The organism is Streptomyces coerulescens, from assembly GCF_042657965.1.
GTDB classification, from domain to species: Bacteria; Actinomycetota; Actinomycetes; order Streptomycetales; family Streptomycetaceae; genus Streptomyces; species Streptomyces coerulescens.
Genome location: NZ_JBHSKM010000002.1, coordinates 567,512 through 1,327,371, shown reverse-complemented (window position 1 = coordinate 1,327,371; position 759,860 = coordinate 567,512). Strand labels below are relative to the sequence as shown.

Sequence of the window (759,860 nt, the reverse complement as noted above, 5' to 3'; positions counted from 1 at the left end):
GGAGAAGGCGACGTAGACGTCGGCGGTGCTGCCCTGGGTGAAGGTGATCAGGTCGTCCTCGCCGTCGCCGTTGACGTCGCCCAGGGCTGGGAACTCGCCTGCCGGGGCGAAGAAGTCGTTCCAGACGCGTGCTTCGCCGAAGCCGTCGCTGCCGTTGGACAGGGCGACGTACACCTTGGCGTCCGCGTCATGCGTGAACGTGACGATGTCGTCCTTGCCGTCACCGTTCACATCACCGACCGCCGGGACCTCGTGGCGCTGGGCGAAGAAGTCGTGCCAGACGGTGGCGGGGCCGAAGCCGTCACCGTTCGAGAGCGACACGTACACGTCGGCCTCGGGGCCGTGCGCGAACGTGACGACGTCGTCCTTGCCGTCGCCGTTGAAGTCACCCGAGAGCGGGGTCTCGCCGCCGGGTGCGAAGAAGTCGTGCCACACCTTGGCGCCGCCGAACTCGGTTCCGGTCGACGGGGCGACATAGGCGTCGGCCTCGGCGTTCTGGGTGAAGGTGACGACGTCGTCCTTGCCGTCACCCGTGAAGTCGGTGGGGCCGCCGCCGAAGATCCCCGCCATGCGCTCGGCTTCGCCGAGCAGGGCGCGTGCCTTGGCCTCGGCTTCGTCGTAGCGGGTCGGGAACGCGGAGCGCTGCACGCTCTGGGCGAGCTGACCTGCGCTGTAGCCGGGGTTCGCACGGTCGTTGGCGATGGCACGGGTGACGAACTGGGTCGCCGCGTACCAGGGGTCCATGATCTGCTCGACGGTGCCCCAGCCGTAGCTCGGGCGCTGCTGGAAGACGCCGATGGAGTCCTTGTCGCCGCAGGGCAGGTTGTTCATGTGGGACTCGACCCAGCCGGCCTCGAACGCGGCGAGGGTCACCTTGGCATTGGCGTGGTGGGTGCGGGCGACGCGCAGGACATCCACTATGACGGCCGGGTCGTGCGTGGCCGGCACGGCGCACGCGGCGTCCAGGACCTCGGCGTTGGCCATGTTCTTCGGGGGGTTCGCCGGCACCGGGTCGGCCGCCCGGGCGGGGGCGGCCAAGGCTATGCAGAGGCCGGCAGCCGAGAGGAACGCGACGCACGAGGACAACAGGGTGCGGTGATGTCTGGGACGGGACATGGGTGTGCCCTTTCGGAGGTGTGTTCCGGTGGGGTTCAGAGACTGGTTTCGCCGGGGGTGCCGAAGAACTCGTGCCATTTACGGCCGTCCACGAAGGCGTTGGTGCCGTTGGACAGGGCGACGTAGACGTCCGCCTCGGCGTTGTGGGTGAAGGTGACGATGTCGTCCTTGCCGTCGCCGTTGTAGTCGCCCAGATACGGGAACTCGCCGTTCGGGGCGAAGAACTCGTTCCAGAGCCGGCCGCCGTCGAAGCCGCTGCCGTGCGAAAGAGCCACGTAGACGTCGGAGTTGGCGCCTTGGGTGAAGGCCACGATGTCGTCCTTGCCGTCGCCGTTGACGTCGCCGACGCGGGGCTGTTCGGTGCCGGGGGCGAAGTGTTCGTTCACCAGTTGGCCGGGGGCGAAGGTGTTTCCGTCGGAGAAGGCGACGTAGACGTCGGCGGTGCTGCCCTGGGTGAAGGTGATCAGGTCGTCCTTGCCGTCGCCGTTGACGTCGCCCAACGCCGGGAACTCGCCTGCCGGGGCGAAGAAGTCGTTCCAGACGCGTGCTTCGCCGAAGCCGTTGCTGCCGTTGGAGAGGGCGACGTAGACCTTGGCGTCCGTCCCCTGGGTGAAGGTGATGATGTCGTCGTTGCCGTCGCCGTTGACGTCTCCGACGGCGGGGACCTCCGCGCCCGGCGCGAAGTGCGAGTGCCAGACGGTGGCGCTGCTGAAGCCGTCGTCGCGGTGGGACAGGGCGACGTAGACGTCGTTCTCGGCACCGCGGGTGAAAGTGACGATGTCGTCTTTGTCGTCGCCGTTGAAGTCGCCGGTGAGCGGGCTCTCGCCGCCGGGGGCGAAGAAGTCGTGCCAGACCTGGGCGCCCTCGAACTCGCTCCCCGTCGACTTCGCGACATACACGTCGGCCTTGTCGTCCTGGGTGAACGTGACGATGTCGTCCTTGCCGTCACCGTTGAAGTCGGTCGGGGAACCGGCGAGCATCGGCGGGGGAGTTCCGCAGTTGCCGCTGGTGTGGCGGGCGGCGGTGCTGCTGTAGGGGAGGGCTACCCGGTCGATGACGATCGGCATGTTCTGGCCGTCCGCCTCCTGCTCGTAGTGCAGATGCGGTCCGGAGGACTGGCCCGTGCTGCCGACCTTGCCCAGTTCGTCGCCGGTGCGGACGTACTGGCCCTTCGTCACGGAGATGCGGTCGAGGTGCGCGACCAGGCTCGTCCAGCCGCCGCCGTGGTCGACGCGGACGTGGTTGCCGTATCCCGAGCTGTTGGGCATGGGCACCACGTCGACGACCGTGCCGGATGCCGAGGCGAGGGCCGGGGTGCCGAGGTCGGCCGAGCCCGCGATGTTGAAGTCCAGCGCGTTGTGGACCTCGGTGGAGTGGTGGTAGTAGTCCCGCGTCTGTCCGCAGGGCCAGGGCGCCCGGAAGTCGGGGCGGGGGCCGGCCGCCGAGGCCGTCGTCGTGGGGAGCAGGGTGGCGCCGGTCGTCAGTAACGCGGTGATCAGGACCAGGCGCACGGGCCGTCTTCGCATGGCGTTCCCTTCGTTGGAGGTGGGCGTGTGGGATCCCGGGGGCGCGCGGTGGTGCTGAGGGGAGCGCGCCCCCGGGAAGTCATCGGGGGTCAGAGAGAGATCTCGCCGGGGAGGCCGAAGAAGTCGTTCCACTTCTTCCGCTCTCCGAAGGCGGTGCCGGACGACGGCGCCACGTACACGTCCGCTTCGGGGGTGTGGTCGAAGGAGACGACGTCGTCCTTGCCGTCGCCGTCGTAGTCGCCGACGTACGGGTAGGCGCCGGGGCCCGAAACGGCGTCGTGCCACACGCCCTTGGCGGCGAAGCCGTCGCCGTCGGACAGGGCGACGCGCACGTCGCCCGCCGCGTCGGCCGTGAAGCTGGCGACGTCGTCCTTGCCGTCGCCGTCGAAGTCCCCGACACGTGGCAGTTCGGCCCCGGGGGAGAAGCCGGTCAGGACCTTGCGGGCGGCGGCGAAGGAGTCACCGGTGGACAGGGCCACGTAGACAGCGGCCTCCGCGTTCTTCGTGAAGGTGATGATGTCGTCCTTGCCGTCACCGTTCACGTCCCCTACGGCGGGAAACTCACCGGCCGGAGCGAAGTGGTCGTGCCATTTCCCGCCCGTGCCGAAGGACTGGCCGGAGGACAGGGCGACATAGACGTCGGACGCGTTGTCCTGGGTGAAGGTGACGATGTCGTCCTTGCCGTCACCGTCGAAGTCGCCCACCGCGGGCGCCTCTCCGCCCGGTGCGAAGTGGTCGTGCCACTTCTGGCCGGTGCCGAATCCGGTCCCGCTGGACGGCGCGACATGGACGTCGGCCGCCGTGCCGTGGGTGAAGGCGACGGCATCGTCCTTCCCGTCGCCCGTGAAGTCGCCCGTCAGCGGGGTCTCGCCGGCGAGGGCGAAATGGTCGTTCCACTTGCCGCCGCCCGTGAAGGCGGTGCCGTCGGACGCCGACGCGTACACCTCGGCGGCCGCGTTCCGGGTGAAGGTGACGATGTCGTCCTTGCCGTCCCCGGTCACATCGGTCGGCGAGCCGCCGAGCATGACGCCGCCCGCGTTGCCGTAGTACACCTCCAGCTCCGCGAGGGACGTGAACGTCTTCTCGCCGCCCGGCCGGCCGACGATGCGGACACCGTCGCCCGCCGTCGGGTCGAAGGAGAAGGTGTACGTGCGATGGGCGCCGGCCGTGTTGTCGTACGGGTAGTCGGGTCCGACGCGCCGGCCCGAGACGTCGACCCACTGGTTGTCGCGGCGCACCTGCACCCGCAGGTCACCGGCGAACCAGCCGCCGTCCGGGAACATGTCACCGGTCGTGTAGACGACCTTGTTCATCAGGTACTGGCGCGGCCAGGTGTACCCCCACCAACTGGCGCCCTTGCGCTCGTCGTTCCAGTCGTCCTCGCTCTGGTCGCGGTTGCCGTCGGCGTAGCCGGCGTCCTTGCCGAAGTGCGCGGCCCGCTGGACGGGTACGGTGCCGGGCTCCCGGGCGAGGTTGCGGCCCGGGTCGGCCGCGTTGCCGGGAGTGGAGTCGCGGTGCGGCTCCAGGCTCATCCTGCGCAGGGAGAAGGTGTACGCCCAGTGGTCGCCGTTGGGGTAACCCCCGCCGCACGGACAGACGTTGGACTGGAGCCACATCGACTTGCCGTCGGCGCTGATGTACTTCGACGGGATCGTGGTCGCGTAGCCGCCGTGCTTGGTGTGGGTCCACGGGTAGCCGCCGAAGTCCTTCGTGGCGAAGTGCTTCCAAGGGCCCCAGGGGGTCGGGGACTCGTAGAACTCGAAGGTGTACTCGGTCCACGAGGTGTAGATGTACCGGTTCAGCGGCTTGTTGTAGACCACGCCGCCCTGGCTGAGGGTGGTCATGTTGCGCGCCCGGCCGGGCGTGAAGACGTCCTGGTAGATGTGCCGGTCGTCGTGGAGGACGGGCTTGCGCCGGGAGATGTCCGTGGACCAGGTGGGGTTGCCGGCGGCGTCGGTGCCGGCCATGTACTGCCAGGCGTCCTCGTCCATGACCGAGGTCCTGGGCACGCGCGCCAGGTACAGGTCGACGGGGTCGGGCACGCTGTCGTCGAAGGAGTCACGCCAGTTGTGGTCCAGGCCGTAGGCGTAGACGTAGTCGTCGGGGGCGTTGACGTAGTTCTTGCCGTAGTCCAGGAACATCACCGTGGTGAAGACCCCACCGCCGAACATGGCCCCGTCGCGGTCCCAGCTCCAGGTGCGGCCCTTGTCGGTGGACTTGGCGATCGTGGCGGACGGCGCGTCGTTGAAGTCCATCGCCAGGTCCTGCACGGCGAGGTAGAGGTCGCCGCCCACGCAGGCCATACCGGTGGGCTTGCGGTTGTGGTCGGCGTTCCAGATCTGGCTGACGTCCGTGGAGAGCTGGGAGCCGCTCAGGCCGCCGGGCATACCGGAGATCTTGGCGACGCCGATGTCGCTGTACCGGCCGCCGAAGCCGACCCCGTCGCCGTACGCCGTGTAGACGTTGTCGTCGTCGGCCCAGCAGTTGGGCCAGAGGTCACCGTGGTTCTGGTTGTCGCCGACCGCGGGTGCGCCCACGGTGGCCGCGGGATCCACCGCGACCGTCGAGAAGAAGTCGCTCGCCGGCGGGGAGGCGACGGCGGCCGCGAGGGGCGGCGCGGCCGAACTCCCCGGCGCGGCCGAGCTCTGCGGCACGGCGGTCAGCGCCGTGCTCAGTACGAGGAAAGCCGTGGCCAGGGCACGGCCCAGGGTCCTTGCCGGTCTGGGAGGTGGGGCAGCTCTGCGCATGACTGTGCTCCCGTGAGGGGTGAGATCGTCCAGCGATCTCGAAATCGATTTCAGCGGGACGGTACAAGCGGGCCATGTGCGCGTCAACTAACCTTGCAGGGATGGCAGTTCGGTAGGAATCGGGCACTGCTGTCATTTTGTCGTGGGCCCGCATGGGGAGGTGGGTGCGCGCGGTGGCGGGTGCTCCGCCGGTCCACTTATTCCAGGCCCTGGTCAGGGGTCTGTCGCGCAAGTGGTGTGCCGCCCGCCCGGATCGTTGGCGGATACATGTGAAATCGATTGCAGAAATTTCTCGTGTCGCGTACAAATATCAAGGCCGTGCCCCTGCGATCTCCGACCGGAGTGCGCCCGAGGACCAGGGGGAAATCCATTTCACCCCCAGGTAGAGTCAGAGAACCGGCGCGGCGGCCCCCGCGGTGGACGAAAGGTGTGGACACGAGTGGTGACGATTCAGGACGTGGCACGTGTCGCGGGGGTCTCGCCGGCGACGGTGTCGCGGGTCTTCAACGGCGGCAAGGTCACGCCCGCCCGTGCCGAGTCCGTACGGCAGGCCGCCGCCGAGCTGGGCTTCGCCCCGAACCGCCTCGCCCGGTCCCTGCGCAAGCAGCAGTCGAGCGTGATCGGGCTGATCATCCCGGACATCGAGAACCCGTTCTTCACCTCGCTCGCCCGGGGCGTCGAGGACGCGGCCCAGCGCACCAGCATGTCGGTGGTCCTGTGCAACTCCGACGAGGACGTGGAGAAGGAGCGCCGCTACCTCGACATCGCCGTGGGCGAGCACATGGCGGGCGTCATCGTCGCCGCGGCGTCCCGTGACCGCACCGACCTCGCTCCGCTGATCGCGCGGGGCATGCCCGTCGTCGCCGTCGACCGCCGCCCCCACGACGCCGACGTCGACGCCGTCATGGTGGACAACCAGCACGGCGGCGAGGTCGCCACCCGGCACCTTCTGCGCGCCGGATACCGGCGCGTCGCCTGCATCACCGGACCGGCCGGCGCGTCCACGGCCGAGGAGCGCCTGGCCGGCTACCGCTCGGCACTGCGCAGCGAGCTCGGGGGCGACCTCGGCGGGCCGGAGGCGCGGGAGGCGTACGTACGGTACGGCGACTTCCGGGTGGAGGGCGGCCGGTCCGCGATGCGGGAGCTGCTCGAACTGCCCGAGCCGCCGGATGCCGTGTTCGTGGCCAACAACCTGATGAGCGTGGGCGCGCTGGAGGCGCTGCGCGAGGCCGGGCTGACGCCCCCGGAGGTCGGGGTGCTGTCGTTCGGCGATGTGCCGTGGGCGCCGCTGATGCAGCCGTCGCTGACGACCGTCGAGCTGCCGTCCTACGATCTGGGGCGCACCGCCTGCGAGTTGCTGCTGGCGCGGATGGCGGGCACGGCGGGGTTGCTCCAGACGGTGGTGCTGCGGACGACGCTGCGGGCCCGGGGCAGCACGGTGGGTCCTGCGGACGGCTGAGCCGGGGTCTGGGGTGCCGTTTCCGTGACAGTCGGCGTGCGTGGTGGTTGCCGCGATAGGTCGTCGGTCGTCTGCGGCGCCGTTGTGGCTGGTCGCGCAGTTCCCCGCGCCCCTGAGGGGGTTGGCGGACCGGGAACTCGAAAGGCCGCCGGGGTTCTCCCCGGCGGCCTTTGTCTTCGGGCTGGTTACTTCAGGCCCGATGTCTTGATCGACTCCACGATCTGTCGCTGGAAGGCGAAGAAGAGCGCAAGCATCGGCAGGGCGGCCACGGTCGCCGCCGCCAGGATGTAGTTCCAGTTCGAGCCGTACTGCGTCTGGAACGACGCGATGCCGAGCTGCACGACGGTCAGGCTCTGGTCGTTGGTGGCGACCAGGGGCCAGACGAAGGCGTTCCAGTTGGCCAGGAAGAAGAACACGGCCAGGGCCGAGAGGATCGGCCGGGACATCGGCAGGACGACGCTCCAGTAGACCCGCCAGTGGCCGCAGCCGTCGAGGACGGCCGCCTCCTCCACTTCCTTGGGCAGCCCCAGATAGAACTGGCGCAGCAGGAAGATGCCGAAGGCGTTGAAGATCGCGGGGATGATCAGTCCCGCGTAGCTGTCCAGCAGGCCCAGTTCACGGACCACCACGAACAGCGGGATGAGCACCACCGGCGCGGTCACGAGGAGCGTTGAGAAGATCGCCAGGAAGATCTTCTCGCGGCCCGGGAACCTCAGCCGTGCCAGCGCGTACGCGGCCATCGAGTGGAACAGCAGCGCGACGATCGTGATGACGGCCGAGATGAAGAAGCTGTTCCAGAGATAGCGGGCGAACGGCACCTCGGTGAAGACGTAGACGAAGTTGTCGAACGTGAACTCGCGGGGGATCAGGCTGCCGTCGGTCACCGTCGAGCGGGACTTGAAGGCCGCGGAGACCATCCACAGGACGGGCAGCACGCTGATCACCGACACGACGATCGCCAGGACCGTCAGGCCGGCGCGCCCGGACAGCGGCCGGCGTCCGCTCGCCGTGGTCACTTCACTCGCCATCGTCGAACCTCCCGCCTCTCGTGAACTTGAAGATCACCACGGAGCAGATGACCATGATCAGCACCAGGAACGAGCCCATGGCCGAGGCGTAGCCGTACTCGCCGAATCCGAATGCCTGTTGGTAGATGTAGAAGATCGCCAGCGAAGTGCCGTTGGCGGGGCCGCCGTTGGTGAGGGCGAAGACCAGGTCGAGGCCGCCGGTGATGGCGGCGACCGCCGACATCAGCAGCACGAAGAAGCTGGTGGGGCGCAGCAGCGGCCAGGTGATGGTGCGGAACGTGGTCCACGGTCCGGCGCCGTCGATCTTCGCGGCCTCGTAGTACTCGGTGGGGATCTCCTGGAGCCCGGCCAGGAAAATGATCATGTAGTAGCCCATCATCACCCAGACCATCACGGCGATGACGCAGCCCAGGGCCAGGGTGGGGTCGCCCAGCCAGGACTCCCCCTCCAGCCCGAGCGCCCTGAGGCTCCGGTTGACCGCGCCGACCTGCTCGTCCAGCAGGAACTTCCACAGCACGCCGACGACGACGAGACTGATGACGTACGGCAGGAAGAGCAGGGTCCGGTAGACGCCCATGCCGGGCAGCTTCTGCTTGACCAGCAGGCCGAGGGCGAGGCTGACGCAGAAGAGCACCGGGACGAGTACGACCACGTACAGGCCGGTGACCTGCATCGAGTCCCAGAAAAGCGGGTCGTTCAGCATGCGCTGGTAGTTGCCGAGCCCGACCCATTCGTACGAGCCGAACCCGCTGACCTGGAAGAAGCTCAGCACGATCGACAGCACCATCGGGACGGCGACGAAGATCAGCAGTCCCAGCACGTCCGGCGCCAGGAAGAGGCCGGCGGCGAGCTGTTCGCGGCGCTTGCGGCTCATGCCGGGCCGGGTTTTCGCGGGTGTTCTGGCCGCGGGCGTGGCCGTGGCCGCGCGGTCCTGTGCGGCGACACTGCTCATACCAGGCTCGCCCCCTTGTAGCTCTTGGTGTAGGCCGCGATGGACTCGGCGGCCCTCTCGGTCTCGCTCGCCACGCCGCGGCCGGCGAGCATGGTGCCCTGGATGGCGTCGGAGATCGCCTTGTAGACGACCGGTGGATAGCGCGGCTCGGCGCGTCCGGCCGGGGAGATCTCGTCCTTGAACTTCTTCATCGCCGCGGAGTCGTAGCCGCCCTTGGCGGCGCCTCGCTCCAGGGCGCTGGTCCTGGGAGCGATGTCGGTCTTGGCGACGGTGCACCAGTCGACCATGCGGTCGATCGACTCGTCGCTCGTCGAGCCGAGCGCCCAGGCACAGAACTCGGCGGCCGCCTCGGGGTCGCGTCCCTGGGCGTTGGCGCAGAAGGACCAGCCGCCGAGCGCGGTGGTGTATTCGCCGCCGGGCGGCGTGGGGAGGTTGAACAGGCCGTAGCGGAAGTCGGGGGCGTACGCCTTGAAGCTCGCCACCTGCCAGATGCCCTGCTGCCACATGGCGACGTTGCCGGACTTGAAGGCGCTGATGACGTCACCGGCGGCGGGCAGGGTGCGCGGTGTGATGCCGTGGCGCACCGCGTCCTGCCAGAACTGCAGCGCCTGGCGCGCGGCCGGCGAGTCGAAGGCGACGTTCCCCTTCTTGTCGAGGACGTCACCGCCGCCCTGCCACATGAACGGGTACCAGGTGAAGTTCTGGTAGTAGCCGGGGTTGGTCTCGAAGCAGAGCCCGGCCCGGGTCCTGGTGCGCAGCTTGTCGCCGATGTCGAGCATCTGGTCCCAGGTGGTGGGGATGTCGGCCTCGGACAGGCCTGCCTTCTCCCAGACGTCGACTGCGTAGAACATCGCCAGCGGTTCGATCTCCATGGGCAGGGCGTGGACCCTGCCGTCGACCGTACGGCTGTCCAGGGCGCTCCCGAAGTCGGCGATGGTCTCCTTCTCCAGGTGCGGGGTGAGGTCGGCGAGGATGCCGCCGTTGTAGTAGCGGAGGAAGTCGCCGGGGCTGAGCAGGAAGATGTCCGGGCCCTGTCCGGCGGCGAACGCGGAGGGCACCTTGAAGCCGTTGAGATAGGTCGGCTGCGGGAGGTGGACGAGTTCGATCTGCCGTTTGTGCGTGGCGTTCCAGCGGTCGACGGTGTCGACGAACCACTTGGACTGGGCGTTGACCGCCGGGTCGGGCGACCGCTGGGGTCCGTAGAAGTTCCAGAACTGAAGGGGGCCGTCCTTCGCCTGTGCCGTGCCGCACCCGGTGAGCAGGGCGGGGGCCGCGGTGGCGGCGCCCGCGCCGGCCAGCGCGGTGAGGAATCGGCGGCGTGACGGAGCCGGGTGCCCGGCGTCTTTGCCGTGCTGGAGCATGCGCGCGCTCCTGTCGGAGATGAGAGATGAGGAAGGTGCCCGGCGAGCGGGCGGGGAGATGTCTGACCTGGCTCGGGGACGGGCCGTCAGTCGACTTCGAGGGTCAGCAGGTCCGGCGTCCCGGGCCGGGAGTCGCTCGACGGAGCGTCCAGATAGAACAGCGAGGTGCTCGCGATGTCGTCGCTGGTGTGGCGGTAGCGGTGCGGCAGGCCGTTGCCCTGACCGGGGCCGATGCCCAGGCTCTGCACCGTCACGCGCAGATCCGTGGCGAAGTGGATCGGGTCCAGGACGTGCCAGCGGTACATCCCGAACCGCTGCTGGCTGGCGTACAGGCCGTCGGGACGCAGGATCTGGTTCAGGCCGAGGTACGGCGTGGTGTACGCGGTGTAGCCCTGGCCGGGCACGTCGAAGTTCCAGGCGCCGCCGAAGTAGTCCTCCGTGCCGGTGCCGCAGATGGTCGGGTACTCCTCGTCCCCGTCGAGGAAGAACTTCAGCTCGCCCTCGCCCCACCAGCCCGGGCTGTTGACACCCCACGCCAGGTAGGTGCCGACGTAGCTGCCGGAGCCGGTGACACCGTCGAGCAGGGTGTGCACCTGGCCGAACGGCACCGGGTGGCTGCGGCGCCACTGGGCGTGGAAGTAGGTGGCGTCCTCGGGGACTTCGCCGAGCTCGTAGTCGACCTGGTAGTAGAGGGTGACCTGTTCGGCCGAGAGGTTCTCCAGGGTGATCCGGGCGGCGCGGTGGAACGGCATCGGCCAGTAGGCGTTGAACCCGCCGTTCGGGTTGGCCGCGACGGGCACGGAGGAGACCTGGCTGAACTTGTTCCACCCGTTGCAGAAGAAGTCGCCGAGCGGCACCTCGACCGCGGGGTCGTCCTCGCCCTCCCAGTACACCCGCAGCAGCGTGGAACGCCAGGCGGCGTGCGGGGCGGTGGTGCACCACAGGTGGCGGATGGTGCCAGGACCCTCGATGTCCGCGAGGGTCGCGGTCGCGCCGGCCGCGATGTCGATGCTCGGCGAGATCTTCCAGCCGGGGCCGAGCCGGGAGGCCGCCACGGCACCTGTTCCCTCGGCCGCCCTGCCGCCGCCCGACTTGGCCCCGGTGAAGTTCTCGGCGCTGATGGAGCGGCTGACGGCGTGTGCCTTGCGGGCCAGGCCGTCGAGTCCAAAGGTCGTCATGTGTTCTGCTCTCACGGGGTGAGGTAACGGGTGTGGCCTTTGCGCGCCCCGGCGGTGCCCGGGGGACGCGGAGGATGGCTCAGAGTCGTCGTTCTCAGCGTCTGAAATCCATTTCACGGAAACGTAGGTAGAGGTCAGGGTCCTGTCAAGGCATCCGGGTCAATAATCCGTTGCCGCGGCGGGGTTGCGGCATCGGGTCTTGACGTTGAAATCGATTTCTGTCAGCGTTCGCGCATGCTTCGCAACGCAGTCATCGGTGTCGACATCGGCACGTCCAGCAGCAAGGGGGTCCTGGTCGGGCTCGACGGCACCCTGCTGCGCTCCGCCGTCAGGGAGCACACGCCCGCTCGGCCGGGGCCCGGCCGATTCGAGATGGACGCCTCGGTGTGGTGGCGTGAATTCACCGAGCTGACCCAGGAATTGACCGCGGCGGCGGATGCGACCGTGGTGGCCGTCGGGGTGAGCGGCATGGGCCCCTGCGTCCTGCTCGCCGACGAGCACGACACACCGGTCCGTCCCGCCGTCCTCTACGGCGTCGACACCCGCGCGGTCAGCCAGATCGAGCGTCTCCAGGACGAGTTGGGCGCAGAGGAGATCATCGGCCGCTGCGGCTCCGCGCTGACCACCCAGGCCGCCGGGCCGAAGATCGCCTGGATCGCCGAGCACGAGCCCGAGGCCTACGCCCGCGCCCGCCGCCTGTACATGCCCAGCTCCTGGCTGGTCAGACGGCTGACCGGCGCCTACGTCCTCGACCACCACTCCGCCAGCCAGTGCACCCCGCTGTACGACACCACCGCGCAGGCCTGGTACACCCCCTGGGCCGACCGGGTCGCCCCCGGCATCGAACTCCCGCCGCTGGCCTGGTCGAACGACAGCGCCGGCACCGTCACCGAGGAGGCCGCCCGCCGGACCAACCTCCCCGCGGGCATCCCCGTCACCACCGGCACCATCGACGCCTGGGCCGAGGCCCTGAGCGTGGACGCACAGCGCACCGGCGATTTGATGCTGATGTACGGCACGACCATGTTCCTGATCCACACCGTGCCGAAGCCGCTCACCAGCCCGTCCCTGTGGGGCACCGTCGGCGCGCTGCCCGGCACCCGCAACCTGGCCGGCGGCATGGCCACCTCCGGCGCGGTGACCAACTGGCTGCGCGACCTGTTCGGCGCCACCGACCACCCCGAACTGCTGCGCCTCGCGGAGGCCGCCGGGCCAGGCGCCAACGGCCTGCTGATGCTGCCGTACTTCTCCGGCGAGCGCACACCCGTGATGGACCCGCAGGCACGCGGCGTGATCGCCGGCCTCACTCTCTCCCACACCCGCGGCGACCTATACCGGGCCGCCCTGGAGGCAACCGGTTTCGGCGTCCGCCACAACATGGAGGTCCTGCGGTCCGCGGGCGGCGACATCCGCCGCGTGGTCGCCGTCGGCGGCGGCACCCAGGGCCCGCTGTGGACCCAGATCGTCTCCGACATCACCGGCAGACCGCAGGAACTGCGCGCCACCTCCATCGGCGCGAGCTACGGCGGCGCGCTGCTCGCCGGCCGGCTCGTCGCCGACGTGTCGATCGACGACTGGAACCCGGTACGGCGCACCGTGACACCGCGCCCCGAACACACCGAGCGCTACGAGGAGTTGTACGCCCTCTACCGGCGGCTCTACCCGGCCACCGCGGACGTGGTCCACGCACTCGCGGACCGTCAGGACCGCTGACCCCGGCCGCTGCCGGCGCATCCGCGCATCACCCTTCCGAACGACACTCATGGAGAACGCACCGTATGAGCACCCCCTACACCCTTCCGGCCGCCCACCCGACGCCCACCGCCGAGCCCGGCACCGTCTACACCGTGGCCAGCGGTGACCTGCGGCCCAGCGCCAACGTCACCTGCTGGCCCACCCAGGAGAAGCTGGAGAACGACCTCACCGCCGCCCTCACCGACCTCGGCCGCACGGTCCACCGCGGGCACCCCTACGACCCCGGCAAGGGACATGGCTTCATCGACAGCCAGCGCGCCGGGATCGAGGTCTTCAAGAACATCCCCAGGGACGCGCCGCTCATCGTCGTCGAGGGCGTCTGGCAGTACAGCCACCACGTCCTCGCGGGCCTGCGCGACCATCGTGGCCCGATCCTCGTCGTCGCCAACTGGAGCGGCGAGTTCCCGGGCCTGGTCGGTCTGCTGGGCCTCGCCGGCAGCCTCACCAAGGCGGGCGTCGCGTACTCGGTGCTGTGGAGCGTCGACTTCACCGACCGGTGGGCGCGCGACGGACTGCGCACCTGGCTGGAGACCGGCACGCTCGCCCATGACACGAGTCACGTCCGCGACCTGCCGCCCCTCCCCGAGGACCCGGAGACCGAACTCGGCATCGCGCTCGCCCGCCGTCTCCGCGACGAGAAGGCCGTCATCGGCGTCTTCGACGAGGGCTGCATGGGCATGTACAACGCCATCATCGACGACGAGTTCCTCAACCCGCTCGGTATCTACAAGGAGCGCCTCTCGCAGAGCGCCCTGGTCGCCGAGATGAAGCAGGTCTCCGACGAGGAGGCGCTCGCCGTGCGCGCCTGGCTCGACGGCGCCGGCATGACCTTCCACACCGGCACGGACGAGGCCACCGAACTCACCGACGCGCAGCTGCTGAGCCAGTTCAAGATGTACATCGCCGCCCTGCGCATCTCCGACGACTTCGGTCTGGACGCCGTGGGCATCCAGTACCAGCAGGGCCTGAAGGACACCGTTCCGGCGAGCGACCTGGCCGAGGGCCTGCTGAACAACGTGCAGCGCCCACCCGTGCTCAGCCGTGACGGCTCCCGCGAGCTGTACGCCGGGGCGCCGCTGCCGCACTTCAACGAGGTCGACGAGGGCGTCGCCGTCGACTCCGTCGTCACCAACCGCATATGGACGGCGATGGGCCTCGACCCGGCCACCACCCTCCACGACGTGCGCTGGGGCGAGGAGTACGAGGGCCGCTTCGTCTGGGTCTGGGAGATCTCCGGCTCGGTGCCCGCCTCCCACAACGGCGGCTACGACAAGTCCTGGAGCATGCGCCAGCCGCCCATGTACTTCCCGCTCGGCGGCGGCACGCTCAGCGGTGTCTCCAAGCCGGGGGAGGTCGTCTGGTCCCGGGTGTTCCTGATGGACGGCCGCCTCCATGTCGACCTCGGCCGCGCGAGCGCGATCGAACTTCCCGAGGAGGAGACGAGGCGCAGGCTGGCGGCCACCACCGAGCAGTGGCCGATCATGCACGCCGTACTGCACGGCGTCACCCGCGACCAGTTCATGGCCCGCCACAAGGCGAACCACCTCAACGTGGCCTACGCCCCCGACGCGGAGACCGCGGACAAGGCCCTGTGCGCCAAGGCCGCCTTGTTCGCCGAACTCGGCGTCGAGGTCCATCTGTGCGGGGACGTGCGGCTGTAAGGGTCGGATCCGGCCGCCCTGCGCACCTGCCCGCAGGCGGCCCCGGACATCCGTCGGCCGGCTGTCAGGGCAGGGGGGTGCCTCCGGTGGCGTTGAGGATCTCCGCCGTGATGAAACTGGCCCGCGACGAGGCGAGGAAGACGTAGGCGGGCGCCATCTCGGCGGGTTGTGCGGGCCGGCCGAGCGGGGCCTGCTTTCCGAACTCGACCGTGTCCGGCATCGTCGCCGGGATCAACGGCGTCCACACCGGCCCGGGCGCCACGGCGTTGACCCGTATGCCGTCACCGGCCACCATCTGCGCGAGCCCCTGTGTGAAGGTCACGATGGCGCCCTTGGTCATCGCGTAGTCCAGCAGGTGTGGGCTGGGCTTGTAGGCCTGAACGGATGTGGAGTTGATGATGGAGCCGCCCGCCCGCATGCGCGGCAGAGCCATCTTGCACAGCCAGAACATGCCGTAGAGGTTCGTCCGCACGACCCGGTCGAACTGCTCCGTGGAGATCGCTCCGATGCCGTCCGGCTGCGACATCTGGTAGGCGGCGTTGTTGACGAGGACGTCGATGCGTCCGAACTCGTCGACAGCGCGGTCCACCAACTGCCGGCACGCGTCCTCCGTACGGATGTCGCAGGGCACGGCGACGGCCTCGCGGCCCGCTTCCTCCACGAGGGCGGTGGTCTCCTCGGCGTCCTGTTTCTCGTCCGGCAGGTAGGTGAAGAGAACATCGGCGCCCTCGCGGGCGTAGGCGAGCGCGATGGCCCGGCCGATGCCGGAGTCGCCGCCGGTCACCACCGTCTTGCGGTCGGCGAGGAGACCACTGCCTTCGTAGGAGTCCTCGCCGTGGTCGGGCGGAGGGTCCATGGGTCCGGTCCAGCCCGGGTGTTGCTGGTCCTGGGCGGGAAAGTCGGGGCGGGGGTGCTTGCGGGTGGGGTCCTCGGTCATGAGTGCCGACCTCCCTACGGGGAGGGGAAGGGTGTGGATATACGTCAGACGTCTTCTTCGCGCTGGGTGCCCAGCCCTCAGTGATCCACACACATTTCGAGCAGGGGCTTTCCGGCGTCGCACGGTGACCTCGTGAAAGTCGCCGTGGGCGCGTGTGTTCCACCTCTGGAGTGGCACCTGCTGTCCCATGGAGTGGGTGCGTAGGGCGACACAGCAGGTCCGGCACCGCACCGCGGCAGCCGTGCTCGCGGTGCGGCGGGCGTGGGCCGGGCCGGGCCCCGAGCGGGACATGGCCGTGCAGGCCGGGAAGGCCGCGCTGGCCGCCTGGGTGGCGTGGGCGGTCGTGGGCTGGTGGCTCCAGGCTCCGATGGCGTTCGTGGCGCCATGGGTCGCGGTCTTGCTGGTGGAGTCGACCGTGTACCGGTCGGTGGCGCACGGGCTGCAGCAGCTCGCGGCGATCGCGGTGGGTACGGTGATCGCGACGGTGGTGGCACTGCTGCTGGGCAGCACGATGGTCACGATGGCTCTCGTCCTTCCGGCGGTGCTGCTCCTGGGGCAGTGGCAGCGCCTGGGAAGTCAGGGCATCTACGCCGCCACCGGTGCGCTCTTCGTGCTGACCGGCGGCCAGGTGACCGTCACCTCGGCGGCCGCACGCATCGCCGAGGCGGTGTTCGGCGCCCTGGTCGGCGTGGTGGTCAACGCGCTGATCCGCCCGCCGGTGTACTGGCGTGACGCCCGCTCCGCGCTGGACTACACGGCCGGTGAGGCGCAGGAGATTCTGACCGCGGTGGCCGACGGCCTGGCCACGGGGGAGTGGGACGGCCACGTGGCCCGGGACTGGCACGAGCGCGCGCTGCGCCTGAGCCGCCTGGTCGACCGGACCCGGTCGGCGATCGGCTGGGGCCACGAAAGCATGCGCGTCAATCCGGGCGCGCGCCGTGAACGGACCTCTCACCCCTCCGCCGAGGCGTACGCGGACGCGGTGCTCGTGCTCGACCACGTCGCCGTCCACACGGCGGGCGTGACCCGGACGGTGTGCGAGGCCGCGGACAGCGTCAAAGCGGTTCCGCCCACCGCTGGGCTCACCCGCGCCTACGCGCGTTTCCTCCGGCACACGGCGCACACCATCGGGCTGTACGGCCGGAGCCGGCTCGACCCGGAAGGCCGCGACGGCTCGGCGGTGGAACGGCTGCGAGAGGCGGTCGGAGAGCTGCACGGCACGCTCGAGGCATTTCGCCGGCAGCTCCCGCGAGGCGTGCCGGACGACCCGAACGCGCTGGTGATCTACGGAACGCTGCTGGCGCAGGCACATCGCCTGACCGATCAACTCGTCAAGGTCTGACACGAAGGCAGCACGCTTCTCCCGGGCTGCCCGGGGAGCTCGCCTGGTGAGGTCGATGAAGGCACCTCACCATGGTCGTATGAGGAAGGAGAGGTCCCATGCCGGCCGGATCGAGCTCCCCCCGAAGTCGGCGTCCCAACGGGGCGGGCAGCGCTCGCACAGCGGCGCGCAGGGCCCGACCGGCAGGGTTTTGACGGGACGGGCCAGGGATACCCGCCACCACGCGTGAGCGAGGAAGGGACAGGACCCGGAACCATGAACGCCTTCGAACCGTTGCGCCGCTGGCCTGTCTACCGTCAGCTCACCGGCGCCGACCCGCTGGGGCGAGGCCGGGCCGCCACGTCCCGGCACAGCGAGTCCCTGCGCCCGCGCACGGCCACCGCGGACCGGGTGGTGAAGTCCGTCTGCCCCTACTGTGCGGTCGGCTGCGGCCAGCAGATCTACGTCAAGGACGACCGCGTCGTACAGATCGAGGGCGACCCGGACTCCCCGATCAGCCGGGGCCGGCTGTGCCCCAAGGGGTCGGCGACACTCCAGCTCACCACCGGCTCAGGCCGCCGCCACCAGGTCCTGTACCGGCGCCCCTACGGCAGGGAGTGGGAGCCGCTCGACCTGGAGACGGCGATGGACATGGTCGCCGACCGGGTGATCGAGACGCGCCGGCGCACCTGGGAGTGGGAGCACGAAGGGCTGCGCACCGCGCGCACCCTCGGGATCGCCAGCCTGGGCGGCGCGACCCTCGACAACGAGGAGAACTACCTGATCAAGAAGCTGCTCACCGGCCTCGGCGTGGTGCAGGTGGAGAACCAGGCCCGGGTCTGCCACAGCTCGACCGTCGCCGGGCTCGGCACCAGCTTCGGCCGCGGCGGCGCGACCACCTTCATGCAGGATCTCCAGCACGCCGACTGCATCGTCATCCAGGGCTCGAACTTCGCCGAGGCCCACCCCGTCGGCTTCCAGTGGGTGATGGAGGCCAAGGCGCGCGGCGCCACCGTCATCCACGTCGACCCGCGCTACACCCGCACCAGCGCCCTCGCCGACCTGCACGTCCCCCTCCGCGCGGGCAGCGACATCGCCTTCCTCGGCGGGATCATCCATCACGTCCTGAGCGAGGAGAAGGACTTCCGCGAGTACGTCGTCGCCTACACCAACGCGGCCACGATCGTCGGCGAGGACTTCCGTGACACCGAGGACCTGGACGGCGTCTTCTCAGGGCTGGACGAGGAGAACCGGCACTACGACCCGTCGACCTGGCGCTACGAGGACGAGCTGGTCCAGCAGCCGACGGGCGAGGTGGACGAGCAGTACGAGGAACGCGTCGGCGGCGGTGCCCCCACCCCCGGCGGCTCGGAGGCCCACGGCTCCGGCGGCGCCCAGGCCCATCCGGCCCCCGCCCGTGACGAGACGCTCCAACACCCCCGCTGCGTCTACCAGATCCTCAAGAGGCACTACGCCCGCTACACCCCCGACCTCGTGGAACAGGTCTGCGGCGTCCCCAAGAACACCTTCCGCCGGGTCTGCGACGCCCTCACGGCCAACTCCGGCCGCGACCGCACCAGCGCCTTCGTCTACGCCGTCGGCTGGACCCAGCACTCCACGGGCTCCCAGTACATCCGCGCCGCGAGCGTCCTCCAACTGCTCCTGGGCAACATCGGCCGGCCCGGCGGCGGCATCCAGGCCCTGCGCGGCCACGCCTCCATCCAGGGCTCGAGCGACATCCCCACCCTGTTCAACCTGCTCCCCGGCTATCTGCCGATGCCGCACGCCCACGCCCACGAGACGTTCGACGACTTCATCACCGCCAGCCGCACCCGCAAGGGGTTCTGGGGCGACATGCGGGCCTACTTCGTGTCCCTGCTCAAGGCCTACTACGGCGACGCCGCCACCGCCGCCAACGACTACTGCTTCGACCACCTGCCCCGTCTCACCGGCTCCCACAGCACCTACGACACCGTCATGGCCCAGCTCGACGACGTGTGCAAGGGCTACTTCCTGATGGGTGAGAACCCCGCCGTCGGCTCCGCCAACACCCGCCTCCAGCGCCTGGCCATGGCCCACCTGGACTGGCTGGTCGTCCGCGACTTCTCCCTGATCGAGTCCGCGACCTGGTGGCAGGACGGCCCCGAGATCGAGACCGGCGAACTGCGCACCGAGGACATCGGCACCGAGGTGTTCTTCTTCCCCGCCGCCGCGCACACCGAGAAGTCCGGCTCCTTCACCAACACCAACCGCTGGCTGCAGTGGCACCACGCCGCCGTCGAACCCGAGGGCGACGCCCGCAGCGACCTGTGGTTCATGTACCACCTCGGGCGCCGCGTGAAGGAGCGCCTCGCCTCCTCCACCGACCCCATGGACCGCCCCGTTCAGGATCTGACCTGGGACTATCCGGTTCACGGCCCGCTGGCCGAGCCGATCGCCGCCGCCGTGCTGGCCGAGGTCAACGGCCACGGCCCGGACGGCGCCCCGCTCACCGCCTACACCGAGCTCAAGGACGACGGCTCCACCCGCTGCGGCTGCTGGATCTACTGCGGTGTCTACGCCGACGGCGTCAACCAGGCGGCCCGCCGCACACCGCACACGGAGCAGGACTGGGTCGCCGCCGACTGGGCCTGGGCCTGGCCCGCCAACCGGCGCATCCTCTACAACCGGGCCTCCGCCGCCCCCGACGGCACGCCCTGGAGCGACCGCAAGGCGTACGTGTGGTGGGATCCGGACGCCGGGCACTGGACCGGGCACGACATCCCCGACTTCGTCCCCGACCGGGCGCCGGATCATGTGCCCGCCGACGACGCCACCGGGCCGGACGCCCTGCGTGGCGACGACCCCTTCATCATGCAGGCCGACGGCAAGGGCTGGCTGTACGCCCCCGCCGGCCTGGAGGACGGCCCGCTGCCGACCCACTACGAGCCGCAGGACTCGCCCTTCACCAACGCCCTGCACCCCCGCCGCTCCCGCTCCCCGGTACGGCAGTTGCTGCCGCGCGAGGGCAACCGCTACCACCCCAGCGGCGACGAACCCGGCGCCGACGTCTACCCGTACCTCGTCACCACCCACCGGCTCACCGAGCACTTCACCGCGGGCGGGATGAGCCGCTGGTCGCCGTACCTGTCCGAACTCCAGCCGGAGTTCTTCTGCGAGATCTCCCCGGACCTCGCCGCCGAACGCGGACTGGAACACGGCGGCTGGGCGACCATCGTCACCGCCCGCAACGCCGTCGAGGCACGGGTCCTGGTCACCGAGCGGATCATCCCGCTGACCGTGCAGGGCCGCACGGTCCACCAGATCGGGCTGCCCTTCCACTGGGGACCCAACGGAGTCGCCCCGGGCGACGCCGCCAACGAACTCGTCGCGATCGCCCTCGACCCGGACTCCCACATCCAGGAGGACAAGGCGCTCACCGCCGACATACGCCCCGGCCGCCGCCCGAGGGGACCCGCGCTGCCCGCACTGGTCGCCGACTACCGGCGCCGCGCCGGCATCACCGCCGCCACCGGAACGGAGCGGGGACGATGAACCTCTTCGACCGCGACCTGTACACCGGCCACCAGCTCAGCGGCCCGGAACCCGATCCGGCGGGCGACGCCGGCCACCCCGACCCGCCGCCCCGCACCGGCTTCTTCACCGACACCTCCGTCTGCATCGGCTGCAAGGCGTGCGAGGTCGCCTGCAAGGAGTGGAACGCCATCCCCGACGACGGACTGGCCCTGACCGGGATGTCGTACGACAACACCCAGGCACTCGGCGCCTCCACCTGGCGGCATGTGGCCTTCATCGAGGAGAAGGTGGAGCGGGTGGCGGAACCGGCGCCGCCCGCGCCGGAGGGCCGCACCGAGCTGCCCCTCGCCGACACGTCCGGCGCCGGCCCGTCCGCCCCGGACACCGGCGAACTGCGCTGGCTGATGTCGTCGGACGTGTGCAAACACTGCACCCACGCCGCCTGTCTCGACGTCTGCCCCACCGGTTCCCTCTTCCGCACCGAGTTCGGCACGGTCGTCGTCCAGGAGGACATCTGCAACGGTTGCGGCTACTGCGTCCCCGCCTGCCCCTACGGCGTCATCGAACAACGCCCCGCCGACGGCAGGGCGTTCAAGTGCACCCTGTGCTACGACAGGCTGGGCGCCGGACAGGAACCCGCCTGCGCCAAGGCCTGCCCCACCGAGTCCATCCAGTACGGCCCCCTGGACGAACTGCGGGAGCGGGCCGCCGCCCGTGTCGACCGGCTCAAGGACGAGGGCGTGCCCGGCGCCCGGCTCTACGGCGCCGACCCCGACGACGGTGTGGGCGGTGCGGGAGCGTTCTTCCTCCTTCTCGCCGAACCCGAGGTCTACGGCCTGCCGCCCGACCCGCAGGTCACCACTCGCGACCTGCCCGCCATGTGGAAGCACGCCGCCCTGGCGGCCCTGTCCCTCTCCGCGAGCTGCGCGGCCTCGTTCGCGCTGCCCGCTCTGCTCCGGAAAGGACGCGGCCGATGAGCCCCCGCAGGCGGCGCGGCGAACAACTGATGGTGGACCGGGCCGAGTTCACCTCCTACTACGGCCGCCCCGTCATCAAGCCCCCGTCCTGGTCGGCACGGGACATCGCCGGCTACTTCTTCCTCGGCGGACTCGCCGGCGCCGGTTCGGTGCTGGCCGCGGGCGCCCAGCTCACCGGCCGCCGCAGGACCGCCACCGCGATGAAACTGTCCTCGCTGACCGCGGTGTCGCTCTCCGCGGCGGCCCTGGTGCACGACCTGGGCCGTCCCGCCCGCTTCTCCCACATGCTGCGGGTGGTCAAGCCGACCTCCCCGATGAGCGTGGGTTCCTGGCTGCTCGCGGCGTACGGACCCGCCGCAGGGACCGCCGCCCTCAGCGCGGTGACCGGTCGCGCGCCCAGGGCGGGCGCCGCCGCCACGGGTGTGGCGGCGGCACTCGGCCCGGTCCTCGCCGCATACACCGCCGTGCTGGCCGCCGACACCGCCGTTCCCGCCTGGCACGGCGCCCACCGTGAACTGCCCTACCTGTTCGCCGCGTCCGCGACCGCGGCCGCCTCCGGCATGGCGCTGGTCGCGGCACCGCGCGGCGAGAACGCCCCGGCGCGGTGGGCAGCCGGCATCGCGGCCGCCGGCGACATGATCGCGGCCACGGCTGCAGAACGAGACCTGGGGCCGCTGGTCGCGGAGACATGGCGTCAGGGACATGGGGGACGCCTGCTGCGGGCCGCGCGCGTGCTGACCCTGGCCGGCGGAGCGGGCGCCGCGCTCCTCGCCGGACGCGGCCGTCCCGCCGCCGCGGCGAGCGGCCTCGCGCTCCTCGCGGGCTCCGCCTGCACCCGCTTCGGCGTCTTCGCCGCCGGGATCACCTCGGCACAGGACCCCAAGTACGTCGTCGTACCGCAGCGCGCCCGCCTGGACGCCCACGATGCGCCGAACAGGCAGCCGTAGCGGGTCAGTCCTCGCCCCGGACGATATTCCACTCCGCGCTCGCGCGAGCCTGACGTGGTGAGCCCGTGTCCTCGACGGCGGCGATGCAGGTGCGGATCACCTTGCCGCGGCGATGACGGGACTTCGTCCAGCCGGTCTCGGGCACGTGCAGGACTTCCTTCTTGAGGGTGCGCGCGGTCACGGCGCTTCAACTTCTCTCTGGATCTCTGGATCTCTGGATCTCACTGCGAAAGGAGCCTGAACGGGCTCCTGATGACGTGCCGACCGAGTTCCCACGGGGCCCAGCCGGAAAACGTCGCCCGCCTCACAGGTCGCGCTTCTTCAGCGGCCGCACCGCGGGTCCCTGGAGGACCTGGCCGTCCGGGCCGAAGCGGGAGCCGTGGCAGGGGCATTCCCATGCCCCTTCCGCGCGGTTGAACGCCACCACACAGCCGAGGTGGGTGCAGCAGGCCGAGACCGCGTGCAGTCGGCCGTGCTCGTCGCGGTGCACGGCGTACTGCCCCGCGCCCATCCGCACCACGGCACCGTCGCCCCGGGCGATGTCGTCCGGTGCCGGCCCGGTCAGCGGGGGTATCCGGTCGCCGACGAAGTGCCGGGCCACCTTGGCCTGATGCTTCAGGAACGCCGCTCCCTCGCGTACGACGGGGACCAGCCGCCGGGGATCGTAGAGGCCGCTCCACTCGACCGTGCGCCCGGTCATGAGGTCGCTCAGCAGCAGGCCCGCCATGATGCCGCCGCTGAGACCCCAGCCGCCGAAACCGGTCGCCACGTAGGTGTGGCGGCTGCCGGGGCGGAGCGGTCCGACGAGCGGGACGGAGTCGGTGGAGTCGTTGTCCTGGGTGGCCCATCGATGGGTGAGCGTGACTCCCGGGAAGCGGGCCTCGGCCCAGGCCGACAGCCGCGCGAACCGTTCCTCGACGTCGGCGGTGCCGGGCGTGAAGTGCTCCCCGGTGACGATCAGCAGACGCCGGCCGTCGCCGAGCGGCGCCGTGCGCACGGAGCGCGTGGACTGTTCCGGGGTGATGTACATGTGGCGAGGCGCTCGCTCCTCGTCGATGGCACCGGCCACGACCAGCTCCCGGCGCGGGGACAGCCGTGTGAAGAGCAGGGCCCGGTCGAAGACGGGGTAGTGCGTGGCGACCACGACCTCGCGGGCCCGCACCGACACACCCGCTTCGGTCACCAGCACGCAGGGTCCGCCTTCGGTGAGGCCGACGATCCGAGTGTCCTCGTACACCGAGGCACCCTGCCGTCGCAGATCGTCCGCGAGCGCCAGCAGATACTTCCGGGGATGGAACTGGGCCTGCCCGCCCACCCGGACCGCTCCGGCGATGGGGAAGGGCAGCTCCGTCTCCGCGACGAACTCGGCCGGCAGGCCCGCTTCATGTGCCGCTTCCGCCTCCGCGCGCAACTCACCGACGCGCCGCGGGTCCTCGGCATAGGTGAAGGCCGCGGCCTCCTCCCAGTCGCAGTCGATGTCCAGCTCGTCCACGATGCCTTCCGCGTGCCGGATCGCGGCGCTCTGCGAGCGGGCGTACAGCCGGGCGCCCTCGGGGCCCCGGGTACGGCGCAGGTGGTCGTAGGTCAGGGTGTGCAGGGCGGTGAGTTTGGCGGTCGTGTGCCCGGTGACCCCGGCCGCGAGACGGCCGGCCTCCAGTACGGCGACCTCGCGTCCCCGGCGTGCGAGCTCCCAGGCCGTGCTGAGTCCCGCGATGCCGCCGCCGACCACGGCGATGTCGACGCGCAGGTCGGCGGTCGGCGGGGGAGCGGGGGCGCCCGCCGGTGCGGTTTCGAGCCAGTAGGAGCTCTGCGACACGCGCTCGGTGTTCATGGCGGCCGAGTTCCCCCTCCACGGTCAGAGGCATCGCCGGAACCGTCAGATGTTGGGACCGGCGGCACTGATGTCACCCAGTGCCGAGTGGGGATCACGCTCGATCGCCAGGTCGCCGGGGGAGACGACACCCACCGCGTGCTGTTTCTGATCGACGACCGGGACACGTCGTACGGAGTGCTCACGCATCACGTCGACCGCGTGATCCAGGGCGTCGTCGGGCCCCACCGTGATCATCTCGTCGCTGCACGCGTCCACGACGGTCGTGCTGCCCGGGTCGTGCCCCGCAGCCACCGAGCGAACCACCAGGTCGCGGTTGTCACCAGGTCGGTCGTCATGACGTCGCGGACATGCTGAGCCATGGAAAGGGTCCTTCCGTGCCAGGGGCAGTGCGTCTCACCGCCGCTGCGGCACGAGTACCCGCCCACGGTGCGGCCCCACGTCGCTGTGGCGGACGGGAGAAAAACCGCAGGTGGTTCCGGTGTCCGCTCGGTAGGTTGTACGGGCGGCGCACAGGCGCGGCGCAGAACCGATCCGAAGGCCCACCACCGTGTTCCTGACCCTCACCACCACCGGGACCCCCGAACGCCCCGCGACCGATCTCGGCTACCTGCTGCACAAGCATCCCGAGAAGGCGCAGCGGTTCTCCACCTCCTACGGCACGGCCCACGTGCTGTACCCCGAGGCGGACGACCAACGCTGCACTGCCGCGCTGCTGCTGGAGGTCGACGCGGTGGCGCTGGTCAGGCGGGGCAAGGGCAAGGGCCGCGGCGGCGCCCCCGACGCGGCCCTCGCGCAGTACGTCAACGACCGCCCCTACGCGGCCTCCTCGCTGCTGGCCGTGGCGCTGAGCGCCGTGTTCTCCAGCGCGATGCGAGGGGTGTGCAACGCCCGTCCGGAGCGCGCCGCCGAGCCGCTGCCGCTGCGCATCGAGGTGCCCTCGCTGCCCGCCCGAGGCGGCCCGGAGCTCGTACGCCGCCTCTTCGAGCCGCTCGGCTGGGCCGTGACAGTCGAGCCGGTGCCGCTGGACGTGCAGTTCCCCGAGTGGGGCGACTCGCGCTATGTCCGGCTCGTGCTGGAGTCACAGGCGCTGACCCTCGCCGAAGCCCTGCGGCACCTGTATGTGCTGCTGCCCGTCCTCGACGACGCCAAGCACTACTGGGTCGCCTCCGACGAGGTCGACAAGCTGCTGCGCGCCGGTGAGGGCTGGCTGCCGGAGCACCCGGAGCAGAAGCTGATCACCAGCCGGTACCTCTCGCGCCGTTGGTCGCTGACCCGCGAGGCGATGGAGCGGCTGGAGCTCGTGCGGCTCGCGGAGGCCGACGACAGCGAGGTCGAGGACATCGACAACGCGGTCGAGGCCGAGACGGAGGCGGAGGAGAAGCCGACGCCGCTCGCCGTGCAGCGCCGGGACGCGATCCTCGCCGCGCTCAAGGCGTCCGGCGCCGCGCGCGTGCTCGATCTCGGGTGCGGACAGGGCCAGTTGGTGCAGGCCCTGCTCAAGGACCCGGCGTTCACCGAGATCGTGGGCGTGGACGTGTCGATGCGGGCGCTCACCATCGCCGGACGGCGGCTGAAGCTGGACCGGATGGGCGAGCGGCAGGCCTCGCGCGTGAAGCTCTTCCAGTCCTCCCTCGCCTACACCGACAGCCGTCTCAAGGGTTACGACGCGGCCGTGCTCAGCGAGGTCATCGAGCACCTCGACCTGCCGCGGCTGCCCGCGCTGGAGTACGCGGTGTTCGGTGCCGCCCGCCCGAGGACCGTCCTGGTGACGACCCCGAACGTCGAGTACAACGTCCGCTGGGAGTCCCTCCCGGCCGGGCACGTCCGGCACGGCGACCACCGGTTCGAGTGGACGCGCGAGGAGTTCCGCGCGTGGGCGCGGGCCGTCGCCGAACGGCACGGGTACGGCGTGGAGTTCGTGCCCGTGGGGCTCGACGACCCCGAGGTGGGGCCGCCCACGCAGATGGCTGTGTTTGCGAGGAACGTGAACGACGAGAAGGAGGCGAAGGCAGCATGAACCAGTCGACGAACGGGCGTGTCCTGCCCGTCACCGACCTCTCCCTCGTCGTCCTCGTCGGCGCCTCCGGCTCCGGCAAGTCCACCTTCGCCCGACGGCACTTCAAGCCCACCGAGGTGATCTCCTCCGACTTCTGCCGCGGTCTGGTCTCCGACGACGAGAACGACCAGGGCGCGACCCGGGACGCCTTCGACGTCCTGCACTACATCGCGGGCAAGCGCCTGGCGGCAGGCCGCCGTACGGTCGTCGACGCCACCAGCGTGCAGCAGGACTCCCGTCGGCAGCTGATCGAGCTGGCGCGGCGGTACGACGTGCTGCCGATAGCCATCGTGCTCGACGTCCCGGAAGAGGTGTGCGCCGAGCGCAACGCGGCCCGCACCGACCGGGCCGACATGCCGCGCCGGGTCATCCAGCGGCACATCCGTGAACTGCGCCGGTCGATCAGGCAACTGGAGCGCGAGGGCTTCCGCAAGGTCCATGTGCTGCGCGGGGTGGAGGACGTCGAGAACGCCACCGTCGTCACCGAGAAGCGCTTCAACGACCTCACCCACCTCACCGGCCCCTTCGACATCGTCGGCGACATCCACGGCTGTGCGTCCGAACTGGAGGCGCTGCTCGGCAAGCTGGGCTACCTCGACGGTGTGCACCCGGACGGCCGTACCGCCGTCTTCGTCGGCGACCTCGTCGACCGCGGCCCGGACAGCCCCGGTGTGCTGCGGCGCGTGATGTCGATGGTGAAGTCGGGCAACGCGCTGTGCGTGCCCGGCAACCACGAGAACAAGTACGGCCGTTACCTCAAGGGCCGCAAGGTCCAGCACACCCATGGACTCGCCGAGACCATCGAGCAGATGGAGACCGAGAGCGAGGAGTTCCGCGCCGAGGTGCGGGAGTTCATCGACGGGCTCGTCAGCCACTACGTCCTCGACGGCGGCCGGCTGGTGGTCTGCCACGCCGGTCTGCCGGAGAAGTACCACGGCCGTACGTCGGGGCGGGTGCGCTCGCACGCGCTGTACGGCGACACCACCGGCGAGACCGACGAGTTCGGGCTGCCGGTGCGCTACCCGTGGGCGGAGGACTACCGGGGCCGCGCGGCCGTGGTGTACGGCCACACCCCGGTCCCGGACGCCACCTGGCTCAACAACACCATCTGCCTGGACACCGGCGCCGTCTTCGGCGGCAGGCTGACCGCGCTGCGCTGGCCGGAGCGCGAACTCGTCGACGTGCCGGCGGAGCAGGTCTGGTACGAGCCGGCGAAACCGCTGCGCACCGAGGCGCCCGGCGGGCACGACGGCCGGCCGCTCGACCTGGCGGACGTGCACGGGCGCAGGGTCGTGGAGACCAGGCACCAGGGCCGGGTCGCGATCCGTGAGGAGAACGCGGCGGCGGCCCTGGAGGTCATGAGCCGCTTCGCCGTCGACCCGCGGCTGCTGCCGTACCTCCCGCCGACCATGGCACCGACGGCGACCTCGCACATCGAGGGCTATCTGGAGCACCCGGCGGAGGCCTTCGCGCAGTACCGGGAGGACGGCGTCGAGCGGGTCGTGTGCGAGGAGAAGCACATGGGTTCGCGGGCCGTGGCCCTGGTGTGCAGGGACGCGGAGGCGGCGCGCAAGAGGTTCGGCGTCGGGGGCACCTCCCGCTCGAGCGAAGTCGAGAGTGGGGGAGGTCCGACCGGTTCGCTCTACACCCGCACCGGCCGCCCGTTCTTCGACGACGAGTCGGTCACGGAGACGATCCTCGACCGGATCCGCACGGCGGCCACGGAGGCCGGGCTCTGGGACGAACTCGAGACGGACTGGCTGCTGCTCGACGCCGAGCTGATGCCGTGGTCGCTGAAGGCGTCGGGCCTGCTGCGCTCGCAGTACGCGGCGGTCGGCGCCGCCTCCGGAGCGGTGTTCCCCGGCGCGGTGGCCGCGCTGGAGGGGGCGGCCGCGCGCGGCGTCGACGTCTCGGACCTGCTGGCGCGCCAGCGCGAACGGGCGTCGGACGCCGCCGCGTTCACGGAGGCGTACCGCCGCTACTGCTGGACCACGGACGGCCTCGACGGTGTCCGCCTCGCCCCCTTCCAGGTCCTGGCGGTCCAGGGCCGCAGCCTCACCGGGCTCCCGCACGACGAGCAGCTCGCGCTCCTGGACCGGCTGGTGGAGCACGACGGCAGCGGACTGCTCCAGACCACCCGGCGGCTGTACGTCGACACCGGTGACCCGGAGTCGGTCCGAGCGGGCGTCGACTGGTGGCTGGAGATGACGGGCCGCGGCGGCGAGGGCATGGTCGTCAAGCCGCTCGGCGCGGTCGTACGCAGCAGGGAGGGCCGCCTGGTGCAGCCCGGCATCAAGTGCCGTGGCCGTGAGTACCTGCGGATCATCTACGGTCCGGAGTACACGCGCCCCGACAACCTGGCCCGGCTGCGCAAGCGGTTCCTCAACCACAAGCGGTCCCTCGCCGTCCGCGAGTACGCGCTGGGTCTCGAGGCGCTGGACCGGCTGGCGGAGGGTGAGCCGCTGTGGCGGGTCCATGAGGCGGTGTTCGGGGTGCTGGCGCTGGAGTCGGAGCCGGTGGACCCGCGGCTGTGACGGCCGGTATCCGTAGCGCCGTCAGTTGACGAGTCGCAGACGGTCCCGGCACACGCCCACCTGGACCGTCTGACCCCAGGTCAGCTCCACCGCGTCCGTCTCCATGCCGTCCCCGAAGGCCACCAGCCGTTCGGACTCGACGGTCAGGCGCAGACGGGCCGCGGCGGCGAGTTCCCCGGCCACCAGGGATGTACCGGTGGCCGGGGAGGGCCAGGCCTCCCGGACGAACCACAGCAGGCGTTCGTCGGTGGGGGAGGGCAGCGGCTGCCGCCCTCCCCGCTCCTGCCACACCGACCGGATCCACCCCGTCGCCCCCGTCCCGGTGCCGATCAGCACCCCGGACGAGGCCTGGGCCTCGACGACACCCCCGTCGTCCTCCAGGCCCAGGCGGTATCTGGCCGTCTGGTGACCGACGGCGCCCAGGTAGATCTCGTTGAGCGCCACCAGACGCTGGGTGTCGTCGGCGACGGCCTCGACCATGGTGAGTTCGTCGGCATCGCCCCTGCCGGATTGGGTGGACGCGAGCAAACCGGCCGCGTCCGCCGGACGGTGCCGCACCAGCACGCCCGGGTTGCGGCCCGGGTCGGCGTCGATGCCCAGCACCGGCTGCCCGGCCAGGTACTTGGCCACGTTCGCGACCAGGCCGTCCTGCCCGACCACGACCACAACGTCCTCCGGACCGAACAGGAACCGGTCCAGGTCGGCCCGCTCCACCCGGGTCTGACGCCAGGTCAGCGGGATCGCGGAGGTCACCTCCGTCAGCGCCTGCCGTGCCCGGCGATGACGTTCGGCGACCTCCTCGATGTCCCGGCCCCGGGAGGCGAGGAAGAAGGCGGCCTGGCCGTGCGTGCCGTGCCGGGCCACCAACTCCTCGTACTCCGTGGTGCGATGGACGAGGACGACCCGCGGGGCGAGGCTCATTCCCGAGTTCCCAGCCTGGTGAGCAGCCCGGTCAGGACGTCCGGCGAGATCGTCACGCTGTCGATCCGCGGCAGGTTCTCCGCCAGCCGGGTCCCGGTCAGGGCGTTCAGCGTCGCCACGTCCACGTCACCGTGCACCCGCAGCCAGGCCGCCTGGGCCTGCGCCCGCGCCTCGCCGACCTCACGCGCACCCTCGGCCTCGGCCTTGGCCAGCCGTACGGAGCGAGTGGCCTCCGCTTCGGCCAGTCGTACGGTGCGTGCCGCCTCCGCGTCCGCGAGCCGTACCGTTCGGGCCGCTTCGGCCTCGGCCCTGACCGCGTCCGCCGCCGCGTGCTCCTCGGCCTCACGCCGCGCGTTCGTGCCGCGCTGGTCCACCAACTGCTCCTCGCGGCGCGCGAGTTCGATCTGGCTGGCCAGTTCGTTCTCGGCGATGGCCCGCTCCCGTTCGACGGCCACCGCCCGCCGCTCGTACGTCGCCCGGTCCGCCTCCTGCTGGATCTGCTCACGGGCCGGCGTGCGCAGCGCCCGCTCCACCTCGGGTTCCGGGCGCAGCGCCACGACGCGCACGGCGACCACCTCGATGCCGGTGGCGGGAAGCCGGGGCTCCGAGCCGAGGCCCTGCGCGATCCGCTCCCGTACGGCCGTCACGCCGTCGACCAGCGCCGCCGACAGGGGCGTACGGGACAGGACGTCCAGGGCGTGCTGCTGCGCCGTCTCGGTGAGCAGGGTGCCGAGCTGCTCCAGGGGCGCGGAGCGCCAGGCCCCGGAGTCCGGGTCGATCGAGAAGTCGAGGCGGGCGGCGGCGACGGCCGGGTCGCTGATCCGGTAGGTGACCGTCGCCTGGACGGCCACGTCCTGGAAGTCGGAGGTACGGGCGTGGAAGGTCATCGCCAGTTCCCGGTCGTCGACCGGGACCTCGGAGATCGCGGCGGTCAGCGCACGGAACCAGAAGCTGAGCCCGGGGCCGTCGTGCAGCAGCCGGGTGCCGCGGTGGTGGCGGATGTGCGCCGTGGGCGCGCCGCGCAGATGGCGCCAGCCCAGGCGCCGGGTGATGTCGGCCATGGAGACCCCCCTCTTTTTCGTCATGTGGACGATAATCGTCCGGACCGCTTGTCGTCAAGAGGACGAAAAGAAGATGGTGGCAAGCAGGGGGTGAACCGGCCCGGCGATGGTCAGGATGGAGGCATGGGATTCCATGTCGACTCCGAGGCCGGGCGGCTGCGCCGCGTCATACTGCACCGGCCCGATCTCGAGCTCAAAAGGCTCACCCCCAGCAACAAGGACGCCCTGCTCTTCGACGACGTGCTGTGGGTGCGCCGGGCGCGGGCCGAGCACGACGGTTTCGCCGACGTGCTGCGCGACCGTGGGGTCGCCGTCCATCTGTTCGGCGACCTGCTCACCGAGGCCCTGGAGATCCCGGTGGCCCGCGAGCTCGTCCTGGACCGGGTCTTCGACGAGAAGGAGTACGGGGTGCTCGCCACCGACCATCTCCGTGCTTCCTTCGAGGGCCTGCCGGCGCCGGAACTGGCCGAGGCCCTGGTCGGCGGCATGACCAAACGGGAGTTCCTGGAGGCGCACCTGGAGCCGACCTCCGTGCGCTTCCATGTCATGGAGCTGGACGACTTCCTCCTCGCGCCCCTGCCCAACCACCTCTTCACCCGGGACACCTCGGCCTGGATCTACGACGGCGTCTCCGTCAACGCCATGCGCTGGCCCGCCCGGCAGCGCGAGACCGTGCACTTCGAGGCGATCTACCGGCACCATCCGCTCTTCCGTGACGAAGCGTTCCACGTCTGGTCCGAGGGGCAGGCCGACTTCCCCTCCACCATCGAGGGCGGGGACGTCCTGGTGATCGGCAACGGCGCGGTGCTCATCGGCATGAGCGAGCGCACCACTCCGCAGGCCGTGGAGATGCTCGCCCACAAGCTGTTCGCCGCCGGCTCGGCGCATACGATCGTCGCCCTCGACATGCCCAAGAAGCGTGCGCTGATGCACCTCGACACCGTGATGACGATGGTCGACGGCGATGTCTTCACCCAGTACGCCGGGCTCGGCATGCTCCGCTCGTACACCATCGAACCGGGCACCGGCGAGAAGGAGCTGAAGGTCACCGACCATCCGCCGGAGCACATGCACCGCGCGATCGCCGCCGCCCTCGGGCTGAGCGAGATCCGCGTCCTCACCGCGACCCAGGACGTCCACTCCGCCGAGCGCGAGCAGTGGGACGACGGCTGCAACGTACTGGCGGTCGAGCCGGGTGTCGTGGTCGCATATGAACGGAACTCCACGACCAATACGCATCTGCGCAAGCAGGGCATCGAGGTGATCGAGATCCCGGGCAGCGAGCTGGGCCGGGGGAGAGGGGGGCCGCGGTGCATGAGCTGTCCGGTAGAGCGCGCTTCCGTGTAGCGCCGTACGGAGACCTGTGGAAATGCGGCCGTATAGAAATGCCTATGGTCGTATAGACTTCCAGAGCCCCTGTCCACGTACCTCTGGAGCGCCCTCATGGCGACTGTCCCGAACGCCCTCGCCGGCCGCCACTTCCTCAAGGAGCTCGACCTCACCGAGCAGGAGTTCCTGGGGCTGATCGAGCTGGCCGCCGAGCTGAAGGCCGCCAAGAAGGCCGGGGTCGAGATCCAGTACCTGCAGGGCAGGAACATCGCGCTGATCTTCGAGAAGACCTCGACGCGTACGCGCTGCGCGTTCGAGGTCGCCGCCGCCGACCAGGGCGCCCGCACGACGTACCTGGACCCGTCGGGCTCGCAGATCGGGCACAAGGAGTCCGTGAAGGACACCGCGCGCGTGCTCGGCCGGATGTTCGACGGTATCGAATACCGCGGGGACAGCCAGGCCAAGGTGGAGGACCTGGCGGTGTACTCGGGCGTGCCCGTCTACAACGGCCTGACCGACGACTGGCACCCCACCCAGATGCTCGCCGACGTGCTCACCATGACCGAGCACTCGGACAAGCCGCTCAAGGAGATCGCCTTCGCGTACCTGGGGGACGCCCGCTTCAACATGGGCAACTCCTATCTGATCACCGGCGCGCTGCTCGGCATGGACGTACGGATCGTCGCGCCCGAGGAGTACTGGCCGAACGACGGTGTCGTCGCGCGGGCCCGGAAGCTGGCGGAGGACAGCGGCGCCGTCATCACGCTGACCGCGGACGTCGCCGACGGTGTCCGCGGCGCCGACTTCGTCGCGACCGACGTATGGGTCTCCATGGGGGAGCCCAAGGAGGTCTGGGCCGAGCGGATCGCCGCGCTCGGCCCCTACTCGGTGACCATGGACGTCCTGCGCGCCACCGGCAATGCGGACGTCAGGTTCCTGCACTGCCTGCCGGCCTTCCACGACCTCGGTACGAAGGTCGGCCAGGAGATCTTCGAGCAGTACGGTCTTCAGTCGCTGGAGGTCACGGACGAGGTCTTCGAGTCGGAGCACTCGGTGGTCTTCGACGAGGCGGAGAACCGGATGCACACGATCAAGGCCGTCCTGGTGGCCACGCTGGGACGCTAGCCGTGAAGCGGCGCCGCCCCGGCGTCACAGCGGCCGGCGCTGTGCCGGTACGACCGGCAGTCTGAACCACACCGCCTTGCCGGAGCCCGTGGGGCGGTGGCCGCAGGACGAGCTCAGGGTGCGGATCAGGAGCAGACCGCGGCCGTGCTCCTGCCAGGGGTCGGGCTCGCCCTCGAGGGGGCGGGTCAGATTACCCGGCGGGGCCGGGTCCGGGTCGTGCACCTCGACCTGGCAGCCGGACGGCAGCAACTCCACCACGAGCTCTATCGGGCCGCTGCCCGCGGTGTGCTCCACGGCGTTCGCGACCAGCTCCGCCGTGAGCAGCTCCGCCGTGTCGCTGTCCGCGGCGTGCTCCAGCTCGGCCAGTGCCGTACGGACCAGCGCCCGCGCGACGGGCACGGCCGCAGTGGTGTGCGGCAGCGCGATACGCCATGAGGCGGAGGCGGGGGAGCGATCGTGCAAGGCGGGTCCGTTCATGAGCAGGCTGTCCTGCCTTCAACCTTATGAATGGTACGGCGCCCCCCGGCGGGGCCGCTCGTCGGGCGCCGTTCGGGACCTGCGGCCCCGACTGACATGCGGCTTACCCGGATGAACGGCCGGCCGCGCACGCCTGATCCCGCCGTTACGCGGGTGTCGCCGAGCCGTGACGGATGTGACGGCGCCGGGTCACACCACTCCGGCTATCGCGTGGTCGTGACGACAGTCAAAGTTGGGTGATAACTTCGAGGGGAAGAGCTCGAAGGGTAGAGCTCACTGAGCCAGTGCCCGCCGTCCGCCCGAGGAGGCCGCACGTCATGAGTCCCTTCACCGGCTCCGCCGCCCGCACCCCCGACTGGAAACACCTGCGGGTCGAGCACGCCGACGGGGTCGTCACCGTGACCCTCGCCCGCCCCGAGAAACTCAACGCGCTCACCTTCGGCGCCTACGCCGACCTGCGCGACCTGCTCGCGGAGCTGTCCCGGGAGAAGGCGGTACGGGCCCTGGTGCTGGCCGGCGAGGGCCGCGGTTTCTGCTCCGGCGGCGACGTCGACGAGATCATCGGCGCGACCCTGGCCATGGACACCTCCCAGCTCCTCGACTTCAACCGGATGACCGGGCAGACCGTGCGGGCGATCCGCGAGTGCCCGTTCCCGGTGATCGCGGCCGTGCACGGGGTGGCGGCGGGAGCCGGTGCCGTACTCGCGCTCGCGGCCGACTTCCGGGTCGCCGACCCCACCGCACGCTTCGCGTTCCTCTTCACCCGGGTCGGCCTGTCCGGCGGCGACATGGGCGCCGCGTACCTGCTGCCCAGGGTCGTCGGCCTCGGCCACGCGACCCGGCTGCTGATGCTGGGCGAACCGGTCCGGGCTCCCGAGGCCGAGCGGATCGGCCTCATCAGCGAGCTGACGGAGGAGGGCCGTGCCGACGAGGCCGCGGCGGCCCTGGCCCGCCGCCTGGCCGACGGCCCGGCCCTGGCGTACGCCCAGACCAAGGCGCTGCTGACGGCCGAGCTGGACATGCCACTGGCGGCGGCCGTGGAGATGGACGCGTCGACGCAGGCCCTGCTGATGAACGGCGAGGACTACGCGGAGTTCCACGCGGCGTTCACGGAGAAGCGCCCGCCGAAGTGGAGGGGGCGGTGACTGTGCCGACCAAAGGGGCGCGGGGAACTGCGCGGCCAGCCCCCACCAGCCCGCAGCCGCCGACGACGCCTAGCCACCCCCTACGAGTCGCGATCATTGGCGGCGGCCCCGGAGGGCTCTACGCGGCGGCGTTGCTCAAACGCCTCGACCCCGCCCGTGAGATCACCGTGTGGGAACGCAACGCCCCCGACGACACCTTCGGCTTCGGCGTCGTCCTCTCCGACGAGACCCTCGGCGGCATCGAACACGCCGACCCCGTGGTCTACGAGTCGATGCAGCACGACTTCGTGCGGTGGGACGACATCGACATCGTGCACCGAGGAACCCGGCACACCTCCGGAGGTCACGGCTTCGCCGCCCTCGGCAGAAAGCGCCTCCTGGAGATCCTGCACGACCGCTGCCGTGACCTCGGCGTGGACCTGCGCTTCCGCACCGAGGCCCTCGACCCGGCCGGGCTCGCCGACACGCACGACCTGGTCATCGCCGCAGACGGTGTGAACAGCACCACCCGCGAGACCTACGCCCATGTGTTCCGCCCACATGTGGCCACCCACCACTGCCGCTACATCTGGCTCGCCGCCGACTTCGCCTTCGACGCCTTCCGCTTCGAGATCGCCGAGACCGAACACGGTGCGATGCAACTGCACGGCTACCCGTACGCGGCCGACGCCTCCACCGTGATCGTCGAGATGCGGGAAGAGGTCTGGCAGGCCGCCGGGTTCGCGGAACTCGACGAGCAGGGGTCCGTCGACCGCTGCGCCAAGATCTTCGCGGAGGCGCTGCACGGGCGGCCGCTGAAATCCAACAAGTCGGCCTGGACGACGTTCCGCACGGTTGTCAACGAGCGCTGGTCGCACGGCAACATCGTGCTGCTCGGCGACGCCGCCCACACCGCCCACTTCTCCATCGGCTCCGGCACCAAGCTCGCGGTCGAGGACGCCCTCGCCCTCGCCGCCTGTCTGGAGGAACAGCCCGACATCGCCGGCGCGCTCGGCGCGTACGAGGAGGAGCGTAAACCGGTCGTCGCCTCCACCCAGCGGGCCGCCCGCGCCAGCCTGGAGTGGTTCGAGAACCTCGGGCTCTACCTCGACCAGCCCTCCCTCCAGTTCGCGTTCAACCTGCTCACCCGCAGCCGCCGCGTCACCCACGACAACCTGCGCCTGCGCGACGCCGGCTTCACCGAGGCCGTGGAGCGCGACTTCGGCTGCCCCACCGGCACACCGCCGATGTTCACCCCGTTCCGGCTGCGCGGCCTGACCCTGCGCAACCGGGTCGTCGTGTCCCCCATGGACATGTACACCGCCAGCGACGGCGTCCCCGGCGACTTCCACCTCGTCCACCTCGGCTCCCGCGCCCTCGGCGGCGCCGGCCTGGTGATGACCGAGATGGTGTGCGTCAGCCCCGAAGGGCGCATCACTCCCGGCTGCACCGGCCTCTACACCGGCAGGCAGGCCGACTCCTGGAAGCGCATCGTCCAGTTCGTGCACGACCGGGCACCCGGCACCGCGATCGGTGTGCAGCTCGGCCACAGCGGACGCAAGGGCTCGACCAAGCTGATGTGGGAGGGCATGGACGAGCCGCTGGACGACGGCAACTGGCCGCTCGTGGCCGCGTCCCCGATCCCCTACAAGCCGAACAGCCAGACCCCGCGCGAACTCAGCCGCTCCCAGCTCACCGACATCCGCGAACAGTTCACCTCCGCCGCCTGGCGCGCCGCCCGCGCCGGCTTCGACCTGCTCGAACTGCACTGCGCGCACGGCTATCTGCTCTCCGGCTTCCTCTCCCCGCTCACCAACCGGCGCACCGACGCCTACGGCGGCACCCTGGAGAAACGACTCCGCTTCCCGCTGGAGGTCTTCGACGCCGTACGCAGCGTATGGCCCGAGGAACGGCCCATGACCGTCCGTGTCTCCGCCACCGACTGGGCCGAGGGCGGCAATGACGCCGAGGACGCCGTGGAGATCGCCCGCGCCTTCGCCGCGCACGGCGCCGACGCGATCGACGTGTCGACCGGGCAGGTCGTGGCCGACGAGCGGCCGGAGTTCGGGCGGTCGTACCAGACGCCGTACGCCGACCGGATCCGCCACACCACCGGTCTGCCGGTGATCGCGGTCGGCGCGATCTCCTCCTGGGACGACGTCAACTCCCTCATCCTGGCCGGCCGTACGGACCTGTGCGCGCTCGCCCGCCCGCACCTCTACGACCCGCACTGGACCCTGCACGCGGCGGCGGAGCAGGGCTACGCCGGTCCGGGCGTCGTCTGGCCGGCGCCGTACCGGGCGGGCAGCCGCCGACCGCAGACGGGCCGCACGGACGCCCCCAAGCCGCGGCTGACGCTGGGGACCTGAGGGCTGCTGCCTGGGGGCCGGAATTCACAGACCGGAATTCACAGACCGGCGTAGGTCGCCCCCGCGTCCCGCAGGCGCTCGTGCAGTCCCCGGAAGACGGCGGCCGAGCGCGCGCCCGGCCAGTCCGCGGGCAGCAGCCGGGCGGGCAGTCCGGGGTCGGTGTAGGGGAGGTGGCGCCAGGAGTCCAGGGCGAGGAGATAGTCGCGGTACGCCTCCTCCAGCGGGGTGTCCGCCCGCCGCTCCCACGCGTGCAGCACGGGCTCGTGCCGGTCGAGGAACGCGTCGTGCTCCTTGGCGATCGCGGCCAGGTCCCACCAGCGGGCCACGGCCTCGGTGGTCGGTGTGAAGCCGAGGTGCTCGCCGCGGAAGAAGTCCACGTACTCCTCCAGGCGGAGCCGCTGAAGGGTGTGCCGGGCCTCCTCGTACAGCTGCGCCGGCGCGATCCACACGCCCGGCGCCGCCGTCCCGAAGCCGAGGCCGGCCAGCCTGGAGCGCAGCACATGCCGCTTCTGCCGCTCCGACTCCGGCACCGAGAACACCGCGAGCACCCAGCCCTCGTCGTCGGGCGGCGCGGCGGTGTAGATGCGGCGGTCGCCGTCGTGGAGCAACTGGCGGGCGTCCGGCGACAGTTCGTACCCGGCCGCGCCCTGCGCCGTCCGGGCCGGCAGCAGCAGCCCGCGCCGCTTCAGCCGGGACACCGACGAGCGTACGGACGGGGCGTCCACGCCGACCGCGGCCAGCAGTCTGATCAGCTCCGCGACCGGCACGGGGCCGGGCATGTGGCGGCCGTAGGCGCCATAGAGCGTGACAATCAGAGACCGTGGTGCATGCTGGTCGGACACGTTGATCATCTTAGGTCGTACGGATCAGTGCCGGTCACCCCGTGGGTCGCCGCCGTCGCGCAGCCGGAACCGCTGGAGCTTTCCGGTAGCGGTGCGCGGCAGCGCGTCCAGGAAGACGATCTCACGCGGGGACTTGTACGGCGCCAACTCCGCCTTGACGAAAGCGCGCAGGGCCTCGGCGTCGCGTCGCGCACCCTCCCTGAGCACGGCGTATGCCACGACGACCTGGCCGCGCGCCTCGTCGGGCCGGCCCACCACCGCCGTCTCCAGGACATCCGGGTGGCGCAGCAGGGCCTCCTCGACCTCCGGTCCTGCGATGTTGTAACCGGCTGAGATGATCATGTCGTCCGCGCGGGCTACGTAGCGGAAGTAGCCGTCACTCTCCCGGATGTAGGTGTCGCCGGTGACGTTCCAGCCGTGGCGCACGTACTCGCGTTGCCGTGGGTCGGCGAGATAGCGGCAGCCGACGGGGCCGCGCACGGCGAGCAGGCCGGGCTCCCCGTCGGGCAGGTCCCGGCCCTCGTCGTCGATCACGCGCGCGTGCCAGCCGGGGACCGGGACGCCCGTCGTCCCGGGCCTGATGTTCTCGTCGGCGGCGGAGATGAAGATGTGCAGCAGTTCGGTGGCTCCGATGCCGTTGATGATGCGAAGCCCGGTCCGCTCGTGCCAGGCCTGCCAGGTGGCGGCGGGCAGGTTCTCGCCCGCCGAGACACAGCGGCGCAGGGAGGAGATGTCGTTCGAGTCGAGTTCGTCGAGCATCGCGCGGTACGCCGTCGGCGCGGTGAACAGCACCGACACCCGGTGCTCGGCGATCGCCGGCAACAACTGCTTGGGGCCGGCCTGTTCCAATAGCAGGGCGCTGGCGCCGGCCCGCATCGGGAAGACGACGAGCCCGCCGAGCCCGAAGGTGAAGCCGAGCGGGGGACTGCCGGCGAAGACATCGCCCACATGTGGTCGCAGCACATGTTCCGAGAAGGTGTCGGCTATCGCGAGCAGATCCCGGTGGAAGTGCATACAGCCCTTGGGCCGTCCGGTGGTACCGGAGGTGAAGGCGATGAGCGCGACGTCGTCGGACGCGGTGTCGGCTGCCGGGTAGGGCGTGTCGGGCGCGGGGCGGCGCAGCAGGTCGTCGGGGGCGTCGCCGCCGTACGTCGTGATCCGCAGGTCGGGTATCTCGGCCTTGGCGAGGTCGTCCACGGCGCGGATGTCGCACAGCGCGTGCCGCACCTGGGCGATCTCGCACATGGTCCGCAGCTCGTGCGGGCGCTGCTGGGCCAGCACGGTGACGGCGACCGCACCCGCCTTCAGCACCGCGAGCCAGCAGGCGGCCAGCCACGGTGTGGTCGGGCCACGCAGCAGCACCCGATTGCCCGGGACAACACCGAGGTGGCTGGTGAGCACATGGGCGAGCCGGTCCACCTGGGCCCGCAGTGTGCCGTACGTCCATGTGTCGCCGGACGGGGTGTGGAACACGGGCCGCTCGTCGTCGGGGCCGTCGAGCAGTTCGGCCGCGGCGTTGAGCCGTTCGGGGTAGTGCAGCCCCGGCAGGTCGAACGGGAGCTCGGGCCACTGGTCGGGCGGTGGCAGATGCTCGCGGGCGAAGGTGTCGACGTGGGCGGAGCGGTGCAGACCGGCCATGGCGGTTCGCCCCCTTGCCTTGTGGGCTGCCTGATGGGCGTCGTGCTTGTGGGCGTCGTGGTGGGCTCGCACATGGAGCGTATCGTGTTGGTGACGACAGTCAATGGCGCGCGATATCGTCGAAGAGGCCCGTCGAGAAGGTCAACCGAGAAGGTCCGCCGAGTGGGTCCGTCGCGGACGGCTCCCAGGGAGGTCGGCAATGCCCGCATTCTCGCTCGATCCGTCACAGACCGCCTGGTGTGCCGAACTCCGCGACCTGGCCGCGGAACAACTGCGCCCGCTCGCGGACAAGGGCGAACCGGGGCACGTCAACCGTCCCCTGGTCGCCGAACTCGGTCGGCTGGGACTGCTGGAGCGGCTCTTCACCTCCGGAGCGTTCGACCTGTGCCTCATGCGTGAGTCCCTCGCCTACGCCTGTACGGAGGCCGAGACCGCGCTCGCCCTCCAGGGCCTGGGCGCGCATCCCGTCCACGCCCACGGCACCAAGGCCCAACGGGACCGATGGCTGCCCAGGGTGGCTGACGGAACCGCGGTGGCGGCCTTCGCGCTGAGCGAGCCGGGCGCGGGCTCGGACGCGGCGGCCCTGAGCCTGCGGGCAGACCCGGAGCCACATGCTGACGCGGGACAGGGCGACGCGCCCCCGAAGGGGCGCGGGGCGGTGTCGACAAGCGGCTCCGCCGCGGGGCGCGACAAGCCCCCACCGGCCGGCAGCCCGCAAACCTCCAGCCCCGGGCAGACGCTGCACGCCACCCCCGACGGCGGCAGCCGCTGGCGGCTCACCGGCGAGAAGTGCTGGATCTCCAACGCCCCCGAAGCCGACTTCTACACCGTCTTCGCCCGCACCACCCCGGGCGCGGGTGCGCGCGGCGTCACCGCCTTCCTGGTCCCCGCCGACCGCCCCGGCCTGACCGGCACCGGCCTCGACATGCTCTCCCCGCACCCCATCGGCAGCCTCGCCTTCGACGCCGTCCCCGTCACCGCGGACGACCTGCTCGGCGAGCCCGACCGGGGCTTCCGGGTCGCGATGGGCACTCTCAACCTCTTCCGGCCCAGCGTCGGCGCCTTCGCCGTCGGCATGGCTCAGGCCGCCCTGGAAGCGACCCTCGCCCACACGGCCGAACGGGACGCGTTCGGCGGCAAGTTGAGCGACCTCCAGACCGTCGCCCACCAGGTCGCCGAGATGGCCCTGCGCACGGAGGCGGCCCGCCTCATGGTGTACGCGGCGGCCACGGCGTACGACGAGAAGGCCCCCGACGTGCCGGGGCGCTCGGCGATGGCGAAGCTGCTCGCCACGGAGACCGCGCAGTACGTCGTCGACGCGGCGGTCCAGTTGCACGGGGCCCGTGCCCTGCGCCACGGCCATCTGCTCGAACACCTCTACCGCGAGGTGCGCGCCCCGCGCATCTACGAGGGCGCCAGCGAGGTGCAACGCGGCATCATCGCCAAGGAGTTGTACGCGACCACGGAGGCCGGCCAGTGAGCACCGAGCGCATCAACCCGCCCGATCTCTCCCCGCCCACCGGCTTCTCCCACGCGGTGCTCGCCACCGGCTCCCGCGTGGTCTTCCTCGCCGGGCAGACCGCGCTCGACTCCGACGGCAAGGTGGTCGGGGAGACACTGCCGGAGCAGTTCGAGCGGGCGCTCACCAATCTGCTGACCGCGCTGGCGGCGGCCGGCGGAACACCGGCCGACCTCGCCCGGGTCACCGTCTACGCCACCGACGTGGCGGCATATCGCGCGCATGTCGCCGAACTCGGCCGTGTGTGGGGCCGGTTGGCGGGCCGGACCTATCCGGCGATGGCGGTCGTCGAGGTCGTGCGCCTGTGGGACGAACAGGCGATGGTGGAACTCGACGGCTTCGCCGTACTGCCGTAGGGGCCGGCCGTGGTGCGGTTGGGCCTGGCCGTGGTGCCGTAGGGCCTGCCCGTGGTGCCGTCAGGCCCGGCCGTGTTGCCGTCCGGCCCGGCCCTATCGCCGCGTGTCGGGCTCACGCCGCCATAGCGAGGCGGTCGGCCGGCACCCGGTGCGGGGCGACCACGCTGCCGTCGGGCAGCAGTTCACCACTGTCGTCGAACACGATGGCGCCATTGCACAGCAGGCTCCAGCCCTGCTCTGGGTGTGCGGCCACCACATGGGTGCTGTGGTCGTCGGAGGAGGAAGGGCACGAAGGCTGGTGTGAACACATGGCGCACCTCCACATAGGGCGGACGAGCGGTGTGGGTCGTCCATATGGGTAGACCATGCCCGCCCTGCGAACTCATCGGAACGGCCCACTGTGAACCGTGACAACACGCGGACAACTCTCTGACCGATCCACGAAGGTCGGGGCGGACTCGCCACCGAAGGGGTGACGATCACGTCCCGGGGCGCACCCGCCGGGTACCAGTGGAAGCCCCCACTCCGCTCATCGGGAGGTCATCCCATGCCCCTGCGCCCCGCACTAGCCACCGCAGTCGGCGCCGCGCTGTTCCTGCTGGTCGCCGCGCCCTCGGCTCCCGCCGACACCGACAAGTCCACCGAGGCCGAGGAGACCGTCACCGAGTCCGTGACCATCGATGGCCCGGCCCGGATGGCCGCGGACGGCAACGTCACCGTCTCCGGCACCTACCGCTGTGTCGACAGCAAGGGACCGACGTTCGTGAGTTCCTCCATCGGTCAGCAGGCCACCGCCAACCGGTACGCCATCGGCGGCACCGTCGCCGAGTGCGACGGCAAGACGCACCGCTGGAAGAACAAGAGCAAGCCCGTCCCGTCCACCCTCGAACACGGCAAGGCGGAAGTCGAGGCCACCATCGTGGAACTGCGCCCCACGGAGGGCCTGGGCGGCCTGCCGCTGCCCCACTTCCACGCGCTGGCGAAGAAGAACCTCACCCTGTCGAAGGCCTGACGGCGTTCGACGCCGCCCGCCCCCGCGCCGCGCCCTTCCGACCGGAAGAGCGCGGCGCGTGCTCTGTGCGGGGTCAGAACGCGGCCGGCGCACGGACGACCAGGTCGGCGCGATGTCCGTGACCACGTCTTCCCGCACGCCGCCCATCCGGCAGCGCCCGGCCTCGACGAGGACGCAGCGGGTGTCGAGTCGGTGGCGGACGGCGAGGACGGCCGGGGCGGGAAGGATGGGCAAGGGCGGGAAGGATAGGCAGGGCGGTGGGGACGGCCAAGGCGGTGGGGACGGCCGAGGCGGCAGGGCAGGCCAAGGCGGTGGGGACGGCCGAGGCGGCAGGGCAGGCCGAGGCGGGGAGGGCGGCCAGGGCGACCGGCGACCAAGAAGGCCAGGGCGACCGGCGACCAAGAAGGCCAGGTGGGCCACGTCGGCCGCCACAGCCGTACGGTCTGAGGCATCCGCGAGAGCGGCGTAACGTCGTCTGTGTGGAGCCCACGGCCGCCGGTCTTTTCTCGCGCGCGGCGCACGAGCTCGCCTCGCGAACCGACGAGCTCACCGCCGACGTGGAACAACGCCTGCGGCGCGAGCTGCCCGCGCTGTGGGAGGACCCGGACGTGGCCCGGACGGCCGCCGAGAGCGTCGTCGAGCACGTAGCCGCCGCCCTGTTCGGGCTGGAGCACGCCATAGAGCCGGATCTGATCGAACTGCCGTCGACCGAGGTGGAGCGCGCGCGGGTCTTCGCCCGGCACGGTACGCCCCTCAGCGCGATGCTGCGCGCCCTCCGGCTGGCGGAGGAGATCGTCATCGACCGGCTGTTCGCGGAACTGCCCCGGCTCAGCCAGGACGCCGAGCAGGTCAGCGCGGCGGCGCGGCAGATCAACTTCGTATCGACGGCGTATGTGGACCGGGTGTCGGAGCGGAGCGTCCTGACCTTCCAGACGGAGCGGGACAAGCGGCTGCGGTGGCGGTCGGCGATGGTGAACGAGGCCAGCATGTGCATCGGCACCACCCTGGACATCGCCCGCACCACCCAGGAGCTGGCGGACTTCGCCACCAGGCAGTTCGCCGACCTGGTCACCGTGGATCTGCTCGACGCGGTGCTGCGCGGACAGGACGTGACGGGGGAGGGCCCGCTGATGCTGCGCCGGATGGCCCAGGGACCGGATGCGGACGGGGCCGGACTCGAGCCCTCGATCGAGCCGCGGCAGCTGCACGCCTGCGCGGAGGGATCACCGGGCGCGGACGCCCTGAGCAGTGGACGGCCCAGCCGGCAGCGGCACGGCGGGGCGCCCAGTGCCCCGCGAGCCCACTCGACCCTGGTCGTGCCGCTGCGCGCCCGGGGCACCACGCTGGGCGTCGCCGAGTTCCACCGTCACGGCACCGCCGCGCCGTACGACGACGAGGATCTGCTGCTCGCCCAGGAGATCGCCGTGCGGGCGGCGGTCGCCGTCGACAACGCCCGCCGCTACACCCACGCCCGCGCCACCGCGATCACCCTCCAGCGCAGCCTGCTGCCCCGGGAGGCGCCGCGGCAGTCGGCCGTGGACGTCGCCTACCGCTATCGGCCGGCCGGCTCCGAGTCCGGGGTGGGCGGCGACTGGTACGACGTCATCCCGCTGTCCGGTGCGCGGGTGGCCCTCGTGGTGGGCGACGTGGTCGGCCACGGCATCCGCGCCGCCGCCACCATGGGCCGGCTGCGGACAGCCGTACGCACCCTGGCCGACATCGATCTGCCGCCCGACGAACTGCTCACCCACCTCGACGACGTCGTCCTGCGCCTGGCCACCGAGGCGAGCACGGACCCGGACGCCGACCCCGAGGCGGATGTCGGCCGGGACGACGGCGCCACCTGCCTCTACGCCGTCTACGACCCCGTAGCGCGCCGCTGCACCCTGGCCCGCGCGGGGCACGTGCCGCCGGCCGTGGTGGTCCGCGACGGCACCGCGGACATCCTGGAACTGCCTCCGGGCCCGCCGCTCGGCCGGGGCGGCCTGCCGTTCGAGACGCTGGAGATCGACCTGCCCGAGGGCACCCTGATCGCCCTGTGCACCGACGGCCTGATCGAGGCCCGCGCCCCCGCGACGGCCTCCGGGGACGGCTCCCCTGTCTCCGCGACGGCCTCCGGGGACCGTTCCTCCGCCCCCGCCCCCGCCACGGCGACCGGGAACGGCTCATCCACCCCCGACACGCGCACCCCCGACACGCGCACCCCCGACATCGCCGCCGGCCTCGCGACGCTGCGGCGGATCCTCGCCCGGCCGGCCCCCTCCCTGGAGGCGACCTGCGACGCCGTGCTGGAGGCCCTGCTGCCCACCCGGCCGGACGACGACATCGCACTGCTACTCGCCCGCACCCGTGCCCTCGGCGACGACCAGGTCGCCACCTGGGAGTTGGAGGCGGATCCGGCGGTCGTCGCCCGGGCCCGGTCGGACGTGTCCCGGAAACTGACCGACTGGGACCTGGGGGAACTCGCCTTTGTCGCCGAGCTGGTGGTCAGCGAGCTGGTCACCAACGCCATCCGCTACGGCAGTTCACCGATCCGCCTGCGCCTCATCCACGACCGTTCCCTCCTCTGCGAGGTCTCGGACGCCGGCAGTACCACCCCGCATCTGCGCCGCGCCCGCGTCTTCGACGAGGGCGGACGCGGTCTGCTGCTGGTCGCCCAGCTCGCCGGGCAGTGGGGCACCCGCCACGCCCGGCGCGGCAAGACGGTCTGGGCCGAGCTGAAGGAGAACGCGGAGTTCCCGGCGTTGGCCTTCGAGTAGGGCGGGGCCGCGGCACAGCGCCGCGGTGTCACTTGGCGCCGGGCTGGACGAGCTTGAAGAACAGCCGGGCGCCGGCGCGCCGTGCGGACTGACGCAGCCGTACCGGGAGCGGGCAGGACGGGGCAGGCGCCGCGGCGCCCCGGGCCAGCCGGGGGAAGAGGGCCTCGGCGTTGGTGCGGTTGACGGCAGCGAGGGTGTCGGCGGCGACGCCGTCGTCCAGCCCGTTGGCGAAGTACTGGCCCGCCGCGGCCGGCGCGAAGGGCCAGTCGCTGCCGAACAGGACGTGCCCCGGCCGGGCGAAGGAGAGCAGCGTGGGCAGCGCGGCCGGACTGGAGGACAGCGCGGTGTCGAAGTAGAAGCCCTGGAAGTCCTCCAGGACGTCGCGGGGGCCGCGCCCGATGTCGGCGGCGATGGCGACGGCCATGCGGTGGGAGGCGTACGGCAGGAAGCCGCCGCCGTGGCTGAGGACGAACCGGATGTTCGGGTGGCGGCGCGGGACGCCGTTGCGGACCAGCAAGTACGCGGCGCGGGTGGTGTCGAGGAGGAAGTCCGCGGCGAACGGCGGGATGCCCTCGACGGCGGGCGCGGGCAGATCGGCCGGGTGGACGAGGACGACGGCACCGTGCTCGTCGAGGACCCGCCACAGGGCGTCCTGTCCCTCGGCGCCCAGATAGGGGCCCTGGTTGTTGGCGAGCAGGGTGACGCCGTCGGCGCCCAGTTCGGTGAGCGCCCGCTCGGCCTCCCGCGCCGACGCGGTGACGTCGGGCATGGGCAGCGTGGCGAACCAGCCGAAGCGGGAGGGGTGTTCGGTGCTCAGGGCGGCGCAGAAGTCGTTGAGCCGCTGGGCCAGATCGGCCGCCTCGCCCGGCTCGGTGAGAAATCCGGTGCCGGGGGTGGAGACCGACAGGATCGCCGTCTCGGTGCCCAGCAGGTCCATCTGCTCCAGTGCCGCCCCGGGACTCCACTCGGGCAGGGCGCGTCCGCCCGCCTCGACGATGCCGTACCTGGCGAGCGCCTCCCGGTAGAGGGGCGGGACGAGGTGCTGATGGACGTCGATCCGGCGGAGTGCGGTGGTCATGGTGCTGCCTCTCGGCGTGCTCGGGGGAGTGGGCCTGCGTATCGGCACTTGACCGGCCCTTACGCCGACCTTACCGTAGCGTCCATTCCAATTGGAGTGAACGCTACAGCAACGACGGGGCAGCCGCGAGCTGTGACGAGCTGTGGACAACCGCGACAGGGACGACAGTGAGGTGGCCTGATGAGTGGGATCAGCGCCGGGAACAGGGCCGGAGCCGGGGCCGACGACGGGAGCGGTGACGCCGTGTACGACGTGGCGGTGATCGGGTACGGCCCCACGGGCGTGACCGCCGCGAATCTGCTGGGCGCGGCGGGCCTGCGGGTCGTCGTCCTGGAGCGCGACGCCGAGATCTACTCCCGGGCCCGGGCGGTCTCCACCGACGAGGAGGTCCTGCGGATCTGGCAGCGCATCGGCCTGGCCGACCGTCTCGAGCAGGACATGCTCGCCGACCGGCCGCTCGACTTCGTCGACGCGCGCGGCCGCGCCTTCCTCAGCGCACACCCCGCTCCGCGCGGGCACGGCCACCCGCCGCAGATGTTCCTCCACCAGCCCGCGCTGGAAGAGGTTCTGCGCGACGGAGTCGACCGCTACCCCAACGTCGAGGTGCGGCTGCGACACGAGTGCCTGCGGCTGCGCCAGGACGCCGACGCGGTGGAACTGACCGTGGTGGGCACCGCGGACGACTCCGTACGACGACTGCGCGCCCGGTACGTCATCGCGGCCGACGGCGGCTCCAGCCTCACCCGCGCACAGCTCAACGTGGGCTACGAAGGACGGACGTACGAGGACCGATGGGTCGTCATCGACACCAGGATGATCGAGCCCTGGCCGGACCACGACCGGCTGCGCTTCCGCTGCGACCCGGCCCGCCCGGCGGTCGACTGCCCGACCCCGCTCGGGCACCACCGCTGGGAGTTCCCGATCCTGCCGGGCGACGACGAGACGTATCTGACGACCGACGACGCGATCTACTCGATGGTGTCGCGATACGGGATCGGCCGGGACCGGATCGAGATCCTGCGCGCCACCGTCTACAGCCATCACGTCCGCTTCGCCGCCCGTTTCCGGGTGGGCCGGGTCTTCCTCGCCGGTGACGCCGCCCATGCCATGCCGCCGTGGATCGGGCAGGGCATGGCCGCCGGCGTGCGCGACGTGGCGAACCTGTGCTGGAAGCTCGACGCCGTGCTGCGCGGAGAACTGCCCGAGTCGCTGCTCGACAGCTACGAGGCCGAACGCAAGCCGCACGTCAAGGAGGTCACCCGGCGGGCGGTGTTCGTCGGCCGGATCATCACCGAGCGGCGCCTCGCGGTCACCCGGGTCCGGGACACGGTGCTGCCGCTGCTGAACCGCGTACCGGGCCTCGGCGGCCGGCTCCAGGACTCCCACTGGATCCCCGTCGCCCATTACGCCGACGGCTTCCGCGCCCGCCGCTCCCGCATCGGGTCCCGTACGGCGGCCTCCCGCACCACGGCCCCCGGCCACCAGATCCCCCAGCCCTGGGTCATCGCCCCCGACGGCGCCCGGGTCCGCCTGGACGACGTGCTCGGCGGCCGCTGGCTGCTCCTGCACGGCGCACCGTCGACCCCGCAGCCCGCGTGGGAGCGCTACGGGGTCCCCGCCCTGACCGTCCTGCCGGCCGGCTCAACTCCCGCCGAGGGCGCGGTCGTCGACTGCGACGGCGTGCTGCGGGCCTGGCTGACCCGGCACCGCGCCGCCACCCTTGCCCTGCGCCCGGACGCCTACGTCTATGCGGCCGCCCCAGCCGACGCCCCGCTCCCACCGCCCCCGGCCGGATTCACCCCGACGCCCCCACGGGCGCCCACCGCGCCCACCGCGACTGACATGACCGGCTCGATCACCGCGACTGCCGCGACCGGCTCGACTGCCGCGACCGGGGCGACGGGATCGACCACCGCGACGGGATCGGCCGGACCGACCACCGTGACCGGATCGACCGGATCGACCGGATCGATCGGACCGACCATCGCGACCGCGACGACCCCCTGGACCACGCCCCAAGGAACGCCATGAGCACCCACACCCCACCCCCATTCCCGCCGATGCACGAGTCGCTGGTCGGCGTCCTCGGCAGGAGGATCTTCGTCGCGGAGACCGGCGACGGCCCACCCGTCCTGCTGCTGCACGGCGGCGGTCCAGGCGCTTCCGGCGTCTCCAACTACGCCCGCAACATCGCCGACCTGGCCAAGGAGTACCGGGTCATCGTCCCCGACCTGCCCGGCTACGGCCGCAGCACCAAGGGCGTGGACGGCGCCGACCCCTTCGGACACCTCGCCACCGGCATCCGCGGCCTGCTCGACGAACTCGGCCTGGACAAGGCACACCTGGTCGGCAACTCCTACGGCGGTGCCTGTGCCCTGCGCCTCGCCCTGGACACCCCCGACCGGGTCGACCATATGGTCCTGATGGGCCCCGGCGGCGTCGGCACCACCCGCGCGCTGCCGACGCCGGGCCTGACCAGCCTGCTCAACTACTACTCCGGGGACGGCCCTTCGCGGCTGAAGCTGGAGAAGTTCATCCGCACCTACCTCGTCTTCAACGCCGCCGACGTCCCCGACAGCGTGATCGACGCGCGCTACCGCGACAGCGTCGACCCGGAGGTGGTGGCGGCCCCGCCGCTGCGCCGCCCGTCCGGTCCGAACGCGCTGCGCACGCTGTGGCGGATGGACTTCACCCGCGACGCCCGCCTCGCCCGGCTGCCCGTGCCGACCCTGGTGCTGTGGGGCGCGGCCGACAAGGTCAACCGTCCGTCCGGCGGCCGGATGCTGGCCGACCGTATGCCCAACTGCGACCTGTACGAGGTCGCCAACACCGGGCACTGGGTGCAGTTCGAACGTGCCGAGCTGTTCAACCGGCTCTGCGCCGACTTCCTGGCGGGCCGCCGATGAACCAGAACGTCTTCGGCGCGGTCCACCTCGGCTACATCGTCATCGAGACCAACCGCTTCGCCGACTGGCGCCGCTTCGGAACCGACGCCATCGGCATGCACCACGACGACCTCGACACCGACCTGATGCGTTTCCGCCTCGACGACCAGGAGTGCCGCTTCCTGCTACGGCGCGGGCCGGCCGAGGACGTCGTGGCCACCGGCTGGCACCTCGACGACCACACCACCTTCGAGCAGATCGAGGCCCGGGTCCGTGCCCACGGCGTTCCCGTCGTGCACGGCTCTGCCGAGGAGGCGAGGATGCGCGGCGTCGAACGCCTGCTGCGCTTCCCCGGCCCCAAGGGCATCACCCAGGAGATCTACACCACCCCGGTCATCTCACCGCGGCCCCTGAAGATGCCGGCGTCCGGCTGGGTCACGGGCGACTCGGGCATGGGCCATGTCGCCCTCACCTCCACCCGGCCGGCCCTGATACGCGGCTACTTCAACACCGTCTTCGACGCCCGTCTCACCGACTGCATCGACGAGACGATCAGCGGCGTCAAACTCAAGATCCGCTTCCTGCGGGTCAACGAACGCCACCACTCCATCGCCGTCGCCGCCGTCCGCGGCCTGCCGATCGACCCGATCCGCACCCGCGTCCAGCACCTCAACATCCAGGCCGCGACCCTCGACGACGTCGCCCGCAGCTACCAGCGCGTCCATGAACTCGGCTTCGACATGGCCCTGTCCGTGGGTCAGCACACCAACGACAAGGAGCTGTCCTACTACGCCCGCACCCCGTCCGGCTTCGAGTGGGAGGTCGGCTGGAACCCGGTCGTCATCGACGAGTGCACCTGGGAACCCTCCACCCACCAGGGCATCAGTATCTGGGGTCACACCCCCGTGGGCCAGACCATCATCGACAAACTCGCCCAGTTCCGCCAGGCCACCCGCTCCCTGACCCGCCCCGAACAAACGGTCCCCGCCCTCAGCACCCCGGGCATCCCCGACGACTGACCCGCCCCGGGCCGCACAACACAACGGGCCCCGTCTGTGGACGGGGCCCGTGATCGAGCGCCGGGCAGGCCTTGCACCTGCATCTCCCCACAGGAAGTGGGGCGTCTTTCCTTGGACCACCAACGCAACACCAGCCAACCGAACTTCCGGCGACCGGCTCTGAAACAAGCTTAACCCACACGGCCCTGTGCCTCGCACGCCGTCAGGCTCGGCTGAGCACGTCGGATTGTCAGTGGCCGGTGATACGTGTACGGCATGGACGACGCGATCTCGGATGCGATGGCCCTGATGTGCGACGCCTTCCCGGCGGAGGTCCGCCACCGTCCCTTGGGCTGGGAGGCGCTTCGGGAGTGGGAGCACAGGCACAGCGTGGTGCTGCCCGAGCCGTATCGCACTTTCGTGGCCGAGATCGCGAACGGTACCCACGACGGCCCGCCGGACGAGGGTGGCCTGTTGCCCTTGGGGGAGAAGCCGGACAGCTGGGCCGTCTGGGAAGCGGACTGCTGGATGAGTCCGCTGCCGTTCGACGGCACACCGGCTCGCGCGCCTGGCCGGCCCTTCCCTCTCGAGGAGGAGTGGCAGTGGGAGTACGACTACGACGACCACACGCGCCGCTCGTCTCTGTTGCACCACACTTACCAACACGGCTCGGTGCTGCTGGGCAGCGACAAGCCCGGAGACTATTGGACGCTGGTGGTGACCGGGCCGCAGCGCGGTCGTGTGTGGTGGCTCCGAGACGGATGCGCCACACCGTATTCAGGCTCCCCGGCCCAACAGCCCAGGCCCGATTTCCGGCACTGGGTGAGGGACTGGCACGTCGGTCAGGGGTGGTGGCGGGCCGAGTAGCCCCACCGCACGCCGGCTCGGAGCAGTCGCGGGCTTCCGCCACCTGCTTTCCGCCCGCCAAACCTTGAGTCGGGGGGCTTGCGGAGCACGCCTAAGAGGTTGTCCAGACGGTGCTGTGACCTGCCGAGACCGGCCGGAGCAGGTCGTTGACCTGCGTGAATGCCCTTTCGGCTGTTTCAGGCTCGTACCGGCTGATGCAGCCGGAAGTCCCAGGAAAGTCCCAGTGAACTCCCACTGGCAGGAGCCACTGGATCGAATCGTCGCCATTCCCACACCGTTCTCGTTCATCGAGGCGACCCTGCGTTGAATCTCGGGCCACCCTTTTACGGTCAATTCCCCGGGCTGTGCCTGCCCGACGTTCCCACGAAAACGTCGGGCAGGCACAGCCCCTTTGACGTTCGCGGTCCTCGCAACAACTGTCCGTCCCGCAGCAATTTTTGATGACTGTCGCGCGTCAACGCTGGCTAGGTTTGACCGCGTTCACGCCAGAAGCGCTCGAGAAAAGAAACGGACATGTCCGTGGTAAAGAAAGGGATTTCCCGCATGGTGCCGCTTGATTCACCGGTGTTCTCCCGCCGCAGGGCCCTCACCTCGCTGGCCGGTGCCGCCGTGGCCGGCGCCGCGCTCGCCGCGGGTGCGCGTCCCGCCCTCGCCGCGGACGAGGACGGCCCGGCCCTGCCGGGGGAGCGCGCCGGCGGTCTGCCTCTGGTCATCCACAACAACAGCGGTGAGTTCGCCAACCGCAACGTCCACCTCTACATAGTCGGCAGCCGGGGCGACCGTCAGGTCCGGGTCACACCTCGCGGCACGGTCGAGCCGGTCAAGGTCTCCGACAACAAGGACAACGGCTTCACCGACTACGCCATCCCGCTCGACGCCCGCGGCACCACGCGGATCCGGCTGCCGCACATGTCCGGCCGGATCTACGTGTCCCTGGGCGGCAAGCTCAAGCTCAAGGCCGTCCAGGACGGGGCCGGGCGGCCCGCGCTCCAGCACCCGGCGGGCTGGGTGAAGAACGACCCCAACTTCCCCGTGCTGCACGACTTCGTGGAGTTCACGCACAACGAGTCCGGCATGTTCTGCAACACCACCATGGTCGACATGTTCAGTGTGCCGCTGATGATCCGGCTCTCCGGGAACCGGGACCAGACCACCGGCACGATGCGGCAGGGCGGCCGGGCCCGCATCTTCCGGGCCATGGAGAACACCCCCGGCTTCGGAAGGCTGGTCGTCGGCGAACGGCGGGTCATCGCGCCGAGTCACGGACTCGACGCGGGCCGGTTCGGCAAGCACTACTTCGACCCGTACATCGACAGGGTCTGGCAGACCTACCGGCAGCAGCCGCTCCATGTCCGTACCGTCGCAGGTGCGTTCACCGGCCGGGTCGACAACGGCAAGCTCACCTTCCACGGCCCGGCGACGGTCTCCTTCGCCAAGCCCTCCACCCGCGACGTGCTCTTCTGCGACGGCGCGCTCGCCGCCCCCAACGACGGGGTCACCGGTCCAGTCGCCGCGATCCTGGGCGCCGGCTTCAACCGCTCCACGCTGCTCAGCCATCCGAAGCAGCCCACCACCCGCGCGGCGACCTTCTACAAGCCGGAGATCACCAACCACTATGCGCGTGCCATCCACGCCCAGATGGGCAACGGCAAGGCGTACGGCTTCGCCTTCGACGACGTCGCCGAGTGGGCGTCGTACATCCAGGACACCCAGCCGCAGGCCATGCACCTGACGCTGACCCCGTTCTGACGGGCCGGTACGGCCGCTCTCCCCTTCCGATCCACTGACGAAAGGCGATCTGTCATGCCCGTTGTCCGTCGTACGCAGTCGGTCCTCGCCATCACCCTGGCGGCGGCCGTTCTCGGCGTAGCCCAGGCGTCGCCGGCGTCCGCCGTCCCGTTCGGCAAGGTCCGCCAGGGCAAGGCGACCTTCTACAACGATGCCGGTACCGGGGCCTGCGGCAAGCCTCTCGACGCCGCGACCCAGATGCTCGTGGCGGTCTCACCGAAGTGGTGGAAGGCCGACAACCCCAACCGCGACCCGCTCTGCCACGCCAAGGTCCGGTTGACCTTCCGCGGGAAGACCATCACCGTCCCGATCCGGGACAAGTGCATGGAATGCGGTCCCCATCACATCGACCTCAGCCAGCCGGCTTTCGCGAAGCTGGCCGACCCCTCCAAGGGCGTCATTCACAAGGTCAAGTGGAAGTTCGTCCGTTGACCAGCCCGTTCCTTCCGCTGACCCGTCGCTTCATTCCGTCGATCAAGAACCCATTAAATCGGGGAGTTTCCACCATGCCGAAGATGCGTACCGCTCATGCCCTTCTGACCGCCGTGCTGCTGGCGACGACCGGGGCCGGTCTCACCGCGGCGACCGCGTCCGCCGCGCCTGCCGAACTTGCCGCGCCCGCCGCGCAGGGTGACTTCGTCGTCAGCAAGGCGGAGTACAACAAGATGTTCCCGAACCACAAGCCCTTCTACAACTACGAAGCCCTGGTCAAGGCGATGAAGAAGTACCCGGCCTTCGCGGACAAGGGCAACGCCAAGACCAAGAAGCGTGAGGCGGCCGCCTTCCTCGCCAACGTCCACCACGAGACCGGCGGCGGGCGCTACATCGTCGAGCAGAACCAGGCCAACTGGCCGTCGTACTGCGACACCACGCAGCCGTACGGCTGCCCGGCGGGGCAGTCCGCGTACCACGGTCGCGGGCCGATCCAGCTCAGCTGGAACTTCAACTACAAGGCCGCCGGAGACGCGCTCGGCATCGACCTGCTCCACAAGCCGGGGCTGGTGCAGAAGAACCCCGTCGTGGCATGGAAGACGGGACTGTGGTTCTGGATGACCCAGTCCGGCGCGGGCACCATGACCCCGCACAGCGCCATGGTCAAGAGCAAGGGCTTCGGACAGACGATCCGCAGCATCAACGGCGCCATCGAGTGCAACGGCGGCAACCCGGCCCAGGTGCAGAGCCGGGTGAACACGTACAAGAAGTTCACCAAGATCCTCGACGTCAAGCCGGGCAAGAACCTCAGTTGCTGACCCGCTGAGCCGGTGCCGGACGCCCCGTGAAATCCCCGGGCGTCCGGCACCCCGATGTCATGCCCATGCCGTACCACCCCCACCTTCTTCGGAGCCGAATCCATGAGACGTACCGCGATGCTGGTCAGCGTCCTCAGCCTCGCCGCCCTGGGCGCCACCGTCGGGCCGGCGCAGGCGGGGCCCGCACCCGCCGACAGCGAGACCCGTGCCACCGCCTTCTCCGACCAGGTGCAGGACAGAGCCCTGGAGTTCTGGACCGACGCCCGGCTGAACGCCGCCAAGGAGATGGCCGCGCCCGCCACCGCCCCGCAGACGCCGGCCGTCACATCGCTCCCCACCGACGACGGCGGGCCTCGACTGTCCGTCCCGCCGGCGGTCTTCCCGGACGCGGAGACCACTGCGCCCGCCACCGACGAGACGCCCGTGTCCACGCTCGCTTCCGAGCCGAAGCCCTGGAAGCGCGGCGGGCTGATCAGCAGGACCGCGGGCAAGGTGTTCTTCGAGAACGCCGCCGGCGACCTGTTCACCTGCTCGGCGACCGTCGCCAACAGCAAGAACAAGTCGGTCGTCCTCACCGCCGGGCACTGTGTGGTGGACGCCCGCACCGGCGAGGTCTTCCGCAAGTGGATCTTCATTCCGGGCTACCACAAGGGCCGGCGCCCGCACGGCACCTTCACCGCGAAGAAGCTCTTCCACCTGAAGTCGTACGTGTCCAGCCAGGGCAATGCCAACTGGGACGTCGCCTTCGCCACCCTGCGCAAGCGTGACGGCCGCCCGCTCGCCAAGATCGTGGGTGGTGCGCAGGGCATCAAGTTCAATGCGCCGACCGGGCGTTACGTCCATTCCTTCGGCTACGGCGGTTCGCGCGCCGAGGGCAACGGCGAGCGGCTGAACCACTGCCAGGGCAAGGAACACCGCGACCTCGGGCGCCCCGGCTCCACCATGTGGGGCATCGACTGCGTACAGACCGGCGGATCCAGCGGTGGTGCCTTCCTCGCCGAGTTCAAAGCCGACAAGGGTGTCGGTGTTCTGGTCGGCAACATCGCCGTCGGCACGGACGTAAGCGAGTACCACCCGCGTCTCGGCGACCGCGCCCGCAAGCTCTACAGGGCCGCCGGCAGGGCCTGATTCCCGCCCGGGGGCGGCGTTCCTCTCCCTTCCCCCGCCTCTGGGCTCCCCCGAACACCGGGCGACGTCACGGGTTTTCGTGTCGGCGCCCGGTGTTCATCTTTTGTATGCCGGTTTTGCGTGCCGGATCGACTTGCCGCAGAGCCGGAATAAATCCAGGAATAAATCCCCCAGCACTTATGGGTGTTGACCGGCGCGGAATCCGGCTGCCACGCTTTCGATATGATTCGTACTCGTCAATTGCTGACCCTGATAGTCGGCGCAGCGGCACTGGCTCTGGCAGCCCCGAGTGGAATGGCCGTGACAAAGAACAGTCCCGCCGTCACCACACAGCCGGTAGCGGTCGCGGCGGAAAAGCCGAACATTGTGTTCGTCCTCACCGACGACATGTCCTCGAATCTCCTGCCGTACATGCCGGAGGTTCAGAAACTCCGGTCGCAGGGCATGACGTTCAGCGACTTCGTGGTCAGCAACTCGCTGTGCTGCCCGTCCCGGGCGTCCATCTTCACCGGCCGATACCCCCACAACACCGGAGTCCTCAGCAACGACGGGCCGAACGGCGGATTCGGCGCCTTCCACAGTGGCGGAGAGGAGCGGGACACCTTCGCCACGGCCCTTCAGGCCAAGGGCTATCGCACCGCGATGATGGGCAAGTACCTGAACGGCTACAGCCCCAACGACACCGTCGCGGGCCAGAAGCCGTACGTACCGCCGGGCTGGGACCAGTGGGACGTCGTCGGCGGTGGCTATGAGGGCTACGACTACAAGCTCGCCCACAACCACCAGATCGAGTCGCACGGCGACCGGCCGAAGGACTATCTGACCGACGTGCTGAGCAAGAAGGGCACGAGCTTCGTCAAGAAGTCCGCGGCGGCGAACAAGCCGTTCCTGCTGGAGATCGCACTCTTCACGCCGCACGGTCCCTCCACGCCGGCGCCCCGTCACGAGAACGCCTTCCCCGGCCTTGAGGCCCCGCGCAGTCCCGCGTTCGACAAGTTGCCGACCAACACCCCGCCGTGGCTGGCCCGGCAGGACCGGCTGACCCAGCACGAGAAGAACACGATCGACCGGAAGTTCCGCAAGCGCGCCCAGGCGCTCCAGTCGATCGACGAGATGATCAAGAAGCTGCGCAACACCCTGGCCAGGGCCGGCGTCGCCGACGACACCTACATCGTCTTCGGCTCCGACAACGGCTTCCACCTGGGCGAGTACCGCCTCAAGGCGGGCAAGCAGACCGCCTTCGACACCGACGTCCGGGTACCGCTGGTGATCGCCGGACCCGGTGTCGCGGCAGGCAGGACGAGCAACGCCCAGGTGTCGAACATCGACCTCGCGCCCACCTTCCAGCGGATCGGCGGCGCCCCGGTGTCGTCCCGGGTGGACGGGCACAGCCTGCTTCCGCTCCTCGACGGCGGCTCCGACGCCAACTGGCGCACGAGCAACCTGATCGAGCACCGGCATGCCGACAAGTCGCCGGGCGACCCCGACAACGACGGCGGGGAGAGCATCAGCCCGCCGAACTACCATGCCCTGCGCACCAACTCCTACACCTACGTCGAGTACGGCAGCGGAGCGAAGGAGTACTACGACCTCCGCACCGACCCCTACCAACTGCACAACACCGTGGGGCAGCTCGGCGGGGCCCGGCTGGACAAGCTGCACGACGCGCTGACGCGACTCAAGGACTGCCGTGGCGACGGCTGTTGGAGCGCCGGGAACCCGTAGATCCTTTTTCCGCGGATGGCCCCCGCCCCGTAGTGTTGGCGGGGGCCGTCCGCACGCACTGGACGGGCCGAGGCCGGCGGAGTGCGGGTGACGGGTGACGGGTGACGGGTGCTGATGGTCGACGGAGGATTCGTCCTGCGTACGGATGCCGGTGAGCGGACGACCGGTGGCCGCCGGTGAAGCTCTCCACTCGGCTCGCCCTCACCGTCGGCGGCGGCGTACCCGTGCTGATCGTGGCCTGCGGCTGGCTGCTGCTGAGCCTCATCACCGATGACCTTCGCCGGCAGCAGGACGCTCAACTACAGGCACGTGCCACCGTCGTGGCCAAGAACACCAAGAACTACCTGGACGCGGCCGGGACCGGCCAGCCGGTGGTCGAGGAGGTCCGCCGGCGGCGGCTCATCAAGTCCACCAGCGGCATGGGCGTATGGGTCACCGGACCCACGGGCACGCTGCGAGCCGGTCCCCAACTCCCGTCCGCACAGCTGCCGTACAGCGCCCCGAAGCCGCTGAGGGTGACCGTCGACGGCCGGGACTGGCTGGTCCTTTCGCTGCCTGTCGCAATCGACCGGAAGCAAGACCGGCCCAACCTCTGGCTGTTCTCACCGGACACCGTCGAGGAGGAGCTGGCGCTGGTGCGCCGACGTGTCTACGTCGGGGCCGCGCTGGCCCTGCCACTGGCGGGAGCGGCAGCCTGGGCCATCGCCAACCGGGCTGTGCTGCCGCTGCGCCGACTGCAACGGCGTACCAGCGGACTCGACCCGCGAACCAGCTCTGCCCGGCTGGAGCACCGCCCCACCCGCATCGCCGAGGTCGATGACCTCGCGCTCACCCTGCAGACAGTGCTCAACCGCTACGACGAGCAGGTGGCACGTACCGGGGAGGCATTGGCCACGGCCCGGTCGTTCGCGGCGGCGGCCTCTCATGAGCTGCGTTCGCCGTTGGCGAGCATCCGCGCCAATCTGGATGTCCTGGCCGGGCCGTTCGAGCTCGAACCGGCGGAACGGACGGAGGTACTGGCCGAGTTGGTGGCCGAGCAGGAGAGACTGGTCGGCCTGCTCTCGATGCTGCGGACCCTGGCGCAGGGCGATCTGGTCGAGGCCGAGGCGTTCGAGTCGCTGGACCTCGGGGAGTTGGTGCACTCCTGCGTCGACGGACTGCGCCGCGCCCACCCCGGGACCGAGGTGTCCGTGCAGGCGGCGTCGGGACTGATCGCGCACGGCTGGGCGGAGGGACTGCGCTCGGCGGTGGACAACCTGCTGACCAACGCCCGGGTGCACGGCAGGGTCGGAGAACGCGCCGCCACCATCGTGGTGAGCCTGCGGCTGTCCGACCGGCCGGGCGAGCGGATCGCGGTACTCACCGTGGACGACGACGGCCCCGGCATCCCGCCCGAACGCCGGGAGAAGATTTTCGAGCGTTTCTGGCACGGTCCGGAGAGCCCCGGCTCCGGGCTGGGCCTCACCCTCGTCGCCCAGCAGGTCACCCTGCACCAGGGGCAGATCTCGATGTCGGACCGCCCGGACGGGCAGCGCGGCACACGCTGCGAGGTACGGCTGCCGCTGACCGGCGTGCGGGAGTTCGAGCACACACTTCCGTTGCTGCGCCGCGACTGGTTGAGCGGCGCGGCGCAGGCATCCGGAATTAATCCCGGCCGAGGCTGATTAATTCTGGCTCGAATCCACCCCGCCCGGGGTCGGCAAATCATGGGTTGGAAATCAATGCGCTGAATTAATCCCGCCTGGCGTCGATTTTTCCCGCCCGGATTCCTTGAGAACGGCACCTCCTCCTTGTCATGGTTCCGGAAAGCACTGTCGTATCCCAGGAAGAGAGGAACGCCGACGTTGGACGGAACCACCGCGGTCGCCCACACGATGTGGCGTGCGCTGCATGTGTGGAAGCGGACGCTGGGCAAGGGCGTGCACACGCTTCCGGTGCCGCCGTCGACGGGTATCGGGCTGAGTGTGCACGTGAGCGGCATCCTCGCCGTCCACGGGGGCCGCGGGGACACGCAGGAGACGGTCCTGCTGCCGGAGGACGTCTGCGTCACCCCCGCGGAACCGAACCGGCCGCTGGTCGTGTCCCCGAGAGGGAACAGGCCCGCCGTGATCGCGTCCCTCGCCATTCCCGAGGCCATGGTGCGCCGGTTCGCCGGCGAGGAATTCCGGATGGGGGAGCAGCAGTCCCCGCACCCGTGTCCCGCTGTCACCTCCGATCCGGTGCTCGCCGAAATGGTGAAGGCGGTCGTGGCTGCCGGTGAACTCGGCGCCGACGACACGTACGCGGACTCGGCGGCGAGTTTCATCCTCGCCCACCTCCGCATTGCGCGGTCGCGCACCGCCGCCCCGAAGGAGCCGGCGGGCGGTCTCACCCAGCAGCAACTGGATGCCGTCACCTCGTACATGAGAGCCAACTTCGCGCGGCCCATCACCCTGGACGATCTCGCCGCGCTGGTCTCCTTCAGCCGCTTCCACTTCCTGCGCTGCTTCAAGAACGCCACGGGCGCCACGCCCTACCGGTATCTCACCGAGCTGAGGATCGCGTCGGCGCGAACGCACCTGGATCACGGCACCGAGACCATCGCAGCCATAGGCCAGCGCTGCGGCTTCTCAGGCTCCGAGCACTTCTCCCGGAGCTTCCGCCGGGTCATGGGCTGCACACCGTCGCAGTACCGCGCGATACGGCCCGAGTCGCCCGCAGCCGGCCGCTCTCCGGCGTAGAGTCCCCGTCTCTTCGGAGAGTTTCCTCCCCTGGATACGCTTACCGCGGCAGCGGGACGTGCACGCGGCGAGGGGCGAAGGCATGGCGGGTGAGGGCATGACGAAGGAGTCTCGCACCGAGTGGGACCCGTACGCCGGCGGCTGTCCGTCCCGCGACGTTCTGCACCGCATCGGCGACAAGTGGACCGTGCTCGTCCTCGGAGAGCTGGTGGAAGCCGGTGCCGAGCGCTACACCGTGCTGCGCAGGAAGCTGGAGGGCGTGAGCGAGAAGATGCTCACGCAGACACTCCGCGCGCTGGAGCGGGACGGGCTGGTCCGCCGGACCATCCACCCCGAGATCCCACCCCGCGTCGAGTACGAGATCACCGAACTGGGCGCCACTCTGCGCGAGCCGCTGGTGGCGTTGAAGACGTCCCGCCGGTCCGCGGGATGAGTGGCGAGCGGCCTCGGACCAACGGGCAGGAAACCGGGGTCAGTCGGCCCACGCAGGGCATCGCGCCCGCAGGCATGGGCAACACCTTGAGAGGAGTGACGCATGGCCGGCAGGGCCGGACGAGTTCTCGTGGCCGATGACGACGTCAGCACGCGACGTTCGCTGGAACGCGGACTCCGGCTGGGGGGCTTCGAGGTGACGCTGGCCGGTGACGGCCGTTCCGCGATGGAGTCGATGAACAGAATCCGTCCGGACATCGTTGTCCTCGATGTCTGCATGCCCGACCTGAGCGGCATCGAAGTGTGCCGGACACTGCGCGAGAACGGGGACGACGTGCCCGTGCTCATGCTCTCCGGACTGGACGAAACTGCCGACAGGATCGCCGGGCTGCAGGCCGGCGGCGACGACTACCTGGTCAAGCCCTTCGCCCTCCAGGAACTGACGCTGCGTCTGCACGCCCTCCTGCGCCGGCGTCCTCCCGCCGCGACGGACCGGGTCCGGGTCGGCGGCCTGGTCGTGGAACCGTCCGCCCGCCAGGCGTGGCTGGACGGGCAGCTCCTGCACCTGACGCCCCGTGAGTTCCACCTCCTGGAGATGCTGGCCCGGAACGCGGGCCTGGTCCTCACCCGCGGCCAACTGCTCGAACACGTCTGGGGCTACGACGCCCGCGTCCGTACCGACGCCGTGGACACGTTCGTCAGCTATCTGAGGCGCAAGACGGAGGCAGAGGGGCGTCCCCGCATCCTGCACACGGTGCGGGGTGTCGGTTTCGTGCTGCGCGTTGACAACGGCCCGACCTGACCGCCTGTCCACCGTGCCGGGAGGGGCGGTTCAGGAGGGGCCGGGCGCGATCACAAAGATTCCACAAGAACGGTCCCTACTTTCCTCTTTGCGGCGGAGGGGGTTGCCGCGAGGAGGGGGGAGAAGTGCCGAACGCGACACGCAACACCACATGGGCACGGGAACAGTACGGGGACCGGATGCTGCGCTTGCTCCGCGAGTTCGGCCCGCTGACACGGAGCGAGTTGGGGGAGCTGTCAGGACTGTCACGCACCACGCTGTACGACGTCGTCAGCAGGCTCGTGGACAGTGGCCAGGTGATCGCCGCGGTGCCGGACAGCACTCCGCGCAGGCGGGGCCGCCCGGCGGAGAAGCTGATTCTGAACCCGGAGGCCGGCCGGGTGCTCGGGATCGACTTCGGGCGGCGGGCTGTTCGCGTGGTCGCGGTGGCGGGGGACCGCGACGACCTGGGGCGCGGAGGCTCGAGGCCCGGAGGCTTGGGGCGCCACGACTTGGAGCGCCCCGACGCCATCAGTGCGGCGAGTGAAGCGCATTCCCCAACGGCCCAGTGGCCGGACCGTATTGTCATCGCACGCCGGCTCGTCCGCACCCTGACCGGCGGACGACTGGGACTCGATGCCCTGAACGGTGTGGGAGTCGCGGTGACGGGCCCGGCGACCGACTCGCGCGCCGCGCTCGATAAGCGGGCCATGGCGGTGATGATGGGCCGCAGCTTCGGCACCCGGGTGCGGCTCGACAATGCCGCACGGCTCGCGGCCCTGGCCGAGACGGTCTGGGGCGCGGCCCACGGACAGCGAGACGTGCTGTACCTGGAACTCTCGGACGCTGTCGGTGGGGCCTTGGTGAGCGGTGGCGTGCTGCACCGTGGCGCACACGGCCGGTCGGGGGAGTTCGGGCATATCACCGCGGAGCCCGGAGGCGTGAAGTGCCCCTGCGGTGGCCAGGGTTGTCTGCAGACCGTCGCCTCGACCACGGCCATGCTCGACGCGTACCGACCCGGGGCGGACTTACCGGACCTGCTGGCCGCCTTGGGTTCCGGAGATCCGGCCGCCCATGCGGTGCTACGCCGGGCAGGGACCTACGTGGGGAGGGTCCTGGCGGGTCTGGTCAACGCGCTCGAACCCGGCATCGTCGTCGTGGGCGGCGAACTCGTCACCGTCGGCCCCACCCTGATGGAGTCGGTACAGCGTGAACTGCTGGCGAACGTCGTACGGTGCGGATCGCGGCCGTCGCCGCTCGTCCGGCCTGCGGAGTTGGGCGACCATGCCGCCGCCCTCGGGGCTGCGTCACTCCTGCGGCAGCTCGGCGGGGCTCCTTCGCATTCCGTCGGAAAAGGACTTGGCGCGACGGTCAGGATGTCGGGCGGACTGCGCGCGAATTAAAGACCGGCAGAACCGGATTAAATTGACCGCATTCAATCTGGAATGGAAAGCTCGAATGAGTCGAATCAGTGCTCGACTCGCGCCGTTCGGGCTGCTCATCACCCGAACTCCGACCAGATGGGAACGGAAAGAATGCGCATATCCAGGTACCTCGCCACGGTCCTTACGGTCACCGCGGCCACCACCGCGTTGTCGGCCACCTCCGCCGCCTCGGCATCGGCGGCACCGTCCGCTGAATCGCTGCGAGCCGGCGTGTTCAAGCTGACGAACGCCGAACGGGTCAAGGCCGGTTGCCCCAAGCTGAAGTACAACTCCGCGCTCGCCGAGGCCGCCCAACGGCACTCCGCCGACATGGCCAGGCACAACTTCGTCGACCATGTCGGCTCCAACGGCAGCACCATGGTGACCAGGGCCAGGGCGGCGGGCTACACCGGCTTCAGCGCGCTCGCGGAGAACGTCGCCGCCGGTCAGAAGAGCGCGGCCGCGGTCGTCAAGGGGTGGATGAAGTCCCCGGGGCATCGGGCCAACATTCTCAACTGCTCGCTCAAGCACCTGGGCGTCGGCCACGTGAAGAGGCCCGGTACCGCGCACGGGACGTACTGGACGCAGGACTTCGGCGCCAAGTTCTGACGCGGGAGCGTGGAAGCCATGCGCAAACTGCGCTTACTCGTGGTGCTGCTGGCCGTCCTGACCGTGCTCACCTCCACCGGGAGCAACCAGGCCGACGCGAGCGCATCCACCGCCGCTGTGAAGAAGAAGGGCGTCAGCGCCTGGAAATTCAAGGGGGTCACCGGGGCGATGGCCGACGCGAACGTCGGCTGGTTCTACACCTGGGCCTCGGACAGGCAGAAGATCAAGCCCCCGCCCGGCGTCGAGTTCGTACCCATGATCTGGGGCCGGGACTTCGTGACCGAACAACATCTCGGACGAGCCAAGGCGCAGGGCGGAACCCTGCTCGGATTCAACGAACCCGACCGGGCGGACCAGGCGGGGATGTCCGTGAGGGAGGCTCTGGATCTGTGGCCCCGGCTGCAGTCGACCGGAATGCGCCTCGGAGCACCCGCGGTGGCCACCGGCGGTGACCTGGCCGGCGGCTGGCTCGACCGCTTCATGAAAGGCGCCGCCGCCCGCGGCCACCGGGTCGACTTCGTTCCCCTGCATTGGTACGGCTCGGACTTCAACGCTCAAGCCGCGACCGGTCACTTGAAGAACTACCTGCGTGCCGTGTACCAGCGCTACAAGAAACCCATCTGGCTGACCGAGTACGCGCTGATCGACTTCTCCAGTGGGGCGCCGAAGTATCCGAGCAAGGAACGGCAGGCCGCCTTCGTGAAGAAGTCGACCGCAATGCTGGAGAAACTGCCGTACGTCAAGCGGTACGCGTGGTTCACGCTTTCCACGCAAAGAGGCCATGGCACCGGCCTCTACAACGGCACGCAGGCCAACCGCGTGGGTGCCGCCTACCGCGCTGCGCGGTAGCGAGAAGCCTCTTCTATTTCATTCCCTCTCTTCTCTTCTCAGGAAGGACGCGAAATGCGCGATCGTCAGCCCACTGGGCGTGTCCTGGCGGTACTGGCCGCCACTGCCTCTCTCGCCGTGATGGCGGGCGCCGGCTCGTCGGCCCACGCCGACACCGGGTCCCCGGACGGGGCTCAGGCCGTACAGGTCAATGCGACGGCCGCGGCGGAGATCCCCTGCGCCAAGTACCTCCAGAAGAAGCACACTTATCGGACGGACCCCGCGGGCCCCTCCTGGCAGACCTACAAGACGGACAAGCTTGGCAGGCCGGCTAACGCCGAGATCCGGATCGGGGCTGTGGATCGGGACCCCAAGCTCGGCCTGTGCGAGGCCGTCGTGGGTGAGTGGGGCGGTCCCGGGCACGTTGGCGCGCGGATGATCCCCGCCGGCGTCAGAGGTGCGGGCCACCGCGCCAATGTCGTCCCGGTCACCAAGTCGGCCGACAGGATCCTGAAGGCCGTGGAGCGCAAGACCCTGCGGTGCAACGCGAGCTACAAGATCGTCACCCTCGGGGTCACCGCCCAGTACAAGAAGAACGACAACGGAGTTGTTCCGTCCGGGTTCAGTGTTTACCTCGAGGCGAAGAACCGCGCCATCGAATTCGGCAGCAACTCGTTCCTGGCGTTCGACAACAAGGAGTACACCAAGGCCGGCGAGCGCAGGCTGATCGACTCCCTGGCGGACCAGGTGGAAGCGATGCGCTGCTGAAGTCCCATAGATACCGCCGCACCCCATCCCGGCCTGCTCAGTAGCAGGTCGGACAGGGTGCGACGGCTTCCGTCGATCAGATGTCCCGGAAGATCTCGATCTGCGCCCCGATGGAGTTCAGGCGCTCGGCGAGGTCCTCGTAACCCCGGTTGATGACGTACACGTTGCGGAGCACGGACGTGCCCTCCGCCGCCATCATCGCCAGCAGGACGACCACGGCGGGGCGCAGGGCCGGCGGGCACATCATTTCCGCGGCGCGCCAGCGGGTGGGGCCCTCGACCAGGACGCGGTGGGGGTCCAGCAACTGGAGGCGGCCGCCGAGGCGGTTGAGGTCGGTGAGGTAGATCGCGCGGTTGTCGTAGACCCAGTCGTGGATGAGGGTCTTGCCCGACGCGACGGCGGCGATGGCCGCGAAGAACGGGACGTTGTCGATGTTCAGGCCCGGGAAGGGCATGGGGTGGATCTTGTCGATCGGCGCCTCCAGTTTGGAGGGACGGACGGTGAGGTCCACCAGGCGCGTACGGCCGTTGTCGGCGAAGTACTCGGGGGTGCGGTCGTGGTCGAGGCCCATCTCCTCCAGGACCGCGAGCTCGATCTCCAGGAACTCGATCGGCACGCGACGCACCGTCAGCTCCGACTCCGTCACCACGGCGGCGGCCAGCAGGCTCATCGCCTCGACCGGGTCCTCCGAGGGGGAGTAGTCGACGTCCACGTCGATGTTCGGCACGCCGTGGACCGTGAGCGTCGTCGTGCCGATGCCCTCGACGCGGACGCCGAGCGTCTCCAGGAAGAAACAGAGGTCCTGGACCATGTAGTTGGAGGAGGCGTTGCGGATGACCGTGACGCCGTCGTGCCGGGCGGCGGCCAGCAGCGCGTTCTCGGTCACGGTGTCGCCGCGCTCGGTCAGCACGATCGGCCGGTCGGGACGTACCCCGCGGTCCACCACGGCGTGGTACTGACCCTCGGTCGCCGCGACGTCCAGGCCGAAGCGGCGCAGGGCGATCATGTGCGGCTCGATGGTGCGCGTACCGAGGTCGCAGCCACCGGCGTACGGCAGCTTGAAGTGGTTCATGCGGTGCAGCAGCGGGCCGAGGAACATGATGATCGAGCGGGTGCGGACGGCGGCCTCCGCGTCGATCGCGCCCATGTCCAGCTCGGCCGGCGGCACGATCTCCAGGTCGACGCCGTCGTTGATCCAACGGGTGCGCACACCGATGGAGTTGAGCACCTCCAGCAGGCGGTACACCTCCTCGATGCGGGCGACCCGGCGCAGCAGCGTGCGGCCCTTGTTGAGCAGGGAGGCGCACAGCAGGGCCACGCAGGCGTTCTTACTGGTCTTGACGTCGATCGAACCGGACAGCCGACGTCCGCCGACGACCCTCAGATGCATCGGACCGGCGTAACCCAGCGACACGATCTCGCTGTCCAGGGCTTCGCCGATCCGGGCGATCATCTCAAGGCTGATGTTCTGGTTGCCGCGCTCGATGCGATTGACGGCGCTCTGGGAGGTGCCGAGCGCCTCGGCCAGCTGCGTCTGTGTCCAGCCACGGTGTTGCCGGGCGTCACGGATGAGCTTGCCGATGCGTACGAGGTAGTCGTCTGCCATGAGGTTGAGGCTATCTCAGATATGAGATGGCACATTCCCAGGGGGGCCATTCGGGTGACGTGGCGTCAACGCCGCCCGGCGGTACGGGTACGACGTCATCCGGAATGTCCCAGCATATTCATTCATGTCATATTGCATCCGGTGATGGCGTGTCGGAAAGGCGGAGGGGCCGGTCCGACGCTCTCAGCGTCGGACCGGCCCCTCCGGTGGTCCGTCCCCGGTCCGTCCCTGGTCCGCGGTCCGCGGTGTCCCGTCCGGTGTCCCGGTCGGTCAGTCCGTGCCGGACTCCATCGCGGCGCGGTCCAGGAGCGCGTCCTCCTCGGACACCTCGCCGCGGGAGGCGATGGCCTCGGCGCCGCCCTCCGGCAGCTCCGGCATGGTGCCGATCAGACCGGTCGCGGCGGCCTGGGAGGCGCCGACGGTGGGGCTGCCGGTGCCGATCAGGCCGAGGCCGACGTACTGCTCCAGCTTGGCGCGGGAGTCGGCGATGTCGAGGTTGCGCATGGTCAGCTGACCGATCCGGTCCACCGGGCCGAACGCCGAGTCCTCGGTGCGCTCCATGGACAGCTTGTCCGGGTGGTAGCTGAACGCCGGGCCGGTCGTGTCGAGGATCGAGTAGTCCTCGCCGCGCCGCAGCCGCAGGGTCACCTCGCCGGTGACGGCCGCGCCGACCCACCGCTGGAGCGACTCCCGGATCATCAGCGCCTGCGGGTCCAGCCAGCGGCCCTCGTACATCAGCCGGCCGAGCCGCCGGCCCTCGTTGTGGTACTGGGCGAGGGTGTCCTCGTTGTGGATCGCGTTGACCAGGCGCTCGTACGCGGTGTGCAGCAGGGCCATGCCCGGCGCCTCGTAGATGCCGCGGCTCTTGGCCTCGATGATCCGGTTCTCGATCTGGTCCGACATGCCCAGGCCGTGGCGGCCGCCGATGGCGTTGGCCTCCATCACCAGGTCGACGGGGGAGGCGAACTCCTTGCCGTTGATGGTGACCGGCCGGCCCTGCTCGAAGCCGATCGTCACGTCCTCGGGGGCGATCTCGATGGACGGGTCCCAGAACTTCACGCCCATGATCGGCTCGACGGTCTCGACGCCGGTGTCCAGGTGTTCCAGGGTCTTGGCCTCGTGGGTGGCGCCCCAGATGTTGGCGTCCGTGGAGTACGCCTTCTCCGTGGAGTCCCGGTAGGGCAGCCCGTGGGCGAGCAGCCACTCCGACATCTCCTTGCGGCCGCCGAGCTCGGTCACGAAGTCCGCGTCCAGCCAGGGCTTGTAGATCCGCAGGTTCGGGTTGGCGAGCAGGCCGTAGCGGTAGAACCGCTCGATGTCGTTGCCCTTGAAGGTCGAGCCGTCGCCCCAGATCTGGACGTTGTCCTCGAGCATCGCGCGCACCAGCAGCGTGCCGGTGACGGCACGGCCCAGCGGCGTGGTGTTGAAGTACGCCCGTCCGCCGGAGCGGATGTGGAACGCACCGCAGGTCAGCGCGGCCAGGCCCTCCTCGACGAGGGCGGCACGGCAGTCGACCAGACGCGCCACCTCGGCGCCGTAGGCCTTGGCGCGGCCGGGCACCGAGGCGATGTCGGGCTCGTCGTACTGGCCGATGTCGGCGGTGTAGGTGCACGGGACGGCGCCCTTGTCGCGCATCCAGGCGACCGCGACCGAGGTGTCGAGACCGCCCGAGAAGGCGATGCCGACGCGCTCGCCGGTGGGAAGGGAGGTGAGGACCTTGCTCATAGGAAGAGTATGCATGACGCCGCATGGTCATGCAAAGGGGGTATGCGGAATCCAGGAAAGAAGGCATGCCGAAGCCCCGGGCATGACCATCGCGGCCCCATGTACTAGAGTTATCTCGACATCGAGATATCTGCCGAGGTGCACCGCAGCCGCGCGGCACCACCGATCCGACGGTAAGGGTTACCTAACTTAGCCTTACCTTAGCGGATCGGCCAAGATGCCGTGGCGGCAGGATCGTGGTGGTACGCGCACATCAATGAAGGAGACTGTCGTGTCGGCGAACAGCTTCGACGCCCGCAGCACGCTGCGCGTGGGCGACGAGTCGTACGAGATCTTCAGGCTGGACAAGGTCGAGGGCGCCGCGCGCCTCCCTTACAGCCTGAAGGTGCTGCTGGAGAACCTCCTCCGCACCGAGGACGGCGCGAACATCACCGCCGACCACATCCGCGCCCTCGGCAGCTGGGACTCCCAGGCCCAGCCGTCGCAGGAGATCCAGTTCACGCCGGCCCGCGTGATCATGCAGGACTTCACCGGCGTGCCGTGTGTCGTGGACCTCGCGACCATGCGTGAGGCCGTCAAGGAGCTCGGCGGCGACCCGGCGAAGGTCAACCCGCTCTCCCCGGCCGAGCTGGTCATCGACCACTCCGTCATCGCCGACAAGTTCGGCACCCACGAGGCCTTCGCCCAGAACGTCGAGCTGGAGTACGGCCGCAACAAGGAGCGCTACCAGTTCCTGCGCTGGGGCCAGACCGCCTTCGACGACTTCAAGGTCGTCCCGCCGGGCACCGGCATCGTCCACCAGGTGAACATCGAGCACCTCGCGCGCACGGTCATGGTCCGTAACGGCCAGGCGTACCCCGACACCCTCGTCGGCACCGACTCGCACACCACCATGGTCAACGGCCTCGGCGTCCTCGGCTGGGGCGTCGGCGGCATCGAGGCCGAGGCCGCCATGCTCGGCCAGCCGGTCTCCATGCTCATCCCGCGCGTCGTCGGCTTCAAGCTGACCGGTGAGCTCCAGCCCGGCACCACCGCCACCGACCTCGTGCTGACCATCACCGAGATGCTCCGCAAGCACGGCGTCGTCGGCAAGTTCGTCGAGTTCTACGGCGAGGGCGTGGCCGCCACCTCCCTCGCCAACCGCGCCACCATCGGCAACATGTCGCCGGAGTTCGGCTCCACCGCCGCGATCTTCCCGATCGACGACGAGACCCTGAACTACCTGCGGCTGACCGGCCGCTCCGACCAGCAGGTCGCGCTCGTCGAGGCGTACGCCAAGGAGCAGGGCCTCTGGCTGGACCCGAAGGCCGAGCCGGACTTCTCCGAGAAGCTGGAGCTCGACCTCTCCACGGTCGTCCCCTCCATCGCCGGCCCGAAGCGCCCGCAGGACCGCATCGTCCTCGCGAACGCCGCCGAGCAGTTCAAGCTGGACGTCCGCAACTACGTCGACGTCGTCGACGAGGCGGGCCAGGAGTCCTTCCCGGCCTCCGACGCCCCGGCCGTCGCCCCGAACGGCGCCCCGTCCAACCCGGTCACCGTGACCGCCCCCGACGGCTCGACGTACGAGATCGACCACGGCGCGGTCACCGTCGCGGCCATCACCTCCTGCACCAACACCTCGAACCCGTACGTCATGGTCGCCGCCGCGCTGGTGGCCAAGAAGGCCGTCGAGAAGGGCCTGACCCGCAAGCCGTGGGTCAAGACCACCCTCGCCCCGGGTTCGAAGGTCGTCACCGACTACTTCGACAAGGCGGGCCTGACCCCGTACCTCGACAAGGTCGGCTTCAACCTCGTCGGCTACGGCTGCACCACCTGCATCGGCAACTCCGGCCCGCTGCCGGAGGAGGTCTCCAAGGCCGTCAACGACCACGACCTCGCGGTCACCTCGGTCCTCTCCGGCAACCGGAACTTCGAGGGCCGGATCAACCCCGACGTCAAGATGAACTACCTGGCCTCCCCGCCGCTGGTCGTCGCGTACGCCCTCGCGGGCTCCATGAAGGTGGACATCACCCGCGACGCGCTCGGCGCCGACCAGGACGGCAACCCGGTCTTCCTGAAGGACATCTGGCCCTCCGAGGCCGAGGTCAACGACGTCGTGGCGAACGCCATCGGCGAGGACATGTTCTCCAAGTCCTACTCCGACGTCTTCGCGGGCGACGCCCAGTGGCAGGCGCTGCCGATCCCGACCGGCAACACCTTCGAGTGGGACGCCGAGTCGACGTACGTCCGCAAGCCCCCGTACTTCGAGGGCATGACCATGGAGACCACCCCGGTCTCCGACATCGCGGGCGCCCGCGTCCTGGCCAAGCTGGGCGACTCGGTCACCACCGACCACATCTCCCCGGCCGGTGCCATCAAGGCCGACACCCCGGCCGGCAAGTACCTCACCGAGCACGGTGTGGAGCGTCGTGACTTCAACTCCTACGGCTCGCGCCGAGGCAACCACGAGGTCATGATCCGCGGCACGTTCGCCAACATCCGTCTGCGCAACCAGATCGCGCCGGGCACCGAGGGCGGCTTCACCCGCGACTTCACCCAGGCCGACGCGCCGGTGTCGTTCATCTACGACGCCTCGCAGAACTACCAGGCCGCCGGCATCCCGCTGGTCATCCTGGGCGGCAAGGAGTACGGCTCCGGCTCGTCCCGCGACTGGGCGGCCAAGGGCACGGCCCTGCTTGGCGTCAAGGCCGTCATCACCGAGTCGTACGAGCGCATCCACCGCTCGAACCTCATCGGCATGGGCGTCCTGCCGCTGCAGTTCCCGGCCGGCCAGAACGCCGACTCGCTGGGCCTGACCGGCGAGGAGACCTTCTCCATCACCGGCGTGACCGAGCTGAACGAGGGCACCACCCCGAGCACGGTGAAGGTCACCACCGACACGGGCGTCGAGTTCGACGCGGTCGTCCGCATCGACACCCCCGGTGAGGCCGACTACTACCGCAACGGCGGCATCATGCAGTACGTGCTGCGCAGCCTGATCCGCAAGTAGGCGTCAGCAAACGGCAGTTGAGGGCCGCATCCCCGATCGGCGGGGATGCGGCCCTCGTCTTTTTCGTCCCGTCACATCGCCGGGGCTCAGCCGGAACACAGGGTTCCCTCAGCCTGCGGGGACAGGATCGGGACATGACTGGCACCGCTGGGTTCCGAACCGGACGAGTCCGTGTCCCTCGCCCCCTGCGCACGCGCCTGCCCGTGTTCATCGGCCTGACCCTGGTCGCCGTGTGCGCCGCGATGGCACTGGCCACCGCCTACGTCCAACGCGCCTACCTCCTGGGAAACCTGGACGACCGGGTCGACGACGCCGCCGAACGCAGCCTGGGCGGCGCACGGCTCCACCCCGAGCCGGCGGACGACCTGAGCTTCCTCAGGGACGGCGGCCACCCGACCGGCATGCTCGCCGCCCGGCTCGACGCGGACGGCGACATCCTCACCGCAGAGGTCGTCCGCCGGGACGCGCCGCCGCGCGCCCTGGACGACACCCAGCGGACGGCCCTCGCGGGCGTGGGGACCGACGGCTCGATGCACACAGCGACCGTCCCCGGCCTCGGCACCTACCGGATCACCGTCGCCCGGAGCGAGAGCATCCGTGTCCTCACGGGCCTCCCGATGGACGACGTACAGGACATGATCAGCGACTTGGTCGTGGCCGAGGCGGTCGTCGCGGTGGCCGGCCTCACCGTCGCGGGCGGCCTGTGCGCCGTGGTCGTACGACGCCAGCTGCGGCCCCTGGGCAGAGTCGCCGCCACCGCGGCCGAGGTCTCCCGCGCGCCGCTCGACCGGGGCGAGGTCACCGGCCTCACCCGCGTCCCGGCCCGGGACACCGACCCCGCCAGCGAGGCCGGCCAGGTCGGCGCCGCCCTGAACCGCATGATCGACCACGTGGAGTCCTCCCTCACCGCAGGCCGGCGCACCGAGGAACGCATGCGCCGCTTCCTCGCCGACGCCGGCCACGAACTGCGCACCCCGCTCGCCTCGATCGCGGGCTACGCCGAACTCATGAACCGCGGCACCGGGCGCATCGAGCCGCTGACGGCCTGGCGCAGCGTCTCCGCCGAGTCCGCCCGCATGACGGGCCTGGTCGAGGATCTGTTGCTGCTGGCCCGGCTGGACGAGGGCAGGCCCCTGCACCGCACCGAGGTGGATGTGGCGGCGCTGGTCGCGGAGGCGGTGCGGGAGGCACGGGCCGCCGGCAGCGGACACGACTGGCGGCTCGAACTCCGCCCGGACGCGACGCCGTCGGTCCTCGGCGACGAGGCCCGGCTGCACCAGGTCGTGGCCAATCTGCTGGCCAACGCGCGGATGCACACACCCGTCGGCACGAGAGTCGTCGTGGTCGTGGAGACCGGGGGCGACCGGTGCGTCGTACGGGTCCGCGACGACGGCCCCGGCATCCCGCCCGCCCTGGTACCGACGGTCTTCGACCGCTTCACGCGCGCCGACCCCTCCCGCGCCCGAAGCACCCCGCACGAAGGGGGATCCGGACTGGGCCTCGCCGTGGTGGCGGCGATCGTCGCGGGGCACGGCGGGCACATCGATGTCGAGAGCGACCCGGGCCGCACGGAGTTCACCGTACGACTGCCCCTCGCGACGACACTCCCGGTGGCACGGTCCCCGGATGCGGCGACGGCCGGGCAGCGGGTCTGAGGACCTTGTGCCTCGCGGGCACACAGGACGCGGACCGCGAGGTCCGGGGCATGGATCCCGATCGTCTCAACGTACGGCCGCTGCGCCGGCCTCCTCCTGCGGCACCGTGCGCATCGCCCGAATCGGCGACAAGAAGGTGGGGACGGCGCTCAGCGTCATCCCGGCCGCACCGATCGTCAGGGTGGTCGCCGCGCCGAACACCGAACCGAGCGTTCCACCCAGCAGTCCGCCCAGCGGAATGCCGCCCCAGGAGACGAAGCGGGCCGTCGCACTCACCCGGCCCAGCAGCCGGTCGGGGGCGAGGGCCTGCTGAAAGCTCGACTGGGCGACGACGCGGACGACTCCGCCCAGCGAGAGAGCCGCGAGCCCGACGGCCGCCCCGCACACGCTCCACCCCGGCCGGGCCACCGCCATCACGGCGGTGGGCGGACAGGTCACGAGCGGCGCGAGCCAGATGACCGGCCCCGGCCCGATCCACCTGGACACCCTGGTCGCCACCAGCGCGCCCACCAGGGCACCACACCCCATCCCCGACAGAATGATGCCGATACCGAAGGACTCGAGCCCGATTTCCCGCTCCAGGAAAACCAGCAGCATGGCTTGATACATGACCAGGAAGAGATTGAAGGTCGCGTCCCCGAGAATGATCGCGCGCAGACCGGCATGCCGGAGCACGAATGCCAGGCCTTCCTTGATTTCCCTGCCCAGTCGAGGGCGCCGACTCGGTTCCGCCGGTTTCCGCTCGCGCTTGGTGATACCGGCCGCCAGCACTCCCGACAGAGCCATCCCGACCGAACTCGCCAGCAGCGTCACGGGGGCTCCGAGCCAGCCGACCATCGGCCCCGCGATTCCCGGCCCGCTGATACTGGTCACCGAGCGAATCGCCGAGAGTTTCGCGTTTCCCTCCATGAGATTGCCGCGCCCCACCAGATGCGGCAGATAACTGACGTGGGCGACATCGAAGAAGACGGTCAGCACTCCATGAACCAAGGCGACCGTGTACAGCCACCGGATGGTCAGCAGCTGTGCCCACCACGCCACGGGCAGGGTGAGCAGGACCAGCGCTCTCGCCAGATCGGTGCCGATCATCACCGTTCGCTTGCGCATACGGTCCACCCACGCCCCGGCCGGCAGCCCGACCAGGAGCGAGCCCGCGGTGGTCATCGTGGTCAACAGCCCGACCTGGAACTCGTCGGCCTTCAATGCCGTGATGGCGACCAGGGGGAGAGCGAGAAACACGATGCGGTCGCCGAGTTGACCGAGTGCGGTGGCCGCGCACAGCCGACGGAAATCCGCCTCCCGCAGCAAACCGAGCCGGCGCCGGGAGGAAATCGCGGTGCGCGTCACCTAGGGCCGCCGCCGTTCCACCGCGAACTCGTACGCCACTTCCCGCCGTACGTCCGGAATGACCATGTCGGCGGTTTCCACCGGGCGCCCGTCGATGTCGAAGATGGTGCGCTCGATCCGGAGCACCAGATCCCCGGCACCGATCCCCAGAAGGTTCGCCTGTTCCCGGGTGGCGCGGGCCGGGCGCGGCAGTTCGACGACGGTCTCGATGTCCACACCGATGGAACGCATCCGCTCGACGACCCCCTTTCCCGCCAGCGGCCCCTTTTCGGGAAGCATGACCGGCGTTCCGTCCGTGATGGCCATCGGTTCCCAGGAACGGGAGAGCTGAACCGGCTGTCCGTCGGCGAGGAACTCGTAACGGGTATGGACGCAGAGGTCGCCGGGCGCGATGGCGAGCCGCTCGGCGATCGCCGCGGGCGCGGGAACCCGCACCTCGCTGTGCGCATCCCAGGCCCCGGCCCTGCCCCGTTCCTCCCCGGCGGCGAGCGACGGAGCGCCGTGTCGTGAGCGGACCATCCGCAGCCGCTCGCGCGGCACGCGGACGTAGGTCCCCGAGCCCGCGCGTCCTTCGAGCAGGCCCTCGGCGATCAGCCGGTCCACGGCCCGCTGGGTGACGTTCCGCCCGACCCCGTACTCCTCGGCGAGCCGGGCCCGCGAAGGCACCCGTTCGCCGATCTCCCACTCACCCGCGAGGATCCGCGCGTGCAGCGCGTCGGCCACTTCCAGGTAAGGCGCCTCTCGGGGCATGCACGACTCTCCGGTTGCTCGACGGCACGGACGCTGGTGATTCCAGCCGGAGTTGGGAAGCTACTGCACGGCGCGGAAGCTACTGGAGCAGCAATACGCTCAGGTCAACCGGCCCGGCCGAGGCGGTCGAGGTCCTTGCCGTAGCAGATCTCCACGTACGGACCCGTGCAGTACGCCGGGATCTCGCGGTAGCCGTGGCGTACATAGAGGGAGCGGGCCTCGATCAGGTCGAGGCGGGTGTTCAGGACCATCCGCGAGGCCCCGAGCCGTCGTGCCTCGGCCTCCAGCAGCTCCAGCAGGAGGCCGGCGCCCTTCTTGCCGCGGAAGGCGGGGCGCAGGTACACGCGGGTGAGCTCGGCGCGCCCGGGATCCAGCATCACCAGTCCGCCGCAGGCCGCGGCCCTGCCGTCGAGGCGGCCCACCACGAACTGACCCGTGGGCGGGGTGAGCAGTTCCGCGCCGTCACCGGTCAGGCCCTCGTCGATCTCCGCGGAGGTCGCGGGCCGCTTCCAGTACCGGCTGGCGACCTCGTCGTAGTAGTCGCGGCGCAGGCCGGTCGCGTCCGCTGTGTCGAAGGGTTCGGGAGCCAGGTGCCAGGAGGTCATGAGAGTGCTATAGCCCGGGTGTGACGCCGTCACCAACCGGTTTTGAGCGGCGCGCGGGGTACCCGTGTGGCGGGGCGGAAGTTTCCGGGAGCCCGGTTCGGGGAGTTGGGTGGGAAACGGTCAAGAGCGAGGAGTGTCGGAAGTGATCCGAAAGCTGCAGGCGGTCGCGCTGGACTGTGCCGATCCGGTACGGCTCGCCGAGTTCTACGCGGAGCTGCTCGGCGGCCGGGTGGTCGTGGACTCCGATGACGCCGACTGGGTCGAGGTGCACGGGTTCGAGGGGACACCGCTGGCCTGCCAGCGGGTGGACGGCTACCGGCCGCCCCAATGGCCCGGGCAGGAGCGCCCCCAGCAGCTCCATCTGGACTTCGACGTCGACGACCTCGACGGGGAGGAGAAGCGGGCGCTCGCCCTCGGCGCGACCGTGCTGGAACGGACCGACCAGCTCCGCCCGGAGGCCAACTGGAGGGTCTACGCGGACCCGGCCGGCCATCCGTTCTGCCTCTGCTTCCACTGAGCTCGCCGCCCACTGCCACGCGCCGCCTGCTGAGCAGGCCTCCTATTCGATTGCCGCAGGCCGGCCCGGTCGGATAGGAAGCCTGCATGCTGAAGGGCGACAAGGTCGGGCTCAGGGCCCGGCACGAGGACGACATACCGGTCCTGCGGGCCGAGCTCTACGACGACGTGGTCAACTCCTCGCGCGCCGAGAGCGGGCCGTGGCGGCCGATCAGCCCCGGCTCGAAGGATCCGCGGCTCGTGGTGGACGACAAGGAGCAGGGACACGTCCCGTTCTCCGTGGTGGAGCTGGACGGCGGCACGCTGGTCGGCACGGCGACGCTGTGGGGCATCGACAACCACAACCGGTCCGCGCACATCGGGTTGGGGCTGCTGCCGTCCTCGCGCGGCAAGGGCTACGGCACCGACGTCGTCGCGGTGCTCTGCCACTACGGTTTCGTCGTGCGTGGCCTGCAACGGCTGCAGATCGAGACACTGTCGGACAACACCGCGATGCTGCGCTCCGCCGAGCGCAACGGCTTCGTCCGCGAGGGCGTGCTGCGCTCCTCGGCCTGGGTGATGGGCGAGTTCCTGGACGAGGTGGTGCTCGGGCTTCTCGTCCAGGACTGGAAGCGGGACGCGAAGGGCCAGGGCCTGTAGTCCGCTCGTAGGCGTCCCGTTCAACCGCCGAAGGCCCGCCTCCTCGGCGTCCGTCGACTACGCCTCCTGCTGCAGCCTGCGCCGCACGCCGGTGACGTTCACCGAAGCCTCGGTCGTCCCGGGGCCACTCGCCGTGCTGCCGTCGGTGGTCGAGGTGGGCGCGGACTCCGAGTTCAGGGCGTCGCGGACGGCGGTCAGGATGTCCTCGGTGTCGGCGCCGAGCGCTCGGGCCGCGGCGGTGAAGTCCCGGGCCAGCGTGCCGAGTTGGTGGGCATCGTGGGCGTGCGGACCGGGCAGGGGCGGTGCCACCCGGGTGCCCGCGCCACGACGGGTGCGGATCAGTTCGGCGGCCTCCAGCTCGCGGTAGGCACGGGCCACGGTGCCCGGCGCCAGACCGAGGTCGGCGGCGAGTTGCCGTACGGTCGGCAGGCGCTCGCCCTCGGTCAGCCGGCCGGTGCGGATCAGCGCGGCGAGCTGGGCACGGATCTGTTCGTACGGCGGGACCTGGCTGGTGGTGTCGACGCGGACGGCGCGGTCACTCATCGTCGAGAGTCCCATCCTCCGCCACATCGTCGTCGACCGCCCTCGGCGCCACCACGGTGACCAGGGACCACCCGAAGGTGAACAGGCTCAGCAGTCCCAGGGGGCAGATCACCACAATGGTGACCGCGCCCAGCGGGCCGGCGCAGGCTCTCTCCGTGAGCGCGACGAGAAGCATCAGAACGACGAGCAGCACCTGACTCGACACCAACAGCCCCCACGCCCCCATGATCGCCCATGCGCGGTCGCGGCGCTGCTGGTGGTCGCCCGGCCCGAAGGCGATACGGCGCAGGGCCCAGACGCAGGCGGGGGTACCGACCGCGAGGGCGGCGAACATCGGGCCGCTGTAGTACAGGCCGGGCCAGGGGCCGAGGGAGGTGCGCACTCCTTCGCAGGTGACGTCGATGACGCGCCCCGCTCCGCCTGTCCGGTCGGCGCCGGAAGAGGCCGTGACGGCGCCCATGACCAGCAGAGCGACGAGGGAGCTCGCCTGCAGAAGGAGCAGCGGTGCCATACGGGGCGGCACATGGTCCCGGACCAGTCGCGGGGCGAGACTCGCGGTGCGTACCGCTTCCTGGGGGCGCAGGGTCAGGGCGTCGCCGACCAGGACACCGCCCACCGCGCACAAGCCGAAAGCGGTGATGGCCAGCACGAGGGGTATCGCGATGTCGCCGCTCTCGATCGTGACCAACTGCTGTGCGGCCACGACACCGATGGCCAGGCCGGACCAGCGCGCGTAGTGGTCGGCGTGGTCGAGAAGCCGGGACTGCAACGGGACGGTGTCGAGCACGTGGAGATCCCCCAGATCATCTTGTACCAAACGGTGGGTACAAGATGCCCCGGGTCGGAATCTTGTGTCAAACCTTCGATACAAACGCTCGATGCAAACAGGGTGTCGACGACTCGGCCGCGCTCCTTGCGGCACCCCGATGAACCCGCGCGACCGACGCACTCCCGCGCGAGGCGTTTACAACCACGCCGCACGGCGCTACCTTCCGCAACAGACGGGGTGGGAGCGCTCCCATCGGTGGCGGACCGGAACCCGCCTCCCCGAACCGCTCCCGCCCCGCGCCCATCCGCAACGCCTGGTTGCACACCGGCACTTGCCCGCGCTCGCCCCGACGCGCAGCCGCACGGCCCGTACCCGAAGGAACGGACTCGACTGTCATGATCCTGACAAACATGCGCTCCCACCCGGGCGCCCCCACACCCCCGCCTCGCCGATTAACCCTGCCCACCCGCACCAGAGCCCTCTTCCTCATCCTGATCTCCCTCCTGGCCACCCTTCCCGCCGTCACCCTCGTCATGACCACGGGCGGCAAGGCGGAGGCCCACGGCACCCCCATGAAACCGGGCAGCCGCACCTTCCTCTGCTGGCAGGACGGCCTCACCGACACCGGTGAGATCAAGCCGGTCAACCCGGCCTGCAAGGCGGCCCAGCAGGTCAGCGGCACAACGCCGTTCTACAACTGGTTCTCGGTGCTGCGCTCCGACGGCGCCGGCCGCACCCGCGGCTTCGTCCCCGACGGTGAGCTCTGCAGCGGCGGCAACACCAACTTCACCGGCTTCAACACACCCAGCGACGACTGGCCGCTCACCCACCTGACCTCGGGCGCGACGGTTGACTTCTCCTACAACGCCTGGGCGGCGCACCCGGGTTGGTTCTACGTCTACATCACCAAGGACGGCTTCGACCCGACCCGCACCCTCACCTGGGACGACATGGAGGACGAGCCCTTCCTCAGCGTCGACCACCCGCCGCTGAACGGCTCCCCGGGCACGGTCGAGGCGAACTACTCCTGGACCGGACAACTGCCCGCGAACAAGTCCGGCCGCCACCTCGTCTACATGGTCTGGCAGCGCTCGGACAGCGCGGAGACCTTCTACTCCTGCTCCGACGTCGTCTTCGACGGCGGCAACGGCGAGGTGACCGGCGTCAAGGAGCCCGGCAATCCGACCGACCCGGTGCCCGGTGAGTGCTCCGCGGTCCGCCGTACGACGGGCAGTTGGTCCGGCGGCCACCAGTCCGAGGTGACCGTCACCAACACCGGCGATGTCCCGATGCTCGGCTGGATGGTCGACTTCACGCTCCCGGCCGGCCAGCAGGTCGACAGCCTCTGGAGCGGCAACGCCACCTACACCGGCCAGGACGTGATGGTCCACAACGCCGACTGGAACGGCTCGCTCGATCCGGGGGAGAGCACGACCTTCGGCTATGTCGTCACCGGACCCGGCGGGGACAGTGTGACGAACCTGCCCTGCCGGGTGGGCTGAACCCTGGCTCGGGGCGGACCCGGTGGGCGTGAGCCACCGTCCACCGGGTCCGCGAGCCGGACGAGCCCAAGGGGGGAAGTGGGACCGTCCGGGTGGGTGAGTGGCTTGTGCGAGACCATGGTGCGACAACGTTGTCGAATGGTCTGCCGCCTGACTCTACCGCTTCAACGGACAACGATGTCAAGCCAGTTGGCGTCACGTGGCCTTCGGTATCCGGCGAGTCCCGCAGCGTCCGGCCGATCCGCTGCCCCATCCAGGTGACGGGCCCCTCGTGGCCCGCCTCGGAACGCGCCCTTCCGTGGTACCGGTGACACACGCTAATGTCCCTGCGGCTTGTGCGACCTGTGGTGCGCGACCCGTCCGAAGGAGGAGGGGCCGCGTCATGCGTTTCCGTCCCATGTCCCTGCTGCTGACCGCCGTACTCGCGGTCGGCGGCGCCACCCCCGCCCTCGCGGCGCCGGCAGCACCCCCGGATCCGGTCAAGGACCCGACGTCGTACGTCGATCCGCTGATCGGCACCAAGAACGGCGGCAATGTCTTTCCGGGGGCCGTCACCCCGTTCGGCATGCTGTCCTTCAGCCCCGAGAACACCAGAGGCGACGCCACGCGCACGGCCGCGCCCGGCGGTTACCACTACGACGCCACCCGCATCCGCGGCTTCAGCCTGACCCACATGTCGGGCACCGGCTGCGCGGGCGGCAGCGGTGACATCCCGTTCTTCCCGTACGCCGGCGAGGTCACCTCGTCGCCCGCGAGCGACACCAAGGACGCCGTCTACGCCTCCGACTTCCGCCATGCCGACGAGAGCGCCGAGCCCGGCCGCTACCGGGTCCGTCTCGCGTCCGGCGTCACCGCCGACCTCACCGCGACCGCCCGTACCGGCTCGGCACGCTTCACCTTCCCGGCCGACAAGCCCGCCTCGCTGCTCGTGCGCAGCGCCAACTCCGAGGTGGGGTCGACCGATTCGACCGTCCGGATCGACCCGGCGAAGCGGACGATCTCCGGGTCCGTGACCTCCGGCAACTTCTGCGGCCATCTCGACCCGGAGGGCCGGCGCTCCTATTACACCGTCCACTTCACCGCCCGCTTCGACCGCGCCTTCAAGGCCACCGGCACCTGGAAGGACGAGCAGCTGAACCCCGGGGCCCTGGAGGCGAGCGGGGGCACGGGCGGGTTCGGCAGCGGCGGACGGCCCGTGGCCGGGAAGGGCGCCGGCGGCTACGTCCGGTTCGCGCCCGGCACCGGACCGGTGAACGTCAAGGTCGGCATCTCGTACGTCAGCCAGGCCGGCGCCGAGGCCAACCTCGCGGCGGAGAACTCGCCGCACCGCTCCTTCGACGCCGTGGTCGACGCGGCGCGCCGGGCCTGGCGCGAGCGTCTGTCCGCGATCCGGGTCGGCGGCGGCACCGACGCCGAACGCACCACCTTCTACACCGCGCTGTACCACGCCCTCCTGCACCCGAACGTCATCAGTGACGTCGACGGCAGGTACCGGGGATCCGACGGCCGGGTCCACGGCGTGGGCAAGGGCCACCGGGCCCAGTACGGCACCTTCTCCGGCTGGGACGTCTACCGCGACCAGGTGCAACTGCTCACGCTCCTCGATCCGCGCGTCGGCTCGGACATCGCCCAGTCGCTGTACGAGCTGGCGGAACAGAACGGCGGTGTCTGGGACCGCTGGCTGCACGGCGCGAGCGGCACGCACGTCATGAACGGCGACCCCTCACCCATCGCCCTGGCCGGCATCCGCGCCTTCGGCGGCACGGACTTCGATCTGCGCGGGGCCCTGCGGTCGCTGGTGAAGGCGGCGACCGTCCCCACCGACAAGGATCTGTCGCCGGCCGGTAAGCCGGTGCTGTCGGTCGGGCAACGTCCGTCCCTGGACAAGTACTTGAAGCACCACTACATGCCGTCCGTGTCGAACGCGTGGGGCGGTGCCGCCGAGACGCTGGAGATGTCCGGCGCCGACTTCGCCCTCTCGCAGCTCGCCGCCGAGGCGGGGCAGAAGGACACCGCGAAGACCTTCGCCGACCGCTCCCAGTGGTGGCAGAACAACTTCAACGTCGCCGCCACCGAGGACGGCGGCTACATCGCCAACCGCAAGGCCGACGGCAGCTGGGTCACCGGCTTCACTCCGGCCACCGGCAACGGCTTCGTGGAGGGGACGGCGGCCCAGTACACCTGGATGGTCCAGCACAATCCGGCCGGACTCTTCGCGGCCATGGGCGGCCGTGCCGCGGCCGAGAAGCGACTCGACGCCTTCTTCCACGACGCCGACGGCGGCTGGGCGTTCACCGGCAGCGGCGGCGAGAAGTCCGAGCTGGACAACGAGCCGTCCATCAATGTGCCGTACCTGTACGCCTACGCGGGCGCCCCGCACAAGACGCAGGAGACGGTCCGCGCGGCGATGCGCGCGCTGTGGTCCACCGAGCCCGGTGGCATCCCCGGCAACGACGACCTGGGCGCCATGTCGTCCTGGTACGTGTTCTCCGCGCTCGGCATGTACCCCCAGGTGCCGTCCCGGGCCGAACTGGTCCTCGCCTCACCGCTGTTCCCGCGCATCGAGATCGACCGCCCGGGCGGCGGCGACATCTCCGTGCACGCGCAGGGCGCCGCGGCGGACGCCCCGTATGTCCACTCCCTCGCGGTCAACGGCCGTACCAGGGAACGGCCCTGGCTCCCGGCGTCCTTCGTGCGGGACGGCGGCCGGCTGGACTACACGCTGTCCGGTACGCCCGACCCCGCTTGGGGCGCGTCCGAGGCGCCGCCGTCCTTCCGGTCGGGTGAGCAGCCGTACCAGATCGGCGTCGGCCCGACCACGGCGACCGTCGCGCCGGGCGGGAGCGCCGAGGTCGGCATCCGTGCCCTGTCGATGAGCGGGGGAGCGGGCCCCGAGGTGCGCTTCCGGGTCGACACACCCGACGGGATCACCGCGACGCCCGCCGAGGGCACGGTGACCGACGGCTCGCAGAAGATCACCCTGACCTCCGCGGAGGGCACGAAACAGGGCTTCTACTCCGCGGAGGTCACTGTCACCTCGGGCGACACCTCCTACGACCAGCCCGTGTCCCTGACCGTCGCGGCGCCGGGCACGCTCCTCGCCGCCTACAACAACACCGGCATCTCCGACGACGCCGGTGACCACGACGAGGCCGACTTCGACGGGGGCGGCTGGAGCTACTCCCGCCAGTCACTCGCCGAGGCCGGTCTGACGCCGGGCCGGCAGGGCACGGTGGGCGGACTCGCCTTCACCTGGCCCGACTCGCCCGGCGGCCGCCCGGACAACGTCTCGGCGGCGGGCCAGACGATCGAACTCGCCTCTCCGGCGAGCCGGTTGTCCTTCCTAGGCAGCGGCGTCAACGGCAACCAGCAGTCCAGGGCCACCGTCACCTACGCCGACGGCGGCACCGACACGATCGACCTCGCCTTCACCGACTGGACCGTCGGCGGCGGCGCCGGCACCGTCCAGTACGGCAACGAGGTCGTCGCCAGGGCCGCCTACCGCAACGTCGCGGGTGCGGACCGGGACCCGGTCGACACCTACGTCTTCGCCACCAAGCCGTTCACGGCACCCGAGGGCCGGACCGTGGCGCGGGTGAAACTGCCGGACGACACCGACCTGCACGTGTTCACACTGGCTGTGGGCTGACGGCCTCGGGCCAGGGCGAGCCCGCCGCCCAGGTCGTACGAAACGCCGTCGCCCGGCCCGGGGTCGCGTACGACGCGACCACCGGACCGGGCGACGGCTTCCGCCAGGGGACTCCCAGCTCCGTTGTTCAGCTGAGCAGTTCGATCTCCGCCAAAGTCGCCTCACCGTCGAGGACCAGGCGGTACTTCTCGTACGTACCCGGCGACCCCACGGAGAACGCCCGTGTCTGCCGGTCCCAGGCGAAGGACTGACCGGAGCGCTCGTCCAGCGTCCGCCACGTGGTGCCGTCCTTCGACGCCTGGAGCTTCCAGCCGGTCGGCGCCGTCGTGCGGTCCGACGGCGAGGTGAGCGTGTACTGGACGGCCTTGGTGTCCTCGGACACCGGCAGTTCCACCGAGGTGACGCCCGCCTGGGTCGCCGAGGTGTTGTCGAACAGCGCCCCGTCGCCCTTCAGCGCGTCCGTCCGGGGCGTCGGCACCTCGTCGTCCTGAGTGATGGACACGGGCGCGGCGTTCTTGCCGGTGCCCCAGGACGACGGCTTCGACCCCATGTCGAACGCCAGGACCCCGCCCTTCGCGATCAGCGAGTGGGGGAGCGCGGTCGACTTCCACGGCACGCCGTTGACCTTCAGGCCCTGGACGTACACATTGCGGGCGCTGTTCTTCGGCGCCTTGACGACCAGCTCGCGGCCGTTCTCCAGATGGACCGTCGCCTTGGTGAACAGGGGCGAGCCGATGGCGTACTCGCCGCTGCCCATCACCAGCGGGTAGAAGCCCAGCGAGGAGAACAGGTACCAGGCCGACTGCTCGCCGTTGTCCTCGTCGCCGTGGTAGCCCTGCCCGATCTCGCTGCCGACGTACAGCCGCGACAGCACCTCACGGACGTTCTTCTGCGTCTTCCAGGGCTGACCCGCCGCGTTGTACATGTAGTTCGCGTGGTGGGCGACCTGGTTGGAGTGCCCGTACATGCCCATCCGGACGTCCCGCGCCTCCGTCATCTCATGGATGACACCGCCGTAGGAGCCGACGAAGTCGGGCGAGGCCGTCTCCGGGGTGGCGAAGTACTCGTCCAGCTTGTCCCCGAGCCCGCTGCGGCCGCCGTAGAGGTTGGCCAGACCCCGGCTGTCCTGCGGGGCGGTGAAGGCGTAGCCCCAGCCGTTGGTCTCGGTGTAGTCGTAGCCCCACACCCGCGGGTCGTACTTCGAGGACTCGACGCGCCAGTCGCCCTTCTCGTCGCGGCCCTGGAAGAAGCCGGCCTTGGAGTCGAAGAGGTTGACGTAGTCCTGGGCGCGGTTGAGGAAGTATGCCGACTCCTCCTTGTACCGCTTGTCGCCGGTCTTCTTGTAGAGCGCCTGGCCCATCTTCGCGATGCCGTAGTCGTTGAGGTAGCCCTCCAGCGCCCACGACAGGCCCTCGTGCGTCTCGGTGTTCGTGTAGCCGAGGAAGGGCGAGGTGGTCATGCCCTTGCGGCCCACACCGGACGACGGGGGCACGACGGTCGCGTTCTTCACGGCCGCGTCGTACGCCGACTTCGCGTCGAAGCCGACGCCCTTGACATAGGCGTCCGCGAAGGCGACGTCCGAGGATGTGCCGGTCATCAGGTCGGCGTAGCCGGGCGAGGACCAGCGGGAGGTCCAGCCGCCGTCCTTGTACTGCTGCACGAAGCCGTCGACCATCTCGCCGGCCTGGCTCGGCGTGAGCAGCGAGTACGCCGGCCAGGTGGTGCGGTAGGTGTCCCAGAAGCCGTTGTTGACGTACACCTTGCCGTCGACGATCTTCGCGCCGGTGTGCGTCGGGGTGTCCGGGTTCGGCATCGGCGAGAACGGCGACGCGTACTGGTACTTCGAACCGACCTTCTCGAAGCCGGAGTTGGGGTACAGGTACAGCCGGTACAGGCTGGAGTACAGCGTGGTCAGCTGGTCCTGCGTCGCGCCCTCGACCTCGACCTTGCCGAGGAGCTTGTCCCACTGGCGCTGGGCGCGCGACTTCACCGTCTCGAAGGAGGCGCCGTCGACCTCCTGGCGCAGGTTGTCCTTCGCCTGGTCGATGCTGATCAGCGACGTGGCGAGGCGGAGCGTCACCGTCCGGTCGTCACCGGCGTCGAAGCGGAGGTGCCCCTTCACCCCACTGGAGGAACCCTCGGTGACCGGCTTGTCGAACGTGCCGTAGATGAAGAGGCGGGTCGCTCCCGTCGACAGGCCGGACTTCACGTCCGAGTAGCCGGTGAAGGTCCCGCTCTCCTTGTCGAGCGTGAGCCCCGCCTGGTCCGTCACATTGTCGAAGAGGACGCTCGCGTCGTCACCCGGATAGGTGAAGCGCAGCACCGCAGCGTGGTCGGTGGGCGCCATCTCGGCCTTCAGACCGTTCTCGAACCGCACCCCGTAGTAGTACGGCCGCGCGGTCTCGTTCTCGTGCCGGAAGCCCAGCTCGCGCGCCTCACGCCCGGTGTCCGGGGTGCCGGAGGCGGCCGACGGCATCACCTGGAAGGTCTGCCGGTCACCCATCCAGGGGCTGGGCTCATGGCTGGCGCTGAACGCCTGGATCGTCGGCAGGTTGTCGTCGTTGTTCGAGCGGGCGTAGTCGTACAGCCAGCTCAGCGAGCCCGCGTTGGTCACCGGCGTCCAGAAGTTGAAGCCGTGCGGCACGGCCGTCGCCGGGAAGTTGTTGCCGCGCGAGAACCCGCCGCTGGAGAGGGTGCCGCGGGTGGTGAGCGCGTAGTCGGACAGATGCGCCTTGGGCTTCTCGGGCGCGACGGTCTTCAGCGCGATGTCGTCCAGCCAGCCCCGGAACTTCGCCGGGCCCTTGGGGGAGTCGTAGGCCACGAGTATCCGGTCGACGGTCTTTCCGCGCGCGACCGACCCGATGCGCGAGGCCACGTTGTTCCACTGGTTGACGTAGAGCACCTTGGCGGCACCCTGTCCGCGCGGTGTCAGCGGGAAGCCGTGCTGGTCGGCGGCGCCGAGGTCGCTCAGATAGGTGCCGTCGGTGAAGGCGAGGTCGACGGAGACGTTCGTGGCGTCGTAGTCGAGGTCGCCGTCCGCCATGGACGGGAAGACGCGGTAGGAGAGGCGGGTGTCGCGGCCGACGGCCACGTTCACGTCGTAGACCTTGTTGTACGAGTACGCCCGGCCGTCCGCGGTGTGCCGGCCGGCGTACCTCAGGGCCCGCTTGCCGGTGAATCCGGCGCCCGCCTTGGCGGTCGGCGAGCCGCTCGGACCCCGGTCGACCAGGGAGAGCATGTCCTGCGGGACCGGTCCGTCGCTGCCGCCCGTGGAGAACTGGACGTCGGCGAGCTGGAGGATGCCGGAGGCGCCGTTGTTCTTGCTGACCTCCAGCCGGAAGTGCTGGTACTCGGCCGGTTCCGCGAGGTCGTACGTCTTGGTCTGGAACCGTTCGGAGAAAGTTTCACCCGAGCGGGTGTCGACGGTCTTCCAGTCCTTGCCGTCGGAGGAGCCCTTCAGGGTCCAGTCCCGCGGGTCACGCTCTGCGAAGTCATTGGCCGAAGTGAGTGCGTACTTAGCGATTTTCACAGGTTTGTCCAGGTCGAACTCGACCCAACCGGTGGTCTCGAAAACGAGCCACTTGCTGCTGGGCTCCCCGTCGACGAGGTTCTCCTTCACCTCGCCGCCGCCGGAGTTCTCCCCGTTCGCCCGAACGTCCGTGACATGGTCGGTCACATTGCCCGGGATGCCTGTGCTGTAGCCGCCGTCCACGCCCGAGGCGCGCTTGCCGCCGTCCGGGGCGGTGTCGACGGTATTGAGCCAGTCGGGTGCCGGGTCGCCCGCCTCGAACGAGGACGAGAACTCCCGGTCGGCCGCCGCGGATGCCTCCGGCAGGGCGACGGCCACCCCCTGCGAGCCCACTGCCAGTGCAAAGGTGGCGGCCGACACGACCGCCCTTCCACCCCATCTGTGCCGAGCTCTCTGCTGCATAAGCCGGTACCCTCCCTGCGCACGGGACAACGTTGTCAATTCGCTGCGCAAGGATCAGTTGTGGCTCAAGTGCCAAGTATTGTCAAGGGTGTTGGCTGTGGCATTCGGGGCTTATGTCGCGGATTTTTCGGGCATGCCGCGCACAGGCCCCTCATATTTCCGTGAGGTCTCAACTCGGAAAAGACCACCGGCCAACCTTGCATTCGATCTTGCTCCGCTGGCGGGAAGTGGACTATACCTGTCGGCACTTCGCATGATTCCGCACTTCCTGCACGACCCCAGCTTGACCCGATCGCGGTGCCGGGGGTGATCCGGTTCACCGCCTGAGTCCTGGAGAAGGCGAGGACTTGAGCATGGGATCCACTTCCGCCCAGAACCCTGAGTACAACGGCTCCGCACCTGTCGGACGTCGCGATCTGATCAAGCGGTCCGCCGCGCTCGGCCTGATCTCCGTACCCACCATGAGCTTCCTTTCCGCGTGTGCCAGCGGCGGGGGCGGCGGCAACGGGGACAAGGCGAAAGAGGGCGAGAAGACCGCGAAGAACCCGCTCGGCGTCAATGACACCGCGCAGATGGAGTTCGTGCTGTTCGACGGCGGCTTCGGCAAGGAGTACGCCGAGGACGCCGTGAAGATCTACGAGAAGAACTTCCCCGAGGTGACGGTGAAGTTCTCCGCCACCCAGAAGATCCAGTCCACCCTCCAGCCCCGTTTCAACCAGGGCACCCCGCCGGACCTCATCGACAACTCCGGTGCCGAGCAGATGGACATGGGCGTCCTGGTCGGCAAGGACCAGCTCGCCGACCTCACCCCGCTGCTCGACGCCCCGTCCCTCGACGACCCGAACAAGAAGGTCCGCGACACGCTGCGACCCGGCATCGTCGAGATGGGCCAGTTCGACGGCGAGAAGGTCTGGATCATGTACTACGCCTACACGGTGTACGGCGTCTGGTACTCGCAGAAGGCCCTGGACTCGCTCGACGAGCAGTACCCCGAGACCTGGGACCAGATGCTCGCGGTCTGCGAGAAGGCCAAGAAGAAGGGCATGGCCGGCTGGACGTACGCGGGCAAGTACCCGTACTACCTCCCCTTCTCGCTCTACCCGATGATCGGCAAGGTCGGCGGTGTCGAGGTCCTGGACGCCATCGACAACCTGGAGCCGAACGCCTGGAAGCACCCGGCGGTCAAGGCCTGCTTCGAGGCCTACTACGAGCTCTACAAGAAGGGCTACGTCCTCAAGGGCACCCCGGGTCTGGACCACATCCAGTCGCAGACCGCGTGGGCCCAGGGCAAGGCGCTGTTCATCCCGAACGGCTCCTGGGTGGAGAACGAGTCGGCGAACGTCATCCCGAAGGACTTCGACCTCGCCGTGTCCGCGCCGACCGGCATCGACTCCTCCGACAAGCTGCCCTTCGGCACGATCTGGGCCTCCGGCGGTGAGCCCTTCATCGTCCCGGCCAAGGCGAAGAACACCGCCGGCGGCATGGAGCAGCTGCGCATCATGCTGAGCGAGGCGAGCTCGAAGAACTTCACCAGCAAGGTCAAGTCGCTCACCGCCTACAACGGCGGCACCGACGGCATCACCCTCACCCCCGGTCTGAAGTCCGGCGTCGCGGCGCTGGACAAGGCCGGCCAGAACGTGGTGAACCCGCGTCTCCAGGACTGGTACGTACAGCTCCAGAAGGAGAAGATCGGGGTCTCCGGTCTCGGCGAGATGATGGCCGGACGCCTCACCCCGGCCGAGGCCATCAAGAAGATCCAGGGCTTCGCCGACGAGGCGGCCAAGGACACGTCGATCAAGCACTACAAGCACCAGTAAGGTCCCGTGAGGACCCGTCACCAGCGGCTGCACCCGCGCGCAGATCGGGGTCGATAGGAATGCAGCACGGCAAGTACAAGTTCATCGTGGGGTTCCTCGCGGTACCTCTGGGGCTGTACGCGCTCTTCGTCGTCTGGCCGTTCATCCAGTCCATCTACTACTCGTTCACGGACTGGACGGGGCTGAGCCCCGAATTCAAGATGGTCGGCTTCGACAACTACGAGAGGATGCTCGACGACGACATCTTCTGGAAGTCGTTGCAGCACAGCTTGTGGTTCGCGTTGTTGCTGCCGCTGGTGACACTGAGTTTCGCGCTGTTCCTCGCCTTCATGATCAATGTGGGCGGGCGGCGCAGAAAGGGCGGCCCGGCGATCACCGGTGTCCGCGGATCCTCGTTCTACAAGATCGTCTATTTCTTCCCGCAGGTGCTGTCCATCGCGATCGTCGCGCTGCTGTTCGCCTTCGCGTACAACCCGGACAGCGGCGCGATCAACTCGATCCTGCGCGGGATCGGCCTCGACAGCGTCCAGCCGCTCTGGCTGGGCGACCCGAATCTCGCGCTGTGGGCCGTGATGGGCGTGATCGTCTGGTCCACGGTCGGCTTCTTCGTGGTCCTGTTCTCCGCCGGTATGGCCTCCATCCCGGCGGATCTGTACGAGGCCGCGCTGCTCGACGGAGCCGGCCGCGCCAGCACCTTCTTCCGGATCACCCTGCCGCTGCTGTGGGACACCGTGCAGTCCGGCTGGGTCTACATGGGCATCCTCGCGCTCGGCGCCGAGTCGTTCGCGGTCGTACACATCATGACGACCGGACCCGGTGGCCCCGACTACTCGACCACGGTCATGGTCCTGTACGTGTACCAGAAAGCGTTCCGTGACGGGCAGGCCGCCTACGCCACCACGATCGGTGTGGCCCTGCTCGTCGTCACGCTGGCCTTCGCCGCCATCGTCATGCGGCTCGGGCGGCGCGAGCGGCTGGAGTTCTGACAGATGAAGACGACCGAGACCACCGCTCCCGTACCGGCCGAGTCCGGTATGCCCGTCACCAAGATCGACCTGACGGCCAAGAAGCCGGGCGGGAAGAAGAAAGAGGGCACCGTCCTCAACGTCTTCTCCCACGGTGTGCTGATCATCTGGGCGTTCATGGTCGCCATGCCGCTGCTGTGGGCGGTGATGACGTCCTTCAAGGACGACGCCTCCATCTTCGGCTCGCCCTGGTCACTGCCGGACAAACTGCACTTCTCGAACTGGTCGCGGGCCTGGACCCAGGCCAACATGAGCGACTACTTCCTCAACACCATCCTGGTGGTGGGGGGTTCGCTGATCGGCACGCTGGTGCTCGGTTCGATGGCGGCCTATGTCCTGGCCCGCTTCGACTTCCCGGGCAACCGCTTCATCTACTTCCTGTTCATCGGCGGCATGAGCTTTCCGATCATGCTCGCGCTGGTCCCGCTCTTCTACGTCGTGAACAACATGGGGCTGCTGAACACGATCCACGGGCTGATCCTGGTCTACATCGCGTACTCGCTGCCGTTCACGGTGTTCTTCCTCACTGCGTTCTTCCGCACCCTGCCGACATCGGTGGCCGAGGCGGCCTTCGTCGACGGCGCCTCGCACAGCCGTACGTTCTTCCAGATCATGCTTCCGATGGCCAAGCCGGGCCTGATCAGCGTCGGCATCTTCAACTTCCTGGGCCAGTGGAACCAGTACATGCTGCCCACGGTCCTGAACACCGATCCCGACAAGCGCGTCCTCACCCAGGGCCTGGTGCAGCTGGCCGTCAGCCAGGGCTACAAGGGGGACTGGTCCGGGCTGTTCGCCGGTCTGGTGATGGCGATGCTGCCGGTGCTCGCGGCCTACATCATCTTCCAGCGTCAGGTGGTGGCGGGGCTGACGGCAGGAGCTCTGAAGTAGTCCGGGGCCCGCACTGTGACGTAAGTCGAACGTAGCGCTCCGAAACCGCCCGCGTGCACGCCGTTCCCGTCCCTGGGAGCGGCGTGCACGGGTGTATGCACATACCCGGATCCGGTTCAACCTCTTGACGGGAGGCAACCCGAACGGCTCAGCTTAGAGTTCACTAGTTGGACACGAACGGGGCCTCATCGAAGCGGTCCCGCGCGCAGGAGGTCGTCGTGGAGACTCCGGGGTCGCAGTCGTCGCTGCACCGAGCCAATCTGGAGCGGGTCGTGCGGGCCGTACGGCTGGCCGGATCTCTCACCCAGGCGGAGATCGCGAGGACCACAGGTCTGTCCGCGGCAACGGTCTCCAATATCGTCCGTGAGCTCAAGGACGGTGGAACTGTCGAGGTCACGCCCACTTCGGCGGGTGGCCGCCGGGCCCGCAGCGTCTCGCTGAGCGGGGATGCCGGCATCGTCATAGGGGTCGACTTCGGCCATACGCATTTGCGCGTCGCGGTCGGGAACCTCGCCCATCAGGTGCTGGCCGAGGAGTCCGAGCCGCTGGACGTGGACGCGTCCTCGAAGCAAGGGTTCGACCGCGCCGAACAGCTGGTCAACCGGCTGATCGCGGCGACCGGCGTCGACCGGTCCAAGATCGCCGGGGTCGGTCTCGGCGTGCCCGGCCCGATCGACGTGGAGTCCGGCACCCTGGGCTCCACCGCGATCCTGCCGGGCTGGACCGGCATCAAGCCCGCCGAGGAGCTGCGCGACCGCCTCGGGGTGCCCGTGCACGTGGACAACGACGCCAACCTGGGCGCCCTCGGCGAGCTGGTCTGGGGCAGTGGGCGGGGCGTGCGGGATCTCGCGTACATCAAGGTCGCCAGCGGTGTCGGCGCCGGTCTGGTGATCAACGGCAAGATCTACCGGGGACCGGGTGGCACAGCGGGAGAAATCGGTCATATTACTCTGGATGAATCCGGCCCGGTCTGCCGCTGCGGAAACCGGGGCTGCCTGGAGACCTTCGCGGCCGCGCGCTATGTGCTCCCGCTGCTCCAGTCCAGCCACGGCACCGATCTGACCATGGAGGGCGTCGTACGGCTGGCCAGGGACGGAGACCCGGGCTGCCGTCGGGTGATCGCCGACGTCGGCCGTCACATCGGCAGTGGAGTCGCCAATCTCTGCAACCTCCTGAACCCGAGCCGCGTGGTCCTCGGCGGTGATCTCGCCGAGGCCGGTGAGCTGGTCCTCGGGCCCATCCGGGAGTCCGTCGGCCGCTACGCGATCCCCAGCGCGGCGCGCCAACTGTCCGTTCTTCCCGGGGCACTTGGCGGCCGTGCCGAGGTGCTCGGAGCCCTCGCGCTCGCGCTCAGCGAGATGGGTGATTCAACCCTTTTGGACAGCACGCTGCACGCCGCTGCCCCTGCCTTCACTTAGAGAACGGATGGCACCGTTGCCAACCCGTTAAGGATTTACTTCTTGACGTCGCACGTGTGGCCGAGTTGACTTCCAGCCACCTCGGCCGCAACGACGCGGCCTCGTCAGGGAGGTTTCTGAAGTGAACACGCGTATGCGTCGTGCCGCCGTAGCCATTGCCGCAGGTGCGATGGCCATCTCGCTGGCTGCCTGTGGCAGCGCCGAGGAAGCCGGCGGCGACAACGACTCCACCGCCGGCGCCGCCAAGGGCGACGACATCAAGGTCGGTCTGCTGCTGCCGGAGAACAAGACGGCCCGGTACGAGAAGTTCGACCGCCCCTTGATCGAGAAGAAGGTCAAGGAGCTCACGAACAACAAGGCGGAGTTCCTCTACAACAACGCCAAGCAGGACGCCAACCTCCAGGCCCAGCAGGTCGACACCATGATCACCAACAAGGTGGACGTGCTGATCCTGGACGCCGTGGACGCCAAGGCCATCCAGAACTCCGTGCAGAAGGCCGTCGACGCGGGCATCAAGGTCGTCGCCTACGACCGCCTCGCCGAGGGCCCGATCAGCGCCTACACCTCGTTCGACAACGAGGAGGTCGGCCGGACCCAGGGTGAGGCCCTGCTGACCGCGCTGGGCGACAAGGCCACGAAGTCGACCAAGATCGTCATGATCAACGGCTCGGTCACCGACCCGAACGCCGCCCAGTTCAAGAAGGGCGCGCACTCCGTCCTCGACGGCAAGGTCACCATCGCCAAGGAGTACGACACCAAGGAGTGGTCGCCGGACAACGCCAACTCCGAGATGGAGGCCGCGATCTCCTCCGTCGGCGCGAAGAACATCGCCGGCGTCTACTCCGCGAACGACGGCATGGCCGGCGGTATCATCACCGCCCTCAAGGCCGCCGACCTCACCATCCCGGTCACCGGCCAGGACGCGGAGCTCGCCGCCGTGCAGCGCATCGTCTCCGGTGAGCAGTACATGAGCGTCTACAAGCCGTACGCCCCCGAGGCCGACGCCGCCGCCGAGATGGCCGTGGCGCTCGCCAAGGGCGAGTCCCTGGACTCCGTCGCCAAGGACAAGGTCTCCAGCAACAGCGCGAAGGACGTCCCGTCGGTGCTGGTCCCGGTCACCTCGCTGACCAAGGACAACATCAACGACACCGTGATCAAGGACGGCGTCTACACCGCCGCCGAGATCTGCACCGGCAAGTACAAGGCCGCGTGCACCACGCTGAAGATCGGCTGAGTCGGGTCCCTTTCCAGGTGCGGGAATTCGTCCTTGAATTCCCGCACGGGACATGACTGCAACAGACTCCCTCCGGCGCCCCGCGCATACGTCAGCCCCGCAAGCTCGGCGCGGGGCGCCGGACGGAACCCCCCAACTTTTCTCTGCACAACCCTTCCGCCGGGTCAGGCGGCGAAGGAGATGGTTCACGTGTCCGCTACGCCCGTGCTGGCGTTGCGCGGGGTCTCCAAGCGGTTCGGTGCCGTTCAGGCGCTCACCGACGTAGAGCTTGAGGTCCACGCCGGTGAAGTGGTCGCCCTGGTCGGCGACAACGGTGCCGGAAAGTCCACGCTGGTCAAGACGATCGCCGGCGTGCACCCCATCGATGAGGGCGTCATCGAATGGGACGGCAAGGCCGTCTCGATCAACCGGCCGCACGACGCGCAGGCCCTGGGCATCGCGACGGTCTACCAGGACCTCGCGCTGTGCGACAACATCGACGTCGTCGGCAACCTCTTCCTGGGCCGCGAGCTGAAGAAGCGCGGCGTCCTCGACGAGGTCGAGATGGAGCGCCGCTCGCGCGAGCTGCTCCAGACCCTGTCGATCCGCATCCCCAGCGTGCGTATCCCGATCGCCTCGCTCTCCGGCGGTCAGCGCCAGACCGTGGCCATCGCCCGCTCCATGCTCGGCGAGCCCAAGCTGGTCATCCTCGACGAGCCCACCGCCGCCCTCGGCGTCGAGCAGACCGCCCAGGTCCTCGACCTGGTCGAGCGGCTGCGCGAGCGCGGGCACGCCGTGATCCTCATCAGCCACAACATGGCCGACGTGAAGGCCGTCGCGGACAAGGTCGCCGTGCTGCGCCTCGGCCGCAACAACGGCGTCTTCGAGGTCAAGACGACCTCGCAGGAGGAGATCATCTCCGCCATCACCGGCGCCACCGAGAACGCCGTGACCCGCCGTGCGGCGCGCACGAACGGGGAGGTTTCCAAGTGAGCATCGACAAGACCTCCGCGACGGCGCAGGACCACGAGGTACTCAACACCGAGGCCGCCGCGGCCGCGGTGACCGCGGTCGACCCGCGCCTGCTGGTGCAGGAGCAGGGCCTGGCCGGCTACCTCACCGAGTTCCGGCGCAAGCTGAAGGCCGGCGAGCTGGGCTCGCTGCCCGTCATCCTCGGCCTGATCGCCATCTGCGTCATCTTCCAGAGCCTGAACTCCGCCTTCCTGTCCGCGCAGAACATCAGCGACATCACCGTCACGATGGTCGGCACGGGCATGATCTCCGTCGGCATCGTCTTCGTGCTGCTGCTCGGCGAGATCGACCTGTCCGTCGGCTCGGTCAGCGGCGCGTCCAGCGCCCTCGCGGCCGTCCTCGCGGTGAACCAGGGCTGGCCCGAGTGGGCGGCCGTGCTCTTCGCCGTCGCGGCGGGTGCCCTCATCGGTGCGGCGCACGGCTTCTTCTTCGCGGTGCTCGGCGCCCCGGCGTTCGCCGTCACACTGGCCGGTCTGCTGTTCTGGCTGGGCTTCATGCTCCAGACGCTGGGCGAGAACGGCACGATCAACCTCGACAGCGACGGTCTGATCGGCAAGCTGACGACGTACTTCTTCACGGACGTGGCGGCCGCGTACGGCCTCGCGGCCGTGGTGACCGCGGTGTTCTTCATCACCTCGTTCCTGGGCAACCGCCGCCGCCAGGCCGCGGGCATCCCGTTCCGGCCGCTGAGCGACACCATCCTGCGGACGGTGCTGCTGGGTGTCGTGTCCTTCGCCGCGGCGATCATGTACAACCAGTACAAGGGCCTGCCGCTGGCCACGGTGATCTTCCTGGTCTTCCTGGTCGCCACGGACTTCGTGCTGCGGCGTACCTCGTACGGCCGCAAGATCTTCGCCCTCGGTGGCAGCGTCGAGGCCTCGCGTCGTGCCGGTATCAACGTGACCGCGGTGCGCATCTCCGTGTTCGCGATCTCGGGTGGCTTCGCCGCCATCGGTGGACTCTTCCTGGCCTCGAAGATCGCCTCCGCCAACCAGAGCGCCGGTACCGGTGACCTGCTGATGAACGCCATCGCGGCGGCCGTCATCGGTGGTACGTCCCTCTTCGGCGGACGTGGCCGCACCTGGAACGCGCTGCTCGGTGTGCTGGTGATCGTCTCGATCCAGTACGGCCTCCAGCTGGAGTCCATCGCCGAGCCGGTCAAGTACATGATCACCGCGGGTGTGCTGTTGACCACGGTCGTGATCGACTCGATCACCCGTAAGACGCAGAAGACCGCGGGTCGCGCGTAGCGCGGGACGCCGTAGCGCCGCAGGGGCGTGGGTGAGCTGGCGTGTGCCGGTCCGTCGTGGCCGGTCGCGCAGTTCCCCGCGCCCCTTTGCGGTGTTGTGTGTCGCGCCCGCGCGGCGGTAGCCGCATATGGACACAGCCCCGCGACCTTTCTCGGCGTTGTAGTACGGGGTGTTGTTGGGTAGAGCCGTTTGCGTGACGTATGACGGGTGGGCCGGGAACCTTCCGCTGAGGCGGAACATTAGACTCGACAAGCCCGGCAACAGCTCTACTGCAAGGAGGCACGGGTGCCGCTGCTGACCCGCATCACGGGACCGCGCGATCTGGACCGGCTCAGCCCTGAGCAGCTGGACCAGCTGGCAGAGGAGATCCGGACCTTCCTCGTCGACGCCGTTTCCAAGACCGGCGGCCACCTCGGCCCCAACCTCGGTGTGGTGGAGCTGACCATCGCCCTGCACCGGGTCTTCGATTCGCCGAAGGACAAGGTGCTCTGGGACACGGGCCATCAGTCCTACGTCCACAAGCTGCTCACCGGCCGCCAGGACTTCAGCAAGCTGAAGAAGAAGGGCGGCCTGTCCGGCTACCCCTCGCAGGCCGAGTCCGAGCACGACGTCATCGAGAACAGCCACGCGTCGACCGTCCTCGGCTGGGCCGACGGGCTCGCGAAAGCCAACCAGCTGCGCAAACGCGACGACCATGTCGTCGCCGTCATCGGTGACGGCGCGCTGACCGGCGGCATGGCCTGGGAGGCGCTGAACAACATCGCCGAGGCCAAGGACCGCCCCCTCGTCATCGTCGTCAACGACAACGAGCGGTCCTACGCGCCGACCATCGGCGGCCTCGCGAACCACCTGGCGACCCTGCGGACGACGGACGGCTACGAGCGCTTCCTGACCCGCACCAAGGAGATCCTCGACCGCACCCCGGTCGTCGGCAAGCCCCTCTACGAGACCCTGCACGGGGCCAAGAAGGGCCTGAAGGACTTCATCGCCCCGCAGGGCATGTTCGAGGACCTCGGCCTGAAGTACGTCGGCCCGATCGACGGTCATGACATCGAGGCCCTGGAGTCGGCCCTCGCGCGGGCCAAGCGGTTCGGCGGCCCGGTCATCGTGCACTGCCTCACCGAGAAGGGCCGCGGCTACCAGCCCGCCCTCCAGGACGAGGCCGACCGCTTCCACGGCATCGGCCCCATCCACCCCGACACCGGCCTGCCGATCAAGGCCTCGGGCGCCGACTGGACGTCCGTCTTCGGCGACGAGATGGTCGAGCTCGGCAAGGAGCGCGAGGACATCGTCGCGATCACCGCGGCGATGCTCCAGCCGGTCGGCCTGAAGAAGTTCGCGGACACCTTCCCGGACCGGATCTACGACGTCGGCATCGCCGAGCAGCACGGCGCCGTCTCCGCCGCGGGCCTCGCCACGGGCGGCGTGCACCCGGTCTTCGCCGTGTACGCCACCTTCCTCAACCGCGCCTTCGACCAGGTCCTGATGGACGTGGCGCTGCACAAGTGCGGCGTCACCTTCGTGCTGGACCGCGCCGGCGTCACCGGCACCGACGGCGCCTCTCACAACGGCATGTGGGACATGTCGATCCTCCAGGTCGTCCCCGGCCTCCGGCTCGCCGCCCCGCGCGACGCCGACCAGGTGCGGGCGCAGCTGCGCGAGGCCGTCCAGGTGAAGGACGCGCCGACCGTCGTGCGCTTCTCCAAGGGCGCCGTCGGCCCCGCCGTACCCGCCGTGGGGCGCGTCGGCGGCATGGACGTGCTGCGCGAGCCGGGCACCGACACCCCCGACGTGCTGCTCGTCTCCGTGGGCGCCCTGGCCCCCATGTGCCTGGAGATCGCCTCGCTCCTCGACAAGCAGGGCATCACCACCACCGTCGTCGACCCGCGCTGGGTCAAGCCCGTCGACGAGGCCATGGCCCCGCTCGCCGAGCGCCACCGCGTCGTCGTCACCGTCGAGGACAACTCCCGTGTCGGCGGCGTCGGCTCGGCGGTCGCCCAGGCCCTGCGCGACGCGGGCGTGGACGTCCCGCTGCGCGACTTCGGCATCCCGCCGCGCTTCCTCGACCACGCCTCCCGCGCCGAGGTCCTGGCCGAGATCGGGCTCACCGCCCCCGACATCGCCCGCCAGGTCACCGGCCTCGTCTCCAAGTTGGACGGCCGGTTCGACCGTACGGCCGCCGGGGTCGACTCGGTGGAGCCCGCGCGCGACTGACGGCCGCTCACGTCCGGACGGGCCGGTTTCGCCACCCATGACGGTGGTGAAACCGGCCCATCTGTGTGAATCCGCCCGTGCCGGGGCATGCGTACGACGCCCCCTCTCGATCATGTCGAGGACGACAAGCGTGGGAGGTACGACCGTGAGCAGCACACTCTTCCGGACGAAGAGAGTCGAGCAGTCCATCCTCGATACCGAGGAGCCGGAGCACGCGCTCAAGAAGTCTTTGTCCGCGTTGGATCTGACCGTCTTCGGCGTCGGTGTCATCATCGGCACCGGCATCTTCGTGCTCACCGGCACCGTCGCGAAGGACAACGCCGGGCCCGCCGTGGCCCTGGCGTTCGTCGCCGCCGGCGTCGCCTGCGCGCTCGCCGCGCTCTGTTATGCCGAGTTCGCCTCGACGGTCCCGGTGGCCGGGTCCGCGTACACGTTCTCGTACGCCTCACTCGGTGAGCTCCCCGCCTGGATCATCGGCTGGGACCTGGTCCTGGAGTTCGCGCTCGGGACGGCGGTGGTGGCCGTCGGCTGGTCGGGCTACATCCAGTCCCTGATGGACAACGCGGGCTGGAACATGCCCACGAGCCTGGGCAGCAGAGAGGGCGCGGACGCCTTCGGCTTCGACATCCTCGCCGCCGCGCTCGTCCTGGTCCTCACCGTCATCCTCGTCCTCGGCATGAAGCTGTCCGCGCGGATCACATCCCTGGTCGTCGCCATCAAGCTGGCTGTCGTCCTGACCGTGATCGTCGCCGGCGCGTTCCTGATCGACGGTGACAACTACGACCCGTTCATCCCCGACACCCAGACGGTGGACGCGGGCGGCAGTCTCCAGGCCCCGCTGATCCAGCTCATGTTCGGCTGGGCCCCCTCCAACTACGGCGTGATGGGCATCTTCACCGCCGCCTCGGTCGTGTTCTTCGCCTTCATCGGCTTCGACGTCGTGGCCACGGCCGCCGAGGAGACCAAGAACCCGCAGCGCGACATGCCCCGCGGCATCATCGGCTCGCTCGTCATCTGCACCACGCTGTACGTGGCCGTGTCGATCGTCGTCACGGGCATGCAGCACTACACCAGGCTGTCCGTGGACGCCCCGCTGGCCGACGCGTTCAAGGACACCGGGCACCCCTGGTTCGCGGGCTTCATCAGCTTCGGCGCCGCGGTCGGCCTGACGACGGTGTGCATGATCCTGCTGCTCGGCCAGACCCGGGTGTTCTTCGCGATGAGCCGCGACGGACTGCTGCCGCGCTTCTTCTCGCACGTCCACCCGCGGTTCAAGACCCCGCACCGGCCGACCATCCTGCTCGGCGTGATCATCGCGGTCCTCGCCGGCTTCACCCCGCTGACCGAACTCGCGGCCCTGGTGAACATCGGCACCCTGTTCGCCTTCGTGGTCGTGGCGATCGGCGTGATCATCCTCCGCAAGACCCGCCCCGACCTGCACCGCGCCTTCCGCACCCCATGGGTGCCGGTCATCCCGATCCTGTCGGTGTGCGCCTCGCTGTGGCTGATGATCAACCTGCCCGCCGAGACCTGGGTCCGCTTCGCCATCTGGATGGTGGCCGGCTTCGGTGTGTACTTCCTCTACGGCCGCTCCCACAGCCGCCTCGGACGGCACGAGGAGACGACCGTGGCCGAGGTCGAGAAGGGGGAGGACCCAGGCACCGCCTAGCCCGTCCCGACGGCACGGGGCCGCGTACGGCAGCCGGCTACGGCCGGACCGTGCGCGGCCCTGCCACGTCCGCCCCCAACTCCGTCACGCGCCGGCGCAGTTCCCGGTCCGCGGTCACCACCAGGCAGGGCCGCCCGGCCGCCCGCGCGACCAGCTCGACCATGTGGTCGTCCCCGCTTCCGGCGGCGGACTCCACCAGCACCCCCGGCACGCTCCGCACGCCCCGGGCGGCCCCCTCCACGACGAGCACGATCTCCACGGGCCCCACGTGCCCGGGCACCCCGTCGGCCGCCAGCCGGTCCCGCAGCCGCTCGGCCGCCCCCCGTCGGTCCCGCCACCACCCGTCGGGCACCGACCCGACGACGTTCGCGGCGTCGACGATCACGAGCAGGGGGACCTCAGCGTTCATGCGGCAAGGGTCGCACGGGTCCCGGGGCCGGCCCGTTCACTCCGCGGCCCCCTCCTCGAAGCTGGCGAAGTACGCGGCCGCCATGTCCTCGTCGCCGTGTCCCTGTGCCGTGGCCCGCTCGAAGCGCTCCGCGCTCGCCGCCGCCACGTCCAGCTGTACGCCGTGCCGTTCGCCGGCCTCCACGATGAGCCGGGCGTCCTTCGCCGCCGTGCTCACCGCGAACGCGGCGGGGGACAGCCGGTCGTTCAGCACCAGCCCCGTCTTGGCCCGCAGATACCCCATGTCGAGCGGCCCGCCGTCGATCAGCTCGAAGAAGCGCTCCGGGTCCACGTCGAGGGCCTTGGCCAGCGCCAGCACCTCACCGGCGGCGTTCGTCACGGCGAGCACCCAGCTGTTGGCGACCAGCTTCAGCCGGGTCGCGCTGCCCGCCCCGCCGTCCTCGCCGGTCCACACCGTGCGGGCGCCGACGGCGTCGAACACCGGCGTCACCGTCTCGCGGCCCTCGGCCGGCCCCGCCGCCAGGACGGTGAGCTGACCGGCCTCGGCGGGCTGGCGGGTGCCGAGGACGGGGGCGTCGTAGAAGACGAGGCCGTGTTCGTCGGCGAAGGCGGCCAGGCCGGGAACGGCGTCGATCCCGGCGGTCGTCGACTGCATCCAGACGGCGCCGGACCGCAGTCCGGGCGCCGCCTCCCGCATCACTTCGAGCGTCGCGGGACCGTCGTACAGCATGGTCAGGACGACGTCGGCGCCCTGGACCGCCTCGGCGGGGGAGCCGGCGACGAAGGCACCGTCGGCGGCCAGGGGATCGGCCTTGGCCCGGGTGCGGTTCCAGGCGCGGACGGTGTGCCCGGCCTTCGCGAGATTGCGGGCCATCGCGGCGCCCATGATGCCGGTGCCCAGGACGCTCACGGTGAGCTTGTCGGTCATGACGTCGAATTCCTGTTCTCGTGCGGACGTTGCTGCTCTGATCCAGCTTGCCCCGCGCACGCGCGGATGCCGGGGACCCCACGGGCCGGACGGGGAGTTGGGAGCTTCATCACGCCGCGACCCGAGCAGTCCGGAGCAGGCCCTGCCGGTCCCGGGAAAGCGGGGGCGGGACACGAGCACGGGCCCGCCCCGCATATGGTGATCCGGTGAACGGCGACTGGCTCATCCGCGGCCGTGACGGCCGCCTCAGCGTCTATCTGCCGACCGAGGACGCCGTCCTGTGCCGGGCGGAACTCGGCCCCGGCGGCCCCTGGGAACCCCCGCGCAAGGTCGGCGGCGACCAGAAGCTGCGCCCCGGCCCCGCGGTCGGCCAGGGCGCCGACGCCTACGCCCATCTGGCCGCCTGGCGGCCCACCAAGGAGGGTGAGGCGGGCCTGGTGCACTCCACACACTTCCGGCCCCGTCTGGCGCCGCTTGACTGGACGTCCATCGGCCACCCGGACAGGACCGGCGACCGCACCGGCACACCCGCCGTCACGGTGGACGCGCAGGGGCGGGCGCATGTCTTCGTGCGCAACCGGGAGGGCGGCGTGAGCATGCGCGGCCAGAAGGAGGTCGGCGGCTGGGGCCCGTGGCGCGACCTGAAGGGAGCCGATGTCGACGACCGGCTGGCCGCGGTGACGGGGGAGTCGGGGCGAGTCGAGCTGTACGCGGCCGTCCCCGGGGCCCTGCTGCACTGGCGGCAGGAGAAGCCGGGCAGCGTCCCGGTCCTGGAGGAGGCGATGGAGACGCCGGTGCGGGCCGGCACCCTGCACGCCCTGGCCACCTCCGCGGAACACACCACCCTCTTCTACGCCGACGACTCCGGCGACCTGTGCGCCTGGCGCCCCGGCACCAAGCCGGTGACCCTCCTGGCGTCGGCCGGTCCCGGCCCGGTGACCGCGATCCGCTGCGAACTCGACGGCCACGACTGCACGTTGCTCGCCCAGCGCTCGGCGAGCGGTCGTGTCGCCTTCGCCGCGTATCCGACGGAGCAGGAGTCGGCGGGCGCGTGGTGGACCGAGTCGGGGCCGCAGCTGCCGGTGGACGCGGTGGTGGCGATGGCGGTGGACGAGGACGGCCGGGTCGTGGCGGCAACGCTGTCACCGTCGACCGGCCAACTCCAGATCACCCGCCGCAAGGACGAGCCGGGGCTGGCCCTGGAGGCGTGGCGGGAGGTCTGACCGCCCACCCCGACCCCAAGAGCCCGGTACACGAAAGGCCCCTGCCGGAGCAGGGGCCCTCACTCGTGTACGAGTCGTGCTACGCCGGAACCGACGCCACGCCCGGAGCGAGGAACTTCTTGCCGTTCACGCGCTCGGAGACACCCTCGCGGTCCAGGTACGGCGTGATGCCGCCCAGGTGGAAGGGCCAGCCGGCGCCCGTGATCAGGCAGAGGTCGATGTCCTGGGCCTCGGCGACGACGCCCTCGTCGAGCATGAGCCCGATCTCCTGGGCGACGGCGTCCAGGACACGGTCACGGACCTGCTCCTCGGTGAGGACCGAGTCGCCCTGCTTCAGCAGTGCGGCGACCTCGGGGTCCAGCTCCGGCTTGCCGGAGTCGTAGACGTAGAAGCCGCGCTTGCCCGCCTTGACGACGGCCGCGAGGTTCGGGGAGACCGTGAAGCGGTCCGGGAAGGCCCGGTTGAGGGTCTCCGAGACATGCAGGCCGATCGCGGGACCGACCAGCTCAAGCAGCACCAGCGGGGACATCGGCAGACCGAGCGGCTCCACGGCCTTCTCGGCGACCTCGACCGGGGTGCCCTCGTCGATGACGTTCTGGATCTCGCCCATGAAGCGGGTGAGGATGCGGTTCACGACGAACGCCGGGGCGTCCTTGGTGAGGACCGCGGTCTTCTTCAGCTTCTTGGCGACGGCGAAGGCCGTGGCCAGCGAGGCGTCGTCGGTCTTCTCGCCGCGGACGATCTCAAGGAGCGGCAGGACCGCGACCGGGTTGAAGAAGTGGAAGCCGACGACCCGCTCGGGGTGCTGAAGCTTCGACGCCATCTCGGAGACCGACAGGGAGGAGGTGTTGGTGGCGAAGACGGCGTGCGCCGGGGCGACCGCCTCGACCTCCGCGAACACCTGCTGCTTGACGCCGATCTCCTCGAACACGGCCTCGATGATGAAGTCCGCGTCGGCGAAGCCCTCGGCCTTGTCCAGCACACCGGTGACCAGGGCCTTCAGGCGGTTGGCCTTGTCCTGGTTGATACGGCCCTTGCCCAGCAGCTTCTCGATCTCGGAGTGGACGTAGCCCACACCCTTGTCGACACGCTCCTGGTCGATGTCCGTGAGGACGACCGGGACCTCCAGGCGGCGCAGGAAGAGCAGCGCCAGCTGCGAGGCCATCAGGCCCGCGCCGACCACGCCGACCTTGGTGACCGGGCGCGCCAGGTTCTTGTCCGGGGCGCCGGCCGGGCGCTTGCCGCGCTTCTGCACCAGGTTGAAGGCGTAGATGCCGGACCGCAGTTCGCCACCCATGATCAGGTCGGCGAGCGCCTTGTCCTCGGCGTCGTAGCCCTGCTGGAGGTCGCCGTTCTTGGCGGCGGCGATGATGTCGAGGGCGCGGTAGGCGGCCGGAGCGGCGCCGTGCACCTTCGAGTCCGCGATGGAGCGGCCCTTGGCGACGGCCTGGTCCCAGCCCTCACCGCGGTCGATCACCGGACGCTCGACCTCGACGTCGCCCTTGAGGACGTTCGCGGTCCAGATCAGCGACTGCTCGAGGAAGTCGGCGCCCTCGAAGATGGCGTCCGCGATACCGAGGTCGAAGACCTGCTGGCCCTTGAGCTGCTTGTTCTGGTTGAGGCTGTTCTCGATGATCACCGAGACGGCCTTGTCGGCACCGATCAGGTTGGGCAGGATCGTGCAGCCGCCCCAGCCGGGAACCAGGCCGAGGAAGACCTCGGGGAGCGAGAAGGCGGGCAGCGCCTTGCTGACGGTCCGGTACTTGCAGTGCAGACCGACCTCGACGCCACCGCCCATCGCGGCACCGTTGTAGTACGCGAAGGTCGGCACGGCGAGCGCCGAGAGGCGCTTGAAGACCTCGTGACCGCCCTTGCCGATGGCCAGCGCGTCCTTGTGCTCCTTCAGCAGCTCGACGCCCTTGAGGTCGGCGCCGACGGCGAAGATGAACGGCTTGCCGGTGATGCCGACGCCGACGATGTCGCCGTCCGCGGCCTCCTTCTCGACCTGGTCGATGGCGGTGTTGAGGTTCGCCAGCGAGGCCGGGCCGAAGGTGGTCGGCTTGGTGTGGTCGAAGCCGTTGTCCAGCGTGATGAGCGCGAAGCGCCCGGCGCCGAACGGCAGGTCGAGGTGGCGCACGTGGGCGCTCGTGACTACCTCGTCGGGGAACAGCTCGGCCGCACCCTTCAAAAGCTCAGCGGTGGTGCTCACTTGCTGCCTCCGTCGAAGTTCGGGTTCTCCCAGATGACCGTCGCGCCCATGCCGAAGCCGACGCACATGGTGGTCAGGCCGTAGCGGACGTGCGGCTGCTCCTCGAACTGGCGGGCCAGCTGCGTCATCAGGCGGACGCCGGAGGAGGCGAGCGGGTGGCCGAAGGCGATGGCGCCGCCGTACTGGTTGACGCGCTCGTCGTCGTCCGCGATGCCGTAGTGGTCGAGGAAGGCCAGGACCTGGACGGCGAAGGCCTCGTTGACCTCGAACAGACCGATCTCGGAGATGTCGAGGCCCGCCTTGGCGAGGGCCTTCTCCGTGGCCGGGATCGGGCCGTAGCCCATGACCTCCGGCTCGACGCCCGCGAAGGCGTAGGAGACCAGGCGCATCTTCACCGGGAGGTTGTTCTCGCGGGCGAAGTCCTCCGACGCGATGAGCGAGGCGGTGGCACCGTCGTTCAGACCGGCCGCGTTACCGGCGGTGACCCGGCCGTGGACGCGGAACGGGGTCTTGAGGCCGGAGAGGTTCTCCAGCGTGGTGCCCGGGCGCATCGGCTCGTCGGCGGTGACCAGGCCCCAGCCCGTCTCGCCGGCCTCGGGGTTGGTGCGGCGCACGGAGATCGGAACCAGGTCGGCCTGGATCTTGCCGTTGGCGTACGCCTTGGCGGCCTTCTCCTGCGAGCGCACCGCGTACTCGTCGGCGCGCAGCTTGGTGATGTGCGGGTAGCGGTCGTGCAGGTTCTCCGCCGTCATGCCCATGAACAGGGCGGACTCGTCGACCAGCTTCTCGCTGACGAAGCGCGGGTTGGGGTCCACGCCCTCGCCCATCGGGTGGCGGCCCATGTGCTCGACACCACCGGCGATGGCGATGTCGTAGGCACCGAAGGCGACCGAACCGGCGACCGAGGTGACGGCGGTCAGGGCGCCGGCACACATACGGTCGATGGAGTAGCCGGGCACCGACTGGGGCAGCCCGGCGAGGATGCCGGCCGTGCGGCCGATGGTCAGGCCCTGGTCGCCGATCTGCGTGGTCGCGGCGATGGCGACCTCGTCGATCTGCTTGGCGTCGAGACCCGGGTTGCGGCGCAGCAGCTCCCGGATCGCCTTCACGACGAGGTCGTCGGCGCGGGTCTCGTGGTAGATGCCCTTCGGGCCCGCCTTGCCGAACGGGGTGCGGACGCCGTCGACGAAGACGACGTCCCTGACGGTACGAGGCACGATGGCTCTCCTCCAGGGTGCGGGACGCTGAGCGCTTGCTCATGGCCATGCTACTTATGAGTAACGTAGCTGCACAGTCCCGCAGCCCGGAGCGGCGAACGTCACACCCCGTGCTGAATCCGCCGGGAGGATCTTGGCGCGATCTCGACGCAGCTGTTCCCAGAAAAGGAGCGCCCAGGGGGCGCCCCTCAGGGGCGCGGGGAACTGCGCGGGCAACCACACGGAACCCGCAGCGGCCGCGCAACCAGCACCCGTACCGGCGACTATGCGGACAACGCAGCCACCAACACCGGCGTCACCTGCTCGACCTGCCAAGGCCGAGCCCCATGTCCCGCCAGCGCCGCCGCCACCGACTCCGCGCTCACCGCCGCCGGCGGCTCCCAGCACACCCGCCGCACGGTATCGGGAGTGATCACATTCTCCTGAGGCATGTTGAGCGTCTCGGCCAGCGCCGACACCGCGGCCCGAGCTGCGGCCAGCCGTGCCGCGGCGGCCGGGTCCTTGTCCGCCCACGCCCGCGGCGGAGGCGGCCCCGCCACGGGCTGGCCGGGCGCCGGCAGCTGCGCTTCGGTCAGGGCCTTGGCACGGTCGACGGCGGCCTGCCACTGCTCCAGCTGCCGCCGCCCCATCCGGTGCCCGAACCCGTTGAGCGCGGTCAGGGCATGCACATTGCCCGGCATCGCGAGCGCGGCCTCGACGATGGCCGCGTCGCTGAGCACCTTGCCCGGCGAGACGTCCCGCTTCTGGGCGATCCGGTCCCGCGTCTGCCACAGCTCCCGCACCACGCCGAGCTGCCGGCGTCTGCGCACCTTGTGCATCCCGGAGGTCCGCCGCCAGGGGTCCTTGCGCGGCTCGGCGGGCGGCGCGGACGCGATGGCGTCGAACTCCTGCCACGCCCACTCCAGCTTCCCCTGCCGGTCGAGCTCCTTCTCCAGGGCGTCGCGCAGGTCCACGAGCAGCTCGACGTCCAGCGTCGCGTACCGCAGCCAGGGCTCCGGCAGCGGCCGGGTCGACCAGTCCACGGCCGAGTGGCCCTTCTCCAGGACGAACCCGAGCACGTTCTCGACCATCGCGCCGAGACCGACCCTCGGGAAACCGGCGAGCCGTCCTGCCAGCTCGGTGTCGAACAGCCGCGTCGGCACCATGCCTATCTCACGCAGACAGGGCAGGTCCTGGGTGGCGGCGTGCAGCACCCACTCCACTCCGGACAGCGCCTCGCCGAGGCCGGACAGGTCGGGACAGGCCACGGGGTCGATCAGCGCGGACCCCGCGCCCGCGCGACGCAGCTGCACCAGATAGGCGCGCTGGCCGTAGCGGTAGCCGGACGCGCGTTCGGCGTCGACGGCGACGGGGCCCGAGCCCGCGGTGAAGGCGGCGATCACCTCGGCGAGCGCGGCCTCGTCGGCGATCACGGGCGGAATGCCCTCGCGGGGCTCCAGCAAAGGGATCGGCGCCTCCGTAACAGAAGATCCGTCGTCTTCCGGAGGGGCGCCTCCGGTGGTTCGCAGTGAACTGTCTGCTGCGGTTTCTTGGGCGTCGGTCACATGTCAAGGGTATCTGTGTATGGACAGCGCCCGCCGACGGAACGTTCCGTCGGCGGGCGCCCGAGGGTCGTAAACCAGTCAGTCAAGTGAAGGGATCCGGCTCACGGCGGATGAGGGACGAGGCGGGGATCAGCGGCCGATCCCGTTCACGTCAGTGAATGATCACGTGCTGAATCGGAGCCGGCGGGGCTCGGCGGGGGCGGGTTCAGTGGATGATGCCGGTGCGCAGCGCCACGGCGACCATACCGGCGCGGTCACCGGTGCCGAGCTTGCGCGCGATGCGGGCGAGGTGGCTCTTGACGGTCAGGGCGGACAGGCCCATCGAGACGCCGATCGCCTTGTTCGACTGGCCCTCCGCCACCAGCCGCAGGACCTCGACCTCACGGCCGGACAGTTCGCGGTAGCCGCCCGGGTGGCTCGGGGCACCCGGGTGGCGACGGTGCATACGGGCGGCGGCGGCGCCGATGGGAGCGGCACCGGGTCGGGTGGGGAGCCCGACGTTGGTGCGGGTACCGGTGACGACATAGCCCTTCACACCGCCCGCGAGGGCGTTGCGTACGGCGCCGATGTCGTCGGCGGCGGACAGGGCGAGGCCGTTCGGCCAGCCCGCGGCGCGGGTCTCGGACAGCAGGGTGAGGCCGGAGCCGTCGGGCAGATGGACGTCGGCGACACAGATGTCGCGGGGGTTGCCGACGCGGGGGCGGGCCTCCGCGATGGACGAGGCCTCGATGACATCGCGCACGCCGAGAGCCCAGAGGTGACGGGTGACGGTGGAGCGGACGCGGGGGTCGGCCACGACCACCATGGCGGTCGGCTTGTTCGGGCGGTAGGCGACCAGGCTTGCGGGCTGCTCGAGGAGAACGGACACCAGGCCTCCTGGGGTGCGGGGACGGCTTTCAAGGTCACAGTCGTCTTCGGCACCAAACCTCTGGCCCTTTAGGGAAAGATCACGATTTAGTGAGTAACAATTGGGGCAATTCAGACACGTGGTCGATCGTTCGGGGAGTAAATCGCGTCGATCATGGACTGTTTCCTGACCGAAAGTGGCCGTATCGACAAAGTGACGGTCAAGCCTCGGGCCGTCGAGCGCCGTGCGGGTTTACCGGGACTGCGGGTCGCGGCGCTGCGGCAGCGTCACCACGGACGCGTCCCCCGGAGCGGCCGGCGGCAGGCCCGCGATCTGGGCCAGCAGATCGCACCAGGACGCCAGATGGGACGCGGTGTCCGGGACCCCGCCCAGCCCCTCGCGCGGCGTCCAGGAGGCACGGATCTCGATCTGCGAGGCCGCCTGGCGCTCGGACAGGCCGCCGAAGTAGTGGGAACTCGCCCGCGTGACGGTGCCACTCGGCTCGCCGTACGACAGCCCGCGCGCCTGGAGCGCCCCGGTCAGCCAGGACCAGCACACCTCGGGCAGCAGCGGGTCGGCGGCCATCTCCGGCTCCAGCTCCGCGCGCACCAGGGTCACCAGCCGGAAGGAGCCCTGCCAGGCGTCGTGCCCCGCAGGGTCGTGCAGCAGCACCAGACGGCCGTCGGCCAGGTCCTGGTCGCCGTCGACGACCGCCGCCTCCAGGGCGTACGCGTACGGGGCAAGCCGCTGGGGCGCCTTGGTCTGCTCCACCTCGATCTGCGGTCGCGGACGACTCGCCCGCAGTGCCTCGACAGCGGCCCGGAAAGCCGCTGGAGCCGTACTGTGCGAATGCCGGTCCCCCTCCCCGGTCTCCTTCGCGTCATCCATCCCGCCAGTACCGTCCGACAGTCTTCCCTGAGCCGCAGCCATGCCGGGAAGATTAAGGGGAACCGGGGCTTCGTGCAGGGAGGGACACCCGGACAACACGGCAACCCCCGCGCTCAGGCCTTCGCGGGCGTGCGAGACTTGCCCCCGTGAGTGCCAATCAGACGCCGCCGCCGGCCACGCCCGACGCAGTCAAGAATTCAGCCTTCCTGAAGGCGTGCAGGCGCGAGCCCGTGCCGCACACGCCGGTGTGGTTCATGCGGCAGGCAGGGCGCTCGCTTCCCGAGTACCGCAAGGTGCGCGAGGGCATCGGCATGCTCGACTCCTGCATGCGGCCCGATCTGGTCACCGAGATCACCCTCCAGCCCGTGCGCAGGCACGACGTGGACGCGGCGATCTACTTCAGCGACATCGTCGTACCGCTGAAGGCCATCGGCATCGACCTCGACATCAAGCCCGGCGTCGGCCCGGTCGTCGAACGCCCCGTCCGCACCCGGGCCGACCTGGCCCGACTGCGTGACCTCACGCCCGAGGACGTCTCCTACGTCACCGAGGCCATCGGCCTGCTCACCGCCGAACTCGGCGCCACCCCGCTCATCGGCTTCGCCGGCGCGCCTTTCACCCTCGCGAGTTACCTCGTCGAGGGCGGTCCGTCGCGCACGTACGAGAACGCCAAGGCCATGATGTACGGCGACCCGGAGCTGTGGGCCGACCTCCTCGACCGTCTCGCCGACATCACCGCCGCCTTCCTGAAGGTGCAGATCGAGGCCGGCGCCTCCGCCGTCCAGCTCTTCGACTCCTGGGCAGGCGCCCTCGCCCCCACCGACTACCGCCGCTCGGTGATGCCCGCCTCCGCGAAGGTCTTCGACGCCGTCGCCGGGTACGGCGTCCCGCGCATCCACTTCGGCGTCGGCACCGGTGAGCTGCTGGGGCTCATGGGCGAGGCCGGCGCGGACGTCGTCGGCGTCGACTGGCGCGTCCCGCTCGACGAGGCCGCCCGCCGCGTCGGCCCCGGCAAGGCGCTCCAGGGCAACCTCGACCCGACCGTCCTGTTCGCCACCCCCGAGGCGGTCGAGACCAAGACCCGCGAGGTGCTGGACGCCGCGGCCGGTCTGGAGGGCCACGTCTTCAACCTCGGCCACGGCGTCATGCCGTCCACCGACCCGGACGCCCTGACCCGGCTCGTCGAGTACGTCCACACGCAGACGGCCCGGTAAGAAGCGCTCACCACGTCTGCCGGGGCCGCGCCCGTCTGCCGAACAGCAGGCCCCGCGGCTCCGGCGGCGGTGGTGTCCCCGGCTTGAGCGGCCAGGCGAGCAGCATGCCCGTGAGGAAGCCGACGATGTGCGCCGCGTACGCCACGGTGCCCGCGTCGGAGACAACCTCGCCGGAGGAGTACACGGCCTGGAGCACGAACCAGAAGCCGAGCACCAGCCAGGCCGGCAGCCGCAGCGGCAGGAAGATCAGGAACGGCACCAGGACCCACACCCTGGCTCTCGGATACAGCACGAGATAGGCGCCCAGAACGCCCGCGATGGCCCCTGAGGCGCCGATCAGCGGTTCGGCCGAGTCGTCGTTGAGGAGCGCGAAGCCGTACGACGCCGCGTAGCCGCAGACGACGTAGAAGAGGAAGTACCGCACATGGCCCATGCGGTCCTCGATGTTGTTGCCGAAGATCAGCAGGAACAGCATGTTCCCCAGCAGATGCAGCCAGCTGCCGTGCAGGAACAACGCGGTGAGGACCGACAGGGCGGGGGACTTGTCGTAGTCCGGGCGGCCGATCACACAGCCGGGGCCGTTCGGGCCCACCGCCACCTCGCCCGTGGGGACCGCGCCCGGCAGCTGATCGTGGATCAACTCCCGCGGTACGGCGGCGTAGTGGTCCAGGAACGCGTGCAGATGGCACAGCTGGGCCAGGCTGCTCTCACCGGACACGGAGCCGGCTATCCCGGGCGTGGACAGGAAGACGAGGACGTTCGCGGCGATCAGCGCGTAGGTCACCCAAGGGGTGCGGCGGACCGGGTTCACGTCATGGACGGGGATGACCACGAGGGTCTTCTGCCCGGGATACGTCCGGCGAATCGGTGAACGCGCGTGTGTCGGCGTGCGTATGTCTCGGCAACCTACGTGAGGAACAGCGATGAACGACCGGGTTACTCCTCCCGCGATCCACGCGTTGCCGGATGGTGAGGCCGAGATTTCCGTGGTGGTGCGGCTGCCGTGGGAAGACGTCGCGCGGCTCGGCCAGGAGGCCGGGCGGCTCGCTGCGCAGATGCAGCGGCCGGTGACGCTGGATGAGGCGGTGAGCCATCGGCTGCGGTCGGCTCGGCCGGGTGCCGCGCATGCGAAGCCCTCCGGGGAGCAGCCGGTTGCCATGCCTGCGAACGCGTCGGTGTCGTCGTTGCCGTCGCGGCCGCCGGCCGAGCAGGCTCGGCAGGCCATTGAGAGGATCAACGGCAGCGCCTGAGCGTCGTAGGGGTGCGGGGGTTCGGCGGGTGCGGGGCGTATGTGGCTGGTCGCGCAGTTCCCCGCGCCCCTTCAGGTGGGCTGTCCTACCGCCTTTGCCGCCTTTCGGGCGGCTACCAGTACCGGATCCCATACCGGTGAGAATGGCGGGGCGTATCCCAGGTCCAGGCTCGTCATCTGTTCCACCGTCATGCCCGCCGTCAGGGCGACCGCCGCGATGTCGACGCGTTTGCCCGCGCCCTCGCGGCCCACGATCTGTACGCCCAGCAGGCGGCCCGTGCGGCGTTCGGCGAGCATCTTGACGGTCATGGGGGAGGCGCTCGGGTAGTAGCCGGCGCGGCTCGTCGACTCGATGGTGGCCGTGACGTACTGGAGCCCTGCCCTGCGCGCGTCCTTCTCGCGCAGGCCCGTGCGGGCGATCTCCAGGTCGCAGACCTTGCTGACGGCCGTGCCGACCACGCCGGGGAACGTGGCGTAGCCGCCGGCGGCGTTCGTGCCGATGATCTGGCCGTGCTTGTTGGCGTGGGTGCCGAGAGGGATGTGGCGTTCCTGGCCGGAGACCAGGTCGAGGACCTCGACGCAGTCGCCGCCCGCCCAGATGTTCTTGTGGCCCCGGACCCGCATCGCAAGGTCGGTCAGCAGACCGCCGTGGTCGCCCAGGGGGAGGCCTGCGGCCCGGGCGAGGGCGGTCTCCGGGCGGACCCCGATGCCGAGGACCACGACGTCCGCCGGGTACTCGGCGTCCTCGGTGGCGACCGCGCGGACGGCGCCGTCGTCGCCGGTGAGGATCTTGGTGACCGCGGCGTCGTCGACCATGGTGATACCGAGGCCCTCCATGGCCTCGTGCACCAGACGGCCCATGTCCGGGTCGAGCGTGGACATGGGTTCGCTGCCGCGGTTGACGACCGTCACCTCGTAGCCGCGGTTGATGAGCGCCTCGGCCATCTCCACGCCGATGTAGCCGGCGCCGACCACCACCGCGCGACGTCCACGCGTGCGTGCCAGACGGTCGATCAGGGCCTGGCCGTCGTCGAGGGTCTGCACGCCGTGCACGCCCGGGGCGTCGGCGCCCGGCATGTCGGGGCGGATCGGACGGGCGCCCGTCGCGATCACGAGCTTGTCGTACGACGTCCAGGACTCGGCGCCGGAATCGACGTCACGCGCGCGTACCCGGCCGCCGGCCACGTCGATCTCCATGACCTCCGTCCGCATGCGCAGGTCGATGTCCCGCGCGCGGTGCTCCTCGGCCGTACGGGCGATCAACCGGTCCCGCTCGGGCACCTCGCCACCCACCCAGTACGGGATGCCGCATGCCGAGAAGGAGGTGAAGTGGCCGCGCTCGAAGGCCACGATCTCCAGCTCCCCGGCACTCTTCAGGCGGCGAGCCTGCGACGCCGCGGACATCCCCGCGGCGTCGCCGCCGATCACCACCAGCCGCTCCCGCTCGCCCGGCACATCCCTCGTAGCGCTCATGTTCATGCGAACACGCTACGGGGGCAGGGAATTTCAGTCCTGTCCGCCGCTCTGCTCGTCGCCCGCGTGCGTGGCACGCGGAGCGGGGCGGGCCGCCGGCAGCGGGCCCGGCGCGGAGCCCGCGGGCACGGTCGCCGGGCGGCGCGGCAGCCGGGGGCGCAGGACCTTCAGCCACAGCAGCACGATCAGCGCCGCCACCGCCGCGAACGGCAGCAGCGCGCCGAACGCCACCGCGATCCAGCGGAGCATCGTCACAAACGCGTTCCAGCCACCCGCGAGCGCGTCGAGGAAGCCCGGGTCGTCGTCCTTCGCGGCCTTCTTGACCGGTGTCTCGGAGAGGGTCAGCGAGATCGTCGCGAGGCTCGTGCGGTCCTTCAGGGACGCCTGCTGGGCCAGCAGCGACTCCAGGTCGGCCTGCCGACGGCTCAGCTCGCCCTCCAGCGTCACCACGTCGCTGAGCCTGGTCGCCTGATCCATCAGCTCGCGGATCCGGGCCACGCTCGCCTGCTGCGACTTGATGCGGCTCTCCACGTCCACGACCTGGTCGGTGACGTCCTGCGCCTTGGCGCTGCGCTCGATCAGCTTGCCCGCGCCCTCCAGGTCCGTGAGGACCTCGCCGTACCGGTCGACCGGCACGCGCAGTACGACACGGGTGTGCTCGTGGCCCTCCTCGTCGCGGGTGGTGGTCTCGTTGCCGACGTAGCCGCCCGCGTCCTCGGCGGTCGCAAGGGCCGCTTCGAGGGCCTTCGGTACGTCCTTGACCTGCACGGTCAGTGAGGCGGTGCGGATGATGTGGCTCGCGGTGACCTTGGCCGGTGCGGTGGCCTTGCCGGCACCTGAGCCGGAGCCGCTGCCGGTGCCGCTGTCGGAGCCGAAGCCGGGGGCGGCCTCCTTCGCGCCGCCCTTGGAGTCCGCCTGGGCGGCCTCTCCCGCGGCCGACCCGCTGTCGCCGCCCGAGTCGTTCGCGGCACTGCAACCGGTGAGCGCGAGGGCGGTGGCCAGCAGGAGGCCGGCCAGTGCCTGAACCGGTCGTGCGGCACGAACCGGTCGTACGGAACGTCGTGTGCGCATGTGGGCGTACCCCCGAGGGTCGTCGTGACGACTGATGCTTCTTCGACGCGGCGACCCCATGGAACGTTGGCCGGAAACGGTCCCGATGCGGTCACGGTCGGGACTCGGGGCGGGCACGCGGGGGCCGTACGGCCGCTCGATGGGGCCGTACGGCCCCGGCAGCCGTGTCAGTGGCGTTTGAGAGAGTGGGATCATGCGCGAGCACAGCGAGGACACACGCACGGGCGACGGCCCGGTACGGCCCGGTCATGTCGTCGTCATCGGTGGCGGGATCGCCGGACTGGCGGCCGCCCACCGGCTGCTGCGCCGGGGCAGAGGCGTGACCGTCCTGGAGGCCTCGGACCGGGTCGGCGGCAAGCTGCTGCCCGGCGAGATCGCGGGCGTGCGGGTGGACCTCGGTGCCGAGTCGATGCTGGCCCGCCGCCCCGAGGCGGTCGCCCTCGCGCGCGAAGTGGGCCTCGGCGAGCGCCTCCAGCCGCCCGCCACCGCTTCCGCCTCGATCTGGACCCGGGGCGCCCTGCGCCCCATGCCCAAGGGACATGTGATGGGCGTCCCCGGCACCGCGGCCGCGCTCTCCGGAGTCCTCTCCGACGAAGGGCTGGCCCGCATCGAGCGCGACGCGGACCTGTCGCGCACGGAGGTCGGGGACGATGTGGCGGTCGGCGAGTACGTGGCGACGCGCCTCGGCCGAGAGGTCGTCGACCGCCTCGTCGAGCCCCTGCTGGGCGGCGTCTACGCGGGCGACGCGTACCGCATCTCGATGCGCTCGGCCGTCCCGCAGCTCTACCAGGCCGCGCGGACCCACGACTCGCTCACCGAGGCCGTCCGCGAGATCCAGGCCAAGGCCGCGGCGAGCGCGCCGACCGGGCCGGTGTTCATGGGCATCGTGGGCGGCGTGGGCCGACTCCCGCTCGCCGTCGCGGAGTCGGTGCGCGCGCGAGGCGGCGAGATCGTGACCGGGGCGCCGGTGAGCGAACTGCGCCGCGAGGCGTCCGGCGGCTGGCGCGTGGTCGCCGGTGACCGGGTCCTGCACGCCGACGCGGTCGTCGTCGCCGTACCCGCCCCGGCCGCCGCCGCACTCCTGCGAGCCGAGGCCCCGGGTGCCGCCGCCGAGCTGGACGGCGTCGAGTACGCCTCGATGGCCCTGATCACCCTCGCCTACCGCCGCGCCGACGCCCACCTCCCGGCGGGCAGCGGCTTCCTCGTGCCGCCGGTCGACGGGCGGACCATCAAGGCGTCGACGTTCGCCTCCCAGAAGTGGGGCTGGATCGCCGACGAGGACCCGGACACGATCGTCCTGCGCACCTCCGTCGGGAGGTACGGCGAGACGGAGATCCTGGGCCGCGACGACGCCGACCTCGTCGACGTGTCGCGCCAGGACCTCAAGGAGGCCACCGGCCTCGACGCCACCCCCCTGCAGACCCGCGTCACCCGCTGGACCGACGGCCTGCCCCAGTACCCGGTCGGCCACCACGCACGCGTGGCCCGCGTCCGCGAGCACATCGCCGCGGTGCCGGGCCTCGCGGTGTGCGGCGCCCCGTACGACGGCGTGGGCATCCCGGCGTGCATCGCGAGCGCGTACGCGGCCGTGGACCAGCTGGACGGAGACCTGAGCGGTGTGGAGGAGCTCACCGCCGACCCGGTGCAGAGTCTGCACGGAGGAGCAGGAGAATAAGGACATGAGTGACGACGCCCCCACCACCGAGCCCGGTCGGATCCCGAACAAGGGCAAGCTGGCCAAGGACCTCAACGAGGTCATCCGCTACACCCTCTGGTCCGTCTTCAAGCTGAAGGACGTGCTCCCCGAGGACCGCACGGGCTACGCCGACGAGGTCCAGGAGCTCTTCGACCAGCTCGCCGCCAAGGACGTGACGATCCGCGGCACGTACGACGTGTCCGGGCTGCGCGCCGACGCCGACCTCATGATCTGGTGGCACGCGGAGACCAGCGACCAGCTCCAGGACGCGTACAACCTCTTCCGCCGCACCAGGCTCGGCCGTGCCCTCGAGCCGGTCTGGTCGAACATGGCGTTGCACCGCCCCGCCGAGTTCAACCGCTCGCACATCCCGGCGTTCCTCGCCGACGAGACGCCGCGCAACTACGTCAGCGTCTACCCCTTCGTGCGCTCCTACGACTGGTATCTGCTGCCCGACGAGGACCGCCGCCGCATGCTCGCCGACCACGGCAAGATGGCCCGCGGCTACCCGGACGTCCGCGCCAACACGGTCGCCTCGTTCTCGCTGGGCGACTACGAGTGGATCCTCGCCTTCGAGGCCGACGAGCTCTACCGCATCGTCGACCTCATGCGTCATCTGCGCGCCTCCGAGGCCCGGATGCACGTCCGCGAGGAGGTGCCGTTCTACACCGGCCGCCGCAAGTCCGTGGCCGAGCTGGTCGCCGGACTCGCCTAGAGCGGACACGGCGAAGCCCCGCGCCCCTTTTCAGGGGTGCGGGGCTTCGCCGTGTCAGCCCGGACGGCTACGGACGTGCCGCGGCCTCGTGCCGGTCCGTGTGCCGGGCGGCGGGCTTCTTCGCCTTGCGCTCGCCCGCCCGCTCCGGCTTGGGCTCCGGGTGCCCCTCGCAGGACGCGTGCCGGGCCGGCAGACGGCCCTCCAGGAGATACGCGTCGATGTGGCCGTTGATGCAGGCGTTCGGGCCGTAGGCGATGCCGTGCGTCCCGGCGTCCCGCTCGGTCACCAGGACCGAGCCCGCGAGCCGCCGGTGCATCTCCAGCGCCCCCTCGTACGGCGTGGCGGCATCCCGCTCGGCGGCCAGGATCAGCGTCGGCGGCAGCTCGCCCGGACCGGTCCGCACGTCCACCGGCCGCTGCCGGGGCGCCTGCCAGAAGGCGCACGGCAGATTCATCCACGCGTTGTCCCAGGTCTCGAACGGCGCCACACGCGCGAGCCGGGTGTTGTCCCGGTCCCAGACCGCCCAGTCCGTCGGCCAGGGCGCGTCGTTGCACTCCACGGCCGTGTAGACCGCGTTCGTGTTCTCCTCCTCGGCCGCCGCCTGTGTCGTCGGCGAGGCCAGCTCGACCAGCGGCTTCGCGTCGCCCTTCAGATAGGCCGACAGCGCCTGCGCCCGCGAGGGCCAGTAGTCGTCGTAGTAGCCGGCCTGGAGGAACGCCTCCTGCAACTGCCCCGGCCCGACCTTCCCGCCGGCCGGCCGTGTCGCGAGCCGTGTGCGCACCTTCTCGTAGTTGGCCAGCACCTCGTCGGCGCTGGTGCCGAGCTTGTACACGTCGTCGTGCTCGGCGACCCACTCCCGGAAGTCCGCCCAGCGCCCCTCGAACGCGGCCGACTGCGCGAGGTTGTTGTAGTACCAGACCTGCTTCGGGTCCGGGTTCACCGCGGAGTCGAACACCATCCGCCGGACGTGCTGCGGGAAGAGGTGGGCGTACAGGGCGCCGAAGTAGGTGCCGTACGACGCGCCCATGAACGTCAGCTTCTCCTCGCCCAGCGCGGCCCGCAGGACGTCCAGGTCACGGGCGTTGTTGAGGGAGTTGTAGTGCCGCAGGGCGCTGCCGGCGCGCTTGGCGCAGCCCCGCGCGTACGCCTTCGCCCGGGCGATGCGCTCCTTCTTGTACGCCGCCGAGGGGAACGTCGGCGCCTGCGAGGGCCCCTTCGCGTACTGCTTGGGGTCCAGGCAGGTCAGCGGCGCGGAGGGCGCCACACCGCGCGGGGCGTAGCCGACCAGGTCGTAGGCCGCCGCGACGCGCTTCCACGCCGGGACGACCCCGATCAGCGGGAACTGGACACTGGAGGCGCCCGGTCCGCCCGGGTTGTAGACCAGGGCGCCCTTGCCCGGCACCCGGCGCTTGCTGTTGTGCGGATCCTTGTGCGTGGCCTGCGCCCGGCTGACGAGCAGTCGGATCTGCTTGCCGTCGGGGTGCGCGTAGTCCAGCGGGACGGACACCGTGCCGCACCGCACGGTGCCCGGCAGGCCCTGGTCCTTGGGGCAGCGGCCGAAGGCGATACCGGCCGCCGCGGCGCGCTCGACGGCCACCGACGTGCCGTGCTGCTCGTCCGCTCCCGGGGCCGCCCCGGCACTTCCTGCCGGGGCCAGAGAGAGAGCGGACAGGAGCATGGCCCCCGCGGCCGAGTAGAGGGCGGCAGCTCGCATGGCATTTCCCTTCGGTGCACGGCAGCAACAAAAGGGATATTTGGTTCGTCTGTTGATGAAGGCAAGCACCGCCTCGCTGAAGTCGCCGCAATGCCCCCTATGCGTTATCGACTTCCGGCGCGTCAGTCCCGCCAGGGCATCACCTCGTGGTGCTGCTCGCGGTGCGCGAAGGCCGCGCGCAGGTCCGGCTCGCCGATCGCGCGCACGCCCCGGACGGCCACGGAGGTGAGATACGTACGGTCGCCGCCGCCCCCGGAGTGCCGCACCAGGGCACTGAGCAGCCGCTGCCCGGCAGGGGAGGCCCAACGCGCGTACGGCTGGATCTCGATACGGGCGATGGCCAGACAGCTCAGGGTGAGCACGAACGGCAGGGCGAACCACAGCGCGACCAGATGTGCCGGCATGTCCGACCGGTCGGGCGCCAGCAGGGCGATCGCGCCGAGCGCCGCCACGACCGCCGCGGCGAACCGCACCTGACGGATCGCCGCGCCTATGCCGTCGCGCGCCCCGGCGGGCACGGCGAGGCCCGCGCTGACCAGCCGGTCGCCGAGGCTCCCCACCGCGTCGGCGGCGGCCGCGGCGTCCCGCACCGGTTCGATCCGGGACTGGCCCTCCGGCCCGATGGCCCCTATCACCGAGCGTTCCATCTCGTCCCGCCCGCGCGGATCGACGACGGTGGCCCAGCCGGTGTGCGCGAGCAGCAGCCGCTGCTGCCGCGCCATGGAGACGAGGGTCAGGTCGGCGACCCGACGGGGCCCGCCGGACAGGAACGCGGCCTCGTACAGCGTCAGATCGTGGTCCCGGGCCGCGGTCGCCTCGTTCGTGTCCATGGCCGCGGCGTGCACGGCGGCCAGGCACAGCCGCGTACACGCCGTGCCGGCGACGGCCCAGGCCAGCAGCAGAAGAAGCACCCAGAACATGCCGCGTTTCTATGCCAAGGCTCTGTGTGACGCCATGCCTTGTTCACAATCCGGACAGAGAGTTGCCGGGATGTGACGTTCCGGATCGGGCGGGCCAGGCGTCAGAAGTCCCCGGAACCGCCTGCCGGGCGCGGGCTGGTGGCGGCCGACGGCAGCGTGTACGTCGGCGACGGGGGCGGCGTCATCGGGACGGCCGGAGAGGGGTCGGCGGTCGGGCCCGGCGGGGCGGGGGAAGGGGTGAGCGGCGGTGTGCTGTCGGCGACCATGTCCTGCGCCAGGGCGTCGAAGTCGACGTAACCGGTGGCCTCCAGGACCGTGATGTGGTCCAGCACGGTGGTGTTGGCGTCGTCGGCGAGCTTGCGCACCAGGGAGTTGCGCGTACTGGCCCGGACCTGGGCGACGACGGAGAACACCTTGCCGTGCGCCAGCCGCAGGATGTTCGCGAACCGGCTGTCGTACTCCACGCCTTGGGCGGAGTTCAGGGTGTCCAGCCACTCCCGCTGCTGCTCGGTGGGCTCGTTGGGCAGCTGGAGGCTGAGCTCGGCCGCGACGTCACGCACCCGCTCGTCCAGGAACGCGTGCCCCTCGATGAGGTGCTCCCCGGCGGTCCGTACGGCCGGCGTGGTGCCCTTCTCGCGGGCCTGCCGGCCGGCGGGCAGCTCCCACAGCCCGGCCAGCCGGACCTTCGTGATGAAGTCGCGGTCGAGGGCGGACAGTGGACCGTAGCCGGTCGAGACGGTGTCGGCGTTCAGTACGTCGAATCCGGTCCCGGACCGGTCGGCATACGACCAGATCGGAAAGATCATCGCCAGCAACGTCGCCATCAGGCCCGTGATGATGATCCCGGTGCCGCTGAAAATACCTCGGCCGTTGATCGGGGGTCGCTGTCGCGGTCGCATGGTGCCTCCTGTTGCGGCACCGCACGTTAGTGCGCTTCGGGGGTGAGATTGGCATATTACTTCGGCGTCTACGCCAACTTCCGTACAGGAGTGAACGGTTGCAATCGGGGCGGTTACGGGCGAAAAGGGAGCACCGGCCGGGGGCTTACGGGGCGATACAGGGACCAAGTGGGCGCGTGGAGCGTGGTACGGGCCGCGGTGTTAACCCCGGCACACTCGCCGGCCACGGCCGCGTCCACCGGCGAGCGTGAAGCGGCGTGGCCCGCACCCGCTCAACGGCGCAGCAACACCCGGCGCGTGGCCCGGGCCAGCCGTACCCCCGGACGCCGGGACCGCGGCGCGGGCCCCGACCGCTCCAGCCACCACTCCCGCAGCTCCGCCCGCACCCGCGCGTCCTCGCAGCGGCCGTCGGCCAGCAGATACCCGGCGAAGTCCAGCGCGTCGCGCCGGTAGCCGCCGGTCATCGGGTGCCCGTGCGTGTACCCGAGGAAGGCCCGCCGGTACCGGTCGCCGAGGATCACCGGCAGTTCGGGCGCGACCTTCGCCACGACGTCCGCCCGCTTCCCGGCGAGCGCCCGCGCCTGCACACCGAGCCGCACCCGGTCGAAGCCCTCCGGCACGGGCGTCCCGGCGACCAGTGCGGAGAGCAGGGCGGCCTGTGCGAGACCGAGCCGCTGCCGTGCGGGCTCGGCGGCCTCCCGGGCGGACTCCGCCTGCCGTGAGTCCTCCCGGACCGGCTCCGTCCGCCGCGAGACCTCCTTGCCCGCTGTCCCGCTCTCCTCGGTCCGCTGGGCGGCGCCCTTCTCCAAGGCCCCCCGGATCGCCCCCAACTCCCGCTCCAGCTCGTCCGGTTCGGGGAAGTTCTCGTCGCGCTCCAGCAGCACCCCCGGCGGGGACACCCGGGAGGCGAGGTCGGTCAGGACGTCGAGGACCGGCCGGGGGACCGGATGGGCGTGGCTGTCGTGCCAGACGCCGTCGCGTTCGAAGCCGCCCGCGACATGGACGTACGCGATGGCCTCCAGCGGCAGCTCGGCGAGCGCCTTGGCCGGGTCCTCGCCCCGGTTGACGTGGTTGGTGTGCAGGTTGGCCACGTCGATCAGCAGCCGTACGCCGGTGCGGTCGGCGAGCTCGTAGAGGAACTGTCCCTCGGTCATCTCCTCGCCCGGCCAGGAGATCAGCGCGGCGATGTTCTCCACGGCGAGCGGCACCGGCAGCGCGTCCTGTGCGATCCGGACGTTCTCGCACAGCACGTCGAGGGCGTCCCGGGTGCGCGGCACGGGCAGCAGATGCCCGGCCTCCAGGAGCGGGGACGCGGTCAGCGCGCCGCCCGCCCGTACGAACGCGATGTGCTCGGTGACCAGCGGCGACCCCAGAGCCTCCACCCGCTCGGCGAGCGCGGCCAGCCGTCCGGCGTCGGGCCGCTCGGCGCCGCCGAGGCCCAGCGAGACGCCGTGCGGGATCACGGTGACGCCGCGCTCGCGCAGCCGAATCAGGGACTCCGGCAGGTGTCCGGGGCAGACGTTCTCGGCGACGGTCTCGACCCAGTCGATGCCCGGCATGCGTTCCACGGCGTCCGCGATCTCCGGACGCCATCCGATTCCCGTGCCCAGTCGCTCCATCGTCCCCTCCTCGGCCTGCTCCGTGTCGGATGTGACGGGGGTATGGCCCCCGCGCCGGGAGCCGAACCCCTGGGGGGCCACCTTCAGAGCAACATTTGAGGTTGGGACCCGCCCCCCGCCACAGGCTCGTACGGGCGGGACGCCCGGGATGTTCAAACGCGGGGCGTCCGCCGCAGTGCCGGATGGTCGGCGACGACCGTGCACGAGCCGGGCGCGATCTCCGTGAACCCCGCGTCCCGCACCAGCGGCAGTCCGCCGCTGGTCAGCTCACCCCAGCGCACCGGGTCCGCGGTCCGCACGGCCAGCGGGAACCCCGCGTCCCGCCAGGCGGCCCGCTCCGTGTCCGACAGCTCCCACCAGGCGAGCTGTGCCGCGTGCCCGGTCTGGGCCATCGTCTTGCCGGCCGACATGTCGAGCTCGGGGTTCAGCCAGAGCACGGGCGCCGAGGGGCCGGCGTCGGCCGGCGGTTCCGGATCGTCGAGGTCGGTCCCGGACACCTGGAGTTTCGCCAGCTCCTTGGGCCAGCCGTCCAACGGCACCGGCGGGAAGACGCGCACCTCGGCCGACTTCCCGGTGACGGTGATCCCGGGCAGCCCTTCGGCCCGCCGCCACTCGGCTCCGCGCGCCCGCCGCACGACCTTGCGGATCCGCGCGTCCTGCCAGTCACGCATGGCCTCGGCCCACTCGCCCTCGCCGAGCGACCGCGCGTCACTGAGGATCGTCAGCACGGCACGGGCGGAGGTCTCCAGGGCGTCGGTGCGGGCCGGGGGAGCGGCCCGCTCGATACGGACGACCAGTGGGAGCACGAACTGGGGCGCGGCGTCGCGTGCACCGGGTTCGGACCGAAAGGGACTGTCACCGCTGGACGTCGCATCATGGCTCACGTCCGCCAACCTTAAAGGGCGCGGGGCCGTGTCGATTTCGCGGCTCTGCCGCCTGGGCGCGATCAGCCCCCACTCTGCGGCAGCCGCGCGTACGAGAAGATGCCCCCCATGCAACGCGATCTTCGTCTGGACGACGTGGGCCGCCGCTACGGCCTACGCGGCCCATGGGTCTTACGCGGCGTCCACCTCACCGTGCCGCCCGGCACCCTCACCCGCATAGAAGGCTCCAACGGCACCGGCAAGTCCACCCTCCTCCGGCTCCTCGCGGGCATAGACGCCCCGACCGAGGGCCGTATCACCGGCCGTCCCCGAACCGCGTACGTCCCCGAACGCTTCCCGACCGCCCTCCCCTTCACCGCCCTGGGCTACCTCACCCACCTCGGCAAGATCCACGGCCTGTCCCACTCCGCGGCCAAGCGCGCCGCAGGCGAGTGGCTGGACCGCTTCGGCGCCGCCCTCTACGCCCGTACCCCCATGGCCCAGTTGTCGAAGGGCAGCAGCCAGAAGGTCGCCATCGTGCAGGCCCTGCTCGCCGAACCGGAACTGCTCGTGCTGGACGAGGCATGGACCGGCCTCGACACCGACGCCCGCGCGGAGCTGGAGCGGGCCGTCGCCGAACGGACCGCGGACGGCACCGCCGTGGTCTTCGTGGACCACGACCCGCGCCGGCTGGCGGGCGCGCCCGGCGCGACGTACACCGTGCGCGACGCGGGACTGGAGCTCCGCGGCGAACGACCGTCCGCCGAGTCCGACGGCCCGCGCGTCAGCGTCGTCGTCCAGGGTCCGAAGGGCGGGCAGCTGCCCGCCGAAGCGACCCGAGCGGCCCTCTCAGCCGAGGAACCCACGCCCGGCACCCACCGCCTCACCGTGCCCGCCTCCCACTCGGACATCCTCCTGCGCGCCCTGCTCACCGCCCGGCCGCCCTGGCATGTCGTGAGCGTGCGCCCGCTGCCGAACCCCGACCCCGAGAGCCACTGATGACCGCCCTGCTCAGATACCAGGCCGCCCTGCTCGTCCGCTCGCAGCGCTGGCTGCCGCCGTTCATCCTGTACGTCGCGTTCCTCGGCATCGGTGTGCAGGGCGGCCAGCCGATCCTCGACTCGCTGGGCTACGCGGCCGCGGCCCTGCTGCCGGTCGCCGCCTGGCTGGTGCGGATCTGCGTCACCAACGAGCCGCCCGCCGCCCGCAGTTGCGTCTCCGCGGCGGCCGGACCCGGGCGGGCGCACCTCGCCGCGCTGCTGGTGGCACTGGCCACCGCCGTGGCGCTGGGAGCGGTCGCGACCCTCGCCGTGACCCTGATCAGCAACCCGGTGACCGCGGATCTCCAGACCCGTCTGCCTCGGCTTCCGGCGAGCGCGGCCGGGCTGCTCGCCACACTGGCCTGTGCCCTGCTGGGCACGGCCGTCGGCGCTCTCACCACCTGGCCGGTGCTGCGCTCGACCGGCCGCGCGGTGCCGGCGATGCTGTTCGCGGCCCTGCTGTCGGTGGTGGTGACGGGTTCCCCGGCGCAGGCGGCGGTCAGCGGCCTGGTCACCGGCTCCCGCTCGGGCACGGTCCCGCTGCCGGTCCTGCCCCTGGCGGCCGCGGTCCTGCTCACGGCCGGGGCGGCCGCGGCGGCCTGCGCGCTCACGTCCCGCAGATCACCCTGAGCAGGCGGTGCGCTGTGCCTCCTGCCACTCGCAAACCGGGCAGAGCGTGATCCCCTTGTACGACTCCGGGTACTCGGTCGGCTCCCGGCACAGCACGCACTCCGCATAGGGCGGCCCGTCCGCCTTCGGCGGCTTGGCCACGTCGACGATCGTGCAGTAGTCCTCGCTCATGCCTCCAGCGTAGGACGCTCACCGCCGCCCGCCCGCGGCGCCGATCAGCTGGGAGACCTTCACCAGCCGGTAGCCCTTCGCGCGCAGCTCCGGCACGATGCTGCGGACCACGCGCTCGGTCGTCGGGGCGGCGCTGCGCGTGCAGTGCAGGACGACCACGGATCCGGGCCGCACCCCGTTCAGCACCTCCCGGGCGACCGCGGCGGCGTCCGTCGCGAACGCGTCCCCGCTCACCACGTCCCACTGCACGGCCGTGACCCCGACCGGGGTCAGCGCCTTCAGGGCCCGCCGGTCGTAGCACCCGCCCGGAAACCGGAAGTACGGCATCGCCTCGCGGATCCCCGCCGTCCGGAACGCCGAGTACGCCCGCTCCACATCCGCCCGCATCCGCTCCTCACCGATCGTCCGCAGCCCGTAGCAGTGGTCGGTGAAGGCGAAGTGGCTGTAGGAGTGGTTGGCGACCTCGAAGAGGGGGTCCCGGCCGATGGACCGTGCCTGCCGCGGATACTGCTCGGCCCACCGCCCCGTCATGAACACGGTCGCCGGCACCTTCAACTCCCGCAGCGCGGCGATCAGCCCCGGATTGTCGAAACGCTCGCCCTGTGCCGCGCGCGGACCCTGGTCGGCGGTCATGTCGGCGTCGAAGGTGAGCGCGACGCTCCGGCCCGCGCCGCGGGAGCCGTGCTCGAAGACGGGGGTCATACCCGCCGGGCCGGGCGCGAGGGTCGGTGGCCTGGGCCCGGGTGAGGCGGCGGCGGTGGCGCTGGGCGCCGGAAGAGGGGCCCGGGTCGTGTCGCCCGCCCCGCACGCGGCGAGCGCACTGAGGGCCGCGACCAGGGCACAGGCGGTGGTGACGCGGCGTACAGGAGTGATCACCGAATGAAGATATGATGATCAAAAGGGTATTTCGGAACGCCGCTGGGTGTGCCGGGGCCGCGTCACCCGCCCGGCGGGACCGTACCTCTCAGTCGTTTCCGTCCTTGCGGGTGCACGTGCCCGTCGGTGCGGAGGCCGGGGGGCGGCACTGGAGGTCGAAGTCGTTCGGGTTCTTGCTCAGATAGCGGCCCATGCAGGTGTTCACGGTGGTGCGGTCGTGCTTGGCGCAGAAGTTCAGGGCCGCACGGCCGTTGGCGAAGGGGCCGGGGGCGTAGAACACCCAGTAGCCGGCGCGCAGGGACGCGTAGTCGTCGCTGCGGAGGACCTTTGTCTGCGGGATGGACCTGCGGATCGTGGCGAGCCGCTTGTCCCGGTTGGCGATGCCCGCGGAGACGGGTTCGGAGTGGAGCTGCGCGATCCAGCGGCCGGCCGGGTTGGCGGCGGGGGTGCGCGTGGGGGTCTTGCGGGTGGGGGACGGTGAGGGGGGTGTCCGCCGGTCCGAGGGGCTGGGCGTGGATGCCTTGGGCGACGGCCGGGTGGTGGCAGCGGCCTTGTCGCCGCCGGTGGTGCCGCCGGTATCGCCGGTGTCGCCCGTGCGCAGGGCGAGGGTCAGGGTCGTGGCCGTGGCGATCGCCAGCACCACGGTCGCAGCCACCATGAGGGGTGTGCGGCGCCGGGTCCCGCCCACCTGCTGAGGGACCGTGGGGCGCGGGGTGTCCAGCTGGGTGGGGGTGGGCGCCGGCTGCGGCGCGCTGGCGGTCATCGTCGGCCGGGCCGCCCAGTACGGCGTCGTTCCCGACTCCACCTGCGCCAGCAGCGCGTCCAGTTGAGCGGCGTCCGGGCGGGCCGCCGGGTCCCGGACCAGCAGCGCTTCGAGCACCGGTGTCAGCGGGCCCGAGCGGGACGGCGCGGGCAGCGGGTCGTCGAGTACGGCGGCCAGGGTGGCGAGGGTCGTCGGGCGGCGCAGCGGGCTGATGCCCTCGGCGCAGACGTACAGGACCACGCCCAGCGACCAGAGGTCGGCGGCGGGGTCGTCACCATGGCCCCGGATCCGCTCCGGGGCCATGTACTCGGGAGAGCCGACGAGTTCACCGGTGGCCGTGAGACCGGTCGTGCCCTGGAGGGCGGCGATGCCGAAGTCGGTGAGGACGGCGCTGCCGTCGGGCCGCAGCAGGATGTTGGCGGGCTTGACGTCCCGGTGCTGGATGCCCGCCGCGTGCGCGGCCCGCAGCGCGGCGAGCACCTGGCGGCCGAGGCGGGCCGCCCCGGCCGGCGTCAACGGGCCCTCGTCCAGGCGCTGTTGCAGCGAGACGCCCGGCACCAGCTCCATCACGATCCACGGATGCGGCTCGCCGTCCACGATTTGATGGACCGTCACCACGTTCGGGTGGCTGAGCCGGGCCAGCGCCCGTGCCTCCCGCATCACGCGCTCGCGCATCACGCCGACGGTGTCCGCGTCGGACCGCACCGCCTTGAGCGCGACCTCGCGGTCGAGCACCGTGTCGCGGGCCCGCCACACGGTGCCCATACCTCCACTGCCGAGCCGTTCCACCAGCTCGAAGCGGCCGTCGACGAGATCCCCCGGTGCGTTCATGCCGCACAGGTTAGAGGACGCCGCGGAGGGGCGGCTTCCGCAGGGAGTCCCGTGACCGGGCCGTCACGTGCACCAGGGTCCGGTCACCGCGAACGTCGTGCCCGGTGTGTAGCAGTTGACGTACATCGTCCGGCCGTCCGGCGAGAACGTGACCCCGGCGAACTCGCCCCACTCCGGCGCCTCGGGCGTCCCCAGGTTCTGGGCGTTGCGCGCCATCGCGTACACCTCGCCGTGCCGGGTCACCCCGAAGACGTGCTGGGCGCCGTTGCCGTCCTCACAGACCATGAGGCCGCCGCTGGGGGCGAGGCAGATGTTGTCCGGGGACTCCCCCGGCAACTGCACATCCGTGTCCGGGCCGAAGACGATCACCAGGGTGAGCCGGCGGGCGGCGGGGTCGTAGCGCCAGATCTGCCCGTAGTGGTCCGCCGCCGAGCCCTCGGCACTGTGGGCGAAGGAGGAGACGAAGTAGACGCTGCGGCCGCCCCAGTAACAGCCCTCCAGCTTCTGGGCGTGCGTGATCCCCTTCGGGCCGAAGTCCTGGTGCCGGATCGGGGTGCGGGCGGCCAGCGGATCCGGTACGTCGACCCACTCGATGTTCCCGAAACTCGCGCCCGGCTCCTGGATCGACGACAGGTCGGGCACGCCCGGCACCCGCATCGCCTGGAGCCGGCCGCCCGCCCGCAGGGTGCCGAGGCCGCCGTGCGGCTGGTGGGGCAGGAAGCGGTAGAAGAGGCCGAAGGGCTTCTCGAACGCGTCCTCGGTCTCGTAGACGACCCCGCGCCTCGGGTCCACCGCGATCGCCTCGTGCTGGAAGCGGCCCATCGCGGTCAGCGGGACGGCGCCGGAGGCGTACGGGTTCGCCGGGTCGACCTCGAAGATGAAGCCGTGGTCCTTGGTGTAGCCGTTGGTGCCGGCCCGGTCCTCGGTCTCCTCGCAGGTCAGCCAGGTGCCCCAAGGGGTGGGCCCGCCCGCGCAGTTGACGGCGGTACCGGCGATGGCGACCCGCTCCGACAGGACGTGACCGTGCCGGTCGAGCGTCAGGGCCGTACAGCCGCCCTTGCCGGCCGGGTCGTACGTCAGGCCCGGGACCGTGGGGACGGGGACCCTGCCGTCGGCGCGGTTCTCGTGGTTGCGGACCAGATGGACGCGACCGCCCCTGCCGGGCAGGGCCGTCATGCCGTCGTGGTTGGAGGGGACCGGGCCCTCGCCCGAGCGGAGCCGGTCGCCCTCACGGGAGAGCACCCGGTAGCTGAAACCTTCCGGCAGATCGAGCAGACCGTCCGGGTCGGGGACCAGCGGGCCGTATCCCGTGTGGCCCAGGTTCTGCGCGGCGGCGGTGCCCGCGAAGAGTTCGGTGAGATTTCCGGCGAAGGCGATCGAGACGCCCAACGCTCCGGTACGGGCGAGGAGTTGACGGCGTGTCGTACGGCCGACTGTCGTGTTCTCGGACATGGGGCAGCCTTCCTGCTGGCGGACAGGAACTGTGACCCCGCCGTGTCTATCACCTGGCGCGGGCCTCTGGAACCACGCGCGTAGCACGTGTCACTTTCCCGAGGCGTCCTCGATGATGTCCTCGATGGTCCGCTCGACCTCCCGCTCGGGAGGGGGCTCGATCTCCCGCTCGGCCGGGGGCTCGACGGCCTGCGGTTCGCCGTTGTCGGCGGAGCTCTCCACGGCGTCAGCGGCGTAGCGCCGTGGGGGCTGCCCCTCGTGCTCCTCGCCGCCCCGCTCCAGGAAGCGCAGCAACTCGACCGGGATGGGCAGGACCAGGGTGGAGTTCTTCTCCGCGGCCACCGCCATCACCGTCTGCAGGAGCCGCAGCTGCAGCGCGGAGGGCGTGTCCTCCATCTGATGGGCGGCCTCGGCAAGCTTCCGGGAGGCCTGGAGCTCGGCGTCCGCGTTGATGATGCGGGCCCGCCGCTCGCGGTCCGCCTCGGCCTGCCGGGCCATGGAGCGCTTCATCGACTCCGGCAGCGACACGTCCTTGATCTCGACGCGGTCCACCTGCACACCCCAGCCGATGGCCGGGCTGTCGATCATCAGCTCCAGGCCCTGGTTGAGCTTCTCCCGGTTGGAGAGCAGATCGTCCAGGTCGCTCTTGCCGATGATCGAGCGCAGGGACGTCTGCGCCATCTGCGAGACCGCGTACTTGTAGTCCTCGACCTTGATGAGGGCGCTCGCGGGGTCGATCACCTTGAAGTAGACGACCGCGTCCACGCGCACGGTCACGTTGTCGCGGGTGATGCCCTCCTGGGCCGGCACCGGCAGCGTGACGATCTGCATGTTCACCTTGTGCAGCCGGTCCACGATCGGAACGATCAACGTGAACCCCGGAGGCCGTACCTCACCCGCCAGCCGTCCGAGCCGCAGGACCACCCCGCGCTCGTACTGTTTGACGACCCGCGCCGCGGCAGCCACGTACACCGCTCCCGCGGCAGCCACTCCCGCGAGTGCGCCCAGCAGCTCTTCGACCATGAGGACCTCCTCGCCGAGAGGTCTGTTCCGTGCGCTCCTGTAACGGTATGCACTGCAACGATATGCCCGGGGTGTGGTCCGGGGCCATGGACGGCCCCGGACCAGGGGTCATGCCTCGGCGGTCATCCGACGCTCAGGGCGCCGTGGCCCGTACCGGTTCGACGCCGGCCGCGGTGGGGGTACCTCCCGCTTCGAGCGAAGTCGAGAAGTGGGGGAGCCGCTCCGCCCAGTTCTCCAGGGCCGTACGGCAGGCGTGGTCGAGGTGGTGCAGGCCGGACAGGTTCAGCTCCACCGGGCGGTCCTGGGGCAGGGCCTCCAGGCTGTCGAGGATCTTCGGCAGCCTGAGGAAGGTCGCGTTGCCCGACAGATACGCCTGGATGGGTCCCGCGCCCTTGTCTATGACCTCCAGCTTCACGTGCGAGGCCTCCCAGGCGGTCTTCGCCACCGACAGGGCCAGACCGATCAGCACGCCCTCGAACATGTTCACCGCGACGATCGACAGGGCGGTGACGACGAGGATCAGCGCCTCGCCCCGGTGTCCCCGCCACAGCGAGACGATCCCGCGGAAGGGGATCAGCTTCCAGCCGGCGTGGACCAGGATGCCGGCCAGCGCGGGGATCGGGATCAGCGCCAGCGCGGCGGGCAGCAGCGCCGCGAACAGCAGCAGCCATACGCCGTGCATGACCCGGGACGCCTTGGTCCGCGCGCCCGCCTGGACGTTGGCGGAGCTGCGCACGATGACCGCGGTCATCGGCAGCGCGCCGAGCGCACCGCAGACGGTGTTGCCGGCGCCCTGCGCCATCAGCTCCTTGTCGTACTCGGTGCGCGGCCCGTCGTGCAGCCGGTCCACGGCCGCCGCGCTGAACAGCGACTCGGCGGAGGCGATGAGGGTGAAGGCGACGATCGTGGCGAGCACGCCGACGTTCGCCAGCTCGCCGAACGCGCTCGGGGACGGCGGCTGGATCGAGCCCAGCAGACCCTTGACCTCGACGGTGGCGACCGGCAGCGCGAACACCGCGGTGACCAGCGTGGCGAGCCCCACGGCCGCCAGCGGACCGGGCACGGTGCGCACCAGGCGCGGCAGCCGCTTCCACAGCACCAGGACGGCGATGGTGCCGACGCCGAGGCCGAGCGAGGCCAGCGCCTCGGTGTTCCCGGCTGCCTGTGCGAGCGCGCCGGGCAGCCCGGCCATCTTCGCCGGACCCGAGGCGGGCGCCTCGGCGTCCGCGACCGCGTAGAGCTGGCCGGCGATGAGCACCAGGCCGATGCCGGCCAGCATGCCCTCGACGACGGACACCGAGATGGCCCGGAACCAGCGCCCCAGTTTCAGGGCGCCCATCAGGAGCTGGAGCAGTCCCGTGGCGAGCACCAGCACACCGAGTATGGGCAGCCCGAACTCCTGGACGGCCTCGTGGACCAGCACTGTCAGACCGGCGGCGGGCCCGGAGACCTGGAGGCTGCTGCCGCGCATCAGCCCGGTGACGATGCCGCCGACTATGCCAGTGACGAGCCCGAGCTCGGCCGGGACTCCGGAGGCGACGGCCACGCCGACGCAGAGCGGCAGAGCGACCAGGAAGACGACCAGCGAGGCGGCGAAGTCCTGCCGTATGTGGGGGAATTTGGTCAGCATGCCGATCACAGCGCCTCGAACGCGTCGGTCTCGGCGCTGTGGGCGCGCACGGCACCCCTGTGCACCTCGTAGTACCAGGCGTGCAGGGCGAGTTGACGCTCCTTCAGTTTCTTCTCGATGAACGGGTACGAGCGCAGCCGCAGTAGCTGCGTCAGCACATGGGCCTGGACGCCCTCGGCGACCTCCGGGTCCTCGGCGGCACCGGCAGGGCGCGGAGTGGCGTTCGCGAGCCAGTCGCGCACGGCCGGCACCGCGTCCAGGTCGTCGCCGCGCACCAGTGCGCCGACGGCCCCGCAGTGGGAGTGGCCGCAGACCACGATGTCGCGCACGCCGAGGACCTCCACGGCGTACTCGATGGTGGCCGCCTCGCCGGTGGGGTGTTCGGAGGCGTACGGCGGGACGATGTTGCCCGCGGTGCGCAGCTCGAAGAGCTCGCCGGGGCGGGCCCCCGTGATCAGGGCCGGAACGACCCGGGAATCGGAGCAGGTGATGAACAGGACCTGCGGAGACTGCCCTTCGGCGAGTCCGGCGAACTCCTCAGGGCGCTGTCCGAACATGCGGGCGTTGTCGATGAGGGGCTGCATGTGTGGTGACTCCTCCTGGCGCGCCGCTGTCGGCGCGTCGGGGTTTGCATGACAGAGGTGGGGGGCTGCTCTGCTTCTCAGCAGCGGGAGACCTGAAGCGGGGCCGGGGTCTGCGACGCCGAAGGTCTCGACGTGCGGTGCTGCGCGGAGCCGGGTATGGCGGGCGCGTGCGCGGAGCCCTTGGCCTCGGCCTGACGGGCCGTATGCGCGTGTGCGAAGGAAGCGGTGGGTGCGAAGAACTGGAGGGCGAGCAGGGCGGCGGCGAGGGTCGACACCCCGGTCCGGGCCGTCTTACCTCGGAACATACGCCTCCCTCCAGACAGTCCACACCTCATGCGCATACCAACGCTTGGTCAACCGTTGGTCAAGAAACACATTAGCCCGGCAAAGTTGTTTGCAGGGTTAACTTAACGTTTCAACCTGAAGAGAGCCTGAAATGCGCGGGTGGCATGGCTGGAACTCCCCTCTGACCAGGGGGGAGTTGAGAGATGAGGGAGCGTCAGGCGGTGACGAGGCCCTTGGCGTCGCGCGCCAGGGCGGTGAGTCGCGAGATGGCGCGGAAGTACTTCTTGCGGTATCCGCCCTTCAGCATCTCCTCGCTGAAGAGCTGATCGAAGGGCAACCCCGAGGCCAGCACCGGGACTTCACGGTCGTAGAGCCGGTCGGCGAGCACCACGAGCCGCAGGGCCGTGGACTGGTCCGGAATCGGCTGTACGTCGGTGAGGCACACGGCCTTCAGGCCATCGGTCAACGCACCGTAACGACTGGGGTGGACGCGGGCGAGGTGTTCCAGCAGGTGCGGGAAGTCGTCGAGCGAGGCGCCCTCGGTGGCGTATGCCGCCTTCGTCACCTGTTCGTCGGAGTACGGCGCCGGCGCCTCGGGCAGACCGCGGTGGCGGTAGTCCTCGCCGTCGATGCGCAGGGCGCGGAAGTGGGCCGACAGGCCCTGGATCTCCCGCAGGAAGTCGGCCGCCGCGAAGCGGCCCTCGCCGAGCTTGCCGGGCAGCGTGTTGGAGGTCGCGGCGAGCGCCACGCCCGCGTCGACGAGCTTGCCGAGCAGTGTGGAGACCAGGACGGTGTCACCCGGGTCGTCGAGCTCGAACTCGTCGATGCACAGCAGACGGTGACCGGAGAGGGTCTGCACGGTCTGCTGGAAGCCGAGGGCGCCGACTAGGTTGGTCAGCTCGACGAACGTGCCGAAGGCCTTCAGGGACGGCTCCGCCGGGGTGGCGTGCCACAGGGAGGCAAGCAGATGGGTCTTGCCGACGCCGTAGCCGCCGTCGAGGTAGACGCCGCGCGGGCCGGCCGGGGTCTTGGGGGCCTTGGCCCGGCCGAACCCGAGGAAGCCCCGCTTGGCCTTGCCCGCACCGCTCGCGTGGGCTCCGCCGAGCCCGCCCGCGAAGTCCTCCAGGACGCGGACCGCCTCGGTCTGGCTGGGCTGGTTCGGGTCCGGGATGTAGGTGCTGAAGCGGACCGAGTCGAAGCGCGGCGGCGGCACCATCTCGGCGACCAGCCGGTCCGCCGGCACACGCGGCTCACGGGAGCACAGGGACAGCGGACTCGCTTCGGCTATCGCGCCCGGCTTGGACGAGGCTGTGGAGGACGACACGGGTCACCATGTTAAGCGCCGTGCCACACTCCTTGACATGCGACGCCTGTTCCCTGTGACCGATGAAACAGCAGCGAGGGCCTCCGGCGGTTCGGCCGGGGGAGACGGCGGTGAGACGGCCGGGGGCGGGTCTGCGGCCCGTGGGATCGGCGGGTCCGGCGGGGCGCCCGGGGGCGGGCTGGGCGGGATGGCCGGGGGCGGTGCTCTTGCGGGTGCGGGTGCGGGTGCGGGTGCGGATGCCGGGCCGGGTGTCGGCGCCCGTGCGGGTGCCGGGGCCGGTGGTGATCTGGCCGACCGGGAGTGGAGCCTCGCCGAGCTCGCCGTCGCCTACGCCTATCCGGAGCCCGGTCCCGGTGATCCGCAGCCCTGGCTGCGGGCCAACATGGTGTCGACGCTGGACGGGGCGGCTCAGCACGACGGCCGTTCGCAGCCCATCTCCACCGCGGCCGACATGCGGATCTTCGGCACCCTGCGGGCGCTGGCGGACGTCGTGATCGTCGGTGCCGAAACGGTACGGCAGGAGGGGTACCGCCCGGCACGCGCGCGTGCGGAGTTCGCCGAGGCGCGGGAGGCGGCCGGGCAGGGGCCCGCGCCCGCCATCGCGGTGATCACCGCGAGCCTCGACCTGGACTTCGCCCTTCCGCTGTTCACCTCGCCCACGGTGCCCACCCTGATCCTGACGGGCGCCGCCGCGGCCCCCGACCGGATGGCGGCGGCGGAGAAGGCGGGTGCCCGGGTGGTGATCGCGGGTGACGGCGTCGGCGTGGACCCCGTCCGTGTCGTCCAGGCCCTCGGTGAACTCGGGTACACCCGGCTGCTGACCGAGGGCGGGCCGCGGCTGCTGGGCCAGCTGGTGGCCTCCGGGGTGCTCGACGAGCTCTGTCTGACGATCTCCCCGATGCTCACCGCGGGCGACGCCCAGCGCATCGCCGGCGGGCCCTCGGTGGCGGTCCCGAAACGGTTCGAGCTGGTGTCCCTGCTGGAGGAGGGGGGCTTTCTGTTCGGCCGGTACCGGCGGGCGTGAGCCGGGCTCGGACATGAGTGCCCATGGTGCCGTGCTCCTGAAAACGGCGGAATCCACCGTTCCGTTTAGCTTCCGCCGGGCACACTAAAACTCGCAGTCCCCGTGCGAGCGCGGGGCAGGATGGTTTCCGCAGAAGGGGCGCCCCGGTGTTCACAAGCGTTTTGATGATCGAGAAGGCCCTGACGTCCGCCGACGTGGAGTTCGTCACCACCTTGCACGGTGACGAGGAGGTCGCCTTTCATGTGCTGCTCCAGCCGCGCGGCGAGCAGGCCGACAGGTTGTTGCGCGCCATCGACGACATCGCGCTCGGCGAGCTGGACGAGGCGGTACGGGAGGGCAAGACCCCGGAGGGGGAGGAGGCGCTGAGCACGGGGGAGCGGGCGCTGGAGGTGTCGCTCACGGCGCTGCGTACCGCCGGGGCGGAGGCGGACGGGCGGCTGCTGGAGGCCCATCCGCTGGACGCGCTGCGGAACGTGGTGGACGAGGTCCGCGCGGACGAGGTGATCGTGCTGACCGATCCCCACTACGTGGAGGAGTTCTTCCACCGGGACTGGGCGTCTCGGGCGCGGCACAAGGTGGGGGTGCCGGTGCTGAAGCTGTTCTCGCACAGCGAGGCGTAGAGCTGCCGCTGGGCTGGGCAGTGGGCGCCGTGGGGGTCGGGCGGGTGTGTCGGGTGCGGCTTCGTGGGGGCGGGTCGCGCAGTTCCCCGCGCCCCTGGGGGGTGCAGCGGCCGCCAGCTAATAGGCTGAGGGCTCATCGTCTTACTGCATCCTGGGGAGAACACGCATGGCACCCGGCATTCCCACCGCCATGGACCGACCGCACTTCATCGGCATCGGCGGGGCCGGGATGTCGGGGATCGCGAAGATTCTCGCGCAGCGCGGGGCCGAGGTGGCCGGCAGTGACGCCAGGGAGTCGGCCACCGCGGAGGCGCTGCGGGCGCTCGGCGTGACCGTGCACATCGGGCATGCCGCGGAGCACCTCGCCGACGACGCCAGCTGTGTCGTGGTGTCGTCGGCGATCCGGCAGGACAACCCGGAGCTGGCCCGCGCCGCCGAACTGGGCATCCCGGTGGTGCACCGCTCCGACGCGCTCGCCGCGCTGATGGACGGGCTGCGCCCGATCGCCGTCGCCGGCACGCACGGCAAGACGACCACGACCTCGATGCTGGCGGTCTCCCTGACCGAGCTGGGCCTGAGGCCGTCGTACGCCATCGGCGGCGACCTGGACGCCCCCGGCTCGAACGCCCTGCACGGCGACGGCGACATCTTCGTGGCCGAGGCGGACGAATCGGACCGTAGCTTCCACAAGTACGCGCCCGAGGTCGCGATCGTCCTGAACGTGGAACTCGACCACCACGCGAACTACGCGTCGATGGACGAGATCTACGAGTCCTTCGTGACGTTCGCCGACCGCATCACCGAGGGCGGCACTCTGGTGATCTCGGCGGACCAGGACGGGGCGCGCGAGCTGTCCCGCCGTGTCTCCGGGACCGTGCGGACGGTGACGTACGGCGAGGCCGAGGACGCCGACGTACGTGTGCTGTCGATCGTGGCCCAGGGCCTGAAGAGCCAGGTCACCGTCCTCCTGGACGGCCAGGACCTCACCTTCGAGGTCTCGGTCCCCGGCCGCCACTACGCCCTCAACGCGGTCGCCGCCCTCGCGGCCGGCGCGGCGCTCGGCATTCCGGCCGCCGAGCTGGCTCCGGCGATCGCGGCCTACACCGGTGTGAAGCGGCGCCTCCAGCTGAAGGGCGAGGCCGCCGGCGTCCAGGTCATCGACTCCTATGCCCACCACCCGACCGAGATGACCGCCGACCTGGAGGCGATGCGGGCCGCCGCCGGCGACGCCCGGATCCTGGTCGTCTACCAGCCCCACCTGTTCTCCCGCACCCAGGAGCTGGGCAAGGAGATGGGCGACGCCCTCGCCCTGGCCGACGCCTCGCTGGTCCTGGACATCTACCCGGCCCGCGAGGACCCGATCCCCGGCATCACCAGCGAGCTGATCATCGAGGCGGCCCGGGCGGCGGGCGCCGAGGTGACGGCCGTACCGGACAAGGGCGAGGTGCCCTCGCTGGTCGCGGGAATGGCGAAGCCCGGTGATCTCGTTCTCACCATGGGCGCGGGCGATGTCACCGACCTCGGCCCGCTCATCCTGGACCGCCTGTCGAAGTGAGGGGCACACACTCATGTCGTACGACGTCGAAAAGCCGGACGAGCAGTGGCGCGCGGAGCTGACCCCGGCCGAGTACGCCGTCCTGCGCGAGGCCGGCACGGAGCCCGCCTTCACCGGTGAGTACACCAATACCAAGGCGAAGGGCGTCTACTCCTGTCGCGCCTGCGGCGCCGAGCTCTTCACCTCCACCACCAAGTTCGAGTCGCACTGCGGCTGGCCGTCCTTCTACGACCCGAAGGACACCGACGCGGTCGAGCTCATCGAGGACCGCTCGCACGGGATGGTCCGCACGGAGGTGCGGTGCGCCCGCTGCGGGTCCCACCTCGGCCATGTCTTCGAGGGCGAGGGGTACGGGACCCCGACCGACCAGCGCTACTGCATCAACAGCATCTCGCTGCGGATGACACCGGACGAGGCCTGACCGAGGGCACGCGGCACCGCCGGTCCGCTGGCACCGGAGATGCGGGTGTTCCTAGACTCGTAATCCGGAGGCGGGCCGGAGGGCCGGCCCGGCGTCGTGACCCGTGCGGGAAGGCGGTGGCGGCCTGTGCCGTACGTCGCTGTGAGTGCGATCAGCCATCCCGGACTGCTGCGTGAGCGGAACGAGGACAGTCTCGTCGTCGGGCCGTGGACGCTGTGCGGCACGGTGACCGAGAATCCGCAGACCCTGGTCTTCCCCCTCGGTACCCCTCTCGTCGTGGCCGTCGCCGACGGCCTCGGCGGGCATCCCGGCGGGGAGGTGGCCAGTTCCCTGGTCGCCCGGCAGCTCGCGGTCCTGGGGCCGGCCCTGACCAGCGAGGTCGCCGTCCGTGACGCGGTGAACGCCTGCAACCGTGCCGTGTACCAGGCGGCCGGCGGTGACCAGGAGACCGAGCTCACCGCCATGGGGACGACGGTCGCCGGAGTCGTCGTGCAGCCGGACTCGGTGCTGGTGTTCAACGTGGGCGACAGCCAGGTCTTCGCGGCCGGCGGCGACGGGCTGCGCCAGGTGAGCGTCGACGACAACCCGCCGCACCCGCCCGGCCGTACCGTCTCCCTGGTCACCCAGTGCCTGGGCGGCTCGCCCACCTATCGCGCCGTCCAGCCCCACGTCACGTCCGAGAAACCGGCACCCGACGAGCGGTACCTGATCTGCTCGGACGGCCTCACGGACCCGGTGCCCACGGACGTCCTCGACGAGATCCTCGGCGAGCACGACGACGGCCGGGCGGCCTTCGAGCTGTGGAAGGCCGCCATCGAGGCCGGCGGGCCCGACAACATCACGGTGGCCGTGGTGCGGATCGGACAGGAGTGATCGGGATGTGCTCGGGCGGCCCGCCGCCGCTTGAGGAGCAGCGGCGCGCTCCTCGCCGCCCGGCGGTCAGAGGATCTTGCGCTGGACCATGATCGAGAGCACCAGCGCGCCGGGCAGCAGCGGCACCCACACCGTCAGGACGCGGTACCCGATGACCGTCGCCGCGGCCAGGCCCATCGGGGCGCCGAAGGTGACCATCGTGAACACCAGGGCGGCGTCCACGGGGCCGATGCCGCCGGGTGCCGGTACGGCGCCGACGGCCGTGCTGGCCAGGAGGAGGGCCAGGGTCACCTGCGTCCAGGACAGCGGCAGGCCCAGCGCGAAGCCGACCGAGGCGATCACGCTCGCCTGGAGCAGCGGGGTGGCCGCCGCGCCGCCCCAGAGCGCCAGGACGCGGCCGGGGCGGGTGTGCAGGACGCGCGCGTCGGTCAGGGCGGTGCGAACGAAGCCGAGGAGGGGGCGGCGCAGCGCCCGTACGGTCGCCATGAGTACGGCCGCGGTGCCGAAGGCCGTCACCACGCCCGCGGCCACCAGGAGCAACGTCCGCCGGTCGGGGATGAGTTCGCGCAGGTGCAGCAGCTCGGGGAAGGCTATGAGGAAGCCCAGTAGCACGGCCGTCTTCGCCACCGGCTTGGCCAGCGAGTACAGGGCGAGTGACGCGGTGCCCCGGGCCAGCGGTACGCCCTGGCTCTGGAGGAAGCGCAGGGTGACGGCGTGGGCGCCGATGGACGCCGGCAGGACGTGGTTGGCGGCGCCGGCCGCGAACTGCGACGCCAGCAGCAGGCCCGGCGGCAGCCGGTCCGGTATCGCCCCTTGGCGGACCACCGCGGCGACCACCCAGCCCATGCAGGTGAAGAACAGCCCGGCCAGCAGCCACCAGGGGTCGGCGGAGGCGAGCCGGGCGGCGCCGTCCCGGACGGTGTGCCAGTCGGCCGCCGCCCACGCCCCGATCAGCAGCAGCGGGAGCAGCGTCAGGGCGTGACGGACGAGGCGTGCGGGGGCGAAGGGGGAGCGTGCGGGGTCGAGGGAGGAGCGGGCGGGAGCGGTGGGGACGGCCGAGACGGGGGACGCGGCGGCGACCGCGGGGACGGGGCGGGCGGGGCAGGCGGGCAGCGGTCCGGGGAGATCGCTGAGCGGGAGCGAGGAGGACACGGCGCGGTCGTCCTTCCGCGTCGCACCCGCGCGGAGGCGAGCGGACGGCTAGAGGGCGAGGGCAGGAGGGGACGACGGCAACGTGCCCGCTCGGCGTGACGCGCCGGTGTCCGGCAGCCGACGGGGCGTCGGCGGGTGAGCGACACGACCGGGGACGACCACGCGCCGTGTGCACCGAGGGGCGGGTGATGCCGGCGGGGTGAGGAGGCGGCCCGCACCCCCGCGTACCTGGTCCGGCCTGCGCAGGAGACGGGGGTCGGTGCGCGCGTCCGGGAAGCGGACTCGTACCGATTGTCCGCATGCCGAGCGGCTGAATCAGCCATCCACCGGAAGGTTGACTTTCGGCTGGCCGATCCAGAGCATTGCCGGGGTGAGCCCCTTCGAGCACACATCCCTCGGGTCGTCCGGACTGCCGGTCGACCTGGACGAAGCCGCCCATCGCTGCATCGTCGCCGGATTCGACGGTGCCACGACCGTCCCGGACGCGCTCAAGGAGCTCGTCGACCGCGGCCTCGGCGGCGTCATCCTCTTCACCCGCAACATACGCGACGCCGAGCAGGTGCGCCGCCTCACGGACGAGCTGCGCGCGATACGCCCCGACCTCCTCGTCGCCATCGACAACGAGGGCGGCGGCATCGGCCACCTCGGCGCGACCGGCGCCCCGGAGGTCCCCGGCTCCTACGCCCTCGGCGTCGTCGACGACCCCAACCTCACCGCCCACTGTGCCGACGCGCTCGCCGCACACCTGGCCGGGCTCGGCATCACCGCCTCCTACGCCCCCGTCGCCGACCTCCAGCACCGGCCGGACAACCCGATCGTGCGCACCCGCTCCTTCGGCGCCGACCCCGAGACGGCCGCCCGCCACCTGCGCGCCTGGATCACCGCGACCGAGGCCCGCGGCGTGGCGTCCTGCGCCAAGCACTTCCCCGGCCACGGCGGTACCGTCACCGACAGTCACCATGGCCTCGCGGTCGACCCGCGGCCGTACGACGCGCTCCAGGCCGATCTCGAACCGTTCCGTGCGGCCGTCGCCGCGGGCGTGCCGATGCTCATGAGCGCCCATGTCGTCTTCCCGGCCCTGGACCCCAACCGCCCCGCCACGCTCAGCCGGCGCATCCTGGGCGATCTGCTCCGCCGCGATCTGGGCTTCGAGGGCGTCCTGGTCAGCGACTCGCTGGAGATGAAGGCCATCGCCGACGAGTACGGCAGCGCGGCCGGCGCCCGTATCGCGCTGGCCGCCGGCGCGGACCAAGTGGTCATCGCCGTCGGGGACTTGGACGTCACCCTGGACTGCCGGGACGCCGTGCTCGGCGCGCTGCGGACCGGAGTGCTGGCGCCCGAACGGGTCGGGGAGGCGGCCGGGCGGGTGCGCCGGCTCGCCGAGCGGTACGCGACGCCGCCCGCCACGACACCAGGACCCGCCTCGATGGCCGGACCCGCCCCGGTGGCCGGGGTCGCCTCGGTGGCCGGTCCCGCCTCGGTGGCCGGGGTCGGCCTCGAAGCCGCGCGCCGGGCCGTACGCAGCCGGGGTGTGCCGCCCGCCGTGCGCGGGGCCCATGTCGTCGACCTGTTCCCGCCGCCGCACTCCGCGCTCAACTGGGGCGGCGAGGACCTGCTCAACGAGATGCGCGCCGTCGACCCCACGGCCACGGGGACGGCGGTGACGGGTGAGTGCGCGGACCCGGACGCCCTGGTCGAGGGGATCGTGCGCCGCTGCGGTGCCGCCCCGCTGGTCGTGGCCACGTGCGACGCCGGGCTGCATCCCTGGCAAGTGCGCCTGCGCGAGGCCCTGTTGGACCGGCGGCCGGACGCGGTCCGGGTGGACACGGGACTGCCGGAGGGCGGCGCGCTGCAGTCGTACGGGCGGGGGCGGGTGAATCTGCGGGCGGTGGCCGAGGTGCTGGCGGGCGTCTGACGGGTGGTGCCGGTCGGCCGTACGGCCGTGCCGCCGACACGCGTGCGTGCGGGGTGGATGGGATCCTTCTCGGGCCGGGCCCGCCGCGGTCGGGGCTCGGCTCGCGTTCGTCGTGAGTGACTCAACCGGCATGGTCGTCAATGAACAGTGATCCGAACCAAAGCTCGCCCGTTCGGGCGCCGGCCTACGTCGTCGGACTGGACGCCGGCGGCACCCGTACGCGTGCCGTCCTGGCGCCCGCGGGCGGCGGCGATCCGGAGGGAGAGGGCGTCTCCGGGCCCGGCAACGCCCTGACCGTCCCCGGGCCGCAGCTCACCGAGCACCTCGCCGAGGCCCTCGCGCGAGCCGTGCCGCAGGAGCTGCGCGGCCATGTGGTGGCCGTGGCGGGCGGGTTCGCGGGCGCCTCGCGCACCGCGCCGGACGAGCCCGGGCGGATCAGGGCGCACGCCGCGCTCAGTCTGGCGCTGAGCCGGCTGGGCATCGCTGCCGGCTCGGTCGAGATCCACAGCGACATCGAGGCGGCGTTCGCCTCGGCGCCCGGCCACCCCGCCGACGGGCTCGCGCTGGTGGCCGGCACCGGCGCGGTCGCCGCGCGCATCGACGGGCGCGCCTGCACCGAGACCGCCGGCGGTGACGGCTGGCTGCTCGGCGACGACGGCGGCGGCTTCTGGATCGGGCGCGAGACGGTACGGGCGGCACTGCGCATGGCGGACGGCCGGGGCGGGCCCACGGCGCTGGGCGCGTCGGTCGGGCGGGCGTTGGCCGTGCCGCAGGACGTCCTGCCGCCGGCTGCTCCGGGCCCGTACGACGCCGCGTCCTGGACCCGTGCCCGGCGCGAGGCCTACCGCATGCATCTGCTCCCCGCGGTCATGGACCGCCCGCCGGTGGCCCTGGCCGAGCTCGCACCGCTCGCCGCCGAGGCCGCCCGGCAGGAGGATGCCGTCGCCGAGGGGATCCTCGCCACGGCCGCCGACCACCTCACCGACACCGTCCGCGCCCTCGCCCCGCGTCCCGGCGAACGGGTCGTCGCGACCGGCGGCCTCCTCGGCGCCGACGGCCCACTCACCGCGCCCCTCACCGGCCGGCTCCGCCCCCTGGGGCTCACGCTCGACTGGGTGTCGGACGGCTGCCGGGGCGCGGTGGCACTCGCCCGGCTCTGTGCCGAAGGGTTCGAGGCCACGTCGCCCGGAGGCGGGTAGGTGCCGCCCGCACCCCCCGAACACGCCACGGCGTGCACGGCACTTGAGCCCGAGGGGCGACGGCGCCACCTCGTCGCGGAGCCCGGTCACCGACTCCCGCGGATGCCGCTCAGCGCGAGCGCCGGGACTTCACCGTGTGCTGCTGAACGATGTGGTCCGTCAGCGCCAGCGAGGCGCTCGCGCGCTGGTAGGAGAGCTGGGCGACCCGGACGTAGAGACAGTCGATCAGCACCAGGACCGAGTGCCGGCCGCCGATGCCGGTGAGGAAGCCGGTCTCCGAGGCGGTCGAGATGAGCCGGATGTCCGCGGCCCTGGCGAGCGCCGAGCGTGGGTCGGAGGTGATCGCCACGGTCGTGGCGCCGCGCTCCTTGGCCAGCTCCAGCGGCTCGACCGTCTCCCGGGTGGCTCCGGAGTGCGAGATGCCGAGGGCCACGTCCGCCGGGGTGAGCAGGGCGGCGGAGGTGGCGGCCGCGTGCACCTCGGTCCAGCCGCGCACCGCAACGCCGATCCGGAACAACCGGGTCTCGGTCTCCTGTGCCACGGCCCCGCTGCCGCCGACGCCGTACACATCGATCCTGCGGGCCCGCGCCGCGGCCTGCGCGGCCCGTTCGAGCGCGTCGAGATCGATGCGGTCGACGGTCTGCTGCACCGCACGCAGGTCCGAACCGCCCACCACCTGCACGACCCGCTCCAGGGAGTCGTCGGGGGAGATCTCCGGCCCGATCTCGGAGCTGCCCCAGTCGGAGACCTGGCCGCGGCCGCGCTCCTGGGCCAGCTCGATCAGCAGATGCTGATAGGAGTCGAGGCCGACCGCACGGCAGAAACGGGTCACCGTCGCCTGGGAGGTGCCGGTGCGGCGGCCCAGCTCGGCGGCCGAACAGTGGCTGACGGCGGCGGGATCCGCCAGGATCAGCTCGCCGACCTTCCGCTGGGAGCCGGCCAGCCTGGGCAACTCGGTGCGGATCAGTGCGGTGACGTCCGTGGGGGGCATGAAGGGAAGGTATCAGCCACCGTATGTCCCACCACTTGAATACCAGGACCGATCGACGGATGCGGCGGTGGCCGGGCAGGCGGCTCATTGCCTGCACCATGCGGCGTGTGATTCAGTGATTCACCGGTGAAGTCGCATCGGGTGGTTTCATCCAGCGGTGTCATCCGACAGTGGGGAGTGAGTGACCCGTGGCCGACGAGTCCGTGAGCGCCCGGCGCTTCGCACGCGAAAGCATGGCCGTCCTCGACTGCCTGACGAAGTCCGCCCACGACGACGTGGTCCGCGCCGCGGAACTCATCGCCGACTGCGTCCGCGCGGACGGCGTGATCCAGGCCTTCGGCACCGGCCACTCCCAGGCCACCGTCCTCGAGATCGCCGGCCGGGCCGGCGGACTGGTGCCGACGAACCGGCTGAGCATCGCCGACCTCGTCCTGTACGGCGGTGAGCCGCCGAGCGCCCTGGACGACCCGCTGCTGGAACGCCGGGCCGGGGTCGCCGCCCGGATCTACGAACTGGCCGCGCCCCGCCCGCAGGACCTCTTCGTCGTGATCTCCAACTCCGGCGTCAACAACGTCGTCGTGGAGATGGCCCTGCACGCCAAGGAGCACGGCCACCACCTCCTCGCCATCACCTCCCTCGCCCACACCCGCGCGGTCCCCGCGGGGCACCCGAGCGGCAGGAAGCTCGCCGATCTCGCGGACGTCGTCCTCGACAACGCCGCCCCGCGCGGTGACGCGCTCCTGGAGCTGCCCGGCGGCGGCGCGGTGTGCGCGCTGTCCACCCTGACCGGTGTCCTGCTCGTCCAGATGGCCGTGGCCGAGGCGTCCGCGCTGCTCCTCGCCGCCGGGGAGCGCCCGCCCGTGTACGTCTCCGCCAATGTGCCCGGTGGTTTCGAGGGCAATCTGGAGCTGGAGAAGCGGTACGCCGGACGGATCCGGCGCACCGCGAGCTGATCGCTCCAGGGGCGTCGGCGCGGGCGTGACGCCCCGCGGTGAATGGATACACCGAGGTGGGCCGGAGGCGCTGAATATTTCATTCACCGGCGCCTCGACCTACGCGCCAGGGCCAACAGGCGCACACTGGAAAGGTGCTGTCGGTGCTCAAGGGGGTGTCGGCATGGCTGTGTCCGGGTGCACGAAGGTGCGGCTGTGGCGGTGGCGGCGCAATCCGCTGCGGCGGCGAAGCGACGTCATCGAGGCCTGGGTCGTCCTGTGCGGATGGCTGCTCGCGCTGGTCGGCGCCGTCATCGGGGGCCTGGCGGCGGCGGACGCGGTCGTGCGCTCGGCGGAGCAGCAGCGGGCCCAGAGTCACAAAGTGACGGCCGTCCTCGTCAGGGACGCGGAGGATCCGGGGCCGGCGCGGGTGACCACCGACCATCTGGTGTGGGGCACCGTCCGCTGGACCGACCCGGACGGCGCCACGCGCACGGACGAGGCGCGGGTGCCGCCCCATATGAAGGCGGGCGGCAAGGTCGAGGTGTGGACTGACCGCACCGGCATCCTCCCCAAGGAGCCCCTGACGGAGACCGAGATGCTGCTGCACGCGGTCGCCGGAGGCATTCTGGCCGGAGCCGGCGCCGCGGGCCTGGTACTGGGGTCCGCCTGGGTCGTCCGGCTGGCGATCGAGCGGCGGCGCCTGGACCAGTGGGCCGCCGAGTGGGAGCAACTGGACACGCCGTGGGGATGGAAGACCGGCTGAGCAGACGCGACCAGATGCGAACGGACGCAACCAGGCGCGACCAGATCGCGATGAGATGCGGACAGGGCCCCGGAGCGACTCCGGGGCCCTGTCCAGCGCGTGGCCCTGCTCAACCGACTGTCACCCGACCGTCACTTGACGTCCGCGCTCGGCAACGCCGACGGGGACGCGGTGTTCAGATCCTCCAGGCCCTTGGGGATGGCGAGCGTGAGGACCGGCGCGCCCGGCTGGGGCGCGGGCGGTGTCATCTGGTCCTTGGGGAGCTTCGGCGGAGTCGTCTGCTGGAAGTTGTTCGCGTCGAAGTTCACCATGCCCGTCTTCTCCAGGACCGTCATGTGGTCGAGCACGGTGTCGTTCGCCAGGTCTGCCAGCTGACGGACCAGGGAGTTCTGCGTGGTGCCACGGATCTTCGCGATCGCCGGGAAGATCTGTCCGTGTGTCACCCGCATGATCGCGACACCCGTGGCGTCGAACTCCTTGCCCGTCTTGGAGTCCACCGTGGCGACGAACTGCTGCTGCTGCGGACTGGCCTGGTTGGGCAGCGTGATGTTCAGCTGGGACGCGAGTTTGCGGCAGGCCAGGTCGAGCCGGGCATGTCCGACGACCAGGTGCTCGCCTGCCTCCTTCATCTCCGGAGTGGTCCCGCGCTGCATCGCCATCAGACCGAGCGGGTGCTCCCACAACCCGGCGGCGCGGACCTTGACCACGAAGTCCCGGTCCGCCTCGGTCAGCGGCCCGAACTGTGTGTTGGCGATGATGCGGTCCTGGTTGGCGGAGGTGGTCTCCACGCCCAGCATGGCCGGGTAGGCGAGCGCGGACAGGGTGAGAACGAGCGCACCTCCCACGAAGACGGTTCCTACCATGCGGCGCGAGATGGGCATCGTGCCTCCTGACGTGAGCGGCTTGGTCTACAAGAGGTACGGATGGAACGCGCGAAACAATCACCGCCGCGGGAAAAAACTTGCGGCCCGCTGTGCGCCGTCCGTCACACTCGGCGCCCCGCGAACCGTGCGGAGGGCCACTGCCGTTCGGCCGTCACGGCCCCCGGCGGCCCAGGGCGACCAGAGCGCTCACCTGGCGCGCGTACGCGGTGGGATGGGTGACGTGCGGGACGTGTCCGGCGCCTTCGAAGGTGTACGTCGTCGCCCGCGGGAGCGCGCCGGAGAGCCGGCCGACGATGGCGGCGAACCACGGTGGGCTCTCGCTGCCCTTCGTCAGCAGCGCGGGTCCCGGGTATCCGGCGAGGCCGCCGAGGTCGAGATCGGCCCATCCCGGGTCGCCCTGCTCGTCCGCGAACGTGGGAGCGTTGACGCGGAACGTCTCCCGGACCCGGTCCGGCATCCGCTCCCACTCCCCGGGACCGAACGCGACCTCCTCCACGAACTGCCGCGCTCCGGCGAGTGGTTCACCCGCGCGCACCCGGTCGACCACGGATGTCATGCGCCGCCCGATCTCGGCGAGCAACGGCCCCGACGCGGGGTCGTCGGCCACGATGTCCATGAGCGGCGGCTCGTGCGCGAGGACACCCCGGAAGAGTTCGGGACGCCGGCCGGCCAGCCCCAACGCGGTCGACGCACCGAAGGAGTTGCCCGCGACGAACGCGGGTGCGAGGCCGAGGGTCTCCATCAGTGCCGCCAGGTCGTCCTCGTCCTCACGGCGTGAACCCTGCCCCGGCGGGCACTCGCTCCGGCTGTGTCCGCGACGGTCGTAGACCAGCACCCGGTGGTTCCGGGTGAGGTCCTTCAGCACCGGCACCCAGTTGTAGTGGTCGCCCCAGGACCCATGGACCAGTACCAGCGGATCGCCGTCGCCGGCCACCTCGTAGTAGAGCTCGACGCCGTTCACCGCGACATGTGGCATGTCCGTGCGCTCCCCGTTCCGTCCGGTCGATCACCGCAGGTGGCGGTCGAAGAAGTTCATGGTGACGTCCATCGAGTCCGCCCACCGCGGCCCGAAGGTGTGCCCCTCGCCCCGGTACGTCCGCAGCTCGACGTCCTTGCCGGCCCCTTCGAACGCGGCGACCGTCGCCCTCGTCCAGGCCAGAGGGCAGGTGTCGTCGGCGGTGCCGTGATGGATCTGCAGGGGCTCGGTGACCCGGTCGACGTACGTCACCGGCGAGACCTGCCGCCAGAACTCGGGGTTCTCCTCGGGGGTGCCGTGCGCGGCCTCGATCTCCGCCACCAGCGGGTCGCCCTCGGGCCGCTGGAACCGGTCGATGTTCTCCTCCGGGTGCGAGCTCACCGGCGCGTACACCACGGCGGCGTCGACCAGCCCCGGCGCCACGACCAGCGCGTTGTACACGACCCCGCCGCCCATCGACCGCCCGAGCAGCCCGATCCGCCGGTCGTCGACGTTCGGCCGCGAGGCGGAGCGCAGGGCATGCACGGCGTTGATGACGTCCTCGGTGTAGCCGAGCCGCAGGTTGACGTCGTTGTCGGGGTCGTCGTCGGAGCCGGCGTGATTGCGGTAGTCGGTGTGCAGGACGACGTAGCCGTTGCGGGCGAGGACGTCCTGCTCCCGGGGCATGCCGCGGCCGGTGGTGTAGACGTCCGGGTCGATGTATCCGTGCGCCAGCACCAGCGCCGGGAACGGCCCTTCGCCCCGGGGGACGTTCATGATCCCCGAGATCGTCAGGCCGTTCGACCGGTAGGTGACGGCGTACTGCGTGTAGGCGTCGGTACGCACCCGCACCGCACTCAGCCGCAGATCCGAGCCGCGGTGCTCGCGCTGCATCAGCGCGGGGAGGGAGACGGGGTCGGCGGGGCTGGGGGAGACCGAGGCGGTCGCGGCGGGTGCCTCGCTTCCGCCGCGCGCCGACGCCGACGCGGTACGTGCGGCCGCGGCGCCCTCGCCGTCACTCCCCGTGCAGCCGACAGCGACCACCAGCGCCAGCCCGGCGGTGAGACCGGCAAGGCCCCGTAGCGACCGCATGGAGTCGAGTATGGCGCGGATCGATGGCGCCGGCTCAGCGGAAGCCGAAGCAGGACCGGGAGCAGGACGGGGAGCAGGACCGAGAGCAGGACCGGGAGGACCGGGACCGGGATGGGAAGCGGGACCGGAAGCCGCGCCGGGCTCCCGGTCGACCCGCACTCAGGCCGCCGTCTCCTTGGCGACCGCGGGTCCGTACGGTCCCTCGGCGGCCTTCAATCGCTGCATCGTGGACAGTCGGACGGCGAAGTACATGGCGGCAGCGGCGGCGACGACATGGAGGACGTCGGCAGCCATGTACTGCCCGACTCCGTCCCTGATCTCCGCCAAGGTCTCGGCGTTCCGGTACTTCGTGCCGGCGAAACGGTTGACCAGGATGCTGAGGACGAACAGGCCCCACCACAGGTTCACCGGCCAGAGCCGTGCCCGGAACCGCTCGCCCTCGGCCGGCAACGGAGTGGCGGCTCCCCACATGTCGACGGCGATGCGGTACGGCATCCAGAGGTTCGCCAGCGGAATGAGCCAGGCGCCGATGGCCCAGCCGGGACCGTTGCGGAACCGGTCCGGTGCCATGAGACCCGTGGCGCGGCGCATCCGGAAGAACCAGACGATGAACGCGATCGCGGCGGGCAGATACACGATGACCTGGTATCTCGCGGCCGTGTCGTACAGCGAGGCGGCGGCGTCCAGATCCTGTTGCCCAGCCGTGAGGAAGCCGCCGTCTCCGTCGATCACGGCCCGGAGCCGGAAACCGGCGACCAGGCTGAACACATCGCAGAGGGCGACCAGAGCGAGCCCCGCCACGGCTGCGACCAGCGGGCCTACGGACGATTCGGGTCTGCCCGACGGCAGCTGCGGACGTGGACGCAGGTCATTGGATGCGGACATGGCGATGAGCCCCCCACGGGCGAGAAGAGAGAGATACGGCCGCGGAACAGCACACGGCCGAGGCACGATATGCCGATCTCACCCATCCCGTCCATGACAATTTCGCAGGTGGGGCGCCCGCACGCCCCGCCCGCCCGCGATCAGTCGAGAAAGTCGGCGACGAGGAGCGCGAACTCGTCCGGGGTGGCGAGACGGATGCCGAGGTCCTCGGCCTTGGCGCGCTTGGATCCGGCGGCTTCACCGGCGACCACGAGACTGGTCTTCTTGGACACGCTGGAGGAGGAGCGGCCGCCGGCCCGTTCGATCAGCTCGTTCACCTGGTTGCGGCTGAGCTTCTCCAGGGGGCCGGTCATGGCGCCGGTGACCACCACGGTCATCCCGGCGAGGGGGCCGCCGGCCGGGGCGTCCGTCGCGGCGGGATCCACGTCGGCGCCGGAGGCGTCCACGGGCGCGAACGTGGCGCCCGGTTCGGTCATGTTGACTCCGGCGGCGGCGAGTTTGTCGATCAGCCCCGCGAGTTCGGCGAGTTCGGCGACGATGGACGGCGCCTTCTCGGCCCCGATGCCCTCGACCTGCTGCAACTGCTCGGCGTCGGCGGCACGGATGTGGTCCATGGTGGCGAAGTACCGCGCGATACGGCGGGACATGGAGCGGCCCGTGCCCCGTACCCCGAGGGCGCACAGCACCCGCGACAGCGGGCGGGTCCTGGCCGTGGCGAGGGCGGCCAGCAGGTTGTCGGTGCTGGTTTCCCCCATCCGTTCCAGTCCGAGGAGCTGATCGCGGGTCAGCGTGAACAGGTCCGCGAGATCGGCGACCAGACCGGCCTCGACGAGCTGTACGACGCGGGTGGCGCCCAGGCCCTCGATGTCGAGCTGGTCGCGGCCCGCGGCATAGGAGAGGGAGGCGACCAGATGGCAGTTGCGTCCCTGCTCGCACCGCCAGCGTTCCTGGCTGGTGTCGATGGCGGAACCGCAGCGCGGGCACGCCTCGGGGAACACGATCGGCTTCTCGTCGCCGGTACGCAGGTGCGCCACCGGCGCCTCGATGCGCGGGATGACGTCACCGGCGCGGTGCACCATCACCTGGTCGCCGAGCCGCAGATCGCGCCGGGTGATGTCGGACGGGTTGTGCAGCGTGGCGTAGGTGATGGTGGAGCCGTCGATCTCGACCGGCTCCAGGACACCGCGCGGGGCGATGATGCCGGTGCGGCCCACATTCCACTCGACCTCCAGCAGCCGGGTGATCTTCTCCACGGCCGGCAGCTTGTAGGCGATCGCCCAGCGCGGGGCCCGCGAGCCGGATCCGGCGGCCCGCTGGTCGTCGGCGAGATCGGCCTTGATGACGATCCCGTCGATCCCGAACGGCAGCTCGGCGCGCAGCGCGGCGATCTCCTGCACCCGGGTCAGGACCTCGTCCGTGGTGGCGGCGGTGACGCCCGGCACCTTGGTGGTGGCGGTGGTGTGCACGCCCAGCCGCCCGGCCAGGTCCATGAGCTCGCTGTGCGCGAGGCCGTCCAGCCGCGCGGCAAGAGTCTCGTCGGTGTCGGGCAGTGGAAGCAGGCCGTATCCGAAGAACGTCATCGGGACCGTGTAGGCGCGCTCCTTGGCCCGCAGGGTGCCCGCGGCGGCGTTGCGGGGGTTGGCGAACGGCTGCCCGCCGTGCGCCGTGCGCACCTCGTTGGCGTGCTCGAACTGCGCGCTCGTCATCAGGACTTCACCGCGCACCTCCACGGTGACCGGCTCGGCGAGGGTCTCCGGCAGGCCCTCTATGGTGCTCATCGCGTGCGAGACGTCCTCCCCGGCCGTCCCGTCGCCGCGGGTGATCAGCCGCGTCAGCCGCCCCCGTGTGTAGCGGGCCGCGATCGCGAGACCGTCCAGCTTCGCCTCCACGCTGTATCTCTGCGCCTCGTGCCCGATCCGACGCGCCAGCGAGGCCGTCCACGCCGTGAACTGCTCGGCCGAGAACACGTTGTCCAGGCTCAGCATGGCGACGGTGTGCGGCACATCCCCCTCGACGGCGCCACCGGCGACCTTCCCGGTCGGCGAGTCGGGCTGCACCTGATCGGGATGATCGGCCTCCCACGCCGCGATCCCCCGTATCAGCCGGTCGTAGGTGTCGTCGTCCAGCGGGGACGTGCCGTCCGTGTAGTAGGCGGCCGCGGCCTGTACGACGTCCTCGACGGCCCGCGCGTATCCGGCGGCGTCCACGATCTGCGCAACTGGTGTAGTCATGCCCGTCATCCTGCCTGCCACCACTGACAACGCCCTCCGCCCCGGCCCCGGCGGCCACCGCCGCTCGCGGAGCCCGCGCGAGCAATTGTGATGCGCGTCACGGAAGGACTAGGGTGAGAGCGCTTGGCGAAGCCCCCGGGCCGAGCAGTGGTGTGCGGCCGGGCGGCTTCGGGTGAGGAAGTGGTCCCGTTGTCCGTCGCCTGGGACGACATCGGCGGTCTGGTCGATGCCCACGAACGATTCCTCGCCGGCTCCCTGGTCGAGTCGGACGTGCGGGACTCGGTGCTCGACTCCTGGAAGCGCTGCCGCTCCGTCGGCCTGGAGCCGCACCGGCTGCTGGTCCGCTACACCGAGGACGTCGCGCTGGACGACCGTTTCCGGCAGGCCGCCGACCCGGTGCTGACTGACCTGACCAGCTCTTTCGCCGATGTGAGCATGACGATCGCGCTGTGTGACGGACAGGGTCGCATGGTCGAGCGGCTCGGCGGCGACCGGCAGCTGCGCGACCGTCTCGACGCGGTGCGGTTCGCCCCCGGGTTCGAATTCACCGAGGCGGTCGTCGGCACCAACGGCGTCGGCACCGCCCTCGCCGAGCGCGGCCCCGTCTACGTCGCCGGCCGGGAGCACTTCGCCGACTGCCTCCAGCCCTTCGCCTGTGCGGGCGCCCCCGTCCGGGACCCGCTCAGCGGACGTATCGAGGCGATCCTGGACATCACGTGTCTGCGTGATCAGGGCGACCCGGCCATGATGCGGATGGTCCGCGAGGCCGCCCGGAGCATCGAGGCCCGGCTGCTGGAGCAGGCCGGCCTGCGCGAACGCGCGCTCCTCGCCGCCTACCGGCGGGCCGACGGCGATGCGCCGGCCTGGCCCGAGCAGCCCGACGGGCTGCGGCCGGACCTGGACGGCGGGGCGCTCGGCCGGGTCGACATGGCGGTGCTGCGTGCCAAGGCCGAGGAGCTCATCGCCTCCCCGCACCGCACCCTCGACGAGGTCACCCTCCCCAGCGGCCGCACCGCGACGCTGCTGCGCCGCCAGGTCACGGGCGCGGCGGGGGAGGCCGGCGTCGCCGTAGAGGCCCGCGTCCTCGGCGGCCCGCGCCTGACCCACGTCGACATGGCCGCGCGGGAGGCGGGGACCGCGGCGGCGCCGGGGCCGATCGGAGCAGAGGTACGGAAGCCGGCCGGACCAGCGGTACGGAGGCCGCCCGGACCGCCTACGCAGGCTCCCGTCGGACCAGCGGTACGGAGGCCGCCCGGACCGCCCACGCAGGCTCCCGTCGGACCGGCCACGCAGGCTCCCGTCGGACCGCCCACGCAGGGCCCCGTCGGACCGGCGGCACCGGGCCCGGCGGCCGGGGCTGACCCGCAGCGCACGGCCCCGCCGCCCGCGCCCGCGGGCACCCCTTCCGCACCGGCCCCACATACCCTCACAGCCCCACACGCCCCATCCACCCCCACGCCGGACGGCGAACCCGCAAGCGCCGACGGCTGGTTGCTCCTCGTCGGGGAGCCCGGAGTCGGCCGGCTGGCCGTCCTCGCCCGGCGGCGGCTGGAGCTGCTGCACGACGCGAGCGTGCGGATCGGCACCACCCTGGATGTCACCCGCACCGCCGAGGAACTCGCCGAGGTGAGCGTCCCCCGGTTCGCCGACTTCGTCGCCGTCGACCTGCCCGACTCGGTGCTGCGCGGCGAGGAACCGGAAGCGCTCGGCGGCTGTTCCACGCTGCGCCGGGTGGCCATCCGCGCCGTACGCAAGCAGCCGCACAATCTGTACGACGTGGGGGACACCGTCGAATACGTCCCGTCCACGCCGCAGGCCCGTTCCCTGGAGACCAGACAGTCCGTCATGGAACCGGTCCTGACGGAGGCGGACGGGTGGATCGCGCAGGACCCGGAGCGGCTGACACCGGTGCTGGAAGCCGGCATCCACTCCCTGATCACCGTGCCGCTGCGGGCCCGCGGCACGACCCTCGGCGTGGTCAGCTTCTACCGTTCCCTGCAACCCGACTCCTACGAGGACGACGACCTGTCCCTCGCCCAGGAGCTGGTCGGCCGCGCGGCGATCTGCATCGACAACGCCCGCCGCTACACCCGCGAGCACAACACCGCCCTCGCCCTGCAACGCAGCCTGCTGCCGAGGGGCCGTCCCGAGCAGAGCGCCGTCGAGGTCGCCTACCGCTATCTGCCGGCGCAGGCCGGCGTCGGCGGCGACTGGTTCGACGTCATCCCGCTGTCCGGCGCCCGCGTCGCGCTCGTCGTCGGCGACGTGGTCGGGCACGGCCTGCACGCCGCCGCCACGATGGGCCGGCTGCGCACGGCCGTGCACAACTTCTGCTCGCTCGACCTGTCGCCCGACGACCTCCTCACGCACCTCGACGACCTGGTCGGCCGGCTCGACCGGGGAGAGGGCTGGGCGGCGGAGAACAGTCCCGACTCCGGCATCGTCGGAGCCACCTGTCTGTACGCCGTCTACGATCCGGTGTCCCGGCGCTGCACCCTCACCCGCGCCGGGCACCCCTTGCCCGCGGTCGTCGCGCCCGACGGCGGCGTCGAGTTCGTAGACCTGCCCGCCTGCCCGCCCCTCGGCCTGGGCGGCATGCCCTTCGAGACGGTCGAGACGGAACTGGCCGAGGGCAGCAAGCTGGTGCTGTACACCGACGGTCTGGTCGAGGACCGGCACCGTGACATCGACGCCGGTCTCGACAAGCTCCGCGCCGTGCTGGCCGGTGCGGACCGCTCGCCCGAGGAGACCTGCGAGGCCGTCCTCGACGCCCTGCTGCCGGCCCGCCCCGGCGACGACGTGGCGCTGCTCGTCGCCCGTACGCACACGCTGGGCGCCGACCGGGTGGCCCAGTGGGACCTGCCCAGCGACCCGGCGGTCGTCTCCCGCTCCCGCGCGGCGGTCACCGCCCAGCTCGCCGAATGGGGCCTGGAAGACCTGACCTTCACCACCGAACTCATCGCCAGCGAACTGGTCACCAACGCCATCCGCCACGCCACCGGCCCGGTCCAGCTGCGTCTGCTCCGCGACCGCGCCCTGATCTGCGAGGTCTCCGACGGCAGCGGCACCTCGCCCCGGCTGCGGCGCGCCCAGAGCACCGACGAGGGCGGCCGTGGCCTGTTCCTGGTCGCCCAGCTCACCGAGCGCTGGGGCACGCGCTACACGCCCGACGGCAAGGTCATCTGGACGGAGCAGCCGTTGCCCCTGACTCCGGTGGCTGCCGCCCCCGGACCCCCGCTTCGGCCCTGAAAGGGCCTCGTCCTCAAACGCCGGACGGGCTGGATGACGCCGACCTGCATCGATCACTTCGCCGCCGGTAGCCCCGGCCCCGCGCAGCGCACGTCGGCCGCCGGAACCACCCCGTCGACGAGATGGGCCGCCACCGCACTGTCCACGCACGCATTCCCCCGGCTGGCGAACACGCCGTGCGAGTAGTCGTTCTCCAGGGTGATCAGTCGCGAGCCCGGCAGCAGTTCCCGCAGCTCACGTGCGCCCTGGATCGGCGTGACCGGATCGTGCGCGGAGGCCACCAGCAGGACCGGCGGGGCGGCCGGACCGCCGAGGGCCGTACGGCGGTCGGGGCGGTGATGCCAGTACGCGCAGGTCGTCGCCTCCAGGCCGGTCAGCACCGGCTGCGGGTCGAGACGCCGTATGCGCCCAGGGTCCGTCACGATCTCGTGCGGGGTGGGCCCCGGACCGTCCGCGCACTTCACGATGCGGTTGGCGGCCTCGTAGTTGCGGGACTGCGGGCCGTCGAAGGCGGCGGCCGGGCGCAGGCCGTCCACGGCGGTGTCCGTCAGGTAAGCGCGCAGTCCGTCGGCCAGTGAGGTCCAGCGCTCGGTGCGGCCGAGGGCACGGTAGACGGCCCGGTCGAACTCCGCCGGGCCGAAGCCGTTCACCGGGCGGGCGGTGAGCCCTTGGCGTACGCGCAGATACGAACGCCGTACCGCGGCCCTGTCGCCGCCCAGGCCGAAGCGGTCCGCATGTGCGGCGGTCCAGTCGAAGAACGTGTCGCGGGCGGCCAGCAGCGCCCGGCTCTGGATCACATCGAAGTCGTACCAGTCCCAGGGCCCGACCACGCTGTCCAGCACCATCCGGCCCACCCGGTGCGGGAAGCGCGCCGCGTAGGCCGCGCCCAGGTAACTGCCGTACGAGACACCGAGGAAGCCCGTGCGCGGCTCGCCCAGGGCGGCGCGGATCGCGTCCATGTCGTAGGCGGTCTGCTCGGTCGACAGGTACGGCAGCGCGTCCGTGCCCGCGCCAGCCGCGCAGTCGGCGGCCATGCGGTGCTGTGAGGCGAGGTAGGCCCGCTCGGCCCGCGGGCCGGCCGGCACCGGGTCGGCGCCGGGAGCGGTGAACAGGCCGCCCATCGCGCCGCAGTCGACGGGCGCGCTGCCGCCGACGCCGCGCGGGTCGAATCCGATGACGTCGTACGAACGCCGCACGCTCGCGGGGAGTTTGGCGCGCTTGGTGACCGCGTAGGGCAGGCCCAAGCCGCCCGGGCCGCCCGGGTTCACCAGCAGGATGCCGCGCCGCTCGGCGGGGGTGCCGGAGGCGGGGACGCGGGATACGGCGATCTCGATGCGGCGGCCCGAGGGGTGCCGGTGGTCGAGCGGGACGGTGAGGTGCCCGCACTCCACCCGGTCCGGAGCGGGCGGCTTCGGCACGGAGTCGGGGCAGGCGCCGAAGACGAGCGGGGTCGCCGCGCGGGCGGGGGCGGCCGTGGGCAGCAGGGCGGCCGCGGCCACGAGGGCGCACAGCACGGCGGTGGGGCGGGGGAGGGCGGACACGTTCGCTCCGAGTCTCGGGGGCGGGTAAGAACGGACTAGCAAATGAAAATGATTATCGATAACGTTTGCGCGTCAAGTCCGGCCCCCTCCCGCCGAGGGGTGCTCAGGGCTGCCCTGACGACTGAACCCATGGCACGAAAAGGGGAGATGTGGCTCATCTGCTGGTGGTCGAGAGCTGGGTCGGATCGATGAGCAGGCTGCTGCCACGCGCCATCCGCGAGGGCGGGCACGAGTTCACCTTCCTCACCCGTGACCTGCATCACTATCTGCGCTCGGCGCCCGAGGGGACCGCGCACCCGCTGCTCGGCGCGCGCAATGTCATCACCGCCGACACCAACGACACCGACGCCCTGCTGCCCGAGGTGGCGCGGCTGCACTCGGTGCTGGGCTTCGACGGGGTGATCACCTCGTGCGACTACTACCTGCCGGCGGTGGCCCGCATCGCCGGGCACCTCGGGCTGCCCGGCCCCGGACCCGAGGCCGTGGAGAACGCCTGCCGCAAGGACGCCACCCGCCGCGTCCTCGCCGAGGCCGGCCTGCCCGGACCGCGCTTCGCCGTGCACGAGGAGTGGGCCGACCTCGTGCGGGCCGCCGGCGAGATCGGCTACCCGCTGGTCGCCAAGCCGGTCGACCTGTGCGCCGGGATGTACGTCCGGCGGATCGAGCACGAGGCCGAACTGGCCGATCTGCACCGCGCGTTGGCCGACTTCCCGGTCAATGCCCGGGGGCAGCGGCGCACCCCGGCCGTTCTCCTCGAAGAGCTCCTCGACGGCCCCGAGGTGAGCGTCGAGACCGTGTCGTACGCGGGCGCGGTGCACCCGGTCGGCGTCACCGACAAGAGCGTCGGCGGGGCGCCCGCCTTCATCGAGACCGGCCACATGTTCCCCGCCGCCCTGCCCCTCGCCGACATCGAGGCCGCCGAACAGACCGCGCTCGGCGCGCTCAAGGCGCTCGGCCTGACCGACGCCGTCGTCGCGCACACCGAGATCAAGCTGACCTCCGCGGGACCGCGCGTGGTCGAGGTCAACCCCCGGCCCGCCGGCAACCGCATCACCGAGCTCGTCCGCCATGTCACCGGCATCGACCTCGCCGCCGCCTTCGTGGACGTCGCCCTCGGCCGCAGGCCCGACCTCAGGCGCACCGACACCGGGTTGCGCAGCGCCGCCATCGGCTTCCTCGTACCGGACCGCGCCGGCACCCTCGAAGCCCTCGACCCTCGCCGACTCGACGCCGAACCGGATGTGTTGGAGCTGCTTCTCGCCGAGCCCGGCACGGCCGTGAAGCCGGCCGGCAGCAACAACGAGTACCTGGGGCACGTCATGGCGGGCGACCCCGACGGCCCCGGCGCCCGCGACCGCGTCGAGCGGATGCTGGCGGCTCTGCGCGCGCGGCTGGTGATCCGATGACCCCCGTCACCGCCCGGCCGACGGCCGCCGGACGGACGTACGACGAACTCGTCGCCGATGTCCGCGAAGGCGCCCTCGGGCCCGACCCGCGCACGCTGCGCATCGCCGTCGCCTTCACCACCCGGCAGGCCGTACGGCACGACGGGCGCGGCACCGGCTACCGCAACGAGGTGCTCAGCCTGCGGCTCGCCGAGGCCGTCGGCTCGTGCGCGGTCGAGCCCGGCGAACTGCCCGACGGCGCGCTCGACGAATGCGTCGGCGCCGACGTGGCACGCCTGCTCTGCCATCCGCTGCCCGCGGTGCGGGTGGCCGCCCTCGACGCCTACCTGATGCACATCGCCCCGCACACCCCGGAGCACGGCGCGCACCCCGTCGCCCTGGCCGCCGGTTCGTCGCTGGAGAAGTCCCGGGCGCGGGCCGGTGCCGTGGTGGAGCTGCTGGACCTGCCGGACGGCGGCAGAGTGCTGGTCGTCGGAGTCGTCAACTCCCTGCTGGAGGCGCTGCGTTCACGCGGGCTCGGCTATGTGCCGTGCGACCTCAAGGGCGGGGTCACCGAGTGGGGCGAGCCGGTCGTCGCCGACGCGCTTGCCGCCGCCGGGCGCTGCGACGCGCTGCTGGTGTCCGGGATGACCCTCGGCAACGCCACCTTCGAACCGCTGCGCGCGCACGCCCACCGGCACGGCAAGCAGCTCGTGCTGTTCGCCCAGACCGGCAGTGCCGTGCTGCCCCGTTTCCTGGGGCACGGCGTCACCGCCGTGTGCGCGGAGCCGTACCCCTTCTTCTGGCTCGACGGCGGGCCCGGCGTCGTCCACCGCTACCGCTGTCCCGGGGGTGAGCGATGACCGCGACGGTCCTACGTCCCACCGCCCAGCGGGAGCTGCTCGCCCTGCTCGGCCGTACCCCGGTCGTACGCGTCACGGCCGGACTGCCCCACGCCCACCCCGGGTTCTGGGCCAAGCTCGAAGGGCTCGCCGCGGGCGGCATGAAGGCGCGGGCCGCCGTGTCGATGCTGCTCGGCGCGCGCGAACGCGGCGAACTGTGCCCCGGCGCGCCCGTGGTGGAGTCCACGTCCGGCACCCTCGGCATCGGACTCGCCTTCGCCGGACAGGCGCTCGGCCACCCCGTCGTCCTGGTCGGCGACAGCGAACTGGAGCCGTCCATGCGGCAGTTGCTGCGTGCGCACGGCGTCCGTCTGGAGCTCGTCGACCGTCCCGCACCGCAGGGCGGCTGGCAGGCGGCCCGGCTCGGCAGGCTGCGCGAACTGCTCGCCGAACTCCCCGGCGCCTACTGGCCCGACCAGTACAACAACCCCGACAACACCGCCGGTTACGCCTCCCTCGCCGCCGAGCTCACCGCCCAGCTCGACCATCTGGACATCCTGGTGTGCAGCGTCGGCACCGGCGGGCACAGCGCCGGAGTCATCGGCCCACTGCGCCGGCACTGGCCCGCGCTGCGCCTCATCGGCGTCGACGCGACCGGCTCGACGATCTTCGGCCGGCCCGCCCGCCCCCGTCTGATGCGCGGCCTCGGCAGCAGCATCCACCCGCGCAACGTCGCCTACGACGCCTTCGACGAGGTCCACTGGATCGGCCCCGCCGAAGCCGTGGACAGCTGCCGGCGGCTCGCCCGGGGCTCGTTCGTCAGCGGCGGCTGGAGCACCGGCGCGGTCGGCAGAGTCGCCGCATGGGCGGCCCGCGTGCACCCCGGGGCGGTCGTCGCGACCGTGTTCCCCGACGGGCCGCACCGCTACCTCGGCACCGTCTACGACGACGACTTCATCGCCGCCCATGGCCTCGACCTGGCCGGCGCCGCCACCCGCCCCGTGGAGATACCGCACCCCTGTGCCGCCGAGGCCGCCGGGTGGGCGCGGTGCGCACGGGTCACCGATCCACTCTCCGGAAGGACACGATGAAGGCCCGCCTGCGCACCGCACGTCTCGAACTCGCCGAGCCGCTGCGCATCTCCCGCTCCGTCATGACCGCCCGCGACGCCGTATGGCTGAGCGTCGAGCACGACGGCGTCACCGGACACGGCGAGGCCGTCAGCAGCGTGTACTACGGCCTGGACGCCGCCACGCTCGTGCGGCTGATCTCGGCCGTCGACCTGGCACGGTTCCCCGACCCCGAGAGCGCCCTGGAAGACCTGCCCTCCGGTGCCGTACCGCCTGCCGTGACCGCCGCCGTCGAGGCCGCGCTGCTGGACCTCGTCGGCAAGCGGGCCGGGGTGCCCGTCCACCGACTCCTGGGCACCGAGGCGTCGTTCGGCGTCGCCACCGCACGCACCATCGGCATCACCTCGCTCACCCACGCGGCGGCCGAGGCCCGGCGTCTGGCCGCGGGCGGATTCGGCGTCCTCAAGGTGAAGGCGGGCTCGCCCGACCCCGAGGACGACGTGGAGCGCGTACGGGTCGTCCGGGACGCGGCCCCGCGAGCGCGGCTGCTGCTGGACCCGAACGGCGCCTGGAGCGTGGCGCAGGCCGAGCGGCTGCTGCCCCGGTTCGCCGCGCTCGGCGTCGAGGCCGTCGAACAGCCGCTGCCGCCCGGCGACCCTGACACGCTGGGCGCCCTCGCCGAGAGGTCGCCGCTGCCCGTCATCGCCGACGAGGACGCGGTGAGCGCGGCGGACGTACGGCGGCTCGCGGGCCGCGTCCACGGCGTCAACGTCAAGCTCGCCAAGTGCGGGGGAGTCCGGGCGGCCCTGCGCATCGCGGAGTTGATCGAGGGCAGCGGGACCGAACTGATGCTCGGCTGTCTCACCGCCAGCAGCCTCGGCATCGCCCCCGCCGTCCACCTCGCCGACCGTGCCCCCTGGACCGACCTCGACGGCCATCTGCTGCTCGCCCACGACCCATGGCGCGGCATCGGCGGCACCGACGGCGTCGTACGCCCGAGTGCCCTGCCCGGTCTGGGAGTCGAGGAGGTGACGGCGCATGCGGACGTGGCGTGAGATGCGCGGCTTCCCGCTCGCCGTCCAGCTGCTGCTGGTCAACCAGCTCGGCGTCAACACCGGTTTCTACCTCCTCATCCCCTACCTCGCCACCCACCTCGGCGAGAACCTGGGCATGTCGGCGGCGGTCGTCGGGGTCGTCCTCGGTGTGCGCAACCTCAGCCAGCAGGGCCTGTTCATCATCGGAGGCTCGGCCGCCGACCGGCTCGGGGCACGGGGCGTCATCATCGCCGGGTGCGCGCTGCGGACCGTCGGGTTCGCGCTGTTCGCGCTGGGTGACGGGCTGCCGGTGCTGCTCGCCGCGTCCGTGCTCAGCGGGCTCGCCGGGGCGCTGTTCAACCCGGCCGTGCGGGCCTATCTCGCGCAGGAGGCGGGGGAGCGCAAGGCGGAGGCGTTCGCTCTGTTCAACGTGTTCGCCACCACCGGGGCGCTCATCGGGCCGCTGCTGGGCAGCGCCCTGCTCCTCGTCGACTTCCGCACTTCCGCGCTGACCGCCGCCGCCATTTTCGCGGTCCTCACCGTGGCACAGGCCCTCGTGCTGCCCGCGCGCAAGGTGGCGCCGAGCGGCAGCGGGGTCCTCGGGGACTGGCGCGAGGTGCTCGGCAACCGGGCCTTCCTGGCCTTCTCGCTCGCCATGGTCGGCATGTTCACCCTGGAGAACCAGCTGTATCTGCTGCTGCCGGACGGGGCCAGGGAGGCCACCGGCTGGGACGGGGCCGCGGGCATCGTCTTCCTCGTCGGTACGGTCGCCAACCTGGCGTTCCAGCTGAGGATCACGAAGGCTCTCAAGTCCCGTGGCAGCAGGGCGGGTTGGATCGCGGCCGGGCTGGTGGTGATGGGGCTGGCGTTCCTGCCGGCAGCCCTCATGACAGGTGTCGTGCCCGTACTGCTGGGCGCGCTGCTGCTCTACCTCGGCATCATGATCGCCTCACCGTTCGTGATGGAGCTGATCCCGCGCTTCGGCCGGCCCGAGCTGACCGGCACGTACTTCGGGATCTTCTACGTCGTCTCCGGCGTCGCGGCGGCGGTCGGCAACACCGTCGTCGGCTGGGCCATGGACACCGGGGACAGGCTGCCCTGGGTCTGCTGTGCCGTCGTCGGGACCGCGTCGGCGTGCGGTGTGGCGTGGCTGCACCGGCGCGGAGTTCTGCCCCGGGCCGTCGAGCGGAGCTACGCATGACCGGCGCCAACCTCCTCACCGACCACCCCGCCCTCTATGAGGCCCGCTTCCCTGACCCCGACCGGCTCGCCGGGCGCTGGACGGAGGAGTGCCTGCGCAGGTACGACGCGGGAGAGCGGGTCCTGGACATGGGCTGCGGCACCGGCCGTGACGCCGCGCACCTGCATTCCGTAGGCCGCGAGGTGACCGGTGCCGACCTCTCCGAGGCGATGCTGGCGTACGCCCGTGACCGGCACCCCGGCCCCTCGTTCGTCCGCGCCGACCTGCACGGCTTCGATCTGGGCGTGTTCGACGCCGTCGTCTGCCTGGACAGCTCCCTGCTGTACTGCCGCACCAACGACCAGCTCGACGGCTTCCTCGCCTCCTGCCGTCGCGCCCTCACCCCGGGCGGGCTGCTGATCGCGGAGATGCGCAACGGGGCGTACTTCCTCGGCCGAACCGACCTCCTCGACAGCCCGACCGGCAACACCTTCACCTGGCAGGGCATCACCTACCGGTCGACGACCACACTGACCGTCGACCGCACCGCGCAGCTTCTGCGCCGTACCCGCGTCTGGGCCGGCGACGACGGCGCGCCGCCCGTCGCGCAGCACTCCGCCTGGCGGCTGCTGTTCCCGCACGAGCTGCGGCACTTCCTCGCCGCGCACGGCTTCGAGGTCCTCGAACTGCACGACGGACCCGGCCCGCGCACCGAACCGCCCTGGCAGGAGGGCCGGTTGCCCGGCACCGCCACGGACGCGGACCGGCTGCATCTCGTCGCACGTCTGCACATCCACTGACCCGAAGGACCAGTCATGAACGACGTACGTTTCCCCGGCCTGCGTTTCCCCGGCCTGCACCGACGCGGCTTCCTCGCCGCCACGACCGGGGCGACCGCCGCACTCGCCCTTGCCGGATGCGGCGGTTCCGGCGAGAGGGCGGCCTCCGACGGCACCCCGAAGCGCGGCGGACGGCTGCGCGCCGCCTTCGCCGGCGGGGGCGCCGGTGAGACCCTGGACCCGCACCAGGCGAGCCTCTTCGCCGACGTGGCCCGGGCCAAGGCCCTCTTCGACAAGCTCGCCGACTACGGCGCCGACCTCTCCGCCCGGCCCAGGCTCGCGGAGCGGTGGGAGTCCAACAAGAGCTTGGACCGCTGGCAGGTGACGCTGCGTCAGGCCGTGTTCCATGACGGCAGGCCCGTCACCGCCGAGGACGTCCTGTACAGCTACCGCCGGATCGCCGACCCGAAGCAGGCGTTCCGCGCGAAGGCGTCCCTGGAGCCCATCGACCTCGATGCCAGCCGGGCCACGGGGCAGCGGTCGATCGAGTTCGTGCTGAAGCGTCCCACCGCCGAATTCCCCAATGTCCTGGCCGCGTTCGGGGCGTACATCGTCCCTGCGAACGCCACCGAGTTCGACGACCGGCCGATCGGCTCCGGCCCCTTCCGGTTCGTGTCCTTCGCGCCCGGCCGCTCCGCCCTCTTCCGCCGCTTCGACGACCACTGGGACGGCGCCCCGCTCCTCGACGAGGTCGAGTTCGTCGTCGCCAACGAGGAGTCCGCCCGCGTCAACGCCCTCCTCGGCGGCCAGGTCGAGTACGCCCACGAACTCAACCCGACCACCGCCCGCGCCCACGAGGACGGGGGACAGATCGAGATCGTGCGGCTGCGCAACAGCGCCATGCAGGCGTTCTGCATGAAGACCGACCGGGCACCCTTCGACGACCAGCGCGTGCGCCAGGCGTTCTTCCTCATCGCCGACCGGCAGGAACTCGTCGACGGCGCGCTGTCCGGCGCGGGCGAGGTCGGCAACGACCTGTTCGGCAAGGGCTACGAGTACTACGCCGCCGACCTGCCGCAGCGCACCCAGGACCTGGACCGGGCCCGCGCCCTGCTCAAGCAGGCCGGCGCCGAGAATCTCAAGGTCACCCTGGACACCTCGGCCGTCGCCGCCGGGTTCACCGAGGCCGCCGGCATCTTCCGCGACCAGGCCGCGAAGGCGGGCGTCACGATCGACGTCAAGATGGGCAGCAAGGACTCCTACTGGAGCGACATCCTCGACAGCGGCACCCTGTGCTGCTACCGCTCCGGCGCCATGCCCGTCGAGGCCCACATCTCCCAGCGCCTGCTCACCGACTCCACCACCAACGCCACCAAGTGGCACCACAAGGACTTCGACGCCCTCTACCAGCAGGCCCAGTCCACTCGCGGCAAGACCGAGCGGGCCGCCGTCTACGAGCGCATGCAGCGCCGCCTGTACACGGAGGGCGGCTTCCTCGTATGGGGCTTCGCCGACTGGATCATCGGCACATCCAGGTCGGTGAAGGGAGTAGAGGCGAAGGCCCCCGCCAACACCCTGGACTGGGCCCGCTTCGACAGGGTGTGGCTGGCGTGAGAACGCGGTTGGACAGCGCCCCAAAGGGGCGCGGGGAACTGCGCGACCAGCCCCGACGGCTCCGCAGCCGACAGACGGCCTACCGCGGCACATCCTTCGTCGCCCGGCGCCTTGCCCTCGGCGCAGCCCAGACCGTGGCAGTCGTGCTCCTGATCTTCACCCTCACCGAGGCCCTCCCGGGCGACGCGGCGGTCGCGCTCGCCGGCGACCAGCCCGACCCCGCCCGCATCGCCGCGATCCGCGAGGCCATGGACCTGGACCGACCCGCGCACGAGCGCCTCGCCACCTGGGCCACAGGCACCCTGCACGGCGACTTCGGCACCTCCCTGACCTCCGGCCGCCCGGTCACCCAGTACATAGCGGACGGCTTCGGACCGACCCTCACCCTCGCCGCCCTCACCCTGGTGCTGCTGATCCCGCTCGGCTTCGGCCTCGGCGTGCTCGCCGCCCGCCACGAGGGGGGCCTCGTGGACCGCCTGGTCAGCTCGGTGACGCTGGCCGTGTACGCGGTCCCCGAGTTCGCCCTCGGAGTGCTGCTGGTGACGGTCCTCGCCCTGAAGCTGGCCGTCCTGCCGCCGACGGCCGTCGGCCACGGCACCGACCTGCTCGCCCATCCGGCGGTGCTCGTGCTGCCCGTACTGGTCCTGCTGTCCCGCCCGGTCTGCTCCCTGTCCCGCCTGGTACGGGCCGGCATGGTCGATGCCCTCGCCTCCCCGTACGTCGCCCACGCCCGCCGCTGCGGTGTCCCCGGCGCCCGGATCCGCTACGCCCACGCGCTGCCGAACGCCCTCGCCCCGGCCGTCCAGCAACTCGCCCGTACCGTCGACTGGTTGCTGTGCGGGGTCATCGTCGTGGAGGCGCTGTTCGTGATTCCGGGGCTGGGGACGGTCCTGCTCAACGCCGTCGCCGAACGTGACGTACCGGTGGTGCAGGGGCTGGCCGTGGTGTTCGGCGTGCTGACGGTCCTGCTCAACCTCGGCGCCGATCTGGTGGCCCACCGGCTCACGCCCCGCGCGGGGGTGGCCGCATGACGCACCGCCGTTTCGCACTCGGCCTCGCCGTCGTCGCCGTCCCGCTGGCACTCGCCGTCCTCGGACCGTTCTTCGCGGGCGACCCGGGACCTCGCGCCACGTCCTTCACGCTCGGCGACGGCCCTTGGCTGGGCACCGACTTCGTGGGCCGTGACGTCCTGCGGCAGATCCTGCTGGGCGGCCGTACCGTCGTGGTCACCGCCCTCGCCGCGACCGCGCTCGCCTATCTGGTCGCCGTCCCGGTCGGGCTGGCCGGCGCGCTCACCCGGCTGCGGTGGCTGGAGGACCTGCTGATGCGGCCGCTGGACGTGCTGCTCGCCGTACCGTCGCTGCTGCTGATCCTGCTCGTGGCCTCCGTGCTCACCCCGGGGGCTCCGGGACTCGCGCTGCTCGTGGCGCTGGTCAACGTGCCCGACGCGGCCCGGATCGTCCGGGCCGCGGCCGGGGAGGTGGCCGCACGCCCGGCCGTCGAGGCGTTGCGCATGCAGGGCGAGAGCCGGTGGCGGATCGCCGTCGGCTACGTCGGCCGTTCGACGCTGCGCACCCTCGCCGCCGACGCCGGCGTCCGCCTGACCGGCGTGCTGTACCTGGTGTCGACGGCCGCGTTCCTCGGCGTCGGCGTCGCGCCGGACGCCGCCGACTGGGCGGTGATGGTCGACCGCAACCGCACCGGCCTGCTGGTGCAGCCCTGGGCCGTGGTGGTGCCCGCACTGCTGATCGTGGCGCTGACGATGGGCACGAATCTGCTCTTCGACGCCGGATTCGCTCCGCGGGGTGTGCCGCGAGGGATTGTCGGGCGGCTGCGGGTTCGTCGTGGCTGGTCGCGCCCCGCGGCGGAGCCGCATATCGAAACAGCCCCGCGCCCCCAAACGGGCGCTGCCGCACCCGTGGGCCCGGAAGCGGACGTGCCTCTGGCCGAACTTCGCGGTCTGCGTGTGGAGATCGGTGACCGTGCCCTCGTCGACGGCGTCGACCTGAGGGTGTTGCCGGGAAAGGTGACCGCGCTGGTCGGTGCCTCCGGGAGCGGTAAGACGACCACGGGACTGGCACTGCTGGGCGAGTACCCGTCCGGTGCCCGTGTCACGGGCGAGGTACGGCGGACCGGCGACGACCCCGTGGGCTACGTTCCGCAGCACCCTGCCGCCGTCCTCAACCCGTCCCGTCGAGTCGGCGCGCTGCTGTACGACATCGCCCGCCTCCAGGTACGCCACCTGCCCCGGCCCGAGCGCCGGGCGGCGGCCCGCGAACGAGTACTCCAGGCACTGGCGGACGCCGAACTCCCCGACGCCGAACCTCTGGTGCGGGGTTACCCGCACCAGCTCTCCGGTGGTCAGCAGCAGCGTGTCGTCCTCGCCCAGGCCCTGCTGCTCGGCGCCCGGGTGATCGTCGCGGACGAGCCCACCACCGGCCAGGACGCGCTGACCAAGAACCGGATCGTCGACCAGCTGGCGGCGGTCGCGGCACGCGGCATCGCGGTCGTCCTGCTCAGCCACGACCTCGACGTGGTCCGCGCCCTCGCCGACGAGGTCCTCGTGCTGCGCGCGGGCCGAGTCGTCGAGTCGGGACCGGCGGAACGGCTGTGGGCGGCGCCCCGGCACGAGTGGACTCGCCGGCTCCTCGACGCCCGGCTTGCGAGCCCACCCGACGTGACGAGTCAGGAGCGAAGTCAACCGACCCTGGAGGTACGGGACTTGATCGCGGTGCACGGTCGCGGGACCGTCGTGCTGCGCGCCCCACGCCTCGCCCTCCACCCTGGTGAGTGCCTCGCCGTGGTGGGCCGCTCCGGCAGCGGCAAGACCACGCTCGCCCGCTGCCTCGCGGGCCTGCACCGCCAGTACTCCGGAGAGATCCCGCTCGACGGCACACCGCTCCCGCGCAGCCTGCGCCATCGCAGCCGCGCCCAACTGGCCGCCGTGCAGTACGTCTTCCAGGACGCCCGCGCCGCCTTCGACGAGCACAGGCCGGTGCTGGACCAGGTGGCCCGCACAGCGGTACGGCTGCGCGGCGTCGGCGAACGGGCGGCCACGGACGAGGCATCGGCCACCCTGAACCGCCTCGGCCTGTCACCGGACCTGGCCCGGCGCCGCCCCGGCGAGCTCTCCGGCGGCGAACTCCAGCGGGCCGCCCTGGCCCGCGCCCTGCTGGCCCGCCCCCGCGTGCTGATCTGCGACGAGGTCACCTCCGGCCTGGACACGGTCACCCGGCGCGGCATCCTCGACGTCCTCGCTGGCCTGGTCCGGGGCGGGGACGGCATGTCCCTCGTCCTCGTCACCCATGACCTGGACACCGCACGCCTGGCCCACCGCATCGCCGTACTGGACGCGGGGGAGATCGTCGAACAGGGCCTGGCGCAACGCGTCCTGGCGCGGCCCCGGCATCCGTTCACGGTCTCTCTCATGGAGACGGCGGAGCGGCTGGAGACGGGGACCCGGGGGTGAGAGCCGACCTCCGGGCTCGTTCGCGGAGGAGACGGGAGCCTCTGCGAGTGGCCCGGAGGTCGGCGGCTGTGGGCGCGCCCGACGCCTACGACCTGGTCGGCAGGCGCCTGCGGCGCGGGCGGGCCGTGGCGCGGGCGAGCAGGATGTGGATCTGACGGACCGCCTCACCCGGATGCGTGGCCGCGGTGGCGAAGGGCAGCCGGGTGTCGTGGTGGGAGTCCGGTGTCTGGGAGCGGAGCACCAGGCCGTGCCGGTCGAGCCGGAGCGGCCGTACCTCGCACGCGCCGAGTTGCTCCTTCGCCGGGAGCAGCCGGGCGAGCGGGGCCACGGTGTCGGCGTGGGCCGCGTCCAGCCGGGCCAGCATCTCGGCCTCGTGGTGGGCCAGCGGGTCGGGCGAGGCGAGGGCCAGTTCGTCGAGGGCGATGATCGCCGTACGGCCGTCCTCGGTGAGCACGGCCCGGGCCGGGTGGAACACCAGCGCCTTCGGGCCCAGGACGGTCAGCCGGCCGCCCAGTGTCAGCCGGGCACGCACCCGTTCGCGTACGGCGACGGGGGCGACGTCGGTGAATTCCACCAGGGCGGCCGGATCGCCGTGCGGGGCCATCGCGGGCCCGGCCGCGAGGTGACCGTCCGGCGGGTCGTTGAGGAGCAGGCGGGCGGCGGCGTCGACGGTGTGCAGGCCGATCAGTTCGACGCGATGGCCGTGCGTGGTGACGGTCAGCGAGCCGGCCGCCGAGAGCACCGAGCGGGCACGCTCGGCGGGCGTAGGCTCGGAGCAGGTGGCAGCGGGCATGAGCACCTTCCTCCACTAGGTTCCGGTGACTTAGGTAAGCCTAACCTTACCTCTCGGTGATCGGTTTCACCAACCCGTCAGCAGCAGGTGATTGACGAGCAGCGCCAGCACGGCCTGCGCCACGAGCCAGGCGCGCGGTCTCGGCAGCAACGCGCAGGCGGCCGGCAACCACAGCGCGAACGGCAGCCAGATCCGCTCCGTCTCCGCCTTGCTCATCCCGGACAGATCGGCGACCAGCATCGCGACCAGGGCCCCCAGCACCAGAACACCGAGCCGGAACGCGGCCGTTCGGTCCCGGCGCAGCAGCACGACTCCGGTCCGCCGCAGCCCGGCCACCGTCGCGAGCCCCACCACCAGCACCTGGCAGGCGAGGTTGGCCCACACCCAGTAGGCCTGCGGACGGGTGCCGCCGGCGCCCTGGTCGTAGCGGGTGACGAGCAGGTCGTACGCCTCCCACCAGTAAAAGCCCAGCGCCGTGAACACGACCGGCACGACCGCGAAACCCGCCAGCGCGAAGGGGAGGGGCCGGACGCGCCCGGAGCCCAGCACGAGCACGGCGGCGGCGATCACGACGTACAGCGTCAGGCCGTACGACAGATACACGGTGAGGCCGAACAGCAGCCCCGAGGCGAGGCCGGTCCGGCGCGGCCGGTGCCCCGTCACCGCGAGCGCGAGCAGAGCCACCGCCCAGGCCGCGACCGCCGCGAAGTAGCCGTCGGCGGACGTCCCCATCCACACGGCGCCCGGGGCCAGGGCCAGGAACGGCGCGGCGCGGCGGGCGAGTTTCTCGTCGGCGAGGGTGCGGACGGTGACGAGGACGCCCAGCGCGGCGGTCGCCCCGACCGTGATGCACCAGACCCCGGCCCACGCGCCGCCGCCCAGACCGATCCGGTCCAACTGGACGAAGGTGAGCGTGGCCGCCGGGGGATGCCCGGCGATGTGCGCGGGCCAGTGCTCCGGCGAGGCGCCGACCACGATGTGCGAGGTGAAGTCCCGCAGCGCCGCGGGGATGTCCTGGAAGCGGTCGATGACCTGGAGGTACTCGTACCGTGTCGTCAGCCGGCGGGCGATGCCGCGCTGCCAGCCGTCGACGAGCGCGAGCGAGAAGGTCCAGGCCATGCCCGCCACCCACACGGCCGCCAGCAGTCGGCGCCAGGGCAGGCGTGCGGCCAGGGGCGGGCCGTACGCCACCACCGCGACCGCGACGGTGATCGCGGCCGGGGTGCCCGGACCGAGGTGCGGTTCCCAGTAGGCGAGGAGCGGCGGCCAGTTGACGAAAAGGGTGCCGTCCCGGTGCTCGACAGCCGTGCCGACGACAGCCGCCACGGCGAAGAGCAGGACGGCGGCCGCGGCGGCACTCAGATCGCGGCGGAGGTCCCGGCGAGCGGCGGTGCGGGTGTCGGCGGGGGCCTCGGGCAGAAGATCGCTGGTCACGTCTGCGACGCTAGGGCGCTCGGGGTCGGCCGGACGCGTGACAGGCGCGGACGTCAGAGATTCGTCATGGTTCGCGGCGCCTTCACCGGCCCTGTCTCGGCCTACGGTCGGCGCATGGCACGGTCTCCCTTCTCCCCCTCCTTCTGGCGCAGCCCGTTGCGCGGCCCCTGGCTGACCTCGGTGCTCGGCATCGTCCTGCTCGGCGGGATCACGGTGCTGTTCGTGACCGGGCTGGTGTCCTACGCCGCCTACAACCCGAACCTCGCGCCGGTGAACGACAAGACCCCGGACAAGGGCATCCTCGGCTTCTACCTCTTCTCCTGGCCGACCGACCCGCACTGGCTGTACCGCCTCAACCAGGGCATCCACGTCACCCTCGGCATCACCCTGATCCCGGTGCTGCTGGCCAAGCTGTGGTCGGTCGTACCGAGGCTCTTCACGCTGCCGCCGGCACGCTCGCTCGCCCACGCCCTGGAGCGGATCTCGCTGCTGCTCCTGGTCGGGGGCGCGCTGTTCGAGTTCGTGACGGGGGTGCTCAACATCCAGCTGGACTACATCTTCCCCGGCTCCTTCTACACCCTGCACTTCTACGGGGCGTGGGTGTTCTTCGCCGCGTTCGTCGCGCATGTGGTGCTGAAGATGCCCACGGCCTGGCGCAATCTGCGACAACTCCGGGAGGAGAAGAACGACTTGGTCCCGCCCGACCCCGCCGAGCCGACCGTCTCCCGGCGCGGCGCCCTCTGGTTCGTGGGCGGAGGCTCACTGCTGCTGTTCGCCACGACCGTAGGACAGAACTTCAGTGGCGCCCTGCGCCGCACCGCCCTCCTCGCCCCGCACGGCGGCGCCGAACCGGGCAGCGGTCCCGGCGGCTTCCAGATCAACAAAACGGCCGCGTATGCGGGGATCCGCGAGGCCGACACGAACGAGGAGGCATGGCGGCTGGTGGTCGAGGGCCGCGACGGCCGCACGGTCCGCCTCTCCCGCGCCGACCTGCTCGCCATGCCGCTGCACAGCGCGGCGCTGCCCATCGCCTGCGTGGAGGGCTGGTCGACGTCCGACCAGTGGTGGCGAGGGGTACGGCTGCGGGACCTGGCCGCGCTGGTCGGCCACGACGGGGACCCGCCCGACGTCCTCGTGGAGTCCCTCCAGCAGCGCGGCGCCTTCCGCCGGGCCGCCCTGCGCGCCAACCAGGTCGCCGACTCCCGCTCCCTGCTCGCCCTGTTCGTCAACGGCGAGGACCTCACCCCCGACCACGGCCACCCGGCACGGATCATCGTGCCCGCCGCACCCGGCGTGCTGAACACCAAGTGGGTGGCGCGACTGACCTTCGGAGACCTGTGATGCGACGACGCCCCTGGTCGATCCCCGTCGGCAGCCCGCTCCAGATCCTGCTCCTCCTCTGCTCGTTCGCACTCGCCGGGTATGCGGGGGTGCGGCTGCTGGAGGGTGACTGGTTCTCGGTCGCGCTGTGGTTCGTGGGGGCGGCCGTCGTCCACGACCTGGTCCTCGTGCCGGTGTACGGGGCGGCGGATCGGGCGCTGGTACGAGGCTGCCGTCCGCATGTCGCGTACGTCCGCGTCCCCGCCGCCTTGTCCCTGCTGCTCCTGCTGATCTGGTTCCCCCTGATCACCGGCCGGGTCGCGGACCGCTACGCCGGTGTCACCGCACTGTCCACGGACGGCTTCCTGGCCCGCTGGCTGCTGATCACGGCCGTGCTCTTCGGGGGCTCGGCCGTCGTGTTCCTGGTCAGCCGATGGCGATCCGGGGATGGGCGCCGGGCGTGATCCAGCCCATGATGCGGTCCATGGTGGCTCGGGGCACGGAGACACAGCCGGCCGTGGCGCCGTTGCCGTTGACGTGGAGGAAGATGCCGGCGCCGCGGCCGGGGGTGGCGGGCCAGCGGTTGAAGTCGATGACGAGGGCCTTGGCGTACTGGGTCGGATAGTTGACGAGGTGTTCGCTGCCGCGGTCGCCGGACTCGGTGAGTGGGAAGTCGGCGCCCGCCTCGCCGTGCATGGAGTTGTAGAACCTCGACTCTGGGTCCTCCACCCACCAGTCGTCTTTCGTGACCCGGTGGTACGGCATCGCGGTGCCGCCCGCCTCGACACCGAAGCCCTCGGTGAGGGTGTAGGTGCCGGTGGGGGTGGTGTAGGTGCTCTGTCGGCGGGTGGCCCCGTCGGTCACGCCGTTGGAGCCGACGCGTCCGGCGCTGGTGCTGAACTGCGCCTTCCAGCCGGCCGATCCCCTGGCCCAGGCGGTGACGGTGGCGTAGGAGCCGGATGCCTCGACGGTGATGAGTTGGGTGGCGTTGCCCGGGTCGGCGGGGACGGGGAAGGCGGGGGTGGCGGGGGCCTGGGCGGCGGGTGCCGTGTCGCCGGAAGCCGACCCGGGATCCGCCCCCGTGCCGCTCGTGAACGGCCCGGTGGCCTTCGCATCGCTCGCCGAGGGGGAGGCCGATGCCGAGGTGGAGGGCCTTGTGGAGGGGCTCGCCGAGGGGGAGGCGGAGGCGCCGGGCGAGGCGGTGCCGACGGCGGTCGGGTCCTGCGCCTGTGGCGACCGCGACACCTCGACCGCGTCGGACGCCGCCGCCCGCTGGTCGCCCTGCCCGCCGCAGGCGGAGGTCGCCGCGAGGGTGCTGAGCAGTGCGGCGGCGATCAGAACCGGCCGGGGGAAGGCTTGCACGCTGGGCTCCTTGCGGGGAGGGAAGGGCGAGGTCAGCTCGCGGTCCGAGGGGCGGTGGCCGGCAGGGCGCCGGTGCAGGTCGCACGGCCGAACGTGCCGCTGGCGGTGGCGCTCTGGACATGCCGGCCGCGGATCGCGAGAGTGCAGCGGGCCTGTCCGCCCTTCTCGCCGAGGGTGATGCTGATGGTCGGGTCCTGGCCGAGCGGCACGTCGACGGTCCTGCGCCAGGGCAGGGCGGCGGCCTTGACGACAATCGCCTTCCCGGCCTCGCTGCGGGCCTGGAAAGTGAGGTCCGCGGCGCCCCGACCGGTCACTTCGTAGGTGACCGAGGCGGTGGGGGTGCGGCGATGCGGCGCGCTGTCGCTCTCGCCGCTCTCGACGACGCCGTACACGACGAGCCCCGCGCACACGGCCAGGGCCGCACCGGCCGCAATCAGGCCGGACCGGTCCGCGCGCCGGAAGAGTGCCGGAGTCGTGGATTCCCGTCTGTTGTCGCCCATGAATTATCCCCTTCGAAATGGAACTGCTCGAAGTCAACCGGGCGGGTTATACACGATGCCGTCCGACGTCGGCCAGCGAGCGGAAATATCGGACATCGCGCGGACCGCTCCGGTCAATGGTCCGTATTGTCCTGGCGCTTGACATCCCGTCACCGGAATGAATAGAAACCCGGCGCCCCTACCCATGGGCTCGCATTCTCATGGGTGGGGTTGATTTCTGGCGGCATGTTTATGCCATGACGCGTGAGGAAAGGTTTGGCGTGAAACCCAGACTGGGCAGGCTGGTGGCGTGCCTGGTGGTAGCCGCGGTGACAAGTACCGCGTTGCCCCAGGTCGCCTATGCGGCGCCGGCTGATGACGGTGACGACAAGGGGATTTTCGACACCGTCAAAGGCTGGTTCTCGGACGGCGACGACGGCAGTGGGGAACTGGCCGATCCGCCGTCCCATGACGAGTTGGAGATTGCGGACCGAGAGAAGGTTTCCTGGCCGAAGAGCGATCCCAAGGCGAAACGAGTCAGGGAACTTTCAGGTAAACGAACGGCAAACGCAAGATTCTGGCAGCTGTCGGACGGCCGTGTCGAAGCGGAACTGTCGGCGGTACCGACGTCATACCGTTCCGGTTCGGGCAAGAAGGCGTCCTGGAAGTCGGTCGACACAACGGTCCGGGCGTCGGAGGCCAAGGGTTTCGAGTTCGCCAACACGACGAACGAAGGCCGTAGCTGGTTCGGCACGGAATCCGACCGGCTGGTGCGTTTCCAGTCGCCCGACGGGCGCTCGGTCACCCTCGGCCTCGACGGAACGGACAAGGGCCTCAAGCCGACGGCCAAGGGCTCCACGGTCACCTACGACAACGCCGTCGAGGGCGCGGATCTGCAGTACGTGGTGGGCCCGGGCCGGGTGAAGGAGAACATCACCCTCGCCGAACGCCCCGACGGACCCCTGAAGTTCACCTTCACCCTCGACACCGACGGGCTCATACCGAAGGCCCGCAAGGACGGCTCGATCGCCCTGTACGGCGAGCTGCCGCACACCCCGGTGATGGTGATCCCCGCGCCGTACATGACGGACGCGAAGAAGGCGGACTCCTCCGTCTACGGCCGGACCTACAGCACCAAGGTCACCCAGAAGCTCACCCGGGACGGCAAGTCCTGGAAGCTGACCGTCACTCCGGACGCGAAGTGGCTGGCGGCCGAGGACCGGCAGTACCCGGTCGTCATCGACCCGACGATCACGATCGCCCCGTCACCTTCGCAGTCCCAGGACACCATGGTCCTGTCGGACCAGCCGTCGACGAACTTCAACACCACCTGGAAGCTGTCCGCGGGCCGCACCTCCACCACGGCCAACTCCCGCTCACTGATCAAGTTCCCGCTGAGCGAGATCCCTTCGGGCACGAAGATCGACTCGGCCCGCCTGGAGATGTACTTCGACCAGGCGCACACCACGGCCACCACCAACACCCAGATCGGTGTGTACCGGGCCACCGGAGCCTGGGACGAGACGACGGCGACCTGGTCCAACACCAGCAGTCTGGTCGGTGAGCAGTCCGCGACGACGGTCCAGGTCGACGACGAGGACGCGGGCACCGCGGCGGTCGGGACGTGGTCGACCTCCGGCGCCACCACGAACGCGGTCGGGGACACCTTCCGCTTCAACCTCGACTCGATCACCGGTGATTCCTTCACCTGGCCGGTCCGCGTGCCCGAGACGGGCACCTACCGGGTGGACGCGCACTATGTACAGGGCGCCAACCGGGCCGTGGCCGCCCCCTACACGGTGACCGCGGCCGGCGGCGCGACCAGCACGTACAACGTCAACCAGACCACCGGCACGGGCGGCGTGTGGACCTCGCTCGGCGGTGACGCCAACGAGCTGAGCTTCAACAAGGGCGGCGCCTACAAGGTCGACCTCAAGGACACGGCCGTACCGGCGAGCCAGGCGGTCATCGCGGACGCGGTGCGCCTGGTCGACCCGGCGAAGATCACCAAGTCGGCGGGTCAGTACAACCGCTGGCACAGCTTCCCGGTCGGCGACACGGTGCAGAAGTGGGTCGACGGCACCGCCACCAACCACGGCTTCGTGCTGAAGGCGACCGACGAGGCGAACAACCCCCTCGGCGGCCCCCGCTACGAGTCCGGCGACGGCGACTACGGCGGCGAGACCGCCACGATCCCCCGCCTGACGGTGACGTACGGCAAGGTCGGCACCACGCTGGACTCGCCCACGGTGATCCACTCCACGGGCCCGGAACTGTCCTGGAAGGCGTACGCGAACACCACCGGCGACGCGGACCTGAACATCGCCGAGTACCAGCTGCACCGCTCCACGCAGCAGGCGTTCACCCCGTCGGCGGCCACCCTGATCGCGCCGATCGACAAGAACGCGACCACGTACACGGACACCACCGCGACCCCGACGCCGGACTCGTCCTCGTCGGAGATCGGGCGGTCGTACTACTACCAGATCGCCGTGAAGACGGCAGACGGCCAACTCCTCGGCTCTCCCACCCGCATCGTCGGCGTCCCGAAGGCGGGCCGCACGATGCAGCTGATCCAGGGCACCGCGGCCGCCACCACGGACACCACGCTCTCCTCCGCCACCCCGACCACCAACCTGGACACCATCGACTCCGCGGGCGCGGGCCAGAAATGGCTGACGGTGGGCAACAACTCACCCACCTACGGCAAGACCCGCACGGCGCTGAAGTTCCCCACCGCCGACCTGCCCACCACCGCCACGGTGCTGGAGTCCCGGCTGTTCATGTGGGGCGCGGAGACCACCACCGACACCAACGGTGCGATCTACGAACTCCACGGCCTGACAAGGGACTTCAACGAAACCCAGACGACCTGGAACAGCGCTGCCACCGGCACGGCATGGACGGCGCCCGGCGGCGACTTCTCAGCGACCGTGTCGGACACCGTCGCCCAGGTCTCCGAGGTGGGCCGCCACTGGTGGGACGCCACCTCGCTGACCCAGGGCTGGGTGAAGACCCCGACGTCCAACAAGGGCGCCCTGATCAAGCTCAAGGACGAGTCCGCCACCGGCCCGCAGGAGCGCACGGTGTTCCTGGCCTCGGAGACGTCCGACCAGCAACTCGGCCCGCTGCTGCGCGTGATCTACGTCGACTCCACGACGGAGGACACGTACTACGCCCCGCAGACCCCGTCCCGGATGACCCCGAACTCGACGTACACGGTGGACTTCACGGTCACCAATACGACGAGTTCCGCCTGGGCGAGCGGTGAGCGGCAGCTGTCGTACACCTGGAAACTCCCGGACGGTACGGACGTCACCACCGGCGGCAATCAGCTCTCCACGGCGATCCCGGCACTGGCTCCCGGCTCGTCGGCGACGATCCAGGCACAGGTCAAGACGCCGATCAACTCCGACTCCGGCAATAAGCGCACGGACTACGTGCTGGGCTGGGACGTCCGCAAGGTCTCGGACGGCAGCTGGCTGTCCGCCGGCACGGGCGGGATCCCGTCACTGAAGCAGAACGTGGCGGTGGAGGATCCCACCTCCAACTCCCTGGGCCTGGAGAAGTTCTACTCCTACACCGGCAAGAACACCGGCGCCGGCTCGACGGTGATGAACAACCTGGCCTCCGGCAACAGCGTGTGGTCGTACAACGCGTTCACCAACCCGGGGCGCGGTCTGACGACGTTCGCGCGATTCGCGTACAACTCGCTGGACACGAGCGACACGGTGACGGGCGCGGGCTGGTCCGCCCAGCTGGCGGGCCCGATCCGGCTCGGCGCACCGCTGGACTTCCACCCCAACCCGAACGCCAACGCCACCGAGATCCGCCTCCCGGACGGCGACGGCACCACCCACGTCTTCACCAAACAGGCCGACGGCACCTGGAAAGCCCCGGCCGGCGTCCACTACCGCATCACGATGAAGGCGGGCCTGGACTGCACCCCGAACAAGGACCCGGTCCCGGACGCGTGGACGCTGCTCCGCCCCGACGGCACGCGCTTCCTCTTCGGCTGCGACGGCTACCTCACGTCGGTGGTCGACAAGAACGGCAACACCCAGACGTACACGTACGAGGAACGCAAGTCCCGCAACAAGCCGACGAAGTTCCTCACGTACATCACCGACCCGGCCGGCCGGAAGTCGTTGAAGATCGACTACTACCGGAAGTACGAGAACAAGGGCGGTGTCGTCTCCGGTGACGCCACCTACACGTACATCACCGCCACCGGCGCCAAGGCAGCGGGCACCAACCTCAACGAGCCCAAGATCTACGATCACGTCAAGTCCATCACGGACATCTCGGATCGCAAGATCACCTTCTACTACACGACCACCGGCCAGCTCGGCTGGCTGACCGACGGCGAGGGATCCTCCCAGCCGAAGGACTTCAAGTTCACCTACGACGCCGACCAGGGCAACAAGAACGTCAAGCTGGTCCAGGTCACCGACCCGCGCGGCCACGGCACCGACCTGGCGTACTACGCGCCGAAGGCCGGTGACGACCCGAAGTACCACTGGTGGACCAAGACCGTCACCGACCGCCTCGGCGGCGACACCGGCTTCACCTACGCGGCGAACGCCACGAACACGAAGTTCACCGACACGACGGTGACGGACGCCGAGACGCACGCCACGAAGTACGTCACGGACGACTTCGGCCGTCCGGTCCAGACGACCAACGCCAAGTCTCAGATCATGAAAATGAGCTGGGATGCCGACAACAACGTCACGTACCTGGAGGAGGACAACGGGGGGAAAACGGCGTACTGCTACGACCAGAAGACGGGCTACCCGCTCTGGCAGCGCGACGCGGAGAACAACAAGGCCGGCGTGCCCGACCAGACGACCACCTGTGTCACGGATTCCACCAAGTGGCCGGCCAACGCGGCGAAGTACGAGTACCAGACCCGCGCCGATGGCTACTCCGCCGACCTGTTCCGCAAAACCTCCCCGGAGGGCCGCAAGTGGCAGTTCGGCTATGACTCCTTCGGCAACCTGAAGACGGTCACCGATCCCAAGGGCGTCGCGACCACCACGGTCGCCGGTGACTACACCACGAAGTACGACTACGACTCATACGGCCAGCTGACCAAGGGGACCGACGCCAACGGCAACCCGACGACGTACAGCGGCTTCGAGCTCACCGGCTATCCGACGACGATCACGGACGCGAAGACCAACTCGTCGAAGTTCGAGTACGACGAGCGCGGGCAGGTCACCAAGGTCACCGACGCCAACCAGAACGTGACCACCCAGACGTACGACACGTTCGGCCGTCCGCTGGTCAACGTGGTGCCCAAGGACCAGGCGGCGGGCGTACTGATCACCACACCGGCACCGGAGTACGACGCCAACGACAACATCACCAAGACGACGGCGCCCAACGGCGCCGACTCCACGGCGGTGTACGACAACGCGGACCAGGTCACGTCGGCGACCGCGCCGGCGAACAACCTGACCGCTCCGCGCACCACGACGTACACCTACGACAAGGTCGGCAACATCAAGACGACGACCGAGCCCAAGGGCACGGCGTCGACAACGGATTCGACGGACTACCTTACGACGAACCACTACGACGAGATCTACCAGCTCACCTCCGTGGTCAACGCCAAGGGCGACAAGGTCTCGTACGAGTACGACACCGTCGGCAACATCACCAAGGTCATCGACCCCAAGAAGAATGCCACCGCCGACACGACCGACTACACGAGCAAGACCGACTACGACCTGAACCACCGGACCACGGTCGTCACCGACGCGGCCGGCAAGACCACCAAGCGGGGCTACGACAAGGACTCGTTGGTCACCTCGACCACGGACGCGGAGAACAATGTCACGACCGTCGTCTACGACGAGCGGGGCAAGCAGACCGAGGTCAAGGTCCCGCACGACGGTACGACATCGATCACGTACCGCACGACGAAGTACGAGTACGACCAGGTCGGCAACACCACCAAGGTGATCACCCCGCGAGCCGTCGCGGCCGGTACGACCACCGCGTTCACCAGCCGTACCGAGTTCGACGCGCTGAACCGCCCGGTCAAGCAGTACCAGCCGTACGACCCAGCGGACAGCCGCTACAACAATCCGAACGTCTACACGGAGACCACCTACGACAAGGTGGGCCGGGTCGCGAGGACCTCACTGCCGCCGTCGGACGGCGAGACCGTCCGCAACGACACCAACTACGGCTATTTCGACAACGGCTGGGTGAGGTCGTCCACGGACCCGTGGGACATCGCCACCACCTACGACTACAACGAGCTGGGAAAGCAGATCAAGCGGACCCTGACCTCGGCGGGCGGCTCCTCGGACCGCACGATGTCGTGGTCGCACTACCCCGACGGCTCGCTGAAGTCCCGCGCGGACGACGGCGCCCCAGTGGGGAAGTCAGTCGTCCTGGTCGACAACTCCGACACCCAGAACACCGTCAGGACCGGGACCTGGACGAAGGGAGACATCGCCGGGCAGCAGGGCTACAACCACGAGACCCACACGGCGGGCACGGGCACGGACGCCTTCACATGGACGCTCAACATCCCCAAGGACGGCACGTACATCACGTACGTCAGGTTCCCCAAGGTGACGGGGGCCGCCACGACGGCGAAGTACACGCTCACCCACGCGTCCGGAACCGTTGACAAGACGATCGACCAGAATGCGAGCGCGAACCAGGGCACCTGGGTCTCGTTGGGCTCGCACGCCTTCACACAAGGCAACGCGGCCAAGCTGCGGCTGTTCCAGAACAGCGGCGGCACGGTGGTCGCAGACGGCGTGAAGCTCGTCCGGGACACCAGCGGTGACCCAGCCGACACGGAGAAGGCCGACTTCGCCTACTCCTACGACCTCAACGGCAACCTGACGCAGATCGACGACACCTCGTCGACCGCGAAGATCGACGCGTACGCGATCACCTACACGGGCCTCAACCAGGTCCAGAAGGTGACCGAGTCGCTCGTCGGCCAGGAGAAGAAGTCCACTTCGTACACCTACGACGCGAACGGCAAGCCCGAGACGGTCACGCACCCGGACCAGTTCTCCAAGTACACCTATGACCTGCGTGAACTGGTGAAGACGGTCTCTGTCGGCAAGACCGCGACCGACGCCAACCCCAAGATCACGTCGTACACGTACACCGACCGCGGCCAGCGTCGGCAGGAGACGAAGGCCAACGGCAACACCGTTGACCACACGTACTACCTGGATGCGGCGCTGAAGTCGACCACGGAGAAGAAGCCCAACGACACCCTCGTCTCCTCGCACACCTATGCCTACGACGCGAACGGCAACAAGTCGCAGGACGTGGCGCAGAAGATGAACGCCGACAGTCACGCGGCGTACCTGTCGTCGACCACGGACTACACCTACGACCCGGCCGACCGGCTGGCCAAGGCCGTGAAGACCGGCAACGGCGCGGGCACGGAGACGTACGTCCACGACGACAACGCCAACGTCATCAGCCAGACGGTCAAGGGCACGACCGCTACGTACGACTACGACCGCAACCGGCTGCTGACTGCGACCGCATCCGGAACCCCAGCGAGCTACACCTACGACCCGTTCGGCCGTCTGGAATCAGTCACTTCAGGCGGCAAGGTCATCGAACGGAGCGTGTACGACGGCTTCGACCACGTCGTGGAGTCCCAGAAGATGGACGACACGGGTGCGATGAAGTCCACCACGTACGTCTTCGACCCGCTGGACCGCACCGCATCCAAGACGGTCGACGGCAAGACCACGGACTTCGCGTACCTGGGCCTCTCCTCCGAGGTCCTGGACGAGAAGGTCTCGGGCTCGCTGACCAAGTCGTACCAGTACAGCCCCTGGGGTGAGCGCCTGTCGCAGATCAAGCACAACGGCGACGGCACGACCGAGGACGGCTATTACGGCTACAACGGCCACACCGACGTCGAAACCCTGACCGGCGCCGACGGCGACACCAAGGCCACCTACGGCTACACCGCCTACGGCTCCGACGACGAGTCCGAGTTCACCGGCATCGACAAGCCTGATGTCACCGACCCGACCAAGGAGCTCTACAACCCCTACCGCTACAACTCCAAGCGGTGGGACGCCCAGTCGGGTACCTACGACATGGGCTTCCGGGATTACAACCCCGGTCTGAACCGCTTCACCACTCGGGACATGTACAACGGTGCCCTCGCCGACATGAGCCTCGGCGTGGACCCGTACAGTGGCAACCGGTACGCATTCACCGGCGGGAACCCCACCAGCAGGGTTGAGTACGACGGGCACATGATTTGCTCTGAGCCTGGTGTGTGCGGTAGCGACCCCTATCTCGCGCAGTACTACGAGAACCAGGCGTCGCGATCCGAGGACAGCAAGACCGACGACGCGCCTGTCCCGATCAGGAACCCCGAAATCAAAGCCGGCGTGGTGGTCGTAGGCCCTGTTGGCGGCCTCAAGCAGGCCGAAAAGTGGGTGCTTCCGCGGATCATCAGCCTCTTCAAGACGGATCCTGTCAAGATCCACTGGGGCAGTATCTTCGACCGCCCCGACGGGTTGACCGATTCCCAGTGGGACACGGCAGTGGACAACTGTCAGGCCACGTATGGTCTGCGCGAGTCGCAATGCCGCGACCTTCCTGTATACGTAGTCGATGGGAATCGCACACCGAAGATCGCCATCAACGACGCATCGGCAATCGCTGCCGGCAAGCCCTTCCTGCTGCACCGAAACGGCGGCGGGAAGGAAATCAGCGACAATCGAAAGTTCGCAGGATGCACTACTTGGTGGAAGTCGCTGGGTTCAGGGAGCTGTGATGAGTACCCATTTGCCTCCACCAGGGAAGGCGGTCTGGGATCCCAGGTCATGGGTGTACCCGCGGCGGAGCAGCAAATCCAGGGCACTACAATCTCAGCGTTCTACAGCACGAACAGGGTCAAGAATGGGGATCCGTTCTTGGTGGCGGTGATCAACGTACGCCAAGTCAACGGAATCTACGTGGCGCCGTGAAGGTAAGGGAAAGTATGAGCGAACTCCTGTGGGCCGAGGACGTCTACACCCAGTTCCCGATGGTCTCGATTCGCGACTTCGGCACCGAAGACTACCCGGTCGCAGAGACGGGTGAGGAGGAGGTGATCTATACCCCTGGGCAGATCTATATCGCCTCGCGTTCCGATGTCGACGGTGACGTTCGAGTCGAAGTGTGGCTCGGCGTCCCCGATTCAGAAAGGGGACGTAGCGTACTTGATTCAGTGATGAATTTTTCATCGGGAATCATGTGCGTCTCAGCCCCAGCAGAAGAAGATCAGGAATCACTACGCTTGCCTACGCCTGGGAATTGGCGTGTGCGGGTATGCGTAGAGGGCGAACCGCGACCGCATACGGTGTCACTTTTCCTTCTGCCGGATGAAAAGGCAGGCTGAAATCGGAGAATCGGCCCTGGCCTAGCCACTTGCTGCTCCGACAGATCCAGTGGCAGCGCGGCGATTTGTGAAGGCGGCCGTGCAGGGGCACCTCTGCACGGCCGCTGTCCACCTGGCCGGGGCGCTCGCCGCTGTTTCCCCTCACTCGGTCACGGCCGGTGCCGGTACTGCTCGGTGACCCACACTTCAGGAATCCGACGTTTCGCTGGTCCCGCCGTCACCTACGAACAAAAGGCACTACTGAACGCGCCGGCCTCGGGTGACGAGGGCGGCGCGCTTCCTTACCCGGCGTCGATGCCGCGTAAGCGCCGTCGACGGACAGGAGCCTCAAGGACCGGGACGCCCAGTCCGGCGCGTACGGCGTGGGCTTCCGCGATTACGACCCGGGCCTCAACCTGCTCACCTCGCGGGACATGTGCAACGGAGCTCTCGCGGCCATGGGCCTCGGCGCCGACCCGTTCACGGGCAACCGCTACGCCTTCACCGGCGGCAGTCGACACACATGGGGGCAGCAAGATCGACGCCTTCGTGTCCAACACCTTTGCGGCAGATTCCCACCGGAGGGTTGCCATGACAGGATCGGGTGCAGCGGAGGGGGGGACGGCAGCATGACCGCGTGGGAGACGCTTCAGCGCATCATGCCCCCCACGGCCGAGAGTGACACCTCGGTGGACTGGGGGCGCGTGGAACAGTCGTGGGGAAGGACCTTCCCGTCCGACTACCACCGGTTCATCGACTCCTACGGAGCGGGTGGGGTCGAGGACTGCCTGGTGATCATGGCCCCCGAGAACAAGCAGGAAGCACCTGCCTCGCCCTACGGCGGCATGATCCACGAGACGCTCAACGCCGAAGGGGCCTGGGGCAGGATTCCGAAGGCTCCTGATGTGGCCGGCCTGGAGCCGGTGCTGATCGCGTGGGGGGTCTCCTGCGCGGCCGACATCCTGTGCTGGGACGCCTCGGCCGAGGACCCGGCCACCTGGCCGCTGCTCGTGTACGAAAGGGGCGACAACCTCTGGCGGCGCTACGACTGCGGGGTGGTCGAATTCGTCGTGCGTGTCATCCGGGCGGAGTTCGACGACTGTCCGATCGGGGACCTGTCCTTCTGGGGTGCGGGCTCGGCCCTCTTCCTCAATGAGGCGGAGGGGCGACGCCGCCTCGAGCAGGGGCTGGACCCGTGGACCGGTGGACCGGATCCTTACGCGGGCATGTCCTGGGGCTGACAGCGGCAGGTGTGGGCCGGGCCGGGTTTCGGTCCGGCACACACCTGTGTGAGAGGGCGTGTCAGTAACCGCCTTCAGCTCGTCGTACGTGCTCCGTGGCTGCCGCTGAACGCGACCGTGCCCGTGACCGTGAGCGCGGCCCCGCTGCCGTCCGCGGGCGTGCCGGTGAGCTCCCAGGTGTAGGTGCCGTCGCTGACGTAGCGGCCGCTGTCGGTGCGGCCGTCCCAGGTGAACGAGACGGCGGCGGCGTACTCCTCCGCCGAGCCCTCGAACACCGTGCGCCCGGCCTTGTTCCGGACCGCCACCCGGGCGTCGACGACGGGCTTGGACAACTGCCAGTCCGCGTCCCAGACGGCGTCGGTGGCGGATCCGAGGTCCACGGACCCATCGACCCGCGACTCGATCCCGGCCACCGGGGACGTGGCGACACCCGGGTCGACCACGGTGATCCGGGCGCTCTTGTCCTTCGCGTACGCGACCGCGCCGCCGAAGCGGTCGGCCTCGACGATCGGGTACGCGTACGGGGACGTGAAGGCCTCGATCGTGCGTGACGCGTCGCCGATCGGGGTCAGGTCGAGCCGGCCGCGGTCCCCGTCGTACGCCACCACGTAGCCGTCGCCGAGGGTGCCGCGCGGCGCCCAGGACGACTGCCGGGTCTGTGTGTTGTAGACGCCGTGACCGGAGCTGACCGACCCCGAGGGGTAGCAGTCCCAGTACACCCAGGGCCCGGAGGTCTGCAGTTGCTGCGGCAGACAGCCGTTGTCGGTGATCGGGTCCGTGGCCGTCGTCTCACCGGTCTTCAGGTCGACGGCCTGGAGTGTGCCGTCGTCCGAGTCGCTGGGCATCCAGAGCGTCGTGCCCCATACCGCGAGGCCGCCCTGGCCCTGGCGGACCCGGACCACCTTCGGCCCGCCGGACGCGTCGAGGTCGACGACGTACTGACGGTCCTCCAGGCCGCGCCCGCTGTCGCCGAACACCACATAACGGCCGGAGGCCGAGCGCACGGCCGAGACGTGGTCGGAGCCCGTCGGCATCTTCTCCCCGGTCTGCGGGTCCACGGCGGGCACGACGGTCCTCGTGCCGTCCACCGCGAGCACCACGAGCACCTGGGTGCCGTCCTCGTCGGTCGTGGCGACGACGGTACGGCCGTCCCCGGTGCCGACCGGCTGCCGGGAGTCGTACACGCGCTGGGCCGCCTCGCCGGTGGTCCGCGCGTCCGGCCGTGCGAGCAGCGACCGATCGCCGGCTGACGGGGTGGCACCGAGGGCGATCCGCCGGTGGAAGAGCGCGGGCAGGTACGTGGTGTCGGACTCGGCCGTGACCAGGTGTCCGGCCGTGAGCGACAGCCGCGTGAGCCTGCCCTCCTTGGGGGCCACCTCGCGCACCGTACGCAGCACGGGCGCCCCGTCGTCACCGACGGAGACCCGGCGCACCGCCCAGTCCCCGGACGAGGCGCCGCCGGTGACGACGACGCCGCCGCCCGGGACCTGCGCCATACGCCGACCGGCGTGCTCCAGCAGCGTCCTGGGCTCGCCTCCGGTGATCGGCAGGGCGGTGAGCGGAGCGCCCTCGCGAACCAGGAAGTCGTCGGCGCTCTGCGTGAACTGACGCGTGGTCAGCAGCCAGTCGCCGACGAGTCCGAGCTGCGGGGTGCCCGCGCCGTCCGAGCCGAGTTCGAGCCTGGTCTCCGCCGCCTCGGGGGTGGCGCGAGGCAGTACACGGGCCGTGGTGTTGCCGCCGTCGGGCGAGTACCAGGCGACGTACGCGTCGGAGAACACGACCTGGGCGTGCGCGCCGGTGGCGCCCTGGAACACCGGGGTGACCTCGGCCGTCGCCAGGTCCAGCAGACCGACACCGCGGGTGCCGTCGGGGTGCGCGTACCAGAGCGCCACCGAACGGTCGTCCCCGCCGAGCGTCATGCCGTCCTCCGCCACCCAGCCGTTCAGCCCGGTGACGAGGGTGTCGGTGAGCTGCCCGTCGGCCATGCGCAGCACATGCAGGACGTTCTTGTCGCCGTTCGCGTCCCGGGTGGCGGTGAGTACGGCGGAGCCGAAGACGCCACGGTAGAAGTGGCCGTCGGGCAGCGTGTACTGGGTGGTCGTGCCGGACGTCATGTCCTTGAGCTGAACCCTGTTCGGGAAGTCGTAGATCGCCACGACGTCCCCGCTGGTGACGGAGACGTGGCTGCCGCCCCCTCCGTCGATCGAGTTGATGTCGTCGTACGGGGCCGAGGCGGGCAGGTCGACCGGGTCACCGCCGTCCGGTGTCCAGCGGTAGTGGCCGAGCGCGCTCTGGTCCTGGACCTCCACGCGCTCCACGACGCCGCCGGGCCCCGCGCCGTACACGGGGTTGGCGACCGGCTTGAAGCGGTCCGGAGCCGGGACGGTCAGCGAGGGGGTCTCGGCATGGGCGTCGGACAGGAGAAAGGGCAGGGTTCCGCCGGCGGCCGCGAGGGCAAGGCCGGCGGCCAGGCCGCCGCGTATGAGAGGTCGCGTTCGGTTCGGCTTGTGGCGTGGGGCCACGGAGCACCTCCAACAGGCATGGCAAGGAGGGCCGTTCGACGCGGACACCCGGGGGTCGACGCGGAACAGCCCGGCAAAAGGCGCCGCAAGCTAGCACGGCTGACGGACGTGATTCGACCTGGCTCACCAATCGCCTGTAAGTGAAGAAAGCGGACAGAGTGGGGGCGTCATGGGTGACGCACGAAAATCCCAAAGGTTGTACGTCCGGCCTGACTTGACTGTGTGTTGATCGACACGCCTGCCACCTGTGATGTTCCTGATGCGACATCCGCTTGATCGTCAGGGAGAGACGGAAACCGCTCGCCCGACTGACCGAGTGAAGGGGTGGGGTCCCATGAGCCGCATGGACGGGCGGGTCCCGGGTGCCAGTGAGATGCGGTCGTGCGCCGCGGGATTCGTCGCGCGCGTCACCGCCCGCAACCGGCTTCCGCTGGACTACTCCGTGGCCAGCCTGCGGGTCGTGGACTTCCTGATCGACGGGCTGCGCAAGGGCGGGGCCGGGCGGGAGCAGGTGCGGGAGATGCTGTTCGGGCTCGGTGCCTACGTCGGTGAGGTGCTCGTGCGTCGCGCGGGAGCGGTGTGGGTGGACTTCGACGCCGACCAGCGCGAGTACTTCGGGCAGCCCGTCGGCGTACGGATGTCGGACGGACGGGTCTGGAATCCGCTCGGCAAGGTCGGCAACCGTTTCGAACTCGGCGGTCCGGGGGAGTCCCTCCAGACCTTCTATCTGACCCTGCACGGTCGGGCCAGGGGAGTCGTCGCGTGAGAAGGACCTCTGCCGCGCCGGCGCTGTTCCTCGCGGCCGTCGCACTGACCGGCTGTGCGGACTCCACGGACCAGGGGAAGCCCGCCGAGTCCGCACAGCCCACCACCCAGAGCCCACAGCCCGCCCCCGCGCCCCGCACCGCCGCCGACCTCCTCGCCCGCGCCGAGGAGGCCATGACTCGGCAGAAGGGCTGGACATTCACCGTGCGGGGCCGCGAGGGCCTGCTCCTCCAAGGCCAGGAGAACGCCGCCACCTACACGGCCACCGTCCACCGCACCACCGGCGCGGCATGGGCACTCCACTCCACCGGCGCCACCCTCAGCAAAGGCGTACGCGAGCCCGAGGAGATCTACGTCGCCGAGGGGACGGCGTACGTCAAGAAGGGCACCGCCGTCTGGGAGCACGGCCCCCTCGACGACCCCGAGTTCGCGAACAAGGTGGAAGACCCCCTCGCCGCGCTGGACGCATTCCAGGAATACGGCGACGAGGTCACCGTCAGCGCGGTGCAAGGCCATGTCGAACTGCGCGTCCGCATCCCCTCCGCCCGACTGTCCGACAGCCGCCACCGACCCGCCCTCGCGAAGGCGGCCCGCGAATTCCGGCCGACCTTGGACCGGCTGCGCGACGCCGGTGTCGCCGCGAGCGAGCGCGACATCGTGCTGAACCGCCTGGAGGAGGTCCTGGTCCTGGATGCCGCCACCTTTCGCATCACCTCCCACCGCTTCGCCTTCGGTTTCCTGATCCCGTATCAGGGGCAGCGCGTCACCTACCGCCAAGAGGTCAGCGAGCAGAACCGAGGTGTGTTCGAAGGGACCGTCGCTCGGCCGGCCGGCGTCACGGACTGACCCTCACGCCGCCCGCACCTCCGCCGAAGCCACCGGGAAGCCCTCCGTGCGCGACACCCTCCGCTCGGCGTCCACCGCGAACACCTCGCACCCCTCCCGCGCCGCGGCCCACTGCACACCCTCCGCTCCCATCGCGAACGCGGCCGTCGCCACGGTGTCCGCGACGGTCAGGGAGGACGCCACGACGCTCAGCGAGAGCAGGCCCGTCGCCGGACGCCCCGTGCGGCCGTCGACGATGTGGTCGCCGCGCTCGTAGCGCGCGGACGTCGCGATCGCCCCGTCGGTCAGCTCCGCGACCGTGCACAGCCGGTCGGCCCGCTCGGGATGCCGTACGCCCACCCGCCACGGCCCGCCCGCCGCCACCACATCTCCTCCGGCGTTGAGGACGAAGCGCCCGGCGCCCGCCGCCCTCAGCAACTCCGCCGCCCGCTGCACGGACCAGCCCTTCACCACCGCGCAGGGATCCAGCCCGCGACCGGGCAGCCGTACGTCGAAGGCGCCGCCCGTGGCGACCCGGTACTCCTCGCACAGGTCGAGCACGTCGGCGAGGTCCGCGCTGACCGCGTGCCGCGCGATCTCACCCCGCTCCAGCCGGCACACCTCGCTGTCCGCCTTGAACGGGCTGAACCGGGCGTCGACCTCACGCAGCCACGCGAACACGGCGTCCGCCACGTCCTCGCCCACCTGCTCGTCGTCGACCCGGAGCGAGACCGGGAACCCCATGACGTGCTCGACCCGGTGCACGATCAGCCCTTCGCGTCGATGGCGGCCTGGAGGGACTCCTTGTAGCCGTCACTCGTGATCGTGGCGCCGGACACGGTGTCGACGTCCGCGCTCTGGGCTTCCAGGGTCTCGGCGATCAGCTTCGGGACGGCCGCCGCGGTCTGGGGGTGGTTGGGCTGCTGGAGCATCCGTACCGATGCGATCCCGGTGCCCCGGAAGGTCACCTCGACCTGCACGGGGCCCTTGTCCGTCTGTACGGTCGAGCCCTTGACGACCGTCGCGCCCGATCCGGACGATCCGGAGGACCCGGACGACGCCGACGGTGTCGGGGCCGGCGCGGCCGACTCCGTGGCCGCCGTGCCCAGGGACGGCTCATAGAGCCAGACCGGGACCAGGCCCGCCATGCTCAGGACCAGGACGGGTATGGCACGCTTCACGATGTCTTCCTTGTCCTTGTCGGTGCCGCTCAGCCGGCCAGGCTGAAGCGCTCGAAGTGGACCTGCTCCTGGGGCACGCCCAGCTCGCGCAGGCTGCCGATCACCGCGTTCATCATCGGCGGCGGGCCGCAGAGGAAGACATCGCGGTCGGTGATGTCCGGCACCAGCCGGGACAGCTCCGCCGGGGCCAGCTTGTCCGGGGTGACCGGGCCGGACACCAGGTGCAGCTCGGCGCCCTTCCTCTGCGCGAGCTCGGCCAGTTCGCCGTACAGGACCGCGTCCTGGTCCGAGGCGACCCGGTAGATCACGACCGCGTGGCCGTGCAGCTCTTCCAGCAGTGCGCGGATCGGGGTGACGCCGACGCCGCCCGCGATGAGCACCGCCTCCGGCCGCGTGCGGTGCATCGCGGTGAACGCGCCGTAGGGGCCCTCGGCGAAGACGCGCGTGCCGACCTTCATATGACGGAGGGCCGCCGAGCCGTCGCCCGCCGCCTTGGCCGTCAGGCGCAGCTGGGTGCCGTCGGGCGCCGCCGACAGGGAGAACGGGTTGGCCTGCCACCAGCGGTCCTTCGTCAGGAACCGCCACAGGAAGAACTGGCCGGCGCGTGCGGGCAGCTTGTCCAGGTCACGGCCGGTGATGTAGATCGAGACCACGTTGTGGGACTCGGGGACCACCGCCGAGACCCGGAACTGGTGGCGCCAGTTCCGCCAGAGGGGGAGCACCAGCCGGCCGACGAAGACCGAGCCGAGCGCGACGCCCCATACGCCGTACCAGTACGCCGTAGCAGCCGACGACGACGTGAAGGACGTACCGACCGCCACCTGGTGGGTGAAGGCGAGGACCACCGCGACGTACGTGTACAGGTGGATGAAATGCCACGTCTCGTACGCCAGCCTGCGCCGCGCGAAGCGGGCCGACACCACGCCGATCACGACGATGAGGCCGAATGCCACCACCGCACGCAGCACGCCCTCGACCGTCTCGGCGAGGTCGATCAGCTGGTTCACCGGGTCCAGCGAGGACGACTCGGCGTAGCCGAAGGTGATGAAGACGGCGTGCGCGAGCAGGGCCCACAGGACGCTGAAGCCGGTCCAGCGGTGCCAGGACGTCAGCCGGTCCATGCCGATCCGGCGGTCCAGCCACGGCAGCCGGGCCACCAGCACCAGCTGGAAGGCCATCAGCAGCGCGCCGGCCAGGCCGGTGAGGCGGCCGAGCACGATGAGCGCGTTGGAGGCGAAGCCGGCGGCGAAGAAGAAGTAGAGCACCACGGCCACGTTCGCGGCCAGCACGGCGTACAGACCCGTGCGGGCGACGACCCTGGGGCGTATCGCCGTGGGGGGCGCAGGGGGCGATTGGACGGTCGTCACGTGCGACAGCTCCTTGATCTCGTCTGTGGATACCGAGCTTGACCGGCCGGAGCTGTCGGAAAGCTGTCGTAGATCTATCAGCTGATTATCGATGTGGTCCTGGGCCGTCACCCGGCCCCGAGGTTCCGCGCCCGGTGCCGCACTATGAACGGGTGGAGAAAGTACGCCTGCTGGTCGTGGACGACGACCCGCCCATCGCCGACCTCGTCGCGACGGTCGCCCGCTACGAGGGCTGGGAGGCGGTCACCGCCAACTCCGGCGAGGAGGCGCTGCGGCTGGCCGCCGAGTTCCATCCGGACATCGTGGTGCTGGACCTCATGCTGCCCGATGTGGACGGCTTCGGCGTCCTGGACCGGCTGCGCGCCGCCGGGACGATGGTGCCCGTGGTGTTCCTGACGGCCCGGGACGGCGTCGCCGACCGGGTGGCCGGGCTGACCCGCGGCGGCGACGACTACCTGGTCAAACCGTTCGCCGTGGAGGAGCTGATGGCCCGGCTGCGCACCGTGCTGCGGCGCAGCGCGGGACCCGGCTTCCAGCGTTCCGTCCTTCGGGTGGCCGACCTGATGATGGACGAGGACACCCGCGAGGTCCGCCGTGGCGAGAAGCTGCTCACGCTCACGCCCACCGAGTACGAGGTGCTGCGCTATCTGATGCGCAAGTCGCCGACCGTGCTCACCAAGGCGCAGATCCTCGACCATGTGTGGGAGTACGGCTTCGGCGGCCGCTCCAACGTCGTCGAGCTGGTCGTCAGCCGCCTGCGTCGCAAGCTCGACGACACCGGCGCGCCGCTGATCCACACCGTGCGCGGCTTCGGGTACGTGATCCGGCAGGCGGCCGAGTGAGCGGGCGGCTGCGGCGGGCGTATCGCGGGATGCGGCTCGGGACCCGGCTGGCGCTGGGTCTCGGCGCCCTGTCGCTGGTGGTGTTCGCGGTCGTCGGCACCGCGCTGACGACGTACATGCGCGACTACCTGTCGGCCCAGCTCGACACCACGCTGGCGCAGGGCCAGGTCGCCCAGTCCAAGTCCATAGCCGACTACGGCACGCTCTCCGGCAAGAAGTACTACAGCTGGTACTACGCCGTGTACGACGTCTCCGGCGGCGAGCCCGTGCTGCGCAGGCCGGAGGACCCGGCCGACGTCCCGGCGGACGTCGACGACTTCACCTCCCTGGCCCGCGCGCAGATGGCCGCGAGCACCGAGGTCCTGCGCACCGAGCATCTGAAGGGCAAGGGCGAGTACCGGCTGCGGGCCTGCGAGGTCGAGCCCGGTGTGGTGCTGGTCAGCGCGGCGCCCATGGAGGACATCGAGGACACCGTCGGCCAGCTGATCACCATCCAGGCCGTGACGTTCGGGCTCGCGCTGCTGGCGCTCGTGGTGCTCGGGCGGGGCATGCTGCGGCGCGGCCTGAAGCCGCTGAGCGACATGGCGCACACCGCCCGCGGCATCACCTCGCACGACCTGACCGACTCGGGGCGGCTGCCGGTACGGCACGACGGGCGCGGCGGCGGGCCCGAGGTGGAGGAGCTGCGCACCGCGTTCAACACGATGCTGGAGCACATCGACGACTCGCTCGTGGTCCGCGCGGAGGCCGAGCAGCGGCTGCGCCGCTTCGTCGCGGACGCCTCGCACGAGCTGCGCACTCCGCTGATGTCGGTGCGCGGCTACGCCGACCTGTTCCAGTACGCGGCCGCCAACGCCCCCGAGGAACGGGACCGGCACCTGGCGCGGCTGCGCGCGGAGGCCGCCCGGATGGGCTTCCTCCTCGACGACCTGCTGCTGCTCGCCCGCCTCGACGCCGCGGAGGTCGAGACGCCGCTGCGGCCGCAGGAGGCCGACCTGGTGGACCTGGTCGAGCAGGCGGCGGACGCCTTCCGCGTCACCCACGCCGACCACCCGTTGACCCTGGCTCCCGGACCCGGCACCCTCACGCTGCGCCTCGACCCCCAGCGCATCCGCCAGGTCCTGGACAACCTGCTCACCAATGCGGCGATGCACACCCCGGCCGGCACCGAGGTGTCCGTGGCGGTGTCGCTGACGGGCGGCGCCGCACAGATCCGGATAGCCGACGCCGGCCCCGGCATCCCGCCCGCCGACCGCCAGCGGGTCTTCGACCGCTTCTACCGCGTCGACAAGGCTCGCAGCCGCGACCGCGGCGGCAGCGGCCTGGGCCTCGCGGTCGCCCAGTCGCTGGTGCGAGCCCACGGCGGCCACATCGACCTGACGAGCGAGCCGGGGGCGACGGTGTTCACGGTGACGATTCCGCTGACGGTCGGAGCGCTTACGAAGTCATGACGTGACCGGTGCGCAGGGGGCGCCGGCGCCCCCGCCGGCCCTAGCGTGAGCGTATGCGTGTACTGGTCACCGGCGGTGCCGGGTTCATCGGGTCCCATGTCGTCGAGGCGCTCGCGGCCCGCGGGCACGAGGCCGTCGTGTTCGACGTCCGCTGTGATCCCGCGTCGGACGTACGGGACACCGACGCCGTCCGCCGTGCCCTGACCGGCGTGGACGCCGTGTGCCACCAGGCCGCGATGGTCGGGCTCGGCGCCGGATTCGCCGACGCCGTGGAGTACGTCTCCCGCAACGACCTCGGCACCGCCGCACTGCTCACCGCCATGGCCGACACGGGCGTACGCCGGCTGGTGCTGGCCGGGTCGATGGTCGTGTACGGGGAAGGGCGCTACGCGTGCGAGCGGCACGGTGTCGTACGGCCCGGCCCGCGTGCCGTCGCCGACCTGGAGGCGGGCCGCTTCGAGCCGCCGTGCCCGGCGTGCGGCGCGGCCCTCGCGCCCGGCCTGGTCGGCGAGGACGCCCCGGCCGACCCGCGCAACGTGTACGCGACCACCAAGCTCGCCCAGGAACACCTGGCGGCGGCGTGGGCGCGGGCGACGGGCGGCACGGCGGTGTCGCTGCGCTACCACAACGTCTACGGCCCCGGCATGCCTCGCGACACCCCCTACGCCGGAGTCGCCTCCTTCTTCCGCTCGGCCCTCGCACGCGACGAGGCACCGCGGGTCTTCGAGGACGGCCGGCAACGGCGGGACTTCGTCCATGTACGGGATGTCGCCGCCGCCAACGTGGCGGCCCTGGAGGCGAGTCCCGCGCACGGCGCGCTCACCGCGTACAACACCGGCAGCGGCGACCCGCACACCGTCGGCGAGATGGCCCACGCGCTCGCGGCCGCGTACGGCGGGCCCGAACCGGTCGTGACGGGGGAGTACCGGCTCGGCGACGTACGGCACATCACGGCGGACTCGGCGCGGCTGCGGGCGGAGTTGGGCTGGCGGGCGGAGGTGGGCTTCGAGGCGGGAATGCGGGAGTTCGCCGAAGCCGGGATGCGCACGGCGTAGCCTGCGAAGGACCGGTGGTGCTGCCCGCGTTCAGGAAGCGGCGGCGGGCAGCACCACCTCGAAACGGCAGCCACCGGGAACGTTCCGGACGGTGGCCCGCCCCTGGTGGGCCTCCACGATGCCCCGCACGATGGCGAGGCCGAGACCGGCGCCCGCCGGGGGAGTGCGGGCGTGCGTCCCGCGCCAGCCCGTGTCGAAGACGCGCGGCAGGTCCTCCTCGGGGATGCCGCCGCAGCCGTCGGTCACGGACAGCACCACACCGTCGGGGGAGCGTGCGGCGGTGACGGCGACCGTGCCGTCGGCCGGGGTCCGCCGGATGGCGTTGACCAGCAGATTGCCGAGGACGCGGCTCATCTCCTTGCCGTCCACCTGCACCGGCACGCCCTCGACCTGTTCGCCGACCAGCCGGACCCCGTGCTCGCGGGCCAGCGCGTCCGCTCCGGAGAGCGCGTCGCCGACCAGGTCGTACAGGGACATCCGGGCGAGCGAGAGCGTGAGGGTCCCGGCGTGTATCCGGGAGAGCTCGAACAGGTCGCCGACCATGCCGTTGAGGCGCTCGACCTCCATGCGGATCTGCTTGAGGTAGCGGCCGGGGTCGTCGGCCACCCCGTCCTCCAGCGCCTCCGCCATCGCGCGCATCCCGGCCAGCGGGGTACGCAGATCGTGGGAGATCCAGGCGACGAGCTCGCGCCGGGAGGTCTCCAGGGCGCGTTCCCGCTCGCGGGACTCGGCGAGTCTCGCGCTGGTGGCCTCCAACTCCCGGCTCACCGCGGCGAGTTCGGCGGTGGCGGGGCCGTCGGGGGAGGTGAAGTCGCCGCCGTCGCCGAAGGAGCGGGCGGCCAGCGCGAGGGCGTGGCTGCGGGCGGCGACCCAGCGGCCGAGCAGCAGGGCGGTGGCCAGGGAGACCACGGCGGCCATGGCGACGACGGTCGTGACGACGCTCAGGTCGTGCCCGGACAGGAACATCGCCTGGGCCACCGCGAGGGTGCCCGCGAGCATGGCGGTGACGCCGACGCCGGCGACCACGGTCAGATGCGCGATCAGTGAACGGCGCCTGATCAGCAGCAGCACGCACGCGCCGAGCACGCCGGCCGCGGCGGCGCCGAGGAAGGCGAAGAGGGCGATGAGGAGGGTGTCGCGCACGGTCAGGCCACCCCGTCTGGCGCGGTACCGGGAGGGGTGCCGGGGGTGTCGGCGTCGGCTCGGCGGCCGCCGTCGCTAGTGTCGAAGCGGTAGCCCACGCCCCACACGGTCTGGATGAGCCGTGGCCTGGCCGCGTCGTTCTCGACCTTGCCGCGCAGCCGCCGTACATGGACCGTGACGGTCGACAGGTCGCCGAAGTCCCAGCCCCACACCTCGCGCATCAGGTCCTCCCGGCTGTAGACCCGGCCGGGGTGCCGCAGGAAGAACGCGAGGAGGTCGAACTCGCGGGTGGTGAGGGCGAGTTCGGTGCCATGCTTGGTGGCGCGGCGGGCCGCCGGGTCGACCGAGAGCCCGGCCGCGCGGAGCGTGCCCGAGGGCTGGGCCGGGCCGGTGCGGCGCAGCACCGACTGGACGCGCAGGACGAGCTCGCGGGGGCTGAAGGGCTTGGTGACGTAGTCGTCGGCGCCGACCTCCAGGCCGAGGATGCGGTCGTCCTCGTCGCCGCGCGCGGTGAGCATGATGACCGGCACGGGGCCGCGGCCGCGTATCCGGCGGCACACCTCCAGGCCGTCCATGCCGGGCAGCATCAGGTCCAGGACGACGAGGTCCGGCCAGTGCGCGGCGGCCCGGGCGAGCGCGTCGGGGCCGTCGCCGGCACGGTCCACGACGTAACCGGCACGGTCGAGGTACCCCGTGACGATCTCGGCGACGGTGGGATCGTCGTCGACGACCAGGACCCGGGCCCCGGCCCTGACCTCGTCCCCTGCCCCGGCCTGCGAGTACGGCTGTTGCTGCTCCATGCCGCCAGCCTCGCACCTCACGCGCGCGAGCGCGGCCGGCGGCGGCGGACGTCCTTGTTTCGTAAGGAGCCATGGCCCGAAATGCCCGTTTCGTGCTCGTAGGGTGAGAGCCGTGACGATCCCTTCCGCAGGAACGAACCCGCCCGGCGCGGCCTCCGTCGACGTCGTGCTTCCCTGTCTCGACGAGGTCGAGGCGCTGCCCTGGGTCCTGGAGCGCGTCCCGCCCGGATGGCGGGCGCTGGTCGTGGACAACGGCTCCACGGACGGCTCGGCCGAGGTCGCCAGGGCGCTCGGGGCCACCGTAGTCCGGGAGGAGCGGCGCGGGTTCGGCGCCGCCTGCCACGCGGGGCTGACCGCGGCCACGGCCGACATCGTCTGCTTCTGCGACTGCGACGCCACACTCGACCCGGGCGACCTGGTGCCCTTCGTGCGGCGGATCGCGGCGGACGAGTCCGACCTGGTCCTGGGCCGTCGCCGCCCCGGGACCCGCGGCGCCTGGCCGCTGCGGGCCCGGGCCGGGAACCTCGCCGTCACCCGTCTGCTCCATCGCCGCACCGGCCTGCGGCTGCACGACCTGGGCCCGCTGCGCGCCGCCCGCCGCGAGCCCCTGCTCGCGCTCGGTCTGACGGACCGGCGCAGCGGCTATCCGCTCCAGATGGTCGTCCGCGCCGCCGACGCGGGCTGGCGGATCGCCGAGTACGACGTGCCGTACCACCCGCGCACGGGCGCGTCGAAGGTGACCGGCACCTGGCGGGGGACGTGGCAGGCGGTCCGCGACATGAGCCGGGTGCTGGCGGACGACGAGGGACGCGGGGGTGCGGGGGAGCCGCTCACGTACCCGGAGCGCGAGGCCGCCTCCGCCGACGGCCACGCCACCGCCGTACGGAAGGGGACCCGCCCGTGACCACGCTCCTCGTCATCGCCAAGGAGCCCAGGCCGGGCCATGTGAAGACCCGGCTGACGCCGCCCTTCACCCCCGAGGAGGCCGCCGCGCTCGCCGAGGCGTCCCTCGCGGACACACTGGACGCCGTCGCGCACACACCCGCGCGACGCCGGGTGCTGGTGCTGGACGGGAGGCCGGGACCCTGGCTGCCGGACGGCTTCGAGGTCGTACCGCAGTGTTCGGGCGGCCTCGACGAGCGGCTGGCCGCCGCCTTCGCGGGCTGCGACGGCCCGGCGCTGCTCATCGGCATGGACACCCCGCAGGTCACGCCGGAACTGCTGACGGTGGACTGGTCCGGCTGCGACGCGTACTTCGGCCCCGCCGAAGACGGCGGCTTCTGGGCGCTGGGCCTCGCCGAACCGGACCCCTCCCGTCTGCGCGGCGTCCCGATGTCGACTCCGCACACGGGCGCCGCCCAGCGGGCCCGCCTCAGTGATCTTCGGGTGCGGGACCTGCCGCGGCTGCGGGACGTCGACACCGGTGACGACGCCGACCTGGTCGCCAGGAGTGCGCCGGGCGGCCGCTTCGCCGCCGCGCTCGCACGTCTCGCCCCGGCCGCGGGCCGATGACGGGCCCGCGCCGGCCGGCGGCCGCGTGGACGGGTCGCCGGTCCGGCCCCCTCACGATCCCCCGCCCGGCCACCGGCACCGACAGCGAGCGACCACCCCGAGCCGAGTCCGACATGGCCACGACCGAGCGGATCACCACCCCGGCGCCCGGCCCGCGAGGCTCCGCCCCCGACGCCGACGGCGCCTGGTCCGCCGACCCCTACGCGCTCGCCCTCGGCAACGGCCGCGGCCCCCTCTTCCTGCGCCGCACCGACGGCTGGCTGTTGCCGTTGGACGTGGAGCGCTGGTGCGCGGAAGCCGACGCGGCGGACCTGGAGGTGCTGCGCCGTTGTGAGGGCGCGGTGCTCGATGTCGGATGCGGGCCCGGCAGGCTGGTGGCGGCGCTGAGCCGGCAGGGCAGGCGCGTGCTCGGCATCGACGTCAGCGAGGCCGCCGTGGCCCGCACCCGGCGGCTCGGCGCACCGGCGCTGCACCGCTCCGTCTTCGCACCACTGCCCGGCGAGGGCCGCTGGGGTACGGCCCTGCTCATCGACGGCAACATCGGCATCGGCGGCGACCCGGCGGCCCTGCTCGCCCGGACCGGCCGACTCCTCGCCCCCGGCGGCCTGTTGATCGCCGAGACCGTGCCGGACCTGGACCTCGACGAACGCGTCCAGGTCCATGTCACCGACGCCCGCGGTGCCACCGGCGCCGCCTTCCCCTGGGCCCGCCTCGGAACCCCCGCCCTGCTCCGGTACGCGGAGCACGCCGGCTGGCGTGCCGTCGCCCAGTGGACGGCGGGCGGCCGTTCCTTCGCCGCCCTGCGCAGCGGCCGCCCTTCCGGTTCGCGAGCGGCCGCCGGGTGAGGAAGGGAGTTGGCGCCGCGTGGTCCGACGCGCCCACCAGCGCGGAATCCGACACGGCCGGTCCAACCGTTCGAATTTCTGCAACACAAGCGGTCTAGACTCGACCAGCGACGGCCTGCCCGACTGGCCGGAACGGAACGGTCAGATTCCGCCAATCCCGAAGGATATTCGGCGTTTTGATACGGATAGATTCAGTCACCAAGCGCTACCCGGACGGCACGGTGGCGGTGGACCGGCTCTCGCTGGAGATACCCGACCGCTCGATCACCGTTCTCGTGGGCCCCTCGGGCTGCGGCAAGACGACCACCCTGCGGATGATCAACCGGATGGTCGAGCCCAGCGAGGGCACCATCCTCCTCGACGACGTGGACATCCAGCAGCAGCCGGTCAACACCCTGCGCCGGTCCATGGGATACGTCATCCAGAACGCCGGTCTCTTCCAGCACCGCACGATCCTCGACAACATCGCCACCGTGCCCCGCATGCTGGGCTGGGGCAAGGAGAAGTCCCGGGACCGGGCTAGGGAGCTGATGGAGCGCGTCGGCCTCGACGGCGCGCTCGCCAAGCGGTACCCGTACCAGCTCTCCGGCGGTCAGCAGCAGCGCGTCGGCGTGGCGCGGGCGCTCGCGGCCGATCCGCCGGTGCTGCTCATGGACGAGCCGTTCTCGGCCGTCGACCCCGTGGTGCGCAAGGGGCTTCAGGACGAACTCCTGCGCATCCAGGAGGAACTGGGCAAGACCATCGTCTTCGTCACCCATGACATCGACGAGGCCGTCAAGCTCGGCACGATGGTCGCCGTGATGCGCACCGGCGGCAGACTCGCCCAGTTCGCCCCGCCCGCCGAACTGCTCTCCCACCCCGCCGACGCGTTCGTCGAGGACTTCCTCGGCGCCGACCGCGGCATCCGGCGGCTGTCCTTCTTCCCCGCCGCCGGCCTGGAACTGCTCACCGAGCCCGTCGTGGCCGTCGACGCCACGGCCGAGCGGATCGCCGCGCACGACTCGACCGACGTCCCCTACCTCCTGGTCACGGACCCCGACGGCAAGCCGCTCGGCTGGAGCGAGCCGCGGGATCTGACCGCCGGGGACATCAAGACGGAGGAACTCCTGCCGTACGGGCGGCCGTTCGTGCCCGGCACCGACTCGCTGCGCGCCGCCCTGGACTGCGCGGTGCTCTCACCCACCGGCTGGGCCGTCGCCGTGGACACCGACGGCCGGGTCACCGGCGTCGTCTCGCAGCAGACCATCGCCGAGGCGATCCGCGGCGCCCACGCGGAGGGCAGCGACACCGGCGCACCGGACGAGGGCGGTCGTACGGACATGAAGGTCGCCGGATGAACTGGGACCGCTTCTTCGACATCCCCAGCGACCTCCAGCACACCTGGCTCGGACTGGTCGGGCTGCATCTGCGCGAGGCCCTGCTGCCGGTGCTGGCCGGACTGGTGATCTCGCTGCCGCTGGCCCAGCTGTGCGTGCGGTTCCGCTGGCTGTACCCGCCGGTGCTGTGGGTGACGACCGTGCTGTACGCCATCCCCTCGCTGGCCTTCTTCGTCCTCCTCATCGACTACACCGGCCAGACCGAGCTCACGGTGATGATCCCGCTCACCGTCTACAGCCTCGTCGTGCTGGTCCCGGCGATCGTCGACGGCGTCCGCTCGGTCCCCCAGGAGACCCTCGCCGCCGCCACGGCCATGGGCTTCGGCCCCGTACGCCGGTACGTCCAGGTCCAGTTGCCGATCGCGGTGCCGGCGATCATCGCCGGGCTGCGTGTGGCGACGGTGTCCAGCATCAGCCTCGTCAGCGTCGGCGCCCTCATCGGCAACCAGGGCGCGCTCGGCAACATGATCAACGACGCGAACATCTACAACCGGCCCGAACTCGCGCTGAACGCCGTGCTCAGCATGGCCGTCCTGGCGGTTCTCGCCGACGCCCTGCTGGTGCTCGTACGCACACTGCTCACACCGTGGATGCCGCGCAGCTCACCCCGGACACCGAAGGCCGACCGGCCCGAACCGGCCGCCGCAGCCCTGGAGGACGCAGCCCGGTGAACCTCTTCCACTTCATCAGTGACTTCTTCAGCGACAACGCCCACTGGCAGGGGTACGACGGCATCCCCACGCGCGTGGGCGAGCACATCCAGTACACGCTGCAGGCGCTGGGCATCGCCGCGCTGATCGCGCTGCCGGTGGGTCTGGTCACCGGCCACTACGGCCGCGGTGGGAACGCCCTCGCCCTGATCGCCGTCGCCGGGCGGGCCCTGCCCACCTTCGGCCTGCTGGTGCTGATGACCCTGCTGGTGGGCTTCGGCATGGTCAATGTGATGACCCCGCTGGTCATCCTCGCCGTCCCGCCGATCCTCGTCACCACCTACGAGGCGATGCGCTCCGTCGATCCGTCACCGGTGGACGCCGCACGGGGCATGGGCATGGGCGAGTTCGGGGTCCTCTTCCAGGTCGAGGTCCCGGCGGCGCTGCCGCTGATCCTCAGCGGCCTGCGCTCCGCGGCCATCCAGATCGTCTCGACGGCCACCATCGCCGCGTACGTCGCCCTGGGCGGGCTCGGCCGCTACATCGTCGACGGCCTCTACCAGCGCAACTACGAGAAGGTCGTGGGCGGCGCGACGCTGGTGGCCGGGCTGGCCCTGGTGACGCTGGCGGTCTTCTGGGCAGCGGGTCGCTTCGCGGTGTCACCGGGTGTGCGAAAGCGGGCGTGAGAGTGCCTTGCCGAGCAGGGGGCGGTTCGGCAACCCGCTCAGGGGCGCGGGGAACTGCGCGACCAGCCACGACGGCGCGGCAGCCGAACGACGGGCGTGACCGTCACGCCCCCGTCCGGGCCAGCGCCAGTTCCAGCACCACCAGCAGCGCGTCCCGCACAGAACCCCGCTCCCGGGCGTCGAAGACCACGACCGGGACGCCCTCGGTGACGTCGAGGGCCCAGCGGATCTCCTCCAGGGTGTGCTCGACCTTGCCGTCGAAGGCGTTGGCGGCCACCGCGAAGGGGATGCCCCGGTGCTCGAAGTAGTCGACGGCGGCGTAGCAGTCGTCCAGGCGCCGGGTGTCGACGATGACCAGCCCGCCGACCGCGCCCTCGACTATGTCGTCCCACATGAACCCGAACCGCTCCTGCCCGGGCGTGCCGAACAGATACAGCTTCAGCGTCGGGTCGATGGTCAGGCAGCCGAAGTCCATCGCCACGGTGGTCGTCGTCTTCAGCGGGGTGTGCGTGAGGTCGTCCACCCCCGCCGCGACCTCCGTGATCGCGGCCTCGGTGGTCAGCGGCTCGATCTCGGAGATCGCGCCCACGGCGGTGGTCTTGCCCACGCCGAAGCCGCCCGAGATCACCATCTTGACCGGCAACGGCGGTCGTACGGTCGCCGGTTCAGTCGCTGTCACGGAGTACCCCTCGTGCGTCGGGGATGGCGCGCAGGCCGTCGATGACCCTGCGCAGGACGGATGCGTCGTGGACGACGCCGGAGTCGGGCACGTGCACCGTCAGCTGCCCGGCCGCACGCAGGTCCTCGGCGAGGACGCGCACCACGTTCAGGTGCAGCCGCAGCCGGGCCGCGATCTCCGCGAGGGACTGCGGCCGTCGGCACACGGCGACGATGTCGTGCTGCTCGAAGGAGAGCCGGCCGAGCGCGTCGAGCCCCTCGGCGGTGGCCACCACCTGGGTCTCCACGGGCAGCGACGGGCCGTCGCCGCCGTCCGCCACCCGGCCGGCGGTGAGCAGGAACGGCCGCACGGCGGAGGCGAAGCCGGCCGGGTCCGGACCGCTGGGTTCCGGTGGTGGATTGCCGTCCGCCATGGCGTAGTCCGTTCCCGGGTCAGCGACCCGACGCGGCGCCGACGCTGTTCTTCAGCTCCAGCACGAGCTGCGGGCTGAGAGCGGCGCCGGCGCGATTGGCGAACACGGTCATCTCGTAGGCGATGTTGCCCAGCTTGGCCTCCTTGTCGGCGACCACGCCGAGGACCGCGCCGCTGCCGATCGTGGAGACCAGGACGTGGCCGCCCTCCAGGTCGATGATGACCTTGTTCAGACCGCCGAGGCCGTAGTTGCCGGAGGCTCCGGCGGCCAGGCTGGTGATGCCGGAGACGATCGCCGCGAGCCGCTCGGAGTCGGCCTGCTCACGCAGTTCGGACACGGCGATGAGCAGCCCGTCGGAGGAGACGGCGATGGCGTCCACGACACCGGCCGTCTCCTTCGCGAAGCGGTTCAGCAGCCAGGTGAAGTCGGCTGCGGCGGCCTTCAGTTCGGCCGGCGTGGCGCCTTCCGCCGGGGTGCCACCTGTCGACGTGCTCACTGCTGCGCTCCTTCCGGGAGGTCGTTCTGGTGGTGCGGGTGGGGGGTTGTGCTTGGGGCGGCGTGCTCTGGCTGTCCGCCGTTGCTGTCGCGGTGCGCTCGTTCCACGGCCGCCTCGAACTCCTCCAGCGCCGCCCGCACCTCGTCCGCGTCCACGGTCCGCGCGGCCTGCTGCGACACCGTGGGCCGCTCGGTGGTGTCCACGGCCGTCGTACGCAGTGTCGCACCACGGACCCGGCGCCGCAGGGGGCGGGCCTCGGGGTTCGTGTGCGTCGCCTTCGCCGCGGGCTCCGGTGCGGACTCGCGCGGGGCGACCCGGCGGGGGAGGGGCCGCGGCCCGTCGGAGTCCCCGCCGTCGTCCCCTGCGCCGACCTGCTCGGCGGCGGGCGAGGGCACCGGACCGGTGGCCGTCGAGGCAGGAGCGGCAGAAGCGGCCGGAACTGAGGGGGCGGCAGCGGTGTCGGCGTCCGTCTTCGGTGTCTCCGGCGTCCTCGCGGCGGCCGCGACCGCCGTCAGCGCCGCCGTGGCCGTCGTCCCCGTCGTGCTGTCGGTCACCAGCAGCGAGGACGGCACCGTCACCTCGGCCGTCACACCGCCGCCCGGGGTGCGGGACAGGACGACCGTGATCGCCCAGCGGCGGGCCAGCGTACCGACCACGAACAGGCCGAGGACCTTGGTCGGTACGACGTCCAGGCGTTCGCGGCGGATCAGGCGGGCGTTCTCCTCGTCGAGGCGCTCGGGGCTCATGCCCAGACCGTGGTCGGCGATCACGACGACCGCGTCGTCGCCGGCGGCCGACACCGCCACCTCGACCGGGCTGCCCTCCGGTGAGAACGACACCGCGTTCTCCAGCAGTTCGGCCATCATCAGCGTCAGGTCGCCGATGACCTCCGGCTCCACCCTGACCTCGGTCCGTGCCCGCAGCTCCACCCGCCGGTAGCCCTCGATCTGGCCGAGCGAGGCGCGTACGACGTTGGTGAGCGAGGTGGGCCCGGCGTCGAGGACGGCCTCGTGGATGCCGGCGAGCAGCATCAGGCTGTCGGCGTTGCGGCGCAGCCGGACCGCGATGTGGTCGATGGAGTACAGGCGCTCCAGCAGCGCGGGGTCCGTCTCGCCGCGCTCCACCGCGTCGATCAGGGCGAGCTGCCGGGTGGTGAGGTTGCTGACCCGGCGGCCCACGTTGCCGAACATCTCGGCGACGTTGCGCCGGCTGAGCACCTGCCGCTCCAGCAGCGCGGCCGCCGTGGTCTGCACCTGGTTGAACGCCTCGGCGAGTTCACCGATCTCGTCGCGGGCCGTCACCGGCATCTCGCGCAGCCGCGGCGGACCGTCGTCCTCGGCGTCGTCGTCGGCGACTCGGGCCAGCTCCCGTTCGGCGACGTCGGCGACCTGCCGCGCGGCACCCGTGAGGGCCTGCACCGGACGGACCACCGAGCGGCGCACCAGCATCGCGAGGGCCAGCCAGACGGCGAAGCCGAGTACGGCGAACCCGAGCAGCAGCACCGCCCGCCAGGCAGCCGAGTCGGAGGTGCTCTCCGCCTGGTCGGCGATCTGGTGGATCAGCGAGGTGGTGATCGCCAGCCGGGTCTTCGCCTGGTCGCGGTAGGCGCCGTAGGAGTCCAGCGCCGCCGCGAGCGAGCCGCGGATCTCGGCGGGCGAGTCGGCCTGCACGGAGCCGGGGTCGATCTGGAGGTCGGAGTACTGGCGGCTGATGATGCTCTGTGCCGCCGTGTACTTGATCCCGTCGAGCTGCGCGGTCTGCGAGGCGGTCGCGAACCTGGCGAAACGTTCGGCCTGGTGTGTGTACTCCTCGTAGGAGCCGATCGCGCCGATGAACTCGATGAGCGCGTTGGAGTCACCGGTCGACGCGGAGAAGACGCCGGTCTCGAAGGAGCTGTGGGCCGCGCCCGCGCGCAGCAGCGAGTCCAGGAGGTTGCCGGTGAAGGTGGTCGCGAGATCCGGGTTGCGGTCCAGGCCCAGACCGTCGATGAGCCCGTTGGCCGCGTGCGAGTAGGCGGGGTCGATGTTGCTCGCGGGCAGATAGCCCTGCTCGACGGTGTCCCGCAGGCTGGTCAGACCCAGGACGCTCTTGAGGGCCTGCGCCTCGGTCTCGGGCAGCCGGTCCCCGAACGCGTCGCGCACCCGCTGGACCTGCGCGTCCACCATGGTCTGTGCGGTGCGGTAGGCGGCGCTGGAGGGTTCGTCGCCCTCGCTGGCCTCGTGCCGTACGGACAGCAGGATCGCCTGCTGGTGCTCGGCGGCCAGCCGGTCCACGAGGGTGGCGACCTCGGCGCTCTCCCGCACCAGCCGGGCGGCGTCCGCCGCGGCGCGCGACTGCGTGGTCTGGTCGGCGATGAGGTAGGCCAGCAGTACGGCGACCACGGCCAGCGGCACCCGGACGAGCAGGTTCAGCTTGCGTCTGAAGGGCCAGCGGTCGGCGAAGCCGCGTATACGACGCGGGCGGGGTGCGCCCTCCTCGTTCGTGGACACCGAGTTGCCTCCTTCATGGGCGTCGCACGGCGCGCGCGAGGTCTCACGTGACCGCTGTTGTTCGAAGTGAACCGGCTTTGTCCGGGGGACAGTACCGCCCTTTGAGCACCGTGACCGGAACTGTACGTCAAGAATCCGTTACAGCCCCCTGCATCCCAACCGTCCCGCCTTCACATCCCGGCACAACTGCCCGTTACCTTCCGTTTTTTGAGGCCAATCGGTGACCTGACCGGTCTTGACTGACCGAGAACCGGCTGGATTGGATCAGTGGAAGAGCTCTCCCAACCCCTGAATCCGGAACGGGAACCGTGACTTCCACCGCTTCACGCAGCAGGTCCTTCAGGAACCATCCCGGCGCGGCCGCTGTCGCGCTCGCCGCCACGGCGGCGCTGCTGGCGGGATGTTCCTCCTCCGACGACAAGTCCGACCCGCTCGCCGGGGACGGGGCGAGCGGCGACACCGTCGTCGTCGGCTCCAACAACTTCGCCGAGTCCATCCTGCTCGCCGACATCTACGGCGAGGCCCTCAAGGCCAAGGGCATCAAGGTCACCTACAAGCCCAACATCGGCAGCCGCGAGACGACGTACGGCCTGCTCAAGAACGGCTCCATCACCGTTCTGCCGGAGTACAACGGCTCGCTGCTCGCCTACCTCGACTCCAAGGCGCAGCAGGAGTCCGCCGACGCCGTGAACGAGGCGGTGAAGGGCAAGCTGGACGCGAAGCTGACGCTCCTCGAGTCCTCGCCGGCCGAGGACAAGGACTCCGTCAGCATCAACGCGGAGACGGCGAAGAAGTACAAGCTCACCGCCGACTCCAGCCTCGAAGAACTCAAGGACATCGCCCCCGACCTGGTGATCGGCGGCTCGCCGGAGTTCCAGACCCGGCACCAGGGCCTGAAGGGCCTGGAGACCGAGTACGGCCTGAAGTTCAAGTCGTTCAAGGCGCTGGACGCGGGCGGTCCGCTGACCCAGGCGGCGCTGACGAAGAACACCGTGCAGGCCGCGGACATCTTCACCACCGACCCGACCATCACCAAGGAGGGCTTCGTCGTCCTGAAGGACCCGAAGAACCTCTTCGGCTTCGCCAACGTCACTCCGCTCGTCTACAAGAGCGGTCTGTCGAAGGAGGGCGTCGACGCGCTCAACGCGGTCTCGGCCAAGCTCGACACGAAGACCCTCCTGGACCTGGACTCCCAGGTCCAGCTGGAGAACAAGGACCCGCTCGACGTGGCCAAGGCCTGGCTGAAGTCGGCCGGTCTCGGCTGACGTACGGCAGGTTCTCGCGGGGTTGTGACGGGCGCCCGTCACAACCCCGCGGTGCTGCCACTCAGTAGCCGACCTGGAAGGTGGCGTCCTGGCGCTCGGTGGCCGTCGAGACGGGGTCGATGCGCAGGGCGTAGTTCGAGTGTCTGATGTAGCGCGTCGGGTTGTTGTACGAGCGGAACGACGCCCAGGAGGCGTCCGCGAGTCCGGCCGTGCGGTAGAAGGTGGCGTCCGCGGCGAACGTCGACGTGCCGTCGTTCTCGTCCAGGCGCAGGGCGTAGTCGTAGTGGCGCAGATGGCGGGCCGGGTAGTTCACCGACTGGAACGAGACGCCGGAGGAGTCGGCGAGCCCCGGCACCAGCCTCCACTGCGAGTCGGGGAACGGGTCGAAGGGGTACTCGTCGATCCGCCCGGCGAAGCCGCTGTGCCGGACGTAGCGCGCCGGGTGGTTGTACGACTTCAGCCGGTTCCAGGCGGGAGCGCCCCACTTGGCGATCAGGTTGGTGTACTCGGTCGAGGTGATCGGGTGGATGCCGCAGTGCTTGGAGTTGAGCGGCTGGGTGTAGAGCCGCTGGTCCAGGGGCGTCCAGGTGCCGGCTGCCAGGTCGTTCGTCTGCCAGACGTAGAAGACGCCGTTCGGGGTGTACGTGTCTCCCCAGAGGTACCAGGTGTTGCCCGTCAGCGACTTGACCACGGTCGGGGCCTCGGTGCCGCCGTGGTTCACCGCCGTGCTGAACGGGGTGAAGCTGCCGGGGTTCAGGGTCGTCGAGCGGGCGCCGACGAGGGTGCCCTCGCGCTTGAAGTAGAGGTGGTTGACGCCGTTCACGCCGACGGTGAGATTGCCGTCGATGACGTCGTAGCCGGGGTCGAAGAAGACCTGCGGGCTCGTCGTCGTACGGAAGTCGGTCGTGTAGCTGACCATGATGACGTTGTGGCCGCTGCTGTTCACCGACGAGTAGAGGATGCCGTATCGGCCGCGTGAGGCGTCCCAGTACGCCTCCGGTGCCCAGCTGTGCGTGCCGGTCATGTCGTGCAGCTTCAGCAGCCGGTAGCCGGTGAACGTGCGCAGGTCGGTGGAGTCCCAGACGTGGATGTACACGCTGGTGCGGGTCCAGTCGGTGCCGCTCAGGTCGGTCGCGAGGACGACGAACGTACCGTCCTGCTTGCGCAGCACGAACGGGTCGCGCAGACCGCCGGCGCCGAGGGTGGGGGTGGCCACGGGGGCGTTCTGGTTGAGCGGCGTCCAGCGCAGGCCGTCGGTGCTGACGGCCAGGTGGAGGTTGTAGTTCGCCTCCAGCATGGTGTTCGACTCGGTGAAGTAGACCATCGCGTAAGCCGAGTCGGCGGCGTGCGCGGTCCCCGCACCGAGGCTCAGCGCGCCGGTCGCGGCGAGCGGGACGGTCGCGGCCATGCCGAGTACGTGTCTGCGGGACGGGTGGGCCATGTGCTCTCCAGGGGGGTGCGGGCCTTCTGGCCGGGGATACCGAATGGCCGATATATCGAACGAAGTTCGGTGAATCGACCAGAAGGTAGGAGAGCGTCGGGTGCGCGTCAATCACATGGTCAGGCTTGGCGGATTCCCGCCACCCGGTCCGTCACAGGCCCGAGTTCGGCACGCGCGCGTGCCGCCGCCCCGATCGCCACCGCGTCGGCGCCGAGTCCGGCAGGCAGCACCCGGACAGGCCGGCCGCTGACGGGCGGCTCGGCGGCCAGAGCGGCCCGGATCGAGCGTTCCAGCAGGGCCCAGGAGCCGCACACACCACCGCCGACTACCGCCGTGGTGACGTCCAGCAGGCCCGCCGTGACGAGCAGGGCGCGGGCCACGGCAACGCCCGCCTCCTCGTACACGGCCAGCGCGTCCGCGTCGCCCGAAGCCGCTGCCGCGGCGACCTCCCGGGCCGTGTGCGAGACGCCGGTGCGCTCGGCGTACCGGGCGGCGATCGCACGCCCCGAGGCCAGGGTCTCCAGATGCCCGCGACCGCCGCAGGTGCACGGCAGGTCACCGAAGCCGGGCACGTGCCCGATCTCGCCCGCCGCGCCGTGCGGGCCGTCGTACAGCGCTCCGTCCAGCCACAGCGCCCCGCCCACACCGGTGCCCAGCGTCATCCCGAGCACATGCGGCGCACCCGCCACGGAACCGGCCGTCGCCTCGCCGCGCAGAAAGGCGTTGACGTCGTTGTCCAGGAACGCCGGCACGCCCAGCGCCTCCTCGACCGCCGCCGTCACCGCGAACCCGGCCCAGCCCCGGAACGAGTCGCTCACCACCAGCACCCGCCCGGCCCGCGCGTCCACCACGCCCGCGGCGCCCACCCCGACGCCGAGCAGCCGCGCGGGCGTACGGCCGAGCAGCAGCCGTACGGCATCCAGCGCGGAGGTGACCATCGCCGCTCCGCCGTCCGCCGCCGGGGTGGGCACACCGACTCGGTCCAGAACGCCGAGATCCGGGTCGCACAGCACCACCTGGGTCGTCGTACCGCCGATGTCGACACCGGCCAGCACCGCACGCGTCACGTGCCGGCCCCCTTCCCCAGAGCCGTCCGGCCTTCCCTGCGCCGCCGTTGCAGCACGGGATCCGGCACGGGTACGGCCGCGATGAGCCGGCGGGTGTACTCCTTCTCCGGATGCAGCAGGGTCGCCATGGTCGGCCCCTGCTCCTCGATCCGCCCGTCCCGCAGGACGACGACCCGGCGCGCGAACTCCTGGACGACGGCCAGGTCGTGGGAGACGAGCAGACAGGCGAACCCCAGCTCCCGCTGCAGCTCGGCGATCACCTCCAGCACCGTCCGCTGCACACTCACATCCAGCGCGCTCGTCGGCTCGTCCGCGACCAGCAGCCGGGGCCGCAGCACCAGTGCCCGCGCCAGACTCACCCGCTGCCGCTGTCCGCCGGACAGCTCCCGCGGCCCGCGATGCGCCAACTCCTGCGGCAGTCTCACGAGTTCGAGCACCTCGGCGACCCTGGCCCGGCGCTCGGCGGCCGGCATGCCCCGCCGGTGCACCCGGAGCGGCTCGGCCACGCACTCCGCCACGCTCATCCGCGCGTCCAGCGAGGCCACCGGATCCTGGAGCACCACGCCGACGCCGGACAGCAGGGCACGGCGCTGACGGCCCCGGGCGCGTCCCAGGTCCGTGCCGAACAGCGACACCGAGCCGGAGGCGGGCGCGACGAGCCCGAGCGCGACCCTGGCCGCCGTCGACTTGCCCGACCCGGACTCGCCCACCAGACCTACGGTGTCGCCGGGCCGGACGTCGAGGGAGACACCGTCGAGTGCCTGGACCCGCCCGAACCGTACGGACACGTCCCGCAGTTCCACCACGGGAGCCTCCTGCGCCGCGGGTGCGTCCGCACCGCTCAGCCGTAGCCGGGGCACCGCCGCCAGCAAGCCCTGCGTGTACCCGTGCCGGGGCCGCAGCAGCACGTCCTCGACCGTCCCCGTCTCCACCACCTCGCCGCGCAGCATCACGGCGACCCGGTCCGCGAAGTCCGCGACCACGCCCATGTTGTGCGTGACCAGCAGCACGCCCGTGCCCGAGTCGGCCGCCAACCGCCGCAGCAGATCGAGGATCTCGGCCTGCACGGTCACGTCGAGCGCGGTGGTCGGCTCGTCGGCGATGAGCAGCGCCGGCGAATTGGCGATGGCCATGGCGATGACGACCCGCTGACGCTGCCCGCCCGACAGCTGGAAGGGAAACGCCGAAGCCCTCTTCTCCGGCTCGGGAATGCCGACGCGGCGCAGCAGCCCCACGGCCTCGCGGGCGGCCTCCGACCGAGAGACATCCCGATGGTTGCGAATGACCTCCGCGATCTGGGAGCCGACGCGGGTCAGCGGATCGAGCGCGCTCGCCGGCTCCTGGAACACCATGGAGGCGGTACGGCCCCGCAGCCGGGCCAGCGCGGCCTCCGGGGCGCCCACCACGTCGGTCCCGTCGACCGTCACCCGCCCCGACGCCCGCGCACTGCCCGGCAGCAGCCCCATCGCGGCGAGCGCCACCGTCGACTTGCCGGACCCGGACTCACCGACCAGGGCCAGGGTCTCGCCGGGCCGTACATGCAGCGACACTTCGCGCACGGCGGGCACGTCACCCGTGCCGGTCGAGAAGGTCACGCCCAGATCGGCGATCTCCAGGATGTTCATCCACGTCCCTTCACGTCGAAGGCGTCGCGCAGCCCGTCACCGATCGCGTTGAACGCGCACACGACCAGGATGATCGCGAGGCCCGGCGGCACGATCAGCCACCAGCGACCGGAGTACGCCGCCGTCAGACCGGCCGACAGCATGCCGCCCCAGTCGGTCCTCGGCGGCTGGACGCCCAGCCCGAGATACGACACATACGCGACGAGCAGGATCGCGTCGGCGACCTGGAACGTCGCCGCGACCACGATCGTCGACACCGAGTTCGGCAGGATGTGCCTCCGGATCGCCCGCCCGTGCGTCCCACCGGTCGCGCGCAGGGTCAGCACATAGTCCCGGTTCTTCAGCGTGAGCGTCTCCGCACGCACCAGCCGGGACGGCACCAGCCAGGACACCAGACCGAGGATCACGACCAGCCCGAGCGGGCCCGGCGAGGTGACCGCGGAGACCACCAGCAGGATGAACAGCGCGGGAATCGCGATCCCGGCGTCCACGACCCGCATCATCACCGCGTCCACCCAGCCGCCCGCATACCCCGCCACGGCACCCCAGACCGTTCCGATGACGGTCGCGAGCACGCCCGCCGCAAGCCCGACGAGCAGCGACACCTGCCCCCCGTACATCAGCCGCCCGAGCTGGTCGTGCCCGACGGCGTCGGTGCCCAGCCAATGGGAAGCGCTGGGCGGGAGATTGACCTGGGTGAGGTCGGTGTGGGTCTGGTCGGTGGAGTAGAGGAGCGGACCGAGGAAGCAGAAGAGGAGAAAGAGCAGAACAATCAGGGCTCCGGCGATGGCGAGCCGATTGCGCGCGAAGCGCGCTCTCAGGGGCGCGGGGCCGTTTCCATTTGCGGCTCCGCCGCGGGGCGCGATCAGCCCCCACCGGCCCGCAGTCTCAACACGACCACTCACAAGCCACCACCCCCCTCAACCCGAGGATCAACAACCCGCTGCACCACATCCGCAAGCAACGTCCCCACAACGGTCGCGACGGAAATAACCAGCACGCACCCCAACAACACCGGATAGTCAGAAGCCTGCGCGGCGGACCAGAACAACAGCCCCATCCCCGGATAGTTGAAGAGCTGCTCGACCACCAACGCCCCACCGAACAGCACCGGCACGTAATACCCGAGCATCGCCACCACCGGCGTAAGAGAGTTCCGGAACACATGCCGGAACAGGACCGCGTACTGCCCCGCACCCCCCGCCCGAGCAGTCCGCACATAGTCCTCGGACAGGTTCTCCAACGTCGCCGCCCGCATGTACCGACTGAACACGGCCACCATCGACGCCGCCCCCGTCACCACGGGCAGCACAAGCGCCGCCGGATCGGCGAACACCTGCGCCAGGGTGTCTCCCTGAGGCGCCTGCGACGGAAACCACCGCAGCGTCTGCGTGAACACCAGCACCAGGATCAGACCCAGGAAGTACACCGGCGTGGAGTACGCCACGAAGCTCAGCGTGGTGATGACGTAGTCCGCCGGCTTGTTGCGCCGCACGGCCTGCCACATGCCGAGCGGAATGGCCAGCAGCAGCCCGACCAGCGCGGACAGCACGGTCAGCACGAGCGTCTTCGGCAGCCGCTGCCCGATCAGCCGCGACACCGCCTCGTTGAGCGTGTACGACGTCCCGAGGTCGCCCTGCGCCAACTCGCGCAGGTAGTACACGTACTGGACGGGCAGCGACCGGTCGAGCCCCTGCTCGTGGTTGAACGCGGCGATCTGCTGGGCCGTCGCCTGCGGGCCGAGGATCCCGCGCGCGGGACCCCCGGGCAGCGCGTGCAGCAGACAGAAGACGACGACCGTGACGATCAGGATCACGGCGAGCGCCTGCAGGAGCCGGCGGGTGAGAAACAGCAGCGTGTCCATGCGTCAGCCGGTCCACTTCCACTGCGCCGGGTGGAAGTTGGCGAGCGAGTCCTGGGAGAAGCCACCGAGCCCCTTCCTGACCACCGAGATCTGGTAGACGGGCTCCGGCAGCCAGATCACCGGCAGGTCCTCGGCGAGTGCGGCGCTGTAGTCCTGGACGGCCTCGGTCGAACTCGACGTCGTGGAGGCGGAGATGAGTTTGTCGACCGCCGGGTTGCTGTAGTTGCCGAAGTTCGAGCCGCCCCCGGTCTGGAACAGGGAGTCACCGGTCGGGAAGGCGGGGAAGTACCAGCTGCCGGCCGTGCCGAAGAAGGACAGCTGCCACTTGCAGATCGGCTGGTCCGCCTCGCACTGCGGGGTCTGCGCCAGTACGGAGTTGACGGGCGCGGTCCTGATGGAGAACTTGATGCCGGTCTTCGCGAGCGAGGACTGGATCGCGCTCATCATGTTGTCGGTGACCGTGGAACCGGACTGAGACAGCACCCGCATCTCGAACTTGGTGCCCCCGGCCACGCCTTCACCGCACTGGGAGGCTCCGGTGCCGGGGTCCGTACAGGTCATGACCCCGCCCTGCTCCGTCCAGCCGTGGCCGGTCAGCAGCTCGCGAGCGGCCGTCGTGGAGAACGGATACGGGTTGTCCTTCTGCGCCCGTGAGACGAAGTCGGACGCCTGCCCCTGCGGGACGGGGCCGTAGCCCGCGACCGCCGTGCCGTTGAAGACGACCTTGGCGAGACTGGCCTGGTCGATGGAGCGCTGCACGGCCTGGCGGGCGTACAGCTGCTTGAACACGGCACCCATCGCCGGGTTGTTGAAGTTGTACGGCATGTAGGTGATGGCCCAGCCGGACCACGGCTTCACCTCGTATCCCCGCGCGGTGAAGCTGTCCTTCTGGTCGAGGTCGGTCGCCTCGATGTAGCCGTAGTCGACGCTGCCGGAGCGCAGGGCGTTCTTCTCGGCCTCCGCCGTGGTGAAGGGAAGCAGGTTCACCGTGGGGATGGCCGGCTTCTCGCCGCCGTCGTACTTCTTGTTGGCGGTGAGGACCACCTTGCCGGCCGTCGAGTACGACTTGACCGCGTACGGGCCGCTGATGGTCTTCCAGAGGGCGTCGGTCTCGTACCCGGCGATGTTCTTCGCGGCGTCGTTGAGGTCCGTCCACACCTTCCTGGCGTCGCCGCCCTTGTCCCAGACGTGCCGCGGGAGCGGGGTGATGGAGCTCAGCTCGTTCGCCAGCATCCACTGCGGGTTGTAGGCCCGGTCGAAGGTGATCGTGAAGTGCCGGTCGTCCTCGGCCTTGAAGGAGGTCCAGTTGTCCGGCGCCTGGCCGGGGTTGTAGCCCGCCCACTCCTTCTTGTTCGCCTTGATCAGGTCGAACCAGAACCGGACGTCGTCCGAGGTGATCGGCTTGCCGTCGCTCCAGTGCCGGTCACCCAGCGTGATCCGCACGCTCTTGTTGCCGGGCGCGAAGTCGGCGGCGGTGGCGACCGAGCCGGCTTTGTTCCAGCCGATCTCGCCGGTGGACCCGTCGTAGGCGATCAGCGGCTCCCACAGCGTGTTCGCGATGGAGATGTTGTTGGTGTTCAGGTGCGCCGCGGTGCCGATCGGCAGGATCCAGTTCGGCGTGAAGTTGGCGGGCAGCGCGTAGTCGATGGAGTCGCGGGGGCCGGACGACGCACCGCTGCTCCCGGAGCAGCCCGCGAGCAGCAGGGTGCCGGCGGACAGGGCCGCGGCACCGGCGAGGAGTCTCGTGCGAGCAGGGGACATGGCTCTCCTCAGGGGACAGAAGCGAGGTGCAGTCAGTGAAAGCCCCGGCTGTTCGAAGAAACAGGAGTGCCGCTGTAAAAAGTATGTTTCTGCTGTTCTGAAAATAGCCGGGAGGGGCCTCCGCGGGCCTACTCTCGCTGTCCCGGCCGCAGATGACGGAAGTAACTTCGTCCATGACTGAAAAAAGTGGGTCGTTGACCCGTCGCATCCTCGAACTGCTCGCCTCCGGGCAGGCGTCCACGCGCACGGAACTGTCCGGACTGCTCGGCGCCGCGCCGTCGACGGTCTCGTTCGCGGTGGGCAAACTGCTGGACTACGGCCTGGTCACCGAGGAGGGCACCCTGTCGTCCAACGGCGGCCGGCCACGCAAGGTGCTCCGGCTCGGCGGCGGTGACGGATTCGCCGTGGCGGCCGAACTCGGCGGCAGACACGCGCACGTCGGCGTCGTCCACCCGGGGGGCGGTCTCACCGACGTCTCCACGGTCCCGTTCCCGACGGCCGACGGCCCCGAAGCCTCCCTGCCCGGGCTGATCGAGACCCTTCAGGGCCTCGCCGACCGGCACGGCAGCGAACTCCTGAGAGGCGTCGGCCTCTGTCTGCCGGGACCGGTCGACGTCGAGCCGGGTCTGGTGACGCTGCCCGCGCGCATGCCCGGCTGGAACCGCTTCCCCGTACGGGACTGGCTCCAGGAGCGGTTCGGGGTCCCGGTGGCCATCGAGAACGACGCCAACTGCATGGCCGTCGGCGAGCACAGCGTCCGGCCCGCCGGCCAACGCCAGGCGATCATGGTGAAGGCGGGCACCGGCATCGGCGCCGGTGTCATCGCCGACGGCCGCCTCTACCGGGGCGGTTCGGGCGCGGCCGGCGAGATCACCCACGTCCGCGTCGAGGCCGCCCACGACATCCCCTGCTCCTGCGGCAACACCGGGTGCCTGGAGACGGTCGCCTCGGGCGCGGCGCTCGTCCGCATCCTGCGCGAACGCGGCCTGGAGGTGACGTCGACGGAGGACGTGGTGCGGCTCGCCGGCGACGCCGACCCCGAGGCCACGCGCGCGGTCCGGCAGGCAGGCCGCTATCTGGGCATGGTGCTCGCCGCCAACGTCAACTTCTTCAACCCCGACGCGGTGTACCTCGGCGGCATCCTCTCCACGCTGGAGCCCTTCGTCGCCGCCGTGCGCAGCCAGTTGTACGAGGGCTGCCATCCCCTGGTCACCGAGCACCTGGTCATCGAGCGGGCCCGGCTGGGCGCCGATGCGGGCCTGGTCGGCGCCGGGCAGTTCGCGCTCCAGCGAGCCCTCGCCCACGCACTGCACTCGATCACCGGCACCCAACCCTGACGGACGCCCGCGCCCGACCCACGCCCGCCCGTGACCCAACGCCTGCCGACGCCCGCCCCGAACCCGACCCATGCCCGCCCCTGACGCGGACCGCGCCCCGCCCTCGGAGGAGCCATGCCCCAGCCCCGTCCCGTTCGTCCCGTCCTTGCGATCGCCGGTCTCGGTATCGAGTCGTCGACTTTCTCCCCGGCCCGCACCGAGGCCCCCGCCTTCCACCCGCTGCGCGGACAGGGCGTCCTCACCCGCTACCCGTTCCTGGCGCCGGGAGAGCCGTTGCGGGAAGCCGCCGACTGGCGCGGGGCCCTGGTCGGCAAGGCCCTGCCCGGCGGCACGGTGACGGCCGCCGCGTACAACGAGCTGTCCACGGAACTCCTCGACCGACTGCGGGAGTTGGGGCCGGTCGACGGTCTCTGGTTCGACATTCACGGCGCGATGACCGTGGCGGGACTCGACGACGCCGAGGCCGACCTGCTCACCCGCATCCGCGCGGTGATCGGCCCGGACGTCCTGGTGTCGACGTCCATGGACCTGCACGGCAACGTCTCCCACCCGCTCGTCCACCTCAGCGACCTGATCACCTGCTACCGCATGGCCCCGCACGAGGACGCCATGGAGACCAAGGAACGGGCCGCCCGGAATCTGGTGGAGCTCCTGGCGAGCGGGGCGCCCCGCCCGGTCAAGGCGTGGGTCCCGGTGCCGGTGCTGCTGGCCGGGGAGCAGACCTCCACCCGGATCGAACCGGCGAGGAGCGTGTACGCGGCCGTGGCGGAGGTGGCGGCTGCCGATGGCGTGACCGACGCCGCGATCTGGGTCGGGTACGCCTGGGCGGACGAGCCCCGCAACCAGGCCGCGGTCGTGGTCACCGGGCCCGACGAAGTCGCCGTCGCCGCGGGCGCCGAGCGGCTCGCCCGCGGATTCTGGGACGCCCGGCACGACTTCGCCTTCGTCGCCCCCACCGGCACCCTCGACGCCTGCCTGGACGAGGCCCTCGCCACCGGCGCCCGCCGCCCCTACTTCATCAGCGACACCGGCGACAACCCGACGGCGGGCGGCGCCGGCGATGTCACCTGGGGACTCCAACACGTCCTGACCCGCCCCGAGTTCAAGGACGACTCCGGCCCGGTCGTCATCTACGCCTCACTGCCGGGACCGGCCGCGGTCGACACGGCGGTGCGGGCCGGTGTCGGCGCGACGGTCACCGTCACCGCGGGCGCCGACGTGGACGGCCGGCACGCCGGGCCGCTCACCATGACCGGCGTGGTGCAGTCGGTGCGGCACGGCGACCGGGACGCGGAGACGGAGGTCGTGCTGCGGGTCGGCAGCGTGCACGTGATCCTGACCCGGCTGCGCAAGCCGTACCACCTCGAACGCGACTTCACCGACCTGGAGTTGGACCCGCGTACGGCGGACGTCGTGATCGTGAAGATCGGCTATCTGGAGCCCGAACTCTTCGCCATGGCCGCCGACTGGAAGATGGCGCTCACTCCGGGGGGTGTCGACCAGGACCTGGTGCGGCTCGGTCACCGTCGCATCCGCCGGCCGATGTTCCCCTTCGACCCCGCGATGCCCGACCCGGACCTCACGGCCCGGATCGTCGCCCCCGCGAACCGGCCGCCGGCTCAGTCCGACTGACGGGCCTGCGCGATCAGCTGGTCGATCAGGGCGATCAGCACGTCCCGGCAGGACTCCCGCTCCCGCGCGTCGCACAGCAGCACCCGTACGTGCTCCGGCAGCGCGAGGGACTCCCTGATCTCCTCGGCCGGGTAGGGGTGTTCGCCGTGGAAGCCGTTCACGCCGACGACGAAGGGGATCTCGCGCCGCTCGAAGAAGTCGATCGCGGCGAAGCTGGACTCCGGCCGGCGCACGTCGATCAGGACGACGGCACCGAGCGCGCCGATCGCCAGGTCGTTCCACATGAACCAGAACCGCTGCTGTCCGGGCGTACCGAACAGATACAGCACCAGTTCCCGGCTGATGGTGATGCGGCCGAAGTCCAGGGCCACGGTCGTGGCGCGCTTCTGTTCGATGCCGTCGAGGTCATCGATGCCCAGGCCCGCGGTGGTCAGGGACTCCTCGGTGCGCAGTGGGGCGATCTCGCTGACCGACCCGACCATCGTGGTCTTCCCGACGCCGAAGCCGCCGGCTATGAGGATCTTGACCGTGTCGGGCGGCGCCGCCGCCTCCACGGTGATGTCAGAGCCGGCCAAGGCCGTCCCTCACTTTCTGCAACAGGCCCAGGTCCTGGGTACGGGGAGTGACGGGACGCGGGGGGTGAACGGTGATCAGGCCCGCCTCCAGCAGATCGCAGAGCATGATGGCGACCACGCTCACCGGCAGGTCCAGATGGGCCGCGAGCTCCGCGACGGCGATCGGCCGGGCGCAGCGTCGCAGGATCCGTACCTGCTCGGGCTGTGGACGAGGTGCCCGCTCCGGGGGCGGAGCCACCGCGGTCACGGTCGTGATCAGGGTGAAGTCGCCGCGGCTGGGCCTGGTCCGTCCCCCGGTCAGCGTGAAGGGACGGACCAGTCGGCCCGCCGGATCGTCTCCGCTCACCTCACGCGCCAGGGCCGACATGGGCCCGCGGTGCCGCCGAGAGGTGCTCGCCGATCTTCTTCACCAGCATGTTCATCTGGTACGCCACCACACCGACGTCCGCGCCCTGGTTGGTCAGGACGACCAGGTGGGCGCCGGGCCCGGCCGACGTCAGGATCAGATAGCTGTTGGCCATCTCGATCAGCGCCTGCCGCACCGGCCCGCCTCTGAAGTCCATGCTGACGCCCTTGCTGAGGCTCATCAGACCGGACGCGGTCGCCGCCAGCCGCTCGGCGTCGTCGCGCAGGAACCCGATGGACTTGCTCACCACCAGGCCGTCCTCGGAGAGCACGACGGCATGGTTGACGTCGGCGACCCGCTCCACGAGTCCGCTGAGCAACTGGTCGAGCTGGGTGTCCGTGGCTGGGGTGGGGCGTGTCATGGCGGTGTCCTTCATGAGCGGTCGGCGGGCGGGGTGGAGGACGGGGGAGCGGCGGCCCGGGAGGCGGCGGTCTCGGCGGAGGACGGTTCGTCGGAGGCGACGTCGTCGGCCGCCCGCCGGGCGGCCGGTACCCGCTGGTCCACGGCCTCGAGGGCGTCCGGCGCACGGTCGTCGTCGCGGGCCTCCAGCGTGCCGCGCTGGAAGCCGGCGAGGGCGGCCGCCCCCTCGTGGTCCGCGAGGTCGAGCGGGTCCGGCGTCTCGTCGTCGTCGACCGCGTCGTCGGCGTCGCGGGCCCGGAGTGTGCCGCGCTGGAAGCCGGCGAGGGACGAGGCTGCCTGTTCGGCGGTGAAGTCCTCGTCGTGACCGTTCTGTTCGGCCGGCGCCGACTCCTCGCGCAGTTCGGCCGCCAGGCTGGTCTGCGGCACCCGGCGCGGCAGCGGTGAGAGGCCGTCCCGGCGGGCGCTCGGCTCCGGGTCCGGGGCGGTCGCGGTACGGGCCGGTACGACGGGGCGGGCCTCCCGTACGGGCTCCTCCGGCTCGGTGGCGCCGTGGTGCTCCGCCGGGTCCGGGTCCACGGCGGGCACGTCCTGCACGACGACGTCGTGCGGGATCAGCACGATCGCCGTCGTGCCGCCGTACGGCGACGAGCGCAGCGTGACGGCGATGCCGTGCCGGCGGGCGAGCAGGCCGATCACGAACATGCCGAGCCGGAGGTCGTCGGCGAGCGCCACCACGTCGAACTGCGGCGGCTCGGCCAACTGGGCGTTGAACGCCGCGTACTCCTCCTCGGACATGCCGAGGCCGCGGTCCTCGACCTCCACGGCCAGCCCCTTGGCCACCATCGCGGCCCGCACGCCGACCGGCGCCGGCGCGGGGGAGTACAGCGTGGCGTTCTCGATGAGTTCGGCCAGCAGATGGATGACGTCGGCCACCGCGGGCGGCGCGAGATGCACCTCCTCCTCGGTGTGCACCTCCACCCGCCGGTACTCGGCGACCTCGCCGGTCGCGCTGCGCAGGATGTCGATCAGCGCGACCGGGTCGCTCCAGCTGCGCCCCGGCCGCTCACCGCTGATGATGACGAGGTTCTCCTCGTAGCGGCGCAACTGGCTGGCGGTGGAGTCCAGTTCGTACAGGCCCTTGAGGACCTCGGGGTCCTGGTGCGCGCGCTCCAGCGCGTCCAGCTTGGTGAGCTGGAGGTTGACCAGGTTCTGGCTCTGCCGGGCGATGCCCAGGATGATCTTCTGGAAGCCGCGCCGGGTGTCGGCGAGTTCGACGGCGGTGTGCACGGCGGTGCGCTGCGCGGTGTTGAACGCCTGCGCCACCTGCCCGAGTTCGTCGCGGCCGTAGTCCAGCGGCGGCGTCGCCAGCTCCACGTCGACCTTCTCGCCCCGCTCCAGCCGGGCCACCACGTCGGGCAGCCGCTCCTGGGCGAGCCCCAGGGTGGCCTCCCGCAGACCGCGCAGCCGCAGGGACAGCGAGCGGGTGATCCGCCACGACATCCCCACGCACAGCAGCAGCGCGATCAACCCGCCCGCGCTCAGCGACGCGGCCTTGATCAGCAGTCCGCGCGCCTCGTCACCGCTGCGCTGGAGCAGCCCGGTCGTCTGCTGCCGGATCAGCACCGAGTACTGGTCGGAGACCTCGACCAGCGCGGCCCGCCACTCCTTCTGGGCGTCCGGAACGGCCACGGTCCCGTCCTCACCCGCCGTCGCCCGCGCCGCGAGCACCCGGTTCTCGATCCGCTCCAGGGTCCGCCACTGCGGACCGCCCAGGATCCGCTCCGTCTCGGCCTTCGCGTCCCCGGTGAGCAGGGGCAGGATCTGGTCCGTGACGAGCCAGCGCCGGGTGTTCACCAGCTTCGTGAACTCGGTCCACGTCTTCTCGTCCATCCGTCGCGTCGGCGAGGCCAGCGTCAGCAGCGCGTCCTCCTGGGACACCAGTTCCGCCGCGTGCTCCAGTGAGACGAGCGGACCGGCCTGCGAGGTGAGGTCGCCGTCGTCGACCTGGGAGAGCTCGTGGAAGGCATGGATCTGGTCGTCGATGATCGAGGTGTACTGCCCGAGAGCCTGCACCGCGGGGATGTCGGAGGGGTTGTCCACCTGGCCCCGGTAGTACTCCAGGCTGCTCACGGACGCGACGACCGAGTACAGCTGGTCCTTGATGCGGGCCGGCGCACGCTGGATCTCGTCCGACTGCGCGAGGAGTTTGGCGACCGCCTTGTCGGTCTTGCCGCGCTGCGCGTCCAGCGCCGTGCGGGCCGAGTCCTGCCGGGTCGCGAGCCAGACGGCCGAGAAGCTGCGCTCCCTCTGGAGCGCGAGCGTGGCCTCGGTGCCCATGGCCCCCGTCGATTTGCTCAGCCCGGTCTGCCGGCGCAGCCCCATGCCCTCCGAGAACATCTGGATCGTCGTCACGCTCCAGATGGCGGCGAGCGTGACGCTGGGCACCAGCGCCAGCAGGATCAGGGAGAGACGGATGGAGCCGAGGCGGCGCCGGGGACCTGTCCGTGGAGACATTGTCGTCCTAGGGCGATCAGCGGAGGGCGGGCGGAGTCAGCGCGAAGGAACAGAGGGAACAGGGGGACGGCAGGACGAACGCCAGGGGTGACTGCGTGTCCGGCACGTCACAGGGGGTGCGCAGGATGTTATCCGTACAAGTGAGCGTACGCGTCATGCGTGACCCAATCTTTGGCGACACCGGTGGGGGAACTGTCGGCTCAGCGGGTTCCGTTCGCGGCGAACTCCGCGACCGAGGCGACGTTCGCCTTCGTGACGAAGGCGGGCCCGGTGAGCACCGGCGCCTCGCTGCCACCGAGGGTGTTGCCGTTGGTGCGGTAGAGCCAGATCGAGTCCACCGCGAGATAGCCCTGCAGATAGGGCTGTTGATCGACCGCGAACTGCACATCGCCGTCCTGAACCGCTTTGACCAGGTCCTTGTTGAGGTCGAAGGTCGCGACGTGGGCCTTGGAGCGGGACTGGTCGACCGACTTCACCGCGGCCAGCGCGAACTGCGCGCCGTTCGTGACCACTTCGTCGATGTCCGGGTTCTGCGTCAGCCGGGCAGCGACGGTCGCGGTGACCGCGTCCATGTCGGTGCCGTCCACGTAAAGGTTCTCGGTCTCGCCGGCGAACGCCTTCTTCACGCCCGCACAGCGGGCCTCCAGGGCGACGTTGCCGCGCTCGTGGATCACGCACAGCGTGTGCTTTGCCTTGAGGTCGTCGAGCTTGTCGCCGACGGCCCGGCCCGCGACGCTCTCGTCCTGGCCGAAGTACTCGAGGAGCCCGGCGGACTTCCAGTCGTCTATACCTGAGTTGAGGCCGATCACCGGTATGCCGGCCGCCCGGGCATCGGCGACCGGACCCGCCATCGCCGTCGGCTTGGCGAGGGTGACCGCGATCCCGTCGACCTTCTGCCGGATCGCGTCCCGCATCAGCTCGGCCTGGCCGGCCGGGTCGTCGTCGCCCGCGTAGGTCAGCTCGACGTTGTCCTTGGCGGCCGCCACCTGCGCACCCTTCTGCACCAGCTCCCAGAAGGCGTCGCCCTCGCCGCCGTGCGTGATCAGGGTGATCTTCAGCCGTGGGCCGCCCGCCGTCGCCGCCCCGGACGCGTCGTCGGTCCCGCCGACGGCGGAGCATCCGGCCAGCAGCAGACAGGCGGCGGCCGGGAGGGCTGCGACGCGAAGGCGGGCGGGGGAGAGAGGTCGAGTGTTCATGAGGGTGGGGCACCTCGCTGTGCGGCCGAGCCGGAGGAACGAACGGGAGAACGGCCGGCTCCGAACGGGAGGTTCGCCGACCGGGTGAACTCTCGCTGTGGCGGAGCCAATCGCGTGTGACCATCGGTAGTCAAGTGTGCAACCACACCGTGTAAGTCGTTGCTGCCACATCGTGATGAACGCTGGCGGGAGGGCGAACCGGAACCTTGACCGCCCCTGTCGCTTGCGTCCGCAAACCCGTCAACACGGCTTGCGTGCCACCGCTGCGTACATCGCGACGTCCTCGTCCCGGATCGCCTCGGTGTCCGTGCCGTCCGGCCGCCACTTGTGGACCTGGACGATGCCCGGCTCGACAAGGTACAGACCGGTGAAGAATTCCGCCGCCTCGCGATCGGTGCGCAGCCGCATCGGCATGCCCCGTGCCGCGTACTCCCGGGCCACCCGGCCGACCTCGTCCGGCGCGAAGTCGGCGGTGCCGATGGACATCGCGAGGTAACTGCCGGCCGGCAGCGGTTCGAGGAGCCGTCGCACGATGCCGGCCGCGTCGTGCTCGTCCGGCATGAAGTGCACGGTCGCGATCACGGCGAGCGCGACCGGCCGGCCGAGATCGAGGGTCTCGCGGAACGCAGGGGCGTCGAGCATGCTCGCCGGGTCGCGCATGTCGGCCTCGATGTACGCGGTCGCGCCCTCGGCCGTACCGGACAACAGGCCCTTGGACGGCGTCAGCACGAGCGGATCGTTGTCGACGTACACCACCCGTGCCCCGGGCGCGGCCGACTGAGCGATCTCGTGGAGGTTGGGCGAGGTGGGTATACCGGTGCCGACGTCCAGGAACTGCCGTATCCCCGCCGATGATGTGGTCGTGGATCCGGTTGGAATGGGGGTGTCCGGGGTCGATGTCGTCGGCGGGCATGAGTGGCTCCTGGGGGCTGCGGCATCATCAATTGCGCATGCATGCCGAGAAGTTGGCGTTCACCCTGCCAACCTAGTAGGGGCGCGGGGCCGCATCAATTTGCGGCTCCGCCGCGTGTGTGCGACCAGCCCCCACGAGCCCGCAGCCGCCCAACACGGCCCAGCCCTACCGCGCTGCCGCCGCGGCTTCCTTCCTCCGCTGCCGCCGGCTGCGCCGGGGCTCCTGGTCCGGCAGCCATCCGAACGCGAGACAGCTGCCCACCGCACCCAGCAGCAGCCCGACGAAGAACCCGCCCAGGTTCGACGTGAGCCAGGTGCCCAGGGTGACCAGGATCCCGGTGATCGAGTAGAAGAGCCGCTGCGTCGGGTTGAACAGGGTCAGCAGTCCCAGCAGCACCATCAGCGCCGGCAGCAGGTACCCCGCCAGGCCCTGCATGCCGACATGCAGTATGACCTTCAGCGAGGCTTTCATCGTGAGCAGGATCCACGCCCCGCCCAGGGCGAGCAGCAGCCCGCCCCAGAACGGCCGGTCGGCCCGCCAGCGACGGAAGGCCGACCGGAATCCATCCACCCCGCTCATCAGCAACCCGTGCTGCTGAAGCGGAGCTTCAGACCGGGGAGCTTGAACACCCCGGCCGTGGTCGCGTAGTTGGTCTGGCGCAGATTGGCGATGCGCACGGTGTCCGCCTGCTGGCTGAAGACACCGATCGGCCCCTTCACCCCGGCCTTCGTCAGCGTGCTGGCGTCGTTGCCGATCTCGATGTTGTTGAACGCCGCGTCACCCGACAGCTCGGTCGAGTCGGTGGTCAGATCGCTCGCACTCACCTTCTCATCACCGCCGCCCGCGGTGATGAGAAGGTTCGTGCCGCCGAGATCGACGCTCTGGCACAGCTTCGTGAGCGTCGCGTTCTTGATGGCGGACGTGACGACCAGGACCTGGCCGCCGGTGTCCCCCTCGTTGGGGCTGCCCGGCGCCATCTGGTCGAGGCCGCCGAACTGCTCGAAGCCGGTGCCGTTGAGCTCGGTCGCGGTGACCGTGAAGGGCATGCCGGAGATGGCGAACTGCACGCCCAGCGCGCCCTCGGCGGTGAGGACCGCGAGCGCGCCGGCGACCAGGGTGGCCGGCACGGCCATCACGGCGGCACGGCGCGCCCGGACCCGCCCGCGTCTCGCGGGGCCGTCGGGGTTTTCGGACAAGGCCATTACTGCTCCCAGGTGCAGAGAAAGGTGCGGGTAGGGCATCAGCGGCACGTCGTCCTGGCGCGGACAGTGCCCACGGCGTACGCCCTCACAACTCCCGGCGGGTGCAAGGGCTTTCTCGTACTCCGCAGTAGCCGAACCGGGAAGTTACCGGTGGTTACACCTGGGGGTCAAGGCAGTTGTGTAAAAAGGGTGTTGGTTGTGCGTCAGCTGTGAGTCATGGGCCGGCGCAGGCCTTCAAAAGTTGCGAGAACAACAGCAACTCCCTTTCCATGTCTTGACGTTGACTGACCATCAGGTCTACAACTCTCCCTGGTTCCCCTTGGATCCGTGGCGCCGGATCCGCTGCCGCGTGGCCTCTGCCCGCGTTCCCGGACCTGATGTCCTTCACATTTCCTTTTCGTGAGTTCAGTCCGTGCGTCGTCACGGTCGCTTCCCCCCTCGGCCCGTGTCGGCCATCCCCCACCGTTGCCGGTCCGTGACGTACGGAGAAGGCGTCACGGACCGGCAACGACACACCCGCACCCCCGCAACGAAAGACGAGGTACACCCCCATGCGCACGCGCACTCTCCTCACCCTCGCCGGCACCGTCGCCGCCCTCACCCTCCCCCTCGCCGGCCCCGCGTCCGCGGCCGACGGCACCGTCCTGACCACCGGCTCCGTCGGCGGTACGGCGGTCGCGGCCGGCGAGGTCCTCACGGCCCCGCTGGCGAGCGGCACCGCCGCGACGTTCTACTCCAGCGCGACCGGCACCAGCGGCATCTCCTGCACGTCGTCGCAGTTCACGGCCACCGTGACGGACAACCCGAGCGCGCCAGGCACCGCGACGGAGTCGGTCTCCGCGCACACCTTCGACGCCGCCGGCTGCACCACGAACGTGGTCGGCGTCCTCGGGGTCACCAGCATCACGGTCAACAACCTGCCGTACAGCGCCGCCGTGGGCTCCGACGGCACCGTCACCGTCACCCCGGCCGCGGGCTCCGCCATCCAGACCACGGTCGTTCTGCGCACCCTGCTGGGCAGCATCAACTGCGTCTACCAGGCGCCCAGTCTGGCCGGCACGGCGAGCAACGCCGACAACAGCATCAACTTCGCCGGCGCGCAGTTCACCAAGGTCTCCGGCTCGTCCCTCTGCTTCGCCAACGGCTACTTCACCGCCAAGTACGCACCGGTGACAAGTAGCGGCGAGGCGGTCTACGTCAACTGACGCTTCCGCCAAGTACCGTAGTCAGCACCGGAGTTCACCTCCGGCGCAACCGCAGCGCCAGGGCGGCGCCCCCGGTGAGCACCAGCACCGCGGCGGCGCCGCCCGCCAGCAGCGGCGTCGACGGCCCCGTGTCGGCCGCACCGGTGGACGCCACCGGAGTGCTGTCGCCCTGGGTGCGCGGGGTCTCGGCACCGGTGGCCGTCGCAGCCGTGGGAGTGGGGCTTGCGGTACGCCGCTCGCTCGCGCGCGGCTTCGCAGTCGCCGAAGGAGCGGCCGCCGTACGGCCGCTGTCGCCGGCCGCGCCCGCCGTGGCCGAGGCCTTGCCCCCGCCACTGCCGCCGACCGGGAACACGACGTCCGAGCACGAGTAGTACGTGTCCGGCGTGCTGCTGTTCTGCCAGATCGTGAACAGCACATGCCGCCCGGAGCGGTCGGACGGCAGCTTCGCCGTGAGCCGGTACGCGCCGTCCGTCAGCGCCGGGTCCCGCACCTGCGCGAACGGCTTGTCCGGCAGGTCGGACCAGGTCAGCGGCTTCGTCGGGTCGTAGCCCGGTTCGGTGAGGTAGAGCCTGAAGGTGCCGGTGTGCGGGATCGTGGAGACGTACCGCATGGTCAGCGTGGCGCCCGGGGTGAGCCGGGTCGACGGCCAGTCGGCGCGGGCCAGATCGAGGCCCTTGTAGGCGGGCAGACCCCCGCTGCACAGCTTCCCGTCGGGGACGACCTGCCGGTCGCGGCCGTTGACACCGGCGATCCGCAGATTGTCCCAGGCCGTGAAGGGCCCGCCGTTCGACGCGACCGCGGCCCGGCACGCCGCCGAGCCCGACGCGCTGCCGCCGTCCGGCGAGCAGGCGTACACCCGGCTGACCGGATCCGTCGGTGCGCCGTGCGCGTGTGCCGGGCCCGCGGCCCACACCGTGAGCAGCAACGGCGTGACGGCGGCGGCCGCCAGGGCGAAGCGGTGCGATCTCATCCAGGGCATCCGGGACATCCGGAACGTCTCCTCGGCCGGCATGGGCAGGTCCTCGTGGAGTACGGGAATCCGGCCCGGCGCGTTCACTGCGCGATAAACCGGGCGGAGACCGTCCATAGCGGTCAATCAGCCGACGTAGAGGGTGGGTTTCCGGCCGGATCGAGGGTTTCCCCCGTATCCCGGTGACCTTTTCTTTGCCTATCGTTCGACCACTGCCGACCCACAGGTAACCCCGAACGGGTCGCAGCTCGCGCAAGGCCGGCCGTCACACCCCCGCACTTTCGCACTTTCGAAATACCCCCCGCCGCTTCGAGGACGAAGCGAAAACGTCCGCCGCTCCGCGCTGCCCGGAGTACGGCCGGCCACGAAAGGCACTCCCCTTGCGTACCTCCACCTCCCTCAGACGGAAGCTGATATCCGTCGCCGCGGTCTCCGCCGCGCTCTTCACGGCCGCCACCACCTCGGTCGCCGTGGCCCAGGATTCCCCCACCCCGGAGGCCGCCGTCCCCGCGGCCCGGACCGAGGCCGCTCCCGGCACCCCGGCCGAGCGTCTCATCGTCGGCTACAAGTCCGGCGCCGCCGAGGCCAAGTCGAACAAGGCCGCCGAGGCCGACGCCGCGGCCAAGGGCGAGAAGGCCGGCGAGGATCTCGACTTCCAGCGCCGCCTCGGCTCCGGCGCCGCCCTCGTCGACCTGGGCGAGCACCTCAGCAGGACGGACGTCGCGGACGTCGTCGCCGAGTACCGGGCCGACCCGCAGGTCGCCTATGTCGTGCCGGACCGGCTGAACAAGCCGCTGGCCACCCCCAACGACACCGAGTACGCCAAGCAGTGGGACCTGTTCGAGACCACCGCGGGCATGAACGTCCCGGGCGCCTGGGACGTCGCCACCGGCAGCGGGGTCACCGTCGCCGTGATCGACACCGGCTACGTCACCCACTCCGACCTCGGCGCCAACATCGTCGCGGGCTACGACTTCATCTCCGACGCCGCCGTCGGCAACGACGGCAACGGCCGTGACAGCAACCCGGCCGACCCGGGCGACTGGACCGCCGCCAACGAGTGCCAGTCGGGCGACCCGGCGTACGGCTCCTCCTGGCACGGCACCCACGTCGCCGGCACCATCGCCGCCGTCACCGACAACGGCAAGGGCGTCGCCGGTATCGCACACGGCGCGAAGGTCTCCCCGCTGCGTGTGCTCGGCAAGTGCGGCGGCTACGACTCCGACATCATCGACGCCATCACCTGGGCGTCCGGCGGCACCGTCTCCGGTGTCCCGGCCAACGCCAATGTCGCCAAGGTCATCAACATGAGCCTGGGCGGCGGCGGAGCCTGCTCCACCGCGACCCAGAGCGCCATCAACGCCGCCGTGAACCGCGGCACCACGGTCGTCGTCGCGGCGGGCAACAGCAACGCCAACGCCTCCGGCTACTCGCCGGCCAGCTGCGCCAACGTCATCAGCGTGGCCGCCGCCGACCGCCAGGGGAACCGCTCCTACTACTCCAACTACGGCTCGGTCGTCGACATCGCCGCGCCCGGCGGAGAGACCAACTCCGTCACGGCCAACGGCATCCTGTCCACGCTGAACTCCGGCGCGCAGGGCCCGTCCGCCGAGAGCTACGACTACTACCAGGGCACCAGCATGGCCGCCCCGCACGTCGCGGGCCTGGCCGCGCTGATGAAGTCCGCCAACCCGGCGCTGACCCCGGCCCAGATCGAGTCCGCGATCAAGACCAACTCGCGTGCTCTTCCCGGGACTTGCTCGGGCGGCTGCGGTGCGGGCCTGGCGGACGCGGCCAAGACGGTGCAGGCGGTGAGCGGCTCCGGCGGCTCCACGGGGGGCACCACCTTCACCAGCACCGCCGCGGTCTCCATCCCGGACAACGGCTCCGCGGTCGAGTCCCCGATCACCGTCAGCGGCCGCAGCGGCAACGCCCCCTCGGCCCTCCAGGTCGGCGTGGACATCACCCACACCTACCGCGGTGACCTGGTCGTCGACCTGGTGGCCCCGGACGGTTCGACGTACCGTCTGAAGTCCGCCAGCTCCTCGGACTCCGCGGACAACGTCATCACCACCTACACGGTCAACGCGTCCGGTGAGACGGCCAACGGCACCTGGAAGCTGCGCGTCCAGGACACCGCGGCCCAGGACACCGGCCGGATCAACAGCTGGAAGCTGACCTTCTGAGCGGCAGCTGAACGCGGGCCCCGAGGGGCGCGCGCACCATGAACGGGCGGGCCGGCCGATGCGGATGGGGCATCGGCCGGCCCGCCACATGTCGTGAGGCCCCGACGGACGCGCCGGAAACCGTCACTCCGGTCGGTCCCGCCCACACTCAGTGACGGGACAGGTCCAGCTCCGCCTCCTCGGCGTCGCTCTCCCCGATGCCGGCCAGCACCCGCACCCCGCGGTCGGGGCTCCGGTCGATGGCGGTCAGCAGCCCCGGCACCGCGATGCTCGGCAGGATGTGACCCCACAGCACCGAGATCCGCTCCGCCAGATCCGCCCGGTCGGTCAGTGCCCGGGACATCAACTGGATGCCCGCGAAGGCCCCGACCAGCAGTTCCACCGTCTGTCTCGGCTCCACGGTGGGCAGCAACTCGCCCTGCGCACGCGCCTGTTCGAGCACCACGACGAGATGGTCCGCCCACTGCCTGAACGGGCCCGAGTGGTCGACCCCCGGCGGCGCGCACTGGTCCACCGCCAGCCGCACACTGCCCTTGAGCAGGGAGTTGTTGAGCAGCCGCTGCCCGAACACAAAGGTGATGTCGACGAGTTCCTGGAGCTTGCACGGCTGCGGAGGCACCGCGCCGCGTGGGATCTGCTCGTCCAGCACGGCCTGGGCGAGGGATTCCTTCGAGGAAAAGTGGAAATACAGGGCGCCCTTGGTCACTTCGGCCCGTTCCAGAACCATCGAGATGGTCGTCGCGGTGTAACCGTGCTCGTCGAAGACCGCCCCCGCAGCCTCCAGGATCACCTTCCGCGTCTTGATGGCGCGCTCCTGCCTCGCCATATCTGCCCCTCCGTGATGTCCGGCTGCACCCGGTTCGGTCGGTGCGCCCGGCGTGCGCCGGAGCGGTTCGGGCCCGGCCGGGCGACCCCAGGCCGCATTGAAAACAAACCGGTCGGCTCGTACTCTAACGCTCGCGGCACGGGCACCTCGCCGTCTGCCATGGCACATACGGGGGGACCCAAGGAGGGCATCATGTCTGATTCGCGCCGGTTCGCCGCGACCCTGCTCGCCGCAACCCCCGAGGCGCCGGACGGCCTGACCGCCACCGTACCCCGCCAGTTGGTGCACCGCGCCTCGCTGGCTGAAACGTTTCTCACCGGCCTGACCGCCGGGGAACCGGACCGTTTCACGGTCTTCGCCGAGTGGCCGAGGGCCCATCAGTTACACGTGTCGCCGGACCGTTCGGCCTATGAACCCCTGCTCGTCGCGGAGACCGCCCGCCAGGCCGGCACCCTCCTCGCGCACACCGCCTACGACGTCCCGCTGGGCCATCAGTTCGTGCTCAAAGAGGCGCGGATCAGCGCGTTCACCGAGCGGTTGGCCGTCGGCAGGACACCCGCCGAGCCGGTTCTGCACGTCAGCGTCACCGACGTCGACCACCGTGGCGCGCGCCCGGCCGGGTTTCGCTACGAGGCCGAAATACGGCTGGACGGCGAGCCGGTGGCGGCCGCCGAGATGGCCGCGACCTGGACCAGTGCGGCCGCATACCGCCGGCTGCGCGGCGGCCGTACCGCCGCCACCGTCTCCCCGCTGCCGGCGCCCCCCGGTCTGCCGCCCGCCGCCGTGGACCGTGCCCTGCCCGAGGATGTCGTCCTCGCGCCGTCCGGCCACCCCGACCGCTGGCGGCTGCGAGTCGATACCGGGCATGCTGTTTTCTTCGATCATCCCCTCGACCATGTCCCCGGCATGCTGCTGCTGGAAGCCACCCGCCAGGCGGTGCGGGCCCGGACCGCCGACGGCCCCCGCACACCGGTCTCCTTCCACGCCCTCTTCCACCGCTACACCGAACTCGACCTGCCCGCATGGATAGAGGCATTCGACAAGACAGGGGCCCACGGCGCCGATATCCAAGTACTCGGACACCAGGGGGATTCAACTGTCTTCGAGTGCGAGGTGGGCACCGTGGACGGGTGAGTTATCTTGTACAGGGAGTAAGAAACAAACGGCATGACCCGTTCTTTTCCCGTTTCCAGGAGAGCCAGCTGATGGCGAGGCAGTTACGCGCCGAACAGACCCGCACCACGATCCTCACAGCCGCCGCCGAGCTGTTCGACCGTCATGGCTATGAGTCGACCAGCCTGAGCGACATCGTCGAGCACGCCCAAGTCACCAAGGGGGCGCTGTACTTCCACTTCGCGGCCAAGGAGGACCTGGCGCAGGCGATCATGGAAATCCAGTCCAGGGCGTCCCGGCAGGTGGCGAGCGAGATGGACGCCCGGGGCCACACCTCGCTGGAGGCGCTGATGCGCACGACGTTCGCCATCACGCGTCTCGCCGTCGAGGGCCCGATCACCCGGGCCGGCCTGCGTCTGGCCACCGGGGGAGTGGTGATACGGCCGCCCCTGCGGCACCCGTTCGCCGAGCTGCTGGACATCACGACCCGCAGACTCGTCGGCGCCGCCAAGGAGTCCGACATCCACCCGGACGTCGACCCGGAGGCCGCGGCCCACGCCCTGGTCTGCTTCTTCGTCGGCACCCGCGTCGTCGGCCGCTCCCTGGAACCCGTGGCACGCCAGCCCCGCAGGGTGGCCGAGATGTGGCACATCATGATCCGCGGCCTGGTCCCGGTGCCCCGCCGGGCCCGCTATCTCGCCCTCGCGACACAACTGGAGCGGGAGATCAAAGCCGTATGACACGGGCGATACGGTGAGCGCATGCCCGAGAGGTCCGACACCCCGCCCGTGCTCCTCGGGAACGAACCCGGCTCGTTCCCGCACAGCGTGCTCGCCGAACGGCACCCGGCGATCATCCGACAGGTACGGGAGTCCTTCCCGTACGACCCCGAGCGGCAGCGTGCGCTGGACGCGCTCCTCGCCGGCTGCACCGAGGGCGTCATCGAGCCGCTCCCCGCCGACGCCCACGACCGGGACCACTGGAGGGCCTGGGGCGCGGACACGTACACCGGCCGGTCCTGGTTCGATGTGCCGTGGCTGTGGTCGGAGAGCTACTTCTACCGCCAACTCCTCGCAGCCGTCGGCTACTTCACCCCGGGCCCCTGGCAGGGCATCGACCCCTTCCGGCCCTCCAAGCTGGCCGAACTCGACGCCCCGGAGACGGACGAGGAACTGGCCGCCCTCGACGCCCTCGCGGACCGGCCCGCCGAGGAGCAGGACCGGGCGCTGCTGCACGGCTCGCTGTGGGGCAATCGCGCCGACCTCGGCTTCCGGCTCTCGGCCGCGCACGATGAGACCTCCTCGGACACCCCGCCCCTGGTGGCCGACGACAGCGACGCCCTCTGGTCCCTGCTCCCTCCCTCCGGCGCCGCCGGCGTGTGCCTGATCGCCGACAACGCGGGCCGTGAACTCGTGCCCGACCTGCTCCTCATCGCCCACCTCCTCACCCAGGGCCGTATCGCACGGGCCGTCCTGCACATCAAGCCGTACCCCTACTACGTCTCCGACGCCACGCACGCCGATGTGCTCGACGCACTGCGCCGGCTGACATCGGCGCCCGGCGCGGCGGCGACGTACGGCCGCACGCTCTGGTCGGCGCTGACGGACGGCCGTCTCACCGTGCGCGCCCACCCCTTCTCCGGCGGCCCGCTGCCGTACGCGGAGATGCCGGACGACCTGCGCGCGGAGCTCGGCGCCTGCGCCCTCACGATCCTCAAGGGCGACCTCAACTACCGTCGTCTCGTCGGCGACCGGCTCTGGCCGCCGACCACACCGTTCACCGACGTCACCGCGTACTTCCCCGGGCCGGTCGCCGCCTTGCGCACCCTGAAGTCCGACGTGATCACCGGCCTGTCCGCCCGCACGGAGGCGGCGCTGGTCGCGGCGGAGGGCCAGAAGTGGCGGACCGGCGGGACGCATGCGCTGATCCAGGTGCGGGCGTAGGGTCGCGCCGCTCGGCTCAAGTGATCTGCAGCGGAAGCGACTTGATGCCGTTGATGAAGTTCGACACCAGCCGCTCGGGCGGTCCCGCCGGCCGCAGCGCGGGCAGCGTACGCAGGGTCTCCCCGTAGAGCACGCGCAGCTGGAGCCGGGCGAAGTGCGCGCCCAGGCAGACGTGCGGGCCGTCACCGAAGGACACATGCGGGTTGGGCGTCCGGGACAGGTCCAGCCGGTCCGGGTCGGTGAAGACCCGTTCGTCGCGGTTGGCGGAGGCGTGGAAGACGACCACCTTGTCGCCCGCCCGGATACGCCGGCCGGCGAGCTCGGTGTCCTGCGCGGCGGTGCGGCGGAAGGTGAGGACCGGAGGGTGCCAGCGCAGCAACTCGTCCACGGCAGTGGGGAGTTCGGCGGCGCCGTCCCTCAGCCGTTCGTACGACTCCGGGTGCTCGGCGAGGGCGAGCAGCCCGCCGGGCGCCGCGCTGCGGACGGTGTCGTTGCCGGCGACGGTGAGCAGGAAGAAGAACATCTCCAGCTCGGGCTCCGCCAGTTCGGCGTCGTGGGCGAGCGTGGTCATCACGTCGTCGTCGGGGAACCGGAGCTTGTGCGCGGCCAGTTGGCGGGCGTAGGCGAACATGTCCCGCAGCATCGCGGGCGACCGTGGATTGACCGGTCTGCCCTGTCCGTCCAGCATCCGCGGGCCCGCCTCGTCGGGGTCCTGGTAGCCGATGACCCGCTGGGTCCAGTGCAGCAGCAGCTTGCGGTCGGTCTCCGGCACGCCGAGCAGGTCGGCGAGGTTGAGCAGGGCGTAGTCGTCGGTCACGGTGCCGACCAGGTCCGCGGTGCCGTCCGCCGCACGGGCCGTGTCCAGGGCGTGCGCCAGGAGCGTACGGGCCCGGTCCTGCGCGACCTGTACGAAACGGTCGACGCGGCGCGGGGTGAACGCCCGGCTGACGAGCCGTCTCAACCGCCCGTGGCCCGGCGGATCCTGATTGAGCATCATGCGCCGGATGAACGGCAGATCGTCCGGGTCGGGATCACGGATCTGGGTCGCGCCGAGGTGCGAGGAGTACGTCGCCGAGTCCTTGAGCACCCGCACGACGTCCGCGTGCCGGGTCACCGCCCAGAACCCGGGCCCGGCCGGCCAGCCCAGCACCTCGCGCTCGTCCTGCCGGGCCACGGGGTGGTGATCACGCAGGACGCGGTAGGCGTCGTAGGGCACGCCGGTGGCGTACTGCGTGGGGTCGAAGACGTCGGGGACGGAGGTCATGTGACCAAGGTGACGCATACCGGTGAAGACCGACAGGCGGAGTCGTCCGGGTTGGTGTGCCGGCGGTGTGCGCCGAGTGCCGCATGTGGTGATCATGACAAATTCTTGCTAGTCATGACGACATGCCGTTACGCCAATTGCGCCCGGGAACGAGGACTGCGGCGGCCGCCACGGCCGGCCTCATGCTGCTGGCGGTCACGTCCTGCGGCGACGACGGGGACTCCTCGTCCGGGCCCGACGGGCGGAAGACCGTCACAGTGGCCGCTCTGCCCCTCGTCGACTGCGCCGCCCTCTACATCGCGCGGGATCGCGGCCTGTTCGAGAAGGAGGGGCTGGACGTCCGCATCCAGCAGATCCAGCAGAGCCTCCAGGCGCTGCCCGCCCTGGCCAAGGGGCAGATCGACATGGTCGCCAGCGCGAATTACGTGACCTATCTCCAGGCCCACGAGCAGGGCACCCTCGACATCCGGATCGTCGCCGAGGCGATCAGGGCCGCACCGCGCATGATGGACGTCCTCGTGCCCGAGGACTCGGACATCAAGAGCATCACCGATCTCGCGGGCAGGAAGCTCGCCGTCAACGTCCTGAACAACGTCCAGTCCCTCACCTTCGACGAGATCCTGGAGAAACAGGGCGTGGGCGAGCCCGTCTACCGGGCGATCCCCTTCCCGCAGATGGGCGCCGCCCTCGACAAGGGGCAGGTCGACGCCGTGCACGCGGTCGAGCCCTACGACAGCGCCATTCAGGACGAGCTGAAGGCCAGGGTCCTCGTCGACGGTGCGTCCGCGCCCGTGGAGGCCATCCCGCTCAGTGGCTACATCAGCACGGGGGAGTACACCGAAGGACACGGCGAGACGCTGGCCGCGTTCCAGCGGGCCGTCAGGGCGGCCGTGGAGATCGCCGAGCAGGACCCGTCCGTCGTGCGCGACACCCTGCCGACGTACACCAAGGTGACGAAGGAGCAGGCCGACTCCATCGACCTGCCCGTCTTCCCGCCCGTCATGGACGCCGCACAGCTCACCCGGCTCACCGACCTCATGAAGAAGCACGGGATGCTGAAGAAGCCGATCGATCCGGCGACGTTGCTGGTCAAGTGACGTGAAGGCCCGTCAGGAACAGATCGTCCTGGGCGCATCGGGGGTGCTGCTCGCCGTCGGTGCCTGCGAGGCCGTCTCCCGCGCCGGACTCGTACGGCGCAGCCATCTCCCGCCCGCCTCGGAAGTCCTCGCCCGGGCCGCGGAGCTGGCGGGCGACGCCGTCTTCCTGGACGGCATCGCCGCCACGCTGCGCGCCTGGGCGCTCGGTCTCGCACTGGCCGTCGCCATCGCCGTCCCGGCAGGACTCGTCCTCGGGAGCGTGCCGGTCGTCGACGCCGCCGTACGCGCGATCGTCGAGTTCCTGCGGCCGCTGCCGTCCGTCGCGCTGATCCCCCTGGTCTCCCTGCTGCTCGGCTCGGGCACCGAGACCAAGGTCGCGCTGGTGACGTACGCGTCGGTCTGGCCGATCCTCTTCAACACCATCTACGGCCTCGGCGAGACCGACCCCCTGGCCAAGGACACGCTCCGCGCCTTCGGCTTCGGCCGCCTCGCCGTGCTGCTCCGCGTCGAGCTGCCGGGCACGGCCCCCTTCATCGCGGCCGGAATCCGTATCTCGGCCGCGGTCGCTCTCATCCTGGCCGTCGCCACGGAAATCCTCTCCGGCTTCGGCGAGGGCCTCGGCATCTTCATCGCCCAGGCCGGCCTGGCCACCGACGGCACACGGGATGTGCTGGCGGGCGTGGTGTGGGCGGGCGTGCTCGGGCTGGTCGTCAACGGGGCGCTGGTATGGGGCGAGCGAAGGCTGTTCCCGTGGACGCCCGGGCAGCGGGGGGTCGGGTGACGGTGGGCGTGAGGGTGCGGGTGCCGCCGTGGGGGACGGGCCGTGTGGGTGGTCCGGTCGGCGACGCCGCCGTACGCCACGCTCTCCTGCGCTGGATCGTGCTCGCGTCGGCCGTGATCCTCTGGCAGGTGATCGCCCACGTCCACGGCAGCGTGTACTTCCCGCCACCCGCGGAGATCGCTCGGCACGCCGTCGATCTGTGGTTCTCGGGGCCCGTCCGGCATGTGTTCCTCACCGAGGAAGCCGTCGGGAACATCCTGCCGAGCCTCGGGCGGATGGCGGCCGGGTTCGCGATCGCCGCCGTCGCCGGGATCGCGCTCGGTGTCGCGATCGGCCGTTCGCGACGCGTGTACGCCCTGTGCGACCCCGTCCTGCAATTCGCCCGAGCCGTCCCGCCGCCCGCCCTCGTCCCCGTCCTCGTCGTGATCCTCGACTTCGGTACACCGATGCAGATCGCGTCGATCGTCTTCAGCGCCGTCTGGCCGGTGCTGATCAACACGGCCGAAGGGGCCCGCGACACCGACCCGTTGCGCATCGAGGTCGCCGCCGTCCTGCGCCTCACCCCCCTCGAACGGCTTCGCTTCCTGATCCTGCCCTCCGCGCTGCCCCGCATCTTCGCCGGACTGCGCCTGAGCCTCTCCCTCTCGCTCATCCTCATGGTCTTCTCGGAACTGCTCCCGGGCACCGCCAACGGCATCGGCTTCACGCTCACCGACGCCCAGTCCCGCTCCGACCTGCTCACCGTCTGGTCGGCGCTGCTCCTGCTCGGTGCCCTCGGTCACCTCCTCAACACCGGCCTGCTGGCGGTCGAGAAGCGACTCGTCGGCCGGGGGAGGACGACGACCGCATGACCCGTACGCCCCCACCACCTCCGTCCAGGGACAGCCATGCTCCGCCTAGCCGCGGTCGGCCGGCACTACGGCGACCACCAGGTCCTGCAAGACATCTCCCTCACCGTGCCGGACGGCCAACTCCTGTGTGTCGTGGGCCCGTCCGGGTGCGGCAAGACCACCCTGCTGCGCACCATCGCGGGCCTGCTTCCCGGGTACGACGGCACCATCACGCTGGACGGCACGCCCGTGCGGGGCGTCCCCGACAACCTGGCCGTGGTCTTCCAGGACTACGCCCGCTCCCTCTACCCCTGGCTCACGGTCCGCGAGAACGTGGCGCTCCCGCTGCGCCGCCGGGACCTGCCGCGAGCGGAACGCCGGGCCGAGGCCGAGCACATCCTGGCCCGGGTCGGCCTGACGGACGCCGCCCGCCGGCACCCCTGGCAGCTCTCCGGAGGCATGCAGCAGCGCGTGGCCATCGCCCGCGCCCTGGTCTGCCGCCCCGCCCTGCTGCTCATGGACGAACCCTTCGGCTCCCTGGACGCCCAGACCCGCGAGGACCTGGAGGACCTCCTGCTGGAGGTCCACCGCACGGACGGCGCGACGATCGTCTTCGTCACCCACGACATCGACGAGAGTGTGTACCTGGGCGACCGCGTCGTCGTCCTCTCCCCGGGCCCCGGCGCCAAGGTCGTCCTGGACCTGCCGGTCGAACTCCCCGGCCCCCGGGACCAGATCACGACCCGGGGACTGACGCAGTTCGTCGCGCTGAGGTCGCAGGTGGGGCGGGCGGTGCGCAGCAGATAGCACCGGCCCGCGTCGATACCGCCCCGCCGCTCAGCGCACCCGCACGTCCTGCCACACCATCCGGTGGTCGGAGGTCGGCACCGTCGTGCCGTTGCCCACCAGCCGGTACAGCGGGTCGTCGGACGTGGGCCAGAAGACGCCGTTCGAACCCGGGGTCAGGCCCTTGGACGGCAGGACGTAGTCGACCCGCAGATTGCCGGGAGCCGTGTCGCCGAAGTCGGAGGTGTCGTACGCGGGATCGCCGAGGTGCGAGGTGTTGGCACCGCCCTGGAGTCTCGCCGCCTCCACGCCACCCGCGCCGGCCGGCGGAGCGGCCGGGAGGTTCACGGCGGGGTGGTCGAGCAGCTGCCCGATGGCGTGGTCGTAGCTGTCGCCGTCGAACGGGTCGGCGTTGTTGTCACCCGCGATCACGAACCGCGCCCCGGGACGCAGCCCGCCCCGCCGGCCCTTGTCGTCGTACAGGTAGGAGCCGCGCCGGCGCCCGCCGATGTAGTCGGCCCACAGCCGGATCTCGTCGTGGTTGCGCCGCCCGTTGCGGTCCTCGGTGCCGTCGAACGTGGGCGGCGTCGGGTGGGAGACCAGGAAGTGCACGGTGTCGTGCCCGATGCACACCGGCACGTCCCAGTGGCTCTTCGACGACAGCCGCAGGATCGCGCGGGCCTCGTCGCTGTAGTAGCCGGGCGGCATGAGGTGCCCCGGCATGTCCTTCCACAGGAAGCGCTGGAAGGTGCGCACCGCGCGCGTGTCGATCGGGAACTTCGACAGCACGAGCATGCCGTACTGGCCCGGGAACCAGCCGTACCCGTACGCGTCCTGGCCGTACGCGTCCGAACCGGGCGTCGTGACCGCGCCGTTCCTGCCGTCGAGGTCCACGCCGGTGGAGACGCCCGTGTTCACGGGGCCGGTGAAGTGGTACGGGAAGCGGACCGGTGCGGCGCCGCCCTGGCCGACGGCCAGGTAGTTGCGCAGGAACAGCCGGGCCGCTCTGCCCTGCTCGTCGTAGTCGAACTCGTTGATCAGCAGGACGTCCGGGTCGACCCGCTGGATGGTCTCGGCGACATTGCGCGCCTGGACGTTGTCCGGCGTCGACAGGTCGGTGATCAGCGCGCCCTGGGTGCCGCGGTTCAGGGAGGCGTTGAAGGTGGCGAACCTGACGGACCGGCGGCCGTGCCGCTCGGCCGCCGACGCCGGGAACGCCGCGGTCGTGGCCAGCGCCGCCCCGGCCAGGGACGCCAGCGCCGTACGGCGGGAGAGGGATCCGGTGGGATTCATCGCGACTCCGGTGCGGGAAGGGACACAGAGGGACAGGCGAAGCGGGAAAAGTCTGCGCGCGTAGAGATGAACGCCGCAAGGCCCGCCGAGAACTCCCGGATTCACCCCTCATTCACGCGATGGTGTGATCATGTCCTGCGCCGCGGATGCCCGTTGGAGCCCGGGGGTAGGGCCCGGCCATGACGCACCAGCCCTTCGAACTCCCGCACTTCTACATGCCGTATCCCGCGCGGCTGAACCCACATGTCGACGAGGCGCGCGCCCACTCGGCCGCGTGGGCGCGCGAGATGGGCATGCTGGAGGGGTCCGGGATCTGGGAGCAGGCCGACCTGGAGGCGCACGACTACGGCCTGCTCTGCGCCTACACCCACCCCGAGTGCGACGGCCCCGCGCTCTCCCTCATCACCGACTGGTACGTGTGGGTCTTCTTCTTCGACGACCATTTCCTGGAGATCTTCAAGCGCACCCAGGACCGCGTCGGCGGCAAGGCCTATCTCGACCGGCTGCCGCTGTTCATGCCGATGGATCCGTCGACCCCGATGCCGGAGCCGCAGAATCCTGTCGAGGCCGGTCTCGCCGACCTGTGGACACGCACGGTGCCCAAGATGTCCGCCGACCGGCGCCGCCGCTTCTCCGTCGCCACCGAGCACCTTTTGAACGAGTCCCTGTGGGAGCTGTCCAACATCAACGAGGGGCGTATCGCCAACCCCGTCGAGTACATCGAGATGCGCCGCAAGGTCGGCGGCGCCCCCTGGTCCTCCGGCCTCGTGGAGTACGCGACCGCCGAAGTCCCCGCGTCCGTCGCCGAGTCGAGGCCGCTCAGGGTGCTGATGGAGACGTTCTCCGACGCCGTGCACCTGCGCAACGACCTGTTCTCCTACCAGCGCGAGGTCGAGGACGAGGGCGAACTCAGCAACGGCGTCCTGGTCCTGGAGACCTTCTTCGGCTGCACCACCCAGCAGGCCGCCGACATCGTCAACGACGTCCTCACCTCCCGGCTGCACCAGTTCGAGCACACCGCCCTCACCGAGGTCCCCGCCGTCGCGCTGGAGAACGGGCTCACCCCCCAGGAGGTCGCCGCGGTCGCCGCGTACACCCGGGGACTCCAGGACTGGCAGTCAGGCGGCCACGAGTGGCACATGCGCTCCAGCAGGTACATGAACGCGCGTGCCCGGCCCACCGAGCCCTGGCGCGGTCCGACCGGCCCCGGCACCTCCGCCGCCGATGTCGGCGCGCTGCTCGCCGCGGCCGGGGCCGAACGACTGCGCGCGTACACGCACGTGCCGTTCGAGAAGGTCGGCCCTTCCCTGCTCCCCGACTTCCACATGCCCTTCCAGGTGGAACTCAGCCCGCATCTGGCAGCCTCCCGGGGACGCCTGACCGAGTGGATGCACCGTATGGGGATGCTCCAGGAGGGCGTCTGGGACGAGGACAAGCTCGCCGCCTACGACCTCGCGCTGTGTTCGGCGGGCCTGGACCCCGATGCCACCCCCGAGGCGCTCGACCTCAGCGCCCAGTGGCTGGCCTGGGGCACCTACGGCGACGACTACTACCCCCTCGTCTTCGGGCAACGCCGCGACCTGGCCGCAGCCCGGCTCACCACACGGCGCCTGTCGGACTGCATGCCCGTCGACGGGGAGCCGGCGCTCGTCCCCGCCAACGGCATGGAGCGCGGCCTGATCGACCTGTGGGCGCGTACGACCGCGGAGATGACACCCGACGAGCGCCGCTCCCTGAAGGACTCGGTGGACGTCATGACCGAGAGCTGGGTGTGGGAGCTGTCCAACCAGCTCCAGAACCGCATCCCCGACCCGGTCGACTACCTGGAGATGCGCCGCGCCACCTTCGGCTCCGACCTCACCCTCAGCCTGTGCCGGATGGGCCAGGGCCCCGCCGTACCGCCGGAGGTGTACCGCAGCGGACCCGTCCGCTCACTGGAGAACGCCGCCATCGACTACGCGTGCCTCCTCAACGACGTCTTCTCGTACCAGAAGGAGATCGAGTACGAGGGCGAGATCCACAACGCGATCCTCGTCGTGCAGAACTTCTTCGGCATCGACTACCCGACTGCGCTCGACGTCGTCCACGACCTGATGACCCAGCGTATGCAGCAGTTCGAGCACGTGGCCGCGCACGAACTGCCGATCGTGTACGAGGATTTCGGGCTCTCGGAAGAGGCCAGGGAAGTCATGCGGAACTACGTGACGGACCTCCAGAACTGGCTGGCGGGCATCCTGAACTGGCATCAGAAGGTCGACCGTTACAAGGCCGAGTACCTGGCCCGCCGCGCCCACGGCTTCCTGCCGGACCGCGGACCCGCAGTGCCGGTCCTCAGCTGATCTCCCGCACCCGCGCCGCGGTCTCCTCGGCGAGCTCCCGTACGCCGTTCGCGGCGTTCTCCGAGAGCTCGCCGAGTATCGCGTCGGCGGCCGCGAGAAGTGCGCGGGCCTCCTCCGGGTGGTCCGCGTCGGCCAGGGCGCGGGTGAGCCGGTAGTGCTCCTCGGCGATGAAGCGGCCGAGGTTCACGCACTCCCAGTGCCGCAAGGTGTCGTCCCCGGGCGCGGCCAGGGTGTCCCGCAGGGCCGCCGACGTACCTACGGCCTCAGGCAGTTGACCGGCCACACGCTCCAGACGGGTCTGCTCCAGGCGGGCGGACACCCGGTCCCAGGCCGACTCCTGCAACGCGGCGTACAGCCGCTGGGCGCGCAGTGCCTGGGTGTGGTCGTCGAGTTCCTCGAAGTCCCGGGCCAGCGCACGCAGCGGCGCGGTGGCCAGGCCGCGCGGCGCGTCGGGGCGGCGCAGTCTGCTCTGGTCCATCACGATCCCGTCCAGCTCGCGGATCAGGGCGACCCGGGCGAGTTCGGTCATGCCCTGGTCGCGGGCCAGGTCGGTCCAGGTGGACACCGGCTCGTCGGCGGGGTCGGTGCCGAACATCGAGTCGTCGAGTTCCCGCGCCCACTGGCGCAACTCGTCCGCCTCCGCGCCGGGTTCCGGCATCTCGCCGAGGCCGCAAGCGGTGTCGAAGTCCGTCTGCCGCACCTCGTGCAGCAACGGCAGGTCCCCGGTGTCTCCGCGCAGCCCCACCAGCACGGCTGCCAGCCGTAGTTCGTCCGTCATCGAGGACCGCGCCTCGTGCCGCAGCAGATGCCGCAGCAGCCCCGAGTCGTCGTCCGCGCGGTCGAACTGCGCCGCCCGCAGCGCGAGCCGCCGCCGCACCGGATCCTCAGCGACCTCCTCCCACGCCGTACGGTCGTCCGCCCGCAGCAGGGCGAGATCGGCGCGGCCGGCCGCGAGGACCGGCTCCCACAGCGCGGGGGCGGGCGGACCGATCAGCTCGTAGGCGCACCCCTCCTCGGCGTTGAGCAGCACGAAGTCCGGCTCGGTGCGCGACAGCGCGGCATGCAGCATGCCGACGAGCTCGACCGCCGAACGCTCCGGGAAGCCCAGCGCGGCACGGAGCTCGGCCCGCTCCTCGTCGATGCCGTGGTACTCGCGGATCTCCTCCTCGCTCTGTGCGACACACGCCAGGATCTTCTCCTCGCCGTCCTCCGGCGACAGACCCGTGCAGTCGTGCCAGCCCGGCAGCCCCGTCACGATGTCGAGGGCCACCTCGACACTGGACCCCAGGACGCCGGCACCGCCCTCCGAGTCGGCGTAGAGCACCGACCCGTCCGCGCACACGAAGTACGTGCCACCGGTGTCGTCCCCGGCCACCACCTCCAGCGGCCGGCCCGAGGCGAGGCGGACCTCCTCGACATGTCCGTGGGCCGCTCGGGCGAGGTCGAAGTGGAAAGGAAAGGCGGCCAGTCCGGCCAGCCGGGGGTCCTGCCGGAGCATCCGCAGCGCGCGATCGGTCATGTCACAGAACGTAACAGCCGCCACTGACAACGGACTTCCCACTTCCGGATGAGGTCTCGGAAACTTTCCGTCCGGAACGGGACAATCAGGGAACTTCGACGGTGCGGCGGGAGTCTTCCGGGGTGAGGGGAACAGACAACGAGAACACACGGGGGTGTTCGACCTTGACTGACATCATCGAGAGGCTCACGGACAGCGACAGGAAGACGGAGGAGGAGCAGCCGCTCGACACCGGCGAACTCACGCCGTACGTCGCCCCGCTGACCGTCCCGCCCGTCCTGCGCCCGACGTCCGACGACGTCCTGCAGGAGACCGAGATCGCCTTACGCCCGACCTGGGTGCGCCTGCACCCGCAGCTGCCGCCGACCCTGATGTGGGGGTACGACGGCCAGGTGCCTGGCCCCACCATCGAGGTGCGGCGCGGACAGCGCGTGCGCATCGCCTGGACCAACCGCATTCCCAAGGACGGCGAGTACCCGGTCACCGCGGTGGAGGTGCCGCTGCGCACCGACGGCCGTCCGCAGTCCACCACCGAGCCCGGCCGCGAGGGCGTCGAGCCGAACAAGGACGTCGCCGCGCTGCCCGCCTGGTCCGTCACCCATCTGCACGGCGCCCAGACGGGCGGCGGCAACGACGGCTGGGCGGACAACGCGGTCGGCTCCGGCGACGCCCAGCTCTCCGAGTACCCGAACGACCACCAGGCGGTCCAGTGGTGGTACCACGACCACGCCATGAACATCACCCGGTGGAACGTGATGACGGGCCTGTACGGCACCTACCTCGTCCGTGACGACGAGGAGGACGCCCTCCGGCTGCCGTGCGGGGAGCGGGAGATCCCGCTGCTGCTGGCCGACCGCAACCTCGACACCGACGAGGACGGCAGGCTCAACGGGCGGCTGCTGCACAAGACGGTGATCGTCCAGCAGCAGAACCCGGAGACGGGCAAGCCGGTCTCCCTCCCGTTCACCGGCCCGTACAGCACGGTCAACGGCCGCATCTGGCCGTACGCAGACGTGGACGACGCCTGGTACCGCTTCCGGCTGGTCAACGCGTCCAACGCGCGTATCTACGACCTCGTCCTGGTCGACGAGGACGACACTCCGGTCCCGGGCATCGTCCACCAGATCGGCAGCGACGGCGGACTGCTGCCGCGCCCGGTCCCGATCGACTTCGACGGCGCGCTGCCCACGCTGACCGCGGCGCCGGCCGAGCGCTTCGACCTGCTCGTCGACTTCCGTGGTCTCGCGGGCCGGCGGCTCCGCCTGGTCAACAAGGGCCGCAACCAGCCGCCGGGCGTGTCCGACCCGGCCGGTGACGTGCGCTATCCGGCAGTCATGGAGTTCCGCGTCCGCGAGAGCTGCGAGACGGACACCTTCGAGCTGCCCGAGGTGCTCTCCGGCTCCTTCCGCCGGCTCACCCACGACATCGAGCACGGCCACCGGCTGGTCGTCCTCACCCCGCCCGCCACCAAGGGAGGCGGCGGCCACCCGGAGATCTGGGAGATGACGCAGGTCGAGCATCCGGGCGACATCCAGGTCCCCACCGAGGGCGTCATCCAGGTCACCGGAGCGGACGGGAGGACGAAGACCTACCGGCGCACGGCCCGGACGTTCAACGACGGTCTGGGCTTCACCATCGCCGAGGGCAGCCACGAGCAGTGGAGCTTCCTCAACCTCGCGCCGATCGTCCACCCCATGCACATCCACCTGGCCGACTTCCAGCTGCTCGGCCGGGACGCCTATGACGTCTTGGGCTTCGACCCGGCGATCGGCGGCACCCGCGTCCCGATCCGCCACGACGCCGGCACCACGATCCCGTTGGCGCCCAACGAACTCGGCCACAAGGACGTCTTCCGGGTGCCCGGGAACCAGATGCTGCGCGTCATGGGCAGGTTCGACGGGGCGTACGGCCGGTTCATGTACCACTGCCACCTCCTCGAACACGAGGACATGGGCATGATGCGCCCCTTCGTCGTCATGCCCCCGCAGGCCCTGAAGTTCGACCACGGTGCCGGTCACGGCGGCCACGGGGCGGGACACCAGGGCTGACGGCACACCGCAGTCGGCCGGCACGCACGCGCGTGACACCCCCGGTGCCCTGAGGAGACGGACTTCCCGTTCCTGACCACTGGTCAGTCTCACTCGATCGTGGCTCGTTGTGCGCCGGTGCGAAGGGTAGTCACCAGCCGGAGGCGATCCGATGGAACAGACTGCGTTGCGACCCAAGCCCATGCCTGGTCAGGGGCCCGGCGAAGGCGAGACGACCGAACCCGGCGTACGGCGTCCGCATGCCGCGCCCCGGCGCCGTGGCCGCCGGCACACCACCCTGTTGTGCGCCCTGCTCGCCGGGACGGTCCTGGTCCTGACCGGGGTCGGCCTCGGCACCCTGGGCGCCACGGTGATCGGCATGAGCAGACTCGCCGAACTCCAGAAGCAGGCCCGGCCGAGCGCGCCCGGGAGCCCGGCCACCTCCGCGCATCCCGGTTCCTCGACACCGCCGGTCGCCTCGGCGTCCCCGGCGATCGACGCGACCCTGGGCGTGGAGGCGGTGGACGACGACGAGCCGGGCGCCCTGGTCGTCGGCGTGCACGTCCCCGGGCCGGGATACACGGCCGGCCTGGTCCGGGGCGATGTGCTCCTCGCGTTCGGCAGGACCCGCGTCGAATCGGCCGCCGACCTCGCGCGAGCCGTCGCCGGGTCCCGCCCCGGCGACGACGTCACCCTGACGGTGCGCCACCGCGACGGTGGCCGTCAGCAGCTGACGGTGGTCCCGGGCGTCCTCACCTGACCGCCCCCGCGTCCGTCCGGCAGTCCCTGAAAACCACTGGTCACGAACCGCCGGCAGGGCCACGATGACCCCATGCCGACCACTCTCCTCGCCTTCCTGGGGGCGTGCACCCTCATCGCCGCCTCGCCCGGCCCGAGCACGGTGCTGATCATCAAGCAGTCGCTGCACAGCAGGCGCTCCGGCTTCCTGACCGTGCTGGGCAACGAGACCGGCGTCTTCGTCTGGGGCGTGGTCGCCGCCCTCGGCCTGACCGCGCTGCTGACGGCCTCCGAGGTGGCGTACGACATGATGCGGGTGGTCGGCGCGGTCGTCCTCGTCGGCTTCGGCATCCAGGCGCTGCGGCAGGCCCGGCGCGCCCAGGGCGGCGAGGGCGGCGCCTGGGAGGGCGCGCCGAAGAGCGGCTGGGCCTCCTACCGAGGCGGGCTGCTGCTCAACCTCGCCAACCCCAAGGCGGCCGTCTTCGCGATGTCGTTCCTGCCGCAGTTCGTGCCGCGGGGTGCCCCGCACCTGCCTGCCATGGTGGGCCTCGCGGCGCTGTGGGCGGTCTACGAGGTCGGCTACTACGGCCTGTACGTGTGGTTCGTGGGGAGACTGAAGTCCGTGCTGTCCCGCGCGGGCGTGCGGCGCCGTCTGGAGCAGGTCTCCGGAGGCGTGCTGCTGCTCCTCGGCGTCCGTATGGCGCTGGAGGGCTGAGCCGTGCCGGAGCAGCCGTCCGCGAGTCCCGCCGACCGGCTCGCGCCGCCCCGCGCGTCCGGGCAGGATGCTGCCCGTAGTGCATTCACGCACCCAGGGAGGCCCGGATGACCGGCACCGCACCCGCGCCCTTCACCGCGGACGACTACCGGGCCCGCATGGAGCGCGCCGCGCGGGCGGCCGCCGACGCGGGCCTCGCCGGGCTCCTGGTGGCGCCCGGCCCGGACCTGGTGTGGCTCACCGGCTACGCGCCCACCGCCGAGACCGAGCGGCTCACCCTGCTGGTCCTCGTCCCCGGCCGGGATCCCGTGCTCGTCGTCCCCGCCCTGGAGGCCCCGGACGCCGCGCACGCCTCCGGCGCGCCCGGCCTGACCCTGCGCGACTGGACCGACGGCAAGGACCCCTATGCCGCCTCCGCCGCACTCCTCGACGCGAGCGGCCGGTTCGGCATCAGCGACAACGCCTGGGCGATGCACCTGCTGGCACTCCAGAGGGCGCTGCCCGGCACCTCGTACGCCTCCCTCACCGACGCCCTGCCGATGCTGCGCGCCGTCAAGGACGCCGCCGAACTGGAGCTGATGGCGGCCGCGGGTGCGGCCGCGGACGCAACGTTCGAGGAGATCCGGAAGGTTCCCTTCGGCGGTCGCCGTGAGTCCGAGGTCGCCGCCGACCTCGCCGAACTGCTGCGCCGCTTCGGCCACTCCCAGGTCGACTTCACGATCGTCGCCTCCGGACCCAACGGCGCCAATCCGCACCACGAGGTGGGCGACCGGCTGATCGAGGACGGCGACATGGTCGTCCTCGACTTCGGCGGTCTGAAGGACGGCTACGGCTCCGACACCTCCCGCACGGTCCACGTCGGCGAACCCACCGAGGAGGAGCGCCGGGTCCACGATCTGGTCCGCGAGGCCCAGGAGGCGGGCTTCCGGGCGGTGCGGCCGGGCGTCGCCTGCCAGGAGGTCGACCGGGCCGCCCGCGCGGTCATCGCGGACGCCGGATACGGCGAGTACTTCATCCACCGCACCGGTCACGGCATCGGCGTCACCACGCACGAGCCGCCGTACATGATCGAGGGCGAGGAGCAGCCGCTCGTGCCCGGCATGTGCTTCTCCGTGGAGCCCGGGGTGTATCTGCCCGGCCGCTTCGGAGTGCGGATCGAGGACATCGTGACGGTCACCGAGGACGGCGGCCGGCGGCTCAACGACACGACCCGCGAGCTGGTCATAGTCGGCTGACCCGCCGACCGATCCCGGCGCACGGAGCCCCCGTAGACCCCCGAGCGACAACGGCGCGACCATGACCCAGGCACCGACACCCACCGCGGACACCGTCCGCCGACTGGTCCGTTCCCTGCTCAAGGAGGGCGTGGACGACTCGGCGGGCCCCGAGGTCCGGCCCGCCGTCCCGGGCGCCGAACCCGCCACCTGGTGGGTCGGCAACCGCCATGTGCTGCGCCTGGCCCGCGACCGCGAGGCGGCCGCACGCCTGCGCCGCGAACTGCGCCTGCGCGACCTCGTCCGGTCGCACGTCCCGGTCACGGTGCCGACGAGCGTCGCCTACGGCGAGTGGGCGCCCGGGCTGAGCTACACCCTGGACACCAAGGTCCCCGGCGGGTCCGGCGCGGAGCACGACGTCTCCGCGGTCGGGGAGGCCGACCTGGCCGGGCTGCTGACGGGGCTGCGGGAGGTCCCGGTGCGGCAGGCCGAGACGCTCGGCGTGCCGCGGGCCGCACAGCGTCCGCTGGACGCCCTGCGCCGCAGCGCCGAGAGCGCCGCCGCGCGGCTGGCCGACGCCGACGAGTTCGACGCCACCAGGCTGCGCCAGCTCACGCAGCCGGCCGCCGTACAGCTCGCCGCCCAGCCCGGCACCGCCGTCCTCGTCCAGCACGCCCTCACCGGCGACCACCTCGTCGTCAGCGCCGACGGCCGGGTGCGCGGCGTCCTCGGCTGGGCCGACACCGTCCTCGGTGACCCCGCCGAGGACATCGCGGGCCTTGCCCGTGCCGTCGGCTCCCCGGCCGCCGTCCGCGCCGCCACCCTCGCCGGCTACGGCGCCCGCCCCTGTCTGCGCGGCCTGTGGCTGGCCCGCTGCGACACCGTGCTGCACCTCGCGGCCCGTCTCGACGGCAAGGGCGGGACACCCCTCGCACAGCTGCGGACACAGCTGCACCACGCCTGGGAGGCGATCCTGCTGGAGCGCGTGACGGAGCTCAGGGAGGACGACGAAGGGGACGACGAGCTCTAGAACCCGCCCCGGTTCAGCCCTGCAGCAGCACCACGCACGACTCCCCGGGCACCTGCAGCACCCCGTCCGCGCCCGGCGCCTCCACCGGATCCCAGGCCGCCAGTACGTCCGCCTTGCGCGGCCCCAGCGGGATCGCGGCCGGCTCCTTGGCGAGGTTGACGGCCACGCGTACGTCACCGCGGCGGAAGGCGAGCCACCGCTCGCGCTCGTCGTAGGCAACCTTGGTGTCGGCGAGGTCGGGATCGGTGAGGTCGGGCTGCTCGTGGCGCAGGGCGATGAGGCGGCGGTACCAGGCCAGCACGCGCGCGTGGGGCTCGCCGTCGAGCTCGGACCAGTCGAGGCAGGAGCGGTCCCGGGTCGCCGGGTCCTGCGGGTCGGGCACGTCCTCCTCGGCCCAGCCGTGCGCCGCGAACTCCCGCCGTCTGCCGCGCCGTACCGCCTCGGCGAGCTCCGGATCGGTGTGGTCGGTGAAGAACTGCCAGGGCGTCCCCGCGGCCCACTCCTCGCCCATGAACAGCATCGGCGTGAACGGCGCGGTCAGGGTGAGCGTGGCCGCGCAGGCCAGCAGGCCGGGGGAGAGCGTCGCCGCGAGCCGGTCGCCCTGGGCCCGGTTGCCGACCTGGTCGTGGGTCTGGCCGTAGCCGAGGAGGCGGTGCGCCGCGACGCGCGTACGGTCCAGGGGGCGCCCGTGCCGGCGGCCCCGGAAGCTGGAGAACGTACCGTCGTGGAAGTAGCCGCCGGTCAGGGTCTTGGCGAGGCCGGCCATGGGGGCGCGCGCGAAGTCGGCGTAATAGCCCTGGGACTCGCCGGTCAGCGCCACGTGCAGGGTGTGGTGGAAGTCGTCGTTCCACTGCGCGTGCAGCCCGAGGCCGCCCTCCTCGCGCGCGGTGATGAGCCGGGGATCGTTCAGGTCCGACTCGGCGATCAGGGACAGCGGCCGGCCCAGGTCGGCGGCGAGCGCGTCGACGGCGGTCGACAACTCCTCCAGGAAGTGGCACGCGCGCGTGTCCTTCAGCGCGTGCACCGCGTCCAGCCGGAGCCCGTCGATCCGGTAGTCCCGCAGCCAGGCCAGCGCGCTCTGAACGAGATACGCGCGCACCTCGTCCGAACCGGGCGCGTCCAGGTTGACGGCGGCACCCCAGGGCGTCTGATGCGTGTCCGTGAGATAGGGGCCGAAGACGGGCAGATGGTTGCCGGACGGGCCGAAGTGGTTGTGGACGACGTCGAGGACCACGCCCAGGCCCAGTTCGTGCGCCCGGTCGACGAAGCGTTTCAGCGCCTCGGGGCCGCCGTACGGCTCGTGCACGGCCCACAGCGAGACACCCTCGTAGCCCCAGCCGTGCCGCCCGGGGAACGGGCTCAGGGGCATCAACTCGACATGTGTGATGCCCAGTTCGGCCAGATGCTCCAGCCGCTCGGCGGCCGCGTCCAGCGTGCCCTCGCGGGTGTACGTGCCCACGTGCAGCTCGTACAGCACGGCGCCGGGCAGCGGCCTGCCCGCCCACTCGGTACGCCATGCGTAGGTGTCGTGGTCGACGACCGCGCTCAGCCCGTCCGGTCCTTCCGGTTGCCGCAGCGAGCGCGGATCGGGCAGCACGGGACCGTCGTCGAGCGCGAAGCCGTACCGTGTTCCGTCCCGAGCCTCTGCCTCCCCCCACCACCATCCCGCGCGATCGGGATCGCGCTCCAACGCGCGCGTGGCGCCCTCGCAATGGAGTGCCACACGGTCGGCCTTCGGTGCCCACACCTCGAACTGCACGGACGGTTCCCCTTCGTCTGCTCACCGTGATGTAGCCCGTCCATGGTGCTTCAAACGAGATCAATCCGCTTTTGAATCTTCCCTTTTGCGGCGGGTGTCGCGGCGGCCCGGCCGGGCACGCGCGCGCGGCGGCCGTTTCCCCGTTTTCTGGACACCCGGGGTCCACTGACCGACAATCAGCACCGTGACGTCGTCTTTCGAGTTCAACACGTACCCCGCGCGGCTTTCCGACGCGGAGCGCGACAAGGCGCTGAAGGTGCTGCGTGACGGCGTCGCCATGGGGCGGCTGTCGCACGACACGTTCGTACGGCGCATGGAACTGGCCCTCTCCGCCCGCCGCGCGGACGAGCTCGCCGTGCTCACCGCCGACCTGCCCTCGGAGAGCCGGCTGTCGCGCGTGGTGTTCGGCACCGTCGAGGCGCTTTCCGGCTTCACCGTACGGCTGCGCAGGGCCTGGCAGGCCGAGCGGCTGCCCAAGCTGCTGCTGCCCCACCCCACGAGCGGCCATCCGCTGCGCATAGGCCGCGACCCCGCCAACGGACTGCGGCTGACCCACGAGACGGTGTCCCGGGTGCACGCCGAACTGAGCCATCAGGGCGGCTTCTGGGTCCTGCGGGACCTCGGCTCCACCAACGGCACCACGGTGAACGGGCGGCGGGTCATCGGCGCCGTCATGGTCCGCGAGGGCGACCAGGTCGGCTTCGGCCGGATGTCGTTCCGCCTGGACGTGCACTGAGCCCTCGGGCGGCCCGTACCGGCGCTCGACCGGATCTGTCGAGGTAAGTCCCTTTGCCTTTCACGGTGTTGACGTACCCGACAACTCGTGACTGACTGTGCGTACACCATGCACACCAGGTGAACCGACGGCACCACATTGTGGAGGTGTGCCCTGCCGCCACTCCTCCGCTACCTGACCGTCGACGAGCTCGGCGCCCGGGCGGCCGCACTCGTCGCCCGCCGCCCCCGTGACACCCGATTGCGCCGTGTGGGCACGTCCCGCGCGGGCACACCGCTGTGGCTGCTGTCCGTGGGCCACGGCAGCCGGCAGGCCCTGGTCGTGGCGGGCCCGCACGCCAACGAGCCGGTCGGCGGCGGCACCGTGCTGCGGCTGGCGGAACGGGTGCTCGCCGACCCCCGCCTGCACGAGGGCGCCGACGCCACCTGGAACCTGCTGCTGTGCCTCGACCCCGACGGCCTGCGCCGCAACGAGGGCTGGCTGCGCGGCCCGTACGCCCTCGGCGGCTACTTCCGGCACTTCTTCCGGCCGGGCTTCCTGGAACAGCCCGAATGGCTGCCCGACGGCGCGGACGCCGTCACGCTGCCCGAGACCCGCGCCCTGCTCGACCTCCAGGACGAACTGCGGCCCTTCCTGCAGTGCTCGCTGCACGGCGTCGACGTCGGCGGCGGCTTCGTCGAGCTCACCCACGACCTGCCCGGCCTCGCCCAGCGCGTCGCGCACTCCGCGGCCCGCCTCGGCATCCCACGCGAGCTCGGCCCCTACGACACCCTGTACTGGCCGGAGCTCGGACCCGCCGTCTACCGGATCCCCAGGCCCCGCCGGGGCGATCTGGCCGCAGCGATCACCGAGGCGGCCGTGGAGTCGACCTGGTTCCATCCGCACCGGCACGGCACGGTCACGGCGGTCGTCGAGGCCCCGATGTGGGGTGTCGCCGCGGTGGAGGACGGGGCGCGCCCCGCAGATGAGGAAACGGTCCTGCGGATGGTGAGCCACACGCTCCGCCATGACACCGGCGTCCTGCAACGACTGCTGGAGCGCATACGCCCGCACCTTCCGGCCGGGCCGGAGACGGCCCGGCTGCTCGCACCGGTCGACGACTATTTACTGGTCTGCCCGGGACTCGCCGACACCTGGGACCCCGACCTCGAGGACCCCGTCGGCGCCCATCCCCTCCCGCCCCTCAGCACCGCCCACCTCGCCGCCCTGCGCATCGCGGGACGGCGGCTCGCCCTGCGCACCGCAGGGCTGCTGCACCAGCTCGTGACCGCCGCCGGACGCGATCCGGCCGGGGCGCTGCCGGAGCTGGACCGGCTCATCGACGAGTGGTGCGACGACTACCGGGACGGCTGCGGAGCACGCTGGATCCCCGTCGCCCGCCAGGTGGAGTACCAGGCGCGGGTGGTCCTCGCCGCGTTCGAACTCGCCGGACGCCACGCACCCGCGTGCTCCCGTTCGGGTGAGCCGGGGTGGAATGCCGGGGCCGCCGTGCCGATACACCGGGAATGACGCGAAGCATCTCAGCGGTACGAGGCGGTCTGCTCGCGGCAGCCGCCGCCCTCGCCCTCGGCGCGACCACGCCACCGGCGACGGCACAGGACTCCGACACCGGCAACTGGCTCTTCGTCACGGTCACCCGCGGCGACGGCCGCCACGGCGGGACGCCCGGCACCCTGCTGCTGTGCGACCCGCCGCAGGGTCACGCGCACGCCGCCGAGGCCTGCGCGGACCTCGACCGGGTGGGCGGCGACATCAGCCGGCTCCGGCAGAAGGACGCCTTCTGCCCCATGATCTACGCGCCGGTGACCGCCCACGCGCGCGGGGAGTGGAACGGGCACCCGGTCGACTACAGGGAGACCTTCTCCAACGGGTGCGGGCTGGCGACGCAGACGGGATCGGTGTTCGCTGTGGACGGCTGACGCCGAACCTCACGGGTTGCCAGGGCACAGGGCCGCACGCGCGCGTGCGGCGGCTCACTCAGGCCGCCCTCCCGCGCGCGTGCAGCGCCGCCGCGACGACCGTGCGGGACTGGTGCTCGACCTGGTGCTCCAAGGGCACCCAGCGGGCGCGGAAACGTTCCGCGAAGGCGTCGCTCCAGGTCGCCACGAGGTGTTCCAGGCGCTGTGCCCCGCTGTCGTCGGTCTCGTGCAGGACCCGCAGCAGCATGGCCGCCGCCCGCAGCGGCAGCCGGCGCCCGAAGGCGTCCACGCTCCCCACGTACGCCATCGTGTCGTCGGCGGGCGGTGTGTGCGTCCAGTCGGCGGCCAGCCCCGGCACCAGTTCCAGCGCCCACGTCGCGGCACGCAACAGGGGCCCGTCGACGCCGTCCAGCCGGGGGAGCGCCTCGGTCAGCACCCGCTCCACCTCCCGCGCGTCCCGCCGCAGCCGGGCCGCCAGCCGGCGCATCGCCCCGGCCGGGTCGGGATGCGGCGCCGGGTCGTCCACCAGGTCGCTCGCCCACATCGGCACCTCGACGACCGCGGTGAGCCCGCCGTAGCGGTGCACGTGGTACCAGGTGCTGCTGCGCGCGTCGTCCGGCATGCTCGGGTACGCCGCGCCCGCGCCCGGCGCCGGCATCACATGCACCCCGGGTCCGGACGCAGGCCAGCCCGCCGCGTCCGAGGCGCCGGTCTCCACCGGGATGTGCAGCTCCGCCGCCGACTTCGCGAACGGCTCCGCGAGCCCGGGGACGTCCTTGGTCAACTGCACCCAGCTGCCGCCCAGATCCGTGCCGTGCAGAGTCACCTGGAGATAGGGCCGCAGCTCGTCGATGACCCGGGTCAGCGCACGCGTCTCGGGCGGCAGCCGGCCCGGCGGCAGCGCGGCCGGAGCCCACTCCGGCTGCTCGGGCGCCGCCGGCCGGAAGAAGCCGAGGTGGTAGTCGAACAGGGTGCGGGGAGCCGGGGTGACATGCAGGCTCGCCCCGTCGGGATCGGCGCACAGCAGGAAGTGCCAGGAGGTGTCCGCCCGCAACTCCCGCTCGCGCAGCACCCGTTCGGCGACGGCGAGGAGGGTCGGGCCGCCGGTCGGTTCATTGGCGTGTGCCCCCGCGACCACCAGGACGGCGCGCCGGGCCTGGCCGATGGACAGCAGATGCAGGGGTCTGCCGGCCCGGGAGAGCCCCACCTGTCTCAGGGTGCACAGGGCGGGTCGGTGGGCGGCCAGTGCACGGGCGGACAGCACCAGTTCGGCAAGGGAGGGGTAGCGCAGCTCCGGCAGGAGACTCACCCCCGTCATGTCCGCCCGGCTTCGCAATCCGCAGTACCCCATGGTCTGGTTTAGGTGTCAAGGAGTTGACGGGGGAGCCTCCCGGGGGCGCCCAGTTGCATTCGACGCCGGCAGGGCGGGGCGGTCGGTTTCAGGGGGAGTGCCGGGTCTGTCCGGGCGGTGGACCATACGGCGTCCGCCTGCGCTTATGGGCGCCGGGCGCATGGGAGTGCGGGCCGCCTCGCCCGCTCGTCACCGTGCGCCGATCGTCGTATACGACCCTCCGGCGTGTGCGCGGGCCCGAGCCGGTCGCGGGCAGGTACCGGCGGCGCGCGTGAGAGCCGTGCACGCCCGGAGCGCGCACGGCCGCCCCCACCGGCCACCGCCGGCGCCCACCCCTCACTCGACGACCGTCGGCCACCGCCCGCGCCCACCCCTCACTCCGACGACCCGTCCCCGACCCGCTCCAGCAGCACCACCGGAAGCCGCTCGAACAGCTCCTCCACGCGCGCGTGCCCACTGAACTCGCGCTCCGGGGCAAGGACGTCCGCCCACCGCCCCGGAGGCAGCGGCAGCAGCGTCTCGCGCCAGCCGCCCGACCGCGTCAGCCGCAGCGACAGCCGCGTCACGGCGGTGAGGACCGCTCCGGACCGCACGAAAGCCACACAGTGACCGGACGCCGGCCCCTGGGCGGTGAGGGGTGTGTACGACGCCGAGTCACCGAACACCTCGGGGCGCCGCGAGCGCAGCCGCAGCGCCGCCGCCGTCACCGCGCCCTTGTCGCCCGGGTCCTCGTGCGGGAAGTGCACGGCCCTGCGATTGTCCGGGTCGACCAGTGCCCGGTACTCGCCCTCCGTGCCCTGGTAGACGTCCGGGACGCCCGGCATCGTCAGGTGGACCAGCGCCATGCCGAGCAGGTTCGCCCGGATGTGCGGCTCCAGACGGCTCCGGAAGGCCGCCACCGGCTCGCCCGGCGCCCCGCACGGGCCCGCCGCGACGAACGCCGCCACCGCCTCCTCGTACGGCGGCTCCTGCTCCGTCCAGGACGTGAACAGCCCGGCCTCGCGCACATGCTTCAGCAGCGCCCCCTGCACGCGCTCGACGGCCGCCTCGCCCAGCCCGAACACCGTCTGCCAGGCGGCCCACGCCAGTTGCGCGTCCGGCACGCCCTCGCCGTCGCGAGTCACCTCGGCCAGGACGTCCGCCCAGCGCTGCGGGCACTCGGTGAGCACGGCCAGTGCGGCCCGTACGTCGGCGCTGCGCTTGGTGTCGTGCGTCGACACGACGGTGCCGGTCGCGGGCCAGTCGCGCTGCACGCGCGCGCAGTACGCGTGGAACTCCTCGGGCGGGACGGCGGGGCTCCCCGGGTTCCCGCCCACCTCGGTCGCCGACAGCAGCGGCACATAGCGGTAGAACGCCGTGTCCTCCACGGACTTGGCCCGCAGCGCCGACGCCGTCTGCGCGAACCGCGTCCGGAACTCCAGCTCGTCCGGCCCGTCCCCGGCCCGCCCGAGCACCAGATCGCGTACGACGTCGACCGCGCCGGCCTCCTCGGGCACGACGAAGGCGAGCCGGGCCTCGGCCGCGGCCTCCTCGGTGACCACACGGGACGCGTCACCGGAAGAGTAGGGCCGGTACACCTCCAGCCGGACCAGGAGTTCCTGGAGCGCGGTCCGCAGCGCCCAGGGCGCCCGGTCGCGCAGCGCGGGCTCCGGGGACGTCGTGCACACCCGGCTCGCGACCCGCGTCAGCCGGTCGACCTCCGCGGCCAGCTCGTGCGTGAGCACCTTGTACGCCGCCCGCCGCACCGTCGCCTCCCAGTCGCCGCCGCGGTCCGTCTGCGGGGCCGCGAACCGCCGGTACAGGCCGAGGAGTTCACCGAAGCCGGCCGGGTCGGTGAACAGGCCGTCGATGTGCCGCAGGGCGTCGTAGCCGGTGGTGCCCGCGACCGGCCAGGAGGCGGGCAGCTGCTCACCGTCCGAGAGGATCTTCTCGACGACGGTCCAGCGCCCACCGGTCGCCTCGTGCAGCTGCCGGAGGTAGCCGTCGGGGTCGGCGAGGCCGTCGGGGTGGTCGATGCGCAGCCCGTCGATCACGCCCTCGTGCAGCAGCTGGAGGATCTTCGCATGCGTGGCGTCGAACACCTCCGGGTCCTCCACCCGCACGCCGATCAGTTCCGAGATGCTGAAGAACCGCCGGTAATTCAGCTCCGTGCGGGCCAGCCGCCACCACACCGGGCGGTAGAACTGGGCGTCCAGGAGCTCGGGCAGCGGCAGTTCCGCGGTGCCCTCGCGCAGTGGGAGGACATGGTCGTAGTAGCGCAGAACCTCGCCGTCCACCTCCAGCCGGTCCAGTTCCTCGCCGAGCGGGTGCCCCAGCACCGGCAGCAGCACCCGGCCGCCCTGCGCCTCCCAGTCGATGTCGAACCAGCGCGCGTACGGCGACTTGGGGCCCTCGCGCAGCACCTCCCACAGGGCGTGGTTGTGACGCGGGGACATGGCCATGTGGTTCGGCACGAGGTCCACCACCAGGCCCAGACCGTGCTCCCGCGCGGTGCGGGCCAGCGCGCGCAGCCCCTCCTCGCCGCCCAGTTCCTCGCGCACGCGCGCGTGATCCACGACGTCGTATCCGTGCCCGGAGCCCGGAACCGCCTCCAGGACGGGGGACAGATGCAGATGCGAGACGCCGAGCGAGGCCAGATACGGCACGGCCGCCGCGGCGGCCCCGAACGGGAACGCGGGCTGCAGCTGCAACCGGTAGGTGGCGGTCGGCACCATCGGGTCAGGTCGCTCAGGTGTCATGGAAACGTACGTACCCGCCCTGCCGCCCTTGGTGTCATCGTCCCCTCCACGTGGGCCCACCATGGGAGTGATGGGCACGGAAGCGACGGTGGGCCCGGAGGCGTACGCCGGACGCGCCGCCGAAGGCCACCTCCACGCGCGCGTGCCCGACCGGAGGCCGGGCACGCCGTCCTAGACCGGCCGCTGCAGCACCGTAAGGCTGCGGTCCACCAGCGTCAGCCGGTCGCCGGCCTGCACCTTCGCCCCTGTCCCCGGCGGTACCCCGTCCGCGCGGGCGGTGTCGACGACCACCTGCCACTGACGGCCGTGATTGACCGGCACGACGAAGTCGAGGGTCTTGGGGGAGGCGTTGAACATCAGCAGGAACGAGTCGTCCGCGATGCGTTCCCCGCGCGCCCCCGGCTCCGAGATCGCGTTGCCGTTGAGGAAGACCGTCAGCGCCGACGCCTGCGCCCGGTCCCAGTCCCGCTGGATCATCTCCTTGCCCTGCGGAGTGAACCAGGCGATGTCCGACAGGTCGTCGTGCGTGCCCTCGACGGGCCGCCCGTGGAAGAAGCGCCGCCGGCGGAAGACCGGATGATCCCGCCGCAGCCACACCATCGCGCGCGTGAACGCCAGCAGCTCGCGGGGGAGGCCGTCCGCGTCGTCGTCCCCGTGCTCGGGCCACCGCACCCACGCCAGCTCGCTGTCCTGGCAGTACGCGTTGTTGTTGCCGCGCTGGGTGCGCGCGAACTCGTCGCCGTGGCTGATCATCGGCACGCCCTGGGACAGCATCAGCGTCGCGACGAAGTTGCGCATCTGGCGGGCGCGCAGTTCGAGGACCCCCGGGTCGTCGGTCTCGCCCTCGGTGCCGCAGTTCCAGGAGCGGTTGTGGCTCTCGCCGTCGCGGTTGTCCTCGCCGTTGGCGTGGTTGTGCTTGTCGTCGTACGAGACGAGGTCGTGCAGCGTGAACCCGTCGTGGCAGGTCACGAAGTTGATGGAGGCCAGCGGGCGCCGCCCGTCGTCCTGGTACAGGTCGGACGAGCCGGTCAGCCGCGACGCGAACTCCGCCAGCGCACGCGGCTCGCCGCGCCACAGGTCCCGTACGGTGTCGCGGTACTTGCCGTTCCACTCGGTCCACAGCGGCGGAAAGTTGCCCACCTGGTAGCCGCCCTCGCCCACGTCCCACGGCTCGGCGATCAGCTTCACCTGGGAGACCACCGGGTCCTGCTGCACCAGGTCGAAGAACGACGACAGCCGGTCCACCTCGTGGAACTGGCGGGCCAGGGTGGCCGCGAGATCGAAGCGGAATCCGTCGACGTGCATCTCGGTGACCCAGTACCGCAGCGAGTCCATGATCAGCTGGAGGACGTGCGGGGACCGCATGAGCAGCGAGTTCCCGGTCCCCGTGGTGTCCATGTAGTAGCGCGGGTCGTCGGTGAGCCGGTAGTACTGCGGGTTGTCCAGGCCCCGGAAGGACAGCGTGGGACCCAGGTGGTTGCCCTCGGCGGTGTGGTTGTAGACCACGTCGAGGATGACCTCGATGCCGGCTTCGTGCAGCGCGCGCACCGCCGACTTGAACTCCAGGACCTGCTGACCGCGGTCGCCCCAGGAGGCGTACGCGTTGTGCGGGGCGAAGAAGCCCAGGGTGTTGTAGCCCCAGTAGTTGTTCAGGCCCATGTCGACCAGGCGGTGGTCGTTCACGAACTGGTGGACCGGCATCAGCTCGAGCGCCGTCACACCCAGCTCGGTGAGGTGCTCGATGACCGCCGGGTGCGCGAGGGCGGCGTAGGTGCCGCGCAGTTCCTCGGGCAGCCCCGGGTGGCGCATGGTGAGGCCCTTCACATGGGCCTCGTAGATCACCGTGTGGTGGTACTCGGTGCGCGGACGGCGGTCGTCGCCCCAGTCGAAGTACGGGTTGACCACGACCGACGACATCGTGTGCGGCGCCGAGTCCAGGTCGTTGCGCCGGTCGGGCGCGTCGAAGTGGTAGCCGTACACCTCCTCGCCCCAGCGGATCGAGCCGCTGATCGCCTTGGCGTACGGATCGAGCAGGAGCTTCGCGGAGTTGCAGCGCAGACCCCGCTCCGGGGCGTACGGGCCGTGCACCCGGAAGCCGTAGCGCTGTCCCGGCATGACACCCGGCACGTACGCGTGCCGCACGAAGGCGTCGCTCTCCCGCAGTTCCACCGCCGTCTCCGAGCCGTCGTCGTGCAGCAGACACAGCTCTACTCGGTCCGCGGCCTCCGTGAAGACCGCGAAATTCGTGCCGGCGCCGTCGTAGGTGGCACCGAGTGGATATGCCTCTCCAGGCCAGACCTGCATGGACACGACTCTTTCAGCTGGAGCGCGCCGCCGGGGGCGCCTTGACGTCGAGTCTCCCCGAAAGTGATGGAACCACCTATGACTTACGTCCCTCTTAGCGGGCGACCAGTGCAGACGCGGGTACGCCGGCAAGGGCGTACCGGTGGGCCGATTCGTACTCCCGGAGACGTACGGGGAGTAGGGGGAAGATGTGCGCAAGATAGTGCACCGCCATCTGGGCAAGGTGGTGGCAGGTGCGGCCATCGCGGTGGCCGGAACGGCCGTGATGGTCGGAATCACCCTGCCGGGGACGGCGGGGGCCGACGAAACGGGAGGGAACAACGGCGGCCAGGCGGCTCAGCAGGCCGCCCAGGGGCAGGGTGCCGGCGCGGTGCCGCCGGGCGTCGTCGAACAGGCCCCGAACGAGGGTGACAAGGGCACGGGCACCGACCCGCTGACCGACGACGAGATGGACCGGGCCGCACAGCTCGCGGCGAGCCCGCAGATGCGCAGCGCCGGCGAGGACGTCGACGGCGGCCGCGGACCGCAGCGCCTCGGCGTCGACCTCGCCGAGCCGGAAGCCGGAGAGCAGGGCGGCGCGAGCGCGCCGCGCCGGGCCGAGGTGTCGTTCTACGACTACAAGTCCGACGCGCTCGTCACCAGGACCGTCAATCTCGACACCGGGAAGGTCGAGGAGACCTCCACCGAGCACGGCGTCCAGCCGCCGCTGAGCCGTGACGAGTACGCCGAGGCGGCGAAGATCCTGATCGCCGACCCGCTGGGCGCGGACATGAAGGCGGACTTCAAGGACGCCACCGACAAGGAGCTCACCTCCCCGGAGCAGCTCCTGCTCAACGGCGCCGTGTACCGCGCCACTGCGGGCGCCCAGCCCGCCGTGCTCGACAAGTGCGGCGAACACCGCTGCGTGCGGCTGTTCCCGAAGGTCAAGAACGGGCCCTGGATCGACGCCCGCTCCTTCGTGATCGACCTGAGTGCCCGCAAGGTCGCCAAGCTCGACCTGCGCTGAGCCGCACTCGGTTCGCTTTTCCCACTCGCACACCACATACCTGCACCTCACGTACTTGCACCTCCTGTAAGGGAGTCACTTCTTCATGCGCGTAGAGAGTTCGAACAGCGGCCTCGGGCCGCGGAGAATGAGCCGTGCCCGCAGGGGCGCCGCCGTGGGCGTGTCCCTGGCCGCGCTGGCCGCCGGCGCGACCACCGGCGCCGGGCCCGCCTCCGCCCAGCCGAAGAACGCCCCGGCCCCGGCCGCCGACTGCAGCGCCGCCTACCGCATCGAGCAGAAGCTCACCGGCGGCACCACCTGGCGGATGTGCTGGCGCTACGACGGCAAGGCCGGGCTCGTCCTGGAGAAGATCTCCTATCAGCCCAAGGGCGAGACCAAGCCGATCAAGGTCCTCAACAGCGCCCGGCTCGGCCAGATCCACGTCCCGTACGACGACGGCAGCGTCGAGTACGACGACCTGACGGGCTTCGGCTTCGCGCAGGGCCTGATGAACCTCGACCCCGGCGAGTGTCCCGGCGGCACCATCAAGACCGTCAAGGTCCCCGAGGCCTGGCAGGACCCGAACGTCAAGGGCCTGTGCACCACGACCCGCGCGCGGGGACACGCCTACCGTATGCAGGGCGACACCGCAAACAAGGTCTACCAGGCCCAGAGCAAGGACCTGCTCGTCTACACGGTCAACCAGGTCGGTTGGTACGAGTACATGACCGAGTGGCGCTTCCAGGACGACGGCACGGTCACCATGAACGTCGGCGCCACCGGAAGCCTGTCGTACGACGACTACGACGCCGGCGACGGCCGCGGCTGGCCCATCGGCAAGGGCGACCGGGCCAAGGCCACCAGCCACAGCCACAACGTCTTCTGGCGCCTCGACTTCGGCCTGGACGGCTCCACCAAGAACCGTGTCGAGCAGTACGACTCGACGGTGACCGCGCCCGCCGCCGGTGACCGCGCCCCGAAGACCAAGACCACCGTCACCAAGGTCGGCAAGGAGCTCGCGGGCGACGCCAAGGCCTACCGCTGGTGGCGCATGGTGAGCGCGACCGGCAAGAACAAGGACGGCCACGCGCGCTCGTACGAGATCGTCCCCGGCGCGACCACGAAGTACCCGGGCCGCAGCTTCACCAAGCACGACGTGTACTTCACCGAGTACGACAAGTGCGAGAAGTTCGCGACCAACAACCCCGGTTGCGGCAACGGCCACCCCAAGTCCGTGGACAAGTGGGTGGGCGGCCAGGCCCTCAAGCACCCGATCACCTGGATGAACGTGGGCTTCCACCACATCGCCCGGGACGAGGACCAGCAGCCCATGCCCGTCCACTGGCAGGGATTCTCCATTGTCCCGCGTGATGTGACGGCTATGAATCCGCTCACTCCGAGCGAGCTCGCCTGGCAGAACGGGCACTGGCAGCCTCGTAGTTGAGAAACGACCCTGTCCATCCGGCTGCACCGCCCACCGCTCCCGGAGTACCCTTCCTTGATCGTTGGGACGGGGAGTGCTCGGGGGAGCGGAAGGCGGTGCGCGGGTGGGCTCGGGAGGGCTGGAGTTGCCCCCTGGTGACGAGGGTCACGAGGGGAACTCCACAGAGGTCCCACCCGGCACGGTGTCCCTGGCCCGGCCGATGGAGACGAGTTCCATCGGCCCGGAGCTGGACTGGGACCCCGACGCCTGGCGCGAGGTGCGTACGCGCGCCCAACGAGCGGGCCGGGCCTACATCTGGCTGAACCTCGTCGAGCAGCGGCTGCGCGCGGTCGTGGCCGCTGTTCTGCGCCCCATCTACGAACCCGTCCACGGCGACGAGTGGGTCGTCGCCGCGGCCGGCCCGGCCGGCCAGGAGTGGGTGCAGCGCGCGGTCGCCGTACGCGAGGTCAGCCGCCGCAAGGGGTATCTGCTGGACCCCGCCGACGACAACGTCCTCAGCTTTCTGACGCTGCCGCAGCTGCGTGAGCTGATGGTGCAGCACTGGCCGTGCTTCGAGCCGTACGTCGACGACCGCCGCGACGTCGAACTCGCCCTGGACGAACTCGAAGTGAGCCGCAACGTCGTCTCGCGCAACCGGGCCCTGTCCGAGGCGGTCCTCAACCAGGCCGAGCGTGCTTCGGCGCGGCTGCTGGAGGTTCTCGGCGGCAGTGGCGACGTGCCGTCGGCGCGCCGGCTGCCCATCGACGCGGTCGAGGACCTGGTCGGCGACCGCTACGCCGACGTGGTCGCCGTGCACCCCGACCGGGTACGGCTGCTGCGCCAGTTCCCGGCCGAGGACATCTTCGGCGGCGCCCGCCGGGTCGACGCCATAGGCATCGGCCTCAACCTTCTCGTGCAGAACTTCTCCGGGCGCCGTCTGGTGCGCCTCGCCGAGTCCGGCTGCCGGGTGCGGCTGCTGTTCCTGAACCCGGCCTCCAGCGCGGTCAAGCGGCGCGAGCGCGAACTCGGCATCAAGCGGGGCGAGCTGAGCCGCGCGGTCGAGATGAACATCCTGCACATGCGCCGGGTGCGGTCCCGGCTGCGCGACCCCGGCGCCTTCGAGATCCAGGTCTTCGATGAGACGCCCCGCTTCACGGCGTACCTCGTCGACGGTGACGGCGCCGACGGAGTGGCGGTCGTACAGAGCTATCTGCGGCGGACGCGCGGGCTGGAGGCGCCGGTGCTGGTGCTGCGCAACGGGCACAGAGTGGTCAAGTCGGACGGGATCGACGAAGGCGGGCTCTTCCCGACCTATCGCGAGGAGTTCGAACTCATGTGGGCGGATTCGCGGCCGGTGTCCTGAACTGTCCCGAGGTGGCCGACGGCTGCCCACGACCGTCCCCCGGCCTTGGGGGCGCACAAGCGGAATGCGGTCCTCTGATTGTCAGTGGCACATGGGAAGGTGGAGACCACTGGGGGAACGCACCACCAAGAAGGGGGACCGCCCATGGGCTGGCACCGTGAGCTGCTGATCGGCTTCGACCTGGAGACGACCGGTACGGATCCGCGCGAGGCGCGCATCGTCACCGGCGCCGTGATCGAGGTCAGGGACGGGCAGCCCATCGGGCACAAGGAGTGGCTGGCGGACCCGGGCGTGGAGATCCCGGCGGACGCGGTCGCCGTCCACGGCATCAGCAACGAACGCGCGGCCGCCGAGGGCCGCCCCGCCGACCAGGTGGCGAACGCCATCGCGGACGTCCTGGTCACCTACTGGAACACGGGCGTACCGGTCGTCGCGTACAACGCCGCCTTCGATCTGAGCCTGCTCTCCGCGGAACTGCGTCGGTACGGACTGCCGTCCCTGCGCGACCGCCTGGGCGGCCGGGAACCCGCCCCGGTCATCGACCCGTACACCATCGACCGCTGGGCCGACCGCTACCGCCGCGGCAAGCGCAACCTCGAAGCGGTCTGCCAGGAGTACGGCGTCGTCCTCGACTCCGCGCACGACGCCTCCGCCGACGCCCTCGCCGCGGCCCGGCTCGCCTGCGCGATAGCCGCCCGCCACCCCAAGATCGCGGGCCTCGGCCCGGCGGAGCTGCATCTCCGTCAGATCGAGTGGTACGCCGAGTGGGCGGCGGACTTCCAGAGCTTCCTGCGCCGCAAGGGCGACGCGACCGCGGTGGTCGACGGAACCTGGCCGCTGCGGGAGCCGGCGGCGGAGACCGTGGCGGGCGAGACGGTCTGAGAAGGTGCCTCTTCGCGGGCTGTGGCGGGGCTATGCCCTCGCCGCGATGCGTTCGATGCGGGGCTTGGCCAGCCGTTCGTAGTCAGCGCCGGAGATGAGCAGCGAGCGGTCGAGCCGGGCCGCGTTGAAGTACAGCTTCGGCTGGGCGACGACGTCCGGATCCGCGACGACTTCCAGGTCGGGATCGAAGCTGAACGGCAGGACCGTGCCGGGGACGGCATGCGCCAGCCGCTCGGCCGTCTCCGGGTCGCTGAAGCCGACGTAACGGGCGCCGAACAGCGCCCGCACGGCGTCCAGGTCCACCCGCCGGTCTCCCGGCACGACCGCGAGGACATGACGTGTCGTGCGCCGGTCCACCTTGACTCGCAGCACGATGCACTTCGCCGCTTCCGAGGCCGGGTGCCCGCGCAGCGCGCAGACGGCCTCGGTGCCGCCCTCGGGCTCGTGGTCGATGAGGCGGTGTTCGACGTGGGAGGAGTCGAGCAGGGCGATCAGGTGGTCGTAAGTGTCGTGGTGGGCGTGCTCGGGCATGCGGAGTCCTTGCCGGGAGTGTCTTGGGTGTCGGGGCTGCCTGGCGTGTCGGAGGTGTCGGGCGGGGGTGGTCGGTGTGCCGGTGCGCGTCGGTGGGCGCGTTCCACCGCCTGACCCCAGTAGGTGCCGGCGACCATGAGGGCCGCCCCGAGGCCGGTGAGCGGGGTGAGGTGGTCGCCGCCGAGGGCCACGCCCACCGCGACCGCCCAGACCGGCTCGGTGCCCAGCAGCAGGCTGGCCCGGCTGGCGGAGGTGCGCTGCACGGCCCAGGTCTGCGCGAGGAAGGCGAACACGCTGCAGAACAGGGCGAGATAGACGAGTTGGGCCCAGGTCGCGGCGTCGGAGCGGACCAGCGTCGGCAGGTCGTGGGCCGCGACCGGCAGGAACAGGACGGTGCCCACGAGGGTCTGCACGGTCGTCAGCTGCAACGGGCGCACGGACCGCCCGGCGGTGAGGCGACCGACGAGTGCGACGTGCACGGCCCGGATCAGCGCGGCACCGAGCATCAGCAGGTCGCCGAGACGGGGTTCGTGGAAGCCGTTGCCGGACATCAGCAGCCCGACGGCCAGGACGCAGACGGCGGTCGCGGCGAAGAAGGAGGCGGGCAGCGGGCCACGGCGGCCGCCGCGGTCGAGAAGCGGGGTGAGGACGATGGTCAGGCTGATGATGAGGCCGGCGTTGGCGGCGCTGGTGTGGGCGACGCCGTACGTCTCCACGACCAGGACTGCCGCCTGGGTCACCCCCAGGGGCAGGCCGATCCGCAGCTCGTCCCGCGTCCACGGGCGTGTCCCGCGCCGCCGGGAGGCGACCAGGCCGAGACAGGCGAGCGCGGACAGGGCGTAGCGGGCGAACAGCACGAGCAGGACGGGGAGGGCCGCGGTCGCCGTCTGGGCGGACAGATAGCTGGAACCCCAGACGAGCGCGACAAGGAGGAGTACCGCATCGGTACGGCGGACGTCGGACACCCGCCCACCGTGCACCGGAGATGTCCTTGAAGCCCAGTACCACCTTCTAAAACGATCATTTAGCAGACCTACATCGTCGTCCTACACTGAGGCGATGGACGAGCGACAGTTGCGGATCCTCCGGGAGCTGGGCGAACTGGGGAGTGTCACGGCGGTCGCCGACGCGCTGCTGGTGACACCGTCGGCGATCTCCCAGCAGCTGCGGCTGCTCCAGCGGGCGATCCCGGTTCCGCTGACCGAGCGGCAGGGGCGGCGTCTGGTGCTCACCGACGCCGGGCAGGCGCTGGCCGGCGCGGCAGTGGAGGTCGAGACGGCGCTCGCGCGGGCGCGGCACACCGTCGAGGAGTTCGTGGAGCGGCCGGACGCGGAGGTGTCGGTGGCGGCGTTCCACAGCGCGGGCACCGCCTTCTTCCCGCTGCTGCTCCGCGCGCTCGCCGGGCCGGATAGACCGGTGCCCAGGCTTGTCGACGAGGATGTGCCGCAGGAGGACTTCCCGCGGCTCACCCGGGAGTACGACATCGTCCTCGCCCACCGGCTGGACCACGCCCCGCCCTGGCCGGACACGGTGGCCGCGACGACTGTGCTGCGTGAGCCGCTGGACGTGGCCATGCCCGCCGACCATCCGCTGGCCGCCAAGCGCCGGGTCACCCCGCGCGACGTGGCGGACGAGTCCTGGATCACCGTGCACGACGGATTCCCGGTGCTGGCGGTCATCGAGGCGATCGCCGCGGCGGCCGGCCGGCGCCTCCATCTGGCCCACCGCATCAACGAGTTCGCGGTCGTCGCGGAGGTGGTGGCGGCCGGGGGCGGTATCGCGCTGATGCCGCGCTGGACGATGCCCCGGCATCCGGCGCTGGCCCTCAGACCACTGAGCGGCGTCCAGGCGAGACGCCATATCGACGCCCTCTACCGCCCGGAACGCACGGCGAGGTCAGCGGTCCGCACCGTGCTGACCGAACTGGGCCGCGCGGCGCGCGGTATCCAGAGCCGGGAGGCCGACGGCACGGTGGCGCCCTGACATCGAGCAGCCCCCGTACCTCAGCCGCTCAGAAGGGATACCACCGCACCGACTCGTCCCCGTCCCGCAACGAAGCCACCCGCCGCTCGAACTCGGCCAATGCCTTCGGATTCGACGGCGCGTGCTGGGCAACCCACGCACAACTCGCCGTCTCCCGCGCACCGCGCAGCACCGAGCAGCCCTCCCACTCGCGCACGTCCCAGCCGTAGGTCTCCACGAACGAGTCGTAGGCCGCCGCGGGCAGTCCGTACCGATCCCGCGAGAGCGCCATCACCACCAGGTCGTGCTCCCGCAGATCGAAGGCGAAGGTCTCCAGATCGACCAGGACCGGCCCGTCCGCCCCCACATGCACATTGCGCGGCAGCGCGTCCCCATGGATCGGCCCCGGCGCCACATGAGGCGTCAACCCCGCAGCGGCGGCCGCGAAACCGTCCCGCCGCTCCCGCAGATACGCAGCGTCCGCCGGATCGATCGCGTCCCCCGCCAGCCGCAGCCAACGCTCCACCCCGCCCAGCAACTCACGCGGCGGCAGGGCGAAGGAGGGCGCGGGCAGGGCGTGCACGACCCGTAGCAGTTCGGCCAAATCCCGGGGCTCGGCCGGCCGTACCGGATCCGGCAGCCGGTGCCACACGGTCACCGGATGGCCCTGCACCAGACGCGCCTTCGGCTCGGCGGCCCGCACCGCCGGCACGCCCGCCTCCTGCAGCCACCCGGCGATGTCCACCTCGCGCCGCGCCCGGTCGAGGAGTTCGGCGTCCCGGCCGACCTTGACGGCCAGGTCGCCGGCGGTGAAGACCGCGTTCTCACCCAGGGCGAGCAGGCGCGCGTCCCGCGCGGGTCCGGGCAGCACGTCCGCCGCGGCCAGTACGTCCCGCGCCCGTGCCTCGTCCATCGTCCGCCTCCGTGTGCATCGCCCGCCGTCAGCAACGGCGTCGCATTCTCGCCAACGGCGCTCAGTCTCGCATTTCCACAGGTCGGACCGCGTGCGCGCGGCCTTGACGGGGTACGGCGCCTTCACGACCATGACGGGGCCCACCCGAGCCGCGCAAAGGGGCTGATTCCGTGACATCGGTGACCGAGGCGGAGAGGTCGGTGAGACGCGCGCCGGGCGGCAAGGAGCGGCGGCACGTCATGGACCGCGGCGCCTGGTTCCTCGTGCTGCCCGCGCTGATCCCCATCCTGATCCTGAGCGTCGGTCCGCTGCTGTACGGCATCGCGCTGTCCTTCACCGACGCACAGTCCGGACGGACCCAGGCCACCCAGTGGATCGGCGCCCTCAACTTCCGGGATCTGCTGCACGACACGCTGTTCTGGGAGTCGTTCCGGATCGGCCTGGTCTGGGCGGTCGGCGTCACCGTCCCGCAGTTCCTGCTGGCGCTCGGCCTCGCCCTCCTCCTCAACGAGGACCTGCGCCTGCGCTGGCCGGCCCGCGCCCTCGCGATCGTCCCGTGGGCGATGCCCGAGGTCGTCGTCGGCGTCATGTGGCGGCTGGTCTACAACCCCGATGCGGGCATCCTCAACGAGACCCTGCGCGACCTCGGCCTGGGCGACGGCCGCGACTGGCTCAGCGGGCTCGGCACCGCCCTGCCCGCCGTCATCGTGGTCGGCGTCTGGGCGGGCATGCCGACCACGACGGTCGCCCTGCTCGCCGGCCTGCAGAACACCCCGCGCGAACTGCACGAGGCGGCGGCGGTCGACGGCGCCGGCGCCTGGCGCCGCTTCCGTACCGTCACCTGGCCCGCCCTGCGGCCGGTCGCCCTGTCCATCACGGCGCTCAACCTCATCTGGAACTTCAACTCCTTCGCCCTGGTCTACGTCCTCACCAGCGGCGGCCCCGGCGGCCGCACCCGCCTGCCGATGCTCTTCGCCTACGAAGAGGCCTTCCGTTACGGGCAGTTCGGCTACGCGGCGGCGATGGGATGCGTGATGGTCGCGCTGATCTCGATACTCCTCGCGCTCTTCCTCGTCGGCCGGCTCAGGGGAGGCGACGAGGCATGAGGACCAGCCGAACCGCCCGCGCCGGACAGTACCTCGCCCTGCTGGCGTACCTCGTCTTCCTGGCCTTCCCGTTCCTCTGGCTGATCTCCACCGCCTTCAAACCCCCGCGCGAGCTGGGCAGCCTGCACCCCACCTGGATCCCGGAGAACCCCACCCTCGCCAACTTCCGCCAGGCCTTCGACGAACAGCCCCTGCTGGACGCCGCCCTCAACTCCCTGATCGCCGCGCTCGGCGCCGCCCTGATCGCCGTACTGCTCGCGACCCCGATGGCGTACGTCATGGCCCGCCACCGCACCCGGCTCGCCCGGGCGGCGACCGGCTGGGTGGTCGTCAGCCAGGCGTTCCCGCTGGTCCTGGTGATCATCCCGCTGTTCCTGGTGCTGAAGAACCTGCGGCTGATCGACTCGATGCCGGGGCTGATCATGGTGTACGTGGTGTGGGCGCTGCCGTTCGCGCTGTGGATGCTGGTCGGATACGTCCGCGCGGTGCCGCCCGAGCTGGAGGAGGCGGCGGCCGTCGACGGGGCCGGGCGGCTGAGGACCCTGGTCTCGGTGACCGCGCCGCTGCTGGCACCCGGCATCGTGGCGACGGCGATGTTCGCGTTCGTCACGGCGTGGAACGAGTTCTTCTTCGCACTGGTCCTGCTGAAGACGCCGGAGAAACAGACCCTGCCGGTCGTCCTCACGCACTTCATCGGCGCGGAGGGTGTCGCCGACCTCGGCCCGCTGGCCGCCGCCGCGTTCCTCGCGACGCTGCCCTCGCTGGTCGTGTTCGCGCTCATCCAGCGACGGATCACGGGCGGCATGCTCGCCGGGGCGGTGAAGAACTGATGCGTACGAGACTGCTGTCGGCCCTCGTGCTGGCCCTGCTGGCCGCCGGATGCAGCGGCGATTCCAGCGACGGCGGCCCGGTCACCCTGCGCTTCCAGTCCCTCGCCTGGCAGGAGGAGTCCGTCGAGGTCAACAAGGAGCTGGTGCAGGAGTGGAACGCGAGGCATCCGGACGTCAAGGTCGAGTACGTACAGGGCAGTTGGGACGGCGTCCACGACCAGCTGCTCACCTCCTTCGAGGGCGGCGAGGCCCCGGACATCATCCACGACGCCTCGGACGACCTCGCGGACTTCGCGTACGGCGGCTACCTCGCCGATCTGACCGACCTGCTGCCCGCACGGCTCAAGTCCGACATCCCGCAGCGCAGTTGGGAGACGACGACCTTCGGGGACGGCGTCTACGGCGTGCCGTTCCTCCAGGAGCCACGGGTGCTCGTGGCCGACGCGAAGTGGCTGAAGCGGGCGGGCGTACGCATTCCGACCCCCGAACGGCCCTGGACCTGGCCGGAGTTCCGGACGATCACCGAGCGGCTGAGCGGGGACGGCAAGTACGGCGTGGCCTGGCCGCTCAAGGAGCCCGTCTCCGCCACCCTCAACCTGTCGCTGTCGTCCGGCGGGCGGCTCTTCCACCGGGACGCCGACGGCAAGGTCACCGTGCGCTTCGGGGCCGAGGACGAGGTCATGCCGCGCACCGTCCACACGCAGGTCAACGCCGACCGCAGCGCCTCCCCGACGACCCTGGGCAGCGGAGGTTCGGACACCCTGCCCGGCTTCTTCGGCGGCAGGTACGCGATGGTTCCGCTCGGCTTCTCCTACCGCCAGCAGATCGCGCAGCAGGCACCCAAGGGCTTCGACTGGCAGGTCCTGCCCGCACCGGCCGGCGCCGACGGGCTCACCCAGGGTGTCAGTCCGCAGACCCTGTCCATCGCCGAGGACAGCCCGCACAAGCGGGAGGCGGCCGAGTTCATCGACTTCCTGCTGAGCCCCGACAACATGGTGCGGCTGGCCCTGGGCGACTGGATGCTCCCCACCGGCACCGAGGCCCTGAAGGACCCGGCCCTGCACACCACCGAGAACGACTGGGCCACCGGAACCGCCCTCGCCGCACATCTGCGCTCGGCGCCCGCGCAGTCCGTACGCGGCTACCCGGAGTGGAAGGACAAGATCGCCACGCCCGCCTTCCAGGAGTACTACAGCGGCGCCATCGGCCTCGCCGAGCTGCGCGAGCGGCTGGAGGACGACGGGAACCTGGTGCTGGCGCGCTACCAACGCTGAGGTAATTCGGTTGTCCGCGTCACCGGGCCACGCCCAACGTGCCGTCCGTGGCAGCGAACAACGCGATCATCATCACCGGTCTCGGCCGGGGCTGTGCGCACTCCGTACGGAGTGCGCACAGCCCCGGCCGAGACCGGCCCGGGGAGCCACACCGCCCGCTGATTCCACGCGGACCCGCTTCTCCCTCCTTTTCTCTCCTGTCTTCCGGTGAGGGCCTTCGTCTGCCCTTCCCCCTCTCCACGGAAGACAAGGACCGCAGGCCATGGCCCGCTCCACCCGCGTTTCCCGCGCGCCTCGAAGTCGGCGCGGGCAAAGGCGCGTTGACCCAGGCACTCGCCCCGCGGTGCCGCGAGCTGATCGCGTACGAGATCGATCCCCGTCTCGTCCCCGGGCTGCGCGCCCGCTGCTCCGCCCTGCCCCGGGTCCGGGTGACCGCCGGTGACTTCCTCGTCGTACGGCCCCCGCGCACGCCGTTCTCCGTCGCCGGGAACGTGCCCTTCTCCCGCACCGCCGCCATCGTCGACTGGTGCCCGCGGGCGCCCGCCCTCACCGACGCCACGCTCCTGACCCAGCTGGAGTACGCCCGCAAGCGCACGGGCGACTACGGCGGCTGGACCCGGCTGACGATCCTGACCCGGCCGCGATGGGGGCACCTCCCACGCCCTTCAGGCAGTGGGGGGAGAGTGGCGGCTGGTGGGCCGGGTGGGGCGGCACAGTTTTCGGCCGGTGCCCCGGGTGGACGCCGGGATCGTACGGATCGAACGGCGCCGCACGCCGCTCCTCGACTCCCGAGCACAGGACAGCTGGCGGCATCTGGTCGCGCTGGGCTTCTCCGGCGTCGGCGGCTCGCTGCACGCGTCGCTGTGCCGGGCCCACCCGAGGCGGCGGGTCGACGCGGCGTTCCGTGCGGCCCGCCTCGATCCGAGGGCCCTGGTCGGCGAGGTGCCGCCGGGGGCGTGGCTGAGGCTGCACGAGGTGCTGGAGGTGCCTTCGCCATGAAAGCGAGTTGCACGAGACGTATCGTCTCGGTTAGCGTCGGAGTCATGACCAGTCCCGCTCACATCGCCATGTTCTCCATCGCCGCCCACGGGCACGTGAACCCCAGCCTCGAAGTGATCCGCGAGCTCGTGGCGCGCGGGCACCGGGTCACCTACGCCATCCCGCCCGCCTTCGCCGACAAGGTCGCCGCGACCGGCGCCGAGCCGAAGCTGTGGAACTCCACGCTGCCCGGCCCCGACGCCGACCCGGAGGCGTGGGGGAGCACGCTGCTGGACAACGTGGAGCCGTTCCTGGCCGACGCGATCCAGGCCCTCCCGCAGCTGATCGAGGCGTACGAGGGGGACGAACCCGACCTCGTCCTGCAGGACATCACCTCCTACCCGGCGCGCGTCCTCGCCCACCGCTGGGGCGTGCCCGTGATCTCCCTCTCGCCGAACCTCGTCGCCTGGGAGGGCTACGAGGAGGAGATCGCCGAGCCGATGTGGGCCGAGCCGAAGCAGACCGAGCGCGGGCAGGCGTACTACCGCCGCTTCCACGCCTGGCTGGAGGAGAACGGCATCACCCTGCACCCCGATCCGTTCGCGGGCCGTCCCGACCGCTCGCTCGTCCTCATCCCGCGGGCCCTTCAGCCCAACGCCGACCGCGTCGACGAGACGGTGTACACGTTCGTCGGCGCCTGCCAGGGCGACCGCACCGCAGAGGGCGACTGGCGGCGTCCGGACAGCGCAGAGAAGGTCGCACTCGTCTCCCTCGGCTCGTCCTTCACCAAGCAGCCGGACTTCTACCGGGAATGCGTGCGCGCCTTCGCCGGACTGCCGGGCTGGCACCTCGTCCTCCAGGTCGGCAGGCACGTCGACCCCGCCGAACTCGGGGACATCCCGCCCCATGTCGAAGTGCACCACTGGGTCCCGCAGTTGGCGATCCTCAAGCAGTCCGACCTGTTCATCACCCACGCCGGCGCCGGCGGCAGCCAGGAGGGCCTGGCCACGGCCACCCCGATGATCGCCGTACCGCAGGCCGTCGACCAGTTCGGCAACGCCGACATGCTCCAGTCCCTCGGCGTCGCCCGGCACATCCCGACGGAGGAGGCCACCGCCGAGACCCTGCGCGAGGCCGCCCTCGCACTGGTCGACGACCCCGAGGTGGCCCGGCGGCTGAAGGACATCCAGGCGGAGATGGCGGGGGAGGGCGGCACCCGACGGGCCGCCGACCTGATCGAGGCGGAACTGCGGTCGGCCAGGGCATGAGCGAGGGCCCGTCGGCTCCTGAGGAGTCAACGGGCCCTGTTCGTGGGGCGGGTGGGTCAGACCGGGACGCGTTCGCCCTGGTCGTCGTGGGCCGTCCCGCGGGTCACGGCCTCGGGGGCCTCGTCGTGGGTCAGGTCGGGCAGACGGTGGAGCCACTTCGGCAGGTACCAGTTGCGCTCGCCGAGCAGCGCCATCACCGCCGGGAGCAGGACGCCCCGGATGATCGTCGCGTCGATGAGGACCGCGGCCGCGAGACCGACGCCCATCTGCTTCATCGACTGCATGGACAGCGTGCCGAAGATCGCGAACACGGCGACCATGATGACCGCGGCGCTGGTGACGACGCCCGCCGTGGTGACCACGCCGTGCTGGATCGCGTCCTTCGTCGTACGGCCCCGCAGCCGTGCCTCACGGATCCGCGAGACCACGAACACGTGGTAGTCCATCGACAGGCCGAACAGGATCACGAAGAGGAACAGCGGCAGCCAGGTGATGATGGCGCCGACGCCCTCCGCGCCCACCAGCGACGCGCCCCAGCCGTGCTGGAAGACCGCCACGAGGATGCCGTACGCCGCGCCCACCGACAGCAGGTTCAGCACGATCGAGGTGACCGCGATGGTCAGGGAGCGGAACGACAGCAGCATCAGCCCGAAGGCGAAGACCACGACGAACGCGAAGACCGGGACGACCGCTCCGGCGAGCTGGTCGTTGAAGTCCTTCGAACCCGCGACCTGCCCGGTGATCGGCGCATCGACGCCGTCGACCTTGCCCAGCGTGGCCGGTCGCACGTCGTCACGCAGCTTGTCCAGGCTCGCGCCCGCCTTGTCGAGGTCGGAACCGCCGACCAGCGGGACGTACACGAAGGCGATGTTCTGCTCGTCGTGCAGCTTGATCTCCACCGGGCCGCGCGAGGCACCCGAACTGACCGCACGGTCACGGAAGTCGGCGAGCGCGGACTTCACCTCGGGAGCGTTGATGTCGTCGGCCTTGACGACGACCTCGGCAGGATCGGAACCGCCGGGGAAGGCCTCGTTGAGGCGGTTGTACGTCTGCACGATCGGCAGCGAGTCCCCGAACTCCTGGTCCAGCGTGAGGTTCTGGGTCTTCATGCCGAGCGCGGGAGCCGCGATGGCCAGCAGCGCACCGGCCGCGACGACGACCGAGATGACGGGCCGGGCCAGTACTCCCTTCAGCACGGCCGTCCAGAACCGGCTCTCGCGGTTCGCGCCGCCCCGGTTGCGACGGAGCCTGCTCTCCGGGTGCAGGAAGGGGATCTTGCCCTTCTCGACCCGCTCACCGAGCAGCGACAGCAGCGCCGGCAGCACGGTCACCGACCCGACCATGGCGACCGCCACGACCATCAGCGAGGCCAGGCCCATCGCCTCGAACTCGGCGAGACCGGTGAACAGCATGCCCGCCATCGCCACGCACACCGTGACACCGGAGACGATGATCGCCCGGCCACTGGTGGCTGCGGCGACCCGCAGCGCCGTCTGCGCGTCCCGCCCGGCCTGACGCTCCTCGCGCTCCCGGCGCAGATAGAACAGGCAGTAGTCGACGCCGACGGCCAGACCGACCAGCAGCATCACGGAGTTCGCGGTGTCGCTCATCGGCATGACATGGCTGACGATGCCCATCAGACCCATCGTCGCCATGATCGCGGTGACCGCGAGGAGCACCGGCAGCAGGGCCGCCACCAGCGCGCCGAAGGCGATGAGCAGAATGCCGAGGGCCACCGGCACCGCGGAGTACTCGGCCTTCTGGAAGTCGTCCCCGAACGCGTCGTCGAACGTCTTCATCATGCTCGCGCCGCCGATCTCCTCGATCCGCAGCGACCCGTGGTCCTTCTGGACGTCCTCGACCGCCTTCAGCACCGGCTCGACGCGCTCACCCGCGGTGTCCGAGTCACCGCGTATGTCGAACTGCACCAGCGCGCTGCGGCCGTCCTTGGAGATCGTCCGTGTGTCGTACGGCGACGTCACGTCCGTGACCTTGCCGGTGCCCTCGACCGCCTTGACGACCGCGGTGACGGCTGACCGGAACTCGCCGTCGGTGGCCTTGAGCGAACCGTCCTTCGCCTGGATCAGGACGGTCTCACTGGCCGGCTCCTCGATCCCCGCGTCCTCGATGATCTTGGCAGCGGTGTGCGTCTCGCCCTTGAGCTGGTCGCTGTCCTTGACGTCGACCCGACCGGCCGCCGAACCGAGCCCCATCGCCAGGGCGACGAACAGCACCCAGATGCCGACGGCAGCCCATCGATGGCGGGCGCTCCAGCCGCCGGCTCGGGCGGCGAGTCCCCGGACCCGCGTATCTCCGTTCCCCATGACGGGCTTGCCCCCTTGAATTGCGGTGGCGACCCCTGTCGCCACGTTTCCTTTCGAAGGTATGAGCCGGATAAAGGCAACTCATCGTGCTGCCCGGTGAAGTGGGACGGCCGGAAATCATCCGCTCGACCCCCGGGCCCTCCCCACTGGGGAGGATGAGAGCCCCTTACATCTACCCGGTCGGATGAGGGGCGCCGATCAGGGGAGGGGCGCGGTGATGGATCGGCTGGAAAGGCTTGTGCATCAAGCTGACCGGTAAGTAACTTACGGGGTCCGGCCGTCGTGCCCACCCCCACGGGGCACGACGGTCGCCATAAGCTGACGGGATGACGACGACGTACGCGGCACTGCTCCGTGGCATCAACGTGGGCGGCAGCAGAAAAGTCCCGATGGCCGAACTGCGCACCCTGCTGACCGCCCTCGGCCACGACGGCGTACGCACCCATCTCCAGAGCGGCCAGGCCGTCTTCACCGCCGACCACGGCGACGAGGAATCCCTCGCCGCGGAACTGGCCTCGGCGATCGAGAAACACTTCGGCTTCACCGTGGACGTGATCGTCCGCGACCACGCCTACCTCAAGGCGATCGCCGACAACTGCCCCTATCCGGCGGCCGAGTTGGAGCCGAAGCAGCTTCACGTCACCTATTTCTCCGCCCCGGTCGACCCCGACCGCTTCGCGGAGATCGACCGCGTGGCCCACCTCCCGGAGGAGTTCCGGCTCGGCGACCGCGCCCTGTACCTGTACGCCCCGAACGGCCTGGGCCGCTCGAAGCTCGCCGAAATCCTGTCGCGGCCCCGGCTCAACAAGGGTTTGATCGCTACGAGTCGTAACTGGAACACCGTTGTGAAACTCGTGGAGATGACAGGTGACTGAGCACGATTCCGCCGTGAAGGCCGCCATCGAGGGCGAGCTGAGGCTGATGGACCCCGAAGTCCGCCGCTCGCCCGAACTCCTCGGCGCGCTCCTGCACCCGGAGTTCCACGAGTTCGGCGCGTCGGGACGGCGCTGGGACCGGGCGTCGACGATGGCCCGCCTGCCCGTGGACACCGATCCGCACCGCTATGCCGTCACCTCCGAGATCCGGGGCGTCCGACTGGCCCCCGATGTCGTCCACCTCACCTTCGACACGGAGTACAACGGCAGCCGCTCCCACCGCAGCTCGCTGTGGCGGCGGACCGAGGACGGGTGGCAGATGTACTTCCACCAGGGGACGCCGTTCGACGCAGGGTGATCCGGCGACGGCTGACGTGGCGAACAGGCCGTCAACACACGCCGGTCAACTGACCGCGGCTCGGCCAACCACGCGACAAACGGCGGCTGTTGTCCCTATGGTGATCCGCGCCAGGACGCGGGAAGAGCAGGTCACCGTGGCGGGCGGCGCCTTACGCGCGCGTGCGCCGCGGAGCGGCACCGGCCGAGCCCTCGGCCGTGCAAGCCACAGGAGGCGGGACAGTGAGCACCTACAACATGCGCGACTTCGACGGCTCGGAGCACGACGGCTCCGACCCGCACGCGGTCCTGCGCCTCGCGGAGCGGCTCGTGGAGCGGCTGCGCATCGAGAAGCCCGCGCTCGTCCCGCAGGGGGAGATCATCCGGGACGAGCTGCTGTGCGCCGCCGAGGACGGCCTGCCCGCCAACCGCGGCCGTATCCGCTTCGCCCTGGAGGCCATCGGCATAGGAGTCGCGGCGGGCGGCGGCTGTCTGATTCTGGTCCAGGAGATCGGCCGCGTGCTCGAGGTGTGATGCCGGCGCGAAACCGCGCATCCACCTCTCAGGCGCCCACAGCCGCCAGCACCGGCATCCGCGCCGCCTCGTAGCGCTCCAGCAGGAGCCGGGCCACCTCGGGTGCCGGCCCGAGGACGTCCGCGAGGACGTCCGCCTCCGCGGCGCCCCGGGCGATACGGTCCGGGAGGAACCCCGGCGCCAGGACGTACGGCGCCACGGCCACCCGCTCGCAGCCCAGCTCGCGCAGCTCACGGACCGCGTCCTCGGTGCGCGGAAGAGATGCGGAGGCGAACGCAGGCCGCACGGCGCACCAACCGGTGTGCCGCCACTCCCGCGCGATTTCAGCGATCACTGCGATCGCCTCCGGGTCGGTGGACCCCGCCGAGGCCAGTACGACCCCGGTCGAGGACTTGTCGGCGGGCGTCAGGCCCGCCTCGTACAGGCGCCGCTCCAGGGTCGCCATCAGCAGCGGTGACGGGCCGAGGACCTCCGCCTGCCGGATCCGCAGCTGCGGCGGCGCGTCCCGCAGGACCGCCGGGATGTCGGCCTTCGCGTGGAAGGCACGCGTCAGCAGCAGGGGCAGCGCCACGACGTCCCGTACGCCCTGGGCGGCCAGCGACTCCAGCACGCCCTGCACGGAGGGGATGTTGAAGTCCAGGAAGCCGGTCTCCACCCGCACGTCGGGGCGCAGCGAACGGACCCGCCGTACGAGGGCGTGCACGGTCGCGGCGTGCCGCGGGTCACGGCTGCCGTGGGCGATGACGAGGAGGACCGGTTTTCTGGACATCGGGTTCAGCTCCTTGCCAGCAGACCGCGACTGCGCAGCACCCACCGCTCCAGCGGGCTGAAGATGAGCAGGTCGATGGCGATGCCGACGATCAGGATGAGCAGGATGGCGAAGAACACCATCGACATGGAACTGGTGTTGCGGCCGTTCTCCAGCAACTGGCCGAGACCGACGCCGAGGTCGGGGGAGGACGCGATGATCTCCGCCGCCATCAGCGACCGCCAGGAGAACGCCCAGCCCTGCTTCAGGCCCGCGAGATAGCCGGGCAGCGCCGCCGGCATCACGATGTGCCAGGTGCCCTTCAGACCCGTCGCGCCCAGGGTGCGGCCGGCCCGCAGGAACAGCGGCGGCACCTGGTCGACGCCGGAGACCAGGCCGTTGGCGATCGAGGGGACCGCGCCGAGCAGGATCACCGCGAACATCATCCGGTCGTTCAGGCCCAGCCAGATCACGGCCGGCGGGACCCAGGCCACCGAGGGAAGCGACTGGAGGCCGGACAGGATCGGGCCGATCGCCGCGCGCACGAACCGCACGCGCGCCACCACCAGACCCAGCGGCGTGCCGATGGCCAGCGCCAGCAGGAAGCCCAGCAGACCGCGCGAGACGGACGTCCAGATGTACTCGTGGAGGGTGCCCTCCAGCCACGACTCGCGCAGCTCGCCCCACACGTCGGACGGCGCGGGCAGCTTGGTCGGGTCGCCGGCGATGCCGGACGACACCAGGAACTGCCACACCGCCAGCACCAGCGCGACAGCGACCACCGGCGGCAGGATCTTCTGGGTCAGGGTCCTGCGGAACGGCGTACGGCCCGTCTGGACCGTCTCCAGGGCGTCCAGGCCCGCCTCCAGTCCGGCGAGATCGCCCCCGTCCTTGGCGGCGGTCGTCTCAGTGCTGGCCATGACGGCGGATCTCCCCACGCAGTTCTTCGGTGATCTCCCGCGACAGCTCCGCCACCTCGGCGTCCTCGATGCGGCGCGGCTGCGGGATGCCGACCGTCCACTCCCGTGCCACCCGGCCCGGGCGGGAGGACAGCAGGACGACGCGCTGCGCCAGGCGGACCGCCTCGCGCACGTTGTGCGTGACGAACAGGACGGACACGCCCGTCTCGCGCCAGATACGGGTCAGCTCGTCGTGCAGCACGTCCCGGGTGATCGCGTCGAGCGCGGCGAACGGCTCGTCCATCAGCAGCAGCTTGCTGTCCTGGGCGAGCGCCCGCGCCATGGCGACCCGCTGACGCATACCGCCGGACAGCTCGTGCACCCGCTTGCCGTACGCGCCCTTGAGGCGGACCAGTTCGAGGAGTTCCTCGGCGCGCTCGCGCCGCTGGGCCTTGGCGACCCCGCGCAGCTTCAGGGCGAGTTCGATGTTCTTGCCCGCGGTCAGCCACGGAAACAGGGCGTGCTCCTGGAACATCAGCGCCGGGCGGCCGTCGGTGGTGATGCTGCCCGCGCTCGGCCGGTCGAGGCCGGCCACCAGGTTCAGCAGCGTCGACTTGCCGCAGCCGGACGCCCCGAGGAGAGTGACGAACTCGCCGGGCGCCACATCGAGGTCGATGTCGTCGAGGACGAGCTGCTGCCCGGCGGGGCCGGCGAAGGACTTCGAGACGTGGTCGATACGCGCGGCGTGCTTCACGGACACATCCGTGTCGGCGGCCTTGGCGAGGGCTGTTGCCATGGTCGTCACCTCCTGGGAACTCATCGGGATCAGTGCCTTGTTCACGACTTCGCGCCGAGTCCGGCGTCGTCGGCCTCGGGTTCGCCCTCGCCCTTGAGGACCCTGTTCAGCGGTGCCAGGTCGTAGATGCCGGCCAGGTCCTGCTGCTGGAGCAGCCCCGCCTCGACCGCGTGCTTCGCCTGGGTGTTCAGCGTGGCCGCCAGCGGGTCGTCCGTGACCTGGATGGACCGCCATGCCGGGTCGAGCACATCGGCCGGGAGCGGCTTGCCGGTGTCGGCCTCCAGCTGGGCGTTGGCCGCAGCCTTGGCCTTGTCCGGGTTGGCGTCGATCCACTTGTTGGTCTTCACCGAGGCGCGCAGGACGGCCTCGACGACGTCCGGGTGCTCCTTCAGGAAGCTCTGCGACACGATCACATTGGTGATCACGAACTTCTTGTCGGGCCACAGGTCGGCCTCGTCGAGGAGCACCTTGCCGCCCTCGGCGACCAGCTTGGACGCGGTCGGCTCGGGCACCCAGGCGCCGTCGATGGAGCCCGACCTGTAGGCGTCCGGCGTGATCTTGTTGTCCGTGCGGACGACGGAGACATCGCCCTGGCCGCTCTCGGCGTCGACCTTCCAGCCCTGCTCGGAGGCCCAGTTGAGGAACGCCACGTCCTGGGTGTTGCCGAGCTGCGGCGTGGCGATCTTCTTGCCCTTGACGTCCTTGAGGGACTTGATCTTCTCCGGATTCACCACGAGCTTCACGCCGCCCGAGGCCGAACCGGAGACGATCCGCAGGTTCTTGCCGCCCGACTTGAGGTAGCCGTTGATGGCGGGGGAGGGGCCGATCCAGCCGATGTCGATGGAGCCGGAGTTCAGCGCCTCGATCTCCGAGGGGCCCGCGTTGAAGGTCGCGTACTCGGCCGTCGTGCCGCCCAGCTCCTTCTGGAACAGCCCCTCGTGCCGGCCGACCAGCGCGGTGGCGTGGGTGAGGTTCCCGAAGTAGCCGATCTTCACCGAGTCCAGTCCGTCGACCTTGGCCGCCCCGGCGATCGCCTGCTCGGTGTTCTCCTTGGCCTGCGAGCCGTAGCCGCACGCCGCGAGGGCGAGAAGCGGCAGCGCGGCCAGGACGGCGAACGTCCGGCGCAGGGCGGGGGTGGCAGGCACGGGAGGGGTTCCTCTCGGAGGCCCGGCACTCACGCCCTTCTCAGGCGCGGCCGGGGGATCGGCGGATGGACGAGGGGCGGATCAGCGGGCACATCGCGCCACTCCGCCCTGTCCGCTGCCAAGGGCGCCGCTGCCGACGCGACCGCCCTCCTTGGCGAACGTGGAGTAGACGTCGAGGGCCTTCATGTCAGAAGTCCCACCCGTCGTCCTCGGCGTCGTCCTTGACCGGCTCCGGCGATGCGAACGACTCGCCGACCATGCCCGCGGTGAGCGTGGTGCCGTCGTTGGGGTCGATCAGGATGAACGAACCCGTGCGGCGCGAGTCGGCGTAGGAGTCGACCGGCAGCGGCTCGGCGGTGCGGACCTTGACCCGGCCGATGTCGTTGGCGACGAGATGACCCGGGTGCGGGTGCAGCGACAGGTCGTCCAGCGTCAGCCGGGACGGGATGTCCTTGACGATCGCCTTGACCGTGCGGGTGCCGTGCTTGAGCAGCACACGGTGGCCCACGGTCAGCGGCGCGTCGGCGACATGGCAGACCGTGGCCTCGATGTCCTGCGTGGTCGCGGGCGCGTCCTTGGTCGGCACGATCAGGTCGCCGCGCGAGATGTCGATGTCGTCCTCGAGCAGGACGGTCACCGACTGGGTGGTCCACGCGACGTCGACCGGCTCGCCCAGCAGATCGATGCCGGAGATCTTCGACGTACGGCCCGACGGCAGCACCGTCACCGACTCGCCGACGCGGAACGAACCCGCGGCGATCTGGCCTGCGTAGCCGCGGTAGTCCGGGTGCTCGGCGGTCTGCGGCCGGATCACGTACTGCACGGGCAGCCGGGCGTGGCAGTGGCTCAGGTCGTGGGTGACCGGGACCGTCTCCAGGTGCTCCAGGAAGGTCGGCCCGCCGTACCAGTCCATGTTCGCGGACGGGTCCACCACGTTGTCGCCGGCCAGCGCCGAGATCGGGATGGCGGTGATCTCCGGGACGCCCAGCTCCAGCGCGTACGCCGTGAACTCCTCGGCGATCGCGGCGAACACGGACTCCTGGTAGTCGACCAGGTCCATCTTGTTCACGGCGAGCACGACGTGCGGCACCCGCAGAAGGGCCGCGATCGCCGCGTGCCGGCGGGTCTGCTCGACCACGCCGTTGCGGGCGTCGACGAGGATCACCGTCAGCTCGGCGGTGGAGGCACCCGTGACCATGTTGCGGGTGTACTGCACATGGCCCGGGGTGTCGGCGAGGATGAACCGGCGCCGGGGCGTGGCGAAGTAACGGTACGCCACGTCGATCGTGATGCCCTGCTCCCGCTCGGCGCGCAGACCGTCGGTCAGCAGCGCGAGGTCCGGGGCGTCCTGGCCTCGGCTCAAGGAGGCGCGCTCCACGGCCTCCAGCTGGTCGACGAGGACCGACTTGGAGTCGTGCAGCAGCCGGCCGACGAGCGTGGACTTGCCGTCGTCGACGGAGCCGGCGGTGGCGAACCGCAGCAGGGTGGTGGCCGAGAGTTCCTCGGTCGTGGTCGTACTCATGCTTAGAAGTACCCCTCGCGCTTACGGTCTTCCATCGCGGCCTCGGAGAGCTTGTCGTCGGCGCGGGTGGCGCCGCGTTCCGTCAGCCGGGACGCGGCGATCTCGGTGATGACCTGCTCCAGCGTCACGGCGTCCGAATCGACGGCACCGGTGCAGGACATGTCGCCCACGGTCCGGTAGCGCACGAGCCGCTTCTCCACGGTCTCGCCGTCCTTCGCGCCGCCCCACTCGCCGGCCGTCAGCCACATGCCGCTGCGCGCGAACACCTCGCGCTCGTGCGCGAAGTAGATCTCCGGCAGCTCGATGCCCTCGCGGGCGATGTACTGCCACACGTCCAGCTCGGTCCAGTTGGACAGCGGGAACACACGGACGTGCTCGCCGGGGGCGTGCCGGCCGTTGTACAGGTTCCACAGCTCGGGCCGCTGCCGGCGCGGGTCCCACTGGGAGAACTCGTCGCGCAGCGAGAAGACGCGCTCCTTGGCCCGCGCCTTCTCCTCGTCGCGGCGTCCGCCGCCGAAGACCGCGTCGAACTTCTCGCTCTGGATCTTCTCCGTCAGCGGAAGCGTCTGGAGCGGGTTACGCGTGCCGTCCGCGCGCTCCTTGAGCACCCCGCGGTCGATGTAGTCCTGCACGGACGCGACATGCAGCCGCAGACCGTGCTTGGCGACCGTACGGTCCCGGTAGTCGAGGACCTCGGGGAAGTTGTGCCCGGTGTCCACGTGCAGCAGCGAGAAGGGGATCGCCGCCGGGGCGAACGCCTTCAGCGCCAGATGCAGCATGACGATGGAGTCCTTGCCGCCGGAGAACAGGATCACCGGCCGCTCGAACTCACCCGCCACCTCACGGAAGATGTGCACCGCCTCGGACTCCAGCGCGTCCAGGTGCGAGAGGGCGTACGGGGCGTCCGTGCCCTCCGCCACCTCGGCGACGGTCGTCGTCATGCCAGTCCCCTTTCGGTGAGCAGCGCGTGGACCGCGGCCGCGGACTCCTGGACGGTCTGGTGCTGCGACTCGATACGCAGGTCGGGCGTCTCGGGCTCCTCGTAGGGGTCGTCGACCCCGGTGAGCCCGGACAGCTCGCCGGCCGCCTGCTTGGCGTACAGACCCTTCACATCACGTACGGAGCACACCTCGACCGGAGTCGCCACATGCACCTCGATGTACGGCGCCCCGCCCTCCTGGTGGCGCTTGCGCACCGCCTCACGGCTGTCCGCGTAGGGCGCGATCACCGGGACGAGCGCCTTGACGCCGTTGCGGGCGAGCAGTTCGGCGAGGAAGCCGATGCGCTGCACGTTGGTGTGCCGGTCCTCCCGGCTGAAGCCGAGGCCGGCGGAGATGAACTCGCGGATCTCGTCGCCGTCGAGCACCTCGACGAGGTGGCCCTCCCCGCGCAGCCGGCCGGCCAGTTCGTACGCGATGGTGGTCTTGCCGGCGCTCGGCAGACCCGTGAGCCAGACGGTGGCTCCGGTCGTCACTTGGTTCTCCTGAGTCTGGTTCGGCTGGGTGATCGTCATCCGTGCAGCCCGCACTCGGTCTTGGCCCGCCCGGCCCAGCGGCCGGCCCGCGCGTCCTCGCCCTCCAGCACCCGGCGGGTGCAGGGGGCGCAGCCGACGGAGGCGTAGCCGTCCATCAGCAACGGGTTGGTCAGCACGCCGTGTTCGGCGACATAGGCGTCCACGTCGTCCTGCGTCCAGCGGGCGATCGGGGAGACCTTCACCTTCCGGCGCTTGTCGTCCCAGCCGACGACCGGGGTGTTCGCCCTGGTCGGGGACTCGTCGCGGCGCAGCCCGGTCGCCCAGGCGACGTACCCCTCGAGCCCGCGCTCCAGCGGCTCGACCTTGCGCAGCCTGCAGCACAGGTCGGGGTCGCGGTCGTGCAGCTTGGGGCCGTACTCGGCGTCCTGCTCGGCGACCGTCTGACGCGGGGTCAGCGTGATGACGTTGACGTCCATCACGGCCTCGACCGCGTCGCGGGTGCCGATGGTCTCCTCGAAGTGGTAGCCGGTGTCGAGGAACACGACGTCCACGCCGGGCATGGCGCGGGAGGCGAGGTGGGCGACCACCGCGTCCTCCATCGACGAGGTCACACAGAAGCGCCCCCCGAAGGTGTCGACCGCCCACTGGAGGATCTCCAGCGCGGAGGCGTCCTCCAGGTCGCGGCCCGCCTGCTCGGCGAGCGCCTTCAGCTCGTCGGTCGTGCGCTCTTCCTGAACCGCGGTCATATCTCGTCTCCCCTGCGTCGTTGGGCTGAAGGCCCCGGGTCAGCAGCCCGAGGAACTTCAGCTGGAATGCGCGGTTGCACGCCGCGCATTCCCACGCGCCGTGGCCCTGCTCGCTGGGACGGAGGTCCTCGTCGCCGCAGTAGGGGCAGTAGAAGGGGGCGGCCCGCTCGCTCATGAGAGGGCCTCCTCGGAGGCGCGCGCGGCCCACGCGGCGAACCGCTCGCCGTCCTCGCGCTCGTCCTGGAACCGCTTCAGGACACGCTCGACGTAGTCCGGCAGCTCCTCGGAGGTGACCTTCAGACCACGCACCTTGCGCCCGAACCCGGCCTCCAGACCGAGCGCGCCGCCCAGGTGCACCTGGTAGCCCTCGACCTGCTCGCCCCGGTCGTTGACGACCAGTTGCCCCTTGAGACCGATGTCCGCCACCTGGATACGGGCGCAGGCGTTCGGGCAGCCGTTGATGTTGATGGTGAGCGGCTCGTCGAAGTCCGGGATCCGGCGCTCCAGCTCGTCGATCAGCTGGGAGCCGCGCGCCTTGGTCTCGACGATCGCGAGCTTGCAGTACTCGATGCCGGTGCACGCCATGGTGCCGCGCCGGAACGAGGACGGCCGGGCGGTGAGGTCCAGGGCCTCCAGGGACTCGACGAGCGAGTCGACCTGCGCCTCCTCGACATCGAGGATGATCATCTTCTGCTCGACGGTGGTCCGGACCCGGCCCGAGCCGTGCGCCTCGGCGAGCTCGGCGATCTTCGTCAGGGTCGTGCCGTCCACCCGGCCGACACGCGGGGCGAAGCCGACGTAGAAACGGCCGTCGTTCTGGCGGTGCACACCGACGTGGTCGCGCCAGCGCTGGAGCGGCTGGGCGGGGGCGGGGCCGTCGACCAGCTCACGCTTGAGGTACTCGTCCTGCAGGATCTGCCGGAACTTCTCCGCGCCCCAGTCGGCGACCAGGAACTTCAGGCGGGCGCGGGTGCGCAGCCGTCGGTAGCCGTAGTCGCGGAAGATGCCGATCACGCCCGCCCAGACGTCCGGGACCTCGTCCAGCGGCACCCAGGCGCCGAGCCGGACACCGATCTTCGGGTTGGTGGACAGGCCGCCGCCGACCCACAGGTCGAAGCCGGGGCCGTGCTCGGGGTGGTTGACGCCGACGAACGCGACGTCGTTGATCTCGTGGGCCACGTCCAGCAGCGGTGAGCCGGAGATCGCCGTCTTGAACTTGCGCGGCAGGTTGGAGAACTCCTTGCTGCCGATGTAGCGGCTGTGGATCGCGTCGATGGCCGGGGTGCCGTCGATGATCTCGTCCGCGGCGATGCCGGCGACGGGCGAGCCGATGATCACGCGGGGCGTGTCGCCGCAGGCCTCGGTTGTGGACAGGCCGACCGCCTCCAGGCGGTTCCAGATCTCGGGCACGTCCTCGATCCGGATCCAGTGGTACTGGACGTTCTGCCGGTCGGTGATGTCGGCGGTGCCCCGCGCGAACTCCTGCGAGATCTCACCGATCACCCGCAGCTGCTGGGTGGTGAGCCGGCCGCCGTCGATCCGCACCCGCAGCATGAAGTACTTGTCGTCCAGCTCCTCCGGCTCCAGGATCGCGGTCTTGCCGCCGTCGATCCCGGGCTTGCGCTGGGTGTAGAGCCCCCACCAGCGCATCCGGCCGCGAAGGTCGTTCGGGTCGATGGAGTCGAAGCCACGCTTGGAGTAGATCGTCTCAATGCGTGTCCGCACATTGAGACCGTCGTCGTCCTTCTTGAACTGTTCGTTGCCGTTGAGCGGGGTGAAGTGCCCCGCGGCCCACTGACCCTCACCGCGGTGACGGCTCACCTTGCGGCGGGGAGTCGCGGCGGCAGGCTTCTGCGGGGTGGCGGCCATGGTTGATACGTCCTTCGGGACAGGCGGGAAAGCGGCTCTGACCTGCGCATACGGGCGCATGGGCATACGTGCGCGTCATTGCGCGGGAATGAAGCGGGAAAGAGAGAGATGTCGGGCGCTGCGGGGCTGTCAGCGCGCCGGACAGATGGCGCTGGACATGCGGCCGAGGTCGACGTGCCGCCGACTCACCAAGGCAATTCCAGTTCCGGACATGACGGAAGCGTGTCACGGCGATCTGGACACAGTCCAGCTTCGTCCATCATGCGGACACCCTTGTCCCGTAGAGTGAGACAAGGGTGTCGTCGGTCACATAGCCGGACGGTGTCGTTTCTTCCCAGGTCAGGCTGGGTAAGCCCCAGGCCACGGTCCGGGCGTCGCGGCCACGGCCTCCTCCTCGACCTTGGTGTCGAAGAGCTTGAAGCCGCGGCGCTGATAATTGGCCATGGCGTGCTCGCCGTCCTTGCTGCATGTGTGCAGCCATACCCGCTTCGTCGGCGCCCGCCCCGGCCAGCGTTCCGCCAGGTCCCAGGCGCGCGCGGTGCCGTACGCCAGGAGATACCCGCCGATGCGGCGGCCGCGGAAGGGCGGGATCAGGCCGAAGTACTCGATCTCCACGACCCCGTCGTCCTGCGGGCTCAGCTCCACATACCCGGCGGGCGTGCCCCGGTCGTAGGCCACCCAGGTCTCGACCCCGGGACGCTCCAAATGCTCCTGCCACCGGGCGTAGGTCCAGCCGAGCCGGTCGGTCCACAGGATGTCGCCGCCCACCGAGGCGTACAGGAACCGGCTGAACTCGGGGGAGGGCACCTCGGCGCGGACGATCCGCACGTCTCCCTGCGGGGCTTCGGCCGGGAGGAGGTCGTCGGGGGAGGTCTGTTCCAGGGACCAGGTGGTCACGGCGAGGTTGGGCATGTCGGCCAGGGAATCATCCGGATGGGGGATTTGTCGATCGACTGCGGCGCCGTCGTGGCTGGTCGCGCGCACGCGGCGGAGCCGCACGACCGACCAGGCGATGGCGAGAGTGCCTCAGTCGAGTGCCCGGTCGATCGAACTCAGCGGCATCGCGAACAGCATCCGGCCCGACTGGGACCAGACCTCTCCGGTCGCCTCCCAGTACGACAGGGGGCCGGCCCGGGTGCCCCAGCACCTGGGGGCGTTCTCCTCGCCGCAGCGGGTCGCCTCCGCGCCCTCCGTGTCCTGGCGCCACAGGCTGCCGTGCCGGTCCGTGCTGCCCGGGGCGCGGCTCACGTACCAGCCGGCGCGGTCCGCCCCGCCCGCCCGGTGCGACAGGACGCCCTCGATGCCGGACGCGTCCGTCTCGTACGCGTCGACCGCCGGCGCGGATCCGGTGGCGCCGGTGGCCAGCAGACCGGGGCGGGCCGGGTCCTTGCTGAAGTCGTAGCGCCACAGCCGGGCGGGCCGGTCGCTGCCGGCGGCCGTCCGCTCGCTCGCGACCAGGCTGTCAGGGGCCGTGCTGCGGTCGAGGGAGATGCCACCGAGATGCGGGGCGCCGTCCGCACCGGTCAGACGGTACGAGCCGACGGCCGGCAGGACGAAGCGCTGGCCGTGGGCCGCCCAGCCCGCCCCGACACGGCCCACCGCGGCACTGTCGACCGTGGCGCGCTGGACGCGGTTCATGTCGTACACGTACAGCCCGTCGGCTGCGGTGACCAGCAGCTTGTTCTGGTACCAGACCATGCCGGAGAGCCGGGAGGTCAGGGCGCGGTAGTCACGTCCGCCGTCCACCGGGACGACGAGGAGCGCGGACGAGTACCTGAGGTGGGCCAGGTCGTTCGCGTCGACGAAGGCGACCCGGGCGAGCCCCCGGTCGGCGGCGCCCTCGTTCCAGCCCGAGAGGATCACTCGATTGTCGTTCCACCAGCCGTCGTCGTCGGCGTCACCCGAGGTGGTGACGGCACCCGCCCGCCAGCCCCGGGCGTCGGCGCTGTCCCAGCAGTACGCGCGCGTGGCGGCCGGCGCCACCGGCAGCGCCGTGCGCTCGGTGGTCGTGCAGCCGTTCGCCGCGCGCAGACTCCGGTCGGCGGTCTCCAGGACGGCGCTCACACCGACCGGCTTGCCCATCCGGGAGGAGAGTTCGTCGAGCGTGGCCTGCGGGACCAGCTGCTCCTGGAGTCGGAACGCGCCGGTCTCGGCGGCCCTGGTGAGAGGCGTCAGCGCCCCGGGATCGTCGCCGACCGTGGCCTGCGAGGCGCTGATCATCGTGGCGGCGGCGGTGAGTGCGAGGGCGGTTCCGGCGAGGAACGCGCGCACGGCACGCCCCTGCTTGCGTCGACGGTGTCTGCCGCGGTGCTTCATCAAACCTCCCGAGGCGAGCCAACTGCGGCCATTGGTCTGTGCGTTGACCAAAGGAGCAGGTGGGGTGGCCCGTACAGGATGCTACGGCAGTTGGGCACGCTTGCGGACTAAGACCCTGCAAATATGCGGAAGAAGAGTCCGTACTCAGGGCATCTCGTCCGAGAACCTCCCCCGCACCACGGCGGGCGCCGTCGAGTGGGGCAGCAGCTCACGCGGGTCCTCCGGCAGCAGCACCTCGACCTCCGCGTCCTCGCAGAAGCGGTACGGCCGGTGCTCCAGCAGGCCCCCGAGATAGCGCCGTACCCGCGACAGCTCCGCCCGCACCGTCACCGTGCGGCCCGGGTCGCCGAACATGTCCTCGGCCAGCCCCGCCGCGCTGCGACCGCCCTGGTGCAGGGCCAGCAGATACAGCAACTCGGCGTGCCGGGGACTCAGTTCGTGGCTCCAGGTGCCCGCGCCGCCGGACACCGTCACCGACCAGCGGCGCGGCTGCGTCAGATCCAGCGCGATCCGGGTCGCCCCGGTCGGCACCGGCCCGTCGGCCGGCCGCAGCAGCCAGCCGCCCGCCAGCGGTTCCACCGCGCACAGGCCCAGCGGAAGCAGCCACCTCCGGCCCGGCGACAGCGCCTTGGGCAAGGTGATCCGGTTCGTGTACGGCATCCCGGTCACCGCGGCCGTCCAGCCGTCCCGGTCCACCACCACGGCCCGCCCGGCCAGCCGCGCCAGCACCGGCGCCGCCACCGCGCGCAGTTGCTCCAGTGCCGTCAGATGCAGCTCCCGCAGCCTTGCCTCGGCGAGCTTGGCCACCGAGTCGACCCAGGCCAGCGTGGCCGGATGCATGGTCTCCAGCGGGCCGCTGACATCGACCACGCCGAGCAGCCGGCCGTCGCGCGGATCGGTGATGGGGGCGCCCGTGCAGGTCCATGAGGTCTGCGAGCGCTGGAAGTGCTCGGAGGCGAAGACCTGGACGGGCCGACGCACCACGACCGGGGTGCCGATGCCGTTCGTGCCGACGACGTCCTCCCGCCAGTCGGCGCCGAGTTCGAAGCCGAGGCAGTCGGCCTTGCGCAACACCGAGGAGCTGCCCTCCCGCCACAGCACCCGGCCCTCGTAGTCGGCGACGACCATGATGTGCTGAGCGACGTCGGCGACCGACAGCAGCCCCTCGCGCAGCACCGGCAGCACATGCCTGAGCGCGGTGGACTCCCGGCGCCGCTGCACCTCCTCGCGCGACAGCAGCCCGGACCGGAAGTCGTGGTCCGGATCGACCCCGCCGCGCAGCATGCGCTCCCAGGACTGCTCGATCACCGGGCGCGGTGCGACCGGCGCGCGCCGGCCGGAGAGGGTGGCGGCGCGGATCTCGCTCAGCACCCGCGCCGCCCGTGCCGCGTCCAAGGGTCCTCCCGGGAGAAGAGTTCTCATCCTGACCGTGTGTCTCATAGTGCCGCCCCGCCGCTCGTGGAGGGACACAGTCCGCACACAGTCGCCAACAAGTTGCAACCCCTTGCAACCCTGGTGGACCGCTCTGGCCTGATTGAAACTTGAGCGACGCCGTTTCGAGCGGCGTTCGCGGCCTCGAACGGGCCATGGCGGGGGTGGTGCCGTGTCGGCGCAGCATCACCCCCTCCGGCGGTTGGCCGAGTGTCAGGCCTGCGGCCTTGATCGGTCCACCATGTGGGTCAGGTTCAGTGTTGACGGCAGGGTTCCGAAGGCTGTTCCTCCGTCGGCGCCCAGGCGGGACGCGCAGAAGGCGTCGGCCACCTCCGGCGGTGCGAACCTGACGAGAAGTGAGCCCTGGAGGATGAGCGCGAGGCGCTCCGTCAGGCGCCGGGCGCGTGCCTCGATGCCGTCCAGGTCGGCCAGGTCCGTCAACAGCGCCTTGATCGCGCCGTCCAGGCGGTGATCCGCGCCGCGTGCCCGGCCGACCTCCCGCAGATACGCGTCGAGCGCCGCGGGCTCCCGCCGCAACGCCCGCAGCACGTCCAGCGCCTGGACGTTGCCCGCGCCCTCCCAGATCGAGTTCAGCGGCGACTCGCGCACCAGCCGCGGCATCCCGGACTCCTCGACGTACCCGTTGCCGCCCAGGCACTCGGCGGCCTCGACCGTCACCGGCGGACACCGCTTGGTCACCCAGTACTTGGCGGCCGGCACCGCGATCCGCAGCAGCGCCCGCTCCTGCTCGCCGCCGTTGTCGTAGGCCGCCGCGAGCCGCAGCGCGAGGGTGGTCGCCGCCTCGGACTCGACGGCCAGGTCGGCCAGGACGTTGCGCATGAGCGGCTTGTCGACGAGCCTGCCGCCGAACGCCTCGCGGTGGTCGCAGTGATGGACCGCCTGCGCGACGGCCTGCCGCATCAGCCCCGCCGAACCGAGCACACAGTCGAGCCGGGTCGCCGCCACCATCTCGATGATGGTGCGCACCCCGCGCCCCTCCGCACCGACCCGGCGCGCCCACGTCCCGTCGAACTCGACCTCGCTCGACGCGTTCGACCGGTTGCCCAGCTTGTCCTTCAGCCGCTGGATCAGGAACACGTTGCGGCTGCCGTCCGCCAGCACCCGCGGCACGAGAAAGCAGGTCAGCCCGTCCGGGGCCTGGGCCAGCACCAGGAACCCGTCCGACATGGGCGCCGAACAGAACCACTTGTGCCCGGTCAGCGTGTAGGTCCCGGACTCGGCCAGCGGCGTGGCCGTCGTCGCGTTGGCACGTACGTCGCTGCCGCCCTGCTTCTCCGTCATGCCCATCCCGAACAGGGCACCGGCCTTCCGTTCCGCCGGGCGCAGCCCACTGTCGTAGACCATCGACGTCAGCCGCGGCTCCCACTCGGCGGCCAGCTCGGGGTCGGTGCGCAGCGCCGGGACCGCCGCGTGGGTCATGGACAGCGGGCAGCCGTTGCCCGCCTCGACCTGTGTCCACAGCAGGAAGGCCGCCGCCCGTCGCACATGGCCGGCCGGCCGCGTCCAGGCCGCGGTCAGCCCCGCGGAGACGCCCTTGCCGAGCAGCCGGTGCCAGGAGGGATGGAAGTCCACCTCGTCGACCCGGTGGCCGTAGCGGTCGTGCGTGCGCAGGCGCGGTGGGTTCTCGTTCGCCAGCACCCCCCACTCCTGCACCTGCGCCGAGCCGCAGGTCCGCCCGAGGGCGGACAACTCCTCGCCGGCCTCGTCCAGCAGCTCGGGGGCGACATGACGTTCGACGGCCTCGGACAGGACCCGGTCGGTGGTGTAGACGTCGTGGCCGACCAGGGGCGGCGGCTGGTTGGTCACCGTGTGCGTGCTGCCTGCCATGGCTGTGAACCTCTCCCTCCGTGGGGCGATGCCTCCACCCTGACACGGCGGTGGCACGGTGAGCGCGCAGGTGGCGAGCGCGCCCGCACGGCGCCGCGATGAGTGCCGCGCCGCACGACGGATACCTTTAGGTCGTGCAGTCAGCAAGTGAACCGTCTCCCCAGCGCCACTCCGGTCGTCTCCACCGGGCGCGTGCCCTCTACCGGAACGTCTCCAAGCGCAGGACCGCCTGGCTGCTGCTGAAGGACACCGTCAATTCCTGCATCGAGTACCGCATCCTCGGACTCGCCGCCGAAGCCGCGTTCTTCACGCTGCTGTCGGTGCCGCCGCTCCTCCTGAGTCTCATCGGCCTCCTCGGTTACGTCGACGACTGGACCGGCACCGACACCATCACCAGCCTGGAGACCAACCTGCTGGAGGCCTCGCGCACCGTCCTGTCCGACAAGGGGGTGCGGCAGATCGCGCAGCCGATCCTGGACGACGTGATGAACGGCGGCCGGCCCGACGTGATCTCCGTCGGCTTCCTGTTCGCCCTGTGGTCGGGCTCCCGCGCGGTGAACGTCTTCATAGACACGATCACCGTGATGTACGGCCTCGACGGCGTCCGCGGCATCGTCAGGACCCGCCTGGTGGCGTTCCTGCTGTTCATCGCGGCGCTGCTGATCGGCTCGGTGGCGCTGCCGCTGATGGTGGCGGGACCGGACGCGGTGGTGCGGATCGTGCCGTGGTCGGAGACGCTGGTGCAGGTCCTGTACTGGCCGGTCGTGATCGTTCTGTCGGTCGCCTTCCTGACCACGCTGTACCACGTGTCGGTGCCGGTGCGCTCGCCCTGGATCGAGGACGTGCCCGGCGCGCTGGTCGCCCTCGGGATGTGGGTGCTCGGCAGCTTCCTGCTCCGTATCTACCTGCAGAACACCATCGAGGGCGCGACGATCTACGGCTCACTCGCCGCCGCCGTCGCCGTACTGCTGTGGATCGGTGTGTCCGCGTTCGCGGTGCTCGTCGGGGCCGCGGTCAACGCCGCGATCGACCGGGTCTGGCCGGCCGCCGCGACCGCCGCGGCCCGCGCCGCGAACGAACGGCTGCGCGAGGCGCAGGTCGCCGAGTACGTGGCCCGTGCCGCCGCGAGCCGCGAGTCCGACCCCGACGACCCGGACGACCCGGACATGCCGTCGGAGTTCCCCGAGCGCTGGTCCCGCTTCCTGCCTCCGGAGGACCTGACGTCGAGGCTGCGCACCCATGTGAAGAGCACGCACCACCATCCGCACAAGCCGGAGGACTCCTAGGGCCTGTCGGATCAGGCTTTCCACGCCCCCGCCGCCGCGGCCTCCCGCACGAAGCCGGTGAAGTCGCGCGGCGGACGGCCGAGGACTTCCCGGACGTCGTCCGTGAGATGGGAGTTGCGGCCGTCCATGAGCGTCTCGAAGACCTCCACCAGTAGCTCGACCTCCTCCGGCGGCACTCCGAACCCCGCCAGGGCATCCCCGTACGAACGCGTCGGAACCGGTGTGTAGGTGATCGTGGTGCCGGTCGCCGCGGAGATCTCCGCGACCGCCTCCCGCCAGGTCAGCAGCCGCGGCCCGGTCAGCTCCAGCGTCCGCCCCACGTACCGGTCGCCGGACGTCAGCACGGCCGTCACCACGTCCGCGATGTCCCGCACGTCGACGAACGGCTCCCGCACCTCGCCCGCGGGGAAGACAAGCTCCCCGTGGGCCATCCCCTCCACCAGCGGCCCCTCGCTGAAGTTCTGCGCGAACCACGTGGCCCGTACGACCGTCCAGTGCGCGCCGGACGACTTCAGCGCCTCCTCGGTCGGCAGCGCCTGGTCCTCGCCGCGCGCCGACAGCAGCACCAGCCGCCGCACCCCGAGCCCCACGGCCTCCCGCGCGAGCGCGCCGATACCCTCGGCCGCCGCCGGGGAGCCGACGTCGGACGGGTACATCAGATAGGCCGCGTCCGCGTCCCGCAGGGTCTCCGCCCAGGTCGTCGGGTCCTCCCAGTCGAAGCCCAGGGCCCGGGACGCCGCCCGCACCGTGAGCCCCGCATCGCGGGCCGCCTGAGCCACCCGGCTCCCGGTGCGGCCCGAGGCACCGGTCACCACTACTGTCATCCGCTGCGTGCTCGCCTTCTCGGCTGCGTTTTCCGTCATGCCTCCAGTCAACGGTCGCGCGCCCCAACAGCCCATCGCTGAACGGCTCATTCCCATGCGCGGGCGTCTACGCTGGCGCCATGGACGCCCTTGCAGGTCTGCTGGAGGGCCCACGTGCCCGTGGCGCCTTTATGATCCGCGCGTGTTTCGACCCGCCGTGGTCCATCCGCATCGAGGACCGGGCCCCGCTCAGCGTCATGGTCATGGTCCGCGGAGAGGCGTGGGTGATCGCGGACCGGGGCGAGCGAAGCGAGATGGGGGTCCCCCCGGCCGAAGGCGGGGGGAGGATCCGGCTGCGCCCCGGAGACCTCGCCATCGCCCGCGGCCCGGACCCCTACACCTGCGCCGACGACCCCGGCACCGCGCCGCAGGCCCTGATCCTGCCGGGCGCCGAGTGCAGCTACCCCGACGGACGCTCCCTCAACGGCTCCATGGACCTCGGTGTACGCACCTGGGGCGACCGGCCCGACGGCTCGGCCGTGATGCTGATCGGCACATATCTGTGGGAGGGCGAGATCAGCGGGCGGCTGCTGAAGGCGCTGCCGCCGCTGCTGTCCCTCACCGCCGACGTGTGGAAATGCCCGCTCACCCCGCTTCTCATGGACGAGATCGTCCGCGACGAACCCGGCCAGGAGGTCGTCCTGGACCGGCTGCTCGACCTGCTGGTCATCGCCGCGCTCAGGGCCTGGTTCTCCCGGCCGCAGGCGGAGGCCCCGGCCTGGTACGCGGCGCTCGCCGACCCCGTCGTCGGCCGGGTGCTGCGGCTCGTCCAGGACGACCCCGCGCTGCCCTGGACGGTGGCCTCGCTGGCCGCCAAGGCGGGGGTGTCACGGGCCGCGCTGGCCCGCCGGTTCACCGAGCTGGTGGGGGAGCCGCCGATGACGTACCTCACGGGATGGCGGATGGCGCTCGCGGCGGACGCGCTGCGCGACACCGACGACACGTTGGACGCCATCGCGCGGCGGGTGGGGTACGGGAGCGCGTTCGCGCTGTCCAGCGCGTTCAAGAGGGTGTACGGGGTGAGTCCGCAGGAGCACCGGGGGCGGGTGCCCTCGTAGGGCGGCCGCGGGTTGCGTGTGGCCGTTCGCGCCCACGCGGCGGAGCCGCAGATCGATACGGCCCCGCGCCCCTGACGGCGTTGCGGCGTAGCCTCGCCTGTATGTACGCGGAGCGGGCGTCACGGCTGCATGGCGCCGTGGTGTGGACGAACACCCCTGATGAGCATGGCGCCGGGCGCGTCCTGCCCGACGGGTGCATGGACCTGCTGTGGCACGACGGGCGGCTGCTCGTCGCCGGGCCCGACACCCGTGCGTACGTCACCGAGGGCGAGCCGGGCAGCTGGGCGGGTGTCCGCTTCTTTCCGGGGACAGCGCCCGGTCTGCTGGGCGTGCCCGCGCACGAACTGCGCGACCGGCGGGTCGAACTCGTGGACCTGTGTCCGGCTTTCGAGGTACGGCAGCTGCGCGACCGTATCGAGGCATCCCCCGACCCGGTGACCGCGCTGGAGGACGTGGCGCTGGAGCGGGCCGCCGCTGCGGACGCGCCCGATCCGGTACTACGGCATGTCGTCACCGCCCTCGACTCGGGCCGTCCCGTCGCCGCCACCGCCGACGAACTCGGCCTCGGGGTACGGCAGTTGCATCGCCGCTGCCTGAGCGCCTTCGGGTACGGCCCCAAGACACTGGCCCGAATCCTGCGGCTGCAACGCGCGCTCGCCCTGGCCCGGTCCGGCACGCCCTTCGCGGACACGGGCCGTTCGCGTCGGGTACGCCGACCAGGCTCATCTGGCCCGGGACGTAAAGGAGTTGGCGGGCCTGCCGCTCGGCGAGCTACTCGGCCGACGCGCCGGCAGCGCCCCGTAGGGGAGCGAACAGGTCGACGCCGTTTCCGTCCGGGTCCTGCACGCAGGCGTACCGCTGGCCCCAGAAGGCGTCCCACGGCTTGAGTTCGCCGTGACAGCCGGCGGCCACCAGTTTCTCGTACACGGCGTCCACCTCGGCCGGATCCGCGCATCGCAGTGCCAGCCCGGTGCGGCTGCCGCCGGTGGGCGGTCGCCACCCCGGGTGGAAGGACCGCACGGTCTCCTCGGTGTCGAGCAACAGCCTCAGCCCGCCCGGCAGTTCGGCCTCAGCGTGCGGCTCGTTCTCCGAGCCGTCGGGGAACGCGAAACCGAGGCGGCGGTAGAAGGCGACAGAGGCGGCCATGTCGGTGACGACCAGGCCGATGGCATCGAATCGTGGAGTCATGCGGCCACCGTAGGCAGGGGGAGTCCGGCTGGTCTTGAAGGAATCGGACACCCCTGCCACCTGCCGGGACAGGTCATCCGAAGGTCACCGCCCCCAGCGGCGTGTCCACCGTGAAGGAGATCCCCACCGGGCCCGTCGTGAGGTCGAGGTCGGTGCCGAGAGCCGCCAGCAGGGGCCGGATCTCGTCCGGCTCGGGAGCGCTCGCGGTCAGCGCCAGCAACGGCGTGCAGGGCAGCCCGGAGGCGGTGGGATGGACGGTGGCGCTCCAGTCGATCAGGAAGGGGACGACCCCGGAGGGGTGGGCGTCGTCGCCGTCGGTCAGCCGCCACCGCAGCAGTGTGCCGTCGGGCTTGCGGCGGCTCATCGACTGCGCCGGGCCGGGGTCGTAGCCCCGCGCTCGGGCGGCCGCGATGGCCGCGTCCAGGTCGGGTGGGCTGATCGCCCAGGTGACCGTGCGTGCGACGGTGAGCCCGTCGACGGTGAACGGGCGGGGCTCACCAGGGGCGGACTGCTCGGGGTCCGGACCGATGATCTCCAGATAGCGGACGCCGCCCAGGGACACCAGGTAGTTGCGCGTGCCGAGCCCGACATGCACACCACCCGGGGCGGGCGCCACACCGGTGCGCCGGGTGAAGTCGGCGACCGTGGCGGCCAGGTCGGGGGTCGCCAGGACGAGGTGATCGAGAAGCGCGGGAATGGCGTTCATCGCAGCCGAGGCTACGCAGGGCGGCCTCCGTCATGGAACACCTGTGCGCCAGGACGGGTGGTCAGTCGTCGAAAACGACCGTGCCGTCGGGCAGCAGCGTCGGATGGATCTTCATGGGGCCGTACTCGTCCACGTCCGAGGGGCGCGCCGTCTCCGGACCGTCGGGGCCCATGCGGAGCACCCGCTCCACCCGGCAGATCCGGAACACCCGGCCCGCCACCCGGGCCTCGTCGGCGCGTTCCAGCGCCCGGAACTCCTCGGCCGCCTTCGCGTAGAGGGTCTTCTTCGCGTCGTCGAACCGGAACAGCAGGGGCCACATCTCGGCCATCGCGTCGTGCAGCACACGCCGGGCGTCGTGCGGGGTGGCCTGGAGCGCGAGGGCCGGCTCCCAGCGGGAGTGCTCCCGCTCGACCACACCGAAGCACGGGGGCAGCAGCACGACCTCCGGATGCGAGCGCACCGCCCGCTCCGAGTCGCCGCGCACCTCGGCGGGGAAGCGCACGCCCCGGTACGCGAAACCCCGCAGCCACGCCCGCAGGGCACCGGCCATCGGGCCGCCGTCCGCGCGGTCCGTGTCGAGGACGAGGTCCAGATCGGGGGAGGGGGTGTGGGCGTCCCGGAAGTTCCAGGTCCGCTCGGCGGGCTCCGGGTCGGTGGGCCGGGGCGGCTCCAGCCCCTGGTCGTCGCAGCGCGTGAACTCGTCCCCGCGCACGATCCGGTACCGCACCCCGCACGCCTCGACCTCGTTCACCGGCTCCCGGTTCAACACCTCGACGGCGGCGAGGAGTTCACCGCGTACGGCCGGGTCGTCGGTGCCGTCCTTCGCGCGGAACCACAGATGGGTGTTCAGCGAGTCCCGGCACATCTGCGGCATCCCGTTCACGACCGGCTTCAGCAGCCGCCACCGCGGCCCCGCCGCAGGATCCCGCACGGCGACCCCGAACACCGGCCCACGCAGGGCGAACCCCGGATAACGCACCGAGGCGTCCACCGCGTCGGCCTCCCGCACCCGGGCGGCGGGGTCGTCACGGCGCACCAACTCCTCGTGCGGCGCGCGGATCTGTTGCTGCCAGTCATGGGTCATGCACGCATTGTCGCGAGGGTGCCGTCACGCCCAGGAGTGAACGGACCCAACATCCCCGGCGGTTGGACGGCTCCGCGGACCGCCCGAAACTCACCGATCACCGCGGGCCATGGAGCGGGAGACTCCGGCTCGCCTACGCTCGCTCGCATGCCCGTACGACTCCTCGTCCACACCCGCACCACCGCCTACCGGCACGCCTCCATCCCGGCCGGGGTCGAGGCGCTCCGCACGCTCGGCGACCTCGAGGTGGACCACACCGAGGATCCGCGGGCCCTCGAAGAACCCCTGGACGCGTACGCGGCCGTCGTCTTCCTCTCCACCAGCGGCGAGATCCTCACCCCGGCCGGGCGCGAGCGCCTCGCCGCGTACGTCGAGGCGGGCGGTGGCTTCGTCGGGGTGCACGCGGCGGCCTGCACCGAGTACGACTGGCCGTACTACGGCGACCTGCTCGGCGCCCGGTTCGACCGGCACCCCGAACTCCAGCCGGGCCGGGCGATCGTCGAGGACCGCGAGCACCCGGCCACCCGGCACCTGCCCGCCGTATGGGACTTCGTCGACGAGTGGTACGACTTCCGCACCAACCCCCGCGGCACGGTGCGGGTGCTGGCCCGCGCCGACGAGTCGTCGTACGAGGGCGGCGGCATGGGCGCGGACCATCCGCTGGTGTGGTGCCGTGAACAGGGGGCGGGACGCGTCTTCTACACAGCCCTCGGGCACACCGCAGAGGCGTACGAGGACCCCGAATTCTGCGCGCATCTCCGCGGCGGCATCGACTGGGCGGCCGGGCCTGCCCGCTAGCCCGCGCCGACCTGGCCGGCCCGACGGCGGCTCAGGGGCGGGACGTGGGCTCTCCGGGCCGGAGATCCGGGACCCGGGGATCAGGGACGCCTGCTGACCCGGTGTCCGGTCCGGCCCCGAGAGCCTGTCGTCACGGTGCGACCCTCAGCGGCGGGGCCTGCGCAGCGCGCGGAACTGGGGGCCGTAGGTGCCCCGGCCGGACGGGATGGGGATCTCCATCAGTTCCACGGCCGGCTCCTCCAGTCCGCGCATGGTCCGGATGCCCGCGCCCAGAGCGCGGTGGCCGCCGCCCGCCCAGGCCGCGTCGAGGGAGTCCAGCACCGTGCTGTACATGGCGTCGAAGCGGAACAGCAGCCCGCCCGCATGGGCGGGCGTGTTGCGCCAGCCGCCGACCGGGACCGGCGCCATCGGGCGCACGTCGGGGAAGGGCACGGGCGGGCCGACGTACCGCCAGCCGTCGTCGGTCCGGCGCAGCGCCCGGCCGTGGTAGATCTCCCCGAAGGCGTAGTAGTGCGCCGGGCGGTCGTCCGAGAAGGAGTCGGTCGGGGAGCTGTCGGTGCCCTCGCCCTGCTCCCTGATGATCTCGATGGCGAGCTCGACGTCGTCGAGGGTCCGCACCGGGCGCAGCTCGTCGGAGTCGATGTGCTGCGCCACCTGACCCCGCGTCGACAGGTCCGGCCGCACCGCCCGGAACGCCGCGAGCATGCCGTCGTAGAACTCGCCGACCGTGGGGGAGGCCTGCACGCTGCGGGCGAGCGACACCTCGGGGGCCTCGATCGCCATCATCACGTCCCGCACGAAGGGGCGGGTGAGGCCCGACAGATAGACGGTCACCCCGGCGCGCACCCCGCCCGGCAGCGGCCCGGGGAAGACGGGCGCGGCGGCCTTGATCTGCGGCCTGCCGCCCACGGCCACCAGCAGGTTGCAGACGATGCCCAGGTGGTACATCTCGTCGCCGACGATGCGCCGGATCATCCGCGCGACCTCGCCGCGCTGGTCCTTGATCGACCACCAGCCGCACAAGTAGGGCGGGATGGTGGCGAGTTCGAGCCCCACGGCGACCTGAAGCGCCGACCTGAGCCAGGCCACCCCGCGGCTGTCCTCGGGGACGGCCATCAGACGCGCCACGGACCCGAGTCCGGCGGCGGCCTGCACGGTGCCCTGGGCCGCCGGTGCGCCCGCCACCGCGTCCGCCGCCGGCCCGCCCGCCACCGCGTCCGCCGCCGGCGCGGCGGCCTGTGCGGTCCCGGCGACCGCCGTCGGTGCCCCGGCCGCCACCGCGGCCGACGCCAGGAACCTCCTGCGTTTGAACGGAGCAACCGTCGACTCGTCCGGCTCTTCGCCCATACCCGTCAACCTCACCTCGGCTCATAGGGACGGCCCCGCTCGGGGCAGCCGCACCGCACCCGGGACCCCTCCGACAGCTCGCGAAGCTAGCAGCGATCACGGCCGCCACCAGGGCACACGTGCCGCACGGCGCATCGACCACCCTGTCGGGCCAACGATCACAAGACCGGGCCGAGGGGACGTGGGCGAGAGCCTCAGCGCGGCGCCGCGGCGCGCGGGACGGCCGTGCTCGAACGCCGTACCAGCCGCGTCGACAACTCCGTCCGCGTGCTCTCCGGCCGGTCCCCGTCCATCATCCGCACCAGCAGCCGCAGCGCGGTCGCCGCCATCTCCGACAGCGGCTGGCGGACCGTGGTGAGGGCGGGGGAGCTCCAGCGGGCCTCCGGCAGATCGTCGAAGCCGACCACGCTCATGTCGTCCGGCACGCTCAACCCCCGCTCCGCCAGCGCCTCGTAGACCCCGAGGGCCATCCGGTCCGAGCACACGAAGACGGCCGTCGGCGGCTCGGGCAGGTCGAGGAGTTCCAGCATCCGGCGGTGCGCGACCCCCTCGTCGAAGCCGGCCTGTCTGACGTACTCGGAACGGTGCCGCACCCCGGCCGAGGCGAGCGCCGAGCGGTAGCCGGCCACCCGGGCGGCGCTGCACATCTTGCGCTGGTGACCGGCGATGACGGCGATGCGTTCATGGCCGAGCGTCAGCAGGTGCTCGGCCGCGGTCACGCCGCCGTGCCAGTTCGCCGCGCCCACCGACACCACGCCCGGCGGCGGCTCGAGGACCGGGTCGATCATCACGAACGGGATGCGGTGCTGCTCCAGCCACGCGTACTGCGACGCCGTCAGCTCGGCCAGGTTGAACAGCACCCCGGAGGAGCCGCGTGCGATGAGCTTGTCCAGCCAGCCCCGCTCCGGCCGCGCGCCCCGCGTCCGGGTGAGCCCGGCCGAGACCACCACCTCCAGACCGGCGTCGTGGGCCGCCGCCTCCACCCCGTGCAGCACCGCGCCCGACCACGAGTTGTCGAGCGAGTGCACGACGAGGTCGACCAGGCCCGGTGTCTTCGCCGCGTCGAAGCGCGGTCTGCGCACATAACCGAGCCGGTCCAGCGCCTCGGTGACCCGGCGGCGGGTCTCCGGAGCCACGTCCTCGCGGCCGTTGACCACCTTGGAGGCGGTCGGCACGGACACCCCGGCCTCGCGGGCCACGACCGCGAGGGTCGGCCCGGCAGCCACGCTCGCACCTCCCGTACGGACCATCGGGAACCACCTCTCCGGCCCGCCCGAGGGCCATGAAAAGTTTCGACCGGCACGAAACAGTAAGCGCTTCCTACCCTAGGTTCGCCGCGCTGAGTCCGGAAGTGCGCGGGCTGTTACGCCCACCTGGCCTCGGGCTCGGAGAACACGCCCGCACCCACACCGGGCGCCGGCCCGCTCCCCGCCCCCACCCTCAAGCGACCCGGCCCAAATCGATCTCCCGCACCTCGTGCGCCAACCCCGCACCCGCCGCCACCCGCTCCAACTCCTCCACCACGATCCGCCCCAAGCGCTCCAGCTCATTGCCGAGCGACCCGGCGACATGCGGCGTCAGGAACACGTTGGGCAGGTCGTACAGCGGCGACCCCGCAGGCAACGGCTCCGGCTCGGTCACGTCGAGCACCGCGTGCAACCGCCCCGAGACCAGCTCGTCCGTCAGCGCGACGGGATCGACCAGCGCACCCCGCGAGGTGTTGATCAGCACCCCGCCGTCCCGGATCAGCGCGAGCCGGTCCCTGTCGAGCATCCGGTACGTCTCGGGGATGTCCGGCGCGTGCAGGCTGACGATGTCGCTGTGCCGCAGCAGGTCCTCGAGGGGCATCAACTCCGCGCCGAGCCCGGCGGCTTCGGTGGCGCCGAGATACGGATCGTGCAGCAGCACCGTGAAGTCGAACGGCCGCAGCAGCTCCAGCAGCCGTCGGCCGACCCGTGACGCGCCGATGACGCCGACGCGGCGGCCGACGTTGCCGGTCGCGGCCGTCTCCGCGGCCGACGGGCAGGTGTGCGTGGCGCGGTAGCGCTCCCGGTGGGCGAATGCGTCCTTCCCGGTCAGCAGGATCATGGCGAGCGTGTACTCGGCGACCGGCAGCGCGTTGGCCGTCACGGCACTGGAGACCGTGACGCCGGCCTTCCACAGCGCGTCACCGACCAGCGAACGGACCGAGCCGGCCGCGTGCAGGACGACGCGCAGCGCGGGCGCGGCGGCGAGGGCGTCGCCGCCGAGGTGGGGGCAGCCCCAGCCGGTGATGAGCACCTCGGCGCCGGTGAGGGCCTCGGCGGTCGCCGGGTCGGCGAAGTCGCGTACGACGAGTGCGGGGTCGATGGCTGCGGTGCGCCCGAGCCGGGCCATCAGCGGCGGCGGGAAGAGCTGGGGGATGTGCACCGGATCCATCGCGAACACGGCCCTCGGCAGATGGGGGCGGCTGGGCATGGTTCTCCTGAGGCACTCTGCGGAAACGGGTTCAGAAAGCGCCTTCTAACGTAGATCTGCCGGGGAGGCCGGTCAATCGATGTGATGAGGGACCGGGTTCCGTGACCTCGGCGAGGCGAGGGTGGAGTGACCGGGTACGCCGAACAGCCCTCCCGGCCGCCCGTTCGCCGGAATATCGGGCCACAATGAGTTGCTCTGATCTTCACGGTGCACGAGCGCGGTGAGGAGGCTGGTGGACATATGACGGCAGTCCAGGCAGACCCCGTGGTGAGCACGCCCTACGGTGCGGTGCGGGGCCGGTACGAGAACGGCGTCGCGGTGTTCCGGGGCATCCCCTACGCGGCGCCCCCCTTCGGCCCGCTCCGCTTCCGCCCGCCCGTGCCGCCCGAACCGTGGGACGGGGTGCGCGAGGCCGTGGCGTTCGGGCCGACCCCGCCCAAGCCGCCGTACTCGGAGGCGTTCGCGCAGTACCTGTCCGACCCGGTCGTGCCCGGCGACGACTGTCTCAACCTCAATGTCTGGACGCCCGATCCGGGCCCCGCCGCCCGGCTCCCGGTCATGGTGTGGCTGCACGGCGGCGCCCTGACCCGCGGGTCCTCGGGCGTGCCCGTGTACGACGGGCGGCCGTTCGCCCGGGACGGCGTCGTCCTCGTCTCGGTCAACTACCGGCTCGGTGTCGAGGGCTACGGCTACTTCCCGGACGCCCCCGCGAACCCCGGCCTGCGCGACCAGCTCGCCGCGCTGAAGTGGGTCCAGGCGTCCATAGCGGCGTTCGGCGGCGACCCGGACCGCGTCACCCTGTTCGGGCAGTCCGCCGGCGCGATCAGCATCGGCGCGCTGCTCGCCGCCCCGCAGGCCCAGGGCCTGGTCCGGCGGGCGATCCTGCAGAGCGGCCCGCCCGAGGCGGCCGAGCGGGACAAGGTACGGCGCATGGTGCGCCGGATGGCGACCCGGCTGAAGATCCCCGCCACCGCCGCCGCCTTCGCCGAGGTCGACCGTGAGCTGCTGCTGCGCACCCAGGCCGACGTGGGCCGGCTCAGCAGCCCCGTGCTGGGCGGGCCCGCCTTCGGGATCGTCACCGACGGCGACCTCGTGCCCCGCGACCCGATGGAGGCGCTGACGGAGGGCGACGCGGCGGCCGGCGTCGAGCTGATGCTGGGCTGGACGCGTGACGAGTACCGGCTGTGGCTGGTGCCCGGCGGGCTCCTGGAGCGCGTCGACCGGCTCGGCGCGGTCGCCCTGGCCGGCGCCATGGCCCGCTGCCGCGTCGGTGCCGACGTGCCCCGCGGCTATCGCACCCTGCACCCGGAGGCCGGCACCGCCGAGATCGTCGGCCAGATGGTCACCGACCACCTGCTGCGCATCCCCCTGCACCACCTGGCCGACGCCCGCCCCGGCTCGTCGTACGTGTACGAGTTCGCCTGGCCCTCCACCCTCCCCGACCTCGGCGCCTGCCACGCCCTGGAGCTCGGGTTCGTCTTCGACACCGGAGAGGTCCCCGAGTCCCGCAAGCTGGCCGGCGAGGGGGCCCCGCAGGAGCTGGCCGACGAGATGCACCGGGCCTGGGTACGGTTCGCGGCGGACGGCGACCCCGGCTGGCAGGCCTGGGACGACACCCATCCGGTGCGGATCTTCGGCGACGGCGACACCCGCACCGCCCACGGTCCGCACGACGCCGAGCTCGCCCTGTGGGCCACCGCCCAGCCCCGCGAACCCGCCCCCGCGACGACCCCGGCCGACGGCACACCCGCCCGCGGCACCGAACTGCGCTCGGTCGTACGGCGACTACGGCTGCCCGGGACGGTCCGCCGGCACTGACCGCCGAGCTCTCAGCGGACGGCCCCACCGCCGAGCACCCGCGACACGGTCGACGCTACGGGTTCGCCCCCAGCGTCCGCGCGATCGAGCCGATCGTCTCGGGACCCACCCGGCAGCAGCCGCCGATCAGCCGTGCCCCGGACGCCCGCCACCCCTGGACCGCCTTGGGCGTCAAGGTGGAGCGGCCGTCCCAGGCGCGTGCTTCGGCGTTCCAGGACTCGCCGCTGTTGGGGTAGGCGACGACGGGTCTGCCCGTGACACGGGCGGCGATCTCCACGGCGGGCTCGACGTCCTCGGGTGCGCAGCAGTTCACACCGACCGCGATCACCTCGTCGGCGTCCGCGGCCAGCGCGAACGCCTCCTCCAGCGGCTGGCCGGCGCGGGTGCGGTCACCGGCCACGGAGTACGACAGCCAGGCCGGCACCCCGAGCCCGCGCACGGCCCGCAGCAGTGCCTCGGCCTCGTCGGTGTCGGGGACCGTCTCCAGCGCCAGCACGCCGGGCCGGGCACCCGCCAGCACCTCCAGTCGGGGCCGGTGGAAGCGCTCCAGCTCCGCCACGCTCAGCCCGTACCGCCCCCGGTACTCGGAGCCGTCCGCGAGCATCGCCCCGTACGGCCCGACCGACGCCGCCACCCACAGCGGCCGCAGGACTCCCGCGGCCTGCGCCCGCCGCACGCCTTCTCGGGCCAACTCCACGCTGAGGGCGATCAGTTCGGCCGCTCGCGCAGGTCCGATGCCGCGCTTGGCGAACCCCTCGAACGTGGCCTGGTAACTGGCGGTGATCGCCACGTCCGCGCCCGCCTCGAAATACGCGAGATGCGCCTCGGTGATGGCCTCCGGCACCTCCGCGAGCAACCGCGCCGACCACAGCTCGTCGCTCAGGTCGTGCCCGGCGGACTCCAGCTGGTTGGACATGCCGCCGTCGAGCACGACGGTCCCGGCGGCGAGGGCTTCGGCGAGGGAGAGGCTGCTGGTCATGTGGACGACGGTAGTCGAGACGGGGTGACCGGCCCCCTGCCCCGAGCGGACGCCGGCCGGTGCCGCGTGGCGGCCTCCCCGGGCGGACTCCGGCCCTGTGCCGCGCGGCGGGCTCCCCGGCGGGGCGCTAGCCCTGGGCCGCGTGGCGGCCTCCCCGCCGTCGTCCGGGGCCGCGACCCCGTCCCCGCCCGCGTCGCGCAGCCGGCATCGTGAGGCCCAGGAGCAGCCCGGCGGCCAGGACGTAGGGCCACCAGCCGAGGCCGCCGCCCGTGGCGTTCGCGGTGCGCGGGCCCGGGGAGGCGGGCGCGCCGCCTGCCGTGAGCGGGCGGTCGGGGCCGGGGGAGGGGATCGCGGCCGTGAGGACCACGTCGTTGCCGTCGCCGCCCCGGTAGGAGATGCGGTACGCGGTGTCGTCGAGCCGGAGCTTCGCGCCCTCGGCGAGGCCGGTGAAGGTGCCGGTCGTCCGCGCCGGGCCCCGATGGTCGAGAACCGTGATCCTCCGGGTGGGCCCGGCCGCCCGGGAGAGGGACGCCAGGTCCAGGTCCCCGGCCAGGCGTACCGTGCCCGTCACCGTCAACGGGCCCTCGCGCACCACCAGTTCGCCCTTCGCCGACTGCGTGTAGTCGCCCGAGACGGTCAGGCCGCTCGTGACCACGCCGTCGTTGGTCACCGCACCCCGTACGGTGCCCTTGCCCGCCAAGGCCGTCGTCACACGCAGTCCCGAAGTGCCCACGTCCAGACGGGAGTCGGGAGCGCTGAGCGTGATCGACCTGCTGCGGGCGAGCGTGGCGCCGTCGCGCAGGGCCAGCGTGCCCCGCTCGACCGTCGTCCGGCCGGTGTACGTCACCGCCGGCCCCGTCAGCGTCGACGTCGCGGACCCGGCCTGGGTGAGCGACCCGCTGCCGCTGACCCGGGACAGGGACAGCGGCTCGGAGACGTTGTTCAGCACCAGCGAACCCTCGTTCACGACCCGGTGGAGCATGCCCCGGGTGTACAGCCCGCCGTCGCCGCCCCGTCTGCCGCTTCCCAGGCGCAGGACCGCCCCCTTGCCGACCGTCGTCGAGCCGTCGTAGTACTGCACGGCGGCGAAGGTGACGTCGTTGCCCCGCCTGCCCTTGATGACGACGTCGCCCGCTCCGGGCGCGGAGAGCGTGTCGTGGAACCTGCCGCCGCCGATGGGGGCGCCCAGCGTGACGGGGCCATCGTAGTCGAAGGTCAGCCGTGAACGCGAGCGTGCCGCGAGCAGGTTGATGTAGACGGTCTCGGCGGTACCGGGCAGGAAGATCTCGTGTGTCGTCCCGTCGCCCCACTGGACGTCCGCGCCCTTGATGTTGGTGCCGCGCTTGTTGACGTTCTTGCGCGCGGGCGTCCAGTTCAGGGCCGGGTCGCTCAGGGAGGGATCGGTGTCGCCGCCCCGGTCGGACCAGCTGTACTGGCCGGTGAGGACGACCTTGCCGCCGGGCCGGGACTGGACGTTGATGTCGCTGCCGTACTCGCGCTGGTAGAAGTCCATGCCCATGGTGACGGTCCGGCCCAGCGGTGTGTCCACGGTGAAGGTGCCCTGGTTGAGGACCTTGCGCACGCGCGGCAGCGAGGTCGCGAACTCCGGCCGTCCGGCGTTGACCTGTGTGCCGTTGTCGATCACCCCGGAGAAGGAGTGGGTGCCCGACAGGTCCCAGGTGCCCCACAGGAAACGGGGCTGCGTGATGAGCCCGGAGCCGCTGATCGTGCCCAGGTTGTAGGCGCTCCGCAGAGACAGCCGCAGGGTGCCGTCGACCCGGATGTTGTCCTGGTTCAGCCGGAACGCCGGGGTGCCGTACGGGAAGTGGCCGATCAGACCGCCCGTACCGCCGTCGCCGTACTGCAGGGTGGCCCCGCGTTCGACCGTGATCGCGGGCGGGTCAGGGTCGGTCGTGGTGACGTACGGGTGGTTGCCGCCGAGGACGTTCACCTTCTGTCGCTGCCGGGACCTCGGCAGGGTGAAGTCGCTGTCCCTGGTGAGGACGAGGGTTCCGGAACCGCGCACGGTGAGCGTGCCCTCGCCGCGGAAGACGCCGTCGTACGTCGTCGTCCCGGGCGGCACGGTCACCACCGTGTCGCCGGTGAGTGTCACGTCCCGGCCCCCGAGAACGTCGGCGGATACGTCCCGGGGGCCGGCGGCCACCGCGGGAGCCGCGGTGACGGTGAGGGCGGCGACCGTCGCGAGGGCGCCGGCGGCCGCTGCTGTCCTGTGGGTGAGGCTGCGCACGTCATGGGAGACGGTCCGGAGAGGGGCCGATAACAGAAAATCGCTCCTCGGGGGAAAGCGCTGTCCCTTGTCCAAGTCGAACCCCTGTCCAACCCGTTGACCTCCCGGAGGCACACCCTTACCTTTTCGGCGTTCGTCATGACAGACCATGTCCGGAATTTCGACTACTCCGAACACTTCCCCTCATGTGAACCCGAGAGGCAGTCCGTATGAGCGTGAAGGAGAGTGCGTGAGATGAGACGTGCGTACGCGGTGCTGCTCGCCCTGTGTCTGGCCGTGGCCGGCGCCCTGGCCACCGCCGGCCCCGCCCGGGCCGCACCCCTGACCGTCACCAACGGCACGCAGTTCACCGACACTTCGGGCAGCCCCGTGCACGCCCACGGCGGCGGTGTCCTCAAGGTCGGCTCGTACTACTACTGGTTCGGCGAGCACCGCAACGCCGACAACACCTTCCGCTACGTGGACGCCTACCGCTCCACCGACCTGAAGAACTGGGAGTTCAGGAACCACGTCCTGACCCAGTCCAGCGACCCGGAGCTCGCCACCGCCAACATCGAGCGACCGAAGGTCATGTACAACGCCGCCACCGGCAAGTTCGTCATGTGGATGCACAAGGAGAACGGCACCGACTACAGCGAGGCCCGCGCCGCCGTCGCCGTCTCCGACACCGTGGACGGCAACTACACCTGGCAGGGCAGCTTCCGCCCGCTCGGCCGGCACATGTCCCGCGACATCACGGTGTTCGTCGACACCGACGGCACCGGCTACATGGTCTCCGCCGCCCGCGAGAACTACGACCTGCAGATCTACCGCCTGACCGGCGACTACACCGGCATCGCCGCCCTGGTCGCCGACCCCTGGCACGGCGGCCACCGCGAGGCCCCCGCCCTGTTCAAGCGGAACGGCGTCTACTTCATGCTGACCTCGGGCGCCACCGGCTGGAACCCCAACCAGCAGCAGTACGCCACCGCCACGAACATCGCCGGCCCGTGGACCGCGATGACGAACATCGGCGACTCCACCACCTACGGCTCACAGACCGCGTACGTCCTCCCCGTGCAGGGCACTTCGACCACCTCGTACCTCTACCTGGGCGACCGCTGGGGCAACTCCTTCGGCGGCACCGTCAACGACTCCCGCTACGTCTGGCTGCCGCTGACCTTCCCCTCCTCGACGTCGATGTCGATGTCCTGGTCCCCGGAGGTCACCGTCGACACGGCGACCGGGTCGATCAGCGGGACGAGCGCCACGTACAACACGCTGATCGCAAGGCACTCCTCGAAGTGCGCCGATGCCACCAGCCAGTCACTGTGGGCCGGCTCCCAGCTCAAGCAGTACGAGTGCAACGGCGGCAGCAACCAGAAGTACTGGTTCAAGTCCGTCGGCAGCGGCTACTACCAGCTGATGGCCCGGCACAGCTCCCTGTGCGTCCAGGAGAACGCGAGCACGGTGACGCAGGAGAACTGCAGCGCCTCGGCGACCGGCCAGCAGTGGTCGCTCACGACCACCGGTTCCTACGTGACCATCAGGTCCCGCGCCACCGGCGAATGCCTCGACGTGAACGGCGCGTCCACCGCCAACTCCGCCGCGATCATCACCTACACCTGCAACGGCGGAACCAACCAGCAGTGGACGCGCGGGACATGAGATGCCGTCAGGCGAACAGATCGATCGCGTCGATCGCCGTGCCCGCGCTGAGATGGCCGCCCGAGGCCCCCGAAGTACGGGCCCCGGAGGCCGAAGCGCCTCGGTCTGGTGGTGCAGGGTGACAGTCGAATCGCGTTCACGAAAGGGCTTGCGGCGAGCTTGGGATGGGCAGCTGGCTGTGCCACGCCCACGCTCTAGAAAGCGCTTGTCGAAACGGATACGGTCCAGGCGCACACCGGGTCCGTCCGAGCGAGGAGTCGCGTATGAGACGTTCGAGCACCGCCGTACTGGTGGTGGCCACCCTGGGCACCCTGCTGACAGCGGTACCGGCCAGGGCCCAGGCGCAGACCCGGGTTCACGGCGACTGCACCGCCACCGCCTGCCACTTCGACGTCCCGCCCGGCACCTACGACGTCAAGGTCCTCCTGGGCGGCGAGTCCGCCTCCAGCACGAGCGTCAGCGGCGAGACCCGCCGCGCCCTGCTCCCAGAGACCGCCGTCCCGGCCGGTGAGCGCGTCGCCCGCAGCTTCACCGTGAACGTCCGTACGCCGGAGGGAGAGCCGACCGGTGCCGAGGGCACCCCCGGCCTGGACCTGACGCTGGGCGGTTCGTTCCCCGCCCTGGCCGGCATCGAGGTCACCAAGGCCCTCCCCCACGCTCGAATGCGCTCGCGCGGGGGGACCCCCGCCCCCCGCCAGATCTTCCTCGTCGGCGACTCCACCGTCTGCGATCAGCCCGGCGCCCCGTACTCCGGCTGGGGCCAGCAGCTCCCGCAGTATCTGCGCAAGGGCCTGTCCGTCGCCAACTACGCCGACTCCGGTGAGAGTACGGTCAGTTACCTCGCCGACGCACGCCTGTGGGGCACCGTGCGGCCGCTGATCCGCCGCGGTGACCTGGTGCTGATCCAGCTCGCCCACAACGACAAGACGACCGACGAGGCGACGTACCGGACGAACCTGGAGACACTGGTGGCGGACGTGCGCGAGAAGGGAGGCGAGCCGGTCCTCGTGACTCCCGTCGTGCGTCGCTGGTTCAACTCCGACGGCACGCTGAACAACGGCACCGCCCTGCTGGTCAACGGCCTGGGCGTGGACCACCCCGCGGTCGTCCGCTCGGTCGCCGCCGCCCGGGACGTCCCCCTGATCGACCTGACGGCGAAGACCAAGGCCCTGGTGGAGTCGCTCGGCGTCGAGGCGTCCAAGGCGCTGTACCTCTACGACGAGAAGCGGGACAACACGCACACCTCCGTGCACGGCGCCACGGTGTACGCGAGCCTGGTCCGCGAAGAACTCGTCGCCCGGCATCTGGTGCCAGAGGGCCAGGTGCGGGTGGGATGAGACCCCTGGGGCGTCCCGACCGGAACCGGGGCGCCCCAGGCCTGACCCGAGCCGCCAAGAGAGAGACCGATGGACCTGCCCCCGGACGACCGCACCCTCAGCCCCCGCACCGGCTACACGCGCGCCCACTGGGAGGCCGCCGCCGACTCCCTGCTCGCCGCCGTGGAGCCGTACGCCACCGAGGACCGCGCGCTCTACCACCTTCCCGGCGACCACGAGAGCTGGTCGGGCCGTCTCTCGGACGGCCTGGAGGGCTACGCCCGTACGCTCCTGATGGCGGCGTTCCGCCGGGACGAGACGGCGTTGGAGCGTTACGCCGAGGGCCTGGCGGCCGGTGTCGCGGGTGTCTGGCCCCGGATCGAGGACCGCGGCCAGCCCCTGGTCGAGGCGGCGTCGATCGCGCTCGCGCTGCGACTGACCCGGCCCCTGCTGTGGGACCGGCTGGACGACGGCGTACGGCAGCGCGCGGCGGCCTGGCTCGGCGAGGCGCTGACCGCCGAAGCCTGGCACTGCAACTGGGAGTTGTTCCCGGTGACCGTCGGCGGCTTCCTCCACGAGATCGGCCACGAGACGGAGGCGTCCCGCAAGGCGATCGACCGGGGCCTGGAGCGCATCGAGGACTGGTACGTCGGCGACGGCTGGTACACGGACGGCGACGGCCGCAAGTACGACTACTACAACGGCTGGGCGATGCATCTGTATCCGGTGCTGCACGCCTGGCTGGCCCGGGACGAACAGCTCCTGGACCGTTACGGCGACCGCCTCTCCCGCCACCTCGCCGACTACGCCCGGCTGTTCGGCGGCGACGGCGCCCCTCTGCACCAGGGCCGCTCCCTGACCTACCGCTTCGCGACGACGGCCCCGCTGTGGCTGGGCGCCCTGACGGGTCGTACGCCGCTGTCGCCGGGGGAGACCCGGCGGCTGGCCTCGGGCGCGCTGAAGTACTTCCTGGAACGAGGCGCGGTCGACGCGAACGGACTGCTGACCCTCGGCTGGCACGGCCCCGACGAGACGGTCCTGCAGGGCTATTCGGGCCCCGCATCCCCGTACTGGGCGAGCAAGGGCTTCCTGGGCCTTCTCCTCCCGGCCGACCACGAGGTGTGGACGGCGGCGGAGGAACCGGCCCCCGCCGAGCGCGAGGACGCGCTGACCGCCGTCGCCGCCCCCAACTGGCTTCTGCAGTCCACGAGTTCGGACGGTGTCGTCCGCCTCCACAACCACGGCAGCGAGGACGTCCGCTACGACCCGCACTACACCCGCCTCGCCTACTCGACGGTGACGCGGCCCGCACCGGCGCACGACAACAGCGTGATCGTCGGCGACGACCCGAGCCGTACGGGCATCGTGCCGCTGGGTGTGGGGGAGGGGTGGGCGGCCTCGCGGCACTCGGCCGGCGACGGAGTGCGGGTCACGAGCATGGTGCTGGCACGGGGCGCCGCGGAGGTGCGGGCCCATCTGGTCGCGGGGGCGCAGCCGGGGACGCGGGTGCGGGTCACCGGCTGGGCCGTACGGAACGGCGTCCGCGCCGAACTCCGCCCCGCCACCGGTCTCGACGACGACCTCACCGGCGTCACCGGCGACCGCCCCACCCTCTTCGTCGCCCTCGCCCGCCTCACGGCCGAAGCGGAACCCACGCCGCTGGACGAGCTGGTGAGCGTGCGCCCGTACGGCGAGGACGGGATCCTCGTCCGCTGGAGCGACGGCAGCACGGTCCGGGCACGGTTGACCGACGGTGAAGGCGTCAGCGTGCGGGCCTGAGCAGCCGCGGGAGCCTGCTGCCGAAGGCCGCGCCCATCACGCCGAACGGCAGCAGGCCCCAGACGGGGACGAAGACCAGGACCCAGAAGACGGCGTCGGTGACGTTCGTGCCGACCGGGTAGCGGGTCTCGCCGTCCAGCAGCAGCGCCCCCTCGACGCGGAACCGGTGCAGCCCCTCCACCAGCCAGCAGGCGAAGACCAGCAGGGTGCCCGTCACGGTGGTCCACACCGTCGTCTGCACACCCGTCCGGAAGGACCGGCGCACCGCGGCGGCGACCGCCGAGCCCAGGAAGGAGAGCACCACCGGGGGCAGGAACACGTAGGTCGCCAGGACGTCCCCCGTCCGGGCGCTCCACACGAAGCAGACGCCGAGCAGGACCGCGGTGGCGAGCCCGGCGCCGCGGGCGAGACGGCCGGTGGTCAGGGCCCGGGGCGGGGCCAGGACCAGCCAGAGACAGCCGGCGAGGAACACGGCGAGTACCAGGGCGTGGGAGGAGCCGAGGGCGCGCTCGGCCGGTGGATCCTGTACGAGCACGTACGCGGCCAGCGCGATCGCCGTGACCACCCCGGCCAGACCGAACACCGTGACGACCGGGCCGGACGCCGGCGGGCGCAGGGCGCGCGGACGGGACAGGGCGAACGCGGCCAGTGCACCGAGCAGGACCAGGAACATCACGGTGAAGACCCGCAGCGCGGGCAGGGCCTGGCCGACCGCCAACCCCGCGGTGGGGGCCGCAGCCACCGTCACCGCCCCCGCGAGCAGGGGCCCCCGGCCGGACGACGGCGGAAACAGCGCGGCCCGGGCACAGCCCACCGCGAACCGCGCCCGTGCCATCGGGCCCCGCACCTCGGCCAGTTCGGCGACCATCGCCGCGCCCCAGTCGCGGTGGCTCTGGGGCAGCGCGCCGACCGCCCGGCCCAGCAGCCGTTCCGGTCCGTCCCGGGTGTCCTCGCGCCGCCACCAGGACCGGCACAGGATCCGGGCCGCGACCAGCGAAGGCGCGCTGAGCACCGCCCAGACGACGAGGACGGGGAGATAGCCCTCCGAGTCGGTGTCCGGCGGGCCCACCGTGAGGAAGCCGAACCCCAGGAGTGCGGCGACGGCCGCCGCCACCGCGGCCATCACGACCAGTTCGAACCGTGTCCGAGTGCGCATCAGGCACCCTCCCATCGCGGTCGCAGCCGCACCGGGGCGGTCTCCGGCCCGGCGAGCTCGGCCGCCAGGGCCAGTCCGGGGCCGGTGAGCCGGTACAGATGGCGCGGGGGCCGGCCCGCCGGAGGGTCCGTCTCCCACGCGGTCTCCAGCAGTCCGCGGTCGGCCAGCCGCATCAGGATCGGGTACATCGAACCGGCCTGAAGACCGAGTTGCCGGCACAGCTCATAGCCGTACCGCCAGGCGGACGGGTTCTCCGCCAGGGCTCGTACCACCGCCGCGGTCTGCGCCGAGGGGCGCCGGGAACGTGCCATGCCCATAACTCTACATAGGTAGAGTTCGGCCGGCCATGGCAGAGAACGGACCGGTCGGCGCGCGGTCTTCGGCGGGAGACGTGCCGGATCACTTCGGTCCGCACCGAAGCGACCAGGACCTAGCGTTCCGAGCAGGAACGGAAGGCCGCCGACGCGCAGGGAGACCCTCGTGACCAGCTTCGCCGCACTTCACCGGGGTGACGAGCCCCTGCTGCTGCCCAACGCCTGGGACCACGGCTCGGCGACGGCGCTCGCCGCCCGGGGTTTCAGGGCCGTCGGCACGACCAGCCTCGGTGCGGCCGCCGCCGCGGGCCTGCCCGACGGGGCGTCGGCCACCCGGGCCGAGACCCACCGGCTCACGCGCACCCTCGGCTCGGGGCCCTACCTCCTCTCCGTCGACGCCGAGGACGGCTACAGCGAGGACCCCGACGAGGTGGGGGAGTTCGCCCGGGAGCTGGCGGCCGCGGGCGCCGTCGGGATCAACCTGGAGGACGGCCTGGGCCCACCCGCCCTGCACGCCGCGAAGATCGCCGCCGTCAAGGCCGCCGCACCCGGTCTCTTCGTCAACGCGCGCACCGACACGTACTGGCTGGGAGAGGGAGACACGGACACCAGGGCCCGGCTGGACGCCTATCAACAGGCGGGCGCCGACGGCGTGTTCGTGCCCGGACTCACCGAACCCCGCGAGATCGCCGCCCTGGTGAAGCACCTCGACGTCCCCCTCAACATCCTCTACTCCCCGACCGGCCCCACCCTTGCCGACCTCGCCGACCTGGGCGTACGACGCGTCAGCCTCGGCTCATTGCTCTACCGGCGGGCGCTGGGCGCGGCACTGGAGGCCGCACTGGAGATCCGGGAGGGACGCACACCGGGCGGGGTCGTCCCGTCGTACGGTGAAGTGGACGCGCTCAGCCGTCGGAGCGACGTGACTCACAGCGACGCGCCGTAGGTTCCTGTTAGCCTTGACTCTTTCCCGGGTATCACACCCTTTGGACTCATCACCGGCGAGGGACCGAGGAACCATGACGATGGACATCCCCGGCGACAGGCGACTGGCGGCCGCCGTCGTGATGGACGACCAACAGCGGATCCTTCTGGTGCGCCGCAGCGAGAAGGAGCGGTTCCTGCCCCGGGTGTGGGGTGTTCCGTGCGGGAAGCTGGAGCCCGGTGAGAGTCCCGAGGACGGCGCCCTGCGCGAGCTGAAGGAAGAGACCGGGCTGCTCGGCGAGATCGTCCGCAAGGTCGGCGAGTCCTCGTTCCTCAGCGACTACCGAGGGCACGAGATCAAGAACTGGCAGGACAACTTCCTGGTCAGGCCCCTGACCGGGGCGATCACCCTGCCCGAGCCCGACCAGGACCACGCCTGGCTCGCCCGCGCCGAGCTGACGAATGTCGAGATCGACGCGTACAACCTCGACATCGTCCGGCAGGCGTTCACAGAGTTCTGAGCTGCTCGGCAAGCTCCCGCAGCGCCTCCAGGTACTCCGCCGTCCCCAACGGCACCTTCGCGACCGCACCCGGATGCGGGCCCGCCGCGGTGAACACATCGGTGTGCGGCCGCCGTTCGGCGCCCGTCTCCAGGAACAGCGTCACCGTCGGCCGGTCCGTGTCGCACCAGGCCCGATGGAGGGTATGCGCGGGCAGGGCGTAGGAGCTGCCGGCCGCGTACTGGCCCAGATGCGTCAGCCGCAGCCGCGCAGGCCCCGCCGGCTCCAGCACCCAGTTCGCCGACCGCTGCGCCAGCGACTCCTCGTAGCGGGCCGCCGCGATGCCGCCGTCGCCGACCTCGTACAGCTCCATGGCCAGCCGGCCCCGTACGACATAGGACGCCAGCGGCGAGCGGTGGTTGTGGATGTCCTCCTTGCCGATCGCCCCGGCGCCGGGATGCCACACATGCGCGCGCAGCATCTGACGCGGACCGCCGTCGATCAGCAGCAACTTGTCGAAGCCGAGGACGTGCCGGTACGACAGCCGGGCACAGGCGTCCGGGTCCCCTTCGCCCGAGGCGAGTTCGGCGATCAGCTCCGACAGGCGCTCGGGGGCGCCGAGTTCGGTGACGACCGCGCGGGCCGCGGCCACCAGCTCGTGCTCGGGCAGTTCACCGTCCAGCGACCCGGCCAGCAGCCTCCGTGCCGCCAGGACCTGCCGACCGCCCATGCACTCATCCTCCAACGCGCCTTCGCGGTAACCGACTTCAGCCAGGGGGCTGGTACATCCATACGGCATGCGCGCGCAGCGCGGAAAGACCTTGATAGGTCATCCACATCGGCCGTCGCCGCTCGGTGGCCTCGTCCCGCGCCCACAGCCAGATGCCGTCCGTCTGCCCCGCCCACACCGCGGCGACGGCCCCCTCCAGCCGGATCCGAAGCTCCTCCTGAAGCCCCTCGGCGCGGGCGATCTCCAGCGCGCTCGGCGAGAGCAGTGCACGGACCAGCCAGGACGCGGTGAAGTGCCGTACGTTCAGCACCTCGTGGCGGGCCGGGTCGTCCGTGCGGGGCCGGCGCACCTCCTCGTGCAGGTTCGCCAGGTCCGGGCAGGTGTCGTGGGGCGCGTCCGGGCACGACAGCAGCCAGCGGATACCGTCCTCGCGTGCGGCACGGGCACGTTCGGCACGCGCGTCGCCGCCTTCGCCCAGCACCCGGGCGGCCCGGTCCAGGGCGACGACGGCCTGCGCGGTGTGCAGCGGCGACGGCCTGCCGTACGGCGGCTGAAGCCGGTAGCCCCAGCAGCGCAGATGGTCGCGGCGCGGGTCGCTGATCGCGCCGTCCGCGAGGGCCTCGCGCAGCAGCGGCAGGACCTCGGAGCGGGGCGCGGCCCGCAGCAGCCCGCGCAGCACCGTCGTCACGACATGGGTGGACTCCCGCCCGGTGCGGTCGAGTTGACGGGTGAACCCGTCGGCGCAGCGCTCCACCTCGGCCGCCAGCCGCTCGGCGGACGCGCCCGCCCGGGCCAGTGCCCCCAGCACCAGCGCGGTGACCTCCGGGCGCGCCTCGGAGCCCTGCGAACGCGCCGACCAGCCGCCGTCCGGCAGCCGCAGCCGCCACAGCGTGTCCACCAGCTCGCCCGTGCTCAGCCGGCCCTCGGGCACACCGAGGTCGAGCATGATGTGCAGGCCGTAGGCGGTGCCGACGGGCGTGGGCCGGGAGGGCGTGTCCTCGCCGAGGGAATGCGGCCAGCCGGTGAGCCGGCCGTGCTCCGGGTCGTCCACGACGGACACCTGGTCGACGAGGGTGTCGTAGGCGGTGGTGAACACGCCCGGGAGCGGGCCGGGTGCGCCCGGGGCCATCGCGCCGGGCCCCACCGTGGGAGCCGGGGCGGAGTCGGCCGCCGCCCGCGCGCGCAGCAGGCCCGCCGCCAGCCAGGCCGCGACGAAGGTGCCGAGCCCGCTGACCGCGGAGATCAGATAACGGGCGGCCGAGCCGTCGATGGAGTCGGGCAGCACACTGAACAGGAACTGGAACACGGCGTACCCGGCGGCCGCCGCGCCGAGGCCCCCGAGCCAGCCGACGAAGCGCGCCGGCGGCGAGGTGTCGGGGTGGTCCGCGTCCGGGGAGGGCGGTGTGGGATCGGGCCGACGGGACCTCAAGGGGCCGCGTCCGAGCTGCTGTTGGGACAAGACGCTTCCCTCCCCCGTGGTGGCGGCATGTGACCTCCGCGAAGCTTCCAGTCTAAGTGGTCAGCGTGGCACCTGGGGCAACGGCCGGTGATGCCCGCCGCGTGGCCAGTTGGCGAGGGCCACGTGAAGGGCGTCGATCGCGCGGTCCCAGGACTCCCGTACGTCCCGGGGAGCGCCGAAGGCACTCGTGGACTCCAGGGCGCAGTAGCCGTGGAAGGTGCTGCGCAGCAGGCGGACGGCGTCGGTGAGGTCGGGTTCCTCCAGGCCGTAGGCGCGGAGCACGCCGTAGGTGATCTCGGCGGTGCGGCGCATGGCGGGGGAGTCGGCGACGACGGCCTGGTCGACGCGGATCTGTGTCGCGGCGTACCGGCCCGGGTGCTCCAGGGCGTACTCCCGGTAGGCGTCCGCGAAGGCGGCGAGCGCGTCCTTGCCGGCGCGTCCCGCCACGGCCGCCGCGATCCGGTCGATCATCTCGCCGCCGGCCAGCAGGGCGACCCGGGTCCGCAGGTCCTGAAGGTTCTTGACGTGCGAGTACAGGCTCGCGTCCCGCACACCGAAGTGCCGGGCCAGCGCGGACAGGCTGACGTTCTCGAAGCCCACCTCGTCGGCGAGTTCGGCGGCGGCCGCGGCGAGCCGGTCGGCGGTGAGTCCTGCGCGGGCCATGGGGCGTGTGTCCTCCGACTGCGGAAACCTAAAGTGCCTAGGCAGGATGCTAGTGGTCTCCCCTCGTGCCCGGCCGGACCAGCCCCGTCTCGTACGCCAGGACCACGGCCTGGGCGCGGTCCCGCAGCGACAGCTTGGCGAAGATGCGGGCCACATGGGACTTCACCGTGGCCTCGCTCAGGGTGAGACGGGCGGCGAGCTCGGTGTTGGACAGACCCCGGCCGAGGAGGCTCAGGACCTCCCGTTCGCGAGGGGTGAGGGCCGCCAGGTCGGCCGGGATCGTGGGCTCGTGGGTGGCGGCGTCCGCGGCGAAGCGTTCCACCAGGCGGCGCGTGATGGAGGGAGCCAGCAGGGCGTCGCCGGTGCTCACCAGACGTACGGCAGCCGCCAGGTGCTCGGGGGTGACGTCCTTGAGGAGGAAGCCGCTCGCCCCGATCGACAGGGCCGTGTACACATAGCGGTCCAGGTCGAAGGTGGTCAGCATCAGCACCCGGCAGTCCGGGACCTGCCGGAGGATGCGGCGGGTGGCGTCCAGGCCGTCCATGTGCGGCATGCGGATGTCCATCAGCACGACGTCCGGGGCGAGTTCGCGTGCCATCGACACCGCCTCCACGCCGTCCGCGGCCTCGCCGACCACCTCGATGCCGCGTGCGGTGAGGATCAGCCGGAAGCCGGTGCGGATCAGCGTCTGGTCGTCGACGACGAGCACCCGCGGCGCCGGCTCGGTCACCGGTGCCGTCATGGCCGGTCCAGCGGGATGCGCGCCCGGACGCGGTATCCGCCGCCGAGCCGCCGGCGGGCGTCCAGGTCACCGCCGTAGACCGCGACGCGCTCCCGCAGCCCCAGCAACCCGCGCCCGGTGCCGTCCCGGTGCCGCGGGACCGGCCGGGGCTGCTTCGGGGCGTCGCCGGTCAGCACGCTCGGCCCGGTGTTCAGGACCTCCACGCGCAGGGCGTGGTCCGCGTAGCGCACCGTGACCTCGGCCTTGCCGCCGTCACCGTGCCTGAGCGCGTTGGTGAGCGCCTCCTGCACGATGCGGTACGCCGTCACGTCGATCCCCTGTGGCAGTGGGCGGGGTTCGCCGGAGATCCGGACCTCGACGGGCAGCCCCGCGAACGACACCCGGTCGACGAGCTGCCCGAGCCGGTCCATGCCGGGCTGCGGGGCGAGGTCGGCGGCGCCCGCGGGATCCTCCGCACCGGTCTCGGTGTCGTCGTCCTCGCCGCTCGGCGACGGGGCGAGCAGCCCCAGCAGATGCCGTAGATCCGTCATCGCGCCCCGCCCCGCGTCCTCCACCGCACGCAGCGCCGCCGACGCCTCGTCCGGCATCGTGCCCATGACCTCACGGGCGGCGCCGGCCTGTACGACCATGAGGCTGACGTTGTGACTGACGATGTCGTGCAACTCGCGGGCGATACGGTCGCGTTCGGCCGCGACCGCCGCCCGGGCCGCGCTCTCCCGCTCCCGCTCCAGCAGCCAGCCGAGCTGCCCGACGGCCTGCCGCCGGCGCCGCCGCGTCCGCAGCAGCGCGACGCCCAGCACCAGTACGGCCGCACCGGCCACCGCCGCCGTGACCCAGCCCGCTTCCCAGTCCCCCATGGCGTTCACCCTGGCAGACGATCACCGCGAGCGCATCGGCCGGGAGATGCAGGTACTGCATCGCGAGGATGAGACGTCCGGCCGGATGCCATCCCGGGTGGGATGTCCGGGCGCCGGCCCGCCTCGTAGCGTCCTGTCCATGGGTATCGAGGACAGCAGGGGAGAGACCGTCGTACGGCTCGACGGGTTGCGCAAGGAGTACGGCGAGACGACGGCGCTGGCCGGGGTGTCGCTGGAGATCCGGGCCGGGGAGGCGGTCGCGGTGATGGGCCCCTCGGGGTGCGGCAAGTCCACGCTCCTCAACATGATCGCCGGTCTTGACCGGCCGACGGACGGCACGGTCGTCGTGCACGGGGAGAACGTGGGGGAGTTGAGCGAGAAGGGGCTCGCCCTGTACCGGCGGCGCCGGATCGGCATGATCTTCCAGTTCTTCAACCTGATCGACGACCTGTCCGCCCTGGACAACGTGGCCCTGGCCGCCCAGCTGACCGGCACCCCGGCCCGGCAGGCCCGCCGCCGGGCCCTGGAGCTCTTCGACGAACTCGGCATCGCCGGCCGGCGCAACGCCCACCCCGCCGTCCTCAGCGGCGGCGAACGTCAACGCGTCGCCGTGGCACGGGCGTTGATGAACCGCCCGGCCCTACTGCTGGCCGACGAGCCGACCGGCGCGCTGGACAGCCGCTCCGGGGAACAGGTGATGGATCTGCTGCTCGACCTCAACCAGATCGGCCAGACGCTGATCCTGGTCACGCACGACGAGCATCTCGCCCGGCGCTGCGCCGGCCGGCTGATCGAGTTCACCGACGGCCGGGTCACCGGCGAGCACACCCTGGAGCCGTCCGCATGAGGGCCGTATGGCGGGCCGCCCGCGCGGCGGTACGGCGGCGCAGACTCCAGACGCTCGTCATCGCGCTGGTCACCCTGACCTCGACCGTGGCCATGGTGGTGGCACTCGGCCTGCTCGACGCGGCCTCCGCGCCCTTCGACAAGGCCTTCGGCAAGCAGCGCGGCCCGCATGTCACCGCGGTCTTCGACCCGGCGAAGGTCTCCGCGCGGCAACTCGCGCGGGCCGCCCGGCAGACCGGCGTCGAGGCCGCGGCGGGCCCCTACGCGCAGGCCACCGTCGAACTGCCGGACGACGCCATGCGGTTCGGCCTCGGCACCCGGATCACGGTCGCGGGCCGTGCCGACCCCGGCGGCCCCGTGGACCGGCTCGATCTGTGGGCGGGCCGCTGGGCCACCCGGCCCGGCGAGGTCGTGCTGAACCGGCAGTCCGACTGGACACCGGACGACCTCGGCAAGCGGCTCCCGATGCCGTCGGGCGGCCCGGCGCTCACCGTCGTCGGGTTCGCCTTCGACCTGAGCCGCACCGCCGACGCCTGGGTCGCGCCCGCACAGATCGACGCCCTGGAGCCGACGGCCACCCAGATGCTGTTCCGCTTCCCCGACGCCTCCTCCGACGACCGGCTGCGCGCACAGCTGGGGACGGTGACCGAACGGCTCCCGGCGGACGCGCTCACCGCATCCCGGACGTATCTCACCCTCAAGCACCAGGTGAGCAGTTCGGCACGGGCGTACACGCCGTATCTGATGGCCTTCGGCATCCTCGGGATCGCCGTCGCGGTGCTCATCATCGCCAATGTCGTCAGCGGCGCGGTGATCTCCGGGTTCCGGCACATCGGCGTGCTCAAGGCGCTCGGCTTCACACCGGGGCAGGTGGTCGCCGTCTACCTGACGATGATCTCCGTACCGGCCGTCGTCGGCTGTGCGCTCGGCACGCTCCTCGGCAATGTGCTCGCGCGCCCCTTCTTCGCGTTCGTGTTCATGGGCCCGGACGCGGGCGTGCTCCACGACAGCGTGTCCGTCTCCGCCTGGGTGAACGCCGTCACCCTGCTCGGCATGCCCGCGGTCTGTGTCCTGGCCGCGCTGGCCCCGGCGCTGCGCGCCCACGGCATGTCGGCGGCGCGGGCGATCAGCGCGGGCAGCGCCCCACGCGTCGGCCGTGCCCCGGGCATCCAGCGGCGGCTGGCCGGCAGCGGGCTGCCGCGCTCGGTGAGCCTGGGCATGGGACTGCCGTTCGCCCGGCCCGGCCGCAGCCTCCTGACGCTGGCCGCCGTGGTCCTCGGCGTGACCACGGTGACGTTCGCGACCGGACTCGCGACGACCATGGACCGGTTCGGGAACGCGGGCCGCGACGCCTACCAGGTGACGGTGTACGCCTCCCGCTTCCACCACGGCAAGGAGACGAAGCCGCAGCACGACGACCATGAACTCGACGCCCTGCTGCGCGCGTTGCCGGGCGCGACCGAAGTCACCGCACGGGCGTCGGTGGACGTGCGGCTCGCGGGCTCGGCGCATCAGGTGACCCTCGAGGGACGTCGAGGCGACCGGCTCCCGCTGGGCGGCGTCCTCACGGACGGCCGGTGGATGCGCGCGAGCGGCGAGATCGTGGCCGGCTCGGCATTCCTGCGCCAGAACGGCGTACGGGTCGGCGAACGGGTGACCCTGGAGAAGGGCGGCCGGAGCGAACGGGTGCTGGTCGTCGGGGAGTTCATGGAGAGCAACGCCCGTGTCGTGCTCGGCGACTGGCCGACCCTGACGGCACTGGCCCCGGCCGAGCGGCCCATCGCCTACCACGTCGGACTGCGCGACGGCACCGACCCGGCCGGCTACGCCCGGGCGGCCCGTGCCGCCGACGCCGGGATCACCCCGGACGTGCGGGGCTCCAACGCCATCACCCGGACCATCGTCGGCTCGGCCGCCGCCCTCACCCTGATGCTCGCCGCGGTCGCCTCCCTGGGCGTCTTCAACACGGTCGTCCTCAACACCCGCGACCGCAGGCGCGACCTGGGCATGCTGAAGTCGATCGGTATGACGCCGCGGCAGGTCACGGCGATGACGGTGACGTCGATGGCCGTCCTCGGCGCCCTCGGCTCCCTGCTCGGCATCCCCCTGGGCATGGCCGGCTACGAACTGGTGATCCCCCGCATGGCGGACGCCGTCGACATCGCCCTGCCCCCGTACATGACGGACGTATGGCGGGCCCCGGCCCTGACCGGACTCGCTCTCGCGGGGCTGCTGATCGCGGTGCTGGGGGCGTATGTGCCGGCGCGCAGGGCCGGGCGGCTGACGATCGGGGAGGTGCTGCGCAGCGAGTGAGCGGGGTGCCCCGTTCGAAGGGTCGGGCGCGCGGTCGGTTCCCGGATGCCATCCATGTGGGTACGTCATCTGCGGAGTTCGAGGGGGGAAGAGTGGGAGAGACGATGAGCGCACAAGGCCCCGGTGCGGCGGCGATCCGGGCCGGGTCGGTCGTGGTGGACGGTGCCCGCGTGGCGTACTGGGAATCGGGGCCCGCCGACCGTGAGCCTGTTCTGCTCCTGCACGGCTACCCGGCGGACCATCGCTGCTGGCGCCACCAGATCCCGGCGCTGGCGCGCGCGAACCGGGTGATCGCGCCCGACCTCCTCGGCTGGGGACAGTCCGCACGACCGCTGCACCTGCGTTTCGACTACGACACCGAGGTCGCACGCGTCGGCCGACTGCTCGACGCCCTCGGCATCGACGCCGTGAACCTGTTCGGGCACGACTACGGCGGTTTCCTCGCGCTCGGCCTCACCCAGGCCCACCCCGACCGCGTACGCCGGCTGGCCGTCCTCAACAGCCGTGCCCAGGCCTCCTTCGTCCCCCGCTGGTACGTCGCCTTCGGCCTGGTCACCCTGGCCGGACGCACGCCCGCGCTCCGGGCGCTGACGGCACGGCTCCCCCTCGGCGCCCTGCACCGCCGGTCGCTCGGAGCGCTGGTACGCGACGGCCACGTCGACGACGATCTCCTGGACAGCTACGTCCGCTGGATGGACACGCCCGAGGGCCGCCGCTGGCTGGTCCACTTCTTCGGCGACTACCGCGTCACGGCCCGACCCGAGTTGCGTCGTCGGCTCGGCGAGATCCGGTGCCCCACCGCGATCGTGTGGGGCCGGAGGGACAGGTACCTGAACTCCGCGATCGCCGTCGAACTCGCCGAGCGCGTTCCGCGCGCCGAGCTGACGGTGCTCGACGGCGCGGATCACTGGGTGATGGACCAGTGCCCGGCCCAGGTCACCGCGGCATTGGAGCGGCTCCTCGCCCGGGAGCTCTGACGACGGGTGTTCGCGATCAGCCGATCGGCGCGTACAGCACCCCCAGCTTGTCGATCTCGTCGCCGGAGCGCCCCGTGAACCCCACGATCTGCCAACCGGAGGGCGCCGTGAAGGTCTTCGCGTCCGAGGCCGCCGTCCCCGAGGACAGTGTGCGGCCCTTGTCCGTGGCGAACGCCGCCGAGAAGATCCGCGTACGGCCGTTCTTCTGACCCTGCGTCAGCTTCACCGAGGTGAGGTGCTCGCCGGAGGCCAGGGTCAGGGACGTCGCGGTGCCTCCCGTGCCGCCGTGGGTGAGGACCGTACCGCCGTCGTGGGTCAGGGTGACCGCGTCGAGGCGGGAGCCGCCGCGCAGGGTCAGGGTGCGGGGAGCGGGTGTGGCCGGGAGGTCGTCGGCGTCGTTGAAGGCCGTGCCGTGCGGGCCGCCGAAGAAGTCGCTCGCCCGCAGGGACGCGTCGAGGGCGTAGGAGAAGCCGACCGTGTGCGGGAAGTGGTCGGAGAGGTGCTCGCCGTCCTCGCGGAGGAACTTCGCCCAGTCGTTGCCGTAGCTGGTGGCGTTCAGGGTCAGCAGCTCACTGCCGCGGTAGAGGACCTTGTCCACGACCTCGCAGTCGTCGGTCGGGGCCATCGGGTCGCACAGCAGCGCGTCGCTGCCCGCCGCTGGGGGAGTGCCGCCCTTCACGAGTTGCACCCACGCGTCGGTCAGGCCGTTCTCGGCGACCAGCGTGCGGATGTTGTCGCCGGCGCGCGTGTAGCGGGTGTTGGTGTCGCCCATGACGATCACCGCGTTGCCGGCCGAGTTGGCCCGGATGAAGTCCGACAGCTGCTCGACGTTGGCGCGGCGGGCGGCGAGCGCGGCATCGTCGGAGTCGGCGTTGGTGTGGACGTTGTAGAGGTCCACGAACACGCCCTCGGCGAGACGCATCCGAGCCAGCGTGAAGCCCTTCGGGGTCAGGCAGTTGGTGCCCGTGCAGTCGTTCCACCTGACCCGCTCGAAGTCCTCGAAGGGGTGGTCGGAGAGGGTGTTGAGGCCGTCGCCGAAGGCCGCGCCGCCGCTGGTCGCCGTGCGGTAGGGGTGGGCGTCGTTGGCGTACAGCGAGGCGTGGTAGTTGAAGTCCTCCTGCACATTGACGATGTCGTACGGTGCCAGCCGCTGCCCGATCAGCGGGGTGTTCGTCTCGGGGTCGCTGTCGCCGAGGCCGAGGGGGAGGCCCGCGATGTTGTACGTCAGGACATCGAAGGAGCCGGAGGTGGCGGCCGTCGCGGGGGTGGCGGCGGTGGCGGTGAGGCCGGTGAGGGCCAGCGCGGCGGCCGCGAGCGTACCGATCAGTCTTCTCATGGTGGGGGTCTCCGGTCGGTGACGAAGAAGATGAACGTTGAAGTTGAGCGTTGTTCAGGTTCGGTGTCAACAAGGCTGACGTACAAGGGTCGTTGAGGAAACTGTGAGAGGCGGGGCGATCCGCCGTGTCGGCGGCACCCGGCGGTCATGCCTCGCTCGTTCAACGTTCATGTTTCGCCTTGATCCTCCACAGGCGGCGCAACAGCGCCGTAGAAGGCAGCCGCTGGGAGCCAGCGGCATCCCAGGAGGCGTTCATGGGACACGGGCACACGCACGGCCACCATCACCACCACGGACACGACCACGACCACGCGCACGACGCGGGAGCCGCGCTGCCCGCCGCCTTCGACCCCGCCGTGCCCGACGAGGCCCTCACCCCCGAGCAGCAGTCCCGCCGCACCCTGCTGCGCCGGGCCGGTCTGCTGGGCGCGGGTCTGGCAGCGGCGAGCGTCGTCGCCCCGGCCGCGGCCGCCGCCGCGACCCCCGCGTCCGCCACCGCCTCGGCCCCGGCCTCCGGCGGCCGCCGGTCGAAGGGCTTCCTGTGGCTGTCCGGCGACCACCACATCCACACCCAGTACAGCAGCGACGGCAAGTACCGCGTCGTCGACCAGGTCCGCCAGGGCGCCAAGCACGGCATGGACTGGCTGGTCATCACCGACCACGGCAGCACGACCCACGCCAAGATCGGTGTCGACAAGGTCAACCCGGACATCAAGGCGGCCCGCGCCGCCTACGAGGACACCCTCGTCTTCCAGGGCCTGGAGTGGAACATCCCGGGCGCCGAGCACGGCACCGTCTTCGTGCACCCCGGCACCAACGAGGTCTCCGTACTCAAGCAGTTCGAGACCGACTACGACGGCAGCGTCAAGGGCGCCTCCGACTCCACGCCCGCCAACGAGGCCCTCGCCATCGCCGGTCTGAACTTCCTCGCCGAGCAGGTGCAGCGCCGCAAGGTCAAGGACGCGCTGATGCTCGCCAACCACCCGGCGCGGCGCGGTGTCGACTCCCCGCACGAGATACGCGGCTGGCGTGACGCCGGCCGTACCCGCCAGATCGCCGTCGGCTTCGAGGGCGCCCCCGGCCACCAGGCCGCCGGCCTGCCCGCGCCCATGGGCCCCGGCCGCGCCCGCGGCATCTACGACAACAACCCCAGCGCCAACTCCTTCGCCGGCTACCCGCTGGAGAGCTACCGCACCTGGGGCGGCTTCGACTGGATGACGGCGACCGTCGGCGGCCTGTGGGACAGCCTCCTCGCCGAGGGCAAGCCGTGGTGGATCACCGCCAACTCCGACTCCCACCAGGTCTACGCCGACACCGCCGCGCGCGGCACCGGCGGCAACTTCGACACCGACGGCCGCTACCCCGACCCGGTCTACGGCGGCCGGATCGACATCACCCAGGGCGACTACTGGCCCGGCCAGTACAGCCGTACCCACGTCGGCTCCGACGGATTCTCCTACGCCGCCGTCATGGACGGCATCCGCGCCGGCCGTATCTGGGTCGACCACGGACAGCTGCTCAGCGCCCTCGACGTCCGGGTGACCGGCGGCCACCGCTGGGCCACGCTCGGCGGCGCCCTGCACGTGCGCAAGGGGACCGACGTCACGCTGACGGTCGACGTGGCGATGGCGGGCGGCCCCAACTGGGCGGGCTTCGTACCGAAGGTGGCGAGGGTCGACGTGATCCAGGGCGAGGTGACCGGCCCGGCCGCCGACAAGGACACGTTCACCGCGCCGACGGCCAAGGTGGTCAAGTCCTACGAGGTGAACAAGTCCTCCGGCACCGTCCGCCTCACCTACGACCTCGGCCGGGTCGACCGGCCCGTCTACGTCCGTGTGCGCGGCACCGACGGAAACCGTGGCGCCGTCGGCGCGATGGGCGCCGCCGTGGACCCGGCCGGCCCGGCCATCGACGTCGTCGGTGACGCAGACCCGTGGCGCGACCTGTGGTTCTACTCCAACCCGGTGTGGGTCCTGCCCTCGTGACTCCGTACGTCCTGACCGTGGACGCGGGGGTCAGGGACCTCCGCGCGGCCGACCACCTGCTCCACACCCTGGCGGCCGAACTCGCCCTCCCCGAGGGCGTGTTCGGCTGCACCCACCTGGTGCGGGGAGAGCGTCCGCGGGTGACGCTCTCCCTCACCCTGCCGTCCGAGCCGCTCCTGCGTACCGCCCAGGAGCGGCTCACGGCCCAGGGCCACGAGGTGACACCGGGCGCGCCGGACGCGGTCGGCCGCGCGGTCGTCTACCCGGGCGTCTCGACCCTGACCGGCACCCTGACGATCGCGGACGTGCTGTCCCGCTCGGCCATCGACCGGGTGACGGTCCTGGGCACGCCGGGGCGACCGGCGCCGGACACCCTCCTGATGACGGGCGATCACATGCGCCCGATCTGGCAGGACGCCGAACTCGTCCTGACCGCCATGCCGGCGGTGGGCGGGACCCTCGTACCGTTCGAGGTACCGGATCCCACCCCCTGCTGCGCCGATCACTGAGGGCGCCGTACCTCGGCCGCCACGCCCCCCGTAGGGTTACCGGACGTTCGAATCATGTCCGGGGTCTCGAATGACGGGGGGCGGATGGCGTACGAGGCAGAACGCGAGACGGAGGCCGACGACCCGCGCATCCCTCCCGCGTCCCCGTCGGACGACCCCGCGCGCCCCCTGTGGCGCCGCCGGGACTTCGGCACCTTCTGGGCCGCCCAGACCCTCTCCGTCCTCGGTGACTCCTTCGCGCTGATCGCCCTGCCCCTGCTGGTGCTGCAGGCGACCGGCTCGATCGCGCGGATGGGGCTGCTCACGGCGGTCGGTGGGGCCGCCTCGGTGGTCGCGGCGGTGTTCGCGGGGGCCGTCGTCGACCGCGTCGACCGGCGCAAGCTGCTCATCGCCTGCGACCTCGTACGGATGGCGCTGTACGGACTCGTCCCGCTGGTCTGGCTGTTCGGGCCGCAGATCTGGCTGCTGTACGTCGTCCTGCCGCTGTGCGAGGCCGTCGGCATGCTGTTCGCCGTCGGGTACGTCACCGTGGTACGCGCCCTGGTCGGCACCGAGCGGCTGACCGAGGCCAACGGTCGGCTGAATGCCACCGCCGCCGCGGCCGGGGTGCTCGGGCCGCTGTGTGCCGGCCTGGTCGCCGCCTGGTCCGGCCCGGCCGCGGCCGTCGGCGTGGACGCGGCGAGCTTCGGTGTCTCCGCCGCCTGCCTGGCCTTCGTACGGCTGCGGGGACGGCCGGGCAAGGCCACCGAGCGGTCCGGACTGTGGCGGGATCTGCGCACCGGGATCGAGTTTCTCCGCGGCCACCCGGTGCTGCGCGCCCTGACCGCCCTGCTGTTCGTCTTCAGCTTCCTCACCCTCGGCCTGAACGACCTGGTCATCTACCACCTCAAGCACGACCTCGGCCACGACGACGGCACGGTCGGCACCGTCATGGCCGTCGGCGCGCTCGGCACGATCACCGGCGCCCTGCTGGTGGCGCGGGTCCGCAGACGGCTCGGCTTCGGGGCCACCTGGACCGGCGCGGTCGCCGTGTGCGGGCTCTCCTTCGCCGGGCTCGGCTGGGCGAAGGACGTCCCCGTCGTCGCGGCCCTCGCAGCGGCCTTCCTGGCCTGCGTCGGCATGGCAGGCACCTGTTCCATGTCGCTGCGCCAGGAGGTCACCCCGGAACCGCTCCTCGGCCGGGTCACCTCCGCCTTCTGGACCCTGCAGTACGCGGCCGCCCCGATCGGCGCGGCCGTCCTCACCTGGGCCGCGGAACGCCGGGGCACGGCCCCGGTCGGCCTGGTCGCCGGCGCCTGCTGCGTACTGATCGCCGTGGCCGCGCTCTTCACGCCGATACGCCGCTCGGGGCGCCGGACCTGACCGGCGCACCGCGTGGCGTGGCCGCGCTCTTCACGCCGATACGCCGCTCGGGGCGCCGGACCTGACCGGCGCACCGCGTGCTTCATATCGTCGCAACGGTCACCCCGCAGGGTGGAACTCTGCGGCCCAGTAAGCCGATTCGCCAGCCAGCCGCCCACCGCGGCGACCCCGGATCCGGACTCTGGCGCCATGTCCATCATTGATTCCCTACGGGGAACCTCACGTGCCCTGGCCGCCTCGGTCATGGCGCTGGCGTTCGTCGTCGCCCTACCGTACGGCGCGTTCGCCGCACCCGGTGACCTGGACCCCACGTTCGGCACCGGGGGCCGGGTCAGCATCACCACCGCCGGCTACGCCGAGGGCGAGGACGTGGCCGTCCAGCCCGACGGAAAGATCGTGTCCGTCGGGTGGAAGCAGGACCCCGAGTACCTCGACGCCGAGTTCGCCCTGACGCGGCACAACTCCGACGGCAGTGTCGACACCTCCTTCGGCGGAGGCGACGGCGAAGTACTGACCGACTTCGAGAACGGCAACGACGTGGCCCAGAGGGTGGCCGTCCAGCCCGACGGGAAGATCGTCGTGGCCGGCCGCCACCAGGAGACCGACGACGAGTTCGCGGGCTGCTGCTGGTTCACGTTGGCGCGCTACAACTCCGACGGCAGCGTCGACACTTCGTTCGGCGGCGGTGACGGCTGGGTCAGTCCCGGTCTGGCCGGCGGGGCCGAGGAAGCAGTCGGGGTCGCGCTGCAGCCCGACGGGAGAATCGTCTCCGGAGCCTACGCCGGCGGCTGGTTCGCGGTCCTGCGCCATCTGCCGGACGGGAGCCCGGACACCGCCTTCGGCGGCGGTGACGGCGTGACCATGACCTCGTTCTCCGACACGGGCGGCGGCGGTGCGTCCGCACAGGACCTGGCCCTCCAGCCCAACGGGAAGATCGTCATGGCCGGCTTCGCGGGCGAGAGTTTCTTCGACTTCGCCGTGGCGCGCTACAACCCCGACGGCAGCCCCGACACCACCTTCAGCGGCGACGGCGAGGTCACCACGGACCTCGGCGGGTACAACTGGGGCGAGAGCGTGGCCGTGCAGTCCACCGGCAGGATCATCGTCGGCGGACAGACCGCGGACCGCTTCGCGCTCGTGCGCTACAACGTCGACGGCAGCCGCGACACCACCTTCGGCGCCGGCGGTCTCGCGACCACGGACTTCGGCGGCACAGCCGGCGTGAGTGACCTCGCCGTCCAGCCCGACGACCGGATCATCGCGGCCGGCAGCGGGTCGCCCGGCGACTTCCTGCTCGCCCGCTTCAACGCCGGTGGCACCCTCGACACCGGATTCGGCACGGGCGGCCGCACCACGACCGACTTCGGCGCCGGCGACCGGGCGAACGCCCTCGCCCTCCAGGACGACGGCAGGTTCATCGCCTTCGGCAACGACGGCAACGGCGTGCGCCTCATGGCCCGTTACCTCGGCGGCGTCGGCACCCCGCCCCCGCCTCCGCCGCCGCCCCCCGGAGCCGACCTGTCGGTCACCAAGACCGGCACCGGCGCGGTCAGCATCGGCGACCGTGCCACCTTCACCGTGACGGTCGCCAACAACAGCACCACCACCTCGGCGACCGGCGTCACCCTCACCGACACGGTCACCGGCCCCGCCGCCACCGTCATCTCGGCCACCCCCGGTCAGGGCACCTGCACCACCTCGGCCACCGGCGCGACCTGCGCCCTCGGCACCCTCGCTCCCGGCGCCCGCACCACCGTGACGGTCGTCGTCGAACCCAGGGCCACGGGCACCCTCACCGACCGGGCCACCGCGAGCGCGGCACAGTCCGACCCGGACACCGCCAACAACACGGCCACGGCGCCCACCACGGTCAACAACGCCCGCGGCTGCACCCGCATCGGCACCAGCGGCAACGACACCATGACCGGCACCAGCGGCACCGACGTCATGTGCGGCCTCGGCGGCGACGACACGATCAACGCCGGCTTCGGCACCGACACGGTGTACGGCGACTTCGGCAACGACCGCGTCGACGGCGGACCGAACAACGACACCCTCACCGGCGGCCCGGGCAACGACACCCTGCTCGGCAACTCCGGCAACGACCGACTCGACACCCTCGACAACGTCCCCGCCAACGACACCGCCAACGGCGGCCTGGGCCTGGACACCTGCACGACGGATGCCGGGGACACCCGGATCAGCTGCCCCTAGGCACCCCGCACCGGCCGGCACCCCTCGGGGCGCCGGCCGGTGCGCGCAGGTCACCCGATGGCCGAGAACACGAACGAGAACTCGGCCGGCTCGGCCTTCAGGAAATACTGCGGCAGCGGGCCCGGACCGCAGGACTGTGAGCCGATGCCGTGCTGGCCGTGGTCGAGATTGACCCAGACGGTCTCGCCGGGGGTGAGGTCGGTCAGATGCCGCGCGGCGTCCAGCTGTTCGCTGGTCCAGCGCCGCGCGCTGAACCAGAACTCCGGCTCGCCCTCGACCCGCAGCCCGCCGAGCTCCACCCAGCGGACGTCGGACCGTGCGCCGTTCTCCTGCGGACGGACGTACGGCGTCTGGAGTTCCTCGATGCTCGCGTCCCACCGCAGGAGCTTCGCCGCGGCCCTGGTGTCCGGGTACGCCTCACCCCCGCTGCCGAACCACAGCGCGGACTCGGTGAGCGCCGCCCGGAGCCCGAGCCGTACGCCGAGCCGGGGCAGCGGCACCTTCCAGTCGCCCTCGGGCGAGACCGAGACGGTCAGACGCAGTCGCTCGCCGTCGGACGTCCACCGGTACACCGTGCGCAGCCCCACATCGCGGGCGGCGGGCGCCACCCGGGTCCGGACGGTCAGCGAGTCGGCATCCGCCTCCACCCCGTCCAGCCGGTGCCGCATCCGGTGCAGGCCCAGCTTCCGCCACAGCACCCCCCACCGGGTGTCGTCCTGCCACGATGCGCCCTCGTCGTTGTCGGTGGGCGCGCGCCACACGTCCAGGCGCGGACCGGTGACGTCCACCCCGCCGATGGACCGCAGGGCACCGGTGCGGGCGTCGAAGGCGCCCGGGCCGAGCACGATCAGGTCACCGGCGGCCGTGGGCCCGGCACCGGTGGCCGTGCCGAGGGGCGCACGCGGCGCGACCGTCCGCTGCGCCCACGCCACCTCATGGCCCCGGCCCGCCCAGGGCGTGTCCGCCGCGAGCAGCGCCCGGACCGTCCACCCGACCTCGGCGCCGTCGCCGTCGGGAGCGGCCGCCGGCAGCTTGACCTCCGCCGACTCCCCCGGCGCGAGCGGCGGCACGGTGAGCGTGTGCGCGCCTGTGGGCATCCCGTCCACCTGGTACGAGAACTCGAACTCCAGGTGCGAGAGGTCGGCGAAGTCGTAGGCGTTCGTCACCCGCACGCCACCGTCGGCGCCCTCGAACCGCACCGGCTCGATGGCCTTCTTGTACTCGACGAGCCCGGGGGAGGGCCGCCGGTCGGGGAAGACCAGGCCGTCGCAGACGAAGTTGCCGTCGTGCAGCTCCTCGCCGAAGTCGCCGCCGTAGGCGAAGCCCAGCTCGGGGTGGGTGACGCCGTGGTCGATCCACTCCCAGATGAAGCCGCCCTGGAGCCGGTCGTGGCGCTCGAAGATCCGCTGGTAGTCCGCCAAGCCGCCGGGGCCGTTGCCCATCGCGTGCCCGTACTCGCACTGGATGAAGGGGAGTTCGCGCCGTTTGCCGGGACCGCCGTCCAGCCGCTTCCCGATCCGCTCGACCTCCGCGTGGGGCGCGTACATCCGCGAGTACACGTCGGTGTCGCGGCAGTTCCAGTCGCCCTCGTAGTGCACCAGACGAGAGGTGTCCCGGCCGTGGATCCACTCGGCCATCGCGGTGAGCCCGCGCCCGGTGCCGGCCTCGTTGCCCAGCGACCAGAACACGATCGAGGGGTGGTTCTTGTCGCGCTCGACCATCCGGGCGGCACGGTCCAGCAGGGCCGGCGTCCAGCGGTCGTCGTCGACGGGGTTGTCGCGCCAGCGCTGCTCGGTGAAGCCGTGGGTCTCCAGGTCGCACTCGTCGATGACCCACAGGCCGTACTCGTCGCACAGGTCGAGGAAGGCCGGGTGCGGCGGGTAGTGCGAGGTGCGCACGGCGTTGAGGTTGTGCCGCTTCATCAGCAGCACGTCCTCGCGCATGGTCTCCAGGTCCAGGGCGCGGCCCCGCTCGGGGTGCCACTCGTGCCGGTTGACGCCCTTGAAGAGGATCGCCCTGCCGTTGACCTTGATCAGGCCGTCTTCGAGGGCGACGGTACGGAAGCCGATGCGCAGCGGGACGCGCTCGCCGGGCGTCACCAGCTCACCGTCGTACAGCTTCGGTGTCTCCGCCGACCACGGCTCGACCGCGACGGTCACCGACTCTCCCGTCGCGACATCGATGTCGAGGGCGGGCACGGACACCCGTCCGTCGACGTCGGAGTCGACGCACAGGGTGCCCTCGCCCGTGCTGTGGTCGTAGGAGGCATGCACGAAGAAGTCGCCCGCCGCGCCCTCCGGTCGGTGCAGCAGGGTGACGTCACGGAAGATGCCGGGCAGCCACCACTGGTCCTGGTCCTCCAGGTAGGAGCCCGCCGACCACTGGTGCACCCGGACGGCGAGCACGTTGCCGGCCGGCTTCAGCAGCTCCCCGACCGCGAACTCGTGCGGCAGACGCGAGCCCTTGAACTCACCGAGCTCGGTGCCGTTCAGCCAGATCCGGGCGCAGGACTCGACGCCGTCGAAGCGGAGGACGGCGGTGCCGTCGGCCGGCCACGCGTCGGGCAGGTCGAAGACCCGCAGATGGTCACCGGTGGGGTTCTCCGTGGGGACGTGCGGCGGGTCCACCGGGAACGGGTAGAGGTGGTTGGTGTAGATCGGTGAGCCGAACGCGCCGTCGCCCTGCAGGACCCAGTGGCCCGGGACCGTGACCTCGGCCCAGTCCCCGGCGCCGTACCCCTCCGCGGCGAACGAGTCGTCCTGGGCGCCGGCGGTCGCCGACAGCCGGAAGCGCCAGCTGCCGTTCAGGGACAGGGACTCCGCGTCCGAGGTGGCGTACCAGGCGCGGGGCGGCAGGGCCCCGCGGCCCGGGGAGACGTCCTCTACGTAGCTGACGGACGGGGTGGTGCGGAAAGACATCGGTCTCCAGGTGTTGAGAAGAAGGCGTCAGCCCTTGATGCCGGTCTGTGCGATGCCCTGTACCAGCCAGCGCTGGAGGAAGAGGAACACGAACACCAGGGGCAGGATGGAAATGGCCGTGGCCATGAAGATCAGATGGAAGACGACGGTCTGGTTGGTCATATAGCTGGAGAGCGCGACCTGGACGGTCCACGAACTCGGGTCCTGGCCTATGACCAGCGGCCACAGGAAGGAGTTCCAGCCGTTGATGAAGGTGATCGTCGCCATCGCCGCGAAGAAGTTCAGCGAGTTCGGCACGACGACACGCCAGTAGGCACCCCAGTGGCCCAGGCCGTCCATGCGCGCCGCCTCCTCCAGCTCCTTGGGGAACCCAAGGAAGTACTGCCGGAACAGGAAGCAGGTGAAACCACTGAACAGGCCCGGGATGATGAGCCCCCGGTAACTGTCCACCCAGCCCAGCGAGGAGACCAGAACGAAGCTCGGCACGAAGGTGACGGCGGTCGGGACCATCAGGGTCCCCAGGACGGCGTAGAAGATCTTGTTGGCATGCTTGTACGGGATACGGGCCAGACCGTAGCCCGCGAGGGAGCACACCAGCAGGACGCCGACGGTGTGCAGGGTGGCGACGACCGCCGAGTTCCACAGGGACCGGCCGAAGGGGACGGTCTCGTCCGTGAACAGCTCGCCGATGTTGCCCCACTGGATGTCCGTGGGGAAGAGCTTCCAGTTCTCGCCGGTGATCTCGGCATCGGTGGCGAGGGCGTTGCGCAGGAGGACGTAGAACGGGATCAGGAAGAGCACGGCCGCGACGCCGGTGGCGATGTAGAGGCCGGTGGAGCTCATCACGCCGCCCCCGCGCCGGATGCGGCGGGGCCTGCCCGACGGCGGCGCGGACTCGCGCAGCTGAGGTGTGGTGGTGGTCACTTGGACTCGTCCCCCCTTCCGAAGCCCATGAGCTTGCCCTGCAGCAGGGTCACGGCACAGATCAGCACGGTCAGGATGAGCGCTCCCGCGCTGCCGGCGCCGTAGTCCTGGCTCTCGCCCAGGGCCTTGTAGTACAGCTCGACGAGAGGCGGGCGGCCCCAGGTGGTCTTGGACAGCAGGTTGTAGAACTCGTCGAAGGCCTGGTAGGCGGCGATGAGCAGCAGCAGGATCACCGCGGTGGACGTGGCCCGCAGCTGGGGCAGCGTGATGTACCGGAAGGTCTGCCAGCCCGACTTGGCGCCGTCGATGGCGGCGGCCTCGTAGAGCTCGTCCGGGATGTTCTGGAGGGCCGCGATGAACAGGATCATGTAGAAGCCGGACTGCAGCCACAGCCGGGCGGTCACGATGACCAGCCAGTACCAGGGCGGGTTGGGGTCGATCAGCCAGGCGATGTTGTCAATGCCGAACCAGCCGAGGACCGTGTTCATCAGACCGAAGCGGACGCCGCTGAAGAGGGACATCTTCCAGATCAGCGAGGCGGCCACATAGCTGCACGCGGTCGGCAGGAAGAAGACCGAGCGGAAGAACGCCCGCATGAACCGCAGCCGGTTCACCAGCAGCGCCAGACCCAGCGAGAGCGCCCAGGTGGTGGGCACGATGAACGCGGCGAAGACGGTGAAGGTGCCGAGCGAACCGACGAAGTCGTCGTTCGTCAGCATGTACGTGTAGTTGTCGAACCCGACGAACTTGTCGGGCGTGACGGTGAAGCGGGCCTCGAAGAAGCTGAGCCAGAGGCTCCAGAGGATCGGTGCGTAGACGAAGATCGCCAGACCGATCAGGAACGGCCCGGTGAAGAGCCAGAAGTTGAGCGTGGGGCTGCCCCGCAGACCCCGCCGCGGCTTGGCCGGTGAGGCCTTCGCCGGGGCGGGGCGCGCGAGGTCACGCGTCGTCGTCGACATGTCGTGGTCCGTCCCGCGGCCTATCCGAACAGCTTCTTCAGCTCGCGGTTGACGGCCGTGTCGCACTTGTCGAGGGCGGCCTCCGGGTCCATGTTCTTGCGGACGCAGTTGGCGAAGACGTCCTCGAAGGCGGTGCGCATGGCCTGGGTCCAGCCGATGTTGTCGAAGTGACCGAACTCGTTGAAGAGCCGGACGCCCTCAGCGGCGTTGCCCGACTTGAGTTTGGTGGCGGACTCGGCGAGAGAGGCGCGCGGCGGGATGTGGAAGCCGTAGGACGTCGCCCAGTCCTCCTGGTACTTCTTCTGGTCGATCCACAGCCACTTCACATACTCCTTGGCCGCGTCCACGTTCTTGCCCTTGGCGTTGACGAACATCGACCAGCCGCCGTTGTAGACCGACTGCTTGCCGGAGTCCGTGACCTTCGGGAAGGGGAAGACGCCCCAGTCGTCGCCGAGCGCGTCCTGGATCGCCGGCATCGCCCACATACCGCAGAACTGGATGGCACACAGACCCTGGTTGAACGAGGAGGGGTCCCAGGACTCGGTCGGGGCGCCGAGGAGGAGATCGCCGCTGGTGAACAGCTTGCGCATCTTCTTCAGGCCCTCGACCACGCCGTCCGTGTGATAGGCGATCTGGTTCTTCTCGTCGAGGTGTTCGGCGCCGGCCGACCAGATCAAGGTGTCGTTGACGCTGTGCAGGTCGTTGCCCATGTACAGGCCCTTGACCTTGCCGGTGGTGAGCTTGGCGGCGGCCTCCATCAGCTCGTCGAGCGTGGTCGGCACCTCGACCTCGGCCTTCTCCAGCATCGACTTGCGGTAGAAGAAGAACTGCGGGTCGTCGATCATGCGGACGCCGTATATCTTCCCGTCGACCGTGTGCGAAGTGATGTCCGCCGGATTGAAGTCGTCCTTCACCGGGTCGATGAGGTCGGTCAGATCCGCCACCTGGCCGCTCTTGACCATCTGGATCTGCGGGTGGAACTCGAAGACGTCCGGCGCGTTGTCGGTGAGCAGGGACGAGAAGAGCTTGCTCTCGTAGTCCGCGCTGGTGATCCACTGAGTGGTCACGTCGGCGTCCTTGTAGGCCTTCGCGTACCGCTTGATGGCCTGCTCGGTGCCCGCCTCGCCGTACGCGTGGAACATCTGCACGAGACGGTCGCCGGAGCTGCTCCGGCCTGTGTTGCCACCGCACGCGGCAAGACCGCCCGCGGCGGCCAGGCCCATCGCGGCCCGCAGAACGGTTCGGCGGTCCCAGGTGGTGTTGCTCGATGCCGACATGGCGACGTCCTTGTCTCGAGTACGGCTGCGGCTCAGCGTCAGATGGCTCAAATGGGGGTGCGGTGCGGGACGTTAACCTTCGGCTAAGGCTTCGGCAAGGGGTTGGACGAAGTCTGCGCGAAGCGTTGTCGGTTGTTCGGGATACCGGACGCGAGGGGGTTGTGGACTGCCGCACCGGCGCCCACAACCCCCTTGGGGCGTAAGGGAGTTAACGGCGCGTCCGGTCGAGGACGTACGTGGTGATGGAGCGGGCCGGCAGAGTCGCGGACGCCGTGCCGCCCTTGATCGAGGGCCGAGCGACACCGGCCCAGTTCTCGTCGGCCGACGTACGGACCGCCTTGGTGGCGCGCAGCGGTGACGAGTCGTCGAAGCGCAGGTTCAGCGCCGTGTCGGTGGAGTTGTGGTTGTTCACCACGACCACCCACTTGCCGTTCCGGTCATAGGCGGATGCCTCGACCCCCTCCGGCAGCCCCGTCACGTCGTGCATGACCGAGCCCGGCTTCACGAACTTGCTGTACTGGCCGAGCGTGTAGTAGCGCTTGGTGAAGTACAGCGTCTGATTGCCGTTCGTGGCGTAGTCCGGGTCGTAGTAGATCAGGCCGTCGTTCCAGCCCTGGTCGTTCTTGGCGAGCGGGTCGGAGCCGATCATCTCCGACAGGGCGACCCACCAGTGGAACGCGGAGTCGTGCGCGATCGAGAAGTCCTTGTAGATGATGCGGGAGAGGTTGAGCCCGCCGTCGATCGTGGGGTCGTACTCCTGCGCCCAGCCCGTGCCGCCCTTGCCGAAGCAGCAGATCTCCGTGGACCAGGAAGCCCTGCCGGCCGACTTCGAGGTCTCGTGCACCTTCGCACGGTCGGCGTCGGAGGGGTTGTCGTAGGTGTGGTGGGCCAGTTTGTCGACGTACTGGGCGGTGCCCGGCTCGTTGATCCAGCGCGGGACCTCGTCGTTGAACTTCACCGTGCTGGTCGACTCGTCGGCGATGATGCCGGTCCGCTGCCCCCGCGCCCGCTGCTCGGCGCCGAGCGCGCGCACGATGTCGTCGCGCTGCGGGACGTCGACGAGCATGCCTTCCTGGCCGCAGGAGTCGAAGCTGTTCGTCGGCTCGTTGAAGGGGCTGATGTAGTCGAGCCGTACGCCCTGCCGCGCGAAGTGGTCGGTGACATCGGCGACGTACTTCGCGAAGTCCTGCTCGTTCTCGGTCTTCAGATGGCCGCCGCAGCTCTTGCCGTTGGTTTTCCACTCGGCCGGCGCGCTGTTGACGAAGCCGATCAGATCCTCGACGCCGTACTTCGCGGCGGCGTACAGGAACGTACGACCCGCCCTGTCCTTGCTCCAGTCGTACGAGCCGTCGGCGCCCCGGAAGTCCTCGGGCGCGCGCGGCGCGTAGGTCACGCCCGTCCCGCCCCCGCCGATGTTGTAGCGGTAGGCGCTCAGGTCCAGGCCGTCGGAGGAGAACAGCAGACGGGCCACCCGGGCCCGGACCTCGGGGTCGAAGTTCTTCAGGTCGTTGACCCACCAGGCGCCCGAGGCGCCGATGTTGTCGATGGTCTGGGCGGCGTGCGCGGAGACCTCGGCCGCCGGAGCGGCGGCGTCCGCGGGCGGGGCGGATATCAGGGGGCCCGTGACGGCCAGCGCGGCGGCGGCCGTCAGCAGGACCGATCTGGGGGAGTGGGGGTTCCTGCGGGGGAGAGTCATGTGCATCCCTTCCGTCGTCACGAAGGTGGTGCGGTACGGCTCCTTGCGGGGGTGGTGCGTTTTACGGCGGTCCTCTGGCCCACGGTCTGGAGCGCCCCTTCGAGCGCGAACGTGGCCGCGCCCAGGCACACCGGGTCGGTGGGGATGGTGGAGAGGACGATCTCGGTGGCGGCCAGCGGCCGCCTCAGCGCGTGCCGGGCGACGGCCTCGCGCACCTCGTGCAGCAGCGGTTCACCGAGCGCGCCGGCCACCCAGCTGCTGAGCACGACGATTTCGGGGTTGAACAGGTTCACCAGGTCGGCGATCCCGGCGCCCAGATAACGGGCCGTGTCCCGGACCACCTTCAGCGCCACCGGATCGTGCGCCACGACCCCACGGGCCAGCGCGTCGATCGTCGCCGTCTGGTCCTCCGGGTGCAGCAGCGGGCTCTCGGCGGCCAGCTCCCGCAGGTTCACCATGATCCCGGGCGCGCCGACATACGTCTCCACACAGCCGTGGTTGCCGCAGTGGCACAGCCGCCCGTCCAGCACGAGCGTCGTGTGGCCCCACTCGCCGGCGCTGTTGCTCACGCCCCGGTGCAGCCCGCCGCCGAGCAGCAGCCCCGCGCCCACACCGGTGCCGAGGTTGACCACCACGGCGTCCCCACGGCCACGCGCGGCCCCGAACCACAGCTCGGCCACCGCACTCGCGCGCAGCGGGTTGTCCATGTACAGCGGGTAGGCGATGTGCTCGGCGAGGAGATCGAGCAGCGGCACGTCGTGCCAGTCCCAGTTGGGCGCGTACTCGGCGACACCGGTGTCCCGGTCCACCTGCCCCGGTACGCTCACCCCGACGCCGAGCACCCGGGCGCCCTCCACCCCGGCCTGCGCGACCACCGAGCCGACGGCGGCGGCGACATGGCCGACGACCTGCTCGGGGCGGCTCTCACCGGGGCGCATGTCCTCGTCGGCGCGGGCCAGGACGGTCAGCGCGAGATCGAACAGCTCGACCCGGACGTAGGTCTCCGCGATGTCGACGCCGATCAGCGCGCCACCGGAGGCGTTCACCGCCACAAGCCCCCGGGGGCGGCCGCCGGCCGAGTCCTCGAAGCCGACCTCCGTGATCATCCGGAGGTCGAGCAGCTCGCCCACGAGGGTGGCGACCGTGGCCAGACTCAGACCGGTGGCGGCCGCCAGCTCCTGCCGGGAGGTGGGCGACGCGGCAATGATCTGGCGCAGCACCTCGTAGCGGTTCGCCGTGCGGATGTCGCGTGATGTGCCGCGCTTCATCGAACTCGCCTCACAGACAAGCACCGTCGTGGTCGGATCGGCCGGGGGTCCGGGGGTTGTCCCCCGGGAAAACACAGCACCGGGGTGCCCCGTCCCTTCGCTCGGGCCGGGTCGTCATCGGCACCGGCGCGGCGCAAGGCTATGGTGCGCGGCGGACTTTCGACAAGGGGTTAGGAAAGGGGCTGTAGAAAGTCTTTCCGCTGGAAGCACCAGGTGTGGGGGACCGGCGAGTATCAGCGGCCGAGGATATCCCGCACGAACGCGTTGGCGAACTTCCCCGCCGGGTCCAGTTCCCGCGCCAGCGCCCGGAAGTCGGCCATCCTCGGATACCGCCCCCGTACGACCTCCGCCGGCAGCGCGAACACCTTCCCCCAGTGCGGCCGCGGCCCGAACGGGGTCAGCGCCTCCTCCAGCCGCCGCACCACCGGCAGTACGGCCGCCGTGTCCTCGACCCAGGTGAAGTGCAGGGCCACCGTGTCCCGGCCGTAGGCGGGGCTGAGCCACTGCTCGTCGGCCGCGACCAGGCGCACCTCGCAGGTCTGGAGCACGGGGGCGACGGTCGCCCGGATCGCGTCGATCGCGTGCAGCGCGTCCAGGGCGTGCTCGCGCGCCAGCAGATACTCCGACTGCAGCTCCGCCCCGCTGCTCGGGGTGAAGTCCGCCCGGAAGTGCGGCAGCCGCTCGTGCCACGGCCCCGGCACCCCGAACTGCTCCGTGCAGTTGACCGCGGGCATCCCCGGTACCGGGTGCAGCTTCTCGGTGGCGGGCGCGGCCCAGGGGAAGTCCGGCAGCGGCTGGTCGGTGCGCCGCTTGAGCCACACCTGCCGGAAACCGGGCGCGCCCCAGTCGGTGAACAGGCTCACGCTGTACGCCGACGACATCACCGTCTCGAACGCCGCCATGTCCAGCCCGTCCAGCGGCAGTTCGGTGAACAGGTGCTGCTCGACCTCGAAGGACGGCTCCAGGTCCAGGGTCAGCGCCGTGACCACACCTAGGGCGCCCAGCGAGGTGACGGCGCCGCCGAACCGCGGTTCGTCGCGGCCGACCGTCACCGCCGACCCGTCCGCCGTGACCAGCTCCACCTCCCGCACGGACGTGGCCAGCGAGCCGTTGCCGATCCCCGAGCCATGGGTGCCGGTGGCGACCGAGCCGGCCACCGAGATGTGCGGGAGGGACGCCATATTGGGCAGCGCGAGTCCGTGCGCGTACACCGTGCGGGCGAGCTCGGCGTACCGCACGCCGCCCGAGACCCGCACCGTACGGGCCGCCCGGTCGACGTCGATCACCGGAGGCAGGTCGGCGATCGAGAGCAGGACGCCCTCGGGGCCCGGCTCGGCGATCTCGTTGAAGGAGTGCCCGCTGCCCAGCACCCGCACCCGCGCGCTGCTCGCGACCAGCGAGCCGATCGCGGCGACCGAGTACGGCCGGTGCAGCTCCTTGGCGGTGTACGTGATGTTGCCCGCCCAGTTGGTGATCGTCTCCGTCATCCTCGCCGTCCTCCAGGGTGAGTGCCTGCGCGTGACCCTCTCATCCGCGACTGCATGACACATACACCCAGGAGGGGACCCGATGCGGCCCCGGCTCCCGCGGGGGCATACCGTGAGGAGTCGTACGCCTGAGCCGGGAGGAGATTACGGATGGGCAGCCGCACCGCACTGGTCGAGGATCTGATGGAGCGATTCCCGCACGTTCCGCGGGAAGCCGTCTTCAAGGAGGATCTGCTCCGGGGCGGAGTGGCCTTCGACCCCTCGGCCCTGAGCGACAACGAGTCCGGCGAGGTCAAGCCGAAGTCGTACTTCATCTTCTCCTTCGACCACGGGACCCTGCCGGAGCTGGGCGAGGCCGCGCTGCGGCGCCCGCCGGAGGAGATCATCCTCACCGGCGGGCCGTACGATCTGCGCCGCACCGTCGTCTCCGTGCGTGTGAACCCGGCCTCGCCCTACCGGGTCGCCGCCGACGAGCACGGTGTGCTCGGTCTCTACCTGGACGGCAAGCGCATCTCGGACGTCGGCGTGCCGCCCATGCCCGAGTACTACCGGCACACCCTCTCCAACGGGAAGTCGGTCATGGAGGTCGCCCCGACCATCCAGTGGGGCTATCTGATCTACCTGACCGTCTTCCGGGTCTGCCAGTACTTCGGCGCCAAGGAGGAGTGCCAGTACTGCGACATCAACCACAACTGGCGCCAGCACAAGGCGGCCGGGCGGCCGTACACCGGTGTGAAGGACGTCGACGAGGTCCTGGAGGCGCTGGAGATCATCAACCGGTACGACACCGCGAAGGCGTCGACCGCGTACACGCTCACCGGCGGAGCGATCACCTCCAAGCTCCAGGGCCGCGACGAGGCCGACTTCTACGGCATGTACGCCAAGGCCATCGAGGAGCACTTCCCGGGCCGCTGGATCGGCAAGGTCGTCGCCCAGGCACTGCCCAAGGGCGACGTCCAGCGCTTCAAGGACTACGGCGTGCAGATCTACCACCCCAACTACGAGGTGTGGGACGAGTACCTGTTCAAGATGTACTGCCCGGGCAAGGAGCGGTACGTCGGCCGGGACGAGTGGCACAAGCGGATCCTGGACTCGGCCGACGTCTTCGGCGCGCGCAATGTGATCCCCAACTTCGTTGCGGGCGTGGAGATGGCCGAGCCCTTCGGGTTCAGGACGGTCGACGAGGCCATCGCCTCCACGACCGAGGGCCTGCGCTTCTTCATGTCCCGCGGCATCACGCCCCGCTTCACCACCTGGTGCCCCGAGCCGACGACCCCGCTCGGCAAGGCCAACCCGCAGGGCGCCCCGCTGGAGTACCACATCCGCTTGCTCCAGGCCTATCGCCGGACGATGGAGGACTTCGGGCTGTCCTCGCCCCCCGGCTACGGCCCGCCCGGACCCGGCAACGCGGTGTTCTCGGTGAGCTCGTTCATGGACAGCCTCCCGGCGCGGGAGGCGACGGACGCGATGGAGACGACGCCCGCGGTCTAGCCGGGGCGGCACGGATGCCGGTATAGGTGAGACGGACGGGGCTCGCGTCCGTACCTGTGGCTGGAGTTGCCGGTCCACCACGGTCTGTCATGACATCTGAACACGACGCTTGTCAGTTGTGTTGAAACCGTGAAAAGGTCATGTCCTGCCGCGAGGTTCCCCCCAACTCCATTGCCAATATGGCGAGTTGACCTCGCATGTGGATGCAGGAGACTCATGCCCGACCTGCCGACCCCTCAGGACGCCACCGAAGCCGCGCTGTTCTCCGAGTGCTGGGACGCCGTGCTGTCGTACGCCGACCTGTGCACGGCCGGGTCCTCGGCGGCCAGGCAACTGGCCGCCGAGGCGTTTTCCGCCGGCATACGTGAGGCCCGCGAGGCCGAGACCACCACCTTCCGCAGCGCGGGCCGCCGCCCCGCCCGCCTGCCCCGGATCCCTCTCCTCCTGACCGCCGTACGCACCACGGCGGCCGCCTGGGAGGAGAGCGGGAACGGCCACAAGCTGGACCCCGACCTGCGCCTGTGGCTCAACTCCGACAAGGCCGCCCGCTACACCGGCCCCCCGCTCCAGCGCCCGCTCGCGCTGCGCGGACTGCGCGACATGCAGGAACCGGACGCGGCCCTGCTGTGGCTGGCCGAAGTGGAGGCGCTCCCGCAGGCCGTCGTCGCCCGCCGGCTCGGCCTCGACCCGGCCACCCTCACCGAGGAACTCACCCAGGTGCGCGGCGTGTTCCGGGACCGCTGCCAACGCAACCACCTCGACACGCCGATGGACGCGCGCTGCCGCAGCTACGCCCGCCTCCTCGACGCCGTCACCCGCTCCACCGCCGCCGAAACCCCCGGCGACCTCTCCCGCCACCTCGCCACCTGCGTCAACTGCGCCGAGGCCGCCGCCTGTCTGCGGCTGCACGGCGGCGGACTCCCCGGGGCACTGGCCGGCGGAGTCATCGGCTGGGGCGGCCTCGCCTACCTGGAGCGACGCCGCCGGGCCGCCGAGGTACGCCTCGGCGCCGGGCACCAGGAGCCGGCGTACGCGGACGCGGGACCGCCGAAGCCGGGCGCGCACAAGGCGCGCGTCCTGCGCAGCGGCCTCCTTCTCGCCGCCGTCCTGGTCTCCGCGCTCGCCCTCGCGGTGTCGATGATGCCGGGCGGCTCCACCGGTGACCGCACCGCGGCGGGCGGCGACCCGTCCGACCGGCAGCCGGTCGCCGACCCCGGCTTCTCCCTGCCGGTCACGGCCGGCACCCGGCAGCCCACCGAGTCCGCGGAGCCGTCGCGGAGCGCCCCGCGCAAGGAGTCGCCCGAGCCGAAGAACCCCAAGCCCGAACCCCAGGGCACCCAGTCCTCCACGGCCCGCGGGGACGACCCGGAGGAGTCCGCGAGCGCGGCCCCGGCGTGCGAGGTCGTCTACGACCTCGTCAACGAATGGCCCGACGGCTTCCAGGCCACCGTCACCGTCACCACCGAGGAGGCCCTGGACGACTGGCGCGTCGCCTGGTCCTTCCGCGACGGCCAGACGGTCGGCCAGATGTGGGACGCGAACTTCGCCCAGAACGGCTCCCGGATCACGGCCAAGGCCGCCGACTACAACCGCACGGTCCCCGCAGGCGGCTCGCTGGCCTTCGGGTTCATCGCCTCCTGGGAGGGGGAGAACTCACCGGCGTTCGACTTCACGCTCAACGGGGACGACTGCGCCTCGTAAATTCGGTTGACGGGCCTTCACGGGCCCCGGCTAGAGTGACAGCGGTTCAAAGCGGTGGCCGATCGGCCACCGCAGTCGAGCGGACGTAGACGAGGAGGTGTCGACTCATGGCTGTCTTTGCGACGAGCGCTGCCCGCATCCAGACCATCAAGTCCACCTCCGTGGCCGCCGGCTGAACCCAGAATCATTTTCCCTCCGCGCCTGTGCGCGCGGCTGCCGGGGCCGTTCCTCGTGAAGGGTCACCTGTTGACTTCCACCTCTGTTTCCCCCGCGTTGGCTCCCTACGGCTGGGACTCGGCCTGGGCCGACGCGTTCACCCCGTACGACGCCGAGGGGCTGCTGCCCGGTCGGGTCGTGCGGGTCGACCGCGGGCAGTGCGACGTCGTCACCGCCGACGGTGTCGTACGCGCCGACACGGTGTTCGTCACCCCCCACGACCCGATGCGGGTCGTGTGCACGGGCGACTGGGTCGCCGTCGAACCCGCGGGCAATCCACGCTACGTAAGGACGTATCTGCCGCGCCGTACCGCCTTCGTGCGCTCCACCTCCTCCAAGCGGTCCGAGGGGCAGATCCTCGCGGCCAACGTCGACCACGCCATCGTCGCCGTCTCGCTCGCCGTCGAGCTCGACCTCGGCCGTATCGAGCGCTTCCTCGCCCTGGCGTGGGAATCCGGAGCGCAGCCGGTCGTGGTCCTCACCAAGGCCGACCTCGTGCCGGACGCGGTGACGCTCGGGTACCTCGTCCAGGACGTGGAGACCACCGCGCCGGGTGTGCCGGTGCTGACCGTCAGCGCCACCCTGGGCGACGGCCTCGACGTCCTCTCCGCGATCGTCGGGGGCGGTACGTCCGTGCTGCTCGGACAGTCCGGCGCGGGCAAGTCGACGCTCGCGAACGCACTGCTCGGTGAGGACGTGATGGAGGTACAGGCCGCGCGCGACGTCGACGGCAAGGGCCGCCACACGACCACCACCCGCAACCTCCTCGCCCTGCCCGGCGGCGGGGTCCTCATCGACACCCCGGGGCTGCGCGGCGTCGGGCTGTGGGACGCCGAGGCCGGCGTCGGCCAGGTCTTCTCGGAGATCGAGGAGCTGGCCGGGCGGTGCCGCTTCCACGACTGCGCGCACGTGAGCGAGCCGGGGTGTGAGGTGCTGGCCGCCGTCGACAGCGGTGAGCTGCCGGTGAGGCGACTGGAGAGCTACCGCAAGCTGATGCGGGAGAACCAGTGGATCGTGGCCAAGACCGACGCGAGGGTCCGAGCGGAGCTCAAGCGGGACTGGAAGCGGAAGGGGGCCGAGGGGCGCGCCGCCATGGAGGCGAAGCGGGGGAGGCGGCAGTAGCGCCTGGTGGGGTGCCTCGTCCGTCGTCCGGCGGGCTGAGGGGTCGTGGGGGCTGGTCGCGCAGTTCCCCGCGCCCCTGGGGCGCTGCAGGGCTGTGGGCGATTGCCGCAGCGTGCCCCTGGGGGTGTCGCAGTGCCGTGTCCGATTCCCGCTAGCGCCATGTCCTCGCCCGGCGGAGACTGGACAGCGTGATGGACGAAGACACCAGGTACGAGGCGGTTCGCAGCCGGGATGCGCGGTTCGACGGCGAGTTCTTCTTCGCCGTCGAGACGACCGGCATCTACTGCCGCCCCAGCTGCCCGGCGGTCACGCCGAAGCGCCGGAACGTACGGTTCTTCCCGACGGCCGCCGCCGCGCAGGGCTCGGGTTTCCGGGCCTGCCGGCGGTGCCGGCCGGACGCCGTGCCGGGATCGGCCGCGTGGAACGTGCGGGCCGATGTGGTCGGCCGTGCCGTGCGCCTGATCGGCGACGGGATCGTCGACCGGGAGGGCGTCGCAGGACTCGCCTCCCGGCTCGGCTACAGCGCCCGGCAGGTGCAGCGGCAGCTCACCGCCGAGCTCGGCGCGGGCCCGGTCGCACTGGCCCGGGCCCAGCGGGCGCACACCGCCCGGGTCCTGCTCCAGACCACGGGCCTGCCGATCACGGAGATCGCTTTCGCGGCCGGTTTCGCCTCGGTCCGCCAGTTCAACGACACGATCCGGGCCGTGTACGCCTCGACCCCGAGCCAGGTGCGCGCCGCCGCCCCGCGCGGCGGCAGGTCCGCCGGACGTACGGCCACCCCGTCCGCCGGTATCCCGCTGCGGCTCGCCCACCGGGGCCCCTACCAGGCAGGCGCCGTCTTCGACCTGCTCGCCGAGGAGGCCGTACCCGGTATCGAGGAGGTGTCCGGCCGGCCCGGGCGCCGCACCTACCGGCGCACGCTGCGGCTGCCGCACGGCAGCGCGATCGTCGCGGTGGAGGAGACGGCGGACCACGCGGGACAGGGGCGGGCCGCCCACCCCGGCGGCTGGCTCGACGCCCGGCTCCACCTCACCGATCTGCGTGACCTGACCACCGCCGTGCAGCGGCTGCGACGCCTGTTCGACCTGGACGCCGACCCGTACGCCGTCGACGAGCGGCTCGGCGCAGACGCCCGGCTCGCCCCGCTGGTCGCCGCCCGGCCGGGACTGCGCTCGCCCGGCGCCGCCGACGCGGAGGAGCTGGCCGTACGCGCGCTGGTGGGCCCGCGGCGGGCCGGGGAGCTGGTGCGGCGCTACGGGAAGGCGCTCGACGCGCCCTGCGGCGGCCTCACCCACCTCTTCCCGGAGGCGGCCGTGCTCGCCGGGGCCGAGCCCCGCGGGCCCCTGGGCGCGCTCGCCACCGCCCTCGCCGACGGCGCCGTACGGCTGGACCCGGGCGCCGACCGGGACGAGGCGCACGCCGCGCTGCTGGGCCTGCCCGGCCTGGACGCGAGCACCATCGCCGTGCTCCGCACCCGGGCCCTGGGCGACCCGGACGTCGCCCCGCCCGGTGCGGACACCCCCGACAGCTGGCGCCCCTGGCGCTCCTACGCCGTACAACACCTGCGTGCAGCAGGGGAGTTGGACCAGTGATGACGATGAACACAAGGACCGCCATGACCGCCGCCACCCCCACCCCGTGGACCGAGCTCGACAGCCCGCTCGGCCCCCTCCTCCTCACCGCCGACCCCGCGACCGGCGCCCTGGCCTCGCTGTCCGTGCCCGGCCAGAAGGGCGGGCGGACGCTCCAGGACGGCCGGCGGCGCGACCCCGCGCTCTTCCGCGCCGCCGAGGAGCAGCTCGCCGCCTATCTCGCCGGTGAACTCAAGGAGTTCCAGCTGGAGTTCAGCACCCACGGCAGCGAGTTCCGGGAACGGGTCTGGGCCGCCCTCGACGATGTCCCGTACGGCGCCACCACCACATACGGCGCGATCGCCACGCGGATCGGAGCTCCCCGCGCCGCCGTACGGGCCGTCGGCGGCGCGATCGGCGCCAACCCGCTGCTGATCGTCCGCCCCTGCCACCGGGTGATCGGCGCCGACGGGGCACTGACCGGCTATGCGGGCGGCCTCGACCGCAAGGTGCGGCTGCTGACACTGGAGGGCTCGCTCTAGGCGCCGGTCGCGTGGCGGGGCGGGCCCGATGCCTCAGCCCCAGATCACGGCCCCCAGCCAGGCCCCCGCGATCACCTGGCAGGTGAACAGCTCCGCCAGCACACTCGACCCGCCCGAGCGCATCGCCGTCCGCAGCGCCGCCCTCGCCTCGCCGCGGCGGCCCAGGCGCAGCCGTTCCTCCAGGTAGATGCCGGCCATGAAGCCGGGGATCGAGCCGATGACGGGGATCAGGAAGAAGCCCAGGAAGGAGCCCGCCCCGGCGTACACCGTCATCCGGCGGCCGGCCCAGTTCGGGCGCAGCCGGCGGGGCGGCAGCGCCCAGCGGACCACCTGGGACAGGAACAGCGCGACCGTGGCCCCCACCAGCACCCACCACGCGACCGGCTGGGGATCCTTCACCGTCCACCACATGACCCCGGCCCACACCAGCCACGACCCCGGCACGCCGGGCACCAGCACTCCGCACAGGCCGAGCAGGAGGACCAGACCGACCAGCAGGAGGTCCCAGACTCCCATCTGACCAGAGTGCCGGAGCCCGCGAGAATACGCAGATCAGCGATTCCGCAAGGGGTACGCCCCGGCACCCCCGCCGGCCGTCACCCCTGCCGTTCCCGCGCCACCCACCCCCGCTCGTAGGCGTGCCACCCCAGCTGCAACCGGGTGGACACCCCGGTCAGCTCCATCAGCCGCTTCACCCGGCGCTGCACGGTCCGCAGGCCCAGGTCCAGCTGCTTGGCCACGCTCGCGTCGGTCAGGCCCGCCAGCAGCAGGGACAGCACTTCCAGATCGGTGTCGTCGGGGCCCTCCGGCCGCTGCTCGGTCACGCCGGAGGTGCCGAGACTGACCGGCAGCGCGTCCCGCCACACCGACTCGAACAGCCCGAAGAGCAGCTCCAGCAGTCCACTCTCGTGCACGACCAGCGCGGCCGGCTCCGCGGTGTGCGAGGTCAGCGGCACCAGAGCGAGCGTCCGGTCGGCGATCACCAGCTTGGTCGGCACCTGGTCCACGACCCGGACCTGCTCCTCACGGCCCAGCGCGGCGGACAGCTCGGTGACGCCGTGCGGCTGGTCGAGTACCGCGCGCTCCAGGACCACGCGGTAGCGCACTCCGCGATCGGCGGCCCGCTCCTCGGCGTCGTTCTCCGTGCCGGTGACCGCGACGGGGCTGCCGGTGACCAGCGCGCACACCTCTTCGCCGGCGCCGAGCTGGAGCTGCAGGAAGCGCTGCGACACCGCGGCCGCGCCGATCACCACCTCGACGAGGTCGTGCACGGCCGGCTCGGTGGCCCCGGCCCGGTACTCCTCGGCCAGCAGCGCGGCCGCCAGCTCCGCCTTCTCCAGCTCGTGCCGCTGCTGGGTGAGCAGCGCGCCCAGGGCCACGCCTGGCGGCGCGGCGACCCAGCGGCCGGGGCGGGCCGAGGACTGCGCGGCGAGCCCGTGCCGCTCCAGACGGCGCAGCGCGCGTTCGGTGTCGTGCTCGCCGAGCGTCAGCCGCCGGGCGAGGTCGGGGACGTCGGCGGCGCCCGCGGACACCAGCGCCCGGTACGCCGACTCGTGCGTCTCGTCGAGACCAATCGCTCCCAGCATCGGGCCGCGTTCCTCCCCAAGTCGAACACCGGTGTTCGGTCCGTGGCGGAAAACGGCCACGGCGCAAAACCGCCTCCGCACATCATCGCGGTACCACCGCTCACTCTGCCAAGGTGTCGCCACCGCAGCATCAACCACCGCCCGCAATGCCCGACTTGGGCCTCCTTGGCCTGCGCTTTCGCGCTCGCGGGCAGCGGCAGCACGGGAAGAGGGCGATCTTGGGGAGAGCGATTTCGCGTACGGCACAGGGCGCGGCCACCGCCGTGCTCCTGGCCGTGACGTCAGCCGTACCCACGCACGCGGCCACCGCCGGGCCGAGACCGCCGGCCGGCACCGGCGACCGGGCCACCCCCGGCGCCGACGCCGGCTCTGTCGTCACCCTGGTCACCGGCGACCGCGTCCTCGTCACCCGGGACGGGGCCGTCGCCCTGCCCGGACCGGACGGCACCACCCCCTTCACCCAGACCCGCCGGTCCGGTGACGACCTGTACGTCTATCCGGAGCACGCGATCGAGGCCCTCGCCGCCGGCCGGGTCGACGAGGAACTGTTCAACGTCACCGGACTGGTCCGCCAGGGCTACGACGACGCGCACCGCGCGACGCTTCCGCTGATCGCCACCTACGACCGCTCCGTCGCCCGTTCCGTGCCGCCCACCCCGCGCGGCGCCGAACGCGGCCTCGTCCTCGCCCCGATCGACGGGGTCGCCCTGGAGGCGGACAAGAAGAAGACCGCCGACCTCTGGGCCGACCTCACGAACCCCCGCTCCCGCGCGGCCGGCGACCTGGAGAAGCTGTGGCTCGACGCCAAGGTCCGGGCCACGCTGGACCGTTCGACCCGCCAGGTGCACGCCCCCGAGGCATGGGCCGCCGGCTACGACGGCAAGGGCACGAAGGTCGCCGTCCTGGACACCGGCGTCGACGCCGGACACCCCGACCTCAAGGGCCGGATCACCGCCTCGAAGAACTTCACCGACTCCGCGGACGCCGACGACCACGACGGCCACGGCACCCACACCACCTCCACCGTCGGCGGAACGGGCGCCGCGAGCGACGGCAGGAAGAGAGGCGTCGCCCCGGCCACCGGCCTCCTGAGCGGCAAGGTCCTCAACGACTACGGCTACGGCGAGACCTCGTGGATCATCGCCGGTATGCAGTGGGCCGTCGACCAGGGCGCCGACGTCGTCTCGATGAGCCTGGGCAACCCGGCCCGCACCGACTGCACCGACCCGATGGCGCAGGCCACCGAGGAACTCGCCCGGACGAGCGAGAACACCCTGTTCGTCATCGCGGCGGGCAACACGGGACCCGGCAACAACACCGTCTCCTCACCGGGTTGCGCCCCGAGCGTCCTCACCGTCGGCGCCGTCGACCGCGACGACTCCACGGCCTCCTTCTCCAGCCGTGGCCCCGCGTACGGCTCGCACACCCTCAAGCCGGAGATCACCGCCCCGGGCGTCGGTATCTCCGCGGCGGCGGCGGGCGGACGCGGCGTGTACGCGTACCGGTCCATGAGCGGTACGTCGATGGCGACCCCGCATGTCGCGGGCGCGGCGGCGATCGTCAGGCAGCGCCACCCCGACTGGAGCGCCCGGCGGATCAAGGCGGCCCTCGTCTCCTCCGCCGACACCGGCATCCCCGGTGACGTCCGCGAGACGGGCGGCGGACGTCTCGACGTGCGGGCCGCGATCGGACAGAAGGTGCTGGGCGCCCCCGCCCTGCAGGCCGGCACCTTCAACTGGCCGCAGGACGCGAGCGACCGTACGACGGTCGCCGTGCCCTACACCAACACCATGGACAGGGCGGTGGAGTTGAAGCTGACGGTGCCCGCCGTCACCGGCAACGACGGCTCCACCGTCCGCTCGACCCCTGTCCGGCTCGACGCCCGCAAGGTCACCGTCCCGGCGGGGGCCACGGTCGAGGTCCCGCTGCGGATCGACCCGACGGCCCGACTGGAGCGGTCCCAGTACGGCGACATCACCGGCCGCGTCCTCGCCACGGCCGACGGCGTCAGGGTCTCCACCCCGTTCGCGCTGTACGTCCAGCCGGAGACCGTCACCCTGCGGGTGAAGCTGCTCGACCGCACCGGCGAGCCCGCCGACGGCGCCTCCTCCCTCGACCTGATCGGCACCGACGACGCGACCGGTGAGCGCCGCTTCAACGAGGGCGCGACCGACCAGACGTACCGGATCCGGCCCGGCGCCTACTTCCTCTCCAGCTTCGTCACCACCCCGGAGACCGAGGGCACGCTCCTCGACTCCCTCACCTACCTGGGCAGACCGCAGCTGGAGATCCGTGACGACACGACGGTCGTCCTCGACGCCCGCAAGGCCCACCGCCTGACCATCGAGGCGGACCGGCCGACCGAACTCCGCGGCGCCACCCTCGGGTTCGCCCGCAGCTGGGACGGCACCTGGCTGCACGCGGGCACCGCGGCCGGCGGGCGCGAACTGCGCGGCTACTACGCCTCCGTCACCGGCCGGGCGAGCGACGGGGACTTCGAGTTCGACAGCTTCTGGCGTGCGGCTGCCCCGCAGATCACCGAACTCGCCGTCGTGGGCGGCCGGTCACTGCACCCGACCACGGCGTCCTACAGCTCGGCCAACCTCGACGGCACGGGCCGCGCGCCCTTCTTCGACGCCAAGTCCGGTACACAGGACGAGCTTTCGGGAGCGGCCGGGAAGATCGCGCTCGTCGGGATCCCGGACGGCGGCAGCGCCTACGAGATCGCGACCCGCGCGAAGGAGGCGGGGGCCGTGGCCCTCCTCGTCCACCGGGACGCGCCCGGCCGCTGGTACCCGTCGGCCGGCTTCACCGGCGGACCGCTGCCCGTCCTCGCCCTCCCGGCCGAGGAGGCGAGGACTCTGCTCGCGGAAGGGGACGTGACCCTGCGCTGGACGGCCACCGCGAAGAGCCCGTACGTCTACAACCTGGCCTTCCCCGAGCAGGGCCCGATCGGCGGCGAGCGCACCTACCGGGTCCGCGACCGGGACCTCGCGGCGACCACGGCGACGTACAACTCGATGGCGGGTGGCGCCACCGACCACATCGATCTGACGTCCATGACCCGCCCGAACGGGCTGACCGGCTACTTCAGCGGCCTGGAGACGGTCCCCGCGCCCTTCCGGCGCACCGAGTACCACTCGCCCGGCACGACCGGCTGGGAGCACGAGGTGTCCAGCAGCTTCCCGTGGGGCGAGTTCATGATCGACCCCATGCGCGGCTATGCGAAGGGCGAGCGGCGCACCGAGGAGTGGTACGGCGGCGTCCTCGCCCCCGCCACCCCGCGCGACGACGACGGGCGACCCGCGCTCGCCGCGGAACGGCAGGGCGACCAGATCGGCGTGGCGCCCGGCTTCTGGGGCGACGGCCAACACCGGGGCGTACAGGGCAGCTTCGGCGACATCGGGAGCATGACGCTGAGCCGGGGCGGCGAGACGATCGGCGAAAGCCCCTACCCCTTCGGCGTGTTCACCGTCCCCGCCGAGGAGTCGGCGTACGAGCTCACCCTCGACACCGCCAAGATCGGCCCTCCGGCCCGGGCGTGGAACCGCTCCACGCGTACGACCACGACCTGGACCTTCCGCTCCGCCCGCGACGAGGACACCTACTCGCAGGGCATACCACTGCTCTTCCCGTGGTACGCGCTGCCGGAGGACGGCCTGAAGACCCTCCCCGCCGAGGACGCAGTGACCATCACGCTCTCGGCGACGGGCCACGCGGGCTACCAGCCCGGTGAGTTGACGCGGGCCCGGCTCTCGTACTCGTACGACGAGGGCGGGACCTGGACCGAGGCGCGGACGGTGCGCCAGGGTGACGGGACCTGGAAGGCGACGGTGAACCACGGCGGAGCGACAGGAAAACAGGTCACACTTCGATCGGTCCTGACCGACGCGCACGGCGCCTCGGTCACCCAAATCGTGACCCGGGCCTACGACGTGCGCTGACGCGCGCGAAGGGGATCGGGGCCCGGGTCACCCGGCAGTCGCCGGGCGGTTCTCCCGTGGGGGGTGGGGCCGCCCGGCGACGTGTTTCTCCCGTTGTTTCGCAAGGCTGTTCAAGCCCTCACCCGACGTGGCGTCAGGGTCGGCCCCGGGAGGCCGGAATTTCCGGATGCCCCGTTTTCATCGGAGCCGTGCGGTGGACAATTGGGGGCATGAACCAGCAGGGGGGTAAGCCCACCGGCCGCGAGGACGACTGGTGGAGGCAGCTGTACGGTGACCGCACCGACGACACGGGTCCGACGACGGCCCGTGACACGCTGGACGACCGCTTCGCCTCGGCCGCCGGGACGGTCAACCAGCGGTCGGGAGCGGGCGCGTCGGTCCCGTCACCACGGGCGGACGCGGATGCCGTGGAGCCCGCGTCGACGTTCCCGGCCGGGCTGCCGAAGCCGCCGGGATTCACCGTGGAGTCACCGCCGGCCGACGTCGGGCCACCGCCCCCGCCGCCTCCGGTGGCGGCACCCGAGCGGCCGAGCCCGCCCATCGAGCCCGCGCCGCCCCCGCGCCCCCTCGCCTACGTGGGCGACGGCCCGCCCACCTACGCCGCCGAACCGACCGCCCTGCCACCCGCCGACCCGGACGACCTCGACGACCTGGTCGCCGACACCGTCCTCGACGGCGCCCAGTACGGCGCCTGCACCCTGCGCGCCGTCTCCCTGCGCGGAGACTCCGCCCGCTACCGGGGCGAACCCCGCCGCGACTCCCTGCTCACCGCCCGCTTCGGCACCGGCGACCACGCACTGCTCCTGGTGGCCATGGCCACCGGCGCCCGCGCCACCCCGGGCGCCCACCGCGCCGCCGCCGAGGCCTGCCACTGGATCGGCCGGGCCGTCGGCCGCAGCCACACCAGACTCTCCGAGGACATAAGGGCCGCACGGCGCGGCGACCTGAAGTCCGGGCTGCACCGCCTGACCGACCGCAGCCTCGGCAAACTCCGCGCCAGCGCCGCCGAACAGGGCATAGAACCCGAGGAGTACGCGGCGACCCTGCGCTGTCTGCTGCTGCCCGCCGACCCCGAGTGCCGTACGCGCGTCTTCTTCGGCGTCGGCGAGGGCGGCCTCTTCCGGCTGCGGAACGGCGAATGGCAGGACATCGAACCCCGCGCCACCGACGCCTCCGGCGAACCCGTCGTCGGCTTCGGCTCCCTGCCCCCCGAGACACCCGAGGGCGACCGCCTCACCATGGACCTCGGCATCACCACACCGCCGAGCCCCTACGACCAGGCCCCCGAGCCGCCCCGCGAACCCTTCCGCTTCCGCGCCTCCGTCGCCCGTCCCCGCGACACCCTCCTGATGTGCACCAGCGGCCTCGCCGACCCCCTGCGCGGCGAACCCGAACTCGCCGCCCACCTGAGCGGACGGTGGTCCACCCCCGAACCGCCCGGTCTCGCGGAGTTCCTCGCCGACACCCAGGTCCGGGTGAAGGGCTACGCGGACGACCGTACGGCGGCCGCGGTGTGGGAGGCGTGACCGACTCCCTCAGCTGTAGGGCACCCACTTGCGCGCCGAGGTGTCGTACGAGTAGCGCGGCAGTCCGTCGATGCCCGTGGTGCGGAACGGACGGCCGTGGTCGTCGATACGGACCGTGCCGGTGCGGCCCTGCGAGGACCAGTCGAGTTCGAGGTACCAGCTGCAGTCGCAGCCCTTCGTCCGCGCGTCGATCAGCAGCACCTCGGGATCCTCGGCGGACACCCGGTACGGAAGCCGCATCGCCGGGATGGTGACCCCCGAGTCATTGCCGTCGGCGGGGCGGGCGATGGGCCGGTCCTTGTCCAGGTCGACGTCGAAGTAGCGGGGCGTCAGCGCGCCGCCGCAGCCGTTGTCCATGGCGTACGAGCTGCCCCTGCCGGGCGCCGAGCGGCCGACGACGCGCACCCGCAGCGCCTCCAGCACGACGGCCGTCGACGTCCGGCCCTGTACGGAGACCTCCACGAGTGTCTGCCGCCCGTGGACGGCGTTCTGCGTGCCCGCCCAGGTCTCGGCGTCCTGCGGGGCGGGCGGCGGGGGCACCTGCCGCGGGGACCTGGCGATGACGTAGTCGTGGCCGCAACCTGCCTGCCAGACATGGGAGTCGGCGCTCCAGGTGAGGGGCACCCCGGCCGGGGGCCGCTGCTGACCGGGCCCCTTCGAGGGCTCCTCGGTTCTCTCGCCGGGCTTCGGCGAGGACTTCTTCGAGGCACCGGCCGAGGGCGAGCTGCTCGTCTTCGGCGAGGGGCTCGGGGACTTGGTCGACTTCGGGCGCGGAGTTCCGGGCCGGGTCGCGCGGGGCGGATCGGCGGCCTCGACGGAATCGCTCGCGCCGGGACGGCGGTCGTCGTCGGGCAGCGCGGAGAGGCTGCCGAGGGTGGCGAGGAGCGCGGTCGCCACGGCCGCGGAGACCAGGAAGCGCCGACGGCGGAACCAGGGGCGGTGGGGCGGCTCGGGCGACACGGGGTCCAGGGCCGGTTCGCCCGCCGGCTCGGGCGATACGGGGTCCTGGACCGGTTCGCCCGCCGGCTCGGGGGGCGTGCCCGCCGTGCCCGTCGCCTCGGCAGCCGCCGTGCGCGACCGCTGCCGCGCGGCCACCGCCAGGATCCACAGCCGGTGCAGCTCCAGCCGCTCCTGCGGCGTCGCCCCGCACAGCGCGGCGAACCGCTCGACGGGGGCGAAGTCGAGGGGGACCGCGTCACCGGCGCAGTAGCGGTGCAGCGTGGAGGTGTTCATGTTCAGGCGGCGGGCCAGCTGACCGTAGCTGCGGTCGGTGCGTTCCTTCATGCGCGTGAGTGACGCCGCGAACTCCTGGACGTCGTCGTCCTGTGCTTCCGACACTGTTCTCCCGTGTCCTCCGCGTCCCGGGACGGCATCCCAGGCACTCCATATACCTGCACGTCAGAAGGGCTGGGATGGTTCCACCGTCGCGGATCGGGCGACGGCGCTTGCGGCCGCCCGCTGTGACGGCTGATGCTCTTGGTGTCGCACCGACCAGGGCCGGGGGGACCAACCGGCGTCGGTGACGAGCCACTTCCGCACGTCCACGCTGTCATGCACTCATCTGATCCACGGGGGGACCATCCATGCCCAAGCGCACCCGAGCCGGCGTGCTCACCGCACTCGCCGTCGTCGGTCTCACGGCGGGCGCCGCACTCTCCGCCGCGCCGGCCGGCGCCGCGCCGAAGACGCCCGCGCCCAAGTTCCTCGCGGCGTCCGAACTGCCGCCGCACTCCACCGGCTGGACCGCCGACAAGGTCAAGGGCGGCATCCCGGAGGAGATGCAGTACTGCTTCGGCGAGTCCCTGCTCGCCTACACCTCCAGCTACCGCACCTTCCGCACCGACCTCGACACCGGCGCCGAGCAGCTCAACGTGGTCGTCGGAAACAGCGCCAAGGCCAAGGCTCTTGCCACCCGCCTCGACAAGGACGTCAAGCGCTGCGTCACGCGCATGAACGCCGCCCCGGACGTCGAGGCCGACTACAGGAGTTACGGCAGCCTGCCGGTCGAGGAGGGCGCCCGCGTCCACGGCTTCGCGACCCGTGCCTCGTGGGGCGCCATGGACATCCACCTTCTCTCCGTCGGCCGGGACGGCGGCACCGTCACCGTCGTGCAGTGGGGTCAGATGGGCGACTTCGCGGACGCTCCGGTGAAGGCGTTCAAGAAGACGACGACCACGGCGGTGAACAAGCTCTACTGACCGACGCGCCACCCGGACCATCGCAACAGCGGGGCCGCCCTCCCGGACGGGGGTCGGGCGGGCGGCCCCGCCTCCGTCGCGGCGCGGGCACCCATGAATTCCGGCCAGTTTCCCAGGGCGCGGAAAGATGGCCCGAGGCGCCCTGTTGCCCCGCCACCGGACCTGTGGGCGTCCCACCTCGCCTACGGCCCCGACCGCCCCGGCACTTCGTCGACTACGGCCGGATCGACAGGCCGGCATCGACGCACGGGCCGATCCCCGTGGCCGGCGCGCCCGCACGGCAGTCGGCCCGATGCCGTGCATGACCGCAGGGTCGGGCCGTCTCCCTCCGGCATCGGATGCACCGCCCCGCCTCCCCTCCCCGCGAGCACGCCTTCGCCCGAAAAGCGGGGTGTGGCCGGTGGCCGACCCGAGCCGGTCTTCGCGCCGGGCGACCGCCGGGCGGCCGACGGGTGACGTTTCGGCTTTCATCCAACCTGCCTGGACCGCCCCAACCGTGGCCGAACACCTGGTCGTTCACGATTCGACATGACTGGCGCCAAGTCCCACTGGGAAATGGTCCCGTGAACGTGTTCGAGCCAGGAGGGGAACCGACATCGGCACGCGGGCGGGGGTCATGAAGAGGCAGGCGCGAGGGGGCGGTCCCGTGACAATTGGGGCCTCCTCGGTGGAGACAGTGGAGGACAGGGCCGCGAGCGCCGGGGAACACGCGCAGCCGCCTCAGCTCAGGCGCAGACTGGGGCGGCGGGATCTACGAGCCGTACCGGAGGCACGCAGGGCGCTGCGCGAGCTGTTACGGCACTGGGGACCGCCGGGACGATCGGACATAGCGGAACTGCTGACCAGCGAGCTCGTCACCAACGCGCTCGTGCACACCGACCGGGAAGCGGTCCTGACGGCGACCGTCGGACCGGGCGGACTGCGGGTGGAGGTACGGGACTTCGTGACCCGGCTGCCCAGACCGCGCGTACCGAACGCCGACGACGGTACGAGCGGCCGGGGCCTGCTCCTGGTCCAGTCCCTCGCGGACACCTGGGGTGTGCGGACGCACGCGGTCGGGAAGGCGGTGTGGTTCGAACTCGGCGCGGGCGCCGCATGAGGACGTGCACGACGCGTGACCGGTGGCGTGCGACGACGAAGGGGCGCGACCCGTCCTGGGTCGCGCCCCTTCGTCGATGACACCGATCCGTCCTGACCGGGTCGATCCGTCCTGACCGGCGGGCTCAGCCGAACTGCTGCTCCAGGTCCTTGAGCTTGCGCTCCAGGGAGTCGAGCCGGGGCAGTGCCATGGTGTCGTCCTCCGCGGTGAGGTCGACGGTCACCGGGTCAGAACCGGTGCGTACGGGCTGCAAGGAGGGACGCGTACGCAGGGGCAACTGTTCCGGCGTCGATATGGCAGGCTCCGCGGACACTTGGGCCGAGGCCCGCTCCAGGGCCTGCGTCTCGACCTGCCGTCCGGTGCCGCGGCCGATGAAGCCACGGTGACCCCGGCTGATGGCCTTGAGCTGGGCGCGCTCCATGCGCTGCTGGTCGCGCCGGCGCATCCGGGTCTCCTCCTTCTGCCGCTTGTCCTCACGGACCTCGTCGACCGCCTCGTCGAGGCTGCGCACGCCCTCCAGGAGCATCAGCGACCAGGCGCGGTAGGTCTCGCGGGGCGCCCGCAGCCACCGGACGATCCGGATCTGCGGGAGCGGCCTCGGCACCAGACCCTGCTCACGCAGCGCGGCCCGGCGGGTCTGCTTCAGGGCCCGGTCGAACAGCACGGCCGCGGAGAGGGACATCCCCGCGAAGAAGTGCGGGGCGCCGTCGTGGCCGATGCCCCTGGGCGCGTGCACCCAGTTGAACCAGGCCGCGGCGAACGCGAACGTCCACACGAGTATCCGGGAGCCGAGCGCCGCGTCACCATGGCTGGCCTCGCGCACCGCGAGGACCGAGCAGAACATGGCCGCGCCGTCGAGGCCGAACGGCACGAGGTACTGCCAGCCGCCGGTGAGGCCGAGGTTCTGCTCACCGAAGCCGACCAGGCCATGGAAGGAGAGTGCCGCGGCGACCGCCGCACAGCAGAACAGCAGCACATAGGAGACGGTGCCGTATATGGCCTCCTTGCGCCTGCGGCGCTCCTCGCTGCGCTCCCACGAGTCTTCCCCGCTCGTGTCCTTGCCCGAGGCCTTCCCGCGCCGGAGCACCGCTATCGCCGCCAGCAGGCCCAGGAGCAGGACGGCGCCCGGAAGCAACCAGTTCAGCGATATGTCGGTCAATCTCATCTGGGGTCCCTTGCATTGGGATAGGGCGTAACGCCCGCCATAGTGGCCCAATCCCACTGGCCCTCAGGGGGTTTCGGGGCAAGAGGCCGCCAAGGAAGTGCAAGGGGATGCCCAGGGCGGCGTTCCGCTCGAACTGCCGCTTGAGGAGCAGGAGTTGAGTTCGAACAACACTACCCGTGCGGGTGGTTCCACGGAAAGTTCCCGCACGGGGTGAGGGAATTGTGAAACGCCTGTAACCGTAACGAGTGTCCCGCTCGTGGGTGATCTTACGGCACGAAGGGTTACGCGGGCGTCTGAGGGGGCGTCAACCGGCTGCGGTGAGAAGCTTGGTGACTCGGTCCGCGTCGCAGGTGCGCGGGCAGGTGGCGCAGGTGTCCTCGGGGCGCAGCGTGTAGAACATGCAGCAGCTCGCCCGGTCCCGGGTGGGCAGTGACTCGCCGTCCGGGCCGGTGAGTTCACGGAACGCGGCCGAGCCGACATACGGCTGTGTCGAGCCCGGCAGGAGCAGTTCCAGCTCGCGGCGGGCCCGGTCCTGCTCGCCGTCGCCGAACAGATGGGCGACGTACCACAGGCTCTCGACGATCTCGTCGGTCGCCATGCCCCACAGGGCGCGGCCGCGGCGGCGCATGCGCGGGCCGAAGCCGGCGAGGACGGGTTCGAGGTGCTCGGCGACGGCGGCCCGTACCTCTGCCCGCAGGGCCTCCTCGTCCGGGACGACCCTGGCGCCGGGCAGGATCGCCGCGGGGTCGCCGGGGAGGCAGGCGAAGGTGGCCGGGCGGGCCGCCAGGCGGCCCATCGCGAGGCCGGGGGCCGTGCGGTCGTACGAGACATGTGTCACGGGGAGGCGGGGGACGCGGCGGAGCAGGAACCACGGCACGGTGATCAGCAGGCAGGCGGGCCAGGCGTAGCGGTGCAGGCCGAAGCTCGCGACCACATCGGGGCGGGCGGGCTGTCCGTAGTCGCGCACCACCTGGGCGTCGTCCCAGGCCAGGAAGGCGTCGAGGGCGCCGCCCCCGTCGGCGAGGGCGGCTGCGGGGATCCATCCGGCGTGGTCGGGCATCGGCTCGGGCGTGGGTGGCTGGATGATGTCGAGCCCCGGGAAGGCCGTGGTGAGACGGGTGTAGGCGTCTGCGAGGGCCGAGGGGGGCACGGACATGGGGGCCACCGATGCGTGAGGCTTCAAAGGTAAGCCTTACCTTACCCGAGATCGCTGTGGTTTGAACTGTCGCGTTCTGCGCCTATGGTGCTTGACGGGTGAGTAACAACCCGCCGTAATGGCCGCAAGTACCGACACGTCCGGAGGAGGACCCGTGAAGCAGGGCGCGCAGAGCTCCGCGGTGACGGGGAATCCCGAGGGCTCGGGAGACTCGGATCGTCCGTCGCAGGGGCGTGCGGACGCGCCGCGGGTGCCTTTGCAGGGGCGGGGCGTCGCCGGGCGCGGGGTCGAGGAGCGGGTCGAACGCGGCGAGCGGGCCGAACGGGTCGTGGATGTCGGTCCCGACCGCGGTGGCGCCGGCCCCCTGGCGCGTGGTGAGCACACCCACAGCGAGACGCCGATTCCGCGGCCTCGACCGCTGGTGCAGCGGGCCTCGGTGCGGGGGCAGATCCTGGACGCGTTGCGTACCGCGCTGGTCGCGGGTGAGCTGACGCCCGGCGCGGTGTACTCGGCGCCTGCGCTGGGGGAGCGGTTCGGGGTTTCCGCCACGCCGGTGCGGGAGGCCATGCAGCAGCTCGCGTTGGAGGGGGCCGTCGAGGTCGTGCCCAACCGGGGGTTCCGGGTGGTCGAGCGGGGGGCTCGGGAGCTGGCCGAGCTGGCCGAGGTGCGGGCGTTGATCGAGGTGCCGGTGATGTTGCGGCTCGCGCGTACGGTTTCCGCGGAACGGTGGGCGGAATTGCGGCCGTTGGCGGAGGCGACCGTGCGGGCGGCGTCGACCGGCTGCCGGGTCACGTACGCGGAGTCCGACCGGGGTTTTCATCGGGCCGTGCTCGCGTTCTGCGGCAACGAGCAGCTGGTCCGACTCGCGGACGATCTGCATCGGCGCGCTCAGTGGCCGCTGGTGAGCCCTGTACGGGCGTCGGGGCGGGGGCATGCCGATCTGCTGGCGGACGCGGCGGAGCACACCGCGCTGTTGGACGCGTTGATCGCGCGGGATCTGGACGTGGTGCGGTCTCTGGTGGGGGAGCATTTCGCCGGGGCGCGGTAATGGGACGGCCGCCCCTGGGGATGGGATGGGCAGGGGCGGCGGGGCGAGGGCGTCAGGCCGTCGCCGCGTCCGGGGCCGGTGGGGTCAGCTGGCGGGAGAGCCAGGTGGGGACCCCGCCCAGTAGGCGGAACAGGCGGGTGGCCTCCTCGCGCAGGCGGGACGCCTCCGGTTCGGTCTCCGCGTCCGCCAGGGACGCCAGCGCGGGGGCCGTACCCACCAGGTAGCCGAGTTCCTCGCGGATCCGCAGGGACTCGGCGAAACCGTGCCGCGCCTCCGCCAACTCCCCGTCACGCAGGGCCAGTCCGGCCAGATGACGCCAGGTGAAGGAGAGCAGCAGGGGGTCGGCGTGGGCCGTCGCGCCCGCGTGGGCCCGGCGGTAGGCCGCTCGGGCGGCCTGGGGGGAGCGGGCGAGGTTCTCAGCCAGCAGGCCCCGGCGGAAGTCGAGGAGGGCCCGGCCCGGTGCCCCGGGAGGGATCAGCGCCGCCGCACGGCCCAGCGCCGCACGCGCCTCGTCCGCCCGGTCGCGCACTCCGTGCAGGGTCGCCGCGTAAGCAAGTTGCCCGCGTTCACAAGCGGCCGCGCCCCGCTCGTCGTCACTGTGGGCGAGCGCCTCCGCCGTACGGAGCGCGTCCTCGGCCTCCGCCCAGCCCTGCTCGGTGTAGAGGCAGCGCTCCACCAGCAAGGACGCCCGCTGCAGCGAGGCCGCCGCGGTCACCGGCCGTAGCAGGGCCGCCGCGTCCGCCCAGCAGGCGCGTGAGCGCAGCCGCCATACCGCGGTCTGGAGTGGATCGTCACCGTCGGTCGTTCCGTTACCAGACATGGCGGTATGCGCCACCTGTCCCTCCCCGAGCACGCCATCGAGCTGTTGAGTGGTGGCGGCATCTCAGCACGAATCTGTCGGCCCGGCCAAGAGGGTGGGTGAAGGATTTCACAAAGTCGTGGGACAGGGGCGGCACTTGGTGCCATCCGGTGGGGGCGGCGGGTGAGGTCAACTCATGCGCAATGCCAAGAAGAAATCAAGCTTGTCCTCCAGCCGGGAGAGGTCCCGACTCGTCAACTGCTCGATCCTGCCGACCCGGTAGCGCAGCGTGTTGACGTGCAGGTGGAGCCGGGTCGCGCAGCGGGTCCAGGAGCCGTCGCAGTCCAGGAAGGCTTCGAGGGTCGGGATCAGTTCCGCGCGGTGGCGGCGGTCGTAGTCGCGCAAGGGGTCGAGGAGGCGGGCCGTGAAGGCCCGTCGTACGTCGTCCGGGACGAAGGGGAGCAGGAGGACGTGCGACGCCAGTTCCTGGTGGCCCGCCGCGCAGACCCTCCCGGGGCGTGCCGCTGCCACCCGGCGGGCGTGTCTGGCCTCCTCCAGGGCGCCGCGCAGACCCTCCGCCGAGTGCACCGCCGCGCTGACGCCGAGCGTGACCCGGCCGTCGCCGTCCAGGCCCGCGGAGAGCGGGGCGCGGACCGACTCCAGGAGCGCGTCGGCGACGATGCCGGCCTCCGAGCCGTCGTGCTCCGAGGAGACCGCGGGGAGCGGGACCAGGGCGATGGCCTCGTCCCCGGTGTGGGCCACCGCGATGCGGTCGGACGGTTCGGGGCCCGTGGCCAGCGGGTCCACCAGGATCTCCTCCAGGAGGGACTGCGCGATCGGGCCCGCTTCGATGTCGGCGTCCTCCCACTCGGCCCGCGCGACCACGACCTGCCAGTGCGGGGCCGAGCCGAGGCCGGGCAGCAGGACCGGTGCGGCCACCCGCAGGCGTGCGGCGATCTCGGCCGGTGCCGCGCCCGTCTGGACGAGTTCCAGGACCTCCTGGGCCAGGCGGCGGCGGACCGTGCGGGCCGCGTCCCGGCGGTCCCGTTCGACCGCGATCAGCTGGGTGACGCCCTGGAGCAGGTCGAGCCGCTCCTCGGGCCAGTCGCTCGCGTCCGCCTCCACGGCCAGCAGCCAGTCCGACAGCAGCGTCTCGCGCACGTCCCGCGAGGCCTGTGTCGAGCGGCCGCCGCTGCGGATCGGGAACAAGGAGTACGTCGCGGGGCCGAGGGTGATCCGGTGCGGGCCGCGGCGGCCCGTGCGGGCGGCCGCCAGATGCTCCGCCGCCAGCCGCGCGCACAGCTCGGCGGGCAGGGCGGGGCCGCCCACCTCGGAGCCCGCGATGAGCCGGCCCGCCGGCGACAGCACCCACGCCCGCAGGTCCAGGTCCGAGCCGAGGAGGTCCAGGACCACGTCGGGGCCGCCGCCCGCCGGGCCCGAGGTCATCATCCGGCGGTGCCGGTCCACGACGGCCGCCAGGTCCCCGGCCCGCTCGCCGCTGACCTGCCGTACGACATGCTCGGTGACCGTCGCGAACGCCACCGACTCGTGCACCGCGAACAGCGGGAGGCGGTGGCGGGCACAGGCCGTCACCAGGTCGTCGGGGATGTCGCCGAGCTCCGCCTCACCGGCCGCAAGGGCGGCCACGCCGGCCTGCACCAGGAGGTGCACGAAAGGGTCGGAATCCGCGGCGTCGCGCCGCCAGGCCAGGCCCGTGAGCACCAGCTCACCGCCGGACAGATAGCGGCTGGGGTCCCGGAGGTCGGTGGTCATCACGCCGCGCACGGTGCGATCCAGCTCGTCCTCGCCGCCGAGCAGCTTGAGGCCCAGCGCGTCCGTTTCCAGCAGTGCGCGCAGCCGCATTCTCGTCGCCGCCGTTCTTTGTCTCGAAATCTACGATGAATCTTGAAGGGTGTGTCGGGCGCGGCCCGCGCCGCGGGCGATGAGCGACGCCGGGGGCGTTGCTCGTCGTCTTTCGGACGGTGTCCCAGGTCACAGGGTCGTGCCCGGTGTTTCCGGAGAAAGAGGTGGAGGTTACTGATGACCTCCGTTCATATGAATCTACAAGATGACCACCCTGGCCAGCCAACTCCTTCATGGTTTCCGTGACTGACCCCGGTGGAGCAGCGCGCTGTGTACTGACGTCAATGCGCGTTAACAGGACATGAACAAGCCGGGTCCGCCGCACCTGATCTGGCTCAAACCGTACGACCCACGAGACGAGGAGGAGAGCCGGTCATGGACTTCCTTCGCCCCGCCAGCTGGGAGGAGGCGCTCGCCGCGAAGGCCGAGCACCCCACCGCTGTGCCGATCGCGGGTGGCACCGATGTGATGGTCGAGATCAACTTCGACCACCGTCGGCCCGAGTACCTCCTCGACCTGAACCGCATTGCCGATCTCTACGAGTGGGAGGTCGGCGAGGAGAGCGTGCGCCTGGGCGCCTCGGTGCCGTACGGCGAGATCATGGAGAGCCTGCGCGCCGAGCTGCCGGGCCTCGCCCTCGCCTCGCACACCGTTGCCTCCCCGCAGATCCGCAACCGCGGCGGCGTCGGCGGCAACCTCGGCACCGCCTCCCCGGCCGGCGACGCCCACCCCGCCCTCCTCGCGGCGGGCGCCGAGGTCGAGGTCGAGTCGGCCGAACGCGGCACCCGTCTCATCCCGATCGACGCGTTCTTCACCGGCGTGAAGCGCAACGCGCTGGCCGCGGACGAGCTCATCCGCGCCGTCCACATCGACAAGGCCGACGGGCCGCAGCAGTTCTCCAAGGTCGGCACGCGCAATGCGATGGTCATCGCCGTGTGCGCGTTCGGACTCGCGCTGCATCCCGCGACGCGGACCGTGCGTACGGGGATCGGTTCCGCCGCCCCCACGCCGGTGCGGGCCAAGGCCGCCGAGGAGTTCCTGAACGCGGCGCTCGAAGAGGGCGGTTTCTGGGACAACGGCAAGATCATCACCCCGTCCGTCGCCCAGCGGTTCGCCGACCTGTGCTCGGGCGCCTGCAACCCGATCGACGACGTCCGGGGCACGGCGAGCTACCGCCGGCACGCGGTCGGCGTCATGGCCCGCCGCACGCTGACCTGGACCTGGGAGTCGTACCGCGGCGAGCGCCGCCTCACGGAGGGAGCGGCGTGATGCGAGTCAACTTCACCGTCAACGGGCGGCCGCAGGAAGCCGACGACGTGTGGGAGGGCGAGTCCCTGCTGTACGTCCTGCGCGAGCGCCTCGGCCATCCCGGTTCCAAGAACGCCTGTGAGCAGGGCGAATGCGGATCCTGCACCGTCCGCCTCGACGGCGTGCCCGTGTGCGCGTGTCTGGTCGCCGCCGGACAGGTCGAGGGCCGTGAGGTCGTCACCGTGGAGGGGCTCGCCGACTTCGCCAAGCAGCGTGCCGAGCACGGTGGTTGCGCGAGCGGCGCTTGCGGTACGTCGCTCCAGGACGCCCGGCGATGGGGTGCCGAGGGGCAGGACTCGCAGACCGGTGAGGCCGGCGCACTCTCCCCGATCCAGCAGGCGTTCATCGACGCCGGCGCGGTCCAGTGCGGCTTCTGCACGCCGGGTCTGCTGATCGCCGCCGACGAGATGCTGGAGCGCAACCCGAACCCGAGCGACGCGGACATCCGCGAGGCGCTGTCGGGCAACCTGTGCCGCTGCACCGGCTACGAGAAGATCATGGACGCGGTCCGCCTCGCGGCCGCCCGGCAGGGAGAGGCGGTCTGAGCAGAATGCCTTCCCCCACTCCCGGCTTCGCCCGAGCGGATGGTGCCCCCACCGGCACCCCCACGAAGATCACCCAGGGTTCCCGGACCAAGGGCGGCATCGGCGAGTCCACGTTCCGCCCGGACGGCACCCTCAAGGTCACCGGCGAGTTCGCGTACTCGTCCGACATGTGGCACGAGGACATGCTCTGGGGACAGATCCTCCGGTCCACCGTCGCGCACGCCGAGATCGTGTCCATCGACACCGGCGAGGCCCTGGCCATGGCGGGCGTGTACGCCGTCATGACCTACGACGACCTGCCGACGGATGTGAGGAACTACGGTCTGGAGATCCGCGACACCCCGGTCCTCGCGCACGGCAAGGTCCGCCACCACGGTGAGCCCGTCGCGATCGTCGCCGCCGACCACCCGGAGACGGCCCGCCGCGCCGCCGCGAAGATCAAGGTCGACTACCGCGAACTGCCCGTCATCACCGACGAGGCCTCCGCGACCGCCCCGGACGCGATCCTCGTCCACGAGAACCGCGACGACCACCACTCCGGTCATGTGCCGCACCCGAACATCGTCCACCGCCAGCCGATCCTCCGCGGCGACGCCGCCGGGGCCGCCGAGCGGGCCGATGTGATCGTCAAGGGCGAGTACACCTTCGGGATGCAGGACCAGGCCTTCCTCGGCCCGGAGTCCGGGCTCGCCGTGCCCGACGAGGACGGCGGCGTCCATCTGTACATCGCCACCCAGTGGCTGCACAGCGACCTGCGCCAGATCGCCCCCGTCCTCGGCCTGCCCGAGAGCAAGGTCCGGATGACGCTGTCCGGCGTCGGGGGCGCCTTCGGGGGACGCGAGGACCTGTCGATGCAGATCCACGCCTGTCTGCTGGCGATGCGCACCGGGAAGCCGGTGAAGATCGTCTACAACCGGTTCGAGTCCTTCTTCGGACATGTCCACCGTCACCCGGCCAAGCTCCACTACGAGCACGGGGCCACGCGCGACGGCAAGCTGACCCACGTCAAGTGCCGGATCGTGCTCGACGGCGGCGCGTACGCCTCCGCCTCCCCGGCGGTCGTCGGCAACGCCGCCTCGCTCGGCATCGGCCCCTACGTGGTCGAGGACGTCGACATCGAGGCCATCGCCCTCTACACCAACAACCCGCCCTGCGGCGCCATGCGCGGCTTCGGCGCGGTCCAGGCGTGCTTCGCCTACGAGGCGCAGATGGACAAGGTGGCCAAGGAACTGGGCCTGGACCCGGTGGAGTTCCGGCAGCTCAACGCCATGGAGCAGGGCACCCTCATGCCGACCGGGCAGCCGGTCGACTCCCCGGCGCCGGTCGCCGAACTCCTGCGCCGCGTCAAGGCGATGCCCCTGCCGCCGGAGCGCCAGTGGGAGAGCAGTGAGGGCGCGGACGTACGGCAGTTGCCGGGCGGTCTGTCCAACACCACGCACGGCGAAGGCGTCGTGCGAGGTGTCGGCTACGCGGTCGGCATCAAGAACGTCGGCTTCTCCGAGGGCTTCGACGACTACTCCACCGCCAAGGTGCGCATGGAGGTCATCGCCGGCGAGCCCGTCGCCACCGTGCACACCGCGATGGCGGAGGTCGGCCAGGGCGGCGTCACCGTCCACGCGCAGATCGCCCGCAGCGAGCTGGGCGTCACCCAGGTGACCATCCACCCGGCGGACACACAGGTGGGCAGCGCCGGCTCGACGTCCGCGTCCCGGCAGACGTACGTCACCGGGGGCGCCGTCAAGAACTCCTGCGAGCTGGTCCGCGAGAAGGTCCTGGAGATCGGGCGCCGCAAGTTCGGCTCCTACCACCCCGCCTGGGCCACCGCCGAGCTGCTCCTGGAGGGCGGCAAGGTGGTGACCGACGGCGGCGAGGTCCTTGGTGACCTGGTCGACGTCCTGGAGGGCGAGGTCGTCGAGATCGAGGCCGAGTGGCGGCACCGCCCGACCGAGGCCTTCGACCTGCGCACCGGCCAGGGCAACGGCCACGTCCAGTACTCCTTCGCCGCGCACCGGGCCGTCGTCGAGGTCGACACCGAGCTCGGCCTGGTCAAGGTCATCGAGCTGGCCTGCGCCCAGGACGTCGGCAAGGCCCTCAACCCGCTGTCCGTCCTCGGCCAGATCCAGGGCGGCACCCTCCAGGGCATGGGCATCGCGGTGATGGAGGAGATCATCGTCGATCCCAGGACCGCGAAGGTCAGGAACCCGTCCTTCACGGACTATCTGCTCCCCACGATCCTCGACACGCCGATCATCCCCGTCGACGTGCTCGAACTCGCCGACGACCACGCCCCGTACGGGCTCCGTGGCGTCGGTGAGGCACCCACCCTGTCATCGACCCCGGCCGTCCTCGCGGCGATCCGGAACGCGACCGGGCTGGAGCTAGACCGGACGCCGGTACGGCCGGAACACCTCACCGGCACGGCGTAAGGAAACCCAGCAAGAACTCTCCGGGCGGCCCGGGAACGTCACACTTCGCCGCGCCGCCCGGAGCTGCCCAGTTCGTTCGTCTCGGGCCGTCCCCCGGGTCGTGCGGCCGAAGCACCTTCCCAAATCCCGCAATCGTCCACGCAGTACGCGGGTGCCCCTATGAACCTTGGGAGTAGGCCTACATGACCCAGCAGTCACTGGAGCCGGCGACCACAGCCGACGACGCGGGAGAAGGCACCCGCGTCCCGGCCGGCAGGTCCTGGCTCGACCGGTACTTTCACATAACCAAGAGAGAATCGACTCTCGCGCGTGAGGTGCGCGGCGGCATCACCACCTTCATGGCGATGGCGTACATCCTCCTGCTCAACCCGCTCATCCTGTCCGGCAAGGACGCGGCGGGCGACACCCTCGCCCAGAAGGCGCTGATCACCGCGACCGCGTTCGCGGCGGCCTTCACCACGCTTCTGATGGGCTTCTTCGGCAAGGTGCCGCTCGCCCTCGCCGCCGGCCTCTCCGTCTCCGGCGTGCTCGCCTCACAGGTCGCCCCGCAGATGACCTGGCCGCAGGCCATGGGCATGTGTGTGATGTACGGCGTGGTCATCATGCTGCTGGTCGTCACCGGCCTACGTGAGATGATCATGAACGCGATCCCGCTCGCGCTGAAGCACGCGATCACCATGGGCATCGGCCTGTTCGTCGCCCTGATCGGCCTGGTGAAGGCCGGCTTCGTGCACCAGGGCAAGGGGGCCCTGCTCAGCCTCGGCCCGGCGGGCGAGCTGGCCGGCTGGCCGGTCCTGCTCTTCGCGGTCACCCTGCTCGCGATCTTCATGCTCCAGGCGCGCGGCGTCCCCGGCGCGATCCTGATCGGCATCGTCGGCGGCACCGTGGTCGCCGTCGTCCTCAACGCACTTGACGTCATCGACCCCAAGCAGTGGGCCGGCGGCGCTCCCGAACTGCACGGCAGCGCGGTGTCCATGCCCGACTTCTCGATCTTCGGCAACGTCGAGTTCGGCGGCTGGGGCGAGGTCGGCGCGATGACCGTCGGCATGATCGTGTTCACCCTGGTGCTCGCCGGGTTCTTCGACGCGATGGCCACGATCATCGGCGTCGGCACCGAGGCCAAGCTCGCCGACGACAAGGGCCGGATGCCGGGTCTGTCCAAGGCGCTGTTCATCGACGGCGCGGGTGGCGCGATCGGCGGTGTGGCGGGCGCGTCCGGCCAGACGGTCTTCGTCGAGTCGGCGACCGGCGTCGGCGAGGGTGCCCGTACGGGCCTCTCCTCCGTCGTCACCGGCCTGTTCTTCGCGGCCTGTCTGTTCTTCACCCCGCTCACGGCGATCGTGCCGGGCGAGGTCGCGGCAGCGGCACTGGTCGTGATCGGCGCCATGATGATGATGAACGCCCGGCACGTGGACTGGTCCGACCGGGCCACCGCGATCCCGGTGTTCCTCACCGTCGTGATCATGCCGTACACGTACTCGATCACCGCCGGTGTCGCGGCAGGCGTCATCGCGTACGTCGCCATCAAGATCGCTCAAGGCAAGGCGAGGGAGATCGGGGCATTCATGTGGGCCCTGACAGGCATCTTCATCGTCTATTTCGCCCTCAATCCCATTGAGAGCTGGATGGGCGTGCACTAACGGGTACGGTGACCCGCCCTCCGTACTACCGCCGTGAGGAGACCGACAGATGCTGGACATCGCCGAAGAGCTGCACCGGTGGGTCGAGCAGGGGCGCGACTTCGCCGTGGCCACCGTGGTGGCCGTCGGCGGCAGCGCACCCCGCCGGCCGGGCGCCGCGCTCGCGGTGGACGCCGACGGCACGGCGATCGGCTCGGTCTCCGGCGGCTGCGTGGAGGGCGCGGTCTACGAACTCTGCCGACAGGCGCTGCAGGACGGCGAGACGGTCCTGGAGCGCTTCGGCTACAGCGACGAGGACGCCTTCGCCGTCGGCCTGACGTGCGGCGGCGTCATCGACATCCTGGTCACCCCGGTACGGGCGCAGGACCCGGCCCGGCCGGTGGTGACCACGGCACTGGCCGCGGCGTCGGCCGGTGAGGCGGCGGCCGTCGCCCGGATCGTGTCCGGCCCCTCCGAACTGCTGGGCCGCGCGCTGCTGGTCCGCCCCGACGGCACCTACGACGGCGGCTACGGCGGCCATCCCGAACTGGACCGCACGGTCGCCGCGGAGGCGGGCGCGTTCCTGGACGCGGGCCGCACGGGCACCCTGGAGATCGGCGAACAGGGCTCGCGCTGCGGATCCCCGCTCACGGTCCTGGTCGAGTCGTCCGTCCCCCCGCCCCGGATGATCGTCTTCGGTGCGATCGACTTCGCGTCGGCGCTCGTGCGGGTCGGCAAGTTCCTGAACTACCGCGTGACGGTGTGCGACGCGCGGCCCGTCTTCGCGACGAGGGCCCGCTTCCCGGACGCCGACGAGATCGTCGTGGAGTGGCCGCACAAGTACCTGGAGCGCACCGAGGTGGATGCGCGGACGGTCCTGTGCGTGCTCACCCACGACGCCAAGTTCGACGTGCCCCTGCTCCAGTTGGCGCTGCGGCTGCCGGTGGCGTACGTGGGCGCGATGGGCTCGCGCCGGACCCATCTGGACCGCAACGAGCGGCTCCGGCAGGTCGGCGTCGGCGAACTGGAGCTGGCCCGGCTGCGTTCGCCGATCGGCCTCGACCTGGGCGCTCGTACGCCCGAGGAGACGGCGCTGTCGATCGCCGCGGAGATCGTCGCGGGCCGGCGGGGCGGCAGCGGTGTCTCACTGACCGGCGCGCACACGCCGATCCATCACGACGCGACGTCCACGTTCGAGCCGGTGGGGCGGATCGGTTCGGTGGCCTGAGCCCGCGGCGCGGGCCGGCCGGGCCGGGCGAAGGCGTGGGCCGGGGCACCGCCCCGAGAGCTCCTGGCGTGGCGCAGCAGTTCCCGCACGATCCCCGCGTCACCGGCTCACGCGCGCCGCAGCAGCCGGTTCGCGGCCCGCCCGAACACATACCGGGCCGTACGCGCCACCACCCCGTCCAGCGCCCGCGGCATGAACCGCACCCGCAGCTCCTCCCGCCACACCACCCGTGTGCGCCCGCCGGGCCCCGGGCGGACCTCGATCTCGGCCCAGCCGCGCAGCACCCGGCCCCGCTTCTCCAAGCGGCACAGGCCCGGGGTGTCGTCGTCCGGCGGGGGCTGCCAGATCGTCACCTGCATCGGGTCGTCGAAGGCGAGGGGGCCGAGGCCGGAGCGGGCGATGAACCGGGTGCCCTCGTGGGTCGGGGCGGGGGTGGTGACCCGGATACGGGTCAGGGGGACGACGTCGGCGTGGCGGGGCCACTCCGTCAGGCGGCGCCACGCCTCCGTGAGGGGGAGGGGAACCGTACGTTCGAGGAGGAAGTTCGCCACGGAGCGATCTTACGGAACGGTGCCGTGGAATCAGGGCTGGTCACGGCGTCGTCGCCGGTGGAGCGCGTGGCGTATACGGGGCGTGCAGGGGGTCCAGCCGTCCGTCGGCGGGCAGGCGTACGTGAGGTGAACTCGGCTTCGGCCGACCCGCCCCACCCTCTACCCTTCCTCCCAGGAGTGGGCAATCCGCCCACCTCCAGGGGGAGTTGGTCGTCATGCCACTGAAGACCTACGGCGTACTGATCGGACGGGCCGTCGACACCCGGCGCGAGGGCGGCAGCGACTCGCCGCACTATCAGATCCATGTCACCGACGACGCCGGCACGGGGTACCGCGCCGCCGTGAACGTCCTGTCCCAGCAACAGCCCTCCGAGCTGCTGTACTTCGTCAGCGACGACTTCCTGCACCCGGTCACGGACCGGCTGGCGGGGCTGGCGAGCGGCTGGAACACCCTGCCGTCCGGCCCCGGCGGCCCGAACCTCGACTTCGTGCGCGGCAACCTCTTCGATCCGGCCCTGATGCGGAAGCTGCCCCCGGACCTCGAAGGCCCCGACAACGACCTCGCCGACCTCCTCGACCACTCCGTCCGCCGCGCGGTCGCCGACCGGGACGCCCGCCTGTATCTGTTCGGGGAGCGCTGGGGGCCCGAGGCCAGGACGAGGGACAAGGTCTTCGGGTTCCTGCCCGGCAACGGTGTCCACGACATCCATATGAACCAGGGCAACAGCGGCCGATTCCGCGACTCCGACGGCGTCTGGCAGGACGGCGGACTGCTCGTCCACTTCCCGGCCCGGTCCCGCTGGGTCGCCGTCTTCCTCGCCTTCCAGAGCCAGTCCTGGAAGACGGATGACGTCACCGGCCATGCCATCGGTGACCTCGACGGTTCGCGTCCGGTGCCCGGCACCCGTCCCGTCCGTATCGTCGCCGCCCTCGTCAACCCGCGCGGCCCCGCCCCCGAGGCCGAGAGCGTCACCCTGCTCAACGCCTCGCCCGATCCCGTGGACCTGACCGGCTGGCAGATCCAGGACCGGCTGGGCCGGTACTCCGCCGTGCCCGCCGGGCCGCTCGCGCCCGGGGCCGGTCTCTCGGTCCGCCTCGACGGCGGGGCCGAACTCGGCAACCACGGCGGCGAGATCAGCCTCCTCGACGCGGGGAAACTGAAGGTGGACGGCGTCTCGTACACCGCAGAGCAGGCCGCACGGGAGGGCTGGTCCGTGGTCTTCTGAACCGGGGCCCATCCTTACCTCACCTGGTGAGACGGCTCACCGGTAGACCTTGCCCGGCTCGGCCTGCCCGGGTGCGAGCAGCTGCGGCACCGTGACCAAGACGAACCCCCGCTCCTTGAGCGCGTCGATGATCCCGGGCACCGCCGGCACGGTCCCGTCGTAGATGTCGTGCAGCAGGATGATCCCGTCCCGCTCGGTCTGATCGAGGACACGCTGCCGGATGAGGTCGGAGTCATCGGTCTTGTAGTCCTTGGCGGTGACGCTCCACAGGATCTCCGACATCCCCAGCTCGCGGCAGATGTCGTGCACCGTGTCATTGGTGCGGCCCTGCGGCGGGCGCATCAGCGTGGGGCGCCGCCCGATGAGGCGCTCTATCTCCTTGTTGGGCCGCTCTATCTCCTCACGTATCTCGTCGGCCTCCAGCTCCGTGAGTCTCTTGTGGTCCCAGGTGTGGTTGGCCACCTCATGGCCCTCGTCGGCCATCCGCTCGACCAGCTCGGGGTACTTCTCGATGTGCCGCTTGCCGAGCAGGAAGAAGGTCGCCGGGACCTTCTCCTCCTTGAGGATGTCGAGGAGTCGCGCGGAGTGCTCGCTGGGCCCGGCGTCGAAGGTCAGCGCGACGCACTTGGCCTCGCGGCAGTCGACACCGCCGGAGAGGGGCCTGACGGTGGACGTGGCCCGGTCCCGTGCGGCGCTCGGTGAAGTGGTGTCCAGACGCACGTACTGGCTGAAGGCCACCAAGGAAGCCGCCGTCACAAGAACGACGGCGGCACACAACCAGGCCCATGGCTTTTTCATCTTCTTGATCGGAAAAGGCATGGAGTGACTATACATGGCGAGTATACTCGCCATGTATAGTCACTGTTCATAGGGTCTGGCCTGCGCGTTCCATTGCTCTTACTGGGCGTAGAACGTGGCGTCCGCCCGGTCCGTCGCCGTGCTCGGCGTCCGGACGTACAGCAGGTGGTCGTAGTGCCTGAGGTAGCGCCCCGCGTAGTTGTACGACTCGTAGGAGATCCCCGCCGGGTCGGACAGCCCGGCCCGCTTGTGGAAGGTCGCGTCGGCGGCGAACTGTGCCGAGCCGTCGTTCTTCTCCAGCCACACCTCGAAGTTCTTGTGCCGCAGGTAGTAGCCGGGGAAGTTGGCCGACTCCAGGGAGACCGTGCCGCTGCCGGAAAGGCCGGTGACCACCCGGAACTGGGAGTCCGCGAGCGGGGAGACGGCGGATTCGACGCGGGCGCGGTACTCCCAGTGCCGGATGAACCGGTCCGCGAAGTTGTACGACGAGAAACGCTGCGGCGTGACGCCGTCGGCCACCGGGATGCCGAAGTCGGGCGTGCCGTCGGCCTTCCAGTACAGCTTCTGCACGCGGGTGCGGCGGTTGGGGTCGTTGAGCGGGTCGCCGCTGATGTCCTTGTAACTGCGGTCGTGGTAGACGAGGACGTCGCTCCTGCCGTCCTCGGAGACGGTGAAGGAGTTGTGTCCCGGACCGTACTGGCCGGTGGCGGCGTTGCTGGTGAACACCGGCGACGAACTCTTGCTCCAGTTCGCCGCGTTGAGCAGGTCGGCGCTCGCGGGGGCGGACAGCAGCCCCAGGCAGTAGTTGCTGTCGGTGGCGCTGGCGGAGTAGGTCATGAAGACCTTGCCGCCGTGCTGGATCACGGCCGGCCCCTCGTTGACCTTGTAGCCGATGGTCTCCCAGGAGTAGGTGGGCCGCGACAGCATCACCGGAGTGCCCGTGATGGTCCAGGGGTTGGCCACCTTCGCGAGGTAGACGTCCGTGTTGTTGTCCACGGACGGGTCGCGCTGGGCCCAGGCCAGATAGCGCACGCCGCCCACGACGAAGGTCGTGGCGTCCAGCGAGAAGCTCTCCCACCGGGTCTTGATCTGGCCCTTCTCCGTCCAGGTGGCGGTCAGCGGGTTGGCGCCGGTGCCCTCCAGGACGTACATCCGGATCGCCCACACGTCGTCGGTGGCGCCGGCGGCGAAGTAGACGTACCACTTGCCGTCGATGAAGTGGATCTCCGGCGCCCAGATGTGCGCGCCCATGACCCCGCTGGAGTGCTTGGTCCAGATCGTCACCTCCTGGGCCGTGGACAGGCCCTGGAGGGTGGTCGCCCGGCGCAGCACGATGCGGTCGTACTCGGGGACGGTCGCGGTGAAGTAGTAGAAGCCGTCGGTGTGTTTGAAGATGTGAGGGTCGGCCCGCTTCTCGGCGATCGGGTTGGTGTAGGTCACGGCGGGGGAGTCGGGGACGGCGGCCAGGGCGGGGGAGCCCGGGGCGACGAGGCAGGCCGCGAGGGCGACCAGAAGCGCCAGAAGCAGGCGAACGGCGTTGGTTTTCACGGGAGTTCTCCGGTTCACGTCAGGTCGTGGGGACGAGGCGCCACTGCTGGCAGGTGTTGTCGAGCCAGGTCCACTGCCGTACGTCGGCGCCGTTCGCGGTCGAGCAGTCGGCGACGTCGGCGACCTTGCCGGTGGACTCGTTGACGATCCGGACGTGGTCGCCGGTCGCGGTGAACACCAGGCGGTAGCGCTGGCACTTGTTGTTGAGCCAGGACCACTGGCGGATGTCCGCGCCGTCGGCCGCGGAGCAGTCGGCGGTGTCCATCACCTTGCCGGTGGCGACGTTCACCAGGCGGTTGGTGTCGTCGCCGAGGTCCTCGACCCGCCACTTCTGGTTGGTCCCGCCGTTGCAGGTCCACTGGAGGACATTGGTGCCGTCGGCCGCGTTGCCGCCGTTGACGTCCAGGCACTTGCCGCTGTTGCGGTTGACGAGGGTGTACGCCGTCGGTGTCGCGGCGCTCTCGCCGGAGGGGCCGGGCAGAGTGGTGCCGAGGGCGACCGGGGTGCCGAAGTTGGGGGTGCCGTCGGTGTTCCAGGTGAACTCCTGGGCGCGGGTGGTGCGTCCGTTGCCGCAGCCGCCGTTCGCCGCGGAGTTGGCGTGATAGACGATCCAGCTCTCGGTGCCGTCCGGCGAGGTGAAGAAGCCGTTGTGACCGGGACCGTAGACACCGTTCGCGTCACTGCGCCGGAAGACCGGGGTCTGCTTCTTGGTCCAGGAAGCGGGGCTGAGGGGATCGGTGCCCGTCAACTCCAACTGGCCCAGCTTGTAGTCGGCTGTCTGGCAGGAACTCGCGGAGTACGTCAGGAAGGTCCGGCCGCCCCGATAGAGCGGTTCGGGGCCCTCGTTGACCGGGCTGCCGGAGCGCTCCCAGTCCAGGGTCGGACTGGAGATGACCGTGAACGTGCTGCTCGCCAGGGTGTACGGATTGCTCAGCGGGGCGATGACCAGGCTCTGGGTGCTGCCGTTGACGAATCCGCTGCCCACCAGGTACAGCTTGCCGTTCGCCCGGAGCAGGCTCGCGTCGATCAGCCAGCCGCCCGGCGTGAGGTTCGACCCGGTGAGCGAGCCCTTGTAGGTGTACGGCCCCATCGGGTCGATGCCGGCGCTCTCCAGGACGTGCGTGCGCTGGGAGTCGCAGCAGGCGACGCCACTCTGGCCGGCCGAGTAGTACACGTACCAGTGGCCGTTGACCAGATGCATCTCCGGCGCCCAGAAGTTGGTGTTGCGGGTCGAGGTGGTGTCCGCATACACCTGCACGTTGGGCGCGGTGGCCAGGCCCGCGAGCGTCGGTGACTTGCGGATGCCGAGGATGCCGGTGAACGTCGTGGTGATCAGGTAGTAGTTGCCGTCGTGGTACTGGAGCCAGGGGTCGGCGCCCTTGAACGACTTCAGGGGGTTCGTGTACGGGCGGCCGTCCGCCGCGGACGCCGGCGAGGGTGTCGCCAACAGGGCCGGCAGCGCGGCGAGTACACAGAGGATCAGCGATCTGCGGCGTTTCCCGCGTGGGGGGTGAGACGTCGGAGGCATATGAAGTTTCATCTCTGTCCGTGATTTCGAACGAAGTTCGTGATTCCGATCGTGATGGGGACAGAAGATAAAAGTGGGCCATGTCCGCGTCAACGGTTTCGTCATGCCGTGCGCATCGATCTCGTCCCGCGGAACGCGTCAACCCGCGTGCGGGCACGCGGGTTTGGCGCTCGTGCGCCCTGCCTCCTCAGGCGATCGCCCTGGCCCGTACCGCGTCGGCCGGATCCCAGTCCCGGCGCGGAACGGACGCCAGCAGGAGGCGGGTGTACGGGTCCTCGGGCGCATCCAGCACCCGGTCCGTGGGGCCCTGTTCGACGACCCCGCCGCGGCGCATCACCACCGTCTCCTCGGTGATGTGCCGGACGACGGCCAGGTCATGGCTGACGAAGACCAGCGCCACACCCGTGTCCCGCCGGATCTCGCCGAGGAGGCGGAGGATCTGTGCCTGGATCGACACGTCCAGCGCGGCGACCGCCTCGTCCAGCACGAGAACACGCGGATCGACGGCGAGCGCACGGGCGATGGCCAGCCGCTGGCACTGCCCGCCGGACAGCTCGTGCGGGCGCGCCCCCGCCTCCCTCGCGCCCAGGCCCACCTGGTCCAGCAGGGCGGCGATCCGCCCGTCGTCGGCGTCACGGCCGTGCAGCCGCAGGGACGTACGCAGACATTGACGGGCCGTCAGGCGCGGGTCGAGGGAGACGTACGGGTCCTGGAACACCATCTGGATCTCCCGGGCCCGAGCCAGCCGGTGCGCCGCCCGGCCCCGGCCGAAGGCCGACGGGCGCGTGGCGCGGTCCCGGCCGTCCACGGTGACCGTGCCGGCGTCCGGCCGTACCAGGCCCGCCAGCATCCGGGCGACGGTGCTCTTGCCGGAGCCGGACTCACCGACCACGCCGAGCGAACCACCGCGCGGCACGGTGAAGGAGACCCGGTCGGCAGCGGTGAGGCGCTCGCCGCCCGGCAGCCGGTACGTCCTGGTCAGGCCGTCGGCCACCAGCAGGGGCTGCGGCCCGGCTTCGATCGCGGTCATGCGGGGCTCCTCTTGGCCGAGGCGGAGGTGAGTGACAGGTCGTCCGGGAGGTCGGTCAGCCGTCGGCACGCCGCCGTACCGCCGCCCGGCAGCGGCACCGGCTCCGGGGTCCAGGTCGCGCACTCCGGCTCGGCTTGCGGGCAGCGCGACGCGAACGGACAGCCGGTGAACGCGTCGGACAGGGACGGCGGCCGGCCGGGGATCGGCTCCAACGCGCGCCCGGTGCCGCCGAGTTCGGGGGAGCAGGCGAGCAGGCCACGCGTGTACGGGTGCCGGGCCTGGGTGAAGAGACGGTCCGCGTGCTGCTGTTCGACCACGCGTCCGGCGTACATGACGTACACGCGGTCGCAGAACGCGGCGGCCAGATGCAGGTCGTGGGTGATGAACAGCATCCCGAGGTCACGCTGTGCGCGCAGGGACCGCAGCAGGGCGAGGATCTCCGCCTGCGTGGTGACGTCCAGCGCGCTGGTGGACTCGTCGGCAAGGAGCAGCCGCGGCTCGGCGGCGAGCGCGCCGGCGATCACCACACGCTGGAGCATGCCGCCGGACATCTCGTGCGGCCGCTGCCCGAAGCGCCGCCCGGGCTCGGACAGGCCCACGGCGCCGAGGAGTTCCACGGCCTTCGCGCGGGCCGTGCGACGGTCGACCGCGCCGGTGCGGGTCAGGCGTTCGACGAGGAAGTCACCGACGCGGCGCACCGGGTTGAGGGCGGAGCGCGGGTCCTGGTGGACCATCGCGACCGTGCCGGCCCGGTGCGCGCGCAACGCTGCCCCGTCGAGTGCGAGGACGTCCGTGCCGTCGACCAGCACACGTCCGGTGACCGACGCCTCCTCGGGCAGCAGCCGTAGCACCGTCTTCGCGGTGGTGGACTTGCCGGAGCCGGACTCTCCGACAAGACCGACGGTCTCCCCGGCGCCGACCCTGAGGCTCACCTCGGCGAGCAGGGGCCTGGCCGCGCCGGGCAGGTCCAGGGTGAGGTTCTGGATGTCGAGCAGCATGGGGCGTTACCTCCTGGCGCCGAGCCGGTCGGCGGCCCAGACCCCGACCACGTTGAAGGCCACCACTACGGCGGCGATGGCGGTGCCCGGCACCAGCGCGGGCAGCAGGGCACCCTGGACGATGGCCGCCTGGCCCTCCTGCACCATCAACCCCCAGTCGGAGCTGGGCGGTTGGGAGCCGAACCCCAGATAGCTGAGGGTGGCCAGACTCATCAGCGCCTCGCCGAACAGCACCACGAGGTACCCGACGATCGACCGGGCGAGGTTGGGCACCAGATGCCGTACGCAGATCCGCAGACCGCCCATGCCCTGCACGCGATAGGCGTCGACGTAGGGCTTCGCCCGCTCGGCCAGCGCCACGCTGCGGGTGTACTTGGCGATCGTCGGCGCGAAGGCGAGACCGAGGCCCAGGACGGACGTGGTGATGCCCGCCCCGAACACCGCGATGATCAGCACGACGAACAGCAGCCCGGGGAAGGCGTACATGACGTCGGTGACCCGGGACACCAGCGTGTCCACCCAGCCGCCGCGCCAGGCGGCGACCGTGCCCAGGGTGACGCCGAGCAGCGCGGCGATGGCCAGCAGCGCGAGCGGGGCGATCAGGCTGGTGCGGGCGCCGTACAGGACCCGCGAGAGCAGGTCCTGCCCGGAGGCGTCGGTGCCGAGCAGATGGTCGCCGCCCGTGCCGACGAGGGAGGCCGACAGGTCCACGGCGTCGGGGGCGTACGGCGCGATGAGGGGCGCGAACGCGGCTGCCAGGACCACCAGGGCGAGGAAGGCGGCCCCGGCCATCACCAGCACGGGACGGCGGCGGACCGGCAGCCGGAGATGGGCGGTCACGGCGGTCATGCGGAGCTCCTCATGGCCTTCAGGCGTGGGTCGAGCAGCGGGTGCACGAGGTCCACGAGGGTGGTGACGAGGATGTAGCCGGCGACCATCAGCAGCAGTACCGCCTGGGCGACCGGGAAGTCATGGCTGTTGACCGCGCCGACCAGCAGCGAGCCGATGCCGCTGAGCCCGAAGACGGTCTCGATGGCCACCGTGCCGGCCAGCATCCCGGCGGTGACCAGGCCGCACATCGTGACGACCGGACCCAGCGCGTTGCGCAGGACGTGCCGCCGGATGATCTGGCCTTCCGGCAGCCCGGCGGCGCGGGCCACCTCCACGTGGTCGGCGGCGCCCGCCTCGACCATCGCCTGCCGGGTGACCCGGGCGATGACGGCGACCGCGCCGAGCGCCATGGCCAGCGCGGGCAGGGTGAGGTGGTGCAGCGTCCCGGCGAAGCCCTCACCGCTGCCCGTCACCGGGAACCAGCCCAGCCGCACGCCGAAGAAGGCGACCAGTGCGATGCCGCCGACGAAGGACGGCACGGACGCGGTGAGGGTGGTGGTCCCGACGACGGCCGAGTCCACCCAGCTGCCGCGCCGGACCGCGGCCAGCACTCCGGCCCCCACTCCCAGGACGACGAACAGGACGGTGGCGTAGCCGACCAGTGCGAGCGTCGTCGGGAAGCGGGACGACAGCAGATCGGAGACCTGGTCGCCGTACTGGAAGGAGCGGCCGAGGTCGAGGTGCAGGCAGTCCCACAGCCAGCGGCCGTACTGCACGATCAGCGGCTCGTCGAGGTGGTACTGCTCCCGGACGGCGGCCAGCCGCTCGGGGGTGAGCTTGTCGCGCCCGCCCGCGAGGAACACGGCGGGGTCGCCGGGCGCCGCGTACACGGCGGCGAAGATGACGAAGGACGCGGCCAGCAGGGTGGCGAGAAGTCCCGCGAGCCGGCGTCCGATGGAGGCGAACATCGGTGCTCAGCCCTTCTTCGCGCCGAGCTGCGCGGCCCAGGGGTAGTAGAGGTACGCCATCGAGGCGGGCGGCCCGGTCAGCTTGTCGTCGAGGACGAGAGCGGTCGGCACCTGGGCGATCGGGATCCACACGGCGGCGTCCGCGAACCGCCGCTGCACGTCGATGGCGAGTTCGGCGCGCTTGGCGTCGTCCAGCGTGCGCAGGCCCTCGGCGACCTTCGCGTCGTACTCCGCGCTCGTGAAGCCCACCCAGTTGTTGGAGCTGTCCGACAGGCCGTTGTCGTAGAAGCCGAGCGGGTCGCTCTTGGAGATGTACCAGTCGGCTACCAGGACGTCGATGCCGGCGCGGGCCTCCTTGTCGCCGTAGAACTCGCCGTACTGGGCGGCCGGGACGGTCTTTATCTGTCCCGTCAGGCCGATCTGGGTCAGCGCGGCGCGCACGGCGTTGGCGATGACCATGCGGCCCTGGCTGCTGTCGGTGCCGATGACGATCGGCTCGGTGGGGGCCTTCTTGGCGTTCTTGACGAGGTCCTTCGCCTTGGCGAGGTCCTGGGCGTCGGGCTTGGCCGGGGCGTCGGTGAGCTGCTTCTGGGCGGCGGCGAAGGCGTCCTTCGCATAGCCCCAGGCGCCGGAGCCGACCGGGGTGGCCCACGGTTCGATCAGGCCGCCGTAGCCCGACTTGGCGATGCCCGAGCGGTCCAGGGCGAGGGAGAGCGCCTTGCGGATGCCGGGGTCGGCGAGGCCGCCGCGCTCGGTGGGGATGAGGGCGAGGGTGGAGGTGCTGGGGCCGAAGTGCTCGTCGAGGCCCTTCTTTCCGCGCAGGGCGGCGGCGGTGCCGATGTTGTCGGCGTAGGTGCCGTCGGCGGCTCCGGTGGCGAGCGCGTTGACCATGGCGCTGTCGTCGGCCCAGCGGAAGACGACCTTGCCGGTGAGCGGCTTCTCGCCCCAGTAGTCGTCGGCGCGGGTCAGCGTGATCGAGTCGCCGGACTTCCAGCCGGACACCTCGTACGGCCCGGAACAGGCGTCGCCCTGACCGGGGGTGCCGAAGTCCTTGCCCGCCTTCTCCACCTGCTCCCGGTTGTAGACGAGCCCGGCGTCACCGGCCAGCGCCTTGGTGAACAGGGCGTCGGGCTGCTTGAAGGTGATCGTGATCTCGTGCTCGCCGCTCTTGCGCATCGCGGAGACGTTGCCGAACTCGTCCGACTGCTCCATCTCCGGTGCCGCGTGCCGCTTCAGGCTGAAGAGGACGTCGTCCGCGGTCATCTTCGACCCGTCGTGGAAGGTGACGTCGTCCCGCAGGGTGAGGACCAGGTGGGTCGCGTCTGGGCGGGCCGCCTGCCGGACCAGGGAGGGACGTACGGACATGTCGGGCTGGAGCTGGTAGAGGCGCTCGCAGACGTTGCCGAGTACGGTGCGGCCGGCGCTGCCGCCCTGGGTGTCGAGGTCCAGGGAGTCCGGCTCGTCCTCAAGCAGCCAGTTGACGGCGGCGACGGATCCGGTGGCCGGCGCGGTGGTGGGCGTGAGGGTGAGGTCGGCGGCGGCGGCCTTCCCGCCGCCCGCGGAGGCGCCGGTGGTGGCTCCGCTGCACGCGGTGACCAGGGCCAGCGCACCGGCGGCCGTGATGTTTCTGAGCTTCATTGCGAGGGCTCCTGAGCGGGGAGGGTGAACACGGGAGCGGGGGGTGGTGGGAAAGCCGGTGACGGGCCGTCAGTTCGGGGCGTGGGGGCCGTCGTAGAGGTTGAAGGGCAGATGCTGGTACTCGCGGTCGCATGGGGTGCCGGCGGTGACGTGGTAGTCGCCGGCGGTGAGGTCGACGCAGGAGGAGACGAGGGTCGTCCAGTGCCTGACCTCCGGTTTGCGTGGGTCGGCGTGGGTGCACAGCGACTCGGGGAAGCCGAGGTGGTCCGACAGCGCGTCCTTGATGAGCTTGCGCGACTGGTCGGCGCCGGCGGACTCGCGCAGCCGCCGCAGACCCGCCTCGGCGCGGGGTACGCGCACCAGGGAGTCGGCGGCGATCGGGCGGTAGCCGTCGGCCAGGGCGGCGGGGATGCCCGCCTGGTAGTGGTTGCCGTGCACCAGGAGTCCGTCGTCGGGGTAGAGCCAGCCGTGGCCGGCCGGGGTGGTCTCCAGGTCGATGGCGAAGCCCTCGCGGCAGGTGAGCAGGGCGTTGCTGGCGATGTGCGCCCGGGTCCGGCACAGCACGTCGAGGGCGTCGGTGATGGACACCTGGTCCAGGACGCTGCGGCGCAGCACGGTCTGGGGCAGTCCGACGGCCTCGCCGAACCGCCCGCCCAGACCGTTGGCGTTGAGGGCGATCCCCGCCGAGCTGGCGCCCTGGCGGCCGATCTGGCCGGCCTCGACCTGCATGATCAGGGTGGGTGCCGGCGGCTGGACGATCCGCAGCATGACGACGGTGTCGGCGACACCGGCCCTCCAGTCCCAGTTCTGGCCGGCCCAGACATGGCCGTCGCCGCTGGCCGGCCCGTACGCGGCGAAGGAGGTGCAGCCCTCGGCGGGCTCCTCCTCGCGCATCCGGGAGAAGGAGTCGTCGTAGATGACCTCGCCGCGTGCGTTCAGCGCCAGGACGTCGAGCAGATCCAGGCCGGCGCCGTCCGCGATGCCCTGCATCTCTTCGAGCAGATGCGGGGCGTACTCACGGACGGGTTTCAGCCATCGGGCGGCCCGGCCGGTCACCTGGTTCCAGGTCAGCCCGGACGAGACGCCGAAGGCCTCCGCGTAGTAGCCGAGCGCGGTCTCCAGCCGGGCGGCCACGGCCTCGCCGTACTGCCGTCCCCGTTCCACGGGGGTCCCCGAGATCTCGACGACCGGCAGGCTGTGTTTCATCGCGGGACTCCTCGGGGGACACACCAGTGCTGTAACATCCGTTCCGAGAATTCATCTTCTTGGAACGAGTTGCTCAGAGCGTAATGGCCGAAACGTGAGAGTCAATACCTGTAATGAAGAATCCAGAATCCGGTAGTGCGGGTCCCGGGGGACTCACGCGGCTGCGGGCCGCGGTCCGCGACATGTGGGAGGAGCTGTCCGCGTCGGAGCGGACCGTCGCCCAGTACCTGGCCAGCGCCCCCGCCGAGCAGATGATGTTCGCCAGCGCACAGGAGCTGGGCGCCGCCAGCGGCACCAGCAACGCCACCGTCGTCCGTGCCCTGCAGCGCCTCGGATACGCCGGCCTGCCCGCGCTCAAGCGGGAACTCGCCGCCGACTTCACCTCCGCGCTCGCGCCCGAGGTGCGCCTCCAGCAGCGCATCGCGCATGTGGGGCAGGACCTGGAGGGCATCTGGAACGACGTCTTCGACGAGACGCAGGAGCGTATCGAGCAGTGCCGGCGGCTGACCGCCACCGACGAGCTGAAGCGTGCCGTCGAGGTGCTCGCCGAGGCACGTGAGGTGTTCTGTTACGGCGTCGCCGCGTGCGAACTCGCCGCCCGGCACCTCGCGTTGGCCCTCGGCCGGATCGGGCGCCGGGCGCGCTTCGTCGGCCAGACCGGTTTCGCCCTCGCCGATCCGCTGCTCGCGCTGGGGCAGGGCGACGCGGTCGTCGTCTTCCAGCCGGGCCGGCAGCTCGCCGAGCTGAGCGTCGTCGTCGAGCGGGCGAGGGCGGTCGGCGCCAGGGTCGTCTTCGTCACGGACGAGCTCGGGGAGGTCTTCGACGATCTTGTCGACGCCGTGCTCACCGCCCCCCACACACCGACCGGCAACACCAACGAGGCCCTGACCGGCCTGGTCCTCGCCGACGCGCTGGTCCTGGCCCTGACCACCCTGGACGAGACCCGTGCGGTGGAGCACTCCCACCAGCTCACGGCGCTGCGCGAGCAACTGCTGGCCCACAAGGAGCCGAGGACCCGCAGAGCGACCTGAGCAGCGTCCGCCGTATCGCCCGTTACAGCCCCTGCCGCGAGCGGTCACCGCCCTCGCGGCAGCGGCTGTTCCGTCCAGATCACCTTGCCGGCCGCCGTGTAGCGGGTGCCCCAGCGCTCGGCGAACTGGGCCACCAGGAACAGGCCCCGGCCGCCCTCGTCGGTGGCGGCCGCGCTGCGCAGATGCGGGGCGGTGCTGCTGCCGTCGGAGACCTCGCAGATCAGGGCGCGATCGCGGATCAGCCGGACCCGGATCGGGCCGGTGGCATGGCGCATGGCGTTGGTGACCAGCTCGCTCAGGATCAGCTCGGTCGTGAACGCCTCCTCCGCGAGCCCCCACTCCTGCAGCGTGTGTGTCGCCGCCGCCCGCACCCGGGCCACGGCGGCCGGGTCCTCCGGGACGTCCCAGGACGCCGTGCGGTCCGGGGGAAGCAGCCGCGTCCGGGCGACGACGAGGGCGACATCGTCGCGGGGACGCTCGGGCAGCAGAGTCTCCAGAACCGCCTTGCACGTCGCCTCCGGCGTCCGGCCCTGTGTCGGGGGCGACGCGGCGAGCGCCCCGCGCAGCCGCTCCAGGCCCTCGTCGATGTCCGGGCCCTGGCCCTCGACCAGCCCGTCCGTGTACAGCACCAGCCCGCTGCTTTCGGGCAGCCGTACCTCGGTCGCCTCGAAGGGCAGGCTGCCGCCCAGGCCCAGCGGCGCCCCGCCCGGCACGGTCAGGAACTCGACCCGGCCGTCGGGGTGCACGAGCGCCGGTTCGAGATGGCCGGCGCGGGAGAGGGAGCACAGGCCGGTGGACGGGTCGTACACCGCGTAGAGACAGGTCGCCCCGGTGATCTGCGTCGGCTCGCCGTCATCCTCGCCCTCGCCCTCGCCCTCGTCCTGGTCGATACGCGCCACCAACTCGTCCAGATGGCCGAGGAGTTCGTCGGGCGGCAGATCGAGCGTGGAGAAGTTGTCGACCGCCGTGCGCAGCCGGCCCATCGTCGCCGCCGCGTGCAGCCCGTGGCCCACTACGTCGCCGACGACCAGCGCCACCCGCGCGCCCGGCAGCGGGATGACGTCGAACCAGTCCCCGCCGACCCCGCCCTGTGCCGCCTGCGCGGGCAGATAGCGGTAGGCCACGTCGAGGGCGCTCTGCTCCGGCAGGGCCCGCGGTAGCAGACTGCGCTGGAGCGTGACCGACAGGGTGTGCTCGCGGGTGTAGCGGCGGGCGTTGTCGATGCTGAGGGCGGCGCGCGCCACCAACTCCTCCGCCACGGAGACGTCGTCGGGCTCGAACGGCTCGGGCCGCTCGGCACGCCAGAAGGTGGCCATGCCCATGATGACGCCACGGGCCCGCAGCGGGACCGTGAGCATCGCGTGGATCCCGAATGCCACGATGCCGCGGGCATGCTCGGGGTCCGTGTCCTGCCAGCCGGAGAACGCGGGCAGGTCCGCCTCCAGCACGGACTCACCCGTGCCGAATCCGAAGGCCTGCGGGGTGCCCGGCGCGAAGCGGATCAGCCTGCCGACCGGAAACAGGGGGCCGTTCGCCCGTACACCCTGGAGCGCGACCCGGCGCATGTCGGTGCGGCCGTCCTTCGGCTCCTCGCCGCGCAGCACCGGATCGGCCAGATCGACGGAGACGAAGTCCGCGAACCGCGGCACGGCGAACTCGGCCAGTTCCTGCGAGGTGCGCGTGACGTCGAGGGTGGTGCCGATCTCCAGCCCCGCGTCGTACAGCAGCTTCAGCCGTTCCTGAGCCACGTCCGCCCGGCCGGTCAGGGTCCGCAGTTCGGTGGTGTCCCGCAGCGTCGCCACACTCCCCGGGGGCCCGCCGTCCCGGTCGGTCGAACGCTGGCTGACCGCCAGCAGCCGGCCCTGCGCCGGATGCACCTCGTCGGTGGCGTCCCGTCCCGAGGCGAACAGCCGGGCCAGGTCGCTGCCGATGCCGAGGGAGATACAGGGGCGCCCCTCCGCGTCCGCGGTCAGCCCGAGCAGCCGGCGCGCCTCGTCGTTCGCCAGTGCCAGCCGGCGCCGGTCGTCCATGATCAGCACACCTTCGCGCACGGAGTGCAGGACGGCGTCGTGATGCTCGTACATCCGCGTCATCTCTTCGGGACCGAGCCCGTGCGTCTGCCGCAGCAGCCGGCGGCTGACCAGCGCGGTGCCGGCCGTGGCGAGGGCGAGCGCGGCGGCCGCCGAACCGAGCAGCGTCGGCAGCTGGTGGTTCACCACCCCGCCGACGCTCTCCAGGGTCACCCCGGCGGCCACCAGGGCGAGGACCTCGCCGTTGTCGTCGGTCACGGGGACCACGGCCCGCACGGACGGGCCCAGGGTGCCGGTGTAGGTCTCCCGCACCACCCCGCCCGCCGCGGCCGGTGCGATGGTGCCGACGAAGTGCTTGCCGATCCGGTCGGGGTTGGGGTGGGTGTAGCGGATCCCGTCCTTGGTCATCACGACGATGAAGTCCACGTCGGTGGTCTCGCGCGCGGCCTCGGCGCGGGGCTGGAGCACCGCGCTGGGATCGGGGTTCGCCAGGGCCTCTTCGATGCCCGGCGCGTTCGCGAAGGACTCGGCGACGGCGAGGGACCGGTTGCCGGCCTCCCGCCGGGTGTCGGTGCGCACCTGGAGCACCAGAGCCACCACGGCGGCGACGACGAGGAGCACGACTATGGCCGCCTGCAGCACGAAGACCTGCCGGGCCACGGTACGTGCGCTCAACAGCGAGCGCAGGCGGCCGAGGAATCCGGCCATGCCTCATTTTTAACACCGTTCCATGAGGTGAGCACGGTGCTTGCCGAGGGAAGGTGCCGGGAGCGAGCAGTGACACCGCGGATCCGCGGTGCGCCGGTGGATCTACGACGGGCAGGACTGGACGCGCCCGGCGTCGGACGGCTCGGCCGTGGCCGGCGCCCCGGCCGTGGCCGGCATGCGCAGCAGCAGCAGGGCGGCGTCGTCGTGGAGCCGGCCGCCGACGTGGTCCTGGAGTTCGCCGTGCAGCGCGGTGACGGTGTCCACGGGCTCGTCACAGGTGTGCCGGGCCAGACCCTCGGCGAGCGGGTAGAACTCGCGGTCGTGGTTGCGGGCCTCGGTGACACCGTCGGTGTACAGCAGCAGCTGGTCCCCGTCGGCGAAGGGCAGCACATGCAGCGTGGGCGTCTCGCCCGACAGGCTGCCCAGACCGAGCGGCGGCGCCGGACGCTCCGGCTCCACCGCTACGACGACGGAGTCCCGCACCAGCAGCGGCGGCGCGTGCCCGCAGTTGACCACTTCCAGCTGTCCGTCCCGGGGGTACCCGGCGACCACGGCGGTCACGAAGTCGTCGCTGCCCAGGTTGCGCGCCAGGCTCCGCTCGATCCGGGCGACGACGTCCAGCAGATCGGGCTCGTCATGGGCGGCCTCACGGAACACACCGACCACCAGCGCCGCCGTGCTCACGGCCGGCAGCCCCTTGCCGCGCACGTCGCCGACGATCAGCCGGACCCCGTACGGCGTCGACACCAGCGCGTACAGATCCCCGCCGATCCGGGCCTCGGCCGCGGCGGCGCTGTAGCGCACGGCGACCTGGAAGGGCCCTACCGTCGCCGGTATCGGCTGGAGCAGCGCGTGCTGGGCGGCCTCGGCGACCGAGCGCACCGCCGCCAGCACCCGCTCGCGCCGGATGCGCAACGTGCTGGTCACGACGCACGCCAGGGTCACCACCAGCAGCGAGGCCAGCGCGACCGCCAGATCACTGTCCGGAGCGTCGCCCCGGACGCCTACGGCCACACCGAGGACGGCGGACAGCAGCCCCACGCAGACGACACCGCGCGGCCCGCCGGTGGTGGCGGCGAGCGCGGGGCCCGTGGCGAGCAGCGGCACCCAGGTCACCCCCGAGCCGCCCGCGAGATCGACGAGCACGAGACCGCAGACGATCAGAATGGGCAGTAGGGGCGTGGCGGCGACCATGCGCCTCGGCCAGTGGTCGGGGCCGTGATCAGGAGCCTTGCTCATCGCTGTCCGCTGTCCTCACCTGTGCGCAAGGGCATACGCCCAATGAAATGTCCGGTTTATTCAGGAAACGGGTTCGACCCCAGGTGGGACAAGCACAGGGATTTCAGATAGTGAGCGACAGGCCCCTGGTCACCCGGTTCGCGGTCGGGATCAGCCGCGCCGTGACCTCCTCCAGCCGCGAGCGCCGGTCGGCGCGCAGCGAGACCCCGAGCGAGCCGAGGGTGTTCCCGCTGTACACGGGAACCGCGACACAGACCGTGCCGAGGGCGTACTCCTCCATGTCCGTGACCGCCGGGGCCAGCGGCGCGGACTCGAGCCGTCTGAGCAGCTCAGGGGTGTCGGTGATGGTGCGGGGCGTGAGATCGGCGAGCTGGTGCCGGGACAGGTACTCCTTGCGCGCCTCCTCGTCCAGCTCCCGCAGCACGGACTTGCCGAGCGCCGTGGCATGCCCCGCGTCCTCGAACCCCACCCAGAGATCGACACGGGGCGCGCGCGGGCCGTCGACGATCTCGGCCACCCGGATCTCGCCCTCCTCGTAGAAGGTGAGGTAGGCGGCGGTCGACAGCTCGTCCCGCAGCGCGGCCAGCGTGGGCCGGATCCGGCTCAGCAGCGCCTGCGCCCGTCCCGTGGTGTGCAGCGTCTGGAGCCGCTCGCCCAGGATGAACCCGCCGTCGTCGAGCTTGCGCACATAGCCGTCGTGGACCAGCGTCCGCAGCAGGTGGTACGCCGTGGCCAGGGGCAGACCCGTCTCCCGCGCCAACTGCTTCGCGGGCGCGCCGTTCTCGTGCGCGCTCATCGCTTCCAGCAGACGGAAGGCGCGCTGCACCGAACCGATGAGCGTGGGGCCGTCGCTGACACCCATAGGAACAGCGTGCGCCGGGCGCCCGGCGGGGGCAAGGCGGGTCGCCGGTTGGCGGCTACAGCACCCGGGCGACGAGCAGCGCCACGTCGTCGTGGTCGTCGGGATGGCGCAGGCCGTACAGCAGCAGGTCGCAGATCTCCTCCAGGGGTCTGCGGGGTTCGTCGAGGAAACCGAGCAGGACGTTCAGCCGGTCGTCGATGGAGTGGGCCCGCGTCTCGACCAGGCCGTCGGTGTACAGAACGAGCAGATCGCCCGCGCCGAGCTCGACGGTTGTCGTCCGGAACGGGATGCCGCCGACGCCGAGCGGGGCCCCGGTGGGCAGTTCGAGCAGCTCCGGCGGCCGGCCGGGGCGGGCCAGCGCGGGCGGCATGTGGCCGGCGTTGGCGATGTGGCAGCGCCGGGTGCGCGGGTCGAACACCGCGTACAGGCAGGTGACGATGTAGTGCTCCAGATCGCAGGTGATCTTGTCCAGGTGCCGGAGCACGGCGCCCGGATCCAGGTCGAGGTCGGCGTAGGCGCAGGTCGCGGTGCGCAGCCGGCCCATGGTGGCGGCGGCGTCGATGCCGTTGCCCATGACGTCACCGACGACCAGCGTGGTCTTGTCGTCCTCCAGGGGGATGACGTCGTACCAGTCGCCGCCGACCTCGCTGGTGGCCTGGGCGGGCTGGTAGCGGTAGGCGATCTCCAGGCCGGTGTGGTGCGGCGGATGGTCCGGCAGCAGGCTGCGCTGGAGGGTGAGGGCGGTGTTGCGCACGCTCTGGAACCAGCGGGCGTTGTCGATGGCGACCGCGGCCCGGCTGGCCAGCTCGGTCGCGAGGACGACGTCGTCCTCGTCGAACGGCACCGGATTGCGGGTCCGCTTCAGATCGAGGGCGCCCAGCACCTCGCCGTGCGCGATCAACGGCACCGCCACATAGGAGTGCACGCCCGCCCGTGCCAGCAGACTTCTCGCCTCCGGATCCCGGGCGATACGCGTCAGATCGTCCTCGCCGACGTGCCGCACCAGGACCGGCCGGCCGGTGTGCACACACAGGGTGACCAGCCGGTCCCCGTCATAGGCGGCGAGATCACCGGGCGGGTCGGCCGCGCGCAGCGCCACACTCGGGTACGACGACTTCAGCGCGAGCGCGCGGAACAGCTCCGGGCCGTTGTCCGGCCGCCGCATGCGCCGGCACGCGAGCGCGGAGTCCAGTACGTCCACGGCGACCACATCGGCCAGCTCGGGCGTGGCGATCTCCGCCAGCTCGTCCGCGGTCCGCTCCACCTCCAGCGTGGTGCCGACCCGGGTGGAGGCGTCGGCGATCAGGGCGAGGCGCCTGCGGGCCCGGTCGGCCTCGGCGGCGGCCCGGTGCCGCTCGGTGACGTCGACGAACGAGATCGCCGCGCCCAGGATCCGCCCGCCCGGATCCTCCAGCCGGTAGAAGGACAGCGACCAGGCGTGCTCGTGCTCGGGGTCGGCCGGCGGGCGGCCCACGTGGTACTGGTCGAGCAGCGGGGTGCCGGTGGTGAGCACCTGGCGCAGACAGGACACGATCGTGTCGATGTCGGGCAGCGGCAGGGTCTCCATCAGCCGACGGCCCACATGGTCCTCGGCGGGGGTGCCGTCGATCCGCTCCAGGGCCGGGTTGACCAGGAGGAAACGCAGCTCGGGGTCGACCAGGGCGATACCGATCGGGGACTGGTTGATCAGCCGCTCGCACAGCGCCAGGTCCGTCTCCACACGCTGGAGCAGTGAGTGGTCGGCCGCGATGCCCAGGGCGTACACGTCCCCGAGATCGTCCAGCAGCCGCATGTTGCGGAACTCCGTCAGCCGGGTGCTGCCGTCCTTGTGCCGCACCGGGAAGGTGCCCGCCCAGCTGCGGCCGGTCTCCAGGACCTCCGTGAACAGCTGCACCACGGCCGGCAGCTGCTCGGGGTGGATGAACAGACGGGCCGCGGGGGTGCCCAGCGCCTCGTCGGCGGTGTACCCGAAGAGCTCTTCCGCCTGCGGGGTCCAGAACACCACGCGCCCGTCCGCGTCCACGACCACCGCGGCCACGCTCAGCACGTCGAGCAGACCGGTCGGCCGGGGCGGCCCGGGGCCGTACCCGCCACTGTCGGATTCGAAGGTCTCGGCTTTCATCCCAGCTCCTCCGCCGCCGGCCGGCCGAAACCGCCGACCGTGGCCACCCCCGGGTACCACGGTTGCGACGACCGGCACCTCCATGCTCCCTCCGTGCCGACGCCTTGCCCACTTCTGGCGCCCCGCGTCGGTCACGGCACGGCACCGGGGTGCCGTGGGCCCGTGCACATCGGGCGGACTAGCAGGAACATGGTCCTGTAGAGGACGGGACCCCCAGGGACGCTGCGTGAGGACCCATGGACGCTCCGCGAGAAAAGCCCGACGCGTCCGCGTCGGCAGGACCGCGCGCCCTCTTCGACGCGTCCACCGACGCGGCGGCGGTGGTGTCCGGGCACGGTGTGGTGCTCGGCTGGACCCGGGCCGCAGAGGAACTCCTCGGGCTGCCCGCGCCACAGATCGTCGGCAGCTCCGCCGCGCGGCTGCTGGCGATTCCCGGCGACCCGCTGCGGGTCGCCGGTGTCGCCGACCGCTGCCGGGCCGGCATGGGATGGAGCGGCCGGATTCCCCTGCGGCGCTCCGACGACAGCCGTGTCGACGTCGACCTGCGGGTCTCCGCGTCGTTCCGCATCGGCGCCGACGAGTGCTTCCTGGTCTCGGCGCGCGAGCAGCACCAGGAGTGGGCGGTCGGCGAGTCCGTCCTCGACGGCTTCCTGACCCGCGCCCCGGTCGGCATGGCCGTGATGGACACCCAGCTGCGCTACATCTGGCTCAACGACACCCTGGAGCGGTTCGGCGGAGTGCCCCGTGCACAGCGGCTCGGCCGCCGGCTGAGCGAGCTGCTGCCCGGGCTCCAGGCGGACACCATCGAGGGCCTGATGCGCAAGGTCCTGGAGACCGGCGTGCCGGTCACGGACTACGAGTACGTCGGCTGGAGCTGGGCCGACCCGCGCCGCCAGCACGCCTACTCCACGTCGTTCTTCCCCCTCACCGGCCCCGACAACACGATCACCGGCGTCTGCTACATGGTCTCGGACGTCACCGAGCGGTGGAACGCCCGCCAGCTGCTGTCGCTGGTCAACGAGTCCGGGACGCGCATCGGCACCACCCTGGACGTGCTGTGGACGGCCCAGGAACTGGCCGACTTCGCCGTGCCCCGGTTCGCGGACTTCGTCGTCGTGGACCTGCTGGAACCCGTGCTCAGCAACGAAGGGCACGGAGCGTGGCTGACCGACGCGGGCCCGGCGCCCGCGAAGCCCGTGATGCGACGGGCCGGCATGAGCTCGGTGCGCGAGGGCTGCCCGGAGGCCGTGGCGCGCGTCGGGGAGCGGGTGGACTTCGTGCCGCCGCCGCACGACGCGCATCTGCTCATCGACGGCGATCCGATCCTCATCCCCGTCCTCGACCCGTCCGACGAGCTGTGGGTCACCGAACAGCCCGCACGGGCGGCCAGCATGCGCGAGTTCGGTCTGCACTCCCTGATCTCCGTGCCGATGCGGGCCCGCAACACCGCGCTCGGCCTCGCCACCTTCGTCCGGTCGCTCAACCCTGTCTCGTTCCAGCCCGACGACGTCCTCGTCGCCCAGGAGCTGGTGGCGCGGGCGGCGCTGTGCGTCGACAACGCCCGCCGCTACACCCGCGAGCACACGGCGGCGGTCACCCTCCAGCGCAGTCTGCTGCCGCAGGCCCTTTCGGGCGGTACGGCACTGGAGGTCGCGTCCTCCTATCTGCCGGCGGACCCGACGGGCGGCGTGGGCGGCGACTGGTTCGATGTGATCCCGCTGTCCGGCGCCCGGGTGGGCCTCGTCGTCGGCGACGTCGTCGGGCACGGCATCACCGCCGCGGCGACCATGGGCCGGCTGCGCACCGCCGTACAGACCCTCGCCGACATGGAGATGCCGCCCGACGAACTGCTGGCCCACCTCGACGACCTGGTGCTCCGGCTCAGCGAGGAGCGGTCCGAGGACGACGCCGAGGAGGGCCACCGGGGCACGGCCGGCTTCCTCGGCGCGACCTGTCTGTACGCCGTCTACGACCCCGTCACCAGACGCTGCACGATGGCCCGCGCCGGGCATCCGCCACCGGTCGTCGTCACCCCCGACGGGCAGGTGTCCTTCCCCGAGCCGCCGCCCGGGCCGCCGCTCGGGCTGGGCGGGATGGGGTTCGAGGCCACCGAGATCGAACTCGCCGAGGGCAGCCTGTTCGGCCTGTACACCGACGGTCTCGTCGAGGCGGCCGACCGCGACATGGAGCGCGGCATGACCCGGCTGGGCGAGCTGCTGTCCCGTCAGGGGCTCGACCTGGCCACGCTGTGCACGTCCGCGGTGCGCGAGGTCGTGCCCGCGCCGCAGCCCGACGACATCGCCCTGCTCCTGACGCGCACCCACACCCTGGACACCGAGCACGTCGTCTCCTTCGAGGTGCCCGTGGACCCGGCGGCCGTCGCCGACGTCCGCGCCCGCGCGACCCGCCAGGTGGCGGCGTGGGGGCTGGACGAACTGGCCATGACGACCGAGCTGATCGTCAGCGAGCTGGTCACCAACGCCATCCGCTACGCCGAACCGCCCATCCGGCTACGGCTGCTCCGCGACTCCCGGCTGACCTGCGAGGTCGCCGACGGCAGCAGCACCGCGCCGCGACTGCGCCACGCCCGGAGCATGGACGAGGGCGGCCGCGGCCTGTTCCTGGTGGCCCAGCTCGCCCATCGCTGGGGCGCCCGCTACACGGCCGACGGCAAGATCATCTGGGCCGAACAGGAACTCCCGCGAACGCCCTGACCCCACCACCCGCGGACAGCCCCCGCCCCCGCCTCCGCCGAGGCGCGGGCCGACCCCGGACAGCGGAGTGCCGGGCCCGGATCGACCGGGCCCGGCACTCCAGGCGGCACCAGACAGGATCAGCTGCTCCTGGTTACCACTGGTCCTTGTGCTGGTGCTTGGTGTGGGTGGGCTTTGACGGGTAGTCAGGCTTGGCGGGATGAGAGGGCTTGTCCGGGTGAGAAGGCTTCGACGGGTAGTCGGGCTTGTCGGGGTGCGAGGGCTTCGAGGGGTAGTCGGGCTTGGCCGGCTTGGCGGGATGTGCGGGCTTCGAGGGGTAGTCGGGCTTGGCGGGATGTGCGGGCTTCGACGGGTAGTCAGGCTTGGCGGGCTTGGCCGGGTGGGCGGGCTTTGACGGGTAGTCAGGCTTGGCGGGATGCGCAGGCTTTGACGGGTAGTCGGGCTTGGCGGGCTTCGCCGGGTGGGCGGGCTTCGAGGGGTAGTCGGGCTTGGCGGGGCGCGCAGGCTTTGACGGGTACTCGGGCTTCGCCGGCTTGGCCGGATAGGCCGGCTTCTCGGGGTGCGCGGGCTTGGCCGGGTAGGCCGGTTTCGACGGGTACTCGGGCTTGGCGGGCTTGGCAGGGTAGACCGGCTTCGCCGGGTACTCGGGCTTGGCGGGCTTGGCAGGGTAGACGGGCTTGGCGGGGTACTCGGGCTTCGCGGGCTTGGCCGGATGGACAGGCTTCGCCGGGTAGACCGGCTTCGCGGGGTAAGCGGGCTTGGCCGGGTATTCGGGCTTCGCGGGCTTGGCCGGGTAGACGGGCTTGGCGGGGTATTCGGGCTTGGTCGGCTTCGCCGGGTACTCCGGCTTGACCGGCTTGGCGGGGTAAGCGGGCTTGGCCGGGTATTCAGGCTTGACCGGTTTCGCGGGGTACACAGGCTTCGCGGGGTACGCCGGCTTCACCGGGTGAGCCGGGTACTCGGGCTTGACCGGCTTGGCGGGGTACTCGGGCTTCACAGGCTTGGCCGGGTACACCGGTTTGGCCGGGTGCACAGGCTTGGCGGGGTATTCCGGCTTCACAGGCTTGGCCGGGTATTCAGGCTTGACCGGTTTCGCGGGATACACAGGCTTGGCCGGATACTCAGGCTTGACCGGCTTGGCCGGATACTCGGGCTTCGCCGGGCGCACCGGGTGCACAGGCTTCGCGGGATACTCCGGCTTCACGGGATGCGCGGGCTTGGCCGGATACTCCGGCTTCACCGGATGTGCCGGCTTGGCCGGATGCGCGGGCTTCACGGGATACGCCGGCTTGTCCGGGTGCGCAGGCTTCGCGGGATACGCCGGCTTGTCCGGGTGCGCGGGCTTCGCGGGATACATCGGCTTGCCCGGACGTTCCGGCTTCACGGGGTGCATCGGCTTCCCCGGGTGCTCCGGCTTCGCCGGATACTCCGGCTTCGGGGCGTGGGCCGGATGGACCGGCTTGCTCGGGTAGTGCTGCGGGTGGGGGGACCCGTGGTCGTCGGCGTAGACGGTGCCCCCGCTCGCCAGGGCGGCTGCGGCGAGCGCGGCGGCCATGGCCGCCGGCGTCAGAACAGATCGCCATCTCGGCGATGTCGTCATCTTCCACTCTCCTCGACTTGGTTCAGGGCCTTGTGACGGCTGGTCAGCACCAAGAGCCGGACAGTGAAATGAATAGGAAATAGGGTGATATGAATAACGCTCGATAGGCGAGAAGCCACCGGATGGTGTAGCGCGCGCCCGCCAGTTGGCCCGGCGTCAAGCCGCGGGCCGGACGAGGCCGGACTCGTACGCGAACGTCACCGCCTGGACGCGAGCGCGGGCTCCGATCTTGCTGAGGATATTGCTCACATGGGTCTTCACCGTGGTAGGCGCGATGGAGAGCCGCTCGGCGATCTCGGCGTTGGACCAGCCGGAGGCCACGGCCACAAGGACGTCCCGTTCGCGCCCGGTGAGCGTGTCGAGCCCCGAGGCGCGTGACAGGGGGCGTACGGTGCGCTGTTCACGGACGGCGTCGATGAGCGCGCGGGTCAGGGTGGGGGTGACGACCGCGTCCCCGGCGGCCACGACCCGGACGGCCGAGGCGAGTTCGTCCGGGGCGGCGTCCTCCAGGAGGAACCCGTCCGCACCGGCCCGCAGGGCGGCATAGGCGTACTCCTCGGGACCGGCGGGGGTGAGCACCAGGACGCGAGGGGTGTGCGGGTCCGGTGCCGCGGGTTCGAAGGAGCGGGGGAGAAGGTCCCGCCGGGCGAGGTGCCGGACGGTGTCCAGGATGTCCGCCGCTCCGGACGCGCGGCCGGCCACCAGGACCACGTCGGGGCGGAGCGCGGCGCTCAGCCGGACCGCCTCGGCCTCGCTCGCCGCCTCGCCGACGACGTGCAGATCGGGCTCGGCGCCGAGAAGCATGCGCAGGGCGAGGCGCTGGAGAGACTGGTCGTTGACCACGAGTACGGAGACCATGTCTGTCTTCTTCCTGGTCGAGGCGGGTGGCGGCCTGCCCAGCAGAACGAAACGGTTTCGTTCACCAAAGCTAGCGTAGCTCCCGTAAAGACGGAGTAGGTACGGTCCGGCGGGCTTCGGCCACCCCGGACCGGCCCCGTCACAGCCCGAACAAGCGGGCCCCGTTGTCATGGCACACGCCGCGCAGCCAGTCGTCCCCGAGGTCCAGACGCTCCAGGGCCGCCAGCTGGTGGGCGTACGGATAGGGGATGTTCGGGAAGTCGCTGCCGAGCAGGATCCGGTCGCCGAGGTCGGCCAGGCGGGGCAGCGCCCGCCGCGGGAACGGCGCCATGCGTTCGCTGAAGTCGGTGAACGCCATGGTCGTGTCGAGGCGCACCTCGGGGTACCGCTCGGCGAGGTCGAGGAAGTCCTCGTACTCGGGCAGTCCCATGTGCGCGACGATCAGCCGCAGCCGGGGATGCCGGGCGAGGACGCGACCTATCGGCTCGGGCCCGGTGTACTTGCCCGGCATGGGCCCCGAGCCGCAGTGGATCACGACGGGTGTCGCGGCCTCGGCCAGCAGGCCCCAGGCGGCGTCGAGGGCCTCGTCGGCCGGGTCGTACGCGCCGACCTGCACATGCGCCTTGAAGACCCGTGTGCCCGCCTCGATCGCCTCGCGGACGTAGGACTCGACTCCCGGCTCCGGGAACAGGGTCGAGGTGTGCAGACAGTCCGGGGTGCGGCGGGCGAAGTCGACGGCCCAGCCGTTGAGCCACTCGGCCATGTCCGCCTTGTGCGGGTAGAGCATCGATGTGAAGGCGCGCACGCCCAGGTCCCGGATCACGGCGACCCGCTCGGCCTCCTCCGCGCGGTAGGTGATCGGCCACTCCACCCCGCCGGTCAGCGGGCCGAGCGAGTCGAAGTAGCCCCAGACCTTGTGCAGCACACGCTCGGGCATGAAGTGGGTGTGCACATCGACGAGCCCCGGCAGTCCGAGCCGCCGCCAGAACCGCCGTACCTCAACCGCCTCGTCAGCCGTGCTCATGCAGCACCTCTCGCACTCGGGTCGCGTTCCGTCGTCGATTCTCGCGCGAAGATTCCGAGCGCGGAGATCCGTCGGCGTCCCGGTGCCGAATCAAGAGCATGGGTGGTTCTGGCCACGGCCCGCGCCGTCCGCGCTCGGTAGCGGTCCGAAACCGGTGTGCGACGCGAGCAGACCAGTGCCGGTCGGTATTTTCTCGGCACCTTCCCAGGAGCTGACATGGTGGACAAGCCGGTGGAAACGTTGCCCTCCGCACGGGAGGAATCCACGGCCCTCCTGGAAGGGGATGGCGAACCGGTCGTGGTCGAGAGAACCCTCGCCGCCGTGCTGGCATCGGTCGTGCGGACCGAGCAGGTGCCCGTCGACAGCCATTTCTTCGACGACCTGGGCGCCGACTCGCTGGTGATGGCGCACTTCTGCGCGCGAGTCAGGAAGCGCGCGGATCTGCCGTCGGTGTCGATGAAGGACGTCTACCGGCACCCGACGATCAGGAGCCTCGCGACCGCCCTCTCGGACGAGCCGCCCGTTCCACCGGCGGAACCGGTGGCCGTGGCCCCGGCGGCGGAGTCGTTCACGGCTCGGCCGGCCCCGGCCGGCAGGCGGCAGTACGTCCTGTGCGGCGCCCTCCAACTCCTGGCCTTCCTCGGGTACTTCTACGCCATCGCCTTCGGCGCCGCCGTGGGATACGAGTGGATCTCCGCCGGATCAGGTGTGTTCGACACCTACCTGCGGTCGGTCGTCTTCGGCGGTGTGGCCTTCGTGGGCCTGTGCGCCCTTCCCGTCCTCGCGAAGTGGACGCTCGTCGGCCGGTGGAAGCCTCGGCACATCCCCGTCTGGAGCCTGTCGTACGTCCGCTTCTGGATCGTGAAGACGCTGGTCCGGTCGGACCCTCTGGTGCTGTTCAGCGGTTCGCCGCTCTATCTGATCTACCTCAGGGCGCTGGGCGCGAAGGTCGGGCGGGGGGCCGTGGTCCTCTCGCGGCAGGTGCCCGTGTGCACCGACCTGCTGACCATCGGTGACGGCACGGTCATCCGCAAGGACTCGCTCTTCGCGTGTTACCGGGCCCATGCCTCGGTGATTCAGACCGGGCCCGTCACCCTCGGCAAGAACGTCCTGGTCAGCGAGGCCACGGTGCTCGACATCGACACCTCGATGGGTGACGGGGCCCAGCTCGGGCACGCCTCCTCGCTGCACCGTGGGCAGGCGGTGCCCGACGGCGAGCACTGGCACGGGTCCCCGGCACAGCGGACCGACGTGGACTACCAGGTGGTGGGACCGGCCCGCTGCGGCGCGGTGCGCAGAGCCGCCCACAGCGTCGTGCAACTGCTGCTCGCGCTGGCCGTGTACGCACCGCTGGCGGTCGGCGGCCTGGTCGCGCTGCTCGTCGAGGTCCCGCAGCTCAGCACCGCCCTGGAGCCCGGACCCGCGGTCCTCGGCGAGGGGACGTTCTACCTCGAGTCCCTGGTGATCTCCTTCGTCCTCGTCTTCGGCGCCGTGCCCGCCGGTCTCCTCGTCCTGACCGCGGTTCCCCGGCTGCTCGGCCTGACCCTCACGCCGGGCCGGACCTACCGGCTGTACGGCTTCCACTTCGAGGTGCACCGGACGATCGCGCTCCTGACCAACTGGAAGTTCCTCAAGCGCCTGTTCGGGGACAGCTCCGCCATCGTCCACTACCTGAGGGGCCTCGGATACGACCTCTCCCACGTCGAGCAGACCGGGTCGAACTTCGGCACGGAGATGAAGCACGAGACGCCGTATCTGAGCTCCGTCGGGCGCGGGACGATGATCGCGGACGGCCTGTCGATCATGAACGCCGACTTCTCCAGCACCGCGTTCCGTGTGTCCCGGGTGTCGATCGGGCCGCGCAACTTCCTCGGGAACCGGATCGCGTACCCCACGCGGGGCAGAACCGGCGACAACTGCCTCCTCGCGACCAAGGTGATGGTCCCGGTCGACGGCGAGATCCGCGAGGGCGTCGGGCTGCTGGGTTCGCCCAGCTTCGAGATACCTCGTTCGGTCCTGCGCGACAGCAGCTTCGACCGGTTCAAGCGCCCGGAAGAGCTGCGCCGCGGACTGGCCGCCAAGACCAGGCACAACGTCGCAACCATGGTGTGGTACCTGCTGTCGCGCTGGATCTACGTCTTCGCCCTCGCCGTGCTCGTCACAGCGGCCGCGGAGCTGTACGGACCGCTCGGTGTGACGGGGCTGGTGCTGGCCGACCTCCTCGTCCTGCTCCTCACCACCGCGTACTTCGTGCTGGTCGAACGCGTCGTCACAGCGCTCCGTCCCCTCAGGCCGCTCTTCTGCTCGATCTACACCCCGGACTTCTGGCAGCACGAGCGCTACTGGAAGGTGCCCTCGGAGACGTATCTGAGGCTCTTCAACGGCACCCCGTTCAAGAACCTGATCTGGCGGGCGCTGGGGGTGCGGATCGGCCGCATGGTCTTCGACGACGGCTGCCATCTGACGGAACGTGCCATGGCCGCCCTCGGGGACCGCTGCACGCTCAACTCGGGGAGCGTGGTCCAGTGCCACTCCCAGGAGGACGGCGCCTTCAAGTCCGACCGGATCACGATCGGCTCGGGATGCACTCTCGGGGTCGGCGCCTTCGTCCACTACGGCGTGACGGTGGGCGACGGCGCGGTGCTCGGCCCCGACTCCTTCCTGATGAAGGGGGAGGTGGTCCCGCGGAACGCCTGGTGGGCCGGAAATCCGGCAAGGCCGATCCGTTCGCACGGCGAGGACGAGAGGAGGTCGGCCCCATGCCAGTCATGACGACGTCCGCGACGGCCGGCCGGGAGTTCTGGCAGAGCGTGCTCAGCACCGGCGGCGTCACCACGATCCCCCGGTGGACACAGGACCCGGCGATCCGCGTCGCCGAGCACGGGACGACGCTTCCCGGGGAACTGCTGGACGCGTTGCGCCACCTCGCGGACGAGTTGGCGGTACCCCTGCGCTCGGTGTTGCTGGCCGCCCACGCCAAGGTGCTCGCCGCCCTGTCCGGCGAGCACGAGGTCACGACCGGATACGTCGCCGTACCGGCCGGGCCACCGCTGCCCTGCCGCCTGACCGTCGCCCCCGACTCGTGGCGGACGCTGGTGCTCCACACCCACCGGGCCGCATCGGAGCTGCTGCGGCACAAGGACTTCCCCGTCGACGGACTCCGGCACGAGCTGGGCCTGCCCGGACCGTCCGGCGAGGCCGAATTCGATCCGCACGGCGCCGGAGGGGAGCTCGCCGGGACTGTCGTGCTGCGCGTGGAGCTCCCGCGCGGCGGCGACCGGAGCACGCTGCGGCTGCGGTACCGGACCGACGCGCTGGACGCGGCCGCCGCCGCGAGGATCGCGGGATACCACCTCACCGCACTCACGCTGCTCGCCGCCGACCCGGACGCCGCGCACGAACGGCAGAGCCTGCTCTCCGCCGAGGAGCGCCGCTTCCAGCTCGAAGGGCTCGCGGGACCCCGCCGGGAGCTGCCCGACCGCCGCGTCCACGAGCTGTTCGAACAACGGGTCAGGGCACACCCGGACGCCACAGCGGCCGTATGCGGCGAGCGGCGGTGGACGTACCGGGAACTCAACTCGCGGGCCAACCGGTTGGCGCGGGCCCTGCTGGCCCGGGGGCTGCGCCGGGAAGGTGTCGTGGCGGTGGTCATGGAGCGGAACCTGGACTGGGCGGCCGCCGTCCTCGCGGTCTTCAAGGCCGGCGGGGTGTACCTGCCCGTCGAGCCGCACTTCCCGGCCGAGCGCGTCACGACCATGCTCTCCCGCGCCGGGTGCCGGCTCGTGCTGACCGAGCCGGGCAGCACCACGACGCTCGACCGGGCCCTGGACGCGCTGCCCGCGGTCCGGGCGCTCTCCGTCGACGCGGCCTGCGCGGAAGGCCACCCGGACACCGACCCACGCGTCGGCGTCGCGTCGGACCAACTCGCCTACATCTACTTCACGTCCGGCTCCACCGGCGAGCCCAAGGGCGCCATGTGCGAGCACGCGGGCATGCTCAACCACCTCTACGCCAAGATCGACGACCTCGGGATCGGCGAGGGCCGGACCGTCGCCCAGACCGCACCCCAGTGCTTCGACATCTCGCTGTGGCAACTGACGGCCGCGCTCCTGGCCGGCGGGCGGACCCTGATCGTCGAGCAGGAGGCGATCCTGGACGTCCCGCGGTTCGTCGAGACGATCACCCGCGGAGGGGTCGACGTGCTCCAGGTCGTGCCGTCGTACCTCGACGCCGTCGTGTCCTACCTGGAGCGCCGGCCGCGCGCACTGCCGGCCCTGCGGTGCGTGTCGGTCACCGGCGAGGCGCTGAAGAAGGAGCTCGTACAGCGCTGGTTCGCGGTCGCGCCCGACATCAGGCTGGTCAACGCGTACGGGCTGACCGAGACGTCGGACGACACCCATCACGAGGTGATGGACCGGGCGCCGGACGGCGAACGGGTCCCGCTCGGCCCGCCCATCGCCAACGTGCACGCCTACGTCGTGGACGAGCACCTGTCACCGGTGCCGCTCGGCGCCCCCGGTGCGATCGTCTTCGCCGGGGTCTGCGTCGGCCGCGGCTATGTCAACGACCCCGAGCGCACCCGGCAGTCCTTCATGGCGGATCCGCACCACGCGGGCCTGCGGCTCTACCGCAGCGGCGACTACGGCCGCTGGGTGCCCGGGGGCAAGCTGGAGTTCCTCGGCCGCCAGGACGACCAGGTCAAGATCCGTGGATTCCGGATCGAGCTCGGAGAGGTCGAGAGCGCCCTGCTACGGGCACCCGGGGTCCGCGACGGAGCCGTGGTCGCCGTCGAGGGGGCCGGGCAGGGCGGGCGCCTGGTGGCCTTCTACCGGGCCGAGGGCCCGCCGGCGGACGACGTCCTGAGGGACCGGCTGAGCCGGTCGCTGCCCGCCTACATGGTCCCCTCGGAGTTCCACCGGCGGCAGAGCCTGCCGGTGACCGCGAACGGCAAGGTCGACCGGAAGGCACTGACCGCGCTCGCCGCGCGGCTCGGCGCGGTGGCCCCGGACGCCGGATCCGACGGCACGGCCGAGAAGGGCGGCGACCCACCCCGCACACCGACCGAGCTGCGACTGGCCGGCCTGTGGGCCCAGGTGCTCGACGTACCGCAGGACACGATCCGCCGGCCCGACCACTTCTTCGACCGTGGCGGCACCTCGCTCGCGGCGGTGCGGCTCGCGATCGCCCTGGACCGTGCGGTGGACATCAAGGACATCGTTCGCCACCCCGTCCTGGCCGACCTGGCCCGCCTCCTCGACGACGGGTCACCGGCCGCCGCGCCCCCGGCATCCACGGCCGCCGTCGGCCCCGGACCACCGACCTCCTCCTGAACCGCGACCGAAAGGAGACCGAGATGCCGTCCTCGCTGCCCCTGTCGACACCCGGCGTCGAACTGGAGCCCGGCAAACCGCCGATCCTCCGGGCCGACTCCACCGGCGACGCGGCGAGTTGGGCCGCCGAGCACCGGGACGCGGTGCGCGCTCTCGTCGCCGAGCACGGTTCGGTCCTGGTCCGCGGCCTCGGGCCCGCCGACCGGGACGAGACCGTGTCCGTCCTCCGGCGGCTGTCCTCCGGTCCGATGACCGAGAGGGAGGCCTTCGCGCCCCGGCGGGCCCACTCCGACGGCATCTACTCCTCGTCGAAGTGGCCGCCGCACCAGCCGATGTGTATGCACCATGAACTCAGTTACGCCCTGGAGTTCCCCGGCCTCATGCTGTTCGCCTGCCTCACCGCGCCCGCCGTCGGCGGGCGGACCGCGCTGGCCGACGCGCCCACCGTGCTGGGCGCGCTGCCCACCGATCTCGTCGCACGGTTCCTGAGAGAGGGCTGGCTGCTCACCCGCAGCTACAACGACGAGATCGGGGCGTCCTTGGCCGACGCCTTCGGCAGCGACGACCGCGGCGTGATCGAGAGCTACTGCCGCGCGGCCGCGATCGCCTTCGAGTGGCAGCCCGACGGCGGACTGCGGACCCGGCAGCGCCGCAGCGCCGTGGTCCGGCACCCGGTCTCCGGCCGGCGCTGCTGGTTCAACCAGATCGCGTTCCTCAACGAGTGGACCCTGGCCCCCGAGATCCATGAGTACCTGGTGGACGTCTACGGCGCCGACGGGCTGCCGTTCAACACCCGCTACGGGGACGGCGCACCGATCGACGAGGACACCGTTCACCTGCTCAACGAGGTCTATCAGTCCCACACCGTGAGCGAGCCATGGCAGGACGGCGACGTGATGCTCGTCGACAACGTCCGCACCGCCCACAGCAGGGAGCCGTACGAGGGGCCGCGCGAGGTGCTCGTCGCGATGTCGGACGCGGTGCGCCTGGCCGACTGCTCACCGACCGTGGAGGTGATCACCGCATGACCGCCACTCCTTCCACCACCTGGGAGCCCGCCCTGTCCGGGCCGGTCACCGTGCCACCGTTCGCGGTCGTGTCCGGCGGCCAGGTCCAGCAGGCGCTGCGGGGGCGCGAGAAGCAGATCGTGGAGGTGGTCGAGGACACCTACCGGCTGCACAGTGCCGGCGCTTCGGTGAACCCCCCGTCCCACTTCCTGCGCTTCCCCGACCGCCCGTCGTCCCGGATCATCGCCCTGCCCGCCTCGATCGGCGGGGAGGCAGGGGTGGACGGCCTGAAGTGGATCTCCAGCTGTCCGCAGAACGTGACGGCTGGCATCCCGAGGGCCTCGGCGGTGCTCATCCTCAACGACCGCCGCACCGGCTACCCCTTCGCCTGCATGGAAGCCTCGATCATCAGCGCCACGAGGACGGCGGCGTCGGCGGTCCTGGCGGCGGACACGCTCAGCCGCGACCGACGGCGCCCGACACGCGTCGGCTTCGTCGGGACCGGCCTCATCGCCCGCTACATCCACGACTTCCTGGCCGGTACCGGCTGGTCGTTCGACGCCATCGGCCTGCACGACGTGTCCGCCGACAGCGCGGCCGGCTTCCGCTGCTACCTGGAGCAGTCCGGCGCCACCGGCTGGATCGCCGTGCACGACAGCGCCGAGGAATTGATCCGCCGGAGCGACCTGGTCGTCTTCGCCACGGTCGCCGCCCGGCCGCACGTCAGCGAGCCGTCGTGGTTCGCCCACCGTCCGCTCGTGCTGCATGTGTCACTGCGCGACCTGGCTCCGGAGATCGTGCTCGCCTCGGACAACATCGTCGACGACGTCGAGCACTGTCTGAGGGCGGAGACCTCGGTCCACCTGGCCGAACGGCTCACGGGCAACCGCGACTTCCTGACGGGCACGCTGGCCGACGTCATGGCCGCACGCGTCGCCCCGTCGCCGGACCGGACCGTGGTGTTCTCGCCCTTCGGCCTCGGAGTGCTCGATCTGGCGGTCGGCAAATACGTCTACGACGAGGTGGCCGCCTCCGGGGAGCTGCACGTCGTCGACGACTTCTTCCATGAGCTGCGCCGGTACGGATGAACACCCTCCGGCCGGCCGCATTCGATCCGCGGAGGCCATCGTGTCAGTCATATCCGCCCCCTACACCTTCAACGAGGAGGATCTCTACGTCGACCTCCGCCCGATACTCGGGCGCGGGCTCTACCTGAAGTGCGAGGGCTTCAACTTCGCCGGCTCGATCAAGCTGAAGCCCGCGACCGAGATGGTGGAGGCCGCCGAACGGGCAGGGGTCCTCACCCCGCGGTCGGTGCTGCTGGAGTCCTCGTCGGGGAACATGGGCGTGGCACTCAGCATGATCGCGGCGAGCAAGGGCTACCGGTTCCGGTGCGTGACGGACTCCCGCTGCAACCTGTCGACCAGACTGGTGATGAAGGCCCTGGGCGCCCAGGTGCACGTGATCACCGAGCCGAGCGCCGAAGGCGGCTTCCTGCGTGCGCGGATCGACTACGTCCGCGCACTGTGCGCCCTCGACGACCGGTACGTGTGGCTCAGCCAGTACACCAACCCCGAGAACTGGCGAGCGCACTACCTCAGGACCGGGCCCGCCATCGCCCGCTCCTTCCCGAAGCTGGACGTGCTGTTCGTCGGCGCCGGCACCACCGGGACCCTGATGGGCTGCGCCCGCTACTTCCGGCACTGGCACCGGCGGGTCCGCATCGTCGCCGTCGACAGCGTCGGCTCCGTGACCTTCGGCGGTGCCCCGGGCCGCCGTATGCTCCCCGGACTGGGCATGAGCGTCAGCCCGCCACTGCTCGACACGTCCTTCGTCGACGACGCGGTGCATGTCGAGGAGGCGGACACCATCCGCGCCTGCCACCACCTGGCCCGCCGCGGCTTCCTCTTCGGCGGCTCCACCGGCACCGTCGTCAGCGGCGCGATGCGCTGGCTGGCCGCCCATGACTCGGCCGGACTCACCGCGGTCGCCATCGCCCCGGACCTGGGCGAGCGCTACCTGGAGACCGTCTACCAGGCCAACTGGGTGGAGGCCCTCTACGGCGAGGACGTGCTCCGCCCCGGCGACCCGGCCGCCGATTCCGCACCACCGGTGCGCGAGGCCGAGTCCGCCCCACTCCGGGATGCGGGCGACGGCCGGGCCTCGGACACTGTGGGGGAGGGCGCATGACTCCCGGCACGGCGCATCGAGGCACACACAGGTGGGAGAGGCTGTGGCGAAGCGGCAGGCCTCCGAGGCCCGGCACATCGGTGCAGCCGAGACGGATCGTCTGCTGGTCTCCGTCGCCGCCGGCAGCCAGGACGCCTTCAGCCGCCTCTACGACGTGGCCGCCGGCCCGATCTACGGCATCGCGTGCCGAGTCCTCCAGGATCCGGGACATGCCGAGGAGGTCGCCCAGGAAGTCATGCTCGAGGTCTGGCAGAGCGCCCCCCGCTACCGGCCCGAGAACGGGCATGCCATGACCTGGATGATGACCATCGCCCACCATCGTGCCGTGGACAGCGTCCGCACCCTGCAACGCTCCGCGGAACGCGAGCGCGCCGTGTCCCAGCAGGAAACGGCTCTCGCCCATGACGACGTCGTGGAGACGGTGGAGTCGCTCAGGGAACGCGAACAGGTCCGCTCCTGTTTGAAGGAGCTCTCCGCCGAGCTGCGGCAACCGGTGGTGCTCGCCTACTACCAGGGCCTGACCCAGACCGAGATCGCCGCGGCGCTGGCCCTGCCGCTCGGCACCGTCAAGGGCCGCCTGCGCAGGGCACTGACCCACCTGCGGCACTGCCTGGGAGCTCCCCCGTGATCGCCGCCGACGCACACGACCTCGCGGGTGCCTTCGCGGTGGACGCCCTCACCCGCGAGGAGCGCGAGGCGTTCCTGCGGCACGCGGCCGACTGTGCCGACTGCGCGCACGAGGTCGCCCAACATCAGCAGACCGCTACCTGGCTCGCTCTGGCGGCGGCCCGCACCCCTCCGCCGGATCTGAAGGACCGCGTCCTCGCCGAGGTGGCCCGGACCCCCCAGCTCCGCGCGACGCTCCCCGGTCGGGAAGGCGTGCACCGGGGCCGGCGGTTCACGCCCCGGCTGCTGAATCTCGCGCTGGCCGCCTGTCTGGCCGCGGCCGCCGCGTTCGGTGGTCTGGCGGCCTGGCAGCACCAGGAAGCGCAGCAGGCACGCCAGGAGGCCAGCAGCCGGACCGCGGACTTCGCCCGGCTCCTGGCGGCCCCCGACACCTCTTTCGTCAGACAGGACGTGTCCTACGGCGGCTCCGGCACCGTCGCGGTATCACGCCGGCTGGACCAGGCGGCCTACTTCTGCGAGGACCTGGCCCCGCTGCCCCCGGACAGGACCTACCAGTTGTGGTACATCGCCCCCGGGAACCAGGTCCGCTCCGCCGGGCTCCTCCCCGCCAGAACCGCCCTCCAGGCCGTGTCCCTTCCCCCGCCAGGCGCCGCCGCCTCACTCGCCATCACCGTCGAACCGGGCAAAGGCTCCGCCGAACCCAGCAGCAAGCCCCTCGCCACCTGGCCCCTCCCCGCGGCCTGACCGCGGACTCAGAGAGGAGGCGAAGAGCGAGAGGGTCATCGCCCCGGCGGGCAGCGAACCGGCGACCACGAAGATGGTCGCGGACACCACCAGTGCCCAGCCGCTGATGAAGCCCAGGAAGGGGTGGAGCGTGCGCCCCACCCACGAGTAACTGGCCCCCGCGTTCACGTCGATCCGGCCGAGGTAGCTGAACGCGAGCGCAATACCCAGCATGGGTATCGCGCAGTGCAGCAGGGCGGCGGGGCCGGCCAGGCCCACCGTGCCGAGCAGAACTGCGCTGGTCGCGGCCAGCGAATGTCGGGGCGCTGCCGGCGACCGCCATCACGACGGTGTCGAACGTACCGAGAGCGTTGGCCTGAAGCCCTCTGCCCTTGTGGTTGCTCACGGATCCGCTGCTTTCCGGCACGCACGATACGGGGGATTCACTCCCTGCTACGCAGCCGGTCCAGGAGGGTTCTCACGCGGCGGCCCGTTGCGCAACCGTGACGTCCGCGAACGGATCCGTCGCCCAGCGTTAGGCTGTGCGTGTGCCCCGACCTGCCAATCCCCTCGTCCGCGAGAGGCTCCTCGACGCCGGACTGACCCTTTTCCACGCTCGCGGCATCAACGCGGTGGGCATCAAGGAGATCACGGACGCGGCCGGTGTTCCGAAGGGATCGTTCTACAGCTACTACGACAGCAAGAACGCCTTCGTGGCTGCGGTCCTCGACCACTGCTGGTCCAGAGTCATCCGTGATCACGGCTTCCTCCTCACCGACACGTCGACCCCGGGGGTGAGCCGCCTCGTGGGATTCTTCGAGGCCCTGACCCAGGACCACGCCGAGCGGGGATTCGAGCTCGGGTGTCTCCTCGGCAATCTCGCTCTCGAACTGACCGAGGACAACGGGGAAGCGCGGCATCGGCTGGTGGACATCATGGACGAGTGGTCGGCGCTCATCGGTGCGTGTCTGGCACGGACAGGAAGTGCGGTTGACGTCACCGACGCCATCGCGCCGACGGAACTGGCATCGATGATCATCGAGTCCTGGGAGGGAGCTGTGATGCGCGGCCGCGTCGACCGGAGCCGCGTTCCGTTCGACCGCTTCCTTGCCGTGTCGCTGCCCCGTCTGCTGGACGCGGCCCGGGTGGATGTCTAGCGTCCAACGCTTCCCGAAGTTGCGGAGAACCCGTCATTGTGGCGCCGCGTAGTAAGGGGTGAAACGACAGCGACCCTGTCGCGAGCCCAATGCGGAAGGAACCACACATGGCTGTTCGAGAAGGATGGGGGCAGCCCGTGCCTTCGAACGCAGGGGATGCCGAGCCGGCTATCACCGTGACAGGCGGGAGTTCTTCATCGGTATGAATGAACTCCTTGGGACGTCAAGGCTCGGCGCAGGGCGTTCAGTGCGTGGCTGGTGCGGGACTTCACTGTGCCGATCGGCAGGGCCAGTGCTGCCGCGGTGTCCTCGATGCTCTGATCGAGGTAGTACCGGTAGACCAACACCTCACGGTGGAACGGCGGCAGCTCGGCCATCGCCTGTTTCAGTACGTGCGCGGTCAGTGAGGTCTCGGCGGGGTCGAACACCACGTCGATCTCAGGGGCCTGCGGGGACACCTCGACAGGGCGCGCACGACGGGACCGGAGTGAGTCGATGGCCAGCCGTCGAACGACGGTGAAGAGCCACGGACGAGCCAGGCCATGTGTGGAGACCAGCCGGTCCGCATGCCGCCAGGCCCGCAGAAGTGCCTCCTGGACAAGGTCCTCCGCGCTGTGGGTGTCGCCCAGGGTGAGCTTGGTGGCGAAGCGCAGCAGGTGGACCTCCTCGGCCGCACTGATCGCTTGCATGAAGGCGCGGCCCTTGTGCGCGACCGCCTTCCCGGAGGTTGCTGAGTGGTGCGTGGTACTGCGGTATGAGGCAGCGGCTTCGTCAGGGATCTCGCCCTTCTTGGCGGCGACCGAGGACGATGTGGTGTGCATGAGGGATCTACCGGGCCTTTCGGTGCACGCCGAGACCTGAACGGCCGCGACGACGCACGGGTGGCGACTGGAACGTCCCCGGAAATGGGGCACCACGCCGGGAGGCCCCCGAGAACGTCTCGCATGCTGTGGGTCCGCGATGGAAGGCGCATCGCTTTCTGATAGTCAGTCAGTTCTGATGCGCACCCGCTCGAGTCGGCGTTGACAAACGGCGCATCCCTCCACCACCATTCCACTACTCGATTAGTGGAATGGTGGTGATGATCTTGGAGTTCCGCATCGACAGGCGGAGCGGGATCCCCGCCTTCCAGCAGATCGTCCAGCAGACCAAGCAGGCCCTTCGGCTCAACATCCTGGTGCCGGGTGACCGCCTGCCGACCGCCAAGGAAGTCTCCGAGACATGCGCGGTCAACCCGAACACCACGCTCAAGGCGTACCGGGAGCTGGAACGCGAGGGCCTGGTGGAACCACGGCCTGGCCTGGGCACCTTCGTCACCCGGACGCTGGCCCGCCCCCAGGCCGGCACGGATTCCCCGCTGTATGACGAGTTGCTGGCGTGGATGGAGCGGGCACGCGAGGCGGGCCTGGAGCGGGAGGACGTGGCCGCACTGGTCGCGTCGGCCACAGAGCAGCAGTACGACGGAACGATGGCTGAGGCAAGGAGCGTAGATGAGTAACGGTAGGTACGCCGATCCGCCGGCGTTGGAAGCGGTCGCGCTGGGCAAGCGGTACCGGCGGGGTTGGGCTCTGCGGGACTGCTCGTTCCGGCTGCCGGCCGGGCGGATCTGCGGGCTGGTCGGGCCCAACGGGGCCGGCAAGACCACCTTGTTGGGGATCGCTACGAACGTGCTGAGGCCGACGGAGGGCACGCTGAGTGTGTTCGGCGTGGACCCGGGGTCGGCGGAAGCAGGCCTGCGTACCGCATTTCTGGCCCAGGAGAAGCCCCTGTTCCGGCGCTTCACGGTCGCGGAAAACCTGCGCCTGGGACGGGAGTTGAACGCGGGCTGGGACCAGGGCGCCGCCGAGGCCATCGTCCGCGCGGGCAACGTCCCCCTGGACGCCAAGGTCGGTACCCTCTCCGGCGGTCAGCGCACCCGCGTCGCCTTCGCCCTGGCCTTCGGCAAGCGTCCCGACCTGATGCTGCTCGACGAGCCGATGTCCGACCTCGACCCGGTCGTACGCCACGAACTCATGGGCACGCTCATGGCCGAGGCCGCCGAGCGCGGCACCACCGTGCTGATGTCCACGCATGTCCTGGCCGAACTGGAGAACGTCTGCGACTACCTCGTCGCCGTCACGGAGGGCGGTTTGCGTCTCGCCGGTGACGTGGACGAACTGCTGTACGCCCACACCCGGGTGACCGGCGCCCGCGACGGGGAGGGCCTGCCCGCGGGTCTCGAACACCACACCGTCATTGAATTCCGCACCAGCGGGCGGCAGTTCATCGCGCTCATACGTCCCGAGGGACCGGTCGTCGGGCCTTGGGACACCGACAGCCCGAGCATGGAAGAGCTCCTGCTCGCGTATCTGCGCTCATCCGGGGCGCCACCCTTGATCACCCCCACCGCCGAGGTCCGGACCGGCACGCGGGCGGTGGCGGCATGAGCACTCTCACCGGCACCCCGACCACAACCCCCGCCGACCAGACCCGGCGCCCCCGGCTCAGCGGCATGACCTGGCTCGTCTGGCGCCAGCACCGGGCCACCTACTGGACCTTGCTGGGCGCCGCCGTACTGCTGGCGGCGTGGATCACGTACCAGCACACACAGATGATGGAATTCCTGCACGCGAGCGGCTGGCCCGGCAAGGACATCAACAGCCTTGGCCCGAAGTTCGATCCGTATGCCCAGGCGTTCCAGCGCGTCTCCTTCGTCCTGGCCGTGATCCCCATCGTGCTCGGCGTCTTCGTGGGAGCCCCGCTGCTCGCGGGCGATCTGGAACACGGGACCGCCAAGCTCGTCGCCACCCAGTCCGGGGGCCGCGCCCGCTGGCTGGCCACCAAGCTCGGTGTGACCGCGCTGGTCGTCGTGGCGACCACGGCGGCGCTGTCCTTCACCTTCGGCCGGTGGTGGAACCCGGTAAGGGCCCAGAACACGGTCGCCTTCTGGGCCGAGGGCAGCGCCTTCGACAACACGGGCCCCGTACCTGTCGCGCTGAGCCTCTTCACCGGGGTCGGCGGCGTGGCGATCGGCCTCGTGCTCCGCCGCACCCTGGCCGCCATGGTGGTCACCTTCGGATTCGCCCTCTGCGTCCAGCTCGTCTGGGCCTACTTCCGGCTGAGCCTCGGCGACGTGGTCACCGTCACCACCGACAAAGGCGTCGTCGCGGAGAACTCGTTCCCGACACTGCCCGACGCCGCCTACCAGCTCGACAGCTCCTACATCACCGGCAGCGGCGACCTCCTCGGCTGGAGCACCTGCCGTTCGGAGCAGACCGAGCAGGCGCAAGAGCTCTGCCTGAAGCAGGCCGACGTCGTCGGCTGGTCGGTGGACTACCTCCCGATCTCCCAGATGTCCGGAATGCAGTGGCTGGGCGCGTCGATCCTGCTGGCCCTGACGGTCGCCGTGACGGTGTTCCTGTTCGGCTGGGGACGCAAGCGCCTCGTGTGACGGCCCCCAGGTTCTGCCGCGCTCCTTCGCCCGGGGCCTGGACCGAGACCGGAACGCAGTGATCGCCGCTGCCGCGAGCGGGTGGCGAAGAGCGCTTCTACGAGATGCTTCAGGTCCATGGCACCACCCTCAGGCCCTGCTCCACGAGCGGTTCGGAGACGGCATCATGTCCGCCTCGGTGGCATGACACGGAGCGGGCTGATGCGCGGGCGAGGTCGTCGGCGAGCCGCCACTCGACGAGCCGCGGCGGGCCCGCGACCTGGCGGAGAGGAAATGGTCGTGCTCCTCGCCCGTGCTGCCGTCGGCACAGCGCGGAACCAGATCGCGGAACCGTAAGCGGGCTTCGCTGCGGCTCGCCGGTCGGTGCGGCTCAGCAGGCCGATCGGCTTCCCTGGGCTATGGACGCGAGAAGGGCGGCGAGTTCCGCGGGCATCGACAGGAACGGCGAGTGGCCGCTTTTCAGGCGGTGCACGTCTTTTGCTCGGGCCGCGAGTGTCTCCTGTACCTGGAGCGGCAGAGCCTTGTCCTGGTCGCAGATGATGTAGGTGGAGGGAACGGCCGGCCAGCCCGCTTTCGTCACCCGCTCGCTGAACGACCTCACACTCTGTGGTACGAGCTTCCTGACCGATCGCGCGGCCTGCTCCTCGGACAGATCACCGTAGAGTGCCTCTGCACTGTTCTCCATGGGCTGGACGACGCCGATCGGATGCTTCGGTTCTGTGGCGCCATGGAACCCGTACAGGCTTTCGCCGACGTCCAGTTGGTAGGCCGCCAGGTAGACAGCATGCTTGACGTTGGGCGCGTCGGCGATGGCTTGCGTGACCGGGATACCGCCGTAGGAATGACCGACGACCACCACGGGACCTTCGATGTCTTGAAGGGCTTCTCGGACGACCCGCGCATCCGTATGCATGCCGGCGAGCGGTTCTGTGTCCCCGGCGCTGGGCAGAGCGACCGTTCGAGTCGCCCAACTGTGGGAAAGGAGGGCGGACTCCAGCTCTTCCCAGCACCATGGACCGTGCCAGGCACCATGTACCAGGAGGATGGTGGGACGGGATCCTTCGGTGGTGGCCAAGTCGATTCTCCTCAGTGGATCGGAAACCAGTGCGTTGAAGGGTGGGCAGGCAAGGTCGCGAGTCTGCTCGTGGGAAGCAGTCTGCGCACGCGCAGTGGCGGAGCAGCCGCACCGTGAGACGCCAAGGGCTCGGAGCAGTTGACGGAATGGCACGGCAGTCCCGCACCGTCCGCCGTTGTGTACTACGGCCCCCGGTCGGCCGGGGTTCTGCGGGCTGCGCTCCAGTGCCGCCGCCACACCTGGGCACCGCGCTGACCCGGTCCAGGTGACCGGGAATGCCGGCAGCGCTGCGGTACCGGGAGCAAGCAACTGAGAACCCGACTGCGGAACAGGTCGTAGTGCAGGGCGTACCTCGGAGAGCAGTACGGGAGAGCTCTGTTGCCAGTCACCTTGAAGTACGAGCGCACCGACCGGAGATCACATGCACAACGACGACAAGGCCGTGTTGTGGGCCGGGGAGTCCCTGTATCTGCAGTCCCTCGTCTCGCCCGATGGCAGATACGCTTTGCGGCATCGCCCTGACGGAACGGTGGTGTTGCGGGACAACTGCGCGGGCCGGGACGTCTGGCACATCGGCACCCCGGTCTCGGCGCCGGGGCGGCTCACCCTTCTCCTTGAGGGCTGTCTGGTGCTGGAAGGACCCTCGGGGACTCCTGTCTGGTCCTCGGGACATGGCGATCGCCGGGTGGTCGCCGCGATGGTCAGGGACGACGGACGTCTGGTCCTGGTGGACCCGGACGGTCACTCCCGCTGGAGCAGAGACCCGCTGAGCGCGGAGGAGCTGGCCGCCCATCGGCCGGCGAGCGGTGACCGGCTCCAGCGGGGCGAGGTTCTGGCGGACGCGATTGTGTCTCCGGACGGCCGGTACACGCTGACCCACACCTCGGCGGGCGAATCACTGCTCCGTACGAGGTCGCATGGGGGCACCGGCCGGGACTTGTGGGCGCGCCGGGTGGGAGAGCCCGGTGCGGCGCTCTCCCTCGGACGCGACGGCGTCCTGCGCGCGGGCACCGACTCCACGGTCCTGCAGAGGTGGACCGGTCGCTTCCTGCTGGATCCGATGTCCCACGTGGTTTCCGCGGTGGTCGTGCGCAACGAGGGCGATGTGGTCCTCCTGGGTGCCGACGGCTCCGAGATCTATGACAGCAGGACCGCCCCCGAGGAAGCCCGGGTCGCCGAACTCGAACGGGAGTACGCCCGCCGGGAGGCGGAGGAGAACGCCCGGCCGGTGCGCCCGGCCGACAGCGGAATGGCGACGGACTGGTTCGACCTGCTGGACCTCGATGGGCCCTGCACCATCACATGGGTGGAGCAGGTCGACGAGAGGGAGGCCCTGCTCAGGCTGGGCGCCGGCCCCGGGACGATCAGATCGATGACCTACAGCGAAGTCGTCACCGCCGCGTTCCCCGACAGCGACGAATTGATCAAGTGCGCGCTGGCCGTGCAGGTCGGTGCATGGGTCATGGTGATCGAGCCCTGCGGGATCGAAGGCGTGGAACGGGCGCGGGAGATGTCGGCGCGGACCCAGGCCATCGTCTACCACCAGGGCTTCGACTACGAGACCCACTTCGCCTGGCACCAGTTCAACCAACCGGTCGCGGTGTACCAGGAGGACGACTCCGGCCTCCTGGACATCGGCGCGCCCGCCCCCGAAGGCGCGGCACCGGACGCGATGGTGCCGTTCATGCAGCAGATCGGCCTGGGCGTGTACCGCCGCGAGAGCGGAGACTTTCTTCCACCACCGGTCGAGATCGCCTGTCTGATCGCCGGCCTCGAGCCCGGACCCGAACACTGGGCGGGGACACATCTGGGCGCCGTCTTCGGCACCTGGTGACGAAACCCGGCGGATTCCGTCGAGCCGTCGCTCGACGCCCCTGTGGGGCAGTAAACGGCCCCGGCCGAACGGGCGTCCGGCCATCTGCCGACCAGGGCCCCGGCCGCGCCGGCTACGCCAGCATGGCGGTGAAGCGGCGGGCGAAGAGGTAGGCGTCGCCGGGCCAGCGGGCGGAAAGGTAGTTGCCGTCCTGGACCACGAAGGCCGGGGTGTCGTCCGAGGCCGTACCGCGTCGGCGCATCTCGAACGGCCCGCGCTCGAAGCGGTCGGGGTCGTCGAGCGCGGCGACCACCTCGTCCTGGACGTACGCCGGATACGTCCGGTAGTAGCGTCCACGCCGCCATGCGGTGAGGTAATAGGCGCTGCGTTCCATGTACTTGGGCAGACACGTCGTGCGTCGGCCGGCGATGACGCTGCGGCCGGTCTCCGGTTCGACGGTGCGGGCGAGTACGAGGACGCCGTGGCAGATGGCTCCGACCGGGCGGCCCGTCGCCGAGAACCGGGCGACCTTCGCATGCAGGAGGCGGGAGCCGAGGTACTGCCGCATACCGGGCGCGTGTCCGCCGGGCAGGAGCAGGCCGTCGTACTCCTCGGGTTCCACGGCGTCCCAGGCGAGCGGAGCCCGGAAGCAGGACTCGCCGGTCAGTTCACGGTAGAACTCCTTCGGCTCCGGCTCCGCGCCGAGCTGCCCGAAGACCACACCGCTCAGGAGTAGTGGGTCCGCCTGCGGAGGCCGTCCGCCGTACTCCGTTGCGAACACCACGTCATGTCCGGCGTCACGCAGCATCCGCCAGGGGACCGCCACCTCCGTGACGTCGAAGTCCCGGTCGGGCAGCGGGAGAAGAATACGCATGCCTGGTGCTTACCACACCGCGGTCCCGGCGAAGGCGCTGATCTGAGCCCAACTGAACCTGATCTACAGCCGGTTCGGCCACACGGCAGGTCGGCCACAGCCCGCCTTGCGAGCTCCACCGACGCGGCCGAGAACCCAGCCGCGGAGCAGGTCGTAGTGCAGAACGTACCCCCTGGAAGCCATACGGGAGATCTGCATGTCGAATCAGCTTGAGGTCCTTGTGGTCGGAGCCGGTATCGCCGGCCTGGCGACCGCCGTCGCGCTTGAGCGCGAGGGCATGTCCGTCGATGTCATCGAGCGGTCCTCCGAGAGCCGTAGCGGTGGGGCCGGGCTCTTCCTGCCCGGGAACAGCGTCCGCGCCCTGACCGCACTGGGGGTGGGCAAGCACCTCGGCGAATCGGGGGCGCCCGTGTCCGGCCAGCGGCTGATGGACCAGCGGGGCAGAGTGCTGGCCGACATCGGCATGGCCGAACTGTGGAGGGGAACCGCGGGCTGCGTCGGCATCACCCGAGGAGACCTCCATGCGGCCCTGCGGGACATCGTGCCGGTGCCCGTCCGCCACGGGATCACCGTGGACTCGCTCAGGCATTCCGACGACGGTGTGCACGACGACGGTGTGCACGTGGACTTCAGCGACGGCGGGGTCGGCCGGTACGACGTGGTCGTGGGAGCGGACGGCATACGGTCGAGCCTGCGGGAGTCGGTCGATCCTGCCGCCGGGACCCGCTACCTCGGGCAGGTCTGCCTGCGCTTCCTCACCGACGCCCCCGACATCGACCGGTGGAGCGTGTGGCTGGGCCCGGGTACGGCCTTCCTGGCCTATCCGGTCGGCGGGGGCCAGGTGTGCTGCTACGCCGACGTGACGGCGCCCTCTCCCGAGGACCCGGCCCATGTCTCCGGCATCCTCCGGCACTTCACCGGCTTTGACCGGCGTGTACAGGACCTGCTGGCGACACCGGCCGCTCTCGACGCGTATGTCTCACCGGTGGAAGAGGTCAGCGGCGGCACGTGGGCACAGGGACGTGTCGTGCTGGTCGGGGACGCGGCCCATGCCGGTTCGCCCAATATGGCCCAGGGCGTCGCCATGGCGGTGGAGGACGCCCAGGTTCTCGCCGAGGTGCTGGCCGCAGGGGGAGACACCGAGGATCTTCTCCGGCAGTTCGTACGGCGCAGGCTGCCTCGCACCCGGTGGGTGCGGCGGCAGACCCACCGGCGCGACCGGACCAGGTCCATGCCCACCGTCCTGCGCAACATCGCGTTCCGGTACGGCGCCCATTCCCTGTACGAGCGCGGCTACGCCCCACTGCGCGACCTGCCCTGACACCGTCCGGCTTCCCACCCTTTCCGTACCCTGGAGCTCCGCTGTGACAAGCTGGACCGTCACCCAGCCCGAAGCCTCGACTGCACGCCGCATCCCCATGTACGTGCCCGAGTTCGCGGCCGACCCCCTTGCTGCCTACCGCCGGATGCGCGCCGAGTTCGGGCCTCTGGTCCCCGTGGAGCTGGCTCCCGGTATCCCCGCCACTCTGGTCATCGGCTACCTGCAGGCCCGCCGTATCCTCAACGACCCGTTGCGCTTCCCGGCCGACCCGCGGACCTGGCCGCAGGCCATCCCCGACACCTGCCCTGTCAAGCCGATGGTGGAGCGGCGGCCCGACGCACTTCGCTCGGTCGGCGCCGCCCATGCACGCTACCGGGCCGCGAACACCGTCGCGCCGGCGGCCGTCGACCAGGACGAACTGCGCGCACTCGTGGAGAAGGTGGCCGACACCGCAATCGAGGAGTTCGGCACCGGTGGCCGGGCCCATCTGCTGTCCCAGTACGCCCGCCCCGGTGCCGTCCGGGTCCTGAGCACACTGCTCGGCTGCCCGGACGACATCGAGCGCCGCGTCGTGGAGGCCATGGCCGCGATCTCCGACGACGTGAACGCAACAGGCGGCAACAGGCTCCTTCTCGAGGACGTGGTCGATCTCGTCACCCTCCGACGACGGCAGCCCGCGGACGACATCACTTCCCGCCTGCTGACCCAGGTGGCCCGGCTCGACGACCAAGAGACGGTCCACCAGCTCGTCGCCCTCTACAGGGTCGGCATCGAGCCCTTGGTCAACCTGATCACCGACGCGATCTTCCGGCTGCTGCTGGACGAACCGTCCTCCGGGGCCCGGCCCACTGGGGGTTCTGCGGCCCGCGAGGCTCTCGACACCGTTCCGCACACCGGCCCCCCACTGGCGGCCGGCTGCGTCTCCTGCCCGCCCGACCCGGTCGAGATCGACGGCGTCCTCCTGCCCGCCTACCAGCCGGTGGTCATCTCCATGGCGGCCTGCTACGACGACCCCGCCGTCACAGGCGGCACAGACGGGCGGACCGGAGGCAATGGGGCCGGCCTGGCGTGGAGTGCCGGCCCGCACGCCTGCCCCGCCCGACATGGACCCCATCCGTCCCGATGACGTGACCTGGCGTCCCGGCCCCTTCCACCGGGCTTTGGCCGCCCTGCGCGTCCAGTTCTCGACCACCGTGGTCGATCGATCGAACGGGAGAACCCCGAACGACAGCGAGTCGTAGTGGACACAGAGGCCGATCAGCTGCCGCCCCCCTGGCTGATCAGGTGCTCTCGTCCTCTTGGAGTCTCACCGTGCGACTGCTCTTCACCGCCCATGACGAACCACACACCCGCAAGGCCCGACGCGCCCCGGAGCCGCAATCCCCGGCTGCAATGCGTCCCGGAAAGGACGTTTGCGCATGATCTCGATCGCCGTTCTCGCCAGCGACCCGGTCACCCGGGAGGGAGCCGTCTCCTGTCTGCAGAGACAGCGGGGACTGACGCTGCTGCCTCAGCAGGAGCACGAACGGGCGGACGTGGTTCTGGTGCTGACGATGGACGTCGTCGAGGAGACGATGCAGCTCATGGAGGCGGTCGCCGCGCGCTCGGTCAAACCGGGTACGGGAATCGTGCTGGTCACCGGAAGCATCACCGAATGCCAGGCGGTGAGGGCCGTCCAGTTCGGCCTGCGCAGCGTGATCTGGCGACAGGATGCCGGTTTCGACAGAATCGCCCAGGCCGTCCGAAGCGTCGCCGACGGATGCGGCGTCCTGCCCGCTTCCGTCCAGGGCTGGCTGGTCAACCACATCGGGGCGGTCCACCGCGACGTGCTGGGTCCGATGGGACTGACCGCATCCGGACTGGAGGCCCGTGAGCTGGACGTGCTGCGGCTGCTCGCGGACGGCCTGGATACCACGGAGATCGCCCAGAAGCTGAGCTACTCGGAGCGCACCATCAAGAACATCATCAGCGGCGCGATGAGCCGCCTCGGACTGCGCAATCGCACCCACGCGGTCGCCTTCGCGCTGCGCTCCGGGGCTCTGTGAGGTCCACGGACCGAAGCACTTGCCGGTCTCCCCTCCCCGAGGCGGAGTCCCCGCACGGCGGGCGGCGCGGTCGGGCCGGACCCCGACCGGCAGGAATTGAAACCCTTCCCTCGGGCACAGTGGCGCTTACGCGGACGCGTTCTCGTACGGAAGCAGCTATCGGGCGGCGGCGAGAGAACCCCGTCGGGGCCGCATCCGTAGAAGGAGGTGCCGGCCACGCGTCGGACGCCGTGCCGCACAAAGCAGAGCCCGAGACTGTTCTACGAGGGCACGAAGGCGAATTGCGGAACCACTCTCGTGCGGAACCCGGGGCCTGGGCGAGCCCGCAGAGGAGCTCTACCGGCGCGTCAGCGACAAGGCGGGTTCGTCGTGAGGGCTTCGAGCTGGGTTCGGACGGCCTCGCTGTCGGCATGGCCGAGCGGTTCCAGAAGAGCGAGGGCCTGTGTCCATGCCGAGCGGGCCTGCTCCACCTGGCCTGAGGTGAGGTGGGTGTCTCCGAGGCGGCGCAGTGTGTCGGCCTCGGCCTGGACGACGCCGGCCCTGCGGTAGAGGGCGAGGGCCCGTTCATAACTGGCCGCGGCGTCGGAATGGCGTCCCAGGTGGTGCTGGGCGAGGCCGGTGCTGTCCCAGACGTCCGCCGCGAGGTAGGGGCGGTCGTGAAGCTCTGGTCCGGCCAGAGCTTCCTGGCAGTGGGCGAGTGCCTGCCGATGCCGGCCGAGCAGGATGTGGCACCAGCTGACGGCGGTGAGCGCGGCAACAGTGCGCGGGCCAGGGGTGTTGGCGGCCCGATGCCCGGCGAGGGACCGCTGGGCGTGGAACAACGCCGCCTTCAGGTCGCCCTGTTGCTCGGCCACCCAGCTCAGTTGCCGGTGGCTCTCGGCGCAGGCGGTGATCTCACCCGCGTCGGCGAAGAGTTCCACGGCACGCTCCATGTGGCTGCGCGCCTCCTCGACCCGGCCCAGACAGGTCGCGGCCCGTGCGAGACACTGGTGGACGTGCGCCTGGGCGTCGGGGTTCCTGCTGGTGACGATCACCATGCAGCCGGGGTTCGCGGGCAGCAGCGGGCGCACCTGCTGGGCGTCGCGGGCGTTGTCCAGCAGGAGCAGCACCTGCCGCCCGGCGAGTTGTGTGCGATAGCAGGCCGCGAGTGCGTCGGAGTCCTGCGGCAGGCTGGTCGGTTCGGTCCCGAATGATTCGAGAACGGTGCGCAGGGCCCGGTCCGGGGAGACGGGGAGTCCGGCCGGGTCGAAACCCCTGAGGTTGAGGTACAGCTGGCCGTCGGGGAAGCGAGGGGCGACGCGGTGGGCCCAGTGGACGGCGAACGTGCTCTTGCCGACCCCGCCATACCGGTGATGACGGCGACGCCGACATCGGCGGGTATCCCGTTGTCGCCGTCGAGGACGGTGCGTTGTTTAGGGGGCCCGAGATCGATCTCGTCCGGCCCCCGCCAGCAGCGGACGGGCCCCAGTACGGCGAAGCGAAGGTGCTCCCCCATTCACGTTCTCCCCTGCTCGTACCGCGTGCCGTGCCTTCCAACGGTGCTTGTTGCGGCCGTGGATGACGTCGCTGCGGCCGTCGGCGCGGTCGGCCGCGACGCCACGGGCCGCCGACCGGGTGGTCCATCGTCGGCCGTCCGGGACATCTGCGCGATCGTCCACGGTGTCATCGGCCCCCTCGCAGTGCTGCGACTGCCTCGACCGTCGACCAGGTGGCGCTCGCGCAGAGATTGGCCGCCCTGCCGGGTCGGTGACGACCAGGCCCGTGTGAGCGGGGTCGAGCTGCAGACCGCCGGCCGGAAGCGCAGGCGTGGAGGGTTCCGCGGAGAGGCTGGTCCGGGCGGACGTCATGGTCGGACGCCTGTGGGGATCGCTCCGGGAGGGCGGCTGAAGCCCTCCGGATAATAAGTGACCAGTCGCCTGTTCATGAAGGCGGGAGCGCATACCCGGCCCCGGAGTGTCGGACGGGCGCGGGCCGCGGCGGAGCATTGATCGCTCACTCAGTGAGGGAGCACCGGCCACCGCGGAGCGTGTTCCGTCCTCCCCGGATTCTCCCCAGCGGCCCGCGGGCGCCCGTAGAGCCGTTGAGTGTCACCCCGAGCCCGGTGGGGTACGCGCTCGTGCGGACGATTGCTCAGAGCCAGTCGCGCCGCTTGAAGATGACGTACAGGCTGGTACACACCGCGGCCATCAGCCCGATCGCGAACGGGTATCCGAACACCCAGTGCAACTCCGGCATGTGGTCGAAGTTCATGCCGTAGATCGTGCCGACGAGCGTCGGCGCGAACAGGATCGCCGCCCACGACGAGATCCGTTTGATCTCCTCGTTCTGCTCGAACCCCGCTTCCGCGAGGGCCCGCATCTCCGCGTTCTGCTGCTGCGTGACCAGGGTCGCGTTGACCGTGAGGATCTCGGTGAGGGCCTGGCGGAAGCCGTCGACGCGTTCGCTGGTGTGGGTGACGTGGTCGGCCACGTCGCGCAGATAGCGCTGGAGTTCCTCGTCCGTGCCGTACTTGGAGAAGCCCGCCATCAGGCCGTGCAGCATGCCGACCAGCGGGCGGGTGGCGCGCTGGAACTCGACCATTTCGCGGGAGAGTTCGTAGATACGGCGAGAGACCTCGGGGTCACCGCGGAAAACCTCGGTCTCGATCTCGTCGATGTCGATCTGGACGCCCGCCACGACCGGCTCGTAGCCGTCGACCACCGCGTCCAGTATCGCGTAGAGCACCGCCTCCGGGCCGAGTTTGAGCAACTCGGGCGTCTCCTCCATGCGTCGGCGCACCGCCGACAGATCGGGGGCCGCGCCATGGCGGACGGTGATCACGAAGTCGGGGCCGACGAAGACGTGGAGCTCGCCGAAGTCGACCTCCTCGGGCGCGTCGAGATAGCGGGCCGCGCGCAGGACCACGAAGAGCGTGTCGCCGTAGCGCTCCAGTTTGGGCCGCTGGTGCGCCTCCATCGCGTCCTCGACCGAGAGGGGGTGCAGGTCGAACTCCGCGGCCAGGGAGAGGAGCTCGGCCTCCGTGGGCCGGGCCAGGCCGATCCACGCCATGCCGGACGGCTGGTCGCGCAGCTCGCGGTAGGTCTCGGCGAGCGTGGCGGGGGAGGACACCCGCACGCCGTCCCGGTACAGCGCCGCCTGCACGACGCTGACCACCTCCGGCTGCTCCGGTGCTCCGGCGGGCGGCCCGGGCACCGGCGCCGGCGGCTCCGCGGGCGGCGGGGTGAAGCCGCGGCGCCACACGGACTTCATCGGGTTCTTCGAGGCGGGGCGGGGGCGTCGCTCGGACATTGCGGCTCCCTCCCGATCAGGGCGACGAGTGCACATGCGTGATCACCGAGCAGGATATACGGGGCGAATGACATGAGCGGGGTGAGCCGATCCAGCACCGCGGGAAGTTGCGGACAGAAGGTGTCCGCAAGCCTCGCTAGCGTGACCTGTATGACGAAGCGGACCACGGCAGAGCCCGTTCTCAGCACCCGCGCCCTCAGCCGCGCCACCCTCGACCGCCAGCTCCTGCTGCGCCGGTCGCCGATGTCCGCCCTGGCGGCCGTGGAGCATCTGGTCGGCCTCCAGGCGCAGGAGGTCAAACCGCCCTACTACGCGCTCGCCGCCCGCCTCGACGGCTTCACGCCCGAGGAACTGTCGGGGCAGCTCGCCGACCGCTCGGCCGTACGGATCGTCACCATGCGCTCGACGATCCACCTGCACAGCGCCGAGGACAGCCTCACCCTGCGCCCGCTCGTGCAGCCCGCGCGGGACCGCGAGATCAACTACTTCCGCAAGGGCCTCGTCGGCGTCGACCTGGACCGGCTCGCCGTGATCTCCCGCGAGCTCGTCGAGGAGGAGCCGCGCACCATGAAACAGTTGCGCGAGTTCCTCGGCGCCCAGTGGCCGGACGCCGACCCGCAATCCCTCGCCGTCGCCGCCCGCTGCAAGCTGCCCCTCGTCCAGGTCACTCCGCGCGGACTGTGGGGGCGTGGCGCGCAGGTCTCCCTCACCACCGTGGAGCACTGGCTGGGGCGCCCCGCCGAGCCGGCCGCCTCGCCCGACGCCACGGTACTGCGCTATCTGGCCGCCTTCGGGCCGGCCTCCGTGAAGGACTTCCAGACCTGGGCGGGACTGACCCGGACGCGTCCCGTCTTCGAGCGACTGCGCCCCGAACTGCTCACCTTCCGCGACGAGAACGGCGTCGAACTCTTCGACCTGCCCGACGCCCCGCGCCCCGACGCGGACACCCCGGCCCCGCCCCGCTTCCTGCCGGAGTTCGACAACCTGCTGCTCTCCCACGCCGACCGCACCCGGGTCGTCCCGCCCGCGAACCGCGGCCGCACCTGGCAGGTCAACACCGTCTACTGCCCGTTCCTGGTCGACGGCTTCCTCGCCGGCGTGTGGCGCATCCTCGACGACGCCCTCGTCATCGAGCCGTTCGGCGACCTCACCGAGGCGCAGCGCGGGGAGGTGACCGAGGAGGCGGCGCGCATGCTTGAGGTCATGCACCCGCAGGAGTCGTACGACGTCCGGTTCGGGACCGTCATCCCGTAGCCGGGAAGCGGACCTCGCAGCGCCGGCCGGGCAGCGGACCTCAGTCCGCCCGGCCCGTCACCGCCACCGTCACGCCGAGCCCGATCATGGTGAAGCCGCCCGCGCCGCCGATCAGCGACAGCCGCCGGTCCGAGCGGGCGAACCAGGTGCGGGTGGCGGACGCGGTCAGACCCCACAGCGTGTCCGTGACCAGGCCGATCATGATCGGGATCAGGCCCAGCACCAGCATCTGCAAGGGCACCCGGCCCGCCGACTGGTCCACGAACTGGGGGAGTACGGCGGCGAAGAACACGACGCCCTTGGGATTGGTGACACCGACCAGGGCGCCGTCGAGGACCGTGCGCAGATCGCCGCGGGCCGGCCGCGCCGGGGCGGGTTCGGCCGCCGACACCCGCAGTTCCCCACGGTGCCGGAACGCCTGGACGCCCAGGAACACCAGGTAGGCGGCGCCCGCCAGCTTGACCGCGAGATAGATCGCCGCGGACCGCTCCACCAGGGAGCCGATGCCCACCGCGACCGCGATCACCAGCGCGTACGAGCCGAAGACATTGCCGAGGGCCGTCGCCACGGCGGTGCGGCGGCCGTGCGCCAGTGCCCGCCCGATCACGAACAGCACGCTGGGTCCCGGGATCAGGACCACCAGCAGCGACATCGCCGCGAAGGCCAGCAGCCGGTCGGCAGACACCATGTCGATCACCTCCGTACTCCCGGCCATTCAACCCCGGGGCGGGCGGACATGGATAGGGGGCGTTGCGGGCCGCTCGTGGAGGCCCGCAACGCCCCCCGGTCTCTCACCCGAGGTGTGCTCGGGAGACCTTCGGACGACGCTCCCGGTCAGGACTCGACCTGGTCGGTCACGTCGTCCGAGAACGTGGTCAGCCGGGTGTAGACACCCGGGTAACCGGCCTGGGCGCAGCCCTCGCCCCAGGAAGTGATCCCTGCCAGGACGCCCCCGATGAGCAGGGGACCGCCGCTGTCGCCCTGGCAGGTGTCGACGCCGCCGGAGGTGTATCCGGCGCAGACCATGTCGGACGCGATGAAGTCCGAACCGTAGGAGCCCGCACAGCTGGAGTTGGACACGATCGGCACGGTCGCCGTGCGCAGCTGGTTGGAGGAGCTGCCGCCCGAGGAGGTGGTGCCCCAACCGAGGATGCGGGCGCTCGTGCCCGTGGAGTACACGCCCGTGTCGGAGGAGTCGACGTACGAGGCCGGGGTGTACGGCATCGAGGCGGACAGGGTCAGCACGGCCACGTCGTTGCCCTCGGTGACGTCCTGGTAGTCCGGGTGGATCCAGATGTCGCTGACCCGCCTGACCGTGCCGTTCGTGCCGTTGAGGTAGGTGCGCCCGCCGACCACCCGGACGCTGGAGTTGCTCTCGCCGACCATGCAGTGGGCCGCGGTGACGACCTTGGTGGCGGAGACCAGGGTGCCGCCGCAGAACTGGTCCTGCGAGGCGTCGGTGATCTGCATCATGAACGGGTACGCGCTCGTCGTGGTCGTCGAACCGCCGACGATGCGCGAGTCGGCGGCCTCAGCGGTGGGGGCACTGAGCAGGGCCGCCGCGGCGGCGGCGACGGTGGCCGCCACGGCGGCCGTCTTTCTGGCACGGGTGAGCCCGAACATGAGACTCCTCATTGGGATGGCCGGTGGGGGGTCGCGCGGGTGTGGGGGGTGAGCACGGGGGCCGCGGGACCGACCCCCGTGTGCCCGGGCGAGCGGCACATCCACAAGGTAGGTCCCGGACGTTCCCCTTCCCAATGAGGGAACCCCCTAAGGGAGTTGGGCAGGGAAAACCCTCGGTCGGGTACGGCCAAACCCGCGCGGACCGACAAGGACGGGTGAACTCACGTCCTGCGGCGCCCCGCCGCCAGTCTGACGATGTCGACCCGCGATCGGATCCCGAGCTTGCGGTAGACCCGGGTCAGGGTCGCCTCGACCGTCTTGACGCTGATGAACAGACGGGCGGCGATCTCCCGGTTCGTCGCGCCCTCCATGACCAGCGCGGCGACCTGACGCTCCATCGAGGCGAGCCCGTCAAGCCCGTCGAGGCCGTCCGGTGTGACGACAGGGGCGGGCGCCGGCTTCACGGCGCCCACCGCGGCCGCCGCCTCGACCCGCCGCAGCCACGGCAGCGCCCGGCAGCGGCGGAACAGCCGGGCCGGCTCGTCGTAGGACGTCGGACCCGAGGCACCGGAGCGCAGTTGGGCCAGCGCGAAGGCGGCCCGCGCCTCCTCCAGGCCGTACCCCAGTTTGCCGAGCCGGTCCTGAGCCGACGTCAACTGGGCCACGGCGGCGTCCTGGTCGCCGCGTGCCGCGCGCACCAGCGCCTGGGCCCGGTCCAGGACGGCCAGCACGCTCTCACGGTCCAGCCGCAGCGCCTGCTCCCGGGTGACGTCGATGACGTCCTGCGCCTCCGCGATCTCGCCGCCGCGCACCAGCGCCTCGGCGAGGTCGCCGTGCCAGCGGCCGCGCGCCGGGTCGGTGATGCCCAGGCCCTGCTCCACCTCGCGCACCCGGCGCAGCGAACGCACCGCCGCCTCGGTGTCCCCGGCCACCAGCTGGGCGTGTCCGAGGGCGGCCAGCGCACGGGAGACGTACATCTGGTCGCCGTCCTCCTCGGCGTGCTCCATCGCCTCCCGCGCCAGCGTCAGCGCCCGCTCCACGTCACCGCCCGCCGCCTCCGCGAGCGAGGTCAGCACGGCCGAGGCGACCTCGCCGATCCCGGTGTCGCGGGCGAGGCGCAGGCTCTCGCGGGCCAGGTCCAGGGCGCGTCCGCAGTGACCGGAGTGCAGTTCGGTCTCGGCGACCCCGCGCAGGAAGTGCACCTCGCTCTCGACCCAGCCGTGCCGGCGCACCTCGCGCAGCAGCGCGGTCACCGCCGCGCGGGCCTCGGGGAGCTGGTCGCTCATGATCAGCCAGCGGAAGCGGGAGTAGCCGGCCCCGTTGTGATGGCAGGCCACCCTCGGGTCCTGGGGCTCCTCCAGGGCGCGCCGGATGGTCATGGGGGCGTCCGGGTGCCCCATCAGGGTCTCGATCTGCGCCTTGAGGGCGAGCGCCAGGAGCTCGGTGTAGCGGTCGCCGGCCCGCGCGGCCAGCTCCGCCGCGTATCCGGCCTCCCTGCGGGCCTCGTCGAAGTCGCCCTCCACGAGCAGGGCCCGCCAGGTGAGCTGGTAGTGGACGAGGGCGAGCAGCTCGGGGTCGTCGCCCGCGTCGGCCAGCGCCTGCGGGAAGATCGAGTCGACCTCGGACATGGCGTGCCCCGCCGTCTCGATCACCGCGATCCAGGCCCGCACCCGCTCCGCCGGCACGGCCGTGCGGGCGAGCACCTCACGCGCGATGTCCCGGGCCAGGTCCAGCTCGCCGGCGGTGATCGCGTCATCGGCGGCCTGCAACCGCAGGACCTCGGGACCGGCGCCGGTCCCTCGCGACGGGCCGGCGCCGTGAGCCTCGGCGGAGGTTCCCCCGGCGGCGTCGTCGTCGGGCGCGGAACTCGTCGAACCTGCGGCCGCGTCCGAGGACGTGCCGTCCGCCGGGGTGTGCCGGGCGGCGAGCAGGGAGAGCTGCGCGGCCACCGACGGCGCGCCCCGGTCCCGGGCCAGCGCGGCGGCCTCGGCCAGGCGCGCGGCCACCTCCGGGTCGGTGCCGGTGGTCGCGAGGGCCAGGTGCCGGGCGCGTTCGATCGGATCGGAGGCGGCCGTGGACAGCGCCGCGTGCGCGGCCCGGCGTTCCTGCGCGGGCGCCTCCGCGTACAGCGCGGCGGAGATCATCGGGTGCGCGAACCGGACGGCGGGGCCCTCGGGTTCGGTGGCCAGCAGCCCGAGTTCGGCGGCCTGGGCGGTCTCGGCCTCGGCGTTGTCCCGGCCGGCCGCGTGCAGCAGGGCAAGGGTCGGCCGGGCGCCCGCGCTCGCGACGAGGAGCGTGCGGCGGGCCTGGTCGGAGAGCATCTCCAGCCGGTTCAGCACCAGGGCGCGCAGCGAGGTGGGCACCGGCAGCGGCTCGCCGGGGCGGGGCGGGGTGGCGTTCTCGGCGAGGGCGCGGCCCAGTTCGAGGGCGAACAGGGCGTTGCCGCCGCTGGTGCGGTGGATGTCCCGGACGGTGGAGCGGGGCAGGCCGGTGTAGCCGCGATGGTCGAGCAGGGTGGACATCTGGGCGCGGGACAGCGGGCCGAGGCGTACGGCGAGGGTGTCCGGCGGAGACGCCCGTAGATGGCGGTCGTACTCCTCGCCCTCGGTCCGCACCGCGAAGAGCATCCGCACCGGGGTGTCGCCGAGGCGGCGGGCGGCGAAGCCGAGGAGTTCGGCGCTGGCCGGATCCAGCCACTGGAGGTCGTCGGCGACGACGAGGACGGGGCCGGAGTCGGCGAGGGCGCGCAGCGCGGACAGCACGGCCAGCCGCAGGGCGAGTCCGTCGCGCTGGAGGGTGGACTCGCCGCGGCCGGTGAGCGCCGCCTCCAGGGCGGTGAGCTGGGCGGCGGGGAGCCGGTCGGAGACCTCGTCCAGGACCAGGCCGAGCAGGTCGGCCAGGGCCAGGAACGGAAGGTGGGATTCGGACTCCGTGGGCGAGCAGCGCAACACGGTGCGCGCCGTCCCGCCGTATTCGCCGGCCAATGCCCGCAGGACCGTCGACTTCCCAATTCCGGCAGGGCCGTGAAGCAGCACGCTGCCGCCCCGCGCGAGCTGCTCACGTGCCGCCGTGAACAGCTCCTCCCTGCCGATGACCTGGTCGGGGCGGCATCTGGCAGGCTCCTTGAAGTCCCGTCGCACGGTCACCGCTCCCCTCCGTGTGTCGTGTCCGGGCCAATATTAGGCAATAGGTCTTTGAAATTCGGACCGCCGGCGAGGTGAGGCAAATAACAGCCGTGGCGCATGGGGCAATTCAAAGCGCGGATGAATGAATGAGGGGTTGTCGCGGTGGTCCGGACCACCGCCGCGCCCGCGCCGCTACGGCAGCAGCCCCGCCCTGCGAGCCGCCGCCACCGCCTCCCCCCGCGTGTGGGTACCCAGCTTCCGCATGGCCGACCGCAAATAGCTCTTGACGGTCTCCGCGCGCAGCCCCAGCCGTTCGGCGGTGGCCGCGTTCGTGGCACCGGCGGCCACACACGCCAGTACGTCCAGCTCGCGCGGGGCCAGCTGCACGCCGTGCGGCGCGGGCCCCTCCGTCAGCAGACCGCAGGCGTCCAGCAGTTCCGCGCGCAGGGCCGGGTCGCCGATGCGCGGGGCGAGCGCGCGCAGGGCCGCGTGCGCCTCGCGGACCTGCTCCCACACCGCACCGCGGTCGGGCGGTGCCGGCCGCGGCCGGGCCGCCTCCAGCAGCCCGCTCGCCTCCTCGCGCACCACCAGCGCCTGCTCGACGTCCCGTGCCGCCTCCACGGCCGCCGTCAGTGTGCGGTCGCCCAGCGGCTGGGGTGTGCGCAGGGCGCCGTACAGGACACCGCGCACCCGGCGCCGTACGACGACCGGGACCGCCACCACCGAGCACAGCCCCTCCATGGCGACCGCGGCGTCGTACTCGTGGGTGATCTGCCGTGAGGAGGAGTAGTCCGTGACGGCGCACGGGCGGGCCAGCGCCACGGCCTTGCCGCCCAGGCCGTTGCCGGAGGTCACCGCGAGTCTGCGCAGCGACTCGGTGGCCGTGCCGTTCAGTTCGCTGATGCGCACCCGCGGGTGCCCGGGTTCCACCAGTCCGCCGAAGGCGACCGGCAGCCCGGTCGAGCGGCGCAGGCGCGCCAGCGCACGCCCTATCTCCACCGTTGCCGCCGCGTTCACTGCCACGTGCTCGCCCTTTCACCGCTGCTTTCCGAGCGCACACCCCCGTTCGGGGGTAGTGAGACCCACGTCACGGATTACACGATGGCAGAGAGCCGCCCGGCAAGGTCCGGTAACTAGGAGGACAGATGACGACGGGGACGGAGCAGTTCCGCAGGGCGCGGGACTTCCTGCTGGCACACCGCGAGGACTACGCCACCGCGTACGAGGGCTTCTCCTGGCCCCGGCCCGAGCGATTCAACTGGGCCCTTGACTGGTTCGACGTGATCGCGGACGGGAACGACCGCACCGCCCTGCACATCGTCGAGGAGGACGGCACCGAGGTCCGGCTGTCCTTCGCCGAGATGGCCGAGCGCTCGGCCCGCGTGGCCAACTGGCTGCGGGCCGGCGGCGTCCGGCCCGAGGAGCGCGTCCTCGTCATGCTCGGCAACCAGGCCGAGCTGTGGGAGACCGCCCTCGCCGCGATGAAGCTGGGTGCCGTCGTCATCCCGGCCACCCCACTGCTCGGACCGGCCGACCTGCGCGACCGGGTGGAGCGCGGACGCGTCCGGCATGTCCTGGTGCGGTCCGAGGACACCGGCAAGTTCGACGAGGTCCCCGGCCGCTACACCCGGATCGCCGTCGGCGGGGCGCCCGAGGGCTGGCAGTCGTACGAGGACGCCTACACCGCCTCCGCCGAGTTCACGCCCGACGGGCCCACCGGCGCCGACGACCCGCTGATGCTCTACTTCACCTCCGGCACCACCGCCCGCCCCAAGCTGGTCGAGCACACCCACACCTCGTACCCCATCGGGCACCTGGCCACCATGTACTGGATCGGGCTCAAGCCCGGGGACGTGCACCTGAACATCTCCTCGCCCGGCTGGGCCAAGCACGCCTGGTCCAACCTGTTCGCGCCGTGGAACGCCGAGGCGACCGTCTTCATCCACAACTACACGCGCTTCGACGCGGTCCGGCTGATGACCGAGATGGACCGGGCCGGAGTCACCACCTTCTGCGCCCCGCCGACCGTCTGGCGCATGCTCATCCAGGCCGATCTGAGCGCGCTGCGCACCCCGCCCCGCGAGGTCGTGGCCGCGGGCGAGCCCCTGAACCCCGAGGTCATCGAGCAGATCCGGCGCGCCTGGGGAGTGACCATCCGGGACGGCTTCGGGCAGACGGAGACCGCGGTCCAGGTCTCCAACAGCCCCGGCCAGCCCCTGAAGACCGGCTCCATGGGCCGCCCCAGCCCCGGCTTCCGCGTCGAACTCCTCGACCCGGTCTCCGGCGCACCCGGCGCCGACGAGGGCGAGATCGCCCTCGACCTGTCCGAGCGTCCCGTCGGCGTGATGACCGGCTACCACGGCGATCCCGACCGTACGGCGGAGGCGATGGCCGGCGGCTACTACCGCACCGGCGACATCGGCTCCCGCGACCCCGACGGCTACATCACCTACGTCGGCCGCTCCGACGACGTCTTCAAGGCGTCCGACTACAAGATCTCCCCGTTCGAGCTGGAGAGCGCCCTGCTGGAGCACGAGGCGGTGGCCGAGGCGGCCGTGGTGCCCGCACCGGACGAGGTGCGGCTCGCGGTGCCCAAGGCGTACGTGGTCCTCGCGGAGGGCTGGGAGCCGGGGCCCGACACGGCCAAGGTGCTCTTCGAGCACTCCCGGGAGGTCCTCGCGCCGTACAAGCGGGTGCGCCGCCTGGAGTTCGCGCCGCTGCCCAAGACCGTCTCCGGCAAGATCCGCCGCATCGAGCTGCGCGAGGCCACGGCCGCCGGCTCGGACGCCGAGTACCGCGAGGAGGACTTCCGGTGAGTTCCTACGCCCACGGAATCGGTCAGACGCCGCTGCTCGGCGACACCATCGGGGCCAACCTTGACCGGGCGGTCGCGGCCTGGCCGGACCGGGAGGCGCTGGTCGACGTGGAGTCCGGGCGGCGCTGGACCTACGCCGAGTTCTCCGCCGACGTGGACGAGCTGGCGTACGCGCTGCTCGCGAGCGGGATCGCCAAGGGCGACCGGGTGGGCATCTGGGCGGTCAACTGCCCCGAGTGGGTCCTGGTCCAGTACGCCACCGCCCGCATCGGCGCGATCATGGTGAACATCAACCCGGCCTACCGCACCCACGAGGTCGAGTACGTCCTGAAGCAGGCCGGGATCTCGCTGCTGTTCGCCTCCCTGACCCACAAGACGAGCGACTACCGGGCGATGGTCGACGAGGTGCGCGGCAAGTGCCCGCAGCTGCGGGAGACCGTGTACATCGGGGACCCGAGCTGGCAGGAGCTGCTGGGGCGCGGGACGCCCGCCGCGTTCGAGGAGCTGTCCTGCGACGACCCCATCAACATCCAGTACACCTCGGGCACGACGGGTTTCCCCAAGGGGGCCACCCTCTCCCACCACAACATCCTCAACAACGGTTATTTCGTGGGGGAGTCGATCGCGTACGACGAGCAGGACCGGGTCTGCATCCCCGTCCCCTTCTACCACTGCTTCGGCATGGTGATGGGCAACCTGGCCGCCACTTCGCACGGCGCCTGCATGGTGATTCCGGCGCCGTCCTTCGACCCGAAGGCCACCCTGGAGGCGGTCCAGCAGGAGCGCTGCACCTCGCTCTACGGCGTCCCGACCATGTTCATCGCCGAGCTCAACCTCCCCGACTTCGCCTCCTACGACCTCTCCACGCTGCGCACCGGCATCATGGCGGGCTCGCCCTGCCCGGTGGAGGTGATGAAGCGGGTGGTCGCCGAGATGCACATGGCGGAGGTCTCCATCTGCTACGGCATGACCGAGACGTCCCCGGTCTCGCTGCAGACCCGCATGGACGACGACCTGGAGCACCGCACCGGCACCGTCGGCCGGGTCCTGCCGCACATCGAGGTGAAGGTCATCGACCCGGCGACCGGCGTGACCCAGCCGCGCGGCACCGCCGGTGAGCTGTGCACCCGCGGCTACAGCGTGATGCTCGGCTACTGGAACGAGCCCGAGAAGACCGCCGAGGCCGTCGACGCCGGGCGCTGGATGCACACCGGTGACCTCGCGATGATGCGGGAGGACGGCTACGTCGAGATCGTCGGCCGCATCAAGGACATGATCATTCGGGGTGGCGAGAACATCTACCCGCGCGAGATCGAGGAGTTCCTGTACACCCACCCCAAGATCGCGGACGTACAGGTGGTCGGAGTGCCGCACGAGCGGTACGGCGAGGAGGTCCTGGCGTGCGTCATCCCCCGTGACGCGGCCGACCCGCTGACACTGGAGGAACTGCGGACCTTCTGCGACGGCCGGCTCGCCCACTACAAGATCCCGAGCCGGCTGCGGATCCTCGACGCCTTCCCGATGACGGTGTCGGGGAAGGTGCGCAAGGTGGAGCTGAGGGAGAAGTACGCCGGGTAGGCGGACGGGGGCTCTCAGACACCCGGTTCGAGTACGACGCAGCAGCGTCCGTCCCGGGGGGCGAGACAGGCTTCGAAGCCCGTCTCGCCCAGCCCGTGCAGCACACCGCGCAGCAGATGCAGGTTCATCCCGCACACCGTCTCCGTGTGCTCCCGGGCCAGCGCGTGGAAGGGGCAGTTGGCCAGGACGATCGTGTCGTCCTCGCGCCGGGGTTCGAACCCGTGCCGCTCCAGCAGGTCGACGAGCACCGCGTCGCCCTGTCCTCCCAGGTGTGAGCCGAGTTCCTCCGCCTTGCGGTGCAGCACGTCCCGCACCGGCTCACCCGTGGCGCTCGACTCCTCGACCGCCTGGGCCAGGAGCCGTCCGGCCAGTTCGTAACGCCGGTCCGGCAGGCTGACGGCGACCTGTCGCGTGGAGCGGCGGTAGAGCTTGGCGGGCCTGCCCGCGCCCGGACCGGTCCGTCCGCTGCGCCGCTCGTAGACCACGTCCAGCAGGGACTCCTCGGCGAGCCGGTCCAGATGGAAGGCGGCGGTCTGCCGCGCGAGCCCGAGCGCCTCGGCCGCCTCGTCCCGGCTGACCGGGCCCGGCCGGCGCACCACATGGTCGTACAGCCTTCTGCGCGTCGGCTCGTCGAGCGCGGCGACGGCCGAGACGTCGGCGGCGTTCGCGTCGGGTACTTCGTTCGAGGCATCCACGAACACCAGTGTAAAACCCATGCCCATTGACTAAAGAGAACGACCGCGCTTCTATAGTCAATGAGAGTCATCTATAGAAGGAGTCGTCATGACTTCCGCAACCACAGGCGCCGCGCCCGCCGTGCCCCGTCGTGCCGCGCTCGCCGACCCCGGCTACCAGGCCTTCCTGATCCTGCGCATCGGTTTCACGGTGGCGCCGATCCTGTTCGGACTGGACAAGTTCGCCAACCTGCTCGTGGACTGGCCCGGCTATCTGGCGCCCTGGATCGACGACATCGTTCCGGGCAGCGCCCAGGCGGCCATGTATGCGGTGGGAGTGGTCGAGATCCTGGCCGGTGTCGTCGTGGCCCTGGCCCCGCGCTTCGGGGGGTGGCTGGTGGCCGGCTGGCTGGCGGCCATCATCGTCGACCTGCTCACCATCCCCGACTACTACGACATCGCGCTGCGGGACTTCGGCCTGCTCCTCGGTGCGGTGGCGCTCGCGCGGCTCGCGGTGCGGTACCACGGCGCGCGGGAGCAGTGACCTCGTAGCCGCACGAACGCTGTTCGAGCGGGGGTGCCTCACGGCGCCCCCGCTTCTTCTGTGCGGGAGCCGGCTACCGCGCGCCCGTCGAGTCCAGCTCGTCGGCGAGGGTGTTGACCGGCTGGGGCGTGCCGGTGAGGTCCAGGACGAAGAGGGGGACGCCCAGGCTGTCGGCGCGGGCGCGCGCGTCCGGGGCGTAGCCCGCGAGGGAGAAGTAGACGCAGGCCGACGACTCCGTCATGGCGGTCAGCCACAGGCACTCCACGTCCCGCAGCGAGGCCGGCTGTACGGTCGGGTCGACCTGGGCGAGCAGGCCGTGCGCGGCGATGCCGATGCCGGACGTGGGGCGCTGGTCGGCGCGGCGGATGTCCCGGTAGCCGAGCCAGCGCAGATACACGGCGGCCGCCGTGACCGCGTCACGGGCGGTACGGATCGTGATGGGCTGGAAGGCGCGGCGCGCGGTGGCCGGTTCCTTCGGCGGCTCCGCCTCTTCCTCTTCCGCGCTCGCCCGCGCGACCGGCACCCGCAGCAGCGCGCCGCAGGAGCATCCGAGCTCCGGACGGGGCCACTCGCCCTCGCGGCCGCACGCGGTGCAGCGGACGCTGATCCATTCGTCGTCCCAGGCGCGATGCGTGACGGCGGTCGCGGTGCCGGCCGGGTCGAGCGGCGGCACGACGGGGGCCCCGCACGCGCAGGGATAGGCGGGTGCCGCGTACAGATGCTCGCGCCGGCAGGCCGGGCAGCGCACCGACACGCTCTCGGACATGGCCCACTCCAGGACGACCTCGCATCGGGACAGCGCACCCATCGTCCTCCAGGTGGCGCCCGGTTGTCCCCCTCTTGACGGTCTTCACCCGCACGCCTACATTGCTTCCAGATAGCAGAAAAGAGTTTCCGTAATGTGGAAATCGATGGAGTCGTCCATCGGAGTCCGCGAGCGGAGACCGACATCGACACGGAATTGCTCACCGCGGGGCGCGACGGGAGTGCGAATCCGACAGCCGAAGCAGGAGTACTCAATGGCACGTATGACCGCTGCCCGAGCGGCAGTCGAGATCCTCAAGCGCGAGGGCGTCAGCAACGCGTTCGGCGTGCCGGGCGCGGCGATCAACCCCTTCTACGCCGCGCTCAAGGCCTCCGGCGGCATCAACCACACCCTCGCCCGCCATGTGGAGGGTGCCTCGCACATGGCGGAGGGCTTCACCCGCACGCACCCGGGCAACATCGGCGTCTGCATCGGCACCTCGGGGCCGGCCGGCACCGACATGATCACCGGCCTGTACTCCGCGATCGGCGACTCCATCCCGATCCTGTGCATCACCGGCCAGGCTCCGACCGCGGTGATCCACAAAGAGGACTTCCAGGCCGTCGACATCGCCTCGATTGCGGGGCCGGTCACCAAGATGGCGGTGACCGTCCTGGAGGCCGCGCAGGTCCCCGGCGTCTTCCAGCAGGCGTTCCACCTGATGCGCTCGGGCCGCCCCGGCCCGGTCCTCATCGACCTGCCGATCGACGTCCAGCTCACCGAGATCGAGTTCGACCCGGAGACCTACGAGCCCCTGCCGGTCTACAAGCCGGCCGCGACCCGCGCCCAGATCGAGAAGGCGATCGGGATGCTGAACGCGTCCGAGCGCCCGCTGATCGTCGCGGGCGGCGGTGTCATCAACGCCGACGCCGCCGAACTGCTCGTCGAGTTCGCCGAGTTGACCGGTACGCCGGTCGTCCCGACCCTGATGGGCTGGGGTCTGCTCCCCGACGACCACGAGCTGAACGCCGGCATGGTCGGCCTGCAGACCTCGCACCGCTACGGCAACGCGACCTTCCTGGAGTCCGACTTCGTTCTGGGCATCGGCAACCGCTGGGCCAACCGCCACACCGGCAAGCTGGATGTCTACACGGCCGGACGGAAGTTCGTCCACGTCGACGTCGAGCCCACCCAGATCGGCAAGATCTTCGCCCCGGACTACGGCATCGCCTCCGACGCGAAGGCCGCCCTGGAGCTGTTCGTCGAGGTGGCACGGGAGTTGAAGGCGGCCGGCAAGCTGCCCGACCGCTCCGCGTGGGCCGCGTCCGCGCAGGAGAAGAAGGCGACCCTGCAGCGCCGTACGCACTTCGACAACATCCCGATCAAGCCGCAGCGCGTCTACGAGGAGATGAACAAGGCCTTCGGCCCGCAGACCCGGTACGTCTCCACCATCGGCCTCTCGCAGATCGCCGGCGCCCAGATGCTGCACGTCTTCAAGCCGCGGCACTGGATCAACTGCGGCCAGGCGGGTCCCCTCGGCTGGACCATCCCGGCCGCGCTGGGCGTCGCCAAGGCCGACCCGGAGGCCCAGGTCGTCGCCCTGTCCGGCGACTACGACTTCCAGTTCATGATCGAGGAGCTGGCGGTCGGCGCCCAGCACCGGATCCCGTACGTCCACGTCCTGGTGAACAACTCCTACCTGGGCCTGATCCGGCAGGCGCAGCGGGCGTTCGAGATCGACTTCCAGGTCAACCTGGAGTTCGAGAACATCAACTCGCCCGAGCTGGGCGTCTACGGCGTCGACCACGTCAAGGTCGCCGAGGGCCTCGGCTGCAAGGCGATCCGGGTGACCGACCCGGCCGAGCTGGGGGCCGCCTTCGAGCAGGCCAAGAAGCTCGCGCAGGAATACCAGGTCCCGGTGGTCGTCGAGGCGATCCTGGAGCGGGTCACCAACATCTCCATGTCCACGACCAACGACATCAGCAACGTCGTCGAGTTCGAGGAGATCGCGACGGAGCCGGGTCACGCCCCGACGTCGATCAGGACGCTGAAGGTCTGACCCTTCCGCTCACAGAAGGGGCGGTCCAGCCGAAAGGCCGGACCGCCCCTTTTCCGTGCTCCCCCGTGTTCCCCCGTGCTCCCCCGTTGAGGCCCGCCGCCCCCGTGTCGGCGGGCCCCTGTTGAGGAGAATGTGCCCGCGGACGACGGTGGTTGAAGCCCCTTGAACAAGATTCAGAGCTTGATTTGAGGTTTGCGCGGATCCGCTACGCCTCCTCGTGGTGCTCGGACAGCCCCGGCCAGTCGTCGGGGCCACCGCCCTGCCATTCGATGAAGCCGCTCTCCGAGATGTCCGTGACATACAGGTCGGCGAGCCGCAGGATCTCGCTCACGTCGTCCACGTGCGTGGCGATGCCCAGCGTCTCGTCGCCCTCGGTGACCCGCCGGGAACCGTCCAGCGCCGGCGCATGCACCACGACATGCGGATGCTCCGTTGGATGTGCCATGCCTCCAGCCTCCTGCGGAAGCCGCCCCCGTGCACGCCGAAGAGCGCCGGGTACGGGACCGTCCGTACCCGGCGCTCTTCGGCCGGTGAGGTCTTCGGTTGTGGCCGTCCGACGGCGCGAGGCTGGGCGCGACAGGACATTCGCGCCGCCGGACGGGGCCTTGGGGGTGCCAGGGACCGCGGCGGCGGCGACGGAACCGGTCTCCTTCCCTCTGGTCGAAGAAGGAGACCGGACCTTCACCACCGCACTGGCTCGCACGCCGCCGCGGTCCTAGCGTTGCCCGCGCCCGTCGCCGGCGACCACCCCTCATCCGGGTCGCCGGGCGTTGTGCGCGGGCGGTGCGTCCGGCTCATGACCTCCCGTCAGGAGACGGACGCAGCCTGGGGGTTCAGTCCTCGCGCAGGGCGCGGACCGCCTCCTCCACGCGCTTGCCGTACTCGGGGTCGGCGGCGTGGAAGTGGGCCAGGTTCTTCTCGATCACGTCGTCGCGGGAGACCTGGGAGAGGCCACCGGCGATGTTCGCGACCAGACGGGACTTCTCCTCGGCGGACATCAGCCGGTACAGCTCGCCGGCCTGGAAGAAGGCGTCGTCCTTGGTGTGCAGAGGCGCCTCGTGGCTGCCCGTGTGGCCGGTGACCGCCAGCGGGGCCGACAGGGGGCGGCCGGTCTCCACCGGGCCGTCGTAGGAGTTCGGCTCGTAGTTCTTCGCGCCGCGGCCCTGGGAGTTGGTCGCCATGAGGCCGTCACGGCCGTAGTTCTGCGCCGTCGTCGCCTTCGGGGCGTTCACCGCGAGCTGGGTGTGGTTGACGCCCAGGCGGTAGCGGTGCGCGTCCGCGTAGGCGAACAGGCGGCCCTGGAGCATCTTGTCGGGGGAGGGGCCGATGCCCGGAACGAAGTTGTTCGGGGAGAACGCGGCCTGCTCGACCTCGGCGAAGACGTTGTCGGGGTTGCGGTCCAGGACCAGGCGGCCCACGCGCTGCAGCGGGTAGTCCTTGTGCGGCCACACCTTCGTCAGGTCGAAGGGGTTGAAGCGGTAGTCCGCCGCCTCGGCCGCCGGCATGAGCTGGACGTACAGGGTCCACGACGGGTGCACGCCCCGCTCGATGGCCTGGAGCAGGTCCGTCTGGTGCGAGTTGGGGTCCTTGCCCGCGAGCTCGGCGGCCTGCTCACTGCTCAGGCAGCGGATGCCCTGGTTGGTCTTGAAGTGGTACTTGACGAAGAACGCCTCGCCGTCGGCGTTCGTCCACTGGTAGGTGTGCGAGCCGTAGCCGTTCATGTGGCGGTAGGACGCCGGGATGCCGCGGTCGCCCATCAGCCAGGTCACCTGGTGCGTGGCCTCGGGGGCGTGCGCCCAGAAGTCCCAGACGTTGTCCGGCTCCTGCTTGCCGGTGAACGGGTCGCGCTTCTGCGAGTGGATGAAGTCGGGGAACTTGATCGGGTCCTTGATGAAGAACACCGGGGTGTTGTTGCCGACGAGGTCGTAATTGCCCTCGGCCGTATAGAACTTGAGGGCGAAGCCGCGCGGGTCGCGGACCGCGTCCGCGCCGCCGAGGCTGTCGGCGACCGTGGAGAAGCGCAGGAACACCTCGGTCCGCTTGCCCACCTCGCTCAGGAAGTCGGCGTGGGTGAAGCCGGTGACGTCGTCGGTCACCTCGAAGTGGCCGTACGCCCCGGAGCCCCGGGCGTGCACCACGCGCTCCGGGATGCGCTCGCGGTTGAAGCGCGCCAGCTTCTCCAGCAGGTGCTGGTCCTGGAGGAGGAGGGGACCGCCGACGCCGGCGGAGGCTGAGTTCTGGTTGTCGGCGACCGGGGCGCCGGCCTCGGTCGTGAGCACGCGCTGCGACATCGGGGACCTTCCGTGCGGTGGCACTTCCGTGCTGGTGGCAGCGGAAAACACTTTCCGCTTGGTGGAGCCTAGAAGTGAGGGAAACTGGGCGTCAACAGTTTGTTGAAGTTGTTTGCAGCGTTGATTCCGGACGGCGCCCCGCCTGGGCGCGACAGGACAGGTGTCAGCGGGGCGCCGCCCGGAAGTCTTGGTGTGGGTCCTGGGTCAGACCTGGGCGCCGGACAGGCGCTCCACGGCCCGCAGCAGGGCCGAGTGGTCCAGGCCGCCGTCGCCCTGGGCGCGCAGGGACGCCACCAGCTGGGCGACCACGGCGCCGACGGGCAGGGCGGCGCCGACGTTGCGGGCGGCGTCGGTGACGATGCCCATGTCCTTGTGGTGCAGGTCGATCCGGAAGCCCGGCTTGAAGTCGCGGCTGAGGAAATTGTCCTTCTTCCGCGTCAGCACGGTCGAGCCGGCCAGGCCGCCGTTGAGGACGTCCAGGGCGGCCTGGAGGTCCACGCCGGACTTCTCCAGGAAGACCACGGCCTCGGCGCACGCCTGGATGTTCACGGCGACGATCAGCTGGTTGGCGGCCTTCACGGTCTGACCCGAGCCGTGCGGACCGCACAGCACGATGGTCTTGCCCAGGGCGTCGAAGATCGGCTTGGCCTGGTCGAAGTCGGCCCGCTCACCGCCGACCATGATCGACAGTACGGCCTCGATGGCGCCGGCCTCACCGCCGGACACGGGGGCGTCCAGCACCCGGATGCCCTTGTCCTTGGCGGCCTTCGCCAGGTCGACCGAGGTCTGCGGGGTGATCGAGGACATGTCGATCAGCAGGGCGCCGGACCTGGCGTTCTCCAGGATGCCGTCGGGGCCGTAGGAGATGGCCTCGACCTGCGGGGACGCCGGGACCATCGTAATGACGACGTCGGCGTCCTTCACGGCCTCGGCGATCGAGGCGGCGGCGGTGCCGCCGGCCGCGGCGAGACGGTCCAGCTTGTCCTGCTCCAGCGTGAAGCCGGTGACCTGGTAACCCGCCTTGATCAGGTTCTCGGACATGGGGGAGCCCATGATGCCGAGGCCGATCCAGGCGATCTTGGGAAGGTTGCTCATGATGGGGTGCCTTTCGGTAACGGGGTCAGCGGGTCAGCCAGTCGAAGGCCTCGGCGCTCGGGCGGTCGCCCGGCTTGTACTCGAGGCCGACCCAGCCGTCGTAGCCCGCCTTCTTCAGCTGGTCGAGGAGGTCTTCGAGGGGGAGCGAGCCGGTGCCCGGGGCGCCGCGGCCCGGGTTGTCGGCGATCTGGACGTGGCCGGTCTTCGCCGCGTACTGCTCGATCACCGCCGGCAGGTCCTCGCCGTTCATGGACAGGTGGTAGAGGTCCATGAGGAACTTCGCGTTGCCCAGCCCGGTCGCCTCGTTGACCTGGTCCACGATCCCGACCGCGGCCGGCGCGCTCACCAGCGGGTACAGCGGCGACTCGGGCTTGTTCAGGGCCTCGATCAGCAGGATCGCGCCGATGCGGTCGGCGGCCCGGGCCGCAAGGGTGAGGTTCTCCAGCGCGAGCGCGTCCTGCTCGGCCGGGTCCACCCCCTCGACGCGGTTGCCGTACAGGGCGTTGAGGGCCGTGCAGCCCAGCGAGGCCGCGAAGTCGGCCGCCACGTCGATGTTGGCGCGGAACCTCTCCGACTCCTCGCCCGGCACGGACAGGGCGCCGCGGTCGGGGCCCGGCAGCCGGCCGGCGTAGAAGTTCAGGCCCGTGAGCTGGACGCCCGCGTCCTCGATCGCCTTCTTCAGGGCGTCGAGCTCGGACTGCTCGGGGGTGGGGGAGTCGACCCAGGGCCACCACAGCTCGACCGCCGTGAAGCCCGCCGCGGCGGCGGCCGCGGGGCGCTCCAGGAGCGGGAGTTCCGTGAAGAGGATCGACAGGTTGACGTTGAAGCGCTGCTCTGCGAATCCCATGGGGGTCGGCGCTCCCTTCCGTGTCGAGATTCCGTATTGCGGAAGTTCGTTTCTGCTTAATGGAAGATTGCCGTCGTGTGCCGTGCCTTGTCAAGAGGAGTCCGCCGCAAACCCCGAACGGGACCGCGCTGACCTGCTGTGACTTCCCCCACCCGCCCTTGCCGCGGCGCGGAAGGCTTACCTACGTTCGATTACATGTCCTCCCAGCGCCCCGCTCCGTTCGAGTTCGACGTCGACCTGAGCGCGCACGAAATGCTCCGGCGGGCCCACGTCCTGGACGCCCTCGGCCCGGACTGGGACCCCGTCGCCGCCCTGCGTGGCGAGGAGGAGGCGTACGAGCTGCTGTACTCCGGCCTCGACGCGGACCAGCAGCGCGTCCACGACGAGCTGGTCTCGGCCGGTGTGCTCCCGCCGCGAGGAGGCGGGCATGCTGCCCCGTGACCCGCAGGCGGACATCGGACGCCGCGCCTGGGTGGCCTGCCCGAACTGCGACGACCACCGCGGCTGCGGCGACTGCGAACAGCGGCGCACCTGCTCCCGGCACTGGCGCTATCTGCTCTCCAGCACCGGCAGCCTGCTGCACCTCCAGTGCCGTTCGTGCACGCACGTCTGGACCCACGAGACCGGGTTCGGCGCCACACGCTCCCTCTGGCAGCGCATGACCCGCGCCTGGTGACACCGGCCGGTATCCCGACCCGCGCGTTCGGACGACCCCACCGTCTGTCATTCGGATGACCCCACCGTCTGTCACCGCGGACCACGGGCCGGCGTGACCGAGGATCGCCGTCGGCGGTCACCCCCGGCCGCCGGTCGTCCGCCCGGAGGCAGCCGTGCAGATCCTGCTCGTCGCCAGCGCGTTCAACAGCCTCACCCAGCGCGTCCACGCCGAGCTGCGCGACCGCGGCCACAACGTCGCCGTGGAACTCGCCCTGCCGGACCGCTCCCTCACGGATGCCGTACGGCGCCACGCGCCGCAGCTCGTCGTGGCGCCGATGCTGAAGACGGCGATCCCCGAGGAGGTGTGGGCGGCACACACCTGCCTGATCGTCCACCCCGGGCCACTCGGCGACCGCGGGCCGTCCTCCCTGGACTGGGCGATCCACGAGGGCGCCGAACGCTGGGGCGTCACGGTCCTGCAGGCCACCGCGGAGATGGACGCGGGCGACGTGTGGGCCTCCGTGCCGTGCCGGATGCCTCCGGTGGCCAAGAGCGATCTCTACCGGGGCGAGGTCGCCGACGCCGCGCTCACCGCCGTACACCTCGCCGTGGAGCGCTTCGCCGGCGGCACCCATGTGCCCGCCGCACAGGACGAGACCGGTGCGGCGGGCGCTCCCGTGCGGGTCCGGCCGTACCTGGACCAGAGCGTCCGGCGCATCGACTGGGCCGCCGACTCCACGGCGGCCGTCGTCCGCAAGCTGCGCGCGGCCGACTCGCAGCCCGGTGTGCTGGACGTGCTGCTCGGCGGTGAGTGGTACCTGCACGGGGGCCATCCCGAGAGCGTCCTGCGGGGTCGCCCCGGCGAGCTGCTGGCCACCCGCGCCGGAGCGATCTGCCGGGCCACCACCGACGGCGCCGTGTGGATCCCGGAACTGCGGCCCCGTCGCCTGCCCGGCGGGCCGCCCACGTTCAAGCTCCCCGCCGTGCGGGCCCTGGGCGACCGGCTGCCGCCCCTGCCCGACTTCCCCCCGCCCGTGCTGCCCGACGCGCACGAGGGCACCTGGACGGACATCCGCTACCGGGAGGACGGCGGCGTCGGCTTCCTGACGTTCTCCTTCCCGGGCGGCGCCATGAACACCGAGCAGTGCCGGCGCCTCCAGCACGCCTACCGCGAGGCGTGCACCCGGCCCACCTCGGTCCTTGTGCTGGGCGGGGAGCGGGACTTCTTCTCCAACGGGATCCACCTCGGCGTCATCGAGGCCGCCGCCGACCCCGCCGCGGAGTCCTGGGCGAACATCAACGCCATCGACGACCTCGTGGAGGCGGTCCTGACCACCACGGACCGGCTCGTCGTCGCGGCCGTCGCGGGCAACGCAGCCGCGGGCGGGGCGATGCTCGCCCTGGCGGCCGACGAAGTGTGGTGCCGCAACGGCAGCGTGCTGAACCCGCACTACCGCCTGATGGGTCTGTACGGCTCGGAGTACTGGACCTGCACACTGCCCCGCAGGGTGGGCCCGGCCCTGGCCGAACGGCTCATGCGCGAGGCGCTGCCCGTGAGTGCGGCGAGCGCCCTGAGCCTCGGACTCGCCGACCGGGTGATCGACTGCGGTCCCGGCGACTTCGCCCGGGAGACCGCCGCACTGGCCGCGCGTCTCGCGGCACTGCCGGCGACGGCCTCCAGGATCGCCGCCAAGAAGGCGGAGCTGGAACGGCGCGAGGCCACCACTCCGCTCGCCGCCTTCCGCGAACGGGAGCTGGCCCGAATGCGGCGGACCTTCGACGACCCGGACGCCCCGTACCACGCCCTGCGCCGCGCGTTCGTCCACAAACGCCGGCCCCGCCGCACCCCACCGCACCTCGTCTCGCCCCCGGTTGCGTGAAGCGGCCCCGCCGCCTGCGCCATCGGCGTCACGCGAATGGCCCACGGTGTGTTTCACCCCGGCCGAACCGCTGATACCAAGAATCCGAGGGCCCGAAATGCGGGCCTTCATCCCTTACCTCCCTTGGAGGCGGTCCCATGACTGAGGCGACGCCGGACACGGTCGGCGCTCACACCACCGGCGCGCCCGCCGACGAGACACCCACGATCCATGTCCTGTGGATCAACGCGGGCCTGAGCTGCGACGGCGACTCGGTCGCGCTGACGGCGGCCATGCAGCCGAGCATCGAGGAGATCGTCCTCGGCGCGCTGCCGGGGCTGCCGAAGATCCAGGTGCACTGGCCGCTCATCGACTTCGAATGTGGTCCGGTCGGCGGCGCGGACACGTTCATCGAGTGGTTCTTCAAGGGCGAGCGCGGCGAGATCGACCCGTTCGTGCTGGTCGTCGAGGGGTCCATCCCCAACGAGGCGATCAAGCCCGAGGGCTACTGGTGCGGCTTCGGCGACAACCCGGAGACCGGGCAGCCGATCACCACCAGCGAGTGGATCGACCGGCTCGCGCCGAAGGCCCTGGCCGTGGTCGCCATCGGCACCTGTGCCACGTACGGCGGCATCCACGCGATGGCCGGCAACCCGACCGGCGCCATGGGGGTCCCGGACTATCTCGGCTGGGACTGGAAGTCCCAGGCCGGCATCCCCATCGTGTGTGTCCCCGGCTGCCCGATCCAGCCCGACAACTTCGCCGAGACGCTGACCTATCTGCTCTACCAGGCGACCGGCGCCGCCCCGATGATCCCGCTGGACGACAAACTGCGCCCGACCTGGCTGTTCGGTGCCACCGTGCACGAGGGCTGCGACCGGGCCGGCTACTACGAGCAGGGCCAGTTCGCGGAGTCGTACGACTCACCCAAGTGCCTGGTCAAGGTGGGCTGTTGGGGCCCGGTGGTGAAGTGCAACGTGCCCAAGCGCGGCTGGATGAACGGCATCGGCGGCTGCCCGAACGTCGGCGGCATCTGCATCGCCTGCACCATGCCGGGCTTCCCCGACAAGTTCATGCCGTTCATGGACGAACCCCCCGGCGCCAGGCTGTCCGTCTCCGGCAGTTCCGTCTACGGCTCCGTCATCCGCAGACTGCGGACGATCACGGGACGCACCTTGGACAAGGAGCCCAAGTGGCGCCGTACCGGACAGAAGATCACCACCGGATACCGGCCCCCCTGGTGACGCCCCGCCACCCGTGATCCGCCCCTGCTTCGTGCACCCCCGAACACCCACCCGAACCTCCCGCGCAACGAAGGGCACGGCAAACGACGATGGCAGCGAAGACGAAGGCGGCCGGCGACGGCAGCGGCCTGGTGGAGATGTCCTGGGATCCCATCACCCGGATCGTGGGCAGCCTGGGCATCCACACGAAGATCGACTTCAAGCAGAAGCGGGTCGCCGAGTGCTACAGCACCTCGTCGGTCTTCCGCGGCTACAGCGTCTTCATGCGCGGCAAGGACCCCCGCGACGCCCACTTCATCACCAGCCGCATCTGCGGGATCTGCGGCGACAACCACGCCACCTGCTCGGTGTACACGCAGAACATGGCGTACGGCGTGAAGCCCCCGCACCTCGGTGAGTGGATCATCAACCTCGGCGAGTCCGCGGAGTACATGTTCGACCACAACATCTTCCAGGAGAACCTGGTCGGGGTCGACTACTGCGAGAAGATGGTCAAGGAGACCAACCCGGGCGTCCTCGAACTCGCCGAGCGCACCGAGGCCCCGCACGCCGCCGAGCACGGCTACCGCACCATCGCCGACATCATGCGTTCGCTGAACCCGCTGGAGGGCGAGTTCTACCGCGAGGCCCTCCAGGTCAGCCGCTACACGCGCGAGATGTTCTGCCTGATGGAGGGCCGCCATGTGCACCCCTCCACGCTCTACCCGGGCGGCGTCGGCACGGTCGCCTCCGTGCAGCTCTTCACCGACTACATGAGCCGCCTGATGCGGTACGTGGAGTTCATGAAGCGGGTCGTGCCCCTGCACGACGACCTGTTCGACTTCTTCTACGAGGCCCTCCCCGGCTACGAGGAGGTCGGCCGCCGCCGCGTCCTGCTCGGCTGCTGGGGCGCGCTCAACGACCCCGAGTACTGCGACTTCACCTACGCCAACATGACGGACTGGGGCCGGCGGATGTTCGTCACGCCCGGCGTCATCGTCGACGGCAAACTCGTCACCAACGACCTCACCCAGATCAACCTCGGCATCCGGATCCTGCTCGGCAGCTCCTACTACGAGGACTGGGAGGGCCAGGAGCAGTTCGTCACCCACGACCCGCTCGGCAACCCGGTCGACCCGCGCCACCCCTGGAACCAGCACACCATCCCCGCCCCGCAGAAGCGCGACTTCGACGACAAGTACAGCTGGGTGATGTCTCCGCGCTGGTGGGACGGCAAGGACCACCTCGCCCTGGACACCGGCGGAGGCCCCATCGCCCGTCTGTGGTCCACCGCCCTGTCCGGACTCGTCGACATCGGGTACGTCAAGGCCACCGGCAACAGCGTGGTCATCAACCTGCCGCGCACCATGACCAAGCCGGAGACCACCTTCGAGTGGAAGATCCCGCAGTGGTCCAACGCGCTGGAACGCAACCGCGCCCGCACCTACTTCCAGGCGTACGCCGCCGCCGTCGCCCTGCACTGCGCCGAGAAGGGCCTCGAGGAGGTCCGCGCCGGACGCACCCAGACCTGGGAGAAGTTCGAGGTCCCGGACCAGGCCGTCGGCTGCGGCTTCACCGAGGCCGTCCGCGGCGTCCTCTCCCACCACATGGTGATCCGCGAAGGCAAGATCGCCAACTACCACCCGTACCCGCCCACCCCGTGGAACGCCAGCGTCCGCGACAGCTACGGCACCCCCGGCCCGTACGAGGACGCCGTACAGAACACCCCGATCTTCGAGGAGAACCCCCCGGAGAACTTCAAGGGCATCGACATCATGCGCACCGTCCGCAGCTTCGACCCCTGTCTGCCCTGCGGCGTCCACATGTACGTCGGCGGCGGCAGGACCGTGAAGAGCCTGCACGTCCCCACCGGCCTGAGCGGGCTGGGCGGATGAGCGCGACGACCACGGCGCGGCCGGCGAGCGCGGAGGAGACCGGCCGCCGTATCGAGGAGATCCTCGACCGGCTGAGCGCGAGCGGCGAGCCGGCGAACGTCGCCGCGGCCGAGGAACTCGTCCGGTGCCTCATGGACTTCTACGGCAACGGACTGGCCCGCGTCCTGCACCTGCTGTCGGCCGCCCCCGGCGAACCGCTGCCGCGGCTCCTCGGCGACGAACTCGTCGCGAGCCTGCTGGTCCTGCACGACCTGCACCCCGAGGACCGGGACACCCGCATCGGCCGAGCCCTCGACAGCGTGCGCCGGCACGACCTGGAGGTGGCGGGCTTCGACGAGGAAACGGGCACCCTGCGGCTGCGGTCGGCCGCGAGCGGCGGCTGCGGCTGTGGCTCCGGCTCCGGCGCCCGGGAGGCCGCCGAGACGGCGCTCGCCTGCTTCGCGCCGGAGGTCACGGTCGTCGAGGTGGAGCCGGCGCCCACCCTTCTGCAGATCGGGACGAAGGCCCGGTGACCGCGGCCACGGTCGGCCTGCGGCGGTTTTTGACCGAGCGTCCGCCGCAGCCCGAGCGGTGCGAGCTGTGCGCGGTCGTGGTGCCCGAGGACCACCGCCACCTGGTCGACACCGAACAGCGCGCCCTCGTCTGCGCGTGCACCGCCTGCGCGCTGCTCATGCAGCAACCGGGCGCCGCCGCGGGCCGCTTCCGCGCGGTCCCGGCCCGCTACCTCACCGACCCCGGGCACCGCCTCGACGAGCGGGCGTGGGAGGCGCTGCGGATCCCGGTCGGCGTCGTCTTCTTCTTCCGCAACGCAGCGCTCGACCGGCTGGTCGCCCTGTATCCCAGCCCGGCCGGCGCCACCGAGAGCGAACTCGAACCGGCCGCCTTCGACGAGGTTCTCGGCAGCAGCCGGCTCGCCGCCCTCCTCGAACCCGACGTGGAGGCGCTGCTGCTGCGCCGCCACGGCGACACCTTCGAGTGCCACCTCGTTCCGATCGACGTCTGCTACGAACTCGTCGGCCGGATGCGGTTGTTGTGGCAGGGATTTGATGGTGGGGCGGAGGCGCGGCGCGCGCTGGACGCGTTCTTCGAGGACGTCCGCACTCGTGTACGGCCCCTGAACGAGGCGGAGCGCACGTGACCGAGTTCTCGTTCTCCTGTGTCGGTGTGCGGGCCGACCGCTACGCCGCCGGTCCCACCCTCGTCTTCCGGCTGAGGGTCACCGCCTCCGGTGACACCCCCGTGCACGCCATCGCCCTGCGCTGCCAGATCCGTATCGAGCCCGCCCGCCGCGGGTACGCGGCCACCGAGGCCGACGGGCTCACCGACCTGTTCGGGGAGCGCGGCCGCTGGGGCAGCACGCTTCAGCCGGTGCAGTTCGCGCAGGTCCCGCTGATGGTCTCCGCGTTCACCGGCGAGACCGAGACCGACCTCGTCGTGCCCTGTACCTACGACATGGACATCGCCGCGACCCGCTACCTCGACGCCCTCACCGACGGCGAGGTCCCGCTGCTGATGCTGTTCTCCGGGACCGCGTTCACCGGCACCGGGGGCTTCCGGGTGGAGCCCGTCCCGTGGGACCGCGAGGCGTCCTTCAGGATGCCGGTCGCCACCTGGCGGGAGATGGTCGAGCAGCACTTCCCCGGCTGCGGCTGGATCCGGCTGCCCGGCGACACCATGGACGCCCTCCTCGCCTACCGCTCCCGGCACGCGCTGCCCTCCTGGGAGGCGACGCTCAAAGCGCTGCTCGCCGACGTCGGCCCGCCGGCGAACGATCCGCTGCGCGCCCTCACCGGCACCACCGGAAGGACCCGGACGTGACCGCCCCCGCGTTCGCCCCCGAGACCGAGGAGCGCCTCGCCCTCGCCCGGCAGGTGGCCGACGCCGTGCTCTTCGAGGGCTATGTGCTCTACCCGTACCGTGCCTCGGCGGCCAAGAACCGGCTGCGCTGGCAGTTCGGCGTCCTGGTGCCGCCCGCCTGGGGCGCCGAGTGCGAGGAGCACGACTTCCAGCACACCGAGTGCCTGATGGAGCCGAGAGCGGACGCGACCCTCGCGGTCGAGGTCCGCTTCCTGCACGCCCGCCGCCGCACCGTGCAACGCGTCCTGCCCGACGGCGGCTTCGAGACCGTACCCGAACTCCACCTCGACGACCGGGTGCTGGTGCCCTGGGACGAAGGGGCCGAGGAACGCGTCGAGCTCGTCGCCCCCGTCGGGCAACTGACCGGCGACGGCATCGAGTTCCCCTTCCGTAAGCCCGCCGTCGAGGAGACCGAGCCCGTCCTGGACGCGGCGGGCCGGACCGTCGGCCGGCTGGTCCGGCGCAGCGCCGAGGTCACCGGGGTCGTACGGCTCTCCGCGAGCGAACTCGACGGGCCCTACCGGGTCTCGCGGCTCACCGCCGTCGTAGAGAACACCACACCCTGGACGCCGCCGGAGGGCCACGCCGCCGACCGGGACGCGGCGCTGCCGCACTCCCTCGTGGCCACGCACCTCCTCATGGCCCTGAGCGCCGGCTCGTTCCTGTCGATGACCGATCCCCCCGAGTGGGCCAAGGGCGCGGTCGCCTCCTGCCGCAATCTGCACACCTGGCCCGTGCTCGCCGGTGAACCCGGCCGCGCGGACCTCGTGCTGTCCTCGCCGATCATCCTGGAGGACCACCCGGCCATCGCCCCCGAGAGCCTGGGCGCCCTCTACGACGCCACCGAGATCGACGAGATCCTCGCCCTGCGCACCGCCGCCCTCACCGACGCGGAGAAACGCGAGGCCCGCGGCACCGACGCGCGCGCCGCCGCCGTCATCGACCTCGCGGACTCCATGCCGGCCGAGGTGCTGGAACGCCTGCACGGCGCGGTGCGCGGCCTGCGCGAGATCACCGGCGAGCCCGACGGCTTCCCCGACGAGTTCGGCGTGGCCCGCCCCGAGACCCCCTGGTGGGACCCGGCGAGCGACGCAGGCTTCGACCCCGAGACGGACCGGGTCATGGTCGACGGCCGGCCCGTCGGCAAGGGCAGCCGCGTCGAACTGCGCCCCGGCCTGCGGCACACCGACGCCCAGGACCTGTTCCTGCACGGCCGCACCGCGAGGGTCGAGGCGGTGCTGCACGACGTCGACGGCGCGGTGCACCTCGCGGTGACCGTCGACGGCGACCCCGGCGCCGACATCCGCCGCGAACAGGGCCGCTACCTGTACTTCCAGCCCGACGAGGTGGTCGTGGCGGAGGAGGCCCGATGACGCGCACGCTCGTGGCCGGCATCGGCAACATCTTCCTCGGCGACGACGGCTTCGGCGTGGAGACCGCACGCCGGCTCACCGCACGGCAACTGCCGCCCCACGTCGAGGTCGTGGACGTAGGAGTCCGCGGGGTGCACCTCGCCTACCAGCTCCTGGACGGCTACGACACCCTCGTCCTCGTCGACGCCACCGCACGCGGCGAGGCCCCCGGCACGCTGTACGTCATCGAGCACGACGGGCCCTCGGGCGCCGGTGACACCGTCCCGGCGATCGACGGCCACCGCATGACGCCCGACACCGTCCTGGCGCTGCTGGACACCCTCTGCGCCGGCACCGGCGGACAGCCACCCCGGCGCGTCCTGGTCGTCGGCTGCGAACCGGCCAACACCGACGAGGGCATCGGTCTCAGCCCGCAGGTGTCCGGCGCAGTACCCCGGGCCGTGCGCCTGATCGAAGAGTTGCTGGAAGGCGGGACGCCGGCCCCCGTACGGGCCTCGACCGCCGAAGCCGCCACAGGAGGAGAGACGGGATGAAGAAGTTCCTCGCTGCCGGGGCCGCCGGCGCCGCGCTGGCCGCCGCGGCCGCCGTCGCCACCCAGGTGCTGCCCGACATCCGGCGCTACCTCAGGATCCGCCGGATGTGAACCCCCGCCCGCCGGGTGCGCCGCCTTGCGTCGAACGGCGTACCCGGCGCCCGGCCACGGCGTGCCTGGCCCCCGCGCCCGGAGCGCTCGCCTCTAATGAAGGCCGGCCCCTGGAGGACGAGGACCCATGCACGAGATGTCCGTCGCGCTGGCCGTGATCGACCAGGTGGAAACGGCCGCCGCACAGACCCGGGACGTCACCGCGGTGCGCGCGGTGCGGCTGCGCGTGGGCGAACTGGCCGGTGTCGTACCCGACTCCCTCGCCTTCTGCTTCGAACTCGCCTGCGCCGGAACCCTGCTGGAAGGCGCCGAACTCGTCACCGAACCGGTGCCCGGCCGGGCCCGCTGCACGCCCTGCGCGCACGAGTGGGCCGTCGGCATGCCGCCCCGGCTGACCTGCCCCGAGTGCGGTGGCGCCGAGGTCGAGCTGCTCGCGGGGCGGGAGCTCCAGATCGCCGAGGTGCGGTGGGTGGACGGTGATCCGCCGCACCCGGACGCACGCGAACCGATCCCCGAGGAGTGCTGAACCATGTGCCGTGTCGTCGACCTGCAACAGGCCGTGCTCGCGAAGAACGACGCGAGCGCCCACCTGCTGCGCATGCACCTGGAGTCCCGGGGCACCACCGTCGTCAACCTGCTGTCCAGCCCCGGCAGCGGCAAGACCGCGCTGCTGGAGCGCGAACTGCTGCTGGCCCGGGAGCGGTCCGTGGCCGTCGCGGCGCTCACCGCCGACCTCGCCACCGACAACGACGCCGAACGCCTCGCGCGGTCCGGCGTCCCGGTCAAGCAGGTGCTCACCGACGGGCTGTGCCATCTGGAGGCGGCGATGCTCGCCGGGCACCTGGACGGCTGGCTGCCCGACGGCACCCGGCTGCTGTTCGTGGAGAACGTCGGCAACCTGGTCTGCCCCGCCTCCTACGACCTGGGGGAGACCCTGAGGGTCGTGCTCGCCTCCGTGACCGAGGGCGAGGACAAGCCGCTGAAGTACCCGACCGCCTTCGGCCTGGCCCAGCTGGTCGTGGTCACCAAGACCGACATCGCCGAGGCGGTGGAGTTCGACGAGGGCGCGTTCCGCGCGAACGTGCAGCGTGTCAACCCGGGCGTGGAGGTGGTCCTGACCTCGGCCCGCAGGGACCGGGGCGTCGGCACGCTCCTGGACCGGGCGCTCGCAGCGGCGGAGGGCGCGCCCCTGCACGCACCGGTCATGGCCCGCCGCCCCGAAGGGGACCACTCCCACTCTCACGCCCACTCCCACACGCACGCGGCGGACACCGCGGCCGTGGCCCCGACGCACTCGTGAGCGCCCCGCCGCGGCCGGCCGCCGTCGCCCAGGACCCGCCGCACCGGCGGCGGGTGGTCGTCCGGGGCGTGGTGCAGGGCGTGGGCTTCCGGCCGTACGTCTACGGCCTCGCCACCGAACTCGCCCTGGTCGGGCATGTGACCAACACACCGGAGGGCGTGGTCGCCGAGGTGGAGGGCAGTGTCACGGCCGTGGCCCGCTTCTGCGACCGGATCGCCGTCCAGGCGCCGCCGCTGGCCCGGGTGGAGTCCGTCGACCACCAGGAACTGCCCGTCGTCGGGGGCGAGGCGTTCACGATCCTCGCCTCCCGCACCGGCGGCCCGGCCCGCACCCTGGTCTCCCCGGACACCGCCACCTGCGCCGCCTGTCTCGCCGAACTGGCGGATCCGGCCGACCGGCGGCACCGCCACCCCTTCGTCAACTGCACCCACTGCGGGCCGCGCTTCACGATCGTCACCGGTGTCCCGTACGACCGCGCGAACACCACGATGGCCGGCTTCCCGATGTGCCCCGACTGCGCCCGCGAGTACGGCGATCCGACCGACCGACGCTTCCACGCACAACCGGTGGCCTGCCCGTCCTGCGGGCCGCGACTGCGGCTGATCGTGCCGGGGGCCGAGCGCACATCCACTGTCGTGTCCGGCCCGGTCACCGAGCGCACCGCAGGGGCCGATCCGGTCGCCCGGGCCCGCGTGCTGCTCGCGCGTGGTGCGATTCTCGCCGTGAAGGGGCTCGGTGGTTACCACCTGGCCTGTGACGCCACGAACCCCGACGCCGTCGCCCTGTTGCGCCGTCGCAAGGCGCGGGGCGACAAGCCCTTCGCCGTCATGGCGAGAAGCGCGGGCGACATCGAGCACCTCGTCCGGCTGGGTCCGCGGGAACGCAGGCTGCTGGAAGGCCCCGTCAGGCCGGTCGTGCTGCTGCGGCGCCGCCCGGATCCGTCGTACACGCAGGGGGCGCCACGACCCGCCGAGGCGGTCGCGCCCGGCAGTCCCGACCTCGGCGTGATGCTTCCGTACACACCGGTGCACCATCTCCTGCTCGGTCCGCCCGGCGACCAGGACGGCCCCCGGCTGCTCGTCATGACCAGCGGCAACGTCTCGGGCGAGCCGATCGTCATCGACGACGCCGAGGCCCTGGAGCGGCTCGCGCACCTCGCCGACGGCTGGCTGACGCACGACCGGCCGATCCATGTGCCGTGCGACGACTCCGTGGTCCGTGTCTGCGACGACGAGCCGCTGGTGCTCCGGCGCTCCCGCGGTTACGCCCCGCTGCCGCTCACCCTCCCGCTGCCGGTCCGCCCCGCCCTCGCCACCGGCGGAGACCTCAAGAACGCCTTCTGCCTCGGCGAGGGACGGCAGGCCTGGCTCTCCGCCCACATCGGCGACATGGACGACCTCGCGACGCAGGGCGCCTTCGAACGCGCCGTCGAGCAGCTGGAGTCCATCACCGGAGTACGGCCGCGGAGCCTGGCCTGCGACCGGCATCCCGGCTACCGCTCCGCCCGCTGGGCCGACCGGAACGCGGCGGGCCGGGCCGTCGTACGCGTCCAGCACCATCACGCCCACATCGCCGCCGCGATGGCCGAGCACGGTCTTGACGGCACCCGGCCGGTGATCGGCGTCGCCTTCGACGGTACCGGCCACGGCGACGACGGCGCGGTGTGGGGCGGGGAGTTCCTGCTCGCGGACTACGCCGACTTCACGCGCTTCGGGCATCTGGCGTACGTCCCGCTGCCCGGCGGTGACACGGCCGTGCGCAGGCCGTACCGCATGGCGCTGGCCCAACTGCGCGCGGCCGGCCTCGACTGGTCCGGCGACCTGCCCTGCACCACCGCCTGCCCGCCCGACGAACTGCGCCTGCTCCAGCGGCAGTTGGAGCGGAACCTGAACTGTGTCCCGACCTCCAGCATGGGCCGGCTCTTCGACGCCGTGTCCTCGCTCGCCGGTGTCTGCCACCGCGCCGGCTACGAGGCGCAGGCCGCGGTCGAGCTGGAGGCCGCCGCGCTGGCCGCGCCCGCCGGTGACACCACCGCTTACGCCTTCGCGCTGAGCGACGGCAGGACTGTGCGGGCCGGTGCCGCGCCCGTCGTCGCGGCGATCGTCCGCGACCTGCGGGCGGGCGCCGGGGCGGCCACGGTCGCGGCCCGTTTCCACCGTGGCGTGGCGGCGCTGGTGCACACCATGTGCCGGCGGGCCCGGGAGCGGCACGGGCTGGACACGGTGGCTCTGACCGGCGGCGTGTTCGCCAACACGCCGCTGTCCTCGGCCTGCGCGGCCGCCCTGCGCGAGGACGGCTTCACGGTGCTGCGGCACCACCTGGTGCCACCGGGCGACGGCGGCCTGGCGCTGGGCCAGCTGATGGTGGCCGCCCGCACGACGACCGACGACTGAATGACACCCGACCCCACAGGAGAGGCCCATGTGCCTGGCGGTACCCGGCAGAGTGCTTCAGATCGAGGAACGGGACGGCACCCGGATGGCCGCCGTCGACTTCGGCGGCGTGGTCAAGGAGGTGTGCCTGGAGTATCTGCCGGACCTCCGGGTCGGCGAGTACGCCATCGTCCACGTCGGGTTCGCCCTTCAGCGGCTGGACGAGGAATCGGCGAAACAGACGCTGGAGCTGTTCGCCGAACTCGGCATGCTCCAGGAGGAGTTCGGCGACGCCTGGGAGATGGCGGCGGCGGAGGCGGGCGTGGCACCGGTGGAAGAGGTGGGCAACCAGTGAAGTACATCGAGGAGTTCCAGGACCCGGAGCTGGCCCGTCGGCTGCTGGACGAGATCGCGGCCACGGTGACCAGGCCGTGGGCGCTGATGGAGGTGTGCGGCGGGCAGACGCACAGCATCATCCGGCACGGTCTCGACCAGCTCCTGCCGGACGAGGTCGAGTTGATCCACGGACCGGGCTGTCCGGTCTGCGTGACCCCGCTGGAGGTCATCGACAAGGCGCTGGAGATCGCCTCCCGCCCCGAGGTGATCTTCTGCTCCTTCGGCGACATGCTGCGGGTGCCGGGCACCGGCCGGGATCTGTTCCAGGTGCGCGGCGAGGGCGGCGACGTACGGGTCGTGTACTCGCCGCTCGACGCCCTGCGGATCGCGCGGCAGAACCCGGACCGGGAGGTCGTGTTCTTCGGCATCGGCTTCGAGACGACCGCGCCCCCCAACGCCATGGCGGTCCATCTGGCCCGCAAGCAGGGCGTCAAGAACTTCAGCATGCTGGTGTCCCACGTCCGCGTCCCACCCGCCATCGAGGCGATCATGTCGTCCCCGAGCTGCCGGGTGCAGGGCTTTCTCGCGGCCGGGCACGTGTGCAGCGTGATGGGCATGGCGGAGTACCCGGAGCTGGCGGAGCGCTTCCGGGTGCCGATCGTGGTGACCGGCTTCGAGCCGCTGGACATCCTCGAAGGCGTACGCCGCACCGTGGGCCGGCTGGAGCGCGGCGAGCACACCGTCGACAACGCCTACGCGCGAGCCGTGCGGCCCGAGGGCAACCCGGCCGCGCGGGCCATGCTGGAGGACGTCTTCGAGGTCACCGACCGCGCCTGGCGGGGCATCGGGGTGATCCCCGACAGCGGCTGGCGGCTGTCGCCGAAGTACCGCGACCACGACGCCGAGCACCGCTTCTCGGTCGAGGGGATCCGGACCGAGGAGCCCGCGGAGTGCCGCAGCGGAGAGGTCCTGCAGGGCCTGCTCAAGCCGCACGAGTGCGCCGCGTTCGGCACCCTGTGTACGCCCCGTACCCCGCTGGGCGCCACGATGGTCTCCAGCGAGGGCGCCTGCGCGGCGTACTACCTGTACCGCCGCCTTGACGTGCCCGCCGCGACCGCCCGGGAGGCGAGCCCCGTTGTCTGACCTCGATGTGACGTCCTGGACCTGCCCGGCCCCGCTGCGTGACCGGCCCCGCGTCGTCATGGGCCACGGCGGCGGCGGTGCCCTCTCCGCCGAGCTGGTCCAGCAGATCTTCGCCCCCGCCTACGGGGGCAGGGCCCTCGCCCAGCTGGGCGACTCCGCCGTGCTCTCCCTCGGCGGGGCCCGGCTGGCCTTCTCCACGGACTCCTACGTCGTCCGTCCGCTGTTCTTCCCCGGCGGCAGCATCGGTGACCTGGCGGTCAACGGCACCGTCAACGACCTCGCCATGAGCGGGGCCCGGGCCGCCTATCTCTCCTGCGGTTTCATCCTCGAAGAGGGCGTGGAGCTGGAGACGGTCACCCGGGTGGCCGAGGCGCTGGGCGCAGCCGCGCGCACGGCGGGCGTGGAGGTGGCGACCGGTGACACCAAGGTCGTGGAGGCCGGACACGGCGACGGCATCTACCTCAACACCGCCGGCATCGGTGTCGTCCCGGCGGGCGTCGACCTGCGTCCGCAGCGGGTCGTGCCCGGTGATGTCGTGATCGTCAGCGGCGCGATCGGCGTCCACGGGGTGGCGGTCATGAGCGTCCGTGAGGGCCTGGAGTTCGGCGTGGAGATCGAGAGCGACTGCGCCGCGCTCGGTGGCCTGGTCGACGCCATGCTCGCCGTCACCCCGGATCTGCACGTGCTGCGCGATCCCACCCGGGGCGGCCTCGCGGCCTCCCTCAACGAGATCGCGGCGGCCTCCGGCGCGGGGGTGGTCGTCCGGGAACGCGACGTCCCCGTCCCGCCCGCCGTGGCGGGCGCCTGCGCCATCCTCGGCCTGGACCCGATGTACATCGCCAACGAGGGCAAGCTGGTGGCCTTCGTGCCGCGCGAGCACGCCGACGCCGTGCTGGGCGCGATGCGGGCGCACCCCCTGGGCGCGGAGTCCGCGATCATCGGCGAGGCCGTCGAGGCCCACCCCGGCATGGTCGTGGCCCGCACCGGGCTGGGCGGCACACGCGTGGTCGACCTGCCGCTCGGGGAGCAGCTGCCGAGGATCTGCTGAGCGGCTCCCGGAGGCTTCGCTCCGGCGATGAGGGGGCTGCCCGAACAATCGCTCGCGCGTTAGGTTGAGCGCGTGCGATTGAGAGTGGAGTTCACGACCGAGCCCTTCGACCTGGACGAGGCACCCGCGCACGCGCTGGTCGCCCGCCAGGTCGTCGAGGCGGCCGAGCTGGACGCCGTGGACGTCGGTCCGTTCGGCAACACGGCGGAGGGCGGCAGTGACGCCGTGCTCACCGCCGTGGACGCCCTGCTGCGCAGCACCCTGGAAGCCGGTGCCACCCGGATCACGCTCCAGGTCAACGTGGTCGGGGAGGGCGAGGAGTGACCGGCACCGGGGACGAGCCCTTCATCGCGGCGGTGAAGCCGCTGGTCGACGCCATGGGCGGCGAGATACTCCCGCCGGACGAGGCCGGACCCGAGGACGTCGTGCTGTCCTGGGAGGGCGCCGACGTCGTCGCCGTACGCCTGCCGCAGCTCGCCGACTCCCTCGATCACATCCTGGCGGCCATGGAGCGCCGCAAGGGCAAGCCGCTGGCCGACCTGGACCGCAAGGCCAAGCAGGAGGTCGTACGGATACTGGAAGCGCGCGGTGCCTTCTCCGTACGGCACGGCGTGGAGACCGTCGCGAGCGCGCTCGGCGTGAGCCGCTTCACGGTCTACAACTATCTGAACCGTGAGAAGGGCGCCTGACGCGTCACCTCTCCGTTTCGGTACCGCGAATTTTCAACAAAGTGTTGACGTCTCGTCGTCGTAGGGCGTTAGCTATCGGCACGCCCGTTCAGTACGAAGGCCCTTCGCGGCCACGGAGGCTCCCGTGACGTCGAATTCCACGCCCCCGGGCCTGGCCCGGTTCAACGCCCTGGAGGAGCATGCGGCCCACGCCGCCCTCCACGAGGCGTGCGCCTCCACGGCATGGGCGCGCCGGCTGCTCGCCGCCCGCCCCTACGCCACCACCGACGCCCTCTACACGGCCAGCGACGCCGCCATGGCCGAGCTGACCGCCGAGGACCTCGCGGAGGCCATGGCCGGGCACCCGCCGATCGGCCGCCCCAAGCCGGGCGACCCGACCTCGGCCCGGGAGCAGAGCGGCATGGCAGGCGCCTCCGAGGAGCTCAAGGCGGAGATGCTCGAACTCAACCTCGCCTACCAGGACACGTTCGGCCATGTCTTCCTGATCTGCGCCACCGGCCGCACCGGCGAGCAGATGCGCGACGCGGTCAAGGAGCGGATCGGTAACTCGCCGGAGCAGGAGCGGGAGATCGTCCGCACCGAGCTGGGCAAGATCAACCGTATTCGGCTCGCCCGCATCGTCGAAGAGGACTGACAGCAGCATGAGCACCAGCACCACCGCCTCCGTGTCCACGCACATCCTGGACACCTCCGTCGGCCGCCCCGCCGAGGGCGTCGCCGTCCAGCTCTCCGCCCGCTCCGGGCGCGAGACGGACTGGCAGGCGCTCGGCGGCTCCGCGACCGACGCGGACGGGCGGTGCAAGGACCTCCCGGCGCTGCCGGAGGGCACCACACACGTACGGCTCGACTTCGCCGTGGAGCCGTATTTCGAGAAGAAGCAAGCCGATGCGCAGCAGGACGCCCCCGCGAATCGGGACAGCGGTGCCGTGTTCTTCCCCGAGGTGGCGATCACCTTCGCCGTGAAGCCCGGGGAGCATTACCACGTACCGCTGCTGCTCAACCCGTTCGGCTACTCCGTTTACCGAGGGAGCTAGCAGACACCATGCCCACGATTCTGGGACAGAACCAGTACGGCAAGGCCGAGAACCGAGTCGTAAAGATCACGCGGGACGGCGCCACCCACCACATCAAGGACCTCAACGTATCCGTGGCCCTGTCGGGCGACATGGAAGAGGTCCACTACTCCGGCTCCAACGCCAACTGCCTGCCGACCGACACCACCAAGAACACGGTGTTCGCGTTCGCCAAGGAGCACGGCATAGAGTCCGCCGAGCAGTTCGGCATCCACCTGGCCCGGCACTTCGTGACCAGCCAGGAGCCGATCAAGACGGCCCGGATCCGCATCGAGGAGTACGCCTGGGAGCGGATCGAGGCCTCCGACGCCAACTCGCAGTTCATCGGCGCCGACGAGGTCAAGCACTCGTTCGTACGCAAGGGCCAGGAGACCCGGCTGACCCAGATCACCTACGACGGTTCGTCGTGGGAGGTCATCTCCGGGCTCAAGGACCTCGTCGTGATGAACTCGACCAACTCCGAATTCTGGGGCTACGTCAAGGACAAGTACACGACGCTCAAGGAGGCCTACGACCGCATCCTGGCCACCCAGGTCTCCGGCCGCTGGCGGTTCAACTGGACCGACGATGAGCAGCGGATGCCCAACTGGGAGAAGTCCTACGAGCAGACCAAGAAGCACATGCTCCAGGCCTTCGCCGAGACGTACTCGCTCTCGCTCCAGCAGACCCTGTACCAGATGGGTTCGCGGATCATCAACAACCGCAGTGAGATCGACGAGGTCCGCTTCTCCCTCCCGAACAAGCACCACTTCCTGGTGGACCTGGAGCCGTTCGGGCTGAAGAACGACAACGAGGTGTACTACGCCGCCGACCGCCCGTACGGCCTGATCGAGGCCACCATTCTGCGGGACGGCTGCGAGCCGAGGATCCCGGTGGACCTCACCAACCTGTAGTGACTCCGCATATCGGCACCCGCGGCCGGTGACCTCCCCGATCCGGCCGCGGCACTCGAACCCCCGGGTCCTGCCGTGCCCTCTCCACATCAGCGCAAAGGACGCATCATGGCAGCAGACCAGCGCATCGTCATCGAGAACTGTTCGATCGCGACGGTGGATGCCGACGACACCGAGTACGCGAGCGGCCATGTCGTCATCAGCGGCAACCGCGTCGAATCGCTCGGCGCGGGCAGGGCTCCCGAGGGCCTGGAGAACGTCGTACGCCGTATCGACGCCACCGGCCACCTCGTGACCCCCGGCCTGATCAACACCCACCACCACTTCTACCAGTGGATCACCCGGGGACTGGCCACCGACCACAATCTCTTCGACTGGCTCGTCGCCCTCTACCCGACCTGGGCGCGCATCGACGAGCCGATGGTCCGCTCCGCCGCGCAGGGCTCCCTGGCCATGATGGCCCGCGGCGGTGTCACCACCGCCATGGACCACCACTACGTCCACCCGCGGGGCTCCGGCGACCTGTCCGGCGCCATCATCGGCGCCGCCCGTGACATGGGTGTCCGCTTCACCCTCGCCCGCGGCTCCATGGACCGCGGCGAGAAGGACGGCGGGCTGCCGCCGGACTTCGCCGTCGAGACCCTCGAAGGCGCACTGGCCGCGACCGAGGAGACCGTCGAGCGGCACCACGACGCCTCCTTCGACGCGATGACCCAGGTCGCCGTCGCCCCGTGCTCGCCGTTCTCCATCTCCACCGAACTCCTCAAGCAAGGCGCAGAGTTGGCCCGCCGCCTCGGTGTGCGCCTGCACACCCACGGCTCGGAGACCGTGGAGGAGGAGAAGTTCTGCCACGAGCTGTTCGGCATGGGGCCGACCGACTACTTCGAGTCCACCGGCTGGCTCGGCGAGGACGTGTGGATGGCGCACTGCGTCCACATGAACGACTCCGACATCGCCGCCTTCGCCCGTACGAAGACGGGTGTCGCCCACTGCCCGTCCTCCAACGCCCGTCTGGCGGCCGGCATCGCCCGCGTCCCCGATATGCTCGCGGCCGGCGTCCCGGTCGGCCTCGGCGTCGACGGCACCGCGTCCAACGAGTCCGGCGAACTGCACACCGAACTGCGCAACGCGCTGCTCATCAACCGCCTCGGCGCACACCGGGAAGCGGCACTGAACGCCCGTCAGGCGCTGCGTCTGGGAACCTTCGGCGGCGCCCAGGTCCTCGGCCGTGCCGCCGAGATCGGCTCTCTCGAGCCCGGCAAGCTGGCCGACCTGGTGCTGTGGAAGCTGGACACGCTCGCCCACGCCTCCATCGCCGACCCGGTGACCGCGCTGGTCTTCGGCGCGGCGGCCCCGGTCACCGCGTCGTTCGTGAACGGCCGGCAGATCGTGGAGCAGGGCCGGCTGCTCACCGCCGACGAGGACGCGATCGCCCGCTCGACGCGGGAGCAGGCCCAGCGCCTGGCGCGGATCGCCGGACAGGCCTGAGCGGCTGAAGATCTCCGGTCGGGAGGGACGGCTCCCGACCGGTGGCCGTGGACCCGAGCGGGGTCCACGGCGACCGTCTCCGGGGCGCGCGTGACGCGTGCGCCCCGGAACGGTCTCCGTTCTCCTCACCCAGAACGGGCCCGTCCCCGGTCCCGCACGACCGCGCACCACCTCCTTGAACCCGCGCCAGAGCCGACGCGTTTAACCGACCGGAGGAGAGCCGCAGTGCCCGTCCACCCCGTAGACGAGAAACTCCCCGCCCTGAAAATGGCGACGACCGGCCTTCAGCACGTGGCCGCCATGTACGCGGGAGTCGTCGCCCCGCCCCTGATCGTCGGCGCGGCCATCGGCCTGACCGCCGCCGAGCTGACCTTCCTCACCGGCGCCTGCCTGTTCACCGCGGGCATCGCGACCTTCCTCCAGACGCTCGGCATCTGGAAGATCGGCGCCCGGCTGCCCTTCGTCAACGGCGTCACCTTCGCGGGCGTCGCGCCCATGACGGCGATCGTCGCCTCCACCGAGGACAAGTCCGACGCCCTGCCGATCATCTTCGGCGCGGTGATCGTCGCCGGCCTCCTCGGGTTCGTCGCCGCCCCCTTCTTCAGCAAGGCGGTGCGCTTCTTCCCGCCGGTGGTGACCGGCACGGTCATCACGCTGATCGGCATATCACTGCTGCCGGTCGCCTTCGGCTGGGCGCAGGGCCCGAACCCGGCGGCCCACGACTACGGTTCGGCGACGAACCTGGGCCTGGCGGCCGCGACGCTGCTGATCGTGCTCCTCCTGCGGCGCTTCACCCGAGGCTTCGTGAAGCAGATCGCGGTGCTGCTGGGCCTGGTGATCGGCACGCTCATCGCGATCCCGTTCGGCGTCACGGACTTCGCGCCCGTGGCCGACGCGGACGTCATCGGCTTCCCGACCCCGTTCCACTTCGGCGCCCCGCAGTTCCAGCTCGCCGCGATCATCTCGCTGTGCGTGGTGATGGTGGTGTCGATGACGGAATCGACGGCCGACATGCTGGCGCTGGGCGAGATCGTGGAACGCCCGGCCGACGAGAAGACCATCGCGGCGGGCCTGCGCGCCGACACCCTCGGCTCCGCGCTCAGCCCCCTGTTCAACGGCTTCATGTGCAGCGCCTTCGCCCAGAACATCGGCCTGGTCGCGATGACGAAGATCCGCAGCCGGTACGTCGTCGCCGTGGGCGGCGGGTTCCTGGTGCTGATGGGCCTGTGCCCGATGGCCGCCTCGCTCATCGCGGTCGTACCGCGCCCGGTGCTGGGCGGAGCGGGCGTGGTCCTGTTCGGTTCCGTCGCCGCGAGCGGCATCCAGACCCTGGTCCGGGCCGGCCTGGAGAAGGACAACAACATCCTGATCGTCGCCGTCTCGCTGGCCGTCGGCATCATCCCGATCACGGCGCCGGAGTTCTACCACGCCTTCCCGGAGACGGCCAGGATCGTCCTGGACTCGGGCATCTCGACCGGCTGTGTGGCGGCGGTCGCGCTCAACCTCGTCTTCAACCACCTGGGCAGGCAGTCGAACGCCCAGGACGTCACGCATCCCATGGAGGCAGGAGAGGAGATCACCGTGGCGACCCGGGCCCCGGCCACTCCATGAGGCGGACGAACAACTCGGCCTGCTCGACGGCGTCGTCCCGCGTGCTGCGTGTGACGACGCCGCGACAGCAGCTCACGCGGCCGCCGCCGTGCCTCAGCGCGCGGCGAGTGCCCGGCAGGGAAGGGCGTCCGGGAGGCGGCCGGTGAAGAAGGAGCGGGGCGGGACGCCCATCAAGGTGCGGAAGTCGGTCGTCATGTGGGACTGGTCGTAGTGGCCGGTCGTGGCGGCGAGTTGGGCCCAGGGGACGTCGTCCGCCTGGGCCGGCACCGCGCGCACGCGGTTGATGCGGGCGTAGTGCTTGGGGGAGAGTCCCACGCCGTCGGTGAAGAGGTTGCGCAACTGGCGCTCACTGACGGCGAGTTCACGTGCCACCTCCCGCACCCGCCCGGGCACGCGTCCGGTCCGCATCGACAGGGCCCTCGCAGGGCCGCCCTCCTTCAATCCCGCCGCCCCCGCAGTGCGACAGCCGCCAAACCCAGCGCGCCCACCGCGATCCCCGTCGCCACCCGGAACGCCAGCTGGTACCCCTCGGCGGTGGCGGTCACCGGGCCCGTGCCGTCGGCGAGCAGCCCCTCCGTCCGGCTCGCCGCCAGCACCGACAGCACCGCCAGTCCGAGCGAACCGCCCACCACCTGTGTGGTGTTGAACAGCCCGGACGCCAACCCGGCGTCCTCCTCCCGGGCCCCCGACATCGCGAGCCCGGTCAGTGCCGGCATCGCCGCGGCGAAGCCGGTGGCGAGGAGCAGCAGAGGCGGGAGGACGTCCGCGGCGTACGAGCCGTCGACGGGTGCGCGGCTCAGCAGCGCCATGCCCACGACGATGAGCAGCAGCCCGGCGAGCAGGACGCGGTACGCACCGAACCGGCCGACGGTACGGGCCGAGAAGCCCAGCATGAGCACCCCGATGGCGATCGGCGCCGGCAGGAAGGCCGTGCCGGTGAGCAACTCGCCGTATCCCAGGACGCGTTGGAGATAGAGCGCGCCGATGAACTGGAAGCCGTACATCGTCGCGATCATCAGGATCTGCACGGCGTTCGCGCCGCTCAGCAGCCGGGAGCCGAACAGCCGCAGCCGCAGCAGCGGACGCGCCGCCCGTGCCTGTCGGAGCGTGAACGCCACGAACAGGGTCAGGGCCAGGGCGGCCGACAGCAGGGTGGCGGTGAGATCGCGGTCGCCCGCGCCGACGATGACGTACACCGTGAGCATCAACGCGCCGGTCACCAGGGCCGCGCCCGGATAGTTGGCGCCCTTGCCGAGCCCCGCTCCGCGGTCCGGCGCCAGGATCCGCACGGCCGCGAGCCATGCCGCCACCCCGATCGGCAGGTTGATCAGGAAGATCCAGTGCCAGTTCAGGGCCTCGGTCAGCGCCCCGCCGAGGAACGTGCCGAGCGCCCCGCCCGCCGCGCCGACCGCGCTGAACACCGCGATGGCGCGGGCCTGTTCACGGGGCTCGGGGAACAGAGCGACGAGCATGCCGAGCACGACGGCCGAGGTCATCGCCCCGCCCACGCCCTGCACCGCCCGCGCCGCGATCAGCACGCCCTGCCCGGTGGCCACCCCGCACAGCACGGAGGCCGCGGTGAACACGGCGAGCCCCGCGGTGAACATCCGCTTGGGGCCGATCAGATCGCCGAGCCGGCCCACCAGCAACAGCAGCCCGCCGAAGGGGATCAGATACGCGTTGACCACCCAGGCCAGCCCCGGCCCCGAGAAACCGAGGTCGCTCTGGATGGCCGGCATGGCCACCGTGACGATGTTGCCGTCCAGGATCGTCATCAGCGTCCCCGCGCACAGCACGACGAGGGACGCCCAGCGGGAGTACGTTCGCTGCGTTCGGCGCGGTGTCCGCGACCGGGACTCGACGAGGGCCATGGCGCTGCTGCCTCCGGATTCTCCATAGGTGCACGACTTGTAACGGGGTACATCGTGAGTGACCATGGAGAGCGGCGTAAGGAGGCAGTCCGATGTACCGGAGGAACACCGGTGTAACAGTCCAGGCAGTGAACGCGCAGGCGTGCCCGGTCCGGGAAGTTCTTGACAGGGTGTCCGGGAAATGGAGCGTCCAGATCCTTGTCGCGGCCGTCCACGGTCCCATCCGGTTCACGGAGTTGGAGCGCGGCATCGAGGGCATCAGCCGCCGGATGCTGACGCTCACCCTGCGCAATCTGGAGCGCGACGGCCTCGTCACCCGTACCGTCCATCCGACGGTGCCGCCGAAGGTGGAGTACGAACTGACCCCGGTGGCCAGGGAGTTGCACGAGACCCTGCAACGCCTCACCGACTGGGCCGAACGCAACAGGGTCCATATCGCCGAGTCACGCGCGGCCTATGACGCCGAGCACGACCAGGAGACGGTGTGACGGCGGGGTGACTACAGTCCGAACAGGCTCGGGTCCGTGGACAGTTCCTTGAAGTAGTGCTGGGGATTCGCCACCAGCTTGCGGGCCGTCAGGTCCATCAGCCCGCCGACGCCCTCGAGTTCGGCCGCCACCGTGCCGTCGGCCTTGCTGATGGTCTGCAGGACGCGGAAGGTCTTGCCGCCCGACCACTCGAAGGCGCAGGTCACGTCGACCTCGTCACCGGCGAGGAGCTCGCGCTGGTAGCGGATGGTCGTCTCCAGCGCGACGGGACCCACCCCCTTGCCCATCAGGCCGGTCTGGGTGATGCCCGCGGCCTGGAGCAGTGACCAGCGCGCGTGCTCGGCGTAGTTGATGTACACGCTCTGATTGACGTGCCCCTGGGTGTCGGTCTCGTAGCCGCGGACGGTGACCCGGACGGAAAACTGCTCGCTCACTGCTTCCCCTTCTCGCCTTCGGTGCCTGGTGCACCGATCTTGGCACGCACGTCATGCCCGTCGTGGGGACGCCAGCAGATAGCGCGCCCTGGTGCGCGGCTCGGTGTGCTCGCCGACCTGCCAGCCCGCCTCTTCCAGTGTGGCCGCGCAGGCCCGCAGTCGCGCGCCGTCGCTCTCGTGCACGGCGACGGCCTCCGGCTGCGGAGTCGCCCGCACCCGGTACCCGTCCGTGGAGTCCGGCTCCGCCGGGGGGTGTCCGGCCGCCTCCAGGGCGAGCGCGGCAGCCTGCACGAGATGCGTGCGCTCCCAGCCGCACGGCCGGTCCACGGCCCCGTCGGGACTGGTCATCCGGCGCAGCTCCAGCAGGCCCTGCCAGGCCCCGCGCACCTCACGCAGCCGGGCCGGGCCCGACCGCGGGGCGTCCTCCTCGCCGCCGATCCGCGCGGCGAACACGCCCCGGGCAGCGGTTTCCTCGGGCTGTGCGGGCGGCGCCGGCTCGGCCTCCCGTATCCGATGTCCCGCCGGTGTCAGGAAATGATCGTGCGGTGGCCGCGGGTGGCGGAAGGCGAGGCCCCGCTTCACCAGTGCCGCGAGCTGTGTCTCGGTGCCCCTGAGCCGTCCCGTGTCGGGGTCGGCGGCGTCGATGACACGCCGCTGGGCGGCGGTCGGTGGTCTGGTCACGGCGTGCTCCTCCCCGGGCGCTTCGGGCGCCGCTCCGCCTGCCGGCGGGGCGGCGACCTCATCTGCTGGGAAGGCTACGTCCCGGGTCTGACATTCCACCCCGAGATCACCGGCCGCCCGTGCTCCGTGCTCAGTCGGCACACCGTCCCCGTGGCCAGCTGGAACAGTGCCCCGTCGGCGGGCGGCAGCCCGAGTCGCCGGGCCGTGAGCACGCGCAGGAAGTGTCCGTGGGCCACCAGCACCACGCACCCCTCGGTGTTGGCGAACGCGGCGTCCACCTTGGCCAGCATCCGGTCGGCACGCTTCCCGACCTGCTCCGGGCTCTCCCCGGGATGGTCGGGCGGCCCCGGCGCGACACCGTCCCGGAACAGGAACCAGTCGGGCCGTTCGTGCTGGATCTCGACGGTCGTGATGCCCTCGTAGCCGCCGTAGTCCCACTCCCGCAGATCGGGGTCGACCCGCGTGCCGTGCAGCCCGATCAGCTCGGCCGTCTCCCGTGCCCGCTGCGCCGGGCTGACGAACGACGCCCCGATCCGATGCGAGCGGATCAGCGGCACGAGCCGCCGTGCCTCCTCCCGCCCGTGTTCGGTGAGCGGTACGTCGGTCCAGCCGGTGTGCCGTCCGGAGCGGGACCACTCGGTCTCGCCGTGCCGGACGAGGAAGAGATCACTCATGGTCTCAGGCTAGGAGATCGCCGGGAGGGGGACCGGTCACGTCTGCCGGTACCCGCTCAGGAACCGGCCGATCCGGCCGATCGCCGCCTCCAGGTCCTCGGCGTGGGGCAGGGTCAGGATGCGGAAGTGGTCGGGCGTCGGCCAGTTGAAGCCCGTGCCCTGGACCACCTGGATCTTCTCGCGCAGCAGCAGGTCCAGGACGAACTTCTCGTCGTCGTGGATCTTGTGCACCTTGGGGTCGATGCGCGGGAAGGCGTACAGCGCGCCCTTCGGCTTCACGCAGGACACGCCGGGGATCTCGTTGAGCTTCTCCCAGGCCACGTCGCGCTGTTCGTACAGACGGCCGCCGGGGTTCGTGAGGTCCCGGATCGACTGACGGCCGCCGAGCGCCGCCTGGATGGCGTACTGGGCGGGCGCGTTGGCGCACAGTCGCATGGAGGCCAGCATGGTCAGGCCCTCCAGATAGTCCTTCGCGTGCTGCTTCGGACCGGTGACCACCATCCAGCCGGAGCGGAAACCCGCCACCCGGTACGTCTTCGACAGGCCGCAGAAGGTGAGGACGACCAGGTCGGGGGCGAGAGTGGCGACCGAGTGGTGCACGGCGTCGTCGTACAGGATCTGGTCGTAGATCTCGTCGGCGAAGACCATCAGACCGTGCCGGCGGGCCAGGTCGAGGATGCCCTCCAGGATCTCCTTGGGGTAGACCGCGCCGGTGGGGTTGTTGGGGTTGATGATGACCACGGCCCGGGTGCGGTCCGTGATCTTCGACGCCATGTCGTCCAGGTCCGGGTACCAGTCGGCCTGCTCGTCGCAGAGGTAGTGCACCGCCTTGCCGCCGGCGAGGGTCGTGACGGCGGTCCAGAGCGGGAAGTCCGGGGCGGGGATGAGGATCTCGTCGCCGTCCTCGACCAGTGCCTGTACGGCCATGGAGACCAGCTCGGAGACGCCGTTGCCGAGGAAGACGTCGTCGACGCCGACCTCCAGGCCGAGCGTCTGGTAGCGCTGGGCGACGGCGCGGCGGGCGGAGAGGATGCCGCGCGAGTCGGTGTAGCCGTGCGCCTGGGGGAGCATCCGGATCATGTCCTGGAGGATCTCCTCCGGCGCCTCGAAACCGAAGAGCGCGGGGTTGCCGGTGTTCAGGCGCAGCACGCTGTGGCCCGCCTCCTCCAGCGCGTTCGCGTGCTCGATCACCGGGCCGCGGATCTCGTAACAGACCTCGCTCAGCTTGCTCGACTGCCGGAACTCCATGCGCGCTCGCCTCTCCGGTTTCGTGTGTTGCTTGGTTTTACCAAGTTCGAGCTTGGAAAGTCCAACAACATGTCTAGACTGCGTCGCATGTCACCTCGCCGAAGCTACGACCAGTACTGTTCCGCCGCCCGCGCGCTCGACACCGTCGGCGACCGCTGGACCCTGCTGATCGTCCGGGAGCTGCTGGCCGGCCCGCGGCGCTACACCGACCTGCACGCCGACCTGCCCGGCGTCAGCACGGACGTCCTTGCGTCCCGGCTGAAGGACATGGAACGGGACGGGATCAGTACACGGCGACGGCTGCCGCCGCCCGGAGCGGCCTACGTCTACGAACTCACCCCGCGAGGAAGGGAGTTGCTGCCCGTTCTCCAGGCGCTGGGGGAGTGGGGCCGGGCCGAGCTCGGCGAGCGGCGGCCCACCGACGCGGTGCGGGCACACTGGTTCGCGCTGCCGCTGCTGCGGGCGCTGGACGGGGAGGGTCTCGTCGAAGTCCACCTGGAGGAGGGCGACTTCCACCTGTACGTCGGCGCCGAGGACGGGCCGGTCTACGGCGACGGTCCCGCCCCCGGGGAGCCCGACGCGCGGCTGGTCCTGGACTCCGGGACGTGCGAGGCGGTCGCCCGTGGGGAGTTGACCGTGACCGACGCCGTACGGGACGGCCGTATCGAGGTGACCGGCGAGGGAACGCTCGCCAAGGCGCTCAAGGAGGCGTGAACGGCCAAGGGGCCCACCGCCGAAGCGGTGAGCCCCTTGTGACGAGATGTCAGGCGCCCGGCGGCACCCGCGTCGGCCGTCCGGCCCCGCGGGTCAGCGCGTAACCGCCGATGCCCGCGAGCGCGGCCAGCACACCGCCGATCGCGGTCCACACCCAGCGGTCCGACCACCAGGCGGAGGCCCAGCCGTCGTCGGGCTCGATGCTCGACAGCACCGCCGAGGCCGACGAAGTCTCCTCGTCCTCCTGCGACTTCACGGCCACGCCCGGCACGAGCGGCGCCGCCAGCGAGCCGTCCACGGCGGCCGAACCGCCGACGTCCTCGGAGTCGACACGGACCTCGGCGCCGACCGGCAGACCCAGGTCGGAGGTGGGCACGTCCACGACCGTCAGCCGGACGTAGTAGGTGCCCGGCAGCGGGTCGTTGCCCCAAGGCTCCGACCAGGCCCGCACGGTACGCAGGACACAGGTCAGCTCGACCGAGGAGGTGCCCGCCGCGGCGGTGCGGGTCCGAGCGCCGTACTGGCAGGCCTGACGGCGGCGCAGTCCGTCGTACACGTCGATCTGCCAGGTCTCGGCGGCGTGCGTGTCCGGCAGCTTCACCGTCGCCCGTACGGTGGGGCGCTGTCCGGCGTCCGCCGGGAACGACCAGTACAGGTAGTCACCGGTGGAGGCGCTCGCCGCGGCCGTCTGCCCCTGCTCGACCTCGGCCGCCGTGCGGAAGGAGGTACCCGCCGTGGTCGGCGCGCCGCCCTCCTGCGACGCGCTCGGCGACGGCGAGGAGTCGGCCGCGGCGGGCCCCGCCGCCAGCCCCAGCGCCAGCAGGGCGCCGCTCAGCACACGTGTGATCCGCATCAGTTGGTCCTCCAGACCGCGACCCGCCAGCGCGACACCCAGCCCCAGACGACACCGGCGAGGAAGCCGGTCAGGATCAGCGCGCCCAGCAGCCACCAGCCCCGCCCGAGGCCGAAGGAGGCCACGTCGCTCGACGTCGACGGCCCGTCCACGACGTCGACCGTCAGCTCCAGCGGCAGACCGGGCGTGGTCTGCACCCCGGAGCCCGCCGAGAAGGACTGGGTGACCTGCAGGCACACGGTCTCGGCGGACGCGGTGTCCTCGTCGTCACCGTCGGCCTCAGCCTTCGGGTAGCGCAGACCGGTCGACACGACATCCGTACGGCCGTTGCCCGCGGCCTCACCGCGCACGATCTCCCGGCCGCGCTCGGTCACCGCCCGCAGCAGCACTCCGTAGGAGGGGTTCACGGCCCGGTCGGCCGACACGCTCACCGAGGTGCGCAGCTCCTGGCCGGGCTCGACGTCCACGCGATACCAGCGCTGCTGCCCGAACTCCTCACGGTCGGTGTACAGGCCGGACTTCAGCGTCGGCGCCTTCGCGCACCGGTCGGCGCCCGTCGTCGCGACCGGCGTCACCACCGGATCGGCCGCCCGGTCCACCAACTGGTTGACCTTGTCGGCGAGTTCGTCGGTGTGCTCGACGGAGGTGAAGGTACCGCCGGTCGCCTCGGCGATACAGCTCAGCTGCCGGCGCAGCTTGGTGTTCGGGACCAGGCCGAGCGTGTCGATGGTCAGGCCGATGCCCTTGGCGGCGATCTCGCGGGCCACCTCGCACGGGTCGAGCGGGGCGCAGGTGTCCTCGCCGTCGCTGATCAGCACGATGCGCTTGGAGCCCTCGCCGCCGTCCAGGTCGTCGGCCGCCTTCAGCAGCGCCGGGCCGATCGGCGTCCAGCCGGTGGGCGTCAGCGTCGCCACCGCCGTCTTGGCCTCGGTACGGTCCAGCGGGCCGACCGGGTAGAGCTGCGCGGTGTCCTTGCAGCCCGTCCTGCGGTCGTCGCCCGGGTAGTTGGCGCCGAGGGTGCGGATGCCGAGCCGGACCTCCTCCGGGGTCGCGTCCAGCACCTCGTTGAAGGCCTGCTTGGCCGCGGCCATCCGCGACTGGCCGTCGATGTCCTTCGCCCGCATCGAGCCGCTGACGTCGATCACGAGATCGACCTTCGGGGCGGTGGCGGTGGTCTCGTCGGCGACCGCCCCGGCCGGGAAGGCTATCCCGGCCGTGAGCGCGGCGAGCAGGGCACAGACCCCTGCCGCCAGCCGTTGTGTTCTGATCATCGGCGGATCTTATTGATCTCAGGTGTCCCGCTTCAAAACGGGACCGGAACACGGGTCAGAACACCTCGGTGACCAGCGGATTGGGCAGCTCGGCCCACTGATCCCCGGGTGTCCCCGGCGACAGCCGCATCAGCGACAGCGCCTTCGTCGGCAGCGGCTCGGCCGGGAAGGCCGCCAGGTCCACGGTGGACGGCAGATCCCGTACGACCGCCTCCAGCGCCCCGCGCAGCGCCGGGCCCGAGCCCGCCGTACCGGCGAGCGCGCCCGCCACCAGCGAGCCGAACAGCTTGCGGCGCAGGGCCGTCACATCGTCCGTGACGATCCGGCCGGTCAGCTCGGGCACCGGGATGCCGTGCCGGGCAAGCCGCGCCGGGCTGATGCGGATGTCGGCGAGGTCGCGATAGACCAGCCGCAGCGGGGAGCCGTCGGCCGACAGGACCACGAGCAGGTTCTGGCCGTGTGCCTCCAGCGCCACGCCCAGCTCCAGCAGCCGCAGCCCCACGGTGAGCGCGAGCCGCGTGAAATCCGCCAGCCACCGCGGGGACCGGGGCAGCTCCGTGGTCGCCAGCGCGGCCACCGGAACCACCCGCTCACCGGGCCCGGCGTACTCCTGCGGCGACTCGCGCAGCACCGCGGCCAGATCGGGGGAGCCGGCCGTGGCCGCCCCCAGCGTGCGCGTGACGTGCAGCAGCCCGTCCGCACGGGTCGCCAGCATCTCCGCGAAGTCCGACAGCGTGGCCGACAGACCGATGGAGTAGCCCGAGATGTCCCGCACCGAGGACGTCAGCCGAGCGCTCAACGCCGTCTTGACATGCGGCCCTTGCGGCAGCGCGAGCGTGCGCAGGGACATCAGCGGATGCGCGGCTAGCCCGTCGGCGTAGGGATCGCAGGGCCGCTTGAGCACATGCTCGGCCTGCCACGGATGCACCGGCAGCAGCAGCCGCTCCCCGTCCCGCATCCTCTCCGGCCACGCGCCCGTCACCAGGCACTCCTCCACCCGCACCGGCACCAGCCCCAGCGTCACCACCGGCCGGTGCTCCGGCCCGTACGCCAGCTGCTCGGCGACCGAGAAGCCGGGCCGGGAACGGCAGTTGGGATGGAACGGATGCCCGTCCACGACCCGCTGCTCCCACTCCCACTCCAGCGACGGCCACCCCTTCGAACGAGCCTCCTGCCCGGCCCGCGACAGCGCGGACGAGGCGACGCTGTGGCCGAGTTCGGCGGCGAAGGCCGAACCGTGCGGGACGGCCAGGTCGGTCAGCAGCCGGGCCGGATCGTCGTACGCGGTCCCGTCGAGCCGTACGGCGGTGACGTACGCGGCGGTGGCGTACGGGTCGGCGTGCGGGCCGTGCAGTCGACGGCCGTCCGCAAGACGCAGGGTCAGGCCCTCGGCGCCCCGTTCACGGCCGGCCACCCAGGGCAGCGGCTCGTACGCGAGGGCACGCCACAGCCGGGTCAGGACGGCCGCCCGGGCTCCGGGGAGCTCGGCCGAGTAGCGCGACACGAGGTCGGGACGCACTTCGGCCAGTTCGGCGGCGACCTCGGCCTCTGCGCTGGGAGGACGGTGCACGGGCGGGCTCCTCGGGTACGAGTAGTGCGTCGGACAGGCGCCGACGACAGACATACTGATCGTCTTCCCACCTGAACGGACCGTAGAGAACGAGTGGATCGCGTGCACCTCAACCCTCGGAGCGCAGCCGACGTCGCGGACCACGCCGACGCCCGCGCGCTCGCGCCCCTGCTCAACTGCCTGCTGCGCGAGGTGGCCGAGCCGCTCCGGGAGCCCGGGGCGCCGGACGCGGCGGATCCGGCCGGGCCGGACGGCGGGCGGCGGGTGTACCGGCTGGGCGGCACGGGCCGGCTGCTGCGGGTCCGCGGCGAGCGGCGGCCCGCCGAACCCGAGGTGCACGTGCACGGCGGCTGGCAGCGCGTCGGACACACCGAGCTGGTCAAACTCGTGGCCGACGAGCTGCGCCGCCACACGGGTCTGTCCAACCACGAACTGCCCGCCGAGATGATCGACAGCCGGGACGCGGTCGCCGCGCTGCTCACGGCACGCACGCGTGCCACCCCGCCGGACGACCCCTACCTGCGCTCCGAACAGTCCCTCCTGACCGGCCACCCCTACCACCCCGCCCCCAAGGCGCGCGGCGGCGGCCCGGTCGCCGCCTGGCTCCCCTACGCCCCCGAGGCGCACGCCCGCTTCCCGCTGACGCTGCTCGGGGTGCGCGAGGACACGGTCGTCGAGGAGGGCGACACCACCGCCCTGGACGCCCTCGGCGAGGCACCGCCCGGATACCGGCTGCTTCCGGCCCACCCCTGGCAGCTCGACCTGGCCGCCCGGGAGCTCTCGGACGCCTTCGCCGACGGCCGGCTGCTGCGGCTGGGCACGACCGGCTTCGACGCCTGGCCGACGGCCGCGATCCGCACGCTGTACGCCCCCGAGCACGACCTCTTCCTGAAGTTCAGCCTGGACGTGCGCATCACCAACGACATCCGCCGGCTGTGGCGCCACGACCTGCTGAGACTGCGCCGCACCGACACCGCCGCGGCCGGCGCCCTCGCCGCCCAGGACGGCCCCGCCGCCTGGCTCGCCGACCGCGGCTACCGCACCGCCGGCTTCGCCTTCGAGGAACTCGCGGTCCTGGTCCGCGACGGGCTGCGCGGGAGCGTGCTCCCGGGCGCGACGCCGCTGCTCGCCGCCGGACTGGTCGAGGGCTTCGAGGGCAGCCCGCTCGACGGCGCCCGGGATCCGGCGGCCTGGTGGGAGGCGTATCTGGCCCAGGTCGTGCCGCCCGCCCTCGCGGTCTTCGCCGACCACGGCGTCGTACTGGAGGCGCACCTGCAGAACACGCTGGTCGCCGTTGCCGCCGACGGCATGCCGGTGCAGGCGCTGTTCCGGGACGCCGAGGGCGTGAAGCTGCTGCCGGAGGTGTCACGGGAGGCCGGCTGGGAGCGGCTGGTGTACTGCCTGGTCGTCAACCACCTCGTGGAGATCGCCGGCGCCCTCGTCGCACACCACCCGGCCCTGAACCCCTGGCCGGCGTTCCGCCGCGAACTGTCCCGCCACGACCTCCCGGAGATCCCGGCCCTCCTGTCCTCCCCCACCCTGCCCGGCAAGACCAACCTGCTCCTGCGCTGGACCGGGGCGGACGGCGCGGCGGCACGCTATCTGCCCCTGCCGAACCCGCTGGCGGGGTGAGCGCCGACACGCAGGGCCCGGGGTGCCGGGTGCCGCGTCGGCAGCGCGTCCGGGCGGGCGTCGGGGTCGGCGAGCAGCAGCTCCTGGCGACCCACACCCCGGATCAGCCTTGGCCGACTGTCACACCTGGTCACTATGCTCGTCCCATGCTGAGAGAGGTCAACGCGACCCGTTACGTCACCCCGCTACGGTCCGGCGGATCCGTGCCCGGTGTCTTCGAGGCCGACGACCTCGGCACCTATGTCGTGAAGTTCACCGGCTCCGCGCAGGGCCGCAAGGCGCTGGTCGCCGAGGTGATCGTCGGGGAGCTCGCCCGGGCGCTGGGGTTGCGTTTCCCGGAGCTGGTGCTGGTGCACTTCGACCCCGCCGTCGCGGACAGCGAGCCGCACCAGGAGGTGCGGGACCTGCACGCCGCGAGCGCGGGCGTCAACCTCGGCATGGACTTCCTGCCGGGCGCGCGGGACTTCACCCCGGAGGTCGCGAAGACCTTCCGCGTGGACCCGCTGGAGGCCGGCCGGATCGTCTGGCTGGACGCCTTGACCGCGAACGTCGACCGTACGGTCCACAGCTCGAACCTGATGATCTGGCCGACGTCCGGCACGGTCCCGGCGCGCCTGTGGCTGATCGACCACGGCGCGGCCCTGATCTTCCACCACCGCTGGGACGGCGCCGACCCCGAGAAGTCCTACGACTTCCGCCATCACGCCCTCGGCCACTACGCCCCGGACGTGCGCGCCGCCGACGCGGAACTGGCCCCCAGGGTGACCGAGGAACTGCTGCGGACGATCGTCGCGGAGGTGCCGGACGCCTGGCTGGCCCACGAGCCCGGCGCCCTGTCGCCCGGCGAGGTCCGCGACGCCTACGTCGCCCACCTCCACGCGCGCGTGCGGGCCTCCGCCGCCTGGCTCCCCACCGACTTCCCCACCCGGGAGGAACTCGCCGCCGAGGAGGCCCGCAGGGCGGCGAAGACTCGGCAAGGCCGGCCGAACTGGCTCAAGCAGGTGCCCGACCTGCACGGCAAGCCGGCCGCGGAACAGGATGGGGCGGTGCACCTGGGATGAGTGGCCCTGGGACGAGTGGTCGTGTCGAGATCGAGTACTGCACCCAGTGCAGATGGCTGCCGCGTGCGGTCTGGCTGGCGCAGGAACTGCTCACCACCTTCGAGGCGGAGCTGTCCGAACTGGCGCTGAAGCCGGGCAGGGGCGGGGTGTTCGTGGTGCGCGTGGACGACGAGGTGGTCTGGGACCGCCGCGAGCAGGGCTTCCCCGAGCCGACGGCCGTGAAGCAGGCCGTACGCGACCGAGTGGCCCCGGGGAAGTCCCTGGGCCACTCGGACACATGACAGTGAGTCAGCCGCGCAGCTGCTCGTACGCCGGCAGCGTCAGGAAGTCCACGTAGTCCTGGTCGAGGGAGACCTCCAGGAGCAGGTCGTGGGCCTGCTGCCAGTGGCCGGCCGCGAAGGCCTCCTCGCCGATCTCGGCGCGGATGTTCGCCAGTTCCTCTGCGGCGACCTTGCGGGCCAGCTCCGGCGTGGCGTGCTCGCCGTTCTCGAACTCGACGCCCGCGTTGATCCACTGCCAGATCTGCGAGCGGGAGATCTCGGCGGTGGCCGCGTCCTCCATGAGGTTGAAGATGGCGACCGCGCCGAGGCCGCGCAGCCACGCCTCGATGTAGCGGATGCCGACCTGGACGGCGTTGACCAGGCCCGGGTACGTCGGCTTGGCGTCCAGGGAGTCGACGGCGATCAGGTCGGCCGCCTCGACGTGGACGTCCTCCCGCAGCCGGTCCTTCTGGTTCGGCCGGTCGCCGAGGACCTTGTCGAAGGACTCCATGGCGATCGGGACCAGGTCGGGGTGGGCGACCCAGGAGCCGTCGAAGCCGTCGCCGGCCTCACGGTCCTTGTCGGCGCGGACCTTCTCGAAGGCCACCTTGTTGACCTCGGCGTCCCGGCGGGACGGGATGAACGCCGCCATGCCGCCGATCGCGTGCGCACCGCGCTTGTGGCAGGTGCGGACGAGGAGTTCGGTGTACGCCCGCATGAACGGGGCCGTCATCGTGACCGCGTTGCGGTCCGGCAGGACGAACTTCTGGCCGCCGTCACGGAAGTTCTTGACGATGGAGAACAGGTAGTCCCAGCGGCCTGCGTTCAACCCCGAGGCGTGGTCGCGCAGTTCGTAGAGGATCTCCTCCATCTCGTACGCCGCCGTGATCGTCTCGATCAGGACGGTCGCGCGGACGGTGCCCTGCGGGATGCCGACGTAGTCCTGCGCGAAGACGAAGACCTCGTTCCAGAGGCGGGCCTCCAGGTGCGACTCCGTCTTGGGGAGGTAGAAGTAGGGGCCCTTGCCGAGGTCGAGCAGGCGCTGGGCGTTGTGGAAGAAGTACAGGCCGAAGTCGACGAGGGCGCCGGGCACCGGCACGCCGTCGACCTGGAGGTGGCGCTCGTTCAGGTGCCATCCGCGCGGGCGCATGACGACGGTCGCGAGCTGGTCGGCGTCCTTGAGGGCGTACGACTTGCCGGACCTCTCGTCGGTGAAGTCGATGTTCCGGGTGTACGCGTCGCTCAGGTTGATCTGGCCGAGGACGACGTTCTCCCAGGTGGGCGCGGAGGCGTCCTCGAAGTCGGCGAGCCAGACCCTGGCGCCCGAGTTGAGGGCGTTGATGGTCATCTTGCGGTCGGTGGGGCCGGTGATCTCGACCCGGCGGTCCTGGAGCGCGGGCGGGCACACGGCCACACGCCAGGAGTCGTCCGCGCGGACCGCGGCGGTCTCCGGGAGGAAGTCGAGCGTGGAGGTGCGGGCGATCTCGGCGCGGCGCTCGGCACGACGGGCGAGGAGTTCATCACGCCGGGGCGTGAACCGGCGGTGCAGCTCGGCCACGAAGGCGAGGGCCGGCTCCGTCAGGACCTCCTCCTGCCGCGGCAGGGGCTCGGCGTCGACGATGGCCAGCGGGGACGGCGCTGGTGCGGACATGAGCTGTCACTTCCTTCAGCGGTGGCACCGGGTGCCAGTCGAACCGGGTACGGCGAGGAACGCCCCTGGAGCGGTAGGGCGCTTCTGAACAGTGGATACTAGTTTCCTTATCGTGGAACTTCAATGGTTTGTTGACGTCGAGATTCTCTGAGTCGAGGGATAGTGGCGCTCAGTGCCACCCCGCTCACTCAAGGTGGACCAGATCGGCCTCCGTGTCGATGTCGTACGGCCGCGCCACGTCCCCGCACTCGACGAGCGTGATCGCCCGCTCGTGCTCCCTGAGGTAGGCGCGCGCCCCCCGGTCGCCGGTCGCGGTCGCCGCGATGCCGGCCCAGTGCGCGGCGCCGAGGAGGACGGGGTGACCGCGTACCCCGTCGTAGACCGCCGAGACGAGCGACGCCTCGTTCGCGTACGCGGCGCGTACGCGCCCGACCGCCTCCGGCCCGATGCCGGGCTGGTCGACCAGCGAGACGAGCGCCGCCCGCGCCCCCGTACCGGCGAGCGAGTCGAGCCCGGCGCGCAGCGAGGATCCCATGCCGTCGGCCCAGTCCGGGTTCTCCACCAGGACGCAGCCGCCGAGTTCCGCCCGCTCCCGTACGGCCTCGGCGCCGGCGCCCAGCACCACGTGGACGCGGGCACAGCCGGCCGCGCGCAGCACCCCGGCCGCGTGCTCCACGAGCGGCCGGCCACGGTGCGGGAGCAGGGCCTTGGGGCGTCCGCCCAGGCGTCGTCCGCCGCCGGCGGCGAGCAGCAGACCGGCGACCGGGGGCGGTTCCTTCTCAGCCATGCGTCACGTTCTTCTGCGTCATGCGTCCTGCATACCTGACACCTGCGCGAGTGCCCGACTCCCAACGACTGAATTTCCGTCCGCGTGGTGGCGCTCGGGCAATGGGTGGCGTTTACTGGCCCGCGTCCCCGGCGCCCGAGCTGTGCCAGGGGCGCTCGGCGGGGATTGCGCGATGGCTGGCGCACAACGGCGTGCGAGGGGGAGCTTTGTTGCGGAGCTTGGGGCAGAGGCCGGTGACGGGCAGCGACGAGGACTCGAGGGTGGCGGAACTGCGGACGGCGGTGTCCCGGCTGCGCCGTGAACTCGCCGCGCATCCTGCCGAGTTCCCGGACCGCGCCATCGCCGAGGACGAACTCGCGGCACTGGCCGCGATGGTGGTCACGGGGGCGCCGGAGACTCCCCGGCTGCGGAGGTCGCTGCTGCTGATCGCGGGCGCGATCGGCTCGGTGAGCGCACTGTCCCCGGGGCTCACCCAGGTGCGTGACGCGGTGGAGATGTTCGGCGAACCGCGCAGTTAGGTCAGAGCCGGCGCCGGGCCGGGAAGTCCCCCCGGTAGCCCGGGTTCCCCGTCCGTGGCTCGAACTGGTCGCAGAGCCAGGTCTCCTGGACGAACTCGGTGCGCTGCGGCCAGATGGCGAAGATGCCGTTCGGGCCGCGTTTGCCGTCGCAGCGCCGGTAGGCGTCCTTGGCGTCCCGGAAGCAGGCCAGCCCGGTCATCATGCCGTGGCCCACCGGGAAGTAGTCGGACCAGGCACAGCTGATGCACGCCTTCAGCCGGGTGCCCGGGGGCAGCGCGAGCGCGATCTCCTCCAGCCCGTCCTCGAAGTCGTACGTGGGATGCGTGGTGCGGTAGTCGCGCCCGTCGAGACGCAGGGTGACGGTCAGGTGCTCCTCGTCCAGGCCGCCCGAGACCTTCGGGTTCCCGAGCCGCAGGGCGCAGTGCACCGTGGCGAGGCGCTCGCCGTGCCCCTCGAACTCGACGGGCATCGTCAGCTCCCACTCCAGGAGGCAGGCGCACAGATCCCCGTCGAGGAAGGTGAACATCGCGTCGACCGGCGGATCGCCCGCGAGAGCGCCGAGCGTGTCCATCGTGTCGCCCTCGAAGGGGACACCCCTGATCGTCGTACGGATCGACTCCCGGCCGTCCGACTCGAGGACCATCTCCTCCGAGCCGTGCCGGTCGGTGTACCGCCCTGCCCAGCTCGGCACCGGAGTCAGGCCTGGTTCTGGGCGGCCAGTGCCTCGGACAGTTCACCGGCGACCTGCTGGAGCACCGGCACGATCTTCTCCGTCGCCGCCTCGGTGACCCGGCCGGCCGGACCGGAGATCGAGATCGCCGCCGCGGTGGGGGAGTCGGGGACGGGGACCGCCAGACAGCGCACCCCGACCTCCTGCTCGTTGTCGTCGACCGCGTAGCCGGCCCGCCGCACGTCCTCCAGCGCCGCGAGGAATCCGTCCGGCGTGGTGATCGTCTTCTCCGTGGCGGCCGGCATCCCGGTACGGGACAGCAGCGCGCGCACCTCCTCCGGCGGGAAGGAGGCGAGCAACGCCTTGCCGACGCCGGTGGAGTGGGGCAGCACGCGCCGGCCGACCTCGGTGAACATGCGCATCGAGTGCTTGGACGGCACCTGGGCGACGTAGACGATCTCGTCGCCGTCGAGCAGCGCCATGTTCGCGGTCTCGCCGGTCTCCTCGACGAGGCGGGCGAGGTAGGGGCGGGCCCAGGTGCCGAGGAGCCGGGAGGCGGACTCGCCGAGGCGGATCAGGCGCGGGCCGAGGGCATAGCGGCGGTTGGGCTGCTGGCGTACGTATCCGCAGGCCACGAGCGTGCGCATCAGGCGGTGGATGGTGGGCAGCGGCAGCCCGCTGCTGGCGGACAGCTCGCTGAGGCCGACCTCGCCACCGGCGTCCGCCATCCGCTCCAGCAGATCGAAGGCGCGCTCGAGGGACTGGACCCCGCCGCCGTTGGACTTGGCGGTGTCGGTGGTGCTGGCGCTGGACGTCGGCACGGCGCGTTCCTTTCGGGACCGGTGGAAGGGTAGAAGCCTACCCGTCGGTCGGTTGACTCCCTGGTTGTGCGTAGCTACGTTCTGCTTGATGGAATTGTAATTCCGCTTTGTGGAAACGTCCAGAGAGTGTCGCACGGGTGCACTGTGGAGAAGTGTGCCCTTGACGGCACCGGAACGGGAGTGAAGACTCCTTCAACAGAACGTTGAATTCCGCTGAGCGGAAGTCATGGGGCGGCAGAGAGGGGTCCGGGTGTCCGACGCTGAACTGGTGCTGCGCTCGACGCGCGTCATCACCCCGGAGGGGACACGGGCCGCCTCGGTCGCGGTCTCCGCCGGCAAGATCACGGCCGTACTCGGCCACGACGCCGAAGTCCCGTCCGGCGCCCGGCTGGTGGACCTCGGCGACGACGTCCTGCTGCCCGGCCTGGTCGACACGCACGTGCATGTCAACGACCCCGGGCGCACCGAGTGGGAGGGCTTCTGGACCGCCACGCGCGCCGCGGCGGCCGGTGGCATCACCACCCTCGTCGACATGCCGCTCAACTCGCTGCCGCCGACCACGACGGTCGACAACCTGCGGACCAAGCAGGACGTCGCCGCCGACAAGGCGCACATCGACGTCGGCTTCTGGGGCGGCGCCCTGCCCGACAACGTCAAGGATCTGCGCCCGCTGCACGAGGCCGGTGTCTTCGGCTTCAAGGCGTTCCTGTCGCCGTCCGGCGTGGACGAGTTCCCGCACCTCGACCAGGACCGGCTGGCCCAGTCCCTGGCCGAGATCACCTCCTTCGGCGGACTGCTGATCGTGCACGCCGAGGACCCCCACCACCTCGACGCCGCGCCGCAGCACGGCGGTCCCAAGTACGCCGACTTCCTCGCCTCGCGCCCGCGGGACGCCGAGGACACCGCCATCGCCCAGCTGATCGCCCAGGCGAAACGCCTCCACGCGCGCGTGCACGTACTGCACCTGTCGTCGTCCGACGCGCTGCCACTGATCGCCGAGGCCAAGCGGGACGGCGTACGGATCACCGTCGAGACCTGCCCGCACTACCTCACCCTGACCGCCGAGGAAGTCCCGGACGGCGCCAGCGAGTTCAAGTGCTGCCCGCCGATCCGCGAGTCCGCCAACCAGGACCTGCTGTGGCAGGCACTGGCCGACGGCACCGTCGACTGTGTCGTGACCGACCACTCGCCCTCCACGGCCGACCTGAAGACCGACGACTTCGCCACGGCCTGGGGCGGCATCTCCGGACTCCAGCTGAGCCTGGCGGCCGTCTGGACCGAGGCCCGCAAGCGCGGGCACGGCCTGGAGGACGTGGTCCGCTGGATGTCCGCGCGGACCGCTCAGCTCGTCGGCCTTGACCGGAAGGGCGCCATCGAGGCCGGCCGCGACGCGGACTTCGCCGTCCTCGCGCCCGACGAGACCTTCACCGTGGACCCGGCCGCCCTCCAGCACCGCAACCGCGTGACGGCTTACGCGGGCAAGACGCTGTACGGCGTCGTGAAGTCCACCTGGCTGCGTGGCGAACGCATCGTCGCGGACGGCGAGTTCACCGACCCGAAGGGGCGACTCCTCACCCGGACCCACTGAATCCCACCCACCGACCTCGAAAGGCAGACCTGATCACCGTGACGGCGATACCCGGCTTCACCGGCGACGCGAACCCCTACGGCGGCGGCGACCCGTACGCGGACTACCGCACCGCCGACTTCCCCTTCACCCAGTACGCCAACCTCGCCGACCGCCGCCTCGGCGCCGGAGTCATCGCCGCCAACGACGAGTTCTTCGCCCAGCGCGAGAACCTGCTGGTGCCCGAGCGTGCCGAGTTCGACCCCGAGCACTTCGGGCACAAGGGCAAGATCATGGACGGCTGGGAGACCCGGCGCCGCCGCGGTGCCTCCTCCGGGCACCCGTGGCCGACGGCCGAGGACCACGACTGGGCGCTGGTGCGCCTCGGCGCGCCGGGTGTGATCCGCGGGATCGTCGTCGACACGGCCCACTTCCGCGGCAACTACCCGCAGGCGGTCTCCGTCGAGGGCGCGTCCGTACCGGGATCCCCGTCGCCCGAGGAACTGCTCGGCGACGACGTCAAGTGGACGACCCTGGTCCCGCGCACGCCGATCGGCGGCCACGCGGCGAACGGTTTCGCCGTCTCCGCAGAGCAGCGCTTCACCCATCTGCGGGTCAACCAGCACCCCGACGGCGGCATCGCCCGGCTGCGCGTGCACGGCGAGGTCGTGCCCGACCCCGAGTGGCTGGCGGTGCTGGACACCTTCGACGTGGTCGCCCTGGAGAACGGCGGCCAGGTCGAGGACGCCTCCGACCTGTTCTACTCGCCCGCCACGAACACCATCCAGCCGGGCCGCTCCCGCAAGATGGACGACGGCTGGGAGACCCGCAGGCGCCGCGACCAGGGCAACGACTGGATCCGCTACCGGCTGGTGGCGCAGTCCCGGATCAGGGCCGTCGAGATCGACACGGCGTACCTGAAGGGCAACAGCGCGGGCTGGGCGTCGGTGTCGGTGCAGGACGGCGAGGACGGTGAGTGGACGGAGATCCTGCCGCGCACCCGCCTCCAGCCCGACACCAACCACCGTTTCGTGCTGCCGGAAGCCGCCGTCGGCACGCACGCGCGCGTGGACATCTTCCCGGACGGCGGCATCTCCCGGCTGCGCCTGCACGGCTCCCTGACGCAACAGGGCGCGGCTGCCCTGGCGGCGCGCCACCAGGAGCTCGGCGGCTGAGCCCGTGGGGCGCACCGGCCGGACAGCACCGGTGCGCCCCACGTCCATTCACGCCGCGTGGCCCCCGTCCACCGCGAACTCCGTCCCCGTGACGTAGTCCGCCGTGGCCAGGTACGCGACCGTCGACGCCACCTCGTCGGCCGTGCCGAAGCGGCCCAGCGCGGTCATGGCCGCCTGCCCGGACGCGAACGGGCCGTCGGCCGGGTTCATGTCCGTGTCGATGGGACCCGGGTGGACGATGTTCGCCGTGATCCCGCGCGGGCCCAGCTCGCGGGCCAGCGCCTTCGTCAGCCCGATGAGCGCCGACTTGCTGGTCGCGTAGAGCGTCCCGCCGGGGCCGGGCACCCGCTGGGTCATACAGGTGCCGATGGTGATGATCCGGCCCCCGGCGCCCATCCGGGCCGCCGCCGCCCGTGAGGTCAGGAAGACGCCCCGGACGTTCACCGCGAGGACCCGGTCCACATCGGTGAGCGACAGGCCCTCCAGCGGCCCCAGCACGCCGATGCCGGCGTTGTTCACCAGCACGTCCAGACCCCCCAGCGCCTCGGCGGCACGGTCCACCGCGTCCTGCGCCTCCGCCGCGTCACCGGCGTCCGCCCGCAGTGCCACGGCCCGTCGGCCCAGCGCCTCGACGGCCCGTACGACGTCCTCGGCCGCCTCCTTGCCGTGCACATACGTCACGGCGACGTCCGCGCCCTCCCTCGCCAGCCGCAGTGCCGTGGCCGCGCCGATGCCGCGGCTGCCGCCGGTGACCAGGGCGACCTTGTCGTGCAGAGTTCCGTAAGTGGTTGTCATGGGTCCATCCCAGCCCCGCGGGGACCGCGATGCTGGCGGCCGACGGACACGGAGGTCGTCCTCCTCCGGTCCCGCACCATCGACCACCGATGAGTTGCGGGTGCCGGCGGGGTCTGAGCTCATGACAGCAGACGCCACCCCGGAAAAGAGGCACTCGTCATGGGCAAGCTCGTCTCCACCCTCTTCGTCACGCTCGACGGTGTCTACCAGGCGCCCGGCGGCCGGGAGGAGGACACCCGCGGCGGCTTCGAGCACGGCGGCTGGGTCTTTCCGTACGCCGACGACGACTTCGGGCAGTTCATCACCGAGGTCTTCGGGCGCCCCGCGGCCTTCCTCCTCGGGCGGCGTACGTACGACATCTTCGCCTCGTACTGGCCGAAGGTGACCGACCCGGCCGACCCGGTCGCCGCCAAGCTCAACGCGCTGCCGAAGTACGTCGCCTCCTCCACGCTGACCGACCCCGAGTGGGCCGGAACCACCGTGGTCAGCGGTGACCTGGGCAAGGAGGTCACCGCCCTCAAGGAGCGCACCGACGGCGAGCTCCAGGTGCACGGCAGCGGCGCCCTCGTCCGGTCGCTGCTGGCCCTCGGTCTCGTGGACACCCTGCACCTGCTGACCTTCCCGGTCGTGCTCGGTTCGGGCCACCGGCTGTTCACGGAGGGCGCCGTGCCGACCGCTTTCAAGCACACCGGCGGCAGCAGCACGAGCACGGGCGTCGCCATCAACTCCTACGACCTGGCGGGCCGCCCCGAGTACGGCACCTTCGGACTTCCCGAAGATGCGTGAAACACCCCTCGTCGGCGCTCTCGCACGGCCTCATGGAGATCGGGTGAGAGCGCCGGGGCGCACGTTAACTTCCCGAGAACTCATCGGACGCGAAGGGAAAATCTCCCTTCTTGACATTGACATGCCACTGTCTACGCGCGTCATCATGAAGTCATGAGATTCCCCCCACGAATCACTCGCATCGGCGCCGCAGCCGCCGTCCTGTCCGCCCTTCTCGTCGGCGGCACCGTCACCGCCACGCCGGCCGCCGCGGCCGTGGGCAGCATCTGCTACGGCGACCTGCCCTCCCAGGCGCACGACACGCTCGACCTCATCGAGCAGGGCGGTCCCTTCCCGTACGAGCAGGACGGCACCGTCTTCCAGAACCGGGAAGGCATCCTGCCGAGCCAGTCGGCCGGGTACTACCACGAGTACACCGTCATCACTCCCGGGTCCCCCACACGCGGAGCTCGCCGGATCGTCACCGGTGAGGAGAACCAGGAGGACTACTACACGGCCGACCACTACGAGTCGTTCGACCTGGTCGACTACGGCTGCTGAGCCCGCGGGCCACGGTCGACGCCGAGGAACGGTGCGACCGGCCGGAAGTCCGGTCCGGGTTCAGCCGGACTTCCGGCTCTCGGCGGCGGCGAACAGCGCGAACGCCAGCACCAGCAGCGCGATGCTCGCGTAGATCTCGAAGCCGTCGAGGAAGCCGATCCGCTGCACGAGGCCCCACTTGAGGTCGGTGAACTCGTGCACCAGACCGGCGATGCCCTGCACCAGGGCGATGAATCCGAAGATCTCCAACAACTGCTTCATGTCATGACTCTCGCCCCGCGGACCCCCCACACCAATCGGCCGCGGGGCGAGGCATGACCGACGGAAGTCCCCCTTCCGCGCGGGCCGGCGCGTCGAAAGTCGGCGATGCCGCGACTTTGGTCGGTGATCGTGCCCAAGGAAGAGCATCCGTGCCCGTCACTGCGTAGATTTGTCGACCGTGAGTGGTGACAGGCAGGAGCACGCCCCGCAGGCGTTCGCGGGGCCGCGCTGGCTGCTGCCGTCCGCCCTGGTGAAGGAACTCGGACTCGACCCCGGACGCTCCGGGCGAACCCGGCGCACGGCACGCGACTGGGTGGTCGACTTCTCCTGCTTCCTGCTCGCCGTGTTCATCGGGCTGCTGGCCGCCGACACACTGCGCAGCGAGGACCTGCCGGACGGCTACGCCGCCTTCGACCAGGTGCTGGGCGCCCTCTCGTGCGCCGCGGTGTGGCTGCGGCGCCGCTGGCCCCTCGGGCTCGCCGTCGCGATGGTCCCGATCGGCTTCGTGTCCAACACCGCGGGCGGCGCGAGCGTGGTCGCCCTCTTCACCCTCGCCGTGCACCGGCCCTTCCGGTACGTCGCCTGGGTGGCCCTGGCGGACCTGGCGCTGGTCCCGCTGTTCTTCTGGCTGCGCCCCGACCCTGACGTGCCGTACATCTGGGCGATCGTCTTCGGCATGCTGCTGACGGGCGCGATCGTCGGCTGGGGCATGTTCGTACGGTCGAAGCGGCAGCTCATGCTCAGCCTGCGCGACCGCGCCCTGCGCGCCGAGACCGAGGCCGGTCTGCGCGCCGAGCAGGCGCAGCGGCTGGCGCGCGAAGCCATCGCCCGGGAGATGCACGACGTCCTGGCCCACCGGCTGACGCTGCTCAGCGTGCACGCCGGGGCCCTGGAGTTCCGGCCCGACGCGCCCCGTGAGGAGATCCAGCGGGCGGCGGGCGTGATCCGGGAGAGCGCACACGAGGCCCTCCAGGATCTGCGGGAGATCATCGGCGTGCTGCGGGCGGGCGAGGCCGATGACGGCGGCCGCCCCCAGCCGACCCTCGCGGCACTGGAGGCGCTGGTCACCGAGTCCCGCGAGGCCGGCATGAAGGTCACCCTCGACCAGCGCGTCACCGACCCGGGCGCCGTACCCTCCTCCGTCGGCCGCACCGCCTACCGCATCGCCCAGGAGGGCCTGACCAACGCCCGAAAGCACGCCCCCGGCACCGAGGTCACCGTGACGGTGACCGGCGCATCGGGCGAGGGCCTGTGCGTCTCGGTGCGCAACCCCGCGCCCGAGGGCCCGGTCCCGCACGTCCCCGGCTCGGGACAGGGCCTGATCGGCCTGACCGAGCGGGCCACGCTCACGGGCGGACGGCTGGAGCACGGGCCCACGGCGGACGGGGGGTTCGAGGTGCGGGGACTGCTGCCGTGGGCGTGACGTTCGGGGAACCCGGGGTGCGGGGGTCACACCTCACGGTCCGGCACCTGAAGTCCGAACAACCGTGATTACGTAAGGCACATGACTGCGATCAGGCTCCTCCTCGTCGACGACGACCCGTTGGTCAGGGCCGGGCTGTCCTTCATGCTGGGCGGCGCCGACGACATCGAGATCGTCGGCGAGGCCGCCGACGGCTCCGAGGTCGAGGCGCTGGTCGACCGCACCAGGCCGGACGTGGTGCTGATGGACATCCGGATGCCGTCGGTCGACGGTCTCACCGCCACGGAGCGCCTGCGCGGCCGCAAGGACGCCCCGCAGGTGGTGCTGCTGACCACCTTCCACGCCGACGACCAGGTGCTGCGCGCCCTGCGCGCCGGGGCCGCCGGATTCGTGCTCAAGGACACCCCGCCCGCCGAGATCGTCGCCGCGGTGCGCCGTGTCGCGGCCGGCGACCCGGTCCTGTCGCCCACGGTCACACGGCAGTTGATGGACCACGCGGCCGGCGCCGCCGCCGACACCCGCCGGACACGCGCGCGTGAACGGCTCACCGCCCTCAACGACCGCGAACGCGAGGTCGCCGTCGCGGTGGGCCGGGGTCTGTCCAACGCCGACATCGCCGCCGGACTCTTCATGAGCGTCGCCACCGTCAAGACCCACGTCTCACGTGTCCTGGCCAAGCTCGACCTCAACAACCGTGTCCAGATCGCCCTGTTGGCGTACGACGCGGGACTGTTGGAGGAATTGGGGGACAACGGGCACTAGTGCCGCATGCCGTGCGTTCTCGGTGCAGTGGGAGGGGGAACGCCATGGTGGAAGTGATCGACCTGGGGGAGTTCGGCGACGGGTTCCGTACGGACCCGCACCCGGTGTACGCGCGGCTGCGCGCCGACGGCCCGGTGCACCGGGTGCGGCTCCAGGAGCCCGACGCGCACCACGAGACCTGGCTCGTCGTGGGACACGAGGAGGCGCGCGCTGCGCTCGCCGACCCCAGACTCGCCAAGGACGGCAGCAGGATCGGGGTGACGTTCCTCGACGAGGAGCTGATCGGGAAGTATCTGCTGGTCGCCGACCCGCCCCAGCACACTCGTCTGCGCGGCCTGATCACCCGCGCGTTCACGATGCGCCGGGTGGAGGAACTGCGGCCGCGGATCCAGCAGATCACCGACGAGCTGCTGGACGCGATGCTCCCGCAGGGCCGCGCCGACCTGGTGGACTCCTTCGCCTACCCGCTGCCGATCACCGTGATCTGCGAGCTGCTCGGCGTGCCAGAGATGGACCGCACGGAGTTCCGCAAGATCTCCACCGAGGCAGTCGCCCCGACGAGCGCACAGAGCGAGTACGACGCCTTCGTGCGCCTCGCCGAGTACCTCACCGAACTCATCGAGGACAAGCGCTGCGCCGGCCCGAGCGCCGACCTGCTGAGCGACCTGATCCGCACCACCGCGCAGGACGGCGACCGGCTCTCCCCGCAGGAGCTGCGGGGCATGGCCTTCGTCCTGCTGATCGCGGGCCATGAGACGACGGTCCACCTCATCACCAACGCCGTCCACGCCCTGCTCACCCACCCCGGCCAACTGGCCGCCCTGCGCGCCGACATGACCCTGATCGACGGTGCGGTCGAGGAGGCGCTGCGCTACGAGGGGCCGGTGGAGAACGCGACGTTCCGGTTCGCCGCCGAGCCCCTGGAGATCGCCGGGGTGCCGATCGCCTCGGGCGAGGCGGTGATGATCGGCCTCACCGCCGCCGACCGGGACGCCGCCCGTTTCCCCGCCCCGGAGCGCTTCGACATCCGCCGCGACACCCGCGGCCACCTGGCCTTCGGCCACGGCATCCACTACTGCCTGGGCGCCCCGCTGGCCCGCCTGGAAGCGCGCACGGCGATACGGTCCCTGCTGGAGCGAGCCCCGGACCTGACCCTGGACGGACCGCCGGGTCAGTGGCTGCCGGGAGTGCTGATCCGCGGGGTGCGGAGTCTGCCGGTGCGCTGGTAGCACGGCGCGCGGACCGGGTGCCGGCGCCGCCGGGGGCCCGCCCTCACAGCGCCGTGTGCTGAGTCCCGCCCGGTAGTTCGGCGATGGCGACCGGTCTTCGGTCGCGTCTCGACAGCTCGCACGCCTCCGAGATCCGCAGCGCCTGCAAGGCCTCGCGGCCGTCGCAGGGGTTGGCCCGCTCGCCCCGCACGACCTCCACGAACGCGTTCAGCTCCGCCTCGTACGCGGGCCCGAACCGCTCCAGGAATCCCGGCCACGGCTTGTCCGCGGCGGGCGGCCCCGTCGGCTCGGTGGACGCGACCGGCGTACGGTCGTCCAGACCGACCACGACCGTGTCCAGCTCACCGGCCAGCTCCATGCGCACGTCGTATCCGGCGCCGTTCAGCCGGGTCGCCGTGGCCGTGGCGAGTGTGCCGTCGTCCATCGTGAGCAACACCGCCGCCGTGTCCACGTCGCCCGCCTCACGGAACATCGCGGGTCCGGCGTCGGACCCGGCCGCGTACACGTCGACGACCTCGCGCCCGGTCACCCAGCGCAGTACGTCGAAGTCGTGGATCAGGGTGTCCCGGTACAGGCCGCCGGACAGCGGCAGCCAGGCGACCGGCGGCGGCGCCTGGTCGCTGGTCAGCGCGCGCACCGTGTGCAGCCGCCCGAGCCGGCCGGAGCGCACCGCCTCGCGGGCGCCCGCGTAGCCCGCGTCGAAGCGCCGCTGGAAGCCCATCTGGAGGATCGTCCCGGCGGTCTCCACCTCCCCGATCGCGTGCAGCGTCCCCGGCAGATCGAGGGCTATGGGCTTCTCGCAGAACACCGGGAGCCCCGACCGGGCCGCCCGGCCGATCAGTTCGGCATGGGCCGACGTCGCCGTGGTGATCACCACGGCGTCCACGCCCCACCGGAAGATCTCGTCCACCCCGGGCGCCGCCGTCTCACCGAGCCGGTGGGCCAGCTCCTGGGCGCGCGCGGCGTCCGCGTCCGTGAGGATCAAGGAGCCGACGTCGCGATGACGGCTGAGCGTGTTGGCGTGGATCGTGCCGATGCGGCCCGTACCGATGACCCCGATGCGCATGGAAACAAAGTGCGGGTTCAGTGCGTACGCTGTCAATGCAAATGTCCGGACAATCAAACTACACGACTTCCCGTCAACAACGCGTAGAGCTACAGTCAGGCCGTGCCGAAACCAGAAGTGGACCCGACCGTGGAACTCGAGCTGAGCGTGGACCGGAGCAGTCCGGTGCCCTTGTACTTCCAGCTGTCCCAACAGCTCGAAGCCGCGATCGAGCACGGAGCGCTCACACCCGGCAGCCTGCTGGGCAACGAGATCGAGCTCGCCGCACGCCTCGGTCTGTCCCGTCCGACCGTCCGGCAGGCCATCCAGTCGCTGGTGGACAAGGGTCTCCTGGTGCGCCGCCGGGGCGTAGGCACACAGGTCGTGCACAGCCAGGTCAAGCGCCCGCTGGAGCTCAGCAGCCTCTACGACGACCTGGAGTCGGCCGGCCAGCGCCCGGCGACCCGGGTGATCGTCAACACCGTCGTCCCGGCGTCCGCCGAGGTCGCGGCGGCGCTCGGGGTGGCCGAGGACAGCGACGTGCACCGGATCGAACGGCTGCGCCTCGCGCACGGCGAGCCGATGGCGTACCTGTGCAACTACCTGCCGCCCGGCCTGCTCGGCCTGGACACCGCGCAGCTGGAGGCCACCGGCCTGTACCGGCTGATGCGCGCGGCCGGCATCACCCTGCACAGCGCCCGCCAGACCATCGGCGCCCGCGCCGCCACCGCCGCCGAGGCCGAGCGCCTGGCCGAGGAGGAGGGCGCCCCGCTGCTCACGATGCAGAGGGTGACGTTCGACGACACGGGCCGGGCGGTCGAGTACGGCACCCACACATACCGCCCGAGCCGCTACTCCTTCGAGTTCCAGCTCCTGGTCAGATCCTGACCGGACCGCTTGGTACGTAGCAATGTCAGGACATTGAACGTCCTGGACTGTGACGCCTTCGGGGGCGCGGGGAACTGCGCGAGCGACCACGAACGACCCGCGGACGGCGTATGACGTGAACCACCCCATGGTTTCCCGGTACGGCACCCGTACCTGCGGTGAGGCAGAATCGGCCCTGATGAGCACCTACCGCGACTTCACCGCCCCCATCGGCTCGAGGCGGGCCCCCGTTCTGAGGACGGTGGGCCCCAGAGAGCGCCGCTCACACCTGTCGGCGCCCAGAGTTCCCACCGTGGGCATCGACATCGGCGGCACCAAGGTGATGGCGGGCGTCGTGGACGCCGACGGCAACATCCTGGAGAAGGTCCGCACGGAGACCCCGGACAAGTCCAAGAGTCCGAAGGTCGTCGAGGACACCATCGTCGAACTGGTCCTGGACCTGTCCGACCGCCACGACGTGCACGCGGTCGGTATCGGCGCGGCCGGCTGGGTCGACGCCGACCGTGCCCGCGTCCTGTTCGCGCCCCACCTGTCCTGGCGCAACGAGCCTCTGCGCGACCGGCTGGCCGGCCGGCTCGCCGTGCCCGTCCTGGTCGACAACGACGCCAACTCCGCCGCCTGGGCCGAGTGGCGCTTCGGCGCCGGCCGCGGCGAGGACCACCTCGTCATGATCACCCTGGGCACCGGCATCGGCGGCGCGATCCTGGAGGACGGGCAGGTCAAGCGGGGCAAGTACGGCGTCGCCGGCGAGTTCGGCCATATGCAGGTCGTGCCCGGCGGCCACCGCTGCCCCTGCGGCAACCGCGGCTGCTGGGAGCAGTACAGCTCCGGCAACGCGCTGGTGCGCGAGGCGAAGGAACTCGCCGCCGCCGACTCTCCCGTGGCGTACGGGATCATCGAGCACGTCAAGGGACAGATCGGCGACATCACCGGACCGATGATCACCGAGCTGGCCCGTGAGGGCGACGCGATGTGCATCGAGCTGCTCCAGGACATCGGCCAGTGGCTCGGCGTCGGCATCGCCAACCTCGCGGCCGCCCTGGACCCCTCCTGCTTCGTCATCGGCGGCGGTGTGTCGGCCGCCGACGACCTGCTGATCGGTCCCGCGCGGGACGCCTTCAAACGCCACCTCACCGGCCGTGGCTATCGCCCCGAGGCCCGCATCACCCGGGCTCAGCTCGGCCCCGAGGCCGGCATGGTCGGCGCCGCCGACCTGGCCCGCCTGGTCGCCCGCCGCTTCCGCCGCGCCAACCGCCGCCGGGTCGAGCGCTACGAGCGCTACGCACGGTTCGCGGAAGCCCGCCGGACGTCTCAGGGGTCGGCGTGACCGTGTCCGTACCGCACCAGGCCGACTCCCCGGACGACCAGTCCGAGCCCGAGGGCCGTCGCCACATGATCCGCCGCCGGGCGCTCACCCTGCTCATCATCGTGCTGCTCATCGGCGTGCCGGCCGGCTACCTGGTGATCTCCGCCAACCAGAGCCGCGACAGCGGCAAGGACAAGGAGGAGAAGTACTCGGCGACCGGCCTCACCGAGGGCTGGCCGTCGCGGGTGCAGCGCCGGCTGTACCAGGTCCTGATCCCGGTTCCGTCGTACAAGGTCGCCTACTACGAGACGAACAACTGGAAGACCAGCCGTCTCTACGTCCAGTTCGAGACCACCAAGGACAACCTGGACGTGTTCCTCAGGTCCATCGGCGCCGACCGGGACGACCTGGAGGGCGACGAGATCACCATCAACGCCCGTGACCAGAAGATCACCGGCTGGGACTTCAAGGGCTCCGGGCCCTGGTACGGCCTCGTCCGCAAGCAGAAGAACCCGGCGCCCACCCAGGACATCGTCGTCAACCTGTCCGACCCGGAGCACCCGTTCGTGTACGCGGTCTCCCGCACGGTTCCCTGACGAGCCGGTGATCGGCCCGCGACGGTCGTCGGCCCGCGCAGGCCGCCGGGGCCGATTGTCAGACCCCGCCCGTAGAGTCGAAGACGGTTGACCGGACTCGAAGGCGGGAGGTGACAGGGCGTATGAGCGACAGGACCGCCGTGGCCGCGCGGACGGGCGGGACCGTCTCCGTGCGGCTCGCCGCCGTCTTCCTGCCCGCGTCCCTCCCGCGCGAGGGCCGGATCGCCTTCTGGGACCCGGAGGACGGCCCGCTGCCGGACAAGGACACCGAGCTCACCGAGCTCACCGTCGTACGACGCCATGGCGCCGGAGTCCGCCGCAGGACCGCCCCCGCGCTGACCCTGCCCCTCGGCGAGGCACTGCCGCTGCTGGTGCGGGCGCGGCGGGACCCGGCCGCCCACCCCGCCACCGCCTGCTGGGGCGCGGCCGCCCTGCACGCGCTGCGGCTCACCGCGCGCGGCCGGCTGCTGCCCGGCCTGACCCCCACCGGCCACGACGCCTGGCGGGCCGGCCCCCTCGACCCCGACGACATCGCCCATCTGCGCGCGGTCGCCGCGGCCCTGCCCCACGAAGGCCACGCGGTCCCCCTGCCCGGTCCGGGCCCGCTGCGGCTGCCCGAGCCGGAGGCGCTGATGCGCGCCTTCCTGGACGCGGTCGCCGACACCCTGCCCCGCACCCCCGCGGCTCCCCATGTCTCCGGGAAGCCGTTCGCCGCGCGCGAGGCCCAGCGCCTGCCCACCGCCCACGACTGGGCGGCCGAGGTCGCCGCCGGCATGGACGCGGGCGTACGGATCTCGCTGCGCCTGGACCTGTCGGCGTACGACCTCTTCGACGACCGGGACGACGGAGCACGCAGCGCGGGCGCGGCCATCGTCCAGGTGCACAGCCTCGCCGACCCCACCCTGTTGGCCGACGCGGCCGCCCTGTGGGCCGGCGAGGCGGACGACGCCTTCGGGCCACGCGCACGCGTGGACGCGGCGCTGGCCGTGCGCCGCGCGGCCCGGGTGTGGGCCCCGCTCGACCGCCTCGCCGAGCAGGACGTACCCGATGTACTGGCCCTGTCCGACGAGGAGTTGGGCGACCTGCTGGGGGTGGCCACGACCCGCCTCGCGGCGGCCGGGGTGGCCGTGCACTGGCCGCGCGACCTGGCGCAGGACCTCAGCGCGGCCGCTGTCGTCAGGCCCGCGCCCGGCTCGGCGACCGACGGCACCGGATTCTTCGAGAGCGAGGAACTGCTGCAGTTCCGCTGGCAGTTGGCGATCGGCGGGGACCCGCTCACCGAGGGCGAGATGGACGCCCTCGCCGAGGCGCACCGCCCGGTCGTCCGACTGCGGGACAGCTGGGTGCTGGTCGACCCGGCCCTGGTCCGCAAGGCACGCAAACGTGAACTGGGCCTGCTCGACCCGGTCGACGCGCTGTCCGTCGCCCTCACCGGCAGCGCGGAGGTCGACGGCGAGACGGTCGAGGCGGTACCGGTCGGCGCCCTGGCGGCCCTGCGGGACCGGCTCACGGCGGGAGTACGGCCGGCCGAGGCGCCGCCGGGCCTGCGGGCCACCCTGCGCGACTACCAACTCCGGGGCCTGGCCTGGCTGGACCTCATGACGTCCCTGGGCCTCGGCGGCTGCCTGGCCGACGACATGGGCCTCGGCAAGACGATCACGGTCATCGCCCTGCATCTGAAGCGCGCCCGCACCGCGCCGACCCTGGTGGTCTGCCCGGCGTCCCTGCTGGGCAACTGGCAGCGGGAGATCACCCGTTTCGCGCCCGGCGTCCCCGTCCGCCGCTTCCACGGCCCGGAGCGCACCCTGGACGACATGGACGCCGGCTTCGTCCTGACCACGTACGGCACCATGCGCTCGACGGCGCCGACACTGGCGCAGCACACCTGGGGCATGGTCGTCGCCGACGAGGCGCAGCACGTCAAGAACCCCTACTCGGCGACGGCGAAGGCGCTGCGCACGATCCCGACGCCCGCGCGCGTGGCGCTGACCGGCACGCCGGTGGAGAACAACCTCTCCGAACTCTGGGCCCTCCTCGACTGGACGACCCCAGGCCTCCTAGGCCCTCTGAAGGCCTTCCGCGCCCGGCACGCGCGAGCCGTGGAGAACGGCGAGGACGAGGAGGCGGTGGCCCGGCTGGCCCGCCTGGTGCGTCCGTTCCTGCTGCGCCGCAAGAAGTCCGACCCCGGGATCGTCCCCGAACTGCCGCCCAAGACCGAGACCGATCACCCCGTCCCGCTCAGCCGCGAACAGGCCGCGCTCTACGAGGCCGTGGTGCGTGAGTCGATGCACGCCATCGAGACGGCTCAGGGCATCGCGCGCCGGGGTCTGGTGCTGAAACTCCTGACGTCCCTGAAGCAGATCTGCGACCACCCCGCGCTGTATCTGAAGGAGGAGACGACGGCACCGGCCGACGACCGCCTCGCCGCCCGCTCCGGCAAACTTGCCCTGCTGGACGAACTGCTCGACACACTGCTGGCGGAGGACGGCTCGGCGCTGGTCTTCACGCAGTACGTGGGCATGGCCCGTCTGATCACCGCCCACCTCGCCGCCCGGGCGGTCCCGGTCGAACTGCTCCACGGCGGTACGCCCGTCCCGGACCGCGAACGCATGGTGGACCGCTTCCAGGCGGGCGCGACCCCGGTTCTGGTCCTGTCCCTCAAGGCCGCGGGCACCGGCCTGAACCTCACCCGCGCCAGCCATGTCGTGCACTTCGACCGCTGGTGGAACCCGGCGGTCGAGGAACAGGCCACCGACCGCGCCTACCGCATCGGCCAGACCCAGCCCGTCCAGGTCCACCGCCTCATCACCGAGGGCACCGTCGAGGACCGGATCGCCGAGATGCTCGAATCCAAGCGCGCCCTGGCCGACGCGATCCTAGGCTCCGGCGAATCGGCCCTCACCGAACTGACCAACCGTGAGCTGTCCGACCTGGTGTCCCTGCGGAGGGAGTCGTGACGGGGATGGGGGAGCGGTGGGGTTCGGAGCGCGGCGAACCGGAGGAGCCGGACGTGTCGCGGGAGCTGGGGGCGCCAGGGGGTGAGCAGGCGGTTTCTGCCGCCGAGGGGGCCGAGGGGGCCGAGGGAGCCGAGTGGGACGTGGAGCCGGGGGCGTCCGGTGATGAACGGGACGCGTCCGGCGGCGGGCCCGGGGCGACCGCGGAGCAGCGGAGCGCGTCGGGTGAGGAACGGAGGGGGTTGAACGACGAGTCGGAGGTGTCGGGGAGTGAGCAGGGAGGCTCCGGCGCGGAGCAACGGAGGGGGCTGAACGGCCGGGCGGAGGCGTCGGCGAGCGATCGGGGCGGCTCCGGCGATGAGTACGACGGGCCTCCGACGGAGGGCACGTCGAGCCGGCCCGATGGCGCCGGGCCCCGACCGGCCGATGCCGCACGCCGTGCGCTGCGGGCTGCTCGGGAGCGGCGGGAGGCTGAGCAAGGGGCCGCAGCCGGCGAGGAGTCGGCCGTGGGGGAGGGCGAGCGGCGGGTCGCCCGTCCCGGGGATGCCGCGCGGGCGGCGGTGCGGCCCACCCGGGACCGGGGCTCGGGCGGAGGCGGCGCGGGCTCGGGCGATGGCCCGGACAGGGAGGAGGACGGTCTCGACCTGGATCTCGCGCAGCGCGCCCGGGCGAGTCAGTCCCAGGCGGCGGGCGGTCGTGAAGGGCTGCCCTCCGGGGCCGCTCGCGCATCCGGCGCGGACGCACAACGATCGGACTCGCCTCTCGCCGGCGCCCGACGGCCGGGATCAGGACGCTCACACGTCGGCGGAGCCGGCCGCGGCACGGAGCAGCCGGGCACGAGAGCGGACGCTGCCCACGCCGACCCGTCCGACGACTCGACGGAACCCGGCACCGAGGCGCCCGCCCCGGCGTCCGGCCGCGCAGGGCCGCGACCGGGGGACGCCGCGCGCGAGGCTCTGCGTGCGGCGTTGAAGGAGCGGCGGCGGGCCGAGGCGGAGGAGGCCGGCAAGGAGGTTCGGCGCACGGACCGGCCCGGAGGTCGTCCGCCCGCGGCAACGACCGGTACCGGCTCCGGAACCGGGGCCAGGAGCCGCCGACGGGACACGAGCCGCGACGAGGCCCGGCAGCGCGGGGGCGAGCCGCTCCGTGGGTCGGGGACGGCGGCCGACCGGATGCGTGTCCGTGACGTCCAGAGCCTGCTCGCCGGCGCGTTCTTGATGCCGACTTCGGATGCCCCCGAGGGCGACGACGCCCCGGCGCAGGCCGATCCCTCCGATCAGCCGCGCCCCACCCCGAACACGAGCCGCGACGAGGCCCGGCAGCGCGGGGGCGAGCCGCTCCGTGGGTCGGGGACGGCGGCCGACCGGATGCGTGTCCGTGACGTCCAGAGCCTGCTCGCCGGCGCGTTCTTGATGCCGACTTCGGACATCCCCGAGGGTGAGGAAGCCCCGGTGCAGCCCGATCCGGCCGATCAGCCGCGCCCCGCTCCGACACCTGCGTCCTCCGAGCCCCCCGTTCCGTTCGACCGCCAACGGCAAGACCCGCCACCCCTCACCGAGAACGACCCCATCCCTTCCCCAACCCCTCCACCTCCTGACCCGTCCCCCCTCGTCCCTCGATCCATGGCCGCCCCCTCCCGGGACGGTGAACTCCGGCGTACCTTCCCGGCCTTCGGGCCCCGCCCGGCGGACGAGGCGGGGTTCGCCGAGAGTTGGTGGGGCAATGCCTGGGTGAGCGCGTTGGAGGAGGGGGCTCTCGATGCCAAGCGGCTTGCGCGGGGGCGGAGTTATGCGCAGGAAGGGCACGTCGACGCGATCACCGTGACGCCGGGACTGGTGCTGGCGTACGTGCGCGGCAGCCGTCCGCGGCCGTACCGCGTGCAGGTGCGGCTGCGGACCCTGGACGACGCCGACTGGGCACGGTTCCTGGACGCCGTCGCCGAGCGGCCGGGACACATCGCGGCGTTGCTGGACAAGGAGATGCCGCAGTCCCTGGCCGAGTGCGGGGTGCCGCTGCTGCCGGGACCGGGCGACCTGGACCCCCGTTGCAGCTGCCCCGACCGAGGCCACCCCTGCAAACACGCCGCGGCCCTCTGCTACCAGGCCGCACGCCTGCTGGACGCCGACCCCTTCGTACTGCTTCTGCTGCGCGGGCGCGGTGAACGGCAGTTGCTCGACGCGCTGTCCCGACTGAGCGCCGCCCGCGCGGCCCGGGCCGCACAGGAACAGCGACCGGCGCCCCTGGCGGGCGTACGGGCCACCGAAGCGCTGGACCCGGAGCGCCGACTCCCGCCCCTCCCGGCCCCCTTGCCCCTGCCCCCGCACCCCGAGCAACCGCCTGCCTACCCGGCGGCTCCGGGCGGCCCGGACCCCTTCGCGCTGGACCAGTTGGCGACCGACGCGGCGGCCCGCGCCCACGCCCTGCTCGGCACCGGCCGTGACCCGGTCGCCGAACTGACCCTGTGGCAGGACGCGGTACGGCTCGCCGCCGCCCGCCCGGGTTCCGGCCTCACCGCCGGCACCCGCGCCCTGTACTCCTCCCTGGCCTCCGCCACCGACCGCACCCCGGCCGACCTGGCGCGCGCGGTCGCGGCCTGGCGGCAGGGCGGTCTTGAAGGGCTCGCGGTCCTCGAAGAACCCTGGGACCCGCCGGCCGGCCGCTTCGACCGTGCCCGCCCGCTCCTGCTCGCCGCCGACCTCCCGGCCTTCCGCCCCTGGCACAACCGCCTCACCCACCCCCGCGGCCATGTCCAACTCCGCCTCGGCCGCGACGGCCTGTGGTACCCGTACGAGTCGGAACCGGGCCACGACGACTGGTGGCCACGGGGCACTCCCGACCTCGACCCCGTCGGCGCGCTCACCGGTCTCGACCCGGCCGGCGCCCTCGCCGACCTCGCGTTCCCGCCGCCGCAAGCTTGACCCGACCGTTCCCCACGCCGACGGCAGCCCTTTCACAGAAGCAACTACACTGCCGCGTTGTCGCTCGGGTGACATACAGCAACTGGCAAGAAACGAACGGCGGGAGAGGTCATGGCTACGGGGGGATGGGGTCCTGGACCCGGCTCGGGGCAACCGGGCGGCAACGGACCGGGAAACCAGGGCTGGGGCGGCGCTCCGTACGGACCGCCGCCACCGAATGCGGGCCCGTACCCGAATCCGAACCAGCCTCCCCACCCGAATCCGCATCCGTACCCCTACGGCCCGCAGCCCACGCCGCGCCCTGCCGCCCGGCGCCGCGGCTGCCTGTCGTTCGGCTCTCGCTTCGGGCTCATCGGCGCGATCCTGCGCTCGGCCCACCGCGTTGCCACCAGGCTCTTCGCGCAGGAGGGCGACGGCCGGATCCAGGACCGCACCGTGGACCGCGTCCAGGTGGTCCGCACGGTGCTCGGTGCCGCCGCCACCATCGCCCTGGTCCTCGCCTACAACGTGAACCCGGACCGCTGGGAGGACGCGGCGTGGCAAGGTGCCGCCCAGCTCATCGTCGCCCCGTTCGTGCTGATCATCGCCGCGCCCCTGGTCATTGTCGGATTCATCTACTACGCGCCCCCGCACCTGCGGCCCCACCTGCGCTCCCGGCTGCGCGCTCCGCTCAAGGCGGTCGGCTGGTACGTGCTGACGCTGGTCGTGATGGGCGGAATCCTCGTCCCGACGGCCCTGTTCGCCAACGCCGACGACGGGAAGAGCTGGTGGGAGTACGCACTGGCCGTCGCCTCGCTGATCGTGATCGTGTGGGGTTTTCCGTTCTTCTTCATGGCGTCGCTGTACTCGGCCCGCAGTGCCTTCAACAGCGCCCAGGTCCATCCGATGCTGCCGCCCGTCCTCACATTGACGCTGGTGTGGGTGTTCGCGGCCTTCAGCGTGATGGGCGACGGCATGCCTTCGGGCCCGCCCCTCGTCCAGTTCTGCGCCACGCTGGGTGGGCCGCTGTCGGTGACCGCCGTCTCGCTGTGGGAACTGCGGCGGATGAAGACCCGGTTCGGGGTCACCCTGCGGTCCTGAGCCGCATCCGGCCGACAGCCGGCGGTGAAGGTGGTGTGAGGGTTCGCCGGAGGTCCGCGGGAGTGAGGTGTAGGGAGGTGGGGCCTGTCGTCCGGAAGGCAAGAAAAGGCGGTTAGCGTGGAGCGGTGAGTGAGACGAAGACCCCCGCCCTCCAGTACCGCTTCGACGGCCCCGAAGACGCCCCCGTCCTCATCCTCGGCCCCTCGCTCGGTACCACCTGGCACATGTGGGACCGGCAGGTTCCCGAACTGACCCAGCAGTGGCGTGTCTTCCGGTTCGACCTGCCGGGACACGGCGGCGCACCCGCCTACCCGGCGGGCTCGGTCACCGAGCTCGCCGAACGACTGCTCGCCACCCTCGACGGCCTCGGCGTGCAGCGCTTCGGCTACGCCGGCTGCGCGCTCGGCGGCGCACTCGGTATCGAACTCGCCCTGCGCCACCCCGAGCGCATCGCCTCGCTCGCGCTGATCGCCGCCTCGCCGCGCTTCGGCACGGCGGACGAGTTCCGCCAGCGCGGCGTGATCGTGCGCACCAACGGCCTCGACCCCATCGCCCGCAGTTCGCCGGACCGTTGGTTCACCAACGGCTTCGCCGCCGCCCAGCCCGCCATCACCGAGTGGGCCGTGCAGATGGTGCGCACCACCGACCCCGGCTGCTACATCGCCGCGTGCGAGGCCCTGGCCTCCTTCGACGTACGGGCGCAGCTCGCGGGCGTCGCCGTGCCCACGCTCGTCCTCGTCGGCTCGGACGACCAGGTCACCGGCCCCGCCGAGGCCCGCACCCTGGTCGCCGGCATCCCGGACGCGCGGCTCGCCGTGGTCCCCGGCGCCTCCCACCTCGTCCCGGTCGAGCAGCCCGCCGCCGTCACCGACCTGCTGGTCCGGCACTTCTCCACCGCCTGGCAGCCCGCCTACGACTCCACGACCGGCCAGATGGCCATCGTCGCCGCCCCCGTGAAGCCGGTCCTGGCGCCGGTGCCGTCGCAGCCCGCGCCCATCGCCGAGATCGCCCCGGCCGTCGTACCGCAGCAGACGACGGGCCGGGCGGATCCTTACGACGCGGGGATCAAGGTCCGTCGCGAGGTGCTCGGCGACGCGCACGTGGACCGGGCGCTGGCGCAGGCCGACGACTTCTCGGGGGACTTCCAGGAGCTCATCACCCGGTACGCGTGGGGCGAGATCTGGGGCAGACCCGGCCTCGACCGGCGTGCCCGCAGCTGTGTCACCCTCACCGCCCTGGTCGCGGGCGGCCACCTGGACGAACTCGCCTTCCACACCCGTGCCGCCCTGCGCAACGGCCTCACCCCGGACGAGATCAAGGAAGTGCTGCTCCAGGCGGCCGTCTACTGCGGCGTACCGGCGGCCAACAGTGCGTTCAAGGTCGCCCAGAAGGTCATAAGGGAAGAGACCACCCCCCAGGAGTGAGCCCGGGGCGGGCGTCCCGGACCGGTGCGCGCCAGGATGGACCCATGAAGCTCACGAAGAAGTCGCACTCCTGCGTCCGCCTGGAGAAGGACGGACAGACGCTCGTTCTCGACCCCGGCGGGTTCAGCGAGGAGGACGCCGCGGTCGGCGCGGACGCCATCCTCGTCACCCACGAGCACCCCGACCACTTCGACGAGGCGCGGCTGCGGGCGGCCATGGAGGCCGACCCGGCCGCGGAGATCTGGACGCTGAAGTCCGTCGCCGCGCAGATCTCGGCGGCGTTCCCGGGCCGTGTGCACACCGTCGGCCACGGCGACACCTTCACCGCCGCCGGTTTCGACGTCCAGGTCCACGGCGAGCTGCACGCCGTCATCCACCCGGACATCCCGCGCGTCACCAACGTCGGCTACCTCGTCGACGGCGGCCGCGTCTTCCACCCCGGCGACGCCCTCACCGTGCCGGACCACCCGGTCGAGACGCTGATGCTCCCGGTGATGGCGCCGTGGAACAAGATCGCGGAGGTCATCGACTACGTCCGCGAGGTCAAGCCGCAGCGCGCCTACGACATCCACGACGCCCTCCTCACCGACCTGGCCCGCCCGATCTACGACCGCCAGATCGGCGGCCTGGGCGGCGCGGAGCATCTGCGCCTGACGCCGGGGGCCTCCGCGGAGCTGTGACCGGTCCCACCCCGGGCGGGGCCGGGTTGTCAGTCCCGCCCGGTAGGTTGTGAGACATGCGCATCGCGACCTGGAACGTGAACTCGATCACCGCACGCCTGCCGAGGCTCCTGGCCTGGCTGGAGAGCAGCGGCACCGACGTGCTCTGCCTTCAGGAGGCCAAGGTCGCCGAGGACCAGTTCCCGATCGACCCCCTGCGCGACCTCGGCTACGAGGCGGCGGTCAACGCCACCGGCCGGTGGAACGGCGTGGCGGTGCTCTCCCGCGTCGGCCTCAAGGACGTCGTCAAGGGCCTGCCGGGCGACCCCGGCTACGACGGCGTGCAGGAGCCCCGGGCCATCTCCGCGACCTGCGGCCCGGTCCGCGTCTGGTCGGTGTACGTACCGAACGGCCGTGAGGTGGACCACCCCCACTACGCCTACAAGCTCCAGTGGTTCGAGGCCCTGAAGGCGGCCGTCGCCGGCGACGCAGGCGGCAGCCGCCCGTTCGCGGTGCTGGGCGACTACAACGTGGCGCCGACCGATGACGACGTCTACGACCTCGCCGCCTTCGAGGGCCTCACCCATGTCACCCCCGCCGAGCGCGCCGCCCTCGCCGCCCTGCGCGAGTCCGGCCTGTCCGACGTGGTCCCCCGCCCCCTGAAGTACGACCACCCGTTCACGTACTGGGACTACCGCCAGCTCTGCTTCCCCAAGAACCGCGGCATGCGCATCGACCTGGTCTACGGCAACGAGCCGTTCGCCAAGGCGGTCACCGACTCGTACGTGGACCGGGAGGAGCGCAAGGGCAAGGGCGCCTCGGACCACGCACCGGTGGTCGTGGACCTGGACGTCTAGGCGCCGGCCGGCACCAGCGCCCGCAGGTCCACCGACCCGGCCAGCGCGGCGAGCCCCGCATCCCCGGGATGCAGATGGTCTCCGCTGTCGTACGCGGGGAGCATCCGGGAAGGCCGCGCCGGGTCCCGGACGACGGCGTCGAAGTCGAGGACGCCGTCGAACAGACCGGCACCCCGGATCCACGCGTTGACGACAGAGCGCTCCGCGTCGACGGCGGCCGTGCAGCGTGCCTCGCCCTCGCAGGGCAGAAGTGTCGCCGCCAGCATCCGCAGCCCGCGCGCATGCCCCCGGTCCGCGATCTCGCGCAGCCCGGCGATCACCTGCTCCGCGGTCGTGCCCGCGCGCACATCGTTGATGCCCTCGAACACCACCGCCGTACGCGCCGCGGTCTGGGCCACGACATCCCGGTCGAACCGGTACAGCGCGCTCACCCCGGCCGTGTCGGTGGAGACCCCGTCCCCCGGGTAGCGGTCGGACACCACACGGTTGCCGGAGATCCCCTGGTTGAGCACGCCGTAGCGCGGGACCGCACTCTGCTTCAGCAGCCGAGTGGCCAGAACATTGGGCCACCGCCGGTTCGCGTCCATGGTGGACTTGTCGCCGTCGGTGATCGAGTCCCCCAGCAGCACCACGGACCCCGGCCCACCGCTCACGTCGACGCCGGTCAGCAGCGGCCAGCTGGTCAGCACGGTCGGATAGGCGGAGGCGGCGAGGTCCGCCGTGTGGTCGCCCGGCTCGCTCACGTACGACCGCTGTTGCGCGAGCCGGTGCACGGGCGCGGCCGGCACGGTGCCCGGCAGATGGAAGCTCACCAGCAGGTTGGCGTCCGCGGGCACGGCGAACCCGAGCGGATCGCTGTAGGCCTGCGCCCCCGCCGGGATCCGCACACTCGCCGCACCCGCGAACGACACCCGGACCGGCGCCGCCTTGGCCGCCGCGCCAGACTGCTGCACCGCCACGCTCGCACGGCCGATCCGCACCGGCCCCGCCGCGAACGTGTTGTCGAACCGCAGCCGCACCCGAGGACCGCCCACCGAGGTGTGCACCACCAGGCGCAATGTCCGGTCGGTCCACGGCCCCACGGTCGGATAGCCGCCCGTCGCCGTGGCCCAACTCCCCGTCCAGCCCGGGGCCGGGGTCCGCACCGACACTGCGAACACATGCAGTCCTGACGCCCGCGGCAGCACCACGGAGGCGACCTGACGCCCCGCCACGAGCGGCACGGTCACGACGTACAGCCGGGCCCGCTCGGCGAGTTGGCCGCCGGGCGTGTTGATGTGCGGCAGCGCGACCGCCTTGGTGGCGAGTGGGCCGGTGCGCCAGTCGGAAGCGGTCAGTCGGTAGCCGGACCGGGTGCCGTCGGCGTAGAGCACGGTCCCCGTGGCGCCGACGTCGATGCCCGCGGTGCCCGCCACCAGGAAGGCGAGCGCGTCGCCGTGGCCGAGCACCCGCACGTCCTGCCCGGCGGCGAGGACGTTGTCCGGCTCGCCAGGCTGCCGGTCGGGCCAGGTCAGCCGGGCGCCCTGCACGGTCAGCGCGCGGCCCGGCGTCCATCCGGCGGCCGCGAGGTCCTGCGCCGACAGAGAGGCGCCCGCCCCGTCGAAGTTCGCCGCGGCGGGCCGGGCGTCGTCACTGACGGCCGTGTTGTCGAAGAGCCGCTCCAGCGGGAGCGGCACGGCTCTGCGTTCGGGGGCCGCGTGTGCGGAGACACCCGGCACCAGGGCGGCGAAGAGGGCAAGGACGACCGCGGAAATCCAGACACATCGGCGCACGGCCGACTCCTCCCGTTCACGACCGCTCAGGACTACGTATGACTGCGCATGACAAGTTCGGGCAGGACACTCAGCAGAGACGTACTGGCGAGACGCAAGACGCACGGAGAAGTTAGAGAGGCACCCGTGACCCGTCAACGAGCCATGCCACAAGTCGGCGTGAACTCGACCGGAATCGGCGGCCAGCGCGCCTGTGGTGCGTTCGGCCGTGCGAATGACACGCTGTGCGTATGAAGATCCCTTTTCTTGGTCATCGGCCCGAGAAGCGCGGGGCTCCCGACCCCGAGGGCATCGCCGAGCTGCTCGCCGAGTGCGAACTCCTGCGCGCCCACGCGTCCCGGGCGGGGATCCAACTCGATGACACCGTGGCCTCGTTGGAGGGCCTGGATCAGCTGCTGCCGCGCTGGCGGGACGACGAGGAGATTCTGCCCTGGCTGGGCAACGACGCCGGGCTGTACCTCGGCACGGTCATCGTGCGTACCGTGCCGGGAGCCGCCTGGGAGATCTGGCCGGACGGCCAGCCGGTCGTCCGGCTCGCGTCCGGCCGGGAGTTCGACGTCGTGAGCTCGGGGCGGGAGTGGGCCGTGAGCGGCGTGCCCGAGCTGTCGCAGCTGTACGCGGAGGTCGCGGAGGCGTAAGGCCCCGCCTGCGGGGGCGTGACATAAGCGCCAAGTAAATACGGCTTATGTCCGAAAAGTGCGTGTCGTCCAATAAGTCAGCTCTTGTCCCGATAGTTTGCGGCCATCGCTGCACAGCTGAACGGGACTGGGGGTAGGCATGCCCGGCGATCCACCGATCGTGCCGCGTGACGTCGCCAACCATGTGGGGGATCTGTCGCTTCGTGGTCCCTGAACCCTTCCGGCCCCGCCGGGTCCGACCTCGACTACGATGTTTCGTCCGTCCCCAAGGCCGTGGCGGTGGCCCGCCCACGACCAGGGACGCTGCTGCCGGGTGGGGATCCCCCCACGGCCCCTGGGGACAGGGGCAGCAGGGGGCAGCAGTCACAGAGCCATACCCGTCCGGCGCCGGCCGGAGATCACTGTTCGCGCAGTGGAATCGACACGTACGACGGGTCGTTCGCCGGCGAGGAGAAGGTCAGCCGCGCGCCGGACGGGTTGTGCTCGATGTAGAGCGGGTCGACGGTGTCGACGACCAACGCGAGGCGGTGCCCTGCCGGGACGTCATAGGCCGTGGAGTACAACTCCAGGTCGAGGCCGAACGGCTGTCCGGGTGTCCGTCCGTGGAAGGTGTACGGCGCATTGCTGACCAGCTTGCCGAGGCCGAGCGGGCCCACGTCGTACAGATAGGCGACGAGGGTGCCGCTCTCCTTGGTCGGGGTGACGGTGGTGTGCAACTTCGAGGTGCCGCGCACGCGTTGGGCCGACGCGTACTTCTCCGACTGCCATACGGCCGCCCAGCGGCGGGGCAGCAGCGGGATCGAGGCCATCGGGGGCACCTGGGCCACCTGGTCGAGGATGCTGGAGAGGAAGACGACCCCGCCATTGGCTCCCGAGTCGATGTTCGCGCGGATCGTCGTCGAGCCGGCCAGGGAGATCTTCCTGTCCGTCGCGCTGACCGACTTCCAGTCCGGGTAACCCTCGTAGGTGCCGCCGGTCCGGGACTTGAGCTGGACCGGCTGCTCGCGGTTGATGCCGTTGTCCTCGCCCTTGAGGTAGTGGTCGAACCAGCGCTCGGTGTCCGTCCACACGTCGTTGGGCAGACCGAAGAGCCCGGTCAGCTCGGCGGTGGCGTGGTCGCCGGGGCGGAACTCCAGCCGCTTCGGGCCGGTGAGCTTCTCGTAGAAGTCCGCGTACTGGTTGGGCGGAAAGATCGTGTCGCCCCAGGCGTTGGCCATCATGACCGCGGCGCCACTGTCGTTGAGTTGGTCCACGTATGTGGCGACCGAACGTTTCTTCCCCCAGTTGATGATGTCCTGTTCCTTGGACAGGTTGGAGGCGTAGAAGTCGTTGAAGATCTGCCGGAGTTCGGCGCTCTGGCGGCCGGTGATCAGGCCCGCGCCGTCGAGCAGCGCGGCGGCCTGGACGCTTTGGGTGCGGCCCGAGTAGATCGAGCCGATGAGGTCGGCCCAGCCGCTGAGGGCGGCGACCGCCCGGACCCGTTTGTCGTGCGCGGCGGCCAACAGGCTGATGCCGGCGCCGTACGAGACGCCCGCCATGCCGATCTGCTCCGCGTCGGCCGGGGTGTTGGCGAGCGCCCAGTCGATGACCTTGGACGCGTCGGATATGTCGGGCGGGCCGGCCACTTCTATCTCGCCGCCGGACTGCCAGAAGCCGCGTACGTTGTAACTGACCACGACATAGCCCGAGTTCGCGAGCTTCTGGGCCTGTGCCAAGTACTCGACCTGGGGCAGGCCCCAGCTCGTGGGCATGACGAGCAGCGGGTAGCGGCGTGTGCCGTCGGCGCCGGCCGGCGTGACGACGTTCGCCTTGAGGGTTGTGCCGCCGTAGCCGCCGATGTCGACGAAACGGACGCTGTTCGGGGCCGCTTGGGCCGCGGGGGCGAGTCCGAGGGCGCTACCGGCGACCAGAGTCGCGGAGACGGCGCCCACGGCGGTCGTACGCAGGGCCTTGCGATGGGTTCCCACGGGTCACTCCTCACTCGTGTCAGTGCAAAGTGACCCGACGGTAACCGTGGCCCCTTACCGCAAGTAACCCGTCGGTAAGTTACGTGCCAGTAACGATATATGGAATGTGGCGGACCTCAGGAGGCACGGTGGCTATTGCGGGGAGCCGCGGGTGTCGGCAAGGGGGTCTGCGCGGCTCGTGTGACATCGGCGACCAGCTCCACCACGTCCGGGCCGTACGCCTGCGAGTTGACCACCTTCAGCAGCAGGGCGAAGGAGCCGGTGCCGTGCTTGCGCGTCAACCGCTCGTGGTTGCGGGCGAGATAGCGCGTGGCCGCCTGGTTGGTGATGGCGGTCTGGCCGCAGAACAGGAAGACGGGCCGCGGGCCCTGACTCTCACCGACGGTGAGCCGGGCCAGGAGCGCGTACTCCTCCTTGCCGACCTCCACCCGGTAGCGCTCGGAGCCGATCTGGAACGCCCCCCGGTCCGGGCCGGGTTCGGAGTCCACATTCACCTGCACACCCGGCAGGAGCGAGGCCAGATGCGCCGCCATGCGCCGGTTCGACGCCGGGCCGCCCACGCAGAACTCGGTGCGCTCGCCGAAGCCCTGGCGGGCCGCGTCGTGCGGGATGATCTGGGCGTGGGCGTTGCAGTCCTTGATCAGGGCGGCCAGTTCGAGAAGCGCGAACACGTCATAACGCATCACCGACAGCTCGGGCCCGCCGGCCCCGCGGTTGACCACCAGCAAGGACTCGGCGTTGTCGGGCAGCCCGAAGAAGGCCTGCTTGCGGCGCAGCTTGCGCTTCCACAGATAGGTGCGGGCGAGCCAGCCGAACGCGGCACTGATACCGGCCGCGACCACACCCAGGACGATGTTGCGTACGTCGTCATTCATGGGCGCGCATGGTAGCGGGCGAACGCAAACCCACGTTCGAGGAAAGCCGGCCGAGGGCTGGCTGACGCGGGCATGTCGATCGCATAGGCTGCGCGAACGGTCCCTGACTGGAGGTGCGCATGCGTCACCCTGTCGCGCGGAAACTGTCGGTCCTGGCGATCTCGGTCGCCGTGGTGTCGGTGGGCGCGGCCGCGCCACCGGGCGCCGGGAGTCCGCAAACCGGCAAGGTCCCCGTGGCCGTCGGCTACGGCGGCGCCGTCTCCAGCGTCGACGCGGACGCCTCCGCGGCCGGCATCGAGGTCCTGCGCAAGGGCGGCAACGCCGTCGACGCAGCCGTCGCCACGGCCGCCGCGCTCGGCGTCACCGAGCCCTACTCCGCCGGCGTCGGCGGGGGCGGCTACTTCGTCTACTACGACGCCCGATCCCGTACCGTGCGCACCATCGACGGCCGGGAGACCGCGCCGCTGAGCGCCGACTCGGGCCTGTTCACGGAGAACGGCACCGCGATCCCGTTCGCCGAGGCCGTCAGCAGCGGCCTCAGCGTCGGCACCCCCGGCACGCCCGCCACCTGGCAGAAGGCGCTCGACCAGTGGGGGAGCAAGAGCCTCGGGTCGGTGCTGAAGCCCGCCGAGCGCCTTGCCCGCGACGGCTTCACCGTGGACGAGACCTTCCGCTCGCAGACCGCCGCCAACGAGACCCGCTTCCGCTACTTCCCGGACACCGCGAAGCTGTTCCTGCCGAACGGCGCGCTGCCCGTCGTCGGATCCACCTTCAAGAACCCCGACCTCGCCCGCACCTACGCGGAGCTGGCGCGCAAGGGCGTCGGCGCGCTCTACCGGGGCGACATCGCCGAGGACATCGTCGACACGGTCGACGACCCGCCCGTGGACCCGGCCTCCGGCTGGAACGCCCGCCGCGGCGACCTGACCGCGAAGGACCTGGCCGCCTACCGGGTCAAGTCGCAGGCGCCCACCAAGACCACCTACCGCGGTCTCGGCGTCTACTCCATGGCGCCCTCCTCCTCCGGCGGCACGACCGTCGGCGAGGCCCTCAACATCCTGGAGAACACGGACCTGTCGAAGGCGAGCGAGGTCCAATACCTGCACCGCTACATCGAGGCAAGCCGCATCTCCTTCGCCGACCGCGGGCGCTGGGTCGGCGACCCCGCCTTCGAGGACGTACCGACCAAGGAACTGCTGTCGCAGCGCTACGCCGACTCGCGGGCGTGCCTGATCAAGGACGACGCCGTGCTGACGAGCCCGGTGGCACCGGGCGACCCGCGTGACCCGGCCGCCTGCGACGCGCGCGGCACCGCCGCCCCCACCACCTACGAGGGCGACAGCACTACCCATCTCACCGTGGCCGACAAGTGGGGCAACGTCGTCTCGTACACCCTCACCATCGAGCAGACCGGCGGCAGCGGCATCACCGTCCCGGGCCGGGGCTTCCTGCTCAACAACGAGCTGACGGACTTCTCCTTCACCCCGGCCAGTCCGGCCGTCCACGACCCGAACCTGCCCGGTCCGGGCAAGCGACCGCGCTCGTCCATGTCGCCGACGATCGTCCTCGACCGGCACAACAAGCCTGTCGTGGCGCTCGGTTCACCCGGCGGAGCCACCATCATCACCACCGTGCTGCAGACCCTGACCGGGTTCCTCGACCGGGGTCTGCCGCTCGTGGACGCGATCGCCGCGCCGCGCGCAAGCCAGCGCAACCAGGCGACGACCGAACTCGAACCCGGCCTGTACGACAGCCCGCTCAGGGGCCGGCTGGAGGCCATCGGGCACGGCTTCCGGCTCAACCCGGAGATCGGCGCGACCACCGGCGTGCAGCGGCTGCCGGACGGCAAGTGGCTCGCCGCCGCCGAGAAGGTACGGCGGGGCGGTGGCTCGGCGATGGTGGTGCGGCCGGCGCCGTAGCGCCTCAGAGCTCGGGGGCGGGCGGCAGGTCTTCCGTGCGGAAGGCCAGCTGCCCGTCCGCCACATCCACCGTGACCCGGCCGCCCTCGCCGATCCGGCCGTCCAGGAGCAGCCGCGACAGCTGGTTGTCGACCTCCTTCTGGATGGTGCGGCGCAGCGGCCGGGCGCCGTACTCCGGCTGGTAGCCGCGCTCGGAGAGCCAGTCGACGGCCGCCCCCGTGAACTCGACCGCGACGCCCTGGGCGTGCAGCAGCCGGCGGGTCTTGTCCAGCAGCAGGTTGGTGATCCGCTGCAGCTGCTCGGGGGTCAGCCGGCGGAAGACGACGATCTCGTCGATGCGGTTGAGGAACTCGGGCCGGAACTGCTGGCGCAGCGGCCGCAGGATCCGCTCGTTGCGCGCCTCCTCGTCGGCCGCCTCGTCGCCCGAGCCGAACCCGATCCCGGCGCCGCCCCGGCCGATCGCCTCCGAGCCGAGGTTGCTGGTCATCACGATGACCGCGTTGGTGAAGTCCACCGTGCGGCCCTGGGAGTCGGTCAGCCGGCCGTCGTCCAGCACCTGGAGCAGGATGTTGAAGACGTCCGGGTGGGCCTTCTCGATCTCGTCGAGCAGCAGCAGCGAGTACGGGTGCCGCCGCACCACCTCGGTGAGCTGGCCGGCCTCCTCGTGGCCGACGTAGCCGGGAGGGGCGCCGATCAGCCGGCTCACAGTGTGCCGTTCCTGGTACTCGCTCATGTCCAGGCGGACCATGCGCTCCTCGCTGCCGAACAGCGACTCGGCCAGCGCCCGCGCCAGTTCGGTCTTGCCGACGCCGGTCGGGCCGAGGAAGAGGAAACTGCCGATCGGCCGGTCGGGGCTCGCCAGTCCGGCCCGTGAGCGCAGCACCGCGTCGGAGACGACGCGCACCGCCTCGTCCTGTCCGACGACCCGCTCGTGCAGATGGTCCTCCAGGCCCAGCAGCCGGTCCTTCTCCTCCTCGGTGAGGCTGCTCACCGGGATGCCGGTCTGCCGGGACACGACCTCCGCGATGGCCTCGGCGGTGACCTCCAGGTCGATGCCCTCGTCGACCTCCTCGTCGCCGGAGACGTCCGCGATGCGCTTCTTCAACTCGACGATACGGTCGCGCAGTTGGGTCGCCTGCTCATAGCTCTCGTCGGCGACGGCCTGGTCCTTGTCCCTGGTCAGCTGCTCGACCTCGCGCTCCATGGCCCGTACGTCCGTGCCCTTGGTCCGCGAGCGCAGCCGTACCCGGGCGCCCGCCTGGTCGATCAGGTCGATGGCCTTGTCGGGCAGCCGACGATCGGTGAGATACCGGTCGGAGAGTTCTACGGCCGCGACGAGCGCCTCGTCGCTGTAGCGGACCTGGTGGTGGGCCTCGTAGCGGTCGCGCAGACCGCGCAGGATCTCGATGGCGTCGGCGGGGGTCGGCTCGGGGACCAGGATCGGCTGGAAGCGCCGGGAGAGCGCCGCGTCCTTCTCGATCCGCCGGTACTCCTCCAGCGTGGTCGCGCCGACGACATGCAGTTCGCCACGGGCCAGCGCCGGCTTGAGGATGTTCCCGGCGTCCATGGACCCGCCCTCGCCGCCGCCTCCGGCGCCCACGACGGTGTGCAACTCGTCGATGAAGACGATCAGTCGGTCGGAGTTCGCGCGGATCTCGTCCACGATGTTGGTGAGCCGCTCCTCGAAGTCACCCCGGAAGCGGGTGCCCGCGACCACTCCCGTCAGGTCCAGCGCGATCACCCGGCGGCCACTGAGCACATCGGGCACGTCGCCGTCGGCGATCCGCTGCGCCAGGCCCTCCACGATCGCCGTCTTGCCCACGCCCGCGTCGCCGATCAGCACCGGGTTGTTCTTGCCGCGCCGGGAGAGCACCTCGACGGTCTGCTCGATCTCCTCGTCCCGGCCGATCACCGGGTCGATACGGCCCTGGCGGGCGAGGTCGGTGAGGTCGCGGCCGTACTTGTCGAGGGTGGGCGTACCGGTGTCGACGCGTGGCCGCTGGTCGACACCGGGGCGCGGCTGCGTCGCGTCCGGTGCCTCGGGCGGCATGCCGGAGGGGGCGAACCGGGCCGCGTTCAGGATGTGACCCGCCGCCGAGTCGGGGTTCGCGGCGAGGGCGCTGAGCACATGCTCCGGGCCGATGTAACCGGCTCCGCGCGCCCGGGCCAGGTCGTGCGCGTCCAGGAGGGCGCGCTTCGCGGCGGGGGTCAGGGACAGCGAGGTCGGCGGCGGGCCCTCGCCCGGCGGGTGCTGGCTGGGGCCCGAGCGCTCGTCGATCTCCGTCGCCAGCGAGTCGGGATCGGCGCCCGCCCGGCTGAGCAGGCTCCGGGTCGGTTCGGCGGACAGCGCGGCGCGCAGCAGATGCTGGGTGTCCAGGTCCCGGCTGCCGTGCTCGGCGGCGTACTGCGCGGCGCCGCGCACCAGCTCCCGGGCCGGCTGACTGAGCAGCCGGCCGATGTCGATCTGGCGGGGGCCGGGGCGCGGTCCGCCGAAGAAGCGGGCGAGGAACTCTCCGAAGGGGTCGTAGCCCTCCGGACCACCATTGAAGCCGCTGGTCATGGCGTTCCCATCCGGCGTCCCTGCGCGGGCAGGGTCGCCCTCGCTGATCGACGTGCCGGAGTCGGGTAACCCGGGCGGAAGCCGGTTACACCTGGCCGCGTTCGTAGAACACCTTCGCACGAACGATGGCCGGGGGCACCTTCAGGGAACGCAGGCGGCGAGGAGGCCCGCGAGCGGGCTCAGCGCGCCGTCAGGATTCGCGGTCCCGCGTCCGTGATGGCCACCGTGTGCTCCGCGTGGGCCGCGCGGGAGCCGTCGTTGGTGCACAGGGTCCAGCCGTCCGGGGCCGCGTGGTAGCCGTCCCGGCCGCTCGCGATGAGCATCGGCTCGATGGCCAGCACCATGCCGTGCCGCAGCGGCATGCCCCGGCCCGGGCGGCCCTCGTTCGGCACGCCCGGGTCCTCGTGCATCTTGCGGCCGATGCCGTGACCGCCGAACCCGTCCGGGACGCCGTACCCGGCCGACCGGCACACCGAGCCGACGGCGTGGGCGATGTCGCCGATGCGGTTGCCGACCACGGCCGCCTCGATGCCCGCCGCCAGCGCCCGCTCCGCCGTCTCGATCAGCCGTACGTCTTGCGGGCGGGCCCGGCCCACCGTGAAGCTGATCGCCGAGTCGCCCGCCCAGCCGCCCAGTTCGGCGCCGCAGTCGATGGAGACCAGATCGCCGTCGCGCAGGCGGTAGCCGGTCGGGATGCCGTGCACGATCGCGTCGTTCACCGAGGCACAGATGACGGCGGGGAAGGGGGTAGGGGCGAAGGAGGGACGGTAGCCGAGGAAGGGCGAGGTCGCCCCCGCCGCACGCAGCACCTCACGTGCCACCTCGTCCAGCTCCAGCAGGGAAACTCCCACGTCAGCGGCCTTCCGCACGGCCGTCAGGGCCTGGCCCACGACCTGTCCGGTCACGTACATCTCGTCGATCGACTGGTCCGTCTTCAGTTCCACCATGCCAATTACTATACCGGTATTTGAATAGGGGCCGGTGATCGGGTGGCCGCCGGGGGCGGTATTAGAATGGGCGCCATGGTGCGCACCCCTCTCACCCCCGAAGAGCGTGAACGCGGCGAGCGGCTCGGGCTGCTGCTCCGCGAGGCCCGCGGCGGCCGCAGCATGACGGAGGTCGCGGCGAACGCCGGAATCTCCGCCGAGACGCTGCGCAAGATCGAGACCGGCCGGGCGCCGACACCGGCCTTCTTCACGGTGGCCGCACTGGCCGCGGCCCTCGGGCTGTCGATGGACGAACTGATCGGACAGTGCGCGCCTGTGGTCGAGGCCGCGGCCTGAGCGGGTGTGCACGTCACGTTCCGACAGGACCGGCGTACTCTGCGTTCAGTCGGAAAACTCCCCGTAGCACGCCCGTAACACTGCTGGTGTTGCCTAACGGACCGGAGTGCTCCGGTCTGGCGGGAGTTGGGCAATGTCAGTGGATCAACTCCCGGCTCGGGTACGGGAGTTCGTTAACTACCTGGACGGCCTCACGGCGCGCCTCGACCAGGGCGGCGGCTGGTGCGGGGTGTTCTGGCAACGTGACCCGGAGGGCATGCGGGCCTGCCTCGACGGCCGCGAGGTGCCGCCCTGGGACGTGGTGGAGTCCCTGCTGCACGACCTCGCCGCCCAGTACGGCCCCGGCGGCGCCGGCCCCGAGACGGAGCGCGCCCGCGCCCTGCACACCGCCGCACTCGCCGTGTACGACGCCCGTCCCGGCGGGCGCGACGCCCTCGGGGACCGCCTCGACGTCATGCTCCGCGAACAGCGCTACGCCGCCGAACGGGAGGCGGAACTGGGCCGGTTGCTGGCCTCCGCCACCAGCCGTGAGCAGGCCGACGCCATCCGCCTCGACCTCGCCTGGGCCCGCGACGACCACGAACGCGCGAGCGCGCGCTGCGCCGAACTCCGCTTCCGGATGGCCGACTTGGAACGGCGGAGCGCGGCCGGGCGGGGGCTGCCGACGGGGCGGGACCGAAGGGAGGGGCCCGTCTTCCGGGTGGACGGAGGCAGCGGCAGGGCGGGGGCCGGGGGGTTCGGTCGCGAGGACCTCGGCGGCGACGGGTTCGGTCGCGAGGACCTTGGGAGTCACGGGTTCGGTCGCGAGGACCTTGGGAGTCACGGGTTCGGTCGCGAGGACCCTGGGGATGGTGGGTTCGGCGAGGGCCATGTCGGAGGCGGCGGGTTCGACGGGCACCGTTTCCGGGCCGGCCGGCCAGGTGACGAAGGGCTCTCGAGCGGCGCTTCCGCCGGCGACGCGGGGGAGTGGCACGCGCGTGCCGGGGCGGCCGAAGGGCCCGGCCCCGGTCAGGAACGGCCCGTGGCTCCATACACCGGAGAAGACGTCGCCGGAGTGCCCCGTCGGCCCGCCACACGGGACGCCCCCGCGCCGACCGGCGTTACGGGCACAGCTCCGGCGGCGGCCGGTGCTCCCTTCGGGCCGACCGGCGTTACGGGCGCAGCTCCGGCTCCCGCGTCCGGCTATGCGGACGAGGCCCCGGCGGCTGGTGCTCCTTTCGCGCAGACCGGCCTTGCGGGCGCGGCCCCGGTTCCGGCATCCGGCGCCGCGCCGTCCGGCTATGCGGACGAGGCCCCGGCGGCGGGGGGTCCCTTCGCGCAGACCGGCGTTGCGGGCGTAGCCCCGGCTCCGGCGTCCGGCGCCGTGCCGTCCGGGTTTAGGGGCGCAGCTCCGGCGGCGGGCGGTGGTCCCTTCGGACCGGCCGGCGTTGCGGGCGCGGCCCCGGCTCCGGCGTCCGGCGCCGCGCCGACCGGCTTTACCGGCGCAGCCCCGGCTCCCGCGTCCGGCGACACCAGCACAGCTCCTGCCGCGCAGGCCAGCGACACCCCTCCCGTCCCCAAGCAGCGCAAACGTCGCCGGGGCGGGGCCCGTTTCGCTGGGATGGTCGAGGAGGAGGACGCCCCCGTCGTCGTACCGCCGACCGCCGAACCCGTCCTGCCCACACTGCCCGCTCAGCCCGCCGTCACCGCCCGCCGCACCCCGCGCGGGGCCCGGTTCGCCGGGGCCGCCGCCGAGGACGTGGCCGGGACACCGGTGGAGCCGCAGGAGCAGGGGGCAGGACCGGTGGACCGGCGGGAGGTCGCCGGGATCGTCCGGGCGCTGCTGCGGCTGCGCGGTGAGGGGCGCAGCGGCGAGGCGCATGTGCTGCTCGTCGAGGCCGCGCACTGGCCCGCCGTACGCCTCCCGCTGCTCGCCGCCGAGATGCAGCGCGCCGGGCTCGGGGCGGACTGGGCGACCCTGCTGTGGGAGGCCGCCTCGCTGCCGGCCGAGCGGCTCGTGGCCGCCGCCGACACGCTGACCGCCGCGGGCCGTACCGAGGACGGCGAGCAGATCCTGCGGCAGGGCGTGCTGCGGCCCGCGCCCGAGATCGGGCAGGCCGTGCTGGGCCTGGCCGGAGCCGGACGCCGCCGCGAGGTCCGCGCGCTCCTCGACGCCTACGTCCGCGTGCGCACCCCGGAGGAGGCCGCCCGCAGCGTCGAGACGGACCCGGGCGCGCTCGTACCGCTCCTGCTGGAAGCCGCCCAAGGTGTCTCCGAGGAACGTCAGTGGGACCTCGTCCACGCCCTGCGGGTCGCGGGCTTCACCGCCTGACCGGAGCCCGCACCACCGGGCACACCCCTCCCACCGGCCCCATCCATCACCCACAGGAGGGTGAAACCTGATCGACTCAGCGGGTTAACGACGATGGTCTTGGCAAGGCTGTCCCAGGGGCTTACTTTCGAGCCTCTACGGCCCCCCTCTACGGGCGTAGAGGCTCTGACGTCCCGTCGAAGGAGCAGCTCATGGCCAACGTCGTACGCGCCGCTCTGGTCCAGGCCACCTGGACCGGCGACACCGAGTCCATGGTGGCGAAACACGAGGAGCACGCCCGCGAGGCGGCCCGGCAGGGCGCGAAGATTATCGGCTTCCAGGAAGTCTTCAACGCCCCGTACTTCTGTCAGGTCCAGGACCCCGAGCACTACAGCTGGGCCGAGCCGGTCCCCGACGGGCCCACCACGCGCCGTATGCAGGAGCTGGCCCGCGAGACGGGCATGGTGATCGTCGTGCCCGTCTTCGAGGTCGAGCAGTCCGGCTTCTACTACAACACCGCCGCCGTCATCGACTCCGACGGCACCTTCCTCGGCAAGTACCGCAAGCACCACATCCCGCAGGTCAAGGGCTTCTGGGAGAAGTACTACTTCAAGCCAGGAAACGTCGGCTGGCCCGTCTTCGAGACATCCGTCGGCAAGGTCGGCGTCTACATCTGCTACGACCGCCACTTCCCGGAGGGCTGGCGCCAACTCGGCCTCAACGGCGCCCAGTTGGTCTACAACCCGTCCGCCACCTCGCGTGGCCTCTCGGCCTACCTGTGGCAGCTGGAGCAGCCCGCCGCGGCCGTCGCCAACGAGTACTTCGTCGCCGCGATCAACCGGGTGGGGCAAGAGCCGTACGGCGACAACGACTTCTACGGGACGAGCTATTTCGTCGATCCGCGTGGGCAGGTTGTCGGGGAGATCGCCAGCGACAAGAGCGAGGAGCTCGTCGTGCGCGACCTCGACTTCGACCTGATCGACGAGGTGCGGCAGCAGTGGGCGTTCTACCGCGACCGCCGCCCCGACGCCTACGAAGGGCTGGTGCAGCCGTGACCAAGGACCTGCTGGGACGCCACCGTGCCGTCATGCCGGACTGGCTCGCCCTGTACTACGAGGAGCCGCTGGAGATCACCCACGGCGAGGGCCGCCACGTCTGGGACGCCGAGGGCAACCGCTACCTCGACTTCTTCGGCGGCATCCTCACCACGATGACCGCGCACGCACTGCCCGAGGTCACCAAGGCGGTGAGCGAGCAGGCCGGGCGGATCGTCCACTCCTCGACCCTGTACCTCAACCGGCCCATGGTCGAACTCGCCGAACGCATCGCCCACTTGAGCGGCATCCCGGACGCCCGTGTCTTCTTCACCACCTCCGGCACCGAGGCCAACGACACCGCGCTGCTGCTCGCGACGACCTACAAGCAGAGCAACTCGATCCTCGCGATGCGCAACAGCTACCACGGCCGCTCCTTCAGCGCCGTAGGCATCACCGGCAACCGCGGCTGGTCACCGACCTCGCTGTCGCCGCTGCAGACGCTGTACGTCCACGGCGGGGTGCGGACGCGGGGTCCCTACGCCCACCTCTCCGACGACGAGTTCATCGCCGCCTGCGTCGAGGATCTGCGGGACCTCCTCGGGCACACCCGCCCACCCGCCGCCCTCATCGCCGAACCCGTCCAGGGCGTCGGCGGCTTCACCTCGGGCCCCGACGGGCTCTACGCCGCCTTCCGCGAAGTGCTCGCCGAGCGCGGCATCCTGTGGATCGCCGACGAGGTGCAGACCGGCTGGGGCCGCACCGGCGAGCACTTCTGGGGCTGGCAGGCACACGCCCGCTCCGGCCCGCCGGACATGCTCACCTTCGCCAAGGGCATCGGCAACGGCATGTCCATCGGCGGGGTCGTCGCCCGCGCCGAGATCATGAACTGCCTCGACTCCAACAGCATCTCGACCTTCGGCGGCACCCAGATCACCATGGCGGCCGGCCTCGCCAACCTCTCCTACCTGCTGGAGCACGACCTCCAGGGCAACGCCCGGCGGGTCGGCGGGCTGCTCCTGGAGCGGCTGCGGGCCGTCGCCGCCCAGGTGCCGCACGTGCGGGAAGTGCGCGGCCGCGGCCTGATGCTGGGCATCGAGCTCACCCGGCCCGGCACCGACGAGGCCGATCCCGGCGCCGCGTCCGCCGTGCTGGAGGCGGCCCGCGAGGGCGGACTGCTCATCGGCAAGGGCGGCGGCCACAACACCACGTCCCTGCGGATCGCCCCGCCCCTGTCCCTCACCGTCGCGGAGGCAGAGGAGGGCGCCGCGATCCTGGAGGGCGCTCTGAGAAGCCTCTAGCAGGACCCACCCGAGCGCATCAGTAAGGGAACACCGCCATGACCACCACCCCGGAGCCCCTGGAACCCGCACTCTCCGTCCGGCAGGTCCTCACCCTGGAGCGGGTGCTGGCCGGGGAGCCCGAGGTGGTGGCCGGCGCCGGTCAGCTCGACCGGCCGGTGCGCTGGGTGCATGTCGCCGAGGCCCCGGACGTCGGGGTGATGCTCACCGGCGGCGAGATGGTGCTCACCACCGGTGTGCTGCTCGCCGGGGACGAGGACAAGCAGGCCGAGTACATCCGCTCCCTGCACCGGGCCGAGGCATCGGCCGTCGTGCTCGGCCTCGGCCGGGCGTTCCCCGCCCCGCCGGAGGTGATGCGCCGGGCGGCCGAGCGGTGCGGGCTGCCCATGGTGGTGCTGCACCGGCCGTTCCCCTTCGCCGAGCTGACCGAAGAGGTCCAGTGCCGGCTCGTGCGGCGCAAGTTCGCCGCCGTCAGCCTCTCGGAGTCCGTACGGACCGCGCTCACCGCGCTCATCACCGCCGGCGCCCCGTTGCAGAGCCTGCTCGACGAGGTCGCCTCGCACAGCGCCTGCCCCGTCGTCGTCACCAACCTCGCCCATCGCGTCCTCGCCACGGCGGGGGAGCGGTCCGCCGTGGACGACGTACTGCGGGACTGGGAGCGCATCGCCCGGCAGGCATGGGGGCACCACCCAGGCCGTTCAGGCACTGGGGGAGGCAGCGAGGGCGACGGCTGGATCCGCGCCGAACTCGGCGGACGCGGGGAGCGCTGGGGGCAGATCATGCTGTGCGGGCACCGCGGCGACACCGCCACCGGACGTCTTCTCGCCGACCGCGCCGCCGAAGCCCTCGTCCTGCACCGCATGCTCGGCGGGAACTCCGCGCACACCTGGGAGGAGCAGTCCGCACAGAGCCTGCTGACCGACCTCGTCAGCGGGGTCGTCCCCGCGCGGCAGCTGCTGCCGCGGGCGCGGGCGGCCGGGCTGCCCGTCAACCGGCGGACGTTCGTCCCGCTGGTCGTGCGGGACGTCGAAGCCGGCCAACTCGACCGTGTCCTGCGGATGGTGGGGCTGTCCGGGCTCGTCGCCGAACTGGCCGACGGGGCCGTGGCGGTGCTGCTGAGCCTTGCCCGGGACCAGGACGCCTCGGTGCTGACGGCGAACTTCGCGGCCCGGGTGCACTCGGAGGCCGCCCGGACCGTGGTGGCCGCCGCCGACCCCCGGATCGCCTGGGACGAGGTGCCCACCGGGCTGCGCGAGGCCCAGCACGTCGCCGACGCCGCCGACTCCTCCGCCGCCCGGGACCTTCCGGCCGTCGTCCGGCTCAGGGACGTCCATCTGCGCGGCCTGGTCCGACTGTTGCGTGACGATCCGCATGTGCAGTCCTTCGCGGAGCGGGAGTTGGACGGACTGCTGTGTGTGGCCGACGACGACATGCTGTCCGTGCTGCGGACGTATCTCGCGACCGGCCGCAACAAGTCCCGCACCGCCCAGCTCCACCATGTCTCGCGGCCCGCGCTCTACCGCCGCCTTGAGGCGATACAGACGCGGCTCGGCGTCGACCTCGACGACTTCGAACAGGCCGCGTCCGTGCACATCGCACTCCTCGCGCACGACGCGCAACAGCGCTGAAACCTGCCACGACCTGGGAAAACGGCGGTGAAACATGGGATCAAGAGAAGGTGACACCGTGACACGCCGCGCGCCCGCAGACGTGACACCGTGCAACTCAAACCGCTGCTTCGGACTTCCTAGCCTTCTCGCACACCGAGCGACCGGAGGTCCCGATGAGCCGAGTGATTCGTGCCGCCCTCTTCCAGACAGCCTGGACCGGCGACAAGGAATCGATGATCCAGGTGCACGAGCAGGCGGCCCGCGACGCGGCCGCGCAAGGTGCTCAAGTGCTCTGCTTCCAGGAGCTGTTCTACGGGCCCTACTTCTGCCAGGTCCAGGACAAGGCCTTCTACGAGTACGCCGAGCAGATCCCCGAAGGGCCGACCGTCCGCCGCTTCCAGGCACTCGCCAAGGAACTCGGCATCGTCCTGGTCCTGCCGATGTACGAGGAGGAGCAGCCGGGCGTCCTGTACAACACCGCCGCCGTGATCGACGCGGACGGCTCGTACCTCGGCAAGTACCGCAAGACCCACATCCCCCAGGTCCAGGGATTCTGGGAGAAGTTCTACTTCCGCCCGGGGAACAGCGGCTGGCCGGTCTTCGAGACCGCCGTAGGGAAGATCGGCGTCTACATCTGCTACGACCGCCACTTCCCGGAGGGCTGGCGCGCACTGGGCCTCGCAGGTGCCGAAATCGTCTTCAACCCCTCGGCCACCTCGCGCGGCCTCTCCCGCTATCTCTGGCAGCTGGAGCAGCCGGCGGCGGCCGTGGCCAACGAGTACTTCGTGGGCGCGATCAACCGCGTCGGCGTGGAGGACCTCGGGGACAACGACTTCTACGGCACCACGTACTTCGTGGACCCGGAGGCCCAGTTCGTCGGCGAGGTGGCGAGCGACAAGGAAACCGAACTCGTCGTACGCGACCTGGACCTGGCGAAGCTCCGCGAGGTCCGAGACCGCTGGCAGTTCTACAGGGACCGCGCCCCGGGGACGTACGGCCCGCTGACGGCACCGTAAGACGCCGGCAGCGCAGCCAACTCAGGGGCGCGGGGAACTGCGCGACCAGCCACAAACGACCCGCACTCGACCACGAGGGAGAGGACCCATGACCGGCCGAACAGTAATCCGCGGCGGCCTAGTCATCACCGCGTCCGACGAGATCCACGCCGACGTCCTGATCGAGGACGGCCGTATCGCCGCCCTCGCCGCCGCCGGAACGCCCGCCGCCGAAGCCTGGACGGCCGAGCGGACCATCGACGCCACCGGGAAGTACGTCATCCCGGGCGGCGTCGACGTCCACACCCACATGGAGCTGCCGTTCGGCGGCACCTTCGCCTCCGACACCTTCGAGACCGGCACCCGGGCCGCCGCCTGGGGCGGCACGACCACGATCGTCGACTTCGCGGTACAGAGCGTCGGCCACAGCCTCCGCGAGGGCCTCGACGCCTGGCACGCCAAGGCCGAGGGCAACTGCTCCATCGACTACGGCTTCCACATGATCGTCTCCGATGTGAACGACGAGACGCTGAAGGAGCTGGACCTGCTGGTCGAGGAGGGGGTGACCAGCTTCAAGCAGTTCATGGCCTACCCCGGGGTCTTCTACTCCGACGACGGCCAGATCCTGCGCGCGATGCAGCGCTCCGCCGAGAACGGCGGCCTGATCATGATGCACGCCGAGAACGGCATCGCGATCGACGTGCTCGTCGAACAGGCGCTGGCCCGCGGCGAGACCGACCCCCGCTATCACGGAGAGGTCCGCAAGGCGCTTCTCGAAGCCGAGGCCACCCACCGGGCCATCAAGCTGGCGCAGGTCGCGGGCGCTCCGCTGTACGTCGTGCACGTCTCGGCGACGGAGGCGGTGGCCGAGCTGGCACGCGCGCGTGACGAAGGGCTCAACGTCTTCGGCGAGACCTGCCCGCAGTACCTGTTCCTGTCCACAGACAATCTCGCCGAGCCGGACTTCGAGGGCGCGAAGTACGTGTGCAGTACGCCGCTGCGGCCGCGTGAGCACCAGGCCCAGCTGTGGAAGGGGCTCAGGACGAACGACCTCCAGGTCGTCTCCACCGACCACTGCCCCTTCTGCTTCGTGGGCCAGAAGGAGCTGGGGCGCGGGGACTTCTCGAAGATCCCCAATGGCCTTCCGGGTGTCGAGAACCGGATGGACCTGCTCCATCAGGCCGTCGTCGACGGTCACATCACCCGCCGGCGCTGGATCGAGATCGCCTGCGCGACCCCGGCCCGGATGTTCGGCATGTACCCGAAGAAGGGCACGATCGCCCCGGGCGCCGACGCCGACGTCGTGATCTACGATCCGCGGGCCGAACAGGTGATGTCCGCCGACACCCACCACATGAACGTCGATTACTCGGCGTACGAGGGCAAACGGACCACCGGCCGGGTCGAGACCGTCCTCTCGCGCGGCGAACTCGTCATCACCGAGCGGGAGTACACCGGTCACGCCGGGCACGGTGTCTACACGCCCCGCTCCACCTGTCAGTACCTCAACTAGGAGCGGAGCACATGGACTTCGGACTCGTCCTGCAGACCGACCCACCCGCCTCGCGGGTCGTCGGGCTGATGAAACGCGCCGAGCGCAGCGGGTTCACCCACGGCTGGACCTTCGACTCGGCGGTGCTGTGGCAGGAGCCGTTCGTCATCTACAGCCAGATCCTGGCCAACACGGAGAAGCTGACCGTCGGGCCCATGGTGACCAACCCGGGCACCCGCACCTGGGAGGTCACCGCCTCCACCTTCGCCACCCTCAACGACATGTTCGGCAACCGCACGGTCTGCGGCATCGGCCGCGGCGACTCGGCGATGCGTGTCGCCGGCCGCAAGCCCAACACCCTCGCCCGGATCAGCGAGGCCATGAAGGTCATCCGGGCGCTCGGCAGCGGCCGGGAGGCCGACCTCGGCGGCGGCACGGTCGTCAGGTTCCCGTGGATCAAGCCCGGCGCCGAACTCCCCGTGTGGATGGCGGCGTACGGTCCGAAGGCGCTGAAGATGACCGGTGAGGAGGCCGACGGGTTCATCCTCCAGCTCGCCGACCTCTATCTGACCGAGTACATGGTCAAGGCCGTGAAGGACGCGGCGGTCGCGGCCGGCCGTGACCCCGCCGAGGTGAAGATCTGCGTGGCCGCCCCGGCGTACGTCACCGAGGACGACTCGCCCGAGAAGCTCGCGCACGCCCGCGAGCAGTGCCGCTGGTTCGGCGGGATGGTCGGCAACCACGTGGCCGACCTGGTGTCCAAGTACGGCGAGCACTCCGCCGCCGTGCCCGACGAACTCACCGACTACATCAAGGCCCGTGAGGGCTACGACTACTCCCATCACGGGCGTGCCGACAACCCGGACACCGCGTTCGTGCCCGACGAGATCGTCGACCGGTTCTGCCTCATCGGCCCGGTCGAGAAGCACATCGAGAAGCTGAACGCCCTGCGCGAGCTGGGCGTCGACCAGTTCGCCGTCTACGACATGCACGACGCGCAGGAAGCGGTGATCGACGCGTACGGCTCGTCGGTCATCCCCGTCATCAACTCCTGATATCCGTACGGGAGTTCACGCACAACGACACCGCTCCACCGACCCCCCACCCCTTGGCTCCCTCCCCACCGGCCCCGGCCTCCCCGCCGTCCCGGGGAGGGGAGGGGTGGCGGGGCCCGGGGAAGGGTGGGCCGCACCCACTCGTCCCCGTCGCCCCGCCGGCCCCCGCACGGCCTCTCCCGTTCCCGTCCGATCGATTGGCCTGCTCATGACCAATACAGTCCCCAAGGGGTCACCGATATCGCAGTCCGCCGACTCCGGCGGCCGGATCGAACTGGCCCCCGAGGCGTTCCCCGCCGACAGCCCCTTCGCCAACGAGGATCTGCGTCCCGTCCCGGTCGCCGAGCGCAAGTGGACGACGTACAACTTCGCGGCCCTGTGGATCTCGATGGCCCACTGCATCCCCAGCTGGACCCTGGCCTCCGGCCTGGTCGCGCTCGGCATGGACTGGAAGCAGGCCGTCTTCACCATCGCGCTGGCCAACGTCATCGTGCTGCTGCCGATGCTGGCCACCGGGCACGCCGGACCCAAGTACGGCATACCCTTCCCGGTCCTCGCGCGGGCCTCCTTCGGGCTGCGCGGCGCCAACATCCCGGCGATGATCCGGGCGGCCGTGGCCTGCGGCTGGTTCGGCATCCAGACCTGGATCGGCGGCAGCGGCATCTTCGCGCTCGGCTCCAAGCTCACCGGGGGCCACTGGGAGAACGCGGGCAAGATCGCCGGCAACCCCTGGCCGCTGTGGCTGTGCTTCATCCTCTTCTGGGCCGTGCAGATCGCGATCATCTATCGCGGCATGGACTTCCTCCGGCACTTCGAGAACTGGGCCGCGCCCTTCGTGATCGTCGGCGCGCTGGTGCTGCTGGTCTGGATCGCGGTCAAGGCGGACGGGTTCGGCGCACTCCTCGACCAGCCCTCGAAGCTCGGCTGGGGCCCCGACTTCTGGCCGGTCTTCTTCCCGTCCCTGATGGGCATGATCGGCTTCTGGGCGACCCTCTCCCTCAACATCCCCGACTTCACCCGCTTCGGCGCCAGCCAGCGGGCACAGACCTGGGGACAGTCCCTCGGTCTGCCGACGACCATGACGCTCTTCGCGATCCTCGCCGTCCTGGTCACCTCCGGCTCCGAGGTCGTCTACGGCGAGGCCATCTGGGACCCGGTCGCCCTGGCGGCCAAGACCGACAACGCCTTCGGCCTGCTCTTCGCCCTCGTCGTGGTGCTGATCGCGACGGTCTCCGTGAACATCGCGGCGAACGTGGTCTCCCCCGCGTACGACCTGGCGAACCTGGCGCCGAAGCTCATCAACTTCCGTACGGGCGCGCTGATCACGGGTGTCGTCGGCATCCTGATCTTCCCGTGGAAGCTGATCTCCACCCCGGAGTTCTACATCTTCACCTGGCTCGGCGTGGTCGGCGGCCTGCTCGGCACGGTCGCGGGCATCCTGATCGCCGACTACTGGATCGTCCGCCGCACGGTCCTGCACCTCGCCGACCTGTACACGCCCGGCGGGCGCTACTGGTACTCCTCGGGCTGGAACTGGCGCGCCATCGCCGCCTTCGCCGTCGGCGGCGTCCTCGCGGTCGGCGGCTCGTACTCGGGGGTGGGTGCGAACGGCGCGAAGACCGGGCCGTTCCCGGTCGACGGGCTGATCCCGTTCCTCAAGCCGCTCGCCGACTACGGCTGGGCGGTGGGCCTGGCCACCTCGCTGGTGCTGTACGTGGTGCTGATGGGCGGACGCAAGGAACACGCGGAGGCCTGACGGCCCCGCCGGGGAGGACGGTCAGCCCTTCTGGCCGTCCTCCAGGGCGGCGACCGCTTCCTTCGCCGCCTTGATCGCACCCTTGTTGATGTCGTCGGTGCCGGGCGCCTTCTTCGACTCGAAGTCGCTTCCGCTGTAGGTGATGGAGACCAGCGCGTTGGACGCGCGGACCAGCACCGTGCCCTCGCGGGTCTGCTGCCCGTTCTCGGTGCTGAGGTTCACCACGGAGTACCCCGAGTCGCCGACTCCGGGCACGGCGCCCCCGCCGCTCTTGTCCGCGACGCGCCCCTTGTAGGACTCCTCGGCCGCCTCGTCCGACGCGGTGATCTCGTAGGACACGTCCAGCCAGCGGTACTCGTAGCCCTTGAGCGCGTTCCACGAGCAGGTGCGGCGCAGCTTGGCGTCGGAGGAGGGGATCTCCTTGCCGGCCGTCTTGGCGCCGGGCACGAGGTCCTTTATCGACTTCGAGCCCAGGCTCGCGCACGGCGAGGGGGCGGCGGCGTACGTCTTCGACGCCGCCGCCGTCGCGGGAGCCGAGGGCGAGTCCTCGTCCGTCTTCTGTGCCGCCGGCCGGTCCTCGGCGGCCGGCGTCGTGGCGGGTCCGGACGACAGCGCCCAGCCCGCGGCGGCGAGCACGACGACCGGCGACAGTCGTGCGGTGAGGGCGAGCGGCAAGGGAAGAGAACGCACGGCGCACTTCTCGTGGGGGATGGTGCGGAAGGAGTCCGCACTGCGGACGGGACGCCAGTGTCACATGACTCCCTGTGAGGCGGAAGGGCCAACTCGCTCCGTGCTGACGCCATTACGGACGGGTCGCGATTACGTGGTGCCCTGGGCGAATTACACAGCCTCCTGGCTGATTTGGGCGGAAAGTGCACTTTCGATGCGGTCCACGGCGATGAAGGCGCCGTACGCGACGAGATGCACCAGACAGTGGTCCGTGTGCTCCGGCCGCCGCCACGCCGCCACGTCCTCGTCCGTGATGCGGTACGGCGCCAGCGCGGCCAGCAGCGCCAGCCGCGCACCGGGACGCTCCCGGCGGTCCCAGATCCCGTCCAGGCCGAGCGGCGGATGCGTGCCGTCCCAGTCCTGGAGGGCCGCCTCCACGAGGTCGTGGTCCTCGGCGTCGAGCAGACCCGCGCCCCTCATGGCCGCCCTGAGCAGCGAGGCGTACGCGACCCCGACGGGTGTGCCGCGTGCCCACGCGGGCGCCTCGCCGGGGTCGATGTCGTCGAGCAGCGCCAGTGACTGGCCGGGGCGAGCGGTGCGGCGCACGGTCCGGGACAGCGCGCGCCCCGCGATGCTCCGTACCGCCCGGAAGCGCTGGGCGCCCGCCGGGAGCAGGTTCTCGGTCAGCAGGGCCGACGCGATCCGGTTGATGAAGTGGAAGGTGAGCGCGGTGCCGACGTAGGCGGGGGCGTGCTCGCGCGGGAAGGGGTACGGCTCCAGGTCGGCGCCCGGCACACGTGTGTGCCGTCCCCAGGCGAGCAGGCGCGCGTGCTCCGCGTCCTGCGGAGTCTCCCCGCGGGCCACCCGCTCGGCGAGCGCGTGGTCGCCTGTGGCGTGCAGCAGCACGGTGTGCGCGTCCACGCAGAACGGACACCTGTTGGCGAGCGACACCCCGAGCGCCACCAGCTCCTTGCCGGTCCGGCTGCCCGGACCCGCGATGAGCGACTCGCGCAGCAACGCCCAGGCGGGGGCGAGGAGTTCGGGTGCGGAAGACAGGACCACGAAGGTGGCGGGCTCGGAGACGCCGAAGTCGAGGGCGATCTGCGCGTACACCTCGGCGACGGTGCCGGCGGCTGATGCGGGCGGCAGGGGTTCGGTGTGACGGAAGGGTGTGGACATGGGCAGTAGCGTGCGCCGCCGGGGCCGTGCGGGTCGTCGTACCGGCGAACGGAGTCGGGGCTGCGCCGACGGGGCGGGCCGGTGTGCCGCAGTACTGCGCCGGGAGTAGTCCAGGAGCCGTCCACAGGGCTGACGTCGCTGTCGGTGGCGCCGTCTAGTGTGCGGGCATGAGCGGGCATCGAATCACACGCGAGCGGTTCGCCGACGCGACCGTCGCGGTCGTGACCGGCGCGATCACCGTGCTCGCCGCCGTGGCGGACGACCGCGCCGGCCCCCTCGACTGGGCGCTGATCGTGGCCGGTTCACTGGCCCTGGCCGCCCACCGAGCCGCCCCGCGCCCGGTGCTCGCGATCACGACGGGCTGCCTCCTCGCCGAGGTCCTGCATGCCGCGCCCGCCGCCGGCTTGGCGATCCCCGTCGTGGGTGCCGTGCACACGGCGTCACGGGCGGGACACCGGGGCACGGCCGCGGCGGTGGCCGCCCTCTTCCTCGGCGGATACGTCGCCGCCGGCTCGGCAGCCTCGGACGTCGTACGCGAGGCACTGCTGCTCGCCGGATGGTTCCTGTGCGCGGTCGTCACCGGCCTCGCCGACCGCAACTGGCAGGCGTATCTGCGCCAGACCGAGCAGCGCGCCCTGGAGGCCGAACGCACCCGCGAGGAAGCGGCACTGCGCCGAGCGGGCGAGGAACGCCTGCGCATAGCAAGGGAGTTGCACGACTCCCTCACCCACAGCATCTCCATCGTCAAGCTCCAGGCCGGCGTCGCCGTGCACCTCGCCCGCAAGCGCGGCGAGGACGTGCCGCCCGCCCTGCTCGCCATCCAGGAGGCGAGCGGCGAGGCCATGCGCGAACTGCGCGCCACGCTGGAGGTGCTGCGCACCGACGAGCCGACCGGCACGCCCGCGCTGCTGGTGGAACGGGCGCGGGCCGCCGGGCTCGCGGTCGACCTGACCGTGACGGGGGACGAGCGCCCACTCGCGGCGACCGTCGACCGGGCCATGTACCGCATCGTCCAGGAGGCGCTCACCAACGCGGCCCGGCACGCCGGTCCCGCCAAAGTGACCGTACAACTCACCTACGGAGAAGGCGACTTGACGATACGCGTCGAGGACGACGGCACCGCCGACCCGGCCCGTCCGCCCACCGCCGGCATCGGCCTGACCGGTATGCGCGAGCGCGTCACGGCTCTCGGCGGCACCCTGGAGGCCGCCCCGCGAGCGGAGGGCGGGTTCGCGGTGCTGGCGCGGCTGCCGCTGGGGGAGACGGGATGACGGGCGACGTGATCAGGGTGGCGCTCGTCGACGACCAGGCGCTGATGCGTGCGGGATTCCGTGCCCTGCTGGACGCCGAGGACGGCATCGAGGTGGTCGGTGAGGCGGGGGACGGCGAGCGGGGCCTGGAGCTGATCCGTGCGCAGGTGCCCGACATCGCGCTGATCGATGTGCAGATGCCGGTGATGACGGGCATCGAGGCGACCCGCCGTATCGCCGCGGACCCCGCCCTCGCCGCCGTCCGGGTGGTGATCCTCACCAACTACGGCCATGACGAGTACGTCTTCGAGGCGTTGCGGGCCGGCGCGAGCGGCTTCCTGCTGAAGGACACCGAACCGGCCGACCTGCTCCAGGCGATCGAGGTGGTGGCCCGCGGCGAGGCGCTGCTGTCCCCGGCGGTCACCCGCACCCTCATCGGCGAGTTCGTCTCCCGCCCTCCGGACCGGGCCACGGCACCCGGTCTGGAGGGGCTGACCCGACGCGAACGCGAGGTGACGGCGCTGGCGGCGCGCGGGCTGACGAACGAGGAGATCGCCGCGCACATGGTGATCAGCCCCTTCACGGCGAAGACCCACATCAGCCGGGCGATGACCAAGCTGGGCGCACGGGACCGGGCCCAACTCGTGGTGTTCGCCTATGAGTCCGGGCTGGTGGCGCCGCGGGCTTCCGACACCTCGGTGAGCTGATCGGGCACGCCCTCGAACGCCGCGAGGATCCGTCCGGCGGCCAGTGTCGCCGTCAACGCGCCGTCCCTGACCTGCTGTTCGAGCCCCGGCGCTACCGCCCGCACCGACGGGTCGGCGTTGAGGCGGCCCAGGAGTTCGTCGCGGACCATGGTCCAGGTCCAGTCGACCTGCTGGTCACGCCGTTTGGCGGCGAGCCCGCCGGTGGAGTCGAGCAGGGTGCGGTGCTGTTCGAGCCGGTCCCAGACGGTGTCCAGGCCGATCGACTCGCGGCCGCTGCAATGCAGCACGGGCGGGGTCCAGGCGGCGTCCTTGCCGTGCATCAGCCGCAGGGCGCCGGCCAGTTCCCGCGCGGCGGCACGCGCGTCGCGCTCGTGCGGGCCGTCGGCCTTGTTGACGGCGAGCACGTCCGCCAGTTCCAGGACGCCCTTCTTGATGCCCTGGAGCTGATCGCCCGTGCGGGCCAGCGTCAGCAGCAGGAAGGAGTCGACCATGTTCGCGACCGCGGTCTCGGACTGGCCGACGCCGACGGTCTCCACCAGGATCACGTCGTAGCCGGCCGCCTCCATCACCACGATCGACTCACGGGTGGCCTTGGCGACCCCGCCCAGTGTGCCCGCCGTGGGGGAGGGGCGGATGAAGGCCGCCGGGTCGACCGCCAGCCGCTCCATCCGTGTCTTGTCACCCAGGATCGACCCGCCCGTACGGCTGGAGGACGGGTCGACGGCCAGCACCGCGACCCGGTACCCCAGCCCCGTGAGCATCGTTCCGAACGCGTCGATGAACGTCGACTTCCCGACACCCGGCACCCCGCTGACGCCGATGCGCCGCGCCTTCCCGCTGTGCGGCAGCAGCTCGGTGAGCAACTGCTGTGCCAGCGCGCGGTGCTGGGGCCGGGTGGACTCGACGAGGGTGATGGCGCGCGCGACGATCGCCCGCTTCCCGTCGAGCACACCCTTCACATAGGCGTCGAGATCGATCACAGCTCGTGCCCGAGGTCGCCCGCCAGCCTCCGTACCAGGTCGTAGGCCGCGTCCGGGATCACGGTCCCGGGCGGGAAGACGGCCGCCGCACCCATCTCCAGGAGCGTCGGCACGTCCTGGGGCGGGATGACCCCGCCGACCACGATCATGATGTCCTCGCGGCCCTCCTCGGCCAGCGCCTCCTTGAGCGCCGGTACGAGGGTGAGGTGTCCGGCGGCCAGCGACGACACCCCGACGATGTGCACGTCCGCCTCGACGGCCTGGCGGGCCACCTCGGCGGGCGTCTGGAACAGCGGGCCGACGTCCACGTCGAAGCCGAGGTCGGCGAACGCGGTCGCGATCACCTTCTGGCCGCGGTCATGACCGTCCTGGCCCATCTTGGCGACCAGGATGCGCGGGCGGCGCCCCTCTGCCTCCTCGAAGTCGGACACGAGGGTGCGGGTGCGGTCCACGGACGGCGACTCCCCGGCTTCGTTGCGGTACACGCCCGTGATGGTACGGATCTGGCTCGCGTGCCGGCCGTACACCTTCTCCAGGGCGTCCGAGATCTCCCCGACGGTGGCCTTCGCGCGGGCCGCGTTCACCGCCAGCTCCAGCAGGTTGCCCTCGCCTCCGGCGGCCCGGGTCAGGGCGTCCAGCGCCTCCTGGCAGGCCGTCTCGTCCCGCTCCGCCCGCAGCCGCCGCAGCTTCTCGATCTGCTGGGCGCGCACGGAGGAGTTGTCGACCTTGAGGACCTCGATCGCCTCGTCGTTCTCCACCCGGTACTTGTTCACGCCGATCACCGGCTGGCGCCCGGAGTCGATGCGGGCCTGCGTACGGGCCGCCGCCTCCTCGATACGCAGCTTGGGGATGCCGGCGTCGATCGCCTTGGCCATGCCGCCGGCCGCCTCGACCTCCTCGATGTGCTGCCAGGCCCGGCGCGCGAGGTCGTACGTCAGCTTCTCGACGTAGGCGCTGCCGCCCCACGGGTCGATGACCCGGGTCGTGCCCGACTCCTGCTGGATCATCAGCTGGGTGTTGCGCGCGATACGGGCCGAGAAGTCCGTGGGCAGCGCGAGCGCCTCGTCGAGCGCGTTGGTGTGCAGCGACTGCGTGTGGCCCTGCGTCGCCGCCATCGCCTCCACGCACGTACGCGTGACGTTGTTGAACACGTCCTGCGCCGTCAGCGACCAGCCCGAGGTCTGCGAATGGGTGCGCAGCGAAAGGGACTTGGTGTTCTTCGGGTCGAACTGCTTCACCAGCTTCGCCCACAGCAGGCGCGCCGCGCGCAGCTTGGCGACCTCCATGAAGAAGTTCATGCCGATCGCCCAGAAGAACGAGAGGCGGGGCGCGAACGCATCCACGTCCAGGCCGGCCTCACGGCCCGCGCGGATGTACTCCACGCCGTCCGCGAGCGTGTACGCCAGCTCCAGATCGGCCGTCGCACCGGCCTCCTGGATGTGATAGCCGGAGATGGAGATCGAGTTGTAGCGCGGCATCCGCTGCGAGGTGAAGGCGAAGATGTCGGAGATGATCCGCATCGACGGCTTCGGCGGATAGATGTAGGTGTTGCGGACCATGAACTCCTTGAGGATGTCGTTCTGGATGGTCCCGGCCAACTTCTCGGGCGCTACGCCCTGTTCCTCCGCCGCCACGATGTACAGGGCGAGTACGGGGAGCACCGCGCCGTTCATCGTCATCGACACGGTCATCTTGTCCAGCGGGATGCCGTCGAAGAGCTGCCGCATGTCGTAGATCGAGTCGATCGCCACGCCCGCCATGCCGACGTCACCGGTCACGCGCGGGTGGTCGCTGTCGTAACCCCGGTGCGTGGGCAGGTCGAAGGCGACCGACAGGCCCTTCTGGCCGGCCGCCAGATTGCGGCGGTAGAAGGCGTTGGACTCCTCGGCGGTGGAGAAGCCCGCGTACTGGCGGATCGTCCAGGGCTGGTTGACGTACATCGTCGGGTACGGGCCGCGCAGATACGGCGCCATGCCCGGGTAGGTGCCCAGGAAGTCCAGGCCCTCCAGGTCACGGCCGGTGTACAGCGGCTTGACCGCGATGCCCTCCGGGGTCTCCCAGAAGGCCCCGTCGCTGCCGGCCGCCTTCCGCCACTCGTCGACGCCGACGTCGGTCCTCGGCTCCCCGAGCTCGATCCCGGAGAAGTCGGGGATGGAAGAGGCGGACATCAGGACACTCCCATGCGGTCGAGGGCGGCGGACAGCACGGCGACGGCGTCACAGCCCGCGAAGACGTACGAGTCGACACCGGGGTGGTTCCCGGGCCGCCCGGCGAGGAACACATGCGAGGCACCGGCGCCCTTGAGTTGCCGGGTCACCGCCTCCGCCTGCTCCTCGTACAGGGCGTCACTGGAGCACAGGCACACCTCGGTGGCGCCGCTCTCCTCGAACGTGCCCTCGGTGACGGGCTCGATGCCGCCCGCCTGGAACAGGTTGGAGGCGAAGGTCAGGCGTGCCGTGTGCGCGGCGGCCGGGCCGAGCGCCGCCAGGAAGATCCGCGGGCGGGAGCCGGTCGCGGCCAGGTGGGCGTCGGAGCGGGCGCGCAGCGCCTCGTACGCCTCGTCGCGCCGGACGCGCGGGAGGCCGCCCGAGCGGGGCTCGGGGGCGGGCTCGCGCTGCACGAGCGGCTCGGCGAGGTTCGGGAACTCGCTGACGCCGGTGACCGGTTCACGGCGCTTGGCGAGCTTGCCGGAGCGGGTCTCCCAGGTGTCGGCGAGGTCCTGGCCCAGCTGTCCCGAGCGGAGCGCGGCCGCAGGGCCGCCCGCCCGCTCGATGCGCTGGAAGAACTCCCAGCCCGCCTCGGCCAGTTCGTCGGTGAGCCGTTCCACGTACCAGGAGCCTCCCGCCGGGTCGATCACCCGGGCCAGGTGCGACTCCTCGATGAGGATCGTGGACGTGTTGCGGGCGATGCGGCGCGCGAACGCGTCCGGCAGGCCGAGCGCGTGGTCGAACGGCAGCACCGTCACGGACTCGGCGCCGCCGACGCCGGCGGCCAGCGTGGCGACCGTCGTGCGCAGCATGTTCACCCAGGGGTCGCGGCGCGACATCATCACCGGCGAGGTGACCGCGTGCTGCACCTGTGCGCTCGGCGCCCCGCACACCTCGGTCACCCGCGCCCACAGCCGGCGCGCGGCGCGCAGCTTGGCGATGGTCAGGAACTGGTCGGCGGTCGCGGCATAGCGGAACTCCAGCTGCGCGGCGGCCCGTTCGACCGTCAGTCCGGCCTCGTCGAGCTCGCGCAGATACGCGACGCCGGTCGCCAGCGAGGCGCCCAGCTCCTGCGCGGCCGAGCCGCCGGCCTCGTGGTACGGCAGCGCGTCCACGGTCAGTGCCCGCAGCCCCGGGTACTCCTCGGCGCACAGCCGCGCCAGCGCGGCGGCCGGGGCGAACTCGGACGACTCGCCGGTCCGGGCCTCGTGGCCCAGCGGGTCCGCGCCGAGGTTGCCGCGCGCCGCCTCCTTGGCGACGCCCCGCTCCTCGTACAGGCGGAGCAGCTCACGCGCGGCGGGCTCCGTCTCGGTGCCCGCGTCGAGGACGACCGGGGCCAGGTCGAGGTAGACACCGGCCAGGGCGCGGCCGAGGTCGGTCACCGGGATGCCGCCCTCGCCGAGGACCAGCCAGAGCGACGTGACGCCGTTCTCCAGGTCCGCGAGCACCACGCCGTCGGTGAGCGCCGTGTGCCGCTGCCGCACGTCCCAGCCGCCGGCCGTGTTGCCGTCGGCACTCGAGCCTCGGACGAACGGGGCGAACCCGGGCAGACCGGCATCGGGCGCGGCGTCACGCGCGCTGTACAGAGGGCGGGTGCGCAACCCGTCCTCCAGGGCAGTGGACAGAGCCTCTTCCGCAGCCGTACCCGAGACGTCCTTGCCCGCCTTGCGCAGCACACCTGCCACCAGGTGTTGCCACTGCTCATGGGTTGCGTCAGGGAACTCGGCGGCCAGCGAGAGCCCGTCGTCAGGCAGGACCGTCATGCTCGGATGCTAGGTCAGATCGACAAAGGAGCAGCAGTGGGGACGGCTGTGACCTTGCCCTCTCCCGCATTGTGACCTGGATCTCCGCCGGATTCCGGGCGGCCGGGGAAGGGGCGTTCCGCGGCTTTCGTCGCAGGTAAAGGTTCGGTCAGAGCAGGGCCCGGCAGGCCCGCCCGCCATGGGGCATGTCCCGGTCGAGCGGTACGGTCGGGGCGATATCGACGACGGTACGACGGAAGCCGGTGGGAATCCGGCACGGTCGCGCCACTGTATGCCGCCCCGTTCGCGAGAGGCGGTGAGTCAGACCCGGGGCCGTCGTCCTGTGCACCACCGAGATGGGACGCGAACTCCCTTAAGGAGGCTCTGCCATGGCGCAGCATGTCGCCCAGCCGACCGCCACCACCCCCGCTCTCCCCGCCAAGCTGCCGATCGGTGCGATCGTCCCATGGGCGGTCTTCTTCGGCATCCTGATGCTGGTCCTGCTGTACTTCGTCGGCGCCGAACAGGGCGCCACCTCCGTCGTCTCCGGCGAGGACGTCCACGAGTGGGTGCACGACGCCCGCCACCTGCTCGGCTTCCCCTGCCACTGACGACCGGGAGCCGCAACCCTCATGAACTCCGCAACCGTGAGAAACCTGCTCGTGCGGGGCATGCTCGCCGGCCTCGCCGCGGGCGTCCTCGCGCTGATCGTGGCGTACGTCCTCGGTGAGCCGAGCGTCGACAAGGCGATCGGCTTCGAGGAGGCCCACGCCGCCGGGCACGAGCACGAGGTCGAACTCGTCTCCCGCAGCCTCCAGTCCACCGCCGGCCTCGCCACCGGTGTCCTGATCTACGGCGTCTCCTTCGGCGGCATCGCCGCTCTCGCCTACTGCTTCGCCCTCGGCCGACTCGGCCGCTTCACCCCGCGGGCCACCGCGCTGCTGCTGTCCGGCTGCGCGCTGCTCGCCGTCTATGTCGTGCCGTTCCTGAAGTACCCGGCCAACCCGCCCGCCGTCGGCGACCCCGACACCATCGGCAGGCGGACCACCCTGTACTTCCTGATGATGGTGCTCGGCGTCCTGCTCGCGGTGGCCGCGACCATCCTGGGCAAGCGCCTCGCTCCGAGACTGGGCACCTGGTACGCCACCGTCGCCGCAGTGGCCGCGTTCGCCCTGGTCATCGGTCTGGCGTACGCGTTCCTACCGGCCGTCAACGAGGTCCCCGCGGACTTCCCGGCCACCGTCCTGTGGCGGTTCCGGCTGTCCGCGCTGGCCATGCAGGTCACGCTGTGGACGGGCTTCGGGCTCGTCTTCGGCGAGCTGGCCGAGCGACTGCTGAACCCCAGGCCGGCCACCACGGCACCGGCCTCGGCGGTGGCCGCGACCGGCTGACCGGGAAACGCTCACGCGCGAGGGCCCGCGGAACCATCCGGGGGCCCTTTCGCGTTCCTCGGGCACCGAATCGATCGGACAGACAGGGCAGGGACAACGGCCGATCACCCGCCGGTCCTTCCGGCGGGGAGCGGAGGAGTCGAGTGGCCAGACATCCACAGCCGCGCCGCATCACGCTCGGCGGCCGCGAGGCGGTGGCACTCACCGTGGAGGAGTACGAGCAACTCATCGCCAGCCGACGGCAGATCGGCGGCCAGAGCGCCCGGGTGCGTGTACTCGGCCAGCAGGCCAGACGGACCGAGCAGCTGTTGCGGGCCCTGGAGACACTGGTCGCGGAGCCGCCGGAACGCTGCCGCGCCCACCCGGACAGGGCGTGCGCAGGCGATGCCATGACGCAGACGGACACCGACCCGGGCTGTCTGCGCTGTGCCGTCGCGGACCTGCTGCGCCGCCACCGCGACACGGCGTCCTGACGCCCGGGAGCCCTCGCTAGTCGGCGTCCGGCCCGGCAAGGGGCCGCCCCAGCCGCAGGTTCCAGCGCCCGGTCCGTCCACTGAGCTCCGTCGCCGTCAGCGGGGCCACATCGAGACGCCAGAAGGCGGCCGCGGGCATGCCGAGCGCGTGCACCACGGCCGCGCGGACGACCTCGGGCTCGACCACGGCGAGCGTACGGCCGTCCAGGTCCCGCGCGGCCGCCAGCCACCCGGCGACCCGGTCGCAGAACTCCCGTACCGATTCACCCCCGTGCGGCGCGCACTCCGGGTCGGTGCGCCAGCGGCCCACCGACTCCGGCTCGGCGGCGCTCACCTCGTCGAGCGTGCGGCCCCGCCAGCGGTCCATGTCCGGCCCCGCGAGCTCCGGTACCGCCGGGCCGCGCAGACCGAGCGCCTCGGCCGTCTCCCGGCAGCGCAGGACGGGCGAGGTGAGCACCCGGGCGGCCGTGGGCAGGGTCCCGGCGGCCGCGCGGGCGTGCGCCGTGCCGGTGGCGTCGAGCGGGGTCCGGCCGTCGTCGAAGCGGGCCCGGCGCAGTGCCGCGTTCATCGCGGGTGAGATGAAGGTGACGCGGCTGGTCACGCGGTCGCTCCTCCTGCCGGGGTCATGCCGTGCTCCGGCTGCCCTGGGCGGGCCCCCACCGCCCGAGCGGTGAGGGCCCTGGTCCGGTCGGACGGGTCAGGACGCGGACAGCTCGCTCCGTACCGTACGGGCCGCCGCCACCAGGTTCTCCAGCGAGGCCCGGGTCTCCGGCCAGCCGCGGGTCTTCAGACCGCAGTCGGGGTTGACCCACAGCCGCTCGGCGGGGATCGCCCGCAGACCGGTGCGCAGCAGTTCGGCGGCCTCCCGCGCGCTCGGCACCCGCGGCGAGTGGATGTCGTAGACACCCGGCCCGGCCTCGCGCGGATAGCCGTGCGCGGCGAGCTCGCGGGCGACCTGCATGTGCGAGCGCGCGGCCTCCAGGCTGATGACGTCCGCGTCGAGGTCGTCGATGGCCTGGACGATGTCGCCGAACTCGGCGTAGCACATATGGGTGTGGATCTGGGTGTCCGGCCGGACCCCGCCGGTGGTGAGCCGGAACGCCTCCGTGGCCCAGGCGAGATACCCGTCGCGGTCCGCGGCGCGCAGCGGCAGGGTCTCCCGCAGCGCGGGTTCGTCGACCTGGATGACGGAAGTGCCGCCCGCCTCCAGGTCGTTCACCTCGTCGCGCAGGGCCAGCGCGACCTGCCGGGCGGTCTCGCCGAGCGGCTGGTCGTCGCGGACGAAGGACCAGGCGAGCATCGTGACCGGCCCGGTGAGCATGCCCTTGACCGGGCGGGAGGTCAGGGACTGGGCGTACGCCGTCCAGCGCACCGTCATCGGCTCGGGCCGGGAGATGTCGCCGGCCAGGATCGGCGGGCGGACGTAGCGGGTGCCGTAGGACTGCACCCAGCCGTGCTGCGTGGCGAGACAGCCGGTGAGCTGCTCGGCGAAGTACTGGACCATGTCGTTGCGTTCGGGCTCGCCGTGCACCAGGACGTCGATGCCGGTCTTCTCCTGGAAGGCGACGACCTCCTGGATCTCGGCCCTGACGCGCTGCTCGTAGGCGGCCGTGCCGATCCGGCCGGCCCGCAGGTCGGCGCGCGCCGTGCGCAGCTCGCCGGTCTGCGGGAACGAGCCGATCGTGGTGGTCGGCAGCAACGGCAGCCTGAGATGGGCGCGTTGGGCCGCGGCCCGCTCGGCGTACGGCTGCGAGCGGCGGGCGTCCGCCGCGGTGACGGCCGCCGCACGGGACCGCACGGCCGCGTCCCGGGTGATCGGCGAGCCGGCCCGGGAGGCCAGGTCGGCCCGGTTGGCGGCGAGTTCGGCGGTGATCGCGCCGGTGCCCCGGGACAGGCCCTTGGCGAGCGTGACCACCTCGGCGGTCTTCTGCCGGGCGAAGGCAAGCCAGCGCAGGATCTGCGGTTCGATGTCCCGCTCCGCCGCCGCGTCCAGCGGCACGTGCAGCAGGGAGCAGGAGGCCGCGACGTCGACCCGGTCCGCGAGGCCCAGCAGGGTGCCGAGCGTGGCGAGCGACGCCGACAGGTCGTTGACCCAGACGTTGCGGCCGTTGACGACACCGGCCACCAGCCGCTTCCCGGGCAGCCCGCCCACCGAGGCGAGCGCCTGGAGGTTGGCGCCCGCGGCCTCGGTGAAGTCCAGCGCCAGCCCCTCGACCGGCGCCTTGGCCAGCACGGGCAGCGCCTCGCCGAGCCGGTCGAAGTACGAGGCGACCAGCAGCCTCGGCCGGTCGGTGCGGTCGCCGAGGTCACGGTAGGCGCGCCCGGCGGCGTTCAGTTCGGCCGGGCTGCGGTCCTGGACGAGAGCCGGCTCGTCCAGCTGGACCCATTCGGCGCCCGCCGCGCGCAGGTCGGCCAGGATCCGCGCGTACACCGGCAGCAGCCGGTCCAGCAGGGTGAGCGGTTCGAAGTCCGCGGCGGCCCCGGGCGCCGGCTTGGCGAGCAGCAGGTAGGTGACCGGGCCGACCAGGACCGGCCGGGCGGCCAGGCCCAGTGCCAGGGCCTCCTTCAGCTCGGCGACCTGCTTGGTGGAGTCCGCCGTGAAGACGGTGTCCGGGCCCAACTCGGGCACGAGATAGTGGTAGTTGGTGTCGAACCACTTCGTCATCTCCAGCGGCGCGACGTCCTGCGTGCCGCGGGCCATGGCGAAGTAGCCGTCCAGGGCGTCGGTCTCGACGGCGACGCGATGCCGCTCGGGGATCGCACCGACGGCGACGGTGGTGTCCAGGACGTGGTCGTAGTACGAGAAGTCGCCGGTCGGCACCTCGTGGATGCCGGCGTCGGCGAGCCGGCGCCAGTTGACGCGGCGCAGTCCGGCGGCGGTGGTACGGAGGGCTTCGGCGGTGACACGGCCCTTCCAGTAGCCCTCGATCGCCTTCTTCAGTTCCCGGTCCGGGCCCTGGCGGGGGTAGCCGTACACGGTGGCCCGTGCTGCCGCGGCTGCGGGCTTGGTGGTCACGGAGATCTCCTTCGCGAGATGAATCCCTGAGATCCCGGCGACGGGACGAGAGCGCGAAGGGGCGACGGACCGGACGGCAGCGGCCGCAGGGCCGTCCGCTCGGTCAGGTACGCCGACCCGCCCTCGAGGTCACCGGGATGTCCGCGCACGAGTGGTTCGCGCACGGGCAGTTGGCAGGTCTTCGGACTCGCGGGCACGTCCTCACCTCGTGAGGACACCTACTGGCCGTCGCTTCCCAGGCCCGGTACGTCGGGCTCAGTGCTGATGACGGCGGTCGTTCCCGCTCACCGCTGCGGGGCAGTCCCGGATTCCCACCGGGTTCCCTCTTACGACACCCCGCCTGGCGGACGGGGCGAACCAGCTGCACGGATCAGCCTACCCGGCCGTACGTGTGGAACCCTCGGCCGCTCTTGCGGCCCTGCAACCCCGCCTCGACCATGCGCTGGAGCAGCGGGGAGGGGCGTAGAGGGGCTCCTTGAACTCCTCGCAGAGGGACTCGGCGATCGAGACGACCTGAGCGGGGTACGGAGTTGATAGCCTCGACGGGCCAGTCGAGCCACATCCGAGGCCAGGGAATCCGGTGCGAATCCGGAACTGACGCGCAGCGGTGAGGGGGACGGGCGGGGCACGCGAAGCCACTGGGAGACCGGGAAGGCGCCCCGACCGGACGAACCCGAGTCCGAAGACCTGCTGGCACCTCCGCGCCGCCGCGGCGGCGCGGACGTCCACAGGCCAGGCTCCGCGTACGAGCCCCGACACCCGAGGCATGCCCGTGCTCCCGTCCCGCCCCGCGTCCCGCACCTCATCGGCGTCCGCGCCGACCGAACCCGCACCGTGCCGTGTCGTCGTCTGCCGGGACTGCTGCTGCGGCACCCCGAAGGTGACCGGCGTCGATCACGCGCAGCAGACCGCGCGCCTCGCCGAGAACGTGCCCGTGCGCGTCTCCGACTGCCTCGACGTGTGCGAACACGCCAACGTCATCGTCGTCCAGCCCTCCGCCACCGCCCGCGCGTCCGGCGCCCGCCCCGTCTGGCTCGGCCTCGTCAACGACCCCGACGCCACCGAGGACATCATCACCTGGGTCAGGGCCGGCGGCCCCGGCGTCGCACCCTGCCCCGACGTGCTCGCCCTCTACACCTTCACCCCACCCCGGGCGGCCCGAGACACGGCAAGGTTGAAGCCTGAACGGTAAGTGCCTGAAGATCGGACGGACCGATCCGCGCGACAGCGAGGTGAGAGACCCGATGTTCACCACACGTCCCACCCTCCAGGGCACCTTCGGCATGGTGTCCTCCACCCACTGGCTCGCCTCGCAGTCCGCGATGGCCGTGCTGGAGGGCGGGGGCAACGCGTACGACGCCGCCGTGGCGGGCGCGTTCGTGCTGCACGTGGTCGAGCCGCACCTCAACGGACCGGCCGGAGAGGTGCCGATCATCGTCGCCCCGGCCGGCGGCGAGGTGCGGGTGCTGTGCGGACAGGGGCCGGCGCCGGCCGGGGCGACCGTCGCGCACTACCGGGAACTCGGACTCCAGCTGGTGCCGGGGACCGGGCCGCTGGCCGCCGCCGTGCCCGGCGCCTTCGACGCCTGGATGCTGCTGCTGCGGGACCACGGGACCCGGTCCCTCGCGGAGGTGCTCCGGTACGCCATCGGATACGCCGAACACGGGCACGCGCCGGTGGAACGGGTCGGCGAGACCGTGGAGACCGTGCGGGAACTGTTCGAGACCGAATGGATGTCGTCGGCCGAGGTGTATCTGCCGGACGGCAGGGCGCCCCGCCCCGGGGAGCTGTTGCGCAATCCCGCCCTCGCCGCCACCTGGAAGCGGCTGCTCGACGAGGTCTCGGGGGCCGGCGACCGGGTCGCGCAGATCGAGGCCGCCCGCGAGGTGTGGCGCTCCGGCTTCATCGCCGAGGCCCTGGTACGGCAGGCCGGGCGCCCGACCATGGACACCAGCGGCGAGCGGCACTCCGGCACGCTCACGGCCGCCGACCTCACCGGCTGGTCCGCGACCTACGAGACGCCCGTGACGTACGACTGGAACGGCTGGACCGTGTGCAAGGCCGGCCCCTGGAGTCAGGGCCCCGTCCTCCTCCAGCAGCTCGCGCTGCTCCCGCCCGAGCTGCCGCGGTACGGCTCCGCCGAGTACGTCCATCTGCTGATCGAGGGCTGCAAGCTGGCCATGGCCGACCGGGAGGCCTGGTACGGCGACGCGGCCGAGGTGCCACTGGCCGAGCTGCTGTCGGACGAGTACAACGCCGCCCGGCGGGAGCTCGTCGGCGAGAAGGCCTCCCACGAGCTACGGCCCGGCAGCCCCGGCGGACGCACCCCGCGCCTGTGCGCGCACGCGGGCGTGGTGGCCGACGCGGAGCCCGGCTTCGACGTGCTGGGCATCGGGGAGCCGACCGTCGCCAAGCGCCCGACGTCCCCGGTGCCGGGCGAGCCCGACGTCGCCGCCGACGGCGGGACCCGCGGCGACACCTGCCACCTCGACATCGTCGACCGCTGGGGCAACATGATCGCGGCGACCCCCAGCGGAGGCTGGCTCCAGTCCAACCCGGTCGTGCCCGAACTGGGCTTCCCGCTCGGCACCCGGCTACAGATGACCTGGCTGGAGGAGGGACTGCCGAACTCCCTGACGCCGGGCCGGCGGCCCCGCACCACCCTCACGCCCTCCGTCGCCCTGCGCGACGGGGTGCCCGTCATGGCTTTCGGCACGCCCGGCGGGGACCAGCAGGACCAGTGGCAGCTGCACTTCCTCCTCGCGGTCGCCCTGCGCGGCCGGGTCCGCGGCGGCCTCGACCTCCAGGGCGCGATCGACGCCCCGAACTGGCACAACGACAGCTTCCCCGGCTCCTTCTATCCGCGCGGGATGCGGCCGGGCAGCGTCACCGTGGAGTCCCGGACGGATCCCGCGGTGGTGGCGGAGCTACGGCGGCGCGGTCATGAGGTGACCGTCGGTGACGCCTGGTCGGAGGGCCGGCTGTGCGCGGTGGCGCGGGACCCGGAGACCGGCGTCCTGTCCGCCGCGGCGAATCCGCGGGGAATGCAGGGCTACGCCGTGGGGCGCTGAGAAAAACGCCGGCTCAGGCTTCTGACCTGCTGATACCCGCCCCTCATATTCACGTCGATGCCATCTCGCGGTCACCCGGCGGGCGGGGATTGTCAGCGGGCCGTGTTCTTATTGACGCGTGATCGAAGAAAACGAAACCATCGAAGAGTTTCTCGCACAGCACTCGGCCGACGTGGAGGAAGCGGTCCGCAAGGCGGCCGCGGCCGAGATCATGCCCCGCTTCCAGCAGCTCGCCGAGCACGAGGTCGACCAGAAGAGCGGACCGCACGATCTGGTCACCGACGCCGACCGGCTCGCCGAGCGGTTCCTCACCGGGGCGCTCAGCGCGCTCCTGCCCGGCTCGGTCGTGGTCGGCGAGGAGGCGGTGCACGCCGACCCGGCGTCGTACGGGGCGATACGCGGCGACGCGCCGGTCTGGATCATCGACCCCGTCGACGGCACCCGCCAGTTCGTGAACGGCGACACCGGCTTCTGCACGCTCGTCGCACTCGCGCAGCACGGCGTCGTGCTCGCCTCCTGGACCTACGCCCCGGCTCTCGACCGACTCGCCACGGCGGTGCGAGGCCAGGGTGCCCATCTGGACGGCGTACGGCTGTGGTCCGGCGCGCCGGAGCCCGGCCGTGACCTCGAAATCGCCACGTCCCACCCGGACTACACGACGCAGGAGCAGAAGCGTGGGCTGCTCGGCCTGTGGACCGACGGCGTCGCACCGCGCTCCTGCGGTTCGGCGGGCCTGGAGTATCTGGCCGTCGCGCGCGGCGAGTTGTCCGCGACAGCGTTCAGCTGGGAGGCCGCCTGGGACCATGCGGCGGGCATTCTCCTGGTCGAGGAGGCGGGCGGGGCACACCTGACCCGCGCGGGCGAGCCGTTCCGCATCACGGGCGGCAATGCCCTGCCGTTCACGGCGGCCCGGGACACGGCCACGGCTCGGCGGGTGGCGGGGTTGCTGGCCGGCGGGGCGTAACGACTGATCTGGGCCGCGCCCACCCAGGGGCGCGGGGCTCTGTCGATATGCGGCTCCGCCGCGTGGGCGCGACAGACCCCCACCCGTCCGCGGTCGCGATCGGACCGACAGACCCGAGCTCTTGGGCGACGCTCCAGCGCCCCGGCATATCCTGATCCTTCAAGGCCGTCGGCTGACGAAGGAGTCCGAAGGTGCCGTCGATGCTCGATGCGGTCGTGGTGGGTGCGGGGCCGAACGGACTGACCGCTGCCGTGGAGCTGGCCCGCCGCGGCTTCTCCGTGGCCGTGTTCGAGGCCCGCGACACCGTCGGCGGCGGCGCCCGTACGGAGGAGCTGACCCTCCCCGGCTTCCGGCACGACCCGTGCTCCGCCGCGCACCCCCTCGGCATCAACTCACCCGTCTTCCGGACCATGCCCCTGGACCGCTACGGCCTTCAGTGGCTGCACCCCGGCCTGCCGATGGCGCACCCCTTCACCGACGGCACCGCCGCCGTCCTGTCCCGGTCCGTCGCCGAGACCGCGGCCTCCTTCGGCCCGCGCGACGCGGGGCCGTACCGCAGGCTGGTCGAACCGTTCCTGGCCAAGTGGGACACCCTGGCCCGCGACTTCATGTCCCTGCCGCTGACCGCGCTGCCCCGCGACCCGGTCACGCTCGCCCGGTTCGGCCTGGTCGGGCTGCCGCCGTCCACCTGGCTGATGCGGCGCTTCCGGGACGAGCAGGCCAAGACCCTGTTCTCCGGTCTCGTCGCGCACGTCATGGCTCCCCTCGGCGGCTTCGCCACCGGCGCCATCGGCCTGGTCTTCGCCCTCGCCGCGCACGCCCGCGGCTGGCCGCTGGCCCGAGGCGGCTCCCAGGCCATCTCCGACGCGCTCACCGCGTATCTGGAGGACCTCGGCGGCAGCGTCCACACCGACTACACGGTCAAGCGGCTCGACGACCTGCCGCCCGCGCGCGCGTACGTCTTCGACACCTCGCCCACCGCGCTCGCCCGCATCGCCGGCCTCGGCAACTACTACGACGGCTATCGCTACGGCCCCGGCGTTTTCAAGATCGACTACGCGCTGGACGGCCCGGTGCCGTGGACCGCACCGGACGCCCGCCGCGCCGGCACCGTGCAGATCGGCGGGGACAGCGCGGAGATCGACGCCGCACTGCGCGCCGCGTCGAGGGAGGGCCGGGCACCCGACAAGCCCTTCATGATCACGGTGCAGCCCAGTGTCGTCGACCCCTCCCGGGCCCCCGAGGGCAAGCACGTCTTCTGGGTGTACGGACATGTCCCGAACGCCTGGACCGGAGACCTCACGGACGCCATCGAACGCCAACTGGAGCGCTTCGCCCCGGGTTTCCGCGACCGCGTCCTCGCCCGGGCGACGGCCGGCCCGGCCGAACTCGCCGTCCGCAACGCCAATTACGTCGGCGGCGACATCGGCTCCGGCGCCGCCTCCGGACTCCAGCTCCTGCTCCGTCCCAAGTTGTCGCTGTTCCCCTACACCACCCCGCACCCGGCGGTCTTCATCTGCTCGTCCGCGACGCCGCCCGGACCGGGAGTGCACGGCATGTCGGGGCACAACGCGGCCAAGGCGGTGTGGCGGCGGTTGCGCCAGGAGCCGTGACGCTGCCCAAACGACTTACCTTTACCGGCAGTTGAGGCTTCGGGATAAGGGAAAGCCGTGTCTTCTTTGTCACTCCGCCTACCGGGGGGTAGGTAGCTGCATACTCAACGGCCGCGAGTAGGGTGCGGCCATGAAAGATCGGAAAGCGGTTGCCCGCTGTCGGTCCCGGTCTGCCGTGCGCCTCGCCGACCTCGCCCTGCTCGTCAGAGCGCCGGCCGCGCTGAGTGTCCCCGGTGACGTGATCGCGGGAGCGGCCGCCGCCGGACGGCCGCTGGGTGCCCGTACCTTCGGAGTGATCGGTTCCTCCGTCTGCCTCTACTGGGCCGGCATGGCCCTCAACGACTACGCCGACGCGGCCGTCGACGCCGTGGAGCGGCCCGATCGGCCGGTGCCGTCCGGGCGCGTCCCGCGCCGCGCCGCTCTCGCCGTGGCCGGTGGGCTGACCGCGGCGGGGCTGGGTCTCGCGGCGGTCGCGGGTGGCCGCCGCAGTGTCTGCGCCGCGCTTCCGCTGGCCGGGCTGGTCTGGGCGTACGACCTGAAGCTGAAGTCCACGGCGGCGGGTGGCTTCGCCATGGCGGGGGCCCGGATCGTGGATGTGCTGGCCGGGGCGGTCGTGCCGGGGGCCGGTGCGGCGCCGGTCGGCGTCGCGCTTCGCCGGGCCGCCGTACCGGCGGCGTTGGTCGGTGCGCACACGGGCACGTTGATGGCTCTCAGCCGGTACGAGGTCGGCGGTGCGCCGGTCCGGGTTCCGGCGGGGACCCTGGCCGTGTCGGCGGTGACGGCGGTTGCCGTCACCGTTCCGGCAGCCCGAAGTGCCGCGCAGAGCCGAATGCCGTCCGCGGGTGCGCGGGGGCTGGTCGCGCTGTTCCCCGCGCCCCTGAAGGGCGTTGCCGTGGCCGCCCGCTCGGAGAAGTGCCGTGCCGTGCTGACCGCCACCGCTGCCCTCGCCTATCTCGGCAGCTACGGAACCGCCCAGGCGCGTGCCGTGCGGGAGCCGTCGGCCGGCAACGTGCGGCGCGCCGTCGGGGCCGGGATCCTGGGGCTGATGCCTCTTCAGGCGGCGTTGACCGCGCGGGGCGGGGCCCCGGGTGTCGCCGCGGCGCTCGGCGTCGTCCATCCCCTCGCGCGGCGCCTGGCCCGGCGCATATCCCCCACCTGAGACCCACCCACCTCCGTGTGAGGAACCGGCACCATGAGACCTCCCCCCACGCCCCTCAAGTTCGGCTACGGCACCAACGGCTTCACCCATCACCGGCTGGCCGACGTCCTCGCCGTCCTGGCCGACCTCGGCTATGACGGTGTCGCGCTCACCCTGGACCACAACCATCTCGACCCGTACGCCGACGACCTGCCCCGCCGGGTCGCCGCGCTCGCCCGGCAGCTGGGCCGGCACGGGCTGGATGTGACCGTGGAGACCGGCGCGCCCTACTTCCTCGACCGCTGGAACAAGCATCTGCCCACGCTGATGTCGGAGGGCTCCGAGGTCAGGATCGACCTGTTGCGGCGCGCCCTGCGCATCGCCGCCGACCTCGGCTCGCCCACCGTCCATCTGTGCAGCGGCCCGGCACCCGAGGGGCTGGAGGAGCAGGACGCCTTCAAGCGGCTCGCGGAAGGCGTCGAGGTGGTGCTGGAGAGCGCCGAGAAGTACGGGGTGGCGCTGGCCTTCGAGCCGGAGCCGTACATGTTCGTCGACACCGTCGAACGCTGTCTGCGGCTGGGGCAACTCGTCGGCGGGCACGCGTTGTTCGGGATCACCCTGGACATCGGGCACGCGCACTGCGTCGAGGAGCACCCGCTGCTGGACTGTGTGCGCCGGGCCGCGCCGCGCTTGCGCAACGTGCAGATCGAGGACATGCGGCGCGGGGTCCATCAGCATCTGGAGTTCGGCGCCGGCGAGATCGACTTCCCGGCCGTGCTCACCGCGCTGCGCGAACTCGGCCATCGCGGCCTGGTCTCCGTGGAGATCCAGGGCGGTTCGCTCGACGCGCCCGAGGTCGCCCGCCGCTCGATCGAGTTCCTGCGCACGGCAGAACGCGCCGCCGCGGAGCTGTAGCCCCCGCCCGGCCCCCGCCCGGGCCCGGCTCCGGTCCTGGCCGGCCCCGTCCTTCCTTCCCCCCACCACTTCGGAAGTTGCCCCCCCATGGATGTCACGACCGCCTCCGGCTCGGCTCCGGCGGACCCCCGGCCCGCCCTGGCCGCGGTCCTGGGCCCCGCCGCCCGTAGCTGGCTCGACGAGGTCGCCGCCGAGGTCGCCGTCGAACCCGCCGCCGTACGGCGTCTGTTCCCGGCCGTCCGTCGGCGCTGCGGACACGGTCGCCTCACCGGGTACTGGACCGTCGACGAGGCCGCCCGGGCCGTCCTGCTCACCTCGCTGCCCCTGCGCGACCGGGCCCTCGCCGACGAGGTCACCCGCCTCCACCGGCATGGCGATCCGGCCGAACGACGTGCGGTCCTTCGGACCCTGCCGCTGCTCGACCTGGGCGACCTCGCCCTGCCGCTGGTGCGCGAGGCCCTGCGCGGCAACGACACCACCCTGATCGAGGCCGCCCTCGGCCCGTACGCGGCCGCGCACCTCCCGGACGCCGAGTACCGCCAGGCCGTACTGAAGTGCGTGTTCTGCGAGATCCCGCTCGCCCGCGTCAGCGGCCTCGACACTCGCGCCGACCGCGAACTGGCCCGGATGCTCGCCGACCTCGCGCACGAGCGGATCGTCGCGGGACGGGACGTTCCCCGGGACATCCGGCCCGTCGTGCGTGCCTTCCCGGACGTCATCGGCGCCGCACTCATGGACGTACTCAAGGAAGAGGACTGACCGTGCGCATCTTCGATCCCCATATCCACATGACCTCCCGGACGACCGACGACTACGAGGCGATGTACGCGGCCGGGGTGCGTGCCGTCGTCGAGCCCGCGTTCTGGCTGGGACAGCCCCGCACCTCGCCGGAGAGCTTCTACGACTACTTCGACGGACTGCTGGGCTGGGAGCCGCACCGCGCCGCCCAGTTCGGCATCCAGCACTTCTGCACCATCGCCCTCAACCCCAAGGAGGCGAACGACCCCCGTTGCCTCCCGGTCCTCGACGAACTGGACCGCTATCTCGCCAAGGACCGGGTCGTCGCCGTCGGTGAGATCGGCTACGACTCGATGACGCCCGAGGAGGACGAGGCGCTCGCCCGTCAGCTCCGGCTCGCCGTCGCGCACGAACTGCCCGCCCTCGTGCACACCCCGCACCGCGACAAGGCCGCCGGGACACGCCGCACCCTGGACGTCGTACGGGAGTCGGGCATCGCCCCCGAGCTCGTCGTCCTCGACCACCTCAACGAACTCACCGTCGGCATGGTCCTCGACAGCGGCTGCTGGGCCGGGTTCTCGATCTACCCGAGGACGAAGATGAGCGAGGACCGGATGGTCGAGATCCTCAAGGAGCACGGCACGGACCGGGTTCTCGTCAACTCGGCCGCCGACTGGGGGCGTTCCGATCCACTGAAGACGCGGAGCACCGCCGACGCCATGCTCGCCGCCGGGTTCGACGAGGACGACGTCGACAAGGTGCTGTGGCGCAACCCCGTCGCCTTCTACGGCCGGAGCGGGCGGCTGGAGCTCCAGGAGCCCAAGCCCGACGAGGCGGCCACCTTCCAGGGCAACTCCATACGCCGCGGGGGAGCGTGAGCACCCGATGCGCTTTCTGCACCCGGACGGCAGCACCGTCCACCTCGGCTACTGCAGCAACGTCCACCAGGCGGAGGACCTGGACGGTGTGATCGCCCAGCTCGCCTCCCACGCCGAACCCGTCCGTGAGCGGCTCGGGGCAGGGCGGCTCGGCATCGGACTGTGGCTGGCCCGCGGCGTCGTCACCGAACTCGCCGACGACGAAGGCGCGTTGGAGCGGCTCAAGTGCGAGCTGCGGGCGCGCGGCCTGGAGACCGTCACCCTCAACGCCTTCCCCTACGCCGGCTTCCACCGCGAGGTCGTCAAGAAGGACGTGTACCTGCCCGACTGGGCCGACGAGGCCCGGCTGAAGTACACGCTCGACTGTGCCCGTGTCCTCGCCGCCCTCCTCCCGGACGACGTCGGCCACGGCAGCGTCTCCACCTTGCCCCTCGCCTGGCGCACCCCATGGTCCCGCGCCTGCGCCGAGGAGGCCCGCCGCGCCCTGGACCGGCTGACCACCGGGCTCGCCGCGCTGGAGTCGTGGACGGGCCGCCGTATCCGCGTCGGCTTCGAACCGGAACCCGGATGCGTCGTCGAGACCACCACCCAGGCGGTGCGCGAACTGGGCGGACTCGACCCCGACCGGCTCGGCGTCTGCCTCGACGCCTGCCATCTCGCCGTCCAGTTCGAGGACCCGGCCGCCGCGCTGCGCCGCCTCGCGGAGGCCGGCCAGCCCGTGGTCAAACTCCAGGCGTCCTGCGCCGTGGAGGCCGTCCGCCCGGCCGACCCGGCCGCCCGTGCCGCCCTGCACCGGCTCGCCGAACCCCGGTTCCTGCACCAGACCCGTACGACGGCCGACGGCGACGTCCTCGGCGTGGACGACCTGCCGGACGCCCTGGACGGCGGCCTCCCCGACACCGGCGGGCCCTGGCGCGTCCACTTCCACGCCCCGCTGCACACCCGCCCCGAACCCCCGCTGCGTACGACCTCCGCCCAGCTCGACCAGGTCCTCGCCGGACTGCTGGGCGGCCCCTCGGCCGACTGCGCGCACATCGAGGTCGAGACCTACACCTGGTCCGTCCTGCCCGAACCGCCCGCCGACCTGCCCGGCGGCATCGCCGCCGAACTCGCCTGGGCCCGCGACCGGCTCACCGGCCTCGGCCTCAAGGAGGACCTCTCATGAACCGTGTGGTCGTACTCGACATCGTCGGCCTGACCCCGAAGCTCCTGAAGCACATGCCGTCCGTCGCCGCCCTCGGCGAACGCGGCTTCCGGGCCCGGCTCGACACCGTGCTCCCCGCCGTGACCTGCACCGTCCAGTCCACCCTTCTCACCGGCGAACCCCCCGCCACCCATGGCGCGGTGGCCAACGGCTGGTACTTCCGCGACCTCGGCGAAGTCATGCTCTGGCGCCAGCACAACGCCCTGGTCGGCGGCGAGAAGATCTGGGAGACGGCCCGCAGGGCCGACCCCGACTACAAGGTCGCCAACATCTGCTGGTGGTACGCGATGGGAGCCGACGTCGACTGGACGGTCACCCCGCGCCCCGTCTACTACTCCGACGGCCGCAAGGAACCCGACTGCTACACCTGGCCGCCCGCCCTGCACGACGAACTCACCGACCGGCTCGGCCCGTTCCCCCTGTTCACCTACTGGGGCCCGAACGCGGGCATGCCCTCCACCCAGTGGATCCTCGGCGCCGCCCGCCAGGTCTTCGACGAGAAACGCCCCGACCTCACACTCGTCTACCTCCCGCAGATGGACTACGAGCCCCAGCGCTCCGGCCCCGACTCCGCCGCGACGATCCGCGCCGCCCGCCAACTCGACGACGCCCTGCGCCCGCTCATCGACCACCTCCTGCGCGAGGGCGCGACCGTCGTGGCGCTGAGCGAGTACGGCATCACGCCCGCCTCCCGCCCCGTCGACATCAACCGGGCCCTGCGCCGGGCCGGACTGCTGGAGGTGTACACGCAGGACGGCATGGAGTACCTCGACCCATGGACGTCGCGTGCCTTCGCGGTCGCCGACCACCAGGTCGCCCATGTGTACGTCCGAGACCCGGCCGACATCGAGGGGGTCGCGAAGCTCGTCGGTGAACTCGGTGGCGTGGAGCGGGTGCTGGACGCCGAGGGCAAGGCGGCACACGGCCTGGATCACGAGCGCTCCGGCGAACTCGTCGCCCTCGCCGACCCCGACGCCTGGTTCACGTACTACTACTGGCTCGACGACGACCGCGCCCCCGACTTCGCCCGCCAGGTCGAGATCCACCGCAAACCCGGCTACGACCCCGCCGAGCTGCTCTACGACGACACCGTTCCCGCGGTGAAGCTACGCGCCGTCGGCCAGGTCGCCCGCAAGAAGCTCGGCTTCCGCTACCGCCTGAAGACAGTCCCGCTGGACCCGTCCGGCGTGCGCGGCAGCCACGGCCGGCTGCCCGCCGACCCCGCCGACGGCCCCGTACTGCTGTGCTCGCGGCCGGAGCGGGCGCGGGAGGCGTACGCGGCCACCGAGGTCAAGTCCCTGCTGCTCGGCCTCGCCGGCCTGCCCGTCGAAGGAGCCGGGGAATGACGATCCACCCGCCCCTCCCCACCATCCGCCCCCTGCTGGACCCGGCCCCCGAGTACGCCAAGTGGCAGTCCGAGGAGCCGATCCGCCGGGTGACGATCTGGGGCGACAACAGCCCCTGGCTGATCACCGGTCACGAGGACGCCCGCACGGTCCTCGCGGACCCCCGCTTCAGCGCTGACGCGGGTCACCCCGACTTCCCCCACACCCGCCCCGGCGCCCCGCCCCAGGCCCCCGGACTCTTCCACCAGATGGACCCGCCGGACCACACCCGGCTGCGCCGCATGCTGATCCCCGACTTCACCTTCCGGCGCATCGAGCAGATGGAGGGCGCCATCCAGCGGATCTGCGACGACCTGCTGGACGCGATGACGGCGGGCGGCGCGACGGAAGCGGACCTGGTGGCGTCGTACGCGCTGCCGCTGCCCACCCTGGCCATCTGCGACCTGCTCGGTGTGCCGTACGAGGACCACGGATTCTTCCGCGAGAAGTCCAACGCCCTGACCAGCGTGGCCGGTGACCCGGCCGAGGCGATGAACGCCCGCATGGCGCTCTACGGCTATCTGCGCGCCCTGATCGAACGACGGGCGCAGGACCCCGCCGACGACCTGATCTCCCGGTTGGCCGTGGAGCGCGTGGCGACCGGCGAGGTCACGCTCGACGAGGCCACCGGCATGGTCTCCCTGCTCCTCCTGGCCGGTCACGAGACCACGGCGAACATGGTCCCGCTGGCCGTGATCGCCCTGCTGCACAACCCGGCCCAACTGGACGCGCTGCGCGCCGACGCATCCCTGTGGCCCGGGGCGGTGGAGGAGCTGCTGCGCCATCTGACCGTCATCCACTCGGGGATACGCCGGATCGCCACGCAGGACGTGGAGCTGTCCGGGGTCCGCATCCGGGCGGGGGAGGGCGTGGTGGTGGCGTCGCAGTCCGCAAACCGCGACCCGTCGAGGTACGCCCGCCCCGACGACCTCGACGTGCACCGTGACGCGGCGGGCCACCTGGCCTTCGGGCACGGCCCGCACCAGTGCCTGGGCCAGTCGCTGGCCCGCGCCGAACTCCGCCTGGGCCTGGCAACCCTGTTCCGCAGGCTCCCGACGCTGCACCTGACGGCCCCGCCCGACTCGCTCGCCCTGTCCACCAGCACGGTGCACGGGGTGCGCTCGCTGCCGGTCGCCTGGCGCTGAACCTGCGGTGGCGGTACTGCCCTGCTATAGAGGCAGTCATGACCACCATCAGGCTCGTGCAGGGCGACATCACACGCGAGACGGTCGACGCGATCGTCAACGCCGCGAACTCCTCCCTCCTCGGCGGGGGAGGAGTCGACGGCGCCATCCACCGCCGCGGCGGCCCCGCGATCCTCGCCGCATGCCGCGAGCTGCGCGCCTCGCACTACGGCAAGGGTCTGCCCACGGGGCAGGCGGTCGCCACGACCGCCGGGGAACTGGACGCCCGCTGGGTGATCCACACGGTCGGCCCGGTCTGGTCGGCCTCCGACGACCGCTCGGCGCTGCTGGCCTCCTGCTACCGGGAGTCCCTGCGCGTTGCCGACGAGCTGGGCGCCCGTACCGTCGCGTTCCCGGCGGTGTCCACCGGCGTGTACCGGTGGCCGATGGACGATGCGGCGCGCATCGCTACGGAGACGGTGCGGGACACACCGACCTCCGTCGAGGAGGTGCGGTTCGTCCTCTTCGACGACCGGGCCTACGAGGCGTTCGCCCAGCAGACCTGAGCGTCTCGCGGGGCACCCACCCGGAACACGACCATGAAACGGATCTTCCACCTCTCATGCCCCACTGGATCACGCGCGCCGAGACGAGCGCCGACATCCCCGCCGTCCGTGACATCAACCTCGCGGCCTTCGACACCTCCGCGGAGGCCGACCTCGTCGACGCGCTGCGCGAGGACCCCTCCTGGATCGAGGGCCTGTCCCTGGTCTCCACCGACGAAGACGGCCGCCCCGTCGGCTACGCACTGCTGACCCGGTGCCACATCGACGACGTCCCGGCGCTGTGCCTCGCGCCGTGTGCCGTCCGGCCCGAGCAGCAGAACAGCGGCGCCTGCTCCGCGGCCGTCCGCGCCGCCCTCGCGGCGGCCCAGGACATGGGCGAGCACTACGTCGTCGTCCTGGGGCATCCGGCCTACTACCCCCGGTTCGGCTTCACCCGCGCCTCCGCTCACGGCATCGGCCTGACCATCGACGTACCCGACGAGGCGCTGATGGCCCTCACCCTGGACGCCGACCACCCGCTGCCCGCCGGAACCGTGCGCTACGCCGCGCCGTTCGGCATCTGACGGGTCAGCGGCCGGTCGAGCCGTCGATCAGCTCCCGGAGGATGTCCGCGTGGCCCGCGTGCCGGCCGGTCTCCTCGATCATGTGGGTGAGGGCCCAACGGACGCTGGGAGCGGGGCGGCCCGGCTTCGGCCGGGGAAGTGGCGCGCCGAGATCGGAGCAGTCGTCGAGCACCTCGTTCGCCCGCGCGACCGCGTCGCGGTAGCGGGTCACGACCTCGGCCGCACTGTCGGTCGGCGCGGCCCGGAACGTCGCCTTCCAGTCGGGGACGTGCTCCCCGAGGAAGATCGAACGCTCCACGAACGTCAGATGGTTGAGCAGCCCGAGCAGGTTCGTGCCCGACGCCACCGCGGCGGTACGGACCTGTGGCTCGGGCGCGCCGTCGACCTTCGCGGCGATCGAAACGCGGAGGTAGTCGAGGAATCCGCGCAGCACCTCGCTCTCGCCGCCACCGGTCCGGGGCGGCGGGGTGTCGCGGCGGCGGCTGCGGCGCGTGGTGCTGCTCATCAGGTCTCCCAGCGTCGACGGACGTCCAGTCTGGGCAGGCCGCCGACGGACCGGCACGGAAAATTGCGGTTTCGGCAACAAGCCGGATCCGGCCGGCGGTTTCCATGGTTTCGTCCGTGACCGTCACCCACATCCATGCAGCTAGGACGGGCTCCGGGTGAGGAAGTCGACGAGCGCCTCGTTCACCTCGGCGGGCCGTTCCTGCTGGGTCCAGTGGCCGCAGCCCGCCAACCTGACGGGCGGACGCCACAGGTTGGGCATCAGCGTGGGGAGGCGCTCGATGAACTCGGGCGTGCCGGGGAACGCCGGGACAAGGTCGCGGTCGCCGTAGAGGTACAGGGCGGGCACGGTGACGACGGCGCTGTGCCAGGGCGCGGTCAGCTCCCAGTTGCGGTCCATGTTGCGGTACCAGTTGAGGGCGCCCGTGAAGCCCTGGGAGAAGCTCTCGGTCAGCGCGTCGAGGTCGTCCTCGGTGAACCAGTCCGGCAGGACCTCGGGGTCCGGCATGTCCGCGAGCCAGCCGCGCTCGGGGTCGACCAGGGGCTGCTGCAGCCCGCCCGCGTGAGGGGCGTCGCCGGAGGCCGCGTAGAAGAACTTCCGCAGGGTGGTGCGGGTGTCCTTCGCGAACTCGGCGTCCGCGACACCCGCTCGGGCGATGTAGTTCCAGTAGAAGCGGCCGCCGAACCGCTCCTCCATCGAGGCCAGCGGCGGATGCGGACCCCGCAGCGGCGGCGGCACGCTCAGCCCGGCCACCCCGCGTACCAGGTCCGGCCGCAACAGGGCGGTGTGCCAGGCGACCGGCGCGCCCCAGTCGTGACCGACGACGTAGGCCTTCTTCTCGCCGAGGGCCCCGATGAGCCCGACGACGTCACCGACCAGATGAAGGATGGTGTACGCGTCGACGGCGTCGGGACGATCGCTGCGCCCGTACCCCCGCTGATCGGGAGCGACCACCCGGAACCCCGCCTCGGCCAGCGGCCCGAACTGGTGATGCCAGGAGTGCCATGACTCGGGGAAGCCGTGCAGGAGCACCACCAACGGCCCCTCGCCCTGCTCGGCGATGTGCAGCCGAACGCCGTTCACGTCAACCATCCGATGCGTCACCATGCGGACGAGAGTACGTGCCGTCCCGGGGCCCGGAGGAGGGCGGTCCGGTCGATCCGTCTACCGTTGACCCATGACGCCACCGCTGGACGTGCTGGTCGTGGGGGCCGGGCCCACCGGGCTCGCGCTCGCCGCTCAACTGCGTTCCTACGGAACCCGGTTCCGTGTCGTCGACCGGTCCCTCGACCGGGTACGGGAGTCCCGGGCGCTCGGCATCCAGCCCCGCACCCTGGAGGCGCTCGCCGGGTTCGGGGTGAGCGAGGAACTCGTGGCGCGGGGCAACCCGGCGATGGGGCTGCGGCTGCATCTGAACCGGCGCACGGTGTCCGTGCCGCTCTTCGACATCGGGGCCACCGACACCCCGTACCCGTTCCTGCTGTTCCTCGCGCAGACCGAGACGGAGAGCGTGCTCGGTGAGCATCTGGCCGCGCGGGGCGTGACGATCGAGCGCGGCACCGAGGTCCTCGGACTGGAGCGGCAGGGGCCGCACGTCGTCGCCCGGCTGCGCGGCCGCGACGGCGGCGAGGAGACCGTGACGGCCCGTTACGTCGTCGGCTGCGACGGCGCCCACAGCACGGTGCGCGCGCAGGCCGGCATCGGGTTCGAGGGGTACGCCTATCCACAGACGTACCTGCTCGCCGACCTGGAGGTGGACGGGCTGGAACCGGGCGCCGTGCACTCGTACATGACCGGCCGGGGGATGCTGTTCTTCTTCCCGCTCGGCTCGCCGGCCCCCTGGCGCATGCTCGCGATGCGGCCGGCCGGCACCCCTGACAGCTCCGACACCAAGGTGACCCTGCCGCTGTTGCAAGGGATCGCCGAACGCTACGGCGCCCGGGGGCTGGCCCTGCGGGACCCGGTCTGGATGACCGACTTCCGCCTGCACAACCGCGGTGCCGTCCGATACCGCTCCGGCCCGTTCTTCCTGGCAGGCGACGCCGCCCACATCCACAGCCCGGCCGGCGCCCAGGGCATGAACACCGGCATCCAGGACGCCCTCAACCTGGGCTGGAAACTCGCTCTCGTGTGCCGGGGCGCCGCGCCCGAGGAACTGCTGGACACCTACGACGCCGAACGGGCGCCGGTCGGCCGTGACGTACGGCGGTTCACCGACCGGGCCTTCGTCATCGGCACCAGCACCAACCCCGTCCTGCGCTTCGCCCGTTCCCGGCTCGTGCCGCGCCTCGCCCCGCTGGCCAGACATGCGACGGCACCCCGCCGCCGGGTCTTCCGTACCGTCTCCGAACTCGGCATCCACTACCGCCGCAGCCCCGCCTCGACCGCGGGCCCACGACCCCGCCGCGGCCCGCGGGCCGGGGATCGGCTGCCCGATCTGCCGGGCGGGCTGCAGGCCCAGGTGGCCGCCCCCGGCTGGCATCTGCTCCTGACGGGCCCGCCGCACCTGTGGCCGGACGAGCGCCTCGCTCCGGTCCTGGCCGGCCGGGCCGGCCTCATCACCGTGCACCGTCTCGGCGACCGGGGCCCCTGGCCGGGCGTCGCGCAGGGACTCGTACGGCCCGACGGCCATCTCGGCTACGTCGCGCGCGGCGCCGGGCCGGACGGACTGCTCGCCTACGTCACCCGCTGGCTGCCGGCCGAGCCCGCGTGACCCGTGCGGTGAACGGCTCCCCGCCTTGATCCGTAATCCCTTTCGTGCAGTCACAGCGAGGAAGCAAGCGAGGAAGCGGCGGAAGCGGAGGCGGCAGCCGAAATGCCCGTCGTGCCGCGGCGGCCGGGATCCTGGTTCTTCTGTTCACCGTCACCGCCACCGCGTGCGGCGGCGGTGACGACGAGGGGGCCTCCGCGCAGAGCAGCCCGTCGAACGTCGCCGCGACCGTGGCGGGCGTCGTGGCACCGGCGAAGGTCGAGGTGATCGCCGACCTGACCGGCTGCAAGGTCAAGATCCGGACCGACGCGGACGAACTGCGTGAGGGGGTCTGTCACACGAAACGGGGCGACTACCTCATCACCACGTTCCCCGAGGAGAAGTTCAAGCTGACCTGGCTGGACTCGGCGTCGGTCTACGGCGGCAAGTACCTCGTCGGCACCCGCTGGGTGGTCAGCGCCAAACCGAAGCTGCTCGAACAGCTCCGCCCTCAACTGGGCGGCAAGATCCAGGAGTTGCAGGGTGTGGGCCCCGCGCCCGGCCCCGGCGGTTCGTGACGCGGCGGCTCACTCGGCCGTGTCGCTGATGCCCAGGCGCAGATGCTCCACGTGGTAGACGGCCTGGTCGAGCAGTTCGGCGACATGGTGGTCGTGCAGCGCGTACACCACCGACCGGCCGCGCCGCTCGCCCACCACCAGACCCAGATTGCGCAGCAGCCGCAGCTGGTGCGAGCACGCCGACTGCTCCATGCCCACCTCGGCCGCCAACTCCGTGGCCGGGAGCGGCCCCTCGCGCAGCCGCGCCAGGATCAGCAGGCGGGAAGGGGTGGACAGGGCCTGGAGGGTGGTGGCCACCTTCGCCACATTGGCCGCGTCCAGACGCACGCGCTCGGGGGTGTCCTGCGCGGCGGTGACGGCTCCATGACCCATGAGGGGTATCTTACCCATCGCACCTAAAAGCATGAATGGTCATTCATGCTTCAAGGCCGGGTCCCCATGGGGGTGATCCGGCGGCTCGCAGCGCAGACAAGGTCCATGTCGGATTCTCGCCAGCCCTCGCCGCCGCCGTGGTCGATGCTGGACCTATGCAGAAGGGGATGCACATCGACACGGAGCGCTGTGTGCGCGCCGTTCAGTCCAAGGACGCCCGCTTCGACGGATGGTTCTTCACCGCGGTCGTCACGACCGGGATCTACTGCCGGCCCAGCTGCCCGGTCGTCCCGCCCAAGCCCGCGAACATGCGGTTCTTCCCGAGCGCGGCCGCCTGCCAGCAGGCCGGGTTCCGGGCCTGCAAGCGCTGCCGCCCGGACACCAGCCCCGGCTCGCCCGAGTGGAACCAGCGGGCCGACCTCGTGGCCCGCGCGATGCGGCTCATCGCCGACGGCGTCGTGGACCGCGAGGGCGTGCCCGGCCTCGCCGCCCGGCTCGGCTACAGCACCCGGCAGGTCGAACGCCAGCTCCTCGCCGAGCTCGGCGCCGGCCCGCTCGCCCTGGCCCGCGCCCAGCGCGCCCAGGCGGCCCGCCTCCTCATCGAGACGACACCGCTGCCCATGGCGGACGTCGCCTTCGCGGCCGGATTCGCCTCCATCCGCACCTTCAACGACACCGTCCGCGAGGTCTTCGCCCTCTCGCCGAGCGACCTGCGCGCCCGCGCGCCCCGCGGCAACCCCGGCGGCACCACCGGCGCCCTGACCCTGCGGCTTCCGTTCCGCGCCCCCCTCAACCCCGACAACCTCTTCGGGCACCTCGCGGCGACCGCCGTACCGGGCGTCGAGGAATGGCGGGACGGCTCCTACCGGCGCACGCTGCGGCTGCCGTACGGCCACGGCATCGTGACCCTGACCCCCGGGCCCGACCACATCGCCTGCCGTCTCACCCTCGGCGACCTGCGCGATCTGACCGTGGCGATCAGCCGGTGCCGGCGGATGCTCGACCTGGACGCCGATCCCGTCGCCATCGACGACCAGCTGCGCACCGACCCGCTGCTCGCGCCCCTGGTGGACAAGGCGCCCGGCCGCCGGGTGCCGCGCACGGTCGACGAGGCCGAGTTCGCCGTCCGGGCCGTGCTCGGCCAGCAGGTCTCCACGGCGGCCGCCCGCACCCACGCGGCCCGGCTGGTCACCGCCCACGGTGAGCCGGTGGACGACCCCGAGGGCGGCCTCACCCACCTCTTCCCGGCCCCCGAGGCGCTCGCGTCGGTGGACCCGGAGTCACTGGCGATGCCCCGCACCCGCCGCACGACGTTCACCACCCTGGTCCGCCGGCTCGCCGACGGCGACATCCGCCTGGGCCCCGACAGCGACTGGCCGGAGACCCGCGCCGGACTCCTGTCCCTGCCCGGCTTCGGCCCCTGGACGGTCGACGTCATCGCGATGCGCGCCCTCGGCGACCCCGACGCCTTCCTCCCCACCGACCTCGGCATCCGCCGCGCCGCCCGGGAGCTGGGCCTGCCGTCCACCCCGGCGGCCCTCACCGCCCGTGCGGCGGCCTGGCGGCCCTGGCGGGCGTACGCCGTCCAGTACCTGTGGGCGACGGACAGCCACCCGATCAACTTCCTCCCCGTGTAAGGAAAGCAAGTGAAACAGCACACCGTCATCGACAGCCCGTACGGCCCGCTCACCCTCGTCGCCGACGACGGCGTCCTGTGCGGCCTCTACATGACCGACCAGCGCCACCGCCCGTCCGAGGAGACCTTCGGCCGGCGCGACGAGTCACCCTTCGCGGAGGCCGAGGACCAGCTGGAGGCCTATTTCACCGGCGAGTTGAAGGAGTTCACCCTCGAACTGCGCCTGCTCGGCACGCCGTTCCAGCGCACCGTCTGGGAACAGCTGCGGCAGATCCCGTACGGCGAGACCCGCTCCTACGGCCAACTCGCCGACGCCCTCGGCAACTCCGGCGCCTCCCGCGCGGTCGGCCTCGCCAACGGCAAGAACCCGATCGGCATCATCGTCCCCTGCCACCGTGTCGTCGGCGCGAACGGCAGCCTCACCGGATACGGCGGCGGCCTGGACCGCAAGCAGCGCCTGCTGGACTTCGAGAGCGCCGGGGCGTTGTTCTGAGGGCTCCTCAGGCGGCCCGCTCCCGCGCACTGCGCTCCACGCAGAACTCGTTGCCCTCCGGGTCGGCGAGGACCGCCCAGCCCGTGCCGTCCGGGTTGCGGCGGTCGTCGACCAGCGTCGCCCCGAGGGCGAGGACCCGCTCGACCTCCTCGTCCCGGCTGCGGTCCTCCGGCTGAAGGTCCAGATGCACCCGGTTCTTGACGGTCTTGGGCTCGGGGACGGCCATGAACAGCAGGCCCGCGCCCTCGATCAGCGCGTCCTCGCCCCCGGGCCTGCCGTCCTCGTGCACGGGCAGACCGAGCACCTGGGACCAGAAGCCGGCGAGCCGGTAGGGGTCGGCGGAGTCGATCGTCGTATGGCGTATCCGAGAAGTCATGATCGCAATTCTGGTCCACGGCGAGCGCCCGCGCAGCGGATGGCCGTGACCTGGATGGCGCACCCCGCTCTGCCTCCCGGGTGACCCCGGTGGCGTGCGGGCCGCGGTCGCCGGTGTCTGTACGAAGGGGGAGCAGGCAGGAGGCGGGAGACGATGGAGTCGAAGCGACAGCACCTGGCGACACCCTGGGCCGCCGGGGTGGCCGGAGTGGTGTTCGCGGTCCTGATGGCCGTGGCGATCATCCTGGTGCGCGTCGCCCTGCCCGCCGGCGCCGAAGGCAGCTCCGTGTCCCTCGACGCCGGACAGCGCGACGCCGTGCGGACCGCGCTGGAGCTGCTGCCGTTCGCCGGGATCGCGTTCCTGTGGTTCATGGGCGCCCTGCGCGAGCAGGCCGGCCAGGCCGAGGACCGGTTCGTCTCCACCGTGTTCCTGGGCAGCGGCCTGGTCTTCGTCGCGACCCTGTTCGGCGCCGCCGCGGCGGCCGGGACCGTGCTCGCCGAGGCACAGCAGGGCTCCCCGTTCGGCCGCGACTTCGCCTACGCCCTGCTGACCACGTACGCCATGCGGATGGCTGCGGTGTTCATCATCACCACCTCGACCATCGGCCGCAGGCGCGGCGTCCTGCCGCGCCCGCTCGTCGTCCTCGGCTATCTGGCGGGCCTGACGCTGCTCGTGGTGGGATCCGACGTGCCCTGGTCCGAACTGGTCCTGCCGGGCTGGGCGCTGCTCATCAGCCTGAACATCCTGTGGCGCCGCCGGCGCCCCAGCGGGCCACGGCCCGCCGCCCCGGCCTGATCCGGCCGCCCGCTCACTCGATCGGTCCGCTCTTCGTCGCCGCATCCCGTCCGGGCGCGGAGAGTGGTCGCAGAAGGGTTGGCCGGGCCGTTGGAGAGGACCGAACCCGTGGTCAGGATTGCCGTCGATCTGAACCGCTGTCAGGGGTACGCGCAGTGTGCGTTCCTCGCCCCCGAGGTCTTCACCATGCACGGCGAGGAGGCCCTGCTGTACGACCCGCAGGTCGACGAAGAGCAGCGCGAGAGCCTGGACCGGGCCGTCGCGGCCTGCCCCGTCCGGGCGATCCTCGTCGACGCGGTCGACGTCCCGGCGGAGGCGGTGTCCGGTGCTCGGTGACGGCCCCCTCGAGCGGCTCAGGAGCGAGGGCCGCATCGTCGTCGTAGGCGCGTCCCTGGCCGGGCTGCGGGCCGCCGAGGCCCTGCGCGCCGAGGGCTTCACAGGGTCACTGACCATGATCGGCGACGAGCCCCACGAACCGTACGACCGGCCTCCGCTGTCCAAACAGGTGCTGCTGGGCAAGGCCGCCGCGGAGCGCACCGCACTGCCCAGGCTCCGGGCCGTGGACGCCACCTGGCGGCTCGGCGTCGCGGCGAGCGGCCTGGACCCGGCCGCCCGGCAGGTACGGCTGGCCGACGGCGACGAAGTGCCGTACGACCGGCTGCTGATCGCCACCGGGGTGCGGGCACGACCCTGGCCGCACGCGGCCGAGGGGGAACTCGACGGCGTCTTCGTGCTGCGGGGCCGCGACGAGAGCGCGGCACTCGCCCGCCGCCTCGACGCCGGACCCGGGCGGGTCCTCGTCATCGGGGCCGGGTTCACCGGCTCGGAGATCGCCTCCGCGTGCCGCGAACGCGGCTTCCCCGTCACCGTCGTCGAACGCGGCGCGGCCCCCCTGGTCGGCGCGCTCGGCGGCGTGGTCGGCGCCGTCGCCGCCGACATGCAGCGCGAACACGGCGTGGACCTGCGGTGCGGGGTCATGGTGACCGCCCTGGAGGGCGACGCCTCGGGGCGGGTGCGCGCCGCGCGGCTGTCCGACGGCTCCACCGTCGAGACCGACGTCGTCATCGTCTCGCTCGGAGCCACCCGCAACACCGAGTGGCTCGCCGGGTCCGGACTCGGCGCCGGACCCCGGGGCATCGCCTGCGACGCCGGCTGCCGGGCCTTCGACATCCGCGGGATCGTCACCGACGACATCTACGCCGCCGGCGATGTCGCCCGCTGCCCGCACCCCCTGTTCGGCTACCAGTTCCTGGCCCTGGAGCACTGGGGCAACGCCGTCGCCCAGGCCCGGATCGCGGCGCACAACATGCTGAGCGACAGCACCGAACGCGTGCCGCACATGGAGGTGCCGTCCTTCTGGTCCGCGCAGTTCGGCGTCAACATCAAGTCGGTCGGGGTGCCGTCGATGGGGACGGAGATCCTCATCTCCCAGGGCTCCTTGGAAAGCCGCCGCTTCGTCGGCGTGTACGGGTACCAGGGGCGCGTCATCGGCGCCGTCTCGTTCGACCACGGCCGATGGCTGCCGTTCTACCAGGAGCTGATCGAGACCACCGCGCCGTTCCCGCCGCCGTTCGCCACGGTCGACCGGCGCTCCGGCGGACAGCGGCCTGTCGACGCGGACTTCCCCGACCCCTCGGTCCCCACCCACGGCCCCACCGTGACCCTCAGCGGCTACTCACCGGCCGACCGCCGGCCGACGTTCGTCCCCGCGCACTGACCCGCACGGCCCCGAGGACCTGCCATGACGCCATCCCTGCTGCACCGGATCCTGGACCACGCCAACCGGGCCGATCCGTATCCGCTCTACGAGGAGCTGCGCAGGACGCCGGTCCACCACGAGGACGACGGGCCGTACGTGATCAGCACCTACTACGAGATCCGCGGCCTGCTGCACGATCCCCGGATCAGCTCCGACACCCGCACCCCGGCCTCGCACACCGCCGACCCGCTGCCCGAGGCGCCCCAGGGGGAGGGTGCCCTGCCGCCGGGCTTTCTGAAGCTCGACCCGCCGGAGCACGACCGGCTGCGCCGTATGACGAACCGCCCCTTCGGCCCGCCGCACTCGCCCCGCCGCATCGACGGCATGCGGCCCGAGCTCCACGACATCGTCACCGGCCTCATCGACGGCATCGGCGACCCGGGCCGGATCGACCTGGTGGAACAGTTCTCGTACCCGTTCCCGGTGACCGTGATCTGCCGGCTGCTCGGAGTGCCGCGCGAGGACGAGGCGCGCTTCCACGTCTGGGCGGACACCCTCGCCGCGAGCCTGGACCCCGACCCGGACGCCGACCCCGGCGAGCGGGGCAAGGACGCGCACGACGCCCGGATGCAGCTGGGCATGTACCTGGCCGGCCTGATCGAGGAGCGCCGCAGGAACCCGGGCGAGGACATGCTCTCCCAACTGGCCACGGCCGAGGGCGAGGACGGCCCGATGACCACGATGGAACTGCTCAGCACCGCGGCCCTGCTGCTGATCGCCGGGCATGAGACCACCGTCAACCTCATCACCAACGGAATGCTGACGCTGCTGCGCAACCCCGACGTCCTGCGGCGACTGCGTGCCGAACCTCGGCTGGCGGTGCCCGTCGTCGAGGAACTGCTGCGCTTCGAGCCGCCGGTGCAACTGCTGCCGCAGCGCGTCACCCTCGCCGACATCGACGTTCGCGGGGTCACCGTCCCCAAGGGCTCCGGACTCTGGCTGGTCCTGGCGTCCGGCAACCGCGACCCCGAGCGCTTCGCGGACCCCGACCGCTTCGACCCGGACCGCCCCGACATCCAGCACCTGGGCCTCGGCAGCGGCATCCACAGCTGCTTCGGCGCACCGCTCGCCCGGCTGGAGGCCCAGTTCGCCCTGTCGGAGCTGGCCCGGAGGCTGGAGAACCCACGACTGCTGCAGGACCCGCCGCCGTACCGGCAGAACGCGGTGCTGCGCGGACCGCGGCAGCTGCACATCGGCTGCGACGGGATCCGCCCCTAGCCGTTGTGCAGCCCCGCGGGCCGGTCCACCTGGTTGCCGGCCACGCCCAGCCCCTGCAGCAGCTTCGGCAGCGCGGTGCCGATCGGTTCGCGGATCACCTCGTCGGCGCGGTCGTCGTACGGTGTCGGCTCGGCGTTGACGATGACGAGCCGGGCGCCGTGGTCGGCGGCGACGCCCGCGAGGCCGGCCGCGGGCTGCACCTGGAGGCTGCTGCCTACGGCGATGAACACCTGGCAGGCCTTGGTGATCGCGGCCGCCTGACCGAGCACGGACGGGTCCAGCCGCTCGCCGAACATGACCGTCGCCGACTTCAGGATCCCGCCGCACTCCAGGCACGGCGGATCCGCCTCGCCGGCGTCGACCCGGGCCAGGGCGTCCTCCATCGACCCGCGCGCATGGCACTTCGTGCACACCACGCTCCGTGCGCTGCCGTGCAGTTCGAGCACCTTACGGGCGGGCATTCCGGCGAGCTGGTGCAGCCCGTCGACGTTCTGCGTGATCACCCGCACCGGCACCCCGGAACGCTCCAGCTCGGCCACCGCCCGGTGCGCGGCGTTCGGCTCCACCTCCAGCGTGCGGTTCTCGCGCCGCATCTGCCACGAGCGGCGCCGGATCTCCGGATCGCCCATGTAGTACTCGTACGTCACGAGCTTCTCGGCCTCCGGGTCACGGCGCCACAGTCCGTTCGGCCCGCGGTAGTCGGGGATCCCGGAGTCCGTGCTGATACCGGCGCCGCTGAGCAGGGCGACGAGGGGCGGCTTGGTCATGTCCCCGAGGGTAGGACGGGGCGGTGACGGCGGCGAACGGATTTCCGGGCCGCGGTGACCGCCTGTCCGCCCGCCTCTTCAGTCCTTGTCGTCGCCGGGTTCCGGCGGGCCGAACGGCTCGATGCGGGGATCGGCGTACGGGCCGCCGGCCCCGGACGTTCCCCTGATCCGTTCCCCGGCGCTCGGTGTGACCAGCAGGGCGTAGAGATGGCGCGCCGGATCGACACCGACCAGGCCGTACGCCATGTCCACCTCGTCGTCCGCCAGCCGCAGCCGGCGCACGGCGTCCCGCAGCGTGGCGCCTGGCCAGAGCGTCACGCTGACGAGGACGGTGGGGTTCTCGGCGGGCACGGGCCTCCCTGAGGACTGTCCGACGGAACCCTAGGCGCGGACGCCGTTCTTGGCGCGCCGGCGCAGCGCGTCCACGATCGACGCGCTGTCGAGGATGCCGTATCCGTGGTCGTGGTCGAAGCCGGCCACTCCCGCGTCGTTGGCGGTACGCCGCAGCAGGGTGCGCATCCCGGCGGGGGAGAGCTGCCGGGGCGTCAACCGGGTGCGCACCGCCGCGACGACGCCCGCCGCGACGGGGCAGGCGGCCGACGTCCCCGAGTCGGGGCTGCCCGCGCCGAACGCCGCCGAGCCGGCGAAGTGGGTGCAGGTGGCCAGGTCGGGCTTGCGGGAGGCGAGCCTGCCGGGGCCCTGGGAGGAATAGCCGACCCGCCTGCCCTGCACGTCGACGCCGGCCACCGAGAGCACCCGGGGGTGCGAGTTGGCCCCGGTGATGGGCCGGTTCGGGAAGGCGCACCGGCCGTCGGGGCAGTCGCGTCCGCAGTTCCCGGCGGCGAACAGGATGTCGGCGCCGGCCTCCTCCAGCGCGGACACCGCCAGGTTGAAGGGATGGGCGCGGTTGTCGGAGTAGTTGCCCGGATGTCCGGGCGGGAAGTCCCAGGCCGGGCTGAAGGAGCCCCAGCTGTTGCTGACGACGAGTGCTTGCCGTTCCCTGCGCGGAACGGCGTCCAGCAGTGACCGCAGGTGCGCGAACGCGGCCACCGCGTCGGACAGCAGGCCCTCCAGGGCCGTGGCGCCCGGCCGCCGGGACAGCAGCACCGGCACATCCAGCAGGTCCGCCCGCTCGGCGACGATCAGCGCGTCGAAGGCGCACATGGTGCCGTGGTCCACCGGGAACCGCCCGAAGTCGCCGTCGACCCCGCCGGGTTTCCAGCTGAGCTCATCCTTCAGAGAGACGTGTCCGCCGCCGAGCGCGCGGCCGACGTGGTCGGTGTTGATGCCGGTGTCGACGACGGCGAGTGCGACGCCCCGTCCGTCGAGCCCCTCCTCGGCGAGCGGGTCGGTGACGGCGCGGCGGACGTCGGTCCAGTCGCCCACGGCGGGAGTGCCGGCGCAGACCGGGTTCGTCGCGATCACGGGGTCGGCGGAGATGCCCACGATGTCGGGCCGTGCCGTGGCGAGGAGGGCCAGCCGGTCCGCCAGGTCGCGGTCCTGGATCTCGCCGCGGACCAGCACGCTCGCGTCCTCCGGGGCCAGGGAGAACACCAGTGGCTGGTCCAGCGACAGCGGATCACCGCCGGGCTCCGCGGGCCGCGGCCTGGGCACCGGGACCGGTGCGAACGCCGGATCCAGGGCCAGCCCGGGCACCTCGCCCGCCACCTCGGCGGCCGGTGGGGTGGGTGTCCCGGGATCGACGACGGCCGCGACGACGTCGCGCTCGGGCCGCATCTGAACGATTACGCGCATGCTTCCCCCTGTACATGGACCGGCCGGACGAAAGCGTCCACCCGTGAGCCGAGTTTCGCGGTGATGTCGTCGCGCAGCGGTGCGTACACCTGCTCATTGAGATGCAGTACCTGGCTGCCGCGCTGGACCGTGCTACGTGTTGATAACCTGGCTTTCCTGAGAGCCGGGACTTCCCGGTCGGAGCGGAAACGGAAACGCCCGAGTCGTACGACGACACCGCCCACCGTGTCGCTCACGAGAAGCACCTGGAAATTCCCCGCGGTACGGGTCTTCCCGTGCTCCTCGAATACCACGGCGGCCGGATCGTCGTCCGCCAGGGCCGCCAGTGATGTCCACTGCACGGTGACCAGTTCCCGGCTTTTCTCGTCGGATACCGGGCCGAGCGTGTCCAGGACCACGGTCTCCACCGGAGACGGGTTTCCGCGCGACCTGTAGACATCGAATCCGGAACTTTCCTCGACGACCCAGCCGATTTTTTCAAGGGTTTCCCCGTACACCGGATACCAGGATGCGGCATCCATGTGCCGGTCGTGCTTACGGTCGGCCACGAGCTGCGCCAGAAGGACCGAGTGAAGGACGTCTGCGCGATGTTCCTCGGACACGGCCGCCGTGAGGACGACCAGGCTGCCGGCGTCGACGACCCCGTCGGCACGCACGTCGCCCGAGTGCTCGGAGTGGTTCATCTCGGCCCTCCCGGCGCGGTCGGCGCTAGATCTCCAGCTCGTCGATGGAGCGGTTCGCGGCGTCGCCGAGCTTCCTGATGACGGCCTCGCGGACCTGCTCGTACACGTCCTCGTTGAGCGTCAGCGTCTGGCGGGCCTGCTGCATCTGGGTGCTCGACCGCGGGAAGCTGAAGAACAGCACGCGGGTGACGCGCTCCGTGGTCCTGAAGTGGAAGGCGCCGATCTTCATCACCACGGTGTCGCCCTGCGAGACGCCGCAGGCCGAGATCTGGAAGTTGCCGAGGGTGTCACTGTGCGCGTTGCTCTCGAACAGCACGACCCGGCGGTCGCGCTCCGGCAGCTTGCGCAGGGCCTCGATGGCGGCCCTGGCCACGCCGACCTCACCGGGCGTCGCGATGGCCTGGAGCAGGGCGATCACCGCGCGGTCCACGGTGAACCGGGAACCGGCCACCGACAGCCGGGCGAACGAGAAGGACGGCACGACCCAGCCGACCTGTTCCAGCACCGAGCGATAGAACTTGTACCAGTTGATCGGGTCCTCGTCGCGGTCGAACTTCTTGTTCGCGGCGAGCTGCGCCAGCAGCGTGGAGTTGAGGACATCGGATTTCTGCCGGCCGTTCAGCCCGTCGGTGAAGGCGACGACGCTGCCGGCCACCACGGCCGCCGATTCCTCTTCCTGGAGCGCCATTCCCGGCGGGACATAGCGCAGTTCGGGGACGGTGAGTTCCAGGGTGTCGATGAACGAAAGGGAGTCAGCGATCCGCTGCTTTTCCTGGACTTCCATGTCCGATGACGTCACAACGCCTCCCGGGGCGTGTGTCGAAATGCTCCGACCGGAGCGGAGATACGAGCGAGGCACGGCGAAGACCGGTGCACGCCATTTGCCGTGATCCGTCCGCCGCCTCCGTGCGTTCCGAGATATCGGAACGCTCTTCGTCAGTCAGTGACGGCCATATTAGACCCCGCCGCGCAGGCGTCAAGGGAGTCGATTCATGATGGGTGCGCGGCCCGTTGAAGCCGCGATTCCCCGACTTCTTTCGGCCATTCCCGTCCGTTTCCGGAAACACCAGGGGGCGCGGGAATTCCCGGCGCACCCAACCGGACTCACAGGGCGCCTGAGTTCACAGGCCTGAGTTCACACAGCGCCTGAGTTCACCCGGTGCCCGTTCTCCAGCTCCACCGTCCCGCCGCCGTCCGCCAGGACGTCCAGCGCGGCAAGCACGCGCCGGCCGAGTGCGCCCGGCAGATGTGCCGTGAGCTCCTCGCGCGCGACCAGCCGCCAGGACAGCAGCTCCGACTCCTGCAACCGGATCGCCTTGAGGTCGTCCTCGCCGAGGACCCCGCCGTCGTACAGATAGGCCACCAGCGGCGGCCGTCCCGCCCCGTGCACCCAGTCCACCGCGAGCAGCGCGCCCAGGTTCCGGTCCAGGCCGATCTCCTCGGCCGTCTCCCGGCGCGCGCCCTGCCGGGGTGTCTCGCCGTCGTCGGACTCGACCGTGCCGCCCGGAAGCGCCCAGCCCTCACGGTAGTTGGGCTCCACGAGCAGCACCCGGCCCTCGGCGTCCCGGAACAGGGCGGCGGCACCGGCGAGGACACGCGGGAGCCCCGCGATGTACGTGGCGAAGTCCTGGGTGGTGGTCATGGAGGAAGCGTAGCCAGCCCGCGCAACCACGCCCTCGGCCCAGAGCCGCACCCTGCGGAGCGGACCGGCCCCTGGAACGGACCGGGGGCCCTTGGAGCGGACCGGGGCTCCCGGAGAGGACCCGGCCACCACTCCCGCCGGCCTATTGCTCCTCCGCCTCCGCCTCCGCCAGCCGCACCGTCCGCTCCGCCAGCTCGCTGATCCGTGCCCCGTCGAACCCGAACACCGCACTGTGCACCGTGTCCTCGAGCGGCTCGGTCCACTGCTCCGGGATCGCCTCCGCCCCGGTCAGCACCCCCGCCACCGAACCGGCCGTCGCCCCGTTGGAGTCGGTGTCCAGACCGCCGCGGACGGTGAGGGTGATGCTGCGGGTGAAGTCGCCGTCGCCGTACAGCAGCCCGGCGGTGAGCACGGCGGCGTTAGGGACGGTGTGGATCCAGCCGAGCCCGGCGGTCTCCTCGGCGACCGTGGTGAGCGTGTCCTCCCAGGTCATCCGGGTGTCATGGAGCGAGACGACCCGGCGCACGGTCCGCGCGAGGCGACAACTCGCCGGAATCACCGCGAGCGCCTGGTCGATTGCCTCCCGGATCGTGGACGCCGTGAACGCCGCCGCGATCAGCGCCGCCGCCCACATCGCGCCGTACACTCCGTTGCCGGTGTGCGACAGCACCGCGTCCCGCCGCGCCAGCGAGGCCGCGCGCCGTGGCACGCCGGGGCAGGTCCAGCCGTAGATGTCGGCCCGGATGAGCGCGCCGATCCACTCCTGGTACGGGTTGTCGTACGTCGCTGTGATCGGCGGTTTCAGCCCGTTCGCGAGGTTGCGGTACGCCGCCCGCTCCGCCGTGAAGGTCTGCAGATACGGCAGCCGCAGCAGCCACAGGTCCCCGACCTGCTCGGTGCTGAAGCCGAAGCCGTGGGTCTCCAGCAGGTCGAGGCCGAGGATCGCGTAATCGACGTCGTCGTCCCGACAGCTGCCGTGGATCCGGCCGCGTACGCACTGGCGCCACTCCGGGCGCAGCTCGAAGCCGTCGGCCTCGCTGGGCGGCTCGGGGAGATAGTCGGTGAGGGGGAGGGCCGCGGCCTGCCGCAGATACCGGTCGATACGGTCCCGCGTCCACAGGTCGCCCTGCTCGACCGGCTTGCCGAGCATGTTGCCCGCGATCCGGCCCAGCCAGCCTCCGAGGACGCGGTCGGCGAGCTCTGGCTCAGTGCCCACAGGGGTCATAGAACCGGTTTACCCAATTCCGGGGGCGTCCGCTCGGGGGCCCGGCCGGTCCGCACAGCGGCCGCGCAGGGCCTTCTCAGGCTCCGGGCAGGGCATGACGTCACGGGCCTCCTCCGGTTAAGGTCGCAGCGGCGCGACTGGCCTTGACGTGCGCGAGGCCGAGAGAGCAAGGGGAAAACAGGTGACACAGCGCGTGCTCATCGCCGCGGACAAGTTCAAGGGGTCGCTGACGGCCGTGCAGGTCGCCGAGCGTGTGACCGCCGGTCTGCGCCGGATCGTGCCGGACCTCCAGGTGGAGGCCATGCCCGTGGCCGACGGCGGCGACGGGACCGTGGACGCGGCCGTCGCGGCCGGCTTCGAGCGGCGGGAGGTCCGGGTCGCCGGGCCCCTCGGGCACGAGGTGAGCGCGGCGTTCGCGCTGCGCGGCGACAGGGCGGTCGTCGAGATGGCCGAGGCGAGCGGCCTCCAGCGGCTGCCCGCGGGCGTCTTCGCGCCGCTCACGGCGTCCACATACGGCTCGGGGGAGCTGCTGCGGGCCGCGCTGGACGCCGGTGCCCGCACGATCGTGTTCGGAGTGGGCGGCAGCGCCACGACGGACGGCGGCGCCGGCATGCTGACCGCGCTCGGCGCGCGCTTCCTGGATGCGGACGGCGAGCCCGTGCCGCCGGGCGGCGGCGGCCTCGGCGAGCTCGCCACGGCCGATCTGTCGGGCCTCGACCCGCGGCTCGCGGCCGTCGACCTGGTGCTCGCCAGCGACGTCGACAACCCGCTGACCGGCCCGAAGGGCGCCCCGGCCGTGTACGGCCCGCAGAAGGGCGCCTCGCCGGACGACGTGGCGACGCTTGACGCCGCGCTCGCGCACTTCGCGAAGGTGCTGGAGGAGTCGGCAGGACCCGGGGCCGCCGAGCACGCCGTCGCGCCCGGCGCGGGAGCCGCGGGCGGCATCGGCTACGGCGCGCTCCTGCTCGGCGCCCGCTTCCGCCCCGGCATCGAGGTCATGCTCGACGTGCTGGGCTTCGCGCCCGCGCTGCAGCGGGCGACACTCGTGATCACCGGCGAGGGCTCCCTCGACGAGCAGACCCTCCACGGCAAGGCCCCCGCAGGCGTCGCCGCGGCGGCCCGCGCGGCCGACAAGGAGGTCGTCGCGGTCTGCGGTCGCCTGGCCCTGGCACCCGAGGCGCTGGGCCGGGCCGGGATCCGACGGGCCTATCCCCTGACGGAGATCGAACCGGATGTGGCGAAGTGCATCGCGGACGCGGGCCCCATCCTGGAGCACTCGGCGGAACGGATCGCCCGGGACTTCCTGGCCTGATCCGCTACGCCAGGGCGATCAGATTGCCGTCCAGCTCCCTGAAGTACTTGCCCTTGTCGTGGCCCTCCACCTTGCCGTGCTTGAACCACAGCTTCGAGTAATGGTGGATGGCCTCGGCAGTGGTCTCCCAGACCAGGGAGTGGCTCGATCCCTCGAAGCAGAACATCAGCTTCCGGGATCCCCCGATGGCCGCGTAGAGGTCCGGAACGGAGAAGTGCAGGTTGTCCGGCATCGGCAGCTGGCTGTTGGCCGTCCGGTCCAGTTCCCCGTAGAGGATGAGTACGGGCACCCGTTCGCCGAGTATGTACTTGCCTTGCGGGTCCTTGAGCGGTGCCGTCTTGCTGTTCCAGCCCCACCAGTAGGTGTTCCGGTAGCGCAGGACGCCCTCGGGCTCGCCACTCACCTTGTGGCCCCACTTGCTGGCGACGGGGTCGTCCTCCATGCAGGCCGCCCAGGCAAGCTCGTCGATTCCGGGCTCCCACAGGGAGGGAGTACCGGTCAACGACCTCTTGAATCCGCTCTTGCTGGTGACATGCATCGGGAAGCCGAACTGCTCGGGCGGTTTGCCCACAGGCAGGGTCGCGGCCTCCGGCGGGCGCCCGAAGGGCTTGTCCAGCGTTCCCGACCACCGACCTCGCGGCGGGAACATCGGGGCGAGCAGGAACAGGCTCTCGACATCCTCGGGGTGCTGGAGGGTGTAGGGGCCCATGATGAACGAGGCTGCGGACCAGCCGACGAAGCGGACGCGCTTCCCCGGGCCGACCTCGTTCTTGATGAACGTCACGACCGCCGCAAGCTCCGCCTCTTCACTCTCCGAATTGCCCAGCTCGGACTTGTACGAGGGCGAGCCGGGCGCCGGGATGGTGTGGTCCACGAGGACCGGTACCTGCTGGGCCGGGTTGGTGTTGTACGGATCGTCCATCACCCCCGGGCGGGGCGATCGTCCGGAGCCCTGGAGGTCCATGATGAAGACGTCGAAACCGGCCTGCGCCAGTTCCTGTGCCCAGCTGTACCGGTGGGGGTTGCCGCCGGGCACCGGTGCGAGGTCGCAGCCCGCCAGCGCCGGCACGCTGCGTCCGTGCAGCATCAGCACCGGCTTGCGGTCCTGACCGTTGGGGGTGCCGTCGTACTCCCGCACGGGCAGCTGCACCTCGCCAGTGAAGTTCGGGATCTTCGAGAGGAGCTTGACCTTGTGCTCCCTGAGCTCATATGAGGACATGCTTGTGCTCCCGAGGTCGAAAGGGGGGTAATTGGTGTGAAATCTTCCCCTTCCACCGTCCTCCCCTTCCTCACCCCGAGCAACTGGGCACCCGCGGGAGGTAGTTGACCCCTCAAGGGCAAACTTCGACGCCCTTGAACGGCAAACAGGTGTGGCCCGAGCCGGGAAGGCTCGGGCCACACCTGTCAGCGGTGGAGCGAAGGTCAGGGCAGCTGGGCCGCCCGCGCCTCCCGCCGGTTGTCGCGGAAGTTGTTCACCCGGCGAGCCGTGGCGAACAGCGGGATCACCGCGCCCATGACCAGCTGGAGCGCGCAGCCCGTCTGGAGGAGGAGCTGGCCGCTCGGGGCGTCGAAGGCCCAGGCGGCGAGTAGGCCCATGCTGACCACGATCCAGGCGAGCATCGCCACCGCGAGACGTCCCCGCGGCTTCGGGTACTCGACGCGGCTCACCATCAGCCAGGCCGTACCGAGGATCGCCAGCAGCGTCGCCACGAAGGGCAGCTCCAGCAGCACGATCGACACCACCGTCAGCGCGCCGAACGGCGAGGGCATGCCCTGGAACATGCCGTTCGGCGGTGTCACGCACGAGAAGCGCGCGAGTCTCAGCACCACCGCCAGCAGAACCACGATCGCGCCGACCGCCGCCACCCGCTGGTGAGCGTCGTCGGCGACCATGCCGTAGACCAGCACGAAGTACGCCGGCGCCAGGCCGAAGCTGATCAGGTCGGAGAGGTTGTCCAGCTCGGCGCCCATGGGGGAGGAGCGGAGCTTCCTCGCGACCAGGCCGTCGAACAGGTCGAAGACCGCCGCGCACAGCATCAGGATGACCGCCGTGGCCGCGCTGTGGCGGGCCATGCCGGTCGCCTGGTCACCGGTGAGGTGCGGGATCAGGATGCCGGTGGTGGTGAAGTACACCGCCATGAAGCCGCACGTCGCGTTGCCGAGCGTCAGGGTGTCCGCTATCGACAGGCGCAGAGAAAGAGGCATTTCCTCCTCTTCGTCGACCTCGTCGGCCTCGGGCACCCAGCCCGGCTGGGTCTCAGGATCAATCACGGTCAATGCGAGTCACCCCAGCCACGGTCTTCTGCCCGACCTCGACCGCGACCTCCACGCCCTCGGGCAGGTAGATGTCGACACGCGAGCCGAAGCGGATCAGACCGATACGGTCGCCCTGCTCGACCTTCGTCCCCTGCGGGATGTAAGGGACGATACGGCGGGCCACCGCGCCGGCGATCTGGATCATCTCGATGTCACCGAGCTCGGTGTCGAAATGCCAGACCACCCGCTCGTTGTTCTCGCTCTCCTTGTTGAACGCCGGAACGAACCCGCCCGGGATGTGCTCCACGGAGCTGACCGTGCCGGAGAGCGGCGCACGGTTGACGTGGACGTTCAGCGGGCTCATGAAGATCGCGACGCGGGTGCGGCCGTCCTTCCACGGCATGATGCTCTGCACCACACCGTCGGCGGGCGAGATGACCCGGCCCTGGGCGATCTCGCGCTCGGGGTCGCGGAAGAACCACAGCATGCCCGCCGCGAGAGCGGTGGCGGGCACGGCGACGGCCTTGGCGACGCCGGAGCGGCGTGCGCGCAGCAGGCTGACGGCTGCGGTGGCGACGGTCGGGAGAAGCCACGGCGATGCTCCGCGCGCGAGGCGTACGCCGCCGACCTGGCTGTCGCGTGGTGCAGAGGTTTGGCTGTGGGGCATGGATGACCTTCGTAGCGGATGATGCCGCGCGGTATCAGGGGACGGCGGCTTTCCCGGGATGGTACCGGTCGCGGGCCACAACTGGGCAAGCCAGGAAGCCGAGTCGGCGGCCGAAGAGTGTTGACGGGGTGTGATCTTCTTCTCCAAGAAAACACCCCGTATCCGGACAATCAGCCCTGGAAGCGATACTCTTCGAGCAACCTGCGACCGATGATCATTTTTTGGATCTCGGCGGTACCTTCACCGATCAGCAGCATCGGAGCCTCGCGGTAGAGGCGCTCGATCTCGTACTCCTTGGAGAAGCCGTAGCCGCCGTGGATCCGGAAGGCATCCTCCACGACCTCCTTGCAGTACTCGGAGGCGAGGTACTTCGCCATCCCAGCCTCAAGGTCGTTTCGTTCCCCGGAGTCCTTTTTGCGTGCCGCGTTCACCATCATGGCATGGGCGGCCTCGACCTTGGTACCCATCTCGGCCAGCTTGAACTGAATCGCCTGGTGCTGGGCGATCGGCTTGCCGAAGGTGTGCCGCTGCTGGGCGTACTGAACACCCAGCTCGAACGCACGCTGAGCGACGCCACAGCCACGCGCCGCCACATTCACGCGACCGACCTCGACGCCGTCCATCATCTGGTAGAAGCCACGCCCGGTGACGCCGCCGAGCACCCGATTGGCCGGAATGCGCAGGCCGTCCATGATGAGCTCGGTCGTGTCGACGCCCTTGTAGCCCATCTTGTCGATCTTGCCGGGGATGGTGAGGCCGGGGCGGACCTCTCCGAAACCGGGCTCCTTCTCGACCAGGAAGGTCGTCATCGACTTGTGAGGCGCGGTGCCCTCGGGGTGTCCTTCGTCACTACGGACGAGTACGGCGACCAAAGAGGACGTTCCGCCGTTCGTCAGCCACATCTTCTGGCCGTTCAGGACGTACTCCTCGCCGTCCTTCACCGCCTTCGACGTGATGGCCGACACATCGGAGCCCAAGGCCGGCTCCGACATCGAGAAGGCGCCGCGGATGTCGCCGGCCGCCATCCTCGGCAGGAAGTGCTCCTTCTGCTCCTGCGTGCCGTGCTGCTTGAGCATGTACGCCACGATGAAGTGCGTGTTGATGATGCCGGACACCGACATCCAGCCGCGGGCGATCTCCTCGACGCACAGGGCGTACGTCAGGAGGGACTCGCCCAGGCCGCCGTACTCCTCGGGGATCATCAGGCCGAACAGGCCCAGCTCCTTGAGGCCGTCGACGATCTGCTGCGGGTACTCGTCGCGGTGCTCCAGCTCGGTGGCGACCGGGATGATCTCCTTGTCCACGAAGTCGCGGACGGTGGAGAGGATCTCCTGCTGGATGTCGGTGAGACCGGCGGTCTGAGCGAGTCGCGCCATGGCTTACTTCTCCTGCTGCTTCAGGTCCGGGCGGCCGGGCTGCTCGCCGCCGCGCTCCTTGATGTACGTCTCGGTCGGCACCATGACCTTGCGGCGGAACACGCAGACCAGCGTGCCGTCCTGCTTGTAGCCCTTGGTCTCGACGTAGACGATCCCGCGGTCGTTCTTCGACTTCGACGGCCACTTGTCCAGCACGGTCGTCTGGCCGTAGATCGTGTCGCCGTGGAAGGTCGGCGCCACGTGCTTGAGCGACTCGATCTCCAGGTTGGCGATGGCCTTGCCGGAGATGTCCGGCACACTCATGCCGAGCAGCAGCGAGTAGATGTAGTTCCCGACGACGACGTTCTTGCCGAAGTCCGTCGTCTTCTCCGCATAGTTCGTGTCCATGTGGAGGGGGTGGTGGTTCATGGTGAGGAGACAGAACAGGTGGTCGTCGTACTCCGTGACCGTCTTGCCCGGCCAGTGCTTGTACGTCGCCCCGACCTCGAACTCCTCATACGTGCGTCCGAACTGCATCGCGCTCAGGCCTCCGGGATCTCGAACTTGGACGTGCGCTGCATGCCGGCGGCGCGTCCCTTGCCGGAGATGACCAGTGCCATCTTGCGGCTGGCCTCATCGATCATCTCGTCGCCGAGCATCGCGGAGCCCTTCTTGCCGCCCGCCTCGGACGTGTAGTAGTCGTACGCGTCCAGGATCAGCTCGGCGTGGTCGTAGTCCTCCTGCGAGGGCGAGAAGATCTCGTTGGACGCCTCGACCTGGCCCGGGTGCAGCACCCACTTGCCGTCGAAGCCGAGCGCGGCGGCGCGCTGGGCGACCTCGCGGTAGCCGTCGATGTTGCGGATCTGCAGGTAGGGGCCGTCGATCGCCTGGAGGTTGTTCGCGCGGGCGGCCATCAGGATCTTCATCAGGATGTAGTGGTAGGCGTCCGCCGGGTAGCCGGGCGGCTGCTCGCCCACGACCAGCGACTTCATGTTGATGGACGCCATGAAGTCGGCCGGGCCGAAGATGATGGTCTCGACGCGCTGGGAGGCCGTCGCGATCTCGTTGACGTTGTTCAGGCCCTGCGCGTTCTCGATCTGCGCCTCGATGCCGATCTTGCCGACCTCGAAGCCCATCGTCTTCTCGATCTGGGTCAGCAGGAGGTCCAGGGCGACGATCTGCTCGGCCGTCTGCACCTTCGGCAGCATGATGCAGTCGAGGTTCTGGCCGGCGCCCTCGACGACCGTGACGACGTCGCGGTACGTCCACTCGGTCGTCCAGTCGTTGACGCGCACGACCCTCGTCTTGCCCGTCCAGTCGCCCTCGTTGAGGAACTTGACGATGGTGTGCCGCGCCTCGGGCTTGGCGAGCGGGGCGCACGCGTCCTCGAGGTCGAGGAAGACCTGGTCAGCCGGGAGACCCTGCGCCTTTTCGAGGAAGCGCGGGTTCGAGCCCGGTACAGCCAGGCAGGAGCGCCGCGGGCGAAGGCGGTTGACGGTCGTCATGCGGGGACCTCCAGGGGGTCGAGCTTGTTCGCTTTCCGGATCTCGTCGACGATGCGGCCGATGATTCCGGTGATGTCGAAGTCCTTCGGGGTGAAGACGGCGGCCACTCCGGCGGCCCTGAGCTGCTCGGCGTCCCCATTGGGGATGATGCCACCGGCGATCACGGGTATATCTGTGGCACCGGCCACACGGAGCCGTTCCAGCACGTCGGGAACCAACTGGGCGTGCGACCCGGAGAGGATCGACAGGCCCACCGCGTGCACGTCCTCGGCGAGGGCCGCGTCCGTGATCTGTTCCGGCGTCAGCCTGATGCCCTGGTAGACCACCTCGAATCCGGCGTCACGCGCCCGGACGGCGATCTGCTCGGCGCCGTTGGAGTGCCCGTCCAGGCCCGGCTTGCCGACCAGGAAGCGCAGCTTGCCGACGCCCATGTCCTGGGCGGTCAGGTCGACCTTGCGGCGGACCTGGGACAGGGCCGAGCCCTCCTCGGCGGGGATCGCCACCGGCGCGGACGAGACACCGGTCGGCGCCCGGAACTCGCCGAACACCTCGCGCAGCGCCCCGGCCCACTCGCCGGTCGTCACACCGGCGCGGGCGCACTCCAGGGTGGCCTCCATGAGGTTGTCCGTGCCCTTGGCGGCCTCCTTCAGCTTCTCCAGCGCCTTGCACGGACGCGGGTGGTTGAAGGGCGGCTGGTAACGGGTGTCGCGCCAGTGCTCCAGACCCGCGATGACACGGGCCTCGACCGCCGGGTCGACCGTCTGGATCGCGGTGTCCAGGTCGGCGGTCAGCGGGTTGGGCTCGGTCGTCTCGAAGATGTTGACGCCGATGATCTTCTCCTGGCCGGACTCGATACGAGCGCGGCGCTCGGCGTGCGAGGAGACGAGCTGCGACTTCAGGTAGCCGGACTCGACGGCGGCCATCGCGCCGCCCATCTCCTGGATCCGCTCGATCTCGGCGAGCGACTCCTCGACGAGCTTTTCGACCTTCGCCTCGATGACGTGCGAGCCCTCGAAGATGTCCTCGTACTCGAGCAGGTCGCTCTCATGGGCGAGGACCTGCTGGATGCGCAGCGACCACTGCTGGTCCCAGGGCCGGGGCAGACCCAGCGCCTCGTTCCAGGCCGGCAGCTGCACGGCACGCGCGCGTGCGTCCTTCGACAGCGTCACCGCCAGCATCTCGAGGACGATCCGCTGGACGTTGTTCTCCGGCTGCGCCTCGGTCAGACCGAGGGAGTTGACCTGGACGCCGTACCGGAAGCGGCGCTGCTTGGGGTTCTCGATGCCGTACCGCTCGAGCGTGACCTTCTCCCAGATCCGCCCGAACGCCCGCATCTTGCACATCTCCTCGATGAAGCGGACGCCCGCGTTCACGAAGAAGGAGATACGGGCCACGACGTCCCCGAACTTCTCGGCGGGGACCTGCCCTGAATCGCGTACGGCATCGAGAACCGCTATCGCGGTGGACATCGCGTACGCGATCTCCTGGACCGGCGTGGCGCCCGCCTCCTGCAGGTGATAGCTGCAGATGTTGATCGGGTTCCACTTCGGGATGTGGGAGACCGTGTACGCGATCATGTCCGTCGTCAGCCGGAGTGAGGGCCCCGGCGGGAAGACATGGGTCCCCCGCGACAGGTACTCCTTGACGATGTCGTTCTGGGTCGTGCCCTGGAGCTTGGTGATGTCCGCGCCCTGCTCCTCGGCGACGACCTGATAGAGCGCCAGCAGCCACATGGCGGTGGCGTTGATCGTCATCGAGGTGTTCATCTGCTCCAGGGGGATGTCCTGGAACAGCCGGCGCATGTCACCGAGATGCGCGATCGGCACGCCGACCCGGCCGACCTCGCCGCGGGCGAGGATGTGGTCGGAGTCGTAGCCGGTCTGGGTCGGCAGGTCGAACGCGACCGACAGACCTGTCTGCCCCTTGGCGAGGTTGCGCCGGTACAGCTCGTTGGACGCCTCGGCCGTGGAGTGACCGGCATAGGTCCGCATGAGCCACGGCCGGTCCTTCTCCCGCTTGCCTTCGGCGGGCTGACGCTCAGTCATCTATGACCTCGGGTGTCTCAGATGTTGCGGAAGCGGTTGATGGCGTCGATGTGCTTTGCGCGCAGCTCCTCGTCGCGCACGCCGAGACCTTCCTCGGGGGCGAGGCACAGGACGCCGACCTTGCCCTGGTGGAGGTTGCGGTGCACGTCGAACGCGGCCTGGCCGGTCTCCTCGAGGGAGTAGACCTTCGACAGGGTGGGGTGGATCCTGCCCTTCGCGATGAGCCGGTTGGCCTCCCAGGCCTCGCGGTAGTTGGCGAAGTGCGAGCCGATGATCCGCTTCAGTGACATCCACAGGTAGCGGTTGTCGTACTCGTGCATGTAGCCCGAGGTGGAGGCGCAGGTGGTGATGGTGCCGCCCTTGCGGGTGACGAAGACGGAGGCGCCGAAGGTCTCGCGGCCGGGGTGCTCGAAGACGATGTCGATGTCCTCGCCGCCGGTGAGTTCGCGGATGCGCTTGCCGAAGCGCTTCCACTCCTTGGGGTCCTGGGTGTTCTCGTCCTTCCAGAACTTGTAGCCCTCGGCGTTGCGGTCGATGATCGCCTCGGCGCCCATCGAGCGGCAGATGTCGGCCTTCTGGTCGCTGGAGACGACACAGATCGGGTTGGCGCCGCCGGCCAGCGCGAACTGGGTGGCGTAGGAGCCGAGGCCGCCGCTGGCGCCCCAGATCAGGACGTTGTCGCCCTGCTTCATGGCGGCGCCGTTGCGGGAGACCAGCTGCCGGTAGGCGGTGGAGTTGACCAGGCCGGGGGCGGCGGCCTCCTCCCAGGACAGGTGGCCCGGCTTGGGCATCAGCTGGTTGGACTTGACCAGGGCGATCTCGGCGAGGCCGCCGAAGTTGGTCTCGAAGCCCCAGATCCGCTGCTCGGGGTCGAGCATCGTGTCGTTGTGGCCGTCGGAGGACTCCAGCTCGACCGACAGGCAGTGCGCGACGACCTCGTCACCGGGCGTCCAGGCGTTGACGCCGGGGCCGGTGCGCAGGACGACGCCCGCGAGGTCGGAGCCGATGATGTGGTACGGCAGGTCGTGCCGCTTGGCCAGCTCGCTGGTGCGCCCGTAGCGCTCCAGGAACCCGAAGGTGGACAGCGGCTCGAAGATCGACGTCCACACGGAGTTGTAGTTGACCGAGGAGGCCATGACGGCCACCAGGGCCTCGCCCGGGCCGAGCTCGGGCAGCGGCACCTCGTCCAGGTGGATCGACTTGCGCGGGTCCTTCTCGCGGGTCGTCATGCCCGCGAACATCTCCGTCTCGTCCTTGTGCACGGTGATCGCGCGGTACGACTCGGGGAGCGGCAGAGCGGCGAAGTCGCCCGGCGTCGAGTCCGGCGACTGGATCGCGTCCAGAATGGCCTGAGTGGTCACGGTGTTGCCTCCGGCGATGCGCACCCTGAGGGAGGGGTGCTGAGGGTTACGTCGGTGCTGCTGAGGGATTTTTGGTGGTTGCCGTCGGTTCGGCGGTTCTTGCTGTTCGGCAGCGCTTTGTGGCGCGGGAGGTTGCCTGTGACGCAGGCGCCCGGGCGCGCAGGTCCCGGGAGGGCCTTGCGGGGACAGCCGACGTACGAAAGGTCTCTGCACGCCGGCCGCCCGGACACTTTCAACGTATGGCACCGCGTGTCACCTGGCAAGGCACGGAGTGCCAGAACTTGCTCTCAGATGAAATCTTTACGTAACAAATGAGCGATGATCGATCAAAGCTACCCGTGAGTAGGTATCAATCGGCACAAAAAAGCCGCCCCCGGTCAGGGGGCGGCAGGTGTCGGATGCCAGGACTATCGGCAACGCCCTCGAGGGGCGCGGGGAACTGCGCGACCCGCCACGACGGCGCCGCAGACGAACGACGGCCTCACGGCGCCCCCGGCGGAGCGCCTACGCCCGCTCCTTCAGCGCCTGCTCGATCGTCCGCATCACCTCGTCCAGCGGAGCGTCCGTCCTGGCCACCGTCACCAGCACCTCGCCCTGCGCGGCCACCGAGGCCGGCGCCGTACGCGGCCCCGTCTCCCGGCCCGCCCCGATGCCCGACCCGAAGGTCCTGCGGACGATCGCGAAGGCGTGGTCGAGCTGCGCCTCCACATCGCCCTGGCCGCCGGCCCGCAGCCAGCGCCGCAGGACGTGGTTGTGCGCGGTGACCACGGCCGACGCGGCGACCTCCGCCAGCAGCGGGTCGTCGTTGGCGTCGTCGTCGTGGGCGTGCTCGTCGAAGTGGCCGAGGAGATAGCGGGTGAAGAGGCGCTCGTAGCGGGCCACCGACGCGATCTCCGCCTCACGCAGGGTGGGCACCTCGCGCGTGAGCTTGTAGCGGGCGACCGAGATCTCCGGCCGGGCCGCGTACATCCGCATCACTTCCTTGATGCCACGGCACACCGTGTCGAGCGGGTGCTCATGGGCCGGGGCGGCGTTCAGTACCGCCTCGGCGCGGATCAGGGTGTCGTCGTGGTCCGGGAAGATCGCCTCTTCCTTGGAACGGAAGTGGCGGAAGAACGTACGGCGGGCGACCCCGGCCGCGGCCGCGATCTCGTCGACGGTGGTCGCCTCGTACCCCTTGGTCGCGAACAGCTCCATCGCCGCGGCCGCCAGTTCACGGCGCATCTTGAGCCGTTGAGCGGCCGCGCGACTGCCTGCGGCACTCTCCGGCGCGTCGGGCGTGGTGGGTGTACGTGAGGACTTGGCGGGCTGGGACATGACCCGAACGTACTGCATGTGCGCAGCTTGATGCGCATGCACGGGGTTTCCCCCGCCCTTCGCGGGCGGGGGAGTGCCGGGTCCGGCGGGCGGCGGCGCCGGGCCGCGCCGGACGGCCGGGGGAGAGCTGCCGGGGTCCAGCAGCCCGCCCCACTCCTGACCGTCTCTGAACCAGTCGCCGGGACGTCCCTTAGCGCCGGGCATATTCGCGGAAGCCGCGGCCCGTCTTGCGGCCGAGGCAGCCCGCGGCCACCAGGTGCTCCAGGAGCGGCGCCGGAGCCAGGCCCGGGTCGCGGAACTCGCGGTGCAGGACCTTCTCGATCGCGAGGGAGACATCGAGTCCGACGACGTCCAGCAGCTCGAACGGACCCATCGGGTAGCCGCCGCCCAGCTTCATGGCCGCGTCGATGTCGTCGAGGGTGGCGTAGTGCTCCTGCACCATCTTGATCGCGTTGTTCAGGTACGGGAAGAGCAGCGCGTTCACGATGAATCCGGCCCGGTCACCGCAGTCCACGGCGTGCTTCTTGATCCGGCCGCAGACCTCGCGGACCGTCGCGTGGACGTCGTCGGCCGTCAGGACCGTACGGACGACCTCGACCAGCTTCATCGCCGGCGCCGGGTTGAAGAAGTGCATGCCGATCACGTCCTGTGGCCGCGAGGTGGCGCGGGCACAGGCGACGACGGGCAGCGAGGAGGTGGTGGTGGCCAGCACCGCGCCCGGCTTGCAGACCTTGTCCAGCGTCGCGAACAGCTGACGCTTGATCTCCAGATCCTCGGCGACGGCCTCGACGGCCAGATCGACGTCGGCGAACGCGTCGTAGCTGCCCGCCGCGGCGATCCGGTCCAGGGTCTGCGCGGCGGCCTCGGCGGTCATCCGCCCCTTGTCCACGGAACGGGCCAGGGACTTGCCGATCCGGGCCTTCGCGGCCTGCGCCTTCTCCGCGCTGCGGGCGGCCAGCACGACCTCGTACCCGGCCTTGGCGAACACCTCCGCGATCCCGGACGCCATGGTGCCCGAGCCCGCGACGCCGACCGAGCGGACCTCACGGCCCGGCGTCAGGGCGGCGCCCTCCAGCGGCGTCAGCGCGTCCCGCACGACCGTGGCGCTGCCGGGGGTCTCGTAGGTGTAGAAGCCGCGGCCCGACTTACGGCCCGTCAGGCCCGCCTCGCTGAGCTGCTTGAGGATCGGCGCGGGGGCGTGCAGCCGGTCGCGGGACTCGGCGTACATGGCGTCCAGGACCGTGCGGGCGGTGTCGACGCCGATCAGGTCGAGCAGCGCCAGCGGACCCATCGGAAGACCGCAGCCCAGCCGCATCGCGGCGTCGATGTCCTCGCGGGAGGCGTACTTCGCCTCGTACATCGCGGCCGCCTGGTTGAGGTAGCCGAACAGCAGACCGTCGGCGACGAAACCGGGCCGGTCGCCGACCGCGACGGGCTCCTTGCCGAGGTCCAGGGCGAGGTTGGTGACCGCGGAGACGGCCGTCGGCGAGGTCAGCACCGAGGAGACGACCTCGACCAGCCGCATCGCCGGCGCCGGGTTGAAGAAGTGCAGCCCGAGCACCCGCTCGGGACGGGTGGAGTCGGCGGCGAGCCGGGTGACCGACAGGGCGTTGGTGCCGGTCGCCAGGATCGTCTCGGGGCGCACGATCGCGTCCAGCTCGCGGAAGATCTGCTGCTTGATCTCGTACGACTCCGGAGCCACCTCGATGACCAGGTCCGCGTCGGCCGCGGCCCGCAGGTCGGTGTAGGTGCGGACGCGGGCGAGAGCGTCCGTACGGTCGTCCTCGGTCAGCCGGCCGCGCTCCACGGCGCGGGCGGTCGAGGACTCCAGCGCGGCGACGGCCTTGGCGGTCGCGGCCTCGCTGATGTCGATGCCGATGACCTCGCGACCGGCCTTGGCCAGGACCTCGGCGATGCCGGTGCCCATGGTGCCGAGGCCGACGACGGCGACGGTCTTGAGCGGGGACGGAGGGGTGGACAGGGGAGTGGCCATCGCGGGACTCCAGGAATGAGGGTGACGACTGGGAACGCGCCCGGCTGCGCAGAGCAAGCGCAGCGGGTGCGGAAAGGAGACTGAGTGCGGGTGTTGCCGGGCTGCTGGCGCACACGCCCGGTGCCGTCGCCGAGAGCGCGCACACGCTTCGGGGAACAGCGGATCCGACCGGCCCTGTCCCGGAGCCGAGTCGTACTGAGGTACAGAAGTACCGAACCGACCTGCACTCGCAGAGGCTGCGTCACCAGGCCCCTGCAAGCAGATGTGCGAGTGGGTAACTCGCTCGTATGAGCTTAACCGGTGGGTAACGAGCGCGCCAGCCCCCGTCTTTGTGATGTAGGTCCCGCGCGGCGGGCCGCTTGCATACGCTCGGCATCATGGACGAAGAGTTGCGATCACTCACGGAGCGCTTACGGCAGGAGTCGGGAGCGTCGGCCGGGTACGACCGCCTCGTGGCGACCGAGGACCTCGACGAACTGGCGGAGGTGCTCACCGCACCGGGGCAGCCGTTGTGGGCCAGGGAGTTGGCCGCGTTCCGACTGGGCCTGGCCCGGGACCGGCGGGCCTTCGAGTCGCTCGTCCTGCTGCTCAACCATCGTGATCCGGAGCGCTGTGTCTCCGCCGCCCATGCCCTCGCCCGCCTCGGCGACCCGCGCACGGCCCGCGCTGCGGCCGCCCTCGCCACCAATGAACTCCGCGTCGCCTACGCCCTGCACCCCGTCCGCCTCCTGGTCGAGCTCCGCGCCCCCGAGGCCGTCCCCGCCCTGATCACCACCCTTGAGCGACGCCTGCGCCCGCACGACCCCTACCGCCGGGTGGCCCTCGCCTGTGTGGACGGGCTCGGTGCGCTGGGCGACGCGCGGGCCAGACAGGTCCTGAACGAGGCCCTGGCCCACCCCGCTCTCGCGGAGGCGGCGGTCCGGGCGCTGGCGCTGATCCCTCATCAACGCTGACGCGTCAACTCCCGCGCATACCGCACCTCCGGCACCTCGACGCCCTCCACCTCGAAGGGCTCCTCGGCGCCGTCCGCCCCGAAGCCCGCCCGCTCGTAGAAGCGACGGGCGCGGGCGTTGTCCTTGAGGACCCACAGCAGCATCCGGGCGTGCCCGGCGGCCGTGCAGCGGCGCACCGACTCCTGGAGCAGGGCGTGGCCGATGCCGGCGCCGTAGCGCCCGGGGTCGACGTAGAGGGCGTACAACTCGACGTCCTCGGTGCGTACTTCACCGTCGCGGTACGGACCGTGGCAGGCCCAGCCGACGATCTCCCCGGCCCGCTCGGCGACCAGGTCCACCACGCTTCCGTCGCCCTGCGAGAAATAGCCGCGCCGGCGCTCGGCCTCCTGCGCCACGTCCAGGGCGTCCAGGTAGGACCGCGGTATCAGACCCCGGTAGGCGCTCCGCCAGCCGCCGATGCGGATCTCGGCGACCCGGTCGCAGTCGGCCGGGGTCATGCGGCGGATCCGTATGCGGTCGTCGTCCATGCGGGAACTCTAGGCGTGATGCCGGAAACCGAGCAGCGCGTGCAGTTCCGCGCCGCGCGGCGCCGTCGTCTTGGCGCTCAGCGGCTTCGGGTCGGGTCGCGCGCCGCACACCGCGTCGACCGTGCCCGTGCCGCGCGGCACGGTGCCGTCGGCCAGGTAGGACGCGAGGTGCTCGTCCAGGCAGGTGTTCCCGCCCAGCGTGATGGCGTGGTTGCCACCGCCCTGCTCGACGACCAGGCTGGAGCGGGCCAGCCGCTGGTGGACCGTGACGGCGCCCTGGTACGGCGTGGCGGCGTCGTCGGTCGACTGGAACAGCAGTACCGGCGGCAGCTTCGTGTTGGTGATGTCCACCGAGCGCAGCGGGTTCGTCGGCCAGAACGCGCACGGCGCGTTGTACCAGGCGTTGTTCCAGGTCATGAACGGGGCCTTGGCGTGCACGGCCCGGTTGTCCGTCTGCCACCGCCGCCAGTCGCGCGGCCAGGAGGCATCCCGGCACTGCACCGCCGTATAGACGGCGTAGCCGTTGTCGTCGGCGGCGTTGGCGGCGCCGAATTTCTCGTACGCGCCGATCAGCGCAGCCGTGTCCTTGTTGTTCACGTACGCCGCGAACGCCTCGGCGAGGTAGGGCCAGTAGCCGTTGTAGTAGCCGCCGGGGAGGAAGGTGTCCTCCAGCTCGGCGGCGCCCACCTTGCCGTCGGCCGGCTTCTTGGCCAGGGCCGCCCGCATCGCGTACCACTCGGCCTCGATCCGGGCCGGGTCGGTGCCGAGCCGGTAGGTCGTGTCGTACTTGGCGACCCAGGCCATGAAGGCGCGGTGCCGGTCGTCGAAGGCGACGTCCTGCGCGAGGTTGTCGTCGTACCAGACGCCGGTCGGGTCGACGACCGAGTCCAGGACCGCCCGGCGCAGCCGCTGGGGATAGAGCTTGGCGTAGACGGCGCCGAGGTAGGTGCCGTACGAGTAGCCGAAGTAGTTGATCCGCTTCGCGCCCAGGGCCGCACGGATCCGGTCCATGTCGCGCACCGCGCTGACGGTGTCGATGTACGGCAGCACGCTCGCGTATTTCTTGGCGCACGCCTGCGCGAAGGACCGGGCGCGCGAAAGGTTGGACTGCTCGATGTCCGAGGTGCTGGGCACGGAGTCGGGGCGCACCGGGGCGAAGTGGCGCGGTCTGCAGTCGAGGGCGGGCCTGCTCCGGCCGACCCCGCGCGGGTCGAAGCCGATGACGTCGTACTGGGCGGCCACGGCCTTGGGCAGCGTCGAGGCGACGTAACCGGCGAGCGTGAGCCCGCTCCCGCCCGGGCCGCCGGGGTTGACCAGCAGCGGGCCCTGGTACTTCTTGGCGGTGTGCGGGACGCGGGACAGCGCGAGGGTGATCTGCCGCCCGTCCGGTTTCGTGTGATCGAGCGGCACCTCGAGGGAGGTGCACTGGAGCGTCGGGTACTTCTCGGTGCCGCACTTCTCCCAGCCGAGGGGCGCGGCGTGCGCCTGGGCGGGGACGGCCGTCACGGTCCCGGCCACCAGGACGGCGGCGCCGCACAGTACGGCTGCGCGTTTTCCCATGGGGTCCTCCCCAGGACGGAGGGTCGCGGACCATGAGCGTCATGGTCCTGGCCGCATCGTCCCGGCGTGGGCGCCCGGAAGAACTCCTTATGATCATACTTGACCCGATTGGGTCGTGAGATGCCCCCTAATGCTCTCAAATGAGGGAGAGTTGGGTCGGTTCGGACGTCGCGCGTCCGGTCGTCGCGGACTGGGGCGGCTCGGGTTCGCGGATCCGCCGGGGCATCCCCGCCCGTGCGGGGCCGATGCCGTACTCCTGCGCCAGGTCGTGGACCTGACGGGTGATCCGGCGCTGGTACCACTTCGGCGCGTAGGCGCCGTCCGCGTACAGCCGTTCGTAGCGACGCACCAGATGCGGATGTTCACGGCCCAGCCACGCCATGAACCACTCCCGGGCCCCGGGTCGCAGATGCAGCACCAGCGGGGTGACCGAGGTGGCCCCGGACGCGGCGATCGCCCGCACGGTGGCCCGCAGTTGGGCCGGGCTGTCGCTCAGGAACGGGATCACCGGCGCCATCAGCACCCCGCACCCGAGACCGTGCTCGGTGAGGGTCCGTACGACGTCCAGGCGCCGTTCCGGGGCGGGTGTACCCGGCTCCACCGTGCGCCACAGTTCGGGGTCGACGAAGCCGACCGAGACCGAGATCCCGACGTCCGTCACCTCGCTCGACTGCTTCAGCAGATCGAGGTCGCGCAGGATCAGCGTGCCCTTGGTGAGGATCGAGTAGGGGTTGGCGTGGTCGCGCAGGGCGGCGAGGATCCCCGGCATCAGGCGGTAACGCCCCTCCGCGCGCTGATAGCAGTCGACGTTCGTGCCCATCGCTATGTGGTCGCCCTGCCAGCGGCGCGAGGACAGCTGGCGGCGCAGCACGTCCGGCGCGTTCACCTTGACCACGATCTGGGAGTCGAAGCCGAGTCCCGTGTCGAGGTCCAGATAGCTGTGCGTCTTGCGCGCGAAGCAGTACACGCACGCGTGCGTGCAGCCGCGATAGGGGTTGACCGTCCATTCGAAGGGCATGCGCGAGGCGCCCGGCACCCGGTTGAGGATCGAGCGGGCCCGGATCTCGTGGAACGTGATCCCGGCGAACTCGGGCGTGTCGAAGGTACGGGTGACCACCGCGTCCGCGCCGAACAGCGCGGAGTCGGCACGGCTGTGGTCGGACTCCACTGTGAGGTTCTCCCAGCGCATGAGGCCTCCTCGGTAGCGCTGGCTCCAGAATAGAACACATGTTCCCTTGATCGTGCGACCTCTTCCCACGCTTCGTTTTCGATCACTGTGCGACCGCTTCGGGGAAGAGTTCGGGACCCCGATTTGGGCGGTCCGGGAGCGGGGTGGTTGGCTTGCTCCAACCCCCGAGAATTCTGGTCCTGGAGGAAGTCAATGGCGCAGGTCGAGGCCACTACGGAGCGGGTCGTCGCGGCGGACGCGGAGAAGGTGTTCGACGCCCTCGCCGACTACAGCGGCACCCGGCAGAAGCTGCTGCCCGGGCACTTCAGCGAGTACGAGGTGCGCGAGGGCGGCGACGGTGAGGGCACGCTCGTCCACTGGAAGCTCCAGGCCACCAGCAAGCGGGTGCGCGACTGCCTCCTGGAGGTCAGCGAGCCCACCGACGGCGAGCTCGTCGAGAAGGACCGCAACTCCTCCATGGTCACCACCTGGCGGGTCACCCCGGCCGGTGAGGGCAAGTCCCGGGTCGTCGTCACCACCACCTGGCAGGGCGCCGGCGGTATCGGCGGCTTCTTCGAGAAGACCTTCGCGCCCAAGGGCCTCGGCCGGATCTACGACGAGCTGCTCGCCAAGCTCGCCACCGAGGTGGAGAAGTAAGTCCCAGGTGCTCGGGGGTCGTTGACCTCCCTCACCGGATCGGGTGGATCTCCATGGGTCGCCCCGGTCTGCCGTAACTCGTCGTGCTTGCTCGTAGTTGTCGCCTTATGCGGCCAATGCGTGGCAGGCGCGACGAGGGGAGCGGTTCGTGGGCGTGACGACTCTGGTGTCCGAGGAACGGCCGGCAGCACCCCCGGCCGTTCCCGCCCACGCCGTCGAACTCAGCCCGCGCCGTGTGCGGTTGGTCTTCTTCGGACTGATGCTCGCGCTGCTGCTCGCCGCGCTGGAGCAGATGATCGTCGCCACCGCGCTGCCGAAGATCGTCGGTGAGCTGCACGGCCTCGACCGGATGTCCTGGGCGATCACCGCCTACCTGCTCACCGCCACCATCGGCCTGCCCGTCTACGGCAAGCTCGGCGACCTCCTCGGCCGCAAGGGCGTCTTCCAGTTCGCGATCGTCGTCTTCGTCGTGGGCTCCGCGCTCGCCGGCCGGGCCGAGACCATGGACCAGCTGATCGCGTACCGCGCGGTCCAGGGCGTCGGCGCGGGCGGACTGATGATCGGCGTCCAGGCGATCATCGCGGACATCGTGCCGCCCCGCGAACGCGGCCGCTTCATGGGCCTGATCGGCGCCGCGTTCGGCCTCGCCTCGGTCGCCGGACCCCTGCTGGGCGGCTACTTCACCGACCACCTCTCCTGGCGCTGGTGCTTCTACATCAACGTCCCCTTCGGACTGGTCACCCTCGCCGTCGTCGCCGTCGTGCTGAAGCTTCCGAAGCCCGCGGCCAGGGCCCGGCTCGACATCCTCGGCTCCCTGCTCCTCGCCGCCGCCTCCACCTGTCTGGTCCTGCTGACCAGTTGGGGCGGCACCGAGTACGCCTGGGACTCCCGCGTCATCCTCGGCCTCGGCGCGGGCGCAGCCGTCGCCACCGTCCTGTTCCTCGTGGTCGAGCACTTCGCCGCCGAACCCCTCATCCCACTGCGGCTGTTCAGGGACTCCGTCTTCAACGTCACCGGTCTGGTGGGCCTCGTGATCGGCGTCGCCCTGTTCGGTGCCGCCAGCTATCTGCCGACCTTCCTGCAAATGGTCGACGGCGCCACCGCCACCGAGTCGGGCCTGCTGATGCTGCCGATGATGGGCGGCATCGTCGGCGCCTCGATCGTCTGCGGCCAGCTCATCAGCCACACCGGGCGCTACCGGATCTACCCCGTGCTCGGCAGCGCCCTGTCGGTCCTCGGCATGTGGCTGCTGTCCCGCCTGGAGATCGACACGCCCCGGCTGCACTACAGCATCTGGATGGCCCTGCTCGGCGCCGGCATCGGCATGGTGATGCCCGTGCTGATCCTCGCCGTGCAGAACTCCGTGCGCCCCGCCGACCTCGGCACCGCCACCAGCGCCAACAACTACTTCCGGCAGATCGGCGGCAGCGTCGGCGCGGCGATCTTCGGCACCCTGTTCGCCGCCCGGCTCACCGACGCCCTGGCCGAACGGCTTCCCGCGCACGTCGGCGCACGCCTGCCCGAGCCCGAGTCCATCACCCCGCAACTCGTCCACTCGCTGCCCCCGGCGCTGCGCGACGCCTACATCCAGGCCTACGCCGACGCCATGCCGAGGATCTTCCTCTACCTCGTGCCGGTGCTCGTGCTCGGTCTGCTCATCGCCTGCTTCCTCAAGGAGATCCCCCTCGTGAACAGCGCAGCGTCGCAGGACGCCCCCGCCCCCGAGACGGCATCCACCCCGGCGAACTCGAAGATCCCTCAGGCCCGTTCCGCCCACACCCCCTCGCTCCCCGTCCACGGCACCGTGCAGCACCCCGACGGAACCTTCGTACCGCGCGCGGCGCTCACGCTCATCGACGTCGGCGGGCAGCAGGTCGGTCGCGGTGCCAGCGGTGCGGACGGGCGGTACACGCTGGCGACGCCGGGCGCGGGGGCGTACGTCATGATCGCCGCGGCGGGCGGCCACCAGCCGCAGGCCGTCACCGTGACCGTCGGCGAACGCCCCGTCGAACTGGACATCGTCCTCGGCGGCGCCGGACGGCTCGCCGGTACCGTGCTCACCCCGGACGGCAGCCCCGTGGACGCCACCGTCACGCTCACCAACGTCCAGGGCGAGGTCGTCGCCACCACCCGCAGCGGACGCGAGGGCGGCTACGTCATCACCGAGCTGGTCGCCGGCGAGTACACCCTCGCCGCCAGCGCGCCCGCCTTCCGGCCTGCCGCCGTCCCCGTCACCGTGAAAGCGTCCCGTGAGACCCGCCAGGACATCGAACTCGCCGGCGGCGCCCTGCTGCGCGGCACCGTGCGGGCGGGCGGCGGACGGCCCGTCGAGGACGCGCGCGTGACACTCCTCGACGCGGTCGGCAACGTCATGGACACGCTCACCACGGGCCCCGACGGCACCTTCCGTTTCGTCGATCTGTCCTCCGGTGAGTACACGGTCGTCGCCGCCGGTTACCCGCCGGTCGCCACCGTGCTCCAGGTCGCCGGAGGAGGCCGAACGGAACGTGATCTTCAGCTCGGGCACGAGGACTGAACCGGAACACCCGCACCCGGCCTGTCCTGCACCGATGCGGCAGGGGCGGAGACCGCGCCACGTCTCGCCCGGCGATGTTCCCGACACATCAATTCCCGTATTGCGGCACATCATCGGAGCCGGGAGCCGTACGGTGGTGAGGGCGCGCAGATCTTGCGGAGCCTTGGGGAGAGAGGGCCTGGGCCATGGACCGTGGCACCGAGAGGGACGGCGCGGTGACGGAACACGCGGCGTCCGGACGCATCCCGCTGGCCGTGGTCGTGGTGGACCGCGAAGGTCTGGTCTCCCACTGGAGCTCCGGCGCACGCCGTCTGTTCGGCGCTTCCAAGGAAGAGGCGCTCGGCCGCCCGGCCGTCGATCTGCTGCCCGTCTCCGGCGCGCTGCCCGAGGACGACGACCCCTCGCCGTACGGCCCCTACGGGGCGTACGACGGACTCGGCCACGATCTCGAGACGTCTCTCGACGGACGGCTGTACTACCCCGCCGCGGGCCGCGCCCGGCTGACCGTGCCCGAGCGAAGCGAGATGGGGGCGCCCCCGCCCGAAGGGTGGGGGAGAGATCGGGTCGACGTGCTGTGGTGGGCCTACCCGCTGGTCGGCCCCGGGCCGGAGCGGCTGCTCGTGCTCGGCGCCGACGTGGGCCGCCTCCAGCAGGAAGCCCACGACGACGACCCCGGTTTCGAGCGCGTCGCACCCGCCTTCGCCCTGCACACCGACTTCCCCGGCGCCGAGGAACTCGCGAGCAAACTCCCCGAGATCCTGCCCAGCATGAGCGTCGAGGAGAGCGCCCGCATCGTCGGCCAGATCCTCGAACTCGGCTATCCGGTCCTGGAGTTCAGCCAGAACGACCGGGTGCCCGTCACCCCTGACTGGGGCGTGCCCCGGCGCGTGGAGCGCAGGGCCCGCCGTGAGCGTGCCGCCCGGGCAGCCGCCCATGGCTTACCCGTCCCACAGGAGTACGCTGACGAGGCCGAGGACCTCGAATACGCCGCCGTCCGTGAACGCCTGGAGTTCCTCAACGACGTCAGCGGCCGCATCGGCACCTCCCTCGACCTGTCGCGGACGATCATCGAGGTCAGCAGAGCCGTCGTGCCCCGCTTCACCGATGTCGCCGGCACCTATCTGCGTGAACAGGTAGTCGCCGGCGAGGGATTCCCCGACGGTGCGCCGGACGCCACCACGATGTGGCACCGGGTCGCCGTGGAGCACACCGACGAACCCGGCCGCTGGGACGACGTCGTACCGGTCGGCGAGGCCATGCCCTTTCCGGCGCACACCCCTTTCTTCCAGTGCATGACCAGCGGCGAGCCCGTGCTGGTGCCCCGGATCAGCGAGCAGATGGGCCACGCCATCGCCTCGCAGTTCGAGAAGCGGGACATCCGGCCGCTCATCACCGGCCGTTCCATGCTGGTCGTGCCGCTGAAGGCCCGCAATGTGGTGCTGGGCTTCATGATCCTGCTGCGGCACCCGGAGCGCGTCGAGTTCAACGACATGGACCGGGTCACCGGCGCCGAACTCGCCGCCCGCGCCGGCCTCGTGCTCGACAACGCGCGCATGTACACCTACCAGGAGAGCGTCGCCGAGACCCTCCAGGACAGCATGCTGCCGCACATCCCGCCGCGCATGGCGGGCTGCGACATCGCCACGCGCTATCTGCCGGGCACGCTGCTCGGCCGGGTCGGCGGCGACTGGTTCGACTCCGTCAAACTGCCCGGCGCCCGCACCGCCCTCGTCGTCGGCGACGTGATGGGCCACGGCCTCAACTCCGCCGCGATGATGGGCCAGCTGCGCACGGCCGTCCAGACCATGTCGGCCCTCGACCTGCCGCCCGCCCAGCTCCTGCGCAACCTCGACGACCTCGCCCAGCGCCTCGGCGACACCTACCTCGCGACCTGCCTGTACGCCGTCTACGACCCCATCGCGAGCGAACTGCACCTCGCCAACGCCGGTCACATACCGCCCGTCCTGGTCCGCGCCGGTGACGGGCGCAGCGAGCTGCTCGACCTGCCGACGGGAGCGCCGATCGGCGTCGGCGGGGTGCCTTTCGAGGCGGTCCGCGTACGCGTGCAGCCAGGCGACCGACTGGTGATGTGCACCGACGGCCTGGTCGAGGTGCGCGGCGAAGACATCGGTGTCGGACTGGCCACCCTGTGCGAGTCCGCCGCCCACCCGGCCGCGTCGATGGACGACGCCTGCGACACCATCATCCGCGCCCTCAACACCCGCGGCGGCCGCAAGGACGACGTGGCCCTGCTGATGGCCCGCCTGAACGGCATCGAACCGGAGGACGTCGCCGCCTGGCGCATCGGCCTCGACCCCGGCGAGATCGGCCGGGCCCGCGCGGTCGTCCGCGAGCAGCTGCACGTCTGGGGCCTCGCCCGCCTCGCGGACACCGCCGAGCTGCTGGTCAGCGAGCTCGTGACCAATGCCGTACGGCACTCCCACGGCCGTCCGGTCGAACTGCGTCTCGTCCGCGGCGACACACTGCTGTGCGAGGTGGACGACGACGATCACGATCTGCCGACCCTGCTCAGCGCCGGCCCCCTCGACGACGGCGGGCGTGGGCTGCGCGTGGTGAGCAGGCTCGCGCGGGAGTGGGGCACGAGCCGGACGGGCGCGGGCAAGACCGTCTGGTTCGAACTCACGCTCCCACGACGCTGACCGCCGGCCTTCGACGCCCCGAAGGACGTGCGACTCGTGCCCCGAAAGGCGTGCGACGGCGCACGAGTGTCGAATGCGGAGTGAAGGAATGCGCCATGCGCTTGTCGCCGCAACCCGGCCGCGATAGACCGTACTCGCCCGTCATCTGACGGCGGGTCGGCAGCGCTACCTGGGGAGTCGGTCATGAGCGTGACGAGTCGGTACCGGGAGGCCTGGGAGGGCTTCTGGCGAGAAGCCCCCGAGGAACAGGGGGCGGTGTTCTGGGACGCCGAGCCGGCCCTGACCGCCGGACGTCATCTGGCCCTGTTCGAGGCCCATCTGACCGATCCGGGACTGGCGATGGTGGACCTCGGCTGTGGCAACGGCACCCAGACCCGGTTCCTCGCCGACCGCTTCCCGCGCGTGGTCGGCGTCGACCTGTCCGCCGCGGCCCTGGAGCACGCACGGCACGCCGACCCCGCCGGGCAGGCGGCGTACCGGCTGTTCGACGCGGTGGAGAAGACCGAGGCGGAGACGCTGCACGCCGAACTCGGGGACGTCAACATCTATATGCGAGGCGTGCTGCACCAGGCCGAGCCCGACGACCGGCAGCAGCTGGTGAACGGCATCGCCACGCTGGTCGGCGAGCGCGGCCGCGCCTTTCTCGTCGAGCTGTCCCAGGAGGCCAAGCCCGTGCTCATGGGCCTGGCGCAGAGTCCGTCGGGGCCGCCGCCGAAGCTCGCGCCGATCTTCCGGCACGGCATCGCCCCGGGCGAGGTGGCCGACGACGCGGTGCCCGAGTTCCTGCGTGCGGCCGGACTGGGCATCCTCGCGAGCGGCGAACTGCCGCTGATCACCACGGAGTACGGGCCCGACGGCACGCGGATCGAGCTGCCGTCGACGTGGGTGGTGGCCGGCCGCACGTCCTGACGGACCCGGACGGCCATCGAGCACCGAGCGCTGTGCCGCGGCCTCACGGTTCGGTGGGCACGCACAGCACCGGGGTGCGCGCCGGATGCAGCAGCTTGTGGGGTGTGGAGCCCGGCAGGGCACCGCGCAGCGGGCTGTCACCCCAGCTGCCGACCACGATGACCCGCGCCGCATGGCGGGTCGCGGCGGCGATCAGGGCCTCCGCGGGCTTCTGGTCGATGACCTCCACGGTGGTGCGCACCCCGGCCTCGTCGGCCACCTGCACGGCGTGCGAGAGCGCGGTGCGCCCGGCCTCGTGGACGGCGTCGCGGTGGGCGGTGTACTCCTCGCCGAGGGTGCCGGGCGGCGCCGCGCCGTAGACCAGCACCAGCGGCTCGTCGAACGCGGCCGACACCTCCACGGCGACGTGCAGCGCGCGCACCGCGCCCGGGGACTCGTCGTATCCGAGAACGACCGTCATCTCAGGGCTCCTTGTGACCGGGCACGAGGTCGGGGTCGGCCACCTCCGGACGCTCGGACCAGAAGACGGGGGACACGAAACGCCACACGACCATGAGGACCACCCCTGCGAGGGTGATGCCGATGCCGATGACCAGGGGCGGGCCGAGACCGAACCAGGAGACGCCGCTGTAGGAGTTCGCGGGGTCGGCCATGTCGCCGATCGACTCGACCAGCAGCCAGCCCAGCAGCCCGGCGCCGACCACCGGGCCGAGGCCGATGAGCAGGAAGTTGTGCAGGCTCTCGGTGAGATGGCGGCGGTAGTAGACCGCGCAGGCCAAGCCCGTGAGCGCGTAGTAGAACGCGATCAGCAGCGACAGCGCGGTGAGCGAGTCGAACAGGGCGTTCTCGCTGATCTGGCGCACCACCAGGTACCAGGCGATGGCGATGGCGGCCACCCACCACGTGGACACGTCGGGGGTGCGGAACCGGCTGTGGATGTGCCCGAAGTGCGCGGGCAGCGCGTGTCTGCGGGCCATGGACAGCGCGGTGCGCGAGGCGGGGATGATCGTCGTCTGCGTGGACGCGATCCCGGAGGTCGAGACCGCCAGCAGCACGACCCAGTCCCACGCCCCCATCGCCTCGTCGGCGAGGAGCGCGAAGATGAACTCCTCCTCCTCGGCGTTCTCGGCCAGGAACGCCGGTCCGGCGTAGGCCACCACCGCGTAGGCGACCGACACATAGGTCACCAGCAGGATGACCGTCGACCACACGGCCGCCTTGCCGGGAGCGGTGGCGGAGTTCTCGACCTCCTCGGTGAGGTTCACCGCCGACTCCCAGCCCCAGTAGATGAACACCCCCAGCAGCAGACCCGCCGTCAGCGGGGCGCCGCCGGCTCCGAAGGGATCCAGCCAGCTGAACGCCGGATCGACGGAGTCGAGCGAACTGGTGTCGGCGTAGACCCGGTAGATCGCCACCACGGCGAACGCGAGCAGACAGGCGACCTGCGCGAGGATGAGCACGTTCTGCACCCTGGCCGACACCTCCGTGCCGATCACACACACGGCTGTCATGACGAGGATGACCAGCACTGTGAGCGTCTGGCGCACCCACTCGTTCTCGACCCAGCTGTCGAGGCCGAACGCGAGCAGCGCGAACGTCACCGCGACGTCCGCCAGCGAGCCGACCACCAGGACCCCGGTCATCGTGATGGCCCAGCCGCCGATCCAGCCCGCCCACGGGCCCATCGCCCGGGTGACCCACGAGAAGGTCGTCCCGCAGTCCTGGTCCACCCGGTTGAGGTAGTAGAACGCCGACGCGATCAGCAGCATCGGGACGAACGAGGCCAGCATGACGCCGGGGGCGTAGACACCCACGAGGGCCACGACCGGGCCGATGACCGCGGCCAGCGAGTACGCGGGTGAGGTGGCGTTGAGCCCGATGACGAGGGCGTCGACGAACCCGATCGCATTGGCCTTCAGCCCTTCGGGCGGGCGGGTGTCCTCCGTGGCGTCGGCCATGCTGCCTCACTTCGGTCGTGCGTGACCTCATGAAACAGGCAACCGTGGGGTCCGCCGGGCGTTTGGTGTCCGGTCGCGGGATGTATCACCCGTGTGCCCAACGCGGGGAACCTCAGCCGTCGGCGGGAATCGTCGGGGTGGCGGGCACCGCCAGGGCCGCCAGCTCGTCCGCGTCGCGCGGACCCGGTGCCGAGTCCTCCAGCAGACCGTGCGCGCGCAGCAGTCGGGCCGCCGCGATGCCCCAGGGCAGCCGCAGCCCGGCCGCCCGCAGGAGATCCGTGCGGGCCAGCATCGTGTCCGCGGGCCCGGTGCGGACGCCGGACGGGGTCAGCAGCGCCGCGTCGTCGGCCCAGCGCAGCGCGAGGTCCACGTCGTGGGTGGCCATGACGACGGTGGTGCCGCCCGCGCGCAGCCCGCCGAGGGTGGTGAGCAGCCGCTCCTGCCCATCCGGGTCGAGCCCTGCGGTCGGCTCGTCCAGGATCAGCACACGCGGCCGCATCGCGACGGCCCCCGCGATGGCCGTGCGCTTGCGCTGCCCGTACGACAGCAGATGCGTGGGCCGGTCGGCCAGCCGGGTGATGTCGAGGGCGGCCAGCGCCTCGTCGACCCGTGCCCGCACCTCGGCGTCGGGCAGGCCGAGGTTGAGGGGGCCGAAGGAGACGTCCTGGGCGACCGAGGCGGCGAACAGCTGGTCGTCGGGGTCCTGGACCACGAGCTGCACGGTCGTGCGCAGCCGGGTCAGCCCTTTGCGGTCGTACGTGACCGGCGTCCCCTCGACCGTCAACCGGCCCTCGTGCGGCCTGAGTCCACCGCTCAGCAGCCGCATCAGCGTGGTCTTGCCGCTGCCGTTGCGGCCCAGCAGCGCCAGCGCCCGCCCCTCACGGACGTCGAAGTCGAGGCCGCTGAGCACGACGGGGCCGTCCTCGTAGGCGTAGGCGGCGCCCCGCAGGGCGACGAGGGCGCTGGGCTCGCTCATGGCAGGGCCTTCTCCGGTGCGGGGGTGGGAGTGGTAGGCGTCGGAGGCGGTGGGCTCGCTCATGGCAGGGCCCTTTCCAGTACGAGGGTGAGGGCGGCCAGCGCTGCGAGCAGGGCGCAACTCGCGGTCGTGAAACGGACGGAGACCTTCGCCTCGGGCACCAGGACGCGCAGGGTGCCGTCGTAGCCGCGCCCGGCGAGCCCGGCCTGGAGCCGGGTGGCCCGGTCGAAGGACCGCACGAACGCGGTCGCGCCGAGCCCGGCCAGCGAACGCCAGGTCGCGGCGCGGGTGGTGTGCCCGAGCCGGGCGGCCTGCGCGTCCCGCACCCGGCGCACCGAGTCGAGCAGCAGGAAGCTCATGCGGTACGTCACCAGCGCGACGTCCACGACGGGCGCGGGCACCCCGGCCTTCACCAGCCGGGGCAGCAGGTCCGACATCGGCGTGGTGAACGCGAACAGCAGCACCCCGAGCGAGGCCGCCGAGGTGCGCAGCAGCAGTTCACCGGCGCGCAGCGGCCCGTCGGCGGCGAGGGACACGAAGCCCTGCCCGCCGCCGACCTGGACCAGCAGCGTGGCCGCGCCCGTCACACAGAAGCCGAGCGGCACGCGATACGCCCGCCACAGCCGCCGTCCGGGCACACCCGCCGGGCCCAGCAGCACGGTGACGGCGGTGACCAGGACCAACGCGGCCCCCGGCCAGGGCGGCAGGGAGATCGCGAGCACGGTGAGACCGAGCCCGAGCACGGCCTTGTCCACGGGATGACGGCGGCGCCAGCGACTGCTGTGCGCCGCCGCGTCGATCGGCAGCACCCGTCAGACCTTGTCCGCCTTCGGCTCCCCGCCGGCCCGCTCCCGTTCCAGCGCCCGCTGCTCGCCCTGCCTGCGGCCCCGGTGCAGCCCGAAGTAGTAGGCGAGGACACCGGCGCCGAGCGCGGCCTGGAGGGAGAACAGCGCCGACTCGATCTCACCGGACGGCGGCTCGTACAGCGGTGAGAACCACGGCTCGTAGTCCGGCTCGATCTCGGTGATCGCGGTCTCCGCCTCGCCGTCGGCACCCGTGAACGGCTCCTCCTTGTGGTCGCCGAGGCCCAGGGCCAGCGGCAGCACGGCGAGCGCGGCCACCACGAGCAGCAGCAGGACGTTGATCTTCGTGTTCCTGCTCATCGGGCCACCGCCTCGGTCTCGCTCGCGGACTGCTTCGTGGTGAGGAGCACGCCCAGCCGGGTCAGTTCGCCCTTGCTGGACTGCACCAGCAGCCGCATCACGAGCACCGTCAGCAGGCCCTCGCTCACCGCCAGCGGGATCTGGGTGACGGCGAAGATGGAGCCGAACTTGCCGAGCGCGCCCAGGAATCCGCTGCCCGGGTCGGGGAACGCGAGCGCCAGCTGCACGCTGGTCACGCAGTAGGTGGACAGGTCGGCGACGAACGCGCCGAAGAAGACGGCGACCATCAGCGGCACGTCATAGCGCCGCAGCAGTCTGTAGATCGCGTAGCCCGCCCAGGGCCCGACGATCGCCATCGAGAAGACGTTGGCGCCGAGCGTGGTCAGACCGCCGTGCGCGAGCAGCAGCGCCTGGAAGAGCAGGGTGATGGTGCCCAGGACCGCCATGATCGGCGGCCGGAACAGGATGGCGCCCAGACCCGTGCCGGTGGGATGCGAACAGCTGCCGGTCACCGACGGCAGCTTCAGCGCGGACAGGACGAAGGTGAACGCTCCGGAAGCGCCGAGCAGCAGTGTGCTCTCGGGATGCTCCCTGACCTCACGGGTGAGTGACCGTACTCCGTGTACGACGAACGGCGCGGACGCGGCGCCCCAGGCGACCGCGTGCGCCGGGGGCAGAAAACCCTCGGCTATGTGCATGGCTCAGCAGACCCTCTCCAGCACCTCGTGGATGGTTGACGTGCCTTGGCCGGTCTCCTGGCTGACGGGTACCACCGCCCGTGCTCCGCCTTCCCGGGTCGCAAGGACCCAGTGGCTTGCCCGCGAGGGCCGGAGCCGGACTTCCCGATTCACAGTGGCGAGGGCCGCACCGGCATCACACCGGATTTCCCGTTCACCAAGGCGTGGTGACAGTAGTGCCCGCGACGGGTGGCTGACAAGCACGCCCCAAAGGTGTGAAAGTGGCGTTCGTCCGCTTCGTGGCGGCTTCCCTCCCGGGCGCGTAACGTGATCGGGCATGAAGATCCTCATCAGCGCCGACATGGAGGGCGCCACCGGTGTGACCTGGCCGGGCGACGTGCTTCCCGGCACTCCGCAGTGGGAGCGGTGCCGGAAGATGTTCACCTCGGACGTCGACGCCGCCGTGCTGGGTTTCTTCGACGGCGGAGCCGACGCCGTCGTCATCAATGAGGCGCACTGGTCCATGCGCAATCTGCTGCTCGAACGGCTCGACGAGCGCGCACAGATGCTCACCGGCCGGCACAAGGCGCTGTCCATGGTCGAGGGCGTGCAGCACGGTGACATCGACGGCATCGCCTTCGTCGGCTACCACACGGGCGCCGGCATGGAGGGTGTCTTCGCGCACACCTACCTCGCGAACCAGATCACCGGCGTGTGGCTGAACGACGTGCGGGCCAGCGAGGGCCTGCTGAACGCGCACGTCGTCGCCGAGTACGGCGTACCGGTGGTGCTCGTCACCGGCGACGATCTGGCCTGCGAGGACGCGCTCGGCTATGCGCCCGAGGCGCTGAAGGTCGCGGTCAAGGACCATGTCTCGCGGTACGCCGCCGTGTGCCGTACGCCGGCCAGGACCGCCGCCGACATCCGCGCGGCGGCCAAGGAAGCGGCGGGGCTGGCGGTCCGTCACCCACCGGTCGACGGCGGCCCGTTCACCGTCGCGGTCGAGTTCGACGCCGAGCATCTGGCGATGGCCGTCACCGTCGTTCCCGGCGTCGAACGTATCGGCGAGCGCAAGGTGGCGTACACCAGCGAGCGAATGTACGAGGGAATCCGTACCTTCAAGGCGGTCACCACGATCGCCTCGGCCTCGGTGGAGGAGCAGTATGGCTGACGGGCAGGCACTGGACGAAGTCGTCACGTTCACCTCCGACCTCATCCGTATCGACACGACCAACCGCGGCGGCGGCGACTGCAGGGAGCGCCCCGCCGCCGAGTACGCCGCCGCGCGACTGACCGAGGCGGGCCTGGACCCCGTCCTGCTGGAGCGCACCGAAGGCCGGACGAACGTCGTCGCCCGTATCGAGGGCACCGACCCGTCGGCGGACGCGTTGCTGGTGCACGGTCACCTGGACGTGGTGCCCGCGCAGGCCGACGAGTGGAGCGTGGACCCGTTCTCGGGGGAGATCCGCGACGGCGTCGTGTGGGGTCGGGGCGCGGTCGACATGAAGAACATGGACGCGATGATCCTGGCCGTCGCGCGGTCCTGGGCCCGTGAGGGCGTACGGCCCCGCCGGGACGTCGTGATCGCGTTCACCGCCGACGAGGAGGCCAGTGCCGAGGACGGCTCCGGCTTTCTCGCCGACCGGCACGCCGGGCTGTTCGAGGGCTGCACCGAGGGGATCAGCGAGTCCGGTGCCTTCACCGTCCACGACGGCAGCGGGCGGCAGATCTACCCGCTCGCCGCGGGCGAGCGCGGCACCGGCTGGGTCAGGCTCACCGCCCGCGGGCGGGCCGCGCACGGCTCACGGCCCAACCGGGAGAACGCGGTCACCCGTCTCGCCGCGGCCGTCACCCGCATCGGCGCCCACGAGTGGCCGATCCGGCTCACCCCCACGGTCCGCGCCGCGCTCACCGAACTCGCCGCGCTGTACGGCCTCGACGCCGACCTCGACGACGTTGACGGTCTGCTCCACAAGCTCGGCCCGGCGGCCAAGCTGGTGGAGGCCACCGTCCGCAACAGTGCCAACCCGACCATGCTGAACGCCGGTTACAAGGTCAACGTCATCCCCGGGGAAGCCGTGGCTTACGTCGACGGCCGCTATCTACCGGGCTACGAGGACGAGTTCCGTGACACCCTTGACCAGCTCACCGGACCTGACGTGAACTGGGAGTTCCACCATCACGAGGTGGCCCTCCAGTCGCCCGTGGACTCGCCGACGTACGCCCGGATGCGCGCGGCCGTAGAGGAGTTCGCACCCGAGGGGCACGTCGTGCCGTACTGCATGCCCGGCGGTACCGACGCCAAGCAGTTCTCCCGGCTCGGCATCACCGGCTACGGCTTCTTACCGCTGAAGCTGCCGGAGGGCTACGACTACGGGGCCATGTTCCACGGCGTCGACGAGCGGGTGCCCATCGAGGCACTGCACTTCGGCGTCCGCGTGCTCGACCGTTTTCTGCGTACGGCCTAGGGGAGTTGGGGGAGACAGTGCGGACGCTGGCGTACGGTTCCTGGCCCTCGCCCATCGACGCGGCCGTCGCCGCGGCGCACGAGGGGCGGCCCGACTTCGTGGGCTTCGTGGGGGAGGAGGCGTGGTGGACCGAGGCCCGGCCCGCCGAGGGCGGCCGGCGCACGCTGGTGCGGCGCCGGGCCGACGGCGGCGAGGAGTCGGTGCTGCCCGCCCCCTGGAACGTACGCAGCCGAGTCATCGAGTACGGCGGGCAGCCGTGGGCCGGCGCGGTCGCGGACGGGCGGCCGCTCGTCGTCTTCGTCAACTTCGCCGACCAGCGGCTCTACCGCTACGAGGAGGGCGACGAGCCGCGTCCGCTCACCCCCGTGTCCGGTGTGGGCGGCGGACTGCGCTGGGTGGAGCCGCAGCTGCGGCTCGACCTCGGTGAGGTGTGGTGCGTGCTGGAGGAGTTCACCGGATCCGGCTCCACCGAGGTGCGGCGCGTTCTGGCCGCCGTCCCGCTGGACGGTTCGGCGGCCGGGGACCGCGGCGCCGTACGCGAACTGACCGACGACAGACGCCGGTTCGTCACCGGGGCGCGGATCTCGCCCGACGGGCGGCGGGCGGCATGGCTCACCTGGGACCATCCGCGGATGCCCTGGGACGGCACGGAACTGCTGGTCGCCGATGTCACGGCGGACGGCACCCTCGGCAGCGCGCGGACCGTCGCCGGCGGACCGCGGGAGTCGATCGCCCAGGTGGACTGGTCGGCGGACGGGCGGTTGCTGTACTCGAGCGACCGCAGCGGCTGGTGGAACCTCTACCGCGACGGCGTACCGCTGTGCCCGCGCGAGGAGGAGTTCGGCGGCCCGCTGTGGCAGCTCGGCCTGCGCTGGTTCGCGCCGCTGGCGAGCGGGCTGGTCGCGGTCGTGCACGGCCGTGGGGCGACCGCGCTCGGGGTGCTCGACCCGGAGACCGGCGAGATCGTCGACGCGGCCGGCCCCTGGACCGAATTCGCGCCCACGCTCGCGGCGCACGGCGAGCGGGTCGTCGCCGTCGGCGCCAGCCCGCGCAGCGCCTACGAGGTGACCGAGCTGGACGCCAGTACCGGTCGCACCCGGGTGATCGGGGCCGCGCACGACGACGCCGTGGACCCCGCCCACTACCCCGAGCCGCAGATCCGCACCTTCACCGGCCCGGGCGGACAGGACATCCACGCGCACATCTACCCGCCCCACAACCCCGGCTGCGTCGCCCCCGACGACACCCCGCCGCCGTACGTCGTCTGGGCGCACGGCGGCCCCACCTCGCGGGCGCCCCTCGTGCTGGACCTGGCCATCGCCTACTTCACCTCCCGCGGCATCGGTGTCGCCGAGGTCGACTACGGCGGCTCCAGCGGCTACGGCAGGGAGTACCGCGACCGGTTGCGCGAGCAGTGGGGCGTGGTCGACGTCGAGGACTGCGCGGCCGTCGCGCTCGCCCTCGCCGACGAGGGCACCGCCGACCGGGAGCGGCTCGCCGTCCGGGGCGGCAGCGCGGGGGGCTGGACCACCGCGGCCGCGCTCACGACGACCGACGTCTTCGCCTGCGGCACGATCCTCTACCCGATCCTCGACCTGGCAGGCTGGGGCACCGGCGAGACCCATGACTTCGAGTCCCAGTACCTGGAGTCCCTGGTCGGACCGCTCGCCGAGGTGCCGGCACGGTACCTGGAGCGCTCGCCCGCCGAGCACGCCGAGCACCTCACGGTGCCGTTCCTGCTGCTGCAGGGCCTGGACGACGTGATCTGCCCGCCCGCCCAGTGCGAGCGGTTCCTCGCCCGGATGGAGGGACGCCGAGTGCCGCACGCCTATATCGCCTTCGAGGGGGAGGGCCATGGATTCCGCCGGGCGGAGACGATGGTCCGCGTCCTGGAGTCGGAACTCTCCTTGTACGCACAGGTCTTCGGGCTGAACCCGCCCGGAATCCCGAAGCTGGAGCTCGCCAAGTGACAGAGCCCGTACGGCCGCTCGTGCGACCGGCCCGACTCGCCGCCGGCGCCCGCGTGGCAGTCGTCGCCCCCAGCGGGCCCGTGCCCGAGGAGCGGTTGGAGGCCGGACTCGACATTCTGCGCGGCTGGGACCTCGACCCGCTGGTGGCACCCCATGTGCTCGGCCGGCACGGCACGTTCGGCTACCTCGCGGGGACGGACGCCGACCGGGCCGCCGATCTCCAGGGCGCCTGGTGCGATCCGTCCGTCGACGCCGTGCTGTGCGCCCGGGGCGGCTACGGCGTGCAGCGGATCGTCGACCTGCTCGACTGGGACGCGATGGCCCAGGCCGGACCGAAGGTGTTCGTCGGCTTCAGCGACATCACCGTGCTGCACGAGGCCTTCGCCGGGCGCCTCGGCCTGACGACACTCCACGGGCCGATGGCGGCCGGCGCCGACTTCATCAAGAACACCCGGGCCCAGGAGCATCTGAGGGCCACGCTCTTCGACCCGGAGTCCGTGCGCACGATCGCCTCCACCGGCTCCGCGCTGGTGCCGGGCCGGGCGCGCGGTGTGACGCTCGGCGGCTGCCTCTGCCTGCTCGCCGCCGAGGCGGGCACCCCGCACGCCCGCACCTCCGCGCGCGGCGGTCTGCTGTGCCTGGAGGACGTGGGCGAGGAGACGTACCGCCTCGACCGCTATCTCACCCAGTTGCTGCGCGCCGGTCTGTTCGAGGGCGTGCGCGGGGTGCTGCTCGGGTCGTGGCAGGAGTGCGAGCCGTACGAGCGGGTGCGTGCGCTGCTCCTGGACCGACTGGGTGGCCTCGGTGTGCCCGTTGTGGAGGAGTTCGGGTTCGGGCACTGTGAAGGGGCGCTGACCATTCCGTTCGGGGTGAGCGCCGAACTCGACGCCGACGCGGGGACGTTGACGCTCGATGAGCCCGCACTGCGCTGAACCCGATTCACTGAATATCCGTCAAGAAACCTCCGTCACGGCGATTGACCTCGCCTGACACGTGTCACACCATGACAACCGGCCAGTACTTACTGGTCGGTATGCAGGGCTGTCCCGACGTGCCTCAGTGTGGAGGTCCCCGTGTCCCGTCGTGTGCCCAGATTCCGAGCCCCTCTCGCTCTCGTCCTCGGCGCCACGCTCACCGCACCCCTCGCGCTCACCGCACCGGCCGCCGCAGCGACCGGCCAGTACACCGTCACCGCCCTGAAGTTCACCGTCCAGGCGGGCGGCCGCACCTGCACCGTCGACGCCGATCTGTACCGGCCCGCCGGCGTGGACCGGGCCCGTCCCGCACCCGCCGTCGTCGCCACCAACGGCTTCGGCGGCAGCAAGTCCGACGGCTCGACCGACGTCATCGGCAAGTCCTTCGCCGAGCGCGGATACGTCTCCCTCGTCTACTCCGGGCTCGGCTTCGGCAGGTCCGGCTGCCCGATCTCGCTCGACGACCCCACCATCGACGGCGTCGCCGCCTCCGGGCTGATCGACTTCCTGGGCGGCGGGCGCGCCGCCGACGACGGTACGAAGGTCGACTACGTCACCCTCGACGCCCCGGGCGACCCGCGCGTCGGCATGGTCGGCGGCTCCTACGGCGGTGCCGTCCAGCTCGCCACGGCCGCCGTCGACCGGCGCCTGGACGCACTGGTGCCGATGATCACCTGGAACGACCTGGCGTACTCCCTCGACCCGAACAACGCGGTCGGCAGCGGCGGCGTCCCCGGCTCCTTCAAATGGCAGTGGGCCAACGGCTTCTACCTGATCGGCGAGGGCCAGCCCCTGCTGGAGCCCAACCTCGACCCCTCCCGCATCAACTCCCTGGCCTGTCTGCACTTCGTCACCAAGGCCTGCGACACCATCCGCACACTCAACTCCGGCCGCTACCCGGCGAAACAGACCGCCGACCTGCTCGCCTACGCGCGCAGCGTCTCACCGGTGTCGTACCTGCACCGCGTCAAGGCACCCACCCTCCTCGTCCAGGGCCAGGCCGACAGCCTCTTCAACCTCAACGAGGCGACGGCGACGTACCGAACCCTCAAGGACCAGGGCACCCCGACCAAGATGATCTGGCAGTCCTGGGGCCACAGCGGCGGCCTCACCGACCCCGCCGCGGGCGAGCTCAACCTCGGCCAGGGCAACCTGGAGACCAGCTACGTCGGCCGCCGCGTCCTCGCCTGGTTCGACCACTACCTGCGCGGGCACACCGTCGACACCGGACCTGCCTTCGCCTACTACCGCGACTGGATCACCGACCCGGACCACACCTACGCCACCGCAGACCGGGTCCCCGCCCTCAGCCGGACGCTCTACCTCTCCGGCGACGGCAAGCTCGTCGACAACCGCGCCAAGGTGAGGCGCGGCAGCCGTACGTACACGAACTGGCTCGTCCCCACCAGCCACTCGGAGAGCTCGCTCGCCGCACTCCTCGGCCTCCCGGACCGGGCGCCCCACGACACCCCGGGCACCTACCTCGCCTGGACCGGTGAGCCGCTCACACGCACCACCGACGTCGTCGGCGCGCCCCGGGTCACCCTGCGGGTGGTCTCCCCGAAGGCCGAGCGGACCCAGCACTCCGGGGACGCCGCCGACAAGCTCGTGCTCTTCGCCAAGCTGTACGACATCGCCCCCGACGGCACCCGCACCCTGGTGCACCGGCTGGTCGCACCGGTGCGGGTGCCCGATGTGACCAGGAGCTTCACCGTGACGCTGCCCGGGATCGTGCACCGGTACGAGCAGGGGCACCGGCTGCGGTTCGTGATCGCGGCGAGTGACGACGCCTACTTCGGGAACCGGGGCATCAAGCCGGTGACCGTGGTCAGCGCGCCCCAGGACACGGGGGTGCTCCGGCTGCCGGTGATCGGATAGCGCCCCGGCGGGCCGCTCACCGTGCGTGATCGCCACTTCGGGAGCATCCTTGGTGGTATGACCGCGAAGACGTCGGAGAGCGGCACGAAGGCCGGCGGGAAGCGGGGTGGTCTGGCCGGGGCGATGACTCCTGGCCGGATCGCCGTGCTGGTGCTCGCCGTCCTCTCGTTGATCTTCATCTTCGAGAACACCCGCAGTACCGAGATCCGGCTGCTGATCCCCCTGGTGACGATGCCGCTGTGGCTGGCGCTGCTGGCCATGGGCATCATCGGCGCACTGTTCGGCGGGTACATCATGCGACGGCGCCGTTAGCGGGTCGTAGGCTGGCGCAATGCCGCACCCCTCGTCCCGCTACCTTGCCGAAGGCCCCCGTGTGGGCATACGCCACTTCACTCACGAGGACGCAGCCGAGTTCACCGCGCGTGCCCGGGAGAGCAAGGAACTGCACCATCCTTGGCTCTTCCCGCCGGACGGCAACGCCGCGTACGCCGCCTATGCCGGGCGGCTGATCGAGGATCCGACCAAGGCGGGTTTCCTGGTCTGCTCGAAGGACGACGGCGGGGGGATCGCAGGGTTCGTCAACATCAACAACATCGTCGAGGGCGCCTTCCGGAGCGGCGCCCTCGGCTACGGCGCCTTCGCCCACGCGGCCGGCCGCGGTCTGATGCGGCAGGGTCTGGACCTGGTGGTGCGCCACGCCTTCGGCCCGATGCGGCTGCACCGGCTGGAGATCAACGTCCAGCCCGCCAACACCGGCTCCATCGCCCTCGCCCGCGCCTGCGGGTTCCGCCTGGAGGGCTTCTCGCCGAACATGCTCTTCATCGACGGGGCCTGGCGTGATCACGAACGGTGGGCGATCACCGCCGAGATGCGGCCCTGAAGCCGGCCTTCACCGTGACGTCATGGCATTGAGTGCCGACTTCGTGTCGGAGAGGATGGGGCGCATGCGGAACATCGTGGTGCTCGACGCCCCCTCCAACTTGGGCCTGCGCCCGCCGGCCCCGGGCACCGTGCCCGGCTGCCACAAGCTCGCCGGCGCGTTGCGGGAACAGCGGATCGTGCGGCGGCTGCGGGCGCTGGAGGGTGGGGTCGTGGTGCCGCCGCGCTACGACCGCGGGGACTGGCAGGAAGGCGACGGCGTCTTCAACGCGGCCGCCCTCGCCTCCTACACCCGCAGGCTCGCCGACCGCATCGAGGGGCATGTGCGCGCCGGGGACTTCCCGCTCGTGCTCGGCGGCGACTGCTCGATCAACCTCGGCGCGGCCCTCGCGCTGCGCCGCGCCGGCCGGTACGGGCTGGCCGTCGTGGACGCCTCGCCCGACTTCCGGCACCCCGGCAACTCCGACCGGGTCGGCGCGGCCGGCGGCGAGGAGGTCGCGCTGGCCACCGGGCGCGGGCAGGACGACCTGACGGACCTGGAGGGGCTGAAGCCGTATCTGCGGGACGAGGACCTGCGGTACTTCGGCATCCGCGACTGCTTCGAGGAGGACCGTGCCGAACTCGCCGACCTGAAGATTCCCACGGTGACCGTCGGGGACCTGCGCGAATGGGGCGCCGAAACGCTGGCGACCGTCACCCGGCAAGCCTTCGAGATCCCGGAACTGGACGGTTTCTGGGTGCACTTGGACGCCGACGTCCTCGACCCGTCCGTCATGCCCGCCGTGGACAGCCCCGATCCGGACGGCCTGATGCCCGACGAACTGGTCGCGCTGCTGCGGCCGTTGCTGGCCTCCGAGCACTGCGTCGGCCTCAACGTCACCATCTACGACCCCGATCTGGACCCGGAGGGCACGGCCGGGGCGCTGCTCACCGATGTGGTCGTGTCGGCCCTGGGCTACGCCTGACGGTCCACGTACTCGTAGATCGCCCCGTCCGGGTGCATCGCGATCAGATTGCGCCCGGCGGGAGTCGCCACCGGTCCGGCGACGATGTGCGCGCCCAGCTCGCTGAGCACCTGGCGGGCCTCCTCGACGTCCTTGACGGCGATCGTCGCGGCGACCTTGCGCAGCACCTCCAGCTCGGCGGCGGGGCCGCTCATCAGCAGGAAGCAGCCGACCGCGGCCACCTGCACGCCACCGCGCTCGAAGCGCAGCGCCGTGCCGCCCGCCAGGCGTTCGTAGAAGGGGACCGCGGTCTCCAGGTCGTCGACGCATACGCGCAGCGTGGCTCCCAGAATGTCCATGCGGGAAGCCTAGTTGGCAGCGGCCGGACACGGAGATCGTTTCACGCGATCCCCGCACTCTCCGTTACGCCGGTGCCGGCAGGGGTACCCGGCGTCCATGGATCGCTTGGATCATCTTGAGCATCTGGACAAGGAACTGGTCGACGAGCTGGCGCAGGTGGCGCGGGAGACCGTGCGCGACGAGCTGCGTGAGCAGACGCGCCGGCAGCGCCGCCGGGCCGTGCTGTACGCCGGGTCCGGAGCCGTCGCCCTGTACGCGGGCGCGGCCCTCGCGCTCGCGCTGGGGCTCGGCCTCGCCGCCGCGCTGCCCGACTGGGCGGCCGCGCTGATCACCGCGGTGATCCTCGGCGCGCTGGCCTATCTGCTGCGCGGCGCGGCACGGCCGTCGGCGTCCCGGCCCACGCCGGACGCGGCGGAGGCCGCACACGGGCGCACCCTCGGCGGCACGGCGCCGGGCACCCCGCCCAGCGGGCTCGGCATGCCGTATCCGCCGATGCCGCCCGCACCGCCGGAGGCGGGAGCACCGGGCACGGCCGGGACGCCGCCCCCGCACCCGGACGACATCGACCCCGAGCAGCCGCACCACCGGGCGTGACCGGGATGCGCCGACCGAGGCCGAGGGCCCTGCCGAAACACGGCAGGGCCGTCGTCGTGACCGGGGCCAGCGGCGGCGTGGGCCGCGCGACGGCCCTCGCCTTCGCCGCGCGGGGCGACCGGGTCGCCCTGCTGGCCCGCGGGCGCGAGGGCCTCGCCGCGGCGGCGGACGACGTGCAGCGGGCCGGCGGCGAGGCCCTCGCCGTGCCGGTGGACATGGCCGACGCCAAGGCCGTCGAGGACGCGGCCCAGCAGGTCGCCGACACCTTCGGGCACATCGACATCTGGGTCAACAACGCCTTCGCCGGGATCCTCGCGCCGTTCACCGAGATCAGCCCGGACGAGTTCCGCAGGGTGACCGAAGTGGCCTATCTGGGCTATGTGTTCGGCACCCGGGCCGCCCTGCGGCACATGCTGCCGCGCGACCGGGGCACGGTCGTACAGGTCGGCTCGGCGCTCGCCTACCGGGGGATCCCCCTGCAGTCGGCGTACTGCGGGGCCAAGCACGCCATACAGGGCTTCAACGAGTCGCTGCGCTGTGAGCTGCTGCACCGGGGCAGCGGGGTGCGGACGACGATGGTGCAACTGCCGGCCGTCAACACCCCGCAGTTCGACTGGGTGCTGAACCGGCTGCCCGGACGGGCCAGGCCGGTGGCGCCGGTGTACCAGCCCGAGGTCGCCGCCCGTGCGATCGTGCACGCGGCCGGGCACGGGCGGAGGCGGGAGTACTGGGTGGGGAGTTCCACCGCGGCGACGCTGATCGCCAACGCCGTCGCTCCCGGCGTGCTGGACCGCTATCTCGCCAGGACCGCGTTCGAGGCCCAGCAGGACGGTGGCGTCGCCGAAGCCCCGATGGGCGCGGGGAATCTGTGGACTCCGGCCGACGGGCCGCACGGACGGGACTTCGGAGCCCACGGACGCTTCGACGAGGAGTCGCGTCAGGGCGGCCCTCAGCAGTGGCTGTCCCGCAACCGCACCAGGCTGGGCCGGACGGTCGCGCTCGGCGCCGGAGCACTGGCGGCACGGCGGCTGACCCGCCTCGCCCGCCGCTGAAGCCCGGCCGCCACCGTCAGGCGACCCGGTACTGCTCCATCTCCTCCGTCCGCAGTGTCAGTCCGTGCCCGAGGCCCTGGACCGGGGCGACCGTGCCGCCCGTCGGGTCCAGGGCGCCGGTGAAGAACATGTCCTCCAGGCGCACATGGTCGTGGAACCACTCGATGTGCCGCAGATTGGGGACCGCGGCGGCCACGGCGGCGTGGGCGTGCGGGGCGCAGTGGGCCGAGACCTCCAGACCGTGGGCCTGGGCGAGGGCGGCGGCGCGCAGGAACTCCGTCGGACCGCCGCAGCGGGTGGCGTCGATCTGCAGGCAGTCGACCGCGCCGGCCGAGATCATCCGGGCGAAGTACGGCAGGTCGTAGCCGTACTCACCGGCCGTGACGTCGCACGGCAGGCTGTCGCGGACCAGGCGCAGGCCCGTCAGGTCGTCGGAGGACACCGGCTCCTCGAACCAGCCCACGTCGTGCTCGGCGAGCGCGTGGCCGACACGGACCGCCTGCTTTCGGGTGTAGGCGCCGTTGGCGTCCACGTACAACTCGGCCTCCGGACCGATCACTTCGCGTGCCGTGCGCACGCGGTCCAGGTCGCGCGGGGCGGCGTGGCCCCAGTCCTCGCCGATCTTGATCTTCACGCGCGGAATGTGCTGACCGTGCACCCAGCCGTTGAGCTGCGCGGCCAGATGCTTGTCGTGGTACGTCGTGAAGCCGCCGCTGCCGTAGACGGGGACGCGCTCCCGGCAGACCCCCAGCAGCCGCGCCAGCGGCAGTTCCAGCAGCCGGGCCTTGAGGTCCCACAGGGCGATGTCCAGCGCCGAGATCGCACATGCGGCGACGCCCGGCCGGCCCGCGTTGCGGATCGCGCGGCCCATCGCGTCGTGCGCCGCCGGGATGTCCAGGGCGCCCCGGCCCTCGATCAGCGGAGCGAGATGGTCGCGCAGGAAGTCACCGACCGCCGCCGGGCCGTACGTCCAGCCGGTGCCGGTCTCGTCGCCCGAGCTCACCTCCGCGATCACGACGGTCGTGGAGTTCCAGCCGAGGGTGCCGTCCGCCTCGGGGGCGTCGGTGGGCACCGTATAGACGGAGACGACGGGCAGGCGGAGTTTCATCGCACCGGTCCGTCCCCCGCCGTGCTTGCCGTGACCTGGCCGTACGCGGGCATGCGGGACACCTCCGGGACAGCCGCCTCGGCGGCACGGACGGATCGCCGTCCGGGTACCCGCAGCCACCGCCGGAAACCGCGCCGGACAGGGCGACGGAGGGGAAATCCGAGGCTGTCCGGGTGACGTTTGGCGGTCCCGGCCGGGGGGACGCGGAAGGCTCCCGAGGTACGCGACAGCGTCGGAGGCGCACCGTGAGTCGACCCCGCATCGTGATCGTCGGCGCCGGATTCGCCGGGTACCGGGCGGCCCGTGTGCTGTCCCGGCTCACCCGGCACAAGGCCGACATCACCCTGCTGAACCCGACCGACTACTTCCTGTATCTGCCCCTGCTGCCCCAGGTCGCCGCCGGCATCCTGGAGCCACGCAGGGTGACCGTCTCGCTCACCGGCACGCTGCCGGACGTCCGGCTGGTGCTGGGCGAGGCCGACGCCGTCGATCTCGACGGGCACACCGTGCGCTACACCGGCCCCGAGGGCGACGGCGGCACCCTGCCCTTCGACCGGCTGATCCTCGCCGCGGGCAGCGTCAACAAGCTGCTGCCGATCCCCGGCGTCGCCGAGCACGCGCACGGCTTCCGCGGTCTGCCCGAGGCACTGTATCTACGGGACCACGTGACCCGGCAGATGGAGCTGGCGGCAGCGGCCGACGACCCGGCGAGCTGCTCGGCACGCTGCACGTTCGTCGTGGTCGGCGCCGGCTACACCGGAACCGAGGTCGCCGCGCAGGGAAAGCTCTTCACCGACTCCCAGGTCCGCAGGCGCCCCCTGCGGGCAGGCACGCGGCCCCGCTGGCTGCTGCTGGACATCGCCGAGCGGGTCCTGCCCGAGATGGACGAGAAGCTGTCGCGCACCGCCGACCGGGTGCTCCGGCAGCGGGGCGTCGAGGTGCGGATGGGAACCTCCGTGAAGGAGGCCACGCATCGCGGGGTGCTGCTGACCGACGGCGAGTTCGTCGACACCCGCACCCTCGTGTGGTGCGTCGGCGTACGGCCCGATCCGCTCGCAGAGTCGCTCGAACTGCCCCTGGAGAAGGGCCGGTTGCTCGTCGACCCCTACCTCCGGGTGCCGGGCCGGTCAGAGCTCTTCGCCGCCGGGGACGCGGCCGCCGTACCCGACCTGGAGAACCCCGGCGCGTACACGCCCATGACCGCGCAGCACGCCTGGCGGCAGGGCAAGGCCGTCGCGCACAACGTTGCCGCGTCCCTGGGCCTGGGGGAGCGGCGCGTCTACCGTCACCGCGACCTGGGCTTCGTCGTCGACCTCGGCGGCGTCAAGGCCGCCGCCAACCCGCTCGGCATCCCCCTGTCCGGAGTGGCCGCGGGCGCGGTCACCCGCGGCTACCACCTCGCCGCGATGCCCGGCAACCGCGTCCGTGTGGCCGCCGACTGGCTCCTGGACGCCGTACTGCCCCGCCAGGCCGTCCAGTTGGGCCTCGTACGGTCGTGGTCGGTACCGCTGGACACGGCCTCGCCCGAGCTGGCCCGGGTGCCGAGCGGCCCCGAGAAGGCGGAGACCCCGGGCGAGGAGAGCCGGGCGCACACCGGTGACGGGTCCGGACCGGCGGACCGCATCCAGGACCCCGACGCCGCCAGGCACCCCGAACCCCCGGGTCCCGTGAAGCAGCCGGACCTCCCGGAGGGCCACGAACCGCCGCAGCCCTCTTCCGACGCCCCGGCCGTCCACAAGCCGCGGCCCGCCGACCCCACGGCCCCCGCCCCGCCGAAGCCCGGCTCGCCCGCCCCCTCGGAAGGAGACTCATGAACACCGCCGAACTCACCGAGCTCGCCCAGCAGTTGAGGGTGGACAGTGTGCGGGCCTCCGCCGCCGCGGGGTCGGGGCATCCGACGTCGTCGATGTCCGCCGCCGATCTGATGGCCGTTCTCCTGGCCCGGCATCTGCGGTACGACTTCGAGCGGCCCTCCCACCCGGGCAACGACCGGTTCGTCCTGTCCAAGGGGCATGCCACGCCTCTGCTGTACTCCGCCTACAAGGCCGTCGGCGCCATCGAGGACGGCGAACTGCTCACCTTCCGCAGGATCGGCAGCCGCCTCGAAGGCCACCCCACCCCGCGCCGGGTGCCCTGGGTGGAGACCGCGAGCGGCTCGCTCGGGCAGGGACTGCCGATCGGGGTCGGCATCGCGCTGGCCGGGAAGCGGCTGGACCGGGCCGGCTACCGGGTGTGGGTGCTGTGCGGGGACAGCGAACTCGCCGAGGGCTCCGTGTGGGAGGCCGCCGAGCACGCGGCGTACGAGCATCTGGACAATCTGACCGCCGTCGTGGATGTGAACCGGCTGGGCCAGCGCGGACCGACCCGGCACGGCCACGACCTCGACGCCTACGCCCGCCGCTTCCAGGCCTTCGGCTGGCACACCGTGGAGGTCGACGGACATGACGTGGACGCCGTGGACCGGGCCTACGGCGAGGCCCGCTCCACCACCGGCCAGCCCACCGTCGTCCTCGCCCGCACCCTCAAGGGCAAGGGCGTCGCCGACGTCCAGGACCGCGAGGGACTGCACGGCAAGCCGCTGCCGGACGCCGAGGCGGCCGTCGCCGAGCTCGGCGGACCACGCGATCTGCGGGTCCGTGTCCATGAGCCGCCCGCGACCCGCACCCTGCACACCGTGCCCGACGGACACCTCGAACTGCCCCGCTGGGGCAAGGGGGACGAGGTCGCCACCCGCAACGCCTACGGCGAGGCGCTCGCCGCCCTCGGCTCCGCACGCTCCGACGTCGTCGCCCTGGACGGCGAGGTCAGCGACTCCACCCGAGCCGAGTTCTTCGCCAAGGCACACCCCGAGCGGTTCTTCGAGTGCTACATCGCCGAGCAGCAGATGGTCGCCGCCGCGGTGGGGCTCGCCACGCGCGGCCGGGTGCCCTACGCCTCGACCTTCGCCGCCTTCCTGACCCGCGCCTACGACTTCGTGCGCATGGCGTCCATCAGCGGCGTCGGCGTCAACCTCGTCGGCTCGCACGCCGGGGTCGCCATCGGGCAGGACGGGCCAAGCCAGATGGGCCTCGAGGACCTGGCGATGATGCGGGCCGTGCACGACTCGACCGTGCTGTACCCGTGCGACGCCAACCAGACCGCGAAGCTCGTCGCCGCCATGGCCGGCCTGGACGGCATCCGCTATCTGCGCACCTCGCGCGGCGCCGACCCGGTGATCTACGGCCCGGACGAGGAGTTCCCGGTCGGCGGCAGCAAGGTGCTGCGGTCCGGCGACCACGACCGGCTCACCGTCGTCGCGGCCGGTGTCACCGTGCACGAGGCGCTCGCCGCCGCCGACGTCCTGGCCCGCGAGGGCATCCCCGTCAGGGTCGTCGACCTGTACTCCGTCAAGCCTGTCGACCGTATGACGCTGCGTCAGGCGGCCGAGGAGACCGGCCTGTTGCTCACGGTGGAGGACCACCACGAGGAGGGCGGCCTCGGCGACGCCGTCCTGGACGCCTTCCTCGACGGGCGTCCGGTGCCCCGCCTGGTGCGGCTCGCCGTGCGCACGATGCCGGGCTCGGCGTCCCCGGACGAGCAGTTGCACGCCGCGGGCATCGACGCCGCCGCCATCGCCGCCGCGGGCAAGCTGCTGGTGGAGGAGGCGGTCGTACGGTGACCGACGGTGGCACGAGGACAGTGCGGGCAGGCCGTCGTACCGTCGAGGTCAAGCGGGTCGACAAGGTGCTCTTCCCCGGTGACGGGGGCGCGAAGGAGTACACCAAGGGCGATCTCGTCGACTACCACCGCTCCGTCGCCCGGTTCATGCTGCCCCATCTGCGGGGCCGCCCGCTGATGCTGGAACGGCATCCCGACGGGCTGGACGGGCCCGAGTTCATGCAGAAGAACACCCCGGAGCACTACCCGGACTGGATCACCCGGGTCGACCTGCCCAAGGAGGACGGCACCGTCCGCCACACCGTCTGCGACGACACCGCGACCCTCTTGTACCTCACTGACCAGGCCAGTCTCACCCTGCACCGCTGGCTCTCCCGCACCAACAGCATCAACAGCCCCGACCGGCTGGTCTTCGACCTCGACCCGGCCGACGACGACTTCGGGCAGGTCCGTGAGGCCGCCCGCTTCCTCGGCGAGCTGCTCGACGAGCTGAAGCTGCCCTCGGCACCGATGACCACCGGCTCGCGCGGGCTGCACATCGTCGTACCGCTGACGGGAGAGCGAGATTTCGACGAGGTGCGGGAGTTCGCGCGGGACGTGGCCGACACGCTCGCCGCCGCCCACCCGGACCGGCTCACCACCGCCGCCCGCAAGAAGGACCGCGGCCAGCGCCTCTATCTCGATGTGCAGCGCAACGCCTACGCACAGACGGCGGTCGCTCCCTACACGGTCCGCGCCCGCCCCGGAGCCCCCGTGGCCACGCCGATCGCCTGGGCCGAGCTCGACGACCCGGACCTCCATGCGCGGCGCTGGACGATCGCGAACGCCGCGGAGAAGGCGCGCACCGACCCCTGGGCCGGCCTGATGGGGCGGGCCCGCGCTCTCGGACCGGCCCGTCGCAGGCTCGACGCACTGAAGGGCTGAAGAAGTCGAACCATGTGTTTGACCGGCGCCTCTCAGGCCACTCGGCGTGGGAGGCGCCATGAATGATTCACAGAAAACACCCAAGACATCCAGACGGCAGACAGGCGGGGCGGACAAACAGCCGGCCCCCATGGAGGTCCTGCGCCAGGCACGGACCCAGCTCGCCGAACTCACCGGCGCGAGCGCGGAGAAGGTGACGTCCTTCGAACAGTCGGAGGACGGCTGGTCCCTCGAGATCGAGGTCCTGGAACTGTCCCGCGTGCCCGACACGATGAGCCTGATGGCGAGCTACCAGGTCGATCTCGACCCAGAGGGACAGCTCACCGGATACCGGCGCGTGCGCCGCTATGAACGTGGACGTTCCGACGCACACAGGCCGGGCGGTCGCTAGCCCGCCCGCCCGCGCCCAGTACAACGTCCCGAGACAAGGAGGAACGGCCGATATGACCGTTGTCCCGGCACAGCAGTCCGGCGGCGGAGGCGGCAGCAGCGGCCTCTACGACGTGCTGGAACTCGTACTCGACAGGGGACTCGTGATCGACGCGTTCATTCGGGTCTCCCTGGTCGGCATCGAGATCCTCAAGATCGACGTCCGTGTCGTCGTGGCCAGCGTCGACACGTATCTGCGCTTCGCCGAGGCGTGCAACCGGCTCGACCTGGAGGCCGGGCCGCGCAAGGAACCGGGCCTGCCCGACCTGGTCGGGGAGATCACCGAGTCCGGCGCGAAAGGCAAGTCCAAGGGCGCGCTGTCCGGCGCCGCCGAGACCGTCTCCGATGCCTTCAAGCAGGCACGTGAGGAAGGCGAGGAGCGGCCCAGGCAGCGCACCCGCAAGTCCACCACGTCGCGCAGGAAGGAGGAGCAGGAGTGAGCACGTACGTCTACGGCATCACCGCGAGCTCGCACCCGGCCCTTCCCCAGGGGTTGGGCGGCATCGGTGAACCGGCCCGCCCGGTGCGGGTGCTGAAACAAGGTGAGCTGGCCGCTCTCGTCAGCGACGCGCCCGAAGGGCTGCGTCCCAAGCGCAGGGAACTGCTCGCCCACTCCAACGTGCTCGCCGAGGCCGGCGCGGGTGGTTGTGTGCTGCCGATGCGGTTCGGCAGCGTCGCCCCCGACGACGACACCGTCAGCTCCGTCCTGGCCGAGCGTTCCGAGCACTACAAGGAGCGCCTGAGGGCCCTGGACGGCAAGGTCGAGTACAACGTCAAGGCCACCCACGCCGAGGAGGCCGTACTGCACCACGTGCTGGCCGCCAACCCGGAGATCCGGGCCATGACGGAGGCCAACCGGCAGGCCGGCGGCGGCACCTACGATCAGCGGCTGCACCTCGGCGAGATGGTGGTCGCCGCCGTCAAGGCCCAGGAGGCCGAGGACGCCACGGACGTCCAGCACACCCTGGAACCGGCCGCGGACGCCGTCAGCGTCGGCCCCGGCTCCAGCGGCTGGCTCGCCAATGTGTCCTTCCTGGTGGACCGCGAGGACGCCGAGCCGTTCCTCATCGCGGTCGAGCAGCTCCGCTCGGGCCATCCGCATCTGGAACTGCGGGTCAACGGCCCGCTGCCGCCGTACAGCTTCGTCGAGCCCGGCCCGGCCGAGCCCGCCACCACGAGCGGCGCGGAGAGCGCGGAGGGGTGAGGTCGTGGGACTGATCGGAGAGGTACTGCTGCTGCCGTTCGCCCCGGTGCGCGGCAGCGGATGGGTGATCAGACAGGTGCTGAACGAAGCGGAACGCATCTACTACGACCCGAGCGCCGTGCGCGCCGAACTGGCACGGCTGGAGGAGCGGTTGACCGCGGGCGAGATCGACGAGGAGGAGTTCGACCGCCAGGAGGACGAACTGCTCGACCGGCTCGAGACGGGCCTGCGCGCAGGGTACGGCAACAGTGACGGGACGGCATGATGAACCGAGTGGGACTGGGCCTCGCGGTAGGGGCCGGATACGTCCTCGGGCGTACGAAGAAGATGAAACTGGCGTTCGCCCTTGGCACGTTGGTGGCGGGCAAGCGGATGCACCTGAGCCCGCAGGGGATCGTGGACCTGGTGTCCGGGCAGCTGAAGAACAACCCGCAGTTCAAGGAGATCGGGGACCAGCTGCGTGAGGATCTGCGCGGCGTCGGCCAGGCGGCCTCCGGCGCGATGGTCGAGCGGCAGCTCGACGCGTTCGCCGACCGGCTGCACGGACGCACCGCCGAGGTGCGCGAGCAGCTGTCGGGCGCGGTGCCGACGCCGGATCCCGGTGCGAAGGACGAGCGCGGCGCGGACGGCGAGGACGCGGATCGGTCCGCGCGGGACGACGACCGCGAGGACGCCGAGGAGCCGGCCCGCGAGGCGACGTCCAGGAAGCCCGCGGCGAAGAAGACCGCGAAGAAGTCGGCCAAGAAGGCCCCCGCGAAGCGGACGGCGCCCAAGAAGAAGACGGCGTCGAAGCGGACGGCCGGCGCCAGGTCGGCGGCCAGGCAGACGGCCGGGGCACGCCGGTCGAAGGGTGGTGACGGGTCATGACCGAGACACTCGGATCCGCGGGCTCCGCGGCCGGCGGCGCGGCGAAGCAGCCCCTGTCCGGCCTGGCCAACAGTGAGGCGGCCGACCGTTTCAAGTCCGAACTCCAGGACTACCTCGCAGCGCAGGCCACGCGGCTGCTGACCGGCGCCGGCCGCAAGCTCGGCGAGACCACGGTCAAGCTGAACGACATCGCCGAGGGCCGCAGCCCCGGCTTCGCCCAGCTCGCCCTCGAGGGCGGCCGCAAGCTCGCCGACGGCAAGGGGCCGCTGCGCAGCGCGCTGGAACTCGGCGCAACCCGCGCGAAGGACAATGTCGTGAACGCGTTCAAGAACCTCGGTGGGGGCGGCAAGGGCAAGAACAAGGGCGGGGCGGGCAAGAAGCCCACGGTCATCATCGAGTACGTCGACATCGGCGTGCCGCTGCGCACCGCCTACGACCAGTGGACCCAGTACCAGGACTTCAGCACCTTCGCCAAGGGCGTGAAGAGCGCAAACCGCGCCGACGACACGACCTCCGACTGGCAGGCGAAGGTCTTCTGGTCCAACCGCAGCTGGAAGGCGCAGACCACGGAGCAGGTGCCGGACGAGCGGATCGCCTGGACTTCGGAGGGTGCCAAGGGGACCACGAAGGGTGTTGTCTCCTTCCACCGGCTCGCCGACAGTCTCACCCGCGTCCTGCTGGTGATCGAGTACTACCCGTCGGGCTTCTTCGAGAAGACCGGAAACATCTGGCGCGCCCAGGGCCGCCGGGCCCGGCTCGACCTCAAGAACTTCGTCCGCTTCGTCACCCTCAAGGGAGAGGCCGAGGAGGGCTGGCGCGGCGAGATCCGCGACGGCGAGGTCGTCCGCACCCATGAGGACGCGGTCGCGAAGGAGGACGAGGAGGAGTACCAAGAGAACGAGGACGACGAGGACGAGGACGGTGAGCCGGAGGGCGAGTACGAGGACGAGGAGGCCGAGGGTGACGAGGAGCCCGAGGACGCGTATGAGGACGAGCCCGAGTACGAGGACGAGGACGAAGCAGAGGACGAAGCCGACGCCGAGTATGAGGACGAGGACGAGGACGAGTACGCGGGCAGCGGGAGCCGGCGATGACCATGTCCAGCAGGCTGCCGGAGCCCTACAGCCAGGGCAGCGGAGCCAACCTCGCGGACATCCTGGAGCGCGTGCTCGACAAGGGCATCGTGATCGCGGGAGACATCCGGATCAATCTGCTCGACATCGAGCTCCTCACCGTGAAGCTGCGGCTGATCGTCGCCTCCGTCGACAAGGCGAAGGAGATGGGCATCGACTGGTGGGAGGACGACCCGGCGCTGTCCTCCCGTGCCCACCGCAACGAACTGGCCAGGGAGAACGCCGAGTTGCGTGAGCGACTGGAGCGGCTGGAGCAGTTGGAGCCCGCCGGGGAAGCCGCCCGTGCACAGGAGGAGGCCCCATGACCGCTCTGCGCTACGTCTACGCCGTGTGCCGCCCCTTTCGCTCCGCCCTCCAGGCGCAGCTGACGGGGGTCGCCGGGGCGCCGCCCAAGCAGCTCACCCACCACGGCCTGGTCGCCGTCGTCAGCTCGGTGCCCGAGGCGGACTTCGCCGAGGCGCCGCTGCACGCGCACCTGGAGGACCTCGACTGGCTCACCGTCACCGCCCGCGCCCATCAGCAGGTCATCGACGCGCTCACCGCCGTCACCACGCCGCTGCCGCTGCGGCTCGGCACCGTCTTCCGGGACGACAGCGGCGTACGGACCATGATGGAGGCACGCGAGGAGGACTTCCGGCGCGTCCTTGACCGGCTGGAGGGCCGGGTGGAGTGGGGCGTGAAGGTGTTCGTGGAGAGAGAGCCCACGGAAGCCGCCGAGGCCGCCGCGCCCGGCCCGCCCGAGCACGGGGCGGGGTCGGGCCGTGACTATCTGCGCCGGCGCCGTATGCAGACCCGCGCCCACGAGGACGTGTGGCAGCGGGCCACCGAATTCGCCGGCCGGCTGCACGAGACGCTTTCCACTTTCGCCGAGGACGCCCGGCTGCACGCTCCGCAGAGCGCCGCGCTTTCCGGCGCGTCCGGACAGAATGTGCTCAACGCCGCCTATCTCGTGCCCCGCGCGGATTCCGAGGAATTCGTGGAACTGGTGGACCGGGAGAAGGACGACGCCCCCGGAATCCGCGTCGAACTGACCGGACCGTGGGCGGCGTATTCCTTCACCGGGGAGTTCGCCGAGGAGACGGAGGTGGAGCGGTGACCGTCGTCGAACGCCGTGAGGTCGCCCTGGTGGACCTGCTCGACCGGCTGCTCGCTGGAGGCGTCGTCGTCACCGGGGACATCACCCTGCGCATCGCCGACGTCGACCTCGTGCGCATCGACCTGAACGCGCTGATCAGCTCCGTCAACGAGCAGGTCCCTTCGCCCTGGGGGAAGTTGACATCATGACGTCACCACGCAACCGGCTGGACCTCGATCCCGACACGGTCGAACGCGACCTCGTGAAACTCGTCCTGACGGTCGTCGAGTTGCTCCGCCAGCTCATGGAACGCCAGGCGCTGCGCCGCTTCGACACGGGCGAACTCGACGAGGAGCAGGAGGAACGGATCGGGCTCACGCTGATGCTGCTCGAAGACCGGATGACCGAGCTGCGGGAGCGCTACGGACTGCGGCCCGAGGACCTCAATCTGGACCTCGGGCCGCTCGGACCGCTGCTCCCCAGGGAGTGAAGTCACTTCACCACCGGTACCAGCGTCCCCTGCCTCCTGCCGTGGTCGTGCCCCGCATCACGAATCCCAGCAGCCATACGACGAGCACCACGACGGCGATCCACCAAAGGGCCTTCAACGCGAATCCGGCACCGAAGAGAATCAGAGCCAGCAGCAGCACGAGCAGAATAGGAATCATAGTCCAACCTCCTGCTCGACGGGTTTCCAACAATTCGGGATTCAGGCTTCCTTACGGCACAGAATCTCCCCGTGCAGCACACTGAACCAGCCGTCGCCGCGCCGCCCCCACTCCCGCCAGGCCTCCGACACGGCCCGCAATTCCTCCAAGGTCGCGTGACCGCCCTCCGTGGCCCGCTCGGCATACGCCGAGGCCAGTGTGCGATCCGCCCACAGCCCGCTCCACCAGGCCCGCTCCTCCTCGGTCGAGAAGGTCCAGGTGCTCGATGTCGCGGTGATGTCGGTGAGCCCCGCCCGCAGCGCCCAGGACTTCAGCCGGCGCCCCGCGTCCGGCTCGCCGCCGTTGGCGCGGGCGACCCGGCGGTACAGGTCCAGCCAGTCGTCCATCCCACGGGACGCCGGATACCAGGTCATGGCGGCGTAGTCCGAGTCGCGGACCGCGAGGAAACCGCCCGGCCTGATGACCCGCGCCATCTCGCGCAGCGCGGCCACCGGATCGCCGACGTGCTGCAGCACCTGGTGGGCGTGGACCACGCAGAACGTCTCGTCCGGGAAGTCCAGGGCGTGCACGTCCGCCACCGCGAAGTCGACGTTCGGCACCCCGCGCCCGGCGGCCGTGGCCCTGGCCTGCTCCAGGACCTCGGGCGACCGGTCGACACCCGTGACCTGTCCGTCCGGGACCAGAGCCGCCAGGTCCGCGGTGATCGTGCCCGGCCCGCAGCCCACGTCCAGGATCCGCATGTGCGGCTTCAGCGAGTCGAGCAGGTAGGCCGCCGAGTTGGCCGCGGTGCGCCAGGTGTGCGAACGCAGCACGGACTCGTGGTGCCCGTGCGTGTAGACGGCGGTCTCCCGTGCCTTGGAGTGTGCGTCCGGCTGTGCCTTCGACATGCCTGATCCCCTCGTCTCGTCGTACTGGTTCACCGTACGCCCGCATGTCGGATGTTGAGACCGGCGTTTTGCAATGTGGACTGACCGGATGTCAGGAACTGATCAGGGGACGGTAGACCGTCAGTGCCTCCGGCAGCTTCTCCAGCGTCACCTCGCCCCCCACCTCGGTGACTTCGCCGTCGTAGGCGAGCAGTGCCCCCGGTGTGACACCCGTCAGCCGCAGCCGGCCGACCTGGACCGCCGCATGGGCGGGGGAGCGGGTCAGCGGGCCTGCCACGGCCGCGGCGAGCAGGCGCAGCGCGGGCCGCCGGCCGCCGTGCACGACCCGTACGTCGAGCACCCCGTCCGCGAGATTCAGCCGGCGCGCGGGGGCCAGGCCCAACCGGTGGTAGGTGCCGTTCCCGGCGAACAGCAGCCACAACGGGTGTGAGCGGCCGGCGACTTCGGCCTGGAGCGGATGGCGGTTCCGGCGCAGCACCCGCAGCGCCGCCACCACCCCGGCCGGCCAGGGGCCGATACGCGGCGAGAAGCGGTCGCGCTCGCGCACCAGCTCCGGGTACACGCCGAGACTGCACGTGTTGAGGAACAGCCCCTGCTGCGCACCGGACCTGAAGCGGCCCACGTCCACGCGGACGGCCTCGCCGCGCTGCACGGCCCGGCCGAGGTCGCGTTCGCCCTCCACGCCGAGATCGACGGCGAAGTGGTTCAGCGTGCCGCCGGGCAGCACGGCCAGCGGCAGCCCGTGCCGCAGCGCGACCTCCGCCGCGGCGTTCACCGTGCCGTCGCCGCCGCACACCCCGAGCACCCGTGCGCGGGCCGCGGCCTTGCTCAACTCGGCCCCGACGTCCGCCGGTTCGCACTCCACGAGCTCGGCGCGCGGCAGCAGGTCCAGCAGGGCGTGCACCCGGTCGGAGGTGGCCGCCGCCTTGTTGGCCACCACGATCAGACCGTCCCCCTCCGTCAGCGCCGGCACATCCGTACGCGGACGGGCCGGCGGGGTCTGCCGGGCACGCGTGGGCACCATGCCCCGTACGGCGAACGCGGCGCCCGCGCCCAGCGCCGCGCCCGCCAGTACGTCGCTCGGGAAGTGCACGCCGGTGTACACCCGCGACAGCGCGACCGACCAGGCGATCGGAGCCACCACCAGCCCCCAGGCGGGCGACTCCATGGCGACGCCGGTGGCGAACGCGGCCGCCGACGCGGCATGCCCGGACGGGAACGAGGTGGTGATCGGCTGCCGTTTCAGCTGCCGCACCAGCGGCACGGGGTCCAGCGTGGGTCGGGGCCGGCGCACCGACCGTTTGCCGACGGTGTTGATGGTCAGCGAGGCCACGCTCAGGGAGGCGAGACCCCGGACCGCGGCCCGGCGGGCGCGCGGCGTGCGGGCGGCGGCGATGACGGCACCCGTCGCGAACCACAGCAGGCCGTGGTTGGCGCTCCGGCTCAGCCGCGGCAGGATCCGCTCGGCGTACGGCCAGTGCTGCTCGGCGGCGAACTCGAACAGCCGCGCGTCCAGAGAGAGGAACCGGTCGCGCAGGGCGTGCCGGCCGGGCTTGAGGACCGTGAGGTCGACGTCTGGGCTCATACAGGGCTGGGTACCCTGAAGTGGCCGATTGCTGTCCGTCCGGCGGTGACCGACACACGGAGGAACCCGTACATGCGCCTGCTCCTCGTCCGCCACGGCCAGACCCCGACCAATGTGGACTACCTCCTCGACACGGCCGCCCCCGGCCCCGGTCTCACCGAGCTCGGCGAACGCCAGGCCGCCGCGCTGCCCGCCGCGCTGACCGGCGAGGACATCGGGGCGGTCTACGCGTCCACGCTGATCCGTACCCAGCTCACCGCGGCGCCGCTGGCCGCCGACCTCGGTCTCGAGGTGCTCGTCCGGGACGGCATCCGTGAGGTGTCCGCGGGTGATCTGGAGATGCTGCCCGGTGACACGGAGGCCGGGCGTGTGTACATGCGGACCGTGTTCGCCTGGGCGGCGGGCGACACGGAGCTGCGGATGCCGGGCGGCGAGAGCGGTGCGGAGGCGCTGGCGCGCTATGACGCCGTGGTCGCGGAGGCCGCGGGCAGCGGAGCGGGGACCGTGGCCCTGTTCAGCCATGGCGCCGCGATCCGCATGTGGACCGCGGCACGGGTGGGCAACGTCGATGTCGCCTTCGCGGGGGCGCATCCGCTGGAGAACACCGGGGTGGTGGTCCTGGAGGGGTCGCCCGAGGACGGCTGGAAGGCGCTGTCCTGGGCGGGGGCGGTGGTGGCTCCCGCCGGGGAGAGCGGGCCGGCCGGGCAGGTGGTGGGCGGGGACGCGCCGTAGGGGGTGCGTTCAGCGATGCCGTGTGCCGGTCCCGTCGTGGCCGGTCGCGCAGTTCCCCGCGCCCCTTTGGGGGCGCGTTCTGCAGCCCGGCGTCCGGAGGCGGGCGTTCTTCGGCGGCTCTGCCGCCCGAAGAGGTGCGGGGAACTGCGCGACCAGCCACGACGAACCCGCACCCGACCGATAAGCGTTTGCCCGGTCTCCCGTGCGGCCCGCACAATCCGCTCCATGGGACATCTGGAAGCCGCGCACCTCGAGTACTACCTCCCCGACGGGAGGGCGTTGCTCGGCGACGTCTCCTTCCGGGTGGGGGACGGCGCCGTCGTGGCACTGGTCGGACCCAACGGCGCCGGCAAGACGACCCTGCTGAGGCTGATCTCCGGGGAGCTGAAACCGCACGGCGGCAGCGTCACCGTCAGCGGCGGCCTCGGTGTGATGCGCCAGTTCGTGGGGTCCGTACGGGACGAGACGACCGTACGCGACCTGCTGGTGTCGGTCGCGCCTCCGCGGATCCGCGCCGCCGCGCAGGCCGTCGACGCCGCCGAGCACGCCATCATGACCGTCGACGACGAGGCCGCCCAGCTGAAGTACGCGCAGGCCCTCGCCGACTGGGCCGAGGTGCGCGGGTACGAGGCCGAGACGCTGTGGGACATGTGCACCACGGCCGCGCTCGGCGTGCCCTACGACAAGGCGCAGTGGCGGCAGGTGCGCACACTGTCCGGCGGCGAGCAGAAGCGGCTGGTGCTGGAGGCGCTGCTGCGCGGCACCGACGAGGTGCTGCTGCTCGACGAGCCCGACAACTACCTCGACGTGCCCGGCAAGCGGTGGCTGGAGGAGCGCCTGAAGGAGACCCGCAAGACGGTCCTCTTCGTCTCCCACGACCGGGAGCTCCTCGCCCGCGCCGCCGAGAAGATCGTGTCGGTGGAGCCCTCACCCGCCGGAGCGGACGCCTGGGTGCACGGCGGCGGCTTCGGCACCTATCACGAGGCCCGCCGTGCCCGTTTCGCCCGCTTCGAGGAACTGCGCAAACGCTGGGACGAGAAGCACGCCCAGCTGAAGAAACTCGTACTGACACTCCGTCAGGCGGCGGAGAACAGCCCCGACATGGCCTCCCGCTACCGGGCGGCCCAGACCCGGCTGCGCAAGTTCGAGGAGGCGGGGCCGCCGCCGGAGCCGCCGCGCGAGCAGGACATCCGGATGCGGCTGAAGGGCGGACGCACCGGAGTGCGGGCCGTCACCTGCGAGAACCTCGAACTCACCAACCTGATGAAGCCGTTCTCGCTGGAGGTCTTCTACGGCGAACGCGTCGCCGTCCTCGGCTCCAACGGCTCCGGCAAATCGCACTTCCTGCGGCTGCTGGCCGGCGACGACGTGGCGCACACCGGGCAGTGGAAGCTCGGCGCGCGCGTCGTGCCCGGGCACTTCGCCCAGACCCACGCGCACCCCGAGCTGCTCGGCCGCACCCTCCTGGACATCCTGTGGAAGGAGCACGCCCAGGACCGGGGCGCCGCGATGTCCCGGCTGCGCCGCTACGAGCTGACCCAGCAGGCCGAGCAGACGTTCGACCGGCTCTCCGGCGGCCAGCAGGCCCGCTTCCAGATCCTCCTGCTGGAGCTGGAGGGCGTCACGGCCCTCCTCCTGGACGAGCCCACCGACAACCTCGACCTGGAGTCCGCCGAGGCCCTCCAGGAGGGCCTGGAAGCCTTCGAGGGCACGGTGCTCTCGGTCACCCACGACCGCTGGTTCGCCCGCTCCTTCGACCGTTACCTGGTCTTCGGCAGCGACGGACGGGTACGCGAGACCGCGGAGCCCGTGTGGGACGAGCGCAGGGTGGAACGCGCGCGATGACGCGCGGGCGCCGGCCGGGCCGAGATCGGCCGACCGGCGTCGCCCGCCGCCTCACGTCCACCGCAGCAGCGCGCCCATACCGCCCGCCGGGTCCTTGTCCGGGGCCGCCGGGGCGACCGAGACCGCCTCCGCGCCCGTCGCCACCGCGCAGCGGATCAACGCGTCGTCGGCACGGGCCGACCACGAGTGCTGCTCGCCGAGGATCCTCAGGTCCGTACGGCGCACCGCCAGCTGGTCAGGGTCCTCGCCGATCCACACCTCGCGGTGCGCGTCCGGGCCGTCCGGGCGGATCAGGAGTTCGTCGATACGGTGCTCACGGGCCGCCTCGACCAGCGCGGGCACGCCCTCCACCGCCCCGGCACGCCCCTCGTCGTCCGGTGCGCGGGCCGCCAGGAACCGGTCAAGCTCCTGTGCCGCCCGCTGCCGTACATGCTCCTCACGGGCCTGTTCGACGTCCTCGTCGAGCAGCCTGCTGCCGGTGCCGTGCGGGGCCTCGACCACCAGGTCGTGCAACCGCTGCGGCAGCCGTTCGTGCACGCTCCGCCGCTCCCGGTCGTCACCCACCAGGATCAGCAGGTCGGCCCGGGTCTCCTCCTGGCACACGGAGAGCGCGTCGGCGATCTCGGCGGCGTTGTGCTCCCAGGTGTTCTCCACCTTCAGCTGGAAGTGCCGCTCGGACCAGTCGGACGTGGCCGTCCGGTGCACCGGGTGCTGCCGCCCCGACACCGAACCGGCGTCCTGCCGGCCCAGCGCCGTGCGCAGCTCGAAATCGGCGCCCTTGCGGTCCACGTAGGCGACCACGCAGACCGGGTCCTCACCGGCCAGCTCCAGCAGCGGCGCGGTGTGCGGCAGCGGTGCCCAGTGGGCGCTGTCGGTCAGCGGGGAGCGGGCCAGCGGCGGATCCAGGACCACCTCACCCGCACGGGCGAAGATCGCGCGGCCGTGCGGTTCGGAGGAGTGCTCCAATGCCTCCAGCGCACTCCGCACGGCCCCGCAGGTCGCGTCGTCGCACCCCTGCCGGGCCAGCTCCGCGGAAAGGGCCTGGGCCGTCAGGCGCCGCTCATGGGGCGTGTCCTCCGTGTGCCGGGACGTGTCGACGTACACGGAGGCCCAGGGGCCCTGGTGTTCGTACAGTGGATGCAGAAAGGCGAGATCCATGGCTGTCTCCCGTACACCGCTCGGGGGCTCTGTGCTCCACGGGCGGGTACCCGGACCGCATGGTTGAACACGACGAGCGGGGCACCACCATGACCGGAGTCGACCCCAGCCGGCTGGATGACCAACAGCTCATGAAGGAGCTGGAGAACATCCACCGGACGCGCCACGACACGCTGCTGTACGGCTCGAACGACGCGCTTCGGGCCCACAACGAACGGATGGCGCAGCTGGAGGGCGAATACCTGCGCCGCAACCCACGCCGCACGGTGGCCTCGGGCCGCACCCGCGAGGGCGCCCGCGACCGGACACCGGGGAGCCCGACACCGACGGGGCCCGGCGGCCGGGCGGAGCCCTAGGGCCCGATCCGCCGGACAGGCCCCGGCTCGCGCCATGCTCAGCCGTGCACCGGTGGGCGGCCCCAGTGGCGGTGTGCCGACAGGGCCGTCGTGAAGGCGGTGAGGAACTCCTCGCTCGCCGGGCCCGGTGACGTGTCCGTCACCACGCCCCGGTCGGCGACCGTGCGGTGGAACTCGGCCGACACCCGTACGCCCTCCGGCCCCAGGGCGGAGATGACACCGACGCCGGAGCCGAGCGCGCCGACCGGCTTGCCGTGCCGGTAGGCGTCCCGTACGAAACGCATCGCGTCCGGGTCGGCGGCCGTGCCCGGGGTGTCCGCGGGCCCGCCGGGCAGCAGCACGGCGTCGTACAGCACGGAGGCGACGGTCGGCAGCGCGCGGTCGACCTCGAACGGCTCGCCGTCGGCACCGTCCACCGTGCCGTCGGCCGGCGCCAGCGCCTCGACGATCGCGCCCCCGGCCGTGAGCGCGTCCCGCACCGACGTGATCTGCTCGGTGTCGACGCCGTCGGCGACGAGGACCGCGATCTGCCGGGTGCGGATCGAGCCGTCGCCGCGCTGCTCCCGCAGGCTCAGCGCGGGGGAGGACTGCTTGTCCGCCGCCTGGGTGCCGGACGGATCCGCGACGCCGATCCCGCGCGCCACCCGGGTCGCCAGGTCGGTGTTCACCTGGGCCAGATGCTCGACCGTACGGGCCCGTATCGTCTTCGAGCCGACCTTGCCGAGCTCGAAGCGGAACGCCGAGACGATGTGCTCCTGCTCCCAGTCCGCCATGCTGTTCCAGAACATCGCGGGCTGGCTGTAGTGATCCTGGAAACTCGCGCTGCGCCGCCGGATCTTAGCGCCGTCGACGCGCTCGGCGTAGTGCGTGTACGCGCTGCCGTCGACGCCGGCGTGCGCCGGGCAGCCGCCGCCCAGGGAGTTCGGAAAGTAGTTCGTGCCCCCGTGGATCGCGCCCTGGTGGTAGCCGTCCCGCTGGTTGGTGCGCACGTCCGCCACCGGCCGGTTCACCGGCAGCTGGGCGAAGTTGGGGCCGCCCAGCCGGATCAACTGGGTGTCCAGATAGGAGAAGTTGCGGGCCTGGAGCAGCGGATCGTTGGTGAAGTCGATGCCCGGGACGACATTGGCCGTGTGGAAGGCGACCTGTTCGGTCTCCGCGAAGAAATTCTCCGGGTTGCGGTCCAGCACCATCCGGCCGATCGGCCGCACCGGCACCAGCTCCTCCGGGATGATCTTCGTGGCGTCGAGCAGATCGAAGTCGAAGGCGAACTCGTCCTCCTCCGCCACGAGTTGGACACCCAGCTCCCACTCCGGGTATTCGCCCGCCTCGATGGCGTCCCACAGGTCGCGCCGGTTGAAGTCCGGGTCACGGCCCTGGCACTCCTGCGCCTCGTCCCACACCAGCGAGTGCGTGCCGAGCTTCGGCTTCCAGTGGAACTTCACGAACGTGCCGCGCCCCTCGGCGTTCACGAACCGGAAGGTGTGCACGCCGAAGCCCTGCATCATGCGATAGCTGCGCGGGATCGCCCGGTCCGACATCAGCCACATGATCGCGTGCAGCGTCTCCGGCTGGAGCGAGACGAAGTCCCACAGGGTGTCGTGCGCGGAGGCACCGGTCGGTATGTCGTTGTGCGGCTCCGGCTTCACCGCGTGCACGAAGTCGGGGAACTTGATGCCGTCCTGGATGAAGAAGACCGGGAAGTTGTTCCCGACCAGGTCGTAGTTCCCCTCCGACGTGTAGAACTTGGTCGCGAACCCGCGCACGTCCCGCACGGTGTCCGCGGAGCCCCTCGGCCCCTGCACCGTGGAGAACCGCACGAACACCGGGGTCCGCACCGACGGATCCTGCAGGAAGCCCGCGCGGGTGAACTCCGCGCAGGACTCGTACGGTTCGAAATAGCCGTACGCGCCCGCGCCCCGCGCGTGCACCACCCGCTCCGGGATCCGCTCATGGTCGAAGTGGGTCAGCTTCTCCCGGAAGTGGAAGTCCTCCATCAGCGTCGGCCCGCGTTCACCGGCCGCGAGCGAGTCGTCGGTGTGGTCGACCGTCACGCCCTGGTCGGTGGTGAGCGGCCCCGCCGTCGGGTCGTCGGCCCGGAAGCGGTCCCTCTGCTCCTGCTTGCGGCCTCCCATCAGACTGCCTCCCTCGACTTGCCCCACTCCCTGGCGAACACCTCGAGGAACGTCTCGCAGAACGCCTTGAGGTCGTCCGGCTTACGGCTGGTGACCAGCAGGTTCGGGCCGTGGTCGCAGATCCGCACCTGCTCGTCGACCCAGGTGCCGCCGGCGTTGCGGATGTCGGTCTGCAGGCTCGGCCAGGAGGTCAGCACCCGCCCGCGTACGACGTCCGCCTCCACCAGCGTCCAGGCCGCGTGGCAGATCGCCGCGACCGGCAGACCCCGGTCGAAGAAGTCCCGTACGAAGGCGACCGCCTTGCGGTTCATCCGCAGATAGTCCGGATTGGCGACCCCGCCCGGCAGCACCAGCGCGCCGAAGGAGCCGGCCGACGTCTCGCCCACAACCTCCTGCACGGGGAACTTCTCCGCCTTGTCGAGATGGTGGAACGCCCGGATCGTCCCCGGCTTCGTCGACACGAGCACCGGCTCGTGCCCCGCGTCCACCGCCGCCTGCCAGGGATCGGTGAGCTCGATCTGTTCGACGCCCTCGGGGGCGGTCAGAAAAGCGATACGCATGATGTCTCAACGTCCTTCCGGCCCGGTGACGGGCCTGGTGACTACGGCGTGCCCGCGCGTCGGCGCACGGCCGATCTGTGGGCACGTCCGGCCGCCACGGGACGACGGGCGCCGACGTCACCCGTGGCGGAACCTTCACACTCCGCGTGCTGCGTCTCCTAGGCCCTCCCGCGCCGGGCGGCGGTCCGCCGCTCACTCCCGGTCACGGCTTCGGCCAGCTCCTGGACGTTCGCGTAGCGCGACGTTCGCGACAGCCGCTCCAACGATTCGACCAGGGCATCGGGCGCGTACCCGCGGCGCAGCTCACGGACCAGCTCCCGCGGGGTCGCCGGGAAGGCGCTGCGACCGAGGAACCGCGCCAGCTCCAGCCGGACCGTCGCCAGCGACGCCGCCGACGTCCCCGGAGCCACCGGACCACCCGCGACCTGCGGATCGTCCTCGGCGGACGGCTCCGGATCGTGCCACTCCTCGGTCCGGGTCGGATGCCCGGACCTCAGCAGCCCTTGGAGCTCGTGCTTCATCTCGTCGTCGCGGTGCACGCTCAGCCGGTCACTGCCTCGCTGCATGACTCCCTCCAGATCTTCGGGGCTGCGGACCGCGTACCCGATGCGAGGGGGCCGACACAGGGTTTGCACCCCGGAAGAAGGGAGACCCGGACTGGCGCCACCCCCCACGAACGATCTGGGGAAGGACCAGGCCATGGCACTGCTCGCCGTGCTCCTCCCGCTCCTGATGCTCGGCGTGGTGCTGGCGTTGGGGCGGTACGAGGAGCTTGTGTTGCCCAAGGCGCAGGACGAGGACAAGCCGGAAGGCGCGGTGCTCAGGCACTGAGGCGTCGAAACGACACTCAGGCTTGAGCAACGCGCCTTCCCGCCGGGTCCGTCAGCTGCGCTTCTTCTCCCGTCCCGGCAAGAACTCCTGCACCTTCGCCTTGAAGCCCTGGCGGATCATCGAGCCGCGGTCGGCGTCGCCCTTCAGGATCGACGAGGCCGTCGCCTCCATCTGTTCCCAGGTGGCGTGCGGGGGGATCGGCGGCACGGCCGGGTCCGTCAGGAACTCGATCAGGGCGGGGCCGTCCGCCTCGAGGCCGGCGCGCCAGGCGGACTCCACGTCCTCGGGCTTCTCCACGCGGATGCCGGTCAGACCGAGCGAGCGGGCGAAGGCGGCGTACTGGACGTCGGGGAGTTCCTGGGAGGGAAGGAAGGACGGGGCGCCCTCCATGGCGCGCATCTCCCAGGTGACCTGGTTGAGGTCGTGATTGTTGAACACGGCCACGACCAGGCGCGGGTCCTCCCACAGGTCCCTGTACTTCGCGGCCGTGATCAGCTCCGCCAGGCCGTTCATCTGCATCGCCCCGTCCCCGACCAGCGCGATCGCCGGACGGTCCGGGTGGGCGAACTTGGCGCCGATCGCATACGGCACACCGCAGCCCATCGTCGCCAGCGTCCCGGACAGCGACGCGCGCATACCGGGCCGCATGGTCAGATGGCGGGCGTACCAGTTGGCCGCCGAGCCCGAGTCCGAGGACACGATCGCGTTGTCCGGCAGCAGCGGGTCCAGGGCGCGGGTGACGTGCTCCGGGTTGATCGGGTCGGCCGAAAGACCGGCGCGCCGCTCCATGATCTCCCGCCAGCGCACCACGTTGTCACACACCGTGTCGTACCACTCGCGGCCCCGCTCCTCGGCGTTGATCAGCGGAATAAGCCGCTCCAGCGTCGCCTTCGCGTCGCCGACGAGATTCACCTCGTACGGATACCGCATCCCGACCATGTGCGGATCGATGTCGATCTGCACACCGCGCGCCTTGCCGAAATCGGGCAGGAACTGGGTGTACGGGAAGGACGAGCCGATGGTCAGCAGCGTGTCGCAGTCCCGCATGAGCTCGTAGGAAGGCCGGGTGCCCAGCAGGCCGATCGCGCCGGTGACATAGGGCAGTTCGTCGCTCAGGACGTCCTTGCCGAGCAGCGCCTTCGCCACACCGGCGCCGAGCAGCTCGGCGATCCGCTCCACCTCGGCCCGCGCGCCGGACGCGCCCTGGCCGACCAGGATCGCCACCTTGTCACCGGTGTTGAGGATCTCCGCCGCCCGCTGCACGGAGTCGTCCGAGGGGACCGCCGTCCAGGAACCGCGGTCCAGGCTGGAGGGCACCATCTTGAACTCGTGCGTGGGCGGCGAGTAGTCCAGCTCCTGCACGTCACCGGGGATGATGACGGCCGTGGGCGCGCGGCGCGCGTACGCCGTGCGGATCGCCCGGTCCAGGACGTTCGGCAACTGCTCGGGGACCGTCACCGTCTCCACGAAGTCCGAGGCGACGTCCTTGAACAGCGTGTGCAGGTCCACCTCCTGCTGGTACGAGCCACCCATCGCGGTGCGATGCGTCTGGCCGACGATCGCCAGGACGGGCACATGGTCGAGCTTGGCGTCGTACAGGCCGTTCAGGAGATGGATCGCACCCGGGCCCGATGTCGCCGCGCACACTCCCAGCCGGCCGCTGAACTTGGCGTAGCCGACAGCCTGGAACGCGGACATCTCCTCGTGCCGCGACTGGATGAAACGGGGCCGGTTCTCGGCCCGGCCCCAGGCGGCGAGCAGCCCGTTGATGCCGTCGCCCGGGTATCCGAAGACATGATCCACACCCCATTCGCGCAGGCGCTGAAGGACGTGGTCGGCGACTTTGGTGCTCATACGGGACCTCCCGGTCCGACGGGTCCGATCGACTGTGGGCCCCTCTGTTCGGGGGCTGTGCGGTATCGCTACGAGTGACCCCGGGGGCAGGCGGAAAACCTGCGTGGGCGTTTGAGGACGGTGAGTGAGGGCAGGCGGACGAACAGTGCTTCGGACAGGAGGCACGTCCGTGGGAGCGGCGAGTTCCGCCACGGGTGTGTCCGGTTCCGGTGCGCGCCCGCACTCCCGCGGTTGACCGTCCAAGCCAGAGCACAACCAAGGGAGTTGCGACGCACATGCCCACACCAGTGAGCGCGAAGCACCACCCGCACGACGACGCCCCCGACACCGCCGAGGACTTCCGCAAGCTGGCCGCCCTGCCCGAGGGACCGCAGCGCGACACGGTCCGCGGGCGGATCGTCGAGGCATGGCTGCCCATGGCCGACCGGCTCGCCGGACGCTTCCGCAGCCGCGGCGAGAGCTACGAGGATCTGCGGCAGGTCGCCGCCCTCGGCCTGGTCAAGGCCGTCGACCGATACGACCCCGAGCGCGGCAACGCCTTCGAGAGCTATGCCGTGCCCACCATCACCGGCGAGATCAAGCGGCACTTCCGCGACCACATGTGGACGCTGCACGTGCCGCGCCGGGTGCAGGACCTGCGCAACCGCGTACGGTTCGCCGTCCACGACCTCCAGACCGTCTCCGGCCGTATGCCGACCAACGCCGAGATCGCCCGGCACGCGGACATGAGCGAGGCCGACGTCCGGATCGGCCTGGAGGCGCTGGAGAGTTTCACCGCCCTGTCGCTGGACGCGGAACTGCCCGGCAGCGACGACGGGTACTCGCTCAGCGACGCGCTCGGGTCGGCCGATCCCGCCCTGGACACCGTCGTCGACCGCGAGGCCGTCAAGCCACGCCTCGCCGCGCTGCCCGAGCGGGAGCGGGCGATCCTCTACATGCGGTTCTTCGGGGACATGACGCAGAGCCGGATCGCCGAGCAGCTCGGCATCTCGCAGATGCATGTGTCCCGGCTGATCAGCCGGTGCTGCAACCGGGTGCGGGAACAGGTCCTCAGCGACGTGGCCTGAGGGCCGCCCCTAGTCGATCCCGGTGGCCGCCAGCGAGATGTGGCGGGACATCGTGTCCAGGGCCTTCGCCTCCGCCATCGAGAACGGTGCCCTGGCGCCGCATCTGAAGAGGGTCAGGGTGCCCCGCACACTGCCGTCGGCCGCCAGCGGGACGCACACGAGCGAGGTGACGTTCGCCCGGACGAGGACGGGGGCGCCCTGCGGGTCCCTGCCGAAGGCGTCCGGGTCCTGCGGACGTACCTGGAGCGAGGGGGCTCCGGTCCGGGTCGTCTCGATGACCAGGGGACACCTGGCCGGATCCTGCGCCGCGAGCGCCCTCGCCTCCTCGGGCGAGGGCGCCAGCACGGCCGTACGGGACACCGGCGAAGCGGTGGCGTCGGCGATCACCCAGTCGGCGAAGCCTCCGTGCAGGACCCCGGCCGCCCGCCGCAGCACCGTCTCGCGGTCACCGCGCGGTGCGGTCAGCAGGGCCGTGGTCATCTCGTCCAGGAGGTCCATCAGGGTCGCGTGCCGGGTCGTCTCGGCCAGGTCGGGGATCCGGGTCGTCGGCGGGGCCGGCCGGGCCGGGGGCTCAAGCGCCCCCTGCGCGCCCGGCTGCATCACCACCAGCACCGTGGGGTGCGGCTCCCCGCTCGGACGCAGGGCGGTCAGGGTCGCGTGGACCGGGGCCGACGGGTGCTGCTGGAGATGCACGGTGAGGCTGCGGTCGCCCTCGCCGCGGGCCACGGCGGCGGTCTGGGAACGGAACGCGGCCCGGTCGGCGTGAGCGAGGAGGGCGGACAGCGGGCGGCCCGTCGCATAGCCCGAGCGGACACCCGTGAAGACGGTCGCCGCGGGGTTCAGCCGGCGCACCACGGCCTCCCGGTCCACCAGCGCGACCGGGAGCGGAAACCGCTGGAACACCGCCCGCAGCAGGTGCTGCTCCTGACGGTCGGCGGAGGGCGTACGCGGCGGCCCCGCCGAGGACAGCCGCTCGAACCAGGGCCACAACTGGTCGGCCACATGGTCGAGTTCGAAGATGGCCGCGTCCAGGACCGTCGGCAGGTCCCCTCCGGTCACGGATCGCGCCGCCTTCAGCTCCGCGACGCGGCGCACGAAATCCGCGAGCTCGTCACCGAATCCGTCCGTCTTCTCCATGGCCATGAACCTAGCCCGCGACGACGCGTCGCGGGGCGCCGGGGATCCAACCGGTTCCTGCTTGTTCTCCGGCCGTTTTCCCCGGCCGGGACCGGGAACGCGCACAAAGGACGGAGGAGTTGACAATGCCCGCTCGCGACCATAGGGGTCACTGGGGAGACGAGTCCGCCGAAGCCGCCCTTCCCGGGCGCAGGTTGTCGGCCCTGGCCGAACAGGCCGTGCGCTGCACCGCCGACTGCTGCGGTGCCGGCAGCACGGTGGCCGAGGCGGGAGCCGACCGGCCCGCCGCCGTCACCCACCCCGACCTTGCCGGACTCGTCGCCGTGCAGCTCCGCTCCGGGGACGGGCCCATTCCGGCCGCCCTGGAACGCGGGGAGCCCGTCGACTCGGCCGACCTGCTGCACGACGAACGCTGGCCGCAGTACCGCGCCCTGGCGCTCGACTCCGGGGTGCGCTCCAGCGTCACCCTGCCGTTCCGCCGGTCCGGCCTGACGGTGACGCTCAGTCTCTACAGCTTCCGCCCGGGCGCCCTGGAGGACGCCCGGCACGGGCCCGTGCACGCCCTCGGCGAGTTCGCCGCGAGCTGCCTCGTCCGCGACCGCTCCTACCGCGCCGCCCTCACCGAACTCGACCACCTCGGCACCGCCCTGCGCGCCCGCCCCGTCGTCGACCAGGCCTGCGGCATCGTCATGCACGTCCTCGGCTGCGACGCCGACGCGGCCTTCGACGTGCTCCGCCGCATCTCCCAGCACACCAACCGCAAGCTGTCGGACGTCGCGACGGGCGTCGTCAGCCGGCGGGGGAGGGGGCTGGAGGGGGATTTGGCGGCGTTGTCGAACTGAGGCGTGGCTCGGTGGGGTGTGTTCGGCGGGGTGTGTGGTGTCACCCGATCGGCCCTCTTCGTCCCGCGAATGGTGTCCGGCCGCGCGCGCCGGGGCCTCGGGCGGGCTGTCATGGCTGCGGGGGCACGACCGCCGTACCCCCGCAGTCGGCCGAAGGAGCTCACCCCATGCGCTGCACCGCCCGCGCCCTGTCCGTCGCCGCTCTGGCGGGTGTCGCCCTGGGCACCCCCGCCTCGGCCGCCTCCGCGGACCCCGCCGCGGAGGTCAGTCCGGGCACGGTCGCGCCGGGCGGCAGCGTCGCCGTCTCGGTCACCTGCGACGCTCTCGACGGGTCCGCGCCCGCCACCCTCCAGGCCACCTCGCAGGCGTTCGACGGGGGCACGGTCGAGCTGAAGCGGATCTCCGGCACCGACAAGAAGGCCGCCGGGCCCGCCTACCGCGGCAGCGCCCGCATCCCCTCGGCCGAGAACGTCGAGGGCGCCCCGGACACGGCCGGACCCGAGTCCGACCGGACCGTCGACGGCACCTGCCCGGCCGCGGGCGGCGGCGAGGGCGGCAAGGGCAAGGAGTGGAGTGCGACGTTCACGGTGGCCCGCGAGAGCGCGGGCGGGGACGGGAACGGCGGCAGCGCGAGCGACTCCGGCGGGGGCAAGGCCAGCGACGACGGCGGCACGAGCGAGGCGGGCGGCGGCAAGGGCGAGGCGAGCGGCGGCCATCAGGGCGGCAACGGTGGCGGAGGCGGTGGCACCGGGGGCGGAGGTGGCGGCCGTACCTGCATAGACCCCCACTCCGGCTGGACCGAGGCCGGAAAGACCGAGCCCTACGCGGGCGAGTCGGAAGCCGGCAAGGCCGAACCCGAGTGGGACGGCACCGAAACCGGCGGACTCGGCGAGGGCGGGACCGACTCCGGTGGACTCGGAGACGACGGGCTGGACGCCGGTGGGATGGACACCGGCGGGAAGGATGCCGGAGGGATGGACGCCGGAGGGACCGGTGCCGACGGGACCGGCACCGGAGGAGCCGACTTCGGAGGAACCTACTCCGAAGGAACCGACACCGAAGGAACCGACACCGGCGGCATCGCACCCGAGTGGGACACCGGAGCCGGCAAGACCGAGACCGAGCCCCACGCGGACGCGACCGAGCCCGGCTGGGACGGGAGCGGGGCCCACTCCGGCAAGGGCGAGCCCGGAGCGGACGACTGCGAGGGCGGGGCGGCCGACCAGCACGGTGTGCGGGCCGGTACCGGCGGCACCTTCACCGACTCCGTCCCCGCCCTGGTCGCAGGCGGTGTCCTGATCGCGGGCGCGTTCGGGGGCGCGGTGTACCGGCTGCGGCGTAGGACGCCCGCCTCGCAGGACTGATCCGTACGGCCGACCTCTGTGACCGGCGCAACCCCGGCGGGCGCCCATGGAGTTGCGCCACGATGGGTACGCAGAGCGCGGGGTGCGCGACACACCGGTGCTCCCGCCGCACCGTAAGAACGCCAGACCCGTAAGAACGCCAGACCCCTAAGAACCCCAGACCCCTAAGAACCCCAGACCCCTAAGAACCCCAGACCCCTAAGAACCCCAGACCCCTAAGAACCCCAGACCCGTAAGAACCCAGAGTCGTAGAAACGCCAAAGCCCGCACCACACCCCACGCGACACGAGCCCGCACGGAGCATCGGACGACGTCGAACCACCACGGCACCAGGCACAGCGGAGGCACGGATGCGCCGGACGGATCCCGAAGGCCACGGTCCCGTCCGTTACGGGCCGCCGCTCCCGGACGACGGACTGCCCGTGCTGCCCGAGATCGCCGCCGTGCTCGCGGCCGCCGCGGGCCGGGCCGAGAGCGAGCCGGTCGGCGGCGGCACCGCCCTGCTGGAGGCGGCATGCGGCTACTGGGGCCGCCGCGGACTGCCGACCGAGCCCGAGCAGGCGGTGGCCGGCCCCGGCGCCCCCGCCCTGCTTCTCGGCCTGACCTTCGCGCTCGGCGGCGACGTCCTCGTGCCACGGCCCTGTGCGGCCTGGTGGGCGCCGTACGCGCGCCTGTTGGGCCGGCCCGTCTTCCACGTGGCGACACCGGCCGAGTGCGGCGGTGTCCCGGATCCGTACGCCCTTCTGGAGACCGTCCGCCGGGTCCGTGACGAGGGCGGTGACCCGCGGCTGCTCGTGCTGTCCGTCGCCGACGATCCCACGGCCACCGTGGCCCCGCCCGAGGTGCTGCACGAGACCGTGGAGGCCGCCGCCGGCGAGGGCCTGTACCTGGTCAGCGACGAGACCTGGCGCGACACCGTGCACGCCCCGCACGACACCGTGCTGGTCAGCCCCGCCGAGATGCTGCCCGAGCAGGTCACCGTCGTCACCGACCTGGCCGGCGCCCACCTCCCGCCGGGCTGGCCGGCCGCGGTCGCCCGGTTCCCCGCGCACCACGCCGGGAACGGCCTGCACGCGCGCGTACTCGACGTGCTCACCGCGCTCGGCGCCCGCGTCGCCGGCCCGGTCGCCCTCGCCGCCGGGTACGCCCTCGCGGAACCCGAGCCACTCACCGCACGGATCGGTGCCGCCGTACACCTGCACGCGCGCGTGGCCGCCGCCGCGCACGCCGCCGCCGTGGGCGCCGGCGCCCTGTCCCGGCCCCCGCAGGCCGGGCGGCATCTGTACGTCGACCTCGGTCCCCTGCGCGCCGGGCTGTCCTCGCACGGCGTGGGCGACGCGCAGGACCTGGAGGACTTCCTCGCCGCGCGGCTCGGCATGCCCGCGCCGGGCGGGCACCGCTTCGGCGACGACCTCGCGGCGTTGCGCGTACGGCTGTCCACGGGCGCGCTGCTGGCGGGCACGGACGAGGAACGCGCGGAATGCATCGGTTCACCCACGCCGTTGGAACTGCCACACGTGCAACGCGCGTTGATCCACATGAAGTCGGTCTTCGACGATCTCCGCGACGACGCTCAGCGATGGGAGTCTCCTCGATGACGCAGCAGTCCGAGTCGACCACCGGGCGAACCACGACCACGCCGACCACCGCCACGCGCACGGCCGCCACGCGCACAGCCACCACGCGTACGACCACCCAGGAAGCCGACGATCCGACGGACCACCACCCGTCGCCTCTGGCGCCCCCGCCCCCGCTCCCTCCCCTCGCCGCCCCCCGTCCGCTGGGCGAACGCCGGGTGTGGCCGCGCACCTTCCACGACCGTCTCACCGCCCCGCTGCCCGGCATCAAGGCCCTCGCCCGCTTCGCCCGCGAGGGCGCCGTACGCCCGGGCCGGGAGGGCCTCGCCGACATCCCGCTGCTGCCCTTCGAGCCGGGCCCGGTGCCCCGCGTGGACGCCCGCACGGTCGCCGTCTCCTGGGCGGGGCACGCCAGTTGGGTCGTGCGGATCGGTGGACTGACCGTGCTCACCGACCCGGTCTGGTCGCGCCGCATCCTCGGCACCCCGGCCCGGATCACCCCCGTCGGCGTCGCGTGGAGCGCCCTGCCGCGCGTGGACGCGGTCGTCATCAGCCACAACCACTACGACCACCTGGACGCCCCCACCCTGCGCCGGCTCCCGCGCGAGACCCCCGTGTTCGTGCCGGCCGGCCTCGCCGGCTGGTTCCGGCGCCGAAGGTTCACCCGGGTCACCGAGCTGGACTGGTGGGAGGCGGCCGAACTGTCCGGTGTCCGCTTCGACTTCGTGCCGGCCCACCACTGGTCCAAGCGGACCCTCGTCGACACGTGCCGCAGCCTGTGGGGCGGCTGGGTGCTCACCGCGCCCGACGGACAGCGCGTGTACTTCGCCGGCGACACCGGCTACGGCCACTGGTTCACCCGCATCGGCGAGCGCTACCCCGGCATCGACCTGGCCCTGCTCCCCATCGGCGCCTACGACCCGCGCTGGTGGCTCAGCGACGTCCACTGCGACCCGGAGGAGGCGGTCCGGGCCACCCAGGACCTCGGCGCACGCCGGATGGCCCCGATGCACTGGGCGACCTTCGTCCTCTCGGCGGAGCCGGTCCTGGAGCCCCTCACGCGCGTGCGTGCGGCGTGGGAGAAGGCAGGTCTGGACCGGCAGGACTTGTGGGATCTGCCGGTGGGCGCTTCAAGGGTGCTGTAGGACAGCCGACCAAGGGGCGCGGGGAACTGCGCGACAAGCCACAACAAGCCCGCACTCCGCAACGAAACCTCACTTGGCAGCCCGAACCCGCTTCCAAACACCCGGCGCCACACTGATCACCACGGTCAGCGCGATCGCCGCCACCACCCCTTGCCAGGGCTCCGGGAACAACGACCCGCCCAGAATCCCGATCAACTGATACGTCACGGCCCAGGCGAGGCAGGCCGGCAGGTTCCCCCGGGCGAACCGCCGCATCGACCACTTCGCCAGCAGACATGCCAGCATCACCGGCAACCGCCCCGCCGGCACCAGCCGCGACAGCACCAGCACGGCGACACCGTGCTCGGCCAACTTCTCCTGCGCCTGCGCGAGCCGCTCCTCCGGCGCCCGCGAACGGATCGCCTCCAGCCAGCGCGAGCCGTTCTTCGATCCCATGCCCCGCCGCCCCAGCCAGTACAGCGTCACATCGCCCAGGAACGCGGCCGTCGACGCCGTCACGAACACCAGCGCCAGCGAGAACGGCGCCGTCTGGTGGAACGCCACCACCGCCGCCGAACTCACCAGCGCCCCCGTCGGCACGACCGGCACCAACGCCCCGATCAGCACCAGCAGGAACAGCGAGGGATAGCCGATCGCCTGCTGCGTCGACTCCGGCGACACCGTCGTCGTTGCGGCGGCCACCGTGGTCGTGGCGGCCAGCGTCGTCGTGGCGACGGCCGGCACCGTCACCGGGCCACCTCCAGGCGCACGCTCTCGCCGTGCGCGAGCCGGTGCACCGATACGCCGGGCGTGCGCTCCGCCGCGAGGCGGGCGAACTCGTCCCCGGGCGCATGGAATTCATGGGGGCGCACGGCGTCCATGCCGATCGGCCAGTACGTCCCGTAGTGCACGGGCACCGCGCTGTGCGGCCCGAGCCGGGCCAACGCCTCGGCCGCGCGCCCCGCGTCCAGGTGCCCCTCCCCGAGATACGGCCCCCAGCCGCCCACCGGCAGCAGGGCCACGTCGACCGGTCCGACCTCCTGCGCCATGGCGTCGAACAGCCCCGTGTCCCCGGCGAAGTACGTGCGAGCCTGGCCCTCGATGACATAGCCGAGAGCGGGGGAGCGGTGCCGTCCCACGGGGAGCCGCCGCCCGTCGTGCCGCGCCGGAACGGCCCGTACGGCCACACCGCCCACCGTCAGCACATCCCCCGGCGCCATCTCGGTCACCCGCAGATGCGTGAGCCGGCGCAGAGCCGGTACCGCGCCCGGCGCACCCCGGGGCACGAGCAGCCGGGTGTCCCGGGGCAGCCCGGCCAGTGAGGGAACGTGCAGGTGGTCGGCGTGGAGGTGGGAGACCACGGCGACATCGGCGCGCCGCGAGTCGGGCGCCGGGAGCGCACCCCGGCGTCGGCGCAGGTGTGCGAGCCGGCGTGCGAACAGAGGGTCGGTGAGGATGCGCACGTTCGAGTCCTCGACCGTGCAGGTGGCGTGACCCCACCAGGTGATCTCCACCGGCACCTTCTTTGCCTCCTTCGCGCGACTCCCCGAAGCGTACGGGCTGGAGTAGGGTCGGCGGCGAAACCCGGAGGTGAGGGGGGACGCCATGGGGCCATCCATAGTGCGCGTCACGGCGATCGCCAGTCTGACGCCGCTCGAAGAGCTGGACGCCGACCCCTTCCTGGTGGACTCCCGCAGCCAGCACGCCATGTGCGCGCGCTGGGCCGCCGAGCACGGGTACGTGGTCGCGCGCGAGCTTCTCGTACGAGGGCTGCGGGCGGACCACAGCGTGCTGTGGGAGGGCGTGCGGCCCGGGCTCGATCTGTTCGTGGCGCCCAGCCGCAGGGTGTTGGAGAGTGCGTTGTCGTCCGTCGACGAGTTCACCGCGGAGTGCGCCCGGCGCGGGGTGCGGGTGGAGATGGTGGGACGGGCCGAGCCGTTGTACGACGCGCAGATGAAGGCTCGGGTGCATCGGCGGCTGTCGATGCCGACCGCCGGCTACGACGGGCGTTGAGTGCGCCGCGGCGGGTGCCGCGACATGCCGTCTCGCGTCCGCGGGTTCGTCGTGGCTGGTCGCGCAGTTCCCCGCGCCCCTTCCGGGGCGCTGTCGGGCCGTAGGCTGGGGGCGAACAGGCCCGTTTCGGGGAGGTGGGCTGGGCGTGCGTGGGCGTTGGCGGCGGGTTGCCAGTCAGGTCGGGCGGAGCGTGGCCGTGTGGGCGGTCTCGACCGTCACCATGCTCGTGCTCGCCGGGATCCTGCCGGACTTCCAGCTGCAGTCGGCCGACGACGAGAGCACCACCCGACTAGCCATGACCGCGGCCCTCGGCGCCGGTGCCTTCGGTGTGCTCTCCGCGCTCGTCTGGCCCCTGCTGGTACGGCTGCTGCTGCTCGTGCCCGCGCTCGTGCTCGGCCTGCTGGTGTTCTTCCTGAACGGCTCGCTGCTCATCGTCGCCCTGCGCCTGGTGCCCTCCGGCGACAGCGAGGCCGCCCCCGAGACCGCCGTCATCGTGGCCGCAGTGATGTCCGCCGTCGCCTCCGCCACCGGCGGTGCCCTCGCCGTACGCGACGACGACGCCTACCGGCGCCGGCTGTACCGCCTCGCCGACCGCCGCCGCCGGGCCCTGCCACCCGGCCCCTCCAGCCCCGGCACGGTCTTCATGCAGCTCGACGGCGTCGGCCACGACCTCCTCCTCGCCGCCGTCGGCAAGGGCCTGATGCCCACCGTCGCCCGCTGGCTCGGCGAGGGGGCCGGTGCCGGTGGGCGCCCCACCCACCGTCTCACCGCCTGGCGCACCGACTGGTCCAGCCAGACCGGCGCCAGCCAGCTCGGCATCCTGCACGGCAGCAACCACGACGTCCCTGCCTTCCGCTGGTACGAGAAGGCGGCCCGCGAGGTGATGGTCTGCAACCGTCCCACCAGCGCCGCCGAGCTCCAGCGCCGCGCCATCGACCGCACCGGCGACGGCGGACTGCTCGCCGCCGACGGCGCCAGCCGCGGCAACCTCTTCAGCGGCGGCGCCGACGAGCAGGCCCTGGTGCTGTCCATCGCCACCAAGCGGCGCGACCGCCGCAACCGCTCCCGCGCGGGCTACTTCGCCTACTTCTCCGACCCGGCCAACGCCGTGCGCACCGCCCTGTCCTTCATCGCCGAAGTCGGCCGCGAGATCGGCCAGTCCACCCGGGCCCGCGTCCGCAAGGCCCGGCCGAGGGTCTCCCGCGGCGGCCTCTACCCGTTCGTGCGCGCGTTCGCGACCGTCGTCGAACGGGACGTCGTCGTCGCCGCGGTGCTGGGCGATATGTTCGGCGGCCGCACCGCCGTCTACGCCGACCTCGTGGCGTACGACGAGGTGGCGCACCACTCCGGGCCGTTCGGCCGTGACACCGATAAGGTCCTCGAACGCCTCGACCGGGCGCTGGCGTTGATCGAGAAGGCCGCCGAGCACGCGCCGCGGCCGTACCGGATCGTCGTGCTGTCGGACCACGGCCAGAGCCCCGGTGAGACCTTCCGCTCCCGCTACGGCCTCGGTCTCGGCGACCTGGTGCGGGCGGGCTGCGGGCTGCCCGTGCCGCGCCGGGCCCGGCGCACCCACAGCGGCGCCGAGGCGCGCGCGGCCGTGCGCGCCGCGCTGCGCCGTCCCGTCGAGGAGGGCGGCGAGCAGCACCGTCCCTCGCGGCGCCGCTCCGAGCCCATCGTGCTGGCCTCCGGCAACCTCGGCCTGGTCTCCTTCCCGGACGTGCCGCACCGGATGACCAGGGAGGAGATGGACGCCCGCCATCCGGCGCTGCTCACCACCCTCGCCAACCACCCCGGCGTCGGCTTCCTGCTGGTGCGCAGCGAGCGGCACGGCGGGGTCGTGCTGGGCGCGTACGGCGCCGAGATCCCCCTGGACCGGCTGGACGACGAGCCGGGCCCGCTGGAGGTCTTCGGACCGGGCGCCGCCGACGCCGTACGCCGTACGCACTCCTTCCCGAGCACCGCCGACATCATGGTCAACTCCGCCTACGACCCGGCGGACGGCGAGGTGCTCGCGTTCGAGGAGCAGATCGGCTCGCACGGCGGGCTCGGCGGCGCGCAGGGCAGACCGTTCCTGCTGTCGCCCCTCGCCCTGTCCGCGCCGGTGGACGACGGGGAGGACCTCGTCGGCGCCGAGCATGTGCACCGGGTGCTGCGCCGCTGGCTGCGTGAGGCGAACGGGCCGCAGGTGCCGGTGGAGACGGAGCCGCAGGAGCGGGCCGCCTGAATAATCGGCTGCGTCCGAGGGGTCGCGGGCACACACTGGTGGAGTCGCAAACTTCTCGAACACTCCCAAGGAGCCCCTGCTTTGCAGGCTGCCGTCACCGTCACGCCCACCCGTATCCCCGAACTCCTGCTCGGCCTCGCCACCGTGCGGCCGGTCTTCATCTGGGGCGCCCCGGGCATCGGAAAGTCCTCCCTCGTCCGGGACTTCGCCACGTCGCTCGGGCTGGAGTGCGTGAGTCTGCTCGGTACGCAGCTCGCGCCGGAGGACCTGATCGGCGTCCCGCAGATCCGCGACGGGCGCTCGGTGTTCTGCCCGCCGGAGGCCATCGCCCGCGACGAGCCGTACTGCCTGTTCCTGGACGAGCTGAACGCGGCCACGCCGGATGTGCAGAAGGCGTTCTACTCGCTGATCCTGGACCGCCGTATCGGCAACTACGAGCTGCCCAAGGGGTCGATCGTCATCGGCGCCGGAAACCGCGCCACCGACAACGCGCTCGCCAGGCCCATCGCCTCCGCGCTGGTCAACCGGCTCACCCACGTCCACCTGGAGGCCTCCGCCAAGGACTGGCTGACCTGGGCCGTGAACAACGGCATCCACCCGTGGATCCTGGACCACCTCACCGACCGCCCCGACCACCTTTGGTCCAAGCCGCCGAAGACCGAGGAGCCGTTCTCCACGCCCCGCTCCTGGCACATGCTCTCCGACGCGCTGCACTCCTTCGGCCGCGACCTCGACGAGGAGACCCTGAAGGTCCTGGCACACGGCACCCTGACGCCGACGCACGCCACCGCCTTCTGCGGCTACGTCAAGATCGTGCGCAGCCAGTACGGCATCGAGGCGATCATCAAGGGCGACGCCCGCTGGCCGCACCGTATGGAGGACCGCGACCTGCTCTACTACCTGGCCGAGTCGTTCCGCGGCCGACTGATCAAGGAACTGCCCGCGAGCAAGGACCACATGTCGGCGACCGGCCGGCAGACCGCGTACCGCGCCAAGTCGCTGCTGGTGCAGCTCGCGGAGATCTCCGTCGAGGTCGCGCAGAGCGTCATCGCCTCCGACGCCGACGGCAATCCGGTGCTGCCCGCCTGGTTCCTGGTGGAGACCGCGCGGGACATGCCCCGGCTGGTGGAGGCGCGCCGATGAGCCGTGGCCACGACAAGGGGAAGGCGAAGAAGAAGCGGGACCTCGCGGCTGAGGCCTTCGCCGAGGGCCTGCGCCTCGTGCGCGCCAACCCCGCGCTGGCCACCGTCGAGTTCACCGTCTGCCGCCTGGAGAACTGCGAGCACTCGCCCCGCGACGGACTCGTCCGCGTCGACTCCGACGGCGACCTGCACGCCGACCCCGCGCGCATCGCCGAACCCGCCACCTGGGCCTGGGCCATCGCCCACGCCGTGCTGCACCTGGGCTTCGGCCACGTCCCGTCCAAGCAGGGCGTGCCCGTCCAGCCCGACCGTGCCGACCTCGCCGCCCGCTGCGTCGTCGTCAACCGCTTCCTGCTCACCTTCCCGGTGGGCAGGACCCCGGACCACCTGCCCCTGACCTACCCCGACGGCGACGAGGAACAGCTCGCCGCGCGGTGGCGGCGCGACGGCATCCCGGCCGCGTACGAGCGCTGCGGCACGGCGGGCCCGGAACCCGACCTGCTGCTCGTGGAGTGGAAGGGCTGGCTGGGGTCGCCCCCGGACCATCAACTCGCCTTCGCCACCGCGCTCACCCGGACCGTGTCCACCGCGATGGACATGGCGGGCGGCCGCCGCGACTCCATGCTCGGCGAACCCGTCAAGAAGCGGCCCTGGCAGTGGGCACTGGAGTGGTTCATCACCTCCTACCCACTGCTCGGCGGCCTCGCGGCCGGCATCAAACTCGTCGCCGACGCCGAACTCGCCCACGCGCACGGCATCTCCGTCGCCGCCGTCAACGCCGAGGCCGGCGAGATCTACATCAACCCGCTGCGGCACTTCGAGACCGAGGAATGGCGGTTCATCCTCGCCCACGAGATGCTGCACGCCGCCCTGCGCCACGGCGACCGCTGCGGCGCCCGCGACCCGTATCTCTTCAACGTCGCCTGCGACTACGTCATCAACGGCTGGCTGCGCGAGATGCAGGTCGGCCAGATGCCCCAAGGGCTGTTGTACGACGCCCGGTTCAGCGGCCTGTCCGCCGAGGAGGTCTACGACCGCATCGTCGGCGACCTGCGCCGCATGCGCCGCCTGGCCACCCTGCGCGGCAAGGGCCTCGGCGACATCCTCGGCGCCCCGCTCGGCCCGCCCGGCGACTGTGTCGACCTGGACGAGTTCTACCGCCGGGGCCTGAGCCACGGCCTCGACCTGCACCAGCAGCAGGAGCGCGGCTTCCTGCCCGGCGGTCTGGTCCAGGAGATCCGCGCGCTCAGCCATCCGCCACTGCCCTGGGACGCGCAACTCGCCCGCTGGTTCGACGAGTTCGTGCCCCGCCCGGAGCCGGTACGGACGTACGCCCGTCCCGCGCGCCGCCAGGCCTCGACCCCCGACATCCCGCGCGCCGGCCGCTACTTCCCGCCCGAGGAGATCGCCCGCTGCACCTTCGGCGTCGTCCTGGACACCTCCGCCTCCATGAGCGCCGGACTGCTCGGCAAGGCGCTGGGCGCGATCGCCTCGTACGCCGAGGCCCGGGACGTACCGGCCGCGCGCGTGGTGTTCTGCGACGCGGGCCCCTACGACGCCGGATATCTGCCGGTGACGGACATCGCGGGACGAGTGCGGGTGCGCGGCCGTGGCGGTACGGTCCTGCAGCCAGGGATCGACCTGCTGCAGCGGGCGGACGACTTTCCCCCGGGCGCGCCCGTCCTGGTCATCACCGACGGCTGGTGCGACGTGCTGCGGGTGCGCCGTGAGCACGCGTACCTGATTCCTCCGGGCCGTCGCCTGCCGTTCACCCCGCGTGGGCCGGTCTTCCGGGTGAGTTGAGCCGGAGTGTGATCGGATGGGGGCACGGACCCCGGAAACGGGCCCCCTTGCGAAAGGAAGAATCGTGGCTACCACGCGCTCCGCACACACCGTCTGGGAAGGCAACCTGCTCGAGGGCAACGGTGTCGTCAACTTCGACTCTTCTGGCGCCATCGCCGCGCAGCCTGTCACATGGGCCTCGCGCTCCCAGGACGCGAACGGCAAGACCAGCCCCGAGGAGCTCATCGCCGCCGCGCACTCCAGCTGCTTCTCCATGGCGCTGTCGCACGCCCTGAACGGGGCCGGCACGCCGCCCACCAAGCTCGTCACCTCGGCCGACGTGAACTTCCAGCCGGGTGAGGGGATCACCGGGATCCATCTCACCGTGGAGGGGACGGTTCCCGGTGTCGACAACGACACGTTCGTCGCCGCCGCCGAGGACGCCAAGAAGAACTGCCCGGTCAGTCAGGCGCTGACGGGGACGACGATCACGCTGTCGGCGAAGTTGGCGTAGCGCCCCTGGTGGAGCCGCGGCAGGTCCTTCTGCGTCCGCTGCGCCGTCGTGGCTTGTCGCGCAGTTCCCCGCGCCCCTCGAGGGGGCGGCCCTTCGGGCCGGCCCCCTCGCACCACCCCTGAGCGGGCGCTCAGCCTCCGTTTGGTGCTCCCCTCGCGGGTCACTCGCCCCATTGACAAGAACCCACTCAAGTTTTGTGCTGGAGTTCAAGGGGTGCCCTGGCGGAAGGGGACAGTGATGGCACGCGCGGTCGGGATCGATCTCGGGACCACGAACTCGGTGGTCGCCGTCCTGGAGGGCGGCGAACCCACTGTCGTCGCCAATGCGGAGGGGGCCAGGACCACACCGTCGGTCGTGGCCTTCGCCAAGAACGGCGAGGTGCTCGTGGGGGAGGTGGCCAAACGGCAGGCGGTGACGAACGTGGACCGCACCGCCCGCTCCGTGAAGCGTTACATGGGCGACGCGAGCTGGCGTTTTCCAGACCAGGGCGACATCGACGGCACCCGCTACCGGGCCCAGGAGCTGTCGGCCAGGGTGCTGCAGAAGCTGAAGCGGGACGCCGAGTCCTATCTCGGCGAAGACGTCACCGACGCGGTGATCACCGTCCCCGCCTATTTCGACGACGCCCAGCGGCAGGCCACCAAGGAGGCCGGGGAGATCGCGGGCCTGAAGGTCCTGAGGATCATCAACGAGCCCACGGCCGCCGCCCTCGCCTACGGCCTGGACCGGGGCGAGGAGCAGACGGTACTGGTCTTCGACCTCGGCGGCGGCACCTTCGACGTCTCCCTGCTGGAGATCGGCGACGGCGTCATCGAGGTCAAGGCCACCAACGGCGACACGCATCTCGGCGGCGACGACTGGGACCAGCGGGTCGTCGAATACCTCGTGAAGAAGTTCAAGGGGCAGAACGGCATCGACCTCGGCAACGACAGGATGGCGCTGCAACGGCTGCGCGAGGGCGCCGAGAAAGCCAAGATCGAGCTGTCCAGCTCCTCCGAGACGACGATCAACCTGCCCTACATCACCGCCTCCGCCGAGGGCCCCCTCCACCTCGACGAGAAGCTGACCCGGGCCCAGTTCCAGGAGCTCACCGCCGATCTCCTCGACCGCTGCAAGACCCCCTTCCACCAGGCGGTCAAGGACGCCGGCATCAAGCTCTCCGCCGTCGACCACGTCATCCTCGTCGGCGGCTCCACCCGGATGCCCGCCGTCACCGACCTGGTGAAGGAGCTCACCGGCAAGGACCCGCACAAGGGCGTCAACCCCGACGAGGTCGTGGCCGTCGGCGCGGCCCTCCAGGCGGGCGTCATCCGCGGCGACGTCAAGGACGTCCTCCTGCTCGACGTCACCCCGCTGTCCCTCGGCATCGAGACCAAGGGCGGCATCATGACGAAGCTCATCGAACGCAACACGACGATCCCGACCCGGCGTTCGGAGATCTTCACGACCGCCGCCGACAACCAGCCCTCGGTCGGCATCCAGGTCTACCAGGGCGAACGCGAGATCGCCTCGTACAACAAGAAGCTCGGCGTCTTCGACCTCACCGGTCTGCCGCCCGCCCCGCGGGGGGTGCCGCAGATCGAGGTCGCGTTCGACATCGACGCCAACGGCATCATGCACGTCTCCGCCAAGGACCTCGCTACGGGGCGCGAGCAGAAGATGACGGTGACGGGCGGCTCGGCGCTGCCCAAGGACGACATCGACCGGATGATGCGGGAGGCCGAGCAGTACGCCGAGGAGGACCACAAGCGCCGTGAGGCCGCCGAGACCCGCAATCAGGCCGAGCAGCTCGTCTACCAGACCGAGAAGTTCCTGCGCGACAACGAGGACAAGGTCCCGGCGGACACCCGGGCCGAGGTCGAGTCGGCGATCACGGAGCTGAAGGAGCAGCTGGGCCAGAACGCCGAGACGAACGTCCTGCGCACCGGCATCGAGAAGCTCGCCACGGTCAGCCAGAAGATGGGCCAGGCGATGTACGCCCAGTCCCAGCAGACCCCGGCGGACAGCTCGGCGGACGCCGGCGCCGGCGCCGAGCAGAGCGCCGCGCAGGACGACGACGTGGTCGACGCGGAGATCGTCGACGACGAGAAGGACCAACGGGACCAGAAGGGCGGAGCGGCCTAGTCCGTCCTAGGAGCCCGCCTTCTCCCACCCGCGCCTCTCCGGCCGCGGCCCCAGCTGCTCGGGGTCGCGGCCGCGGTACACCAGGTACGGCCGGAACAGATACTGCACCGGCGCGCTGAACATGTGCACCAGCCGGGTGTACGGCACCAGCGCGATCAGCACCATGCCAATCACCATGTGGACCTCGTACAGCACCGGCACGCCCGCCATCCGGTCCAGGTCGGGCTGGAGGGTGAACAGGCTGCGGGCCCAGGGTGCGATGGACTCGCGGTAGTCGTAGCCGTCGCCGGAGGTGTGGGCCAGCTTGGCGACCATGCCCATGATGATCGCCGCGACCAGCACGACGTACATCAGCTTGTCGTTGGCCGTGGTCGCCCGGAACACCGGTGCGTTGGTGCGGCGGCGGTAGATCAGCAGCACGATCCCGGCGACCGTCAGGACTCCGGCGGCCGTACCGCCGTAGAGGGAGAGCAGATGGTACGAGTGCTCGCTCACGCCGAGCGAGTTGGTCCAGGACTCCGGGACGAACAGGCCCACGAGATGGCCGACCAGCACGAACAGGATGCCGTAGTGGAAGGCGGGCGACGCGATGTTCAGCAGCTTCGACTCGTAGACCTGGGAGGAGCGGGTGGTCCAGCCGAAGCGGTCGTAGCGGTGCCGCCAGACCAGGCCGGCGACCAGCAGGGCGAAGGTGACATAGGGCAGGACGCCCCAGAGCAGCGTGGTCATCGGCGCACCCCCGTGCGTTCGGTCGGCAGTGTGGCGCACACCGCGTCCAGGACGGACGCGTACGGTGTGCCGAAGTCGGTGAGCCGGGAGCGGAGCTGCTCCAGACAGTCACGGTGCTCAAGGAGCAGATCGGTGTTGCCGGTGCGGGAGGCGAACTCCAGTACCGCGGGCAGGAAGTCGGGCAGTTCCTCGTGGGTGAACTCCAGGCCGTGCGCCCGGTAGACCTCCTTGAAGCGCAGCAGCGACATGCCGCGCCGTCGGGTGTCCCCGTCGAGCCACCAGGTCAGATACAGGCTGTGGCGGTTCTTGAAGTCGAAGACCTGGACGTAGTGCGCGGCCAGTTCGTCCGGCGGTGTGACCGCCGCGTGGTCGGTGAACTCACGTAGCTGCGGGGCGGCTTCGCGCAGCAGGGGCAGGCGCGCGCGGAAGTCCTCGTCCGGGTAGGTCAGACAGAGTGCGGCCGCCTGGTAGAGCACCTCGAAGGACGGCATCACGCCTCCTCGGTGTCGGCTGTGCGGGTGGGTCCGGCGGCGTCGGCCGGGTCGTCAGAGGTCTGCCGTCCGCGCAGGGCGTGGAAGTTCTCCACCGACACCAGCGGCAGCAGCTTGCGGCCGCCGGAGTCCTGGCCGAAGGGGCCGTCCCCGCCCATCCCCGGCCCGCCCTCGTAGTCGAGGCTGCAGCCCGTGGGCAGCGCCGACTCCTCCAGACGGCGGGCGTCCGCGACCGCCGCCGTCGGAATGACGTACCGGTCCTCGTACTTCGCGACCGCCAGCAGCCGGTACATCTCCTCGATCTCCCCGGCCGCCATGCCCACCGCGTCCGGCACCGAGGGATCCGGCTCCTCACCGAGGTTGATCGCCCGCATGTGGGAGCGCATCGCGGCGAGCCTCTCCAGCGAGGCGCGGACCGGGCCGATGGCGCCGGCCGTGAACAGCTCCGCCAGGTATTCCAGCGGGATCCGCAGCGCGTCGATCGCACCGAACAGATTCCCGGCGTCCTCCCCGTCGTGCCCGGTCTCCGCCAGCGCGTCCACCACCGGCGACAGCGGCGGGATGTACCAGACCATCGGCATCGTCCGGTACTCCGGATGCAGCGGCAGCGCCACCCGGTACTTGCTGATCAGCGCGTGCACGGGCGAGCGGCGGGCCGCCTCCAGCCAGTCGTACGGGATCCCCGCCGCCTCGCACGCCCTCCGCACTTCGCGGTCCTCGGGGTCCAGAAAGACACCCAACTGCGCCTCGTACAGGTCCCGTTCACGCGGCACGGAGGCGGCGGCCGTCACCCGGTCCGCGTCGTACAGCACCACCCCGAGATAGCGCAGCCGGCCCACGCACGTCTCCGAGCAGACCGTCGGCAGACCGACCTCGACGCGCGGATAGCACATCGTGCACTTCTCCGCCTTGCCGGTGGCGTGGTTGAAGTACACCTTCTTGTACGGGCATCCGGTCACGCACATCCGCCAGCCCCGGCAGCGGTCCTGGTCGACGAGGACGATGCCGTCCTCCGCCCGCTTGTACATCGCCCCCGACGGGCACGAGGCCACACACGACGGGTTGAGGCAGTGCTCGCAGATGCGCGGCAGATAGAACATGAAGCTCTGCTCGAACTCGAACCGCACCTTCTCCGACGCCTGCGTGCGCGTCCGTTCCACCATCGGGTCGAGGTCGCCGTAGGCGGGGGCGCCGGCCAGGTTGTCGTCCCAGTTCGACGACCACTCGATCTTCATCGGCTTGCCGTCGAGCTGCGAGATCGGGCGGGCGACCGGGTAGTCGTCGCCCAGCGGGGCGTCGGTGAGGTTCTTGTAGTCGTACGTCCAGGGCTCGTAGTAGTCCTTGATCTCCGGCAGTTCGGGGTTGGAGAAGATCCCGGCCAGCTTGCGCAGCCGCCCGCCCGCCTTCAGCTTCAGCGCGCCGCGCCGGTTCAGCTCCCAGCCGCCGCGCCAGCGCTCCTGGTCCTCGTAGCGGCGCGGATATCCCTGGCCGGGGCGGGTCTCGACGTTGTTGAACCAGACGTACTCCATGCCACGCCGGTTGGTCCACGCCTGCTTGCAGGTGACCGAGCAGGTGTGACAGCCGATGCACTTGTCGAGGTTCATCACCATCGCGATCTGGGCCATCGGACGCATCAGTACTCGACCTCCTGGCTGCGGCGGCGGATCACCGTCACCTCGTCGCGCTGGTTGCCCGTCGGGCCCAGGTAGTTGAACGCCCAGGAGAGCTGGGCGTAGCCGCCGACGAGATGGGACGGCTTGAGGATCAGCCGGGTGAGTGAGTTGTGGATGCCGCCGCGCCCGCCGGTGGTCTCCGTCTTCGGGACGGCGACCGTGCGTTCCTGCGCGTGGTGCATGTACACGGTGCCGTGCGGTATCCGGTGCGAGACGACGGCCCGCGCGACGACCACGCCGTTGCGGTTGACCGCCTCGATCCAGTCGTTGTCGACGACGCCGATCGCGTCCGCGTCCCGCGGGGACATCCAGATGTTCTGACCGCCCCGGGAGAGCGCCAGCATGAACAGGTTGTCCTGGTACTCGGAGTGGATGGACCACTTGTTGTGCGGGGTGAGATAGCGGACCGTCACCTCCCGCTGCCCGTCCGGGCCGAGCCGTGGTTCGCCGAACAGCTTGTTCATGTCCAGCGGCGGCCGGTAGACCGGGAGCGCCTCACCCAGTTCGTGTATCCAGTCGTGGTCGAGGAAGAAGTGCTGGCGGCCGGTGAGGGTGTGCCAGGGCTTGAGATGCTCGGTGTTGAGGGTGAACGCGGTGTAGCGGCGCCCGCCCGACTCGCTGCCCGACCACTCCGGCGAGGTGATCACCGGCACCGGAGCGGCCTGGGTGTCCGCGTACGTGATCCGTCTGCCCTCGTGCTCGGCCGCCAGATGCGCCATCTCCTGCCCGGTCCGGGCCTCCAGGGTGCGAAAGCCCTGGGTGGCGAGGCGGCCGTTGGTGGTGCCGGACAGGGCGAGTATGGTGTTCGCCGCCTTCACGGCCGTGTCCAGCAGGGGCCGGCCGTCACCCGTCACGCCGTTCAGCTGCCGCAGGTCCTCGACCTCCTCGTCCGGCTTGAGCGTGATGCCCTTCGCGGGCAGGCCGAGTTGCTCCGCCAGCGGGCCGAGCGAGGCGAACTTGGCGCCGATCGCGGTGTAGTCCCGTTCCACGACGGTCAGTTGAGGCATGGTCTTCCCCGGCACCGGATCGCACTCCCCGTGCCGCCAGTCCAGGACCACCCCGCCCGGCTGGGCGATCTCGCCCGGAGTGTCGTGCTGCAGCGGAGTCGCCACCAGGTCCTTGCGCACGCCCAGATGGCCGACGGCCAGCTCGCTCAGCCGCTCGGCGAGCGCCTTGAACGCCTCGAAGTCGGTGCGCGCCTGCCACGGCGGATCCACGGCCGGCGTGAAGGAGTGCACATAGGGGTGCATGTCCGTGCTGGACAGGTCGTGCTTCTCGTACCAGGTCGCGGCGGGCAGCACGACGTCCGACAGCAGCGTGGACGACGTCTGCCGGAAGTCCAGCGACAGCAGCAGGTCGAGCTTGCCCTCGGGAGCCTCGTCGCGCCAGGTCACCTCCTTCGGCCGGACGTCCTGCGGAGCCTCCTCGGCCCGGAGCGAGGACTGGGTGCCCAGGAGATGCCGGGTGAAGTACTCCGCGCCCTTCGCCGACGAGCCCAGCAGATTGGCCCGCCACAGCGTCACTATCCGCGGCCAGTTCTCCGGCGCGTCCGGGTCCTCGCAGGCGAACTTCAGGGTGCCCGCGCGCAGTTCGGCCACCACCCGCGACACCGCGTCGCCGAACACCTCGCCCAGCTCCAGCGGATTGCGGTCGAAGGTCGGATACGACGGCATCCAGCCCACGCGCGCCGACAGCGCCAGACAGTCCGCGCCCGTCATCCCGCGAAAGCGCCCCGCGCCCAGCGGCGAGGCGAGCACATCGGCCGTGAACCGGTCGTAGCGCCACTGGTCGGTGTTGAGGAACCAGTACGCCGTGCCGATCATCTGTCGCGGCGGACGCGACCAGTCCGACGCGGCGGCGAGCGTCGCCCAGCCGGTCGACGGACGGCACTTCTCCTGGCCCACATAGTGCGCCCAGCCGCCGCCGTTGCGGCCCTGGCAGCCGGTGAGCTGGAGCAGGGCGAGAAAGGCGCGGTAGATCGTCTCGGAGTGGAACCAGTGATTGGTGCCGGCGCCCATGAGGATCATGCAGCGGCCCTTCGACCGCTCGGCCGTCCGCGCGAACTCCCGTGCGATCCTTGTGCACTTGGCCGCCGGGACGGAGGTGTGCGCCTCCTGCCAGGCGGGCGTGCCGGGAGAGTCGGCGTCGTCGTACGACGCGGGCCAGCGGCCCGGCAGCCCCGGCCGTGCCACCCCGTACTGCGCGAGCAGCAGATCGAAGACCGTCGTCACCAGCGGGCCGTCCGCACCGCCGAGCTTCGTCACCGGTACGCCCCGGCGTATGACGGCCCCGCGGCCCTGCCCGTGCGGCCCGCCCTCGGTGTCGAAGCGCGGCAGCAGCACCTCGACACCCGCGGACACCTCACTGCCGTACAGGCTCAACCTCGGCTCGATGTCGCCGAGTTCGAGATTCCAGTGGCCCTTGCCCGACTCGGTCCAGCGAAAGCCCAGGGAGCCGTTCGGGGCGACAGCGCGCCCCGACACCTCGTCCAGCACGACCGTCTTCCAGCCGGCGCCGTCGCCCTCCTGGCCCAGGTCCGAGGCGCGCAGGAACTTCGCAGGGACGTAGGCGCCGTCCCGTGCCTCCAGGGTGACCAGGAAGGGCAGGTCGGTGAACTTCCGTACGTAGTCCGCGAAGAACGGCGTCTCGCGGTCGACGAAGAACTCCTTGAGCACGACGTGCCCCATGGCGAGGGCCAGCGCACCGTCCGTGCCGGGGTGCGGGTGCAGCCACTCGTCGGCGAACTTGGCGTTGTCGGCGTAGTCGGGCGCGACCACCACGACCTTCTGGCCCCGGTAGCGGGCCTCCGCCATCCAGTGCGCGTCCGGTGTGCGGGTCACCGGGACGTTCGAGCCCCACATCATCAGATACGCCGCGTCCCACCAGTCGCCCGACTCGGGGACGTCGGTCTGGTCGCCGAAGACCTGCGGGGAGGCGACCGGCAGGTCGGCGTACCAGTCGTAGAACGACAGCATGGGGGCGCCGATCAGGGAGTGGAAGCGGGCGCCCGCCGCGTGCGACACCATCGACATCGCGGGGATGGGGGAGAAACCGGCGATGCGATCGGGGCCGAACGTCTTGATGGTGTGCACGTGCGCCGCGGCGACCAGCTCGATCGCCTCGTCCCAACTCGCCCGCACCAGGCCGCCCTTGCCGCGCGCCCGCTGGTACTCGCGGCGGCGCTCGGGGTCGCCCTGGATGTCCGCCCAGGCCAGCACGGGGTCGCCCAGACGCTCCTTCGCCTCCCGGTACATCTTCAGGAGCACACCGCGGACGTACGGGTAGCGGACCCGGGTGGGGGAGTAGGTGTACCAGGAAAAGGCGGCGCCCCGCGGGCAGCCGCGGGGCTCGTACTCGGGACGGTCGGGGCCGACGCTCGGGTAGTCGGTCTGCTGTGTCTCCCAGGTGATGATCCCGTCCTTGACGTACACCTTCCAGCGGCAGGAGCCTGTGCAGTTCACGCCGTGCGTGGAGTTCACGACCTTGTCGTGGCTCCACCGGTCCCGGTAGAACGCGTCCGCCTCCCGCCCGCCCGTCAGCGCGACGCTGTGCAGATCGGGCGCGGGCGTGCCGGGCCGGAAGAACCTGCCGGCCCTCAGCAGCGCCGCGCCCGGCTCGGCGGGCGGGGTGGGCGGTATCCGGGTGTCGGTCACAGGCGTCGCTCCCTTGCTTGCCCTGGTCCCGAACCTAGGGCGGGGCGCGGGAGCGCACCCGTTCACGGCACCCGTACGGGTCAGGGCTTGCGGGCGACCCCCGCGTACACGGGCACGATGCCCTCCGCCTGGGCCGCGACGTCCGCGGGCTCGGGGCGCCAGCCGTAGACGGGGATGATGCCAGGGCCGAGCAGCTCCAGGCCGTCGAAGAAGCGGGAGAACTCGGCGAGCGAGCGGGGGAAGAACGGGGTGCCGCTGCGCCGGAAGTGGTTCGCCGCGTTCTCGATGGCCTGCGGGCTGAGGTCGGGGGTGACCTGGGACAGGATCAGGTGGCTGCCGGGGACGAGCGCGGCGACGTACCTCTCCAGCAGGCCGTACACGTCGTCGCCGTCCGGGTCGTCGCCCAGGTAGTGGGTCAGCGCCACCAGCGACAGCGCGACGGGCCGGTCGAAGTCCAGGGACTCGGCGGCCCGGGCCAGCAGCGCGTCGGCGTCCCGGACGTCGGCGTGCACATAGTCGGTGGTGCCCTGAGCCGACCCGTGCAGCAGCGCCTGAGCGTGCCGCAGCACGATCGGGTCGTTGTCGGCGTACACGACCTTGGACTCCGGGGCGACGCCCTGTGCCACCTGGTGCAGATTGGGCTCGGTCGGGATGCCCGTGCCGATGTCCAGGAACTGGCGTGTCCCGGCCTCGGCGACCGTGCGTACGGCCCGGTGCATGAACCGGCGGTTGGCGCGGGCGCCGCGCAGGACCGTGCCGTCCACCGCGAGGATCCTGCGGGCCAGCTCCTCGTCCACCGGGTAGTTGTCCTTGCCGCCCAGCCACCAGTCGTAGACGCGGGCCGGATGCGGCCGGCTGGTGTCGACGCGGGCGGGCGCGGACTCGGATCCGGACATGCGGTGTGCTCTCCTCGGGGCTCGGGTGCCGACGTGAACGGGTCGTCCCCGCCGGCCGGGAAGGGTGCCGTGCGCCGCTCAGCAGTCGTCGCGGTGCTTCCGCAGGATCTTCCTGGTGCGCTCGGCGGACGCGGCGGCCGTCGACATGTGGTCCAGGACCTCCAGATGCGTCGCGACCTCCTTGCGGGAGTCCAGATACAGGGCGCCGCTCAGATACTCGGTGTAGACCATGTCGGGCAGCTCCGGCTCGGCGAACCGGAACAGGGTGAAGGGCGCGTACGTCCCGGGGTGCGGGCCGGAGGAGAACTCGGCGACCTGAAGCGTGACGCGGTCGCGCCCGGCGAAGTCCAGCAGCTTGTCCAGCTGGTCGCGCATCACCGCGCCGCCGCCCACCGGGCGCAGCAGCACCGTCTCGTCCATGATCACCCACAGATGGGGCGGCTCCGGGCGCTCCAGCAGACGCTGGCGCTCCATGCGCAGCGACACATGCCGCTCTATCGTCTCGGGCCCCGTCTGCCCTATCGTCCCGGCCCGCAGCACGGCGCGGGCGTACTCCTCGGTCTGGAGCAGACCGGGCACGAAGTGCGGCTCGTAGGACCGGACGATCCGGGCGGCGCCCTCCAGGCTCACATACAGGCTGAACCAGTCCGGCAGCACGTCGTGGAACCGCTGCCACCAGCCCGGCTGGTTGGCCTCCTCGGCCAGCGAGACGAACGCGCCCGCCTCGTCCTCGGGGACGCCGTAGGTCTCGAGCAGCACCTGCACGTACGGGATCTTCAGCGCGACCTCGGCGGTCTCCATGCGCCGTACGGTTGCCGCGGTCACCCGCAGCACCCGCGCGGCCTCTTCGCGTCCCAGCCCGGACGCCTCCCGCAGCTCCTGCAGGCGTTTGCCGAGCACCACCTGGCCCACGGTGGGTGCGGGCCGCCGCTCACTCACGCCACGCCTCCCCTACGCGCCGAAAGTACGGGGTGCAGTGTGCCACGTTCCGGTTATCCGTGGGGGTGGCCGGTGTCGCGGGCCGGGTGCGGGTCCGTGGGGGCCGGTCGCGCCCCTGAGGGGGTTGTCATTACCCGGCAGGTAATCGACCTGCCCGCCTGGGCGCGAGACCTTTGGGGCACCGGATTCCGGGCCGGCGCACTCCGGTCCGGGATCCGGGTCCCGCCGTACCGCCACTCGACCCCGACGGAGGGTGATTCGTCATGTCCGCCACCTCGCTCACCGCGCTCGCCCGGACCTCCGACCCGCAGACCCTGCTGCGCCGCTTCCTGGCCCTGGACGCGGCGGTGACCGGGGCGAACGGGCTCGCCTACCTCGTCGCGTCCGGCCCGCTGGGACGGCTGCTGGGTATCGAGCAGTCACTGCTGCTCACCCTCGGCGCGTTCCTCGCCGGGTACGCCGGCGCCGTCGCGCTGCTCGCCTCCCGGGCCCGGCCCGCCGACCTCCCGGTGCGGGCCGTGATCGAGGCGAACCTCGCCTGGACCGTGCTGAGCCTCGTCGCGCTCGCGCTGTGGCTGTCGCCGACCACCGCGGGCGCGGTGTGGACCGTGCTGCAGGCGCTCGCCGTCGCCGGGTTCGCCGGACTGCAGTACGCGGCCCTGAGGATCCGTCAGGGCAGCAGCGACTGAAGGTACTTGACCGTCGCCGGGTCGGCAGGGAGCAGCGTCTCGATGGCCAGCTCGGCGACGGTCACGTCCATGGGCGTGTTGAACGTGGAGATGGAGGAGATGAACGACAGCACCCGGCCCTCGTGCTCGATCTGCATCGGCAGCGCGAAGTACGGGACGGGCTCGTCCGGTTCCGCGCCGGGCGCGTCCTGCGGCACCGGGTACGCCGCGACCTCCTCGTACAGCTCCCGCAGCGGCCCGGAGCGGTGCAGGGCGATCTGCCGTTCCATCTGGGCGAGGAGGTGACCGCGCCACTCGCGCAGATTGCGGATGCGCGGCGCGAGTCCCTCCGGGTGCAGGGTCAGCCGCATCGCGTTGAGCGGGGGCCGAAGGAGGTGCTCGGGGATGTCGTCGAGGAGCATGAGGATGCCCCGGTTGGCGGCGTGCACGTCGTACATCGCGTCGACCACGAGCGCCGGGTAGGGCTCGTAGCCCTGGATCAGCTGCTCCATGCCGGCGCGCAGCGCGGCCAGCGCCGGGTCGTCCAGCGGGGTCTCCGGGTAGTGCGGGGCGTAGCCGGCTGCCAGCAGCAGCGCGTTGCGCTCGCGCACCGGCACCTGAAGGTGCTCGGCCAGCCGCAGCACCATCTCCTCGCTCGGCCGGGAGCGGCCCGTCTCGATGAAGCTGATGTGCCGTGCCGAGGAGTCCGCCCGCAGCGCCAACTCCAGCTGACTGACCCGGCGTTGCTCACGCCAGGCCCGCAGCAGGGGGCCCACGCCCCGGCCGGTGGCGGCGGTGGCGTCGGCGGGCGCGGCGTTGCCGGGCGGGACAGAGGTCATGGGTACGACCGTAGTCGAGGGGCGCCGCGAACGGCCGGGGTGTGGAGGTCGCCCCCGGTGGGCGCGGCGGTGCTCGGCGATGGCTTGCGGCCGGCTCCGGGCACGGCTGGGCGTGCCGCGCCGGCCTGCGGGGAACCCGTCCGACCAGGACCGCCGCACCCATGCTGTGGCAGGCTGAAGACGAACCCTCCCGTGCAGGAAGGAGCGAGGCCATGCCCCTCGAACCGCTGTCGCAGAAGGAGATCGAGGACCGGCTCGCGGAGCTGCCGGGCTGGTCGCTGGACGGCGACCGTATCGCCCGCTCGTACCGGCTTCCCTCGCACTTCGCGGCGACAGCGATGGTCGTGCACATCGCCCAGGTCCAGGAGGAGCTCGACCATCACTCCGACCTCACCCTCGGTTACAACACTGTGTCACTCACCGTGAACACCCACACCGTGGGCGCCGTCACCAAGAGGGACTTCGCCCTGGCCCGCAGGATCGAGGACCTCGCCCCCGGTCACGGGGCGCAGTGACGGCGTGCTCGACTACGACAAGGAAGCGGAGCGCTACGACGCCTCGCGCGGCGGCGAGCCGAGGGCGGCGGCCGCCGCGCAGGCCGTGCTGGGCTTTCTGCCGGACGGCACCCGGCGTCTGCTGGACGTCGCCTGCGGCACCGGCATCGTGACGCGGCGCCTGGCCGCAGGACGGGACGGGCTGTGCGTGACCGGCGTCGATCTCGCGCCCGCGATGGCCCGGCAGGCCGCCGCCAGGATGCCCGGCGCCGTGGTGCTCGCCGACAGCCGCAGGCTGCCGTTCCGCGAGGGCCGCTTCGACGCCGTCAGCAGCGTATGGCTGCTGCACCTCGTACCGACCGCCGAGGACGTGCGGACCATCGTCGGCGAGTGTGCCCGGATGCTCCGGCCCGGCGGCGTCTACGTCACGACCGTCGACAAGGCCGCCGCCCACAACGTCGGCAGCGACATCGACGCGGTCATGGCCTCCCGGCCGCAGCGCCCGGCCCGGGACACCGCGGCCCTCGTCGAGTCCTTCGCCCTGGCCCACGGCCTGGTCCCCGCCGGACAGGCCCGCTTCACCGGGCACGGGCAGGGCCGCAGCCCCCGCCGCACGGTCGCCGACCTGCGCCGGGGCTGGTTCGTCACGGTGCCGCCCGGCGGGGCGCTCGCCGACGGGTTCGCCCACCGCCTCGCGCAACTCCCCGACCAGGACCGCGCCCGGCCCGATCCGGTGTTCAGCCTTCGGGCGTTCCGGAAGCCCGGGTGAACTCCATGATCCAGTTGGTCAGCCAGGTCTCACCGTCGTCGACGGAGAACGCCTGCTCCCAGCGGGCCGACCGCACGGAGAGGCCCGACCACACGAACCGCACGCGCACGTCCTTGCCGACGGGGAGGGTGTCGAAGCCGTAGAACTCGCCGCGACCGCCCTGGAACTTGCCGACGACCGGCGGGAACAGCGTGCCGCTGACGCTGGAGGCCCAGTACAGCGACCACTGCCTGCTCTCCGGGTCGAAGAGCCGCAGGGTCGCCCCCTTCGCCGACAGGTGCGGCATGTCGACCTCGTCGAGGTTCGCGGCCCCGTCGAACAGCGGCAGGCAGCGGCTGGTTCCCGGGAACTCCTCCCAGCCGCTCTCCGGGTCGAGGAAGTCGGTGCGACGGCGGTGGCGGACCGCCCACTCGCCGTGGAAGAAGTCGAAGTCGTTCGGGCCGCTCATGCGCGGTCTCCCGTGGTTCCTTCGGGCAGGGAGTCGGCCAGGTAGCCCGTCAGGTCCGGGACGTCGGGTGCGAGTATGTGGCGGATCCAGGCGTCCCGCTCGTGCTGGATCGGGGGGAGTTCCCAGACGCAGCCGATCCACGGCAGGTCCGGCTTGATGAAGTGCGTCGGATCGTGGTCCGGGCAGCCGAGCGCCGGCTGGCCCGCCGAGGCGCCCTTGAAGTGCAGGACGTTGTCCCAGACCCAGCTGTAGACGTTCAGATAGGCGCCGTCGTCCCCGCCCCGGTGCAGGACTACGAAGGTCGCCGGGGGAGTGCCGTCCGGTTCGGGCAGCAGCTCCGGCAGGATCGCGTACGCCGCCTTCTCGACCCCGGGCGCGATGCCCGCCGGGTCGGCGGTGACGTGGTAGCGCTTGATGTGCCGTCCGGCCACCTCGATCGGCGGGGGCACGGTCAGCAGTTTCTCCTTGAAGGGCATGCCGCGACGTTAGGACCGATTCACTGACACCATGTGTCAGTGAAGTCCAGCCGACTCGTCTCCGTCCTCCTGCTGCTCCAGACCCGCGGCCGGATGACCGCCGCTCAGCTCGCCGAGGAGCTGGAGGTGTCGGTGCGGACGATCTACCGGGACATCGAGGCGCTCGGCGCCGCCGGGATCCCGCTGTACGGCGACGCGGGCCACGCCGGTGGCTACCGCCTCCTCGACGGCTACCGCACCCGCCTCACCGGACTCACCACCGACGAGGCCGAGGCCCTCTTCCTCGCCGGTGCCCCCGGCCCCGCCGCCCAGCTCGGCCTCGGCTCCGTCCTGGCCGCGGCCCAGCTCAAGGTCCGGGCCGCCCTGCCGTCGGAACTGCGCGGACACGCCGACCGGATCAGCGGCCGCTTCCACCTCGACGCTCCCGGCTGGTACGCCGACGCCGATGACACGCCCCACCTCGCGGCGGTCGCAGACGCCGTCTGGAACAGCCGGACCCTGCACGTCCTGTACCGCCGCTGGCGCGAACCCACCGACGTCGAGCGCCGTCTGGAGCCGTACGGACTCGTCCTCAAGGCGGGCCGTTGGTATGTCGTCGCGGGTCCCGGGCCACGTACCTTCCGCGTGGACCAGATCCTCCAACTCGCCACCACTGAGGAGGAGTTCATCCGCCCCGACGGCTTCGACCTGCCCGCGTACTGGGCGGCCTACCAGCGCGACTTCCACGATCGGCTCCGCTCCGGCGAGGCACTGGTCCGGCTGGCGCCGGGCGTGACCCTCCACCGCTCCGCCGACCACCGTACGGACGACGACGGTTGGACACGGGCCACCGTCCCCATCGAGTCCGTCGACCGCGCCCACGCCGAGTTCCTGCGGCTCGGCACCGGCATCGAGGTGCTCGAACCGCTCGAACTGCGCGAGCGGATCGCCCGTACGGTCGCCGAACTGGCCGAAAGATACGGCAACTCACGCACGCACAGCGGCGACTGAGGGAGCGGAACCCGTCCGTCCTCCCGAGGAGGTACGTCACGTGCAGCACCCGCGCAAGCACCGCAGACGCCGGGCAACCGTCGCCGCTGCCTTCGCCACCGCCGCCCTGACCGCCGCCGGACTCACCACCCTCAACGGCGCCGGCACGTCCCCCACGCTCGAACCGGCTTCGCTCGGCTCGCGCGGGGGCACCCCCATGGCCGCCACCGCCCGTCAGGTCGAGGCCCTCGACCGGGGCGTCGTCAGCGTCCACACGTCCAGCGGCAATCTGGTCAGCTGGCGCTGGCTCGGCACCGACCCGAACGACGTGTCCTTCAACGTCTACCGGGCCGGCACGAAGGTCAACTCCACCCCGATCACCGGCTCCACCAACTACTTCCACTCCGGAGCCCCCGAACAGGCCGACTACACCGTCCGGGCCGTCGTGGGCGGCGTCGAGCAGGGCGACTCCGTGCACGCCATCCAGTTCCGCCCGGGCTACAAGGACGTCCCCATCAGCGCGCCCGCCGGCGGCACGACCCCCGACGGAGTGGCGTACACCTACGAGGCCAACGACGCCTCGGTCGGCGACCTCGACGGCGACGGCGCCCTCGACATCGTCCTCAAGTGGCAGCCCACCAACGCCAAGGACAACTCCCAGTCCGGCTACACCGGCAACTCGATCGTCGACGGCATCAAGCTCGACGGCACCCGGCTGTGGCGTATCGACCTGGGCCGCAACATCCGCTCCGGCGCGCACTACACGCAGTTCCAGGTGTACGACTACGACGGCGACGGCAAGGCGGAGGTCGCCATGAAGACCGCCGACGGGACGAAGGACGGCACCGGTGTGGTGATCGGCAGCTCGTCCGCCGACCACCGGAACTCTTCCGGCTACATCCTCTCCGGGCCCGAGTACCTGACCATGTTCAACGGGCAGACCGGCAAGGCGATGGGGACGGTCGACTACGTCCCGGCCCGGGGAACCGTCTCCTCGTGGGGCGACTCCTACGGCAACCGCGTCGACCGGTTCCTCGCCGGCACGGCCTACCTGGACGGCTCCCGCCCCTCCCTCATCATGGCGCGCGGCTACTACACCCGTACGGTCATCGCCGCCTGGGACTGGCGGAACGGCGGCTTCACCCGCCGCTGGACCTTCGACACCAACTCCTCCACCAACACAGGGAAGGGGTTCGACGGGCAGGGCTCGCACAGCCTGTCCGTGGGAGACGTCGACAGTGACGGCAAGGACGAGATCGTCTACGGCGCGATGGCCGTCGACGACAACGGCAACGGCCTGTGGACCACGAGGACCGGCCACGGCGACGCCCAGCACCTCGGCGATCTCGACCCCGCGCACGCGGGACTCGAGTACTTCAAGGTCTCGGAGTCCGCCGGCCAGCCCGCCGAGCTCTACATCAACCCGGCCAACGGCACGGTCAACTGGAAGCTCGCCGTCTGCTGCGACAACGGCCGGGGCGTGGCCGGGGACATCTACGCCGGGAACGACGGCGCCGAGGTATGGTCCGCCTCCGACACCTCCATCCGCGACGAGGCCGGCGCCACCAAGGGCCGCGAGCCGTCCTCCGTCAACTTCCTGTCCTGGTGGGACGGCGACACCGTACGCGAACTCCTCGACGGCACCCGCATCGACAAGTACGGCACGTCCTCCGACACCCGCCTCCTCACCGGCTCCGGTGTCTCCGCCAACAACGGCACCAAGGCCACGCCCGTGCTGTCCGGCGACATCCTCGGCGACTGGCGCGAGGAGGTCATCTGGCGCACCAGCGGCAACACGGCACTGCGGATCTACTCCACGCCGTACGAGACGAACACGAGGATCACGACCCTGCTGCACGACACGATGTACCGCACGGGGACCGCATGGCAGAACACCGCCTACAACCAGCCGCCGCACCCGAGCTTCTTCCTCGGCAACGGCATGGCGACGGCGCCTCGGCCGACCGTCTACACCCCGTGAACGACGGTGGGTGCGCACCTCACGGGAGGTGCGCACCCACCGTTGCCGTCAGCTCACGTCCCCGTTGTGTCGCCGTATACGACGCCCCGGCCGTTCGTCGACACATACACCCGTCCGTACACCCGCGGATCACCCGTGATCGCCGCACCCGTCCAACCCCACTGACGGGCGTCGTCGTTGATACGAGTCCAAGATACGCCCTTGTCGATGGAGCGGAAGATGCCGCGTACGCCGCCGATCTTCGCGCCGGCGTAGAGGGTCTGGTACGAGGCTCCCGGGGCCGCCTTGCCGAAGCCGATGGTGTCGGCCTGCTCGACGCCGGAGATCTTCGTGAAGGCGGCGCCCCCGTCGGTCGAGTGCCACAGTCCGTACGCCCCGTCCGTGGCGCCGCCCGCCAGCCACACCTCGCCCTTCGCCCCGGGCAGTGCCTTGAAGCGGACGCTGTCCCCGCTCGGCAGCCCGGTCGCCGAGGATGCGGTGAAGGTCGCGCCGCCGTCCGAACTGACGTAGAACTTCCCGGACTTGAAGCCGTAGAAGGTCTTCGGGTCCACCCGGTCGGACTCGACGATCGCCCCGGCCGGGATCCCGTCGGCCGCAGCCCATGCATGACCGAACCCCGTCGTGTACTGGACGCCCGCGTCGGCGGGGCTCCACACGAACCGGCTGCCGTCCGACGCCGCCGCGACCGTACCGCCGCCGCTGACGCCCGAAGGGTCGGTCCCCGCGAACCAGTTGGCGCCGTTGTCCGTCGAGAACGCGATGTGCGGGCCCGAGTCGAGATTGCCCACCCGGACGACCGTGCCGGGGCTGGTCTCGGCGAAGTCCAGACTGGTCGTGGTGGTGAAGTTCGGCTGGGTGAACATCATCGACGGAACCTTGGTGAGGTCGGTGTGCCGGAAGCCGCCGACATCACCGAGGGCGCTGAGGAGCGGGGCGCCGGACGGGGGAGAGGCGAGGTCGTTGACCGCCGTCTCCTCAAGCCCCCGCACCATCGGCCTGATCGTGAAACGGCTCCCGCTGTCCCACTGCGTCAGATCCTCGGTGCCGTAGATCGTCGCACCCGTCCCGTACATCATCCGGTTCGAGTCGAACGGGTCGATCTCCAGCGCCTCCGTCATCCAGCCCAGCTTCGGCGTCTGCTCCGGCGACGACGGGTTCGCGCCCCAGGTCAGCCACGGCGACGACGACACGTCCAGGGTGTAGCGGTTGGCCCGGTCGGGGTACGACGTGTAGTCCCACGCCTTCGTCCAGGTCCGGCCGCTGTCCGTCGAGCGGAAGATCTGGGTGTCAGGCCACCAGGAGCTGTACGCCGTCGCCATCACGGTGCCCGGCCTCTGCCGGTCGACGGTCAGCCCCGCGAAGCCGTAATAGGTGTCGGCCTCCGCGACCGGGCTGATGTCGGTCCAGGTGCCGGTCGCCGTCGCGTACCGCCACAGTCGTCCCTTGCCGCCGTCGTACGGGCCGCCCTTGTCGCTGTAGGCGAGATAGAGGTAGCCGTTCGCCGCGTCCAGGACACCCTTGTGCGCCAGATATCCCGTCGGCTGCCCGGCGACCCGCGACCAGGTCGCGCCCCCGTCCGTCGACCGGTACACGGCGTTGTCCTTGTCGGCGACCCCGACATAGATCGTCCTGGTCGCGTTCCCGGCCGACCCCGTGGACTCGTCGAACGTGACCCAGACGATGCCCTGGTTGTCGCTCGCGTACCCGCTCGTGTCGCTCGGATCCTGAACGTAATCGCCGACGTTGGGGAAGTTCGCCACCTGCGACCAGGACACCCCGGAGTCGGTCGACCGCCACAGCCCCTTGCCGCTGGGCGCCCCCAGATACAGCACGCTGTTCCGGTTCGGGTCGACCGCCAGCCGCTCACCCATGCCGCGGCCGGGCATGTTGCCGCCCAGCTTGAACGGCAGGTCGGCCTTCTGCCAGCTCGCGCCCCGGTCGGCGGAGCGCAGCACGGCACCGTTGCCCGGATCCCAGGAGTTGGTGTACGTCCCGACCGCCGCGTACACCCGGTCCGGGTCGACGGAGTCGGACGCCAGGCTCACCACACCCGTGTGCCCCCAGTCGTCCCAGCCGACCGAGTCCAGCAGCGGCGTCCAGGTCTTCGACGCCTGCTGCCAGCGGTAGGCGCCGCCGATGTCGGTACGGGCGTAGGCGAGGTTCCTCTCCTTGCGGTTGAAGACGATGCCGGGAACGAAACCGCCGCCGTCGATACGGGCGTTCTTCCAGGTGTAGGTGTCGGCGGCGATCGACACCTTCGGCGAGACGTTGGCAGCAAGCGCGGACGGGGTACCCGCGAGCAGCCCGGCCGCGAGCGCAAGTACCGCCGTGAGGATGCGGGTTCTTCGCACAGGGGGTCCTTTCCGGGATGTGGGGGGAGGAAAGAGGGGCGACGCCGTCAAGGGGCGCGGGGAACTGCGCGACCGGCCACCAACAACCCGCGGCCGCCTGCGAAACCCACGCCCCTCACTGCACTCGGCGACCTGCTACTCGAGCAGCTCCGCATAAGAGCCCATGGCCAAGGCGATGTCCGCCTGGGCCCAGAACCGGTGATACGTGAACGACGGCACCGCACCGCCCGCGAGATACGCCTCGATCTTCGACCAGGCCGGATCGTCCTCGTAGAACGATCGGATCGAGTCGAAGGCCGACGACGAGCTGATCGCGTCGCCGTTCGGCATGGTGCCGGTCCAACCGCTCGGCACGTGGATCGCGTCGTCGAAGCGGTTGTAGTCGGCGCGGTTCTCCGGGACGGCGATGCCCAGGGCGTCCTGGTGGTTGTCCCACATGCCGTCGAGGAGCGCCTTGGCCGTCGCCGCGGCCTGCGTGTCACCGGAGCGGTCGGCGTAGTACGTCAGGGTCTTGGCGTACGCGGCCGCCACGCCCACGTCGTCGGTGTAGTCGGCGACGGTGACATGAAGTCCGTTGTTGGCGCCGGGACTTGAGGCGTTCCAGGTGTCCGGCTGCCCCGACCACTGGAGCGTCGACGGGATCCGGTACGTACCGTCCGGGTTGACGGTCGTCTCGGACAGCGCCCAGTCGACCCACTTGTCGAGGACGGCCTTCGCGGAGGCGTTCCCCGTCTGCTGGTAGTACTCGGCGACCCGCTCCATCGACCACGCCTGGAAGCCGAACCACTGGTTGGACGGCGGGTCGTGGTAAACGGGCTGCTGGTCGTAGTACATGCCGTAGAAGGTCGACCTGCCGGTGGGCGGCGCGGCGTACCGGCCCGCCCAGCTGTTGGTCGCTCCGCCCGCGATCGCGCCCTCGCTGGACTGCAGCCAGCGATAGAACTCGATCTGCCGCTCCAGGGACTTGCCCCAGTCCGCCTGCCCGGTCGCCGACTTGGGCTTCAGGTCGGCGTAGGAGGCCAGTGCGTACGCCGCCATCGGGTTCTGGTAGCCCCCGTGGGTGTGACTGGAGCCGATACGCCAGGCCCAGCCCGCCGAGGTGTCGGTGGCGCCGCCCCAGGCGTAGTACCAGGAGAGCAGATAGTGCGAGGCGTCCTTGCCGGTGCCGGCCGGGCAGGCCGACGGACCGACACAGTTGCCCACCTTCTTGAAGTACTTGTCGTACATGGCGTAGCGCAGGTAGTCGCCCATCTTCGCGGCCTTGGCCACGGTCGCGGAGATCTCGCCGCCCTTGCCCTGCGCGTCGGCCCACTTGTCGGCCCAGTACGCGGCCTGCACCGCACGGGCGTCGGCGTCGGGGGCATTGGTGAACTTCCACTGTTTCGCGTATGACGCGTCACCGGTGAACAGGTCCAAGTACCCGTTCTTCCCACCGTACTTGAACTGGTCGCAGGTCGGCTGCGGCACCGTTTCCCACACCGACTCCTGCGCGCCGCGCTGGAAGGTGTTGATGTACGACGGCCCCGTGTCGCCCGGGCCGGCCTCGCACTTGCCCGGCGAGTTGCCGTACCCGTAGACGTTGTCGACGTCCTGGAGCCAGTGCATGCCGTAGACGTCGTCCGTGCCGTAGGCGCTCTTCAGCTCGGCCGCGATCGGGTCCGGGCCGACGGAGACCGACGGGTCGAGCTGGGCCGGGTACTCGTTCGGGGTGTCCAGCTCAGGCGCGTAGGTCGCCGGCTTCGAGGCGTTGTAGAAGGAGTTCGTGGGCTGGTCGGCGTGGGTCGGGATCATGTACTTCTCCATCAGATCCCAGGCGCCGTTGAACTTGGACCAGTCGCCGGTCACCTTGCCGTACATGGCCTGGAGCCACAGCAGATAGCTGTACGCCTCAGACGTGGTCTCATGACCGTGGTCCGGCGCCTCGACGATCAGCGTCTCGACCGAGTGGTAGGGGATGCCCTCGGGCGAGAAGTAGCCGTTCGCCGGGTTGGTGATCTTGCCGTACAGCTCCAGGAAACGGGCGTCGTACGCCTTCGTCGCCGCGATCTGGGTCACCGTCACGGACGCCTTGGCGTGCCCGGTGGCCGTCGACTCGAAGGTCGCCGAGCCCGTGCCGGAGGAGTCGGCGGTGATGGTCACCTTCTGGGCGGTGTTCCAGTTCGAGGGCGTGAAGGTGAGCGAGGCGCCGCCGGTCACCGAGAGGCCGGAGTTGCCGCTGGTGCGGGCGGTCGTGACCGTCACATTCGCCGACGGCCGGGTCGACAGCTTCACGTCGTATGTCGCCGACTTGCCCTGCTGGACCGGGAGTTGGGCCGGTGTGGCCACCACGGAGGGACCCGAGGCGACCGTGATGCCGACCGGCGTGGACTCCGCGGACGCGCCCAGGCTGTCGTACGCCTTCGCGAGGAGCGAGTGACTGCCCACGGTCAAGCTGGAGACCGAGAGCGAGTACGGCGCCGTCGTGTCCGTGCCCAGCAGGGTCGCGTCGTCGTAGAACTCGACCTTGCCGACCGTCGCGCCGTCCGCGGCGGCCGCGGTGGCCGCGAGCGGGACGGCGTCGCCCTGCGCGTAGACGGCGCCGGCCGTCGGACTGGTCAGCACGGTGATGGGGGGCTGGTGGGCGCCTGTGCAACTCGTGCCGTTGACAGTGAAGTTCGTCGGCGCGGCGTTGCTGCCGCTGTACGTGAACTGCGCGCCCGTGGTGACGGCGGCCCCGGCGGCGATCCGCCCGTTGTAGCCGGCGTCCCGCACGGTGACCGTCTGCCCCGACTGGGACCAGGTGCCGTTCCAGCCGTTGCTGAGCTTCTGGTTGCCCGTGTGGCCGTACGTCAGGGTCCAGCCGTCGATGACGTCCGTGCCCCGGTTGGTGAGCGTCAGATCCGCGGTGAAGCCGGATCCCCAGTCGTTGGTCTTGTAGTCGACACTGCACTGAACCGCTGCCGCCCGGGCGGGAGTCGATCCCGTGCTCAGCATCGTCAGCGGGAGCGCCAGGGCGGCGACGACGGCCGTCCACAACCGTCGTAAGGCTCTGCGTCTGCGTGGGGGATGCATGTGCTGGTTCCTCCTCGTGGCTCGGAGAAGTCAAGGCTTGAACCAGTGGGAGCGCTCCCATAGTGCGGACGGGGGTGCGAGGGGTCAAGGTGCTTGAAGAGTCGAAAAGATTCGACGGGTCCGGTTGAGCAAAAGTCAGTAACTCCCCTGTCCTTCACCGTCACTTGGCGCTAGCTTCGTGACACCAGTGGGAGCGATTCCATCAGTCGACGCGTCCGTCACGGCGTGCCCGATCTGCAAGGAGTCGCTCATGCGACACCCCCCGCGTTCAGTACTTTTAGCCGTGGTCGGCACCTCCTCCTTGCCTCTTGCGCGCCCTGCACGGACGGACCGTCAGAACCCGCAACCAAGAAGGAACCCGCACTCATGAGTCGTACCAGAACAGCGATGCTCGCCGCCCTGGCGCTGGTCGCCGGGGCCTCGGGAACCGCGCTCGCCGCGGACCCGGGTGGAGTCGGCACGGCCGCCGTGCCCTGCACCGTCGACTATCAGGTGCAGAACCAGTGGGACACCGGCTTCACCGCCGCCGTCACGGTCACCAACCAGGGCGCCGCCAGGTCGAACTGGTCCGTGAAGTGGTCCTACGCCGGGAACCAGAAGGTCACGAGCGGCTGGAACGCGAAGATCAGCCAGAGCGGTGCCGCCGTCACCGCGGCCAACGAGACCTACAACGGCACGCTCGCGACCGGAGGTTCGGTCAGCTTCGGCTTCCAGGCCTCCTACAGCGGGACCAACGCCCTCCCGGCCACCTTCACCCTCGACGGCGTGACCTGCAACGTCGACGACGGCGGTGGCGGCCCCACGGATCCGCCGGACCCGGACCCGAACGGCCCGAAGGTCGACAACCCCTACTCCGACGCCAAGGTGTACGTGAACCCGGAGTGGTCCGCGAAGGCCGCCGCCGAGCCGGGCGGCAACCGGATCGCGAGTCAGCCGACCGGCGTCTGGCTCGACCGGATCGCCGCGATCAACGGCGTGAACGGCGGCATGGGCCTGCGCGACCACCTCGATGCGGCCCTGACCCAGAAGGGTTCCGGCGAACTGGTCGTCCAGCTGGTCATCTACAACCTGCCAGGCCGTGACTGCGCCGCCCTCGCCTCCAACGGGGAACTCGGTCCGACGGAGCTCGGCCGGTACAAGACCGAGTACATCGACCCGATCGCCGCGATCCTCGCCGACCCGAAGTACGCCTCGCTGCGGATCGTCACGACGATCGAGATCGACTCGCTGCCGAACCTGGTCACCAACACCGGCAGCCGTCCGACGGCCACTCCGCAGTGCGACGTGATGAAGGCCAACGGCAACTACCAGAAGGGCGTCGGCTACGCCCTGAACAAGCTCGGCGACGCGGCCAACGTCTACAACTACATCGACGCCGGCCACCACGGCTGGATCGGCTGGGACGACAACTTCGCCGCCAGCGCCGCCGTGATGAAGGAGGCCGCCACCTCCGAGGGCGCGACTGTGAACGACGTGCACGGCTTCATCGCCAACACGGCCAACTACAGCGCCCTGAAGGAGAACAACTTCACCATCAGCGACTCCGTGGGCGGCAAGTCCGTCCGCGAGTCGAAGTGGGTCGACTGGAACCGGTACACCGACGAGCTGTCGTTCGCGCAGGCCTTCCGCCAGCAGCTGGTCACGACCGGTTTCAACTCCGGCATCGGCATGCTGATCGACACGTCGAGGAACGGCTGGGGCGGCAGCGCACGGCCCGCCGGTCCGGGGGCGACGACCGACGTCGACACGTACGTCAACGGCGGGCGCTACGACCGTCGTATCCACGTCGGCAACTGGTGCAACCAGTCCGGGGCCGGTCTCGGTGAGCGGCCGCAGGCCGCACCGGCGGCGGGGATCGACGCCTACGTCTGGATCAAGCCTCCGGGTGAGTCCGACGGGGCGAGCTCGGAGATTCCGAACGACGAGGGCAAGGGGTTCGACCGGATGTGCGACCCGACATACACGGGTAATCCGCGTAACGGGAACAACCTGTCCGGTGCGCTGCCGGACGCTCCGCTGTCGGGGCACTGGTTCTCCGCGCAGTTCCAGCAGCTGATGCAGAACGCCTACCCGCCGTTGTCGTAGTGCGTTGAGTGGGAACTGCCGGTCCGTTGTGGCTGATCGCGCAGTTCCCCGCGCCCCTGGAGGGGCGCGGTGGTCGCCGGGGTTTGATCAGTTCTCTTTGGCCAGGCCCCGGCGGATCGCGAACTCGACCGCCGAGTAGTCGGCGTCGGGGCGGTCCAGTTCCAGCGGTTTCGCCGGGTGCAGGGGTGGCTGTGCCATGAAGCGGGGGCGGGTGCCGTGGTGGGGCTGGGCGGCGTGGACCAGGAAGGGGTGACAGAGGTATACGTCGCCGGGGCGGCCGGTGGCGTGGGCGAGCGGGCGGTGTGCGGAGGCCTCGGCCACCTTCGGGCCCAGCTCCAGGAAGGTCGCGCCGGCCTCGCCGTACGGCGCGAGGACCGCCGGTACGTCGAGATGCGAGCCGACCCGGATGCGGGTCGGGGCGTCGTCCTCGGTGACCTCGCTGAACAGGAACAGCATCAGCAGGGCACGGCCCTTGGAATGCACGTTCGTGTGGACATGCTGGGCGCCCTCGGGCAGATAGCTGCCCTCGATGTGCCAGCCCGCGTCGTCCGGCTCCTCCTCATGCGGAAACCGCAAAGGGAAGCTGCCCAGTGAGTAGCGCGACTGCCAGCGGTCCTCACCCACCAGGACGTCGAAGGCCTCGTGCAGTACGGGTGTGTTCACGGCCGCCGCGAACGGGCCCTGCGCCATGTCGTACACCCAGTGCACGGGGTCCTTCCAGGTGCCCGGGTCCCGCGGGTCGTACCCCGTCTCGCGCCACAGCAGCCGCGCGCAGTGCTCGGCGACACGTGGGGGAAAGGCGCCCTCGATCTTCACGAACCCGTCTTTGAGGAAGCGTTCCACCATCGTGTCGTCCATCGGGCCATGGTGGGCGACCGGCACCCGTCCTCGCACCTCATTTTCTTTGCCCGGTTTTTTGCCGCTACGGCAAGGACAGTGGCACCGGGGCGGTGCGTCGGAGCAGGCTGGCGGCAACCGGACGAGAGGCTGACCACCATGGCGCATGAGGATCACCCGCACCACCAGCACGAGCACCAGCACCCGGGACACGGGCAGCGCCACGACCACACCGATGTCGACTGGGCCGAGATGGGCCCGATGCTCGAAGCGCAGGCGGAGCTGTTCCTGCCCCTGTACGAGCACGCCATGGCCTGGCTGGGCAAGCGGCAGACCGAGCCGGGGTTGATCGTGGACGCGGGCAGCGGCCCGGGAGTGGTGTCCTGTCTGCTCGCCGACACCTTCCCCGGAGCTCGGATCGTCGCCGTCGACGGGTCGGGGCCGCTCCTGGAGCGGGCCCGGACGCGGGCGGAGCGGCTCGGCGTCGCCGACCGCTTCGGTATTCTCGCCGGTGAACTGCCCGATGTTCTCGGGGAGTTGGACTATCCCGTCGATCTGCTGTGGGCCGGCCGCAGTCTGCACCACCTGGGCGACCAGCGGGCCGCCCTCGCCGCGTTCGCCGACCGGCTCGCCTCCGGCGGCACGCTGGCCCTCCAGGAGGGCGGCCTGCCGCTGCGGTTCCTGCCCCGGGACATCGGCTTCGGGCGGCCCGGGCTCCAGGCGCGGCTCGATGTGCTGGAGGCGGAGTGGTTCGCGCAGATGCGGGCCGACCTCCCCGGCTCCGTCGCCGAGACCGAGGACTGGCCCGCGCTGCTCACCGCCGCGGGGCTGCGGCCCAGCGGTACCCGCACCTTCCTCCTCGACCTGCCCGCCCCGACCACGGACCGCGCCCGCGCCTACGCGGCCGACATCCTCACCCGCACCCGTGACGGCGTCGGCGACCGCCTCGACGCCGAGGACCGCGCGGCCCTCGACCGGCTGCTCGACCCGGACGACAAGGCGAGCGTGTACCACCGCCCCGACCTGTTCGTGCTGGCCGCGCAGACGGTGTACACGGCCGTGCGGACCAGGTGACAGCGCCGAGGCCGGCCGACGTCGGGGCTTGACTTCGAGAGCTCTCCAAGTGAGGGACTCCCCTCGTCCGAACCGAGACACACAGGGGGAACCACCATGACCGACTCCGTGGTGTGGGCCGTCCGGCAGCCCGACGCTGTGGGACGTCGACACCGTCGTCGTACGGCCGCTCGGACAGCCCAACTGACCTGCTGCACGGTCGAGTTCGCCGGTCTCAGTTGTTGGCGATGAACTCCTTCGCCAGCCGCTCGCCCAGCGAGACCGCCGCGTTGTGGTTCTCGATGGGCGAGACCCGGGAGTTCTTGAAGAGGATGTACGTCACACGGGAGTCGGTGCCGCCGGTCTCCGGGTCGGGGTCGATGCCGAGCCGCTCGGCGGCGGAGTAGGAGGCCTCGCCGATGATTTTCTGAGGGCCGGTGTCGCCGACGACGGCGTACAGGACCTGGTTGTCGTGGATGACGGCCACCACGCCCGCACCCTGGATGCCGGCGGCCGAGTAGTTCCAGGTGCCGCTGATGCTGGGGACGACGACGTAGGGCAGCGTGTCGGAGCGCAGCGGCTTGCCGTCGGACTGGTGGAACGCGGTGTCCGGCTGGAACCAGGGGTCGGTGTCCTCGTTGCACTTGGCGGTGCGCTGGCCGTCGCAGTCGATGTCCATGTCGGCCTTCCAGAAGACGGCGCCGTTCTTGCCGCAGACCGGGACGGTGGCCGACGTCTCCTCGTCGGTGCGGTACTTGCCGTTGGAGATCTGCGAGCAGGACGTCACCTTCGCGAGCAGGGCGGCCGCGCTGACCGAACCCTCCCGGAGGGACGGCGGTTCCGGGGTGCCGGAGGCGCTCGTGGGGAGCAGGCCGGCGGCGAGCAGCGCGGCGCCGGAGGACGCGGCGAGGGTCAGTGTTCGGATGCGCACTGTGGGGGACCCTTCTGTGAGGAAGTACTTCTGTTAGGAAAGTTTCCTGACCGGGTGGCGTACAAAGGTGGCCCTCTTTGTGTGGCCACGTCAAGCCCTTGCGTGCGACCTGGGGCCCGCTCCGCTGATTGCGGCGCCATCACCCCGGTAGAAGACTGGAGATGCCGAAGAGTTTCGGATGTGTGCCCCGGATTTTCGGGAGGTGCCATGTTCGTACGCGCCATCTACACGACCGGCGATCCCACGAAGATCGACACCGCCATCAGGGCGATGAACACCGAGGGGCGGGACCTGCTGGAGGACCGCCCGGGATACCGGGGGGCGAGTGTCTTCGTGGACCGGACGCTCGGGAAACTGCTCGCGGCCAGCTGGTGGGAGACGGAGCGGGCCCGGCAGAACAGCGACGAGGTGCTGCGCGAGCGGCGGGCGGCGATGCTGGACCCGTTCGCGGGAACCTTGTCGGTCGACAATTACGAGGCGGTGGTGTTCCACCAGGCGCGCCAGCCGCAGGCCGGCGGCGGACTGCGGCTGACCAGGCTGGAGTTCGACCCCATGGACACCGACCTGCTCGCCGACACGTTCCGGGCGACGGTGGTGCCCCGGCTCGAAACGCTCCAGGGGCTGGCCCGGGCGTCCCTGCTGGTCGACCGGGAGCGGGGGCGCGGGATGGTCGGAGTGGTCTTCGTCGACCAGCCGTCCCTGGCGGCGTCCCGCTCGGGCCAGGCGGCGGCCCGGCACGAGGGCGCGGCCAAGGCGCATGTGACCGTGACCGGACTGGAGGAGTTCGAGGTCGTCTTCACCGATGTGCGCGGGGACTGAGGCGCCCCGCACGGGTGACCGAGGGGCCAGGCGTCCTGCCGCGCTCCGGCTCTCCCTACACGTCCGCCCGCCGCTCGGGCAGCTGAGCGGCGGGCGGACGTAGGTCGCGCCGGAGCGGGGTCAGTTGACGGTGGCCGGGTCGCTGCCGATCCGCCGGTCCTCGTTGAGCGCGCTGATCGCCGCCAGGTCCTCGTCGTCCAGGCTGAAGTCGAAGACCGCGATGTTCTCCTTGATCCGCGACGGCGTCACGGACTTCGGGATCACGACGTTGCCGATCTGGAGGTGCCAGCGCAGCACGATCTGGGCCGGGGTGCGGCCGTGCTTCTGCGCGATGGCGACGATCGCCGGAACCTCCAGCAGACCCTTGCCCGAACCGAGCGGCGACCAGGCCTCGGTGGCGATGCCCTGCTCGGCGTGGAACGCGCGGGAGGCGTGCTGCTGAAGGTGCGGGTGCAGCTCGATCTGGTTGACGGCCGGGACGACCGACGTCTCGCCGATCAGCCGCTCCAGGTGCTCCGGAAGGAAATTGGAGACACCGATCGCGCGGATACGGCCGTCGGCGTGCAGCTTCTCGAACGCCTTGTAGGTGTCGACGTATTTGTCGCGCGAAGGCGCCGGCCAGTGGATGAGGTACAGGTCGACGTAGTCCAGGCCCAGCTTCTTGAGCGACGTCTCGAAGGCGCTCAGTGTGGAGTCGTAGCCCTGGTCGCCGTTCCAGAGCTTGGTGGTGACGAAGATGTCCTCGCGGGGGACGCCGGAGGCGGCGATGGCCCGGCCGGTGCCCGCCTCGTTGCCGTAGATCGCCGCTGTGTCGATGCTGCGGTACCCGGCCTCCAGCGCGGTGCCGACCGCCCGCGTGGCCTCGTCGTCCGGCACCTGCCAGACGCCGAAGCCCAGCTGGGGCATCTCGACGCCGTTGTTGAGGATGATCGGGGGGACCTTGCTGCTCACGAGCTCTTGATCCTTACGGTTGTCGTCAGGTGGTACTGCATATCGTCAACGATCACGAGGCGTGATGCATTCCTGACCGCCGAATCCGCCCCGGGAATCACCGCAACTGACCGGTGAGTCAGTGGGCGATGGCGAGATTGGCCGGAAACGCATCCGACGTTATCGGTCCGGACCATTGACCGTGGCCCGTCATGCCGCGACTCTGTATCGCGCCACCGAACGTATCGATGAACTCGGTGCATGCATGTGAACGACAGCCGCCTGTCTGGTCTCTGAGACCCCCCACTTCCTCAGGAAAGCAGGTATGCGCACATGAACGAGATGCTGCTTCGCACCCACCCCGCCCTGCCGACGGAACAGGTCATTCAGGAAACATCGGATGTAGAGGTCTGGCAAAGCCCGGGTTACACCGTCGTGGACACGGCGCTCGAAGTGACCGCCTACGCCCTCGCCGACCGCTAGCCGTCCGCCGCCACGAGAGCATCGTGACCGCGACTCGCGTGCACGCCGACGGCGCCGCGGCCCCCTGGACGACCACCGAGTTCACCGGGCGGCTGCGCGCCGTCACCGCGGCCCGCTACCACGACCGTCACCCCTTCAACCTCCGTATGCACAAAGGCGAGCTGACGCCCGCCGAACTGCGCCGCTGGATCGCCAACCGCTTCCACTACCAGCGCCACATCCCCGTCAAGGACGCCCTGATCCTCGCCAAGCTGGAGCGGCCCGCGGCGCGCCGAGCCTGGCTGCGCCGTATCCGCGACCACGACGGCACGGCCGAGGGCGAGGGCGGCATCGAGCGCTGGCTGCGCCTCGGGGAGGCGGCCGGCCTCGACCGGGAGGAGCTGTGGGACGCCTCCCGGGTCCTGCCCGGGGTGCGGCTCGCGGTCGACGGATACGTCAACTTCTGCCGGCTCGGTCCCGTCGTCGAGGCCGTGGCCGCGTCCCTGACCGAGCTGTCCGCACCGGACTTGATGCGCACCCGCATCGACGCCTTCGAAACCCACTATCCCTGGATCGACCCGGCCGGGCTCGCCTACTTCCGCACCCGTGTCGGCCAGGGCGCCCGGGACGGCGAGGAAGCCCTCGCCCTGGTCCTGGACCGTGCCCGCACCCGCGAGCAACAGGAGCGGGCGGTGGCCGCCCTGGCCTTCAAGTGCGATGTGCTGTGGGCGCTGCTGGACGCGGTGGACGCAGCGGGAGAGGGATGTCGAGGTGGAGCGGTTGGGGGAGGCGGACCATGACCTGGCGTCCCGCCCTCGCCCGGGCGGTCGTACTGCGCCATGACCGGGTGCGGGGCACCGATCTGCTGCTGCTGCCCGAGCGGGTGGTCGTGCTGCACGGCGAAGCGGGCGGCGTGCTGCGGCTGTGCGACGGCAGTCGCGAGGTGGACGACATCGTCGCCGAGTTGGTCGCGCGGTTCCCCGGCGCCCCGGTCGCCGACGAAGTCCCGGAGTTTCTCCGGGCGTTGCGGAAGGAGGGCTGGCTGCGATGACCACCGACCCGCCGTGGGCCCTGCTCGCGGAACTCACCCACCGCTGCCCGCTGCGCTGCGGGTACTGCTCCAACCCCGTCGAACTGGTCGGTCGGTCAGAAGAGTTGACGGCCGAGGAATGGTCCGGAGTGTTCCGGCAGGCCGCTGACCTGGGCGTCGTACAGACCCATCTGTCCGGCGGTGAGCCACTGCTGCGGCGCGAGTTGCCGGACATCGTCGCCGCCGCCGAGCGCGCGGGCCTGTACACCCAGCTCGTCACCAGCGGCGTCGGACTGGGGGAGCGGAGGCTCGGCGAGCTCGTCGCGGCCGGGCTGCACAGCGTCCAGCTGTCCGTGCAGCACGCCGATCCGGACGCCTCCGACCGTATCGCGGGCGCCCGCTCGTTCGCCGCCAAGGAGCGCGCCGCCCGGCTGATCCGTGCGGCCGGGCTGCCGTTCGGCCTGAACATCGTCCTGCACCGCGCCAACATCGACGCCCTCGACGACCTGATCGCCCTCGGTACGGCCTGGGGCGCGGACCGTATCGAGCTGGCTCACACCCAGTTCCACGGCTGGGCCCTGCGCAACCGTGCCACCCTGCTGCCCACCCGGGACCAGGTCGACCGCGCCCTCGCCACGCTCACCCGGTGGCGCGAACGCCCAGGCTCCGCACCGGAGTTGATCTGGGTCACCCCCGACTACGTCGACGGTGTCGCGAAACCCTGCATGGGCGGCTGGGGCGCCCGCTCGCTCACCGTCGCCCCGGACGGCACGGTCCTGCCGTGCCCGGCCGCGGCCGCCCTCCCCGGCCTCGACCCACCCAACGTGAGGAGCCGTCGACTCGCCTGGATCTGGCAGGAGTCGAGAGCGTTCAACGCCTACCGCGGCGATTCCTGGATGGGCGACCCCTGCCGAAGCTGTGCCCTCAGCTCCACCGACCACGGCGGCTGCCGCTGCCAGGCGTACGCCCTCACCGGCGACGCCACCCGCACCGACCCGGCCTGCCGGCTCTCACCCGACCATGCCCTGGTGAAGGACCTGGTCGACAGGGCCCGTCCGCCGGCCGCGACACCTGTCCACGCCTACCGCGAGGGAGCGCCATGAGACGCCTGCACAGGCTGCTGGCGACGGCCGTGTTCGCCGCCGGGACCCTGACCGCCGTCCCCCCGGCCGCGGCCGAGCCGGCACCGGTGGTGGGGACGGCGGCGCCGACCGTGTCTCCGTCGACCTCCTCCACCCTGCCCGTCCGGGCACCCGTCGCCACGGCGGACTGGTCGGTCGCCATGGTCGACTCCACGACGGCCCGCTACACACCGACCACCATCGGCGGCTGGTCGTACCCGGTCGGCCTCTATCTCTACGGGCAGTACCTGGTCTTCCGCCGCACCCACAACCCGCAGTACCTGGCGTACATCAAGAGCTACGCCGAGCGATTCGTGGCCGCGGACGGCTCCATGAGCCAGGGCTTCAACAACCTCGACAGCATGCAGGCCGGGCGGCTGCTGACGATCCTGCACCACGAGACCGGCGAGGACCGCTACCGGATCGCGGCGAAGAAGATCCGCGACCGCCTCGACACCTACCCGCGCACGCAGGACGGCGGCTTCTGGCACGCCGACACCGCGAGCCGCGCCCACCAACTGTGGGCGGACGGTGTCTACATGGTCACCCCGTTCCTGGTGGAGTACGGCAAGGAGTTCCACGACTCCGCGTACGCGAACGACGAGGCGGCCGAGCAGCTCCATCTGTACGGCAGCCATCTCCAGGTCGCGGGCGGTCTGCTCCGGCACGCCTACGACGAGTCGCGCACCGCCACCTGGTCCGATCCCGCCACCGGCCTCGCCCCCGAGCACTGGTGCCGGGCCGTCGGCTGGTACTCGATGGCGCTGGTGAACGTCCTGGACGCCCTCCCCGCGCACCATCCTCGCTCCGCCCGACTGCGCACTGTTTTCCGGAAGTTGGCGGCGGGGCTGGAGAAGTACCAGGACCCGGCCACCGGTCGCTGGTTCCAGGTGATCGACAAGGGTGACCGCGACGGCAACTGGACCGAGACCTCCTGCTCCAGCATGTTCACCTACGCCCTCTCCCGCGGTGCCCGACGGGGCTACCTGGACCGGCACTACGCGGCCGTCGCCGAACGCGGTTACCGGGGCGTCCTGCGCAAGGTCTCCCTCGGGGCCGACGGCCGCACCGAGCTCACCGACATCTCCGTCGGCACCAACGTCGGCGACTACGCGTATTACGCCGCCCGAACCCGGGCCACCAACGACTTCCACGGCCTCGGAGCCTTCCTGATCATGAACGAACAGCTGAGAGGTGATTAGTGTCATGAGCACATCCAGAAGGCTGCTGCTGGGCGCCGCGCTGGGCGGTGTGGCCTCGGCCGCTGTCGGGCTGCCCGCGGCAACACCCGCCCGGGCCGCGTCCTGGCAGCTCAAGTGGTCCCCGTCCGCGAGCTCCGACGGCCTGCGCGCCTTCGAGACCATCGAGGACGACCGCGCCGACTCCCACCCCGGCGGGCAGCCGCACATCTACGCCACCGGCGACAACTGGCGCTTCAACATGCACATGTCCGACCGGGACACCTCGACCGACCGTCAGCGCCAGGAGGTGACGGGCCTTCGCACCTCCTCGTCCAGCTATCTGAAGTGGACCCAGGGCCAGACCTGGCGGATCACCTACTCCATGTACATCCCGAGCTCGCTGAAGGCGACCACCTCCTTCACCCACATCATGCAGATGAAGCAGCCGGGCACCGGCTCCTCGCCGATCGTCGTGCAGTCGCTGCGCCGGGTGAACGGCGCGCAGACCATCGAGCTGAAGCTCTTCGACAGCGACACCCTCGTCGGCCGTACGGACCTCTCGCCGCTGCACGACAAATGGACCGACGTCGACTTCCAGATCAAGGTCGGCAACGGCTCGGCGGGCTCGGTCCGCTGGATCCTCGAGAGCGGCGGCACCACCGTGATCGACAAGTCCAAGTCGGGCGTCGACACCTTCCTCGCCGACCGGGTGCGCCCCAAGTGGGGCATCTACCGCTCTCTCGGCGACACCTCCGACTCGCTCCAGGACTGCCACCTGCTGCTCACCAACCTCCGCGGCTACCAACTCGTGTGAGCGGACGCATGACATCCCCCACCTGGAGGTGGACCTCCATGCATGCCATCCCCACCGGACGCCGTTCCCACCGGCGTGTGCTCCTCGCCGCCCTGGGCGGCCTGCTGCTGTCCCTTCTCACCGCCTCCCCACCGTCCGGCGCCGCGGCCGCCGCGGCCGGTGACCACCAGGCCGAGACCGCGACGATCTCGCAGGGCACGGTGGCCACCAACCACAGCGGCTACACGGGCTCCGGCTTCGTCGACTACACCAACGTGACCGGCTCCTATGTCGAGTTCACGGTGAGCGCGGACGCCGCGAGCGGCACCTCGCTGGCCCTGCGCTACGCCAACGGCACCGGCGCCGACCGGCCCATGGACCTCTCCATCGGCGGCAAGGTCGTCGCCGCCGGCGTGTCCTTCCCGCCCACCGCGAACTGGACCACCTGGGCCACGAAGACGATCACCGCCGACCTCACCGCCGGCGCCAACAAGATCCGCGCCACCGCGACCACCTCCGCCGGCGGCCCCAACCTCGACAAACTGACCGTGGACGCGGCGGCCGACACCCAGACCCCGACCCGCCCCGGCACACCGAACTGCTCCGCCGTCACCGAGGACGGCCTCACCCTCACCTGGGGCGCCTCGACGGACAACGTGGCGGTGACGGCGTACGACATCTACGAGCACGGCAACAAGATCGGCGAGACCGCGGGCAGCGCGACCACCGAGAACCTCACCGGGCTCACCCCGGCCACCACCTACAACCTCACGGTCATCGCCCGTGACGCGGCCGGCAACGCCTCCCTCGCGAGCCCCGCCGTCGACTGCACGACCAGGCCCAGCTCCGACACCAGCCCGCCGACCGGACCCGGCACCCTGTCGTACACCGACGTCACCGCGAACAGCGCCAAGCTGAGCTGGGGCGCCGCCACGGACGACAAGGCGGTCACGGCGTACGACATCCGCAGCGGCTCCACCGTCTACAAGACCGTCAACGGCAGCCCGCCCGCCACCTCCACCACGGTCTCCGGGCTGGCCTGCGACAGCCCCTACAGCCTCCACGTCGTGGCCCGTGACGCCGCCGGGAACGCCTCCCCGCAGAGCAACGCGGTCACCTTCACCACCCGGGCCTGCGCCACGGACGGCGGCGTTCCGTCGTCCATCGCCACCGTGTCGTCCGGCTGGAGCATCCCCTGGGGCACGTACTGGATGCCCGACGGCACCAGCGCCCTGGTCACCGAACGCGACAGCTTCAAGGTGTTCAAGCTGACCAAGGACGGCACCAGGACGCAGGTCGGCAAGGTGCCGAACGCGGTCACCACGGACGGCGAGGGCGGACTGCTCGGCGTGGCCGTCGACCCCGCCTGGGCGGCCAACCACCGCGTGTACTTCATGCACACGGCCTCCGAGGGCAACCGCATCGCGCGCATGACCTACGACGGCAGCTCGCTCAGCGGCTACACCGTCCTGCTCCAGGGCATCAAGAAGAACCGCTACCACAACGGCGGCCGTCTCGCCTTCGGTCCCGACGGCCTTCTCTACGCCTCCACCGGCGACGCCCAGACCTCGTCCCTCGCCCAGGACAGGAACTCCCTCAACGGCAAGATCCTGCGCCTGACGACCGACGGCAAACCGGCCCCCGGCAACCCCTTCGGCAGCCACGTCTACTCACTCGGCCACCGCAACCCCCAGGGCCTGGCCTTCGACAAGAACGGTCGGCTGTGGGAGGCGGAGTTCGGCAACAGCTCCTTCGACGAGCTCAACCTCATCAAGCCGGGCGCCAACTACGGCTGGCCGACCTGCGAAGGCACCTGCTCGGTCGCCGGTATGACCAACCCCAAGAAGACCTGGCGGGTCTCCGAGGCATCCCCGAGCGGCATCGCCATCGTCCGCAACGTCATCTACATGGCGGCCCTGCGCGGCGAACGGCTCTGGCGCATCCCGATCGACGGCGACACCGAGAACGTCGGCTCTGCCACCGCGTACTACGTCGGCACCTACGGCAGGCTGCGCACGGTCACCACGGTGCCGGGCGCCGACCAGCTGTGGCTGTCCACGACCAACAGCGACAACAACGGCGGCCAGCCGGACGGAGCGGACAAGATCTTCCGGGTGACCATCAGCTGACGGTCACGGCGTCTCCTCCTCATGGATACGGCGTTCCAGCTCCCGCAACGACGCGCTCGGCGCCGCCCCGAGCGCGTCCGCGAGAACGCGTCGCGCGTCGGCGTACTCGTCCGGTGCCTCGGTCGACGCCGCCTCGCGGTCCAGGGCGGCCAGGAGCAGCTCCTGCAAGCGCTGGCTCTGCGGATTCTCGGCGACGTGGTCGGCCAGTTCGGTGATCAGCGCTTCATGGTCGCGACCCAGCTCCAGATCAAGCTCCAGACGTGCTTCGAGAAGGTCCACGTGCCATGCCCGCAGCAGTGCTCTCTGTTCCCTGGCGTACCGGCCGGGCAGGCCCGCCAGGGGATCGCCGGTCCACAGCGCCAGCGCCTGGTTCAAGAACTCCCTCGCCTGTTCCCGCCGCCCGGCGCCGCGGCTCTGCTCCACCAGCTCCCGCGCCTCGTGGAGGTCCAGTGACCCGGGCGCGATACGGATCAGATAACCCGAGGGATCCTCGACGAGCACATCAGAACCGAGGTCACGCCGAAGCCGCTCCATGTGGAAAAGCAGCAGCCTCAGCGGTGACACCTGGAAATCGTCACCCCACGCGGCGCGCATCAGGTCGTCCGTGGGGACGACTCGCCCCGCGTTGAGCAACAGCTTGGCCAGCAGCACGCGTTCGCGATCGGAGACGAGGGGCACTGTGGTGCCGCCACGCCGGGCATGGACCGGGCCGAGCAGATGGAAGGCCGTCGGCGTGGGGTCGACGGCGGTGCCGGGCTGCTGTCGCGCCGGAGGCCGGCTCTCGGCGCGGACCCTGGTGGCCACGAGCGCCTCCGCCCGCGCGAGACGCTCGCCGTCTCCCGAATCCAGTGCCACGAGGCCCTCCGCCGCGGCGAGACTCTTCAGCGCGGACACCGTCAGGGGATGACGACGTCCCGCGAGCGCCGCCGCCTTCTGCGCGGCGATGAGCAGCACGTCCACGGCGCGTTCCGAACGTTCGCGGTCACCGGCCGCCGTCGCGGACTCGCACTCGGCGAGGGCCAGCGTCACCAGAGCGGACAGGGACTTCGGATGGTCCCCGCCGAACTCCGCCACCAGGCTGCGGGCGATGTCGCCGAGGTCGTCGAGATGGGCGTCCGCCCTGGCGTGCTCGTCGCGGGCGCGCGCCGTCGCCGTCATCAACGAGGTTACTCGCAGCCGTAGTTCGAGAAGTGCTTCGGGGTGGTCGTCCACGGGGGCCAGGCGGAGGAACTGTGCGGCCCGGTCGGCGGACCTGGCGGCGGCCTCGGCGTCGCCGAGCGCGAGTTCGACCGTCGCGAGATTGACGAAGGTGATCGTGACATCCGTGAAGTCGGTGTGGGACCGCCGCCAGCCCAGTTCGGCCGCCGCGGACGACACCCTTTTGGCGGCGGGCAGTTGACCGTGCTCCGCGAGCGCCACGGCGATCAAGTTGAGGGACGCACGCTGGGCCCGGCCGTCGGTCCCCTTCGCCGTCAGACGGGACACGCACCGCCGCAGCAACGACTGTGCGGGCTCCGTTTCTCCGAGGCCGTCCAGGAGACCCATGAGACGTGCCACGGCCTGGCCCGGATCCGAGTGCGCCAGTAACCCGGGGTCCCCGCACAGGCGTTGCACCGCACCCTTGAGCCGGTCGCGCGCATCCGCGTCGCCGGACCGTGCCCGCTCGGCCAGGGAGAGCGCGGTGACCCACGCCTCGGGCTCCGCCGTCATGCGTCGCCTCCGCCCAACTCCTGTTCGATGAGCCGCTTGACGGCTTCGGCCTGCGCCTCCGCGGCGCACGCCGGGCTGATCAGCCCGCGCTTGAGCCAGTCGTCGACCGTGAGCAGCAGTTCCTCGATGCCGGAGAACCGTGTCTGCGCGGGCGGCCGGCGCTGTTCCGACCGGGGCGGCCTGACCACGTCGATGAGGTGCTCGACGGCGAACTGCTCGAAGCGGCCCATCGCCTCCCAGATGGTGGCGGCGATGAGGACGTTCGCGGCCCGCGTGGAATCGGCGCGGTCCGGAGTCTGCTCGATGAGGATGCCCAGCATCGCCGGCGTGTCGGCGGAGTCGGCGGTGTCGTCCGGAACGCCCTCGACGGGGCCGCCCGAGTAGCCGGAGTAGTCGCCCAGGTGCTGGTCCACGGTCAGTTGCAGGGCCTCGATGGTGGCGCCACCGACGCACGGGTGGTCGGTCAGACCGCTCACGATGCCGCTGAGATGGACGTCGGTCGAGGTCGGACGGTAGGGGCCGCGCCATCGGCCGCCGAACCGGGCGCGGTCGGCCACCAGCTTCGGCAGCCTCACCTGCTGGCCTTCGGAGATCGCGACGAGCGCCAGGTCGGCCTTCGCGTCCCGGCAGCGGACCCGGCCCGTGACACGCTCGCCACCGCAGAGTTCGATGTCGACGTGGTCCTCGAGGGCCAGCCCGGGCAGACAGTGCAACGCGGTGAGCACGAACGCGCGGTTGAGCAGGAAACCGCCGCCGAGCCGCCGCCCGGCCCGGTGGAGGTCGACCCAGTACTCCGATGCCGTCACGGTGTCTCCGGCGTGCGCTCCACGGTGAGCGTGACCTCGAACGAGGCCTCGGCCGACGCCTTGGACAGAATGACACCCGCCTCGGCCGCCAGGGTCAGCCCGAAGGTGACGTCCAGACTCCGGACCTGCCAGCCGGCGCGCTCCGGCACCTGGTCGAGGGACCGCTGCGCGATGGCGGACGCCTGGACGATGGCGTCCTCGATCTCGGCGGCCCGCTCGCCGAGCGCGGCGGTCGTGCGGGACCGGCTCGCGATCTGCCGGTTCCCCGTGGCGTCGAGCGTCACTGTCTCGACCCTGATGTCTGCCATGACCGTCGTCCCCCGTGCACAGGGCGCCAGCGGCGCCGGTGACCGATCTCAACTCAAGCGTATCCGGGCAGAGTTGGTGCGAGCGAGTGCCACCGGGGCGCCGCTCACGCCTGGTACAGCGCCTCCACCTCGCCCGAGTACGCGTTCTCGATCGCCTTGCGCTTCAGCTTCAGCGACGGGGTGAGCAGTCCGTGCTCCTCGGTGAAGGGCTGCGCGAGGATGCGGAAGGTACGGATCGACTCGGCCTGCGAGACCAGGGTGTTGGCGGCCACGACCGCGCGCCGTACCTCGGTCTCCAGGTCGGGGTCGCGCACCAGCTGGGCCGCGGTCATCTGGGGCTTGTCGCGCATCATCAGCCAGTGCTCCACGGCCTCCTGGTCGAGCGTGACCAGGGCCGCGATGTACGGGCGGTCGTTGCCGACGACTATGCACTGGGAGACCAGCGGGTGGTCGCGGACGCGTTCCTCCAGCAGGCCCGGCGAGACGCTCTTGCCGCCGGAGGTCACCAGGATCTCCTTCTTGCGGCCGGTGATGGTGAGATAGCCGTCCTCGTCGAGGGAACCCAGGTCACCGGTGGCGAGCCAGCCGTCGTGCAGGGACTCGTCGGTGGCCTTGGGGTTGTTGAGGTAGCCCTGGAAGACGTTGCCGCCGTTCAGCCAGATCTCGCCGTCGTCCGCGATGTGCACGGTCATGCCCGGGATGGGCTGCCCGACGGTGCCGTAGCGGGTGCGCTCGGGCGGGTTGGCGGTCGCCGCCGCCGTGGACTCGGTGAGGCCGTAGCCCTCGTAGATGTGCACGCCCGCGCCCGCGAAGAACAGCCCCAGCCGCCGGTCCATCGCCGAGCCGCCGGACATCGCGTGCCGGATACGGCCGCCCATCGCCGCCCGCATCTTGGAGTAGACGAGCTTGTCGAAGAGCTGGTGCTGCATGCGCAGCCCCGCCGAGGGGCCGGGCCCGATGCCCCACGCCTTGGCCTCCACGGCGTCCGCGTACTTCACGGCGACCTCGACGGCCTTCTCGAAGGGCCCGGACCTGCCCTCCTTCTCGGCCTTGCGGCGGGCGGCGTTGAAAACCTTCTCGAAGATGTACGGCACGGCCAGGAAGAACGTTGGCCTGAACGCGGCGAGGTCCGGCAGCAGCGCGGCGGCGTTCATCTGCGGCTGGTGCCCGAAGCGGACCCGGCCGCGGATCGCGGCGACCTGCACCATCCGGCCGAAGACATGCGCGAGCGGCAGGAACAGCAGGGTCGCCGCCTCGTCGCCCTTCTTCGAGTGGAACACCGGCTCCCAGCGCTCGATGACGGTGTCCGCCTCGTACATGAAGTTGCCGTGCGAGATCACACAGCCCTTGGGGCGGCCCGTCGTGCCCGAGGTGTAGATGATCGTCGCGACCGAGTCCGGTGTGACCGCCTGCCGGTGGCGGTGGACGACGTCGTCGTCGAGGTGCGCCCCTGCGTCGTACAGCTCCTGCACGGCGCCCGCGTCCAGCTGCCACAGCTGGTGCAGCCGCGGCAGCCGGTCGATGACGGTCGCGATCGTCATCGCGTGGTCCTCGTGCTCCACGATCGCCGCCGAGCACTCGGCGTCGTACAGCATCCAGAAGCACTGCTCGGCCGAGGAGGTGGGATAGATCGGCACCACCTGCGCGCCGATCGTCCACAGCGCGAAGTCGAAGAGCGTCCACTCGTAGCGCGTGCGGGACATGATCGCGACGCGGTCGCCGAACCGGATGCCCCGGGCCAGCAGTCCCTTGGCCAGCGCCAGGACCTCGTCACGGAACTCGGCGGCGGTGACGTCCCGCCACTGGTCGTCCTCGTCCTTGCGGCCCAGGACGACATACAACGGATCCTCCTGGGCATGCTGGAAGACGACGTCGGCCAGGCCGCCCACCGGCGGTGCCAACGCCAACGGAGGGTTGGTGAACTCGCGCAAACCCCGCTCCCCGCTCCGAATGCCTCGGCTGAAAAGCTCCGCTCAGCGCCGTGAAAGCTACCCCACCCGCCGTGAGGGCGGGAGAGGGGCGAAAGTCGAGCGGTGCTCTGGTACGCACAGGTCAGCGCAGGAAAATGCGCTCACATGGGGAAGGGTCGGACAGAAAACTGACGGTTGAGTAAGCTTCGGGCCCGTAATCTCCACGGAATCTGTACGACCCAATTACCGGGTACGGACCCTGTTGATCATGTCATCCCCTGCGTGCGGGCGTCTCGCGCGTCAGTGTCTTCTCTGTCAGCGTACGACGGGCTCCACCTGTCACTCCTCGGCCGTCAGCGGCGGTGCAGCCGGTCGCCGCCCGCCAGGATCGCCGCCGCCAGCGCCTCCGCCGCGCCCTGCGCCGCCGTACGCCGCCTGCCGTGCACCAGCACGAAATCGACTCGTCCCAGCTCCGGCAGCCCGGATCGCTCGGGCATCCGCACCAGCCCCGGCGGAATCAGCCCCCGCGAGTGCGCCATCACCCCGAGCCCGGCCCGCGCCGCCGCGATCAGCCCGTTGAGGCTGCCGCTGGTGCACACGATCCGCCAGTCCCGCCCCGCCCGCTGCAGCGCCTCCAGGGCCAGTGCCCGGGTGATCCCCGGCGGCGGGTAGACGATCAGCGGTACCGGGCGATCCGGCTCCAGACGGAGCCTCTCCGTGCCGATCCACACCAGCCGGTCGTGCCAGACCAGCTCCCCCCGCGGTTCCTCGGGGCGCCGCTTGGCCAGCACCAGGTCCAGTTTCCCGGCGGCCAGCTGCTCGTGCAGGGTGCCCGAGAGCTCGACCGTCAGCTCCAGATCGACCTCGGGGTGCTCGTACCGGAAGCCCTCCAGGATCTCCGGCAGCCGGGTCAGGACGAAGTCCTCGGACGCGCCGAACCGCAGTCGGCCGCGCAGCCGCGTGCCGGTGAAGAAGGACGCCGCCTGCTCGTGCACCTCCAGGATCCGGCGGGCGAACCCGAGCATCGCCTCGCCGTCCTCGGTCAGCTCCACCGAGTGGGTGTCCCGGGTGAACAGCGGCCGCCCGGTGGCGTCCTCCAGCCGCCGGACGTGCTGGCTCACGGTCGACTGGCGCAGCCCCAGCCGCCGGGCGGCCTGGGTGAAGCTCAGCGTCTGGGCCACCGCGAGGAACGTACGAAGATGGGAGGGGTCGTACACACCCGTCAGGCTACCCGTCGTCATCGCGGAACGTGATGACAGTCAGAGTGGTATGCGGGATTCCCGATCGCTGGTCGCCGGAGGACGATGGGGAGGGCACGTCCGTGCCCGGAACCGGAAGTTCAGCGACGCTGACAGCGAAGTAGTGGAGCACAGTGAAACGCCTGCGATGGCCGCGTTGGATGCCGATCGACCCGTACATCCTGCTGTTGCTGGGGACCGTGGGCCTCGCCGCCCTGTTCCCGGCGCGTGGGACGGCCTCCGATGTGGCATCCGGTGCCTCCACGGCCGCGATCGCCTTCCTCTTCTTCCTCTACGGCGCCCGGCTGTCCACCCGTGAGGCGCTGGACGGGCTGAAGCACTGGCGGCTCCATGCCACCGTCCTGGCCTGCACCTTCCTCGTCTTCCCGCTGCTCGGCCTGGCCGCCCGCGGGTTCGTCCCCGTGCTCCTGACGGAGCCGCTGTACCAGGGCCTGCTCTTCCTCACCCTCGTCCCGTCGACCATCCAGTCGTCGATCGCCTTCACCTCGATGGCCCGCGGCAATGTGCCCGCGGCGATCTGCGCCGGCTCCTTCTCCTCACTCGTCGGCATCGTCGTCACCCCGCTGCTCGCGGCGGCCGTGCTCGGCAGCGGCGCCGGCTTCTCGGCCGACTCACTGGTCGAGATCGTGCTGCAACTGCTGGTGCCGTTCGCCGCCGGGCAGCTGCTGCGCCGCTGGATCGGCGGCTTCGTCGCCCGGCACAAGAAGATCCTCGGGCTCGTGGACCGGGGCTCGATCCTGCTGGTCGTCTACACCGCGTTCAGCGAGGGCATGGTCCAGGGCATCTGGCACCAGGTCAGCCCGCCGCGGCTCGGCGGCCTGCTCGCCGTCGAGGCGCTGCTGCTGGCCGTGATGCTCGCCCTGACCTGGTACGGCGCGAAGGCCCTGCGCTTCGACCGGGCGGACCGCGTCGCGATCCAGTTCGCCGGTTCGAAGAAGTCGCTGGCCGCCGGGCTGCCCATGGCGAGCGTCCTGTTCGGCGCGCACGCCGCGCTGGCGGTGCTTCCGCTGATGCTCTTCCACCAGATGCAGCTGATGGTGTGCGCGGTCATCGCCAAGCGCCGCGCCCGTGACGTCCAGGAGACGATCACCGTGTCGGTGCCGCCCGCAGCGTCACGAACCGCGGTCGGTACAGGGACACGTTCCGGTTGAGCTGCGCCGCGGCGCCACCGGTGTCCAGCCAGTTGACGTCGTAGCTCAGCACCAGGCGCCCGCCGTCGCTCAGCTCCGGGTGCACCTGCGGGTTGTAGGCGGCGACCTGGCCGCCCGGCGGCAGCGCGGGGCTGAAGTCCTTCGTCGGCCCGTGCCACGGGCCGACGGGGGAGCAGGCCCAGTACGACGTCACACTCGTCAGCCCCTCGGTGCCGGCCGCCATGGTGAACAGCACGTACGTCCCGCCGACCCGCGCCACCGAGAACGCGCTCCCCACCCCGGTGCGCTGCCCGTCCCCCAGCACCGGCCGGAACCGCGGCCCCGCCTTCGTCCACGCGGAGCCGTCCCAGTACCGCCAGGCCCCCGGCTCGCCGAGCCGCCCCTTCGGCACCCGCGCGACATAGGCGTGTGAGACCGGACGGGAGGCCGCCTGACCGTCGTCGCCGCCGAAGACGTACGTCCATTCGTCCTCCTCGACCAGGGTCGTCCCGAACAGCACACGCCGCTGCGGATCGGGCACCAGCTGCTGGTCGAGGACCTTCACGACCGACTCCACTCGCAGATCGGGCAGCGAGAGCGTGGCCACCTCGGTCGCGGTCGGCACCCCGAAGATCCACGGCGACGGCCCGGCCGTGCGCACCCACAGCAGCACCCGCAGCACCTGCTCCGACGAGCCGGGGGAGCGGGGCTCGACGCGCGCCGCGACCGGCCAGCGCCACTGGTTCGGGGCCGGGTCGGGGAACAGCGGCGCGGGGAGCGTGCGCTGAAGACGTCCGTCGCGCATGACGACCGCCGAGTTGCGCACCAGGGGAGCGGACGCCTCCCGCCAGGTGAAGGACTCGCCGAACGGGTTGGGCGGCGCGTGCACCTGACCGAGGTAGGTGTCCGAGAACAGCCACAGCACCCGGCCGTCCGGCAGCCGCACCGAGTGGGTGCCGTCGCCGCCGGTCCAGTCGTCGGTGCGGGACGGGTCGTCGCCGTAGCGGGCGAACTCGGCGGTCAGGTCCTCGTGCGCCGACCAGGACGCCACCGAGTGCGGTGCGCACGCGCCACCGCCCTCCCGTTCGCCGTCGTCCGGGAGGGCGGTGAGCAGCACGGCCGCGAGAACCAGGGCCAGCAGGAGTCCGAGGCCGGTTCCCGTGCGCTGCCGTGCCAGGGGGTGTTGTGCAAGTCCAGCACGCCGCCCGCGGCGCCCGGCACGCACCCTCGCCGCACCGGCCAAAGGCCCAAGTAGCTCCGCTACGAGGGCCCTCGTCCGGCACGCCGAGGGCACGCACCGAACACCGCGGGCACCGCACCGGACTTGCACAACACCCCCTGGTACGTCGTCGGGCACGCCCGGGACGTTAGTGGCCTCAGCCCACTTGGTCCATGGGCAGCCACAGGACGGTGTCGCGGGTGTTCACCTTCTTGCGGGTGGTGGACCGCGCCGCCGCCGCGTCGAGCTCCTCCTCGCCGAGCGCCCGATTCCACACCCGCACGTCGTCGAGCGTGCCGGTGAGGAAGGCCCGGCTGTCCATGCGCTGGCCGATGTGCACCCCGAACGGCGAGTTACGGCTGACCGAACCGGGCACGTCCGTGGTGCTGATGGCCCTGCCGTCGAGGAACAGCGTCAGCCGTCCGCCGCCGCGCCGCAGGGCGAGATGGTGCCACGCGCCGTCGTTGGCGGCACCGCCCGCCCACACCGACGAGGTGTGCACGGTCCCGAACCCCTCCCGCGTGGTGATCAGGGCACGCACCCGGGCGTTGTCGGGCTCGCCGCGCAGCCAGATCTGGGGCTGGGTGCTGCCGATCCCACCCATCCAGAAGAACGGCTGCTCGCCGCTCTTCGCGGAATAGCGGAAGAACAGCGACACCGTGAACTCACCGGTACCGAGCGGAAGTTGGGAGCGATACGGAAGGCGTACGGCGTCGTCGTGGCCGTCGAACTCCAGGGCGCCGCCGAGCACGCCGTCCGTCTTCGCGGGGCCGCCCAGGACGGTGGCGCGGGGTGCGCCGATGGCGAGGTCGGGGGTGGTGGGATCGGGGCCGCGGCGGGGCCCGAGCCAGTCCTCGTTGAACCGGGCGAAACGGATCTCGTCCCGTGCGTCGACGGCACCGCCCTCGTACAGCAGACCCACCGTGGACGTGTCGATGTCCACCATGTCGGAGTACCCGGACCAGTCCGTGGTGACGACCTTGCCGCGGTCCACGCTCTCCCAGGTCTCTCCGCTGTCGTAGGAGCTGCGGATCATCATGGTCCGCCGGCGGTCCGGGTCGCCCGGTGCGGACAGCAGTATCCGGTTGCCCAACCGCAGAGTGGCGCCCTGGACCTGGGGCGCGTACAGGTCCGGCTGGTCGCGGAACGGCCCGGTGAAGCTGTCGCCGCCGTCGCTGCTGTACGTCTGCGAGCGGTGCCCGAGGTCGGTGCCGTCCTGCTCGCGGCCGCTGATGAGGATCGTGCCGTCGCTGCGCTCGGTGAGGGTCACCTCGGAGGGCTTCTGGCGGAAGGTGCCGTCGGTGGCGGAGATGGGCCAGGAGTCGGTGGCGCCGACCCGCCAGTTGTCGCCGCCGTCGTCGCTGACGATGAGGGCCGCGTGGTTGTCGGTGACCCGACTTCCGTTCCAGGTCTCGGTGTTGACACCGAAGACGAGCCTGCCCGCGTATGCGCCCTTGGTGAGCTGGATGCCGTGCACGGGGCCGGTGGCGTACCAGGAGTTCCAGTTCGCGGGCAGTATCTGGGGGCTCAGATCGCGCGGCTCGGACCAGGTTCGGCCGTCGTCGTCGCTGTACTGCAGATGGGGCGTGCGATCGCAGGGGACCGAGCAACTGCCGCTGTCCGTACGTCCCGTGTTGTACGTCTCGGCCAGCAGGATGCGCCCGGTCTCCTGGTCCACGATCGGCGCCGGGTTGCCGTGGGTGTCGCCGTTGCCCTCGTTGACGACCTGGAGCGGGCCCCAGGTGCGCCCGCCGTCGGTGGACCGTTTGAGCACGAGGTCGATGTCGGCGGCGTCCCCGCAGTTGAGCACCCGCCCCTCGGCGAACGCCAGCAGCGTGCCGTCCTTGCTCTTCACGATCGCGGGAATGCGGAAGCAGGCGTACCCGGGATCCTGGGACGCCTTGAACAGCACCTGCTGCTCGAACGAGGGGGCCGTCTTGGCGGGTTGGGACTCCGCGGGACCTAACGTCGCGGCCGTCGCCGAGGTGGCGACGGCCGCGACGAGGGCAGCTCTTAGACGTGCGCGAACTCTTGAAGGCATGGTGCGGCCCGCCCTTCATCGTCTGGTCATGCGTCCAGGCATCTGAACATTCGGACATCCCACGTCCAAAGTGCGCATCACAGACGTTAGTTGGGCTATCACACACATCACAAGAACCGTGCACGTGTCATGTCACGGATGGAGTACCGCTTTCCCTCGGTTGACCTCGACCCGGCAAGAAGGTCATATGCCCGAATCGTCCCACCATCCGAACTGTATGCCACAAGTCGCACGCCGACCGTGAGCGCCACGACGGCACCGCTCGGCGTGTCGCCGCCGGTCCGGCGATTCAGGGCCCCGTCGATCCGGATTTCCCGTACCCAGAGCTGACGGCGGATAACGTTCCGTCATGACCGCACCCCTGGAGCTCCGGCCCGCACAGACCGCCCTCGTGCTGGTCGACCTGATGGACCGCATCGTCGCACTGCCCCTGGAGCCCCGAAAAGGCACCGAAGTCCTCGCCGTGTCCGAGGAGTTGGCGGCCTCCTTCCGGGCCGCGGGAGCGACCGTCGTCCTGATCCGCGTGGAACGCACCGGCGTCGCCGAGCAGCCGCCCGGCAGCGGCCTGGCGGCGGGCCTGCGGCAGGAGGGCGACATCGAGATCGTGAAGCGGACGATCGGCGGCTTCCAGGACACGGGCCTGCACGACCGCCTCCGCGAACGGGGCATCCGCACGCTGGTCTTCGGCGGCATCACCACCAACCTCGGCGTCGAGTCCACCGCCCGCGCCGCCGCCGACCTGCGCTACGACCTCGTCTTCGTCGAGGACGCGATGACGGCGTTCACGGCACCCGAGCACGAGGCGTCGGTACGGCTGGACTTCCCGCGGCTGGGCACGGTCGTACGGGCCGCGGACGTGTCCTTCACGGCCGGCTGATCAGCCGGCCGGGCCTGGAGCAGTACCGGGCCATGGGAAACAGCGGGGCCCCACTAACGGCGCAGGGGGCGCTCCCCGCCGGTTCGGGGCCCCGCCGCCGTGTCGCGGGGAGCCGGTCAGGCCTGGGCGGCCGCGGTCCGCAGGGCGAGCCGGTGTTCGCCCGCGTACACGTTCATGGAGCTGCCCCGCAGAAAGCCCACCAGGGTCAGCCCGCTCTCCGCGGCCAGATCCACGGCCAGCGAGGACGGCGCCGAGACCGCGGCGAGCACCGGAATCCCGGCCATCACCGCCTTCTGCGCCAGCTCGAAGCTGGCCCGCCCCGAGACCAGCAGGATCGTCCGGGACAGCGGCAGGTCGTCGTTCTGCAGGGCACGGCCGACCAGTTTGTCGACCGCGTTGTGCCGGCCCACGTCCTCCCGTATGTCCAGCAGCTCACCGTCCTCGGTGAACAGGGCCGCCGCGTGCAGGCCCCCGGTCCGGTCGAAGACCCGCTGGGCCGCGCGCAGCCGGTCGGGGAGGCTCGCGAGCAGGTCGGGATCGACCCGGACCGGGGGAGTGTCGGCTATCGGCCAGCGGGCCGTCGTGCGGACGGCGTCCAGGGACGCCTTGCCGCACAGCCCGCAGGACGACGTCGTGTACACGTTCCGTTCGAGGGTGATGTCGGGGACGGTCACGTCCGGCGCGGTCCGCACATCCACCACGTTGTACGTGTTCGAGCCGTCCACCGTCGCGCCGGCGCAGTAGACGATGTTCTGCAGGTCCGAGCCCTCGGCCAGCACGCCCTCGCTCACCAGGAAACCGGCCGCCAGCGCGAAGTCGTCGCCGGGGGTGCGCATGGTGATCGCCAGCGGTTTGCCGTTCAGGCGGATCTCCAGCGGTTCCTCGGCCACGAGGGTGTCCGGGCGGCTGGAGACCGCCCCGTCCCGGATCCGGATGACCTTGCGTCGTTCCGTGACTCGTCCCATGTGTCTCTCAGTCCCGGTTCTGTACGTGCTGGTAGCCGAAACGGCCCTTGATGCAGAGGTTGCCGTGGGTCACCGGGTTGTCGTGCGGCGAGGTGACCTTCACGATCTCATTGTCCTGCACGTGGAGCGTGAGGTTGCAGCCCACACCGCAATAGGCGCACACGGTGGTCGTCTCGGTCTGCTTCGTCTCGTCCCACGTACCCGCCGCCCGCATGTCGAACTCCGACTTGAACGACAGGGCACCCGTGGGGCACACCTCGATGCAGTTTCCGCAGTACACGCACGCCGAATCGGTCAGCGGGGCGTCGTGCTCCACCGCGATGCGGGCGTCGAACCCGCGCCCGGCGACCGAGATCGCGAAGCTGTTCTGCCACTGGTCGCCGCACGCGTCCACGCACTTGTAACAGAGGATGCACTTGTCGTAGTCCCGCACATACAGATCGTTGTCGACCTTCGGCTCCTCGTTCAGCCGGGCCGCGTCCGGGCCGAAGCGGTCCGGCTTGGCCTCGTACTCCTTGATCCACTCGGCCACCCGCGGGGTTGTCGACATATCGACCGAGGAGGCGAGCAGCTCCAGGACGATCTTGCGGCTGTGCCGGGCGCGCTCCGTGTCGGTTCTGACCTCCATGCCGGGCTCGGCCTTGCGGGAGCACGCCGGGACGAGGGTGCGCGAGCCCTCGACCTCGACCACACAGACCCGGCAGGCGTTCTTCGGCCGGAGCGTGTCCCCTTCGCACAGCGTGGGGACGTCCTTCCCGGCGGCGCGGCAGGCGTCGAGGATGGTCGACCCCTCGGGGGTGCGCACCGGCTCCCCGTCGATGGTGAACTCCAGCAGCCGGCGCGGAATCCCCAGCGGTGTCACGGTCATTCGTACGCCCCCAGTCGGTCGATGGCGGATTCCACGGCGTTCCACGCGGTCTGTCCCAGACCGCAGATGGAGGCGTCCCGCATGGCACGGCCGACCTCCCTGAGCAGGGCGATGTCATCGGCGGCCGCCGCGCCCGTGCGTTCGGCGATCCGGTGCAGCGCCTCCTCCTGCCGGACCGTGCCGACCCGGCAGGGCACGCACTGCCCGCACGACTCGTCGCGGAAGAACTCGGCGATGCGCAGCAGCAGCCGGGGCAGCGGGACGGTGTCGTCGAACGCCATGACGACACCCGAGCCGAGCGTCGTGCCGGCCTCCCGCGTGCCCTCGAAGGTGAGCGGGATCCCGGTCTCGTCCGGCCGTACGAAACCACCCGCGGCCCCGCCCAGCAGAACCGCCCGCAGGCCCTCCCGCACCCCGGCCAGCTCAAGCAGCTCGCCGAGCGTCGCGCCGAACGGCAGCTCGTAGATCCCGGGCCGCGCCACGCTCCCGGACACACAGAACAACTTCGGCCCGGTGGACCTTTCGGTGCCGATCGCCGCGTACGCCGGGGCTCCCATGGTCAGGATCGGCAGGACGTTGACCAGCGTCTCGACGTTGTTCTCCACCGTCGGCTTGCCGAACAGGCCCTTCTCCACCGGGAACGGCGGCTTCGAGCGGGGCTCCCCCCGGTAGCCCTCGATGGAGTTGAACAGCGCCGTCTCCTCGCCGCAGATGTACGCCCCGGCGCCCCGCCGGATCTCGATGTCGAAGGCGTATCCCTGGCCGAGGACGTCGTCACCGAGGAAGCCACGCGCGCGTGCCTGCGCGATGGCGTGTTCCATGCGGGCGAGGGCGCGCGGGTACTCGCCGCGCAGATAGAGGTAGCCCTTGTGGGCGCCGGTCGCGTACGCCGCGATCGTCATCGACTCCACCAGCGCGTACGGGTCGCCCTCCATGAGCACGCGGTCCTTGAAGGTGCCCGGCTCCGATTCGTCGGCGTTGCAGACGAGGTAGTGCGGATGGTCGGGCTGCGACGCCGTGGCCTGCCATTTGCGGCCGGTGGGGAAGGCGGCGCCGCCGCGCCCGACCAGGCCGGAGTCGGTGACCTCGCGGATGACTCCGGCGGGACCGAGCTCGAAGGCCCGGCGAAGGGCGGTGTAGCCGCCGTGGGCGCGGTAGTCGTCGAGAGACGAAGGGTCCACGACACCTATGCGGCGGAGCAGGGTCAGGGATGGATCCCCCGCTTGTGGTACGGCCATCGCGGCGGCCGGCTCCTCCGGTGCCGAGTCCGGGGCGCTCGCGGCGAGGGCGGCGTCGTGCACGGTCGCCGGCGCCGACACCGCCGTACGCACCGGATCGCCGGCCTTGATCGCGAGGGCGGCGGGAGCGCGTTCGCACAGGCCCAGGCAGGGGCTGCGCTCCACGTGGACGCCGGGGCCGAGGCTCGCCTCGACGCCCGCGCACAGGTCGGCCGCGCCGGCCGCCGCGCACGCGAGGTCCGTGCACACATGGAGCACGGTCGCGGGACGCGGCTTGACCGAGAACATGGCGTAGAACGTGGCGACGCCGTACGCCTCCGCAGGCGGCACCGTCAGCCGCCGGCACAGGTAGTCGAGGGCGCCCTCGCTGATCCAGCCGATCCGGTCGTTGATCGCGTGCAGCCCCGGCAACAGCAGGTCGCGGCGGTCCCGGGCCTCGCGTCCGCCGCGCGCCCAGCGCAGATCGGCGTCGGAGCGGTCGGCGCCCTCCCAGGAGGACTCCGGCGGGCCCAACAGGGCGTCGACGGCCGCCCGTTCGTCATCCGTCGGTTTGCTGTCACCGAAGTGCAGGTCCACTTATGTCACCTCACGATGGTTGCGACGGGGAGCTTCTCGATCCGGATCGCCGACGCCTTGAACTCCGCCGTCCCCGCGATCGGGCAGTTCGCCTCGATCGTCAGCTGGTTGGTGTCCACCTCGTCGGGAAAGTGCATGGTCATGAAGGCGAGCCCGGGCCGCAGCGCCGTGTCGACCCACACCGGCGCGACGACCGTGCCGCGCCGCGAGGTCACCTGGACCTCCTCGCCGACGACGACCCCGTACCGTTCGGCGTCCTCCGGGCTGAGCTCGACGTACTCGCCGCGCCTGAGCGGGGAGGCGAAACTCCCGCTCTGTACACCGGTGTTGTAGGAGTCCAGCCGTCGCCCCGTGGTGAGCCGGACCGGGTACTCCTCGTCGGTCAGGTCGACCGGCGGATCGTGCTGGACGAGCCCGAACGGCGCCGGCATGCCGCGCTCGGCCGGGTCGCTCTCCCACAGCCGGCCGTGCAGATAGCTCGGTTCGAGCCGGTCGGTGCTCGGGCACGGCCACTGGATGCCCTGGTGTTCCTCCAGGCGGTGGTACGTCATCCCGTAGTGGTCCGGGGAGACCGAGCGCAGCTCGTTCCAGACGGCCTCGGAGTCGGCGTACTTCCACTCGTGGCCGAGGCGTCCCGCCAGCTCGCAGATGATGTCGATGTCCTCGCGCGCCTCGCCGGGCGGGGTGACCGCCCGGCGCACCCGCTGGACCCGGCGCTCGCTGTTGGTGGTGGTGCCGTCGGTCTCGGCCCAGCCGGCGGTCGCCGGGAGGATGACGTCGGCGAGTTCGGCCGTCTTCGTCAGGAAGATGTCCTGGACGACGAGGAAGTCCAGCTGCCGCATGCGCCGTACGGCCTGCTCGCTGTCCGCCTCCGACTGCGCCGGGTTCTCGCCGATGCAGTAGACGGCTTTGAGGTCGCCGTCCTCCATCGCCTCGAACATCTCGGTGAGGTTGAGGCCGTAGTGGGGCTGGATGACGGTGTCCCAGGCCGACTCGAACTTCAGCCGGGTATCCGGGTCCAGGATGTCCTGGAAGCCGGGCAGCCGGTTGGGGATCGCGCCCATGTCGCCGCCGCCCTGCACGTTGTTCTGCCCGCGCAGGGGCTGCAGCCCGCTGCCGAAGCGTCCGACGTGCCCGGTCAGCAGCGACAGGTTGATCAGCGCGCGGACGTTGTCGGTGCCGTTGTGGTGCTCGGTGATGCCGAGGGTCCAGCACAGCTGGGCGCGCTCGGCGCGGGCGTAGGCGTGGGCCAGCTCCTTTATGGCGGCGGCCGGTACGCCCGTCACCTTCTCGGCCAGCGACAGCGTCCAGGGCTCGACGAGTGCCTTGTACTCCTCGAAGCCGCTGGTCGCCCGCTCGATGAACGCCTCGTTCGCCAGGCCCGCGTGGATGATCTCGCGGCCGATCGCGTGCGCCATCGGGATGTCGGTGCCGACGTTGAGCCCCATCCAGCTCTCCGCCCACTCGGCGGTGGAGGTGCGGCGCGGGTCGACGGCGTACATCCGGGCGCCGTTCCTGATGCCCTTGAGCACGTGCTGGAAGAAGATCGGGTGCGCGAAGCGGGCGTTGGAGCCCCACATCACGATGACGTCGGTGTGCTCGATCTCCTCGTAGGAGGAGGTGCCGCCGCCCGAGCCGAACGCCGCCGACAGACCGGCCACGCTGGGCGCGTGACAGGTGCGGTTGCAGGAGTCGACGTTGTTGGTGGCCATGACGACGCGGGCGAACTTCTGCGCCACGTAGTTCATCTCGTTGGTGGCCCGGGCGCAGGAGAACATGCCGAAGGCGCCCCGGTTGCGGGCCAGTCCGGCGGCCGCCCGGTCCAGGGCCTCCTCCCAGGTCGCCGGCCGGAACGGCTCGTCGCGGGAGTCGCGGACGAGCGGGTGGGTCAGCCGGGTGTAGTTCTTCGGTTGCCGTTTCCTCATGCGGCGCTCCTCAGCGCGAGCAGGTCCGAGATGGCGTGCACGGTGCGCAGGGTGGGCACCTCCACGCCGGTGATCTCCGCCAACTCGACGACCGCAGCGAGGAGTACGTCGAGTTCGAGCGGTTTGCCGCGCTCCAGGTCCTGGAGCGTGGAGGTGCGGTGGTCGCCGACCTTCTCGGCGCCCGCGAGGCGGCGTTCTATGGAGATGCCGACCTCGCAGCCGAGGGCCTCGGCGACCGAGAGCGTCTCGGTCATCATGATCTCGATGACCTTGCGGGTGCCGCCGTGCAGACACATCTGCCGCATGGTGGCGCGGGCCAGCGCGCTGATCGGGTTGAAGGAGATGTTGCCGAGCAGCTTGAGCCAGATGTCGTTGCGCAGGTCGGGTTCGACCGGGCACTTCAGACCGCCGGCGATCATGGCCTCGCTGAGGTCCAGACAGCGCTTGGACACGCTGCGGTCGGGCTCGCCGATGGAGAACCGGGTGCCTTCCAGGTGCCGTACGACACCCGGGCCTTCGAGCTCGGTGGCCGCGTAGACCACGCAGCCGATGGCCCGTTCGGGGGCGAGCACCGCACTGACCGTGCCGTCCGGGTCCACGCTCTCGACGCGATGGCCGTCGTGGGGTCCGCCGTGGCGGTGGAAGTACCACCAGGGGATGCCGTTCTGCGCGGCCACGACGGCCGTCGTCTCGTGCAACAGTGGTTCGATCAGCGGCCCGCACGCCGCGTACGAGTTGGCCTTCAGGCCCAGGAAGACGAAGTCGACCGGGCCGATCTCGGCCGGGTCGTCGGTGGCGTGGGCACGGGCGGTGAAGTCACCGCGCGGACTGAGCACGCGCACTCCGTGCTGCCTCATGGCCGCGAGATGCGGTCCACGGGCGATCAGGTGCACGTCGGCACCGGCGCGATGCAGCGCGGCTCCGACGTAGGCGCCGATGGCACCGGCGCCGAGGACTGCAACTTTCACTTCGGAACGCTCCGTTCGGTCGAGGGAGTACCGCGGAGGTGGCTGGGAAGTTCTGAGACCGGCCGGTTGGGGGCCGAATCCTGTCGACGGAATATTGTCTACAGTATGGATAAGGGGTCAGCAAGAGTTCGCGCACGGCCTTCGCCAAGGCTTTGCGCCCGGCCTCGGGCGCAGCCTTCCGGACAGTGTTCGACCGTTCGTCGCGTTCTGCATACCGCTCACCGCATACGGTCGACGCGCCGACTTCTCAACGGACTTGCCCGTCCCTACCGTGCGGGATCATGAGTCCACCGCTCGCGCCCCCGGGATGGAGCCGCTGGCTGGTTCCGCCCGCCGCTCTCTCGGTTCATCTGTCCATCGGCCAGGCCTACGCCTGGAGCGTGTTCAAGCCGCCGCTCGAATCCGCGCTCGGCCTCAGCGGCACCCAGAGCGCCCTGCCCTTCCAGCTCGGCATCGTCATGCTCGGCCTGTCCGCCGCGTTCGGCGGCACGCTGGTCGAACGCAACGGTCCGCGCTGGGCCATGACGGTCGCCCTGATCTGCTTCTCCTCCGGCTTCCTGCTCTCCGCTCTCGGCGCGGCCACCGAGCAGTACTGGCTGATCGTCCTCGGCTACGGTTTCGTCGGCGGCATAGGCCTCGGCATCGGCTACATCTCACCGGTCTCCACCCTGATCAAGTGGTTTCCCGACCGGCCCGGCATGGCCACCGGCATCGCGATCATGGGCTTCGGCGGCGGCGCGCTCATCGCCTCCCCCTGGTCGGCACAGATGCTGGAGTCGTTCGGCAGCGACAGCTCCGGGATCGCCGTGGCGTTCCTGGTGCACGGGCTGTCGTACGCGGTGTTCATGTCGCTGGGTGTCCTCTTGATTCGGGTGCCGAGAACTGACCCAGGGGCGCGGGACGGTGTTGAATCTGCGGCTACCGCCGCGGGGGCGCGACAAGCCCCCACCGGCCCGCAGGTGAGCGCGAAACAGGCGATCCGCACCCCGCAGTTCTGGTGCCTGTGGATCGTGCTCTGCATGAACGTGACCGCGGGCATCGGCATCCTGGAGAAGGCCGCGCCCATGATCACGGACTTCTTCGCGAACACCTCCACCCCGGTGTCGGCGTCGGCCGCGGCCGGCTTCGTCGCCCTGCTGTCCGCCGCCAACATGGCGGGCCGGATCGGCTGGTCCTCGACCTCCGACCTGATCGGGCGCAAGAACGTCTACCGGCTGTATCTGGGCGCGGGCGCGCTGATGTACGGCCTGATCGCGCTGGCCGGCGACTCCTCCAAGCCGCTGTTCATCCTGTGCGCGCTGGTGATCCTGTCCTTCTACGGCGGCGGCTTCGCGACGATCCCCGCCTATCTGAAGGACCTCTTCGGTACCTACCAGGTCGGTGCCATCCATGGGCGGCTGCTCACCGCCTGGTCCACGGCAGGCGTCCTCGGACCGCTGATCGTGAACTGGATCGCCGACCGGCAGGAGGAGGCGGGCAAGGACGGCTCGTCCCTGTACACCCTGTCCCTGTTCATCATGATCGGGCTGCTCGTCGTCGGCTTCGTCGCCAACGAACTCGTCCGGCCCGTCCACCCACGCCATCACGTCCCGGTGCCGGCGCAAGCGGATAAGGAGGCCGCGGATGTCCAGCGACAGCAGTAGCCCTCCGCCCGACCGGCGGGGACTGATCGCCTTCGCCTGGGTCTGGGTGGGCGTGCCGCTCGCCTACGGGCTCTACGAACTCGTACAGAAGGCGACGCAGCTGTTCACCGGGTAGGCGTTCGGGAGTTGTCCGGGCGTCCGAGGATCTGATGGAAGCTGACAATGCGGACGCTCGATTCCTGTGGCATCACGTGCCGCCGTACCCGTGAGTCACTGATCAGACTGGTGAATCCCGCTACCCGAGGTTCGAGGGGATCACCAACGATGAACGGCTCGCGCATCGCCGCAGTCGGCCACTATCAGCCCGCCAGGGTGCTCACCAACGAGGACCTGGCGGGCATGGTCGACACCAGTGACGAGTGGATCACGTCTCGGGTGGGCATCCGTACGCGCCACATCGCCGGACCCGACGAGCCCGTCGACGAGCTCGCCGGCCACGCCGCCGCCAAGGCGCTCGCGGCGGCGGGGCTCACGCCCGGTGACATCGACCTGGTCCTGGTCGCCACCTCCACCGCGATCGACCGGTCCCCGAACATGGCCGCGCGGGTCGCCGCCCGGCTCGGCATCCCGTCGCCCGCCGCGATGGACGTCAACGTCGTCTGTGCCGGTTTCACCCACGCCCTGGCCACCGCCGACCATGCCGTGCGGGCGGGGGCGGCGACGCGGGCGCTGGTGATCGGCGCCGACAAGATGTCCGACGTGACCGACTGGAGCGACCGCACGACCTGTGTGCTGGTCGGGGACGGTGCCGGGGCGGCCGTCGTGGAGGCGTCCGAGGACGCCGGCATCGGGCCGGTGCTGTGGGGCTCGGTGCCCGAGATGGGGCACGCGGTGCGCATCGAGGGGCAGCCCGCGCGGTTCGCGCAGGAGGGGCAGAGCGTCTACCGCTGGGCGACCACGCAGCTGCCGGCCATCGCCCGCCGGGCCTGCGAGCGGGCGGGTCTCGCGCCCGAGGACCTCGCCGGGGTGGTCCTGCACCAGGCCAACCTGCGCATCATCGAACCCCTCGCCGAGAAGCTCGGCGCGGTCAACGCCGTGGTCGCACGCGATGTCTCCGAGTCCGGGAACACCTCGGCGGCGAGCATTCCGCTGGCGCTGTCCAAGCTGGTGGAGCAGGGGCGGATCTCCGGCGGGGACCCGGTGCTGCTGTTCGGATTCGGTGGGAACCTGTCGTACGCCGGACAGGTCGTCCGCTGTCCCTGATGTCTGTGTGATGTGGCCAACTCCTCGCTTCCCTGGCCTTTGTGCGCCGTAGACTGTAGACGAAAGACAATCAGTACTGGCTTTCAGTGACGATCGGCTACGGGATGCAGTCGCCCGGCGTTCGCCCAGGAGGGGAACCGATGTTGTCGACAGGACTGCCGCAGGGTGCGGTGCCCAAGCTCGAACGGCCCGGCCCGCTGCGCGACCGTGTCTACGAGGCACTGCTCGAACTCATCACGACCCGCGCCCTCCAGCCCGGCCAGCATCTGGTCGAGAGTGAACTGGCAGGTCACCTCGGCGTGTCGCGTCAGCCGGTGCGGGAGGCACTGCAGCGGCTGAACACCGAGGGCTGGGTGGATCTGCGGCCCGCGCAGGGCGCGTTCGTGCACGAGCCGACGGAGGAGGAGGCCGACCAGCTCCTCACCGTCCGCACCCTCCTGGAGGCCGAGGCGGCCCGGCTCGCCGCGGCCCATACGGACAGCGCCGGCATCAAGGCCCTGGAGCAGCTGTGCACGGAGGGCGAGAAGGCCGTCGCCGCCGACGACGTGGACGCCGCCGTGGCCCTCAACGCCCGCTTCCACGCGAAGATCATGGAGCTCGCCGGCAACACGGTCCTCGCCGAACTCGCCGCCCAGGTCGACCGCCGCGTCCGCTGGTACTACACCCCGGTCGCCCGCCAGCGCGGCCACCAGTCCTGGATCGAACACCGCGGCATGATCGCCGCGATCACCGCCCGCGACGAACAGCAGGCCACCCAGCTGATGCGCGAACACACGGAGCACACACGGCGCTCGTACCACGCGCGGGGCAACTCCTGACCGAGGCCGAGCTGTCGTAGTCGCCGTGGGACCCGGGCGCGGTGTTCAGGATCGCGCCGGTCACGGTCAAGGCAGCACGTTGGGCCCCGTGGGCTCCGTGCGGGGGCTTGCCAATTGCACCCAAGTGCCCATCTCCCGCTGTTCGATGCGGGTGACGGCGGCCGCGAGTGCCTGGTCGCGGGTCTCGGGGACGGCGTACGGCTCCGCCCCCGTGTAGTAGAGACGGCGTTCCGCCTCGACCGCCTCACGGGCCTCGGTGAAGCGCAGGTAGTCGTCGTGCCAGTGAAAGACCGAGCGCAGACCGGTGATCACCACGACGATGCCGCCCAGGACGGCGGGGATCTCGGCGGTCCCGGACCACAGAACCGCCGAGACCGGGATCGCGGCCGAAACGAGCAGTAGCAGGGTCTCGGAGAGCCGGAAATTGCGGCGCGCTCTGACGGCGGCGCCGTGGTACCAGTCGTACGAGCCGTTCGCCAGGCCCATCGCATAGCCCGGGCCCGGGTCGGCCGAGCCCCCGGACCGGGGCGTCGTCGTCGGCGTCGGTTCGTCGGCCGTGGATCCCTGAGCCATTCGCGCTCCCCCCAAAGCACCTGTTGTGGGCAGGGAAAGCGTAGCCAAACGACGCCCCCATCGTGCCCCGGAGGCTGCCTTTGTCCTGTGAGTGGAGAAAGTTGATGGCAATCTCTGCTCAAGTTCTTCCCACTCCCGGCGCCCACTGCTACGTTCCCCTCGAAAGCAGGTCACGGGATGTGGCCGAAACCCGGCGCGCTCAGGCCGATTGAGGCGGGGAGGGGCTCGTGAGACGTATGACGGCGCGACCCGCTAACGGTCATCAGGCCAAGCTGCTCAGGCTGCTGCGCGACGGCGGGCCCAACTCCCGGGCCCAGCTGGGCGATCAGATCGATCTCTCACGGTCCAAGCTGGCCGTGGAGGTGGACCGTCTGCTGGAGACGGGGCTGGCCGTGGCCGACGGACTCGCCGCCTCCCGCGGTGGCCGCCGGTCGCACAACATCCGGCTCAACCCCGACCTGCGCTTCCTCGGCGTCGACATCGGCGCGACCTCGGTCGACGTGGCCGTCACCAACCCCGAGCTGGAGATCCTCGGCCACCTCAACCAGCCCATGGACGTACGCGAGGGCCCCGTCGCGGTCTTCGAGCAAGTCCTGTCCATGGCAGCGAAGTTGAGGGCCACCGGGCTCGCGGAGGGTTTCGACGGCGCCGGCATCGGCGTCCCGGGACCGGTCCGCTTCCCCGAGGGCGTCCCGGTGGCTCCGCCGATCATGCCGGGCTGGGACGGCTTTCCTGTGCGGGAGGCGCTCAGTCAGGAACTCGGCTGCCCGGTCATGGTCGACAACGACGTGAACCTCATGGCGATGGGGGAACAGCACGCGGGCGTCGCACGCTCCGTGGGCGACTTCCTCTGCGTCAAGATCGGCACCGGCATCGGCTGCGGCATCGTCGCGGGCGGTGACGTCCACCGCGGTGTCACCGGCAGCGCGGGCGACATCGGGCACATCCAGGCCGTGCCCGACGGCCGCCCCTGCGCCTGCGGCAACCGAGGCTGTCTGGAGGCCCACTTCAGCGGGGCGGCCCTCGCCCGGGACGCCGTGGAGGCGGCCCAGCAGGGACTGTCCGAGGAACTCGCCTCGCGGCTTGAGGCGAACGGCACGCTCACCGCCGTCGACGTCGCCGCCGCGGCCGCCGCCGGAGACGCCACCGCACTCGACCTGATCCGCGAGGGCGGCAACCGCGTCGGCCAGGTCATCGCCGGACTCGTCAGCTTCTTCAACCCCGGCCTGGTAGTGATCGGCGGCGGGGTGACCGGCCTGGGCCACAACCTGCTCGCCGCGATCCGCACCCAGGTCTACCGCCAGTCGCTGCCGCTCGCGACCGGCAACCTCCCCATCGTCCTCGGCGAGTTGGGCCCCACCGCCGGAGTCATCGGCGCGGCCCGGCTCATCAGCGACCACCTGTTCTCACCCGCGTAAGCCACTCAGTCCGCACGGCTCACTGAACACCGCACGGCGCACCGAACACCGCACGGCTCACCGAAACAGCACCCCGCACAGCGCTCAGCCCTGCCCTGCCCTTGCCCTGCTCTGCCTCGCCCCGCCCTGAAACCGGCCCGCACGCCCGCCAAGGGGACCTCATGGCACCAGAACCACCGCTGCTCAGCATGAACGGCATCACCAAGTCGTTCCCCGGAGTCCGCGCCCTCGACGGCGTCGACCTCGACGTCCAGGCCGGTGAAGTGCACTGTCTGCTCGGCCAGAACGGCGCAGGCAAGTCCACCCTCATCAAGGTCCTGGCCGGCGCCCACCAGCCCGACACCGGCACCATCCGCTGGCGCGGCGAGGAGGTCACCCTCCGCTCACCGATCGCCGCGATGCGCCTCGGCATCGCCACCATCTACCAGGAACTCGACCTCGTCGAGCACCTGTCGGTCGCCGAGAACGTCCACCTCGGCCATGAACCCACGGCCGCCGGTTTCGTCGTACGCGGAAAGGCCGCACGGGCATCAACTGCCCAGCTTCTCAAGCGACTTGGACATCCCGAGATCGACCCGGGCCGCCTGGTCGGGGAGCTGTCGGCGGCCCAGCAGCAGATCGTCTCCATGGCGCGGGCGCTCTCCCACGACGTACGGCTGATCGTGATGGACGAGCCGTCCGCCGCCCTCGACCCGGACGAGGTCGACAACCTCTTCCGCATCGTCGGCGACCTGACAGCCGCCGGAGTCGCCGTCGTCTACATCTCGCACCGCCTGGAGGAGATCCGCCGGATCGGCGACCGGGTGACCGTGCTGAAGGACGGGCGGGCCGTGGCCGGCGGGCTCCCGGCGAAGTCGACGCCGACGCGTGACGTCGTGGCGATGATGACGGGACGCAACGTCGAGTACGTCTTCCCCGAGCGGCCCGCAGAGGACGCGACCGGCGGCGAGCCGCTGCTGGAGGTCCGCGGGCTCGCCCGGGACGGCGAGTTCGAGTCCCTGGACCTGACCGTGCGGCCCGGGGAGATCGTCGGGCTCGCCGGACTCGTCGGCTCGGGACGCTCGGAGATCCTGGAGACGATCTACGGCGCCCGCAAACCCAGCGCCGGGCAGGTCCTCGTGGCCGGGCGGGCGCTGAAGCCCGGCAGCGTGCGCGCCGCCGTGCGCGCGGGCCTCGGGCTCGCCCCCGAGGAACGCAAGGCACAGGCGCTGCTGATGCTGGAGTCCGTCACCCGCAATGTGTCGGTGTCCTCCATGTCCCGCTTCTCGCGCGGCGGTTGGATCGATCGCGCGGCCGAGCTCGGGGCGGCGCGCGCCGCGACCCGCGAACTGTCGCTACGGCCCGACAACCCGTCGGTGCCCGTGCGCACCCTCTCCGGCGGCAACCAGCAGAAGGCCGTCCTGGCCCGCTGGCTGCTGCGCGGCTGCCGGGTCCTGCTGCTCGACGAACCCACCCGCGGCGTCGACGTCGGCGCGCGGGCCGAACTCTACGCGGTCGTGCGGCGGCTGGCCGACGAAGGCCTCGCCGTGCTGCTGGTCTCCAGCGAGGTGCCCGAGGTGCTGGGCCTCGCCGACCGCGTCCTGGTGCTGCGCGAGGGCCGTGTCGTACACACGGCGCCCGCGCGTGAACTCGACGAACACCGCGTACTCGACCTCGTCATGGAAGGAAGCCCGGCGTCATGACGCAGCACGCCTCCCCGCCGCGGGACAGCACCGGCAAGGTGCAGTCGGCCGACGGACCACCCGCCTGGCGCGGCCTGATGGCCCACGCCGACGTGCGCACGCTCTCCCTGCTCGGCGTCCTCGCCGCGCTGATCGTCATCGGCGGCATCACCAAGCCGGACGAGTTCCTGGACACCCGCAACCTCCAACTCGTCCTCACCCAGGCCTCCGTGATCGGGGTCGTCACCGTCGGCATGACCTTCGTCATCATCTCCGGCGGCATCGACCTGTCCGTCGGCGCGATCGTCGCGCTGGCCTCGGTGTGGGCGACGACGGTGGCGACCCAGGAGTACGGCTTCGCCGGCATCCTCTTCACGGCGGTGATCGTCGGTGTGGGATGCGGCCTGGTCAACGGAATGCTGATCGCGTACGGCGCGATGGTCCCGTTCATCGCCACGCTGGCCATGCTGGCCTCCGCCCGCGGACTGGCCCTCCAGATCACGGACGGCAAGACGCAGATCGTCACGGTGCCGTCGGTACTGGACCTCGGTGAGCGTGACGCGTACGTCCTCGGCATCCCGCCGCTGGTCATGGTGTTCGCGGTCGTGACGATCATCGGCTGGCTGGTCCTGAACCGCACGACCTTCGGACGGCGCTCGGTCGCCGTCGGCGGCAACGCGGAGGCGGCCCGCCTCGCCGGCATCGACGTACGCCGCCAGCGCCTCTACCTCTACCTGCTGTCCGGACTGTGCTGCGGCATCGCCGCCTTCCTGCTGATCATCCTGTCCGGCTCCGGCCAGAACACCAACGGCAACCTCTACGAACTCGACGCCATCGCCGCCGCGATCATCGGCGGCACCCTGCTCACCGGCGGTCGCGGCACCATCGTCGGCTCCGTGCTCGGTGTCCTGATCTTCACCACGATCACCAACATCTTCGCCCTGAACAACCTGCAGAGCGACGTCCAGCAGATCGCCAAGGGCGCGATCATCGTCGCCGCCGTGCTGGTCCAGCGCCGTACCGCGAGCACGACCTGAGGGTCGTACCGCCACCCCCGAGCACGACCTGAGGAAAGGTTCACCGCCATGCCAGAGCTCACCAGTCGCAGAGGGCTGCTGTTCGGGACCGCCGCCATAGGTGCCGGCGCCCTCCTCGTGGGTTGCACGAGCAACGAGTCCAGCGACGAGCCGGCCGCGAACGACCAGCCGGCCGCCGACGACAAGCCCGGCAAGGAGGTCACGATCGGCTTCGCCGGTCCGCAGGCCGACCACGGCTGGCTCAACGCGATCAACGACAACGCCAAGAGCCGGGCGAAGAAGTACTCCGACGTCACCCTGGAGATCACCGAGGGGTCGAACGACACCGCCGCGCAGATCGGCCAGATCGAGACACTGATCAACAAGAAGGTCGACGTCCTGGTGGTGCTGCCCGCCGACGGCAAGGCGCTCACCCAGGTCGGCCTGAAGGCGATGCGCGCCGGGATCCCGGTCATCAACCTCGACCGGATCTTCAACACCCCGCAGGCGTACCGCTGCTGGATCGGCGGCGACAACTACGGCATGGGCCTCAACGCCGGTCACTACATCGGCGAGAAGCTCAAGGACAAGGCGGACGCCAAGGTCATCGAGCTGGCCGGTCTTGACAACCTGGAGCTGACCAAGCAGCGCACCCAGGGCTTCGACGACGCGCTGAAGAACTACCCCAACATCAAGAAGGTGGCCCGCCAGGCCGCCGAGTTCACGGTGGAGTCCGGCCAGGCCAAGATGGCGCAACTGCTGCAGGCCCAGTCGAAGTTCGACGCCCTGTGGAACCACGACGACGACCAGGGTGTGGGTGCGCTGCGGGCCATCGAGCAGGCCGGGCGCGACGACTTCCTGATGGTCGGCGGCGCCGGCGCGCTGTCCGCCTTCCAGGCCATCAAGCAGGACGACGGCGTGCTCAAGGCGACGGTGCTCTACCCGCCGACCATGGCCGCGTCCGCCATCGACCTGGCCCGTGCGCTGGGCCAGGGCAAGGGCGTCGGCGGTATGGCCGAGTTCGAGATCCCCGCCTCGATCACGCTCTACTCGGCGGTCGTCGACAAGGAGAACGTCGACCAGTACATGTCCACCGGCTTCAAGTGAGGCGCTCCCTGCCCGACGCGGTTGAGGGGCCCGTCGGGCAGGGCCGGGAGCGTCCGGCGGAGCGGGCCGGCACCGGCTTCGGCGCCGGCACCGGCCTCGGTACCGGCATGCGGACGAGCTGCCGGTGCGGCTGCGGCCGGGTGCCCGGAGTCCGAGAGCGCAGGGGCACGGGGCGGGCGTCGGGTTCCGGAAGCCGGGAAGCCGGAAGGCCGGGAAACGGGGAAGCCGGGAAGCCGGAAGGCCGGGAAGCCGGGAAGCCGGGAAGCCGGAAGGCCGGGAAACGGGGAAGCCGGGAAGCCGGAAGGCCGGGAAACCGGGGAGCCGGGAAACCGGGGAGCCGGGGAGCCGGGAATCCGGAAGGCCGGGGAGCCGGGAATCCGGGAAGCCGGGAAGGCGGCGGGCAGGAGGGACGGCCGGGGTATGTCAGGCCGTTCGGCGCGGAGCGCGCGACCGCGCCCGTCGCAGGGCGACGGGACAGTGCCGCTCCGGATCCGGCTCAGGATCCCGGCTCCGGCTCAGGATCCCGGCTCCGGCTCCGGACCCCGGCTCCGGCTCCGGACCCCGGCTCCGGCTCCGGACCCCGGCTCCGGCTCCGGACCCCGACCCCGGCTCCGACCCCGGCTCCGGCTTCAGCTCCGGCTCCGGTTCCGGTTCCGGCGACGTCCGCAGATGACGGCACGTTTCCCGCTGGACGCCCCGCAACCCCCCACCGCGGCACGACGACGAGGAGGACCATCGCATGGGACAGCCGCAGCAGCCCGAAGAGGCCGAGGCGGAGGCACGGGCCACGGCCGGCGGAGCGGGAGTGCCGGTCACGGGGACCCGCAAGCCACCACTGCGCGTCGGCATGGTCGGCTACGCCTTCATGGGCGCCGCCCACTCGCAGGGCTGGCGCACCGCGGGCCGTGTCTTCGACCTCCCCCGTACCCCGGTCCTGGCCGCGATCTGCGGACGGGACGCCACCGCGGTGCGGGCGGCCGCGGAGCGGCACGGCTGGGACTCGGCGGAGACCGACTGGCGCGCACTGATCGCCCGCGACGACATCGACCTCGTCGACATCTGCACCCCGGGCGACAGCCACGCCGAGATCGCCCTCGCCGCGCTGGCCGCCGGCAAGCACGTTCTGTGCGAGAAGCCCCTCGCGAACACCGTCGAGGAGGCCGCGGCGATGGCCGCGGCGGCCGAAGAGGCGTACGGGCGAGGCCAGTTGGCGATGGTCGGCTTCAACTACCGGCGGGTGCCCGCCACCGCGCTGGCCCGCAGCATGGTCGCCGAGGGGCGCCTCGGCACCCTGCGCCATGTGCGGGTGACGTACCTCCAGGACTGGCTGGTGGACCCGGAGTTCCCGCTGACCTGGCGGCTGCGCAAGGAGCTGGCGGGTTCGGGTGCGCTCGGCGACCTGGGCGCGCACATCATCGACCTGGCGCAGTACCTGGTGGGGGAGCGGCTCGGCGGGGTGTCCGCGCTGACCGAGACCTTCGTGAAGGAACGGCCGCTGCCCGGCGGACCCACCAGCGGCCTGTCCGCGGTCTCCGCGAACGGCACCGGCCAGGTCACCGTCGACGACGCCGCCGTCTTCACCGGCCGCTTCCCGTCCGGCGCCCTAGCCTCCTTCGAGGCCACCCGCTACGCCACCGGTCGCAAGAACGCCCTGCGCATCGAGCTCAACGGCGAGCTCGGCTCGATCGCGTTCGACCTGGAGCGGCTCAACGAGCTCTCCTACCACGACGGCAGGGAGCCGGGCGCGCACGCCGGTTTCCGCCGCATCCTCGTCACCGAACCCGACCACCCCTACCTGGACGCCTGGTGGCCGCCGGGCCACGGCCTCGGCTACGAGCACACCTTCGTCCACCAGGCCCGCGACCTGGTGCACGCCGTCGCCGAGGGGCGCCGGCCCGAACCCTCCTTCGCCGACGGGCTGCAGGTGCAGCGCGTGCTCGCGGCGGTGGAGGAGAGCGCCGAGAAGAACTCCGTCTACACCCCGATCGCCGTCTGATCCCTACCGATAGCGGCCTGAGGAGGCTGACGCGCAATGCCGCGTACGTTCACGCTGTTCACCGGCCAGTGGGCCGACCTGCCGCTGGAGGAGGTCTGCCGGCTCGCCCGGGACTTCGGCTACGACGGGCTCGAACTCGCCTGCTGGGGCGACCACTTCGAGGTCGACAAGGCCCTCGCCGACCCGTCGTACATCGACTCCAGGAAGGCACTGCTCGACAAGTACGGCCTCAAGTGCTGGGCGATCTCCAACCATCTGGTCGGCCAGGCGGTCTGCGACGCCATCATCGACGAGCGTCACCAGGCCATCCTGCCGGGCGAGGTGTGGGGCGACGGGGACCCGGAGGGGGTGCGCAGGCGGGCCGCGGAACGCATCAAGGACACCGCACGCGCTGCGGCCGCCTACGGCGTCGACACCGTGATCGGCTTCACCGGCTCCGCGATCTGGCATCTCGTCGCCATGTTCCCGCCCGCGCCCGAGGCGATGATCGAGCGCGGCTACGACGACTTCGCCGAGCGCTGGAACCCGATCCTGGACGTCTTCGACGCCGAGGGCGTGCGCTTCGCACACGAGGTCCACCCGAGCGAGATCGCGTACGACTACTGGACGACACAGCGCGCCCTGGAAGCCGTCGACCACCGGCCCGCCTTCGGCCTGAACTTCGACCCCTCGCACTTCGTGTGGCAGGACCTCGACCCGGTCGGGTTCCTGTGGGACTTCCGCGACCGCATCTACCACGTCGACTGCAAGGAGGCCCGCAAGCGCCTCGACGGCCGCAACGGCCGTCTCGGCTCCCACCTTCCGTGGGGCGACCCGCGCCGCGGCTGGGACTTCGTGTCCGCCGGACACGGCGACGTCCCCTGGGAGGACGTCTTCCGGATGCTGCGCTCCATCGACTACCAGGGACCCATCTCCGTGGAGTGGGAGGACGCCGGCATGGACCGGCTCCAGGGTGCGCCCGAGGCGCTGAGGAGTCTCAAGGCGTACGACTTCGAGCCGCCCAGCGCGTCCTTCGACGCCGCGTTCAACAGCTGAACCAAGGACCAGGCACCCGGCGCAGGTCGGGGACGGGGACCGGAATCGCCGCCGTTCCCCTCTCCGACCTGGGCGGACCCCGCTTTGTCCTGCGATGGGAAAAAGTTCAACCGATCCTGACGCAAGGGGTGTTCGCCCAGGACGGACGCGGTTACCGTCCCTGAAGTGTTCAGGACACACACACCTCCGGGGTGACGGCGCACCCCGGCGCCCGCACCGCACGTCTTCGCACCCACCCCGTACGGACCACCCCGTTCCCGGAGGGACCTCGTGCACAGAACAAGACCTCGAAGCACCGGCACTCCAAGACGTACCAGGCTTCGCACCACCCTCGCCCTGTTCACCGGCCTGCTCCTCGCCGTGGGCGCCCCGGCGACCGTCGCCGGTGCCCACCCCGGCCACCCGGAACACGACGAACCGGCAGCCGCCGAAGGCCAGTTCCAGCAGGTTCCGCTCGCCAAGGGCGAACCCGAGATGGGCGAGCCGATGTCGCTCGCCGTGCTCCCGGACCGCAGCGTCCTGCACACCTCGCGCGACGGCACGCTCCGCCTGACCGACCAGGGCGGTGTCACCAAGGTCGCCGGCAAGCTCGACGTCTACAGCCACGACGAGGAAGGCCTCCAGGGCGTAGGCATCGACCCGGACTTCAAGAACAACCGGGCGATCTACCTCTACTACGCCCCGCCGCTGGACACCCCCGAGGGCGACGCCCCGGAGACCGGCACCGCCGACGACTTCAAGAAGTTCGACGGCGTCAACCGCCTCTCCCGCTTCACGCTGAACGCCAATGGCACGCTCAACACGGCCAGCGAGAAGAAGGTCATCGACGTCGCGGCCTCCCGCGGCACCTGCTGCCACGTCGGCGGCGACATCGACTTCGACGCGGCCGGCAACCTCTACCTGTCGACCGGCGACGACACCAACCCCTTCGCCTCCGACGGCTACACGCCGATCGACGTCCGCGAGGGCCGCAACCCCGCCTTCGACGCCCGCCGCAGCTCCGGCAACACCAACGACCTGCGCGGCAAGATCCTGCGGATCAAGGTCGCCGAGGACGGCTCGTACACCGTCCCGGAGGGCAACCTCTTCGCTCCGGGCACCGAGAAGACCCGTCCCGAGATCTACGCGATGGGCTTCCGCAACCCGTTCCGGATGAGCGTCGACGACAAGACCGGCATCGTCTACGTCGGTGACTACGGCCCCGACGCCGGCGCCGCCAGCCCCACCCGGGGCCCGGCCGGACAGGTCGAGTTCGCCAAGGTCACCAAGGCCGCCAACTTCGGCTGGCCGTTCTGCACCGGCAACAACGACGCCTACGTCGACTACGACTTCGCCACCGGCACCTCCGGCGCGAAGTTCGACTGCGCCGCGCCGAAGAACACCTCGCCCTACAACACCGGCCTCACCGACCTGCCGCCCGCGCAGGCCGCCTGGATCCCGTACGACGGCGGCTCCGTGCCCGAGTTCGGATCCGGCTCCGAGTCCCCGATGGCCGGCCCGGTCTACCGCTACGACCCCGACCTCGACTCCAGCGTGAAGTTCCCCGAGGCCTACGACGGTGACTTCTTCGCCGGTGAGTTCGGCCGCCGCTGGATCAAGCGGATCGAGCAGAACGACGACGGCTCCGTCGCGAAGATCAACGACTTCCCGTGGACCGGCACCCAGATCATGGACATGGAGTTCGGCCCCGACGGCGCGCTCTACGTCCTCGACTACGGCATCTCCTGGTTCCAGGGCGACGAGCACTCCGCGCTGTACCGGATCGAGAACGCCGAGGACGGCTTCTCCCCGATCGCCGAGGTCAGCGCCGACAAGACGTCCGGAGCGGCCGGTCTGAACGTCAAGTTCACCGCCTCCGCCAAGGACGCCGACTCCACCGACCTCACCTACAGCTGGGACTTCGGCGACGGCACCAAGGGCGAGGGCCTCAACCCCACCCACAAGTACAAGAAGGTCGGCACCTACAGCGCCACCTTCACCGCCAAGGACCCCGAGGGCAACACCGGCAACGCCAGCGTCCGGATCGTCGTCGGCAACACCGAGCCCAAGGTGAAGATCGACATCCCGGGCAACGGGGCGCTCGCCGAATTCGGCAAGCCCGTCCCCTTCAAGGTGACCGTCACCGACCCCGAGGAGACGATCGACTGCTCCAAGGTCAAGGTCACCTACAGCCTCGGCCACGACTCCCACGCCCACGAACTGACCAGCGAGATGGGCTGCCAGGGCACCCTGACACCGCCCGCCGGTGACGGCGGTCACGACCCCAACGCCAACATCTACGGCGTTGTCGGCGCCGCCTACACCGATGGCGGGGCGAACGGCCAGGAGGCCCTGACCGGCACCGCCCGCGCCGTGCTCCAGCCGCTGCACCGCCAGGGCGAGCACTTCACCACCCAGTCGGGCGTGTCGGTGATCGACAAGACCGGCGCCAACGGGGGCAAGACCGTCGGAAACATCGACGACGGCGACTGGATCGCCTTCACCCCCTACCGGTTCGACGGACAGAAGAAGATGACCGTGAGGGCCTCCTCCGGCGGCGCGGGCGGATTCATCGAGGTGCGCACCGGCTCGCCCGAGGGACCGCTGCACGGCTCGGCGTACATCCCGCCGACCGGCAGCTGGGAGACCTTCCAGAACGTGGACGTACCGCTGCGGGCGCTGCCGAAGAAGACCACGGAGGTCTACCTGGTCTTCAAGGGCGGCGAGGGCGCGCTCTACGACGTGGACGACTTCGAGTTCTCCAAAGAGCCGTTCAGGGGCGGCAAGAAGGTCCTCGTCTTCTCCAAGACGGCCGGCTTCCGGCACGACTCCATCCCGGCCGGCATCGCCGCGCTGAAGGAGCTCGGCGGCCCGGCTGGCATCACGGTCGACGCGACCGAGGAGGCGAAGCAGTTCACCACGACCAACCTCGCCAAGTACGACGCGGTTGCCTTTCTGTCCACCACCGGTGATGTGTTGAACGCCGATCAGCAGAAGGCGTTCGAGGACTATGTGGCGGGCGGCGGTGGCTACATGGGTATCCACGCCGCGGCCGACACCGAGTACGACTGGGCGTTCTACGGCGGCCTCGTCGGCGCCTACTTCGACTCGCACCCGGCCATCCAGAAGGCCACCGTCCGCGTCGAGGACCACGACCACCCGTCGACCGGGCACCTGGACGACGCCTGGGAGCGCACCGACGAGTGGTACAACTACCGCACCAACCCGCGTGAGCAGGCCAAGGTCCTCGCCACCCTGGACGAGACCACCTACCAGGGCGGGAACATGAAGGGCGACCACCCGATCGCCTGGTGCCAGAGCTACGGCGGCGGCCGGTCCTTCTACACCGGCGGCGGCCACACCAAGGAGTCCTACGCCGAAGAAGCCTTCCGGGCCCATCTGCTCGGCGGCCTCCAGTACGCCACCGGCCAGGTGAAGGCGGACTGCAAGCCGAGCAAGGACTACCGGAAGATCTTCAACGGCCAGACCCTGGAGGGTTGGAAGCAGGCCGGTCCCGGCAAGTTCAACGTCAAGGACGGCACCCTGGAGACCGAGGGCGGCATGGGTCTGCTCTGGTACCAGGCCAAGGAGCTGAAGTCGTACTCGCTCAAGCTCGACTGGAAGATGCAGGGCGACGACAACTCCGGGATCTTCGTGGGCTTCCCGGCCTCCGACGACCCCTGGTCCGCGGTGAACAAGGGCTACGAGATCCAGATCGACGCGACGGACGCACCGGACCGCACGACGGGCTCGGTCTACTCCTTCAAGTCGGCGAACATCAAGGCCCGTGACCAGGTCCTGCGGCCCCCCGGCCAGTGGAACTCCTACGAGATCAAGGTCCAGGGCGAACGCCTCCAGGTGTTCCTCAACGGAGTCAAGATCAACGACTTCACCAACAAGGACCCCGAGCGGAGCCTGACCGACGGCTACATCGGCCTGCAGAACCATGGCGCCGACGACCAGGTCTCCTTCCGCAACATCCAGTTGAAGGAACTGCCCGTCCAGGGCGACTGAACGGCGGCGGGCGGGGGACGCCGGACCCCCGCCCGCCGTCTCCACCCCTCCACCCGAGGCTCGCCCACGACCAGGAGGCTGCCCATGTCCGCGTCCCTCTCCCGACCGCGTGTGGGAGTGTGGCTGATCGGAGCCCGAGGCTCCGTCGCCACCACCGTCGTCACGGGTTGCGCTGCCATCACGGCAGGACTCCACCCACCCACCGGCATGGTGACCGAGACCTCGGCCTTCACCGACAGTGGCCTGCCCGCACTGTCCGACCTCGTCTTCGGCGGCCACGACACCCTCGACTGCCCCCTGCCCAAACGCGCCGAGACACTGACCGCAGGCGGCGTCCTCCCGCCGGGCGTCGCCACCGCCGTCGCCGCGGAACTCGCCGCCGCCGACCGCGAGATCAGGCCCGGGGGCCCCACGCCCGGGGACACCCGGAGCGAGGCCGAGCTGATCACGGCCTTCGCCGACGACATACGCGACTTCGCGCACCGCCATGGGCTGGAGCGGACGGTCGTGGTGAACGTCGCCTCGACGGAACCCGCGTCCGCCGGGCCCGGCGCCCCGCTGCCCGCCAGCACCCTGTACGCACTGGCAGCCCTGCGCGCGGGCTGCCCCTACGTCAACTTCACCCCGTCCGAGGGCATGCACCACCCCGTTGCCGCGGTCGAGGCCGAGCGGAGCGGGCTGCCGTACGCCGGCCGGGACGGCAAGACCGGCCAGACCCTGCTGCGGGCCGTGCTGGGCCCGATGTTCGCGCAGCGGGCGCTGCAGGTCCGGGCCTGGTCCGGCGCGAACCTGCTGGGCGGCGGCGACGGCGCGTCCCTCGCCGACCCGGCCGCCGCGGCGGCGAAGAACGCCGGCAAGGAACGCGTCCTCGCCGACACCCTCGGCACCGTCCCCGAGGGCGAGGTCCACATCGACGACGTCCCCGCGCTCGGTGACTGGAAGACCGCTTGGGACCACATCGCCTTCGACGGCTTCCTCGGCACCCGCATGATCCTCCAGACCATCTGGCAGGGCTGCGACTCGGCCCTCGCCGCCCCCCTGGTACTGGACCTGGCCCGCCTCACGTCCCGCGCCCACGAGACCGGCCGGACCGGCCCACTCTCCGAACTCGGCTTCTACTTCAAGGATCCCGTGGGGGAGGGGCCGTCGAGTCTGGGGGAGCAGTACGCGCGGTTGGTGGGGTTGGGAGTACGGCTCCGGCAGGCGGGGGGTGCCGGAGAGGAGCTGGGCGCCGGGGGTGGGTGCGAGGGGCCCGACCCGGGTGCGGGGCATCGGGAGTCCGGGGACGAGGGGGCTGTCCGGGGCGCCGGTCATCGGGAGTCCGGGGACGAGGGGGCTGTCCGGGGCGCCGGTCATCGTGGGTTCGGCGAGGGCGCGGCCGTTGGCTCCGGCCATCGTGGGTCCCACGAGGGCGCGGCCGTTCAGGGCGCCGGTCACCGTGGTTCCGGTGAGGGCGCTGCCGTTCATGGCGTCGAGCCGCGTGAGCGTGCTGCGGGGAGCGGCCGTGAGTCGTAGCCGTGCCTGGGCCGAACTGCTTCGGCTGCCCGCCCTGTTCACCGTCCCCGGCGACGCCCTGAGCGGTGCCGTCGCCGCCGGGGCCCGGCCCAACTCCCGCACTCTGCTCGCCATCGGTTCCTCCCTCTGTCTCTACGAGGCCGGAATGGCCCTCAACGACTGGGCGGACCGCGCGGAGGACGCCGTCGAACGCCCCCACCGCCCCCTCCCGTCCGGCCGCGTCCACCCCGCGGCCGCCTTTACCGCGGCCTGCGCTCTGACCGGTGCCGGTCTGGCCCTCGCCGCTCGCGCCGGCCGCCCCGCCCTCACCGTCGCCGCACCCCTCGCGGCCACCGTCTGGGCCTACGACCTCGCCCTCAAGCACACCCCGTACGGCCCCGCGGCCATGGCCACGGCCCGCGCCCTGGACCTCGTCCTCGGCGCCGCGGCCACCACCGGCCACACCCGCGCGGCACTCCCCTCCGCCGCCCTGCTCGGCACCCACACCCTTGCGGTCACCGTGGTGTCCCGACAGGAGACGAAGGGCGGTTCGTCCCTGGCACCGCTCGCGGCCCTGACCACGACGACACTCCTGAGCCGTCTGCTGGCCCAGCGCCCTGCGGACCTGCCGCAGGACCGGAGCTCTCTCATCGCCGCCGGCGGCGTCCGGCCGGAGGCAGCCGAGTCCAGTGGGCCGGTCATGTCGGTTCCTCGTCCTGCCACCGCCGAGCCCACCGCCACACGCCACCGGCGACCTGGGGCCGGTCACGCCTGGCGGGCCACCCAAGCCTGGCGGACCACCCAGGACTGGCGGGCCAGTCAGGCCTGGCAGTCCGCGCCACCCTGGCCTTCCGCCCACGCCCTGCGAACCAGCCATGCCCAGCCGACCGACGCTGTCTGGTCACCCGCCCGAGCCTTGACCACGGCTCTTGCCGCCGCCTACGCCGCGACCGCCGCCCGCCCCTATTTCCACGCCACCCTCAACCCGTCACCTCCGCTCACCCAACGAGCCGTCGGCGGCGGCATCCGCGCCACCATCCCGCTCCAGGCCGCCCTGTCCGCCCGAGCCGGAGCCGGTCTCACCGCCCTGGCCATCGCGGGACTCGCCCCACTCGGCAGACGGTTCGGAAGGAAGGTGAGCGTCACATGAGCCGGACGACCACGGCCCCGGGTCACTCCGCCGAGACGGCCTCGCGAGCCGTCAGCGACCCACCCGGCATCAGCGCCGAGCCCGCCACCGCTCCCCTCCCCGATGCGCCCGCCGTGACCCCCCTTCGCTTCGGCTACGGCACCAACGGACTCGCCGACCTCCGCCTCGACGACGCCCTCGCCCTGCTCGCCGACCTCGGTTACGACGGTGTCGGCCTGACCCTCGACCACATGCACCTCGACCCACTCGCCCCGGACCTCGCCGCCCGCACCGAACGCCTCGCACGGCGGCTGGACGAACTCGGTCTGGGCGTCACGGTGGAAACGGGCGCCCGCTATGTGCTCGACCCCCGCCGCAAGCACGGCCCGTCCCTGCTGGACCCCGACCCGGACGACCGCGCCCGCCGCGTCGACCTGCTGATCCGCGCCGTCCGGGTGGCGGCCGACCTCGGCGCTCACGCGGTCCACTGCTTCAGCGGCATCACACCGCCGGGAACGGACCCCGACACCGCCTGGGACCGTCTGGCCGAGGCACTCACCCCGGTCCTGGAGGCCGCCACCACCGCCGGCGTCCCGCTCGCCGTCGAACCCGAACCCGGTCACCTCCTCGCCACCCTCGCCGACTTCGACCGTCTCCGGCGCACACTCGGCGACCCGGAACACCTCGGACTCACCCTCGACATCGGCCACTGCCAGTGCCTCGAACCCCTCTCTCCGGCCGACTGCATACGCGCCGCCGCTCCTTGGCTGCGCCACGTCCAGATCGAGGACATGCGCCGCGGCATCCACGAACACCTCCCGTTCGGCGACGGCGAGATCGACTTTCCCCCCGTCCTCGCCGCCCTCTCCGCCGCCGGCTACCAGGGCCTGACGGTCGTCGAACTGCCCCGCCACTCCCACGCGGGCCCTCACTTTGCCGAACACTCCCTCCCGTTCCTCCGCAGCGCCGAGGCAGCGGCCACCGGATCACCCCTACTCGTCCCACCCCATGGCGATCCCTCCGCCACCCCCGAAGGGAGCACTTCATGACCCACCCCCGCACCAGCCCGGCCACCCCGGGCGCGGACACCGAGGGCCGTCCGCCCACCGAGAGACGGGCCGACAGCGAACCCGGCGGCCCGGACTCCGGGCACCACACCGGCACCGCCGCGCAGACGGACGGCGAGGTCCAGAAGGACGCCGGCGCCCGCACGAACATCAGGACTGACACGGACATCAGGACCGACGCGGACACCAGAGCCCAGTCGGACATCAGGGCCCAGACCGAGACCCAGACCGAGACCCAGACCGAGACTCGGGCGGGTACCCAAGCTCGGGCGGACACCCAAGTTCCGGCGGACACCCAAGCTCAGGCAGATGCGGCGCCCCCGTCGGACACCGAGGACGACACACCCCTCGCCCGCACCCCGCCCGCCGAGCTGCGCGCCCACCTCGCCGCTCGTCTCGGGGCGGCCGCCCGCACCTGGCTCCACCGAGCCCTCGCCGAGGCCGCCGCCAACCCCGGCACCCACGGTCCCATATCCGTCTGGGAGCTGCGCATCGCCGAGGCCGGCCGTCGCTGCGGCCCCGACCACGCCGACGCCGCCCGCGTCCTCATCCTGCACGCGGCCCGCGCCGACGCGGGCGCCCTCACCCGGGTCTACTTCCAGGGCACCGGGGCCGAACGCCGTGCCGTGCTGCACGCCCTACCCCACCTTGTGCCCGGCCCGCAGGCGCTCCCGCTCGTCGAGGACGCCCTGCGCACCAACGACACCCGGCTCCTCGCCGCCGCCGTCGGGCCCTACGCCGCCCGGCACCTCGACTCCCACCAGTGGCGGCACGCCGTCCTGAAGTGCCTGTTCACCGGCGTCCACGTCGACACGGTGGCCGACCTGGACCGCCGCGCCCACCGCGACGCCGAACTCGCCCGCATGCTCGGCGACTACGCCGCCGAACGCACCGCCGCGGGCCGTTCCGTGCCCGAAGACCTGTACCGCGTCCTGACCTTGACCGACCCCACGGCCACCCCACCCGCGGCTGCCCCCGAACGCGGCAGCCGCGGCACCGACGGCAAGGAGTCCTGATGCGCCTCTTCGACCCCCACATCCATATGACGTCACGCACCACCGACGACTACGAGGCCATGCACGCCGCCGGCGTCCGTGCCGTCGTCGAGCCCTCGTTCTGGCTCGGCCAGCCCCGTACATCCCCCGCCTCCTTCCTCGACTACTTCGACTCCCTTCTCGGCTGGGAGCCCTTCCGCGCCGCGCAGTACGGCATCGCCCACCACTGCACGCTCGCGCTCAACCCCAAGGAGGCGAACGACCCGCGCTGCGCCCCGGTCCTCGACGAACTGCCCCGCTATCTCGTCAAGGACCAGGTCGTCGCCGTCGGGGAGATCGGCTATGACTCGATGACCCCCGCCGAGGACACCGCCCTCGCCGCCCAGCTCCAACTCGCCGCCGCCCATGAGCTGCCGGCGCTCGTCCACACCCCGCACCGCGACAAGCTGGCGGGCCTGCGCCGCACCCTCGACGTCGTCGCCGAGTCCGCGCTGCCCGCGGACCACGTCCTGGTCGACCACCTCAACGAGACCACCGTCAAGGAGGCCAAGGACAGCGGCTGCTGGCTCGGCTTCTCCGTCTATCCCGACACCAAGATGGACGAGGAGCGGATGGTCGCGATCCTGCGCGAGTACGGGCCCGAGCAGGTGCTGGTGAACTCCGCCGCCGACTGGGGCAGGAGCGATCCGCTCAAGACCCGCAAGGTCGCCGACCTGATGCTCGCGGAAGGCTTCGGCGAGGACGACGTCGACCTGGTGCTGTGGCGCAACCCCGTCGCCTTCTACGGACTCAGCGGCCGCCTCGACCTCGACGTCGCCACCCCGGACGCGACCCACGAGGGCAACTCCATCCTCCGCGGCGCCCCGAAGGACCTCGACGAAGCGCCGAGTGGAACACCGGGACAGCGGGACGACCCCGCCGTCGCCCCGGCCCCGGGAGCGTGAGTCATGCGCTTCCGCCACCCCGACGGCTCCACCGTCCACCTCGCCTACTGCACCAACGTGCACCCGGCCGAGACCCTCGACGGCGTCCTCGCCCAACTCCGTGACCACTGTGAGCCCGTGCGCCGACGGCTCGGCCGCGACCGCCTCGGTATCGGCCTGTGGCTGGCCAAGGACGCCGCCCACGCCCTCGTCTCCGACCCGTCCGCGCTGCGCGGTCTGCGCACCGAACTCGACCGCCGCGGCCTCGAGGTCGTCACCCTCAATGGCTTCCCGTATGAAGGGTTCGGCGCCGAAGAGGTCAAGTACCGCGTCTACAAGCCGGACTGGGCCGACCCCGAACGCCTCGACCACACCACCGCCCTGGCCCGGGTTCTCGCCGGCCTCCTCCCGGACGACGTCACCGAGGGCAGCATCTCCACCCTGCCGCTGGCCTGGCGCACCGCCTACGACGACCGCCGCGCCGAGACGGCCCGCCTCGCCCTGCGCACCCTCGCCGAACGCCTCGACGCCCTGCGGGAGTTGACCGGACGCGACATCCGCGTCGGCCTCGAACCCGAGCCCGGCTGCATCGTCGAGACCACCGGCGACGCCATCGCTCCGCTCGCCGCGATCGGACACGACCGCATCGGCATCTGTGTCGACACCTGCCATCTCGCCACCTCCTTCGAAGATCCGCTGTCAGCCCTGGACGCGCTCACCGAAGCCCGCGTCCCCGTCGTCAAATCCCAGCTGTCGGCCGCACTGCACGCCGAGCACCCGCACCTCCCCGATGTCCGCGAGGCCCTCGCGGCCTTCGACGAGCCCCGCTTCCTGCACCAGACCCGTACCTCCAGCGCCGCCGGCCTGCGCGGCACCGACGACCTCGGCCAGGCCCTGGGCGGTGAGGCACTCCCCGTCGCCTCACCGTGGCGCGCCCACTTCCACGTCCCGCTCCACGCGGCCCCCGCCGCACCCCTCACCTCCACGCTCGACGTCCTGAAGGACGCACTGGCCGGGCTCGTCGGCGGCCCGCACCCGCTCACCCGGCACCTGGAGGTCGAGACGTACACCTGGCAGGCCCTCCCGGCCGAGCTGCGGCCCCGCGCCCGCAGCCAGCTCGCCGAGGGAATCGCCGCCGAACTCACCCTTGCCCGCGACCTGTTGACCGACCTCGGCCTGAAGGAGCTGCCATGACCGAGCCCCCGGAACCGGCAGCCCCGGCCACCCGCCCCGCACCCCGAACGGACGCCACCGTCACGGGCGGGCCCACCCCGCTCCTCGTCCTGGACGTCGTCGGCCTCACCCCCCGTCTCCTCGACCACATGCCCCACCTCAAGAGGCTCGCCCAGTCCGGCACACAGGCGCCGCTCGGCACCGTCCTGCCCGCCGTCACCTGCGCGGCCCAGTCCACGTTCCTCACCGGCACCCACCCGTCGGAACACGGCATCGTCGGCAACGGCTGGTACTTCCGTGACCTCGGTGACGTACTCCTGTGGCGCCAGCACAACGGCCTGGTCACCGGCGACAAACTCTGGGACGCCGCCCGCCGCGCCCACCCCGGCTACAGCGTCGCCAACATCTGCTGGTGGTACGCCATGGGCGCCGACACCGACATCACCGTCACCCCCCGTCCGATCTACTACTCCGACGGCCGCAAGGAACCCGACTGCTACACGCGACCACCCGCCCTGCACGACGAACTCACCGAGAAACTGGGCACCTTCCCGCTGTTCCACTTCTGGGGGCCCGGCGCGGACCTCGTCTCCAGCCGCTGGATCATCGATGCCACCCGCCACATCAACCGCACCCGGCAGCCCGATCTGACGCTCTGTTACCTCCCTCATCTCGACTACGACTTGCAGCGCTTCGGCCCCGAAGACCCGCGCTCACTGAAGGCGGCCGCCGACCTGGACGCGGCCATGGCCCCGCTCCTGGACGACGCCCGGGCGGAAGGCCGTACCGTGGTGGCGCTCTCCGAGTACGGCATCACCCGAGCGGACCGACCCGTCGACATCAACCGCGCCCTGCGGCGGGCGGGACTGCTGGAGGTGCACACCCAGGACGGCATGGAGTACCTCGACCCGATGGCCTCACGCGCCTTCGCCGTCGCCGACCACCAGATCGCCCATGTCTATGTACGCCGGCCGGAAGATCTCGACGCGACCCGGGAAGCACTCGACGCACTGCCCGGTATCGAGCAACTCCTCGACGACGAGGGCAAGAAGGCCCACCATCTCGACCATCCGCGCTCCGGCGAACTCGTCGCCGTGGCGGAGCCGGATGCCTGGTTCACGTACTACTACTGGCTCGACGACGCCCGCGCGCCCGACTTCGCGCGGCTGGTCGAGATCCATCGCAAACCCGGCTACGACCCGGTCGAACTCTTCATGGATCCCCTCGACCCCTACGTCAAGGTCAAGGCCGCGACCGCGCTGGCCCGCAAGAAACTCGGCATGCGCTACCGCATGGCGGTCGTGCCCCTGGATCCGTCACCTATTCGCGGCAGCCACGGCCGCCTCCCTGCGAGCGACGACGACGGTCCGCTCCTCATCTGCTCCACCCCCCGCGCTGTCGGCGACCGTGTCGCGGCCACCGATGTGAAGTCACTCCTGCTCCAACTCGCCGGTCTCGGCTGACGGGTCACGGCCGGCGCGCACCAGCTCGCCGGTCCCACCGGCCCGTCTCTTCCGACTGGTCCCCAGTGAAGCACTCACCACTGACAACGGCCTTCGATCACAAGGAGTTCCAGGCATGAGCCGCTTTTCCCAGACGGACCCCGAACTCACTCACCGCCTCAGCAGACGAGGCATGCTCGGTGTGGCGGCGGGCGCCACGGCCGCTGCTCTCGTGGGCGCCGCCGGCACCCCCGCGACCGCCGCGCCCGCTCCGGCCGCTGCCTCCCACGGCGGCGGCCGCGGCCGACCCGTCCTGCCGCCCGGGCGCCTCGGCATCCAGCTCTACAGCCTGCGCGACAAGGTCTCCACCCTCGGCTTCGCGCCCGTCTTCGCCGAGCTGGAGAAGTACGGCTACGACGAGGTGGAGTTCGCCGGATACACCCAGGGCTCGGCCGGCCCGATCACCCTCGCCCAGCTCAAGCGGCTGGCCAGGAACCACGGCCTGAACCCGATCGGCAGCCACGTCGGCTACTACTCCGACGACCCGAACGCCTACACCTTCGCCCAGAACCTCACCAAGGTCCTGGACGACGCCCAGGCCCTCGGCCTCAAGCACATCGGCACCGCGTCGGGGCCGTTCCGCTACGGCTCCACGGTCGACGCCTGGAAGCGCGCCGCCGAGGAGTTCAACACCTACGGCGCGGCGGCCAGGGCGCGCGGCATGAAGTTCTACCAGCACAACCACTCCGAGGAGTTCTCCTTCGCCACCGACAACCCCAAGGTCCGTCTCTACGACGTCCTGCTCGCCGAGACCGACCCCGACCTCGTCTTCCTGGAGATGGACATCTACTGGGCCTACTCGGGCCAGTTCCGCTTCTCCAAGCGCCCCGACGGCTCACCAGCCCCGTTCGAGCCGCTGAACTACGTCCTGAAGCAGCCCCATCGCTACCCGCTCTTCCATGTCAAGGACGGCGTGAGCGACCCGTCCGACACTTACGGCTACCGCATGGTCGACGTCGGCGACGGCGACATCGACTACAAGAAGTTCATCTCCGCCGTGACGCGACTGCGCGGGCAGCGCTTCGCCCACCACTGGCAGGCGGAGCACGACAACCCGACCGAGTCCTTCACGTTCGCCCGCCGGTCCAGCGAGCACCTGCACTCGCTGCGGGAGAAGGGCTGCTGACGTTGCACGCCTCGGCCGTCGACCAGGTCTCCGTCGGGGCCGGTCGGCGGTCGCTCCGGTGAGCACGGGGACTTCTGGACGCGGCCGGCCGCCGATCGCAGCCGATAATTCCGGCGACGGCGACGATCACCTCCCGGATACTGGTCTTCCATGGATGAGGTCGAGGTCGTCGTCGCCCATTCCGAGCGCGCGACCCTGCGCGTCGGCGACGTGTTCCTGAAGGTGGACGCCGATCAGGCGCGCATCGACGTCGAGGCGATGGCCCTGGCGCCGGTCCCGACCCCGAAGGTCCTGTGGCGCGAGCCGCCCGTGCTCGCGATCGCCGCGCTCCCCGGGGCGGCGCTCGGCCGCCTCTGCGAGCCGTCGACCGCATCGCCGGCGGCGTGGTCCGCGGCGGGTGCCGCCGTACGGAAGGTGCACGACGCGCCGTTGCCGCCCCGGCCCGGCCGGGCCGGCCGGGGCCGCGACGAGCTGACGGCGGAACTCGACAGCGAGTGCGAGTGGCTCGTGGCGAGCGGCGTCCTGCCCGCCGATCTGGTCGCCCGCAACCGCCAGGTCGCCGAGGCCGCGCTGCGGCCGTGGACTCCGGTGTTCACACACGGCGACCTGCAGATCGCCCACGTGTTCGTCGACGGCGACGAGGTCACCGGCATCCTCGACTGGTCCGAGGCGGGCCGGGGCGATGCCCTGTACGACCTGGCCACCTTGACGCTCGGACACGAGGAGCACCTCGGCGACGTCGTCGCCGGCTATGGCACCGATGTCGACGTCGATGTGATCCGCGCGTGGTGGTCGCTGCGAAGCCTGCTGGGGGTCCGCTGGCTGATCGAGCACGGCTTCGACCCGTTCGCGCCGGGTGGCGAGGTCGACGTGCTGAGATCACGGATGTGAGACCGGGGTCCAGAAGCTTCCTTTTGTCAGGAGTCCCCGGGCGCACCCTGTAGTCAGAGGGCTACGGGTTGGCTACTCTCGGACCTCCACCGAGTTCAACGCAACCAGGGTCCAACCCGCCTGACTTTGCTGGGACTTGGCCAATGGGCGGTGTCGATCCGGCACGAGGGAAGGGCGCCAAGAGGCCTTGTCGGTGCTGACTCCAGGGGGTTCACCATGTCCAAAATGGTCTTTGGTTTCAAGGGAGTGGGCAAAGAGGTCGCGGAGGACGCCGGGAGCCTGGAGACCTGGTTCAAGGACACTGAGACCCTGAGCCGTGCGAGCATCACCAAGGACTCACGACCGCCCGCTCCGGGACAACAGGGGTACATGCTGGAGGCTGTAAGCGTCATGGCGGACTCGGCGCCCGTGTTCAGCGCGGTGCTGTCGGCCTTCGGAACATGGCTCGTCCAGCGACTGCAGCAGGGGCAGGTCACGGTCACCATCACCTGTCCCAACGGTGTGACCATCACCGAAACCGCACGCCGGCAGGCCGATGTCCCGGCGCTCAAGCAGCGGATCATCACCGACTGCCAGGTGTGAAAGGAAGTGGCGTGAGCGTGCCGTGGCCGACGCGTCTGCTCGAGAGGGACAACTCATGGGCCGTACTGGTGGGAACGTCGCGGCACGAGTCTCCCCCCAGCAACCTGCCGGACATCCCTCAGGCGTCGACCAGCGTGGACGACCTGGCCGGGGCGTTGGCGGGCCGGCACGGGCTCTTCACCGAGGAGCGCGTCATCACGGTGCGCGATCCGAGCGGTGTGGATGAAGTCCTGAGCGCCCTGGACAAGGTCGCGGGGCAGAAGCCCGACGTGGTCCTCTTCTACTACGTCGGCCACGGCATGTACACATCCCTCGACCGTGACAGTCGTAAGGAGCTGTTTCTGGCTCTGTCCGGCTCGATCGACGATCAGGCCGAGGCGGTCCGTACGGGGTTGCCCATCGGCTCGGTCTTCAGCCGCTTGCGCTATCTGCGGGCCAGGCAATCCGTCGTGGTACTGGACTGCTGCTTCGCGGGGCGCGCCCTGGACGACCCTGGCGTGGGGGACGTACACGTCCTGTGCGCCACAGGGCGCACCAGCCTCGCACTCTATGAACTGGACGAGCGGCACACCGGCTTCACGGGCAGCCTGCTGCGTCTCTTCGAGAAGGGAATCCCGGACGGGCCTCAATACCTGGACCTGCACACGGTGTTCCAGCACCTGTCGGTCGTCCTCCCGACGACTCCCAGTGCCGCGTCACCCGAGTCGAACGGCTGTCTGCCGCGCCCGCGGCAGCGTACGACCGACCAACGGGGCAGCCTTGCCCTGGTGCGCAATCCGGCCTTCGGGACGGCACGCACTCTCGAAGGGCTCACTGCGCGCGCCGAGTTCGCCCGCCGAGTCGCGGCTCTCGGGGAGGACCCGCTGATCGACCCCGGGGACCAGCGCATGCTCCTGGCGCACGCGGCGGAACTCTTCGCCGCGATATCGGTGGACACCGCCGCGGTCCACGGGCTGCCCGAGGTGAGCTGCCGGGTTCCGGCCGAATAGCCGATCCGGTGAGGGGGTTTCCGGTCGGCCGGAAATCCCCTCACCGGACAACGGAGACGTTCCTACGCGGTCGCGTCAGCGATGCGCGGTCGACTCCGTCCGGATGTTCCTGACGCCGTGCGCCCCGGCTGGCGCAGCAGCAGCGCGATGAGAGCCGCCACGATCGACACGCCGCCGGCCAGTGCGTAGGCGCCGTCGTAGCCCCAGGCCGCGACGACCATGGAGCCCAGGCCACCGCCGAAGAGGCCGCTGATCAGCTTGCCGCTGTAGACGAGGCCGTAGTTGGTCGCGTTGAAGTTCTCCCCGAAGTAGTCCGGGGTGAGCGCCGCGAACAACGGGTAGAAGGCGCCGCCGCCGAACCCGGAGAGGAACGCGAAGAACAGGAACAGCCACTCGCTCCTGAGGTCTCCGGCCCAGATCACACCGAACTGGGCGAGACCCAGCACGACGATCACGAACACCAGCGTCGACTTACGGCCCCACCGGTCCGACAGCCAACCCACGACACCGCGGCCGATGCCGTTGATCACCGCCATCACCCCCATCGACGACGCCGCGACGAGCGGACCGAAGCCCACTTCCTTGGCGTAGTCGACCTGGAAGGAGATACCGAAGATCGACACCCCGGCGGTCAGCACCACGGACAGCCACATCAATGGCAGCATGCCCGTTCTGATGGCCTCACGCGGCGTGTACTGCTTCACCGCCGGAGGGTTCTTGGCCAGGCTCGCCGCGCTCTTGTCGCTGCCCGCGTACGACAGCGGATCGATGTCCGCGGGCCACCAGTTCTTCGGCGGGTCCTTGAAGAAGAACGCGCATCCGAAGACGACGATCATGATGTAGCAGCCGATCAGGTCCAGCACCCGGTGGTAGTTCGCGGTGTCGAACCCGTAGTTGAAGATGAAGATGAACGGCAGTGATCCGTACGCGAACCCGCCATTGACGAACCCCGTCCGGGCGCCGCGCCGCTCGGGGAACCACTTGCCGACCATGTTGATGCAGGTCGCGTAGACCAGGCCGGCGCCGATGCCGCCGATGACGCCGAAGCCGAGGATCGCCAGCCAGACGTCGTCCAGGTGCGACAGGGCGAGGAACCCCAGCAGACACATGCCGGAGCCGATGTACATCGCGGAGCGGGCCGTCAGGATGCCCTTCTCACGCAGCCAGCCCGCCGGGAAGGCGATGCCGGCCTGGAAGAACACCCAGACGCTGAGGATCCAGAAGGTGTTGCTCTGCGTCCAGCCGTGCGCGTGGGACAGGGTGTCCTCCGCGGAGCCGTACGCGTATTCGAAGACGCTGATGGCCATCATGGCGATCCACGGGAGATACACCATGAGTTTGCGGGAGTGGCCGAGGATGTCGCGGTCGGTCTCGCCGACCCGGTAGACGCGACCTCGTGAGTCGGTCACCTCGTGGTAGGGACGGTGTGCGGCGTCGGATGGTGCGGACGAACTCTTTGCTGCGTACGGATCTGGCGTCATGTCAGGCCATGTCCTCGCCGAGCGGTTGGGGGTTGGGGGAGATACCGCGCGCGTTCTTGTCGCGTCCCGGCGGGCTCAGGAACAGGGCCACGCAGCCAGCGAACAGTGAGATGGAGCCGGCCAGGATGAAGGCACCGGAGTGTCCCCAGGCGCCGACGACCACGGAGCCCATGCCCGCGCCCAGACCGGAGACCAGCTTGGCGCTGTAGACCATGCCGTAGTTGGACGCGTTGTTGTTCTCGCCGAAGTAGTCGGCGGTGAGGGCCGCGAACATCGGGAAGATGGCGCCGCCGCCGAAGCCGGAGATCGAGGAGAAGATCAGGAACAGCGGAAGGTTCTGGGCGTCGGCCGACCAGAGGATGCCGTACTGGGAGAGGCCCAGGACGATGCAGACGAAGATCAGGCACCGCTTGCGGCCGTAGAGGTCGGACAACCAGCCGATGACGCCTCGGCCGGTGCCGTTGACGATCGCCTTCAGGGACATGGCCGTGGCCACGATGCCGCCCGCGAACCCGGCCTCCTCACCGATGTCCACCTGGAAGGCGATACCGAAGATGTTCACGCCGGACGTGCAGGCGAGGCAGAACCACATGAGGGCCACGCGGCCCGTCTGCCAGGCCTCCTTGGGGGAGTACTGGTGGACCGCCGGCGGGTTCATGCGCAGCGAGCGGGCCGCGCGGGGGTCCTTCGGCGGGTTCAGCGGGTCGACCTCGGCCGGCCACCAGTTCTTCGGCGGGTCCTTGAAGAAGAAGCCCGAAGTGCCCACCATCAGCGCGAGGAAGACACCGACCGACACCAGCACCCAGCGGAAGTTGGTGAGGTCCATGTAGCCGGTGAAGAGGAACACGAAGGGCACCGAGCCATAGGCGAAGCCGCCGTTGACGAACCCGGTCTTGCCGCCCTTGCGCTCCGGATACCACTTGCCGACCATGTTGACGCAGGTGGCGTACACCATGCCCGCGCCCATGCCGCTGAAGACGCTGAAGCCTATGTAGGCGACGATGACATGTGGTGCGAAGGCCAGCGAGAGGTAGCCCATCAGGGTGCCCGCCGCGCCCAGCATCATCGCGAAGCGGGCCGGCAGCTTGCCGGTCTCGCGCAGCTTGCCGGCGGGGAAGGCCACCGCGGCCTGGAAGAACACCCAGACCGTCATCATCCAGAAGATGTGCGCACTGTTCCAGTGGTGCGCGGTGTGGAGCGTGTCCTCGGCGGACGCGAACGCGTACTCGGCGGAGGAGATGCCCATCATGCCGACCCAGGGCAGGATCACCATCCACTTGCGCTTGCGCCCCATGATGTCGACGTCGGTCTCGCCGAGTCGGTAGACGCGTCCGTTCTTGTCGGTCACCTCCCGGTAGGCGGTGACTCGCGTAACGTCAGTAGTGGTCACGTTAATTGCACCCCTTGCGTCGAAAGTTCTGGCCAGCGCCCCCTGTCCAATGCCTTTCGTGCGCGCGCGGGTCCCGGGGCCGGCCGACGCGCACCGTCGGCCGACCCCCCGCTGCCTCACCTCATGAACCGCCCCCCAACAGCCCCGCCGCCCGTGCCCAGCGGTACTTGGCACCGAGCACGGCCACCGGCTTCTCGGTCGTGTACGGGTACGCCACGACCCCCCGCTCGTACAGGTACTGGCAGGCCTCCTCGACCTCGACATCACCCGCGAGCGACGCGACGACGGGCTTCTCCATGCCGCGCTCACGGAACTCGGCCACCACGCGCGCGGTGAGCTCCGCGAAGACCATCGGGGGAGTGACGATCGTGTGCCAGTAGCCCAGCACCAGCGCGTGGATGCGCGGGTCCTCCAGGCCGAGCCGGATCGTCGCCTCGTACGTCGACGGCGGCTCGCCGCCCGTGATGTCCACCGGGTTGCCCGCCGCCCCGAAGGGCGGGATGAACTTCCGGAAGGCCTCGTCCAGGTCCGGCGGGATCTCCATCAGGGTCAGGCCGTTGTCGGTGACGGCGTCCGAGAGCAGCACACCGCTGCCGCCGGCCCCCGTGATGATCACGACGTTGTCGCCCTTGGGAGCGGGCAGGACGGGCAACCCGCGCGCGTACTCGAGCATGTCGTTCAGGCCGGGCGCCCGGATGACACCGGCCTGCTTGAGGATGTCCTCGTACACGGCGTCGTCGCCGGCGAGGGCTCCGGTGTGCGACCCGGCGGCCTTGGCGCCCGCGGCCGTACGGCCCGCCTTGAGGACGACGACCGGCTTCTTCGGCACGGTCGCCTGCGCGGCCTCGACGAACGCGCGCCCGTCCTTGAGGTCCTCCAGGTGCATCGCGATGCACTCGGTGTGCGGGTCCTCGCCGAACCAGGTCAGCAGGTCGTCCTCGTCCAGGTCCGACTTGTTGCCGAGGCCGACGATCGCCGACACGCCCGTCTTCGTGGTCCGCGCGAAGCCCAGGATCGCCATGCCGATGCCGCCGGACTGCGAGGTCAGCGCCACCCCGCCCTTGACGTCGTACGGTGTGCAGAACGTGGCGCACAGGTCCTGCCACGTCGAGTAGTAGCCGTAGATGTTCGGCCCGAGCAGCCGGATGCCGTGCCGCTCGGCGATCGCCACGATCTCGTCCTGGAGTTCGTGTTCACCGGTCTCCGCGAACCCGGAGGGGATCAGGACGGCGTTGGGGATCCCCTTGCGTCCCACCTCCTCCAGGGCCGAGGCCACGAACTTGGCGGGGATAGCGAAGACCGCCACATCCACCTCACCGGGAACGTCCGTGACACTCTTGTACGCCTTGCGGCCCAGAATGTCATCGGCCTTGGGGTTCACCGGGTGGATGTCCCCGGCGAAACCACCGTCGATGAGGTTGCGCATGACCGAATTGCCGATCTTGCCCTGCTCGTTCGAGGCACCGATGACCGCGACCGACGACGGCTGCATCAGCCGGCGCATCGAGGTGAGGATCTCCTCGCGCGAGTAGCGCCGGCGCTGTTTCGCGGGCGCCTCGGAGAGGATCACGCGGATATCGGCGGCGATCGCGCCCTCGGCGGTGGCGATCACCGGGTTGAGGTCCACCTCGGCGATCTCCGGGAAGTCCGCGACCAGCTGCGAGACCCGGCGGATCTGCTCGGCGACCGCCCACCGGTCCACGCCCGCCTGCCCGCGCACGCCGCGCAGGATCTCCGCCGACCGGATCGAGTCCAGCATGGACAGCGCCTCGTCGGCGCTCACGGGCGCGAGCCGGAAGGTGACGTCCTTGAGGACCTCGACCAGCACCCCGCCGAGCCCGAAGGCGACGACCTTCCCGAACGTCGGGTCGGTGACCGCGCCGACGATCACCTCCTGCCCCTGCGGGAGCAGCTCCTGCACCTGGACGCCCTCGATCCGGGCATCCGCGTTGTACGCGCGCGCGTTGTCGACGATCTTGTGGAACACCGCCCGCACGTCCGCCGCGCCCTCGACGCCGACGATCACGCCGCCCGCGTCGGTCTTGTGGAGGATGTCCGGCGAGACGATCTTCATCACCACGGGCCCGCCGAAGCGCGCCGCGTAGGCCACCGCCTCGTCGACGTCCGTCGCGAGCTCCTCGCCCGGTACGGCGATCCCGTACGCGTCGGCGATCACCTTGCCCTCGGGCGCGGTGAGCGCGGTACGTCCCTCGGCCCGCACGGAGTCGAGGAGCGTCCGCACCCTGAGCTCGCGGTCTTCGGCCATCACGTCAGATCACTCCGTTCGACTTGAGCAGGCGCAGCTCCTCGTCACCGAGGCCGAGTTCGCCGATGTAGACCTCTTCGTTGTGCTGGCCGAGCAGCGGGGAACTGCTCACCTCGACCGGCGAGTCGGAGAGTTTGAGCGGGCTGCCGACGGTCACGAACTCGCCCCGCTCGGGGTGCGGCACGGTGACGACCATCTCGTTGTCGACCAGCGAGGAGTCCTCGATGATCTCCTTGGTCGACAGGATCGGCCCGCACGGGATGTTGTGCGCGTTGAGCTTCTCCAGCACCTCCCACTTGGGCAGGGTCGAGGACCACTCCTCGATCAGCTGGAACATCTTGCTGAGCTTGGGCAGCCGGGCCTCCGGCGTCGACCACTCGGGGTCGCCCGCGAGTTCGGGCCGACCGATGAGCTCGCTGATCGGCTGCCAGCCGACGGGCTGCACGATGACGTACACGTAGTCGTTCGGGCCGCCCGGCGCGCACTTGACCGCCCAGCCCGGCTGACCGCCGCCGGACGCGTTTCCCGAGCGGGGAACTTCCGTGCCGAAGTCCTCGTTGGGATATTCAGCGAGCGGCCCATGTGTCAGGCGCTGCTGATCCCTCAGCTTCACCCGGCACAGGTTGAGTACAGCGTGCTGCATGGCCACGTTGACCCGCTGCCCACGCCCGGTGTTCTCGCGCTGGAACAGCGCCGCGAGAATCCCCGCGACGGCGTGCACACCCGTCCCCGAGTCCCCGATCTGGGCTCCGGTCGCCAGCGGCGGCCCGTCCTCGAAGCCGGTGGTCGACATCGACCCGCCCATGGCCTGCGCGACGACCTCGTACGCCTTGAAGTTGGTGTACGGACCGTCCCCGAACCCCTTGATGGAGGCATAGACGATACGCGGATTGATCTCCTGGATGCGGTCCCAGGTGAAGCCCATCCGGTCGACCGCGCCCGGCCCGAAGTTCTCGACCATGACGTCGGAACGCCGGATCAGCTCGGTGAGGATCTCCTTGCCGCGCTCGGACTTGGTGTTGAGGGTGATGCTCCGCTTGTTGCAGTTGAGCATCGTGAAGTAGAGGGAGTCGACGTCCGGGAGGTCGCGCAACTGCTTGCGCGTGATGTCACCGGTCGGCGCCTCCAGCTTGACGACATCCGCGCCGAGCCAGGCGAGCAGCTGGGTCGCGGAGGGCCCGGACTGCACGTGGGTCATGTCCAGGACGCGGATGCCTTCGAGAGCCTTGGGCAAAGTGCCCGTGGTGCCGGTCATGCAGGCCTCCTCACTTGTACATGGTCTGGTTCATGGTTCCGGGGGCGTACGCGTCCGGGTCGACCCAGACGTTGATCAGCGACGGCTTGCCGGACTCACGGGCGCGCCGCAGCGCGGGGCCGATGTCGGCGGGGTCGCGGACCTCCTCGCCGTAACCGCCCAGCATCTGCGCGAACTTGTCGTAGTGGACGTCGCCGAGGGTGTTGCCGACCCGCTCGCGCTCCAGGCCGTACTTCTGGGCCTGGCCGTAACGGATCTGGTTCATCGAGGAGTTGTTGCCGACGATGCCGACGAAGGGGAGGTTGTAGCGGACGAGCGTCTCGAAGTCCCAGCCGGTGAGGGAGAACGCCCCGTCGCCGAAGAGCGCGACGACCTCCTTGTCGGGCCGCGCCTGCTTGGCCGCGAGCACGAACGGCACCCCGACGCCGAGCGTGCCCAGCGGGCCCGGGTCCATCCAGTGGCCCGGCGACTTGGGCTGCACGACCTGACCGGAGAAGGTGACGATGTCGCCGCCGTCGCCGATGTAGATCGAATCCTCGGTGAGAAAGTCGTTGATCTCGCTGACCAGCCGGTACGGGTGGATCGGCGAGGCGTCGGACTTCAGGCTGGGCAGCCGCTTCTCCAGAGCGGTCTGCTCGGCCGCGCGCAGCTCGTCGAGCCACTCCTTGCGCTTGGACGCGCCGCCGTTGACGCGCCCGGAGGCGGCTTCGGAGACCGACTTCAGCACCAGGCCGGCGTCGCCGACGATGCCGAGGTCGATGTCGCGGTTCTTGCCGACGGTGCGGTAGTCGAGGTCGATCTGCACGACGGTCGCGTCCGGCGACAGCCGCTTGCCGTAGCCCATGCGGAAGTCGAAGGGGGTGCCGACGATGACGATGACATCGGCGTTGGAGAACGCGTACCGGCGTGACAGCTGGAAGTGGTGCGGGTCGCCGGGCGGCAGCGTGCCGCGGCCGGCGCCGTTCATGTAGGCCGGAATGTTGAGGGTGCGTACGAGCTCGATGGCCGCCTCGGTGCCGCGTGTCGTCCACACCTGGCTGCCGAGCAGAATGGCCGGCTTCTCGGCGTGGACCAGCAGGTCGGCGAGCTTCTCGATCGCCTCGGGGTCGCCGGCCGAACGGGTGGAGGCACGGTAGGCCCCCTCCTTCGGCACACGCGCCTTGCTCACCGGCACCTTCGCGTCGAGCACATCGCGCGGGATCTCCAGGAAGGAGGGCCCGGGCGCACCGTGGTAGCACTCGCGGAACGCCATCGACACCATGTCCGCCGCGCGTGCCGTGTCCGGCACGGCCGCCGCGAACTTGGTGATCGGCGTCATCATGTCGACGTGCGGGAGGTCCTGGAGGGACCCCATCTTGTGCTGGGTGAGGGCGCCCTGGCCGCCGATGAGCAGCATCGGTGACTCGGCGCGGAAGGCGTTGGCGACACCGGTGACGGCGTCGGTGGTGCCGGGACCCGCGGTGACGACCGCGCATCCGGGCTTGCCGGTGAGACGGGCGTAGCCGTCCGCGGCGTGGGCTGCGACCTGCTCGTGACGGACGTCGACGACCTCGATGCCCTCGTCTACGCAGCCGTCGTAGATGTCGATGATGTGGCCGCCGCACAAGGTGTAGATGCGGTCGACCCCCTCGGCCTTCAGCGCCTTGGCAACGAGATGACCACCGGAAATGACGTCCTGGGTGTCGTCGGGCATGGCGAAGTCCTGTCCCTTCGTAGGGGGTGGAACGGCTCTCGCGGTACATTGCATACAGTCGACGAATACTGTATGAACCTTGTTATCCCGCATCCGGTGGGTGGTGTCCAGGGGGCGTGCGGCACTTTTGAGTCAGGAGCCGGAATGGACCTGTACGAACACCAGGCAAGGGAACTTTTCGAAGAGCACGGCATCTTGGTGCCGCGGGCGGAGGTGACGGACTCACCCAAGGAAGCCCGCGAGATCGCCCGCCGGTTCGGCGGCCGCGTCGTGGTCAAGGCGCAGGTGAAGACCGGTGGCCGGGGCAAGGCGGGCGGTGTGAAGATCGCCGCCGATCCGGCGTCCGCCGAGATCACGGCACGCCAGATCCTCGGCATGGACATCAAGGGCCACACGGTCGGCAAGGTGATGCTGGCCCAACCCGTCGACATCGAGACCGAGTTCTACGTGTCCTACGTACTCGACCGCGCGGCGGGCGGCTTCCTCGCCATCGCCTCCGCCGAGGGCGGCATGGAGATCGAGGAGGTCGCCGACACCCGGCCCGAGGCCGTAGCCCGTATCCCCATCGACCCGGCCGAGGGCGTGACCTCGGCGAAGGCCGGCGAGATCGCCGAGGCGGCCGGTCTGCCGCCGCAGACCGTCGACGTCCTCGTCAGGCTCTGGGAGGTGCTGGTCCGCGAGGACGCGCTGCTGGTCGAGGTCAACCCGCTCGTGCGCACCGAACAGGGTCAGATCCTCGCCCTCGACGGCAAGGTCACGCTCGACGACAACGCCCGCTTCCGCCAGGCCCGGTGGGGCGCCGAGGGCGTCGAGCACGACGACGCGCTGGAGGCCGCGGCCGCGGCCAAGGGCCTCAACTACGTCAAGCTCGACGGCGAGGTCGGCATCATCGGCAACGGCGCGGGCCTGGTGATGTCGACCCTTGACGTCGTCGCGGGCTGCGGCGCCCGCCCCGCCAACTTCCTCGACATCGGCGGCGGTGCCTCGGCCCAGATCATGGCCGACGGACTCTCCGTCATCCTCTCCGACCCGGCCGTGAAGTCGGTCTTCGTCAACGTCTTCGGCGGCATCACCGCATGCGACGCGGTCGCCGACGGCATCGTGCAGGCCCTGGACAGCGTCCAGTTGACCAAGCCGCTCGTCGTACGCCTCGACGGCAACAACGCCGCCCGGGGCCGCGCCATCCTCGACGGCCGCGCCCACCCCTTGGTCCAGCAGGCCACCACCATGGACGGCGCCGCGCTGCGGGCCGCCCAACTCGCCGCCGCCACAGCCTGAGGAGACACGACGACATGGCCATCTACCTCACCAAGGAGAGCAAGGTCCTCGTCCAGGGCATGACCGGCGGCGAGGGCATGAAGCACACCCGGCGGATGCTCGCCGCCGGGACGAACGTCGTCGGCGGCGTCAACCCGCGCAAGGCGGGCCGCACCGTCGACTTCGACGACCGTGCCGTCCCCGTCTTCGGCTCGGTCGCCGACGGCATGAACGCGACCGGCGCCGACGTCACCGTCGTCTTCGTGCCGCCCGCCTTCGCCAAGGCGGCCGTCGTCGAGGCCGCCGACGCCGGCATCCAACTCGCCGTCGTGATCACCGAAGGCATCCCCGTCCACGACTCCGTCGCCTTCACCTCCTACGCGAAGGCGCGCGGCACCCGCGTCATCGGCCCCAACTGCCCCGGCCTGATCACCCCCGGCCAGTCCAACGCGGGCATCATCCCGGCCGACATCACCAAGCCCGGCCGTATCGGCCTGGTCTCCAAGTCCGGCACGCTCACCTACCAACTGATGTACGAGCTGCGCGACATCGGCTTCTCCACCTGCGTCGGCATCGGCGGCGACCCCGTCGTCGGCACGACCCACATCGACTGCCTGGCCGCCTTCCAGGACGACCCCGACACCGAACTCATCGTGCTCATCGGAGAGATCGGCGGCGACGCGGAGGAACGCGCGGCCGCGTACATCCGTGACCACGTCACCAAGACGGTCGTCGGCTACATCGCCGGCTTCACCGCACCCGAGGGCAAGACGATGGGGCACGCGGGCGCGATCGTGTCCGGCTCGTCCGGCACGGCGGCGGCGAAGCAGCAAGCCCTGGAGGCGGTCGGCGTGGGAGTCGGCAGCACGCCCACCGAGACCGCGCGCCTCGTGCTCGACCGCCTGGGCGCCGAGGCGTGACGTCACTCATAGTCCATGTCAGGTCACTTTCAGGTGCACCCGCGCCTCGCTAGCTTCCGCCATAGCCATCACCAACCGCCCCCGACTGTGCACCGAGAGCGGAGACCCCCATGGCCACCACCCTCACCCTGAAATCGGGCACCTCCTGGGCAGACGCCTGGCAGCGCTGCCTGACCGTCGCCCCGGAGGCCTTCCGGGACGACCGTGTCCTCAACCTCTGGAACTCCACCTGGCAGGCCGACGGCCGCGCCCTGCCCGCCACCAGCCCCGTCGACGGCAGCCCCATCGCCGGCCCGCCGCGCCTGGACCGGGACACCGCCCACCAGGGCGTACGCGCCTCACTCGACCAGCACCGCGCGTGGCGGCACATCCCGCTGGAGGAACGCCGGGCACGCGTCGCGGCGACCCTCGACGCCCTCACCCAACACCGTGAACTGCTCGCCCTGCTGCTCGTCTGGGAGATCGGCAAGCCCTGGCGGCTCGCGCGGGCGGACGTCGACCGGGCCATCGACGGCGTGCGCTGGTACGTCGACGGCATCGAGCCGATGGTCGCAGGGCGGGCCCCGCTGAACGGCCCGGTATCCAACATCGCGAGCTGGAACTACCCGATGAGCGTGCTCGTTCACGCAGTGTTGGTACAGGCACTGGCAGGCAACGCGGTCATCGCCAAGACCCCGACCGACGGCGGTGTCGCCTGTCTGACCCTGGCCTGTGCGCTCGCCGCCCGCGAGGGGATACCCGTCACCCTCGTCAGCGGCAGCGGGGGCGAGCTGTCCCAGGCGCTGGTGCGGGCGCCCGAGATCGGCTGCGTCTCCTTCGTCGGCGGCCGCGACACCGGCGCCGCGGTGGCCACGGCCGTCGCCGACCTCGGCAAACGACATGTACTCGAACAGGAGGGACTCAACACCTGGGGCATCTGGAACCACACCGACTGGGACGCGCTCACCGCGGTCATCCCCAAGCTCTTCGACTACGGCAAACAACGCTGCACGGCGTACCCGCGCTTCGTCGTCCAGCGTGAGCTGTTCGACGAGTTCCTGGCGGCGTACCTCCCGGCGGTGCGCACCCTCAAGGTCGGGCACCCCCTGGCGGTCGAGCAGCCCGACGACCCGTATCCGCAGCTGGACTTCGGGCCGGTGATCAACGCGGCCAAGGCGAAGGAGCTGAGCGACCAGGTCGCCGAGGCGATCGACCGGGGTGCCGTGCCGCTGCACCGGGGCGACGCGTCCGACGCCCGCTTCCTGCCCGGCCAGGACACCTCGGCGTACGTCCAGCCCGTCACCCTGCTGAACCCGCCACCGTCCTCGCCGCTGCATCACGCGGAACCGTTCGGCCCGGTCGACACCATCGTCCTGGTCGACACGGAGGCGGAGCTGCTGGCGGCGATGAACGCCTCCAACGGCGCACTGGTCGCCACGCTGTCCACGGACGACCGGGCGACGTACGAGCGACTGGCGCCGCAGATCCGCGCGTTCAAGGTCGGCCACGGAAAGCCACGCTCACGCGGCGACCGTGACGAGCTGTTCGGCGGGTTCGGCGCGTCCTGGCGCGGCGCGTTCGTCGGCGGCGAGCTGCTGGTGCGCGCGGTGACACAGGGACCGGCGGGGGAGAGGCTGCCCGGGAACTTCCCGGAGTACCAGCTCCTTCCGTGAGCGGTGAACCACGGGGCATCGGCCGGCCGGCGAACCGGTCAGCCGATGCCCTGCCGGTCCGGACGCAGCGCGAAAGCGCGGTCCGTCGCGCTCTGGGCGCTTTCGTCGATCGCCTGGCGAAGCAGCTCGCGGTGCCGCAGCACAGGCTCCCGCCGATCCGGACGGGCGAGCAGCAGCAGGTCGTCCAGACCGGCCAGCATGCGTCGTGACACCTGTGGGCTCGCGAGGGCACACCCGCGTACCTCGGTGAACCCGAGATCCACCAGCTCGGTCCACCCCGGTACGGGCTGCACCAGCCGCACGGTCCCGCTGCGGTCCCGGTGCAGGGCGACGTCCAGCGGTTGCCGGGACAGCGCCGCCAGGAGCTGTACGACGCGGTCCAGCGCCTGCACGGCCGTCGTCGGATCGTTGACCGCCGGCGACAGGGCGCGCAGCGCGATGTCGCACAACTGCCGCAGACCGAAACCGAGATCCTGGTGGTAGGTCCGCTCCACCCCGACGGAGGTGGTGTAACGCAGTGCGCCGAGCGGCGGGGCCGCCCCGCCGTGGACCGCCAGCAGGGGCGTGCCGGGCACCACGAAGTCCCCGATCCGCGGGATCAGCCGCAGCACCACGCCGTGCCTGCGGGCCGCCCGCACCAGCCGTGCGATGTCCACGTCCCGCAGTACCCCCGCCCGCCCCTCGTGGGGCACCCACGCCGTCGCGGAGCCGAGTTCGGGGGTGTCCGGGCCGCTCGTGGGCGGCGGCATCGAAGCGACCGCCTTGAAGGACTCCGTGGCGATCCGCGCGATCACGTAGCTGATCCGCATCAGCCGCAGAGTCGTGTTCACGTACAGCACGAAGAGCAGCAGGCTCAGGGCCACCATGCAGAGCGTGAGGATCGACTGCACCAGCGGCAGCGTCGTCACGTCCCGGGGGTCGTCGGCGGTGTCGAAGGCGGTCAGCACCAGCAGGGTCAGCACGAACGTGGCGAGGAAGACCGCGAAGGTCGCCTTGGTGATCCGGCTGCGGACGAAGAGCCGCACCACCCGCGGGGTGAACTGCCCGCTCGCCATCTGTACGGCGACCAACGAGATGCTGAACACCACGCCGATGAAGGTCATCATCGCCGACCCGACGGCGCTCACCACGGCCTTGGCGTCCTGCGCGAACCGCAGCAGATCGCCGAGCGTCTCGTAGTCGCCGTCGTCCCGCAGCGCGTCCACGATGGCCGTGTCGAGCGCCTGCGCCGCGAGCCACACCACGAAGACAGCCACCATCGCGGCGGTCGGGGCGAACCAGAACGTGTCCCGCAGATGCTCCCGGAAGGGCGACAGCGCACGCGGGCGTCGACGCGCGTGCGGGCTCTGCGTAACCAGCCAGTCACTCATGGTGCGACCCTAGGCGCAACGGCGCGCGAGGTCCCGGACCCCCGCCCGGTGGAAGGAAACGCAGGTGAAAGGCGCTCCGAAAGCTTGGTATTGTTGTCCACGTCGCCGAGGGGAACACCCCCGGCAAGGCGACAGACACCTGGTCCGGGTGGCGGAATGGCAGACGCGCTAGCTTGAGGTGCTAGTGCCCTTTATCGGGCGTGGGGGTTCAAGTCCCCCCTCGGACACTCTCCATCAACTGCGGCCTCGGCGCCGGGTCCCCTGTGTGGACGGCTCCCCGCTCGCCTCGCGGCACCAGCCCGTCCGGACCTGCTTCAGGCCGTCCTGGGCCGCGCCCGCCGAGCCTGTCACTGATACTGAGAAAATGGGCAAACTCGGGCGATACGCCCCAGCGAGCCGACGGGGCGAAGACGTGCCACCGAAGGCCGGGTCACCGGAAGCCGGCCAGACGGCCCGTCACAAATCGGCCGGCCGACGTCTGCTGGCGCTGCGAAAACCGCGCACAGTCGCCGGTCAGGTCTTCCTGCTGCAACTGGTCGTCGTCCTGCTGCTCATCGCCACGGCCGTGACGGCGCTCGTGATCCAGGACCGCAACCGCGCGATCCAGGAAGCCAAGGACCGGTCACTGGTGGCGGCCGAGTCGTTCGCGAACGCCCGGGGCACCGCGGAGGCCATGGAGAGCGACGATCCGACGGCCGAACTCCAGCCACATGCCGAGGCGGTGCGCAAGAAGACCGGCGTCGACTACGTCGTGGCGCTGAGCCCCTACGGCTTCCGGTGGACCCACCCGGACGAGGACGAGATCGGGAAGCACGTCTCCACCTCCTACGGCCAGGCGCTCGAAGGCGAGCCCCACCAGACCACTTTCGACAGCAGTCTGGGCAAGGCCGTCGACTCGACGGTGGCAGTCTTCAACGACGAGGGGACCGCGGTCGGCCTCGTCACCGTGGGGGTCACGGTGGACAAGGTGACCAGTGTCGTGCAGCAGCAAGTGCCGGTGATCTTCGCCGCCGGCGGTGTCGCGCTGCTGCTGGCCGCGGGCGGGTCGGCCCTGGTGAGTGGGCGCTTGCGGCGTCAGACCCGGGGCCTGGGACCGGTGGAGATGACCCGCATGTACGAGCACCACGACGCGGTGCTGCACGCGGTCCGTGAAGGCGTGATCATCCTGGACGGTGACGGAAGGCTGCTGCTGGTCAACGACGAGGCCCGCCGACTCCTCGCACTGCCGCCGGAGGCCGAGGGCAGGCCGGTCACCGGACTCGGTCTGAGCCCGGCCCTGGCCGCACTGCTGGGATCGGGCCGGGCGGCCACGGACAAGGTCTTCCTGGCCGGGGACATCCTGCTCGCGGTCAACGTGCGGCCGGTGGGCCCGAAGGAGGGCAGCGTGGCCACGCTGCGGGACACCACGGAGCTGCGCGCCCTCGCGGGCCGGGCGGACGTGGCGGGCGGGCGCCTGCAACTGCTCTACGAGGCCGGCACGCGGATCGGCACCACCCTCGACATGAAGCGCACCGCCGAGGAGCTGACCGAGGTGACCGTCCCGCGCTTCGCCGACTTCGCCACCGTCGAGCTGGTGGAACCCGTGCTGCAAGGTGGTGAACCGACGGGGGCGAGTACGGCCATGCGCCGCATCGCAGCCACCGGCATCCGGGAGGACTCGCCCCTCCACCCTGTCGGGACGCTGGTGCGCTACGCGCCCGGCAACCCCGTGGCCACCGGGATGACCACGGGCCGCCCGGTTCTCGTGGAGCACCTCGCCGGGGCCGACGGATGGCGCTCCCAGGACCCGGAGAGGGCCCAGCAGGTCATCGCATACGGCATCCACTCCATGATCTCGGTGCCGCTCCAGGACCGGGGCCAAGTGCTGGGGGTCGTGCAGTTCTGGCGGTCGGAGCAGGACCCCTTCGAGCCGGACGACCTGTCACCCGCCGAGGAACTCGCCACCCGAGCGGCGGTGTGCATCGACAACGCGCGGCGCTACTCCCGCGAACACACCACGGCCGTCACCCTCCAGCGCAGCCTGCTGCCCGGCGCGCTCCCCGAGCTGTCCGCCCTGGAGGTCGGGCACCGGTACCTGCCCGCCCAGGCAGGGGTGGGCGGCGACTGGTACGACGTCATCCCGCTGCCCGGAGCCCGGGTGGCCCTGGTGGTCGGCGACGTGGTCGGACACGGTCTGCACGCCGCCGCGACGATGGGTCGCCTGAGGACCGCCGTGCACAACTTCGCCGCCCTGGACCTGCCTCCGGACGAGCTTCTCGCGCACCTGGACGACCTGATCACCCGGATCGACGAGGACGCGGCGGCCGAGGGCAACACCGAGGCCGTCACCGGTGCCACCTGCCTGTACGCGGTCTACGACCCGGTCTCCGGGCGGTGTGTTCTCGCCCGGGCCGGTCACCCCGGTCCGGCGCTGGTCTCGCCCGACGGCTCCGTGACCTTCCCCGACATCCCCGTCGCCCCGCCACTCGGCCTGGGCGGAGGGCTGCCGGTCGAGACGGCCGTACTCCAGCTGGCCGCCGACAGCCGGCTGGTCCTCTACACCGACGGCCTGGTCGAGGCCCGAGACCGTGACATCGACATCGGGCTCGGCATGCTCAGGGAGGCGCTGGCCGCCAGTCACGGCGCCCCCCTGGGCGACACCTGTCAGGCGGTGCTGGATGCGATGCTGCGCACCAGGCCGAGTGACGACGTCGCCCTGCTCGTGGCCCGCACCCGGCTGCTCGACCCGGATCAGGTCGCGGAGTGGGAGGTGCCCGACGACCCCGCGGCCGTCCCCCGGATCCGCGCCGAGGCCACTCTCAGGCTGGAGTCCTGGGGGCTCGGCGAGGCGGCCTTCACGACCGAGCTGATCCTCAGCGAACTGGTGACGAACGCCATCCGGTACGGAAAGAGCCCCATCAGGCTGCGGCTGCTGCGCGACCGCGACAGCCTGATCTGCGAGGTCGCCGACGGCACCAGCACCTCCCCGCACCTGCGCCGCGCCACCCTCACCGACGAGGGGGGCCGCGGTCTGTTCCTCGTCGCGCAGCTGTCCCGCCGCTGGGGGACCCGGTACACCGACCGAGGCAAGATCATCTGGGCTGAGCAGGCGCTCGACGGCGAAACCGCCGGAAACCTGAGCGGTCTCCCGATCGCGCACCTGTGAAACGGGACGGAAACCGGACACCGCACGCCCCGGGGGGTGTGGCGTCCGGAGCGTTCAGGAGCCGTCGTCCACCGTGATGTACGGGATCTTGGCCGGGTCCCGGCCGAAAGCGGCCCCGAGATAGACGGCCGACAGTTTGGCGAGCGTCCCGTCATCGATCAGCTGCTTGATGATCCGGTCCAGCTCGTCCCTGTTGGGCGACCCCGTCGGGTACAGGGCGCCGTACCCCTGATTGGTCCTGTACTGGCCCACCAGGCTCACTTTGCTCCCCTGCTTCTGGGGATACGCCAGCAGGATGGTCGTGTCGTGGATGACCGCGTCGATCCGCCCCTGCTCCAGCGCCGTGATCATCTCCGGGTCGTTGGCGAAGGCGGTGACGGGCTTGGCCGGCTTGATGCGGTCCTCGACGAACTCCTCGCCCGTGGTGCCCTCGGCCACGCCGATCCGGACGTCACGGATGTTGTCCTGGTTGATCTTCTCACCGTCCCTGATCAGCAGTCCCAGGGTCGAGGAGAGGTAGGGCGGGGAGAACTCGGCGACCTTGGTCCGTTCCGGGGTGATCGTGATCTGCGCCAGGGCCAGGTCGAAGTCCTTCGTCCGGCCGGACACGACCTCCGGGAACGGGGCGTTCTTCACCTCGACCCGGTCGAGTCCGGACCGGTAGGCGATGTTGGCGGCCATGCAGTACTCGTAGCCGCTCCTGACGGACTCCGGCGTGTCACCGTTCCACCAGCCGGGCGCGGGCAGGGTCGTCTTCACCGTGAGTGCGCCCGCCGTCTCGGGTGACAGATGAAACTCCCCGTGATGTCCCGAGACCTGGCAGTCGCCGTACTGGGCGTCCGACGACTCCGATCCGCCCTGGTCGCATGCCGATGTCGCGACGATGAGCGCCCCGCTGACAGCCAGAGAGACGATCGCTGCCGCGGCGCGCATCATTGCACCTCCGGTAGGGGCATACTCCTCGATTCACCATAAATCACCCAGGCCCATACGGCCGCAATGGCCACGTGGGAGGACTCCCGAGCGCCGGTCCGGTCATCGGGTCGTCGGGTCGTCCACGCGAGGCGACTCCTCGGCGCTCGGCCGTGCCCGGTGAAGGGACCCACCGGAAATTCCGTGGCCCCGCCGCCCCGCCTCTCCCTACACTCACCACGACATCGTGACCAGTGAGGGGAGCCCGGCCGTGCGTGACCACGTCGCTGTTGCCGCTCCCCGTTCCCGGTCCTTCCGGTCCGAGGTGATCCTGGTGTCCTCGGCCGTCCGGTGCCCGCTGCGCGGCCGGCACCGGATGCCCGTGACGAACCTCTGACAGCGCCCGAGCACCTCGACCTCCCTGCCCCGGCCCCTTTCTGACGTGCCGCAGGACATGCTCGCGTGCGCCCACGCACCGTCGTCCGGGAATCGCGCTGACCCCTTTCCGTTTCCGGAACATCCGAAAGGCCAAGGGCCGTGCGCACCAACCTCGACACCCTCGCCGTCATCCGCAACCTCGGCATCCTCGCCCACGTCGACGCGGGCAAGACCACCGTCACCGAGCGGATCCTGTACGCCACCGGGACCACGCACAAGCGCGGCGAGGTCCACGACGGCACCACCGTCACCGACTTCGACCCACAGGAGCGCGACCGGGGCATCACCATCTTCGCCGCGGCCGTGAGCTGCGCCTGGGACGGTCACCGCATCAACCTCATCGACACTCCCGGCCACGTCGACTTCGTGGACGAGGTCGAGCGTGCCCTGCGCGTGCTGGACGGCGCGGTCGCCGTGTTCGACGCCGTCGCCGGCGTCGAGCCGCAGAGCGAGTCCGTGTGGCGGCAGGCGGACCGGCACGGGGTCCCGAGGATCGCCTTCGTCAACAAGCTGGACCGCGTCGGAGCGGACCTCGACAGGGCCGTCGAGTCGATCAGGGATCGGCTGCATCCGACGCCGCTGGTCGTGCAGTTGCCCATCGGCGCGGAGGACGGCTTCCGCGGTGTCGTGGACCTCGTAAGGATGCGGGCGCTGGTCTGGGCCGACGGCGCCGACACCTTCGTGGTGGAAGAAGTGCCCGGAGAGCTGAGGGAGGAGGCCGAGCGGCGTCGGCGGTTGCTGGAGGAGGTCGTCGCCGAACTGCACGCGGGTGCGCTGGAGGAGTTCTGCGCACGGTCGGAGATCTCGGCGGACACACTGGTCGCCGCCTTGCGCGAACTGACGCACACGGGCGACGGCGTGGTCGTGCTGTGCGGCTCGGCCTACCGCAACCGTGGGGTGGAGCCGCTGCTCGACGCGGTCGTGGCGTATCTGCCGTCGCCGCTCGACGTGCCTGCCGTACGCGGCCTGCACGAGGGTGCCGACGACGAGCGGTCCGCCGATCCGGCGGCGCCGTTCGCGGCGCTGGCGTTCAAGGTGAGCGCGACGCCGACCGGACGGCTGACCTATCTGCGGGTGTACTCGGGAACGATCGGGAAGGGGGACACGGTGCTGGACGCGACCGCCGGACGCACGGAGCGGATCGGACGGATCCTGCGGGTGCAGGCCGACCGCCACGCCCAGGTGGACCGGGCCGTCGCCGGGGACATCGTGGCCGTGGTCGGTCTGAAGTCGGCGCGCGCGGGCTCCACGCTCTGCGCACCGGGCGCGCCGCTCGTCCTCGAACCGCCCGGCGTGGCCGACCCGGTGGTGTCCGTCGCGGTCGAGGCCCGCAAGTCCACGGACACCGGCCGGCTGGCTTCCGCGCTGGCGCGGCTGGCCGAGGAGGACCCGTCGCTGGTCGTGCGGACCGACGCGGAGACCGGGCAGACGGTGCTGTCAGGGATGGGTGAACTGCATCTGGAGGTCGCGGTGGAGAAGATACGGCGGGAGGCCGGCCTTGACGTCAACGTCGGCCGCCCCAGGGTGTCGTACCGCGAGACCGTCGGCAAAGGCGTGACCGGCTTCGTCTTCCGGCACGTCAAACAGGACGGCGGGGCGGGCCAGTTCGCGCACGTCGTGCTCGACGTCGAGCCCCTGGAGACGGGGTCCGGCTTCGAGTTCCGCTCGGCCGTGGTCGGCGGCCGGGTGCCGCAGGAGTACGTCCGTGCCGTGGAGGCCGGCTGCCGGGACGCCCTCGCCGAAGGCCCCCTCGGCGGTCACCAGGTGACCGGGCTGCGGGTCACCCTCACGGACGGGGCGACCCATGTGAAGGACTCCTCCGACACCGCCTTCCGCACGGCCGGCCGCTTCGGCCTGCGCGACGCCCTGCGCTCCTGCGCGATGGTGCTGCTGGAGCCGGTCGTCGAGGTCACGGTCACCGTGCCGGAGGACGCCGTCGGCACCGTGCTCGGCGACCTGGCGGCACGGCGCGGCCGTGTCTCCGGCTCGGTCACCCGGGCGGGCGCGGCGGTCGTCACGGCATCGGTGCCGCTGGCCGAGCTCTTCGGCTATGCGACGCGGTTGCGCAGCCGGACCCAGGGCCGGGGCACCTTCACGGCCCGGCCGACCGGCTACGCGTCGGCGCCGGTGACGACACCGGCCCGGTGATCGACGGGTACGGCCCCACTCGTACGCGGGTGGGGCCGTACCCCCCTACGCATGTGCGGCAAAAGAAAAGGGCAAGGAGCAACCTCTCCTTGCCTCTCTCAACGTATAGCGCGCCGGGGGGCTTGCCGCAAGGCCCGGGGTACGTCGCAGAATCGTCTGCCGATGCCACGGCCTGCGGAAATGGGGAAGAACGTGCGTGTGCCGGGAAAGGCAACCAGGGATCAGGATCAGCCCCACGACCGCCTCGGAGGTGGCGCGATGAGCGAGCGGTACGTGCTGGATCTTCGGGAGGTGGACGAGACGCGGGTCGCCGTCGTCGGCGGCAAGGGCGCGCATCTGGGCGGGCTGTCGCGGATCGACGGGATCCGCGTGCCGGTCGGCTTCTGCGTGACGACGGGCGCCTTCCGGCGGGTCATGGCGCAGGTGCCGTCGATCGACGAGCCGCTCGACCGGCTGTCGCGCGTGAACCCGGACGACCGGGAGACGATCCGCACGCTCAGCGTGCAGGTGCGCCGGGCCGTCGAAGGGACCGCCGTCCCGGACGATCTCGCGGCGGCGATCACCCGCGCGCTCGCCCGGCTCGGCGAGCGGGCCGCATACGCCGTGCGATCCAGCGCGACGGCCGAAGACCTGCCGACGGCCTCCTTCGCCGGCCAGCAGGACACGTACCTGAACGTCGTGGGGCCCACGGCGATCCTCCGGCACATCAGCCGCTGCTGGGCCTCACTGTTCACCGAGCGCGCCGTGACCTACCGCCGGCGCAACGGCCTCGATCACCGTACGGTCCACATGGCCGTGGTCGTGCAGCGGATGGTCTTCCCGCGGGCGTCCGGCATCCTGTTCACCGCCGACCCCGTCACGGGCCACCGGAAGGTCGCCACCGTGGACGCCGGCTTCGGCCTCGGCGAGGCCCTGGTCTCCGGCCTGGTGAACCCGGACGTCTTCAAGGTGCGGGACGGCGAGGTCGTCGCGAGGACCATCGCCGCCAAGCAACGTGCCCTTCAGGCCGCGCCGACGGGCGGTACGCGGGAAGTGGCGATCGACCCGCGGCGCCAGGAACAGCCGGCCCTGACGGATGGGCAGGTCGTGGAGCTCGTGCGGCTCGGGCGGCGGATCGAGGCGCACTTCGGCCGCCCGCAGGACGTCGAATGGTGCCTGGTCGACGACGGCTTCCAGATCGTGCAGAGCAGGCCGATCACGACCCTGTTCCCCGTCCCCGAGCCCGTCGCCGAGAGCGGCGACCAGGAGAACCGCGTCTACGTCTCCGTCGGTCACGGGCAGATGATGACCGACCCCATGAAGCCCCTGGGCCTGTCCATGTGGCAGCTGACGGCCATGGTGCCGATGTTCGAGGCCGGCGGGAGGTTGTTCGTCGACGTCACCCGGCGCCTGGCCTCGCCCGCGAGTCGCGCCGGACTGCTGGATGTCCTGGGGAGGGGCGATCCGCTGATCAGGGATGCGTTGGAGACCGTCCTCGACCGGGACGACTTCCTGCCGTCGCTCCCGGACGCCGCCCCCGGCGGGCCGCCGGCCGGCGGCCCGCCCGCTGCTCCCGCCCCGATCGAGACCGATCCGGCCGTCGTCACCGAGCTCATCGAGCGCAGCCGGGCATCCCTCGCCGCTCTGGAGCGTGACATCCGGACGAAGACCGGACCGGCCCTGTTCGACTTCCTGCTGGAGGCCTTCGAGGAGCACAAGCGGGTCCTCGGCGATCCGCTGAGCATTCAGGCGATCATGGCCGGGATGGAGGCGACTTGGTGGCTCAACGACAAGCTGCTGGAGTGGCTGGGCGAGAAGAACGCCGCTGACACGCTCACGCTGTCCGCCCCCGGCAACGTCACCTCGGAGATGGGCCTCGCGCTGCTCGACGTCGCCGACGTGATCCGCCCGCACGCGGAGGTCGTCGCGTTCCTCCAGGACGTCGAGGACGAGGACTACCTGGACGAGCTGGCGAAGCTCCCGGGCGGGGCAAAAGCGCGCGCGGCCATCGAGGCCTATCTCGACCGGTACGGCATGCGTTGCGTCGGCGAGATCGACATCACGAGGCCGCGGTGGCGCGAACGCCCCAGCACGCTCGTGCCGGTGATCCTCGACAACGTCAGGAACTTCGGGCCGGGCGCCGCCGAGCGGCGCTTCGAGCAGGGGCGGCAGAAGGCGGAGCGGAAGGAACAGGACGTGCTGTCCCGGCTGCGCGCCCTGCCGGACGGGGAGCACAAGGCCGACGAGACCAAGCGGATGATCGACCGGGTCCGGACCTTCATCGGGTACCGGGAGTACCCGAAGTACGCGATCATCAGCCGCTACTTCGTCTACAAGCAGGCCCTGCTGGCGGCCGCCGAGCGCCTTGTGCGGGCCGGCGTGCTCGCCGAGCGGGAGGACGCCTTCTACCTCACGTTCCAGGAACTCCACGACGTCGTGCGCTCGAACCAGGTGGACGGCCGGCTCATCGACCGGCGTAAGGACGCGTTCCGTTCGTACCACGCGCTCACTCCGCCCCGGGTGCTCACCTCGGACGGCGAGGCCCTCACGGGTGCGTACCGGCGCGACGACGCGCCGTCCGGTGCCCTGGTCGGCCTACCGGTGTCCGCCGGGACCGTCGAGGGAAGGGCCCGCGTCATCCTCGACATGGCGGAGGCCGACCTCGAAGCGGGCGACATCCTGGTCACACCCTTCACGGACCCCAGCTGGTCACCCCTGTTCGTCACGGTCGCGGGCCTGGTGACCGAGGTGGGCGGCCTGATGACCCATGGCGCGGTGATCGCCCGGGAGTACGGACTGCCCGCCGTCGTGGGCGTGGAGCAGGCCACCCGGCGGATCCGGGACGGTCAGCGGATCCGCGTGCACGGGACCGACGGGTACGTCGAGATCCTGCCCTGACCCGGTGCCCCGCGGCCGCTCTCCCCGGCGCGTCCTTCCGGGGAGAGCGGCTGGTGTCGCGAGTACGGCGGGTTCTCAGGGATACGACACCACGGTCGACGGCACCGTCGAGGTCCCCGACGTCGGCGACCCCGTGTCGTTGATGACGCACTCGTACTGCCCGTTGCCACCCAGCGACACGACGAGCAGGTTGTGGAAGCGCACCCCGGGTCGCACGGGCGCGGCGAAGCCGTGGTGCTGCACGATCGTCGGGTCGACGTTGTAGTAGCAGTAGCTGCCCAGTCCCCAGCCCTCGTGCGTCGTCACACCGTCGCCGACCTTGTAGGCGGCGTACCCCTTGAGGGAGCCGTTCTGGATGGCGGCCTGGTTCGGGGCGTCGTACGCCTTCTCATTCTGGAAGAAGATCGTGCGGCCGCGCTGGCCGTTCCACTGCACGTCGTACTTGTTGAAGTGCTCCACGAACAGGCCGGTCGCCAGCACGTCGTCGCCGTTGACGACGACGCCGTAGTCCGCCCGGTTGGTCTCCCAGCCGACGCCCTCGCCGTGGTCGGCGCGCCACACCCAGGTGTGGTCGACGATCGTGTGCCGGCTGTTGATCACCATGCTGGTGGTGGCCTTGCCGGGGCCGGCGCCGCCGATGCGGACGAACACGTCCTGGACCGTGGTCGGGTTGGCGGAGTGGTCCCGGGACGCGCCCCGCGGCCCGATCTCCAGCAGGGTCGCGGAGTTGACCGGTCCGGCGTCGACGAGGAACCCGGCGAGGCGGACCCCGTCGACGTCGGCGACCTTCACGGCCGTGACGCCGCCGTCGGGGATGAGGGTGGCGTAGCCGAGGCCGAGGACCACGGTGTTCGCGCGGTTGACCTGGATCGGCCGGTCGAGGTGGTAGATCCCCGGCGTGAGGAGGAGGTGCAGTCCCTGCGTGAGCGCCTCGTTGAGGGTGGCGGCCGAGACGCCGGGCCGGGCGACGTAGAACTGCGACAGCGGCAGCGAGGTGCCTCTCGGAGTGCCGTTGCCCCAGGTCACACCGCGGGCGTTGGTCCGTTTCTCCGGGAGGAAGACCCGGTAGTCGTTGCCCTGGAGGTACAGGAACGGCTTCTCGCGCGAGATCGGCGTGGTGTCGAGCGTGGTGTACGGCGGGTTGGGGAAGCTCTGCGCGGGGGCGCCCTCGACGCCGGAGAACACCATGTTCCACACGCCGTTGAGCCAGCTGCCGATCGCGCTGTCGCGGGTGTACCACTGCTGCTGCGAGTACGGTCCGACCTGGCCGTCGATCCGGCTGTCCGCGATGTAGCCGCCGCTCGCCCAGCCGTAGCCGGTGGGGGAGAGGTTGAGGCCGCCGCGGACGTGCATCCGGCGGAACGGTGCCGCCTGCGCGACGGCCCACCGGTTGGTGCCGTTGACCGGGACGAGGGCCAGGTTCTCCGCCGACCGCCAGAAGTTCTGCGTCGCGTTGCCGTTGAACCAGCCGGCGTCGACGGTGACGTCACCGTTGATGGTGGTGTCGTCGGGGGACAGGCCCAGACCCGCGATCGAGGTGTAGAAGCCGAGCTGGGCGTTGAGGCCGTGGTAGGTGCCGGGCTTGAACAGCAGCGCGTAGCGGCCGGTGCCGAACTGCGCGGACTCCTGCTGCCGGAAGACCTCGTCGAGCCGGGCCTGGATGCCGGGGGTCGAGGGGTCGAAGACGATGACGTTCGGGCCGAGGTCCCCGCCGCCGGGCAGGGCGCGCGGCTTCTTGCGCGCGGTCGGCGCCACGGACGCGGCTGTGGACCCGGCCGCGTCCGGCACCGCGGCGGACGGCGTGGCCACGCCGAGTACCGCCGGAGCGGCCGCGGCCGCGGCGCCCAGCAGTGTGCGGCGGCCGATCGACGGTGGCCGGGAATCCGGGGAGGAAGCAGACATGGCGGCTCTCCTTGTTCAGGAAGTGAACATGGTGGGGTGTGGGAGCGCTCTCTCGCCGGTGAATGGTTCATCTGTAAAACGGTGGAGTCAAGACTTTGGACCAGAGTCCGGCGACTGCGTCAAAAGCCTTGACGCGGGCTCTCCTTGGGGCTTAACTCACGCTCTAAATTAAGCAGCAGTACTCCCGGAAGGGACACCTGGAGCCATGCGCACAACGCGAGCCGCGGCCGTAGCTGCCGTCACCATGTCTCTCGCCCTGGCCGCAACGGCCTGCGGAGGCGGTTCGTCCACCGATGGCGGGGGGTCCAACGACTCGCCGAAGACCCTCACCTACTGGGCCTCCAACCAGGGCGCCAGCATCGAGGTGGACAAGAAGGTCCTCCAGCCCGAACTCGACAAGTTCGAGAAGCAGACCGGCATCGAGGTGAAGCTGGAGGTCGTGCCCTGGTCGGATCTGCTCAACCGGATCCTCACCGCGACCACCTCAGGGCAGGGCCCCGACGTCCTCAACATAGGCAACACCTGGAGCGCGTCCCTCCAGGCCACCGGCGCACTGCTGCCGTGGAACGCCGAGAACCTCGGCAAGATCGGCGGCAAGGACCGGTTCGTCGACTCCGCGCTCGGCTCGACCGGCGCCGAAGGACAGGACCCGGCGGCCGTGCCGCTGTACTCGATGTCGTACGCGCTCTACTACAACAAGAAGATGTTCGCCGACGCGGGCATCTCCAAGCCGCCGGCCACCTGGGAGGAGCTGGTCGCCGACGGCAAGAAGCTGTCCAAGGGCGGCAAGTGGGCCCTGGGGGTCGAGGGCTCGAACCCCTCGGAGAACATCCACCACGCCGTCGTCTTCGCCAAGCAGCACGGCGCCGACTTCTTCACGGCCGACGGCAAGCCGGACTTCACCTCCGACAAGGCGGTCGAGGGCGTCAAGCAGTTCGTCGACCTGATGGCCAAGGACAAGATCATCGCGCCCGGCAACGCCGAGTACGCGCAGAACCAGTCCGTCAGCGACTTCGCCAAGGGCAAGACGGCGATGCTGCTGTGGCAGTCCGCCTCCGCCAACCTCAAGTCGCAGGGCATGAGCGAGGACGCCTACGGCATCGCGCCCGTGCCCGTGCAGTCCGGCACCCCCGGCACCGGCACGAGCGTCAACTCCATGGTCATGGGCATCAATCTGGCCGTCTTCAAGAACACCGACAACGTCGACGGCGCCACGAAATTCGTGAAGTTCATGACCAGCGACGACGAGCAGAAGATCCTCAACGAGGCCTACAGCTCGATCCCGCCGGTCAAGGGCGCGCAGGCGGACGAGTCCTTCAACACCCCCGCGAACGCTGTCCTGAAGGACACCCTCGCGCAGAGCGCCATCGCGGCACCGCAGGTCGCCGACGAGTCCCAGTTCGAGACGGCCGTCGGTACCGCCATCAAGGAGCTGTGGGCCGACGCCGCCGCCGGACGCCCGGTGACCACCGACTCGGTGAAGGCGGCGCTGGAGAAGGCCCAGCAGCAGATGCCGACGAAGTGAGCACGATGACGACCACGGTTCCCGCCAAGGCCGAGGTGCGTCAGAGCTCCCCCGGGACGGCGGACGGCCCCCGCCGCCGTCCCGGGCGGATCCGCCGCATCGGCCTGCCGTACCTGCTGCTTCTGCCCGCCCTGCTCCTGGAACTCCTGGTCCATCTGGTGCCGATGGTGATCGGCGTCCTGATGAGCTTCAAGGAGCTCACCCAGTTCTACATCCGTGACTGGACCACCGCGCCCTGGAACGGCATCGACAACTACCGGATGTCGGTGGACTTCAACGCCCCCGTCGGGGAGGCGCTGCTCCACTCGTTCCTGGTCACGCTCGCCTTCACGCTGCTGTCGGTCGGCCTGTGCTGGCTGATCGGCACGGCCGCCGCGATCTACATGCAGGACACCTTCCGCGGCCGGGGCCTGCTGCGCGCCCTGTTCCTGGTGCCGTACGCGCTGCCCGTCTACACGGCCGTGATCACCTGGGTGTTCATGTTCCAGCACGACAACGGCCTGGTGAACCACGTCCTGCACGATCAGCTCGGCCTCACCGACAAGCCCTCCTTCTGGCTCATCGGCGACAACAGCTTCATCGCGCTGCTGACGGTGTCGGTGTGGAAGGGCTGGCCGTTCGCCTTCCTCATCGTCATGGCCGGCCTGCAGAACATCCCGAAGGAGCTGTACGAGGCCGCCGCGCTCGACGGCGCCGGCATGTGGCAGCAGATCCGCCGCATCACCCTGCCGTCGCTGCGCCCGGTCAACCAGGTCCTCGTCCTGGTGCTGTTCCTGTGGACGTTCAACGACTTCAACACGCCGTACGTCCTGTTCGGCAAGACCGCGCCACAGGCCGGGGACCTCATCTCGGTGCACATCTACCAAGCCAGCTTCGTCACCTGGAACTTCGGCACCGGTTCCGCGATGAGCGTGCTCCTGCTGCTGTTCCTGCTCGTGGTGACGGGCGTCTACCTCGTCCTCACCTCGCGCGGACGGAGGACCAAGAATGCGTAACTCGCCCATGGCACCGCCGCGTTCCTTCCTGTGGTCCCGGCGGATCTTCCTCACCCTGCTCACCGGCTTCGTCCTGGTCCCCGTCTATGTGATGGTCTCCAGCTCGCTGAAGCCGCTCGCGGACGTCACGGGCAAGTTCCGCTGGCTGCCCAGCAGTCTGACCATCCGCCCCTACATCGACATCTGGTCGACGGTGCCGCTCGCGAAGTACTTCGTGAACTCGCTGATCGTGGCGGGCGCGGCGACGGTCTGCTCGGTGGTGATCGCGGTCTTCGCGGCGTACGCCGTCAGCCGCTACAGCTTCCGGGGCAAGCGGGTCTTCACGGTCACGGTGCTCTCCACGCAGATGTTCCCGGGCATCCTCTTCCTGCTCCCGCTGTTCCTGATCTACGTCAACATCGGCAACGCCACCGGTATCGCCCTGTTCGGCTCGCGCGGCGGTCTGATCCTGACGTATCTGACCTTCTCCCTCCCCTTCTCGATCTGGATGCTGATCGGGTACTTCGACTCGGTGCCGCGCGATCTGGACGAGGCGGCGCTGGTCGACGGCTGCGGACCGCTCGGCGCGCTGTTCCGGGTGGTCGTGCCGGCCGCGATCCCCGGCATCGTCGCGGTCGCCGTCTACGCCTTCATGACCGCCTGGGGCGAAGTGCTCTTCGCGTCCGTCATGACCAACGACACCACCCGCACCCTCGCCGTCGGCCTCCAGGGCTACTCCACGCTCAACGACGTGTACTGGAACCAGATCATGGCCGCCTCGCTCGTCGTCAGCGTGCCCGTGGTGGCGGGCTTCCTGCTGCTCCAGCGCTATCTGGTCGCCGGCCTGACCGCGGGCGCCGTCAAGTGACCCGTCCGGTGATCCACACCCCCCGTTCCGAGAGGATTTCTGTGTCCGACCGTATCGACCTCGCCGCACTCCCGAACGACTTCCTGTGGGGCACCGCCACAGCGGCGTACCAGATCGAGGGAGCCGCGGCGGAGGACGGCCGCTCGCCGTCGATCTGGGACACCTTCTCGCACACCCCCGGAAAGATCGACAACGGCGACAACGGTGACGTCGCCTGCGACCACTACCACCGCTGGCGCGAGGACATCGGTCTCATGCGCCGACTCGGCACCAACGCCTACCGGTTGTCGGTCGCCTGGCCGCGCGTCGTGCCCGGTGGGGACGGCCCGGTGAACGCCAAGGGCCTCGCCTTCTACGACGAGTTGGTCGACGGACTGCTGGAGGCGGGCATCGCCCCCTCCGTCACCCTCTACCACTGGGACCTGCCGCAGGCACTCCAGGACCGCGGCGGCTGGCCCGAGCGGGCCACCGCCGAGCACTTCGCCGAGTACGCCTCCGTGGTCGCCGCCCGGCTCGGCGACCGCGTCACCCACTTCGCCACCCTCAACGAGCCCTCCTGCTCGGCCTGGATCGGCCATCTGGAGGGCAAGATGGCCCCGGGTCTGACCGACCTCACGGCCGCTGTCCGCGCCTCCTATCACCTCCTCCTCGGCCACGGGCTGGCGACACAGGCGATCCGCGCCGCCGCGCCCGGCGCCGAGGTCGGCATCGTCAACAACCTGTCCACGGTGTACGCGGCCGGCGACCGCCCCGAGGACGAGGCCGCCGCCCGCCGCCAGGACGGCCACGTCAACCGCTGGTGGCTCGACCCGGTGCACGGCCGCGGCTTCCCGGCCGACATGGTCGAGACCTACGGCGTCGAACTCCCCGAGCAGACCGGTGACCTGGAGACGATCGCGGCCCCGCTGGACTGGCTCGGCCTGAACTACTACTTCCCGGCCCACGTCGTCGACGACCCGGAGGGCCCGGCGCCGTACGCCCGCTCGGTCCGCCGCCCCGACGTGCCGCGCACCGGCATGGACTGGGAGATCGACGCGAGCGGCATCGAGACGCTGCTGCTGCGCCTGACCGAGGAGTACGGGCCGCGCAGGATCTACGTCACCGAGAACGGCTCCGCCTTCCCGGACGTCGTCCGCCCCGACGGCACGATCGACGACCCCGAGCGCCAGGACTACCTGGTGCGGCACCTGGCGGCGTGCGCCTCCGCCGCCCGCAAGGGTGCCCCGTTGGCGGGCTATTTCGCCTGGTCGCTGCTCGACAACTTCGAGTGGGCGTACGGCTATGCCAAGCGCTTCGGCCTGGTCCACGTCGACTACGAGACCCAGGTCCGCACGATCAAGGGCACCGGTCACCGGTACGCCGACATCGTCCGTGCGCACGGCGCGGGGGCGAAGCGGGCGGCCTGACCCGACCGCGGTGGGCGTGGGGGCCGGAGCCCACGCCCACCGCACCTCCATCAGTACCTCCTCGATCTGTCATGAACACAACATCATCGACGCTCAGGAGAGCCGCATGCCGACCCGCATACCCCGCACCCTGCTCGCCGCCCTCGCGACGACCGCCCTGCTGACCTCGGGCACCGCCCTCGGCGCACCCGCGTCCGCGGCGGCCGCCGCCGTCGCCTGGGACACCGACCGCGCGAACACCGCCTACGCCGCGAACCCGAACGCCGTCACCGCGTCCGGCAGCGAGAACGGCGCCACCGCCGCCGGCCTCGCCTTCGACGGCGACGGCGCGAGCCGCTGGTCCAGCAACTTCGCCGACGACGCCTGGATCCGCGTCGACCTCGGCGCCACCATTCGGGTCGACCGGGTGGTCCTCGACTGGGAGGCCGCCTACGGCAAGAGATACGTCCTGGAGGTCTCGAGGAACGGCACGGACTGGACCCCCTTCTACACGGAGACCTCCGGCACCGGCGGATCGGTCACCGCGCACACCTACCCGCAGGAGGTCACCGGCCGCTACGTGCGCATGCGCGGCATCGAACGCGCCACACCCTGGGGTTACTCCCTCTACTCCTTGAAGGTCTACGGCGGCGAACCGGCCCCGGCGTCGACCACCCGCACGAATCTGGCCCTGAACCACCCGGCGTACTCCAACTTCTACCAACACGCGGGCAATTCACCGGCGTTCGTCACCGACGGCGGCCGGCCCGCTGACCTCAAGGCCGACGCGACCCGCTGGTCCAGTGACTGGAACGCGGACCGCTGGATCTCGGTCGACCTGGGCGCCACGTCCACGATCAACTCCGTGGACCTGTACTGGGAGGCGGCCTACGCGGTCGACTACGAAATCCAGGTCTCGGACGACAACCGCACCTGGCGCACGGTCCACCGGCCGTCGTCCGCCGAGGTCGCCGCCCGCCGCGCGAACGTGAAGTCCCCGGCAGAGGCGGTGGGCGTACACGACACGATCACCCTTGCCTCGCCCGTGACCGGCCGTTACGTCCGCATGCTCGGCAAAGAACGCCGAAGCTTCTACAACCCGGCCCCCGCCACCGCCCAGTTCGGCTACTCCCTCTACGAGTTCGAGGTCTGGGGCACCGGCGGCAGCGCGAACGCGGCGTATCCGGCAGTCCCCTCCGAACAGCCGGGCACCTACCGGACGACCTTCTTCGACGACTTCACGGCCGGGGCCCTCGACCGCTCCAAGTGGCGCGTCGTGCGCACCGGCACCGAGATGGGTTCGGTCAACGGCGAGTCGCAGGCGTACGTCGACTCCGTCGACAACATCCGCACGGAGAACGGCGCGCTGGTCCTGCGGGCGAAGTACTGCAAGGGCTGCACCCAGGCGGGCGGCGGCACCTACGACTTCACCTCGGGCCGCATCGACACGAACACCAGGTTCGACTTCACATACGGCAAGGTCAGCGCCCGTATGAAGCTCCCGGTCGGCGACGGGTTCTGGCCCGCCTTCTGGCTGCTCGGCAGCAACGTCGACGACCCCTCGGTCTCCTGGCCCGCCTCCGGCGAGACGGACATCATGGAGAACGTCGGCTACCGCGACTGGACCAGCACCGCCCTGCACGGCCCCGGCTACTCGGCCGACGGCAACATCGGCGCCCGCCAGACCTTCCCGAACGGCGGCACCGTCGACCAGTGGCACACCTACGCCGTCGAGTGGACGCCGACGGGCATGCGCTTCTACGTCGACGACCGTCTGGTCCAGGAGACGACCCGCAACAAGCTGGAGTCGACACGGGGGAAGTGGGTCTTCGACCACAACCAGTACGTGATCCTGAACCTGGCCCTGGGCGGCGCCTATCCCGCCGGCTGGAACCAGGTGACGACCCCCTACTGGGGCCTGCCCCAGTCGAGCGTGGACCGGATCGCGGGCGGGGGAGTGCAGGCGGAGGTGGACTGGGTGCGGGTGGAGCAGAAGGGCTGACCGGCCCGCGAGCTGCTGGTGAGCAGTGTGGCGGTGGCCCGGTCCGGGTGCTCCGGGCCGGGCCACCGTCTGCCTCATCCGCCGGCGAGCAGGGACTCCAGGGCGTCCGCCGTCGCCGGATGGGCGGCCGTGAGCATGGCCCCGCCCGACGCGTTCGGACCCGTCGCCGTCCCTGCCCACACGCCGTCATAGCCGAG

General features: G+C 71.2%; 632 protein-coding genes, 1 tRNA gene, 11 pseudogenes and 3 riboswitches (1 of these 647 cut by a window edge). Of the genes and pseudogenes, 359 read left to right on the top strand and 285 right to left on the bottom strand.

All coding sequences use genetic code 11. The annotated features are described in order from the left end of the window. The 3 genes from ACFPQ9_RS07280 to ACFPQ9_RS07270 form a co-directional block, all read right to left on the bottom strand. Positions 1–1,116: FG-GAP repeat domain-containing protein (locus ACFPQ9_RS07280; RefSeq protein WP_380848319.1), on the bottom strand; the 1,116-nt coding region annotated here is incomplete at its 3' end. A gap of 35 nt (positions 1,117–1,151) precedes the next feature. Continuing rightward, on the bottom strand, positions 1,152–2,642 hold the full coding sequence (locus ACFPQ9_RS07275; RefSeq protein ID WP_380848316.1) for an FG-GAP-like repeat-containing protein: 1,491 nt from the start codon (positions 2,640–2,642) through the stop codon (positions 1,152–1,154). A gap of 89 nt (positions 2,643–2,731) precedes the next feature. Further along, on the bottom strand, positions 2,732–5,389 hold the full coding sequence (locus ACFPQ9_RS07270) for an FG-GAP-like repeat-containing protein (protein WP_380848313.1): 2,658 nt from the start codon (positions 5,387–5,389) through the stop codon (positions 2,732–2,734). A gap of 457 nt (positions 5,390–5,846) precedes the next feature. Here ACFPQ9_RS07270 and ACFPQ9_RS07265 point away from each other — a divergent pair, with 457 nt between their 5' ends. After that, entirely contained in the window at positions 5,847–6,848 is a 1,002-nt protein-coding gene (locus ACFPQ9_RS07265) for a LacI family DNA-binding transcriptional regulator (RefSeq protein ID WP_465269555.1), read from the top strand. 185 nt (positions 6,849–7,033) lie between these two features. Here the strand turns inward: ACFPQ9_RS07265 and ACFPQ9_RS07260 are convergent, their stop codons facing one another. The 4 genes from ACFPQ9_RS07260 to ACFPQ9_RS07245 all read right to left on the bottom strand — a co-directional run bounded on the left by ACFPQ9_RS07260 (position 7,034) and on the right by ACFPQ9_RS07245 (position 11,367). Continuing rightward, positions 7,034–7,876: a carbohydrate ABC transporter permease gene (locus tag ACFPQ9_RS07260; protein ID WP_380848307.1), complete on the bottom strand. Its 843-nt coding sequence runs from the start codon at positions 7,874–7,876 to the stop codon at positions 7,034–7,036. Then, positions 7,866–8,828, bottom strand: coding sequence for a carbohydrate ABC transporter permease (locus ACFPQ9_RS07255; protein WP_380848304.1), 963 nt, complete (start codon positions 8,826–8,828; stop codon positions 7,866–7,868). Before ACFPQ9_RS07255 ends, ACFPQ9_RS07260 begins: the two co-directional genes overlap by 11 nt. After that, entirely contained in the window at positions 8,825–10,189 is a 1,365-nt protein-coding gene (locus ACFPQ9_RS07250) for an ABC transporter substrate-binding protein (protein ID WP_380848301.1), read from the bottom strand. Before ACFPQ9_RS07250 ends, ACFPQ9_RS07255 begins: the two co-directional genes overlap by 4 nt. Before the next feature lie 86 nt (positions 10,190–10,275). Then, on the bottom strand, positions 10,276–11,367 hold the full coding sequence (locus ACFPQ9_RS07245) for a glycoside hydrolase family 172 protein (protein ID WP_380848298.1): 1,092 nt from the start codon (positions 11,365–11,367) through the stop codon (positions 10,276–10,278). Positions 11,368–11,601: 234 nt separating this feature from the next. Here ACFPQ9_RS07245 and ACFPQ9_RS07240 point away from each other — a divergent pair, with 234 nt between their 5' ends. Next, complete coding sequence (locus ACFPQ9_RS07240; RefSeq protein ID WP_380848295.1) at positions 11,602–13,080, top strand: FGGY-family carbohydrate kinase; 1,479 nt, start codon at positions 11,602–11,604, stop codon at positions 13,078–13,080. A 65-nt stretch (positions 13,081–13,145) separates the two neighbouring features. Continuing rightward, on the top strand, positions 13,146–14,783 hold the full coding sequence (locus ACFPQ9_RS07235; protein ID WP_380848292.1) for a fucose isomerase: 1,638 nt from the start codon (positions 13,146–13,148) through the stop codon (positions 14,781–14,783). Positions 14,784–14,847: 64 nt separating this feature from the next. On the opposite strand, the gene ACFPQ9_RS07230 is transcribed toward ACFPQ9_RS07235, so the two are convergent. Then, on the bottom strand, positions 14,848–15,720 hold the full coding sequence (locus tag ACFPQ9_RS07230; RefSeq protein ID WP_380848289.1) for an SDR family oxidoreductase: 873 nt from the start codon (positions 15,718–15,720) through the stop codon (positions 14,848–14,850). Positions 15,721–15,907: 187 nt separating this feature from the next. Between ACFPQ9_RS07230 and ACFPQ9_RS07225 the strand changes: the two genes are divergently transcribed. The 4 genes from ACFPQ9_RS07225 to nrfD all read left to right on the top strand — a co-directional run bounded on the left by ACFPQ9_RS07225 (position 15,908) and on the right by nrfD (position 22,481). Beyond that, positions 15,908–17,062: an FUSC family protein gene (locus ACFPQ9_RS07225; RefSeq protein ID WP_380848286.1), complete on the top strand. Its 1,155-nt coding sequence runs from the start codon at positions 15,908–15,910 to the stop codon at positions 17,060–17,062. 255 nt (positions 17,063–17,317) lie between these two features. Next, positions 17,318–20,575, top strand: coding sequence for a formate dehydrogenase (gene fdh, locus ACFPQ9_RS07220; RefSeq protein WP_380848283.1), 3,258 nt, complete (start codon positions 17,318–17,320; stop codon positions 20,573–20,575). Beyond that, positions 20,572–21,534, top strand: a complete 963-nt coding sequence (locus tag ACFPQ9_RS07215; RefSeq protein ID WP_380848280.1) for a 4Fe-4S dicluster domain-containing protein — start codon at positions 20,572–20,574, stop codon at positions 21,532–21,534. The genes fdh and ACFPQ9_RS07215 overlap by 4 nt, the downstream gene beginning before the upstream one ends. After that, the gene (gene nrfD, locus ACFPQ9_RS07210) at positions 21,531–22,481 is read left to right on the top strand and encodes an NrfD/PsrC family molybdoenzyme membrane anchor subunit (protein ID WP_380848278.1); all 951 of its coding nucleotides are present in this window, start codon (positions 21,531–21,533) and stop codon (positions 22,479–22,481) included. The genes ACFPQ9_RS07215 and nrfD overlap by 4 nt, the downstream gene beginning before the upstream one ends. 4 nt (positions 22,482–22,485) lie before the next feature. On the opposite strand, the gene ACFPQ9_RS07205 is transcribed toward nrfD, so the two are convergent. From ACFPQ9_RS07205 to ACFPQ9_RS07195, 3 genes and pseudogenes are all read right to left on the bottom strand, one after another. After that, a complete protein-coding gene (locus tag ACFPQ9_RS07205) occupies positions 22,486–22,662 on the bottom strand; it encodes a hypothetical protein (RefSeq protein ID WP_380848276.1) in 177 nt (58 codons plus the stop codon). Between the two features lie 123 nt (positions 22,663–22,785). Then, on the bottom strand, positions 22,786–24,312 hold the full coding sequence (locus ACFPQ9_RS07200; RefSeq protein ID WP_380848274.1) for an FAD-dependent oxidoreductase: 1,527 nt from the start codon (positions 24,310–24,312) through the stop codon (positions 22,786–22,788). A gap of 45 nt (positions 24,313–24,357) precedes the next feature. Continuing rightward, a pseudogene (locus ACFPQ9_RS07195) lies at positions 24,358–24,630 on the bottom strand (CBS domain-containing protein); the annotation flags it as partial. Positions 24,631–24,862: 232 nt separating this feature from the next. Here ACFPQ9_RS07195 and ACFPQ9_RS07190 point away from each other — a divergent pair. Continuing rightward, positions 24,863–26,332: a 3' terminal RNA ribose 2'-O-methyltransferase Hen1 gene (locus ACFPQ9_RS07190; protein WP_380848272.1), complete on the top strand. Its 1,470-nt coding sequence runs from the start codon at positions 24,863–24,865 to the stop codon at positions 26,330–26,332. After that, positions 26,329–28,905, top strand: coding sequence for a polynucleotide kinase-phosphatase (locus ACFPQ9_RS07185; protein WP_380848270.1), 2,577 nt, complete (start codon positions 26,329–26,331; stop codon positions 28,903–28,905). The genes ACFPQ9_RS07190 and ACFPQ9_RS07185 overlap by 4 nt, the downstream gene beginning before the upstream one ends. A 21-nt stretch (positions 28,906–28,926) precedes the next feature. On the opposite strand, the gene ACFPQ9_RS07180 is transcribed toward ACFPQ9_RS07185, so the two are convergent. Then, on the bottom strand, positions 28,927–29,826 hold the full coding sequence (locus ACFPQ9_RS07180) for an NAD(+)/NADH kinase (RefSeq protein WP_380848268.1): 900 nt from the start codon (positions 29,824–29,826) through the stop codon (positions 28,927–28,929). After that, a complete protein-coding gene (locus ACFPQ9_RS07175; RefSeq protein WP_380848495.1) occupies positions 29,823–30,887 on the bottom strand; it encodes an SPFH domain-containing protein in 1,065 nt (354 codons plus the stop codon). Before ACFPQ9_RS07175 ends, ACFPQ9_RS07180 begins: the two co-directional genes overlap by 4 nt. Positions 30,888–31,010: 123 nt before the next feature. On the opposite strand from ACFPQ9_RS07175, the gene ACFPQ9_RS07170 reads away from it, so the two are divergent. Both ACFPQ9_RS07170 and argF read left to right on the top strand, forming a co-directional pair. Further along, positions 31,011–32,234 carry an arginine deiminase gene (locus ACFPQ9_RS07170; protein ID WP_380848266.1) on the top strand — a complete coding sequence of 408 codons (1,224 nt, stop codon included), beginning with the start codon at positions 31,011–31,013 and terminating at the stop codon, positions 32,232–32,234. Between the two features lie 96 nt (positions 32,235–32,330). Then, entirely contained in the window at positions 32,331–33,341 is a 1,011-nt protein-coding gene (gene argF / locus ACFPQ9_RS07165) for an ornithine carbamoyltransferase (RefSeq protein ID WP_380848264.1), read from the top strand. Positions 33,342–33,365: 24 nt separating this feature from the next. On the opposite strand, the gene ACFPQ9_RS07160 is transcribed toward argF, so the two are convergent. Beyond that, positions 33,366–33,818, bottom strand: a complete 453-nt coding sequence (locus tag ACFPQ9_RS07160) for an ATP-binding protein (protein ID WP_380848261.1) — start codon at positions 33,816–33,818, stop codon at positions 33,366–33,368. Positions 33,819–34,135: 317 nt separating this feature from the next. Here ACFPQ9_RS07160 and ACFPQ9_RS07155 point away from each other — a divergent pair, with 317 nt between their 5' ends. Together ACFPQ9_RS07155 and ACFPQ9_RS07150 are read left to right on the top strand one after the other, a co-directional pair. Beyond that, positions 34,136–34,963 carry an enoyl-CoA hydratase family protein gene (locus tag ACFPQ9_RS07155; RefSeq protein WP_380848258.1) on the top strand — a complete coding sequence of 276 codons (828 nt, stop codon included), beginning with the start codon at positions 34,136–34,138 and terminating at the stop codon, positions 34,961–34,963. 2 nt (positions 34,964–34,965) lie between these two features. Beyond that, complete coding sequence (locus ACFPQ9_RS07150) at positions 34,966–37,311, top strand: bifunctional salicylyl-CoA 5-hydroxylase/oxidoreductase (RefSeq protein WP_380848492.1); 2,346 nt, start codon at positions 34,966–34,968, stop codon at positions 37,309–37,311. A 38-nt stretch (positions 37,312–37,349) separates the two neighbouring features. Here the strand turns inward: ACFPQ9_RS07150 and ACFPQ9_RS07145 are convergent, their stop codons facing one another. Together ACFPQ9_RS07145 and ACFPQ9_RS07140 are read right to left on the bottom strand one after the other, a co-directional pair. Beyond that, positions 37,350–38,162, bottom strand: a complete 813-nt coding sequence (locus ACFPQ9_RS07145; protein WP_380848255.1) for a PaaX family transcriptional regulator — start codon at positions 38,160–38,162, stop codon at positions 37,350–37,352. 15 nt (positions 38,163–38,177) lie between these two features. Further along, entirely contained in the window at positions 38,178–39,791 is a 1,614-nt protein-coding gene (locus ACFPQ9_RS07140) for an AMP-binding protein (RefSeq protein WP_380848252.1), read from the bottom strand. 199 nt (positions 39,792–39,990) lie between these two features. On the opposite strand from ACFPQ9_RS07140, the gene ACFPQ9_RS07135 reads away from it, so the two are divergent. Next, on the top strand, positions 39,991–41,271 hold the full coding sequence (locus tag ACFPQ9_RS07135; protein WP_380848249.1) for an acyl-CoA dehydrogenase family protein: 1,281 nt from the start codon (positions 39,991–39,993) through the stop codon (positions 41,269–41,271). Then, on the top strand, positions 41,268–41,666 hold the full coding sequence (locus ACFPQ9_RS07130) for a RidA family protein (protein ID WP_380848246.1): 399 nt from the start codon (positions 41,268–41,270) through the stop codon (positions 41,664–41,666). The genes ACFPQ9_RS07135 and ACFPQ9_RS07130 overlap by 4 nt, the downstream gene beginning before the upstream one ends. A gap of 112 nt (positions 41,667–41,778) precedes the next feature. On the opposite strand, the gene ACFPQ9_RS07125 is transcribed toward ACFPQ9_RS07130, so the two are convergent. Further along, entirely contained in the window at positions 41,779–41,976 is a 198-nt protein-coding gene (locus ACFPQ9_RS07125) for a DUF5999 family protein (RefSeq protein ID WP_380848243.1), read from the bottom strand. A gap of 237 nt (positions 41,977–42,213) precedes the next feature. Between ACFPQ9_RS07125 and ACFPQ9_RS07120 the strand changes: the two genes are divergently transcribed. Both ACFPQ9_RS07120 and ACFPQ9_RS07115 read left to right on the top strand, forming a co-directional pair. Beyond that, positions 42,214–42,678 carry a DUF6299 family protein gene (locus tag ACFPQ9_RS07120; RefSeq protein WP_380848240.1) on the top strand — a complete coding sequence of 155 codons (465 nt, stop codon included), beginning with the start codon at positions 42,214–42,216 and terminating at the stop codon, positions 42,676–42,678. A 479-nt stretch (positions 42,679–43,157) separates the two neighbouring features. Continuing rightward, positions 43,158–45,437, top strand: a complete 2,280-nt coding sequence (locus ACFPQ9_RS07115) for an ATP-binding SpoIIE family protein phosphatase (protein ID WP_380848237.1) — start codon at positions 43,158–43,160, stop codon at positions 45,435–45,437. A gap of 28 nt (positions 45,438–45,465) precedes the next feature. On the opposite strand, the gene ACFPQ9_RS07110 is transcribed toward ACFPQ9_RS07115, so the two are convergent. Then, positions 45,466–46,515, bottom strand: a complete 1,050-nt coding sequence (locus tag ACFPQ9_RS07110; protein ID WP_380848234.1) for an amidohydrolase family protein — start codon at positions 46,513–46,515, stop codon at positions 45,466–45,468. A gap of 180 nt (positions 46,516–46,695) precedes the next feature. On the opposite strand from ACFPQ9_RS07110, the gene ACFPQ9_RS07105 reads away from it, so the two are divergent. The 17 genes from ACFPQ9_RS07105 to ACFPQ9_RS07025 all read left to right on the top strand — a co-directional run bounded on the left by ACFPQ9_RS07105 (position 46,696) and on the right by ACFPQ9_RS07025 (position 64,718). Further along, complete coding sequence (locus tag ACFPQ9_RS07105) at positions 46,696–48,546, top strand: bifunctional 3-(3-hydroxy-phenyl)propionate/3-hydroxycinnamic acid hydroxylase (RefSeq protein WP_380848231.1); 1,851 nt, start codon at positions 46,696–46,698, stop codon at positions 48,544–48,546. Then, positions 48,543–49,421, top strand: coding sequence for an alpha/beta fold hydrolase (locus tag ACFPQ9_RS07100; protein WP_380848228.1), 879 nt, complete (start codon positions 48,543–48,545; stop codon positions 49,419–49,421). Before ACFPQ9_RS07105 ends, ACFPQ9_RS07100 begins: the two co-directional genes overlap by 4 nt. Further along, positions 49,418–50,419 (top strand): VOC family protein, encoded by a 1,002-nt coding sequence (locus ACFPQ9_RS07095; RefSeq protein WP_380848225.1) that lies wholly within the window; start codon positions 49,418–49,420, stop codon positions 50,417–50,419. The genes ACFPQ9_RS07100 and ACFPQ9_RS07095 overlap by 4 nt, the downstream gene beginning before the upstream one ends. A gap of 255 nt (positions 50,420–50,674) precedes the next feature. Further along, positions 50,675–51,265, top strand: a complete 591-nt coding sequence (locus ACFPQ9_RS07090) for an SMI1/KNR4 family protein (protein ID WP_380848222.1) — start codon at positions 50,675–50,677, stop codon at positions 51,263–51,265. 543 nt (positions 51,266–51,808) lie between these two features. Then, a complete protein-coding gene (locus ACFPQ9_RS07085) occupies positions 51,809–53,014 on the top strand; it encodes a beta-1,3-glucanase family protein (protein ID WP_380848219.1) in 1,206 nt (401 codons plus the stop codon). Between the two features lie 54 nt (positions 53,015–53,068). After that, entirely contained in the window at positions 53,069–53,485 is a 417-nt protein-coding gene (locus ACFPQ9_RS07080) for a cysteine/serine endopeptidase inhibitor (protein WP_380848216.1), read from the top strand. Between the two features lie 83 nt (positions 53,486–53,568). Then, positions 53,569–54,303 (top strand): chitinase, encoded by a 735-nt coding sequence (locus tag ACFPQ9_RS07075; RefSeq protein WP_380848489.1) that lies wholly within the window; start codon positions 53,569–53,571, stop codon positions 54,301–54,303. 102 nt (positions 54,304–54,405) lie between these two features. Next, complete coding sequence (locus ACFPQ9_RS07070; RefSeq protein WP_380848213.1) at positions 54,406–55,431, top strand: trypsin-like serine peptidase; 1,026 nt, start codon at positions 54,406–54,408, stop codon at positions 55,429–55,431. A 294-nt stretch (positions 55,432–55,725) separates the two neighbouring features. Continuing rightward, entirely contained in the window at positions 55,726–57,156 is a 1,431-nt protein-coding gene (locus ACFPQ9_RS07065; RefSeq protein WP_380848210.1) for a sulfatase family protein, read from the top strand. A 176-nt stretch (positions 57,157–57,332) separates the two neighbouring features. Then, positions 57,333–58,820, top strand: a complete 1,488-nt coding sequence (locus ACFPQ9_RS07060) for a sensor histidine kinase (protein ID WP_380848207.1) — start codon at positions 57,333–57,335, stop codon at positions 58,818–58,820. A gap of 180 nt (positions 58,821–59,000) precedes the next feature. Then, positions 59,001–59,876 carry a helix-turn-helix domain-containing protein gene (locus tag ACFPQ9_RS07055; protein WP_380848204.1) on the top strand — a complete coding sequence of 292 codons (876 nt, stop codon included), beginning with the start codon at positions 59,001–59,003 and terminating at the stop codon, positions 59,874–59,876. Positions 59,877–59,973: 97 nt separating this feature from the next. After that, complete coding sequence (locus ACFPQ9_RS07050) at positions 59,974–60,309, top strand: winged helix-turn-helix transcriptional regulator (RefSeq protein ID WP_380848201.1); 336 nt, start codon at positions 59,974–59,976, stop codon at positions 60,307–60,309. A gap of 102 nt (positions 60,310–60,411) precedes the next feature. Beyond that, positions 60,412–61,110 carry a response regulator transcription factor gene (locus ACFPQ9_RS07045; RefSeq protein ID WP_380848198.1) on the top strand — a complete coding sequence of 233 codons (699 nt, stop codon included), beginning with the start codon at positions 60,412–60,414 and terminating at the stop codon, positions 61,108–61,110. Between the two features lie 179 nt (positions 61,111–61,289). Next, on the top strand, positions 61,290–62,492 hold the full coding sequence (locus ACFPQ9_RS07040) for an ROK family transcriptional regulator (protein WP_380848486.1): 1,203 nt from the start codon (positions 61,290–61,292) through the stop codon (positions 62,490–62,492). Between the two features lie 132 nt (positions 62,493–62,624). After that, entirely contained in the window at positions 62,625–63,122 is a 498-nt protein-coding gene (locus tag ACFPQ9_RS07035; RefSeq protein ID WP_380848195.1) for a CAP domain-containing protein, read from the top strand. An 18-nt stretch (positions 63,123–63,140) separates the two neighbouring features. Then, positions 63,141–63,971 carry a glycoside hydrolase family protein gene (locus ACFPQ9_RS07030; protein WP_380848192.1) on the top strand — a complete coding sequence of 277 codons (831 nt, stop codon included), beginning with the start codon at positions 63,141–63,143 and terminating at the stop codon, positions 63,969–63,971. A gap of 54 nt (positions 63,972–64,025) precedes the next feature. Further along, entirely contained in the window at positions 64,026–64,718 is a 693-nt protein-coding gene (locus ACFPQ9_RS07025) for a DNA/RNA non-specific endonuclease (RefSeq protein ID WP_380848189.1), read from the top strand. Between the two features lie 76 nt (positions 64,719–64,794). Here ACFPQ9_RS07025 and ACFPQ9_RS07020 read toward each other — a convergent pair whose 3' ends face one another. Both ACFPQ9_RS07020 and argG read right to left on the bottom strand, forming a co-directional pair. Further along, entirely contained in the window at positions 64,795–66,324 is a 1,530-nt protein-coding gene (locus tag ACFPQ9_RS07020; RefSeq protein WP_380848186.1) for a helix-turn-helix domain-containing protein, read from the bottom strand. A 270-nt stretch (positions 66,325–66,594) separates the two neighbouring features. Further along, positions 66,595–68,049, bottom strand: coding sequence for an argininosuccinate synthase (gene argG / locus ACFPQ9_RS07015; RefSeq protein ID WP_380848183.1), 1,455 nt, complete (start codon positions 68,047–68,049; stop codon positions 66,595–66,597). A gap of 271 nt (positions 68,050–68,320) precedes the next feature. Here argG and acnA point away from each other — a divergent pair, with 271 nt between their 5' ends. Both acnA and ACFPQ9_RS07005 read left to right on the top strand, forming a co-directional pair. Further along, positions 68,321–71,038, top strand: a complete 2,718-nt coding sequence (gene acnA, locus ACFPQ9_RS07010; RefSeq protein WP_380848180.1) for an aconitate hydratase AcnA — start codon at positions 68,321–68,323, stop codon at positions 71,036–71,038. Positions 71,039–71,172: 134 nt separating this feature from the next. Beyond that, complete coding sequence (locus ACFPQ9_RS07005) at positions 71,173–72,693, top strand: sensor histidine kinase (RefSeq protein ID WP_380848177.1); 1,521 nt, start codon at positions 71,173–71,175, stop codon at positions 72,691–72,693. Positions 72,694–72,759: 66 nt separating this feature from the next. On the opposite strand, the gene ACFPQ9_RS07000 is transcribed toward ACFPQ9_RS07005, so the two are convergent. The 3 genes from ACFPQ9_RS07000 to ACFPQ9_RS06990 all read right to left on the bottom strand — a co-directional run bounded on the left by ACFPQ9_RS07000 (position 72,760) and on the right by ACFPQ9_RS06990 (position 75,395). Beyond that, positions 72,760–74,040 carry an MFS transporter gene (locus ACFPQ9_RS07000; protein ID WP_380848174.1) on the bottom strand — a complete coding sequence of 427 codons (1,281 nt, stop codon included), beginning with the start codon at positions 74,038–74,040 and terminating at the stop codon, positions 72,760–72,762. Further along, positions 74,041–74,790, bottom strand: coding sequence for a GntR family transcriptional regulator (locus ACFPQ9_RS06995; RefSeq protein ID WP_380848171.1), 750 nt, complete (start codon positions 74,788–74,790; stop codon positions 74,041–74,043). A 104-nt stretch (positions 74,791–74,894) separates the two neighbouring features. Continuing rightward, a complete protein-coding gene (locus ACFPQ9_RS06990) occupies positions 74,895–75,395 on the bottom strand; it encodes a GNAT family N-acetyltransferase (RefSeq protein WP_380848168.1) in 501 nt (166 codons plus the stop codon). Positions 75,396–75,537: 142 nt separating this feature from the next. On the opposite strand from ACFPQ9_RS06990, the gene ACFPQ9_RS06985 reads away from it, so the two are divergent. Together ACFPQ9_RS06985 and ACFPQ9_RS06980 are read left to right on the top strand one after the other, a co-directional pair. Next, complete coding sequence (locus tag ACFPQ9_RS06985) at positions 75,538–75,912, top strand: VOC family protein (protein WP_380848165.1); 375 nt, start codon at positions 75,538–75,540, stop codon at positions 75,910–75,912. A gap of 86 nt (positions 75,913–75,998) precedes the next feature. Beyond that, positions 75,999–76,550 (top strand): GNAT family N-acetyltransferase, encoded by a 552-nt coding sequence (locus ACFPQ9_RS06980; RefSeq protein WP_380848162.1) that lies wholly within the window; start codon positions 75,999–76,001, stop codon positions 76,548–76,550. Between the two features lie 57 nt (positions 76,551–76,607). On the opposite strand, the gene ACFPQ9_RS06975 is transcribed toward ACFPQ9_RS06980, so the two are convergent. Together ACFPQ9_RS06975 and ACFPQ9_RS06970 are read right to left on the bottom strand one after the other, a co-directional pair. Next, positions 76,608–77,093 (bottom strand): GntR family transcriptional regulator, encoded by a 486-nt coding sequence (locus ACFPQ9_RS06975; RefSeq protein ID WP_380848159.1) that lies wholly within the window; start codon positions 77,091–77,093, stop codon positions 76,608–76,610. Next, positions 77,086–77,880: a hypothetical protein gene (locus ACFPQ9_RS06970; RefSeq protein ID WP_380848156.1), complete on the bottom strand. Its 795-nt coding sequence runs from the start codon at positions 77,878–77,880 to the stop codon at positions 77,086–77,088. The genes ACFPQ9_RS06975 and ACFPQ9_RS06970 overlap by 8 nt, the downstream gene beginning before the upstream one ends. A gap of 392 nt (positions 77,881–78,272) precedes the next feature. On the opposite strand from ACFPQ9_RS06970, the gene ACFPQ9_RS06965 reads away from it, so the two are divergent. Continuing rightward, entirely contained in the window at positions 78,273–79,364 is a 1,092-nt protein-coding gene (locus tag ACFPQ9_RS06965; protein WP_380848483.1) for a lytic polysaccharide monooxygenase auxiliary activity family 9 protein, read from the top strand. 382 nt (positions 79,365–79,746) lie between these two features. Then, a complete protein-coding gene (locus tag ACFPQ9_RS06960) occupies positions 79,747–83,013 on the top strand; it encodes a GH92 family glycosyl hydrolase (protein WP_380848153.1) in 3,267 nt (1,088 codons plus the stop codon). A gap of 127 nt (positions 83,014–83,140) precedes the next feature. Here ACFPQ9_RS06960 and ACFPQ9_RS06955 read toward each other — a convergent pair whose 3' ends face one another. Next, complete coding sequence (locus tag ACFPQ9_RS06955; RefSeq protein ID WP_380848150.1) at positions 83,141–86,944, bottom strand: GH92 family glycosyl hydrolase; 3,804 nt, start codon at positions 86,942–86,944, stop codon at positions 83,141–83,143. A 353-nt stretch (positions 86,945–87,297) separates the two neighbouring features. Here ACFPQ9_RS06955 and ngcE point away from each other — a divergent pair, with 353 nt between their 5' ends. The 9 genes from ngcE (at position 87,298) to ACFPQ9_RS06910 (ending at position 99,470) form a co-directional block, all read left to right on the top strand. Further along, positions 87,298–88,761: an N-acetylglucosamine/diacetylchitobiose ABC transporter substrate-binding protein gene (gene ngcE / locus ACFPQ9_RS06950; RefSeq protein ID WP_380848147.1), complete on the top strand. Its 1,464-nt coding sequence runs from the start codon at positions 87,298–87,300 to the stop codon at positions 88,759–88,761. A 59-nt stretch (positions 88,762–88,820) separates the two neighbouring features. Beyond that, positions 88,821–89,747, top strand: coding sequence for a carbohydrate ABC transporter permease (locus ACFPQ9_RS06945; RefSeq protein ID WP_380848144.1), 927 nt, complete (start codon positions 88,821–88,823; stop codon positions 89,745–89,747). A 3-nt stretch (positions 89,748–89,750) separates the two neighbouring features. Then, on the top strand, positions 89,751–90,674 hold the full coding sequence (locus ACFPQ9_RS06940) for a carbohydrate ABC transporter permease (protein WP_380848141.1): 924 nt from the start codon (positions 89,751–89,753) through the stop codon (positions 90,672–90,674). A 218-nt stretch (positions 90,675–90,892) separates the two neighbouring features. Next, the gene (locus ACFPQ9_RS06935; RefSeq protein ID WP_380848138.1) at positions 90,893–92,092 is read left to right on the top strand and encodes an ROK family transcriptional regulator; all 1,200 of its coding nucleotides are present in this window, start codon (positions 90,893–90,895) and stop codon (positions 92,090–92,092) included. Positions 92,093–92,225: 133 nt separating this feature from the next. Continuing rightward, entirely contained in the window at positions 92,226–93,326 is a 1,101-nt protein-coding gene (locus tag ACFPQ9_RS06930; protein WP_380848480.1) for a sugar ABC transporter substrate-binding protein, read from the top strand. A gap of 180 nt (positions 93,327–93,506) precedes the next feature. Then, complete coding sequence (locus ACFPQ9_RS06925; protein WP_380848135.1) at positions 93,507–94,298, top strand: ATP-binding cassette domain-containing protein; 792 nt, start codon at positions 93,507–93,509, stop codon at positions 94,296–94,298. Beyond that, positions 94,295–95,587 carry a sugar ABC transporter permease gene (locus tag ACFPQ9_RS06920; protein ID WP_380848133.1) on the top strand — a complete coding sequence of 431 codons (1,293 nt, stop codon included), beginning with the start codon at positions 94,295–94,297 and terminating at the stop codon, positions 95,585–95,587. The genes ACFPQ9_RS06925 and ACFPQ9_RS06920 overlap by 4 nt, the downstream gene beginning before the upstream one ends. Before the next feature lie 285 nt (positions 95,588–95,872). Then, entirely contained in the window at positions 95,873–97,801 is a 1,929-nt protein-coding gene (gene dxs / locus ACFPQ9_RS06915; RefSeq protein ID WP_380848130.1) for a 1-deoxy-D-xylulose-5-phosphate synthase, read from the top strand. Between the two features lie 145 nt (positions 97,802–97,946). Further along, complete coding sequence (locus ACFPQ9_RS06910) at positions 97,947–99,470, top strand: amino acid permease (protein WP_380848127.1); 1,524 nt, start codon at positions 97,947–97,949, stop codon at positions 99,468–99,470. A gap of 37 nt (positions 99,471–99,507) precedes the next feature. On the opposite strand, the gene ACFPQ9_RS06905 is transcribed toward ACFPQ9_RS06910, so the two are convergent. Both ACFPQ9_RS06905 and ACFPQ9_RS06900 read right to left on the bottom strand, forming a co-directional pair. Then, positions 99,508–99,879, bottom strand: a complete 372-nt coding sequence (locus tag ACFPQ9_RS06905) for an NTP pyrophosphohydrolase (protein ID WP_380848124.1) — start codon at positions 99,877–99,879, stop codon at positions 99,508–99,510. Positions 99,880–99,915: 36 nt separating this feature from the next. Continuing rightward, on the bottom strand, positions 99,916–101,001 hold the full coding sequence (locus ACFPQ9_RS06900; protein WP_380848122.1) for an NAD(P)-dependent oxidoreductase: 1,086 nt from the start codon (positions 100,999–101,001) through the stop codon (positions 99,916–99,918). 11 nt (positions 101,002–101,012) lie between these two features. Between ACFPQ9_RS06900 and ACFPQ9_RS06895 the strand changes: the two genes are divergently transcribed. After that, positions 101,013–102,029, top strand: a complete 1,017-nt coding sequence (locus ACFPQ9_RS06895; RefSeq protein WP_380848119.1) for a PLL family lectin — start codon at positions 101,013–101,015, stop codon at positions 102,027–102,029. Between the two features lie 79 nt (positions 102,030–102,108). Here ACFPQ9_RS06895 and ACFPQ9_RS06890 read toward each other — a convergent pair whose 3' ends face one another. The 5 genes from ACFPQ9_RS06890 to ACFPQ9_RS06870 form a co-directional block, all read right to left on the bottom strand. Then, the gene (locus ACFPQ9_RS06890; protein WP_380848116.1) at positions 102,109–104,238 is read right to left on the bottom strand and encodes a 3-hydroxyacyl-CoA dehydrogenase NAD-binding domain-containing protein; all 2,130 of its coding nucleotides are present in this window, start codon (positions 104,236–104,238) and stop codon (positions 102,109–102,111) included. Further along, the gene (locus ACFPQ9_RS06885; protein WP_030952690.1) at positions 104,235–105,455 is read right to left on the bottom strand and encodes a thiolase family protein; all 1,221 of its coding nucleotides are present in this window, start codon (positions 105,453–105,455) and stop codon (positions 104,235–104,237) included. The genes ACFPQ9_RS06890 and ACFPQ9_RS06885 overlap by 4 nt, the downstream gene beginning before the upstream one ends. A gap of 263 nt (positions 105,456–105,718) precedes the next feature. Beyond that, positions 105,719–106,999 carry an HRDC domain-containing protein gene (locus tag ACFPQ9_RS06880; protein ID WP_380848112.1) on the bottom strand — a complete coding sequence of 427 codons (1,281 nt, stop codon included), beginning with the start codon at positions 106,997–106,999 and terminating at the stop codon, positions 105,719–105,721. A gap of 205 nt (positions 107,000–107,204) precedes the next feature. Then, on the bottom strand, positions 107,205–107,867 hold the full coding sequence (locus tag ACFPQ9_RS06875; protein ID WP_030967662.1) for a response regulator transcription factor: 663 nt from the start codon (positions 107,865–107,867) through the stop codon (positions 107,205–107,207). A 231-nt stretch (positions 107,868–108,098) separates the two neighbouring features. Continuing rightward, on the bottom strand, positions 108,099–108,776 hold the full coding sequence (locus ACFPQ9_RS06870; RefSeq protein WP_380848108.1) for a DUF3000 domain-containing protein: 678 nt from the start codon (positions 108,774–108,776) through the stop codon (positions 108,099–108,101). Positions 108,777–108,880: 104 nt separating this feature from the next. Between ACFPQ9_RS06870 and hemE the strand changes: the two genes are divergently transcribed. Beyond that, positions 108,881–109,948, top strand: a complete 1,068-nt coding sequence (gene hemE, locus ACFPQ9_RS06865) for a uroporphyrinogen decarboxylase (protein WP_380848105.1) — start codon at positions 108,881–108,883, stop codon at positions 109,946–109,948. Between the two features lie 7 nt (positions 109,949–109,955). On the opposite strand, the gene ACFPQ9_RS06860 is transcribed toward hemE, so the two are convergent. After that, entirely contained in the window at positions 109,956–110,780 is an 825-nt protein-coding gene (locus ACFPQ9_RS06860; RefSeq protein ID WP_380848102.1) for a rhomboid family intramembrane serine protease, read from the bottom strand. A gap of 91 nt (positions 110,781–110,871) precedes the next feature. Between ACFPQ9_RS06860 and ACFPQ9_RS06855 the strand changes: the two genes are divergently transcribed. Continuing rightward, the gene (locus tag ACFPQ9_RS06855) at positions 110,872–111,198 is read left to right on the top strand and encodes a hypothetical protein (RefSeq protein WP_380848099.1); all 327 of its coding nucleotides are present in this window, start codon (positions 110,872–110,874) and stop codon (positions 111,196–111,198) included. Positions 111,199–111,269: 71 nt separating this feature from the next. Here the strand turns inward: ACFPQ9_RS06855 and ACFPQ9_RS06850 are convergent, their stop codons facing one another. Together ACFPQ9_RS06850 and ACFPQ9_RS06845 are read right to left on the bottom strand one after the other, a co-directional pair. After that, the gene (locus ACFPQ9_RS06850) at positions 111,270–112,676 is read right to left on the bottom strand and encodes an FAD-dependent oxidoreductase (protein ID WP_380848096.1); all 1,407 of its coding nucleotides are present in this window, start codon (positions 112,674–112,676) and stop codon (positions 111,270–111,272) included. Positions 112,677–112,703: 27 nt separating this feature from the next. After that, a complete protein-coding gene (locus tag ACFPQ9_RS06845) occupies positions 112,704–113,741 on the bottom strand; it encodes a DUF4349 domain-containing protein (protein ID WP_380848093.1) in 1,038 nt (345 codons plus the stop codon). A gap of 193 nt (positions 113,742–113,934) precedes the next feature. On the opposite strand from ACFPQ9_RS06845, the gene hemG reads away from it, so the two are divergent. Both hemG and hemQ read left to right on the top strand, forming a co-directional pair. Further along, positions 113,935–115,416, top strand: coding sequence for a protoporphyrinogen oxidase (hemG, locus tag ACFPQ9_RS06840; protein ID WP_380848090.1), 1,482 nt, complete (start codon positions 113,935–113,937; stop codon positions 115,414–115,416). Between the two features lie 4 nt (positions 115,417–115,420). Then, the gene (gene hemQ, locus ACFPQ9_RS06835) at positions 115,421–116,152 is read left to right on the top strand and encodes a hydrogen peroxide-dependent heme synthase (RefSeq protein WP_380848087.1); all 732 of its coding nucleotides are present in this window, start codon (positions 115,421–115,423) and stop codon (positions 116,150–116,152) included. A 67-nt stretch (positions 116,153–116,219) separates the two neighbouring features. Here hemQ and ACFPQ9_RS06830 read toward each other — a convergent pair whose 3' ends face one another. The 5 genes from ACFPQ9_RS06830 to ACFPQ9_RS06810 form a co-directional block, all read right to left on the bottom strand. Then, positions 116,220–117,866 carry an alpha/beta hydrolase gene (locus ACFPQ9_RS06830; RefSeq protein ID WP_380848084.1) on the bottom strand — a complete coding sequence of 549 codons (1,647 nt, stop codon included), beginning with the start codon at positions 117,864–117,866 and terminating at the stop codon, positions 116,220–116,222. 122 nt (positions 117,867–117,988) lie between these two features. Beyond that, the gene (locus ACFPQ9_RS06825; protein ID WP_380848081.1) at positions 117,989–118,786 is read right to left on the bottom strand and encodes a TIGR04222 domain-containing membrane protein; all 798 of its coding nucleotides are present in this window, start codon (positions 118,784–118,786) and stop codon (positions 117,989–117,991) included. Positions 118,787–118,887: 101 nt separating this feature from the next. Next, the gene (locus ACFPQ9_RS06820; RefSeq protein WP_380848078.1) at positions 118,888–119,685 is read right to left on the bottom strand and encodes a DUF4142 domain-containing protein; all 798 of its coding nucleotides are present in this window, start codon (positions 119,683–119,685) and stop codon (positions 118,888–118,890) included. Between the two features lie 272 nt (positions 119,686–119,957). Beyond that, positions 119,958–121,304: an MbnB/TglH/ChrH family RiPP precursor modification enzyme gene (locus tag ACFPQ9_RS06815; RefSeq protein WP_380848075.1), complete on the bottom strand. Its 1,347-nt coding sequence runs from the start codon at positions 121,302–121,304 to the stop codon at positions 119,958–119,960. Between the two features lie 152 nt (positions 121,305–121,456). After that, positions 121,457–122,188, bottom strand: a complete 732-nt coding sequence (locus ACFPQ9_RS06810; RefSeq protein ID WP_380848072.1) for an aminoacyl-tRNA hydrolase — start codon at positions 122,186–122,188, stop codon at positions 121,457–121,459. A 108-nt stretch (positions 122,189–122,296) separates the two neighbouring features. Between ACFPQ9_RS06810 and ACFPQ9_RS06805 the strand changes: the two genes are divergently transcribed. Together ACFPQ9_RS06805 and ACFPQ9_RS06800 are read left to right on the top strand one after the other, a co-directional pair. Then, entirely contained in the window at positions 122,297–123,166 is an 870-nt protein-coding gene (locus tag ACFPQ9_RS06805) for an ABC transporter ATP-binding protein (RefSeq protein WP_380848068.1), read from the top strand. After that, positions 123,166–123,837, top strand: coding sequence for an ABC transporter (locus ACFPQ9_RS06800; protein ID WP_380848065.1), 672 nt, complete (start codon positions 123,166–123,168; stop codon positions 123,835–123,837). Before ACFPQ9_RS06805 ends, ACFPQ9_RS06800 begins: the two co-directional genes overlap by 1 nt. On the opposite strand, the gene ACFPQ9_RS06795 is transcribed toward ACFPQ9_RS06800, so the two are convergent. The 9 genes from ACFPQ9_RS06795 to zapE all read right to left on the bottom strand — a co-directional run bounded on the left by ACFPQ9_RS06795 (position 123,829) and on the right by zapE (position 132,776). Then, positions 123,829–124,008 (bottom strand): hypothetical protein, encoded by a 180-nt coding sequence (locus ACFPQ9_RS06795; protein WP_380848062.1) that lies wholly within the window; start codon positions 124,006–124,008, stop codon positions 123,829–123,831. The genes ACFPQ9_RS06800 and ACFPQ9_RS06795 overlap by 9 nt on opposite strands. 18 nt (positions 124,009–124,026) lie before the next feature. Next, complete coding sequence (locus ACFPQ9_RS06790) at positions 124,027–124,884, bottom strand: polysaccharide deacetylase family protein (RefSeq protein WP_380848059.1); 858 nt, start codon at positions 124,882–124,884, stop codon at positions 124,027–124,029. A gap of 88 nt (positions 124,885–124,972) precedes the next feature. Beyond that, positions 124,973–126,478, bottom strand: a complete 1,506-nt coding sequence (locus ACFPQ9_RS06785; protein WP_380848056.1) for a serine/threonine-protein kinase — start codon at positions 126,476–126,478, stop codon at positions 124,973–124,975. Positions 126,479–126,541: 63 nt separating this feature from the next. Further along, entirely contained in the window at positions 126,542–127,930 is a 1,389-nt protein-coding gene (locus ACFPQ9_RS06780; RefSeq protein ID WP_380848054.1) for a PhoX family protein, read from the bottom strand. Positions 127,931–128,020: 90 nt separating this feature from the next. After that, positions 128,021–128,953, bottom strand: a complete 933-nt coding sequence (locus tag ACFPQ9_RS06775) for a slipin family protein (protein WP_380848051.1) — start codon at positions 128,951–128,953, stop codon at positions 128,021–128,023. A 133-nt stretch (positions 128,954–129,086) separates the two neighbouring features. After that, positions 129,087–130,583 (bottom strand): SulP family inorganic anion transporter, encoded by a 1,497-nt coding sequence (locus ACFPQ9_RS06770; protein ID WP_380848048.1) that lies wholly within the window; start codon positions 130,581–130,583, stop codon positions 129,087–129,089. A gap of 5 nt (positions 130,584–130,588) precedes the next feature. Next, a complete protein-coding gene (locus tag ACFPQ9_RS06765; protein ID WP_380848045.1) occupies positions 130,589–131,167 on the bottom strand; it encodes a carbonic anhydrase in 579 nt (192 codons plus the stop codon). Positions 131,168–131,244: 77 nt separating this feature from the next. Continuing rightward, positions 131,245–131,472, bottom strand: coding sequence for a hypothetical protein (locus tag ACFPQ9_RS06760; protein WP_380848042.1), 228 nt, complete (start codon positions 131,470–131,472; stop codon positions 131,245–131,247). Positions 131,473–131,666: 194 nt separating this feature from the next. Then, positions 131,667–132,776: a cell division protein ZapE gene (zapE, locus tag ACFPQ9_RS06755; RefSeq protein ID WP_380848039.1), complete on the bottom strand. Its 1,110-nt coding sequence runs from the start codon at positions 132,774–132,776 to the stop codon at positions 131,667–131,669. Between the two features lie 37 nt (positions 132,777–132,813). Between zapE and ACFPQ9_RS06750 the strand changes: the two genes are divergently transcribed. From ACFPQ9_RS06750 to ACFPQ9_RS06730, 5 genes are all read left to right on the top strand, one after another. Next, the gene (locus tag ACFPQ9_RS06750; RefSeq protein WP_380848036.1) at positions 132,814–133,800 is read left to right on the top strand and encodes a pyrimidine reductase family protein; all 987 of its coding nucleotides are present in this window, start codon (positions 132,814–132,816) and stop codon (positions 133,798–133,800) included. A gap of 146 nt (positions 133,801–133,946) precedes the next feature. Then, positions 133,947–134,420 carry an indole-3-glycerol phosphate synthase gene (locus ACFPQ9_RS06745; RefSeq protein WP_380848033.1) on the top strand — a complete coding sequence of 158 codons (474 nt, stop codon included), beginning with the start codon at positions 133,947–133,949 and terminating at the stop codon, positions 134,418–134,420. Positions 134,421–134,586: 166 nt separating this feature from the next. Further along, on the top strand, positions 134,587–135,975 hold the full coding sequence (gene murC / locus ACFPQ9_RS06740) for a UDP-N-acetylmuramate--L-alanine ligase (protein ID WP_380848030.1): 1,389 nt from the start codon (positions 134,587–134,589) through the stop codon (positions 135,973–135,975). Positions 135,976–135,988: 13 nt separating this feature from the next. Continuing rightward, complete coding sequence (gene msrB / locus ACFPQ9_RS06735; RefSeq protein WP_380848027.1) at positions 135,989–136,396, top strand: peptide-methionine (R)-S-oxide reductase MsrB; 408 nt, start codon at positions 135,989–135,991, stop codon at positions 136,394–136,396. A 126-nt stretch (positions 136,397–136,522) separates the two neighbouring features. Then, positions 136,523–137,269, top strand: coding sequence for a PP2C family protein-serine/threonine phosphatase (locus ACFPQ9_RS06730; protein ID WP_380848024.1), 747 nt, complete (start codon positions 136,523–136,525; stop codon positions 137,267–137,269). Between the two features lie 66 nt (positions 137,270–137,335). On the opposite strand, the gene ACFPQ9_RS06725 is transcribed toward ACFPQ9_RS06730, so the two are convergent. Then, on the bottom strand, positions 137,336–138,421 hold the full coding sequence (locus tag ACFPQ9_RS06725; protein ID WP_380848021.1) for a lysylphosphatidylglycerol synthase transmembrane domain-containing protein: 1,086 nt from the start codon (positions 138,419–138,421) through the stop codon (positions 137,336–137,338). A 370-nt stretch (positions 138,422–138,791) separates the two neighbouring features. Here ACFPQ9_RS06725 and ACFPQ9_RS06720 point away from each other — a divergent pair, with 370 nt between their 5' ends. Further along, positions 138,792–140,336: a glycoside hydrolase family 3 N-terminal domain-containing protein gene (locus ACFPQ9_RS06720; protein ID WP_380848018.1), complete on the top strand. Its 1,545-nt coding sequence runs from the start codon at positions 138,792–138,794 to the stop codon at positions 140,334–140,336. 140 nt (positions 140,337–140,476) lie between these two features. Continuing rightward, complete coding sequence (locus tag ACFPQ9_RS06715) at positions 140,477–141,535, top strand: BadF/BadG/BcrA/BcrD ATPase family protein (RefSeq protein ID WP_380848015.1); 1,059 nt, start codon at positions 140,477–140,479, stop codon at positions 141,533–141,535. 109 nt (positions 141,536–141,644) lie between these two features. Here the strand turns inward: ACFPQ9_RS06715 and ACFPQ9_RS06710 are convergent, their stop codons facing one another. Beyond that, a complete protein-coding gene (locus ACFPQ9_RS06710; protein ID WP_380848012.1) occupies positions 141,645–142,526 on the bottom strand; it encodes a MurR/RpiR family transcriptional regulator in 882 nt (293 codons plus the stop codon). A gap of 188 nt (positions 142,527–142,714) precedes the next feature. Here ACFPQ9_RS06710 and ACFPQ9_RS06705 point away from each other — a divergent pair, with 188 nt between their 5' ends. Both ACFPQ9_RS06705 and ACFPQ9_RS06700 read left to right on the top strand, forming a co-directional pair. Next, complete coding sequence (locus ACFPQ9_RS06705; RefSeq protein ID WP_380848010.1) at positions 142,715–143,479, top strand: sugar isomerase domain-containing protein; 765 nt, start codon at positions 142,715–142,717, stop codon at positions 143,477–143,479. 163 nt (positions 143,480–143,642) lie between these two features. Continuing rightward, on the top strand, positions 143,643–144,224 hold the full coding sequence (locus tag ACFPQ9_RS06700) for an Rv1733c family protein (protein WP_380848007.1): 582 nt from the start codon (positions 143,643–143,645) through the stop codon (positions 144,222–144,224). Positions 144,225–144,355: 131 nt separating this feature from the next. Here ACFPQ9_RS06700 and ACFPQ9_RS06695 read toward each other — a convergent pair whose 3' ends face one another. From ACFPQ9_RS06695 to ligA, 5 genes are all read right to left on the bottom strand, one after another. After that, a complete protein-coding gene (locus ACFPQ9_RS06695) occupies positions 144,356–145,105 on the bottom strand; it encodes a DUF4142 domain-containing protein (RefSeq protein WP_380848004.1) in 750 nt (249 codons plus the stop codon). A gap of 154 nt (positions 145,106–145,259) precedes the next feature. Further along, positions 145,260–146,084 (bottom strand): alpha/beta fold hydrolase, encoded by an 825-nt coding sequence (locus ACFPQ9_RS06690; protein WP_380848001.1) that lies wholly within the window; start codon positions 146,082–146,084, stop codon positions 145,260–145,262. A 30-nt stretch (positions 146,085–146,114) separates the two neighbouring features. Further along, positions 146,115–147,155, bottom strand: a complete 1,041-nt coding sequence (locus ACFPQ9_RS06685) for an alpha/beta hydrolase family protein (RefSeq protein ID WP_380847998.1) — start codon at positions 147,153–147,155, stop codon at positions 146,115–146,117. A gap of 159 nt (positions 147,156–147,314) precedes the next feature. Beyond that, on the bottom strand, positions 147,315–148,040 hold the full coding sequence (locus tag ACFPQ9_RS06680) for a DUF4328 domain-containing protein (protein WP_380847995.1): 726 nt from the start codon (positions 148,038–148,040) through the stop codon (positions 147,315–147,317). 140 nt (positions 148,041–148,180) lie between these two features. Further along, on the bottom strand, positions 148,181–150,271 hold the full coding sequence (gene ligA / locus ACFPQ9_RS06675; RefSeq protein ID WP_380847992.1) for an NAD-dependent DNA ligase LigA: 2,091 nt from the start codon (positions 150,269–150,271) through the stop codon (positions 148,181–148,183). Positions 150,272–150,394: 123 nt separating this feature from the next. Between ligA and ACFPQ9_RS06670 the strand changes: the two genes are divergently transcribed. Beyond that, entirely contained in the window at positions 150,395–153,520 is a 3,126-nt protein-coding gene (locus ACFPQ9_RS06670; protein WP_380847989.1) for a SpoIIE family protein phosphatase, read from the top strand. 53 nt (positions 153,521–153,573) lie between these two features. Here the strand turns inward: ACFPQ9_RS06670 and ACFPQ9_RS06665 are convergent, their stop codons facing one another. Further along, a complete protein-coding gene (locus ACFPQ9_RS06665; protein WP_380847986.1) occupies positions 153,574–155,061 on the bottom strand; it encodes an alpha/beta hydrolase in 1,488 nt (495 codons plus the stop codon). 149 nt (positions 155,062–155,210) lie between these two features. On the opposite strand from ACFPQ9_RS06665, the gene ACFPQ9_RS06660 reads away from it, so the two are divergent. The 10 genes and pseudogenes from ACFPQ9_RS06660 (at position 155,211) to ACFPQ9_RS06615 (ending at position 166,434) form a co-directional block, all read left to right on the top strand. Continuing rightward, the gene (locus tag ACFPQ9_RS06660) at positions 155,211–156,467 is read left to right on the top strand and encodes an ATP-grasp domain-containing protein (protein ID WP_380847983.1); all 1,257 of its coding nucleotides are present in this window, start codon (positions 155,211–155,213) and stop codon (positions 156,465–156,467) included. Then, the gene (locus tag ACFPQ9_RS06655; protein ID WP_380847980.1) at positions 156,464–157,309 is read left to right on the top strand and encodes a Rossmann-like domain-containing protein; all 846 of its coding nucleotides are present in this window, start codon (positions 156,464–156,466) and stop codon (positions 157,307–157,309) included. Before ACFPQ9_RS06660 ends, ACFPQ9_RS06655 begins: the two co-directional genes overlap by 4 nt. Next, positions 157,306–158,379, top strand: coding sequence for a PLP-dependent cysteine synthase family protein (locus ACFPQ9_RS06650; protein WP_380847977.1), 1,074 nt, complete (start codon positions 157,306–157,308; stop codon positions 158,377–158,379). The genes ACFPQ9_RS06655 and ACFPQ9_RS06650 overlap by 4 nt, the downstream gene beginning before the upstream one ends. Then, on the top strand, positions 158,376–159,413 hold the full coding sequence (locus tag ACFPQ9_RS06645) for a dipeptide epimerase (protein ID WP_380847974.1): 1,038 nt from the start codon (positions 158,376–158,378) through the stop codon (positions 159,411–159,413). Before ACFPQ9_RS06650 ends, ACFPQ9_RS06645 begins: the two co-directional genes overlap by 4 nt. Continuing rightward, a complete protein-coding gene (locus ACFPQ9_RS06640; protein WP_380847971.1) occupies positions 159,397–160,593 on the top strand; it encodes an MFS transporter in 1,197 nt (398 codons plus the stop codon). Before ACFPQ9_RS06645 ends, ACFPQ9_RS06640 begins: the two co-directional genes overlap by 17 nt. Continuing rightward, complete coding sequence (locus ACFPQ9_RS06635; RefSeq protein WP_380847968.1) at positions 160,590–161,372, top strand: class I SAM-dependent methyltransferase; 783 nt, start codon at positions 160,590–160,592, stop codon at positions 161,370–161,372. Before ACFPQ9_RS06640 ends, ACFPQ9_RS06635 begins: the two co-directional genes overlap by 4 nt. 15 nt (positions 161,373–161,387) lie before the next feature. Next, positions 161,388–162,965 carry an ABC transporter substrate-binding protein gene (locus ACFPQ9_RS06630; protein WP_380847965.1) on the top strand — a complete coding sequence of 526 codons (1,578 nt, stop codon included), beginning with the start codon at positions 161,388–161,390 and terminating at the stop codon, positions 162,963–162,965. Positions 162,966–163,003: 38 nt separating this feature from the next. Continuing rightward, a complete protein-coding gene (locus ACFPQ9_RS06625; RefSeq protein WP_380848477.1) occupies positions 163,004–163,996 on the top strand; it encodes an ABC transporter permease in 993 nt (330 codons plus the stop codon). Further along, positions 163,993–164,763, top strand: a pseudogene (locus ACFPQ9_RS06620) (ABC transporter permease); the annotation flags it as partial. The gene ACFPQ9_RS06625 and the pseudogene ACFPQ9_RS06620, both read left to right, overlap by 4 nt. 120 nt (positions 164,764–164,883) lie before the next feature. Then, positions 164,884–166,434: an ABC transporter ATP-binding protein gene (locus ACFPQ9_RS06615; protein WP_380848474.1), complete on the top strand. Its 1,551-nt coding sequence runs from the start codon at positions 164,884–164,886 to the stop codon at positions 166,432–166,434. An 85-nt stretch (positions 166,435–166,519) separates the two neighbouring features. Here ACFPQ9_RS06615 and ACFPQ9_RS06610 read toward each other — a convergent pair whose 3' ends face one another. Together ACFPQ9_RS06610 and ACFPQ9_RS06605 are read right to left on the bottom strand one after the other, a co-directional pair. Continuing rightward, positions 166,520–167,227: a DUF2470 domain-containing protein gene (locus tag ACFPQ9_RS06610; RefSeq protein ID WP_380847962.1), complete on the bottom strand. Its 708-nt coding sequence runs from the start codon at positions 167,225–167,227 to the stop codon at positions 166,520–166,522. A 66-nt stretch (positions 167,228–167,293) separates the two neighbouring features. After that, positions 167,294–168,661 (bottom strand): hypothetical protein, encoded by a 1,368-nt coding sequence (locus ACFPQ9_RS06605; RefSeq protein ID WP_380847959.1) that lies wholly within the window; start codon positions 168,659–168,661, stop codon positions 167,294–167,296. A gap of 114 nt (positions 168,662–168,775) precedes the next feature. On the opposite strand from ACFPQ9_RS06605, the gene ACFPQ9_RS06600 reads away from it, so the two are divergent. After that, complete coding sequence (locus ACFPQ9_RS06600; protein WP_380847956.1) at positions 168,776–170,002, top strand: molybdopterin-dependent oxidoreductase; 1,227 nt, start codon at positions 168,776–168,778, stop codon at positions 170,000–170,002. Continuing rightward, on the top strand, positions 170,002–170,445 hold the full coding sequence (locus ACFPQ9_RS06595) for a hypothetical protein (protein WP_380847953.1): 444 nt from the start codon (positions 170,002–170,004) through the stop codon (positions 170,443–170,445). Before ACFPQ9_RS06600 ends, ACFPQ9_RS06595 begins: the two co-directional genes overlap by 1 nt. On the opposite strand, the gene ACFPQ9_RS06590 is transcribed toward ACFPQ9_RS06595, so the two are convergent. Further along, entirely contained in the window at positions 170,408–171,343 is a 936-nt protein-coding gene (locus tag ACFPQ9_RS06590; RefSeq protein WP_380847950.1) for a L,D-transpeptidase family protein, read from the bottom strand. The genes ACFPQ9_RS06595 and ACFPQ9_RS06590 overlap by 38 nt on opposite strands. Positions 171,344–171,375: 32 nt before the next feature. After that, positions 171,376–171,843, bottom strand: a complete 468-nt coding sequence (locus ACFPQ9_RS06585; RefSeq protein WP_380847947.1) for a hypothetical protein — start codon at positions 171,841–171,843, stop codon at positions 171,376–171,378. 1,268 nt (positions 171,844–173,111) lie between these two features. Here ACFPQ9_RS06585 and ACFPQ9_RS06580 point away from each other — a divergent pair. From ACFPQ9_RS06580 to ACFPQ9_RS06570, 3 genes are all read left to right on the top strand, one after another. Further along, positions 173,112–180,806 carry a golvesin C-terminal-like domain-containing protein gene (locus tag ACFPQ9_RS06580; RefSeq protein ID WP_380848471.1) on the top strand — a complete coding sequence of 2,565 codons (7,695 nt, stop codon included), beginning with the start codon at positions 173,112–173,114 and terminating at the stop codon, positions 180,804–180,806. 14 nt (positions 180,807–180,820) lie between these two features. Beyond that, positions 180,821–181,219, top strand: a complete 399-nt coding sequence (locus ACFPQ9_RS06575) for a hypothetical protein (RefSeq protein ID WP_380847944.1) — start codon at positions 180,821–180,823, stop codon at positions 181,217–181,219. 608 nt (positions 181,220–181,827) lie between these two features. Continuing rightward, positions 181,828–182,439, top strand: coding sequence for a hypothetical protein (locus ACFPQ9_RS06570; RefSeq protein WP_380847941.1), 612 nt, complete (start codon positions 181,828–181,830; stop codon positions 182,437–182,439). 74 nt (positions 182,440–182,513) lie between these two features. On the opposite strand, the gene ACFPQ9_RS06565 is transcribed toward ACFPQ9_RS06570, so the two are convergent. Then, positions 182,514–184,961: a FlgD immunoglobulin-like domain containing protein gene (locus tag ACFPQ9_RS06565; protein WP_380847938.1), complete on the bottom strand. Its 2,448-nt coding sequence runs from the start codon at positions 184,959–184,961 to the stop codon at positions 182,514–182,516. Positions 184,962–185,295: 334 nt separating this feature from the next. On the opposite strand from ACFPQ9_RS06565, the gene ACFPQ9_RS06560 reads away from it, so the two are divergent. Together ACFPQ9_RS06560 and ACFPQ9_RS06555 are read left to right on the top strand one after the other, a co-directional pair. After that, positions 185,296–185,727, top strand: a complete 432-nt coding sequence (locus ACFPQ9_RS06560; protein ID WP_380847936.1) for a hypothetical protein — start codon at positions 185,296–185,298, stop codon at positions 185,725–185,727. Beyond that, positions 185,724–186,572, top strand: coding sequence for a hypothetical protein (locus ACFPQ9_RS06555; protein WP_380847933.1), 849 nt, complete (start codon positions 185,724–185,726; stop codon positions 186,570–186,572). Before ACFPQ9_RS06560 ends, ACFPQ9_RS06555 begins: the two co-directional genes overlap by 4 nt. Before the next feature lie 3 nt (positions 186,573–186,575). Here the strand turns inward: ACFPQ9_RS06555 and ACFPQ9_RS06550 are convergent, their stop codons facing one another. From ACFPQ9_RS06550 to ACFPQ9_RS06540, 3 genes are read right to left on the bottom strand one after another with little or no spacing between them, the layout of a single operon-like run. After that, complete coding sequence (locus tag ACFPQ9_RS06550; RefSeq protein ID WP_380848468.1) at positions 186,576–187,295, bottom strand: FAD:protein FMN transferase; 720 nt, start codon at positions 187,293–187,295, stop codon at positions 186,576–186,578. A 23-nt stretch (positions 187,296–187,318) separates the two neighbouring features. Beyond that, positions 187,319–187,732 carry an FMN-binding protein gene (locus ACFPQ9_RS06545; protein WP_380847930.1) on the bottom strand — a complete coding sequence of 138 codons (414 nt, stop codon included), beginning with the start codon at positions 187,730–187,732 and terminating at the stop codon, positions 187,319–187,321. 29 nt (positions 187,733–187,761) lie between these two features. Next, positions 187,762–189,099, bottom strand: a complete 1,338-nt coding sequence (locus tag ACFPQ9_RS06540) for a ferredoxin reductase family protein (protein ID WP_380847927.1) — start codon at positions 189,097–189,099, stop codon at positions 187,762–187,764. Positions 189,100–189,251: 152 nt separating this feature from the next. Here ACFPQ9_RS06540 and ACFPQ9_RS06535 point away from each other — a divergent pair, with 152 nt between their 5' ends. The 3 genes from ACFPQ9_RS06535 to ACFPQ9_RS06525 are packed head-to-tail and all read left to right on the top strand — an operon-like array spanning position 189,252 to position 192,447. After that, positions 189,252–189,941, top strand: coding sequence for a response regulator transcription factor (locus ACFPQ9_RS06535; RefSeq protein ID WP_380847924.1), 690 nt, complete (start codon positions 189,252–189,254; stop codon positions 189,939–189,941). Further along, positions 189,938–191,392, top strand: a complete 1,455-nt coding sequence (locus ACFPQ9_RS06530) for a sensor histidine kinase (protein WP_380847921.1) — start codon at positions 189,938–189,940, stop codon at positions 191,390–191,392. Before ACFPQ9_RS06535 ends, ACFPQ9_RS06530 begins: the two co-directional genes overlap by 4 nt. Positions 191,393–191,445: 53 nt before the next feature. Then, positions 191,446–192,447, top strand: a complete 1,002-nt coding sequence (locus tag ACFPQ9_RS06525; protein ID WP_380847918.1) for an NAD-dependent epimerase/dehydratase family protein — start codon at positions 191,446–191,448, stop codon at positions 192,445–192,447. Between the two features lie 30 nt (positions 192,448–192,477). Here the strand turns inward: ACFPQ9_RS06525 and ACFPQ9_RS06520 are convergent, their stop codons facing one another. Together ACFPQ9_RS06520 and ACFPQ9_RS06515 are read right to left on the bottom strand one after the other, a co-directional pair. Continuing rightward, the gene (locus ACFPQ9_RS06520) at positions 192,478–193,590 is read right to left on the bottom strand and encodes a sensor histidine kinase (RefSeq protein ID WP_380847915.1); all 1,113 of its coding nucleotides are present in this window, start codon (positions 193,588–193,590) and stop codon (positions 192,478–192,480) included. 2 nt (positions 193,591–193,592) lie between these two features. Continuing rightward, entirely contained in the window at positions 193,593–194,390 is a 798-nt protein-coding gene (locus ACFPQ9_RS06515) for a response regulator transcription factor (RefSeq protein WP_380847912.1), read from the bottom strand. A 103-nt stretch (positions 194,391–194,493) separates the two neighbouring features. On the opposite strand from ACFPQ9_RS06515, the gene ACFPQ9_RS06510 reads away from it, so the two are divergent. The 6 genes from ACFPQ9_RS06510 to ACFPQ9_RS06485 all read left to right on the top strand — a co-directional run bounded on the left by ACFPQ9_RS06510 (position 194,494) and on the right by ACFPQ9_RS06485 (position 199,459). After that, complete coding sequence (locus ACFPQ9_RS06510) at positions 194,494–195,294, top strand: glycosyltransferase family 2 protein (RefSeq protein ID WP_380847909.1); 801 nt, start codon at positions 194,494–194,496, stop codon at positions 195,292–195,294. After that, on the top strand, positions 195,291–195,902 hold the full coding sequence (locus ACFPQ9_RS06505) for a TIGR04282 family arsenosugar biosynthesis glycosyltransferase (RefSeq protein ID WP_380847906.1): 612 nt from the start codon (positions 195,291–195,293) through the stop codon (positions 195,900–195,902). Before ACFPQ9_RS06510 ends, ACFPQ9_RS06505 begins: the two co-directional genes overlap by 4 nt. A gap of 113 nt (positions 195,903–196,015) precedes the next feature. Then, positions 196,016–196,747 (top strand): methyltransferase domain-containing protein, encoded by a 732-nt coding sequence (locus ACFPQ9_RS06500; RefSeq protein WP_380847904.1) that lies wholly within the window; start codon positions 196,016–196,018, stop codon positions 196,745–196,747. A gap of 176 nt (positions 196,748–196,923) precedes the next feature. Next, positions 196,924–198,084: an ABC transporter ATP-binding protein gene (locus ACFPQ9_RS06495; protein ID WP_380847901.1), complete on the top strand. Its 1,161-nt coding sequence runs from the start codon at positions 196,924–196,926 to the stop codon at positions 198,082–198,084. After that, the gene (locus ACFPQ9_RS06490) at positions 198,081–198,794 is read left to right on the top strand and encodes an ABC transporter permease (RefSeq protein ID WP_380847898.1); all 714 of its coding nucleotides are present in this window, start codon (positions 198,081–198,083) and stop codon (positions 198,792–198,794) included. Before ACFPQ9_RS06495 ends, ACFPQ9_RS06490 begins: the two co-directional genes overlap by 4 nt. Beyond that, positions 198,791–199,459 carry an ABC transporter permease gene (locus tag ACFPQ9_RS06485; protein ID WP_380847895.1) on the top strand — a complete coding sequence of 223 codons (669 nt, stop codon included), beginning with the start codon at positions 198,791–198,793 and terminating at the stop codon, positions 199,457–199,459. The genes ACFPQ9_RS06490 and ACFPQ9_RS06485 overlap by 4 nt, the downstream gene beginning before the upstream one ends. A gap of 103 nt (positions 199,460–199,562) precedes the next feature. Here the strand turns inward: ACFPQ9_RS06485 and ACFPQ9_RS06480 are convergent, their stop codons facing one another. From ACFPQ9_RS06480 to ACFPQ9_RS06465, 4 genes are read right to left on the bottom strand one after another with little or no spacing between them, the layout of a single operon-like run. After that, positions 199,563–200,090 (bottom strand): GTP-binding protein, encoded by a 528-nt coding sequence (locus ACFPQ9_RS06480; RefSeq protein ID WP_380848465.1) that lies wholly within the window; start codon positions 200,088–200,090, stop codon positions 199,563–199,565. Between the two features lie 34 nt (positions 200,091–200,124). After that, positions 200,125–200,550 carry a DUF742 domain-containing protein gene (locus tag ACFPQ9_RS06475; RefSeq protein ID WP_380847892.1) on the bottom strand — a complete coding sequence of 142 codons (426 nt, stop codon included), beginning with the start codon at positions 200,548–200,550 and terminating at the stop codon, positions 200,125–200,127. 19 nt (positions 200,551–200,569) lie between these two features. Beyond that, positions 200,570–201,046, bottom strand: coding sequence for a roadblock/LC7 domain-containing protein (locus ACFPQ9_RS06470; RefSeq protein WP_176575074.1), 477 nt, complete (start codon positions 201,044–201,046; stop codon positions 200,570–200,572). Next, complete coding sequence (locus tag ACFPQ9_RS06465) at positions 201,043–203,535, bottom strand: ATP-binding protein (RefSeq protein WP_380847888.1); 2,493 nt, start codon at positions 203,533–203,535, stop codon at positions 201,043–201,045. The genes ACFPQ9_RS06470 and ACFPQ9_RS06465 overlap by 4 nt, the downstream gene beginning before the upstream one ends. A 308-nt stretch (positions 203,536–203,843) precedes the next feature. On the opposite strand from ACFPQ9_RS06465, the gene ACFPQ9_RS06460 reads away from it, so the two are divergent. Then, the gene (locus ACFPQ9_RS06460; RefSeq protein ID WP_380847885.1) at positions 203,844–204,800 is read left to right on the top strand and encodes an ABC transporter substrate-binding protein; all 957 of its coding nucleotides are present in this window, start codon (positions 203,844–203,846) and stop codon (positions 204,798–204,800) included. A gap of 61 nt (positions 204,801–204,861) precedes the next feature. Here ACFPQ9_RS06460 and ACFPQ9_RS06455 read toward each other — a convergent pair whose 3' ends face one another. From ACFPQ9_RS06455 to ACFPQ9_RS06430, 6 genes are all read right to left on the bottom strand, one after another. Then, a complete protein-coding gene (locus ACFPQ9_RS06455; RefSeq protein WP_380847882.1) occupies positions 204,862–206,241 on the bottom strand; it encodes a glycoside hydrolase family 43 protein in 1,380 nt (459 codons plus the stop codon). A gap of 119 nt (positions 206,242–206,360) precedes the next feature. Next, positions 206,361–207,308 (bottom strand): ROK family protein, encoded by a 948-nt coding sequence (locus ACFPQ9_RS06450; RefSeq protein WP_380847879.1) that lies wholly within the window; start codon positions 207,306–207,308, stop codon positions 206,361–206,363. Beyond that, the gene (locus tag ACFPQ9_RS06445; protein WP_380847876.1) at positions 207,305–208,933 is read right to left on the bottom strand and encodes a dipeptide ABC transporter ATP-binding protein; all 1,629 of its coding nucleotides are present in this window, start codon (positions 208,931–208,933) and stop codon (positions 207,305–207,307) included. The genes ACFPQ9_RS06450 and ACFPQ9_RS06445 overlap by 4 nt, the downstream gene beginning before the upstream one ends. Further along, positions 208,930–209,802, bottom strand: a complete 873-nt coding sequence (locus ACFPQ9_RS06440) for an ABC transporter permease (RefSeq protein ID WP_380848462.1) — start codon at positions 209,800–209,802, stop codon at positions 208,930–208,932. Before ACFPQ9_RS06440 ends, ACFPQ9_RS06445 begins: the two co-directional genes overlap by 4 nt. A gap of 32 nt (positions 209,803–209,834) precedes the next feature. Next, a complete protein-coding gene (locus ACFPQ9_RS06435) occupies positions 209,835–210,797 on the bottom strand; it encodes an ABC transporter permease (protein ID WP_380847873.1) in 963 nt (320 codons plus the stop codon). Between the two features lie 3 nt (positions 210,798–210,800). Continuing rightward, a complete protein-coding gene (locus ACFPQ9_RS06430) occupies positions 210,801–212,558 on the bottom strand; it encodes a peptide ABC transporter substrate-binding protein (RefSeq protein ID WP_380847870.1) in 1,758 nt (585 codons plus the stop codon). A gap of 152 nt (positions 212,559–212,710) precedes the next feature. Here ACFPQ9_RS06430 and ACFPQ9_RS06425 point away from each other — a divergent pair, with 152 nt between their 5' ends. Both ACFPQ9_RS06425 and ACFPQ9_RS06420 read left to right on the top strand, forming a co-directional pair. Then, positions 212,711–213,895 carry an ROK family transcriptional regulator gene (locus ACFPQ9_RS06425; RefSeq protein WP_380847867.1) on the top strand — a complete coding sequence of 395 codons (1,185 nt, stop codon included), beginning with the start codon at positions 212,711–212,713 and terminating at the stop codon, positions 213,893–213,895. 114 nt (positions 213,896–214,009) lie between these two features. After that, positions 214,010–215,527 carry a M81 family metallopeptidase gene (locus tag ACFPQ9_RS06420; RefSeq protein WP_380847864.1) on the top strand — a complete coding sequence of 506 codons (1,518 nt, stop codon included), beginning with the start codon at positions 214,010–214,012 and terminating at the stop codon, positions 215,525–215,527. Here ACFPQ9_RS06420 and ACFPQ9_RS06415 read toward each other — a convergent pair. The 8 genes and pseudogenes from ACFPQ9_RS06415 to ACFPQ9_RS06380 form a co-directional block, all read right to left on the bottom strand. Next, positions 215,515–216,102, bottom strand: coding sequence for a GTP-binding protein (locus tag ACFPQ9_RS06415; RefSeq protein ID WP_380847861.1), 588 nt, complete (start codon positions 216,100–216,102; stop codon positions 215,515–215,517). The two genes, ACFPQ9_RS06420 and ACFPQ9_RS06415, sit on opposite strands and share 13 nt — an antisense overlap. Then, complete coding sequence (locus ACFPQ9_RS06410; RefSeq protein ID WP_380848459.1) at positions 216,089–216,448, bottom strand: DUF742 domain-containing protein; 360 nt, start codon at positions 216,446–216,448, stop codon at positions 216,089–216,091. The genes ACFPQ9_RS06415 and ACFPQ9_RS06410 overlap by 14 nt, the downstream gene beginning before the upstream one ends. A 1-nt stretch (position 216,449) precedes the next feature. Next, entirely contained in the window at positions 216,450–216,869 is a 420-nt protein-coding gene (locus tag ACFPQ9_RS06405; RefSeq protein ID WP_380847858.1) for a roadblock/LC7 domain-containing protein, read from the bottom strand. 11 nt (positions 216,870–216,880) lie between these two features. Then, entirely contained in the window at positions 216,881–219,382 is a 2,502-nt protein-coding gene (locus tag ACFPQ9_RS06400) for a sensor histidine kinase (RefSeq protein WP_380847855.1), read from the bottom strand. A 200-nt stretch (positions 219,383–219,582) separates the two neighbouring features. Then, the gene (locus ACFPQ9_RS06395; protein WP_380847852.1) at positions 219,583–220,578 is read right to left on the bottom strand and encodes a substrate-binding domain-containing protein; all 996 of its coding nucleotides are present in this window, start codon (positions 220,576–220,578) and stop codon (positions 219,583–219,585) included. Between the two features lie 240 nt (positions 220,579–220,818). Then, positions 220,819–221,427: pseudogene (locus ACFPQ9_RS06390) on the bottom strand (SAM-dependent methyltransferase); the annotation flags it as partial. Between the two features lie 229 nt (positions 221,428–221,656). Beyond that, the gene (locus ACFPQ9_RS06385) at positions 221,657–222,070 is read right to left on the bottom strand and encodes a DUF6114 domain-containing protein (protein WP_380847849.1); all 414 of its coding nucleotides are present in this window, start codon (positions 222,068–222,070) and stop codon (positions 221,657–221,659) included. Continuing rightward, a complete protein-coding gene (locus ACFPQ9_RS06380) occupies positions 222,070–222,693 on the bottom strand; it encodes a DUF6230 family protein (protein ID WP_380847846.1) in 624 nt (207 codons plus the stop codon). The genes ACFPQ9_RS06385 and ACFPQ9_RS06380 overlap by 1 nt, the downstream gene beginning before the upstream one ends. 551 nt (positions 222,694–223,244) lie before the next feature. On the opposite strand from ACFPQ9_RS06380, the gene ACFPQ9_RS06375 reads away from it, so the two are divergent. Continuing rightward, positions 223,245–223,898 (top strand): Tat pathway signal sequence domain protein, encoded by a 654-nt coding sequence (locus tag ACFPQ9_RS06375; protein ID WP_380847843.1) that lies wholly within the window; start codon positions 223,245–223,247, stop codon positions 223,896–223,898. A gap of 34 nt (positions 223,899–223,932) precedes the next feature. On the opposite strand, the gene ACFPQ9_RS06370 is transcribed toward ACFPQ9_RS06375, so the two are convergent. After that, positions 223,933–224,877 carry a lytic polysaccharide monooxygenase gene (locus tag ACFPQ9_RS06370; RefSeq protein WP_465269556.1) on the bottom strand — a complete coding sequence of 315 codons (945 nt, stop codon included), beginning with the start codon at positions 224,875–224,877 and terminating at the stop codon, positions 223,933–223,935. Between the two features lie 371 nt (positions 224,878–225,248). Here ACFPQ9_RS06370 and ACFPQ9_RS06365 point away from each other — a divergent pair, with 371 nt between their 5' ends. Further along, on the top strand, positions 225,249–227,054 hold the full coding sequence (locus tag ACFPQ9_RS06365; RefSeq protein WP_380847837.1) for a S8 family peptidase: 1,806 nt from the start codon (positions 225,249–225,251) through the stop codon (positions 227,052–227,054). Between the two features lie 148 nt (positions 227,055–227,202). Here ACFPQ9_RS06365 and ACFPQ9_RS06360 read toward each other — a convergent pair whose 3' ends face one another. Further along, entirely contained in the window at positions 227,203–227,880 is a 678-nt protein-coding gene (locus ACFPQ9_RS06360) for a ScbR family autoregulator-binding transcription factor (protein WP_380847834.1), read from the bottom strand. Positions 227,881–228,072: 192 nt separating this feature from the next. Between ACFPQ9_RS06360 and ACFPQ9_RS06355 the strand changes: the two genes are divergently transcribed. From ACFPQ9_RS06355 to ACFPQ9_RS06345, 3 genes are all read left to right on the top strand, one after another. Then, on the top strand, positions 228,073–229,014 hold the full coding sequence (locus ACFPQ9_RS06355) for a ScbA/BarX family gamma-butyrolactone biosynthesis protein (protein WP_380847831.1): 942 nt from the start codon (positions 228,073–228,075) through the stop codon (positions 229,012–229,014). A 71-nt stretch (positions 229,015–229,085) separates the two neighbouring features. After that, positions 229,086–229,733: a ScbR family autoregulator-binding transcription factor gene (locus ACFPQ9_RS06350; RefSeq protein ID WP_380847828.1), complete on the top strand. Its 648-nt coding sequence runs from the start codon at positions 229,086–229,088 to the stop codon at positions 229,731–229,733. Between the two features lie 21 nt (positions 229,734–229,754). Next, a complete protein-coding gene (locus ACFPQ9_RS06345) occupies positions 229,755–230,936 on the top strand; it encodes a damage-control phosphatase ARMT1 family protein (RefSeq protein WP_380847825.1) in 1,182 nt (393 codons plus the stop codon). A 16-nt stretch (positions 230,937–230,952) separates the two neighbouring features. Here ACFPQ9_RS06345 and ACFPQ9_RS06340 read toward each other — a convergent pair whose 3' ends face one another. Continuing rightward, positions 230,953–232,200, bottom strand: a complete 1,248-nt coding sequence (locus ACFPQ9_RS06340) for a cytochrome P450 (protein ID WP_380847822.1) — start codon at positions 232,198–232,200, stop codon at positions 230,953–230,955. A gap of 182 nt (positions 232,201–232,382) precedes the next feature. Here ACFPQ9_RS06340 and ACFPQ9_RS06335 point away from each other — a divergent pair, with 182 nt between their 5' ends. From ACFPQ9_RS06335 to ACFPQ9_RS06320, 4 genes are read left to right on the top strand one after another with little or no spacing between them, the layout of a single operon-like run. Further along, positions 232,383–233,297: an ABC transporter substrate-binding protein gene (locus tag ACFPQ9_RS06335; RefSeq protein ID WP_380847819.1), complete on the top strand. Its 915-nt coding sequence runs from the start codon at positions 232,383–232,385 to the stop codon at positions 233,295–233,297. Between the two features lies 1 nt (position 233,298). Beyond that, positions 233,299–234,078, top strand: coding sequence for an ABC transporter permease (locus ACFPQ9_RS06330; RefSeq protein ID WP_380847816.1), 780 nt, complete (start codon positions 233,299–233,301; stop codon positions 234,076–234,078). A 44-nt stretch (positions 234,079–234,122) separates the two neighbouring features. Beyond that, positions 234,123–234,929, top strand: coding sequence for an ABC transporter permease (locus ACFPQ9_RS06325; RefSeq protein WP_380847813.1), 807 nt, complete (start codon positions 234,123–234,125; stop codon positions 234,927–234,929). Positions 234,930–234,965: 36 nt separating this feature from the next. After that, a complete protein-coding gene (locus ACFPQ9_RS06320) occupies positions 234,966–235,715 on the top strand; it encodes an ABC transporter ATP-binding protein (protein WP_380847810.1) in 750 nt (249 codons plus the stop codon). A gap of 30 nt (positions 235,716–235,745) precedes the next feature. On the opposite strand, the gene ACFPQ9_RS06315 is transcribed toward ACFPQ9_RS06320, so the two are convergent. Next, positions 235,746–236,987, bottom strand: coding sequence for an endonuclease/exonuclease/phosphatase family protein (locus ACFPQ9_RS06315; protein WP_380847807.1), 1,242 nt, complete (start codon positions 236,985–236,987; stop codon positions 235,746–235,748). A 179-nt stretch (positions 236,988–237,166) separates the two neighbouring features. Between ACFPQ9_RS06315 and cyc2 the strand changes: the two genes are divergently transcribed. After that, positions 237,167–239,326: a germacradienol/geosmin synthase Cyc2 gene (cyc2, locus tag ACFPQ9_RS06310; protein ID WP_380847804.1), complete on the top strand. Its 2,160-nt coding sequence runs from the start codon at positions 237,167–237,169 to the stop codon at positions 239,324–239,326. On the opposite strand, the gene ACFPQ9_RS06305 is transcribed toward cyc2, so the two are convergent. Beyond that, positions 239,319–240,845: a hypothetical protein gene (locus tag ACFPQ9_RS06305; protein ID WP_380847801.1), complete on the bottom strand. Its 1,527-nt coding sequence runs from the start codon at positions 240,843–240,845 to the stop codon at positions 239,319–239,321. The two genes, cyc2 and ACFPQ9_RS06305, sit on opposite strands and share 8 nt — an antisense overlap. Before the next feature lie 164 nt (positions 240,846–241,009). Here ACFPQ9_RS06305 and phsA point away from each other — a divergent pair, with 164 nt between their 5' ends. The 5 genes from phsA to ACFPQ9_RS06280 all read left to right on the top strand — a co-directional run bounded on the left by phsA (position 241,010) and on the right by ACFPQ9_RS06280 (position 246,569). After that, positions 241,010–242,893, top strand: coding sequence for an O-aminophenol oxidase PhsA (gene phsA / locus ACFPQ9_RS06300; RefSeq protein WP_380847798.1), 1,884 nt, complete (start codon positions 241,010–241,012; stop codon positions 242,891–242,893). Between the two features lie 151 nt (positions 242,894–243,044). Then, positions 243,045–243,632 (top strand): PDZ domain-containing protein, encoded by a 588-nt coding sequence (locus ACFPQ9_RS06295; RefSeq protein ID WP_380847795.1) that lies wholly within the window; start codon positions 243,045–243,047, stop codon positions 243,630–243,632. Positions 243,633–243,704: 72 nt separating this feature from the next. After that, complete coding sequence (locus ACFPQ9_RS06290) at positions 243,705–244,325, top strand: LysE family translocator (RefSeq protein ID WP_380847793.1); 621 nt, start codon at positions 243,705–243,707, stop codon at positions 244,323–244,325. A 107-nt stretch (positions 244,326–244,432) separates the two neighbouring features. Next, a complete protein-coding gene (locus tag ACFPQ9_RS06285; protein WP_380847791.1) occupies positions 244,433–245,560 on the top strand; it encodes an aminopeptidase P family protein in 1,128 nt (375 codons plus the stop codon). A gap of 61 nt (positions 245,561–245,621) precedes the next feature. Continuing rightward, the gene (locus ACFPQ9_RS06280; RefSeq protein ID WP_380847788.1) at positions 245,622–246,569 is read left to right on the top strand and encodes a phosphotransferase family protein; all 948 of its coding nucleotides are present in this window, start codon (positions 245,622–245,624) and stop codon (positions 246,567–246,569) included. A 13-nt stretch (positions 246,570–246,582) separates the two neighbouring features. Here the strand turns inward: ACFPQ9_RS06280 and treZ are convergent, their stop codons facing one another. Continuing rightward, positions 246,583–248,328 (bottom strand): malto-oligosyltrehalose trehalohydrolase, encoded by a 1,746-nt coding sequence (gene treZ, locus ACFPQ9_RS06275; protein WP_380847785.1) that lies wholly within the window; start codon positions 248,326–248,328, stop codon positions 246,583–246,585. Between the two features lie 184 nt (positions 248,329–248,512). On the opposite strand from treZ, the gene ACFPQ9_RS06270 reads away from it, so the two are divergent. The 3 genes from ACFPQ9_RS06270 to ACFPQ9_RS06260 all read left to right on the top strand — a co-directional run bounded on the left by ACFPQ9_RS06270 (position 248,513) and on the right by ACFPQ9_RS06260 (position 250,983). Further along, positions 248,513–249,064, top strand: a complete 552-nt coding sequence (locus ACFPQ9_RS06270) for an FHA domain-containing protein (RefSeq protein ID WP_380847782.1) — start codon at positions 248,513–248,515, stop codon at positions 249,062–249,064. Positions 249,065–249,202: 138 nt separating this feature from the next. Continuing rightward, positions 249,203–250,573 carry a M14 family zinc carboxypeptidase gene (locus tag ACFPQ9_RS06265; protein WP_380847779.1) on the top strand — a complete coding sequence of 457 codons (1,371 nt, stop codon included), beginning with the start codon at positions 249,203–249,205 and terminating at the stop codon, positions 250,571–250,573. Beyond that, positions 250,570–250,983 carry an SSI family serine proteinase inhibitor gene (locus tag ACFPQ9_RS06260; RefSeq protein ID WP_380847776.1) on the top strand — a complete coding sequence of 138 codons (414 nt, stop codon included), beginning with the start codon at positions 250,570–250,572 and terminating at the stop codon, positions 250,981–250,983. Before ACFPQ9_RS06265 ends, ACFPQ9_RS06260 begins: the two co-directional genes overlap by 4 nt. 58 nt (positions 250,984–251,041) lie before the next feature. On the opposite strand, the gene ACFPQ9_RS06255 is transcribed toward ACFPQ9_RS06260, so the two are convergent. The 3 genes from ACFPQ9_RS06255 to glgX all read right to left on the bottom strand — a co-directional run bounded on the left by ACFPQ9_RS06255 (position 251,042) and on the right by glgX (position 257,376). After that, entirely contained in the window at positions 251,042–252,292 is a 1,251-nt protein-coding gene (locus tag ACFPQ9_RS06255) for a M14 family zinc carboxypeptidase (protein WP_380848456.1), read from the bottom strand. A gap of 416 nt (positions 252,293–252,708) precedes the next feature. Beyond that, on the bottom strand, positions 252,709–255,072 hold the full coding sequence (treY, locus tag ACFPQ9_RS06250) for a malto-oligosyltrehalose synthase (protein WP_380847773.1): 2,364 nt from the start codon (positions 255,070–255,072) through the stop codon (positions 252,709–252,711). A gap of 171 nt (positions 255,073–255,243) precedes the next feature. Further along, the gene (glgX, locus tag ACFPQ9_RS06245) at positions 255,244–257,376 is read right to left on the bottom strand and encodes a glycogen debranching protein GlgX (RefSeq protein WP_380847770.1); all 2,133 of its coding nucleotides are present in this window, start codon (positions 257,374–257,376) and stop codon (positions 255,244–255,246) included. A 190-nt stretch (positions 257,377–257,566) separates the two neighbouring features. Between glgX and ACFPQ9_RS06240 the strand changes: the two genes are divergently transcribed. The 4 genes from ACFPQ9_RS06240 (at position 257,567) to ACFPQ9_RS06225 (ending at position 262,029) form a co-directional block, all read left to right on the top strand. Next, positions 257,567–258,382, top strand: coding sequence for a Tat pathway signal sequence domain protein (locus tag ACFPQ9_RS06240; RefSeq protein ID WP_380847767.1), 816 nt, complete (start codon positions 257,567–257,569; stop codon positions 258,380–258,382). Positions 258,383–258,467: 85 nt separating this feature from the next. Next, positions 258,468–259,805, top strand: coding sequence for a copper amine oxidase (locus ACFPQ9_RS06235; RefSeq protein WP_465269554.1), 1,338 nt, complete (start codon positions 258,468–258,470; stop codon positions 259,803–259,805). 103 nt (positions 259,806–259,908) lie between these two features. After that, complete coding sequence (locus ACFPQ9_RS06230; protein WP_380847764.1) at positions 259,909–261,147, top strand: SAV2148 family HEPN domain-containing protein; 1,239 nt, start codon at positions 259,909–259,911, stop codon at positions 261,145–261,147. 144 nt (positions 261,148–261,291) lie between these two features. Next, entirely contained in the window at positions 261,292–262,029 is a 738-nt protein-coding gene (locus ACFPQ9_RS06225) for a 3'-5' exonuclease (RefSeq protein WP_380847761.1), read from the top strand. Positions 262,030–262,059: 30 nt separating this feature from the next. Here the strand turns inward: ACFPQ9_RS06225 and ACFPQ9_RS06220 are convergent, their stop codons facing one another. Further along, entirely contained in the window at positions 262,060–262,560 is a 501-nt protein-coding gene (locus ACFPQ9_RS06220; protein WP_380847758.1) for a YbaK/EbsC family protein, read from the bottom strand. Further along, positions 262,521–263,525 (bottom strand): DMT family transporter, encoded by a 1,005-nt coding sequence (locus ACFPQ9_RS06215; RefSeq protein ID WP_380847755.1) that lies wholly within the window; start codon positions 263,523–263,525, stop codon positions 262,521–262,523. The genes ACFPQ9_RS06220 and ACFPQ9_RS06215 overlap by 40 nt, the downstream gene beginning before the upstream one ends. A gap of 94 nt (positions 263,526–263,619) precedes the next feature. Between ACFPQ9_RS06215 and ACFPQ9_RS06210 the strand changes: the two genes are divergently transcribed. Continuing rightward, positions 263,620–264,543: a LysR family transcriptional regulator gene (locus tag ACFPQ9_RS06210; RefSeq protein ID WP_380847752.1), complete on the top strand. Its 924-nt coding sequence runs from the start codon at positions 263,620–263,622 to the stop codon at positions 264,541–264,543. Between the two features lie 28 nt (positions 264,544–264,571). On the opposite strand, the gene ACFPQ9_RS06205 is transcribed toward ACFPQ9_RS06210, so the two are convergent. Further along, the gene (locus ACFPQ9_RS06205) at positions 264,572–265,435 is read right to left on the bottom strand and encodes a phosphotransferase enzyme family protein (protein ID WP_380847749.1); all 864 of its coding nucleotides are present in this window, start codon (positions 265,433–265,435) and stop codon (positions 264,572–264,574) included. A gap of 170 nt (positions 265,436–265,605) precedes the next feature. On the opposite strand from ACFPQ9_RS06205, the gene ACFPQ9_RS06200 reads away from it, so the two are divergent. The 5 genes and pseudogenes from ACFPQ9_RS06200 to ACFPQ9_RS06180 all read left to right on the top strand — a co-directional run bounded on the left by ACFPQ9_RS06200 (position 265,606) and on the right by ACFPQ9_RS06180 (position 270,891). Then, entirely contained in the window at positions 265,606–266,541 is a 936-nt protein-coding gene (locus ACFPQ9_RS06200) for a carbohydrate ABC transporter permease (RefSeq protein WP_380847746.1), read from the top strand. Further along, positions 266,538–267,371, top strand: coding sequence for a carbohydrate ABC transporter permease (locus tag ACFPQ9_RS06195; protein ID WP_380847743.1), 834 nt, complete (start codon positions 266,538–266,540; stop codon positions 267,369–267,371). The genes ACFPQ9_RS06200 and ACFPQ9_RS06195 overlap by 4 nt, the downstream gene beginning before the upstream one ends. Then, on the top strand, positions 267,371–268,645 hold the full coding sequence (locus tag ACFPQ9_RS06190; RefSeq protein WP_380847740.1) for an ABC transporter substrate-binding protein: 1,275 nt from the start codon (positions 267,371–267,373) through the stop codon (positions 268,643–268,645). Before ACFPQ9_RS06195 ends, ACFPQ9_RS06190 begins: the two co-directional genes overlap by 1 nt. A 284-nt stretch (positions 268,646–268,929) precedes the next feature. After that, positions 268,930–269,644: pseudogene (erm, locus tag ACFPQ9_RS06185) on the top strand (ErmE/ErmH/ErmO/ErmR family 23S rRNA (adenine(2058)-N(6))-methyltransferase); the annotation flags it as partial. A 7-nt stretch (positions 269,645–269,651) separates the two neighbouring features. Further along, positions 269,652–270,891, top strand: a pseudogene (locus tag ACFPQ9_RS06180) (glycosyltransferase). Positions 270,892–270,947: 56 nt separating this feature from the next. Here ACFPQ9_RS06180 and ACFPQ9_RS06175 read toward each other — a convergent pair. Further along, positions 270,948–273,215 (bottom strand): MMPL family transporter, encoded by a 2,268-nt coding sequence (locus tag ACFPQ9_RS06175; RefSeq protein ID WP_380847737.1) that lies wholly within the window; start codon positions 273,213–273,215, stop codon positions 270,948–270,950. 326 nt (positions 273,216–273,541) lie between these two features. On the opposite strand from ACFPQ9_RS06175, the gene ACFPQ9_RS06170 reads away from it, so the two are divergent. The 3 genes from ACFPQ9_RS06170 to ACFPQ9_RS06160 all read left to right on the top strand — a co-directional run bounded on the left by ACFPQ9_RS06170 (position 273,542) and on the right by ACFPQ9_RS06160 (position 274,960). Then, entirely contained in the window at positions 273,542–274,090 is a 549-nt protein-coding gene (locus ACFPQ9_RS06170) for a DUF1697 domain-containing protein (RefSeq protein ID WP_380847734.1), read from the top strand. After that, on the top strand, positions 274,083–274,448 hold the full coding sequence (locus tag ACFPQ9_RS06165; protein ID WP_380847731.1) for a nuclear transport factor 2 family protein: 366 nt from the start codon (positions 274,083–274,085) through the stop codon (positions 274,446–274,448). The genes ACFPQ9_RS06170 and ACFPQ9_RS06165 overlap by 8 nt, the downstream gene beginning before the upstream one ends. A gap of 221 nt (positions 274,449–274,669) precedes the next feature. Then, positions 274,670–274,960 carry a hypothetical protein gene (locus ACFPQ9_RS06160; protein WP_380847728.1) on the top strand — a complete coding sequence of 97 codons (291 nt, stop codon included), beginning with the start codon at positions 274,670–274,672 and terminating at the stop codon, positions 274,958–274,960. A gap of 28 nt (positions 274,961–274,988) precedes the next feature. Here the strand turns inward: ACFPQ9_RS06160 and ACFPQ9_RS06155 are convergent, their stop codons facing one another. The 14 genes from ACFPQ9_RS06155 to ACFPQ9_RS06090 form a co-directional block, all read right to left on the bottom strand. Further along, on the bottom strand, positions 274,989–275,729 hold the full coding sequence (locus tag ACFPQ9_RS06155) for a sirohydrochlorin chelatase (RefSeq protein ID WP_380847725.1): 741 nt from the start codon (positions 275,727–275,729) through the stop codon (positions 274,989–274,991). Between the two features lie 5 nt (positions 275,730–275,734). After that, a complete protein-coding gene (locus tag ACFPQ9_RS06150; protein WP_380847722.1) occupies positions 275,735–276,628 on the bottom strand; it encodes an ABC transporter permease in 894 nt (297 codons plus the stop codon). Continuing rightward, positions 276,615–277,403: an ABC transporter ATP-binding protein gene (locus ACFPQ9_RS06145; RefSeq protein WP_380847719.1), complete on the bottom strand. Its 789-nt coding sequence runs from the start codon at positions 277,401–277,403 to the stop codon at positions 276,615–276,617. The genes ACFPQ9_RS06150 and ACFPQ9_RS06145 overlap by 14 nt, the downstream gene beginning before the upstream one ends. Positions 277,404–277,444: 41 nt before the next feature. Beyond that, positions 277,445–278,548, bottom strand: coding sequence for an aliphatic sulfonate ABC transporter substrate-binding protein (locus ACFPQ9_RS06140; protein ID WP_380847716.1), 1,104 nt, complete (start codon positions 278,546–278,548; stop codon positions 277,445–277,447). Between the two features lie 187 nt (positions 278,549–278,735). Further along, positions 278,736–280,070: a sulfate adenylyltransferase subunit 1 gene (locus tag ACFPQ9_RS06135; protein ID WP_380847713.1), complete on the bottom strand. Its 1,335-nt coding sequence runs from the start codon at positions 280,068–280,070 to the stop codon at positions 278,736–278,738. Between the two features lie 2 nt (positions 280,071–280,072). Further along, the gene (gene cysD / locus ACFPQ9_RS06130) at positions 280,073–281,011 is read right to left on the bottom strand and encodes a sulfate adenylyltransferase subunit CysD (protein ID WP_380847710.1); all 939 of its coding nucleotides are present in this window, start codon (positions 281,009–281,011) and stop codon (positions 280,073–280,075) included. Beyond that, positions 281,008–281,583 carry an adenylyl-sulfate kinase gene (cysC, locus tag ACFPQ9_RS06125; RefSeq protein WP_380847707.1) on the bottom strand — a complete coding sequence of 192 codons (576 nt, stop codon included), beginning with the start codon at positions 281,581–281,583 and terminating at the stop codon, positions 281,008–281,010. The genes cysD and cysC overlap by 4 nt, the downstream gene beginning before the upstream one ends. Then, positions 281,580–282,290: a phosphoadenylyl-sulfate reductase gene (locus ACFPQ9_RS06120; RefSeq protein WP_380847704.1), complete on the bottom strand. Its 711-nt coding sequence runs from the start codon at positions 282,288–282,290 to the stop codon at positions 281,580–281,582. The genes cysC and ACFPQ9_RS06120 overlap by 4 nt, the downstream gene beginning before the upstream one ends. Before the next feature lie 171 nt (positions 282,291–282,461). Next, on the bottom strand, positions 282,462–284,159 hold the full coding sequence (locus tag ACFPQ9_RS06115; RefSeq protein WP_380847701.1) for a nitrite/sulfite reductase: 1,698 nt from the start codon (positions 284,157–284,159) through the stop codon (positions 282,462–282,464). A 129-nt stretch (positions 284,160–284,288) separates the two neighbouring features. Next, positions 284,289–284,372, bottom strand: a complete 84-nt coding sequence (locus ACFPQ9_RS06110; protein ID WP_310591794.1) for a putative leader peptide — start codon at positions 284,370–284,372, stop codon at positions 284,289–284,291. Positions 284,373–284,498: 126 nt separating this feature from the next. Further along, a complete protein-coding gene (locus ACFPQ9_RS06105) occupies positions 284,499–285,071 on the bottom strand; it encodes a GNAT family N-acetyltransferase (RefSeq protein ID WP_380847698.1) in 573 nt (190 codons plus the stop codon). Positions 285,072–285,185: 114 nt separating this feature from the next. Then, positions 285,186–286,475, bottom strand: a complete 1,290-nt coding sequence (locus ACFPQ9_RS06100) for a hypothetical protein (RefSeq protein WP_380847695.1) — start codon at positions 286,473–286,475, stop codon at positions 285,186–285,188. 144 nt (positions 286,476–286,619) lie between these two features. Beyond that, positions 286,620–287,897, bottom strand: a complete 1,278-nt coding sequence (locus ACFPQ9_RS06095) for a GAF domain-containing protein (protein ID WP_380847692.1) — start codon at positions 287,895–287,897, stop codon at positions 286,620–286,622. 222 nt (positions 287,898–288,119) lie between these two features. Next, positions 288,120–289,754, bottom strand: a complete 1,635-nt coding sequence (locus ACFPQ9_RS06090) for an acyl-CoA dehydrogenase family protein (RefSeq protein ID WP_380847689.1) — start codon at positions 289,752–289,754, stop codon at positions 288,120–288,122. 134 nt (positions 289,755–289,888) lie between these two features. Here ACFPQ9_RS06090 and ACFPQ9_RS06085 point away from each other — a divergent pair, with 134 nt between their 5' ends. Further along, positions 289,889–291,040: a YihY/virulence factor BrkB family protein gene (locus ACFPQ9_RS06085; RefSeq protein ID WP_380847686.1), complete on the top strand. Its 1,152-nt coding sequence runs from the start codon at positions 289,889–289,891 to the stop codon at positions 291,038–291,040. A gap of 11 nt (positions 291,041–291,051) precedes the next feature. On the opposite strand, the gene ACFPQ9_RS06080 is transcribed toward ACFPQ9_RS06085, so the two are convergent. Further along, positions 291,052–291,903 carry an NmrA family NAD(P)-binding protein gene (locus ACFPQ9_RS06080; protein WP_380847683.1) on the bottom strand — a complete coding sequence of 284 codons (852 nt, stop codon included), beginning with the start codon at positions 291,901–291,903 and terminating at the stop codon, positions 291,052–291,054. Between the two features lie 80 nt (positions 291,904–291,983). On the opposite strand from ACFPQ9_RS06080, the gene ACFPQ9_RS06075 reads away from it, so the two are divergent. Together ACFPQ9_RS06075 and ACFPQ9_RS06070 are read left to right on the top strand one after the other, a co-directional pair. Next, the gene (locus ACFPQ9_RS06075) at positions 291,984–292,961 is read left to right on the top strand and encodes an AraC family transcriptional regulator (RefSeq protein ID WP_380847680.1); all 978 of its coding nucleotides are present in this window, start codon (positions 291,984–291,986) and stop codon (positions 292,959–292,961) included. Between the two features lie 101 nt (positions 292,962–293,062). After that, positions 293,063–293,765, top strand: a pseudogene (locus ACFPQ9_RS06070) (helix-turn-helix domain-containing protein). Here the strand turns inward: ACFPQ9_RS06070 and ACFPQ9_RS06065 are convergent. The 3 genes from ACFPQ9_RS06065 to ACFPQ9_RS06055 form a co-directional block, all read right to left on the bottom strand. Further along, positions 293,733–294,149: a VOC family protein gene (locus ACFPQ9_RS06065; RefSeq protein ID WP_380847677.1), complete on the bottom strand. Its 417-nt coding sequence runs from the start codon at positions 294,147–294,149 to the stop codon at positions 293,733–293,735. The pseudogene ACFPQ9_RS06070 and the gene ACFPQ9_RS06065 sit on opposite strands and share 33 nt — an antisense overlap. A 73-nt stretch (positions 294,150–294,222) precedes the next feature. Next, complete coding sequence (locus ACFPQ9_RS06060; RefSeq protein ID WP_380847674.1) at positions 294,223–294,855, bottom strand: VOC family protein; 633 nt, start codon at positions 294,853–294,855, stop codon at positions 294,223–294,225. 61 nt (positions 294,856–294,916) lie between these two features. After that, the gene (locus ACFPQ9_RS06055) at positions 294,917–295,939 is read right to left on the bottom strand and encodes a DUF5954 family protein (protein ID WP_380847671.1); all 1,023 of its coding nucleotides are present in this window, start codon (positions 295,937–295,939) and stop codon (positions 294,917–294,919) included. A gap of 147 nt (positions 295,940–296,086) precedes the next feature. Between ACFPQ9_RS06055 and ACFPQ9_RS06050 the strand changes: the two genes are divergently transcribed. Next, positions 296,087–296,737 carry a ThuA domain-containing protein gene (locus tag ACFPQ9_RS06050; RefSeq protein WP_380847668.1) on the top strand — a complete coding sequence of 217 codons (651 nt, stop codon included), beginning with the start codon at positions 296,087–296,089 and terminating at the stop codon, positions 296,735–296,737. Between the two features lie 144 nt (positions 296,738–296,881). On the opposite strand, the gene ACFPQ9_RS06045 is transcribed toward ACFPQ9_RS06050, so the two are convergent. The 3 genes from ACFPQ9_RS06045 to ACFPQ9_RS06035 form a co-directional block, all read right to left on the bottom strand. Beyond that, positions 296,882–298,084, bottom strand: a complete 1,203-nt coding sequence (locus ACFPQ9_RS06045; RefSeq protein WP_380847665.1) for a ferritin-like domain-containing protein — start codon at positions 298,082–298,084, stop codon at positions 296,882–296,884. A 194-nt stretch (positions 298,085–298,278) separates the two neighbouring features. Further along, positions 298,279–299,334, bottom strand: a complete 1,056-nt coding sequence (locus tag ACFPQ9_RS06040; RefSeq protein WP_380847662.1) for a LacI family DNA-binding transcriptional regulator — start codon at positions 299,332–299,334, stop codon at positions 298,279–298,281. Between the two features lie 190 nt (positions 299,335–299,524). Continuing rightward, complete coding sequence (locus tag ACFPQ9_RS06035; protein ID WP_380847659.1) at positions 299,525–300,541, bottom strand: hydroxyacid dehydrogenase; 1,017 nt, start codon at positions 300,539–300,541, stop codon at positions 299,525–299,527. Positions 300,542–300,781: 240 nt separating this feature from the next. On the opposite strand from ACFPQ9_RS06035, the gene ACFPQ9_RS06030 reads away from it, so the two are divergent. After that, positions 300,782–302,359 (top strand): carboxylesterase/lipase family protein, encoded by a 1,578-nt coding sequence (locus ACFPQ9_RS06030; RefSeq protein ID WP_380847656.1) that lies wholly within the window; start codon positions 300,782–300,784, stop codon positions 302,357–302,359. A gap of 55 nt (positions 302,360–302,414) precedes the next feature. Here ACFPQ9_RS06030 and mmuM read toward each other — a convergent pair whose 3' ends face one another. Further along, a complete protein-coding gene (mmuM, locus tag ACFPQ9_RS06025; protein WP_380847653.1) occupies positions 302,415–303,338 on the bottom strand; it encodes a homocysteine S-methyltransferase in 924 nt (307 codons plus the stop codon). Positions 303,339–303,465: 127 nt separating this feature from the next. After that, the gene (locus tag ACFPQ9_RS06020; protein ID WP_380847650.1) at positions 303,466–305,586 is read right to left on the bottom strand and encodes an autotransporter-associated beta strand repeat-containing protein; all 2,121 of its coding nucleotides are present in this window, start codon (positions 305,584–305,586) and stop codon (positions 303,466–303,468) included. 234 nt (positions 305,587–305,820) lie between these two features. Between ACFPQ9_RS06020 and ACFPQ9_RS06015 the strand changes: the two genes are divergently transcribed. From ACFPQ9_RS06015 to ACFPQ9_RS06005, 3 genes are all read left to right on the top strand, one after another. Further along, entirely contained in the window at positions 305,821–307,233 is a 1,413-nt protein-coding gene (locus ACFPQ9_RS06015) for an RICIN domain-containing protein (RefSeq protein WP_380847647.1), read from the top strand. Positions 307,234–307,496: 263 nt separating this feature from the next. Continuing rightward, positions 307,497–308,570, top strand: coding sequence for a rhamnogalacturonan acetylesterase (locus ACFPQ9_RS06010; RefSeq protein ID WP_380847644.1), 1,074 nt, complete (start codon positions 307,497–307,499; stop codon positions 308,568–308,570). A gap of 69 nt (positions 308,571–308,639) precedes the next feature. Next, a complete protein-coding gene (locus ACFPQ9_RS06005) occupies positions 308,640–310,328 on the top strand; it encodes a DUF2264 domain-containing protein (RefSeq protein ID WP_380847641.1) in 1,689 nt (562 codons plus the stop codon). Here ACFPQ9_RS06005 and ACFPQ9_RS06000 read toward each other — a convergent pair. Beyond that, complete coding sequence (locus ACFPQ9_RS06000) at positions 310,312–311,484, bottom strand: hypothetical protein (RefSeq protein WP_380847638.1); 1,173 nt, start codon at positions 311,482–311,484, stop codon at positions 310,312–310,314. The two genes, ACFPQ9_RS06005 and ACFPQ9_RS06000, sit on opposite strands and share 17 nt — an antisense overlap. Then, complete coding sequence (locus tag ACFPQ9_RS05995; protein WP_380847635.1) at positions 311,484–311,795, bottom strand: PadR family transcriptional regulator; 312 nt, start codon at positions 311,793–311,795, stop codon at positions 311,484–311,486. Before ACFPQ9_RS05995 ends, ACFPQ9_RS06000 begins: the two co-directional genes overlap by 1 nt. A gap of 169 nt (positions 311,796–311,964) precedes the next feature. Between ACFPQ9_RS05995 and ACFPQ9_RS05990 the strand changes: the two genes are divergently transcribed. Both ACFPQ9_RS05990 and ACFPQ9_RS05985 read left to right on the top strand, forming a co-directional pair. Beyond that, positions 311,965–312,744 carry an isocitrate lyase/PEP mutase family protein gene (locus tag ACFPQ9_RS05990; protein WP_380847632.1) on the top strand — a complete coding sequence of 260 codons (780 nt, stop codon included), beginning with the start codon at positions 311,965–311,967 and terminating at the stop codon, positions 312,742–312,744. Between the two features lie 73 nt (positions 312,745–312,817). Continuing rightward, positions 312,818–313,243, top strand: a complete 426-nt coding sequence (locus ACFPQ9_RS05985; RefSeq protein WP_380847629.1) for an NUDIX hydrolase — start codon at positions 312,818–312,820, stop codon at positions 313,241–313,243. On the opposite strand, the gene ACFPQ9_RS05980 is transcribed toward ACFPQ9_RS05985, so the two are convergent. Genes ACFPQ9_RS05980 through ACFPQ9_RS05960 form a run of 5 tightly spaced genes read right to left on the bottom strand, consistent with a single transcriptional unit; the run spans position 313,230 to position 317,673 of the window. After that, entirely contained in the window at positions 313,230–313,952 is a 723-nt protein-coding gene (locus tag ACFPQ9_RS05980; protein WP_380847626.1) for a hypothetical protein, read from the bottom strand. The two genes, ACFPQ9_RS05985 and ACFPQ9_RS05980, sit on opposite strands and share 14 nt — an antisense overlap. A gap of 37 nt (positions 313,953–313,989) precedes the next feature. Continuing rightward, a complete protein-coding gene (locus ACFPQ9_RS05975) occupies positions 313,990–315,411 on the bottom strand; it encodes a prenyltransferase/squalene oxidase repeat-containing protein (RefSeq protein ID WP_380847623.1) in 1,422 nt (473 codons plus the stop codon). A gap of 60 nt (positions 315,412–315,471) precedes the next feature. Continuing rightward, a complete protein-coding gene (locus tag ACFPQ9_RS05970) occupies positions 315,472–316,074 on the bottom strand; it encodes a TetR-like C-terminal domain-containing protein (protein ID WP_380847620.1) in 603 nt (200 codons plus the stop codon). 49 nt (positions 316,075–316,123) lie between these two features. Beyond that, complete coding sequence (locus ACFPQ9_RS05965; RefSeq protein ID WP_380847617.1) at positions 316,124–316,816, bottom strand: response regulator; 693 nt, start codon at positions 316,814–316,816, stop codon at positions 316,124–316,126. Further along, positions 316,813–317,673 (bottom strand): sensor histidine kinase, encoded by an 861-nt coding sequence (locus ACFPQ9_RS05960; protein ID WP_380847614.1) that lies wholly within the window; start codon positions 317,671–317,673, stop codon positions 316,813–316,815. The genes ACFPQ9_RS05965 and ACFPQ9_RS05960 overlap by 4 nt, the downstream gene beginning before the upstream one ends. A gap of 139 nt (positions 317,674–317,812) precedes the next feature. On the opposite strand from ACFPQ9_RS05960, the gene ACFPQ9_RS05955 reads away from it, so the two are divergent. The 3 genes from ACFPQ9_RS05955 (at position 317,813) to ACFPQ9_RS05945 (ending at position 321,809) form a co-directional block, all read left to right on the top strand. Continuing rightward, positions 317,813–318,520 (top strand): ABC transporter ATP-binding protein, encoded by a 708-nt coding sequence (locus tag ACFPQ9_RS05955; protein ID WP_380847611.1) that lies wholly within the window; start codon positions 317,813–317,815, stop codon positions 318,518–318,520. Further along, positions 318,517–320,832, top strand: coding sequence for an ABC transporter permease (locus tag ACFPQ9_RS05950; protein ID WP_380847608.1), 2,316 nt, complete (start codon positions 318,517–318,519; stop codon positions 320,830–320,832). Before ACFPQ9_RS05955 ends, ACFPQ9_RS05950 begins: the two co-directional genes overlap by 4 nt. Before the next feature lie 104 nt (positions 320,833–320,936). Beyond that, positions 320,937–321,809, top strand: coding sequence for an alpha/beta fold hydrolase (locus ACFPQ9_RS05945; RefSeq protein WP_380847605.1), 873 nt, complete (start codon positions 320,937–320,939; stop codon positions 321,807–321,809). 16 nt (positions 321,810–321,825) lie between these two features. Here the strand turns inward: ACFPQ9_RS05945 and ACFPQ9_RS05940 are convergent, their stop codons facing one another. After that, complete coding sequence (locus ACFPQ9_RS05940) at positions 321,826–323,145, bottom strand: jacalin-like lectin (RefSeq protein WP_380847602.1); 1,320 nt, start codon at positions 323,143–323,145, stop codon at positions 321,826–321,828. Between the two features lie 254 nt (positions 323,146–323,399). On the opposite strand from ACFPQ9_RS05940, the gene ACFPQ9_RS05935 reads away from it, so the two are divergent. From ACFPQ9_RS05935 to ACFPQ9_RS05920, 4 genes are all read left to right on the top strand, one after another. Beyond that, a complete protein-coding gene (locus tag ACFPQ9_RS05935) occupies positions 323,400–325,130 on the top strand; it encodes a PHP domain-containing protein (RefSeq protein WP_380847599.1) in 1,731 nt (576 codons plus the stop codon). Beyond that, positions 325,127–325,639: a hypothetical protein gene (locus tag ACFPQ9_RS05930; protein WP_380847596.1), complete on the top strand. Its 513-nt coding sequence runs from the start codon at positions 325,127–325,129 to the stop codon at positions 325,637–325,639. The genes ACFPQ9_RS05935 and ACFPQ9_RS05930 overlap by 4 nt, the downstream gene beginning before the upstream one ends. Positions 325,640–325,723: 84 nt before the next feature. Then, positions 325,724–327,001, top strand: coding sequence for an MFS transporter (locus ACFPQ9_RS05925; protein ID WP_380847593.1), 1,278 nt, complete (start codon positions 325,724–325,726; stop codon positions 326,999–327,001). 189 nt (positions 327,002–327,190) lie between these two features. Beyond that, positions 327,191–329,215 (top strand): calcium-binding protein, encoded by a 2,025-nt coding sequence (locus tag ACFPQ9_RS05920; protein ID WP_380847590.1) that lies wholly within the window; start codon positions 327,191–327,193, stop codon positions 329,213–329,215. Between the two features lie 50 nt (positions 329,216–329,265). On the opposite strand, the gene ACFPQ9_RS05915 is transcribed toward ACFPQ9_RS05920, so the two are convergent. The 7 genes and pseudogenes from ACFPQ9_RS05915 to ACFPQ9_RS05885 form a co-directional block, all read right to left on the bottom strand. Next, positions 329,266–332,133 carry a glycoside hydrolase family 2 TIM barrel-domain containing protein gene (locus tag ACFPQ9_RS05915; protein WP_380847587.1) on the bottom strand — a complete coding sequence of 956 codons (2,868 nt, stop codon included), beginning with the start codon at positions 332,131–332,133 and terminating at the stop codon, positions 329,266–329,268. Between the two features lie 27 nt (positions 332,134–332,160). Continuing rightward, positions 332,161–333,057: a carbohydrate ABC transporter permease gene (locus ACFPQ9_RS05910; RefSeq protein WP_380847584.1), complete on the bottom strand. Its 897-nt coding sequence runs from the start codon at positions 333,055–333,057 to the stop codon at positions 332,161–332,163. Continuing rightward, on the bottom strand, positions 333,054–334,016 hold the full coding sequence (locus tag ACFPQ9_RS05905) for a carbohydrate ABC transporter permease (RefSeq protein WP_380847581.1): 963 nt from the start codon (positions 334,014–334,016) through the stop codon (positions 333,054–333,056). The genes ACFPQ9_RS05910 and ACFPQ9_RS05905 overlap by 4 nt, the downstream gene beginning before the upstream one ends. A gap of 20 nt (positions 334,017–334,036) precedes the next feature. Continuing rightward, the gene (locus ACFPQ9_RS05900; RefSeq protein WP_380847578.1) at positions 334,037–335,293 is read right to left on the bottom strand and encodes an ABC transporter substrate-binding protein; all 1,257 of its coding nucleotides are present in this window, start codon (positions 335,291–335,293) and stop codon (positions 334,037–334,039) included. A 220-nt stretch (positions 335,294–335,513) separates the two neighbouring features. Next, positions 335,514–336,989, bottom strand: a pseudogene (locus ACFPQ9_RS05895) (glycoside hydrolase family 30 protein); the annotation flags it as partial. Positions 336,990–337,006: 17 nt separating this feature from the next. Further along, positions 337,007–338,257 carry an ROK family transcriptional regulator gene (locus tag ACFPQ9_RS05890; RefSeq protein WP_380847575.1) on the bottom strand — a complete coding sequence of 417 codons (1,251 nt, stop codon included), beginning with the start codon at positions 338,255–338,257 and terminating at the stop codon, positions 337,007–337,009. 233 nt (positions 338,258–338,490) lie between these two features. Further along, positions 338,491–339,744: an FAD-binding protein gene (locus tag ACFPQ9_RS05885; RefSeq protein ID WP_380847572.1), complete on the bottom strand. Its 1,254-nt coding sequence runs from the start codon at positions 339,742–339,744 to the stop codon at positions 338,491–338,493. A gap of 150 nt (positions 339,745–339,894) precedes the next feature. Between ACFPQ9_RS05885 and ACFPQ9_RS05880 the strand changes: the two genes are divergently transcribed. The 5 genes from ACFPQ9_RS05880 (at position 339,895) to ACFPQ9_RS05860 (ending at position 346,387) form a co-directional block, all read left to right on the top strand. After that, positions 339,895–341,235 (top strand): radical SAM protein, encoded by a 1,341-nt coding sequence (locus ACFPQ9_RS05880; protein WP_380847569.1) that lies wholly within the window; start codon positions 339,895–339,897, stop codon positions 341,233–341,235. 216 nt (positions 341,236–341,451) lie between these two features. After that, positions 341,452–342,936 (top strand): cellulose binding domain-containing protein, encoded by a 1,485-nt coding sequence (locus ACFPQ9_RS05875; RefSeq protein ID WP_380847566.1) that lies wholly within the window; start codon positions 341,452–341,454, stop codon positions 342,934–342,936. A 246-nt stretch (positions 342,937–343,182) separates the two neighbouring features. Then, complete coding sequence (gene rsgA, locus ACFPQ9_RS05870) at positions 343,183–344,274, top strand: ribosome small subunit-dependent GTPase A (protein ID WP_380847563.1); 1,092 nt, start codon at positions 343,183–343,185, stop codon at positions 344,272–344,274. 191 nt (positions 344,275–344,465) lie between these two features. After that, the gene (locus ACFPQ9_RS05865; RefSeq protein ID WP_380848449.1) at positions 344,466–345,866 is read left to right on the top strand and encodes a DNA-3-methyladenine glycosylase 2 family protein; all 1,401 of its coding nucleotides are present in this window, start codon (positions 344,466–344,468) and stop codon (positions 345,864–345,866) included. 23 nt (positions 345,867–345,889) lie between these two features. Then, positions 345,890–346,387: a methylated-DNA--[protein]-cysteine S-methyltransferase gene (locus ACFPQ9_RS05860; RefSeq protein ID WP_380847560.1), complete on the top strand. Its 498-nt coding sequence runs from the start codon at positions 345,890–345,892 to the stop codon at positions 346,385–346,387. A 33-nt stretch (positions 346,388–346,420) separates the two neighbouring features. On the opposite strand, the gene ACFPQ9_RS05855 is transcribed toward ACFPQ9_RS05860, so the two are convergent. Both ACFPQ9_RS05855 and ACFPQ9_RS05850 read right to left on the bottom strand, forming a co-directional pair. Next, positions 346,421–346,903, bottom strand: coding sequence for a DUF456 domain-containing protein (locus tag ACFPQ9_RS05855; RefSeq protein WP_380847557.1), 483 nt, complete (start codon positions 346,901–346,903; stop codon positions 346,421–346,423). Positions 346,904–346,983: 80 nt separating this feature from the next. Then, a complete protein-coding gene (locus ACFPQ9_RS05850) occupies positions 346,984–347,973 on the bottom strand; it encodes a helix-turn-helix domain-containing protein (protein ID WP_380847554.1) in 990 nt (329 codons plus the stop codon). A 218-nt stretch (positions 347,974–348,191) separates the two neighbouring features. Between ACFPQ9_RS05850 and ACFPQ9_RS05845 the strand changes: the two genes are divergently transcribed. Both ACFPQ9_RS05845 and ACFPQ9_RS05840 read left to right on the top strand, forming a co-directional pair. After that, positions 348,192–351,917, top strand: a complete 3,726-nt coding sequence (locus tag ACFPQ9_RS05845; RefSeq protein WP_380847551.1) for a S8 family peptidase — start codon at positions 348,192–348,194, stop codon at positions 351,915–351,917. Between the two features lie 209 nt (positions 351,918–352,126). Then, positions 352,127–353,443, top strand: coding sequence for a PP2C family serine/threonine-protein phosphatase (locus ACFPQ9_RS05840; protein WP_380847548.1), 1,317 nt, complete (start codon positions 352,127–352,129; stop codon positions 353,441–353,443). Between the two features lie 9 nt (positions 353,444–353,452). On the opposite strand, the gene ACFPQ9_RS05835 is transcribed toward ACFPQ9_RS05840, so the two are convergent. Further along, positions 353,453–354,781 carry a helix-turn-helix domain-containing protein gene (locus tag ACFPQ9_RS05835; RefSeq protein ID WP_380847545.1) on the bottom strand — a complete coding sequence of 443 codons (1,329 nt, stop codon included), beginning with the start codon at positions 354,779–354,781 and terminating at the stop codon, positions 353,453–353,455. Between the two features lie 245 nt (positions 354,782–355,026). Between ACFPQ9_RS05835 and ACFPQ9_RS05830 the strand changes: the two genes are divergently transcribed. Both ACFPQ9_RS05830 and ACFPQ9_RS05825 read left to right on the top strand, forming a co-directional pair. Then, on the top strand, positions 355,027–355,641 hold the full coding sequence (locus tag ACFPQ9_RS05830; RefSeq protein ID WP_380847542.1) for a hypothetical protein: 615 nt from the start codon (positions 355,027–355,029) through the stop codon (positions 355,639–355,641). Positions 355,642–356,257: 616 nt separating this feature from the next. Next, a complete protein-coding gene (locus tag ACFPQ9_RS05825) occupies positions 356,258–356,740 on the top strand; it encodes an ATP-binding protein (RefSeq protein WP_380847539.1) in 483 nt (160 codons plus the stop codon). Positions 356,741–356,864: 124 nt separating this feature from the next. Here the strand turns inward: ACFPQ9_RS05825 and ACFPQ9_RS05820 are convergent, their stop codons facing one another. Beyond that, on the bottom strand, positions 356,865–357,905 hold the full coding sequence (locus ACFPQ9_RS05820) for a DUF2637 domain-containing protein (RefSeq protein WP_380847536.1): 1,041 nt from the start codon (positions 357,903–357,905) through the stop codon (positions 356,865–356,867). 304 nt (positions 357,906–358,209) lie between these two features. Continuing rightward, positions 358,210–359,061, bottom strand: a complete 852-nt coding sequence (locus ACFPQ9_RS05815) for a (2Fe-2S)-binding protein (RefSeq protein ID WP_380847533.1) — start codon at positions 359,059–359,061, stop codon at positions 358,210–358,212. Positions 359,062–359,215: 154 nt separating this feature from the next. On the opposite strand from ACFPQ9_RS05815, the gene ACFPQ9_RS05810 reads away from it, so the two are divergent. After that, the gene (locus ACFPQ9_RS05810; RefSeq protein WP_380847530.1) at positions 359,216–360,109 is read left to right on the top strand and encodes a GntR family transcriptional regulator; all 894 of its coding nucleotides are present in this window, start codon (positions 359,216–359,218) and stop codon (positions 360,107–360,109) included. 52 nt (positions 360,110–360,161) lie between these two features. Here ACFPQ9_RS05810 and ACFPQ9_RS05805 read toward each other — a convergent pair whose 3' ends face one another. Both ACFPQ9_RS05805 and ACFPQ9_RS05800 read right to left on the bottom strand, forming a co-directional pair. After that, positions 360,162–360,944 (bottom strand): hypothetical protein, encoded by a 783-nt coding sequence (locus ACFPQ9_RS05805; RefSeq protein WP_380847527.1) that lies wholly within the window; start codon positions 360,942–360,944, stop codon positions 360,162–360,164. A gap of 153 nt (positions 360,945–361,097) precedes the next feature. Further along, positions 361,098–362,771: a PucR family transcriptional regulator gene (locus ACFPQ9_RS05800; RefSeq protein ID WP_380847524.1), complete on the bottom strand. Its 1,674-nt coding sequence runs from the start codon at positions 362,769–362,771 to the stop codon at positions 361,098–361,100. A gap of 375 nt (positions 362,772–363,146) precedes the next feature. On the opposite strand from ACFPQ9_RS05800, the gene ACFPQ9_RS05795 reads away from it, so the two are divergent. From ACFPQ9_RS05795 to ACFPQ9_RS05775, 5 genes are all read left to right on the top strand, one after another. Then, a complete protein-coding gene (locus ACFPQ9_RS05795) occupies positions 363,147–364,040 on the top strand; it encodes an FAD binding domain-containing protein (RefSeq protein WP_380847521.1) in 894 nt (297 codons plus the stop codon). Then, on the top strand, positions 364,040–364,624 hold the full coding sequence (locus tag ACFPQ9_RS05790) for a (2Fe-2S)-binding protein (RefSeq protein WP_380847518.1): 585 nt from the start codon (positions 364,040–364,042) through the stop codon (positions 364,622–364,624). Before ACFPQ9_RS05795 ends, ACFPQ9_RS05790 begins: the two co-directional genes overlap by 1 nt. Positions 364,625–364,629: 5 nt before the next feature. Next, positions 364,630–367,050 carry a xanthine dehydrogenase family protein molybdopterin-binding subunit gene (locus ACFPQ9_RS05785; protein WP_380847515.1) on the top strand — a complete coding sequence of 807 codons (2,421 nt, stop codon included), beginning with the start codon at positions 364,630–364,632 and terminating at the stop codon, positions 367,048–367,050. Between the two features lie 182 nt (positions 367,051–367,232). After that, positions 367,233–368,690, top strand: coding sequence for an NCS2 family permease (locus ACFPQ9_RS05780; RefSeq protein WP_380847512.1), 1,458 nt, complete (start codon positions 367,233–367,235; stop codon positions 368,688–368,690). Between the two features lie 49 nt (positions 368,691–368,739). Beyond that, positions 368,740–369,897 carry an XdhC family protein gene (locus tag ACFPQ9_RS05775; protein ID WP_380847509.1) on the top strand — a complete coding sequence of 386 codons (1,158 nt, stop codon included), beginning with the start codon at positions 368,740–368,742 and terminating at the stop codon, positions 369,895–369,897. Positions 369,898–370,004: 107 nt separating this feature from the next. Here ACFPQ9_RS05775 and ACFPQ9_RS05770 read toward each other — a convergent pair whose 3' ends face one another. Next, positions 370,005–370,448: an SRPBCC family protein gene (locus ACFPQ9_RS05770; protein WP_380847506.1), complete on the bottom strand. Its 444-nt coding sequence runs from the start codon at positions 370,446–370,448 to the stop codon at positions 370,005–370,007. 215 nt (positions 370,449–370,663) lie between these two features. On the opposite strand from ACFPQ9_RS05770, the gene ACFPQ9_RS05765 reads away from it, so the two are divergent. Then, positions 370,664–371,674: a DUF2278 family protein gene (locus tag ACFPQ9_RS05765; RefSeq protein WP_380847503.1), complete on the top strand. Its 1,011-nt coding sequence runs from the start codon at positions 370,664–370,666 to the stop codon at positions 371,672–371,674. A gap of 36 nt (positions 371,675–371,710) precedes the next feature. Here ACFPQ9_RS05765 and ACFPQ9_RS05760 read toward each other — a convergent pair whose 3' ends face one another. The 9 genes from ACFPQ9_RS05760 to ACFPQ9_RS05720 all read right to left on the bottom strand — a co-directional run bounded on the left by ACFPQ9_RS05760 (position 371,711) and on the right by ACFPQ9_RS05720 (position 382,219). Then, positions 371,711–372,493 carry a polysaccharide deacetylase family protein gene (locus tag ACFPQ9_RS05760; protein WP_380847500.1) on the bottom strand — a complete coding sequence of 261 codons (783 nt, stop codon included), beginning with the start codon at positions 372,491–372,493 and terminating at the stop codon, positions 371,711–371,713. Positions 372,494–372,571: 78 nt separating this feature from the next. Continuing rightward, entirely contained in the window at positions 372,572–373,993 is a 1,422-nt protein-coding gene (locus ACFPQ9_RS05755; protein WP_380848446.1) for a family 43 glycosylhydrolase, read from the bottom strand. 46 nt (positions 373,994–374,039) lie between these two features. Further along, positions 374,040–375,548, bottom strand: a complete 1,509-nt coding sequence (locus tag ACFPQ9_RS05750; protein ID WP_380847497.1) for a family 43 glycosylhydrolase — start codon at positions 375,546–375,548, stop codon at positions 374,040–374,042. 187 nt (positions 375,549–375,735) lie between these two features. Next, a complete protein-coding gene (locus ACFPQ9_RS05745; RefSeq protein WP_380847494.1) occupies positions 375,736–376,578 on the bottom strand; it encodes an ABC transporter ATP-binding protein in 843 nt (280 codons plus the stop codon). Continuing rightward, positions 376,575–377,576, bottom strand: a complete 1,002-nt coding sequence (locus ACFPQ9_RS05740; RefSeq protein WP_380847491.1) for an ABC transporter ATP-binding protein — start codon at positions 377,574–377,576, stop codon at positions 376,575–376,577. The genes ACFPQ9_RS05745 and ACFPQ9_RS05740 overlap by 4 nt, the downstream gene beginning before the upstream one ends. Before the next feature lie 6 nt (positions 377,577–377,582). Continuing rightward, positions 377,583–378,425, bottom strand: a complete 843-nt coding sequence (locus tag ACFPQ9_RS05735; protein ID WP_380847488.1) for an ABC transporter permease — start codon at positions 378,423–378,425, stop codon at positions 377,583–377,585. Next, entirely contained in the window at positions 378,422–379,375 is a 954-nt protein-coding gene (locus ACFPQ9_RS05730; protein ID WP_380847485.1) for an ABC transporter permease, read from the bottom strand. The genes ACFPQ9_RS05735 and ACFPQ9_RS05730 overlap by 4 nt, the downstream gene beginning before the upstream one ends. A 6-nt stretch (positions 379,376–379,381) precedes the next feature. Next, positions 379,382–381,013: an ABC transporter substrate-binding protein gene (locus tag ACFPQ9_RS05725; protein ID WP_380847482.1), complete on the bottom strand. Its 1,632-nt coding sequence runs from the start codon at positions 381,011–381,013 to the stop codon at positions 379,382–379,384. Positions 381,014–381,082: 69 nt separating this feature from the next. Beyond that, positions 381,083–382,219 (bottom strand): C45 family autoproteolytic acyltransferase/hydolase, encoded by a 1,137-nt coding sequence (locus tag ACFPQ9_RS05720; RefSeq protein WP_380847479.1) that lies wholly within the window; start codon positions 382,217–382,219, stop codon positions 381,083–381,085. Between the two features lie 113 nt (positions 382,220–382,332). On the opposite strand from ACFPQ9_RS05720, the gene ACFPQ9_RS05715 reads away from it, so the two are divergent. Next, on the top strand, positions 382,333–383,250 hold the full coding sequence (locus ACFPQ9_RS05715) for a MurR/RpiR family transcriptional regulator (protein ID WP_380847476.1): 918 nt from the start codon (positions 382,333–382,335) through the stop codon (positions 383,248–383,250). Positions 383,251–383,294: 44 nt separating this feature from the next. Here the strand turns inward: ACFPQ9_RS05715 and ACFPQ9_RS05710 are convergent, their stop codons facing one another. From ACFPQ9_RS05710 to ACFPQ9_RS05695, 4 genes are all read right to left on the bottom strand, one after another. After that, complete coding sequence (locus tag ACFPQ9_RS05710) at positions 383,295–385,988, bottom strand: SpoIIE family protein phosphatase (protein ID WP_380847473.1); 2,694 nt, start codon at positions 385,986–385,988, stop codon at positions 383,295–383,297. Positions 385,989–386,090: 102 nt separating this feature from the next. Next, positions 386,091–387,227: a PP2C family protein-serine/threonine phosphatase gene (locus ACFPQ9_RS05705; RefSeq protein ID WP_380847470.1), complete on the bottom strand. Its 1,137-nt coding sequence runs from the start codon at positions 387,225–387,227 to the stop codon at positions 386,091–386,093. 103 nt (positions 387,228–387,330) lie between these two features. Beyond that, a complete protein-coding gene (locus ACFPQ9_RS05700) occupies positions 387,331–388,089 on the bottom strand; it encodes an IclR family transcriptional regulator (protein ID WP_380847467.1) in 759 nt (252 codons plus the stop codon). Between the two features lie 55 nt (positions 388,090–388,144). Beyond that, the gene (locus ACFPQ9_RS05695) at positions 388,145–390,211 is read right to left on the bottom strand and encodes a SpoIIE family protein phosphatase (protein ID WP_380847464.1); all 2,067 of its coding nucleotides are present in this window, start codon (positions 390,209–390,211) and stop codon (positions 388,145–388,147) included. 236 nt (positions 390,212–390,447) lie between these two features. Here ACFPQ9_RS05695 and ACFPQ9_RS05690 point away from each other — a divergent pair, with 236 nt between their 5' ends. Next, positions 390,448–392,925 carry a SpoIIE family protein phosphatase gene (locus ACFPQ9_RS05690; RefSeq protein ID WP_380847461.1) on the top strand — a complete coding sequence of 826 codons (2,478 nt, stop codon included), beginning with the start codon at positions 390,448–390,450 and terminating at the stop codon, positions 392,923–392,925. A 133-nt stretch (positions 392,926–393,058) separates the two neighbouring features. Here the strand turns inward: ACFPQ9_RS05690 and ACFPQ9_RS05685 are convergent, their stop codons facing one another. The 3 genes from ACFPQ9_RS05685 to ACFPQ9_RS05675 all read right to left on the bottom strand — a co-directional run bounded on the left by ACFPQ9_RS05685 (position 393,059) and on the right by ACFPQ9_RS05675 (position 396,407). Continuing rightward, positions 393,059–394,480 carry a hypothetical protein gene (locus ACFPQ9_RS05685; protein WP_380847458.1) on the bottom strand — a complete coding sequence of 474 codons (1,422 nt, stop codon included), beginning with the start codon at positions 394,478–394,480 and terminating at the stop codon, positions 393,059–393,061. A gap of 201 nt (positions 394,481–394,681) precedes the next feature. Beyond that, complete coding sequence (locus ACFPQ9_RS05680; protein ID WP_380847455.1) at positions 394,682–395,383, bottom strand: LuxR C-terminal-related transcriptional regulator; 702 nt, start codon at positions 395,381–395,383, stop codon at positions 394,682–394,684. A gap of 139 nt (positions 395,384–395,522) precedes the next feature. Then, on the bottom strand, positions 395,523–396,407 hold the full coding sequence (locus ACFPQ9_RS05675; RefSeq protein ID WP_380847452.1) for an amidohydrolase family protein: 885 nt from the start codon (positions 396,405–396,407) through the stop codon (positions 395,523–395,525). Between the two features lie 216 nt (positions 396,408–396,623). On the opposite strand from ACFPQ9_RS05675, the gene ACFPQ9_RS05670 reads away from it, so the two are divergent. From ACFPQ9_RS05670 to ACFPQ9_RS05640, 7 genes are read left to right on the top strand one after another with little or no spacing between them, the layout of a single operon-like run. Further along, positions 396,624–399,179: a Pls/PosA family non-ribosomal peptide synthetase gene (locus tag ACFPQ9_RS05670; RefSeq protein ID WP_380847449.1), complete on the top strand. Its 2,556-nt coding sequence runs from the start codon at positions 396,624–396,626 to the stop codon at positions 399,177–399,179. Then, positions 399,176–401,737 (top strand): non-ribosomal peptide synthetase, encoded by a 2,562-nt coding sequence (locus tag ACFPQ9_RS05665; RefSeq protein ID WP_380848443.1) that lies wholly within the window; start codon positions 399,176–399,178, stop codon positions 401,735–401,737. Before ACFPQ9_RS05670 ends, ACFPQ9_RS05665 begins: the two co-directional genes overlap by 4 nt. A gap of 23 nt (positions 401,738–401,760) precedes the next feature. Beyond that, positions 401,761–402,765 carry a TauD/TfdA family dioxygenase gene (locus ACFPQ9_RS05660; protein ID WP_380847446.1) on the top strand — a complete coding sequence of 335 codons (1,005 nt, stop codon included), beginning with the start codon at positions 401,761–401,763 and terminating at the stop codon, positions 402,763–402,765. Next, entirely contained in the window at positions 402,762–403,832 is a 1,071-nt protein-coding gene (gene sbnB, locus ACFPQ9_RS05655; protein ID WP_380847443.1) for a 2,3-diaminopropionate biosynthesis protein SbnB, read from the top strand. The genes ACFPQ9_RS05660 and sbnB overlap by 4 nt, the downstream gene beginning before the upstream one ends. A 40-nt stretch (positions 403,833–403,872) precedes the next feature. Further along, positions 403,873–404,934 carry a 2,3-diaminopropionate biosynthesis protein SbnA gene (sbnA, locus tag ACFPQ9_RS05650; RefSeq protein WP_380847440.1) on the top strand — a complete coding sequence of 354 codons (1,062 nt, stop codon included), beginning with the start codon at positions 403,873–403,875 and terminating at the stop codon, positions 404,932–404,934. Between the two features lie 43 nt (positions 404,935–404,977). After that, positions 404,978–405,562: a sigma-70 family RNA polymerase sigma factor gene (locus ACFPQ9_RS05645; RefSeq protein WP_380847437.1), complete on the top strand. Its 585-nt coding sequence runs from the start codon at positions 404,978–404,980 to the stop codon at positions 405,560–405,562. Then, the gene (locus tag ACFPQ9_RS05640) at positions 405,559–406,305 is read left to right on the top strand and encodes an anti-sigma factor (RefSeq protein WP_380847434.1); all 747 of its coding nucleotides are present in this window, start codon (positions 405,559–405,561) and stop codon (positions 406,303–406,305) included. The genes ACFPQ9_RS05645 and ACFPQ9_RS05640 overlap by 4 nt, the downstream gene beginning before the upstream one ends. A 6-nt stretch (positions 406,306–406,311) precedes the next feature. On the opposite strand, the pseudogene ACFPQ9_RS05635 reads toward ACFPQ9_RS05640, so the two are convergent. Beyond that, positions 406,312–406,690: pseudogene (locus ACFPQ9_RS05635) on the bottom strand (APC family permease); the annotation flags it as partial. 142 nt (positions 406,691–406,832) lie between these two features. Here ACFPQ9_RS05635 and ACFPQ9_RS05630 point away from each other — a divergent pair. Then, positions 406,833–407,441, top strand: a complete 609-nt coding sequence (locus tag ACFPQ9_RS05630) for a TetR/AcrR family transcriptional regulator (RefSeq protein ID WP_380847431.1) — start codon at positions 406,833–406,835, stop codon at positions 407,439–407,441. A gap of 194 nt (positions 407,442–407,635) precedes the next feature. Here the strand turns inward: ACFPQ9_RS05630 and ACFPQ9_RS05625 are convergent, their stop codons facing one another. Next, the gene (locus ACFPQ9_RS05625) at positions 407,636–408,130 is read right to left on the bottom strand and encodes a sigma-70 family RNA polymerase sigma factor (protein WP_380847428.1); all 495 of its coding nucleotides are present in this window, start codon (positions 408,128–408,130) and stop codon (positions 407,636–407,638) included. Positions 408,131–408,513: 383 nt separating this feature from the next. On the opposite strand from ACFPQ9_RS05625, the gene ACFPQ9_RS05620 reads away from it, so the two are divergent. The 3 genes from ACFPQ9_RS05620 to ACFPQ9_RS05610 are packed head-to-tail and all read left to right on the top strand — an operon-like array spanning position 408,514 to position 410,871. After that, on the top strand, positions 408,514–408,939 hold the full coding sequence (locus ACFPQ9_RS05620; protein ID WP_380847425.1) for a GntR family transcriptional regulator: 426 nt from the start codon (positions 408,514–408,516) through the stop codon (positions 408,937–408,939). Then, positions 408,932–409,867: an ABC transporter ATP-binding protein gene (locus ACFPQ9_RS05615; protein WP_380847422.1), complete on the top strand. Its 936-nt coding sequence runs from the start codon at positions 408,932–408,934 to the stop codon at positions 409,865–409,867. The genes ACFPQ9_RS05620 and ACFPQ9_RS05615 overlap by 8 nt, the downstream gene beginning before the upstream one ends. Beyond that, the gene (locus ACFPQ9_RS05610; RefSeq protein ID WP_380847419.1) at positions 409,864–410,871 is read left to right on the top strand and encodes an ABC transporter; all 1,008 of its coding nucleotides are present in this window, start codon (positions 409,864–409,866) and stop codon (positions 410,869–410,871) included. Before ACFPQ9_RS05615 ends, ACFPQ9_RS05610 begins: the two co-directional genes overlap by 4 nt. Before the next feature lie 370 nt (positions 410,872–411,241). Here the strand turns inward: ACFPQ9_RS05610 and ACFPQ9_RS05605 are convergent, their stop codons facing one another. Continuing rightward, complete coding sequence (locus ACFPQ9_RS05605) at positions 411,242–411,946, bottom strand: alpha/beta hydrolase (RefSeq protein WP_380847416.1); 705 nt, start codon at positions 411,944–411,946, stop codon at positions 411,242–411,244. Positions 411,947–412,367: 421 nt separating this feature from the next. Between ACFPQ9_RS05605 and ACFPQ9_RS05600 the strand changes: the two genes are divergently transcribed. Beyond that, positions 412,368–413,780 carry a DUF6461 domain-containing protein gene (locus ACFPQ9_RS05600; RefSeq protein WP_380847413.1) on the top strand — a complete coding sequence of 471 codons (1,413 nt, stop codon included), beginning with the start codon at positions 412,368–412,370 and terminating at the stop codon, positions 413,778–413,780. A 112-nt stretch (positions 413,781–413,892) separates the two neighbouring features. Here the strand turns inward: ACFPQ9_RS05600 and ACFPQ9_RS05595 are convergent, their stop codons facing one another. After that, entirely contained in the window at positions 413,893–414,633 is a 741-nt protein-coding gene (locus tag ACFPQ9_RS05595) for a type 1 glutamine amidotransferase domain-containing protein (protein ID WP_380847410.1), read from the bottom strand. Between the two features lie 196 nt (positions 414,634–414,829). Here ACFPQ9_RS05595 and ACFPQ9_RS05590 point away from each other — a divergent pair, with 196 nt between their 5' ends. The 3 genes from ACFPQ9_RS05590 (at position 414,830) to ACFPQ9_RS05580 (ending at position 417,999) form a co-directional block, all read left to right on the top strand. After that, on the top strand, positions 414,830–415,954 hold the full coding sequence (locus ACFPQ9_RS05590) for an FAD-dependent oxidoreductase (RefSeq protein ID WP_380847407.1): 1,125 nt from the start codon (positions 414,830–414,832) through the stop codon (positions 415,952–415,954). Between the two features lie 43 nt (positions 415,955–415,997). Then, entirely contained in the window at positions 415,998–417,080 is a 1,083-nt protein-coding gene (locus ACFPQ9_RS05585; protein ID WP_380847404.1) for a cytochrome P450 family protein, read from the top strand. Positions 417,081–417,372: 292 nt separating this feature from the next. Continuing rightward, positions 417,373–417,999, top strand: a complete 627-nt coding sequence (locus ACFPQ9_RS05580) for a helix-turn-helix transcriptional regulator (RefSeq protein ID WP_380847401.1) — start codon at positions 417,373–417,375, stop codon at positions 417,997–417,999. A gap of 347 nt (positions 418,000–418,346) precedes the next feature. Here the strand turns inward: ACFPQ9_RS05580 and ACFPQ9_RS05575 are convergent, their stop codons facing one another. The 3 genes and pseudogenes from ACFPQ9_RS05575 to ACFPQ9_RS05565 form a co-directional block, all read right to left on the bottom strand. After that, entirely contained in the window at positions 418,347–419,036 is a 690-nt protein-coding gene (locus ACFPQ9_RS05575; protein WP_380848440.1) for a tetratricopeptide repeat protein, read from the bottom strand. After that, positions 419,013–419,339: pseudogene (locus ACFPQ9_RS05570) on the bottom strand (AfsR family transcriptional regulator); the annotation flags it as partial. The pseudogene ACFPQ9_RS05570 and the gene ACFPQ9_RS05575, both read right to left, overlap by 24 nt. A gap of 790 nt (positions 419,340–420,129) precedes the next feature. After that, positions 420,130–421,287, bottom strand: a complete 1,158-nt coding sequence (locus ACFPQ9_RS05565; protein WP_380847398.1) for a magnesium and cobalt transport protein CorA — start codon at positions 421,285–421,287, stop codon at positions 420,130–420,132. 150 nt (positions 421,288–421,437) lie between these two features. On the opposite strand from ACFPQ9_RS05565, the gene ACFPQ9_RS05560 reads away from it, so the two are divergent. Further along, positions 421,438–422,541, top strand: a complete 1,104-nt coding sequence (locus ACFPQ9_RS05560; RefSeq protein WP_380847395.1) for a winged helix DNA-binding domain-containing protein — start codon at positions 421,438–421,440, stop codon at positions 422,539–422,541. Between the two features lie 40 nt (positions 422,542–422,581). Here the strand turns inward: ACFPQ9_RS05560 and ACFPQ9_RS05555 are convergent, their stop codons facing one another. The 4 genes from ACFPQ9_RS05555 to ACFPQ9_RS05540 all read right to left on the bottom strand — a co-directional run bounded on the left by ACFPQ9_RS05555 (position 422,582) and on the right by ACFPQ9_RS05540 (position 428,306). Then, entirely contained in the window at positions 422,582–423,229 is a 648-nt protein-coding gene (locus ACFPQ9_RS05555; RefSeq protein WP_380847392.1) for a LysE family translocator, read from the bottom strand. Positions 423,230–423,375: 146 nt separating this feature from the next. After that, entirely contained in the window at positions 423,376–424,164 is a 789-nt protein-coding gene (locus ACFPQ9_RS05550; RefSeq protein ID WP_380847389.1) for a S1 family peptidase, read from the bottom strand. Between the two features lie 221 nt (positions 424,165–424,385). Then, positions 424,386–427,310 carry a helix-turn-helix transcriptional regulator gene (locus ACFPQ9_RS05545; RefSeq protein ID WP_380847386.1) on the bottom strand — a complete coding sequence of 975 codons (2,925 nt, stop codon included), beginning with the start codon at positions 427,308–427,310 and terminating at the stop codon, positions 424,386–424,388. A 171-nt stretch (positions 427,311–427,481) separates the two neighbouring features. Further along, a complete protein-coding gene (locus ACFPQ9_RS05540) occupies positions 427,482–428,306 on the bottom strand; it encodes a helix-turn-helix transcriptional regulator (RefSeq protein ID WP_380848437.1) in 825 nt (274 codons plus the stop codon). 128 nt (positions 428,307–428,434) lie between these two features. Between ACFPQ9_RS05540 and ACFPQ9_RS05535 the strand changes: the two genes are divergently transcribed. Together ACFPQ9_RS05535 and ACFPQ9_RS05530 are read left to right on the top strand one after the other, a co-directional pair. Next, on the top strand, positions 428,435–430,105 hold the full coding sequence (locus tag ACFPQ9_RS05535; RefSeq protein WP_380847383.1) for an AMP-binding protein: 1,671 nt from the start codon (positions 428,435–428,437) through the stop codon (positions 430,103–430,105). Continuing rightward, positions 430,102–431,682, top strand: a complete 1,581-nt coding sequence (locus tag ACFPQ9_RS05530) for an AMP-binding protein (protein ID WP_380847380.1) — start codon at positions 430,102–430,104, stop codon at positions 431,680–431,682. The genes ACFPQ9_RS05535 and ACFPQ9_RS05530 overlap by 4 nt, the downstream gene beginning before the upstream one ends. A 14-nt stretch (positions 431,683–431,696) precedes the next feature. On the opposite strand, the gene ACFPQ9_RS05525 is transcribed toward ACFPQ9_RS05530, so the two are convergent. Beyond that, complete coding sequence (locus ACFPQ9_RS05525) at positions 431,697–432,383, bottom strand: helix-turn-helix transcriptional regulator (protein WP_380848434.1); 687 nt, start codon at positions 432,381–432,383, stop codon at positions 431,697–431,699. 82 nt (positions 432,384–432,465) lie between these two features. On the opposite strand from ACFPQ9_RS05525, the gene ACFPQ9_RS05520 reads away from it, so the two are divergent. Next, positions 432,466–432,900, top strand: a complete 435-nt coding sequence (locus ACFPQ9_RS05520; RefSeq protein ID WP_380847377.1) for a hypothetical protein — start codon at positions 432,466–432,468, stop codon at positions 432,898–432,900. 73 nt (positions 432,901–432,973) lie between these two features. On the opposite strand, the gene ACFPQ9_RS05515 is transcribed toward ACFPQ9_RS05520, so the two are convergent. Beyond that, a complete protein-coding gene (locus tag ACFPQ9_RS05515; RefSeq protein ID WP_380847374.1) occupies positions 432,974–433,666 on the bottom strand; it encodes a hypothetical protein in 693 nt (230 codons plus the stop codon). A 253-nt stretch (positions 433,667–433,919) separates the two neighbouring features. On the opposite strand from ACFPQ9_RS05515, the gene gcl reads away from it, so the two are divergent. Beyond that, positions 433,920–435,704, top strand: coding sequence for a glyoxylate carboligase (gcl, locus tag ACFPQ9_RS05510; protein ID WP_380847372.1), 1,785 nt, complete (start codon positions 433,920–433,922; stop codon positions 435,702–435,704). Between the two features lie 205 nt (positions 435,705–435,909). Here gcl and ACFPQ9_RS05505 read toward each other — a convergent pair whose 3' ends face one another. The 4 genes from ACFPQ9_RS05505 to ACFPQ9_RS05490 all read right to left on the bottom strand — a co-directional run bounded on the left by ACFPQ9_RS05505 (position 435,910) and on the right by ACFPQ9_RS05490 (position 439,937). Then, positions 435,910–436,149, bottom strand: a complete 240-nt coding sequence (locus ACFPQ9_RS05505) for a hypothetical protein (protein ID WP_380847370.1) — start codon at positions 436,147–436,149, stop codon at positions 435,910–435,912. Between the two features lie 388 nt (positions 436,150–436,537). Next, positions 436,538–437,995, bottom strand: a complete 1,458-nt coding sequence (locus ACFPQ9_RS05500; protein ID WP_380847367.1) for a catalase — start codon at positions 437,993–437,995, stop codon at positions 436,538–436,540. Positions 437,996–438,199: 204 nt separating this feature from the next. Beyond that, positions 438,200–439,090, bottom strand: coding sequence for a 2-hydroxy-3-oxopropionate reductase (locus tag ACFPQ9_RS05495; protein WP_380847364.1), 891 nt, complete (start codon positions 439,088–439,090; stop codon positions 438,200–438,202). A 25-nt stretch (positions 439,091–439,115) separates the two neighbouring features. Then, the gene (locus tag ACFPQ9_RS05490; protein ID WP_380847361.1) at positions 439,116–439,937 is read right to left on the bottom strand and encodes a TIM barrel protein; all 822 of its coding nucleotides are present in this window, start codon (positions 439,935–439,937) and stop codon (positions 439,116–439,118) included. A gap of 195 nt (positions 439,938–440,132) precedes the next feature. On the opposite strand from ACFPQ9_RS05490, the gene ACFPQ9_RS05485 reads away from it, so the two are divergent. From ACFPQ9_RS05485 to ACFPQ9_RS05370, 24 genes are all read left to right on the top strand, one after another. Next, entirely contained in the window at positions 440,133–440,378 is a 246-nt protein-coding gene (locus ACFPQ9_RS05485) for a DUF6400 family protein (RefSeq protein WP_380847358.1), read from the top strand. Continuing rightward, complete coding sequence (locus tag ACFPQ9_RS05480) at positions 440,365–440,613, top strand: hypothetical protein (protein WP_380847355.1); 249 nt, start codon at positions 440,365–440,367, stop codon at positions 440,611–440,613. Before ACFPQ9_RS05485 ends, ACFPQ9_RS05480 begins: the two co-directional genes overlap by 14 nt. A 154-nt stretch (positions 440,614–440,767) precedes the next feature. Continuing rightward, positions 440,768–442,474, top strand: coding sequence for an enoyl-CoA hydratase-related protein (locus ACFPQ9_RS05475; protein ID WP_380847352.1), 1,707 nt, complete (start codon positions 440,768–440,770; stop codon positions 442,472–442,474). Positions 442,475–442,611: 137 nt separating this feature from the next. After that, positions 442,612–443,697: an NADH-quinone oxidoreductase subunit B family protein gene (locus ACFPQ9_RS05470; protein WP_380847349.1), complete on the top strand. Its 1,086-nt coding sequence runs from the start codon at positions 442,612–442,614 to the stop codon at positions 443,695–443,697. Between the two features lie 89 nt (positions 443,698–443,786). Further along, the gene (locus ACFPQ9_RS05465; protein WP_380847346.1) at positions 443,787–445,571 is read left to right on the top strand and encodes a nickel-dependent hydrogenase large subunit; all 1,785 of its coding nucleotides are present in this window, start codon (positions 443,787–443,789) and stop codon (positions 445,569–445,571) included. Continuing rightward, complete coding sequence (locus ACFPQ9_RS05460) at positions 445,568–446,083, top strand: hypothetical protein (protein WP_380847343.1); 516 nt, start codon at positions 445,568–445,570, stop codon at positions 446,081–446,083. The genes ACFPQ9_RS05465 and ACFPQ9_RS05460 overlap by 4 nt, the downstream gene beginning before the upstream one ends. Further along, complete coding sequence (locus ACFPQ9_RS05455) at positions 446,080–446,709, top strand: DUF5947 family protein (protein ID WP_380847340.1); 630 nt, start codon at positions 446,080–446,082, stop codon at positions 446,707–446,709. The genes ACFPQ9_RS05460 and ACFPQ9_RS05455 overlap by 4 nt, the downstream gene beginning before the upstream one ends. Continuing rightward, complete coding sequence (locus ACFPQ9_RS05450) at positions 446,706–447,389, top strand: DUF6084 family protein (protein WP_380847337.1); 684 nt, start codon at positions 446,706–446,708, stop codon at positions 447,387–447,389. Before ACFPQ9_RS05455 ends, ACFPQ9_RS05450 begins: the two co-directional genes overlap by 4 nt. After that, positions 447,386–448,801, top strand: coding sequence for a hypothetical protein (locus tag ACFPQ9_RS05445; protein ID WP_380847334.1), 1,416 nt, complete (start codon positions 447,386–447,388; stop codon positions 448,799–448,801). The genes ACFPQ9_RS05450 and ACFPQ9_RS05445 overlap by 4 nt, the downstream gene beginning before the upstream one ends. After that, entirely contained in the window at positions 448,798–449,334 is a 537-nt protein-coding gene (locus tag ACFPQ9_RS05440; RefSeq protein ID WP_380847331.1) for a hydrogenase maturation protease, read from the top strand. The genes ACFPQ9_RS05445 and ACFPQ9_RS05440 overlap by 4 nt, the downstream gene beginning before the upstream one ends. Further along, positions 449,331–449,444, top strand: coding sequence for a DUF6893 family small protein (locus tag ACFPQ9_RS05435; protein WP_380847328.1), 114 nt, complete (start codon positions 449,331–449,333; stop codon positions 449,442–449,444). The genes ACFPQ9_RS05440 and ACFPQ9_RS05435 overlap by 4 nt, the downstream gene beginning before the upstream one ends. Positions 449,445–449,571: 127 nt before the next feature. After that, a complete protein-coding gene (gene hypA / locus ACFPQ9_RS05430) occupies positions 449,572–449,970 on the top strand; it encodes a hydrogenase maturation nickel metallochaperone HypA (protein ID WP_380847325.1) in 399 nt (132 codons plus the stop codon). Between the two features lie 3 nt (positions 449,971–449,973). Continuing rightward, positions 449,974–450,744, top strand: coding sequence for a hydrogenase nickel incorporation protein HypB (gene hypB / locus ACFPQ9_RS05425; RefSeq protein ID WP_380847322.1), 771 nt, complete (start codon positions 449,974–449,976; stop codon positions 450,742–450,744). Beyond that, positions 450,741–453,137 carry a carbamoyltransferase HypF gene (gene hypF, locus ACFPQ9_RS05420; protein WP_380847319.1) on the top strand — a complete coding sequence of 799 codons (2,397 nt, stop codon included), beginning with the start codon at positions 450,741–450,743 and terminating at the stop codon, positions 453,135–453,137. Before hypB ends, hypF begins: the two co-directional genes overlap by 4 nt. A 28-nt stretch (positions 453,138–453,165) precedes the next feature. Beyond that, positions 453,166–453,471 (top strand): HypC/HybG/HupF family hydrogenase formation chaperone, encoded by a 306-nt coding sequence (locus ACFPQ9_RS05415; protein WP_380847316.1) that lies wholly within the window; start codon positions 453,166–453,168, stop codon positions 453,469–453,471. Further along, the gene (gene hypD / locus ACFPQ9_RS05410) at positions 453,468–454,595 is read left to right on the top strand and encodes a hydrogenase formation protein HypD (RefSeq protein ID WP_380847313.1); all 1,128 of its coding nucleotides are present in this window, start codon (positions 453,468–453,470) and stop codon (positions 454,593–454,595) included. The genes ACFPQ9_RS05415 and hypD overlap by 4 nt, the downstream gene beginning before the upstream one ends. Then, complete coding sequence (hypE, locus tag ACFPQ9_RS05405) at positions 454,588–455,643, top strand: hydrogenase expression/formation protein HypE (RefSeq protein ID WP_380847310.1); 1,056 nt, start codon at positions 454,588–454,590, stop codon at positions 455,641–455,643. The genes hypD and hypE overlap by 8 nt, the downstream gene beginning before the upstream one ends. Before the next feature lie 72 nt (positions 455,644–455,715). After that, positions 455,716–455,967, top strand: coding sequence for a hypothetical protein (locus ACFPQ9_RS05400; protein WP_380847307.1), 252 nt, complete (start codon positions 455,716–455,718; stop codon positions 455,965–455,967). Beyond that, positions 455,964–456,332, top strand: coding sequence for a helix-turn-helix domain-containing protein (locus ACFPQ9_RS05395; RefSeq protein ID WP_128429378.1), 369 nt, complete (start codon positions 455,964–455,966; stop codon positions 456,330–456,332). Before ACFPQ9_RS05400 ends, ACFPQ9_RS05395 begins: the two co-directional genes overlap by 4 nt. 124 nt (positions 456,333–456,456) lie before the next feature. Further along, a complete protein-coding gene (uraD, locus tag ACFPQ9_RS05390) occupies positions 456,457–456,966 on the top strand; it encodes a 2-oxo-4-hydroxy-4-carboxy-5-ureidoimidazoline decarboxylase (RefSeq protein WP_380847304.1) in 510 nt (169 codons plus the stop codon). A 7-nt stretch (positions 456,967–456,973) separates the two neighbouring features. Beyond that, a complete protein-coding gene (gene uraH / locus ACFPQ9_RS05385; RefSeq protein WP_380847301.1) occupies positions 456,974–457,366 on the top strand; it encodes a hydroxyisourate hydrolase in 393 nt (130 codons plus the stop codon). Positions 457,367–457,374: 8 nt separating this feature from the next. Next, the gene (gene pucL / locus ACFPQ9_RS05380; RefSeq protein ID WP_380847298.1) at positions 457,375–458,298 is read left to right on the top strand and encodes a factor-independent urate hydroxylase; all 924 of its coding nucleotides are present in this window, start codon (positions 457,375–457,377) and stop codon (positions 458,296–458,298) included. 108 nt (positions 458,299–458,406) lie between these two features. Then, positions 458,407–459,786: an 8-oxoguanine deaminase gene (locus ACFPQ9_RS05375; RefSeq protein ID WP_380847295.1), complete on the top strand. Its 1,380-nt coding sequence runs from the start codon at positions 458,407–458,409 to the stop codon at positions 459,784–459,786. Between the two features lie 225 nt (positions 459,787–460,011). Further along, the gene (locus ACFPQ9_RS05370) at positions 460,012–461,397 is read left to right on the top strand and encodes a nucleobase:cation symporter-2 family protein (RefSeq protein WP_380847292.1); all 1,386 of its coding nucleotides are present in this window, start codon (positions 460,012–460,014) and stop codon (positions 461,395–461,397) included. Positions 461,398–461,490: 93 nt separating this feature from the next. Here ACFPQ9_RS05370 and ACFPQ9_RS05365 read toward each other — a convergent pair. Both ACFPQ9_RS05365 and ACFPQ9_RS05360 read right to left on the bottom strand, forming a co-directional pair. Beyond that, a pseudogene (locus tag ACFPQ9_RS05365) lies at positions 461,491–461,814 on the bottom strand (helix-turn-helix domain-containing protein); the annotation flags it as partial. A gap of 20 nt (positions 461,815–461,834) precedes the next feature. Beyond that, positions 461,835–463,268, bottom strand: coding sequence for an MFS transporter (locus ACFPQ9_RS05360; RefSeq protein WP_380848431.1), 1,434 nt, complete (start codon positions 463,266–463,268; stop codon positions 461,835–461,837). A 92-nt stretch (positions 463,269–463,360) separates the two neighbouring features. Between ACFPQ9_RS05360 and ACFPQ9_RS05355 the strand changes: the two genes are divergently transcribed. After that, complete coding sequence (locus tag ACFPQ9_RS05355) at positions 463,361–463,756, top strand: winged helix-turn-helix transcriptional regulator (RefSeq protein ID WP_380847289.1); 396 nt, start codon at positions 463,361–463,363, stop codon at positions 463,754–463,756. Positions 463,757–463,767: 11 nt separating this feature from the next. Here ACFPQ9_RS05355 and ACFPQ9_RS05350 read toward each other — a convergent pair whose 3' ends face one another. From ACFPQ9_RS05350 to ACFPQ9_RS05335, 4 genes are all read right to left on the bottom strand, one after another. Beyond that, positions 463,768–464,190 carry an acyl-CoA thioesterase gene (locus ACFPQ9_RS05350; RefSeq protein WP_380847286.1) on the bottom strand — a complete coding sequence of 141 codons (423 nt, stop codon included), beginning with the start codon at positions 464,188–464,190 and terminating at the stop codon, positions 463,768–463,770. Positions 464,191–464,241: 51 nt separating this feature from the next. Continuing rightward, positions 464,242–464,871, bottom strand: a complete 630-nt coding sequence (locus ACFPQ9_RS05345; protein WP_380847283.1) for a hypothetical protein — start codon at positions 464,869–464,871, stop codon at positions 464,242–464,244. Positions 464,872–464,945: 74 nt separating this feature from the next. Beyond that, on the bottom strand, positions 464,946–465,545 hold the full coding sequence (locus ACFPQ9_RS05340) for a histidine phosphatase family protein (RefSeq protein WP_380847280.1): 600 nt from the start codon (positions 465,543–465,545) through the stop codon (positions 464,946–464,948). 36 nt (positions 465,546–465,581) lie between these two features. Continuing rightward, positions 465,582–466,793 carry a pyridoxal phosphate-dependent aminotransferase gene (locus ACFPQ9_RS05335; RefSeq protein WP_380847277.1) on the bottom strand — a complete coding sequence of 404 codons (1,212 nt, stop codon included), beginning with the start codon at positions 466,791–466,793 and terminating at the stop codon, positions 465,582–465,584. Positions 466,794–466,880: 87 nt separating this feature from the next. Between ACFPQ9_RS05335 and ACFPQ9_RS05330 the strand changes: the two genes are divergently transcribed. Next, a complete protein-coding gene (locus ACFPQ9_RS05330; protein ID WP_380847274.1) occupies positions 466,881–467,507 on the top strand; it encodes a winged helix-turn-helix transcriptional regulator in 627 nt (208 codons plus the stop codon). A gap of 49 nt (positions 467,508–467,556) precedes the next feature. Here ACFPQ9_RS05330 and ACFPQ9_RS05325 read toward each other — a convergent pair whose 3' ends face one another. The 3 genes from ACFPQ9_RS05325 to ACFPQ9_RS05315 are packed head-to-tail and all read right to left on the bottom strand — an operon-like array spanning position 467,557 to position 471,201. Further along, positions 467,557–468,360, bottom strand: a complete 804-nt coding sequence (locus tag ACFPQ9_RS05325; RefSeq protein ID WP_380847271.1) for a hypothetical protein — start codon at positions 468,358–468,360, stop codon at positions 467,557–467,559. Further along, positions 468,360–469,631, bottom strand: coding sequence for a VWA domain-containing protein (locus tag ACFPQ9_RS05320; RefSeq protein WP_380847268.1), 1,272 nt, complete (start codon positions 469,629–469,631; stop codon positions 468,360–468,362). Before ACFPQ9_RS05320 ends, ACFPQ9_RS05325 begins: the two co-directional genes overlap by 1 nt. 55 nt (positions 469,632–469,686) lie before the next feature. After that, positions 469,687–471,201, bottom strand: a complete 1,515-nt coding sequence (locus tag ACFPQ9_RS05315; protein WP_380847265.1) for an IucA/IucC family protein — start codon at positions 471,199–471,201, stop codon at positions 469,687–469,689. Between the two features lie 93 nt (positions 471,202–471,294). Between ACFPQ9_RS05315 and ACFPQ9_RS05310 the strand changes: the two genes are divergently transcribed. The 3 genes from ACFPQ9_RS05310 (at position 471,295) to ACFPQ9_RS05300 (ending at position 474,175) form a co-directional block, all read left to right on the top strand. Further along, a complete protein-coding gene (locus tag ACFPQ9_RS05310) occupies positions 471,295–472,833 on the top strand; it encodes an IucA/IucC family protein (protein WP_380847262.1) in 1,539 nt (512 codons plus the stop codon). A 146-nt stretch (positions 472,834–472,979) separates the two neighbouring features. Continuing rightward, positions 472,980–473,894: a HipA family kinase gene (locus tag ACFPQ9_RS05305; RefSeq protein WP_380847259.1), complete on the top strand. Its 915-nt coding sequence runs from the start codon at positions 472,980–472,982 to the stop codon at positions 473,892–473,894. Continuing rightward, positions 473,891–474,175 (top strand): Rdx family protein, encoded by a 285-nt coding sequence (locus ACFPQ9_RS05300; RefSeq protein ID WP_380847256.1) that lies wholly within the window; start codon positions 473,891–473,893, stop codon positions 474,173–474,175. The genes ACFPQ9_RS05305 and ACFPQ9_RS05300 overlap by 4 nt, the downstream gene beginning before the upstream one ends. Before the next feature lie 7 nt (positions 474,176–474,182). On the opposite strand, the gene aceB is transcribed toward ACFPQ9_RS05300, so the two are convergent. Further along, positions 474,183–475,805, bottom strand: a complete 1,623-nt coding sequence (aceB, locus tag ACFPQ9_RS05295) for a malate synthase A (protein ID WP_380847254.1) — start codon at positions 475,803–475,805, stop codon at positions 474,183–474,185. 184 nt (positions 475,806–475,989) lie between these two features. Beyond that, on the bottom strand, positions 475,990–476,592 hold the full coding sequence (locus ACFPQ9_RS05290) for a nucleotidyltransferase family protein (RefSeq protein ID WP_380847251.1): 603 nt from the start codon (positions 476,590–476,592) through the stop codon (positions 475,990–475,992). 206 nt (positions 476,593–476,798) lie between these two features. Here ACFPQ9_RS05290 and ACFPQ9_RS05285 point away from each other — a divergent pair, with 206 nt between their 5' ends. Beyond that, the gene (locus ACFPQ9_RS05285) at positions 476,799–477,110 is read left to right on the top strand and encodes a DUF5955 family protein (protein WP_380847248.1); all 312 of its coding nucleotides are present in this window, start codon (positions 476,799–476,801) and stop codon (positions 477,108–477,110) included. Position 477,111: 1 nt separating this feature from the next. Here the strand turns inward: ACFPQ9_RS05285 and ACFPQ9_RS05280 are convergent, their stop codons facing one another. Together ACFPQ9_RS05280 and ACFPQ9_RS05275 are read right to left on the bottom strand one after the other, a co-directional pair. Beyond that, positions 477,112–477,801 carry a DUF6304 family protein gene (locus ACFPQ9_RS05280; protein WP_380847245.1) on the bottom strand — a complete coding sequence of 230 codons (690 nt, stop codon included), beginning with the start codon at positions 477,799–477,801 and terminating at the stop codon, positions 477,112–477,114. A gap of 5 nt (positions 477,802–477,806) precedes the next feature. Beyond that, a complete protein-coding gene (locus ACFPQ9_RS05275) occupies positions 477,807–478,601 on the bottom strand; it encodes an IclR family transcriptional regulator (protein ID WP_380847242.1) in 795 nt (264 codons plus the stop codon). A gap of 250 nt (positions 478,602–478,851) precedes the next feature. Between ACFPQ9_RS05275 and allB the strand changes: the two genes are divergently transcribed. Both allB and alc read left to right on the top strand, forming a co-directional pair. After that, positions 478,852–480,189 (top strand): allantoinase AllB, encoded by a 1,338-nt coding sequence (allB, locus tag ACFPQ9_RS05270; RefSeq protein WP_380847239.1) that lies wholly within the window; start codon positions 478,852–478,854, stop codon positions 480,187–480,189. A gap of 38 nt (positions 480,190–480,227) precedes the next feature. Further along, positions 480,228–481,343, top strand: coding sequence for an allantoicase (alc, locus tag ACFPQ9_RS05265; protein ID WP_380847236.1), 1,116 nt, complete (start codon positions 480,228–480,230; stop codon positions 481,341–481,343). Between the two features lie 48 nt (positions 481,344–481,391). Here alc and ACFPQ9_RS05260 read toward each other — a convergent pair whose 3' ends face one another. Further along, positions 481,392–482,138, bottom strand: a complete 747-nt coding sequence (locus ACFPQ9_RS05260) for an SDR family oxidoreductase (protein ID WP_380847233.1) — start codon at positions 482,136–482,138, stop codon at positions 481,392–481,394. 159 nt (positions 482,139–482,297) lie between these two features. Between ACFPQ9_RS05260 and ACFPQ9_RS05255 the strand changes: the two genes are divergently transcribed. Together ACFPQ9_RS05255 and ACFPQ9_RS05250 are read left to right on the top strand one after the other, a co-directional pair. Beyond that, the gene (locus ACFPQ9_RS05255; RefSeq protein ID WP_380847230.1) at positions 482,298–482,924 is read left to right on the top strand and encodes a dihydrofolate reductase family protein; all 627 of its coding nucleotides are present in this window, start codon (positions 482,298–482,300) and stop codon (positions 482,922–482,924) included. A gap of 153 nt (positions 482,925–483,077) precedes the next feature. Next, a complete protein-coding gene (locus tag ACFPQ9_RS05250) occupies positions 483,078–483,464 on the top strand; it encodes a guanyl-specific ribonuclease (RefSeq protein WP_380847228.1) in 387 nt (128 codons plus the stop codon). Between the two features lie 60 nt (positions 483,465–483,524). Here ACFPQ9_RS05250 and ACFPQ9_RS05245 read toward each other — a convergent pair whose 3' ends face one another. Next, the gene (locus ACFPQ9_RS05245; protein WP_380847225.1) at positions 483,525–483,725 is read right to left on the bottom strand and encodes a hypothetical protein; all 201 of its coding nucleotides are present in this window, start codon (positions 483,723–483,725) and stop codon (positions 483,525–483,527) included. A gap of 178 nt (positions 483,726–483,903) precedes the next feature. On the opposite strand from ACFPQ9_RS05245, the gene ACFPQ9_RS05240 reads away from it, so the two are divergent. The 3 genes from ACFPQ9_RS05240 to ACFPQ9_RS05230 all read left to right on the top strand — a co-directional run bounded on the left by ACFPQ9_RS05240 (position 483,904) and on the right by ACFPQ9_RS05230 (position 487,139). Continuing rightward, positions 483,904–485,148: a sensor histidine kinase gene (locus tag ACFPQ9_RS05240; RefSeq protein WP_380847222.1), complete on the top strand. Its 1,245-nt coding sequence runs from the start codon at positions 483,904–483,906 to the stop codon at positions 485,146–485,148. Between the two features lie 81 nt (positions 485,149–485,229). Next, positions 485,230–485,910 carry a response regulator transcription factor gene (locus ACFPQ9_RS05235; protein ID WP_380847218.1) on the top strand — a complete coding sequence of 227 codons (681 nt, stop codon included), beginning with the start codon at positions 485,230–485,232 and terminating at the stop codon, positions 485,908–485,910. Positions 485,911–485,954: 44 nt separating this feature from the next. After that, complete coding sequence (locus ACFPQ9_RS05230; protein ID WP_380847215.1) at positions 485,955–487,139, top strand: cytochrome P450 family protein; 1,185 nt, start codon at positions 485,955–485,957, stop codon at positions 487,137–487,139. Between the two features lie 43 nt (positions 487,140–487,182). On the opposite strand, the gene ACFPQ9_RS05225 is transcribed toward ACFPQ9_RS05230, so the two are convergent. Next, the gene (locus ACFPQ9_RS05225) at positions 487,183–488,205 is read right to left on the bottom strand and encodes a Gfo/Idh/MocA family protein (RefSeq protein WP_380847213.1); all 1,023 of its coding nucleotides are present in this window, start codon (positions 488,203–488,205) and stop codon (positions 487,183–487,185) included. Positions 488,206–488,334: 129 nt separating this feature from the next. On the opposite strand from ACFPQ9_RS05225, the gene ACFPQ9_RS05220 reads away from it, so the two are divergent. From ACFPQ9_RS05220 to ACFPQ9_RS05180, 9 genes are all read left to right on the top strand, one after another. After that, positions 488,335–489,072: a GntR family transcriptional regulator gene (locus ACFPQ9_RS05220; protein WP_107907907.1), complete on the top strand. Its 738-nt coding sequence runs from the start codon at positions 488,335–488,337 to the stop codon at positions 489,070–489,072. 178 nt (positions 489,073–489,250) lie between these two features. After that, entirely contained in the window at positions 489,251–490,399 is a 1,149-nt protein-coding gene (locus ACFPQ9_RS05215; protein WP_380847210.1) for an ROK family glucokinase, read from the top strand. Continuing rightward, positions 490,396–490,974 (top strand): sugar kinase, encoded by a 579-nt coding sequence (locus tag ACFPQ9_RS05210; RefSeq protein ID WP_380847207.1) that lies wholly within the window; start codon positions 490,396–490,398, stop codon positions 490,972–490,974. The genes ACFPQ9_RS05215 and ACFPQ9_RS05210 overlap by 4 nt, the downstream gene beginning before the upstream one ends. Positions 490,975–491,096: 122 nt before the next feature. Next, positions 491,097–493,931, top strand: a complete 2,835-nt coding sequence (locus ACFPQ9_RS05205) for a DEAD/DEAH box helicase (protein ID WP_380847204.1) — start codon at positions 491,097–491,099, stop codon at positions 493,929–493,931. Between the two features lie 1,169 nt (positions 493,932–495,100). Next, positions 495,101–496,846 carry an SWIM zinc finger family protein gene (locus ACFPQ9_RS05200; RefSeq protein WP_417803269.1) on the top strand — a complete coding sequence of 582 codons (1,746 nt, stop codon included), beginning with the start codon at positions 495,101–495,103 and terminating at the stop codon, positions 496,844–496,846. A 111-nt stretch (positions 496,847–496,957) separates the two neighbouring features. Continuing rightward, positions 496,958–497,926 carry a hypothetical protein gene (locus ACFPQ9_RS05195; RefSeq protein ID WP_380847201.1) on the top strand — a complete coding sequence of 323 codons (969 nt, stop codon included), beginning with the start codon at positions 496,958–496,960 and terminating at the stop codon, positions 497,924–497,926. A gap of 125 nt (positions 497,927–498,051) precedes the next feature. Further along, positions 498,052–499,350, top strand: a complete 1,299-nt coding sequence (gene pcaDC / locus ACFPQ9_RS05190; RefSeq protein ID WP_380847198.1) for a bifunctional 3-oxoadipate enol-lactonase/4-carboxymuconolactone decarboxylase PcaDC — start codon at positions 498,052–498,054, stop codon at positions 499,348–499,350. Between the two features lie 44 nt (positions 499,351–499,394). Then, a complete protein-coding gene (locus ACFPQ9_RS05185; RefSeq protein ID WP_380847196.1) occupies positions 499,395–500,030 on the top strand; it encodes an MBL fold metallo-hydrolase in 636 nt (211 codons plus the stop codon). A 56-nt stretch (positions 500,031–500,086) separates the two neighbouring features. Then, positions 500,087–500,866 carry an exodeoxyribonuclease III gene (locus tag ACFPQ9_RS05180; RefSeq protein ID WP_380847193.1) on the top strand — a complete coding sequence of 260 codons (780 nt, stop codon included), beginning with the start codon at positions 500,087–500,089 and terminating at the stop codon, positions 500,864–500,866. Here ACFPQ9_RS05180 and ACFPQ9_RS05175 read toward each other — a convergent pair. Continuing rightward, complete coding sequence (locus tag ACFPQ9_RS05175; RefSeq protein WP_380847190.1) at positions 500,863–502,638, bottom strand: SGNH/GDSL hydrolase family protein; 1,776 nt, start codon at positions 502,636–502,638, stop codon at positions 500,863–500,865. The genes ACFPQ9_RS05180 and ACFPQ9_RS05175 overlap by 4 nt on opposite strands. A gap of 230 nt (positions 502,639–502,868) precedes the next feature. Between ACFPQ9_RS05175 and ACFPQ9_RS05170 the strand changes: the two genes are divergently transcribed. Continuing rightward, the gene (locus tag ACFPQ9_RS05170; protein ID WP_380847187.1) at positions 502,869–503,276 is read left to right on the top strand and encodes a DUF6278 family protein; all 408 of its coding nucleotides are present in this window, start codon (positions 502,869–502,871) and stop codon (positions 503,274–503,276) included. Positions 503,277–503,674: 398 nt separating this feature from the next. Here the strand turns inward: ACFPQ9_RS05170 and ACFPQ9_RS05165 are convergent, their stop codons facing one another. Beyond that, a complete protein-coding gene (locus ACFPQ9_RS05165) occupies positions 503,675–505,243 on the bottom strand; it encodes a CocE/NonD family hydrolase (RefSeq protein ID WP_380847184.1) in 1,569 nt (522 codons plus the stop codon). Between the two features lie 116 nt (positions 505,244–505,359). After that, positions 505,360–506,118: a hypothetical protein gene (locus ACFPQ9_RS05160; RefSeq protein ID WP_380847181.1), complete on the bottom strand. Its 759-nt coding sequence runs from the start codon at positions 506,116–506,118 to the stop codon at positions 505,360–505,362. A 119-nt stretch (positions 506,119–506,237) separates the two neighbouring features. Here ACFPQ9_RS05160 and ggt point away from each other — a divergent pair, with 119 nt between their 5' ends. Then, positions 506,238–508,037 carry a gamma-glutamyltransferase gene (ggt, locus tag ACFPQ9_RS05155; RefSeq protein WP_380847178.1) on the top strand — a complete coding sequence of 600 codons (1,800 nt, stop codon included), beginning with the start codon at positions 506,238–506,240 and terminating at the stop codon, positions 508,035–508,037. A 4-nt stretch (positions 508,038–508,041) separates the two neighbouring features. Here the strand turns inward: ggt and ACFPQ9_RS05150 are convergent, their stop codons facing one another. Next, the gene (locus ACFPQ9_RS05150; protein WP_380847175.1) at positions 508,042–510,597 is read right to left on the bottom strand and encodes an ATP-dependent Clp protease ATP-binding subunit; all 2,556 of its coding nucleotides are present in this window, start codon (positions 510,595–510,597) and stop codon (positions 508,042–508,044) included. Positions 510,598–510,776: 179 nt separating this feature from the next. After that, positions 510,777–511,544, bottom strand: a complete 768-nt coding sequence (gene map, locus ACFPQ9_RS05145) for a type I methionyl aminopeptidase (protein WP_380847172.1) — start codon at positions 511,542–511,544, stop codon at positions 510,777–510,779. A 75-nt stretch (positions 511,545–511,619) separates the two neighbouring features. Here map and ACFPQ9_RS05140 point away from each other — a divergent pair, with 75 nt between their 5' ends. The 9 genes from ACFPQ9_RS05140 (at position 511,620) to ACFPQ9_RS05100 (ending at position 523,413) form a co-directional block, all read left to right on the top strand. Continuing rightward, positions 511,620–511,880: a helix-turn-helix domain-containing protein gene (locus ACFPQ9_RS05140; protein WP_380847169.1), complete on the top strand. Its 261-nt coding sequence runs from the start codon at positions 511,620–511,622 to the stop codon at positions 511,878–511,880. Between the two features lie 133 nt (positions 511,881–512,013). Continuing rightward, positions 512,014–514,191 carry a hypothetical protein gene (locus tag ACFPQ9_RS05135; RefSeq protein ID WP_380847166.1) on the top strand — a complete coding sequence of 726 codons (2,178 nt, stop codon included), beginning with the start codon at positions 512,014–512,016 and terminating at the stop codon, positions 514,189–514,191. 191 nt (positions 514,192–514,382) lie between these two features. Then, a complete protein-coding gene (locus ACFPQ9_RS05130) occupies positions 514,383–515,225 on the top strand; it encodes a nitrilase-related carbon-nitrogen hydrolase (protein ID WP_380847163.1) in 843 nt (280 codons plus the stop codon). Beyond that, entirely contained in the window at positions 515,222–516,505 is a 1,284-nt protein-coding gene (locus tag ACFPQ9_RS05125; RefSeq protein ID WP_380847160.1) for an aspartate aminotransferase family protein, read from the top strand. Before ACFPQ9_RS05130 ends, ACFPQ9_RS05125 begins: the two co-directional genes overlap by 4 nt. Positions 516,506–516,543: 38 nt before the next feature. After that, positions 516,544–518,133, top strand: coding sequence for a PucR family transcriptional regulator (locus tag ACFPQ9_RS05120; RefSeq protein ID WP_380847158.1), 1,590 nt, complete (start codon positions 516,544–516,546; stop codon positions 518,131–518,133). A gap of 155 nt (positions 518,134–518,288) precedes the next feature. Beyond that, entirely contained in the window at positions 518,289–519,131 is an 843-nt protein-coding gene (locus ACFPQ9_RS05115; RefSeq protein WP_107907928.1) for a nitrilase-related carbon-nitrogen hydrolase, read from the top strand. 88 nt (positions 519,132–519,219) lie between these two features. Continuing rightward, positions 519,220–520,623 carry a dihydropyrimidinase gene (gene hydA / locus ACFPQ9_RS05110; protein ID WP_380847154.1) on the top strand — a complete coding sequence of 468 codons (1,404 nt, stop codon included), beginning with the start codon at positions 519,220–519,222 and terminating at the stop codon, positions 520,621–520,623. Between the two features lie 11 nt (positions 520,624–520,634). Beyond that, positions 520,635–521,657 (top strand): TIGR03842 family LLM class F420-dependent oxidoreductase, encoded by a 1,023-nt coding sequence (locus ACFPQ9_RS05105; RefSeq protein WP_380847151.1) that lies wholly within the window; start codon positions 520,635–520,637, stop codon positions 521,655–521,657. Between the two features lie 208 nt (positions 521,658–521,865). After that, positions 521,866–523,413, top strand: a complete 1,548-nt coding sequence (locus ACFPQ9_RS05100; protein ID WP_380847148.1) for an NCS1 family nucleobase:cation symporter-1 — start codon at positions 521,866–521,868, stop codon at positions 523,411–523,413. Between the two features lie 21 nt (positions 523,414–523,434). Here ACFPQ9_RS05100 and ACFPQ9_RS05095 read toward each other — a convergent pair whose 3' ends face one another. Together ACFPQ9_RS05095 and ACFPQ9_RS05090 are read right to left on the bottom strand one after the other, a co-directional pair. Further along, positions 523,435–524,103, bottom strand: a complete 669-nt coding sequence (locus tag ACFPQ9_RS05095) for a hypothetical protein (protein ID WP_380847145.1) — start codon at positions 524,101–524,103, stop codon at positions 523,435–523,437. Positions 524,104–524,253: 150 nt separating this feature from the next. Continuing rightward, entirely contained in the window at positions 524,254–525,261 is a 1,008-nt protein-coding gene (locus ACFPQ9_RS05090) for a carboxymuconolactone decarboxylase family protein (protein WP_380847142.1), read from the bottom strand. Positions 525,262–525,428: 167 nt separating this feature from the next. Here ACFPQ9_RS05090 and ACFPQ9_RS05085 point away from each other — a divergent pair, with 167 nt between their 5' ends. Both ACFPQ9_RS05085 and ACFPQ9_RS05080 read left to right on the top strand, forming a co-directional pair. Next, positions 525,429–526,532 carry a sensor histidine kinase gene (locus ACFPQ9_RS05085; RefSeq protein WP_380847139.1) on the top strand — a complete coding sequence of 368 codons (1,104 nt, stop codon included), beginning with the start codon at positions 525,429–525,431 and terminating at the stop codon, positions 526,530–526,532. Beyond that, a complete protein-coding gene (locus ACFPQ9_RS05080; RefSeq protein WP_380847136.1) occupies positions 526,529–527,218 on the top strand; it encodes a response regulator in 690 nt (229 codons plus the stop codon). The genes ACFPQ9_RS05085 and ACFPQ9_RS05080 overlap by 4 nt, the downstream gene beginning before the upstream one ends. Here ACFPQ9_RS05080 and meaB read toward each other — a convergent pair. The 3 genes from meaB to ACFPQ9_RS05065 are packed head-to-tail and all read right to left on the bottom strand — an operon-like array spanning position 527,167 to position 532,168. Next, positions 527,167–528,198 (bottom strand): methylmalonyl Co-A mutase-associated GTPase MeaB, encoded by a 1,032-nt coding sequence (meaB, locus tag ACFPQ9_RS05075; RefSeq protein WP_380847133.1) that lies wholly within the window; start codon positions 528,196–528,198, stop codon positions 527,167–527,169. The genes ACFPQ9_RS05080 and meaB overlap by 52 nt on opposite strands. After that, complete coding sequence (scpA, locus tag ACFPQ9_RS05070) at positions 528,195–530,366, bottom strand: methylmalonyl-CoA mutase (protein WP_380847130.1); 2,172 nt, start codon at positions 530,364–530,366, stop codon at positions 528,195–528,197. The genes meaB and scpA overlap by 4 nt, the downstream gene beginning before the upstream one ends. Then, on the bottom strand, positions 530,366–532,168 hold the full coding sequence (locus ACFPQ9_RS05065; protein WP_380847127.1) for a methylmalonyl-CoA mutase family protein: 1,803 nt from the start codon (positions 532,166–532,168) through the stop codon (positions 530,366–530,368). The genes scpA and ACFPQ9_RS05065 overlap by 1 nt, the downstream gene beginning before the upstream one ends. A gap of 368 nt (positions 532,169–532,536) precedes the next feature. Between ACFPQ9_RS05065 and ACFPQ9_RS05060 the strand changes: the two genes are divergently transcribed. From ACFPQ9_RS05060 to ACFPQ9_RS05050, 3 genes are all read left to right on the top strand, one after another. Continuing rightward, complete coding sequence (locus ACFPQ9_RS05060; protein ID WP_147998663.1) at positions 532,537–532,758, top strand: CbtB domain-containing protein; 222 nt, start codon at positions 532,537–532,539, stop codon at positions 532,756–532,758. Positions 532,759–532,779: 21 nt separating this feature from the next. Next, on the top strand, positions 532,780–533,538 hold the full coding sequence (locus ACFPQ9_RS05055) for a CbtA family protein (protein ID WP_380847124.1): 759 nt from the start codon (positions 532,780–532,782) through the stop codon (positions 533,536–533,538). A gap of 143 nt (positions 533,539–533,681) precedes the next feature. Then, positions 533,682–534,011, top strand: coding sequence for a hypothetical protein (locus tag ACFPQ9_RS05050; RefSeq protein ID WP_380847121.1), 330 nt, complete (start codon positions 533,682–533,684; stop codon positions 534,009–534,011). A gap of 16 nt (positions 534,012–534,027) precedes the next feature. Here the strand turns inward: ACFPQ9_RS05050 and ACFPQ9_RS05045 are convergent, their stop codons facing one another. Both ACFPQ9_RS05045 and metE read right to left on the bottom strand, forming a co-directional pair. Further along, positions 534,028–534,612 (bottom strand): histidine phosphatase family protein, encoded by a 585-nt coding sequence (locus tag ACFPQ9_RS05045; protein WP_380847118.1) that lies wholly within the window; start codon positions 534,610–534,612, stop codon positions 534,028–534,030. 96 nt (positions 534,613–534,708) lie between these two features. Continuing rightward, positions 534,709–537,027, bottom strand: a complete 2,319-nt coding sequence (gene metE, locus ACFPQ9_RS05040; protein ID WP_380847115.1) for a 5-methyltetrahydropteroyltriglutamate--homocysteine S-methyltransferase — start codon at positions 537,025–537,027, stop codon at positions 534,709–534,711. 155 nt (positions 537,028–537,182) lie between these two features. After that, a riboswitch (cobalamin riboswitch) is annotated at positions 537,183–537,404 on the bottom strand. 154 nt (positions 537,405–537,558) lie between these two features. Further along, positions 537,559–537,736: riboswitch (cobalamin riboswitch) on the top strand. Between the two features lie 57 nt (positions 537,737–537,793). On the opposite strand from metE, the gene ACFPQ9_RS05035 reads away from it, so the two are divergent. From ACFPQ9_RS05035 to ACFPQ9_RS04975, 13 genes are all read left to right on the top strand, one after another. Further along, entirely contained in the window at positions 537,794–538,219 is a 426-nt protein-coding gene (locus ACFPQ9_RS05035) for a (2Fe-2S) ferredoxin domain-containing protein (RefSeq protein WP_380847112.1), read from the top strand. A gap of 52 nt (positions 538,220–538,271) precedes the next feature. Continuing rightward, positions 538,272–540,098: a gamma-glutamyltransferase family protein gene (locus ACFPQ9_RS05030; protein ID WP_380847109.1), complete on the top strand. Its 1,827-nt coding sequence runs from the start codon at positions 538,272–538,274 to the stop codon at positions 540,096–540,098. A gap of 118 nt (positions 540,099–540,216) precedes the next feature. Continuing rightward, positions 540,217–541,062, top strand: a complete 846-nt coding sequence (locus tag ACFPQ9_RS05025) for an inositol monophosphatase family protein (protein ID WP_380847106.1) — start codon at positions 540,217–540,219, stop codon at positions 541,060–541,062. A gap of 200 nt (positions 541,063–541,262) precedes the next feature. Next, positions 541,263–542,675: a phytoene desaturase family protein gene (locus ACFPQ9_RS05020; RefSeq protein ID WP_380847103.1), complete on the top strand. Its 1,413-nt coding sequence runs from the start codon at positions 541,263–541,265 to the stop codon at positions 542,673–542,675. A gap of 175 nt (positions 542,676–542,850) precedes the next feature. Continuing rightward, on the top strand, positions 542,851–543,834 hold the full coding sequence (locus ACFPQ9_RS05015; protein WP_380847100.1) for an SCO3242 family prenyltransferase: 984 nt from the start codon (positions 542,851–542,853) through the stop codon (positions 543,832–543,834). A 33-nt stretch (positions 543,835–543,867) separates the two neighbouring features. Further along, complete coding sequence (locus ACFPQ9_RS05010; protein ID WP_380847097.1) at positions 543,868–544,728, top strand: sugar phosphate isomerase/epimerase family protein; 861 nt, start codon at positions 543,868–543,870, stop codon at positions 544,726–544,728. 87 nt (positions 544,729–544,815) lie between these two features. Beyond that, the gene (locus tag ACFPQ9_RS05005; RefSeq protein WP_380847094.1) at positions 544,816–545,487 is read left to right on the top strand and encodes an EboA domain-containing protein; all 672 of its coding nucleotides are present in this window, start codon (positions 544,816–544,818) and stop codon (positions 545,485–545,487) included. A 2-nt stretch (positions 545,488–545,489) separates the two neighbouring features. After that, positions 545,490–546,344, top strand: a complete 855-nt coding sequence (locus ACFPQ9_RS05000) for a TatD family hydrolase (RefSeq protein WP_380847091.1) — start codon at positions 545,490–545,492, stop codon at positions 546,342–546,344. A gap of 7 nt (positions 546,345–546,351) precedes the next feature. Further along, positions 546,352–547,509, top strand: coding sequence for a metabolite traffic protein EboE (gene eboE, locus ACFPQ9_RS04995; RefSeq protein WP_380847088.1), 1,158 nt, complete (start codon positions 546,352–546,354; stop codon positions 547,507–547,509). Beyond that, the gene (locus ACFPQ9_RS04990) at positions 547,506–548,894 is read left to right on the top strand and encodes an alkaline phosphatase family protein (RefSeq protein WP_380847085.1); all 1,389 of its coding nucleotides are present in this window, start codon (positions 547,506–547,508) and stop codon (positions 548,892–548,894) included. Before eboE (ACFPQ9_RS04995) ends, ACFPQ9_RS04990 begins: the two co-directional genes overlap by 4 nt. Further along, on the top strand, positions 548,891–550,078 hold the full coding sequence (locus ACFPQ9_RS04985) for a cytochrome P450 (RefSeq protein ID WP_380847082.1): 1,188 nt from the start codon (positions 548,891–548,893) through the stop codon (positions 550,076–550,078). The genes ACFPQ9_RS04990 and ACFPQ9_RS04985 overlap by 4 nt, the downstream gene beginning before the upstream one ends. Before the next feature lie 38 nt (positions 550,079–550,116). Then, complete coding sequence (locus ACFPQ9_RS04980) at positions 550,117–550,623, top strand: O-acetyl-ADP-ribose deacetylase (protein WP_380847079.1); 507 nt, start codon at positions 550,117–550,119, stop codon at positions 550,621–550,623. Positions 550,624–550,679: 56 nt separating this feature from the next. Next, positions 550,680–551,186 carry a GNAT family N-acetyltransferase gene (locus tag ACFPQ9_RS04975; RefSeq protein ID WP_380847076.1) on the top strand — a complete coding sequence of 169 codons (507 nt, stop codon included), beginning with the start codon at positions 550,680–550,682 and terminating at the stop codon, positions 551,184–551,186. 4 nt (positions 551,187–551,190) lie between these two features. Here the strand turns inward: ACFPQ9_RS04975 and ACFPQ9_RS04970 are convergent, their stop codons facing one another. Continuing rightward, positions 551,191–551,691, bottom strand: coding sequence for a DinB family protein (locus ACFPQ9_RS04970; protein WP_380847073.1), 501 nt, complete (start codon positions 551,689–551,691; stop codon positions 551,191–551,193). A gap of 141 nt (positions 551,692–551,832) precedes the next feature. Beyond that, positions 551,833–552,798 carry an alpha/beta fold hydrolase gene (locus tag ACFPQ9_RS04965; protein WP_380847070.1) on the bottom strand — a complete coding sequence of 322 codons (966 nt, stop codon included), beginning with the start codon at positions 552,796–552,798 and terminating at the stop codon, positions 551,833–551,835. A 70-nt stretch (positions 552,799–552,868) separates the two neighbouring features. Here ACFPQ9_RS04965 and ACFPQ9_RS04960 point away from each other — a divergent pair, with 70 nt between their 5' ends. After that, positions 552,869–554,404 carry an FAD-dependent monooxygenase gene (locus ACFPQ9_RS04960; RefSeq protein WP_380847067.1) on the top strand — a complete coding sequence of 512 codons (1,536 nt, stop codon included), beginning with the start codon at positions 552,869–552,871 and terminating at the stop codon, positions 554,402–554,404. Between the two features lie 44 nt (positions 554,405–554,448). Continuing rightward, positions 554,449–554,958, top strand: a complete 510-nt coding sequence (locus ACFPQ9_RS04955) for a hypothetical protein (protein ID WP_380847064.1) — start codon at positions 554,449–554,451, stop codon at positions 554,956–554,958. Between the two features lie 9 nt (positions 554,959–554,967). On the opposite strand, the gene ACFPQ9_RS04950 is transcribed toward ACFPQ9_RS04955, so the two are convergent. Further along, positions 554,968–555,330 (bottom strand): ArsR/SmtB family transcription factor, encoded by a 363-nt coding sequence (locus tag ACFPQ9_RS04950; protein WP_380847061.1) that lies wholly within the window; start codon positions 555,328–555,330, stop codon positions 554,968–554,970. A 167-nt stretch (positions 555,331–555,497) separates the two neighbouring features. Here ACFPQ9_RS04950 and ACFPQ9_RS04945 point away from each other — a divergent pair, with 167 nt between their 5' ends. Both ACFPQ9_RS04945 and ACFPQ9_RS04940 read left to right on the top strand, forming a co-directional pair. After that, entirely contained in the window at positions 555,498–556,967 is a 1,470-nt protein-coding gene (locus ACFPQ9_RS04945; RefSeq protein WP_380847058.1) for an AlkA N-terminal domain-containing protein, read from the top strand. A 9-nt stretch (positions 556,968–556,976) separates the two neighbouring features. Continuing rightward, the gene (locus ACFPQ9_RS04940) at positions 556,977–557,459 is read left to right on the top strand and encodes a methylated-DNA--[protein]-cysteine S-methyltransferase (RefSeq protein ID WP_380847056.1); all 483 of its coding nucleotides are present in this window, start codon (positions 556,977–556,979) and stop codon (positions 557,457–557,459) included. 7 nt (positions 557,460–557,466) lie between these two features. On the opposite strand, the gene ACFPQ9_RS04935 is transcribed toward ACFPQ9_RS04940, so the two are convergent. After that, positions 557,467–557,835, bottom strand: a complete 369-nt coding sequence (locus ACFPQ9_RS04935) for a VOC family protein (protein ID WP_380847053.1) — start codon at positions 557,833–557,835, stop codon at positions 557,467–557,469. A gap of 153 nt (positions 557,836–557,988) precedes the next feature. Between ACFPQ9_RS04935 and ACFPQ9_RS04930 the strand changes: the two genes are divergently transcribed. The 4 genes from ACFPQ9_RS04930 (at position 557,989) to ACFPQ9_RS04915 (ending at position 561,607) form a co-directional block, all read left to right on the top strand. Continuing rightward, positions 557,989–558,630, top strand: coding sequence for a hypothetical protein (locus tag ACFPQ9_RS04930; RefSeq protein WP_380847050.1), 642 nt, complete (start codon positions 557,989–557,991; stop codon positions 558,628–558,630). A gap of 108 nt (positions 558,631–558,738) precedes the next feature. Next, a complete protein-coding gene (locus ACFPQ9_RS04925; protein WP_380847047.1) occupies positions 558,739–558,966 on the top strand; it encodes a ferredoxin in 228 nt (75 codons plus the stop codon). Next, positions 558,956–560,347 carry an NAD(P)/FAD-dependent oxidoreductase gene (locus ACFPQ9_RS04920; protein WP_380847044.1) on the top strand — a complete coding sequence of 464 codons (1,392 nt, stop codon included), beginning with the start codon at positions 558,956–558,958 and terminating at the stop codon, positions 560,345–560,347. Before ACFPQ9_RS04925 ends, ACFPQ9_RS04920 begins: the two co-directional genes overlap by 11 nt. 24 nt (positions 560,348–560,371) lie before the next feature. Continuing rightward, positions 560,372–561,607: a cytochrome P450 gene (locus ACFPQ9_RS04915; RefSeq protein ID WP_380847041.1), complete on the top strand. Its 1,236-nt coding sequence runs from the start codon at positions 560,372–560,374 to the stop codon at positions 561,605–561,607. Here the strand turns inward: ACFPQ9_RS04915 and ACFPQ9_RS04910 are convergent. The 7 genes from ACFPQ9_RS04910 to ACFPQ9_RS04880 form a co-directional block, all read right to left on the bottom strand. After that, positions 561,604–562,374 carry an SIR2 family NAD-dependent protein deacylase gene (locus ACFPQ9_RS04910; protein ID WP_380847038.1) on the bottom strand — a complete coding sequence of 257 codons (771 nt, stop codon included), beginning with the start codon at positions 562,372–562,374 and terminating at the stop codon, positions 561,604–561,606. The genes ACFPQ9_RS04915 and ACFPQ9_RS04910 overlap by 4 nt on opposite strands. 78 nt (positions 562,375–562,452) lie before the next feature. After that, positions 562,453–562,725: a hypothetical protein gene (locus ACFPQ9_RS04905; RefSeq protein ID WP_380847035.1), complete on the bottom strand. Its 273-nt coding sequence runs from the start codon at positions 562,723–562,725 to the stop codon at positions 562,453–562,455. A gap of 30 nt (positions 562,726–562,755) precedes the next feature. After that, positions 562,756–564,129 carry a S8 family serine peptidase gene (locus ACFPQ9_RS04900; RefSeq protein WP_380847032.1) on the bottom strand — a complete coding sequence of 458 codons (1,374 nt, stop codon included), beginning with the start codon at positions 564,127–564,129 and terminating at the stop codon, positions 562,756–562,758. Next, on the bottom strand, positions 564,120–564,785 hold the full coding sequence (locus tag ACFPQ9_RS04895; protein WP_380847029.1) for a hypothetical protein: 666 nt from the start codon (positions 564,783–564,785) through the stop codon (positions 564,120–564,122). Before ACFPQ9_RS04895 ends, ACFPQ9_RS04900 begins: the two co-directional genes overlap by 10 nt. 52 nt (positions 564,786–564,837) lie before the next feature. Beyond that, the gene (locus tag ACFPQ9_RS04890; protein WP_380847026.1) at positions 564,838–565,596 is read right to left on the bottom strand and encodes a hypothetical protein; all 759 of its coding nucleotides are present in this window, start codon (positions 565,594–565,596) and stop codon (positions 564,838–564,840) included. A gap of 351 nt (positions 565,597–565,947) precedes the next feature. Continuing rightward, positions 565,948–566,454 (bottom strand): NUDIX domain-containing protein, encoded by a 507-nt coding sequence (locus ACFPQ9_RS04885; RefSeq protein WP_380847023.1) that lies wholly within the window; start codon positions 566,452–566,454, stop codon positions 565,948–565,950. A gap of 142 nt (positions 566,455–566,596) precedes the next feature. Continuing rightward, positions 566,597–567,679 (bottom strand): ADP-ribosylglycohydrolase family protein, encoded by a 1,083-nt coding sequence (locus tag ACFPQ9_RS04880; protein WP_380847020.1) that lies wholly within the window; start codon positions 567,677–567,679, stop codon positions 566,597–566,599. Positions 567,680–567,860: 181 nt separating this feature from the next. On the opposite strand from ACFPQ9_RS04880, the gene ACFPQ9_RS04875 reads away from it, so the two are divergent. Beyond that, positions 567,861–568,991: a glycerate kinase gene (locus ACFPQ9_RS04875; protein ID WP_380847017.1), complete on the top strand. Its 1,131-nt coding sequence runs from the start codon at positions 567,861–567,863 to the stop codon at positions 568,989–568,991. 4 nt (positions 568,992–568,995) lie between these two features. Here ACFPQ9_RS04875 and ACFPQ9_RS04870 read toward each other — a convergent pair whose 3' ends face one another. The 10 genes from ACFPQ9_RS04870 to ACFPQ9_RS04825 form a co-directional block, all read right to left on the bottom strand. Then, positions 568,996–570,210: an alpha/beta hydrolase gene (locus tag ACFPQ9_RS04870; RefSeq protein ID WP_380847014.1), complete on the bottom strand. Its 1,215-nt coding sequence runs from the start codon at positions 570,208–570,210 to the stop codon at positions 568,996–568,998. Positions 570,211–570,413: 203 nt separating this feature from the next. Further along, positions 570,414–571,232 carry a CDP-diacylglycerol--serine O-phosphatidyltransferase gene (pssA, locus tag ACFPQ9_RS04865; RefSeq protein ID WP_380848423.1) on the bottom strand — a complete coding sequence of 273 codons (819 nt, stop codon included), beginning with the start codon at positions 571,230–571,232 and terminating at the stop codon, positions 570,414–570,416. Positions 571,233–571,254: 22 nt separating this feature from the next. Then, on the bottom strand, positions 571,255–571,914 hold the full coding sequence (locus tag ACFPQ9_RS04860) for a phosphatidylserine decarboxylase (protein ID WP_380847011.1): 660 nt from the start codon (positions 571,912–571,914) through the stop codon (positions 571,255–571,257). 170 nt (positions 571,915–572,084) lie between these two features. Beyond that, positions 572,085–573,290: an acyl-CoA dehydrogenase family protein gene (locus tag ACFPQ9_RS04855; protein WP_380847008.1), complete on the bottom strand. Its 1,206-nt coding sequence runs from the start codon at positions 573,288–573,290 to the stop codon at positions 572,085–572,087. 3 nt (positions 573,291–573,293) lie between these two features. Beyond that, entirely contained in the window at positions 573,294–573,806 is a 513-nt protein-coding gene (locus ACFPQ9_RS04850) for a MaoC family dehydratase (RefSeq protein ID WP_380847005.1), read from the bottom strand. Between the two features lie 5 nt (positions 573,807–573,811). Further along, positions 573,812–574,774 carry an HpcH/HpaI aldolase/citrate lyase family protein gene (locus ACFPQ9_RS04845; protein WP_030948307.1) on the bottom strand — a complete coding sequence of 321 codons (963 nt, stop codon included), beginning with the start codon at positions 574,772–574,774 and terminating at the stop codon, positions 573,812–573,814. Continuing rightward, entirely contained in the window at positions 574,771–576,819 is a 2,049-nt protein-coding gene (locus tag ACFPQ9_RS04840) for a protein meaA (RefSeq protein ID WP_380847001.1), read from the bottom strand. The genes ACFPQ9_RS04845 and ACFPQ9_RS04840 overlap by 4 nt, the downstream gene beginning before the upstream one ends. A gap of 17 nt (positions 576,820–576,836) precedes the next feature. Next, complete coding sequence (gene ccrA, locus ACFPQ9_RS04835; protein ID WP_380846998.1) at positions 576,837–578,180, bottom strand: crotonyl-CoA carboxylase/reductase; 1,344 nt, start codon at positions 578,178–578,180, stop codon at positions 576,837–576,839. A gap of 504 nt (positions 578,181–578,684) precedes the next feature. After that, positions 578,685–579,497: a TetR family transcriptional regulator gene (locus ACFPQ9_RS04830; protein WP_380846995.1), complete on the bottom strand. Its 813-nt coding sequence runs from the start codon at positions 579,495–579,497 to the stop codon at positions 578,685–578,687. Positions 579,498–579,687: 190 nt separating this feature from the next. Further along, positions 579,688–581,490 carry a 3-hydroxyacyl-CoA dehydrogenase family protein gene (locus ACFPQ9_RS04825; protein ID WP_380846992.1) on the bottom strand — a complete coding sequence of 601 codons (1,803 nt, stop codon included), beginning with the start codon at positions 581,488–581,490 and terminating at the stop codon, positions 579,688–579,690. 377 nt (positions 581,491–581,867) lie between these two features. Between ACFPQ9_RS04825 and ACFPQ9_RS04820 the strand changes: the two genes are divergently transcribed. Further along, positions 581,868–582,443: an adenylosuccinate lyase gene (locus ACFPQ9_RS04820; protein WP_380846989.1), complete on the top strand. Its 576-nt coding sequence runs from the start codon at positions 581,868–581,870 to the stop codon at positions 582,441–582,443. On the opposite strand, the gene ACFPQ9_RS04815 is transcribed toward ACFPQ9_RS04820, so the two are convergent. The 3 genes from ACFPQ9_RS04815 to ACFPQ9_RS04805 form a co-directional block, all read right to left on the bottom strand. After that, on the bottom strand, positions 582,434–582,970 hold the full coding sequence (locus ACFPQ9_RS04815; RefSeq protein ID WP_380846987.1) for a GNAT family N-acetyltransferase: 537 nt from the start codon (positions 582,968–582,970) through the stop codon (positions 582,434–582,436). The genes ACFPQ9_RS04820 and ACFPQ9_RS04815 overlap by 10 nt on opposite strands. A gap of 9 nt (positions 582,971–582,979) precedes the next feature. Then, positions 582,980–584,530 (bottom strand): alpha/beta hydrolase, encoded by a 1,551-nt coding sequence (locus ACFPQ9_RS04810; RefSeq protein WP_380846985.1) that lies wholly within the window; start codon positions 584,528–584,530, stop codon positions 582,980–582,982. A gap of 136 nt (positions 584,531–584,666) precedes the next feature. After that, a complete protein-coding gene (locus ACFPQ9_RS04805) occupies positions 584,667–585,719 on the bottom strand; it encodes an Rv2578c family radical SAM protein (RefSeq protein ID WP_380846982.1) in 1,053 nt (350 codons plus the stop codon). Between the two features lie 192 nt (positions 585,720–585,911). On the opposite strand from ACFPQ9_RS04805, the gene ACFPQ9_RS04800 reads away from it, so the two are divergent. From ACFPQ9_RS04800 to ACFPQ9_RS04785, 4 genes are all read left to right on the top strand, one after another. Beyond that, the gene (locus ACFPQ9_RS04800) at positions 585,912–586,355 is read left to right on the top strand and encodes an SRPBCC family protein (RefSeq protein WP_380846979.1); all 444 of its coding nucleotides are present in this window, start codon (positions 585,912–585,914) and stop codon (positions 586,353–586,355) included. A 148-nt stretch (positions 586,356–586,503) separates the two neighbouring features. Then, complete coding sequence (locus ACFPQ9_RS04795) at positions 586,504–588,891, top strand: MFS transporter (RefSeq protein WP_380846976.1); 2,388 nt, start codon at positions 586,504–586,506, stop codon at positions 588,889–588,891. A gap of 185 nt (positions 588,892–589,076) precedes the next feature. Continuing rightward, entirely contained in the window at positions 589,077–591,551 is a 2,475-nt protein-coding gene (locus ACFPQ9_RS04790; RefSeq protein WP_380846973.1) for an ATP-binding SpoIIE family protein phosphatase, read from the top strand. A 183-nt stretch (positions 591,552–591,734) separates the two neighbouring features. Then, entirely contained in the window at positions 591,735–592,460 is a 726-nt protein-coding gene (locus ACFPQ9_RS04785) for a class I SAM-dependent methyltransferase (protein WP_380846970.1), read from the top strand. A 43-nt stretch (positions 592,461–592,503) separates the two neighbouring features. Here ACFPQ9_RS04785 and ACFPQ9_RS04780 read toward each other — a convergent pair whose 3' ends face one another. From ACFPQ9_RS04780 to ACFPQ9_RS04755, 6 genes are all read right to left on the bottom strand, one after another. Further along, positions 592,504–592,920 carry a universal stress protein gene (locus tag ACFPQ9_RS04780; RefSeq protein ID WP_380846967.1) on the bottom strand — a complete coding sequence of 139 codons (417 nt, stop codon included), beginning with the start codon at positions 592,918–592,920 and terminating at the stop codon, positions 592,504–592,506. Position 592,921: 1 nt separating this feature from the next. Then, the gene (locus tag ACFPQ9_RS04775; protein ID WP_380846964.1) at positions 592,922–594,418 is read right to left on the bottom strand and encodes an APC family permease; all 1,497 of its coding nucleotides are present in this window, start codon (positions 594,416–594,418) and stop codon (positions 592,922–592,924) included. Between the two features lie 112 nt (positions 594,419–594,530). Then, positions 594,531–595,394 (bottom strand): ATP-binding cassette domain-containing protein, encoded by an 864-nt coding sequence (locus ACFPQ9_RS04770; protein ID WP_380848420.1) that lies wholly within the window; start codon positions 595,392–595,394, stop codon positions 594,531–594,533. 59 nt (positions 595,395–595,453) lie between these two features. Next, the gene (gene cbiQ, locus ACFPQ9_RS04765) at positions 595,454–596,203 is read right to left on the bottom strand and encodes a cobalt ECF transporter T component CbiQ (protein ID WP_380846960.1); all 750 of its coding nucleotides are present in this window, start codon (positions 596,201–596,203) and stop codon (positions 595,454–595,456) included. 3 nt (positions 596,204–596,206) lie between these two features. Further along, entirely contained in the window at positions 596,207–596,557 is a 351-nt protein-coding gene (locus tag ACFPQ9_RS04760; RefSeq protein WP_380846957.1) for an energy-coupling factor ABC transporter substrate-binding protein, read from the bottom strand. Continuing rightward, positions 596,554–597,255 carry an energy-coupling factor ABC transporter permease gene (locus tag ACFPQ9_RS04755; protein WP_380846954.1) on the bottom strand — a complete coding sequence of 234 codons (702 nt, stop codon included), beginning with the start codon at positions 597,253–597,255 and terminating at the stop codon, positions 596,554–596,556. Before ACFPQ9_RS04755 ends, ACFPQ9_RS04760 begins: the two co-directional genes overlap by 4 nt. A 30-nt stretch (positions 597,256–597,285) precedes the next feature. Then, positions 597,286–597,471: riboswitch (cobalamin riboswitch) on the bottom strand. A 100-nt stretch (positions 597,472–597,571) separates the two neighbouring features. Here ACFPQ9_RS04755 and ACFPQ9_RS04750 point away from each other — a divergent pair. The 8 genes from ACFPQ9_RS04750 to ACFPQ9_RS04715 all read left to right on the top strand — a co-directional run bounded on the left by ACFPQ9_RS04750 (position 597,572) and on the right by ACFPQ9_RS04715 (position 606,368). Beyond that, complete coding sequence (locus ACFPQ9_RS04750) at positions 597,572–598,405, top strand: M55 family metallopeptidase (RefSeq protein ID WP_380846951.1); 834 nt, start codon at positions 597,572–597,574, stop codon at positions 598,403–598,405. Beyond that, entirely contained in the window at positions 598,398–599,702 is a 1,305-nt protein-coding gene (locus tag ACFPQ9_RS04745; protein WP_380846949.1) for a M20/M25/M40 family metallo-hydrolase, read from the top strand. The genes ACFPQ9_RS04750 and ACFPQ9_RS04745 overlap by 8 nt, the downstream gene beginning before the upstream one ends. Positions 599,703–599,707: 5 nt before the next feature. After that, positions 599,708–601,672 carry a prolyl oligopeptidase family serine peptidase gene (locus tag ACFPQ9_RS04740; RefSeq protein WP_380846946.1) on the top strand — a complete coding sequence of 655 codons (1,965 nt, stop codon included), beginning with the start codon at positions 599,708–599,710 and terminating at the stop codon, positions 601,670–601,672. Beyond that, positions 601,669–602,604, top strand: a complete 936-nt coding sequence (locus tag ACFPQ9_RS04735) for a S66 peptidase family protein (protein ID WP_380846943.1) — start codon at positions 601,669–601,671, stop codon at positions 602,602–602,604. The genes ACFPQ9_RS04740 and ACFPQ9_RS04735 overlap by 4 nt, the downstream gene beginning before the upstream one ends. Positions 602,605–602,745: 141 nt before the next feature. Next, positions 602,746–604,524 carry a CocE/NonD family hydrolase gene (locus ACFPQ9_RS04730; protein ID WP_380846940.1) on the top strand — a complete coding sequence of 593 codons (1,779 nt, stop codon included), beginning with the start codon at positions 602,746–602,748 and terminating at the stop codon, positions 604,522–604,524. Between the two features lie 57 nt (positions 604,525–604,581). Then, positions 604,582–604,836: a LapA family protein gene (locus ACFPQ9_RS04725; protein ID WP_380846937.1), complete on the top strand. Its 255-nt coding sequence runs from the start codon at positions 604,582–604,584 to the stop codon at positions 604,834–604,836. A 19-nt stretch (positions 604,837–604,855) separates the two neighbouring features. Then, positions 604,856–605,404 (top strand): GNAT family N-acetyltransferase, encoded by a 549-nt coding sequence (locus tag ACFPQ9_RS04720; RefSeq protein ID WP_380846934.1) that lies wholly within the window; start codon positions 604,856–604,858, stop codon positions 605,402–605,404. Between the two features lie 64 nt (positions 605,405–605,468). Beyond that, a complete protein-coding gene (locus tag ACFPQ9_RS04715; protein ID WP_380848417.1) occupies positions 605,469–606,368 on the top strand; it encodes an arginase family protein in 900 nt (299 codons plus the stop codon). On the opposite strand, the gene ACFPQ9_RS04710 is transcribed toward ACFPQ9_RS04715, so the two are convergent. Then, positions 606,359–606,706, bottom strand: coding sequence for a VOC family protein (locus tag ACFPQ9_RS04710; RefSeq protein WP_380846931.1), 348 nt, complete (start codon positions 606,704–606,706; stop codon positions 606,359–606,361). The genes ACFPQ9_RS04715 and ACFPQ9_RS04710 overlap by 10 nt on opposite strands. 97 nt (positions 606,707–606,803) lie before the next feature. Between ACFPQ9_RS04710 and ACFPQ9_RS04705 the strand changes: the two genes are divergently transcribed. Together ACFPQ9_RS04705 and ACFPQ9_RS04700 are read left to right on the top strand one after the other, a co-directional pair. After that, positions 606,804–607,301: a phage holin family protein gene (locus ACFPQ9_RS04705; RefSeq protein WP_380846928.1), complete on the top strand. Its 498-nt coding sequence runs from the start codon at positions 606,804–606,806 to the stop codon at positions 607,299–607,301. Positions 607,302–607,306: 5 nt separating this feature from the next. Continuing rightward, the gene (locus tag ACFPQ9_RS04700; protein WP_380846925.1) at positions 607,307–608,353 is read left to right on the top strand and encodes an SDR family oxidoreductase; all 1,047 of its coding nucleotides are present in this window, start codon (positions 607,307–607,309) and stop codon (positions 608,351–608,353) included. Positions 608,354–608,369: 16 nt separating this feature from the next. On the opposite strand, the gene ACFPQ9_RS04695 is transcribed toward ACFPQ9_RS04700, so the two are convergent. After that, on the bottom strand, positions 608,370–609,461 hold the full coding sequence (locus ACFPQ9_RS04695; protein ID WP_380846923.1) for an enolase C-terminal domain-like protein: 1,092 nt from the start codon (positions 609,459–609,461) through the stop codon (positions 608,370–608,372). A 245-nt stretch (positions 609,462–609,706) separates the two neighbouring features. On the opposite strand from ACFPQ9_RS04695, the gene ACFPQ9_RS04690 reads away from it, so the two are divergent. The 13 genes from ACFPQ9_RS04690 to ACFPQ9_RS04630 are packed head-to-tail and all read left to right on the top strand — an operon-like array spanning position 609,707 to position 619,240. Then, positions 609,707–611,275 carry an FAD-dependent oxidoreductase gene (locus ACFPQ9_RS04690; protein ID WP_380846920.1) on the top strand — a complete coding sequence of 523 codons (1,569 nt, stop codon included), beginning with the start codon at positions 609,707–609,709 and terminating at the stop codon, positions 611,273–611,275. Beyond that, positions 611,272–613,119, top strand: a complete 1,848-nt coding sequence (locus ACFPQ9_RS04685; RefSeq protein ID WP_380846917.1) for a transketolase — start codon at positions 611,272–611,274, stop codon at positions 613,117–613,119. The genes ACFPQ9_RS04690 and ACFPQ9_RS04685 overlap by 4 nt, the downstream gene beginning before the upstream one ends. Further along, positions 613,116–614,042, top strand: a complete 927-nt coding sequence (gene ligD / locus ACFPQ9_RS04680) for a non-homologous end-joining DNA ligase (protein WP_380846914.1) — start codon at positions 613,116–613,118, stop codon at positions 614,040–614,042. Before ACFPQ9_RS04685 ends, ligD begins: the two co-directional genes overlap by 4 nt. A gap of 58 nt (positions 614,043–614,100) precedes the next feature. Continuing rightward, positions 614,101–614,433, top strand: a complete 333-nt coding sequence (locus ACFPQ9_RS04675) for a gas vesicle protein GvpO (RefSeq protein ID WP_380846911.1) — start codon at positions 614,101–614,103, stop codon at positions 614,431–614,433. A gap of 52 nt (positions 614,434–614,485) precedes the next feature. Next, entirely contained in the window at positions 614,486–614,911 is a 426-nt protein-coding gene (locus ACFPQ9_RS04670; protein WP_380846908.1) for a gas vesicle structural protein GvpA, read from the top strand. Then, the gene (locus tag ACFPQ9_RS04665) at positions 614,908–615,675 is read left to right on the top strand and encodes a GvpL/GvpF family gas vesicle protein (protein WP_380846905.1); all 768 of its coding nucleotides are present in this window, start codon (positions 614,908–614,910) and stop codon (positions 615,673–615,675) included. The genes ACFPQ9_RS04670 and ACFPQ9_RS04665 overlap by 4 nt, the downstream gene beginning before the upstream one ends. Positions 615,676–615,679: 4 nt before the next feature. Next, complete coding sequence (locus ACFPQ9_RS04660; RefSeq protein WP_380846902.1) at positions 615,680–615,940, top strand: gas vesicle protein GvpG; 261 nt, start codon at positions 615,680–615,682, stop codon at positions 615,938–615,940. After that, on the top strand, positions 615,940–616,542 hold the full coding sequence (locus ACFPQ9_RS04655; protein WP_380848414.1) for a DNA primase: 603 nt from the start codon (positions 615,940–615,942) through the stop codon (positions 616,540–616,542). The genes ACFPQ9_RS04660 and ACFPQ9_RS04655 overlap by 1 nt, the downstream gene beginning before the upstream one ends. Next, complete coding sequence (locus ACFPQ9_RS04650) at positions 616,539–617,636, top strand: SRPBCC family protein (protein ID WP_380846899.1); 1,098 nt, start codon at positions 616,539–616,541, stop codon at positions 617,634–617,636. The genes ACFPQ9_RS04655 and ACFPQ9_RS04650 overlap by 4 nt, the downstream gene beginning before the upstream one ends. Next, positions 617,633–617,980, top strand: a complete 348-nt coding sequence (locus ACFPQ9_RS04645) for a gas vesicle protein (RefSeq protein ID WP_380846896.1) — start codon at positions 617,633–617,635, stop codon at positions 617,978–617,980. Before ACFPQ9_RS04650 ends, ACFPQ9_RS04645 begins: the two co-directional genes overlap by 4 nt. Continuing rightward, positions 617,977–618,771 carry a GvpL/GvpF family gas vesicle protein gene (locus tag ACFPQ9_RS04640; protein WP_380846893.1) on the top strand — a complete coding sequence of 265 codons (795 nt, stop codon included), beginning with the start codon at positions 617,977–617,979 and terminating at the stop codon, positions 618,769–618,771. Before ACFPQ9_RS04645 ends, ACFPQ9_RS04640 begins: the two co-directional genes overlap by 4 nt. Beyond that, entirely contained in the window at positions 618,768–618,959 is a 192-nt protein-coding gene (locus tag ACFPQ9_RS04635) for a gas vesicle protein (protein ID WP_380846890.1), read from the top strand. The genes ACFPQ9_RS04640 and ACFPQ9_RS04635 overlap by 4 nt, the downstream gene beginning before the upstream one ends. Beyond that, a complete protein-coding gene (locus tag ACFPQ9_RS04630; RefSeq protein ID WP_380846887.1) occupies positions 618,956–619,240 on the top strand; it encodes a gas vesicle protein K in 285 nt (94 codons plus the stop codon). Before ACFPQ9_RS04635 ends, ACFPQ9_RS04630 begins: the two co-directional genes overlap by 4 nt. A gap of 7 nt (positions 619,241–619,247) precedes the next feature. Here ACFPQ9_RS04630 and ACFPQ9_RS04625 read toward each other — a convergent pair whose 3' ends face one another. From ACFPQ9_RS04625 to ACFPQ9_RS04615, 3 genes are all read right to left on the bottom strand, one after another. Next, positions 619,248–619,418 carry a hypothetical protein gene (locus ACFPQ9_RS04625; RefSeq protein ID WP_030953082.1) on the bottom strand — a complete coding sequence of 57 codons (171 nt, stop codon included), beginning with the start codon at positions 619,416–619,418 and terminating at the stop codon, positions 619,248–619,250. A gap of 41 nt (positions 619,419–619,459) precedes the next feature. Continuing rightward, a complete protein-coding gene (locus ACFPQ9_RS04620; RefSeq protein ID WP_380846883.1) occupies positions 619,460–620,305 on the bottom strand; it encodes a class I SAM-dependent methyltransferase in 846 nt (281 codons plus the stop codon). Positions 620,306–620,396: 91 nt separating this feature from the next. Further along, positions 620,397–621,890: a bifunctional phosphatase PAP2/diacylglycerol kinase family protein gene (locus ACFPQ9_RS04615; RefSeq protein ID WP_380846880.1), complete on the bottom strand. Its 1,494-nt coding sequence runs from the start codon at positions 621,888–621,890 to the stop codon at positions 620,397–620,399. Positions 621,891–621,962: 72 nt separating this feature from the next. Between ACFPQ9_RS04615 and ACFPQ9_RS04610 the strand changes: the two genes are divergently transcribed. Both ACFPQ9_RS04610 and ACFPQ9_RS04605 read left to right on the top strand, forming a co-directional pair. Next, entirely contained in the window at positions 621,963–622,622 is a 660-nt protein-coding gene (locus tag ACFPQ9_RS04610) for a histidine phosphatase family protein (RefSeq protein WP_380846877.1), read from the top strand. 225 nt (positions 622,623–622,847) lie between these two features. Beyond that, positions 622,848–624,467 (top strand): ABC-F family ATP-binding cassette domain-containing protein, encoded by a 1,620-nt coding sequence (locus ACFPQ9_RS04605; protein ID WP_380846874.1) that lies wholly within the window; start codon positions 622,848–622,850, stop codon positions 624,465–624,467. 51 nt (positions 624,468–624,518) lie between these two features. Here the strand turns inward: ACFPQ9_RS04605 and ACFPQ9_RS04600 are convergent, their stop codons facing one another. Continuing rightward, on the bottom strand, positions 624,519–625,625 hold the full coding sequence (locus tag ACFPQ9_RS04600; protein WP_380846871.1) for a baeRF2 domain-containing protein: 1,107 nt from the start codon (positions 625,623–625,625) through the stop codon (positions 624,519–624,521). 59 nt (positions 625,626–625,684) lie between these two features. Here ACFPQ9_RS04600 and ACFPQ9_RS04595 point away from each other — a divergent pair, with 59 nt between their 5' ends. Beyond that, positions 625,685–625,981: a DUF6158 family protein gene (locus ACFPQ9_RS04595; RefSeq protein WP_380846868.1), complete on the top strand. Its 297-nt coding sequence runs from the start codon at positions 625,685–625,687 to the stop codon at positions 625,979–625,981. A gap of 38 nt (positions 625,982–626,019) precedes the next feature. Here ACFPQ9_RS04595 and ACFPQ9_RS04590 read toward each other — a convergent pair whose 3' ends face one another. The 3 genes from ACFPQ9_RS04590 to ACFPQ9_RS04580 form a co-directional block, all read right to left on the bottom strand. Continuing rightward, positions 626,020–628,113 (bottom strand): catalase, encoded by a 2,094-nt coding sequence (locus ACFPQ9_RS04590; RefSeq protein ID WP_380846865.1) that lies wholly within the window; start codon positions 628,111–628,113, stop codon positions 626,020–626,022. Then, complete coding sequence (locus tag ACFPQ9_RS04585) at positions 628,113–628,673, bottom strand: type 1 glutamine amidotransferase domain-containing protein (RefSeq protein WP_380846862.1); 561 nt, start codon at positions 628,671–628,673, stop codon at positions 628,113–628,115. Before ACFPQ9_RS04585 ends, ACFPQ9_RS04590 begins: the two co-directional genes overlap by 1 nt. 158 nt (positions 628,674–628,831) lie before the next feature. Beyond that, positions 628,832–629,239, bottom strand: a complete 408-nt coding sequence (locus tag ACFPQ9_RS04580) for a DUF2795 domain-containing protein (protein ID WP_380846859.1) — start codon at positions 629,237–629,239, stop codon at positions 628,832–628,834. Positions 629,240–629,372: 133 nt separating this feature from the next. On the opposite strand from ACFPQ9_RS04580, the gene ACFPQ9_RS04575 reads away from it, so the two are divergent. Next, a complete protein-coding gene (locus ACFPQ9_RS04575) occupies positions 629,373–629,504 on the top strand; it encodes a hypothetical protein (protein ID WP_380846856.1) in 132 nt (43 codons plus the stop codon). 51 nt (positions 629,505–629,555) lie between these two features. Here the strand turns inward: ACFPQ9_RS04575 and ACFPQ9_RS04570 are convergent, their stop codons facing one another. Then, positions 629,556–631,358, bottom strand: coding sequence for a thiamine pyrophosphate-requiring protein (locus ACFPQ9_RS04570; protein WP_380846853.1), 1,803 nt, complete (start codon positions 631,356–631,358; stop codon positions 629,556–629,558). Between the two features lie 275 nt (positions 631,359–631,633). Here ACFPQ9_RS04570 and ACFPQ9_RS04565 point away from each other — a divergent pair, with 275 nt between their 5' ends. Further along, the gene (locus ACFPQ9_RS04565; RefSeq protein ID WP_380846850.1) at positions 631,634–632,425 is read left to right on the top strand and encodes an RNA polymerase sigma factor SigF; all 792 of its coding nucleotides are present in this window, start codon (positions 631,634–631,636) and stop codon (positions 632,423–632,425) included. 9 nt (positions 632,426–632,434) lie between these two features. Here the strand turns inward: ACFPQ9_RS04565 and ACFPQ9_RS04560 are convergent, their stop codons facing one another. Further along, complete coding sequence (locus tag ACFPQ9_RS04560) at positions 632,435–633,562, bottom strand: PAS domain-containing protein (RefSeq protein ID WP_380846847.1); 1,128 nt, start codon at positions 633,560–633,562, stop codon at positions 632,435–632,437. A 125-nt stretch (positions 633,563–633,687) separates the two neighbouring features. Here ACFPQ9_RS04560 and ACFPQ9_RS04555 point away from each other — a divergent pair, with 125 nt between their 5' ends. The 4 genes from ACFPQ9_RS04555 (at position 633,688) to ACFPQ9_RS04540 (ending at position 638,490) form a co-directional block, all read left to right on the top strand. Further along, positions 633,688–634,404, top strand: a complete 717-nt coding sequence (locus ACFPQ9_RS04555; protein ID WP_380846844.1) for an ANTAR domain-containing response regulator — start codon at positions 633,688–633,690, stop codon at positions 634,402–634,404. Between the two features lie 167 nt (positions 634,405–634,571). After that, positions 634,572–635,768: a hypothetical protein gene (locus ACFPQ9_RS04550; protein WP_380846841.1), complete on the top strand. Its 1,197-nt coding sequence runs from the start codon at positions 634,572–634,574 to the stop codon at positions 635,766–635,768. A gap of 350 nt (positions 635,769–636,118) precedes the next feature. Then, positions 636,119–637,366, top strand: coding sequence for an aminotransferase class I/II-fold pyridoxal phosphate-dependent enzyme (locus ACFPQ9_RS04545; RefSeq protein WP_380846838.1), 1,248 nt, complete (start codon positions 636,119–636,121; stop codon positions 637,364–637,366). Continuing rightward, entirely contained in the window at positions 637,363–638,490 is a 1,128-nt protein-coding gene (locus ACFPQ9_RS04540; RefSeq protein WP_380846833.1) for an MBL fold metallo-hydrolase, read from the top strand. The genes ACFPQ9_RS04545 and ACFPQ9_RS04540 overlap by 4 nt, the downstream gene beginning before the upstream one ends. 69 nt (positions 638,491–638,559) lie before the next feature. Here ACFPQ9_RS04540 and ACFPQ9_RS04535 read toward each other — a convergent pair whose 3' ends face one another. Beyond that, on the bottom strand, positions 638,560–639,189 hold the full coding sequence (locus ACFPQ9_RS04535) for a DedA family protein (protein ID WP_380848411.1): 630 nt from the start codon (positions 639,187–639,189) through the stop codon (positions 638,560–638,562). A 26-nt stretch (positions 639,190–639,215) separates the two neighbouring features. Continuing rightward, on the bottom strand, positions 639,216–639,989 hold the full coding sequence (locus ACFPQ9_RS04530; RefSeq protein ID WP_380846831.1) for an MBL fold metallo-hydrolase: 774 nt from the start codon (positions 639,987–639,989) through the stop codon (positions 639,216–639,218). Positions 639,990–640,074: 85 nt separating this feature from the next. Here ACFPQ9_RS04530 and ACFPQ9_RS04525 point away from each other — a divergent pair, with 85 nt between their 5' ends. The 6 genes from ACFPQ9_RS04525 (at position 640,075) to dnaK (ending at position 648,271) form a co-directional block, all read left to right on the top strand. Continuing rightward, on the top strand, positions 640,075–640,482 hold the full coding sequence (locus ACFPQ9_RS04525) for a hypothetical protein (RefSeq protein ID WP_380846829.1): 408 nt from the start codon (positions 640,075–640,077) through the stop codon (positions 640,480–640,482). 196 nt (positions 640,483–640,678) lie between these two features. After that, positions 640,679–642,709: a phage holin family protein gene (locus ACFPQ9_RS04520; RefSeq protein ID WP_380848408.1), complete on the top strand. Its 2,031-nt coding sequence runs from the start codon at positions 640,679–640,681 to the stop codon at positions 642,707–642,709. Between the two features lie 81 nt (positions 642,710–642,790). After that, positions 642,791–643,852: an ATP-binding protein gene (locus ACFPQ9_RS04515; protein ID WP_380846827.1), complete on the top strand. Its 1,062-nt coding sequence runs from the start codon at positions 642,791–642,793 to the stop codon at positions 643,850–643,852. Continuing rightward, entirely contained in the window at positions 643,849–645,654 is a 1,806-nt protein-coding gene (locus ACFPQ9_RS04510) for a vWA domain-containing protein (protein ID WP_380846825.1), read from the top strand. Before ACFPQ9_RS04515 ends, ACFPQ9_RS04510 begins: the two co-directional genes overlap by 4 nt. A 64-nt stretch (positions 645,655–645,718) precedes the next feature. Then, positions 645,719–646,147, top strand: a complete 429-nt coding sequence (locus tag ACFPQ9_RS04505) for an OsmC family protein (protein WP_380846823.1) — start codon at positions 645,719–645,721, stop codon at positions 646,145–646,147. Between the two features lie 237 nt (positions 646,148–646,384). Next, positions 646,385–648,271, top strand: coding sequence for a molecular chaperone DnaK (gene dnaK / locus ACFPQ9_RS04500; protein WP_380846821.1), 1,887 nt, complete (start codon positions 646,385–646,387; stop codon positions 648,269–648,271). Positions 648,272–648,277: 6 nt separating this feature from the next. Here dnaK and narI read toward each other — a convergent pair whose 3' ends face one another. From narI to ACFPQ9_RS04470, 6 genes are all read right to left on the bottom strand, one after another. Beyond that, positions 648,278–649,000: a respiratory nitrate reductase subunit gamma gene (gene narI, locus ACFPQ9_RS04495; protein ID WP_380846819.1), complete on the bottom strand. Its 723-nt coding sequence runs from the start codon at positions 648,998–649,000 to the stop codon at positions 648,278–648,280. Continuing rightward, positions 648,997–649,491 carry a nitrate reductase molybdenum cofactor assembly chaperone gene (gene narJ / locus ACFPQ9_RS04490; RefSeq protein ID WP_380846816.1) on the bottom strand — a complete coding sequence of 165 codons (495 nt, stop codon included), beginning with the start codon at positions 649,489–649,491 and terminating at the stop codon, positions 648,997–648,999. The genes narI and narJ overlap by 4 nt, the downstream gene beginning before the upstream one ends. Further along, complete coding sequence (gene narH, locus ACFPQ9_RS04485; protein WP_380846813.1) at positions 649,491–651,125, bottom strand: nitrate reductase subunit beta; 1,635 nt, start codon at positions 651,123–651,125, stop codon at positions 649,491–649,493. Before narH ends, narJ begins: the two co-directional genes overlap by 1 nt. Next, the gene (locus ACFPQ9_RS04480) at positions 651,125–654,817 is read right to left on the bottom strand and encodes a nitrate reductase subunit alpha (RefSeq protein ID WP_380846810.1); all 3,693 of its coding nucleotides are present in this window, start codon (positions 654,815–654,817) and stop codon (positions 651,125–651,127) included. Before ACFPQ9_RS04480 ends, narH begins: the two co-directional genes overlap by 1 nt. A gap of 80 nt (positions 654,818–654,897) precedes the next feature. Beyond that, on the bottom strand, positions 654,898–655,713 hold the full coding sequence (locus ACFPQ9_RS04475) for an SAM-dependent methyltransferase (protein WP_380846807.1): 816 nt from the start codon (positions 655,711–655,713) through the stop codon (positions 654,898–654,900). Positions 655,714–655,791: 78 nt separating this feature from the next. Next, positions 655,792–656,652, bottom strand: a complete 861-nt coding sequence (locus ACFPQ9_RS04470) for a helix-turn-helix domain-containing protein (RefSeq protein ID WP_380846804.1) — start codon at positions 656,650–656,652, stop codon at positions 655,792–655,794. A 263-nt stretch (positions 656,653–656,915) separates the two neighbouring features. On the opposite strand from ACFPQ9_RS04470, the gene ACFPQ9_RS04465 reads away from it, so the two are divergent. Further along, positions 656,916–657,341: a hypothetical protein gene (locus tag ACFPQ9_RS04465; protein WP_380846801.1), complete on the top strand. Its 426-nt coding sequence runs from the start codon at positions 656,916–656,918 to the stop codon at positions 657,339–657,341. Here ACFPQ9_RS04465 and ACFPQ9_RS04460 read toward each other — a convergent pair. Further along, complete coding sequence (locus ACFPQ9_RS04460) at positions 657,323–658,159, bottom strand: helix-turn-helix domain-containing protein (protein WP_380846798.1); 837 nt, start codon at positions 658,157–658,159, stop codon at positions 657,323–657,325. The two genes, ACFPQ9_RS04465 and ACFPQ9_RS04460, sit on opposite strands and share 19 nt — an antisense overlap. A gap of 212 nt (positions 658,160–658,371) precedes the next feature. On the opposite strand from ACFPQ9_RS04460, the gene ACFPQ9_RS04455 reads away from it, so the two are divergent. Both ACFPQ9_RS04455 and ACFPQ9_RS04450 read left to right on the top strand, forming a co-directional pair. After that, positions 658,372–658,674 carry a 4a-hydroxytetrahydrobiopterin dehydratase gene (locus ACFPQ9_RS04455; RefSeq protein WP_380846795.1) on the top strand — a complete coding sequence of 101 codons (303 nt, stop codon included), beginning with the start codon at positions 658,372–658,374 and terminating at the stop codon, positions 658,672–658,674. A 4-nt stretch (positions 658,675–658,678) separates the two neighbouring features. Beyond that, positions 658,679–659,422 (top strand): class I SAM-dependent methyltransferase, encoded by a 744-nt coding sequence (locus tag ACFPQ9_RS04450; RefSeq protein WP_380846792.1) that lies wholly within the window; start codon positions 658,679–658,681, stop codon positions 659,420–659,422. On the opposite strand, the gene ACFPQ9_RS04445 is transcribed toward ACFPQ9_RS04450, so the two are convergent. Both ACFPQ9_RS04445 and ACFPQ9_RS04440 read right to left on the bottom strand, forming a co-directional pair. Continuing rightward, positions 659,391–659,870, bottom strand: a complete 480-nt coding sequence (locus ACFPQ9_RS04445; protein ID WP_380846789.1) for a hypothetical protein — start codon at positions 659,868–659,870, stop codon at positions 659,391–659,393. The genes ACFPQ9_RS04450 and ACFPQ9_RS04445 overlap by 32 nt on opposite strands. Next, entirely contained in the window at positions 659,867–660,346 is a 480-nt protein-coding gene (locus ACFPQ9_RS04440) for a hypothetical protein (protein WP_380846787.1), read from the bottom strand. The genes ACFPQ9_RS04445 and ACFPQ9_RS04440 overlap by 4 nt, the downstream gene beginning before the upstream one ends. 39 nt (positions 660,347–660,385) lie before the next feature. On the opposite strand from ACFPQ9_RS04440, the gene ACFPQ9_RS04435 reads away from it, so the two are divergent. Both ACFPQ9_RS04435 and ACFPQ9_RS04430 read left to right on the top strand, forming a co-directional pair. Next, entirely contained in the window at positions 660,386–661,336 is a 951-nt protein-coding gene (locus tag ACFPQ9_RS04435) for a helix-turn-helix transcriptional regulator (RefSeq protein WP_380846784.1), read from the top strand. A gap of 40 nt (positions 661,337–661,376) precedes the next feature. Next, complete coding sequence (locus ACFPQ9_RS04430) at positions 661,377–663,296, top strand: rhamnogalacturonan lyase (protein WP_380846781.1); 1,920 nt, start codon at positions 661,377–661,379, stop codon at positions 663,294–663,296. A 53-nt stretch (positions 663,297–663,349) separates the two neighbouring features. Here the strand turns inward: ACFPQ9_RS04430 and ACFPQ9_RS04425 are convergent, their stop codons facing one another. Beyond that, the gene (locus ACFPQ9_RS04425) at positions 663,350–665,647 is read right to left on the bottom strand and encodes a beta propeller repeat protein (RefSeq protein WP_380846778.1); all 2,298 of its coding nucleotides are present in this window, start codon (positions 665,645–665,647) and stop codon (positions 663,350–663,352) included. A 135-nt stretch (positions 665,648–665,782) separates the two neighbouring features. After that, positions 665,783–668,698, bottom strand: coding sequence for a glycoside hydrolase family 48 protein (locus ACFPQ9_RS04420; protein ID WP_380846775.1), 2,916 nt, complete (start codon positions 668,696–668,698; stop codon positions 665,783–665,785). 366 nt (positions 668,699–669,064) lie between these two features. Here ACFPQ9_RS04420 and ACFPQ9_RS04415 point away from each other — a divergent pair, with 366 nt between their 5' ends. After that, a complete protein-coding gene (locus ACFPQ9_RS04415) occupies positions 669,065–670,783 on the top strand; it encodes a glycoside hydrolase family 6 protein (RefSeq protein ID WP_380846772.1) in 1,719 nt (572 codons plus the stop codon). Positions 670,784–670,870: 87 nt separating this feature from the next. Here the strand turns inward: ACFPQ9_RS04415 and ACFPQ9_RS04410 are convergent, their stop codons facing one another. Continuing rightward, positions 670,871–671,641, bottom strand: a complete 771-nt coding sequence (locus ACFPQ9_RS04410; protein WP_380846769.1) for a phytanoyl-CoA dioxygenase family protein — start codon at positions 671,639–671,641, stop codon at positions 670,871–670,873. Between the two features lie 138 nt (positions 671,642–671,779). Between ACFPQ9_RS04410 and ACFPQ9_RS04405 the strand changes: the two genes are divergently transcribed. Next, the gene (locus ACFPQ9_RS04405; RefSeq protein ID WP_380846766.1) at positions 671,780–672,694 is read left to right on the top strand and encodes a class I SAM-dependent methyltransferase; all 915 of its coding nucleotides are present in this window, start codon (positions 671,780–671,782) and stop codon (positions 672,692–672,694) included. A gap of 214 nt (positions 672,695–672,908) precedes the next feature. On the opposite strand, the gene ACFPQ9_RS04400 is transcribed toward ACFPQ9_RS04405, so the two are convergent. After that, complete coding sequence (locus ACFPQ9_RS04400; RefSeq protein ID WP_380846763.1) at positions 672,909–673,604, bottom strand: glycoside hydrolase family 75 protein; 696 nt, start codon at positions 673,602–673,604, stop codon at positions 672,909–672,911. Positions 673,605–673,811: 207 nt separating this feature from the next. On the opposite strand from ACFPQ9_RS04400, the gene ACFPQ9_RS04395 reads away from it, so the two are divergent. Beyond that, entirely contained in the window at positions 673,812–674,423 is a 612-nt protein-coding gene (locus ACFPQ9_RS04395) for a hypothetical protein (RefSeq protein ID WP_380846760.1), read from the top strand. A gap of 120 nt (positions 674,424–674,543) precedes the next feature. Here ACFPQ9_RS04395 and ACFPQ9_RS04390 read toward each other — a convergent pair whose 3' ends face one another. Continuing rightward, positions 674,544–675,374, bottom strand: coding sequence for an aldo/keto reductase (locus tag ACFPQ9_RS04390; RefSeq protein WP_380846757.1), 831 nt, complete (start codon positions 675,372–675,374; stop codon positions 674,544–674,546). Positions 675,375–675,686: 312 nt separating this feature from the next. Here ACFPQ9_RS04390 and pqqA point away from each other — a divergent pair, with 312 nt between their 5' ends. Genes pqqA through ACFPQ9_RS04355 form a run of 7 tightly spaced genes read left to right on the top strand, consistent with a single transcriptional unit; the run spans position 675,687 to position 682,069 of the window. Beyond that, entirely contained in the window at positions 675,687–675,836 is a 150-nt protein-coding gene (pqqA, locus tag ACFPQ9_RS04385; RefSeq protein WP_380846754.1) for a pyrroloquinoline quinone precursor peptide PqqA, read from the top strand. A 23-nt stretch (positions 675,837–675,859) separates the two neighbouring features. Beyond that, positions 675,860–676,615: a pyrroloquinoline-quinone synthase PqqC gene (gene pqqC, locus ACFPQ9_RS04380; protein WP_380846751.1), complete on the top strand. Its 756-nt coding sequence runs from the start codon at positions 675,860–675,862 to the stop codon at positions 676,613–676,615. Further along, positions 676,612–676,866, top strand: a complete 255-nt coding sequence (pqqD, locus tag ACFPQ9_RS04375) for a pyrroloquinoline quinone biosynthesis peptide chaperone PqqD (RefSeq protein ID WP_380846748.1) — start codon at positions 676,612–676,614, stop codon at positions 676,864–676,866. The genes pqqC and pqqD overlap by 4 nt, the downstream gene beginning before the upstream one ends. Continuing rightward, a complete protein-coding gene (pqqE, locus tag ACFPQ9_RS04370; protein ID WP_380846745.1) occupies positions 676,863–677,948 on the top strand; it encodes a pyrroloquinoline quinone biosynthesis protein PqqE in 1,086 nt (361 codons plus the stop codon). The genes pqqD and pqqE overlap by 4 nt, the downstream gene beginning before the upstream one ends. After that, positions 677,945–679,168 carry a glycoside hydrolase family 88/105 protein gene (locus ACFPQ9_RS04365; protein ID WP_380846742.1) on the top strand — a complete coding sequence of 408 codons (1,224 nt, stop codon included), beginning with the start codon at positions 677,945–677,947 and terminating at the stop codon, positions 679,166–679,168. Before pqqE ends, ACFPQ9_RS04365 begins: the two co-directional genes overlap by 4 nt. Positions 679,169–679,172: 4 nt before the next feature. Then, complete coding sequence (locus ACFPQ9_RS04360; protein WP_380846739.1) at positions 679,173–679,961, top strand: heparin lyase I family protein; 789 nt, start codon at positions 679,173–679,175, stop codon at positions 679,959–679,961. 38 nt (positions 679,962–679,999) lie between these two features. Beyond that, the gene (locus ACFPQ9_RS04355; protein WP_380846736.1) at positions 680,000–682,069 is read left to right on the top strand and encodes a PQQ-dependent sugar dehydrogenase; all 2,070 of its coding nucleotides are present in this window, start codon (positions 680,000–680,002) and stop codon (positions 682,067–682,069) included. 3 nt (positions 682,070–682,072) lie between these two features. Here ACFPQ9_RS04355 and ACFPQ9_RS04350 read toward each other — a convergent pair whose 3' ends face one another. From ACFPQ9_RS04350 to ACFPQ9_RS04330, 5 genes are all read right to left on the bottom strand, one after another. Further along, positions 682,073–683,779: an AfsR/SARP family transcriptional regulator gene (locus tag ACFPQ9_RS04350; RefSeq protein WP_380846733.1), complete on the bottom strand. Its 1,707-nt coding sequence runs from the start codon at positions 683,777–683,779 to the stop codon at positions 682,073–682,075. Then, entirely contained in the window at positions 683,776–684,585 is an 810-nt protein-coding gene (locus ACFPQ9_RS04345; protein ID WP_380846730.1) for a serine protease family protein, read from the bottom strand. The genes ACFPQ9_RS04350 and ACFPQ9_RS04345 overlap by 4 nt, the downstream gene beginning before the upstream one ends. After that, the gene (locus tag ACFPQ9_RS04340; protein ID WP_380846727.1) at positions 684,582–684,893 is read right to left on the bottom strand and encodes a CU044_2847 family protein; all 312 of its coding nucleotides are present in this window, start codon (positions 684,891–684,893) and stop codon (positions 684,582–684,584) included. Before ACFPQ9_RS04340 ends, ACFPQ9_RS04345 begins: the two co-directional genes overlap by 4 nt. A gap of 104 nt (positions 684,894–684,997) precedes the next feature. Continuing rightward, positions 684,998–686,824 (bottom strand): AMP-dependent synthetase/ligase, encoded by a 1,827-nt coding sequence (locus tag ACFPQ9_RS04335; protein WP_380846724.1) that lies wholly within the window; start codon positions 686,822–686,824, stop codon positions 684,998–685,000. A 332-nt stretch (positions 686,825–687,156) separates the two neighbouring features. Next, positions 687,157–688,020, bottom strand: a complete 864-nt coding sequence (locus ACFPQ9_RS04330) for a LysR substrate-binding domain-containing protein (RefSeq protein WP_380848405.1) — start codon at positions 688,018–688,020, stop codon at positions 687,157–687,159. 182 nt (positions 688,021–688,202) lie between these two features. On the opposite strand from ACFPQ9_RS04330, the gene ACFPQ9_RS04325 reads away from it, so the two are divergent. Then, the gene (locus tag ACFPQ9_RS04325) at positions 688,203–689,213 is read left to right on the top strand and encodes a bile acid:sodium symporter family protein (RefSeq protein WP_380846721.1); all 1,011 of its coding nucleotides are present in this window, start codon (positions 688,203–688,205) and stop codon (positions 689,211–689,213) included. On the opposite strand, the gene ACFPQ9_RS04320 is transcribed toward ACFPQ9_RS04325, so the two are convergent. Continuing rightward, positions 689,149–690,369: a DUF4185 domain-containing protein gene (locus ACFPQ9_RS04320; RefSeq protein ID WP_380848402.1), complete on the bottom strand. Its 1,221-nt coding sequence runs from the start codon at positions 690,367–690,369 to the stop codon at positions 689,149–689,151. The two genes, ACFPQ9_RS04325 and ACFPQ9_RS04320, sit on opposite strands and share 65 nt — an antisense overlap. 199 nt (positions 690,370–690,568) lie before the next feature. Then, positions 690,569–692,452, bottom strand: coding sequence for an exo-alpha-sialidase (locus ACFPQ9_RS04315; protein WP_380846718.1), 1,884 nt, complete (start codon positions 692,450–692,452; stop codon positions 690,569–690,571). Positions 692,453–692,801: 349 nt separating this feature from the next. On the opposite strand from ACFPQ9_RS04315, the gene ACFPQ9_RS04310 reads away from it, so the two are divergent. Beyond that, on the top strand, positions 692,802–693,329 hold the full coding sequence (locus ACFPQ9_RS04310) for an isochorismatase family protein (protein WP_380846715.1): 528 nt from the start codon (positions 692,802–692,804) through the stop codon (positions 693,327–693,329). Between the two features lie 116 nt (positions 693,330–693,445). On the opposite strand, the gene fdhD is transcribed toward ACFPQ9_RS04310, so the two are convergent. Genes fdhD through ACFPQ9_RS04285 form a run of 5 tightly spaced genes read right to left on the bottom strand, consistent with a single transcriptional unit; the run spans position 693,446 to position 699,869 of the window. After that, positions 693,446–694,294, bottom strand: a complete 849-nt coding sequence (gene fdhD / locus ACFPQ9_RS04305) for a formate dehydrogenase accessory sulfurtransferase FdhD (protein WP_380846712.1) — start codon at positions 694,292–694,294, stop codon at positions 693,446–693,448. Between the two features lie 7 nt (positions 694,295–694,301). Next, positions 694,302–695,162, bottom strand: coding sequence for a 2Fe-2S iron-sulfur cluster-binding protein (locus ACFPQ9_RS04300; protein WP_380846709.1), 861 nt, complete (start codon positions 695,160–695,162; stop codon positions 694,302–694,304). Continuing rightward, positions 695,159–696,976 (bottom strand): NADH-ubiquinone oxidoreductase-F iron-sulfur binding region domain-containing protein, encoded by a 1,818-nt coding sequence (locus ACFPQ9_RS04295; RefSeq protein ID WP_380846706.1) that lies wholly within the window; start codon positions 696,974–696,976, stop codon positions 695,159–695,161. Before ACFPQ9_RS04295 ends, ACFPQ9_RS04300 begins: the two co-directional genes overlap by 4 nt. Before the next feature lie 5 nt (positions 696,977–696,981). After that, positions 696,982–698,901 (bottom strand): molybdopterin oxidoreductase family protein, encoded by a 1,920-nt coding sequence (locus tag ACFPQ9_RS04290; protein WP_380846703.1) that lies wholly within the window; start codon positions 698,899–698,901, stop codon positions 696,982–696,984. Continuing rightward, positions 698,898–699,869: a 2-dehydropantoate 2-reductase gene (locus ACFPQ9_RS04285; protein ID WP_380846700.1), complete on the bottom strand. Its 972-nt coding sequence runs from the start codon at positions 699,867–699,869 to the stop codon at positions 698,898–698,900. The genes ACFPQ9_RS04290 and ACFPQ9_RS04285 overlap by 4 nt, the downstream gene beginning before the upstream one ends. 281 nt (positions 699,870–700,150) lie before the next feature. On the opposite strand from ACFPQ9_RS04285, the gene ACFPQ9_RS04280 reads away from it, so the two are divergent. The 4 genes from ACFPQ9_RS04280 (at position 700,151) to ACFPQ9_RS04265 (ending at position 703,533) form a co-directional block, all read left to right on the top strand. Next, positions 700,151–701,512, top strand: a complete 1,362-nt coding sequence (locus tag ACFPQ9_RS04280) for an OFA family MFS transporter (RefSeq protein ID WP_380846697.1) — start codon at positions 700,151–700,153, stop codon at positions 701,510–701,512. Further along, positions 701,493–701,627, top strand: a complete 135-nt coding sequence (locus ACFPQ9_RS04275) for an MFS transporter small subunit (RefSeq protein ID WP_271666792.1) — start codon at positions 701,493–701,495, stop codon at positions 701,625–701,627. Before ACFPQ9_RS04280 ends, ACFPQ9_RS04275 begins: the two co-directional genes overlap by 20 nt. Positions 701,628–701,776: 149 nt before the next feature. Beyond that, positions 701,777–702,715 carry a beta-ketoacyl-ACP synthase III gene (locus tag ACFPQ9_RS04270; RefSeq protein ID WP_380846692.1) on the top strand — a complete coding sequence of 313 codons (939 nt, stop codon included), beginning with the start codon at positions 701,777–701,779 and terminating at the stop codon, positions 702,713–702,715. Between the two features lie 140 nt (positions 702,716–702,855). Next, entirely contained in the window at positions 702,856–703,533 is a 678-nt protein-coding gene (locus tag ACFPQ9_RS04265; protein WP_380846689.1) for a GntR family transcriptional regulator, read from the top strand. A 66-nt stretch (positions 703,534–703,599) separates the two neighbouring features. On the opposite strand, the gene ACFPQ9_RS04260 is transcribed toward ACFPQ9_RS04265, so the two are convergent. After that, entirely contained in the window at positions 703,600–704,106 is a 507-nt protein-coding gene (locus ACFPQ9_RS04260; RefSeq protein ID WP_380846686.1) for a DUF4231 domain-containing protein, read from the bottom strand. Between the two features lie 236 nt (positions 704,107–704,342). On the opposite strand from ACFPQ9_RS04260, the gene ACFPQ9_RS04255 reads away from it, so the two are divergent. From ACFPQ9_RS04255 to ACFPQ9_RS04170, 18 genes and pseudogenes are all read left to right on the top strand, one after another. Continuing rightward, positions 704,343–705,524, top strand: a complete 1,182-nt coding sequence (locus ACFPQ9_RS04255; protein ID WP_380848399.1) for an ROK family protein — start codon at positions 704,343–704,345, stop codon at positions 705,522–705,524. A 161-nt stretch (positions 705,525–705,685) separates the two neighbouring features. Further along, a complete protein-coding gene (locus ACFPQ9_RS04250) occupies positions 705,686–707,206 on the top strand; it encodes a sugar ABC transporter ATP-binding protein (RefSeq protein ID WP_380846683.1) in 1,521 nt (506 codons plus the stop codon). Beyond that, positions 707,203–708,222 (top strand): ABC transporter permease, encoded by a 1,020-nt coding sequence (locus tag ACFPQ9_RS04245; RefSeq protein WP_380846680.1) that lies wholly within the window; start codon positions 707,203–707,205, stop codon positions 708,220–708,222. The genes ACFPQ9_RS04250 and ACFPQ9_RS04245 overlap by 4 nt, the downstream gene beginning before the upstream one ends. Before the next feature lie 48 nt (positions 708,223–708,270). Next, a complete protein-coding gene (locus ACFPQ9_RS04240; RefSeq protein ID WP_380846677.1) occupies positions 708,271–709,308 on the top strand; it encodes a substrate-binding domain-containing protein in 1,038 nt (345 codons plus the stop codon). Positions 709,309–710,047: 739 nt separating this feature from the next. Continuing rightward, positions 710,048–711,304 carry a Gfo/Idh/MocA family protein gene (locus ACFPQ9_RS04235; protein ID WP_380846674.1) on the top strand — a complete coding sequence of 419 codons (1,257 nt, stop codon included), beginning with the start codon at positions 710,048–710,050 and terminating at the stop codon, positions 711,302–711,304. A gap of 36 nt (positions 711,305–711,340) precedes the next feature. Beyond that, entirely contained in the window at positions 711,341–712,339 is a 999-nt protein-coding gene (locus ACFPQ9_RS04230) for a sugar phosphate isomerase/epimerase family protein (RefSeq protein ID WP_380846671.1), read from the top strand. Positions 712,340–712,609: 270 nt separating this feature from the next. After that, on the top strand, positions 712,610–716,332 hold the full coding sequence (locus ACFPQ9_RS04225) for a ThuA domain-containing protein (RefSeq protein ID WP_380846668.1): 3,723 nt from the start codon (positions 712,610–712,612) through the stop codon (positions 716,330–716,332). A gap of 84 nt (positions 716,333–716,416) precedes the next feature. Then, positions 716,417–717,544: pseudogene (locus tag ACFPQ9_RS04220) on the top strand (inositol-3-phosphate synthase); the annotation flags it as partial. Positions 717,545–717,797: 253 nt separating this feature from the next. Beyond that, a complete protein-coding gene (locus tag ACFPQ9_RS04215) occupies positions 717,798–718,976 on the top strand; it encodes an SCO3242 family prenyltransferase (RefSeq protein WP_380846665.1) in 1,179 nt (392 codons plus the stop codon). After that, entirely contained in the window at positions 718,973–720,004 is a 1,032-nt protein-coding gene (locus tag ACFPQ9_RS04210) for a sugar phosphate isomerase/epimerase family protein (RefSeq protein WP_380846663.1), read from the top strand. The genes ACFPQ9_RS04215 and ACFPQ9_RS04210 overlap by 4 nt, the downstream gene beginning before the upstream one ends. 221 nt (positions 720,005–720,225) lie before the next feature. Then, positions 720,226–721,038 carry an EboA domain-containing protein gene (locus ACFPQ9_RS04205; protein WP_380848396.1) on the top strand — a complete coding sequence of 271 codons (813 nt, stop codon included), beginning with the start codon at positions 720,226–720,228 and terminating at the stop codon, positions 721,036–721,038. Then, the gene (locus tag ACFPQ9_RS04200) at positions 721,038–721,961 is read left to right on the top strand and encodes a TatD family hydrolase (protein ID WP_380846660.1); all 924 of its coding nucleotides are present in this window, start codon (positions 721,038–721,040) and stop codon (positions 721,959–721,961) included. Before ACFPQ9_RS04205 ends, ACFPQ9_RS04200 begins: the two co-directional genes overlap by 1 nt. Before the next feature lie 3 nt (positions 721,962–721,964). After that, positions 721,965–723,134: a metabolite traffic protein EboE gene (gene eboE / locus ACFPQ9_RS04195; protein WP_380846657.1), complete on the top strand. Its 1,170-nt coding sequence runs from the start codon at positions 721,965–721,967 to the stop codon at positions 723,132–723,134. Continuing rightward, complete coding sequence (locus tag ACFPQ9_RS04190; RefSeq protein WP_380846654.1) at positions 723,131–724,576, top strand: alkaline phosphatase family protein; 1,446 nt, start codon at positions 723,131–723,133, stop codon at positions 724,574–724,576. The genes eboE (ACFPQ9_RS04195) and ACFPQ9_RS04190 overlap by 4 nt, the downstream gene beginning before the upstream one ends. A 115-nt stretch (positions 724,577–724,691) precedes the next feature. After that, positions 724,692–725,741: a sugar phosphate isomerase/epimerase family protein gene (locus ACFPQ9_RS04185; RefSeq protein WP_380846651.1), complete on the top strand. Its 1,050-nt coding sequence runs from the start codon at positions 724,692–724,694 to the stop codon at positions 725,739–725,741. A gap of 150 nt (positions 725,742–725,891) precedes the next feature. Further along, on the top strand, positions 725,892–726,632 hold the full coding sequence (locus ACFPQ9_RS04180; RefSeq protein ID WP_380846648.1) for an aminoglycoside phosphotransferase family protein: 741 nt from the start codon (positions 725,892–725,894) through the stop codon (positions 726,630–726,632). A gap of 225 nt (positions 726,633–726,857) precedes the next feature. Then, positions 726,858–727,214 (top strand): effector-associated constant component EACC1, encoded by a 357-nt coding sequence (locus tag ACFPQ9_RS04175; RefSeq protein WP_380846645.1) that lies wholly within the window; start codon positions 726,858–726,860, stop codon positions 727,212–727,214. Between the two features lie 11 nt (positions 727,215–727,225). After that, positions 727,226–728,203, top strand: coding sequence for a caspase, EACC1-associated type (locus ACFPQ9_RS04170; RefSeq protein ID WP_380846642.1), 978 nt, complete (start codon positions 727,226–727,228; stop codon positions 728,201–728,203). Between the two features lie 62 nt (positions 728,204–728,265). On the opposite strand, the gene ACFPQ9_RS04165 is transcribed toward ACFPQ9_RS04170, so the two are convergent. The 5 genes from ACFPQ9_RS04165 to ACFPQ9_RS04145 form a co-directional block, all read right to left on the bottom strand. Continuing rightward, positions 728,266–729,684, bottom strand: a complete 1,419-nt coding sequence (locus ACFPQ9_RS04165; protein WP_380846639.1) for an OFA family MFS transporter — start codon at positions 729,682–729,684, stop codon at positions 728,266–728,268. A 1-nt stretch (position 729,685) separates the two neighbouring features. Further along, positions 729,686–731,074 (bottom strand): OFA family MFS transporter, encoded by a 1,389-nt coding sequence (locus ACFPQ9_RS04160; protein WP_380846636.1) that lies wholly within the window; start codon positions 731,072–731,074, stop codon positions 729,686–729,688. Between the two features lie 121 nt (positions 731,075–731,195). Then, positions 731,196–733,340 (bottom strand): acetate--CoA ligase family protein, encoded by a 2,145-nt coding sequence (locus ACFPQ9_RS04155; protein WP_380846633.1) that lies wholly within the window; start codon positions 733,338–733,340, stop codon positions 731,196–731,198. A 4-nt stretch (positions 733,341–733,344) separates the two neighbouring features. Then, complete coding sequence (frc, locus tag ACFPQ9_RS04150) at positions 733,345–734,595, bottom strand: formyl-CoA transferase (protein ID WP_380846630.1); 1,251 nt, start codon at positions 734,593–734,595, stop codon at positions 733,345–733,347. 10 nt (positions 734,596–734,605) lie between these two features. Next, positions 734,606–736,288, bottom strand: coding sequence for a thiamine pyrophosphate-binding protein (locus ACFPQ9_RS04145; protein ID WP_380846627.1), 1,683 nt, complete (start codon positions 736,286–736,288; stop codon positions 734,606–734,608). A 144-nt stretch (positions 736,289–736,432) separates the two neighbouring features. Between ACFPQ9_RS04145 and sucC the strand changes: the two genes are divergently transcribed. From sucC to ACFPQ9_RS04130, 3 genes are all read left to right on the top strand, one after another. Beyond that, positions 736,433–737,566 carry an ADP-forming succinate--CoA ligase subunit beta gene (gene sucC, locus ACFPQ9_RS04140; protein WP_380846624.1) on the top strand — a complete coding sequence of 378 codons (1,134 nt, stop codon included), beginning with the start codon at positions 736,433–736,435 and terminating at the stop codon, positions 737,564–737,566. Positions 737,567–737,580: 14 nt separating this feature from the next. Further along, on the top strand, positions 737,581–738,465 hold the full coding sequence (sucD, locus tag ACFPQ9_RS04135) for a succinate--CoA ligase subunit alpha (RefSeq protein ID WP_380846621.1): 885 nt from the start codon (positions 737,581–737,583) through the stop codon (positions 738,463–738,465). Positions 738,466–738,575: 110 nt separating this feature from the next. After that, positions 738,576–740,117: an aldehyde dehydrogenase family protein gene (locus tag ACFPQ9_RS04130; RefSeq protein ID WP_380846618.1), complete on the top strand. Its 1,542-nt coding sequence runs from the start codon at positions 738,576–738,578 to the stop codon at positions 740,115–740,117. 38 nt (positions 740,118–740,155) lie between these two features. Here ACFPQ9_RS04130 and ACFPQ9_RS04125 read toward each other — a convergent pair whose 3' ends face one another. Beyond that, positions 740,156–741,487 (bottom strand): DUF2254 domain-containing protein, encoded by a 1,332-nt coding sequence (locus ACFPQ9_RS04125; protein ID WP_380846615.1) that lies wholly within the window; start codon positions 741,485–741,487, stop codon positions 740,156–740,158. 142 nt (positions 741,488–741,629) lie between these two features. Here ACFPQ9_RS04125 and ACFPQ9_RS04120 point away from each other — a divergent pair. Then, positions 741,630–741,714 (top strand) — tRNA-Leu (locus ACFPQ9_RS04120). Between the two features lie 137 nt (positions 741,715–741,851). After that, positions 741,852–744,632, top strand: a complete 2,781-nt coding sequence (locus ACFPQ9_RS04115) for a SpoIIE family protein phosphatase (protein ID WP_380846612.1) — start codon at positions 741,852–741,854, stop codon at positions 744,630–744,632. A gap of 54 nt (positions 744,633–744,686) precedes the next feature. On the opposite strand, the gene ACFPQ9_RS04110 is transcribed toward ACFPQ9_RS04115, so the two are convergent. After that, on the bottom strand, positions 744,687–745,565 hold the full coding sequence (locus ACFPQ9_RS04110; RefSeq protein ID WP_380846609.1) for an ABC transporter substrate-binding protein: 879 nt from the start codon (positions 745,563–745,565) through the stop codon (positions 744,687–744,689). A 516-nt stretch (positions 745,566–746,081) separates the two neighbouring features. Here ACFPQ9_RS04110 and fusA point away from each other — a divergent pair. Together fusA and rph are read left to right on the top strand one after the other, a co-directional pair. After that, complete coding sequence (gene fusA / locus ACFPQ9_RS04105; protein ID WP_380846606.1) at positions 746,082–748,130, top strand: elongation factor G; 2,049 nt, start codon at positions 746,082–746,084, stop codon at positions 748,128–748,130. 258 nt (positions 748,131–748,388) lie between these two features. After that, positions 748,389–751,007 (top strand): rifamycin-inactivating phosphotransferase, encoded by a 2,619-nt coding sequence (gene rph, locus ACFPQ9_RS04100; protein ID WP_380846603.1) that lies wholly within the window; start codon positions 748,389–748,391, stop codon positions 751,005–751,007. A 75-nt stretch (positions 751,008–751,082) separates the two neighbouring features. Here rph and ACFPQ9_RS04095 read toward each other — a convergent pair whose 3' ends face one another. Then, positions 751,083–752,909: a coagulation factor 5/8 type domain-containing protein gene (locus ACFPQ9_RS04095; RefSeq protein ID WP_380846600.1), complete on the bottom strand. Its 1,827-nt coding sequence runs from the start codon at positions 752,907–752,909 to the stop codon at positions 751,083–751,085. 205 nt (positions 752,910–753,114) lie between these two features. On the opposite strand from ACFPQ9_RS04095, the gene ACFPQ9_RS04090 reads away from it, so the two are divergent. From ACFPQ9_RS04090 to ACFPQ9_RS04070, 5 genes are all read left to right on the top strand, one after another. Further along, positions 753,115–754,434: an ABC transporter substrate-binding protein gene (locus ACFPQ9_RS04090; protein WP_380846597.1), complete on the top strand. Its 1,320-nt coding sequence runs from the start codon at positions 753,115–753,117 to the stop codon at positions 754,432–754,434. Between the two features lie 5 nt (positions 754,435–754,439). After that, complete coding sequence (locus tag ACFPQ9_RS04085) at positions 754,440–755,429, top strand: carbohydrate ABC transporter permease (RefSeq protein ID WP_380846594.1); 990 nt, start codon at positions 754,440–754,442, stop codon at positions 755,427–755,429. Positions 755,430–755,436: 7 nt separating this feature from the next. Next, on the top strand, positions 755,437–756,276 hold the full coding sequence (locus ACFPQ9_RS04080) for a carbohydrate ABC transporter permease (RefSeq protein WP_380848393.1): 840 nt from the start codon (positions 755,437–755,439) through the stop codon (positions 756,274–756,276). Positions 756,277–756,317: 41 nt separating this feature from the next. Beyond that, a complete protein-coding gene (locus ACFPQ9_RS04075; RefSeq protein ID WP_380846591.1) occupies positions 756,318–757,682 on the top strand; it encodes a GH1 family beta-glucosidase in 1,365 nt (454 codons plus the stop codon). Positions 757,683–757,788: 106 nt separating this feature from the next. After that, a complete protein-coding gene (locus ACFPQ9_RS04070; protein ID WP_380846588.1) occupies positions 757,789–759,663 on the top strand; it encodes a discoidin domain-containing protein in 1,875 nt (624 codons plus the stop codon). Positions 759,664–759,737: 74 nt separating this feature from the next. On the opposite strand, the gene ACFPQ9_RS04065 is transcribed toward ACFPQ9_RS04070, so the two are convergent. Next, a protein-coding gene (locus ACFPQ9_RS04065) for a DUF5682 family protein (protein WP_380846585.1) crosses the window boundary here: on the bottom strand, positions 759,738–759,860 show its end. Its footprint extends 2,796 nt past the window's final position; 123 of the gene's 2,919 nt are visible here — the last part of the coding sequence; its start codon lies off the right edge, out of view; it ends in the stop codon at positions 759,738–759,740.

Coding starts and splice junctions, on each gene's coding strand:
- ACFPQ9_RS06500 (WP_380847904.1), top strand. CDS start 196,016: ATGGCCACGACCGAGCGGATCACCACCCCGGCGCCCGGCCCGCGAGGC.
- ACFPQ9_RS05550 (WP_380847389.1), bottom strand. CDS start 424,164: ATGTTCGGGCTCACCCGTGCCAGAAAGACGGCCGCCGTGGCGGCCACC.
- ACFPQ9_RS06225 (WP_380847761.1), top strand. CDS start 261,292: ATGGGCTGGCACCGTGAGCTGCTGATCGGCTTCGACCTGGAGACGACC.
- ACFPQ9_RS05985 (WP_380847629.1), top strand. CDS start 312,818: ATGACGATGGACATCCCCGGCGACAGGCGACTGGCGGCCGCCGTCGTG.
- ACFPQ9_RS06420 (WP_380847864.1), top strand. CDS start 214,010: ATGCCCCAGCCCCGTCCCGTTCGTCCCGTCCTTGCGATCGCCGGTCTC.
- ACFPQ9_RS05020 (WP_380847103.1), top strand. CDS start 541,263: ATGCTCGATGCGGTCGTGGTGGGTGCGGGGCCGAACGGACTGACCGCT.
- ACFPQ9_RS05700 (WP_380847467.1), bottom strand. CDS start 388,089: ATGGGTGTCAGCGACGGCCCCACGCTCATCGGTTCGGTGCAGCGCGCC.
- ACFPQ9_RS05565 (WP_380847398.1), bottom strand. CDS start 421,287: ATGTCCGAGCGACGCCCCCGCCCCGCCTCGAAGAACCCGATGAAGTCC.
- ACFPQ9_RS04270 (WP_380846692.1), top strand. CDS start 701,777: ATGAACGGCTCGCGCATCGCCGCAGTCGGCCACTATCAGCCCGCCAGG.
- ACFPQ9_RS06560 (WP_380847936.1), top strand. CDS start 185,296: ATGAGCCGCATGGACGGGCGGGTCCCGGGTGCCAGTGAGATGCGGTCG.
- ACFPQ9_RS06030 (WP_380847656.1), top strand. CDS start 300,782: ATGACGGCAGTCCAGGCAGACCCCGTGGTGAGCACGCCCTACGGTGCG.
- ACFPQ9_RS05105 (WP_380847151.1), top strand. CDS start 520,635: ATGGACTTCGGACTCGTCCTGCAGACCGACCCACCCGCCTCGCGGGTC.
- ACFPQ9_RS07020 (WP_380848186.1), bottom strand. CDS start 66,324: ATGGCAGACGACTACCTCGTACGCATCGGCAAGCTCATCCGTGACGCC.
- ACFPQ9_RS06480 (WP_380848465.1), bottom strand. CDS start 200,090: ATGGTGATCTCGGGCGGCTTCGGCGTGGGCAAGACCACCGCCGTGGGC.
- cysC (WP_380847707.1), bottom strand. CDS start 281,583: ATGACGATCACCCAGCCGAACCAGACTCAGGAGAACCAAGTGACGACC.
- ACFPQ9_RS04395 (WP_380846760.1), top strand. CDS start 673,812: ATGTTCGTACGCGCCATCTACACGACCGGCGATCCCACGAAGATCGAC.
- ACFPQ9_RS07095 (WP_380848225.1), top strand. CDS start 49,418: ATGAACCAGAACGTCTTCGGCGCGGTCCACCTCGGCTACATCGTCATC.
- ACFPQ9_RS05745 (WP_380847494.1), bottom strand. CDS start 376,578: ATGACCGCGATCGAAGCCGGGCCGCAGCCCCTGCTGGTGGCCGACGGC.
- ACFPQ9_RS06965 (WP_380848483.1), top strand. CDS start 78,273: ATGCGCTCCCACCCGGGCGCCCCCACACCCCCGCCTCGCCGATTAACC.
- ACFPQ9_RS07245 (WP_380848298.1), bottom strand. CDS start 11,367: ATGACGACCTTTGGACTCGACGGCCTGGCCCGCAAGGCACACGCCGTC.
- ACFPQ9_RS06515 (WP_380847912.1), bottom strand. CDS start 194,390: ATGGAGCAGCAACAGCCGTACTCGCAGGCCGGGGCAGGGGACGAGGTC.
- ACFPQ9_RS04545 (WP_380846838.1), top strand. CDS start 636,119: ATGCGCCGGACGGATCCCGAAGGCCACGGTCCCGTCCGTTACGGGCCG.
- ACFPQ9_RS04785 (WP_380846970.1), top strand. CDS start 591,735: ATGAGCGTGACGAGTCGGTACCGGGAGGCCTGGGAGGGCTTCTGGCGA.
- ACFPQ9_RS04840 (WP_380847001.1), bottom strand. CDS start 576,819: ATGACTGAGCGTCAGCCCGCCGAAGGCAAGCGGGAGAAGGACCGGCCG.
- ACFPQ9_RS04215 (WP_380846665.1), top strand. CDS start 717,798: ATGGCGTCGAGCCGCGTGAGCGTGCTGCGGGGAGCGGCCGTGAGTCGT.
- ACFPQ9_RS07185 (WP_380848270.1), top strand. CDS start 26,329: ATGAACCAGTCGACGAACGGGCGTGTCCTGCCCGTCACCGACCTCTCC.
- ACFPQ9_RS06855 (WP_380848099.1), top strand. CDS start 110,872: ATGAACGACCGGGTTACTCCTCCCGCGATCCACGCGTTGCCGGATGGT.
- ACFPQ9_RS04465 (WP_380846801.1), top strand. CDS start 656,916: ATGTCCGCCACCTCGCTCACCGCGCTCGCCCGGACCTCCGACCCGCAG.
- ACFPQ9_RS05535 (WP_380847383.1), top strand. CDS start 428,435: ATGACGACGGGGACGGAGCAGTTCCGCAGGGCGCGGGACTTCCTGCTG.
- ACFPQ9_RS06260 (WP_380847776.1), top strand. CDS start 250,570: ATGACGCGAAGCATCTCAGCGGTACGAGGCGGTCTGCTCGCGGCAGCC.
- ACFPQ9_RS06800 (WP_380848065.1), top strand. CDS start 123,166: ATGACCGCCCTGCTCAGATACCAGGCCGCCCTGCTCGTCCGCTCGCAG.
- ACFPQ9_RS06775 (WP_380848051.1), bottom strand. CDS start 128,953: ATGGTCGAAGAGCTGCTGGGCGCACTCGCGGGAGTGGCTGCCGCGGGA.
- ACFPQ9_RS04645 (WP_380846896.1), top strand. CDS start 617,633: ATGACCATGTCCAGCAGGCTGCCGGAGCCCTACAGCCAGGGCAGCGGA.
- ACFPQ9_RS05965 (WP_380847617.1), bottom strand. CDS start 316,816: ATGACGGCACCGGTGACCGAGCCGGCGCCGCGGGTGCTCGTCGTCGAC.
- ACFPQ9_RS06700 (WP_380848007.1), top strand. CDS start 143,643: ATGGCTGTGTCCGGGTGCACGAAGGTGCGGCTGTGGCGGTGGCGGCGC.
- ACFPQ9_RS07030 (WP_380848192.1), top strand. CDS start 63,141: ATGCGCAAACTGCGCTTACTCGTGGTGCTGCTGGCCGTCCTGACCGTG.
- ACFPQ9_RS05715 (WP_380847476.1), top strand. CDS start 382,333: ATGAAGAATCCAGAATCCGGTAGTGCGGGTCCCGGGGGACTCACGCGG.
- ACFPQ9_RS05490 (WP_380847361.1), bottom strand. CDS start 439,937: ATGGGATTCGCAGAGCAGCGCTTCAACGTCAACCTGTCGATCCTCTTC.
- ACFPQ9_RS04830 (WP_380846995.1), bottom strand. CDS start 579,497: ATGTCCCAGCCCGCCAAGTCCTCACGTACACCCACCACGCCCGACGCG.
- ACFPQ9_RS05320 (WP_380847268.1), bottom strand. CDS start 469,631: ATGATCAGAACACAACGGCTGGCGGCAGGGGTCTGTGCCCTGCTCGCC.
- ACFPQ9_RS05690 (WP_380847461.1), top strand. CDS start 390,448: ATGGACGCTCCGCGAGAAAAGCCCGACGCGTCCGCGTCGGCAGGACCG.
- ACFPQ9_RS06900 (WP_380848122.1), bottom strand. CDS start 101,001: ATGCGGGGCGGGCCCGTGCTCGTGTCCCGCCCCCGCTTTCCCGGGACC.
- ACFPQ9_RS05940 (WP_380847602.1), bottom strand. CDS start 323,145: ATGAGAAGACTGATCGGTACGCTCGCGGCCGCCGCGCTGGCCCTCACC.
- ACFPQ9_RS06825 (WP_380848081.1), bottom strand. CDS start 118,786: ATGTTCTGGGTGCTTCTTCTGCTGCTGGCCTGGGCCGTCGCCGGCACG.
- ACFPQ9_RS04685 (WP_380846917.1), top strand. CDS start 611,272: ATGAACACCGCCGAACTCACCGAGCTCGCCCAGCAGTTGAGGGTGGAC.
- ACFPQ9_RS05980 (WP_380847626.1), bottom strand. CDS start 313,952: ATGGGCGGTCGGCAGGTCCTGGCGGCACGGAGGCTGCTGGCCGGGTCG.
- ACFPQ9_RS05560 (WP_380847395.1), top strand. CDS start 421,438: ATGACGAAGCGGACCACGGCAGAGCCCGTTCTCAGCACCCGCGCCCTC.
- ACFPQ9_RS06035 (WP_380847659.1), bottom strand. CDS start 300,541: ATGCCCAGCCGCCCCCATCTGCCGAGGGCCGTGTTCGCGATGGATCCG.
- ACFPQ9_RS05150 (WP_380847175.1), bottom strand. CDS start 510,597: ATGACCAGCGGCTTCAATGGTGGTCCGGAGGGCTACGACCCCTTCGGA.
- ACFPQ9_RS07235 (WP_380848292.1), top strand. CDS start 13,146: ATGAGCACCCCCTACACCCTTCCGGCCGCCCACCCGACGCCCACCGCC.
- ACFPQ9_RS06120 (WP_380847704.1), bottom strand. CDS start 282,290: ATGACCGCGGTTCAGGAAGAGCGCACGACCGACGAGCTGAAGGCGCTC.
- ACFPQ9_RS06190 (WP_380847740.1), top strand. CDS start 267,371: ATGCGTACGAGACTGCTGTCGGCCCTCGTGCTGGCCCTGCTGGCCGCC.
- ACFPQ9_RS06345 (WP_380847825.1), top strand. CDS start 229,755: ATGCCCGAGAGGTCCGACACCCCGCCCGTGCTCCTCGGGAACGAACCC.
- ACFPQ9_RS04870 (WP_380847014.1), bottom strand. CDS start 570,210: ATGTCCTCATATGAGCTCAGGGAGCACAAGGTCAAGCTCCTCTCGAAG.
- ACFPQ9_RS04860 (WP_380847011.1), bottom strand. CDS start 571,914: ATGCCCCACAGCCAAACCTCTGCACCACGCGACAGCCAGGTCGGCGGC.
- ACFPQ9_RS07065 (WP_380848210.1), top strand. CDS start 55,726: ATGGCCGTGACAAAGAACAGTCCCGCCGTCACCACACAGCCGGTAGCG.
- ACFPQ9_RS04245 (WP_380846680.1), top strand. CDS start 707,203: ATGACGCAGCACGCCTCCCCGCCGCGGGACAGCACCGGCAAGGTGCAG.
- ACFPQ9_RS05580 (WP_380847401.1), top strand. CDS start 417,373: ATGATCTCGATCGCCGTTCTCGCCAGCGACCCGGTCACCCGGGAGGGA.
- ACFPQ9_RS04080 (WP_380848393.1), top strand. CDS start 755,437: ATGGCACCGCCGCGTTCCTTCCTGTGGTCCCGGCGGATCTTCCTCACC.
- ACFPQ9_RS07230 (WP_380848289.1), bottom strand. CDS start 15,720: ATGACCGAGGACCCCACCCGCAAGCACCCCCGCCCCGACTTTCCCGCC.
- ACFPQ9_RS06045 (WP_380847665.1), bottom strand. CDS start 298,084: ATGGGCGAAGAGCCGGACGAGTCGACGGTTGCTCCGTTCAAACGCAGG.
- eboE (WP_380847088.1), top strand. CDS start 546,352: ATGCGCTTTCTGCACCCGGACGGCAGCACCGTCCACCTCGGCTACTGC.
- ACFPQ9_RS05995 (WP_380847635.1), bottom strand. CDS start 311,795: ATGGCACGTTCCCGGCGCCCCTCGGCGCAGACCGCGGCGGTGGTACGA.
- ACFPQ9_RS06405 (WP_380847858.1), bottom strand. CDS start 216,869: ATGACACGCCCCACCCCAGCCACGGACACCCAGCTCGACCAGTTGCTC.
- ACFPQ9_RS05555 (WP_380847392.1), bottom strand. CDS start 423,229: ATGGTGTCTGCCGACCGGCTGCTGGCCTTCGCGGCGATGTCGCTGCTG.
- ACFPQ9_RS05375 (WP_380847295.1), top strand. CDS start 458,407: ATGGCAGCAGACCAGCGCATCGTCATCGAGAACTGTTCGATCGCGACG.
- ACFPQ9_RS05815 (WP_380847533.1), bottom strand. CDS start 359,061: ATGTCCGTGCCCCCCTCGGCCCTCGCAGACGCCTACACCCGTCTCACC.
- ACFPQ9_RS07100 (WP_380848228.1), top strand. CDS start 48,543: ATGAGCACCCACACCCCACCCCCATTCCCGCCGATGCACGAGTCGCTG.
- ACFPQ9_RS07215 (WP_380848280.1), top strand. CDS start 20,572: ATGAACCTCTTCGACCGCGACCTGTACACCGGCCACCAGCTCAGCGGC.
- ACFPQ9_RS06145 (WP_380847719.1), bottom strand. CDS start 277,403: ATGGCAACAGCCCTCGCCAAGGCCGCCGACACGGATGTGTCCGTGAAG.
- ACFPQ9_RS07125 (WP_380848243.1), bottom strand. CDS start 41,976: ATGTGTTCACACCAGCCTTCGTGCCCTTCCTCCTCCGACGACCACAGC.
- ngcE (WP_380848147.1), top strand. CDS start 87,298: ATGGGATCCACTTCCGCCCAGAACCCTGAGTACAACGGCTCCGCACCT.
- ACFPQ9_RS04360 (WP_380846739.1), top strand. CDS start 679,173: ATGAGCACATCCAGAAGGCTGCTGCTGGGCGCCGCGCTGGGCGGTGTG.
- ACFPQ9_RS04775 (WP_380846964.1), bottom strand. CDS start 594,418: ATGGCCGACGCCACGGAGGACACCCGCCCGCCCGAAGGGCTGAAGGCC.
- ACFPQ9_RS06595 (WP_380847953.1), top strand. CDS start 170,002: ATGCGACGACGCCCCTGGTCGATCCCCGTCGGCAGCCCGCTCCAGATC.
- ACFPQ9_RS06105 (WP_380847698.1), bottom strand. CDS start 285,071: ATGCCCAACCTCGCCGTGACCACCTGGTCCCTGGAACAGACCTCCCCC.
- ACFPQ9_RS05800 (WP_380847524.1), bottom strand. CDS start 362,771: ATGCGGCTGCGCGCACTGCTGGAAACGGACGCGCTGGGCCTCAAGCTG.
- ACFPQ9_RS04570 (WP_380846853.1), bottom strand. CDS start 631,358: ATGAGCACCAAAGTCGCCGACCACGTCCTTCAGCGCCTGCGCGAATGG.
- ACFPQ9_RS05010 (WP_380847097.1), top strand. CDS start 543,868: ATGAGACCTCCCCCCACGCCCCTCAAGTTCGGCTACGGCACCAACGGC.
- scpA (WP_380847130.1), bottom strand. CDS start 530,366: ATGTCCGCCTCTTCCATCCCCGACTTCTCCGGGATCGAGCTCGGGGAG.
- narH (WP_380846813.1), bottom strand. CDS start 651,125: ATGCGTCCGATGGCCCAGATCGCGATGGTGATGAACCTCGACAAGTGC.
- ACFPQ9_RS04820 (WP_380846989.1), top strand. CDS start 581,868: ATGGACGAAGAGTTGCGATCACTCACGGAGCGCTTACGGCAGGAGTCG.
- ACFPQ9_RS05790 (WP_380847518.1), top strand. CDS start 364,040: ATGCGAGTCAACTTCACCGTCAACGGGCGGCCGCAGGAAGCCGACGAC.
- ACFPQ9_RS07170 (WP_380848266.1), top strand. CDS start 31,011: ATGGGATTCCATGTCGACTCCGAGGCCGGGCGGCTGCGCCGCGTCATA.
- ACFPQ9_RS06805 (WP_380848068.1), top strand. CDS start 122,297: ATGCAACGCGATCTTCGTCTGGACGACGTGGGCCGCCGCTACGGCCTA.
- ACFPQ9_RS06350 (WP_380847828.1), top strand. CDS start 229,086: ATGGCGAGGCAGTTACGCGCCGAACAGACCCGCACCACGATCCTCACA.
- ACFPQ9_RS07240 (WP_380848295.1), top strand. CDS start 11,602: ATGCTTCGCAACGCAGTCATCGGTGTCGACATCGGCACGTCCAGCAGC.
- map (WP_380847172.1), bottom strand. CDS start 511,544: ATGGTGGAACTGAAGACGGACCAGTCGATCGACGAGATGTACGTGACC.
- ACFPQ9_RS05260 (WP_380847233.1), bottom strand. CDS start 482,138: ATGACAACCACTTACGGAACTCTGCACGACAAGGTCGCCCTGGTCACC.
- ACFPQ9_RS07075 (WP_380848489.1), top strand. CDS start 53,569: ATGCGTACCGCTCATGCCCTTCTGACCGCCGTGCTGCTGGCGACGACC.
- cysD (WP_380847710.1), bottom strand. CDS start 281,011: ATGACGACGACCGTCGCCGAGGTGGCGGAGGGCACGGACGCCCCGTAC.
- ACFPQ9_RS04715 (WP_380848417.1), top strand. CDS start 605,469: ATGCGGAACATCGTGGTGCTCGACGCCCCCTCCAACTTGGGCCTGCGC.
- ACFPQ9_RS06115 (WP_380847701.1), bottom strand. CDS start 284,159: ATGGCCGCCACCCCGCAGAAGCCTGCCGCCGCGACTCCCCGCCGCAAG.
- ACFPQ9_RS05705 (WP_380847470.1), bottom strand. CDS start 387,227: ATGAGCAAGGCTCCTGATCACGGCCCCGACCACTGGCCGAGGCGCATG.
- ACFPQ9_RS05330 (WP_380847274.1), top strand. CDS start 466,881: ATGTCACCTCGCCGAAGCTACGACCAGTACTGTTCCGCCGCCCGCGCG.
- ACFPQ9_RS04725 (WP_380846937.1), top strand. CDS start 604,582: ATGACCGCGAAGACGTCGGAGAGCGGCACGAAGGCCGGCGGGAAGCGG.
- ACFPQ9_RS06280 (WP_380847788.1), top strand. CDS start 245,622: ATGACCCAGGCACCGACACCCACCGCGGACACCGTCCGCCGACTGGTC.
- ACFPQ9_RS06815 (WP_380848075.1), bottom strand. CDS start 121,304: ATGGAGCGACTGGGCACGGGAATCGGATGGCGTCCGGAGATCGCGGAC.
- ACFPQ9_RS04630 (WP_380846887.1), top strand. CDS start 618,956: ATGACGTCACCACGCAACCGGCTGGACCTCGATCCCGACACGGTCGAA.
- ACFPQ9_RS05725 (WP_380847482.1), bottom strand. CDS start 381,013: ATGAAGCTCAGAAACATCACGGCCGCCGGTGCGCTGGCCCTGGTCACC.
- hypB (WP_380847322.1), top strand. CDS start 449,974: ATGTGCCGTGTCGTCGACCTGCAACAGGCCGTGCTCGCGAAGAACGAC.
- ACFPQ9_RS04510 (WP_380846825.1), top strand. CDS start 643,849: ATGAGCCGTGGCCACGACAAGGGGAAGGCGAAGAAGAAGCGGGACCTC.
- ACFPQ9_RS06945 (WP_380848144.1), top strand. CDS start 88,821: ATGCAGCACGGCAAGTACAAGTTCATCGTGGGGTTCCTCGCGGTACCT.
- ACFPQ9_RS06080 (WP_380847683.1), bottom strand. CDS start 291,903: ATGACGGAAAACGCAGCCGAGAAGGCGAGCACGCAGCGGATGACAGTA.
- ACFPQ9_RS07025 (WP_380848189.1), top strand. CDS start 64,026: ATGCGCGATCGTCAGCCCACTGGGCGTGTCCTGGCGGTACTGGCCGCC.
- ACFPQ9_RS05205 (WP_380847204.1), top strand. CDS start 491,097: ATGAGCGACAGGACCGCCGTGGCCGCGCGGACGGGCGGGACCGTCTCC.
- ACFPQ9_RS04085 (WP_380846594.1), top strand. CDS start 754,440: ATGACGACCACGGTTCCCGCCAAGGCCGAGGTGCGTCAGAGCTCCCCC.
- ACFPQ9_RS04825 (WP_380846992.1), bottom strand. CDS start 581,490: ATGGCCACTCCCCTGTCCACCCCTCCGTCCCCGCTCAAGACCGTCGCC.
- ACFPQ9_RS05435 (WP_380847328.1), top strand. CDS start 449,331: ATGAAGAAGTTCCTCGCTGCCGGGGCCGCCGGCGCCGCGCTGGCCGCC.
- ACFPQ9_RS05660 (WP_380847446.1), top strand. CDS start 401,761: ATGCCGTCCTCGCTGCCCCTGTCGACACCCGGCGTCGAACTGGAGCCC.
- ACFPQ9_RS07175 (WP_380848495.1), bottom strand. CDS start 30,887: ATGGCCGACATCACCCGGCGCCTGGGCTGGCGCCATCTGCGCGGCGCG.
- ACFPQ9_RS05225 (WP_380847213.1), bottom strand. CDS start 488,205: ATGCGCATCGGGGTCATCGGTACGGGCCGCATCGGCACGATCCACGCC.
- ACFPQ9_RS06925 (WP_380848135.1), top strand. CDS start 93,507: ATGGTTCACGTGTCCGCTACGCCCGTGCTGGCGTTGCGCGGGGTCTCC.
- ACFPQ9_RS05130 (WP_380847163.1), top strand. CDS start 514,383: ATGGCCAACGTCGTACGCGCCGCTCTGGTCCAGGCCACCTGGACCGGC.
- ACFPQ9_RS06680 (WP_380847995.1), bottom strand. CDS start 148,040: ATGTCCGCATCCAATGACCTGCGTCCACGTCCGCAGCTGCCGTCGGGC.
- ACFPQ9_RS06685 (WP_380847998.1), bottom strand. CDS start 147,155: ATGCGGTCGCTACGGGGCCTTGCCGGTCTCACCGCCGGGCTGGCGCTG.
- ACFPQ9_RS06060 (WP_380847674.1), bottom strand. CDS start 294,855: ATGAACGCCATTCCCGCGCTTCTCGATCACCTCGTCCTGGCGACCCCC.
- ACFPQ9_RS04945 (WP_380847058.1), top strand. CDS start 555,498: ATGCACATCGACACGGAGCGCTGTGTGCGCGCCGTTCAGTCCAAGGAC.
- ACFPQ9_RS05360 (WP_380848431.1), bottom strand. CDS start 463,268: ATGGCCCTCGTCGAGTCCCGGTCGCGGACACCGCGCCGAACGCAGCGA.
- ACFPQ9_RS06635 (WP_380847968.1), top strand. CDS start 160,590: ATGACCGGCGCCAACCTCCTCACCGACCACCCCGCCCTCTATGAGGCC.
- ACFPQ9_RS05730 (WP_380847485.1), bottom strand. CDS start 379,375: ATGTTCGCCTCCATCGGACGCCGGCTCGCGGGACTTCTCGCCACCCTG.
- ACFPQ9_RS06065 (WP_380847677.1), bottom strand. CDS start 294,149: ATGACTCCACGATTCGATGCCATCGGCCTGGTCGTCACCGACATGGCC.
- ACFPQ9_RS06525 (WP_380847918.1), top strand. CDS start 191,446: ATGCGTGTACTGGTCACCGGCGGTGCCGGGTTCATCGGGTCCCATGTC.
- ACFPQ9_RS05230 (WP_380847215.1), top strand. CDS start 485,955: ATGGTGGAAGTGATCGACCTGGGGGAGTTCGGCGACGGGTTCCGTACG.
- ACFPQ9_RS05340 (WP_380847280.1), bottom strand. CDS start 465,545: ATGAGTGATCTCTTCCTCGTCCGGCACGGCGAGACCGAGTGGTCCCGC.
- ACFPQ9_RS06110 (WP_310591794.1), bottom strand. CDS start 284,372: ATGTCCGGAACTGGAATTGCCTTGGTGAGTCGGCGGCACGTCGACCTC.
- fdh (WP_380848283.1), top strand. CDS start 17,318: ATGAACGCCTTCGAACCGTTGCGCCGCTGGCCTGTCTACCGTCAGCTC.
- ACFPQ9_RS07155 (WP_380848258.1), top strand. CDS start 34,136: ATGAGTCCCTTCACCGGCTCCGCCGCCCGCACCCCCGACTGGAAACAC.
- ACFPQ9_RS06960 (WP_380848153.1), top strand. CDS start 79,747: ATGCGTTTCCGTCCCATGTCCCTGCTGCTGACCGCCGTACTCGCGGTC.
- ACFPQ9_RS06765 (WP_380848045.1), bottom strand. CDS start 131,167: ATGCAGCCCCTCATCGACAACGCCCGCATGTTCGGACAGCGCCCTGAG.
- ACFPQ9_RS06820 (WP_380848078.1), bottom strand. CDS start 119,685: ATGCGACCGCGACAGCGACCCCCGATCAACGGCCGAGGTATTTTCAGC.
- ACFPQ9_RS04455 (WP_380846795.1), top strand. CDS start 658,372: ATGCCCCTCGAACCGCTGTCGCAGAAGGAGATCGAGGACCGGCTCGCG.
- ACFPQ9_RS06995 (WP_380848171.1), bottom strand. CDS start 74,790: ATGCCCCGAGAGGCGCCTTACCTGGAAGTGGCCGACGCGCTGCACGCG.
- ACFPQ9_RS06370 (WP_465269556.1), bottom strand. CDS start 224,877: ATGCCCTGGATGAGATCGCACCGCTTCGCCCTGGCGGCCGCCGCCGTC.
- ACFPQ9_RS04640 (WP_380846893.1), top strand. CDS start 617,977: ATGACCGCTCTGCGCTACGTCTACGCCGTGTGCCGCCCCTTTCGCTCC.
- fdhD (WP_380846712.1), bottom strand. CDS start 694,294: ATGGGACGAGTCACGGAACGACGCAAGGTCATCCGGATCCGGGACGGG.
- ACFPQ9_RS06850 (WP_380848096.1), bottom strand. CDS start 112,676: ATGAACATGAGCGCTACGAGGGATGTGCCGGGCGAGCGGGAGCGGCTG.
- ACFPQ9_RS06075 (WP_380847680.1), top strand. CDS start 291,984: ATGGACGCCCTTGCAGGTCTGCTGGAGGGCCCACGTGCCCGTGGCGCC.
- ACFPQ9_RS04250 (WP_380846683.1), top strand. CDS start 705,686: ATGGCACCAGAACCACCGCTGCTCAGCATGAACGGCATCACCAAGTCG.
- ACFPQ9_RS04440 (WP_380846787.1), bottom strand. CDS start 660,346: ATGCCCTTCAAGGAGAAACTGCTGACCGTGCCCCCGCCGATCGAGGTG.
- ACFPQ9_RS06375 (WP_380847843.1), top strand. CDS start 223,245: ATGCGCACGCGCACTCTCCTCACCCTCGCCGGCACCGTCGCCGCCCTC.
- ACFPQ9_RS06320 (WP_380847810.1), top strand. CDS start 234,966: ATGCTCCGCCTAGCCGCGGTCGGCCGGCACTACGGCGACCACCAGGTC.
- ACFPQ9_RS05765 (WP_380847503.1), top strand. CDS start 370,664: ATGCCACTGAAGACCTACGGCGTACTGATCGGACGGGCCGTCGACACC.
- ACFPQ9_RS05920 (WP_380847590.1), top strand. CDS start 327,191: ATGTCCATCATTGATTCCCTACGGGGAACCTCACGTGCCCTGGCCGCC.
- ACFPQ9_RS05775 (WP_380847509.1), top strand. CDS start 368,740: ATGCTGGACATCGCCGAAGAGCTGCACCGGTGGGTCGAGCAGGGGCGC.
- ACFPQ9_RS04915 (WP_380847041.1), top strand. CDS start 560,372: ATGACGCCATCCCTGCTGCACCGGATCCTGGACCACGCCAACCGGGCC.
- ACFPQ9_RS05780 (WP_380847512.1), top strand. CDS start 367,233: ATGACCCAGCAGTCACTGGAGCCGGCGACCACAGCCGACGACGCGGGA.
- ACFPQ9_RS04760 (WP_380846957.1), bottom strand. CDS start 596,557: ATGAGCAGGAACACGAAGATCAACGTCCTGCTGCTGCTCGTGGTGGCC.
- ACFPQ9_RS05520 (WP_380847377.1), top strand. CDS start 432,466: ATGACTTCCGCAACCACAGGCGCCGCGCCCGCCGTGCCCCGTCGTGCC.
- ACFPQ9_RS06870 (WP_380848108.1), bottom strand. CDS start 108,776: ATGGCTGCGGCTCAGGGAAGACTGTCGGACGGTACTGGCGGGATGGAT.
- ACFPQ9_RS05195 (WP_380847201.1), top strand. CDS start 496,958: ATGGCTACGGGGGGATGGGGTCCTGGACCCGGCTCGGGGCAACCGGGC.
- ACFPQ9_RS06830 (WP_380848084.1), bottom strand. CDS start 117,866: ATGCGAGCTGCCGCCCTCTACTCGGCCGCGGGGGCCATGCTCCTGTCC.
- ACFPQ9_RS05500 (WP_380847367.1), bottom strand. CDS start 437,995: ATGTCGCAGCGCGTGCTCACGACCGAGGCCGGCGCCCCGGTCGCCGAC.
- ACFPQ9_RS05795 (WP_380847521.1), top strand. CDS start 363,147: ATGGACTTCCTTCGCCCCGCCAGCTGGGAGGAGGCGCTCGCCGCGAAG.
- ACFPQ9_RS06630 (WP_380847965.1), top strand. CDS start 161,388: ATGAACGACGTACGTTTCCCCGGCCTGCGTTTCCCCGGCCTGCACCGA.
- ACFPQ9_RS04620 (WP_380846883.1), bottom strand. CDS start 620,305: ATGTCGAAGGCACAGCCGGACGCACACTCCAAGGCACGGGAGACCGCC.
- ACFPQ9_RS06845 (WP_380848093.1), bottom strand. CDS start 113,741: ATGCGCACACGACGTTCCGTACGACCGGTTCGTGCCGCACGACCGGTT.
- ACFPQ9_RS05945 (WP_380847605.1), top strand. CDS start 320,937: ATGAGCGCACAAGGCCCCGGTGCGGCGGCGATCCGGGCCGGGTCGGTC.
- ACFPQ9_RS06710 (WP_380848012.1), bottom strand. CDS start 142,526: ATGCCCCCCACGGACGTCACCGCACTGATCCGCACCGAGTTGCCCAGG.
- ACFPQ9_RS05935 (WP_380847599.1), top strand. CDS start 323,400: ATGGGACACGGGCACACGCACGGCCACCATCACCACCACGGACACGAC.
- argF (WP_380848264.1), top strand. CDS start 32,331: ATGGCGACTGTCCCGAACGCCCTCGCCGGCCGCCACTTCCTCAAGGAG.
- ACFPQ9_RS05465 (WP_380847346.1), top strand. CDS start 443,787: ATGGCAGCGAAGACGAAGGCGGCCGGCGACGGCAGCGGCCTGGTGGAG.
- ACFPQ9_RS04590 (WP_380846865.1), bottom strand. CDS start 628,113: ATGGGAGGCCGCAAGCAGGAGCAGAGGGACCGCTTCCGGGCCGACGAC.
- ACFPQ9_RS05960 (WP_380847614.1), bottom strand. CDS start 317,673: ATGGGGGACTGGGAAGCGGGCTGGGTCACGGCGGCGGTGGCCGGTGCG.
- hemG (WP_380848090.1), top strand. CDS start 113,935: ATGCGCGAGCACAGCGAGGACACACGCACGGGCGACGGCCCGGTACGG.
- ACFPQ9_RS05415 (WP_380847316.1), top strand. CDS start 453,166: ATGTGCCTGGCGGTACCCGGCAGAGTGCTTCAGATCGAGGAACGGGAC.
- ACFPQ9_RS05720 (WP_380847479.1), bottom strand. CDS start 382,219: ATGAAACACAGCCTGCCGGTCGTCGAGATCTCGGGGACCCCCGTGGAA.
- ACFPQ9_RS04850 (WP_380847005.1), bottom strand. CDS start 573,806: ATGCAGTTCGGACGCACGTATGAGGAGTTCGAGGTCGGGGCGACGTAC.
- ACFPQ9_RS05505 (WP_380847370.1), bottom strand. CDS start 436,149: ATGGCACATCCAACGGAGCATCCGCATGTCGTGGTGCATGCGCCGGCG.
- ACFPQ9_RS04165 (WP_380846639.1), bottom strand. CDS start 729,684: ATGACGCCAGATCCGTACGCAGCAAAGAGTTCGTCCGCACCATCCGAC.
- ACFPQ9_RS04585 (WP_380846862.1), bottom strand. CDS start 628,673: ATGCGTATCGCTTTTCTGACCGCCCCCGAGGGCGTCGAACAGATCGAG.
- ACFPQ9_RS06210 (WP_380847752.1), top strand. CDS start 263,620: ATGGACGAGCGACAGTTGCGGATCCTCCGGGAGCTGGGCGAACTGGGG.
- ACFPQ9_RS05825 (WP_380847539.1), top strand. CDS start 356,258: ATGAAGAGGCAGGCGCGAGGGGGCGGTCCCGTGACAATTGGGGCCTCC.
- ACFPQ9_RS04595 (WP_380846868.1), top strand. CDS start 625,685: ATGGTTGAACACGACGAGCGGGGCACCACCATGACCGGAGTCGACCCC.
- ACFPQ9_RS06425 (WP_380847867.1), top strand. CDS start 212,711: ATGACGGAAGTAACTTCGTCCATGACTGAAAAAAGTGGGTCGTTGACC.
- ACFPQ9_RS04300 (WP_380846709.1), bottom strand. CDS start 695,162: ATGACCGTGACACCGCTGGGGATTCCGCGCCGGCTGCTGGAGTTCACC.
- ACFPQ9_RS06550 (WP_380848468.1), bottom strand. CDS start 187,295: ATGGGGTTCCCGGTCTCGCTCCGGGTCGACGACGAGCAGGTGGGCGAG.
- ACFPQ9_RS05685 (WP_380847458.1), bottom strand. CDS start 394,480: ATGGCCGCCGCGCTCGCCGCAGCCGCCCTGGCGAGCGGGGGCACCGTC.
- frc (WP_380846630.1), bottom strand. CDS start 734,595: ATGACCGGCACCACGGGCACTTTGCCCAAGGCTCTCGAAGGCATCCGC.
- ACFPQ9_RS04990 (WP_380847085.1), top strand. CDS start 547,506: ATGAACCGTGTGGTCGTACTCGACATCGTCGGCCTGACCCCGAAGCTC.
- pqqE (WP_380846745.1), top strand. CDS start 676,863: ATGACCACCGACCCGCCGTGGGCCCTGCTCGCGGAACTCACCCACCGC.
- ACFPQ9_RS04190 (WP_380846654.1), top strand. CDS start 723,131: ATGACCGAGCCCCCGGAACCGGCAGCCCCGGCCACCCGCCCCGCACCC.
- ACFPQ9_RS04340 (WP_380846727.1), bottom strand. CDS start 684,893: ATGGCAGACATCAGGGTCGAGACAGTGACGCTCGACGCCACGGGGAAC.
- ACFPQ9_RS04280 (WP_380846697.1), top strand. CDS start 700,151: ATGAGTCCACCGCTCGCGCCCCCGGGATGGAGCCGCTGGCTGGTTCCG.
- ACFPQ9_RS04750 (WP_380846951.1), top strand. CDS start 597,572: ATGAAGATCCTCATCAGCGCCGACATGGAGGGCGCCACCGGTGTGACC.
- ACFPQ9_RS04575 (WP_380846856.1), top strand. CDS start 629,373: ATGGCACTGCTCGCCGTGCTCCTCCCGCTCCTGATGCTCGGCGTGGTG.
- ACFPQ9_RS04710 (WP_380846931.1), bottom strand. CDS start 606,706: ATGGACATTCTGGGAGCCACGCTGCGCGTATGCGTCGACGACCTGGAG.
- ACFPQ9_RS04265 (WP_380846689.1), top strand. CDS start 702,856: ATGTTGTCGACAGGACTGCCGCAGGGTGCGGTGCCCAAGCTCGAACGG.
- ACFPQ9_RS06400 (WP_380847855.1), bottom strand. CDS start 219,382: ATGTCTCCACGGACAGGTCCCCGGCGCCGCCTCGGCTCCATCCGTCTC.
- ACFPQ9_RS05735 (WP_380847488.1), bottom strand. CDS start 378,425: ATGACCGCCGTGACCGCCCATCTCCGGCTGCCGGTCCGCCGCCGTCCC.
- ACFPQ9_RS04110 (WP_380846609.1), bottom strand. CDS start 745,565: ATGCGCGCCGCGGCAGCGATCGTCTCTCTGGCTGTCAGCGGGGCGCTC.
- ACFPQ9_RS04310 (WP_380846715.1), top strand. CDS start 692,802: ATGACCGCACCCCTGGAGCTCCGGCCCGCACAGACCGCCCTCGTGCTG.
- ACFPQ9_RS04880 (WP_380847020.1), bottom strand. CDS start 567,679: ATGACCCCTGTGGGCACTGAGCCAGAGCTCGCCGACCGCGTCCTCGGA.
- ACFPQ9_RS05590 (WP_380847407.1), top strand. CDS start 414,830: ATGTCGAATCAGCTTGAGGTCCTTGTGGTCGGAGCCGGTATCGCCGGC.
- ACFPQ9_RS04745 (WP_380846949.1), top strand. CDS start 598,398: ATGGCTGACGGGCAGGCACTGGACGAAGTCGTCACGTTCACCTCCGAC.
- ACFPQ9_RS04605 (WP_380846874.1), top strand. CDS start 622,848: ATGGGACATCTGGAAGCCGCGCACCTCGAGTACTACCTCCCCGACGGG.
- ACFPQ9_RS04790 (WP_380846973.1), top strand. CDS start 589,077: ATGGACCGTGGCACCGAGAGGGACGGCGCGGTGACGGAACACGCGGCG.
- ACFPQ9_RS05355 (WP_380847289.1), top strand. CDS start 463,361: ATGTACCGGAGGAACACCGGTGTAACAGTCCAGGCAGTGAACGCGCAG.
- ACFPQ9_RS05620 (WP_380847425.1), top strand. CDS start 408,514: ATGGTGGTGATGATCTTGGAGTTCCGCATCGACAGGCGGAGCGGGATC.
- ACFPQ9_RS06695 (WP_380848004.1), bottom strand. CDS start 145,105: ATGCCCATCTCGCGCCGCATGGTAGGAACCGTCTTCGTGGGAGGTGCG.
- ACFPQ9_RS04540 (WP_380846833.1), top strand. CDS start 637,363: ATGACGCAGCAGTCCGAGTCGACCACCGGGCGAACCACGACCACGCCG.
- ACFPQ9_RS05955 (WP_380847611.1), top strand. CDS start 317,813: ATGGGTATCGAGGACAGCAGGGGAGAGACCGTCGTACGGCTCGACGGG.
- ACFPQ9_RS06205 (WP_380847749.1), bottom strand. CDS start 265,435: ATGGACGAGGCACGGGCGCGGGACGTACTGGCCGCGGCGGACGTGCTG.
- ACFPQ9_RS05750 (WP_380847497.1), bottom strand. CDS start 375,548: ATGCCTCCGACGTCTCACCCCCCACGCGGGAAACGCCGCAGATCGCTG.
- ACFPQ9_RS05595 (WP_380847410.1), bottom strand. CDS start 414,633: ATGCGTATTCTTCTCCCGCTGCCCGACCGGGACTTCGACGTCACGGAG.
- ACFPQ9_RS04230 (WP_380846671.1), top strand. CDS start 711,341: ATGCCGCGTACGTTCACGCTGTTCACCGGCCAGTGGGCCGACCTGCCG.
- ACFPQ9_RS05290 (WP_380847251.1), bottom strand. CDS start 476,592: ATGGCTGAGAAGGAACCGCCCCCGGTCGCCGGTCTGCTGCTCGCCGCC.
- ACFPQ9_RS06610 (WP_380847962.1), bottom strand. CDS start 167,227: ATGCCCGCTGCCACCTGCTCCGAGCCTACGCCCGCCGAGCGTGCCCGC.
- ACFPQ9_RS04810 (WP_380846985.1), bottom strand. CDS start 584,530: ATGGGAAAACGCGCAGCCGTACTGTGCGGCGCCGCCGTCCTGGTGGCC.
- ACFPQ9_RS04555 (WP_380846844.1), top strand. CDS start 633,688: ATGCCCGCTCGCGACCATAGGGGTCACTGGGGAGACGAGTCCGCCGAA.
- pucL (WP_380847298.1), top strand. CDS start 457,375: ATGCCCACGATTCTGGGACAGAACCAGTACGGCAAGGCCGAGAACCGA.
- ACFPQ9_RS05235 (WP_380847218.1), top strand. CDS start 485,230: ATGACTGCGATCAGGCTCCTCCTCGTCGACGACGACCCGTTGGTCAGG.
- ACFPQ9_RS06135 (WP_380847713.1), bottom strand. CDS start 280,070: ATGAGTACGACCACGACCGAGGAACTCTCGGCCACCACCCTGCTGCGG.
- ACFPQ9_RS04885 (WP_380847023.1), bottom strand. CDS start 566,454: ATGACCACCACCCAGGACTTCGCCACGTACATCGCGGGGCTCCCGCGT.
- ACFPQ9_RS04405 (WP_380846766.1), top strand. CDS start 671,780: ATGGCGCATGAGGATCACCCGCACCACCAGCACGAGCACCAGCACCCG.
- ACFPQ9_RS06750 (WP_380848036.1), top strand. CDS start 132,814: ATGCGACGCCTGTTCCCTGTGACCGATGAAACAGCAGCGAGGGCCTCC.
- ACFPQ9_RS04610 (WP_380846877.1), top strand. CDS start 621,963: ATGCGCCTGCTCCTCGTCCGCCACGGCCAGACCCCGACCAATGTGGAC.
- ACFPQ9_RS07145 (WP_380848255.1), bottom strand. CDS start 38,162: ATGATCAACGTGTCCGACCAGCATGCACCACGGTCTCTGATTGTCACG.
- ACFPQ9_RS06090 (WP_380847689.1), bottom strand. CDS start 289,754: ATGGCAGGCAGCACGCACACGGTGACCAACCAGCCGCCGCCCCTGGTC.
- ACFPQ9_RS06655 (WP_380847980.1), top strand. CDS start 156,464: ATGACCCCCGTCACCGCCCGGCCGACGGCCGCCGGACGGACGTACGAC.
- ACFPQ9_RS04705 (WP_380846928.1), top strand. CDS start 606,804: ATGGATCGCTTGGATCATCTTGAGCATCTGGACAAGGAACTGGTCGAC.
- ACFPQ9_RS06315 (WP_380847807.1), bottom strand. CDS start 236,987: ATGAATCCCACCGGATCCCTCTCCCGCCGTACGGCGCTGGCGTCCCTG.
- ACFPQ9_RS07160 (WP_380848261.1), bottom strand. CDS start 33,818: ATGAACGGACCCGCCTTGCACGATCGCTCCCCCGCCTCCGCCTCATGG.
- ACFPQ9_RS04290 (WP_380846703.1), bottom strand. CDS start 698,901: ATGAGGAAACGGCAACCGAAGAACTACACCCGGCTGACCCACCCGCTC.
- ACFPQ9_RS04070 (WP_380846588.1), top strand. CDS start 757,789: ATGCCGACCCGCATACCCCGCACCCTGCTCGCCGCCCTCGCGACGACC.
- ACFPQ9_RS05900 (WP_380847578.1), bottom strand. CDS start 335,293: ATGTCGGCATCGAGCAACACCACCTGGGACCGCCGAACCGTTCTGCGG.
- ACFPQ9_RS04210 (WP_380846663.1), top strand. CDS start 718,973: ATGAGCCGGACGACCACGGCCCCGGGTCACTCCGCCGAGACGGCCTCG.
- ACFPQ9_RS04650 (WP_380846899.1), top strand. CDS start 616,539: ATGACCGAGACACTCGGATCCGCGGGCTCCGCGGCCGGCGGCGCGGCG.
- uraH (WP_380847301.1), top strand. CDS start 456,974: ATGAGCACCAGCACCACCGCCTCCGTGTCCACGCACATCCTGGACACC.
- ACFPQ9_RS05615 (WP_380847422.1), top strand. CDS start 408,932: ATGAGTAACGGTAGGTACGCCGATCCGCCGGCGTTGGAAGCGGTCGCG.
- ACFPQ9_RS04675 (WP_380846911.1), top strand. CDS start 614,101: ATGAATGATTCACAGAAAACACCCAAGACATCCAGACGGCAGACAGGC.
- ACFPQ9_RS05055 (WP_380847124.1), top strand. CDS start 532,780: ATGAACTCCGCAACCGTGAGAAACCTGCTCGTGCGGGGCATGCTCGCC.
- ACFPQ9_RS06955 (WP_380848150.1), bottom strand. CDS start 86,944: ATGCAGCAGAGAGCTCGGCACAGATGGGGTGGAAGGGCGGTCGTGTCG.
- pqqA (WP_380846754.1), top strand. CDS start 675,687: ATGAACGAGATGCTGCTTCGCACCCACCCCGCCCTGCCGACGGAACAG.
- ACFPQ9_RS06380 (WP_380847846.1), bottom strand. CDS start 222,693: ATGGCCTTGTCCGAAAACCCCGACGGCCCCGCGAGACGCGGGCGGGTC.
- ACFPQ9_RS04755 (WP_380846954.1), bottom strand. CDS start 597,255: ATGCACATAGCCGAGGGTTTTCTGCCCCCGGCGCACGCGGTCGCCTGG.
- ACFPQ9_RS05080 (WP_380847136.1), top strand. CDS start 526,529: ATGACGGGCGACGTGATCAGGGTGGCGCTCGTCGACGACCAGGCGCTG.
- ACFPQ9_RS05030 (WP_380847109.1), top strand. CDS start 538,272: ATGTTCACCACACGTCCCACCCTCCAGGGCACCTTCGGCATGGTGTCC.
- ACFPQ9_RS04325 (WP_380846721.1), top strand. CDS start 688,203: ATGCCGATCGACCCGTACATCCTGCTGTTGCTGGGGACCGTGGGCCTC.
- ACFPQ9_RS05215 (WP_380847210.1), top strand. CDS start 489,251: ATGAGCACCTACCGCGACTTCACCGCCCCCATCGGCTCGAGGCGGGCC.
- ACFPQ9_RS04615 (WP_380846880.1), bottom strand. CDS start 621,890: ATGAGCCCAGACGTCGACCTCACGGTCCTCAAGCCCGGCCGGCACGCC.
- ACFPQ9_RS04805 (WP_380846982.1), bottom strand. CDS start 585,719: ATGCGCTGGGAGAACCTCACAGTGGAGTCCGACCACAGCCGTGCCGAC.
- treY (WP_380847773.1), bottom strand. CDS start 255,072: ATGACACCTGAGCGACCTGACCCGATGGTGCCGACCGCCACCTACCGG.
- ACFPQ9_RS05185 (WP_380847196.1), top strand. CDS start 499,395: ATGAAGCTCACGAAGAAGTCGCACTCCTGCGTCCGCCTGGAGAAGGAC.
- ACFPQ9_RS05850 (WP_380847554.1), bottom strand. CDS start 347,973: ATGCTGGGAGCGATTGGTCTCGACGAGACGCACGAGTCGGCGTACCGG.
- ACFPQ9_RS04815 (WP_380846987.1), bottom strand. CDS start 582,970: ATGGACGACGACCGCATACGGATCCGCCGCATGACCCCGGCCGACTGC.
- ACFPQ9_RS04655 (WP_380848414.1), top strand. CDS start 615,940: ATGAACCGAGTGGGACTGGGCCTCGCGGTAGGGGCCGGATACGTCCTC.
- ACFPQ9_RS06570 (WP_380847941.1), top strand. CDS start 181,828: ATGACCGCGTGGGAGACGCTTCAGCGCATCATGCCCCCCACGGCCGAG.
- aceB (WP_380847254.1), bottom strand. CDS start 475,805: ATGTCCGCACCAGCGCCGTCCCCGCTGGCCATCGTCGACGCCGAGCCC.
- ACFPQ9_RS05460 (WP_380847343.1), top strand. CDS start 445,568: ATGAGCGCGACGACCACGGCGCGGCCGGCGAGCGCGGAGGAGACCGGC.
- ACFPQ9_RS05115 (WP_107907928.1), top strand. CDS start 518,289: ATGAGCCGAGTGATTCGTGCCGCCCTCTTCCAGACAGCCTGGACCGGC.
- ACFPQ9_RS05135 (WP_380847166.1), top strand. CDS start 512,014: ATGTCAGTGGATCAACTCCCGGCTCGGGTACGGGAGTTCGTTAACTAC.
- ACFPQ9_RS06980 (WP_380848162.1), top strand. CDS start 75,999: ATGCTGAAGGGCGACAAGGTCGGGCTCAGGGCCCGGCACGAGGACGAC.
- ACFPQ9_RS06490 (WP_380847898.1), top strand. CDS start 198,081: ATGAACTGGGACCGCTTCTTCGACATCCCCAGCGACCTCCAGCACACC.
- ACFPQ9_RS05005 (WP_380847094.1), top strand. CDS start 544,816: ATGGATGTCACGACCGCCTCCGGCTCGGCTCCGGCGGACCCCCGGCCC.
- ACFPQ9_RS06430 (WP_380847870.1), bottom strand. CDS start 212,558: ATGTCCCCTGCTCGCACGAGACTCCTCGCCGGTGCCGCGGCCCTGTCC.
- ACFPQ9_RS04460 (WP_380846798.1), bottom strand. CDS start 658,159: ATGACCTCTGTCCCGCCCGGCAACGCCGCGCCCGCCGACGCCACCGCC.
- mmuM (WP_380847653.1), bottom strand. CDS start 303,338: ATGACCAGCAGCCTCTCCCTCGCCGAAGCCCTCGCCGCCGGGACCGTC.
- ACFPQ9_RS04260 (WP_380846686.1), bottom strand. CDS start 704,106: ATGGCTCAGGGATCCACGGCCGACGAACCGACGCCGACGACGACGCCC.
- ACFPQ9_RS05875 (WP_380847566.1), top strand. CDS start 341,452: ATGCCCGACCTGCCGACCCCTCAGGACGCCACCGAAGCCGCGCTGTTC.
- ACFPQ9_RS06040 (WP_380847662.1), bottom strand. CDS start 299,334: ATGGTCCGTACGGGAGGTGCGAGCGTGGCTGCCGGGCCGACCCTCGCG.
- ACFPQ9_RS06990 (WP_380848168.1), bottom strand. CDS start 75,395: ATGACCTCCTGGCACCTGGCTCCCGAACCCTTCGACACAGCGGACGCG.
- glgX (WP_380847770.1), bottom strand. CDS start 257,376: ATGCAGGTCTGGCCTGGAGAGGCATATCCACTCGGTGCCACCTACGAC.
- ACFPQ9_RS07005 (WP_380848177.1), top strand. CDS start 71,173: ATGACTGGCACCGCTGGGTTCCGAACCGGACGAGTCCGTGTCCCTCGC.
- ACFPQ9_RS04315 (WP_380846718.1), bottom strand. CDS start 692,452: ATGCCTTCAAGAGTTCGCGCACGTCTAAGAGCTGCCCTCGTCGCGGCC.
- ACFPQ9_RS07135 (WP_380848249.1), top strand. CDS start 39,991: ATGCCCGCATTCTCGCTCGATCCGTCACAGACCGCCTGGTGTGCCGAA.
- ACFPQ9_RS06285 (WP_380847791.1), top strand. CDS start 244,433: ATGACCGGCACCGCACCCGCGCCCTTCACCGCGGACGACTACCGGGCC.
- ACFPQ9_RS06585 (WP_380847947.1), bottom strand. CDS start 171,843: ATGGGCGACAACAGACGGGAATCCACGACTCCGGCACTCTTCCGGCGC.
- narI (WP_380846819.1), bottom strand. CDS start 649,000: ATGACCACGCTGCTCTGGGGCGTCCTGCCCTATGTCACCTTCGCCCTG.
- ACFPQ9_RS06235 (WP_465269554.1), top strand. CDS start 258,468: ATGCGCGTAGAGAGTTCGAACAGCGGCCTCGGGCCGCGGAGAATGAGC.
- ACFPQ9_RS04235 (WP_380846674.1), top strand. CDS start 710,048: ATGGGACAGCCGCAGCAGCCCGAAGAGGCCGAGGCGGAGGCACGGGCC.
- dnaK (WP_380846821.1), top strand. CDS start 646,385: ATGGCACGCGCGGTCGGGATCGATCTCGGGACCACGAACTCGGTGGTC.
- ACFPQ9_RS06575 (WP_380847944.1), top strand. CDS start 180,821: ATGAGCGAACTCCTGTGGGCCGAGGACGTCTACACCCAGTTCCCGATG.
- ACFPQ9_RS07085 (WP_380848219.1), top strand. CDS start 51,809: ATGGTGCCGCTTGATTCACCGGTGTTCTCCCGCCGCAGGGCCCTCACC.
- ACFPQ9_RS05865 (WP_380848449.1), top strand. CDS start 344,466: ATGGACGAAGACACCAGGTACGAGGCGGTTCGCAGCCGGGATGCGCGG.
- ACFPQ9_RS06795 (WP_380848062.1), bottom strand. CDS start 124,008: ATGAGCGAGGACTACTGCACGATCGTCGACGTGGCCAAGCCGCCGAAG.
- ACFPQ9_RS05675 (WP_380847452.1), bottom strand. CDS start 396,407: ATGAGCACGGCTGACGAGGCGGTTGAGGTACGGCGGTTCTGGCGGCGG.
- ACFPQ9_RS06355 (WP_380847831.1), top strand. CDS start 228,073: ATGTCTGATTCGCGCCGGTTCGCCGCGACCCTGCTCGCCGCAACCCCC.
- ACFPQ9_RS05120 (WP_380847158.1), top strand. CDS start 516,544: ATGACCACCACCCCGGAGCCCCTGGAACCCGCACTCTCCGTCCGGCAG.
- ACFPQ9_RS07180 (WP_380848268.1), bottom strand. CDS start 29,826: ATGAGCCTCGCCCCGCGGGTCGTCCTCGTCCATCGCACCACGGAGTAC.
- cyc2 (WP_380847804.1), top strand. CDS start 237,167: ATGACGCACCAGCCCTTCGAACTCCCGCACTTCTACATGCCGTATCCC.
- ACFPQ9_RS04350 (WP_380846733.1), bottom strand. CDS start 683,779: ATGACGGCGGAGCCCGAGGCGTGGGTCACCGCGCTCTCCCTGGCCGAG.
- ACFPQ9_RS05710 (WP_380847473.1), bottom strand. CDS start 385,988: ATGGCCGGATTCCTCGGCCGCCTGCGCTCGCTGTTGAGCGCACGTACC.
- ACFPQ9_RS07045 (WP_380848198.1), top strand. CDS start 60,412: ATGGCCGGCAGGGCCGGACGAGTTCTCGTGGCCGATGACGACGTCAGC.
- ACFPQ9_RS04155 (WP_380846633.1), bottom strand. CDS start 733,340: ATGGCCGAAGACCGCGAGCTCAGGGTGCGGACGCTCCTCGACTCCGTG.
- ACFPQ9_RS06290 (WP_380847793.1), top strand. CDS start 243,705: ATGCCGACCACTCTCCTCGCCTTCCTGGGGGCGTGCACCCTCATCGCC.
- ACFPQ9_RS06295 (WP_380847795.1), top strand. CDS start 243,045: ATGGAACAGACTGCGTTGCGACCCAAGCCCATGCCTGGTCAGGGGCCC.
- ACFPQ9_RS05100 (WP_380847148.1), top strand. CDS start 521,866: ATGACCAATACAGTCCCCAAGGGGTCACCGATATCGCAGTCCGCCGAC.
- ACFPQ9_RS05335 (WP_380847277.1), bottom strand. CDS start 466,793: ATGGAGTTCCGGCAGTCGAGCAAGCTGAGCGAGGTCTGTTACGAGATC.
- ACFPQ9_RS06195 (WP_380847743.1), top strand. CDS start 266,538: ATGAGGACCAGCCGAACCGCCCGCGCCGGACAGTACCTCGCCCTGCTG.
- ACFPQ9_RS05840 (WP_380847548.1), top strand. CDS start 352,127: ATGAACCAGCAGGGGGGTAAGCCCACCGGCCGCGAGGACGACTGGTGG.
- ACFPQ9_RS05885 (WP_380847572.1), bottom strand. CDS start 339,744: ATGACGGAGACGATCACCAACTGGGCGGGCAACATCACGTACACCGCC.
- ACFPQ9_RS05695 (WP_380847464.1), bottom strand. CDS start 390,211: ATGAAAGCCGAGACCTTCGAATCCGACAGTGGCGGGTACGGCCCCGGG.
- ACFPQ9_RS05625 (WP_380847428.1), bottom strand. CDS start 408,130: ATGCAAGCGATCAGTGCGGCCGAGGAGGTCCACCTGCTGCGCTTCGCC.
- ACFPQ9_RS05470 (WP_380847349.1), top strand. CDS start 442,612: ATGACTGAGGCGACGCCGGACACGGTCGGCGCTCACACCACCGGCGCG.
- ACFPQ9_RS04910 (WP_380847038.1), bottom strand. CDS start 562,374: ATGACCAAGCCGCCCCTCGTCGCCCTGCTCAGCGGCGCCGGTATCAGC.
- hydA (WP_380847154.1), top strand. CDS start 519,220: ATGACCGGCCGAACAGTAATCCGCGGCGGCCTAGTCATCACCGCGTCC.
- ACFPQ9_RS05180 (WP_380847193.1), top strand. CDS start 500,087: ATGCGCATCGCGACCTGGAACGTGAACTCGATCACCGCACGCCTGCCG.
- ACFPQ9_RS07070 (WP_380848213.1), top strand. CDS start 54,406: ATGAGACGTACCGCGATGCTGGTCAGCGTCCTCAGCCTCGCCGCCCTG.
- ACFPQ9_RS06600 (WP_380847956.1), top strand. CDS start 168,776: ATGGCACGGTCTCCCTTCTCCCCCTCCTTCTGGCGCAGCCCGTTGCGC.
- ACFPQ9_RS05950 (WP_380847608.1), top strand. CDS start 318,517: ATGAGGGCCGTATGGCGGGCCGCCCGCGCGGCGGTACGGCGGCGCAGA.
- ACFPQ9_RS06455 (WP_380847882.1), bottom strand. CDS start 206,241: ATGGCCCACCCGTCCCGCAGACACGTACTCGGCATGGCCGCGACCGTC.
- ACFPQ9_RS05085 (WP_380847139.1), top strand. CDS start 525,429: ATGAGCGGGCATCGAATCACACGCGAGCGGTTCGCCGACGCGACCGTC.
- ACFPQ9_RS06360 (WP_380847834.1), bottom strand. CDS start 227,880: ATGGCGAGGCAGGAGCGCGCCATCAAGACGCGGAAGGTGATCCTGGAG.
- ACFPQ9_RS06155 (WP_380847725.1), bottom strand. CDS start 275,729: ATGTCCAGAAAACCGGTCCTCCTCGTCATCGCCCACGGCAGCCGTGAC.
- ACFPQ9_RS05970 (WP_380847620.1), bottom strand. CDS start 316,074: ATGGCCCGCGCAGGACTCACCGCCGACCGGCTCGCCGCGGCCGCCGCC.
- ACFPQ9_RS07035 (WP_380848195.1), top strand. CDS start 62,625: ATGCGCATATCCAGGTACCTCGCCACGGTCCTTACGGTCACCGCGGCC.
- ACFPQ9_RS05065 (WP_380847127.1), bottom strand. CDS start 532,168: ATGACGGTCCTGCCTGACGACGGGCTCTCGCTGGCCGCCGAGTTCCCT.
- ligA (WP_380847992.1), bottom strand. CDS start 150,271: ATGACTACACCAGTTGCGCAGATCGTGGACGCCGCCGGATACGCGCGG.
- ACFPQ9_RS06650 (WP_380847977.1), top strand. CDS start 157,306: ATGACCGCGACGGTCCTACGTCCCACCGCCCAGCGGGAGCTGCTCGCC.
- ACFPQ9_RS04415 (WP_380846772.1), top strand. CDS start 669,065: ATGAGTCGTACCAGAACAGCGATGCTCGCCGCCCTGGCGCTGGTCGCC.
- ACFPQ9_RS06785 (WP_380848056.1), bottom strand. CDS start 126,478: ATGAACGCACCGGGGGATCTCGTCGACGGCCGCTTCGAGCTGGTGGAA.
- ACFPQ9_RS05610 (WP_380847419.1), top strand. CDS start 409,864: ATGAGCACTCTCACCGGCACCCCGACCACAACCCCCGCCGACCAGACC.
- ACFPQ9_RS06930 (WP_380848480.1), top strand. CDS start 92,226: ATGCGTCGTGCCGCCGTAGCCATTGCCGCAGGTGCGATGGCCATCTCG.
- ACFPQ9_RS05855 (WP_380847557.1), bottom strand. CDS start 346,903: ATGGGAGTCTGGGACCTCCTGCTGGTCGGTCTGGTCCTCCTGCTCGGC.
- ACFPQ9_RS06715 (WP_380848015.1), top strand. CDS start 140,477: ATGAACAGTGATCCGAACCAAAGCTCGCCCGTTCGGGCGCCGGCCTAC.
- gcl (WP_380847372.1), top strand. CDS start 433,920: ATGGCACGTATGACCGCTGCCCGAGCGGCAGTCGAGATCCTCAAGCGC.
- ACFPQ9_RS06475 (WP_380847892.1), bottom strand. CDS start 200,550: ATGGCGGACGGCAATCCACCACCGGAACCCAGCGGTCCGGACCCGGCC.
- ACFPQ9_RS04185 (WP_380846651.1), top strand. CDS start 724,692: ATGAGCCGCTTTTCCCAGACGGACCCCGAACTCACTCACCGCCTCAGC.
- ACFPQ9_RS04980 (WP_380847079.1), top strand. CDS start 550,117: ATGACCACCATCAGGCTCGTGCAGGGCGACATCACACGCGAGACGGTC.
- ACFPQ9_RS04565 (WP_380846850.1), top strand. CDS start 631,634: ATGCCCACACCAGTGAGCGCGAAGCACCACCCGCACGACGACGCCCCC.
- ACFPQ9_RS05600 (WP_380847413.1), top strand. CDS start 412,368: ATGCACAACGACGACAAGGCCGTGTTGTGGGCCGGGGAGTCCCTGTAT.
- ACFPQ9_RS04935 (WP_380847053.1), bottom strand. CDS start 557,835: ATGACTTCTCGGATACGCCATACGACGATCGACTCCGCCGACCCCTAC.
- ACFPQ9_RS05035 (WP_380847112.1), top strand. CDS start 537,794: ATGCCCGTGCTCCCGTCCCGCCCCGCGTCCCGCACCTCATCGGCGTCC.
- ACFPQ9_RS04180 (WP_380846648.1), top strand. CDS start 725,892: ATGGATGAGGTCGAGGTCGTCGTCGCCCATTCCGAGCGCGCGACCCTG.
- ACFPQ9_RS05160 (WP_380847181.1), bottom strand. CDS start 506,118: ATGAATGACGACGTACGCAACATCGTCCTGGGTGTGGTCGCGGCCGGT.
- ACFPQ9_RS04355 (WP_380846736.1), top strand. CDS start 680,000: ATGCATGCCATCCCCACCGGACGCCGTTCCCACCGGCGTGTGCTCCTC.
- pqqD (WP_380846748.1), top strand. CDS start 676,612: ATGACCTGGCGTCCCGCCCTCGCCCGGGCGGTCGTACTGCGCCATGAC.
- ACFPQ9_RS04095 (WP_380846600.1), bottom strand. CDS start 752,909: ATGTCTGCTTCCTCCCCGGATTCCCGGCCACCGTCGATCGGCCGCCGC.
- ACFPQ9_RS06305 (WP_380847801.1), bottom strand. CDS start 240,845: ATGACCGATCGCGCGCTGCGGATGCTCCGGCAGGACCCCCGGCTGGCC.
- ACFPQ9_RS04960 (WP_380847067.1), top strand. CDS start 552,869: ATGACGCCACCGCTGGACGTGCTGGTCGTGGGGGCCGGGCCCACCGGG.
- ACFPQ9_RS04410 (WP_380846769.1), bottom strand. CDS start 671,641: ATGGACGACACGATGGTGGAACGCTTCCTCAAAGACGGGTTCGTGAAG.
- ACFPQ9_RS06000 (WP_380847638.1), bottom strand. CDS start 311,484: ATGCGCACTCGGACACGGTTCGAACTGGTCGTGATGGCCGCGGTGGCG.
- ACFPQ9_RS05665 (WP_380848443.1), top strand. CDS start 399,176: ATGACGACGTCCGCGACGGCCGGCCGGGAGTTCTGGCAGAGCGTGCTC.
- ACFPQ9_RS05830 (WP_380847542.1), top strand. CDS start 355,027: ATGCCCAAGCGCACCCGAGCCGGCGTGCTCACCGCACTCGCCGTCGTC.
- ACFPQ9_RS07255 (WP_380848304.1), bottom strand. CDS start 8,828: ATGAGCAGTGTCGCCGCACAGGACCGCGCGGCCACGGCCACGCCCGCG.
- ACFPQ9_RS07260 (WP_380848307.1), bottom strand. CDS start 7,876: ATGGCGAGTGAAGTGACCACGGCGAGCGGACGCCGGCCGCTGTCCGGG.
- ACFPQ9_RS06640 (WP_380847971.1), top strand. CDS start 159,397: ATGCGGACGTGGCGTGAGATGCGCGGCTTCCCGCTCGCCGTCCAGCTG.
- ACFPQ9_RS06445 (WP_380847876.1), bottom strand. CDS start 208,933: ATGAACATCCTGGAGATCGCCGATCTGGGCGTGACCTTCTCGACCGGC.
- ACFPQ9_RS06690 (WP_380848001.1), bottom strand. CDS start 146,084: ATGCCACATGTCGCGGTGAACGGCGTCGAGCTCTACTACGAGGTGGCC.
- ACFPQ9_RS04970 (WP_380847073.1), bottom strand. CDS start 551,691: ATGAGCAGCACCACGCGCCGCAGCCGCCGCCGCGACACCCCGCCGCCC.
- ACFPQ9_RS07275 (WP_380848316.1), bottom strand. CDS start 2,642: ATGCGAAGACGGCCCGTGCGCCTGGTCCTGATCACCGCGTTACTGACG.
- ACFPQ9_RS04115 (WP_380846612.1), top strand. CDS start 741,852: ATGGGCAAACTCGGGCGATACGCCCCAGCGAGCCGACGGGGCGAAGAC.
- ACFPQ9_RS06005 (WP_380847641.1), top strand. CDS start 308,640: ATGGACCTGCCCCCGGACGACCGCACCCTCAGCCCCCGCACCGGCTAC.
- sucC (WP_380846624.1), top strand. CDS start 736,433: ATGGACCTGTACGAACACCAGGCAAGGGAACTTTTCGAAGAGCACGGC.
- argG (WP_380848183.1), bottom strand. CDS start 68,049: ATGAGCAAGGTCCTCACCTCCCTTCCCACCGGCGAGCGCGTCGGCATC.
- ACFPQ9_RS05575 (WP_380848440.1), bottom strand. CDS start 419,036: ATGGTGATCGTCACCAGCAGGAACCCCGACGCCCAGGCGCACGTCCAC.
- sucD (WP_380846621.1), top strand. CDS start 737,581: ATGGCCATCTACCTCACCAAGGAGAGCAAGGTCCTCGTCCAGGGCATG.
- ACFPQ9_RS06055 (WP_380847671.1), bottom strand. CDS start 295,939: ATGACCCATGACTGGCAGCAACAGATCCGCGCGCCGCACGAGGAGTTG.
- ACFPQ9_RS05860 (WP_380847560.1), top strand. CDS start 345,890: ATGACCGCCGCCACCCCCACCCCGTGGACCGAGCTCGACAGCCCGCTC.
- ACFPQ9_RS04525 (WP_380846829.1), top strand. CDS start 640,075: ATGGGGCCATCCATAGTGCGCGTCACGGCGATCGCCAGTCTGACGCCG.
- ACFPQ9_RS05140 (WP_380847169.1), top strand. CDS start 511,620: ATGGTGCGCACCCCTCTCACCCCCGAAGAGCGTGAACGCGGCGAGCGG.
- ACFPQ9_RS06940 (WP_380848141.1), top strand. CDS start 89,751: ATGAAGACGACCGAGACCACCGCTCCCGTACCGGCCGAGTCCGGTATG.
- ACFPQ9_RS05060 (WP_147998663.1), top strand. CDS start 532,537: ATGGCGCAGCATGTCGCCCAGCCGACCGCCACCACCCCCGCTCTCCCC.
- ACFPQ9_RS04670 (WP_380846908.1), top strand. CDS start 614,486: ATGACCGTTGTCCCGGCACAGCAGTCCGGCGGCGGAGGCGGCAGCAGC.
- ACFPQ9_RS06905 (WP_380848124.1), bottom strand. CDS start 99,879: ATGAACGCTGAGGTCCCCCTGCTCGTGATCGTCGACGCCGCGAACGTC.
- ACFPQ9_RS06580 (WP_380848471.1), top strand. CDS start 173,112: ATGGTCCTGTCGGACCAGCCGTCGACGAACTTCAACACCACCTGGAAG.
- ACFPQ9_RS04900 (WP_380847032.1), bottom strand. CDS start 564,129: ATGCGCGTAATCGTTCAGATGCGGCCCGAGCGCGACGTCGTCGCGGCC.
- ACFPQ9_RS06095 (WP_380847692.1), bottom strand. CDS start 287,897: ATGAGAACTCTTCTCCCGGGAGGACCCTTGGACGCGGCACGGGCGGCG.
- ACFPQ9_RS04145 (WP_380846627.1), bottom strand. CDS start 736,288: ATGCCCGACGACACCCAGGACGTCATTTCCGGTGGTCATCTCGTTGCC.
- ACFPQ9_RS06220 (WP_380847758.1), bottom strand. CDS start 262,560: ATGCCCGAGCACGCCCACCACGACACTTACGACCACCTGATCGCCCTG.
- ACFPQ9_RS05440 (WP_380847331.1), top strand. CDS start 448,798: ATGACGCGCACGCTCGTGGCCGGCATCGGCAACATCTTCCTCGGCGAC.
- ACFPQ9_RS05515 (WP_380847374.1), bottom strand. CDS start 433,666: ATGTCCGAGAGCGTGTCGGTGCGCTGCCCGGCCTGCCGGCGCGAGCAT.
- ACFPQ9_RS06645 (WP_380847974.1), top strand. CDS start 158,376: ATGAAGGCCCGCCTGCGCACCGCACGTCTCGAACTCGCCGAGCCGCTG.
- ACFPQ9_RS04700 (WP_380846925.1), top strand. CDS start 607,307: ATGCGCCGACCGAGGCCGAGGGCCCTGCCGAAACACGGCAGGGCCGTC.
- ACFPQ9_RS04580 (WP_380846859.1), bottom strand. CDS start 629,239: ATGCAGCGAGGCAGTGACCGGCTGAGCGTGCACCGCGACGACGAGATG.
- ACFPQ9_RS04855 (WP_380847008.1), bottom strand. CDS start 573,290: ATGGCGCGACTCGCTCAGACCGCCGGTCTCACCGACATCCAGCAGGAG.
- ACFPQ9_RS05820 (WP_380847536.1), bottom strand. CDS start 357,905: ATGAGATTGACCGACATATCGCTGAACTGGTTGCTTCCGGGCGCCGTC.
- murC (WP_380848030.1), top strand. CDS start 134,587: ATGGCACCCGGCATTCCCACCGCCATGGACCGACCGCACTTCATCGGC.
- ACFPQ9_RS04845 (WP_030948307.1), bottom strand. CDS start 574,774: ATGACGACCGTCAACCGCCTTCGCCCGCGGCGCTCCTGCCTGGCTGTA.
- ACFPQ9_RS04275 (WP_271666792.1), top strand. CDS start 701,493: ATGTCCAGCGACAGCAGTAGCCCTCCGCCCGACCGGCGGGGACTGATC.
- ACFPQ9_RS04550 (WP_380846841.1), top strand. CDS start 634,572: ATGCGCTGCACCGCCCGCGCCCTGTCCGTCGCCGCTCTGGCGGGTGTC.
- ACFPQ9_RS05250 (WP_380847228.1), top strand. CDS start 483,078: ATGAGATTCCCCCCACGAATCACTCGCATCGGCGCCGCAGCCGCCGTC.
- ACFPQ9_RS04985 (WP_380847082.1), top strand. CDS start 548,891: ATGACGATCCACCCGCCCCTCCCCACCATCCGCCCCCTGCTGGACCCG.
- ACFPQ9_RS04560 (WP_380846847.1), bottom strand. CDS start 633,562: ATGGAGAAGACGGACGGATTCGGTGACGAGCTCGCGGATTTCGTGCGC.
- nrfD (WP_380848278.1), top strand. CDS start 21,531: ATGAGCCCCCGCAGGCGGCGCGGCGAACAACTGATGGTGGACCGGGCC.
- ACFPQ9_RS06760 (WP_380848042.1), bottom strand. CDS start 131,472: ATGTTCCGAGGTAAGACGGCCCGGACCGGGGTGTCGACCCTCGCCGCC.
- ACFPQ9_RS04950 (WP_380847061.1), bottom strand. CDS start 555,330: ATGGGTCATGGAGCCGTCACCGCCGCGCAGGACACCCCCGAGCGCGTG.
- ACFPQ9_RS06015 (WP_380847647.1), top strand. CDS start 305,821: ATGAGACGTGCGTACGCGGTGCTGCTCGCCCTGTGTCTGGCCGTGGCC.
- ACFPQ9_RS04090 (WP_380846597.1), top strand. CDS start 753,115: ATGCGCACAACGCGAGCCGCGGCCGTAGCTGCCGTCACCATGTCTCTC.
- ACFPQ9_RS04475 (WP_380846807.1), bottom strand. CDS start 655,713: ATGTCCGGATCCGAGTCCGCGCCCGCCCGCGTCGACACCAGCCGGCCG.
- ACFPQ9_RS07270 (WP_380848313.1), bottom strand. CDS start 5,389: ATGCGCAGAGCTGCCCCACCTCCCAGACCGGCAAGGACCCTGGGCCGT.
- ACFPQ9_RS04365 (WP_380846742.1), top strand. CDS start 677,945: ATGAGACGCCTGCACAGGCTGCTGGCGACGGCCGTGTTCGCCGCCGGG.
- ggt (WP_380847178.1), top strand. CDS start 506,238: ATGCGTCACCCTGTCGCGCGGAAACTGTCGGTCCTGGCGATCTCGGTC.
- msrB (WP_380848027.1), top strand. CDS start 135,989: ATGTCGTACGACGTCGAAAAGCCGGACGAGCAGTGGCGCGCGGAGCTG.
- ACFPQ9_RS04720 (WP_380846934.1), top strand. CDS start 604,856: ATGCCGCACCCCTCGTCCCGCTACCTTGCCGAAGGCCCCCGTGTGGGC.
- ACFPQ9_RS05880 (WP_380847569.1), top strand. CDS start 339,895: ATGGGCAGCCGCACCGCACTGGTCGAGGATCTGATGGAGCGATTCCCG.
- ACFPQ9_RS05890 (WP_380847575.1), bottom strand. CDS start 338,257: ATGAAGCGCGGCACATCACGCGACATCCGCACGGCGAACCGCTACGAG.
- ACFPQ9_RS07250 (WP_380848301.1), bottom strand. CDS start 10,189: ATGCTCCAGCACGGCAAAGACGCCGGGCACCCGGCTCCGTCACGCCGC.
- narJ (WP_380846816.1), bottom strand. CDS start 649,491: ATGCCGTCCTTCGAGGTGCTCTACCAGGCGGCCGCACTCTGTCTGACC.
- ACFPQ9_RS06975 (WP_380848159.1), bottom strand. CDS start 77,093: ATGAGTGACCGCGCCGTCCGCGTCGACACCACCAGCCAGGTCCCGCCG.
- ACFPQ9_RS04240 (WP_380846677.1), top strand. CDS start 708,271: ATGCCAGAGCTCACCAGTCGCAGAGGGCTGCTGTTCGGGACCGCCGCC.
- hypA (WP_380847325.1), top strand. CDS start 449,572: ATGCACGAGATGTCCGTCGCGCTGGCCGTGATCGACCAGGTGGAAACG.
- ACFPQ9_RS04780 (WP_380846967.1), bottom strand. CDS start 592,920: ATGACGGTCGTTCTCGGATACGACGAGTCCCCGGGCGCGGTGCGCGCG.
- ACFPQ9_RS06385 (WP_380847849.1), bottom strand. CDS start 222,070: ATGAGCGGGGTGGATGGATTCCGGTCGGCCTTCCGTCGCTGGCGGGCC.
- ACFPQ9_RS06340 (WP_380847822.1), bottom strand. CDS start 232,200: ATGACCTCCGTCCCCGACGTCTTCGACCCCACGCAGTACGCCACCGGC.
- ACFPQ9_RS05670 (WP_380847449.1), top strand. CDS start 396,624: ATGGTGGACAAGCCGGTGGAAACGTTGCCCTCCGCACGGGAGGAATCC.
- ACFPQ9_RS04975 (WP_380847076.1), top strand. CDS start 550,680: ATGCCCCACTGGATCACGCGCGCCGAGACGAGCGCCGACATCCCCGCC.
- ACFPQ9_RS05905 (WP_380847581.1), bottom strand. CDS start 334,016: ATGTCGACGACGACGCGTGACCTCGCGCGCCCCGCCCCGGCGAAGGCC.
- ACFPQ9_RS04890 (WP_380847026.1), bottom strand. CDS start 565,596: ATGGAAGTCCAGGAAAAGCAGCGGATCGCTGACTCCCTTTCGTTCATC.
- ACFPQ9_RS04255 (WP_380848399.1), top strand. CDS start 704,343: ATGACGGCGCGACCCGCTAACGGTCATCAGGCCAAGCTGCTCAGGCTG.
- ACFPQ9_RS05325 (WP_380847271.1), bottom strand. CDS start 468,360: ATGCGGATCACACGTGTGCTGAGCGGCGCCCTGCTGGCGCTGGGGCTG.
- ACFPQ9_RS05200 (WP_417803269.1), top strand. CDS start 495,101: ATGCGTGTCCGTGACGTCCAGAGCCTGCTCGCCGGCGCGTTCTTGATG.
- ACFPQ9_RS05680 (WP_380847455.1), bottom strand. CDS start 395,383: ATGGTCTCCGTACTCGTGGTCAACGACCAGTCTCTCCAGCGCCTCGCC.
- ACFPQ9_RS07140 (WP_380848252.1), bottom strand. CDS start 39,791: ATGGCCGGTCTGCACCGCTCCGCCCACGTCGACACCTTCGCCCGCGAG.
- ACFPQ9_RS07225 (WP_380848286.1), top strand. CDS start 15,908: ATGGAGTGGGTGCGTAGGGCGACACAGCAGGTCCGGCACCGCACCGCG.
- ACFPQ9_RS04600 (WP_380846871.1), bottom strand. CDS start 625,625: ATGGATCTCGCCTTTCTGCATCCACTGTACGAACACCAGGGCCCCTGG.
- ACFPQ9_RS05760 (WP_380847500.1), bottom strand. CDS start 372,493: ATGCCTTTTCCGATCAAGAAGATGAAAAAGCCATGGGCCTGGTTGTGT.
- ACFPQ9_RS06170 (WP_380847734.1), top strand. CDS start 273,542: ATGACGACGACGTACGCGGCACTGCTCCGTGGCATCAACGTGGGCGGC.
- ACFPQ9_RS04965 (WP_380847070.1), bottom strand. CDS start 552,798: ATGGTGACGCATCGGATGGTTGACGTGAACGGCGTTCGGCTGCACATC.
- ACFPQ9_RS04770 (WP_380848420.1), bottom strand. CDS start 595,394: ATGAGCGAGCCCAGCGCCCTCGTCGCCCTGCGGGGCGCCGCCTACGCC.
- ACFPQ9_RS05255 (WP_380847230.1), top strand. CDS start 482,298: ATGGGCAAGCTCGTCTCCACCCTCTTCGTCACGCTCGACGGTGTCTAC.
- sbnB (WP_380847443.1), top strand. CDS start 402,762: ATGACCGCCACTCCTTCCACCACCTGGGAGCCCGCCCTGTCCGGGCCG.
- ACFPQ9_RS05305 (WP_380847259.1), top strand. CDS start 472,980: ATGCTGAGAGAGGTCAACGCGACCCGTTACGTCACCCCGCTACGGTCC.
- ACFPQ9_RS05785 (WP_380847515.1), top strand. CDS start 364,630: ATGCCTTCCCCCACTCCCGGCTTCGCCCGAGCGGATGGTGCCCCCACC.
- ACFPQ9_RS06050 (WP_380847668.1), top strand. CDS start 296,087: ATGCCCGTACGACTCCTCGTCCACACCCGCACCACCGCCTACCGGCAC.
- ACFPQ9_RS06770 (WP_380848048.1), bottom strand. CDS start 130,583: ATGCTGACCAAATTCCCCCACATACGGCAGGACTTCGCCGCCTCGCTG.
- rph (WP_380846603.1), top strand. CDS start 748,389: ATGAGCGAGCGGTACGTGCTGGATCTTCGGGAGGTGGACGAGACGCGG.
- ACFPQ9_RS05480 (WP_380847355.1), top strand. CDS start 440,365: ATGCTGCCCCGTGACCCGCAGGCGGACATCGGACGCCGCGCCTGGGTG.
- ACFPQ9_RS07080 (WP_380848216.1), top strand. CDS start 53,069: ATGCCCGTTGTCCGTCGTACGCAGTCGGTCCTCGCCATCACCCTGGCG.
- ACFPQ9_RS04695 (WP_380846923.1), bottom strand. CDS start 609,461: ATGAAACTCCGCCTGCCCGTCGTCTCCGTCTATACGGTGCCCACCGAC.
- ACFPQ9_RS05245 (WP_380847225.1), bottom strand. CDS start 483,725: ATGAAGCAGTTGTTGGAGATCTTCGGATTCATCGCCCTGGTGCAGGGC.
- ACFPQ9_RS07120 (WP_380848240.1), top strand. CDS start 42,214: ATGCCCCTGCGCCCCGCACTAGCCACCGCAGTCGGCGCCGCGCTGTTC.
- ACFPQ9_RS06335 (WP_380847819.1), top strand. CDS start 232,383: ATGCTGCTGGCGGTCACGTCCTGCGGCGACGACGGGGACTCCTCGTCC.
- ACFPQ9_RS04200 (WP_380846660.1), top strand. CDS start 721,038: ATGCGCCTCTTCGACCCCCACATCCATATGACGTCACGCACCACCGAC.
- ACFPQ9_RS06010 (WP_380847644.1), top strand. CDS start 307,497: ATGAGACGTTCGAGCACCGCCGTACTGGTGGTGGCCACCCTGGGCACC.
- eboE (WP_380846657.1), top strand. CDS start 721,965: ATGCGCTTCCGCCACCCCGACGGCTCCACCGTCCACCTCGCCTACTGC.
- ACFPQ9_RS07105 (WP_380848231.1), top strand. CDS start 46,696: ATGAGTGGGATCAGCGCCGGGAACAGGGCCGGAGCCGGGGCCGACGAC.
- hemQ (WP_380848087.1), top strand. CDS start 115,421: ATGAGTGACGACGCCCCCACCACCGAGCCCGGTCGGATCCCGAACAAG.
- ACFPQ9_RS06175 (WP_380847737.1), bottom strand. CDS start 273,215: ATGGGGAACGGAGATACGCGGGTCCGGGGACTCGCCGCCCGAGCCGGC.
- ACFPQ9_RS04930 (WP_380847050.1), top strand. CDS start 557,989: ATGGAGTCGAAGCGACAGCACCTGGCGACACCCTGGGCCGCCGGGGTG.
- ACFPQ9_RS05915 (WP_380847587.1), bottom strand. CDS start 332,133: ATGTCTTTCCGCACCACCCCGTCCGTCAGCTACGTAGAGGACGTCTCC.
- ACFPQ9_RS07200 (WP_380848274.1), bottom strand. CDS start 24,312: ATGAACACCGAGCGCGTGTCGCAGAGCTCCTACTGGCTCGAAACCGCA.
- ACFPQ9_RS05170 (WP_380847187.1), top strand. CDS start 502,869: ATGAAGATCCCTTTTCTTGGTCATCGGCCCGAGAAGCGCGGGGCTCCC.
- ACFPQ9_RS04445 (WP_380846789.1), bottom strand. CDS start 659,870: ATGAGCGGCCCGAACGACTTCGACTTCTTCCACGGCGAGTGGGCGGTC.
- ACFPQ9_RS05090 (WP_380847142.1), bottom strand. CDS start 525,261: ATGTCCACACCCTTCCGTCACACCGAACCCCTGCCGCCCGCATCAGCC.
- ACFPQ9_RS05485 (WP_380847358.1), top strand. CDS start 440,133: ATGTCCTCCCAGCGCCCCGCTCCGTTCGAGTTCGACGTCGACCTGAGC.
- ACFPQ9_RS04130 (WP_380846618.1), top strand. CDS start 738,576: ATGGCCACCACCCTCACCCTGAAATCGGGCACCTCCTGGGCAGACGCC.
- ACFPQ9_RS06780 (WP_380848054.1), bottom strand. CDS start 127,930: ATGTCCGAGAACACGACAGTCGGCCGTACGACACGCCGTCAACTCCTC.
- ACFPQ9_RS06100 (WP_380847695.1), bottom strand. CDS start 286,475: ATGAAGCACCGCGGCAGACACCGTCGACGCAAGCAGGGGCGTGCCGTG.
- ACFPQ9_RS07090 (WP_380848222.1), top strand. CDS start 50,675: ATGGACGACGCGATCTCGGATGCGATGGCCCTGATGTGCGACGCCTTC.
- ACFPQ9_RS04125 (WP_380846615.1), bottom strand. CDS start 741,487: ATGAGTGACTGGCTGGTTACGCAGAGCCCGCACGCGCGTCGACGCCCG.
- ACFPQ9_RS07110 (WP_380848234.1), bottom strand. CDS start 46,515: ATGACCACCGCACTCCGCCGGATCGACGTCCATCAGCACCTCGTCCCG.
- ACFPQ9_RS05925 (WP_380847593.1), top strand. CDS start 325,724: ATGGCGTACGAGGCAGAACGCGAGACGGAGGCCGACGACCCGCGCATC.
- ACFPQ9_RS05300 (WP_380847256.1), top strand. CDS start 473,891: ATGAGTGGCCCTGGGACGAGTGGTCGTGTCGAGATCGAGTACTGCACC.
- ACFPQ9_RS07050 (WP_380848201.1), top strand. CDS start 59,974: ATGACGAAGGAGTCTCGCACCGAGTGGGACCCGTACGCCGGCGGCTGT.
- ACFPQ9_RS04420 (WP_380846775.1), bottom strand. CDS start 668,698: ATGCATCCCCCACGCAGACGCAGAGCCTTACGACGGTTGTGGACGGCC.
- ACFPQ9_RS04625 (WP_030953082.1), bottom strand. CDS start 619,418: ATGATTCCTATTCTGCTCGTGCTGCTGCTGGCTCTGATTCTCTTCGGT.
- ACFPQ9_RS06435 (WP_380847873.1), bottom strand. CDS start 210,797: ATGGACACGCTGCTGTTTCTCACCCGCCGGCTCCTGCAGGCGCTCGCC.
- ACFPQ9_RS04800 (WP_380846979.1), top strand. CDS start 585,912: ATGGCGCAGGTCGAGGCCACTACGGAGCGGGTCGTCGCGGCGGACGCG.
- ACFPQ9_RS07040 (WP_380848486.1), top strand. CDS start 61,290: ATGCTGCGCTTGCTCCGCGAGTTCGGCCCGCTGACACGGAGCGAGTTG.
- ACFPQ9_RS05740 (WP_380847491.1), bottom strand. CDS start 377,576: ATGCTGCTCGACATCCAGAACCTCACCCTGGACCTGCCCGGCGCGGCC.
- ACFPQ9_RS04175 (WP_380846645.1), top strand. CDS start 726,858: ATGGTCTTTGGTTTCAAGGGAGTGGGCAAAGAGGTCGCGGAGGACGCC.
- ACFPQ9_RS05495 (WP_380847364.1), bottom strand. CDS start 439,090: ATGAGCAACCTTCCCAAGATCGCCTGGATCGGCCTCGGCATCATGGGC.
- ACFPQ9_RS06395 (WP_380847852.1), bottom strand. CDS start 220,578: ATGAACACTCGACCTCTCTCCCCCGCCCGCCTTCGCGTCGCAGCCCTC.
- ACFPQ9_RS06150 (WP_380847722.1), bottom strand. CDS start 276,628: ATGGCCAGCACTGAGACGACCGCCGCCAAGGACGGGGGCGATCTCGCC.